The sequence below is a fragment of the Sulfurimonas paralvinellae genome, assembly GCF_014905135.1.
Classification (GTDB): Bacteria; Campylobacterota; Campylobacteria; order Campylobacterales; family Sulfurimonadaceae; genus Sulfurimonas; species Sulfurimonas paralvinellae.
On the sequence record NZ_CP041406.1, the window covers coordinates 339980 to 1262725 of the forward strand.

A 922746-nucleotide genomic window follows, 5' to 3' on the forward strand; every position below is an offset into this window, starting at 1 on the left:
GTTTGTATTTTCTAGCGATTTTACCATCGAAGATATCAAAAGCACCGCCTACCCATGCAAGTACAATCGCCAAAGTAAAGTTGTTTTGAGTGATGAAATAGGTAGCCATCAAGCCGGCTGTGATATTTACAAAAGTAAACATATTTGCCAGATTGAAGTGTGAAGAGGGTGTCCATAAAAATTTCATATATTATAACCTTGTTTGAAATAAGTGAAATTATATCAAATTGATACTTAACTTGAAAAACAGGGTGGTATTTTATGATAACATTTATCATAATCATTAAGAATATTATAAGTTGAGAATGAGTATCATTTCAAAATTAAAGGAATTAAAGGAATGAAAAGACTTATAGTAACAAGTTTAGTGCCAATAACTTTTTTAGCTCAAACACTCTCAGCCGAAGATTCAGAGCCAAGGGACAGACTCCATTCTGTAAGAAAAGCTGTTGATACTGTTGGGAAAATTGAAACTAAAGAGGTCTCAGTTGCCAATACTGTAAAACATATGTTTGAAGATGGAAAAGTAAGCGGCCAACTTCGAACAAGCTACGGGGCATACAATCAAAAGATGCCCTCAGTAGCTGATACGTACGCAACAGCAATTGGCGGTATTTTAAAATATGAACTGGCATCATTATATGGCTTCAATGCTGCAGCAGCAGTTTACACATCGCATGATATAAATGCTTTTAGTGGTGATAATGAGCATCATAACAATGATCTCTCTTCATCAAGTGGAAGTTATACCGAGATGAGTGAAGCGTATATAAACTATAAATATCAAGATTTTAATTTTCGTGTAGGTCGTCAGACTTTAGATACTCCATTGGCAGACAGTGATGATATCCGAATGATCCAAAATACCTTTGAAGCGTATGTGGCAAGTTATGATTATCAAGGTTTTTCATTAATGGCCGGACATATAAATGAGTGGCAGGGATATGACGCCGATCTTGATGAAGGGTGGAGTAAAGCCGGAATCAATGGAACGAACTTTGGAGGCATCGCTTATAATGATGTTTTGGAATTCAATCTCTGGTACTATGACATTACGAAGCAGACAAATGCTCTTTATAGTGATTTTGGTATACAGTACAGTATAAACAAAGATATGATAGTCCACGCAATGGTGCAGTATCTTAAAGAGAATGAAATCGACTCTAGTGGTTATGAAACTGAGATTTACGGAGCAATGTTTGAGTATGTCATTCATGGCCTTGGATTGAATATTGCCTACAATCAAGCTGACAGCAGGCATGGCAAACAGAGTTTTTCCGGAACAGGTGGAGGTACGCTTTATACAAGTATGGATACAATGATACTCGATGAAATTGCACAGGATAGAAAAGCTAATGCTATTGTAAGCGGGATATCCTATAATTATAATGATTTTACATTTTTATATGCGTATGGTTCGTTCAAGGGTGATGCTGATTCATCGGGTGTCAAAGAGCATATAGTTGAGCAAAATATCGGTTTTGAATATAATTTCAATGATGAATTTACAGTAGCTGCAATTTACGTCATGGAAGAAGATAAACAAAATAGTCAAAAAACTTTAAATGACTGGGATAGAACCCAAGTGATGTTAAATTATAATTTTTAAAAGAGAGTCATATATGAATAATCTATTGAATTGTCACAAAGGGTGCAGAGTCAAAGTGACAAAGATAAGTGCAGACAGCACTCTAAAACAGCGTCTCATATCGTTTGGTGTGATGAAAGGCGCAGAACTCAAAGTGCTTGAACACTCTCCAGGAAAAAAGACCATAGAGATAAAAGTAGGTAAAATGAGAATAGCACTGCGAGCAGAGGAAGCAAAACATATAGAGGTAGAAGAGATATGAATGGCGTAGAACATGATAAAAAAGCCTGCCCGATTATAGCCAACCATGTAAAAGTGGCGCTTGTCGGACAGCCAAATGTGGGTAAGAGTATGCTTATCAACTCCGTCAGCAATGCCCATCTACATGTCGGGAACTTTTCGGGTGTGACCGTTGATAAAACAGAAGTGTTGTTTGACTATAAAAATTATCACTTCACGGTAGTCGACCTTCCGGGAACGTATGCCTTTACAGATTACACGATCGAAGAGCGTGTAACACATGATTATCTTTGTGCCGAGGATTATGACATTATCATCAATGTTGTTGACTCGACCAATCTTGAGAAAAATCTGCAGTTGACATCAGAGCTTCTGACAATGAGCAAAAAGATAGTCATCGCTTTGAATATGAGTGATGAAGCTGAGAAAGAGGGCATTGAGATAGATGCAGATTATATGTCAGAACTGCTAAATGTGCCTTGTGTAAAAGTGTCCGCTGCTGCAAAAACAGGCATAGAAGATTTGATAGATACAGTGGTAGAGACACATATCAGCGAGAAAAAAGAGCCCAAGCTTATCTTTAGTGAGGCGGTGGAAGAAGAGATAACGACGATTGTCTCATACTTGCAAAAACATAAATTTCAGGCAGTTAACTCTTATAGAAACATAGCGATCAACCTGCTTAAAAACAACAAAAAAACCTATGAAAAGCTTCATGATGAGCCTATCTGGACAGAACTGCAGCCTATTTTAATAGAAGCAGCACGACATATAGAACTGCACCATGACACTGATGACATTAAAGAGGCTTTTGCTGAAGAGTATGCTTCTTTTAACAGGGGTATCGTTACAGAGGTCGTGCAGTATAAAGAGGAGAAGCAGGTTCAAAAAACGCTGACAGAAAAAATAGACTCTATCTTAATCCATCCGCTTTTTGGTATACCTATATTCTTGTTCTTTATGTGGGGCCTTTTTCAGCTTACCTTTACTGTAGGAAACATACCTATGGAGTGGATTGACGGCTTCTTTGTCTGGCTGGGTGATGTCGTCTCGCCAACGATTGCCAATGATGATGTTCGTTCTCTTATAGTTGATGGAATTATCGGCGGTGTCGGTGCAGTTGTGCTTTTCACGCCAAATATCATCATCTTGTTTATTGGTATAGCACTTCTTGAAACAACAGGATACATGAGCCGTGTCGCCTTTTTGCTTGATGGATTTTTCCATAAATTTGGTCTGCATGGACAGAGTTTCATTCCTCTCGTTACCGGTTTTGGTTGTTCTATTCCTGCATATATGTCGGCGAGAATTCTTAAAAATGACAGAGACAGGCTCTTGACACTTTTTATCATCGGGTTTATGTCCTGTGGTGCAAGACTTCCTGTCTATGTACTCTTTGCAGGAGCATTTTTTGGAGAAGCGATGGCGGGAAATGTTCTGTTTGCTATCTATGTAAGTGGTGCTATTCTTGGTCTTATTATGGCAAAAGTACTGAAAATGACCGCTTTTAAAGGTGTGGATGAACCATTTGTTATGGAGATGCCGAAGTATCGTCTTCCGTCACTCAAGCTTATTTGGCATACAGTGCTCACGCAGACAATTATGTACCTTAAAAAAGCGGGTACGTTCATTGCCGGTGCAGCGATGCTGATTTGGTTTTTAAGTAACTATCCACACAGTGATGCACTGGATAAAGTCTATGCAGCGAAGATAGAACAGAGTGTTGATGCTTCACAGAAGATAGCGCTTGAGAACGAACTTGCTGAAGAGCAGCTGGGACAGAGTTATCTGGGACGAGTTGGAAAGCTGAAAGAGCCGCTGTTTGCGCCGCTTGGATTTGACTGGAAGATGAATGTTGCTCTGCAGGCAGGACTTGCAGCAAAAGAAGTAGTGGTTTCTACATTAGGTGTTCTTTATTCGATGGGCGGAGATGTTACTGAAACTTCGGAGTCCTTGGCGGATAATATACGTAAACATATCCCGTTTGCTTCGGCAGTTGCCTTCATCGTGGTAGTAATGACCTATCTGCCGTGTCTTGCAGCGACAACAGTTTTCGCAAAAGAGGCGGGAAGCTGGAAGTATGCAGTCTATCTGTTCATTTTTACATCCATTGTAGCGTATGTTTTAGCATTCTTTGCATATAGAATTGCGTTGGCACTTGGATAAATTAACCGAATATTAGTTGAAATTTGTTAAAATAGTTCCAAGGAAAAAAAATGCAAAAAATATTGATGATAGAAGATGATTTGGAACTAGCTGAGATACTCACGGAGTATCTTGAACAGTTTGATTTTAAAGTAATAACCGAAGATGACCCGTTTAAGGCTGTAAGTATCTTGAAATTAGAGCCTTTTGATCTTGTTATTCTGGATTTGACACTTCCCGGCATGGATGGTCTTGAAGTGTGTGAAGCGATTCGGGAACGTCAGGATATTCCCATCATTATATCTTCAGCCCGCTCAGACGTAACTGACAAGATCAAAGCACTTGAACTCGGTGCGGATGATTATCTGCCAAAACCGTATGATCCGCGTGAGCTCGAAGCAAGAATCCATTCTGTACTGCGTCGTTATGAAGCAAAAACGGAAGCCAAAGCAGAGAATAAAAGCGACTTTAAATGTGACAAGTCAACGATGACCATCACCTATAAAGGACGTAATATTGATCTGACAAATGCAGAGTTTGGGATTCTCTCTTATATGATAAGCAAGCAGGGGCTTGTCGTCTCACGTGAGGACCTTATTCATAATGTCAATGCAATCAACGAAGACTCTTCAAATAAAAGCATTGATGTTATGGTTGGAAGAATCAGAAACAAACTTGGAGATAAATCTCTCATAGAATCAGTACGCGGTGTCGGCTACAAACTTTTGAAGTAATTTATGAAACATCATGCAGTACTCATAACCGTACTCGTCGCACTTATCGTCTCGCTAGTGAGTGTAAGTGCGATCTTCTGGGAATTTTACAAGCTCAATCATGAGCAGTATATCAACCATATCTTTACAAAATATACGGTCATCACACAGATTTATCGTGAGCATCAGCAGCGTCAAAGTTCAGAAGTCATGCTTGAAGCAAATTTGGCTGTATATGATATTGAGATGATAAAGGACGAAAAGCAAAAGAGGACCATTTTAACCAAAAGCAAGATACTAAAACGTGAAGGATTTAAAAGTTTCAATACTTCATTGATGATCAGTGAAAAGGGAATGTATACGAAAAATACGGTAACAAACCTGCGTGCAACGATGCTGGAGTATAAAAAAGCGATCTATTTTCATATTGAAACACCAAATGGCGATATTCTCATCCGAGACAATGATCTAAAACCATACAGTTACATCAATATTCTTTACACATATGCGACTGTCTTTTTGATTATCTCTTTATCGTTTGTACTGGTTCTGCAGAAACTGCGTCCGCTTATTCGTCTGAGAAAAAAAATCGCTCTTTATGGAAAAGGAAATATGAATGTCTCCTTTAAAACTTCCTCTGAAGATGAGATAGGTTCGGTCGCAAATGAACTTGACAAAGCAAGGCGAAAGATTAACAATATCTTGGAATCCCGCACACTTTTTTTACGAAACCTAATGCATGAACTAAAAACTCCCATAGCAAAAGGAACCATTGCGACACAGATGTTGGAATCGCCCAAACAGCGTGAGCGTTTTACCTCTATCTTTAAAAGGCTTGAGACACTTGTCAACGAGTTTGCGATGATAGAGGAAGTGACAAGCCTGAATGATAAAAAAGACTTTTCCGAGTACAGGCTTGTCGATATTATCGATGGTGCCATTGATATGGCCATGGTTGAGCGGGAGAGCGTTAGTGTAGATGTACCTGCAGATGTGAAAATACAGGCAAATTACAGACTCTATACGACAGCGATAAAAAATATGATAGACAATGCAATGAAATACTCAACTGACGCACATATAACAATTCGCATCAATGAAGAGGGTGAACTCTGTTTTGAGAGTAAAGGGGAGTGTCTAAAGCATCCGCTGCAGTACTATATAGAGCCTTTTACAAAGGAAAATCCATCGAAGAACAGTTATGGACTGGGGCTTTATCTGGTAGATTCTATCCTCAAAGCACATGGACAGGTACTGGCTCATGAGTATGAAAATGGAGTGAATCGTTTTATTTTTGCATAAGTTTAAAAATGTAAACTAATGTAATGAATAAACTCCTCTACATTGGTCTAGCAATATTTTTTGCGCTCTCTTTTTTTGTTTTCGGATGGCTTTCTCACAGTGCTTATGAACCTGGGAAGCGTATTGAAAAGCCATCGTTATTGGATAGAATTAAAAAAGAGAAACAACTCAATGTTGTTCTGCTCAATGCACCTTCTACCTACTATATAGGCAATGAAGGTCCACAGGGGTTTGAGTATGACTTGTTGAAGTCCTATGCAGATCATTTGGGAGTGAAGTTAAATATCACACCGGCGCATACTGTAAAAGAAGCATTGAGACTCAGTAAAAACCCAAATATTCACATCACATCGGCTTCTTTGGCAAAAACACCAAGCAGAGAAAAACTTTATCATTTCGGTCCCTCTTATTTTGAAGTTCAGGAGCAGGTGATCTGTTATCGGGGGATGCTCGGGAGTTCAAAATTTCCAAGAGATGTCGAGGACCTTGAAGGCCTTTCCATTATGGTCGGTGACGATACGAGTTACAGTGAAACACTGCAAAAACTCAAAGAGGACGGCTTTGATATCAATGTGACAACGAGTTCGGATTACTCTACTGAAGAGCTTTTGGAGATGGTGTCTAAACATCAGATAGACTGTACAGTGGCAGATTCGAACATCTATGCCTTGAACTTGAAGTTTTTTCCCGAGATAGCTTTAGCCTTTTCAATAAGCCCGCGTGAGCAGTTGGCATGGCTCTTGCCAAAAGATGCCAAAAAACTTGAAGCGGATATGTATGCATGGTTGAACGATTTTAATCAAAAAGGCAAGATGACACAGCTAAAAGATCATTACTACTCTTATGTGCTCTTTTTTGACTATTACAATACCAAAGTCTTTTATAAACGAATAAAATCACGACTGCCGCGGTATAAAAAATATTTTAAAGAAGCAGCAGAACGTTTTGGCATTCCATGGACATTGATCGCTTCTGTATCGTATCAGGAGTCGCACTGGAATCCGAGAGCTAAAAGTTTTACAGGTGTTCGCGGCCTGATGATGCTGACAAAAAGAACGGCCAAGATCCTGGGTGTGAAAAACAGGCTTAATCCAAAACAGAGTATCGTCGGCGGTACACGTCATCTTAATCAAATGATGAAATTTGTACCTCAGGGTGTTGAAGGAGAAAACAGACTCAAATATGCATTGGCAGCTTACAATGTTGGAATGGGACATATAAAAGACGCGCAAAAACTTGCCACACGCCTTGGACTTAATCCAAATGTCTGGAGTGATTTAAAAATTGTTCTGCCGTTTCTTTCACAAAAAAAGTACTATAGAACACTGAAATATGGCTATGCAAGAGGTGCGGAACCGGTGAAATATGTTGAAGCTATCTATAACTATAAAGATATTTTAGAGAAGTATGAAAAGGAGAAAGAAGCGGTAAAAGAGAAAGCTTCACTTCCTGTTATTGCGGTTCCTTTGAAAAGTAAAAAAAAGAGTGCTAAAAAAGTAGTAAAGAAAAAGTCAAAAAAAAGTCATAAAAAGAAAAGTGTGAGAAAAAAAAGTAAGAAAAGTAAGAAAAAAAAGCATACAACAACTAAGAAAAAAAGTTCTTAGTTATCGGCATCAAGTTCGCTTAAAAAAGTTTCCATGTCATATTTGACTCTGTATTCCGGTGTCATGATATGAATAAGAACATCACCGAGATCTACAACTATCCAGTCACCGCTCTCATCGACATTGTTAAATGTTTCCTCAGGTTTGAGTGAGTTTTTCAGATGGTCTAAAAGTGCTGTCGTGTGTTTTTGCCCAAGTGATGAGGCGATGATGGCGTAATCTACAAAGTAGTTCTTCCCACGCAGATCAAAGACTTCGATTGCTTCGGCTTTGTTCTTGTCAAGTGTTTGAGTTATTTTTTCAATTCTGTTTTGCATTATGTTCCTTATAATAGTGTGCAATTTCCTGTGCACATTTTTTTGGTAATTTTGAAATGTCGATATTATCTCTTAAATCGGATGATGCAATATCGACACCTATCTGAAGTTTTAAGAAATTTGGCGGTATCTCTATGTCATTCCGCGATGCTACGATAAAAGTGACAAGTTCTTTAAGTTCATCATATCTATACCACTTATGGAGTGACGCAAGATTATCTGCACCGATGACAAAGTAGATTGGATCATACTTTTGCAACATCGCTTTTACTGTTTCAACAGCAGGTACTTTTCGTTTTTTCTCAACTTCAAAAGAGCTGATTTGAACTTTTTCATCATCTGCAAAGATGCATTTCAGCCACTTCAGCCGTAACTCGGCAGGTGCTGTAAAAGTTTCTTTAAAGGGATTTAGAAAAGTTGGCATGATGATAACTTTTTTTATAAAATCTAACTTTTCTAAAGCCTTTACAACTGCCTCATGACCGAGGTGAGGCGGATCAAAAGAGCCGCCATAGAGTGCTATACCATTCATTTAAACCGAATTATAACTAATTTTGGATAAAATAACCCAATTTTTTTATATTAGGATAGTTAATGGCACTCAAAATAGCAATTAATGGATTTGGTAGAATAGGTCGTTGTGTCGCGCGTATAGCAGCAAAGAGAGATGATGTCGAGATTGTAGCTATCAATGATATGGCCAGTATGGATATGATGCTCTATCTTCTTAAAAATGATTCAGTACATGGAACATTTAACAGCGAAGTTGAGCAAGTAGATGATAAATACATCAGCATTGACGGTAACAAAATCAGAGTCTTTTCTGACAGAGATCCACAGAACTTAGACTTTGCAGGTTGCGGTGCCGATATGGTCTTAGAGTGTACAGGTGTCTTTCTTACTCAGGAATCAGCTCAGGTGCATATTGACAAAGGTGTCGAAAAAGTACTTTTTTCAGCACCGGCAAAAGATAAAATAACTCCGACATTTGTAATGGGTGTCAATGAAGAGAAATATGACGGGCAGAAGATCGTCTCAAACGCTTCGTGTACGACAAACTGTCTCGGTCCTGTAGCGCGTGTTTTAGATGACGCATTTGGCATTGAAAAAGGTTTAATGACAACGATTCACTCCTACACAAATGATCAAAATATTCTTGATGTAAAGCATAACAAAGACAAGCGTCGTGCCCGTGCAGGTGCTATCAATATGATCCCGACAACAACAGGTGCGGCAAAAGCCATCAGTCTTGTACTGCCACAACTTGAAGGTAAACTTCACGGACAGTCAGTACGTGTGCCAACTCCTGATGTTTCTATGGTGGATTTGAACGTTGTCGTTAAAAAAGGTACGACAAAAGAAGAGGTCAATGCAGCGTTTAATGAAGCAGCAGCTGGTAGACTGAATGGCCTTTTACTTGTAGATAAAGAGATGAGAGTTTCTCAGGACTTCGTAGGCTGCGAATACAGTTCAATCGTGGCAGAAGACCTCACGCAGGTCATCGGCGATGATATGGTAAAAGTAATGGCATGGTATGATAATGAGTGGGGTTACTCCATGCGTCTCATCGATATGGCTCTTCACATCTCAAAATAGGATTTTTTTTGGAACTATTACATTTAAAAAAGCTGGACTTGGCAAATAAAAAAGTATTTATCCGTTGTGATTTCAATGTCCCGATGGATGAGTTTGGCAATATTTCCGATGACAGACGAATCCGTTCTGCTATAGCGACGATAAACTACTGTCTCGATCTTGACTGTGCCGTTATTTTAGCTTCGCACCTTGGCCGTCCAAAAGGTGAAGTTGTTGAAAAATATTCTTTGGCTCCGGTTGCAAGAAGACTGCAGCAGCTGTTAAAGCGTCATGTGGAACTTGCTCCGGGTATTGTGGATGATGCAACACTCAAAATCGCAAAGGAACTCCCTCGTCATGAAGTGCTTTTGTTGGAAAACCTTCGTTTTGAACCGGGTGAGACGAAAGACGATGAAGAACTCTCACGCAAACTAGCTTCCATGGCAGACTTTTATGTCAATGATGCTTTTGGCGTGAGCCATCGTGCACATGCTTCCGTTCACGGCATTACGAAGTTTTTTGACAATGAACATAAAGCGGCAGGTTTCTTACTTGAACGTGAGGTAAATTACTTTGGTAAATTGATGAATAATCCTGTACGACCTTTTGCAGCCATAGTAGGCGGTTCAAAGGTTTCGGGTAAACTTGAAGCACTTGTCAATCTTCTGCCAAAAGTTGACAAGATTTTCATAGGCGGAGGAATGGCTTTTACCTTTTTAAAACAGCTCGGTTATGACATTGGTGCGTCACTTGTTGAGGATGATCTGCTTCAAGAGGCACAGAGAATTATGGACGAAGCGAAAAAAGCCGGTGTTAAATTTTACCTTCCTGTTGATGTCGTTGCGGCAGATAAATTTTCTGAGGATGCGGTCAGTAAGATAGTAACTGCACAGGAAATTCCAAATGGATGGATGGGACTTGATATCGGGCCTGCAACGGTGAGACTCTATCGTGAAGGATTGAATGATGTTCAGACAGTCTTGTGGAACGGACCGATGGGTGTCTATGAGATGGAAAAATTTGCTCGCGGAAGTTCCAAGATAGCTCACTTTGTAGCAGACAGTTATGCGACGACAGTTGTCGGCGGCGGTGACACGGCAGATCTTGTACAACGCGTTGGTGTTGATGATGAGATGAGTTTTATCTCGACAGGAGGCGGTGCTTCTCTTGAACTTTTAGAAGGTAAAGTACTTCCGGGTGTCGAGCCATTAATGGTAAAAATCAGCGAAGAGGCATAGGAGAGACAATGATAATTGCAGCAAATCTAAAAACGAACTTGACACGACATGACACGGCTTCTTATATAGAAGAGGTAGATAAATGTGCAAAGCAGAGCAATCAAGAAGTTTTTGTTTTTCCTGCAATCTCATCACTTGACAGCTTCAGTGCAGAAAAAGTAGAAGTCGGTACCCAAAATGCTTATCCGACAGTTAATGGTGCTTTTACGGGTGAGATCGGGTTGGAACAGCTTGAAGAGTTCGGCATCAAAACTATCTTGATCGGACACAGTGAACGACGTCATATCTTAGGTGAAACTCAGGAGTTTATTGCCAAAAAATTTGCCTATTTCAAAGAGCAGGGCTTTACAATAGTCTACTGTGTAGGCGAGCCAAAAGAGAAGCGTGAAGCAGGTAAAGAAGCTATGATGGAGTATATCTCTGCACAATATGAAGGTATAGATACTTCCTATGAAAAGCTAATTATCGCTTATGAACCTGTTTGGGCAATAGGCACGGGACTTACACCGACACTTGAAGATATCGAAGATATTCATACAGAATTAAAGCAGAAATCTTCAGCACCGCTGCTCTATGGCGGGAGTGTTAAAGTGACCAATGCAAAAGAGGTGTTATCACTGAAAAATGTCGATGGCATTTTGGTGGGAAGTGCGGCACTCTATGCTGAGCATTTCTGTACAATGATACAGTATGCCGATGAGATAGAAAAATAAAAACAGTATAATTAATTAAGGAGAAAAAAATGTTGATGAAGGGTAAAAAAGGTCTTATCGTAGGTCTTGCAAATAATAAATCAATAGCGTACGGAATTGCAAAAGCATGTGCCGATCAGGGCGCTGAAATGGCATTTACATATTTAAATGATGCACTTAAAAAGAGAGTTGAGCCGATTGCCAAAGAGTTTGGCAGTGACTATGTCTATGAACTCGACGTTAGTAATGAGGAACACATGGCGGGCATCGCTGCAAAGATCGAAAAAGATTTTGGCAAGATCGATTTTTTAGTTCACTCTGTTGCATTTGCTCCAAAAGAGGCACTCTCTGAGCCTTTTATAAAAACAAGCAAAAGTGCATTTCAAATTGCTATGGATATCTCTGTGTACTCTCTTATTGACCTGACAAACCGATTAGAGTCAGTTCTGAGTGATGATGCGTCAATCTTGACACTCTCTTATCTCGGTGGTCCAAAATACGTAGTGAACTACAATGTAATGGGTGTGGCAAAAGCGGCACTTGAAGCGAGTGTCCGTTATATGGCAGTGGATCTTGGAGCAAAAGGACAGCGTGTCAATGCTATCTCTGCGGGGCCTATTAAAACTCTTGCAGCTGCGGGTATCGGTGATTTCTCACAAATACTTAAATGGAACGAAACAAATGCACCGTTAAAGAAAAATGTGACAATAGAGCAGGTCGGAAACTCTGCGATGTATCTGTTGAGTGATCTTAGCAGTGGTGTGACGGGTGAAGTGCATTATGTAGATAATGGTTATAACATTATGGGAATGGCGGCTGCAACGACAGATGAGAATGGAAAAACCGTTCTCGCTTGGGATGCGAAAAAGTAGATAGTAAAAACTATCTACTTCCCAATAACAGGCATGCTCTCCAACTTGTGAACATTTGAGCTGTTATAGTCATTCGGTTTTGCTCGCATATAGGCAGCAGCTTTATCAACATACTCCTGAAGAGTAAAGTTTTTATCCTCTTTATCAACAAAGTGTGATTCTTGAGTCTTTGTGGCTGAAGTATTGGACTCTATCCCTTTTTCCTCTTTCATATACTTCTTTTGAATCTCTTTATCTTTAGCAATAGTAGGCTCCCAATCATCATGTAGCCATGAGTCCAGCGACTTTTGCATAGCTCCTTCTTTTTCTATTGCAGCATTTGATTTGCTTATACTGTTAAGAGCACTGTTCTGTGATGGTGCGACCTTTGTCGTTGATGATGCACAGCTGTTTAGTAAAAAAGCTGTTATTATTAGTTGTGATATTGTAATTAGTTGTTTCATATGGGAATTATAGCTAAAAAAATGAAAAATAACGCCAGATTTATCTAATGTTAAGAATAGGTTATGCTATACTGCATATGAAATTTGTAAAAGGATAAGGAGAAAATATGAAATTTACAAAAATGAGTTTGGTAGCGGCGCTACTAATTGGTTCAAGTGCATTTGCAATTGACAATGTTAAAGTAAGCGGTGACGCTAAATTATATTATAATACACAAGATAATGACTATAGTACACCTGCTACAAGAAGTAATAATGATTTATTTGCTTCACAAGGTGCAGCTGGTCAAGCTGCTTTAGGCTTAGGCATTACTGCTGACTTGGCTAAAAATGTTTCTGCAGGTGTTCATACAACTGTTTTAACTACTCTTGGTCTTCAAGGTCAGTTAGTAAATAATGTTTGGGAAGGAACGAATGGTCTAACTGATTCATGGATTGTTGATGAAGCATGGGTCGCTGGTACTGTTGGTAAAACTACTGGTAAAATCGGTCGTATGAAATTAGACACTCCACTAGTGTTTAGTGAAACTTGGTCAATCGTTGAAAATACTTTTGAAGCAGCTGTTGTAATCAATCAAGATGTGCCAGATACTACATTGGTTGGTGCTTATGTTGGTGGTTCTAATGCAGCTAACGCTATAAGTGGTAATGCTAATGCTGTTCCTGGTGTAGGTATTGCAAATAGAATTCAAACAATTGCAAGTGAAAGTACATTCTCACAATTTTACAATGGTGCTTATGCTGCAGGTGTTGTAAATAATTCATTCAAGCCATTAACTGCACAAGCATGGTATTATGATGCTCCACAATACGTAGATGCATTTTGGTTACAAGCTGATTTAGCAATGGAAGGTGTTGTTGCCGGTGCTCAATACACTAAAATTAACTATAACAAAAGTAATCAATTAGCAATAGCAAAAGATACTGATAATGATGTATATGCATTTAAACTTGGGTATGAAATGAAAGATGTTGCAGCAATTAGCGTAGCATATTCTCAAACTGGAAAAGAAACAGTTGCAAGTTTAGGTGCTGGTGAAAACCTTGCTACACTAGGTAATAAACCTATGTCAAAACTTTATACTGAAGCATGGTGGAACTATGGTTATGTAACAAGAGCTGATACTTCTGCGTTAAATGTTACAGTCACAGGTAAAGCAGCAGGTATTGATTTAGGTGCTTACTATACACAAACTGATGCAGATAAAAATGGTGGAACAGTTGATCGTGCAGATATGAAAGAATTTACAGTAACTGCTGGTAAAGACTTTGGTCCATTAAATACAACTTTAGCATATGTTTATACTAAAGCAGATGATCAAAATCAAAAAACTGCGGCTAAAGACGGTGATGCATATAATGCAATCCAAGCTTATTTAACACTAAACTTCTAGTCTAACCTCTAAATTCGAAGTATAACTATCTCCCTTCTGGGAGTTAGTTTCTCTCTTTTAAAAACTTTCAAAATTATACTTTTATACTTATGCTATAATTTTCCCTATGACACTCTTTATAAAAAAACTTTCTTACATTATTTTTATGCTTTTGCTTATTTCTATCATCTCTTTTTTAGCGATTCACGCAGCACCAAACAGTTTTTTTGGAGCAGGAGAGCTTAATCCTAATATGACAAAAGAGGCAATAGCCAAACTCAAGGCTGTGTATGGACTGGATAAACCGCTTTTTATGCAGTATTTGGACTGGATCAAAAATCTTATAACCCTTAACTTCGGAATCTCTTTTGTCAGTGGGCAGAATGTAAGCTCAGAGATACTCAAACGGCTTCCTGTGACACTTTGGATGAATTTTATCGCTTTGATATCGGTCTTTGTGCTTTCACTTTGGCTTGGCATAAAAGCAGCGATGAATTATGAGCAAAAGAGTGATTATATCATCCGACAGCTCTCTTTGGTCTCTTTCTCAATGCCTTCATTTTATTTGGCACTGCTCTTTATCATTCTCTTTTCCATCAAATTAAGCCTGTTTCCTATAGCGGGACTGCATTCTATTACACCAAAAGAGGGCTTTGCAAATATTGCAGATATGGCATGGCACTTGGTGCTGCCTATCTCTGTGATGATTTTTGTTGGTTTGGGGAGTATGATAATTTATGTACGCTCTTTGACACTGGAGATACTCAAAAGTGATTATTACTATTTTGCACGCTCACGCAACATAAAAGAGAAAGATCTGCTGCGTTATTATATACTACCAAATCTCATGCCGCCTATCATCACCTTATTAGGTTTGTCTTTGCCTGGACTAATCGGAGGTAGTGTCATTTTGGAGTCTATCTTTGGAATCGAGGGAATGGGGCAGCTTTTTTACATCTCGGCGCTCTCACGCGACTACCCCATCATTATGGGAATTTTAATGATAACAGCATTTTTGACGCTGCTTGGAAACATGGTGGCGGATCTGATTTTGTTGAAACTCAACCCATATGTAGAAAGAGGCTAAGACGATTTTTTTCTCAACAAACTTGTTTGTTGTAGCTTTATGGGGGGGGTGTAGGGACATACTTGTCCCTGCTGCTAATATGGGCTTTGCTCATATTAGTATATTATTAGCTGAAAAGTGCCTCTAGCGCATCGACACTCTCTTTTTTCTCTTCTATCTCACCGTTTTCATTTGTCATTTCATCTGTTTCAAGAAGCTCTATCTGCATACCTGTAAGCATGGATGCCAAACGGATGTTTATACCGCTTTTACCGATCGCTTTTGATTTTTGGTCCGATGGAAGTGTAATGATAGCTTTTTCATTCTCTCCCTCTTCGTTCTTGACAATCTCAACATGTGAAATAATAGCCGGACTCATTGTACGTGAGATAAAGAGTTCAGGAATGTTCGTGTATTCGATACAGTCAATATTCTCACCGATGAGCTCTTCGCTTACGGCGTTGATACGCACACCTTTTACACCGACAGTAGCACCGACAGCATCTACTTGTGGATGTGTTGAGAGTACGGCAACTTTTGCGCGTTCACCCGGAATACGTGCAGATTTTTCGATGATGACCGTACCTTCCGCAATCTCTGGCACTTCAAGCTCTAAGAGAGCTTCCAAGAATTTTGGAGAGGTGCGTGAGAGTTCTATCTGGATTCCATGCTCTTTATCCATATTTACACGACGAACGACAGCTTTTATGTGGTCACCCACTTCAAAAATCTCACCTTTTATACGGCTTTTCATCGGCAATACGGCACGAATCTCATCGACTTCTATGTAAGTAGCATTTTGTGCATCAACACGGATGACACGACCGCTGACAAGTGTACCTACTTTTGACTTGTACTTATTGTAAACTTCATCTTCTACAAGTCTTTGGATGTGATACTCGATCTCACGGTGCAGGCCTGATGCCGCCGTTCTTCCATAATCTTCAAGATCGTGATCTATTTGAAGTTGGTCACCAAGCTCTACCTGATCATCATATTGTCTTGCATCTGTAAGTGAGATATATGCCGGAGCCGTCTCTTCATCCTGAAGTCTTTCATCATCATCTTCAACGACTGTTATCGTCTGGACGATTTTGATGTTCTTTGAATCTTCATCAACGATCGCTTCAAAAGCGAAATTTTGGTCTATGACTCTTTTTGCAGTCTGAACGAATGCCGTTTTGAGTGCTTCAAGCACTTTTTCCGGTTGCAGCCCTTTTTCGTGTCCTATCGCTTCTGCGATATCTAATATTTTTTCCATAGTTGTTCCTTTTTTGGTAAGAAATCGTTTAACAATAATAAGTGCATTGGGGGATTTCTTAATCGAAGTACCGTATTATACCGAAATTCTGTTAAGATTATCTTTAATCAGCTTTTTAGAAGATTTTAAGTATAATGCAAAACTTTTATATATAAATCAGGAGAGACTATTACATGGATTTAAAATTAGCAAGAACAGATTTGGATGCTAAACCAAAAAAAATCGATTTAGCGAAGATCGAAGATAAAGTTGCAAAAGAAGAGAGTGTTATCTTTTACTTTGATAGAGAGAACTCTCATAAAGATTTGCTTGCACTGCAAGATCACTTTGAAGAGCAGGGAAAAAGTTTTTACATGAACGAGGTAAAATATGGTCTTTCAGATAATGACTATATGTACCAAGTTCACATTATGAGCTAAGACGTACAGTATGAGTAAAAAGTTATTTATTGAAACATTGGGTTGTGCGATGAACTCTCGTGATTCGGAACATATGATAGCAGCACTCAAAGAGAAAGAGGGCTATGAAACAACCGATGACATGAAGAATGCCGACCTAATTTTGATAAATACATGCTCAGTAAGAGAGAAGCCTGTTGCCAAGCTTTTTTCTGAACTCGGCGTCTTTAACAAAAAGAAAAAAGAGGGTGCAAAAATCGGTGTGTGCGGCTGTACGGCTTCGCATCTCGGAGAAGAGATCATCAAACGTGCTCCTTATGTCAGTTTCGTACTTGGTGCGCGAAATGTTTCAAAGATAGGCGAAGTACTTCATAAGGACAAAGCTGTTGAAGTGGACATCAATTATGACGAGAGCGAATTTGCTTTCGATGATTTTCGTACATCTCCATACAAAGCTTACATCAACATCTCTATAGGCTGTGACAAACAGTGTACTTTCTGTATCGTTCCAAAGACACGTGGTGAGGAGATATCCATTCCTGACGAGCTTATTGTGCGTGAAGCGCAGCGTGCGGTGGACAACGGAGCCAAAGAGATATTTTTGCTTGGACAGAATGTCAATAACTATGGACGCCGTTTCTCATCAAGCGATCATGAAAAAGTGAACTTCACGGAGCTGCTGCGACGCCTTTCAAAGATAGAAGGACTCAGACGCATTCGTTTTACGTCACCACACCCGTTTCATATGGATGATGAGTTTATTGAAGAGTTTGCATCCAATCCTAAGATATGTAAGTCAATGCATATGCCGCTGCAAAGTGGGAGTACCAAAGTGCTCAAAGATATGAAACGCGGCTACTCTAAAGAGTGGTTTTTGAATCGTGTCCAAAAACTTCGCGAACACTGTCCTGAAGTAAGCATATCTACTGACATTATCGTCGCATTTCCGGGAGAGAGTGAAGAGGATTTTGAAGATACCATCGATGTAATGAAGCAGGTGAAGTTCGATCAAATATTCTCTTTTAAATATTCACCGAGACCTGAAACAGAAGCACAACATTATAGTGATGTCATTGATCCTGAAGTGGCATCTGACAGACTCTCATACCTGCAGGCACTTCAGACTGAAATGCTTGATGAAAAAAACAAAACACAGCTCGGAAAAACATACGAAGTCTATTTTGAAGACCTCAATGCTGATGGCTATGTATCTGGAAGAACAGATAACAATCTTGTTGTCAAAGTGAAAGGCTCGGAAGAACTGCTCGGCGAATTTTGCGATGTGAAGATCACGAAGATCGGCCGTACCATTTTTACAGGGGAGATCGTTGCTTAAAAAAGTAAGCCGTTCTCTCGCCCTTATCTTCGTTCCTTTTATAGGCTCACTTATTATCCGTTTTTTATACCTCACAAACAAAAAAAACTTTTATGCTCCACAGACCATAACAGATAAACCGGTTATCTTTGCCTGTTGGCACGGAGAACTGCTGATGCTGCCATATCTCTATAAATTTTACAGAAAAAAGCCTCACGCAAAGGTACTTATTTCACCGCATTTTGATGGAAAACTTATCTCACGCACTATTAAGTATTTTGGTCTTGAGACATTGGCAGGTTCTTCGGATAAAAATTCGGCACGTGTACTCATTCAGGCTATAAAGAGTATAAAAGAGGGGTATGACATAGGCATCACTCCTGATGGACCGAAGGGACCGCGTCATGAAGTAGCTGATGGTATTATTGTCATGGCGCAAAAAACCAAAACAAAAATTGTTTTGGTTTCGGTGAAGCCTACAAAATTTTGGCAGCTGAATTCATGGGATAAGTTTGTAATTCCGAAACCTTTTGGTATACTTAACTATTACGCTTCTTCTGAGATAGATATTTCTGAGATGGAAATTGAAGAGGCAAGAAGTTTACTCAAAGAGGGGCTATTAAAACATGAAAGCTAAAATACTCATTCCTGTTGTCGCACTTGGTTTAATTGTGTCGATGGTCATTTACTTTATAATAAACCCTTCTTATGAGAAATCTCTCGAAGCGAAGTATTACTACGAAACAGGGGACTACCAAAAAGCCTATGAACTGGCAAATGAAGCTTTTAGCATAGATATCTACAATCGTATGGCATCGACGATTATGGCGCAGTCAAAGACATCGATGAAGTACATGAAGTATGTTCAGCAGGCAAAAGAGTATATGCAGCAGATCAATGAGATTGCTGCAAAACAGAATATTTCTGACGCAGACCGATCAAAAATAAAACTCATGAGTGAGATTATGGTAGATTCTTATGTAAAGCTCGCACCAAGTGTCATAACCGACAAAGCCTTGGTTCAAGAAGCGGCGAGATATCATAAAAACTTTGAGCAGCTCCTTGAAAAAGTCAATAGATAAACAAATAACCGATTTTTCTGTTTACCTCCAGAAACAAAGAGGTTACTCAGAACTAACCATAAAAAGTTATAGAGAAACACTGCAGGAAGCTTTTGGGTTTATCGAGATAACGGATGAAAAAGATCATCTGCTTTTTAATTTGATGCCTTATCGAATCCAGATAGCATCACTCAATGCAAAGACCATCAGTAAAAAACTCTCCGCAATACGTAGTTTTACAGCCTTTATCAATGAGCAGGGCAGTAAAGTTGTTTTGCGTGGGGATGAAAGCATTAAAGTGGCAAAAACACTGCCAAAACCAATTTCTCATGAACACATTATGGAAGCATTAGAAAAAGCATCCCTGCAGGAAAAACTGGTCGTGTTGATGCTTTATACATTGGGGCTGCGTATCTCGGAACTCTCAGCATTAAAGGTGGAAGATATTGATGATGAATGGATTCGTATTATCGGAAAAGGTAATAAACAAAGAGATGTGCCGCTTTTAGCGGAGGTTAAAAAACTGATTGATGAATATTTGTCAACTTTTATGATAAAAAAATTTCTTTTTGAAAAAAATGGCGAAAGATTAAGCGAAAATAGTCTAAGATATATGATAACTAAAGTCTTTGGTCGTGTAGCGCTGAAAGTAACGCCGCATCAACTTCGTCACTCGTATGCTTCTGCTTTATTAAACAGTGGGGCACCGATTGTCGATGTTAGTGAATTGTTAGGTCATGCTTCCATGGCGACAACACAAATATATACAAAATTAGGTAGTGCATTGAAACAACAAAATTATAACAAAGCACATCCTCTCGCACAAGGTGAGAAGTAGTGCTTGCTAAAATTTTTGAATCTTTATATCGTAAAGTGTTTGTCAATATAGTCGTTAAACGTGCATCGACACTTGTCTATATAGAAATGTACTCAAAAAAAGCTGCTGTAGATAATGTTCAAGCTGAATTTGAAACAATCAAGCCAGATGAAAATATGCTGGATTATATAACAAACTACACAAAAGAATCTCCGTATTCGTACATCTCTGTTCTTGATATGTCTTCACTGCAGGGTGCTCTTCCCACATGTTCAAAAAACAAGCTTTCTTACTATTATGACCTTAGTAATTGCGAGTATAAATGTTATAACGGAAAGTGGACCTATTATACGGCTAAACCGGAACTTTATGAGATTGAAAAAACATATAAGGAGATCGGTGTTGATTTTATTTTTTCTCCTTTTGTTGTGTTAGCGAATTTCTTTAAAGACAAGATAGACGGTAAACTGGCACTTTATGCACTCGTTCAAGACAGTTTTATCTCCATAGCTGTCTTTGAAAATGGCAAACTGTTATATGCCGAACATCTCGATATGCAGACGAGCAATGATGCAGATGATATCCTTCTAAGTCATGATATAGAAGAGGAAGAACTTAATTTAGAATCAGATGCCGGTATAGACTTGGAAGATATCGATGTGGATGATGAGAGTAGTGAACTTGAAGATTTCAGTGATATTGAAGATCTTGACTCCATTGAAGAGATAGAGGAGTTTGATGATTCCAAAGATATTGAAGAGGAGTTGTTGGAGAGTCAGGATGCTATTGAAGAGAGTACAGAAGAAGAGGGCAGTTTCAATGAAGACTACCAACGCTTTTCGCTTATTCAGACCTCTATCGCGCACTATTATAAAGATGAGCGTTATGAGAGTGCATTTTTGGAAAATATGTACATCGCAGATGGTGTCGGTGTGACGAAGGATTTAAAAAAGTATCTTGAAGAAGAGATGTTTTTGAATGTTTACATCCGAAAAACAGAGATAGATGCAGAGGTGTGTGAACTTGCAAAAGAGGAGCTTGGTTTATGAAATACAGCTACATAAAACCGCGTAAAAAAACTCCTTTCACAGCAGATGTCCAGTTGATTTTCACATTTTTTTCTATAACGATCATCATGCTGCTTGGGACATATACCTTTTTACTTTATAAAGACTACTCTTTTTCAAAAGAGAAAAAAGAGCTCATTGCAAAGAGGACAGACTTAGCGTCGAATATCGAAGATATGGATAATAAAATCGCGTATATAAAAAAACAGGCAGCCCTCGCACAAAAAGTACATACGCAAAATATGGTACTCAAAGATTCTATTGCAAATCTTTTTGATCTCGTTCCCGAACGCATTACTCTTTCTCGAGCGGAGCTCTTAAAAAATGGTTTGATCCTGTATGGTGTTACGCCAAACAGAGATATTTACAACTTTATGCTGCAGGCACCGCTTCGCTCTATCTTTCAAAAGACATATACAAGCTTCTATCCGGCTCAAAACGGCTGGCTTCGATTTGTATCGACAAATTACATCAATGAAGATGAAAGTGAGGAGTTAGACCATGAAAATTAATATCTCCCGCCATCATATTTATATCCTGTTGTTGTCTATTTTTCTGTTTTTGTTTGTGCTTGTATTTTCTTTTGGCCTTTTGATTCCTGAGGGAAAAGAGTATAGAGTTAAACGGGGAGAACTTAAAAAAGAGCTTGGGGAGTATAGAAAATACAAAGCATTTTATGATGAAACGCTGCAGACTCTTAAAGATCTGCAAAGCAAAAACCGTAACATCATTACGGCCTATGACAGAACATTCTCTCCTGAGAGATTTGAAAAGCAGCACAAAGCACAATTTTCTTCGTTGCGTGTGACGAAAATAAATCGCATCAAAGATGTCGAAGGGTTCAGTGTCTATGAAGTGAATACGACTTCTCATATCTCATCTCCGACAAATTTTTATGATTTTTTGGATGCTGTCAATAAAGGAGACTGGATTATCGGTGTTAATTTTCCTATTGGGTTTCTGCGTGACGGAGAGATGATAAAATCATCTTTTACAATGAAGGTTTATGCCAACAACAAAGATAAGAACTCGACCGCTTCGACGTCTTCTGATAAATAACCTCGCAGTTTTGGATCAACCTTCAAAAGACGCATCTTCTCTTTGAACTCTTTTGCAAGTTTTTCTTTTTTGATGTAAGGAGCAATGCAGATATACTCTCCCGCCTCCGCTACGATGTATTTTCTCCCCACGACAAGGCTTTTCTGCTCACGCAGAAGCTGTCGCTGTTCTTTTGAGATCATATGCCCTAGTGATTTGAGGTACTTGTCTATATGGTAGATGTTGCTGCGTGAGCTGCCTTTACGAAAGCAGGCGAGTGCATTTTTTTTTAAAATTTTTTCTTCTTGAATCAACGCTGCTTTATCTGTTTCAAGATACTCAAAACTTTTTTCAATGCCGCTACGATACTCGGCTAAAAGCGGCTGTGCATATTTTTTTCTAAATATGTTGCGGCTGTACTTTTCATCACTGTTGCTTGCATCGATAAAATATTTGATGTTGTTTTTGTCAAGATATGCCAACAGCTCTGTTTTATCGAGATGCAGTAGTGGACGAATGAGTTTATACTCCTCACGCAACTCAATTTCACTCATACCGCAGAGTTCGACACAACCCGCACCTTTACAAAACTGCATCAGCATCCACTCAAGCTTGTCACCTAAATGGTGTGCTGTCAAAAGATTTTCATAGTTGCGTGAGCTGATGAGCTCTTCAAAGAAATCATAGCGAACTTCTCTTGCCGTTGCTTCAAAATTGCTTTTGATGTCGGGGGCATTTTTTACAAAATACGCAAAGCCGTATCTTTTTGCAAGCTCTTTTGCATAGGACACCTCTTCTTTACTTTGCTCACGCAGGCTGTAATCAACAATAGCAATATCAAAAGGTATCTCATTTTCAAGAAGTAAAAAAAGCAGGGCGGTCGAATCAACACCGGCAGAGAATGCCAGAAGATTTTTAGAGTTTTGCAGCAGCTCTTTAGTTGTCTGTTTTAGCATTATCTACGGTGGCAGTTAAAATATTGCCGACAAGATCAGTGATCTTTGCTTTGTAAGGCTTGCCAAATTCCAGTTCTGTCGTATCGTCGGTTCTGTCGTTAACATAGATTTCACCATCAATCTCCGGAGCCCAGAGCAGCTCACGAGCAGAGAGTAGGAACTCATGCTCATCACTCTCTGAGTCTATAACGATATCGACTCTTTTGTCAATTTCATTTTCGAGTGATCTTTGTGTACATGCCGCAGCAATATCGCCCAAAATCTGTGCTCGATCAGCTTTTGTCTCTTCATCTATTTTCTCTTGCATCTCGTGTGCGGATGTCGTCTCCTCATCGGAGTAAGCAAAGACATTAATTCGGTCAAATCCAAAGCTTTCGGCAAATTCACACATCTCTTCAAACATCGCTTCTGTTTCACCCGGGTGTCCAACGATGAAACTTGTTCGAACAAAGGAGTTTGGCAGTGAGCGCATATAATTGAGCAGTTCAACTGTTTTGTCCTTACCAAATCCGCGTTTCATCATGCGAAGCATATCATCATTGATGTGTTGGATAGGCATGTCGAAATAGTTATGAAAGATCTTGCTTTTTGCAATGTTTTGCAGGAGTTTCATGCTTGTTGTTGAAGGGTAAAGGTAGAGTATGCGGGCACTTTTTACGCCTTCAATGAGTTCAATTCTCTGCATTAAAAGTGAAAGCCCGTCTTTTACATTCTGGTCGCGAAGGTATGATGATGAATCCTGGGAAACAAAAGAGAAATCCCAGTAACCCTGTTTGACAAGTCCCTCGACCTCACGTGCGATAGAATCAAGATCACGTGAATGCAGCTTCCCTTTAAATGATGGAATGGCACAAAATGAGCATGTTTGGTTACATCCTTCTGAGAGCTTGATGTAGGCATGATAGCTTGAGCCTGTCACAACACGCTCTGCCCCGTCGATAAGATAAACTTCATCAGAGAAACGGCTTTTTTTCTCTACTAAAAGCTCATCAATTTTATCATAGTCACCTACACCGGTGAAGATGTCAACCTCAGGAATCTGCTCCTGCAACTCTTCTTGATAACGCTCACTCAAACAACCTGCCATAACAAGCAGAGAGTCCTCTTTACGTGCTTCATGAAGGGAAAGAACGGTATTGAGCGATTCCTCTTTTGCGGCATCGATAAAACCACAAGTGTTGACAATGATAACATCGGCATCTTCATTGTTGTCGGTAAGTTCAAAATTTTTGAGTCGTCCCATCATCACTTCAGTATCTACGAGATTTTTTGTACATCCGAGTGAGACTATATGGAGTTTGTTTGACATTCTTCTTCTTTTAAATATTTTTTATAATTATACTATAATTAGCTCATGAATTTATATGATGTGATTATTCTCGGTGCCGGTGCGAGTGGTTTGATGTGTGCGGGAAATTTGCCAAAGAAGATGAAAGTAGCTATGATTGACGGCAACAGTAAGCCTGCCAAGAAGCTTAAAATTTCCGGCGGTGGGAAATGCAATATCACAAATGTGAGTGTCGCACTCAATAATTATGATGGTGATGCAGCACTCTTGTCGGCTGTCTTTAAAAAATTTGACAAAGAAAAGCTGCTTGATCTTTTGGACAGAAATAGAGTTGAACTAGAACTTCGTAAAGGTCGCTATTACTTTTGTAAAAAAAGCTCGGATGATATCATAAATCTTCTCTCACGCAATGCAAAGAAGGCAGAACAGATTTTAGGAGAAAAGATTTTGGAAGTGCACAAGCGTGGTGAGCATTTTGAAGTCAAAACAGACAAAAGAGTGCTGCAGTCAAAAAGAGTTGTCGTTGCAACGGGTGGCGAGAGTTTTAAAAATCTCGGTGCGAGTGATGTTGGTCTTCAAATCGCCCAAAATTTTGGCTTGCATATTAAAAAGTTTACTCCGGCGCTTGTCGGACTCACGCTGCAAAAAGAGCAGTTTTGGATGAAAGAGCTAAGCGGGCTCTCTTGTTTTGTAGAGATAGGGGTAGAAGATAGAGTCTTGCGTGAGGAGATGTTGTTCACACACAAAGGAATCAGTGGCCCGGCGGTACTCTCTGCCTCGCTTTACTGGAAAAAAGGTGATATCTTCATCAATTTTCTGCCAGACAGAGAGATAAAAGAGTTGATAAAGAGCGGTGGTAAAAAACTGATATCTTCGGTTATTCCATTGCCAAAACGACTTTCAAAAGCTCTGCTTAGTGCCATTGGTATGAAAGATAAAGAGTGTAGCAAAGTACAAAAGTGTGAACTTGAACAGCTTGAGAAACTGCACCATTATACTTTTGCTCCGGCAGGCAACTTCGGTTTTTCAAAAGCTGAGGTAAGTCGGGGCGGTATTGCGACCGATGAGCTTGATATGCAAAGTTTGGAGTCAAAAAAAGTAAAAGGGCTTTATTTTATCGGCGAAGTTGTCGATATAACCGGAGAACTTGGAGGTTATAACTTCCAATGGTCCTTTTCATCTGCCTATGTTTGTGCAAAAGCGATAAAATAGGTATAATAAATAAAATAAATGCATGGAGTGTTTTCGTATGAAAAAAAGATTGACAAAAATAGCATTGGCGGCATCGCTTTTAAGTATGCCTGCAGTCGTTGGAGCGAATGAATATACATCATTGTTTGCAGTAGAGGGTGGATACAATAAAGTAAGTGCAGATGTGACTGAGTCTGGACAAATGTTTAGTGTTCAAGATAGCAAATTAGGCAGTGCGGGTTTAAAACTCGGTGCACAGGGAGAGAACTTTAGAGTTTTTTTAAGTGCTCGTTATTATGATGCAGAAGATTTTAGTAAACTCGATACATTGGGTGCGGAAGTTGAGTATCTGTTCCATTTCTCAAAACCTGTCAGCTTCTTTCTCAGTGCAAATGCCGGAAAAGCATTTATGAAAGTTGGATCAAAACCTTATTATGCATCCGTTTCTACAAATGAGTACTACTATGGTGGCGGTGCAGGGTTTAATGTGACTGTAACTGATCTAATCGATGTTGAGGTTGGTGCTAGATACATAGACTTGGACAGTGAAGTAACACAAGGAACTGCTACATATAAATTTAACAGTATTACTTCTGCGTATGGAAGTATTATCTTCAAATGGCAGATGGATTAATTTTAAACTCCTTCTAGTCAGTGTAATGAGTGCATCTTTGAAGGTGCTCTTTACACATTCTTCTCTATTTTTAACTCTTTTCTTAAAAAATATTACCATGGAATTATCTACTATTATTGATCTATGAGTTTTGTATCGGTAAGAAGTCGAAGATATTGACCATAAAAAGATATAATTTCATCAATGAAAAAAGATATAAACTTTGAAGTGGTCTCACCCTACAGTCCGGCGGGTGATCAGCCACAGGCTATAGAAAAACTCAGTAACAGCATCCTTGCAGGAAATAGATACCAGACACTCGAAGGGGTGACGGGTTCAGGTAAAACACATACGATGGCACGTGTGATAGAGAAGACAAAGATGCCGACTATCATCATGACACATAACAAAACACTTGCGGCACAGCTTTATAGTGAATTTCGACAATTCTTTCCAAATAATCATGTTGAGTATTTTGTATCATATTATGACTATTATCAGCCGGAGGCTTATATTCCAAGGCAGGACCTTTTCATTGAAAAGGATTCAGCTATCAATGATGAGCTTGAACGTCTGCGACTCTCTGCAACGGCAAATCTGCTCTCATATGATGATGTCATTGTTATCGCTTCTGTATCTGCAAATTACGGTTTGGGAGACCCCGAGGAGTATCAGAGTATGGTGCAGTCCATTGCAGTCGGCGATGAGATAAGCCAGAAAAAACTGCTGCTTCGTCTGGTTGAGATGGGTTACTCACGCAATGACAGCTACTTTGACAGTGGGCATATTCGTGTCAACGGTGAAAGCATCGATGTCTATCCTCCATATTTTGAACAAGAAGCTATCCGTATAGAGTTCTTTGGTGATGAGATAGAAGCAATCTATACTTTTGATGTCATCGACAACAAACGGCTCGAAGACCATAAAAAGTTTACAATCTACTCTACAAGTCAGTTTGCCGTCTCTCAAGAGAAGATGGCAGTAGCGATCAAACGTATAGAAGAAGAGCTTGATGAGAGACTTGCGTATTTTCAAAAAGAGGGAAAGGTCGTTGAGTATCAACGCTTAAAGCAACGGGTTGAGTTCGATCTTGAGATGCTGCAGACAACGGGAATGTGTAAAGGTATTGAGAACTATTCAAGACTGCTTACAGATAAAAAGCCCGGAGAAGCTCCTTTTACACTGCTTGACTATTTTGAGGTTCGTCATAAGGATTATTTGATCATTGTTGATGAGTCACACGTATCTCTGCCGCAGTTTCGCGGTATGTATGCGGGTGATAGAGCAAGAAAAGAGGTGCTTGTTGATTATGGCTTTCGATTGCCGAGTGCGCTTGATAATCGTCCTTTAAAGCTTGATGAGTACATCGAAAAAGCACCGCACTATCTTTTTGTCTCTGCCACACCGAATGAGTATGAGTTAGAGAGATCGGCAGTAAAAGCTCAGCAGATCATCCGTCCTACCGGTCTGCTTGATCCTATTATTGATATACGACCATCGGATAATCAAGTCGAGGATATTCATGACGAGATCAAAAAGATAACGCAAAAAGATGAGCGTGTGCTTATAACGGTACTGACAAAAAAAATGGCAGAGGCACTCACGAAATATCTTGCTGATTTAGGTATAAAAGTACAGTATATGCACTCGGACATTGATACGATCGAGAGAAACCAGATCATCCGTTCACTAAGACTTGGAGAGTTCGATGTTCTCATTGGGATCAATCTCCTGCGTGAGGGGCTTGATCTGCCGGAAGTAAGCCTGGTAGCCATACTCGATGCAGATAAAGAGGGCTTTTTACGGAGTGAAACGGCCCTCATTCAAACAATAGGACGTGCAGCTCGTAATGAAAACGGGCGTGTTGTTTTGTATGCGAATAAGATGACAGGTTCGATGCAAAGAGCCATAGAGATAACGAAAAAAAGAAGATCTCTGCAGGAAGCTTTCAACAAAGAACATGGCATCACACCAACGACGACAAAGCGGACACTCGATGAGAATTTAAAACTCGAAGATGCCGGCGGACTCTATGAAAAACATAAAAAAATGGATAAAATGCCCTCAAGTGAGAGAAAAGCATTGGTAAAAGAACTCTCTTTAAAGATGAAAGCAGCGGCAAAAGAGCTGAACTTTGAAGAGGCGGCTCGCTTGCGTGATGAGATAACAAAAATAAAAAAATTATAAGTTACATTGCCAACAACGTAAAGATTGAGTGATTTTTTACAGGACAAATCCTCCCGCTGGTCTGAGCCTGAAAAAAACCACTCAATCTTTACTATCTAGCCTCTGATAAGAGGTATCAGCAAAATGAAGGAAATAGCTTGGAAGATACATTTAATAATTTAGTGACATATGGATATATAGGCCTCTTTATCTACTCTCTTGGCGGTGGATTTATAGGGCTTGTGGCAGCGGGAGTGCTTAGTTTTATGGGAAAGATGGATCTGTCACTTTCTATTGCTATTGCCTTTGCAGGGAATGCATTAGGCGATATTCTGCTCTTTTGGCTGACACGATATCAAAAGTCTATGATGGTCGAAGGTCTTCATAAACACAGACGAAAATTGGCACTTTCGCACATACTTATGAAAAAACATGGTGACTGGGTGATCTTTATTCAAAAGTTCATTTACGGACTTAAAACCGTTGTTCCTATTGCCATTGCCCTGACAAAGTATGATTTTAAAAAGTTTGCTATATTAAATATTTTTGCAGCGGCTATCTGGGCACTTGTATTTGGTTTGTCGAGTTATTATTTTGGAGCGGCTCTGAGTAAATTTGCTATCTATATAAATGATAACAAATGGCTTGCACCCGTCATTTTAGTTGCTATTGGCGGAACTGTGTGGCTTTATATGGAAAAAGTTACAAAGAAAAAAAAGAAAAAGTAAAAAGCTTTTTAGCTTTCTACTTTCGGTCCTGCTGCTGAGAAGTCAAATTCACTCTCAGCATCTTGATAGCGTTTGAAGTTCTCGATGAACATTTCGGCTAATTGGTCACGTGTTCTATCAAAGGCTTCTTTGTCTTCCCATGCATTACGAGGGTTGAGAAGGTCAGGGTTGATATTTCCAAGTGTTTTTGGCACTTGAAGTCTAAAAGTTTTTGTCGTGTCAAATTCACTGTCGTTAATAGAACCGTCTAAAATAGCATTGATACAAGCACGTGTATCTTTCAAGCTCATGCGTTTTCCAACGCCATAACCGCCGCCTGTCCAGCCAGTGTTTACAAGATAGACATTTACATCGTGTTTATCGATCTTTTCGCCAAGTAGTTTTGCATAAACAGTCGGGTGAAGCGTCATAAATGCCTCACCAAAACATGCAGAGAAAGTGGCTACCGGCTCTGTGATACCACGCTCTGTTCCTGCTACTTTTGCAGTATAACCACTTAAGAAGTAGTACATTGCCTGTTCACGTGTAAGTTTTGATACCGGAGGAAGAACACCAAAAGCATCTGCAGAGAGGAAGATAATGTTTTTAGGATGCCCTGCCATAAGATCAGCTTTGTGATTTTCAATATGCTCGATCGGGTAAGAGACACGTGTGTTTTCTGTTTTTGAGTCATCTTCATAATTGACGTCACCGTCATCATCCATGACAACATTTTCAAGGAGTGCATCTTCACGGATGGCACCATAGATCTCAGGTTCGCTTTTTGCATCGAGGTTAATGACTTTTGCGTAGCATCCACCTTCGAAGTTAAAGACACCATGATCATCCCAACCGTGCTCATCATCACCGATAAGTGCACGGTTTGGATCTGTTGAGAGTGTTGTTTTTCCGGTACCGCTGAGACCGAAGAAAAGCGCTGTATCATTCTCTTTTCCAACATTTGCAGAACAGTGCATAGAGAGTTTCCCGTCAAGTGGAAGCCAGTAGTTCATCATAGAGAAGATACCCTTTTTAAGTTCACCACCATACCATGTACCGCCGATGATACATAAGTTTCTCTCTACATCAAACAGTACAAATACTTCGGAATTCATTCCATGCTCTTTCCATCTGTCATTGACCGCTTTACAGGCATTTAAAACTGTGAAATCAGATTTGAAAACTTCCAGTTCTGAAGCAGTAGGACGGATAAACATGTTCTTTACAAAGTGAGATTGCCAGGCAATCTCTGTTACAAAGCGGATAGATTTTTTAGAAGCGGGACTTGCACCACTATATACATCTGTTACATAAAGGTCTTTACCTGAGAGTTGTTCACGTGAGAGCTCTAAAAGTTCATCAAAAATTTCTTCACTGATCTTTTGATTGACGTCACCCCATGCAATGTATTTATTCGATGGTGATCTGTCTACAAAATATTTGTCTTTTGGGCTTCTTCCTGTAAAGATACCTGTGTCAACAGCCGTCGCACCACTCTTTGTGCGTCTTACTTCACCATTTTCAAGCTCATGCTTGATAAGTTCATCATAACTAAGATTATGATAGATCTTACCTACATTTTTAAGCCCTAATTCTTCTAATTGTACTTTCATAATTTACCTTGTGGTATATATAGTGGATTGATATAATGTGAAATATCATTCTGTGAATGAAATTATACTACTTATATACCTAAATTAAAAGTAAAATTTTTAGAATATTGCAAGATTTTATAAAATTGTTTTTAGAGGTTTGTTTAAGGAATTTTTGCTAGAATTCTACTCACAAATAAATGTTCGGGTAGCTCAGGGGTAGAGCACTTCGTTGACATCGAAGTGGTCGGAGGTTCAAATCCTCTCTCGAACACCATCTTTCAAAAATCATTTCCCATTCTATTTTAAATCTGTTTAATTTATTGCTTTATCGCTCTTTATCGCTATTGTATTGCAATGCAGTGATTTTACTGATGGAATATTCCCTATAAATTAGACAATCATTATGTATGTTGGCTTAGTGAGATATCCAACTTGTTTGAAGTATGAATAATTAGCAGCAAGTTTACTAGTATATATTATCCAAAATTCTAATTAAGTCTAACAGAAGAATTCTGGTGTAAAATGATTAAAAAAAAGGTAAAAAGATGAAAATTTTTTTATGTAAAAATTTGCTGATAATTAGCTTATTACAAATGGGTTTATATGCTAAAGAAAAAAGTATGGAGGAGCTCTCAAAAGAGATGGCAAATCCTCTTGCACAGATTTGGAACCTTTCGTTTCAAAATAACTACACCACAATAAAAGGTGATGTTACTTTACCTAATGGTGTTCATATATCTGGTAAAAATCATATAAATACAACACTTTTTCAACCTGTCCTTCCTATCCCACTAAAAAATGGTATGACCGCATTTGCTCGTCCAGTTATTACATACATAGATGCACCAACTGGTGTTGGCATACATGTGGATAGCCCTGTACATGCTACTGCTGTCGGTAAAAACAGAGAAGCAAAACTAGGGGATTTGATTTTACCAATGGGTGTTGGTATTGTTAGGACAAAAGGTTGGTCTTATGGTGGTGGTGTTACTTTTATTTTTCCAACATCACAACATAAGACAGTAGCATCACACCAGTACCAAGCAGGACCAACAGCTCTTGCTCTGTATGCAAATGATCAATGGACAGTAGGTGCACATTTGCAACACTGGTGGGGTATATCTGATGATGGTACGAAGAATGTTAAAATGGCAAATCATACTGATATTCAGTACTTTATTATGTACAATCTTCCTCATGCTTGGCAACTTCGTGCAAGTCCACATATTACTTACAATTGGAATGGAAAAGATGATAATAAACTAACTTTACCTGTCGCGTTTGGTGTAGGAAAAATGATTAAAATCGGGCCAATGCCTGTTCAGCTTATGGTTGAGTATCAAAAAAATATCATTGCTCCTGATACTCTTGCCGCTGATTCTACTATTATGATGCAAGCGAATTTTATCATCAAAAATCCATTTGGAAACTTATAGGATGAAAGCTTTTACATTACTCTTCTCAATCCTGAGCGTTTTTAGTTTAACACTAAGTGCAGATAAATTAGAACAGACGCTATTTTACGGTGGTGACATCATCACTATGGAGGGTAACAAGCCAACATATGTTGAAGCAGTAATTACTCGTAATGGTAAAATAATTTATGCAGGAAAAAAAGCAGCTGCATTTAATAATTTTGCTGGAAAAACGGTAGGTGTAGACCTCAAAGGTAAAACAATGATGCCCGGGTTTATCGAGCCCCACTTACATCCTCTTATCGCGGCCATTTTACTCTCTGGTGATATTGTTGCACCACATGACTGGAATGTACCTGATGGTATTAAAAAAGGGGTTGAAGGGCATGATGCTTATCTGGCACGTCTTAAACAATCTATTGCAAAGTATGGTAAAAAAGATGATGTACTTTTTATATGGGGTTATCATCAACTGTGGCATGGAACGTTAAACCGTGAAATACTCAATAAAATATCTCCAAACAATCCTGTAGCTGTACTTCACCGCTCTTTTCATGAAGTGTTTTTAAATGACAAAGCCATTGAACTTTTTAAAATTAAAGAAGAAGATTATAAAGGCAATCCTCAGGTAGAGTGGGACAAAGGGCACTTCTTTGAAGGTGGTTGGCAGGCACTGGCTCCAAAAATAGCACCCTTTATGCTGAATCCTGTAAAGTATAAAAAAGGCTTGGCGGACATGACCAAACTTATGGAGAAAAATGGTATTACCACCATAGCAGAACCAGGGTTTCCAAATGTCAATTTTGACATGGAGTATAACCTTTTGAAATCTGAAATGGATAAAAAGCCCTCTTATGAAATCTATAATATTTTAAATGCCGGTCAATTGAGTGTTGCAAAAGGCAGTATTGAAAAAGCAACGCAGTTCATGGAAGCGTCACCCGCCAAATACAATACCCAAAACATTAAAATATTACCAAAACAGGTCAAACTGTTTGCCGATGGTGCCATCTATTCGTTGGCCATGCAGATGAAAGAGGGATATACAGACGGCTTTAAAGGTCAATGGATGACACCCCTTAAAATATTTAAAAAACAGATGAATTATTACTGGGACAGAGGGTATAAAATTCATATCCATGCCAATGGCGATCTGGGTATTCAACGTTGTATAGACACCGTAAGAGAGATGCAAAAACGCAACCCGAGAAAAGATCATAGATTAACGCTTCACCATTTGGGGTATTTTACTTCTAAGCAAGCAGATGAGATGAAAGAACTTGGTATAGAGGCATCTGTAAACCCGTACTATTTATGGGCATTGACAGAAAAATATTCTAAATACGGGTTGGGAAAAAAAAAGAGCAGAGAACTTGGTGCCTATGAAGTTTCTTAAAGACAGAGGCATTCCATTTTCTCTACACTCAGATTTTGCTATGGCGCCGGCTGAACCACTGACGCTTGTGTGGACAGCTGTCAATAGAGTAACAGATAAAGGGAGACCTGTTTCTCAAGATCAACGTATTGATCTCTTTACAGCAATGCAAGGAATTACAATAAATGCAGCAAGAACATTGAATCTTGAAAATAAAATAGGATCCATAAAAGCAGGTAAAACAGCAAATTTTACACTTCTTAATGAAAACCCGTTTAAAGTCAAAAAAATGCATATTAAAGATATCGAAGTTGCAGGAGTTGTGTTTAGAGGTGATCTTAAAATTAGAGAACCAAAACTGGTCGGCGGAGACAAAGATACTCACGGTTGTATCGGCTCTGCCGGTTATAAGTGGTGTGCTAAAATACAAAACTGTGAAAGACCATGGGAATTAGCAAAAGATAAAAGTTTTAAAAATAGTGCAGAAGCATTTAACAGTTTTTGCCAAAACAAGTGAGTTTAATACAAGGAATAAAAATGAACTTCAAAAAAAAGACATTAGGGCTAATCGCAATAGCAGTCACAACATTTGGAATAAGTACGGCAAATGCCTGTACAGGAGCACAGATCATTACCGAGGACAAAGCAGCTATCAATGGTCGTACTGTCGAATTTGGTGTACTGATTGATACTAGTGTGGCATTTGTGCCACGTGGGTACAAGTTCACTGGTATGACGACCAAGGGGCCGGGTAAAACCTGGAGAGCTAAATATGCTTCAGTTGGAATGATCATCGCTGATTATGATGTCATTGTGGATGGAATGAACGAGAAGGGATTGGTATGTGCAAACTTCTATTTCCCTGGTTTTGCAAAATATTCTGTCACAACCAAAGAGAATCAGTCTATTTCTATGTCCACTACGGATATGGTACAGTGGATACTCTCTATGTTCGACAATGTAGATGATGTGAAAAAAGCCCTGAAGAACAACGAAGTGGCGATTTCGCCAGTACTAACTCCGGGCTTTCCTCCACAGGTACAGCCTTTTCATTTCATTGTTTATGACGCGGCAGGAAAGAGTATTGTCTTTGAGCCAATCGATGGCAAGCTAAAAGTATATGACAACCCTATCGGTGTCATCACCAACTCGCCTACATTTGACTGGCATATGATGAACCTTCGTAACTATGTAACATTGGGACATACGACTCCACACAGTAAAAAGATCTTTGGCATCGAGCTTAAGCCGCTGGGGCAAGGCGCAGGTATGCTTGGTCTTCCAGGTGACTTCACTCCTCCATCACGTTTCGTAAGAGCTGCGGCATTCGCCGGCAGTACAATCCCGGCAAAAACGGCTGAAGGTGGTGTCATGCAGATGTTTCACATTCTCAACAGTTTCGACATTCCAGTGGGTGCAGCAAGAACAGTAGAAGCAGGCAAGATCTATTCAGACTATACTATGCTAACCGTTGTACGTGACACCAAAAACCTTCGTTTCTACTATAAAACCTATGATGACCAAAATATCAAGATGGTTGATATGAAAAAATTTGATTTTAATGCAAAAAAGATCGTAAAGCTGCATACATTAACGAAACAGAAATTTGAGGATGTAAGCAAAAAGCTAAAATAGCAGCCTAAGTTCAAATCATAAATGCAATTTTCTTGTAAATGAGTGAAGAAGGGGTTAAATGAAGTTTGTTCAATTGGTGGAGACGTCCGGGATCGAACCGGAGTCCTAGAGCCAACTGTCTGTGACGTCTACATGCTTAGAAAGGTTGTTTCATCTTATCTTGCTTCACACAACCTGCAAAGCTACACAAGACCAGCCTCTTTTATTCATCATGTGTTGAGACAAACACATGATATATCTAAATAAAGGGTTATACTTCAAAATCCTGCTTATTTAGAATCCGCAGGTGAAGCAGCCCGTCCTCTTTAAGAGGGGGTAAAACTTAAGCTACTGCTAAAGCTGGGCGATAATTTGTATTGTTTGCGTTTAAGCAATTGTGAGCCGTATAACGGAGTTGCTCAGTCCGGCATGCAGCCAAAGACCATTGACTCCAGTCGAAGCCATGTCGTCCCCAAGTTTATGTCCATAAGAACATATTAAAATTATATCAAAAATTTTGTTTTCGTTAGTTGTTTTTTGGAGTTTGATATAAAGAAAGGTGGTGGCCTGTCTCGGAATCGAACCAAGGACACAGTGATTTTCAGTCACTTGCTCTACCGACTGAGCTAACAGGCCATCTTTTAAAGAGTGAAATTATATCTTGAATGTACTGAAAGTAAGCTTATGTTAACGAAGCGGGATAGACCATTTTTTATAGTAAGCGATAAGTCGAAGAGAAAGAGCCGTAATAAAAAGGGCAGTGATCGTTGTGAAGTTAATGAAATGAATCATATGCAAGAGAAACAGAATAGTTGCAATAAAGATGGAAATGGTTCCGTAAAATCCTGTTTTGAGTACAAAAGGAACTTCATTTATGATCACATCGCGTGCAATCCCTCCACCAACAGCGGTAATGAAGGCCATGGCAATTACACCGGCTAGATTAAAATCGACATCGATGGCGATGAGGGCACCTGAGATGCTGAAAGAGACAAGCCCGATGGAGTCACTGAGAATAAAAAGTGGTTTATTTTCTAGAGAGTTTCTTTTATGAAATCGAAATACAATAAGCAAAACAAGAAGAATAACGACAAGAAGAGCAGGATAGGTATGTGAAAAAGTAAAAGGAACTTTGTCAACAGTGATATCACGAATTATACCGCCGCCAAGAGCGGTTAAAAAGGTTGCAATAAGCACGCCGAGCAGGTCGAGCCTGTTTCGGACAGCTACGAAAAAACCACTCATTGCAAAAGCGATAATACCGATGTATTCAGCTACTTCAAACATTGTTGCAACCCTTCAATTACAGCGATTTTTTCAAGTTCTTTGATGCGTTTTTCCAAGCTTTCAGCTGTTTCATCTTTAGCAATTTTCAGAGATTTTTGCAGGATGATTCTGCCTTCATCGTAGTTTTCGTTGACTTCATGAACTGTCACCCCGCTCAAAGACTCATTAGCGGCTATGACAGCTTCATGCACATGCCTACCATACATGCCTTTTCCGCCAAATTTTGGTAAAAGTGCAGGGTGGGAGTTGATGACTTTGAAGTTTTGCGTGATGGCAGGCGGGATCTTTTTCATATAGCCCGCCAATAAGATGATGTCGATTTTTGCATTTTTTAAAACTGTGTAAAGTACCTTGTCCGGATCTGGAGTATTATTGGCATTGATGACATGAGCTGTAATATTGTATTTTTTTGCTTTTAGCAAAACTTTTGCATCAGTATTATTGGAAATGACAAGTGAAAGAGTGATGTTCTGTAAAATGCCATTTGCAATAGCAGAATGAAGAGTATCTAGCGTGCTGCCATTGTGTGAAGCTAGAATTGCAAGGTTCATTATCTTATTTTGAGTGTAATGAGTGCCAATACATTCGAGAGTACGGCAATAATCCAAAATCTGACGATAATTTTATTTTCTGCCCAGTTTTTCATCTCGAAATGATGGTGAATAGGAGCCATTAAAAAGACACGTTTTTGCCGCAGTTTGAAACTACCGACCTGTAGAATAACAGAGAGTGTTTCAATAACGAAGATAGAACCGATGAGCAGTAGAAGAATCTCACTTTTGGAGATGATGGCAAGGTAACCTAAAAAAGCGCCGACTGTCAACGAACCGCTGTCTCCCATAAAGACTTCCGCAGGGTGGCAGTTGTACCAAAGAAAACCTGTGAGGGCTCCGATGAGCGCACTGGCTATAATGGCGACTTCACTTACTTCGAAATGCGGCATAAGAAGATAGGAGCTGATCTTTACGTTTCCTGTAATATAGATGATAATACTAAAAGTTGTCAGAGCTATGATGGAAGGCACAGTCGCAAGTCCGTCAAGCCCGTCTGTAAGATTTACTGCATTTGATGTGGCGATAATGACGAGCACCCAAAGGAGTATGGCAAACAGACCCATATCCATAACAGGATTTTTGAAAAATGGAATATAGAGGTCTGTATTGAAATCAGCAAAAAGACATAAAAAAGCAGCGATGACAAAAGCAGAAACTATCTGCAGTGCAAGTTTTGTGCGTGCTTTGAAGCCGGCAAGATTTTCACTTTTTTTGATTTTTGCAAAGTCATCATAAAAGCCAATTAGAGAAAAAAGAACAAGTGTTAATATAGCACCGAGTGCATAGGCATTGTCAAGTCGTATGGTTAAAAGAGAGGCAAAAACGGTAGCTCCGATAAATACAACACCGCCCATTGTAGGTGTTGAACGTTTTTCCTGATGGCGCTGGGGTGCCCAGTCATTGATAGGCTGTACATTTGAAGTTCTTTGTGCCCAGCGGATGAATTTTGGCAGGAGATAAAGTGTCAAGCAGAGTGCGATGAAAAAAGCAACACCTGCTCGGATAGTAATGTATCCTAAAAGGTTGATATCAAGTAAATCATGTAACCAGTAAAGCAAATCTATTTCCTGTTCATTTATAAAATTAAAGTGACATTATAGTATAATCCGCAAACGAATAATTAATAGGAATAAAATTGAGTAAAAAAGCAATTTTAGTAATTACAGACGGCATAGGATTTTGTGCAAAGACAGAGCATAACGCCTTTTACAATGCCAAGAAGCCGACATATGACAAACTTTTTAGTGAAGTCCCGCACTCGTTGATAGATACTTTTGGCTTAAGTGTCGGTCTTCCTGAAGGGCAGATGGGAAATTCTGAAGTAGGGCATATGAGTATAGGAAGCGGTCGTGTTTTGTATCAAGACCTTGTTAAAATTTCTTTGGCGCTGCAAGAGGGAACGCTGGAGTCCAATGAAGTCTTGCAGGAACTGTTTTCAAAAAGTGACAGACTGCATCTCATTGGACTCATGAGTGACGGCGGTGTACATTCGCATATAGACCATTTTATGGGCATAGCCGATATTGCTGCAAAAAACGGTAAAAAAGTTTTTTTGCATCTCATTACAGACGGACGTGATGTTTCTCCGACTTCAGCAGAGCGTTATATGGAAAAAGTAAAAGAGCATTTGAATGACAATGTCACTATCGCGACCATTGCGGGACGTTTTTATGCAATGGACAGAGATAACCGTTGGGAAAGAGTAAAACGTGCGTATGATGCCATCGTCAATGCTGAGCCAAAAACAGAGATGTCTGCAGAGGTTTACATAGGACATTCGTATGCACAGGGAGAGACAGATGAATTTGTCGAACCTACGGCATTTGAAGAGTACGACGGTATGCAGGATGGAGATGCTGTACTTACTGTAAACTTTAGAAGTGACAGAATGCGTGAGATGGTGACGGCTCTGGCATCAGATGAATTTTCGGAATTTGAGCGTAAAGATATAAAAGTACATTTGGCAACGATCACAGAGTATGACAAGAGCTTCAGCTATCCGGTGCTCTTTAAAAAAGAACCGCCGAAAAATACGCTTGCAGAAGTTATATCCAATGCCAATCTTCGACAGCTTCACACGGCAGAGACTGAAAAATATGCACATGTGACATTCTTTTTAAACGGCGGTATAGATGAGCCTTATGAAAATGAAACACGGGTGCTTATTCCTTCTCCGGATGTAAAAACATACGACATGAAACCGGAGATGAGCGCTCATGAAGTCGGGGAAGCGGTACTTGCTGCAATGGATGAGAATTATGACTTTATTGTTGTCAACTTTGCAAACGGAGATATGGTTGGTCACACAGGTGACTTTGAAGCGGCAAAAAAAGCTGTTGAAGCCGTTGATGCAGAACTTGGTCGCATCTGGGAAAAGGCAAAAGAGCATGACTACGCTTTTGTTTTGACTTCTGATCATGGAAACTGTGAAGAGATGAGAGATGAAGAGGGCAATATGCTGACAAATCACACAGTTGGAAAAGTATGGTGTTTCGTTGATGCGGATGGCGTTGAAAAAGTCGATAACGGCGGACTCAATAACATTGCACCGACAGTTTTAAAATTAATGGATTTAGAGATTCCATCTGAGATGGATCATAGTCTTATATAATAATAGAATCAAAAATTAAGGGAGATTAGTAAAGTAATGAAGTTTTCAGGAAAAAATGTTTTAGTAACAGGTGCAAGTCGCGGAATCGGTGCAGAGATAGCAAAAGTTTTGGCAGGATATGGTCTTAAAGTATGGGTTAATTACAGAAGCGGAGCTGCTGAGGCGGATGCTGTTAAAGAGGCTATAGAAGCTGCAGGCGGTGAAGCTGCAGTTATCGGTTTTGATGTAAGTGACGAGGCAGCATTTATTGATGCTGTCAAAACTATCATTGACAGTGACGGCGAGCTTTCTTATCTTGTCAACAATGCGGGCATTACAAATGACAAGCTTGTACTCCGTATGAAAACAGAAGATTTTATGTCAGTAATCAATGCAAATCTTACTTCTACATTTATTGGTTGTCGTGAGTTTTTTAAAGGGGCTAGAAAGAAAAAATTTGGTTCCGTTGTGAACATCGCTTCAATTGTCGGTGAAACAGGAAACGGCGGGCAGACAAACTATGCAGCAAGCAAGGGTGGTGTAATTGCTATGACAAAATCATTTGCAATAGAAGCGGCAACAAGCGGCATCCGTTATAATACGGTTACACCGGGATTTATTGCAACAGAGATGACAGAAGTACTTAGTGACGAGGTCAAAAAAAGTTTTACAGACAAGATTCCAATGAACCGTTTTGGCAACCCGTCTGAAGTTGCAGAAGCGACAGCTTTTTTACTTTCAGACAGTGCTTCATACATTACCGGAGAGACACTCAAAGTAAACGGCGGCATGAATATGGCGTAGTGTTTATCTAAAATTAAGTTGGTGTTTCCAATTCAATTAAGATAAATATGATATAATTACGAGATTTTAAACTTAAAGACAGGAGCTATAATGGCACTTTTAGACGATATTAAAGAAGTAGTAGTTGAACAACTAAGCGTGAGCCCAGATGAGGTGAAAGAAGATTCAAAATTTGTAGAAGATTTAGGTGCAGATAGCCTTGATGTTGTAGAATTAGTAATGGCTCTTGAAGAAAAATTCGATATCGAAATTCCTGATGATGAAGCTGAAAAGATTCAAACAGTTCAAGACGTTGTTAACTATATAGAAAACAAATAGTAACAATTTACTTATCTGAGGAGTTCAATCTTCTCGGAAGTAAATATTTTTAGTAGTTAATTTACTAATTAATTTTTAAAAGTATTTTATATTTTATGGAGAGTGTATAAATGAAAAGAGTAGTAGTAACAGGTCTTGGTATGATCAATTCTGTAGGACATGATAAAGAAAGCGCATTTAAAGCAATATGCGAAGGTGAGTGTGGGATAGATACTATTACTCTTTTTGATCCGTCTGCATTTAGTGCACAGATTGCAGGTGAAGTAAAAGATTTTGATCCGGCAACGGTAATGCCGGCTAAAGAAGTCAAAAAAGCTGACAGATTTATTCATCTTGGTCTCAAAGCTGCACAGGAAGCAATGGCTGATGCCGCTATACCTGAAGATACAGATATGGAAAGATTCGGTATCTCTGCCGGTTCAGGGATTGGTGGACTTCCTTCAATCGAGAAAAATTCAGTTATCTTAGATGCTCGCGGTCCAAGACGTATCTCTCCGTTTTTTATTCCTGGAGCATTAGTAAATATGCTTGGTGGATTCGTTTCGATTGAACACGGAACAAAAGGTCCTAACCTATCTTCTGTAACTGCCTGTGCTGCAGGAACACATGCTATCAATGAAGCTGTAAAAACAATCATGCTCGGTGGTGCTGATAAAATGCTTGTTGTTACTGCAGAATCAGCAATTACCGGTGTCGGTGTCGGTGGATTTGCTGCTATGAAAGCACTTTCAACAAGAAATGATGACCCAAAACACGCATCTCGTCCATTTGATGCAGATCGTGACGGTTTTGTTATGGGTGAAGGTGCAGCTGCACTTGTTTTGGAGACATACGAAGATGCTGTGGCACGTGGTGCAAATATCTATGGTGAAATTATCGGGTTTGGTGAAAGCGGTGACGCAAATCACATTACTACGCCATCACTTGACGGCCCTGCACGTGCAATGAAAGCTGCATATAAAATGGCAGGTGAACCAAAACTTGACTATGTAAATGCACACGGGACATCGACACCTATCAATGATAAAAATGAAACATTGGCACTCAAAGAGCTTTTAGGCGGTAAAGAGAACTGTCCTCCGATGAGTTCTATTAAAGGTCAGATCGGTCACTGTCTTGGTGCTGCCGGTGGAATCGAAGCGGTAACATCTTTGATGGCTATAAGAGATGGAATCATTCCTCCAACAATCAACTATGAAACACCTGATGAAAACTGTGATCTTGATTATGTAACGGAAGGTGCGAGAAAAGCCGACTTGAATGTTGTTATGTCTAACTCATTTGGATTTGGTGGAACTAACGGCGTTGTCATTTTCAAAAAAATCTAAGAAGGATCTGATTTGGCTACATACTTAGACTTTGAATATAAGATTAAATTTATTCAAGAAGACATTATCTCTGCACAGGTTCGTCATGATCACGCAGCTGTTGAAGAGTTAAAAAAGAAACTAGACAAAGAAGTTGAAAAGATATATAAAAATCTTTCAGACTTCCAAAAATTACAGCTTGCACGTCATCTTGATCGTCCATATGCACTTGATTATATTAATCTTATTATGAAAGATAAGTATGAGATCCACGGAGACAGACACTTCCGCGATGATGCTGCTATTATCTGCTATATGGGTTATATCGGTGATGAAAAAGTTGTCGTTATCGGTGAGCAAAAAGGGCGCGGTACAAAAAACAAGCTCAAGCGTAATTTCGGTATGCCGCATCCGGAAGGGTACCGTAAAGCGTTGCGTGCTGCAAAACTTGCTGAGAAGTTCAATCTGCCGCTTTTAATGCTTATTGACACTCCGGGTGCATATCCTGGAATCGGTGCAGAAGAGAGAAACCAATCTGAAGCGATTGCACGAAACCTTTTGGAATTGGCTGAACTCAAAACGCCTACAATCTCTGTAGTTATCGGAGAAGGTGGTTCAGGTGGGGCTCTTGCCATTGGTGTTGCCGATAAATTTGCAATGATGCGTTACTCTATCTTTAGTGTTATTTCTCCAGAAGGTTGTGCGGCAATTTTATGGAATGATCCTAAAAAAGTCGAAACTGCGACAAATGCGCTTAAAATCACATCACAGGATCTTATGGATCTTGATCTTATCGATGATATCATCAATGAGCCTCTAATCGGTGCTCACCGCGAGAAAGAAGCTGCTGCCGCTGCGATAGCTGATTACTTTTTAAAAGAAGTAAAAGAGCTTAAAGCGATGAGTGAGGAAGAGCGTATGGATGTAAGATATAAAAAACTTACAAAGCCGGGTGCTTTTGCAGAACTAGAAACACTACCACAGGCATAATTGCCTAATGTAACTCCTGACTCTCTTTAAGAGGGTCAAACTTCGGCCTTTTAAGCCGTTTTGCCTCTTTAGAAAATTTAATCAAATCTTCTACCGTTTCAATATTTTCATCCAAATGTTCCAAAGATAGTAAAAAAAGTCCGTAGGTTGTCAGGACATCGCTCATTGCACGATGATGTGTTGCATTTGGATTGAGTTTAAGTGCATCATTGAGGTAAGAAAGCGCATAGCGATAGGATACTATTGTCCTCTCTGCAAGAGCGAGTGAACAGAGACTTCTGTTAAGCAATGGTTCAAGACCTATCTTTTGCATACTTTTTGAAATGAACATATAATCAAATTTGACATCGTGGGCGACAAAAATGGCATTGCCTAAAAAGAGTTTGAACTTTTGAAGTACATATTCAAGTTGTGGAGCATCTTTTGTATCTTCGGCTTTGATGCCTGTGATCTCTGTGATGTGGGGATTTATCTCTTTTGTGTAAACTAAACTTTCAAAGCGGTCAATTATTTTGCCGGCCTTTACTTTCACAGCAGCAAGTTCTATAATCTGATGCTTTTCTATTTTTGAACCGTTTGTCTCTATGTCAACGATGCAAAATTCTGCTTCTTTTAGTGGAACAAATGCAGTGTCGAAGTAGTAATATCCCTGATGTTTGACTACATTGAGCCCTTGTGCCCGCCAAAGCTCCAAAGAGAGTTCAAGTTCATGTTCAAGCTGGTCTTTGAGGGTTTTTAAGGAGAGCCCGCGTGAGGCAAGCCGTGAGATGCTTTTTGCGTCAAGGTTTATATTGTTAGTGAGCATTAAAGATAAAATCCTTTACTTTCTGTGCATCCTTTATACCATGTGCTTTTTCAACACCGCTGCTGACATCGACACCATAGAACCCATACTCTTTTAGTTGTGATACATTCTCAGGGTTTAATCCGCCGGCAAGAATGATTTTTGAGCAGTCAATACCGTCAAACCACTCAATATTGATGCGTTTACCCGCACCGCCGTAAGATTCACAGTAGGCATCAACAAGTCTGTACTCATCGGCATATTTAAGGATATCTTCTTTTATTTTTGCACGAACTACTTTAATATGTGGTGTTTTGAGGGCTTCATATAAAGTCTTCTCTGCGTCAAAATGAATCTGTGCCAATGTCGCTCCGGTTTCTTGACAGACAGTGTCAATGCTGTTTGCATCTGCATTGACAAAAAGGGCGACTTTTTCAACAAAAGGAGGCAGTTTTTTGATGATTGTCTTTGCATCGGATGGAGTAAGGTAACGGGGGGATTTCTCATAAAAAACAAAACCAAGCGCATCTGCACCGGCTTTGATTGCCGTCATGGCATCTTCGTAGGATGTAATACCGCAGATTTTAGTTCGCATTAGATTTGCAGGCTTTTTATTGCTTGGGCACGGTCTTTATGTTTGAAGACGTAGCTACCGGCAACAACGACGTCCACACCTGCATCTTTAAGTGCTTTTATATTTTGGTCACTCACGCCGCCATCGACTTCTATGAGGCATTTTGGATTTAAACGTTTACGCATTTCATCGAGCTTCATAGCTTTTGGAATGACGGTATCGATAAAGCTCTGCCCGCCAAAACCGGGATTAACACTCATAAGCAGTACCATATCGAGGTCACCTAAAATATACTCCAACTCTTCGGGAATTGTATTTGGATTTAAAACAATTGAGGGCTTAATGCCATATGAGCGGATTTTTTGAATAAGTCTGTGCGGATGTTTTTCTTCTTCGATATGAAAAGAGATATATTCCGGTTTGAGCGGAGCAAAAAGGTCTACGAAAAAAGTGTTGTTCTCGACCATCAAATGAATGTCTAAAGGTTTTGTTGCCGCTTTTGCAACTGCTGAAACGACAACCGGTCCGATTGTAAGGTTGGGTACGAAGTGTCCGTCCATAACGTCAACGTGGACTAAGTCACAGCCACTCTCACAAATCTCAGCAACATCACGTGCAAGATTACCAAAATCGGCAGATAAAATACTTGGGGCAACTTTCATCATAAAAAAATCCTTATTATGAATGCAATTATAGTGCGATGTAACTTTTATCTAGTTAAGAAGAACAAAAACTTGTCGTCGTTGAAGTTCAGATCAACTTGAACACCTTTTTTATCCTGTGCTATTTCCAGCAGACTATCCACATTTGGATAAGTTCTTGGCAGTGTGATGTCAACATTGATGTTCTCATCAGAAAGAAGTGTTTTGACTTTTCCGCCGACGATGTTGACAAGCTCAGCTAAAGTGTCCAAGATAAGTTCCTGATCTTCTGTGTTTTCACCAATTAACAGCTCACAGGCTTTTTTAGCGATTCCTATAGGGAAGACAAGTATGACCATCCCGTCAATATCGCCATAGAAACCTATGGAACTTGCTATTTTATCTTCTTTAGAGGCTATTTCAATTTTATCGATCTTTACGGCCTCTTTGGCCGCTTTTGAATTTGTCATCATCTCAATAGTGGCAACTGTGGCATCAATAAAGTTCGGTATCTCGGTGACTATCTCTTTGTTGAGCATGCGTTTGTTTTTAATGGCTGCTGCAGAAGAAGCACCAAGTTCTTCCAAGAGCTCTTTGTCACCAAGAATGTCGTCCATCTGCTCAAAGAACATGATACCGGCATCTTCGAGTGTCTCTTTAAAGGAAAGTGGTGTCTTTTCAAAAGTCATACCTACAAAGCAGATAGTTGCATTGTATTCAGCAGCTGAAGATGCAAGTCTTGAAAAGAAGTTGAGCGCATGAACATTCATGCTGACAACTTTATAGGCATCAAATATAAAGAGTCTGAAGCCTACATTTAAAGAGTTGTTGTGATAGGCGATATTAAAGGTATTGCCTATCTCTGCGTCCAAGAAGGATGATACAGTATATATGATGGCATTGCCCGTTACTCGTGTGGCAACTTTCTGTCCCATCTGCCCTAGAAAAGTATCGTCAATAATGACATCATAGGCATTTTCAGCTTGTGCTTTTTCCAAAAACTCCTCTTTTGTCTGTGCTACAATAGGGTTATGTCCGTTATCATGCAATTCTATTGCCATCGCAGCACGTTGGGATTTGTCATCGCTGTAGAGCAGGACATTTTTACTCTGGTTCTTAAAGCTTGAAGCAAAAAGTGTTGCAATCTCTTGTGTTTTAAAGAGAGAGAACATCAGTTCTTCTTTGTAGAATTTGATGATCGTGTTATACTTTTTTGTATCATAATCACAAAAACCGACGACGATGTGATTGGCGGTTCTTACTTTTTGAAACATTTTTACAAAAGCATCAAGCCCGTTTCGATTGAAGAAGATGACTTTTTTCAAAGAGACCATAATCATGTCCGCATTAAGATGAACAGTCGCTTCGATGTCTTCGATGCTTAAAAGAGAGGCACTTGACGTTCCGTCGAGAAAACCTTGTGGATGAAAAACTCCGACACCATCTTTAACTACCGCTCTCATGCTATCTCCATTATATTTGCAAAATCATCATATATGTCTGAGACATACTCTATCTGAAAATCAACAAAGTCGTTTAGTCCGGCTTCAATGAACTCTGCCTTTGAAAGTGTAAAGAAGAGCAGCAGATGCATCCATTTGCCAAGTTCATTTATCGCATCATCTTCGGCCGGCTTGACACCGCTTGCAGCCTGTATGATCTGTGCAATTTTCTTATCCATCTCCCATTTTTTGGATATTTGTTCACAGATATCGAAGAGATCCATACTGCAGAGTCTTTTTAAAATGGTATTAAAGTCGATATTGTGCACGCTTCGCAGCAGTTTTACGTCATTTATCTTTTGGCTGAAAAGTGCTTCGGAGACAATAATGCTCGCAGGAAGCAAAGAGACGGCACTCTCTATCTCTTTATCATTGATGTCAAGATGTTGCAGAATTTTTTGCCATCCTACCGATAATTCTGCTTGAAGATCATTAAAAGAGCTTCTGTTAAGTTTAAAAAGCTGCCATTTTGCGGGAGAGAGCAGTGTGACCATATAGTTATATACCGCCTGTTGGGAGCGTGACACACCAAGAATACCAAAGATTTGTGCAACATCGCTCACTTCACTTCTAAAACCGTAAATAGGCTTGTTCACAAGATTTTTCAGATAACTGCTCAGCGCTTTGTCCTCTTTTGCCGCAAGTGCAGCCTTTGGCAGGTCACCTGCATTTAAGGCAAAGATTGTCTCACGCAATGCTTTGGGAGAGGGTGGAATTTTTTCTATAAATGCGTCAATTTGTTCTTGTGTTATCAAAATACATACTTTGTGTTAAATATTGTATATTTTAGCTATAGTTGTATAAAAGAAATATAAAACAGTTTAGGAATTGGCTTAAGTTGCAGTTTTGCTTTGTTTTGGTACAATTCGCAACTTTAAAATATCATTCAAGGATACTCAAATGGCAAGAAGATGTGCTATTAGCGGCAAAGGCCCTATGAGTGGGAACAATGTTTCTCATGCAAAAAACAGAACAAAGCGTCGTTTTTTATTAAACCTAAGAACAGTGCGTATCACATTAGAAGATGGTACAACGAAAAAAATTAAGATTTCTGCAAGAGAATTACGCACACTTAAGAAAAATTCGTAAACTTCAGGAATTCATTTGAATCTTTTAGAAAGGATTCGTAAATTCCTCAATTGGGAGATTGCTCCCAAACCAGATAAAAAACTTCTTCCGGAAGTTTACCCGCACTTAAAAGCTTTCCGCTTACCTCTCATACTTACTGTAATTGTCATGCTCGCCGGAACTATAGGTTATGTGCTTATAGATCATTTTACGATCATGGATGCAATTTATCAAACAGCAATTACATTCACGACTGTAGGTTTTGGTGAGATTGCTCCTATTTCAGACGCAGGCAGAATTTTTACGATCAACTTGATTATTGCAGGGTTCGCTGTTTTCTCCAGTGCTGTAGGTATCTTAGTTGCGGAGATAAATAAAGGGCATATCGTTGCCGTATTAAAGGAGCGAAGAATGTTATATAAAATAGCAAGGCTCAAAAAACACTTTGTTGTCTGTTACCATAACGACTACACTATCGAGGTGACAAAACAGTTGCGTAAAAACCATATTCCGTTTGTTGTGATCGATCCGAGAGAGGAGATACATGCATGGGCAGCGGAATATAAATATCCTCAGTACCTTCAAGCAGAGCCTCACGCAGAGCTTGCCATGCTTAAAGCACATCTTGCCTCTGCAAAAGGTTTGATTACGCTCTCAAGCTCTATTGCAGACAACATCGCTTTAATAGCGTCGGTGCGACTTTTTGAAAAGGAGCACTTTTTACCGCGCCCATACTACGTCATCTCTGCTGCAGAGACAATGAGTGATGTAGAAAAACTGAAAAAACTCGGAGCTGATACAGTGGTAAGTCCGACAAAACTGACAGCGCAGCGTGTCAGTGCCATGGCGGCACGTCCAGATATGGAGAACCTGCTTGAAGAGTTTTTGTATAAAAGTGACAATCCTCTGGATATGCAGGAGATTGTAGTACCGCGTTATTCATGGGCTGTTTTGAAAAAACTCAAAGAGACGCATATCCGTGAGATAGCCAATACTTCCATTGTCGGTATATCGAAAAAAGACGGTAAGTTCGTCAGTATGCCAAAAGGGGACACACTGATAACGAGTGAATCGAAGCTTTTAGTGATAGGAACGCAAGAGGGCATCAAAATAACAAAAGATCTCTTAGGAAAAAGAGTGAAACCCAAGGAGTTGAAATTTGTATAAATTAATAGAAGTAAAGAGCGGCGTCTGTTCTGCTGAAGGTTTTTTCGCTGATGGTGTAAGTGCCGGTCTTAAAAATGGCGGTGCTAAAGATATGGCATTTATCTACTCAAAAGAGCCATGCGAGATAGCCTCTGTTTTTACGACAAACAAAATGGCAGCGGCTCCGATAAAGCACTTTAAAGCAAAAGGTGCTTTCAAAACGAACTTTGTTCTCATTAACTCTAAAAATGCTAATGCGATGACGGGAAGTGCAGGTGTAGAGGATATCAATGAGATTTTAGACACTTTGCCTGAATGTGCTCTCAATCCAGTTATGAGTTCAACCGGTGTTATCGGTGTAAGGATTCCAAAAGAGAAGATTATTGCAGGTGCAAAACTTTTTAACTTAAGTCAAAAAGAGCCTCACGCAGCGGCAGAAGCCATTATGACGACAGACAGCTTTTCCAAAGAGAAAGCATTCAGGGTCGATCTTGCAGACGGAAGCAGTTTTCACATAGGGGCAATGGCAAAAGGTGCAGGCATGATAAACCCTGCTATGGCCACTATGCTCTGTTTTATAACGACTGATGCCAAAGTTTCAAAAGATGAGATGCAGGCAATTCTTAGCAAAACAACTATAACAACATTTAATGCGGCAAGCGTTGACGGTGACACTTCGACGAACGACACCGTTATGTTGTTAAGTAATGCCCAGTCAGGTGCGTACGATGCAGCGGCTTTTGAAGAAGCACTCCATAAAATCATGAAATTCTTAGCACGTGAGATGGTACGTGACGGCGAAGGTGCTACAAAACTCGTTACATACAATGTTACGGGTGCAAAAGATGACAAAGAAGCTGAGATAGTTGCCAAAGCACTTTCAAACTCTCTACTTGTTAAAACTGCTCTTTACGGTGAAGATCCAAACTGGGGAAGAATCGCTTCTACCGTTGGTGCAAGTGGAGCTGAAGCATACGAGGAAAAATTGACAATATCTTTTGATGATCTCTGCGTCTATAAACAGGGTAAACTTTTCTTTGATGAGGCCATGGAAGCCAAAGCAGCAGAAGTGATGAAAAAAGATACTTTCACTATCTCATGCGATCTTGGCATCGCAGACGGCTCTTTTGAAGCCTACGGCTGTGATCTAGGACACAGATATGTGGAGATAAATGCAGATTACAGAACGTAATCTGTGTAATTAAAAAAGTTGTAGTTGTTCCCTAACCTCTTATTTTTCTTATTTTCGCTGGTTTTTACGGAGCGTAGCGGAGTAAAAATCCAGTGCAGCGATTTGTTATGTATTTTCTGTCTCTGGGAGAAATTGTTTCCATTGTTCTTTGACATAGTCAACGAACCCGTCTACTCCCTGTGCTTGACACACGGAAGCTAATTCACGGCCTACTTGTGTGAGCAAAACTTTTCCGATTATAAGTTTATTATTTTCCTCATTTTTCATGAGCAATGGCAATGGCTGTCCATAATAAGAGACAGTGAATTTTTTTGGCAAACCTTGCCGGATAAATCCAGAAAGGTCATTAAACTGAATGAGGCCAATGCTGTCTAAATGACTCAAAGTGCTAAAGTTGATTCCGATATCATTGTAAATGGAAGCTTGAGTATCAAATATTAATGGGGTGAAGTCGCCAAATATCCAACCAAAACGGCATATTGCCACAAATAGCTCTGCATCTTTTTTGTCTAGGTCTCCAAGAAAGTTTACTGTTCTTTTCGAGTAGCTTCCGGGTGAGTTGGATTCACCAGCTAAAACACTTGCCCATAGATCTTGCATTTCAGAATCAGAAACGATTCGTGATTTGTCAAAAAAGTTTGTGACCCAATCATCATCCATCTTGCTGGGATCTGACTTATCCTCTAGCTTAGGGAAAGCTTTCTTTGTTATCTGCTCCATGTTCTCTTGACGATTTGCTTCTTCTTCAACAAACCGGTGCATTGCGCGGTGATGTAAATCAGTAATTTCAATTTCTGATTTTGCTTTTATTAGATTTGCTTCAGCTTCTGCCTTGGCAACCCGTTTTGTTTGCCATGGTTCAAAAACACCACCGATTGCACTCGAAACTTTCTTTATCAATGTATCGGCAGGCTTGGATAGCTTTCCAAGATTTACGATAGACATGGAGTTGTCATCTGCCATTTTGTCTCCTTACATAACTATTTATTCAAGGAACACTTTATCACAAAATCTCTTAAAATCAACAAATAAAGAAACATCTCAAATGTTTCATATTTGTATAAAAATATGAAACATTAAAATAAAACTGGTTTGCTTTTAAAGAAATGATTATTATGCTTAAAAAGAAGATGTCCTTTTAAGCCTGATATATTAATTAAAAGGATAAAGTTTTGACTTCATGAACAGTAATTTAGGTTTATTTACTGATAATCTTTCTTAAACTCCACATATCTTCTTGCAGAGGCATAAAGCTCATCGACTTCTTCTTGCGTGAGCTCACGCAGGACTTTGGCAGGAGAGCCTACGATGAGACTGCGTGGGGGGAACTTTTTGTTCTTGGTCACTAGTGCTCCCGCACCCACTATGCTCTCTTTGCCTATGACAGCACCGTCTAGAATTGTGGCACTCATGCCGATTAGGCAGGCATCTTCTAAGGTACATCCATGCAACATAACACGATGTCCTACTGTTACATCGTTTCCGATAACGGTAGGGTTTCCTGTGGATTTATCATCGTTTTTATAGTGGGTGACATGGATCATAGAGAGGTCTTGAACATTTGTTCTGTCTCCGATGGAGATGTAGTGCACATCACCGCGAACGACACAGCCAAACCAGATGGAACAATCCTTTCCTATGCTGACGTCGCCGATGACATCAGCTGAAGGAGCTATCCATGTAGCTTCTTTGACACTTGGTATTGTATCTTTAAACTTATGAATCATCTTCTCTCCTAACTCTCTATAAAGAGACGCTCGACAAGCTGCTGGACATAGGTTGAGGTCTCTTTTTTTGTCGCTTTTGCTATCTTGTTGACATAATCTTCTAAAAGTTTATGATTGTTTATCGCTTTTTGTCCGTTGTGCTTGAGTTTGAGATATGTTCCATCATTTTGAAGTTCATGGGCGAGAACATTGTCTGAACACTGCAACTTCAGAATTTGAATGATCTTTTTTTGTGCCGCTTCATCTTTTACAGCTGTTAAAAGCTCGATTCTTCGCACAAGATTTCTCGGCATCCAGTCCGCACTTGAGATATAGACTTGAGTGGCATCGTTCTTAAAGTAAAAAGCACGGGCGTGTTCAAGATACTTTCCTAAAATGGAGATAACGCGGATATTTTCACTCACGCCTTTTATACCTGGTTTCAAGCAGCAGATACCACGAACAATAAGCTCGACTTTGACACCTGCCTGACTTGCTTTGTAAAGTGCGCGTATGATGTCTTCATCAACCAAAGAGTTGATCTTTGCAATGATATGCCCGTTTGCCCCCTGTCGTGTTTCATTATGAATGAGTGAGAGCAGTTTTGGTTTTATCTGTGACGGTGCCATATAAAGCTCGTTGAGCTTTCCTTTTTTACTAAAGCCTGTTAAGAAGTGAAAGAAGCGCGTGAGATCATTTGTTACATCATCCTTACTTGTCATATAACTCATATCTGTGTATATCTTTGCTGTGGAAGGGTTGTAGTTTCCTGTTCCGAGATGGGCATACTGTTTGAGCTTGCCATTTTTTCTACGTGTTACAAGGGCTGCTTTTGCGTGAACTTTAAAGCCTTTGATGCCGTAGATAACATGCGCTCCCGATTTTTCGAGTGCCTTTGCCCACAAAAGGTTATTCTCCTCATCAAATCGGGCTTTAAGTTCAACCATAACGGTAACCTGTTTGCCGCTTTCACTGGCATCCATCAATGCTTTTACGATAGGAGAGTTCGTACCTGAACGATAGAGTGTCATTTTGATGGAGACGACATCAGGATCTTTTGCTGCAACCTGAATAAGCTTGATGACCGGCTCGAAACTCTCATAAGGATGGTACATCAAAACATCCTGCTTTTCCAAAGTTGCAAATATATTTTCGCTTGTATCAAAAGGCGGCAGCGTTTTTGGTTTAAAAGGCGGCAGCAGCAGATGTGCAAAGTCGCGGTTGGAAACTATCTGCCAAAGCGAGGAGAGATTTAAAAAGGTATGGAAAGTATAGATATCGTCTTTATAGACATTCGTATGTCTGTTGATAAAGTTAATGATCTCATCATCGGCATCGGAACCGACTTCCAGGCGTACCATCTCTCCTTTACGGCGGAGTTTTAGACCCTCTTCGAGAATCTCCATAAAATCATCGGCTTCTTCCTCTTCTATGGCAATATCGGCATTTCTTGTTACCCGAAACGGCGCATATTTTATGAGTGAGTAACCCGGAAAGAGTTCATCGACATGTTTTTCAACGACACTCTCAATAGGGACATAGATACCGCCGTCAAGTTCGACAAAACGGTTCAAAACACGAGGAACACGGATGATGCCGAAGCGTTCTATGTTGTCATTGTCATTGTCGCGCAGTTTGACGATGAGGCCGAAACTGAGATTGTTAAGGTGAGGAAAAGGGTGTGTAGCATCAACGGCAATAGGAATAATGACCGGATAGATATTTTCGTTGAAGTACTGATTGACTTTGTGTTTTTCCTGATTGTTCAACTCCTCATAAATCTTGACGCTGATACCTTCAGGTTCGAGTTTTTTAAGAATCTCACTTCTGCAGTGCTCAACTACCTGCTGCTCTTGGTGGAGGTAGCTTCGTATCTCACGCAGCTGCTGCAGCGGTGTGAGTTTGTCTGGACCCGATACAATGATGCCTGCTGCAAAAAGCTTTTTTAGTCCTGCAACACGGATCATATAAAACTCATCTAAATTAGTACCGTAGATGGCAAGGAATTTAAGTCGCTCTAAAAGTGGCAGTGAATCATCCTGTGCCTGTTTTAAGACTCTTGTATTGAACTGCAGCCAGGAAATTTCACGGTTGTTATAGAGATTTGGATTTTTTAGATTGAGCGTTGTCATAGTTCGATAATCCTAATAAATATTTTTTCTTATTATATCTAATGAAGTTTAGAATAAGATTATTGGATAATACCTGTGCCTTTGTAATTGGCTGCATGGTAGATGGTAACACCGTTCTTTCGGGCATAGTATTCCATCAGCAGTTTTTGGATTGTCGGTTCAATGGAAGGTGCAAACCAGGCATTGTTACTGATGGCTATCATGTATTTTACATCTCCCTTGAAAAGCTGCGGCGTTGTCGCTTCATAACAGATGGCATTGCGAAACTTCACGCCTTTGATGAGAAAGTCTGTCGGTTCTTTGGCTGTTACAAAATCACTTGCTCCACTGAAAAAGGTATCGTTGATGAACTTCTGAGCAAATTTCGGCAGTGGAATATACTCACCAAAGGGAACAAGAACGAGTTTTTTGGCGACTTTATAGCTGCCTTTGTCAAATATATAGGTGACATTGTAGTTTTTGCCATCTTCTTTTAAAAGTGAACCGGCAACGATGGTGATCTTTTGAGAGAATTTTTGAAGCTGTTCTATCAATTTTGGTGTCTGATTCATAAAAAGAGGAAAGACGGATTCAGGAAGTACAACGACATCGTAGCCTTCATTGATGGCATGTTGAATTTCTGTAAAAACCATGTAAACGGTAGGCTCAAGTGCCTCTCTTGTCCATTTATACTCCTGCTTGATATCGGTTGCTACGAGTTTTATTTTCAGTGGTGCTTCGTGTTGCGGTGGATAACCGTAGTTGATTGCACCGATGAGCAGCAAAAGCGGCAGATATCTGTACACTTTGTTGGAGTTTTTGGCGAGTAAAGAGGGCAGTGAAAGTGCCAAGAGAACGAGTATGAGCTGATATTTGTACACACCGATGTAGCTGTTAACAAAGAGCAACTCAATCTGCATCCAGTTCCAGTTAAAAGGGTAAAAGTAGCTGAGTCCAAAAAGAAATAACGCTCTGATGAGAGCATTGTTAGTAAAAGCCAGCGGTGCAAAAAAGAGAAGATAGACAAACCCAAAACCAATGGTAACGATGGGTTCCATATAGCCGACACCCTGATACTTGAAACTGTATCCTATCCAATAAAACCAGAGCAGTCCGATGAAAAAACCTGCAACCAAAACAGAACGCTTGGGAATGTAAAGCATCATGCTGATCCCAAGGAGTCCAAAAATGGTGTTTAGCAGCTTGCTTGTCAGTCCGAAATATTCAAAATATATAAAAGCACTGAAAAATAGTGCTGTAGTAATGCCGAGCAAAATATCTTTTGTAATTCTATTCATTTTGAAATTGTACTCAATTTAGAAGCTTATTAGTATAGTTTTTGTATAATCCTCACAATTTTATCTAAAGGAACCCTCAGTCATGGAAATTATTTCGCAACTGTTACCGTTTATATTTTTAATTGCAATTATGTATTATGTAATTATTCGCCCACAACAAAAAGAGGCAAAAGCCAAAAAAGAGATGCTCGAAGCTCTTAAAAAAGGTGACAAGGTCGTCACTAACGGTGGATTCATCGTTGTTGTTCACAAGGTCGAAGAGAATTTCGTCTCTGTGAAAATGAACGAAGATACAATCGTAAAAATTGTAAAAGATTCCATTGCAAAGAAGTATGAGGATGAAGCTTAATTACCGCATAGTCATTTTCGCTCTTGCCATAGTTTTCGGTATTGTTTTTTCAATACCTTCTCTGTTGCAAACGCAAAATGGTAAAAAAATAACCTTAGGCCTTGATCTTCAAGGCGGTCTACATATGCTTCTTGGTGTTAAAACCGATGAAGCGATCAAAAGTCGAATCAAATCAGTAGCAGCAAGTGTCAAACACTTTGCGGATAGAAACGATATCCTGATAGATGGTCTCACTTTTGATGAGAACAGTGTTCGATTTGAAGTGCTTGACAGTGATGAACTGCAGGCTTTTAATGATTTCCTATCAAAGATAGATGGTGCAAAAACAGATATTCAAGGTGATGTGATCACGCTTACTTTTACACCGCAGGAAGTTCAAAAGATTAAAAAACTTGCCATCACGCAAGCTATTGAGACGATCAGAAACAGACTTGATCAGTTTGGTCTTTCTGAGCCGATAGTCGCACGTCAGGGAAAAGATAAGATTCTTGTAGAACTTGCAGGTATCAAAACGGCACAGGAAGAACAACGTGCGCGTGAGCTTATCAGCCGTGCTGCAAAACTTGAACTTATGGCAGTCGATGAAGCAAGAAATGCCCGTGTGTACAATATGAGTGATACAGATGCAGCGGCATATGGTGATGTAATCCTGCCCGATGCAAAGAATCCGAAGATCAAGTATCTTGTACATGAGATTCCTATTTTAGACGGCAGTATGCTTACAGGTGCCAATGTCGGTTTTGATAAGAACAACCGTCCTGTCATTGACTTTAAACTCAACTCAGAAGGTGCTGACATTTTCGGTGACTTTACCGGTAAGAATGTAGGAAAACGTTTGGCTATCGTTCTTGACGGCAAGGTCTTTTCCGCACCGAATATCAATGAACGTATCGGTGGCGGTGCGGGTCAGATCTCCGGAAACTATACTGTTTTAGAAGCAAAAGACTTGGCAATCGCTTTACGTTCTGGTGCACTGCTTGCTCCAATTTATTTAATGGAAAAACGTTCTGTCGGTCCAAGTTTGGGTGCAGACAGTATTAAAGCTTCGATGATAGCACTTATCGGCGGTTTTGCACTGGTTATTGTCTTTATGATCGTTTACTATCGCATGGCCGGTGTCATTGCAAATATCGCACTTATTGCCAACTTAATCCTACTCTTGGCTATTATGAGCCTTTTTGGTGCAACGCTAACGCTGCCGGGAATGGCGGGCATTGTTTTAACGGTCGGTATGGCAGTTGATGCCAACGTCATCATCTCTGAGCGGATTCGTGAGCTTATTTATGAAGGCAAGTCTATGCATAAAGCTATTGAAGATGGTTACTCAAATGCTATGAGCGCAATTTTGGATGCAAATATTACGACACTTATTGCAGCGGTTGTTCTCTATGTTTACGGAACAGGTGCGATCAAAGGGTTTGCCATTACGATGAGTATCGGTATCTTGGCATCGATGCTTACAGCGATATTGGGAACTCACGGTATTTATGATCTGCTTGAGAAAAAAATATCAAAAAGTAAAGACTACAAATTTTGGTTTGGGATTAAGGGGTAATTATGGAATTTTTTAGATATAAATCAGCCCTTAATTTTATGGGCAAATCAAAAATAGCAATAGCGATTTCGATAACTTTGATGCTGCTTTCGTATGGTATTTTATTTACGAAAGGTTTTAACTACGGTATTGACTTCGCCGGAGGAACAATTGTTCAGGTCAAATATGACAAAACGGCACCAATCAAAGAGATGCGTGAGAAGCTTCAAAGCAATAAGCTTTTTGAAAATGCTTCCATTACAGAGTTTGGTTCTCCTGATGAGGTTGTTATTCGTATGAAAACAACGACAGGCAATGTTACACAGGATATCGGAGACATCACACGTGAAGCATTGAAAGGTACCGGAAACTTTGAAATCCGCCGTGTCGATATTGTCGGACCGAAGGTTGGAGGCGAGCTGCGTGAAAAAGGCATTATGTCTATGCTTTTGGCGATTGCGGGTATTCTTATCTATGTTGCTTTTCGATTCGAGTGGCGTTTTGCCGTTGCTTCTATCGTAGCATTAGTGCATGATGTTTCCATCGCAAGCGGCTTTGTCGCACTCTTTGGCATAGAAGTGAATTTAGATGTCTTAGCGGCACTCCTTACACTGTTAGGGTATTCGCTTAATGATACCATTATTGTATTTGACCGTATCCGTGAGGGAATAGTCACTTCTAAAAACATGACACTTGAAGAGATCATCAATGAATCGATCACACGTACGCTCTCAAGAACGACATTGACTTCACTAACGACATTCTTTGTTGTATTTACGCTTTTCATGTTCGGTGGTGAGATCATTCATCCGTTTGCGTTTACGATGCTTATCGGTATTATCATCGGTACATATTCATCTATCTTTGTTGCTTCACCGATTCTACTTTGGTTTGGTTTCGATGTGAAAAAATATCATACGAAACTTGCCGAAAAAGCAAAGAGAGAAGCAGAAAAAGAGCGTATGCGTGCACAATTTGAATCAGGAGTGATGTAATGGACTGGGGTAAGGTAGTATATGTTTTTTTCTCTTTAATGAGTTTAACCTCAATTGCGGGGTTTTTATATGAAAATACAGCAATTTCTCTCTTTGTGGCGGCAAGTGTGAACCTTGTTTCTACGATCTTGAAGATTGGGGTTAGAAATCTGCTCTCTGCAGAGCTTTTGGCATCTTCTTTGGTAGCCGATCTGCACCTTATCCCTGCTTTTATATTTTTGGTCATTGTTCATGATGACTCATGGGCGATCGCCCTCTCTATCGGAGCACTCATCGCAAACATCTTCTCTATGGGACTTGTTTATATAGAAAGCTCCAAAACACAAGAAGAATATTAGGAAGAATGACATTGGAATACAGCGCACAAAATATTGAAAAAAAATGGCAAGAGTATTGGAAAATAAACGAAAGTTTTGAGCCTAGTGAGGATTTTACGCAGGAAAAGAAATATATTTTATCTATGTTTCCTTTTCCAAGCGGACGTCTGCACATGGGGCATGTGAGAAACTACTCTATCTCTGATGCTTTTGCACGTTATCACAGACAGCAGGGGAAAAATGTTCTGCATCCTATCGGTTTTGACAGTTTCGGAATGCCTGCTGAAAATGCTGCGATCAAAAACGGCTCACATCCAAAATCATGGACCTATGACAACATAGACTACATGAAAAATGAGTTTTACTCACTCGGTTTTTCATTCTCACGCAAGCGTGAGCTGGCAACCTCTGATGAGCTTTACACAAAATTTGAGCAGGGCTTTATCATTGATATGTACAATAAAGGTCTGCTTTATCGCGAAAAAGGGATGCTCAACTGGTGCCCGCACGATCAGACGGTCCTTGCAAACGAGCAGGTTGTTGACGGATGCTGCTGGCGTTGTGATACACCGATCGTTAAAAAAGATATGAACCAGTACTACTTCAAGATCACTGCCTATGCGGATGAACTTTTAAAAGACCTCAAAAAGCTTGAAGACGGCTGGCCGAAACAGGTGCTTACAATGCAGGAGAACTGGATAGGCAAATCAAACGGTTTGGCGTTCGATCTCTATTTTGATAATGATTCAAAAGAGAAACTGCACCATAAATTTGAACGTTTCGATGTCTTTACGACTCGTCCTGATACTATTTACGGTGTCAGTTATACGGCACTTGCTCCTGAACATGAGATTGTCACTTATATGATAGAGAACAAGCTCTTGGATGATGATATCATTGCTCAGATCAATGCGATGAAAAATGCCTCTTCAATAGATAGACAAAAAGAGAAAGCAGGGCTGTCTTTAGGATTAAATGTGCTGCATCCGCTTACCGGTAAAAGCATTCCTGTATGGATTGCAAACTTTGTTTTGATGGATTATGGAAGTGGTGCCGTTATGGCAGTGCCTGCTCATGATGATAGAGACTTTGATTTTGCAAAAAAATATGACCTTCCTATTCATGCCGTCATCAAACCTTTTGAAGGAGAACATGATTTTTCAAGATCTGCCTTTACGGAAGTTGGTGAGTTGATCAACTCAGGCGATTTTGATGGTATGAACTCTAAAAAAGCGCAACAGCATATCATTGCAATGTTCGAAGAGAAAGGCATTGGTAAAAAGACGACAAACTATAAACTCAAAGATTGGGGTGTGAGCCGTCAACGTTACTGGGGTGCGCCTATCCCATTTGTTCATTGTGATCAATGCGGTCTTGTGATGGAGAAAAAAGAGAACCTACCGATCGCTCTTCCTGAAGATGTGGAAATTACAGGTGAAGGAAACCCGTTGGAGAATCATCCGACATGGAAGTACTGCAAATGTCCTGAGTGTGGCGGTGATGCTACACGTGAGACAGATACAATGGATACTTTCGTCGAGTCAAGCTGGTACTTTTTGCGTTTTTGTGCATCGCCGCAGAACTGGGAAAAAGAGGCTTTTTCAGCCCAGCAGATAAAATACTGGATGAGTGTGGATCACTATATCGGCGGGATAGAACATGCCATTTTGCACCTGCTCTATGCACGTTTCTTTACAAAGGTCTTCCGTGATTTAGGCTATCTGGACTTTGATGAGCCGTTCGAGAGGCTTCTCACGCAGGGAATGGTACTCAAAGACGGTGCAAAAATGTCCAAATCAAAAGGCAATACTGTCGATCCTGATGCTATCATTGAAAAATACGGGGCTGATACTGCAAGACTTTTTATTCTCTTTGCTGCACCGCCGACACAGGAGTTGGAGTGGAATGACAGTGCTGTAGAAGGGGCGTTTCGATTTATAAAACGTTTTTTTGAACGAAGCACGAATGTTGTGCCATGTCAAAGTAAGCCGGAAATTGACCATGACAGTCTTTCAAAAGAGGAAAAATTTGCTCGTAAGAAGGTTTATGAAGCATTGAAACGTTCCGAAGAAGTATATAATGAACGTTATACTTTCAATACAATGATAGCCGGTGTCATGGAAGCGATGAATGCACTCAATGCGCAAAGCAATCCTGATGTTTGGAGCGAAGCATATTGGATTTTAACAGCTATTATGGAACCGGTCATTCCGCATACTGCATGGGAGATCAGTGAGAAATACTTTAATCTCAAAAACTTCGCACCTCAAGAGATCATAGAAGCGGTTTTTGTTGAAGACTCCATCTCGCTTGGTGTTTCTGTCAATGGAAAAAAACGTGGCGAAATTGAAGTGGCTGCCGATGCCGATAAAGATGCCATCATTGAAGCGGCAAAAGCCGAAGTGGCAAAATGGCTGGAGGGCAAAGAGATCGTAAAAGAGATCGTTGTTCCTAAAAAACTTGTTAATCTGGTTATCAAAGGATAATGATGAAGCGATATGCCCCGATGCTCAAACTTCTTTTACTCTTTTTATTTCTTTTAGAGTTGAGCGGATGCGGGTATAAACCAAGCTCCAAGTATTCACGCAATGTTATCGGTGAGAAGATAAGTACGAATGTTGTCATTTCGGCGCAGGACCCTGAAAATACCGTACTCATTAAAGATGCCGTTGACAGTGCGATTGTTGAGATATTTCACGCTTCACTTGTCGATCCCAGGTATGCCGATACACATTTGGACCTCAGTATCTCGGAGCCAAGGTACACGGCTATTGAATATGACACAAATGGATATGTTATCGCTTATCGTGCTACAATCTTGCTTAAGATTGTCCGCCGAACAAAGGATGTTACAAAAAGCTATACTGCAAAAGGAACTTATGACTTTTCGATAGATGCGAATGCGGTCATTACGGATCAGGAAAGATTCGATGCTATAAAATACAGTGCTAAAAAAGCGATCAGTTCATTCTTAGCAAAGGTTTCGGCAGAAGGTACAAGAACAGGAGAATAACATGACGATACAGACCATCATAAACAATGCAGTAAAACGACTTAAAGCGGAAGGGAAACTGCTTACGCCGGATTTTTATGCCGAGGCATTCTGTAAAGAAGCCGAGCGTGCTAAAATAAGTGTCGAAGATTGTAATCATGTTGAAAAATTTAAAGATATGCTCTCCAAAGATTTTCAAAAAGATCTGAAGAACTACCGTATTAAAACGATGAGTGAATTCGTTCGTTTTCTCATATCTAAACTGAACCGAACCAATCCTACCCAATGTTCTAATACTCTTGAAGCTCAGACTCATTTTTGTAAACGAGTCCTGCAGGTTATTACTGTTTTACACAATAAAGAAGCTGCGGAACTGGCACAAAACAGTATTGATCTGCTGGAAAATGCTGCAACACCGGAGCAGTTAGATAATTTTCGCCAGCGATGGGTCAACTTCATTACTACGTATGATGATACCTTTTTACAAAAACTTAAAGAGTTGGGAGATGTAGACAGTTCCGATCTGCGTAAAACTGTAGAAAACCTACATATTCATGCTCCAAAAGAGCCCAGCAGTGCTGCTGTCGATCTTCACAAAGTCTCAAAGCTCTTGGTGGCATCTTTTGTTCCTTCAATTGCCTCAAGTGTGAATGATACGATCGCAGATATCAGTGACAAGCTAAGAAAAAACCCTGAGATACTCGATAGTGAAGATGTTGAAAAAGAGATAAAAGCGGCTATCTCGCTTCGTATTGCTCTTGATAAAGAGAGTGTCAAAGAGATGGTGGAATCCATTGACGGTGTTTTGGACAAACTCTCTTTACGTCTTATTGATATGATAGAGAGCTCGGATAATTCAAATGCAGAGGTTCAGGCAATAAAAAAAGAGCTTGAATCATATACGGAAGAGTCTACTGCCAACTTTAAAGTAGCGCACAAAAAACTCTTTACTATTGCTGTTGCACTGGAAGAAAACACTCAACTGCTTTCCAAAGATCTTAAAAATCATAATAAAGATGTCGATGCTTTGAGTAAAAAAGTGAAAAAACTCGAAGAAGAACTTGAAAAAGCAAAAAAAGAATCGAAAGAGGATTTTCTTACAAAACTTTACAATAAGCGTGCTCTCGATGAATTTATGGAATTCAAAGAGGCCGAATATCAACGCTATGAAAGAAATTATGCCGTCGTTATGTTTGATCTCGATCATTTTAAAGATGTCAATGACACATATGGCCACGAAGCCGGTGATGCAGTTCTCTCTGCCTTTGCGAAAATTTTGAAAAAAGAGGCTCGAAGTGTCGATATCGTCGGTCGTTTCGGTGGAGAAGAGTTTCTTGCTCTTTTAAGTGATACAGACCTTCAAGGCGGTGTTACTTTTGCCGATAAAGTACTGAAACATGTAGAGAAATCCCGTTTTATGTACAAAGGCGATCGTATCAAGGTTACAGCAAGTGCAGGTGTGAGTGAACGTAAACAACATGTCTCTTTGGAAGCTACAGTCAACTCCGCTGATGAGTATCTTTATATTGCAAAGAAAAACGGAAGAAACAGAGTCGAGTATAAAAAGTAGTGCTACAAGAGTTCTTAGATGCTAAACCGCTCTTTTATGATGAGATAGATTATGATCGTATGCCGTGTGTTTATGGGCGTATATCATCTCAATTTAAATTTCCGAAAATCATTCATATTATTGGAACAAACGGTAAAGGCACTACCGGCCGTTTTTTAGCAACAGCTCTTTATAAAAAGGGCTACAGAGTCGGTCACTATACTTCCCCCCATATTTTACAATTTAATGAACGTGTCTGGTTTAACGGTAGCGATGTTGCTATGGAATGTTTAGAATCGACGCATAAAAAACTGCTTGCTCTCCTCACGCAAGATGAAGCTGAGTCGCTCAGCTATTTTGAATATACGACACTGCTTGCAATGCTTTACTATTCAGATAAGAGTGACTTTGTCGTTTTGGAAGCTGGACTTGGTGGAGAACATGACGCGACCGCTGTTTTTGCCAATGATCTGACCCTCGTTACACCCATAGCTATGGATCATGAAGCCTTCTTGGGATCTGATATAGAGAGTATTGCAAAAACAAAGTTAAATGCTGCTCAAAAGGCAGTTATTATTGCAAAGCAACGATATAAGGTTGTGTACGATATTATGAATGAACTGCAAAAAGAAAAAGGATTGCAGACATTTCGAGTGGAAGAACTCTTGGATGAGAAAGACCGTCAAAATATTTTAAAAATAGCCGAGCACGAAATATTGGCTACCTATCTTCAAACAAATCTTGCTTTGGCGATAGCCGCATTGAAGTATTTTAAAATTGAGTACAGTGTTGAAGATTTTTATAATGCAAAGCTTTTTGGAAGACTTTCAGTTTTAGAAAAAAATATTATAGTCGATGTTGGACACAATGTCTTAGCAGCAGAGTCTATTTCAGAGAGTTTAAAAAATAACAAATATACTTTAGTCTATAATAGCTACAAAGATAAAAACTATAAAGAGATATTGTCAGTTTTAAAACCAATTATCGAGACAGTCGAATTGATAGATGTCTATAATGCAAGAGTAGAAGAGAGTGGCTACTTGCAGCAGACTCTTGAAGATTTAGGTATAAACTATAGTAAGTTTAAAAAGTTAGAGACAGAGAAAAAGTACCTTGTATTTGGTTCTTTTTCAGTCGTGGAGGCATTTTTGAAGGTATATCGTGGATAAACATTTTACCGTAACCATTCATGATGACAATGGCTACAAACAGTTCAATCTGCATAAGTTTGTAAAAAAAGCCTTCTTATATGCAGGAATTTTTCTGCTTACGTTAGCGTTGATAGCCGTTGGAACCATTTTATATCTCAACTACAGTGTAGAGAGCGTTCAAAAGAAAAGAGATGCTATAGAAAAGGCATATTTGGAGATGAAAAAAGAGAATGCTGCGCTTGAAAATTCAATGAAGGCCACACGTTACTCTTTGGATGAAAAGAAAAAGCAGCTCCATCAGCTTTCCGATTCTCTTACTGAAATCGAAACTTTGATAGGTCTCAAACCCTTGGGTGATGAATCATTACAGGATCGTGTAAGCATTGCAAAATTAAGTTCTTCCCAAAGAGCGACACTGCTGCAGCTCATTCCCAGCGGTTCTCCTGTGGCGTATCGCGGTATTACAAGTAAATTCGGCTATAGAATTCATCCGACTTTGGGCACGAAAGAGTTTCATCGCGGAACAGATATGAAAGCACAGCTCAATACACCCGTTTATGCAACGGCAGATGGTCTTGTGGAGTGGGCGGGGTATCACAAAAGCAGCGGTTTTGGCCGTCTTATCATTTTAGAACATGTATATGGATTCAAGTCTTACTACGGTCACTTAAACAAAGTTGTGGTAAAATCCGGAAAATTTGTAAAAAAAGGTGACCTTATCGGATATACCGGTAATTCAGGGCTCAGCAACGGACCGCATCTGCATTACGAGATTCGTTTTATCCACCGAGCGCTCAATCCGTTTTATTTTATAAAATGGACGCAGCATCACTATAATGAAATATTTCAAAAGGAGAAAAAAGTACCATGGCAATCTTTAATAATGGCGACGTCGCGACTAAAAGTAGTTCCACAGATTCAAACACAACAATCATTACAGCCGGAGCAAAAATCACAGGAGAAGTTGAGCTCTCGTGTAATCTCTACATCGACGGTGAACTAGAAGGCAGCATTACATCTTCCAAAGAGGTAAATGTCGGTAAGAACGGTCATGTCAAAGGCAATATAGTGACAAATAGACTGGTTGTTCAAGGGTATGTCGAAGGTAGTGTTGAAGCGGACCGTGTTGAGATCAAAGCAGCGGGACATGTTAACGGTGAGATCACCTCGATTGAACTTGTGATTGAGTCAAAAGGTGTCTTTGAAGGGAACTCTATCGTAAAAAACAGCTCAAATCATGCGAACATAGAAAAAACAGCAACAGCAAAACAAGTATAATTCAGGAACTTAATGTCTCAAGCTGCACTTTATAATTATTTAAAAAATTCTCACGAGGCAATAGATGTTCTTGTCTGCGAGGACTCCAAAGAAGCTGATGAACTGCAAAATGTAGTAAAGTTCTTTAACAAAGATGTTGTTGTCTTCCCTGATTTTCGTCCATCATACGGGGATGATCTGCGCTCTTATAAAGAAGAACTGCATGAGCTTTTACATGCTTTGCGTGAGTACCATTCATCAAAGAAAAAACCGCTTGTTATCTCGCCTTTGAAAACACTTCTTTTCCCTCTGCCGAAACCTGAGCTTATGAGTGAAATGACTTTGGAATTCGGTACAGAAATAGATCTTGCCGCCTTTAAGGAAAAGATGCTCTTTTGGGGGTACACCTTTGTCGATATGGTGCAGGTTGCCGGTGAGATTTCACATCGCGGCGATATTATTGATATCTTTGTGCCGTCATCTAAAAATCCTGTCAGGATCTCACTTTTCGATACAGAGATAGAACAGATCAAAGCATTTGACCTCGATACGCAGAGAACACTGGGTGAAGAACTTGAGAGTGTCAAGATAACGAGTGCTTTTTTCGCACTCGATGAAGCAAGTTACAATGAACTCAACAAACGAATAGAGGCAAGTGCGTTCGATGCACTCTCACGTGATATTGCTTCGCTTGGTTTTTGGCATCTTGATGCGATGGCGGAGAATTTTTTAGATGGTAAAAAAGCGCTGCTTTCACGCAGTCTCGATAATGCTCTTGTCGATGCCTATGCTATCAATAACCCGCAGATCTCACGTGAGGCATTTGAACTTGATATACTGCCTGAGAATGAGAGTGTGAAAGAGCTGGTTGTTGCCAATGTTGAGCAGTTGATAAAAGTTCACAAAGAGAAAAAGATCACGCTTATCGCAGCCAATAAAGCGACGGTGAAACAGGCGGGAATCTATGATACGACAAATATTAATGTCGTTGAAGCGCCCTATATTTTAAATATTATCACCGATGATGAGCTTGTTATCTCACTCAACAAGCCATCAAAGAAGCGAAGACGCAGAAAAAGTTCAATACTGCTGGATGACCTTAAAACCGGAGATTATGTCGTTCATGAAGATTATGGTGTGGGTATCTTTGAGAAAATCGAGCAGACTGAGATACTCGGTGGTGTAAAAGATTTCATTGTCATCAAGTATGTCGGAGATGACAAAATACTGCTTCCGGTTGAAAATCTAGACTACATTGATCGTTACATAGCCGGAGGCGGCAGTGTGCCTGTTCTTGATAGACTTGGAAAAGGAAGTTTTGGAAAATTAAAAGCAAAAGTCCGTAAACGTCTTTTGGAAATTGCCGGTCAGATTGTTAACACGGCTGCGGCACGCGCGCTTATCAAAGCACCTAAGATCTCTCTTAGTAAAAAAGAAGTGCAGGAGTTTCAGGCACTCTCCGGATTTGATTATACCGATGATCAGACACTCTCAGTCAACGAGATACTCACACAGATGAGTTCGGGGCATATCATGGACAGGCTGCTCAGCGGTGATGTCGGTTTTGGAAAGACGGAGATAGCACTCAATACAATCTATGCCGCATATAAATCGGGCTATCAGTCCGCTTTTATCGTTCCGACGACACTTCTCTCTGCACAGCACTTTAGAAGTCTGGATGAGCGTTTCAGCGAACTTGGCATTCGTTATGCAAAACTGGACAGATTTGTAACTGCCAAAGAGAAAAATGCCATCATAAAAGGGCTTGCAAGCGGTGAGATAGACTGTGTTGTCGGTACGCATACACTTTTTGGGCTGGAGTTTAAAAAGCTCGGTGTTGTTATCATAGATGAAGAGCACAAGTTTGGAGTGAAGCAAAAAGAGAAGATAAAAGAGCTCTATCATAATGTTCACCTGCTTTCCATGTCGGCAACACCGATTCCACGTTCACTCAATCAGGCGCTGAGTTCCATCAAAACCATGTCACAGCTGCTCACGCCGCCAAGTGAGCGTCAAGGGGTGCGTACCTTTGTTAAAGAGTACGATGAAAAGCTTATCAAAGAGGTTATCCTGCGTGAGCTTCGCCGCGGCGGGCAGGTCTTTTATGTACATAACTCCATCGATCATATGCCGATAAAAATGGGTGAACTAAAGGCCTTGCTTCCTGATCTGAGAATACTTATGCTGCATTCGAAGATCTCTGCCGTGGAGACTGAAAAAGAGCTGTTGAGATTTGAAGCGGGTGAGTATGATGTGATGATCGCGACAAGTATCATAGAGAGTGGGATTCATATGCCGCGTGTCAATACCATCATCGTTGATGGTGCGGACAGATTTGGGATCGCTGACCTGCATCAGCTACGTGGGCGTGTTGGTCGTGGTCATGTTGAAGGATTTGCCTACTTTATCGTACAAAACAGAGAAACTCTTACCGATGAGGCAAAAAAACGTCTTTTAGCGTTAGAGTCGAACTCCTTTTTAGGTTCAGGTTCTGTACTTGCTCATCATGACCTTGAGATCCGAGGCGGCGGTAATCTTGTCGGTGATGCACAGAGCGGTCATATTAAGAACATAGGGTATTCGCTTTACCTTAAAATGCTCGAAGATGCCATAAAAGAGCTTAGTAACACGAAAGAGAGTGAGCGTATCAAGGTTGATATCAAACTGACGATCTCGGCATATATCTCCGATGAGGTAGTGCATGAGGACAGACTCAGACTTGATGTCTACAGACGACTTTCCCAGTGCGAAGAAGTCGTTGAGATATATGAGATAGAAGAGGAGTTGATTGATAGATTTGGTGAGCTTGATATGCCGACGAAACAGTTTGTGGAGTTGATGGTCATCAAACTGCTTGCTTTGGATAAAAAGATCAAATCAATTGGAAATTATGGACAAAATATCACGTTTACCTATTTCAATGACTCAAAAGAGACAATCAAATCTGATAGTAAAGACGATGATGATATCATCAAAGCAACACTTTACTATCTGAGAAATGCAAAACCAAAGGCAGTGTAATGAAAATAGCTTTTATAGGCGATATCGTAGGCAAACCGGGTAGAGATATGCTTCAAAAGCATTTGCCGACATTAAAAGAGCAAGAGGGCATTGACTTTGTCATTGCAAACTATGAAAATGCTTCACACGGTTTTGGGCTGACGCTGAAAAACTGCAATGAACTTTTTTCTTATGGTGTTGATGTCATGACCGGCGGTAATCACTCTTGGGATAAAAAAGATATCTTGCCTCTTTTTGATTCACATGAGCTGCTGCGCCCACATAATTATCCTGATGAACTTGCAGGGACAGGATGCAAAGTATATGATGTTTGCGGTGAAAAACTTGCCATACTCAATCTTATGGGACACTACGGCATGCCTTATACAGACAATGCTTTTCGTTGTGCAGAAGAGTCTGTAAATGCTTTGCGTGAGGATGGAATTTACAATATATTTGTCGATTTTCATGCTGAAGCGACCAGTGAAAAAAGAGCGATGCTGATGCTTTTAGAAGGCAGAGTAAGCGGTATAATCGGTACGCATACGCATGTCTCAACTGATGACTTTCAGATAGTTGCTGGAACTGCTTATATGACAGATATCGGGTTGACAGGCTGCCGTGATAATGTCATTGGGATGGATAAAAAGGTACCGTTACAGCAATTCTTAACAGGAATGAAGGGACATTTCGACATTCCAAAGAAATGTAAAAAGATTTTGCAGATGGCCGTGATGGAGCTAGAAGAGGGGAAATGCACATCGGCTTTTAAATTGAAGATTTTAGATGATGGACGGACTTTGAAAAGTGAGGCATGGCTGGAAGACTAAGCTGCCGTTACTCTGTAGTAGTTGTCGTTTTCAATGTAAGTGTTGAGCATTTTTTCTTTTAAAAAAGTATGCTGAACCACCTGTGTCTCTTTAGGAAATTTACTATGTAAGCCAAAGTAAGAATTTTGGAGTGGAACTTTTGGTTTTTTCATATATGAGAAAGGGGTGACACTCTCTTTGTAAGCTGTTTTCGCCTTTTGCCTTTTTTGTACTTTTTCAAGTTCCTGTAAATTTGGGTTCTGTTCTTGTTGCCAAAGAAGAGAATATTTGGCAGCAGTGCTGAGTGGCTGTGGCGCTGGTTGGAGTTTTGTTTCCGTGTTGTCAGGTTTCTGCTCTGAAAGTAAAACAGGTTCACTTTTGTGTGAAAAACTCTCTTTTATAGAATTATTCGGTTTTATAGTCGCTACAGTTGGTATGAAAGTTGCATAGGAAGCAATAAACATAAGTAACTCCTGAATGTTAATATAATTATATCACATTTCATATAAATTTTTAAAAATGTGATAAAATTTAAGATGTTAATTTATATTTTTATATGCAAACAGGAAATTTCAGGTATAATAAAAAGAAATTTATAAAAAGGGAAGTTTGTGCTTAAAAGAGTAGTGACAATCAGTCTTTTTCCTATTATCATAACGCAATTTGCAAGTGCTTTAACACTTAAAGAGAGTGTTGTTGAGGTGATGGATACGAATCCGATTGTGCAAGAGAGGTTGAAAAACTACAGAGCAACACGTCAAGATCTGAATGTGGCTGAATCTGAATATCTCCCAAGCATCGATTTTAGAGCGAGTCTTGGGTATACAAAAGCGGGTATGCTGAAAAGCGGCAATGCCAGCTGGAATCACACAGTACTAGATGAGAAGTATGGTAACTATGAATCTTCTTTAGTGCTGACTCAGAATCTTTTTGACGGATTTGGAACGACGTATAAAGTTTCTTATCAGCAGGCACGAATTTTAGCGGCCGCTTACAACTACATAGAAAAAGCAAATGATGTTGCGTATAAAATGACAAATGCTTACCTTAATGTTCTGCGTGAGTATGAGCTGCTGCAAACCGCCCGTGAAAATGTGCAGATAAATGAAGAGATATTTAAAAAGGTTAAGGATCTGTACGATTCAGGGTTGACAACTGATTCGGAAGTTAAAAAGATCGAGTCTTCACTCTCACTTGCGCGTTCCAATCTGACTGTTCAAAAAAACAACACACGTGATAAAGAATATAACTTCCGCAGAATGCTAGGACGTATGCCGCAGGTTGCGCAAATGCAAAAACCCGATCTCAATGTTTCAATGCCAAGGAGTGTTGAAAGAGCTGCTGAGTATGCCATTAATCATAATCCCTCTCTTTTAGTGAGCCGATATAACATAAAAGGCGCACAGGCTCTTTGGAAACAGCATCAAAAAGAGTTCTATCCAAAGGTAGATCTTGAAGTCTCTCAAAACTTCAATGATGTCGAAAAAAGAAATCTTTTTGACCGACCTGATGACAGATTCAAAGCGCGTGTTGTTCTTTCATATAATCTTTACCGTGGCGGTGCGGACAGTGCTAATGTACAAAAAGATGTCAGTAAAATCAATCAGGAAGTCGAGACAAAACGTGACCTCAAGCGTCAGGTTATCGAAGCGCTTGATCTCTCCTGGAACGCTTATGAAATGATTGGCCTGCAGCTAAAAGACCTTAGAGACTACAAAAAGTTTGCAGAAAAAACGCTTGAACTTTATAAAGAAGAGTATGATCTCGGCCGCCGTTCTTTACTTGACCTGTTGACATCCCAAAATGATGTTATAAACTCTCGAGCGCAGATTATTAAAGCCGAATATGATTATCTGCTTGCCAAATACCGGATCTTAGATGCTATGGGACTGCTTCCTCTTGCTATTGTAGGAGATACAAAAGAGTTTGATTCGAGAGTAAATCTCTATGTAAACGGTGATGCAAATGAGGTACTTGATACTGTTCCTGTCAAATACGATGTGGACAATGACAAAATAACTGATGATGAAGACCTTTGTGATAATTCACTGTTGGAAAATAACATTATGCCTTACGGCTGCGTGAAGATGACTCGTGATAGCGATGGTGACGGTGTTATCAATTCAAAAGACAAATGTCCAAACACGCCGAAAAATGCAAAGGTCTCACCTGATGGTTGTGCAGTCGATGTCGATATGGATGGTGTCAAGGATTACAAAGACAAATGTCCAAATACCCCAATAGGCTATACCGTAGATGATAAAGGGTGTGCCACTTCTTTGAATCTTGGTGTCAATTTTGCCTACTATAGCGATGTCATTGACAAAAACTCATATGCCAATATTGAACGTTTTGCAGAGTTCGCCCAAAAGAATCCGCAGTATAAGATCCATATCGTAGGGCATACAAGTTCACGCGGTGATGCCGGACTGAACAAACAACTCTCTAAGAGAAGGGCAGAATCAGTAAAACGTGCTCTTGTTAAATTGGGAATCGACCCTGAAAGAATAACAACTGAGGGCAGAGGCGAAGAAGAACCAATCGCTGATAACAATACCCCAGAAGGTAGATATATAAATAGAAGAGTCGAAATAGAACTGACTCTTGGGGAAGAGTAGTATGAAAAGATTAGTATATATTTTTATTGGATTGATTACATCTACATTTGTGTATGCATCTGTTTCACATACGCTTGATGATACTTTTTTTGAAAAGGAATTTCAGCAAATTATCCGCTTTGAGATGCTGCATTTTAATGATGAAAACAGTTTAGATGAAAAATCAATAGAGACGTTAGATGCTGCTATAGTAAAGATCAAAGAGCTGCAAAAATCATCGAAAATCAAAGTAACTCTTGTCGGGCATGCTTATAAAGCGGCTGATTATTATCCGCAAAAGATGCAAAACAATCTTGGGTATGTCAATGAAAGCAGTAAAAATGATGACAATAGAAGTGAAAATTATGTTAAAGCAATAGAGAAAAAACTTATTGACAAGGGCATTGATCGTTCATCTCTTTATATATATGACAAAGAAGGACAGTTGCCTGCTTTTACCGATGAAATTCCTGAGAGCGGTTCGCTTTCAAATAGGGTTATGCTCAGCATATATGTATTAAAGCCGGAAGATATAGACAGTGACAGGGATGGTGTTTTTGACAGGTATGACAGATGTCCAGGTACGCCAAGAGGATCAAAAGTAGATAAGAACGGCTGTCCGATTGACAGTGATCATGATGGCGTTCTGGATTATAAAGATAAATGCCCTGATACCCCGCCTAAGGGTGTACTTGTAGATTCACACGGTTGTCCGCTTGACAGTGATCATGATGGTGTTGTAGATTACAAGGATAAATGTGAAAATACACCGGAGGGAATCAGGGTAGATCCTTTTGGCTGTCCACTTAAGCAGACACTCAAACTCCATTTTAAAAGTAATTCTGCTAAAATTTTGAAAAACTCTTATGGTGAAATACAAAAGTTTGCAGAGTTCTTGAAGAAAAATCCTGGCTATAAAGTAAAGATAACAGGACATACGGACAGTATAGGGAAAGCCGTTGTGAATATGCAGCTCTCTTTACAGCGTGCCAAGAGTGTTAAAAAAGCACTTGTTGCTGAAGGCATTGATGCATCGAGAATAGTGACAGCAGGACGCGGTGAACTTGACCCAATAGAGTCAAACAGAACCGCAGAGGGAAGAAAAGCAAATAGACGTATAGAGATAAAGCTTTTTCATTAAAAAATCAGGTGGCATATGAACGAACATAAAATATCGGTGCATGAGGACGTTTTACTTGATACCTTTGTCCTTTTTACCAAGCTTTTTCATAAGCCCTTTACGAAAGAGGCTCTTTTAGCAGGGCTTCCTATCCATGATTCTCAAAAACTTTTCTCCAAAGATAGTTCCAAATCACTTTTTTCCCGCGTAGCAGCACGCGCCGGTTTGAAATCAACACTTATCAAACGCTCAATTGAAGATATGCTCTCATTGCATCTGCCGGCTATTTTACTGCTAAGTAATGATAATGCCTGCATATTGGAAAAATTTAATGATGATAAAACGCAGGCAAAGATTATTTACCCTGAGGGTGACGGTCTTGAACAATGGGTTAGTGTGCATGATCTCGAAAAAGAATATTTGGGTTTTGCCTATATATTAAAAAAAGAGTTCGAGTATGACAAAAAGAGTTCACGAACACTGCAGCGTAAACAAAAACATTGGTTTTGGAGTACATTAAAGCTCTCTGTTCCAATCTACAGAGATGTGTTGATAGCATCATTCCTTATCAATCTCTTTGTTCTGGCAACACCGCTTTTTACTATGAATGTTTATGATAGAGTTATTCCAAACAATGCCGAAGAGACTTTGATGGTCTTTACCATAGGTATAGTTCTTGTCTATGTACTGGATTTTTTTCTAAAATTCACCCGTTCGTATCTTTTGGAATTAGCGGGTAAAAAAAGTGACATTATTATGTCCTCAATTATTTTTGAAAAAGTGCTTGATCTGAAGATGTCACAGCATCCGCCATCAGTCGGCTCTTTTGCAAACAATCTGAAAGATTTTGAGTCAGTCCGTTCTTTTCTTACTACAGCAACCATGACAGCCGTTATCGATCTGCCGTTTGCGATTATTTTTCTTGCTGTTATCTACTATATCGGCGGTGTACTGGTATTTGTTCCCTTAGTGACTATCTTTTTGATTCTTCTGTATGCATTGCTTATTCGCAAGCCATTGCGTGAGAGCATAGAAGCCTCTTATGAGGCAAGTGCCAAGAAAAACGGGATACTCATAGAAACCTTGCAAAATATCGAAACAGTCAAAACGATGCGAATGAATGGTAAAAAACAGTGGGAGTGGGAAGAATCTACGGGTGAGATTGCCGAGAAAAATCTTAAATCACGTCTGCTTTCTGCTTCCATTCCAAGTGTAACAAATCTTTTTGTACAGTTAAATACTGTCTTTGTCGTTGTCTTTGGGGTATATCTTATCAAAGAGTTTGAGTTGACTATGGGCGGGCTCATTGCCATTGTCATCTTGACATCACGAACAGTTGCTCCTATCGGACAGGCAGCTGCACTGATCTCAAACTATTCCGATGCAAAAACAGCCTATGATACGCTCGACGAAATCATCTCACGTGAGGTTGAACGTCCTGCTGGCCAGGAGTTTGTGGAACGTCCGAAATTTCAGGGAAAAATAGAGTTTAAAGACGTCAGTTTCAACTACCCTGGAACGGAAGTTCCGGCACTGACAAATGTCAGTTTTGTCATTAATCCCGGTGAAAAAGTGGCCATAATCGGTCGAATAGGTTCGGGGAAAAGTACGATCGCCAAGTTGATCTTGAAACTGTATGAACCGACAAGCGGAACAATTCTCATCGACGATATTGACATCGCCCAGATAGATCCGGCAGATCTGCGCCGGTTTATCTCTTATGTACCGCAGGATGTCCATCTCTTTAAAGGAACCATCAAAGACAATATCGTCTCTTCCGAACAGCATCCTGATGTCGGAGATGTCATCTATGCGGCACAGGTAAGCGGTGTTGAAGACTTTGTACGAATGCATCCAATGGGGTATGATATGCCCATTGGTGAACGAGGTGCAGGACTTTCTGGCGGACAGCGACAGAGTGTCGGTATTGCCCGTGCATTGATGCAGGAGAGCTCGATTATGGTCATGGATGAACCGAGCAACTCGATGGATCAAACGACAGAAAAAAATCTGCTTGACAGGCTAAAAGTAGAGCTAAAAGATCAGACAGTCGTGATAATTACACAGAAATTAGGACTTTTGGATATGGTTGAGCGTGTCATCGTGATGCATAATTCCAAAGTACTGCTTGATGATAAAAAAGAGACAGTTGTCAAACAACTCAGCGGAGTTTCCAATGGCTAAAAAAGAGATTAAAAAGAGCCTCTCCAAAAAAGATTATGAATTTATGCACTCACTGAGTGCGGCTGTGCTGGAAGTTGCACCGACGCGATTACGCATCGTGCTTTATTTCTGGGTTGCCGCCATCGTAATATTTTTGATCTGGGCAAATTTTGCAAAGATAGATGAGATAGCAAGAGGCAACGGTGAAGTGATTCCAAGCGGTGAAAATCAGATGATTCAAAATCTTGAAGGGGGAATAGTTGAAGAGATTTTGGTTCAAGAGGGACAGGAAGTAGAAAAAGGGCAGGTGCTTATTAAAATCGACAATCAAAAGTCGGTATCTTCATACAGCTCAAATGAGATAAAGGCAGAAGCACTACAAGCACAGATTTTACGTCTTAAAGCAGAGTCTACAGGACAGAAGTTCATAGTACCTCCAGATTTAAAAAAGAGACTTGCACAGTTTATTGACAATGAAAAAAGTCTTTACAATACCAATAAACAGCAATTAAACTCGAAACTCAATGCTCTCCGTGAGAAGCTGGCACAAAAAAAGCAGGAACTCGCTGAGGCATATTCACAAAGAGACCATCTTGAATCATCATACTCGATGATATCGCGTGAGGTAAGAATGACTAGACCGATGGTGGCAAAAGGGGTTCGTTCGAAGATAGATTTTTTAAAACTACAGCGTGAAGCGAATGATATTGCCTCAAAATATGATGCTGTTAAAAAGTCCATACCTCGCTTAAAATCGGCCATTAAAGAGGTCCAGAGCAATATAAAAGAGACAAAACTGAACTTTCAAAGTGAAGCGAAAACGAAGATGAATGAAGCTGTAGCAGAACTCAAAGGACTGCAGGTAGCATCAACTGCTTTGGAAGATCAGGTAACGCGTACTATTGTCAAGTCACCCATGAAGGGAATTGTTCAAAAACTCTATGTTCATACAGTTGGCGGCGTTATCAAGCCGGGTGAAGATATTATGGAGATTGTTCCAAGTGATGAAACCTTGCTTGTTAAGGTGAACATTAAACCAAAAGACATTGCTTTTATTTACTTGGGACAGCGTGCCATTGTAAAATTTACCGCTTATGATTTTTCTATTTATGGAGGTTTGGAAGGGAAGGTTGTCCTTATATCTCCAGACAGCTTTAAAGATGAAGAGGGAAATGTCTTTTATGAAGTTCGCATTAAAACCGATAAAAATTACATCGGCAGACATGGTAAGAAACTTAAAATTATTCCAGGTATGACGACAACTGTTGATATTATCACCGGTAAGAAAAGTGTTTTGGATTATATTCTCAAACCGATATTAAAAACAAAACAGTACACGTTTACAGAAAGATAACAGATGGATATTGTACTCTATAGTGATAATATAAATCTACTCTCTCATTGGGAAAAAGCATTAAAAAATGAGCAATATAAGAGTATTGATGATCTTGAAGATTTGCACAATATTGAAAACAGCATCATCATTGTAAATTATGCGGCCTGTCAAAATAGGTGTCAATCTTTGCTAAGTGAATTGCGTGAGCGAGGGAATCGACTGCTTGTTCTAGACAGGGTGCCAGAACTTGACACAGCAAAACGATTGTTAAAATACGGTGCGATGGGTTATGGCAATGCACTCATGCGGGATCATTTTATTCTTGCCGCAGTTGCTGCTTTGCGTGAGGGTATGGTTTGGCTGCATCCCCAATTGACTTCGCAGCTGATTTTGGAGATTCCTGAGAGTCAAGATGCCAATGAGGAACTGCTACAAAAGTTAACATCACGCGAGAGAGAGACAGCACTGCTTTTAAAAGAGGGGCTGACCTACAATGAGATTGCAGAGCGTCTTGAGATCTCGCCAAGAACGGTAAAAGCCCATGCACAAGGGATTTACAAAAAATTGAATGTCAGTGACAGAATCGGTCTAGCTCTTCTTTTAAAATAATTCATATTCACAAAATACTCATACTGTCCCTAGGGACAATATCTTTTTTTCTTCTTTTTCCCTATAATCAATAACAATCAAAAATTTGTCTAAATTTTTAGGAGAGAGAAAATGAAAGTAATTATAGCAACTGTAAAAGAAGTAAGCGGGAAATTTTTTGCAAAAGATGAGCATGGCAACGTAAAAGAACTGCATGTCGGTGATACAATTAGTAAAGATATGCTTGTTTACGGAGCTGACGGTAATAGTGCCGATGCTCACATTAAGATTGCTATGCTTAATCTTGAACAGGCACTTGAATTAACAGGTCTTGAAAAACAGCTTTTCGATCTCTCTCTCATCCAAGACGGCAACAATCTAGACGAATTCATCTCTCCAAACAGTGTAGACAAAGCACTTGATAAAACAGGGGTATACGCTGAAGACGGCGCAACAGATAAAGAAGAAAAAGACGGAACGATCAACGATGATGAAACAGCAGCAGGAAGCGAAGCAGTCGTAGGACACCTGCAAGAAGACCAGTTCGCTGCAAGAGATAATGATTTTGTTGATGTTCAAAGTACGCTTAGAGATGTACAGTTTGATAGTGCTGATAATGGCGTGAATATTGATGGGACTCCTGTGCTTTTAGATGATGAAAGTATATCCTCTCCAGCCGATACCGATACAAATGAGCCATTAACATTAACAGTGACTCCGGTAGACGGTCCATTCGTAGAAGACAGCACAAACGCAGGCGATACAGTAGCAACATCCACTGCAAATGACCCTGACGGCGGCGATATCACCTACACAATAGATGACACAACAAACTATGCCATCGATGCATCTACTGGAACAGTGACGCTCACAGCAGCAGGCGCAGCCGTAGTCAATGGTGGTGGCAATCTTCCAGACTTTACTGTAACAGCAGCCTCTACAACAGGACAAACTTCCTCTGCTACAGCCAATGTAAACCCAGCCGATACCGATACAAATGAGCCATTAACATTAACAGTGACTCCGGTAGACGGTCCATTCGTAGAAGACAGCACAAACGCAGGCGATACAGTAGCAACATCCACTGCAAATGACCCTGACGGCGGCGATATCACCTACACAATAGATGACACAACAAACTATGCCATCGATGCATCTACTGGAACAGTGACGCTCACAGCAGCAGGCGCAGCCGTAGTCAATGGTGGTGGCAATCTTCCAGACTTTACTGTAACAGCAGCCTCTACAACAGGACAAACTTCCTCTGCTACAGCCAATGTAAACCCAGCCGATACCGATACAAATGAGCCATTAACATTAACAGTGACTCCGGTAGACGGTCCATTCGTAGAAGACAGCACAAACGCAGGCGATACAGTAGCAACATCCACTGCAAATGACCCTGACGGCGGCGATATCACCTACACAATAGATGACACAACAAACTATGCCATCGATGCATCTACTGGAACAGTGACGCTCACAGCAGCAGGCGCAGCCGTAGTCAATGGTGGTGGCAATCTTCCAGACTTTACTGTAACAGCAGCCTCTACAACAGGACAAACTTCCTCTGCTACAGCCAATGTAAACCCAGCCGATACCGATACAAATGAGCCATTAACATTAACAGTGACTCCGGTAGACGGTCCATTCGTAGAAGACAGCACAAACGCAGGCGATACAGTAGCAACATCCACTGCAAATGACCCTGACGGCGGCGATATCACCTACACAATAGATGACACAACAAACTATGCCATCGATGCATCTACTGGAACAGTGACGCTCACAGCAGCAGGCGCAGCCGTAGTCAATGGTGGTGGCAATCTTCCAGACTTTACTGTAACAGCAGCCTCTACAACAGGACAAACTTCCTCTGCTACAGCCAATGTAAACCCAGCCGATACCGATACAAATGAGCCATTAACATTAACAGTGACTCCGGTAGACGGTCCATTCGTAGAAGACAGCACAAACGCAGGCGATACAGTAGCAACATCCACTGCAAATGACCCTGACGGCGGCGATATCACCTACACAATAGATGACACAACAAACTATGCCATCGATGCATCTACTGGAACAGTGACGCTCACAGCAGCAGGCGCAGCCGTAGTCAATGGTGGTGGCAATCTTCCAGACTTTACTGTAACAGCAGCCTCTACAACAGGACAAACTTCCTCTGCTACAGCCAATGTAAACCCAGCCGATACCGATACAAATGAGCCATTAACATTAACAGTGACTCCGGTAGACGGTCCATTCGTAGAAGACAGCACAAACGCAGGCGATACAGTAGCAACATCCACTGCAAATGACCCTGACGGCGGCGATATCACCTACACAATAGATGACACAACAAACTATGCCATCGATGCATCTACTGGAACAGTGACGCTCACAGCAGCAGGCGCAGCCGTAGTCAATGGTGGTGGCAATCTTCCAGACTTTACTGTAACAGCAGCCTCTACAACAGGACAAACTTCCTCTGCTACAGCCAATGTAAACCCAGCCGATACCGATACAAATGAGCCATTAACATTAACAGTGACTCCGGTAGACGGTCCATTCGTAGAAGACAGCACAAACGCAGGCGATACAGTAGCAACATCCACTGCAAATGACCCTGACGGCGGCGATATCACCTACACAATAGATGACACAACAAACTATGCCATCGATGCATCTACTGGAACAGTGACGCTCACAGCAGCAGGCGCAGCCGTAGTCAATGGTGGTGGCAATCTTCCAGACTTTACTGTAACAGCAGCCTCTACAACAGGACAAACTTCCTCTGCTACAGCCAATGTAAACCCAGCCGATACCGATACAAATGAGCCATTAACATTAACAGTGACTCCGGTAGACGGTCCATTCGTAGAAGACAGCACAAACGCAGGCGATACAGTAGCAACATCCACTGCAAATGACCCTGACGGCGGCGATATCACCTACACAATAGATGACACAACAAACTATGCCATCGATGCATCTACTGGAACAGTGACGCTCACAGCAGCAGGCGCAGCCGTAGTCAATGGTGGTGGCAATCTTCCAGACTTTACTGTAACAGCAGCCTCTACAACAGGACAAACTTCCTCTGCTACAGCCAATGTAAACCCAGCCGATACCGATACAAATGAGCCATTAACATTAACAGTGACTCCGGTAGACGGTCCATTCGTAGAAGACAGCACAAACGCAGGCGATACAGTAGCAACATCCACTGCAAATGACCCTGACGGCGGCGATATCACCTACACAATAGATGACACAACAAACTATGCCATCGATGCATCTACTGGAACAGTGACGCTCACAGCAGCAGGCGCAGCCGTAGTCAATGGTGGTGGCAATCTTCCAGACTTTACTGTAACAGCAGCCTCTACAACAGGACAAACTTCCTCTGCTACAGCCAATGTAAACCCAGCCGATACCGATACAAATGAGCCATTAACATTAACAGTGACTCCGGTAGACGGTCCATTCGTAGAAGACAGCACAAACGCAGGCGATACAGTAGCAACATCCACTGCAAATGACCCTGACGGCGGCGATATCACCTACACAATAGATGACACAACAAACTATGCCATCGATGCATCTACTGGAACAGTGACGCTCACAGCAGCAGGCGCAGCCGTAGTCAATGGTGGTGGCAATCTTCCAGACTTTACTGTAACAGCAGCCTCTACAACAGGACAAACTTCCTCTGCTACAGCCAATGTAAACCCAGCCGATACCGATACAAATGAGCCATTAACATTAACAGTGACTCCGGTAGACGGTCCATTCGTAGAAGACAGCACAAACGCAGGCGATACAGTAGCAACATCCACTGCAAATGACCCTGACGGCGGCGATATCACCTACACAATAGATGACACAACAAACTATGCCATCGATGCATCTACTGGAACAGTGACGCTCACAGCAGCAGGCGCAGCCGTAGTCAATGGTGGTGGCAATCTTCCAGACTTTACTGTAACAGCAGCCTCTACAACAGGACAAACTTCCTCTGCTACAGCCAATGTAAACCCAGCCGATACCGATACAAATGAGCCATTAACATTAACAGTGACTCCGGTAGACGGTCCATTCGTAGAAGACAGCACAAACGCAGGCGATACAGTAGCAACATCCACTGCAAATGACCCTGACGGCGGCGATATCACCTACACAATAGATGACACAACAAACTATGCCATCGATGCATCTACTGGAACAGTGACGCTCACAGCAGCAGGCGCAGCCGTAGTCAATGGTGGTGGCAATCTTCCAGACTTTACTGTAACAGCAGCCTCTACAACAGGACAAACTTCCTCTGCTACAGCCAATGTAAACCCAGCCGATACCGATACAAATGAGCCATTAACATTAACAGTGACTCCGGTAGACGGTCCATTCGTAGAAGACAGCACAAACGCAGGCGATACAGTAGCAACATCCACTGCAAATGACCCTGACGGCGGCGATATCACCTACACAATAGATGACACAACAAACTATGCCATCGATGCATCTACTGGAACAGTGACGCTCACAGCAGCAGGCGCAGCCGTAGTCAATGGTGGTGGCAATCTTCCAGACTTTACTGTAACAGCAGCCTCTACAACAGGACAAACTTCCTCTGCTACAGCCAATGTAAACCCAGCCGATACCGATACAAATGAGCCATTAACATTAACAGTGACTCCGGTAGACGGTCCATTCGTAGAAGACAGCACAAACGCAGGCGATACAGTAGCAACATCCACTGCAAATGACCCTGACGGCGGCGATATCACCTACACAATAGATGACACAACAAACTATGCCATCGATGCATCTACTGGAACAGTGACGCTCACAGCAGCAGGCGCAGCCGTAGTCAATGGTGGTGGCAATCTTCCAGACTTTACTGTAACAGCAGCCTCTACAACAGGACAAACTTCCTCTGCTACAGCCAATGTAAACCCAGCCGATACCGATACAAATGAGCCATTAACATTAACAGTGACTCCGGTAGACGGTCCATTCGTAGAAGACAGCACAAACGCAGGCGATACAGTAGCAACATCCACTGCAAATGACCCTGACGGCGGCGATATCACCTACACAATAGATGACACAACAAACTATGCCATCGATGCATCTACTGGAACAGTGACGCTCACAGCAGCAGGCGCAGCCGTAGTCAATGGTGGTGGCAATCTTCCAGACTTTACTGTAACAGCAGCCTCTACAACAGGACAAACTTCCTCTGCTACAGCCAATGTAAACCCAGCCGATACCGATACAAATGAGCCATTAACATTAACAGTGACTCCGGTAGACGGTCCATTCGTAGAAGACAGCACAAACGCAGGCGATACAGTAGCAACATCCACTGCAAATGACCCTGACGGCGGCGATATCACCTACACAATAGATGACACAACAAACTATGCCATCGATGCATCTACTGGAACAGTGACGCTCACAGCAGCAGGCGCAGCCGTAGTCAATGGTGGTGGCAATCTTCCAGACTTTACTGTAACAGCAGCCTCTACAACAGGACAAACTTCCTCTGCTACAGCCAATGTAAACCCAGCCGATACCGATACAAATGAGCCATTAACATTAACAGTGACTCCGGTAGACGTCCATTCGTAGAAGACAGCACAAACGCAGGCGATACAGTAGCAACATCCACTGCAAATGACCCTGACGGCGGCGATATCACCTACACAATAGATGACACAACAAACTATGCCATCGATGCATCTACTGGAACAGTGACGCTCACAGCAGCAGGCGCAGCCGTAGTCAATGGTGGTGGCAATCTTCCAGACTTTACTGTAACAGCAGCCTCTACAACAGGACAAACTTCCTCTGCTACAGCCAATGTAAACCCAGCCGATACCGATACAAATGAGCCATTAACATTAACAGTGACTCCGGTAGACGGTCCATTCGTAGAAGACAGCACAAACGCAGGCGATACAGTAGCAACATCCACTGCAAATGACCCTGACGGCGGCGATATCACCTACACAATAGATGACACAACAAACTATGCCATCGATGCATCTACTGGAACAGTGACGCTCACAGCAGCAGGCGCAGCCGTAGTCAATGGTGGTGGCAATCTTCCAGACTTTACTGTAACAGCAGCCTCTACAACAGGACAAACTTCCTCTGCTACAGCCAATGTAAACCCAGCCGATACCGATACAAATGAGCCATTAACATTAACAGTGACTCCGGTAGACGGTCCATTCGTAGAAGACAGCACAAACGCAGGCGATACAGTAGCAACATCCACTGCAAATGACCCTGACGGCGGCGATATCACCTACACAATAGATGACACAACAAACTATGCCATCGATGCATCTACTGGAACAGTGACGCTCACAGCAGCAGGCGCAGCCGTAGTCAATGGTGGTGGCAATCTTCCAGACTTTACTGTAACAGCAGCCTCTACAACAGGACAAACTTCCTCTGCTACAGCCAATGTAAACCCAGCCGATACCGATACAAATGAGCCATTAACATTAACAGTGACTCCGGTAGACGGTCCATTCGTAGAAGACAGCACAAACGCAGGCGATACAGTAGCAACATCCACTGCAAATGACCCTGACGGCGGCGATATCACCTACACAATAGATGACACAACAAACTATGCCATCGATGCATCTACTGGAACAGTGACGCTCACAGCAGCAGGCGCAGCCGTAGTCAATGGTGGTGGCAATCTTCCAGACTTTACTGTAACAGCAGCCTCTACAACAGGACAAACTTCCTCTGCTACAGCCAATGTAAACCCAGCCGATACCGATACAAATGAGCCATTAACATTAACAGTGACTCCGGTAGACGGTCCATTCGTAGAAGACAGCACAAACGCAGGCGATACAGTAGCAACATCCACTGCAAATGACCCTGACGGCGGCGATATCACCTACACAATAGATGACACAACAAACTATGCCATCGATGCATCTACTGGAACAGTGACGCTCACAGCAGCAGGCGCAGCCGTAGTCAATGGTGGTGGCAATCTTCCAGACTTTACTGTAACAGCAGCCTCTACAACAGGACAAACTTCCTCTGCTACAGCCAATGTAAACCCAGCCGATACCGATACAAATGAGCCATTAACATTAACAGTGACTCCGGTAGACGGTCCATTCGTAGAAGACAGCACAAACGCAGGCGATACAGTAGCAACATCCACTGCAAATGACCCTGACGGCGGCGATATCACCTACACAATAGATGACACAAACAAACTATGCCATCGATGCATCTACTGGAACAGTGACGCTCACAGCAGCAGGCGCAGCCGTAGTCAATGGTGGTGGCAATCTTCCAGACTTTACTGTAACAGCAGCCTCTACAACAGGACAAACTTCCTCTGCTACAGCCAATGTAAACCCAGCCGATACCGATACAAATGAGCCATTAACATTAACAGTGACTCCGGTAGACGGTCCATTCGTAGAAGACAGCACAAACGCAGGCGATACAGTAGCAACATCCACTGCAAATGACCCTGACGGCGGCGATATCACCTACACAATAGATGACACAACAAACTATGCCATCGATGCATCTACTGGAACAGTGACGCTCACAGCAGCAGGCGCAGCCGTAGTCAATGGTGGTGGCAATCTTCCAGACTTTACTGTAACAGCAGCCTCTACAACAGGACAAACTTCCTCTGCTACAGCCAATGTAAACCCAGCCGATACCGATACAAATGAGCCATTAACATTAACAGTGACTCCGGTAGACGGTCCATTCGTAGAAGACAGCACAAACGCAGGCGATACAGTAGCACATCCACTGCAAATGACCCTGACGGCGGCGATATCACCTACACAATAGATGACACAACAAACTATGCCATCGATGCATCTACTGGAACAGTGACGCTCACAGCAGCAGGCGCAGCCGTAGTCAATGGTGGTGGCAATCTTCCAGACTTTACTGTAACAGCAGCCTCTACAACAGGACAAACTTCCTCTGCTACAGCCAATGTAAACCCAGCCGATACCGATACAAATGAGCCATTAACATTAACAGTGACTCCGGTAGACGGTCCATTCGTAGAAGACAGCACAAACGCAGGCGATACAGTAGCAACATCCACTGCAAATGACCCTGACGGCGGCGATATCACCTACACAATAGATGACACAACAAACTATGCCATCGATGCATCTACTGGAACAGTGACGCTCACAGCAGCAGGCGCAGCCGTAGTCAATGGTGGTGGCAATCTTCCAGACTTTACTGTAACAGCAGCCTCTACAACAGGACAAACTTCCTCTGCTACAGCCAATGTAAACCCAGCCGATACCGATACAAATGAGCCATTAACATTAACAGTGACTCCGGTAGACGGTCCATTCGTAGAAGACAGCACAAACGCAGGCGATACAGTAGCAACATCCACTGCAAATGACCCTGACGGCGGCGATATCACCTACACAATAGATGACACAACAAACTATGCCATCGATGCATCTACTGGAACAGTGACGCTCACAGCAGCAGGCGCAGCCGTAGTCAATGGTGGTGGCAATCTTCCAGACTTTACTGTAACAGCAGCCTCTACAACAGGACAAACTTCCTCTGCTACAGCCAATGTAAACCCAGCCGATACCGATACAAATGAGCCATTAACATTAACAGTGACTCCGGTAGACGGTCCATTCGTAGAAGACAGCACAAACGCAGGCGATACAGTAGCAACATCCACTGCAAATGACCCTGACGGCGGCGATATCACCTACACAATAGATGACACAACAAACTATGCCATCGATGCATCTACTGGAACAGTGACGCTCACAGCAGCAGGCGCAGCCGTAGTCAATGGTGGTGGCAATCTTCCAGACTTTACTGTAACAGCAGCCTCTACAACAGGACAAACTTCCTCTGCTACAGCCAATGTAAACCCAGCCGATACCGATACAAATGAGCCATTAACATTAACAGTGACTCCGGTAGACGGTCCATTCGTAGAAGACAGCACAAACGCAGGCGATACAGTAGCAACATCCACTGCAAATGACCCTGACGGCGGCGATATCACCTACACAATAGATGACACAACAAACTATGCCATCGATGCATCTACTGGAACAGTGACGCTCACAGCAGCAGGCGCAGCCGTAGTCAATGGTGGTGGCAATCTTCCAGACTTTACTGTAACAGCAGCCTCTACAAACAGGACAAACTTCCTCTGCTACAGCCAATGTAAACCCAGCCGATACCGAACAAATGAGCCATTAACATTAACAGTGACTCGTAGACGGTCCATTCGTAGAAGACAGCACAAACGCAGGCGATACAGTAGCAACATCCACTGCAAATGACCCTGACGGCGGCGATATCACCTACACAATAGATGACACAACAAACTATGCCATCGATGCATCTACTGGAACAGTGACGCTCACAGCAGCAGGCGCAGCCGTAGTCAATGGTGGTGGCAATCTTCCAGACTTTACTGTAACAGCAGCCTCTACAACAGGACAAACTTCCTCTGCTACAGCCAATGTAAACCCAGCCGATACCGATACAAATGAGCCTTAACATTAACAGTGACTCCGGTAGACGTCCATTCGTAGAAGACAGCACAAACGCAGGCGATACAGTAGCAACATCCACTGCAAATGACCCTGACGGCGGCGATATCACCTACACAATAGATGACACAACAAACTATGCCATCGATGCATCTACTGGAAACAGTGACGCTCACAGCAGCAGGCGCAGCCGTAGTCAATGGTGGTGGCAATCTTCCAGACTTTACTGTAACAGCAGCCTCTACAACAGGACAAACTTCCTCTGCTACAGCCAATGTAAACCCAGCCGATACCGATACAAATGAGCCATTAACATTAACAGTGACTCCGGTAGACGGTCCATTCGTAGAAGACAGCACAAACGCAGGGCGATACAGTAGCAACATCCACTGCAAATGACCCTGACGGCGGCGATATCACCTACACAATAGATGACACAACAAAACTATGCCATCGATGCATCTACTGGAACAGTGACGCTCACAGCAGCAGGCGCAGCCGTAGTCAATGTGTGGTGGCAATCTTCCAGACTTTACTGTAACAGCAGCCTCTACAACAGGACAAACTTCCTCTGCTACAGCCAATGTAAACCCAGCCGATACCGATACAAATGAGCCATTAACATTAACAGTGACTCCGGTAGACGGTCCATTCGTAGAAGACAGCACAAACGCAGGCGATACAGTAGCAACATCCACTGCAAATGACCCTGACGGCGGCGATATCACCTACACAATAGATGACACAACAAACTATGCCATCGATGCATCTACTGGAACAGTGACGCTCACAGCAGCAGGCGCAGCCGTAGTCAATGGTGGTGGCAATCTTCCAGACTTTACTGTAACAGCAGCCTCTACAACAGGACAAACTTCCTCTGCTACAGCCAATGTAAACCCAGCCGATACCGATACAAATGAGCCATTAACATTAACAGTGACTCCGGTAGACGGTCCATTCGTAGAAGACAGCACAAACGCAGGCGATACAGTAGCAACATCCACTGCAAATGACCCTGACGGCGGCGATATCACCTACACAATAGATGACACAACAAACTATGCCATCGATGCATCTACTGGAACAGTGACGCTCACAGCAGCAGGCGCAGCCGTAGTCAATGGTGGTGGCAATCTTCCAGACTTTACTGTAACAGCAGCCTCTACAACAGGACAAACTTCCTCTGCTACAGCCAATGTAAACCCAGCCGATACCGATACAAATGAGCCATTAACATTAACAGTGACTCCGGTAGACGGTCCATTCGTAGAAGACAGCACAAACGCAGGCGATACAGTAGCAACATCCACTGCAAATGACCCTGACGGCGGCGATATCACCTACACAATAGATGACACAACAAACTATGCCATCGATGCATCTACTGGAACAGTGACGCTCACAGCAGCAGGCGCAGCCGTAGTCAATGGTGGTGGCAATCTTCCAGACTTTACTGTAACAGCAGCCTCTACAACAGGACAAACTTCCTCTGCTACAGCCAATGTAAACCCAGCCGATACCGATACAAATGAGCCATTAACATTAACAGTGACTCCGGTAGACGGTCCATTCGTAGAAGACAGCACAAACGCAGGCGATACAGTAGCAACATCCACTGCAAATGACCCTGACGGCGGCGATATCACCTACACAATAGATGACACAACAAACTATGCCATCGATGCATCTACTGGAACAGTGACGCTCACAGCAGCAGGCGCAGCCGTAGTCAATGGTGGTGGCAATCTTCCAGACTTTACTGTAACAGCAGCCTCTACAACAGGACAAACTTCCTCTGCTACAGCCAATGTAAACCCAGCCGATACCGATACAAATGAGCCATTAACATTAACAGTGACTCCGGTAGACGGTCCATTCGTAGAAGACAGCACAAACGCAGGCGATACAGTAGCAACATCCACTGCAAATGACCCTGACGGCGGCGATATCACCTACACAATAGATGACACAACAAACTATGCCATCGATGCATCTACTGGAACAGTGACGCTCACAGCAGCAGGCGCAGCCGTAGTCAATGGTGGTGGCAATCTTCCAGACTTTACTGTAACAGCAGCCTCTACAACAGGACAAACTTCCTCTGCTACAGCCAATGTAAACCCAGCCGATACCGATACAAATGAGCCATTAACATTAACAGTGACTCCGGTAGACGGTCCATTCGTAGAAGACAGCACAAACGCAGGCGATACAGTAGCAACATCCACTGCAAATGACCCTGACGGCGGCGATATCACCTACACAATAGATGACACAACAAACTATGCCATCGATGCATCTACTGGAACAGTGACGCTCACAGCAGCAGGCGCAGCCGTAGTCAATGGTGGTGGCAATCTTCCAGACTTTACTGTAACAGCAGCCTCTACAACAGGACAAACTTCCTCTGCTACAGCCAATGTAAACCCAGCCGATACCGATACAAATGAGCCATTAACATTAACAGTGACTCCGGTAGACGGTCCATTCGTAGAAGACAGCACAAACGCAGGCGATACAGTAGCAACATCCACTGCAAATGACCCTGACGGCGGCGATATCACCTACACAATAGATGACACAACAAACTATGCCATCGATGCATCTACTGGAACAGTGACGCTCACAGCAGCAGGCGCAGCCGTAGTCAATGGTGGTGGCAATCTTCCAGACTTTACTGTAACAGCAGCCTCTACAACAGGACAAACTTCCTCTGCTACAGCCAATGTAAACCCAGCCGATACCGATACAAATGAGCCATTAACATTAACAGTGACTCCGGTAGACGGTCCATTCGTAGAAGACAGCACAAACGCAGGCGATACAGTACAACATCCACTGCAAATGACCCTGACGGCGGCGATATCACCTACACAATAGATGACACAACAAACTATGCCATCGATGCATCTACTGGAACAGTGACGCTCACAGCAGCAGGCGCAGCCGTAGTCAATGGTGGTGGCAATCTTCCAGACTTTACTGTAACAGCAGCCTCTACAACAGGACAAACTTCCTCTGCTACAGCCAATGTAAACCCAGCCGATACCGATACAAATGAGCCATTAACATTAACAGTGACTCCGGTAGACGGTCCATTCGTAGAAGACAGCACAAACGCAGGCGATACAGTAGCAACATCCACTGCAAATGACCCTGACGGCGGCGATATCACCTACACAATAGATGACACAACAAACTATGCCATCGATGCATCTACTGGAACAGTGACGCTCACAGCAGCAGGCGCAGCCGTAGTCAATGGTGGTGGCAATCTTCCAGACTTTACTGTAACAGCAGCCTCTACAACAGGACAAACTTCCTCTGCTACAGCCAATGTAAACCCAGCCGATACCGATACAAATGAGCCATTAACATTAACAGTGACTCCGGTAGACGGTCCATTCGTAGAAGACAGCACAAACGCAGGCGATACAGTAGCAACATCCACTGCAAATGACCCTGACGGCGGCGATATCACCTACACAATAGATGACACAACAAACTATGCCATCGATGCATCTACTGGAACAGTGACGCTCACAGCAGCAGGCGCAGCCGTAGTCAATGGTGGTGGCAATCTTCCAGACTTTACTGTAACAGCAGCCTCTACAACAGGACAAACTTCCTCTGCTACAGCCAATGTAAACCCAGCCGATACCGATACAAATGAGCCATTAACATTAACAGTGACTCCGGTAGACGGTCCATTCGTAGAAGACAGCACAAACGCAGGCGATACAGTAGCAACATCCACTGCAAATGACCCTGACGGCGGCGATATCACCTACACAATAGATGACACAACAAACTATGCCATCGATGCATCTACTGGAACAGTGACGCTCACAGCAGCAGCGCAGCCGTAGTCAATGGTGGTGGCAATCTTCCAGACTTTACTGTAACAGCAGCCTCTACAACAGGACAAACTTCCTCTGCTACAGCCAATGTAAACCCAGCCGATACCGATACAAATGAGCCATTAACATTAACAGTGACTCCGGTAGACGGTCCATTCGTAGAAGACAGCACAAACGCAGGCGATACAGTAGCAACATCCACTGCAAATGACCCTGACGGCGGCGATATCACCTACACAATAGATGACACAAACAAACTATGCCATCGATGCATCTACTGGAACAGTGACGCTCACAGCAGCAGGCGCAGCCGTAGTCAATGGTGGTGGCAATCTTCCAGACTTTACTGTAACAGCAGCCTCTACAACAGGACAAACTTCCTCTGCTACAGCCAATGTAAACCCAGCCGATACCGATACAAATGAGCATTAACATTAACAGTGACTCCGGTAGACGGTCCATTCGTAGAAGACAGCACAAACGCAGGCGATACAGTAGCAACATCCACTGCAAATGACCCTGACGGCGGCGATATCACCTACACAATAGATGACACAACAAACTATGCCATCGATGCATCTACTGGAACAGTGACGCTCACAGCAGCAGGCGCAGCCGTAGTCAATGGTGGTGGCAATCTTCCAGACTTTACTGTAACAGCAGCCTCTACAACAGGACAAACTTCCTCTGCTACAGCCAATGTAAACCCAGCCGATACGATACAAATGAGCCATTAACATTACAGTGACTCCGGTAGACGGTCCATTCGTAGAAGACAGCACAAACGCAGGCGATACAGTAGCAACATCCACTGCAAATGACCCTGACGGCGGCGATATCACCTACACAATAGATGACACAACAAACTATGCCATCGATGCATCTACTGGAACAGTGACGCTCACAGCAGCAGGCGCAGCCGTAGTCAATGGTGGTGGCAATCTTCCAGACTTTACTGTAACAGCAGCCTCTACAACAGGACAAACTTCCTCTGCTACAGCCAATGTAAACCAGCCGATACCGATACAAATGAGCCATTAACATTAACAGTGACTCCGGTAGACGGTCCATTCGTAGAAGACAGCACAAACGCAGGCGATACAGTAGCAACATCCACTGCAAATGACCCTGACGGCGGCGATATCACCTACACAATAGATGACACAACAAACTATGCCATCGATGCATCTACTGGAACAGTGACGCTCACAGCAGCAGGCGCAGCCGTAGTCAATGGTGGTGGCAATCTTCCAGACTTTACTGTAACAGCAGCCTCTACAACAGGACAAACTTCCTCTGCTACAGCCAATGTAAACCCAGCCGATACCGATACAAATGAGCCATTAACATTAACAGTGACTCCGGTAGACGGTCCATTCGTAGAAGACAGCACAAACGCAGGCGATACAGTAGCAACATCCACTGCAAATGACCCTGACGGCGGCGATATCACCTACACAATAGATGACACAACAAACTATGCCATCGATGCATCTACTGGAACAGTGACGCTCACAGCAGCAGGCGCAGCCGTAGTCAATGGTGGTGGCAATCTTCCAGACTTTACTGTAACAGCAGCCTCTACAACAGGACAAACTTCCTCTGCTACAGCCAATGTAAACCCAGCCGATACCGATACAAATGAGCCATTAACATTAACAGTGACTCCGGTAGACGGTCCATTCGTAGAAGACAGCACAAACGCAGGCGATACAGTAGCAACATCCACTGCAAATGACCCTGACGGCGGCGATATCACCTACACAATAGATGACACAACAAACTATGCCATCGATGCATCTACTGGAACAGTGACGCTCACAGCAGCAGGCGCAGCCGTAGTCAATGGTGGTGGCAATCTTCCAGACTTTACTGTAACAGCAGCCTCTACAACAGGACAAACTTCCTCTGCTACAGCCATGTAAACCCAGCCGATACCGATACAAATGAGCCATTAACATTAACAGTGACTCCGGTAGACGGTCCATTCGTAGAAGACAGCACAAACGCAGGCGATACAGTAGCAACATCCACTGCAAATGACCTGACGGCGGCGATATCACCTACACAATAGATGACACAACAAACTATGCCATCGATGCATCTACTGGAACAGTGACGCTCACAGCACAGGCGCAGCCGTAGTCAATGGTGGTGGCAATCTTCCAGACTTTACTGTAACAGCAGCCTCTACAACAGGACAAACTTCCTCTGCTACAGCCAATGTAAACCCAGCCGATACCGATACAAATGAGCCATTAACATTAACAGTGACTCCGGTAGACGGTCCATTCGTAGAAGACAGCACAAACGCAGGCGATACAGTAGCAACATCCACTGCAAATGACCCTGACGGCGGCGATATCACCTACACAATAGATGACACAACAAACTATGCCATCGATGCATCTACTGGAACAGTGACGCTCACAGCAGCAGGCGCAGCCGTAGTCAATGGTGGTGGCAATCTTCCAGACTTTACTGTAACAGCAGCCTCTACAACAGGACAAACTTCCTCTGCTACAGCCAATGTAAACCCAGCCGATACCGATACAAATGAGCCATTAACATTAACAGTGACTCCGGTAGACGGTCCATTCGTAGAAGACAGCACAAACGCAGGCGATACAGTAGCAACATCCACTGCAAATGACCCTGACGGCGGCGATATCACCTACACAATAGATGACACAACAACTATGCCATCGATGCATCTACTGGAACAGTGACGCTCACAGCAGCAGGCGCAGCCGTAGTCAATGGTGGTGGCAATCTTCCAGACTTTACTGTAACAGCAGCCTCTACAACAGGACAAACTTCCTCTGCTACAGCCAATGTAAACCCAGCCGATACCGATACAAATGAGCCATTAACATTAACAGTGACTCCGGTAGACGGTCCATTCGTAGAAGACAGCACAAACGCAGGCGATACAGTAAGCAACATCCACTGCAAATGACCCTGACGGCGGCGATATCACCTACACAATAGATGACACAACAAACTATGCCATCGATGCATCTACTGGAACAGTGACGCTCACAGCAGCAGGCGCAGCCGTAGTCAATGGTGGTGGCAATCTTCCAGACTTTACTGTAACAGCAGCCTCTACAACAGGACAAACTTCCTCTGCTACAGCCAATGTAAACCCAGCCGATACCGATACAAATGAGCCATTAACATTAACAGTGACTCCGGTAGACGGTCCATTCGTAGAAGACAGCACAAACGCAGGCGATACAGTAGCAACATCCACTGCAAATGACCCTGACGGCGGATATCACCTACACAATAGATGACACAACAAACTATGCCATCGATGCATCTACTGGAACAGTGACGCTCACAGCAGCAGGCGCAGCCGTAGTCAATGGTGGTGGCAATCTTCCAGACTTTACTGTAACAGCAGCCTCTACAACAGGACAAACTTCCTCTGCTACAGCCAATGTAAACCCAGCCGATACCGATACAAATGAGCCATTAACATTAACAGTGACTCCGGTAGACGGTCCATTCGTAGAAGACAGCACAAACGCAGGCGATACAGTAGCAACATCCACTGCAAATGACCCTGACGGCGGCGATATCACCTACACAATAGATGACACAACAAACTATGCCATCGATGCATCTACTGGAACAGTGACGCTCACAGCAGCAGGCGCAGCCGTAGTCAATGGTGGTGGCAATCTTCCAGACTTTACTGTAACAGCAGCCTCTACAACAGGACAAACTTCCTCTGCTACAGCCAATGTAAACCCAGCGATACCGATACAAATGAGCCATTAACATTAACAGTGACTCCGGTAGACGGTCCATTCGTAGAAGCAGCACAGCACAAACCGCAGGCGATACAGTAGCAACATCCACTGCAAATGACCCTGACGGCGGCGATATCACCTACACAATAGATGACACAACAAACTATGCCATCGATGCATCTACTGGAACAGTGACGCTCACAGCAGCAGGCGCAGCCGTAGTCAATGGTGGTGGCAATCTTCCAGACTTTACTGTAACAGCAGCCTCTACAACAGGACAAACTTCCTCTGCTACAGCCAATGTAAACCCAGCCGATACCGATACAAATGAGCCATTAACATTAACAGTGACTCCGGTAGACGGTCCATTCGTAGAAGACAGCACAAACGCAGGCGATACAGTAGCAACATCCACTGCAAATGACCCTGACGGCGGCGATATCACCTACACAATAGATGACACAACAAACTATGCCATCGATGCATCTACTGGAACAGTGACGCTCACAGCAGCAGGCGCAGCCGTAGTCAATGGTGGTGGCAATCTTCCAGACTTTACTGTAACAGCAGCCTCTACAACAGGACAAACTTCCTCTGCTACAGCCAATGTAAACCCAGCCGATACCGATACAAATGAGCCATTAACATTAACAGTGACTCCGGTAGACGGTCCATTCGTAGAAGACAGCAAAAACGCAGGCGATACAGTAGCAACATCCACTGCCAAATGACCCTGACGGCGGCGATATCACCTACCAATAGATGACACAACAACAAACTATGCCATCGATGCATCTACTGGAACAGGACGCTCACAGCAGCAGGCGCAGCCGTAGTCAATGGTGGTGGCAATCTTCCAGACTTTACTGTAACAGCAGCCTCTACAACAGGGACAAACTTCCTCTGCTACAGCCAATGTAACCCAGCCGATACCGATACAAATGAGCCATTAACATTAACAGTGACTCCGGTAGACGGTCCATTCGTAGAAGACAGCACAACGCAGGCGATACAGTAGCAACATCCACTGCAAATGACCCTGACGGCGGCGATATCACCTACACAATAGATGACACAACAAACTATGCCATCGATGCATCTACTGGAACAGTGACGCTCACAGCAGCAGGCGCAGCCGTAGTCAATGGTGGTGCAATCTTCCAGACTTTACTGTAACAGCAGCCTCTACAACAGGACAAACTTCCTCTGCTAGCCAATGTAAACCCAGCCGATACCGATACAAATGAGCCATTAACATTAACAGTGACTCCGGTAGACGGTCCATTCGTAGAAGACAGCACAAACGCAGGCGATACAGTAGCAACATCCACTGCAAATGACCCTGACGGCGGCGATATCACCTACACAATAGATGACACAACAAACTATGCCATCGATGCATCTACTGGAACAGTGACGCTCACAGCAGCAGGCGCAGCCGTAGTCAATGGTGGTGGCAATCTTCCAGACTTTACTGTAACAGCAGCCTCTACAACAGGACAAACTTCCTCTGCTACAGCCAATGTAAACCCAGCCGATACCGATACAAATGAGCCATTAACATTAACAGTGACTCCGGTAGACGGTCCATTCGTAGAAGACAGCACAAACGCAGGCGATACAGTAGCAACATCCACTGCAAATGACCCTGACGGCGGCGATATCACCTACACAATAGATGACACAACAAACTATGCCATCGATGCATCTACTGGAACAGTGACGCTCACAGCAGCAGGCGCAGCCGTAGTCAATGGTGGTGGCAATCTTCCAGACTTTACTGTAACAGCAGCCTCTACAACAGGACAAACTTCCTCTGCTACAGCCAATGTAAACCCAGCCGATACCGATACAAATGAGCCATTAACATTAACAGTGACTCCGGTAGACGGTCCATTCGTAGAAGACAGCACAAACGCAGGCGATACAGTAGCAACATCCACTGCAAATGACCCTGACGGCGGCGATATCACCTACACAATAGATGACACAACAAACTATGCCATCGATGCATCTACTGGAACAGTGACGCTCACAGCAGCAGGCGCAGCCGTAGTCAATGGTGGTGGCAATCTTCCAGACTTTACTGTAACAGCAGCCTCTACAACAGGACAAACTTCCTCTGCTACAGCCAATGTAAACCCAGCCGATACCGATACAAATGAGCCATTAACATTAACAGTGACTCCGGTAGACGGTCCATTCGTAGAAGACAGCACAAACGCAGGCGATACAGTAGCAACATCCACTGCAAATGACCCTGACGGCGGCGATATCACCTACACAATAGATGACACAACAAACTATGCCATCGATGCATCTACTGGAACAGTGACGCTCACAGCAGCAGGCGCAGCCGTAGTCAATGGTGGTGGCAATCTTCCAGACTTTACTGTAACAGCAGCCTCTACAACAGGACAAACTTCCTCTGCTACAGCCAATGTAAACCCAGCCGATACCGATACAAATGAGCCATTAACATTAACAGTGACTCCGGTAGACGGTCCATTCGTAGAAGACAGCACAAACGCAGGCGATACAGTAGCAACATCCACTGCAAATGACCCTGACGGCGGCGATATCACCTACACAATAGATGACACAACAAACTATGCCATCGATGCATCTACTGGAACAGTGACGCTCACAGCAGCAGGCGCAGCCGTAGTCAATGGTGGTGGCAATCTTCCAGACTTTACTGTAACAGCAGCCTCTACAACAGGACAAACTTCCTCTGCTACAGCCAATGTAAACCCAGCCGATACCGATACAAATGAGCCATTAACATTAACAGTGACTCCGGTAGACGGTCCATTCGTAGAAGACAGCACAAACGCAGGCGATACAGTAGCAACATCCACTGCAAATGACCCTGACGGCGGCGATATCACCTACACAATAGATGACACAACAAACTATGCCATCGATGCATCTACTGGAACAGTGACGCTCACAGCAGCAGGCGCAGCCGTAGTCAATGGTGGTGGCAATCTTCCAGACTTTACTGTAACAGCAGCCTCTACAACAGGACAAACTTCCTCTGCTACAGCCAATGTAAACCCAGCCGATACCGATACAAATGAGCCATTAACATTAACAGTGACTCCGGTAGACGGTCCATTCGTAGAAGACAGCACAAACGCAGGCGATACAGTAGCAACATCCACTGCAAATGACCCTGACGGCGGCGATATCACCTACACAATAGATGACACAACAAACTATGCCATCGATGCATCTACTGGAACAGTGACGCTCACAGCAGCAGGCGCAGCCGTAGTCAATGGTGGTGGCAATCTTCCAGACTTTACTGTAACAGCAGCCTCTACAACAGGACAAACTTCCTCTGCTACAGCCAATGTAAACCCAGCCGATACCGATACAAATGAGCCATTAACATTAACAGTGACTCCGGTAGACGGTCCATTCGTAGAAGACAGCACAAACGCAGGCGATACAGTAGCAACATCCACTGCAAATGACCCTGACGGCGGCGATATCACCTACACAATAGATGACACAACAAACTATGCCATCGATGCATCTACTGGAACAGTGACGCTCACAGCAGCAGGCGCAGCCGTAGTCAATGGTGGTGGCAATCTTCCAGACTTTACTGTAACAGCAGCCTCTACAACAGGACAAACTTCCTCTGCTACAGCCAATGTAAACCCAGCCGATACCGATACAAATGAGCCATTAACATTAACAGTGACTCCGGTAGACGGTCCATTCGTAGAAGACAGCACAAACGCAGGCGATACAGTAGCAACATCCACTGCAAATGACCCTGACGGCGGCGATATCACCTACACAATAGATGACACAACAAACTATGCCATCGATGCATCTACTGGAACAGTGACGCTCACAGCAGCAGGCGCAGCCGTAGTCAATGGTGGTGGCAATCTTCCAGACTTTACTGTAACAGCAGCCTCTACAACAGGACAAACTTCCTCTGCTACAGCCAATGTAAACCCAGCCGATACCGATACAAATGAGCCATTAACATTAACAGTGACTCCGGTAGACGGTCCATTCGTAGAAGACAGCACAAACGCAGGCGATACAGTAGCAACATCCACTGCAAATGACCCTGACGGCGGCGATATCACCTACACAATAGATGACACAACAAACTATGCCATCGATGCATCTACTGGAACAGTGACGCTCACAGCAGCAGGCGCAGCCGTAGTCAATGGTGGTGGCAATCTTCCAGACTTTACTGTAACAGCAGCCTCTACAACAGGACAAACTTCCTCTGCTACAGCCAATGTAAACCCAGCCGATACAACTCCTAACGATAACCCTCCTGTTGCAGTAGATGATATAATCTTAACTACTGTCGATGAAGGTGATGTAATATCTATTGCACAAGGGATATTAACGAGAAATGATTATGATTTAGATTTGAGTGATTTAAATATTACAAATACATATAATGCTCAAGCAGGAAATGTAAGTGGTGTAAATCCTGTTTCTTTTATCGATCAATCTTCATTTGGTCTATTGGCACAGTCAGCGGATAATACGCTTGAACAACCTGCAGATTCTGAAGCTAATCCTTTAAATAATGATATTGCACATGCGGTGGAAATTTCAAGAGCTCAGTTTGGTCAAGTTAGCAGTGCTCAATCAGGAGAAGTAGGTGATTCAAGTTTACCAAGTTTTAAATGGACTGGTTATATTGATGATGATGGCTCTACACGTGATAGAACAGATCAAGATTTTATTAAAGTTTATTTATATGCTGGGGAAAAAATTGTTTTAGATATCGATAATGGAGATGATGGGGATAGAGATACTGGGATAGATGATCAAGATGTAGATACATATCTGGTTTTATATGATGCTCAAGGTAATGAATTAGCAAGAAATGATGATGCTTCTGCTGATTTAGGCGGAACTGGTTCTACAGATAGTGATTATCATCATGGGACATCTCTTGATGCTTATTTAGAGCATACAGTAACACAAGATGGTTATTATTATGTTGATGCTACTGCATGGGATAATTCTAACAATGGTATTTCAGATGATGATGGAAAATATGATTTATGGATCTCTATAGACCCTGTTCCAGGTACTGACTTAGCAACATTTGATTATGACATTAGTGATGGAAAAAGTTCGGATTCTGCTACTGTAAGTGTTGATACCATAGCAGATTCAAATCAAATAGATGGAACAGATAGTAATGAGATACTTATAGGAACTGTTGGTGTTGTTGATACTCTGAATGGCGGGGGTGGAGATGATGAGATTGTTGTTGATGGAACAGATATAGTGGATGGTGGTACAGGTTTTGATACAGTTCATATTGATACAGCTATTACTCTTGATACGACAACAACATTGGATTTTAGTAAGTTAGATAACATAGAAAAAATTGATTTTTCCACTAATAGTCATAATGATACAATAACAAATTTATCCTTAGATGATGTTCTTGACATGACAGATACCAATAATACGCTTGAAATTACAGGTGACAGTGCAGATCAGGTAAATGTCGATACAAGTGGATGGACTCAACAGAGTGCTGTAGATGATGGTACTGTGACAACATATACATATTCAAATGATTCTACATCAGACAGTGTTACACTCATTGTAGATGACAATTTGCAAAATTCAGGTTTATAAAATAACCTCTATTTTGCTACAATTTGATAGTTAAAATAAAGGTCAGTCACTATGAGTGCAAATATCGTCATTGTAGAAGATGAAGAGGATCTCCTTGAACTTTTAGAGTATCATTTAGAAAAAGAGGGGTTTGAAACTACTGGGTTTTTAAATACGAAAACGGTAGCGCAGATGCTTGAAGAAGAAGATGTTGACCTGCTCATTATGGATAGAAACCTTCCCGGAGTGGAGGGGAGTGAGTTTGTTAAAGGGCTGCGTGAGGATGGCTTTGACACTCCTGTTATCTTTTTGAGTGCAAAAGACAGTGATGAAGACATAGAAGAAGGCTTTGTGCGAGGCGGAGATGATTACATCACAAAACCTTTCAATATGAAAGAACTTCTTTTACGTGTCCGTTCTGTTTTGAAAAGAACTTCAAAAAAAGTAAGTAGCGGGAAGTTGCATTTTAGAGATCTGGTTCTTGATAATGACACAAGAGAGGTCTTTGTCGATGGTAAGAATATTGAAGTTACGAAACTTGAGTTTGATCTTTTGAGTGAATTTATCAAAAATAAAAACTCGGTACTAGAGCGTGATTATCTACTGGAGAATGTCTGGGGAGACAGTGAAAATTATCAATATAAGACTGTCAATGTAGCGATTAACAGACTGAAAGAAAAAATAGACCCTGATAAATCAAAAGATTATATTCAGACGGTTCGGGGGGTTGGTTACAAGCTGTGTTAAAGTTAGAAAGTGAGCTTTTCAAAAAGACAGTAATTATCTACACTCTGATCTTTTCTCTGTTTATTGGGTTTACTTTTTTTGTACTCTTATTTTTTTTAGAGTCTGAAGCTGCTTTTTATGTGGGCGCTGCGATCAGTGTCGTATTTGTTCTGCTTTCACTGCTTTTCTTTCTTTTTTTAGGACGTTATTTTAAAAATATTGCGGCTGATATGGAAGCATTGATGGAGTACACGAATGCTATCAATGAAAAAGAGTACACTGCAGAAGTAAAGATAATGCACTTTGTCGAGTTTTTGCAACTCTCTGTGCTTTTAAAAAACATCGCCAAGAGGCTGCATCAAAAAAAGAAAAAGTCTTAAATCTTCGACTGAACAGTTACCTTTTTAGCTTCAAACATCTCTATGGCTTTTTGCACCATTGGCTCTTTTGTAATGTCTGTGCCGTCACGCTCATCCTGAATGGAAGACTCGGCGCAGTTTGTAACACAGCTCGCACCGCCGCCGGCTTCTATATCTTCAACTGTTGACGCACTTTGTCCGCCTTGTGGTTGTGTTTGCTCTTGGGGCATAGTTTCTTCTGGTTTTTCTTTTACAGGGTTGGAACAGGCTATACCTTTGATCTGTGTCTCAAAAGAGAAGGTCTCCCGTACCAGCTGTTTGATAACACCGTAACCGTGCTTGAGGCTCTTTTTGCACGCTTCATCGGCACAGCTTTCCCATGTAAGCACATTGTCTTCATACGAGACAAAGGAAATCTGCTGTTCAAAACACTCACCAAGAGCCGCATTTCTGTCTTTTATCTTTGCGACGAGTTCATTGAATTTTGCAAGAGCGGGATCACTTCTATTTTCTTGTTGGTGCATTGGCTCATCTGGTACAATTGTTTTTTCTTCTTGTGTGATAACCTCCTGTTTCGGTTGGCTTGCTGCAGGAATAGGTTGGGCAATGACGCCGTTCATTTCAGGTGTGGTCTCTTGCAGTTTTACCTTTGGTGTCGGTACAGGTGTTTCAGACTGCGTAAGAATTTCCGGACGTGAGACATCTTTTTGGAAGCTCTCTATCATCTGGTCAATCTCACGGATTCGGAGCGCTTCTATCATCTTGAAAAATATCATACTTAGTACAAATGAACCGTCTGCATTGATACTAAAGAGATATTTCGATTCGCTTAAAATTCTGAAAAATCTGTCAAGGACAAGGGTTGAAAAGAGGGCGTCTTGGTTATACATCTTCTCTTTTAAAAATGCTATCAGCTCATCGACGACCATCTCGCTCTCATAATCTTCAAGCACTTTTGTATACGCGACAAGTGCTGCGTAATCTTTGGCAAAAACAGCGTCGAAGATCTGTGCAATGAATTTAGGGTCAACTAGCCCCAGCATATCGGTAACGGTTCTGACATCGACATGATTTTTGGAGTAGATAATGGCCTGATCGAGCAGCGTGAGCGTGTCACGCAGACTACCGCTGCCGCTTCGTGCAAGGATCTCAAGTGCATCGTGTTCATAGCTGATGCCCTCAAGGTTTAAGATGTGTGCCAAGTGGTCGACTATCTTGTTTGTTGCAATGCTCTTAAATCGAAAATGCTGCGTTCGGCTAAGAATGGTTGCCGGAAGTTTGAGCGGATCGGTCGTAGCAAGAATGAACTTGACATACTCAGGCGGCTCTTCAAGCGTTTTTAGCAGGGCATTAAAGGCCTCTTTTGTGAGCATATGCACTTCATCGATGATGAAGATCTTGTAACGTGCGGCAGCCGGTTTGTATTTAGTCTGCTCTATGAGGTCTCGAATATCGTCTATCTTGCGTGAGGAAGCACCGTCCATCTCGATGATGTCCATGTGCCGTCCCTCTTTTGCCATGATGCAGTTGGAGCATTTGTCACAGGGTTGATGACTCATTCCCTCTTCACAGATAAGCGCTTTTGCAAAGATACGGGCTGTTGAAGTCTTACCGCTGCCTCGAAGTCCGGAAAAGAGGTATGCGTGAGAGAGGCGGTTGGCATCAAGTGCCAAAGAGAGTGTCTGCGCAATAGTTTCTTGACCAATAAGTTCATCAAAATTCGACGGACGATATTTTCGTGCTAATACTTCATGTGCTTCTTGCAAAATGAGAACTCCTCTAGTTATTAAAAAGATTTTATCATTTATAGAGTTAAAAAACACTATAATTATCTACAATGAAAAAATTTAATGAATTACGTGCACAAAACAATCAGTTTATATATAAATCTTATAAAATTTCAAAAAATGAAACGGAAATCTCTTTAGAGTTTCACTATCAACTCAAAGAACAAGAGCAGACAACGGATTTTCATCACCGACTTGTCTTGCCAAAAGATGAGAAGATCGTGACAGAGACAAATATGGACAATATAGTTTTTCATATAGGTCTTGCCGAAGCGATAAGCTACTATAAAATAGCAGTGCCGCAAACCTTCATTATTGAGTGCGGGAATCTCTGCGAGTCGCAAAAAAAGTGGTTTCAAAAGCTCTATTTTAACGGTCTTGGTGAGTTTATCTATCTTAACAAGATCGAAGTGACACAAGATGACCTCGTAGAGTTCATCGCTTTGCCGACAGAGGGTTTTGCAAAGATAGCAGTGCAGACACGTGAGAACAATATCATTCCAATCGGCGGCGGAAAAGATTCGCTTGTGAGTTATGAGCTTTTAAAAGAGGCTTTTCCCGAGTCGCTGCTTTTTTCCATGAACCCGATCGTCGCTTCAAAAAAGATACTTGACAAACATCCTTCTCACGCAATAGAGCTGCGACGTGAGCTTGATCTTGAGAAGATATTTGACTTCAACAAGCGGGGCTATCTCAACGGGCATATACCTTTTTCATCCATTGTCGGTTTTATTTCCATCTGGCTTGGACTGCTGACAAAAACGAAGTACATCGTTCTCTCGAACGAATCAAGTGCCAATGAAGAAAACATCGTTTACAACGGACAAAAAATCAACCATCAGTATTCAAAATCCATAGAGTTTGAGAATGATTTTCGAGCGTATGTTTCAGAGTATATTACCGAGGATGTGGAGTATTTCAGCTTTTTGCGTCCGCTTGATGAGATACACATTGCCAAGCTTTTCAGCGTTGAAGCGCGTGAGCACTTTTTTGATTTTCGCAGCTGCAATGTCGGAAGCAAAAAGAATGAGTGGTGCGGCAAGTGTCCGAAGTGTCTCTTTACCTACATCATGCTCTGCAACTATATCGATGATGCAACGCTGCGTGAGATATTTGGCAAAGATATGCTGGATGACCCTGAACTTCAAGAACTTTTTGATGGGCTCAGCCAGAGTGATGCCGTCAAACCTTTTGAGTGCGTGGGAACCTATGATGAAGTCAATTATGCACTCTCGAAAAAGTACAACAGTTACAAAAAAGAGGAGCTGCCATATCTGCTGAAAAACTATAAGCCGCAAGAGATGCATTATAATCTTGCAGTTGATTACGATGGGCAAAATAATCTGCCGCAAAAATTTAAAGAGGTGCTGCGTGAGCATGTTGAACGACTTAGTTTCTGACCTTGAACAGTATAAAAAGATAGCGATTTTCGGTTATGGCGTTGAGGGAAGGTCCTTTCATGCTTTTGCTGAGAAATATCTGCCTGATGTTGCCATCAGCATAGTCGATAAAAATTATGCAGATGATGATAATTATCTCGATGGTCTGCGTGAGGCAGAGCTTATCGTAAAATCTCCCGGAATCTCTTTACATACGCTTGGTATCGATTATGATGCATACAATTTTACCTCGATAACGGAACTTTTTTTAAAACATTTCGGCTCACAAATTATCGGTGTGACGGGAACAAAAGGTAAAAGTACACTTGTAACGCTTATAGATTCTATGCTTAAAAACGCAGGAAGAAAATCACTTCTATGTGGTAATATCGGTATCTCCCCACTGCAGGCGATAGAGACGATAGATGAAGAGACAACGGTTGTTATGGAACTCTCTTCCCATCAACTCCATCATGTCAACCACTCCCCTCACATAGCTGTTTTGACAAATCTTTTTCCTGAACATTTGGACTATTATGAGGATCTGGCTGATTACTATGAAGCAAAGTTCAATATCTTCAGACATCAAAATGCTAGAGATATCTTTATCTATAATCTGCAAAATCCAAATAATTACTTTGATACTGAAAAAGCGCCAAGCAAGCATACATACAATGTTTTTGCAAATGAGCTGAAGAATGAGGTTCAGTTTAACATTAAAAATGGCTACATCCATCATGCGACATTGCAGATACTTGAAAAATTGGCAGAAATTTTAGAGATAGATGAGAGTACCTTTATGAAGACGGTTACAACATTTCAAACCCTGCCACATCGTTTGGAATTTGTAGATGAGATTGATGGCGTGAGCTATATAAATGACTCGATCTCGACCATACCGCAGGCATCTATGGAAGCGATGAAGATCTTGAAAAATGTTGATACGATAATTCTTGGCGGTTATGACAGGGGAGTTGACTATAGTGAACTTGTGAACTTCCTGCGTGAGAGTAATGTGAAAAATATTATCTGTTTTTCAGATACCGGTAAGCAAATCTATGAGAAAATTAATGAAGAAGAAAATAACAAACACCTGTTTTATATGCACGACTTGCGTGAGAGTGTGAAAAAAGCAGGTGAGTGTGCAAGAGAGATAGTGCTCTTTTCTCCGGCAGCTTCAAGTTTTAATAGTTACAAAAACTTTGCTGAACGTGGAGAAGAGTTTAAGTCTCTGGTAAACAATTTAAAAGGATAGAAAATGCCGTTTATTGCTGTTGATGAAGAGAGTTTTGATGATATTGTCGAGCGTGAATTTGAAAAGGGTCATACGGTCATATTGAAGTTTGGTTCGGCTTACTGTGATTCATGTCAGTTGATGGAGTTTGAACTTGAAGAGGTGCATGACAGAGTGACAAAAGTGTCCATTTTAGATATTGACGTTGGTGAATGTTTAGGATTGATGCAGCGTTTTGAGATAGAACAGGTGCCGACGACGCTCATTTTTCAGACCGCTTCATCGCAACTGCTTTATAAAAATGGCATAATGCTGGCAGATGATATGATTGATATCATATTAAAAGAGAGGTAGTTAGAAAACTAACTACTTTTCTGTATTCATACTCTCCAAGAACTCTTCGTTTGTCGCTTTTTTACCCATTGTATTATAGATAAATTTCAACGCTTCGACTTCATTATCTTGTTTATGAAGCATTTGACGAAGGATAAAGACTTTTTGCAGTGTCTCTTTGCCGATAAGCAGTTCATCTTTACGTGTACCTGATTTAAGAATGTCAATAGCAGGGAAAATTCTTCTGTCTGCGATTTTTCTGTCAAGCACGACTTCCATATTACCGGTACCTTTGAACTCTTCGAAGATCACTTCATCCATACGGCTTCCTGTATCAACAAGCGCTGTTGCGATGATAGTCAAACTGCCGCCGTTTTCGATGTTACGAGCTGCACCAAAGAAACGTTTTGGTTTGTGGAGTGCGTTGGCATCAACACCACCGGAAAGAACTTTACCGCTTGATGGTGTCACTGTATTGTACGCACGTGCAAGACGTGTGATAGAGTCAAGCAAGATAACAACATCACGACCGATCTCAACGCGGCGTTTCGCTTTTTCTATAACCATCTCCGCTACTTTTACGTGATTTTTAGCCGGCATATCAAAAGTAGAAGAGTAGACTTCACCCTTAACGCTGCGCTCCATGTCCGTTACCTCTTCAGGTCTCTCATCGACAAGTAGAACCATCAGATCAACTTCTGCATGATTTGCCGTGATACCGTGAGCAATCTCTTTGAGAAGCTCTGTCTTACCGCTTCTAGGCGGTGCGACAATCAAACCACGCTGACCTTTTCCGATAGGTGAGAAAAGATCAAGCATACGACCTGTCAGTTTTTTCTCGTTGTACTCGAGTTTGAGCTGTTCTTCCGGATAAAGTGGTGTAAGGTTGTCAAAGAGAGGACGTTTTTTGCTCTCTTCAGGTGGAAGAGAGTTTACCGCTTCTATTTTGATAAGTGCATAGTAACGCTCCTGATCTTTTGGAGGGCGTACTTGGCCGGTTACCACATCCCCGTTTCTAAGGGCAAATCTTTTTATCTGCGTGTTGGAAACATAGGCATCATTGATAGATTCGTTGAATGACTTGTCGATAGAACGGATAAAGCCGTAACCATCCTGCATAATCTCTAAAATCCCTGAAAAGAGTATATAGCCGCCTTGAGCTGTTTGCGCTTTAAGGATCTCAAAGATGACATCCTGACGTTTTAGCTCATTTGGATCTTCGACTCCAAGTTCTGTTGCAATCTCTACAAGTTCCTGAATACTTTTTGTACGAAGCTCTTCAACACTTGAACCTTTTACCGGTGTATGTGTGCGTTTAGCGTTGTTATTGTTGTTATTGTTGTTGTTTTTATTGTTTTGTTTTGAATTTTTGCGGGGTTGCGATGAAGTGTTTTCACTCATAAGTAAGACTACCTTAATTTTTTTGGGATTTTGAATGTGGGAAAGTTTGAAAGATATTTATCTTTTGTTGGCGTAATTTTACAATAAGAGACGTGTGAATGTCAAGTTTTGGCTATTTGGTACATTAAATAGGTATTTATTGAATTATTTGTTAGAATTTCTTTATGATAGTGAAAGTTAATAATAAAGAAGAATATTTTAAGTACCTTAACTCGATTCCTGTTGCCATCGTAATAGCCTCTGCTAAGACGGGATTGATACTGCATGCCAATCCAAAAGCAGAGGCTTTGTGGATGCGAAGTGCTGATGACCTTGTTGGCAAGCCGCAGACGACACTCCATTCGGATTATTGGAACGCAAAGGGACGGGAGACCTTTTCAACAGATATCGCCGCTTTGGAATCGGGACAATCCATCACACATGTAAAAAATGCCGCTCTGCGTTCTGATGGCAAAGAAGTGCCGATCGAGATCACGGCCATTATGGTAGAGATTGACGGCGAGAGGGCTTTAGTGGGTACATTTATCTCCATCGAAGCTAGAGAGAAAGCGTATGTAGAGCTGCATGAGCGTGAGCGTGAGCTCAACTCCATCTTTGAAAATTCCCAGATTGGTATCATGTATCTCAAAGGTGGACGATACCTCTATAAAGCTAATCAGCGTCTTGCTGATATTTTGGGCTATGACTCTCCAGAGGAGATGGAAGGCATTTCGATGGAGCAACTGCATCTCTCCCATGAGCGCTTTGTCTGGTTTGGAGAGCACCACTATAAACCACTCTCTAACAATGAATCTTCTCATATCAATTATGAACTGCGCAAGAAAAATGGAGAGCGTGTTTGGATAAGTCTCAGTGGAAAAGCGGTCGATTCTTCCAAGCCTGCCGATCTGGACAAAGGTGTTATTTGGATTATCGATGACATCAGTGACTACAAGGCACTTGAAGAGAAACTCGTTTCGCAGAACAAACGACTTGAGAATCTTCTTGAGAACATAAACGGCATCAGTTGGGAGTTTGATTTGCGTGAGAACAGATTTGTCTATGTTTCTCAAAATGCAAAACATATTCTTGGGTATGAACGCGAAGAGTGGACGGATCTGGATTCATGGAAGATGATGCTCCATCCTGAAGACAGGGAAGAAACAGCCGCATACTGTATGAACGAGACGCAAAAAGGCAAGGATCATTTGATGGAGTATCGAATGGTGAAAAAAGATGGATCGGTTATATGGGTGCTTGATATTGTCAGTCTCGGCAGGGACAAAGAGGGTAATCCAATATCACTATTTGGCTTTATCATAGATATCACGCAGCAAAAAAATGACAGACTCAAGATAGAGAGTGATCATGAACATCTCAAAAGTACGCTCAAAGAGTTGGAAGTAAAAAGTGCTTTGCTTGATTTTCAAGCGCACCATGATGCACTGACAGGTCTGCCAAATCGTACGCTCTATTATGACAGAATAGAACAGGCCATACAAAAGGCTAAGCGTAATAATTCAAAATTTGTTCTTTTCTTCATCGATCTCGATCATTTTAAAGAGGTCAATGATTCTCTTGGTCATGACATCGGTGATCAGATACTGCTTGAGTCAAGCAAACGGCTCAGTTCAGAGCTGCGAGCCGAAGATACTTTAGCAAGACTTGGCGGCGATGAATTTACAGTATTGCTTGAAAACATCGAAAAGATCTCGGATGCTACGCATATAGCACAGAAGATCATTGAGACATTTCGTAAACCTTTTATCATTGAAGGACGTACTATCTACCTTTCATGCAGTATAGGTATCAGTATCTATCCCGACGACGGTACACTTTCAAGTGACCTGCTAAAGTATGCAGATAATGCAATGTACAAAGCAAAAGATGAAGGAAGGGATAACTTTCAGTTCTATACAAAAGAGATGACGGAACTTGCATTTGAAAGAGTTGTGCTGGAGTCAAATATTCGGCAGGCACTTATCAATGATGAATTCACGCTCTATTATCAGCCTCAATTTAATGGCAGTACAAAAGAGATTATCGGCATGGAAGCCTTGATACGCTGGGAACATCCAAGTCTGGGCCTTATTCCTCCTTCAAAGTTTATTCCTTTGGCTGAGGAGTCTTCTTTAATTATAGAGATAGATAATTGGGTTATGAAAACTGCTATGAAGCAGATAAAAGAGTGGTATGATAAAGGTCTTAGTCCTGGTGTGTTGTCACTTAATCTTGCTATTAAACAGCTTGAGTCCGCGGTATTTTTAGATACTTTGAAAAAACGAATGGATGAGAGTTCATTTTTACCTGAATGGTTGAAACTTGAAGTTTTGGAGCGTGACGTTATGCGTAATCCACAGGATAATGTAGAAAAGCTGAATCTCATTCATAAGTTAGGTGTGGAACTGGCACTCGATGATTTTGGAACAGGACAATCTTCTCTTACCTATTTGAAAAGATTTCCGCTCGATGAACTCAAGATCGACCGTTCGTTTATAAAGGATATTAATCAGGATGCGGAAGACGATGCAATCGTTATGGCCATCATCGCTCTTGCGAAATCAATGAAGCTCAATATCATCGCCGAAGGTGTCGAGACAGAAGAACAGCTCTCTTTTCTACTTGACAACGGCTGTCAAAATATTCAAGGGTACTATTTTAGTAAACCGCTCAATGCTATAGCTATGGAGAAACTGCTCAAAGAGTAGGCTTACTCTTTGAGCGTCGAGATCGAATCAACAATAGTAGATATCTCAACTTTTGCTTCTGAGAGTGTTTTTTGCGTTCTCTCAGCCAGTTTTCTCACTTCATCGGCAACGACGGCGAAGCCGCGTCCATGTTCACCCGCACGTGCGGCTTCTATGGCTGCATTGAGGGCTAGGAGATTCGTTTGATCAGCTATATCGGCGATGGTGTTTAATACGGAGTGAATGTTCTGACTTTGATCTTGTACTGACTGTAATTTCTCATCAAAATGAAAATTATTTTCTTCGCTATTACTTTGCTGCTCACCCAGAGTGGCAAGATCCTGCATAAGTTTCTCTTTTTCTTCTTGTAGTTCAGTTAACTTGGTTTCAATCTCTTGTGTATAATGTTGCTGCTCACGCTGCAGGTTTTCTATGCTTTTTTGCAGTGCTTCATTCTTTTCTTTGAGAGCACTGTTCTCATAATGAAGCGCATCATTATCCTCTTTATACTTTTTTTCTTTGTTTTTCAATTGTTCCTGCGTGAGGATGAGCTGTTGATGAAGTTCCTGCTTTTGCTGCTCAATTTCTTTTATAAACGGAGTACTGTTTTCTTTTTGATCAAAAACATGGGCGGTTTTTTTTCTAAAAAGAAAATAACCAGCTCCAAGACCAACCACAAAGCTGAGAAGGGAAGCAATACTCAATAAGAGATAGTTGTTGTGCTCAACTTTTTTCTCTTTGTAGATGATCTTGTCTCTATAAACAATTTTATCTTTATAGATCACTTTTTGTGTTTGCGGATGTTTCAGCGCTTTTTGTTTTATAAGCTTTTGAGCCTCTTCATTCATTGAAAGATAGAGCTTTTTTATCTGCGTGAGACTTTTTTTGTCTATTTTGTCTGAATTACCCAGTTTTGCAATCGTTTTGAGTGTTTCGCTCTGGATGTTCTCTAATGAATTTGCTTGAGATTCATCGATGGAGAGCGATGCTGTGATCTTGTCATGAGTAGTAAGTATGAGATAGTATAGTGCAACCTTCTCTTCCGGGGTAAGTTCTTTAGAGATGGAATCGACAATAGAGTTGAGTTTTTCATAATTTTGTTCGATCGTTGTCGTTGCAAATAAAAAAGAGCTTAGTAATAGTGTCATAAAGAGAAATTTCATAACTTATAGTAAGCATTTTAAGTACCAATAATCTCTTTTAGTATAAAATGATGACCATGAATAAAAAATATAAAATTTTAGTAACAAATGATGACGGTTACGAGGCAAAAGGGCTGTTCTCTTTGGTAAGCGCTTTGCGTGAGCTTGATGATGTCGAAGTGACAGTGGTCGCACCGGCGAATGAAAAGTCAGCCTGCGGACATTCCTTGACATTGACAAAGCCGCTGCGATTCATCGGCATCGAAGAGAACTTTTTCAAGCTTGAAGACGGAACGCCGACAGATTGTGTCTACCTTTCACTTTCTGCGATCTTTCAAGATACAAAGCCCAATCTTATCATCAGCGGTATCAACCGCGGCTCGAATATGGGCGAAGATATCACATACAGCGGAACGGCAGCGGGAGCTATGGAAGGTGTACTGCACAACATCCCTTCTATCGCCATCTCACAGGTGATGGACTTTACCAATCCAAACGGTGACTTTTCTTTAGCGCAAAAGACGATAAAAAAGATAGTGACAAAGATACGTGAAGATAACTTTCCTTTGCGTGAGCGTGAGTTTTTAAACATCAATATTCCGCCCGATGTTGACGAAGCTGAGATGAAGATCACCTATGCCGGTTACAGAGTCTACTCCAATGAGGCGGAGATTCATAGAAACCCACGCGGTGAAGAGCACTATTGGCTTGGTCTGCATCCGCTGAACTTTCGTGCGCGTGAGGGGCAAAGCGGCGTGAGCGATTATGAAGCGATTCGTGATGGTTATATCTCCATCACGCCTATTATGCTCGACCTTACAGCTTACAAAAGCATTGAAACTTTAGAGAAATGGCTGTAGTTGATGGAAAAATATGACCGCATAAAACTTGTTCTTAAAGAGGATTTCAACAAACTTGAAAATGCTAAAGTTATCTTGCTTGGTGTCGGCGGCGTAGGGAGCTTTTGTCTTGACTGTTTGTATAGAAGCGGGGTGAAAGATATTACAATAGTCGATTTTGATACCTATGACAAGTCTAACCAAAATCGTCAGATGTGGTCGGAGTTGCATGAAGGCGAAGTGAAAGTTGAAGCACTCAAGGAACATTACCCAGACCTGATTGTTATTAACAAAAGAATTGATGAAGAGTGGGTGCGGGAGTTTGACTTTGACCCGTATGACCTCGTACTCGATGCTATTGATGATAGAAATGCAAAACTTGCTGTAGCGCAAAAGTGCTACAAAAAGCTTATCTCCTCTTTTGGCAGTGCAAAAAGATTGGACCCGACACAGGTGCAGGTAGGTGATATTTGGAAAAGTTACGGCGATAAGTTCGGTGCAAAGATCCGCAACGAGCTGAAAAAACGTGGCTTTAACAAAAAATACAAAGTTGTTTTTTCAAGTGAAGAAGCAGTTGTAAAAGAGAAAGGCAGTTTTATGGGTGTAACGGCAACTTTTGGCTTGACGATGTGTGCTGAATCCATAAAAGTATTACGAAAGAAGAAAAATGTTTGATTTTTTAGATAGTGACTGGTTCAATATTACACTCGAGATAGTTTTTTTGATTCTCATCTCTTATGATGTAAAAAAATATTTTGAGACACGAAAATGGGAATATATCATAAATATTGTTCTTACCATTGGGTTTGCAATCTGGGCTCTTTATCCGTACTATAATTCCTATGTAGGCTGGAAAGAAAATCAAAAAAGTGAAATGCTTTCACACTGCAGTGGTGATGAGAGCTCGACCAAACTTTGCAAATGCCTCGATGATGCCACTTTTAAAGAGTATACCTATGATGAGTATAGATCGCTTGACAAAAACTCAAGTGATTACAAAAAGTTCGTAAAAGATGCGAAAGAGGAGTGTTTAGATGACTCATGGTTTTGATCTGAACTCACCTCTGGTCTGTGAAGGTATTATCGGTGATGGATGCGGCGGCGGACGACTTTTTATCATTGAAGAAGATATTCTCTTTGCTTATGACCCGCTCACGCAGGAGAAAATAGTGCTCTTGCGTGAGATACGAAATGCACAGGAAATCTCTAAAATAGGATGTGTGATTACTATCAGGACAAAAGAAAATATTTTATACTTTGATCTTTCACTCTTATCACTTGTAGAGAAGGCGTGACAATGTATAAAATATTTTTTACGGTAGGTATCATATTTATTATATTGGGAGTTTTGGCATATCTGTTGAATGGACATCTCTTTAGATTGCCGGGTGATATAGTGATAGAGAGAGAAAATTTTAGTTTTTATTTTCCCATAACAAGTATGATTTTGATAAGTGTAGTGTTGAGTCTTCTTTTTGCACTCTTCTCAAAATTTTCAAGTTAAACTTTCGCTATAATAATAGAATCAAAAAATTTAATACAGAGAACAATTATGCAAAATAACGTAGAACCGATGACAATATATGGTTATGAAAAACTGCAGGCTGAGGTCAAGGATTTAAAAGAAGTAAAACGCCCCGGCATTGTAAAAGCGATAGAAGAGGCCCTTGAACATGGTGACTTGAAAGAAAATGCAGAGTACCATGCGGCAAAAGAGGCGCAGAAAAATATTGACAATCGTCTCGCAGAACTGCAAGAAATACTTGGAAATGCACAGATAGTAGATCCAAGTGAACTTGCACACTCGAAGGTCTCTTTTGGTTCTACTGTTGTTATGACCGATATGGACAGCGATGAAGAGGTTACGTACACGATCGTCGGCGGTGCTGAGAGTAATCCTGACAAAGGGCTTATCTCATTTAACTCGCCGCTTGCAAAACAGCTTTTAGGACGTGAAGAGGGTGATGAGGTCGTGGTGCAGCTTCCTGGCGGTAAAAAAGAGTTTGAGATAGATGAAGTAAAATATCAGGAGATCATTTTTGACAGCCACTAAAGATATAAATGTAGGTATAGTCGGTGCAACGGGATATACGGGACTTGAACTCGTAAAAATGCTAGTAAAGCATCCAAGGTTTCAACTTGCATATATCGCAAACTCAGAAGGCGACACGACTATCAATGAACTCCATCCGTCACTCAGCGGTGTATGTGAAGATAAGGTTGAAAAAGCGGATGTCGATGCTATAGCAAAACACTGTGAGCTTGTTTTTCTGGCACTGCCTCATAAAACTGCCATGGCATATGTGAAGCCTTTAATTGCAAAAGGCGTGAAAGTTGTGGACCTCTCCGCTGACTATAGACTTCCTCTTGATATCTATGAAGAATTTTATTGTCCGCATACTGATGTTGAAAATCTCTCTCATGTAGTCTATGGACTGCCGGAACTATTTCGCCAAGAGCTGAAATCTGCCAAACTTGTGGCAAATCCTGGTTGTTTTCCGACATCTGCTATTTTAGGGCTGCTGCCGTTTATGTCAAAACGCGTAGCTGATACTCCTATTATTATTGATGCAAAAACAGGTGTCAGCGGTGCCGGCAAAAAACTCAGTGAAGTGACACACTTTGTCAATGTCAACGACAACCTTTTTGCCTACAATCCACTTATGCACAGACATGCACCGGAGATCGCCAATAAACTGGGCGTTGATTTTGAGATGGTCAATTTCGTACCACATTTGGTTCCTGTAACGCGTGGTATGTTAAGCTCCATCTACATTACGGTAGAGGGTGATTTTGATGCTGAGGCTTTATTGCGTGAGCATTATAAAAACGATGCTCACGTGAGAGTCTCATCAAAACCCGTAGATATGAAAAATGTAGCCGGAACAAATTTCTGTGACATCTATGTACAGAAAAAAGGCAATCTTCTCTTTATTGCCTCTGCTATTGACAATCTAATGCGCGGTGCTTCATCTCAAGCCGTTGTCAATGCCAATCTGATGATGGGACTTGATGAGACTATGGGTATTCCAGATATAGCGTATGTCCCATAGTATTGAGATAAAAGAGGGTGCATACATCATTTCCGATGCGCACTACTCTGACGATAGAGTGCAACTCCTTGCCTTTATAAAAGCGATCCACTCAAAAGAGCTCAAGCCGACACAACTCATTTTGATGGGTGACATCTTTGATGCACTCTTTGGACTTATTGACTACACGTACGAGACAAATCAGGAGATGATAGACCTGCTTGAAGTGATTGCGGAAGATATAGAAGTGTTCTATTTTGAAGGCAATCATGACTTCAATCTCAAAGCCATATTTAAAAATATTCAAATTTTCCCAATTGCAAAACAGCCTCTCTTGGCATCGTATAAAAATAAAAAGATCTATCTTGCCCATGGTGATTTCGATGCACCTTTTGGCTATCAACTTTATACGGCGCTGATTCGTAACCCTTTTATGCTCTTTGTTTTAAAGTATATAGACATTGCGCTGAATCATTTTATTATCAATAAAATAGAAGGGCATCTTGATAAAAAAGATGACTGTAAAGAGCTTGTGTGGTTTGAGGATTTTATACAAAAACGCTTTAGAAATAAGTATAAATGTGACTATTTTATAGAAGGACATTTTCATCAAAATAAAACTCTCAGATTGAATAGTTTTACTTATATCAATCTGGGGGCTTTTGCTTGCAATCAAAGATATTTTATTGTAAAATCAGTGCAAGATAAAGAACTATTGGAAGAACATCAATTTTCCAATGAGAGGTAAAATATGGATGATAACTCCCTAAAAGTCGGTTCTAACGAGATGGAACTTGTAGACTTTCGTATACTCAAACAAGAAGATGACGGGAAAGTATATGAAGGTATCTATGGTATAAATGTATCAAAGGTACGAGAGATTATTCGCGTACCTTTTTTAACAGAACTGCCGGGTACGCCTGAGTTTATCGAAGGAATTTTCGATCTGCGTGAGGTAGTGATTCCTGTTGTAAATCTTGCGAAATGGATGGGTGTAAAAGAGCCTGAAGATGCGCAGAAAAATGCTCGTGTCATTATTACCGAGTTCAATAATGTGCTCATTGGATTCATTGTTCATGAAGCAAAGAGAATTCGAAGAATTTCATGGGGTGATATTGAACCTGCAACTTTCATGAACAGCTCAAACGGGCTTGATGCTAATAAGATCACCGGAGTAACGAAGATTGAAGGGGACAGTGTTCTTCTTATATTGGATCTTGAAAGCGTTGTTCAGGATCTTGGACTGTATGAGCCGGAGACGGATACTGCACCTGAGCAGATAGAACACTTCTCAGGACTTGCTATGGTTCTAGATGATAGTTCAACAGCTCGAAAGATCGTTAAAGATGCACTGCAGAAGATGGGCTTTAATGTTGTCGAAGCGATGGACGGGGATGAAGGTCTTCGCAAACTAGATGAACTTTATGCTACTTATGGAGACAAACTGGTTGATACACTCAAAATTATAATTTCTGATGTTGAGATGCCGAAGATGGATGGTTTTCACTTTGCAGCCAATGCAAAAGATGATGCCAGATTTAAAGATATTCCAATTGTTTTCAACTCTTCGATAAGTGATCACTTTAGTGAAGGCAGAGGTATTGAGGCTGGTGGAGAAGCTTACTTGGTAAAATTCCAGGCAAGTTCATTTTATGATGAAGTGTCACGTGTCGTACGTGCACATATGAAGTAGGGAGTATAAAATATGGATGAATTTCAAGAGATACTGCAGGATTTTTTAGTTGAATCATTTGAATTGGTTGAAAAACTCGACGAAGATCTTGTCGAACTGGAATCAAACCCGGAAGATCTAGAACTTTTAAACGGAATATTTCGTGTAGCGCATACCGTTAAAGGTGCTTCATCATTTTTAAATTTCGATGTATTGACTCACCTTACACACCATATGGAGGATGTTCTTAATCGTGCACGTCATGGAGAACTCACAATTACTCCGGATGTCATGGATGTTATTTTAGAATCTATTGACCTTATGAAAGCGCTTCTTGAGACTATTCGTGACACAAGCAGTGATGCGGGTATTGATGTCTCTGCATGTGTGGCTAAGCTAGATAAGATAACAGGCGGTACGGGTGAAGTAGAAACACCGACAGTAACGACACCGCCTGAAGAAGCAGGAGCTACAGAAGAGATAGAGGCTGAAGAAGAAAAAGCCGAAGAATCTGAAGAAGATGAAATAGATTATGAAAATATGTCTCCTGAAGAGGTTGAAGCTGAGATTGAGAGACTTTTAGCCCAGCGTCAAGAAGAGGACAGAAAAAAACGTGAAGCTAAAATAGCTGCAGGTGAATCAGTACCTCAGATGCCGGATGAAGAAGAAGCAGAAGAAGAAAAAGCTCCACAAGAGGAGCCAAAAGAGAGTGCCCCTGCACCGACTCCTGCACCGGCTGTAAAGAAAGAAGCACCAAAAGAAGAGGCAAAAGCGGCAGCACCTGCGAAAAAGACGCCTGCTGCGGTAGAACAGACGATTCGTGTTGATGTGAAACGACTTGATCACTTGATGAACCTTATCGGTGAACTTGTTCTTGCAAAAAATAGACTGATAAAAATCAATGACGATGTGGAAGAGCGTTATGAAGGTGAAGAGTTTTTAGAAGAGCTGAACCAGGTTGTTTCTATTGTATCTCTTGTAACGACTGATCTGCAGATAGCTGTTATGAAGACAAGAATGCTTCCAATCGGTAAAGTCTTTAACAAATTCCCTCGTATGATTCGTGACCTTTCGCGTGAGCTTAACAAAAAGATCGAACTTGTGATCTCAGGGGAAGAGACGGAGCTTGACAAGTCAATCGTCGAAGAGATAGGTGATCCACTTGTCCATATTATCCGTAACTCTTGTGATCACGGAATTGAATCTCCTGATGAACGTCTGGCAAAAGGAAAACCTGAAACAGGAACTATAGCGCTGAAAGCATATAATGAAGGAAATCAGATTGTCATTCAGATAGATGATGACGGAAAAGGTCTTGATCCTGAAATGTTAAAGAACAAATCGCTTGAAAAAGGCATTATCACTGAAAAAGAGGCTGACTCCATGAGTGATAAAGAGGCTTATGCGCTTATCTTTAAACCAGGATTCTCAACGGCTGCAGCGGTTACTAATGTCTCGGGCCGTGGTGTAGGAATGGATGTTGTAAAAACAAACATCGAAAAACTCAACGGTATTATCGATATTGACTCTGAAGTTGGCAAGGGAACTTCTATAAAACTAAAAATCCCTCTCACACTTGCCATTATTCAGGCACTTCTTGTAGGTGTTCAGGAGGAACATTATGCGATTCCTTTGGCTTCTGTACTGGAGACAGTGAGAATTTCAAAAGATGAGATCTATACTGTTGAGGGCAAAAACGTTATGCGTCTGCGTGATGATGTCCTCTCTCTCGTTCATATCGGTGATATTTTTGAAGTAGAACGCATACTTGATGCGAGTGAACATGCCTATGTCGTTGTTCTTGGACTTGGAACAAGCAAGCTGGGACTTATAGTAGATACATTGGTCGGTCAGGAAGAGATCGTTATCAAATCACTTGGTGATTATCTCAAAGGCATTGAAGGTATTGCTGGTGCAACGATTCGTGGTGATGGTGGCGTAACACTCATTGTTGATGTTGTTGCCTTGATGAATATGGCAAAGGATGTCAAAGCATCTGCTGTGAGTGAAGGTTCTGAAGGTAGCGCAAGTAATGAAAAAACGAAGGCATCTGATTATACGGTCATGATAGTAGATGATTCAAAAACAGACAGAACCATTATGAGAAAAGCATTGGAACCTATGGGTGTGACACTTGTTGAAGCATCTGATGGTCAAGAAGCCTTGGGTATCTTGAAATCAGGTGACTATAATTTCGATGCGATGCTCATTGATATCGAAATGCCGAGAATGGATGGTTATACACTGGCAAATGAGATTAAAAAGTACAACAGGTATAAAAATCTTCCACTTATTGCCGTTACTTCAAGAACAAGTAAAGCGGATCGTATGCGTGGTGTTGAATCTGGTATGGTTGAGTATATTACAAAACCATACTCTGCAGATTATCTGGCAAGTGTTGTTCAGAGAAATGTTAACTTTAAAGCGGAGTTCTTATAATGAGTGATAAATTAAAAGATATTATTAACAAACAGGGCGAACAACAAGAGAGTGTCGTAGAACAGCTTGATGATGTAGTACAGCTTGTCGGATTTATGATAGGCGATGAAGAGTATGCAGTGCCTATTTTATCTATTCAGGAGATTATAAAACCTTTCACATGGACGCGTGTACCACAGGTTCCGGCTTATGTGCTGGGAGTATTCAATCTCCGTGGAGCTGTTATTCCACTTATTGATCTGCGTGCAAAATTTGGTTTGAGTACGAAAAAACAGAGTGAAGATACCCGCTTTATCGTTATGCGTCATGGTGATGATGTAGCCGGGTTCGTTATTGACAGGCTGACCATGGCAATTCGCATTAAAAAAGAGAATATCGGGCCGGCACCTGATACTGTGAATGGGGATGATACTATTATTGACGGTGTTGGAAAACAGGCAGATAAGATCATTACTATTTTAAAAGTAAATAAACTTCTAGAGAGAGATTTCTAGACATTTAGATGTATATAAAACCTCTTATAGACCTTCAAGACACTAAGCTCTCCATAACTTTTAACGGAGATCTTAGTCTTGCTACAATTGCTACGATACAAAAAGAGATAGCAAAAATTAAGACATACTCTTTTGAAGAAATCACACTCAACTTTCAATCCATAGATTTTTTAGATACGGCAGGCGGAATATTTATCTATGAACTGCAAAAATATTTTAAAGACAAAGGTATTTCTGTCAGTACGGTCTTAAAAGATGAACTTCAAAAATCTACTTTGGAACTTGTAACAAGCAATATGCAAAGAAGTTCTCAACTACCCCAAAAGAAAGAAGAAAGTTTTCTTGAAGTTACAGGAAGACTTTTTTATGAATACTATATTGGATTTATCTCGTTTTTGCAGTTCTTTGGGGAGCTTTTTGTGACAAATATACGCTCTATGACATCTTTGAAAAATATTCGTTTTAAAGAGATAGCTTTTGAAATAAATGAAAGCGCCATCAAGGCGCTTGGTATTATTGCTCTTACAAGTTTCTTGATCGGTCTCGTCGTTGCTTACCAGTCAGCATATCAGTTGAAGATCTATGGAGCAAATATCTTTATTGTCGATATGCTCGGCCTCTCCATCTTCCGTGAACTCTCTCCGCTCATCACTGCCATCGTTATAGCAGGACGAAGCGGTTCTGCCTATGCTGCACAGATAGGGGCTATGAAGATTACACAGGAGCTTGATGCAATGAAGACGATGGGGTTTGAGCCTTTTGCATTTCTTGTTCTGCCTCGCATCATTGCTCTTGTGATAATGATGCCAATTTTAATTTTTGTATCGGATATGATGGCAATGTTTGGCGGGTTGATAGTGGCAAATCTTGATCTGCATATTACTCCGGAACTCTTTATAGACAGATTTAGAGAAGTGATCGCTGCAAAACATTTTTATGTAGGGATTGTCAAAGGGCCATTTTTTGCATTTTTAATCGCTTCCATTGGAATATACCGTGGTTTGATGGTCAAAGATGACACCCAAAGCATAGGATTTAACACGACAAAAAGTGTTGTTGAATCCATCTTTGCAGTGATTGTCTGTGATGCTGTTTTCTCGATAGCATTTACGAACTTGGGAATATAAGCGTGAAAGAGCTGATAAAAGTAGAAAATGTAACAACGCGCTTTGGAGATAAGCTTGTTCATGACGGTTTGAATCTGACGATACATGAAGGGGAGATTTACGGGCTGCTTGGTCCAAGCGGCTGTGGTAAGACGACTCTGCTGCGTGAGATGGTTTTACTGCAGGATATTGCCGGCGGCTCAATTGAGATACTTGGCAAAAGTCTTAAAAATATAAGTGAGAAGGATGCACAGAGTTTACGATATCGGTGGGGCGTGCTTTTTCAGTTCGGTGCTCTTTTTTCATCTTTGACAATCAGAGAAAACGTGGCATTACCTCTTGTTGAATATACGAAACTATCAAAAGAGATGATCGATGAGATCGTACGATTTAAGATCAATCTTGTAGGCTTGAAACCTGAGGATTCAAATCTTTACCCGTCAGAAATAAGCGGTGGTATGCGAAAAAAAGCAGGCTTGGCACGCGCTTTGGTGATGGACCCGAAACTGCTCTTTTTGGATGAACCGACAAGCGGACTTGATCCTATTTCGGCTCGTGAATTCGACAATCTTATTTTGAAACTGAGAAAAATGCTGGGACTAACAATAGTAATGGTAAGTCATGATCTGCACTCCATATACAATACTTTAGATAAAGTTGCTATAATAGACAATAAAAAAATAGTATATGAAGGAACGCTGCAGGGATTGAAGTCAGCAAAAAGTGATTTTATCGATGCTTTTTTTGGGGATAATAGACCTCTTTCATAACCTCTGATACTCTTCAGAGGGCTAAAAAGAGTTAAGATTGTGAAAAATCTTTTTTGAAGCGTAGCTGTAGCTACAGTGATGAAAAGTTTTTTGCAAGATTGATTCTTTTTAACCCTCCCTTTGGGTAAACTATTGCATGCAATACTCTGCGTTGGATAACCTTCGCCATAGTAAAACTATGCCAAAGAACATCCGCCTTGATTATCTTTTGCACTAGTTTACTGAAGAATATCAGAGGTTATGAAAGAGGTCTAATGAATAATAAAGTCAACTATACACTTATCGGTATCTCTGTTTTGGCAGGTCTTGCTTTGCTGTTTGGCTTTGCTTATTGGATGCTCAAACCATCGAGCGATCAAGAGATGCAGAAGTATCTTATCTATTTCGATGAGTCTGTTTTGGGACTCAATCTCAATGCTCCCGTAAAATACAGAGGTATTAATGTTGGGAAGGTTGTCAAGCTGCGTATCAATCCAAAGAACACAGAACAGGTTGAAGTAACGGTCGATATTTTAAAAAGTACGCCTATTAAGGAAAATACCGTTGCGAAATTAACAGCGCAGGGTATTACAGGACTTACTTACATCAACCTCACGCAGGGAAAAAATGATGCTCCGCCACTTAAAGCAAAAGAGGGTGAAGCCTATCCTGTTATAAAAACAGTTCCCTCGTTTTTCGAACACTTGGAAAACTCACTTGGTGATGTGTCGTCTCAACTCTCCGCAACACTTTATAAAACACAAAAACTTCTCAATGATGAGAATCAACAGCAGATGGCTTTGCTGTTACAGCGAACAGCCAGTGTCATGGATAAATTCGATCGTATTCTCGATGAAAAAACGATCGTTCACTTCCAAAAAAGCATGAGTAACCTGGATCATATTACATACAAAATAGATAATAGTGTTCTGCCAAATGTAGAAAAATTTGTAGATCAGAGTGTTGCCTGGGAACATAAGATAAACAACTCTTTTGAATCAATACAAGAGACATATCTGCGTATGGATAAAACGATGAAGAATATGGGCGTGAGCTTCTCAAAAGCACAAATAGGTTTTGATACGATGAGCCACAATGTAAACAACACAATGTTGGAGAGTCAGAATGTTATGATAGACCTGCAAAATACACTCGATGACTTTAGACATAATCCGTCCGCAGTTTTATATAAAAAAACAGAGCCAAAACCTGCTCCGGGAGAGAGATAGATGAAAATACTTGTTACAACTTTTTTACTACTGGTTTTTACAGCCTGCAGCACAACATATCCTGCTGTTACACAGTACCGTCTTACAGTCCAAGAAGCTCAAAAAGGAGCGTTGCAAAGCAATTGCAAAGAACACTCTTTAAAGGTTTCACAGGCTTTTGTCAAAAGCTCATTGGTAAGTAAAGAGATGAAATATACACTGGGCGCATATCAAGAGGGTAGGTTTAACAGGTCTGAATGGGCAGAAGATCTCAACAGAGCTCTCAGTGATACAATCGTAAGTAGTTTGGAAGATAGTGCACTTTTTCAAAATGTCACAAGTTACAAGTCTCTCAGCGGCAGTGATTATACATTAGAGACCAGGGTGTCTGACTTTACCCAGCATTTTAGTGATGATCAAAAGAGCTCTGTTGTCAAAGTGGATATGACATTTACACTCATTGACAACAAAACAGGTATGGCTGTATCGTCAAAGCATATCGTCAAAGAGATGCCGACAAAATCTCCTGATGCCAAAAGCGGTGTAGAAGCACTCAATCAGGTTCTTAACGAAGTACTGCATACAATGCACATATGGATTGCGGGAACATGTCAATGATAACAGAGCGTGAGTACAGAAAAAGAAGAGAGACTTTTGGTAAAAAACTTAAAAACGGTTCTGTAGCCGTTTTGTTTACGGCAGAGCCGAAAACACGTTCAAATGATACGGAGTACCCTTATCGACAGAACAGTAATTTTTACTATATGTCCGGTTTTAAAGAAGATAGTGCAGCACTTGTTCTTGTCAAAACCTCTAAGCGTATCAAAAGCTACCTTTTTGTTCATAAGAAAGATGCCGCAGAGGAGCTTTGGAACGGGAAACGACTTGGTGTTGAAAAAGCAAAAGAGCGTTTTGACGTGAGCGATGTATTTGAGTATGGTGAGTTGAATGCAAAGCTCAAAGAATTTTTAGCAGAGCCTAAAGTGCTGTACTATGATTTTGGTTTGGATTATTCAAAAGTAAAACTATTAAAACGCTATGCAAAAAACATAGATACTTTTAAAAATGCAGCAAAGAAGATTCAAAAGATGCGCCTTATAAAATCAGATGCCGAAGTAGCTCTTATTCGTAAAGCTTTAACCATTACGCAAGAGGCACATCATCGAGCAGTGACAAGAGTAAGTGCTTTACAGTATGAGTATGAACTGCAGGCTGAGATAGAGTATGTTTTTAAAAAGAACGGTGCTTACAGTGATGCTTATACATCCATTGTCGCTTCCGGAAACAATGCAAATACCCTGCACTATATAACGAACGATCAAAAGATAAATCATAATGACCTGATACTCATAGATGCCGGATGTGAGTATGACTATTATGCCAGTGATATTACACGAACTATTCCGGCAAAAGGAAGATTTTCAAAAGTACAAAAAGAACTTTATAATTTGGTTCTGAGTGTCAATAAAGAGATTATCGAATGTATCAAACCCGGAGTGTTAAGGAGTCAACTGCAGCAAAAATCAGAAGAGATGTTATGTCGTGGACTTGTCGAATTGGGCATATTGAAAGGAAGTGTGAAAAAACTTCTGAAAAAAGGGGCGCATAAAAAGTATTATCCGCATGGCATAGGGCACTGGATGGGGATAGATGTGCATGATGCATGTCCTTACAAAGATAATAAGGGAAAAGAAATTCCACTGCAGCCAGGTATGGTTTTGACAATAGAACCGGGAATCTACATAGATAAAGACGATATGAGTGTTCCAAAAAGATTTAGAGGTATAGGCATTCGTATTGAAGATGATATTTTGGTGACGAAAGATGGCTTTGACAATCTCTCAAAGAAGATAAAAAAAGAGACCAGGGATATTGAATCCTTAGCCTCTTTGTAATTCGAATTATTTACTTTTTTCTGAAAAGATTTTATTTTTAAAGTCTTTAAGCTCTTTTTTGAGCTCATCAAAAAGTTTTTCCGCTTTGTTTTTTCCTTTGATCTCTTTTCTTACATTTTTGATCGCTTTGTGCAGAGATTTGTAAGTATTGCTTGAATGACTTACATATCCGAGTGCTTCCGCTACATCCAACTCATCTTCCGCTGCTGCAAGATATTTCAGAGCATCCTCTTTTTTGCCGTTTTTAGAGAGCAGAGCAGATGTGTTGATAAGATCTGTCGCTTTTAAGAGTGGCAGAGGAATGACAGTTGTTGTTGTGTCAAATGTGTTGAGTGCAATTTGCAAAATATTTTTGGCTTTTTCAAGCTTATTCTCATGAATATATTTTGCTGCAAGTTTCAAGGCATCCGGATATGTTACAAGCGGAAGACTTACAACAGAGACATCGATCTCACTTTGCAGTGAATTTAAAAGCGCGCGGGCTGTTTGAACTTTGTTATGTTCAAGCAGATCTTTTACTGTATCTACAGATTTTTTGACATCGTCTTTTGTCCCGACAAACTCCACTATACTTACCTGTGAATCAATAGGCAATAATTTTGGTGAATTTTTGGCACTTAAAATAACTTCAAGTTTGCCTAAGGCTTTTTCTATATTAGCAGTTGCTGCTTTGGCATCTTTTTTATTGAGTGCAACGAGTGCGTCACTTGTAAATTGTAGTGAGCTTATAGCCTCTTGGACAAGTTTTTTCTGTGATGCAAGTGCATCTTGTGTACCTTTTGCGATGGCAGCATGGTTTACCTCTGTCACACTTTTTATTTTGCTGTTAGCGATAACTGATGTTGAAAGCAGCAATGAAGCTACAATAGTTGAAATGATAGTCTTTTTCATCTCTTTCTCCTAGTTTTTGATTTATTTGTAAACTGGAGAAATTATAGATCTGTTTGTTTAATAGCAATGTTACTTTAGTTGCATTGCTATTCGTAGGAGTAACTCCATCCTGTAAGATTTTTTTCTTTGGCTTCAAAGAATTCATCGGAATCTGCTAAGAAATCCATCACATGCATAGGCACGTGAGGGATGCTTCTTTGATCCTCAGGTTTTACAAGCAAGAGCGGCATTGGCGTGTCCTGTGCAGAGCTGATCGCAAAACCTACAGGCATAAGCTGCGAGAGTAGTTCGGCAGGTTCTCCTATTTTATGCTCATCTCTGAATTTGTCTAAAATGGCATCTTGAATATCTTTTGGAATTGTGTCGGCAGTATTTAAAAAGATAGTGAAGTGAATGGGTGTTTGCTTAAATGTATCGGGTGCGGGTGCCGCCATAATGATATACTCGACATTTTGCAGATGTTTTTTTATATCTTCTAACGAGAGGTAACGTTCTGTTTTAATCGCTTTTGCTTTCATATTGTGACCTTACTTTTTGAATGCTATTTTAGCATAAAGTTTGGTACAACTTATGCTTATTATCAACAAGCTAAGGGAGTTGTATGCAGTTTTTAGAGGCACTAAAGCTAAGAAGCAAGTTATTATTTCTTTTTTTGCTTATTACCTTGGGGCTGATAAGTGTAGGCATTATGGGAACAATCTATGTTAATGCCATGAAAAAAAATATAGACTCCCTCTATTTCGGCTCTTTGGTTCCTGTAACAGAACTCAATGAAATCCTTCAAAAATATCATAACGGTCTTGCCGATACGGTCTATAAAGCCTCACGCAACGAGATGAGCTCATCTGAGATCATATTTAATCTTGAAGATGCTCTGCATGATATCGATAAAAAATGGAAAAGTTATATGTCCCATTTTAAAACGGATGAAGAGATGGAGTATATTGAATATACCAACATTGAGATAAAAGCAACGAACAGGTATTTCAGACAGATTCTTTATGCAGCAAAGAATGGTAAGGACTTGAGTCAGATATCTATCAATACTCTGGAAAAAAAGGTCGAATATATTCACAGAGTTTTGCAGAAGCTCATCAATTATGAAGTTGGTGTAGCCAGCTTTGAGAGAAAAAAGTTTCTACATACTTATAAGTCGATGCTTCTACAGATAGGAACAGTGTTAAGTGCTGTCATTTTGATCGTTCTGGCAATTCTTTTTTACGTCTTTAAAAGTATTCAAAAAGACCAGACACAGCTGGAACTAGCAGCAAAAAAACTAAAAATAGCCAATAAAAAGCTTGAAAACGCTTCCTATACCGACTCCTTGACAGGATTGCACAACAGAAGATACTTCAATTTTATATATGAACGTGAGCTTAAACGGGCAAAAAGAAATAAAACATACATCACTTTCATGATGCTTGATATTGATTATTTTAAACAATATAATGATACTTATGGACATGTGGAAGGGGATTTCGCACTCAAATCTGTTGCAAAAGTTCTCAAAGATACACTGAAGCGTCCGAGTGATTATGTATTTAGACTTGGCGGTGAAGAGTTTGGCGTGCTGATGAGCGAAACAGATGAATCAAACTCAGCAAAACTTGCCCGTGAGATCTGTGATGCCGTACGCGGACGTGAGCTTAAACATGAAAAGTCGAAAGTAGGAGAATTCGTGACCATATCCATCGGTGTCGTCTGTTGTGTCGCCGATGATGCTCTCAATGATGAGATACTTATATCACGTGCTGATGAGATGCTTTATGAAGCCAAAGAGAGTGGACGTGATAGATACATCATTACCTCAAATGTCAGTGAGGCAACTACAAAACATAATGATGAGGCCAAAATTGCCTAGTGGTCCTGTTTAAAACGAAAACCTTCTGCAATTAAAAGCGGGCGAATCTTCTCTTTGAGCTCACCTTGAAATTCCATAATGCCATTTTTGTAACTGCCGCCGCATCCAAGTCTCTTCTTGAGTCTTTTTAGCAATGTAGAAGCATCTTCTTTGGAAAGTTCAAAAGGAGAGACCAGTGTAACAGTTTTTCCTCTGCGTTTCTCTTTTGAAAAATGCAGCATGTGTTTACCCGGCTCTGAGATTTTAGAATAGGGTTTATTTTTTGGAGCTGTTTGAACTTCGCTCCATTCATCTTTAAAATCTGCACCTATGAAGAGATCGAGTTTCTTTCCTCTGCTCATTTAGAGAACTTTTTGTGCCAATATACTTAGAGCAGGCTCTTCATACTGCTTGTTTTGTAAAAGTGCTTCAATATTTTCAAGAGAGTATCTGTTGTGATTGTAAACAGCGATCAGTACTTCATCACCGCTTTGCAGGAATGTTTTTTCTCCATAGTCCGTATATCGTGTAGCGCCTATACTGATGATGAGTTTTGTAGGGTTGTTACACTCTTTGATGTAGGATTTGATATCTTCGAGTGGTCCAAAATCTTCCTGTGTGTTGATCTGATTGAGTATCCAATCGGTTAGTTTTTCATAAAAATAGCTGTAGCCTGTCAGTTCTACATTCTCACCATAGGCATAAAGTGCATCATCTCTACGTAAAAAGCTACAAATTGAGTAGTTGTCCATCATACCGCCATCTTCAAAAATATCCAACGGAAGCAGTTCAGTTGCAATACCTTTTGTATTGGCACCCCAGTTTTTTTTGTCACTTATCTTCTGTGCTCCTGCAACACGGATGGAAGCATCATTGTAGGCACCAAAAGCTTGTGGTGCAATGTGGACAAGCTTCTCTTTTATGTAAGTCAGTTCACAGATAAGGGCCACTTCCGGTTCAGCCTGCACATTGAGATTTTCGTTTGGAAGTTGGAGTGTTTCAGATGAGAGCGGATAGGTAAAGAGCATCTCACGTGGACGCTCGCTTTGGCTGCTCTTTTTGCAAGGCAGATAGAAAGGAAAGATTCCTTTTGGTGCTGCTTCATCTGCAGTGATGACATCTTTAAACTCTTCGAGTTCACCTGCTTGGGCAAGGTGAAGTGCAAAGTTGCCGGCAATGCCGAGACCTAGATACTCTTTATAATCACTCATAATTAGATTTTACCTTCTTCTTTTGCCCGTGCAAACTCTTCATAAGAACCTTGGAAATCAACATAGGTATGATCCGGACGGATTTCTATGACACGCGTTGCAAAAGCGTCAAGCAGTTCCCTATCGTGAGAGACACAGATGACATTGCCTTTAAACTCATGCAAGGCCTCACCAAGAGCAACAATGGCTTCAAGGTCAAGGTGGTTGGTAGGTTCATCGAGAACTAAAAAGTTTCCACCTTCAAGCATCATTTTAGAGAGCATCATACGGTGTTTTTCCCCACCTGAAATAGCTTCGACAGATTTTTCCTGTTGCTCACCGTTAAAGAGCATACGACCTAAACAGTTGCGAATTTCAGCGATCTCACGTTTTGGATCAAATGCACGCAGCCAGTCATAAAGTGTACCGTCACCTTCGATGATATCAGCAGTATCCTGCGGAAAGTATGAAGGCTCGATCGTTGCACCCCATGTTACTGTTCCGCCGCAGCTTGGTTTCATCTCTTCCATAATGATCTTGATAAGTGTCGTTTTCCCTACACCGTTTCCACCGATGACAGCGATCTTTTCATCTGGATTTACTTTAAAAGTGACATCTTTAAGAACTTCGTTATCTCCATAGGAGTGGCATACATGTTCAACATTGAGAGCTTCGTCACCCATGACACGTTTTGCTTTAAAGACGATGGAAGGATCACGACGAGACGATGGTTTGATCTCTTCTATATTGAGTTTTTCAAGTTGTTTCTGACGTGATGTTGCCTGTTTTGCTTTGGAAGCATTGGCACTGAATCGACGTACGAAAGCTTCTAGCTGCTCTTTCTCTTTTTGTTTTTTTGCATTATCGAGTTCCATCTGTTTTGCCATGACATTGGCAGCGATGTACCAGTCATCATAGTTTCCTGTAAACTCACGTATCTTTTGATAGTCAACATCGAGAATGTTCGTGACAACAGCATTTAAAAAGTGTCTATCGTGAGAGATGACGACCATTGTCCCTTCATGACGCTGAAGCTCATGCTCAAGCCAGCTGATAGTTTCGATGTCGAGGTTGTTGGTAGGCTCATCGAGGAAAAGTACGTCAGGTTTCGGGTAAAGCACCTGTGCCAAAAGTACTTTGAACTTATCAGCAGAGTCAAGTGTGCTCATCAATTCGCCGTGCTTTTCAGCCGGAATGCCGACATTTTCAAGAATCTTTGCAATATTGACATCATACTCATAAGTAGGATCTTCTTCAACACAAATAGTCTCAAGCTCTGCAAGACGATTGTTGACCGCATCATCTTCAAAATCACCCGTCATATAGATCTCTTCTTTTTCTTTGATGGCATCATAAAGACGTTTGTTTCCATAAAGAACGGCATCTGAGATTGTATAATCTTCAAAGGCATATTGATTTTGACCTAAAACACCGACTTTGTTTTGTTTAGGAATGATAACCTCACCCTCATACTCATTGATCTGTCCGGAGAGAATCTTTAAAAATGTTGTTTTACCCGCACCGTTTGCGCCAATAAGACCATATCTTTTGTGGCGGTCTAGTTTTAGGTTGATATCTTGAAAAAGCACTCTGTTTCCAAAGCGCATCGTTAAGTTTTGTACTGTTACCATTGTTTGTTGCCTGTATTAGTTGGATTTGTCTTTTGAGTTTTCAAAAGCATTTGTAATGTCATTTGTTATGCTGTTCGTTGTGTCGTTGATCTCTTTTGCAGAACAGCCATTGAATACAAATAGAATAAAAAGTGAAAGAAAGATGTATTTCATAATTTTCTAGCCTTATATTTTTCCGCGATTATATCGAAAAGTTCATAAAAATTTGGTTATGATATGCTATGCAGATAAGAAAATTAGACCTAAAAGAGCTGGACGTTGCGTGGAGTCTTGTAAAGCAGCTGCGTGTGCAGTTGGAGTATGAAGAGTTTGAAAACCTGATCTATGAGATGCGTGATCGTGAATATACGATGTTGGGTGTCTTTGAAAAAGAACGACTGATGTGCTATGCAGGTGTTGTAATACAGACAAATCTCTACCACAAACGGCATCTTTTTATAGATGAACTGGTGAGTGATGAGAACTACCGTTCACAGGGCTATGGAAAAATGATGCTGGAGTATTTACAGGATTATGCCAAAATCGCGGCATGTGAAAACATTGTCCTCTCTTCGGGACTGCAGCGTGAGGATGCACACAGGTTCTATGAAAAAGAGGGCTTTATGAAAAAAAGTTTTGTATTTGTAAAACCTATGAAAAACTCTTAATTTTTCATACAGCACTTTTTATATTTTTTGCCGCTGCCGCATGGACAGGGCCCGTTTCTTTCTATTTTTGTATTAAAAAGTTCTCCGTCTTTATATTTCCATTCATCGTCTATTTTTACAAAAGTACTTTTTTCATGTAAAACCTGTATGCCCTTGTTATCTCTGTAATAAGCTTTAAATTCTACTTGATTCTCTTTTGTATGCAGAACATCAAGTTTGAGCCATTCTACGGAGTTTGAAAATTCTTCAATTAGAGCGATGTCATCTGCATATCTGTTTTGCTGAACTGCAGAGTAGACAAGATAATCGCCGTTGCCGATTACATAGGCGGAGTATCTGCTGCACATAAGCGCTTCGGGACTTTTTGGTAATTCTTTTTTTAATATGAGAGGTTCACAGCACTTTGAAAAATCTTGACTTTTTCCACAGATACACATTGATGACTTGCCTTTTTTGTAATTATACACAGTTTTTGATTTCAAGCTAATTTATCAAATTTTTGTAATAAATAATTTTTATGCTAGAATAAGAATCACTAATAAAAGGATATCCAATGCAAATACCAGATTTTATGATGATTATCTCCTCATCACAGGGCTTGTCTGTAGTTTTATGGATTGTTATAATAATGATGCTTTTATATATGGCACGTAAACCGGCACACGAAGTGATACTTTCTGCTTCAAAAGTCCTTTTTCATGCATTTCATCTTATTGCAGCTTCCATTTTTTTAGCAGAAAAAAAGCTTAAAGAGAGAAACAAAGAGGTACTCCTTGCTGATGGAAAAGAGGCAACAGAACGTATTATTGAACGGGAGTTTGAGCGCATTGATGCTTATGTCAAAAAAGATTTGGCACAGTTTCCTACACTGCAAAGAGATATACGCGATAATGTCGTCAAGATAGATGAAGATTATCAGCAAAGTACAGAGATTCCACCATCACCTCCCGGCTGGACAAAGGCGATTGAACCGATTGCTTCCATTCCACCTTCGGAAGATTCAATGGTTGTTGAAATCTTAAAAAGTATTCGTGACACTTTGGACAAAGGCCAGCAAAAAGCACTTGAAGCCTATAGAACAAGTTCAAAACTGCGCCATTCATATCTCAGTAAAATGATCCCAACACTGCGCCAGATAAATAAATCTATAGGTGTTTTAGATAAAAATGTGCAGGTCCTGCTTGACCGATCTGCTACGGTAGATAGACATATGGATGAGTATTATGAGATAAACAAAAAAAGTGACAAAGCGGCACAGATGCTCTCATCTTCTTCTCTTACACAGTTTTTTATTTCCGGGTTTGTTCTGGCTATTGCCATCGGCGGTGCATTTATTAACTTTAATCTCATCGCGCGTCCAATGCAGGAGATGGTTGGCGGGTCTGTCTATATGATGGGTTTTCGAGTTGCAGATATTGCCGCACTTGTCATTATTCTTGTTGAGATTTCAATGGGTCTGTTTTTAATGGAATCATTGAGAATTACACGGCTTTTTCCAATCATCGGCGCCTTGGAAGATAAGATACGCGTGCGTATGATAATAGTCTCTTTTGTCTTTTTGCTGCTTCTGGCAAGTGTTGAAGCAGGATTGGCCTATATGCGTGAACTGCTCTCGGCTGATGATGCTGCACTTGTTGCAGGACTGCTCGGTGGCGCTGCCGCAGATGGAGTTGAGCAGTCAGGCAGGTGGATAACTACTGCAGCACAGATGGGTATGGGATTTATCTTGCCGTTTGCTCTTGCATTCATCGCTATTCCGCTAGAGTCTTTCATTCATTCCTCCCGTACAGTTTTGGGTGTTCTTGTCGCTGCACTGTTACGTTTTAGTGCAGTTTTATCACGCTTTTTGGGTAACTTGAGCAGATATATAGGCAAAAGTCTTGTTAACTTTTATGATTTAGTTATATTTTTTCCTCTATGGATTGAAAATATAGTAACAAAAATTGAAGCCAAGAATAGTTCAAAAGAGGAATTAAAAGAGACAGAGAAAAAAGAGGTGCAGAAAAAAGCGCCGGCGCGTAAACCAAGGAAAACAGCTTCTAAAGAGCAAACCGATGATAAAACAAAGGATGTATCATGAAAAAAATAGTACTTGTACTGCTGTTACTGCTTGGACTGAGTTCATGTTCAAGTGATGGCGCACAAAAACACAACAAAGGTGTCTATATGCTTGTAGACACGTCAGGAACATACACACATGAGCTGAAGAAAGCGCAGCAGATTATTAATTATATTCTCTCACAGCTTGAATCAGGTGACAGTTTTGTAGTTGCCAGCATTGATACGGGAAGTTTCAGCGAGAAAGACATTATTGCAAAAGCAACATTCAGCGACCGTCCGAGTAAAGCTAACCAGCAAAAACGTGCTTTTGTCAAGGTTGTAGACAATTATGTCAAACATGTTAAATCAAGCCCTTATACGGACATTACGGGAGGCATTCTGCAGGCTACGGAGTTTTTAAATGAAAAAGATACAGCCTCAAAGACAATTTTAATCTTTTCAGATTTAAAAGAGGAACTTAAAAAAGGCTATATGCGAGATATTCCACTACAGCTGCAGGGCTATAAGGTCGTCGCGCTTAATGTAACAAAACTAAGAAGTGACAATGTGGATCCGCGTAAATATATGGCACGTTTAAAAGAGTGGAAAGAAAAAGTCGAAAAAGGCGGCGGAGAGTGGGAAGTCATCAATGACCTTGAACGTTTAGATAAATTATTGAAACAATAGCGTATAATAGTAGAGTTGATTTGCGTGAGGATAAAAAAATATGAAGATAAAATCACTCTACATAGCGGCACAGGAAAAAAATGCAGGGACTCTTTTTGTCTCGATGGGGATGATGGAGATACTCAAACGTAATCTCCATCGTGTCGCATTTTTTCGACCTATTATCTATGCACGCGATATTCAAGATGGTGACATCTCTTTTATCAAAGAGCGATACAGTCTCGATATAAAATATGAAGAGTGCTACGGCTACGATATCGCAGAAGTCGAAGAACTCATAGCCAACGGTAAGGACAATGAGCTTATAGAGAACCTGATAAGTAAATTTAAAAAGCTTGAGGATGCGTATGATTTTGTACTGTGCGAGGGCATCCGTAAATCCTTTTTGACAACTGCCATCTCATACGATCTTAATGTTAAGATCGCTCAAAACTTCGGTGCGCCCTACATTAACATCATCAATGCCAAAGATAAGAATCCAAAAGAGATCTATGAAGATGTTTTGATAGAAAATGAGTACTCCACTTCTGTAGATTGTACCCACTTCGCAACATTTGTAAATCGAGTTAGAGAGAGTGAACTGAGCGGTTTGCGTGAACTCTTTGCAAAAACTCCTTATACTGTCTACATGCTTCCTGAGCTTGAAGAGTTGAATTTGCCTACTATCGAAGATGTTATAGAGAGTTTAGATGCAAAAAGCATTATTTTAGGTGAGCATGATCCGCTTCGTGTCATTAAAAGTGTAAAAGTGGCCGCTCTTAGCCTGGATAACTTCTTAGAACACATTGAAGGAGAAGACCTTGTAATCGTTCCGGCTGACAGGTCGGACATTATTTTAGGTCTCTACGGGGCACTGCACTCGACAAACTACCCGAGTATTTCAGCGATTGTTTTTCCTTTTGATATGAAAATACATCCAAATATCCAAAAGCTTATAGACGGCCTTGAAGGTTTCAAAGTACCGATACTTTCCGTGGGGAGTGATACATTTAATACCGCTAAAGATATTATGAAAGTGCACTCACGACTGCGTGTCGATTCACAGAGAAAGATCGCTTTAGCTCTTGGACTTTTTAATGAAAGTGTAGATATAAAAGCCATAGAAGCAAAAATAGCTACGACCTATAGTGACATTATGACGCCGCAGATGTTTGAGTATAAACTTTTTGATATGGCGCGTCAGCACAAAAAGAGAATCGTGCTGCCGGAATCTTCCGATGAACGCATACTTCGTGCCGTTGAGATCATCCTTCGTCGTGATGTCGCCGAGATTATTTTATTGGGAGATGAAAATGAGTTGCGTGAGCGTTCTGCCCGCTTGGGACTTGATCTCTCAAAAGCCAACATTATCAATCATCTTGAATCGGAACATATCGAAGAGTTTACAGAGATATTTTACGAGAAGAGAAAACATAAAGGTCTGACACGCGAAGGTGCTCGTGATGCCATGACGCATCTGAGTTACTTCGCAACAATGATGGTGGAGTGCGGCTATGCCAACGGTATGGTCAGCGGTGCGATTCACTCAACGGCAGATACCATACGTCCGGCTCTGCAGATTATCAAAACGAAAGAGGGTGTCTCTATTGTCTCAAGCGTTTTTTTCATGTGTTTTGAGACCAAAGTACTTGTTTATGGGGATTGTGCCATCAATGAAGATCCAAATGCACAGGAGCTTGCGGACATAGCCATCGCTTCAGCCGATACCGCCAAAGCTTTTGGCATTGTGCCAAAGGTGGCGATGCTCTCATACTCTACAGGAGAGAGTGGACATGGTGCAGATGTCGATAAGGTAAGAGAAGCGACAAAGCTTGTAAAACGAAAAAGAGAAGATCTGCTTGTGGAAGGTCCTATTCAATATGATGCGGCAATAAATAAAGAGGTCGCACGCATAAAACTGCCAAACTCAAAAGTGGCCGGAGAGGCAACAGTTTTCATCTTCCCAGATTTAAATACGGGAAATAATACCTACAAAGCGGTGCAGCGAAGCAGTGGCGCAATTGCCATCGGACCAATTATTCAAGGACTGAAAAAACCGGTAAATGATTTGAGTCGCGGCTGTCTTGTAGAAGACATCGTCAATACTGTGGCTATTACAGCCATTCAGGCAGGGGAAGAACAGTGAAGATTGCCGTTATAAACTCCGGAAGTTCCTCTTTGAAGTTCAAGCTTTTTGCTATGCCATCGAAAAAACTACTACAAGAAAAAGAGATACAAAAGATTGGTGAAGATGATTCCGGCATTGCTTCTCACGCAGAAGCGCTTGATGCGCTCGATATGGATCTGGCAGAGATAGATGCAGTAGGACACAGAGTGGTTCACGGGGGAGAAAAACTGCAAAAGAGCTGTTTGATAGATACTTCTGTTATGAAAACAATCGAATCCTTGATACCGCTTGCTCCACTGCATAATCCGGCAAACATTGAAGGCATTCAAGCCATGAAAGAGAAAATGCCGGATATTCCACAGATGGCTGTTTTTGATACGGCTTTTCATGCCACATTGCCCGAAGAAGCGTTCGTATATGCTCTGCCGTATAAGTTATATGCAAAACATGAGATACGTCGTTATGGTTTTCATGGAACTTCTCACTCTTATCTCACTAAAGAGGCTGCAAAGCTTTTAGATAAGCCAGTCGATGAGGTCAATCTCATTACCCTGCATTTAGGTAACGGTGCTTCTGCCTGTGCTGTTAAGAATGGTAAAAGCATAGACACTTCTATGGGATTTACACCTTTGGAAGGCTTGGTAATGGGGACACGCTGTGGTGATATTGATCCTGACATTGCTCTTTTTTTGCAAAGAGAGCTAGGCTTAAGTACAAAAGAAGTCGATACTTTGCTAAATAAAGAGTCGGGATTAAAAGGTATCTGTGGAGAAAATGATCTGCGTGAGATACTCTTGCGTGAGGATGAACGTGCAAACTTAGCGCTTAAAATCATGGTGCGGCGTATTCAAAAGTACATAGGTTCTTATATGGTGTTACTTGAAAATGTTGATGCCATTGTTTTTAGCGGCGGCATAGGAGAGCACTCAGCATATGTACGTGAGCAGGTGATGCAAAACAGTGTCATTGAAAATATCAAATCATTGGTGATCGAAACGAATGAAGAACTTGAAATTGCGAATGAGTGTTACAGGATTTTAAAAAATGAAGATATATAGGCGTAAAAGCCTATATAAAGAAGTAGGTTAACTACTAAAGTGGAGTTACGTTCTCAGCTTGTGGGCCTTTTTGACCTTCACCGATTTCGAATGTTACTCTTTGACCTTCTGCAAGAGAAACTCTTCCACCTGTGTTGTTGTTTACTTGACGAAAATGTACGAATACATCTGCTCCGCCATTATCTTGTTGAATAAAACCATAACCTTTTTCGTCATTGAACCATTTAACTGATCCGTCCATTAATTCTGCCATTTTGCAGCCTTGTATATAAATTTGTGTAAAAATTGGAGAATCTTTAGGAGTTTAACGCAGTAGAGCAGTAGTAACACACTAAAGATGAATTCACGCCTCATCTTTCACTTGGCAACAGTATATCGCAATAAAAGCAATTAACAAAGCTTTTTGCTATATTTGTCCAAATTCTTTTTTTAAGGCATAGTTGAGTAGAATTGCAACATTATAATTTCAAGGAAATATTTTGAGCATCTACAGAGAGTATGACATACGCGGTATTTATGAAAAAGAGTTAAATGAAGCAAGTGTGACCAAGATCGGCTATGCTTTGGCTTCGAAAATAGATGGAGATTATGTTGCAGTCGGTTACGATGCGCGTTCTCACTCTCCGATTCTTTTTGAGTATCTTGTCGTAGGGCTCAATGCCGGCGGGAAAAAAGTACTCGATATGGGACTCGTGCCTACACCTGTGAACTACTTTACGAACTATCAGGAGTGGGATGGCATTACGCCTTCGGCTTCGGTGATGATAACTGGCTCTCATAACCCAAGCGAGTACAACGGTTTTAAGATTACAGTAGATAGAGCACCTTTTTTCGGTGAAGAGATCTACGCACTCGGACGTGAGTGTGAAGCGATGGAGTTGCCGAAAAAAGTAGAGCATCAGGTCAAGCAGATAGATGCAAAAAGCCGCTATATAGGCTTTATAGTTGATGCCTTTTCACATCTCAAAGGTATGAAGACCAAGATAGTCTATGATTGTGGAAACGGTGTCGCAGGTGTTGTACTGCCGGAGATATTTGAAAGACTTGAGCTTAATACAAAAGGACTCTATATTGAGCCAGACGGAACTTTTCCAAACCACCATCCAGACCCTTCAGTAGAAAAAAACCTCGCAGATGTCAAAGCGCTGCTTGAAAAAGAGGGTGATATTGCTTTTGCCTATGATGGAGATGCGGACAGAATTGCCGTGCTCACGCACAAGAACAATATCAAAGGCGATATGATGGCACTTCTTTACAGTATGAAGATGAATAAACCGACAGTTGTCGGGGAAGTAAAATGTTCGCAAGTAATGTATGATGAGTTAAAACGTCGCGGTGCAAATGCTGTTATGTACAAGACAGGGCACTCTAACTTAAAAGTGAAGATGAAAGAGATAGATGCCGACTTGGCATGTGAAGTCAGCGGGCATGTCTTTTTCAAAAACCGTTATTTTGGTTATGATGATGCCATATATGCGACATTCAGAATGTTGGAACTTATTGATGACGGCATCGATCTCGATGTAGAACTTGCCAAACTGCCGCAAGTCTTTTCAACGGAAGAGATCAAAGTGGAGACGACAGAGGCTGAAAAATTTCAACTTATGGATAGAATCAAAGAGTTGCTGCAAAACCCGCCGGCGGATTTTCCGACTATCAAAGATATCATTGATGTTGACGGTGTAAGAATCAATTTTGAAAAAGGATGGGGACTTGTACGCGCGTCAAATACAACACCTGTCCTTGTTACCCGTTTTGAATCTACTGAAGAAGTAGAAGCGAAACATTATGAAGATGCTCTCAATAGACTCATTTTAGAAGCAAAAAATAGCTTATAATAAACATAACTTAATCTTAATTAGATAGAATTCCGTAAACTTAATTGAAGGAATTCTATCCATGCTCTTTTATCTCGGTCTCTTTTTTTCATTTATCTACTTTAAAATTGCGCGTGTTTATAAAAAAGAAGAAAAAGCAAATCTCAATATGCTCGTTCAAAATGTCATCGTTCTTGCTGCGGTTATTGCCCTGTTTGCATATGGATTTATACACAAAACATGGTATGTAGTGCTTTTGGTCTCTTATCTCTTTTTTATCCTTGCTTCTTTGATGGTCTCTGCTGTTCAGCTTGGTATTTTCATCGACGGAAAGCCGTTTATAAAGTTGAGCCATCTCTATAAAATGCTTGCTTTTTTAGGTATGTTCATCTCTTTTATAGATGTTTATTTATGGGTGCTTTAATTCCATATACGCTATAATTATCTTACTAAATTTAAAGGATTTTTCCAAATGAAAACGCATACTCTTTTAATGCCGCTTGATATGCACCTGCACCTGCGTGACGGTGTTATGCTTGAAAATATAGCACCGCTTACCGCCTACTCTTTCAGCGGTGCGCTCGTCATGCCAAATCTCGTTCCGCCAGTTGAGAGCAAAGAGGATGTCATCGCTTATAAAGAGCGTATTATGGCTGCTGTGCCAAATGACTACTTTGAACCGTACATGACACTTTTTTACAAAAACTATGACAAAAAATTTCTTGCAGATGTCGCAGAAGAGATCACGGCGATCAAACTCTATCCTGCCGGCATTACAACAAACTCTGAAGGGGGCGTTAGCTCGTTTGACATTGAAGAGATGAGACCGACTTTGGAGGCGATGAGCCAGCTTGGTATTCCTTTGTGTGTTCATGGTGAAACAGATGGTTTTGTGATGGATAGAGAAGCTGAGTTTATGAGTATCTATGAACTTTTGGCGAAAAACTTCCCTGAGCTGAAGATCGTTATGGAACACATCACGACAAAAGCGGCTGTCGATATGCTTGATAAGTATCCAAACCTTTATGCGACGATTACGGTGCATCACCTGCTTTTGACACTTGATGATGTTGTTGGCGGTATGATGCAGCCTCATCTTTTCTGTAAGCCGATCGCGAAACGTCCTGAAGATTTGGATGCACTTTTAAGTGTTGCTCTTGAAGCACATCCGAAAGTGATGTTCGGAAGTGACTCTGCACCGCATCCAAGAAGCAAAAAAGAGTCATGTGGCTGTGCTGCCGGTGTCTTTACTGCACCTATTGCATTGCAGCTTCTGTGTGAGATATTTGAGCAGTTTGATAAACTTGACAACTTACAGGCGTTTGTCAGTGACAATGCGCAGAGTATCTATGGTATCTGCCCTGAATTCAAAGAAGTGACTCTTGAAAAACGTCCGTTTGTCGTTCCTGAGAGCTACTCAAATGTTGTACCTATGTATGCGGGTGAGACTATTAACTGGGCTATTGAGAGTGTCGATTAAAATACTCCTGCTCGAAGATGATCTGCTCTTTGGTGAGACGATCGTCGATCTTCTTGAGGATGAAGGCTATGAAGTTAGTCATTCTCCAAATGGTCAAGACGCGCTTGACGCAACATTTGCAAATAGATTTGATCTCTACCTTTTAGATATCAATGTTCCTCTTATCGATGGACTCTCTCTGCTCAAAGAACTTCGCAGAGCGGATGATATGACGCCTGCTATCTTTTTAACCTCACGCAAGGACAAAGAGAGTCTGGAAGAGGGCTTTTTAAACGGCGGGGACGATTACATCACAAAACCTTTTGAAATGAATGAGATGCTCTTGCGTGTAAAAGCGGTGTTGCGTCGCACTCATAAAGAAACAAGTAACTGCATCGGTGATTTTTGTTACGATGAGGTTCATAAGACCATTCGCTACAAGCAAGAGATATTGAGTCTATCGCAAAAAGAGTATGAACTTCTGCTGCTGTTTATAAAGCATCACGATGAAACACTGCCAAAGGAGCTTATACTCGATGAACTCTGGAGCAGTGCAGAAGGCGGCAGCGATGGTGCTTTAAGAGTCTATGTCAATCGTCTTAAACATATGCTGCCGGATATATGCATTGAAAATGTTCGCGGCATAGGGTATAAACTTGTTTCGTAATCTTCGTATCAATATTATAGTCTTCTATGTCCTGACAGTAACCGCATTTTTGTCAGTACTCTATTATGCACTTGAGATAATAGAGCTGAAAAATCATTTTTTATTGTTGGTTGTTCTGCTTTCATTAGTAGTGCTTTCAGCTGTTTTTATTTCCAAACTCGCTGTCGATCCACTGCAGGAGTATGTCAGAAACCTGCAGTCACTTTCAAAAGAGACCCTTCACGAACTCAATCTTCCTATCAGTACCATAACGACAAATACACAAATGCTGCAGAGAAATCTTAAAGATGAAAAAAATGTCAAACGTGCAGCACGCATAGAGAGTGCCTGCGAGATGCTGCAGCAGCGTTACAACGAGCTTGATTATATCATCAAGATGCAGACAAAGCAGGAGATAAAGGAACACTTTTCTCTTGATGAACTTGTTACCAAAAGAGTCGCTTTTTTACAAAAGATATACCCACATATAAAGTTCACTTTGGTATTATCCAAACAGGAACTTTATCTCGATAAAATAGGACTAAGCAAAGTTATTGACAACCTCATTGATAATGGGGTAAAATACTCTCAAGATTCCAAAAACATAGATATTACAATAGAAAAAAACAGACTGCTTATTCGTGATTACGGTATAGGTATGAATGAAGTAGAACTTTTGGCAATTTTTGACAACTATTACCAGATAAACAGTGAAATGAAGGGCTTTGGCATCGGTTTGAACATGGTCAAACGGTTTTGTGATGAAAACAATATAGAGCTTATCTTTGATTCGGTACCAGATAAAGGTACGACAGTACAATTAAAATTTAAACAGGAACAATAATGCAAGCAACAAGTTCGATGATATCGTATGCAGAAACAGCACTCGACTGGGGTGTAATGGGAACACTCGGTTTGATGAGTGTTGTAACCCTTTGGCTTTTTATAGAGAGAATGATGTTTTTCAAAAGTGTTCGTATAGAAGACTATAAACACAGAGATGACCTTGAAATGGACCTTACGGACAATATCGGCATCATTAGTATGATAGGGTCAAATGCTCCTTATATTGGACTGCTTGGAACGGTTGTGGGTATCATGATAACTTTTTACTCATTAGGTGATATCGGGACTGTGGATGCAAAGAAGATCATGATGGGATTGGCTCTGGCACTTAAAGCCACTGCGACAGGGTTGGTCGTTGCTATGCCGGCGATCGTTGCTTATACGATCGTTCTTAGAAAGGTCGAGCGTATTCTTGCAAAATTTGATGTAGCCCATGAAGAAGTATAGCAATGGCAAAATGTAAAAAAAGTTTCAAGCGTTTCGATCAGATAAATGTTATTCCGTTTATCGATATCATGCTTGTTCTTTTGGTTATGGTCTTAACGACAGCGACATTCATTAAGCAGGGTGTTATACCTGTGGATCTTCCAGAGGCAAAAGCAACGCAAAAAGAAGAGACAAAAAAAGAAGTGACGGTCTATGTCAATGCAAAAGGGGAGATGTTCTTTGAAAAAGAGAAAGTAAACCTCACGCAATTGGAGCAGAAGCTTTCAGGTGTTTCAAAAAAGCAGACAGTTGTCCTTCGTAGTGACAAAGAGTCAAAATTTCAAGACTTTGTCTCTGTTATGGATATCTTAAAACGACTCGGACACGAACAGCTCTATATCGTTACAAAAGAGTAAGCTAGTACCCCGTTTTTAGCAGTTTAAACTTTGGTTTGTCTGCATGAAGGAGTTTTTCTTCTTTTGCTTTAACTCTTTTTTGCGAAGCATTGACCTCTGTGTTAAATGTTCTTTTCTCTATTTTCTTCTCATCTTCATCGAAAAGCGATGTCGCTATAAAAAAAAGTATCATGATAACAACAACGCTCACGTAGAGAAGAATATAGTTCTTTATATGTCCGTTTTCAAATGGATTTTCCATTATGCTCCTTTAGTTCATCAATGGTTTCACAGATATTGTAGCCGTATTCTATCAGCTCTTTTGCTCTGTTAAACTCAAATGTCCCGCAAAGATTAATGGGAATGTCAATCTCCACATCGGACGGATAAGCTGCTAGTTTCATTCGTGCGATGCTGCTTTGCATCGTCTCAAACGATCTGTTCGCTACGGCATACATGCCGTTTTCTTTTATAAAAGAGTCAGGAAGTGAAATTCTATTGAGATAATTATCGATGATGTTCTTGAATGATTTTTGCGATTTTTCTTCTTTTTCAAGGAGAGGCTTTTGCATGGCTTCACCACCAAGATTGACAGATATCGTGAGATCTGTAGCATCGTGAAAGGTTGGCGCAATCGGTACAGGATTTAGTACACCGCCATCTACAACACGTTTACCTTTGTAGGTAAAAGGGGTAAAGAAAAGAGGCAAAGAGATGGAGGCACGTATAGCATCAAGAAGAGGGCCTTCATTTATCCAGACCTCTTTTTGGGTATCTATATCAGTAGCGACGGCTGTGAATTTAATAGGCAAACTTTCGATATTGTGCTCACCTATAAGCTCTTGGAGTTTTTGCATAAGTCTTGTCCCCGATACAAAACCACCGCTTCCTTTAAAATCAAGGAGTTTAAGCATATCGAGTACATCTATGTTCTCTAACCACTGGGCATAGGCATCGAGCTTGCCGGCAGCATAAAAACCGCCAACGAGTGCACCCATAGAACAGCCGGAGATAGATTTTATCTCATAACCGTTCTCTTCAAGCCACTTAATTATGCCAATGTGTGTGATGCCCCGTGCACCGCCACTGCCAAGAACGAGAGAGATAGTTTTTTCCTTCACTGTTTGTGCTCTTTTTGAGTGTATTATATCAAGATATAAATAATGAAGGTTTAGAAAATGTATTTAAAAAGGAAGGAGTGGATTCTGTTGTCTAATGTTTTGCATATCAGACTTTGGTGCACAGGCTAAAAACGACAAGAAATTGTCGTTTTCTTAACGCCTGTTTACATCATACCCGGCATTCCCATCTGTGGAGGCATTCCTGCTCCCATATCCGGTGCGGCAGCTTCTTCTTTTGGAAGTTCGAAGATAGCAGCTTCTGTTGTAAGGAGTAAGCTAGATACCGATGTTGCATTTGTAAGTGCAACACGTTCAACTTTAAGCGGGTCGATGATACCTGCTTCGAACATATCTACATACTCACCGTTTGCCGCATTGAAACCGATTGTTTCGCTTTCAGCATTTTCGATTGCATTAACAACGACACCTGTATCATAACCGGCATTTTTTGCAATCTGTTTTACAGGCGCTTTTACAGCACGTAAGATAATCTCAGCACCGATTTTTTGATCACCTTCAAGATCATCGAGACTTACTTTTGCAGCTGCACGAACAAGAGCCGCACCACCACCGATGACGATTCCCTCTTCAACAGCGGCTTTTGTCGCTGAGAGTGCATCATCTACACGGTCTTTTTTCTCTTTCATCTCAGTTTCAGTCGCCGCACCTACTTTGATGACTGCGACACCACCGCTGAGTTTTGCAAGACGCTCTTGAAGTTTCTCTTTATCATACTCGCTTGTTGTCGCTTCCATCTGTGTTCTGATCTCTTTTACACGTGTTTCAACAGCTTCTTTGCTTCCTGAACCATCGACGATGACAGTGTTGTCTTTGTCGATAACGACGCGAGAAGCTTGTCCAAGCATATCGATGTTGGCACCTTCAAGTGTAAGCCCTGTCTCTTCAGAGATGACAGTTCCACCTGTAAGGATTGCTATGTCTTGAAGCATCGCTTTACGTCTGTCACCAAATCCAGGCGCTTTTACTGCAGAGATGTTGAGAACACCGCGAAGTTTGTTGACAACCAATGTTGAAAGTGCTTCACCCTCTACATCTTCAGCGATGATGAGCAGTGGACGGTTTGTTTTTTGAACTTGCTCTAAAACAGGAAGCAGGTCTTTGAGTGAGTTAATTTTGCTGTCAACAAGTAAGATCCAAGGATTTTCAATCTCAGCTGTCATCTTTTCAGTGTTTGTAATGAAATATGGACTTAGATATCCACGATCGAACTGCATACCTTCAACTACATCAAGCTCATCAACGATACCTTTTGCCTCTTCAACAGTGATAACACCGTCTTGCCCGACTTTTTCCATCGCCTCTGCGATCATATTTCCAATCTCTTCATCAGAGTTTGCAGAGATTGTAGCAACCTGTGCGATCTCATTTTTATCTTTGATGGCTTTTGAACTTGCTTTGAGATTTGCTAAGATGGCTTCACTCGCTTTGTCCATACCACGTTTTACTTCAACAGGATTCGCACCTGCTGTAATGTTTCTAAGACCCTCAGAGAAGATTGCATTTGCCAGTACCGTTGCAGTTGTAGTACCGTCACCTGCTTCATCAGCAGTGTTTGATGCCACCTCTTTAACAAGCTGTGCACCCATATCTTCTAGTTTGTCAGCGAGCTCTACCTCACGCGCAACGGAAACACCATCTTTTGTAATTACCGGTGAGCCGTATGATTTTTGAATCAAAACATTACGACCGCGTGGCCCCATTGTCACTTTTACCGCATCTGTGAGTTTTTCAACTCCGCGTGCCAGTTTATTTCTTGCATTGTCTGAAAAAATTATCTCTTTTGCCATATAAATCTCCTTATAAATATTTTATGATTACGCTTTTATTCCAAGAATGTCTGAAGTATCCAAAACAAGATACTCTTTTCCGTCGAGTGTAAGATCAGTACCGGAGTATTTACCAAAAACAACTATATCATCTACTTTTACATCTTCTACTTCGCTTGATACTGCGACTACTTTTGCTTCTGAAGGTTTTTCCTTCGCATTGTCAGGGATGATAATACCACTTGCAGTTGTATTTGTCTCTTCGACTCTCTGCACTAAAACTCTATCACCTAGTGGTTTGAAATTCATTTAATTATCCTCCTAATATGTTTATAAATTACAAATGAGATAATACAAGAAAAAAAATAAAATGTCAATACTCTTAGTCTAAGCGACTAAACTTTTCTTAATATTATTATGAAACTTTATTAACTATAAAGAAAACAGGTCTTATAATAACAAAAAGATTTATATAAAGGAGAGAACAGTATATGGAAGCAAAAAAACAGAAAAAAGTGGTTCTTTTTACTTCACCAACATGTAAATGGTGCAATGTGGCAAAAGAGTATTTTAAAAACAAGGGCATAAAATTCAAAGCCATAGATATTACAAAAGACACAAAAGCTGCACAAGATTGTGAAAAACACGGATGTCGAGGCGTACCGGTCGTTCTTATCGGCAGTCGATGGATCTGCGGCTTTGATCAAAAAGCGATAGAAAAAGCATTAAATTAAAAGATATATAACTTTTATAAAACTCTAAGATGAACTTATGTATAATTCCAGCCTCTTAAGCGATGTCAAGGTAGCTCAGCTGGTTAGAGCGCTGGTCTCATAAGCCGGAGGTCGAGAGTTCAAGTCTCTCTCTTGACACCATTTCTTAAGATACTTCTTACATTCCGGATTAGCTCAGCGGTAGAGTAGGTGACTGTTAATCACTTGGTCACTGGTTCGAATCCAGTATCCGGAGCCACTTCAAAATCAATTTATAAAATCAAAAAGATATAATAACAATGAAAAAAATACTACTACTATTAAGCACAGTGACTCTCTCCTTACAATTACATGCAAATGATTCATTCAACAGTGAAGCAAGCCACTTTGTTGGTGGAGCAGTTCTTGCCGGCGTCAGCACTGCTGTTGCAGATCAATTTTCTGACTATAAACAAGATCGTGCCATTATTGGATTTGGTGTGAGTGCACTGTATGGTCTGGTGGATCAAAGTATACAGTATGCTGAGTATGGCGGTGCTGGCGGACAATTCTTAGATTTCACTGCCAATACACTTGGGGCTGCCTTTGGTGCATGGCTTACTGATAAATATATTTTAACTCCTGTTATAACACATTCTCAAACTGAAGGTAAGTATGTCGGTCTGGCACTTGGGTATACTTTTTAATCCTTCAGACCAACTTCCTCTCTTTTTACCCACAACTTTTTCATAAACATTTTTTATCGTTTTTAATAATGCATTAATCTTAGAAGCATTATAATCATTGAACGATAGTCGGTCAAAATAAATTTGGAGGTTACTCTTGGCAATCATTGTCGATAAGGAACAGAAGAAAAAAGATATTGCTCTTGGGGCGAAAGAGCTGATTTTAGAAGAGGGTATTAACAACATTACGATCTCTCAAATTGCAAAGGCTGCCAAAATTGGCAAAGGGACGGTTTATGAATACTTCAAAAACAAAGATGAGATTGTTTTTGAACTCGTTGAAATTCTTATGCTCAAACATAACCTTGTAAAAGAGGCTAATTTAGCTGAACTTACTACAACGCGAGAAAAGATAAAAAACTTTTTTGGTTTCTTTTATGTAGATGCAGATAAAGAGCTGCGTGAGATATATAAGCAGTTTATGGCAATCGCACTGACAAGTAAAAATGAAGCAATGCTGGATTTTCAAACCGAGTGCTATAACTTTTATGCGAATTGGATGGAAACTATTGTACAAGAGGGAATCAATAAAGGTGAGCTAAAGGCTGAATCAAAAGAGTTTATTATGGGAATATTTGCTTTTGCACAGGGGCTTTTTTTGATGAGTGTTACTACAAAAGCCATTGATGATCTGCAAAACAAGATAAATGCACAGATAGATATTTTATTTGATTTAATGGAGAAATAAAAATGAAGAAACTACTTTTACTCACGGTTGTTCCTGTTTTGATGTTTGGTGATGATCTGAAGTCATTGCTGGAGTTCGCCAAAGAGAACAATAATCTTGTCAATGCTTCTAAAATTACTGTAGAGGCAAAAGACAAGGAGGTGCAAAGTGCAAAAAGCAACTATTATCCTACACTTGATGCAAGTGCTTTTTACAAAAGAGATGATGATGCAAGCCCTTTTCAACCGGGAACTGTCTATGGAGCAAACGCAAAACTTGGATTTGACATCTATGATGGCGGAAAAAAATCATATACTGAAAAACAAAAGATAAATGAGAAAAGAGCCGCCGGATTTACTTATGAAGATACGAAAAAATCAACTGAGCTTTCAATTACACAGGACTTTTATAATCTCCAAAGTCTCAATGCTTCGCTGCAAGCAAGAGTGGAAGCTTCAAACGCAGTAAAAGCACAACTTGACCGTGTCCGACATTTTTATGAGGCCGATTTAGCAACTAGCGATGATGTAGATAGACTGCAGTCTGCATATGACAGCAATATTTATGCGATTGAGTCTATCAAGTTTCAGATCACAGCGCTTAAAAAAGCACTAGAACTCAAAGTAGGAAAAAGAATCAGCTCTCTGGATGAATCTGAGTTTGTAAAAACTGTTCAAGACAACCAAGAAGAACTTGACAGTATTCAGGCTTTGAGGTTTAACAAACGTGCACTTGAGAATCTGAGTGAGACAGTGACGAGTTACTATATGCCTACTATCCGCATAGAAGATACCTACTCTGTTTACGGTTATCAAGACAAACCTGTTATACAGATTCCTGTTGCTGGTGTGCCGCCTGCACCAATAGAGCTTTTGGATAATCAAAACGAAATTATGGCAACAGTGGGTATACGACTCTTTGACTTTGGAACGCTTCGAGAACAAAAAGAGGCTATTCAACTGCAAGCAGATGCACTCAATCAGCAGATAATTTTTAAATCTAAAGAACAAAAAATGCAGTTAGAACTTGCAACGCAGCGTATTCATACTGCCAAACTCAACATAAAAAGTTCAAAAAGTGCTCTCAAAGCAGCAACTAGTGCTCTAAAAACAATTACCGAAAAATACAATGCAGGCATAGTGGACAATGTTGTCTATCTTGATGCGCTTTCATCAAAAACAGAGGCAAAAGCAAGGTATGAAACTGCGCTGAACAATCTGGAAATCGCTTATGCACTTTATTATTACTATAACAATAAAAATCTCGAGGAGTACCTCAAATGAAAAAAACAGTTTTAGCCCTATTAATGTTGGTGAGTTTCACTCACGCAGAGAAAATTTATGCTACTTTTGATGTGAGCGCGCAAAAGAGTGCGAACCTTGCTTTTACGGCCAGCGGTATCGTCAAGCAGGTCAATGTAGATATCGGTTCTGTTGTAAAAAAGAATCAGACTCTGGCTTCTCTTGATAATGATGACATTAAAGCGATGCTAGAGAAAACAAAGATAGTCTATAAATACGCAAAAAGAGAACTCGCTAGACAAGAGAAAATAAAAAAACTTATTGACGCAAGTAAATATGACAAAGTGCTTAGCAACTATGAAAATGCAAAAGCATCCGTTGCCTATCAGCAGGCCTTATATAATAAAACCATTTTAAAAGCTCCGTTTGAAGGTGTGATTTATGATAAAAGTATCGAAGTTGGAGATGCAGTGAGCGGCATGATGCTCAAAACCGTTTTTAAAATTCAAAGTCTGCGTGAGAGAAAACTCATTTTGGAGTTCGATCAAAAATATCATGGTGTAGTAAAAGTCGGGCAGACATTTGAGTACAGAGTAGACGGTGATAACAAAGCTTATAAAGGTGTTATCTCAAAAGTTTATCCGTATGCTGATTTCAAAAACAGAAAGATGCGGGCTGAAGTCAAAGCAAAAGATTTTACTGTCGGGCTTTTTGGCGATGGTTACATCATCGTTGATGGAAAATAAAAATGTATAAACTAGCGATAAACAGACCGATAGCGACACTGATGTATGTCTTTACATTAGTGATATTCGGTTATATGAGTTTTAAAAGTATGCCTTCGGCACTCTATCCAAATGTAGATTTTCCATTGGTTACAGTAAAGACTATTTACCCGGGTGTAGAAGCTGATACAATAGAGTCCCAGGTAACAGAGAAAATAGAAGAGGCGGTCTCACGCATCGGCGGTGTAGATTCCATTACTTCTACAAGCAGTGACGGTGTCTCAGTTGTCATTGTAAAATTCTTTTTAGAACGCAACATTGATGAAGCAACGAATGATGTGCGTGACAAAGTTTCAGCTGTAGTACTACCAAGAGATGCTCAGACACCGCTTGTCAGTAAGCTTGACATCGGCGGCGCACCTGTTATCAATGTCTTTTTAACAGCGAAAAAAGAGTCGTTGCAGCATCTTATGGTTTTTGCAGATGAAAAAGTCAAACCGGCACTGCAGAAGATCAATGGAGTAGGTGCGATCAATATTATCGGCTACAAAGACAGAGAGATTAAAATCTTTCCTGATATCTATAAACTCAATAAGTTCGGCATTACCGTTAAAGAATTAAATGACATAGTTGCACGTGAAAACGTTAAGATCGGTGGCGGGAAACTCATAACAAAAACCAAAGAGATCGTTCTCAAAACAAAAGCTGATGCACTCAGTGTAGATGAGTTGAAAAATATCATCGTCAAAGATGATCTGCGACTTAAAGATCTGGCAACGGTAGTCGACTCTTTGAGTGATGCAAAAAGTTACTCCTCATACAATGGCACGCCAGGTGTTATGCTTGAAGTGCAAAAGATCTCGGGAACAAATACCATAGACATTGTCAATCGTGTCAAAGCAACGATCCCACAACTGAAAAAGATGGCAGGGGAGAAGTATGGCGTCGCAACGCTGCAGGATACGACACCTTTTATCATCCACTCTCTTGAAGATGTAAAGTTCGATCTGATCTACGGTGCATTTCTGGCTGTTATTATTATATTTGTATTTTTGAGAAACTTTACTATTACTTTGGTTTCCGCTTTGTCGATCCCTATCTCTATTCTTGGCACAATAGCTCTGATGAACTTTATGGGGTTTGATCTTAATAAAATGACACTTATCGGACTTACTCTAGCCATCGGTATTATTATCGACGATGCCATTGTTGTACTGGAAAATATCTATAAAAAGATGGAAGCAGGGATGGATAAGTTTGAAGCGGCACTTTACGGTGTTAAAGAGATGGCATTTGCCATTCTTGCCATCTCGGCAATGCTTTTGGCGGTATTTCTGCCGGTTGCACATATGAGCGGGATAGTCGGAAAATTCTTTGAGAGTTTTGCTATGACGGTCGGTTTCGCTGTTATTATCTCTTACACGGTTGCCATGAGTTTTATGCCGAGTTTGAGTGCAAGGGTACTGCATAAAGGAGAAAGCAGGTTCTATAATATAACGGAACCGATCTTTCAACTTTTAGATAGAATCTATGCGGTAACACTGAAATTTGTATTGCGTTTTAAAGTGCTTACACTTCTCTTTGTCATTGGTGTTTTTGTCGCTTCTTTATCACTTTTTCCAAAAATCGGTATGGATTTCCTTCCTAAAGAGGATAAGGCAGAGTTTGAGATAAAACTGCGTGCTCCTACCGGAATAAGTCTTGATGAGATGATACGAGAATCCAAAGAGGTCGAAAATATGGTGCATGCAGATAAAAATGTCGTCTTTACCACTTTAAGCGTCGGATATAACAGCGTGAAAGAAAAAAATAAAGCCCTGATCTATGTCAAACTGACGCCAAAAGCCAAACGCGTTAAAAATCAAGAAGAGATCATCCAGTCATTTCGTCAAAAATTAAAAGCGTTTTCTGACAAGATGTTCATCACAGCTGCGGCTATTCCAAACATTAAAGGTGCGGGAGTGACGGTACCGTATCAGATCGTACTTACCGGAGACAGCTTTGATAAGCTTGACATGGCGCGTAAAAACCTGATGGATTACCTTGCCAAGAAAAAGGGATTTGTCGATATCGACTCTAATCTTGATGAAGGAAAACCGCAGATTGATATTAAAATCATTCGTGAAAATGCTAATCGTGTCGGTATCTCTGCAGCACAGATTGCAAAAGCGGTTTCTATCGCATTTTCAAGTGATCTGGAGATATCTTATTTTGAATACAGCGGGAAGCAGTATAAAATTACGCTTCGTCTGCCTGACAGTGAACGTGTGAGCATAGATGATCTGAAAAAGATCGAATTGCGTGCAAAAAATGGGCAGCTCATTTCTCTTGACGGACTCGTAGAGTTTCATAAGTCACAATCTCTTGCTTCTATTTACCACTACAACAGACAACGGCAGGTGACCATCTACTCTGATCTTTTTGGACTTGACCTTGGCGGTGCGGTAAAATATACGCAAGAGGGCGTTGATAAATGGCTTCCAAAAGGAGTGAATTATAAATTTACAGGTTTTGCAGAAGAGATGGGTAAGACAATGAAAGCTTTTGGTGTAGCCATCGGTCTTTCTGTAATTCTGATGTTTATTATTTTAGCGATTTTATATGAATCTCTTATTCAGCCGATTATCATCATGATGGCATTGCCGCTGAGCATTATCGGGGTTATGATAGCACTTTACCTCACGCAGCTTCATTTTAGTCTCTTTGTAATGATAGGTTTTATGCTACTTATGGGTATGGTCGGTAAAAATGCGGTACTGTTGGTTGACTTCGCCAACGAAGCCGTTGCCAAAGGTAAAGATGCCGATGAAGCACTCTTAGAAGCAGGTGAGAAAAGACTGCGCCCGATCCTTATGACGACGATTGCGATGATATTTGCGATGTTGCCATTGGCACTGAGTAATTCTTTGGGAAGTGAGACAAAAGCACCGATGGCCATTTCCATTATCGGTGGTTTAGTGAGTTCTATGGTATTGACACTGTTAGTTGTGCCGGTGATTTACAAGATGATAAATCCTCTTGATAGATGGTTGCGTAAATGGTACGAGAAAAAGATAGAAAATGACACTCTGGTAAAGGAGGCTTAGATGCAGATTTTTAAGAAATATTGGTTAGCGATTTTTATAGTGATTTTACTGGTGATTGCCAGTGTAATGATCTATACAAAGTTGCATCCGAAAACTTTAGCTTCAAATTTAGTTGAAGGAACCGGACGCATGGATGGTGATTTGGTCAATCTAAATGCCAAATATGCAGGAAGATTGGAAAAGATATTTGTTGATGAGGGCGTGCCTGTTACAAAGGGTATGGTTGTGGGCATATTAAAAAGCAAAGAACTTGAAGCGCAAAAAGCAAGTTTGCAAGAGCAGATAAAAGCAAAAGAGATTGAGCAGGATATTTCAAAAACTGCTATTCCTCTTCAACTTGAACAGGCAAAACAACAACTCTCTTCAGCGAAGGCTTCCCAAAATGCAATTGAGCAAAATATTTCGATTCAAAAAGAGGTGCTTGCTCAGGCTAAACGGGATTTTAAACGTTCTCAAAAACTTTATAAAAGTAAAAGTATTGACAAACACGCATTTGAACTTGCACAGCTTAAGGTCGATACCGAAAATAAAAAATTAGCAGCTTTAAACGAACAGTTAAAAGAGATTGAATCAGCCGTGAAATTAGCCAAAATCAGTGTAACTAATGCGCAAGCGGCACAACAAAATCTTTTAGCTATTCAAGCAGGGATTAAAGCGCTCAAAGCTTCAAAAGAACAAGTGGACGCGATGATAAATGAGATGACACTTCGTTCACCTATAGATGGAGTAACCGTTGAAAAAATTGCTAATGAAGGAGAAGTTATAGGCGGAGGTATGCCGGTAGCAACGCTTTTAGACCCTCATAGTTTATACCTGAAAATATTTGTAGATACTATTCAAAACGGAAAAATAAAGCTTGGTGATAAAGCGGTGATCTTTCTTGACGCCTATCCGGATCATCCTATTGAGGCAAAAGTTGTACGCATCGCCCAAAAGGCGGAATTTACTCCAAAAGAGGTAAGTGTACGCAGTGACAGAATTCAAAGGGTTTTTGCTGTGCATCTCAAGCCTCTCAAGGTTGATCCACTTTTAAAACTTGGTATTCCGGCGATTGGTGTTGTTTCCCTTGACGGTAAAGGTTTGCCGAATTCTCTTAATGATATTCCGGTACTTTAAAAAACATGGCTGCTCTTGAAGTAAAAAACGTCACTGTCTCTTACAAAAAAAGAGTAGGTATAAAAGATGCCTCACTTCAAGCCAAAAGCGGAGAAATTATTGGTTTCATCGGTGCCGATGGAGCCGGAAAAAGTTCATTGATGCATGCAATAGCAGGTGTTCTTCGTTTTAACGGGGAAGTTGTCTATAATGGTATTGCTTATCATTCACCAAAAGAAGCGGAAAAGATAAAGCCGGATATCGGACTGATGCCTCAAGGTATAGGGCTTGTACTTTACGACACTTTGACTGTGGGCGAGCATTTGTCATTTTTTGCTGATATTCGAGGTATTAAGAAAGACGAAAAGTTCTATGCATACAGAGAAAAACTGCTTCATATGGCAGGACTTGGTTCGTTTGTTGACAGAGAAGCCGGAAAACTAAGCGGCGGAATGATGCAAAAGCTCTCACTGATCTGTACACTTTTGCATCGTCCCAAACTGCTTATCTTAGATGAGCCGACAACAGGAGTGGACCCTTTAAGCCGTTTGGAGTTATGGGAGATCTTAGACAATATACGCAAAGAAGAGGGCACGGTCATCTTAGTAAGTACCGCTTATATGCAAGAAGCCTCCAAAATGGACAAAATACTTTTGTTTGATGAAGGTGAAATTATTGCAAGAGGAACAAATGAAGAACTCATAGACTCCATTCGTCCTTATGTATATGAGCAGAGTGATTGTGGCAATGAATGCCTGACATTTAATAAACGTACCTATTCACTGAATTTTTTAGATGTAAAACATGCAGAGCCTACATTGGAAGGACTCTTTTTTGTAAATGCTTTACAAAAGAAAAGGCTTCTGCCTCAAGTTGACATTGCTCAAAGAGATGAAGAACTTGCAATGCCGCCAGTTGTAATGCAGGCTAAAGGTGTCACAAAAAGATTTGGAAATTTTACGGCAAACGATCATGTAGACATAGAACTCAAACGCGGTGAGATCTTAGGACTGCTCGGTGCGAATGGTGCAGGAAAGACGACTTTTATAAAAATGCTTTTGGGACTTTACCCTATCGATGAAGGAGAACTTACCTTACTTGAAAAAGTCATTAAAAGCGGAGATGATCGTCAAACACTCAAATCTAAAATAGGCTACGTCTCACAGCACTTTGCACTCTATAATGATATGACTGTACGGGAGAACTTGATCTATTTTGCCAATATGCACCATTTGCCTTTAGATAAAGCTTTGCAAAGGATTGAGCAGTATGCCAAAGAGCTCGGCTTTAAAGAGTATATGGAAGAACTGCCGACCAACCTGCCTTTAGGTGTCAATCAACGATTTTCTATTGCAGCAGCACTTATACATGAACCGCTTGTGCTCTTTTTGGATGAACCGACGAGTGGAGTAGATACTATTGCAAGAGCGCAGTTTTGGGAGATACTAAGAAAGCTCAAAGAAAAATGGAATATCTCTATTTTGATTACGACACATTATATGAGTGAGGCGGAGTATTGTGACCGGGTCGTACTTCTCAAACAAGGTAAAAAGATCGCAGATGACACTATAGAGAATTTTTACAAATCCCATCCAAACGCTGCAACTTTTGAAGATATTTTCCTGAGCTATTACAAGGATGTTTCATGAAAATAACGACTATAAAAGCATATATGTTAAAAGAATTTATGGAGCTCTATAGAACGCGTCTTATTGTGATGGTGTATCTTCTTCCGACAATGATCTTACTGCTTTTTGGATATGGCATCCGCATGGATGTAACGCATGCTCGGGTTTTGATCATCGACAATGACAAGAGCCAATATTCCAACATGCTCACCTCCAAGTTCGAGCATACAAAGTACTTCAACGCCCAAGTTTCACAGATGGATGAACAGAGTGCACTTCGACTTATAAAGCAGGCGAAAAAAGATGCTATTGTCATTATTCCAAGTTCTTTTGAAAAACGACTTTTACATGGGCAAAAAAGTGAGATCGGTGTCTTTGTCGATGCATCGTTTCCTACTCGTGCAACAACAATAGAGAGTTACATAGAAGGTACTGTGCTTGATGCTGCGAGTGAGGTGGCAAAAAAAAGTGGACTTGCTTCTAAAGGATTGATAACACTCAATCAGCGCACGCTGTTTAATCAGGCAATGCGTGATGAAGATGCCATCGTTCCGGGACTTATCGGGCTTGTTCTTTTGGTCGCTCCGGCTATACTTGCGGCACTTCTGATCGTAAAAGAGAAAGAAAAGGGTACTATCTTTAATTTCTATGCTTCGCCACTCAGTAAAGGTGAATTTTTATTTGCAAAACTCTTTCCTGCATTTTTACTGCACTCTGCGAATATTTTTATACTCTTTTTGTTGGCTGTCTATGTGTTTAGCGTTCCTTTTCGAGGGAGTTTTATGCTTTACTGGCTGAGCAGTGAGCTGTATGTACTCATTAGCCTTTCAATCGGCATGCTCATTTCAGTTATAACGAGTAGACAGGTGGTTGCAGTTGTTCTAACGGTCATTATCACTATTATTCCGGGGTTTTTATACTCCGGTATCTTGATGCCTATCTCCTCTATGGTCGGAGAGTCGTATTATGAAGCACACAGTTTTCCTGTCATGTATTACAATCATATTATTTATGATACATTTTTAATAGGGCAAGGGTTAAGCTCTGAGAAAAATATTTTATATCTATTTATCCTGACAGGCTTTGCCGTAGTGCTCTTTACTGCAGGTAGACTGCTGCTTAAAAAGGAGATGAAATAATGCGTATATTTGCTATGATCGTCAGTAAAGAACTCCTTAGTTTCTTGCGTTCAGTGATGCTGGTATTGCTTGTCATCTACTTTTTTACGGCAGATGTCTATATTGCAGGAGCCGGTATACAGATAAAACCTCGCAATGTCGTTGTCGGTTATGTTGATGAGACAGGCGGCGGCGTGAGCCAAAAGATTCTTGCAAGATTGCATAAACCGGAATTTAGACAGCCGATCGCCTTTCTTTCACAAAAAGAACTTTCTAATGCCATTTTTAACAAAGAGGTAATGGTCGGCATTATATTTGATTCTGATTTTGCAAAAAATTATAGAAGCGGAAAAAAAGCACAGATAAATTTACTGCTTGATGCTACAGCCGCATCACAAAGTTTGACGACATTCAGCTATCTTCAAAATATTGTCTTTGACTTTCAGGAACAAAATTTTCCACTTGAGATAAAGTCTCATAAGCTTTTTAACCAAAATGCGGACAATCACACTTTTATGGCACTGACAGAACTGCTATCTGTCATAACTCTTCTTATCGTCATTTTAACGGCAATCGTATTTGTAAAAGAGAAAGAAGAAGGTACTTGGGATATTATGCTGCTTATGCCGGTGGACTCAAAGATTACCATCTTGGCAAAAAGCTTTTCTCAGGTAATCATTGTCATGGTTGGTACGGTTATGACAGTGGGGTTTGTACTGCTTGGTGCCTTTGATATACCACTCAATGGTTCCTTTTGGGCATTTATGCTGCTTACTCTTTTGTACTCTATATCGAGTGCCGGTATTGGGCTTTTTGTAGCAGCAGTTTCCAAAGATGTGATGCAGGTGGCACAACTCTCCATTATGATCATGATGCCGTTGATCTTTTTAAGCGGTGCGTGGACACCTATCTACGCGATGCATCCTCTGTTTCAGACACTGTCACTCTTTTCACCGCTTCGTTATTATATTGAAGGTACTGAAAGTATATTTTTCAGAGGGACTGCATTTGTAGATCTGTGGCCGTATTTTAGTGGTGTTGTTATTTTGGGAATTCTACTGTACTGGTATGGGTTTAGAAAAATTGGAAAGTTATTCTAAAAACGAAGTGAGTGGAACCTTCGTTATTTCTTTTTCTTTCTCTTACTGTTGGTAGCAGGGAGAAAAAACTCTAAATTATCGAGTGTTTTTGTAGTGATGATATTTTCTGCTACAAGTTTTTCAAGCCTTTTTTTGCTGATATCATCAAAAAGAAGGTCGATGTCCTCTTGCGTGAGGGGGCGTTTGTCCAAAGTGTTCACAATTTCATCTTCAGTATATGTAGTCTGATTGGCTTCTGCATGCTGGCGTGAGGCTATGTGAATCGGCAGAGAACTGTCAAAGAGGTGAGATAGTTCGTGCAGCTCTTTATAACTTATTCCCATTACAGGGTAGGCCGGAGGTCTGTCAATAGTTCCAAGGTCTATTCTTGTGGCATTGATGGAGAGAAGAACCTCGTTGAGTTTCTTTATCTCTTCTTCTGTATCGTTGAGTCCATGAACAAAGAGTATCTCAATAAAAAGCTTGCCTTTGTACTCTTTTGAAAATGATTCTATCTTTTGAATGATATTTTCAATTGTTATAGCTGCGTGAGGTCGGTCTATTTTTTTAAAAACTTCCGCAGAGACGGCATCGAGAGAGAGTTTAACCTGATCGAGCTTGAGAAGGGAATTGTAGACTTTTTCATCTGTCAATGTAGTAGAGTTCGTCAAGATGAGAGTCTGTGTCTTGCCTTTTATGGTATTTATAGTATCAATGAGTTCGTCAAGATAAGGGTAGAGCGTCGGTTCACCATTCGCTGTGAGTGTAATGACATCGATTTTATCATTGAGATGCTTCTTCAGCTCTGTTATAATCTCCGAAACGCTGACAACGCTTCCTTGTTTATTAACGGTAGCACTGGGAGCAAGTTCACAATAGAGACAATCAAAATTGCACTGTTTCAATGACGGAGAGAGGTCGATGCCCAGACTCATACCAAATCGGCGTGAGTTGATAGGGCCGAAGATGATGTTATTTTTTTCCACTGACTCTGTGACACTCATTAATGAAGTGTTTTGCATTCTCTACCGGTACATCAGGAAGGATTCCGTGTCCGAGATTGAAGATATGGCGTTTACCCTGCATAATATTTTGAATGGCTTCTACACACTCTGTTGTAGCCTCTTTAGAATAGAGACGGCATGGTTCCATATTTCCTTGAAGTACGTATTTGTCTCCAAGTTTTTCTTTTGCAAATGCCATTGGTGTTGACCAGTCAACGCCAAATACATCGAAGTTTCCATATACTTTGTCTAAAAATGCAGGAATGCCTTTAGGGAACATGATAACAGGAATGTGTGGATATTTCTCTTTAAGGTATTCTGCGATTTCTACCATATATTGCCAAGAGAATTCATCATATTTTCCTGGTTCAATAGCGGCTGCCCATGAGTCAAATATTTGAACGACATCAATGCCTGATTGAATCTGTTTCTCCATATAAAACTTGACGACATCTGTTACTTTTCTAAGGATCTTATGAAGCAGTTCAGGATTAGAGTACATCATCTTTTTACAGATATTGTATGTTTTTGTTCCCTGTCCTTCAATCATATAAGTAGCAAGTGTCCAAGGCGCTCCGGTAAAGCCGATGAGCGCTTTGTCATCTGCGAGTTTTGTTTTGATAAGTTCAATTGTCTCATAAACGTAAGTCAATTTACTCGCTGCTTCTTCACCGCCGATGAGTCTGTCGAGATCTGCTTCATTTTTGATAGGATCTGAAAACTTAGGGCCTTCACCTTTGACAAAAGAGAGATCCATTCCCATCTCATCAGGAATGACAAGAATATCACTAAATAAGATCGCAGCATCGACACCAACGATGTCGACCGGTTGCAGTGTCACTTCACAAGCCATCTCAGGATTGTGACAGAGGTTTAAAAAGTCACCTGCTTTTTGTCTCACAGCCATATATTCCGGCAGGTAACGTCCTGCTTGTCGCATCATCCATACCGGAGTGTATGGAGTCTCTTTTCCAAAACATGCATCTACAAATATCTTACCCATTAGTATCCTTATTAGTGTTTGTGTCCTACTTTACTTAAAAAGTATAAACCGACAGCAACCGCTGTAATAGAAAGTGCCAGATAGAGCAACTCGAGTGGAGTTGTGTAACTGGCAAGTCCGACTTTTTTGAAAAAACCGACAACCAAGACCATAACGATGACTTTGGATATTTTATCTTTGAGCTGGTCGAGGTTTTGGATTGATAGTATTTTATTTTCTCTTACTTCATCTTCACGTGCAATATCGATGTCAGAGATGAAAAGTTCATAAAGTCCAAACGAAAACAGAAGCATAACGACACCGATGAGGTACAGATCGACTGCACCGATGATGCCACCGACTACATGTTCATGAAAATGTTCAGGATGTGCATGGTTTATATATGTGTTTATAACAAGCTTGGCTGTGTCGTAGATATCAAAAGAGGCAACTATAAAAAGTGCAACTGCACCGATGATACCAAATACAACGGCCATAAGAACCATAAGCCGTGAGCCCCAAAGACCGCCCTCAAACATTTTCTCAAGCATTTTAGCCTTCCATCTCAACCCATTTTTGGGCAATTCTTACTGCATTTGTCGCAGCACCGACACGGAGGTTGTCAGCGACTACGAACATATGCAGGATGTTGTGTGCATAGACATCTTCTCTGATTCTTCCGACAAAAGTTTCATTACTCTCAACACAATCTTTTGGCATAGGGTAGAGCTCTTGTTCCGGATCATCTACAACAACGATGTTTGGTGCTTGGCTTAAAAGCTCTCTCGCTTCGTTTGCACTTACTTCTGAGTCAAATGTCAGTGTTAAGGCTTCCGAGTGACCGCGAAGCACAGGAACACGTACACATGTTGCACTTAGAGGAATTTCTTTGTGCATGATCTTCGTTGTTTCATTGACCATTTTCATCTCTTCTTTTGTGAAGCCGTTTTCCGTAAACTTGTCGATTTGAGGAATGACATTGAGTGCGATCTGTTGATTGAAAGCTTTGATCTCCGCTTCATCGAGTTTAAAAGCAAAGAATGCCTGCATCTGATTGACAAGCTCTTTCATTGCAGATTTTCCTGCACCGCTGGTCGCTTGGTATGTCGCAACATCAACGCGAACGAGATCATAGGCATTGTCAAGTGGTTTTAGTGCCTGAACCATCTGGATAGTTGAGCAGTTCGGATTAGCGATAATACCTGTCTCTCTCCATTTGCTGATATCTTCAGGGTTTACTTCAGGAACTACCAAAGGAACATTTTCCTGCATTCTGAAGTGGCTTGTATTGTCGATGACAACAGCGCCTGCTTTGACAGCTGCCGGTGCAAACTCTGCACTTACACTGCCGCCCGCTGAAAAGATCGCGATCTCAACATCTTCTTGTTCAAAGATTTCATTTGTAAGTTCTAAGATAGTGAGTTCTTCACCATTGAAATCTATTTTTGTACCTGCACTTCTTGAACTTGCCAACGGCACTAGTTTTGCCAAAGGAAAGTCTATCTCCTCAAGTATACGAAGGACTTCTTCTCCTACTGCTCCATTTGCACCGACAACGGCTACATTGTATTTTTTCAAATTTTCTCCTATTTTCTAATATCTAAAAAGAGTTCATCTTTTTGTATCTCTTTGTTTTCACTGAGAATGACAGCTCTCTCAACGACTGAGATAAGTTCACGTATATTTCCCGGCCAGTTGTAATCAAGCAGTTCGCTTTGTGCTTCTTTTGAAAAGCTTTTCTCTTCAAATCCATATTTTGTACAGTTTTGTGCACAGACAGCATTAGCAATCTCTAGTATCTCATTTTTACGCTCACGCAATGGTGGAATCTGCAAGGGAATCGTATTGAGTCTGTAGTAAAGATCTTCTCGAAATTCACCATTGTCAATTTTTTTATGCAGATCTGCATTCGTTGCAGAAACAACACGGATGTCTATCTTGATGCTCTTTGATGAGCCAAGACGACGCACCTCTTTTTCTTGCAGTGCACGTAAGAGTTTTGCCTGCACACCGTAGGGCATTTCACCTATTTCATCTAAAAAGAGCGTGCCGCCGTTTGCAAGTTCAAACTGTCCTGCCTTTGCTTCTGTTGCATCAGTAAAAGCACCTTTTTCAAACCCAAAAAGCTCACTCTCTATGAGATTGTCAGGAAGAGCTGCCATATTGATAGCGACAAAAGGTTTTTTCGCCCTTGGTGAGTTTTTATGAATGTATGAGGCAAAAACCTCTTTTCCTACACCGCTTTCTCCGAGCAGTAAGATACTGGCATCTGTTTTACTTGCTTTATCGGCAACTTTCAGTGCTTGCTGCAGTGCTGCAGATGAACCTAAAAAATCATCTGTAGTCTTTTTAGCTGTTCTTTTTGCACTTTTTTTGACTTTTTGGACAGTCTCTTCACGCTTTATTGCTGCAATAAGTGTGTCGATATCAAAAGGCTTGAGTAAAAAATCTTTAACACCAAGCTGAATGGACTCAATTGCACGTGAAAGTGTTGCATTCCCTGTCATTATGATGACTTCAAAACGACCGCCGAGTTCTTTTACAAACTCTATTCCGTCCATCCCCGGCATATTGATATCTGTAATGACAAGATCAAAAGTATCATCGAGACCTTTGAGCGCATCTTTGGCATTTTTAAATGTCTTTACTTCAAACTCTTTGTAATCGCCCATAGCAATCTCAAGAGATTTACGCATATTGATATCGTCTTCGACTATGGCAATTTTCACTAAAAAGTCCTATTTACACACCTATTTTAAAGGTGCAATTTTAACAGAATTATCATTAAAGTCGACTTTGAAACATGTTGTTTTGAGTGTAAGTACGGTAGTAGAGTGATTTACGCTGTTAGAAGTTTTTTCCTGGTGGTCTATATTGAGCCCTATTTTATATAAAAAATCGCTAAACTCTTCTTTGTTTGCGAGTAAAATATCTTTTAAGTTATCGGATTTTTGAGGATCTAAAATGAGAAAATTAGAAGGTTTTCCTTTGCATTTTTTCATAGCTTTTGAAATAAAGAGTGTCTCGTTGTAAAGAGCTGCGTCTTTAACAGAATAACGATAGGATATAAGGTATTCATCTGCAAAAAGTGCAGATGAAAAGAGCAGGGCAAAAAGAATTATTGAGGAAATTGAGAACGTGAAAGAGTGATCTCCATCTCTACTTCGCATAATCCCTCTTTGAAAGTCGTCTCAACGATATTTGCATTTCGAACCATTGCCTGAACGGATGTTCTAACAGTGGAACGTTTTACCATCATGTTTTTGATCAGATCTTGACCGTCGATACGAACGCCTTTTACCTTTTCTGCAATAAGTCTGTAAGCATCAGCGACTGCAGCACGTTTGGCAAGTGCGTAAGCTTGTGCCGGAGATGATGTGTTCACTGGTGCAACACCCTGACCGACAACGCTGATAAGAAGATCATGATTTGTATCAAGATTTGGTTCAGGTTTTTCTTCAACTTCCGGTTTTGCAATTTCAATCGGTTTTGAAATCTCTACAGGGTTGATAACTTCAACCTTCTGAATCTCCGGCTTTTTTGGTTCTGCCGGTTTCATACAGTTTCCTGTCGGACAAACTACTGTAATGGTAGAAGGTGCTGGAGCAACTTGTGTTGTTTTTGCTTCATCTTTATCTGCTGCAAATGATGCAACACTCAAAAGTGCTGCTAATACTAAAGAGTATTTCATTGAGTATCCTTGTTGGAGCATAGTAAACTCCTATTTTGTTGAGAATTATTAAGCAAGTACTATTCCAACTCTAGTGTTGGTGAATCGTTCGTCGCTTCTTCTTCCTCTTCCTCTTCTTTTTTCGGACAGCGTGAAATACTGACGACATCATCACCTTTTACAATGTAAACACCGGAAGTGTTACGGCTTGATTTAGAGATGGTTTGCATATCGACACGAATCATTTTACCAGCTTTTGTAAGTGCCATCATGTCCATTGATTCATCTACCATAAGGGAACCAATGATATGCTTACCTGTTTTTGGAGTCATTTTCATCGCGATCACACCGCTTCCGCCACGGTTTGTAAGGCGATATTCACCTGCATCCGTACGTTTTCCGATTCCTTTTTCTGCAACAATAAGGATTTCTTGCTCATCATTTTTGATGATATTACCATCGACGACTTCATCACCCTCATGCTTGAATTTGATACCGCGAACACCACGTGTCGAACGGCCTTGTTCACGAGTTTTGTCAATTTCAAACTTGATACACTGCGCAAGTTTTGTTACGATAAAGAGATATTTCACTTCTTGATCAGCTATTTTTGCAGTAATAAGCTCATCACCTTCATCAAGAACGATAGCACGGACACCATTACTTCTTATATTGCTGAATTCACTAAGATTTGTTCGTTTGACAACACCTTTTTTCGTAAAGAATACTAAAGATTTTTCATCAGAGAAATCTGTTGTAGGGATAATAGATTGGATTTTCTCATCTGCTTGGAGATTTATGAGATTAACAACTGCTTTTCCTTTGGCTGTTCTGCTGCCTTCAGGAATTTTGTAAACTTTAAGCCAGTGGAGTTGTCCTCTGTCGGTCACAAAGAGAAGAGTGTCATGCGTGTTACATGTAAAGAAATTTTCAATAAAGTCGTCTTCATATGTTGTTACAGCCGTTTTGCCTTTACCACCGCGTTTTTGTTTTTCGTAAGATGCAAGCGGTACACGTTTGATGTATCCTCTGTGTGTAATAGTGACGACCATAGGCTCATTTGGAATGAGATCTTCAATATCGATGTCATCATAGTCATCTTCTATCTCAGTTTTTCTTGGTGTCGTATATGTTTCCAAAACTTCATCAAACTCTTCAGCGATAATGCCGTGGAGTACTTCTTCGCTTTTTAGAATTGACTCAAGGTACTCAATGAGTTTCATTAGTTCTGCAAGTTCATTTTCGATTTTTTCTATCTCTAGACCTGTAAGGCGGCCAAGACGCATAGCAACGATGCTTGCTGCCTGGATCTCTGAGAAATCAAATTCAGTTACAAGATTTTCTTTTGCTGTTTCTTCATTGTTTGAAGCACGGATAACACGAATGACATCATCGATGATGTCGATTGCTTTTTTGAGACCTTCTAAAATATGCGCACGTGCTTTTGCTTTTTCAAGATCGAAGATAGTACGACGGATAATGATGGTTTTACGGTGGTTGATAAAGTGCTTGAGTATATCAATGATACCGAAAATTCTAGGCTCTTGGTTTAATATAGATAGCATGATGATACCAAAGGTCACCTGCATAGCTGTCTGTTTGAAAAGGTTGTTTAAAACGATCTCACTCATTGCATCACGTTTAAGCTCGATGACAACGCGCATACCGTCACGGTCAGATTCGTCTCTTATTTCTGAGACGCCTTCTATGAGCTTCTCTTTTACAAGGTTGGCAACATTTTCAATGAGACGCGCTTTGTTGACTTGATAAGGGAGTTCATCGATAACGATAACCTCTTTCTTCGCTTTTTGTTCAATATGTGTCTTTGCACGAACTTTTATGCGGCCGCGTCCTGTTTCATACGCATCCATGATGCCTTTTTTACCAAAGATGATACCACCCGTTGGAAAGTCAGGTGCTTTGATGTGCTCCATCAGCTCATTTAATGAGATATCTGGATCGGCTAAAAGAGCTTTGAGACCGTTGAGCACTTCTGTCGGGTTATGGGGAGGGATGTTCGTAGCCATACCAACAGCGATACCGCTTGAACCATTAATGAGAAGATTCGGCACACGTGTCGGCATAACATCAGGTTCTTTTGTTGTCGCATCGTAGTTGTCTATCATATTGACAGTGTTTTTGTCCAGGTCTTTGAGCAGTTCGCCTGCATATTTTGTCATACGTGCTTCTGTATAACGCATTGCCGCAGCGGAGTCACCGTCAACAGAACCGAAGTTTCCTTGCCCGTCAACGAGTTCCATTCTCATCGAGAAGTCTTGCGCCATACGAACCAGTGCATCATATACAGCAGTATCACCATGTGGGTGGTACTGACCAATAACATCACCAACTATACGGGCTGATTTTTTATATTTTGCACCATGAGAAAGGTTAAGCTTGTCCATAGCATAGAGAATTCTTCTATGAACAGGTTTAAGGCCATCTCTTACATCAGGTAAAGCACGTCCCACAATGACACTCATAGAGTAATCAAGATAACTATTTTGAAGCGTCTCTTCAATGTTAATAGTATGTATATCGTCGTTATTTAGCAAATCGCTCATTCAAACACCCTAGTAATTAAAAATAAAATCTGAATATAGTATCTAATAAAGACTTAAGAAAATGTTTAAAGGGCTTATCTTTTTAAGAAATAGATAGTGATTAAAAATTAATCAATTAAATAATAATTTCGAGTATGATTTGTGTCATACTGCGTCTTGAAAATTAAAAATAAAGGATTTTTTTATGAAGAAGGGGTTTATAGCATTTTTATTTGCTTTACCAACATTTGTATTTGCAGAAGATACATTGGATACGGGGGATACAGCATGGATGATGATGTCTACTGCATTAGTGTTGCTTATGACACCTGCAGGTCTGGCACTCTTTTATGCTGGTATGACGCGAAGCAAAAATGTGCTTAATACTTATGCAATGGTTTTTGGAGCATTCGTAGTTGCCTTTGTTGTTTGGATTGTTGCGGGATATTCGATAGCATTCGGTACAGCTGATTCTGCTGCTGTCCAAAACATAATGGGCGGACTTGGTAATGTAATGTTAGACGGTATCAAATGGACGGACCTTAGCGGAACGTATCCTACATATGTTTTTGTTGCATTTCAAGGTACTTTTGCTGCTATTACCGTTGCTATTGCATCTGGTTCGGTTATTGAACGTATCAAATATTCAACGTGGTTGGTTTTTGTGGCAATCTGGGGACTTGTAGTTTATGCTCCTGTCGCTCACATGGTGTGGGGTGGAGACGGTGCACTTCTTTTTGATGCCGGTGCTTTAGACTTTGCCGGTGGTACTGTTGTACACATGAATGGTGGTTTAGCCGGTCTCGTTCTAGCTCTCTTAGTCGGCAAACGTGCGGGATACCCTAAAACTGCTATGAAGCCTGCAACTGTTCTTTTGACAGCACTTGGTGCAGCTTTATTATGGTTTGGTTGGTATGGATTTAATGCAGGATCTGCATTTGGTGCAAATGCTATTGCCGGTGTAGCACTGTTAACAACTACTATCGCTACTGCTGCAGCAGCTATTACGTGGATGCTTGCTGAGTGGTTCGTTTATAAAAAACCTACACTTTTAGGGATTGCTACAGGTGCTGTTTCCGGACTTGTCGCTATTACACCTGCAGCAGGTTTTGTAGGCATTGGTGGAGCTTTCATTGTTGGTATCGTTGGTACATTGTTCGCTTTCTGGGGAGTTACAGTGTTGAAGAAAAAACTTGGATATGATGATTCTCTTGATGCATTTGGTGTTCACTTCCTAGCAGGACTTTTCGGTGCACTTGCAACGGGTCTTCTTGCACTTAAAGACAATGACTTGCTATGGGACGGACCACTTAAAGAGTCTGGTGACAGAATGGGACAGTTTATGATCCAAGTAGAATCAGTTGTCGTCGTCGGTATATTTACACTTGTGGGTACTGTAGTTGTTTATTATATAGCGACTGCACTTACAGGTGGAAGCCGTGTAGATGAAGAGAATGAGTCTATGGGACTTGATGAATCGGTTCATGGTGAGAAGTATATCAACAACTAATCTCTTTTTGAGATTGGTATGTTGATTTTGTAAGTAAATATGGTTACAATTTAAAAATAGATTTTTTTGGAGTAAATAGATGAAAAAAGTAGAAGCGGTTATAAAACCATTTAAATTAGAAGATGTAAAAGATGCTCTTGCTGAAATTGGCATTGATGGGATGACAGTGAGTGAAGTAAAAGGTTACGGTCGTCAAAAAGGCCATAGTGAACTCTATCGCGGGGCAGAATATGTAGTTGATTTTTTGCCAAAGATCAGAATGGAAATGGTTGTTGCCGAAGAGATGGTAGAACAGGTTACTGTAACCATCGTTGAAGCTGCAAGAACTGGAAAAATCGGTGACGGTAAAATCTTCGTTAGCGATATTGAAAAAATCATTCGAATCCGTACAGGTGAAACTGACGAAGAAGCTATTTAGAAAGGTTAGTTAATGTCTGAAGCTGATTTTAAATACATCATAGACACTTTTTTTGCACTTTTTGCAATGGTACTTATCATTTTTATGGTGCCTGGCTTTGCGATGCTTGAAGCGGGACTTGTTCGAACGAAGAATGTCTCTTCCGTGTTAACGGTCAATACGATGATCTATGCTGTTGCTTCTATGTTTTTTTTACTTATAGGTTATACAATTGCATTTGGCTCATGGGAGAACAGTTCCATGAGTATCTGGGCAGCATTTTTGTTTCAAATGGCATTTGTCGGTAAAACTGTCAATATCATGAGCGGCGGAGTCAGTGAACGTGTAAAAATTATTCCATTGATGATATTTACCGTTGTCATGGCGGCAGTTATCTATCCTCTTGTCGTGAATATCTCATGGGGAGCCGATCTGCTCAAAGATACGGTTTTGGATCTCAATATGTATGATCTTGCAGGCTCGACAGTTATTCACTCGACAGGCGGTTGGGCGCTTTTGGCTGCTATACTTATTATAGGGCCGCGTAAAGGAAGATACAAAAACGGAAATATCAGAGTTATACCGGCTTCAAATGTTCCGCTTGTTGTCCTTGGCGCTATGGTTTTATGGATAGGATGGTTCGGCTTCAATGGCGGGAGTGTCGGTTCCATCTCCTCTGTTGAAAATGCAAATACGGTTGCAAAAACGATCATGAATACAAATACGGCAGGTCTTGCCGGTGCAATCATCGCAGCTGCCATTATGTATATGCGCTATAGGCTTTTAGATATTACGATGATTCTTAACGGTGCTCTTGGCGGGCTTGTTGCCATTACTGCCGGACCGGATCTCTACGATATGTACACGCCGATACTCATCGGTGCCATAGGTGGAGCTCTTGTTGTATTTGCTGTCCCTATGTTTGATAAATTGAGACTCGATGATCCTGTCGGAGCACTTTCTGTGCATTTGATAAACGGTATCTGGGGAACGCTCGCTGTGGGTATTTTTGTTGAGAGTGTTTCTATTGTAGATCAGTTAAAAGGCATTGTAGTTGTTGCACTGTTCGCATTTGTGAGCTCCTATGCAGTTATTTTTGTCATCAATAAATTCGTGAAATTTAGAGCAGAAGATGATGTTCAAGTTGAAGGACTTGATGTCAATGAAGTTGGTGTTGAAGCATATCCTGAGTTCAAACGCGCAATTTAACACTAATGTAACAGAGATTTTGATACGATGCATTTATGAATAAACATACAAAGTCTCTTCTTTTTTCTCTTGTTATTCACTCTCTTTTGCTGGCTGCTTTTATATATACTTATAAAACGGTCAGTGAAAGTTTATTCTCCAAGAAATCATCACCTCAAAAGAGAATCTGCATAAGTCTTGGCACCTTGACAAGTCAACCAAAGATAAAAAAAGAGACAGCAGTTGTTTCACAAAAAAAGCCTGCAATAAAAAAGAGTGTTCATAAAAAGCCACCACCTAAAAAGAAGTCTGTTAAAAAAGAAAAAGTGGTGCCAAAAAAGAAGACGAAAGTCCCTGAAACCAAACCTGTAAAAGAAGCCCCACAGAATAAAGTTCAAAAAGAGAAAGAAACAGTAAAAGAGCCAGAAGAAAAAACTGTTCTTCCTGTCCCAACAAAAGGTGTGCAAAAAGAGGAAGACTGTCCTTTAGCCTGCTGCTCCCACCCATCTAAAGAACAGGTGTATACAGAGAAAAATCTCGCCATAATCGCAAAACTTTTGCAGAAAAACCTTTCTTATCCAAGACGTGCAAGAAAAAGAGGTATAGAAGGCGAGGTAATTGTGAAATTTACACTAAAAACGAATGCAGAGGTTACTGATATTGAAATTGTATCTTCAAAAAGTGATGTCCTCTCACGTGGCGCTGTAAAAACACTTGAAAACTTGTCAGGTAAATTCCCAAAACCGGATGAAGCTTTGACTCTGACTGTGCCGATTGATTATAAACTGCAGTAATTAATCACTTTAAATATTCCAAACAGCCATGCAAAAAACTCAATTTATATGGACTGCAAATTTTTTCTTTTCCTCTGATTCCATCTTATGATTCCCGTAATAACTAATAAAATAAGCGATATTGCAGCAAAATCATTGACCCATATCCACCAAGAACTGAAAAATGTACCATCATGCAACGTTAGCAAAAGCGTATAAAGTGTTATGTTGGAAAATTTCGGAAGAGGAAACTTTTTTTGCATACTCGAAAAATATTTCAGAGTATGGTTTTCAATAAATATATCACGAAACATATGTGGAGCCTTTGGCAATATATTAAATTTATTTTCTTTATAAATTCTATTTGGTGCACCCATTCCGCTTATATATAAAACCTTATCTTGTCGAATCATTTTATATGCAAATTCTCTGTTCTCAAGTTTCCAATCCTTAAGATTTTTACTACTATAAATGCCATAACGATTACCCACTCTATATATTTGTCCATCAAAATCTACTGACCAGATATCACTACGAAGTGAATTGTAAATAGGTGGCAATACTGAATGAGGAAGTGTTATTGAGTTCATGAATTTTGCTAAACCTGATGAATGATCTAAAAATATACCCGTAACAGCCAAAAAAAACAACGGAACTGTCGCGATAACTGCAAAGATATTTGCATGTGTTTTAATGAGTTTTCTAGATATTTTAGGGGATTTCTTTTGTTTTATTAAAAACCAAATAATGTATCCAGTTAATGACAAATAAATTAATGCAATAGCACCATAATCATTTATAATCAATGAAGTGTTTTCATCAAACAGCCCCCGTCCATAATGTAGATCTCGAATAAAACGAGATAATTTTATATCTTCTTGCAACTCTTCTTTATTGATCTTTACAACTGTTTCATTCAGAATGACTAAATTTTTTCTATTAAGCACTATAAGTTTTTCTTTGTCAATTACAGCAATAATCTTGTTTTGAGAGATACTTAGTGCTGTAATATAGTTGTTTTGTAGTGCGAGTCTTTTTAAAATTTGTTTGTTATAACTATAAACTCCATCAGAAGTGGCAAGATAGAGTTGCTTTTGAAATGGAATAATTGCTAAAATTTGTAAAGATGATATTTTTGAAAATTTTTCACCATTATTAAAACTCTCAAAAAGACCTCTATGTCCTCCAACAATTATATGCTGTGGATTTTCAGTATCTTTATAGTAAGCATTAAAAAGTCTTTTCTCAGAACCTTTTATGTGTGATGGTACACTACTAAAAGTAGTAGTGTACAAAAAACCCCATTTGTCATGATCAAGAAAAAAGCCGCTGATTGAAAGAATAAGGAGAATAACGCCAGCGCTTATCCCTGAGATTTTATGAAGTTTATACGCTTTTACCATTTATACTCAATCCCTGCATAAAAACTTCTAGGATCAGCAGGTGTATAATCCTCTTTTCCATAAGCATATCTAGCATTAACAGCATATTTTTTATCTGTAAAATTGGTTACTTTTGTAAAAATTCTTAATTTTTTAGAATAGACATAGTTAGCTTTTAAATTTCCAATGCTATAACCATTATATTTATTTACCGTATGTGCGTCATCCATCCAATAAGAACCTACATATTGCCATTCCGCCATTGCCGTTAAACCTTTTAAATACTTTGGTAGATAAAATAGTCTTGCATTGGCAAGTGTATTTGGAGCTCCTGAAATTTCATTGTTTCCAAACGTAGGATCATTATCATAATTATGTTTAGAATATGAATAGCTTATACTTGTTTCAAACTCTTTTGTTATCTCAGATCTAAGTGAGGCTTCTATCCCTTTATGTATACTCGCACCACCATTTCTATAGCCACCGGTAGCTGAATCCCTTACAATAGTATCATCAATTGTCATATAGTAGGCAGCTAATTCAAGAAAAGATTTGTTAGAAAAACTTTTCTTTAGACCAATTTCATAAGTATTTGATTTTTCTGCATCAAGATTAATATTTTCATAACCTACTTTGACTGAGTAGAGTCTTGTAGCTTGTGGAATTCTAAATCCATTTGCATAACGAATATATAAGTTTAGATCTCTTTGTGGCATATAAGAGAGTGCAAGCTTTGGACTGAGATGATTATAGGAATCTTTTCTATTTGCAGGTCTATAATATGTACCTGAACTGTCTTGTGAATTTTGAGCTAAATTATTGGTATAGTCATAGCTATTGTAATCATATCTTAACCCTGGAGATAATTTTAATGTATCTGTAACCATATAATCTACATGTACATAAGGAGCAATAGCAAAATAATCTACATCATAATCATATAAAGCACCTTTTGTATATGTTGTAGCACCCCATCCCGTTGTTGTTACATTGAAGTCTTGGTTATATTTTAATGATGATTTTGTATATTCGCTATCAAAACCAAAGATTACTTTCCCCCAGTTTTTCTCATAAGTATTTCTTTGTAAAAACCCCAGAGTATAGAGTTCATTATCATTACTTGGAAGGTTCTTCTCCCATGTTGCGATATATCTATTCCTGTTATATCTAATATATGGCGTCATAGTTATCTCTAGATCATTATAGGAATAGTTGCTAAACTCTGCACTTATTTTAGCATAGTCAAATTTTCGTTTTACATCTGTTTTTTGTAAAGCTGTGAAGTAGTTTGGATCATCACTTGCCGCTGTTGAACCATTTTCGATGTTTGCATAGTCATTAAAACTATCTGCTTGCTCAGCATCTGTTTTTGAGAAATTAAAAAGAACTTTAACATCATTGTCATCATTGAAAGTATGATCATATCGGATATTGGCTTCCGCTCTATCTGCTTTTGTGTGATCCCTCCAACCTTTTGAGTGCATATACGAAGCATTGGCACGATAAGCATTGTCTTTATCTAGGGTGTCGCTTGCTTCTACACCACCAGTAATATAGCCATAACTCCCACCCATACCTTTAATAAATATCTCTTGTGTTTTAGATGGTTTTTTTGCAGACTCAACATTTATAACAGCGGCAACAGCATCAGAACCATAAAGAGCAGTTCCAGCCCCTTTTAACACTTCAACAGAAGATGCAGACTGATAAGTTGTATAAGCTAAGCCATTATGATTAAAAAATCCACTTGATTGGACTGGAATACCATCTTGCATAAATAGATAATAAGGGCCCGTCCCCATTGGCATACGAATCGATGTCATATGACCAATAACTGAGCCGGTCTGCTCAATTCTTACACCACTTAAAGAGTTCAGTAAATCTTTTTGGTAAATTACCTGGTCTAACTTTATCTCTTTTTCATCTTTTGTTGCAATACTTAAGGGTTGTTCAATAACATTTTCGTCAACACCAGTTGCTGTTACACTAACGGGTGCAATTTGAACAACACTATCTGCTAATAAAGCAGATGCTATTAAAGAAATCCCCAATATTCTTTTTTTCATTTGTACTCCAATTTTTTAATAAATTTTTAAAATAGTATAAAAAAATTGTTACAAAAGCGTTAAATGATTCTGATGTGCATCAAAAATGTGTACACAAATGCAATGTGCTCAATCAAGTGTTTGTAAAAGTGCTTATTTTAGGGAGTTGTAGAGAAAAGTTGGTGACCCCGAGGAGAATCGAACTCCTGTAACATGGATGAAAACCATGGATCCTAACCGCTAGACGACGGGGCCAACTTAAAAGGTGTAAAATGGTGTCCCGTGATGGATTCGAACCATCGGCCACATCATTAAAAGTGACGTGCTCTACCAGCTGAGCTAACGAGACATATACTCTCTTTGTTAAGAGGTCGAAATTATAGACAAATCCTTTTAAGATGTCAAGCAAAATAAGAAGAAATTTTAAATTTTATAGCTTTTATGCATATTAATCATCAATTAAATAATTTTTAACTAAAATCATTGCCAAATAAAGGAAATGAATGCAAATATTTGGATATTTTGTCTTTTTGATACTGTTGATGTCTTTTTCGGGATGTTCGCAGCAAGTTCGTATCAAGGCGCTTGAACCTGCAAAGGTTGACAGAATCTCTCAAACAAAAAAAATAGCAGTGCTTCATTTTAAAAATGATAGAGTAGGTCTCGCACGAAAGATAGAAGCAAAATTGGCAAGTTTTAAGATTGACAACAAGAAATATTTTACAATAGTAAGCCGCAACGATTTCAATACTATCATCAATGAACAAAAACTTCAAAGCAGTGGTTTGGTAGATGAAGAGGGATCGGTTAAAGTGGGTGAGATCATTGGTGCGCAGGCTATTATTTCCGGAGATGTGCGACGTCCTGCAAAACAGGACAGCTATTTTTATGAGCCGCGGGTACGATGTGCCAATGCAAAATGTAGTGAACTCTCTTACTATAATGTACGCTGTATGAAGCGTGTAGTCTCGCTTGCCGCGGAGGTGCGTGTCGTAGATGTCTCACATGGAGATATCATCTATGCTGATACGCTCAGCAGAAACAGGGTCTTTAAGCATTGCAGTGACGACTCACGTGCCTTACCTTCTACATCAATGGTAGCACAACAACTAGCACAGAACATAGCGGATGATTTTACCTATCAATTGACACCGCATTATCGAAGCTTCTCCGTGACACTTTTGGATGATCCCGATCTTGATTATACATCGCAGCAGAAAAAACTCTTAAAGGTTTCTTTGGAATATATAGAGCAGGGAAGATATGACAAAGCAGAGCAGTTCTTAACACGTCTTATAGATTCGACAGGTGGGAAAAGCTACGTTGCTTTTTATAATTTGGGTGTCATTAAAGAAGCACAAGGAAAATATAAAGAGGCAAAAGAGTATTATGAGTATGCCGATAATCTGATGGTCGAACCGGTAGAAGAGATAAATGCAGCTGTTGTGCGTATAAACAGACTCATAGCAAAAAGAGAGAAAACAATGGAGCAGCTTAACAGATGAAAAAAATGGTATACATTATAATGACCGCAATGCTTTTTTTGACAGCATGCGGCTCTGCAAACAGGGTTGTTGTGCAGCCAAAAGCGTTACCATCGTGGTACACCCATCCGCCGCAATCAAATGCTTTTGAACTCTATGCAATCGGCGAAGGCAAGGAGAAAAAAGAAGCAATATCGAATGCTCTTACGCTCTTGCTATCGACGCTTAGTGTATCTATCTCTTCAAACTACAGCGCAAAAACAATTGTGAAAGAAGGAACACATTACAATAGTTCGGATGCAACCTATGTCAATGAAACACACAGTGAAGTACAAAAGATAAAAGTAACAAACTATGAACTGCTTCAATCGGAGAAACTCGGGTTTAAACATTATGCTGTTTTGATAAAAGTCGATAAGAAGCAGTTCTTTAACGGACTGAAGCAGGATATAGAGCAGCAGCTTAACATCATTGAAATGCGTGAGCAAAATATAGGCAGCAAGAATGCCATAGAACAACTTGCCTTTTATAGACAATCATTAGATTCGCTAAAAGAGCTGCAAAATTCATTAGCTGTGATGAAAGTTTTAGAGCCGAAATTCAGTGCAGAGAGTTATCTGCAAAGGTATGAAAGACTTCGTAAAAAGCATGATGCCTTATTGCAGCGTATAAGCTTTTGGGTGAAATCGAACTATCAGCCATTGGCTTTTCCGATTGCAAAGGGAATCAGTGCTAAAAAACTGACAATCAAAAATAGAAAAGATAAGTTTCATTTCAATGTCTTGATAGATGCGGATATAAAAAAAGCAAGCGCGTATGGATTTACACTGGCTCGAGCGAACATAACTATTGCAACACAAGATGCTCACGCAAATGTCATAGCGAATAACTCCCTCAATCTTGTCGGTCAGTCATCCCAGGGCTACAGCATTGCGAAGCAGGATCTAGTGAAAAAATTGAACAGGCTCATTGAAAAAGAGGGCATTGAAAAAGTGCTCAATTTAGACATTTAAAAATCGTTTACTCCAAAGGAATATACTTTCACTATATACACATTAAGGTAGTGAAGATATGATTTCAAAGATTCAAAATATAAAAAATGAAGTTGCAAAGGTAGTCGTTGGGCAAGAGAAGATGATAGATTCTCTTCTTATCGCTCTTTTATGTGAGGGTCATATCCTTATTGAAGGTGTTCCCGGACTTGCAAAAACAACTACGGTAAATGCCCTTTCAAAAGCACTTGGACTTGATTTCAAGCGTGCGCAGTTCACACCGGATCTACTTCCGTCAGATATTTTAGGGGCTGAAATATATGACCCGCAAAGCAATCAGTTCAAGATCAAAAAAGGTCCGATCTTTACAAACCTCTTACTCGCAGATGAGATCAACCGTGCTCCTGCAAAAGTACAGTCTGCCCTTCTTGAAGTGATGCAGGAGAAGCAGGTTACCATCGGTGATACGACTTTCAAGATAGATCTTCCTTTCTTTGTAATGGCGACACAAAATCCTGTAGAACAAGAGGGCGTCTATCAGCTTCCAGAAGCACAGCTTGACCGTTTTATGCTCAAGCTTGTTGTCGGGTACAACACAAAAGAAGAAGAGCTGGAAATCGCGCGTAGGATCTCAAGCGGAAACTTTGAGAACATCATGCCTGCAATTGATAAAGGCGAACTCGATGCCATCAAAGCTGCCGTGCGAGAGGTGCATGTCGATGCCGAGGTTGAGAAGTATATGATCGAGCTTGTGAATGCGACGAGATATCCGGAAGAATACGGTCTTGAAGAGATAAAAGATTTTATCCAGTTCGGTGCCTCTCCGCGTGTCAGTATCGATATGTTCAAAGCGGTAAAAGCGATGGCATTTATGCGAGGAAAGGATTTTGTGACTCCTGTCGATGTTGCTTATATTGCAAAAGAGTTGATGCGTCACCGTATAGTGCTCACATATGAAGCGGAGGCGGAAGGCATTACGACAGATGAGATCATTCAAAAAGTGCTTGAAGCTGTAGCCATCCCGTAAGGTTGTTCACGTGAGCAAACTACAAAAGATACTTGTCCGTGCTCGTCGTCAGGTCTTTTCCGAAATGGTGGGGAACAACCCTTCCATATTTCAAGGAGAGGGCTATGATTTTATCGAGCTGCGTGAGTATATGCCGGGCGATGATATTCGTCATATAGACTGGAATATCACTGCGAAGCTGCAAAAACCTTATATCAAGATATTTCGTGAAGAGCGTGAGCTCAATGTCGTTGTCGCTTCCATGCTCAACGGGAGTGTTTACTTCGGTTCAAAACGCTTCAAGCAGGATGTGATTGCCGAGATAGTGGCAATGCTGAGCTTCTCAACGATAAAAAATGGTGACCTGCTGAGTTCTTATATCTTTACAGATAGAATGGAATCACACCTCAAACCGAGCAAAAAACTCTTCTCCGTGCATAAAAACGTTGAAGAGATCGTGAACTTTGAAGCCTTGAACCATAAAGCAGACTACAAAGTGCTCGCTGATACGCTCTTTACAAGACTTAAGCGTAAATCACTTGTCATTGTTGTCGGTGATTTTTTTGAAATTCCCGATTTTAAACTTCTGGCAAAAAAACATGAGGTTGTCGCCGTTGTCGTGCGGGATATTTTAGAAGAAAAACCGCCGAAAATGGGTTTTGCTTCATTGATTGATCCGGAAAGCGGTAATGTACTTGAAGGTGACTTCAATGATGCTACTGTGGCTTCGTATGCGAAAAAAGTGACAGAGCATGACAGAGAACTCTATGCGACTTTTAGAAAGCATCATGTTCGTTTTACAAAAGTTTATACACATGAAAGTGCCGGTGTCGCTTTAAGAAGATTATTTGAAGGCAGATAATATGCAAAATATGCAGACAAATGAGATACCGTTACACGATATAAAACCGCTGCTTGAGATAGAAGATTATTCATTCTGTTACTTTATAGGAATCGTTACGGTCGTTACGCTGATTGTGCTAGGCGGTTTATATCTTCTTTATAGACATTTTCGAACTAAAAATAGATTTAATCTGCGAAAAGAACATTGGAAAATTTTAAACAATATTGATTTGAATGAGACAAAGAAAGCAGCTTATGAACTCACGGAATATGGCGCTACCTTTGCAAATGACAGCGATAGACATGCGAAGACCTATCATGATATGCTAGAACATTTACAGAAGTATAAATACAAAAAGAATGTTGATGATTTCGACAGTGAAACATTGAGAATTATAGAACTATATAGAGGTATGATAGATGTTTGACGGAATATATTTCGAATTTCCAAAGATTGCATTTGTAATCTTTTTTTTCATAGCCTGTGAAACACTCTGTAAGATGAAACTGCCGTCTATATACTTTCCTCACGCAAGCCAATTTATGAAGAGCAATATTGCTACATCTAAATTGCTCTTTTTTCTGAAATGGCTGGGGATAGTGATGTTGATCTTGGCTTTGATGTCGCCTGTGAAAGACGAGCCGTATGAGCTTGCACCGAAAAAAGGACATGAAATAGCATTGATACTGGATGCTTCGCAGTCTATGCAAGAGCGTGGATTTGACAGAATGAACCCTGCAGCAACACGTTTTGATGTTGTGAAGAGAATTGTAAGAGACTTTATAAAAAAACGTAAGAACGACAATATCGGTCTCGTTGTTTTTGGCGCCTACTCTTTCATCGCTTCACCGCTTACTTATGATGAGCATATTCTCTCACGCATAGTTTCGCAGTTGCAGATTGGCATGGCCGGAAAATATACGGCACTCTATGAAGCACTTGCACAGGGGGTTAATCTCCTTAAAATGAGTAAGGCTAAATCCAAAGTGGCTATTTTACTGACTGACGGTTATTCGACGCCGCAGGTAGATAAGATTCCTCTCGATGTTGCTATCGATCTGGCAAAAAAAGAGGGTGTTAAGGTCTATCCTATCGGAATAGGCGGTCCTGACGGCTACAATCGTGCAGTACTTATGAAGATAGCCAAAGAGACAGGCGGCGTGGCTTTTGGAGCTTCAAGTGCAGATGAACTAAAAGCGGTGTATGACAAGATAGATGCGCTTGAAAAGTCAGATATCAAGAATGAAACATTTACCTATCTGAAGTACTACTATTTCTATCCGCTCTTTATAGGGTTGATATCACTAATGCTCTATATCTATCTTCGAAATAAGAGAGGGAGTGCATAAAATGAGTTTTTTACATCCTGAATTCTTATACTATATGCTTCCGCCGCTTTTCATACTCTTTGGACTGCTGCTCACGCAGAAAGAGGCGCAGGCAAACTTTTTTTCTCAGGAAGTTATTGACAGGCTGCGTGTCAGTGCAAATACTTTGACGCTCAAGGCTAGAAACGCACTGTTTTTTCTCATTGGTGTTTTACTGGTTATCGCACTTGCAGGTCCGGTCATCAAAGAGGGCAAGATCGAGATCAAGGCAAAAAGTGCTGACATTATGATAGCGTTGGATATCTCTGATTCGATGCTTGCGACGGATGTCTATCCGAATCGTTTGAAGCTGGCAAAACAAAAAGCGCTGGAGTTTTTGCGACTGGCACCAAACGAACGCATAGGTGTCATAGCTTTTGCAAAGAACTCCTATCTTGTCTCTCCTCTTAGTTTTGACCATGATGCCGTAGCATTTTTGCTTAAAAATTTGGATACGACATCCATAACAGAGCAGGGAACAGATCTGATGTCCATGCTTGAGGTGGTTGACAGAAGTATTAAAGATGAGACGCGAAGATATATACTGCTGCTGAGTGACGGTGGTGATGATAAAGACTTCTCACGTGAGATAGCTTATGCGAAAAAGCATAACATAACTGTGTTTGTACTAGCAATAGGAACGAAAAAAGGAGCACCGATCAAGCTGCCTAACGGAGAGTTTATTAAACAAAACGGTTCTATTATTTTGACAAAATTAAATGAGAATATTGCTGACCTTGCAACAAAAACAGGCGGTGTTTATATAGAAGGTGTGAATGCCAACAGTGATGTCAAAGCGATGCTGCGTGAGATAGAGACAAAAGCGAAGAAAAAAGAGAGAAAATCTGAAGAGATTGAAAAATACATACCTCTTTTTTACTATCCTGTAGGGTTGGCACTTCTGTTGTTGCTGATTGCTACATCTTCAATGAGTAAGCGTAAAACGGTACAGGTGCCTTCCATGTTCCTTTTGGCTTTGGTGCTTTTCAATGCACCTAATGTCAAAGCGGGTATCTTGGATTTTAAAGAGTTAAACAGTGCCAAAAAAGCGTATGAGCAGCAAAACTATCAGCAGTCGGCGAAATATTTTGACGAATATGCGAAGAAAACCCATAAGGACGCTGCTTATTACAATGCAGGAAACGCTTTTTACAAGCAAAAACAATATAAAAAAGCACTGCAAAATTATGAAAAAGCGACGTTTAGTAATAAAATAGAGCGTGCCAAAAACTTTGCAAATATGGGGAATGCTCACGCAAGACTCGGCAGTGAAAAAGAGCTAAAAGCAGCGATACAATCTTATGAAGAGTCTTTGAAACTTCATGAAGACAAAGCGGTGCGTGAGAATCTCGAAGCTGTAAAAAAAGCGCTGCAGAAAAAACAACAAAAGAAACAGCAGCAAAATAGAGATCAAAAGAATAAAGATCAAAAAAATAAGCAGCAAAATAAAAAGAATGAGAAGAATAAAAATCAGCAAAACAAAAATGAGAACAACAAACAAAACAGTAAGGACAATAAACAAAATCAGCAAAACAAACAGAGTGAGCAAAATAAAAAGAATGAACACAAAGAGAAGCAAAATTCTCAGCAAAACAAGCAGCAGCAAAAAGAGAATGAGAAACAAAAAGAGAAACAAGAGAGAAAATCAAAACAGCAAAGTTCTGATGAAAAGCTGAATCAACAAAAGAATCAAGAAGAGCAGAAAAAACAGAACAAAGAAGAAAAAGAAAAAGCGAAGAAAGAAAAACAAAAACTTCAGGAGCTTAAAAGTCAAAAAGAAGATAAAAATAAAAAAGACAAAGAACAAGCTCACGCAGCACAAATGCAGCAAAAAATGATGAAAGATAAAATGAGCGATGCCGAAGAGAAAAAATGGCTCAAGGCATTGAATCAGCAGCAAAACTCCTATCTTTATATGCTCAACAAAGAAAAACCTATAAAGGATAATGAAAATGAAAAACCTTGGTAAAAAAATATTTATAACATTTATACTTTTTACTACAGCTGTTTATGCTTCTGTAACAGCACGTGTTGAACCGCCTGTTGTGCACAGCGGTGAAACAGCTACATATATACTGACTATCAGCGGTGAAAAAGTACATAAACCGGTACTCAATGATATCTGTGGCAATCAAATACTTGGAACAAGCTCACAGACAAGCATCGAGATGGTCAATATGGACTACAAGAAAAGCTATGTACTCTCATATGAGTTCGCTCCACAAAAAAGCTGTACTATTGAGCCTGTAAATGTTGAGGTCGATGGCAAAACAGAAAAATCCAACGCAGTCAAAGTAGTTGTAAAACCTGCTTCACAGGATAAAGATGCGCCCTTTGTTCTCTCTTTAAAACCCTCTAAAGAAGAGCTGTATGTAGGAGAGCCGTTTGTGCTCAATCTTGAACTCAAACAAAGTAAAAATGCTGCTGTTGTTGATTCGAAATTCATAGAACCGGATTTCAAAGGTTTCTGGATAAAGGCAAAATCACAGGCAACAAGACAAGAGACACCGGAGTATATCATCACCCGTGCATCTTATAAACTCGCTCCCCAACGAGAAGGCAATTTAACAATAAAGCCTGCACAACTTCGAATCGCTACACGCATAAATCGTCGTGATATGTGGGGATCATTTATGCCTCAGGTAAAGTGGAGAAATTATTACTCTAATGAAGTGAAAATTCATGCCAAACCTCTGCCAAACGGTGCCAAAATCGTCGGTGATTTTACTATTAGTGTCAAAGCGGACAAAACAGAGATAACATCTAATGAGGCTGTTAATGTTACGGTAACAGTAAAAGGAGAAGGCAATCTTGAAGATATAGGCACGTTCAAGCCTTACATTGACGGCGTGAATGTCTTTGATGAAAAGATTGAAATTCACGGAGATGCTTTGACGCAAAAACTGGCTTTTGTCTCAGATAAAGATTTTACAATACCACCTTTTAAACTCGCTTTTTATGATCTCAAAACAAAACAGGTACGACAGATAAAAACAGAACCGATCCATATAAAAGTAAAAGGCTCTGCTAATGCGAGCAGTTCATTAAATATTAAAAAAGAAGAGCCGAAAATTACGATAAAAAAAGCTAAAGAAACTTCAGTACCGGCAACTCAAAATAGTGTAAATTATATATGGCTGGCTGTCGTTTTTATCTCTGGCCTTGTCATTGGTATTGCTCTTATGTTTTTCAAACCTTTTAAAATAGCAAGAAAAGAAAAAAGCTTCAATATAAAAGATGAAAAACTATTGCTTCTAAAACTATTGCCATATAAAGATGAAGATGAAGAAGTGAAAAAAATAGTAGATATTTTAGAAGGTAATTTATATGGCGGGAAAAAAGAAAAGATAGATAAAAAGCTCTTAAAAGAGATAATTAAGAAGTACGATATAGCCTAATCTAGGATATCGTGCAACTTATTGGCGTCTGCCATCTCCTTATGTACTTTCTCCCACTCATCATTTTTGATGCACTCTTTCATAAAATCGAGCTCTTTTTCAAAAAGATCAATTGCTTCGAGCAGGTTCTCTTTGTTTTGTCTGAAAATATCTTCCCACATGTAAGGAGATGATTTAGCAAGGCGGCTCATAGAACGGAATCCACCGGCAGCAAGCGCTAAAATATTGTTCTTTTGCTCTTGTCGCATGACGGTATTTGCAAGTGAATAGGAGATTGCGTGAGGCATATGTGAGATAAATGCCGCATGTCTGTCATGCTCATTTGATTTCATGAAGTATTTTTTCATCTTCAGTGCTTTGAAGATTTTACGCGCGACTTCTCTTTGGTGCTCACCGCTCTCTTCAAGATCACATAGTACAACGACTTTATCTTCATAAAGGCCTTCCAATGCTGCGTGAGGACCAAAATTCTCTGTTCCAGTCATTGGATGTGCGGCTACGAAGTTCTTACGTATCTCTTTTGGTACGGCGGCAACTATTTTTGCTTTTGTACTGCCAAGATCTATGACGGTTGTGTTTTTGTTGATATCTTTGAGATCTTGAAGTGCGGCAATGACACCATTGACAGGAATGGCTAAAAAGATGACATCATAATTTTTGACTTCATCAAAGGAGACGATCTTTTCTACAAGATGTAAAGCAAGTGCATCTTTTTGATGCTGTTCATTATGGTCATGACCGACAATCTCATCGATAAAGTCAAGTTTCTTGAGACTCAGTGCCAAAGAACCACCCATAAGCCCTAATCCTATAATTGCTACATTCACGACATCCCTTTTATTATTTTTCAAAATTATACTGAATTTACTTAACATTAACCTCATAATGGGTAAAATCTTTTCTAATTTTACGTATGGATTATGAATGAAAATATTTTTATCGCTCTTTTTTGTCTTTTTAACAAGCAGCTTATATGCAGAAGTTGTGAAATCAATAGAATTTGACGGGATGATGCACTTGTCAAAACCGGTTGCTTTACGCATGCTCTCCTTTGAAAAAGGTGATGATATTGGTGTGGAAGATGTCGATAAAGCGATTAAAAAATATTTTGAGCAGGGATATTTCAATGATGTCTGGGCGGAATTTTCAGATGGAAAACTTACTTTCTATTTTAAAGAAAAAGCGATCATCTCTCAAGTTGAACTCAAAGGCTGGAAAGAGAATGATGACGATGTGAAAGACTCGGTCATTCAAATTAAAAAGGGTACGCTCTATGATGAAAAGAAAATCGAAGCTGCTAAAAAACGAATTATCGAAGCGATATCACAAGAGGGAAAAATAGACTCTGTTGTCGAAGTGAAAACGACATATCTTGAAAACGGCAGTATTAAAGTGACTTTTATTGTCAACGAGGGTGAAGAGATTACGATTGAAAAGATCGACTACAGCGGTGTTTATGGATTGGATCCGGATGATTTTGATGATGTCATAGCAAATAAAGAACATCAGTTTATGGGATGGTTCTGGGGAAGAAACAACGGAAAAATGTCGCTTCGTGATTTAGAGTATGATAATTTGAGAATTCGTGATATGTATATGCAACATGGTTATCTCGATGCAAAAGTAGATGAACCTTTTGTCCGTGTCAATTTTGACAGTTATCTCGCAGACATGAGCTATCAGATTACAGAAGGAGAACAATATACGATCTCTAAAGTAACGATTTATCAAGTTAAGCATGTGATAGACGATGCAAAGATAAGAGAACTCATCTCTTTGCAAAAAGGAGATATCTTTAATGTTAAGAAGTTCCGTGAGGACTCTGAAAAGATAAAAACACTCATAGCAGATAAAAGCTATGCTTTTGTGCAGGTTGTACCGGATCTAAAGAAAGACAAAGAAAAGAGAACTGTCGAAGTCGTTTTTCGCGTTATGCCTGGAGATAGAGTAAAAATAAGAAATGTACTTATTTCCGGAAATACAAGAACGCTTGACAGAATCATCCGTCGTGAACTCTATCTAGGTCCTGGAGATATGTACTCCTTAACCGACTTGAAAGATTCACGTAACTCACTTGGGCGTCTTGGATTTTTTGATAGCAATACGATTGAAGAGAAGCGTATTGACAACCATACGATGGATCTTGTTGTAAAAGTGAAAGAGGCACCGACCGGTAATGTTCAGCTTGGTGGCGGCTATGGTTCCTATGGCGGGTTGCTATTGAGCATAGGTGTAAATGATAGAAATATTTGGGGTTCAGGTATCAATGTCGGTGTCAAAGCTGAAAAGTCACAGACATCACAAAGCTACTCATTCAATATTTCAAACCCGAGACTTAACGACAGTGACTTCAGCGGAAACTTTTCTGTTTACCACTCTGTCTATGACTATAATGATTATACGACATTGACAGACGGTGTCTCTATTGGTACTGGACATAGATTTTCTCGACATATAAGTGGTTATCTTGGCTATGGATACTCTAAAAATGATTATGAATTCGGTTCAGATTTTAACGCGTCACAGTACGGAACGGGAACATATTACTTTGAAGCGTATGATAAAAGTTCAGTTACGGTAAGTATAAACTGGGACTCTACAGATGATTATTATCTGCCGCGTGAAGGGTTTACCCTTTCTCAAAGTTTTGAAAAATCAGGACTCGGCGGTGATGCGGATTTCTTAAAATCGAGAACGACATTCAACAAGTATTACGGACTGGATGATTACCTGGGATTTGATGCTATATTTCGCTATAAAGCGCGCTATTATGCCATTATAGACAATGGCTATATTCCATTGGCAGAAAAGTTTTATATGGGTGGTATAGGAAGTGTCAGAGGATATGAGTCTTACTCTATCTCACCAATGATTGCAGATTCTTCAGGAACAGATACCTATAAAGGAACGACTATTCGAAGGATAGGGGGAACACAGACATTTTCTAATAATGTTGAAATGAGTTTTCCTCTGATCCCAAAAGCGAAGATGCGTTTGGTTACCTATTTGGACTGGGGAATTATTTCAGATAATATCAGTGCAAATGTTTTAGATGGTACCAACAATCAATCCCGTGCCGGTTATGGAGCAGGACTGGAGTGGTTTTCTCCTGTAGGACCGATTCAATTGATGTTCTCCAAAGCAATCAACCCACAAGAGGGCGATAAGACTTCTAACTTTGAATTTACAATGGGCCAGAGGTTCTAGAGGTTTTTATCTTCTTCGAAGAGAACTTGAAAATGATTGTCCTTACATTCTATTTTCGAAACAGCTCTTTGTGCGATGTAGAGTTTCGTCTTTGATCGAATCGTGAACGCTCCCGATGCAAACTCCATACTAAAATCTATATTTCTTGGTCGATGACTTAGCAGTGCAATAGAGAGGGAGAGTATGTAGCTTAAAGAGTGCACTATATGTACATTTTCAGGAAGCAGTTTTGCATAGAGCTGTAGATGTGTATCTGATGGCAGACGATTTTTTGCATACTTTGTCAATGTTGAGATGAGCATAATATCATGATGTCTAAATCCATACTCCAAAGCACTTTGGATGATATAGTAAGTGTGTTTGTTCTGTGAGTAAAAATGAACACTACTGCCGGCAGGATAGAGCTTGGCAGCAATACTTAATGATTTTCTGTACTCTTTATCGATACCAAAATATTCTGCTGTCAGATCAAAAATCTTTTTGCTTAAAGATGCAAGATTGTTTGAAAATGCTTTATCCTGCACATACGAGTCTAAAATGTAGCGTACCGATGTATTGTAGTTTTGCGGAAACTTATGTTTGGAAGTGCGAAGCAGATCAGAAAGATAGACACCTTCACGTACACCGACACCACTTGTAATGATTTTGTCTATATCGATTTTTTTCATCACTCTTTGCAGTATCAGTGTACCGGGTTTGATGACATCAAAGCGATTGTTTTTGATAAAAAGAGCAGCTAAAGCCTTTTCATCTTTGGCTTTGAGAATACGTTTGAGGTAATCTTTGAAGATAGCTGTGCTGTACTCAAATGCATGCAATTTATTGAGAGGATAGAGCGTCTCTTTTAAAATAGCATTGGATATTGCCCGAAATGTTCCACCTATCCCTATAAGTGTACTTACAGAGCTGATATCAGAGAGTTTTTCTAACTCTTTATCAATGTAATTTGTTGCACCTTCTATATCGTCTTTATCGAAAAAAAGTTCTTTAAGTCGAACAGTTCCAAGTTTGAGAGAGACGGTATTTGAGACATTATCTTCATTGATAAAAGCAAACTCTGTAGAACCGCCGCCGATATCTATGCTCAATGCATTTTTTTGTTTTGGCAGGAGATTTGCACAGGCTATAGCACCGAAGTATGCCTCTTTCTCTCCTGAGATGATTTTAATATTGAGTTTAAGAGCGTGCTTGACACGCAGTAAAAAAGTTTGTTTGTTTGGTGCGTCACGCAAAGCAGAAGTCGCTACACAGAGAACTTTTCTTACTTTAAAAGAGTGTGCGATACTTAAAAAGTCATGCAGGGCATCATAGGTTCGCTGCATGGGGATTTCTTGAAGCTCTCCATTGTGCTTGTAGGCGTCTTGGGATATTCTTACTTTGGATTTTTCTTCGTGGAGGAGGTGGAAAGCATAACGGGAAGTCTTCTCATAGACAACCATTCTAACTGAGTTAGAACCAATGTCTATGATAGCAACTCTCTTAGCCAATTATAACTCTTCGTGCTCTTGGAGCTGTTTATACTTGAACTGCAGTTCTGCAATTGTTTCCACATTATCTTTATCCGGAACAATGCAGTCAACAGGACAGACTGAAATACATGCAGGTTCATCATAAACACCAACACATTCAGTACATCTGTCAGGGTCGATATAGTAAATCGGGTCACCTTCTTCGATCGCTAATGTCGGACACTCTTCACGACAAGCATCACATGCTATGCACTCTTCATTAATAATTAATGCCATATTCAAAAACCTTATATTTTCTACTTATTTATTTCGTGAGAGATTTATAGCAAAAGTAAGCTTTATTATTTTTGAAACGCTTTTAATTCCTTGGAATTATGCACGATAGTTTGGAGTTGAGCTGCAGTGAAGCAACCGTTCCCTCAATACCGTCTTCTCTATTTTTTATATTTATCTTAGCACCGAGCGCATCTGCAGCACTTTTTGCCAAGAAGAGACCCAGGCCAACACCACTTTTATTGCCTTGGCGTTTAAAAGGTGCAAATAGATCGACACTTTCATCGATACCACACCCCTCATCAATAACTTCTATTAAAAGTCCATATTCATCCTCTTTGCTGCGAAGAAGAACATGCTTCTCTTTTGGTGTGAATTTGAGTGCATTTTGTAGAAAATTCTGGATGATTTGATTTAAAAGAGAGACCTGCAGCGTTGCCATATAGCCGTCAGGTTTGAAATCCATTAAAAGATGTTTGCCTTCATTCTCTGCTAAGAGTTTAAAATCATCTGCTTTTTGTTTAAGAATTGAGATAACATCGACTTCTACGGGTTTATCAAGCTGCGCACCCTCTTGACGGCCTATGTTTAAAATATTTGAGACAATGATATTCATCTCATCTATTGTCTTGTTTGTCGTCTTGAGTGCGTCGATGTACTCCTCTGGAGAGCGTTTTTTAATGAGTGTTACCTGATTTTTGAGTTTGATTACGGCAAGTGGTGTTTTTAACTCATGCGCAGTACCGATGAAGAGCTCTTTTTGATACTTGACAAAGTTTTGAATTCTTGCGATGAGATGATTGATCGTTTCACCAAGTGGTTCAAACTCTTGTGGAAGTGCGTTAAGGTCAATTGGTTTCATCAGGTGTTCGTTCATGTTCGCAAGCTTCATATTGAGAGTTTTAATAGGGACAACAAGCATTTTAGAAAGCATTACCGCATAGAGAATGACCAGTAAAAAACTGGCGATATTGATGATGAAGATATAGTGCAGTATTTTATTTAACAAGCGCTTTGTCGGTGTGATATTCTTGGTGATTTTCAGATAACTTGCATCATCAAGTTTAAAGGGATAGATAAGGGTAAGATAGGTTTGATTTTTTTTAGTGATCTCGTAGACATCCATGTCCCCCATTGGAGATTTGAGATGAATAATTTCAATATTGATGGAGAGAAAGTTCTCTGAAATGGAATCATCTAACTGAAACACAGATTTATAGTTTGCTATATTTTTAGCATAATGGATAAGCTCTTCTTTTTTTTCATCATAGACTGATTTTTCGATGTAAAAGTATAAAACAGATGAGAAGATAAAGATTAAAATTGCAGAGGAAAAAATGAGTTGGATTAGAAAGCTTTTTCTAATACTCTTTTTGGAGAACATATAATCCCTTTTTTTGAGGGATTATATCATTGTTTGGATTAAACTTCTTTTGGAAAACAGAAACGGTATCCGCGACGGCGCACAGTTTCAATTGTTGTAATACTTAATGGTTTATCCATCTTTTGTCTGATTTGATTGATAGCAACTTCAATAACATTAGGCGTTACAAGTTCAGGCTCTTCCCAGATAGCATCTAAAAGCTGTTCTTTGGAAACGATTTGGTCACGGTGACGTGCCAAGTGAGTAAGTACTTCAAAAGGTTTTCCTTTGAGCTCTATTTCAGTTTCTTTGTAAGTGATTTTTTCTTCTTCAGGGTTGATAGTCAAGTCTTCGATTTCGATGATGTTACTACCACCAAAACGTAAACGCGCTTCTATACGTGCTACAAGAACGTCAAAATCAAAAGGTTTTCTGATGTAGTCATCAGCACCTGCACGAAGTGCTTCAATTTCACTTTCGTTATCATCTCTTGCTGAAAGAACAACAACAACAGTTTTTGGAGTATTCGCTTTGATATCACCGATGATATCTACTGAATTACCATCCGGAAGCATCCAGTCCATAAGAACTAAATCGTAGTTACGGATGTCAAGATAGTATTCACCGTCTTTAAGTGTTTCAACAACATCACTTTGGTAACCAAATTCTTTTAGTCCCTCTGCAAGCATCTTATTTAATGTTACTTCATCTTCTATGATTAGAATACGCATTCATCATTTCCTATTTCTAATATTTTGGCGGAATTGTATCATAATTTTAGGTTAATTTAAAGTTTTTTTCAATTTTTTTTAAAAAAAAATGAAGTTTGGATTAAGAATCAAAAGAGGTAAGCTCTTCAACAGATACCCTGCAGTCAGGGAGTATGGAAGATTTTGTGATTTTTAAATTGAGGGTGTTGATTTTTGAAAAATTTTCTTTAAGTATTTGTGATAAATTAAGCAAAGCATCTTCTATTAAAAGATATTTTTCTTGTTTCATTGTTTTTTTGATGAGCTCTGCAACATCGGCGTAATTGATAAATTCATTTTTGTCATATGTATACTCGATCTCGAGATTTATGATGACATCCTGCTCTTGCTTACGCTCAAAATCCAAAATGCCGATGATGCATTGAAAATTCAGATCTTCTATGAAAATTTTCATCTAAATTACTCTTTTTTCCTCACCTTTGATAACACGGATGATATTTGGAATATGTTTATAAAAAAGAATGAAAACAATAAAAACAACAGGTGCGTGAGGCATTTCTGGATGAATGAAAAAGCTCGATATCAACAGTGCCAAAACACCGGTAAGTGAAGAGACAGATGAGATGCGAACAGTTTTTGCCATAACGGCCCAGACTACAAGGGCTATAGTCGTCTCAATCGGGATCATGAACATCATAACACCCATACCTGTTGCAATTCCTTTGCCGCCTTCAAGACCAAGATATGGAGAAAAACAGTGTCCAAGAACTGCTAAAACAGCAATCGCCCACAGTACAGAATTATCAAGCCCCATAAAATAAGCAGCTGCTAAAACGACAACACCTTTGAGTGCATCGAGGACAAGCGTTGCGGTTCCAAGTTTTTTAGCCAGTTTCGGATCGCGTTCTTTGACCACGCGAAGTACATTGGTTGCTCCAATACTGCCGCTTCCACTTGCTTTGACATCCACACCGGCAAATTTTTTAGCAAGCAGTAGACCAAAAGGAATCCCGCCGATAAGATAAGCTGCTATATAAAACTGTACATTGATATTGAATAAAAAATCCATTAAAAACCTTAATTATAATTTGTTCTGACATTCTACAATCTATATGCTAAATAATTTTTGATATAATTGCAGAATAACAAAATACAGGATATTTTTTTGCAATACACAAATGAAGAATTGAAAATAAAAATTGACGAATTGAAGAAGAAATTGAGTGTAACGGTAGTTGCGCATTTTTATCAGCGTGATGAGGTTTTTGAAATCGGTGACATTACGGGTGACTCTCTTGAGCTTGCTATGAAGACAAAAGCGGATGATTCTGAATTTGTACTTTTTTGCGGTGTCGGCTTTATGGGACAGAGTGTCAAGGTGCTCTCTCCTGAAAAACGTGTAGTTATGCCAAAAATCGCCTGCTGTGCAATGGCGAGAATGATAGACTCAATCTACTATGATGACTCAGTGAAATTTTTAAACGATAACGGCATCGCGAGTGAGAATATACTGCCTATTACCTACATAAACTCAAATGCCGATGTCAAGGCAAAGGTCGGTGAAATGGGCGGTATGGTCTGTACAAGTTCCAATGCCAAAAAGATCATCACAAAAGCTCTCGGCGAAGGAAAAAAGATACTTTTTGTACCGGACAGATGTTTGGGACAGAATATCGCCAACCAGATGGGATTGAAATCTATGGTTATCGGTCAAGGCGGTGATCCAAAAGAGGCAGATATCATCTGTTATGATGGTTTTTGTTCCGTTCACCAGCTTTTTACGCTTGAAGATATTGAGTTCTATCGTAAAAAATATCCGGGTATCAAGATAGCAACCCACCCTGAGTGTGATCCTGCCATCTGTGATGCAAGTGATTTTGTCGGTTCTACTTCTCAGCTTATTAACTACATAAAAGAACTTCCCCAAGATCAAAAAGTGGCTGTCGGTACGGAGTTCAACCTTGTAAACCGTCTGCGTCCGAAAAATACCTATGTACTCTCTTCGACTAAACCGGAGTGTCCTACGATGAATGAAACAACACTGCAGGATGTCTATGATACACTTAAGGCTATCGATGAGGGTGAACCTATCAATGAGATAGAAGTTGATCCAAAGACACAAAAATGGGCGAAAGTTGCACTAGAGAGAATGTTGGACCTATGATAGAGGCATTTGTAAAAGAGGCTTTGGCTGAGGATGTCGGTCGCGGAGATCTTTACGCTTTGGTTGAACCTGCCGTTCCGGCAAGTGCCAAGATAGTTGCCAAAAGCAATGGTGTTGTGGCAGGTCAAAAATATGTTGATGTGCTTTGCAAGCTTGAAGGCATTGAAGTGCAATGGCTGAAAAATGACAGAGAACTCTTTAAAAACGGTGAGGTCATTGCCGAATTTCAAGCTGATTCTCACGCAATACTTCGTTGTGAACGCACAATTTTAGATATGCTGCTGCACGCAAGTTCAATTGCTACGCTCACGCAACAATATGTCGATATCATCAAACCATACGGTGTCAAACTCTTAGATACACGTAAAACAAGACCGCTGTTGCGAGTCTTTGAAAAGTATGCCACGCGTTGCGGCGGTGCAGTCAACCATAGAATGGGACTCGATGACAGTCTGATGATAAAAGACACCCATCTAAAAACAATCGATAATCTCGCTCAATACATTGCCAAAGCGCGTGAGGTTATTCCTTTTACGGCAAAGATCGAAATAGAAGCCGAGACCTTCTGGATAGCACAAGAAGCGATGAAAGCCAAGTGTGACATCGTGATGTGTGACAATATGACACCGGCTCAGGTTGAAGAGGTCATTGCTTTTAGAGATGAAAATTTTCCACATATCTTATTGGAAGCCAGTGGTAATATTTCACTCGATACCATTGAGTCTTATGCAAAGACAGGTGTTGATGCTATCAGCTCCGGTTCACTTATCCATCAGGCGAACTGGATCGATCTGTCCATGAAAATGGATTAAAGGTCATTGTAACAGATGGCTGACGACGCTGAAAAAACAGAAGAACCCACCCCCAAGAAGATAGAAGATGCCCGAAAAGAAGGCAATGTTCCAAAATCGCAGGATGCATCGGGAACAATCACTCTTTTTGTAGCAATTTTGGCATTTTTAATGCTCTTTCCTTTTATGGCAAAACATATGATTTTGCTGTTTCATTACTACTTTTCTCTTATTGGTTCTGAACTCGACAGGGCTTCAATGATGGATATAGCCATTGTCACAATTAGGGAATTTTTGCTGATGGTGCTGCCGATTGCTGCTGCTGTTGCGGTTGCCGGTATTATTGCCGCTTTTGCACAATTTGGTTTTTTGTTTACCAGCAAGGCAATTATGCCGGATATTAAAAAGATCGATCCTATCAAAGGGATGAAAAATCTCTTTTCTCTGAAAAAACTTATTGAAGGTATCAAAATTACCTTTAAATCATTTACGACTCTGGGTGTTGGTTTTATCTTCTTTTTCTACTTTATCATAGAATTGCCGACGGTTGCTCTTTTTGGTCTGCATGATCAGATGATGTGGTTGAAAGACAAGATGCTTATCATCGCTTTTGTTATGCTGTTGATTATCTTTCTTTTTGCCGTCATCGATGTCATTATTGTTAGAAAACAGTATTTTGACGGTCTTAAGATGTCCAAACAAGAGATAAAGGATGAAATGAAGAACATGGAAGGAGATCCGCTTGTGAAGTCAAAGATTCGTCAGATACAGATGGAAGCCTCACGCAAGCGGATGATGGCAGAAGTACCCAATGCCGATGTTGTCATTACCAATCCTACCCATTATGCCGTTGCTGTGAAGTATGATGCCGAAACATCACATGCGCCGATAGTTATAGCAAAAGGGATGGATCATGTTGCTCAAAAGATAAAAGAGATAGCACGTGAGAATCATGTCCATATCGTTCAAAATCCACCGCTTACACGTTCACTCTACAATGAAGTCGATGTTGACAAGCCAATCCCCGAAGCTCTTTTTGCAGCGGTAGCCGAAGTGCTTGCCTATGTTTACAAAATGAATAAGAAATAATATATGATTTCACTAGATTTTTTCAAAAGTTGAGCAATTTGATACCGGATAAGAAACAGATAGAAGCGTCAAAACATATTCTTATAAAAAGTGATAAAGAGAGCCTCGCTCAGGCAAGTGTTCTCTACTCTTACTGTTTGTCACTGCATAAAAAAGTATCTCTTTATGCACCTGAGATAGAGAGAAGATTCTCTTTTTTGCCATGGATAGATAAAAGACGCTCAAATAGAGCTGATTCTGCAGATCTGGAGATAGATTCCAGCATTGAAATTATGGATTTGTATGACTTTATGCAGATGAGTGATGTCAAGATCAATGCCAAGATGGCAACAGCGCTCTATGCAGGCTTATTACAGCGATATGAAAATTTTCTAAGTGATGCAATGGATGGTACAATTTTTGCTGTGCTTGCACAATTGATAACATTGGGTGCTGATCATCAAAAATGTGTAGAGAATATAGTCTACAGTGAGCCTTTAAGCAAAATTCGTCTAAAGGCAATACTGTATAAAAATCTTCTTTTAAAAGAAAATGCAAAAGTGGCGCATGTAAGTTTTTGTGATGAAGATCTGCATGCAAGTGGCGCTTCTTTGGAAGATGTTTGTGAAGCTGCGAGAGAATTTTTGCATATAGTGCATATAAGAGAAGTGCATATTGTTAAAAGTGATGAAAATAATAAAATAATAAAAATAGTTAAGGATGTTTGATTTGAGAAGAAGAAAAAATAACTCTTCATTTGGTGTATTGTTTGTACTTGTACTGATTATAGCAGCAGGGCTTTATGTCTATTTTTCGGCAACGTTTGAGAGAAAAGCGCCAAGTATTGTATTGCAAAATTCCAGTGGATTTTGGAATTTAAAAAAGCCGTTGAAACTTACCATAAAGGATGACAGCGGCGTTCAAGCTTATAAAATCGTTATGCATACACAAGACGGTGATAAAACACTGCAGTATGAAAAGCTTTTAAATCCTCAAAAAGAGGTTGACTTGGAAATTGCTCCTCCAAGAGGCGCTTACACAATGAAAGATAAAGAGATAAAGCTGATTGTTGAAGCACAAGATACCAGTAAATGGAACTTTTTAAAAGGGAATCTTGCACAGCAGGCTTTTAAGCTTAAAATCGATAAAAAAAGACCAAGTGTGAGTATCGTCGGAAATTCTTATAAAATTTCTAAAGGCGGATCGGCACTTGTTGTTTTTAAAGTAGATGATGAGAACCTTGAGGACCTTTATATCCTTTCAAATCACAACAAACATTTTAAGGCAGAACCTTTTTACAAAGAAGGATACTATATTGCACTTCTGGCATGGCCGGTTAAAGACAGTGGTTTTAAAGCAACAGTTGTGGCAACGGATGCAGCGGGTAATGTGGGCAAGGCTTATGTGCCGCTTTATCTTAAAAATAAAGATTACAGACTCTCAAAAATCACGATCTCAGATAAGTTCTTAAACGGAAAGATCGCAGAACTTGCAGATCAGTTCGAAGAGACACAGGGTGTTGACAATAAACTTGAGCAGTTTAAAATAATCAATGAAGATATACGTGCCAAAAATGAGAAACTCATTCATAAGATAACTTCCAAAGTTCCTGAGGAGATGATTGAAAATTTTAAAATGAAAAAGCTCTATCCATTGAAAAATGGACAGGTTGTGGCTTATTTTGGTGATCACAGAAAGTATTACTATAAAGGTAAATTCATCTCTGAAGCGTATCATTTAGGTTTGGATATGGCATCTCACGCAATGGCTCCTATTGTCACGCAAAATGGGGGAGAAGTTGTTTTTGCTGATTATAACGGACTTTACGGAAATAATCTTATTCTCTCTCACGGTCTTGGACTCTACACGCTCTATGGGCACTGTTCAAGTTTTGATGTGAATGTCGGAGAAGATGTAGGGCCAAATACAAAAATTGCAAGTACCGGAAAAACAGGTTATGCAATGGGAGATCACCTGCATTTTGGTGTTTTGGTACAGGGCATAGAAGTTCGTCCTCAAGAGTGGATGGATAAACAGTGGATAAAACTTAATATTAGTGATATAATTAAGAACGCTAAAAAGATTATTGACGAACAATAGGAAAAAAATATGTATCAAACTACTATACAAAAGAGTGCAGAACTCGTAGGAATCGGCCTTCATAAGGGTTCTCCTGTAAAGCTCAGAATTGAACCACTTGAAGCAAACAGCGGCATCGTCTTTTATCGCAGTGATGTTGATGTGGCGATTCCTTTGAAACCGGAAAATGTAGTTGATACAAAAATGGCGACGGTAATCGGTAAGAACGGACACATTATCTCAACGATAGAACACCTGTTGTCTGCCGTCTATGCCTATGGAATAGATAATCTTAAAATAACAGTCGATGCAGATGAGGTGCCGGTAATGGATGGCAGCAGTGCTAGTTACTGCATCTTGCTGGATGAAGCAGGTATTGCCGAATTGGATGCACCCAAAAAAGTAATGCGCATTAAAAAAGATGTTGAGATCAAAGAGGGAGAAAAATATGTAAAACTCTCTCCTTCACCGGATCTCAACTATGATTTTACTATCAAGTTTCCACATCCTGTCATTCAGGAACAGGCTTATGTGCTTAAGTTCACAAAAGAGAGCTATAAAAAAGAGATAGCGCGTGCACGAACATTCGGTTTTTTACATGAAGTACAGTATCTGCGTTCAAAAGGTCTGGCTCTTGGCGGTTCTTTGGAAAATGCCGTTGTATTGGATGAAAAAAAGATCCTCAACCCTGAAGGCCTGCGTTTTCCGGATGAATTCGTTCGCCATAAAATTCTCGATGCTATCGGTGATATGAGTTTAATAGGCATGAACTTCATTGGAAATTATGAAGCAATGGCAGGCAGTCATGACCTTAATCATAAACTGACACTTGCACTTTTGGAAGATGCTGAGAATTATGAGGTTATAGAGGTCGTCGGTGAAAAAATGAGAGAGTTAGAAAAAGCGTATGCCTAAAAAAAAGGTAGATGTCCTTCTCATCACACTTACTTCTCCCATTCTTGTCGGCATTTATGAAGATAAAAAGCTGATGGATACCATAGAATCAGAGGAAAAAAGTTCCGATGTTCTGCCGCTGATTTTTAGAGATATTTTGAAAAAATATGATATACAGACTCTGCTCTATGCAAATGGACCGGGAAGTTTTATGGCGATAAAAGTTGCCTATGTATTTTTAAAATCACTCTCCGTTTTGAAAAAGATTCCGATGCTTGCGCGTGATGCTTTTTATTTTAATGAAAATCAGCCTATAAAAGCGATAGGAAAGCTATGTTTTGTTAAAATCGTTTCAGAAATAGAAACTCAGAAGTTCGAAACAGTTCCAACAACGGTCTTTACGTTACCTGATGAACTGGATTACAACGAGTTTAGTACAAACACAACACCACTTTATAAAATAGGTGCTGTTGGATAGGAAAACATCAGTGACAATAAGTGTACCGGCAACCTCTGCAAACCTTGGACCAGGTTTTGACACCTTGGGTCTTGCGGTTGATCTTCGCAACCGTGTGGAATTTCATCCTTCTAAATTTTTTTCTGTAAGTATAAAAGGCGAAGGCGAAAATAATCCTAGACTCAAAGGCAATAACCTTTTTATCTCTATTTTTAACGAACACTATACACGCTTGACAAAAAAGAAACAGAACTTTAAATTTAGTTTTTATAATCAGATTCCGATGTCTCGCGGGCTTGGAAGTTCATCGGCTGTGATCGTATCGGCAGTTGCATCGGCACATGAAGCGGCTGGCATCCGCGTGAGTAAGCGTCGAATTTTAAATCATGCGCTTGTCTATGAGCCGCATCCTGACAATATTACACCTGCGGTTATGGGTGGCTTCAATGTCGCTACCATTGAGAAGAACAAGGTCTTTTCTCAGAAAAAACATCTGCCTGATTATCTCAAAGCAGTGGTGGTCATTCCAAATAAACAGATGAATACAGCAAAATCCCGCACAATTCTGCCGAAATCTTACTCCAAAGAGAATGCTATCTATAATCTTTCTCATACGGCATTGACAGTTGCCGCATTTTTTAATGAAGATTGGGAAATGTTGAAGCTTGCAGCACAGGATAGATTTCATCAAAAGGCAAGAATGAAAACACTGCCGGAGCTCTTTTCGGTTCAAAAAGTTGCTTATGAGAGCGGAGCATTGATGAGTACGCTTTCAGGAAGTGGATCAACATTCTTTTCTCTTGTGTATGATGATGATTCTGCAATGATTGCGAATCGTCTGCGTCAAAAATTTCCGGATTTTGGAGTAAAAGTTTTGGATTTTGACAATTCCGGTCTCATTATAGAGCGATAAACTGACAATCCTCTATTAAATAAAGCGAGATTTAGATATAATGGCGAAAAAATTTCATCAACCAACGAGAATGTGTGTCTCTTGCAGACAAAGGACACCACAGTTTCATCTTACGAGGCTTCAATGTATTGATGGGGAAATTACTCCATTTAGCGGAGTTGGACGAAGTTTTTATTTATGTCGAGATTGTCTTGAAGAAGATAAAAAGATTATCCGAGTTCTTATGCGTCAATGCAGAGGCGGAGATAAAGACAAACACATGAACAAACTAAAGGAGATCATCACTGATGACAGAAAAAGTTAGAGTACACGAAATTGCCAAAGAGCTAGGCATTGCTTCTAAGGATGTATTGGAAAAAGCAAAAAAAATGGGTCTTGAAGTCAAATCTGCACAGAGTGTAGTGACGATGGAGCAGGCTGAAAATATTGCCAATTACATCATTAACGGAGAACCTGCTGCAGAAGAGAAACCTGTAACAGTGAAAAAAGAGAGCAAAAAAGCTAAAAGTGATACTCCAAAAGAAGAGACTCCGACAAAAGAAGAAACAGTCCAGAAAACGAAAACAGAGAGTAAAAAAGCTGCACCTAAAGAGGAGGTTTCTGCAAAAAAAGAAGCTCCTTTAGAAGAAAAAGAAGCAGCGACTGCAGAATCAAAAGAGGAGACTCCTGCAACCAAAGAGAAGCCTCAAGAGACGAAAAAAGAAGAAAAAAGTAATCTCAAGGTTGTTCAGCCTTCTCTCAGACCTGCTATTAAAAAATCCGGACTGAAAATTGTCAAAAAGAAAAAGCCAAAAGTAGAAGAAGTTTACAGTGCACCTCAGAAAAATGCGGCAGCTGTTTCTTCGTATGGAAAATTGAGTGAAGAAGCGCGTGCCGAACTTGCTAAAAAGAGAAAGACCGCTAAAAAAGAGGCGCCTGTTTCGAAAAAAGACCAAGGTGTCAAGCTTGATATCTTTGGCGGTTCGCTTTCCGAAGTGACAATGGATATGGATGATCAGGTAACACTGTTAGATCTTAACGCTACAGAACGTGCACCAATAGCACCAGAAGAGCCTCGCAAGCCAAGAACACCGAAGCCGGCAGGTAGAAATGCAAATAAAAAGCAGGCGCCACGCGGAAGAAAAGTTTCTCGTGACAAGCGTAAAAAGTATACAAAAGAAAAACATGTTGATGAAGTTGTCACGCATGTAGAGATTCCTGAAGATATTCGTGTTTATGAATTTGCCGAGAAATTGAAACGTCCAATGTCTGATATCATTAAAGTTCTTTTTGATCTTGGTATGATGATGACGAAAAACGACTTTCTTGGTGCTGATGAGATTGAGATCCTTTCAGAAGAATTTGGTGTTGAAGTAACGATAATTGATCCGAAAGATGAGTTCAATTATGTCGAAGAGGCAAAAGCTGATGAAGATCCTAATGCAGTTGAACGTCCTCCTGTAATTACAATCATGGGTCATGTCGATCATGGTAAGACTTCACTGCTTGATGCAATCAGAAATGCAAAAGTAACAGAAGGTGAAGCCGGCGGTATTACGCAGCATATCGGGGCATATACAGTTAGCCAAGATGGAAAAGACATTACATTTATAGATACTCCGGGTCACGCGGCATTTTCAAATATGCGTCAGCGTGGTACTGATATTACGGATATTGTTATCATCGTTGTTGCTGCAGATGATGGTGTGAAACCACAGACACTTGAAGTTATCAAGCTTGCAAAAGAGTCTGGGAAACCGATAATTGTAGCACTCAATAAAATGGATAAAGAGACGGCAAATCCTGATCTTGTAAAAGGTCAAATGGCCGAGCACGGCATCAGCCCTGTAGATTGGGGCGGTGATATAGAATTTGTTCCGGTATCGGCAAAAACAGGCATGGGAATAGATGATCTACTTGAAAATATCCTTTTGACTGCAGAAGTTCTTGAACTCAAAGCAAATCCAAATGCAAAAGCAAAAGCAGCTGTTGTTGAGTCTTCTTTAGAAAAAGGACGTGGACCGGTTGCAACTGTAATTGTACAAAACGGAACATTGAAAATTGGTGATCATGTTGTGTGTGGTGCTGCGTACGGACGTGTGAAAGCTCTTATCAATGATATGGGTAAAAACATCAAAAGTGTTGCACCTTCTCATACGGCAGTAACGGTCGGTCTCAATGAAGTTCCGCCTGCAGGTGAGATTTTAATGGCAATGGATAGTGACAAAGAAGCCAAAGAGTATGCACTCAAACGTAAAGAGTATGAGCGTAATAAAGAACTTTCCAAATCAACGAAATCTTCATTGGAAGATATGACTGCAATGATTGCAGAAGGTAAACTCAAGTCTCTCAAAGTCGTTCTTAAAACAGATGTTCACGGTTCTCTTGAAGCTATCAAATCATCACTCTCTGAACTAAGAAATGAAGAAGTGAAAATAGACATCATCTCTAGCGGTGTCGGCGGGATTACTGAAAGTGATGTTGAACTTGTTGCAAACTCTGAAAACTGTGTACTTCTTGGATTCAATGTTCGTCCTACAGGTTCAGTCAAAGCACTTGCAAAACAGAAAAATGTAGATATCAGAACTTATTCTATCATCTATCAGCTTCTTGATGATATAACAATGATGCTCACAGGTATGATGGCACCGAAATTTACTGAAGAGAATACTGGTCAGGCGGAAGTTAGAGAAGTATTTAAAATACCTAAAGGTATGGTTGCCGGTTGTATCGTTAATGATGGTAAACTTATCCGTGGCGGTATGGTCCGTGTTATCCGTAATGGTGTTGTTACTTACGAAGGTGAACTTGTCTCACTCAAACGTTTCAAAGACGATGTTGAAGAAGTCGGAAATGGATATGAATGTGGTGTTGTTATTAGCGGCTACGATGATGTCGTTCCTGGTGATGTTCTTGAAACATTCAAAAAAGTCGAACAAAAAGTTTCATTATAAGTAAAAGAGAAATATGACTGAAGCGCAGATAAAACTCAAACGAACGGAATCTCTTTTAGTTGAGCTTATTCCAGAAGCGCTCACGCAGCTTAATGATGCCAGACTTCATGGTCTGAGTGTTATCGATGTGAAGTGTTCACGTGGAAGAAGTGATGCGAAGGTTTACATTGACCCAAGCAGTTATAGTGAAGAAGAACGTCGTACTTATATGAAACAGCTTCGCAAAGCCCGTCCTATTATTGAAGATTTTTGCTTGAAGGATCAGGGTTGGTACAGATGTCCGAAACTGACATTTGAATTTGATGAACAGATCAAAAAATCGCAAACAATTGAAGAGCTGTTTAAAAAGATAGCAAAAGATGAGGAAGAAGTATAATGAGCCTGCATAGTGATATAGAATCAATCGTAAAATCAATGGGACTTGAGCTCTATGATACCGTCATTGCAAATGAGTTTGATGAAACTATTTTTCGTGTGAGCGTTATTTCACCGGAGTTTGAAGATGCCAAGCGTAAAAGTGTTGATTTAGATACTTATGTAGAACTTACGCATCTTCTCTCACCGCTTCTAGATGTAACACCGCCGGTCTCCGGAGAGTACAGACTTGAAGTCGGCAGTCCGGGAATTGAGCGAAAATTGACGACGCTTGATCATTTTAAAAAGTCAATCGGTGAAGATGTCGCTTTAGTTTATGGTGATAAAGAGAAACTTCGTGCAAAACTCACTGCAGTTGAAGGCAATAAGCTTACATTTGAAAATGAAGATGAAAAAGTTACAATTAACTTTAACGATATCAAAAAAGCAAAAACTTATTTTGAATGGTAATCGATAATAACTTTTATATGTCTTTGGCCTTGCGTGAGGCTTGGAAATATCAAGGTCTGACATATCCAAATCCCGCTGTTGGCTGTTGTGTAGTCGGCGAGCATGGAGAGATCCTTGGAGTTGAAGCACATCACAAAGCAGGTGAACCTCATGCAGAGGTGAATGCTCTTAAATCCGCCTACTATAAACTAACGAATGACAGCTATATTTTAGCCCTCAAAGAGTCTGTCGATATCCATACGCACCTTTTAAGCAATCATAACGGTATCTTTAAAAAGACAAAACTTTACACTACACTTGAACCGTGTTCTCATTACGGTAAAACTCCTTCATGTGCCAATCTTATAGCTGAACTTGGCATTGAAGAGGTATATATAGGCTCAAGTGATACAAACAAAATAGCTGCAAACGGCACACTGAAGCTCTCTATGAACAACTGCATGGTTTACAGTGATGTGTTAAAAACGGAGTGTGATGCACTTCTCTTGCCATTTAATAAAACTTTGGAAGATAGATTTGTCTTTTTTAAATGGGCAGAGCGCTTAAACGGTACAACAGATGAGGGGACAATATCTTCTCAAAGCTCACGCAGACAAGTTCATGCCATGCGAGATGTATGCGATCTGCTTGTTATCGGCGGCGGAACCGTACGTGAGGATAGACCAACACTTGATGCACGGCTTGTCAACGGTAAAGCTCCCGATATATTGATACTCTCACGCAACAAAGATTTTGACAGAGCCATCCCGCTTTTTGATGTACCGGATAGGAAGGTTTATATAGAAGATAATTTAGAGCGAATTCAAGAGTATAAAAATATTATGATCGAGGGCGGCTCAGCTATGTACACTTTAACCCGCGGAGTTGTGGATTATTATCTCTGCTATATCGCACCGTCACTTGGCGGCAATGAAAGCATAAAATTCTCTAACGATAAGTTTACATTTTTAAATGTGGATAAAGAGAGCGAAGATATAATTGTATGGATGAAAAGGATAGAGAACAATGGCTAGCATTTTAGAGCAAGAGGGTGATGTAAAACAGGAGAAAATTGTCTCTATGTTTGATGATATCGCACCGACATATGACACTGCAAACAGAGTTATGAGTATGGGTGTCGATATTTCATGGAGAAAAAAGGCTTGTGATCTCGCCTTTGACTATTACGGCAAAAAGAATATTGACAAGATAGCCGACATTGCCTGTGGAACCGGTGATATGATGGGATTTTGGCAGAAACAGGCAGATAAAGCCGGTGTGACGATAAGTGAATTCGTCGGTGTCGATCCATCAAACGGTATGGTCGATGTAGCGCGTAAAAAATTTCCTGATTTTTCTTACCATATTGCAAAAGCAACGGAAATTCCATTACCTGATGCAAGTGCTGATATGCTCAGTATTACCTATGGTATTCGTAATGTTGTTGAGCGTCAGGAAGCATTTCATGAGTTCAATCGTGTACTCAAACCCGGCGGACTTGTTGTCATTTTGGAATTTATGAAAGATGAGAACAAGAACATACTCAAAAAGATGCGTGATGTATATATGCATAAAATCCTGCCGTATGTAGGCGGCATAATCTCTAAAAACCTTGAAGCATATACCTATCTTCCAGATTCGATCGAGAATTTCGTTACGATTCAGGGAATGCAAAAAGAGCTTGAAAATGCAGGTTTTGAGATGCTGCATACACAAAGTTTTTCCATGGATATCTCGACGCTTCTTATCGCCCGTAAAAAATAGGTACAATAGTCGTAGATGCACACTCTTTCAGTCTCCGCGCTCAATGAACAGATAAAACATCTTTTAGAAGAGAGCTTTTCCCGTGTTTTTGTAGAGGGAGAACTCTCACGCATTACTTTCCATAACTCCGGGCATATCTATTTTACCCTCAAAGACAAAGATTCTGCAATATCAGCAGTTATGTTTCGCGGCAATGCCTCAAAACTCAAGTTTCGTCTTGAAGAGGGGATGAGGGTTGTCATTGACGGTGCCATTACGCTTTACAAACCGCGTGGAAGTTATCAGATAAACTGTTTTTCCATTGAGCCATCAGGACAGGGAGCTTTGGCACTTGCTTATGAACAGCTCAAGCAAAAGCTTTCTGCACAGGGGTACTTTAATCCTGAAACAAAAAAACAACTGCCAAAATTTCCTTCACGCATAGCACTTGTCACCTCTGCAACAGGAGCGGCACTTCAGGATATGCTGCGAGTGGCAAATGCACGTTACAGACTTGTTGAGATAGATGTGCATGATGTCCTAGTACAGGGAGAGAGTGCGGCAGCTTCCATTGCTCACGCAATCAACATGGCTGATACAAAAGGGTATGATATCATTGTCATCGGTCGTGGCGGCGGGAGTTTGGAAGACCTGGGGGCTTTCAATGAAGAGATCGTTGCCGATGCTGTTTTTCATGCAAAAACACCTATCGTCTCAGCTGTCGGTCATGAGATAGACTGGCTTATCAGTGATTTTACTGCCGATCTTCGAGCGCCGACACCGAGTGCGGCAATGGAGATGATATTGCCTGATACAAATGAACTCTATATGACGATAGATTCATTTTCACAGCAACTTACGCAGCTGCTGCGTCAAAAGATTCAGACAAAACAACAAGCTTTGCAGCATCTTAAACTCTCCTATGAACAGCATTCGGTTGAGAGAAAACTGCAGCAAAAAAGTGATGAGATAAAACAGTTGCGTGAGGCTTTTACGCAAAGCATAGATTTTAAACTTACATCACTGCAAAAAGAACTGCAAAATACAAAAGATCGCTTTCCTCACGCAGTGGACTCCGTTGTCAATCTTGCGCAAAATCAACTTTTACATCTGCGAAAAATGCTAGAATCCAACCATCCAAAACTAAAAACAAAAAAAGGCTTTGCCCAGATTGCAAAAGAAGGTGTTGTTGTCGATATAGCCGATCTGAAAAAAGATGATATTTTCGAAGCACAGAGTGAGCATGTGGTCATAGAGGCAAAAGTCTTGCAAACAAGGAAAATATAGATGAACTATCCCGATTTTTTTGAGACAGTAGAGAGTATCCAGGTTCAAGATCCTTTGGCAAATATCTTAGGCGCTTTTGAAAAAGGCGAATACGAGATAACATATCTTGAAGTCGTAAAAGCGGCAGGGCATTCATGTCCGACTGTTGCCGGTGCTTATCTGATGGCAGACGAAGCTCTCAAAGCGCTTTATCCAAATGAAAGAGCCGTTCGCGGTAATATCAAAGTGGAGTTTAAAGAGTCACTTGAAGAGGGTGTTGCCGGAGTTATTGGTAATGTAATCACGCAGATCACAGGCGCTACATACAAAAGTGGATTTAAAGGGCTTGGCGGAAAATTTGCCCGTCACTCTTTGATGTTTTTTGATGCAGATATCTCTTCTTCTGCAAGATTTACAAGAATTGATAACGCAAAGAGTGTAGATGTCATTTACAATCCATCATCAATTCCTGCAGATGCTGCAATGCAGCCATTGATGCAAAAGATAATGCAGGGTGCGGCCCAGCCGCAGGAAGTAAAACGTTTCGGCGAACTTTGGCAGGATAGAGTCAAAAGAGTATTTGAAAACAGAGCTCAGGTGATCAGCGTAACAGAGCTTTAAAGCTTTGCTCTATTTTAAGATAAGTTCCGGAAAATAGGTCTGCAGAACTACGGCAGTTGATGCTGCAAGCTTTTTCATCAACTTGTCAAACTCATCTTCTTGATTCCATACAGGATGTGATACGCCGCTGAGAGTGACAAGTTCGTTTTTAGCATTGTATAGAACACCGACTTCATCGATAAGACCGACATCCTTTGCCTGCTCTGCAGTGAAGATATGCGCATTGGCAAACATATCTCTTTTTTTGATATTGAGTTTTCTTGCCTTTGCAACATCGTGCGTGAACATATCGTATGTTCCTTGTATGACCTTGTTGAGTTCATTGATCTCATACTTTTTCCAAGGCCGATCCGGTGTGCCTATCTGTTTATAAAGACCGGCTTTTACCACCTGACTCTTTATCCCTATCTTTTTCATGATGCCGCTGAGATCGGCTCCTTGCATAATGACACCGATACTGCCGACCATACTGCCCGGATTTGCGATGATCTTATCTGCCCAGATACTTGCATAGTAGCTTCCGCTTGCCATGGTTCCTTTCGCATAGACGATAACCGGTTTTTTCTCTTTGAGCCTTTTGAGGGCATAGGCGATTTCGACTGATGGTGCAACGGCTCCACCGGGAGAATCAACTGTGAGTAAAACACCTTTAATAGCATCGTTCTCAGCTGCTTTATCGATCTTTTGTACAATTTCTGTCGCATCCATAATAGGACCTGTCAGAAAAATTTGCTGCAGGTTGTTGGGTGTGAGTTCCTGCTTGCCTGCCGGTGCAAAAAGCAGTACGAGCAAGAGAATAAAAAGCATGGCTTTAAAATGATTTTGAATATAGTTGATGGTTGCGGACAGGGGAGAAAATATTTTCTTTAAAAACTCCATTACGCTTCTCCTTTTTCAAGTTTTCCGTTGATATAAACTTTGGAAATGTTGTATCTATGTAAAATAAGATGAACAGCCAGTTCAGGCGTTGGTTCAGATTCCAGATCAACGACGATCATGTCTGCATTTTTCCCTGCTTCGATGACTCCTGTATTAAGCCCGAGTGCTTCCGCTGCATCTATTGTAACACCGTTAATGAGTGCTTGAGCAAATTTTTGAAGCGGTGCATCACTGTGCATAAAGAGTGATATCTTCATCTCTTCAAAAAGATCGAGATCATAGTTCGAGCTCAGGCCGTCCGTTGCAACTACCCAGCGGATATTATTTTTATTAAGTTCTTTGATATTAAGGGTCGGATTGCCGAGAAGTCTGTTTGAGATCGGACAGTGAATGACTGTCAGATTGTTTTTTGCTATGGTTCTTATCTCTTCTTCGTTGGCATTCGTTACATGCGTGAGGAGTGTGTCCGTTCCCTCAAAGTATTCTAAAAACTCCTCTGCAGAAGTAACGCTTTTATCTTGTGAAAGCATCTTGTCAAAAAACTCTTTAAAATCACCTTTGTCTTCATCGAGCCACTCTCGCTCGGCAATACTTTCCATGAAATGCGCTGTGAGTTTGAGGTTTTCATTCTTCGCGATCTCTACAGCTTTTTTAACTAAGATCGGATGGACAGAGTAGGGTGAGTGAATAGCAACTGCCGGATAGAAACCTTCGCGTTTTATAGTCTTAGAAGCATCAAGCCGTGCTGTAAAATCACTAAAGAGAGCATCGGCCATATTTGCCTGTGAACCGATAAGTTCATTGAAAAAGACGACATTTTGTTTTGCTTTTGCGCAGGCTTCAAGGTCCATAGCGTGAGAGCTGATAGCGCCAAAGGTAGTGATGCCGCCTTCTAGCATTCTCTCAATGGCCTTAGACATACACTCTTTATCACAGTCATTGATAAGGTCGGCTCTGTTCTCTATAACGCTGTAGAGCCAGTTGAGAAAATCTCCGTAAGAGAGTTCTGTCTTGTTCTTTGAAAATTCAATGTGAACGTGAGCATTAATAAGTCCCGGCATCAAAAGAGAGTGTTCACGCAGCGTCGTAACTTCAGCATCTGGAAATTCTTCAATAAGCTCTTCAAAAGGAGCTATCTTTTGTATCTGTTTGTCAAAAGCGACGGAGAGGTTAGCAACGACTCTGTCACGCAGCATAATGTAATGAGGTGTAATGATTTTCATATATATTCTCTAGTTTTTTATAATTATACACTTTATTTAATAATACTTTAGGTAAAATAAATACCAAAATCATAAAAAGGTTAAAAATGAAAATAGTAGTGATTCAAGGTCCAAATTTAAATATGCTTGGTGTTCGAGAGCAAAATATCTATGGTCCAATGAAATTAGAGCAGATTCATGCGCAAATGAAAGAAGTAGCAACACAAAACGGTGTAGAGATCGAATTTTTTCAAAGCAATCTCGAAGGCGAGATTGTAGATAAGATCCAAGAGTGTTACGGTGAAGCACAGGGTATCATCATTAATGCTGCAGCATATACACACACTTCAATTGCTATTCGTGATGCTATCTCTGCTGTAAGTCTTCCTGCTATTGAAGTACATATTTCTAATATATATCGTCGTGAAGAGTTCCGTCAGAAAAATCTTATTGCACCTGTATGTGCATCTTCAGTTATCGGTTTTGGTCCATTTGGTTATCATTTGGCGATGATGGGTATGCTTCAGATCATGAATGAGATCAAAGCGGCTCAAGAAGCACAGGCGCAAGCACAACAAGCACAAGCGTAAAGAGTAAGATGTATCGCTCACGCAGAGTAAGAGAAGATCTGACATCTTTTTACGGTGGGCACTTTCCCTATGCTGCTACAAGCCAAACTTCACTACGCTATGAAGTGACGGTCGGCATAGGCGGCAATCTCGGCGATGTGCGCCGCAGATTTGAACATCTTTTTTTTGCTTTAAAAAGAGAGAGACAGGTAGAAGTTCTGAGAACATCGTTGATTTTGAAAAATCCTCCTTTTGGATACAAAGAGCAGGATGATTTTTTTAACGCAATCATTGTTCTCAAGACCTCAATGCAGCCAAAAGAGTTTTTACGTTATCTGCATAGAGTTGAGAAAAGATTTGGCAGACGCAGAAGTTTTGCAAATGCACCAAGGACATTAGATTTGGATATTATATTTTTTGACAATCGTGAAGTAAAGACAAAAGATCTAACCATTCCACATGCCGCTTGGTTTGAGCGTGAGAGTGTTCTTATTCCGCTTGCAGGAGTGAAATAGTGAAGATTCTGACATTTACAGGTAAGACACCTTCTGAAGCACTGAAAAAAGCGAAGATGGAGATCGGTGATGAGGGAATGCTCATCGAGACCAAAGAGATCCAAAAAAAAGCGCTTGGACGTGACGGACTCTATGAGATAGTGATCGGTATCGATGAAGATATGATCCCCGCAACATATCAAAAAGCTACAAAGCCGCTTTCAAAACAGCAGCCTATTAAAGATAAAAGTCAGGATGTTCTTTATGATATTTCCAATGCTGCAAGACAGATCTCTGAGATAAGCAAAGTCGTTGATGATCCGTTGGAAAAATATATGGGCCCGACAGCAGGATTGCAGGAAAGATCATTACAAGCAGCGGTTGAACCTACAGAGCTAAAAGAGATAAAATCTGAGATCAACAAGCTTACGGATAAAGTCAAGATCATTCAAAATATGTTCTGGGATGAAAAAGCACCGGATCTGGAGCGTCAAATTCCACCGGAGTTTGCCGAAATATACAGACTTGCTTCACAAAGCGGTATGAATAAAGAGCATCTTGATATGCTGATGCAGATAACTTTGGAGCATATGCCTCTGAAGATGCGTGAAAATTCATCGACTGTCAAGCGCTATTTTCAGACTATTTTACGAAAAATGGTACCGATACGTCGTGAAACACCTCCGGCTATGGGAACAAAAAAGGTCATTATGCTTGTCGGGCCTACGGGTGTCGGTAAGACAACATCCATTGCAAAACTCGCAGCACGCTACTCTTTTTTAATGGAAAAGAAATATAAGGTCGGTCTTGTCGTTTTAGATACTTACCGTATCGGTGCCGTTGAACAGCTGATGCAATATGCCCGTATGATGAAACTTGGCATTGAGACGGTCGTGGATCCTCCGGAATTCTCTCACGCACTCGATTCGCTTAAATATTGTGACTATATTCTTATAGATACTATGGGATCATCGCCATACGATAAGAACAAAATAGAGAAGATTTACGAATGTCTCAATGCAAATACGACAGAGTATCATGTCGATGTTGTTCTCGTTATGCCTAGTTCTATAAAGTATGAAGATCTGAAAGTCACCTATGAGAATTTTTCATCTTTGGGTATTGATACCCTGATGTTTACGAAACTAGATGAGACGATGGGGTTTGGAAATATCTTTTCACTGGCCTATGAGACGAAAAAGCCTATTTCGTATTTTTCCGTAGGGCAGGAAGTTCCCGAAGATCTTGTGACGGCGTCGAGTGACTTTTTGGTTGAGTGTCTACTGCATGGATTTAACAGGAGTAAAGCATGATAGGCCATCAAGCTGAAAAACTCGAAGAACTGGTAGCATCCAATACAAAAGCCGGCCCTAGAAAATCCAAAAAAACACGTTTTATTGCCATCACATCAGGCAAAGGCGGTGTCGGTAAAAGTACAATAAGCTCAAATCTTGCATACACTTTGGCACAGCGTGGACTTAATGTCGGTATCTTTGATGCAGATATCGGTCTTGCAAACCTCGATGTGATGTTTAACGTTAAGATAAAGAAAAATATCCTACATGTTTTAAAAGGTGAAGCGACAGTCAGTGATATACTTATCCCTATAACGCGAAATTTGATTCTTATTCCGGGTGAAAGCGGTGATGAGATACTCAAATACGCTGATATGGCACTTTTTGAGCGCTTTATGGAAGAGGCACAGGTGCTGGATAAACTTGATGTAATGATCATAGATACAGGTGCCGGAATAGGTGAGCATATTCAAATGTTTCTCGATGCGGCAGATGATGTCATCGTCGTGACTGTTCCTGACCCGGCTGCTATTACTGATGCTTATGCGACAATCAAAACGATTGCCGCCTTGCGTGATGATGTCGGCATGATAATGAATCAGGTAAAAAGTGAAAAAGAAGCGGTAGGTGTTTTTGAAAAGATAAAAAAAGTTGCCCGTGCAAATATCGGCAGTGATTTGGACTTGACACTCGTGGGGAAAATAAATGCTGATGCGAAAGTTGCCAGTGCCATTAAACAAAGAGCACTCTTCTCAGCACTCTATCCATCGGCTTTGGCAACGAAAGATATAGAAGCTATAGCGAATAAGGTGGCTCTTAAGCTGGAACGAAATGTGCTGGTTACTTCAAACGAAAGTGGACTCAGTGGCCTGTTTAGAAGGCTTATGGATCATTTTTAATAATGTTGGGGTAGTATATGTTAGGTGAGAATTTTGTCTATTTCTTTACAGTGCTTGGCTTTTTTGTCGGTACTATTTTTGGCATTTTAAAGTCATTTGATGCTGAAGGATTGATAACATACACCTTTCTCATTACAACGTTCTTTTATCTTTTTTCGCATATTATTGTCGCATTTTACTATAGAACGATCGTTGTCAAAGCCTATAACTTTCCAAAAGAGAGGCATGAGATAGAACTTGACCTTTTTGTTAAAGAGATAAACAAACGTGAAAAGCTGATAGATTCGGCATGCAGGCTTACTGATGCGGCGATGAAGATGAATAATGAAGATATGGCAGGGCAGAAGCTATGATGGCAAATGCATATGTCCAGGACCTCAAACATAAAGAAGATGAACTGGCAATTCAATATCTTCCTGCTGTAAAAGCAATGGCATTTCGTCTCAAAGAGCGGCTTCCGAGTTCTGTTGATTTTTCCGATCTTTCAGCAATAGGTACTGAAGAATTGATAAAACTGGCCCGCCGCTATGATGAAAACTTGAATGATTCTTTTTGGGGGTATGCCAAAAAGAGAGTCTATGGGGCAATGCTCGATTACCTAAGAAGTCTTGACATTCTTTCACGGGCAAGTCGTAAACTGGTTAAACAGATAGACTATGCTGTTGAAGAGTATCGTTTAACGCATGATGAAGAGCCAAGTGATGAAGAACTTGCAGAAATGTTGGAAGAAGACATTGATAAGGTGCATGAAGCAAGGGTGGCCTCGAGTATTTATACGGTGATGCCGCTTCATGATCAGCTTCAAGTCGGTGATGAAGGTGCAGCACTTGCACAGATAGAGAAAGATGAACTTGTTGAGGTTATTAAAAAAGTGCTCTCGACATATAAAGAGCGTGAGCAGATGATTATTCAGCTTTACTATTTTGAAGAGTTGACACTCAAAGAGATAAGCGATATACTCAATATAACTGAATCAAGAATTTCACAGATTCATAAATCGGTAATACAAAAAATTAAAGCAGGGATAGGGGCATAGTATGGCAGATATACTTTCGCAAGAAGAGATAGATGCGCTTCTGGATGTCGTTGAAGATGAAGGTGATGAGGTCCTAGAGAGCGGTGATGACAATCTTTTGCCTCAGCGACAGGTAACACTCTATGACTTCAAGCGTCCTAACCGTGTCTCAAAAGAGCAGCTGCGTGCTTTTCGCGGTGTTCATGACAAAATGGCACGTTCGCTTGCTTCGCAGATATCATCCATCATGCGTTCCATTGTAGAGATTCAGCTTCACTCTGTTGATCAGATGACCTATGGCGAGTTCTTGATGAGTCTGCCAAATCCTACAAGTTTTAATGTTTTTTCCATGAAACCACTTGAAGGAAGCGGCGTCATTGAGATAAATCCTTCCATTGCATTTCCGATGCTTGACCGTCTTTTGGGTGGAAAAGGAGAGCCATTTGATGCCAGTCGAGAGTTCTCAGATATAGAGCTCTCACTCTTTGAAACAATCCTGCGTGTTATGATGAGCACACTCAAAGAGGCTTGGGGACCTGTCATGGATGTTTATCCGACAGTCGAATCAAAAGAGTCCTCTCCAAATGTTGTGCAGATTGTCGCACAAAATGAGATCGTTGTGATGGTTGTAATGGAAATCATCATCGGACACAGTTCAGGAATGATGAACATCTGTTATCCTGTAATCTCTCTCGAGCCGATATTGCCAAAGCTGGCTTCTCGTGATCTTATGCTGAATGAGACCAGTTCAAAAAAGAGTAGAAACACAGAACTAAAAGTACTTCTTGGTGGTGCCAAGGTTGATGTAGAAGCCAATTTAGGGGATGCTGATCTCTCTATGGCAGAGATTTTAGATTTAAAAGTCGGTGATGTACTGAGACTTTCAAGTCCGGCAAATGATATCGTAACTGTAGCCGTTGACGGCAAAGAACGCTTTCATGGTGAGATAGGACTGCGTCGTTTTAGAAAATCTATTCAGATTACAGAAGTGATTGAAACAGAAAAAGATGCTGTTAAACGTGCATTGGAAAATCTTGAAAAACAGAGACATGAAAAGATCTCCGGTGTTCGGGATATAATTCATGAAGATGAAACAGCAGAAGATGAGGATATATAGATGAGTGATTTTATTAAACTCTTTGAAGAAGAGACGGTAGGTACGATTGAAGCACTTGTTGGCACAGCACCATCATTGGAATTGAAAGAAGAGCAAGAGTTAAGTATCATATCCAATATAGTACCGCCAATCGTTCTTGTAAAGATTTCAATAACAGGTGATGTTGATGCTGATGTAATGGTGGCATTTCCACCAAATCTAGTAGCTTCACTCTCTGATATGATGATGGGTGAAGATCCAAGTGAGCGAGACGATGTCAATGATGACGACATGGATGCTGCAAAAGAGATAGTTTCAAATATATTCGGTGCTATTTCAAATGCACTCTCAGCGCAGAAAGAGTTGCCGGTACTCTCTTTTTCAGTAGAGAGCATAGAGCTTGTTAAAGATGATGACGAAGTAAGTTTGGAAGCTTTTAACAGGATGTTTGTTTACAAGTTTGCACTTGATAATATTCACTCCCTTATGATGTTCATTATTGATGAAAAACTTTACAATGCACTTTATGACTCCAGCAAAGAGACAAGTGCAGCTGTGGCAGGTACATCAAACGATAGTTACACTGAGCATAATTGTGAAGGTGAAGCTGTCAACCTAAGCAGTGAAGAGATGAAGAACATCGCACTCATTATGGATGTGAAATTACCTGTTCGAGTGCGTATCGGTAAAAAACGAATGCTTTTAAAAGATGTACTTAATATGGATATAGGATCTGTGATAGAGCTTAACCAGTTAGCGAATGATCCACTTGAAATCTTGGTAGATAATCATGTTATAGCTCAAGGAGAAGTCGTTATAGTTGATGGAAACTTCGGTGTTCAGATAACAACGATAGGAACGAAAAAAGAACGTCTTAATCAACTTAAAGGTTAAGCGTTAATATTAAGGAAAAGAAAATGTCACCGAAAAAAAAGGTGCTTGTAGGTATGAGCGGAGGTGTTGACTCCACAGTTACCACACTTTTGTTAAAAGAAGAAGGCTATGAAGTAGAAGGCCTTTATATGAAACTGCACTCAAAGCCGGGATATCATGAGATACATCAGGCACGTGCACAAAAAGCTGCTGATTTTGTCGGTATCAAACTTCATGTACTTGATCTGCAGGAAAAATTCAATAAAAATGTATTTCAGCCGTTTATAGATACATATGCCGAGGGAAAAACACCAAATCCCTGTGCACTTTGTAATCGTACAATGAAATTTGGAGAGATGATACAGTTCGCCGATCAAATAGGTGCAGATTATCTAGCAACCGGACACTATATAAAAACAGATGGTGAGTTTTTTTATCAAGCAGAAGATGATACAAAAGATCAGAGCTATTTTCTTTTTTATGTAAACAAAGAGATTCTGCCAAGACTTAAATTTCCACTTGGAGAGAGAAAAAAAAGTGACATAAAAAGATTGGCAGCTTCCATTAAAGGTTTGGAGTCTTTCGCATCACAGGCTGAATCAAGTGAAATATGTTTTGTTGAAACTACATATACAGATGTATTAAAAGATCATGTTCAAGTAGATCAGGTGGGTGAAGTACTTGATACACAAGGCAATGTTGTCGGTGAACATAAGGGGTATATGCATTATACAATTGGAAAACGTCGCGGTTTCACTGTAAAAGGTGCACATGACCCTCACTTTGTTACGAAGATCATCCCTGAAAAAAACCAGATAATCGTAGGTAAAAGAGAAGATCTTGCATGTAATGAAGTTGTCATAGATAATCTTAACATGTTTCATGATGAAAAAGAGTTTGATACAACTGTAAAATTACGTTATCGAACAAAAGCAGTAAAATGTCATGTAAAAATAGAAGATGATAAAGCGCATATAAAATTAGAAGAGGGTGTATTCGGTGTTGCTGTTGGTCAGGCTGCTGTTTTTTATGATGATGATAAGCTCATAGGTGGTGGTTGGATTATCGATGCATAATCACCACATTTCACAGTAAAAAAAGAATTTAAAAACTTCTCCCCCCATCTTCCAGAACCTTAAGCGATTTCTAAGCAACATCCCCCTATAATTCCCCTCCACAAACGAAGAGACTTCGAGTTGAAGTTTAAAGACCGGAAGGTTAAAGACGTTTGAGATCATTGAAAACTAAGCAAGTAAGAGAGACTGATGTAACTATCAGTTAAATCTTATTTAGAAATAACTAATAAAACAACAACCGTCTATTCTATTTGAATTCTAGCTATTGATATAGTTAGTTTCCCTATAGTAATAGATAACTATATTCATTAAGAGCTTAAGCACTCTTAATGTCTTAACAAAGCCAATGATTTTTAAATCTTGGGCAAAGATCAGTAATTAAATTTATTTATCTTTTCATAAACAATTATGGAGAGTTTGATCCTGGCTCAGAATGAACGCTGGCGGCGTGCTTAACACATGCAAGTCGAACGGTAACAGAGAGAAGCTTGCTTCTCTGCTGACGAGTGGCGCACGGGTGAGTAATATATAGGTAATGTGCCCCTTGGACCGGGATAGCCACTGGAAACGGTGATTAATACTGGATACTCCTTTTCATCAAAAGATGAATCGGGAAATGGATTCCGCCAAGGGATCGGCCTATATCCTATCAGCTAGTTGGTGAGGTAAGAGCTCACCAAGGCGATGACGGGTAGCGGGTTTGAGAGGATGATCCGCCACACTGGTACTGAGACACGGACCAGACTCCTACGGGAGGCAGCAGTGAGGAATATTGCACAATGGGGGAAACCCTGATGCAGCAACGCCGCGTGGAGGATGACGCATTTCGGTGTGTAAACTCCTTTTATATGTCAAGAAAATGACGGTAGCATATGAATAAGCACCGGCTAACTCCGTGCCAGCAGCCGCGGTAATACGGAGGGTGCAAGCGTTATTCGGAATCACTGGGCGTAAAGGACGCGTAGGCGGGTTGGTAAGTCAGATGTGAAATCCTACAGCTTAACTGTAGAACTGCATTTGAAACTACTAACCTAGAGTATGGGAGGGGCAGATGGAATTAGTGGTGTAGGGGTAAAATCCGTAGATATCACTAGGAATACCGAAAGCGAAGGCGATCTGCTGGAACATAACTGACGCTAAGGCGTGAAAGCGTGGGGAGCAAACAGGATTAGATACCCTGGTAGTCCACGCCCTAAACGATGAACACTAGTCGTCGGGATGCTAGTCATCTCGGTGATGCACTTAACAGATTAAGTGTTCCGCCTGGGGAGTACGGTCGCAAGATTAAAACTCAAAGGAATAGACGGGGACCCGCACAAGTGGTGGAGCATGTGGTTTAATTCGAAGATACGCGAAGAACCTTACCTAGCCTTGACATTGAGAGAACCTGCCAGAGATGGCGGGGTGCCCTTCGGGGAACTCGAAAACAGGTGCTGCACGGCTGTCGTCAGCTCGTGTCGTGAGATGTTGGGTTAAGTCCCGCAACGAGCGCAACCCTCGTCCTTAGTTGCTAGCAGTTCGGCTGAGCACTCTAAGGAGACTGCCTTCGCAAGGAGGAGGAAGGTGAGGACGACGTCAAGTCATCATGGCCCTTATGGCTAGGGCTACACACGTGCTACAATGGGGCGTACAGAGTGTTGCGATACCGCGAGGTGGAGCTAATCACTTAAAGCGTCTCTCAGTTCGGATTGGAGTCTGCAACTCGACTCCATGAAGCTGGAATCACTAGTAATCGTAGATCAGCAATGCTACGGTGAATACGTTCCCGGGTCTTGTACTCACCGCCCGTCACACCATGGGAGTTGATTTCACCCGAAATCGGGAAGCCAACCTTCGGGGGGCTACCGCTTACGGTGGAATTAGCGACTGGGGTGAAGTCGTAACAAGGTAACCGTAGGAGAACCTGCGGTTGGATCACCTCCTTTCTAGAGTAAAGAGCGATCATTCGTTTGATCGGCTCAACACAAAAGAATCTCACAGAGATATTAGTTACTTCAGTCTGCTTGCTTGCTTAGTTTTCAGTGATCTGTGTTCATTTGACATTCGATTATATCAAGGGCCTATAGCTCAGCTGGTTAGAGTGCACCCCTGATAAGGGTGAGGTCCCAGGTTCAAGTCCTGGTAGGCCCACCATTTTTGCACTATTTGCATCTGAAAAGTTAACTCACGTACTTTAGTACGCTTCGTCACCTTTTCAAATACAACTAGCACAAAAACAAGTTTTTGCTAAAACTAAATATAAGCTTTCAAAGTTAGAAAGTTTATATTTGGTTTTTAAACCAAAAGTTCATTAAATTACAATTGTTAAAGTCAACAACATATAATTAAAGAGATTTAATTATAAACTAAATAACTACAAAAAAATGGATTCATTCAATCTTGTTTGTTGTATTAGAGATAGTACATTAAATAAGGTAGTGAACGCAATATAGAATAAAAGATATTAAGGGCCATAGGTGGATGCCTTGGCTAGTAGAGGCGATGAAAGACGTACTAGGCTGCGAAAAGCCTCGGGGAGCTGCCAAGAAGCTTTGATCCGGGGATTTCTGAATGGGGCAACCCGGCATGGCGCGAGTCATGTCACCTTCGGGGGCGAACGCAGGGAAGTGAAACATCTCAGTACCTGCAGGAAAAGAAATCAAACGAGATTCCGAGAGTAGCGGCGAGCGAAATTGGAATAGGGCACTTACATTTAGCACATTTGTTAGCAGAACTGTCTGGAAAGTCAGAGCATAGAGGGTGATACTCCCGTAAGCGAAAACATTTGTGTGGAACTAAGGTAAGGAATGAGTAGGTCGGGACACGTGTTATCTTGACTGAATATGGGGGGACCACCCTCCAACCCTAAATACTACTACTAGACCGATAGCGAACAAGTACCGTGAGGGAAAGGTGAAAAGGACCGCGGTGAGCGGAGTGAAATAGAACCTGAAACCTATGGCTTACAATCATTCGGAGCACTATTAAATAAGTGTGACGGACTGCCTTTTGCATAATGAGCCTGCGAGTTGTGGTATCTGGCAAGGTTAATCGAACGAGAAGCCGTAGCGAAAGCGAGTCTTAATAGGGCGACATAGTCAGATGCTGCAGACCCGAAACTGAGTGATCTATCCATGAGCAGGTTGAAGCTGGTGTAAGAGCCAGTGGAGGACCGAACCGGTGGAAGTTGAAAATTCCTCGGATGACTTGTGGATAGGGGTGAAAGGCCAATCAAACTCAGTGATAGCTGGTTCTCTCCGAAATATATTTAGGTATAGCCTCGAGCATTAGCGTATAGGGGTAGAGCACTGACAGGGCTAGGGCTGCTTACCGCGGTACCAAACCCTATCAAACTCCGAATACTATACGTGTAACCTCGGGAGTCAGGCGTAGGGTGATAAAATCCTATGTCGAGAGGGGAACAACCCAGACTAGCAGCTAAGGTCCCAAAGTCGTATCTAAGTGGAAAAGGATGTGGAGTTGCTGTGACAACCAGGAGGTTGGCTTAGAAGCAGCCATCCTTTAAAGAAAGCGTAACAGCTCACTGGTCTAGCGATTCTGCGCCGAAAATATAACGGGGCTAAGATACGCACCGAAGCTCTAGATTCATAGTTTACTATGAGTGGTAGGAGAGCGTTCCATTCAGCGTTGAAGGTGTACCGGTAAGGAGCACTGGAGCGGATGGAAGTGAGCATGCAGGCATGAGTAGCGAGAAAAGAAGTGAGAATCTTCTTCGCCGAAAACCCAAGGTTTCCTACGCGATGCTCGTCATCGTAGGGTTAGTCGGGACCTAAGTCGAGTCCGAAAGGGGTAGACGATGGCAAATCGGTTAATATTCCGATACCGACATATCATCATTTGAGTGATGGGGGGACGCATAGAGTTAGACGAGGTCACTGATGGAATAGTGGCTCGAAGGGTGTAGGTTGTGAAGTAGGCAAATCCGCTTCACATTCGACCGAGACCCGACAGGCAGTTCAATCTCTTCGGAGAGCGAACTGAATCGTCGATACTGTCGTGCCGAGAAAAGCCTCTAAACGAGATGGTATGTCGCCCGTACCGTAAACCGACACAGGTGGGTGAGATGAGTATTCTAAGGCGCGTGGATGAACCCTTGTTAAGGAACTCTGCAAACTAGCACCGTATCTTCGGTATAAGGTGTGCCCTTGATGTTAGGAGATTTACTCTCCAAAGCATCTCTGGGTCGCAGCAAAGAGTCCCTCCCGACTGTTTACCAAAAACACAGCACTCTGCTAACACGTAAGTGGATGTATAGGGTGTGACGCCTGCCCGGTGCTCGAAGGTTAAAAGGATTGCTTAGCATTAGCGAAGGCATGAATTGAAGCCCGAGTAAACGGCGGCCGTAACTATAACGGTCCTAAGGTAGCGAAATTCCTTGTCGGTTAAATACCGACCTGCATGAATGGCGTAACGAGATGGGAGCTGTCTCAACAAGGGATCCAGTGAAATTGTAGTGGAGGTGAAAATTCCTCCTACCCGCGGAAAGACGGAAAGACCCCGTGCACCTTTACTATAGCTTGACACTGCTATTGGGATATTCATGTGCAGGATAGGTGGGAGCCTTTGATTCATAGTCGCCAGATTATGATGAGGCATCCTTGAGATACCACCCTTGAATATTCTGATAGCTAACTCCGTACGATTATCTCGTGCGAGGACAATGTCTGGTGGGTAGTTTGACTGGGGCGGTCGCCTCCTAAAAAGTAACGGAGGCTTACAAAGGTTGGCTCAGGTGGGTTGGAAATCCACCGTAGAGTATAATGGCATAAGCCAGCCTGACTGTGAGACATACAAGTCGAGCAGAGTCGAAAGACGGTCATAGTGATCCGGTGGTTCTGTGTGGAAGGGCCATCGCTCAAAGGATAAAAGGTACGCCGGGGATAACAGGCTGATCTCCCCCAAGAGCTCACATCGACGGGGAGGTTTGGCACCTCGATGTCGGCTCATCGCATCCTGGGGCTGGAGCAGGTCCCAAGGGTATGGCTGTTCGCCATTTAAAGCGGTACGCGAGCTGGGTTCAGAACGTCGTGAGACAGTTCGGTCCCTATCTTCCGTGGGCGTAGGATTGTTGAGGAGAGCTGACCCTAGTACGAGAGGACCGGGTTGGACGAACCACTGGTGCACCAGTTGTCCTGCCAAGGGCATAGCTGGGTAGCTACGTTCGGATGAGATAACCGCTGAAAGCATCTAAGCGGGAAGCCAACTCCAAGATGAACAATCCCTGAAGACCGCTTGAAGACTACAAGCTTGATAGGCTGGATGTGTACGCGCAGCAATGCGTTTAGCTGACCAGTACTAATAGGTCGTTTGTCTTTTTTTATGTTCTTACGAACGCTGTTGCTTCACTACCTTATTTAGTGTACGAATAGATTACACAAATAAGAAGAATCTTGAAACAAGTTCTTTAGTATGTTGACTTTTACCCCACTTATGCTTTAGCAACGGGGGTATCGCGGTTTAGCCGCAGAACGATTGATATTTAATGAGTTACTTCAACTCTTATGATCCTTCAAGGTCAAATATAAGTTCATTACTCCAATGAATTTATACTTGATCTTGTCTAGGTGGCTATAGAGAGAGGGAAACGCCTGGTCCCATTCCGAACCCAGAAGCTAAGCCTCTCATCGCTGATAATACTGCATCTTTCAGGTGTGGGAATGTAGGTCGCTGCCTAGTTCGGATCAAATTTTTCTACTTTTTTATACTTTTCTTCATCATCTTTTTTTTCAAAGAATTATGTGTTATTATTTTAATAAACAAGGTCCTTTATGCATAATGTCAATCCTCAAATACCTCAAGGCTGGAAAGATATTCTTCAAAATGAATTTTCAAAACACTATTTTATTGTTTTAAAACAATTTTTACTTGATGAAAAATCTAAATACACTATATATCCGGAAAATAAAAATATTTTCAATGCCTATAACTCTATGGATTTTCATGATGTAAAGGTTGTTATTTTAGGTCAAGACCCTTATCATGGGACAGGGCAGGCACATGGGCTCTCTTTTTCAGTTAAAGACGGCGTTGCTTATCCTCCTTCATTAAAAAATATATTTACAGAGTTGGCAGATGACACAGGATGTTCATATCCAAGTAGTGGAAATTTGTCTAAGTGGGCAAAGCAGGGTGTTTTATTGCTCAATGCAGTTTTGACAGTGCGTGCAGGAGAAGCGAACTCTCATCGCTGTATGGGATGGGAACATTTTACAGATGCTACGATTCAAGCCATCAGTGAGAAGTTAGAGAATGTTGTTTTTATACTTTGGGGAAAACCTGCACAGATGAAAGAGAAGCTCATTGATACTTCCAAGCACCTTGTTCTAAAAGCTCCACATCCTTCACCTCTTTCATCATATAGGGGTTTCTTTGGATCAAAACCTTTTTCTAAAACCAATGAGTATTTAACAGCTCGCGGTAAAGAGCCTATAGATTGGTGTTTAGAGTGATAAACTTTTAAAAAGTCTAATATATAAACTCTGCAATTACCGGAAGATGATCTGAATAACCGCGTCCATAATGTTTTCGTGGTTTTCTCCATGACATCTGCCATCTGTAAAGAGATTTTCCTTTATAAAGGTAGGGTTTATTTAAAGTATGGATGGAACCGCATTTGTAGTCGATACCTTGGTTGTCAAGTAGTGCTTTTGTTACTAGAATATTATCAAGCGCTTCTTTTTTACCTCTATAGATATAGCTAAAGCGTTTTGCTTTGTCTGGCTCATCATACCAGAGATTGTAAAAGTCTCCATCTTCTATTTTTGCTTCTTTGGCTTGCATTTTATAGTTGATTGTTCCTAAAATATGATTTATCCCTGTTATTCCACCTGTATCATTGTGTTTTCGTTTGCGTTTAAAGAGTTTGTATTCTTCATAATCGGAGTTAAAATCACCAAGTGCGATGATATTTTTCTCTTTACCTAATTCTTCAACACGTTTACGGAGTTTTTTGGCAGAAACTACACGCATACTTTCCGGTCCGGCTTTACTTTTCCAGTGATTAACGAGCAGGTAAAGATCTTCACCATTTATTTTAAATTTTGCTTCCAAAATATTTCTGTATCTGTAAGACTGTTGCACAGCTATTTCAGTTGTGTATACAAAAGGAATTTTACTGAGTATGGCCACTTTTATAATTGTGCCTTTGAGGTTGGCAATTTTGTAGTATTGATAATAAAGTCCCATTCTTTTAAGAGTGTAGCGCAGGTCTTTGAGTGCCTGAAGTGATTCGATCTCCTGCAGTCCAATGATGTCTGCATCAATATCTTTAATGACCTTTGCAGTGTTGTGGAGTTTTATCTTATATGTCCTTTCATTCCAATTTGATTTTGTGAAGGGGATATACTCCGAGTACTCATGGCCGCTGCGCTTGAGGTCAAAAAGGTTTTCTACATTATAAGTGGCTATTTTTATCATATTTTCTCCAAAGAGTAATGCACTCAGTAAAAGTAAAAAAGTGAGAATTTTCACTATTTAATTCCACTCAGTCTTAGAAGCTGACGAGTATTTGCCTCTCTGCCCATCAGTTCAAGGTAAAGATCCTGCATACTTTTTGCTCCACCGTTATGGAGAATGATATCAAGATACTTTTGAGCTGTTTGTGAGTTAAAAATACCTTCATCTACTACGGCATAGAACGTATCCGCACTGAGGACTTCTGCCCATTTGTAACTGTAGTAACCCGCTGCATAACCGCCTGCAAAGATGTGGGCAAAGCCGTTTTGAAATTTATTGTATTTCGGCGGCTTGATGAGTGCTGTTTTTTCTCTGATGGCATCAAGCAGATCTTGAACTTGCTCTCCTTGATAAGTTTGCATATGCAGTTTAAAATCAAAGAGTGAGAACTCTAACTGTCTTAACATTCCCATAGCTGAGAGGAAGTTTTTACTTTTGACAAGTTTTTCTATCATTTTATCTGGGAGTATTTCTCCTGTTTTGTAGTGCTTTGCAAAGAGTTTAAGCACTTTTGGCTCGTAGGCGAAATTTTCTAAAAATTGTGAAGGGTACTCTACGGCATCCCATTCGACACCGTTAACACCGCTGACTTCATTTTCTTTCACTTCACTTAAAATATGATGAATGGTATGTCCCGTCTCATGAAAGAGTGTTACAACATCGTCATGACGCAATAGTGATGGCTGTGAGTTGCTTGATGGCGGAAAATTACAAACTACAAAAGCAGATGCGAGTTGTTCTCTGCCCTGTGTATCTGTTGAGTGAGATTGCCAGTTGTGCATCCATGCTCCGCCGCGTTTTGACTCTCTTGCTTCGAGATCAAAATAGACTCTGGCTTTGAGTTTTTCATGCTCATAAACATCATAGGCATAGGCTTTTTCATGCCAGAGTGTTTCATCGACTTCTTTGAAAGTAATACCAAAAAGTTTTTCTAAAAAATCAAACATGCCGTTGACGACACTTTTTTGCTCGAAGTAGGGACGGTACTCCTCTTCATTGATGGCATACTGCTCTTTTTTGAGAATCTCACTGTAAAAGGCCACATCATGGCTTGCAAGATCAAACGGTGCAATTTTTTGCAGCTGCGTGAGCTCATTTTTTGCCTGTTCAATGGAGTTGTCTAAGAGAGATTCTAAAAAGTTTACAACAGTTGTTGTATCTTTTGCCATTTTAGATGCGAGGGAGTACTCGGCATAGTTGTTAAAACCTAAGAGTTTGCTCATCTCTTCACGCAGGGCTAAAAGTTCATCGATAATGGCTGCATTTTGAGGTGCTCTGCTTGTGTAGGCACGGTAGAACTCTTCTCGGATTTCTCTATTTGGACCGTAGGTCATGTAAGCGATGTACGAGGGCATCTGCAGGGTGAATTTGTATTTTACTTTGCCGTCTTCATCTGTGAATTTTGCAGACTCTTTTTCACTCTCAGGCAGACCCGCTACATCCTTTTCATCTGTGATGATTTTTTCGTAAGCGTTGGTTGCATCGAGAAGGTTTTGCGAGAAGTTGTTTGCAAGTTCGCTCTTTTTAATGTTGATCTCTTGCAGTCTTGCTTTTGTTTTTTCATTGAGGTGAGCACCACTGAGCTCAAAGTTTTGAATGTTGAGTGTGAGCACTCTTTTTTGTTCATAGTTGAGCGTATCGGCTTCATTTTTTTGAATCTCTTTAAAGGTATTATAGATAGCTAAGTTTTGTGAGAGTTGTGTCGAATACTCGGTAATGATAGGCAGTGCTTCTGTATAGACTTTTTGTGTCTCTTGGGAGTTGTTTACCGCATTGAGATGTGAGAGCGGTGTGAAGAAGTGTTCTAGCTCTTCTTCCATCAGCTCTATGGGTTTTACAAAGTTTTGAAATGTTTTATGCTCCTGCGTGAGGAGTTTATCCACCTGCGTGAGATTGTTTTTAGTTTTTGATTTCAGATCATCTATGAAAGTTTCTAAGTTACAGTGGAAAGATAAAAATTTGCTCATTATAGTTACAGCCTTTTTGGTGTAATTATAGCATTTATATAAGGTAAAAGTTTAATGGATGAGAAGTTGTTTGTATAAGGAGTATCAAGCAGCGGCTAAAGCCAAACTGCTTGATATCGGAGTTATATGAAATTTGTATTGGTAAACTATTCAGACTCTATTTTGTAGAGAATTTATAGTCAAGTTGTGCCCAGAATTTCTGAGTGTCTTTAGTCCATGCGTTAACATAATCACCATTACCAAATGTACCTTGTACAGCTTTACCTTTTGAATAGTTAGCGTATTTTAAAAGACCTGTAAGACCATTCACACCTGGAATTTTATTGACATAAACAACATCAATCTCTGAACCTAAGTCATCAGTTGTTCCAGAACCACTAACAGCATTCATTTTTTTATCTGCCGTAAAGTCATGATAAACTGCTAAAAGTTTTCCGAAACCTTTTGCTTTATATCCTAAACGAACATTTGCATCAATTAAACCGCCATCTGGAGTAGAAAGAAATTTATCTGCCCAACCATTAAATTTATGCCCTGTAGCAAGAGGAGTGGTAAATGTTTTATCTTTTCCACTTGTATCATTCATAGAAGTACCACTTAAAAACTCATAATTCGCACCAACTAAAATACCGGAGATATTTGCACCTAAATCTAAGTTATAGTAAGATGCATCTACTTTGACACCTTGTGTACCATTTTTATGAATTTCCATTGATGGATCTGCTTGCTGTGCATATTCTGCACGATAGTTTAGTTTTACCGCATCCATTTTTACATTACCTGTTGCAGCAATACCATATGTATCATGAGTATTTGCAATCATATAATCATAAGCAGTAACTTTTAATGCTGGCATTACACTATATGCAGCATGTAAAAGCACTGTATTTGTATCATATGTGTTTTCACCATATAGACCATCATTATTTGCTAAACTTTTTACTCCTTGAACACCATATACCCATGCAGCTAATACAGAAAGATTTTTAATAGAGTTGTTTGCAATAAATACAGAGTCATAAGAACGTTCTAGTTGTCTCCAACCAACTGTACCAATGAAACGTTGGTTGTCAAGATTTACCTGACCACGACCCGCATGTAAGACAGTATCCGCAACTTTATAGTTAATTTCAGCATTTGAAATCATAGCTTTTTCTGGATCAGCAACAGTTGCATACTCAGTTTGGCCATTTGATGTACTATTATACGTGTTAGAACCAAAATCATTCACTGAAATAATACCGACCGATGCAGAAAGACCATCAACATCCAGAAGATCACCAGTGACTTTTAACTTCGTTCTTGCAGTATATGCATTGGCATCTTTTACATGTTGACCTGGAGAGTTATCTACATTTACATTTTCCCATCTAGGACGGATTTGTCCTTCAAGTACTAAGTTATCTAAAATGTTAATACCATCAGCAGCACTTACGCTACTAAAAGAACCCATAATTGCTGTTAAAGCAACAGCTGACATTGTAATTTTTTTCATTTTCTTCCTTTTTTGTTTATAAGCTAAAGCCTATATATAATGTTAAGCTTAAAGATTTAAGCTAGACTACTTTTCAAAGGCCCTGACAAAATTATAGCATATTTTGAAACTATAAATTTGACATATATCAATTATTCTTTAAGCTAATAGTGATATCATTGTACCGTTAATGGACACCTTAACAACAAAGTTCAAAACTAATTTGAGGAGAAAATATGTCACTTTCAAGAAGAGAATTTCTTAAAAGTTCAGCGGCAGCATCGGCAGCAGCGGCGATCGGTATGAGTGTACCGGCAGAGCTCGAAGCAAATGCAGGCGCAGCTGAAAGTAATTGGAGATGGGACAAGGCAGCTTGTCGTTTCTGTGGTACGGGATGTGGAATTATGCTGGCAACTACAGGCGAAGGCGCAGATAGAAAGATTGTTGCAGTTAAAGGAGACCCGGCAGCTCCGGTTAATCGTGGTCTAAACTGTATCAAGGGGTATTTTAATGCGAAGATCATGTATGGGGCTGACCGTCTCACGCAACCGCTTCTTCGTGTAAATGATAAGGGTGAGTTTGACAAAAAAGGTAAATTTGCTCCTATTTCATGGAAACGTGCTTATGATGAAATGGAAAAACACATCAGAATCGCACTGAAAGAGAGTGGTCCTGAAGGTGTAGGTGTATTTGCATCTGGTCAATACACTATCATGGAAGGGTATGCTGCTCAAAAGATGATGAAAGCAGGTTTCAGATCAAATGCGATCGATCCAAATGCTCGTCACTGTATGGCATCTGCGGTTGTTGGTTTCTATCAGACTTTTGGTATCGATGAGCCTTCTGGATGTTACGATGATATCGAGCTTACAGATACAATTGTAACTTGGGGTTCAAACATGGCAGAAATGCACCCGATTCTTTGGTCTCGTGTAACTGACAGAAAACTAAGTGATCCAGATCGTGTAAAAGTTGTCAATATTCAGACTTATACACACCGTACTTGTGATTTAGGTGACTTTAACATCATCTTCAGACCAAATACTGACCTTGCACTTTGGAACTACTTAGCGCGTGAGATCGTTTACAATCATCCAGAAGCTATTGATTGGGATTTCATCAAGAAAAACATCATTTTCGCAGCTGGTCCAGTAAACATTGGTTATGGTTTCAGACGTGCTGGTGAAAAATCTGTAACACCTGTAAGACCTGATGGTAGTGCCGGTAAATATGATGCTAAAGAGATGGAAATCTATAATAAAGAGATGAGTAAAGTCGTTTCAGAGCTTGAAGGTCCTGCGTTAGAGCCGTATGGCTATAAAGCTGGCGATACGATGAAAAATACTGCCGGTACTTTAAAACACTGGGAAATCTCTTTTGAAGAGTATAAAAAATCTTTAGCTCCGTATACACTAGACTATACTGCTGAACTTTGTAAAGGTGATCCAGATGAGTCACTTGATAGCTTCAAGAAAAAACTACAGGATTTAGCAGCACTTTACATTGAAAAAGATAGAAAAATCGTTAGTTTCTGGACTATGGGTATGAATCAACATACACGTGGTACATGGGATAATACACTTTCATATAACGTTCACTTCATGCTTAACAAACAAGCGCGTCCAGGTTCAGGTGCATTCTCACTTACTGGTCAACCTTCTGCTTGTGGTACTGCTCGTGAAGTTGGTACATTCGCTCACCGTTTACCGGCTGACTTAATGGTTAAAAACCCTAAACACAGAGCTATCGCTGAGAAAAAATGGCATATTCCTGCTGGAACATTGAACCCTGTAGGTAATCAACACATCATGAAAATCCATAGAGATATTGAAGATGGCGTTGTTAAATTTGCATGGGTAAATGTTTGTAATGCTTACCAAGATTCTGCGAATGCAAAACACTGGGTAAAAGCGGCACGTGAGATGGACAACTTCATCGTAACATCTGACGGTTATCCTGGTATTTCTGCTATGGTATCTGACCTTATCTTGCCATCTGCTATGATCTATGAGAAATGGGGAGCATACGGTAATGCTGAGAGACGTTCACAACACTGGAGACAACAAGTACTTCCTGTAGGAAACGCTATGAGTGATACATGGCAATGGGTTGAACTTTCAAAAAGATTTACTGTTGATGATCTATGGGGACCATATACACTTAGAAACGGTAAAAAACTTGCAGATGTTCGTCAAAAAGCATATGATATGGGTTACAAACCAGATACTACTATGTATGAAATCTTATATGCAAATGATAGAGCTAAGAAAAACTATCCACTCGCATTGGATCAGTTCCCACAAAAAGGGTATGACAACTCTGAATGTATCGGTGATGCCAGAAATGTTGAAGGCAGTGACGGAAAAGTATTTAAAGGATACGGTTTCATGATTCACCAATACTTATGGGAAGAGTATGCTTCATTTGGTCGTGGTCACGGTCATGACTTGGCAGACTTCGTTACTTACCATAAAGTTCGTGGACTTAAATGGCCAGTTGTTAATGGTAAAGAGACTGCATGGAGATTTAACGTAAACTTTGACCCATATGCAGCGAAACATGCAAAAGAAAACGGTAGAGGCAGTGAGTTCGCGTTCTATGGTCCACTCGCAAAAGCACTTCCACATGGAAACTTGACAGGCGTACAAGACAAAAAGAAAAAACCATTACCGGATAAAGCAAAAATCTTTGCTCGCCCATATATGGATCCACCAGAAATGCCGGATGATGAGTACAATCTATGGTTATGTACAGGACGTGTACTTGAACACTGGCACTCAGGAACTATGACTATGCGTGTACCTGAACTCTATCGTGCAGTTCCGGAAGCACTTGTCTATATGCATCCAGATGCAGCGAAAGCTAGAGGCCTCAAAGACAATGACCTATGCTGGGTTGAATCTCGTCGTGGTAGAGTAAGAGCTCGTGTTGAGACTCGTGGACGTAATAGACCTCCAAAACCATTAGTATTCGTACCATGGTTCGATGAGCGTGTATTTATCAATAAAGTGACATTGGATCAAACATGTCCTATGTCAAAACAGACAGACTTTAAAAAATGTGCTGTAAAAATCTATAAAGCATAATTTTAAAAAGAAGGAAGCATTACTTTGAGCAATCATTCAAAAGCGAAAGAGCCTCTCAGCGATAGAAGAAAATTTATTCTTAATATGGCTAAAGGTGTCGGATATGCAGCGGTAGGCGGTTTCTTATGGAGTGCCTATCTCGATGAAGCGAAAGCTTCACCGCTGATTTTGCGTCCACCTGCAGCGATACCGGAGAAAGATTTTCTAAAGACCTGTATCAAATGTGGTTTGTGCGTTGAAGCGTGTCCTTACGATACGCTCAAGCTTGCAAAGCCGGGTGATCATAAACCAATGGGTACACCGTTCTTTACACCGAGAGATATTCCATGCTATATGTGTGAAGATATCCCCTGTGTTCCGGTATGTCCAAGCGGTGCACTTGATGAGTCAAGTGTGACTGTCAATGGTCAGCTTGATATCAATACGGCTGATATGGGACTTGCAGTAATCGATGAGAACAGCTGTATTGCTTTTTGGGGAATTCAATGTGATGCTTGTTATAGAGCTTGTCCAATTCTGGATAAAGCGATAACAATAGAATACGACCAAAATAAAAGAACGGGAAAACATGCCTTTTTGAAACCGGTAGTACATGCTGATGCCTGTACCGGTTGTGGAATGTGTGAGCATGCCTGTGTTACTGAAAAACCTGCTATTTTCATCCTGCCGCGTGAGGTTGCGATGGGGAAAGCAGGAAGTCACTACATCAAAGGTTGGGACAAAAAAGATGAAGCACGGCTAAAAGATGCGCATGCTATCCATACAACGACAAAAGTAAGTAAGAAAAAAGCTGTTGATAAATTAAATGGCGGTCTAGAAGGTTTGCTCAATGAGTAAGTTATGGAATAATTACAGATACCTTATATTAAGAAGATTTGTGCAGATTGGGATTTTGATTCTTTTTATCGGTGCAAATGCATGGGGATGGAAAATCCTTGAAGGTAATCTCAGTTCATCACTGCTCTTTGGTGTCATTCCAATGAGTGATCCTTATGCTGTTATACAGATGGTCATAGCGGGTGCTGTCGTTGCGACTGATCTGCTCATCGGTATGGCGGTTGTGGCGCTGTTTTATTTTTTAATCGGCGGGCGTGCATTTTGTTCATGGGTATGTCCTATAAATATGGTGACAGACAGTGCAAACTATCTTCGCCGTATTTTTGACATTGACAGAGCACAACTGCAACGTCAACCCATTACAAGAAGTGTCCGATACTGGGTACTTGCAATTAGTCTGATCGTATCGGCTTTTATGGGTATAGCCGCTTTTGAGTTTATCTCGCCAATCTCGATGCTGCATCGCGGTATTGTATTTGGTATGGGATTTGGCTGGGCGGCTGTCGGTTTGATCTTTCTTTTTGATCTGTTCGTTTTAAAAAATGGATGGTGTGGTCATATTTGTCCACTTGGTGGATTCTATTCACTTTTAGGAAAGTTTAGTTTTATTAGAGTACATCATTTAGAAGAGAATTGTACTCTTTGTATGAAGTGTAAAGTGGTTTGCCCTGAAAAGCAGGTGCTTCACATGATAGGTAAAGAGTCAATTCCTGTACTTTCGGGTGAGTGTACAAACTGTGCACGCTGTATCGAAGTATGTGATGATGATGCTTTGAGATTCTCAATAAGAGATTTTATTCAAAATAAAAAAACGGGAGAGTAAAATGAAAATTTTAACAAAGATTACGATAGGTTTAGCTGCTTCGGCTCTGCTTCTTGTCGGCTGTAATTCTGCAGCTACAGGAACAAGTGCAAAAGCTGATAAAAGTGTTACAAAACCGACAATTACAGAAGCTAATTTAGGTTACAGAGGTACGACAGATCTTTTAAAAGAGGATGTTGTTCCACCTGCTGTTGCATATCATTCAGCACCTCCGGGAGCTTCAAAACGATTTAAAAGAGCATATCAAGATGCGCCGCCGATGATTCCACACTCAACTGAGGGGTTATTGCCTATCACTAAGAACAACAATGCATGTCTTGGATGCCATATGCCTGCTGTAGCGGCAAGTATGGGTGCAACGCCGATTCCGGTTTCTCACTTTACTAACTTCAGACCGAAAACTGCAGTTAAAGGTGATGAAATTCTTAAAAATGGTAAAGCGATTAAAAATACTTCATCTGAGAAGTTAGCGAATGTATCTATCAAAGTTGATAAAGATGAGCAGCATCTTTATGCCGGTAGATATAACTGTTCACAATGTCATGCTCCGCAAGCTACGAACGACCTAGTAGATGATAACCACTTCAAACCGGTTTACACTGCTCCTGATGGTGCTGAAAAATCATCTTGGAACCAGTCTAAATGGATGAAAGATATCGATACTTCGAAATAAATAGATGGAGAGAAGAGAGCTATTTAGCTTTCTTTCTTCCTCTGTAAAAGAGGCAGTCAGAGAGCAAAAAGATGAAATGATGATAATCAGACCTCCATACTATAGTGATGTGGATGCTTTTGTCACAGAGTGTCAAAACTGCGAAGGGGAATGTGCCTCTTTGTGTCAAGAGCAGATAATAGTCATTACAGAAGATAAAACGCCGCAGCTGGTTTTTAACTCTCGCGGATGCACCTACTGTGATGAATGTGCTGTTGCATGTCCAAGTGATGTGCTTTTGGTTGAAAACAAGCATCTTATTGAAGCGTCGATCGTTATCAACAAAAACAAATGTTTGAGCTGGCAGGGTGTGATGTGTTTTTCATGCAAGGATCCCTGTCTTGAAAATGCCATTGATTTCAAGGCAATGTTTATGCCTGAGATAAATGATAAATGTACGAATTGTGGTTTTTGCATCGGCAGATGTCCTGCTGATGCCATAGATATTAAAAAGGTAAGTTAATGCGTTATATAGTCATTTTTTTTATGCTTCTGTCATCTCTTTATGCACAAAAGCTATTGAATCCGCTTTATACATATAAGGTCACGCAGGGGCTTGCTACAGATGTCCTATACAATAACGGCAGTCTTTATATATCTTCAGACAGCGGTACTGTAGATATCTATGACACAAAAACTAAAAAAAAGAGGAAAAGCATAAAGCTTGAGAAGATAAAAGATTTTATGGGAGATGCAATCGATTCGAAAATTTTTACATTGGATTTTTTGGATCAAACTCTTTTAATCCTTTCACAGGATAATGGCGGTTACAGCCGCGTGAACCTGTACAAAAATAAAAAAAATGCGCAAATCATTTCAAGTGACCAAAAGCTCAATATCATTAAAGCGAAATTTATAGATAAAGACACTATTTTGCTTGCTCTTATCAGTAATGACATTATTTCATACAATATCAAAACAAAAAAGAAGAATTGGACAACACAGGCATCTATGTCGAAGTTTTCCAATTTTGCTCTCAATAATGACAGGTCTACTGTGGCCATTGCAGATGAAAGCGGTGAAGTACATTTGATAGATACGAAAACAGGGAATAAACTAAAAACATTGAGCGGGCAAAATGTAGATAATCTTTTTGGTGTCGCTTTTGCAGGTGATATTGTTTTAACCGGAGGGCAGGACAGACGTGCCGGTGTTTATAATGTTAAAAACGGAAGTGCATACTATAAAGCTTCCAATTTTTTTGTATATGGTGTAGGACTGAGTCCAAGCGGAAAAAGAGGTGCCTACAGCTGTGATATTGATGATAATGTCGAGGTGTTTAATACTGCTACACGAGAGAGTTTAGGAAAATACCGCTCAACAAAGAAAGTTGTCAACAGTATCTATTTTATAAATGAGCATGAATTTTTTATTAACAGCAGTGCGAAAACTGTTGGTTACTATAAAGTCAAATAAGGGAGTATAGGAAATGATTGAATATAATGAGAGTGAGTTTTTGGTCGAAACTGAAGTGCCTGAAGATGAACTTATTATCTCCAGGACAAACTTGAAAGGAAACATTACTTATGCCAATGAGACCTTTTGTGTCATAAGCGGGTATCATGAAGAAGATCTCCTTGGGAAACCACACAATATAGTACGCCATCCAGATATGCCGAGTGCTGCGTTTGAAGATCTGTGGAGTACGATAAAGTCGGGAAAACAGTGGGTTGGAATCGTTAAAAATATGCGTAAAGATAAAGGATTTTACTGGGTGAAAGCCATTGTGTCAGGTGTATACAAAAATGGAGAACTGGTAGAGTATAAATCACTTCGAACACCGATATCTTATGAAACTAAGTTAAAATATCAAAGATTGTATGATAAAATGCGTAGTGAAAACAATGAAAGAACAAGAAAAGTAATTTACGAATAATAATAAAAGGAATTAAAGATGAATATATCAAGTATAGTAGTACAGACAATGCCGAAATTTTTAGATGAGGTGGTTGAGAGCCTTAAGAATTGTGAAGCGTGTGATTATCATCTACATGATGAAAAGGGTCGTATCATTGTTACTATAGAAGGTGAGGATGTAAGTGAAGAACTTGGAAAACTCAAAGTGATCGAAGCTATTCCTCATGTGATAGCTGCAGATATGCAGATGGCCTATTCCGAAGATGAACTGGATGCAAATATAAAGGTCATCAATGAATCAGATGCTGTTCCGGCTGTTTTAAATGATGCTGACGTTGATATTGACAGAGTCGTTTATCATGGAGATTTAAAGAAAAAAGATGGTGAGCTTCAAGAGTTTGCAAAGGATCTGAGTAATCCTACAGGAGTGAAATAATGGGTGTTGTTTTCAGTTCAACAATTAAAATCGATGAGAATGCGAAATGGTTCATCGAGATAGAAGATGCTACTGATCCTGATGATATTCGAAGAGAAGTTTGCTTTGATCTTGATGAATATGAAACCAAGATAGAAGAGATGGGTAGCGAATACGGTGGTCACGTCGATGAGGTAAAATGGCTTAAAGATGAGAATGTACCACCTGTAGTCGTTGATGAGATCCGTGTGAAAATGGCAGAACAGCGTGCGAAAATTGAAGAGAAGTTGGGTGAACCACTTACTCCTGTCGCTGAGAAAAAAGAAGAGTAAAGGAACTATCTATTATTTAAGCAATAGATAGATCAATAGAAAGTTTACAAAAGTCATGATCATAAAAGCCCGTTTGTAAAAAACAAGCGGTGATTTTTCGATAAGCGGCGCATTTTTGATAAAGTAGGGTTTTACTTTTTGGGGATGCGTGAGCTCATAATACATTTCAGAGTAGTGGGAATATCTTTGTTCCTTGTCAATCGCAATACTTCGCATAATTACACTGTCAAGCCATTCCGGAATATTTTTGTTATAGGTACTTGGTTTTTTAGCTTCTTTGAAGGTAGGATTTTGAAATGGTTCTATCTCTCCGTAAGGGTACTTTCCACTGAGTGCAAAATAGAGTGTCACACCGATAGCAAAAATCTCAGTCGTTTCACTGATAGCTTCTCCCAAAAAACGTTCCGGTGCAAGAAAGCTTGGTGTTCCGGCTTTTGAATCTGTTGAAAAGATTTCGGTAATACTTCCAAAGTCAATAATCTTAAATCTGAGATTTTCATCATCGTCTTTAGCTATCATAATGTTTTGTGGTTTTACATCACCGTGAACCAGATCATACTTGAGTAAAAACTGTGACATTTTTAAAAGTGTATCAGCCAATTCAACACTGTCATCTATCGTTAATTGTTTATGCGTGAGATAGTGATGAAGGTTTTCACCGTGAAAAAGCTGCATAACATAATAGCGCATGGACCGTGTCTTTGGAATGACTGCCTTAGGAAAAAAGTTGGCTTTGAGGCGTTTTGCATTCCATGTTTCTTTTACAAAAAGATCAAGCAGTGATTCATCTTCAAGTGCTTCATAAGGAGCAAATTTCAGTACATAATCTTTTGTTTTTTTATGAACAAGCCAGGTTCGTTCATTTTGAATAAGTGGTTTGAGAAGCTTATAACCATCAATGATCTGTCCTTTTTTAAGCTTCTGGGGTATTGTGAGCTTTTGGTGTCTGAGGGTTGCCAGTTCGTCAGCTTTGAGTACCTCTATGATAACGGCGGTTGTATCATCAGGCAAGTTGTCATCTTTCAATGTACTTGCTTTTTTGACAACTGCGTGAGCATTGCCGAGTTGTAGAGTTTTACTCAGTGTATTGCCGTCGAGAACATTATAAAGACCATCACTGCACAGAAGAACTTTGTCATCTTTTTGTACTATGTTCTCAAAGTAGTAAGGCTCAACTTCTTCAGAGATGCCGATGGCCTGCGTGAGGACATTTTCATAACCCTCTTCGTCCATTGCATGATCATTAGAGAGTTGATTGAGTTTATGATCTCTATAGAGATAAACTCTGGAATCTCCTACATTGGCACCATAAAGCCGATTTCCCTGAATGACAACTATGGTCAAAGTCGTGACAAGTTCAGGAGTGTTATAGTTTAGTTGTGATTCTTTGTAGAGGATAGCATTGATGGAGCTTATAAATGAACGAATTGATTTTTCAATACTCCAGGATTTTGGACGGATTTTGAAATTGTTCATCAAATGTTGTGTCGTTCGCTTTGCTGCTTCTGCACCTTCTACAGCACTGCCGACGCCATCACAGACAATGGCGACTGTCAGGTCACCAATGGTTTTTACATCATAAAAATCGTCACCGGTCAGTTCTTTACGTTTGGCAAGTGAAAATCCGGAAAACTTTAGCGTGCTTGATGCCATTAGCATAATCCTTTTTTAGATTCGTCCGCCGGCTGCAACACCCCAGGTCGTTCTCCATCTTGTTTTTACCAGAGAGATTCCAATGATAGCAACAAGTACAACACCGGCAAAGATCATAAATCCTGCTGCGTATCCGTCAAATGCACCTTTGGACCATCCAAGTGTTTTAATAAGCGCAGTACCGCCAAGACCACCGGCAGCACCGATGATACCTGTCATTATACCAATATCTTTACCAAATCTTTGCGGTACGAGCTGAAAGACTGCGCCATTTGCCATACCAAGGTTTGCCATTGTAAGAAACAACACAACGATAGCGACCCAAAAAGGTAAAACAATAGTTGCATTGAGGATTGCAAGCAGGGCAACTGTTCCAAAGAAAAAGTAGAGTGATTTCACACCACCGAGTTTATCGGCAACTGCTCCGCCTACAGGTCTTAAAACTGCACCTGCAAAGATAGTAAGTGCTCCAAAGTAACCTGCGATTACTTTTACATTTGGTTCATCAAAGACATTCATACCAAAACTGCTCATATCGGCTTGGTATGTGTTCATAAGATAAACTTTCATATATCCTGCAAATCCTACAAAACCACCGAAACTTACTGCATAGAATAGGTTGAACCACCATGTGTCTTTATCTTTTAGAAGTTTTGCGTAATCTTTTAACTTTTTAGGACGTGGTGTATAAACTTCTTCTGGCGCATCTTTAGCTAAAAAGATGTAAGTTATAAAAATAATTGTTGATAAAATACCGCCAACTAAAAATACTGCCTGCCATCCCCATATCTCTGCGATTTTTGGAGCGAAAAGGAAGTCGATAACAACACCGATGTTACCGGCTCCGGCGATACCAAGAACAACACCTTGGAGTTTTGGCGGATACCATTGACCAGCCTGTGGCAGTGCAACAGCAAACGATGCCCCGGCAAAACCCAAGCCGACAGCGACAACAAGCAGTTCATTGTATGAAATGTGCTCACCTCGAAAAAAAGCATAAAATAAAACCGAGATGACAACGGTTTGTGCCATTAAAGCTGTCTTTTTAGCTCCAAATTTATCAACACTGAATCCAAGCAAGATACGAAGAAGTGCACCGGCTAAAATAGGTATGGAAAGCAAAGTCGCTTTTTGTGAAGGACTCATAATAAAACCATGCATTGCCAAAGATTGACTTATCTCTGTTGCCAGTGGTCCGAGCATTGTCCAGACCATAAAACTAAAATCGAAATACAAAAAAGCTGCAAAAAGTGTTTTTGCATCTCCTTGACCTTTGAGGGCTTTAAAACTTGCCATATATTTTTCCTTCTTATATTAATTGATGAGAGAATTATAAGATATATTTTTTGATAAATCATCACTCAATTGATTAAATAATAATCAATTAAAAAATATTCATGTTTAAAAATTATGCAAACAGAATAATATGATAAATAAAATCAAAGAGCCCCCACTATTTGATACAATAAGCAAACAAAAAGAAATAATATATTATTATTGATGATATTTGTTAATATATATAGATATAAGGTTTAATGGTGTTAAAAAAGAGTTTTGTGATCTTCTTGATATTATTGTCTTTATTGCATGCAGAAGATATAAAAAAAATAACGATTTGTGTCGATCCAAATTGGAAGCCTTTTGAATGGATTGATGAAAAAGGCAACTATGCTGGAATGGGACATGATTTTTTGGAAGCCTTTTTAAAAGACAGTAATTTATCTGTACAGCTTTACAGAACGAAAAATTGGGCTGAGAGCATTGAAGCTATAAAAGCAAAAAAGTGTGATATGCTGCCTATGGCAGGCATTACACAAGAGAGAGAAAAATTTTTAAACTTTACGAAACCTTATTATTATGCTCCTTATGTTATTGCGACAACCAGTGACAAGGTTTTTATAGATGATATACGAAGAAGATTGGATAAAACTTATGGTGTCGTAAAAGACTCTGCTGTATTTGATGATTTGAAAAAACTCTATCCGGGTATAAAATTAGTTGCAGTTGAGAGTGTATATGACGGTTTGCAACGTGTTTCAAATGGCGAATTATACGGTTTTATAAATATGGCACCTACAATCGCTTACAATATGCAAGAACATGCAATTATAGATATAAAAATAAGTGCGAAACTCTCTACCGGTTACAAGCTTGCTACAGCAGTGCGAAAAGACAATACGGCACTTTATAAGATAATGAGCAAATTAGTCGACAAGCTTGATGAGAGTACAAAAACACAAATTGAGATGCGGTGGCTTTCACTTATAAAAGAAGAGAAAGTGGATTACTCATTGATATATAAGATACTTTTTGTTTTCGCTTTCATACTGGCTGGAATTGCATATAGACATTTTACACTTAAACGTCTGAACCGTCAGCTTGAAAAAAAGGTAGAAGAGAAAACTCAGGAATTACAAAAACTCAATCAAGAGTTAGAAGCAAAGGTGATAAAAAAAACAAAAGAGCTTATACATCAGTCAAATTATGATCTTTTAACCGGACTGCCAAACAGAGTTTTATTTTTAAACAGACTGGAAAAAGCGATTGAAAATGCCAAGAGCCATAATAAAATATTTGGTCTGCTTTTTATTGATATTGATAAGTTTCAAAGTATTAATGAATCATTTGGTTACAATATCGGTGATGAGGTATTGAAAGCAGTCTCACAAAAATTTTTGACACTTATGAGTGAATCAGATACGCTTTCCCGTCTGAGTGGAGATGAGTTAACCATTATAGTGGAAAATCCTGAAAATATAGATACTCTCACACAGCTGGCACAGCATATTTTAGAACTCTTTAAAAAACCGATTATTGTCGGAAAAGAGAATCTTTATATCTCTGTTAGTATAGGGATCAGCATTTATCCAAGAGATGCACATACGAGTAAAGATATTCTTAAAAATGCCGATGCGGCAATGCACAGAGCAAAAGAGAAAGGAAGAAACAATTTTCAATACTATTCTGCAGTTTTAACAAAGCAGGCAAGTGAACGCTTAAAAATACAGGTGTCTCTTTTACAAGCAATTGAAAACAAAGAATTTGTCGTTTATTATCAACCGCAGATTGATATTGTGCAGAATAAACTGCTGGGGATGGAAGCATTAGTCAGATGGAAAAAAGAGGGTGAGATGATCTCGCCTGCAGAATTTATTCCTTTAGCTGAAGAGAGTGGACTTATAGTTGAAATTGACAGGCTTGTAATGGATATGGCAATAGCACAATTTAGTCAGTGGTGTAAAGCGGGATTGGAACCGGGGACACTTTCACTTAATTTAGCCGTAAAACACTTAGAGAGCGATTTTTTTATTTCAATGTTGCGTAAAAAAATTAAAAAATACAATTTTGATACAAAACGTCTGGAGCTGGAAGTCACAGAGAGTGATTTAATGAAAGACACACAAAAAGTTATTCGTGATCTACATGCTATTCATGCGCTTGGAATCCATATTGCACTTGATGATTTTGGTACAGGCTACTCTTCTCTGTCCTATCTTAAAAAACTCCCTATTGATAAACTTAAAATTGACCAGTCTTTTGTACGCGATATTCCTGATGATGAAGAGGATAGCGCCATAGTGAAAGCCATTATAGCCATGGCAAAAAGTTTAGGCCTGACAACCATAGCCGAAGGCGTGGAAACCCAGTCGCAAAGAGAATTTTTATATGCTAACGGATGTGAAAGCATACAGGGTTATTTCTACTCCAAACCGATTCCAGCTAAAGAGATGGAAGCTTTTATGAAATCTTTTAATGCTTAATATTTAAGCATATTTTTGTTTATAGCCACTACTGTTTTGTGTAAAATACAGACAGTTAAATAAAAAAGGTAATAAACAAATATGCAAACACCTTTAGAAAGTTTTATAAACTACAAAGCTGATACCGGAATGCAGTGCGGAAACTACTCAATCGATATACCGCCGTTGCAAGAAGGTGAGCAGTATCGTTTTCATTTTGATGCTGTAGCCTGTGTAGGATGCCGCTGTTGTGAAGTTGCCTGTAATGAGCAGAACAATAACCCTGCCGATATAAAGTGGCGTCGTGTCGGTGAGATGGAAGGCGGTGATTTTCCTGCTTTTACTCAGATGCTTAATTCCATGAGTTGTAACCACTGTATAGATCCGGAGTGTTTGCGTGGTTGTCCTACTGAATCATATATTAAAATAGCCGAGACAGGCATAGTCGTTCATGATGACGACACCTGCATAGGATGCCAGTACTGTACCTGGAACTGTCCTTATGGTGTTCCTGTTTTTCATGAAGAACGTAATATTGTCACGAAGTGTCATATGTGTCATGAACGTCTCGATAAAGGTCAGAGTCCAGCATGTGTGCAGGCGTGTCCTGCCGGTGCTATTGAGATTGAAGTGGTAAATGTTGAAGAGTGGTTGAACCGTGACATAGATGAACAGGCAAATATGCCTTTTCTTCCCAATGCACGCATCACAAACTCGACAACGCGCTATACGCTGCCGGAAAATCTTCCAGAGAATATGAAAGAGATGGATGAGCATATTTTAAAACCTGCACATAAAGAGCTTCCTCTTGTCTTTATGACAGTACTCACGCAGATATCTCTTGGCGGTTTTTTAGCACTTTTCTTGGGAGATGTGATGAGCCTTTTTGGTTTTGAAAAGACAAACTGGATCATGGCACTGCTTGTTATGCTGCCTGCTGCACTTGGTTTGCCGCTTTCGGCACTTCATCTTGGACGTCCGTTCTTGGCCATGACAGCCATGAAAAATATCAAAACTTCGTGGCTCTCACGTGAGGCTTTGGTATTGGGTATCTTTACAGGGCTTATGAGTCTCAATGTCGCACTCTATTGGTTTGATGTTTCTCATCTCTTACGTTTAGTTGTCGAAGCGGTTACTTTGCTGACAGGTATCTATGGTATTTATGCGCAAAGCATGATATACCGTATAAAAGCCAGGCCGTCATGGAATAGAATAACGACGAACTGCAAGTTCTTCGGTGTGGCGTATATTGGATTTTTCCTGACTGCATTTATAAGCAGTATCTCAAGTGTACAAGAAGCGATTATTCCATTGACAACAATGGGTATGCTTGGCGCACTTGCACAGCTTTTCTTTTCATATGAAGATATACGAACGCTTGATGCAAAAGAGAATGCTTATCAATTGCAGCGTACAAAAAGACTCCTGACTGAAAATTTTGGAAAGATCAAAAAAATCCGTTTTGTTTTGTTGGTACTTGGAGGTGTTGTACTGCCGTTACTAACTCTTGTTTTTGTGAGCGGCTCTTCAATGATGACAGCTTCGATCATATTGGCTTTAGCACTGCTTGTCAGTTTTATCAGTGAAATTAGTGATAGGTTTTTATTTTACACGACAGTGGTTCCACTTGGAATGGCGGGTGGATTTTTTGTTGGAAAACAGCGTTAGAGAACGCTTTTTTTCGAAATAAGTGCCTTGACGAGAGAACTTTTTATGGAGTCGTAAGCTTCTTTGTTCTGTTTGAGGATCTTTTTCTCACGTTGAAGTTTTCTATTGAGAGTATCGAGCTCTTTTTGTAAGGCTACATACTCGGAAAGGCCATTTTGTTTGACAACTTTTTGCAGTGTCTCCTGCTTATGATTTTTAAGCTGTTTTAACTTCTCTTCTTCTTTGAGTATTGCTTCTTGCAATTGTTCTTTTTGCCTGCTCTCTTTAGTTATGTCTAGTTTGTCGTTTAAAATGTTGATAGAACGAACAGTATGCTCTATCTCAATTTCGATGCCTGCCTTTTCACTCATTAGCAGTTCATTGTTTTTAATAGGAGAAATACCGTTGACATAAAATTTCTGGACACGTTTTTGATACTGGCTTTTTTCTTTTTTGAGTGTTTCTATACTCGTCTTGGCTTTTGTATATATTTTAACGATACTGAGCATGGAAGGAACTGTCCATCGCAGATCATTCTCTGTATCAAGATGGGGAATTTTATACTTAATTCCTTTAATGACTAAAATGTCTTGTGAATAGTAGTTAAGGAAGTCCATCATATAACGGTTGGATATAGCAATCTCATCGAGTATAAGCTCTGCAATATAAGAAAACACCTCTTTAAAATGGATACGGAATATATAGCCGGCAAACCCGAGAAAAAATCCATCTTCATTATCATAGATAGAGACAAGTTTTTCAAGCGTGATTGCATGAATATATGCAAAGACATTTTTTTCATACTCATCATTTGATATCTTCTTGACGATGAAGTATTTATGGACGAACTCTTTGGCGATTTCAAGGAAAAAATCTTTGTTCTCATCTTCGGCGAAGAACTCGTCATAGAAAGATTTGAGTTCTTCTTCTTTGACACCGTTGTATCTGTTCTTTACAGTGTTTTTATCTTTTTCGTCAACTTGTTTTTTAACAGTTTCATCGATTATCTTTATGAAGATATTTCCGTTTTTATTGATGACAACAGCATTGTCTGGAAGTTCGAAAGCAGCTCGAATATAGGCCTTGATAAGGTCTTTAAAATCATTTTTATTTGATGCGAGACTCTTTTCAATAAAAGAGGTGATATAAGCAACCAGTCCACTTTTAAGCAGAATCTGATTCTCTTTTCCTTTATAATCATAACGCACGTCATCTTCATGAGCTTCTATCAGTTCTATAAAATCATCTAAAAGTTGTTCGTTTATTTTTATGGCTCTATACATTGGTCTTATTCTATCGAAAATATAGATGATATTGCTTAAATATTATACGAAAAAATGAAGAAAGTAGGTGTCGCTTGTGTTATTATTGAGGTAATAGAATGAAAGCAGGTATTGTACAATGATTGATAAGATAAAAGATTTTTTGGGATTTGATATAAAAGAGGAGAAATACAAGCTCTGTGATGATGCAGTTTTTGGAAGAATCTCAGATGAGAAAAAGCCTGACAAGTGGATCTTTTCAACCTGTGGTTACTGCGGTGTTGGTTGTGGTCTTTACATTGGTGTCAAAGACGGCAAAGCAGTCTATACCAAAGGAAATCCAAAACACTTTGTCAATCAGGGAACACTCTGTCCAAAAGGGTTGTCAGAACATCAGATGATAAACTCTCCACACAGAATCGCAACACCTATGATACGAAAAGACGGTGAGCTGCAGAGTGCTTCATGGGAAGAGGCTTTTGGCAAAGTAAGTTCAGAGTTTAAAAGAATTCAAAAAGAACATGGTAACAAAGCTGTCGCTGTCATTGGAACCGGGCAGTTCTTGACAGAAGAGTTCTACACCCTTGGGAAATTTGTGCAACTTGGTCTGCGTACGAATAATTATGACGGTAATACAACGCTCTGTATGGCTTCTGCAGTCATGGGTTATAAGCAGTCGCTTGGTTCAGATGGTCCGGTGGGAAGTTATGAAGATTTTGAAAAAGCGGATACCATCTTTTTAATCGGTGCCAATATTGCAGATAACCATCCGATACTCACGTTGCATATCAATAAAAATAAACGTGAGAAGAAAAAGGTCATTGTTATTGATCCGCGTGCGAGTAAAACTTCACAAATGGCAGATGTCTATATTCCGGTCAAGCCACGAACGGACTTGGCACTTTTTAATGGACTAGCATATATTATTCTGGAGCAGGGTTGGGAGAATGAAGGCTACATTGCTGCCAACACTACGGGTATCAAAGAGCTAAGAAAGCATCTGCAAAACTATCCGCCGCAAGAGGTGGCAAATATCACAGGTATTGATGTTAAAACGCTCTATGAACTTGCCCGTGAATTTGTTTCACAGGAGAGAGTCCTCTCTGCATGGACAATGGGGGTAAATCAATCGTTTATGGGAACAGACACAGTCAGTTCTATAATCAATCTGCATCTGCTAACCGGTCACATCGGGCGTGAGGGAACAGGTCCTTTTTCAATTACAGGTCAATGTAATGCTATGGGTACGCGTGAGACAGGATTCACATCGTCTCTACCGGGTTACAGAAACTTTGGTGATGAAAAAGCACTTAAAGAGTATGCGAGTATCGTGAATGTACCTGAAGAGATCATTCCGCGTGAGCGTGGCTATAAATATGCCGAGATCATAGACGCAATAGATCGAGGCGAGATAAAAGCACTTTGGATAACGGCAACAAATCCGCTCGTGAGCTTTGTCAATCAGAAAAAGCTGCGAAAAATATTGGCAAAACTTGACCTGCTCGTTGCTCAAGATGCTTTTTTAGGCGATACAGCTCAGATCGCGGATGTTATCTTTGCGGCAGCTACTTGGGGAGAAAAAGAGGGTGTCTATACGAACTCGGAACGCCGTTGCAACAAAGCGAACAAAGCAGTGGAACCTTACGGCGAAAGTAAAAGTGACTTTGATATTATTTTAGAATTTTCAAAATATTTTGAAGGCGTCAATGAGATGTTTTTTCCAAACTGGCATGAGCCGAGAGATGCTTTTGAAGAGTGGAGGAAGGTAAGTAAAGGACAGTTGTGTGATTACAGTGGCATCACATATGAGTTGCTTGAAGAACATGGCGGTATACAGTGGCCATGTAATGAACAGTTTCCACTTGGCTCAAAACGTCTTTATACAGAAGATATTCCTTTTAGAACAGTTGATAAAAAAGCAAAACTGCTTTCGTTGGAGTGGCATCCGATGCTGGAGCCTGTGAGTCCTGAGTTTCCTGTGATTTTAAATACGGGTAGAACAGTGGAACAGTGGCACACACGCACAAAAACACGCAGTATTGAAATACTTGACAATCTCGCTCCCGAAGCATGGGTTGATGTCAATCCAAGTGATGCAAAAAAACTGCAGGTAAAATCAGGTGATAGAATGAGCCTCTCTTCGCCTCGAGGCAGGGTTGATAATGTGATTGTTAGAGTGACTGGCAGTGTTCGTCAAGGTACAGTATTTGTACCGTTTCATTTCAATGAACAGCTTGTAAATACTCTCACGCAAGATAGTTTTTGTCCAAAATCAGGTGAGCCTAACTTTAAGCAAACGGCAATTCAGCTGCATTCAGAGGCCGTTCCTGAAGGTTTGCATCTTGAAGAGCAGGAAATCAGTGGTGCGATTGCACATCATAAGGTTATTTTTGAAGGTGTATCTCATAAAGAAAAAGAGAAAGAGGCAGTTTCTGTTTAAAAAATAGGCATTAATATGGAAATTAGTGCCTAAAAATAGATTATAATCTTCATAAATATAGAGCATGGAGTTATAATTACTATGGAAGCACTACAAAAAGCCTTTGATGCACGCAATAAAAAACTGAATAAAATTGAGAAAGTAAAAGCATTAAAATCTCCAAAAGAAGCTATTGAAAAACTCGAAGAGTATGCGAGAGAGGGATTCGCTTCTATACCCGAAGAAGATAAATTATACTTTTTAAAATGTTTCGGTATCTATTATCGTCCTGCAACACCTGAAAAGTTTATGCTGAAACTCCGCATTCCAGGCGGTTATATGAACGCGGAGCAGGCAAAAGTCATTGGTGAATGTGCTGAGGAATTTGGGCAGGATTACATTGACCTGACAACACGGGCACAGTGCGAGCTTCGTTATCTTCGTATTGAAGATCTGCCTACTATCATTAAACGTTTGGAAGATGTCGGTATCAATGCTTATCAGACAGGGGTGGACAACATTCGTGGAATTATGGCTGATCCTTTTGATGAAAGAGCTTTTGATAATGTTCTGCCGTCACATCATATTCTTCTAAAGATGCAGGAGATGTTTTTAAATAACCCTGAATGGATCTCTGTTCTGCCAAGAAAGTTCAATACCGCCATAACCGGAAATATTGCCAACCGATGTAATGTTTTTTGTCATGATGCCTCTTTTGTATTGGCTCAAAAAGAGGGTGTATATGGTTACAATATGTACCTTGGCGGAAAAGTCGGTGTGGTCGGAAAACCTGCTGATATCTTTTTGAAAAATGAAGAAGAAGTGCTCGCAGCATTTAACGCTATCATTGATATCTTCAAGTGTTTTGGTTTTCGAGACAACCGAAACAAAAATAGACTGCATTTTTTAATAGAAGCTGTAGGGATGACGGAGATAGCAGCAGCTATCCGTGAAAATGCCGGTATTGATTTTGCAGGAGCAGGTATGACTATGACGCAGATGGATTATTTCGAGCCCGATCAGGGACGAGTTCAGTTGTGTGATGGTAGTTTTGGTGTGCATGTGGTTGTGCCATCTGGTGTTTTTAAAGGTTCATCAATGAAAGAGGCTGCCCGACTCTCGCAAACGTATGGAGATAGTGAGCTTCGTTTGGATATGGAACAGAGTTTGTACATTATGGGTATCAAAGATGTCGATGCGCTTCTGCGTGAGAGCTATTTTGAAGAGTATAAAAGTCTGCACTCTCCCTACTTTAACCATTTGATCGCTTGTGCAGGAACGGCGCACTGTCCGTTTGGCGTGATAGAGAATAAAAATGATGCTATTGAGATGGCAACTTATCTTGATGAAAAAGTAGCGCTAGAATCAGGCCGCATCAGGCTTTATTGGTCTGCTTGTGTGAAAGGGTGTGGAATTCATGGTCTTGGTGATATTGGCTTTGAAGGGTGTAAAGCCAAGGTTAAGGGTATTAACGGCAGTGGTGTCAATATCTATCTTGGTGGCAAGATAGCCGGAAACGGTGCATTGGAAGGCCATACGGTCTTAAAGGAGGCTCCGCTTGAATATGCAAAGTATTATGTAGAGTCACTTGCTGTTGAATATAAACGATTACGCTTGGAAAATGAAAGCTTTGAAGTATTTACGGACAGGATACTTCGAAATTTCACTAGTGCAAAAATTGGTTTTGTGATGATGCTTCTGGCTTATTTTAGAGCTAAAAATATCGATGTGGATTTTGGATTTGAGACAAAAGTCTTAACAGGAAAGAATGAAGAGTTCGAGGTATTTGAACTTGGCCGCAGACTCTACTACCATTTTGCAAAAAAAGAGGCATATACTTCGTATGAGCGTTTTACAAATGTCATAAAAAGTGAAAAACTTGAAAATATCAGAAAACTCTCGCCTGGTATTGATGAAAATATTGCACAGATGCTGGAGCTGATTTTGCATAGTGATGAAAAACGAAGAGCAGTTGTTTTTTCAGAGTTGATTCCATTTATAATGCTGTATGAAAAATAATGGAAGCTTAAATGAATTTTATCTTTTAACATTTTTTATGCTACAATGAAGTAAATGTTTAAAAGGTGTGAAAGATGATTGAAAGTGAATGGTTTCAATATTTAACGATCTCACTGGCTGTTTTACTGTTGGTAAGTCTCTATTTTAATTTTAAATTTGCGAAAATTATCAAAAAACATCATGTAAATCAAAACATTTTGATAAAGAATGCCTATTTTAATCCAGTGACTGAACTGCCTAACCGTATGAATGTAGAGCTTGTCATTGGTGAGCAGATTGACAGAGCATTAAGGCATAATCAGGAGTTTTTACTGACAGCTATTAAAATCACAAACTATCATGATGTAAAAGTGCGCTCTCAAAAACTTGCAGATGAATTTATGCTTGAAGCAAGTAATAGAGTGCTCGATTCTGTACGTGATGAAGATATCGTCTCACAAATTTCCGATGATGGTTTTCTTATTGTCTTCAATGAATATCTGCAAGAAGAGAATTACGGGATTATCGCCAATAGGATAAAAAAAGCCTTTGAAGATGAGCCTCATATCAATACAAAATATCACATCGAATTTAATATTGCACTTGGCAATACTAAATATCCGAATGACGGGACAGATGCAGCTCTGTTGATAGACAGAGCAGTACACAACGCATTAAAGTAAAATAAAAGCGAATTTTCAGTATAATTCACGGATTTTTACAAAAAGGTGTATGCATGGCTAACAAACGTGTTTTGGTTAAGTTTTCAGGTGAAGCTCTCGCTGGTGAGGCTGGTCATGGGATTGACACGCAAATATTAAAGTATATAGCGCAGGAGATTAAATCTCTTGTAGATGCCGGTATCGAAGTTGGTATCGTCATCGGGGGTGGGAATATTATTCGCGGTGTCACTGCAGCACAAGATGGAATTATTAAACGTACATCGGGTGATTACATGGGTATGCTAGCAACGGTTATAAACGGCGTTGCAATGCAGGAAGCATGTGAATATGCAGGACTTCAGGTCCGTATGCAGACAGCCATTAAAATGGAACAAATCGCAGAGCCATACATTAACCGTAAAGCTACACGCCACTTGGAAAAAGGACGTGTCGTCATTTTTGCAGCAGGAACAGGAAATCCATTTTTCACGACAGATACAGCGGCGACACTGCGTGCAGTTGAGATTGGTGCTGAAGTCATCATCAAAGCTACGAAAGTAGATGGTGTATATGATAAAGATCCTGCAAAATACAGTGATGCAAAAAAACTAGATGAACTGACATATGATCAGGCACTTCAAGATCATATAAAAGTAATGGATGACACTTCCATTGCGCTTGCAAAAGATAACAGTCTTCCTATTATCGTTTGTGATATGTCTATACAAGGAAATCTGTTAGATATTTTAAATGGCAATATGCAAAATTGCTCAATAGTTAAATAAAGGAAAAAATAGATGAAAGTCGAAGAATTAACAGCTAAGGTTTTAGCACAAAATCCAAATATGGACCGTTATCAATTAGCGATAGCAGTTGCTAAAAGATGTGATGAATTAGAGAATGGTGCAACTAGTAAACTTAATGTAAATACAAGTCATATTAAGTCTGCTGACCTTGCGTTGATGGAAATCGCTGAAGGCCTCATCGTCGTTAAAGGCTTTACTAAAAAAGCAGAGTAGTCTTTTGGGACTGAATCAAATCAACATCGAAAAGATAAAACATCTACGTGATGTGGATTCAGCCTCCTCCTATCTGTTTTCACAGATGCCCCCCTCACAAACATTACAAGAAGCACTTGATTTTTCTATAGAAGCTCATAAAGAGCAGTTTAGAAAAAGTGGTGAGCCCTATATTGTTCATCCGATTTTAGTCGCTTCTATTGTCGCTGCATTGACAAACGATGAAGCTATGGTGATTTCTGCACTGCTTCATGATGTTGTTGAAGATACAGATATCCCTATAGCTGAGATTGAAGAGCAGTTTGGTGCCGATGTAGCTCACCTAGTATCGGGTCTTACGAAGATAGATCTCATTCGCGACAGCGAGCTTGTTCCTTCAAATTCTGATGAAAAGCTGGTCGTTTCTGCGCTCTCATTTAGAAAAATGCTGCTGGCAAGTATTGAAGATGTCCGAGTACTTGTCGTAAAGCTTTGTGACAGACTGCATAATATGCTGACACTTGATGCGTTGCCTGCACATAAACAAAGAAGAATTGCGGAAGAGACGCTTGTCGTATATGCACCGATCGCCCATCGTCTTGGTATCAGTTTTTTGAAAAATATTTTGGAAGATTTGAGCTTTGGTTATCTTTTTCCCGAAGAGAAGCATCATATAGACAACTATCTTGACACCAATTATCATGCTATTGAAATGAAGTTGAGCGAATTTAAAGAGTCTATATCTAAGATACTCATCAAGAATGGTTTTTGTGAAGATGATTTTGAAGTGCTCTCAAGAATTAAACACCGATATTCCATTTATCTTAAAATGCAGAGAAAAGGTGTGAGTATCGATGAGGTTTTGGATCTCTTAGCGGTAAGAATTCTGACAAAAGAACCGATAAAATGCTACGATGCTCTTGGTCTGGTGCATTTGAATTTCCGTCCTCTTGCTTCACGTTTTAAAGACTATATTGCTGTGGCCAAAGACAATGGTTATCAGACTATTCACACGACTGTTTTTCATAAGACTGCTATTTTTGAGGTGCAGATTCGAACCTATGAAATGCATAAGACAGCAGAACTTGGTGTTGCTGCGCACTGGAAATACAAAAGCGGCGGGAACAATATAAAACTTGACTGGCTTGATAATTTACAGTATCAAAATGAATCAGTTGAAGATTTTTATGCACTTATTAAGAATGATCTTTATTCTGAAGATATATCGGTCTTTTCGCCGACAGGAGATGCTTTTACATTGCCGCGCGGAGCAGTTGCACTTGATTTTGCCTATGCTGTGCACTCAGAAGTCGGAAATAAAGCAACTGCTGCACTTATAAACAAAACAAAGTCTTCACTGCTGACAGAGCTTAATAACGGCGATATTGTCAAGATATTTATCGGTGACAAGGTGCAGACACGATGTTCCTGGATCGATGCAGTCAAGACTTCAAAAGCAAAAACCAATATGAAGCTCAACTGTAATGCAAGGTTGCGTGAGATCAATCTTAAATTGGCCATAAGTATTGTGGCAACAGCTATGAATTTGAATTACTCCCGTGTGGAAGAGTGGTTTAAGCAGCATAATTGTGATTCGATCTCAAACATTCCAAATGATATAGAACAGTTTAAAAACGTTCTGCATAAATATGTTGCTGATATCAGTAAGAACAGCCGCTTCAAAGCATTTATTTCACGTCATAGATTCAAGTTGAAAAAGTATGAGTTTTCAGGACTGGAAGTTTACTCGACAAGCAATATAAGTGATGTTGTCTTTGACTATTGCTGTCATCCTAAACCGGGTGATGAAGTGATGGCCTTTTTAGAAAAAGGCAAAGCTCACGTACACCACAAAATGTGTTCCAATGCTGCTAAAAAACTAGAAGCTGGTGAGCCGATGGTCTTTGTTCGCTGGATGCAGAAAAATCTTTATAAATACAAGCTGATAGCCTCACTGCACAATGAGAAAGGGGCACTTGCCGAATTTTTGACATATTTGGTAAAATTAGACATTGATATTTCATCCATTGAGCTTGGAAAAGAACATTCTGATTATATTCAATACTGCGAGCTTGTTTTTACAAGCAAAGAAGCTGATATTAACAGACTTCGTGCTAAAATAGAGTCAAATATAAAAGTTATTCATCTTGTACGAACAGATGATGCATATAAAAATTAAAATTTATGATAAAGAGAAAAGATTAGATGGTAAATGAGGCGTTAAAAGAGATAAATAGAGGCTGTGCTGAGATCATAGACAACGAAAGAGTTGAAAAACTTTTAAAAGCTTATTATGAAGAAGGAAAAACCTATACTGTAAAAGCAGGATTTGATCCTACAGCTCCTGATCTGCATCTTGGGCATACGGTTTTGTTGCAAAAACTAGCAGCTTTTCAAAAATATGGTGGGCGTGTACAGTTTCTTATCGGTAGTTTTACTGCAATGATCGGTGATCCGACAGGAAAGAATGTAACAAGAAAGATCCTCACGCAGGAAGAGATCGTTAAAAATATAGAATCCTATACATCACAGGCTTTTAAGATCTTAGACAAAGAAAAAACAGATATCGTCTATAATAACGAGTGGCTCGATGAACTTGGTGCTGCCGGGATGCTGCAACTTGCTTCAAACCTTACTGTCGCGCGTATGCTGGAGCGTGATGATTTTTCTAAACGATATTCTGCAAATACTCCGATAGCTGTGAGTGAATTCATGTACCCGCTGCTTCAAGGCTATGACAGTGTTCATTTGCAATCGGACATTGAAATAGGTGGAACAGATCAGAAGTTCAATCTTTTGATGGGACGCCAACTGCAAAAGGCCTATGGACTGAAAAAACAGCAGGCAGTTCTTATGATGCCTATTTTGGAAGGTCTTGACGGTGTGCAGAAGATGAGTAAGTCACTTGGAAACTACATCGGTGTTTCTGATGAGCCAAATGATATGTTTGGAAAGGTTCTTAGTATTTCGGATGAGTTGATGTGGCGCTATTATGAACTTTTAAGTACGAAATCTCTCGATGATATTGCTGCACTTAAGTCCGGTGTTGCAGATGGTTCTTTGCACCCTAAGAAAGTCAAAGAAGATTTGGCATTGGAAATCACAGAGCGTTTTCACTCTAAAGAAGCGGCACAAAATGCAAAAGATGAGTTTGAAAAAGTTCATGCAAAAAGTCAGATTCCATCAGATATACAAGAGTTTGAAATTCAATCTGAAGATGGAGAGGTGTGGATAGCGAAAGCCTTGGTTGATTGTGGGCTCGAACCATCTACTTCTCAGGCAAGAAGAGATATTAAGCAAGGTGGTGTTAAAATAAACCAAGAAAAAGTCTCTGATATGCAATTACAGTTGACACCGGGAGAGTATCTTCTTCAGGTCGGAAAAAGAAAATTTGCACAGTTAAAGGTGAAATAATGAGTTTTAAACCATTGAAAATTGGAAAATATGTTATAGAAAAACCAATCGTGCAAGGCGGAATGGGTGTCGGTATCAGTTGGGATCAGTTAGCAGGTTCGGTTTCAGCTGAAGGCGGACTCGGTGTTATTTCTGCTGTTGGAACAGGGTATTATAAAGATAAAGAGTATGCAAAGAAACTAGTTGCAGACAGACCTTTAAGCGAAGCGAACTTCTATTCTAAAGAGGGCTTCGATGCAATTATTAAAAATGCAAGAAAACTATGCGGCGATAAACCGTTAGCGGCAAATATTCTTTATGCTATCAATGATTATGGAAGAGTTGTACGTGATGCATGTGAATCGGGTATTGATATTATCATTACAGGTGCCGGACTTCCGACAAATATGCCGGAATTTACCGAAGGCTACCCCGATGTTGCTCTTGTACCTATTGTTTCATCTGCAAAAGCATTAAAGATTATCTGTAAGCGTTGGAAAAAGCGTTATGACAGAATTCCTGATGCTGTTGTTGTCGAAGGACCAAAATCAGGTGGACACCAGGGATTTACATATGAGCAGTGTAAACTGCCGGAAAATCAACTTGAAAATATTGTCGGTCCTGTTGTTGAAGAAGCAGCGCTATGGGGAGATATTCCTGTTATTGCAGCCGGTGGTATCTGGGATAAGAATGATATTGAAGATATGTTGAGTCGTGGTGCGCGTGGTGTTCAGATGGGTACACGATTTATAGGGACATATGAATGTGATGCTCACGCAAACTTTAAAAAGGTGCTTCTTGATGCTAAAAAAGAGGATATAGTTCTTATGTCTTCTCCTGTTGGTTACCCTGCACAGGGTGTCGTTACAAATTTAACGCATCTCGTTGAAAAAAGAGAAGGACCGGCCATTAAGTGTATCTCTAACTGTGTTGCACCGTGTAACAGAGGTGAAGAGGCGAAGGTAGTAGGTTTTTGTATTGCAGACAGACTCTCCGATGCTTATGAAGGAAATACGGAAACAGGACTGTTCTTCTCAGGAACAAACGGCTATAGACTTGACAAGATTATCTCTGTCAAAGAATTAATAGAAAAATTAATGCAAGGCGAATAGGCAGCTAATGCTTCGCTTTGTTGTCCTCTTTCTCCTTTTATTGGTGTCGCTTTATGGACAAAGCGACAAAGAACTTTTAAGCCGAGCCAATACATACGCAAAATCTTCCAGTAAAACAGATCAGTTCCGTGCATATAATGACTATAAGAACCTTTATCTTCGTGCTTTAATGAACGATGATAACAAGATTAAAAAATTCGCACTTGAAGGTATTGTCAGTTCAGGGAATAAACTGCATATAGATGTCACAGATTATGCAAGGGAACTATTGCATATGAAGTCTTCTTATACGCCGCCAAAGCCAAAGAAAGTGCAAACAAAGAAGAACAAAAATATAAAAATCAAATCATCTCATAAACTCAAAGCAGTTCGATGGAAAGATGGCAGACTTATTCTGAAATTTGATAAAAAACTGCGTAACAATCAGATAAATTACTTTACTTTATATGATTCAAAAACAAAAAAGTATAAATATGTCTTTGATATTCATGCTTCTATGCTGACAAAATCACAGAGATTGCAAAAAAGTGGAATTGACAGTATAAAATTAGCACAATATAACTCTTATACACTCCGGCTTGTCATTGCACACAGCAAAAAATTAAGTATACACTTTAAAAAAGATGGGTCGATACTCTATATTCGCATGGCAAAATCATATTGTAAGCCGAATAAAACTGTTAAGAAAGCGAAGAAATCACAAGAAAAGATCTATGTGAGACCTCGTAAAAATAAAGTCATTGTTATCGATCCCGGACATGGCGGCAAAGACCCAGGTGCTATAGGCTACAGGCATTATAGAGAAAAGATGGTAGTACTCCAGATTGCGAAGGAGTTGAAAAAAATCCTTAAATCACGGGGTTATAAGGTCTATATGACACGAGACAGAGACAAGTTTATAAAGTTACGACATAGAACGAAGTTTGCAAATGATAAAGGTGCTGATATTTTCGTTAGTATTCACGCAAATGCCGTCAGTAGAAAAAATGCAAAAAAAGCACAGGGAATTGAAAGTTATTTTCTTTCAACAACACGTTCATCAAGAGCGAAAAAAGTTGCAGAGCTAGAAAACTCTGCTGACTTGGAAGATATGAACTTCTACGGCAAAGAGTGCTTTTTAAATACAATAAACTCACATAATATCATTGCTGCAAATAAATTGGCTATAGATCTGCAGCGAGGTGCACTTGCCTCATTGAAAAAACGGTATAAAAATGTAAAGGATGCCGGTGTGCGTGAGGGACCTTTTTGGGTTTTAGTCGGTGCCCAAATGCCATCTGTACTTGTTGAAGTCGGTTTTATTACACACCCTACAGAAGCAAGAAGACTGGCAAACAGAGAGTATCAAAAGACAATGGCAAAAGGCCTTGCCAATGGAATTGAAAGATATTTCATGCACAATTAGGCTTGAATATCTTCTTCCTTTTTGTACTCTAAGTCTCCTGCACGCGACTCTTTTTCATTGATGAGGCGTTCGATCTGTGCTTTTACTTTGTCATAACGGAATTGTTCTTTAAAGCCCTGTATTCTTCCACCGGCAGCATTGGGATGTCCACCGCCGTTTGCCCACTCTTTAGATATCTGAGAAACACTCACTTGATTATTTGCGCGCAGACTCATTGTCCCGCGTGAGCTGACATCGACGATGAAATCATACTCCGGATACTGTGTTAAGAAACCGTTTCCAATGATGGAAGTATTTCCAAGACCGTAGCTGAGATAACCACGGTATCCTTTATAGTAGATAGTTCGCTCTGAACGTGAACGGCCAAGCAACTCAACGACATATTTTGTAGCAAGGTTGTCGAGTGTATCGTTCTTGTCCTTTTTAAAAAAATTCTTCTTCAAAAAGTATATTTTTTCATCTAGAACTATCGGTGCATCGGGTTCATTAATATATTTCGCTGCTTCATGCAAAAGTGAAAGTTTATACTCCGAATCTTCTTCTGGGAACATTGTACGGTTGAGTTCACGCGTTTCAGTAACAAGACGCATACAGACTTTGCCATACTCAAAGCTTTCGTGCTCTTCTTGTTTCCACAGATCAACTGCATTGACGACATCTACATATTTCTGCATCCACTCAGGCTCATTAAAATCAAAATGTTCTTTAGCATAGTCATAGGTGATTTTTGTAGCACAGCGTGAGGTGTCTAAAAAATACCAGTCATACTTCTTCGCACTCTCTTCACCACTGCCATGATGATCTAAAAGTTGGAGTGTGACATCAATCTTGTTTTCGTTAAGTTTTCTTACTTCATGTGTTAGCCATTTTGATTCATCAGCAGTTAGATTAAGGTCGGTAATAAGAATAAATGCAGGAACTTTCTGCTCTTTTATCTTTTCAAGGATGAGTTCGAGTTTTTGTTTTACTTCAGCACCATAGTTGGCATTATAATTATATTTTGTATAGGGTGTGTACATCATTACGAGCTGGCAGCTGTATCCGTCGAGATCGATATGTGAGAGATGATGGATGGTTCTGTTTTTCATTGTTTACCTTATTTGAATTTTATTCTTCTGTTGTTATTGAAATTGAGCCGAGCACTTCAAAGGTTGCACTTGAATCTATCTCTGCGTGAGAGAGCGTAACGACATCTAAGGAGAATCGCTCAAAGATCTCCGCAACACCGCGGCGGATCTGTGGATCTACTATAATAATAACCGGAGAGATACCTTTTTGGAGTATTTCAGCTGCTTTGGCACTCGTTGCCTGAATAAGAGCATTTATCTCACCGACATTGAGCATAAGATTTCTTACACCGTCTTGTTCCTGTGATTTTTGCAGCAGCAGCTGTTCTGTGTTTGTGTCGAATGTAAGAAGTCGGATAACACCGTCATCCCCGGTATACATTTGTGTGATGACACGGGAGAGTTTTGCCCGGACCTGTTCACTGATAAAGTCAACATTTTTAGTATACTCTGCCACATCGGCAATCGTTTCTAAAATACTCAGCATATCTTTAAGCGGTATTTTTTCATGCAGAAGCGACTTGAGTACTCTTTGAATAAGACCGATAGAAGCAACACCAAGAACATCATCAACAATGACAGGGTAGTCGTTCTTGATTTTATCAATAAGTGACTGCACCTCTTGACGGGTAAGAAGTTCTTCTGCGTTGCGCTTGATAAGTTCACTCATATGTGTTGAGATGACAGTGGCTGGATCAACGACAGTATAGCCATTGATGATGGCATCCTCTTTTTGTTCGGGTGTGATCCAGATGGCATCAAGTCCAAAAGCCGGTTCTTTGGTAGGCTCACCCTGTATCTCACCGGTTGCCATACCACTGTCCATTGCTAGAAATTTGTCCGGCATGATCTCACCTTCTCCGATAGTGATACCTTTGAGAAGTACCTGATACTGGTTAGGTTTGAGATGCAGATTGTCCCGAATTCTAACTTGCGGCATTAAAAAACCGTAATCAGAAGCTATCTTTCTACGCATTGAGCGGATACGCTCAAGCAGATCGCCTCCCTGTGATGCATCGGCGAGCTTAATCAGCTGATAGCCAAGTGTAAGCTCAAGCATCTCAACTTTAAGAATGTCCTCTAGTGCAGTCTCTTCTTCTTTAGCAATCTCTTCGTTTGTCTTTTTCGGTCTATTTTCTTCTCTCTCTGCTTCTATTTGTTTTTTGTTTTTTATACCCAGAGCACCTTCAACATCCAAGATGGTGAGTTCCCCTTTTTCATACTTGTAGATGGACCAGCCTAGCAGTGCAAAAAGCAGACCTACAAACATCATAGAAGCTGTTGGAAGTCCCGGCACCAAAGCAAATAGAACCATAATAAAGCCGACGATCATCATTGTCTTTGCGTTACCGACCATTTGTGTGATAGTACCCTGTGCAAAGTTGTCGCCGTCACTTGATGAACGGGTGATCATAATACCTGTAGCCGTAGATACGATGAGTGCCGGAATCTGGCTTACTAGTCCGTCACCGATTGTAAGGAGTGTAAATGTTGATGCACTGTCAGAGACACTCATATTATACTGGAAGACACCTATCAAAAATCCGCCGATGATATTGATGAGGGTAATGATGATACCAGCAACCGCATCCCCTTTTACAAATTTACTCGAACCGTCCATGGCTCCGTAAAAGTTAGCATCCTGAAGAATTTCAGCACGTCTTGCTTTTGCCTCAGCATCATCTATAAGTCCTGCATTGAGGTCGGCATCGACAGCCATCTGTTTCCCCGGCATAGAGTCAAGTACGAAACGCGCTGCAACTTCTGCAACCCTTGTTGAACCTTTGGTGATGACCATGAAGTTAATGAGCACCAAAATAGAAAAGACAACGACACCGATGACGTAGTTTCCACCCACAACAAAGTCTCCAAAGCTCGTAATGATGTCACTGACGGCTTCGGGACCTTCATTTCCTTTACTGAGGATCATTCTTGTTGTAGCGATATTAAGCGAGAGCCTGTAGAGCGTTAAAATAAGAATGAGTGTCGGAAATGTGGAAAGATCGGTCGGTTTTGGAACATAGAGTGAGATGAGCAGTATCAAAACAGAAACAGCGATAGAGATGGTTAAAAGAACATCGAGAATAGATGATGGCAGCGGTACAATGATAATGGCCAGAATTGCCATGACAAAAAGTACGACACTGAGGTCTCTTTGTCCTATTAAAAAGTTAAGTCCAGTTCCGACCTGCTGTCTTGTAGTTAATCGTTTCTTTGCCAAATTAGAGTTCTACCACTTCTTTAATCTTCCAAAATGTCAGCTAAACTTAGCTCTGAGAGAAAAAAATCGATTTTTCCCTGCAGTTTGTTTAAAAAAGGACAGATGGAACATATCTCAGCTCTGTTTGACGGACAGTCGTGTACTGAAGGTGAGCATTCAAAAACTGCAGGTGCTTTTCCTTCGACACTTGTCATGACCGAGAGCATATTGATATCGGTAGGTTTCTTGTTGAGAACAAAACCTCCGTTGACACCTTTGTATGATTTTAAAATATCTGCTTTTGCCAAAGACTGAAGGATTTTAGCTAAAAAACTTTTGGAGATGAAAAGTTCCCGGGACAATGTCTCACTGTCAAGTGGGTCTTTTGCTTTTGATAAAACTATAAGAGAGAGGATGGCATATTCACTTGCACGTGTTATTAACATTGTTTAAATCTTTATAATTGTGTATTTGAAAGTTATTATAGCTAAAAAAGTTATACCAATCCTTATAGAGTGTGTAATTGCTTTTAAAGAATATCTTTGCTATAATCCCGCTTCAACTTCTTTTGTGTTGTGCAAAAGCAGTAAATTTATATACCATTCAGGAGGCTATTATGGCTTTAGATTCGGCGAAAAAACAAGAGATTATCGCAAAATACGGACGTAATGAAAACGACACTGGTTCTAGTGAAGTTCAAATTGCATTATTAACTGAGAGAATTACAGAGTTAACTGAACACTTAAAAGTTTTCAAAAAAGATCACGCTTCTCGTCTTGGACTTCTTAAATTAGTTGGACAACGTCGTCGTTTGATGAAATATTTCAAAAGAACGAACAAAGATGCGTATGCTAAACTTATAGATGATCTAGGTATCCGCGACAACATCTAATAAACTGCATAGTTTATGTTTTTGAAAGGGAAGGTGTTCTTTTGAACATACTTCCCTTTTTTTATGCCAAAAATTTCTGCTTATTTAGAGAAAAATTTCTACCGCTCTTTTTAGATCTTCTTGCGTGTCAATTCCAAAACCTGTACTTGCTACTTTTACCATGGCAATCTTTTTTTGATGATAGATGGCACGCAGCTGCTCTAGTTTTTCAATGTCTTCTATGGGTGCATCGTTTAAACTGCAAAACTCTTTGAGACTTTTTTTAGAAAAACCATAGATGCCGATATGACCGAAGTAGACGGCTTCTCCACTTTGATTATGCGGGATTTTGGCACGTGAGAAGTAGATGGCATTGCTTTGAACATCGAGAACTACTTTTACAAGGTTTGGGTCTTTTGCCGCTTCGGCATTGATGGAGTTGTAACAGCTTCCCATAATGAAAGGCTCACCATCCTTTTGCAGGTTTTTTAATTTTTGCATCAAAGATTCGACAACATCAGGCTCTATAAAAGGCTCATCAGCCTGCACATTAATGACAAGTTCGTCATCGGGCAGATCTAAGATAGTGGCACACTCATGAATTCTGTCTGTTCCGCTTTTATGCGTTGTGGATGTGAGCATCGCTTTGATTCCATGTGCCTGGCATACTTCTATGATCTTTTCATCATCGGCAGCTACAACAACGTCGTCAAGATGGGAAACTCTTTTTGCTGTACGAACGACCATAGGCAGACCGCCTATATCTGCCAAAACTTTTTGGGGAAATCTTGTCGAAGCCAAACGCGCGGGAATAATTATCATTTAAAGCCTTTAGGATATAATTGCGATATTATACTAAAAAAGGCTTTGCGTGATTCTTTATCAGCCGGAATCAGGATACTGTTACAACAGTGATTCTATCTTTCTTTATGATTTTATAAACAGATTTCATCCAAAAGGCAGCGTGCTTGATGTCGGTGCAGGTTGCGGTGTTGTCGGCCTGCTTGTGGCAAGAGATAATGAAAAGGTTGAACTCGAAGCTGTGGAAAAACAGAATGTTTTGGCTGAATATGCCAAAAAGAATGCTGTTGAAAATGAGATTGGCTATAAACTGTATGAAGATGATTTCCTTGCGCTGCGTGAGAGCAATCAAAAGTATGATTACATCATTTCAAATCCGCCTTTTTATCCTGATGGGGTACAAAAGAGTAAAGATACGATGCTGACACATGCACGCTATAACAGCTCTTTGCCGATGGATGATTTTTTTAAAAAGGTTTCACAGCTTTTAAAACCGCACTCGCATTTTATATTTTGTTATGATGCGACGCAGTTCGGCATTGTCTGTGCGGCTCTTGAACGTGTAAAAATGCGTGTCGTGGATGTCCGGTTCGTTCATCCAAAGATAGACAGAACAGCTTCACTGGTACTCATTCATGCAAGAAACGGCTCAAAGTCGATGCTCAAAGTGCATCCGCCACTGATTCATTTTGACGGTGATAAGCTCACGCAAGAGGTAGAAGATATATATAAAAATGCAAAAACAGAGAGTGTAAAATGTCAATTATAAAAAAAGAGGGTTATCCGTATGCTTTTAATTCCGATGCCTGCTCGACGTGTGAAGGCAGATGCTGCACGGGAGAGAGCGGCTACATTTATGTAACCAAAGCCGAGATATTTGCCATTGCTGAGCTTTTGGATATGGATGTTAATGATTTTGGAGTAAAATACCTCTTTAAAAAGGGATACAAATATTCTCTCAAAGAAAAAAAGATAGACGACTCTTACGAATGTGTTTTTTATGACAGAGAATCTAATGGATGTAAAATATATATGGCACGACCAAATCAGTGTAAAACCTTTCCTTTTTGGGACTATTTTAAAACACATGTTGATGAACTCAAAGACGAGTGTCCAGGAATAATTGATGATTAAAATTTTAATATTTACCGCACTACTGTTGTTCTCTGCCTGTTCTCATAAAGAGATAAAGCCTAATGAAAAAGCATTTGCAGCAGAAGACACCTATATTGTCTTTGCATTGCGTGCGGAGCAGGTAGGCGATTATAAAGCCGCAACAAAGCTTTTTTATCAACTGTATGAGAAGTCTTCAAAAAAAGAGTATCTTTACCGTTATCTGCAGGACAAGATAGTTCTAAAAGAGTATGATGATGTTGTTAAAAGTGTTGATGCTATTATTGAAGGCTCTTTGGAAGATCCGAAGCTTGTACGTCTGAAGATCATTGCACTGCTTGAATCAAACAGACTTCAAGAAGCGAAAAAAGTTTCTATTGATCTGGCACGTTTTACCCATAAACCGGAAGATTATCTGCTTGTAAGTGATGTTTATACAAAAAGTAAAGATTATGATTTAGCACTGAAGTACCTAGAAGGCGCTTACATGAAAGAGTATAATGAAGAGATACTCGATAAAATGGCTGTCATTCTTTACGTCAATCTCAATCGTAAAAAAGAGGCAATAGCAGAACTTGAGTCTCACGCAAGGATACACGGCTGTTCAGACTTAATATGCACGCGTCTTGCCAGTTTTTACAGTCATGAAAACAATATTGACGGACTGTTGTCTGTCTATAAAAGACTCTATGCAAAAAATAAGAGTGAGACAATAGCGCAGAAGATTATCCAGATATACTCGTATAAAAGAGAGTATGTCAAGCTCATCGATTTTTTAGAAGAGAATCACATCGATGATGAGCTGTTACTGCAACTCTATGTTTCAGGGAAAAATTATGCCAAAGCGAGTAAATTGGCATTTAAACTCTATAAAGAAAATTCAGATATAGCCTATCTTGGGCAGAGCGCTATTTATAAGTATGAGAGCTATAAGGGCAAAGTGCCGAAAAAAGCTCTTTACAATGTTATTGCCAATCTTGAAAATGTGGTAAAGAAAGATAAAGATACACTCTATATGAACTACCTCGGTTATATTCTCATTGATCATAATGTCAATGTGAAAAAAGGGATGAAATATATTCGTGAGGTTTTAAAGAAACAACCAAATTCAGCCTATTATCTTGATTCTCTTGCGTGGGGATACTATAAACTAGGCCGTTGTCAAAAAGCAAAAAAAATAATGCTGCGAGTCATGAAACTTGAAGGTGGCGATGTACCGGAAGTGCGTGAGCATCTTGCAAAAATAAATAAATGCATTAAAAAACATAACAAAAGGGTAAAAAAGAAAAAATGATTTTAGATGATATTATAAAAAAGACAAAAGAAGATTTAGTAAAACGAGAAAAGGAGTTCTCTCTTGACTGGCTGGGACGTTCTTTGGCTTTTAATGCACGTCAGCCCCGTGATGTTATCCCGTACCTTAAAGCAACAGATGAAGATCCGTACAGAATCATTTCAGAAGTTAAGAAGGCTTCTCCCTCTAAAGGTGTGATCCGTGAAGATTTTGATCCTTTGGCCATTGCACAGGCATATGAGCGTGGCGGTGCAAGTGCTATTTCTGTTCTAACGGAACCTCATTTCTTTCAGGGTGATCTTGAATATCTTGCCGGAATACGCCGCTATGTCAGTATCCCACTGCTTCGCAAAGATTTCATCATTTCAAAGTATCAGGTGCTTGAAGCACTGGTTTTTGGTGCGGATTTTATTTTATTGATCGCCGCGGCGCTTTCAAAAAAAGATCTCAAAGACTTGCTTAACTATGCACGGCATTTAGGTCTTGAAGTACTTGTTGAGGTGCATGACAAAGCCGATCTTGTAAAAGCTATCTATGCTGGTGCGGATATCATTGGCATAAACCATAGAAATCTGCAGACATTCGAGATGGATATGGAACTCTCCTATAAGCTTATTCCACTGATTCCAAACGGAAAGATTATTGTCGCTGAGAGCGGCATTTATGAACATGGACAGCTTGAAGATCTCTCAAAAGCAGGAGTAGATGCTTTCTTGGTCGGTGAATCATTAATGCGTCAAGAAGATGAAGAAGCCGCTTTGAAAAAATTAAAATATGGGGAAGCATAATGAGAAAAACACTATTATTAGCATTTATTGCGATTGCACTGACATTCAGTGCCTGCACACAGGAAACACAAAATAAGATCGGACGTAGTATACAAAACTGGACGGGTACAAATGGCGTGCTTGATATCTATATGGGTGGAAAGTTGGTGCAGCGGTTTATCGGTATTGATAAATTGACGACAGCTACAGCGACCAACGGAACAGAATCACGAAATTATAGATATGGTTATGGCTATCTCGATACAAATTTCAACTATAAAAGAGATGACGGCGAGAAAAAGCTCTATTTTGAAGTAAGTAACTTTTCAACGCCATATGTTTTTTATGAAAACCCCGGAAGTAAATAGTGAACGTCATAGAGCTGTTTAAAAAACTTATCTCAACCAAGAGTGAAACACCTGATGATGGGGGACTTTTGGATTTTATCACTGAGTATCTTGAGGGATTTCAAGCTGTTCGTGTAGATTCGAACGGAGTTAAAAATCTTTTTATCTATAAAACGTTTGGTGATGGGGAACATCTCTGTTTTGCAGGGCATGTTGATGTTGTTCCTGCCGGTGAGGGATGGGATACACCTCCATACGAAGCGGTTGAAAAAGACGGCTGTATTTACGGTCGTGGAACACAGGATATGAAGAGCGGTGTTGCCGCTTTTGTTCAAGCCGTTAAAGATGCAGAGAATTTCAAAGGCACACTTTCGCTGCTGCTTACATCTGATGAAGAGGGCGAAGCGACAGACGGAACTATCAAAGTATTGGAATATCTCAAAGAAAAAGAGATGCTGCCTGATGTCTGCGTAGTTGCTGAACCGACCTGTGAAGAAGTTTTTGGAGATGCCATCAAAGTAGGGCGTCGCGGTAGTATAAACGGCTATCTCACGCTCAAAGGAAAGCAGGGACATGCTGCCTATCCTGAAAAAGCGATTAACCCGATTCATCTTATAGCAAAACCACTTGCAAATATGGCGGGTGTTGATCTGGATGATGGTGATGAGCATTTCGCTCCTTCGAAGTTTGTCGTGACCGATATACGTTCAGGTATGCAGGTGACCAATGTAACGCCAAATGAACTCAAGATGATGTTCAATGTTCGTAACAACACAAAAACTACACAGAAAGAAGTTAGAATGTTTGTAGCGAAACAGATGGATGGTTTGGATTACGATCTGCGCCTCACGCAAGGTTCGTATCCTTTTAAAACAGATGAAAGTACGAAACTTGTACGGATGATAGACAAAGCCATAGAACATGTAACGGGAGTGCAACCAAAACACTCTACGGCAGGCGGGACAAGTGATGCCCGTTTTATTTCCGCTTTTGGCGTCGATGTTATTGAATTCGGTGTTAAAAACGATACTATCCACTCTGTGAACGAACGCACAACGAAAAAAGAGGTTGAAGATCTGTATAGGGTGTTTACATCTTTGATCGCGATTTGGGAGTAAAAGATGAAATATATACTATTGGTGATGTTCTTAGCTGCAACATTGTTTGGCGATGAACTGGGTTGGAGCGATGACTATGATAAAGCGCTGCAGCAGGCAAAAAAAGAGCATAAACTTGTTTATGTGCTTGTAACATCTGTTGATTGTGGATGGTGTAAAAAATTTGAGAGAACTACTTTACAGGATGAAGGGGTTAAAAAAAGGCTCAAAAAAGAATTTGTAACCGTACATTTTATTCGTGAATTGAATTTTGTGCCTAAACAATTTAAAACAGCGCCGATACCAAGACATTATTTTACGGACGCAAAAGGAAATATACTTTATAATTCTTTAGGTTATAGAAAAGTAGATACTTTTATGGCATTTATGGATAATGCAGAAGAAAAATATGAAATGAATCAAAAGGAGAAAAAACAGTGAAATTTGTTCAAACAGAAAAAGCCCCGTCGGCAATAGGTCCATACTCACAAGCAGCAGTCGTTAACGGCATGGTATATACATCAGGTCAGATCGCGCTGACTCCACAAGGTAGCGATGAACTGCTGCGTGAGGATGTAGGAGTACAGGCAGTAAGAGTCTTGGAAAATCTGAAAGCTGTTTTGGAAGAAGCAGGTAGTTCTATGGAAAATGTTGTAAAAACAACGATTTTTCTAGCAGATATGGACTCATTTGGTACTGTTAACGAAGTGTATGAAAAAGCATTTGGAGATCATAAACCGGCACGTTCAACCGTAGCGGTAAAAACACTTCCTAAAAATGCACTTGTTGAGATTGATGCGGTTGCATTACTTAACGATTATTCCTACTAAATTAGAGCTATTTGCGAGAATTAAACATAACTTAAAGCTTGGTTAGATATAATTCCGCACTTTTTGTAGAAATACAACCTAAAAATATTTAAGGACCATAGATGTACGCAATTATTAAAAACGGTGGTAAGCAGTATAAAGTTCAAGAGGGTGATGTTCTTTCATTAGACAAGCTTTCTCTTGACCCAGAAGCTACTATCGAAATCAAAGAAGTTCTAGCTGTAAATGCTGGTGAGCTTAAAATGGGAGCTCCATATGTTGATGGCGCTGTTGTAACGGCTGAAGTTATCAGCGAAGGACGTGACAAGAAAGTTACTATTTTCAAAAAACGTCGTCGTAAAGATAGTAAAGTAAAACGTGGTTTCAGAAGAGATCATACTCGTGTTCGCATCACGAAAATAGCTGCATAAGCTAAACTAACTTAGAGGAGATTCAAGATGGCACATAAGAAAGGTCAGGGTAGTACACAGAATAATCGTGATTCAGCTGGTAGAAGACTTGGTGTAAAGAAATTTGGTGGAGAGGCTGTAGTAGCTGGTAACATCATTATTCGTCAACGTGGAACAAAAGTTCACCCAGGTAAAAATGTAGGTATGGGAAAAGATCATACAATTTTTGCTTTGGTTGACGGTGTTGTTGCTTTTGAAAGAAAAGACAAAAAACGTCAACAAGTTTCAATTATCCCCGCTGCATAATTCTACATCTGTTTGAGCTTCGGCTCGAACATTTTTTTTCTTACACTTCGGAAATTATTTCCAACAATTAAAATACAGAACTTAAAATATTTAATAATTTGCTTTATAATAGTCTTTTATTAAGTATTTCAATACAGAGTTAAAAAAAGGATTACACAATGTTTACAGATAGTGTCGAATTAACGGTCTCATCAGGAAAAGGTGGACAAGGGTGTGTGGCATTTCGTCGTGAAAAATTTGTACTCAATGGTGGTCCAAATGGTGGTGACGGTGGTAAAGGCGGAGATATCTGGTTTAAATGTGACAACAACACGCACACACTTTCTCACTTCCAAAGAAAAATGCATATAAAAGCAGACAACGGTCGTCCCGGCGAAGGCTCAAACTGTACCGGAAAATCTGGTGCAAAGAAAGTGATTGTCGTTCCACCGGGAACACAGATAGTCGATAGTGAGAGTGGTGAAGTTCTTCTTGATATGCTTGAACACGGGCAAGAGGTCAAGTTCTTAGAAGGTGGTAAAGGCGGACTTGGAAATACACACTTTAAGTCACCTACAAATCAAAGACCTACGTATGCACAACCCGGGGAAAAGGGTGAAACACGACAAATCAAACTTGATTTGAAGCTTATTGCAGATGTAGGTTTGGTCGGTTTTCCAAATGTTGGAAAATCAACACTTATCTCAACAGTTTCCAATGCCCGCCCTGAAATTGCAAATTATGAGTTTACAACGCTCACACCAAAACTTGGTCAGGTTAATATTGGGGATTATGAGTCATTTGTAATGGCGGATATTCCCGGAATAATCGGGGGAGCACACGAAGGTAAAGGTCTTGGGATTAAATTCTTACGCCATATTGAGCGAACGAAGACACTCTTGTTTATGATAGACCTAGCATCGTATCGTGATTTAAAAGAGCAGATAGATACGCTTAAAGATGAAGTGGCATCATTCTCTGATAAGCTTGGCACTTCCAAGTACGCTATAGCATTGACTCGTGCCGATATCGTTCCGCCGGAAGATGTTAAAGAGCTCGTTTCTGGTTTTATTGAGATGCTGGGTCTCTCTCCAAGTAAACATAGTGACTATGATTTTGACAGTGAACTACCATATTTTATTCAAGAGAGTGCAGATGAAACACTTGGGTTTGAGAGAGAAAAACCATACTTTATCGCACCTATATCTTCTGCAACGAGTAAAAACATTGAAGCATTGAAATATGCACTCTTTAATCTAGTCCAGTCTGACAGGAAATAATTTCAATGAAACGTGTTGTAGTCAAGGTCGGTTCAGCTGTCTTAACACAAGATGGAGAGATAGCACTTAGACGTATGCAGTCTCTTGTCAATTTCTTGACAGAGTTAAGAGATAAGTATGAAGTTATTCTCGTTTCATCTGGAGCAGTAGCAGGCGGATATACAAAACTCAAGCTTGACAGAACAGTGATTGCAAACAAACAGGCTCTTGCTGCTATAGGTCAGCCTGTTTTGATGGAGAGATATGCCAAAAAATTTGAAAAGCACAACATTATTACGGCACAGGTACTTGTAACAGCAGCAAATCTCAATAAAGCAGATGATATTCAAAGAGTACGAAATACGGTTGAGACGCTCATTGAAAATGGTGTGATTCCAATAGTCAATGAGAATGATGCAACAGCAACGGATGAACTTGAAGTCGGCGATAATGATCAACTCTCAGCTTACATTACAAAACATACCGATGCCGATATGCTCATCATACTTTCAGATATTGATGCTTTTTATGATGCTGATCCGCGTAAGAACAGTGGTGCACATGTTTTAAAAGTTGTCCACTCTATAGATAAAGAGATGCTTACACAGGAAGTGACACCAAACAATGTCTTTGCAACCGGCGGCATAGTTACAAAACTAAAAGCTGCAGCTTATCTTTTAGAAGATAACAGAGATACATTTCTTGCAAGTGGATTTGATCTTAGCGATGTCAGATCTTTTATGCTTGATGGTGTGCATAAAGGCGGGACACTCTTTACAAAGGCAGATAGATAATGATAGATGTTATTTTTATGGGAACGCCGGATTATGCTGATGTGATTCTCAAAAAACTCATTGCAGATTCTGATATAAATGTAAAAGCAGTCTATACGCAGCCGGATAAACCGGTCGGACGTAAAAAGATCCTTACTCCGCCGCCTGTGAAAACAACAGCGCTTGAACATAACATCACGGTTTATCAGCCGGAGAAACTTCGTGAGGAAAGCGTTGTTAATGAATTAGTGCAGATAGCGTGTGACTACATCATTGTTGCAGCCTATGGACAGATTCTTCCTCGTGCAATTTTGGATCATGCACCATGTATTAATCTTCATGCATCGATTTTACCTCAATATCGTGGAGCTTCACCGATTCAACAGACACTTTTAAATGGTGACAAAGAGACAGGTGTTACAGCGATACTGATGGAAGAGGGGCTCGATACAGGTGATATCATCAAGATAGAAAAAATTACTGTACCTGATGCAATGATGCTTGAAGAACTTTTTGAAAGCCTTACAGAGGTTGCAGCCGATCTTACACTCGATATTATCAAAAATTTTGAGGTGTATAAGCTGATACCTCAAGATGATACTCACGCAACACACTGCAAAAAAATAACGAAGGCAGACGGACTTATTGCTTTTGATGATGCACAGACCCTTTTTAATAAATATAGAGCATTTACGCCGTGGCCTGGTATTTACTTGAAAACAAAACTCAAACTTAAAAAAATAGAACTGCAAGAGAAGGAGTCTCAAAATACTCCAGGAGAAATTCTCGCAATCGATAAAGAGAGTATCGTTGTCGGCTGTGCAAAAGGGAGTATTCGTATCTTTCGAGTGCAGCCGGAGTCAAAAAAAGAGATGGATGTCCTTGCCTATATTAACGGGAAAAGGCTGAGTGTTGCAGATCATATGTCTTGACAGGATTGATTCAACACAGACCTATCTCAAAGAACAACTCCAAAATAAAAAATTTCATGCACCCATAGCAGTCTCAGCAGAGCTGCAGACCAATGGCATTGGCAGCAGAGACAACAGTTGGAAATCTCAAAAAGGAAATTTGTTTCTCTCTTTTGCACTGCCTCTTGAAAATCTGCCGGATGATTTGAAAATTGAATCGGCATCTATCTATTTTGCTTTCCTCTTAAAAGAGGCACTTGCTTCTTTTAGTTCAAAAGTCTGGATAAAATGGCCGAATGATTTTTACTTGGATGATAAAAAAGTCGGTGGTATGATAACAAATATAGTTGATAAGAACTTAGTATGCGGTGTTGGATTGAATATTGCAGATGCCCCGGACGGTTTTACTAAACTTGATGTAGAAATAGATAAAAAAGTATTGATAAAAAATTATTTCAAAAATATCGAAAAAAAAGTTTTATGGAAGCAAGTTTTTAGCAAATATAAGTTAGAATTTTACAGAAACCAAAATTTTTTCACACATAGTAACGGTGTTAAGGTTTCTTTGGGTGATGCTGAGTTGTATGACGATGGCAGTTTGAATATAAACGGTGAGAGGATATATAGTCTAAGATGAGCGAAGTAATTGTAATAGCAAATCAAAAAGGCGGTGTTGGTAAAACAACAACGGCTGTAAACTTGGCAGCTTCTCTTGCCGTTGCTGAGAAAAAAGTATTGCTTATCGACTCAGATCCACAGGCAAATGCAACTACATCACTTGGATTTCACAGAAACGATTATGAGTTCAATATCTATCATGTGCTCATTGGTACGAAGAAGCTTAAAGACATCATTCTAAAATCAGACTTGCCGACACTGCACCTTGCACCTTCAAATATCGGTCTTGTAGGAATTGAAAAAGAGTACTATGATGCAGATAAAGCAAAGGGACGTGAGCTTGTTCTCAAAAAAGCCATAGCCAATGTAAAAAAAGATTATGACTATATTATTATTGACTCCCCACCGGCGCTTGGACCGATGACTATCAATGCGCTCTCGGCTTCAAACTCTGTAATCATTCCTATACAGTGTGAGTTTTTTGCACTTGAAGGTTTAGCACAGCTTTTAAATACAGTAAAACTTGTAAGAAAATCGATCAATCCAAAGCTGACCATCAAAGGTTTTATTCCTACGATGTTCTCTGCACAGAATAATCTTTCAAAACAGGTATTTGCAGATCTCAGACAGCATTTTAAGGGCAAGCTTTTTACAGACGATAAAGACAGATACATTGTAGTCCCTAGAAATGTAAAACTTGCCGAGTCTCCGTCTTTTGGAAAACCGGCAATTCTTTATGATGTAAAATCAGCAGGATCAATTGCATATCAAAATCTAGCACAGGCGATTATAAAATAATGAAGACACAGAAACTTGGACGTGGATTAGATGCACTTTTAGGTGAAATTGACGAAGCATATGAAAATGAAGGAACACAGCGTGATGCTGTTATTGCGATTTCATTAAAAGATATCCGCCCGAATCCTTTTCAGCCTAGAAAATCTTTTGATGAAACAGCATTGGCAGAACTTGCCGAATCAATTAAGAACGATGGACTGCTGCAACCTGTAGTTGTAACTGAAGATATTGACGGTTATGTACTTATAGCTGGTGAGCGAAGATTTCGTGCATCGAAGCTTGCAAAACTTAAAGAGATTCGTGCGATTGTTCTCAATTCCGATGAACAGAAGATGCGACAGTTCGCACTTATTGAAAATATTCAAAGAGAAGAGCTTAACTCGGTCGAACTTGCAGAGGCATACCATGAGCTGATCAAACTTCATGATATAACACATGAAGAACTTGCTACTATGATTCATAAAAGCCGTGCGCACATTACTAATACACTTCGTCTTTTACAACTCTCATCTAAGACACAAAAAGCACTCGTTGAAAAGAAAATAACAGCGGGTCATGCCCGTGTTTTAGTCGGTCTTGATGATAAAGAACAGCAGTTGATGGTAAATTCTATCATTGGTCAAAAATTGAGTGTTCGTGATGTTGAATCAATGATAAAAAACATGAAAAAAGAAGACAAAGCAGAAAGTTCAAAAGAAAATAATGAAGCAGTACTTGATTTTTCAAAGCTTAAAGAGAAACTGAATGATCTTGGTTTTTATGTAAAAAGTTCAAAAAACAGACTGATATTAGAATTCGATTCTCAAGAAGAGACAGAGGAATTTTTGTCACACCTGCAGGGTTGATGACAAAAATTTCATTTTTTTACTCCCATTTAACTATCCTTTCAATTTAATCATAGTATAATCTCGCAACTTTTAGGAGGTGCTATGTTAGATATAAATCCAATACTACTCTTGGCTACATTTGTTGTATTTGTTTCGCTTATAGCCGTTCTAAATAGTTGGCTTTATAATCCACTGATTAGTTTTATGAAAAAACGTGATGAAGACATTAAAAAAGACCTTGATAAAGTCGGTAATAATGATGCTGAAATCAACGAGCTTCACGAAAAAGCTGAATCAATAATTATGAATGCTAAACTAGAAGCTGCGGCCCTAAGAGAAAAAGTTATCGCGGATGCTAAGGAATTGGCAGACAGTAAGTTAGAAGCAAAACGTGCTGAGCTTGCACAGGAATATTTAGAGTTTGAGCAGTCACTTGCAAAATCTAAAGAAGAGTTGACTAATGAGCTGATGGGTCAAGTTCCAATGTTTAAAGAAGCTTTAAAAGCTAAGATGAGTCAGATATAAGGATGTGGTGTGAGTAGAATTTTAGTATTAATACTTATGATATCAACTGTTGCATTTGCATCTGAAGCTGAGCATGCAGGAACGGACATTGTTCAAAGAACTGTTAACTTCTTGCTTTTTGCTGGGCTTATTTGGTATCTGGTAGCAGAACCGGTAAAGAACTATTTTTCAGGCAGAAGTCAGGGAATCGCTGATGAATTGAAAAAAGTTCAAGAAAAACTCGATGAATCTATAGCTCTTAAAAAAGAGGCACTTGCTAAAATCTCTGAAGCGGAAAAGTTTGCTGAAGAATTGGCTGTAAGTTCTAAAAAAGAGAATAAGATTCTGAACGACAGTATCATGACTCAGTGTGATGCTGAATTAGAAGCTATGGTAAAACAGCATGCGTCTAAAAAAGAATTTGAACAAAAGAATATGGTGCGTGATGTAGTCGAAACTATTGTTGCACAAACATTGGATCAAAGTTCTGAAATCTTCGATAGAGAAGCTATGGCAAATGTTATTTTAAAGAAGGTGGCGTAGATGGAAGAGCTGATAGCAAAAAGATATATCAAAGCACTCAAAAGTGAATTTGATACACAAACAGTTCAAAATATTTCATCTGTGTTCGATGCTCTGGCAGCATCTTTTAAAGATGATAAATTTGTCAGTATTATTGCAAATCCTGAAGTGAAAGCCGAAGATAAGTCAGCAATTTTACTAGAAGCAGTAAAACCTGCCAATTCAGATAAAGTGAATAATCTCATTAAACTGTTGGTAGAAAACAGACGAATCAATATTATTCCTGCTATGGCTAAGGAATTGAAAAAAGATATAGCAAATACGACAAAAACTTATGAAGGTCTGATTTATAGCGACAGTGACATAGACACAAAAGTTATAGATGAACTTGGTAAGGGTTTAAGTAAGAAATTTGATTCTACTATATCTTTTACTTTTGTAAAAAATGATTTTAACGGAATCAAAGTGGAAGTAGAAGGTTTAGGTATTGAGATTAATTTCTCTAAAGATAGAATCGATAGTCAAATTATAGATCATATAATTAAAGCAATTTAACTTCAAGAGAGGAGAACAATAGTGGTAGCAAAAATTCAAGCTGATGAGATCAGCTCAATAATTAAAGAGCGTATCGACAACTTTGAACTAAGTGTTGATATCAATGAAACAGGTAAGATTGTTTCTTATGCTGACGGCGTTGCACAGGTTTACGGACTTAGCAATGTTATGGCAGGAGAAATGGTAGAGTTCGAAGAGGGGACAAAAGGTTTAGTAATGAACCTTGAGGAGAGCAGCGTAGGTGTTGTTATTCTTGGTTCTGGAACTGAACTTCGTGAGGGTATGAGCGTTAAACGTCTTGGAACACTTTTAAAAGTTCCTGTAGGTGATGCTCTTCTTGGTCGTGTTGTCAATGCACTTGGTGAACCAATTGACGGTAAAGGTCCAATTGAAACTACAGAAGTTCGTTTTGTAGAAGAAAAAGCTCCTGGTATTATGGATAGAAAATCTGTACATGAACCTTTAGCAACTGGTATTAAAGCAATTGATGCTCTTGTTCCAATCGGTCGTGGTCAGCGTGAGCTTATTATTGGTGACAGACAAACTGGTAAAACAACAGTAGCACTCGATTCAATCATCAATCAAAAAGGCAACGGTGTTGTATCTATCTATGTTGCAGTTGGTCAAAAAGAGTCTACTATTGCACAGGTTGTTCGTCGTTTAGAAGAACATGGTGCAATGGAGAACACTATTATCGTTTCTGCAACTGCTTCTGAAGCTGCAGCACTTCAATTCTTAGCACCGTACACTGGTGTTACAATGGGTGAGTACTTCCGTGACAATGCACGTCATGGTCTTATCGTTTACGATGATCTTTCTAAACATGCAGTTGCTTACCGTGAAATGTCTCTTATTCTTCGTCGTCCTCCGGGCCGTGAAGCATATCCAGGGGATGTTTTCTACATTCACTCAAGACTTCTTGAGCGTGCTGCAAAACTTTCTGATGAAAAGGGAGCTGGTTCTTTAACTGCACTTCCTATCATTGAAACACAAGCGGGAGATGTTGCGGCATACGTACCAACAAATGTTATTTCTATTACAGATGGTCAAATCTTCCTAGAGACTGACCTTTTCAACTCAGGTGTACGTCCGGCGATCAACGTTGGTCTTTCTGTATCTCGTGTTGGTGGTGCTGCTCAAATTAAAGCTACTAAGCAAGTTGCTGGTACTTTAAGACTTGATCTTGCACAGTATCGTGAACTTCAAGCATTTGCTCAGTTCGCATCTGATCTTGATGAAGTTTCTCGTAAACAACTTGAGCGTGGTCAAAGAATGGTAGAGGTTCTTAAACAGCCTCCATATTCACCACTTTCAGCTGAGAAACAAGTTGCTATCATATTTGCAGGTAACGAAGGTTTCTTAGATGATTTCGATCCGGCAAATGTTACACGTTTCGAAGCAGAGCTTTATCCATTCATCGAAGCTTCTTATCCTCAAATCTTTGAGAATATCAGAAGCAGTAAGAAAGTCGATGATGATACAAAAGCATTATTAATGAAAGCACTTGAAGAGTTTAAAGCTAGCTTTGTAGCTAACTAAGGGATATTTTATGGCAAACTTGAAAGATATTCAGAGACAGATAAAAAGTGTAAGTAACACTCAAAAGACGACGCGTGCTATGAAACTTGTTTCAACTGCAAAACTTCGTCGTGCAGAGGAACTTGCAAAACGTTCTCGTCTTTATGCCGAAAAAATGAATCAGGTAATTGCCGAAATAGCTGGACGCATAAAATGTAGTACTGTTGGCGGATTAAAAAATCGTGTATTTGAAGCGATTGAAAATCCAAAAATGGTTGACATTGTTTTCGTGACTGCAGATAAAGGTCTGTGTGGCGGTTTTAATATTCAAACTATTAAAGCAGTTAACAAACTTTTAAAAGAGTACAAAGAAAAAAATGTAAAAGTGCGTTTACGTGGTATCGGTAAAAAAGGTATAGAATACTTTAACTACAATGAAGTAGAGATGCTTGACACTGTAGTTGGACTAAGTTCTAAACCCGATAAAGAAAAAGCTGATGATTTTATCGCAACTTCCCTCTCAGATTATAGAGATGGGAAAATTGATGCTCTACATATTGTATATAACGGGTATAAAAACATGATAACACAAGAGTTACATGTCAATACAGTTTTACCTATTGATACAGAAACTTTTGATTGTGCTGATGTACAGTCAAAATCAATGTTAGAGATTGAGGCTGAAGATGAAGAGAAAATGCTTGAGTCTTTAGTGGAAAAATATATTAATTACAATATATACTACTCTTTGATTGATTCAGTTGCTGCTGAACATTCTGCGCGTATGCAGGCAATGGATACAGCAACGAACAATGCTAAAGAGATGGTGAAAAACTTAAATGTTGAATTTAATAAAGCACGTCAAGCTGCTATTACTACAGAATTAATTGAAATTATTAGTGGTGTGGAGAGTATGAAATAATGGAGAAAAATATGATTGGAAAAATTAGCCAGGTAATGGGTCCTGTTGTTGATGTTGATTTCGATGGTTATCTTCCAGTAATTAACGAAGCTATTGAAGTTAAAGTTAATTTGGATGGTAGTGAACATCGTTTGGTTTTAGAAGTTGCTGCTCACTTAGGTGACGGTCGTGTTAGAACGATTGCGATGGATATGAGTGAAGGTCTTGTACGTGGTATGGATGCAACAGCTACTGGTGCACCTATCAAAGTTCCTGTTGGGGAAAAAGTACTTGGTCGTATCTTTAATGTTATTGGTGAAACTATTGATGGTGGAGAGCAAGTTACAGATTCTGATACTTGGTCTATTCACCGTGCTCCGCCACCACTTGTTGATCAGTCAACTACAACAGAGATGTTTGAGACTGGTATCAAAGTTGTTGACCTTCTTGCACCATATGCAAAAGGTGGTAAAGTTGGACTATTCGGTGGTGCCGGTGTTGGTAAAACAGTTATCATTATGGAACTTATTCACAATGTTGCACATGGACATGACGGTCTTTCTGTATTCGCCGGTGTTGGTGAAAGAACTCGTGAAGGAAATGACCTTTACTACGAAATGAAAGAATCGAACGTACTTGACAAAGTTGCACTGTGCTACGGTCAGATGAGTGAGCCTCCTGGAGCACGTAACCGTATCGCTCTTACTGGTCTTACTATGGCTGAGTACTTCCGTGATGAGAAGAAACTCGATGTACTTATGTTCATCGATAATATCTTCCGTTTTGCGCAGTCTGGTTCAGAGATGTCAGCACTTCTTGGACGTATCCCTTCAGCTGTTGGTTACCAACCGACACTTGCTCGTGAAATGGGTGCATTACAAGATCGTATTACATCAACTAAAAATGGTTCAATTACATCTGTTCAAGCGGTTTACGTACCTGCAGATGACTTGACTGACCCGGCTCCGGCTTCTGTTTTTGCTCACTTGGATGCAACGACAGTTCTTAACCGTAAAATTGCGGAAAAAGGTATCTATCCTGCGGTTGATCCACTCGATTCAACTTCAAGACTCCTTGATCCACAAATTTTGGGTGAAGAGCATTATAATGTAGCTCGTGGTGTGCAACAAACACTTCAAAAATATAAAGATCTTCAAGATATTATTGCGATTCTTGGTATGGACGAGCTTTCTGAAGATGATAAAAATGTTGTTGAGCGTGCTCGTAAAATTGAGAAATTCCTTTCTCAACCATTCTTCGTTGCAGAAGTATTTACAGGGGCTCCTGGTAAATATGTTTCTCTTGAAGATACTATCAAAGGATTTAAAGGTATTCTTGATGGTGAATACGATCATATGTCTGAAAATTCATTCTATATGGTTGGTAATATGGACGAGGCTATTGCTAAACACGAGAAAAACAAATAAGCTCTATGCTTAGTAAAGGACTGTAATGGATAAGTTTAAACTTGAAATCCTGACACCAAACGGCGAAATCTTTAATGATGAAGTCGTTAGTGTTGTTCTTCCTGGTAAAGAGGGAGAGTTCGGCGTTCTTGCAGGACATGCTTCATTGACAACTTTGTTGGAAGCTGGTGTAGTGGATGTCGAAAAAGAAGATAAATCAGTCGAGTCTATTGTTATTGACTGGGGTGTTGCTCAAGTTAGTGAAGATAAAGTTGTTATTTTAGTTGAAGGTGCCGCAGCTATCCGTGGCGCAACTGAGACTGAAATTGCAAAAGCTCTTGAAGATGCGAAAAAACTCATCAACGATGTTGCAGACTCAAGTTCTGCTATCGCTTCTGTTTCGGCTAAAATAGAGTCAGCAGCTCAAAGATTAATATAATATATGATTAATAATTTAATCGATTTCTATCTAAAAAGCCACCCGGTCACTATAGGTGTATTGATTCTCTTGTCAATATACTTCATAATACTCAACTGGGTGTTCTTTTACCGCTATTTTTCTCTTAACAGCTGGCTTAAAATTGAAAGTGAATCGTTAGAAGCACTTTTACTTGGAGCCAGAACTGTTAGCGAAAACTCTTTTTTAAATAATTTTATAAAAAGCAGTAATATTGTTTCAAAAGAAGTTTTAGCACTTGCAATGCTCGCTGCTACAAAAGAGGCGACAAAAGGGCTTGCTGTTCTTTCTGTTTTTGCTTCTACATCTCCTTTTATAGGACTCTTTGGTACGGTGGTTTCTATCTTGGATACTTTTGCGCATATAGGTAGCGGAAGCAGTGGCAGTATGTCTATAATCGCAGCAGGTGTAAGTGATGCACTGATAGCAACTGCTTCGGGTATTTTTGTAGCGACATTTGCATACACATATCATCAAATCCTAAAAAGAAAATCGTTTGAACTTACTTCTCATCTTCAAATGCAAAGTGATGCAATTCTAGCTCGCAAGGCATAAAAATGTATGATTGGGAAGAAAAACCAGAACTAAACATCACTCCTCTGGTAGATGTTATGTTGGTTTTACTTGTGGTTCTGATGGTTATAGCTCCAAATATCATTTTTGAAGAAAACATCAAACTGCCACAGGGTTCCACGACGCAACAGCTCTCAAAAATTCCGCCGATACATATAACTGTTGATTCAGAAGGAAATATTCAAGTCAATAAAAAGAACTTTTTACTCAATGCTTTTACCGACAATTTCTTTTTATATGCAAAAACACTCGATAAAAAAGCAACGGTTTTGATAAGTGCCGATAAAACACTGGATTATGGTATCGTGATGTCTGTTTTGGCAGCTGTAAAGCAAGCCGGCTTTTCAGAGGTTTCTTTAGCGACAAATGGATAAGAATAACAATTACTTCATTATAAGTGGATTTATATCTCTTTCTCTATTTCTGTTTTTTTTAGGACTCTTCATCTATATGATGTTTGTAGTAAAGAATCAGCCTACATATGCGTTAACAAAAGATAAATTTATTGCTGTTTCCATTGTAATGCCTAAAAATATTGCAAAATTTACAAGTTCTGTTGCACTGCCAAGCAGTTCATCAAAAAGTGTCAGTCAAGATATAGATGTAAATGATCTCTTTTCTGATGTGTGGACGCAAAAGATAAAACATACACAGAAAAAAAAGAAAGTAAATTCGAAAAGAATAGCTGATATCGCGAAGAAAATTAAAACTGCCGATAAAAATAAAATCAATTCTGTATCGGAAAAAATTGGAAAACTCGATATGCAGGAGAGTGATAAGAATACGCAGCAGACATCCAGTGCCGATGAAGTTAATGAATATTTAGCTAAAATTCAAGCAATTGTTTATCAACATTTCAATGTACCGCCAAATAGTGAAGGCAATAGTGTAAAGACAGTGATTGAATTGGATCCTTTTGGTCATATGACTGATTTTAGGATTTTAAGTTATTCTGCGAATGAAGCTTTAAATGCTGAAGCAGACAGAATCAAAGAGAGACTTAAGAGCGTAGTTTTTCCTAAGAATCCTACAGGGAAATCCAGCCGAACTATTGTTGTACTAATTTCAAAGGAGTAAAATTTGAAAATTTTATTTTCATTGTTTCTATTTATTTCAGTTCTATTTGCTAGTGATGCAACAATAGAAGTCATCAAAAAAGCAAATAATGTCCCATTAATAGCCGTTGAAGATGCTTCTATAAGTTATGATGACACTTTTCGACTTCGTTTCTTTAAAACATTGATCGCAGACTTAAATGTTCTTTCTATTTTTAATGTAGACAGACATCATAGAATAGCTAACTTTAATGACGTCGATGTTCTTGTCGAGAACAAAGATATGGCATACGTACTGCGATATAAAATATTTGAAGATGATAATGCTGCTTTGAATGTACAAATAAAACTGCTGCAAAAAAATGAAGAAGTATTTATTAAGAATTATAGAGTAGCTAAGCAGGATATCTTTATGTTTATATCTCACGCAATAGCATACGATATAAATGAATTTTTGGGAGAACCTTCTGTTGGATGGATGAAAAGAAAAGTGATCTTTTCCCGTATTGTCGGTCCGAAACAAAGTGAGATAGTCATCGCAGACTATACATTGGCATATCAACACACAATCCTAAAAGGCGGATTTAATATTTTTCCAAAATGGGCGAATAAATCACAAAATGCATTTTACTACACGGCACTTGATACTCCTAAGCCTACACTGAAGTATGTGGATGTTAAAAATGGCCGGGTTGAGAGTATTATATCCTCTGATGGTATGGTTGTATGCTCTGATGTAAGCAGTGATGGGAAAACGCTTCTATTGACAATGGCGCTCGACGGGCAGCCTGATATTTACAGCTTTAATGTAGATACTAGAAAATATAAACGATTGACTCGATACAGAGGTATTGATGTAAATGCACAGTTTATGAATAAGAATCAAATTGTATTTATCTCATCACGTCTAGGTTATCCGAATGTCTTTTCAAAACATCTTGACACAAATGAAGTAGAACAGATGGTTTATTATGGAAACAGTAACTCTGCATGTAGTGCTCATGGCAATTACATTGTTTACAAAGCGAGAGAGAGCTCAAATGCTTTTAGTCAAAATACGTTTAACCTGCATCTTATTTCAACAAAAACTGACTTTATCAGACGTCTGACGGCAACAGGAGTCAATGAGTTTCCACGTTTTTCAAAAGATGGTGATGCCATTATATTTATAAAAAATTACAAAGGACAGAGTGCCATCGGTATTATACGTCTTAACTATAACAAGAACTATCTTTTCCCATTGAAATATGGAAGAGTTCAGTCTATGGACTGGTAATTTTTTTAAGTAAATATATTATTGTTATTTTTTTGGTATAATAATTTGACATTTAATATTCAAGGAAATAGATATGAAAAGTATAGTACTTTCTAGTGTTGTAGCAGCACTTGTAGTTTTTAGCGGATGTTCTTCAAAAGAACCTGCAGTTGATAACAAAACAGAAGAAGTTTCTGCTCCAGCAGCTCAAGAAGTTCAAGCTCCGGCGACTGAAACAGTGGCAAGCGAAAACAGTGCTGTAAACTCAAGTACAGAGAATACGGCTGAGATGACAATGACTGCTATAGAAAGTAAACTTCCAACAGTTTATTTCGCGTTTGATAAGTATGATATCACTCCTGAGATGCAAGAGCGTATTGATGATGCTGCAGAGTTAGGAAAAACAGATGCTGCAAAATCATTAAGCGTTAAATTAGAAGGTAACTGTGATGAGTGGGGTAGTGATGAGTACAACTTCGCACTTGGCCTTAAACGTGCAGATGCAGTGAAAAAAGCTTTAGTAGCTGACGGTATCGATGCTTCTCGTATCTCTATGGTAAGCTACGGTGAATCTAACCCTGTTTGTACAGAACATACAAAAGAGTGCTGGGCTAAGAATCGCCGCGTAAACTTTAAACTTTTACCATAGTAATTAAGTAAAAAATTATGAAACAGAGCGTAATAGTAAGCCTGCTTATTGTTACTGCTGTTCCAACTCTTCTCTTCGGTTCTGAACCTTCAGCGTTTGGTGCCGGGGATCTTTCCAGTCCTGAACCTTATGGACTGACTTCCAGTGAAAAAGTTATATTAGAAACAAAAGACAAGTTAAAAAAAGTTGCCAGTAAAAGTAAATCACAGGCAAGTCAGCTTGATTCATTGCGAGAGAGAATAGATGGACTGCAGAGCATTGTTGAAAGTATAGGCAGAAATACACATAATAATAAAATCAATCTAGAGAAGCTTAAAGACGAAGAAGATACCAGTATGGCAAATACGACAGAGTATCAAACACGCTTAAGTGAATCTATTCAACAAAATAAAAAGGAGTTAGAGGAACTTAAAGCAAGTTTACTTGAAGTTTCCAAGCTTTTAGATGATATCAATGCACGTTATGTAACTAAAGATGAATACAATACTCTGGTTACAAGTGTTAACAATTTTAAAGCATTAGTTTCAAAAGAGCTAAAATCAGGGAAGAAAATAAGCGGTAAAGCTTCTAAAACAAGCAGTGCGGATTTGTATAATCTTGCTAAGAAAAATTATGACAAAAAGTACTATACAAAAGCAATTGCCAACTATGAAGAATTGATTAAAAGAAACTATAAACCTGCCTATGCGCACTATATGATAGGTGAAATGAACTACAAAAGAAAGAATTACGCAAAAGCAATTTCTTACTTTAAAAAGAGTTCACAGTTGTATGCAAAAGCGAAGTATATGCCGAACCTGATGCTGCACACTGCTATATCAATGGAGAAAACGGGAGACCGTGCACATGCTAAGTCCTTCTATAAAGCGATTATCGCAAAATATCCGACTTCAAAAGAAGCGCAAGAGGCAAAACGTCGCTTAGGCAAATAAAAAAATAGATTTTTTCAGCTTTACAAAGAGTTATTATGATAAAATCCACGAATTAAATTATAAGGCAAAAATATGGCAATTGAGCAAAATCAAATCGTATCTTTAGAGTATGAAGTAAAAGACGGCGATAAAGTAGTTGATAGTAACGTTGGTGGAGAACCATTAGTATTTATGTTTGGTAAAGGACAAATAATTCCTGGTCTTGAGACTGGTATCAAAGATATGGGTATCGGTGAAAAAGGTGATGTTCTTGTGAAAGCTGCAGATGCATATGGCGAGTACAATGCCGAAGCAATTCAAGAAGTTCCTAAAGATCAATTCGCAGGAATTGAACTTACAGAAGGAATGACACTTTACGGACAAGGTGAAGACGGATCGACTGTTCAAGTAACTGTAAAAGAGATCAAAGACGACTCAGTTGTTATTGATTTTAACCATCCTTTGGCTGGTAAAGATTTAATGTTCACTGTTACAATCAACAATGTAAGAGATGCTTCTGCTGAAGAAGCAATGACAGGTGTTCCAGCTGAAAATAAACAAGAAGATGACGGATGCTGTTCAACTGGCGGCGGCTGTGGATGCCACTAGTTTTCTAACTGCATCTTCTGCCTCCCTGCAGGCAAAGAAAACAGCCACTCTTTTAAAAACACTCGGTGTAAATGCACTGATAACGGGAGAGAGTGGAATAGGTAAAAGAACATTGGCTTCTTTTATCTTACCTGATGCATCGATTGTCGATGCATCAAACTTTGATGAGCTTTTAGTGACACTTGAGAGTTCAAAAGAGTTAATCATTTCCAACATAGACAACTCCCCAAATTTAAACAGATTGATAGATACGATAGAAGAGAATGACGTTCGTATTGTTGCGACTTCAAAACAGCTCCAGTTTAATGAGTTGTTAGATGATCTTTTTAGTGTTAAATTGGATATACCGCCATTAAGAGAAAGAGTTGAAGATGTTACATTTTTAGTAGAGAAATTCACCAAAGAGGCGGCAGAACTTTTTGGCAGTGATGAAAGTTTTAATATTAAAAATTTCAAACCGGACCTGTCTCAAAACGCAAAATCATTGCGTCGGCAGGTAATGATTAATTATCTTTTACAAGATATCGGGGACAGTGACTTGATGGGAATCATAGAGAATTATCTCTATGACAAGTTGGGATCCAATAGTGACTATAGAAACTTTTTGTATCTTTATGAAGTACCTCTCATTAGAGGAGGACTGAAAAAGTTCAAATCACAACTGCAGTTGGCAGATAAACTTGGTCTCAACAGAAATACATTACGGAAAAAAATTACAGAGAACAAACAATACTTAGAAGGAGAAAAACAGTGAGTAAAATAGCAATGATATTTGCAGGGCAAGGCAGCCAGGCAGTAGGAATGGGTAAAGATTTTTATGATAACAGTGAACTTGCACGTGAGATGTTTGCAAAAGCAGGTGAGAGAATCGGTGTTGATTTTAAAGAGTTGATCTTTGAAGAGAATGAGCAGCTTGGACAAACTGCATATACGCAGCCGGCAATTCTATTGGTGCAGATGATTGCCTATAAACTTTTTAAAGAAGCGTGTCCTGATGTGAAAGCGGAACTTTTCTTAGGTCACTCTCTTGGTGAATTCTCTGCACTTTGTGCTGCAGGTGCTATTGATTACGTTGATGCAGTTGAACTCGTACATAAACGTGGGGCTTTTATGCAAGAGGCGTGTGAAGGCAAAGATGCAGGGATGATGGCTATCGTTGGACTCGATGATGAAAGTGTTGAAAAAATTTGTGCAGATGCGCAGGCTGAAGGTAAGCAGGTATGGCCTGCAAACTACAACCAAGACGGTCAGCTTGTAGTTGCGGGTAATAGAGCAGATCTTGCAAGTTTGGAGGAGACTTTTAAAAATGCAGGCGCTAAAAGAGCACTTCTTTTAAATATGTCAGTGGCGTCTCACTGTGAGATACTCTCACCGGCACAAGAGCCGCTTGCTGCATTGATGGAAAAATATATTACCGATGATTTTGAAGCACCGGTTATATCAAATGTGACAACAAAACCGTACAATACTAAAGCGGATGCTGTAGCACTTTTAAAAGACCAGCTTGTAAAACCGGTAAAATACAAACAATCTATCCAAGCAATTGCAGGTGATGTAGATATGGCCATAGAATTTGGAAATGGTGTCGTACTCAAAGGACTCAACAGAAGAATTGCCAAAGAGCTTAAAACACTTAATATCTCAGATATGGCATCTTTAGAAAAAGTAAAAGAGGAAGTCTGCTCATAATATGAGAGTAACACTTGCACAAACTTCACCGAAATTAAATCGCTCGAATTTGAGCGATATTATTGCTATTGTCAAACAAAAGAAAGATGATGCAGATTTGATCGTTTTTCCTGAGCTTGCATTAAGCGGGTATCTGTTGCAGGATAAACTGCGTGAAGATGCCTGGAGTGAGGATGAACTGCATGAGTTGGGAACACTGAGCAGCGAGGTTGATATTGCCGTGGGTGCTGCAATGCGTGATGGAGAACTCTTTCGTAATTGTGGACTCTATTTTAGCGGTGGAGAACTTGTTGCCAAGCACATTAAAGTACATTTACCAAACTATGGAATGTTTGAAGAAGCTCGCTATTTTGAAGGTGGAGATAAATTTGAAGCGTTTGAGCTCAATGGCGCAAAGATTTCGATTCTTGTCTGCGAAGATCTATGGCATAAAGAGGTGCATCATGAGCTTCTTCGTTTAGATCCTGATTTGATTGTCGTTCATGTTGCTTCTCCTGCTCGAGGGTTTAGTGATACGGGTTTGACCATAGAGACAAAATGGTATGAAATTATACAGACGGTTGCCAAAGAGTGTGAAGCAAAGCTTGTCTTTGTCAATCGTGTCGGTTTTGAAGACGGGCTTGGCTTTTGGGGTGGTAGTTGTGTTGTCGATGCAGATGGAACCATTACAAATAAACTGCCGAAATTTGAGCAAACAGTACAAACAGTAGAAATATAAAGGGTTAGAATGAAAATAGCGATAATGGGAGCAATGCCGGAAGAGGTTGCGCCGATACTTGAACGTCTTGATGATGTAGAAGAGGTTAATTATGCAAAAAACAGATACTATAAAGCAAAATACAAAGATATTGATGTCGTTGTGGCTTATTCAAAAATAGGGAAGGTCTTTTCAACATTGACTGCCGCTACAATGCTGCAGATGTTTGCTTGTGATGTTTTACTCTTTACGGGTGTTGCCGGTGCGGTAAATCCTGAACTTAAAATTGGTGATTTGGTTGTAGCAAACAAACTTGCTCAGCATGATCTTGATATTACGATCTTTGGACATCCTCATGGATATGTTCCAGAAGGAAGTGTCTATATTGAAGCAGATAAAGATTTAATTGCTCTAAGTAAAATTGTAGCTTCGGAGATGGGTGTAAATGTTAAAGAAGGCATTATCGCAACTGGTGATCAGTTCATCGCTTCAGAGGAGAGAAAGAACTTCATAGCAGAGACTTTTAAAGCCGATGCATTGGAGATGGAAGGTGCAAGTGTCGCTGTTGTCTGTGATGCTTTAGGCGTGCCGTTTTTCATTCTTCGCTCTATCAGTGATTCAGCAGATATGGATGCTGGTTTCAACTTTGAAGAGTTCGTTGAGAGCTCTGCAAAAGTAAGTGCCGAATTTCTAATGAAAATGGTTGACAGGCTGGCAAACGCTTAATGGCTGTCAAACTCTCTAAAAAGATCATGTCCAAACTCGGCAAGACAAATGCCGAGTTTGAACTCATAGAAGAGGGCGATAAGATACTCGTCGGTTTGAGCGGCGGGAAAGATTCGTTGACGATGATCCATGCTATGAAAGAACAACAACGCCGTGCTCCTTTTAAATTTGATTTTGTTGCGGTGACTATCAGTTACGGGATGGGTGAGAATTTTGACAATCTAATTGCCCACTGCAGGGAGCATGATATCCCACATATAGTTCACGAAACAAATACCTATGATCTTGCTAAAGATAAGATCCGTAAGAACTCCTCTTTTTGTTCATTCTTCTCACGCATGAGACGTGGTTATCTTTACTCTGTGGCAAAAGAGCAGGGCTGTAATAAAGTCGCATTAGGACATCATATGGATGATGCGGCAGAGAGCTTTTTTATGAACTTTATCTACAATGGGCAGATGCGTTCACTTGCTCCCAAATACAGAGCAGAAAACGGACTCATCGTCATTCGACCGCTTATTCAGATGCGTGAGCGACAGCTGCGGGCTTTTGTAGTTGATAACGGTATTGAAGCCATAGGTGATGAAGCCTGTCCTGCAATGCGTTTTGATGTGAAAATGCCTTATGCACGAGCGAAGATGAAAGATATGCTTGGGGATATGGAAAAAGAGTATCCGCAGCTTTTTACTTCACTCAATGCAGCATTTAAAAATATATCAGCTGATAGTTTTTTCGATAAAGAGAAATTCTCTTTATAGATTTATTTCTATAACGTTATAACCGCACTCGTTTTTTTTATTTTTGTGTTCGTAAATATTGTTTATTCTAAAACTTAGTTTATTATTACAAAATTTAATGTGAGATAATGGATGCCAATTCCTACCATCTAGTCTGATATTGTTTGGTAGTTTTGCATGAATTTCTTTGAGAAAATTGCCCTGATGGTCAAATTGCCATACAGTAATTCTCATAGGATTTCGAGACATACTTAATACAAAAAAGTAGTTTGTTGTTTTTAAAGTTGCTGCGCGAGAATTTCCCATAAAATCATCTGAATGGGAGAGTGTTGTATATGTTATATTATTATCATTAAATATGAATCTATTAGGATTAGTATTTAATTTAATAGAATAATCTTTTTCTCTTGAATGCCAAACATTGAATGGATAAGACATATAGTCATCATCTTGTCGCAAAGTACAAAAGCCAATATATTTATTATAAAGAAAGGATGCTGTTGTATTGAAAGTAAATTTTTTCCAGTCTATATCTTTCTTAGTATCTGTGATACTGTTATTTAAAAAATCTACAATAATTTGTTTATTGTCTGTTTGGCCGAAACCCAAATAATATATTATTGCATTCCATATATTATGTCGAAGCAAATATTCTAACCTTGTATCAAAGTCATTTAAATCTTTACTACGTTTTTTCTGTTTTGTACTATGAAAAGGAAGCTGGTCTTTAATAGTAAGAGATGATAAAAGCTCATTTTTTTGTAATATCTTAATGGTGAGATTATAAGAATGACTTTTCTCTTTATAATTAACGATTATTTTCTTATCTGATGGTTTAACCCAAGAAAATGAAATTTCTTGAATACCTAAAATATAAGGAATAATGGTTGACTTATGTAGTGTGGGGAATTCCCAATAACCACATCCGCAACCTTCATTTCCACCAAAAGATAAAAAATCAAACTTATTATATGTAATTGGGATATTTTTACTGTTACTTTGTAGTTCTATAAATTCTTTATTTTTTACTTGTAATGTTTTATTAAATATTTCATCGATATTTCGATCTTTACCTAAGAGTTCTGCACCTAAAACAAAAAGGTTTGTATTTAAACCTATAATTGCTGATATGAAGATGAAAATAAATATTTTTTTCATTAAGGAAAGAGTTTTGGATGGCAAAAGATCCATTATAATAAATGTAATCAGTAAAACAACATATGTTGGAAATATATGTATAAATATTAAAAAAGAGAGAATCCAAGGTATCCCAAAAGTTATTATAGTACCTACAATAATAGAGAGAGCAGTTAAAGCTATTGTTGTTCCAGATGCTTCTTTAATTGCCAAGTAACCAAGAAAAGAAATTATGAGTGTTGGGTAAAACATATATAATGCAGGCATTGGCGGCATAAATAGTGCCATAGCTATAGAGATAAACAGTATTATCAATAAAACAACTAGTTTTATTTTTTTTACTTCTTCATTTGTCAATATTTTACCCTTTTAATAACCTGATTTTTTCAAAAGAAACAATATAATATGAAAATTATACTTTAATCTCCATTGAAATCAGCATCAACAGTAGCATCAAAATCAGATGCATCGTCATTCTCTCGATATAAGTCTTGTATTAAGCTGTTAGTATCTTTAGTCTCTAAAGAGATATCTCCTTTTTTGGATTTTGATTTTGAAGAAAAATATTGAAATATAGCTAAAAAGATAAATAATATTATAAATGGTAAAAATACAATATAGGACAATGGTTACTTCTCGTTAGAGAGATGCATCTTCATCGTAAATGACTGCCGTTCCGGCAAGCAGGTCATGCAGGCTTCTTTTATCTTTTCTAAAGGCAACCATTAAAAAACCAAGACCAAAGAGTAAAGTTGAGGGGATATAGCCTAGTGAACGGGTTATTGCCTGTTTGTTGCTTATATCTTGCAATGTTTTTGCATCGACTATTTTGATGTGGACTATCTTTTTACCGGGTGTTGCTCCGCGCCAGTTGTCCCAAAAAATAATTGTTACTACTAAAACAGAGATCTCAAAGATAAGTTCCCATGTAAATGAAGTTTTTGGCTGCTGGTCGAGTGCATGAGGATTGCCGCTCATTGCTAACTGTATGTTTTGTTGGTACTGCGTGAGATCAAACCAGTTGCCGTCACTTAAAAAGTATATGACGATGCCAACCGGCAGAGCAAGAAAGAGGGTATCTAAAAAAGAAGCGATAAAACGGATCCAAAAACCCGCATATCGAACTTCATGTTTAGACATGATAGTTTGGAGCTTCTTGTGTGATGATTACGTCGTGAACGTGAGACTCTTTAAGGCCTGCTGAAGTGATCTCAACGAACTCTGCTTTATCCCAGAATGCTTCGATACTTTCACTGCCGCAGTAGCCCATAGAAGAACGAAGTCCACCCATCATCTGGTGAACGATACCCGCAATTGAGCCACGGAAAGGTACACGACCTTCGATTCCTTCTGGAACGAGTTTATCTGCTGCCGTTCCTTCTTGGAAATATCTGTCATTTGAACCTTTTTGCATTGCTCCGATACTACCCATACCACGGTATGATTTGTATTGACGGCCTTGGAACATGATAGTCTCACCCGGAGACTCTTCCGTACCCGCTAAAAGACTTCCTGCCATAACACAGCTTGCACCCACAGCAAGCGCTTTTGAAATGTCACCGGAGTATTTAATACCACCATCAGCGATAACAGGCACACCATGTTTTCTTGCAGCTTCTGCACATTCATCAATAGCAGAGATCTGTGGTACACCGACACCTGCAACGATTCTTGTTGTACATATCGAACCAGGTCCGATTCCGACTTTAACACCATCCGCTCCCGCTTCTATAAGTGCTTCTGTTGCTTCGGCAGTTGCAATGTTTCCTGCAATGACATCTACTTCAAGAGATTTTTTGATCTCTTTTACTGTATCAAGGATGCCTTTTGAATGTCCGTGAGCAGAGTCAAGGACAAGCACATCCGCACCTGCATCGACAAGAGCTTTTGCTCTATCCATCTGTCCAACACCGATAGCAGCACCCACGACAAGACGACCAAATGCATCTTTGTTTGAGTTAGGATATTCAATGCGTTTTTTGATATCTTTGATGGTAACAAGTCCTTTTAAGAATCCGTCATCATCTATAATAGGAAGTTTTTCGATCTTGTTCTGGTGCATGATATCTGCCGCTTCATCAAGAGAGATGCCTTGTTTTGCAGTAATAAGAGGCATTGAAGTCATCACTTCATCTGCACGTTTACGCATGTCTTTTTCAAATCTCATATCACGATTCGTAAGAATTCCAAGCAGTTTATTATGCCCATCAACAACTGGAACACCAGAGATTTTAAATTCGTTCATCAGTGCTTCAGCATCTGCCAATGTTGCATCCGGATGTACATAGATAGGGTCGATAATGATCCCGCTTTCAGATTTTTTTACTTTTTTAACCTGTTTGCATTGTGTTTGGATATCCATATTTTTATGGATGATACCAATACCGCCGAGTCTCGCCATTGCAATTGCAGCACGGTATTCTGTTACTGTATCCATTGCAGCCGATACCATCGGGATTTTAAGGCTTATATTTCTAGTTAGTTTTGTTTCTAATGATACTTCTTTTGGAAGAACTTCGGAATACTGAGGTACTAAAAGTACATCTTCAAATGTTAGTGCGCGTTTACGAATTCTCATGGCCATCCTTTAAAATTTACGGATTATACCTTTTTTGTGGTTAAAAAGAGGTAAAATCCAAGAACATAAATTGGGAAAGGAGTATGATAATGACTACTAAAATAAAAGGGAAAAGATGGCTTTTAAAGACCCATGGGTTGATGCCGAAGAGTTTTTGATTGATGCCTCGAAAACCAAGCCAAAGGCCTAAAAATGCTTTTACGCTTAGTACCATTTGAAAAGAGGAAAGTCCCTCTTGAGATATTTCACCAAATACTTGCGAAAAGAGAAAAAGCCCACTCGCAACAGCGACCATAAGAGCATAAGGAACGACTTTGCGAACATGCATCATGATGGCTTCACGTGCTTTTTTATACTCATTAGCATCTAAAGACTGCTGCATTTTAGACATAAACAGGATATCGGTAAATAAAAATCCGCCATAGATAAATACGGAATATATATGAATGGTGTGTATGATTGTATAGAGCATTATTTATCGTTCTTTTGAGCTTTTCTAAAAAGGTGATAGTTTTCAGCTTCCAACATATCTTCGACATAGCCGGCAACACATTTGGTACAGTTTGTCCAGATACCTGAGGGTAGGCGGACTTCCAGTTTTTTCTTTTCACGAAGTTTGATGATTTTCTTCGGTGAAAGTACCTTTGTAACAGGTGCAAAATCTACATCGGTAAGGTCAATATCTTTTTTGTAATAGAGCGTCTGCTTTTTAAAGTTTCCCCAACCTGGTACTCCATCTTCCGTATAAGGAACTTCATAACCGTTTTTGAATTGTACCATTATCTTGTAGTGGGAATCATCAAAAACCTGTGTGATCTTTCCAGGGCCAAAGACAAGTCCATAAACTTTTTTACCCTCTTTTGCTTTTTTAAAATATGCCATTTTCTACTCCTTTATTGAAATTGTAACCACTATATATTTCAAATTGATTACAAAATTAGGCTTTATAAGCCACTGCTGCTTCAAGACTTAATGAACCGTCAAAAAGTGTTTGTTCATCATATGCTGCAGCAATAAGCTGTAACCCTACCGGCATACCTTCACTATTTTTCATAATTGGCAGTGAAAGGGCAGGCAGACCTGCAAGATTGACACTGATGGTATAGATGTCACTCAAGTACATATCCATAGGATTTGCAAGTTCTCCAAACTTCGGTGCTACTGTCGGTGCAACGGGTGAGAGAATGAGATCTACATCTTCAAAGATTTTATTGTACTCATCTTTTATCATGTGACGTGTTTTTTGTGCTTTGACATAATATGCTTCGTAGTAACCGCTTGAGAGTACGAAGTTTCCGAGCAAGATACGGCGTTTTACTTCATTGCCGAACCCTTCGCTTCTTGTGTTGTAGTATGTCTCTTCAAGATTGGCACCTTCTACACGGTTTCCATAGCGAATACCGTCATAACGGCCAAGATTGGTAGCTGCTTCAGCCGTTGCTGTTATGTAGTAAGCCGAGATGTCATATTTGGCATCCATCATCTCTTTTTCTATTATTTCATGTCCTGAAGATTGAAGTGCTTCAATAGCTTTTGCGTATGCATCTTTAACATCCTGACTTGCATTTTCAATATATTTTGGAAGGACTGCAATACGAAGTTTACGATCACTATTTAAGTGAGGAACTACTTTGTCATTTTTCTGTGCATTCGTTGAGTCTTTGGGATCGCTTCCGCTTATGATGTCATATAAAATCGCTGCATCTTCAACATTTTGAGTCATTGGTCCGATCTGATCCAAACTCGATGCATAGGCACCAAGACCATAACGGCTTACACGGCCATAGGTCGGTTTCATCCCGACAATACCACAAAAAGCGGCAGGTTGGCGGATAGACCCACCTGTATCACTTCCAAGAGCTGCTATTGCAACGCCTGCACCGACAGCAGCTGCTGATCCGCCGGAACTGCCTCCCGGTACTCTGTCACTTGCGTGAGGGTTTTGTGTTTTGCCGTAAAAGCTTGATTCTGTTGTAGAACCCATGGCAAATTCATCCATATTTGTTCTTCCAAAAGGAGAGAGACCTGCATCTTGAAGTTTTTCGATAACTGTCGCGTTATAGGGAGCGATGTAGCCTTGCAGTATCTTACTTCCTGATGTCACAGACCACTCTTTGACTTGAATATTGTCTTTTATCGCGATTGGTACACCTTCACCCATACTCTTGACATCAATGTAGGCATTGAGCTCAGGACGTGCATCAATTTTTGCTTTGAGATCATTTTTAAGATTATTGAGTTCATCTTTATTGAGTTTAAGAGCTTCTTTTAATGTAATCACTACTTTTTCCTTATTTAAACTTTTTAACTAAAAATATGCCAATACCGATAAGAACAAATATTGCAGCTACAGTTTGCGCAACAAATGAGAGTGTTACCGGTTCACTCAAATTAGGCATTTACAACACTTTGGCATCGTTGGCAGAGACAATCTTCTTCTGTCGATTGAAATTTCCAACATCGTGGACATTTGTAAGCAGTTGCTTTTGCAATTGTGAACATATCCTCATCTACTTTAAAGCTTCCGAGCATCTCTTCTTCTGGTTTATCTTCAAGTACACCAGATACAACAAACCAATCTTCAGCATCGACTCTATCCATATCTACGGTAGCTTTTGACTCTGTATAGATAACTAGTTCCAGTGTTGATTTGATGATTTTTTCTTTTTTGAGTCCATCGACAACTGCACCAAAACCTTCTCGCGCTTTTACCATGTAGGTAGCATCAAATGGCGCATCTATATTTTGAAGTGCTTTATACTGCATATCGAATATGTCTTCGGCATCATTTTTGATGATGCTTGGTGCATTTTCTATAATCTCATCTGCTGTGTATGTAAGGATCGGTGCCATGAGCAGCAAGAGTGTTTTTGTAATCATTGCCATGGCACTTTGACTCGCACGGCGACGAGCAGAGTCTTTTGCGTTACAGTAGAGATTGTCTTTTGTCATATCTATGTACATACCGCTTAACTCGTTGACGATGAAGTTGTTGAGCGTACTCATACCGTTTACAAAGTTATACTCACTGAACTGTTTATGAACTTCTGCAAGGACAGCTGCCGCTTCACTCAAGATCCATTTATCAAGATCACCCATCTTTTCAGGTGCGACAAGCTCTTCAAGATCATTGATGTTTGCCAACATAATTCTAAAAGTATTTCTAAGTTTGCGATAGTTTTCACTTGTCTGTTTCAAGATGCCCTGAGAAATCTTCAGATCACCCTGATAGTCTGATGACGCAACCCATAAACGAAGAATCTCGCTTCCATACTCTTTTAAGACTTTTTCAGGTGCAATGACATTGCCTTTGGACTTTGACATCTTTTCACCTTTTTCATCCACAGTGAAGCCGTGCGTGAGAACACCTTTATAGGGAGCTTTATGCTCAATGGCCGCTGATAAAAAGAGTGAAGACTGGAACCAACCGCGGTGCTGATCACTTCCTTCAACATAAAGGTCTGCAGGATATGTTCCGGCATCATAGTTGCGTGATTTAAGTACTGAGTTCCAGGTAGAACCGGAGTCGAACCATACATCGAGAATATCATTGACTTTTTCGAGTTCTTCAGGTTTGTAACCGCTTCCAGGGTAGAGAAGCTGGGCAATATCCATAGAGTACCATGCATCACTTCCCTGCATCTCAAAGATCATGGCAACAAAATTGAGAACTTTTTCGTCTAAAAGAACTTCACCGGTAGCTTTGACTCTGAAAAAAGCGATAGGAACACCCCAGTCACGTTGACGTGAGATACACCAGTCGGGACGATTTTCTACCATGGAGTTAAGACGGTTTCGCCCTGTCTCAGGAATGAATTTTGTCTTTTGGACTTCACCGAGTGCTATCTCACGCAGCGTTTTTTGCTCACCTTCCGGTCTGCCGTCAACAGAGATAAACCACTGTTTTGTTGCACGGTAGATAAGCGGTGTATGACTTCTCCAGCAGTGTGGATAAGAGTGCATGAACTTGTCGACTTTCAGTACTGCATCACCCATAAGCTCAATAAGCTCTTCATTGGATTTAAAGATGTGGCGTCCGACAAAATCTTGGGCATTGGGAATGAGCTTCTCACGTACAATTGTTTCATCATAACATCCTGTCTCATCGACCGGCATAACGACATCAAGTTCATAAACAAGTCCGACGCGGTAATCATCTTCACCATGTCCAGGAGCTGTATGAACACATCCTGTTCCATTGTCGACCATAACATGCTCACCGAGAACAAGACGAGAATTTCTGCCGTTTAATGGGTTAATGGCAATGAGGTTTTCAAGTTCTTTCGCATCGAACTCTTTGTCTACAGTACCATTGACAACATCACTCTCTACAAGTGAATTTAACAACTCTTTTGCAACGATATAGCCATCGGTTGTAAGCACATACTTCTCATTTGGATTGAGTGATATACCTGTGTTTGCAGGAATGGTCCATGGCGTCGTTGTCCAGATGACAGGAGCAGCCTTTCCTGTGATACCGAGCTTTTCTTTTGCTTCATCGCTAAGCTCAAAGGCGATAAAGATAGAGTAGTCTTCTTTATCTTCATACTCAACCTCTGCTTCAGCAAGGGCTGTACGCTCTGCCCATGACCAGAAAACAGGCTTGCTTCGCTCGATTAGCAGGCCTTTTTTAGCGACATCGCAGAGTGTACGGAAGATATTTGCTTCAAATTTATAGTCCATTGTTACATAGGGTTTTTCCCAGTCTGCAATGATACCGAGTGTTTTAAATTCACTTCTTTGGATATCGACGAATTTGGCAGCGTGCTCACGACAGAGTTTACGAATTTCAGCAGTCTCGAGCTGCTCTTTTTTCTGTTTTCCGCCAAGTTTTTTCTCAACCTGTTGTTCGATTGGAAGACCGTGACAATCCCATCCCGGAGTGAAACGGACAGATTTGCCGTTAAAATAGTTATGTTTGATGATGATATCTTTGAGAACTTTGTTAAGCGCATGACCGATGTGGATATGGCCGTTTGCATACGGAGGTCCGTCATGCAGTGTAAAGCTCTCGGCTCCGGCACGGTTGGCTTTCATCTTATGATAAATTTTCTTTTCATCCCATGCCGCATAGCGTTTTGGCTCGTTATTGATAAGGTTGCCGCGCATAGCGAACGAAGTTGTCGGTAAAAGTAGTGTCTCTTTGTAATCCATAGATACCCCAAATTGTATTTAAAAAGTTGTGGATTATATCTTTAATGTGTTTAAAAGCTCATAAAAGTGTTATAATAAGCAGAACTAAATCTTGAACCAAGGCATTGAAAACTATGAAACTCCATCTGATATTTATAGGCAACAAATTTATATACAACCAACCGCTCAAAGAGTATATTCTTCGTAATGTAGAAAAAGATGTCAAGTTTATAGATTCTATCACTTTTTTCAAAGAGAGTGATAACTCTTTTTTCCTTTATCTTGAACAGGAGTTGCAAAAAGATGACAAGATTCTCATAGTGACAAATAAACAGAACTTTTCAACCTTAGGCAAGGTGATATGTACAATTACCGAAGATAATCAGGTGCTAAAAGAGGGTATGCTCATTCCTCAAAAAGCGACTTTGTATGAAGATAGAACATATCTGCTGGAATACAAAAGTGCGATTGTCAATGTGATATCTATGGATGAAGGTGAAAATATTCCACAGATTCTTATACAAACCATAGATACAAAAGCGACTATCCATGTGTTTGAAGAAGAGAAAGATGATCTCATCAGTATCTTAAATCCTTTGGCTCAGACATATGAGGTCACTTTCGGTGTGACAAGTTATGTTGAGGGTTGGCTGCGCATCGACATCAGTTCTAAACGTTACGGGGATATATCAAAGTTTATTCATGCGGCAAAAAACCTGCTTCCAAAGAAGCTTATTGCTTCAGCTGATATTGTCGAATATATCATAGAAAAACTCTCGAGTAAGGGAAAAACTGTTAGTTTTGCAGAGAGTTGTACAGGGGGACTACTCAGTTATTACCTTACAAAACACAATGGTGCTTCGAAAATACTTGAAGGCTCTTTGGTTACGTACTCCAATGCACTCAAAGAGAATTGGCTGGCTATTGAACATCAGACGCTAGAGCGTGAAGGAGCGGTTTCGGCTGATGTTGTCAATGAGATGAGTGAGGGAGTGTTAAATGTCAGTCATGCGGATTATGCGCTTTCTGTAAGCGGTATTGCAGGTGACACGGGCGGTACAGAACTAAAACCTGTTGGAACAGTTTTCATCGGGGCAAGAAGCAAAACAGAACATGTGGAAAAAAGATTTCACTTTAACGGTGATAGAAACTATGTTCAGCATCAGAGTGCCATGATGGCGATTAAAATGCTCCTTTTGATAGACAAAGATATCTTTTTTTAAATTTATAGAGATTTTTCTTGACATATAAAAATGATTTGTCTATAATTTCGACCTCTTAACATAAAGAGTATTTGTCTTGTTAGCTCAGCTGGTAGAGCACGTCACTTTTAATGATGTGGCCGATGGTTCGAATCCATCACAGGACACCATTTTTAAACTAAATATGCGGTGGTAGTTCAGTTGGTTAGAATACCTGCCTGTCACGCAGGGGGTCGCGAGTTCGAGTCTCGTCCACCGCGCCACTTTTAGTTTAGATGGGCGCTTAGCTCAGTTGGTAGAGCGCTACCCTTACAAGGTAGATGTCACTGGTTCGAGTCCAGTAGTGCCCACCATTTAATTAACCCTTTGTTAATGAAAGTGACCCTTTCGTCTAGTGGCCAAGGACACTATCACTTCATGGTAGTAACAGAGGTTCAAATCCTTTAGGGGTCGCCATTTACGGTGTTTATTTTTCCCATTTTTAGATGGGCGCTTAGCTCAGTTGGTAGAGCGCTACCCTTACAAGGTAGATGTCACTGGTTCGAGTCCAGTAGTGCCCACCATTTTTGATTATTTGCACTGAAGCTTAAAGCTCACGTACTTCAAGTACGCTTCACTTTAATCTTAAGCACAACTAATTAAAAAACATTATTTTAGAGTGCGGTGGTAGTTCAGTTGGTTAGAATACCTGCCTGTCACGCAGGGGGTCGCGAGTTCGAGTCTCGTCCACCGCGCCACTCTTTACAAGAAACTCTTCGTTCCACTTTTATCATATAAATCTTTATATCGAAACGTTATCAGATTCTCCATAATTGCAAATAGAATTATAAAATTTAAAAAGCTGCTTCCTCCATAGGAAAACATTGGAAGTGGTACTCCGACAACCGGTGCATAGCCTATCGTCATTGAAATATTGACTCCCATATATATGAAAATCATAAATGATATCGCCACCGTTACTACTTTTATGTAGTAATCTTTGTTGAAAATTGCCAGACTGAGCAGATGTAAAATAAGCAGTATATAGATAAAAATAAGTCCCAAAGCTCCTAAGAATCCTGTCCTTTCAACGACAAAGGCGAAGATAAAGTCACTGGTGGCAATTGGAAGAAACTTCATCTGCGTCTGTGTGGCGTTTTCTTTGTCTTTCCCTGTCCAGCCTCCCGAACCGATAGCAATGATAGACTGCTGTACGTGATAAGAGGGTTTTGCTCCCAAAAAATCCGTTATACGGGTTTTTTGATAATCATGAAGTCCGTATTTGTATGCTAGTGGAGAGATCAGTAAAATAGCAGCAAGAATGGTTGCAACAATCTTCCAGTAAATGCCGACGAAAAACAAAACACCATATCCAATCAGTAAAAGGACAAGAGCCGTACCCAAATCCGGTTCCTTTGCAATGAGAATAAAAGGCAGAAGGATATAGAGACTTATCTTTAAAAAGTCTTTGATTCGGTAGCCGCCCATAGGCGGGGGATTTTTGTTGATGAGGTAAGCAAGCATCAAAATGAGTGCCGGCTTGACAAACTCCGAGGGTTGAATGGTGGCATTTATGAAAGGTATCTCTATCCATCTTTGTGCACCGAGTCTGGAGTGACCAAAAAATTCAACGGCCAAAAGGAGTAAAATATTTCCCCAGTAGATAAAGGGAATGAGCCAGCTCATACGTCGTATAGGCAAAACAAAAATGGCCAAAAAAGCTAAAAAGGCTACACCGACATAGGCTATCTGCTTTTCTGCCAAGGCAGGAACAGCTTCTCCTATAAGCCAATTAGACATAATTACAAGCGGAATGATAAGTATGATAGAAAGAAAGTCAAATTGTGATAAAATACTCTTATCAAATCTCCACAAGTCTGTAACTCCAAAATTAAAATTACATGATTGTATCATAAAGGGTAAACAAAATGTTAAATACAGAAGAATATATCTGTGAAAAGAGCGAACGCTTAGATACGTTCCTAACAGGGAAAATCGGAAAAACCCGTTCACAGATCGCTGCTCTTATTAAAAATGAAGCCGTTTATGTGGACGATAAAAAGGTCTCACGTCCGGGAATAAAACTGAAAGTCGGACAACATGTTCGTGTAGAATTTCCGGAAATTAAAAAGTCTGAAGCACAAGAAGTTACTTTTGACGTAGAAATACTTTATGAAGATGAAGATGTACTGGTCATCAACAAGCCAAGCGGTGTGACGGTGCATCCTGCACCAAGTGTGAAAGAGCCGACTTTGGTCGATTGGCTCAAACATAAAGGCATACGTCTTTCAACAATCAGCGGAGAAGAACGCCATGGAATCGTTCACCGTTTAGATAAAGGGACCAGTGGTGCTATGGTCGTAGCAAAAAACAATGAAGCCCATGAATTTTTGTCTAAACAGCTGCAGGATAAGAGTATGGGTAGATATTATTTGGCAGTTGTTACCCCTCCTTTAAAAGATGATGTTACAATTATAGAGTCAAATATAGGACGAAGTGCTCATAACCGTCTCAAAATGGCAGGGGGACTTGAGCATGGCAAGTATGCAAAAACAGTATTTAAGCATTTGGCTTTGGACAGTGATGAAAAAACGCAGCTTATTGCGTGTAAACTCTTTACTGGAAGAACCCATCAGATTCGTGTTCACCTTGAGAGTATGAACCGTCATATACTGGGTGATCACATCTATGGATTAAGCCCAAAAGTAGAGAAATCGGAACGTATTTTGCTACATGCTTACTTAATATATTTTGACCATCCAAGAACACAAAAAAAACTCTCTTTTAAAGCAGACTTTGATGCTGTGATGAAAGAGGCAATAGATAAAAAATTTGATACGGAGATTTTAAATGAAGTTCTCGATACTGACTACATTGTTCACAGCTTCACTACTGCTTTTTAGCGGTTGTGCTGAAATTACACCTACACCAAAGGAAGAAGTTGTTGTAGATTCTACACTTCCTACGGTTACATTGACAAAAAATGGCATTATTACTGATATGAAAACAGTAGCTTTTGAATGGAAAAGTATTACAGATCCGCGTGTGACAGGGATTTATGTCTATAAAAAATCTCCAGAAGATAAAAAAGAGACGAAAGAACTGGAGTATTATGATACGATAGATACGCGTTATTCGACACATTATGTTGATAGAAACGTAGACCCGGATAAAAAATACAGTTATGCATTCAGAGTGTTTGCAAAGAATGCGCAGGGTGTCAACTCAAAAGTATTTGTTGTCAATACACTGCCTGTACTACAGTCTGTTTCATGGATTCACTCTATTGGCGGTCTGCCTCGAATAGCAAAGATAATCTGGCGACCGCATGTAAGTGAGAGGGTAGCATCTTATATTATCGAAAGAAAGACATTTGAAGATAAAGAGTGGCATCAGATTGATGAACTAAGTGGAAGACTCAATGCCGAGTATATTGATACAGGACTTGAAGACAACCATGTTTATATGTATAGAATAAGAGTAAAAACATATGACGGTATCATCTCTACGCCTTCACAGATTGTAAAAGCAGTGACAAAACCATTGCCGAAGAGTGTAGCTAAAATCGAAGCAACCAAGAATCTTCCAAAAATGATAAAACTAAACTGGACACCATCGAAACAAAAAGACTTTGATCGTTATTATCTTTACAGATCCGATGATGTTGACGGTTCTTATGAACTCATAGCTAAGTTATACAATCCAAAATTTACAGATAAAATCGATGAAGATGGAAAAGTATACTTCTATCAAGTCAGTGTCGTTGATAAAGACGGGCTTGAAAGTGAACATGAAAAGACTACAGTTATGGGAAGAACACTTGTTAAACCTAAAGCACCTGCTATTGTCGAGGCAAAACTTCTTGGTTCAAAAATCGAACTGAAATGGGGAGAAAGTGATCCAAGAACAGTATCGTACATTGTTGTGAAAAAATCTAAAAAAGGCTGGTTCGATGAGGTTACAAAAGAGTATAAAGGTATAAAAAAGACTCTTTTTATAGATTCCGATATCGAAGCTGATACGCTTTACACTTATACTGTTTACAGTGTGGATAAAAACTCGATTGTTTCAGAACCTAGTATAGAAGTTCAGATCAAAACACCTGAATCAAAAGAGATTGTTGCAGCACCTAAAACAAAGGCAACTGAGCAAAAGGTTGCACAGCCCGTAAAATCAAGCAGCAGTGAAAGTACAGTAGCACCGGCTGAAGAACTAGACCTGAATGGACTTTAATGCCGCATCTTCATATAAAAGAATTTAAGACAATTGAACTTCCTGCTGTGCAGGATGAGGTTCATTTTAATTTTATTGCTGATAATGCAAACCATCAAGATGAAAAGTTGATTGCTACAGAGTATGAAGGCGAGGATTTTTTTCTGCTTGTTAAAGAAGAAGAGGGTAGAAGTCTTCTTAAAACAGATAAACTGACACGTCCTGCTTCTATTTATAATGTGCACCGTGCTTTACTTGCCTATGCAAAAGCAGCAGGGTTGGAAGTTATTGCTTCCAATGTTCCTCAAACACAGAAAAACGTGCATCTGCAGACAGCTTCTGCACTCAAAAAAATAGACTATTTTGCAAATGATTTTCCCCGTGAGAAAGAAGTAAGGATAGAAGTCGGTTTTGGTTCAGGAAGACATTTACTGCATCAGGCTGCAAATAATCCGGATATTTTGTTTATAGGTATAGAGATACATCGACCGTCAATAGAACAGGTACTCAAGCAGGTTGTAATTCAAAAGCTCGACAATGTAATGGTTCTTGATTATGATGCACGTCTTTTTATGGAACTCGTTCCTTCAAATATTGTGGGTGCCATTTATGTACATTTTCCTGTTCCGTGGGATAAAAAACCGCATAGAAGAGTCATATCAACAAGCTTTATTCAAGAGGCTCGCCGTGTTTTAAAAGAAGGAGGGACTCTGGAACTTCGAACAGACAGTGAAAACTACTATGCCTATTCGTATGAGACTTTTATAGCATTTCCTAAAATAACGCTGCAGATAAAGAAAAATCATGACATCGCCGTGAGCTCCAAGTATGAAGACAGATGGAAAAAGATGGAGAAAAACATCTATGATGTCATCATGGTAAACGATGAAATTTCTCCTGAACTGGTGATAGAGGGTGATTTCTCTTTTGAAGGCTCTAGCCCTCGTTCGGCAGATGAACTGTTGGCACTGCATAACAAGACTATTCGTTTTGACGGTGGTTTTATCCATTTTGAAAGAGTTTATAAACTTACAAATGGTGTTATGCTTAGGATTTCGATGGGGAGTTTTGACAGACCGGAGCATCTTTATCTAATCATAACGGATAATAGACTATCATACTATCCGCAATTGCCTCTTCGTTCCCCTATCAACCTTGAGGCGCATAAACATTTGTTAAAGGCTGTAAATGGATAAAGTGATCATTGCCGAGAATCTCTCTCTTGCATATTCTGATGATGAAACGATTATAAATAAAGCCAATCTATCCATAGACTCCGGCAGTTTTGTTTTTATTACCGGAGCGAGTGGTAGTGGAAAATCGACATTGCTGAAATCACTTTACGGAGCACTTAAACCAATTGAAGGAAGTTTGGTTGTCGGCGGTGTGGAACTTCGCGGTGTTTCTTCGACAAAGCTGAACTTTTTACGCAAGCACCTTGGAATCGTTTTTCAGGATTACAAACTTGTAAAAGAGTGGACAATTGAAAAAAACATCATGCTGCCGCTTATTATTAACGGTTATGAAAAAACAGTGACACAAAATCAGGTTGATTCGCTTTTGAAACATGTGAAACTTCGTCATCAGGCAGGAAAATATCCTCAAGAACTCAGTGGTGGAGAGCAGCAGCGTGTGGCTATGGCAAGAGCATTGGCACACAATCCTATCTTAATACTTGCCGATGAGCCTACAGGTAACCTCGATGATTACTCATCACAACTTATATGGAATCTTCTTGAAGGTGCAAATGAACAGCTCAAGACAACTGTCATAGTTGTAACACACCACATTCCAGAGACAATGAAAACGGATTACAAGCATTATCATATAGAGTTTGGAGATATACGTGAAGTCATTTAAAAATCATCTCTCTTTAGTTATCGCACTTTTGAGTATTCTCTTTTCTCTTCAGATCTTTACGATTGTAGATAGAGCTATCGATGCTTATAAAGAAAATCTGGCACAAAACTACTCCTTAGTTGTCGTGGCACAAAAAAGAGTTAATATTCCAAGCCTTTTAAACGGTAACAAGTTAGTTCAAAGTGTAACAGAACTCTCTGCAGACAGTGTCATTCAAAAACTCAACAGCGGTATCAGTAAACAAAATATGGAGTTGTTAAAACTAACACTGCCTAAATTCTATAAACTCAAACTAAAATACTACCCCTCACCAAGTGAACTTGAAGATTTGACAAAATCACTGCTGCGAACACAGTCCATAGAGAAGGTGGAGACATTCTCTAAAACACATGATACAACATATAAACTGCTTCTGCTTTTTAAAACTGTCATTAGTGTCTTTGCCTTTACTGTTCTTGTCGTAACGGTACTGCTTATCTTTAAAGAACTTCGTATTTGGCAGTTCAAGCATAATGAACGCATGAGTATTATGGGGCTCTTTGGTGCTCCTGTATGGCTGCGTTCGGCTGTACTTTTTCGACTTGCATTAGTCGATGCTCTCATTGCATCGCTACTGTCATTCGTGATTTTTTCATACCTTAGTGCAATGCCGTGGGTTGCAGAACAGTTTAATAATATAGGCATTCATATTGTCGTATTTGACAAAGTGTATGATTTTTTAATTATGCTCGGAGTTTCCATTGTAGTTTCTTTGTTGCTTGCGACTTTCATCGTTCTTGGACATAAAGAAGAGGTATGATGCATCGTTTCCTTCTGATTTTTGCCCTTCTTTTTGTTTCTTTGCATGCACAGGGTGAGATAGATAAAAAAATAAAAAAGACAAGCTCCAGGCTGCACTCTTACAGTAAGAACTACTCGAGTTTAAATAAAAAAATGGCAAAAACAGCCAAGGCGATACTACGCCAAAAAAGAGAACTTCTCAAACAAGACGCGTATCTAAAAAAATTAAAAGAGGAGCTTTTAAATAAAGAGAGCAGTTATAAAATAAATACAAAAGAGCTGCAACGTCTAAAAGAAGCACAAAACAGGCTCAAAAAAAGACAAAACAGACTTGAAGAGGAGTTGGTCTTTGTCATTGCAAAAAGTGTTTCTCTCTCTGTAATACTCAATGAAGAGTATCCTGCAAATGAAAAGTCACTGATTGAACTTGAAGTGTTGAAATCGATGCTCAAAGAGTCACAGCAAAAAGCAAAACATCTCAGTGATCTTTATATCCAAAATTCAAAAATCATTCAAAATCTTCATGCTAAAACAGACACTATAGAAAAATCTATTGCTTCCATCGACAGTAAACGAAAAGAACTTTTAAAAAAACAGGCTGAGAACAAAAAAGCGCTCAAAAAATTGAAACTTGCAAAATCCTCTTATAAAAGAGAGCTCAAAAAGCTTCTCAAACGTCAAAGTGAACTTAAAAAGACACTATCACAGCTTAATCTGATAAAAGTCGATGAGATTAAAAAAGCAAAAGAGGAACAGGCTCGTAAAAAAGCTTTTGCTAAACAAAAAATTGTTTTAAATGAAAATCTTCCAAAAGTAAAAAAACACGGGAGTTCCTATCAGAGTGTCAGAACAATTCGATACAACGGACCAAAAACAATTGCACCTCTTTCAAGATATACTATTACAAAAAAATACGGAACCTATACGGATCCAATTTATGGTATAAAAATTTTTAACGAATCAATTTCACTTAAACCCAAACAATTAAATTCTAAAGTAAAAACTGTCTTTAACGGTAAAGTTATCTATGCGGACAAAACGGCTGTTTTAGACAATATTGTTATCGTTGAGCATAAAAACGGCCTTCATACTATTTATGCAAATCTTTCACAAATCGCACCAAATATACGTAAAGGTAAAAAAGTCAAACGCGGAGCTGTCATAGGACGTGTCAGAGATGAACTTGTTTTTGAAGTGACACAAAAAAGTGCCCATATAAATCCTATACGATTATTTAGGTAGTTTTAGATATAATCGCGAAAATTTTTTAAATAAAGAGAAATAGCATGAACTTTATTCAAACACGTGGTGTTGATAATTCAAAACCAGAGAAAGTGACATTTTCAGAAGCAATACTAAGCCCAATTGCTTCATTTGGCGGTCTGTATGTACCGGAGAATCTTCCTAATTTGGGAGAAGCGTTTTTAAACAAGCACCGCAACTCTTCTTATAAAACACTTGCAAAAGATATGCTTGACGCTTTTGCAATTGATATTGATTCTGCAGTGATAGACGAAGCGCTTAATTTGTATGATAAGTTTGATGATGCTTCCAATCCAGTTCCTGTTGTAAAAGTCAAAGAAAATCTTTATGTAAGCGAACTTTATCATGGTCCTACACGTGCTTTTAAAGATATGGCACTGCAGCCTTTTGGAATCGTGCTCTCTTCGATTGCGCAAAGATTGAATGAAAACTATCTTATCTTAGCGGCAACAAGTGGTGATACAGGTCCGGCAGCCTTGGAGACATTTAAAAACCGTGCAAATGTCAAAGTGGCTTGTTTGTATCCTGATGGCGGTACAAGTGATGTTCAGCGCTTGCAAATGGTTACTGAAGATGCTGCCAATTTAAAAGTTATCGGTATTAACGGTGTCTTTGATGATGCACAGAGTGCACTCAAACGTCTTTTGGCGAGTGAGACATTCAAAAAAGCACTGCAGGAAAAAGATACGAAACTCTCTGCTGCAAATTCTGTGAACTTTGGACGTATTATCTTCCAAATTATCTATCATATTCACTCCTATCTGGAGCTTGTTCGTCAAAATGCCATTTCTATGGGTGAGAAAGTTTACCTCAATGTGCCTTCTGGTAACTTTGGAAATGCACTTGGTGGCTATTACGCTTGGAAAATGGGACTTCCTGTTGAAAAAATAATCATATCTTCCAATGAAAACAATGTACTGACACGCCTCATTCGTGATGGAAAGTATGACCTGCGTGGATGTGAAGTTGTCAGTACAACATCACCGGCAATGGATATATTGAAATCTTCAAATGTTGAGAGAGTTCTGTTTGACCTTTTCGGAGAAGCACGAACAAAAGAGTTGATGCTGAGCCTTGAAGAAAAGAACTTTTATGAGCTGCGTGAGGATGAACTCGCACGTCTGCGTGAGCTTTTTGATGCTGATTATTGTACGGGTGAAGAGGGTAAAAAATACATCAAAGAGACTTTTGAACAGTATGATTATCTTATGGACCCACATACTGCGACATGCATGAAATCATATGAAACATGTTCTAAAGATGATATTAAAAGCATCATCTATTCAACAGCAGAGTGGACGAAATTTTCTCCGGTTATTGCCAATGCTCTGACGGGTGAAGTGGACACTAAAGACATTGATGCTCTTCAATCAATTGCAAAGGTGGCAAAACTGCAAATTCCATCGATGATCAATGAACTTTTCACAAAAGAGATAGCGCAAAAAACCGTTATTGAAAAAGAAGCCATTGAAGAGGAGATACTTAAGTTTTTATAACTTTTTATCTTTTATAAATGATATGCACTTCTTTCCTATAGTAATATTATTTAACGCATTAAGGCATAGTTAATTTATTTGATTGTAGAATTAGTCTATAGGATACTTTAATGAATGAAACAATAGAAGATGAGTTAACAGAAAAGCGGAATATGCTTTACTATAATCAGCTTGTTATGAATGAGAGAAAAGCAAAATCTCATAAGACTGACAAGCATAAAAAAAAGAAGCAGAGTTTTGCTTCCCAAGAAGTAAACTTTAGAGATTTTCTGTATATACCAGAAGAGTGGGCTGCCGCTTTTTACGTTTTATATGGCGTAGGTGTCCCTTATCTTACTGGAGCTATTTTTCTTTTCTTTTTTGTAGCTCACGGAAGTTATGAAAACTTCAAACTGCTCAATACAAATGCTTTTTTGATTATTTGGCTGATTGGGTATGAGATAGTAGCAATTGTTTCGCTTATTTGGATTCTTATTCTATATCTTCAGTATGATTCAGAGGAAGAGTATTACTAAAAGAAAAATATTGCAGAGCTGAGTTTTATAACTCAGTTGCTCTTTTATAAGCTTTTTCAAGTGCACTTATACAGGCACTTCTAACATTTCCATCTTCGAGAGCAGAATAACCGGCAGCTGTTGTACCGCCTGGACTCATTACACCATCTTTTAAAAGTGCTGGATGAACATCTTGGATCAATTTTCCAAAACCATCAAACAGTCCACGCATAATAGCAAGGGCATCATCGCGTTTAAGACCCTGTTTGACGGCACCATCTGCCAAGGCTTCCGCAATAAGAGCCAGATAAGCCGGACCGCTCCCTGCAAGAGCCGTTGCAATATCTATCTCTTTCTCACTTGCCAGCCAACGAGTAGAGCCAATAGAGTTAAAGAGTTCTATGGCCTCATCTTTGTAAGCAGCGTCACCTGTAAGTGTTGTCATGGATGCCCCAACGGATGCTGCGAGATTTGGCATGGCTCGGACATAGGATTTTGCATTGAGGTTAGTCTGTAGTTTTTGAAGTGTTGTTCCTGCAAGGACTGAGTAGAGTACTGAAGCAGTTCCTTTTAGCTGTTTACCTACTTCTTCTACATTGGCAGGCTTTACACAAAGTATTATTATCTTGTCTGTTATATCAAAATCATTGAGAAGATTTTTGTCAATTTTTACATCCAAATCTTTTTCAAATGCATCAAGTTTTTGCTGATTTCTTCCGACAACTTCAATATAGTAGTTATCTTTGAGTCCTTTGGCAATACTGAGTGCCATATTGCCATTTCCGATAAAAGTGATAGTTTTCATAAAAGTCCTAAATATTTTATGGTAGTATTATACCATTTATTGAATTTAATCATTTTGGAAGAGAAAAATATGGAAAAGTTTTTACAAGAAGCAAAAGCAGCAAGCAGAGTACTGAATACTCTCAGCGGTGCAGAGAAAAATGGGATATTAAAAGAGATGGCCGCAGCGTTGCGTGCCAATACAATGGAGTTGATGGAAGCTAATGCCAAAGATATGGCTGATGGAGAGAAAAATCAACTCTCTTCGGCTTTGATGGACAGACTCTTTTTAGATGAAAAACGTATTGATGCAATGGCGGTTGCCATTGAAGAGATAGCAGGGCTTAAAGATCCTGTCGGGCGTGTTCTTGACGGCTGGGTAACCGAAGATGCTCTCAAAATAGAAAAAGTCTCTATTCCCATCGGAGTCATCGGGATTATATATGAATCTCGTCCGAATGTGACAAGTGATACGGCAGCACTCTGTTTTAAAAGCTCGAATGTTTGTGTTTTAAAAGGCGGGAAAGAGGCTGAAAATTCAAATCGCGCCATTGCGAAAGTATTACAGGCAACGTTAGAGAAGAACAATCTTCCGCGTGAGCTTATTTCTCTTATTCCAGATTCTTCACGTGAGGGTGTTGCAAAATTGATTAAGATGGATAAGTATGTAGATCTGATCATTCCTCGTGGCGGGGAAGGACTCATAAAATATGTCAGTCAAAATGCTACAGTCAGTGTTGTTAAGCATGATAAAGGGCAGTGTCATACTTACATAGATAAAGATGCAAAGATGGAGGATGCTGTAAAGATCGCTGTCAATGCAAAAGTACAGCGTCCCGGTGTATGTAATGCAATGGAGACACTTTTGGTCGATAAAGCAATCGCAAAAGAAGCATTGCCAAAACTAAAAGAAGCATTCGATAAAGAACATACTGACTTGAAAGGCTGCAGCCTCACGCAAGAGATCATTACAGTGGCTCACGCAAGTGATGAAGATTTCGATACAGAGTATTTGGCAAATATCTTAAATATAAAAGTAGTCGAAGGTGTCGAGGGTGCGATAGAGCATATTGTACGATTTGGTTCAGGTCATTCAGAAGCAATCATAACAGAAAATATTACGACGGCTGAGAGCTTTTTAAACGGTATCGATGCAGCGGCGCTCTATGTCAATGCATCTACGCGTTTTACAGATGGCGGGGCATTTGGTTTTGGTGCAGAAGTGGGGATATCTACAAACAAACTGCATGCCAGAGGACCAATGGGTATAGAAGGATTGACGACCTACAAGTATAAAATTTATGGAAAAGGTCAGATAAGATAATGCAGAGTGTTAATGAATTACGAGATATTACTTTTTTTGAAAATCTCTCTACCGAAGAGTTGGAACAGTTAGCAACAATCTCACGCAAGCGAAAGTTTTCAAAAGGTGAAATTCTGTTTTATGAAAAAGATGAAGCACGTTTTTTAACGTTGCTCACTGAGGGCATTTTAAAAGTTTACAAGACAGATCCCAAGAATAATGAGATAGTCCTGCATCGGTTCAATCCAAAATCACTGGTCGCAGAGATGGCTGTCTTTGAAGAGATGCCATACCCGGCTTCAGCTGCTTTTGAGACAGATGGAGAAGTTATAGAAATCGATTTTGTAAAATTTAAAGAGAACTTTTTATGTAATCCCGAGATTGCATTTGCATTTTTTAAATCACTTACGCAAAAGATAAAGTATCTCGAAGGTGTTATTGCACTCAATATCGTTCTTGATTCGACAGCAAGAGTTGCAAAGTATATCTGTGAAAATGAAGAAGCACTTGAAATGAAACACAATCAGCTTGCCCAGTATTTACATATGACACCTGAAACACTCTCTCGAATTTTTAAAAAATTTGCAAAACTCGGTTTCATTGTGAAAGAGGGCAGTTCTTATAAAATAGAAAATAAAGAGGCTTTATCAATACTTTTTGAATAATTTAGTTGATTATTGATATATGTCAACATGCGCTTTATCTTATTGAATTACAATCCGAAATATATTTATTAAGATAAAGGATTTTTTATGACGTATATTCCTGAAGATGCACAAAAGATTGCAGTAGAAGGTGCTACAGTTGATTTTTATAAACTACAAAAAGATGGAGAAAGTACATACTACTTCGATTCTTCTAAAGAAGGACCCCCACACCCGATGGTAAATGCGATGGCAGGACTAGGGCTTATTAAAGGAACAAATGATACGTTAGTCATGATAAACCATAAAGCGCCTGGAGGACTTTTTGCAAAACTTGAAGATGATGTACATTATGATGTCGAAGATCTGCCTGACGGGCTTGTAAAAGTTGTGTTTTCATACAATTCCAATGCACAAAGTGAATCAGATTTGACACAAACTAGCTGTGGCGGTTGAGATAATAGCCAATGATGAAAATATCGCAAGATTTTGCGCCTCCTTTTAAACTCATTGCTCCTTTTTTTATCATTGGGGGCTTTTTTTATATTTTGGCAACATTAGCCGTTTTTCTAGTTCACGCACAAGATTTAGTATATACATCACCTGTAGTTATCAGTTTTACACATCTGTTCTTATTGGGCTTTGTAATGATGACTATTTTTGGTGCTATGGCTCAACTTGTTCCTGTTGTGCTTGAAGTAGGGCATTTTGGTGTAGAACTCTTTTATGCTATTTGGACGCTTCTTCTTATTGGCACACTGCTGATGGTATTTGGATTTTTATATTCACCTGCTTTACTGCCTTACGGCGGAATGGTAGTGCTTATCAGTATGATGATATTTGTTGGTGAAATATTCTTAACAATCAAAAAAGTAAAAAAACTTAACTTGGTAATGAGCAGTGTTTTAATATCAAATACATTTTTATTTTTTGGAATTATTTTTGGTCTCTTAATGGCACTTTCGTATGCAGGAACAATCTCTTTGGATATTTCTCAAATGCTTCGAGCTCATGTTTACTCTGTGATTGGCGGTTATATAGGTATTACAATTATGGGACTTTCCATTGTTTTGGTACCAATGTTTACACTTTCACATAGTTTTTCATTAACACCGCTTAGAATATCAATAACATTGATGAGTATGGGTGTTGCGAGTGTTATAGGATCTGCACTGTTTGATGTAGAATTTTTAGAATATCTAGGCTATTTTTTATCATTTTTATCGTTGCCGTTTTATTTTTATATTATTTATATCATCTATAAAACGCGACCTAGAAAAGAGAATGATATTTACGCCATATCTATGATGTTCGCATATTCCGCAATGCTGGCAGCATTCTTTTTGGCTATAGTATATTTTGCACTGCATAAAGAGGTGTTCTTATTGGCATCTGCATGGGTGTTCTTTTTTGGATTTTTTGGATTTATGATTACGGGGCATATCTACAAAATAATTCCATTCTTGGTTTGGTTTGAAAGATTTTCTCCGTTAGTCGGAAAACAAAAAATCCCGATGCTTGTAGATATGGTGCCCCAAAGAAGTTCTCAGGCACAGTTTGTGTTTTCAACTGTAGGTGTAGTGTTGGTAACATTTGCTATTTTAACAAAGAGTGAGACTTTATTACATGGAGGTGCATCATTCTTACTGTTTGGTGCGCTTGCTTTTGTTCGAAGTATGCTCTATATGATAAATTTTAAATAAACAGGAGAATAATATGGGTATGTACACAAAAGAAGAAATTTTTAAAGCGATCTCAACTGTAATAGATCCGGAAGTCGGTTTTAATCTTGTTGAGATGGGACTTATATATGATGCAAGCAGTGATGATGAAGGTAATGTCAAGGTCACGATGACACTCTCTACAAAAGCGTGTCCACTGCATCAGATGATACTTCAATGGGTAAAAGAAGCCGTTGAAAAATTGCCAGATGTAAAAGAGGTTGATATTGAGGTTGTTTGGGAGCCGGAATGGAATATCTCTATGGCGGATGATAATGTTAAAAAAGCGCTAGGTGCGTAAAGCATAAACACATTATTGTTTATGCTTATGTTTGTTCTGAAGGTAACTATTTTTTATTTTAATAAGCTCATAGAGTGATACTGTTGGCATCGCTTCTTGTATGAGCTTATCTGTATCTGCATATGTTCCCTGCATTTTTTTAATCTCATCATAGGCTTTTGGCTTTACTTCACTTGTCGCTACAGAGATTACACCCGCCCATATGAGTATAATTGCAGTCCACACAAGTTTTTGTGCATGTGTATAGACACCTATGAAGTGAAAAACAATAGTAACGGCAATGCCGATGCCAATTAAAAGCATAAGACTCATAAATCTATCCTCTCTCCTTGTGGTTGTATCGTTATATTTGCATCTTGAAACATTTTATCTCCAAAATCTTTGACACCAAGTGTGCCAAGCAGCATTAAGATGATGACTAAGAGTAAAAAAACAAGAGCCATGCCATATCTTTTGAGTGCCTGTATCATTTTTGCGTATCTTCTTTTGCTTTGGCAGCTATTGGTGCATAATCAACACAGCGTGCTGTATGAAAATCTCTTTCGAAGTCTGGATTTTTGAAGTAGTCTCCTTCAAGTCTCCATCCCAGTTTTTTAGAGATGAGCACAGATTGCGAAATTGTTCTTCTCATTTTATTCTCACAAATAATAGTCTCACCATTGTTAAATATCTCTTTAACGCCGTCCATTCTTTTGCTTGTTACATAGTAGTGTAGACCTATCATAATGGCAAAAACACCAAAGATGCCTATCATTCCTTTTTTGAAAGCTCCTTTTGGCATGAAATCTCTTGTTGTTACAAAAGCAGTGACTGCCAGAAAAAAAAGCATTATGACTATGTATGGAATCTCCAGTTCAAAAAATCTATCCATTGTATTTCTCCTCCCATTCTTTAAAAGCTGGTGTAAAGTATTCTATACGAACTTTTTTAAATTCGCGTGAGGAGTAAAGCGGCATATGCGAGCGTGAGTCTATCTCTTTTGCCATCTCTTCAATGATGCCGTTTGTCTCCTCTGTTGTTTTGCCATGAACCATTGTAAAGAGATTGTATGGCCAGTTTGGGTATTTAGGACGCAGGTAACAGTGTGATACCGCTGAAAAGGTTGCCGCTTTTTCTCCTATGGCTTCTCCGTTTGCTTCATCGACATCCCAGACAACCATTGCATTGGCATTGAAGCCTGCTTTTCTGTGGTTGAGTATGGAAGCAAAACGCCGCATGACTCCGGCATCCTGTAGCTCTTGTAAAACTGAGAAAAATGTCTCATAGTCAATACCCAGTTCATCGATTATTTTTTTAAAAGGCTCACTGACAAAATCGATGTCATACTGTGCTCGCATGATGATATCATGGTGCAGCGGTGTTAGTTCAATATCTGTATGAACGACCTTCTTTACTTTTTCTTTTTTTTCATCTTTGCCTGTTGTATTGAGCTTGACATTGATCTTAAAGAGCTTGAGTGTGGGAAGCATGATATAATCATCCGCTTCGGTTAGTTTTGCAAGTATCTCTATGGTTTTATCAAGTCCCATTTTCGAATCGGGTGCGACTGCCATTGTGAACCAGATGTTGAAATCATGGTTTCTTTCATAATTATGTGATACTCCGGGATGCTCGTTTATGATTTTAACGGCACTGCTGATCTTCTCTTTTGGAATTTTAAAAGCTACAAGTGAAGATTTGTAACCTAATCTTTTTGTATCAAAGATCGCAGAGGTCTGACGAATGATGTTGGCTTTTTTTTCTGCCTGCAGAATCTCCAAAACTTCATCTTCACTTATTCCAAGCTCATCAGCTATGGCAGCAAAAGGCTTGGGTACTAGCGGAAATTTCTTTTGTATCCTTGATAATATCTCTTGTTTCATGTTTGTATTTCTTTCATCTTTTTTTATTTGGTGATTGTATCTATCTTTCTATAATTTTAAATTGATGTTTATCAATAAATAATTGTAATAGTATGCTATGATTTTACTACAATAAGTTGAAACGAAAGGTAATAATGAGCTATTTTCCAGCTTTTTTAAAACTTGATGATAAAAAAATCTTAATTGTAGGCGGTGGTAACATCGCTTATGAGAAATTGGATCATCTTTTAGACTTTACAAGTGATATTGACTTGATTGCACAGGAATTTTCAGATGAGATGTTACAAAAGATACAAAAATATGGTTTAAAGTATGAAACAAGGGCTTATAAAGAGGGTGATATTGCTCAATACGCTATAGTTATAGTTGCAGTTGATGATATTGGCTTGCAGGCTGCAATCTTTGAAGAGTCAAAAGCGTATAAATGTCTATGCAATGCTGTCGATTCGGTCGATTATTGCGATTTTATCTTTCCATCTTATATAAAAAAAGAGGATCTTACAATCGCAGTCTCAACTTCGGGAGCTTCACCGGCAATGGCGAAGCATCTCAGACGATATCTACAGGAGTTGATTCCACAGAGTATAGGATCATTTTTAAAAGAGATGCGAGGATTGCGTGAGAGCCTGCCAAAAGGTAAAGAAAGAATGAAAATGCTTGATGAAAAAGCAAAAAATTATATACAAAGTTGGAGTAAGTAATGAACGTAAAAAAAGGTTTTTTTCTAGGATTGCTGTTTGCATTTTTTGCACTTGGTTTTATAGCTATACAAAAGGCGACACCGGCACATAAAGAAGATAGAATATATAAAGAGATAAAGCTCTATTCACCTTATAAGTTTGAAAAAAGAATGGGCGGACTTACTATTGTCAACATAAAAACAGGTGACAAAGAAAAACCAAATGCGGCCGATGCCCTTTATAGAATGGATGATCTTGACCAGCAATGGGGTAAGAAGCACCTTAAGATAGTTGGAAATGATGTAATCATTATGGGAGACAATAATCAAACGGTTACAAAGATATTTATAGAGACACAAAAAGAGAGAGACTGGGTGAAGAAGTTTTTTGGGATTTAATAAAGGGCACTTCTAAAAAGTATTAAAGGAAAATTATCATAAATAAGATTGTGCTTATAACAGGATCTGGTTCTGGAATGGGACGAGTGAGCTGTGAATTCTTAGCGGAACTTGGCTATACTGTCTTTGCTGGAACAAGAGATGTGTCTAAATTTGATAACAATAACATAAAAAATATTTTTCCTATAGATCTTGATATTACTTCTCAAGAGAGTATAAATCGAGTTATTGCAGATATATTACAACGATATGGAAAGATAGATATTCTTGTAAACAATGCAGGGTATGGACTGGTTGCAACTGTTGAGGATTTTAGTGAAGCAGAAATGCTCTCTGAGTATAATGTGAATGTCTTTGGTACTCTCCGAACCTGTAAAGCGGTTATCCCAAGTATGCGAAAAAATAGAAGTGGAATTATTATCAATATATCTTCATTTTTGGGAAGAATTGGACTGCCTCTGCTAACGCTTTATAACTCCAGTAAATATGCTGTTGAAGGAATTACAGATTCATTACGGTATGAACTAAGAGAGTTTGATATTCGCGTTCATTCCATTATGCCAGGCTTTTTTAGTACAGAGTTCGCCAAATCCAATCTTGTTACGAACCTACATACTTTTGATGAAAACTCTCCATATAGACATCTTGTCACATCTCTAGCTCCTGTTATCCTTGATCAAATTAACAACGGAAATAATCCTTTGGAAGTCGCACACCTTATAAAAGAAATCATTGATGATGACAATTTTGTTGCCAGAGTAACCGTAGGGGATAAAGCAAGAAAATTTATTCCTATGCGTAAAGAACTTAGTGATGAAGATTTTGAGCGTAGAGTTAGAAACTACTACAATATAAAATGATGGAAAGCTTTTTTTTTAATATTACAGATGCTTCCTATAAGGTTACTATGGAGTATGAAAACCAAGAAGAGTATGTTAAAAGAGTCGATATATCCAATGGCATTGTCTTTTATGATATTTTTTTAAATTCTTTTGGTGCAAATCAAAGCTTTGACATAAAAAATTTAGACAGACTTGTCGCTATTATTGTAGTCAATCAAGGAAATATTTCACTTCTTGATAATATTAGTGAAACAAATTATCTCCTTAAAGAAAATACTATTAGCATTTTTGAATCCTCTCGACAAAACTTTTCCTTTATGATTAATTCAAAAATAAAGATATTTGCTATTTTTATTGCGGACTTTATTTTAAAAAGATATTTAAGTTCAGATAAGAACGAAGTTATTGATTTTTTATATGCCAATATTCAGGATGAAGTAAGCTGTATGCTTGTTGATGTACAGCCTATAGATGCTTTAAGTCTTTATATTATAGAAAAAATTCTTTACAAAAATGAAGATAATTTTATGAAGAGCATCAAGTGTGAGCATAGTATTTTAGAGTTTATGATTCATCGATTTTCACTTATAGATAGGTTAAATGATACTTTAGATATTGATGAAAAACATATAGCAAAGTCAGCCAGGGATATTTTACTTAAAAATTATATGACACCGCCTCACATTAAAGAATTGGCACATTTATGTGCTACAAACGAAACAAAACTCAAACAAATTTTTAAAAAAGCATATAAAACTACCATATATGCTTATATTCAGAAACTTCGTTTGGAAAAAGCAAATTTATTATTACGGGATAAACTTTGCACTATAGGTGAAGTAGCAAAGGAAGTTGGCTACAAACATCAGGGAAACTTTTCAAAACGATTTTTTGAGTATTACGGAGTTTATCCAAAAGAGCTACTTAAGAAATAATTCTTTGAGTGCTAAAATAAAATTCTTTTTGTGCTAAAAACTCCTTGACTGAAGAAAAAAAACTTTCTATACTTGATACAGTTTAAATAAGGAGAACTTAATCATGAAAAAAGTAGTTTTAATTACAGGTGCAACATCAGGAATGGGTAAATTAACAGCTGAAACTTTGACAAAAGCTGGTTATATGGTATATGCTGGAACTAGAGATAAGAATAGTTCTGCATCTACAGATAATTTAAAAGAAATTTATATAGATGTAACAAATACAGAGAGTATTAATGATGCAGTAGCAGCAATTATTACAAAAGAAGGCAAAATAGATGTACTTGTAAACAATGCCGGTTATGGTTTATTGGCAACTGTTGAAGATGGTACGGATGAAGAGATGTATCATCAATTTGATGTCAATGTTTTTGGACTTTTAAAAACAACACGTGCGGTCATTCCTCATATGCGTAAAGAAAGGTCAGGTGTAATAATAAACATTTCTTCATTTTTGGGAAAAATGGGCTTGCCTCTTTTAACTCATTATAATGCTTCTAAATATGCAGTTGAAGGAATTGTCGATTCACTAAGATTTGAGATGAATCCCTTTTGTGTACGTGTTCATTCCATTCAGTCTGGATTATTTGGAACAAATTTTGTTGCAAAAGGTTTAGTAGCAAATGTACAAACTACAAATGAAAATTCACCATACAAAGAATTAGTTGCTCATTTTGTGCCAATTGTTGCAAAAGCTATAAATGAAGGACCATCTCCCCAACCAATTGCTGATGCAGTAAAAGATATTATTGAAGATGAAAATTCTGATATTTTTGTACCAGTTGGTGCTGAAGCTGAAACATTTGTACCTATGCGAAAAGAGTTAAATGATAAAGAATTTGAAGTAAAAATAAAAGAGACTTTTGGAATTTAGTTATATTTTTTTATAAAGGAGAAGTTGATATGTTGCGACTGAGTTTTTTAGCAATAATTATAATTATTGCCTGGATAGAAGTCCTCCCTTATTTAATACCGAAAAAACCAAAAAAGAGTTATAACGATGAACAGTTGCGTGAAATTGCTTTAAGTCGGGGAATGCGTCCTATTCCAAAGGAGTATGATACATTTTTAAAACTTCTTGATTCTAAAGAAAATCCTATTACAAAAGCAAAAGTTGCACTTGGGAAAAAACTTTTTTTTGATAAGCTTCTTTCAAGTGATAAAACTATCAGTTGTGCATCATGTCATCTTCTTGGCGAAAATCCTCATAATCAAAATCAATTTTCAGATGACATGACTCATCCACAAGGCAAAACAGATTGTATGGTCTGTCATATAAAAGATGAAAGCGGTTCGGACAGACTATCAACCGCTATAGGTGTGCAAGGAAGAACTGCCCCAAATCATCTCAATACGCCTACAATTTTGAATTCTGCTTTGGCGAAGTATAGAATGTGGGACGGTTCAGCTAAAACCTCATTAGATACTATCGCACCTATGATACATGATAAATACAAAATGAATCTCACATCGGCAGAACTAGTGAAAAGATTAAACAATAATACTTTTTATAAACAAGAGTTTGCAAAAGTTTTTAAAAACGGTGTAACATTTGAAAATGTACAAAAGGCACTGGATATTTATCAAAAGACACTCCTGACTAGAAGTGCTTATGACAGATTTTTAGAAGGAGATAACCAAGCACTGAGCGAAGAAGCAAAAAGAGGTTTTAGAAATTTTATACAGCTTGGATGCAAGGGGTGTCATACCGGTATAACAGTAGGAGGGCAAACTATACAAAAGTTTCCTGCTCGAAATTATAATCATATTATTGATGTTACGGGAATGTTTAGCAGAGAATATATTGGAAGAGATGTTGCTGCATTTAATTTTAACTTTAAACCATCTCATAGATATCCTTTTGAAAATAAAGGCGGCTATCTTGGTAAAGATAACAAACAGCTTTTTCGTGTACCGATTTTAAGAAATGTTACAAAAACTTCCCCTTATTTTCATAATGGATCGGTATTTGATTTACGAGAAGCCGTTCACATTATGGGGAAATATCAATTAAGTATGGAATTGACTGAGACTCAAATAGATGAGATAGTGGCTTTTTTGAAATCACTTGATGGTGAAGTAGTCGAGTATAAGGAGCTGAAATGAAAATTTTGTATGTTAACTTTGATATTCTTTTTATGTTTATCAGCGGTCTGTTACTTATAAACTATTTTTCTATAGAATGGTCTTATTTTCGTGTGATAGAGTTTTTGCATATATTTGGTTCCATTGTCATTACAGTTTTTTTTGTACTTCCCTTTTTGTATAAACATATCTATGCGAGTATGATAAAAATGAAGCATGAGAGCAAGAGTGGTCTTCTCTTTGCTTTTGTCTTTTTTTTACTGCTTGTTAGTGGGGTATACCTGTTTTTAATCGGTAATAGAGGAGGAGATGTTTATGGCATTATATCTTACAATGTCCATCTTTACGGTTCTTTTATTTTGATGTTTTTTCTAATTTTACATCTTAGAAAATTCTTTTTTTCGAAAGTATTTACAACATTGGCTTGGGCTGTTGTTCTTTTTTTACCGAGCCATGCTTATTCAAGTTCAAAGAAATTGACTAATATTGTTTTTGCTGACGGGGCGAGGAGTTATCATAATATTGATTGGACGAATTCAACTACATGTAAAGAGTGCCATCCAAAAATTTTTCAACAGTGGGCTGATTCAAATCACAGACATCTTGCTGATTCAAATCCATATTATATGGTACTGGAGAACTTAGCGGGAATGGATAGAGGTGAAAAATTTCGACAATGGTGTATGGGATGTCATAATCCGAGTGCTGTGAGTATGCATCAGGAAAAAACAACACACTTTATGAGAGACAATATTATGCCGGAATCGCTCTTTACAAAGGGGTCGCAAAATCTTATAAATGAATATAAAGCACATCCATACCGCTTGGAGCATGGTGTCTCCTGTATTGCATGTCATCGCATAGTGGATGCTAAACCTATGGGGAACAGTTCCTATTCACTGAATCTTACAAAAAGAAAGAAATATTTATATGAAGACTCTCATAGTGATACAAAAGTCTGGATAAGCCACAAGCTTATCAATGCAAATCCGAAAACACATAAACAAGAGTATATGAAACCTTTGTATAAAAAAAGTAAGTATTGTGCATCGTGTCATAATGAATTCTTACCACATTCAGGGAAAAAGGTTGTTTCAACGTATGAACAATGGGAAAAATCACCTTATAATGATCCTAAAAAACCAAAAAAACATAAAGATTGTATAGATTGTCATATGACATATTTAGATAATGGAACATATACTCCGCTGCAAGGAACTTCAACACTTGGTGGTAAAAAGAAAAAAGATATAAAAGTACACTATTTTGCAGGAGGGAACTATTTCCTTGCAGGTTTGAAAAATAAAGAGAATGAATCACAATCAATTCAGCTTTTAAAAACATCTGCAAAATTGGATGCAAAAATTGATACTAAAGGCATATTGCAAATTGGCGTGAAAAATGTAGGTGCAGGGCACAAGCTGCCGACAGGAGCAGCAGATTTTCGAGAACTTTGGCTTGATGTTAGTGTTAGGGATAAAAATAAAAAAATCGTTTTTAGCAGCGGAAAATTGGACAAAAAAGGTGATATAGAAAAAGGTTCTATTGTTTTTAACAAGATGTTTGGCGATAAGGATGGGAATCCTGTAGGTCTGTATTTTTGGAGATATGAAAAGCTGATTAAAGACACAAGAATACCTGCAGGTAAGAGAGTTGTAGAAAAATTCACACTACCTGAAAATGTAGAGTATCCATTGCATGTAGAGATAAAACTAAACTTTAGAATTTATCCGCAATGGGTTACCAATATAGTAAAATCAGCATATCCGCAATTGACGGATCCTCCCGTTATTACAATACAAAAGCTGGAGAAGCAATTTGATTAAAGGCATAGTTGTTTTGATTCTTTTGGCTTTGTATGCTGATGCGTTTATAATAGAAAGTTCTTATGAAATGGCACACACAAAAGCGCTCAAAAAAGGAAAGTCTTTGGTTGTTTTTTTGACAAAAAAGAACTGCAATGGGTGCAATGAAGAACTTGCAAAAATTATTCATAGTAAAGATTTATCTTTGAGTATTGATGAATATGCAGTCTTTGTGATAGGACAGCAAGGGCAAAAAGGGAGTTATCCCATAGAAATGCTCTACACTACACAATATCCGGCACTGTTTATTCTTGATGAAAATGAGTTGTTAAAATGCAATTTCTTTAGTACAAACATGGAATTTAAAGATATCACCAAATGCATAAAACCATAAGCATTATGTTTAGTGTAATGCTTCAAAAGCTTCTTCGATACTGTTATATTTCTGTGTTATAAAAAGATATACAGCAGCATTTAATTGTGCTAGTTTCAGGTATTCTTCCGAAGGATTGTTTAACTGGTCAAGTGAGTCTTGGAGTGTTATAGTTTCCCACGATTTTTTGTAATGGATATCGAAATATTCAGGGTCTATAATATGCTCCTCTATATCTTCACCGTTAACGATCCATAAGCGTCCTTTGCTGAAAAGTTCCGGTGTACCTTCATTGCCTTGAATCAAGGCTAAATGTTTGTACCTGTCAGTATAAATTTCGGCATATTTTTTTACAAAAGGTTTATGAAAAACACCGGTTATGGCATATTCACTTTTAGCGACTCCGGAGAGCTTTTCTATGGTGCTAAAGCTGCTTCGAAGTCCAAGTTTGTTCCGTACATCAGTAAGATTATGCAGTTTGTTAAAAAACTCTTTTCTGTCAAAGTAGTGAGTGTTTGGTGTGAGATTGATGTGCGTGATGATATCTTTGATAGTAATACCGTCTTTTGCCGGCTGTTTTTCATCACCGACAAGTACAAGATTAAGATTATGTTTTTCGAGCGCTTTGGCAACAAGTGGAAAGATATAGGGATTTTTAGCTTTGCCGTCAAAAGGATAACCTAGTTCAATGGAGTTTTTCACCTCTGATTTTGTAATATTCTTATCACAGGCGGCAAGTGCACCTTGAAACTCTTCTGTCGTCTCCGGTTTAAGTCTCCAGCCGAGTAAGAAGGCCGCTATCTGTTCTGTCGGGATACTTTGGTTTAAAATCTGTGTCATCATATCTTGTGCTTCTTCGAAACTAAGATCACGATTCCCTTTTGGACCGGTTCCAACGGCATGTATATATTTGAAAAAATCCATAATTTAGCTACCTTTATTTATTAATAAATAAAGTGTAGCAAAATTACATAAATGAGAGTTTATAATCCCAGTTTATCTTCGATAGCATCTTCTAAATCACTGTCATGCGGTGTAAGATTTACATAGTTTTCTGCAAAATCAATCGTCACTGCCTTTGTGTTGCCATTATCTGTTTTTTCTGCGATGAGTTCATTTTCTTTAAACTCTGTCATTCTCCAGCCATCTTCTTCACCAGCCTCGACAATGCGTGCGTGAACTTCTTTTAAAGGCATAGCCTTAAAGTGTACGTAGTTTGCTGTTTTGACATCACCATCCCCTGTTGATGTTGTGCTGCATGCAGTAAAGAGAAGCGTAGTAAGTAAAAAAGAGAGTGTTAAGATAAAGTTTTTTTTCATAATTATGTCCTGTTAAGTGTATTCTAATCCAGATAAGGAGTAGAATACTATGATATAATAATAATTATAAAAAAACTTTGAACTGAATGGATTTTAATGACTGCACATGACATAATGATGGTTTTGGTAATGACATTTCCGATGTTTCTTTTCTCTATTTATCCGGGGATAGTAGTGAGTAATTTTTTAGAAAAGAAGTATGGCATTGAAGAGTCTAAAAAAAGAGCTGTGATGATAGGCGTTACTTTTCTTTTTGCATTGACCCTCTCTTTATTGCTTTATTATGTTTAGGAGTGTTTCGATGAAAATATTTTTTTTGATGCTTATTTTTGCAGTTTCTCTTTTTTCATCCACAAATGAAGCGCTGCAGGCATATAAAAACAAGCAGTACACAAAAGCCTTTTCGCTTTATATGCAAGAAGCAAAGAAGGGAGACACTTCTGCTCAAAATGCAGTGAGTTATCTCTACTTTAACGGTATAGGTGTGCAGCAAAGTAAAAAAGATGGAGTGCTATGGCTAAAAAAAGCTGCAAAAAGCGGTGATGACAGAGCCTGTTTGGATCTAGGCATGATGTATCTTACTGGTGTCAATATTGGAAAAGAGTATGCACAGGCATTGAAGTGGTTGGAATGTGCTTCAAAAAAAGGCAATGCAGAAGCATCCTATAATCTTGCGCTTATGTATTATAATGGTGATGGTGTAAAGCAAGATATAAAAAAAGCGGCAGAACTGTTAGAAATGGCAGCAAAAGCAGGGCATAAAGGTGCTAAAAAAAATGTCGGGCGCATTTATATGCAGCTGCTTGATTTTAAAAAGGCAAAATACTGGCTCAGTGAAAATGTAAAAGAGGGGGATGTGGAAGCAGCCACTCTTTTAAAAGAGATAGAAGCTTCTAAAAAAGATTAAGTCTATTTGAACCAGTTGAGCTGCTCACGCAGCTCTACGACACGGCCTACAATGATTAAAGCAGGGGTAGGGATGCCTTTTGCTTCTTCAACTATATTTTCAAGTGTTGAGACAACGACTGTCTGATCTTCTGTCGTTCCACGTGAAATAACGGCACAAGGGTACTCTCTTGGTTTGCCGATTTCCATTAGTTTTGACGCTATTTTACCGAGATTGTGCAGTCCCATTAAAAAGACGATCGTATCGTCTGTTTTGAAGTTTTCCCATGGAATCTGTGAAACCTCTTTGTTTGGCGATTCATGTCCGGTTACAACGCGAAAACTGACAGCTACACCACGATGGGTAACAGGTATTCCTGCATAGGCAGGGACACTTACAGCAGATGTAATACCTGGAATAATTTCAAATTTTACATCTCTTTCTTGAAGATAAGCTCCTTCTTCCCCGCCACGCCCAAAGACAAAAGGATCTCCGCCCTTAAGACGAACCACAACATCATGTTTGAGAGCATTTTGATAAATGACTTCATTTATCTCATCCTGTGGCAGTGTATGGCGGCCATCTTCTTTACCGACATAGACAAACTCACAGCCGTTCTTTGCCATATCCAGAAGTTCAGGATTTGCTAAACGGTCATAAATGATGACATCAGCCTCCGTAATTACTCTGTGTGCTTTGACGGTAAGGAGTTCAGTGTCTCCAGGTCCAGCTCCTGTTAAGTATACTTTGCCCATTATTTGCCTTTTTGATAGATAAATATTCCGGATGGTTTTTTTATAGTGAGTATCTCACGTTTTAACCACCAGCCTTTAGTATTTAAAACTGCTACTTTGTTGGAGTCATTGACAGATATATAAAGTTCAGGTTTTTCATTTGACCAGCGAAGATGTAAAACCTTGCCGTCAAACTCAAATCTTTTGATGACTCTGAGTGTTTTTGTATCTATTATTTGAATAACAGGAAATTTCTTGCCGCTGAAAGTCACTGCCAAATATTTTTTATCTGGTGAAAGTGCTGTAAATACAGGAAGACCTTCTGTTTTAATAGCTTTTATGAATTTGAAATCCGGTGTAAATACAAATACTTTGTTATCGCCCACTGCAGGAATAAATACTTTGGAATCACTGATAGACCAAAATCCAAAGTGAGGTACTTTGAGTACCGGTTTTCTGTCATCGAGTTGCAGTTGAATCTTTTCAAATTTCAGTGTGTCTAAGTCAACAACGCCAAACCATGGAGACTGAAAAAATCCATTGATGTATTTGTCACCTTTGATCATAGCATCAAAAGGCATGACACCTACATTTTTAAACTCCTTGACAAGTTTAAAATGAGGTTTTCCTCTGCCTCTGTTTACATCTTCATAAATGGCGATGGCATCCTTGTCCATTTCAGAAAAGACAAGATAGTTTTTATAGATTTTTATTCCCACGTTGCGTGATCCTGTCTTGATCTTCTCTATCGGTTTTAGATCACGTGAGAGAATATCGACACTTTTATCATCATAATTTGCAACGGCTACATAGTTTTTGTTAATGACAAAACCGATGGCACTTTTGCTTGTTTTATACTCATTCAGCTTTTTCTCACTGCGTGGATCAAATCGTACAATATAGCCGTCACGTGAGATGAGATAACCGTCATTATCATAGAATTTGATGACACCATGGTTCATATTGTGCATATTTTGCATATGATGGCGTGGTAGACCATTTTCAATAACAGCTACAGAACTGCTTTCTCTCTCAACAACGAAATATTTTTCTTTTGCCTGTGAATGTGTGAAAAATGCTGCACTGACAAGTGCTCCTATTAGCAGTTTTTTTATCATATTTAAATACTCTCTCTTTCTTCTTTAGTTAAGTAGCATGATGGATCTTCTGCCCAAAGATCTCCGCTGATAGCATATGCACGTGCGCGAGAACCGCCATTACAGATATCTATCTGTTTACAGTCACTACATATTCCGGAAATCTGTTTTCTTGGGTGTATACGAAGCTCATCAAGCAATTCACCGCTTTGCCAGATATCCCCAAAGTTTTGATTGATGATATTACCGACAATAAGCGGAAAAAACGGGTCAGGACGAACATCACCTTCTGAATTTATATTGAGCAGTTTTCGTCCTGCAGAATTACCACCCCATTTAATAAGCCTATCTCTCATTTTATCTTTTAAGTCCGGATATTTTTTGCCGAATTTCTCAAGTAAGAGTATAGCATCCATTTCCATATTTCCGGTAACAATCTCTATATCACGACCAGTTTCATAATATTGAAAAGCTTTGTCAAGTATGAACTCTACTGCTTTGCGGCGTTGCTCCTTTGTTAGATCCATCTTTAAATTATCAAGGCCTCTACCGGAATAGACAAGGTGAGAGACATAGATTTTTGGTATATTGTGTTTCTCTGCAAGATCAAAAATATACTCCAGTGAGTCGATTGTATCTTTTGTCATCGTAAAACGGATGCCGACTTTTGAACCGGTCTGGTTTGCCAATAAAACAGCTTTGAGTGTCTCTTTAAAAGCACCTTTTAATCCGCGAAAGTAATCATGAGTAGGTTCATCACCGTCAATGCTAACTCCAACATAATTAAAAGTATCTGTAATCTTTTGAATATTACCTTTTGTAAAATAGAGACCATTGCTTGAAAGGTAGGTAATAATACCGTTTTCCCTACAAAATTCAGCTATCTCAAAAAGATCTTTTCGCGTGAGCGGTTCTCCTCCTGAGAAGATGATAAATTTAACACCATTTGCTTTCATCTCTAAAATCGTTTTTTTTATCTGCTCTGTAGTGAGCGTATCTACTTCATCAAGAGTCGATTTAGAGTAGCAATGAAGGCATGAAAGATTACAGCGGTTTGTAAAGTTCCATATGGCGATGCTGCCGTCTAAAATTCTCTCTTTTTTATCCTCAACTACCGAAGCAATGAGATTGGACAATCGAAACATTATTTTTTTCCTTTAAAAGAGAGTATATAGTCACTGATCAGATCGAGCTCTTGCGCATTTAAGTTTAGTTGCGTCATTACTGTTCTTTTGTAGCCAAAAGCTTTGTACATTGATTTTGGAGAAGCAATGTACGCTTCTACCTCGGCTTTTGTTCTTTTAGCTGCTATTTGATTAAATGGCGGTCCAAAAGCCATAGCTGTTTGGTGATGACAACCCCAACAGTATGTTTCAAAAACTTTTTTCCCTGTAAGTGTATCAGCTGTTAATGATGTTGTAATTAATAAGAGTAAAATTGTGAAAGTTTTCATTTTGTTTCTTTTGTTGAATTAAATATTATTCTAGCAAAATTAAGCTTGAAAAATGCCTTAAAAAGGCTGTAAAATAGGAATTTTCTAAAGAGTGTGTATTAAGAATATTATTAAAAAAAATTATAGAAAAAGTTGCTGTTCTTAGTGAGAAGTTTCTCTCCGCAAGGGAGAGAAAAAAGATGCTTACGCACCTGGAATTGATTGTCTATGTTCGATAGAGTAAGTAAAAGTCGGCGTTGTTAAACCTTTGATGTATTTAACGAATTTACCAGTTTTTGCTTCATAGATACCGATACGACCAGCATTCCATTCAGAGATCATAGTCCAGTGACCATGATTAGCAGGTTCAGCGTGTAAGATTCTAGGAATCACAACTTTACCTTTTTTATCTTTAACTGTTGGCACTTTCCAGCTGTAAAGTACTTTGTGTGTTACAGGGTCTGTAACAGTACCTCTTTTTGTTCCAACAGTGATGATTCTGTCTGTTTCAAGAGTTTGTTTGTTGATAAGATACATTTTGTTCCAGTTAGCTTTTCCGCCAAGTACACAGTCTGACCAGATAAATGGTGTATGCTCACTTGTACCAACGAAAAGACCACCACCAGCAGTTCTAACGTGTGCAACAACATCCCAGCTGCTATCCCAGATAACAACATCACCAACATTCATACTGTTTGTAGCATAAAGCTGACCATATCTGTCATTGTACCAGCTAGATCCTTGACCTGGGTGAGGCTTGCTTCCTGGACCTGTATAGACTTTAGCAACGAGAGATTTCGTTTTAAAATCAACAACGCCCATTACATCAGAACCTTGAGATGCTTGCATTAAGTAACGACCGATCTCTTTACCTTCATTTTCAAAACCATCGTGTAAGATTTTACCGATATTTGGAATATCTCCAACGATTGGATAGTTTGGTTTAGAGTAATCTACTATATAAACATGCCCTGCATCTTTAAGTGCAAATGCAATGTATGGACCGTACGGAGTATCATAAATACCTGCAACCCGGCTTGAACCGATGTCTCCATCCATATTGATAACAGATGATGTAGGGTATACTTTTAACGGCTCTAATGTCATAGCATCCATAAGTACTGCACCACCTGGAACATAGTTACCTGCCATGAGGTATTTACCATCTGGTGAAACTGCAAGACCACGAGATTCAGACCCGACTTGACACTGTGCAATTTTTTGCTGACCTTTTGAAGCAAGGTCGAACATAGTTACCAGACCTGAACGACTGATAGAGTATGCATAACGAGGCTGACGTTTATTTGTCACTGTTACGTGAACAGCAAATCCGGCAGGGTGTTTTGATAAAACTTTTCCATTTGTGCCATCAACAAAAACAACACGTGCAGCATCACGTTCTGTAACGAAACAGATATCTGTTACTTTTTTTACATCTGCTGCGTGAGGATATTTTTTCAACAATGCCATTCTGTCATTGAGCTTTTTCCACCCTTTTTTAACAGCATCCAAAGTAAGAACTTCAATTTTCTTACCTTTGAAGTGTTGTAGGTAGTCAACCATTTTTTGTGCATCTGCTTTATTCATTTTTTCAGCAAACGGAGGCATTGCCGTACCCGGACGGCCATTTAAAATAGTCTGAGCAAGTGAATATGAATTTTTGTCTTTTAACTTCGCTGGACGTAAATCAGCACCAACACCACCTTCGTGATTTGGTCCATGACATCCTTGACACTCTTTTTCGAACATTTTTTCAACATTCATATGTGAAGTGCCGGCAAATAAACCTGAACTTACAACTGCAAGTGCTGCAACTGATATAACTAATTTATTTAATCTCATTTTATTTCTCCTTCTAAAATTGAAGATTGGGCATGGCCCCAATGGAGCCAGCCGAACTAGTTTTCGTTTTCTAAGCGTTTTTTCTCTTGGAAGTAAATCCAAATCATTGGAAGTACAATAATAGTGTGAAGAAAAATCGTTAACGTTAAAGGACCTTGGTTGAGCCAGCCGAAAAAGCTAGGCACAACGTCTGTAAATGGTTCAAACATTTTATCTCCTTATCTTTCGTGTACTGGATTTTTACCAGTAGTAAGTAAATCTTTTGCAAGGAATACAAAACCTAGGAATGTTACAGCACCCATAATAAGTCTCCAATCCATTGCTTGTATAAACCACATACCGCTTTGACCGTCAAAGTATCCTGCCCATGTAGCACCCATTTGTGCACGTGAGACAAGAACTTGAACGTATCCGGCAATAGTCAGTGCTACTGTCATACCGACAACACCACCAGTGATCATACTAACAGCCCAGATTGAAGCTTTTGTATGTTTCATAACTTTAAGACCATTTGTCCCTTGAACTGCGATATACATCATACCTACAAGGATAGTTGCATATGCACCAAAGAATGCCAAGTGACCGTGTGCTGAAGTAAACTGTGTACCGTGAGTATAAAGGTTTACCTGTGGTAGTGTGTGGAAGAATCCCCAGATACCAGCACCTAAGAAGTTACCAAATGCATTAAGAACAAACCATGTAAACGCAGGTTTATTATTGATAACAGATACATCACTACCTTTAGCTTCTTCACCACCTTGTGTTTTACCCCAGTCATAAAGTACGTGGATAAACATTGCAACAAGTGGTAGTGGTTCTAGAGCTGAGAAGAGTGCACCAATTTCCCACCAGTACTCAGGTGTACCGATCCAGAAGTAGTGGTGACCTAGTCCAAGAATACCTGAACCAAATAGCATCGCAACCTCTATCCATAGCCACATCTCAACAACTTTACGGTGTGCACCGATCATAGTGATAAGACCATAAGCAGCGATTGAACCAACAAAAACTTCCCATGTAGCTTCAACCCATAAGTGGATTACCCACCACCACCAGTATTGATCAACAGAGATATTGTCAGTAAAGAACATACCAGCTAAGTAAAGACCTGCAAATGCAATCATATCTGCCATAAGAACAGTTACAATTCCTGTTTGTTTACCTTTTATACCTGTTAAGAATAAGTTTGCAACAAATCCTAACGCTACTACTACAATACCCCAGTCAGCCCAACGAGGCGCTTCGATATATTCACGTCCTTCAGTAATGAACCAGATAGTTGTTGCATCTGCCGGACCTACTTGAACAAGAAGGTAAACCAACACAACGACAACGATAGCAGCTGCAAAGATCCAAAAAAGAAGCTTTCCAAGTTTAATACCAACAGTTTCTATACCTGTTTCATCAGGTAATAACCAGTAAACTGAACCAAACATTGCAAAAACCATCCATACTACAAGAGCATTGATGTGTAAGATTCTAGCAATAGAGAAGTCTAATACTCCATAAAGGAAACCTGGCATTACGTACTGAATTGCTGCAACTAAACCAAAAAGTAATTGAGCACCAAAAATGATAGCAGCAAAAGTAAAGTACCATGTTGCTAATTGTTTTGACTCTGATGTTAAATGATTATTTGCCATTGATAGCTCCTTGCATATGTCCAAAGTTTCTTGGGAAACCATTTGTATCTATTGATGACATATGTTTTAAAAATGCAACCAAACCTTTAGCCTCTTCAGCTGTAATACCTAAATTAGGCATCATACGAGCATGTGTAGGATATTGGTCAGGATGTTGTAAGAATTCAGCCATAGCTTCTTCTTTTGTGTTTTTTCCAGTTAATGCCTGCATTGCACCATCTGGTCCCCAAGCTGGGTCTAACCATGCTTTTGTCAAGTCTGGTGCATAATAAGCTCCATTACCAAGAAGTGTATGACAATCCATACAGTTTTTAGCCTGTGAACCCAGTTTACCTAAGTGAAGGAGAGCTCCCGCTTCTTCTTCTGAATAATCATCACGACCAAAGAACTTCTCTTTTTCTCCGATTACCGGAACTTCATGACCGCGTTTTGCACTCATTTCATATGTAATCTTGTAATTAATAACAGTAGGTCCTGGAACCCTTTTTGTTACACCATTTTTAAGATCTTGATCGTTACCCATTGCAATTTGTGCCGACGTATCAAACGTTAGCCAAATCAGTAGTATCGATGCAAAACCTGTAACCCACGTTGCTGAACGCTGCCAGAAACGATTGTCACTCCATACAGATTTATTAGCCACTGTATCCTCCTAAAAAATTATTGTCAAATATATAGTTATCAATGTTCATTCTCTTCATGAACTTGATTCTGCATATAATAAACTGCAAATGGAAGTAAAAACAATCCAATAGCAGCGACAACTAAAGCTTTTGCAGTAAAATCCCCTACATGCATCAAACTTCCCATTAAATACAAACAATAGGCAGTCATCATCCAAAAACCATAGGCTATAATCATTGTCCACGGCTTTAGCAGTTTAACTTTTACTGCAGTATATATACCAACATAAACTCCTCCAAAAACTAACACAAGTGCAGATGAGACAAAGATAGGTAAAAAATCATCGAGTGCTATCTCTGGTCTAACTACTGATGGATCTATCATTATGCTTTCCTTAAACTTAGGTTAGATTTTAGAATCATATGTAGTGTATAAAGTTTTAGATTAAATTAGCTTGATTTAGGTCAATAATTACATATAAATTATAATTTTTTGATAAATTTTATTTTAAGTGTTACTTTATAGACGTTGATATATTGAGTTTTAGTGTCAAATAATTTGAAGAGTGAGTAGAAAAAAAGCTAGAGGAGTTCTAGCTTTGTGAATGAAGGTATTTTTTAATCTCTTTGATGAGTGCTTCAAGTTTTTCTTTAAATGTAAAAAGAAGTCTTGATTTGTGATTGTCATCCTCACGCAGAGATGTTTTGAGCTGGACTGCTATTTTGTTGAGATTTTGAGCACCGATGTTTGCCGAGACGCCTATAATATCAAGTAATAGTTTATCTGCATTGTCGATGTTGTTGTGTTTAATAAACCTGTCAATAACTTCATGGGCATTTTCATAACTTTTTATGAACTCTTCGAGTATTTCATGATAAAATTCACTGTCATCTCCTGAAATTTCCAGACCTTCTTCAACATCGAGTTCACTATAGTTGTCATCTGTCTGTGAAGTATTTTCATCAGGTGTATAGGCATAGAGTACATCGTAAAGTGCATCCATTTTAAGTGGTTTTTCAAGATGCTCTGTCATACCGGCTTCTGTCATTTTTCTGATATCATCAGCTGCTGTGTCACCGCTGAGTGCTACAACAACTATATGATCGTATTTTGGATTTTCTCTGATTTTACGCGTTGCTTCGAAACCATCCATACGCGGCATATGGGCATCCATGAGAACCATTATGAAATTATCATCTTTTTCTAAAATTTCCAAAGCATCAACACCGTCATTTGCCACTACAATTTCAATGCCGCTTTCTGCTAGAAGACCCTGGATGACTTTTTGATTGATAATGTTGTCTTCTGCTAGTAAGAGGCGCTGTCCCGAAAATTCTTTAAAGTCTTCTTTTACTATTTTTGCATGTGGCGGTACATCTCGTTTGTGTATCTTTTTTTCTTGGGGAGCTTTTTTGTCAGCTGTTGTGCTTTCTACGATTCCGAAATCACCTTCCTCTTTGCCGTCAAGCATTTCGATAGATTCTTCATCACTTGCTGTTTCTTGTTCTGCCTGATTTACAGTCTGTGCATCTTCTGTATTTTCAACTGCTTCTTCGTGTTCGAAAAGAGTTTCATCAGTAACTGCAATAGTCTGATCTTCAGCCTCTTCAGCAGCTTCATTGTCCTCATTTTTGCGTTTTATTTTTATATATATCAGTATGACAACTAAAATGGCGACTAAAGCTAAAAGTTCGTTTTGATAGGCAGCTAAAAGGTCCATAATCCCTCTTTTTTTAAAATATTGCTCAATCATACAGTATAAAAAATTAAACCTAAATCAAATTTGCTGTATAATCACTTTAAATTTTATTTTAGGGTGACATTTGCAAAATATTCCACATATTCCAGTCTTGTACAGAGAGGTCGTGTCAGCTTTTGAAAATATAGAAGATGGAATTATTATTGACTGTACTATGGGATATGGCGGTCACTCCTCAATGATTCTCGATGCAAATCCAAATATCAAGCTTATAGCTATAGATCAAGACCAGACAGCTATAGACTTCTCACGCAAAAGACTTGAAAAGTACGGTGATAGAGTTGAGATACGAAAAGGGCGTTTTTCTCAGGTTATTCAAGATATTCTGCGTGAGATAGATCCAAGAGATATCAAAGGCCTGCTTGCAGATATAGGAGTATCGTCACTGCAGCTCGATCAAAAAGATCGTGGATTTTCCTATGAGAGTGAGAATCTTGATATGCGTATGGATAAAGATGCACCACTCTCGGCGTCCAATGTCGTCAATGAATATTCACAAAACGAGCTAGAAAAGATACTGCTGGAATATGGAGAGCTGCGTAACTATAAAAAAATTGCCTCAGAAATAGTGAAAAACCGTCCTTTTACTTCAGCTAAAGAGCTGAGCGACAGACTCAAATCTTTTATGCCAAGAGGTAAAAAGATTCATCCTGCGACACTTTTAATGCAGGCAATACGCATAGAGGTAAATAATGAACTCGGTGAGCTGAAGTCACTGCTTGAAAGCATTGAAAATGCGAGACTGCCTCATGCAAAGATAGCTGTTATCTCATTCCATTCGTTAGAAGACAGAATAGTGAAAAAGATCTTTTCAAAGTGGTCAAAATCCTGCATATGCCCGCCTGAAGCAATACGCTGCAGTTGTGGAAACGATCACCAGCTTGGTCACATTCTTACGAAAAAACCGATTATGGCAAAGGATGATGAGCTCAGAGAAAATGCCAGAAGTAGAAGTGCAAAGATGCGGATATTTCAGATGGATATCGAGGAGTAGGGCGTGAGCGACAAGCATGAGCTTTTAGATGAAGTCGACGGACTTATAACACACAAAAGACGACTGGATTTCAACTATTTTTTATATATGATATTGACACTGCTTTTTATCGCAATGTTCGCTTTTCCAAAGATATATATAACACAGCAGATCTACTTTAAAAGCAGAGAGATAGCAAAACTAAAAGTGGAGTATGAAACGCTTAAAGAAGAAAATAAACTGATTTCTGCTTCCGTTGAGTCCATCAAGTTTAAAAATCAAATCCTCGACACAATGTTTTAAGGAAAAAAATTGATTCGTAAATTTATAGAGTTTGCTATAGAAAAGCCACTACTCAATCATATTTTGTTGATCTTTATCTTTATGCTTTCCATTTTTGCCTATATTAATATTCCAAAAGAGATCTTCCCTCCGATGAATATGGACAAGATCACTATTAAAGGCGGCTATGCAGGGACATCGGCTGATATTTTGGATAAGATGGTTGTACAGAGCATCGAGGATGATCTGCAAAATATCGATGAACTTGACACAATCAAAAGCAGTATTAAAAACGGCTCTTTTCTTATTTCTGCAGAGATAAAACCAGGTTCTGATAATATCTTGGTCTTAAATGATGTCAAAGATGTTGTCAGCGGTGTCAAAAAAGATCTGCCTGCAGATATGAATGAGCCTGTCGCTAAAATTAAAACACACGCTTTTCCTCTTGTACTTATTGCACTTTCAGGCGATGTATCCAAAGAAGAACTGCTTGAGCGTGCAGACGAACTTAAAAGTGAACTCTCTAAATTTAAAGATCTCAGTGATATTACCATTCGCGGTGATGCTGATGAAGAACTGGATATCTCTTTAAACTATCCCAAGATAAAAGCGTATGGCCTGAACTCTTCACAGGTAGTATCTGCCATCAGTAACATCAGCTCTATTTTTCCTATTGGGACGATTAAACAAAAAGCACATCATCTTTATATCTCTACGAACAACGGTGAAAAAAGTAGAGAAAAAATTGCCGATACCATCATCCATGTCGGTAGTGTAAAACTTCGTATCGGAGATATTGCCGATGTGGCATTTAAACTTAGTGATTCGGCAGAACTTTCTCATTACAATGGTATCAGAAATGTTTCCATCAATGTTACAAAAAGTAAAAACGGTAATGCAATAGCACTTGTAAAAGATATTCGTAAACTTTTAAAAGAGCAGAAGCTGAAACATCCTAAACTCAACTATAGTATCTACACAGATACTTCTGTCTGGATCAAGAATCGTCTGAATGTCGTCTTTTCAAATATTGTCTTTGGATTGATGCTTGTTTTTTTGGCAATGCTGATCTTTATCAATCGTGGTATCGCTTTTGTCGTGGCCTTAGGGATTCCAGTAAGCTTTATGATAGGGCTCATAGTAACGGAAATTTTGGGTGATAGTCTCAATATGCTCTCACTTTTGGGTGCGCTTATTGCACTGGGTATGCTGGTGGATGAAGCAATTGTTGTCGCTGAGAATATCTATAGACATCTTGAAGAGGGAATGGATAGAAAAGAGGCTGTTATCAACGGGGCAGCGGAAATGTTTCCGGCAGTCCTCACGGCAACATTGACAACTGTTTTTGCCTTTTTACCAATGCTTTTGATGACAGGGGAGATGGGGATGTTTATAAAAATCATCCCTATTATGATTACGGTTCTGCTTCTCTCTTCTCTTTTTGAAGCGTTTTATTTCTTGCCGCTGCATGCACATGACTTTTTGAAAGTCTCACGTGAGGGGAGTTTTACAAAAAGATTCTGGGATAAAATGTATGTGTGGTACTCCAAAGGACTGCATTTTTTCTTCAAACGTAAAGTTCTCTCTTTACTTTTTATAACGAGTGCCATACTCGCTTTGGAATTTGTAATGATAAAACATGCAAAATTTCAGCTCTTTCCTGATTTTGACAATACACAGGTATATGTTTATGGAAAGGTAAACATTAACAATGAACTCAAAGATACTGAAAAAGTGGTCACAAAACTTGAGAATATCATTCTCAAACATATCGACAAGAACAATGTCTCTTCGGTAACTTCAGTCATAGGTTTTAAAATGGATGCCAAGAACAGAGCTGAACTTGGTGAAAATATGTTTCATATCTTTATTGACCTGCATGAACGTGCACCTGAAAACTTTTTTGATAAATACATAAGTCCTCATCTTTCTATAGAGTATGATCCAAAAGTGCAGACAAGAACAAAAGATGCAAAAGAGATAGCAGAGGAGATTAAAAAATCACTTGCAGGCATACGTGAGGCGAAGGATGCGAAATCACAAAAGCTTTTTGAAGAATTGGTTGTTAAAGTACCTGGTGCAGGTGTGATTGCCCATGATGTTGAGATAGGTTTAAGTTCTAAAAATGATGAAAGTGTTGTTCCTTATCTTAAGCAGTTAGAGAAAAAACTCTCTTCAATACAAGGTGTTTTCAATATTTCTGATGATGCAACTCCTGGAGAAAAAGAGCTCAAACTCCGAGTCAATAGATACGGGCAGGAGTTGGGCTTTAACGAAGGAATCGTATCGAATGTACTTCGCGCCTATTATCTTAAAGGTGAATACGGTAAACTTTTTAACAAGTCAGGACTCATTAGAATCCGTTTGGAAAGTAAGCTTGACAGTGAGATCGATTCATTGAACAACCTTGAACTGCAGGTACCTTCATCTAAGCAGTATGTAAAACTCAAAGATATTTGTGATTTTAAATATAAACAGGGTTATGTAACGCTGAAAAAAGAGGACGGCAAGCGTGTTCGCAGTCTTTTTGCTTCTACAGATAAAAAGATCATAACATCTTCTGAACTTATGCAGCAGATAGAACCGCTGCTTAAAGAGTTCAAGAAAAAAGGCATGATCGTTGAGATAAAGGGTGAAGAGAAAGAGAACAATAAAAATAAAAAAGAGATGATGCAGTCTGCACTTATTGCAATATTTTTAATTTTTATTACTTTGGTATGGCTGTTTGATTCTATAAAGAAATCTTTAATTGTTATCAGTACAATACCGCTTGTATTACTTGGTGTTTTTGTAGGGCATTGGCTGATGGGACTTAACCTTACAATGCCGGGACTCATAGGAATAGTAGGACTGGCAGGAGTTGTCGTCAACGATGGACTGATCATGGTTGACTTTATCAAAAAAGCAAAAGATACGGAAGAGTTGATGCGACGGGCACAGACACGTCTGCGACCGATTCTTTTGACATCTTTGACAACGGTACTCGGATTGTTGACATTGATATTTTTTGCTTCAGGGCAGGCAAAGATTCTGCAGCCTATGGCAGTCTCTCTTGGTTACGGTATAGCATGGGCAACAGTGTTAAATCTACTCTATGTTCCACTGCTGTATGCTGTAGTCTATAAGATAAAAGTACCAAAAAATTAAAGCAACTTCTAAGCAAGGCCTCTGTATAATTTCGACCTACCAAAAAAGTGGGTTCTTAGCTCAGTTGGTTAGAGCCCTCCGCTCATAACGGAGTGGTCATGTGTTCGAGTCACATAGAACCCACCACTTTTTCAATCAGCCTTTGGCAATCCAAACTTTTGCGTGACTAATTCTCCTTCATCATTAAAAAACAGATAATAGAGCAGATCCTTTTTAACGCTTTGCTTTGCTAAAAATCGCAGTGCTAAATTTGCCTGCAGGGATGCTATATGCATAACGATAGGTGCGGCGATTCCAGCTGGTGTTTTTTTGATAATCTTGAATGAGTCAGAAAATGATGACTTATCAATGAAAGCAACCTGTCCGTGAAAGGCTTCTACACTGCCGTAGACCCATGGGAGATTTTTGGCTTTTGCATAAGCGTTTATCTCTGCGCGTGTAGGAAGATTGTCTGTCGCATCAAGAATAAGATCAACGTTAATGTCCAGCTTGCTCCACTCTTCAAAGTTCATCTCATGTGCGATTGCTTTGGCATAAGGGCAGCGCTCTTCTATGATATGGGCATTGATGAGGGCTTTATTCTTTCCTTCATCACCCATTTTAAAGGCAATCTGTCGATGAATATTATGAAGACTTACTTCATCGAAGTCCACCATGTGAATCTCTCCGATTCCCGTTGCACCAAGAGCAAAAGCGAGTGAGGAACCAAGTCCGCCTGAACCGATAATGGCAATTTTTTTATCTTGCAGGGAAGACTGTGTCTCTTCACCCCAAAGTTGAACCTGTCTATGGAAGTATTGCATCATGAAGAAGCCTTTATAAAAAATATTTATATCAAAATTTAGTGATTATAACACTCTTTTATTTATTGCTTCTTTAAATCCCCAGGTTCTGCGTGAGCTGATGACATCAGAGTGCTGCATATCGACTATCATCAACTCTTCTGTATTTCCTAAATGCGTGAGAAGTTCTCCATTTGGATCAACTAAGATGGAATCACCATAAAAACTCCATGTGTATTCATTGTCTTTATATTCCCCTATTCTATTTGCCCGAAGGATATAGCAGTTGTGTGTGAATGCCCGCGCGGAGATAAGTGCTTTCCATCGCTCATATGATTCAAAGGTAGAAACACTCGGCACTAATATGCAGTCAATGTTTTTACTGTCGAGTTTTTCAAAAATGGCATCAAAGTGAAGCTCAAATCCACTGATGACTGCGAATTTAAAGCCGTCTAGTTTAAAAACCAGGGGAGACTGCAGCGGTTTAATTTCATTTGCAAAGAACTTCTCTTCATTCCAATGGGCATAGTTGATGAGAATCTGCTGCTCATAGTAAGCGGTTGAAGCCGGAGAAAATTTAGCAATAGTCTTATAGACCTGCTTTTTTTTGACAATGACAAGTGGTGCTATAATTGTCATATTATAGGTAGATGAGAGCTCTTTGAGCATCTTGATTTGATGGGATGCCTGCTCTTTTATCATGCTTAGAGACATAGACTGCAGTTCTTTGAAAAACGGGTTGAGAATATACTCACCTAAAAGAAGAGCTTTTACACCTTTTTTACTGGCTATGCGAATGTAGTTGTAGAGTTTTGTGGAACTCATGCCTTGTGAGCTGAGTTGTAGGACGGCTGCACGCATATTAAGAAGCTTTTATCTCTTGGATTTTGATGACGGCATCTTCGAGCATTTTTTGTGCTTCGTTCAACTCTTTCATCCCCTGCTCATAAGCTTTGACACTATCTTCAAGTGTAATCTCCGGTTTCATGAGGGTTTCAAGTATCTTCTTTGCATTTTCGAGTTTTGTTTCAAATTGTTCTTTAGCCATCGAGTGTATCCTTCACATAAGATTCAAATTTTTCAAGTTCCACAAGAAAGGCATCATGTCCGTAGTCACTTTCTATGTCAATATAATCATAGTTGGTATTACCGATATTTTTAAACTCATCGGCAATCTCTAACATCTCGAAATTTTTAAAGAGTATATCATTTTTAAAACTAATAAGATGCATCTTTGCTGTGACACGTTTAAGCGCTTCACGCAGTGAATCAAAACCACGTGAGAGATCATAGATGTTGATCGCTTTTGTGATGTAAAGATAGGTAAGGGGATCAAACCATTTTGTAAAGTTATAGCCGTTATACTCGAGATATGACTCTACCTGAAATTTTCCGAAAAGTTCATACAGCCCGTCTGTCAGCTTATAATCTCTGCCAAATTTTTCACGCATGGATTCAGGTGATAAGAAACTGATATGACCGGCCATACGTCCAATTGCCATACCGGCCAATCCCTGTTCTTTAATGATTTCAGGGTCATAATAGCCCTGTTTGAAATCAGGATCTTTGAGTATTGCTTCTTGCGCTACCTTGTTAAAAGCGATCGCCCAAGGCTGTGTTGCATGTGTTGCGGCCATGGCTATGATCTTGTTTGCAAAGTTAGGGTAATGAATAGCAAATTGAAGTGCCTGCATACCGCCCATACTACCGCCGATGATTGCGTGAACCCTATGAATATCGAGTCTGTCAAAGAGTATTCGCTGTGCTTTTACCATATCTTTGATACTCACTACCGGAAACTTATAGCGATAGGGTTCTTGATGCGGATGTTGTGGTGACATTGGTCCGGTTGAACCAAAGCAGCTGCCTATTACATTGGAGCAGATTACAAAATATTTGTCTGTATCGATAGCTTTATTTGGACCGATGAGGCCATCCCACCAGCCGGATTTAGTTTCACCTTCGTAAGTTCCAGCAGCATGATGACTTCCTGTAAGTGCATGGCAGACAACGACTACATTACTTTTGTCCTCATTGAGCTCACCATATGTTTCATAGGTGATGTCATAAGGCTCTAATATACGTCCACTCTCAAGGTAGAGTGGATTGGTAAAATGTTCTGTGTATGTCTGCAGGTTCAGGCTCAAATTATACGCTCTTTTTAAAATATTGATGACATTTTAGCAAAAGTCTCTTAATTACGCGTCAAGTGCCTGTGCAATATCATCAATGAGATCTTTTGCACTCTCTAATCCGCATGAGATTCTAATGAGTCCTTCCGGTACACCACAGGCAATGAGCTCTTCATGAGAAAGCTGCTGGTGTGTAGTGGAAGCGGGATGCGTGATGATAGATTTTGAGTCTCCAATGTTGACAACCAAAGAGTAGAGTTTCGTTGCATTGACGATTTTTTCTGCTTCTTCAAGACTTGCTACTTCAAAACTGAGCAGTCCGCTACAAAGTCCGTCAGTAAAGTATTTTTGAGCATTTTTAAAATTTGCATTGCTTTGCAGACCTGGATAGTTGACTTTCTTGACTTTCGGATGGGATTCTAAAAACTCTGCTAGCATCAGTGCATTGCGTGAGTGCTCTTTCATACGAAGAGCTAAATGTTCCATACCCTGAATAAAGAGCCAGGAGTTAAATGGAGAAACGACAGCACCAAGGTCACGCAGGAGTGAAAGGCGTGCACGTAAAGTAAATGCAGGCAGTCCTGTTTGTGTATATACCAGACCATGATATGACGCATCTGGTTCATTAAAATGAGCGTAGAGAGGATTGTCTTTGAGCTTATCATTTAAACCTTTACGCTCAACTAAAATACCGCCGATGGCAAGACCCTGTCCTGTTGTGTATTTTGAAGCACTGTGTACAGTAATGTCCGCTCCCCATTCAAAAGGACGGCAGAGTACAGGTGTTGCAACTGTGTTATCAACAACTGTCAAAATATTGTGTGCATTGGCTATTTCTGTCAAGGCTTCAATATCTGCAACGTCAATGCTTGGATTTGTTAAAGATTCGAAAAAGATCACTTTTGTCTTTTCATCGATGAGCTGTTCAAGTTCAAGAGGGTTGTGCACATCGAAAAATCTTGCTTCAATGCCAAAACGTTTGAGTGTATGGGCAACTTGCGTGAGGCTACCGCCGTAGAGTTGTTTTGCACAGACAATGTTGTCACCGACTTCAGCTGCATTTGCAAAAGCGTAAAAGATGGCACTCATGCCTGATGATGTGGCAAGTGCGGCTTCGCCTCCTTCGAGTGTGGCAAATCTTTTTTCAAAGACATCAGTGGTCGGATTGTTCAGACGTGTGTAGATGTTGCCAAGCTCTTTGAGAGCAAATAGATTTGCCGCGTGTTCTACATCACGGAATTCGTAGGCTGTTGTCTGGTATATAGGTACGGCCATTGTTCCTTGAGAATCTTTTTCATAACCTGCATGAAGAGCGAGTGTTTGTAAATCCATAACTATTATTCCTTTATTGTTGGGTTTGTATCTTGAAGTGTTTCATCTTGGAGCTTCTGCAGAAATTCCAATATGTTTTTTTGATATGAAAGAGTATCTTCATCTTCACTGAGATCTAAAAAACTTTTCAGTGTTTCAATATCGATTTTTTTTGCATATCTCGGTACTATTTTTAACTCTTTTTGAATAGTGTTTATAAGCAGATCGAGATCAAGGCCATTGTGCTTTTTAACTTTATCGACAAGCTCTTTTGTCGTGAGTAACAATAGATTTGCCCGGTCTATGTCTTTTTCATAAATCTTGGATGCCAACTCTTTGACTAAAATGAAATTTTCGACTTTTGGTTTTTCATTTGCCGCAATAATGAGTGCAAAGATTTTAGCACGGAACTCTAAAGAACCGTGATGATGAACAAAGATTTCACGAAACGCACTAAAAAAATGGTGTTTGATCCTAAAAGAGAGCCTCATTTATATTCCTTATGCGTTATTATAATAGACTTCTTTTAAAAAGTGGTATAATTTCGAAAATATAATTGAGGAATTTTTATGGGTAGAGCCTTTGAATATAGAAAAGCATCAAAACTAAAACGATGGGGAGCGATGTCCAAGCTGTTCCCTAAACTTGGAAAAGTTATCACAATGGCGGCAAAAGAGGGCGGGATGGATCCTGACCTTAATCCAAAACTTCGAACGGCGATTTTAAATGCAAAAGCTGAGAATATGCCTAAGGACAATATCGATGCAGCGATAAAACGTGCTGCAGCAAAAGACAGTGCTGATATGAAAGAGGTGAACTTTGAAGGTAAAGCACCGCATGGTGTTCTTCTTTTCATCGAATGTGCAACAGATAACAATACACGTACCGTTGCCAATGTAAAGAGTATCTTAAACAAGAACGGCGGTGAGATGCTTACGAACGGTTCATTGGAATTTATGTTCTCACGCAAAGCAATCTTTGAATTTAATCTAAAAGATGATATGGATCTTGAAGAACTTGAACTTGAACTTATTGATGCCGGACTTGAAGAGATAGAAGAGGAAGAAGGTGTTGTCCTTGCAACAGCTGACTATACATCTTTTGGTACTATGACAGAAGCACTTGAAAATCTTGGTGTCGAGATCACAAAAGCGACATTGGAAAGAATTGCAAACACGCCGATAGAAATCAGTGAAGCAGACCATGCCGATGTCGATAAAATATTAGAACGTTTGGATGACGATGAGGATGTGCAAAAAGTCTATACAAACTTAGCATAAGCAGCAATGCTGACTTTAAAAGAGCATTTCACGACAACGCTCGAGGTGAAGCAATCAAAATTCATTGCTCACCTTATTCCATTTAACTTTTATGAAACTACGTTAAAAGCACTTAAACTCGAACATCCAAAAGCAAGACATTTTGTGACAGCCTACAGATACCTCAATGAATACAATCAGATAGTTGAACATTCAAGTGATGATGGTGAGCCGAAAGGAACATCAGGAAAGCCTTCTCTTATGGTATTGCAAGGCAAAGACTTGATAAATGTCGCCGTTGTAATCGTGCGCTATTTTGGAGGCACAAAACTGGGCACCGGTGGATTGGTCAGAGCTTACAGCGATGCCGTCAATCTTGCCATAGAGAGTGCAGAATTTGTAGAATATAAACAAGAGATAGTAAAAACGATAGAACTACCTTACAGTGATGTGCGTTTTATTGATTATGAATGTGAGGTATTTGAGATTACGGTAGAAGAAAAGTTGTTTGATACAAACGTTATATACAAAATAAAAGCATCGCAGGAAAATATGGATAATTTCTTAAAAAAAGTAAAACGAACAGTAAAAATTTTATGAGTTTAGATTAAAAAGGGGACTGGAATGTGAAGATTTTTAGCCAAGGTCAAGGCAGAATTTTGAGCTTACATAAAGTAAGCAACTAAATTCTAACGCCGGGATCGGCTAAAAAGACCACATTTACTGGCGGCCTTGGACGGCATTACCCATATCCCACATAGGCAAGAATATACCAAGTGCAAGCAGAATAACCATAGAAGCGATAATAAGAAGCATAATAGGCTCAATTGCTTCACTAAGACCATCAATAATAGCATCGAAGCGCATTTTATAGTACTCTGCAACTTTTTGAATCATAGTGTCAAGTGTACCACTGTCCTCTCCGGCACGCACCATTTGAAGAATCATATTCTCAAACAGCCCTGTCTCCTCAAGTCCTTTATTGAGTGCTCCACCTTTCTCAACTGTTAAAATAACAGACTGCAGTTTTCTTTTTAACGGCAGGTTGTCTATCATATCAATAGCCGTATCAAGAGCTTCTGCAATAGGAATACCGGCACGAATCAGCTCGGAAAAAACCAGAGTAAAACGACTGAGCGTCGAGAATTTGATAATGTTTTTGATCAAATACGTTCTTAGCAACAACTGATGCCATTTGTATCTGATATCTTCATAATTTGTAATCATATAGTTAAAGACAAAATAAAAAATGGCAATTCCGGCTAACAGATAAGGTCCGAAGTTATTAAAGAGATATTCAAGTTTTAGAAGGATGATTGTCGGTAATGGCAGTTGGGCATGAAGTTCTTCAAAAATTGCTTTAAACTGCGGAACAACATAAGAGATAAGGATTGTAAAAGCAATAGCCATAGCAATCATAACATTTCTCGGATAAGCCATGGCTTTTTTAAATTTAATGACATTGGCACGAATCTCTTCAAGCATATCTGCCAGAGAGTAGAGTGCTTCATCAAGATTACCTGTTTTTTCTCCAAGTTGGATCATGGCAATAACAAGGTTTCCAACCTCAAAGCGAAAGTTTTCCATTGCTGAAGAAAGTGAATGACCGGAGTTGATATCATCGGCCACTTTGGAAAAAACAGTTTCTAAAGCTTCATCTGTTGTGGCATTTGCAATCTCACTCAGTGAATCATGAATGGATATACCGGCATTTGTCATAACAGCAAGTTGTCTGATCGCGGCAATAAGTGCATCAGGCTTTATCTTTCTTTTTTTGATGTTTTTTAAAAGATCGTTTTTTATTCTCTTAAATTTGTCTTCCAGTGGTTCAGCAGCTTCTTCCACTTTAATGATAATACCGGATAGCTTTAGCTTAGCGTAACTATTGGCTTCTTTCTTGTCTTCAGCATATAAGCCGATCTTTTCTTTTTTACCTTTGGTTAATACCGTTACTAGAAAATACTTCATCCTTTTGCCACCTTTAATACTTCTTCAATACTTGTAATACCGTCAATAGCCTTTTGGAGACCATTTTGAAAGATTGGGATAAATCCTTCTTCTTTCGCTTTTTCAAGTAATGCTTCTTTTGATGCGCCTTTGGCAATGAGCGTCGAGAGGTCTTCTGAAATATTTAAAACTTCACAAATCATCTCTCGTCCCATATAGCCGGTTCCACCGCACTCTTTACAGCCTTTGCCTTTATAAAAAGTTGTTCCTTCGGGAACTACTCCTTCTATCTCTTCTAATACCGAGGCAGAGAGTTCATCTTCAGCTTTACAGTGTACACATATTTTCCGTACAAGTCTTTGTGCCTGAATGGCGACAAGAGCTCCACTGATGAGATAGTGTTCTATTCCCATATCAGCCATACGTGGAATAGCTGATATGGAATCATTCGTATGCAGGGTTGATATAACCAAGTGACCAGTCAAAGCTGCTTTAATGGCAATCTCCAAAGTTTCCTGATCGCGAATTTCACCGATCATAATTTTATCGGGATCCTGACGCAGAATGGAGCGAAGTGCATCGGCAAAAGAGAGACCGACCTTTGCATTAACCTGTACCTGTTGAATCAGGTTCATTCTATACTCAACCGGATCTTCAACCGTAATGACTTTGTCCTCTACATTTCTCAACTCATTCAGTGCACCATAGAGTGTTGTTGTTTTACCGGAACCTGTAGGACCAGTGACAAGGATAATACCGTATGGTGCGGCAAGCCCTTTTAAGAATTTATGATAACTGACACTGTCCATACCTGCATCTTCAAGTTTAACAAGTGCTTTTTGTTTATCAAGCACACGCATAACAATAGATTCACCGTATAAAATCGGTAAAGTAGAGATACGAAAATCATATTCACGGGCACCGACAGCTGTAGAAAAACGCCCATCTTGCGGTTTTCTTTTTTCAGCAATGTCCAGATTTGACAAAAGTTTCAGTCTTGATGCCAAAGGTGGATAAATATCCTTTTCAAAGATAAACATCTCTGTCAGTTTCCCATCCACACGACCACGGACAACACAGTTCTTCTCTGTCGGCTCAATATGTATATCGCTAGAGCGACCGTTGATACAGGTCTTTAAGACTACGTCAATGAGAAGGAGAATTGATGAAGCTTCTTGTTGCTCTTCAAGTGTTGAAATTGAATTTAACTCTTCACGAATTTTACGTACTAAATCTTTTACGCTGTCTTTTAAGCTGATCTTATAAAGATAATTCTCTATCTGTTTTTTTGTTGCCAGTGCAATTTTGAGTATTTTTCTTGGAAAAAGTCTTTGTATGGCTTCCTGGGCATCGATATCTAGCGGGTCATTAAAAGCAACAGTGACACTCATATCATCCTGAGAGATTGGAATGGCATTATGTTTTTGAAACTGTGCAAAAGGAACATTTGCTGTAAGGTTGTAGTCCATGTCAATCGAATCAAGGTCGACGAACATTAGATCAAGTTCTTCTGCCAATTTTTGCAGTACTGCACTCTCTGGTATATAGTCATAATCATCAATAATAGAAAGATTATATACACCTTCACGTATCTGTTTGACAATATAGCGTATAAGCCTGTCCATTGTCATAAATCCAGAGAGTGTAATATCTCGCAAAATAAGATTCTCACTGATGCCTTTTGCAAGGAGCCTGTCTACTTGGCCTTTCATGATTGAACCGTTGGCAAGTAAGTCTGTTGTTATTCTATCCACGTCTTTTCCTTACCAATAGATGTGTCGTTTTATAAGCATTGTATCATAAAACTCCTCAATCACCATTTTAGTGATCTTATAATCTTTTGCAAGATAGAGTTTATATGTCAATTTTTTATCTTTTGGATCTTCAAAAAGGTAAAATGTCCGCTTTTCATGCTTGCCCAGTTTTGTATAAAGATCAAAAACTTTTGAAAGGATATAGCTGGTTGTCGGCAGTTTGAGTTCTGAAAGTTCATAGCCATCAAGTAAAGAGTGATATAAAAGTTTCTTTTGCATTAAAATTACAGAAAAATATGCAGAATTTGCACGTGCTTCTTGAGAAAATTTCAACATTGCTGTTGGAATGGCAAGTCTGTCAATATAGTCTGAATTAAGACAAGCAAAAGCATAGAGTGAAACAAACTCTTCATCACTTTTATATCTGTTAAAATTATCAAATCCCAAACTGCAGACTTTATCATATTTTTTATTTTGATAAAGACCGAACATCTCTTGTTTGACATCGGCATACAAGTTTACAATTAAAAATATTAGTATTAAAAATCTCATCTGAATTTCCCGGATTCTATGTCGTTAAGTAATATTTTTGCATTACCTGAATGCGAATAATTTATATACTCACGCAATGTTTTTACAGCCATGTCTCTTTTTCCTAATTTTGCAAGTGATTTTGCAAAAATAAGCCAGCTCTCCTCAATGTCATTATTGATACCATTGGTAATAAGTGCATAATTATATGCTTGTTCATAGTTACCTATTTCATAATATTTTTTTGCTACAAAAAGACTTAACGCCGGATTGTTATTCTTTTTGAATCGTGTTATTATCTCTTTAATGTCATTTTGTGATTCACGTCTTTTTATAGTAAGAAGCTGTTTTTTTGCAGGTTCTTGTTGAACGGGCTGTTGTATGTTTCTTGTTTTTTTATTGCCTTCAAGATTCATATACTCTTCTTCAACAGTACTTTGTTGTTTCGCAATTTTATTTCTTTTTATTTTTTCTTTTTTGACAGTTTTTGTTTCATTGAGAGTCTTGTAATAAGGTTGTTGCTCTTCACTCTGAATGTGTTTCATAAAATGCATTGAAGGTTCAAGGATAAGCTTCTGTTCTTTATCTGTGTTAATTGTTTTAGCTTTGGCAATTGTCTCAAGTTTTATATTGGTTTGGTTTGTATTTTGCTGAGTGATATTAGTCTCTTGTATAGAATTTTTGCTGTCTATAGTAGGTGTCGCCAGTGTTACAGGCTTTTTAAGAGTTTTGTCCAAAGTAACTTGTTTATGTTCTTTTTTTTGTGGTGTAGAAGTTGTTATTATAGCTGTAACAAGAATAATCACTATAAGACTTACAGCAATAACTGTATGTGGAATATAGGATTTAATCTTATAATGCAGCCAACGTTTTTCCAACTCTCGTATATTAAGCATCTATTAATCCCGTATGTATAGCTGCCATCTCTATAAGCTTAGCTGATATTTGATTTGTATTGATAGCATATATCTGATTGTTTTTTTCATAAGCTGTATAAATTTCAAAAAGTCCATAGAGTAATTTATTTGTATCTCTATAATTACCGTGGGTAAATTTATATATTTTATTAACTACCTTTGAATTAAACATACTTGCAGTATCAAAACAGTTTGCTTTCATCAGTTTTTTTTGAATATAAATTTTCAGTTCTGCATTTGAAGAGTTCTCAAGTTCAATCGTCTCCCAAATTCTTGTCTGAAAGTGCTCTTTTGCTATAAGGTCTTCTTTTTCTGTTTTATGCAGTGCTATAACGAACTTGATAGTTCTAGTATCAGAAAGGAGTCTAATCTTCTCCATCAGCTCTTCGGAGTAGAGTTGCGCTTCATCGAGTAAAACTACAGGCACCTGATCAAAGTTTTTTTCTTTCACGATTTTCATAAACTGGGTAAAGTTTAATTCACCGCCAAATTTTGTTTCAAAAATATCTTGGGCAAGTCGTTTATAAAATTCACTCTCGTCCAAAATAGGCGTTTCATAAAGAAAGACATTTTGCGTGGATTCGAGATCCAAAGAGAGCTTTGTAAGGAACATACTTTTCCCAGTCCCCGGTTTTCCATAAAGAAGTATCATTTTTAAAGGCTTCTTTATAGAATCTTTCAATGATTGATAAATGGTAGAAACACGGTCTAGTTGAACATAATCTTTAGGATTGACAGTATCTAAGAAAACATTTTTAGAATTTACAAAGATACTGTCCATATACTATTTCCCTATTTGTCATCAGCTGATGTGTTTTCATCTGCATTTTGTGTTTTTTTTACACCTTTGGAAGCAGATTCGAGTTCAAGCAGATCATTACTTAAGCCTTCATATCCTAAGTCAGATAGAGAAACACTGTTCTTAGACTTGTGAATGATATGTGGTTCTATGATGATGACTAACTCTTGTGTTGATTTTACTTTTTCTTCATATTTGAAGAGATAGCTAAGAATCGGAATATCACCTAAAATAGGAACTTTATTGGATTTATTTGTATTTTTTGTATTGATGAGCCCACCGAGAATAATTCTGTTTCCATCTTTAACTGTTACAACAGATGAAAGCTGACGACGTGTAAGGTCAGGCGGCATATCTCGACCTGAGTTATCTGTCCCTGCCAAGTTTGTCGTAGTCTCTGAGAGAGATGGATTGATTTTAAGTGTAATCGTTTTATCATCAGAAATTTCCGGTGTGATTGTTAGCAGAACACCTGCAAAAACTGATTGTACTGCTTCATCTTGGGTTGTCGCAGCAACACCACCGCCAGTTCCCTGCTGATTTGTTGATGATTTTATCTTATAAAAATACTCAGTACCGGCTGTGATAAGTGCCGGTTGGTTGTTCAGTGTCAGTACTTTCGGATTTGAGAGTGCATTGACATCTCCCTGTGTTTTTAAAAACTTGATAACTTCATTGAGTGAACCACCACCCTGAATGGTTGCAATTTTTGCTATACCTGCTGCACCGGGTATAGTGGCCTTTGTTATTTGTGGATTGAGTGGATCTGTTGTATCAAATTCACTGACATTTCTTAGTTTTAAAGTGTTAATACCGAATTTGACATTTTGAAGTGCATAAAGCTGTTTCCAGTCAATACCGGTAGTTTTTCCTTCATTCATCGTGACCGCTAAAAGCTGTACATCTATGAGAACTTGAAGTTGCACTTTATCCTGTAGTTTTTTAAGATATTTGTCAAATCTTTTTAGCTGTTGCTCTGTTGCTGTTACAGTAATGAGTCCCGCATTTTTATTTATTAAAGGTTCAGGAGCTACATATTTGTCTGTCGGACGGTTAAGAACGCTTTGAAATTCTGATTCAAGCTGTTCCCAGAATTTTACTTCATCAGTGCTTTCTATTTTTATTCCTGTATCTGCAGTAGCATTAGTACCATTGCCGGCAGCACCACCTGTTGTGCCACCTGCTGTAGCACCTGCTGCTGCGCCATTTTGCTGACCGCCATTATTAGATGAACTGAGTGTTACATCGGTGCTGCCTGTACTTTTTCTTTGTGAAAGTATATAGTCAATATTAAATACTTTTGTTTCCAAATAAGAGATTTTAAGTAGGTTGTTCTCCAATGTATAGGAGAGGTTGTTCTCCGTTAAAATAATATTGAGAACTTCATCAATCGTCAAGTTCTTCAAGTTTGTTTTGTTGAGTTTTGTCTGCAGAAATTTTTCTGCATAGGGATCTGTAATGATGATGCTGAATCCACACTCATCACTCAATTGATCGATAAAGTCAAGAATTTTTGTATTCTTTGCCGATGAGATACTGAAAAGCTCATAGGTACAGTCTGCAAAACTGCTTGTCGATACCATGGTTGTTAAGATAGCTGCACATAGCGATGTTTTAATAAATTTCATTTTTCATTCCTACTTATTATTGAATTTAAGATTTTTACTTTTACTCACAGTGGAGAGAAGTATCTGTTTTTTACCTTGAGTCAATAGTACAGACTGAAGATTGACTTTTTCAAGTTTATATCCATAAACTTTTTCACCCTCTTTGTACCATCTTCCATTGATAAGCGCAGTTTTATTTAAAATGGCTTCGAGTTGAAGTTTGGAAGAGTATGTTTGAACTTTCCTTTTTCCAGAAGACGATTTTGAATATCTTCTGTATGGAGATCGAACTCTTTTTTTTGCTTTTTTAGCATGTAAAAAAATAAAAGGGTCTTTCAGTTTCGAAATATCTTTTATTGATATTCCTTTCCTTGGCGGTTTAATTGCTTCTATCTGTTCATCTACCCATGCGAGCTCACCGGCAACTAAATGTGTAGATACGAGCAGTAGTAAGGCTATAGTTAACTTTTTCATTAGTATTTAATCCCCCATACTGAGATTTTAAACTTTGATGTTAAATCATCTTCTGCCTTGATATCAAAGTCGTGGATATCCACAACCAGATCACTTTGTTCAAGTGAGTTGATGAATTTTATAGTATTTTTGAAATTACCTTCAGCATCGACGGTAATATCGAGAATATGTCCAAATGAACTGCCGACTTTTGAATACTTATTCGTTAAGTTGTTGATTTTAACATGATATTTTTGAGCATTCGTCGTAATAGAATCAAGGTATTCACCCCATGCTCTTTCATCATAAATAAGAGAAGAGATAGTTTCAATTCTGCTTTTAATATACGCATTATTCTTCTTGTGCATAGCTATTTCATTGTTGATTTTCTTAATTTCTCTTTCAAGCTGTGTGATCTTTGCCTCCGGATTTCTCTGTAGATATTGCTTATCACTGGCAATCTGCTTTTCAAGACGCATAACATTTGCACGAGTACGCTCAAAACTTTCAAAAGAGCTGTCCCAGAAAAAGAGATATGCAAAAGCGAAGATACCGGCAACTATCATGCCGTATGTCATATAAATCTCTTTTTGTTCTTTGCCCTTAAAAAAGTTGTCTATCTTATGTAAGTAATCTTCTATATTTATTTTCATAATAATTTCACCTTCAACTCACTCTGGTAAATTTTTAATTTATCATTGAATTTAATCTCTTCTAAATCAAAATCATATTTACCTTCATTTGTCTTTGTAAGATACTCTACGAGTTTTGTAATCTCTCTGTCTTTTGGTGAAACAAGATTGAGTGTCAATACTTTTCCACTTTTTTTATCTTCTGCATAGAGAATTGATTCGACATTGACTTTAAACTTATTGATATCTTTTGTAAAAGCAGCGACTAATTTTGCTTTCATTGGATAATCTACTTTTACTTCATGAATCTTGATAAGCGTGTTTTTCTTTTCATTATACTCTTTTTTCTCTTGAGCGAGCAGTGTCAAAGCTTTTTCTTTGTCTGCCAATCTGTTTTTTATAGTAGCTTCTCTTGTTATTTTTATGTTGTGAACTTCTTTGTAGTTTTGTTTTAACAGATCTTCTTGAAGTTCTTGAGCATAAGTTAAAATCCAATATGTGATTGGATAGGCAAAAGCAAGGGCAAATGCTGCCGCTGTTAAAATAATGAGCTTACCGCTCTCTCTGCGAATAAATCTTGGAGGACGTCTGTATGCTGTAAAGTTACATTCATATCTCTCTACAGGCGGTACGAGTGTGTAGAGCTGCATAAGTGCATGCATCTGATCAAGATAGACATCTTCACTTGTCTCAAAACCGTAGTCAAAATCAAATTCACTGGCATGAATATTGAGTTCGACTTCAAGCATTTCATGAAGTTTTGTCTCTGTTTGAACCTGTGTACCTATATATACATGTTCAAATTTGTCGATTTCAAAAGCTCTTTTTGCATACGTTAAAATATCATTGATATTTGCAATGAGCTCTTTATAGAGTCTGATAAGGTACTCTTTGTATTCACTGTCACTCTCTTTGAGGTTAACTGTCGTAAAGAAATCCATAAAATCATCATAGGTGATGCGTTCACCATAGAGTTCACAAAATCGTTCATGTATATCAACAAATGAATACTTGATTGATTTTGTATAGATGAACTCTTTATTACCATAGATTGTCAAAGATGCATCGTTTTCCTGAAAATATATAAAACAGTGTACACCGCTACTATCGAGTATCTCTTTGGAGTAAAGAGATTTTACAAGAAGCGGAGCAGGAACGATGACATCGATATACTTTACTTTCTCAACAACTTTTTCAAATGTTGTCGTTAGATCAAGCGGATCAACGATAAATACATGGAAGTGTCTGTTGTCTTCGTCTAAACTATTGAAAGTTTCTATATACTGAATTTGGTATTCGACCGCTTGATCGAGTGCCAGTTCATCATAGGCTTTGTTATTAATAGCATCAAAAAGGTCTTCATCCGGAATGTTTTTACTAATTTCAATCTGTGCAGTAATGAACTCTTTCGTATTTAAATACGAAATAACAAATTGATCTTTTGAAAATTCTGGAGTTTTTGATTCAGTAATAAAACTAGATACACTGTTGAAGTAAGTATCTTTGTATGGATTAACAGATAGTACACTTGAAAAAGAGTGTTGTGCTGACGTACTCATTAATTATAATCCTATTTAAATTTAACCATTAACATGGAACAAAATCCATTGTTATCGTAAAACTCGATTCTGTATGTGGTATTAGCTCTATCAACAGCATATCTTGTTCCAAGATCTTTTCTTGAGATGGATATACCACTCTCATCTTTTGCGTTTTTTGAGTAATAACCAATAACATTTACTCGAATATTTTTACCTTTAACAACCTTAAAATCGTCACTTATCTGAAATTTTGAAGCTTTTGGCAAAGAAACTGACTTTCCATCTGCTTCAACCCTGTATAAATCAGGACAGTTATGTGACATTTTAAAATATTGCGGACTCAGCGACGTAATCTTTTTATTGCCTATATAGATGTCGTATGTACCGAGCCTATTCTTTTTAACAAACCCCAAAGGATGGGAAAAGTTAAATTCGTTACTTTTTGATTTTAGCGGAATGAAGCTTAAAGATTTTTTTATATTGTTCAAATTTAACAAAATATTGTGATTTATTTCCAAAGTTCCATAATTTTTAATTATTTTTTCAATATTATCTTGTGTAAGGTTAAAGTCGCGTGAGTACTTGATATGCATAACTTTCATGAATCCCTCAATAGCACGCAGCTGATAAAAAACTTTTTGAGAGAGTGTCGGAAGACTTTTACTTGTCTCAATTGCAAAAGCAGGTTTATTATGTTTTACTGCAAAATATGTAAGTGATAGCTGCATCTCTTTGTCTTTGTATTGTGTCTGTGTATTTTTTACATTAAAGATATGATGTTGATGGAGAAGTTCTTTGTTCACACTCTCTTTGACCTGCAGCGCAATATCATTGAGTTCGCCAAATTGGTTGTTTTTGTAGAGTTTACATTGATCGATGACACATGTTTGTCCCCATGCTTTCGGATTGTAGATCCTATTTTCCTCTTTTTCCCTGTAAAAACCATGTCCGTCGTGAAGATTAAGTATGAGAGAAACTTTTTTAGATAAGATGATCTTTTTTATTTCATCTACAATTTCTTTATCTTTATCATTCTTGTCGATAGCTGCAAATTTACGATTCATATCTCCATGAATACCTCGTTTGTTTGCAATGATACTCGCTTCATTGAGATTTGGAATGATCCATACATTCTTAGAAAGAATCTTGTAGTGCTCGGCTAGAATTGCTGGAGCGAAGTAGCCTCCAGGCTCATTACCATGAATACCGCCGATAACTAAAAGAGTAGTGTTTGAATCGGAATTCTCTTTTTTTATAAGTTTGATTTGGGCAAAGAGTGCAGTATTCAAGAGAAAAAAGAAAACAATTATGAGTTGTTTCATGCTATTTCTCTGTGATTATATAAAGGTGTTTCTTTTCCAGTTTTACGATGAGTACTTTGTCTCCCGTGAAAGAAAAACTTGGTGATCGGTACTTCTCTTTAAACTTGATTTTAAAGACATTGTCTGTTTCAGGGTAGGGGATAATGTTGATGTCATTAAATATAATTGTTTTTTTCTCTTGTTTGTTAAAGATTCTTTTTTTGTATTTTGTAAACTTTTCGATATCCATGCCGTCAAATCTTTTAAATTCAGGTGCATAAAAACCAAGATAACTCTCTATGTCATTATATATCCATGCATAACGCCATGCAAAAAGATTGGAAAGAATTGTAGAAAATTCTTTTTTCGAATGCTGTTTTTCGGGAAGTTCTTTGTCGATAATAAGTACAGTTTTATTGATGTCAATATTCTTATCCAGACATTTAATGCTTGTGTTATCAATAGCGATACACCCTTTTGTAAAGGAGTCTCTCTCTTGATGCATTGGCAGACCGTGTATCCAAATACCTTGTCCTGTTTTTCCTTTGTATTTGTCAAAAACATTTGGATAGGAAGTGACAAAAGCCATAGGTCCGTAAAATGAGTCTACTTTTGTTATCTTTTTGACGATATCATAGATGCCTATCGGAGTACGAAGGTCTCCCTCTCTCTCTTTATCACCCTGAAGCTTTCCTGTAAAAGCACTGTACTCTCTTTTGAGTTGATAACTGTTATTGTCATCTTTTTTGTAAATGCAAAGTTTTGAATTTGTTTTATCACATGCCAGTACATTATCATAGGATTCAAAATAACCAAAAGTAGTATCTACATTTTTAAGGTAATTTTCCCAGTATATTTCCTGTGTAAGCTCTTTGTCAAGCATTTTTTCAATGTTTTTAATGCCGTTTTTTCTGTATTGTGTTAAAAGGTCTGTATCTGCAGCAAATAATGAAGTACTTAAAAATGTTAGCAATAGTACAAAAGTAAATTTATGCAAAGTATTACTGTACATTGTTGTCATACCCTATCTCTTTTAAAAAATGTTTGTCTTTGGTCCAGCCTTTTTTGACGACAACCTGAAGGTTGAGATAGGCTTTTTTTCCGCTGAGTGCTTCTATCTTTTCTCTGGCGGCTTTGCCGATTCTTTTTATGGCTTCGCCTTTTTTACCAATGATGATGCCTTTTTGGGACTCTTTTTCAATGATGATAGTCGCATAGATCCTGTCAATACCGTGATCCTCTTCTATGGAGTCTATGATGACATCAGATTCGTACGGCACTTCATCGGATATATTTTCAAAAATTGCCTCGCGGATAAAACCTGCATAGATGTCACGAACAAGTTCACTTGTAAGGTCTTCAGGATCATATAGAAAAGGTGACTCAGGGAGAAGTTTTGCAATTGTGTCTAGTAGATCTTTATGTCCAACCTTTCTTGGGATGGCAACAGGAATGAGGGCTTCGAACTTATCGGCATATTTATTATAAGCTGCTATTTTTTTAAAGAGTTTTTCCTGAGAGACCTGATCGATCTTTGAGAGAACAATAATATGAGGAATAGCTTTTTTGTTAAGTGTTAAAAACTTTTCATAATGTTCTGTTGAGTCAGTCACAGGTGCGAGATAGACGATGAGATCACAATCACCCATTGCTTTGAGCGCTTCATCGAGCATAAACTTATTGAGTACTTTCTCTTTTTCATGCAGACCCGGAGTATCGACAAAAATGATCTGCGCATTTTCGTGCATGACAATTGCGTTGGAGCGTTTTCTTGTTGCATTGGCCTTTTGGCTGACCATTGCAATCTTTTCACCTAATAGTGAGTTCATCAGTGTACTTTTTCCAGCGTTTGGACGCCCAATAAGTGAAACAAAACCGGCTTTTGTCATCTTGGTAACCTTCAATTTATAATATATAGCGTGAGAGGTCGTCATCTTCAACGACTTCATCGAGTTTTTCATGCACAAGCGCACTTGTTACAACGAACTCTTTATCTTTGTATTCATCGGCATGGAAGCTGATATCTTCTAAGATACGTTCAAGTACCGTATGCAAGCGGCGTGCCCCAATATCTTCTGCCATCTCATTGGCACGATGGGCAAGTTTTGCGATGGTTTTGATGGCTTCATCTTCAAAGACAAGCTGCATCCCTTCGACACTTAGCAGCGCTTCATACTGCTTAAGCAGTGAGTTCTCTGTCTGCGTGAGGATCTGATAGAGCGTTTCTTCTGTAAGAGCCTCAAGCTCTACTCGCAGCGGAAAACGTCCTTGAAGTTCAGGAATCAGATCACTTGGTTTGCTTACATGAAACGCACCGGCTGCTATGAAGAGTATATGGTCGGTATTGATCGTTCCATATTTTGTAGCCACACTTGATCCTTCAACTATTGGAAGCAGGTCGCGCTGAACACCCTCTTTGGAAGGATCATTTCTTCCCTGACTCTTTTCAGAAAGAGCGATCTTATCAATTTCATCAAGAAAGATAATGCCGCCGTTCTCAGCACGGCGAAGAGCTTCAGCCGTAACGGAGTTCATATCTAAAAGTTTTGCACTCGCTTCCTGACGGAGCAGTATCTTTGCATCTTTTACCGAAATTTCGCGTTTGCTGTTTTCTTTGCTGAGTGATGAGAAGACCTTTGAGAAGCTCTCTTGAACCTTCGCCATTTCAGGCGGCAAGTTCGTGTCATTGAACTCGACATTCATATTTTGTTCTATGTCGAGTTCTATGATCTTTTCATCCATTTCACCTGTTTCGACACGTTTCTCGGTTGCTTCAAGCAGGCGTTGATAATCATCTTTTTTACTTTCACTTGCTCCTGCAGGAAGTGGAGGGACGAGTTTTTCCGTAATACGGTTGATGATGTAGTTCTCTATTTTTACTTTGTTGGCTTCTTCCTGTTCCGCTTTGACGATGGAGATGGAATTGACGACAAGATCACGTATCATGGACTCAACATCACGCCCGACGAAACCAACCTCTGTATATTTACTTGCCTCGACTTTGATAAAAGGCACCTTCATCATTTTTGCAAGTCTGCGTGAGATCTCCGTTTTACCGACACCGGTGGAACCGATCATCAAAATATTTTTCGGTTTGATCTCCTGCTGCATATCTTCTGATAGCTGCATACGTCTGTAACGGGTTCGCAGGGCAAGGGCAATCGTTTTTTTCGCGTTTTTTTGACTGATGACATATTTGTCAAGATATTCAACGATCTCTTTTGGTGTCATATTCATTATTCTGAATCCTCTAATGAGAGTGTTTTAATGTTATGATTGGTATAGATGCACAGATCGGCAGCGATATGCAAGGACTCTTTTACCAGTTCTTCTTCGTCAAGGTCTGCATGTTTTTTAAGTGCACGTGCGGCAGATATGGCAAAATTACCGCCGCTTCCGATGGATGCTATCTCTCCATCTTCAGGCTCCACCACATCACCGTTTCCTGTTAATATGAAGATGTGTTCATTGTTTAGAACGATCATCATCGCTTCCAATCGACGTAGAACTTTGTCTTTTCGCCAGGCTTTAGAGAACTCGATAACGGACTTGAGTAAGTCCCCTTTTTTATTCTCTAAGAACTCTTCGAACATATCAAAAAGATTAAATGCATCGGCAGTGCTGCCGGCAAAACCTGCAAGGATTTTACCATGGTAGAGTGTACGAATCTTTGTTGCATTGCTTTTGAGGACAGAATCCCCAAAAGTTACCTGACCATCACCGCCGATAACGGCTCTATTTTTACCCTTATATGCCAGTATGGTAGTTGCATCAAACATTCTTAACTACTCTCCTTGAATATCAACATGAAGTTTCGCATGAATACCGTGGCCGAGTTTAAGGTCTACATCATGTTCACCGACTGTTTTGATGGCAGTTTTGTCTGTAATGTGTTTTTTATCTATCTCGATGCCGTGTTGTTCTTGAAGCGCTTGTGCGATTTCCTCTTTTGTCACAGCACCGAAAAGGTGACCGTTTTGACCGATTTTCTTTGTGATGATAATTTCGATCTTATCAAGTTTTTCAGCTAATTCTTTAAGACGAGCTATTTCAGCTGCTTCTTCTTCAGCTTTTCTTTTGATTTCTGCTTCATGCTCAGCGATAATCTCTGGAGTTGCTGGTTTTGCAAAACCTTTTTTGATTAAAAAGTTTTGACCGTAACCAGGTTTCACCTCTTTGACTTCACCTGCGCTGCCTAAACTTTTTACATCTTTTATTAAAAGTACTTTCATGAAAATATATCCTTTGCTTTTTCTATCTTTCTATTTCACCAGGGTAGGCTACGATACCGTTTGTAAGGTTGCCGATTTTAGTGTATCCGTTATCAGTCAAGATGCGTGCTACGTGAGCAGAACGGCTTCCTACATGACAATAAACGATGATATTTTCATCTTTACCAAGATTTGCCTCTTCCCATGTCTGGAAGAATGAACTTGTCGGAACAAGTTTATCCGCTCCTTTGATGTGACCCATCTGCCACTCCATATACTCACGTACATCAACGAGTGTGAATTTTACCATACCAAGCTCACGTGCTTCAAGGAGTGCAACAAGTTCGTCACCATCAAGTTCATCTTTGTTGACAAGCATTTCACACTCTTCTTTTGAAAGACCGCGAGAGTGAGTGTGAGCCACTTCTTCCATACCGAGTTCAACTCTTTTTTTCTCAGCAAATTCCGGAGTACAAAAGATTCCACAGTGACAAACACCATTTTCAGGTATCTCTCTTTCAATAGCCGGTTTACAAGGACAGATTCTGTCATCTGCAGATTTTGGTTTTCCATCTTCTTCAATGACCATAAAACAAGGGCAGAAACGTTTTTTGTACATCATTTTATTACGGGCAAGACCCATTTGAACGCCTTCGTTCACATCTTCTTGCGGATTGTATACCCAGCCGAATTGTGCATTAACCTTATCTGTAAATTTTATTGTTTTTTCTAACTCTGCCTGAAACTCCGGAGAGTTCATATCAATTTTAATCATACTCATATTTTTTCCTTATTATTTAGCTTCTGTTATGTTTGTTTTTTCTTGCTTTACCTTCAATGATAAAACGAAGTGCATTGAGCTTGATGAAACCTTCTGCATCTTTTTGGTTGTAGACTTCATCTTCTTCGAAAGTTGAGTATTCAGGATTGAAGAGTGATACATCAGAACTTCTTCCGACAACAGTTACATTGCCTTTGTAAAGTTTGAGGCGGACTGTTCCTTCTACCCACTCCTGTGTCTTGTCAATGGCAGCCTGAAGCATTTCACGCTCAGGTGACCACCAGAATCCGTTGTAGATAAGTTTCGCATAACGAGGCATCATCTCATCTTTGAGGTGTGCAGCTTCACGGTCAAGTGTGATCGATTCGATGGCACGGTGTGCTTTGAGCATGATAGTTCCACCCGGAGTTTCATAGCAGCCACGTGCTTTCATTCCGACAAAACGATTTTCAACGATATCTACGCGCCCGATACCGTGTTTCCCACCGAGCTCATTGAGCGTTTTCAGCATAGTTGCCGGGCTTAATGCTTCACCGTTAAGTGTTATTGGATCGCCGTTTTTGTAGCCGAGTTCTATATATTCAGCCTCATCCGGTGCACTCTCCGGTGAGTTTGTCCAGAGCCACATAGACTCTTCTGGCTCTGCGGCAGGGTCTTCTAAAATACCGCCTTCATAAGAGATATGAAGCAGGTTTGCATCCATCGAGTAAGGAGATTTTTTGCCTTTTTTCTCGATCTGAATATCGTGTTTTGCAGCATATGCTAAAAGTTTTTCACGAGAATTAAGATCCCACTCACGCCATGGAGCGATGATAGTAAGTGTTGCATCTTGACCGAGGTAACCCATCTCAAAACGCACCTGATCGTTTCCTTTTCCCGTTGCACCGTGGCTGACACCATCGGCACCGGTTATCTTGGCAATCTCCGCCTGACGTTTTGCAATAAGCGGACGAGCTATTGAAGTCCCAAGCAGGTATTCACCTTCATAGATCGCATTGGCGCGAAACATTGGGAAAACAAAATCTTTTACAAACTCTTCACGTAAGTCGTCGATGAAAATATTTTCAGGTTTGATGCCAAGTTCAAGGGCTTTTTTGCGAGCAGGTTCAAGCTCTTCACCTTGTCCGAGGTCAGCCGTAAAAGTTACAACTTCACATTGGTACTCATCTTGGAGCCATTTTAAAATAACACTCGTATCAAGACCTCCAGAGTAGGCTAATACTACTTTTTTAACACTTTTTTTCATCTGCAAACCTTCTAATTCTAAAATAATTGACGCGATTATATCGAAAAAGAGGTGATATTTTGCTTATAAGAAAGTATATAAGAAGAGTAAATAAGAAAAAATGAAGTAAATTTTAAAAAAGGGAGTAGGTTTATGCTCATAAGAGCATAAAATCATTACCCCTTGGAATCAAATAAGATGCCGGTGACTTCCTGCATTTTCGGTAAGAAATCCTGTGCCTGTTCAGCCGGAAATCTTCGAATCATTTTATGGGTTTTTGCATCAATTGCCGCTACATAAAATATATCATGCTGATCAACCCCAAATTTTATGTCAGTACTCAACGGTGCCATTGTATCATTGAGCTTTTTTACAAGATCTTCAACATCTTTTTGAGAGTTTATTTTTTCTTTGGAAGTAGATGAAGCGTCCTGCATTTGTTTGACAACATTGTCCTGCCTCGTTCTTGTTTGTGAAACCTGCTGTGTCGTTTGTATCTGTTGTTCTACTCTTCCTTGAGTATCTTGTGTGTTTACTTGAGATTGTTGCTGTCTTGCAACATTAGCTATGCCATCCATGACCTACTCCTGTACTACATAATATAATTATTAATGACAATATCGACACAAAAACTGATAACTTTAGAAAAAAATAGAAAAAAATTCAAATTTCTTTTTTATGCTCGTTTTTATGCTACCCTTTCACCTATGAAACTCTATATGGATTTATTGCGAGAAGAGGTCGTTTTAAGGCGGCTTTCGATTATTCAGCTTATTAGTTATTTCGGTGCATGGTTCTCAAATGTGGCTATCTATACACTCCTTATTCATCTTGATGCATCTGCAGAAGTGGTCGCCTTTGTAGCCATGCTGCATTTTCTCGCAGGAGTGGTGCAGGCACCTTTTTCAGGTCCGATTATTGACCGTTTTAAGGCAAAAGAGTTGATGCTTTTTCTGATAGCTGTCGAAATTGTTTCAACGGCTGCATTGGTCTTTATATCTCAGCTATCTGATTTGCATCTGCTCTATATTCTTATCTTTATAAAAATGGCGGCGGCATCATTTTACTTTACGACAGAGATGTCACTTTTGCCGAAGATTTTGCATGGCGACAAACTGCAAAAAGCCAATGAACTGCACTCGATTATCTGGTCACTGTCTTATACTTTGGGTATGGCAATAAGCGGCTTCGTTGTCTACTGGCTTGGCATAAAAACGGCTTTTTTACTTGATGCAGTGATGTTCATCATCGCTTTTTTTCTGTTGTACGACCTTCATTTCAAAGATGAAGTGCTACAGATAGAAGAAAACATTTTAAAAATGATGGTTGATACATTTTTATATCTGCGTGAGAATCCAAAAGCGATTCATCTGATGATTATTCACTCTTTTGTGGGATTGACAGCTTTTGATGCTTTGGTGGCTTTAATGGTAGACAGATGTTATGCCTCGCTCATTGCTGCTTCTTTGGCTTTGGGACTTTTACACTCGGCTCGTGCCATCGGGCTTGTTATAGGTCCTGTCATACTTGGAAAGTGGATAAACAACAAACGGCTTGTTTACGTTTTTATAGCGCAGGGGTTGGCAGTCTGGCTCTGGGCATACTGGATGCATAATTTTTACCTTTCGATTTTAGCCAGTATCACTGTCGGTTTTTTCACAACGACACTCTGGTCGTACAGCTATACGCTGCTGCAAAAGAACATAGACAAAAAATATTATGGACGTATAGTAGCTTACAATGATATGCTTTTTTTAGGCTCGGCAGCTTTTACCTCTTATATGATAGGATATCTGGCAACTATTGAATACTCTTTGGAAAATATCACTTTTTTGATGGGACTTGGCTTTATCATAGGTGCGGTGTATTATAATTATGTGCTTAAAAAAGAGAAAATAGATGATATTTAGTTTTGCGATACTTGGCGGGATCCTTTTGAATGTTGGTGCATATCTGACTTATAAAGGCAAAATCTATCAGGCAGTCATAGTTTATATGTTTGCCGATCTGTGTTGGATAATCATGGCATTTGAAAAAGAGGACCTTATTGGTGCGGGGTTTATCATTGTAGGGACACTGTTTGGCCTTTTGGCCTTTTTGAAGATGAAAGAGGGTGCAATGAGAAAAAGTTTAAATGAGGATGAAAAGTAGTGGTATACAAGTACAAAGATGAAGAGATACGTTTAGATAATTTGGTTCGGCTTTATGGTGCAGTTGTCATTGATATGCAGGGGGAAATTGCGGAGATGAGCTTGGAGTGGTTCGACCTCTACGGCGATAAAGTAAAACTGCTGCACTATGCACTGGTCTTTGACTATACGCCTCCGGGAGAAAATGTCAGAGATAAAAAAGTGTTGGAGTTTGCCACAAAAGATGAACTTATAGAGAGAATGCAAGAGGTAGCACAATTTTTTCAAAAATAATTTCAAAAGACACTAAGAAAGTACTCTCTTTAGCATTTCCGGCAGCTCTGAAACATCTTGTAGATATACTGCAAGTTCTCATAGATATGCTGATGGTGGGGACAGTGAGCGTTGCGGCACTTGCGGCTGTCGGTATGAGTATGCAGTTCATGATGATTGTCAATGTCTTGATGACGCTTTTTGTTGTCGGCGGTAATGCGCTCATATCACGTTTTATAGGACAAGGTAGAAAAAAAAGAGCTTCTGCACTACTTTTTTCACTTGTTCTTTTGGCTTTGGCTCTCTCAGTCGTCATTAGCATTGCCGGATATTTCGGAGCCTATAATTTTTACAGCTGGATGGGTGCTACAGCTGCGGTTGTCCAAGAAGGCGGCACTTACTTTCGGGTCATCTCGCTTGGCATCAGTGTGATATTTCTCGATACACTGCTTTATAATGCGCTCTCAGCCGCCGGTGATACGAAAAGTTCACTCTATATCAAGCTCGCTTCATCAGCGCTCAATGCAGGGCTGAACTATCTTTTGATTTTTGGACATTTCGGATTTCCTGAGCTTGGCATAGAAGGAGCGGCGATTGCAACGGTCATCGCTTATAGTTTTAACAATGTCGCTTATTATGTTCTTATAAAAAAGATGAATGCGAAGCTGGACTTTTTACCGATAATTCGTTGGAAAGATATTAAACGGGTGCTCAAAGTCGGTTATGCGGGGGCAATAGACAGAGGTGTGTCAAGTCTGAGTTTTCTTTTCTTCGTCTCTATCATTACAGCCTACGGAACGGCTGAACTCGCCGGTTACCAGGTTGGACTTCGGGTGGAAGGCATCGCTTTTATGCCGGGGTTTGGTTTTGCTATTGCTGCGATGGCATTGGTCGGGCAGAATATCGGTAAAAAAGACTTTGACAAAGCCTACAATATGGGAATAATCAGCGGACGCATCGCCTATGTCTTTATGGGCAGTGTCGGGCTTGTGATGATACTCTTTCCTGAGTATCTGGTGCATTTCTTTACAAAAGATGCCCTCACGATCGCTGTGGCATCAAAGTATCTCATTCTTGTCGGGCTCGCTCAGATTCCGCTTGCCATAATGTTTGTCTATTCTGCTTCACTGCGTGGGGCAGGGGCTACAAAAACTACGCTTAAGGTCAATCTTCTCTCACTTTGGGTATTTCGTCTTATACCTTCGTACATAGCTTATAAAATGGGTTTTGGAATTGTTGTTATTTTTGCGATCATGAATCTGGAGACTTTGATAAAAGGCATTATATATTGGAGAATCTACTCTACGAGAACATGGTTGCATACAAAGGTTTAGAAAAAGTCTAAACTTTTGTGTGGTTGGCGACCGTTGTCGGCAGAGTGTCGCCGCTTGCCTGCATTTTGAGTGCTTCGGGATGTTTTGTATAGTGCTCTCTCACTACAGCTGCGAGCTTTTCTTTTGTATTGATGTCAATTGCACCGTCATCATCTATAGCATCTAAAAGAGATCTGACTAGAGCATCCTGCGGTTGTGGTACTTTTGCTATCCATGAAGCTAGAAGTTCTTTGTTTATATGGCTTGGCAGCGAGCCCATGATGCCGACATCATTTTGGTTATGCACAAGAAGCCCTGCAGTCGTTCCACGGTCGAGTGTGAGTACCTGAAAGAGGTAGAGTGTGTGGTAGGCAAGCTGTTTGGCTCTGTCCGCTTCGGAAATCTCTTTGCGTGAGGCAAGCGCATCATCTATGATCTCAATATAGGCATCGATGATGCCCTCTCCAAATGTTTGTGCAAAGAGCATATCTGCCGCAGCATCTTCGGTTTTGAAGTTTTCCAGGTAGAAGTGTGAAACGCCGCGTGTCTGTTTGAGTGCGGGAATCGCAAAATATTTATCACCCTGTTCAACGCCTTCTTCATAGTACATGCCGCTGAGATTTTGTAGTGCTTCATAAAAACGTTCTCGGTCATCCATATTGACAATGCTCGGGTTGAGATCTGTCATAATACGCCAGTAAGATCTTCCCTCACGCAGCTCTGTTAATGAGATATGAATGTGTATGGAAGGGACATGCGAGTTGTTCGGATGGATGATGGTTGAGATGGCTGTGGCACTTTGCAGTTGTTTGTCAGGGAGTTCATCATAATGAACTTGTGAGACATTGACGCTTGCCGTGTTGAAAAGCTTTTCATCGCGTGCTTCAAATCTGCTGCCGCCGCCATGCAATCCCTCATCACGCAGCCATGTGACTTCTTCAAAGTGATCACAATTACCGTACTTGTCCGTCAAAGTATCAAGTTTGTCGACAAATCTTTTTTGTAAATCGCGTACAAGCGCATACGCTTTTTTTGCCTCTTGTGAGCCTGCCATTATTATCTGCATTAATAATCTCTTTTGTTTTTTTAGAATTTTAGCAAGATTAAGATAAAATCCCATTATGAATAATCAAGAGTATAAAGAAGCAGTAGAAAAACTAAACCTGTGGGCATATCATTACTATGTTTTGGATGATCCCATTATGACCGATGAGGGGTATGATAAGCTCTATCATGAGGTAGTGGCGTACGAAGAAGCACATCCTGATGAGGTATTGCCAAACTCACCGACACAGCGGGTGGGTGATGTTGTCAGTGAGGGATTTGTCAAAGCGAAACACCTCTCACGTATGTGGTCTCTTGAAGATATCTTCAATGCTGATGATCTGCAAAAGTGGCTGGAAAAAACCTATAGACTCGATAAGAACGTCACTTTCTATTGTGAGCCGAAATATGACGGTGCATCACTCAATCTCATTTATGAAAATGGTATGCTGCGTGAGGGAATCACACGCGGTAACGGCGAAGAGGGTGAGCTTATCACACAAAATGTCAAGACGATACGCTCTATTCCGCTGACAATCGCACATAAAGAGCTCATTGAGATTCGCGGAGAAGTCGTTATCTTTAAAGATGAGTTCGAAAAGATAAATAAAGAGCGTCTTAAAAAGGGCGAACCACCCTTTGCAAATCCTCGAAATGCCGCAGCGGGAAGTCTGAGACAATTAGACCCGAGCATTACCGCCTCACGCAACCTTGTTTTTCTGCCGTATGGTGTTGGTGTGGATTCATTGCCTCATAAACTGCTGAGTGATAAAATGGAGTATATTTACGAACTTGGATTTCGTCGACCGCCACTAAGAGGCATTACAGAAGGGTATGATGAAATAGAAGCCATGTATGAGCAGATGAAACGAGAGCGTGAGAGTTACCCAATGATGCTTGACGGTATGGTTGTCAAGGTCAATGAGATAGCTGCGCAGATAGATATGGGCTATACTGTAAAAGTACCGCGCTGGGCAGTCGCTTATAAATTTCCGGCTGTTGAGAAGATAACGACACTCAAAGATATTATCTTACAGGTTGGCAGAACGGGTGTTGTAACACCTGTTGCCGTCGTTGAGCCTACGGATATTGAAGGGGCGGTAGTTGAGCGTGCAACCTTGCATAACTTCGATGAGATAGAGCGCATGGATATTCGCATTGGTGATAAGGTCATTATCTTACGAAGCGGAGATGTTATTCCTAAGATAGTCAAAGTCCTCACACAGGAGAGAGATGGCAGTGAGAAAAAAGTTGAACGTCCGAAAAACTGTCCTGTTTGCGGCAGTGAACTGCTTCAAGAAGAGGTGCTTATAAAGTGTCAAAACCTTACATGTGAAGCGCGCGTTGTGAACTCCATCATCTACTTTGCATCAAAGCAGTGTCTCAACATCGACGGACTGGGAATTAAGATAGTTGAGCAGCTTTTTAATGCCGGACTGATTCGCAATGTGCTTGATCTTTTTCACCTCACGCAGGAACAACTGCTGCAGCTTGAGGGCTTTAAAGAGAAAAAAGCGCAAAATCTGCTCAATGCTATCAACGGAGTAAAAGGATGCGAACTTTGGCGTTTCATCAATGCCCTTGGCATCGAGCATATCGGTGAAGTGGCTTCGAAAATGATAGCAGAAGCCTTTGGTCTTCAGTATGCTCACGCAGATAAAGAATCTCTTGTGGAAATTGATGGCATTGGTGATGAGATGGCGGAGAGCTATCTGGAGTTTATGCGTGTGAACAGTGAAACAGTGAAAGAATTGGAAGCTATTATAAAGCCTGTTGCACCGGAGAAAAAAGCTGAGGCAAAAGAGAACCCTTTTAAAGGCAAAACTGTTGTGCTTACAGGAAGCATGAGCGAGCCGCGTCCAAAGATAAAAGAGATGCTGGAGTCTTTAGGCGCAAAAGTGAGCGGCAGTGTGAGTAAGAAGACAGACTTCGTCATTTATGGCGAAGATGCGGGAAGCAAGTATGATAAGGCTGTGAGTCTTGGTGTGACGACACTTACAGAAGATGAGATGAGAGAGATGCTTGCGTGAGACTTGATAATTATTTGGTAGAAAATGGCTTTGTAGATAGTCGAAATAAAGCACAGAATATTATAAAAGAAGAACTTGTCAGTGTTAATGGCAAGATTGTAAAAAAGGCTGCGTTTAAAGTAGAAGAGGGCGATGAGGTTAACATACGTGAACATAAGGCTTATGTCTCACGTGCGGCTTATAAACTATTGCATTTTTTGGATGAACTTAGATTGGATGTCAGCGGCAGGTCGGCTTTGGATATCGGCTCATCAACTGGCGGTTTTACGCAGGTGCTTTTGGAACGCGGGGTGCATGAGGTGAGTTGTGTGGATGTGGGACACGACCAGCTGCACAGATCCTTGCGTGAGGATAGTCGCGTGAGCGTTTATGAAGGGTGTGACATTCGTAAGTTTGAAACACAAAAGCAGTTTGATCTGATAGTGAGTGATGTTGCTTTTATCTCTTTGCATTATATTTTGAATGATGTTCAGCGGCTGGCAAGTCAAGATATCATTTTGCTTTTTAAGCCGCAGTTTGAAGTCGGGCGTGAAGTGAAGCGTGATAAAAATGGTGTTGTTCTTGATAAAAAGGCTATAGAGAGAGCGATGCAGAAGTTTGAAGATACTGCATCTTTACAGGGGTGGAAACTCTTACAAAAATCCCCTTCGCAACTCAGCGGAAAAGAGGGAAATCAAGAGTGGTGCTATTATTTTAAAAAATAAAAAAGCATCAGAAACTGATATAATTACGTTAAGACTTTAAGTAGGATAGGTATGAAAGAGATAACTTCCATCGCTATAGGCGGGTTTGACGGCATGCACATAGGACATCAAGCACTTTTTAATGAACTTGGTTGTGATGGCGCGGTTGTCGTTATAGATACAGGCTATGCGAATCTTACGCCGCACGAGTATAGGAAAAGATATACCGATCATAAAATCTTCTTTTTTAATCTTGAGGATATTCGGCATTTAGATGGAGAAGGGTTTGTAAAACTTTTATGTAAAGAGTTTCCAAAACTGCAAAAAATAGTGGTCGGGTATGATTTTCACTTTGGTAAAGACAGAAAATACTCTTATGATGATCTCAAAGAGCTTTTTGATGGAGAAGTAGTCGTGGTAGAAGAGGTAAAACATAATAATGATTCGGTGCATTCGCATAAGATTCGGGCAAAACTGCAGCTAGGTGATGTAAAAGGTGCCAATGAATTTCTCGGGCATAACTACACGATAGTTGGAGAGAAGATTCAAGGGCAGGGGCTTGGTTCAAGTGAGCTGTTTGCTACGATAAATCTCAAAGTAAAAGATTTTCTGCTGCCAAAAGAGGGTGTTTATGTGACGACAACCCGCATTGATGATGAAGAGCATTATCATCCATCGGTGAGTTTCATCGGGCATCGTGTGAGCACAGATGGAAGTTTTGCCGTAGAGACGCACATTTTGGATGGTGAAGTTATTTGTAAAGAGAAAGCGGAGATCAGTTTTGTGGATTTCATACGTGATAATGAAAAATTTGAGAGCATGGAAGCATTAAAAGAAGCGATACAAAAAGATATTGCAAAAGCGGCTAAAGAACTGAAGTTTTTGGCGCTGTAGAAGGAAAAAATTGTATAGAGAATATTTAGAAGACAAAGAGAAGATAAACTTCAAGTTTGAACAGACAAAAGAGGATTTCATTGTTGATGAAAATCCCAGAAAATTCAGTGAAAAAGGGAACTATCTCATTTTTCGTGTTCAAAAGATAGAGATGACGACATGGGATATGATTGCGGCTTTTGCACAGTTTTTGAACATTCCTGCAGAGAAGATCGGTTATGCAGGACTCAAAGACAAACATGCGACGACGACACAGTACATAAGCATCGAAGCGAAGTATGAAAAAGCACTCAAAAAGTTCAAACATCCCGGTATTAAGATACTAAAAACGACGAGGGATAAATACTCCATACGCATGGGAGATCTTGTCGGAAATAGATTTAGCATTAACCTTTTTGGGGTGAGTCCCATTGAAGCGGGGCAGATAGAAAAAAGAGCGATGAAGATCGCTAAGAATGGACTGCCGAACTATTTTGGTTATCAGCGTTTCGGTCGTGATGAAGACTCCATCACGCAGGCACGTGAGATGATAGCAGGTGAACTGCACATAGAAGATGCAAAACTCAAAAAGTTTCTTATCTCCGTGTATCAGTCCTACTACTTCAATGAGTGGCTGCGTGAGCGTGTACTGCTCTCACGTGAGCAAGAGGGTGGAAAGTTTTTACTCTTAGAGGGTGATGTCTATCTCTCTGATGAAGGTAAACTCTTTACTCCGAAAAATATCCCGCAAAAGGATTTTGAAGCACATAAAGTCGTACCGACAGGGCTTCTATGCGGACGTGATGTTTTTCATGCGCGCTCTGCAGCGGGAGAGATCGAAGCAAAATATGATGATCCATTTTTATATGACAAAGGCTCACGCAGAGAGGCGCTTATCTTTCCTACAGACATTAAACTAGACTATAAAAACAACTTTGACATCCTAAACATCAGTTTTACCCTGCCAAAAGGCTCATACGCTACGGTATTTTTAGAAGCCATTGCGAACAAGAACTTTAAAGCATCACAGATAAAAAGAAAGCATACTGATAAAAAGAAGTAGATTTTTTACCACTCTTCCTCTTCCTCATTCATCTCCGCATCATCGTATGGATCCATATGTATGAGGATATGGAGTTTTTTATCTTCAGGAAACAGTTTTTTTATCTTCAACTCGACTTTATCGGCGATGAGGTGGGCGTCATAGAGTGAGATGGAGACATTGAAGACGGCATGAAAAGAGATGAAGATGTGCGAGCCCGAAACTCTTGTTTGTAGATAGTGGAAGTTTGTGATCTCCGGCTCTTCTTTTATGATCTGTATAATTTTGTCAATGTCCTCTTTTGGAAGAGCGACATCAAGCAGCATCAAAACACCCTCTTTGACGATCGGGATAGCCGAGTAGATCATATAAACGGCAATGGCAATACCTAAAACAGGGTCAATAAGCTGCTCACCGGTGTAGTGAATGGCAACGAGTGCAAAGAGAACGGCACCGTTTGAGAAGAGGTCTGTTTTGTAGTGCAGGGCATCGGCTTTTATGACCATGTTCTTTGTTTTATTTGCCACATAATTTAAAAAAGCTACCAAAAATCCCGTGATAATGAAAGATGCGATCATGACATAGATGCCTTCTGACATATGGCGCATATCTTCAGGATGGATTATCTTGGCAATCGCTTCGTAGAGGATGAACAGTGCGGAGAGAGAGATGATGGTTCCTTCGATAACTGCTGCCAGAGGCTCTAGTTTACTGCGGCCGAAATGAAACTGTTCATCGGGATGTTTTTCTGCGTTGTGCAGAGCAAAGTAGTTAAAAAGGGAGACAGTCAGATCAAGCAGACTATCGATGGCAGAAGCTAAAATGGCGATAGAGCCGCTTAAAATACCCACTGCCAATTTTAAAAATACCAGCAGTGCTGCGACACTACTCGATGCTACCGTTGCTTTTTTCTCCAAGCGCATTTAAAACCTTTGATTAATTTAGATACAATTATAGTAAAAATTAGATACGACAGTGATTAAAATGGACATTCAAAAGATAAAAGAAGAGAGAAAAAAGTGGCTTACATGGAAAAATATCGCCCCTTTGCGTGAGGCCTTGTGTGAGCTCGAAGATGGTGAATATACTGTAACACTTGGAGATACCGTAGAGATTCAGGGTGAGATGGATGATGCAAAGATCTATGAAGTCGCCAAAAAACTGATGCCGTGGCGAAAAGGGCCTTTTAAGATTGGAGAGACTTTTATAGATAGCGAATGGCGCAGTTATGTGAAATACAACCTTTTACGACCCCATTTTGATTTAAAAGATAAGCGAGTTGCCGATATAGGGTGTAACAATGGTTACTATATGTTTCGTATGCAGGAGGACAATCCAAAACTGCTTGTCGGTTTTGACCCTTCGCCGCTCTATATGACACAGTTTGATTTTGTCAACCATTTTATAAAGAGTGAGATTGTGTATGAGCTGCTGGGTGTGGAACATCTGGAGTTTTATGAAGAGAAGTTCGATATTATCTTCTGTTTGGGTGTGCTTTATCACAGAAGTGACCCTGTTGCGATGCTTAAGTCACTTTACAAAGGACTGGATAAAAAGGGCGAAGTGATACTCGACACCTTTTACATTGAAGGTGAAGATGAAATGGCTCTATGTCCGGAGTCGAGTTACTCGAAGATACCAAACATCTACTTTGTACCGACTATAAAAGCGCTTGAAAACTGGTGCAGACGGGCAGGTTTTTGTGAATTTGAAGTGCTTGAGACCTCTGTAACGGATGCAAGCGAGCAGAGAAAGACGGAGTGGATAGAGGGACAGTCACTCGAAGACTTTTTGGACCCGGATGACAGCTCAAAAACTGTCGAAGGCTACCCGGCACCAAGACGCGTGTATGTACGACTGATTAAGGATAAGAAATAATGGCAGAAAATGAAGTAAACGAAGAAGATTTAGAACTTGAAGATTATCGGGACGATGAAGAGCAGGTTTTCATTAAGACACATGAAAAAATCAATCAAGATCTTTGCGGAGAGGTCATAAAACTCGAGCAGGGTTATGTTGAACTGCGGCTGACGACAACGCCTGAGATGGTGGCAGATGAAGTAGGGCTCATTCACGGTGGTTTTATCTTCTCATCTGCAGATTATGCGGCTATGCTCGCTGTCAATGAAAGAAATGTCGTACTCGTTGCAAGTGATTGTCAATTTCTCTCACCCGTCAAATTTCATGATGAGGTAAATTTTGTAGCTCGCGTGAGACATAAAGAGGGACGCAAGCGCAATGTTCATGTTGAAGCGTTCGTTCTTGACATCAAAGTCTTTGAAGGAGAGTTCAAAACGGTTGTAACGGAGCGGCATGTGCTAAAACTCAAACTACTCGATGACGAGGACAAAGCAAGCGGTACACGGCCGGAAGAGAAAGAATAAGCTTTATTATACTTAGGCTATTCTCTAAATTCTAAATTTTATTTAGATATTTCTTTAAGCTTTAAAATCGAGTCTTGTCTAATTAGAAACGTTGAACCATCTATTCTCTCAATACGATATGATTTTGGTGTGATTTTTATGCATTTCACATTATTTTCATACTCAATCTCATATTTACCACGCGTATAAACAACGTTATAAAATTTTCCAACATCCATGTATTTATACCTTTTAGTTTAATGTGTAGCTAAACCACTGAGGATACCCATAGTAAAAGCACCTAAAAGTGTAAGAATAATAAATGCGGGAATTGCTGCAATAGCCCATTTAACCATAAACCAAACCATGGAAAAGAAAGGCATTTTTATATCTGTTATAACTACCTCATTTTTAGTAAATACAACTTGATTCTCTGAGTTGCTCATAAAAACTCCTGATTCTTATAGTATAAATAATTAGATGCTCTAAATGAAAGGGATTAACTATTTATGTAATAAATATTCTATCAAAAAGAACTTTGTAAATCAAATAAAAATAAAAAATAAGTGGTCAGGTGACAACTACAACTTTAACGTATCCCTTGTTCATTATTTTCCCGCTGTAAGCAAAAACACCCCAAAATCTCTATGCGGTTTTTGGATAGTGTTGATATTTTCGATCTTTACATCTTTAAAACCACTCTTTTGTACTATCTCACGCAATTCATTTTCATGAAATCCAAAATGGTGTACGCCTGTGTTGTCTGAATGGAATGAGCCGTCTTCACTCTCCAAGTCGGCTATGGCTATGAATCCGCCGTTTTTTATGTTGTTATGGATTGTTTTGAAAAACGCTTCTAAATCTTCTACGTGATGCAGGGTCATTGAGCTGACAATTCCGTCAAACTGCTGTGTGAGCGGCTCTTTTATGATGTCTTGATGTATGGAAATGATGTTGCATTCAGGAGTGTTTTTCTCTTGAAGTTTTGCCAGCATGCCTGCGGAAGTATCGACGCCGCTTACTTGTTTGACATGCTTTGCTATCTCAAAGCCAAGCAGTCCCGTACCTACACCAAAATCTAGTATCTCCATCTCTTTGTTGAGTGGAAATCTTTTTATGATAGCATCGGCAATTACCTTTGCACCATTTACACGGATGTCACCACTGTCCCAGTTCTCTGCTCTTGTGTCAAATGTACTCATTAAAGTTGCTTTATCCAGTAGGGTGCGTACTGCTGTTCCTGTTTTATGGTCGTTGTGCCGCCGTGACCGGGGTAGATAGTTTTGTCGAAGTCCAGTTTTTGAAATTTCTCGAGAGACTTTTTCATATCTTCAGGATTGGAGTATGGAAAGTCTGTGCGACCGATGCTTTTTTCAAATATAAAATCACCGCTGAACATTGCATCGCCTATCTCTATGGTAGAACATCCCGGTGTGTGCCCCGGAAAGTGGCGAAATTTTACTTTGATGCCGTCTATGTCGAACTCTTCGTCATCTTCTACCAAGACATCAGGCGTTGATGGCGGGAGATCCGGCATCCATGAAGATGAGCTTAAAAGCATGGCATCTTCTTTTGGTGTGTAGAGTTTTACGCCAAGATCCTTTTGTAGCTCTGCATTACTCCAAACATGGTCAAAATGACCGTGTGTGTTTAAAATGGCTATGGGGTTTGTGATGTTTTGTTTTACCCACTCGGTTGCATTTACACCGGGGTCTATGATGATATCTTTGCCGTCTTTTGTGACAATGTAGCAGTTCGTTTGATAGACACCCATTGGTTGCACTTTTATTTGCATTTTCATCTCTTTTTTAGTGCAATTATAGCATTATGTGATTATGAAATTTTATAAAGAATTAGAATTAATTTTAGAAGAGAAATCTCCTGCAAAGAAAATAGAGAGATTTCAAAGATTTTATCAATCGTTTCAAGCAGACAGTCTGACCTTTGAAGAAGATTTTACACCAAAAGAGTTTGAAGAGCCTTCGTACAGCGAAGTATGTAAAACAGTGCCGCCGCAAAATGTTCCAAAACGCTCGAATCTCACAAGCAAAGAGGGGCAGATAAACCTGCTGCATGCCGTAGCACATATTGAGTACTCCGCTATCGATCTCGCCCTTGATGCGGCTTACAGATTTCACGGTTTACCGCGTGAATATTATGCTGATTGGCTTGAAGTGGTAGGTGATGAGATTCGCCATTTTTTGATGCTTGAAAAACTCCTGTGTGAGCTTGATGCGGAGTATGGCGATGTGGAGGTGCATGACGCACTATTTGAAGCGAGCCAAAAGACACAGACCTTTTTGGAACGCATGGCGGTTGTACCGCGTTATCTTGAAGCAAACGGCCTTGATGCCACACCGATGATATTAAAGAAGCTCAAAAAACTGCCAAAGAGTGAGATGATAGAGAAGATCATAGAAAATCTGGAGATCATCTTGCGTGAGGAAGTGGAGCATGTCAAAAAAGGGGATGTCTGGTTCAAGTATGCCTGCGTGAGAGAAAATGTAGATGCGAGTATCTATTTTGATATCATCAAAAAATACTATCCACGGGGTTTTTTACGTCCGAATGACTTAAATATAGACGCACGGCGTGAGGCAGGTTTTTCTTGTGCGGAACTTAAAAATATGGCGAAAAGAGAAGTCTGCTGAATTTCTTAAAGAATTATTTGTTACAAAACTTAGATATAATAAACATTGTTAATAATTTTTAAAGGTTTAGTGTAAAAGATGAGTAAATATTCTCAAATAACCGACTATCTTGTCCGCTTTTTAGAAAATGAAGTGACAAAGACGGGACTCAAAAAAGTAGTTGTCGGTTTAAGCGGCGGGCTGGATTCTGCTGTGGTGGCAGTATTGGCACAAAAGGCCTTTAAAGATGATCTGGTATGTGTGAAGATGCCTTCGCAATACTCTTCGCAAAGTTCTCTCGATGATGCGGATGAATTATGTCGTGACTTTGGTTTGCGAAACATCACCTGCTCGATCGAGCCGATGTTGTCGGCTTATGAAGCGATGCATGATGATCTGAACAACCTTCGTAAAGGAAATGTCTCTGCCCGTCTTCGTATGACGACGCTCTTTGATATTTCGGCTTGTGAGAGTGCTTTGGTCTTGGGAACGAGCAATAAAAGTGAACTGATGCTAGGCTATGGAACACTTTATGGCGACCTTGCATCGGCGATCAATCCCATCGGCGATCTTTACAAGAGTGAGGTCTTTGAACTTGCGGAGTATCTCGACGTGAGTGAGTGCATCATTAAAAAGCCGCCTTCTGCTGACCTGTGGGATGGACAGAGTGACGAAGCTGATCTGGGTTACACCTATGCGCAGCTCGATGCGGCAATGAAACTCTATGTCGATGAGAGATGCTCACGTGAGGAGGTCATTGCAAAGGGCATCGATGAAAAGATGCTCGATATGATCATAAAAAGAATTTTTGGGAATCATTTTAAACGTAAAATGCCCGTGATAGCAAAATTGACCTCACGTACACTGGGACATGATTTTAATTATCCAAGAGATATAACCCTATAAAGGAATGAAGATGAAAAAAGAGTTGAAGATACCGTTTAGTAAATATGAAAGTTCACGTGCAGCACACTCCTATGTAAGTGATGCTCTTGACGGTGAAGATGTCAATCAGGTTGCCGAACTAGAAGAAGAGTTTAGTAATTATGTAGGTGCTTCCTATGCTCTTGCTACATCACATGGCACATCGGCTCTGCATTTGGCGATGCTTGCACTTGACTTGAAACGCGGTGATAAGATCGTCTGTTGTGTCAATGCCCATCCAAGTATTCCTGAGGTTGTTCGTCATTTCGATGCTGAACCTGTTTTTATAGACATCGAAGATGTGACTTATAATATGAATCTTGACAAACTTGAAGAGTATCTTGAAGCCAACAGTTCAAAAAAACTTAAAGCTGTCATTATCTCACACCTTGGCGGTGTTACGGTCGATCTCGAACGTCTCTATGCGATGGGCAGACGTTTTGGTGTAAAAATTGTGGAAGATGCTTCTGACGCACTTGGGGCTACATACAAAGGTGAGAAGATAGGATCGACAGGCGGCGACATTGTATGTTTTAACTTCTCTCCGCACTTGAAAAAGAACATCTGTAATGGCGGTATGCTGGTAACGGATGATGATGAGATAATGGAGCGTGCACGTCTGCTTGCCAATCATGCAATGGTACGTGACGAAGATGCACTGGAGTATATCTATGATGTTGTTGATATTGGGAACGATTACTCTTTAAGTCAGCTCAATGCCGCTTATATTCGTGCACAGGTCATGGAGCAGGACAGTAACATCCAAAGACAAAAAGAGATAGCGCAAATGTACTCTGCCGAACTTGATGGCGTGGACCATGTAACCATTCCTGACATGAGTAATGAAGAGAATCCTTTCTCGTTGTATATCATCAAGATAGATAAGAACCGTGACTCTTTTGCTGTTGCTCTGCGTGAGGAGGGCATTGGTACAGGATTGCACTATATTCCGCTTCATCTGTTGAGCTACTACAAAGCGAAATATGCTTTGAGAGTTAATGACTTTCCGGTAGCACTGCGCTCATTTCAACAGGTGCTTTCTCTGCCTATCTATGCAAGTATGAGTGATGATGATGTGAAAACTGTTATCGCTGCGATTAAAAAAATAGCAAAAACAAGAGTATAAACTCCTTTGAAATCTGCAGTCGTCTTTTGGGTTGAAAACTATTTTTACAACCCAAATCTGCTACAAAAACTTCTCTCATTCTTTCTTTTACCCCTTTCCTGGCTCTACTGTTTTGTGATGTATCTGCGATTTAAAACTGCAAAAGCAGAGGATTTTGGCATTCGCATAGTCAGCATAGGTAATCTCACAGTCGGCGGCAGCGGTAAGACACCGCTTGTAACGGCGCTTGCACAAAAGCAGAAAAATCCTGCAATCATTTTGCGTGGATACGGACGGGCGTCTAGCGGCATGATAGTTGTAAAAGATGAAAATGGTATTTTGTGTGATGTCGCAACAAGTGGTGATGAAGCGATGATCTATGCGAAAAAACTTCCTCACGCAACGGTCATTGTAAGCGAAGATAGAAAGCCAGCCATAGTAAAAGCAAAAGAGATGGGCTGTGAGATGGTCTTTCTCGATGATGCTTACTCAAAGCATGACATCAAAAAAGAGGATATCATTATAGATGTCAAAACGACCAACAATTTCTGTCTGCCAAGCGGGCCTTACAGAGAAAGATTATGGAGTAATAAGGAGGCAAAGATAGTCCATGAAGGTGAAGATTTCGTGCGTGAGGTTAAGCTGGTTGGCGGCAGTGATAGAATGTCTCTGGTAACTGCCATAGCCAGACCGCAAAGGCTCGATGCCTATCTGCCTGAAAATCTTGTCGGCAGGCATTACTTTGAAGATCATCACAGTTTTACAAAAGAGGAACTTGAGAAGATCTTAGAAGATGATGGCGCGACATCGCTTCTTGTGACATTTAAAGATTATGTGAAGATAGAAGAGTTTGGAGTGCCGCTTTCACTTCTGGATCTGGAAGTGAAAGTGAATGAAAAAACTTTTAGAGAGTTTGTTTTTTAATAGTTCTGTGAGTAAAGAGTCTCAATCCTATCTCAATAAGAAATGCGAGGAAGAAACCGGCAGCTATAAAATAACCGACATTTGGAATATGTTTGGATGTGTATTGCAGTGCTAACACAATAGCAGTTAACATCGTTAGAATTGCCAAAATAAGTAAAGTAGCCGATGCCCCTGTATGTTTTCTTTTCAAGAGATGTCCGATGTGAACAAGTGCATGTATGAAGAGCATAGAAATAGATCCGATTGCTGCAATCTCTTTGAGATCAAAAAAGAGCATTAAGAGTGCTATGAATATGGCACTAATGATAAGTCCCTCTGTAGAGTGATATACATATCTTTTATATACATCAGGCAGTTCGCCGTTCTTTGCCATGTCATAGGTGACATTTGTTACGGCATAAAGGTTTGCATTGATGGATGAAGCTGTAGAAATCAGTGCAGCAATAGCCATAATTGTAAAACCGAGTTGACCAAATACGGGTTTTGCGGCTTCAGCCAAAGCATAATCCTGCGCTTTGATAATTTCAGGAAGGGTAAGGTTTCCAAAGACGGCAAAAGTTACAGCGACATATAAAATCATTACCAAACTTATAGCAACTATCATAGCTTTCATCATAAGTTTGGAAGGATCTTTCATATCTTCTGCCGTGTTTGTAATAACACGAAAACCTTCATATGCAAAAAAAGTGAGTGCAATCGCTGAAAAGAGATTTAAAACAGGCGGAGCATCTTTTAATGCAAGGTAATCGGGATGTACATAGAAAGAGACGACAACTGTAAAAATGATGATAATTGAGAGTTTTATAATGACAATCGTATTTTCACTTCTTGCTATGAGTGTGCTTCCTGCCAAGTTGATGGCGACAAAACTAAAAAGAATGATAAGTGCAAATATATTCGCATAATGCTCATTATGAGAAGAGAGCATCATGGAAGCATAAGTACCGAATGTTTTGGTTACCATCGCAAGTGCGACAATAGCTGAGAGATAAAATAAAACAGCAATGGAGCCGGAAAAAACTCCTTCTCCGTAACACTGCACAAGATACTCAACAATACCGCCGCGGCTTGGATATGCAGAGGCAAGTTTTGCGAGAGAATACCCACTCAGCAGTGCAATGATTCCACCGAGTATAAAAGAGATCCAAACAAGGTTTCCGGCAATGGCACCGGCTTCACCAAGCAGTACAAAAATACCTGCACCGACCATGGAGCCGATTCCTAAAAATACAGCGCTCCAGAGTCCGAAAGCTTTTGTCTCTTTCATGGCTATTGATTCATTTTTTTAAAGATCGAACCTGTTACAAGCAGTGCAATGCCATCGAAGAAAAGGCTGAAACCTACAAGTAGACCGATGAGGTAAAGTGATGTGAACGGCCAGCCTATTACAAATAAGATTCCTATTAACATTGAGAAAATTGCATTTATCAGCCACCATATCCATCCGCTTGCCGGGCGCATAGAGAGTGACAGTGAAAAACTCGCAAAAGAGTCCATAAAGAAATAGATTGCAAGCAACAGTCCGACCGTTCCTACACCGCTCATCGGATAAAAGATCATAAAGAGAGAGATTGCAATGAGAATGAAGCTTTTAAGCCAGCCAATAACATCGCTTTTATCACTGATATAGGTAAAGTAACCTGCCATAAATCCTGCGAACATCATTATCCATGCCACAAAAGTGACTGTTGCCATTGTCATGAAGACCGGATAAATGATACCGACTAGTCCTAAGATGATAAAAACTACACCTGCTATTTTTGAGTATTTTGAAAATTTGTCAAATAAATTTTCGTCTATGGGATATTTCCACATTTTTAATTTCCTTTAATTATAATATTGGTTGGAACATAGCAGCTCCAAATAGTGCACCGATAGCCCAAAAGACTACAGAAAGTATGAAAATGGCAGGAATAGATGCCAATGCCAATTTCACCAAAAATACTACTAAATCTAAAAAAGGTATATCTAAACCTTTAATAACGACTTCCTTATCTTCCATAAGAAATTCCTTTAAACTGTTTTTTCGCCTTGATTGTAACATTATATTATTACAATGAATGCAATAAAAGTTGCAATCAATCTTTTTTATACTGATAAATAATAAAAAAGAAGAAAAACAAAAAAATGACTACAGAAAGGTGGTGCTGTATAAAGACCAAAACATCAATGGCGTTCTGTCCAAAATAAAATCCAAGCGTGGTAAATGTCATTGCCCATAAAACAACACCTAAGATATCTAAGAGTAGAAATTTTATAAAGCTGTACCCTGAACTACCAAGAACAAGGAGTGCAGGAATATGTGTACCGTAGATAAAACGCTCAAATATTATAATCCAACTGCCATAGTGTTGAAACCATCGCTCTATACTTTGTACTTTTTTTTCGTATTGCTGCAGTATTTTTTCTGCATTGTGCTTTGAAAAATAGCCTATGGCAAACAGAGTGATATCTCCGATGAGTGCACCGATGACAGCGATACCAAGTACATACTGAAAAGTCAAACTTCCTTTGTTTGAAAGCATGCCTGCAATGGTTAAACCGATCTCACCTTCAAAGATACTCCATATAAAAAGAATAGTATAAGAAAAATGTTCGTATAGGAAGTTGTAGATATCCATAAAATCGATTATATCTTTAAATAATCAATTTTTGGATAAAATAGCAAAATTATTAATAGAATATGCAAGGAAAAAATATTGCAAGCGAAAATTGAAACAGTAAAGACACTGCTTGAAGCACTGCCGTTCATACGTGAGTTTAGAAAAGAGATAGTGGTCATTAAATATGGCGGTTCTGCTCAAACATCACCACAACTCAAAGAGAAATTTGCTGAAGATATACTGTTGATGCATCTTGTGGGTATCAAGCCCGTCATTGTGCATGGCGGCGGGAAAAAGATAACCGACATGCTTGAGGCTCTTAAAATTGATACGAAGTTCATTGACGGACAGCGTGTTACTACAGAAGATACGATGCGTATCGTGGAGATGATCCTCAGCGGTGAGATCAACAAAGAGATCGTTTCACTGCTGAACTCTTATGATGCAAAAGCGATAGGTATCAGTGGCAAAGATGCACACTTCATTACAGCTCACGCAAAAGACTTTGAGAAGTGGGGACTTACCGGTAATATCAACAACGTAAAAGCTGATGTCGTTTTAAATCTTGTCAAAGACGGTTTTGTTCCTGTCATCGCACCAATCGCGGCAGGTGAAGAGATGGGACATCCAGGCTTCAACATCAACGCAGACCTCTGTGCTTCGTATGTGGCAAAGGCCATAGGGGCAAACAAGATAATTTTCCTGACAGACACGGCAGGTGTTTTAGATAATGATAAAAATCTGCTTTCATCTTTGACACAGGATGAGGTTGAGCATTTAAAAGATGACGGCACGATACACGGGGGCATGGTTCCTAAAGTAGATGCCTGTTTGGAAGCGATTGAGGGCGGTGTCGCAAAAGCGCACATCATTGACGGACGAGTAGAACACTCAATGTTACTTGAACTTTTTACATCAGAGGGTATAGGTACCCAAATAGTTAAGTAACAGTTGCTATAATCGCAGAACAATTTAAAAATAAAGGATAGATAATGAGTAATTATGCTGCATTATTTGAAGATGAAGAAGATATCTTTGGGGGTTCTCCAAAGTCGAAGTTTATGGACGTCGTTTTTAATGCTAACAATGACATAGTAAGACAGGAGCTTGCGGCTTTTATTGAAAAAGCGGCAACAATGGAGCTGATGCTTGAAAAGTATGTCGGTGAAGATATAGACGGTGCCGTGAAACAGTACTATTTTGAGCATCAGGATGCTTGTGACACAAAGGCAAAAAGTCTTTATGTTGAAATAATGGGTGCAATCCTCTCTCAAAGCGAATAGCTGCGTGAGGATATTTTTACAGATTTTACTGCCATTGGTGTTACTTGGCAGTGCATCTTTTGCCAATGATTTTAAAGAAGTTTTTAAAATTTCGTTAAAAAAGGATGAGCAAAAGAAAATTCTTGTAAAATATGCCGACAAAGAGAAACTTTTTGTCTTTAGATGGACGCTTTATGTCAATGATGGTCTTGTAACACTTTACAGTTACGACAAATTCGTTGCACAGAATATGCTCTATCTAAACCATAAAAACCAATCATTGCGTATTAAACTTAGAGACGATGGGCAGAATTATTATAATCCTCCTTACTTCTTACTCAAGTTTAAAGCCTTTGAGAACAATGAAGCGAAGTTTGAACTCTATTTGTATGATCCACAGATGCAAATAGCGTTGAAATTTTTAAAAAATAAAAATTAGAAGAGATATATGCAAAGAGTCGAAGCAGAATTAGAGAGATTGATAAACGAGATTGATTATGATGAGGTGACGCGTCTGTTTAAAAGCCTGAGCGGTGGAAAACGTCTGCGTGCGAAGCTTATTTTGAAAATTGCAAAAGATGCAAAGGATGCTCCTTTGTTGGCTGCGATAGTTGAGCTCATACATGCCGCTTCACTTCTGCATGATGATGTCATCGATGAAGCAGATACACGCCGTGGAGCTGCCTCTGTCAATGCAACAGATGGCTCAAAAACCGCTGTAATGCTTGGAGATATCCTCTACTCAAAGGCTTTTACCGAACTTGTTAATTTTGACAAAGAGATAGCACAGACCATAGCTGCATCGGTTACGGCACTCTCAAAAGGCGAGATGATGGATGTGAAGATGGCCGAAGCATTTAACAGTGACGAAGAGCTTTATCTTAATATGCTTTACTTGAAAACGGCAACACTCATAGAAGCAGCGGCAAAAGCAGCGGCGCTTTTAGCCGGAAAAGATCCTCACTCTCACGCACTCTATGGAAGAAACCTTGGACTCTCCTTCCAGATCATCGATGATATCTTGGATATTACAGCTGATGAAGCTACTCTTGGAAAGCCTGCAATGAACGACTTTGTAGAGGGAAAATGTACACTGCCGTACATTTATCTTTTTGAAGCTTTGGAAAGTGATGAAAAAGAGCGGCTTGTCAATGCTCACGCAAAAGCGATCGATACAGAGGAAAATACCTGGATACGTTCAAAAATGGATGAACATCAAACTGTCAACCGCTCTTTTGCACTTGCACAAAAGCTCTCAAATGAAGCGCAGGCAGTCATGAAAGATGATGCCGAACTTGTCGGCATTTTAGAAACTATGATACAAAGAAGTTATTAATGCACTATTTAACAATCAGTCTATCACATAAAAACAGCGATATCGAGCTTAGAGAAAAATTCACTTATACAGATGATGAAAAAGAGGCCTGCCTCAAGCGTCTCGTACAATCTCCTTCCATCAGTGAAGCGATGATGCTTGCAACCTGTAACAGAATGGAAATATATGTCTGCTGCAGCGATATAGAAGACGCTGTCAATCACATTATGACACTCTTGACATTTAAAGGCGGACTTTCCGCAGAATTTTTAAAGCAGACAGCTGAGATAGTCGATGACAGTAGTGCCATTCATCATCTTTTTGCAGTGGCGAGTTCCATTGACTCCATGGTTGTCGGTGAGACGCAGATAGCCGGTCAACTCAAAGATGCTTACCGTTTTGCCCATGAGAAAGGCTTTGCTCAGAAAAAAATGTCCCGAGCCGTCTCACATGCGTTTAAATGTGCCGCAAAAGTGAGAAATCATACTGATATCTCATCAAAGCCTGTTTCCGTCGCATCCGTTGCGATAGGACAGATAAAAGAGCAAGTGGATGACCTTCATACGAAAAAAGCACTTGTTATCGGTGTGGGTGAGATGAGTGAGATCTGTGCAAAACATCTTGTCTCAGACGGCGTTGAGACATACATTACAAACAGAACGAAGCAAAAAGCTGAAACTTTGGCGGCAGACTGTAATGCCAAAGTGTATGAGTTTGGAAGTTTGGATAAAGCTGTCAACGAGTTCGATATTATTTTTACAGCGACAAGCGCACAGTATCCTATTATTACCAACGAACTTATAGAGAGAGTGGATTTTAAAAGATTTTGGTTTGACTTGGCAATTCCGCGAGATATTGACCTTACGCCAAGAGATGATATCTATCTTTTTGTAGTTGATGATATTAAAGAGATTGTCAATGCCAATCGAGCCGATAGAGAGCAGTATGTACGTCAGGCTCACGGCATTGTAGGGCGAAGCGTAGTTGAGTTCTTTGAGTGGCTTGATGCACTTAATGTAGAGCCAATCATCAAAGAGATATATAAAAAAGCAGATACCGCAGTGGAGATTGAAACGCAGCGCGCTTTGAAAAAAGGTTTCATTCCAAAAGAGTATGAGTTTGAAGCAAATAAAATGGCAAAACAGGCAATAAAACGATTTTTGCATGATATGACGAAAAAGATGCGTGAGGCATCACATGAAGCAAAAAGTGATACGGTGACAGGTGCTATGCAGTACATCTTAAATGATGAGCATGATAATATCCCAGACCAATACAAACACCATTTAAAAAAGGATTAGAATTTGAGAAGAAGCAGAGCATTTATACCTACATCAAAAGAGGCGCCTTCAGATGCCTCACTGCCTAGTCACATCTTCTTGTCGCGTGCCGGCTTTATTACACAGGTTGCAGCGGGGCTTTACAACTATCTGCCGCTTGCAAAACGTGTTATCAAAAAAATCGAAGCAATCATAAACGAAGAGATGACAAAAGTAGGAGCGCAGGAAGTTGAACTCTCTTTTGTTACACCGGCTGACCTGTGGGCTGAAAGTGGAAGAATCGAGAAGTTCGGTAAAGAGCTGTTACGTTTTAAAGATAGAAAGAACAATCTTTTTGTACTGGGTCCGACACATGAAGAGATGATGGTCGATCTTGTACGTAACCGTGTGACATCATACAAAAATCTGCCGCTTAATCTCTACCAGATAAAGACCAAGTTTCGCGATGAGGCACGTCCTCGTTTTGGATTGATGCGTGGACGTGAGTTCATTATGAAAGATGGTTACTCTTTTCATGCAGATACTGAGGATCTTGACCGTGAATTTGATGCTATGGAAGTAGCTTACAAAAAGATACTAACACGTCTCGGGCTTGACTTTAGAGTGGTAGAGGCGGACAGTGGTGCCATAGGCGGCAGCGGTTCAAAGGAGTTGATGGTACTCGCTGACAGTGGTGAAGATACTATAGCAGTCTGTTCAAAATGTGAATACGGTGCCAATATCGAAGCGGCAAAAAGAAGTAGACGCAGTAATATTCCTGAAGCCCCCGAAGCTGAGTTTAACAAGTTCTTGACACCGAATGTCAAGAGTATCGATGAACTTGCTGAATTTTTTAAAGTTGATCCGTACTATACAGTCAAGTGTGTTGCAAAAAGAGTTATCTATGAAGATGAGAGCGAAATTGTCCTTTTCTTTGTACGTGGTTGTGATAATCTCCAAGAAGTCAAGGCAGTCAACGCAACCGATGCACTTGATATTGTCGATGTGAGTGAAGAAGAGCTGCGTGAGATAGGTTTGGAGCCAGGATTTATAGGACCACTCGATCAGGATAAGGCAAAACATGTCATTGACAGTGATCTCAAAAGTGCGAAAAATCTCATCTGCGGTGCAAATGAAGCTGATAATCACTTCATAGGTGTTGATCTTGGCATCTTGGATGATGTGGCATATTTTGCTGAAATAGCAGAGGTTAACGAAGGTGATATCTGTCCAAATTGTGACGGTGAACTCTCTTTTACCAAGGGAATCGAAGTCGGACATATCTTCAAGCTTGGTACAACATACTCAAGTGCGCTCAAAGCGGAGTTTTTAGATGAAAACGGTAAAAGTCAGCCATTTATCATGGGAACATACGGTATGGGTGTGAGTCGTCTGGTAGCGGCAGTCATAGAACAACATCATGATGATAACGGCTGTAAATGGACAAAAGCAACTGCTCCATATATGGTAAACATTATGGTGAGCAACATTAAAGATGAGGCTCAGGTAGAGCTTGGTGAAAAACTTTACGGACAGCTGCAAGAGAGCGGTGTGGAAGTGATGATCGATGATAGAAAAGAGCGTTTTGGATTTAAGATGAAAGATGCAGAGCTTATCGGTTTTCCATATACGGTTATTATCGGTAAAGAGCTGGCAAACGGACAAGTTCAGATCTACAATCGCCAAACGACTGAAAAAACAGCCGTAGCGGCAGATGATATCTATGCAAAAATCATGGAAATACTTTAGATGATCTATTTTTTACTCTATCTCTTTCTTGAAGTACTTGTCTCTGTGCAGATATCTTCTGCCATTGGAGGACTCGCTACTTTTTTTGAGATACTCTTAACGGCATTTGTGGGTATCTCCATTCTTGTGAATTTTCGAAAAACCCTTGTGGAAAATATGACAGCAGTATCTTACAACTGCATCGATCTTGAACAGTTTCAAAGGCTCAATCTTTTTACGCTCATTGGTGCTATTTTGCTAATAATTCCGGGATTTTTGACTGATATTATCGGTATATTATTACAGTTCAGTGCTTTTACGAGTATGATTGTTAACCGATATAATGTAAAATCAGGTAATTGTAATGCCTCATTTGAGGATGAAAATATTAATATGAAAAAGGATTCAGATGTCATTGATGTTGAAATTATTGAGCATAACACTCCTCTTAAATAGTTTTGTCTATGCGGCAAATATAAGTGATAAAGTTGAAGATTTTTTAGATGATAAATTTATGGAAAATCCACGGCTGAAATCTGTCGATGTGAAAGTTTCCGATGTTGTTCCTCTTTCTCAGTTAAAAGGCTGGAATGCTTATATTGTCGATGTAAAAGCGTATCTGAAATCAAAGCCTAAAAGGCTCATTAAACAGAGAATGATATGGTTTTCAAATGGTCGCATCATTACAAAAGAGCTGACAGATATGCAAGACGGCGAAAGTTTGACAGACCTTGTAAAACCACCTTTTAAAGATGAATACTATACAAAAGAGAATCTTATTTTCGGTAACGCTGATGCGAAGCATAAAGTGGCAATCTTTTCAGATCCGCTCTGTCCATTTTGTAAAGGCTTTGTTCCCGGTGCGCTTGATTATATGAAAAAACAGCCTGAAAAATTTGCAGTCTATTACTATCATTTTCCACTTGAACGTCTGCATCCTGCTTCAGTACATCTTGTAAAGGCAGCTGCAGCAGCAGAACTGCAGGGACATAAAAATGTTGTCGAAAAACTCTATAAAGTTCATGTCAATTCAAATGAGAGAGATGTTAAAAAAATTCTTGGAGCATTCAATAAAGTTGAAGGAACAAATCTAACACCAAAAGATCTCAATACTCCAGCAGTCATTAAACAGGTAAATCACGATTATGATACTGCAAATGCCGTAATGGTAAGTGGGACACCCACAATTTATCTTGATGGAAAAGTAGACAATACAAAGCAAAAATATTTGAAAGTTAAATAGATGAAAAAATTAAGAATTGCAACACGCGTATCTGATCTTGCACTGTGGCAGGCATATTATATTAAAGAGAGAGTTGAAAAAGCATATCCTGAGATAGAAGTAGAACTCAATAAGATCGTCAGTAACGGCGATAAGGTATTGGATAAGCCGCTTGCGCTCATTGGGGGTAAAGGACACTTTACAAAAGAGCTTGAAGATGCAATGCTCGCAGGCGAAGCGGATATGGCGGTACACTCTTTAAAAGATGTACCGACTTATATTCCGCAAGGACTTGAACTCGCAGCCGTTACACAACGGCAGGATCAAAGTGATGTCTTTTTATCACATAAGTACAAAAGTTTGGAAGATCTGCCGCAGGGTGCAGTCGTTGGGACTACAAGTCTGCGAAGACGCATGCAGTTACTGGTACAAAGACCGGATTTGAAACTGAAAGATCTTCGAGGCAATGTCAACACACGTTTGAGAAAATTGGCAGAAGGGCAGTATGATGCGATTATTTTGGCATATATCGGACTGCATAGACTTGATCTTTTAAAAGATATACCGCATGTTGAAAAACTCTCACTTGACATGATGATACCACCGATGGGACAAGCTGCTCTTGGCATTGAGATTGTGCAGGGTAATGAAAAACTTTACGAGATAGCACAAAGCCTTAATGATATAGACACCTATCTTTGTACACAGATCGAACGTGACTTTATCTCTAAAATCGGCGCAGGATGTTCTGCTCCGGTTGCCTGTAATGCTGTGCGTGAGGGAGATGAGATCGTTTTTAGAGTGATGCTCGGTTTTCCTAACGGTACAAAAATTATGCGTGAACGCGCTGTTGTGAGTATAGAAGAGAGTGAAAATCTTGGTGTAGAGATAGCTGAGCTTATGATAGCTGAGGGTGCTTTGGAACTTTTGGCTGAAGCGGAAAAAACAGCATTCAAAGATGAAATGCCACAAAGGTTATAAATGAAAAAAACGATTAATCTTTTAAAGAAACATGATGAACTCAAAGTTATAGACGCTGAGCTTGATATTTACCTTGAAATTCCGCATATAGCATATGCAGAGGTTAAAAAAGAAGATGGAGGCAAAGCACTTCTTTTTACAAATGTCGTCGATAAAAAAAGAGATGTAAAGTTTGACGAGCCGGTAATGATGAATGTTTTTGGCTCATATAAGAGATGTGAGCTTCTTTTTGGCCGAACCATCGAATCAGTAGCTGATGAGATTACAAAACTTTTGCATATGAAACCGCCTGCCGGATTTATGCAAAAGATAGATATGGCAAAAGAGCTTTTTTCACTGAAAAATATCTTTCCAAAACGCCTCAAAGGCGAGGGCGAGTGTCAGCAGATAAAATATCTTGAAGATGAGATAGACCTTTACAAACTGCCTGTTCTTACAACCTGGGAACAAGACGGCGGCCCGTTCATTACGATGGGGCAGGTCTATACACAGTCTCTTGACGGGGAAATGGTCAATCTCGGAATGTATAGACTGCAGGTCTATGATAAAAATCATCTCGGTATGCACTGGCAGATTCATAAAGACAGTTCTCACTTTTTCGATCAGTATCAAAAAGCAGGGAAAAAGATGCCTGTCTCCATCGGAATCGGAGGCAATCCTCTTTATACCTGGTGTGCAACGGCACCACTTCCTTATGGCGTGAATGAACTGCTTATGTATGGTCTTATCACAAAAGAGCCTGCACAGCTTGTAAAATCACTCACAACACCGCTTTACATTCCAAAAGATGTCGATTATGTCATTGAGGGCTGGGTAGATCCTAGTGAGCTTAAGATTGAAGGTCCGTTTGGTGACCATACAGGGTATTATACACTTGAAGAGCCGTATCCGGTACTTGAAGTAAGTGCCATTAGCATGAAAAACGAGAGAACATATCTGGCAACGGTAGTAGGAAAACCTCCTTTGGAAGACAAATATATGGGTTGGGCTACAGGAAAAATATTCTTTCCTCTTCTCAAGACAACCGCACCGGATCTTATTGATTATCATATGCCGGAAAATGCAGGTTTTCATAATCTTATTTTAGCAAAGATGCAGCCGCTTTATAAAGGGCATGCAAAACAGTTCATGCACGCTTTTTGGGGTGCAGGACAGATGAGTTTTGTAAAACATACTGTTTTTGTAGATGAAAATGCACCGAAGCTTGAGAATTATGAAGCCTTTGCTACGTATGTGCTGAATCGTTTTACGCCAAAGTCTATGTTCATTACAGAGGGAATTTTGGATGCGCTTGATCACTCTTCTCCGGAAACGCTTGTAGGCGGTAAGCTTGGTATTGATGCAACAGCGGCAAATCAGGTAGAAGCACCGCAGCTGTTAGGAGATTCGGAGTTATTCAAAAGAGTTCAGGAGTTTATCCCTGATGTAGTTGATCTGCACCAGTTTATGAGAAGAACGAAAAATCCGATTACGGTCATCAGCGTTAACAAAACGAAAAATGTAAAAGAGTATTTTGATGCACTTGTAACGCTGAGTCCGCATCTTCGTATTGTGGTATTTGTCGATGCTGCAAGAAATGATGTTCATAACTCTTATATGCTTGTTTGGCGTGTAACGAACAATATAGATGCACAGCGTGATGTTTTTGTCTCCGGCTTGATGGTCGGTGTCGATGGAACAAATAAAAATCAGCTTGACGGCTTTACAAGAGAGTGGCCGGATGATGTCGATTGTACTCAAAGTGTTGTTGAGAGTCTGAAAGCAAGGGGTGTCTGGGATTTTGATGATGCACTTTACAATAAGTTTCAATTATAGTTTTTTTTGTAATTTTAAAATCAAATTTCAGTGATATAAGGTAAATATAATAATTTCTAATGTAATATGGAGTTAAATTTTTAGGGGGATGCCTTAATGGTCAAAATTCTTTTTATATTTCTTGCAGTGACTATTTTTTCGTTAACGACAGCTGACGCGGCTATCTATAAAGGGCAGAGAGTTTTTATTAAGAAATGTCTGAAATGCCATAAAGACGGTCAAAATTTTATATCGAAATATAAACGAAAACATTGGAAAAAGCTGATGAAACATAAAGGGAAACCTCTAGCAGAACTTCACCTTAAGAGTCAAAAAGCAAAAAAATCCTGGAAATATTTTAAAAGTAAAAGATACGCTAAAAAATCAAAACACTTGAAACAGTTTCTTATGGAATATGCAAAAGACAGTGGAAATGTTCCTGCCTGTAACTAATTCACTTTAAGGGAAGTTTTGCACTTCTCTTTCATTTCCTCTTTGTAAAATCTCTCTTTTTAGATAAAATATCAAACTTTTTAATAACTATGAAATAACGCTTAAGGGACAAATAATGGATAAAATGTGGTCAGGCCGCTTTAGTGCAGGCGCTTCAAACTTACTCGATCAATTCAATGCTTCAATTATGTATGACAGAAAACTCTATCGTGAGGATATCGAAGGTTCTCTTGCGCATGCGGCAATGCTTGCTAAACAGGGTATTCTGACTCATGAAGAGCTTAAACAGATCAAAGAGGGACTCTCTCAGGTGCAAAAAGAGATAGAATCAGGTGAATTTGAGTGGAAAATATCTGATGAAGATCTGCATATGGGGATTGAAAAACGTCTCACGCAGCTCATTGGCGATACAGGGAAGAAGCTCCATACTGCACGAAGTAGAAATGATCAGGTGGCTGTTGATTTTCGTCGCTATGTATTGCGTAAAAATTTGGAAATTGCAGAGGCGATTAAACTTCTTATGGAAGCGATACTTGAAGTTGCCAATAAGCATACGGAGACATTGATTCCCGGTATGACACACTTGCAACATGCACAGCCGATAAATTTCGGTTTTCATCTGGGTGCTTATCTCTCCATGTTCAAACGGGATGTTGAGCGTTTTGAGATATCCTTTGCAAGAAACAATATCTCTCCTCTTGGATGCGCAGCACTTGCAGGGACACCGCACAATGTAGATAGAGAGTATACGGCCGAGCTGCTTGGTTTTGACAGCGTGAGCGTGAACTGTCTTGATACGGTCAGTGACAGAGATTTTGCATTGGAGATTTTGTTTAACATCTCTACAATGATGATGCACATCTCACGTCTTTCAGAAGAACTGGTTATGTGGTCGAGCTATGAATTTGGTTTCATTGAACTCTCAGATGAATACTCAACGGGAAGCTCCATTATGCCGCAGAAGAAAAATCCAGATGTTCCTGAACTGTTACGCGGAAAAACAGGTCGTGTCTATGGCGCTTTAGTCGGACTTCTTACTGTTATGAAGGGTCTGCCTCTTGCATACAATAAAGATACGCAGGAAGATAAAGAGGGTGTTTTTGATGCTGTTGAAACAGCTGAGATCTCACTTGAGATCTTAAAAGAGGCCATAAAAACGATGCAGGTAAAACCACAAAATATGGAAAAAGCCTGTGCTATCGGACATCTTTCTGCAACGGATTTGGCAGATTATCTGGTAGAAAAATGCGGCATTCCATTCCGTGAAGCGCATTTCATTACAGGACGTGCTGTTGCAAAAGGAGAAGAACTTGGTGTCGATCTTTCAAAAATGGAGTTTAAAGACCTAAAAGAGATCGATGATCGTATACAAGAAGATGTGATGGAGTATTTAGGCCTTCGTCACTCTATGAACGCAAGAACTTCTCAAGGCGGAACATCAAGTGAGCGAACGAAAGAACAGCTTGAGTATTTTAAAGATTATCTCAATACAGACAAGGAGTCATAATGAAAGTAACGATTACACATAAGGATGCAATGAAGTTTGAGGCTAAGACTGAAAAAAGCAGTTTTATAATTGATTGTCCGACTATCTCTCCTGTAGAGTATTTTTTATCTGGGATTATTACCTGCAGCGCGACAGATATCGTACTGCTTCCAAAAAACCAGGGATTCACTGTGACGGATTTGGTAGTTGAAGGTGATGCAACACGTGCAGAGGATCATCCGAGAAAATTCACAAAACTCTTTTTAGATTACAAATTTAACTCTGATGGTGATGATGTTCAGGCTGCCCGCTGGGTTGCAGCTTCCATCGAGACATACTGTTCAACTATCAACACAATCCGTGATACAACAGAGATCAGTTACTCTGTGACACATAACGGTAAAGTCATCCGTGAAAATGAAAAAGTCATCAGCGGTGGCGGCAGTAACATCGACCTTGGCGAGATAGATGCCTGCTGTAGTTAGAGATTTTTTTCTCTAACTCTCCCTCTTATAAAGCTTTTTATAAATTTCCATTCTTCTTTTTACTTTTACCAAATATCTTTTTGACTCTTTATAACGTAGATCACTCAGTAGTTGATTGTAAACCTCTTTTGGTGTGAGGCGGTTGATCTGTTGAGCAGCCTTGTATCGATTATTTGTGCCGACAAATGCCCTGGCAACATTACCTGCACCTGTATTATAGGCTGCGATGGTGCAGTAGAGTCTGCTTTGAGGATTTTTGATATCTTTGAGATAGCTGTAGTAGAGAATATGCAGGTAGGCACTGCCCATTTTGATGTTGTTCTTTGCATTGTAAAGGTAAGAACTGCCGAGCAGTCTTTTTTGTTTATAGAGATAGTAATAGGCATCTATGCCGGCTGTTTTTGGAACGATCTGCATCAAACCGTAAGCTGGAATATAAGATCGCGCCATCGGATTGAAACTGCTTTCTGAGTGGATAATGGCAAAGATAAGAGAGAGTGGGATTTTTTGGCTTTGTGCTTCTCTTTTTACATCCTCGTAGTAGATGCGTGAGCGTTTGAGTGTTGCATCGTTTGGCAGTTGTATATTGAGCGTATAAATATTTTCTTCTCGTCCTTTTGTCTTACTTATTGTATTGTTGTGAAGTGTTTTTTTGACATACTTGAAAAGTTTTTCTTTTGTTGGTTTTTGATTGAAAATTACGGGAGCCAAAACAGGTGTGTTGTCTATGTTGTCACTGACAAGACCATTTTCTTGTTCAATTTTTTTCAGTCGTTGCTGCAGTTCATCGTCAGTATAAAAATCTTTTGCATTAAAAGTAACGGCTTTGGCAAGTGCAACTGCCAGTTTCTGCTCTGCATTTTTTTTATGATTTGCTATTGTCTGGATTTTAAGAGTGTTGTTCTTAAAGTCTATGAGTGTGCGGCTTTTTTTGTCTTTTGTGTAGGTGACAAAGACTTTTTGAGTGCTGAGAATCGGTTTTTTCCAATGTTTTTGCAACTCTTTTAGATAGTTATAAAAAGCTCTCTGTTGTGCTGATTTATATGTTTGAAATTTTGATTTTTCCTGTTGGAATTTTTTCTGTGTTTGCAGTTTGTATTGGGTAAAACTTGCAGCATGTGCAGCATAGGCTAAAAGCGTGCACAGTGCAATGTATTTAATCATTGTTAGATGAAATCTTTTGGATCGGCATCACTAAAATGATCCCATTTAAGTTTTGCTCCGCCGAGAACATGAAAATGCAGATGTTTTACTTCCTGTCCGCCGTTTTCACCGATATTTGTGATGACTCTGTATCCGTTTTTATCGAGTTTCGTCTCTTTTGCAAGTTGTTGAATAAAGCTTGTCATGCCTGCCATGGTTTCAGGAGAGACTTCATTGAAACTATCCACGTGGATCTTTGGGATGGCTAAAATATGAACAGGTGCTTTTGGATTGATATCATGAAAGGCCAAAAAATTCTCATCTTCTAAAACTATATTTGATGGTATCTCTTTGTTGACAATTTTACAGAATAGACACATAGCTATTTCCTTGTTTTTGGGTTATTGTAGCATATAAATAAGAAAATGAAGCTATATATAAATTACTTTTGCTATAATCTCTCTAAAATTTCAGAAATTATGGAGACTCTCAATTGAAAGAGTGGTACGATAAAATAAATAATGCAGAATCTGTTGCTTCGTTAGAAGAGATTCGTATTGCATTGTTTGGAAAAAAAGGCATTCTTGCCGCAGAATTTGCAAAGATGAAAGATGTTCCCAATGAACAAAAAGCACAGTTTGCAAAAGATCTGAATGCACATAAACAAAACCTAATGAATGAGTTCACTGCCAAAAAGATAGTGCTCGAAACTGAGGCTCTCAAAGAGGCTATGAAAGCAGAAGCCATTGATGTCTCTATGTTCTCTACATCAAGCTCAGCAGGTGCACTGCATCCTGTTATGGAGACGATGGACAGAATCGTAGAGTATTTCTCTTCTATGAATTTTGCAGTCAAAACTGGACAAATAGTCGAAGATGATTTTCATAACTTTGAAGCGTTGAATCTGCCGAAGTATCACCCTGCACGTGATATGCAGGATACTTTCTATTTTAAAGATGAGATGCTTCTGCGTACACACACTTCACCTGTGCAGATACGTACGATGCTCGAGAGTAAACCGCCGATCCGTATGATCGCTCCGGGTGCAGTTTTTCGCCGTGATTACGACCTCACACACACACCTATGTTCCATCAGATAGAAGGGCTTTTGGTTGATGAAGAAGGTAAGGTCTCTTTTGCAAACCTCAAATTCATCTTAGAAGACTTTTTAAAGTATATGTTTGGTGATGTAGATGTGCGTTTCCGCCCCTCTTTCTTCCCATTTACAGAACCTTCTGCGGAAGTTGATATCTCTTGTGTATTTTGTAAAGGAGAAGGATGCCGCGTCTGTTCACATACCGGATGGCTTGAAGTATTAGGGTGCGGTATCGTTGATCCTAATGTCTTTGAGGCTGTGAAATATGAAAATGTAAGCGGATACGCTTTTGGACTTGGCGTCGAGCGTTTTGCAATGCTGATCCATCACATAGGAGACCTTCGCTCACTTTTCGAAGGAGATATAAAGTTACTGGAGCAATTTCAATGATAGTTACAAGATCTTGGTTACAAGAGTGGATAGACCTTGAAGGTATCTCAACTGAGGACGTTGCCAAAACATTTAATGCTATCGGTCTTGAAGTTGACAGAGTGCATGAGTATAGAATTCCTCCAAAGATAGTTTTTGGAAAAGTTCTGGAGTGTGAGAAACATCCTGATGCTGATAAGCTCAATATCTGTAAAGTTGATATAGGCTCTGCAACACGCCAGATTGTCTGTGGCGCTGCAAATGTACGTGCAGGACTGTTTGTAGCTGTTGCTACAATCGGGGCTGTTATGCCTGACGGTATGGCGATAAAACCGGTAAAACTTCGTGGTATTGACTCTGAGGGGATGATCTGTTCATCAAGTGAACTTGGACTTCCGGATACCGGAAAAGGAATCATGGAACTTGACAGCAGTATAGGCAGTTTTAAACTCGGTGAAGAGTTGTCTGCAAATCCAGTGTTCAATGATGACCTGATTGAGATCGAGCTGACTGCAAATCGCGGAGACTGTTTAAGTATCCGTGGTGTTGCACGAGATCTCTCAGCTGCTTTTGACAGACCGATAAAAGAGTATGCAGTTACAGACAATGATGAAAAACGCGGTATTGGGCGTATACTTTCTCTTGTTCATGAGAAAGATCTGGATGTGAACTTACGTTACAAGGCACTTGACCTCAAAGATCTTTCACTGCCGTTTATCGTAAAACTCAGACTGGCACAGATCGATGAAAGCAGAGTATGTGATGTAGAGTCTATAATGCTTTATGTCACACATGCGACAGGAGTGATTTTACGAGCTTATAAACATGATTTCTTTACAAAAGAAGGAGAGAAGTTAGGAAAAGTAATGCTTGATGAAGATGAACATGGTTTTGCTTGTATTGAAAATCAAGACAAAGAGATAGCTTCCATTGTAGGCATCATCCAAAATGATGAGTCAAAAATGAAAGAACCGACAGGTACGGTTGTTCTTGAAGCCTCTTATATTCCGCCGGATATTATTTCGAAAAAAATGGCTGAAGTCAAGATAGAAGCAGGACCGATGTTCTATAAAACTTCACGTGGAAGTGAACCGGAACTAGAAGGCGGACTCTCTTACTGTATCGATCTTATTGAGAAGTTTTCCAATTCGACGACATTCAGCGGAAGCATAGAACTCTCAAAAAACTTCAAAGAGAAGATAGTTATCATTTCAAAACAGGAGATCGATGCGATTATCGGTGCAGAGATTGACAAAGTCGTCATTACAAAGATCTTGAAAAATCTTGGTTTTGATACTTCAAAATCATCAACAGATAAATTTGTCATCACTGTCCCGCAATTCCGTCATGACATTGTAAACAAGCAGGATATTGTTGAAGAAATCGTGAGAATGGTGGGTATTGACAATATCCCATCCAAGCCGTTCTTACTCAAAGAGGCAAATAGACTTGAAGATAACTATTTTGCATATAAAAAACGTTCAGTATATAGACATAAATGTGCGCAAAGTGGTTTTTATGAGTCTATTCACTTCGTTTTTGATGAGAAAAAAGTGCTTCAATCATATGGGTTTGAGACGACAAAAGAGGAGCTTGAACTTTTAAATCCAATCGTTCAAACGCTTGATACGCTGCGTCCTACTCTTTTGACAGGGCTTTTAAAAGCGGCATCACAAAATGTCAAGAATGGCTATGCATCGGTGAGACTTTTTGAAATAGGTTCTGTCTTTACACCATTGCGTGAGGAGTCTTTAAAAATGGGATTGCTTTTTAGCGGTGAAAAAGAGAAAGAATCCCTTGCAAACAGCGGAAAACCTGCAAAAGTCGATTTTGGATATTTTGTGCAGAAGATCGCTGATATCATCGGTGATGTAGAGTTGCGTGAGTATGAGACTACGCATACACTTTCTCATATCTATCAATCTGCGGCCGTCGTGCAAAACGGTGAAGTGATTGGTGAACTCTTCAGAGTCCATCCTGAAGTTGAAAAAGCGTATGATCTTGATGTAACTTACCTTTGTGAACTTGATTTTGAAAAACTTTCGTATGAGCTTAAAATTGCAGAGAAAAAGTCAAAATATCAAGCTTCGTTCAGAGACCTCTCACTCGTTATGCCAAAAGATATGTCTTATGAGAAGGTAAAATCCGTCATTAATGCTAATGCGACAGAAGAGTTGATTCGTTTTTACCCTGTTGATAGATATACAGACGAAGTACTTGGAGATAATATGAGTCTCTCTATTAGATTTGTACTACAGTCCGATGAAAAAACACTTGAAGAAGAGGATATTACATCAGCGATGGATAAGATTCTTGAAGCACTCAACAGAGAACTTGGCATAGGACTGAGATAATGCAAAAAGTACGTGTATCGCCTGCAAAAGATTTTTCGCTTGCTATCTCTGAAATAGCACCGGACAAGTCGATTTCACACCGCTCTGTTATGTTTGCGATGCTGGCGGATGGAGAGAGTGTTATTGAAAACTTTTTACGTGCAGAAGATACGCTTAACTCTTTGGAGATCGTTAAAAATCTCGGTGCAAAAGTTGAAGATGACGGGAAAGTCATTACTATATCTTCCGATGGCATTAAAGAGCCGTTTGAAATTCTTGACTGTGGTAATTCGGGAACGGGAATGCGACTCTTTTGCGGGCTTTTAAGTTCAGCTGAGGGACATTTTGTACTGACAGGCGACAAATATCTTCGCCGTCGTCCCATGAAGCGTGTTACACAGCCGCTTATAAGCATAGGTGCAAAGATAGATGGTCGGGAAAATGGTGATTTAGCACCGATCTCTATTCGCGGAGCTTCTTTGAAAGCTTTTGATTATAAGAGTAAGATCGCTTCTGCACAGGTAAAATCATGTATGATATTAGCGGCACTCAGAGCAGATGGCAAGTGTACATACACGGAGCCGGAACTCTCACGCGACCATACAGAACGAATGCTTAAAGGCATGGGTGCGGATGTGAGCGTAGATGGACTTAAAACTACTATCAAACCGATGCAAAATCTTCTTTTGCCTTTAAAAATACGTGTACCTGCCGATCCGTCATCGGCTTTTTTCTTTGCAGTGGCAGCTGCCATTACTCCCGGAAGTGAAATAGTTTTAGAAGGTGTTACACTCAATCCTACACGTATTGAAGCATTTAAAATGCTTGAACATATGGGTGCGGACATAGCGTATGAACTAACTGACAATAAATATGAACCCATCGGAAATATCCGAGTAAAATATGCACCGCTTCATGGTATAACAGTTGAGCATAATATTTCGTGGCTTATTGATGAACTACCGGCACTTTCCATTGCTATGGCGTGTGCAAAGGGTGAGAGTCTGGTCAAAAATGCCGAGGAGCTTCGCGTCAAAGAGTCTGACAGAATTGCAACTGTTGTTGAGGGACTGCGTGCGTGCGGCATTGAAGTGCATGAGTATAAAGACGGTTATAAAATCGTTGGCGGCGAGTTGAAAAGCGCTGTAGTTGACAGTGACGGTGACCATAGAATTGCGATGAGCTTTATCATCGCAGGACTAAAATGCGGTATGGAAGTAACGGATCTTGAGTGTATAAATACCTCTTTTCCGAACTTTTTTGAACTGCTGCAAAAGATTACCGCTGTGGAGTTTGTTTCATGAAGATAGAACTGGCTGAAAATTACGGTTTTTGTTTTGGTGTAAAACGTGCGATCAAGATAGCTGAAGAAAATACCAATGCTGCGACATACGGTCCATTGATCCACAACTCAAAAGAGATTGCCAGACTTGATAAAGACTTCAAAGTCGGTCTTGTTGAGGATTTTCAGACATTTCAACCGGGTGACAAAGCGATTGTCCGAACACACGGTATTGTCAAAGATGAACTCCAAGCACTCAAAGAGAGCGGTGTGGATGTTGTTGATGCAACTTGTCCGTTTGTGACAAAACCGCAGGAAATCGCTCAGGAGATGAGTGAAAAAGGTTATAGTGTCGTTATCTTTGGTGATGAAAAGCATCCGGAGATAAAGGGAGTGAAATCCTATGCAACACATGGGGCATTGGTTGTAACTGAGCCAAAAGATCTTGAAGATGTGAAACTCCATGAGAGAGTCGCTCTCATTGCGCAGACAACAAGAAAAGTGGAAGATTATATGGAGATAGCGAACTATCTCATTCCTCGTCATAAAGAGGTGCGTGTGTTCAATACTATCTGCAATGCTACATTTGAAAATCAAGATGCCGTTCGCAAACTTTCAAAACGTGCCGATGTGATGATAATCATCGGCGGAAAAAATTCCTCAAACACAAAGCAGCTCTTTAATATTGCTCATGAAAACTGCTCTGATTCTTACCATATAGAAGATGAAAAAGAGTTGGATTTTTCATGGTTTGATAATAAGGAACTCTGCGGTATATCAGCAGGCGCATCAACTCCGGACTGGATCATTCAAAATGTCGTCGATGCAATTCAGGCAGGTGTCAATTCGTAAAAGAGTTGACACAAACCTCCATTTCTTCAAAGTTTAATACCAATATAATCATAATTTAGGTATAATCACGCAATTTTTATGTAACAGAGGATAGGTAATGGCGTTCGATAACGAATCATTTGAAGAAGAAGAAAATTTTGCAGAAATGTTTGCTGCAAGTGAAAAACAACAAGAAACAAGTCGCATCGTAGAAGGTGAGATCGTAGAAGTACAGGCTGATGACAACAGAGCATTGGTCGGTGTAGGTGACAAACTCGAAGGTATCATCAATTTAGATGAGATTCGTGATGAAAATGGTGAACTGAAGTTCGGTACTGGTGATAAAATCAAAGTAATGATTATGGGATACTACAATGAGCGTCCTAAAATCTCTTACAAAAAAGTTTTAGAGCAGGAAAAAACTATTGAGTTCATCGATGCACACAAAGATGATTTTGAAGATCTTGTCATTGAAGGTGTAATCACGAAGAAAAACCGTGGTGGCTATGTAGTAGAAGCTGATGCAGTCTCTTTCTTTATGCCGCGTTCACTTGCTGCTTTTAAAGATAGTGATGATGTAGTAGGTCGTAAGATCAAAGCACAGGTTGTTAAAATTGATCCGGCTGAAAACTCAATCATCGTTTCTCGTCGTAAACTTTTCAATGAAGAGCGTAAAAAGAAAAAAGAGATCATCGATCAACTGATGGCAGAAGATGTTGTTGTTGAAGGTGTTATCAAAAAGATCACTTCTTATGGAATGTTCGTAGATGTTGGTGGTGTTGACGGTCTTGTTCACTATAATGAGATCTCTTATAAAGGGCCGGTTAATCCGTCAAAACTTTACAAAGAGGGTGAGACAGTAACTGTTAAAGCTATCTCTTATGACAAAGACAAAAGACACCTTTCTCTTTCTATCAAAGCGGTTCAACCGGATCCTTGGGCTGAAGTAGAGTCTGAACTTGATGAAGGTGATACTATCACTGTAACTGTTTCAAACATTGAAAACTATGGTGTTTTCGTTGATCTTGGAAATGACATTGAAGGTTTCTTACATATTTCAGAGATCACTTGGAACAAAAATGTTAAAAATCCTGGAGATTATTTAGAAGTAGGTCAAGAGATCGATGTTGAAGTTATCGAGATCAACCCGAAAACACACAAACTTCGTGTTTCACTCAAAAGACTGCTTCCAAAACCTTTTGATGAGTTCTTGAAAAAATACAATGAAGGTGACATTGTAACTGGTACAGTTACATCACTTACTGATTTTGGTGCATTTGTTCGCATTGATGGTGTTGAAGGTCTTTTACATAACCAAGATATCTCATGGGATAAAAACACAAAAGCAAGAGACGTTTTAAAATCTGGTGATGAAGTAGAAGTTAAAATTGCTAAGATCAATGAAGAAGATCAAAAAATCTCTCTTAACAGAAAAACTCTTTTAGAGTCTCCTGTTGATCAATTTGCAAAAACACACAAAGTAAACTCAATCGTTACAGGTACTATCCGTGATATTAAAGATTTCGGTGTATTTGTATCTCTTGAAGATGGTGTTGATGCGCTTATCCGTGATGAAGATTTAGCACCGCTTAACAAAGAAGAGTTAGAGCCTGGTCAAGAGATCGAAGCAGCAGTAGCAAACATCGATACTCGTCGTGACCGTATCCGTCTTTCTGTTAAAAAATTAGATTACATTAAAAATCAGGCAATGCTTGAAGAGATTAACGACAACGAGTCACACTCTTTAGGTGATTTGCTTAAAGATAAGTTGAAATAAGAACTTTTCTATGCAGAAGATTATGAAATGGTTCGCTCCGCTCTTAGCAGTCGGAGTGGCTGTTTTCATAGCATTTTTTCTGATCTCTATTAACTCTCCTGAAATTGTCCAAGAGAGTGAGCCGCTTACGTTAAAAAGCGAGAATGTCGCACCAAAACAAAACGAAAAGATATGGCTCAACCATTTGTCACAAACACGGCAAAAAGGGTATTTTTATCCTGTCAATGAAGTGTATGTCCAAGTCAATCTGAATGAAAAAATAACTAAAACTATAACCTATAAATTATCGGCATTTTTAAAAGACCCTTATCAGCTTTTCTGTTTGAAAGAAGAACTGAAAAACTATGGTCTTAAATATTTTTTAAAAAAAGATAAACAGGGTATAGATTTACTTATTTATTCACAAAATGTTGATAAATTACAATCTTTGGTTCAGGTACTGAAGAATTATAAAATTTCGGCTCAAATCAAGCCATATAAAGAGGAATATTAAATGCAGAAATATACAGTAGTAGTATGTGACCATATTCATGAAGCGGGTCTAAAAATGCTTCAAGATGACGAAGCTATCAATTTTGTTATGGCAGCTGACGTTGATAAAAAAGAGCTTGTTGAGAAGATTATTCCAACTGCGGATGTTGCCATTACAAGAAGTTCGACTGATGTTGACTCATTCTTTTTGGAACACGCAGATAATATGAAAGCGATCGTTCGTGCCGGTGTCGGTGTTGACAATGTTGATATCCCGGGATGTTCTAAAAAAGGTATCATTGTTATGAACGTACCGACTGCAAATACTATTGCAGCAGTTGAACTGACTATGACACATATGCTTAGCTGTATGAGAATGTTTCCATACTCTCATGACCATTTGAAAAATCAAAGAATCTGGAAACGTGAAAAATGGTACGGTTATGAGCTTAAAGGCAAGAAGCTCGGTGTTATCGGTTTTGGTAACATCGGTAGTCGTGTCGCTAAACGTGCAAAAGCTTTTGAGATGGACATTGTCGCTTACGATCCATACATTGATCCTGCAAAAGTAACTGACTTAGATATGACATACACGAAAAACTTCGATGATATCTTAGCTTGTGATGTGATCACTATCCATACACCGAAAAATAAAGAGACTATCGGTATTATTGGTGAAGAAGAGATCGCTAAAATGAAAGACGGTGTTGTTCTTGTAAACTGTGCGAGGGGTGACCTTTACAATGAAGATGCGCTTTATAACGGTTTGAAAAGCGGTAAGATCCGTTTTGCAGGTATTGATGTATTTGGTAAAGAGCCGGCGATTAACAATAAACTGCTTGACCTTGACAATATAGTTGTCTCTCCACACTTAGGTGCAAATACTTACGAGTCTCAGTACAACATCGGTACGCAGGCAGCAGGGAATGCTATTGAAGCTGCTAAGGGTATTTCATATCCAAATGCACTTAACTTGCCTATTGATGAGAGCAAAATACCTGAATTTGTTAAGCCGTTCTTAGAGATGGGACAAAAGATCGGATTTATGGCTTCACAGATCAACAAGTCTAAAATCGTTTCAATCAGAGTAAAAGGTCAGGGTGAAATAGGAAACTATGTCGATTCTCTTGCTACTTTTGTAACTGTTGGAGCAATGAGCCACTCTTCTGAGACTATTAACTATGTAAATGCTGATTTCGTAGCAAAAGAGAAAGGGGTGGACGTTGAGCCTGTCAATCTTGGAGACTCTGCTGTTTATAAGAACCTTATCACTGTAAAACTTACAACAAATGAGGGAACAACAACTATCTCTGCTACGATTTTTGATGATGGTGTACAGCGTATCGTCTCTATTGACGGTTTTGACAATGAAGTGGCGATTAAAGGTGATATGATCCTCTTTAAAAATTCTGATGTTCCTGGTGTTATCGGGAGTGTAGGAACTATTCTTTCTAATAATAGTGTAAATATTTCAGACTTTTCATTAGCGCGTAATGAGAACAAAGAAGCACTCGCTGTTATCTTGGTTGACAATGTAGTAAGTGATAAAACACTTGAAGAACTCGCTTCACTTGAAGCATGTAAAAGTGTAAGTTACGCACGTCTGTAACTTCTCATCTTTTAAACAAGACTCTGTTTTTAAAAAATAGAGTCTTTCTTTATCCCTCTTTTTCTAAACTTACTCACTAAATTATTTATATACACTCTTATAATACTATAGCTATATATTATTTTTAAATGAAGATATAAAAGAAGTATACCCATCAGAGAGATGATGGGCATATAAAAGAGAGTTATTAAACCGGATCTTCTACAGAAACGGCTTTTTTCTCATGAAAGTGAAAATGTTTTTCCAAATCTACTGTATACAGAAGTACAGGAACAACGATAAGTGAAGCGATGACCGCTGCTACTGTACCAAATATAAGTGCGACACCAAGACCGCCAAAGACAGGATCGGCCGCAAGAAGTGTTGAAGCCAAAATAATAGCAACAGCAGTTAAGAAGATAGGTTTTGCACGTGTTGCTGATGCATAGGCAATAGCTTCTGCTTTATGCATCCCTTTTTCATCCATCAATGATTTCGTAAAATCAATAAGCAGCAGAGAGTTCCGTGAACTAATTCCTATAAGGGCGATAAAACCGATCAGCGATGTTGCTGTGAGGAAGAAAGTATCCGGTGTAAAGAGATCCATGATCCAGTGCCCGACAATGACGCCGATGATAGAGAGAAATGAACCAAGCAGGATGATACCGCTGAGTGTATAACTTTTATAGTAGATAACCATTAACAAGAAGATAAGGATAAGGGCAGCAATGAAAGCGCCTCCCAAGTCTCTAAAAGTATCCATGGTAACTTTCATCTCACCATCCCAGATAAGATCATAGATTTCACCTGTCTTTTTATCTGTAAGTCGTAGATTGAAAAGACCTGTTTTTTCAACATTGTAATCATCTGTAAATGTATCTATGATCGTTTTTCTTGCATCAAGAAGAGGATAGACTTGAGAGACCATATCTGTCTCTGCAAGTACATTTGTCATCTGATGGAGATCTTTGGACATAATTAACGGGTTTGATTTTTTTGGAGTGACTTTTACAAGTTCCGTAACTGGTACCATCATGCCCATTTTATTCATCAGTTTCAAAGAAGCAAGTTTAGCCTTTACAGATGCAAGATCTTTTTTTGTAAATCTTTTTGAATCCTGTGAAAGTGAAAGAAAAATAGGAATCTGGTCATTGTATTTGTCTGAGTTTTTAACGGCAATATTCATCCCTTCAAAAGCAAGATAGAGGATGTCGTTGAGTTGTTTGACACTTAAACCTGATCTTGCGATCTTGGTGCTGTCTACAGTGACTTCAAAAGTGTCATAGATATCATCTTCCATTGTATCTATATCTACAAGTCCTTTGGTATGTTTGAAAACATCTTCAACGCGATTTGCCACTTTTCTAATGCCTTTGGCGTGTTTTCCATATACTTCCATAACGATTGCTGAAAGTGTCGGTGGTCCTGCCGGTGGTTCGACAAAAGAGATATCTGTACCAGGGTAAAGCTTCTCACACGATCCTTGAATAACAGGACGCATGCGTTGTACCATCATGTATGAAGGTTCTTCTCTCTCATGCTTTTTTGTAATATTGACAACGATCTCTGCAACATTTTCAGCATTTTTAAACTGGCTTCCTTTGATGAGACCTGCAAAATCAAGTGGAGAACCCATTCCCAAAAATACTTCGGTATCGAGTGCCTCTTTTTCTTTTACAACATAAGAGCTCACGCAGTCCGTTACTCTTTTTGTCTCCTCTATAGAGCTTCCTGTAGGCAGATTGACATAGATATTGAATGTATCATTGTTCTTTCCCGGAAGCATTTTTACTTTAACGATCTCTGTAGGTGCAATCATCAATACAGAAAGGATAAAAGCGGCTAGTGTTCCCAAGAGAATAAATCGTCTTTGAGCAGCGCTTTGAATACCTGCGAATACAAGCTTTTCAAATTTTTTAAACATTAATGTTCTCCTTTGCTGTGGTCAGGGCGTTTTAGAATTCTAACGGCCAGATACGGTGTAAAGATGTAGGCAACAAACAGTGACGCAATAAGTGCGACAGGTACATTGGCAGGAATGGGTTTCATAAACTGTCCCATCATGCCGCCGACAAATGCCATAGGTACCATAGTCATAATGATGGCAAGTGTCGCAATATTTGTCGGTGCGCCAATTTCATCGGTAGCTTTTATCATGATCTCATCATCACTTTCATGTGCAGACTCGATTGAGTGGTAGTGTCTGTGGATATTTTCTATAACGATAATAGCCGCATCGACGAGAAGTCCCAGTGAGAGTAAGAATGCAAAAAGAGTGATACGGTTAATTGTCTGTCCTGTCAAATAGGCAATAAAAAGTGTAATGGCAAGAATGGCAGGAACCGTAAAGGTTACTATGAGCGATTCTCTCCATCCAAGTACGAAGATAAGAAGTATAGCGATAATAATGATAGATAAAATCAGGTGAAATACAAGCTCGTTAACGGCTTCATTGGCACGTTCACCGTCATTTCTTGTGATGACATAACTAATACCGTTTTTAGAGAGATCTTCTTTATACTTTTCTAACTCTTTCTTTACTTCTTCGGCGATAATAACCGCATTTGTTCCCTGGAGTTTTGAAACAGTAAGTGTTACCTGGTCTTTAAACGGAGAAAATTTCCCGTCCTCTTTTACACTGACAAGTGCCGATTTAAAGTTTTGAATATCATAAGAGTTTTCGACTTTTGCAACCTGGTGCAGATAGATAGGAGAACCCATGTACTGAGCTACAATGATATTACCGACATCTTTTGCATCTTCGATGGCATTTTTTACACCTACCATAACGATTTTATTGTCTTTTGTTCTGTTTTTCACTGCAGGGACATTATATGCCAGAGATTGAACAGCCTGCATTATTTGACCCATAGAGAGGTTATAACCGGAGAGCTTGTTGATGTCCACTTCGACATTGAACTGGTGTTTATGCCCGCCTTTTATCTCTGTGACGGCGACATTGTTCAATCCGTTGATATGGTGTTGAATGCTCTTGACCTTGTCATAAAGTTCCGTTTTACTCATACGTGGATTGTTGGAATAGAATGCAACGGAGACAATAGGAATGTCAACGTCAATATCGAGCGGTTTGATGATCGGATTCATCGCACCTTTTGGAAACATATCGGAGTTTTGCATGATCTTGTCATAGACCTTGAGGTTGGAATCCTCTTTCTTCTCACCGATATAAAATGCTACATTGACAATACCGACATTGTCCATTGCCATGCCGTAGATATGCTCAACACCTTTTACCTCTTTGAGTTTTCTCTCGAGTGGTTTTACAATAATCTTTTCAACCTCTTTTGCACTCGAACCAGGGAGTGCAACGATAACGGTTGATCCTGAGACTACCATTTGCGGGTTCTCCTCACGCGGCATAACCATAAGAGCTATATAGCCGATAACAAGTAAAAAGATACCGAGAACTGATGTCAAAGGATTACGTAAAAATCCTTTGGCAAGTTTTCCTGCTGCATCTTTTGGTTCATAGGGTTTATGATGATTCATAGCAGTTCCTTAGTTGATAGTGATGGTAGCATACATACCAGGATAGATTGATTTACTATGTGTTTTAAAAGAGACCTTTATCTTAAATGTATGTGTCATCGGGTTTGAGTTTGGAATGATCGCCGTGATTTTTCCTATCTCTTTAATGCCAAGTGACGGAATCTCTACAATGACTTTTTTGCCATGATGAATACGCGGCATATTGCTTTCTGCAATTTCAGCAGATATTTTAAGATTGCTCAGATCTGAGAGTATGATAGCAGGCATACCAGGCATTGCCATCTCGCCGACTTTAATATTTTTAGCGACGACGACACCGTCATTCGGCGCTTTGATATTGAGGTATTTGTATTGGTTCTCTACTTCTTGAAGTCTCGCTTTTGCAATACTTATCATATCCTGCAGGTTCTTTGCCGCAAGTTCTAGATTTTCAACTTCATATTTTGATACCATATCTTTTTCAAGAAGTCTTTTGTATCTCTCAAGATTAAGTTTTACATTTGTATATTGATTTTCATACATTTGGAGTGAAAGTTCCGCTTGGCGTTTTGCCGAGTCGATCTCACGCGAATCGATCGTATATAAGATTTGTCCGCGTTTTACTTTTTCACCTTCGCTGACATTTACATTTGTTACAAAGCCCATAAAACGGCTTGTGATCATTTTTTGGTTATCTGAGATAACACTTCCTGAAAGTGTCAGTGCCTCCGCCATCAGTGAAGCACCAAGTGCCAGTATCAGTAGTAGTTTCTTCATTTAGTATTTCTCCCCGTTTGCTAGTTTTTCAAATTCAAATATTTTTTCTATACGTTTGTTCTTTGCAATTTGCAGTTGCAAGATCTTTTGGATCTGTGCTGATTGTTTGATGATAACATCGCTCATAGAGACAAGTTTCTCTTTGTATCTGCCTTCATAATTGTCATAGATGGCATTGGCAAGATCGAGTTCACGTTTAAGTGAGGCTATCTCTGCATCAGTACTTTCTATTTGCGTGCGTATTTTAGCAACTTTTAGCGCGATTCCTTCTTTAGCGAGTTCAAGTTGTGACTGCATTTTCATTTTTTCTATTTTTGATTTTTCAATTTTAGCGCTGTCGATACCGCCGTTAAAGAGGTTCCACGAGAGTCTCGCTCCGACTGTATAGGCTTTGTGGTCATTTGCATCACCCAAGAATGTATCGTCTGCCGTAGCTACTTCACCAAAAGCACCAACTGTCGGATAGTATCCTGCTTCACTTGCATCGAGCATGCTTTTGCGGATAGCTAAGCCCTCGTTTGCTTTTTTGATGTCAATATTTCTTGAAAGTACTTCTTTGTCAGAAAATTTTGGCATCGGTACTTCTGATTTTGGCGGTATGATCGCATCGACTTTTTGGTTTAAAAGAAAGCTGATGTAGTGATAGAGCAGTTTTTTGTTTGCATACATCTGAATAAGAAGTCTTTCGACATTTCCTTTTTTCGCTTTAACTTCCAAAAGATCGACTTTTTTTGCATAACCGACATCTATCATAGTTTTTGTTGTGTTTTCAAGTATATTAATATTATGTAAAATTTTATTGAGATTTTTAATGGATGAATCAAGCAGAGCCATATCGTAGTAGCTTTTTTTAAGCTCATACATCTTTTCAGTAGCTATTTTTTCTTTATCGAGTGACTTTATCTTTGTCATCTCATCCATGATGTTTTCATAACTGCTGATAGCAAAACCGGTAAAAAGCGGCACTTCGTACTTGAGTTTGCTTTGGAAGAAATTTCTGTATCCTGGATAATTTAAATCATTTGGTTGAACTTTAAGGACATCTGTTGTTCCTGGAGGTGGTGAAAGAAAGTCAGCAAATCCAAAGTCTCCAAATGTAGCCTCACGCGAGGTTAGTTTAAATCCAAAAACATTTCCGGCATCATTGGAACGTGCCATATCCTGCTCGAAGGTTAGTTTACCCCAATTCATCCCCGAAACTGTATCTTTTTTTGCCTTTGCGCTCTGCACATCATATGTAGCTGCTTTGATCTCAAGGTTTTGAGATTGTAAAAGCTCCAATGCTTGCGAGAGAGTAAGGGCATTAGTCGTTGTGTCATTTGCAGAGAGTACAAGTGCAAATGAAAGCATACTAATGAGTTTTTTCATAATGTAATTTTCCTTTGAGTTGTCATCATAATTTTAAGTAGAGATTATAACATATATTTTATTTTCCTATATCACAATTGCATCACATTTAATCATTTTAGAGTATAATCGGGTTATGAAGATACTATTTGTAATGCTTTTTCTCGTTGTTTCTTTGTTACAGGCGAAGGTCTTTACAAATGCTCTTGCAAAAGAGACATCACCTTATCTGCTGCAGCATGCAGACAATCCTGTTGTATGGATGCCATTAGGAAAAGAAGCTTTTCTTAAAGCAAACAAAGAGAATAAACCTCTCTATATTTCCATAGGTTACTCGACCTGTCACTGGTGCCATGTCATGGAAGAAGAGTCATTTACAAACATTCAAATAGCAGCTTTGTTAAATAAATACTTCATCTGTATCAAAGTGGATCGTGAAGAGCTGCCGCAGACCGATGCCCTCTATCAAAATATATATAAGAAATATTCTGGACATGCAGGCGGCTGGCCTTTAAATGTTTTTATGACACCTCAAAAAGATGTTTTTTATATTACGACCTATATCCCTCCAAAACAGAGACCTTATGCGGAAGGCTTTGATACTCTGTTGCCAAAACTGCATCGACTCTATCTGAACAAAAAACATTTACAAAAAGCCGTTGAAAATATTGCTCACGCAACACAAAAAAGAGAGAAAAGTATAATGAAAAAAGATATCACACTCAATGCTTTTGTAAACTCTTTTAAAAAAATGTATGATAGTGATTATCCCGGATTTGGACATTCAAAACAATTTCCGCAAGCTTCCAAAATTGCTTTGACGCTTGATCTGGCAGAACTCACGCAGGATGCTAAACTCAAAGAAGCCTATCTTACCCTGCTTGACACAATGGCAATGCGAGGGCTTTATGATCATATAGAAGGCGGTTTCTTTCGTTACAGTGTCGATGTCGAATGGGAAATTCCCCATTTTGAAAAGATGCTCTATACACAGGCAGAACTCCTGCCTCTTTATGTAAGAGGTTATGAGATCTCACATAAACCACTCTATAAAGATATTGTCACAGAGAGTATAGCAATGCTTGATAAAAGATTTGTTTGGAACAATCTTTACTTCAGTGCGAGTGATGCGGACAGTGATGCAGAAGAGGGTGGTTACTACACCTTCTCACGCAGTGAAATAGATAAAGCACTTAAATACAATGTTCACGAAGATGATATCAAAGAGGCACTTGGATTTCGTCTCGAGGGGAATATGCATGTCAAAATTCATCTCGGTTTTGACAATGATGAACGTCCAAAAGGTTTTAGAGAGTTTCAAACTATGCTGCGTGAGGTACGAAAGAGTAAAAAATTTCCTTTCATAGATAAGAAGATCAATACTGCGTGGAATGCGATGATGATAGAAGCGCTCTACAAAGCGGACTATATAGATGTTAAGTACGCAAAAAAAGCGAACAGACATCTTCAAGCACTGCAAAATCTGATGCTGCGTGAGCAAGAGCTTTACCATCAGAGTGTGCCGGATCATATACCAAGTCAAAAAGGACTTTTAGAAGATTACGCTTTTTTTATTGGTGCTTTGATCGCTTCTTATGAGAGCAGTTATGATGAAGATAAGCTGATGCTTGCTGAGTATCTGCTTTGGCAGGCTAAAGAGAAATTTTATAAAAATGGTGTCTGGTACTTGAGTGAGCAAAGAAATGTGAAGGCTGATCTGAATGACAAATACTACACTTCCTCACTCTCTAAAATAATTCAAGACATTCTAAAACTCTCTGGCATTAAAGAGTCATTGCGTTATGAAAAACTAGCTTATGCAAGTATGAATAATCTACATTTAGAACTACAGGAAAGGTTGGCTGATGCCCCTGCACTTGCAAGAGCATATTTGATGCAAAAAGAGGGTGTGGTCTCTTTAAAGAGCAAAAAAGAGAATTTGCTGAAAAACTATAAAAAAATTCAAGAGATTCTTTATCCCTATATCGTGACCGTACCTAAAGATTATGACAGCTATCTGGCTTGCACACTACGACAGTGTTTTAGCCAAGAGAAAGAGTTGAAATTAATTATTGAGAAAATCAACAGATATAAGAAAAAAATATAGCTGAGTTTTAAGTTTATATCACTAAAATTTGATTTCTATTTTTATATTTGAAGGTAATTCATTTTATGGCGAACTCCTGTCCTCTTAACTTTGTAAAGGTCGATTCAAACATTGCACGATTCAGCTCACTATTTGTTGCGTTGCTGGTCATTGTCTATCTCATTACAAACAATGTTTGGATTCTCTATTTTTTAGCATTTGATTTTATAATGAAACTTTTTTTAAACCCGGGAATCTCGCCAATAATGATGCTGGCAACTTTTTTAAAGGGTCTGTTTAAAATAAAAGACAAATTTACTGATGGCGGTGCAAAAAAATTGGCAGGAATGTTTGGACTGACATTTGTCATACTACTGATAATCGCGCACTATCTTGATATCTGGGTACTTTCTCTTGGGATTGCCATTGTGTTTTTAATCTGTTCACTGCTCGATGTCTTCTTAAACTTTTGCATTGGTTGTAAAATTTACTATATAATTCGAAAAATATATCCAAATTTTATGAATAATTTATAGAATTTTTTTAGGAATACAATGCGAAGCATAGGACTTTTAGGCGCGATATCTATAGGTATCGGCGGTATGGTAGGCGGTGGAATCTTTGCCGTTTTGGGTGAAGCGGTCTCTTTGGCTCACGGTGCAACGGCAGTGGCCTTTGGAATTGCAGGACTAGTGGCTATTTTAACGGCATATTCTTATGCAAAACTCTCTGTTACTTACCAAAGCGAAGGAGGAACAGTCACATTTATAGATAAAGCTTTTGGAGATAACATCCTCTCAGGAAGTGTCAATCTGATGCTGTGGCTGAGTTATCTTGTAACTATTTCACTCTATGCTACAGCTTTTGCATCGTATGGAGAGACCTTTTTTACACAAAAAAGTAATTTGCTCCATCATGGACTCATAACATTTGCCATTCTTCTGCCTGCTGTTATCAATCTTGTCTCTGCCTCTTTTGTTGGAAAGAGCGAGACGGTTATTGTCGTTATAAAGGTCTCACTGCTTATCTTAGTCATTGTTGCCGGTGCTTCTTACGTCGATACTGCGAGAATGTCGCCGGAACATTGGGGAACACCGCTTTCTATTGTAACAGCGGGAATGATCATTTTTGTAGCTTATGAAGGTTTTGAACTTATAGCTAACTCTGCTGAAGATATTAAAGAACCGTTAAAAAATCTGCCTCGGGCTTTTTATGCTTCTGTCGGTATCGTTATAGTGCTTTATATTCTCATTGCTATTATTACGGTGGGAAGTGTCAGTGAAGATGTTTTGATGAAAGCAAAAGATTATGCCCTTGCTGCTGCAGCGCAGCCTTCACTTGGTCATACAGGCTTTGTGCTTGTCTCATTTGCCGCACTGCTTTCTACTTTTTCTGCTATCAATGCAACCATCTACGGCAATGCCAGACTTGGCTATATCGTTGCAAAAGATGGAAAGCTCCCTCGGTCACTGATGGATGAAGACAAAAAAAGCGGTGTGCCTTTTCGAGGGGTGCTCTATACGACACTGCTGAGTCTTATTCTTGCAAATAGTATTGACCTTACGGAGATAGCCATCATTGGGAGTGCAGGGTTTTTACTCATCTTTACACTTGTAAATCTCAGTGCATATACCCTGCGTGAGGAGATAGGAGCAAATAAATTCGTTGTCGTGATATCTTCTATATTGGCATTTTTGGCGCTTTGTACCTTGATGCTGCATACATACAACTCCAATCCGAGAGCTGTCGTTATTTTTATGTCTTTCATCATTATCTCCGTCTTGTTTGAACTTATTTACGGACGTTATGTCCGTGGGCAGATATTTAACAGAAAATATAAAAAAGCAAAAAATTAACATTATCCTAACATAGAAGTTGTATACTTGTAAAAAAGTTAGGAAATTATGTATGAAAAAATTTTTACTGCTTTTGTTTTTTTGTACTTCTGTTGTCAATGCAGAAGTTTTGACGCTGCAGGAGAGCATTGACAAAGTCCTGCAAAATTATCCGGATGTCAAGACGTTTGAGCTAAAGATAAAACAGTCCGAATCCTCTTACAGATCGGCATTTGCAGATTATCTGCCTCAAGTTGAAGTTCAGGGAGAATACGATGCGACAGGGACCTATGTATTGCCGCAAAACGGCTCTTTTCATACTGTAGATGATTCAGGATGGAATGCCGGTGTCAATCTTAAACAAAAGATATGGGATTTTTCAAAGACATCTTCAAAGGTAAATGCTTCCAAAGTTGACAAAGATATCTCACAACTCTCTCTCAAGGAGTTGAAGGCCCTTTTAGTCTATAAGGTGAAAAGTCTTTATGAACTCATGGTAGTACAGAGTGAGGCTATTGAAGTTCGTAAAAAAGATCTTGAATCCAAAGAAGCGTATTATGAACAGGCAAGAGCACTTGTAAAACAGGGGCTCAAAACCGAAGCGGATGCAAACCGTTTTCTCTCTGCCGTCTATCTTGCTAAAGATAATCTCGCCATTGCACAAACAAGTTATGAAAAAGCAAAGGCAACACTTTCTCTCTATATGGATGAAAAAATCCCGCAAAATATCACTTTAGAGAGAGAATTTTTAAAGCGGGAATTTCATTCGCCTGCCAATTTGCAAAAAGATATACTGCAGAGTAACTATTCACTGCAGATAGATGAACAGAACATCAAAAAAAATATACTCCTGCATAAATCTGCACAGGCTTCGCATTACGGTTCCATAGATGCTATTGCTTCATACAACCATATTGACACCTTGAATGTGTATGATACAAAACTTGCGGGTGTGACGCTGAGTATTCCTCTCTACAGCGGTGGAAGAGTTTCCGCTGAAGCACAAAAAGCACAAATATCGGCACAGATAGCAGCGGAACAAAAACGTTCGCGTGAGCTTGCACTCAAGGAGGAGTTGAACAATCTTCTCTTTGATATTGAGCGTTATAACAATACTGTCGCTGCACGAAAAGCACAGTTGACGTCTGCACAGAGTACAAAGAATGTTCTCGATGCACGTTATAAAGAGGGTCTTGCAACATACATAGAGGTTTTAGATGCGACATCACAGGTGCTCAATGCTCGTTTGTCCCTGTTGGAAACTTACTACTCAAGAGCACTGAGTATGGATAGAATTGATTATCTTCAAGGAAAAATAGATGAATAGATATATAAAATATGTGGTGATGGTTATTGTTGTTGTCTTTGTAGCTGCACTTTTTTACAATAAGGTCTACATTCCAAAAAGTACTTATGCCAAAGTTACGGCACAAAAAGGAAATATTGATATATCGGTCTTTGGCATCGGTAATGTCAGCGCAAGAGATATCTACACTGTCAATTCACAGGTACCGGCAAAGATAAAGGAGATAAAAACCGATGCCGGAGAATGGGTAAAAAAAGGTGATTTGTTGGTAGTGCTTGATGCTGTTGATCTGCCGCAGCTTTTAGAAGAGGTAAAAATATCGGTACAAAAAGCCACGTTGAACTTAGAAGCTGCAAACAAAGAGCTGCAAACGCTTTTGGCGCAAAAAAAGCTGGCACTCATCACCTATAAGCGCTATGAAAAACTCAAAGAGCAGTCCTTTGCATCACAATCGGAGTATGACAAGGCAAAGGCAGACCTTGATGTACTCAGCGCACAGATAGGTGCAAATCTTGCACAGATAGCGTCCGCAAAAGCAGAAATAAAGCGTGCAAAAAAGAGTGTAGAAGCGCTGCGTGAGAAGCTCAAACAGTACAAAATATATGCACCGATCGACGGCTATGTCATCCAAAGAACAGCAGATAGTGCCCAAAGTGTTTTGACATCGCAGCCGATCTTAAAGATAGTAGATCCAAAAACTGTATGGATTCAGGCTTATATAGATGAGCGAATTAGCGGTAGTATAAAAGTCGATCAACATGCAACTATAACACTGCGATCTAAAGCAGATGAAAAACTTCATGGTTATGTCAAGAGAATAGTTCCACAGAGTGACAGTGTGACACAGGAGCGTGAGGTAGACATCGCCTTTGAAAAACTGCCTATCCCTTTTTATATCAACGAACAGGCAGAGGTATCCATCGTTACAAAGCAGTTAAAAGATGTTTTGACAATTCCGGTAGATGCCATAGTACACAGCGATGGTAAAAGTGCTGTATGGCTGAATAAAAAAGGACATGCCTCTTTATATAAGATCAATGTTCTTGGTATTGATGACACTGTGGCAGCTGTAAAAGAGCTGCCTCAAAATGCAGTAATACTTATACCTTCGACAGGTAAAAAAACATTGCGTGAAGGAATGAGAGTTCACTGATGATAAATCTGGCACAAAAAGAGATCTCCCATACTTTTGGTAAGTTCATAGTGACTGCTATGGGCGTGGGTATGCTGCTTGGCATAGTTATGATAATGATGGGAGTATATCGCGGGATGATCATTGATGCACAGGTTCTGCTCAATGATCTCGATGTTGATCTGTGGGTAGTACAGGAAAACACCCTCGGACCCTTTGCTGAGGCTTCGAGAGTGCATGAAGACCTAAAAGATACGATTCGAGTGATAGAAGGTGTGGACAAATCCGAAGGCATTACTTTTCAAAATCTGCAACTCCCATCAAAAGAGGGAGCTGTACGTGTATTTGCCGTTGGTTTTAATCCTTTTGGTGCTATTAATCCCATCAATGCAGATCGTCTTGTCGCAGGACGGGGACTGCAGCATTCGCACTATGAAATGGTCGTAACAGATAAGACAGGATTTAAGCTGCATGAGAAGATAAATCTGGGACGGGATCTCTACACTGTTGTCGGTATCACACATGGTACGGTCTCTTCAGGTGGTGATCCGCTTGTCTACATCTCTTTAAAGGATGCACAGGAGTTACAGTTTCTTTACTCAAATGCGCGCATACGAAATGACAGAGCACGCGGCATAAACGGTCTTAATTCGCATATGGTCAATGCCGTTGTCGCAACTGTAAAAAATGGGTATGACGTTGATAGTGTTGCTGAGAGTATCCGAAGATTTAAGCATAAATCAGTGTATACCGGCAGTGAAGAGAGAAAAATTTTGACACAAAATCTCATTAAGATGGCATCCAAACAGATAGGGATGTTTACGGTTATTTTAGTGGTCGTTTCAACGATAATCATCGCTCTTATCATCTACACGATGACGCTTGAAAAGATGAAAGAGATAGCCATTATGAAACTCATCGGTATTCCAAACGCTATGATAATAAAAATGATCGTTCAGGAGACTGTTTTGATGGGGGTTTTGGCTTTTATAGCAGGAAATATCTTTGCACATCTTATCTATAGTAAATTTCCAAAACGGGTTGTACTCGAGACACCGGATGCATTTGGGCTTTTTGTTGTTGTTATTATCGCTTCGATCCTTGCTTCATTTGTTGGAGTAAAGAAAGTGATAAGCGCAGACCCTTCAGAAGCGATAGGAGGATAGTATGAACAAACAGGCGATAAAAGTAGAGAACCTTGTTAAAAACTTTGGAAAAGGAGAGAGCCTTGTTGAGGTAATTAACGGGGCTTCTTTTGAGGTAAATAAAGGTGAACTCGTAGCACTTGTCGCACCAAGTGGGGCGGGAAAGACAACGCTGCTGATGATGATAGGCTGCGTGGAAGAGCCGACAAGTGGGAGAATATGGCTTGGGGATGAGAAAGTCTATGAAAACAGATGGCTGACAAAAGAGACGCGAAAGATACGACGTGAGAAGATAGGTTTTATCTTTCAGGCACACTATCTCATTCCATTTTTAAATATCATTGAAAATGTAACACTTGTACCGCAGACCAATGGCATCTCGAAGGAAGAGAGTGAAAAAACAGCGATGGAGCTGCTGGAGTATTTTGAAATTAGCGATAAAGCTCACGCAATGCCTTCAGAACTCTCAGGAGGGCAGAACCAGCGTGCAGCGATCGCACGGGCATTGGCTAACAAACCGCAGATAATCTTAGCAGATGAACCGACAGCGGCACTTGACATAAAACGTTCTGTAGATGTTGTCAAAATGCTCAAAAAGATTGCAACAGATCAGGATGTAGCCGTCATCATGGTCACGCATGATGAAGCGATGCTGCCGCTTTGTGATAGAATACTCAAGATAGAAGATAAAAAAGTGGTATCGAGTGAGGTACCGCGGGATACAAAAATATTGTAAAGGTATCTGAGTGAAAAATATCAACACAAATATCATAGCACTTGGATGGGTAAGCTTTTTTACCGATATGGCATCGTCCATGGTCACAACTCTGCTGCCTATCTTTGTTGTCTATGTTTTACATGAGGGTGTTGACAAACTGGGTGTCATTATCGCCATTGCAACTTTCGTATCTTACTCTCTGCGTATTGTCTTTGGTTATTTGAGTGACAAATATCAAATCGTTAAGCCGTTTGTAGTCGGGGGATATCTCATTTCTGCCATAACGAAGCCGCTTTTGATGTTCACGCACTCTTACGCTTCTGTAGCACTTTTACGTTCTGTTGAGAGGATGGGAAAGGCCGTGCGTTCGGCGTCCAAAGATTCGCTTATCAGCACATACAGCGAAAAATCAAAAGCCGGTAAGAGTTTCGGCTTTCATAAAATGATGGATGTCTCAGGTGAGATGAGCGGTGCATTGATTGTCGTGGCTGTTTTTTATTTCACTGCACGAAATGAGACTTTTATCCGTGATATCTTTGGCTGGACGCTGATTCCAGGGCTTATAGGTGTTTTGATTGCACTGTTCTTTGTACAAGACGCTCCTAAAGTAACAAAAAAAAGTGTCGTAGTGGCTCAAAAAGAAGATTATAAACTTTTGTGGATTTTAGGGAGTTATTTTCTCTTTGTATTTTTTTTGATGAGTGATCAGTATTTTATACTGCAGGCAAAAGAGAGTGGCATGACACTCTTTGAAATTCCGTTACTGGTTATTGTCTCAACGCTCACGCAGGCTCTTTTAAGCTATTACAGCGGTACACTGATAGATAGAATCGGCTCAAAAGTGATGCTTTTTATCGCCTATCTTTTTGGTATTGGATCCATTATATCACTGGGTTACGGTAATGTCTGGGCAGCTTTTGTTCTTCTGGGTGCATTTACCGTCATTTCACTCAATGCTATGCGTGCCTATATTTCAAAGAATGCACTCTCACAAGGGTTTATCTATGGAATATTCTATGGAGGTGTTGCTATTTTCAGTGCCTTGGGAGCTTTGAGCATAGGGGAGATATGGCACCAGTTCAGTTTTCATAATGCAGTGCTCTTTAGCATAACAGGGTGCAGCTTTGTGGCTTTGGTGCTTTTTGTGAGTTTTTGGTTTAAATCTCCTACTGCTTAAGTGATTATTTATAATAAAAGAGTACAATTTAAATCTTTTAACAACTAAAGGAAATCAACTATGGGTATAGTACAAAAAATCACTGAATGGCTGCTTGAAAAAGAAGAAGAAGCGGCAAAATCCTGTGCTGTTCCTATGCAGGAGATTGAGTTTCAAATAGCCAAAGCAGAAGCTGAAAAAGAAAAACTTCAAAAACGTTATGATGAAGCGATGAGTGAACTCAATCATGTATTGGAAAGATTGGAAAAAATCAAAAATATTGAAACACTTCGCTGTCAGAGTGAAGCAAAAAAATAAGGAGAAACTATGAGTAGCGATGCAGTTATTAAAGAATTGGCTGTCAGAAAAGCCGAAATAGAAAAAGAACTCGAACTGCTTTTTAAAGCAAATATGAAAATTACTGACTGGGATGTTCCAGAAGGTGATGACAGCGAAGCTGCAGATATTATTTTAAAGATCATGGACAAAAAGATCCAGGAACTACGTGCCGATGTTAAAGCCGGTAAATACGAAAACTATTAAAACAAAGGAAAAGAAGCAATGAGTGCACATAAACATAAAGAACATTTACAAAAAATCAAAGATGCTGTTGTTAATTCAAAAGAGTTGGATGAGAGTCAAAAAAGTGACAGTGTGAAAAGAATTGAAGAGTGGGTTGCCGAAGATAAAGCTTTTGGTCTTTTAAAAGAAGAGTTGTTGGAAGTGAGTGAATATTTTGAAACTCTTTTTGCAGAGCTTGGATTAAGCAAATAACTAAAAAGACAGGTTTGTAATGGGTAGAGGTTTTAAGGTCTTTGTAACAGGCATCACTTTAATAGCTGTTATCGTTGGTTTTTCATATATCTATACGATGCAGCGTGTTGATAGTATGACGGTTAAAAAGTATCTTGATATATCGCAGGAAATGCGTAGTGAACTCGAGTTGCTCATACAGGAAAAATCAGAAGCGGTTTTACTTGTCGGACTGACGCTCTCCCATGACAAAACAGTTAATACTCTTTTAAGAAGTAAAAAATACAATAAGTTACAGCTAGATAATCTGTCACGTTTACTGCAAAAATATACATCATTGAAAAATGTCTGGTTTCAGATTATAGATAAACATGGAACAAGTGTCTATCGTAGTTGGACATCAAAACATGGTGATAATCTCACTGATTTTCGACTTGATGTCGCAAAAATGATACGCCTGCCGAAAGTAATGTCAACGATCAGTGTCGGAAAATTTGATATGACCTTTAAGTCGATGGTTCCGGTATATGACAAATATGATAGATTCATAGGTATCATAGAAACACTTGCAAAATTTGACTCACTTGTTTCAAAACTAAAAATTAAAGGTTATGAAACTTTAATCATTGTAGATAAACACTACAGGGATCAATTAACAGAATCTATCAGTAATGTTTTTGTGGATGATTATTATATTGCCAATCCTCAAGACAATGATACTCTTGTAAAGGCATTTCAAAACCATTTGATTGATCTCAACAGTGATACTTATCAGATTGACAAACAAGACGGTTATCTCTACACAGTTTTAAAAATCGATGGAATCGACAATCGGCCAATGGCATATTTTGTTATTTCGAAACCGTTGAGTGAAATTGATATGAGTGCTATCTATGAAACAAGAGATAATATTATAAAGACGCTCGTGCTTATTTCTATTTTTCTTCTTGTTTTGATATACATTATTTACAGCGTCAATTATAAAAAGTTTATTCAGCAGCAAAATGAGCTTTTAGAAGAAACGGTTGAAGAAAAAACCGAAGAGCTGCAAAAACAGAGTAAAAAGATGCAGTATCTTGCACACCACGATTCACTAACAGCCCTGCCAAATAAAAATCTTTTTTTAGACAGGCTCAAGCAGGCTATCAAACATGCAAAAAGACAGCACAACTCTTTGGGTGTGCTCTTTTTGGATCTTGATAGATTTAAAGAGATAAATGATACCTATGGTCATGATGTCGGTGATGAACTGTTGCGACGCATCAGCCAAAGACTGCAGGAGATTGTCCGAGATGATGATACGGTTGCAAGAATCGGTGGTGATGAATTTACCGTTATACTTCCAAATACGGACCAGGTCAATGTTGTTAAAGTTGTCGAGAAAATCTTTGAAGATATGAAAAGACCTTTTATCCTTTCTGGTGTTGATATTCATGCAACGTTCAGTGTCGGGATCAGTATCTATAAACAAGATGGGGAAACTCCGGATATCTTACTGAGAAATGCCGATACTGCAATGTATAAAGCAAAAGATAGCGGTAAAAATACGTACCAATTCTATAATCAACAGATGACAGAACTTGTGCGTAAACGTCTGCAGCTTGACACTGACATAAGAAACGGACTTAAGAATGGTGAATTTGAAGCATACTATCAACCGAAAATAGATGCGACAACTTTGAGAGTTGCAGGGCTTGAAGCCTTGATTCGATGGAATCATCCGACAAAAGGACTTTTGTACCCTGTTGAATTTATTCCGTTTGCAGAGGAGATAGGCCTTATCACGGAGATAGATCAATATATGCTCACGCATTGTGTGAATCAGCTTGTTGAATGGGAAGCAGCAGGGTATCACACCGGTAAGTTATCTATTAATGTTTCTACGAAAAAACTTGAAAGTGACAATTTTAGAAGTGAGTTGTACCGTCTTATCGAAAAAAGCAGAGTGAACACCGATCTGCTTGAGTTAGAGATACTTGAGAGCCAGATCATGCGAGATCCTGAGCACTCTATCGATATTTTACGTTCGGTAAGAAGTTTAGGCATATCGATTTCTATTGATGATTTTGGAACGGGTTACTCGTCACTCTCATACCTCAAAAAACTGCCGGTTTCAAAATTGAAAATTGATCGCAGTTTCATCATTGATGTGCCTGAAGATGAAGATGATGTCGCCATTGTAAGAACGATTATATCACTGGCAAAAAATCTCAAACTGGAGATCATTGCAGAAGGTGTTGAGACTGAAGGACAGGTGGAATTTTTAGTTCAAGAAGGCTGTCGCAATATTCAAGGTTACTACTACTCAAAAGCGCTTACAAAAACCGAGTGTGAAGCGTTTATGAAGAAACACGGATAAAGGATCTTTAATAGATATGCAAATGGTTGTTGATTCCCTGCGACAAAAGGGAAAAATATTCAAGAAAATGCAGGAGATTCCTCCCAAGGATCTTGGTATTAGAAACAAGATAAAAATATACAAAGCGACAGATATGAATGGCTATTTTTGGGCTATCTTCGCTGTAAGTCAAAAAAGCAGAATTCTTATGAAAGATGTTCATAAATTTGAAGAGATATATGCAAAACTCACTCTCTTTTGCGAGCATAATTTCAAGTATAAAATCCTTTTTATAGACGCGCCGCTCTGCTCGAAAGCGGCCAAAGCCTTTAAAGAAGCAGGCTGGAAAATCCAGTAATGCTGCTTTGTGACATCGGCAACACTTCTTACCACTTTTTAGATGATGAAAGAAGTTTTAAAGAGAGTGTTGGAACTTTCAACCCCCAAAATATTCAAGAAAAAGTTTATTATATCTCTGTCAATCATGCTGTTAATGCAGAGATTGCAAACCTGGTAAATTGGATAGACATATCTTCTTTAATCAATCGTGAAAGATATTATGAGACAATGGGAATAGACAGGATAGCAGCCGTGGAAGCTGTAGAGAATGCCATAGTTGTTGATGCGGGAAGTGCAGTGACAGTAGATGCCGTTAAAGAGGGTGTTTATATGGGCGGATTTATCTACCCTGGTATGAAAGCTATGCAAAAAAGTTATAAAGATATATCTCCGGCACTCGATTACTCATTTAACTTTGAGCTAAATTTAGATAAAATGCCAAAAAATTCCCAAGATGCCATTTCATATGGCTATCTTAAAACACTCTACACGGAAGTGATGTTGCATAACCTGCCTGTAATTCTTACAGGCGGCGATGCTAAAGTGTTCGCAAAGATATTTAAAGAAGCCGATGTCGATGAAAGGCTGGTTTTTAAGGGAATGAAAAAGATTTTACAAAAGGCAGACAGATGCTAACAGTAGCACTTCCAAAAGGTCGTATAGCAAAAGAGACATTGGAAATTTTTGAAACCATCTTTGGTGAAGATTTTAAATTTGATGACAGAAAACTGATATTGGAGACACCGCAATTTCGTTTTTTATTGGTAAGAAATCAGGATGTCGCGACATATGTCTACCATCAGGCAGCAGATATTGGTGTAGTGGGACTTGATACTTTAGAAGAGCAGGGCCTTGATGTTGTCCGTCTTTTAGACCTTCGCCGTGGTGTTTGTAAAGTGGCTATCGGTATGAGAAAAGGCGAAAAGCTCGATCTTACAAAACCGGAGCTCAAAGTTGCTTCAAAAATGGTCAATATTACAAAGCGTTACTTTGAAGAGAGAGCTGTGAGTGTTGAGATAATCAAACTCTATGGTTCGATTGAACTTGCACCGCTCATTGGTTTGGCCGATATGATCGTTGATATTGTAGAGACCGGTACGACGATGAAACAAAACGGACTTGAAGTTGTTGAAGATATTATGACAAGTTCTACTTATCTTATCGCAAACAAAAACTCTTATATAGCCAAAAAAGATGAAGTTCTGGACATTTACGAAAAGATCCGTGATGTTATCAAAGCGGAGAATGCATAAAATATGACAAATCTTGATCTCTATGCAAAGGCAGAGCATCTTTTAGGCATAGAAGAGGCAACAGAAGCTCTCTATGACCTTTATCGCTCTGAACTGGATGATTATGATGTCAAGACACTGCTTGATGTAGGCTGCGGCCGTGGCGGATTTATGCAGCGTATGATCAGTGACGGTGTCAAATGTAAAGGTGTAGACCTGAGTGCATTGATGGTTCAAGAGTGCCAGAGTCAAGGTCTTGATGCTGAGTGTATCGATGCAAAAGATGTGACAGGGAAATATGATGCGATTGTCAGTATTTTCGATGTGCTTAATTTTATGAACAAAGAAGAACTTGTTGATTTTCTTGAATCTATGGCAGAAAAACTGAATGACGATGGTCTCTTTATCGCCGATATCAATACCTTGTATGGCTTTAAAGATGTTGCAGAAGGTACAATGAGCAATGATAGTGAAGAGGAGTTCTTAAATGTTGATGCAGTGTTTGAAAACAATGAACTCCATACAAAATTCACACTCTTTGAAAAGAATGAAGCGGGTACGTTCACAAAGTATCAAGATACGATTGTTCAGTATTTTCACAAGATAAATATTTTTCAAAAATTAGAAGGTCTGAAACTTGTAGAAAAACAGACTTTTTCGCTTTATGACACGGAAGATAAGACACTTTTAATCTTTAAAAAGCGATAATAAACAAGGGCATCTCTAAAACCCCTAAACAGCCTCAGAGGGAAGAAAAAAAGATGAAATTGTAAAAAATCTTTTTTGAAGCGTAGCCGTAGCTACGGTGATAAAAAGTTTTTTGCAAGATCGCTTTTTTTATCCCTCCCGTAGGGCTTTACATAGAGAGCTGTACTCTGCGTTAGATAACCCTCACCGTAGCTGCAGCTACGCTGAAGAACATCTGCCTTGATTACAATTCTCTATGCAAAGCTGAGACTATTTAGGGGTTTTAGAGGTGCCCATCACAAATAAGGAGTTATACAAATGAGTAAACACAAAGAGAAAATCAAAAAAATATTTGAACATCCAATGTCTGGAAATATTGATTCAAAAAAACTACTGACTGCATTGGAACATTTTGGTGCAGAGGTTGATTTAACTAAAGAACATCATGCAAAGATTCACTTAAACGGCAAAATGTTCTCTATGCCTTTACCACATAAAGATAATACTCTGTCCAAAGATACTATTGTCGATCTTCGTCACTTTTTAGAAGAAGCAGGACTTACTCCAGATTCTTTATAATAAACAGGGCATTTTTGCTCTGTTCCTCTGTTCCTCTTTTTTTATTTTATCCACATTTTACACTTTTTTGATATTGTTAGTGGAATATTAAAAAGGAATATCCATGAAAAAGATTTTAATAATGCTTGTTGTACTGTTTGGGCTTGCTCACGCAGATGAAGAGAGTGCAAAAGTTGTCTTTGATCTGACGACAAAGAATTTGGTAAAATTTGAAAAAAACATTATAAAAGGTGTGGTAATAAATAAGTCTCATTACGAAAGTTCACTCAAGGAACTCGATGTGACCGTTGTCATTCATGGAGGTGCGTATAGATTTTTCGTTAAAGATATAGATGAAACCATCTTTAAAAATGACAAGAAACTTGTAAAAGTGTATGCAGAGTTGAAAAAGCGTATTGCATCGATGGCAGAAACATATGATGTAGAGTTTTTGATGTGCGGTGCCGCCATGAAGCGTAACAAATTAGAAGCTAAAGATATTGTAGAGTTTGTAAAAATCATTCCAAACTCCACAATAGGCTTAATAGATAAACAAAATGAAGGCTATGCTTACCTGCCTGTCAGAGATTAAAAGACAATAGCTTCATAAACATAAAGTTCGGCATCTTTACAGTGCTCAGGCGCTATACCCGCTTTTTCCACGCAGCAACTGTAAAAGAACTGTTCTTTATTCCATCCGAGATCTGTTGCAACCTGCGGTAGATAGGTTCCGTTTCTTCCACCGTAACTGACATAGATACCATGTTTTCCGACAACGATATCATCAACGGAATTTACTCTGTGTCTTGGTGTCAGTACGGAGATCTCTATCTCTATATTACTCAGCTCCTCCGGTGTTACAGGCGAAAATCTGTTGTCATAGCGTGAAGCAGAGATCGCCATATCTATTATGACCTCATAAAGAGGTGCATTCGGCTCAAATCTGCCTATGCATCCGCGAAGCTGCCCCTGCTCTTTGAGCGTTACAAAAGTACCAAGATGTTTGCTAAGTTTTGGTGAGAGCTTGCTCGCATCCACACTTATGCGCTTATCATGTAGTACGGCTTCATAAAGAGCCAGTCTAGCCAACTCCTTGAGTTCTTTTTTTTCTTGATCGTTGAGTGTAAAAGTAGTTTCATTTTCATACATTCTTATTGCTCCATATCCAACAACTCTGTTTTTATCTCCATATCCACGAGTCTGTGCAGAGTTTTTGTATTGTAAGATTTCATATCTGCAGTGCTTCTTTTTTGAAAGTTCTAACAGCAGTGTTATGGCTGTCCACCCACATGCAGAAGTCTGCAGATTGTTTATACCTAGGTGTGCGTTGTTCTTTATTGTATCAAGAAAAAGCTTAGGAGAATTTTTCGTGATACTTTTGAGCGTGTGTTGATCAACAACGAGGGCATCTTTATAGTTTGGGTAATGGGAAAGATCAGAGCTTATGATAAAGAGATTATCTTTATCGTTAAAATAAGGCTTAAGAGCTTTTGCTGTCTGTTGAATGGTCTTTATATTCGAAGTTGCCAGTATGATAGGAATAATCTTGAAGTCATTTTTATAGATAAACTGTAAAAAAGGAAGCTGTACTTCAAGAGAATGTTCTTGTTGATGAGCCTCTTTTTTATAATGAAACAACTTCGGATATTTATGAAGCAGTTTTTTAACTAGAGAGTGATTGGTTTGAACAATACCCAAAAGTGTCTCATAGTTCTTTGGATTAATTGATACTCCATCGAAATTAATATAATGCGATGCACCGATAAGAAAGATATTTTTATATTTTCTGTGGAGTGTTCTATATGCTGTGGCTGCAACATCGGCAGAAAAAATATACCCTGCGTGAGGTACTATAAGCGCTTTAATATCTTTTTTGGAAAATTCAGGGGCATTGGAGAAAGCGTTTTGTAGTTCTATACGGAGTGCTGTTTTGTCTGCAGGATAAAAACTACCGCATACGACACACTCACGAGTTGTTTCTCCAGCCAAAAGGCTGAAGAAAAGTAAAAAAGGAGAAAGGAGAAAAAGTGCTTTCATCTGTTTACCTTTTTTATTTGCAGGTAAACAAATTATACACTCTTGAAAATTAATTTAAGTTCGGTTTTGGCGTTTCGTTCGTTGAAGCCGGAAGCATAGGCATCATCATATGTGGCTTTTTACCTGTTAATGAACCCAAGAACGCTTCGATTGATTCAGCTTGCTTATCAGATATTTTTGTACCGAGCTGAATACGTCCCATCTCTTTTATAGCATCTTTTAAGTTCCAAATCATACCGTTATGAAAATATGGTGCTGTCTCAGTGATATTTCTTAGTGTCGGGACTTTTACCATACCGTTTGCATCCCCTTTGAAGTCACCTGTGCTCATATATTTGTATGTACCTGTAACATTGAAAGCATTCATCTCACCACCAAGTGCTACGCCATTGTGACAAGATGCACAACCAACTTGTATGAACGTTTTCAAGCCCTCTTTTTGTTTTGGGGTCATTGCCTCTTTATTGCCATTTAAAAAAGCATCATAAGGAGCAGGAGTCACTAGTGTTCTCTCAAAAGTTGCAATAGTATCTGTGATCTTTTCAAATGTTATCTTTACATTGTCACCATATGCTTTTTTAAACTCTTTGACATACTCCGGCATAGATTTTACAACTTTTTCTATATGCTCTTTCGTTGCTGCCATTTCCGGGTGAGCCAGTGCCGGTCCTTGCGCTTGTTCTTCTAAGTCTTTTGCACGTCCATCCCAAAACTGAGAACCGAAAAATACGGCATTGTAAACAGTAGGTGCATTTAGGTGGTGAGGATTATGTCTCCACATATGGCCAGTTGATGGACCAACACCGTCATCTCCACCTTCCATTAAATTATGACAAAAGTTACAAGAGATAAGTTCACTTCTTGAAAGACGAGGATCCATATAAAGTTTTTCTCCAAGTTTCACTTTTTCTTTTGTGATAGGGTTCTTAGGATTGTCTATCAACTTCAAAAGTTCTGTTTGTGATGCTGGAATCGGTTTTAGTCCTGCATTCTTTGCATCATCTATAAGTGAGCCTGCCATAAGTGAAGCAGCTGTCAGTGTGAGTGCTATCATTTTTTTCATTTTATATTCCTTCTTTATAGATAATAAATATCTTTTATGAAAAGAAGTATAGCAGAAATAATCTTAAAGGAAAATAATTATCTTTTACTCTTGCATTAATTTTATAGCACTTGAGACTGCATTGATATAACTGAGTATGTTTGCTTTGTTCTTATATGCAATGTCAAAAGCAGTTCCGTGATCGACGGAAGTGCGGATGATTGGAAGATTGAGGGAGATATTGACACTCTCATCAAAGTAGAGTGCTTTGAGCGGTGCAAGACCCTGGTCGTGATACATAGCAACAAAATAGTTGTAGTTGTCTTTAAAGTAAGGAGCAAAAGCGACATCCGGAACGACCGGACCGACAAACTGCTTGAATCCTATCTCTTCATTTGCGTTTTTGATAGCTTCTTTAATGATGAGCTCTTCATTGCCAAGTACACCGTTGTCTCCTGCGTGAGGATTGAGTCCGAGGACTGCTATCTGCGGTTTTTGTATGGAGTTATGCAGATCCATAAAGAACTCTTTTAACTTATCGTATTGAATGGAAGATGCCACATCTTTAAGCGGAATATGTTCGGTAAAAAGCGCTACGAACATTTGCGGACATCCCAGCATCATGATCGCTTCTTTGTTGAAATGTTTTCGAAGCAGGTCGGTATGCCCTTTATACTCAAGCCCTGCCATCATCCATGCTTCTTTATGAATAGGCAGGGTGACGACAGCGTCGGCTCTCTTTTCTTCGCACAGTTTTACAGCTGCCATAAAAGAGTCGTAAGAGTATCTGCCGCTCTCTTTTGTCGTTTTTCCCGGTTCAATGGTCAAGCTTCCTGCAACTTTGTGAAGTTGGAAATCTTTTGGCAGTTCACACTTCAGAAGTCTGCAGGCCTGCGTGAGTATCTCTTTATTGATACAATAAATCGGATGACAGAGTTTACTTATCTCTGTGTGTGCTTTGAGTGCTATCTCAATGCCGACACCATTGAGGTCACCTACAGAAACAGCTATAGTGGGTTTTTTCATCGCGAGGTCAGCTTTTTCATCTCTTTAACGGCATCCCCAAGACCTGTAAAAACGGAACGGGCAATGATACTTTGACCGATATTGAGCTCTGTAATGGCATCGATATTCATAATCTCACTGACATTATGGTAGTTTAGTCCATGACCTGCTGCTACTTCAAGACCGATCTTTTTAGCATGGAGTGCGGCTGTTTTGATCTCGTTCAAAGATTTTTCAAGACGTACTTCAAGCTCATTTCTTGGAAGATCAAGCTCTGTTACAGCGTGGTTGGAGTAGGGAAGGTTTGAGTGCAGCATCGCAAAGAGATTGGAGTAGAGTCCGGTATGAAGCTCTACCATCTCAGCTCCTAACTCTTTTGACCTATCCATTGCTTCTATGGTCGGATCGACAAATAAAGAGACGGGAATAAGTGAATCATGAAGCTGTTCTATGGCATATTTGATCTCATCTTCAAATCGCACAACATCGAGACCGCCTTCTGTTGTCACTTCTTCTCTTTTTTCCGGAACAAGCGTTGCACGATGCGGTCTCATTGTAGAGACGATGTCAAGTATCTCTTTGTTTATGGAACATTCAAGATTGACCGGCACTTTTGAGTGCATTAAGATATTTTTAACATCACTGTCTTGAATATGACGTCTGTCCTCACGCAGGTGAATGGTTATCTGGTCCGCTCCGTTTTCACAGGCTGTGTAGAGTGCCTGCAATATATCCGGATCATTAACGCGTCGAGCCTCACGCAGAACAGCGACATGGTCGATATTTATCCCTAGAGTCATTTTATTCATCAATTTTCCCCTTTATTATTTGACCGAGTTGTAAAACTCTAGATATTTCTCTTCAAGATTTTCATAAGATATGATATCCCCTGCATAAACCTCTATCGTAAAAGGTTTTTCATAGGGTGCATTTTTAAAGGCTTCTTCATTTTTACCTTTGATGTAAATGGGAACGATATCGAGATTGTTCGCTTTTGCTATCTTTGCGGCACCGCTTTGAAATTTCTGAATACCTTCACCTTTATAACGCTCGCCTTCAGGAAAGATATAGAGATTCATATCATCTACTTTTGAGAAAACCTTTTTGATGGTTTTAAAGAAGTTGATAAGTCCGCGTTTGTTTTCAAGATCGACACTGATACAGCCGCTATACTCAAAAAATCTGCCGTAGATGGGATCATCAAAAAGTTCCTGTTTAGCTATCCATGTACCGTTTTTATCATGGGCATAAAAGATGTTTTCCATAACGATGATATCAAGAAGAGAACGGTGATTGATGGCATAGAGCACTTTGTCTTTTTTTGGAATCTCTCCGATGAGTTTGACTTTGATGTTGAGAAATTCAAGTACTTTATTGGAGTATTCGCCTCTTGCGCGTGAAAGTTCTTTATAGCCGTATTTTAGAGTAATAAAAGGGTGGAAGTAGATCTTTTTGAAGACTTTGATGTACTTGGCACCAAGCTCTATCATAAATATATATTTGCCTAAGTCTTTGAACATAAAAACCTCTCTATTTTAAAGAGAAAATTATATCCAAAGAAATGTAATATTTAACTTTTAGTCTTTTTAAGCGTCATCTCCGTCTCCATGATGCGAATCTCATCATCTGCATGAATACGGATATTGTCATCGGCTTTGAGTTTTTTCTTCTCTATCTTATCGGGATAATCAAAATGGTTAAGAATATGTTTGATGGTATTTATACGCGCTTTTTTCTTATCATCTGAACGAATGATTGTCCATGGCGAATACTCTGTATTGGAAGCGAGCAGCATTGAGTATTTTGCTATGGTGTACTTATCCCAAAGACCTTGTGATTTTTCATCGACAGGAGAGAGCTTATACTGTTTGAGCGGATCGGTTCGCCTTTTCTCAAAACGTCTTTTTTGTTCATCTTTTGATACAGAAAAATAAAATTTAAAAATTTGTATGTCAGAATTGATCAGCATCTTTTCAAATTCAGGAACTTCATGTAAGAACTCTTTATGCTCTTCTTGCGTACAAAAACCCATGACCGGCTCAACACCTGCACGGTTATACCAGCTTCTGTCAAAGAGCACTATCTCTCCTGCTGCAGGAAGATGCTGTACATAACGTTGAAAGTACCACTGTGTCTTTTCGACTTCACTCGGCTTGTCAAGCGCAACGACACGGGCACCACGAGGATTGAGATGTTCTGTGATACGTTTGATAGTACCGCCTTTTCCGGCAGCATCACGTCCTTCAAAGATCATAAGCACTTTTTTACCTGTCTCTTTGATATAGTTTTGCATCTTCAGTAGTTCTATCTGCAGACGCTTCAACTCATTTTCATAGGCTATCGTCTCTTTCTTTTTCCAGACAGCGATTCTGTCACCTTTTACATGTTTTATATTTTTTTCTTTTTTTGTTGTGCTCATTGATTATTTCCTTCTATAACCATTATAAACCTTGAAAGATTAAAAAGAGTTTGTAATGAGTTCATTGAGCTTTTTTACATCATCTGTGTTGGCAAAACAGCTTGTTTTTCCACAGACCATGAACTCTTCGCTGCCGTCAGCTTTGTAAAGTGTGAACGGATAGCGTATCTGAGCGAGTTCATAAAGATTTTGCTGTAGATTCTCCCGTGAACTCTTAATGACTCTGTCTCCTTTAAGATAACGAATAGACTGAGTGAGCATATATGGGTAGTAGATAGGACGACGGCCTAGATCGTATGAGTTGTACTCCATCGTTTTAAAAGCGAAATGGGCATATTTGTCATCTTCGAGCAGTGTTGCAAGTGTTAACAAAGTATCGACCATTATAGAGACCGAAGATGTATAGGTGTTGTCTGTTGTTTCGGCTTTAACACTGAACTCTCCGTCACTAAAGTTCCAAAGTCCCTTGTCGTAAAATCTCTCTAGTGCTTTGTTTACAAGTTTATGCGCTTGTATGAGATAAAGTTCATCTTGTGTGTATTTGTAAGCGCTCAGCAGAGCCTGTGATAAGAAAGCATAATCTTCTAAGAAGGCTTCTATCTTTGGCTCTTTATGTATCAGTGTCGTATGGTAAAGTATATCCTCTTTGAACATAGTACGGAGTAAGGCATCGAGTGATCTTTTTGCCATATCGTGGTATTTGTTATCGACGGCACCGAGTTTAAAGAGTGCATTTATCAGCATTGCCGACCATGATGTCTGCACTTTTTTGTCTATAAAAGGGTATTCTCTCTGTGAACGAAGTTTTTGTAAGATGATTTTGACATCCGCGAACCACTCCGGAACTTCTTTTTCAAAACGAACGACACTCTTTCCATGTTCAAAGTTTCCATGCGGTGTTATATCCATCGCAAGACACATTTTCTGTGCATCATTATATCCTGCTTCTTCTAATGCTGTATAGACTTCATCGTAGCTGTAGACAAAGTATGTCCCCTCAGCACCTTCGCTGTCTGCATCACTCGCAGAGTAGAAGAGGTCATCTTTACTCATATAGTTATACCAAAAGTCTGCTATCTCACGTGCAGTCTGCAGATAACTCTCATTGCCATAACTCAGATAAGCGTCTGTATAGATGCCGCATAGCAGCCCATTGTCATAGAGCATCTTTTCAAAGTGTGGAATAAGCCAGCGTTCATCGACACTGTATCGGCAAAATCCGCCGTCGACGAGATCGTACATGCCGCCTTTTTTCATCTCATCAAGTGTATGTGTAACCATTACTTCAGCAGCTTTGTCTTTGTAGATCCTGTCAATGGTCATGAGAGCCTGCAGTGTACTTGCGTGAGGGAATTTCGGTTTTTGCGAGAAGCCGCCGTTACGCGTGTCGTAGTTATTTTTTGCCTGCGTGAGAAAAGGTTTATAAAACTCCTCTTTGAGTACCGTCGCTTCTTTTGGGTGTTCGGGTTTTTTTATGAAGTTCTCGATCTCATCGGCATTTTCTAAGAGTTTCGAATCGCGCTGGGCCACTTTTTTTGCAATGAGCTGCGTGAGCTCTTTAAAGCCCATTCCTTCTATGCTTCCCTGTTGTGATTCAGGCGGAATGTACGTTCCTGCATAAAAGGGTTTGTTCTCCGGTGTACAAAAGATACTTGTCGGCCATCCTCCGGGACGCTGGTTTAAAAGCATATAGACTTCCTGATAATATTTGTCAATATCCGGACGTTCTTCACGATCAACTTTGATGGAGATAAAACTTTCATTGAGTATCTCGGCACACTCTTGGTTTTCAAAGACCGTCTCTTCCATAACATGACACCAGTGGCACGAGGAGTAACCGATACTGATAAAAATGGCTTTATTCTCTTTTTTTGCTTTTATAAAAGCTTCATCACACCAAGGCCACCAATCGACAGGGTTGTCTTTGTGCTGTCTGAGGTAAGGGGAATCTTCTTGTGCTAATCTATTTGGCATAGTGTATCTCTTTTTTAATTGTAGGATATGAAAAAAGCACTAATAGTATCCTTAATTAAAACGAATGCAGGATATATTTAGTATTTATTAAAAAGATGCTATTATTGTTTAAAATTATGAAAGAGTATGAGCATATGAAAAAAATATATATAGCCGGTCCGGATGTTTTTGAACCAAATTCAATTGAAATAGGGGAAAAACTGGTTGCTATGTGTAGAGCATACGGCTTTGAAGGGCTTTATCCTCTGGATAATGTCGTTGATTTTTCTCAATCGAAGCACAAGATAGCCGAAGATATTTTCATTGCAAACAGAGCTATGATCCAAGATACCGATATCGTCATCGCAAATCTCAATCCTTTTCGCGGTAAAGAGGCAGACAGCGGGACGGTATGGGAGTGCGGTTATGCCTATGGTCTTGGCAAAGAGGTTTATGGTTATATGGCGGATACAAAGGATTATAAAGAACTCTTCACTGCTGATGAGAAGCAGCATATCAATGGAAATGATTATGATACAGAGGGACGTTTAATAGAAGACTTTGCCTATCCGCTTAATCTGATGATAGCCTGTTCTGTCAAAGAGTTAGTATGTGGTTCTTTTGAAGATGTTCTCAAAAAAGTAGCGGCAAAACAGTAATGCATAAATTTCTCCTGCTTCTGCTTTTTTGTTTTTCTCTTTTTGCACACCCTGTAGAAGAGAAAAAACTTGACAAAGTAACACTGCAGCTGCATTGGAAGTACCAATTTGAGTTTGCCGGTTTCATTGCTGCAAAAGAGAAAGGCTTTTACAAAGAAGCAGGACTTGATGTCACGCTCAAAGAGTATGAAAACGGAATGAACATCATAGATGATGTCTGTTCAGCAAAAGCTGACTTTGGGATATACAACTCTTCAACACTTGTCGAGTATCTCAAAGGCAAACCCATTGTCCTTGTAAACTCTTTTTTCAAGCGTGCGGCTTTAGTTCTCATAACGAAACCGACAATTCATTCTCCAAAAGATCTTCGCGGCAAAAAGATCATGGCAACTTCTTTGGAAGATTTTCAACTCAATTTCAAACCCTATTTTGATGCCTATAATGTTCATGCAAATGAGTTCAAACTTGTACCTGAGACTTTTCGTGTAAAAGAGTTCGTCGAGGGAAAGGTTGATGCTATGACAGCATTCATCTCCGATCAGCCTTACCGGCTTGATAAACTGGGTGTGAATTATAATATACTCGACCCTTCTAGCGAAAACCTTTTTGTACTTCAAGAAGAGCTCTTTACCTCACGCAGAGAAGTCCGTGAACATTCTGATCGTGTTGATGCTTTTAGAGAAGCAAGTATCAAAGGGTGGAAGTATGCATTAGAGCATAAAGAAGAGCTCATAAAAATCATTCATAAGAAGTATAATAAAGAAATGCCTCTGGATGCCTTACGTTATGAAGCAAATGCGATCGAACGTCTTATACTTCCTTCAGCATACGAAATAGGCTCGATCGATAGAAACTTTTTAAGAAAACAGATGCAGTTCTTCCAAAAAGAGTACAAAGATACAAAAGAAAAAAGTTTAGAAGGTTTTATATATGAATCTAAAAAGGCAGATCTGCATCTGACGCAAGAAGAGAAAAAATATATAAAAGAGCATCAAAATATCAAGCTGTGTATCAATTATGATCTCTATCCCATCGATAGATACAAAAATGGAGAGTACAGCGGTATCATTGCCGATGTATTTAAAATTATATCTCAAGAGACATCACTGCAGTTTACTATTGTTCCAGCAACAAGTGAAGAGAATCTTATGCAAAACCTTAAAGAGAAAAAATGTAAGCTTCTCTCTCTTGTAGCTGTAAACAATAGAACATTTACGACGATACAGCCTACGAAGCCTTTTGTTGCAACTCATTTTGCAATTGTCAGCAAACTCAACAAATCTTTTGTCAATGATAGAGAGGATTTGACTGGAAAAGTACTTCTTGTGCAAAAAGATTCTTTTAAAAGTTATTTAGAGCATTTTTATCCAAATTTGACGATAAAAGTCATTGATAATAAAAATAAAATGGTTCAAAAAGTATTGTTCAATGAGGCTTATGGAATTGTGACTTTGGATGAACAGGCAGACTATTTCATTGACAAGTATGGCTATGGAAAGCTTAAGATCAATGGTTTCTTAGCGAGAGAGAATCCTATAAAAGGTGGTATAGGAGTTCAAAAAGATGAACCAATTCTCTACAATATTATGCAAAAGGCATTATCTGTAATTCCTAAAAGCTCAATTGAACATATTGTCAATACCTGGAAAATCAATAGGTATAAAACAAAAATAGATTATTCCCTGCTTATGAAAGTTCTTATAGGCTTTATCATTATCTTCTTTATTATGATGTATTATCAGAGAAAGTTGAAAAACTTCAACAAAGAGCTGGAACGTCAGGTCAATGAAAAGACGAAAGAACTGCGTGAGATAAATGAATCACTTGAAGCGACGGTAGAGGAGAAGGTAGAAGAACTCATCCAAAAAGATGAAATACTTACTGCACAATCCAAACAGGCGGTTATGGGTGAAATGCTCTCTATGATAGCACACCAATGGCGTCAGCCGCTCAATACCATCACACTGCAGATATCAAATATTCAGCTTAAAGAGATGATGGGGCAGGAAGTCTCAAAAGAGGAATTATTAGATATTTTAAATGAGATAAGTAATTCTGTTGTATACCTTTCAAATACCATCGATGATTTTAAAACATATTTTCAACCTGATAAAAAAACAACGCAGATACATATGAATGAGCTTCTTGAAAAAGTAGTGCATTTTATTGAGCCAAGAGCAAAAAGAGATAATATTACGATTACGCTCACGGGAGAGAAGAATATTGAAGTGAGAGTCTACGTAAATGAGCTCATTCAGGTGCTGCTCAATATTTTAAACAATTCTATAGATGCTTATGAAACTATGCAGGCGTCTCATAAAGAGATCGTGATTTTTGTTGAGGTGAGGGACAATAGGGTACTCATAAACATCACCGATCATGCCGGCGGCATACCTAAAGATAATATTAAAAAAATATTTGAGCCTTATTTCAGCACAAAAGGAAAAAATGGAACCGGTTTGGGGCTTTATATGTCTAAAATGATCATAGAAAAGCAGTTTAACGGTTTGATTCATATAGTTTCACAAAATGATGAAACTACATTTACCATAGATATTCCTAGAGACGTCCGTTCTTAACCATGGCCAACACCAAAGGAATGTTCAGCCCGTCGTTGTGGTAGCCTTCATCATGACAGGCTTCGCATTTATCGCCGATCGGCATCTCTTCATTGTCTAAAACTTCCTGGAGTGTCGTTAGATTGTTTTTTTTAATACATTCAGCTATATCTTTAACAGTCAGTGAATTGCACACACAAATTTCAGTATCTAAATCAATATTCATTTTTTACTCTCATTTTATTTTTTTGAATTATAATACAATTTTAACAAAAAGTGTGTACTATAGCGCTGCACAAAGTATACACAGAAAAGTTGTATACTTCAAAATATAAATATTTTTCAATAGTAAAGGTAAAAAATGAAAATGATACAAAGACTCTTTGCACTGTTACTGCTTGAAGTGATGACATTACATGCAGCTGATTTTTTAATGCCGGATCAGGCATTTAAACCTTATGCAAAAGTAGATAAAGATTTCAATATTGTCGCAGGTGTGACGATTGCTCCGGAGATATATCTTTATAAAGATAAGCTTTCAATAGATCTTGTCAATGCCAAAGGTTTGTCAATCAAAAAGATAGATGAACCTGCAAGTGTAGATCATATGGGTGATGCCGTCTATATGAAATCTCCCGAGTTCCTTGTTAGATTAAAAAAAGATGCTTCTGTTTCCGGCATGCAGGATGTTCAGCTGAAAATCTCCTATCAGGGATGTTCCGAGCAGGGGCTTTGTTATGAACCGATGGAGAAGATTTTTACACTGAGTGTTGATACAGATAAGTTAGCGGCTTCATCTGCTTTGCCGACACTGCAAAAGATTGCACAAAAAGAGCCAGAAACAGCTGTAGAGACGAAACAGGAAAAATCAGAGACAGATGTTATCGCCGATACAATTAAGTCAAGCAGTTTTTTAGTGATCTTGGCAACGTTTTTTCTCTTTGGTCTGATGCTCTCTTTGACACCGTGTGTATTTCCTATGATACCTATCATTTCAGGGGTCATCATCTCACAAGGAGAAGGGTTAACAACAAAAAAAGCTTTTGGACTCTCTTTGGTCTATGTACTTGCTATGGCGGTCGCCTATACGATAGCCGGTGTTTTGGCAGGTCTGTTTGGTTCTAATTTGCAGGCTGCTCTGCAGACGCCTTGGGTTGTTTACTCTTTTGCCGGTATCTTTGTAGTACTTGCTTTTTCTATGTTTGGTTATTATGAACTCAAACTTCCTGATGCGCTTGTCTCTAAGGTCAGCCAAAACTCAAACCGCAGCGGTTTTGTGGGTGTCGCGATCATGGGATTTTTATCAGCACTCATCGTTGGTCCGTGTGTGGCTGCACCACTTGCCGGTGCTCTTGTTTACATCGGTCAAACGGGTGATGCACTGCTTGGTGGAGCGGCACTCTTTAGTATGAGTCTTGGTATGGGGCTGCCGCTTATCTTAGTTGGTGTGAGTGCTGGAAAATTTATGCCAAAACCGGGTGCTTGGATGACAATGGTCAACGAGATCTTCGGTGTGCTTATGCTGGGTGTGGCTGTCTGGATGCTTGAGAAAATTCTTCCAACGGACATCATCGTGTTCTTGTATGCGATGCTTGGCATCGGCTTTGCGATCTATCTTGGCGCATTCAACAGTGCAGGGCATATCTTTAGACGCAGTGTAGCAACGGTATTGTTTATCTACTCATTGGCTCTTTTTATCAGTGTTTTGGCAGGTGCTCCAAGTATGAGTAAACCGTTAGGCTTTTTAAAAGCAGGTCATATAGCTGCATCAGCAACTGCTGCATCGTCACAATCGCTCACCTTTACAAAGGTAACTTCACTTGATGAACTCAATGCACTCCTTGAGAAGAATAAGGGTAAAAAGATATTGCTTGATTTCGCTGCAGAGTGGTGCACTGCATGTAAAGAACTTGATGAAGTTACATTTTCAAATCAACAAGTGAAAGATAAACTGCATGATTTTGTACTCATTCGTGCTGATGTAACAGCCAATGGTGCAAAAGAGAAAGCACTTAGCAAAAAGTATGGTGTCTTCGGACCGCCTGCCGTTTTGTTCTTTAATAAAGATGGGCAGCTGTTAAAATCAAAAACAATCATAGGTTTTGTCGAACCGGATGAATTTTTGGCACAGCTTAAGAGTTTATAAGAGGTTGCCGGCGGTTTGTTTAAAAAAATAGCTATTGTATTTTCCATCATCATCGTCATTATTCTCCTTTCTACCTACTATTATAAAAATGAGGTAAAAGAGCAGAAGATCTATCATATTATGGATCAGATGCGTTTGACACTTGAGAGTCAGCTCAGAGCACATAAGATGGAGGATCTACGTGTGGCTTTGATGCTCTCAAAGAATCAGGGGCTGATAGATGCGCTTGAAAATGATGATGAGGACCTTGGTTATAAGATCATTTCCGATGTCGCAAAAACGATTCAACAAAACACAGGGTCACATATTCGTGCACAGGTCATTACAAAAGAGCTCAATATCTTTGCAAGAAGCTGGGATGATGTGTATGCGGGAATGCCTTTAGGTGATTATAGAACGGATCTGAAGTACTTCGAGACGCATGATACACCGCGTGCTTCTTTGGAAGTTGGGCGAAGACTCGGCATTAAAGCGACGGTTCCTGTTTATAAGAATGATCAGTTCATAGGGTATGTGGAGTCTATCTCGTTTTTTAAATCCATAACAGAGTTCTTCAGTTCCATCGGTGTGGACTTATATGTTTTGCTGGATGTAAAAAATACCGACACTGCCGTTTTAATGATGGAAAATCTCAGTATAGACAAATATATTCTTGCCAATAGAAATTATAACTATTCCCATCTGCAGACACTGAAAAACCTAGACTTTAAAGCGTTGAAGCTCAGTGGTGTTGTGCATAAAGACAACAAGTACATTTTTTATGAAAACATGAAAGACGGAAATGGAAAAATAATCGGCGGATTTGTCTTTGTTCTTCCTGAACGCTATTTGAACTATTTTAGAAATCCCGAAGATGACATTTCATTCTTAATTAACATTACAAGAAGCTCCCTGTATGATATAGTCAAAGAAGATACAGATCATGAAAATATGTATGACAAATATTCGGCATCTTCTTTGGTATATCTCCAGGATGTTATCGACAAGGAAGACAGGGAGGTTTTTTTTGACGAGGCCTATGAAAAGTTTGACAAATATTCCAAAGATGAATTGATTCAAATGATGCTCAATCGAAAAATCGTAAAAAAAATAGATGGGAAGATAAAATGAAAATATTGCTTTTAGAAGATGAATATTCGCTTCGTATCAGTGTTGAAGAGTTCTTAACTGATATCGGTTACGAGGTTGACGGTTATATGGACGGACTTGAGGCTTATGATGCTGTTTATGACAAAAGTTATGATATCTTACTGCTTGATGTTAATGTCCCCTCTATAAACGGTTTTGAAATGCTCCGTAAACTAAGAGAAGATGGGGTAAGTGTTCCTGCTATTTTTTTGACATCGATGACGGAGATGGATGATCTTAAAGAGGGGTACAAAAGAGGTTGCTGTGACTATATAAGAAAACCGTTCGATCTTGAAGAGTTGGAGCTTAGAATAGATCAGGCACTTGCTTCACATTTGAAGAATGACGGCTCTGTTGTGGAACTCGGGTGCAGTCTGACGTATGATCTTAAAAAAAGCAAACTGACACAAAATGAAGAAGAGATAGTCCTTAGAAAAACGGAAAAAGAGTTGCTTGAAGTACTTATAAAGAACAAGAACTCTATCGTCTCGACTCAAATGTTTCAAGATGAAGTATGGGGAGAGTATGTTGAACCCGCGACAATAAGAGTCCAGCTCAATAATCTCAAAAAGAAACTCCCTGAAGATATCATACAAAACAGACGCGGGTTAGGGTATATCATTGAAAGATAACCAATACTCCGCAAAATATGCGTTGATATATTCAACGCTTGTCAGTGTGATCTTACTTGCACCGCTCTTTTACTATATGGTATATATGAAAAATATTCATGCCATTCAAAATGAGCTGCTTTTAAAGGAAAAATCTCTGCTCATTGTCAAAGCGATGCAGGAGTTTGACCCTAATGACGCATATTTTGAATATCCTCGATTTAAGACATTTGAATCAGGTCTGTACGATGAGAAATTTCAACCTGTATTTACACTTTTGCATACACCAATAAAATATTTTAAAAACGGATACTATCTTGACGGCAATGAGGCCTATTTGGTTGTGAAACTGCCAAAAGAGAGATATTTTGGAGCGAGTTACCTTGTGCTTCACAACACAATCTTCTATGCTTCTGTCTATGAAAAAGTACTTTTGATTCTCTTTAGTATTGCCATACTCGTTTTTATTTTGAGTCTCTTCTTTTTGAAAACCTTTGCAAAACCTTTTCAAAAGATGAACAAGCAGCTTGATAACTTCATAAAAGATTCCATGCACGAGATAAATACACCACTCTCCATTATAAATGTAAATATAGATCTCTACAATAGAAAAAATGAACCCAATAAATATATGCAGCGAATGAAGGCTGCGGCCAAAGTGCTCTCAAACATCTATAACGATATGGATTATCTTATTAAACATGAACGCCTTGAACATGAAAAAAGAGACATTAATATTTCAGCGTTTTTAAAAGAACGGATAGAGTATTTTTCAGAAGTGGCATCGATGAAAAACATCAAGATAAATGCTGATATTGAAACTTGCGGCAGGGTACATATGAATGACAAACAGCTGCAAAGGCTCATTGACAATAATATTTCCAATGCCATTAAGTACTCTTATGAAAACTCTCAGATCGATGTTTCTCTCTATATGAAAGATGAGAGATGCCATCTTGCCTTTAAAGATTACGGCATGGGTATTGAAAAGGTTGAGAAGATATTTAGCCGTTACTACAGGGAAGACAGTTCAAAAGGCGGTTTCGGAATAGGGCTCAATATTGTAAAATCCATCATAAAACATGAAAACATAGAACTCAAAATAGAGTCCAATCTCAAGCAGGGAAGCCTGTTTCTCTATATATTTCCACAAAATCTCCAAAAATAATTATAAATAATTCTGATTTTACACTCATTTTACATTGAGTAGTTAAACTTGTCCTCGAAAATACATAGGAGGAACAAGAATGAAAAGAACAGTTATGATGTCATTGCTTGTAGGTGCTTCACTCTTTGCTACAGATTACAGCAAAGTGATAGAACACCCGGATGCAAGTAAAATGATAGAAAAAGATCTACTGGCCCCACCGAAAACGTATACAATGCCTGCAGGCTGTATCACGAATGATCCGGATGCAATAGCCAGAGGTAAGTACATTTTCAATAATCTAAATGGAAAAAAAGCGAAGAAAAACCCACCTAAAGGTCTTTCACGAAAACAGATGAAACCAGGTAAGACATATTTACCAGGTCAAAAGATTCCTGCGAAACAATACGGTAACTGTGTAGCTTGTCACAATATTGAAGGTGCGAAAGGTGCCGGAAATATCGGACCTGATCTAACTGGATATAAAAAGAACTTTATAGACAGCGGTGCAAGAGACTATCAGTTCGTTTATCAAAAAATCGCTGATGCGCGTATTGATAATCCGGATACTCACATGACTATCAATTTAACGACGAAGCTATTCACTCCAAGAGAGATATGCGACATCACGTCATTTATCGTAGCTCCAAAATAACAAAGAAGGAAAGTAAAAGATGCAAAGAAGAGATTTTTTTAAAAAGTTAGGTTCAGCGGCGGCAGTAGGTGCGGCTTTACCAGTTATGAGTTTCGCAGCCAATGCGCCAAAACCGGTAAGTCCAAACAAGATGGATTATAAAACGGCAATTGATACTATCACAGGTGGTAAAACACCTAAAAAATCAAGTAAAGTTCATTTAAAAGTTCCAGAGATCGCAGAAAATGGTGCAGTTGTACCGGTTACTGTTGAAGTAGATTCTCCTATGACAGATTCTGATTATGTAAAAGCGATCCATGTTCTTTCAACGAAGAACTCAAATGCACGCTGTATCGATGTAAACCTTACACCTGCAAATGGGAAAGCATACTTCTCTACTCGTGTAAAACTTGGTGGAACACAAGACGTTGTCGGTTTGGTTGAACTTAGCAATGGTGAGTTCCTTATCGCTTCACAAAGTGTAAAAGTAACTATTGGTGGGTGTGGTTGATCTTATAGTCAAACCATATAACAAGATACAAAAATAATAAATAATAGAGGACAGAAAAATGGCAGATGAAAGAAAATCACTGATTAAGATCAAACCAAAAAGATATAAAGACGGCGAAATCGTAAAAGTTAGTTTTATGGTTATGCACCCAATGGCGACTGGTATGGGAAAAGATAAAAAAACGAAAAAGATCATTCCTGCAAAATACATCAACAGCGTGAAATTTGTTTACAACGGTAAAGAGATCACAAATATGAACGTTTGGGAGTCGTTATCTGTAAACCCTGTTTTTACTATCTATATGAAAGTACAAGGTAAAGGTAAATTGACTGTGACATACACGGACAATACTGGTGAAGTTCACGAGAAAAGTAAAAAGATTAAACCAAAAGGATAATCAGATGAAAACAGGTATTAAAATAGCGCTATCAGTTGCAATGCTTGCTTCACTCTCTTTTGCTGGTGAACAGTTTGCGATGAGCGATGCGGACCGTGCTATGTATGCAGAGATGTCAGAGAACAATCCTGCGGACATTATGATAGCCGACGGTGAAGAGTTATTAGGTTATATGGGTGGAGATGAAGGACTTGCAAAGTATCTCGGTGTCAGCGAAGATGAACTTCCTGCATATATTGCAGGTTTTCCACGTTATATCAAGAAATTTGATATGGTCGTTGGACTGGATCAAGTACTTCAAGCTATGATGGCTGACGGCGGACATAAACCGTTGAAGCTAAAAAGCGGAAATATGTTCTCTATGGTCGCTTATGTGAAGTCGATCGCAAATGATGAACCGATCAATATAGATGTCAATGCAAATCCTCAAATGAAAGAAGCTTATGCTCTTGGTGAGAAAACATTTATGACAAAACGTGGTGGACGCGGTCTTTCATGTAACTCTTGCCACTCTCCTGATGTAATTGGAAGAGTTTTAAGAACACAGCCGCTTCCGGACTTGAGTTCAAAAGGTGTAAAGGCTGCTGCAACTTGGCCGGCATACAGAATGACAAAGTCATCACTGAGAACATTCCAACGCCGTTTTCAGGGATGTATGAAAAATGCACTTCTTAAAGTGATTCCACTCGGGTCTAAAGAGATGGTCGCACTTGAAGTGTATCTTACTGAAAAATCGAAGGGTAGTGAGATATCTATTCCCGGATTGAAAAGATAGAAGGCAGATAATGGAAATTTCAAGAAGAGACTTTATGCACATAGCAGCCATTTTTGGGCTGGGTGCTGCAACAAGTACTTTTGCAAGTACAAAGTCAATAGAAAAAATCGGTCTGAAAGATCTTTACAAATTCAATGCAACAGGTAACTTTACATTGATGCATATTTGTGATCTGCATGCCCATATAAAACCACTTTACTGGAGAGAGCCCTCAACATTGATCTCTGCTCCAAACCTTGTGGGGACACCGGGTTTTTTATGCGGTGAATCATTTGAGAAGTTCTACGGACTTGAGCCAAGTTCACTTGATGCGTATTTCGATACCTACATGGACTTTGATGCCTTAGCTCGTAAATTTGGAAAGATGGGTGGTATTGCGCACATTAAAACCTTGACAAACCACATCATTAAAGAGCGTGGAAAAGAGAATGTTCTTTTCCTTGATTCGGGTGATACTTGGCAGGGAACGGGTGTAGCACTGAAAACAAAAGGTGAAGCCATTGTCAAAGCGCAGAACTATCTCGGTATTGACACGATGGTCGGTCACTGGGAGTTTACTTATGGTAAAGAGAGAGTCAAAGAGTTAATTGAGATGCTCGATGCGAAATTCATCTCACAAAATATTGTCGGTGACGATCCGTTTGCTGATGAGTATGAAGAGCTTATCTTTGAACCGTATACCATTGAAGAGAGAGGCGGTGCAAAGATCGGTATTATCGGTCAGTCTTTTCCTTTCACATCAACTGCAAACCCGAAAGAGTTTACAGAAGGGTGGAGCTTCGGTCTAAGAATGGATACGCTTCAAGAGTATGTTGATGAACTCAGAAATGAGAAAAAAGTTGACTGTGTTGTCGTTCTTTCTCATGATGGTTTCAGTGTGGATCAGGAAGTTGCCCGTCAGGTTAAAGGCATAGACTTCATCTTAAGCGGACACACACACGACCCTTCACCGAGACCTATTACGATCAATGATACAGTGATTGTAATTGCCGGAAGTCATGGGAAATACATCGGACGTTTGGATATTGATGCCAAAGACGGAAAAGTGAACGGGTATGAGTACAAACTGATTCCTATCGCTTCGAATATCATTCCGGCTGACCCTGAGGGTGTTAAACTGGTCAATGAACTTTACGCTCCGTTTGACAAAGAGTTCAACGAAGTGCTTGGTAAGACAAAAGGAATGCTTTACAAACGTGATACGTTCTTTTCTACTTTCGACCAGCTCATCAATGATGCCATAATGGACGAGATGAAATGTGATGTTTCATTTACACCAGGGTATAGATGGGGAACAACAGTCCTTGCAGGTGAAGATATATTGATGGACAATGTCTACGAGATGTGTGGTATTACCTATCCGAATGTCTATACATTTGAGTTAAAAGGTTCTAAGATAGCGACACTTTTGGAAGACATCGCAGATAACGTTTTCAATGCGAATCCTCTTTACCAACAGGGTGGAGATATGAGTCGTCTTGGTGGTGTGACATACAGTATTGCTGTCTCAAATAAACCGGGTAAACGTATATCAAATCTTAAGATTGGAGGTAAACCGATAGACTTGAACAAAACTTATGTAGTGTCATCATGGGGCGGAAATCTGCAAAAAGCGGGTGAAAATCTTCAAAAAAATAAGATCCGTCCAGTGTATGATGTGGTCCGTGACTACATTAAACGAGAAAAAGTGGTCAATGTAAGTAATAAAGGTAATGTTACTTTGGTTGATTATAAATGTGGTTGTCCTACAAAAGGCTCTATGGGCTGTTAAGGATTGAAGGTGGATGGCAGTTGGGGCTGCCATCTTAGTCTGAGTATGTTATACTACACACGCAAACAGGGGTATTATAACATATTGTTTATTTAAAAATAAGGGTAAATAATGAAGAAAAATATGATCAAATTGGCAGCAGGCGCTGCAACGGTACTTTTAATGGCTACATCAGCTCACGCTGGTTACACAATGAAGAAAAAAGTTGGTGATGTTGATACGAAACTCACTTTCTTTGGTTTTGCTCAGCTCGAGGCAGTTGGTGGTAACGGTATGAAATTAAAATATGCTGAAGATGGAGCAGGTACAAGAGTAGGGACTAACTCTGGATCAGATATTAATTTTCGTGCACAGCGTATTCGTCTTGGTTGGAAATATGTTGCTGGTAATGTTCGTGGTAAAGTATTTTTAGATTTTAATCAAGGTCATGATTCTCAAGGTGCAACAGATGGTGCAGCTGTTCCAAAAATGATTAAAGATGCATTTATCGCATATAAATTCAATAATGCATTTATCCCTAAACTGGGTGTTATTAAAATGCCAAATGGTATGGGCTTTACTATGCCGGGATGGAATCTTGACATTGCAGAGCGTGGTTTTGATAAGGCACTTGTGTTAGAAAGAAATATGGGTCTTATGATCTCTGGTCGTGGTATTGGATTTAGCGGTAATAAAGTAAATGGCTTTGAAATGGGTCATGAACGTCCATGGAAAGGTTTTGGTTATGATGTAATGGTTGCAAATCAAGCAAATAGATCTAAAGCTGTTAAAAAAACATCTGGTATGGGTGGAAATTCGTATGCAGTTCGTGGTATGTTTGATTATACTGAAAAATTTCATATTGAAGCTTCATATGCAGTATCGGAAAATGCAGCTGGTTATGTTGCGACAGGTGCGACATCAGCAGATAATCAAGATTACTCAAATATAAATGTTGGTATAGATTCAAACCTCGGAAAATTAAGTCTTAAAGCTGAATACTTTGATGCTAGTAATGTTCAAGGGATAAAAAATTGGGATGAAAATGTTTATACTGCTACTGCAGGATATTTTGTAACTCCAGCCGTTGAAGCTGTTGTAAAACATATGCAAGGAACATCTGACAAACCGGGTGTATCTTCAACTGATCTTGGAAATACTTATCTTGGTTTAAATATTTTTATGTCAATGCCTTATTCTGACTTCTCACGTAAAGCTAAACGTACGAGAAATCAACATAAAATAGTTCTTAACTATATTGTTGCAAGTGGTGATACTGATGGTTCAAGTAATCCATGGAATGGTTTGAGTGGTTATAAAGACGATGCATTTATCGCTCAGTATCAGTTCAAATTCTAGAAATATCTAGAGAAAAAGGAGTTCCGCTTTGAAGTTGCTTTTGTTAAGTTTTGTACTTGTAAATTCTCTTCTCTCCTTTGATTACAAACTTCAACCTAAAGAGGTAAGCAGTGAGATTCACTGCTTCTTTGGGTTACCAGAAGTGATGGATAAGCGTAACAATGGAAACATGTCCAACTCATGTTTTGTTAATATGGGGACCAGCTATCTTGTGATAGATAGTGGTCCTACATACCAGTATGCCGCTCAGGCATATGAAGCGATGAAAAAAATCAAAAATCTTCCAGTCTCTTATGTTGTTAATACCCATGTTCATGATGACCATTGGCTCGGCAACGGTTTTTATAAAGAGCATGATGCTAAGATCATCGGTCCAAGCATTTTTGCAAATCTTCCAAAAGAAGAGATGACACGTATGCAAAGAAGAATCTCCGCTGAAGCTTTTCACGGAACGACACAGGAGTATCCGACTATCTTGATAACAGATAGAGAAGAGATAGATATAGATGGCAAAATAGTCATTATAAAGAGTGTAAATCATAAAGCACATACTAAAAATGATCTTTTCGTTTACATTCCGAGTAAAAAAGCCCTGTTTGCAGGAGATCTGGTCTTTAACGAGCGGCTGCCTTCTTTGCGGGACGGCAACATAAACGGCTGGATAGCAGCACTGCAGGAGATAAAAATGATGGATGTTGATTATATCATCGGCGGGCATGGTGATGTTGTCAGTAAAAAAAGTGTTGATTTTACTTACAACTACCTCATGCAGCTCAAAAAAGAGGTGCTGCAGCGCCTTGACGATGGTGAAGATATAGGTGATGTCGTTAATGAAGTGGTTATGCCTGAGTATAAAGAGATTCCGTTTTACGATTCGATTCATAGACAAAATGTAGAGACTGCATATAGAACACTGGAGTGGGAAAGTGAATAAAATATTTTTAGGTTTACTACTGAGTGCCGTTTCACTCTTGGCTTTAGAGTTCCATACGTATGAAGAAGCCCTGCAATTGCAGAAAAAAAACGGAAAAATCATTATGATAGATGTCATGAGAACAGACTGTCACTATTGCAAGGATATGAAAAGAGAGGTCTTTGATAACAAAGAGATGTCTTCATGGCTTGAAGAACGTTTTATTCCCGTTGAGCTCAATCTTGATTTTGATGAACTGCCTTTAGGAATTCATGTCTATTTTACACCTACTTTTTTCTTTGTTGACACAGATCAAAAGGTAGTGAAAAAGATTCCTGGTTCATGGAATATTCAGGATTTTAAAGATCTGACGAAAAATATAAAATAAAGGCCTCAATTATGAAAAAATTTACATTCGTTTTACTTAGCTTTTGTATTCTCTTATTTGCAGATACAGAGTATGCTGATCCAAAACCTTCCATTGACAACCCGAGACAGATCGTCTTTTCGGTTACGGAAGATTCTCCGCATGCTCTTGATCACATACTGAGCGTTGCAAACAATGTACTGAAGTTTTACGGACCGGAAAAAGTGGAGATGAAGATCGTCGCTTACTCCAAAGGCCTGGCACTGCTTTACAAACGCAACAGAACAACTGCCGTCAGAGTTGATGCTTTGATGCAGTACGATGTGGAGTTCGTCGCTTGCGGCAATACGATGCGAACGCTTAATGTCAAAAAAGAAGACCTGATAGACGGTTCTGTGATAGTAACTGCCGGTGTGGTGGAACTTTTAGAGAGTGTCAAAGCAGGTTGGATTTATATTAAACCATAGGAAAGAATGATGAAAAAAATAGTACTTTTAGTAGCTGCATTTTTATGTGCGGCTTCATTACAGGCAAAGGGAGATCTGCATCTTTTTAGTATAGATAACAAAGATGCAAAGATCACTCCCTATATGATTGAAGAGGCACTCAACAATGGCGGCATGCATGTAGAGCTTAACAGCAACATGATAGGGCCGTTTAAAAAGCAGTTTAAAGAGACAAACTATAAAGTCTTTACTCTAATGACGTTCTGGAGTAAAAAGTACACAAAAGAGCTTGTTGACAAGTATGCAAAAGCAGGTGCTTTTACACCGATGGGTATGGGAATTTATCAGGCAAAAGGTGAAGATACGCTGCATCTTTCTGTTTTAACAGCAGATGCACAGGGAAAAATCCTTGGCATTAAAGATCCACTTCTTAAAAAGATAGAAGCTCAGGTATTGGCTGTTATTAAAAAGAACTTTCCCAATGCAAAACATACTTTGAGTGAAGATAGCCTAAAGACTTCACATGATCTTGTAACGACATACGAGATGGAAGTCGATGAAGATGAAGACATTGATGATGTGCAAGAAGAGTTCATAATGAATCTCGAAGCAGGTTTCAAGCCGTTTGGCTTTGTTGTTCCTGAGTATATGGATCTTAATGAAGTGCTGACTGAAGATGGAAAAGTAGAGTCTCCATATGATTTTTATTTGACATACTCTATCTGTAAGCTGCCTGTTATCTACACTGTTTCAAAAACAAGACCGGAAGCTTCTGCATTTGCACCGTGTACAACGATGATTTATAAGAAAAAAGATGAAGACAAAGTCGTTGTAGGTTTTCCTGCTGTGTATAACTGGCTGAGTTCTGCAAAAGTTGAAAATGAAGATGCAAAAAAAGAACTCTTAAAAGCTCAGAAAGATTTTGAGAGTATCTTAAAAGATGTAACAGAGTAGAAGTTTATCTTCTTGCTCTGCTTCTATTGGCATTTCTGCCGTTAGAGTTTCCACGAGGCTTACTGCGTGAGCCTCTATTTCCTCCCATATTGATTGGTTCTGCTTTGATGCTCGGATCTGGTTTAAAACCTTTGAGCCAAACTTTTGGTATATCTTTTTTTATGAGTTTTTCAATACCATCTAAAAAATCATTTTCATCGACACAGACAAGAGAGATTGCCTCGCCTTTGTTTCCTGCACGACCTGTTCGCCCGATTCTATGGACATAATCTTCACTGACATTTGGCAGCTCAAAATTGACTACGTGAGGCAGCTGGTCGATGTCGATGCCGCGTGCTGCAATGTCGGTTGCAACAAGAACACGCACGTCACCTTTTTTAAAGTCTGCCAATGCTTTTGTACGAGCATTTTGACTTTTATTCCCATGGATGGCCGCTGAACTTATGCCGTCTTTTTCAAGTTGTCCGCTGAGTTTGTTTGCACCGTGTTTTGTGCGGGTAAAGACTAAAACCTGCTGCCATTTGCCTTCATTTATGAGGTGAGTGAGCAGTTCTCTTTTTCTTGATTTGTCTACAGGGTAGATACTCTGTTCGACAATGGCATTGGACTCATTAGTTCGTGCGACTTCGATAAGTGTGGGTGATTTTAAAAACTGGTTGGAGAGTCTTTTGATAGGTGCGGAGTAAGTTGCTGAGAAAAGAAGCGTTTGACGCTCTTTTGGAATGATGTTTACAATCTTTTTGATGTCATTTACAAAACCCATGTCAAGCATTCTGTCTGCTTCATCGAGGACTAAAAACTCTATCTCACGCAGATCGATTGTCTTTTGCGAGATATGGTCAAGCAGACGTCCTGGTGTTGCGATGACGATATCAACACCTTTTCGCAGTTGCGCGATCTGTGGGTTTATTTTTACGCCGCCAAAAATAACGGCTGATTTAAAAGGTGTGTGTTTTGCATAGAGTGCTACATTTTCAGCGACTTGAAGCGCAAGCTCACGTGTCGGCGTTAAAATAAGCGCGCGTACTTTATGTGATTTCTTCTTTGACTCTTTGCGTGAGAGCAGCTCTAAAAGCGGCAGTGTAAAACCTGCTGTCTTTCCTGTACCTGTCTGTGCACCTGCCAAGATGTCTTTTTTTTCTAAAATAACGGGAATTGCTTTTGCCTGAATAGGAGTAGGGGTTGTATAGCCTTGTTCTTTTACAGCTTTTAAGATCGGAGCTGAGAGACCGAGTGAATTGAATGTGATTTCTTTAATCGTGTTTTCCTAATTTGAGACTCTTAAAATTAAAGAAGCCTCTTGTGTATATTTTCTATAATAGCATAATTTATGACTTTATGGGTATAATTTCAAAAACAATTCACAGGATTCAGCTTGCCTTTAAATACAATAACTATAAAACCGAACAATCATCGCATCTACCAATGCCCAAATGAGAAAAAAACAGAACTTTTAAATAAGCTCATAAATGAGAGTGACAGTGAAGATATCATCGTCGCCTGTTCACGTGATGCCAAAAAGATACAAGAGGGATTGGATAATAAAGAGATACGCGTTTTAGAAGATAAAGAATTTGTTCAGGACAAAGACGTGAAATGTGCATATCTTATCAGTTATGACATGCCTATTAAAGACATCGTGTATATCGCCAGAGTTGCCAAAGCGACCCAGAAGGCAGTGATGCTCTTGGATGAGAGCGAACAAAAAGAGTTGCATGCTATTGAAACACTTCTAGGACGTGCCATCAAGCAAGAACGCATTGCCGGGTTTGAATACGAAGAAAAAGCGAAGCCGAAAGAGCCGGCTAGAAAAAAACTCTCAAAAGATGAGATAAAAGAAGTGGCGAAAAAGCGTTACGAAAAGAGCACGCAAGAGAAGCCAAAGTTTGATGCAAAACCAAAATATGATGCAAAGTCGAAATTTGACAAGCCGAAAAAAGATGACAAATTTGACAAAAAGAAAAAAGCTCCAAAAGCAAAAACGACTGGCAAGGTCATAAAAGTAAAAGCGAAGAAGAAGTAGCTAAATCCCAAGCTCATTCATACATGCTACGCAGTACTCCGACTCCGGAATGAGCTTTAATCTCTCTATGTTGATATCATCTTCACACTCTATACAGACGCCATACTCATCGGTGTCTACTTTCAGATAAGCCGCTTTGAGTCTGTTGAGCCTTCTCTGTGCTGTTTCATACCTTTGGATAGTGATGTTTTGATCCTGCTTGAGAATTTTGTGGTCAATACTGTCAAGTGAACAGTCTTTTTTTATGGGTTTGAGCTCTTTTTGCAGTGAAGCTATCTCTTGCGTGAGATCTTCTATCTCATTTTGTATTATCTTTTTCAGTTCTTCTTTTTGTTCTTGTTTCATTTTTACTCTTGGATAATCTGTGCCACTCTTTTTGCGCTGCCGTGCTGTAGATAGGCACGCAGTGCTTTGGAATTTTCTAAAAAGTGTGATGTGTCATAATTTTTATAAGACTCTAAAAGATTTTTGGCGGTTACGGCATCTTGTAAAAATTCCGGATGGATCTCTTCGCCTTTAAATTTTTCAAACATAATGTTTGCAAGTCCTACGTGAGAGAGTTTCACCACACGGCTGCCGATGAAATAGTCAAGTGGTTTTGCTTTATAGGCCAAGATGAACGGTGTGCCGATGAGCGCTGCTTCGAGTGTTGCCGTACCGCTGCATATAAAGGCAAAGTCCGCCTCGTTGAGTGTTACGTGAGCGTTGTGCACCACTTCAAAGCCTGTGAGGTCTCCATAGAGTTCGTTGATATCTTCAGGTGAGAAGTATTCAGGGATGATGACTGTAGCTTTTTGTACATTGATACGCTCACGCAGCTCTTTGTAGATTGGCATTAATCTCTTTATCTCGCCTTTGCGGCTTCCCGGCATAAAAGTTATGTGCTTTATCTCAGGTGAGAGACTCTCTTTAAAAGTTTTTATCTGGTCTAAAAGCGGATGTCCGACGTACTCTATCGGCGCATCTTTTGGATAGTAGTCAGGCTCAAAAGGCAAAATGGAGCAGAGTCTGTCTATGGTCTTTGCCAGCACAGGGATGCGTTTTTTCTTCCATGCCCAAGCTTGGGGTAAAATGTAGTAGATGATCTCTTTCTCAGGGTACTTTTTTTTGATCTTTTTGGCAAGAGGAAGATTGAATCCTGAGGAATCCATAAGCAGTACTTTATCTGCTTCGCGTGAGAGTTCGACCATCTCGTTTGCCAGTTTAAAGAAAAATCGTAGTTTTTTCAGCGCATCGACGATGCCCATGATTGCCAGACTCTGCAGGTCTATGATCGGCTCACCGAGCTCTTTGTCAAATATCCCCATGAGCTCAACATCCTCATGCAACTCTTTTTTTAACGATTTAAGATGCACATTTGCAGAGTGTTCTAACGCGGATACAAGTAGTTTCATGAGTTTTAAGCCTTAATCAATTATAATAACACCATTATATCGAAGGTGGTCTAAAATGCTTATATCAAACGCAGTAGTTTGTGATATTAATGGTGAGAGAAATGTTGATGTTCGGGTTGAAGATGGCATCATTACGGAGATAGGAGAAAATCTTTTGGCTGATGATGTCATCGATGCAAAAGGGGCTTACCTTCTGCCGTCACTCTTTGATCTCAATGTCCGTCTTCAGGATGCACAGCTTAATTCTAAAAATATCAAAGCAATTGCTCAAGAGGCGAAAAAAGGCGGGGTGGGGCATGTCGTTCTCAATGCGGACAGCACGCCTGCCATTGATGATGAAGTGGCTTTGGAGTTTGCGCAAAACAGCATTAAAGATATAGATGATGTGAAGATCGATCTTATGCTTAACAGCCTCAAAGAGGATATGACACTTTCAAATATTGCCATACTGCTTAAAAAAGGCACTGTCGCGCCTTATATGAGTACCATTGCAAAAAACCACATTGCTATAAAGATTGCCGAGTATGTGCAGATGTATGGTGTGACACTCTTTTGTAAAGCAGAAGACAACTCTTTGATAAGTTCGGGTGTGATGCTTGAGGGTGACATCAGTTCACGCCTTGGACTTGCCGGTATTCCGGAACTTAGTGAAGTGCTTCATGTCTCACGTATGATAGAGATCGCACGTCATTTCGGCATTGAAATATTATTTAAAGCTATTGCTTCGCCGCGTTCGATCGAGTTGATAACAAAAGCAAAAGATGAAGGTGTAAAAGTAAGCTGTGAAGTCTCTTTGCACCATCTGATACACTCCGATGAAGCGTGTGAAGGATTTAACACAACAGCTAAGCTTGACCCGCCGCTTGCCTCACGCAAAGATGTCAGAGAACTTCAAGAAGTACTCAAACGTGGTGATATCGATACGCTTACACTGCTGCATCAGCCAAATTCACCCCTGAACAAAGAAGTGGCATTTTATGACGCGGCCTACGGTTGTGAAGCGCTAAGCGATGCACTGCCGCTTTACTATACAAAACTTGTAAAATCCGGAATAATTACAATGTCTGAACTTGTAAGATTGGCTGTTAAAAATCCTGCAGGTTTCATTCAAAAAGAAGCCGGAGAGATATCGGTAGGACAAAGTGCCGATCTGGTTCTCTTTGATACGACAAAAAAATATAGAGTGAGCAATCCACAGTCTCTTTACAATGAAGAGAGTGTGGATGGAGAAGTAAGAGTTATCTAGCTTCTTTTGGCGTAGAACTCTTTTTTATACTCTGCGAATCTGTCTTCTAAAATAGCCTCACGCACCTCACGCATAAGGTTGAGATAGTAGTGCAGATTGTGGATGGTCGCAAGTCTGAAATAGGTTATCTCACGTGAGCGAAAGAGGTGGTTGATATAGGCACGGCTGTAAGTCTTACAGGTCATACATTGACATTCAGGGTCGATCGGTGCTTCATCTTCTTTAAATTTTGCCCCTTTTATGTTCATTTTTCCAAATGAAGTAAAGAGTGTGCCGTTTCTTGCATTTCGTGTCGGCATGACACAGTCAAACATATCGATGCCGCGTTCGATGTTTTCTATAAGATCTTCCGGTGTTCCGACACCCATCAAGTAACGCGGTTTATCTTCTGGCATATACTGTGTCGTATGCTCAACGGTATCATACATTTCGTTGTTAAGCTCGCCGACAGAAAGCCCGCCGATGGCAAAACCATCATAATCAAGCGCGCACAGCTCCGTTGCTGATTTTGTGCGAAATGCTTTGTCTGTACCGCCTTGAATAATGGCAAAAATGTTCTGGTCAACGCCGATTCCCTCTTTTTGTTTCGCTCTAAAATACTCTATGGACTCTTCTGCCCATGCAGTCGTTCGCTCGATGGAGACTTTTATGCGCTCCTGTGTGGCAGGCAGGGCAACTAGATCATCTAAGATCATCATAATGTCTGAGCCGAGATTATGCTGGATGTCTATGACCTTTTTCGGCGTGAAGAAGTGCTTGCTGCCGTCGATGTGAGAGCGAAATTCGATACCGTCCGTTTTGGGTTTGCTTATGTCTGAGAGTGAAAATGCCTGAAAACCGCCGCTGTCAGTTAAAAAGCTTTTAGGATACTTCGTAAAGCCGTGAAGTTTGCCCATTTTTGCAACCGTTTTGTCTCCTGGGCGAAGATACATATGGTAAGTGTTGGCTAAAATTATCTCGGCACCGAGCATATCAAGTACATCGTGAACATCGAGTGCCTTGACACTTCCAACCGTTCCAACAGGCATAAATACAGGCGTTTTTATTTTTGAATGTGCTGTCTCTATGCTAGCAGCACGGGCTTTGCCGCTTGTGGCTTCTAAAGTAAATTTCATTATGGCTCGTTTTTTATGAAATTATAGCTAATTTTACTGAAGAGTTTTGAGTGGTGGTGAAAAATAGTAGCCTTGTGAATACTCTATGCCGAGTTCGAGAACAATATCTTGTACATCCTTGGAATGAACATACTCAGCAATTATTTTCGCACCGATGCTTTTGCCAAATTCACTGATCGTTTTTGCCACGGTGTAACTTTTTTCATTGTTGTAAATATTTTTAATGAAACTGCCGTCTATTTTAATAAAATCAACATGCATAGCATGTACTCTTTCAAAGTTCGAGTTTTGAACGCCAAAATCATCGATAGCTATCTTAAAGCCATTTGCTTTGAGATCCAGCAGCTGTTCCATACTTTTCTTTGCACCGATGGCACTTATACCTTCAAGTACCTCAATGACGATTCGTGAAGCATCGATGCCATATTTCTTAAGTTTTTTCTCTAGATATTTATGTAAGTATCCGTCATTAAGATCATATTCACTTATGTTGATGGAAAATTCATAATCGTTGTGCTGAAACATTTGAAATGATTTGTCTATCATAATTCGTGTAATGTCGGGAATCATTCCTGTCATTTCTGCAATGTCTATGAAGTTAAGCGGTGATTGTACTTCACCGCTGTCATCTACAATTCTGGCAAGACATTCATATTTTTCAATTGTTTGTGTCTCATTGTTGACAATAGGCTGAAAATAAGGAACTATATATTTTTTTGCGATGATTTTTCTAAGTTTTGGCATATACTCTTGAATTTTCAACTGCAAAAGCTCGATAGGAGAATTTTTTTGATAGATATTTATGCGGTTTTTTCCGATCTGCTGTGCTTCTTTTAATGCGATATGGGCATTTTTCAGCAGACAGTCGTCGCCTTCGGTTATGGCTATAGTTATGGTGATTTTCATAGACAATTTATTAACATTGATTTTATGATGAGAGATCTCATCTTGCACTATTTTTGCAAAGTCATTCATCTCACTCACTGTTTTGTCAAAAGAGATGATGGCAAACTCATTGGAGTTGACTCTATAGAGTTTCGCCTCTTTGGGAATTCTTGATTTTAAGAAATTTGCAACCTCTTGAAGCAGACGATCGCCGTTGTCATAGCCGTAAGCGATGTTTATATGATCAAAGTTATCGATGCTGATAAGCAGCAGTACCCGGTTTTTGTTTTTTTCGTTGGAGAGTTTTACAAGGGCATTTCTGTTAAGAAGTCCCGTTAATTCATCAGTGATGAGTTGATGGGAGAGTTTAGCGGTTTTCTCTTCAAGCTCTCGTTCGAGTTCCTCTTTGTATCTTTGAGATATATTTTGTGCATAGATTAGATTTGATACTTTTGTCAAAACAAGTTTCAATTGCTCCATTTGAACAGGTTTGATGATGAAATTGTCAATGCCGAGATTTATTGCCTGCAGCAGATATTCAGAATCATTGTGTGCAGAGATGACAACAATAGCCTGTGCAGGATTGAGTGTTTTGATTCTCTGTGCCAATTCTATACCGTTCATTCTCGGCATATTAATATCGGTGAGAATAATATCATACTCTTTCATTTGATATTTCTGAAGGGCGTCTTCGCCGTCAAATGCTGTATCTAACGAGTGAAAAAGGAGTTTGAAAATTTCGCTGAGCTGCTCTCTTGACTCTTTTTCATCTTCGACATACAGTACATCAAGTTTATTTGTGAATTCTTTTAACTTTTTCATCTTTAGAAATCTCCCTGTAAACCTATATAAATATATGTTGTGTCATCATCCTGTGAAGTGCATACGGCCTCAAGTTTAGATTGAAATTCTTGAATATTCTTACTGGTTCTAAAATCTTTTTGCAGATATTGCATATAGAGTTCTTGAGAGCCATCAACACTGTTTTCATTGAGTCCGTCACTGTAGATAAGCATCTTTTGCAGTGGTTTTATGTCCAATGTATCTATTTGAAAATTTTTAGAATAAGATGTAAAAGGCGTGTTATTTGATTTTAATTTCAAAACCTGACTTGAATCAAACATATATAATACTGGAGGCATGGAAAAGATGGCATATTCCATCTGCATTTTTGTTTTGTCAAAATATAAAAAACTTGCAGAGATTACTTCATACTCAAGCAGATTCGGTCCAATGAATTCTTGTAAATCTATTAAAAGTTGAGGAAGTGAGAAAGCTTTATCTTCTTTTGTGAGCATATCAATATGATAGTTGACAAAAGCACTGCTGAGCATTGCCGATACAGATGCTGAGATGCCTTTTCCCATGCCGTCTACAAGAAAAATAAGATAATTCTCCGCATTGATTTTTTTAATGACATAGCTGTCTCCACTGAGAATGTCTTTGGGTTGATAGAAAACATCACAGGAAAGATGCAGCAGCTTTTTGCTTTCTTGCAGATCATTTTTGACAATGGTCTGTTCTTTTTCGAAAGTGAGGTTCTCCTGGTATTGACTATAAAGTATCTGCTCTTCCTGCTCTTTCATCATGCATCTGTCGGCAATGACAGATTTTGATACCAAATGAAAGGTTCTGAAAAGTTCTGTAGATGTAAAAGGTTTTTTTAAAAAACTGCTTATCTGCAGCTCGATCGCCTCACGCAGTGTCTCTATGCTTTCAAGAGCAGTCACTAAAATTATAGGTACGGATGCATCGATCTCTCGAATAGCTTTGCTCATCTCCAAGCCATTGCATATGGGCATCATATTATCTGTGAGAATGATATCGATCTTCTCGTTTTTAAAACACTCCAGACCCTCTTTGCCATTTTTTGCAAAATAAACTTTTTGAAATAGAGGTGAGAAGAGAGAGACATAGCTGTCCAAGATTGTTTCATCATCTTCGACACAAAGAATGTTCAATGTTTTGGATATTTTCGCGAAGTAACTATTTTTCATTTTCAATGTCCATAATAATGGTAAATTCGGCACCGTCATTGTAGTTGCGTACGAAAATATCTCCGCTTAAATGTTCCTGTAGTATCTTCTTGCTCATGTATAAACCAAGTCCGGTACCTTTGTTTGTCTCTTTTGTTGTGAAGTAGGGCTCAAAAATTCTGTTGATGATAGATTCATCTATACCGCCTGCATTGTCGGCTATCTTTATGACAAAAAGTTTCTCTTTTGTGTAGGCTTTGATATTGATCTCTTTGTCCTTGTCTTTGATATTTTCAAGTGCATCTCTTGCATTGGCAATTATATTTATAAGGATATGCTCTAACTCTTTTTTGTAGGTGTAGAGAGCATTCTCTTTTTCAATATCTATATTGACCGTAATATTGTGATTTTCAAGCTGTGTGCCGATGATTTGAAAGATATCATTAAATATTTCGTCAAAAACGATCCTCTCTTTTTTATTGGTGGATTTTGTAAAGTTCATAAAATCATTGATGGTTTGTGACATCCTTTGGGTGACATTCTCAATGAACTTCGAGGTACTCTCTATCTCATTTTCTGTCAATATGCCCATCTCATTTTGCATAGAGAGTTTTATGGCTGCGGCACTGATGGCATTTAAAGGCTGTCTCCATTGGTGGGCGACCATGTTGATCATTTCTCCCATCTGCGCAGATTTTGACTGCTGTATCAAAAGGGCATCCTGCATTCTTATATCTGTTAGATCCAAGATCGTTCCAATGATCTTTACGGGTTTGTTTTGATTAAAGACTATTTTTCCGCTTATAAGAATATGCAGAATCGTATCGTCTTTTCCTTTCATTCTAATTTCTAGAGAATGAATCTCTCCATCCAAGAGTATCTTTTTTGTCTGAAGTAGTTTTTTTCTGTCTTCTTTGACGACCATATGAAAGAGTTTAAAGTAACTTGGCACACCATTAGATGGATCTATATTAAAGATTTTGTAGTTCATGTTTGACCATGAAATCTTCATAGTCGAGAGATCTAGTTCCCAGTGTCCCAGATTTGCCATTTCTCCAACAGCATCCAAAGTAGCAGTCTTGGCTTCAAGCTCATCATTTATCTTTTTTTGAAAAACTGTCTGTAAATGAAGTTCTTGCGAAGTAACATCGAGAATGTGGCGCAGTGCCTGGAAAGTTCTGTCTGTCGTCGTTGTTTTCGAGGGTTGTTTTAGATGTGTTTTTTTTACTTTTTCAGGTGTTTCTGAGAGGGCTACTGCTGTGAGTGTCTGGTTTAAAAGTTCCGGTTTTTTATGTGTAAAAAACTCTCCATAGGTGAAAAATCCGCTTGTTGGTGCCAATGCTGCAAAAGGTTCTATCTCTTCACCGATGCGATCCGGAAGAAAATGCCGCCGCGCCATACATGAGTAGATAAAAAAAGACTCCACATTGAGATGATGTGATCTTTGAAGTGGATTCGATAAAATAGTTTCAGCTTTGCCGATGCCGAGATAGACCTTTTCTCCTTCATTGAGATTACCGGCAAAACCAAGGCTTCCATCCTCATATTTTGAGGTGATAGCCCGTGCTTTTTTAAAGCCGTCTTTTTCAATAATGAGAGGAAATTCAATGCCTGTTTCAGGAAGTAAATTTGCAATTTCATCACCGAGATATTTTTTATAAAATGCTACAGCACTGATACCGTCAATAGTATAGACACGATTTTTTTTAGCTTTCGTAATAGTATGTTTTAAACCGATCGTCTGCCAGCCGAAACTGTAAAAATTATCTACCTGCAACTTATTTGAGTTGAGTACGATAGCAACAGCTCCTCTATCATAAAGTTTGCTATTTATGCCGACATAACATTTTTGGAACTTGGCATTGTCACCTGTTAAGCCTCCTGCAACGACCAGATCTGCATTGACAGACCCAATGCCGTTTAAAAACTCTTCTCCATTACAGTGAAGACCATTTGCAAAAGTGATAAGAAGTTTTGTATTTTCACAACTCAGTTTTTCTGCCAGTTCTCGTCCTGCATCAAAACTTTCTATTTCTTTAGTGTAAGCGATCTCTATTGTAGTATCTGTAAAAGTTGAAATAGCAGCAACACTACTTTCTGTAAGTACCGACTCATTTGCGATCTCTCCGTCTGTTGAGGCAGTTATAATAGTGGCTTTTGGAAATGTTGTAGATAAATAGTCTAAAATCTGTTCGATCCGTTTTTCATCTTCTCCTGAAAAAAGTTGTATAAGTATAGAAAAAGCGCTATCTATCTCTTCTTTTTCATTTATGTTAATAATATCAAGTGTATCTTGTTTGTTAAAAACATAGATTCTGGTTTGCATTCTAGATCTTCATTCTATTTAGATGCAGCTGTAATATGTTGTACCTGTAAAATTTGAAGAAGATTCAAATCGTCCAATAAGTCATGCAGTTCTTTATCTGTAACATGAAGTTCGATATTATGCCCCATATCCCTTAATTTACATAAATATCCTATGACAGAAGATGTGATAGAGATAGAGTCTAAGAGATGGATACTAATATGATCAAAATCTTTGGTCATCTTATTGAGTTCATTTGCCAATATTTGAAAATGAGAAACACTTTTAATATTGCCGGATATGGTTAGAGTATTGTTTGACGATGAAATATTCATTTTAATCCCCTGTTATTACTTGTTATTTCATATTACACCTATTATACTTAATTTTTTTTTAAATACTTGTTATATCCTTTATTTTGTAAGTAAATTGCTACATAAAATGTTCTAGTGTGCCATTAGAACATTCTAAGCACTTTTATTGTAAAATCATTCAAAATATTTTTAAAGGTGTATTAATGGCAACTATCGGTATGGGTGATATTAAAAAGAACATTCGTTTGGAAGTAAATGGCGTTCCTTATAAAGTAGTGGAATTTCAACACGTAAAACCTGGAAAAGGTGCAGCGTTCGTTCGCATGAAGATTAAAAGTTTTTTAAATGGAAAAGTTGTTGAAAAGACTGTTCACGCAGGTGATAAATTTGAAGTACCTGAGATCACATATAAAACGATGCAGTATCTTTATGATGACGGTGAGATGTACCAGTTCATGGACAATGACACATACGATCAACTCGGACTTTCGTATGAGCAGTGTGATGATGCTTCAAAATGGTTCAAAGACGGTATCAATGTAGATATCGTATTTTACAAAGGGGAAGCGATCTCTGTTCAGGCTCCGGAAGTTATGGAGTTCGTTATTGCAGAAACACCACCAAACTTCAAAGGTGATACATCAAGCGGAAGCAAAAAACCTGCGACATTGGAAAGTGGTGCGGTAGTTCAAGTACCATACCATGTTCTTGAAGGTGATACTATAAAAGTTAATACAGTTGACGGTGAGTATTTAGAAAAAGTAAAATAATCTATTTTACAAAAAAACAGGGGAAAATAAAATGGGACTCAGCAACAAAGAACTGCCAAGATTAGGCTTTTTATATTTAGATTATGTACTTCGTTTTTTCGATCATTCGAACTTTAAAGGGTGGCCGAATAAGATAGAAACGGTTGTTTATCACTGGAAGAACGATAAAGAGCGTTTCATTAAAGAAGTAAAACGTAAGAAGATAGATGTTCTCATCGGAAATGTGCCTTCTACTGCGTATGAAACATTTCGAGAGATCGCTCGTGAGCTACCTCATGTAAGATTCATTCCATCACTTGATACACAGTTCTCAAACAAATCAAAAGAGAATGTAACACGTTTCGCATGGAAATACGGTCTGCCGATACCAAAAACATACATATATTACAACCATGATAATGCCTATAAGTTCCTTAAAAAAGCCAAATATCCAAAAATCGTGAAAAAGTCATATGGTCCTTCAAACTACGGCGGTTACTTTGTTCATAAAGTTGACAGTTATGAAGAGGCAAAAGAGCTTTTTGCTGAGAAAAAATACCATCCTATGTATTTTCAGGATTTTGTTCCTATGGAAGCGGACATTCGTGTTATGCTCATTGGTCACAAGCCGGTCTGTGCTTTTTGGCGCCGTGCACCGGAGGGTGAATGGCTGACAAATACTTCTCAAGGTGGAAGTATGGACTACATGGATGTTCCAAAATCAGTTCTTGACTTGGCTGTGAAGACTTCTAAAGCGGCACGTGCAGAGTACTGGGCTTGTGATATTGCTTACGGAAAAGATGGTAAGGTACGTATCCTTGAATGTGCAACGGCATTTGCGGCGTTTCCTTATATTCGTGACTGGATAGGTGAGTATTTGATGTGGAGTTTGAGTGAAGGTCGTTTTAGAAAACCAAACATTCCAATGTTCAACTGGGAAGAACTCGGTAAGATCGATGCTTCACTGCTTCGCACTATGCGTCATATTCAATTCGGTGCCTATTCTCCAAGCTATGACGGTGCTTACTTTGGTAAAAAGAAGAAAAATTATGGCGGTAAAGAGGTTTACATCCATAAACTTGACAGAAAATACAAAATGTATGATGTCAAACGCAGATGGCATGAAGAGTGGCCGAGTGAGAAGTGGAACTATCAAGATAAACTTGCTCTCAATCCTGCGAAAAGTAAAACAAAAAAATCTGTCAAAGATGCACCGCACCCAACAAAAGACGAGTCAAGCGAATCTGATGCAAATGAAGCGAAGATTACAAAAAGCGAGTTGAAAGATTTTTTAACTTCTATTGACGGCATCGGTAAGAAAAAAGTGAAAAAACTGGTAGAACATTTTGGTTCTGTTGATGATGTTGTTGGTGTTATTCATCAAAACCCGTCGATCCTCGAAGAGGTCAAAGGTTTCACTGCCAAACTTACGAAAAAAATAGAAAAAGCTTGGAAAAAACTTCTAAAATAAAATAAAAATTCTACACCCCTCTTTGGGGGTATATTTAAGTAAAATTCAGGGACAATATTTGAGCGCACAACTTCCATTTACACATCTTCATCTTCATACAGAATACTCGCTGCTTGACGGAGCCAATAAACTCTCCAATCTCGTCTCACGTATTAAAGAACTCGGTATGACCTCCGTCGCCATGACGGATCATGGAAATATGTTCGGTGCAATAGATTTTTACAAACAGATGAAAGGTGCAGGGCTTAAACCTATCATCGGGATGGAAGGCTATATCCATAACGGCGAGACGCTGAATGACAAAAGCACGAAACAGCGTTTTCACATCTGTCTTTATGCGAAGAATAAAAAAGGGTATGAAAACCTTATGTACCTCTCTTCCAAAGCTTTTATAGAGGGGTTTTACTATTTTCCACGCATTAATAAAAAAGAGCTGCGTGAGCATAGTGAAGGGCTTATCTGCTCTTCTGCATGTCTGCAGGGGGAAGTGAACTGGCATCTAAATCTTCAAAATGAGAGAAATGTAAAAAACGGTGCGCTTGGTTATGAGGGTGCACTCGAAGTTGCCAGAGAATATCAGGATATCTTCGGGGATGATTTCTATCTTGAACTGATGCGTCACGGTATCGGTGACCAGCTCTATATAGATGAGCAGATATTGAAAATATCAAAAGAGACAGGCATCAAAATAGTCGCTACAAATGATACTCACTACACCTATCCTGATGATGCACAGTATCATGAAGCTTTTATGTGTATTGGGATGAATAAACTTTATGACGATCCAAACCGTATGCGTCACTCCGTACATGAGTTCTATATCAAATCACCCGAAGAGATGGCACGTCTTTTTGCAGACATTCCTGAAGCGCTGCTGCATACACAAGAGATCGTTGACAAGTGTGAAGATTTTGTCCCTATTGTAAAATCACCGACACCACCGAACTTTAAATTTACCAAAGAGTATGCCCAAGCTGAAGGGCTGGATATCGATTTTGAAGATGATGCACCACTGCCGGAAGATGCAACGGAAGAAGAGAAGAAAAAATGGCTCTCAGCAGCTGATAAAAATGATGCGGCTTACTTTGTACACAAATGTAGAGAAGGGCTTGAAAAACGATTGCAGATCGTTCCTCCTGAGCGTCATCAGGAGTACAGGGAGCGTTTAGAGTTTGAGATGGACATCATTAATTCAATGAAGTTCCCGGGATATATGATGATCGTTTGGGACTTTGTTAAAGAGGCAAAACGCATAGATGTAGCTGTAGGACCCGGACGTGGTTCGGCTGCGGGAAGTCTTGTAGCTTATTCTTTGGAGATCACCGACATAGACCCGATGAAGTACGATCTGCTCTTTGAGCGTTTTTTAAATCCTGAACGTGTATCTATGCCCGATATCGATATGGACTTTATGCAGGCGCGACGCGGCGAGGTCATTGACTATGTTGTGAAGAAGTATGGACGTAATCAGGTAGCACAGATCATTACTTTTGGTTCTTTGCTTGCCAAAGGGGTCATTCGTGATGTTGCCCGTGTTTTGGATATGCCGCTTTCTCAAGCCGATAAAATGGCAAAACTTATTCCTGATGAGTTGGGTATCACGCTCAACGGAAAGACAAAAAACGGTAAGTTCGTAGAAGGGGCTTTTCAAAAAGAGCCAAAAATTCAGGAGCTTATCGAGTCAGATCCGCAGGCTGCGCGTGTTTGGGAATTTGCAAAGAAACTCGAAGGACTGAAGCGTAACTCGGGTATGCATGCCGCGGGTGTCGTTATAAGCAATGAAGAGCTTTGGAAGAAGACGCCTATCTACAAGCCAAGCGGTGAGGATACTTTTGTTACACAGTATTCACTCAACTATATGGAAGATGTCGATCTTATCAAATTTGACTTTTTGGGTCTCAAAACGCTTGATGTTATCCAAAATGCTGTCAAGCTCATCAAACGCCGTTATGACAAAGATGTGAATTGGCACGAGATAGACGAAAATGACCAAAAAGTCTATGATGTGATCCAAACAGGTGATACGGTAGGAATGTTCCAGATAGAGTCATCGGGTATGCAGGACTTGAACCGTCGGCTCAAGCCTTCGAGTTTTGAAGACCTTATTGCGGTCTTGGCACTCTACCGTCCCGGACCGATGGAGTCTGGGATGCTCGATGACTTCATTGAACGTAAACATGGACGTCAGGAGATTACATACGTCTTTCCTGCGCTTGAAGAGATACTCAAACCTACCTACGGAGTTATTGTTTATCAAGAACAGGTTATGCAGATAGTGCAGACCATTGGTGGTTTCAGTCTTGGCGGTGCGGACATCGTTCGTCGTGCCATGGGTAAGAAAAAAGTTGAAGAGATGCTCAAGTACAACAAAGAGTTCTCTGAAGGTGCAGCTAAACAGGGGCTTGATTATAAAACGGCATCGGAACTCTTTGACCTTATTGAAAAATTTGCCGGTTACGGTTTTAATAAGTCTCACTCTGCGGCGTATGCTATGGTCACGTTTCAGACGGCATGGCTGAAAACATACTACCCAAATGAATTTATGGCAGCACTGCTCACATCAGATAAAGACAATACAGAAAAGGTCGTGCGTTACATAGATGAAGTCAAACATATGGGCATCGAGCTGGCTCCGCCTGATATCTGTGACTCTCAGCTTGAATTCTCCGCTATTACAAAAGATGGGCAGGATGTTATTCTGTTTGGACTTGGTGCAATCAAAGGTGTTGGAGAAGCTGCCATTCATGCCATGCTTGAAGAGCGTGAGGAGAATGGTGACTATGTCTCTTTACAAGATTTTGTCAACAGAATAGAGCCGAGTAAGGTAAATAAACGCGTTATAGAATCCATCATCAAAGCAGGTGGGTTTGACAGATATGGATACTCACGCAAGGCGCTGCTCGATCAGATAGACCTCATAGTTGAAACGGCAAAAAAAGCGAGTGAAGCGAAGAAAAATGCGGTAGGTTCTCTCTTTGGAGATGATGATGCGATAACGACCGTTGAATTGACACTGACAAACTCTGATGAGTATGAACTCAAAGAGATACTGGAGTTTGAAAAAGATACTCTTGGCTTTTATGTATCGGGTCACCCGATGGATGATTACCGCGAGACCTTGGATGAACTCAATTACACGCTTTCATCGGAGTTGGAAAATCTCAAAGATGGTTCTTATTCTATTTTCATTGGAAAAGTGGAAGAAATTACGAAGAAGATATCGAAAAAAGGGAATCAATTCGGCATTGTAAACCTCATGGACTTTCATGGCAATATGGAGATCATGCTCTTTTCAGATAAGCTCGAACAACTTGAAGCGATGAACCTTGAAGAGCCGGTCGCTTTTAAAGCAAGAGTGACACACACAGACTTCGGACCACGGCTTAATGTGACAAAGATAATGACACTTAAAGATGCCAAACGTGAGACGAAAAAGGTCAAAAAAGAGATACAAGAAGCTCCGCCTGAGCCGATAAACTTAGCTGTAAGACTTAGTCAGGATTTCGATGTACTTGAAAACTTATACTCCATCATACGTCAAAATCCTGGAAATAGACCTTTGAAAGTGACAATCGTCTCAAAACTGCATAATGTAGTCATAGACTCGGCAATACGTGTTGGCAGTCAAATAGTCGGAGCCTTGGAAGGCAATGAACATGTGGATATTATAGGATAGCAAATGAACAAACAAGATTTTAATGAAGGACTTTTAGGGTTTTTGGATGCTTCTCCGACGCCTTTTCACGCAACGCAAAATATGGGCTTGATGTTTGAAAATGCTGGCTTTGAAAAGTTGGATGAGAAGAAAAAATGGGAGCTGCGTGAGGGCGGAAAGTATTATGTGACACGTAATGACTCTTCTGTTATTGCTTTTACCTACCCAGGCTCACGCAAGGATTACTTGATGGTGGGTGCACATAGCGATTCTCCAAATTTAAAACTCAAGCCAAATCCTGTCATAAAAGAGCATGGTGTTGTGAAGTTTGGCGTGGAGAGTTACGGAGGGCTGCTTTTAAATCCTTGGTTTGACAGAGACATCTCGCTTGCCGGCCGTGTGAGCTACCTTGATGAAAAAAATGAGATACAAAGTGCTTTGATTAATGTTGAAAAAAAAATAGCGATCATTCCATCTTTGGCGATTCACCTCGATGACAAGGCTAACAAAGAGCGAACGGTCAATAAGCAGACCGATATTTGCCCGATACTTTCAACAAATGAAGATTTTGATTTTGATGCGTTTATACGATGGCAGCTTGATAGGATCGGCATAAAAAATGCAAAAGAGATCTATGCGCATGAGCTTAGTTTCTATGATACGCAAAAAGCTTCCTATGTCGGACTGCGTGATGACTTTATAGCAAGTGCACGACTTGACAATCTACTTTCGTGTTATGTAGGAATGCTTTCTATTTGCAGTGTTGAAGCAGATACGCCGATGCTTTTCATTGCTTCAGATCATGAAGAGGTCGGTAGTGAAAGCACCAGTGGAGCAGGGGGCAGTTTTTTGGAAAATACACTGCGCCGTATGTTCGATGATTATGAGGAGTATGTGGAGATGGTGAGAAGTTCCATGATGGTAAGTGCCGACAATGCTCACGCAATACATCCAAACTATCCCTCCAAGCACGACAAAGAGCATGCACCACTTATGAATGATGGTGTCGTTGTGAAGATAAATGCAAATCAGCGTTATGCTACAAACAGTCAAACAACGGCAAAGTTTTTACAAAGAGCCGATTCACTTGGTCAGAAGGTGCAGAAGTTCGTGAATCGTTCAGATATGGGATGCGGTTCTACTATAGGCCCTATAACAGCTACAAGAATAGGCATTGATACCATCGATGTAGGTCTGCCGACTTTGGCAATGCACTCTATCCGTGAGCTTGCCGGTAGTGATGATGCCCATTCACTTTATAAAATACTGAGAGAATTTCATCTCTAAATGGCTGCGATCACCCCCGAAGAGCTGAACCTTTTAATAGAACAGACCTATAAGGTAGAAAATGAGTTTAATGAGCTTAAGGCTTCTTATGCCCATCTGCAGGATACTGTAGAAAAAGTTGTGGAGTTCCTGCCAAATGCTGTGTGGATCTTGCATAAAGAAGATGAAACCGTTTTTTTACAGAACTCTCACGCAAGAGATTTGTGGCAGCTGCTAAAGCTTCTTGAGTATAAAGAAGAAGATTATGAAATTAAGTTCAACGACCACTCTTTTCTCATTAAAAGTTCAGCCTATCAAGATAAACTGATGCTCTCAGCCATCGATATAACAGAACAAAAGAGAAAAGAGAATCTTGCGACCATGGGGCAGATGGCGGCACATCTTTCTCATGAGATACGTAATCCTATCGGTGCTATCTCTTTGATGAGCTCAACACTGAAAAAACGTGTTATTCCTGAAAATATACCGATTGTCGAAGAGATTCAAAGATCAGTACACAGAATAGAGCGTATCATAAAAGCAACGTTGATGTTTTCAAAAGGTGTAGAAGCTCATAAAAAAGAGTTTTTATGGAGTGAATTAAGAGAATCTCTCAATTTGTCGATAGATTACTATGGATATGCCAAAGAGATTACATTTATTTTTCCGGATGAAGATTTTAAGCTCAATGGTGATAAAGATCTCTTGGAGATGCTCTTTTCAAATTTCATTGCCAATGCCATCGATGCTATCGAAGCAGATGATAATGAAGAGGGTGTTGTTGAGATCCGTCATGAAAAAGAGGGAAAAAAGCATATCTTTTTCATCTATGACAGTGGTGTAGCCATAGAGAATGAAAAAGAGCTCTTTGAGGCCTTTAAAAGTACAAAGGTCAAAGGCAATGGGCTAGGGCTTGTACTCTCACGTCAGATAGCTGAAGCACACAATGGAACAGTTTCATTGTGTGACGGTTTAAAAAAATGTTTTAAAATTGTGATTGCATGAGAATGGAATAAGAACTGCTTATATTTATAAAATATAGTGAGGAGTTATTGTGTTGATGACACATGAAAACATAGTGAGATTAGTGGATCATATAAAGATTGATGAATCGACTGTGGTATGTCATTTTAAGTGTGAAGAGACAAATAAAAGCATTGTTTCTGCCGTACCGTTTGAGCCGTATGAGGGGAAGATTGTTCTCAGTTGGAAAGATATTCTCTTTCATCCTCTGAAATCTTACAACAGGTACTACCATACTCCAATCACTATTTACGGTAATGAGTCTCAAAATACCATAGTTCTGAAAGCTTTTAAACAGGTTTCAAACAATTTTATCTGGAATCAACAAAAACAAAAATATATATGCAATTAGAAGAGAGAATGAAAAAAGAAAAGATTTCCATACCGATGACAACATTGGACTTTTATAAGTATGAAATAGACGGCATAATCTATTATGAATTTGATGCCACGGAGTGTTCTCCACCTGAACCGATGGTAAATACTTTGAATGCCCTGCGCATGATAAAAAATGAGAATGAGAGACTTGTTGGATATTTTTTTCATGAGCCTGTACCTCTTTATGCAAAGATAGCTGATTCCTTTGTTCATGAAGCCAAAGAATTAGAAAATGGTGACTACAAAATAACATTTAAAAAAACGTGAAATCCTCAATAAATAAAATATATCTTTATCTAATTCTATTACTTTTTTAAGAAGTTTTTCTTAAATTATAATTCTTTTGTATCTCATGTATAAGTTACTTAAAAGACATCTATCACATCAATATCACATAAATTATAATTATATTACTAAATATACAGTAATATAAGTTTTTCTTACCTATTTAATCTTCACTTAAATAATAAAATGTGATACTAAATTTGTATTTTCAATAACAAGGGAGAAAGAGATTATGAAAAACAAGCTTTTAGTTTCTCTGGCTGCATCTGTTGCTTTTATGTCTGTAACTGCAACGACTGCTTTGGCTTATGACAAGAACCCTCCGTTCAAACTCAATAAGTTAAAAGCATATACGGAAGTAGATGCAAAAGGAAACAAAATAAACGGGTATGAGCCAAAGAATGACTACAATGTATTCATTAACTACGAGCTCGGTATGCACTGTGTTGGTTTTAGTATGGATTACTGTTGTGTGATTCCTCCATACAACTCTATTCAGGCACAGGCTGTTGCAAGCGGCGAAAGTGGAAAACTGCCAAAACTTTTAAGTCCGGATGATGACGTTAAACTTTATTACTACACAAAAGACAACTCTTACAGTGAAGGTAATAAGATGAAGTACTGGACTGTAAGAAAAGATGCTGACGGTGATGGTCACCTGGATTCAGCCGGTGATAATGTTGCAAACTATGTTTGGACACATCTCTTTATCTACAAAGACCTTGAAGGTACTATTCCTGCAGGTGTGACTGACAAAGACAGACTACGTGTTGGTCGTCAAGTTCCGGTAAGAATCGATGCGGGACCTTCTGGTATGCCTCTTTCCGGAGGATATATGACTTATGCGGGTAAAAACGGTGGTAATGTCGTTATGACAGATACGCTTGTTCCACCTGTTAAAAATGTTAAGCTTGTTTTAACGGCTTCACACTTATGGGATGCTCTCGGTCTTCCTTTGACAGCGTTTAATGATTCAACAAGAAAAGGAACAATCCGTTCCGTAACTGAAAAAGATTTTCAGCCGTTTCAGTACTCGACTGTAGAGATGCATGACAGAACAGGAAAAGGAATGAGAAACTCTGATGGAACTGATGTTTCCTATTTTGGTACCAACCCTGTTGATATTCCAAACTGTTACGCATGTCACTCAAGAAATGGTAAAGCAGCGCAAATGGCAAGAGATGAAGGCATAGGTTACTCAGATAAAGAGTACGCATACTGGAAAACATATCCGGATGAGTCTGAATATATGGCAAGACTTGCTGAAGCTTCAATCAATATTCTCTCTTTACATGATAAACATCATGGAACAAAGTTTTTAGCTGATTATAAAGACAATGCTTCTGGGAACAGACTTGGTAAAGTGGGTATGGTAAACTGTGCTGACTGTCATGGTGATAATGTCTCGGGTAACTTACAAGAACCTCGCCCGACGGCAACAGGATATAAAGCTGTTAAAGCGAAGCCTCTGTCTGAAGCGATTCACGGTTTTCACCTTGGAATGGTTCCAATGCCTGATGGTGCAGGACGTTCACAAGCATGTCAATCATGTCACCCGACACACTTCCAAAATCCTAATATGAATGATGATTCAAACCCATACCGTGTTACGGATAGATATGGAGAAGGAAGATTCTCTAAAGGTGATATCAGACTCTCTGGTGGTGGATGTTATGTAAGACGTGACGCTCACTCAAATCCAAATGCGAAACCGCCTTTCTTCTTGAATAACTATGGTAAATGGCAGTACAAAAATGTTTCAACGAAAGATGAGCATGGTAAACCGACAAAAGAGTTGCGTGGACTTTACTGTACAAACTGTCATACAAAAGTTGCTCAGGAATTCCAAAACTATGACAACATCACGCATGATTCTACACAAGAGGGCAAAACTTTAAGAAATAAATCACTTAAAGAGATGATCAAAGCTATTGCCGGTGGTGATGCGAAAAAATTTGCTGCGCTTGCTGATCCGAAAACAACGGGTGACAATGAAGTTATGAAGTACTATACTGAGCATAAATCAGCGACACTAGTAAAAAATGTCGGTAAAGACGGTAAACTTGATCTAAAACCTTGGAATCATCCAAAAGGTGGAGCCGTTCCTTATGCAGCAGCATCTGGTGGTGATGACTGGTGGTTGGCAGCTTCTGAACCGCATTGTGCAGATTGTCACGTAGCACCGTTTGTTGAGCAGGAGACTGGTGGAAAATATTTCCCAATCGATCTTCCAAATAAATATTCTCTGTATAGATACTCTAAAGGACACGGCAGCATCGCATGTCAAACATGTCACGAATCTACACATGGTCTTTACTCTACAAGGTATGACGGTAAAGAGCGTTCTGTTGACGTAACAACACACGAACAAGCACTTCAGTACTCTCCAGATGGAGAATATGCCGGTCCTGTTACTTGTGCCGCATGTCACACAGTAAATAAAAAAGGTGTGCCTTTACAACTTAAAGATACTGAGTATGCAAATGATTACTGGGCATCGGTTACGTTGGCTCACTTCATGAGAGAGGGCGATCAAAAACTTTCTATCAAAGAGTTGGTTGCTAAATACCCATACAAAAAATCTTCAAAAATCGTTAAAGACGGTTGGAAGTAATCTAACCATTCACTTTTCCCTTGCGGGAGGAGTGAAACTTTATTTTATTAAAAGTATATAACGGTATATTTTTACAAGAATAATCTTCAACTCAAATAATCACAATCAAGGAAAACAATATCATGAAACAGACTTTTGGAACTATTTTTACTTTTTTATTTCTTTTTGGTGCTTCAGCTCACGCAGAGCTTGTAAAAAGTTACTTCAAAACGGGTGAGTTAAAAGCGGAAACCCATTATGTAGACGGTACGAATACGAAGATCAAAGAGGGTATTAAGAACGGCATAGAAAAAACATACTATATGGAAGGTACTTTGGCATATAAAGTGAACTATATCAACGGCAAGCGTGACGGAGAGTTGGTCTGGTTTGACAAGCAAGGTCGCAAGATCGCGAAAATGTTTTACAAAAATGGAAAGCTTGATGGTGATGAGATAGCTTACTTTCCTCATAACGGTAAAATAAAGCATATTGTAAAGTATGTCAATGACATGAAAGAGGGCATGCAAAAAGAGTTCTATGATAATGGGCAGCTTGCCATGGAAGTACCGTATGTTCACAACAAAAAAGAGGGTATGCAAAAAGAGTATACATATGACGGTAAGCTTTATTCAGAAGTACTTTATAAAAATAACTATAAAGAGGGGTACCAGACCTGGTATGATGCAAAGGGAAATGTAACAAAAAAAGAACTCTTTAAAATGGACAGACCTGTTAATGTGATGAAAGAGATAGAAGCGAAAAAAGAGCAGCCTGGTATTGAGATAAAAGGTATCGATTTTTCCCCAAATAAACCTAAATAGACGAAAAAATCGTGTTATATACCTTTTATTAGCTAATATTGATTAAAATAATTTTTTTTACAAACTAAGGATATAAAGAATGAAACAACTCCTCTCTTTCATAGGCTCTATGAAAACAATGGCAGTTTTGATGTTGATTTTTGCATTTGCGATCGGTTATGCAACTATTGTCGAAAATGATTTTGGTACGATGACCGCAAAAGCAGAGATCTATAATGCCAGATGGTTCGAAGTACTTCTCGGACTTTTAGCTATTAATCTAATCTATAATATTTTTCACTATAAAATGTACACACTGAAAAAATTTCCTATCTTTCTTTTTCACCTTGCATTTCTTATTATCCTTGTTGGCGCGGCGATAACGAGATATGTCGGTTATGAAGGCTCGATGCATATTCGTGAAGGGATGACATCAAATACGATGCTCAGCTCTGATCCTTACGTTGTTATCAATGCACAGGATATGAAAAACAAAGCCGAGTATGATAAGATATTGTATCTCTCAAAAAGAGGGGACAACAGTTTTGAAAAGTCTCTCTCTTTAGATGGCAAAAAAGTCGATGTAAAATTGGCTGAGTACATTCCAAATGCAGTAGATGCTCTTGTTGCCGATAAAAACGGTAAAGCGATTGTACAACTTATGATAACCGGAGGTGGTGCAGGAAAACCTGTAGCACTTGAAGAAGGGAAGTATTATGATGCCGGAAACTTCGTACTTGATTTTAACTCAGGTTTGACATTTGACAAGCCTGTCATTGCACTCTTTTTAAAAGATGACAACCTGTTTATGAAACATCCTATGCAGCTTTCGTATCTTAAAATGGCAGATCGTTCTCAAGGCAGCCTCCCTGCAAACGATAATGAAGCGCTGCAGAAGCGAATTCTCTATTCAACGGAACTTGGCGGGTTTGTAGTTCGTAACTTCATGCCTCACGCAAGAAAGAAAATCGTAACCAATTCAAATGCACTTCTTCGAAATTCAGGTGTGGATGCATTGAAATTTATTGTTAATGTTGATGGAAAAAGTAAGGAGATTATGGTTTTTGGACAAAAAGGTCTTCCCGGCGCTGTCAGCCATACTGTAATAGATGGTATGAATGTCGCTGTTTCATATGGTTCAAAAGAGATCAAACTGCCGTTTAAGATCAAACTTCTTGATTTTCAACTCGATCGTTATCCCGGCTCTATGAGTCCGGCATCGTATGCAAGTGAAGTAGAACTCATTGATGAGAAAAATGGAGTCCATATGCCATACAGAATTTATATGAATCATATTTTAGATTATAAAAACTACAGATTTTTTCAGGCATCGTATGACAGAGATGAAAAAGGAACTGTACTCTCAGTCAATCATGATCCGGGAACGCTGCCTACATACATAGGATATGCTTTAATGGCTCTTGGTATGTTCTGGGTACTCTTCTCACGCAAGTATAGATTTGGAAAACTCTCTGCAAAAGCTAAAAAAGCGGCAGAGTGCAAGATCGTTCCGGCACTCCTTGTTGTAGGTATTCTTTTTGGTATGACACCTGCAAAAGCGGCTGAGATTGATCCGGCTATTAAGACAATTTTGGCTTTTGATAAAGATCACGCCGCAAAATTCGGTGAGCTTATCGTACAAGATACCCAAGGAAGAATGAAACCAATAGATACACTTTCCACTGAGATCTTGGCAAAACTGCACAGAAGTGCAACACTGAAAGTCGGCAATCAAAAACTAACGGCAAATCAAGTTATATTGGGCATGATGATTCGTCCTGATATCTATAAAGAGGTTAAGCTGATCCGTACTGGTGATCCAAAAATAAACTTGGCTATCGGTGCGAAAAAAGAGGCAAAATATGTCTCTTTTTCACAATTTTTCCAAGACTCTGTCAATATGCGCGGCTATAAAATTGCAACACTTGTAGATGAAGCGGCACGTAAAGCGCCAAAAGACAGAAACAAGCTCGATAAAAAAGCTTTGGAAGTAGATGAGAGAGTCAATGTTGTCTATATGGTCTTTACCGGATCATTGCTAAGAATCTGGCCGAAGCCAAATGATGTCAACAATAAATGGTATGCAACGATCGATGCACTGGGAAAATTTCCAAAAGAAGAGTCTTTAAAGGTACGTGCACTTGCGCTATCATATTTTACAGATATTGATGCAGCGCTTCAATTAGGCGACTGGGCTAAATGTGACACTGATCTGAAAAAAATAGCAGAGTATCAGAAGTTTTACGGAGCTGCTGTTTATCCTCCTGCTGGAAAAATCAAAGCAGAGATCTTTTATAACCACTCCAATGTCTTTGAGATATTGTGGCCGCTTTATTTTGTAGTAGGTTTTGTGCTTTTGGTGCTTAGTTTCATCAAAATCATCAAACCAAGATTTAAAATGGATGCAGTTACAAAGATCTCTTTAGGACTTTTGGCACTCTTCTTCATAGCTCATACAGCAGGTCTTGCACTTCGTTGGTATATTTCAGGGCATGCTCCGTGGTCGAATGGTTTTGAATCTATGACTTACATTGCGTGGGCAACTGTTCTAGCAGGATTTATCTTCTCAAAACAGTCACCGATCACTTTGGCATCGACTTCCATTTTGGCAGGGCTCATTCTTTTCGTTGCGCATCTTAGCTGGATGAATCCGCAGATAACAAATCTTGTGCCGGTACTTAATTCTTACTGGTTGAGTATTCACGTCTCGATGATTACGGCTTCGTATGGTTTCTTGGGACTTGGCGCACTGCTTGGATTTATCACGCTGCTGCTTTACATCTTTGGAAACGGTGCAAATCGTGAGCAGATAGCACTCTCTATCAAAGAGCTCAATGCCATCAATGAGATGAGTATGCTCATCGGGCTTGTTATGCTTACTGTCGGAAACTTTCTCGGCGGTGTCTGGGCAAATGAGTCATGGGGACGTTACTGGGGATGGGATCCAAAAGAGACATGGGCGCTTGTGACTATTCTTGTCTATTCAGTAGTTGTTCACTTGCGATTTATCAAGTCTGTCTACAACCAGTTTAACTATGCAGTGATCTCATTGCTTGCGTTCACGTCGGTACTGATGACATACTTCGGAGTGAACTACTATTTAGCCGGTATGCACTCTTATGCAAAAGGTGATCCTGTGCCGATTCCGGATTTTGTTCCTGTGTCTTATGCAGTTGTTTTTGTCATCATTATTCTTGCTTTTAGAAACAGAAAGATTGCATAAGGAAAGGGTGTGGCATTTTCAGGTTTTTCTAAAAAAACACTCCCTTTTTTAAAAAAGATCGCCCAGAATAACAACAAAGAGTGGTTTAGCACACATAAAAAAGAGTATGAAGAGCTCATACTCGAGCCAAGCCGTGATTTTGTCGTTGAGATGGGTGAACATCTTCAAGCTCTCGAGCCGACTATTCACGCAGAACCAAAGATCAATAAATCACTTTACAGAATCTACAGAGACTCACGTCGTCCCAATGCCATTGCCATGCCGATAAAAGAACGCATAGGAGTAATCTTTTGGCAGGGAAACGGCAAGCGAATGCAGAGCTCTTCATTTTATCTCCATTTTTCACCCGAGGAACTCTATGTGGCCGTCGGTGTGCGGTGGTTTGAAAAACCGATGCTCGATGCTTTTCGAGAGGCCATTAAAAACGATGAAAAACGTCAGGAACTTTGGAATATTTTAACCAAGATAAAGAGCATGGGCAAAGACTACACACATCTTGAAAAAGGTTATAAACGCTATCCAAAAGGTTTCAGTGCCGATATGCCTCACGCAGAGCTGAGCCTTTATAAAGGTATGGCAACGTACAAAACAGTTGATGCCCACATTATTGAAGACGGCGAATTACTTATAGATACCTTGTATGAAATTTATGAAGATATGCTACCATTACAACAATTTATGTATGACGTGAGTCTGCGTGTTAAACAAGAAGGTTAAACAGTGGCAAAAGAAGCAGTAATTCTCCTCAATATGGGTGGACCGAACAATCTCGAAGAGGTTGAAATCTTTTTAAAGAATATGTTCGCAGATAAGAACATACTTACCATGAAAAGTGGACTGCTTCGCAAGTTTGTAGGGAGTATGATCGTCTTTACAAGGACAGAAAGTTCACAGGAAATCTATAGAGAACTCGGCGGCAAGTCTCCCATAGTAGGGCATACAAAAAAACTGGTTGCTGCACTGCAGAATCGTTTGGGTGAGAATGTCATCGTTGATTTTGCAATGCGTTATACACCTCCTTTTGCCTGTGAGGTTATAGAACGTTTGAATCAAGAAGATGTCGATAAGATTTATCTCATTCCTCTCTATCCGCAATACTCCACAACAACGACAAAATCTTCGTTAGAGGATTTTGAAGAGTGCTATCATGATAAAGGCGCTAATGCACTGCTTGTCGAGATAAAACATTTCTTTGAAAATGAAAAATACAATCAGGCTGTTGTAGAACGGATAAAAGAGAGTGTTGGCAAAGATGATTACAAAGATTTTGACATTATCTTCTCAGCACACGGACTGCCGAAGAAGATAGTAGATGCCGGTGATGTCTATGAAAAACATGTGAATCGCCATGTCGATATTTTAAAAGAGATGATGCAGTGTGAGGGGATGGATTTTCATGAAGTTCATCTTGCTTACCAATCCAAAGTAGGGCGTATGGAGTGGTTGACACCATCGCTTGAAGATAAACTTGCAAGTGTCCGCAATCGTGGTGTTGTCATTTTCCCTGTCGCTTTTACCATTGACAACTCAGAGACCGATTTTGAGCTTGATGTTGAGTATAGAGAGATAGCCAAAGAGATGGGATTTAAAGAGTACAGAGTGGCAAAATGTCCAAATGACAGCGCTCTTTTTGTTGATGCGCTTGTCGAGATATATGACAAGATGAAATAATGCAGAAAATTGTCATTTTCGATATGGACGGCACACTGATAGATTCAAAAAAAGATATGACAATATCGGTGAATTATGTGCGTGAGCATAATCATAATCTTCCACCGCTTTCAGAGAAGTTCATTGTTGATGCCATCAATATGCACGAGCGAAATCTTGCCAAACTTTTCTACGGTACCGAACTCTATGAAAGAAGAGATAAAAAGCTCTTTGAAAAGCATTATAAAGAGCAGTGTATAGAACATCCTTATCTTTATGACGGTGTGGCTGATATGTTGGTGACTTTAAAAGAAAACGGTGTCAAAATGTCGGTCGCTACCAATGCACCGACACTTTTTGCACAGACGATGCTGGAACATCTTAGCGTAGATAAACTTTTTGATCTCATCATCGGTGCTGACAAGGTGAAGGCATCCAAACCCAATCCTGATATGATTCATGCTATTTTAGAGTACTATCAATATGAATCTGAAACAGACAGAGCATGGATGGTCGGTGACAATTCCAAAGATATTGAAAGTGCCAAAAATTCAGGTATTGAAGCCATCTTTGCTGCGTGGGGATTTTCAGCAAACGGGACACATACTGTCGTTATCAAAGATCCAAAAGAGATATTAGATATAGTTTTATAAAAAAATATGATAGAATGTTGTCATGTTTGATACAGACTTATTGATTGCTCTTGGTTTTATGGCTCTTTTATTCCTAAGACATGTGGCAATACTCAAAAAACCAAATAAGATTAATTATGCTCCTTTAGTAATCGCTATAGGGGTACTTGCAAGTTTGATCCACCTTATTATTCACCCTAATCCATCTGATATTGTTCTACTTATGCGTGAATCGTTGATGCCTTTGGTCGTTGCAATGATTCTATACATTGTGATGAATATACTCAATCAGACAAAAGAGTCTTACTCTGCTAAGCTGCATGAAGAGTTCACGCAGGCTCTTTCAAGAGAGGTTAGTGAGTTGAAAAAATTCATTCTCGATCTTGAGTCACGTATGACAGAATACTCCCAAGAAGATCGCAAGACACAACTGGAAATTCAAGAGAAGTTTAAAACAGATGTCAAAGCCCTTGAAGCCATACAGGCAAACCAGATGGAATTTGCAAAGAAATTCGATACCATCGGAGAGTGGCATGAAAGTGTCAATAAATCTTTTGCATACTTCAGTGAAGTGCAGCTGCCTGAACTTGACAATGTTGTTCACAAGCATATTGATATACTTAGAGTCGCTGAACAGGATCATTACAATAAGCTCACGCAGCTTCTTGAGAAAGTGGGTGAAAGCAGATATGACATAGCTGAAGAGATAGAGAACTTAAAAAGCAGTCTGGAGTCGATGAAAACACTCTCCGATACTATTGCAAAAACGATAGTTGATAAAACACTCTCAAAACTCTCAGCTCTCATGCAAGAGTTCGAATCAAAAATGCTCACGTTGAAACTTCACGCAGAAGGTGTTGAAACTTCTTTGTATGAAGATGAAAGCACATTGACAAACATCCGAACGCAAAGTGAGATGATTATGAAGCAGATCGTTTTGTCTGCACAGGGTATGGAAGAGTTTCAGGAGTACAATAATATAGTGACAAAGACACAAAACAGTCTGCGTGAGATAGTACAAGAGATAGAGAATATAAAAACTGACTATATCAAATCCCAAGCGCAACTTGGTGAGATTGTCCATGATTTTCAAAGAGAAAGAGCCAAAGAAGCCGAAGGTGAAATGGTTTTTATAAAAAAACTTCAGGATATAGAAGAAAAACTCGAAGCACTTGGCGAACACTACAAAACATCAACTGCCGATATGACAGAACATGTGCAACTGCTTGCAAAAAAAGCACAGCTTCAAAAAGGTTATGGTGAATGAAAATACGAGTCTATTACGAAGACCTCTTTTTTCTCTAAAATAACGAAAAAAACCCTATTTTAGGGTTGTCTATATTTCTTCTTTTTTTATAAATTGCTACTTTAAGCGAAAAAATAGTCACGATTTTGGTCACGCATATATGGTTCAATTTTAGCTTGGATAGTAGTGTAATCTGTCTTATTTTTTTAGCCTAATACTAAACAATGCGCTAACTTAAGAGTTGTCATAGTTATCTGAGTTATCTGTACCTTTTGTTATTATGATTGCAAGTGTTTTTTGACATAATGAAAAAAAGCACTATAGCTCATATGCGCTTCTTCTGGCAAGGAGTGATTTATAATCTTCCATGCTGACTTAATAGAGATTCCAATATTTAATAAATATTTTATTTCAGATTTATATTGCTCAAATTTGCTATTTTTTGCCATTGGGCTTTCCTTTTAGTATTTATCTCTATTCATAATTTAAAAAATATGAATAGAGATAAATACAAAAGAAGGAAGAATTATGCAAAATAATCAAAATCCATACTCAAACAACAGTCCCTATACGGTAAACAATCCCTATCAAAGTTCAGATAACAGCGTAGATAAACAAATGCAGGCTCAACGGCGATTAGACCAAGAACGAAAACAACAGCAATATAAGTTTTAGTGTGAACTAGCACTTGATAGTATTACACATGAGTTTTTAAGTGCCGAGCATAATCAACTTAACAGTTGGAACCTAAATGCAGGAGATAAAGCAGCAGTTATCCGTTATTATAAGAGATATTGGGATAATCAATTTGTCTCATTATCCATTGTAGTTATGGTGATAACTACTATCTTGTCATTTTATACGCCTCTTGCATTCATTGGCATATTTGTAGTATTTATGCTTCGTGAATTTTATGCACAGCGTGTTTTTTTAACATATATGCTTAATGATCACGAATTAAGTCGTAAGCAAATTACCGAGATCAAAGATAAAATCTTCTATAAGCAACTAAAAACAACTACCACTATAATATTTACTCTATTTCTGATGGCTATAAGTTTTGTATCGTATTATTATTCAACAACGATATTTATAGAGCCAGCGAAATATCAAAAAGTGATAGAAATCCTTTCAAAACTCAGTCCATTTCACCCAGAAAATGAACTATTTGCATACACAAATATTATGGCTATTTTTGCCTTGTTGCTTTTGAAAACTTACGAAAAATGGAGTAAATGAGATGTTTTTTGCAAAAACAAAACCTCAAAAAACATCTAACTTTGGCCAATATGCACCATCAAGTGTATACGGTCGAGGTTTAACATCTGTACAATCCGCACAAGATGAGTTGTTTAATGAGCATATCCCATTCAAACCTCTTAATCTTATTAGCATTGAAAAACAATTTTTCGGACTTGAGCTACATTCAAAGCAGCCATTTTATATGCCGTATGAAGATAGTACACATTTACTATATTGCGGACCTACAAGGTCTGCAAAAGGTGTGGCACTATCACATAGAGTCGTAGAAGCCTTTAAACAGGGAAAAGGTGTCATTATCATTGACCCAAAAAAAGATGATTTTTTACCTCAGGTAATCACAGAAGAACTTCAAAGACAAAACAGGATAGATGATCTCGTTATAGCTTCATATCCAAATAATTTTTCCTACTCAGGTTTCGACAAATCTGACACATACAGAGAGTTTGCAAACAAACTTATCGTTGCACTCGATTTAGCCCCAAGTGGCGATCCAAAATCAGATTTTTATCGTCGTAATGAGCGGACACTTTTAAAAAAAGTAGTAGATATATTTTTAAACTCATTATCTTTACTGGATATCGAATTTGAGATGAATTACAAGAGCCTTGCAAACTTCATTAAGTATCTCTATTTGGATTTATCTGCCACTCAAAACTACAATCATGAAATCTCAAAAAACAAACCAAATATGGATCTGATAGAGCGATATTCAAAACGATACTTTGATCCAGATTTGTTCCAAAAATTGGAACTGTCATTTGATGAAATTTCTACTCTTAAAGGGTTGCATCAAACCATTTTAGAGCTATGTGATGCAAATATTTACACTCAAATAGATATTTCGGATGCCTTATACAATGGAAAAGTTATCTATATACAAGCCGATCAGCTCGATGAAGCGAGTCTAAAAATGCTTAAAATTTTACAGGTCGATATCATCCAAAAAGCTAAGAAAAAAAGAGCAAATTGCATAGTGATAGCTGATGAAGTAAGTTTTTACGCTACAAAAACGCTTTCAGATAGCCTCTCCACGATAGCAGGATTTGGAGTGCATTTTATTCTTGCATTGCAAGACCTTGCTCAACTAAATGATGAAACAATAAAAAACCCAATCCTTTCCAACTGCCAAACAAAACTTTTTTACAAAAGTAGCGATATCGAAACGCTTGAGTACATAGAAAAAATATCAGGTTTGGAGCTTGTAACCCAAACCACAAAACATCAATCAGATATTACTATCCGACAGATTCAAGAACCGCTACTAAACATTACGCGACTTCGAGCACTCAAGCGAGACAGAGTTGCTGTACTTATCGTCGAATCACTCAATACCCCTGTGATAGTGCAAACTTGGCATATTGAAGTAAAACAAAAATTTGACTGGTCAAAACACGACAAATTGATATTTAAGCCGAAAGTCTCACAACTCTCAAAAGATTTTAGAGTCGAGCTAAAACGAGAGAGCTTTGATGAAGTTGCACAAGAGCCGAAAAAGGAGCTTCAACTATGATTACAGATAGAGATATCGAGATTTTCAAGTTTATCAACAAATATGGCAAAAGTTATATCGAGGTGCTTGCAAAAACTTTTTTTACAAACGAACAAGTCGCACGCAATCGGATGAATATTTTAGCAAAGCAAAATCTTATCACCTACTGGAATACAAATCTCATGAAACCTCGCCGTGCAATAGTACTCACCTCCGATACAAAATCAATGCTTGAAAATGATTTCGATATAACACCACGAAACGCTAAACTCAACCGTACAACCATACAGCATAATATCATCGAGCAAATCGTTGATTTTCATTTATCTAAAATCGGTACCGTTGAGAGAACAACAGTTTATACTCATAAAGAGAAATTGCACCATATTCCAGACTTCATTTTTATAAATGGATCTGGCAATAAAATCAATATCGAGGTGGAGCTAACGAAAAAATCAGCTCCTAGGTATGCTAAGTTGATGCAGTCAGTTTCAAAGGACAATCCCGATGCGATCATCTATGTTTTAACTTCCAAAGAGAAGATAAAACCCTTTGCAACTATTATGCAAAATGGCATAAACTCTTTTTTATCAGCGTTGATGATCTGATAAAAAATATTGATCAAACAGGACAGATCAAGCCAATTCCGCAGGAGCAGAGTTTGTTTGAAACTCCTATTTGATACTCCATTTAAAAGTTTATTCAATCCGTAAACAAACTTTTAAATGATATTGCGGTGCTAAAACCTCCTAAGGTCGGTGTTATCACCTTGTGGGCGCGTCAGGAGTTACCTCCCGACCCCGATGTCCCATCGAGTATTTGTTGAAAACAAAAAATTAACGCAGCAGCGAGCGTTAACATTTTCTTTTAATCAAAACTCGACCACCATCAAGTTTATCCACAACTTGCCCCTCCCGGCAACTGGCTGTCTAAACTGAATGGTTTGAGCCATCGGGGTCTGGAGAATCCAGACGCGCCCACACTCCGTTACGACATTTTTAAAAAATCACCTCCCAGGTAATTTCTTTAAAAATATCTGATCTTCGTGATTTCTCGCAAAGTAAAGAAAAGCTGGATGGCTTTTCTATCTATCTGCATTGTGGATTTCACTTGCGTTCAATCTTTTTTATTTTTTGTAGTTTCTTTTAAACTTCAAGCCCTTTTAAGACAAGAGAATTTTAACGCACTGTAAGGCTGACATAAAAAATAAAACTTCTTTTATTTTTCTGCAAGCATAGTGCAATTCTTTGTCTTTGTTCAAAAGGGCATTTAAGCCCAAAAGAACATGAGAGTCTTGAAGTTTTTTCAACTTCGCTGGTTTCGACTTGTAGTCGCCAAATATTTTACGAAAACATTTGATAAAAGGATCACATCATGAGAGTTTATATCACAGACTTAGAGGCTTACAATAATGGTCGTTTAGTTGGAAGTTGGTACGAATTGCCAATGAACAAAGATGAGCTTACGCAAGCTATACAAAACGAGTTGCAAAAAGGGCAACAAGTTTGTGAACATGCCCATACGCACGAAGAATATTTTATCTCAGATTTTGAGTATGATTATATGAAAATCGACGAATACGACAGCCTTGATGAACTCAATGAAATTGCACAAAAAATTGAAAAGTTGGACGAAAGTGAGAAAATGGCAGTAAAAATGATGGTTGAAAACCATATAGTGAACTCCATAGATGAAGCTATAGAAAATCTTGAAAATATGATCTGTACAGGAGAAAACAGTATGGAGGATATAGCTTACAATTATATTGAAGAGAGTGGGCTACTACAAAGAATGCCGGAGAATTTACAAGGATATTTTGATTATGAGGCGCTTGGGCGTGATATGGAGATTGAAGGGAACTATTTTAGAGATGAAAATAATATTTTATGGGAGTATGTAGGATAATGCTATCCTGCATTTAAATCGAGATTTAGTCTGTTTAGATAGAATATTATTGTAGTTTAAATGAGGGTTTTAAATAAGGATGCTTTTAGATAATAAAAAAAATGGTAGAGTTGGTGATGTTTTAAAACAAAACATCACCAACAATTCAAAACTCTCTATTATCTCAGGCTACTTTACCATCTACGCCTTTGCAGAGTTAAAAAAAGAACTTAGCAAAATTAAGGAGCTAAGGATTCTCTTTAGTGCACCGATTTTTACAAATGGATATACCAACAACTACCTATCTGGTGAACCAGAAGAGATAAAATTTAAAAATCAACTACAGCAGGTTAAAATTGCTCGTGAGTGTGCAACATGGATAAAAGAGAAGGTTCAAGCCAAAGAGGTTAAAACTGCGGGTGCTATCCCTTTTAATCTCTATCACATTGATAATAACACAGCAATTACAGGAAGTTCTAACTTCTCCTGCGTTGGTCTTGGATATGCAAGCTCCTCCACCTTTGCTATGAATACATTGGCAAAAGATGCCCAAACAACAAAAGAGTTTTTAAGCACTTTTGATGAAGTGTGGAACAACAAAGAGATGGTTCGTGAAGTCAAGCAAGAGATACTCGAAGCGATAGAGGAGATTTATAGCGACAAATCCCCACAGTTTTTATACTTTATGACCCTTTATAATATTTTCAAAGAGTTTCTTGGTGAACTTGACGAAGAGAAAATCATACGGACAAAAACAGGGTTTAAAGATACCATTGTATGGAATAAACTCTATAATTTTCAAAGAGATGGTGTGCTTGGTGCAATAGATAAGCTTGAAAAATACAATGGTTGCATCATTGCAGACAGTGTTGGGCTTGGTAAAACTTTTGAAGCACTTGCCGTTATCAAGTATTATGAGCTAAGAAACGATAGAGTCTTGGTTTTAGCTCCAAAAAAACTAAGAGAGAACTGGTCTATCTACACCATAAATGACAAAAGAAATATACTGGCTGAGGATAGATTTAACTATGATGTTTTAAACCATACAGATTTATCACGCTCAAAAGGGATGAGTGGGGAGATAAACCTCTCTACTCTCAACTGGGAGAACTATGACCTCATAGTCATAGATGAATCACACAACTTTAGAAACAGTGGCACAGCAAACAAAAAGAAAAAAACAAAGTCAAGATATGCACGGCTTTTAGAAGATGTTTTACAAAAAGGTGTAAAAACAAAAGTGCTTATGCTATCAGCAACCCCAGTAAACAACAAACTAAACGACCTTAAAAATCAAGTAGCATTCATTACAGAAGCAAACGATGAAGCTTTTGCCTCACAAGGTATCAAGTCTATAGAACAGACACTTAGAAAATCGCAAACCAAATTTAATGCTTGGATGAAGTTAAGCGAAAAAGAGCGAACTACCGCCAAGCTTTTAGACAGTCTCAATTTTGACTACTTTAAACTGCTTGATTTAATCACCATTGCAAGAAGCAGAAAACATATTGAGAAGTATTATGATACGACCAATATTGGCAAATTTCCGCAAAGAAATAAGCCACTCAATCTAAAACCCGACATCGACACTTTAAACGCATTTCCTCCACTGAGCGATATAAACAAAACCATAAGAAGACTCTCATTGTCTGCTTATTCCCCTTTAAAGTATGTCTATCCGCACAAGCAAGAGGAGTATGCTCAAAAGTATGATATTGATTTAGGTGGAGGACGGGTTTTTAGGCAGTCTGATAGAGAAAATTCTCTTATCCATCTCATGCGAGTAAATCTACTCAAGCGGATGGAAAGCTCCATAAACTCTTTTTCATTAACGCTTATTAAGCTGATAGAAACAAACCAAAAAATCATAGATTTAATAGACAATCATGTAAGCAGTAGCTTTGAAGAAGCAAGCATAATAGATGTAGATATAGAAAGTGACGCATATGCTTCACAACTCATAGGAAACAAAGTAAAAGTCTTAATCTCTGATGTAGATAAAATCAAATGGAAACAAGATTTACAAAGTGATTTAGATAAGCTTGAAGAGTTGTTGGCTAACTCTATTGAAGTGGATAACAAAAGAGACAATAAACTCAAAATCCTCAAAGAAAATATCAAGCAGAAAATCCAAAACCCTTTTAATGCAAACAACAAAAAGGTGATTATCTTCACAGCCTTTTCAGATACAGCCGAGTATCTCTATCAGAACATACATCAGTGGGCGAAAAAGGAGTTTGGAGTTGAGAGTTGTCTCATAACTGGAAGTGGCACAAACAAAACAACTCTAAACACAAAACACAAAGACTTAAACTCACTCCTTACTCATTTCTCCCCTATCTCAAAAAGTAGAGCCAAAACCAACCCAGAAGCTACAAAAGAGATAGATATACTCATAGCAACCGATTGTATATCCGAAGGGCAAAACTTGCAAGATTGTGATTATCTCATTAACTACGATATTCACTGGAATCCTGTAAGAATCATCCAAAGATTTGGTCGTATTGATAGACTTGGTTCAACCAACGAAACGATACAGCTTGTGAATTTTTGGGCAAATATGGAGCTTGACGAATACATAAACTTAGAAAGCCGTGTAAGTGGTCGAATGGTATTGCTTGATGTCTCTGCAACTGGAGAAGAAAACATCATAGACACGCAAACCACAGGTGATATGAATGACTTATCATACCGTGCAAAGCAGTTAAAAGAGCTTCAAGAGACAGTTATAGACCTTGAAGATGTCAGTGGTGGTATATCCATCACAGACCTTACTTTAAACGACTTTAAAATGGATTTAATGGGCTACCTTAAAACAGATGAAGCAAAACTACAAAAAACGCCTCTTGGTATTCATAGCGTAGTATTAAATCAAGACGAAGCAAACGACTCCATAGAGAAGGGAACTATTTTTTGTCTCAAGCTTTTAAAAAATGAAGTGCAAACAGACAACTACTCATTAGAGCCTTACTACTTGGTTTATGTAAATGAAGAGGGTGAAGTCAAACTAGGCTTTAGCAGTGCCAAAACCATACTCGACATCTACAAAAAACTCTGTATGGGTCAAGAGAGAGCCATACAAGATGCAGTAACACTTTTTGAAAATGAAACAGACAACTATAACAATATGAACAAATACACCACACAGCTACAAACAGCCATTGAGAGTATTATAGGGAAAAAAGAGGAGAGTGGAATGGACTCACTTTTTTCTCGTGGTGGCACAACTATTTCAAGCGACACCATAAGCAACATAGAAGATTTTGAACTTATATCTTACTTGGTTATAAAATGATACAAGAACCTATACACAATCTTAAAATCCCACACGAGTGTAAGATAGGCAAAAGGCTAACAAAAAAGCAGTTTCTTGAAAACTTCTCTCTCAAAGCCAATGAGAAAAAAATCCTTAAAGAGGATATTCAAAGCATCACTTTGGAGTATCTACTTAACAAACACAACATCAACATAGCGCCATTTGTAGATGAAGAGAATGATTACTCAGAGATAGCCTTTATACAAGTGGAGATTCTAAACCAAAGCAAGTTAAAGTCCATAGCGACAATTGTTCAGTATATCCCATACCCTCTAATCGTATTTTTTATCTATAAAAATTCACTCTGCATAAACATAAGCCCAAAACGCATCAATAAAAACGACAGCACGAAGCTAGCTGTAGAAGAGTCATACTTTACAAACTGGATAGACCTTGAACAGACTAACTCTTTAGAAGAAGATTTTCTTAAAAGCTTAGAGATTCAAAACCACCCTTTTACAGATTTTCTATCATTTTACAACAGTTTTTTAGATAAAATAGTAGCATTTAATGCCTCTGCTTACAGTGGAAGTTTGAGTGTCAATGAAGAGACGAAAACCATACTTGACGAGATAGCACAGTGCGAAACCAAGATAACAGAGCTAAAAAACAAGATAAAAAAAGAGACGAACTTTAGCGACAAGGTCAATATGAACATAGAGCTGAAAAAAATGAAGAATAAAATAAACGATTTGAAAGGAAAACTGTAATGATAATCTCAAAGAGTTCTAGCTCGAAGCTAGCACAGCCAAATATCTTGAACGATTTGGCACCCTTTGAGGAGTTGTGTAATTATACAACAATTAAAAGATTAAAGGAAGGTTCGTGAAATTAATATATGTAGATGATTCTGGAAATACAGGAAAAAAACTAGATGATATATTGCAGCCTTTGTTTTTACTTGGTGGTTTTATAATAGATGAAGATAATTGGAAAAAAGTTGATAAGGCTATAGCAGATATAAAAATAAAATACAATATAGAAGATATGGAAATACACTCTATAGAGATAATGAATGGGAAAAAAGGAACTCCATATCAAGATTGGGCTTATGAGAAAAAACTACAATTTTTTTCAGATATTTTGCAAGTTATTCAAAAATTTGACTTAAAAGTAATCTATTTTTCAGTTAAGAAGATAAACTTTAAAAGATATTTTCAATCAAAATATGGAAAAGATTTTGAACAACAGTTTAATATCTCTCCATATTTACTTGCTTTTTCTTATATGCTCCAAATTGCGGATTCTTATCTTGTATCTCAAGATTCTAATGGAATGCTGATATTAGATGAGCAAGATGAGTGGAAAAAACCAGCAAATAAAACTTTTAATCTTTTAACCACACTTATAGATGAACCGGAAGTGCAAATAGAAAAACTTCTTGATAGGAGTTTTTTTGTAGAATCAAGTGAAAGCAATATGATACAACTTGCAGATGTTATAGCATACACTACAAAACGATATTTAGAATTAGAAATTAGGGAACTTAATGATAAAAAAAGAGATGAAAGAATAAAACTTTATTATATATATAAAGACAACATCTACAAGCCAAATTTTGAGTATGGGAGTCATTCTATATTGAAGTGGTTAGAAGATAATATTGGCAACCAAACGAAGGATAAACCAATTGGTTAGTCACTGTTGGCTGCCGATACAATGGTATTGTAACAGAAAATAGTTAAAATTTCAAGAGGTAAAAATATATGAAAAAATTAGATGGTAAAAGTTTAGATATAGTGAGTGAAAATGTAGAGAAGTTAAAAGAGCTATTCCCTGAAATTTTTGAAGAAGGGAAAATCGACTTTGAAAAGCTACAAAATGAGCTTGGCAAGTTTATAGACAAAGAGCAAGAGAGATACAACTTCACTTGGAACGGCAAACAAGAAGCCAAAAAGATAGCCCAAACTCCATCTACTGGAACACTAAGACCTGCACCAAACGAGTCTAAAAACTGGGACACTACACAAAACCTCTACATAGAGGGTGATAACCTTGAAGTGTTAAAACTTCTACAAAAATCTTACCACAAAAAAGTCAAAATGATATACATAGACCCACCTTACAACACAGGCAAAGACTTTGTCTATAAAGACAACTTCAAAGACAATATTAAAAATTATCTTGAAGTTACAGGGCAAGTAGATAGTGAAGGAAATAGACTAAGCACAAATAGTGATACAAATGGGAGGTATCATAGTGATTGGCTTAGTATGATGTATCCGCGACTCAAACTTGCAAGAAATTTACTTAAAGATGATGGGGTTATTTTTATAAGTATTGATGACAATGAAGTGGCAAATCTTAGAAAGCTTTGTGATGAGATTTTTGGGGAGGATAATTTTGTAGGAAATATTATATGGCAACATAGTATTCAAGGTAAAGGTTATGGAGGTAAATTGTCAATACATCATAATCATATTTTAGTATTTAGTAAAAATACTGATTTTGAATTAGGAATGTTTAAAAGAACAGAAGAAGATAATAAAAATTATTCTAATCCAGATAATGATCCAAATGGAGATTGGCGAACAGGAGATGTGAGAAATGCACTTGATAGACCAAATTTAAAATATAATATTACTACACCCAGTGGAAATATAATTAAACATCCAGATAATGGATGGAGATGGAGCAAAGAAACATTAAATGAAAAAATTAAATCTGGTGAAATTATTTTCAATGAAGATGAAACAAGAATAATCAGAAAAATTTATTTAAAAAATCAAGAAGGTAGAGTTCCTGAAAGTATATTTGATGGAAAAAAATTTGGAACAACACGAGATGGAACAACTGAGTTAAAAGATCTATTTAATAAGCCTCCTTTTGATACACCTAAACCAACTTTATTAATTAGAAAGATAATGGAGTTAAATTGTCATGAAAATGACTTTATCTTAGACTTCTTCTCAGGCTCAGCCACAACAGCCCATGCTGTGATGCAACTCAATGCAGAAGATGGAGGAAAGAGAAAATATATTTGTGTCCAAATCCCCGAACCAACAGATGAAAAAAGTGAAGCCTACAAAGCAGGATATAAAAACATCTGTGAGATAGGAAAAGAGAGAATAAGAAGAGCAGGAGAAAAGATAATAGTCGACAATCCAGACAAAGATTTATCAAATCTTGATATAGGTTTTAAAGTATTTAAACTTGATAGCTCCAATATAAAAGAGTGGGATAGTGATTTTGATAATTTAGAGCAAAACCTCCTTGATGCTACTGAAAATATCAAAGAAGATAGAACAAGCGAAGACCTACTCTATGAAATCCTCCTCAAATATGGACTTGATTTAACTCTTCCTATTGAAGAAAAAATTATTGATGGCAAGAAAGTGTTTATTATAGGTTTTGGTGCATTAGTAGTTTGCCTTGATGACAATATAACAACTGACATAGTTGAACAAATAGCTGACCTAAAAGAAGAATATGAAACTGAAGTGATGCGAGTAGTATTTAAAGACAGCAGTTTCAAAGATGCTGTTGTCAAAACAAATGCTATTCAGATACTAAAACAGCATGGTATTGATGAAGTCGTGAGTGTGTAAATGTTAGTTGTAGATAAGCCTATTGAAAGTATAGATGAAGATTTTTTAAATAGAAAAGATTTTGCTCAAAACATCGCTAAAGCTATTTTAAATTATTCAGATAAAAATAACTCTAGCTTAACAATAGGACTTTATGGAAAATGGGGGTCAGGTAAAACATCTATAATAAATATGATTACTGAAAATATTGATGATGTGATTATCTTTAAGTATGAACCTTGGATATTCTCAGATACTCAACAGTTGATAAGTAATTTTTTTAAAGAATTTGCTAAAGCCATAAAGCACAAGGATTATGCAGAAGATGCAAAAAAAATTGGAGAAGAGCTTGAAACATATGCAAGCTTTTTTGAACCATTAAGTTTAATACCAGAGCCTACAGTATCTTTATTAAGTTTGGCAAGTGCAAAAGTTTTTGGAAGTATTGGTAAAGCAAGTAAGAAATGGGGAAATTTAAAGAGTAAAAATCTCTCAACAACAAAGCTATCTATCGAAAAGCATTTACAAAAATTAGACAAAAAAATTTTAATTATTATAGATGATATTGATAGGCTTAATAATACTGAAATACGCCAAATATTTCAAATGATTAAAGTATTAGGAAATTTCCCTAATACAATATATTTATCTTCAATGGATAGAGAAGTTGTTGTTGAAGCATTATCCGAAGTGCAAAAGGGTGATGGAAGTGAATATCTTGAAAAGATAATCAATGTGCCATTTATTGTGCCAAGTATTAGCAAAGAAGATGTTCAGAAGTTTTTATTTATGAAGCTTGATGAAATCATTGAAGATGCAGATTTTGATAAAAATCATTGGGGAAATATTTATCATAGTGGATTTAAAAATTTCTTTTCGACCATTCGAGATGTAGTGAGATATATAAATATTTTTCAGTTTAACTATGGAGTTTTAAAAAATAAAGTTAATACCGTTGATTTAATTGCTTCAAGTGCCTTACAAGTTTTTGAACCTAAAATATTTGAATCTATGAAGTATAACAAAAATATTTTTGTTGGCTCAATTCCTGAAAGTCAATATGGTAGAAATGATGAAAAAGCTAAAATAAAGGAGTTTATTGAAAAGTCATTTGAAAACTTACAAGTTTTATCTCAAGAGGTTTATCTACTTTTTTTAAAAGAACTATTTGTTAAAATCAATGAAGTATATTCCAATACACATTATGTAGGTGCTACTTCAAGGTGTAGAAAAGATGCAAAAATTTGTAGTGCTGAATATTTTGATACATACTTTACAATGATACTAAATGATAAAACACTCTCTAGTTTTGAGATGAAAAGTTTTATTAAAGACCTATCCAATGAAAAGAAGTTTAGAAACGATATCATATCCTTAAATAGAGAAAACAAGATAACAGACTTTTTAGAAAAATTACAAGATTTTACACAAGAAGACATTGAAATTAGAAATTATCAAGTTTTATTTAATGTTCTGATGGACTTAGCAGATACCTTTCCCGAAGAAGATGATGGTATGTTCTCTTTTGGAAACAGTATGCAGGTTATGAGAATTTTTCATCAGTTATTAAAAAGAATAGACAATAAGGATGAAAGATTTAAAATTATAAAAACAGCTATGGAACAAGCTGAAAACAGTATAAGTATATTATCGGAAGAGATAAGTATTTATATGCAAGAACATGGTGAATATGATGGGGATGCAAAATCTGAATCACAATTAACTATAGAAAAAGATGATTTATTGGAATTGAAAAAATTACTGTTATTAAAGATTGAACAATGGACTTCAAAATATAGTTTGCTGCAACATAAAAAAGGACTTAGCATATTATATGTTTGGCTGAGATTAGACGAAAAAAAATCTAAAGAATATATTGCTAAAGAAATTAAAGAGGATAAAAAATTAATAGATTTCTTGAAACTTTTTATATCATATTCTTATAGTCAAACAAGCGGAGATTATACCACTAGAAAAAATATAAAATATAATTACGATGGTATAGTAAATTTTATTGATGTAGCTAAAATCATAGATAGAGTTAATGAGTTAAATATAACTGATGATAAAGATAAATTGGCACAGTATGCAATAGAAAATTTTTTAGCACACTATAACGGTATAGCAATAGTAAATGAGGATGATTTATAATGAAAATACAATTTGAAAGCAATTTAAACTACCAAAATAAAGCAATAAGCTCCATTGTGGATATATTTGAAGGGCAAGAGATTTGTCAAAGTAATTTCTCTGTCTCTCGTGTTGTAGGCGATACGCTTGGTATCACTGAAAATGAGCTTGGTATTGGTAATAGACTTGAACTTTTAGATGACGAGATACTTGCTAATGTGCAAAAGATTCAGCTTAAAAATGGACTTCCTCAATCTAAAAAGTTAAGTAGTATGGACTTCTCAGTGGAGATGGAGACGGGAACGGGTAAGACTTATGTCTATCTCAAAACCATTTTTGAACTAAGTCGTAAATATGGCTTTACAAAATTTATAATCGTTGTACCATCCATCGCCATAAAAGAGGGAGTTAAAAAGACACTTGACATAACCACTGAACACTTCAAATCACTCTTTGATAATGTAAATTATGACCACTTTGTCTATGATAGTTCCAACTTAGAGCAAGTAAGAGATTTTGCAACGAGTAGCGATATTCGCATAATGGTTATAAATATAGACGCTTTTAGAAAAAGCTTCACTGACCCAAGTAAAGATACAAAAGCAAATATTATCCACCGTCAAAACGATAGACTAAACGGTGAGAGACCCATAGACTTTATCGCTTCTACAAACCCTATACTTATCATAGATGAGCCTCAGAGTGTTGATAATACCTCAAAGGCAAAAGAGGCTATAGAAAAGCTAAATCCTCTTTGTAAGCTACGCTACAGTGCTACACACATAGAGAAGTTCAACCTTATGTATAAACTTGACTCTATTGATGCATATGAGCAAAAACTTGTAAAACAGATAGAAGTTGCCAATGTAAAAATAGACGACAGTTCAAACAAAGCATACATAAAACTTCTAAGTGTAAAAGCCAACCCAAGAAGTGCAAAAGTAGAGATAGATATAACAAAAAATGGCAATACAAGCAGAAAAACCATAACCATAAAAGATGGAAGCGATTTATATGAACTCTCTAATGGTCGTGATGTGTATAGTGGCTACACCGTCAATGATATTTATATCGAAAAAGGGAATGAATATATCGAATTTTCGAATGGAGAAAGTGTAGGTATCGGCGAGGTTATAGGTGATATAGATGATGATAGCATTAAACAGCTTCAAATACGAAAAACAATTGAAGAGCATTTAGATAAAGAGCTGCGTTTGACCTCCAAAGGGATTAAGGTATTGAGTCTCTTTTTTATAGATAGAGTGGCGAACTATAGAACCTATGACGAAGAGGGAAATCCCCAAAAAGGAAAATATGCACGATGGTTTGAAGAAGCCTACAAAGAGATAAGCCAAAAAAGAAAATACAAAACCCTCTTTGAAGATGTAGATATTAGCGCCGATATTGAAAAAATCCATGATGGATACTTTGCACAAGATAGAAGTGGCAAACTCAAAGATAGCACGGGTAAAAATAAAGATGATGAGAGTGCATTTGACAAGATTATGAAAAACAAAGAGAAACTGCTTAGTTTTAGTGAGCCTTTGCGATTTATATTTTCTCACTCTGCACTCAAAGAGGGATGGGATAACCCCAATGTTTTTCAGATTTGTACTCTTAATGAAACAAATTCTGTAATGAAGAAAAGACAAGAAATTGGTCGTGGGCTTAGAATATGTGTCAATCAAGACGGAGAGAGGGTTCAAGGCTTTTATGTCAATACATTAACCGTTATGGCAAATGAAAGCTATGAAGAGTTTGCAAAAAGTCTGCAAGCAGAGATAGAACAAGAGGAAGGAATTAAGTTTGGTGTTATAGAGGAGCACTTTTTTGCAAATATACCTATAAAAAATGAAGAGGGTGATGTAGAATACTTTGGAGCCGACAACAGTGAGGCTATATTTGCATATCTCAAAGAGAATGATTATATAGACTCAAGGGGTAAAATACAAGATAGCCTCAAGCTCGATATAAAAAATGAGAAGTTTGAAGTGCCTGCCGAGTATCAAAATTTACAAGCTGAAATAACATCAGTCATCAAAAAAATTGCGGGTAATCTCAACATAAAAGATGCAAGCGACAGAAAGCTTGTAACGCTTAACAAAGAAGTGTTACTAAGTGATGATTTTAAAGAGTTGTGGGAGAGAGTAAAATACAAAACTACTTATAGAGTAGATTTTGACATTGATAGTTTAGTGAATAAGTGTGCTGAGAAAATTGCAAATGAACTCACCATTGGTAAGATTAAGTATCTCTATTCTAAAGCAAAAAATAAAATCACAAAAGTTGGTGTTGAAGTTGATTTAGATAGTGTCAAAGAGCAGTTTAGCGATGTGGAAATTATAGACTATGAACTACCAGATATTATTACATACCTGCAAAATGAGACAAATTTAACACGCAAAAATATTGTAGATATACTTATTAAAAGCGGAAAATTAGAGAGCTTTAAAAACAATCCTCAAAAGTTTATAGATGGTGCTATTAAAATCATAAAAAAGACAATGAGTATATTTATTGTTGATGGAATCAAATACCAAAAAATCGGCAATGATTCCTACTATGCCCAAGAGTGTTTTGAAGACCAAGAGCTTTATGGATACCTATCTAAAAATATGATTGAAAACAGAGAAAACAAGTCTATCTACAACTACACCGTTTATGATTCAGATGTAGAAAAAGGGTTTGCAAGGTCGTTTAATGAAAATGAAGATGTAAAGCTTTTTACAAAACTCCCTTCTTGGTTTAAAATAAATACCCCTCTTGGTGGATACAACCCTGACTGGGCTGTTCTAATCGAAAAAGACAATGAAGAGAAGCTATACTTTGTAGTTGAAAGCAAGGGAAGTCTCTTTACAGACGATTTACGAGATACAGAAGAGGCAAAAATAAAATGTGCAACTGAGCATTTTAAAGAAATATCAACAGAGACTCAATTTATACAGTCTAATAATTTTGAGCATATGAGGGAGTTTTTGTAAATTTTAAAAATCAGATAAATTCAACTTTATTTGAATTTATCTGGGAATAGAGATTTTAAGTTGATTTTCCTATGAGCTTTGATCATGCTTGCTGGCATCTTTTCTTCTAGCTTTTTGAGTGTTGTTTCAGCATTTGTAACTAAGACTTGGCATTCCTCTTTAGATATTTCGAGCTCAAATCTTGCAGAAATTTCATCTTTTATTTTATTAGTGAATATAGGGTTATTATGCCACGACAAGGTTTTGAAAGATAAAACAATATCGATTAGATATTGTCTATAATCTGTAATAGAGTTTTTGTTTTCATCTTGTACAATAAACTGAAATATATAATACAGAAATAAAAAAGGTCTTACAGGTATATGCCCCTCTAATTTAATGGCTTCAAAAAATTTATACATTGGTGACTTTTCTTCATCAGAAATTTGAAATTTTGAGAGTATTTCGTCTATGAAAATTTCTTCAAGTTTTTTTTGTATTTCATCTTGATTTAAAATTTTTCTTAAATCAGATAGAACAATATAGCTTTCATTATTTAAACCAGGTATATCTGAGAGTTTGTAGGGTTCCTTTCCAGTAAAAAGAAAAAGTGGATTAGCATCCACTTTTTCAATATATTTCATAATAGTGTCAGTCGTCGGTTTAACTTTATTTGTTTCATATCTGGCAATAGTTGTTTGTGCAACATCTAGTTTTTCAGCAAGTTCTTTTTGGGTCAAGTTCAATCTCTCGCGAAATTCTTTTAAGTACATACAGGCACCTTTGTTGTATCATAGATACTAAATTATATCATAAATGTTATATTTAAGCAATATGTAATGCAAATAACATTAAAATACTTTTTAATATCATATATGTTATATAGTATTCAGGAGATAACCGTGAAGGCAATTGATATCGCAACAGAATATTGCTCAAAAAATATCAGGTACTCAGAAGATATTTTTTTAATAGATGAAATTTTTGAAGATGCTTGTTTTTGGGCGAGAGAGTCTTGCCGTGAAATGTTTCAAACAAATTCCATGAGAATAGATTTAGTTCGAAAAATTGATGACGTAGGCGCTGAAGTTGATAGATATATGCATGGCAAGCGGTTTAAAATGCTGAAAAATGCCAAGCAAGGCAAAAATTCACTTTGTTTAGCTTTGATTAGCAAAAAAGCAACAATAAAATGGTTCGTACAGCGGTGGATAAATATATTCATGAATATTACTACAAACCCCAAATATAAAACATACATAGATATAGGAAGTATTGGCTTAATACTTGATGAAAATTTTAGCCATGATGAAGATGCTTTGGCGTTGATATTGAAAGAAGAGGAAAAATGTGAACAGAAAGAAGATATAGAAAAATGGGAAAAAGATTTAATAAATATGGTGAACAGTGGACAATTTGGTGGCGAAGCAACTGAGTCTGGCGGGACTCAGATATTTTTAATTTTTTAATCCAAATGCAAGAAAGGACTAATATGAAAAAAAGTATATCTGAAATAGAAAAAGAAGTAAAGAACAAAGAAGCAAAAGTTGCTAAACTAATGTATCTTGAAGAATTAAAATTATCTGACTACATTAAAGATCATGACATTGTGATAATTGAAGAAGAAATGACTTCGATTCAAAATGAACTCAAATTAAAAACTGAAAAAAAATTGAGTGAATTAGATAATTTTTTGGATAGTTTCGATTTAGAATATGAAAAAATTGAAAATGCAAAATTTGAGTATTTATATCAGGATTTTATCGTAAAAAATGAAATTACAATGTTTGCAGCACCACCTAGCAGTGGAAAAAGTCTTATTAGTGTAGCTTTATGTAATCTTTTCTTATTAAACAAAAGAATCAATCAAATTATCTATTTTGATGCAGACAATGGAACAGCTACACTTAAAGAGAGGAATATTCATAATCTAAAGAAAAAATGGTTAAAACAATTTCGTTATTTTCATGAGAGTCAAGTGACAAAAGCACAAATGCTGCAAATTATAAAACAGTTACAGAAAACTGATTTAAAAGATGTCCTGATTATATTTGATTCAATTAAAAATTTTATGATTGGTGGAGATAGAGATAAAAATAGAGATGTTAGCAAGGTCATGGAAGTTTTGAAATCTTTGAGAGCTAGAGGAGCAACTGTCCTTTTCCTCCATCATACTAATAAGCCAAATAAGGATTTGCAAGAACTTATTTATGCGGGGAGTAGTGCTTTTCAGGAAGACTCTGGTAATGCTTATATTATGCACCAAAATGAATATAAACAGAGTTTTATTTTTAAAAATTTTAAAAAAAGAACTGGAATAGTAATCGATATAGCATTTACTTATGGGGAAAATCATACACTTAATCAAGTTGATTTTATAGAGGCTAATGAAACTGAAGAAGATGAACAAATTCGTACAGAAATTGTTGCTTTTATTGATTCTAATCCAAGATGTATATACAGTCAAATTTTACAGCATGTTACAAGTTTGGGCTATTCAAAAGATAAGGTGAATAAAGTTATACAAGCCGGAAAAACTAAATATTGGGAAGCTGTGAAAAATAAGACCAAACAAAATCGTGATGAGTACATCTTAATCAAATATTTAAATGATTAAGATAACTCAGATAACACTAGTTCTTTAGATACTCAAGCAAGACATAATGATCAGATAGCTGTAGATTACTATAGTACATCTAATGTATCAGATTGCAATGAAAAATAGGAGGAGAAGATGTTAGATTCACTTGAAGAAGTTTTATTGGATATGAAAGATGAGTTGAAAATTCAAAGACAATTATTGCAACTTGTAATTGAGTCGTTAACAACCAAAAAAGCAGTAGCAAAGTTTTTAGGTGTTTGCACAAAGACTGTGGAGACAATGACGCAAGATGGACGCCTGATTGAAGGAGAAGCATGGTTTTACAATGAACAAGGTGTGAAAGAATTTATTCCGGATGGTGTAATAGAAGCAAAACGCAAAAGAGAGTTAAAAAAAGGATCCGTTATTAAAGGTACTAAGCATAAAATGCACCCAACAGCATCAAAATTTATGGTGATTAAAAATGGCTAAATCATTTAAATATATTTACTCAGATATAAAATTTACAATTTTCGAGCGTCATAAAAAATGGTGGTTGGATTTTTATTGGAAAAAGAAACGAATTCGTAGATCAACTGAATTGTCAGCTAATCAAGATAATCTAAAAGTGATTAAAAAACAGATTATTCCAGATATAATCATAGGGTTGGGTCATAAGATTGAAGAGACAATGAAAACAGATAAAACAGAGCAAACTTTAAATGAATTTGCTCAAGAGTTTTTTGACATGCAACGAGCCCGTAAGGAAGTAAGAGAACATGTTATCGATAAAAATATTGCACATTATAACAAGCATATTGCTCCATTGTTTGGAGATAAAAAATTAGTTGATATAGATATTGAAGAGCTGGATAAATGGCAAATTCAATTATTGCAAAACTATAAACACTTAACTGTGCAAAAGTTTCGTTCTGTTTTGTTCTCCATACTAACAGAAGCAGTTAGATACAAAAGGATACAGGAGAATCCTCTTTCATTTGTCAAGGCACCAAAACTAAAACACAAAATTGATGAAGATATAAATCCATTCACAGAGACAGAGCTTATAAAGATTTCTCATACAGCATATGGATATATGAAGAATTTCATTTTCTTAATGGTTAGTACTGGAATGAGACCGGGTGAGATAGTTGCACTTAAATGGAATGATATTAATTTTGAGAAAAAATTTATACGGATTAATAAAACGGTTGTACGAGGAAACGAAGGAGATGTGAAAACATATTCATCGAATAGATTTGTAGATATGTTACCACAGGCTGAGCTATATTTGCAAAGGCAATTTGAATTAACAGGTCATCATGAGTTCGTATTTTTGAGTAGTTTCCATAAACAATTTTATTCCCATGATATAATAGGTGTAAATTTTAAAAAAATATTGCAAAAAAGTGGTGTAGAAGTAAGAAAGCTGTATAATTTGCGTCATACATTTGCATCTCAAATGATTAGTAAGGGTGCAGATATTGTTTGGGTGTCTAAAATACTTGGACACAAAGATGTATCTATTACTTTAAAAATATATACGAAGTTTATACAGGAAGATGATGATATGCGTTTTAAGAAAATTGAAAAAATGGGCACGATTTTGGGCACGATAGAAGAAGTAAGTGTTTAAGGTATCTATAAATAGGGGGTTATAAGGTGAAAATACGAGTCTATTACGAAGATACAGATACCGGTGGGGTTGTGTACCATTCAAACTATCTGAATTTTTGCGAGCGGGCAAGAAGTGAGGCTTTTTTTGACAAAGGTCTGACACCTGTTTTGGAAGGCGGGCATTTTGTCGCGCGTAAAGTTACAGCTGACTTTTATACAAGTGCAAAACTTGGAGATCTTCTTGAAGTGAAAAGTGAACTTTTGGAGATGAAAGCAGCCTCTTTTTCTCTACGACAGACTATTTACAGAGATGATGTCAAGATATTTGAACTTGAGATACTGCTTGTTTATATCACTTTTGAAGGTAAAGTACAAAAACTCGATGAAACGAGTAAAGCACTTGTTTTATCACTCTTCACGTGAGGATACATAGGGAAGAAATCTTGATATTCCGGGGCGTAAAAGCTCTATGCCGTATACCATTTGATTATCGGTCACATTGATATCATAATCTTTATCATCACCTGTGATTTGATTGTAAAAATAATCTACACCGATAGTTGTCGTATAATTGATCCAGTCATAGACTATGTCATTACCAAGAAGTGAATTTGTTTCTATAAGAACACTGTTGTTCTTGATGATGGAGTTTGCAACAACCATTTTTTCTCTATCTATATACTGTGTCATGGAAAGCAGCAACGGATCATAATTTATCTGCGTAGAAAGAATGTTTGTTGCATTTGTATCATAGAGCGTTAACTGCGATAAGATCATACCACTTTTAATGATAGGAGTATTTATAAAAAATGAACCATTGATGATATCTTCATTCTCTTTGAGATAGTGTTCGAGGTTGGTAGTTCTGCGTGAGATAAAATACTTAATAACTTTTTTTTCACTTGCATTGGCATCTTCATTCTCTACGGTCTCTTTATCTGCTGCTTCGTCACTGGCTGCCGATGAGTTGAAAAAACTGCCGAAAATGCCGTTTTCTTCTACTTTTTCATCTATGGTCTGTTTTGGATGTAAGAATTCTTCTTCTTGATAAAGTGCCAGTTTTTTTCCTGTCTGTGATTTGTCGGAGAATATGATAAGCGGCGAGACAGCTTCTTTGAGAAGGAGTTTACTCTGCGCATTGTAGTCAATACCGCCAAAAACATAGTATGGAGAACTGCTTTGGATGTCATTTTTGTTAATTGTTGGAAAATAAATGTTGAGATTTGGATCGATATCGATGATGTTTGTAGCACCTTCTTTTGTAACAGGTGCGATTACATAATCAAAACCGTCATCTTGAATTTTACGAAGTGCAGCGCTGAGATCTTCTATATTTTCACTTTCTACTCTATAGCTTTTTAGTGAAAACGGGTTGCCTTTTGTCATCAGATAGGCAAAGCTCGCATTGATCGTTGAAGAAGCATATTTCCCAATTTTTTTGTATGGCAGAAGCAGAGCGATTTTAAGCTTTCCTCCTGCATTGAAAGCGCCTATATTGAAGATTGCGATGTTCATGGTTCTGGCTTCATCCAACTCTTTATCAGTTAATTTCGTGTCTGCGTGAGCCAAAAAAGAAAAGATCATTCCATTATCCAAATACTCATGCATACAGGAGTCATCGCACTCATAAGGATCTAAGTCCTGAATATAAGTTTTTGGAAGAGGAATGTTGGAGATCATAAAACTTTGTGCAAAGAGAATGATCGGCAGTGTTAAAAACAGTAATTTTTTCATAAGCAACTCTTTATAGTATGTAAATCATTTAAAGTAATTTTTTTTAGTTCAGGATTCCGCAGTAGATACTGGGGATGATATATCGGAATCAATTTATAATCTTTATAGTCTATAACGTGACCCCTGACGTTTTCAAAGTTATCTGCAGTGTCATTTGTAAGATGTGCATATGCTTCTTCACCAAGTGTCACTATTACCTTCGGCTTGATGAACTCCAACTGCGAAAAAAGATAACTTTTACAAGAGTTCCACTCCGAAGGGGACGGCTTGTTTGATTGTAAAGGCTTGCATTTTATGGCATGTGTGACATAAATATCGTTGATATTGAGATGTAAGACCTTTTCAATCATGTTTTTTAACGTCTCACCGGAGCGACCGACATAGTAACTGTCTGCACTGTCTTGAGCCTGCGATACCAGATAGTCAATTATAACAAGATTTGCATTTGCATTTCCATAGCCGCCCATACTTTGTGTCCGCGATTTACTAAGATCACATAGGTGGCAGTTATGTACATTGTGAAGAAGTTCATCGAGTGAACTTGGCTGTTCATAATTTCTTTTTTCATTAATGGTGAAATGGTCGATATATTCATACCCAATAGACTTAAGTCTATAAAGATTTTGTAAAAGAATTAGATTTTGAAAGGATTTCATTGAAGAAGTATAGTTTAAATCGAGTTAAACTCTACTTTATGTCAAAAAAATATGATATGATACTTGTAAGAAAGATTTGGAGCGGTACATGCCTGTTGAGAGTGATAAACTAGAGATAAACAATTTTCAATTAGAATCATCAGTTGAAGTTGAAGACATTGTTCAGCAGATAAAACTCCTCGAAAAAAATAAGGTGCTTGTTCATATAGTTTCTTATATCCATAATACCGTTTTGGTTCAAAATCTGCTTAAAGAACTTAAAAAAACAATACCTCAAGCACAGATTGTACTTCTTAAACATGATAATAAAGTGATTACATCTGTAACTGTTTTTACAATAAAAACCGATGATGAAAAACACATAAGCGATGAGATACTCAAAGAACTCTGTATTGACAACTATAATAAAAAACAGAGTTTAGAGGAGTATCGGGTACAGCTCTTTCAGCGTTACTTCACTGATCATCTGACAAATCTGCCTAATCTTTATCAGTTAAGAAAAGATATGCAAAATTATGATGATGCCGGACTCATCTTACTCAAGATAGATAATTTTCAAGCTATAAATAACTTTTACGGTTTTGTTGTCGGCGATTATGTATTGGAATATGTCGGTAAGTTATTTAAAGAGATACTTCATGAACATAAGGTTTATAGACTCTCAGGAGCTGAATATGGTATTATCACTGATTCTCGTTTAGGATTTTATCAGCTTAAAGATTATCTTACAGAGATTTATGAGAAGATAAAAAATATAGAGATAGTTTATCAGGATACAAAAATATATGTAGATTTTACCTTGGCATCATCCTCAAACCGTGACAATACAAACATCTTTTCAAAAGTTTCTATGGCACTTATCTATGCAAAACAACAGGGCGTTCCTTTTTGGATATATGAAGACAGAATGAATTTTGAGGATGAGTACAGAAGAAACCTTGAACTTTCTCATGTTGTTAGAGAAGCTGTTGACAATAAGAGAGTTGTGCCTTATTATCAGGCGATTATGGATAACAAAACGTCTAAGATTGTTAAGTACGAATGTCTAGCAAGACTAGTGGATCATAACGAAAAAATTCTCTCTCCAATGCTTTTTATCCCCATAGCAAAAACTGCAAAGATCTATAATGAAGTAACAAAACTCATTATAGACAAGTCTTTTGAAATGTTTGAGAAGAGCGAGTATGAATTTAGTGTAAACCTTTCCATTGAAGATATTATGAGCAGTGAAATATTCAACTTTATTATCAATAAATTGAAAAACAACCGCTCTGTTGCAAACAGGGTTACCTTTGAGCTGCTTGAATCTGAAGCAGTGAAAGATTATAAAAAAGTGGACAGATTTATCGGAGAGGTTGCGCGCTATGGTGCAAAAATAGCCATAGATGATTTTGGGAGCGGATACTCGAACTTTTCTTATTTGACAAAAATCAATGCCGATTACATAAAAATAGACGGTACTTTAATAGAAAATATAGATATTGATGAAGCTTCTTTTATCGTTGTAAAAACGATTGTGGAATTCGCAAAACAATTGGGCATAAAGACAATTGCCGAGTATGTTCATTCAAGTGTGGTGATGGATAAAGTAAAAGAGCTTGGAATAGACTATTCACAAGGATTTTATATTGATGAGCCTTCTGTGGGTTTAACTGAAGATAAGAATAAAGAGAAATAAAGTTCCAAAAAGAGGAACTTTATAAGAAATAGAAGTCTGAAATTGACTATTCAGTAACTTCTACGATTTCAGGAGTTGATTCCCAGATACCGTGTTTTGTACAGTAGCCGTGTGCTACAAGGTTAAGTTTATTTTTCATTGGACGGATGTTGAAAGTTACTTCTGCGTGAGACTTTTCGTTTCCAAGTGTTCCCGGTACGAAAGTAGCCATTGCTAGTTTAGTGTCACCATCAAAAAGTGTGATAGACTCAATGTAGTGATCGAAGTCATCAGGGTGAGTGTACTCTTGACCCATTTTCACATTTACTGCAAGCATTTCACCTTTTTTAGCAACACCCGGTACTGTGATGAACGGTGAGTGACGATCGATTAAATCTTTTTTTGCTTCTCTTTCTACTGTGTCAATATCAACATATTTGTTAATCTTTGGCATATTAAATCCTTTTGGTTTGTTTTAATTATAGCGCTATTGTATCTATAAAATCTTTTAGCAAAACATAAATAAGACAATGTTTATCTTAATTAAGTTTTTTTTAATTTCTAGAGCTGAAATTTGCCTGCTCAATTATGAGCGGATAAAAATATCCGTAACCGAAATCTTTGTCTTTGACAGCAACACCTTTTGTATACACTATTGAGCCGACTTTTGGCGGTGTTGTTTTGGTTGTAAAGACGAGATCATCCATACCTTGATATCGGCTACCGTCTTGAATATGCACCCAGTTGCGGCCCATGATTTGTTGTGAAACTTTTGTCACTTTTCCTTTGACAGTGACTTTTGTTCCTGCATACTGTGTTCTTTCTTTAAAAAGTTTGGCAATGCTCTGTGTGCCTTTTTCTTCATATTGTGAGTGCATAATATTTGGCTTTGCCGGTGTTTTTTGTGACTTTTGTGTAGTAACATCCGCTGCAAAAAGAATCTTGTCAAATGTGCGGTTGAGTGTTTTGGAATGAAAGTTCTGCATCCACCCCTGTTCAGAGTATTTAATGGTATCCCCCGGTTTTAGGGATCTTTGTGTCATCACTATCCAGTAACTTTGCCCTTTGTCACTTACTTTAATGTAAGTATATCCGCCGCTGTTCATGGTTTTGAGTACTTTTGCCGTATGAATGTTTGCAGCGAAAAGTCCTGCTGAGAGTAGTAATGCAAGTGCCAGTTTCTTCATAGTTCTCCTTTTGTTTGGTGCATTTTAACAAGAGTTTAACCAACAAATAGATAAAATCGCCTCAATTAATAGAGAAATCATCCACAAAGAGTACAAATATGTTAAAACCATTACTAATTGAGATAGGTGTTGAAGAGTTGCCGGCTGTTCCACTTTTAAAAGAACTGAGAAACATTGAAAAAAAATATGCAAAGATTTTAGAAGAGTATGCGCTTTTAGGCGAATTTGAGTTTTATTATACGCCTCGCCGACTGGTTCTTTGGCATAGAGAGTTTAAAACAGCTCAAGAAGACTCGGTAGAAGAGTTCTTTGGCGCACCTTTAAATGTGGCATATAAAGATGGCAAGCCGACAAAAGCGGCAGAAGGTTTCGCACGAAAATGTGGTGTATCTCTTGATGAGTTGACAACGGCTGAAAAGGGCGGTAAAGAAGTACTTTATTATAAAAAAGACATCAAAGGACGCCCATCAAGTGAACTGCTTCCGGAAATAGTCGACAGATGGCTGAAGTCTCTTGATTTTGGAAAATCTATGCGTTGGGGAAGCTTGCGTGAGAGTTTCATTCGTCCTATTCGCTGGGTAAATGTTATGCTTGATGATACAGTTGTTCCTATGAAGATTTTTGAAGTAGATGCAGCAAAAACAACGCGTGTACATCGCATTGCAAATTTTGATCCTGTAGCTGTTGCAGGTGCGAAAGATTACTTCCAAACACTTCAAAATGGCGGTGTAACACTCTATCAGGATGAGAGACGTAAGAAAATATTTAACGACTTTAAAAAGATTGAATCTGCGAACAAGCTTACAATCGAGGTTGATGATGATCTGCTTGCCGAAGTTGTAGCCATTACAGAAAATCCGACAGCACTGCTTGGTTCATTTGATGAAAAGTTTTTACAACTTCCGCCGGAAGTCATCATTACCTCGATGAAAGAGCATCAACGCTATTTTCCTGTTTTTAAAGATGGTAAACTTATCAATAAATTTGTCGTCGTCTCCAACGCACTGACTGATGACTTCTCTGAGGTCATCGCCGGAAATGAAAGAGTGCTTCGTCCTCGTCTTGCTGATGGACTTTTCTTTTGGGAAAATGACCTCAAAAACGGCCTTTCTACAAAAGGACTTGAAAAAGCGGCATTCTTTAAAGGACTCGGCACTATTGCAGATAAGATCGTGCGTGAGACAAAGATAGCTGAAATACTCTATGAAAAGTATAATATCGACACTCCAAAAGCTGATCTGCTTCGAGCGATGGAACTTGCAAAAGCTGACCTTATGAGCGAAATGGTTTATGAGTTTACAGAATTGCAGGGACTTATGGGTTATTATTATGCAAAAGAAGCAGGTGAAAAAGAGGCTGTAGCTATCGCCATTAAAGAACAGTATCTTCCCGAGGGTGAAGAGAGTGCGTTGCCTTCAACACCACTTAGTGCTATCGTAGCGATGAGTATCAAGCTTGATACTTTGCTTGGGCTGTTTTCAGTCAATGAGATTCCGACAGGCTCACGTGATCCGTTCGCACTGCGTCGTGCTGTAAACGGTATTATTCGCATTGTCAATGAGTATGGATTTAGATTTGACATTGTCAGGGACATGAAAGAGCTTGCAAAAAATTATGAGGGTTCAATAGATCTTGAAAAGCTGGAGAATTTTATCATTGAGCGAATCAAACGCTACTACAAGGTGAATCCATCTATCATCGAAGCGGTACTTTCTTCAGGCGAGCGTGAACTGTTGGCTCTTGGACAAAAGATAGAAGCACTTGATAATCTAGTGAATTCAGAAGGTTTTGATGAAGTAAGCTCTACCTTTAAACGTGTTGCAAACATTACGAAAGATATTAACCTCACGCAAGCATTAACAGTGGATGAGAATCTGCTTGAAGAGGATGCTGAAAAAGCACTTTATAAGCGTTATATGGAAGTCTCTTCTAAAACGTACGATTCGTACGAGGAAGAACTCGATGCTCTTCTTGGACTCAAACCAGAGCTTGATGCTTTCTTTGATAATGTCATGGTAAATGCAGAAGATGAGGCATTGAAAAACAACAGAAAGATGCTTGTTGCTTCCATTTACAAAAGTATTCTTACTATTGCAGATATTAAAGAGGTAAGTATATAGTTCTTATAATTACTGCAGGCTTTTAATAGTACGTAGCTGCCTTTGTATCTTTTTGTGGTAGATGAGTGAAGTGTTATTTGTTTTATCTATCTTCAAAGCTTTTTCAAAACACTGTTTTGCCTGATCGAGATTTTTGCTGTTATAGTATCTTTTTCCTTCATTCACCAGTCTGTTTACCGCTTCTTTTGCTCTTTTATTCGCTTTTGCTATGATCTGCTTCGCCTGCCTGTTTTGTGATTCCAACTGTAAGACTTTTTTAGCATAGTCAATGGATTCCAAATAGTTGTTTTGCTTGAGAGCTTTTTGTGCCATGGCTAAATTGTGTTTTTTACTTTGTTTGAAAGCTATGCGTTGCATGTATTTTTCTGCTGTAACATCATCAGGGTAAATAGATAAAATCTCGAGAAATTTTTGTTTTGCTTGTTTAAGATTGCCTTTTTTGTAAATAGCAATGGCATTTTTAAGTAAGATCTCTTTTTGTTCCCTTAAGAGTTCTCTCGCTTTTTGCAGGCTTGTATTTTTATAGTCATACTTTGCAAGATTGTTTAGACTGTTCTTTATAGCCTTTAACTCTTGATAGCTTCCTTTGTTGTTTATAAGCTTTGTTTCCAAAGAATTTTCAAGTGAATGAATATATATGCGCATGGCTCTGTCATTTCTGAGTTTGCTGTAGAGTTCTTGCGTGTTTTTATACTCAGGATTGTTCATCATGACACTGTTGAGTTCGATGAGAGCTCTTTTTTTGTCTTTGTAGAGATATTTTTTGGCATTTTGATAATGAATGTAGGCTCTTTTTTTCGCTTCTACCTTAATCTCTTTTATCTTTTGTAATGGTATGGCAGGATAGCCTTCATAAAAGTTTACGAGTTCATAAGCCTTGATGGCATCATAATAATATCCATATTTGTAGTCTTCGTTTCCCATTTTTCGATGAAGACGAATCTCATTTTTAATAGATTTGTAGATAAGGCGTTTATCATGTGAATCAAGTTCCTTGACCTCTTTGTTAAGTTTTGTAATATGTATCTGTTTTTTTTGTACAACCGTAGTGTGCTTTTTTTCCAAAGGAACACAGGCAGTTAGAAATATCAATAAAAAAGCTGAAAAAAGAGTAAAGAGTTTCATCTTATGACACCTTGCTCTCAATTGAGTAGGCTGTGACGTGGTTTGTGATGCCTTTTAGAGATAACGGTTCAGTAAGCGTATAGTTACATTTGTATCCAGAGTGAGCAAACGTTTTTTTATCGATGATGATTTCACCGCCTTTTGCATAAGAACAGAGACGGGAAGTCATATTGACCGCTAGTCCTATTGCAGTATAATCCATATGATCATCATAACCGACATTACCAACAATAACCTGACCTTTAGATATTCCGATTCCGACCTGACAAGTGGTTTTATTTTCATTTTTTCGTAAAATATTCTCTTTTTGAATGGTCTGTTGGATTTCAATAGCAGATTGAAGTGCCCGTTGACTGGCGTCTTCTCCTGAAAATGAAGCCATTGTTTCATCACCTATAAATTTATCGATATCACCTTTGTTTTTCTTGATAATTTTCGCTTGAAGTGAAAAGTAAAAGTTGACGATTTCAATGACCTCTTGCGGTGTTTTTTTCTCATTTAAAGAGGTGAAGTCTCTAATATCACAGAATAAAAAGGTCATATTTCTGTACTCTCCGCCTAAGGCAGCCGGTTCGTGTGAAGATTTTTTAATCATATCTACCGTGGAGTTGGAAACGAACTTCTGGAGTTTATCTTTCTCTTTGAGCCAGTTTACCATTGTATTAAAGTGGTTTGCAAGATTTTGAATCTCATCGTTCGTATGAATGTCGAGATGGATGTCAAGATTACCTTTGGTGATTTCAGAAGATGCTTTTGTAATCTCTAAGATTGGTTTGGTGACGCGTGTTCCTATAAAATAGACATAGAGTGTCGAGAGGAGTAAAATGATAAAAGCAATAGTGTATATATAATTAAGAACCTGATCGATGATCTTCGAGATGGCTTTTTTGTCATAATAGAGCAAAGTAAAACCAAGAAGGATGTTTTCACCCTTGTACTTGTAGAGAATCGGGCGTATGAAGCGATAAGTTTCAATGGACTGTGTTGGAGTTTTTATAGTGTAAGTATCATAGGTAACATGCTCTGTTTTACAGTTCTGAAGGTATTTGAGAAGGCCTTTCTCAAGAGGGAGATCTTTTACTTTTTCCCCAAATCCTGAAATATATTGGAAGTAGTTTTTTTGACCATTTTTTTGTCTTTCATAAATAGATATGCCAAGCAGACCATCAATGTGTGATTCTTTAAGCCGTTCGATGGCATCGTTAAGACTGAGACGATTTTCATAGGTACGTTCTAAAAGTGCAAAAGAAGAAAAATCTGAGATACGTTCAATGGTCGTTGAACTGACCTCAAATGCTTTTTTTTCAATGTTTTCTTTTATAAATGGAATGATAAAGTAGTTTTGTACAGAGATAGCCAGAAAGATAGAGACAAATACAAAGCTGATAAGCTTTAATTTTAATCCGCCTCTGTATAATAACTCTTTAATAGTTTTTCGAATCATTCTATTATTTTACCTGAAAATTCTAAAGGAAAGTTATAAAGTGTATGATGTAGCAGTAATCGGGGCAGGAATAAACGGATGCAGTGTCGCTTATGAGTTCACACAGACCGGAAAAAATGTCATAGTTTTTGACAAAGAAGGTGTGGCTAGCGGCGGCAGTGGTGCTGCCGGTGCTTTCATCTCTCCGAAATTCTCTAGAGCAGGGGAACTTAAGGAGATTATAGAAGATGCTTTTGTCTACTCTATGGAGTATTATGAAAAAAACTTTCAAAACTTTTTTACAAAAGCACAACTGCTGCATATTGCTAAAGATGAAGTAGAAGAAGAAACATTGAAAATTTTTAAAGAAAAAACATCGCTTCCTTTAAAAATTCCCGAACAAAAAGTTTTGGACTCTCTCACGCAGAGTGCACGAGTTAGAGAATATGTTTCTTTGGATGCAGGTGTAGTTGCCGCTAAAGGTGTTTGCCAGAAGATGATAGCTGCTGCAAAGTTCGTTACATTGCATGTAGAAGATTTAGTCTGGGAAGATGGGTACTGGCTCATCAATGAAACATATGCCGCACGTGAGGTTGTCTTGGCGACAGGAGCATACAAAACTATCATAAATGAGCCATATATCGGTCTGCGTGGGGTATGGGGACATAGAATAGATGTTAAAAGTACGTTTGAAAATCCCTACTCAATTCATCAGTTCGTTTCAATCTCACCAACGAATCAAGGCATAACTGCGATTGGTGCGACACATAATGTTCACTATCATCCAGAGATAAACAAAGAACCGTATGATGTAAAGCAGGGCAGAGAGGAACTGCTTGAAAAAGCTTCACGCACAGTGAAGATCGATGATGTTGAAATAGTGAAAGATTACATGGGACTGCGTTCGGGTTCGCATGACTATATGCCGCTTGTCGGTCCACTTGTACTCTCACGTGAGACATTGGAGTGCTGTGAAAAGAAGATCCGCGTAAAGAGACCGGATTTTGAAAATTTTCTCTACTATCCGCATCTTACAATGATAAACGGCAGTGGAGGTTACGGTTTTGTTCTTGCCCCTTATCTGGCAAAAATATTAAAAGATTACATCGTAAGTGACAAACACATAAGCCAAAGAATAGTCCCTGCAAGATTCTTTGCCCGTTGGGCGAAAAAAAAGATTTGAGGATAGGAAGGTAAGCTTTTAAGAGATCTTAACTATCTGTGGTGGGATTGTCTTAAAAACTTCCTTGATCCCATTGGCTCTTATTTGGCGCATTTTTCCTGTGGCAAACGGGGAGAGAAAGTAGGCGATTTCTTTACATTCTTCGGCATCGTAGTTGTTGTCATGCATAAAGACGACTGTTTTATCAAGCTTGTTGACGTGCTCGCTGAGTGCTCTTGCATATGCGATGATGTTTTTGTGGTGCCTGTCATATTTGTGACCCATACCAAAAAAGACAAATTTTCCGGTAAGACGAATATTTGGAATGTCGATGTAATTGAGATGACGGTCATAACGAGTCAGCTGCGTTGAAGTGAATTTGTCTAAATCGGCATCAAACTCTTCTAGAATAGGTGTGGGTTCTATATTTTCACGATTATAGTTAAAGAGGTAGCGAATCTCAACTAGTTTGCCTTTATAGTGCTCTTTTAATGCGGCATTGAGGACATACATGCGGGGTGTTTCCTGAATGGTGACATACTCGTCATATTTGTCAAATCCCTCATCTTGTAAAAAGCGGCTCATCTTATAACCTGTCGGTGTCTCTTCAGGATTGTACAAAAAGATAGTTCCTACTACATGTTTGCGCTTTTTTTTGAGCATATTTTCAAGGTCGGCTACGCTGATCTTTTCATCTTCGTTTTCATTAATGTAGATATATTGTTCTACGAGATAATCCATATCGAAATTTGTTGAGAATTTTCCAAATACTTGCATATAATAAACCTTTTAATTTTGCGAATTATACTATAATTATCAACATGATTTATATAGCTTTTATGATTTTTACACTCTTGGTTCTTATTTTTGTCTTTTACCAGTGGCAGTATTTTATGATCTTTTCTCCTCTGTATTACAGAGAAGAGCCTTTATGTGAGTTCTGCACGCCGTTGAGTATTGTAACAGATGACGGAATTGAGCTTGAAGGTGTCATTTATGAACCGACAGAGTACAAAAACAGGCTTCTTGTTTTTGTAGGACGTAGTCATGATGCAGTTGCACTTATCAATAGGTTTGCAAAGCTCTATCCAAATACGCAGATCATCACTTTCAATTATCGCTCTTACGGCAAAAGCGATGGTGTGGCAAGTGAGAAAAACTTTTTGAGCGACGGTGTGAAGATAGCTGAGCTTGTGCAAAAGAACTACGGAGATTTTTATCTGCTTGGCTTTTCCATAGGTTCAAGTGTTGCTGCTTATGTCGCTACAAAGGTAAAAGTAAAAGGTCTTTTTTTGATTGGTGCCTTTGATTCTATAGCATCACTGACAAAAAGTAAATTTGGCATTAACCTCAAACCTGTGTTAAGATACTGCTTCAATACAAAAAAATTTATACAACAGGTAGATGTGCCGACATATCTTTTCGTCAGTCGTGATGATGAAATAATCTATATAGAAAATGCAAGAGCACTGAAAAAAGCTGTGCTGAATCTTGCTTACTATGTCGAGTTTGACAATTTGCATCATAAAGAGTTGCTGTGGGATGAACGTGTTGTGAAAAAAATAAAAGAGGTGATTGCGTGAGTGAGTTGGGATTTTTACTGAAAAAATTTATATCTTTTTTCCTTGAACCAGTTGGTTTGATTTTAACATTGTTGGCTCTTGGGATCTACTACTTTTATGCGAAAAATGAAAACAGAGCCGAGAAGTTCTTTCTTGCATCCTTTTTTCTGCTTCTGCTTTTTGCATATCCACCGTTTGCAAACTATCTTGTATCTGGGCTGGAAAATCAATATGCAAAATATGATTATAAACAGAGTGCTGCTTACATTCATGTACTCGGAAACGGACACGACACAGATCCGTCACAGCCTATCTCTTCACAGATCTCTGATGCAGGAATCAAGAGAGTTGTTGAAGGTATAATCATTCACAACCATATGTCTGATTCCAAAATTATATTTACAGGTTATGAAGGAAAAACAGATATCAGCAATGCACAGATGAATGCACGACTTGCCAGAGAGTTAAATGTCTCACGCAGTGATATTCTCATCAATCCGCTGCCAAAAGATACAAAGGAAGAAGCACTTTTTACCAAAATGGTTGTCGGAGATAAGCCGTTCGTGCTTGTGACATCGGCTTCGCATATGCCAAGAGCGATGATGCTGTTTGAATCACTCGGTATGCATCCAATTGCTGCACCGACAAGTTTTTATAAACAAGAGTTTCAAGGTTATTTGCGTGCACCGAGCGCACATGCACTTTTTGTCTCTACCCTTGCTATCCATGAATACATTGGAATAGCATGGGCAAAGGTGAAGTATTTGCTCAGAGGAGTTTTTTCATAAGTTCGATGTGGTAACTCTCTTGATAATTGATAAAATTGAAGAATTTTGAGAGCTTTTCATCCTTGATGGCATCACTGAGCTCTTTACACATCTCTTTTGCAGCTTCTTCTTCGGCAATACCGTCTTTGACGAACTTGTCCAGGTCTTTGACGACATAGGTCATTTCATGCAGCTCACGCGGCAGTGCCAAAATGCCAAGTCGTGCCATCATATTGCCAAATGATTTCAAGTGAAAGTGTGATTCATCTACAAGGTCCTGAAATACGTTGAAATGCAATACATTGTCAGTTCGTGCCTGCATATAGGCATAAACAAGAATAAGTTCATACTCTTTGTATGACTCTTCAAACAAAAAGAGTGTCAAGGCATCAATTTGAGCCTGATCGAGATCTTCCCATTTGCGCTGCATATTAAAGGCAGTTACCTCAGCGTCATTTGTTTTGTCAGATAGAAGTTCCGAGATGTATTGCAAAAGATAGGCATCATCTGTTGTCATACGTTCACCCAAGATACTTTCAGGGTAAATTTTGCCGGCAGACTCGAGCGTGTTTTTAAGAGCCGCCAAGATATCAAAATTGCTTTCTCTTTTGAAAAGCTGCATATCTCTGTCGTAGTTGTAATCATCGCCATTTTCTAAAATCGACTCTCCAAGCCATTTCATATGTCGAAAAGCGATCTGAGAAAAATCATAGAGACGTGACTTAATGGCTTCATCATTGATGGCAAAAGATGCAAAGAGGATCTCAAGCCACAGCTCATGTTTTGTTTGATATAGTCTATTTTTCATCATTTTCTCCTTCTTGTTCGGGAATTTCGCAGCTCTCTTTCATTTTAAGTACATGGAGTTCTTCATCCGCACCATTGTCTCTGTTTTCTTTGTTTTTCAAAGAAGCTATAAATGCCGTAAATACAATGTCGGCACAGACTTGCTGTTTAGGAGAGAGTTTTCCAAGTTTTTCATGCATTTTTTGCACTGCCTGCTGCGCATAATCAAGATCATTACCTAGAATCATCTCCGTAAACATAGAGCCGATAACAACAGTGTCCTGACAGCCGTTCGTTGCATATTTTACATCTTTAATAAGCTCATTGTCTAGTTTTGTATAGAAAATGACATACTCTCCCGTCTTTTCATCGAGTGCAACACCGACACCGTCAGCATCATCGAGTTTACCATAGTTCTTTGGATACATAAGATGCTCCAGAGCTTCCGGACTCATTCCCTCCGGCATTTTGACATCTTCAAACATACTTCATATCTCCTTTAGTATTTTATTTTAGCAAGGTAAAGCCCGTTTGGAGGGGCAGAATCTACCTTGTGATTTGTATGGGTTAACTTTTGCAACAGTTGTTCTTCAGTGAGTTTGAACAGTGAACCGACCATCATACGAATCTGACTGCGTAAAAAACCGTTTGCCTCGAAGTTGAGTATTATATACCCTTTATGCTTATATGCAAAAGCTTTGTAGATGAAACGTACAGTCGTTTTTTCATCGCTGCCGTTTTTTTTAAAATGTTTGAAGTCGTGTTCACCGATAAAATGCTGCATTTTTTTATTTAATGATGCAATATTAATCTTTTTCGTGATCGAAGTAACAAAATCTGCTTCAAAAGGTGTTACTGCGCTATTTTTGATTATGTAGCGGTAAACTCTTTTTTTTGTGCTGTAGCGTGCATGAAAATCATCATTGACCTCTTTTACCATACGAACACGGATGGAAGAGGGGAGCATGAAATTGAGTACGCGCTTAAGCTTTGTTGTGTCAGTCCAATAGGGCGGCAGGTCAAAATGGCATACTTGCCCGGTCGCATGAACCCCTTTGTCCGTTCGACCGCTGGCGATAACTCGCTGCTCGATTCCAAGCTCTTTGAGCGCTTTTTCAAATACCCCGAAGATGGTATTTGTAAAATCTCTTTGAACTTGAGAGCCAAGATAGTGTGTGCCGTTATAGGCTAAAGTGACTGCAACTCGCATCAGAACTTTTTAACGATGGTTTTTCTATAGTACATATAGCTGACTCCAAGCCAAAAGAGAGCAACGGCAGGAATAGTGTAAAAGCCAAGATGCTTTTCAACTGCCAAAAGACCTGCGTAGAAAAAAAGAATTGTTAAAAACATATAGAGATATATCTTTGATTTTTGATGCCTGACTTGAACGATACCGAAACTGACAACTAGAAAAAGAGTTAAAACAGGAAAAAGGCTCATGAGCGTATTTCGTATCATCAGGTGTTTTTTTCGCCCTTCCAGCTTTTCTTCGAACCAGTATTGCAGTGGTTTTTTGTAGTTTATCAAGTCAGTTTTCATTGTGTCATTGATAAACATCGTTTTAAAGTTGATTTGTGAAAATTTTTCTGTAGAGTAACTGTAGCCTTGCCCATTTGTCAGTTTGAGGCGTAGAATTCCTGCATCATTGATGACCTGCGCTTTTTTTGCAGCAATGAGGATCTCTTCTTTTTGTTTTTTATTGAACAAAAAGACCTTTTCAAAACTGCCGTCTTTATTCTTTTTTCCAAGGTACAAAAGCCAGTCTCCAAAACTGTTCCCGAATTCACTTGCTGAAAGGTTGAATTTGGCTTCACTCTTTTTGTATGAGATGAAATTCTTGGAAAGTACTGTCGCATGTGGAGTGATGATGATGAAATTAAAAAACATAACAGCACTGAGCAGTATTGCAGGCCAAAAGAATGTACGGACAATAAAAGCTGGTTTGATGCCAAGTGCAAACAATACAATAACCTCGTTATCGTTTGATAGCTTAAAGAGTGAGAGCGTCGCAGCCACAAAAAAAGTTATTGGGAGTGTATAAAACAGAAGTTGCGGCAGAATAAAGATATAAAGTTTTGTCATTTCCCAGATAGTCAACTGAATAATTGCTGTATATGCTGCAAGCTTGATGAGAAAAATAACAGATGCAATGGCAAAGAGCGGCACAAAAATAGAGAGAAAAAGAGCTGAGAAATTGTTGAGTATGTACTTTCTGAGACGTTTCATCAGTAGCTTGCCTTGATATAATCCATAATCTGTGAATCAAAAAGAAAAACGATGAATGTCGCAATCGCTAAAAAAGGTACGAAAGGAACACGTTGCTCCTCAGCTGAACGTCCAAGCATAATAACCATAACAGGCAGAGCCAAAAGAGCTGATAAAAAGATAGCGACAAGACCGAGCTTGATACCAAGAAGTGCTCCCATTGTGGCAGCTACCATAATGTCACCTTCACCCATGGCTTCTATAAAAGGTGTTCTATCATAGTGCTTGTTCCATGAAGTTTTTGTCTTTTTACCTGCTCGAAAAACTGAGGAAGTCAAATAGTATGAGAGGGCAAAGCGTAACAGAGTGAATCCCCCGGCAAAAAGAAGTGCATTTTGAAAATTCTCTGCCACTCCGTGAACATTCCAAGCTCCAAAAACTGCAAAAAAGATAGCAAGAAGATTTAATGAATCGGGAATCATTTTGTATCGAAAGTCGATGACTGAAAGGGCAAGTAGCATTAAAAAGCTCATACCGATGAAAAATGAGGCAAAAGAGATGCTGTATTTCGCAGCGATAGCAAGAAAGATAAGAGCGGAGACAAGTTCAACAACAGGGTATTGGATAGAGATAGGTGTCTTGCAGTAAGCACATTTTCCACGCAGAAACAACCAGGAAAGCAGGGGAATATTATGCCAAGGTTTTAGTTTTTCGCCGCAGTTGGTACAATGTGAAGCACCAAAAACGATGCTTTCCCCTTGTGGTATTCTAAGAATAACTACATTTAAAAACGAACCAATCAGCAGCCCTAAGATAAAAGCCAGTAGTAAATTATATTCCATTATTTCAATCCCCCAAATCTTCGCTCGACTTTTTTAAATTTTTTGATGATTTTTTCCAGTTCTTTAATAGAAAAATCAGGCCAGAGTGTATCGACAAAGAAAAGTTCGGCATAGGCCGCCTGCCAAAGTAAAAAATTTGAGAGACGTTTGTCTCCTCCGGTTCTTATCAACATATCGACATTATGATTACAGTCAAGTGCATTTGAAAGCATCTGTGCAGTGATGTCGGATTCAGTATGTCTTAGTTTGTTTACTGCACGCACTATTTCATCCTGTGCTCCGTAGTTCAGTGCCAATGACTGCACAAGACCGTCACAGTGTGCTGTCTTTTCTTGAACTGTAATGATCGTTTTTTGCAGTGATTTGGAAAAAGCGCGAATATCACCGATAGGTTCAAAACGGACATTATTTTTAAGATAAACCTCAAGTTCATTTTTCAGATAATTATCAAGCAGTTTCATTAAAAACTCAACTTCAAGTCGAGGCCGTTTCCAGTTCTCAGTAGAGAATGCATAGAGCGTGAGACGTTCTATCTCTTCATTGTTTGAGCAGTATGTTGTTATCTCTTTGACAATCTTGGCACCGGCTTCATGACCTTTTACACGTTTTTTTCCCTGCAGTTCTGCCCAGCGCCCGTTGCCGTCCATAATAATTGCTATATGTTTTGCTGCATTCATTTAGTACTCTTGAAGTTCTTTTGCATTGTTGAGAATTTCAAAAGAGACGTTCAATTTGTCATTTTTTGCAATTGAAGTTACTTGCTCTTTTGTTATAAACTCAATGGCGTTGCTGTCGGAGCCAAAACTTGATGAATTCTCTAAAATATTCAGACAGACTGCATCAAGATTTTTAGCCTGCAACATTTTTCCTGCATTGTCGATGGCTGAGAGTGCATTCATTTCAGCTTTGAAACCGATCACTGTTATGCCGTCTTTGTCAATAGAACTTAAAATGTCAATGTTCTTTTTTAGAGATAAAGACCATTCGTCTCCCAGAATTTCTTTTTTCAGTTTGCCCTCTTGTGTAAATTTTGGAACATAGTCACTGACAGCAGCAGCCATAAAAAGATAAGGTCGTTTTTCTATAAGATGAATGTGTTCATCACGCATAAGTGTCGGTTTTGAAAGTTTTGGTTTTTTAGCGATGCGGATAGAGTCTGTAAGGTACTCCAGCATCTCCTGAGAACTCTCCACATCGATTTTATGCATATTTGTCGGCAGGTCTGTATCAAATCGTGTTGTTATGAGGTTGACATCTGCACCTTTTAGATAGAGTGCCGTAGCTAAAGCAGAAGCCATTTTACCACTGGAAAAATTAGAGAGATAACGTACTTCATCGATCTTCTCAATGGTACCGCCGCCTGTTACAATGACGCGTCTGTCGACCCAAAATTCATCTTTTAGCAACTCACGTGCACTTTGGTAAAAAATGTCAAGCGGTTCAGCCATAGCACCATCACCTGTCGTCTTACATGCAAGCTCTTTTACCTGTGTATCGAGAATTGTATAGTTGGCAATACCAAGCATTTTAAAATTTGCTTGTGTGATTGGGTTTTGGAGCATATTGGTATTTGCCGAAGGAGCAAGAATTTTCATACCGGAGTAAGCTAAAGCACATTGTAACAGGATGTTGTCAGCAATGGCGTTGGCAAGTTTGGCAACAGTGTTTGCCGTTGCGGGTGCAATTACCATCAGGTCCGCCCATTGTGTGATCTTAATATGGTTAAAGTCAGTTGACCAGTCTTCATTGGTATCGTCAAGGACTTTCTTGGAAGTGAGTGTCTCAAAGGTGAGTGGTGCTACGAATTTTTTTGCACTCTCACTCATCACGACCCGCACCTCTGCACCTGCTTTGACAAAAAGTCTGACGAGCTCAAGTGATTTGTAAGCAGCGATAGAACCGGTAACGGCTAAAAGAATTTTTTTATCTTGAAGTAAGTCATTTGCAATATTCATAAAAATCTTTCTATTTTTTTTGTATTTTACCTAAAAATACTTATATTTGTATTTGCTTTTAACTAAAGGGTGATATTGAAAACTAGGCACAATTAGGAAAAGCTATTTTGAAAATAACTGTTACGAGAGTATACACTGAACGGAAATATTAACAAATTAAGTACTAGTTGAGAAATATTCTATTGTGCTTGCACTACAATGTAAAAAACAGATTAGCAATAAGAAGGTGAAAAACATGACAAAAACTCTTTTGGCAAATATAGAATCAATTCCGGCACTTCCTGAGTCTGTACAGGAAGTTGAAAGAATTTACCATGATTCGGAATCAACATTTGAAGATATGCAAAAAGCAATAGAAAAAGATCCACTTTTGACGGCAAATATACTTCGCATCGTAAACTCTCCTGCTTATGGGATTAAAAGCAACATTACTGGTGTTAAACAGGCAATTTCATTGCTAGGTAAAGATGCTGTGCGTACTTTTGTGCTTGCAAGTGCAGTAGATTCAAATTTTGAGATAGATCTTTCACCATACAATATGACAAAAGAGGAGTTTGCACTTGCCTGTGATAGACAGCTCTCTTTAACGATAAATTGGCTCATTCGTAAAGAATCCAAAAATCTTGCCATTTTGGCACCGGCAGCGTTTTTAGTTGACATCGGTCGTGTTATTATTGCTAAAACACTTGTCGAAGATGATAAGGTAGATATCATTCAGCAGGCACTCTTAGCAGGTGAAGATATCTCTAGTGCAGAAAAAACTGCTTGTGGAGCGCAAACTACGGATGTTACTGCAACACTTTTTCATAAATGGGGCCTTGATCCTGAGGTCGTTCATATTATTCGTTACAGTGATGATCCGGAAGGAACTGGACCTGAGGAACAAAGAATGGCGGCAGAATTAAAAGCTGTGCGTGAGACGGTTATGCCAAACGGTGAGATCACGGATGAGTCTATCGAGACAGCAAAAGAGACAATAGAAGAGTTTGATCTTGATCTGGAGTCATACGAAAAAGCACTTGAAAAAATTTTAGAGGCTTAAAATCTCTTCAAAAGCTGTTTTATATCTTTGCAGCTTCTCTTCAAACTTCATACTTGCGTGAGCAGGTGAAGTTGATGGCAGTGTTACTCTCTTAATTGGTAGATATTTATATTTTTTATTAAAAATTTGTTCTGCTTTTTTCCCTGTAAATAGAATTAGTTCTATATTTGGATACTTTTGCAAAAGTGTTTTAAAATCATTGACTTCTATATTTTTCAAGTTTGTATCACTTGAATTCCCTTTTTCTCTCTGCAGGCTTTTAGCGCTGTCAAAGAGTGCTAAATGATGCTTTTTACAAAGGGCAGTTTTTTTCTCTTTTGTAGTTGCTTTTTCATTGAATATCTGCGAGAGAATAGGCCAGAACTGGTTGCGTGGATGGGCATAGTAGAAGCCTTCTTCCAAAGATTTGATACTTGGAAAAGAGCCCAGTATCAAAATTTTGGAATCAGGAAAAATAACAGGCTTTAGCGTATGCTGTTCAAGTGTCACGTATCTTGTTTTTTCCCGAAAAATTTATAATAAAAATCTTTTACAAGACGCATCTTCGTTCTGCTTAGAACGAGATTTCCACTCTCAATAGTTCCGCTTGTAACGGTTGTTCCCGCTGCTATCATCACATCGTCGCCAATGGTTACAGGTGCTACAAGCTGGCTGTCACTGCCTATAAAAACATTTTTGCCAATAATGGTTTTGTATTTATTGATGCCGTCATAGTTGCAGGTAATTGTTCCCGCACCGATATTGGTGCCTTTATCTATATCGGCATCGCCAAGGTAGCTTAAATGTCCTGCTTTGACACCTGTGAGTGTAGCTTTTTTTGTCTCTACAAAGTTGCCGATGTGAGTGTCTCTTAGCTGCGTGAGAGGGCGTAGGTGTGCCATAGGACCACAGTCTGAGTTTTGCATGATGCTATCTTCTACAACAGATCCGGCTTTTATGTGAGAATTGATTATTTTGCTCTCACCTGTAATGCGGCAGTTGTTTTCAACACTGCACTCTCCTTCAAAAACAACACCCTCTTCGATATAGATAGTCTCAGGAAGCTGCATGCTCACACCGTCTCGCATCCATTGATCTCTTATGCGACGCTGCATAATAACCTCTGCTTCAGCGAGATCTTTTTTAGAATTGACTCCTTTAAAATGTTCTTCATCGACAAGAAGCGGTACAATGGAACACTCATCCTCATTTGCCATGGCGATAATGTCAGTCAGATAATACTCTTGCTGTGCATTGTCATTTTCAAGATCGGGAATATAGCGTTCAAGAATAACTTTTGAAAAAGCGTAGATACCGGCATTGACAGTCGTGACATTGAGTTCGGCGTCATCGGCGTCTTTTTGTTCTACAATATACTCGACATGATTGTTGCGTATGATGACTCTGCCGTAACCGTTAGGATCTTCAAGGTCGAAAATACTCATGATGATATCTGCTTCAAGTTCTAAAAAACCTTTGAGCGCATCCGCTGTGATGAGCGGCATGTCACCGTTGAGAACGAGGACTTTGTCATATTTTGGTGCGATGTCCATAACAGCACCACCGGTTCCAGGATAATTTTTGGCATCCTGTTCTATAAAATTGATGTTGTCAAAATAGTGCTGCATTGATTCGATAACAGCATCTTTTTGATGTGCGACCACAACACTAATGTCATCAGAAAGTTTTTTAGACTCTTTGATGATATGATATAACATCGGTTTTCCACTGATAGAGTGCAATACCTTTGCTTTGTTTGATTTCATGCGGCTGCCTTTCCCGGCTGCCAAGATTACTATACTTATTTGTTGTTCTGTCATAAATGCTCTTTAGGTGAAATAATGGTGTAATTCTATCATTTTTTCTTTTACTTAGTATTCATTTTAAAACTGTATAATTGCAAAATTTTATAAAAAGAGAACATTTCCTTGAAATCCTTAACAAAACTCACGCAAACACAACTTATTTTACTGACAAGCCTGTTTTTAGTTGTCTTTGATAATTATGCTTTTTTTACGAACCTGATAAAAGTTTACCCGATGAGTGAAAACTTTGGTTTTGTTGCCTCTACAGCTATTGTTAATTTCTTTTTCACTGTACTGCTTCTGAGTCTGGTAAGTACAAAATGGACCATTAAACCAATTATTATTACCATTTTACTTGTCTCTTCTTTGACGAACTACTTTATGAACGCTTATCATGTCATTATTGATGCGAGTATGATTCGTAACATGATGCAGACAAATTTCAATGAATCTATGGATCTCCTGACATTCAAACAGGTTCTTTATTTTACTCTTTTAGGGATATTGCCTTCTCTTTATGTCTATAAGGTGAAAATCGAACAAAGAGGTTTGAAAACGGAACTTATTTCACGTTTGAAGTTACTTGTTACTACGATTGTTGTCATTGGTCTGTCTATCTTTCTTTTTAGTAAACATTACACTTCATTTGCACGTGAGCATAAACCATTGCGTTTTACGGTAAATCCTACCTACTGGATATATTCAACAGGGAAATATATTCATAAAACATTTAACAGTGGCCCTATTGTAGTCAAACCAATCGGCGAAGATGCTAAAGTCGTTAAAAATCTTGATGACAATCGATCGAAACTTGTAATAATGGTCGTAGGTGAAGCGGCACGAGCGGATCATTTTTCACTCAACGGCTATAAGAGAGATACAAACCCGCTTCTTGAAAAAGAGAAGGAGATCATAAACTTTACAAATATGAGCTCTTGCGGCACTTCAACTGCCGAATCTGTGCCATGTATGTTCTCCAAATATGATCGTGGAGATTACAGCTATAAAAAAGGCATTACTACTGAAAATGTTCTCGATGTGCTCAAACATACAAAAGATATTGCCATATTATGGAGAGATAATAATTCCGATTCAAAAGGTGTTGCTTTAAGAGTGCCATATGAAAATTATAAAACTCCTCAAAACAACACGGTATGTGTTGAAGGAGAATGTAGAGATGTTGGCATGCTTGTTGGACTTGACAAATTCATTGAAAAAAATAGAGGTAAGGATATTCTTATTGTTCTCCATCAGATGGGAAATCATGGTCCTGCTTATTTCAAACGCTACACAAAAGAGTTTGAAAAATTTAAGCCTACCTGTAAAACAAATCAACTTGAAGAGTGCACGCAAGATGAAATCAAAAATGCTTATGACAACGCTATTTTATATACGGACTATTTCTTAGATAATGTCATCAAATTTTTAAAGAAATATGATAATACCTATGATACGGCTATGATCTATATGGCTGATCATGGGGAGAGCCTGGGAGAGGGCGGTGTTTATCTGCATGGGTTGCCGTATTTTATGGCTCCTGATGCACAGACACATATTGGCGCTGTTATGTGGTTTGGCAAGCATATGCGTGAAAATCCTGCTGTCAAAGCTTTGCGTGAGAGAAATCATAAAGCATACTCTCAAGACAATCTGTTTGATACGCTTCTTGGAATTTTCAATGTCCAGACAAAAGTCTATGACAAAGATATGGATATGCTCGTAAAATGACGCTCAATAGGCAGATTGTTCTCACATCCTTAATACTTGCTGCGGTTATACTTTTTTTTGGTATAACCGATGTGGATTTGTGGGTGCAGGATATATTTTATAACTTTTCAACACATAAGTGGATACTTGATTCGAGTTTACAACCCTATAGATTTATATTTTATGACGGCATCAAAAAGTTGTTGATCGCTATTGCTGTGCTTCTTTTGTTAACACTTCTCTTTTTTTATAAAATGAGAATTGTGCAAGAATATAAAAGAGGAATGGTTATTGTAATACTTTCTGCTATTTTTGTACCTGTCATTGTAGGCACACTAAAAAAAGAGACGAATATGCCGTGTCCATATAATGAAGTGCATTATTCTGGAATCTACCCAAGAACTGCCGTGTGGCAGGAATACCCTAAAGAGTTTACACTCACGCATAAAAGAAGTAAATGCTGGCCTGCTGGACACGCAAGTGGTGGATTTGCACTCTTGAGCCTGTTTTTTCTTTTTAAGAAAAAAAGAAATAAAATCATTGGTTTGGGAATAGGTTTTGTGACAGGTTGGAGTATGGGGCTTTATAAGATGATTATTGGAGATCATTTTTTGAGTCATACGGTCATCACAATGATACTCGCATGGCTTATTATATTGATTATCGCAAAAATGATAAGCTCTTTGCATATTTTAAAATTGTAAAAAAAAGCTACCATTTCCCTCTACATAATAATTTTTGTGGTATTATAATGTGATTATAAATTTTGACAAGGTAATTAAATGGATTTAGGTACGGTCATTGGTATTGTTTTGATTATGGCGCTGTTGCTCGGTGCTATGGTTATGGGTGTTGGTATCGGTGCATACATCGATATTCCTTCAGTGCTTATCGTTGTCGGTGGTAGTATCGGTGCCTTAATGGTTTCATTTAAACCTGCTCAAATGAAACAGTTCACAAAGATCTTCATGAAAGCCATAAAACCGGGTGAAGAAGATACAGCTGAACTTATTAAAAAACTTGTAGAATTTGCTACAAAAGCCAGAAAAGACGGTATTTTAGCGTTAGAGAGTGAAGTCAATAATGAAGAGAATGAATTTTTGAAAAAAGGGCTCTCTATGGCAATTGACGGCAGTGAACCGGATACAATTAGAGAACTTTTAGAGATAGAGATGGAGCAGACAAGTACACGTCATAAAGTGCATGGTTCCATCTTCAGCCAGTGGGCCGGACTTGCCGGTGCGATGGGTATGATCGGTACACTCATCGGTCTTGTTGCAATGCTTTTAAATATGGCTGATCCATCAGCGATTGGTCCATCAATGGCCGTAGCCTTGCTTACAACAATGTACGGTGCAATGATCGGGAATATCTTTGGTGCTCCTATTGCAAATATCTTAGCCGTTCGAAATGATGAAGAGACCATGGTAAAAGAGATGATCCTTGAAGGTATCATGTCTATTCAATCAGGAGATGCTCCACGTGTACTTGAAGCTAAACTACTCGCATTTTTAGCTCCAGCAGACCGTGTGAGTCAGTTTGACTAATGGGAAAGCAAAAGTGTCCTGAGTGTGAAGAGTGTCTTCCTGCGTGGTTAGCCGCGTTTGGAGACTTGATGTCTCTTCTCTTATGTTTTTTCGTTCTTCTTCTTTCCATGTCCAGTATGGATGCAAAAAAAGTCAGTGAAGCAATCGGTTCACTGTCGGGTGCTATGAGTGTTTTAGAAGGCGGAACAAAAACAGAAATTTCCAAACAGCGTATTCAAGAATCAACACCGATAGAATCACAAGATGAGACTTCAGAGGCTGTCAATAGAATTCAGCAGGCAGCAGCCGATGCCAATGAGATGATGGAAAAATCACAAGGCCCGGAAGTGACTGTTGATGAGGCAGAAAGCGGATTTGTCATCAAACTGCCGGCTGCACTTCTTTTTAAGCCTGGCAGCGCAACGATTGAAAATCAGGATGCTCTGTTATTTTTAAAAAGGGTTGCTCTTATTGTCGGTGAACTACCAAATGATATGCAGGTGAGTGTGCAAGGACATACTGATGACAGAGGGCCTGGTCCTTCATCACCATTTAAAGATAACTGGGAACTCTCTGCTGCACGTGCAATTTCCGTACTGCATGAACTTATCTTGGACGGTGTACAGCCAAATCGAATGTCAGCGGCAGGTTTTGCACAGTATCAACCCATAGCGACCAATGCAACTCCTACAGGCAGAGAAAAAAATCGACGTGTGGAACTTCATTTCTTTGGTAAAAAAAGTGAAGAGAACAATAAAGAGACAAGCTCTGTCTTGGATAAGGTAAATAAATAGAACATGATTAGAATCATTCTGACTCTTTTAGCGTTAGCTTTGACCGCTTATGGTGCTGACAGTGTCACTATTCCGACGGTAAACCTTAACCTTTCAGCTCCAGATACGCCGCAACAGCTCGTTTCTTCTTTAAATGTAGTTGTTATTCTTACACTTCTTGTTCTGGCTCCTTCTATGGTTTTGGTGATGACAACATTTACCCGTTTTGTCATTGTCTTTGGCTTTTTACGTCAGGCACTGGGAACACAACAGGTCCCACCGACACAACTGCTTGTGATGCTTGCGATGATACTTACATTTTTTGTAATGGAGCCAATCGGAACCAAAGCGTATGAGCAGGGAATAAAACCTTATGTTGCCGAACAAATAGGTTATGAAGAGGCTTTTACAAAAACAGCTCTGCCTTTTAAGAATTTTATGATACGAAATACAAGAGAGAAAGACCTTGCACTTTTTTTACGTATAAGAAAGATGGAAAATCCAAAAAGTGTTGCCGATGTGCCGCTCTCTATTGTTATTCCCGCTTTTATTATCAGTGAGATGAAGACAGCCTTTGAGATAGGTTTTTTACTCTTTTTACCGTTTTTGGTCATTGATATGGTCGTAGCTTCCATTTTGATGTCTATGGGTATGATGATGCTGCCGCCTGTTATGATTTCTTTGCCGTTTAAGATACTTGTTTTTGTTCTGATAGACGGATGGAATCTTCTTATAGGCAACTTGATCGCTTCTGTGAAGTAAGGAGAAAATTTGGAATGTAACTATTTTGGTCAATGTGGTGCATGCAGGGTCTATGAAGATGGCTATGAAGGGCAGCTGCAGCAAAAATTGGCAGTTAACAAAGAACGTTTTTCCCCTTACTATACAAAAGAGATAGAAGTTTTCAGATCTCCTGATGAACACTACAGGGCACGTGCGGAGTTTAAGATATGGCACGAGGGTGAGAGCATTCATTATGCAATGAATCATATCGAGGGCAAAGGTGTCGTGTTTGTAGATGAGTGTCCACAGGTAAATGAGCATATTGCAGCATTGATGCCAAAACTGCTGAAAAAAATTCAAGAAGATTTTCTTGGTTTTAAACTTTTTGGTGCAGATTTTTTAAGTTCAAGCAGCGGTGAAATTGCTGTTTCTCTGCTCTATCATAGAAAACTTGAGGATGATTGGGAAGTCAAGGCAAAAAAGATAGCCAAGGAACTCGGCATTTACATTATAGGCCGCTCACGCAAGCAAAAAGTTGTGATTGGACAGGATTTTATCACGGAATCATTGACCATAGATGATAAAATATATAAATTTAACTACATAGAAAACAGCTTTACACAGCCAAATCCGCGTGTCAATGAGCAGATGATTGCATGGGCGATGGATGTCTTTGGTGAAGCAAAAGGTGATCTGTTGGAGCTTTACTGCGGCGCAGGAAACTTTACCATTCCATTTGCGACAATGTTCGATAAAGTTCTCGCAACGGAGATCTCAAAATCTTCCATCAATGCTGCAAAATCAAATATGACCTTAAATGATGTGCATAATATTGAATTTATCCGCATGAGTGTAGAGGAGTTTACGCAGGCACTCAAAGGTGTACGTGAATTTCGTAGAATGAATCACATAAATATGGATGATTATAATATCAAGTCAATTTTTGTCGATCCTCCACGCAGTGGTATGGATGAATTCTCTTGTGATTTCACTGCACAGTATGATACTATCGTCTATATCTCCTGTAATCCTGAAACACTCTATCGTGATTTGGAAATATTATGTAAATCTCATGAAGTTGCAGAGATGGCACTTTTTGATCAATTTCCATATACACATCATGTTGAGATGGGTGTAAAACTTACACGAAAAGGTTCCTAATGAAACATATTCTTCTGTTATTCGTGTTACTTGTTTTTACTTTGGAACTTAATGCTAGTCAAGAGATAAAACGGATAGACTCTATTGTCAGTGATATTGCGATGCTTCGAAAAGAATATAAAGAAAAACTGCTTGACGAAAAAGAGAAAAATATTATTTTATCACAACAAAACAGAGAGTATGAGCGAAAGATTACAAATCTGGAAAATGAAATAAAAAACCTGAAATCTCTTTTAAAAAATAGAAAAAATAACACACAAAATAAGATAATAGTAAAAGAAAAAATAAAAAAACTAGTAGTAGTCGCTCCACTATGTAAAGATGAAAATCCATTTCCAAAGCTCAAGTTAAAAGCCGATGAAAGAGTAGAACATTTTAAACCGACCGCCTTTTATTTGAAAAAGGCTGCAGCTGTTTATGATGGTATGACAACATCAAACGTAGTTGCAAAATGGGATAAGTACACATCTTTCACATCCAATACAAAAAGTGACAGCAGAATTAAAATAACGGGTTATTTTATCAATAAAGTCTGGACAAAAGCCAATAGAGAGATGTGGGTAGATCTCTCAAATGTCATAAAAAAGTTCTGATATAATACAGCCATGAAAAAAATATTGATAATCAGTGATGGTGCCATCGGTGAACACTTTATACAAAGGGTTACAGAGACATATACAAGTGAAAACATTTACTATGTCGTTGAGTTAAAAGCTAAAGAATTTCCCGAGGCAAACCCAGCACGATTCAAATTTTATGAATTTGACCCTACAAGTTTTTCAAAACTTTCCAATCTCCTAAAAATGGAATTTATCCAGATTATTATTGCTATGGATAACAAGTCGGATGTTGAGAATACCATTAAAAATATTAGGATCGTAAAAAAGCAGCTGCGTATCATAGTACTAAATCAATGGGATATGCAAAATGAAGATGCCAATGTCGTTTTAGTCAATGCAAACGAAATATTGGCATCGAGAATGCTTGATTATTTACCGAATGTTCCTGTTATTGCGCAAAATGTCGGTCTTGGAGAAGGCGAGATAATGGAAGTTCTCGTACCTTTTGGAAGTTCCTTCGTCTACCGTCATATTGGTGTAATTGAGCAGAAAAATTGGCGAATAGTTGCCATATATAGAAATCGTCAGCTACTTATGCCCTCACGCAGACGGATGATACAACCCAATGATCTCCTTCTTTTAGTCGGTGAGCCGGCAGTTTTAAAATCTGTATATCGTGCGATTAAGCGTGAACTTGGGCAGTTTCCTGAACCATATGGCGCCAATATTTTACTTTATATAGATATGGATATAGTACCGCATGATACTATAAGTGAGTTAGTTCGTCGTGCTGTTTATGTCCACACAAAGTTTAAACATGATCTCGTCATAAAAATTGTCAATCCATCCAATATTGATCTTTTGGAACATATAAAAGAGTACAGGGATCTTGATATAGTTGTAGATATTGATTACGGCAGTATAAGTCTCAAAGAGACCTTCTTTAATGATATAAAATCTTATCATGTAGGACTTGTAATTGTCTCTAGCGAAATGTTTGCAGACTATTATGTTCGGCGTGCTCTTTATGAAGTCCATGTACCTGTACTCAAACTTTCTCAGAAAAGCTTTTCAAATGTAAAAGATGCGGTGCTTGTTCTCTCAGACAACAGAGACTTGGAAAAGATTTCGGCAACTATCTTCGATATTTCCGAACAGATGAACTTCAACCTTGAACTTTATAATTATGTTCATGAACATCAGGAAGAAAAAGAGCAGGTGATTGAACACTATTATAATCTTTCGACGATCTTTTCTAAGTCCATTAAGGTCATCAAAGAGAATGAAAATCCTATTCGTGCATTAAAGCAAAAAGATAATTTTATTCAGATACTTCCCTTTACGTCAAAATTGACAACACGGCGTTTATATGCACTATTCTCAACAGATAGTGAAAAACTCTATTTTAAACTTGATGATTATCATCAGATTTTCATCCCGGTACAGATCTGATTTAGCCGTTTTTTAGCATAATTTAAGTAGTATTTATCATATTATATTTTTGGATAAATAATGCAGGTAAATATTCCCCTTAAACAAGTTGTAGATAACTCATATGACATAACAATAGATACGCTTCCCAAACTTAGCTATGATACAAAAGTGGCTATTGTTACCAACCCAAAAGTCTCAGGACTGCATCTAGGCTATCTTTTGTCAAAGATCTCTGCAAAAGAGCTTTATATTATTACTGTTCCCGATGGAGAGGCTTATAAGAACCAAGCATCGATCGATCTTATCTTAGAATCACTTTTCAATCACCGTTTTAATCGAAAATCACTTCTTATTGCTTTTGGCGGCGGTGTTATCGGTGATATGACAGGGTATGCTTCAAGTATCTATCAGCGTGGGATTGACTTTGTTCAGATTCCGACAACACTGCTTTCTCAGGTAGATGCAAGTGTCGGGGGTAAGACAGGTATCAACAACAGTTACGGAAAAAACCTCATTGGTGCTTTTCACCAACCACGTACTGTCTATATCGATCCTCATTTTTTAACGACTTTACCTTCTCGAGAATTTGGAGCGGGTGTCGCTGAAGTCGTCAAAATGGCAGTAACATTCAATGCAGACTTTTTTAATTATCTTGAAAGTGCCGATCTTAACGATAAAAAATCATTGCAAGAAGCTATCAAACAGGCAGTTCAGACTAAAGCCGGTGTCGTTGCAAAAGATGAAAAAGAACATGGGCTAAGAGCTGCACTCAATTACGGGCATACATTTGGACATGTTATAGAAAATGAGACGGGATATAAAAAATATTTACACGGTGAGGCAGTTGCTATCGGTATGGTAATGGCGAATGCACTTGCTGTTAAGCTTGGGCTTATGAAAGAGAATGAAGCCGATCGAGTAAAAGATCTTTTAAAAAAATATGATCTTCCGACATCCTATACAATAGAAAATGTAGAAAGCTTTTATGATGCATTCTTCTTGGATAAAAAGAGTTCTGATGCAACGATAACATTCATTTTGCCTGTTGGCATAGGTGATGTGAAAATAACAGACAGTGTGGCAAAAGAGACAGTGATTTCTGTTCTAGAAGGGTTTAGCCGATAATGATGCAAATTATAAAAGGAATTTTTTTCATATTTATCCTCGCAGTTCAGCTATGGGCATCTGCTGATACAATTGCAACAGACAACAATGTAACTGATGCGAAGCAGCAAGCAGAGAAACAACGTATTATCCAATCACAGATCAGTGATTATATGACTGAGCTTAATCGACTTGAATCACAGATCTCCGATGAAAATGTCTGGATTAAAAGTTATGCATCTTATTTGACCTCTTTAGATGTGAAAAGTAATCTTGACAAGATAAAAAAAAGAATCAAATGGCTTTCCAAACATGCTAAAACATCAAGTGATATTGATGAACTTAATGGATTGATATCCAAAGAAAATATTTTAACATCACAGGTGGATCAGCTTAAAGGCAAGAGCAGCGCACCCTTTTCAAATTTAATTACCCCGCCGAAACTTGATAAAATTCCAAATATTTCCAATCCGTTTGAGATATTTACAGGACTTTCTCTCATTAAAACCATCGATGCCAATTATGAGGATTATAAAAGAAAGAAAGAGAACCTTAATGAACTCATTATTCTGTTGCGTAAAGAGATCGGGATATATAAAAACCTTTATAAGATCGATCAAAAGAAATACAAAGATATATTGGAAAAGAAACAGACAGAGTTAGAGCGTTTCGAGCGTGCACTTGATACGATGAATGTGACACTCAATGTATATCAAAAACGTCTTGAAATTGCAAAGATAAATATCAATAAAGGTATAGAGAAACAGGTTTACAGACTTGTTAAAATCGGAATTGCTATTTTAGTCGTCTTTTTTATCTTCTTTTTGCTGAAACTCGTTGTCAAAAAGTATATTACAGATAATGAACGCTTCTATATGGCAAATAAGATTATTACCTTTACGAATTTCACAATCATTATTCTTATTCTGTTTTTTAATTATATTGAAAATGTTTCCTATCTGGTGACTATTTTAGGATTTGCTTCAGCAGGTATCGCTATTGCAATGAAAGACTGGTTTATGTCTATTCTTGGCTGGCTTGTTATCGTTTTTGGAGGCAGTATACATGTCGGAGATAGAATTCGTGTTGATATGGACGGCAAAAAATATGTAGGAGATGTTCTTGATATTTCACTGCTTCGCATGACGATCTTAGAAGATATAACACTGACTTCCATTATGCAAAATCGTCGTGCAGGGAGAATTGTTTTTATACCAAATAATTATGTTTTCACGCAGATGATAGCAAACTATACACACTACTCACTCAAGACTGTATGGGATGGTGTGAAAATCACGATCACCTTTGACTCAAATCATAAAAAAGCGATGCACTTAGTCAAAGAGATAACTAAAAAGTATTCGAAAGGATACACCGACATTACCAGAAAACAGCTTAATAAACTACGACAACACTACAGCTTGAAAAATACAAATGTCGAGCCTAGAATTTACTCTTTTATTGAGTCAAACGGGCTTGATATTGAAGCGTGGTACTTGACGAATGCATATGGTACTTTGACACTCAGAAGTGTCATCTCAAGTGAGATAGTCGATGCTTTTAATGCCGAAGATGACATTACCATCGCTTACCCAACGCAAAAACTTCATGTCGCTATGCAGAGTGAAGAACCGAGTGAACACAATCACGAGTTGGTATGATGAAAAAGGTATATTTTAAAACATTTGGATGCCGTACAAATCTTTATGATTCACAGGTAATGATGAGTTCGCTCAAAGAGTATGAGATAACTGAAAATGAAGATGAAGCGGATGTAGTCGTCATTAACTCCTGTACAGTTACAAATGGAGCCGATACACATGTCCGTTCTTATATCTCACAACTTGAGAGGCAAGGTGAGAATAAGAAGCTTTTTTTAACAGGATGCGGAGCACATACAAAAGGTGAGTCTCTTTTGCGTGAGGGACGTATTCACGGTGTTTTTGGTCAGAGTGAAAAGCAAAAGATTGATAACCTGCTGAAAAAAGAGCAACCTTTTTATGAGCCGGGTGATCTGAATCATATAGATGATATGGTCGTCGATGAATTTGTCGGCAAGAGCAGGGCATTTATTAAGATTCAGGAAGGGTGTAATTTTCGATGTTCATACTGTATTATTCCTTTTGTTCGCGGTGATGCAAGAAGCATGGATGAAGCGCGTATCTTAGAACAGATTCAAAGACTCGCCCTCAACGGTTTTGGAGAATTTATCCTCACGGGAACTAATGTCGGCTCTTACGGGCAGGATACAAAGACATCACTTGCAAAGCTGATGAAGAAAATGTCTCAGATTCGCGGTGTTCGCAGAATTCGCCTCGGCAGTGTCGAACCGATCCAAATAACCGATGAATTTAAAGAGATACTGGATGAACCGTGGATGGAAAAACATATGCACATTGCCTTGCAGCATACTTCACCAAAAATGCTGAAGCTGATGAATAGACGCAATGTTTACAGACAAGACAGAGAGCTTTTTGAATTTTTGGCTGATAAGGGCTATGCTATTGGTACGGATTTTATTACAGGTTTTCCGGGTGAGAGTGAGGAACTATGGCGTGAGGCGATGGAAAATGCCAAAGCTCTGCCGCTGACACATCTGCATGCCTTTACCTACTCCAAACGTGATGGAACACCTGCTGCACATATGAAACCTGAAGTAAACGGTAAACTTGCAAAAGAGCGTCTTCACGAGATCGAATCACTTGTAAAGAGTAAAAATTATGAATTTCGAAAAGCGCACAAAGATGAGCTTAATGTTCTTATAGAGTCCTATAAGAGTGGTCTCTATCATGGACTTGACCAGCATTTTAACAAAATAGTGGTAAAATCAGAGGAAGATTTTTTGGGTAACTGGATAACAGTTTCGGACTATGAAGTGCAAAAGGAACATAACTATGCCATCATCTAAAACAAATCGTATCGCACTTATCGCTTCTGCTTTTGTCATTATAGCACTCATTCTTTTTGCCATGCTGCGTGATAATGCCGATGCAATTACACTCAATCAGGCAAATTCATTACTACAGAGTAAAAGTGTCAAAAAGGTCATTGTTACAAAAGAGTATGTTTATCTCAAAACAGATAACGGCTATTATAAGATAGCATCATCACAAGTAACGCCTAGAATGTTCGTTGACTATAAAGTAGAGGTCGGCAGCGAATCCAATATTATTGCCATTATCTTATTTTTAGTACTCTTTTTGGGGTTAGGATCTCTTCTTGTAAAATTTTTGCAAAACAGGGGTGTGTTTGGAGATATTCGTTTTAAAAGAAGTGATGAAACAAATAATGCTTCTAGTTCTTTACTCGAGTTAAACTCTCCTATTGAAGCGATGAAGAGTGATGTGAGTTTTAGTGATATAGGCGGTATTTCTGATGTCAAAATTGAGCTTGAAGAGATTATCGACTTTATGAAAAATCCAAAACGTTATAAAAATTTTGGTGCGCGCATGCCGCGAGGTGTCCTTTTAGTAGGCCCTCCGGGGGTTGGAAAAACGATGATAGCCAAAGCAGTTGCCAGTGCAGCTGATGTTCCGTTCTTTTATCAAAGCGGAGCTTCTTTTGTCCAGATATATGTTGGAATGGGAGCAAAAAGAGTACATGAACTTTTTGCAGCTGCAAAGAAAAATGCACCGGCTATTATTTTCATCGATGAGATCGATGCTGTAGGAAAAAAACGAGACGGGCAGAGAAATGACGAACGAGAAGCGACACTCAATCAACTGCTTACCGAAATGGACGGGTTTGAAGGTTCAAGCGGGGTCATTGTCATAGCAGCAACAAATAAGATAGATATTTTAGATTCTGCACTGCTTCGTGCCGGACGTTTTGATAGACGTATCTTTGTAGAGCTACCGACAAAACGTGAGCGTGAGGCAATTTTGATGAAATATCTACAAAAGGTACCACATGAACTTGATGTCAAAGTAATTGCTAATATGACAGTTGGGTTTAATGGTGCCGCACTTGCTGCTCTTGTGAACGAAGCGGCACTTTTGGCATTGCGTCAAAATGATTTTCATGTCACGCTAGAGCATTTTTATCAGGTCAAAGACAAAGTCATGTTTGGTAAAAAGAAACTGCAGATGCTTAATGAAAAACAAAAAGCATACCGCATTACCTATCAGGCAGGAAAAGTTGTTGTTGCAACCTATTTTGACCTGCCGTTTGAAAAGCTTATGCTCTCAAATGAAAAGCTTACACCTTCTACAGATGAGCCTTTTATTAAAGAAGAGCTTGAGGCTCGTGTGAAGATGCTCATTGCTGGTACGGTTGCCTGTGATATGAGATTTAATGAACATGCAAGCAGTGCTAAAGCAGATCTCGATGAAGCAAAAGAGATCACACTGAAAATGTGTCAGGAGTATGGAATGGGAACGGCAATCATTCCTGAATCCAATGAAGAAGAGCTTATGTTAAAGCGTCTTTATGAAGAGACGACACTGCTTTTGGAGTCATTAGGTGAAGTAATTCAAAATGTTGAAAGTGTCTTGCAGGAGCGTGAAAGTATCAGCAAAGAAGAGGTTAAAAAGTATATCAATGCGATTTTTTAGCGGTTTTTCTCTGCAAAATGAGCAGCACTTTTTCACTCCTTTTATTAAAGAGAGTGATTATAGTGTCTGCGGGTTTAGTTATGGAGCTATAAAAGCTTTTGAATATGTTCAAAAAGCTTTGCGTGAGGGAAAAAGAGTTGATACACTGCAGCTTTTTTCTCCGGCATTCTTTCAAAGTAAAGATGAGAAATTTAAGCGTCTGCAGTTAATGGCTTACAGAAAAAATGAAGATGCTTATCTTGCACAGTTTATCAATGCCTGTTTTTTACCGTATGAGCGTCAAGATGTTGCGCGGAGTGTAACTGTTATAGAAGAGCTCGAAGAACTTTTAAATTATGAGTGGAATTTTGAGTCTTTGCGTGAGCTGTGTAGGTCTGGCGTTGCGATTGAAGTATATCTCGGTGGAAAAGATCAGATAGTCGATGCTGATGCTGCTAAAGAGTTCTTTTTGGATGTGGCAACGGTTACATATATAAAAGATGGAAATCATTTTTTACTGACACTATAGTTGTTTGTCAGAAGATTGACCGTTTTTATATTGCTAAGATTCCGAGGGCAAATCCTCCTGTTGGTCTGAGCCTCTCCATCTTAGCAATATAAAAACTATAGATTTGATGTTAAGATGGAAATTGTAGTAAAAACTAAAATCAAATAAAGGAAAAAAACTATGAGTAAAATAAAAATAGGTGTAATAACAGCAAGTGATAGAGCGAGTAAGGGAATCTATGAAGATATCAGCGGTGTGGCAATTCAAGATACGATGAAAGAGTATCTAAAAAGTGATTTTGAGATAGTCTATAGATGTATTCCGGATGAACAGGATAAGATCGAGGCAACAATGAAAGAACTTTGTGATGAAGCAGGATGCTGTCTGGTTGTTACAACAGGCGGTACAGGTCCGGCACTTCGTGATGTAACACCTGAAGCGACTGAGAATGTATGTCAGAAGATGATGCCCGGTTTTGGTGAGTTAATGCGTCAGGTAAGTCTGCAGTATGTTCCTACTGCTATTCTCTCTCGTCAAACAGCAGGCATCAGAGGTAAAAGTCTCATTATTAATCTTCCGGGAAAACCGAAGTCTATTCGAGAATGTCTTGATGCTGTTTTTCCAGCTGTTCCTTATTGTATCGATCTGATAGAAGGTCCTTACATTGAAACAAACGAGGAAATTATCAAAGCATTCAGACCAAAGTCAAAATAATGAAATTTTTTTGTAAGTTCATATTATTACTATTGACAGTTTCATCACTGCAAGCATTTACATGGGATGATTATGATCAATTTGCAACCTATATGGGATATGAAAGAGATTATAATAAAGCACTTGCAATCGCTAAAGAGAAGAATAAAGATCTTTTTGTTCTTGAAGTAAGCGAAGGCTGTCCTTTTTGTCATCGTCTTGTCGATACGATACTCACAAAAGATTCTGTTCGAGACTATATCAATAAAAAATATATAAAGCTCATTATCAATAGAGATACAGACAAAAATATACCAAAGAAGTTAATGCGGCCATTTTCACCTGTTACTTTTATCATTGATGCACAAAGCGGTCAGATTATTGATGAAGTTGACGGTTGGATGGAAGAGGATAATTATTTATGGCACATTTGATAATGAAATATGGTTTATCTATCGGGATAGGACTTTTATTATTGCTCAACAGCGGGTGCTCTTCTCCAAAACAGCTCTCTTTCTCAGAAAAGTTGCAACAACAAAAAATATATTATTCATCACTCAGTGAAGAAGAACAGATTAAGGCTGTCAAAGAGCAGTGGTGGCGAATAGGATTCATTAAGAATCCAACATATCGTGTACAAAAAACAGCACTGGATATATCACCTCATGCCATAGAAGATATAGATCATCCAACAAAAGAGATTCAAATTCTGGCTGTTCGTAAGATCATGAAAGATGGTAGCTTCAATACTGCATTGACAAAATTAATCAATTCATTTAGTGAAGAGGCGCAGATAGAAGCGGTTAAACATAATCCTCAGATTATACAATATATCCCTTATCCCTCGCCAAAAGTGCAGCTAGCAGCTGTGAAAGTAAATCCCTTTGTTGTAAAAAATATCATTAACGCGACAGATGAGGCGAAACAAGAAGCTGTCAAGTTAAATCCTAGAGTTGCAAAGTTCTTACGCTGAACCTTATCTCTTTTTAAAGCAAAAAACCTACTGCACAAATCTTACACACAGATTTCCTATAATAACAGAGTATAAAGAAGGAAATTTGTGATGAAAAATATTTTAATCATATTGTTATTATTTTTGGGCTCTTTTGTATTTGGAAACGAACAGAGTATTTTGGACGAGAAACAGCAATTAGAATGGCAGGATGATGTTGAACATGTCGAGTTGAAGTTAAAACTTGCTAAAGGTTATTGTTCTCAAATGAGCTTAAATGGATTTACTGATTGGAGAATACCGAGTAAAAAAGAACTTGTTAATTTATTTCAAAATAAAAAATTAAAACAAAAATTCACTTATCTGCAAGATGCTGTCTATTGGACAAAAACAGATGATGAAAAAGATGATCTGAACGCATACACGATCTACAGCGCTAATGCCTATATCTCAGTAAGTGATAAATGTGATAAGAACTTTATTATGTGCGTAAGAGATCATTAAAAATTATATAGATATTCGAATACCGACAGGGCAGTGGTCTGAGCCTTCTATGTAGTCTAAGATGAAGGCATCTTCAAGACTCTCTGCCAAGTCTTCAGAGATGAAGAAGTAGTCAATTCTCCAACCTACATTTTTTATGCGTGCATTGGAACGGTAAGACCACCAGGAGTATCTGTCGGCTTGATCACCGTTGACATAGCGGAACGTGTCAATATAGCCGTGATCCAAAAATTTATCTATCCATTCTCTTTCTATAGGCAAAAAGCCGGATGTTTTAGAGTTTGCTTTTGGATTTTTAAGGTCTATTTCTCGATGGGCTGTATTTACATCACCACAGACGATTATGCTTTTTCCATCCTCACGCAGTGCTTCACAGTGAGCTAAAAAATCATCATAGAATTTCATCTTGTATGCTAAACGTTCTTCATCTTTTTGTCCATTTGGAAAGTAGACATTAAAAAGGACAACATCGCCATAATGTGTTTCAATAATACGACCTTCATGCATATGATCTATATCAGGACATGTAGTGTGAAAATCACTCTGTATTGTACTAAAAGTAGCTGTACCGCTGTATCCTTTTCTCTCTGCAGGGTTTATCAGTACTTCACTATACTCTTTTTCAAAAAGATTTTTCGGAAATTGGTCTTTTTGTGCTTTTATCTCTTGGAGACAGAGAATATCTGTATCGCGTTCATCGATCCATTTGAGAGCTTCTTTGTTCGCTACTGCGCGGATGCCATTGACATTCCATGAAATGATTTCTATTGAATCGGACATATTTTGCCTTTAAAATTTTAAAAAGAGATGTGACTGGATGCGAGACTAAGAGAAAAGTTCTCTTAGTTCATAAGATTTATACGAAGTTTACTTTTGCAAGGTGATGGTTTAGACCAAGTTCTGCAGGAGAACAACCAAGTGCAAGGCCTACCATTTGCTGCATATGAAGAACCGGAAGTTCAACTTCACGGCCGATAGCTTCTGATGCATGAGCTGTTTGTGTGTCAAGTTTTAGATGACAAAGTGGACATGGTGTTACCATCCAGTCAGCATTACCATCCATTGCACCGGCAATTGCATTTCCTGTTAGAACAGCTGCAGTATGTGGTGCTTGAAGTTCAACGTGAAAACCACAGCATTTGTTTTTCTCTTCATAATCAACATTTTTACCACCACACGCGATAATTAAATCATCAAGTGAAGTAGGACGGTATGCAGATTCTGGAGATTTGTGTGTCTCATTTTGAAGCTCTGAAGGACGAATGTTGTGACATCCATAAAAAGGAGCAATATTGAACTGGCTTAGCGGTGTAACAACCATCTCTTTGATTTTATCAAGACCGATATCGTCAATGATAGCATATAGGAAGTGTGTAACATCGGAAGTACCTTTGTACTCAAGTCCGACTTCTGCAAGTTTTTCATTTACTTTTGCTTTGAGTTCAGCATTATTATCAAGTCTATGTTTTGTCATAGCAGTATTTAGCTGACAAGTATTACAGATCGTAACCATAGTAAGGCCATGCTTTTCAGCATATGCAATATTACGTGCATTTAAAACAAGAGACAAGAAATCATCATAATCTTGTAAGTGAGAAGCACCACAGCATGAAGCTTCTGTTAGTTCAATAAGCTCAATACCAAGTTTCTCAGCAACTGCCATTGTGGACATCATTTGCTCTGGAGTACTCTGTTTTGCCGTACATCCTGTAAAAAGTGCGTATTTTAATTTTTTCATTCTTTAACTCCTAGAACTTTGCAGTAGATGAAGATTCGACAAGTTTTTTGATCTCATCCATATTATCTGATGTTGGGATAGCCCATGGCATTGCAATTTTACCCTTAGTGAACATTCTCAGTGCTACCGGAATGTGTTTTACGATTGAAGGACCTTCAGAGTAGAGGACTAAGCCGCCTTCATCGAGTACACCACGTTTTTCGATTGATTTTTTGAATCCGACTGCATGGCGCACGGCAACATTGTTCTCCGCGATTCCTTCCTGGAATGCCATCTGATGCAGTTTTGTAATCTTGCCGATAGGGTTGATCTCTTTTGGACATACTTCCGCACACTCAAAACATTTCACACAATCCCAGACACCTTGTCCCATTTCATTAACAGTCTTAAGTCTCTCTTCTGAATTGTCGCGGACATCCGCAGAGAATCTATACGCTGCTGCAAAAGCTGCCGGACCAAAGAACTCTTCGTTGATTGCAACGGCAGGACAGGCATAGTGGCATGCACCACATTGAATACAAAGGTCTGCATCATCAAGTGCATCAGCATCTTCAGGTGAAACAAGATTCTCAGTTTCCGGATTTTCATCGATGTCTGCTACGAGATATGGCTGAACTGCTTCATGTTTCTCCCAGAAATCACCTTTGTCGATGATCATATCTTTTACTACACGCTTAATACTTAGAGGCTCTATAGTAAGTTCACTTCCAAAAAGGTCTACCATATCGTTCATGCTCTCTTTACATGCAAGTGTAGAACGACCATTTACTTTAATGGCACATGCACCACAAATACCATGTCGGCAAGATCTTCTGTAAGAAAAACTTCCGTCATGGTCCCATTTGATTCTGTTTAGTATGTCAAGTACAACTTCTTCTGAAGTTACTTCCATACTGTAATCTTCGTAATATGGTAAATAATCTTCATCTGCATTAAAACGAAATACTTTGAAGTTTACTTGCTGTGTAGTTATTTTATGTTCTGTACTCATAAGTTATCCTTAGTAATTTCTTGCTTTAAGTTCATGTTTGCCAAGAACAACATCCATGTAGTCAAGTTTGATATCGCCGTTTTCATCCATATATGCCATAGTATGTTTGAGCCAATTTTTGTCATCACGTTCTTGAAAGTCTTCTCTGTAGTGTGCACCACGGCTCTCTTTTCTAGGGAGTGCAGATTCGACAATAAAGAGAGAATAGTCAAGCATATGACCAAGCTCGATTGCTTCTTGGAGTTCAGTATTGAATACTTTTGATTTATCTTTTATACGGATGTTCTTAAAACGTTCACGAAGTTCTTTCACTGTTTTGATAGCGTCTTTGATAGTCTCTTCGGTTCTAAATGCACCTGCATTTGCAGTCATTGCCTGCTGTAGTTCTTCACGGATTTGGGTGACTCTTTCATCACCGTTATTGTTGAGGATAAAGTCAATCTCTTTAAGTGTAGTCTGAGCATCTTCTTCAGTTGCAGGGCGAAGTTCAATGTTATCAACTTCTGCTACCATTGTTTTACCGACATAACGGCCAAAAAGGAGTGCTTCAAGAACAGAGTTCGCACCAAGGCGGTTTGCACCGTGAACAGATACACAAGAACACTCACCTGCAGCATAGAAACCTTCTATAAGCTCATCGTTGTTTTTGCGGACGTTTCCTGCGATATTTACAGGAATACCACCCATAGAGTAGTGTGCGGTTGCTGAGATGAGAATAGGCTCTTTAATCATATCGAGTCCAAGGAAAGTTATAGCAAGCTCACGCAATTCAGGAAGTCTCTCCATAATGAGATCTTTTCCAAGGTGTGTAACATCAAGATATACAGCATCTTTTCTCGGTCCGACTCCACGGCCTTCGCGAATTTCATTTAAAATTGCGCGTGAGACAACGTCACGAGATGCAAGTTCCAATGCATTTGGAGCATATTTCTCCATAAAACGTTCACCTTTAGAATTGTAAAGACGTCCACCCTCACCACGAGCCGCTTCAGAGATAAGAACACCGTTTCCTGAAAGTCCAGATGGGTGGAATTGTACGAACTCCATATCTTCGAGAGGAATACCGTGACGTGCAACGATACTTAAGCCGTCACCTGTATTTGCGTGAGCATTTGAGTTAATCTTGTAGCATCTTGCATAGCCGCCTGTAGCGAACATAACAGATTTCGCATTGAAAATTGCCATTTGCATGTCGCGAATGTTAAAGGCTACAACACCGGAAACTTTGCCATCTTTGTAGATGATGTCTGCTGCATACCATTCATCCCAAAATTTGACACCTGCACGGTCAGCTTGTTCATAAATAGTCTGCAAAAGAGTAAGTCCAGTTCTGTCCTTTGCATAACATGCACGTGGAGAAGACTGTCCGCCAAAAGGGCGTTGTGCGATTTTTCCATCTGGAGTTCTACTAAATGCTGCTCCCATACGCTCAGCCCAGCGAATTGTTTCAGGGGCATTTTTACACATGAACTCAACTGCATCCTGATCTGCTAGATAATCAGAACCTTTTACGGTATCAAACTCATGAAGCTCAATACTGTCTTCATCACTAAATGCTGCATTGACACCACCTTGAGCTGCACCGGAGTGGCTTCGTAGTGGATGTAGTTTTGTAATTACAGCAACTTTTTTTCCTGCAGTCTGCAATTCTCTTGCTGCTGCACATCCCGCAAGACCCGCACCAACTACAATTGCATCGTAAGTATAAATAGGAATACTCATTAACTTTCCTTCAATAAAGAACTAAAATAATGTTGATTATATCGAAGGAAGTCTTAGTATAGATTAAATGTTGCGTTAGTTTTGAGGAAGTTTGTGTATGTTACAATTTGAGACATATAATATAAAAGAATATTACATGTCCTTTTGAGCAAGATCCCTTGTCTGCATGATCTTGTTTGTACCGAGCGATTGGGCGTAGTGTAAGATCTCTTTTGCCTGTTTTATGGCCTCTTCAAGAGATGTGTTATTCGGTTTGATGATAAAACCGCCGCTCATAGTGATCTGTGTTGTGCCTTTATGCGGAATATTGAATTTCAACTCAGCAACACTCTCACGGATAAGTTCAGCATCTTTAAAGCACTGCTCTTTTGATGAACGGGATAGAATGACGGTAAATTGATTGTAATCTGTTCTGGCTATGACATCTACAGGTTGTTGATGCAATGAAATTGTATAGGCAACTTTTTTCAGTATTGTTTGTGTCACATCTTGCGGGAAAGCTCTGTTTGATTTTGAAAAATTGTCTATTTCAAAAACTGTTACGGAAGTGAAATTACTGTCTTGCTTTCTTTTTTTGATGGAATACTCGTTGACCATACCTTTGTAATTGTTGATCTCTGTAACAGGGTCGAGCATATCAGGGTTGTCATTACTGACAGTTTTTCTATTCATACGCAGTGAGATGGCATCAGCCTCCTGTGAGTAGATATTGTAAGTTTTTCTATTTTTGTCCGTTCGCAGTAAAAATTCAATATCTTTGTAAATTGCATTGATGGCTTTTCTATAGTAAAAAGTTGCGAGCAGGATAAGAACAAAAACAATAATGACAGCGTATTTTATATATTTAAACTTTTCTTCATTATAATGAATGTTTTTTAAAAGTATCGTGTCAATTTGTTTGTTTATATTGGCAAAGGCAATGTCAAGATTCTTCTTCGCCTTTCGATCAAGTGCCGGATCTTTTGTGTCTACATAGTACTCTTGCGCAGCCTGATTGAAAGTATCCGTCAAAGCAGAAAGTTTATCTAGGTCTGCAAGATATTCCTGCTCGTTATGAACAATGTATTTGTCCATATAGGCATATTTGTAAAGTGTTTTTAATTTGTCTATCTCTTGATGCAGTTGTGTACTTTTGCCATTAAACTGAATGAGAGCCAATTCAAGGTCTTTTTTGTCAAGTCGGGTTAATGATGCAATAATCTTTTTTTGATTGACAAGATTATCTACTTTGTCAAAGGAGAGAGTATGTTCAAAAATGCTTAATAGCCCAAGTGTTGCAGCAACAAGAACAAAAAGCAGATAAGTGTTCAAATTCTGAAATATCTTCTTAATCGAGTGTTTCATATGTTTAGTTTTCCTAAAAATGTTATAATTGCTTACTATTCTATATCGGTTGCGATTAAGAGTTGCTTAAGTAGAAAGAGGAATTTTGAATTTAGAAAATTATTTTATATCACTTTTTAACAATAATCACATTGGTGATGATGCAGCCGTCATAGAAAAATATGTTTACTCAAAAGATGCTTTTTTTGAAGATGTCCATTTTAAAAAAAAGTGGATGAACTATTTTCAAATAGCCAAAAAAGCCATGCTGGTCAATATTTCGGATGCCATTGCTATGAATGCTCAACCTATGTATGCACTCTTAAGTGTTGCAATGCCAAAGAGCATGACTAAAAAGGATATGCAGGCTCTCGCAGCTGGCTTTAAGTTTGTTGAAAAATGTTATAATATGGAAATAATCGGCGGCGATACGATAAGTAACACAAAGCTCGATATTACCATCACTGTGATCTCAAAGACAGAGAGACCGCTTTTGCGTAAAGGTATGAGAGGATCTTCTCTTTTGGCATATACGGGTGAGCTTGGACGAAGCGCAAAGGATCTCAAAAGACTTTTTCGCGGCGGCAAGATCCATCAAAAGTCAAAATTTGTAGATATTGAGCTGCGTGAGGCATTTGTCAAAAGAGCAGCGAGAGCATTACAAGCCGGTATGGATATATCTGACGGACTCTTTAGTGATTTGGATAAAATGTTGAAAGCTAATGGTCTTGGCGTTGAATTTATAACAAAGATACCCAAAAGTATGGGTTGCAGCGGTGAAGAGTATGAGATGCTTATCGCTTTTGACAAACGAAATCTCAAAGGTCTGCAAAGACGTGCAAAGCAGAGCAGAACAAAACTTACTGTTTTTGCAAAAGCCTCACGCAAACGATATACAAATAGATGTAAAGCACATCATTTTTAAAAAATTAGGAAAAAAATAGATATGGATAGATTTTACTCACTTGCTCACGCAAGTATAGATTTTCACTTTAAGCAGACACCCCGTGATTTTGTTGTAGAGGAGATACCACTGTATGAATTCAGCGGAGAAGGCGAGCATTTAGTCCTTTTTGTACGTAAAAAGAATCTTTCAACCAATGAGATGATAGGTCAGATAGCAAGATACTTAGGTATAAAAAACAAAGAGATAGGGTACGCAGGGCTTAAAGATAAGCACGCAATGACAAAACAGTATATATCTCTGCACAGAAAATATGAAGAGGCACTGGAAAATTTTAATTTTGATGGCATAAAGATCCTCTCAAAGACATACCATAACAATAAGATCAGGATAGGGCACCTCAAAGGTAATCGTTTCTATATCAAGCTTAAAAAGGTCAATCCGACAAGTGCGGCTAAAATAGATGAAGCTTTGAAAAATATAGATAAACAGGGAATGCCGAACTTTTTTGGATACCAGCGTTTTGGCAATGACGGTGATAACCATATACTTGGAGAAAAGCTTGCAAAAGGAGAAGCGCGTGAACGTAATCCCCGCGTGAAAAAACTGCTGATAAATGCATACCAATCACATCTTTTCAATCTTTGGCTCTCACGCAGACTTGAGATCAATTCACTTGTCAACTCTTTTAGTGAGAATGAACTTGAATCACTACTAAATCTGCCAAACCATGAAGTAAAAAAGATGAAAGCTCAAACACACCCTTTTAAGCTTATAAGCGGCGATGTTATGGAACATTATCCCCATGGAAGACTTTTTGATTATGAAGGCCAAGAAGAGGATATAAAGCGTTTTAATGAACGTGATGTGAGTGTTACGGGACTCTTGGTCGGTAAAAAAGCACGTCTTGCAACACAAAATGCCCGCATCATAGAAAAAGAGTATGATGATACGATAAATGCAGATGGTGCAAGACGTTATGCCTGGGTCTATCCTACAGATATGGAAGGGCGTTTTAATCCTGTTGAAGCACAGTATGAGTTGAACTTTTCACTGCCAAAAGGTTCTTATGCCACAGTGCTTATCGAAGAAATAGCAAAAAGGAAAATCAATGAATAAAAGACATGTTACATCAGCCATCTCACAAATTTTTGGAAAGTTTGCATCCAAAGAGTTTCCAAAATGGTTCCAAAATATCGTCAATCAAAGCTATGTGAAGTTAATGGGACTTGATATGAGTGAGTTTCATGCACCAAATTCATATAAAAGTCTCAATGCGCTCTTTACGAGACACTTGCGTGAGCCAAGAAAATTCTCTTTAGCAGCAGAAGATTTTATCTCGCCATGTGACTCTCTTATCTCAGCATGCGGGGGATTGGTAGATGATTATGCACTACAAATAAAAGGAATGCGTTATAAAACCGATGACCTTTTAGGAAACAACTTCACGCAGTCTGAAAAAGATGCCGTGTGTGACGGTGACTTCATCAACTTTTATCTTTCGCCAAAAGATTACCATCGTTATCATATCCCGATCAATATGAAAGTATTAAAAGCGGTGCATATTCCAGGAAAATTCTATCCTGTCAATTTTCCTTCGCTCAAAAAACGATTGAATCTTTTTATAGAGAATGAAAGGGTTGTCCTGCAGTGTGAAACGGTAGAGGGAAAAAGATTTTATATGGTTTTAGTCTCTGCACTCAATGTCGGCGTAATGAAAGTGAGTTTTGAACCTCGTATTCATACAGATGCAGATGTGATTGGTGAGCAGGTTTATACATTTCAAGATCTCTATCTTGATAAAGGCGATGACTTTGGATGTTTTGAGATGGGTTCTACGATTGTTATCATCTCTGAAAAAGAGATGTTTAAAGAGATACTTGTAAAACCGGGTGATAAAGTAAAATTTGGAGAGACTATTGCTAAACTAAGTTAATAACTCTTAGTCTGGCTGTAACTTTTTCATCTTTTTCTATAAAGTCTAATTGTGTATCAATTGGATGTTTCTGATCTTTTAAAACAGCTTGCAGATCGTGAAGTACATAAGCATATTTTTGAAATAATGGTACATTAATATAGTCGATATGATCTTTTGCAACAAGCTCAGCCAATTTTTTCAATGCACAAGTATATACTGCCTGATTAACGGAAAAGTGTATAAGATAGTCATGCATGATCTTGAGATTGTTCTCAAAAACAGTTTTCTCTTCAATATCAAGCGTTTTACTCTCGCGAACTCTTTTTAGTTCATCGGTAATGTGCTGGTCAACTTTAGAAAACTCTTTTTGTATGAGGTCTTCCAAATCTGGACAATACTTTGATAGATTTTGCATAAGTTCCGTATTGGTCAGCTCTTGTGGATGGGCTAGGAAAGTGTACTGTTTATCTTCAAAGTAATCATGGTCAAGTGCTTTGATTAGCTCAATAAGCACAGGAAGATAATTAAATTTATCATCCTGATTTTTATCAAACTCAATGCCTCTATGAGATATGAGTGGTTTTGGACCTACATAGGCAAGCTTTTCCATGATTCTCTCCTTCATAATACAATCTTATACGTTAAATCTAAAGTGCATGACATCGCCATCTTGAACGATATACTCTTTACCTTCAAGACGCATTTTCCCTGCCTCTTTTGCTCCGGCTTCTCCGCCAAATTCGATAAAATCTTCATAGGCAATGACTTCAGCACGGATAAATCCTTTTTCAAAGTCGTTGTGGATAACTGCTGCAGCTTTTGGGGCAGTTGAGTTTTGACGAATGGTCCAAGAACGAACCTCTTTGACACCTGCGGTAAAGTAGCTCATAAGACCAAGCTTATCAAAACCTTTGTGGATTATCTGCTCAAGTCCTGACTCTTCAACGCCGAGTTCATCAAGAAACTCTTTTGCTTCATCCTCTTCAAGACCGATGAGTTCTTCCTCAACTTTTGCACAGAGTTTGATAAGTTCGCAGTTATTCTTCTCGGCATGCTCACGCAGGGCTTTTACATATTCATTGTCTTCTAAAAGACCCTCTTCATCTGTATTTGCACCGTACATGATCTCTTTATCTGTTAGAAATCTCACTTCACGTGCAAGTTGTTTATACTCGTCTGTATCGGCTTTTTCAAAGTTTCTTGCTAAGTTGCCTTCTCCTAAAAACTCCAAAAGTTCTTCTGCGATCTCAAGAGCTCCTTTTGCGCTTTTATCTGCTTTTGCCTGTTTTTTCAGTCGCTCGATTCTGTTTGCAAGTACTTCGATATCGGCTAAGATAAGTTCACCTTCAATGATCTCGACATCACGCAATGGATCGATACTGCCTTCATTGTGAACGATGTTCTCATCTTCAAAACAACGAACGATCTGTAAAATAACCTCTGTTTCACGAATGTTCGAGAGAAATTTGTTTCCAAGACCTTCGCCCTGTGAAGCACCTTTTACAAGTCCTGCGATATCCACAAAATCTAAAGTAGAGTATTGAATTCTTTCAGGGTTGACGATCTTTGCAAGTTCATGAAGTCTTTTATCCGGAACCGGGACAACAGCCTTGTTTGGCTCGATCGTACAAAATGGGTAGTTGGCTGCCTCCGCGTTTTGTGCCTTTGTCAGTGCATTGAAAGTTGTTGATTTACCTACGTTTGGAAGTCCTACTAAGCCGATTGCTAATCCCATTTCATACCTTTAATAATTTTTTTGCAATTATATCTAAGTAAAGTTAAAATTGGGCGTGATACAATTGCGTCTATGATAAAACTTACAGATAAAAAACTCATACTCTTTGATCTTGATGGCACGCTCATTGACAGTGTTCCTGACCTTGCTGCTTCAGTAAACTATATGATGCGCTCATTGCGGCTTGAGCCTTACAGTGTAGAACAAATAAGAAGCTGGGTTGGTAACGGTGCATCAACACTTGTAAAGCGGGCCTTAGCAGGAGAAGCTGATATCTCAAATGTAGATATAGGCAATAATTTTTTTGAAGAGGCTTTGGATCTTTTTTTAGATCATTACAGTCACAATCTTGCAAAAGAGACCTATCTGTATGAGGGTGTCAAAGAGACACTTGATACTTTGTACAAACGTGACTTCATAATGACAATAGTTACAAACAAACCCTGTGAATTTATAGAACCTATTTTGGATGCTTTAGAGATAAAAGAGTATTTTTCCTTATTGCTTGGTGCAAACTCTTTAGAGAAAAAAAAACCGAACCCTGAGGTGATTTTCCATACACTTGAGAAATTTAATATTAAAAAGTATGAATCTGTAATAGTAGGAGATTCAAAAAATGACATCATAGCAGCGCACAATGCCGGCATAGACTCACTTGCAGTGACATACGGGTATAATTACGAAGAAAACATTCAAGAGTATGACCCAACAGGTGTTGTAGATAGATTTGAAAAATTGACTGAGATAATTGGATAGTTATGAGTAAAAAGATTGCGGTCATAGACGGTGGTATAGATGGATCATTAAGATCTTTATTTGGCATATATGCCAACAATTCATTTAAGGAGAGAAAGAGATGAGTGTACTTTTAGAATTTGCGATGTTTCCGACATCAGATAACTGCCGTGAGGGTTCAAGTGTTTCAAAACAGGTGGCAAAGATCATTGATGCTATAGATAAAAGTGGTGTGGCATATCAGCTTACGCCTATGGGCACAGTTGTGGAAACCAAAACGATGCGTGAGGCACTTGATATTATAGAACTTGCTTATGAGCAGGTGAAAGATTGTGAGAGGGTTTACAGCTCTTTAAAGTTTGATATCCGGCATAATTCAGAAAATAGACTAATAAATAAAATAAAGTCTGTAGAAAATAATCTCCAAAGAGAAGTACATAAGTAGTTTTTTTCTGTTTTGTGATATTTCCTTTCCATTTAAATTATAAATATAAGATTACGCTCAGATTAGCTAATCACATTTTTGTAATAAAGGAATATATATGAAGTATAGTGGAATAATCATTCTGATATTTGTCACATTTTTTGCGACAGGTTGTGTAACAAAAGGAACGTATGAAGCTACTGTTGCAGAACTCGATAAAACGAAAAGTTCACTCAGTGATGCTCAAACCAGAATCAGTCTGCAAAATGCACAGATAGATGCGCAAAAAATAGCATTGGAAAAAAATCGACAGGAAATTGAAAAAACGAAAAAAGAACTTGCTAAGCTCAATGAGAAAAAAGCAGCGCTGGAAAAAGAGTATAGTGATACGCAAGCACTTTTAAATGCTTCACAGAGAAAGCTTGAAACAATGAGCCAGATCGAAGCAGAGACAAAGAAACGTAATGAGATATATGCTCGTTTTGTCAATCAGTTACAGAAGATGATCGATGCAGGACAGTTGAGTGTAAGTATTGAAAAAGGGCGTATCGTTATTAATTTACCTGACAATATTCTTTTTAAAACAGGTCACGCAAATGTAAACGAAGAGGGTCAAAAGGTCTTAAAACAGATTGCAGGTGTACTCAAAGAATTTAAGGACAGAAAATTTCAGGTTGAAGGACATACTGATAATGTCCCAATTAAAAGTGCACGCTATCCTAGTAACTGGGAACTTTCAACTGCCCGCGCTTTGAATGTTGTTCATTTAATGACAGAAGAAGGAGTTGATCCTAAAAATATTTCTGCAGCAGGCTATGGAGAGTTCCAGCCACGTGCAAACAATGAGACTCCGGAAGGTAGAAAACTAAATCGTCGTATTGAGATCATTATGCTCCCTAATTTAGAGATTCTCTCTAATGAACTACCAAAAGTTATGAAGTAACGCTCACTACAGCTCATAGATATCATCGGAGAAAATGATGATATCTATTAAAAAGAGTAAAAGAAGATTATTTTAATGCTTCTCGAACGATTTTTACAGCTTCAACCATATTTTTAAGGCTTGGTTTTACCTCTTCCCATTTTCTTGTTTTTAGACCGCAGTCAGGATTGATCCAGAGTTGTTCTTTTGGTAAAACTTGCAAGAGCGAATATATCTGTGTTACTATCTCTTCCACAGATGGAATACGTGGTGAGTGAATATCATATACACCCGGTCCAACTTCTTGTTTATAACCCACTTTTGCAAAGATTTTAAGTAGTTCATTACCACTTCTGGCAGTCTCTATGGAAATAACATCCGCATCCATCGCTTCAATAGTCTGAATGATATCATTAAATTCGCTGTAACACATGTGCGTATGAATCTGCGTCTCTTTTCTAGCGGAGCTGACAGATAGTTTGAAGTCTCTTACGGCAAAATCCTCATAAGCCTCTACTTTTGCTTTGCGCAGAGGATATCCCTCTTTAAATGCCGCTTCATCAACCTGTATCATTTTGATTCCAGCATTTTGCAGGTCATCAACTTCATCACAGATAGCTAAGGCAATCTGTTTGCTGACATCAGCACGTTTCATATCATCACGAACAAATGACCAGTTGAGAATTGTTACCGGACCTGTAAGCATACCTTTCATGATTCTGTCGGTTTTACTTTGTGCATATGTAATCCAATCAACCGTCATTGGTTTTGGACGACTGATATCACCATAGATGAAGGGTGGTTTTACACAACGGCTTCCATAGCTTTGTACCCAGCCGTTTTGACTGAAACCATATCCTTTTAACTGTTCGCCAAAATATTCGACCATATCATTTCGTTCAGGTTCGCCATGGACAAGAACTTCAATACCACACTCCTCTTGAAATGCAACACACTCATCGATATAGTTCTTCATCTCCTGTTCATATCTTTCTTTGGTGATAGTGCCATTTTTAAACTCTCGTCTTGCATGTCTTACTTCCGGTGTCTGTGGAAACGAGCCGATGGTTGTCGTTGTCAGTTCTTTATAACCCAAGAGTTCTTTTTGAATCTTTATGCGTTCTTCATAGCTCCCCTCACGTGTAAACTCAGAGATGTTACTGACTCTATGTTGTACGGCTTTGTCATGAATAAGCGGTGAAGATCTTCTGCTTGTATTTGCCTCTTTATTCGCCTGTAGTAATGCTTTTTCATTTGTACTCAGTGTTTCAAATCCTTTAAAGAAGAGTTTTGAAATGAGTGCGATCTCATCAAGTTTTTCAACGGCATAGCTAAGCCAGTTCTTAATCTCGTTGTTCATATTCACTTCATACTTTAGTGTGTATGGCGTATGAAGCAGTGAAGAAGAGGAAGAGATAATGAGCTGCTCTTTAGGAACAGTTTGCTCTATACTCTTCAACAGTTCTTGTGTAGCTAAAATATCATTTTTCCAAATATTTCTTCCATCTACTACACCGGCGATGAGTGTTTTATTGGAAGCAGCGATGAGTTCAAGGATATCCAGATTTTCTTTGCCATGAACAAAATCAAGACCAATCGCCCATATAGGAGTATTGAGAAGAATTTTTGTTGCTTCATTTGAGTGCTCAAAGTAGCTGACAACCGCTATCTTGATATTATTAGCTGCATTTGCCAGTTTGTCATAGGCAGGTTTGATAAGACTGAGTACCTTCGGTTCTAAATCCTTAACAAATATCGGTTCATCGATCTGAACGACAACAGTATCGTCGAGTTTGGAAATTTCGTGTAACAGTTGCTCATAAACAGGTATGATTTTACTGTAGAGTTCATAGACATCCCCCCTGTCAACTCTTTTTGAAAGTCCCAAAAATGTTATAGGACCTATGATATTTATCTTCGTTTTGATATTTGCAGCTTTTGCCTCTTTATACTCTTCAATTATCTTTGTAGCATTGAGTTTGTAGTTATCTTCTAGTGAGAGTTCAGGAACGATATAGTGGTAGTTTGTATTAAACCATTTTGTCATCTCCATAGCTACGGCATCTTGTTTTCCTCTTGCCATTGCAAAGTAGAGTTCTTCATCTTTGAGAGCTTGAAATCTTTTTGGGATGGCATTGAGTGTGATAGCCATATCAAGCATATTGTCATAGAGTGAAAAATCATTTGAGCTGATAAACTCTATACCTGCATCTTTTTGGTACTCCCAGTGACGTTTTTTTAATCTGCTTGCTGTTGTTGTGACTTCATTGAAGTCGCATTTTCCAGACCAATAGCTCTCTAATACTTTTTTTAGTTCTCTTTGTTCTCCAATTCTTGGAAATCCTAATACGTAGTTTTTTGACATTGCAATATCCTTTGTTTTGTGTCAGTTATGACGATAAATTTATGTTGTTTGTATATGATTTTTTGATAGGTTAAAGGGATATTGTATGAGGAGGGTGGATACCACTGCGTCGAAATGCAAAACATACTGTATAAAAAGGGCATCTCGGAATATAGTGGTTGAGTAAAATCATAAGTTTTGATTTTATTGTAAAGAGGAGATGACAATGACATGGTTTTGTACTGTTTAGCAAGGCAAGTGCTGTTGCAGCAAAGAGTTCTTGTAATGCCACTATATCTCCTTTGTAAGATTTTTGTAATTATATCAAATTATTTGAGTCTCTATTTTAACTTTTTAAGAAATTCACTCATAAAACGTACACCGGCACCTGTTGCACCATGGACATTGACATCCCAAGGAGATTCAGTATAAGCACTGCCGGCAATGTCAAAATGGAGCCATTTGTCTTTATTCTCTTCTTTAATGAAGTTATCTAAAAAGAGACCAGCCGTAATAGCGCCGCCGTATGGTTTGCTAGAGATGTTACAAATGTCTGCGATCTCACTTTTAAGTTGTTTTCTCAAATGTTTGTTAAACGGCAGGCTTGCTGTCAGTTCTCCGGCTTTTCCTGCTGCTTTTGAGAGGTCATGACGTAGTCTGTTGGAGTGTCCCATAACGCCTGTTGTGTATTGTCCGAGTGCTACCATACACGCACCTGTAAGTGTCGCGAAATCAAAAAGATAGTCAGGATTTTTTACTTTATCCTGTGCATAGTCAAGAACATCGGCAAGTACCAAACGACCTTCTGCATCGGTATTACGCACTTCGATAGTATCGCCTTTGCGTGAGACAAGTACGTCATCGGGTTTATAGGCATCTCCGCCTATCATATTTTCAACTGCACCGACAAATGCGTGTACTTCGATATCGAGTTTTAACTCGCTTACCGCTTTAATAATACCAAGAACAGCACATGCGCCGGCTTTGTCCATTTTCATAGTGACCATGGAAGTAGCAGGTTTGAGACTTAATCCGCCACTGTCATATGTAAGACCTTTTCCGACAAGTGCTATGCGTTTTTTTGCATTTTTGGGTTTGTATGCAAGATGAATGAGTTTTGAGCCGTGGCGTGAGGCACGACCGACTGCAAGCATCGCTTCACATCTCTCTTTTTTAAGAGCTTTTTCATCAAGAATATCACAAGAGAGCTGATTTTGACGTGCCAATTTTTTTGCAACTTTCGCCAGTGTTTCTGGATGCATATCATCCGGAGCGGTATTGACAATATCTCGTGTAAAACATGTCGCTTCTGCAACGACAACAGCTTCCTGAAAAAGCTCTGTAAGGTGTTCTACGTTTTCACATGTAAGATAGAGTTTCTTTACTTTTTGCTTTTTTGGTTTTGATTTATAGTTGTTAAACTCATATCCTCCGAGAATGAACCCTTCTATGAAATGACGAATATTTTTTTCATCAATATCAACAGAAAGTGATTTGTAAGAAAAGCCTTTTACTGCTTTTGCAACGGCTGCAGCAGCTGTTCGGATATTTTCTTCATCATGGTTTTCGATACCGCAAAAAAGCAGAGATTTTCCATGCATACCGCAGAGTGTGTCCTGCTCTGCACAAAAGCCTGCTTTTTTGAGTGTTTTTTTGAATTTCGCTTTCTCTAATCGTTCCGGTGTAATGAGTTTAACCGTCAGATTCTCTTTTGCATCAAAATTTTTTTTATCTATCAATTCTATTTTCATAATACGTTCCATTTTGTAAATTTCTTTTCATAATAGTAGCAAAATATTAGAAACAAATCTTTTTTTTATTAAGAAAATTTTTTTTTATGATACAATCTTTTTTATGATAAATAAACAGATTCTGATAATTGAACTTAATGAGCAAAATTTTAATGTTTTGGAGAGTGTTTTAAGTAAAAATGGTTATGTTTGCAAGGCTGTTTTAGATCTGGAAGCATTTCAGGCTCTAGAGTTAAAAGCAGATGCATATGACTTAATTATTGTTAACTCTCATGTTCAGTATGTAACAGTAGCAGATGTCATGAAAATTGCCGAATCAGAAACATCTTTAAAAGTTCCTGTTATCTATATAGACAGTGCAAAAGAGCATAGTAAGAGTACGCTTGATGACTGTTTTGCAGCTGGTGTGTCGGATTATATCAAAAAGCCTTTTGACTCTAAAGAGATCGTTTCTCGGGTGAATTACCATTGCGAACAGCTTTATAAACTGCGTGAATATAAGCTTAGACTTGATAAGCTCGCAAACTTGGCAACAATCGACCAACTTTCAAAGTCAACATCAAAAATGCATATGCAGGCTATTTTACGCCATCAGATAAACTATTTTAATCGCTACAAAACAGATACGACTTTGATCTATTTGAGCCTTTTGAACATAGATAAACTCATTGGTACTTTTGGACTTGAAAAAGGTGAAAGAGTCATCGCACAATTTGCAAAAGTTCTCAAGTCTTCAATCCGTGAATCAGATGTCCTTGCTCGTTGGGCGGGATCGGACTTTATTATACTTTTGACAAATACAAGTGTCTCTGCATCAGAATATATTACGAAAAAATTAAAAGCAGAACTCTCAAATGTTGAAGTTATGAAGGGAATCAAGCCTGAACTCGCCTTTGGAATCACCTCTTTTACAGAAGATGACGATGTAAAAGAGGTGATTGAGCGAGCAAAATATGCTCTCAGCGAAGCAAAAAAACAGACATATGGAAAGATTCATATAGCTGACTAGTTTATTTAGAGATATTTTTTAGTCAAAATGAAGCAGGTCTTTAGCCTGTATCATGTCTTTATCTCCACGACCTGAAAGATTGACAATGATGAGCTTATCTTTGATATTTGGCAGTTTTTTGAGATATGCCACTGCGTGAGATGACTCGAAAGCAGGGATGATTCCCTCTTTTTGACTTAACCATACAAAAGCATCGAGCGCTTCTTTATCTGTGATGTAATCATACTTAACATTTCCCATATCATTGTGAAAAGCATGTTCAGGACCGATTCCAGGGTAGTCAAGACCGGCGCTTATAGAGTGTGCTTCGAGTATCTGCCCATCTTCATCCTGCAATAGATAGCTCATTTGTCCATGAAGAACACCCGGACGTCCTTTTTTCAATGAGCATCCGTTTTTGTCATCAATGCCAAGCCCTCCGGCTTCTATTCCTATACACTCGACGGCTTCATCTTCTAAAAAGTGTTGAAACATTCCAATGGCATTGGAACCACCACCGATACAAGCGATAACATGATCCGGGAGACGGTTCTCTTTTTCTAAAATTTGCTGACGTGCTTCCCAGCCGATAATAGCTTGAAAATCTCTTACCATCATAGGGTAGGGGTGTGGACCTGCTACTGTACCGATGATATAAAAGGTATCACGCGCATTTGTTACCCAGTGGCGGATGGCATCGTTCATGGCATCTTTAAGTGTGCGGCTGCCGCTCTCAACAGAGTTTACTTTTGCACCCAGCAGTTTCATACGAAAGACATTAAGCTCCTGACGTTCAACATCTTTTGCACCCATAAATATTTCACATTCAAGGCCAAGCAGTGCAGCAATGGTGGCCGTAGCAACACCATGTTGTCCTGCACCGGTTTCGGCAATGACCTTTTTATATCCAAGACGTTTTGCCATAAGCCCCTGTGCGATAACGTTGTTTACTTTGTGTGCACCGGTATGATTTAAGTCTTCACGCTTTAAGTAGATCTTCGCACTAAGCTCTTGGGAGATATTTGCAGCATAGTAAAGCGGTGAAGGGCGACCGACATAATCTTTGAGGTAGTAGTCAACTTCAGCCCAAAAGTCTTTATCGAAGCGAATAGCATCATACTCCTCACGCAGCTTGAGTAGTGCCGGCATAAGTGTTTCAGGAACGTAGCGTCCGCCGAAGATTCCAAAGTGTCCGTTTTCATCCGGATCGAATTTTGAAGCAGTTGGTATATACATTAATTAACCTCTATAAGTGAATAAACTTTCGTTTTTTCTTTTAATTTTTCGATGCCATCAAGAAATGTAAGTCCTATGACAAAACAGCACTCAACACACTCTGCACCTGTTTGATTGACAAGGGTGGCAGCCGCATTTGCAGTGCCGCCTGTTGCAATTAGGTCGTCAATGACAAGCACACGCGCACCTTTTTTCTCTCCAAAGGCATCAATGTGAACTTCGATCTCATCGACGCCATACTCAAGAGCATACTTTTCACTGATGGTAGTGTAGGGAAGTTTCCCTTGTTTTCGAATAGGCACAAATCCAAGACCAAGCATCTGTGCAAGCGCCGCTCCAAAGATAAAACCGCGTGCATCAATACCTGCAATATAGTCAAGATCATACTCTTTATAACGTTCATAGAGATGATTCATAAGTACGCCATACGCTTCTTTATTGTTTAAAAGTGTTGTAATATCTTTAAAGACAATTCCCGGTTTTGGAAAATCTTTGATATCTCTGATGGAGTCTTCTATTATTTTTCTTTGAGTATCACTGAGTGTAACCATTTTTTTTCCTTAGAGTAGAGCGTCGATGCGGCTCTCGAGTGCTTTTATTTTGGCATTGAGACGATCGACTTCTTGTCTGTGTTTTGAATTTCTCTGTTTGAGAACTTTGAGTTCATTTCTGAGTTTCGTCAGCTCTTCTGTTAAAATATCAACATTTCCAAGTGCACGCTGGAGCTGAATTTGATATTTGCGAATAAGAATTTCAGCCTCTTGCAGTGTGAGCTTCATTAAATCATTACTGCGTTGTTCCTTATTTGTTATGCTCTTAAAATAGAACATCTTTACAAACAGGTAAACAGAAACAATGGAAAGGATTGTTAAGAGTGACCATTCCCAGAACATTACTAGACGGCCTCTATCTTTTCGACTCGTTGAACATGGCGGCCGCCTTCAAAACCATTCGCAAGCCATGCATCGATAATAGACTCGGCAACACCTTTACCGACAATGCGTTCGCCGAAACATAAGATGTTTGCATCGTTATGCTCACGTGCAACCATTGCAGTATAGGCATCGTGGCAAAGTGCCGCACGGATACCGTGATGTTTGTTCGCTGCCATACTCATTCCGATACCGCTGCCGCAGATCAAAATTCCCTGTGCACTGCTGTCTTCGATGACAGCACGGGCAACTTTGTGTGCATAGTCCGGGTAATCGACTCTATCTTTGGAAAATGGTCCAAAATCAACAACCTCATGACCTTTGGATTGTAAAAGTTCGACGGTCCAATCCTTTAGATCGACTCCGGCGTGGTCTGTTCCTATATAAAATTTCATTTTTGCTCCTAAGATAATAATAAATTAATGATAAACTGTACAGGCATAAACAGCAGGTATTGGTTTAACGGTGTCATTAAAACAATCAGTACGATAATCATACCATATCTGTCATACTTGTAATAAAACTCGGCAATCGACTTTATATTGTATTTTAACGCAAGATGCATTAAAAAATGGCCACCGTCAAACTGTGGAATAGGAAGAAGGTTAAAGACAGCGAGAACGATATTGATGATGAGTAACTGATAGATAAAAATATAAAAGAAGACATAAAAGAGCGAATCAGCTGTAGTCGGTGCACTCATTGCTGTCAGTCCAATGGCTGCAATAGCTCCAAGTGTGAAGTTATAGACAATTCCTGCCAGATCAACCTGCATGGCCGCATTGTAGCCTCCACGCTGAATAACTTTATACATGTCAATAGGAACAGGTTTTGCCCAACCAAATAAAATACCGCCGGATGTACCAAGAAGCAAAGGAATAAAATAGAGTGCGGCAGGAACAATGATGGTTCCTACCAAGTCAATATGTACAAGCGGGTTGATAGTAAGACGGCCTGCATTTTTAGCAGTATCGTCACCATACATATGTGCTACCCATCCATGCATGATCTCATGACCGATAATGGCAATGGCAAGCGCAGCGACTGCCGCTAAGATTTTCAGTATATCAAGTAAGTCCATAATACTCTTTGTCTTCTCTTTCTCTCTCTTCTATCGCTTTTTGCAGATAAGGCTTTTGTTCAAGGTCTGCAGGTGTTTTCCCGACTCTGTCCCAACGAACTTTCCAGTTTTTGTCAATCGAGAAGTAAATGAACCAAGGCGTTCCTTCTACGTTTTCGTAAGGAACTGATCCCCAAAAACGGCTGTCATTTGAATGGTCACGATTATCCCCCATCATAAAGTAGTGGTTTTTTTCAACTTTGATAGGATTCATATAAAAGATCGGCATCGGAAAATGTCCGTCATTGATGATTTTAGGGTCATGATGAATACCGGGATGCTTTTTCATATAAGGATTTTTTACCCATAATTTTCCTGCAAAAACAGCTATTTCATAGTTTTTATAGTGTCCTTTTATCCAGTCATCACCTTCTTTGAAATGGATAAACAGATTTTTATCTGCTACAAAAAGCTCATCACCCGGCAACGCAACACAGCGCTTTACAAAGTGTTGCTTGATATTTCTCGGGTATCTAAAAATAACGATATCGCCACGTTTTGGCGTGTCTCCGTCAACTATCTTTAGCTCTTTGCTCCATGGAATGACCGGAATTTCCAAAAATGGAATATAGGGCATGGGAACACCATAAGCGAACTTCTTGGCAAAGAGATGGTCACCGATAAGCAGTGAGTCTTTCATACTGCCGCTTGGAATGCGAAATGCCTGCGCGACAAAAAAGATGATAAAAAGGACAATGACGACTGTCCCAGTCCATGAATTGGACCACTTATACGCTTTGTGTAAAAAGTTTTTCATTAAGCCTCTTTTGTCTGGGCATTGAGCTTTGCGGCTTTGAGTGTGTTACTTAGCAGCATGGCAATTGTCATTGGTCCTACACCGCCCGGTACAGGTGTGATATAAGAGCATTTTTTACTGACGTTTTCAAAATCTACGTCACCGACAAGTTTACCGTTGTCCGCTCTGTTTATACCGATGTCAATGATAATAGCACCATCTTTTACCATATCTTCTTTGATGAGATTGATAACACCGACGCCTACTAAGATAATATCAGCCTGAAGCGTGTGTTTTTTCAAATCATCTGTAAATATATGGCAGATTTCAACAGTGGCATCTGCATTTAAAAGAAGACTTGCCATTGGCTTGCCTACAATGTTTGAAGCACCGACAACACAACAGTTTTTACCTTTAACGTCAATGTGGTATTCAGCAAGAAGTTCCATAACACCAAGTGGTGTACACGGCACAAAACCATCCAGATTTGTAACGAGTCGGCCAACGTTGTAAGGGTGGAAACCATCAACATCTTTCGCAGGATCAACAAGCTCTAAGATCTTTGTAGTGTCGATTTGCGGAGGAAGAGGGAGCTGTACCAAGATACCATCGATATTTGGATTTTGGTTCATCATCTTAATGGTGTTTTCTATGGCTTCTTGAGAGATATCTTCAGGCATTTCATGCGAAACCGAATAAAATCCGACACGGTCACATGCTTTTTTCTTCATACTTACATAAGCTTGGCTGGCCGGATCCTGACCAACAAGAATAACAGCTAAACCAGGAGTTCTACCTGTCTCTTCTTTAAGTTTTACGACTTCAGAAGCAACATTTTTTTCTATTTTTTGTGCAAGAGCTTTACCATCAAGAATCTGCATTTAAACCTCATAAATATTATTTTTGATATTATACACTTTTAAACTAATATTAGGCTAATGCAAATAATGAAATATATACTTTTACTTCTGACTCCATGGTGTCTTTTTGCCAGTAGTTCTTTTATAACACAACGGGAATATGCCTCCCAACTTTACAAAAACCCCCGCGGTATTGCCTGTGGTCGTTGTCATGGTGCAAAAGGTGAAGGTAAATTGATCGCAAACTATGTTCATAAGAACAAGAAAAAGAGCTTTATAGGACCGCGAATAAACAATATAAAATATACAGAATTTTTCAAAGCACTCAACACAAGAAAAAAGGGAATGCCTCGTTATTATTTAACACCAAAAGAGATAGAAGCACTCTACTTTTATCTCCATCAAAACGACAAGAAAAAGGTCAAAAATGTTCAGTGAGATACAACAGGCTTATGAAAAAAGAGACTTGGAAACTTTAGACACTCTTGCAAAACCGACATTTCGGGAGATAAATAAGCGTCAAGATTTTCGCTCTGTTTTGATGCTCTCTGCAAATAACATAAAGCATCTTTCCAAGATAGAATCACTTGATGCGGAGTGCATTATGCTGAACCTTGAAGACGGCGTGGCAAAAGAGGAAAAACCCTTTGCTCTTGTTTTGGCAGCAATATTTTTAAGCAGACTCAAAAAGTGTGATAAAAAACTGGTTGTCCGTGTCAATGCACTTAATGAAGGTGGCTATGAAGAGATAACCTACTTGAATCAGTTTATGCCTGATGCCATTCGTGTGCCAAAGATACGCAACCAAAAAGAGGTTCGTGATATTCTGCACCTTTTAAATGATGACATAGAACTGCATCTCTCCATAGAAACAGCCGATGCTTGGCATAATCTTGCGACATTGGCTATAAATAAACGTGTGACTACATTCTATTTGGGAGTTTTGGATCTCTTTGCCGACATGGGATTGCCGCAGAGTTTGATAAAGCTTGACAATCCGACAATGCACTATATGCTTTCACATTTTCTCATTACAACAAGAGCAATGCATGTAAAACCTGCCTCTTTTGTCTTTCAGGAATATAAAGATATGGATACTTTTACAAAATGGTTGGAGTTGGAACACGCTATGGGGTATGATGCAAAAGGGTGCATCACTCCAAAACAGGCAGAACTTGTCAATAAAATATTTGTAAATAAAGAAGAAGAGATTAAAAGAGCCAAGGTGATTGTCAAACTCTTTGAGATGCACCGAGAGGAAGGTATAACGGGCTTTGTGGATGAGGAGTACGGTTTTATAGACGAGCCCATCTACAAAGGGGCTCTAAAGCTGCTTACATCCCAATAACATTATACATTCTGGCTAAAGCATCGTAATAGCTGTAATAATCAACCACTAAAGAAGATTTTGCATCTATATAGCTTTGGCGTGCCTGTTGGAGTTCTATGTAGTCTGAGAGACCGTTCTCATATCTTTTTTGTGCCTGAACGAATTTCTCCATGGCAGCCTGCAATAGAGCCTGAGCTAGCTCTACAGTATCTTTTGATTCATTGAGATTATTGTAGGCATCTGCTACATCTTTTTTGATTTGTAGTTTTAAAAACTCCAGTTTTGCTTGTGAGATGTTCTGTTGAATGATATTTTTTTGGATATTAGCAGAACTTGAACCACCATTATAGAGATTCCATTGCAGATTGACCGCTGCCTGCCACTTATTTTCGGGAATCACACTTTTGAGATCATCATTCTCTTGTTGTTTTGTATAGTTTGCATTAAGATAGAGAGAGGGATAGTATTGTGATTTTGCAACGTTTACATTTTCCTGTGAGACTTTCAGTAGGGCAGAGGACTCTTTAATGGCGTATCTATGTTCATAAGCATACGTCACCGATTGAGGAAAATCATATTTATACTCTGTGAGTGTATCATAAATGTTATCTAAATTAAGCTTTTGCGGGACGACAACAAACTCTGTCTGAATATCTTTGACACCAATGACCTTTTTGAGGTTCTCATAAGCAGATTTGAGTTTGTAGTTGACCCTTTTCATATCTATCTTCGCCTGAATGACATTGACCGTTGCATCAGAGATATCGATTTTTGTTTTAATCCCTGCCGCATAGTAACGTTTTGCTCTATAGAGCTGTGCTTCGTTGAGTTTAAGATTCTCTTTGGCTACATCTATAAGTGCTATGGAGCGTAGAACAAAATAGTAAGCATGTTTGACATCTCTTATTTTGTCTGAGATAGTTTGCAGATTGTGCATACCAAAGGACTCTTCTTGATATTTGAAATTATCATACGTAGCACCTGTTTTGCCGAAGTCATAAAGAAGTTGCTGCAGTGAGAGATTTCCCAACAAAAAGTTCGTCTGTTTCATATCGTCAGGGTTTGCAGGAATGTTACTTGAACCCATCTCTCCGCCGGAGAGACGCAAGTCCACTTTTGGAAGAAAATAGCCGAAAACCTGCTCTTTTCTTTGTGATGCAGCTTCATACTGTTTTGCAGTTATCTGCAGATCAGGTGCATTCTTTAGAGCATATTCTATAAGCTCATCAACGTTGTCGATCTCTTTAGCGTGAAGATCGAGTGTAAGTAAAATTATAAAGCAGTAAAAAAACAGTTTCATTTATAGAGACTCCCTTCGTTTAACTTCATCTTCGACACTGACGAATTTTTCTCGCATAGTCTCTAAAAGTACATAGAGTACAGGCACAAAGAGTGTAGAGATGAATGTTGCCGAGACCATACCAAACATGAGCACTATTCCGATGGACTGTTGCGTAATTGCACCCGCACCTGTAGCAAAAGCAAGCGGAAAGATACCAAATATAAATGAGAGAATTGTCATCATAATAGCACGAAAACGGAGTTTTCCCGCACTGATGGCAGCATCGACAATGCCTTTGCCGCTCTCACGCAGCTCTTTGGCGAACTCAACAATTAAGATGGCATTTTTCGCGGCAAGAGCAACAAGCAGTACAAGACCGACCTGTGCAAAGGTATTGAGAGGTATTCCCATCCAGAGCAGCCCTGCAACAGCCCCCGCAATGACCATAGGTACAGAGAGTAGGATCATCAATGGAAGGATCCAGCTCTCATACTGCGCAGCAAGAACGAGAAAAACAACGAGTGTTACAAAGATGACAACATAGATCTGTGCATTGCCTGCCAGTTTTTCTTGGTAGCTCATGCCTGACCACTCATAACCGTAACTTTTTGGCAGAACTCTTTTTGCTATCTCCTGCATTGCCTTCATGGCATCACCCGAGCTGTATCCCGGTGCCGCATTACCGTTTATTTGAATACTTCTGTACATATTGTAATGACTCAGGTTTTGTGGACCTATAATCTCTTTGACCTTAATGAGTGCACTTAATGGCACCATTTTACCGTTGATATTTTTGACAAAGAGTTTGTTGATATCACTCTTTGCACTTCTGTAATTTTTATCTGCCTGTACAAAAACACGGAAAACTTTACCGAATTTTGTAAAATCATTGACATAGACAGAACCGAGATAGATCTGCATAGTGCTAAAAAGCTCTGCCATATTTACGCCGAGGGCATTGGCTTTTTCTCTGTCTATTTGAATGTCATACATCGGGTAGTTAATAGCGAATGTAGTAAAAGCATTGGCAATTCTAGGGTCTTTATTCGCCTCTTTTATGATCTTGTCTGCATATTGTTTGAAAAGATCCAGATCACCGGAGAGATAATCTTGCAGTCTAAAATCAAATCCTCCGACACTACCGACACCGGGGATTCCCGGAAGGTTGAAGGCTGCTATGTTGGCATCAGAGATATGTGCTGTTTTTTGTCGTATTTTTTGAATAATGGCATTGACACTCTGATCTGGCCGCGTTCTCTCTTTCCAGTCTTTAAAAGAGACAAACATCGCAACGGCAGAACTGTCTAAAGAAGAAGTGACGATGTTGTAACCGTCAATGATGACAACATTGGACACTTCATCTATGGAGTAAAGTGTTTTTTCAACCTCTTTTCTTACCTTTACCGTTTCATTAAGCGATGTTCCGGGTTTAAGATTTACTGCAACCATACAGACACCTTTGTCCTCTGAAGGAACAAATCCTGTAGGGACAATTGTAAAAAGATAGTACATCAGGTAGAAAATTCCAACCATAATACCAAGAATGATATATCTTACTTTTATCAATGCGGTGATAATCGCTGTATATTTGTTTGTAATAGACTCAAACATATCATCAAATTTTTTAAAAAAGATAAATTTCTCTTCTCCTTTTTTTCTTCTTTTGATGATGATGGAACTGAGTGCCGGCGAGAGCGTGAGAGCATTGAGCGAAGAGATCATAACGGCAAAGGATATGGTCAATGCGAACTGTTGATAGAGTGCACCGGTGATACCCGGCAGGAGTGATACCGGTACAAAAACGGCAACAAGCACAAGTGTCGTAGATATGATTGGGCCGATAAGCTCTATCATTGACTTTTTGACGACTTGCGGAATCGTCAGATCAGGCTCTTTTTCCATAAGAACCTCAACATTCTCAACAACTAAAATAACATCATCCACAACAATACCAATGGCTAGGATCAGTCCGAAAAGTGTTAAGAAGTTGATGGAGAATCCATGTGCTATTTCCATGACCGCAAAGGTACCGATAAGCGAGACTGGAATTGCGACTGAGGCAATAATTGTCGGTCTCCAAGAACCTAAAAAGACGAAAATAATGAGGATTACAAGTCCAACGGCCATAAAGAGGTTGATAACGACATTTTTAATGGCAACCTTGACATATTTTGTCGTATCATAAGGAACACTCCATTTTACACCATCAGGGAATCTTCTTTGGAGTCTCTCCATGGTCTCTTGAACTTTTTGTCTAATTTCCAAAGCATTGGCATCGCCTAATTGATAGACACCGATAAGCCCTGCAGGCTGTTTGCTTGATATCGCATTCCAGTCATAGCTTTCACTTCCTAAAATAACACGGGAGACATCACTCAGATAGACTAAAGAGCCATCTTCTTTATGCTTGAGGACAATGTTCTTAAACTCTTTTACATCACTGAGGCGTCCTTCGGTTGTGAGCGTGAATTCTTGCTTTTGGTTCTTAAATGTCGGCATACCACCGATCTTACCGATAGAGGCCTGCTTGTTCTGGCTTTTAATTGCATTGACGACATCGAGCGGGGTAAGCCCCATTGCTTTTATCTTGTCAGGATTGAGCCAGATACGGATAGAGTATTTTTTCTCACCCATGTTCTCAGCTTTACCGACACCGGGGATACGTTTAATCTCATCAAGAACATTGATATTTACAAAGTTCGATAGGAAAGAAGCATCGTACCGTTTGTCGCCTGTTATGGTGATGAGACAGACGATGGAAGGACTCTTTTTATCAACAATAACACCCTGCGCGACAACTTCAGGAGGAAGTGATGCTGTCGCTGTTGCAACCTTGTTCTGTACATCAACAGCACCTATATCTATGTTATATCCCGGTTTAAAATAGACATTGATGTCCGATCTTCCACTGGAGGTGGAAGAGGAGTCCATATAGATAACACCTTTGATACCATTGAGTTTATCTTCTAAAACACGTGTGACAGTATCTTCAACAACAAAGGCATTCGCACCTGTATAGGTTGCACTAACAGTAACGGTCGGCGGCGCTACATCAGGATACTCTGAAACAGGAAGAATACCGAGTGATACAAGCCCTGATATAATGATGATCAAAGAGATGACAATGGCAAATATAGGACGTTTTATGAATGTTACTGAAAACATTGACTACTCTTTTGTAGGAATAAGGTTGTTGTTTTTCAGTATGGCATCTATTCCTTCTTCTTTTGTGACATCAATACCTTCTACTTTTACACCCGGTTTTACTTTCATCAAGCCTGAAACAATGACTCTGTCGCCATCTTTTAACCCTTTTTTAACACTGACATAATATCTTGTGCCATAAGCAGTCGTGATATCGGCTCTTTTTACTGTCGAGTTTTTATCTATGATGTAGACATATTTTCCAAGCTGGTCATCCATGATGATCTCAGGCGGGATCATCTTAAATTTATATTTATCACTGATAAATACATTGACATAGACAAAAGTTCCCGGAAGTATCTTATACTCAGGATTTTTAATGACAGCTCTCATTGTGATCGTTGAAGTCAGAGGATCGACCGTATTGTTTGCAAAGTCAATATAGCCGTTAAGGCGGATATCTTCATCTGCTCCTTTGTACTCTATAAAAGCATCAGGATTTTCTTTGTTCTTATATTTCTGCATGACCATGGCATCGTTTTGTGACGGTGAAAAATAGGCATAGAGCGGGTCATATTTTACAATAGTTGTCAGCAGTGTCGATTCTCCTTGCCCTATAAGGTTACCGACATCGACTTTTCTTGCACTGACACGTCCTGAAATAGGTGCTCGAATAATTGTATAGTCAAGATGTATCTTTGCTTCATTTATCTTCGCCGTATCGCCTAAGATGGCAGCCTGCAACGCGGCAAGTTTTGCCTGATACTGCTCAAGTGTCGCACGTGGAGCGAGACCATCTTTGACAAGTGGCGTATATCTGGCAACATCTGCTTTTGCAAGCTCAAGTGCTGCCTCATCTTGAGCTTTTTTTGCTTTGGCGGCATTGAGTGCTGCTATGTATTCGCTCTGTTGGATTTTAAAGAGTTTTTCTCCTTTTTTGACATCTTGACCATCTTTAAAATATATTTTTTCCAAAATTCCCGAAACACGTGCACGGACTTTCTGGTGAGAACTTGCCCGCGTCTTTCCTGTGAATGTTCCCCAGATAGGTACTTTTTTTGTTTCAATGGTAATTGTTTTTACTTTTAAAGGAGGAAGTTCTTTTTTTACTTTTTTGGTTGTTTGATCTCCACAAGCACTTAAAATTAGCAAAAGCGCTGCCATGGATATAAGAGAGAGAAACTTATTGTTATTCATTATAATAAAACCTTCAATAATATAAATCTTATTATAACGAAAAAACTTGAGAGATGTCCTTTAGGCTGCTATTTGTTTCCAAGAGCATTGTAGATTTTCAAAAGTATCTGCTCAGCAATGATCATAGCTGCAATGGTAGCTATGAAGGCAATGACACCATGAATCGGCCCGCCGAAATGGACAGCATCACCAAAGATGATACTAAGTGCTTCTAGCATGACGAGCTTGGAGATAAAAATGATACTCCATGCAGAAATTCCTCTTAAAATATTGACCTTGATACCGCTTTTACCAGCAAAAAACCGTTGTGCGACTTTATGCTCTACTTTTAGTGTAAGCTGTAAAAGCGTCTGTAGTAGTATGGCGGCTAACAAAGAGAGAGAAAAAGTTTCAAGATGCAGATACTCAGGAAAGTATTCTGTGAAAAAATTGAGTACAGTGAGGTCTATAAGAACAGCTATTATATAGCGGACAAATAGCCTTTGTCTGTTATTCATCGTGATGTTGTCTGTGAGAGACAGTTCTAACTCTTCTTGTTGTGTCATTTATTGTTTTCCTTATGTAATATTTTTACTGAAGCGGTTAACCCAAATCGTAGTGCTACATCTTTTGGGCGTTTGGAGAGCTTTATGTGAACTGGTACTCTTTGTGCCAAACGTATCCATTGAAAAACAGGTTTGATGCTTGGCAAGAGATTATTACCTGGATTACCGTCTGTAGTTGCAATCCCCCAGCCAATTGACTCTACTATGCCGTCTATTGGCTTGTTGGGATAAGCCATGAGTGTGACCTTCGCTTTATCGTTTATGTTGATATCTCCAAGCATGCTTTCTCTGAAAAATCCAAAGACCCAAAATGAGGAGGAATCTACCAATGCTAAAATAGGCTGGTTGGCAACGGCTTGTGAGCCGACTTGGAAATTAATATTTGATACGTATCCATCTACCGATGCATAGACTTTTGTGAAGGTGAGATTGAGCTTGGCTGTGTTTAGCTGCTCTTTTAAGGAGTCGATTTTTGCTAAAGATTTATGATAATTGACTTCATGGCGGATGAGATCTTTTTGGCTGACAGCACCTTTGTCTTTTTTTACGATTTTTTTTACTCGTTCATATTCAATTTTGTTTCCTCGTAAAATAGCTTTTTCACGTTTGAGTTCCGCTTTGGTCTGAGCAACTTTTATCTCAAAAGGTTCCGGATCTATAGTAAATAGCAGAGTGCCTTTTTTGACGAATTGATTGTCAATGATGGGAATAGAGACAACTGTTCCTGAAACACGGGGGGAGATCTGAATGACTTGTGCCCGTACCTGCCCGTCACGGGTCCATGGATTGGAAAAATAATCCTGATATTTGTTATATCCAAAATACAGAGCACTGCCAAAGAGAAGAAGTGAAAATATTATTTTTACAATGAGTTTGAAGTATTTCAAATGAATCCTTTACTATATTTTTATGAAATAGGCATCTATAAGTACGATGTAGAGTGTTAAAAGGGAAAGAAACCCTAATGGAATATGGACAATAAATTGTGAAATTTTCAGTTTGTTAAAGATAACAGCTGTAATGAGTGCTGCAATGAATGCCAGAAAGAAGACAATGAGTAAAGGCGAGAAATAGACACCTGAGATAATAATTTCATGAGGGACGTTGCTATTCATCTTCTGCCTCCAGATAGTCACCCCAGTCAACACCTCTTAGTTTAAGGGACTCTTTATCCTTTTCATTCAGGTATGATTTTGATGTATGAATCTGCCATCCTCCACCGAGTGCTTTATAAAGAGCTATTGCTTCAAGAGCGATATTACCTTCAATGATGGCATAGGAGTCTTCTGTTTTGGTTAAATTCTCTACTGTTGAGAGGAGTCTTTGGTACGTTACAAGTCCATTTTCATACTGGGTAGCTGAGAGTTCATAAGCTCTTTTTGTTGCCTCAATAGTCTTGGCATTAAGTTGGAGTTGCTCTTTTGTAAGTTTGTAGCCGTTGAGTGCATTGGAAACCTCTTGAATGGCTCGAAATACTTTTTTATTATAGTTTAGCAGGCTTTCTTGAAATTTTGCATCTTGAATGCGTACCTGATTTTTGATACGGTCATACTGTAAAATATTCCAGCTAAAAGAGGGACCGGCACTTATACCGATGGCATCACCGGCAGATACCCAGTTATTACCTGCATTGTTTGTGTTGTAACCGATAGTTCCAAAAAGAGAAAAATGAGGATAGAGCTCTGCTTCGCTGGAGCCAATTCTGGCGTTTTGTGCTTTTGCTTGTAACTCTGCAACCTGTAAATCCGGTCGGCGTTGTATTAAAGATGCATCTACTTTAAAGGTGTTATCGATATTTATTTCTGGAATGCTGCCTTCCTTGTTTTTTTTGAGAATGGCATCTACATCCTGCGGCAATATGCCAAGCAAAACAGCAATGGCATTGCGGGATTTTATTTTTGCAAGTTCAAGACTTGGTAAAAGTGAACGGGTAGTGTAGAGTTGTGTTTTTGACTGCTGCATGTCAAGTTCAGATACATTCCCTGCATTAAACTGTACTTCTGTCATTTTTGTAACGCGTTCTTGCAACTCTATATTGCGCTTTGCAAAGTTTATTCGCTCAGATGCTGTTGTGTAGTTTATGTAGTTACGTGCAACTTCTGCAATAAGCGAGACAAGAGTGTCATTATATGAAGCGACAGATGCATAGAGTGTTGCTTCACTTGACTCTATGTTTCTGGCATATTTTCCCCAGATATCCATCTCCCAGGCAAGATCGAAGTTTACTCCTGCCGTTTGAAAGCTGTTGCCCGCATTTCTGACTCCGGCAAGTGAGCCTGAAAGTGTCTGTACCTGTGGATATGTCAAACCCTGTGAAATACCAAGTGCTGCACGGGCCTGCAGTATGCGAAGTCCGGCTGAACGAAGATCAAGGTTCTGTTCATACATTTTTGAGACAAGGGTGTTGAGTGTGTCATCATGGAAAAGTTCCCACCATTTTTCAAGATTTGCATCTTTTTTGGTTTTATTGGCATCCCAGTCTGTTGGAAATTTTTGAGGCTCTGTGCCTTTGAAATCAGGTCCGAGAACGGAACAACCGCTTAACAGCAAAGAGATTATAAATATTGTAAATATAAGAGAAGTTTTGATTGCTTTCATATTAAAACTTTGCCATTTTTAGATTGTTCCAGTCTATTGTATTCATGCTATTATAGCAGTTTTGTAAAGTTGTTTCCTGCTTTATATATGCCATACAGTTTTGTGCAAATGCCAGTAAAGATTCCGATGAGTTTTTATGAAAATAAGAAGTGTCTATTTTTTTGTGCCATATCTGCATTTTTTGTACTGTTTGTTTAAGTTGTGTTGCATGGTGCTGCTCTCTGAGACGGTCAAGGAAGTTTTTGTTTTCTTTTTTTTGTATCTCCTGCAGTGCTTGTGTGTGTTTTACAAAACGCTCTTTCATAAGTCCAAAAAGATGCTCAGGGCGTGCTGAAAAAGGAAAGTTGTGAAAGAACATCAATATAATCAGGAACATGTAAAAAATAAGCAGCGTTAAGAGAAAAGTATCAAAATTATAGTGCATCTCATTTGTAATATTCAGTACAAAAAGTCCTAAAAGAAAAAAGATACTTATTTGCGGTTTGATAAAATAAAAACCAATAAAGCCGTACATAAAAACAAAAAGTGCTAATTCCCAGCCATAGATAAGATGCGGCAAAACGGCAACATACATAAGTGTTGAAAATGAAAAACCTGCCGTGAAGAGGATCATAAGAATAGTTGGCTTGAGGGGGCTGAACATTGTCAATAGGCCTATAAGCGTTGCCAACGTAACTACTAAAAATCCTGCAGGCGGATTGAAATATATCCAAAATGCAACACTAAACCAATAGACGCACATAAGCTGCAATGTCGCTTTGAAATATTCAGGATCTAGCCAAATAAACATTCTTCCTTTTGGTGCATCGTTGATTGTGCCTGGTTTTGCCTTGTTCGGCCACAAAAAAATACCAATGAATGTATAGATGAGAATACCGAAAATAGTCATATATGTTTTATCTATTCCATATAAAAAAGCATTTTCGGGTCCGTTTACAAACATCATCATTATCGTCATGGCACTCAGCATAAAAACAGTACTGTCACCCTGATAGGTATAATAAAGATAGATAAGGATCATTAAAACAATGGAGAGAGAGATGAGATAGAACATTCTCTCCTGAGGGAAGAGGGCAATCAGACCAAGACCGATAATGGAACCTAAAACAGTTCCTAAAACACGAATAGCACCTTTTGTGACACTGTCACTGACGTTACCTGCACTTGCAATTAAAATGATGGTAATGACTGCTGTATTTGCCTGAGACCATCCCATGGCAAAAGGGATAATGTAGGCAAGTACAAGTGCAAGGGAAGTTTTAATTGCAAAATGGAGTTTCTGCATAGACAAACTTAGGCCTTAACCGGTTCCATATCTTCTTCAAGCCAGACCATGAAAAGTTTATAGGCAAGGGCCAAGCCTACTGCTCCTATGAAAAGTCCTAAAATACCTGAAAGAATCATGCCGCCGATGGCACCAAGTAAGATAACAAGCATTGGTATGTCTATACCACGACCTAAAAACATAGGTTTTAAAAATCCGTCACTTATGGCGACTATGAACATATAAACAGCAAATATTGTTGCAGAAGTTCCCTCAGCATAAGAAAATACATAGATAATTATCGGGATAGTGATAAGATTGACAGGAATCTGGATGATAGCAACAAATAAAATGACAAATGCCCAGACCCATGCAAAAGGAACATCCATTGCCAACATCCCTGCAAATGAGAGAACCGCCTGTATGAGGGCTATACCAATGACACCCTGGACAACACTGCGGATTGTAAGTGCAGATAGTTCTGCCCACTCGACACCTCTTTCACCTGCAAGCCGGCGTGAAATTGTATGATAACTTTTAATGCCGGATTCACTTTTTGCTAAAAAAATCGCTGCAATGATAAGTGAAGCGACAAACTGTAAAATACTTCCAAGTGTACCTGTAACTATTGATGCTACTTTCGCACCATACTCCTTAAGCACCGGCTCGGCATGTTTGAGTGTACTTTTTAGATTTGTGGCCGCTTCACTCCATAACGAGTATGTTTTTTCTCCAATTAGCGGCCATTCTTTGACATTTTCAGTAGGGGCAGGAATAACAACAGTACCATTTTTTAGATCATGTGCTAGTTCTGTAGAAGAGTGAATGACAGAATCAGAAAGCATATAGGTTGGAACAAGCAGTGCAGTGACCATTAGAACTGTAAAGATAGACACAATCCAGGTACGGCTTAGTTTGAGTTTTTTATCTAGTTTTGTTATAAGCGGGGAGAGAGCAACAGCAATGATAATGCCCCATAAAATAAGAACCAAGAAAGGTTTTATGACTTCAAATGCATAAAACAGGAGCATGCCTACAAGCACAGCTTTAATGAGTATTTCAAGAGCCAAGCCAGTTATCTCTTCTTTGTTTGACGTATTTATCATTCTTTTTAACCATGTATTGAATTTAAGAAGGATTATACAATTAAATTAAATAATATTACTTAAAATTATTTTTTTATTCAATATCTGGCTAAATTATAAAAAACATTGTAGCGAATGAGTGTTGTCTCTTTTGGTCGTGGATATCTGCTGTAAGCGTATTCAATCGTCTCTTTTGTCGTATCGTCCAAAATATAGTAACCGCTTTTGGAAAGGAATTTGAAATCTGTCATATCACCGTTTGGATGGAGTTTGAATTCAATGATATTGTGTCTGTTTACATTGAGATCCCGTGGAATATTGACACGTGCGACACGGATGAGGACCTGTTGTGTTATACGGCGCATAATCTCCTGATTATCAAGAATATATTGCTGTTGGCCGGGAGTTAATTTTCCAAACTCTTCACCATAAAGTTCTTTGATATCTTGAGAGATACTGCTACTGTTCGTATGTGTTTTTTTCTTCGTTTTTGTCTCTTTGTCCGCTACATCTTCATAGAGCCATGCAAGTGCTTTTTCTTTTTTAGGCTTTTTCTTTAACTCTTTTGTGGTGTTTGTCTCTTTTTTTGCTGCAAGAAGGGGTATGTACGGTTTTTTCGGCGGAAGCGGCTCAATTTTTGGTTTTGGCGGTGTTTTTTTTGCCGCTTTTTTGGGTTTATTGAGTTTCGGTTTTTTTACAGGCTTTTTAGGCTCGTATTTTATTGGTTTTGTAGGTTTGACGATTTTTTTGAGCTGTGAGCCTTTTGGCATCGGTGGAGCGATTTTCGGCTGAGGAATTTTTTTCTTGGTAAGTCCCGATTTTTTGTGCTTTACAGGCATCTCTTTGAGAGAGATTTTTATCTTTTTCTCCTGATGTTCTAGCTGTTTGTTGATGTCCGTTGCTGCATAATGAAAAAGAATCCATAAGAGTAAAAAGAGCAGTAGGTGGATAAGCACAGCGACAAAAAGAGCAAAGGTAGATCTATTCAAAAAAAGTCCATAGTATACAAAGTCAGTAATAATTTTCAAGATTATATCAAATCAATATTAATACTACTTGGATATAATAAGAAAAATATTATATAGCAAGGTGACATATGAATAGAGAAGCATCACAAAAAGCATTTGAAGAAGCACAAGAATTGATTCCGGGGGGTGTTGACTCTCCTGTGCGTGCATTTAAAAGTGTGGGCGGTACACCGATCTTTATTACAGAAGGCGAAGGTGGATACCTTAAAGATATTGATGGAAATAAGTATGTCGATTACGTGCAGTCTTGGGGACCGTTGCTTTTTGGACATCGCGATGAGACGATCGAGGCTGCAGTTATCGATGCGGTCAAACATGGACTGAGTTTTGGTGCACCGACACTTGCTGAGAGTGAGCTTGCAAAGCTTGTTATCGACTTTTTTGATTCAGTGGAAAAAGTACGTTTCGTAAGCAGTGGAACGGAAGCTGTTATGAGTGCCATTCGTCTGGCACGTGGTTTTATAGGTCGTGATGATATTGTAAAATTTACAGGCTGTTACCATGGACACTCCGATGCACTCTTGGTTGAAGCAGGAAGCGGCGCGGCGACTTTTGGTAACCCATCAAGCCCAGGTGTTCCGGCTGATTTTACAAAGCATACACTTTTAGCGGAGTACAACAATATAGAGAGTGTCAAAAAATGTTTTGCGGATTCAGACAATATTGCCTGTATTATCATTGAGCCTATTGCAGGAAATATGGGCCTTGTTCCGGCCGATAAAGAGTTCTTGCATGAGTTGCGTGAGCTTTGTGACGCAAACGGTGCACTTTTGATTTTTGATGAAGTGATGAGCGGCTTTCGCGGAAGTCTACGTGGAGCAGAGAGTATCACCGGTGTCACACCTGATCTTGTGACACTCGGAAAGGTCATTGGCGGCGGTATGCCGGTAGGTGCTTTTGGCGGTCGTAGAGAGATCATGGATAAACTCTCTCCTGAAGGACCTGTCTATCAGGCAGGAACACTCAGTGGTAATCCTGTAGCTATGGCGGCAGGTCACGCAGCACTTACAAAACTCAAACAAAATGGCCGACTCATTGATGTTCTCAACAGTCGTGCGGTAAGACTTGTAGAGGGTATGCAGGATGCGGCACGTGAAGAGGGAATTGCTATGCAGGTTGATACACGCGGTAGTATGTTCGGTTTCTTTTTCAGTGATAAAGTTGTGAAAAACTTCAGTGATGCAGCAGCATCCGATGCGGATATCTTTGCACAATTTCATGCCGGTATGCTTGATGAAGGTTTCTATTTTGCTTGTTCTCTCTATGAGACAGGTTTCATCTCTACAGCTACAACAGATATGATGATAGAAGATACGATCGAAGCAAGTAAGCGAGTCTTTAAGGCAATTAAAAATGCCTAAGGATGAGCAGCAAGAAGAACGCAAACCGCGTGTTAAGCCAATAATAGAAGCAGCGGACAGCCTCTCACTTGGTATATCTATGGTTGTCGCTGTCATTATTGGTGTTGGTCTTGGCTGGCTGCTTAAAAATCTTACAGGTGCTGCCTGGACATTTTGGATAGGTGTTATCATAGGAATCGCGGCTGCTATTTTAAATGTTTACAAAGCCTACTCAAAACAGTACAAAGAATTTGAAGAACTTTCAAAAGAGCCGCGTTATGCTATCAAAAAAAAGATAGACGATGATGAGTATGATGAAGATGAGGATTATGGTGAAAAAAGCTATTAGTATCTTTGTCATAGTTCAGCTTTTTATATTTGCTACCTACTTTATATCTTCAAAAGCTTTTGCAAATGTTGAAACGGCATTTATGAGTGCTTTTTTGATTATTATCGGAGCGTCTTATGCTTACAAGCGTATGGTCAAGGCAAAAGTAGCATCGGGTGAATATGTCGAAGATAGAGATCTTTTAGACAAAATAGAAGACCCGCATGAACTCTATGATGGCAAAGAGATTAATGATGCGCCACCTGAAGAGTTAAATTTAAAAGAGATAGTCAAAGAAGAAAAGGCAAAAGTGAAAGTGCTTGATGTGAAAAATGTGAAACATGGCATAAAAGGGAGCGTTTCGCTTTTTAGACTTGTACCGTATCTCTTTTTGATCTTGGGCTTTATTGCTCTGAAAAACAATGCTCTTTTAGATCTGTGGTATTATCTGCCATCTCTTTTTGCAGGTATAATCACAGGGTCTTTTGTTTCTAAGGAAGTTATGGCTTAAGGGCACACTTAAGAGGTTATCATCGGAAGATTTATGATGACTTCATTTTCTGTAATTTCAAGAAAGAAGTTATTGTTTTTTGCGATAATCTCCAGTGTATCTTTCTTGCTCATATCAGCATGTTCACCTCTGACAGCTATGGAAAAGATACTGTACTTTTCATCTTCATATTTAATATGTTCACCAACTCTGAAAAAGACTTTTGTTACTATTGAATCATTCTCTTTGAAGTACTCATAGATTTTGTTCAGCAGTTTTATCAGCTTGTTTGAATCGATTATGACATCCGGAATGGTTGGGTCGAAATCTTTTTTAAAGAGAGTATCTGAGCTAATGGAATTTGTGGCGATACAGAGGTCTATAACGGTGAAGATATTTGTCAGTTCACCGTTTGGTTTTACGGTGTTTAATTTATATGTCGGGGATTGATAGAGTTTAATGCCTATCTGATCTTCGTCTTCATAACCGACAGTAACTCCAAAAAATTTGTATCTGCCGTATTCAAGCTCTACAAAGGTTGTTTTAAAACCGAAATTGATACTTGCATATGTCTTTGCAAGTTCAAAGAGCTCGTTGGACGTTGCTGCTCCAAGGAGAAACTGTGCCTCTGCATTGAGTGAGAGAATCTTTCCTTTGGCATTGAAGAGTATGAAAGGATTATAGTCATACTCTATCCATTGCTGCTCGAACGTCATTGCGCTCTCTTTACTCTTCTATATAGTTTTTCAGTCTACGGCCAACTTTAGGGTGTTTGAGCTTTTTAATCGCAGATGATTCGATCTGACGAACCCGCTCACGTGTAACGCTTAGTTCTTTTCCAATCTCTTCTAGCGTTCTGTCACTCTCATCATCCATGATTCCAAATCGAAGCTTGATAACGGCTTTTTCTCTTTCGTTAAGTTGCTCTAAAACCTGTTCTATCTGAATACGAAGATCATCTTTTAAAATTGCATCTGAAGGTGAAAGTGACTGCTTATCTTCAATGAAGTCACCAAAACGGCCGTCTTCTTCACTACCGATAGGCGCTTCAAGAGAGATAGGCTCTTTTGTGATTTTAATGACATTTTTAACTTTTTCGACAGAAAGACCGACCTCTTGAGCGATTGTATCAACATCCGGCTCTTTCCCATGTTCTTGAAGGTGTTTACGCATAATTTTATTGATGCGGTTGATCGTTTCTATCATATGGATAGGAATACGGATAGTTCTCGCTTGATCGGCTATAGCACGTGAGATAGCTTGACGAATCCACCATGTAGCATAGGTTGAAAATTTGTAACCTTTTTGATATTCGAACTTGTCAACGGCTTTCATAAGGCCGATATTACCCTCTTGAATGAGGTCAAGGAATGGAAGCCCTCGATTTGTGTAGCGTTTTGCAATGGAAACGACAAGACGAAGATTTGATTTTGCCATTTTCGTTTTGGAAATCTCTGAGATATTTTTACCGCGCTTGATCTGCTCTAAAATATCTGCAAGTTTTTCCGGTTCCATATCAAAAGAGTTTTTTGACGCCTCTTTTGTCTGAACGAGCTTTTTTATCTCCATATATGTAGAGACCATTGTCGCTTCAGGTACCATGTTCGCGATATCTTCTTTTGTCAGATCCTGGATCTTCTCAACAAGTACTTTATGGTTTGCCTTGAGCGTGGCATTGAAAAGCGGCAGTTTATACTCAAGACGTTTAAGTTCCTTGTCGTAGCCTTCATCAGATTTCAGTGCCGTCTCCATTGCTTTTACAAGTTCATTGATAAGCTTTGAAGTCGGTCCTAGATCAAGAAGTTTTTCTTTCAGGACAGATTTTTTCCATGTAAGTATTAAATAGTAATGAACTATCTCTTCTGTGAGTTCTTCGCTGCCAAGATTTTCCGGTGCTTTGTCAAGCGTTTTCATCCAGTCTTTTTTAGCTTTTTCAAGCGCTTTGAAGCTTGTTGTTACCTTGTCGACTCTGCTTTTGTCTTTTGCAGAGAGTGTTTTACTCTCTTCATCATCCGAATCATCATTGCTGTCATCATCGTCTTTTTCATCTTCAAAAGATTTAAAAAGCTCTTTTACGCGTCTTTCCCGGTTGATAAGCGGCTCTTTATAATCGAGAATAAAATCAATAAGATAAGGAACAGAACAGATAGCATCGATGATGATGCCTTCACCGGCTTCTATCTTTTTAGAGATTTCGATCTCTTCTTCTTTTGTCAAAAGTGGAATCTGTCCCATCTCACGCAGGTACATACGCACCGGAGAATCTGAACGTGACCACTCGAGGAGTTCATGCTCTTTTAAGATGTCGAACTTGTCTGTTTCATTGTCTTCGAGCATCTTTCTTTGTGCATCACGGCGAGCTTCCGCTTCTTGGTCATTTAGTTTTTTTGCATGTTCACTTGCAGTATAAAGACATTTATTGTGTTTGTTTGCAAGTTTTAATATATTTTTTGCTTGTGCAGCGGTTGGCTGTTTTTCAAAAAGGTCAATGATTGATTCGTATGTGATACAATCTTTTGATTTGTGCTCTTGAAAAAAAGTCTCGAGGGCTTTGTTGAGTTCTTTTGCTGTCATATCGGAGGTTGCTCCATTGCTAAGTTAAGGTTTTTAAAAGGTGGATTATACCGAAACTTTCTTAAAAGGGACTTGTTTTACAGTTGGAACACCCTTTGCTTAAATCTTGAAAAATAATGCAAAACAGGGGTACTGAATGCAAACAGGCTATTATAGTTCTGCTGCTGGAATGGTGACACAGTTTAACAGGCTTGACACCATCTCAAATAACCTAGCCAATGTCAATACAAACGGTTTTAAAGAAGACAACCTCATTGTAGGCGACTTTATGCGTCTTTATCAGCAAAAAAGAGATGATCTTCCAAATGATAACAACACAAAAGAGGCTGCCAAGTTTATTAATAGAGCTATGGCAAAAGCGCCACAGGTTGTCGATGCCTATACGGACTTTTCTGTTGGAAATCTACAAAAGACATCAAATAAGCTTGACGTTGCTCTCTCACGTGACAATCTTTTCTTTGCTGTAAAAACACCAGAAGGTGTCAGATTTACCAGAGATGGTTCTTTTTCACTTGATGATGAAGGAAAGCTTGTAACAAAGCAGGGCTATGAAGTGCTTGGTGATGATTATTTTCAAAGCAAGGAAGGCATCACTTTTGCAACTACTGACAGTGTCATAGATATTGATAAGAACGGACAGATATCAACAAACGTTCCCGGATCTTTGACACTCACGCAGAATAAAAAACTTCTAATAGCGAATGTTGACAATCTTAAGTATTTGAAAAAAGAGGGCGACAACCTCTATAAACTGGATGATATGAAGAGAATGACCATTAACGAAGAGAGTGGTGCCGTCGCTCAAGGATTTGTAGAAAAAAGCAATGTCAATGCCGTGAAGATGATGACGCAGCTTATTGAGACGAATAGACTTGTCGGGATGTATCAAAAAGCGATGGATACACAAATGAACGATATGAATAGAGACGCAATTGAGAAAATTGCACGAAAAGCTTAGGAATAGGAGAATAGAACAATGATGCAATCACTTTATACCGCTTCGACGGGAATGCTCGGAATGCAGACGCAGATAGACACAACAGCCAATAATATTGCCAATGTCAATACAATCGGTTTTAAAAAAGGGCGTGCGGAATTTGCAGATCTTATGTACCATGTTATGGAGTATGCCGGAACATCTACGAGTGATACGACAAAATCACCTACAGGTATTGAAGTAGGACTGGGTGTTCGTTCAACTGCTGTTAACAAGATCTTTTCGGAAGGTTCTCTCAAGCAGACGGACAATCAGCTTGATATTGCCGTTACAGGACGTGGCTTTTTTAAACTTGAACTGCCTGATGGAACAGAAGTATATACAAAAAACGGTGCTTTTAAGCTGGATCAGGATGGTGCGATTGTCAATAGTGACGGGTATTATCTTATTCCGCAGATTGTTGTGCCGCCTGATGCAACAAGTATTAGTATAGGAACAGATGGTACGGTTACGGTTGTTCAACCCGGTCAAACGCAGGCAACACAGATAGGACAGATTCAAACGACCAATTTTATAAATCCGGCAGGTCTGCATTCAATGGGAGACAACCTGTATCTTGAAACAGACGCTTCCGGGCAACCTGTTGAAGGTATTCCTGGTGTCGATGGTCTTGGTACGATTCGTCAGGGATTTGTAGAACTTAGTAATGTTGAACTCGTTGTCGAACTTACCGATCTCATTACAGGTCAGCGTGCTTATGATGCAAACTCAAAGATAATCACTACAAGTGATGAAATGCTCCAAACTACAAATAATCTCAAGCGTTAATTCAGCGTTTTAATTAATTTCCCTGAGAATAAGTTTGTCATTGATAATTTCAAACTTGACATCAGGGGATTTCTTTCTGTTTTTTTTCTCTTTTACAAGATGTTCTTTATAATAAAAATACTTTTTGTCTTTATTATATTTTTCTGAACGAAGTAGTAATTTTTCTTTATGGTTTTGTTCGTGAACACTGTTTTTGATCAGGGGTTTGCCATATTTTAAATTAACAGCAAGTTCATAGGCATCGAGATAAGAGTAATGCTCGTGGCGTATGAAGTGTTTTATAAGTTTTTTCATTGATAGTTTCAAAGGATAGTGTTTGTCTGAGACACAACGAACATATGTTTTACCACTTTTGTTGTACCATCCTTCTTTGTCTCTGCCAATATAGACATATTTTGCGAAATCCCGATGCCTTATATCTGTTGTCGATGACCAGTAAAGTGCACCGGAATAGTCAAGACGGGCATTGTGATCTCTTAGTGTTACAAGATCTTCATCTGTCGGCAGTCTAAAATCATCGATGAGTATATGGTCGTTAAGAGCAATTTTTAGATCTTTACAATATTCTTTAGCATCGTTCCAATTCATTTTTTGCTGTTTGTTGATTGCTTGATCCTGCCAGAAGAGGCCATCAATATATTTCATATCTTTGATCTCTCTCCAGTGGATAAAACCTTGAGATACATTTTTTTTACGTTTGAGCGCAATGGTAAGAGTTGTGTCTTTGTTAAGGTCTATCCACTTTTTGTAGGTAATGTGTCCTTTGGCTGTTGCCTCAATGTGATACCTTCCCTTTTGTAATAAAATACCGTCTTTATATTTTGGCTTAATGTTAAGGATGCGAATACGTGTTGCATTTGGACTTTGAACGGAGAGTTTGAATTTGGTGCGTTGTTGCACAATGGTTTTTTGCTTGGGAGGTTTATCTGTAATGAGTTTTTTAACAGGCACTTCTTTTGTGCTGCCGCAACCTATAAAGTAAACAGAAATGCCGATTAATAAAAATAATTTAATCAATTCAAAACTTCCAGAGAATTTTTAAGGGCGATTATAACATATCTTATGATATTATATGATAATTGTTATACAAAGGGCATAAAAATAGATGTTACAGTTTTACAATAAGTTGAATATTTCAAAAAAACTTGATTTTATGAATCTCTCTACTGCTCTTATAGCAGGCATTATTGCGATAATCTTCATTGTGCTTTATCAGTATATTGACGGTACAAAAATTTTAAAGTATCAAAGCCGTACTTTAGCAAAGGTTCTTGCCCAAAATATCGCTCCGGCACTTCTTTTTAAAGATGCTAAAAATATTGATGAATCATTGTCTTCTGTAAAATACGCAGAAAATATACTTGAGGCATATGCTTTGGATGTCAATGGAAATATACTGGGGGTATATGTACAAAAGCAACCTTATAAAAAAAATAATGAAATAGAGAAAATGACACTCAAAGAAGAACAGTTTTCGAAAGGGTTCGAACTCTATACTGTTGTACCTGTACACGCAGAAAACAGAACCATAGGCTATCTTGTCCTTGTTCATTCAACACAAATGCTTATTACTCACCTTTTGACTCAGACATTATTCATCACGCTCATTATATTGGTATCTATCATTATCACTTCACGTTACTATAAACTGTTAAGCCGTAAAATCTTGAATCCTATCGCAAAACTCAATAAAGGTACTACGAAGATCATTCAGACAAAGACGCTGCATACGCATGTAAGGGTTTATAACGATGATGAGATAGGGGAACTTGCTAAAAACTTCAACATAATGATAAATACACTCTCCGAGTATCATGAAGAACTGAACAGACAAAAAGATCTTCTTGATTATAAAGCAAACCATGACGATCTTACGGATTTACCAAACAGAGCACTTTTTAATGACAGACTGGCTGTTGCCATGAAAAAAGCAGACCGAAATAAAAGTGCACTCGGTGTTTTCTTTTTGGATATAGATTACTTTAAACAGATAAATGATCAATATGGTCACGATGTGGGTGATGAACTTCTGAAACGTTTTTCTCAGCGTCTGCAGGAGTGTCTGCGTGCGGCAGATACACTCGCTAGAATCGGCGGCGACGAGTTTATGATTATCCTTGAAGAGAACAAAGAGATGACAACTTCAAAAACAGTGGCAAAGAAGATCGTAGAAGCGATGAAAGAGCCTATAGCACTTGGAGAATCAACATTGAAAATCAGTACCAGCATAGGGATTGCCATATATCCTCAAGATGCCAAAGATGCTGAAGAGTTGGTCAAGAATGCAGATATGGCAATGTATAAAGTCAAAGAATCAGGCAGAGACGGTTTCGCTTTTTTTCAAGCAGAATGAAACGCTTTATAAAACTACAATCACTTTTTGGATATAATCGCAAAATTATTTAAGTAAAACATTAGGAATTTATATGCAAAAAGCAAACATAAACGGTAAAGTTTGGAGATTTGGAAAAGATATCGACACAGACTTGATCATAGCAGCACGTTACTTAAACACTTCAGTACCTGAAGAGTTGGCAAAACATGTTATGGAAGATGCCGATCCAGAGTTTGTAAATAAAATGACTCCAGGTGATATTATAGTCGCAGATGAAAACTTTGGTTGCGGAAGTTCACGTGAACATGCACCAATAGCACTTAAGGCGGCAGGTGTAGCTGCAATCGTAGCACCGACATTTGCAAGAATTTTTTACAGAAATGCTTTTAATATGGGACTGCCTATCTTTGAGCTTAAAGAAGCAGCGGAGATAAAAGAGGGCGATGAGATCAGTATAGATATGAATGCCGGTACGATTACAGATAAAACGACAGGTAAAACATATAGTTTTACACCGATTCCTGAATTTATGCAGGAGTTGATAGATGCAGGCGGTTTGATGAACTTTGCACAAAATGAGATAGAAGGTAAAAAATAGATGAAATCATATAAAATAGCACTTATTAAAGGTGATGGAATAGGTCCGGAGATCATAGACGAAGCTGTTAAAGTACTTGATGCAGTGGCATCTTACAGTGGTTTTCATTTTAACTATGAAGAGTTGCTGATGGGTGGAGCTGCGTATGATATTACAGGTGATCCGCTTCCTCAAGAGACTGTTTCAGGTTCATTGAACTCAGATGCTGTACTTTTTGGTGCAATCGGCGGTGAAAAATGGGACACTCTTCCACGTGAGAAGCGTCCAGAAAGCGGCTTACTACGTTTTAGAAAAGAACTTGGTGTCTATGCAAACCTGCGCCCTGCCGTTGTTTATGATGAACTTGCGAATGCATCGTCATTAAAGCCTGAGATCGTTCGCGGTGTTGATTTGATGGTCGTGCGTGAGCTTATCGGCGGTATCTATTTCGGTGAGCCAAAAGGCCGTGATGAAAATAAAGGCTGGAATACAATGGTATACTCACGTGATGAGATCATTCGTATTGCACACCAGGCATTTAAAATTGCAATGACAAGAAGTAAAAGAGTATGCTCGATAGATAAAGCAAATGTTCTTGATGTATCACAACTATGGCGTGAGACTGTTGAAGAGGTTGCAAAAGAGTATCCGGAAGTTGAACTCTCTCACATGTATGTTGACAATGCCGCTATGCAGCTTATCCGTGATCCAAAACAGTTTGATGTAATGCTTACCGGTAATATATTTGGAGATATTCTTTCAGATGAAGCCTCTATGCTTTCTGGATCTATCGGTCTGCTTCCATCTGCTTCTGTTGGTGCAAAGATTGGTGTTTATGAGCCTATTCACGGTTCAGCACCTGATATTGCGGGACAGGGGATTGCCAACCCTATAGCAACGATCTCATCAGCATCGATGATGTTGCGTTACGCATTAAATGAAAATGCTGCAGCAGATAAAATTGATGCAGCAATCAAACGTGCTCTTGCAGAAGGTTATAGAACACAGGATCTTGCACAATTTGATGCAAAAGAGATCTGTTCAACAAGTGAAATGGGTTCAATTATCGCGAACTATATCGAGAAATAAGAGTTATATAAAGATGCAGACACTTACTTTGGCAAATATCTATGAACTGCAGGGTTTAAAAGAGGAAGCATTGGAGATATATAAGGAGATACTGAAAAAAGATCCTAATAACTCTGATGCTAAAATTGCCATAAGAAGATTGTCCGGTATGCGTAAAAAGTTTTTAAGAGTCAATTCTCAAATGAAAGATTTTTTTCTTAAAATGGATACGGATGTAGAGTTTAAAGAGTTTGAAAGGTGGTTATTAAAAGCATGGAATTAAAAGATGTAATACTCTCAACACTGGCTGAGATGGAAGATGACGCCCCGATAACCGAGTCAATACCAAAACAAGAAAATACGCAAAAAGTGCCGCAGCAGCAGGAACCCTTGATAAAAACAGCTGCAGCTGATGAATCGAGTGTTGAGAGTGAACTGATCTATCTTAACTCTATCAGAGAGCGTTTGTTGGTGCTTTTTGAAGGGTTCCAGGCACCGAACAATGCGAATATCGAAGCTAAGATAGACATGACGCTTAATTTTTTAGAGTACACGCTCGCTACAATTGATGCAAGAGTGGAAAAATTAGAAAAAGGAAACATGAAGTGAGCCAATACCGTGTTTTAATAGATGCAAACGATGAAAAAGGCTTGGTTCATAAAGTATCAAGTGTTTTTTATAACTATGATCTTAATATTTTATCCAATAGTGAATTTGTTGATAAAGAGAGTAATAAATTTTTTATGCGTTCTGTTGTTGACGGCAATGTAGATAAAGATGAATTGACGGCAGCTGTCACAAAAGTTCTTCCTGTTGATTCAAGTATAAAAGTAATTGAACCGAAAAAGAAAAATATCATTATTATGGCGACAAAAGAGATGCATGCGCTTGGTGATATTCTGATCCGTCATGAGGCAGGTGAACTTGAGGCAAATATTTTGGCTGTTATATCAAACTATGACACACTTGAATCACTGGTCTCAAAATTCGACATTCCTTATATTACAATATCTCACGAAGGTCTTGAGCGTCCCGAACATGAAAATAAGATAATTGAGACTATCAATGGTTTTAAAGATGTCGATTATATCGTTTTGGCAAAATATATGCGTATCTTGACACCGCGTTTCGTTGAAGCATTTGAAGATAAGATTATGAATATTCACCACTCGTTCTTACCGGCATTTATCGGTGCAAACCCATATAAACAGGCTTATGACAGAGGTGTGAAGATTATTGGTGCTACGGCACACTTTGTAAATAACAATCTTGATGAAGGGCCGATTATCGCTCAAGAAGTCATTCATGTCAATCATGCCTACGGGTGGAGAGATATGCAGCGCTCCGGTAGAGATGTGGAGAAAGTTGTTCTCTCACGCGCACTGAAACTTGCCCTTGAAGACAGAATCTTTGTTTATGCAAACAGAACGGTTATCTTTTAATGTCGTTCAACCTGGTTTTAGTACATCCTCAGATTCCTAACAACACAGGGGCAATAGGCCGTCTCTGTGTCAATGCAGGTGCCTCGCTTCATCTCATTAAACCAATCGGCTTTGATATCGATGAAAAAGCGGTTCGCAGAGCAGGACTTGATTACTGGGATAAACTTGATCTGCATGTCTGGGAGAGTCTTGATGATTTCTTTTCAAATAATACGATCACAGACAATGCTTATTTTGCAACGACAAAAACAGATAGACCCTATTTTGAAGCAGAATTTAAAGAAGGTGACTATATTTTCTTCGGCAGTGAAACTGCGGGTATTCCGGAAGATATTTTAAGCAGGTATCAGTCACAAACAATTACGATTCCCATGACAAAAGAGGGTAGAAGTCTCAATCTCGCCATATCAACCGGCATTGTGCTCTATGATGCTATTCGTCAAAACTATACTACTTTTGATAAGGCGTAATATATGAATTCTTTTGTTGATACTGTAATGCTCATACTCTTTGTTCTTTTTATGATCTTTATTTTTGGCGGCTACCATAAAACAAAATCAGAGCAGAGAGAACAAGAGCGAGAAAAAGAAGAGAAGCGGAAGAACGAAGAGAAGTCCTAAAAAAGTTTTTCTGCCCAAATCTCCATTTTATTTTCAAATCTTTCAAAAAGTGTTTCTGCGTTTTTAATAATAAGTGCCATTTTGTATCCTTTTATTTTAACTTGAAAAAATATTACAAAAAAACAAACTCTCTTTGAAAAAATATGACAAATTGCAATATAAATGTTGATTTTCTTTTTAAATTTGACTATACTATGAAATATTTATTCAAAAAGGGGTCAAAATGAATAGTTTTACTGACATAGTCGAAGAGATAAAGAGTATCGTTTCTCCTGAATTTGCACCAAAAAAAGTTTTTGACAAAGATGTGGCCGAGTTATTGGGCATTTCACAAATGAATTTTGCAACGATGAAAAAACGTAATAAAATTCCTTTTGCAGAACTTTTGGATTTTTGTGCAAAAAGAAGTATATCAATCAACTGGATGCTCTACGGTCAATCGCCTGAGAGTTTGGTTGAAGCGACAAACAATTATATGATAAAATATTTTACAGATATAAATGCAAGTGCAGGCGGTGGTGCCGATAGTGATTTCGAAGAGATAAAAGAGCTTGAAATTCCTGAGCAGTTCGTGTTTATGCTCGGTGGTGAACGTGAGCTGAAAAATATAGAAGCGATTAATGTCTCCGGAGACTCTATGGAACCTACATTTAGCTATAATGACATTGTATTTATAAATCGAGAGAAAACAGACCTTAATCGCGGAGGTATTTTTACTATCCGTACAGAGGCCGGACTCTTCATTAAACGGGTACAAAGAAGAATGGATGGGATGATCGATGTTATCTCTGATAATTCTGTCTATCCGACACAGGTGTTAGACCCTAATGAAATCGAAGTCATTGGTCGTGTTATCAGTAGATTTGGAGATGTTGATTAAAAGGAAATTTTTGAGATATTTTGTTTTTATTTTTATTGTTTCTTTTTTTGCGGGTTGTGCACAGAAAAAAGCAGCAGAACCAGAAACAGCACAAGCAGAGCTACCTCAGAGTGTGGTAGACCTGCAAAATGTAGATCAAAATGTTTCTGCTTATGTAGATACTATCAATGAGCGCTATATCGGTTCACTTGAAAGTTACGAAAAGCACTATTTTCTTCCATGGAATATTGATAAAATAGATATTTCCCTGCATGAAGCGATGTGGGCTTATCGTGCCTTTCGCTCTGCAAACAGCTATGGGGAAAATCTCCAACCCTTAAAAGCATCATTTTTTAAAGATATTTACGAACGTTCTAATTTTAAAGATTTTTCGACACTTAATAAACCTGCCATCACGCTCAAACGGATCGATATTAGAGCATTTCCAACTGATAAACCCCTGCTGATGGATCCTAATGAAGCTGGAGAGGGTTTTCCGTTTGATTATATGCAAAATTCTACTATTGCTCCAAACAAGCCTATTTTAGTTTCCCATTTCTCTCGTGATAGAGAGTGGGCTTTCATTGAAGCGAGTTTTGCGTACGGATGGGTAAAATCCCGTGATATAGCTTTTATACCGCTACAGTATGCAAAACTCTACCAAAAAGCTCAAAAAGAGTTTGTAATGAAAGAATCCGAACCAATTTATGACGCCAAAGGTAATTTTTTATTTCGTTCCCGTATTGGTATGATGCTGCCTGAAATAGATGAAAAAGATGATAGTTTTACTATTTTGACGATTGGGAACTATAAAGAGAATGAAGCATATTATATAGAGTCGAATATTTCAAAAGAGATACTCCATAAAGATGTTTTGAAGTTCAATAAAGAAAATATCGCAAAAATTTTAAATGAAGTGATGCATGTGGAGTATGGATGGGGTGGAATGTACGGACAAAGAGACTGTTCTTCAATGCTACGTGATTTCTATGCTCCTTTTGGACTATGGCTGCCAAGGAACTCGTATGAACAGGGTAAAGTTGGTAAAGTTGTCTCATTTGACGGACTTCATGATGAAGAAAAGGTTGCTCTTATTAAAGAAGAGGGGATTCCTTTTGAGACACTGCTTTATAAAAAAGGTCATATAATGCTCTATGTAGGAGTGAAAAATGACAAAGTGATTATTTTTCAAAATACATGGGGTATAAAAACAAAAAAAGATGGGGAAGAGGGAAGGTTTATCATCGGGAAACCAATTTTTAGCACCCTTGAACTTGGAAAAGAACTTCCAGATTATGATGAAAATGCTTCCATTTTAAGACAGCTCAAAAGCATGAATATCCTCACGCAGAGTAATAATTAAGCTTTAATATCCAAAAGTGAGCCGAACATTTCATCCTGTGTTTTGATGGCTGCGACATTTGCCTCTGCTACTCCATCGATGATAACTTGATCGGGAATCTCTTTTGCCAGATCAGTTTGACTTTTTTGTGAACCGTTGTCATCTGCAAGTCTTGTCTCTGCATGAACAGAGTTCTTATCATCCACCATTCGTGTGTCAGTTGGAATGAATTTGTCTGTGTTTACATTTGCCACATTGTTGGCATTTGCATTCATAAAGACCTGATTTGCCTGTAAAGATGATACATTGTTTGAGATACTCATGGTAACCTCCTTCTATATTCACTATTATAACACAAAACGGCAGTACTCTCAAAGTGAGTACTGCAAGTGCTTAGTGAAGATCGGCGTTGAGTTTTACTTCTCTTGTAGAGCGAGAAGCTGTGATCTCACCTGTGAGTGAGTTTTGTCTAAAGTGAAGTCCGTTAAGACCTGCAAGCTGTTTTCCTTTGAATATCTCTCCGGAAATTTTTCCTTTGATCGCAGGGTTTGCTTCCTCTATTTTTTTGAGTTCAGCAGGGTATATACCGATTTTTGTACCTTCTAAGATAGCAATGCCTGCATCGATGATACAAGCATCACCTAAAGGAATACCACAAACAGAGTTTGCACCAAGAAGACAGTTCTTACCGACTGAGATAGGATTACCGTCCGTTCCTGAAAGAACACCGAGTATACTGGCACCTCCACCGACATCAGAACCGTCACCAACGATAGCTGAAGATGAGATACGGCCTTCCACCATAGAGACACCTGTTGTACCGGCATTGAAGTTGATATATGAAGCACCAGGCATAACTGTTGTTCCTGCTGCAAGCTGTGCACCGAAACGAACTTTTGCAGTATCTAAGATACGTGTGTTGTCTGCAGGAATGATGTGCTGTAAGAATCTTGGGAATTTATCTACAAAATCGATATGAGGGAATTCGTTCGCAAGTTTGAGTTCTATTTCGAATTCACGCAGGTAATCCAATTCGATTGGCTGTCCGTTTGACCATGCAACATTTGGAAGAGCACCAAACGCACCGTTTAGATTGATCTCACGCAGACCTACTTTTGCTTGTGAAAGAGCGTAAAGTTTAAGGTATGTTGCTTCGACACTCTCAAGTGGCGCATCTTCAAAGATAAAACATACTTTGAATTCACCTTCTAGTGAGCCGTTATTGATGATTTGAGAGTAAAGAGCTGAAACGACCTGAATATTTTTATGTGCATCGCCATGTGCTTCGTCAGAGTATGGTGTAAAGGCATTAAGACATGCTTTTAAGAACGCTAAGTTGATATTGCAAACAACTTCATTTTGTGTGAAATCAACTTCTATACCTTGTTCTGCAAGTGCTTTGATGAAGATAGCCGCACTTCCGAAATTTTCATCCCAGTTAATGATAGGGTATGTTGCCTGAAGGGATTTATCTACATTGAGCTGTCCCAGATCGACACGGCAGATTCCGAATGCTAAAGGATCTTTATATCCCGGTGTTGACGTTTTGACGTTTTCTATCAGTGCTTTAAAAGCATCAGTTGTTTGAATAACTTCCATTGAATTCTCGCTTAAGTAATTTTTTGTGTAATTATACTTAAAAACCCCTAATAGGATTTTAAGTACAATTGTAAAATATAAAATAAAGAATAAATTATGAATAAATGGCTTGAACTTTTAAAAAGTGACGATTATCTTGGTATTAAAAAACATATAAAAAAGGGGGCGGATCTGCAGGAAACGAATGAAGCAGGTGAATCTGTTCTCGCTTGTGCACTGAGAGCCGGTTGTTCTATAGAGACGTTAATGCTGCTTGTAGAGAGTGGCGCAGATATCTTTGATTTTGATGATGAAGGTGTAAGTATATTTGATATGGCTATCACTTATGATAACATTCATATGGTTTCTTATCTTTTAGAGCAGGGTATTGATGTAAATAAGACAACACGAAAAAGCGGTTTTACGGCATTGATGGCAGCAGCATGTTATGGTCGGGTAGAGATTATCAAGCTTTTACTTGAAAATGGTGCAAATCAATATGCAAAGGACTCCAAGGGGTTCAGTGCTATTGATTTTGCACGAAAAATGAATAAAAAATCAGTTCTCGCACTTTTGGATTATGATCCTGAAGCACCGAAAAATACTGATTATGCACGCTAGAGGATAAATATTACTCGAAAAATTTCGCCTGTTTTGAATTGTCGAGCGGTTTTCTTTTTTCTTTTACAAGCCACTCTTGTAAAAGTGATTCGATCACTTTTGAGAGACTCATTTTGTATCTGTCACGCGAATATTTCATAGCATCATCCCATGTTTGACGATCTATGAGAAGACTTCTGGTTACTTCATCTTTTGGTTTCATGCTACTCCTTTATGAAGCTTGGAGAAGTTCTATGAAACTTCTGTAGCTATCTACTATCTTTTGATTTTTTTGGCTTTTCATGTAGAATTCTATGGCTTTTTTCCCTAAGCGCGGAATCTCATTTTTTACAGCCCAGGAACTTACCGTACCTTCCGGTACTTCGAGGATCTCAGCGAGTTGCTTTTGCGTAATGTCCAACTCTTTGCATATATCTTTAACGATATTTGATTTTTGTTTTTTCGGCTTTTTTGCAGGATTGTTGGCCGCTTTTACTTTTACTTTTGTCTCTGGCTCTTTTTGTTGCACAATATCACAGTTTTTTTCGATCCATTCAAGCACATCAGAAGCACTCAATATCCAGTCTCTTGTATGGAGACCTCGTACGACATCATGCGTAAATTGTTCAACATATTTTTCTGCCAGTTCTTGGGAAGAGAGTTGAAAGAGTATGGAAAAAGCGAGTTGATTCGCTCCTATTGAGCTATTTCCCCAGTCAAAACCGTTTTTGGATTTTGGGTAGTTGTCAAAGCGGGTAGGGAGTTCCAGTTCGCCATAGGTAACGAACTTGTTTCCAAGAAGTGTTCTATGCCCTTTAAAGACATGGTTATTCATAACAATTGCCATTGTTTCTCACTTATATTTTAAAAGTATAGTGCTGCTCTGTTTCATCGATTTCTTTCTTTTCTTCAGGTAAAAAGACGATACGATAAACAACATATATAAAACTAAAAAGCAATAAAAGTACCAATAACCAAACTAACATGGTAAAATTCCTTGATTTATGATATTTACATATCGACCAAAGAAATTATTAGTTTAAATTATAGCTGATATTTTGTTTTTTAAGCTCATCTTTAAAGAGTTGAAAATAGTGTTCAAGCTCTTTTTTATCAGTACCGCTGAGTGAGAGTTCTACTTTTGGTTTTTCATTGATAAACATTGGCAGAGAAGAGAGTTCTATGGAAGAAGGCAGTTGTTGCATTAAAGATATGAGTGATTCTTCACTTGTGTCCGCAAGGAGTGTCAGGCGGTGTTTTTTTTCTGCGTGAGAGAAATGTTTTTTTATTACATCACTTATCATAGGATGTGACATGGATGGAAAACCGGGAACAAAAAAGTAACGATTCTCAAGTGAAAATCCGGACATATTGTTGACAGGGTTAAAGAGTAATTCTGCACCTTGCGGCAAATCTGCCATGTGAATTCTGTGCGGATAGGCAGCTTTTTTAAATCTCTCTATTATATCCTGCTTGAACTTTTCATGTGTCACAATGGGAGCATTTGTAAATACGTCAGCCGCGATTTGACGTGTCAGGTCGTCAGGAGTTGAGCCTATGCCGCCAAAAGAGAACATGACAGCTTCTTTGTCCTGCTGTATCATCTTATATGTTCGCGTGATAAGTTCGTTATCGTCTTTGATCGTAAACGATGCAAAAAGTTCATGTCCGTATTTGGCAAGTTCTTCTTGAACGAATTTGAAATGCTTGTCTTCGCGTCTGCCGTTTAATATTTCTGTTCCGATGATTACTAGGTAAAATTTCATGTCTAAATTATAGTATAATTGCATAAATAAAGAAAAGGTGCGACTATGTCACATACAAAAAAATTAGAAGATTTAATAGCAAATGGCGTTATTCCGGATATCAATGACCGTCTTGATGAGATATTTGAAGAGATAGCAGACAACAAAGAAGCCAGCGAAGATGCAAAAGAAGAGATTGAAGAACTGCGTGAGTTCAAAGCTGATCTTGAGGATGTTCTAGAAGATATTAAAGAGGGTGCAATGGATGAAGATGAAGCAAAAGAGCTTATAGAAGACATTGAAATGGCACAACGCGGCAGTGACGATGAAGATTTCGGATTCGTCGAAGAAGAGTAGGGTAGTTTAAACTCTCTTTTACTATAATTTCACCATTAAAATATTAGGAAACAACATGAGAATAATTCTTTTAGGAGCTCCAGGTGCCGGAAAAGGTACACAGGCTCAATTTTTGACGAAAAAATATAATATCCCTCAGATATCTACAGGCGATATGCTGCGTGCGGCTATCAAAGCCGGTACTGAGATGGGAAAACTTGCAAAAGAGGCTATGGATGCAGGGAAGCTTGTAACAGATGATATTATCATTGGACTTGTAAAAGATAGAATCGCCGAAGATGATTGCAAGAACGGCTTTTTACTTGACGGATTTCCTCGCACACTCGCTCAAGCTGATGCTGTTACCAATGCAGGCATTGAGATTGATGCCGTGATAGAGATAGATGTTCCCGATGAAGAGATCGTTAAACGTATGAGCGGACGCCGTGCACACTTGGCAAGCGGCAGAACATACCACGTCGTTTACAATCCGCCAAAAGTTGAAGGTAAAGATGACCTTACAGGTGAAGAGCTTGTTCAGCGTGACGATGATAAAGAAGAAGTTGTTTTAGACAGACTCAAAGTCTATCATGAACAGACGGAACCTTTGATCGGTTATTATAAAGCACAGGCTGAGAAAAATCCAAAACTAAAATACATCACAGTTGATGGAACGGCTGATATCGCTGATGTTGAAAAAGCGATTGTTTCAGAATTAGGAGAGTAAGCTACTCTCCTTTTGGACGATATACACGGATATTTTCATATCCTTTTGCATCACGCAGGTACTGCGCGTGAAGCTGACTCATGATGCCTTTGTCACAGTAAAAAAGGTACTCTTTGTCTTTTGGCAGCTTTTCAAACTCTTTTTTCAATTTATGAAACGGTATCTTGATCGTTTCACACTCTGTAGTAATGCACTCATCTTCAGGACGAATGTCTATGACAGTAAACTCTCCACTGCTCAGGTCTTCAACTACATCTATAGGCGCTAAATTCGCCACATCATCCACTATCTCATCAATGTTTAAGTGCTGTGCCGTCTCTACGGCTTTATCAAGCACTGCATAGTCAAATTTTTGTGCAACTTTTTCCATTCTTTTGAAAGAGCCGTGCGTGATAGGGTTTTGAGAAATGACACCGCAATACTCCGGCATGTTCTCTGCGAAATGTCGTGTGCCTATCTCATTTGCTATACTGATGATCTCTGGTTTATTGACTGTTGCCAATGGACGCAGAACAAGTTTGTTCGTTACCTGGTCGATGAGGGCAAGGTTGCGCAGTGTCTGACTTGAGACCTGTGCGACACTCTCTCCTGTGACAAGTGCATCTATCTCCATTGCATCGGCAACTTTCTCCGAAGCGATAAGCATGAGACGTTTGAGTGTTACCCCCATGTACGTAGGAGGAGTGGAGTGAAATATCTCTTCTATGACATCATCAAAAGGTACAGAGATAAATTTGACCTTATGTGAAGAGCCAAATTTACTCCAGAGATAGAGTGCCACCTGTTTAACACCGATCTCATGTGCCATACCACCGAGATTAAAGAAGATGAAATGTGTTTTTATACCCCGTTTCATTGTCAGGTAAGAGGCAACTGTCGAGTCAAATCCACCGGACATCAAGGAGAGGATATCTCCCTGTGTTCCTATTGGAAAGCCGCTTAATCCTTTATATTTTGCCGTGATGACATTGAGCTGATTCTCAATAAGCTCCATCTGTACAACAACATCAGGATTTTTAAGATCGACATTTTTTGCTTCGGAGTTTGCAAGGAGATGTCCGCCGACAGTTCGCTCTATATCTATTGAGGTAAAAGAGTGCTTTCCTGAACGTTTGACACGGACGACAAAAGTTTTATCTTTGAGTGAATCGGCAACAAGCTCACGCACTTTGACCTTTATCTTCTCAATCGTATCCATCTCATCAAACTGTAAAACTTCAAGGATCATCTCTATACCGGGAGTGTCAAGTAGTTTTTGTCTTACTTCGGGAAGAAATTCCTGAGGCGAAAAAACTTCAAGTTTATCAGAGAATTTAGAGACATCGACAGATTCATCGATGCGTTTTAAAATGGTTAAAAGATTGTTATAAAGCTGTCCGGTCATCTGACGTTTGGCAGAGGAGCCTTTGATCATTATCTCGGGAAACAGCTTGAGTATGAATTTTTGTTTTTGTTGCAATGGGGTGCCTTACTTTTAGAGTCTGGAGTTTATAAAACTTTCCATCTCTTGGACTATTTTATCAATAGAATCTTCACCTGAAATAACTACAAGACGATTTATACTTGAATAAAATTTACGAATCTCTTCAAGAGGCTCTCTGTAAACTTTCATTCGGTTGTTAAATACCTTCTCATCATCATCGGCACCACGGGCGCGGCCAAGCACTCTCTTTCTTGCTGTCTCTTCACTGACTCTGACTTCTATAACGGAGACCAGCAGTACTTCATCTGTCTTTTGGAGATATTTGTCAAGTTCTATCATCTGCTCTATACTGCGTGGATAGCCGTCAATGATGACAACATCCGTAGGTGCTGATTTAATTGCATTTACGATTGTCTCTATGACGATCTCAATAGGAACGATAAGCCCTTGAGAGATATATTTTTCAATTATCTTGCCTCGTTCGCTGCCGCTTGCCACTTCAGCACGAAGCATATCACCTGTTGAGTAGTGGGTAATGTTGTCGTTGTGTTTGGCTATAAGTTCTGCGTCGGTAGTTTTACCGGAGCCGGGTGCTCCGATGATCAAAAAGAGTTTTTTCATTCTCTACGCTTTTGTCTGCTCACGCAGTCTAATGTGCAGGTCACGTAGTTGAGTGTTGTCTACAGGAGATGGTGCATCTGTTAAGATACAAGAAGCTTTTTGTGTTTTAGGGAAAGCGATGACATCACGGATAGATGCAGTTTTAGAAATAAGCATCATAAGTCTGTCGAAACCGATCGCGAAACCACCATGTGGAGGCGCACCAAATTTAAGTGCATCGAGTAAGAAACCAAATTTCTCCTGCGCTTCTTCTTCTTCGATTCCAAGGAGTTTAAAGACACTCTCTTGAATATCTTCTTTATGGATACGGATAGATCCGCCACCAAGCTCGACACCGTTAAGAACGATATCGTAAGCGATAGACTCTATCTCCTCCACATCATCACAATCCAAACTTTTTGGCATTGTAAATGGATGGTGCAGTGCTTTTACGCGGCCATCTTCGACTTCGAACATCGGGAAGTCAACAACCCATACAAACTCATACTTGTCTGGATCGATAAGATTCATTTTCTCATGTTCTGCAATGAAGTTTCTAAAGCGTCCCATGTAGTCCCAGACAACTTTTTTCTCACCTGCACCAAAGAACACAACATCACCGACTTCAAGTTGAGTTCTTTCTATGATGAGTTGAATATCTTCTTCAGTGAAGAATTTTGTAAGCGGGCCTTTGAGACCATCTTCTTTCATCTGGAAATATCCAAGACCATGGGCACCGAACTTACGTACGAAATCTTCAAAACCTTTCATTTCGCGTTTTGAAAATATCAAATCGGCACCAGGAACGCGAAGCGCTTTGATGCGGTTAATGTGAGGATTTTTAGCGATGTTTGTAAATATCTCATTGTCACAACGCTCAAAAATGTCGATAACATCGACCATCTCAAGTCCATAGCGAAGGTCTGGTTTATCTGAACCATATTTTTCCATAGCTTCTTTGTATGTGATGCGGTTAAACGGTGCTTTCACCTCAACGTCACATGCCGCGAACATTGCACTAAGGAGATCCTCTGCTACTTTGATGACATCCTCTTGGTTACAAAAGCTCATCTCGACATCTATCTGAGTGAATTCCGGTTGTCTGTCTGCACGTAAATCTTCGTCACGGAAACATTTTGCTATCTGGAAATATCTGTCAAAACCGCCAACCATTAAAAGTTGTTTGAAAAGTTGTGGAGATTGTGGCAGCGCATAGAATTCACCGCTGTGAACACGAGACGGCACGAGATAATCACGAGCACCTTCCGGTGTTGATTTTGTTAAAATAGGTGTCTCAACTTCAAGGAATCCATTTGCATCAAGGATGTTTCTAGCTGCTATCGCCGCTTTTGAACGAAGACGGAAAGCTTCATATTTTGACGGGTCACGCAGTTCGAGGTAACGGTACTTAAGCGTTGTCTCTTCACCGACCTTCTCATCACCGATGACAAACGGAAGCGGCGCTGATTTGTTTTCAATGATTAGCTCTTTGACAACTACTTCGATAGCACCTGTTTTAAGGCGTGGATTTGTAAGTCCTTCACCACGGAGACGGATCGTTCCTTTTGCAATAAGAACATACTCGTCACGAACACTGTCTGCAACTTTATGTGCCTCTTTTGAATCCTCAGGGTCACAAGTAAGCTGGATAAGACCAGTTTTGTCACGTAAATCTATGAAGATGATCCCACCATGGTCGCGGTAGCTGTTCGCCCAACCGGTAAGTGTGACCTCTTCGCCAACATTTTTTTCACTTAAATCTGTACAGTAATGACTTCTCAAGGTTAAAGTCCTATTTAAAAATTTTTGCGATTATATCCAAAAAGTCCTTATCTGTTGTATAATTAAGAAAATATTTCATTAAAAGAGCCATTTTGCAAGCAGAAAAAATAAAAAAAGTGGGTGTTGTTTTACGCCCATCTTCACCGGAACTCAAACAAAATTATTTTGAACTTGAAAAGATTTTCAACAAGTACGGCATAGAGACGACCATTGAGAGTATAAGCGGGGCAATGATAGGCATCATGGGTATGGAATTTGATAATCTCTGTCAAAGCTGTGATGTTTTGGTAACACTCGGCGGTGACGGAACACTTATCTCTGCCGTGAGACGTTCTTTTAAGCATGATGTTCCTGTTTTTGGCATCTATGCAGGTAATCTTGGTTTTTTGGCTGATATCAACATGGGTGAACTCGAAGCTTTTGTAAAAAGTCTTGTAAAAGGGGAGTACAGAGTTGATGAACGGGCTATTTTGGAAGCGACATTTCAAGAGAATGAGAACGAAGTTACCATTTATGCTTTTAACGACATTGTCCTCACGAGACCTTCGGTTTCAAATATGATACATATCGAAACACTTGTCGATTCCAAGGCTTTTAATACCTATTATGGTGATGGTGTTATCGTCTCGACGCCGACGGGTTCGACTGCGTACAATCTTTCTGCAGGCGGTCCGGTACTGTTTCCGCTTACAAATGTATTTGCTCTCACGCCTATCTGCCCGCATTCCCTCACGCAGCGACCTGTTGTTTTACCAGGAAAGTTTTCTATAGAGATGAAAACACCGCAAGATAGAGCTTTGGTTATTATAGATGGGCAGGATAAGCATGAACTTGAAGCAGGGGAGAGCATTCACATTCAGCTTGCCCGCAAAACGGTCAAGCTTATTCACAGAGAAGAGTTTAACTACTTTGATGTTCTCAAAGAGAAACTCAACTGGGGTGATTAGTCTATATTGATGTTTGAAGAGCTGTCAGAGTTCTTTTTGATCATTCTTTTAATCTGCTCTGCCGAGTAGGACTTTTGTGCATGGTTCTCATTTAATAGATCGAACCTTATCTGCACAGTCAGTTTTCCGAGTGCTTCTGAGAGTTTATGGTCATCATTGCTGAGTGTTCCGTCTTTTGAAAGTTCAGAAACTACAGTTAAAAAGTTATTGTACTCATTGAGTACGGCAGGTGAAGCAAAGATCGCAAGTCTATGGGTGATAAACTGCAGTTTTGTAATGTCTTTACCGGTTAAGAGTGCCTCATCGGACATATTTTCCATAAGATCCAAAAGTCTTTCGTATGTTGCCGCTTTGAGGTCCAAAAACTTTATATTTTGTTCTTTTTCTATCTCAACTTCTGTCTGTTTGTTAAGTAAAAGTGCTGTTATGAAGACCGTCGCGATCGTTCCTAATATGATAAGAACGATCTCTTGTGTAAAAGGTGTTGAGTCCGTTACCTTATAAGCATATCGCAAATACGCATAACCTGCTATGAGGGTCATTAATGTTAAAATAAGATAGAGTAGCTTTTTTGGAACGTTATTCATTAGTATATACACCTTATAATTAGTACCATGATTATATCGAAAAGGAAATATAAAAATGCTTCAAAAAACAGTGTTGTTTGTACTTGTAAGTATGTTTTTAACGAGTACATTGTTTGGTATGCAAAAACATGTAGTCATCTTGCAGTATCACAGGTTCGATGAGAACAAATACCCGACAACGAGTATCTCAATGAAGCTTTTTACACAACAGATGGAGTATCTCACGCAGCATCATTATAATATATGGCCGCTTTCCAAAGTAGTGCGCTATCTGCAGCAAAAAAAACCGCTTCCGGATAAGACAGTTGTTATAAGCATTGATGATGCCTATAGAAGTACTTATACCAAAGCGTACCCGCTGTTAAAGAAATATCATCTGCCGTTTACACTTTTTGTCAGTACTCTGCCTGTTGATCACGGTTCCAAAAATTACTTAACCTGGGATATGATGCGTGAGATGGCTAAAAACGGTGCCGAATTTGCCAATCATACCTATTCGCATCAGTATCTTGTTCGAGACAGATTGAAAGATCCACAAGATAAACAATATATTGTCGATGAAATCCAAAAATCTCAAGAAAAGCTGGAAAAAGAGCTAGGCAACAGTGTAGCAACAAAGCCGAAGATGCTGGCATATCCTTTTGGTGAATACGATAAAAATCTTATGCATATAACAAAAGAGCTTGGCTATGTCGGTGTTGCCCAGAATTCCGGACCCATTTCAAGCGAAAGTGATTTTATGGCTTTGCGACGTTTTCCAATGTCGGGAGGGTATGGAGAGATGGAACAGTTTGTAGTGAAGATAAATACACTGCCGCTTCCTTTGTTATCGGTTGAGGATGAAGATACCATTGTAGATGAAAGTAATAATCCGCCGCTTTTAACGTTGAGCTTGCAAAAACCGCTTAAAGGCTTTCAATGTTTTAATGCCAATGGAGAAAAGTTGAAGATGCAGTGGATGAGTGATACTCAGGTGACAGTCCAGTCATCAAAGCCTTTGGCGTATCCGAGAGATCACTATACTTGTACCGCACCTACTCAAAATAAAGAGAGTTGGTACTGGTACTCTCATCTCTGGGTTGTTCTTCAAAAACAGCCTTAACTAAAAGCCGCACTCATATAGCCGACGACCTGTGATTTGTCACCACTGGCATCTGCACTTGTGCGATAATCCAGCAGAGTCGCTTGATAGCCTCTTTTTTTGGCGACATGCAGTATGGCTTCCACACCTATTTTTCCACACGCTTCACACCCCTGATGTAACTCTGCAGGGTTGAGACTGGCGACGGCATCGAGGCAGATGCTGTCAAGTTTATTTGCTTTGTCGATGTCGTAGTAGTGACTCAGGTCTGTACTGATAACGACGACAGTATCTTTGTCTTCTAAAAGATAGTCAATGATCTCTGCGAGATGTGCCGGATCTTCTTGACCATAAACAAGTTCTAGGACAGATACATCACCCATATAGTTCTTGATAAAAGGCATTTGCACCTCTGTCGAGTGCTCTGCGTGAGCATCACTTTGAAATATAACTCCAAAGCGCTTCATTAATTCATCTGCTAAAGTGATGTCTATCTTTAAATTTCCAAAAGGTGTTTCGTAGCTGTCATATTTGGCTACGCTTACCCCCTTAAGATAGACCCGATGACTAGGTCCTATGACAACCACACGTTTTGCATGCGTATTTTGCAGTACCCGAAAAGCGATGTTTGCCGTAAAAGCGGAGTAAACATACCCTGCGTGAGGTACAATGATGGCACGTGGCTTGATCGCAAGAATGGATTTGTCCTGCAGGGCATCATCTATGATCTTGTTGTAATGATCGAACATTTGTGTTATCTCTAATTTGTCAACCGGATAAAACTGTCCGGCAACAGCGTCTTTTCGTAAACTCATTTCCATACTCCTTCTATCTCTCTGTTACATTTTGGACAGTGTCCGTCAACGAGCAGATTTTTCGTTATGCTGTAACCTGTTCTGTCTATTAAAAGTGTTCCGCAGTCCGGACAGTACGTGTCCCCATGAACAGGAACATTGCCTAAGTAAACATACTCAAGTCCTGCTTCTTTGGCAATTTTCTGTGCACGTTCCAAAGTCTGCAGTTTGGTGTACTCATGATCCTGCATCTTATAGTCAGGATGAAATGCACTCAAATGCCATGGAACATGCTTTCCAAGTTCGTCGGCTATGAATGACGCCATAGCTTTTAAGTCTGCGTCACTGTCGTTTTCACCTTCGATGAGCAGTGTGGTTACCTCTACCCAGATACCTTCTTTAACCATGCCGCGAAGTGTCTCTTTGACAGCTTCAAGACCGCCTTTGAGTATTTTTTTATAGTAGGCATCATCCCAGCTTTTGAGGTCGACATTTGCCGCATCAAGCCAGGAAGCCATATCTTTGACAACTTCGGGTGATTCAAAACCATTGGTCACAAAGATATTTTTAAGACCTTTGGCTTTTGCAATAACCCCGATATCTTTGGCATAAGGGTAGAAGATAGTCGGTTCATTATAGGTATAGGCAATAGAATCCGATCCGTTTTCAATGGCCAACTCGACCATTCGCTCCGGAGAGATGTATACACTCTCATCTACTTTTCGTTCCTGCGATATCTGCCAGTTTTGACAAAACGGGCATTGGAAATTGCACCCGACCGTTCCGAGTGAGAGAGCAGTAGTGCTGGGTAAAAGGTGGTAAAGAGGTTTTTTCTCGACAGGATCAACATTTAAAGCACTTGGATGTCCGTAAACAAGTGTTTTTAGCTCTCCGTTTTCATTTTTATTGACACCGCAGATACCGACTTGCCCCTCTTTCATCTGACAATAATGCTGACACAGTAGACACATAATTTTTTCTTTATTAGGTATATTTTTATAATAGTTCATATTTAACTCCTCGAGTCAAGTATATTTATACACTTAGGCTCAACTTAAAGTTAATTCTAGCTTAATTTTTAGAGAATGTCAAGAAAAGTGTTACTAAAAGTAGCATGTTGAAAACTGAGTAAGACTACTATTTTGTATATTTAATTAGTGTTATGGCTTCAGGAATGTACTGTATAACGGTCGAGTACAAAAATATGTTACCTCTTTTTGTAGTCTTTTAAGTTTTACAATGGTAGCTAAATCTTTAAGGTTTTTAAAGTTTAAAATCGGCGAGGGTAACATATTTTTGTTGCTACGATTTGTTATGTAGATAACTCAGTCTCCTCCACCTGCATCACCACTAAATGAAGTATCAAAACTAGATGAATCATCTCTGTCAGAGTCCCCCGTAAAACCAGGGCTGTCTATCCCGATGCCACCTTTTTTATTTTCTTTATTAGTAGAAGTTGCATCAAAATATACCCATGCGAGTATAGCAATTAGAATAATTATATATAAAAATATAGCATACAAAATAATTTCCTTTTATTCATCATCCAAGGATTTGTTAGCATTTGTATTATTCTATTACTTTATTTTCTTATCAAACTTCTCAACAGCTAACCCATAACTTTCATCCAAAAAGTCTTTTATATCATCAAAGCTTTCCTTGGTTGGATTTAAAATACAAATCCAATTCATCCATCCATATATTGGATGTGGAGTAATCAAATCAAGTTCTTTAAAATTAAAACTACTTTCTATGATATCACCTTTGGCTGGTCGTTTAAATTTATTATTAAAAAGATTTTGAAAACTTTGCTTTGAAATTCCAATACTAAATCTAAACACATTGTCTCTATCTAAATATGATGCTTTATCATTATCTCCATCTTTTTCTTTGATAGTACAAAAATAAACACCATTTGGTAAAGCTTTATTTGGATTATAAAAAAATGAAGTTTCACCCCAACTTGATTTAGGGATTACTCCTTCAAAATTTTCAATGATATATTCTTTTATATCTTTTGGTGTCATCTCTTTATTCCTATGCTAACGGCGAGGCTGAGCACCATCAAGATATAATCCAGAAAACCCTTCGGGATTTTATGAATTATATCTTGATGTGTGTTCTCCTGTCAATTGTTGTATGTAGCGAAGTGAAATACAATAATCTGGCAAGAAGATGTATCTCACCATTGTATGTGTTCGTAAAGCGGTGGTAACATATTTTATTGCCGTTATTTGTTATATTACTTGTTCTCATAAGCATCAAATGTTGCTGTAAAATAATACATTTTATCGGTTTGTTGCCATTGTATTTTATAATTTGCTACGCCGTCTAAGCCCTTTTCCTTGCAAATAGTATCTTTAAACCATTTTCTAGTATTCTTTTCAAATTCTTGATAAGCATCAAAGAAAGAAGTGTATTTAAATGTTTTTCCAGCGACTATAGGTATAGTTTGTAAATAATAACTTGAACCTGCGAATGTCATTCTAGATAAATCTATTGGCGATGTCATTATGTTACAATCTTTTGCGAAACTGTTTGTTCCTGCTGATGCTATGAAGATTGCTATTAATAACTTTAGACTAATTTTTTTCATGTTTTTTCCATGTTATAATATTGTAAATAAATAATCCTTTTCTTATATGACCATTTATTTAACAGATATTTTATCCAAAACTATTTTATAAATCAAATTTAACAAACATTATAATTATATGTTAATCATTGAAATTATTGCATTATGTCATATTTTTGGTATATATTTTAAATAATAGCTATTATACTTAAAAATAAAATGTGTTTTTATTATAAAAAGGCAAAAAAATGATAGAAAGATTTTACTTAAAAGATTACCTTAGTTTTGAAGAGAGTGAGCTTGAGCTGAAAAGTGGGCTTATTGTTTTTACGGGGCCGAGTGGGAGTGGGAAGTCCATACTTATGGAGTCCATTTTGTCTTCTGTTGGTGGATCTTCGTGTGATGCTTCTGTTTGTGAGTCGAGTGTCACATGGGAGATAGATGAGGATGCCTGCGGGATAGAAAACGATGATATCAATGTCTTTAAGCACATCAAAAAAGAGAAGTCACGTTACTTTATCAACAACCAATCTCTCTCACGCAAGGCCATTTCTGCTGTAGCTTCAAAGTATCTGCGTCATTTGAGCTTGAAAGATTTTTCTGACTTTGAAAATGAGAACCTGCTCAATATCTTGGATGCGCGCATCGAAGCGAAGTCACATGACATCATGGCTTTAAAAGAGAAATATAGAGAGACATTTACAGAGTACCACTGGACGCAGCATGAACTGCAGGTCATAGAAGAGGAAGAGAAAAAGATAGTTGAACTCAAAGAGTTTGCGGCCTTTGAGATACAAAAGATCGAAGATGTCAATCCTGCTGCAGGTGAAGATGAGGATCTTTTGGAGATAAAAAAAGAGCTCTCACGCAAGGAGAAAGTGCTTGAGAGCATCGGTGGGGCTACGGAGATATTTAACTATGAGCACTTGGTCTCATCGGCTTTGGAGAGTTTGGATGTGGAAAGCAGCTTTTTTGATGATGCCATGAATGAACTGCGTGCTGTTTTTGACAGTGCAGAGGAGCGATTTAATGCGCTTGAAGATGTAGATGTAGAAGAAGTTCTTAACCGCATTGAAGAGCTTGGCGGCTTGAAGCGTCGTTATGGAAGCATTGAAGAGGCTTTGGAGTACAAAGAGCAGAAGAAAATAGAACTAGCAAAGTATGAGAACATAGAGATAGAAAAACATGGTCTTGAGCAGAAGTACGAGCAGTTGTCAGAAGAAGTTACGGCTTTGGCCGATGAACTCTCAAGCCTGCGTGAGGCAGAGCTGCCGTTTTTTGAAGCAGATCTCAATGCTTACTTGAAGAGTCTCTATCTGCGTGAGGCAAAAGTTACAATGCAAAAGAGATCATACGACAAAGCAGGGCAGGATGCAATCAACATAGAGCTAAGCGGTACAAAACTGGACAAGATCTCTACGGGGGAGTTCAATCGTCTTCGCTTGGCTGTACTGGCACTCAAGTCAGAATTTATGAATAAAAACGGCGGTGTATTGATGCTTGATGAGATAGATGCAAACCTCAGTGGTGAGGAGTCTATGAGTGTGGCAAAAGTGCTCAAAAAGCTCTCCAAACATTTTCAGATCTTTGTCATTTCACACCAACCGCAGCTTACTTCCATGGGCGATCAGCACTTTTTGGTCTATAAAGATGGTAATATTTCAAAAACAAAAGAGCTCAACTTGCAAGAGCGTGTTGATGAGATAGCAAGAATCATTAGTGGTGAAAACATCTCAGACGAAGCGAAAAAATTTGCAAAAGAGCTTCTGGAGGCAAGTTAGATGATAATAGATACACATATACATTTGGATGATGCAAGATATGATGAAGATTTGGATGATGTTCTAGATCGTGCGCGTGAGGGTGGGGTAGAGCGTTTCATCATTCCAGGTGCAGATATAAGTACGCTTGAAAAAGCTGTCGGCATAGCCGAGAAGTATGATGATGTCTATTTTGCAATTGGTGTGCATCCTTATGACAAAGAGGGGTATGATGAGAGCTATTTTACCAAGTATGTCGGGCATGAGAAGTGTGTGGCTATCGGTGAATGCGGGATGGATTACTTTCGTTTAGAAGGGAGTGATGAGGAGAAAGAGCGCGAGAAAGAGGAGCAAAAGAGAGTCTTTGTTGCGCAGATAGAACTGGCAAAGAGGTACAAAAAGCCGCTTATAGTACATATTCGCAATGCTTCACATGATGCAAAGATGATACTTTTAGAACATAATGCCGGTGAAGTCGGCGGTGTTCTGCATTGTTTCAATGCTGATGACGAGCTTTTAAGTCTGGCGGATGAGAACTTTTATTTCGGTATTGGCGGTGTGCTGACATTTAAGAACGCTAAGAAGCTTGTAAATATACTGCCTCGCATTCCAAAAGAGAAGTTAATTATTGAAACAGATGGGCCGTATCTCACGCCGACACCTCACAGAGGGGAGAGAAATGAGCCGTTTTATACAACATTGGTTGCTGATAAAATGGCAGAATTACTCAATATGTCCCGTGAAGAAATTGAAAATTTGACCACGCAAAATGCCCTAAAACTCTTTCATATTTCTTAATATTAGCTCGTTTACAACTTTTTTTAATGAATTTTTAGATAAAATCTACAAAAATTTAATAAAAAAGTTGCCTAATGATAATAAGATATTTAATTACACTATTTTTCCCTTTCGTTCTTTTTGCAAACCTCACTTATGATGTAAATACAGACAAAGAGTTAGAGCTTTTAAACTCTTTTGACATAGAACCCTCATTTCTTTATGACCCGGTCATGAACAGCATGAAAAGAAAGACGCTTTCAAAGGACAAACACTTCTTTCGTGCGATGAAAGATGCGTATCTCTTTATACCTGCCATTAAAAATACACTCTCAAAATATGACGTACCGCAGGAGTTTTTGTACCTTGCTATGGCAGAGTCGAACTTTCATACAAAAGCCTATTCTAAAAAACGTGCAGCAGGTCTATGGCAGTTTATGCCGGCTACAGCGAAACATTTTCATTTAAAAATTGACGAATACGTTGATGAGCGACGTGACCTTATCAAGTCAACTGAAGCTGCTGCAAAATATCTCTCCGCGCTTCACAAGCGTTTTGGAAAGTGGTACTTGGCTGCCATTGCGTACAACTGTGGCGGCGGAAGACTGAATCAGGCGATTAAAAAAGCGGGTACGGACGACCTTGCTGTTCTTTTGGATCAAAAAAAGAAGTACATTCCACGTGAGAGCAGAAACTATATTCGTAAGATCGTTGCACTTGCTTTGATCGGCAGTGATGAGCAGTATTTACTGCATAGTGAGTACGAATACCTTTTAAATCGTGCAAATGCTTACTCAATCTCTACCGTAAAGCTTTCAAGCGGAGAGTCATTGGCTAGAATCTCAAAGCTCATCCATATTCCGTTAAAAGATCTCAAAAAGCTTAACAGACACCTGAAATATGACTTCGTTCCGCCATATAAAAAAGGATGCAATGTCTACATTCCATACATCAAGTTGGCAGAATTCAAGCAAAAGTATACAAAAGAGTCTATAAAAAACATCTACAGAGTACATGTTGTCACTCGAGGGGATAATCTTTCGTACATCGGTAAAAAGTATGGTGTCTCTTATCGTGTCATCAAAGATTTCAACCATTTGAAAAGCAACAGGCTTCATTTAAAACAAAAGATCATTATTCCTATTCCTAAAAAAAGTGCGCTTAAAAAGATATCTTCGAAGCATTACTATATGGTTAAAAAAGGAGACTCTTTGGAGTCTATAGCAAAGGCACACAAAATAAGTGTTCAAAATATACGCCTGCAAAACCATATTCGCGGTTCTTTGATAAGAGTCGGGGACAGGTTGAGATTATATGAGTAGAAGTCTCTGTTTTTTAGCAATAGCGACGCTCTTTTTTAGTGCCTGTAGTACAAGAGGGCCGGGGGCATTCAGAAGTTACAACTATGCACCATCTTCAACATCAAAAACATACTGTGACGATAAAAGTGCCTACTGTGCAACGCCGCCGAAAAAGAAGTACTCAAAAGCGACGATGCGTCCTTATGTCGTTCACGGGAAAAAATACTATCCGCAGGTTGTCAGCGTAGGAGATACTTTCCGTGGGAATGCAAGCTGGTATGGTCCGAACTTTCATGGAAAATATACATCTAACGGTGAGAGATACAATATGTGGGCAATGACAGCGGCACACAAAACACTGCCGATGAACACCATTGTAAAAGTGACCAACAGAAGAAACGGAAAAAGTACTGTTGTGCGTATTAACGACAGGGGTCCATTTGTCTCTACAAGGATCATTGACCTTTCAAAAGCAGCGGCTTCGAAGATAAGTATGATTGGAACGGGGACTGCTCCTGTGACTTTGGAAGTGCTTGGGTTTGAAGGAAAAGGCAAGCGAAGTATTCCAACGAAAAAAGAGCTGAAAAAGTTACCGCAGAAGATGTCCATGACAGGAAAATATGCAATTCAAATCGGTTCATTTTCCAAGATACAAGGCGCACTGCTCACGCAAGAGAAGTATGACAATACGGATGGATATAAAACCATCATCAAAGATGTGGATGGTGATGACGGGCGTATGTTTAAGGTATGGTTGACAGGTTTTAAAGGTGAGCAGGAAGCCAGAGACTATAAAGCAAACGGAAAATTTAGAAATGCATTTATTGTACGGGAGGATTAGAGGATGATAACAAAGACGAGAACAACAAAAGAGACAGATATAACAGTAGCGATGGATATCAATGGAGTCGGGAAAAGCAATATAGATACAGGTGTGGGTTTTTTAGATCACATGCTTGAGAGTTTTTCAAAACACTCGTTGATCGATCTTGACATCACTTGTAAAGGTGATACGCACATAGATGACCACCACAGTGTAGAAGATGTTGGTATTGTGTTGGGTTCTTTACTTGCTGAAGCTATTTATCCTGTGCAAAATATGGAGCGTTTTGGGAGTGCAAATATTGTTATGGATGAAGCCTGTGTGAGCTGTGATCTTGATCTTTCCAATCGTCCATTTTTGGTTTATGAACTTGATGTCCACGGAAAAGTAGGGCAGTTCGATACGGAACTTGTTGAAGAGTTCTTTAGAGCCTTTGTTTTGAATGCACGTATTTCAATGCACATCATAGAGTTGCGAGGAAAGAACAAGCACCACATCATTGAAGCGGCTTTTAAAGCTGTAGCCGTAGCCATTCGCCGTGCAACAGCAAAAAATGAGCGTGTCGGTATACCTAGCACGAAAGATGTTCTATGATTAAGCTGTTGGTTCTAGATGTCGATGGTTGTTTAACCGATGGTAAAATTATATACACCAGCAACTCTTCTGAGATAAAAGAGTTCAATGTAAAAGACGGGTTGGCAATCGCAAGCTGGATAAAAATGGGACATCATGTTGCCATTATTACGGGAAGAAACTCTGCTATCGTCAAAAGACGCTCAGATGAGTTGCAAATTCAACACCTGCAACAGGGTGTCAATGACAAAGCGACGGCACTGCGTGAGCTTGTTAGTTCTTTAGGGTTGGAGTTCTATGAAGTGGCTGCTATCGGTGACGATTTGAATGATTATGAGATGCTCTCTATGGCTGGGCGAAGCTTTACGCCAAAAGATGGTGTAAAAGATATACAAGAGATCGTCGATACGGTGCTTAGTAAAAAAGGCGGTGATGCAGCGGTGCGTGAGATGATTGATATTATCATTGAAGAAAATGACCAAAAAGATGAATTTTTATCTCTTTGGATCAAGGAGTAGGTTATTAAAATTTCTCTTTTATTCGCAGGTATTTTAGTTGTGCTGGCAAGTATCTATATCTTTTTTAAGCCTTTGAACATCAAACAGCAGGCTTTTGTCGATGTGCCTCTTTTTGAAATCAAAGATTTTACTATGTATGAGCTTGACCCAACAGGACTGCATACTATAATGCTTGGAAGTACTGCTACACGTTACTCAAACAGGTATACGGTAAAAGATATAGACTATACTGATAATAAAAACAAAGAGTACATTGCAAATATGCAGGCAAATAACGGGATATATAAAAATGACATTGTAACATTGACGGGGAATGTCACTTATACGAGAGATGACGGCCTCACTTTTAAAACGCAAAAAGCAGTTTATAACAAAAAAACTTCCGATGTCGTCAGTAATGTAGGTTATGTTGCCTACATGAATGACAGCGTTCTCAGAGGTTCATATATAAAATATAACAATGAGAAAAATAGAATTTTTTCAAAAAATGTTAGAGCAAAAATTCAACTACAAGAGAGATAAGCAATGAAAAATTCGATAATACTTCTTTTACTGTCAAGTTTCATACTGCTGCTTGATGCGCAGGAGCTTAAGGTGAAATCTAACTCTTTTACATCTGATCAAAACAGTGGTATATCTGTTTTCAGTGGTGATGTAAACATCTTAAAAGGGCAGGATGAATTGAATGCTTCAAAGGTAACTATCTATGTAAACAAAGAGAAAAAACCTACAAAGTTCGTAGCAGACGGCAATGTCTCTTTTAATATAACGAGTAAAGATGGTGCTGTTTACAAAGGCGTCTCCGGAAGAGCGATTTATCTACCAAATACAAAAGAGTACTATTTTTATGAAAATGTACACTTGCAGCAACTCAATGATAAAAAAGAGATTATGGGTGATGAAGTTGTCCTAAAAACTACTGATGGCAAGGCATATGCAAAAGGCATGAAAAAAGAGCCGGTCATTATGATATTTAATATAGATGAGGAAAAGAAATAGATGGTTGATATCGTTGATGCAAAATTCATAACATCGGCTCCAAATTATAAAGCGGCACCCGAATCGGACGAAAATAATGAAGTTGTCTTTATGGCACGTTCAAATGTCGGAAAAAGCTCACTTTTAAATGCTTTGACGGATCATAAAGGACTTGCAAAGGTCTCTTCTACACCGGGAAAGACAAAGCTGATAAACTATTTTGATGTGACATTTATGAACAGAGAGACTTCTGAAAAACTTGTAGCCAAGTTCGTAGATTTGCCTGGTTTTGGTTATGCGAAGGTTTCAAAGGCACAGAAGCATGACTGGGAGAAGAATCTCACTGATTATATATCAAACAGAGAGCAGATAAAGATATTTATTCATCTTATCGATTGCCGTCATCCGCATCTTGAGATCGATACACAGGTAAGCGAGTTTTTATTTGCTCACGCAAGAGAAGATCAGTATATCATTCAGATATTTACAAAGATCGATAAACTCAACCAAAAAGAGCAGAGTGCCCTGCGACGTGAGTTTCCAAATGCTCTTATGGTCTCAAGCGCTAAAAAACGCGGGACAAAAAAGATCATCAAAGAGATCTATGATATCTTAAAAGAGAGTGAAGACGCAATCGATGAAGATTGAATTTGTAAAAGCGACATTGTCCGATATTCCAAGAATGCAGGAGTTGGTTCTTCCTGAAGTGCAAAGCGGTGTTATTTTAGAGCGTAATGATGATGAAGTGGCAACAAATATACGTTCGTATACTTTGGCACTTATTAATAACGAACTTGTCGGATTCTGTGCACTGCATGTACACACTGCCGATCTTGGAGAGATTCGTTCTTTAATCATAAAAGAAGGATTTCGTGGTAAAAAAATAGGAGAAAAACTAATAAATAAAGTTTTAGAAGAAGCTGCATCACTGGGACTCAAACGAGTTCTCAGTCTCACATATAAACAATCCTTCTTCGAGCGATTGGGCTTTGTAGAAATACCAAAAGAGTCACTCCCGGAACATAAGATCTGGGCTGATTGTATCAAATGTAAACATTTTCCGATATGCAACGAAGTATCTCTGATCAAAAACCTATAGTACCTTTTTTCTATATTGTACTTTACATTATTTATAGCTCTATAGGCAGTATATATCCGTTCCTGCCGCCGCTGTTGTCGGTTTTGTTTGTATTGTTCTCTCGTGCACTCAACAGAGGGGATTCTATCGCGGTACTATTCATCTCGTTTTGTCTTCTTGTTTTTGAAGCAAATTACGGATACCTGCTTTTTAGCTCTATCATCTACTTTTATATTCAACATAAGTTCATTATGCCTAAGATCAATCAAAACTTTTCCTGTAATTTTTGTATAAAAATATCCTATGTGCTTTTTACATATCTGGGATATTTTGCATTTTTAACACTTGTTTCAAATATCTTTTTGCTAGAAGCTCCCGAACTCAATTACTATATAGTATATTATATAGTAATTGAGTTTTTTATAGTGAGTCTGCTATGAAAATAAAATTTATAATTTTACTTTTTGCATCAGTCTGGCTGGCACTTCTTGTACGTGTTTTTTTTCTTGCTGTAGAGTCCAACAGTTACTACTCAAGACTTTCACAGCAAAATACAATAAAGCATGAAAAGATAGCACCGGTTCGCGGAGAGATAGTCGATACAAAAAACAGACCTATAGCCATAAACAAACTGGGCTTTAAGGTACAGCTTGCACCACATCTACTGACCAAGAAATATAAAAATGAGTTTGAAGAAGAGGTTGCGATTTTAACAAAACTGCTGCCATCACTTGACAAAGAAAAAATCATTAAAAATTATAAAAAGAAAGATTCCTTTTATAATCACAATTTTATTGATGTTGTACAGTTTATTCCTTATGAAGAGATGATGCCTGTATACTCGGTACTCAATCTAAGAAAAAATATGAAAATAGTTTCTGCACCAAAACGCTATTATCCTTACAAGAATATAGCTGCACATATGATAGGGTATGTAGCACGCGCAAACCAAAAAGATATTGATAGAAATCAAGTACTGGATCTTATTGGTTATACCGGTAAAACAGGTATAGAAAAATATTACAATGATTACCTGCAGGGAAATCCGGGTGAGCGTGAGATAAAAGTGAATGCGAATAATCAGGAGATAGAACAGTTATCCTACAAAAGTCCGCAGGAAGATAGAAAGCTGACACTCAGCATGGATATAGAATTACAAAAGTATATATCTTCGCTCTTTTTGGGAAGAGTCGGTGCTTTTGTCGTTATGAAGGTTGACGGCTCCATTCTTGCTGCAGGAAGTTTTCCAAACTATGATCTGAATATATTTGTAAACGGTATGAGCTATAAGATGTATAATAAGCTCTCATCAAGTCTGGATCACCCTTTTACAAACAAATTGACGCATGGGCTCTATCCTCCCGGATCGTCTATTAAACCGCTTTTAGGCCTTTTGTATATTACCACGAAGCTAAATGAACGATGGAGTGTGGACTGTCGTTCAAATTTACGAATCGCCAATAGAACTTTTCGCTGTTGGAAAGCAAAAGGTCACCGTCATACGGATATCGTAAAAGCTATTCGTGAGAGTTGCGATGACTATTTTTACGAAGGCAGTCTTATTCTAGGTAATGAGGCTATGAGTAAAGGCCTTAAACGTTATGGTTTTGGTGAAAAGACGGGCGTTGATATGCCCAATGAATTCATCGGTGTAGTGCCGTCACGTTTATGGAAGCTTAGAAAATACAATCGTTCCTGGAACATTGGAGAGACGGCTAATATGTCGATAGGACAAGGGGACTTTCTTGTAACTCCATTGCAGATCGCACGTGAGACAGCTTTAGTAGCAACCGGAAAACTTGTGACACCGCATTTTGCGAAATATATTGGCGATGAACCTTATAAAGTGAAATATAAGGATGTATTGACACAAAAAGAGAAGAGAAAACTTCCTATTATACGTAAAGCAATGTATCAGGTCTGTAACTCCCCGCATGGGACGGCGACAAATTATTTAAGTTCAAAAGTGACAATATCTGGAAAAACCGGAACGGCACAGGTGATTGGAATTAAACAGGATATAGAAAAAAGAAAGCTTGAGCATGAACTCTCTTACTATAACCGTTCTCATGCATGGTTTACAACCTATGGACCTTCAAAGAAACCACAGTATATTGTGACTGTTATGGTAGAGCATGGCGGGCATGGTGGACATGCCGCCGGTAAGATTGTCTCAGATATATACAATAAGCTGTTGGAGCTTGGGTATATTAAGAAGCGTTGATTTTCCCTTTGGAAAACAGAAGTACAATGTAAAAAACAAAGCTAATGTAGGGAATAAATAGCAAAATACTCCACCATCCTGATTTCCCCATATCTTTAAGTCTTTTAATGCTGAGAACCACCATAGAATAGGTGCATAAAAGTATGATAATAAGTGCCATTGCATAGCTGATCGGTTCAAATGGATTGATTTTGAACAAGATCATGACTATACCAATAAGAAATGAGAGAACCCCCAGGGTATTTATCATTAAGCTGCGACGAAAAAATGTACCTCTGTCTATGGTGCTGTTTGTAAGGAAATACCTTCGGATAACATTATCTTGATCGATATTTTTATATTTAAAAAATTTTCTAGCTATGAAAATATCAAAAGGTTCCAAATCAAAAGGCATATTTACAAGAAATAGAGCAGCTTCAAGATATCGGCTCTTATCAAAGTCAATATCTACCTCTCCATTGTAAATAGCCTGATTCGAATAAAAACTTATATACTCTATTAGATAGCTGTTCTCAGGCATTAATGTTTGAATGTAACGTGCATATTCCTGTAGCGTAAAGTTTGCTTTTTGCCCTTTATGAAAATGGCTATAATATTTTTCTACTTCTTTATAAGCGGCGATAACAAAGTCTACATTGTTTTTTTGAGCATGTTTTTCTATACGGTTTTTTGCTGTATATGTCCAGAAATATTTTCTGGCATAATACAAAAATACAACTAAAAAAGAGAAAAAGATTACAACAAGTGGTATCAATTGTGTTTTGGTAAGCAGTCTCTCTTCTATCTTTTTGTCTGTTTTTTCTCCTTTAAAAGGGATATCGTCCGCTGCGTGAAAACTGACCCAGCCTATCCCTTTGACAAAGACTTCAGTCCATACTGCTTTGTTTTTACTTTCAATCAGATAGGAGTGTGTGGCTAGATTGTACTCTCCAGGAGCATAACCTGTGACAAGTCTGGCGTATTCACCTGTGGAACGAAGCATAATGACAAGGGCTGAATTAAACTGCAAAGCGTTTCCTGTTTTTGTCTTAAAAAGCATTTCTGAGAGTGTCTGATTTTGTATCGGGCTGTTTATGGAAGCGTGTTGGTAAAAGTAGTTCATTTTAAAATAGTTGATTATACTTTGCGCTTTTTCAAATGAATTATCCCCTCTTTTTGTAATATATCTGGCCAATTTGTAGATCTTTGGATCAGAATGATATCCCGGTCTGGAGTATGCCTTTTTGTACCAGACATCAGCATAGCTGATAACATCGTGTCTATAATATTTATCTCTTTCTACGCATGCCGTATAATAAGTGCCGGTTTCAAGTTGTGACGGAGCATAAATGGTTCTTGCGGCATCTTCATAAAAGGTGTCCGATGGAAACTGTAGTCTCAGCAGACCTTCAGGAGTGTATATAATGGGTTTTCCGGAGAGCTTTCCTTTGACAGTAATGGTGTAGTTGTCACTCTGTTTTGTAAAATATTCGTTGTAATAAAATTCATTGGGCTTAAAAGGCCGTGTTCGCTTTTGCCATTTTTTGCCATTCCAATAATCATAATAGTCTCTACTGTTTCGTTGAATGGTATACATTTTTGTCAAAACTTTTTTCCAGCTTTTTCCGTTAAATGATGCATAGGTTTCACCGCGTAAAAATCGTGCCTCTTTGCCTTTTACCTTAAAGAGTATTCTGTTTGAACTTTTGCTTGAGCCATCACGTATGCTGGAATAATAAGCCCGTTTGTTCTTCTCTTTTAATTTTCTTTCGAAAATAATGTTATGTTCTTGATCTGTTTTGAGTGAAGCAGTTGAGTGTTTCATATTGCTATGAAAAGGCAAGGTGAGCGAAGAGTGCGCTGTTGTACTGCCATCTTTTGTGTAGCTAGGCAGGTCTGTGACCCTTTCTTTATGATCTTTGTTCTTTGTATTGCTCTCTCCGCTTACTCCCTTATACTCTTTTTTACCGCCAAAAGGCAAAATACCATAGTGTATAGCTTTTGGCTGCGGCAATAGATAGTATAAAAGGGCAGTTAAAATAGAGACCACTATAAGAAGTGTAAAAGTCGTTCCGAAAAAATGTGTGTTTGTTTTATAATTATATGCAGTGTGGAGTTGCAATCTTGCAGTGTAATACTCAGCTACAACTACGGTGAGAAAGGAAAAAGTAAAGAGTATGATACTCACAACTGAATATTTGTTGGAGATGATGGAACTTGCATACAAAAAAAGTAAGAATGAAAAGATTAGAAGATATGCCAACATCCTTCTCTCACGCAAGGAGATATTTACCCCTGTTATGACCGAAAGCGAAACAATCAATATACCGATATCTGAGTTATAGTTCATAAAGTAACGAACAGAAAAGGCTATACCTATGAGCATACCAATATAACCGATATTTTTTATGGTCTTAGCATGTTTTTCGGCAAAAAACCATGAAAGCAGCAGCGAAGCTGCCAAAAGAAAAAGAATAGCAGCTGTAATAATGCTGTTTCCGGCATATATGTCATTAGAGACCATAAAGGCCGGGATGGCTTCACAAAAGAAAAGGGCGATGTAGAGTGTCGGTGTTTTCAAAGAAACATCCTTTGGATGTCACATCCTTTTTTGAGTGTGTATTTATTATATTTCGGGTGATTGTTCAAAGTGAAATTTTCATCGGTTTTATTATTTATAAAACTCTCTGCCTGAATATCAAACAAAACAGGTTTTGAGGACCTTGCACTCAAAAGATCTATGTTTTGTTCCACTTTACCGCTTCCATTGTCAAATAAAATAAGTGTACCGCCTTTTTTAAGACCATGAAAGTATTTTACTGCATCAAGATAGCGTACATCTCCATTGCCTTTGACATGGGCTAAGGCCTTGAGTATTTCCATCTGATTGTGTGACCCTTTGATGTCAATGAGCTTTATTTCCTCTTCATCTTTACCGAAGATACTCACGCTGTAGCCATTGTCAAGACCATAAACAGCGAGCGATGCGGCAATGCTTATGGCATATTCGAGTGTTGTCTCAGTAAAAGAACCTCTATTGAACTCTTTATCTAAATCAAGCATTATAATTAAGCTCGATGATAAAAAATCCTGATACTCTCTTACGATGAGTTCACCTTTTTTTGCACTGCTAGGCCAGTGAATATGGCGTGGAGAATCGCCACGTTTATATTCTCTGATAGATACAAACTCTCCTTCTCCTCCTTTTTTCTTGCTTTTGTTCTCTCCATAAAGCATAGCATACTCATCGCTTATAAAAGGAAAGTGAATTACTTCCAGTGGTTTTGGATAGACAACAATCTCGCCTTTTGTCTCTTCGAAGGTTTTGCTGAAAGTTTGAAGCCCCATAGGAAATCCTGTTTGTATGATTAGAGGACCTATTGAATGCACACCGCGCAGCTCTAGTGACAACTCGCTCTTTATTGTCAGTTTGCTATTGAGTACTTTTACAAAAAACATATGCTTTTCATTGGAAGAAAATGGTGTTGGCAGCCAAAGTTCAAGAAAGAACTTGTTAAAAAAATTAGCTGAGGAGAGTTCTATACTTATAGGCATGGATTTTCTCTGCTGAGCATATTTTGGATGCTTCAAAGACGCATGAATCCCCAGTAGATTAAAATAGGGTGCTATCAAAGATAAAATGAGCATAGATAAGGAGAGTTCAGCTATAACATAGAGAAGCTCAATACCTCTGTTCACGGCAATCAGATAGATGATGACAAAGGTTGTAAATAGTAGTATGACGATTTTATTTTTTGCAAAGAATTGCAGCATTACTTGGGAACTTCTATCTTTGCCAGTACATCAGCGATGATGTCTTCATTTGTCAAACTTGCGCTGTATTGTGGTTTAATAACAATGCGATGAGATAAAACAGGTACGGCAATCCTTTTGATGATATCGGGGTCGACAAAATCTTTTTTTTCTACAAGAGCAAAAGCTTTTGAAGCGTGCATTAAAGCAAGTGAACCTCTCGGACTTGCTCCGTAAGCCAGAGAGTTGTGTTTGCGAAGTGCCTGCATAATTAATGCGATGTACTTTAAGACGATTTTATCTATTTTAATATTGAGGACTTGTTTTTGCAGCTCCAAAAGTTCCTGTGACGATATAACGGGCTTCAGGTTCTCTATTGGATGTTCTTTTTCCTGCATCTGCATGATTTCTATCTCATCTTCTACCGTTGGATAACCCATGCCGATTTTCATAAAAAAGCGGTCAAGCTGTGCTTCTGGAAGCGGGTAGGTACCATGGAACTCTATCGGGTTTTGTGTAGCTATTACCATAAAAGGAGAGGGGAGTTTATATGTTTTTCCATCTACAGTAACTTGCTCCTCCTCCATCGCTTCAAGCATACTTGATTGTGTTCGCGGTGTAGTACGGTTTATCTCATCAACTAAAAGGATATTTGTAAAAATTGGCCCGGCTTTAAATTCGAAACTTCTTTCCTGTTCATTATAGATAGAGACACCCGTAATGTCCGATGGCAAAAGGTCGGGAGTACACTGGACGCGTTTCAATCGTGTACTTATGGATTTTGAAAGTGCTCTTGCAAGGATGGTTTTTCCCAATCCCGGAGTATCTTCTATGAGGATGTGTCCTTTTGCCAAAAGAGAAACAATAAGCAATTTGATAGGTTCCTCTTTGCCGACTATGACGCTTTGTATATTTTTAATGAGTTTATTTAAATTATGTGACATCTATTTTTTCCTTTTATATTTTACTGCCAAGCAGTAATAGCTTGAGATATTTGTTCGAGTTCTGTATCAGAGTAGCGTACCACCTGTCCCTTCATAACGCCTTTCATAGGACCTCCGTAAGTGCCGTTTTTGTAGCCTTTTAGGGCTTGATAGATATCTTTCTGCGACATATTTCTAACAATTTTTGATTTACCTAAAGCAGCGCGGGACCAGTTTTGCCCATGACAGGCAAGACAGCTTTTTAATTTTGGAATAATGGTGAGATTATTGCTTTTAGCGATTATCTTTTTTTGCTTCATTTCATTTTTTTTGGAAACTATGAATTGGTTGTTGAAAAATGAAAAGGAGTCAAGAGAGTTTTGATTTGTTTTTTCTATTTCTCTTCCATCTAGATCTGTTATTTCTAAAATAAATTGATTATGCTGGGCATTGTTGGCATCTGTTTGCAGACGAAGATACCCAAAGAGAAGATGATTGTTTGTTGTGTCTATGGAAACTGTAGCCAGTATTTTCTTCTCTCCGTTAGCCGGTATGATGATTTTTTTATCGGAACCGTCTAGGTTTGCGCTGTAAACATCATTGTCTGCCCAGATGACTCTATGGTTGACGTTATCCACAACAATGCCTGCAGGGCGATTTGAAGAGACTACTTTTTGTAGCTCTTTTGTATTTAAATTAAGCGTAACAATCTGATGATTTGTTCCGTCGCTGATATAGAGTTTATCGTCAGCATCATTATAAAACAAGCCTTCAACAGAACGCAAGAGGGCTCTGTTTGAAAAAAGTATGGTCTTGTTATTCCCGTTGAAATCAGAAGAGACAATATCGTGATGTTTTCTTTGGGTATTCCACTGTGCAGAGTAGATTTTCTCTCTTTTGTTGTCAATCGCAAGACCGGCTGCTAAAATTGGTAATGCCATTATTCTTCTACTGTTTGTTCCGTCCAGATTCGCTTTAAATAAGCCAGGATCATTTACTCTGTTTACCCAGTAAAGCGCTCCGTATTTATCTACATTACAGGCCATTGTTTGTTTATTAAAAATATCAACTACTTTTGTTTGATTGCTAATGTCTTTCGTATTGGATAGGTAAATCCCGTTATACTCAACAAGACAAAGGTTGTATTTTGATTGTACAGTAGCTGTTTTTTGAGAAGTTCTGTTGTTATCATTTTTTATAATGGAGCTGATTTTTTTATCATTAGCGATGTAAAATAAAATAACAAGACCGGCAGCAGACGTCAGGATGTTGAAATAGGGTACTTTTCTTTTGGAAGTTCGTTCAGACTCTGTTGCTTTTTCAACACTCTTCTTTTTAGGCTGCTTTACTGCTCTTTCTTTGGGAGATTTTATGCTTGTGTCGGCTAAAACTTTCAGTGCATCTCTGAGTGTACTTATCACTACTTGGTTATTGTATGGATTATCTTCTATGGAGAGCAGATCCCAACCATCATCTGATTTGTAGAGCTTAATCTCTATATTTGTGTCTCTATAGTGAAAGATCCAGATAACTTCAGAGTCGCTCAGTTCTTTTACCGGAAGCAGCCAATTCCCTGTACTCTTATCTATGGTCCAGTGATGTTCATACGCACCGTTTGTATGGTTATATTGATTCCAGAGTTCATCTAATTGAAACTTGCTTGCGTCGCTTTGTGATACATTTTCATTTATAAACATTACTATTTATCCAAAGATTTAAGATACGTGAGAACACGCTTATAGGGTTATATTTCTAAGTTTGGTACTTTGGAAGCTGTTATGTTCTCTATCGCCTCGACTTCTTGTATCTTATTTTCCAGTTTTTGGCTGATATCTCGCATGACGGAGACTTCTTCTTTTGCCTGCTTTAATGCTTCTGACTTTAATGTATTTATTTTTGTCATAGCTTCATCAATATGTGCAAATGCTTCTTTAAGTGAAGCGACATTGAGCGTTGCTTCTCCTGCTTTTTTGTAGATTTCCGTTCCTTGTTCGTTCATACGTTTTGCATTGCCTACGATAAGCTCATTGGTAGCTTCTTTTGTTTTTTCGACCGCTTCGATGACATTCTTTTGGTTCTCAAGGGCTACCAGCATACTGACACCTATCTCAAGCGCTCTTTTTGTTACGACTTTGACGTTGGAGATGTTATCTATAAGCTCCCAGTTCGTATTAATAATAAAATCGTTTGAAAGAAAACTCTCCTGTGTCACTATAAGAATTTCGTAGATGCTTCGTATCTTTTTTTGAAGATTTAACATAAGATTGTTTACATAAAACTCTTTTTCTTTTTCATCAAGATTTTCTATGTTTTCTTCAATTGCATTGATAACGTGCTGCATGACAAGAGCTTTTCTCTGCAGGTTGATAGCTGCTTTTTTATAGCGTTCTTTATCGTGCTGTAGAACAACGTTGTCGTCACGAAGGAGCTTCTCTCCCTCATCAAGAGAGTTTAAAATCTCATCTATAAGCTCTGAAGCCGATTTGAATTTTGTGAGATATCTGTTTATTGGTGTGCCTATGAACGGCAGCATTGAAAAAAAGCTTTTTGCAGAGAGGTTGTGTTTGTTTGGATTGATGTCGGATATCTCATTACTGAGCGTCACAAGTGTTTTCGCAATATCATTAGACTGCGTATCATCTATTGACTGCATATCTGATATTTTACTTCCAAGAAGCTCTGATGAGTTCTCAAGTGACTCAACATCTTCAAGTGTTACGCTCTCAAGAATACCTCTAATCTCACTTTTGTCTTTTCCTTCAAAAAATCCCAAGAACTCTTTTGCTTTTTCTTTAATGCTTGCAAGCTCGTCAGAAGAGAGTTTATCTTCAAAAACAGTCACCTCTTCTGTATTCGTTATTTCATTTTGTCCAATGGATTTTTTAATGTCCGTCATATGTTTTTACCTTTTTTTGATTTTACTTACTATTTGGGTTGAGTGCTCAAACTCATTGAGAAGCATATCTATCTTTTTATCATTGTTGTTTTTACTCATAAGTTCTTCTATCAGGTTTTCCAAGCTCGCTTCTATAGCAACATTTTGTTCTATGTTCTTTTGAATTTCACTTTTGTAGAGCTCTCTCTTTGTTTCGTCTGAGCTTAGAGAGAAGGCTTTTGTCAGTCTATCTTTTATTTTTAAATTTTCAAGATACAAAGAGAGGGATGTATTGGCAATATTGACAACCCTTACAGTCAGTAAACTTTTACTAGAAAATTTTTCTTTCATAAAAGCAGTGATAAGATCAATTTTTGAAAAAATATTGTCTTTGATGTCAAGTCCGTATTGCAATGTTGCATTATGCCGCAACAGTTTGTATTTCTCCTCTTCTCTTGCATAGGCATAGTTTTGTTTATGTTTTTTAAAAAGGATATAGCATAGAACAAAACATAGAATGCTAAAGAGTGACAACACATTAAATATACTGATATCAAAAGATGATAAATTTAGAAACATAATGGATAAAGCATAACTGTATACTACGGTAAATGATGCTAAAAAAGCATACAGCAAAAGCCGCTGCCGTCTAAAAAAATATAAAATCAGGTCCAAAGTATAAACATCCAATATGAAAATTCGTTTATTCTAACATAAGAAGTTTTAAGTTAATGTTATAAATATTTTGATACTATCCTTTTAGTTATGAAGCAGGGATAAAATATGATTGATTATCAAGAGGCATTTAAAAAAAGAGTTTTTATCTTATTTTTACTGATTCTTATTATAACACCAATCACCGTTATCTATTTGGGTAAAAAGAGCAGCACCCTAAATGAGAAAGCTCCCGGCTTGTCTGTAAAAAATAGTTTCGCACTTCATTTACGGGGGTCTGTACAAGATATAAAGCTTTCAAAAAACTCAAAAACCGCATATACAGCAGCAGGAAGCAGAGGCATTTATATACTCGATGTTGAGAACTCAATGAAGCCAAAGCTGATAGGGCAGTTTAAATACTTCAGTAACTCCTATGACAAAGCCAGAAGCGTAGAACTTGCAGAAGAGAGAAATATGCTTTTTGTCAAAGATGCACAGGCAGGCATATATAGTATTGATATAACAAATCCTGTAGAACCCAAACTCCTAGATACCTATAAATCAGAAAATCCTATATATGCCTTTTGTCTCTCAGAAGATTTAAAAACTATTTACATAGCTGATAAAAAAGGGATTGCAGTTGCAGATATTCAAGATCCTGATGCTATCAACGTAATTGCTTATCACAGTATAGAAAAAAGATATATCAATCTCATTGAGGTCAACAAAAATACGCTTTATCTTTTGTGCGAAAGCGGCATAGATATTCTATACACAGATGGATCTCAACCGGCAAAGCTGATCGGTAGTTATACAACAGCCGGTGATGCAAAGAAAATGACACTTTCAAAAGACAAAACAAAAGCATTTGTTTCAATCGGAAATAGCGGCGTAGAAATATTAGATATTGCCAACAAACTATATCCAAAACCTCTTGGAATATTTAAAACGTCTGCCGCTGCAGATAAAACAATAGTATCAAGAAATGCAAAGATCATTTATGTGGCTGATACCAATGGAGATATTGAGATAGCAGATATTCAAAACCCCGACAGCGGGGAATTGTTACAAAAGATAAGAACTAAACTATCTGCTCAGGAAAAATTATGGGATATTGCTTTGTCTGTGGATGAAAAGAAGCTTTTTACAGCTTCAGGTATTGAAGGTGTAAGAGTTGTCAAGCTGAAATAGTCAATGACTTTATCAGATTGAGTGTGTGATAAAAAGCGCCAAAATAGTCAATAAAAAGATTCCGCCGGCTTTGTTATAGATTTTATTTGCTAAAATAAAGAGCAGGGCAATGGATGCTGATGCTAAGATCATAATATCATAATTTGTTGCCTGCAGGTCAATAGTAAGCGGGTTTATAAGTGCTGAACCGCCAAGAACCATAGAGAAGTTGGCGACATTAGAGCCGATAATATTGCCGATGCTCATCTCTGCATTTCCTTTTTTCACAGCGACAAGCGAGACTACAAGTTCCGGAAGCGATGTACCCAAAGAGATGAGAAAAAGTCCGATGATCCACTCGCTGACACCGAGTGAATGGGCAATGTTCGTTCCACTCTCAACAACATAGTTTGCACCGCCGATAGTGAAAAGAAAACCTATACTAAGCAGCAGGATACTTTTTGGCCAGTTAAATTTTTCTTGTTCGAGATCTTCATCTATTTCACCTTCTAAGTCATCTTTTGAACTACTAAAGAGAAACAGAAGGTACGACACCATCATGAGAAGAAATAAGACACCGTCAAATCGGCTGATTTCTCCGTCTTGGATCATGATGTAGAAGATGACAACAGGAACAATGACCCAGGCGCTGTCTTTTGCAAAAAGGTTTCTTTGTGGGTTCATCGATTTTGCTATCATGAAGACAACACCAAGAACAAGAGAGATGTTAAATATAACACTACCGACGACATTGGCAACGGCCATATCGCTTTTACCATGGTATGATGCCATCATAGAGGCTGCCATTTCAGGAAGGGAAGTTCCAAAAGCGATGAGTGTCGCACCGATGACAAAGTGTGAGATGTTAAAATGGAGTGCAATTCTTTCACTCTCTTTTATGATGAAACCTGCGCCGTAAATGAGTGCAGCCATAGCTGCTAAAAATACAATATAATCCATAATCAGCCCTCAGTTCTTACTATTAAACTTTTTGGAAGTTTGAATTTACTAATGAGTTCTTCTTCCTTTGAACGCATCTCTCCATCGTCACATTCATGGTCATAACCAAGCAGATGCAGTAGTCCGTGGATAAACAGCAAGGAAAATTCGTCATCTTCTTCATGTCCAAACTCTTTTGCTTTGTTTTGAACATGATCCACTGAAATAATAATGCTTCCAAGCGGTGCCATAGGCATATCTTCATATGGAAAACTAAGAACGTCAGTTGGTTTATCTATATTTCTGTACTCTTTGTTGATCTCTTGAATCTTCTCATTGGTAGTGACAATTAATTCTATCTCTTTATCTGTCAAATCAGAAACGATCTGTTTTAAAAAATCTTCATTAATTGTGTATGTTGTTTGGTTATCTATATCAATCATAAGTGAAATTATAGCGAAAGAGAGGTGTTAAAAGTAGGAAAATTAGGCAGTAAGGTTAATATTGCCGCCAATTCCTGTTTTTTGTGCAGTTACCTGCTGTGATTGTTGCTGTGCACTTTCTAAAATCTGTTCCATTTGTTTTTTTTGAACATCCATGGATTTTTTCATTACTTCTATAGATGCTGATTGTGACGTACCGGCGGATGAACTGCTATTAGATGAAATTTCCATTGCAAATCCTTTTTTATAAATTATCTTTACTCATTTTATTGTTATTTATATTTAAAAAAGATTAAAAAAATATTTTACTTATGTTAAAATCACATTATGAAAAACAGAAATAGAAAAGCAGTCTGCATTATGAGTGGTGGTATGGATTCCACTTTGGCAGCCTATATGATGCAAGAACAGGGCTATGAGATCATTGCAGTTCATTTTAATTATGACCAAAGAACGCAGCAAAAAGAGCTGCAATGCTTTGAATCAATAGCATCGGTTCTGCAGGTTCAAGAGAAATATGTTCTTGATATTGATTTTTTTAAACAACTTGGTGCCTCTGCATTGACAGATAAAAATATTGACGTTCCTACAGATGGTCTTGAAGAGGGTGTTCCTGTGACCTATGTACCTTTTAGAAATGGTATTTTTCTCTCCATGGCAGCAGCTATTGCTGAAAAAGAGAGTGCTGAAGTGATTGCCATCGGTGTCGTTGAAGAAGACAGCAGTGGCTATCCGGATTGCCGTGAAGATTATATAACGGCTATGCAAAGAGCCATTAACCTTGGAACAAAAGATGAAACCAATATAGAGATAAAAATGCCTCTGGTTCACCTGAAAAAATCTGAGATCGTGAGAGAAGCTCTAAAACTGCATGTTCCTTTGGAATTTACATGGAGTTGTTATAAAAATGAAGATAAAGCATGTGGTGTTTGTGACAGCTGTCGATTGCGATTGGCTGGTTTTGAAAAAGCAGGAGTAAAGGACCCTATTGCATACCTCTAAAATCAATTTTAGAGAATATGAAGTAGAGGTTATATGTAATCCCCGCTTAAAAAACAGCTATATACACATCAGCCATAGCGGAGTTATTACGGTAAAAACCCCTCATAAATCCAAACGTTTTGTATCGGCTCTTTTAAATGATAAAAGCAGTTGGATAGAGAAGCAGATAGAAAAAAATGCTCTTCGTTCAAAAATTACAATAAATTTGGAAGATGAAGTGCTTCTTTTTGGTGAGATATACAGCATTGACAGTGCTGAAGCGACAAAACTGCGTGAGAAGCTGCATAGACTGCGCACTGCAACCAAAGAAAAGGTTTTAAAGGCATATGACACTTTTTACAAAGAAGCAGCAATGCTATATCTCACGCAGGAGGCAAATAGGCAGGCAAAGAGAATGAATCTGCAGTTTAGTGGACTCAAATTTCGAAAAATGAAAAGCAGGTGGGGCAGTTGCAGTTCCAAAGGTATTGTTACATTCAACACCAAACTTATGAAACTTGAAAAAGAGTTGATACTTTATGTCGTGATTCATGAACTTGCACACTTGGTGCACATGAACCATTCAAAGGCATTTCATGATCTGGTTGAAGCGTATCTTCCCAACTCAAAAGAAATTCGAAAACGCTTAAAAGCAGTAAGTATCGTCTCCTAGACATTTTAGAGAGTATTTGCTAGAAGGTGACCACATCATCCAGCCATCTGTTCCTGCATCTTCAGTAGCTTTTATCTGTGCCTGAATCTCTTCTCTGTCATACTCTTTTTTTCTTCGTGTATAATCTCTAAAATATTGCAGCCACGGCCTTACACGCTGGCTGGGAATTCTGTCCTGAATTGTTTTGACACTTCTAAAAACCACTTCATAAGGATATTCGGAAGGGTGTTCGAAATAGAACGAACCACTGGAAAACCCTGAAGGATAGAGCATCGGTGCCAAATAGTCTGCGTGAGCCGCAAGGGAGGTAACAGTCTGTCCTATCCCGTTATCATCTTTTGCCCAACAGATATTTCCGTAGGTATCAACAGAGATAAAAACGCCGTATTTTCGCAGTCTTACTCTTGCTTCATCCAAAAAACTCTCTATGGCTAAAATACGGTTTTTTTGTGTATTTTCTTTAGAGTAGAGCAGGCCTGTTTTTGCGGGAAAGCGAATATAATCGAAATTGATCTCGTCATAACCTACTTTGGCAGCTTCTTCTGCAATACTGATCGCATAATCATGAGAGCGTTTGTCAAATGGATCGACCCAGGCCATATTGTCGTGATTACGCCATATAGTTTGATTTTCATCATCTTTTTTTATAGCATAGTCAGGATTATTAGCAGCTTGAAGTTCATCTTTAAAAGTCACTATTCTGGCAATGGTATATATGTTCCTTGCTTTGAGTGTTGCTATAAATTTTTGAATATTTCTGTTGGTTCGATTCTTATGTGCGCCGTATGAGTTCGCCTGCTTGAATCCTGTTAAAAACTGCGTTGAACCATATTCGTTTTTTACATCGACTACCACGGCATTTGCCTCGGTTTGGTCGATGAGTTCAAGGATATTGCGAAATGTTTTTGAATTGTTGCTAGCACCCCAAAAAGTAAGATACAGTGCTTTTACTTTTATGGGTTGAAGATAGATTGTCGTTTCATTGGTGTCTGTATGAAAAGAGTAGGGTCTGTAGCCATAAGCTTTGACATGCAGGAGTGTTTCATCTGAATTGATAGAAAAAGAGCCGTTTGCATCACTTCTAACATCATGTGTTGCATCACTGATAATTGCATTTTTTACAGGAAGTGAACTGTTTACATCAATGAGAGTTCCTGAAAAAGAGGCAAAAAGAAGTGATTGCATGAGCAATAAAAATAAGAAAACTGTTTTCATCTGATCCACCATAAATATTATGCGAATCATACTCTACTTTGATTAATAAATGCCTGCAAAGCTAGCGAATATTTAAAAAATATCCCAGGCTTGCATCGCTCCACTCTTTAGATAGCTGCAGATAGTTGGCAATTGAACTATATACTGTTTCAAAGTCTTTGTTTGCAGCGCTAAATTCATCAATGACTTCACGTAATCCTTTTTTTCCTGCTTCTGTTACATCAGCAGGGAACTGTGCGAGTTTGACATCCAGTGATTTTAATTTTTGCAGTGCTTGAATATTTTGTGCATGAAACTCATACGTCATATTTGAGTTCATTTCACTTGAGGCTACTTCGATCATCGACTGATGCTCACGCGGCAATTTTTCCCACGAGTGCTTATTGAAGGTGAGTTCTAAAACAGAACCGGGCTCATGCCATCCAGAGTAATAATAAGGTGCGACTTTGTAAAATCCCATTTTAATATCAAGTGCAGGTCCAACCCATTCGGTAGCATCGATTACACCGCGTTCAAGAGAAGTGTATATCTCACCGGCCGGCAGCAGAATAGGATTAACACCCATTTTTGCAAAAACTTCGCCTCCAAGCCCTGGGATACGCATCTTTAATCCCTGCATATCAGCCAGTGAGTTAATAGGTTTGCGGAACCATCCGCCCATTTGTATGTTTGTGTTACCGCCTAAAAGAGGGTAGAGGTTATACTTGGTATACTGCTCACGCCAAAGCTCAAGTCCGCCACCAAAGAGCATCCAGGAGTTTACCTCTTCGGCGGTAAAACCAAAAGGAATACCGCTAAAAAGAGAAAAAGCAGAGTTCTTACCTTTCCAATAGTAAGGACCTGAGTGAAAAGCATCGATCTGTCCGCTGCTTGCCGCATCAAAAACAGCTAATGCAGGAACAAGTACATTTTTTGCATAGATCTTGATCTCTAACGACTCGCTGCTGATCTCTTTTAGGCGTTGTGCGAATTTTTCAACACCGGTTCCCATAATAGGAAAGTGTGCCGGCCAACTTGTAGCCAACTTGATTGTTGTTTTTTTGTTTCTGTTGATATTGACGCGTTTTGTCTCATCACTCTTTTTAGGATGTTTGGAGTAGTCGATGGCCTGACGGTTGTTTTCATTACATCCGCCAAGTGCCAAAGCTGCCGAAGCTGTTGTTGCCGTTGTTAAAAAGTCTCTACGATTCATATTGGTAACCTTTTATCTGAATTTATGAAAAGTCAAACAGTGAAATTTGTGTTTGTCTGACAAGCGGTTTGTCAAGTATAGATTTGTCCGCCCCGACGATAAGAGCAAAATTGAAATTATGCTCACGAAGAAGGTTTTTAATCTCATGTTCGTTTTTATAAGTGATGATACTTGGATTGTTTCGCTGTGGGGCATCAAGAGAGTCGAAAATGGTGTGCGGAATAATATAGAGTATATTGGCCCAGGTCGCCTGCTTTTGTAAAAATTCTATCTCTTTTTGAATTAAAGTGCTGTTTTTTTCAAATATTAGCACTTTATCACTTGTTCCGAACTCTTTTATTTCGAAGTTATTATTGGTAAAAACAGCTTCAAAGTGCTCTATAGGTGTGAATTTTCTTAGACGAAAATTGATCTTGAGTACTTTGAAAAGATGGAGAAGCTGCTCAAGATAAGGGATAAAAAAAGGAGAGATAAGCTGTCTTTCGTAAAAAATATTATCGTAGATAAAAGAGGTCTCAAAAAGCGTCTGCTCAATAATGTTGATGTTTTCATTCGGATTTGTTGGAAGTTTTTTGATGTTTGTAAAAAGATCGCCCGATGTCAGAGCAGGGCTGAAAAGAACAGTTGATCCATTTTGTAAGTCGCTTAACATCTTGTAGAGTTCTCTAATGTTTCCATGCAATGCAATGAAGTTTGGTTCAGTAACAACTTGAAGCGCAAGCTTGAGAATGATCTCATTGCATTCGTAAACCTCTATCTCTTTGTCAATTAAAACGAATCGCAAAATACGCTTGAGTGCTTCTTCTAGATTTGAAACTTTTATCCAGGCAATTTCACTGTCACTGATCTGTGTCGGTTTGTCAAAAACAACACCATAAGCACCATTGAGTATAGCATCTTCTATCATCTCTTCATCAAAAGCGACAAAGAGATCACCTCTTTTTACCGCTTTTACTTCAAAAACAATATTTTCAAAACTATTTACAAAAGGAGAATTTATAAGTTCTCCGTGTGTAAGTGCTAGAATATTTTCAAGTCTCATCCAATAGGTGTGCCTGCTTTTTTAGGTTTTTCCGGTCTTATTAAACATAAACCGTCTTCATCCTTAGCAGCAAGAAGCATTCCTTCACTTATCATACCCATGAGTTTTGCAGGTTTGAGGTTGGCTACAACACAAACCTGAGTATTTTTCAGTTCTTCCGGAGAGTAGAATTCTTTGATACCTGCAACAACTTGTCGCGTTTTATCTTCCCCTAAATCTACCTGTAGTTTTAAGAGTTTTTTACTTTTTGGAACTTCTTCGGCTTCAACGATTGTACCGACTTTCAGAGATGTTTCAAAGAACTGTCCTATCTCTATAAGATTATCTTGGCTCTGTGTTGTTTTTTCCTCTTTTTTTGTTTCTTTTGGAGGATTTGGTTCCGATTTCGGTGCTTCTGTCATTAAAGGCTCTTCAACACGAGGGAAGAGAGGCGGAACTTTTTCTATAGTAAACACCTTGAGAAGTTTTTTGTCAACAACAAGTTCTTTATAACTTTCATTATTGATTTCAAAAGAGAGTGCGTTAGCAATGATTTTAGTCGTTTCAGGCATAACAGGGTGCAGCATTACAGCTGCTTTTGCCAATATATTGGCAACAACGGCAACTGTTGCAAGCGCTTCATCTTCTTGATTGTTTTTCATTTTTACCCATGGCTCATACTCTTGAATAACACCATTACCGATGGCAAAAAGTTTCCATAGCTCTTCAAGATATCTATGTGTTTGCAGATTTTCCATAAAAGAGTCAAGTGAATCAAGAACACTGTTCATATTTTCGAGCTCTTTTGCATGGTATTTTTCGGCATCTTTAGAATCAATGACGAACTCACTGTATTTGCCGCTCATACCGATGATACGGTTTAGGAGGTTACCAAGGTCATTGGAGAGTTCTGAATTGATACGATCTATAAATGCACGCTGGGAAAAGTCACCATCTTGTCCAAAAGGAACCTCACGCAGCATAAAATAGCGAAGATTTTCTACTCCATAAGCATCGGCAACCTCTTTAGGAGAGACGACATTGCCTTTTGATTTACTCATTTTTTCGCCGTCACGTGTCCACCATCCATGCGCACCGATGTGTTTTGGAAGCGGCAGGTCGAGGCTCATTAAAAATGCCGGCCAGTAGATAGCGTGAAAACGCAGAATGTCTTTTCCTACAAAATGCACATCGGCAGGCCAGTAGTTCATCAGCGCTTCATCTGAGCCATATCCAAGTGCTGTTACATAGTTGAGCAGGGCATCAAGCCATACATACATAACATGCTTGTCATCATTGATACTTGCAGGCATCTTGACACCCCAGCTAAATGAAGTACGCGTCACAGAGAGGTCACGCAGTCCGCCTTTTACAAAGTTAACAACTTCATTTGCACGGGATTTAGGCATAATAAATTCAGGGTTCTCTTCATAATGCTTGAGTAGTCTGTCTTCATATTTTGAAAGTTTAAAGAAATAACTCTCTTCTTTTACAACACTTGTACTGCGACCGCAGTCAGGACAGAATTCACCATCGACAAGCTGTGTTTCAGGAAAGAATGTCTCACAGCTCACGCAGTAATGTCCTTCGTAAAAATCTTTATAAATATCACCTTTTGCATACATCACTTCGAAGGCTTTTTGTACACCTTTCATGTGTGCTTCATCTGTTGTACGGATAAATTTGTCATAACTGATGCCAAATTCATCCCAAAGATTTTTAAAAGTCGCACTTATCTCATCTGCAAACTCTTGTGTCGGCTTGCCTGCTTTTTCAGCTGACTCTTCAATCTTTTGCCCGTGTTCATCCGTACCGGTAAGAAAGAATGTATCTTCGCCCTTCAGTCTTTCATATCGCGCCATCGTATCGGCGATAAAAGTAGTATAGGCGTGCCCAATATGGGCTTCTCCGTTAACATAGTAGATAGGTGTTGTTATATATTTACTCAATTTTTCAATCCTTCTTTAAAATTCAAATCCACCAGTATCTCCCTTGGACATACTGTTGTAGACCGCTTTGACATACTCATCCCTGAGCTGGCAGCCTATATAGAGTTCGCATGCAGAACAGCTTTTGTGTCCTTTTTCGTTCTGACATGCTTGAACTTTCTTTATCATCTCGTCAAGATGCAGTTCAAATTTATCTTTTGCGTCGTTATGCATTGTCTGCATAGACCTCTTTTACACGCTTGACTTCATATTCTGTTCCAAAAAAACATGGAGATGTGTCATGTAGGTGTGCATAACCAAGGTCTAACAGTCTTTCATGACCATTTATAGCGATACCGCCTGCTTTTTCATACACAAAAGCAAAAGGAAAGACCTCAAAAAGACGGCGTAGTTTTCCTTCAGGTTTGTCACTTGTCGCAGGATAGCTGAAAAGTCCACCGCCTTTGAGGAGTATTTGATGCAGGTCTGGAACCATGCCTCCGGAATAACGCAAACGATAGCCTTCAGCAAAAAAACCGTCTATCATTGCCTTATGGTAGAGAGGCCAGTTTTGCTGTGTGCCTCCCGGTGCCATAAGTTTGCCCTTTTGCGTGAGGCGTACTTCTTTTACAAATTCAAAATCACCGGCTTGCAGCAGGTAAAGTTTTACTTTATTATATGCAAAGACCATTTCCACACGCGGACCATAGACAACATAACAGGCCGCAACCATATTCTGTGAACCAAAATTACCTTCATAGATGCCAAAAATAGAACCGACACTCAGGTTTACATCTATAAGTGAAGAGCCGTCAAGTGGATCATAAGAGATGAAATATTTGCCGTTTTCATGCAGTACTTCTGCGTGTTCTTTCTCTTCTGAAGATATGGTATTTACATCTTCTACGCGTGAGAACTCTTCTGCAATTATCATGTCGCATTTGATATCAAGCTCAAGTTGTGTCTCTCCGGAAGAATTCTCCTGTTGGGAGTAACCTATGTCTTTTACATCTATCGCTGTTTTTATTCTTTTTGCGCTGATCTGTATCGCTTCAAATATTTTATCCATTCTTACACTTCCTTTGCGTTGTTTAGTATCCACTCTATGACTTCATTTGTGTCATTGAGATTTAATATATCTACATTCTCTGGCACGGCATATTTTTTCATATCTATCGAGTCATCGACAGCCAAGGCATTCATATAGGGAAAATAATCCTCATCTATTTCATTGCGAAAGATGCTTATGCGAGGAAGCGGGAGATTTTTGAGCCCCTCGACCAACAAAATATCGAACCTGTCAAAAAGTCGTATCATATCTTCTAGTTCCGAATGTCTGTTCGAGAAGTATGTTGTACGATTAGGGGAGGTCACTATCACTTCCGCACCTGTATCGCTGAATTTGTAACTGTCTTTTCCTTCTACGTCAAAACGGGCTTTATCTTTTGGATCATGTTTTATAATAGCAACTTCAAGCTTATGTTCGTGAATCAATTTTCTTGCGACTTTTAGGATCAAAGTCGTTTTTCCACTGTTTGAAGGGCCGGTAAATGCTACTGCTAATCTTTTATTCAAATGAGACTCGGTTATTAAAATATATGAGATTATACAAAAGAAGAGTTTAATAAGATATAATTTCATCTAAAATTTAAGGTAGAAAATGAAAACTTTTGCAATTATTTTACTTATAACGATACTTTTTAACGGTTGTGCACAGCAAAATGCATTTGAAAAGTTTGATCTCAGTGCTACAAGAGAGTTGAGTGAAGATTCCATCCAGAGTCTAAAGATTACACAGGGTGATAAAATTATAGGCATAGTCAACGCTATTTATCTCAATAAAGTCTTACCGAATGAATACAAAGACAATGAATATTTTTATGTTTACTATTATATGAAAGAGGGCGATATGAATGTAAGTTTTACACTTAACGGTGAGCCAAGTATGCTGCGTGAGGAACTCCCTGCCCAAAATGAGTTTTCAAACTTGACATCGTTCTTAGCCCCTTGGAGCAAATATTATCTGCTTGGATTTAAAAAGCAGGGAAATGTATTGAAATTATCAATTAACACCAATGTAGCAGCAAATGCTACTTTGGAGTTCGTAAAAGACAAATAAATAAACTATATACTTCGCAGTATGGACGATAAGACAACAATAAGAACCTGCAGGGCAATGATGATAATCAACGGTGCAAAGTCCAATCCGTTGAGATTTGTCGGCATAAATCTACGTATAAAGGCATATGCCGGCTCTGTAACTCTATATAAAAACTGAACGATTGGATTATATGGATCAGGATTGACAAAACTAAGCAGCGCTGCAATAATAATAACCCAAATATAAACGTTTATAAGACTAATAACGATTCCGCCGATCCCTTGAATAATATCTACTATCATTTTTTGATAATCTCCCCAATATAGTTTTTAAGATGCTTGTAAACTTCCGGAAGTTCAGGTGCATCTTGTGAGTTTGTAAGTAAAATTGACATGATTTTTGCTAATTCCGATTCTTCCAAACCTGTTCTTTGTTCTAACATATTTGCAAAGGCATCATATGTATCATAATGAGACTCGTCTTCTTTAATGACCTGCGTGACCTCTTTATAGTGTTTTGCAAGCTTCTGCGGCACTTCTCTTGTCTCAAAGACAGGTTTTATCTTCTCTTTGAGTTCTTTTGTGGTGCTTACTTTATCTAAATAAAGCTTTGCCAAGCCGCCAATGTCGGCATCTGCAAAGCCGACATAACGTGAAAGTTCTTTATTTGACATTTTTCTTAAATGTTCACGGTTTATCTTTTTGAGTTGTTCTTTATCAAACTTTTCACTGCTTTTAGAGATGCTGTCTATATCAAAGAACTCTATTGCATCATCAAGCGTGAAGATTTCTTTGTCTACCTCAAATACGGTTGATACTAAATAATTTGAAATAGCTTCCGGTAGAAAACCTTCTTCTAAAAGTGATGTAATTGTCGGTAGTTCTTCACCTGTAATTTCAGGAATATAAACATACTCTATGGTTTTGTTGTAACCGAGTTGTTTGCGTATATGTTCCTGTTTAAGCGTGTTAATTTTATTCTTTTCATCTGTGATAACAAAAGAGATGTCACTCAGCATATCATCAACAGCAGCGGCAAAATCCGGTGTGGAAGTTTTATCGCGATTGAGGATAATAAAACTGTCAAAAGAATTCGAATCATTGCTACTTTCAGGACGCTTGATACGTACGACAAAAGGATGTTCATTGTCAATAACAAGCTCTGCAGGCAGATTTGCACAGGCATCATCATACATATAGGGTTTGCCGGCTTCATGAGCCTCTTGACGCTTTTTTTCGATCCACTCATCTGAACAAAAACAGTTAAATGCTTTTTTTTCATGCAAAAGCTGCAGTGCCATTGCTGCATGAAAGCGGGCATTTTGACTTTTACTGATGATCTGTGAATACTCTAATGAAAAAAGTGTTAAAAGTTCGGGGCTTTGTCTGTCTTCGTCATCAATTACTATAGCAAAATTCTCATCTCTTTGCTTTGAAACAATATAATTCAACAGTGCTGTTCTTAAGTCGTTGATATTCATTTCACCTTGAGAATCCGGTGCATATCTAAGCATTAAACTTCCTAAATTTTTTTTGAAATTCTAACAAAACTTTACTTAACATCTAAGGGTATTTTGATAAAATATCATTTTATTAAAAGGTTTTACAAGAATGAGCAAAAAGAAAGATTTTTTACATACAATAGTTGAAGAAGACCTCAAAGCAGGTAAATATAAAGAGATCGTGACAAGGTTTCCTCCTGAACCAAATGGTTTTCCCCATATAGGTCATGCGAAATCTATATATATAAATTTCGGTATTGCGCGTGATTTTCACGGTCGATGTAATCTCAGAATGGATGATACCAACCCAACAGCAGAAGAGACAAAATATGTTGAAGCACTTGAAGATGCCGTAGAGTGGCTTGGTTTTGAATGGGATAAACCGGTGCGTTTTACATCTGATTATTTTTCCAAACTCTATGAGTATGCGCAAGAACTCATCAAAATGGGTAAAGCATATGTTGACAGTTTAGATGAAGAGCAGATGCGTGAGTACCGCGGGACTGTTACACAGCCGGGAAAAAGAAGTGTCTATGCCGAGCGTAGTATTGAAGAGAATTTAGACTTGTTTGAGAGAATGAAAAAGGGCGAGTTTAAAGACGGTGAACATGTTTTACGAGCCAAAATCGATATGAGTGCGGCAAATATGAAGATGAGAGACCCACTGCTTTATAGAATTAGACACGTGCATCATCACAGAACGGCTGATGAGTGGTCTATCTACCCAATGTATGACTTTGCTCACTGTCTTTCTGATTATATAGAAGGTGTAACGCACTCCATCTGTACTTTAGAGTTTGAAAACAACCGTGATATCTATGACTGGGTACTTGACACACTTGAACTTAAGCCGCCACGTCCATACCAGCATGAGTTTGCAAGGCTGAATATTACCTACACGGTAATGAGTAAGCGAAAACTTTTGGAACTGGTTGAAGGCAAGTATGTTAACGGCTGGGATGATCCTCGTCTTCCTACTATTGCAGGATACAGAAGAAGAGGGTACACACGCGAAGCTATACTTAATTTTTGTGAGCAGATCGGTGTAGCCAAAGCAAATTCGACAGTTGATGTTTCACAACTTGAATTTTGCATAAGAGATGACCTTAACACCAAAGTGCCTCGCGTGATGTGTGTGCTTAACCCTCTGAAAGTGACAATAGAGAACTATGAGGGCAGGGAAGAACTCGAAGCCTCTTATTATCCGCAGGATGTACCAAAAGAGGGTTCAAGAAAGATACCTTTTTCAAAAGAGATATATATTGACCGTGAAGATTTCAATGAAAATCCTCCAAAAGGTTACTTCCGTCTGACACCAGAGCAGCCTGTACGATTGAAAAGCGCTTATATCATCAAGTGCAAAGAGATCATCAAAGACGAAGATGGAAATATAACTGAGATAAAAGCGGAATATTTCCCTGATTCCAAAAGTGGTGAAGATAAAAGCGGCATCAAAGTAAAAAGCGCCATCCAATGGGTGAGTGCAGCAGATGCAAAACAGGTGGAGGTAAGACTCTATGACAGACTCTATAAGAGTGAAGCACCCGAAAGTATTGAGGATCTCAATCCCAATTCCTTAAAGATTATAAAAAATGCACTTATTGAACCTGCCGTCATTACTCAAAAACCGGATGAAAGATTTCAATTTGAGAGAGAAGGGTACTTTTATGCTGATCCGGTTGACTATAGCGATGAAAATCCAGTATTTAACAAAATTGTCGGATTGAAAGACTCTTGGGGTAAAAAGACAGAAAAAAGAGCACCGAGAAATCAGCGTAAACCTAAAGAAAAACCGGTACAGGTTGATGGCGAAGTCGTATCAATGACTGAAAAAGAGCAGGCTCTCTATGATGACTACACAAAAAGACTCGATCTTAACACTGAAGTGGCAAACACCATAGCCAGAGATGAAAAACTGGCATCGTTCTTTGCAGATGCATTGGCACAATGCACATCTTCTACAATCTTAGCCAACCTTGTGGCAAATGAAGTTGCCAGAGAGTTAAAAGATAAAGAACTCACTGAGGTGAAATTTGACGCTAAAGGCGTAGCAGAGCTTGCCAAGATGATCGATGAAGAGATTATCTCAAATAAAATTGCCAAGCAGGTCTTTGAATCAATGGCAAAAACTGGAGAAAATCCTACACAGATCGTTGAAGAAAAAGGCCTTGTACAGATCAGTGACCCAGCTCAAATTTTACCAATCATTGAAGATGTTATGACAAAGAACCCTGATAATGTAAGTAAATTTAAAGCGGGCAATACAAAACTGCTCGGTTTCTTTGTAGGACAGGTACTTAAAGCAACAGGTGGCAAAGCAAATCCAAAAGTTGTTAATGAGCTTGTAGCAAAAAAATTACAGGAGTAAGTTTATAAAAAAGCTGATTTTCTTATTGGCTTTTTTTCTTACGCGTTTTATACGCTAATTGAATAATCCTCATGTGCTTCAAAAATGTGTACACAAATGCAATGTGCTCAATCAAGTGTTTATGAAAGTACTTATTTTAGGGAGTTTTTAGAGAAAAGTTGGTGACCCCGAGGAGAGGGTCACCTACATCTCAAAACACCCATAAACAGGGCTCTTAATTGAGTGTCAAAGAGTTTGTGTGCACAAAATTTGTGCCTAAATTTTATGAAAATATTGTACACTGTTTTTATATCTCAAGTCAAGAAAACTTAGCTAAATAATACTCAGTTATTTGTATGCGATGATGATTAATCTCTTTACTCACGAATTGACAGGCTTCAATATGAGATAAACCTTCTTCTCTTTTTTCTTCATATAATTCTTTTGTGTAAAATGCTCTTATGTCGTGTGAAGCCATATCGTACTTCTGCAAGTGCCTGTAATAAGTGCTTTGATGTGGTATTTTGACATTTTGTGCTTTAAGTTTTAAGAGCATGAGTTTTAATTCAAGAGAGATAATTTTTGCATTGTACATCTGTCCGCCTTTACCTTTTACTGAGTGTAGTTTTAAATTATCAAGATGTTTCTCTAAGTCATTGATGACTGTATATGCTTCTGAAACTCGAAAGCCTGTCTCGTATTGCACTTGTGCTATTACACTAAGTGGAGAGTTTAATTCATTGATTACATCTGTGGGATGAAACGAAGTTGTTATAGGTTTAGGCTCTCCGAATGTGTCGCCTCGTTCAATCGCATCTTCTTTATAAATTGCAACTATTTCATTAAAAATGCCTCTATCCAAATCAATACTAACGTTACTCTGTTGTAAACCTTGAACAAGCCCAGACCATCCTCTAATATAGTCCTCTTGGGCAGAAAAAGAGGAGATGCTCTGTAATCTCTGTTCCAAAAACATACTCATATTTTCTTCTGTCATAAGTTCATTTAGTTTTCCATCTAGTTCTTGTTCTTCTGCAAACTCCTTAAAGTCTTTGAAGTAACTATCTCGTTTTATTCTCGTTGCATCTGAGTGAGTTCTATTGGAATTTGTACCGTTTCTTTTCTCTTTAAAACCTGCAAGACGAAAGTTTGCATCTCGCACCTGTTTTTCAAATGTTGATCCTTTTAGATTAGCCATTGTTACTTCTCCATTCCTGCAATGATTTTATATATCTTTTTATAGTTGAAAGCGATGGTGCATCTTTTTTGTTGAGTTTTAAATTTTTGTGTATTTCGTGTGTACTTTTCCCTTCATCGTGAAGTTTTACTATGTTTCCTTTGTATTGTTCTATCCCTTTATTCTTAAAGCCTAAGAGTGGGGCAGTGGTTTCAAGTCTTATTTTTTCTTTTCTTATTTTTATGTCGTTGAGAATAAAAAATGATTTTACAATTTCATCTTTTGCAAAGCCATTCTTATTAAAATGCCCATACATTCGTTTTACAAGTTCATTGACTTCATATTCTTCAATCTCTAATATCTGAGAAGCTCTTTTTGTGTAGTTTATTTTTGTACCCATTGGTAAATCCTTTTGTTTGTTTTATTTTTTATATAACAATCCATTAAGGATTTTTTCTATCAAGTAGTCAAATTCAAAAATGTGCTTTTTGTTTTACAAGCGTAAAGCAACGAAAAATCTTGATACAACAACTGTCGATAACATTTGTGTTGGTAGGATAGAGTTAAATATGCAAATTGCATATGTCAGCTAGATAGCTTAAAGTAGTTAATATCATTCAATGCACCGATTAGTTTATGTAAGTTATATTGTAAACTTCACGAAAAAAATAAAAAAATGATGTCAGTTGAGTTGCTACGCCATCTCTTTTGCAAAAAATTTATGTGTGAATTTTTAGAAGAATTTTTTTGTGAAATTTGAAATGAGCCAAAAAAGAGCCACCCTGTTTTGCAAAAGAGATGGCGAAGCCTAAGTTTTGAAAAAAACTTGAACCAAGTATGCCCTTTACGGGGCTATGGCTTGGTTTAAAAGTGGGTCAATTTTGAGCAAATCGGTTTATTTAATAAAGCTAATTAATACTTGACTTTCATTGTATTATGGCTATTAAAAGCCTTTTTCATTTAGATCTTTGTATGCTTCACAACCTAGTTGTAAACCATTATCGCAAGCCTGTCCATAGAACTCTTTTGCCTGCGATTTGTTTTGTCGTACACCTCTGCCATTTTCATACATGATTCCCAAATTGTATTGTGCGCTAGCATCCCTATGATCAGCAGCTATTTGAAACCATTTTAGAGCTTTTGTGAAATCTTGTCTTACACCCTTACCATTGGCATACATGACTCCCAAATTGTATTGTGCATTAGTATTCCCTTGAAGAGCAGCTTTTTCATATAATCTCATAGCTTCTTTGTAATTTCCATTCTCATATGCCTTTACTCCATCATTAAATAAATCTGCATGTACTAATGTCGTAAATAGCGATAAAGCTATAAATGTTTTTTTCATTTTTTTCCTATTCTTTTTGTTTTTTTGTATTCTAACATTTTTTTTAAATTTTATTAACTGCTTAACACTCCGAGCTTAAATCATCTGGTAGATCTATATTTCAATAAAATAAATCAAATTCCAAAGTACAAACCCCAATAAAAAGCTCTTCAATCCCATATCCGCAAGAATAAGTTCTTGATGTTTCATCTTTATCAGGCTCGTGTCCTAAAATTTGATTCATCAAGTCTTTTGGCAGTTTGTGCTTGACAGCATTTTTAAGCAATTGGTCGCCGACAGTATGGCGGAAGCTGTGAAAAACCTGTGTAGGATCTTTTGTTACATGAGTTCTAAAATATTTCATAAATGTTTTATTGTAGTCTGTGTTATATCTTTTTTGAGTAGGGTGCAGTCGCAGGTTATCCCATAGTCTCTCTTGTTTCTCTTTTATAGAGTTAAAATAGTCAATAAATCCGAGTTCTATGAGCTTTGGATGAATAGGTATTAATCTGTAAGCATTATCATTTTTTAGATGTTTGTCCTTATCTTCATTCAAATCAAAGTAATAAACTGTTTCTCCTGTGCTTATCACTTCACTTTTGACATCTTCTATGTAGAGCTGACAAATTTCATTTTGTCTCATCCCTGTGTAGAGGGCAATAAGTGGTATCCAGTATTTTTCCGGTTCGTATTTTAAAGTGCTTTTTTTATGTGTAGTGTAGAGTTTGGAGTTAAAGAGTTTCTCTTGATTTGTATCAGTAAGCGGAGTTCTTTTTGGTTGTTCATTCTTTTTGCTTTTTGTCTCTTTAATTAAAAAAGCTTCTGCATAGTTTGTCTCAATATAGCAATATCTTGCATCCATGGCAATATCAAACATCTGTTTAATAGTAGACATTTTCTTTTTCTTTGTGTTGGATGCAAGTTTTTCATCTTCTGTAAGCTCCATATCTTTGAGTGTAGAGTAGGGGAGTGATTTAAACTGTTTGAGTTTCGTTCTACTTTTTGGAAGATGATTGTGTAAAGCATCCACAAATGTTCTAAAATCTTCCCGTGTGAAGCTTGATATATCCCTGTTATCTGCATCTTCGATTACATAAATGAAATCATTGTAAGAGGATTGATAGTCTCTCCAAGTGCTCTGTGCTATATCTTCGCCAGACTCCTGTTGTTTTTCTCTGATAAATATTTCATAGAGTTCTTTGAGTGTAATATTTGCTTTTTGCATTTGTGATGCAGTTGATTGGGCAGAGTTGTAATTGGCAAAATCTTTTTTTGGATCTATAATATGAATAAGCTTATCAAACACATCTAAATTCTCTAAAAGCTTCTTCTTTTCTTTAAAAGTAAGATTGTCAATTTTTTCGTGTAGTTTTTCATTCAGCTCTTCATTCTTTTTTTCCAAATCTGGAACTGTAATTGGTATTGTATATTTTCGACTGCTGTTATTTGAGTAGCAGTACATAGCATCTGTATATTTGGAAACTAGCTCGTTTTTGTTGGTTGTATCGGATTGTAACATAGTGATTAACTCCTCGAACATAAAGTTCAGTTCTTTGGCATACATGTTACCATGGAAATGAGATATTGCTCCAAATTTTATTCTCAGCTCGGATTTACCGTTAAAATAGTGTGAGAGAGCCTGTGGAATTCTTTTACGAAAGTAGAGAGATTTGTTGATTTGCATTATGTATTTACCCATGGAATGACCCCGATGTGCATCAAAAATGTGTACACAAATGCAATGTGCTCAATCAAGTGTTTGTAAAAGTGCTTATTTTAGGGAGTTGTAGAGAAAAGTTGGTGACCCCGAGGAGAATCGAACTCCTGTAACATGGATGAAAACCATGGATCCTAACCGCTAGACGACGGGGCCACTTTGTAGTGAAAGTTCAACTGTTTTGTTGAGCCGAAATTATATAGATTTTACTCTTAAAATGAGATAAAATCTATATAAAAATATATCTACTCGTAAAAACTACGAAGTGCTCTAATAATTACAGCATTTTTAGAAATGCTTTCAGCTTTCGCGTTGTCATTTACAGTTTCATAAAGATCTAAAGGAAGAGAGATAGAGAACGTTTTTGTTTCAACTTTTTTCTTTTTAGCAATCATAGAAACGACATTGTTTAAAAGTTCAATGATTTTTTTCGTATCGATTGGTTTTTGGATAAAGCTGTTGACACCAACCTCGATAGACTCAGAGATTTTTTCCATGTCATTACTTGCTGAGATAACGATGATGATTTGAGAAGGATTGATTTCACGAATCTTACGAGCTAACTCGATACCATCCATTCCTGACATGATAATATCTACAAAAACTACATCCGGTTTTTTCTCTTCATAAATTTTAAGTGCTGTCTCACCATCAAAGCATGAATCTACATCTGCAAAAAAGTTTTTAAAAGTAGAACTTAAAAGTTCATTTGTTACTTTTTCATCTTCTACAACCATTGCTGTCAGTTTTTTTGTTTGCTCAGTTAATTGAATTAAATCTACATTGCTCATTGTTGCCCCTATTATGTTAATTTGTGAAATTATACACTATTAATAGTAAATAACGATAACAAAATGAAACAATGATTTATTTTGTTTTGAATTTTTCCAGCCATTCTGTATCGGCTTCTTTGTTGTCTTCTTTTTGATCAAGGAGTGAATCTATAATGCTTATAAGTGTTTCTTCATCCATAAACTCAAGTAGATCAGGGTTTATAGAAGTTGGGCGTATACCTTCATAATTATTCAAAAGATTTTGGATATCTGTAATAAGTTGTTCTTTTCTTTGTGTCATATTTATCTTTTATCCTTCCAGGCTTCATCAAAACCCATTTTATTTTTTTCCATTTTTTGCACCAGTACAACAAGTCCAGCTCTTTTCATAATGTTTTTTACTTTTTTAGGCCATGATTTTCTGTAGTTAAATGAGTGAGGCTTCCCTCCAATGTAATCGATAAAATCATTATTTACTTTATGCGTGAGCAGGGCAGTATACCCATGATCAGCTATTATAGTGTTGAGCCATATTCGGGCTTCTTTGAAACTTTTTATATTTGAATCAGCACTTATCCATTTAGTGGCAAAATCATTAATGCATGCAGTATACGCTTTTTCTCGTAAGGTTTTATTGTATTTTAACAGTGCCAGATTTTCATAAGAACCAGCATAGGGTGATGGGCGGTAGTCTTTTTTAAGGCTTGGTGCTCTTGTTTTATAAGAAAGATCACTTTTTTTGCTTTTCTTTATCTCTTGTGGGTCAAAGAGGATCTTGTTTTTGGATTTTGAGTAGGGCAGATAGAGTGCTGGCAGTTCCGGATCACTCTTGTATGCCCCAAGACTTAAGATATTTCCTGTAATTTGAGAAACATATCCTCTTCCGTAGCCAGATTCTACACCAGCTATGGCAAGTATGGCAGCAGGAGGAACATGCTTTTCTTTGGATATTTTTATGGCTATAGGTGTAATCGTTTTATAAAACTCTTTTACATGTTGGTATTTTCGAAGGCTGTATTGACTTGAAGCATTCAGCGTGCTCAATATGCAAAACAATAGAAATATATATGGTACGAGATATCGTGTATTCATAGAAAAATCCTATAGTTAGTATTTTATATTGTACCAAAATTTTAATTCTACTGGTGTTATCCCTAAAAAATACTAAATTGGAGATCCGTTATTGTTCTATGATACTCACACTATGCTTATTTTATAACAATAAATACACTGATTTTATTTGTGGAGATTTTAAATAAAACTAACACATTCTTTGAAGCTTTTTTCATTTTCCCAAGATAGAGTTTTTAATTCAGGTTCATCTAAAAACTCACGTACAAAACCGAGACATAGATAAGCTATAAGCTTTGTGTTTTTTGGCGCATCTATTGTATTCAAGACTTCTTTTTCATCTAAAATACTAACCCAACCAAGTCCAATATTTAAAGATCTTGCCATTAACCACATGTTTTGAATAGCGCAAACAACACTGTATTCACCCATCTTTTTCATACTTGTCATACCAAGAACTTCTTTATCTCTCTCTATATATAAAACAGCTATGTTTATGGGTGCTTCTTTAATACCTTCGAGCTTTAATTTTTGATATAAATCTTCACTTTTGAAAATTTCTTTTGCTTTTTCATTTTCATTTTGAAAGTTATCAAAAACCTTTTCTTTGATAGTTTCATCTTTTATAACTATAAATTTCCATGGCTGAGAATAGCCTACTGATGGAGCAGTTAAACCTGCTTTTAGTATAAACTGAAGTTGATTATCTTCAATTGTTTTAGATAAAAAGTGATTACCACGAACATCTCGTCTGTTTTTCATAATCTTTAAGAGGGTTTTTGAGTCATCTGTATTGAATTTCATATGTAATTATATCTTATTATATAATTACATAGAAAGTACTATAAAGTATGGACCAAAGAATTGGTTAACATAATGTAAATTCTCTTGAAAAAATTATTATCTTCCAACGGGTCCTCTTCCAATCGGTCTTGCAACTAACTGATCTATGATGATTAGCTTTGGTGACCATTTTGTCTGGATATACGCAGACATGTCTTTTTCAAGCACAGTATTATTCTTGATTTTATTTCTACTATTGTTTATGACCTGTTTATTCTCCTTGACAGATGCCATAATTGCATCATAGCTCTCTTTTTCAAAACCATAAATAAGTTTCAATGCTGATGAGTTAATATTTTCAACTATGAGATAAAGCTTTTTTTTGTCTTGTTGCAATGTAAAAAAATAAAGATTTCCTTTTTGGTACTCTAGGTTATATGCATTTGTATTAAATATAATTGATATAGAACGTTTAACGCCTTTAGAAAATTTGTATCCATTGGTTGCTTTTGCGTACTCGTATGTTAGACACTGATTTTGAGTATCGTATATAGATTGATATATATTAATATTAGATAAATAGATTTTATTTGTATTGACCTGTTTGGCATTTCCTGAAATTAGAACAGTGTTTTTATAGCTGATATTGAGTTCGTTATTGTCTTTTTGGTTTATATGAGGTGAAGAGCAGCTACTAAGAGCCAGTAGCGTAAAAAAGAAAATTATACTTTTTAGCATATACAATTTCCCCTACTTCTTTATTTACAGGTATAGGATAAGCCGAGTTTTGTAGTGATAGCATTAATCTACTGCATGTTTTGCAACATGCCTCTAGCGAAACAATAGCACTGTAAGACGCTAACCATCTGTTTCTTGCTGCCATGTTGGGTTTACAAGCTCTCTATGTTGCCATAAAGACTGGTGGTCTCTTACTCCACCTTTTCACCTTTACTGCATTGCTGCAGAAGTCTAGTCTCTGTTGCACTTTCCCTCGTATTACTACGGCCATTCGTTAAATGGAACATTGTCTTACGGCAGCTCGGACTTTCCTCTTGGATCATCTCCAAGTCACTATCTCCTATACCTAAGTGTAATTATACATCATAATTCATTTACGGCAAAACAGTAAAATGAACAATCGTTCATACTTGCTAAAACATACATGAACATCTGTTCTTTTTAACTAAGGATATATTAACACTTGTTCATATATAATTAGAGATATATTAACAAATGTTCATAACAGAAAAAGGAGCTTGAAATGTCGCAAAACAGGGATATAAATAAAGGAACAAAAACAAAAGAAAAAATCTTAAAAGTAGCTGCTTCTCTCTTTTCTCAGCTGGGATATAGAGGTGCAAGTGTACGTAAGATAGCTGCAGAAGTAGGCATAAGAGAGAGTGCTCTTTACAATCATTTTAAAAACAAAGAAGAGATATTTTTAGAAGTAGCAAAAGACATATTTTCATCGCCCTTCTCTCTTTCAAATGATGAGATTAAAGAGTTAGCATTACGAGGGAAGCCATTTTTGCAAAAGTTTACTATGCAGTATAAAATGCTTACATTTGATAAAAGCAACGAAGGCATGTTTAGACTACTCATGATCGAACTTATGCAAAATAGACTGCTTAGAGAGCAGTTTATAAGTGAATTTCATAACAAGAATATTAAAACGCTCTCAGAGGGCTTTTTTATCATGATGCAGAACTCTTTGATACGTTCTAGTGATCCTATGTTGGTTGCATATGAGTTTATAAGCACCCTATTCTACATACGATTGCAAGTAACAATGTTGAAATTTGATGCCAATTCTGTTAATCATTTGTCAACACAATTTGAAAAACATGTGGATTTTTTCTGGGAAAGCATTAAAATAGGATAGATATTATTTAATATCAGTATGAAAATTTAAAAAAAGCAGCTCCATAAAGGAAACTGCTTTCACATAAAGGTTAAAAGCTTATGTTTAATTCATAGCTTTTAAAGCATATGCTTTACCTAGCGCATATGCTTTTTTGTTTGCTTCATGAACTTTTGGCGGAACTTTTGAAAGCATTGTCTCAATTAGAGACTCTTCCGGAAGTACGCCTGTCATTGTATTTGTAATTGCAAGAGCAACAACTGATTGAGTAATTACATTACCAACCTCTTCTTTTGCAATTGTAATAATAGGAATCTCATGGATAGTCCATTTTTTTCTATCTTCATCTGTTGGGTGAACAAGGTTAGGATCTACTACAATGATTCCACCTGGTTTTACACCATTTTTAAATTGCTGATATGAAACATCTGCAACTGAAAGCATGAAATCAATTTCACCTTCATTTGCATACGGGTAACGAATTTCATTGTCATCCAATGTAATGTCAACTACTGTTGCACCACCACGAACTTGAGAAGTATAAGTAGCAGTTTTTAGACCATAACCACCATTTTTAATCTTACAAGCAGCCATAATCTCACCAGCTAGTAGAACACCCTGTCCACCAACACCGGTAAATCTTAAAGTATGTCTCATTTATAACTCCTTACTTATATTTTTTTCTCAAAGTCATCTTGAGTAATTTTAGCACGTTGTCCTTGTGCAGCTTTTTGAATCTCTGCGTACATCTCACAGTACTCTTCTTGATCTACATCTCTTAGTACACCTGTAGGCAGAAAATTTGCTTTTTCATCTGGGTCTTCAAGTGCTTCCCATTTTTTTAGCGGCATAGTGATACTGTCAATCCATGCAAGATTTTCCATCGCATTTGCCATTTTATTTTTACGGCCAAGGTTGATGTGACAGTTTGAAAGAACTTCAATGAAACTAAAACCTTTATGAGAGAATGCTTTTACAAGAATCTTCTCTAATTTTTTAGGGTCTATCATTGCTTCACGAGCAACAAATGAAGCTCCTGCCCCAATTGCCAAATTAGAAGCATTGAAAGTCGGGTCAATATTACCGTTTTTCTGAGAAACAGTCCAGAAACCACGAGGTGTAGTTGGACTTGTTTGAGAATTTGTAAGACCATAAATAAAGTTGTTAATTAAAATAAAGTTTAAATCAATATTTCTTCTACAACCATGAATAGTATGGTTACCACCAATAGCAAGACCATCACCGTCACCAGCAACTACAATTACATTCGCGTGAGGCTTAGCAAGTTTGATACCTGTAGCATAAGCAATTGTGCGGCCATGTGTAGTGTGAACTGTATTACAGTCTATATATGAAGAGAAACGTCCGGAACAACCTATTCCTGAAACGACACAAACATTGTCCATATCCCATCCCATCTTTTCAATAGCACGAATAGTAGCTTTTAAGATAACACCATCACCACAACCCCAACACCAAAGTGTCGGCATTTTGTTTACACGTAAATATTTGTCATAATTAAATGCCATTACATCATCTCCTTAACTTTTGCTACCATTTCAGCAGGTGCGATAGGACGCCCGTTTGCTTTTAGTAACGTTGTAAAATCATTACGTTTAATTACACGCTCGATCTCTTTTGAGTACTGACCCATATTAAGTTCAGTAACCATAATTCTGTTTTCAAATTGCTTTCCAAGCTCTTCAAGTCTTTTGATTGGGCTTGGCCATAGCATAATTGGTCTGAAAAGTCCTGCTTTGATGCCTTCACTTCTTAGTTTTTTAACAGCTTCATATGCACCAAGTGCAATAGAACCGTAAGCGATGATACAAACATCAGCATCTTCAAGATCAACTTCCTCATAGTCAGGTAAATCATCAAGGCCACCATTTTCGAGGTGAACTGTATTTATTTTGCCAACAAGACGTTCGATGTTAAATTCACATTGCGCAGCATCTTCCGTAGGAAAACCTTCGTCACCGTGATGAAGACCTGTAATATGATACTTGTAACCTTCAAACATAGGGTTGAGTACTGCAGGCTTGTTCATCGGAACATCATATGGTTTGTAGTCAGCTGGGTCACCATGGAACTTTTCACGATCTACAATACTTGCTTCAATCTCTTCGATATCAGGAAGCTCTGCTTTTCCATGCATATGTCCAATAGTTTCATCAAGTAAAACAAATACCGGAGTCATATACTTCTCAGCTAAGTTGAATCCACGTACTGTTTCAGTATAACATTCACTTAAGCTTCCTGCACATAAAGTAATAGAAGCATAATCACCATGAGTTGGATACTGCGCTTGACCGATATCTGCTTGAGAAACACGAGTAGGAAGACCAGTTGATGGACCACCACGCATAACATTAATAATTACTAATGGAATTTCAGCAATAAAACCAAGACCAATTTGTTCAGCTTTAAGCGAAATACCAGGACCTGATGTCGCAGTAAATGATTTAACACCAGCCATAGATGCACCAAGTGCTGCTGAGATACCTGCTATCTCATCTTCCATTTGAATTGCAGTTCCACCAACTTTTGGTAACAAGTCTGAAGAAACGTGCATTACCTCTGAAGATGGAGTAATTGGATATCCACCAAAAAATCTAGCACCAGCTTCAATGGCTGCTTTTGCAGCAAGCTCATTACCAGTTGAAATTACTTCTCTTGCCATTATTTAGCTCCTTTATGTTTTACAGACATATAATTGTTTGCAACAATTTCTTCTTGTCTTTTCTTCGCTTCATCAGTTAATTTAGCAAAGCTTTTTCCAGCTGCTTTCAACTCTTTTCTATCTGCTACATAAATAGCAAAATCAGGACAAGATAACTCACATTCCATACAGCCAATACAAGCGTCCGGATAATCGACAGAGATCATTGCGCCAAGTGTCGATGTCGGTTCATAAACCATTCCAAGTACACCTGAAGGACATACTGATACACAAATATCACATGCTTTACAGTTGCTTGTGTTCACCCATACAGGTTGATCACCAGGGTTTTCAGTCTTAAAAGTTCCCATTTATTCTCCTATTGTTTAAATACAAATTAACTTTGTATATTACTTTTCTACTCATAGAGTATCCAAGTTTTGATAATTATATTCTAAAATGTGCTCGTATCGCCCATCTAGCGTAACAAAAAGTTACGCTGAAAGGCTCACACTAAGATAGAAAATTATTTTTTTGCTAAAACTTCTGCTACTGCTTTACCAATCTCTGCCGGTGAAACAACAACTTTAACGCCAGCTGCTTCAAGTGCTGCCATTTTTTCAGCTGCAGTTCCCGCACTTCCAGAGATGATTGCACCAGCATGCCCCATTCTTTTACCTTTAGGAGCAGTTTGCCCTGCAATAAACGCAACAACAGGTTTTGTAATCTGCTCTTTGATGAGTTTAGCTGCTTGAATCTCAAGGTCACCACCGATTTCACCAATCATTACGATTGCTTCTGTATCCGGATCTGCTTCAAACATTGGTAAAATCTGTTTATAAGAGAGTCCAATGATCGGGTCTCCACCGATACCAACAGCTGTAGTAATTCCAAAACCTTCTCTAACTACCTGATTTGCACCTTCATACGTCAATGTACCAGATTTAGAAATAAGTCCTACATTTCCTTTTTTGAAGATCATACCCGGCATAATTCCGATTTTACACTCTTCAGCAGTGATAATACCTGGACAGTTTGGCCCAATAGTTTTCATATTGTGTTTTGTAGCGTATTGTTTTGCATACATCATATCACGAACAGGAGCACCTTCTGTAATAATTACAGCAAGTTCTACACCTGCATCAGCAGCTTCCATAACAGCATCTGCAACAAATGCAGGTGGAACGAAGATCATAGAAACCGTTGCGCTTGTTGCATCAATGGCATCTTTAACAGTGTTGAAAACTGGTTTGCCAAGATGTTCTTGTCCACCCTTGTTTGGTGTAACACCACCTACAATGTTTGTACCATACGCTAAACATTGTTCAGCATGGAAAGTACCCTCTTTACCAGTAAAACCTTGAACGATAACTTTTGTATCTTTATTTACTAAAATTGACATATTTTATTACTCTCCCTTCGCTGCTGCAACTGCTTTTGCTGCACCATCAGCTAAATCTGTAGCCGGTATAACATTTGCAATATTTGCATTTTTAAGAATTTCTGCCGCTTCAGGTGCATTTGTACCATCAAGACGAACAATAACAGGAACATGAACATCTACAAGTTTTGTAGCTTCAAGAATTCCGTTCGCAATACGATCACAACGTACAATACCACCAAAGATATTTACAAAAATAGCTTTTACATTTGGATTTTTAAGAATAATCTCAAAACCTTTTGCAACAGTTTCTGCATTTGCAGATCCACCAACATCAAGGAAGTTAGCAGGTGTACCACCCATGTAGTTGATAGTATCCATTGTACCCATAGCAAGACCGGCACCATTTACCATACAACCGATCTCACCGTCAAGTGCAATGTAAGAAAGGCCATACTGTGCAGCTTCACGTTCATCAGGATCTTCTTCAGAGATGTCTCTCATTGCTTCGATATCCGGATGACGTCCAAGTGCAGAGTCATCAAAGCCCATTTTTCCATCAAGTGCAAGGAAGTCTCCTGAACCTGTTTTGATCAAAGGATTGATCTCGATCATCTCTGCATCTTTATCCATGTAAACATTGTAAAGTTTTGATGCGAAATCGATCATTTTTCTTTGCTCATTCTTATCAGTGATGCCAAGACCAAAAACCAATTCACGACCGTGAAAGCCTTGAAAACCGATTGATGGGTCAACTTGAACCTTAATGATTTTTTCAGGAGTCTTCTCTGCAACAGTCTCGATGTCCATACCACCTTCAGTAGAAGCCATAATAATAGGCATCTCTGCAGCACGGTCAAGAACAACTGAAAGATAAAGCTCATCTTTGATGTCAGCACCCTCTTCTATGTAAACCTTTTGAACAAGTTTACCTTCTGGACCTGTCTGGTGAGTCACAAGCGTCATTCCGATGATCTCATCAGCAAGACTTTTAACTTCTTCTAGACTTTTAGCAAGTTTTACACCGCCTCCAAGTCCACGTCCACCTGCGTGAATCTGAGCTTTTACAACCCAAATGTTTCCACCAAGTTGCTTCGCAGCTTCTACTGCTTCATCCGGTGTATTAGCAATAATACCTTTAGGTGTAGGCACACCATACTCAGCAAAAACCTGTTTTGCTTGATATTCATGTATATTCATCTATTCTCCTTGTTTTAAGTTGGGTTGTAATTACGCCTTGGGCGCAATCATCTCTTCTGGTTTAACATACTCATCGAACTGCTCAGCAGTTAAAAGACCAAGCTCGATAGCCGTCTCTTTTAGCGTTGAGTTGTTTGCGTGAGCTGTTTTAGCGATTTTTGCAGCATTTTCATACCCAATATATGGATTTAACGCTGTTACAAGCATAAGTGAATTATGTAAGAAATAATCTATTTTTTCTTCTACCGGTTTGATTCCTACTGCCGCATTATCATTGAACGATACAATTGAATCACTTAAAAGTCTTACAGACTGCAAGAAGTTATATGCAATTACCGGTTTAAAAACGTTGAGTTCAAAATTTCCTTGAGATGCTGCAATACCGATAGTTGTGTCATTACCCATTACTTGGCATGCAACCATAGTCACTGCTTCACTTTGTGTAGGATTTACTTTACCTGGCATGATTGAACTTCCCGGCTCATTCGCAGGGATCTCTATCTCCCCTATTCCACAACGAGGACCTGATGCCAACCATCTTACATCGTTCGCTATTTTCATCATATCTGCTGCAAGTGCTTTTAATGCTCCGTGAGCAAACACTAAAGCGTCATGTGAAGTTAAAGCGTGAAATTTATTTGGTGCGGTAATAAACTCATGACCTGTAAGTTCACTTAGTTTTTTAGCAACTCTTTCACCAAGTTCCGGGTGAGCATTTAACCCTGTTCCGACAGCTGTACCGCCAAGAGCAAGCTCACGCACAGCTTCGAGTGAATCTTTTGCCATTTTTTCAGACTTGTTAAGCATCTCGACCCAACCGCTGATCTCTTGACCAAGTGTTAAAGGTGTAGCATCTTGAAGGTGTGTACGACCAATTTTTACAATGTTGGCGAACTCTTCACTTTTTGCCTGAAGTGTTGCTTTAAGTTTTGCAATTGCCGGAAGAAGCTGTTCTTCAACTGCAATAACCGAAGCAACATGAAGTGCAGTCGGATAAGTATCATTTGAAGATTGAGACTTGTTTACATCATCATTAGGATGAACAAGTTTCTCTTTTTTGAAATCACCGCCAAGAATCTCTGTAGCACGGTTTGCAAGCACCTCATTGTTATTCATATTTGATTGTGTACCTGAACCTGTCTGCCAAACAACAAGTGGATAGTTCCCGTCAAGTTTCCCTGCAAGCATATCATCAGCAGCCTGTGCAATAGCATCTGCTTTAGCGGCATCAAGTTTTCCAAGGTCTTTATTGACAAGCGCCACTGCTTTTTTCAGGTAAGAAAATGCACGTGTAATTTCATACGGCATTTTTTCTTCACCGATTTTGAAATTTTGAATACTTCTTTGAGTCTGAGCACCCCAGTAAGCATCCTGTGGAACTTCAATCTCTCCCATAGTGTCTTTTTCTATACGAGTTTTCATTTTTTATTTCCCTTCAAAAAAATTATTTTTATTTAATGTGTCTATAAGTGTTTGCACTGATGCGCATGATTGTGCGAACATTGCGTTCTCTTTTTCATCTAGTGTAACTTCAATGATCTTTTCAGCACCTTTGGCACCAAGCATGACAGGTACACCGGAAACTACATCATTGTAACCATATTCACCATCAAGGCAAACTGCACATGGATGAATCTGCTTTGTGTCCTTTAAAATTGCATCTACCATAATAGCTGTAGATTTTGCAGGAGCATAATAAGCTGAACCTGTTTTTAGGTAACCTACAATCTCTGCTCCACCATGACGTGTTCTATCTACTATCTCATCGATCTCATCTTGCGTGAGGACATCTGAAAGTGGCACACCTGCAACTGTTGAGTAACGAGGCAGAGGAACCATGTCATCACCATGACCACCCATAACAGAAGCACGTATCTGTCCACCGCCGTATCCAAGTTTTTCCTGAATAAATGCAGCCATACGTGAGCTGTCCAAGATTCCGGCCATACCGATAACACGACTTCTGTCAAAGCCGCTTTCTTTGAGTGCTACATATGTCATTGCATCAAGTGGATTTGAAACCATAATAACAATAGCATTCGGAGAATATTTTGCAATACCTTTGATTACATCTTTTGTAATGTTGGCATTTATCATAAGCAGATCATCACGACTCATTCCTGGAAGTCTCGGACTTCCTGCTGTTACTACAACAACATCACAATCGACTAAATCAGACATCTCTTCTGCAACACTAACAACGGTGTGACTTCTGACTGCTGACGCCGCTTGAGACATATCAAGCGCTTTTCCCTTTGCAACATCGATTTTGTTGTCACGAAGAATAATTTCGTGACAAGATCCAAGCATAGCAAGAGAGTAAGCTACCGTTGCACCAACGTTTCCGGCACCTACTATTCCTACCCTTTTTCCTTGACTCATATACACTCCTTCATATTAAGTACTATGATGCTTATTTTAGATACACTTAAACAATATGTGCGAACACATAACACTTAAGTATACTAAGCATCATGATAAGGTGAATTTTCACCTTTTATATGAAACATATTCACTGTTTCATATAAAAAATGAAAAAATCATGCACCCTAAGGTGCATAAAACGATAATTATATAGAACTAATAATATCGTTTAACGTTTTAGAAGGACGCATTGCAGCTTCTGCTTTTGCATCATCAGGGTGAAAATAACCACCGATATCTTGTGCTTTACCTTCAGCAGCAGCTAATTCAGAGAGAATTTTTTCTTCATTTTTAATAAGAGCTTCAGCAACTGGAGTGAACTTTTCAGCAAGAGCGGTGTCCGCAGTTTCTGTACTAAGTGCTTCAGCCCAGTAACGTGCTACCCAGTAGTGAGATGCCTTATTATCTGCTTCTCCACATTTTCTTGAAGGTGCTTTGTCGTTATCAAGGTAACCTTCATTTGCTTTATCCAAAGCTTCAGTCAATGCGCCAATCTTAGTGTCCTCAGATTTTTGGTACATCATTCTAAGAGATTCTGCAAGTGCCAAGAACTCTCCTAATGAATCCCAGCGAAGGTGACCACATTCTAAGAATTGATCAACGTGTTTTGGAGCAGATCCGCCGGCACCTGTTTCAAACAGACCGCCACCAGCTAACAACGGAACGATTGAAAGCATTTTAGCAGATGTTCCAAGCTCTAAGATCGGATACATATCAGTAAGATAATCACGAAGAACATTTCCAGTTACAGAGATCGTGTTTTTACCGGCTCTTACTCTTTCATTTGTAAATCGTGTTGCAGAAGCAACATCCATGATTTTAATATCAAGACCAGTAGTATCATGATCATTTAGATATAGATTTACTTTTTTGATCATCTGTGCATCATGAGCACGATTTTCATCTAACCAGAATACTGCAGGATCACCCGTAAGTTTTGCACGTTCAACTGCTAAGCGAACCCAGTCTTTGATTGGAATATCTTTTGCACGAGACATTCTCCAGATATCACCTTTTTCTACTTCAAAACTCATAAGAACAGTTCCGTCTTCTGCTGTAACTGTTACAGTACCGTCTTCAGCCATTTCAAAAGTAGTTGGGTGAGAACCATACTCTTCCGCTTTTTGTGCCATAAGACCGACATTTGCAACATTACCCATCGTAGTAACATCATATTGACCGTTTTTAACACAGTCTTTGATCATTTCATCATAGAAGACACCGTAAGATGCATCTGGAATAACAGCAACACACTCTACTGCATCACCTTTACGATTCCACTGTTTACCACCTTCACGTACAACAACAGGCATAGAAGCATCGATAATCACATCATTCGGAGCATTGAAGTTTGTTGTCCCTTTGTCAGAATCAACCATTGCAATTTCTGGATTATCAGAATCAACTACTGCTTGAAAAGCTGCTTTTATTTCAGCTTCTTTTGCATGACCGGCGATTTTTTTCTCAAGATCAGCCATACCAAGATTAGGATTGACGCCAACTTTTGCAAATACATCTGCATATTTATCAAATACTTCTTTGAAGAACACTTCAAAAGCATGACCGAACATAATAGGGTCAGAGATTTTCATCATAGTTGCTTTTAAGTGAATAGACCATAAAACACCATTTGCTTTTGCATCATCAATTGTTTTTTGAATAAACGCACGAAGTTTTTTAGCAGACATGAATGTACCGTCTAAAATCTCAGCATCAAGTGCATCAATAGTTTTAAGTTCTTTTCCATTTAAAGCGATTGTAACTTTTTGAGCTTTGTCCATTGTTACAGACTTTTCATTCCCGTAAAAATCACCGTCTCCATTCATATGTGCAACATACGCTTTTGAATTTTCAGAGAAAGGCTTCAATCTGTGTGGATGCTCTTGTGCATATTTTTTAACTGCGTGAGCTGCACGTCTGTCAGAGTTCCCTTCACGAAGAACAGGGTTAACCGCTGAACCAAGACATACGCTGTATTTTTCCTGAATAGCTTCTTCTTCTGCATTTGCAGGATTCTCAGGATAGTTCGGAATATCATATCCTTGAGATTGTAGTTCAGCAATACAATCTTTTAGTTGACCAACTGAAGCTGAGATGTTTGGAAGCTTAATAATGTTCGCTTCTGGTTTTTGTACCAGTTCACCCAGTTTAGAAAGTTCATCTTCAGCAAGACCCATTGCCGCTAAAACTCTACCTGCTAGTGAAATATCACTAGTTACAACTTCTACGCCTGCTTCTTTTGTAAAAGCATTTACGATAGGTAAAAGTGAATACGTTGCCAAAGCCGGAGCTTCATCAATTTTTGACCAAATAATTTTTGACATATTATGTCCTCGTGAATAATATTTTTTTCATGACACTCGCTAAAGTCCATGAATTTTACAAGATTAATAATAACACTAAGATAGGTAATATTTGCTAAGCTTTTGAAAAGATTTATCTATATTTATGATATGTTTCATTTTGTAGCACGCTTTATATTACGTAAATGTGTAGAATAGTTACATGTAAAATCGTGTGTTCCATTTTTTGATTTCATAAAATAGAGATAATCTGTATTTGCAGGGAATATAGCTGCTTTTATAGCATCAATGCTTACGTTGCAGACGGGAACAGAAGGAATGCCTTTATGAAGATATGTATTATACAGAGAGTTGTCATGTTTGATTCTATCTGCTGTGATCTTTATGTGAGAGTATTTTCCGTAATTGAGACTGCCGTCCATCTGCAGTTTCATCCCTTTACGTAACCTGTTGTATATAACTGAGCTTACTAACGGCATCTCTTTATTGTTTGCTGATTCTTTTTGTATTATAGATGCGATTGTTACATAATGAAACCATTTTTTTTCATTATAGGCTCCAAATATTTTAATAGAAAGTTGTTCCATCTTTTTTAAAGAGATCTTTAAAAGCAAAGAAATGAGTGCTTTTTCAGATATGCCTACTGGTATTTTGTAAGTATTTGGCACAAAGACACCCTCCTTAACAGGAGATTGTTTCTCAAACTCTTCTTGAAGTTTCTTTCTGTCAAGTCCAAGATTTTGAGCTAATTGATTTAAAAAGACATAAGTTGTCTCTCCGGGTATAAGTGTTACATCTCTTAATGCCGCTTTTGCAGTTGTTAACTTAATCAGAAAATCAGCTCTTGTATTCGTGGTAGATCCTAAATTTATCCACCCGCTTTGAGGCTTTCCGATAAAACGTAAAATTAATGAATCAAGTTTGCAAACATCGTAATTTTTGTCTGCTAGTTGTGTTATAATTTGATTAATCGAACCCTGCGGTATATAGAGTACTTTTGGGGTCTTAACAGGTTGGATTAGGTAGTAGATGAAAGATAAAAAAGTTATTAGTATAATTTCAAAAACATATTTAGCGATTATTAGTTTTTTATCTTTCATTCTTTTGTCACTTATTGTAATCTTTATCGTTCTTCAAAATGGATTATACCTTGAAAAAGTTTCCATTGCCAATCTTACAATAAAAAATGCATATATTAAATGGAATGAAAAATTAAATATCTCCATTGAAGAGCTTGATATTGCCAAAAACAAGAAAAAAAAGGCAAAATTAGACTATAAAGATATCAGCCGATACCTTAAAGCTACTTCCCAGTTTTTTCTTTTAACTGAATCTATTGTAATTAAAAAACTTCGCTATGACAATGTGACTATACACTTAAAGCACAATCTCAAAGAAAAAGGGTTTCTTCTAGCATCCTCCCCTGCTTTTAATTTTGATGCGCATTTTAAATTTTATGGTCACAACTTCTTCTTTACTATTGATAAATTGCAAACAATGGACAATAAAGTCAATATAAACGGCAGTATTGTTGCGAACATGCAAGAAAAAAAGATTTACTCAAAACTGCACGCCGTTTTGAACAATGATGCAGATCTTATACTTTATGGTATTGCTGATAGAACACACTTTTGCTATACAATTGAAACAAAAAAAGATATTGAACACATTCGTGAACTTGTCAAACTCTTTGGTCTTCCAAAAGAGATCAAGTATTGGACTGTAGATGCTATAGATGCTCCAAGTGTAACTCTTCAAAAGGCAGAAGGATTTGTTCAATATAATGATATTGCTTCTGCCTATAGACACCTTCATCTAACAGCAACTGTCAACAGACTCAACTATATGTATAACCCGCAGCTTGATGCGATACATACGCAAAGAACTGAACTGGAGTTTTTAAATGGTGTTTTATATATTCGACCAAAAGAGGCTTACTCATACGGAATGTATCTCAATAAAAGCTGGTTGAAGATTGATTTTACAAAGCCGCAGGAGATATTGACGCTTCATCTGCTTTTTGACGGTATGCTCAATAAAAACATGCTTCATATCCTCGATACCTATCATATAAATTTGCCGTTTTTACAGCATTGGGGAAAAGTAGCGACAAACCTTACTCTTGCAGTAAATCTAATGACTCTTGATATTGATGCACATGGAAGTTTTTTTACAAAAAAAGCGAATTTTGATTATCTTGGTTTAAATATTGATATTGCCGATACTCTTATAAAGCTTGACAACTATGATATAAACATCACTAAAATGAAAGCAAAATATAAAGATATTGCTGATGCAGATGTAACTGTAAAATACAATGCAAAACATTCAGAGGGATCCATTGATTTTAATCTCACAAAAGTAGCTCTTACGAAAAACAACCATCTTGACACAACTCAAAAACCACTCCATATAAGTTACAAAATATCTCCAAAAGGAGATAAAATAATCGTTGAAAAATCCAATTGGATAGTTCAGGGAGTGCATCGACCAATACACGTCAGTATCGATGCTGTTGCAATGTCTTTTGACTTAAAAACATTACAACTTACGGTGCCTACAACCTACTTTTCCATAAAAAATGTTACAGATGGGTTTATTACAGGAAGTGCCAATATGAAGAGTGGTCTGGCAGATTTTAAAGCAGATATAATTCATTTTTCATATCAAGGTATACAGTTGAAACAATCCAATGCAGAAATGGATCTTCATTATGATAAAATACTTTCGATAAGCTCACGCAATGACATTTTTTTGAGTATCAACGGTTCACCGTATCTAGTAAAAGAACTTCTTGCAAAGACAAATGGCAAGCATCTCAAGATTGAACATACAAAACTAAAAATAGGAAAATATATCAATACCGAGATAAATGCGGATTATGACTTCAAGAAGCGAACAGCCGATATAAATCTAAAAGATTTCATACTGGTAAACCCAAATACAAAAAAAATCCTTTATTATAAAAAGAGTATCGCTCTTGACCTTGCAATGCTTGATAAAAAAATAGAAATTTCAGCAAAAGAATTACAAGCCACCTTCTTTCTAGAAGACGATAAATGGATTCTCAATTTAGATGCAATAGGTCTTATTGCAAAGAATTCAAATTTTTTAAGAAAATACAATATATCAAATGGAAAAATCAGCTTTTACAAACGTAACGATGATAAATATACAAAATTTAAAGGTGCCATGTACTTTCCATATAAACTTTTAACCAACAAGGATAAAACAGTTAAAAAGTATAACATCAAAGGTTATATAAGTAAAAATCAGAATATCTACTTCAAAGTAAATGACAGGGCAAATATTAAGATTGCTAAAAATATAAACATCACTCTCAACAACAGCGGTGTCAATGTTGATGAACTATTGAAATTTATAAATTTATTAACAAAGCAGGCAAAAAATAAAAATACCAATGAGAATTCTCCCAACATCTTTTTAGACGCAAAAAACTCTTATTTATATGTTGGAAACAACAGGTATATTATTTCAGAGATGTTTCATTTGCAGTATTACAATGGTATAACAACTGCACAACTTACCCATGATAAAGGAAAAGCAGGTTTCAAGTTAGAAAACAACAATTTTCACCTGTATGGAAGTAATTTTAATGATAAATTTATGGAAAAACTTTTTTCACTCTCTAAGTTCAACGGCGGAAGTCTGGATTTCTCTATGAATGGTGCTTTAAAAGATTATACTGGTATATTTTACATAAAAGATACGACGATACAGGATTATGTTGTTCTTAACAATATTCTTGCATTTATCAATACTGTCCCTTCTTTAGCAACTTTTTCACTCCCTGGATACAATAGAAAAGGCTTGCATATAGAAAATGCCTATGCAAATTTTCACGCTAAGGATAACCTATTTAATTTTTCAGATATCTATCTTGGCTCAAAAGAGATAAAGATTCTCGGGAAAGGTAAAGCAAGTCTTGATTCTGACATGATAGACTTGACCCTAAACTTAAAAACAGATTTGGGTAGTAATCTTTCAAAAGTTCCTCTCGTTGGCTATATCATCTTTGATGGACAAAGTATTTCAACAACTTTGAAAGTTACGGGAAAATTGACAGATCCTAAGGTAGAAACAATGCTTGCTAGAGATATTGCGGTTGCACCTCTGAATATTATACTAAGAACGTTGACACTGCCTTATAAAATAGTCATAGATATTGCAGATGTTAACAGTTCAAAATAATACAGGTTTATTCATTTCTTAAAACTGTTAATATATCTACTTCACTGGCTTTTTTTGCCGGATAGTACGCAGAAGCCACAACAATTACAAAAGCTCCGCTTACAATCATAAAAAAGTCTTGAATGCTCAGATCAAGAGGCAATGTAGATGTAGGATATACATCCTTTGGCAAATGAATAATGTCAAAAGTTGAAAGAATAAAAATGCCGCTAAGCCCCAATATAATGCCAGCCGCAATTCCACTTATGCCTATAACGATACCAAGATAAAGAAAAACTTTTTTGATCTCTGTTTTTGTTGCCCCAAGTGACAGAAGCAATGCTATTTCGCCACGTCTATTCATAACAGTCATCAGAAGTGAAGAGATAATGTTGATAGCGGCAATAAGAATAATGAGCATCAAAACAATAAATAAAGAAGCCTTTTCCATCTCCAATGCTGCAAAAAAGTTCACATTGTCTTCCCACCATCCTCTGACCGTCGTACTTATCGGCAACGCTTTTTTAAGTTTTGTTATATCTTCTCTAGGATTGAGAGAATAAACATGAATTCCATCATACTGATTACTCGGCATATGCAAAATTCTCTGCAGGGATGCCAACGTAGTGTAACTATAGGCCTTATCATAAGCAGAGAGACCGGAATCAAAGATAGAGCGTACTTTAAATCGTTTTATTTTTGGAGTGACTGAGAGTCCGCCCGGCTCAACACTTGTAAAGATATACATCAGTTTTTCATCTAGACTGAGGTCGAATTCTTCTTGAAGACTTTTTCCGACTAAAACATCAAACTTGTGAAATTTTACATTTTTAATCGCTTTTGCTAGAATCTCATTTACATTGGCCTCATCATCAAAATTGACTCCAAAAAGATAACCGCCTTCGAGGTTTGAGCCACTTTTTACCATAACAGATGACTGCACATAAGGACTGAACTTCAAAGTGGGAAATTTTGATTCGAGATCCATTAAAAGGTTTTCATTCACGGCACCATAAAATTTAGGAAGAACAGTTAGAGGGTAATTCATAACAGTGAGTTTCTTTTTAAACTCATTGTCAAAGCCATTCATAAGCGCCATAGCAATCAGTAAAACCGTTACACCAATCGTAATGCCAAGGAATGCCAGGAGTGCTGAGATAAAGATGAAAGGCTGCTCTTTATCAAAGCGAAGAAATCTTTTTACAAGATATGGGACTATATTTTTTTTCAAGAAGCAAATACACCTTTTTTAGGGCCGCTTTTCCCGCAGCATTGTTTATACTTCTTACCACTTCCACATGGACAAGGATCATTTCTTGCAGGTTTTTTGCTTGAACCTGCAATTCTTTCTTCAGAATCATCATCACTCATATTTAGCTGCATAAGAGCTTCTTGTACTCTCTTTTCATCTTCAAGCTGTTTGGCAATTCTTGCAGCTTCTTCTTCTGCTGTTTCCATTTTAAACTGAATGATCTGCAGTGTTTTAATCGTATTGAACTTGATATCGTTAATAAGTTCGCTGAAAAGATTGAAACTCTCTTTTTTGTATTCCACCAATGGATCTTTTTGGTTGTATGCACGTAAGCGAATACCGGTTTTCATGTTGTCCATTGCATAAAGATGCTCTCTCCATGCATCATCGAGCTCTTTGAGGTAAAACTCTTTTTCAATGGATTGGCGCGTTTCATCATCTAAAACACTCATTTTTTCATCATAAGCACTTTTTAACAACGCAGTGACTTTTGCAGAGAGATCTTCATACTCTAACCCTTCAAGCTCTGCAGTGTCAAGCTCAAAATTCACCTCTTCTTTGAGTAATTCAGCTAATTTCTTATAATTGTACTCTTCCGGTGCCCCTCCCTCAAAGATATCTGCGTGAGATAAGATATGCGATACATATTCTTCTCTAATTTCATCAATCTTCGAAGCAATATCATAATCTTCACTGAGCAATTGGTTTCTGAATTTGTAAACAATTTTTCTCTGCTCATTCGCAACATCATCATACTCAACAATCTGCTTACGACCTTCATAGTGCATATTTTCGACTTTTTTCTGTGCTTTTTCTACTGCACGCGTCACCATCTTCGACTCTATATACTCACCATCTTCAACACCGAGTCTCTCCATGATGTTTTTAATCTTGTCACTTCCAAAAATACGAAGCAGATTGTCTTCAAGCGAGAGATAGAACTGTGTTGTTCCAGGGTCACCCTGACGGCCTGAACGCCCACGCAGTTGATTGTCAATACGACGATTCTCATGTCGCTCGGTTCCTATGATATATAAACCGCCTAGTGCTTTTACTTCATCATCTACTTTAATGTCAACACCGCGTCCTGCCATATTTGTAGCAATGGTCACAGCACCTTTGGCACCGGCATGCTTGATGATCTCACCCTCTTGGGCATGATTTTTTGCATTAAGGACTGTATGAGCAATTTTTTCACGCTTAAGTACTTCATGCAGAAGTTCTGATTTTTCAATAGAAGCTGTTCCGATAAGGACAGGTTGACCGGTTTTACTCAATTCTTTAATAGTCTCAATAACAGCATCAAATTTTTCTGCTTCTGTTTTATAGATAAGATCGTTGAGATCTTTTCTTGCAATAGGAATATTTGTAGGGATTGAGACAACATCGAGATTGTATATCTGTGCAAATTCTGTCGCTTCCGTTTCAGCAGTACCTGTCATACCCGCAAGTTTATCATACATTCTAAAGTAGTTTTGAAATGTAATGTCTGCAAGCGTTTGTGTCTCTTCTTTGATCTCAACACCCTCTTTTGCCTCAAGAGCCTGGTGCAGGCCTTCAGAGAAACGACGGCCTTCACTGAGACGTCCTGTAAATTCATCTACAATAACAACTTCACCGTCATTAACGACATAATCTACATCTTTTTCAAAAAGATAGTTTGCTTTGAGTGCCTGATCGAGAGCATGCGGCAGTGATGAATTTTCAGCACTGTAGAGATTTTCTACACCAAAAAGTTTTTCCGCTTCTGTAATTCCCTCTTCTGTGATGAGAATTACTTTGTCTTTTTCATCAACGGTAAAGTGTACATCTTTTTTGAGTTGCTGAGCAATAGCATTGGCACGAACATAATCCTGCATATTTCTGTTTGTCGGGCCAGAGATGATAAGCGGTGTACGCGCTTCATCGATTAAAATGGAATCCACTTCATCAACAATAACAAAGTTGTGACCACGCTGAACCATATTTTCTTTTGAATAGCTCATATTGTCACGTAGATAATCAAAACCAAATTCATTATTTGTACCATATGTAATATCTGCTTCATAAGCAATTCTTTTCTCTTGCGGATCATGAATATCTTCAAGAACTGTACCGACAGTGTAGCCAAGGAAATTATAAAGAGGTCCCATCTCATGTGCATCACGGGAAGCAAGATAGTCATTGACCGTTACAAGGTGAACACCTTTACCAGTCATGGCATTTAAAATAATAGGCAGTGTCGCCACAAGTGTTTTTCCCTCACCTGTTTTCATTTCAGCAATACGTCCGTCATGAAGAACCATACCACCTATAAGTTGAACATCAAAATGACGCATTCCAAGAACACGTTTAGATGCTTCACGTGTAATGGCAAATGAGTCAAACAGAACATCATCAAGCGTTTTATCGCCACTAAGAACACTGTTTTTGAGCTCCAAAAATGAAGCTTTCAGTTCATCATCACCTAAAGATTCATATTTACTCTCAAGTGCATTGATTTTTTCTACTTTTTTTAAATATTTTTTTAATTCTCGGTCATTTGCTGTACCAAATACCTTACCCATAAATGCCTGTAGCATTGCTCACCTTATTAGTTTACTATATAATTTACTATATAGTAATAGTTTAAATTGTTTTTATTTTATCACATTAATTCTAATAAATAGTATAAATGGATAATTTGCTATAATTTCTGCAAATAAGGAATAAATATGAAACAAAAATTATTACTATTGTGTCTGGCAACTGCAAGTTTTGCAAACTTAAGCAGCATTAACTCCTTTGAAGCTGATTTCAAACAGAACATTGTCGATGATAAAAAGAAGTCAATTATCTACTACGGGCATGTAAAAGCAACAAAGCCGCAATTTGCACTCTGGACATACATAAAACCGATTGACAAACAGGTCTATATTTTGCAAAATCAGGCTATCATTGTAGAGCCTGAACTTGAGCAGGCAATCATTAAAAAGATTGGTAATAATTTTGACTTTTTCAGACTCATAAAACATGCAAAAAAGCTCAAAGAAAATGAATATCTTGCACGCTACAACAACACTACTTTTCTTATAAGAACTAAAAGCAACTCAATACAATCAATATCATATAAAGATGAATTTGAAAACAGTGTAATAATAGATTTTACAAATCAAAAAGTAAATAAATCGATAGATAAAAAAGAATTTACGCCAAAAATTCCTGACGATTATGATGTGATACGAGATTAGTTGAAGGTAAAAGAACCAAAAAAGGTTCTCTTGGTATTGCAAACTATAAGCTCAGTTCAGCTTAGCAAAAACGGATTTAGTCCGTTTTTGCACTGTGAATTTAGTTCAGCTTGTAATCTTTGATAAGGTTGAAGTTAAGATATTTATAGATATCATCTTCTTTTCCTTGAATTTTCTTCGTAAGTTCAAGATACTCTTCTTTTGTAGGAATTTTTCCTAGAAGTGAACATACCGCTGCAAGTTCGGCAGAACCAAGATAAACCTGAGCTCCTTTTCCTAAACGATTGTCAAAGTTACGAGTCGATGTTGAAAAGACGGTTGCATTATCAGCAACACGTGCCTGGTTACCCATACATAAAGAACATCCAGGAATCTCTGTACGAGCACCTGCTGCACCAAATAGTGCATAGTAACCCTCTTCTGTAAGTTGTTTTTCATCCATTTTTGTAGGAGGACAAACCCAAAGACGAGTCGGTACAGCACCTTCACCTTTAAGAACTTCACCAAGTGCACGATAGTGACCGATGTTTGTCATACAAGAACCTACGAATACTTCATCAATATTATGAGGGCGTTTACCATCAGCTAAAATCTCAGATAGTGTTGCTACATCATCCGGATCATTAGGACATGCTAAAATAGGCTCTGTAATCTCATTAAGGTCAATCTCAATGACTGCTGCATATTCAGCATCAGCATCTGGTTCCATTAACTCAGGTTTTTCCAGCCACTCTTCCATTTTAACGACACGACGCGCAAGTGTTCTATGATCTTCATAACCGGCATCAATCATAGAGTTAAGCAGTGTAATATTTGATTTTAAATACTCAATGACAGGCTCTTTGTTAAGACGCACTGTACATGCAGCAGCCGAACGTTCTGCAGATGCATCAGAAAGCTCAAATGCTTGTTCCGCTTTTAGTTCAGGAAGTCCTTCGATCTCTAAGATTCTACCGGCAAAAATATTTTTCTTACCTTTTTTCTCTACTGTTAAAAGTCCTTCTTTAATTGCTTGGTGAGGAATGGCATTTACAAGATCACGAAGTGTGATACCCGGCTGCATTTCACCTTTAAATCTAACAAGAACAGACTCAGGCATAGTAAGCGGCATAGAACCTGTTACTGCTGCAAACGCAACAATTCCGGAACCACCAGGAAAAGAGATACCGATAGGAAAACGCGTATGAGAATCTGCACCTGTTCCAACAGTATCAGGAAGAACCATTCTGTTTAACCATGAGTGGATAACTCCATCACCAGGACGAAGAGCAACACCAGAACGGTTGGCTATAAAGTCAGGTAGTGTGTGGTGCATTTTAACATCAGATGGTTTTGGATATGCAGCCGTGTGACAGAAAGACTGAAGAACCAAGTCAGCATTGAAACCAAGTGCGGCAAGTTCTTTGATCTCATCTCTAGTCATTGGACCTGTTGTATCTTGAGAACCGACTGTACTCATTTCAGGCTCACAATACATACCAGGACGAACGCCTTCGATTCCACAAGCTTTTCCAACCATTTTTTGTGCTAAAGTATAGCCTTTTCCACTGTCTTCAGGTTGATCAGGAGTTAAGAACATATCAGCTGGACCTCTCCCGAGTGTAGCACGTGCTTTGGAAGTTAAACCACGTCCAATGATAAGAGGAATACGCCCACCGGCACGAACTTCATCTGTAATAGTATTTGGATTTAACTTGAATGTCGCGATACATTCGCCGTTTTTATGCGCTTCACCTTTGTATGGATAGATGTCAATAACGTCACCTGTCTCCATTTGAGTTACGTCAAGTTCTAACGGAAGTGCACCTGAATCTTCTGCCGTTGCAAAGAAGATAGGAGCAATGATACCACCAAGAATTACACCGCCTGTACGCTTGTTTGGAACACCCGGAATATCTTCACCCATATGCCACTGCACAGAGTTGATCCCAGATTTTCTTGATGAACCTGTACCTACAACATCACCGACATACGCTACTGGGTGTCCAAGCTCTTTGAGTTTGTTGATAGTCCCGATAGGGTCTTCCATTTTTGCTGCAAGCATTGAGTTTGCATGAAGAGGAATATCTGAACGAGTAAACGCTTCTGATGCAGGAGAAAGATCATCTGTATTTGTTTCACCAGGAACTTTAAATACTGTAACAGTAATTTTTTCAGGCAGTTCAGGTTTTGATGTGAACCATTCGGCAGTTGCCCAGGAATTCATAACATCTGTTGCAGCAGTAACACCTTTTTTATGCAATTCTTCAACATCGTTGAATGCATCATAAACCAAAAGAGTATGAGACAATGCTTCAATAGCTGCAGCTACAACTTTTTTATTTTCTGAAGTCAGGCAGTTAACTAATGGCTTAACATTGTATCCACCAAGCATCGTTCCAAGCATTTGAACAGCTTTTTCCGGTGGAATTGCTGCAACATGGTGCTCTTCAGAAGCCACTTCATTTAAAAAAGCAGCTTTAACATAAGCGGCATCATCAACACCTGGAGATACACGGTTCTCTAGAAGATCTAACATCTCTTCAACGAATTCACCCGTTTTAATAAACTCGATAACTTCTACAGTCTGCTCTGCAGTAAGTGGTAACGGAGGAACACCAAGTGCTTCTCTTTCAGCTACGTGAGCTGCATATTGTTCTCTAAATCCCATAATCATTCCTGTTTGGTTAAATTTGGGATATTATAACCAAAGATAAGCAATCATTTTTGAAGGTGTTACCATGAGAAACAAAAAATATTTTGTTTTTTTAAAAGATGTATAAAATAGTAACAACTAGAGATTTCGATTAGTCAGTTCCTGGCGGACGAATGCACTTTCTCTGCCTCTATAGTTATCTTTTAACCATAAAAGATATGCATCCGGCAGATCACTGTAAAGCATTCCTTTGTATTGTCCAAAAGAGACAACGTTGCTGCTGGAAGAATTTCCCATCTCTTGTTGTGAACACTCGGCATTCATGTTGATATGTTTTAATAAGGCTATAAATTCATGAAATTCCAGCTTTTTTGGTATCACGAATGTATATGTATTAAAATCAAAAATACCTTTTCGATTTTCAACAAATGTTTCTATTATTTGTATGTCAGCAACACTCAAATCTTCCAGGTTTGGAATATGCACACTAAAGGAGTTTTTGCGCTGTGTGAAAACAAATTGAGGTTTTGACATCTAAAGAATCTCTCGGATGCCTTTTGCATTTGGCGAAGAGAGAACACCCTCATGCTCTAACTGTTCAATAACACGTGCCGAACGATTATATCCTATCTGAAGTTTTCTTTGTAGATACGATATAGATGTCTTCCTGTCATTAAGTACTACATTTTTTGCTTCTTCATAAAGAGGATCCAGCTCTTCATAAGTTTCACCGGAACTCCCTGCACTACTTTCACTCTCTTCTACTAAAAAGCTTTTGTCATAGTTTGGTTCTCGCTGTGCTTTGATGAAATCCACAACCTTTTCTATCTCTTCTTCTGTAGCCCAAGGTGCATGTAAACGTACAAGCGCAGGAGCACCCGGCGGTGTAAAAAGCATGTCACCACGACCAAGGAGCGATTCAGCACCCATTTGGTCTAAGATAATTTTCGAATCAACTTTCTGCCCTACTCTATAGGATATGCGTGAAGGAAGATTAGCTTTTATAAGTCCAGTCACGACATCGACTGATGGACGCTGTGTTGCCACTATCAAGTGAATACCACAGGCGCGTGATTTTTGCGCAAGACGCGCAATGGAGATTTCAACATCTTTTCCACTTGTCATCATCAAGTCTGCCAATTCATCTATGACAACGACGATATATGGAAAATGTTCGCCGCCTTCGCGTTTGACTTTTTCGTTATAGTTTTCAATATTTTTCGTACGGCTCTCCGCCATCAATTCATATCTGCGTTCCATTTCGGCGACCATATTATTAAGTGCTACGATTGCCTGCTTTGGCTTTGTTATAACCGGTGTAAGCAGATGTGGAATATCATTGTAGATGGAAAATTCAAGCATCTTTGGATCGATCATCAAGAGTCGCAGCTGATCTGGAGAATTTTTATATAAAAGAGAGAGTATCATTGCATTGATCCCTACACTTTTTCCACTCCCTGTTGTTCCTGCAATAAGCAGATGCGGTAGTTTTTTGAGATCCGTCACAAAAGGTTTGCCGACTATATCTTTTCCTAAAACTATGGTCAACGGCGAAGATGAATTTTTAAAGAGCTTGTCATCGATAAGCTCACGCAGATAGATAGTTTCGACCGTTTCGTTTGGTATCTCAATACCCACGACATCCTTACCTGGGATAGGTGCCTGAATACGGATTGTTTCAGCTGAAAGAGCCATTGCAAGGTCATCTTGAAGATTTAATATCTTACTTACTTTAACATTTGCAGCAGGTTTAAACTCAAATGTAGAGACAACAGGACCGGCATATGTGCGTATGACATCCCCTTCTATCTTGAAATGGGCAAGCTTTTCAATGAGATAGCGTATTTTATCATCAAGTTCGCTCTCATCAACACTTTTAGCAGTCTTTGGCGGCTTCTGAAAGAAATCAACCGGCGGCAGTTTGAAATTTTTCGGTTTGGATACTTGGCCTTTTTCTATGCTCTCAAGCAACTTTTTATTTTCTTCAAGCTCTTCGACTATGACAGTGTTTTTATGCTCTTTGAGTTCTTTGGCAACATCAAGTATATTTTTTTTGTGATTTGTTTCTTTGTGAAGCTCGTCTTCTTTTTTTATTTCACTTTTTCGTAGATAAGCAGGTTTGTCAATATCTTCATCGAATGTTTCTTCAAACGGTTCCTCAACAGAAGGTGAAGGCATTGTTTGTGCATCGATATCTTGCTTTTTATCTATATCAACATCATCTATTGTATTTACCGGAGTAGACTCGGCAGCAGGTTTGACTTTTACAGAACTGTTTTTAAGAGCTGCAAAAAGATAGTTCATGATCTCAGATGTACTTTTGTCAAGCAAAATAACAATGGCTACCAGTGTTATAATAGCCCAAAATACCCATAATCCAAACAGACCTATATATGGAGAAAGAAAATCTACAAAATCAGCTCCAAACTTTCCTCTGTAACCATTCTCTACAAGAAGCGCCTGTGCAAGTAATATAGAAGAGAAGATTAAAAAAGAAGCGACAGTAACCTCTGCTTCTCTAAATTCAAATTTTGTGTGTTTATACAGATGATAGAGCGGCCACAACAACAAAAAGAGATAGACAAATGCCACATACCCAAAGTAGATTTTATTATAAGAAGCAAATGCAGCTCCATAACTCCCCATAAGCCCTGTATCTCCAAAGATTGTAGAAAATCCGAGATAAATAAGCACACCGACAATAACAATAAACAGAGTCTCTTTCAAATAAAATACCTTTAAAATGTTTAAATCAATTTATAAAAAGGAAGTATAGCTAAAAAATATTATAGATAATTAACTAGACTCAGTTTTGATATACGACCGACTGTTGAAAGCATTGCCTGATAATTTGTCGTCAATTGCTGTAGTCTCAAAGAAGATTCAGCCAAATCGGTATCAACAACTTCAGAACGCAGGCTCATTGTGCTGACTTCCAATATCTGTGTCCTCTCAAGTGAGGTATTGAGTGTATTTGACTGCGCACCGACTTTTGCATGCATACGAAGTACATGATCCTGAAGGTCATCTATCTTTTGAATGGCATTTTCAATACCTACATTTCTTACGTGACCGCTGCGTGAATCAGGATATAGCTTATGATCTTCTACAGCCGTAATCATCTCATCTACCATGCTAAAAAAATCAGTTTTCGGATCTGTTATAGTAAGTGCATTGTTTGTGTTAAAGGTCATGATAGACGATGCCGCACCGGCTGTAAAATCATCACTATTTGGATCATAGAGTGAAATACTTGCCTGCGTACCATTAACGTCTGTTCCCTGCAGGTCGTGAAAGCTTAATTTTCCATCATAACTCAGATACGTATTGCCTTTTAAGGAAGCATCATCTATAGCCGTATCATATGCCGTTGCCGTATTTGCACTTGGTAATGTATTTGTTACGACCATATTGACAACATCCATAAGCTGTTGATAGGTCATATCATCTGCATTGACAGCCGTTCTTGTTGCATCCATATTAAAGATATTATAGCTCGTACCTGTGTTGTTGTCAGTAAATGTACTGCCGCCGTTTACCGTACTTTGAAAGTTTATCGTTACATCATATGCACCGCCATTGACATCTGTACCGACAAGGTTAAGCGAAGAACCATCCAACGTTCCTGCATTCCCCTGAGAAAGATCGGCGACTTCCGATATTTTGGTTGAAGGTGTTGCAAAAGCATTGTTGTTTTTCAGGACTTGAGGTGCATTTGAAGAGAGAAAAAGACCATCTTTGCTAAAAAGTGTTCTGTCGTACACCAGACCTTCAATATTCGCTGCCGCTCCTGCTGCAGGATTCAAGTTTGACTTCATAAACTCTTTAACATATAAATTACCTGCCGGAGGGTATGTAGTTTCTCCACTGTCAAGATTGTCAATGTCAGTAACATCTGCTGCCGAACCTCCACTAAAATCTACTGCACCTACAAGTTGAAAGTCAAGCTTGCTTGAACCGGAAATCTTATCTTTTACCACTATTTGCCCATCAGAGTTCATGCTTACATCGACAACATTCACTGTTCCTGTGTTGCCATAAGCTGTACCGATACGATCTAGCAGCGTAGAAATTGTTGCTGTATCCTGAAGCGATATTTTCTCTTTAATAGCACTACCATCATGTTTGGTTCCACGCAGATAAAAGTAGTCTGTATTGGCAGTTGCTGCATTATTGTCTTTATCACCCATGAGTTCTCGAAGAGTACTATCCGGTGTCAAAGATTTTGTATTGTCAATTAAATTTCCATTGACGACATTCGACGTAATTTCTCTTTTTCTAAGGATCTCTTCACCTAAAAAAAGATCTGCGCCACTGAGATTGTACTGCTGCTTGTTATTTGCACCGACAAAAGCATTCATAGCATGGTCGTTGCCATTGTATGTGCCGTCATCAGCAATGGGCTTTGTATCTACAGCCGAGCCGGCAAAGAGAAACTGCCCATTAATAGAAGTGTTTGCCAAACCTTTTAAATTCTTTTCAATACCTCGCAGTTCATCCGCAATGGCATCTCGTGAAGTATCGCTGTTTGTTTCATTGGCTGCCTGTATAAGCAATGTCCGCATTCTGTTGATGCTTGTTTGAAACTCATTCATCACTTCATCTGTTTGATTTGCCATTTTATAGCCGCTTTGTGTACTCTGTTTTATCTGTTTTAAAACAGTCACTTCGTTATCCAGACGCATTGTCTCTGTAAAAGTCCGTACATCGTCTTTTGCATATTGAATTTTAAGGCCTGATGCTATTTGCTTGTTGACATCAAAGAGTTTTCTGTTGAGTTTTGAGTTGTTGTTCCCGTAAATACTGTCATAATACATACTGTTGGTTACACGCATGACAGGCCTCCATTATTTTAAAAAATATCATTTCTACTTTATTATGCCAAATTCCAGCAATTAAAGTTCCATTTCACATAAAATCGGCAAAATGTTATTTACTTTTAAGTAACTTCTCACTATTATTTCAACTCCAACATATTATGCCAGCGTGGTGGAATGGTAGACACGACGGATTCAAAATCCGTTGGCTTCGGCTGTGGGGGTTCAAGTCCCCCCGCTGGTACCACTGACAATTTTGTCAAACAAGGCTGCTTACATGATAGCACTGCGAAACACAATCCTTTTTTTACTTTTATACAATCCATTTCTTTACTCCTGTGAATTACAACAAGAATATATTATTCAAACAGATACCGTTAAACTTTCAGATATCATAAAAACACCGAAAAAAGACTACATACTATTTAATATCAATCCTGCAAAACACTCTAAACGAGTTCGATCTTCAGAACTTCTTAGTAAATTAAAACTATATGGTTATAAAGAGTGCATGACAAAACATGCCTACATACAATTCAGCAAAAGAAGTTCTATAGAGACCGATTTTCTAAAAAACCGTGTTAAAGAGTATTATAACAATCACTATAAAGATATAAAAATTCAAAGCATCTCTCTACGTCCAAGTAAATATATGTCCCATCTGCCAAAAGAATTCAGAGTCGGATTTGCAAGAAATGCCTACCTTTCCCATAAAGGAATATTTTACATAAAAACACCAAAGAATAGAAAATATTTTTTTAAATACACCCTTCACGCAGAGCTTCCTGTATATGAAGCGACCAAAGAAATAAAGAGAGGAGATGCCTTTTCGCTGCTCAATCTGCAAAAAAAGAGTATAATACTTGATAAATTCAGAGCATTGCCTCTTATGCAACTTGAAAAGAACAGATATGAAGCAAAACATAAAATAGACAAAGGTACAATTCTCACGCAAAGAGATATAACAGGTCTCTATCTTATAAAAAGAGGCGCAAACGTTACAGTAACACTACAGGATGAAGGTGTGCAGATCACATTTTCAGCAAGAGCGGTGCAAAATGGCCGCTATGGTGATACGATCACGGTGCAGTATAACAATAATAAAAAATTACGTGTCGTCGTCATCGGCAAGAACAGAGCAAAAGCGAAATAGATGAAAAAAAGAAAAATAGTTATAGCCCTTAGTGGTGCAAGCGGTGTCAATATCGGTATAAAAGCCCTCTCGCTTATGCCGCAGGAGATTGAAACACATTTTATAATGTCACAAAATGCAGCAGTGGTACTCGACAAAGAGATGCAGCATATCATAGCACATGACAACAGTGATATATCTGCTTCTATCGCCTCGGGGTCTTTTGGTGTGGAAGCTATGCTTATTGCACCCTGTTCCATGAATACTCTGGCAAAAATCGCCTGTGGAATTTCGGACAACCTTATAACACGCTGTGCAGCAGTTATGTTAAAAGAACAAAAAAAACTTATTTTAGCACCGCGTGAGATGCCTTTTTCTGCCATTGCACTTGAAAATATGCATAAACTGGCTTCTTTGGGCGTTGTTATCGCACCGCCTGTGATGGCTTACTATTCACAGCAGCAAACGCTTAAGGATATGGAAAATTTTATTATAGGAAAATGGTTTGACCTGCTTGATATTGAAAATGATTTATATAAAAGGTGGAATTGATGAGCAACCCTAAAACAGCCCTCTATCCGGGAACATTTGATCCAATAACGAATGGCCATTTTGACATTATAGAGCGGGCACGTAATCTTTTTGATGAAGTCGTCGTTGCCGTAGCTGAATCAAAAGATAAAAAGCCGATGTTTACTCTTGATGAGCGAATCACAATGACGCAGGCTGCAGTTGATGGAATCGACAGTGTCCGTGTTGTTGGCTTTGACAATCTAACTATAGAACTCGCTCATGAGCATAAAGCCGGTGTGCTCATCAGAGGTCTACGTGCTGTCAGTGATTTCGAATATGAACTGCAGCTTGGATATCTCAACAACTCTCTTGATGAAACTATTGAAACTGTCTATCTTATGCCAAAGCTCAAACACGCTTTTATCAGCTCTTCAATTGTTAGAAATCTGCTTAAGTTCAACGGTAAAACAGAGCATCTTCTTCCACAGGCAGTTCAAAAAATAATAGTAGAGAAAAACTGATGTATATAGCAATAGAAGGTATAGATACAGCAGGGAAAAGTACGCAGATAGCATTGCTCTCACGCAACTACCCCGAAGCTGTCATTACAAAAGAGCCCGGTGCAACAGCCATTGGCAAAGAGATTCGTGAATTGGTTCTGAGTGCAAAAGCAAAAAGCAAAAAAGCTGAATTTTTACTCTTTTTGGCAGATCGTGCCGAACATATAAAAGAGGTCATCGAGCCAAATCTTAAAAAACGCATGATTATCTCTGACAGAAGTGTCGTAAGCGGTGTCGCTTATGCATTGATTCAAGAAGAGATCAGTGAAACTGCCATTGTCCACCTCAATAGATTCGCCACCAACGGCATCTACCCGCAAAAGGTCTTTTTACTCCGTCTCAGTAAGGAAGAACTTGAATTTCGTCTTTCACAAAAAGAACTTGACGGAATTGAACTACGTGGCAGTGACTATCTTTTAAAAATCCAAGGTGCCATCATCAAAGCAGCAGAACTGCTTGATATCGAGCTTATAGAAATCGATGCTACACAATCAATTGAAACAATCAACAAAGAGATTTTAAGCACTCTTAATTCCTAAAATGGTATCCTTTCATAACTAATACAAACAAGGCCAAAAATGATTAAATCACTGCGCGGAATGAACGATATTTTAAGTGAAGAAGAATCAAAAAGATTTACATACTTTATAGATATAGCTTCAAAAACAGCTTCACGATATGGTTTTCATTACATTGAGACACCTCTTTTGGAAGAAACAGCACTTTTTAAGCGTTCCGTAGGTGAATCAAGTGACATCGTCGGTAAAGAGATGTATCAATTTATTGACAAAGGTGACAACGACGTCTGTCTTCGTCCTGAAGGCACGGCCGGTGTTGTTCGTGCTTTTATCCAAAACAAGCTCGACCGTGCAGGTGGGATTCACCGCTTTTTTTATCATGGGCCTATGTTTCGTTATGAGCGTCCACAAAAAGGTCGTCTACGTGAGTTCCATCAGTTTGGCGTTGAGAGTTTCGGCGTAGAGAGTGTTTATGAAGATGCTCAGATGATCATGATGGTTGCAGATATCCTGCGTGAGCTTGGCATTGGTTTTAAACTGCAGCTTAACTCTCTGGGATGCAAAGAGTGTATGCCGCCATATCGAGACTCCCTTGTAAACTTCATAGAAAGCGTGGAAAAATATATCTGTGAGGACTGCAAACGCAGAAAATCAACAAACCCTATACGTGTGCTTGACTGTAAAAATGAAAAATGCCAAGCCCTCTATGAAAAAGCTCCAAAACTCATAAATTCACTCTGTGAAAACTGTGAAAGCGACTTTACAAAACTCAAAAAGATCCTTGATGAGAATGAGATTGCTTATGAGATCGACACAAATCTTGTCCGCGGACTTGATTACTACTCTAAAACTGCTTTTGAATTTGTGAGTGACAATATTGGAAGCCAGAGTGCCATAGCCGGCGGTGGACGCTATGACAGACTAGTAGAGTTTTTAGACGGACGCCCTACTCCTGCTGTCGGTTTTGCAATGGGAATTGAACGTCTTTTAGAACTTATACAGATGCCTGAGGAATCACGTGAAGGTTATTATTTGGGCGCTATGGATGATGAGGCAATAGAGCTTGTCATCTCCCTCACGCAGAAAAAAAGACAAACAGAGAAAGCTTCTTGTGACTATCGTGCACGAAACCTGAAAAACCATCTTAAATCTGCAGACAAGATAAACGCGCGTTTTTGCTGCGTCATCGGTTCAAATGAACTTGAAAATGAAACTATCTGGGTCAAAGATCTGCAAAACAAGACTGAAGAGACGATCAGCATAAAAGAGTTCTAAGTGGAAACAAATGAAAATTTTTTAGATAATGCATGGGGATTTTTCCTCGATTTTTTAGAGTTTTTCATCCTTGGAATTGTTATTGTCATTACGCTATTATATTTTTACGACAAATATATACAACGAAAACATGCACTTCTTATCAATTATCCGGTTATCGGGCGTTTTCGTTACTTCTTCGAAGCACTTCGTGAGCCGCTTCGCCAATACTTTGCCGAAGAGACATTTTTTGAATCAAAAGACAAAGTTGACTGGGTTTACAAAGCTGCAAAAGACAAACCAAACTATCAGTCTTTCTCTGTAAACCAACCTTTTTCAGGCTCTCGCTTTATCATCAAGCATGCTTCAAGTGTTCTCAATGAAGATGAAGTTAGTGATGATACAAACGTAGTTTTTGGAGAAAAAAGGGAAATCCCTTTTGTCTCGCATACACCAATTATCCGATCTGCTATGAGTGACGGGGCTCTCTCTCCAGAAGCTGTACGTGCATTTAGTATTGCAGGACGTGATTCAAAACTGACAATCAATACCGGTGAGGGTTCTTTGACTTCCAACCACCTCTTTACACTGAAACCCAATGTAGGTAAGGACAAATACCTAGAGATCGTCAATTCGACGCCTTATGCGGAGCTCGTTTTTAAAATAGGTGCACTACTTTTTAACAGAAAGATCGCAATCAAATGGTATAGAAATGCACTTTTAAATAAAAAGACGCAAAATACCTATATTTACGACACAAGCTCTCATGTGCTCTTTCGTGTAAACTGGGATGCCGATTTGGAAGATTTTCCAAAAGAGGTACCATCTGAAATTCCAAATATGATATTTCAAATGAGCTCCGGTCTCTATGGCGTTCGTGACGAAAATGGAAATTTCGATGAGCTGAAATACCAAAAAGTAATGCGGTTTTGCCGTATGACCGAGATCAAGATCGCTCAAGGAGCGAAACAGACAGGCGGAAAACTTGCAGGGAAAAAAGTGACTGCTGATGTCGCTTACTATAGAGGGGTTCCTGAAGGTAAAGATATCTTTTCTCCAAACCGTTTTCCCTATGCAGATACGACCGAGCATCTTTTAGAGTTTGTTTCAAGACTTCAAAAGCTCTCACGCAAGCCAGTCGGATTTAAAATAGTCATCTCGGATTCGCATTCAGTCGAAGATCTTGCAGAGGCAATGCAAAAACATAAAGAAGCAGGCAACACACTTCCTGATTTCATTACCGTAGACAGTGGTGAAGGCGGCAGTGCGACAGCACCGCTTGAGTTAATGGAGTCTGTAGGACTCACAACAAATAATGCACTCTATATCTTAGACACAATACTCAAGCAGTACAACCTGCGTGAGGATATAAAGATTATAGCAAGCGGTAAGATACTGACACCTGATGATGCTGTGATTACAATGTGTATGGGAGCTGACGCCGTTGGTATCGCTAGAGGCTTCATGATGAGCGGCGGATGTATTCGAGCGCGTATGTGTTCAGGGTTTGGCTCACATGTCTGCCCTGTCGGTATGGCTACACAAGATGAAAAGAAACGTGCATCCTATCTTGTTGTCAAAGAGGGTAAAGAGATAGGAAACTATCATAAAAACCTCATTAAAAGCATGAAAGTCGTTTTAGCTGTCATGGGAATAAAACATATTAAAGAACTCAATAAAAAACATCTCACTTTTAAAAATAGAAACGGCGAAATATATTTTGACATTGACCAATATTTCCATCACAAACTCCATATATAAGGCGGAAAATTGAATAATTTTGGTTTAAATATATGGGCAAACAAGAATTTTATCATTGAAGACGGAGAGATAAAACTCAACTATAAATCTATGCCGTCTCTGCTGGAAATTGCTAACGAGATACGTTCGAACAACGTCAAAGGACCACTTCTTTTGCGTTTTCCACACCTCATTAAAAGACAGATAAAAACGCTCTATAGCTATTTTTACAAAGCGATAGAAGAAAATAACTACAAAGGAAGCTTCAACGCTGTATTTCCTCTAAAAGTGAACCAATTTCCTTCACTTGTCAATGCTGTTACAACACAGGGAAAAAAGTACAATTACGGACTCGAGGCCGGCAGTAAAGCAGAACTCATACTCGCCATGAGTAAAACGCCAAAAAGCGCGAACATCACCGTAAACGGATTTAAAGATGAAGAGATGCTTACACTTGGTTTCATTGCTGCACAGAGCGGTCATAAAATCACTATAACGATTGAAGGCTTGAATGAACTCGAGACTATCATTGCTGTTGCAGAAAAATCATCACTAAGAGTGCCAAATATAGGTATCAGGGTCAGACTGCACAGTGCCGGCAGCGGTATATGGGCAAAAAGCGGTGGTATGGATGCAAAATTTGGGCTTACCTCTACTGAAATCATCGAAGCGATCGCCCTGCTTAAAAATGCAAATCTCTTAGATAAACTTACCATGATTCATTTTCATATTGGCTCACAGATGTCTGATATCGCACCGCTCAAAAAAGCACTGCGTGAGGCAGGTAATATTTACGCGGAACTCAAAAAAATGGGAGCAGAATCACTTTCAAGCATCAATATCGGCGGAGGGCTTGCTGTTGAATATGATCAACATGAAAAAGCCCATGCAAGAAATTACTCTATTGATGAGTTCTCAAGCTCTGTTGTCTTTTTACTAGGAGAGATCATGGATGCCAAAAATGTTTCCCATCCCGACATCTTTACAGAATCAGGCCGTTTTATTGTCGCATCTCACGCAGTCCTTATAACTCCTGTGCTGGAGCTCTTTTCACAAGACTATCAGGAAAAGCTTCTTAATTTCAAAGAGAGCAACCCTCCTCTCATTGAAGAACTGCGTGAGCTCAACAAGCTTCTTACCAACGCCAACTGTATAGAGTACCTGCATGATGCACTTGACCATATGGAATCACTTTTTACGCTTTTTGATCTTGGTTATATCGATCTTCAAGACCGTTCAAATGCAGAAATACTCGTGCATAACATCATAAAAAAAGCTCTTTATCTGAAGTCTTCAAATCCGACCAATGAACTTGAGCAGTTACAAATAAAACTTCAGGAGCGTTACCTGATAAATGCAAGTGTTTTTCAGAGTCTTCCTGACTACTGGGGACTTGGACAACATTTTCCTGTAATGCCCATACATTATCTCAACACCACACCTCTTCGTGCAGCTTCACTCTGGGATATTACCTGTGACAGTGATGGAGAGATAGGTTTTAATCCGGAAAAACCTCTCTATCTGCATGATGTAAATATTGATGAAAATGACTACTTTTTAGGATTTTTCAATGTGGGTGCTTATCAGGAGACGCTTGGTATGCAGCATAACCTTTTTACACATCCGAATGAGTATACAGTCAACATTACTGATACAGGCTATGAGATTACAAATCATATTGAGTCTAAAAATATCTTGGATATTCTCGCATCCATCGGTTATGATAAAGATGAAATTTTAAATAAACTTAAAAGTGATGTAGAAAAAAGCACTTTTATCACAGAAAAAGAAAAAAGTGATACACTTACAAAACTAGAGACCTTTCTGAATCAAAATGGCTATCTAAGAACTACAAACTAAGGAATTTTATGGGACTTTTTACAGAGATTAAAGAAGATTTTTCAAATGCCTACAAGAATGATCCAGCTTTAAACTCGCGTCTCGATTTTCTTTTTAACTACCCCGGTGTCTGGGCTGTTGCCTGGTATAGGGTTGCGCACAGGCTCTACAATGCGAACTTTAAGAGAATAGCCAGAATTATTATGGGTATAACACAGATAATGACCAACATAGATATTCATCCCGCAGCAAAGATCGGTAAGCGCGTTTTTATAGATCACGGTACAGGTGTTGTCATAGGAGAGACTGCTGTCGTTGAAGATGATGTTCTCATCTATCAAGGCGTCACTCTAGGTGGTGTTTCACTGACACATGGAAAACGTCACCCCACCATCAAACAGGGTGTAGTCATTGGAGCCGGCGCAAAAGTCCTTGGAAATATTGAAATCGGTGAACATGCCAAGATTGGTGCAAATTCAGTTGTCGTCAAACCGGTTCCTGATTGCTCGACTGCTATTGGCATCCCTGCCCATGTCATAGAAAAAGGAAGATGTAAAGATCCTTTTATGCATAACATGCTTCCAGATATCAACAAAGAGATGTTTGAATATCTCCTTAAAAGGGTTGCTGTACTTGAGCATATTCTCGTAAAAGACAACAAAGAAGTACTTGAGCAAGACCTCGAACTTGAACAGATTTACGATTCCTTTATTAAATCAATGAAAAACTAAAAAAATTTCTATTTCTCAACTTTACTACATCGTTTTTTTAGTATAATTCCTTAATATTTTTACGCCTAAAGGGTTTTTATGCTAACAAATCGCATCAATACACTATCTGAGTCCATAACAATTGCCGTTTCAACACTTGCACAGGAACTAAAAGCGCAAGGAAAAGACATTCTCAGTTTTTCTGCCGGTGAGCCTGATTTTGACACACCTCAAGTCATTAAAGATGCCGCTATATCTGCCATTAACAGTGGTTTTACAAAATATACGGCTGTTGATGGGATTCCTGCTCTTAAAGAGGCTGTTGCAAAGAAATTAAAACGTGACAACGGCTTAGAATATGCTCCAAACCAAATCATTGTAAATAATGGTGCAAAGCATTCACTTTTCAATCTCTTTTCTGCAACAATCGATAATGGCGATGAAGTTATCATTCCCGCTCCATACTGGGTTACCTACCCTGAACTTGTGAAGTACTGCGGAGGGAAAGTAGTCGAGATTCAAACAGATGATACGACCGGTTTTAAAATTACCGCCCAGCAGTTGAAAAATGCCATCACTCCAAAAACAAAAATGTTGGTTTTAACAACTCCGTCAAATCCAACAGGTGCGATCTATTCAAAAGAAGAATTGACAGCGCTTGCAGAAGTCCTAAAAGGTACAGATATTCTTGTAGCAAGTGATGAGATGTATGAAAAACTTACATACGAGGGTGAATTCACATCAACAGCAGCAATCAGTGACGATATGTTCAAGCGTACTGTAACAATCAATGGGCTTTCTAAATCAGTTGCTATGACAGGCTGGAGATTTGGTTATACGGCTGCCTATGACACTGAACTTATAAAAGCAACAAAAAAACTGCAGTCTCAAAGTACATCAAATATCAATACAATGACGCAATATGCTGCAATCCCCGGCCTAGATGGCTCCGCAGATAAAGATATAGCAATGATGAAAACAGAGTTTATAAAACGTCGTGATGAAGCTGTAAAGCTTTTTAATGAAGTCGATGGGCTCAGTGTTTTAAAACCAGACGGAGCATTCTATCTTTTTGTAAATATTAAAGAAGTCAGCAACGATTCACTCTCTTTCGCAAAAGAACTTCTTGAAAGTAAAGGTGTGGCAGTTGTTCCCGGTGTCGGTTTTGGAAGTGAAGGTTATTTTAGATTTTCATTTGCAACTGGTATTGCAACGATCCGTGAGGGTATTAGACGTATAGATGAGTTCATTCAAGAACTCAAAGCAAAGTAGGTTTTGCCTACTTTAACTCCTGAAGTGCTTTGATAACTTCATCAAGATTATCTAATGGGATATGAACTTTCCATTCAGGATTGTCTGCCTGACCATTAAGTGAGATACCGATACTCGCAACAGTCCCACTTCCATCTCCATAAGGTTCATTTATTTTTGTTACAGAAATAACACCGTTTTTCGTTCCGCTTAATGCAATTGTTTTAGACATTTGTAAATCCTTTTTTATTTATTATATATTAAATTATTTAATAAGTCTAGCTAATTTGCCTTGAATTTTCAACCATGCCTTATGATCCATAAATGGAAAACCTGCAAATGTCTTACCGCTCTCTTTAACACTTTTCGTCACACCGCTGCGTGCGGCAAAAGTATTAAATGGCGCAATTTTCAGGTGCCCTGCAGTACCTGATTGCGCACCAAAAACATTGTTTTGTCCAATGATGGTTGAACCTGCGAAACCGGATTGTGCTGCAGCTACGCTTCCTTTGCCAAAAACACAGTTATGTGCCACTTGTATCAAGTTGTCAAGACGAGCACCTTTTTCAATAAGCGTCGTTCCAAAAACAGCTCTATCTATGGAAGTATTTGAACCGATCTCAACATCATCTTCAATGACGACATTACCGATATGATATATCTTCTTATGTTCACCGAGTCTGTTGGATGCAAAACCAAAGCCATCACTGCCGACAACTGTTCCCGCATGGATAATACAGTCATTACCCACTTTGCAGTCACGATAGACGACAACATTTGGATAGAGTATCGTATTGTCTCCTATCTGGGCACCTGATCCGACATAGACACCCGGCATAATCGTTGTATTTTTACCAATGACAGCACCATTGGCGACAGTAGCAGTAGAAGCGACACTGCTTCCTTGTCCTATGATGGCTTCAGGGGCGTCACTGTCTTCAATGGGAGGCGCGAAGTATTGAGAAAGAACAGCCATTTGCCAGTATGTATCTTCTACAACCAAAGCGACAGAATCTTTTGGCACATACTCTTTTGTTGCCTCGGTAACTAAAACAGCACCTGCATTTGTATTGGGGATATCTTTGACATATTTTGGATTGGCTACAAAGGAGAGTTCATTGCTTGCAGCATCTTTAAGAGTATTGAGAGAGACGATGTCTTTGTCCTCTCCATGAAACTCAGCTTCGACTATCTTTGCAATCTCGCTTAATTTCATGACTATCTCTCCAGCGCTACAGCACCGCTTCGTACTATCTCTTTTGGATTATAACGCTTTACTGCACATAAGAAGTTGTCTATACGTTTTGGTTCGTCTGCAACCATAGCAATAACAATATTATCACCAACATTAACGATCTTCCCATTGTATGCTTCACATAGAGTATTGATATCACTCAGGTTTTCAGTGATTGGGAACTTGATCATAGCCATCTCTTTCTCGACCATATCTTCATGTTCGTAAACACGCAAGACAGGGATGAGCTTATGAAGCTGTTTTGTAATTTGTTCCATTACACGAACCGAACCTGATGTAACGATAGTTAAACGAGAGTATTTACTATCTGGAATAGGCGCAACGGTCAATGATGTGATGTTGTATCCACGTCCTGAAAAAAGGTCTGTAACACGAGATAAAACACTCGCTTCATTAACTACGATAACCGAGATTACTCTTCTTGCGTTTTCGTTCATTATTTACTCTCCTTTTTCTCTAATAACATCATATTAAACAGACTTCCGCCTGCGGGAACCATTGGCATTACGTTCTCAAAACGCTCAACCAGTACCTCAATGAATGCAACAACACCTTTTTCTACTGCATCCTTAAGTGCTGCATCAAATTCTTCTTTTGTACTGACTCTATACCCTATTCCGCCGAATGCTTCAGAGAGTTTGACAAAGTCAGGCTGGACCGAAAGATCAGTCTCTGAATGACGCTTGTCATAAAAGAGTGTCTGCCATTGACGAACCATTCCCAAAAAGTTGTTATTAAGGATGATGTTAATTACCGGCAGTTTCTTTTCAACGGCTGTCATGAGTTCTTGACAGTTCATCAAAATAGAACCGTCTCCCGTGAAGTTGATGGAAACTTTCTCTGGAGATGCAGCACGTACACCAATAGCAGCAGGGAAACCAAATCCCATCGTTCCAAGTCCACCTGAACTTATAAACTGGCGCGGTCTGCTAAACGGATAGAACTGTGCTGTCCACATTTGATGCTGACCAACATCAGTAGAGATATTTGCATCGTCACCGAGAATCTGACCAACTCTTTGGATGACCCATTGTGGCTTCAGACGTTCACTGTCTTCATGATATGTAAGCGGATGCAACTCATCAAAGTTGTTGATAGTCTCTCTCCACGATTCATATTTGTCTGCATCGATTTTATCAGCCTGTGCGAGCATATTAAGCACAACATTTTTGACATCACCGACAATAGGATAGTCTGCGTTGACAAGTTTGGAAATAGAAGCAGGATCAATATCTACATGAACGACCTCTGCATTTTTTGCAAATTCAGAGAGTTTTCCGGTAACACGGTCATCAAATCTTGCACCAAGGGCAATGATCATATCTGTTTCACTCATAGCCATATTTGCTGCATAGCTTCCGTGCATACCAAGCATACCTATAAGCAGATCATCATCATGTGAAAGTGTACCGCGTGCCATAAAGGTCTCAACAGCAGGAATACCTGTTTTATGAACCAGGTCTCTTACTTCATAGGCTGCATTTGCATTAATGATACCACCGCCGAGATAAAAAATCGGACGTTTCGAAGCAGCTATGGCTTCTATGGCTTTTTTAATTTGACGCGGGTTGCCTTTTACGTGAGGCTTATATGTCTCCAGGTCAACATCAATGTCATAATTAAATTCAGCGATCTGCGCAGTAACATCCTTTGGAATATCAACATGGACCGGTCCGGGACGGCCTGAAGCCGCAATATAAAATGCTTCTTTAAGTATACGTGGAAGATCTTTCGCGTCCGTAACCAAATAGTTATGTTTCGTACATGAACGGCTGATACCGACAGCATCTATCTCCTGAAAAGCATCCGTACCGATAAGAGTCATTGGTACCTGACCTGAAATTACGACAAGAGGAATAGAATCCATATAGGCATCTGCCAAACCTGTGACCGCATTTGTAAAACCAGGACCTGATGTAATCATTGCAACACCGACCTTACCGCTCGCTTTGGCATATCCTTCTGCTGCGTGAACTGCTGCTTGTTCGTGACGATTTAAAATGTGTTGGAATTTATCCTGTTTGTATATTTCATCATAGACATTCATTATTGCTCCGCCAGGATAGCCAAATACCGTGTCTACCCCTTCTGCAATAAGTGCTTCAATGACCATCTGTGCGCCACTAATTTGCATGAAAAGTCTCCTCTTGTAGTGTATATATTAAAATTTGCTCATTATATTTAAAAATATCTATATTTGAGGTTAAAAGAGGAGGTAATTGACAGATAAAAAGCTAATCTAAGATTGAATCAATTATCATTGACGGGCGCCACATAGAAAACGAGCCTTTTTTTAAGAGTTCCAGATTGAGTTTTGTTTCGGGGTACATATCTTCAAACAGGTTGTAAAAAGCCTCTATCTGCTCAGAAAGCCCAAAATTGAGAATATAATTCTTTATGCCGTTTTCAATTTGCTGCCTTGGTGCATTTTGCTGCAAAGCATCTTCTAGCTGTACCATATATGCAAAAGCAAAAACAGTTGCAAGCGCAGCATATTTAGAATCTATCTTCATATATTTTTCCATTGCAGCTTTCACACCTTGGATATTGCCATATGCAGCAGCAGATTTTGCCTGATTGAGATCATCGTTCCAAATTTTCTGAAGTCGAAGTCCATCTTTAGTCTGCATCAAATCTTCGGAGATTGCCATCATATCATATGCAGTGGCTATATCCCCATTACGAACAGCATTGAAAAATTTTGCTTTTGATTCAAGATCAACCATGAAATTACGGGCTTCATCTTTAAATTCTTCAAAATCCTGCAATACTCTTAATATTTTAATAGCTGAGTGAATATCGCCCTCTTTCATAGCTTTTTGTGACTGAATGTAAAGATTATCTGCATATTTCATCAAACTGTCATACTCGGGGAGCTCATGTAAAAAAGGATTTTGCTTGATAAGCTCAGAACAGACCTTAAACTCTTTCTTGGCCATGGCTGCACGAAAACGTTTATATATTTCAGCCTTGCTCAAAACTTCTTGAATAAATTTTGTCTTTTCACTCATTCCTCTGTAAGGAGCGAGAATCTCTTTTGCAAGCGGTGCCGTTTTTGGATCAAGAACATATTTTTGTGCCTGAACGAAAGCTTTTTTCCATCTTTTTTCAAGTGCCTGATAGATTGCTGATTCTTTATAAATAGGGTACCTGTTTGCCAAGCCGTATGCAAGAGATAGTTTACCGTCTTTGGCAAGTTGTGCGAACTTCGGAAACTCTGCATAGTCACGTACTAGTTTTTGGATAATCTTATTTTTTGAAGGCATATGTTTAAACTGTCCAAAAATAAGCATTGCTTTTTCTTTATCCCCTTTTTGAAGCGCTATTTTTGCTTTTTGGAGAGAATTTTCCCAAAAGTTTGTCACCAATGAATAGATTTGTGTATAAACCAAAAGAGGATTGATATCAACAATCTTTTGCACCATTGCAAACTCTTTTTCTTTTAAAAGATCCTTTAAAGTCTCAGTACCTTCATATATATCATAACAGATTACAAAGCCGTCTTGAGTGCCGATTATTAAATGATTGTTTTCATCATCAAACTCCATACTCGTGATTGGAGATGTGATTTTAATATATTTAGACGCGATCTGCTCGTAAGTATCTAAATCATATACAATCACATACCCCAACTGCGTACCGAGAAACAAAAACTGTTCGTCTTTATCAATGACAAAACTATTCACTTCATCATGAATACCTTCGAGTCGCCCGAGTACTTTTCCGCTGTATATATTCCAAATAATTGCTGATGAATTTTTATCGATACTTAAAAGTTTGTTTTTTTGAAAAAATGTAAGATGCATAACCGGAGCAGAATGTGCTCTGAGCTTATTTTTCGGTGTCATTGTCACTAGAGAAAAAAGTGTTATCTTTCTGTCATAACTACCAATTGCCACCCAGTTTCCATTACGTGAAAAAGTAACATCATTAATGGTATCTGCGTGAGGCGGCAGTGTAAAAACAAGCTTTCCGCTTTGAACATCAATGGCAAAGGTTTTACCGTCATCACCGCAAGAGAACATATATCTCGCAAGCGGATCGATCCCGACACAAGAGACCTCTCCCTGATGACGTTCAACTTTGGCTATCATCTTTTTTGTTGCAGCATTAAAAAGTCTGGACTCTTTGGCATCACTTGTCAATGTAGCAAAATATTCACCGTTATTTGCAAAAGCAACAACGGCAGTTTTGTATCGCTTATGTTTTATGCCAACCTTAAAACCGCTTTGAAGTTCCAGATTTTCTTTGTTAAAATAACGAACAGTCGTCTCAGCATCAACAATTACAAGTTCCCCGTTTTGAAGAATCTTCATCAATATGACCGGTTTTGCAATGCTTTTGCTGAGTAGAATTTCCATTATTGTTTCAGTCCCTTATGTAGCCCTCTTTTTTAAGAGCCAAGCGTATCTCTTCTTGATGTTCCCTGCCTTTTGTTTCCATATGCACTGTCACATTCGCATCACCATAGTCAAGGGATATGGAAGTTCTGTCATAGGCAATATGCACAATATTGGCATTGAGCTCTTGAAGTATCTGCGTAAAACGCATCAACGAACCTGGCTTATCAACAAGAGTGACCGTCACTTTCATCTTACGATGTGACTTTAAAAGACCTTTTTCAATGATAACCGAAAGCAGTGTTACATCCATGTTACCGCCACTGAGTACAACCGCTACATTTTTATCTTTTAATTCATCAAGCTTGTGATGCAGTAAAGCGGCAACACCGACAGCTCCTGCACCTTCAACAACCAGTTTTTGCTTTTCAAGAAGATATAAAATCGCACTGGCAATCTCTTCATCGTCAACACTAAGCACTTGATCAACATTTTTTAGGGCATACTCTAAAGTTATTGGCGAAGTATCACGTACAGCAATACCATCGGCGATAGTACGCACACTTTTGGAATCTATAGGTTTTTTGAGCTCATACGACTCTTTAAAAGCCGGAGCACCGCTGGCACTTACACCTATGACTTTGATGTTTGGATTTGTCTCTTTAAGTGCAGTTGCGATACCTGCGATAAGACCACCGCCACCGATAGGAACAATAACAGCATCAAGTTCCTGACATTTTGAAAGAATCTCCAGTCCAATGGTTCCCTGCCCTGCAATAACAGCTTCATCTTCAAAAGGATGTACAAATGTCAGATGATTCTTCTCACCATATTCTTTGGCATAGAGATACGCTTCATCATAGTTACTGCCGGCTAAAATAACCTCCGCACCATAATGCCTAACCCCGTTCACTTTTGTAAGTGGTGTCGATTCAGGCATAACTATTACAGCTTTAATATCAAGCAGTTGTGCAGATAGAGCAACTCCCTGCGCATGATTCCCGGCACTTGCGGCAACAACACCACATGCAGCCTGATCCTGCGTGAGCGAAGCCATTTTATTGTAAGCACCACGTATTTTAAAAGCACCGGTAACTTGCAGGTTCTCTTTTTTAAGGTAAACATTGATACCGCTTATCTCACTGAGGTACGGTGCATAGGCAAGAGGTGTTTCAACGACTACACCTTCTATTCGTTTTTTTGCTTCTTGAATTTGATTAAGATCTAACAATACGGCTGCCTATGCATAAATATTACGATGATCGACCATCGCACATTGGTTTTGAACTACTTTCATCCCTGCATCTTTTGCTTTCTGAGCTGCTTCATTATTTACAATACCCTGCTGTGCCCAGAAAACTTTCACATCCCCACGCTTAATACAAGCATCAGCAACAGCATCCAACGCAGCAGGTTTTCTGAATATATCTACCATGTCAACCTCAAATGGAATATCGGCTAAAGAATTGTAGACTTTTTCTCCGAGGATTGTTTCCCCTTTTGGATAAACCGGAACTATTTTATAACCATGTTCCTGCAAATATTTTGCAACGCGGTGACTTGCTTTAGTTTCATCAGGAGAAAGTCCCAAAACAGCAATAGTCTTCACACTGTCAAAAATCTCTTTAATCTCATCCGTATTTGCATTAACGGTTGGAAATTCGCACTCCATTTATATATCCTTTGATATTTTTAAGTGATTATATCAAAAAACAGTGGAGTTGTTGATGAAGTGCTATGGACTGTTCTAATTTTCAGTTATTGGTCTCTTTCATCTCATTTGTCAGATCAATATAGACCTTTGCATACATACCGGGGAAAATTCTATCATTTGTTTTCTCAAAATGAACGCGGATTTTAAAAGTATGTGCCATGGGATTTGCACTTGGAACTATCGCTTTGATATAACCTGACGCCTTATAGTTCAACGAAGGTATAGTAACATCGACGACTTTATGTCTACGAACATATTTTAAATCAGATTCAGCCACTTCGGCTTCAATCTCCAAATGTTTCATATCTACAATAATCATTGTCAGCATACCGGGTGCAACCATATCTCCGACCTGAATACGTCTCTCAACGACAACACCGTCATTAGGTGCTTTTATTTTTAGATAGCCGGCAATCGTTGCGAACTGCTTTGATTTTTCACTTGCCTGTTCAACTAAAACCTTTGCGGCTTCAATGGATCCGCTGATATCATCTATGTTTTCATTCAGGTCTTCCATATTGGCTCGAAAATCAAAAGCCGGTATCAGTTTTTTCTTTCGCTTCAGACGTTCTTTTCTTTTTTTAAAGACATTTAAACGTGTTTTGTAAACATCAAGCATTAGGTTTGTCTGCTCGAGTGCAAGATTTGCCTGCGTTTCCATAATGTCAAATTCGGCAGATTCCAACTCGAAAAGTGTATCTTCGCGTTCCACAGAATCGCCTACTTCAAAGTTTATCTTCTTCACATACCCCATATAACGCGCAGGTATCATTTTTTTATTGTTAGAGATGACTGTACCTGTAAGAACGAGTTCTCTTGCATACAAAGAAAAAACAAGGAATGAAATCAGTACTAAGAATCTCATTGTCTTACCAATGTCTGATTTCTCTATGACACTTCATGCATTGTCTCATTATTTTAGTATATGCCTGGACTGCTTGTTCTGTATCTCCATCTTTAAATCGTTGTAATATAGTAAGCCCTTTTTGATTGATCTTCTTAACTATTTTGTTGCTCATTTGAATCTTTTGATTCATATAGCGAGCCATAGGATTCTTCTCTTCTTTTTCTTCTAAAGGCGGTTTTACATGCACAACAGTATCAGTAAGTTTTGTTACTCCCTGTGCAACAGTCTCATAATTGTTATAGAAAAATCCGCTCTGAATTGTATTCATTGCTTCTGCCATTTGATTCATATCTTTTATGCGGTCTTCTTTCGTATAGTTCCCCGCCATAGCCAAACTGCATACTGCAACCACTGCCACTATTATCTTTTTCATCTACTCTCTCCTATATGTCGAATTCAGTTTATTATAGCTAAATTTTATAATATTATCCATTTTAAAATTAAGTTTTTCTAATAGTGTTACAACAATACCCGTTAGATGTGATATATCAAAACATTATAATTGATTATTAGTTTTTTTTATCTAATTTCAGTTTTTATTTAGCTTTTAAGAGCTATAGTTTTCTAAGGTTAAATTAAAACTAAGGGGAACCGAATGACAAAAAAACTACTTATAAGTGCAGTAACAGCACTTGCACTCACGACAGCACTTTCAGCTGATTTCAGCTTTAGTGACATGTTTAAGGACATGAAAGAAGGAATGACCTCTATGAGTCACGATGCGAAAGACTCGTTTAAAGCAGGTGTTGACGGTGGCGTTGAGGTTTCAAAAAGTGCGGAGCGTACAACAACAAATGTAAGCCATGATGCAAAAGATACAGCAGTAAAAGCAAGTGATGATCTCAAGACAAGTGAAGTAGCCACTGTAAAAAGTGGTGCTGATACAACAACAAGTGTATCGCGCGATGTAAGAGATTCAACTGTAGAAATTGCAGAAGACACAAAAGATACTGCATCAAACACTACAAGAGATTTCAAAGACAGTTCAACTATGGCAACGAAAGATTTCAAAGACTCTGCTGTTGCAGTTTCACATGATGTCAATGATGCTACAAAAACTGTATCAAACAATGCTAACGATTCTACAAAAACAGTTTCCAACGATCTAAGAGACAGTTCGAACACAGCAACAAACAATGCTAACGACTCAACAAAAACTATCTCTAACAATGTAAATGATTCTACAAAAACAGTTTCCAATGATTTACGCGACTCTTCAAATACTGCAACTACAAATGCAAGTGACTCAACGAAGACTATCTCTAACAATGCAAACGACTCTACAAAAAGCATCTCAAATAATATTTCAGATGATGATTACAAAGAGTACCTAAGACTAAAAGCTAAATACGACAATAAAAAACTTTAGTCTTTTTCTTCCATCTCTCTTAAAACTTGTATATAAAACTTGTTTTTTGAGAGATATCTTCTTTTTCAACCCCGTAAGCCGGTTCATTATCATAATTATAAAGCAGTAAAAAGTTGATATACAACTCTTTATAGATCAATATATTCAATTCCAAACCATTTGAAATGATATAGTCACTGATATCATCTGATTTTGGCTGATAATAGAATGTATCTGAGATTTTTGTCTCTTTTGTAAAATTTTTTGTATATGCGACATAGCTGTTAAAACGCATATTGTTTTCATGCGGATCAATAGATGTCGTATAGTCTATATCTTCAAAGAAAGCACCAAATCCAGCATAAAATTTACCATAAAGTTTTTTATTCCAATTTACACGTATGCCGGCACCAACAAGATATCGATGTTCTACTTTTGTAAACTCATCGGTTTGAGACTGCCCAAATGCTTCCCAGTCAAAGCTCTTTTTGTAGAGAGTATGAATATACCTCACGTGAGAATATGTTTTATTTGTATTTACTTTGCCTGAACTTTTTCCATAGTTAAAAACAAAGTCACTCCAAAGAACATAAGTTTGATTGTTATCGTACTGAAATCTTAGTCCTGCAGCATAACTGTCAGTATCTGTATTGCCTCTAGAAGTTTCCAGAGAGCCTTTTAGCAATCCACTAAAACCAGGCTTCGCTCCAATATCTACAGGAGCAATTGTAACGACGGCGTAAGCACTGCTCCATGCCATAAGTGCCAAAAGTAACAATCTCATAATATACCTTCAAAAATAATTTTTGAAATAGTAGCATATTTTTATTTTTTTCAATCCTCACTTTGCGGTACCATAGGCGGCACTTCTTCAAGATCAACATCTGATCCGTCGCTTCCCTCTCCAATCTCGCACGGAGCGTCTTTTGAAGGACATACTGCATCGGTCTTTGCCATAAGCACAGGAATATAAAAGAGCGATACAAGTGTAGCGGCCACACTTCCAAAGATAAGAGCTATTCCAAGTCCACCAAAAATAGGGTCTGTTGCCAAAAGAAGTGAACCTAAAATAATAGCAATAGCCGTCAGCATAATAGGCTTTGAACGTGTTGCTGTTGCAATAGCAATAGCACGGTGTTTTTCCACACCGCTTACTATTAATGAACGTGTAAAATCTATGAGCAGAAGTGAACTTCTTGCACTGATACCCATCAAAGAGATAAATCCAATCAATGAGGTCGCTGTGAGATAAAAATGCACATCACTCAGTAACAGACTGATTTGATCTGTAAGAAAATGTCCTATTATCACACCAATGATAGAAAGAAAGCTTCCAACCAATACAATACCGCTGAGTGCAAAAGATTTATAGTATACAACCATGAGCAAGAACATTAGAATAAGTGCCGCGATAAATGCACCTCCAAGATCACGGAACGTATCAAGTGAGACTTTCATCTCTCCATCCCATCGAACTAAGATTTTTTCACCTGTCTTTTTTTCCGTGAGCATAAGATCGAACATATATGTGCTCATCCCTGTTAGCCGCTCTATATCAAAACGTTTTGAAAGCTTTTTAATCATTAGCTCACGCGCGTCCATTAACGGATAGACCTGAGAAACCATATCACACTCTGCAGTAACGGCCACTCTATAGTGCATATTTTTTTTGTAAATTGTCGGATCGCCTACTGTTGGAACTATTGTCACAACTTCTCTCACGGGAACCATCATGCCCTGTCTGTTTAAAAGTTTTAGTCTTGAAAGTTTTAACTCAAGATCTTCTTTGCTAGAATGTGCCAAAAGACGTGTTTTTCCATCAAGCGCCACATAGATAGGAATCTGATCTTGCTGAATTGTTGAGTTTTTGGTTGCGACAACATTTCCTTTGAATGCAAGATAAAGAATATTGCTGACCTGTTCAATGGAGAGATTGGAGTTTAGTATCTTTTCAACATTTGGCAGTATTTCATACTTTGTAAAGATATTGTCCTGTAAAACATCCACATCAACCAACCCTTCTGTCTCTTTTAGCGCCTCTTTAACAGTTTTTGAAACCTCACGCAGTAAAAAAGTATCTTTTCCAAAAAGATTAACCACTATCGTAGCATATGTCGGGGGACCTGAAGGCATCTCAACAAACTTAATACGCGTATACTTGTAAATATTCTCACATCTTTTTTTAACAACTGGGCGCAGGCGATGCACCATCATATAAGAAGGATCTTCTCTCTCATGCTTGTCCGTAAGGTTCACAACTATCTCAGCCTGATTTTTCAATGCTTTAAAAGCACTTCCTTTGACCAGTCCTGCATAATCAAGCGGTGCACCCTGCCCAATGAACATCTCCATATTTTTAATATTCTCTTCATCTCGCATTGTATGCAAAACACACTCGACAACCTCTTTTGTCTGCTTTACTGTTGAATTTGTTGCCGTATCTACATAGATACTAAAAGTATTGGCACTTTTGCCCGGAAGCATTTTTGCTAAAACAATTTTCGTCGGTATCATCATAACGGCGAAGAGGAGAAAAAACAAAACAATCAATCCAACCTTACGATGATTTTTTTTAGAACTGACAATATTATAAACTGTCTCTTCCATATTGAACTTCATTTAATGCTCCCCTCTTTTACGCTTAATGAACTTTTTGGCTAAAAATGGTGCAAATACATAGGCTACAAACAGTGAAACTGCAAGTGCCACAGGCACATTAAGCGGAATAGGCAGCATGAACTGACCCATCATTCCTCCGACAAATGCCATCGGAATCATTGTCAACATAATAGCTATAGTCGCTATGTTCGTTGATGGTCCTATCTCATCGGTGGCTTCTATGATTATCTGATCAAAACTCTGTTCAGCCGTCTCTTTGAGGTGCATTCGCCTGTGAATATTTTCTATAACGATAATAGCGTCATCGACAATCAGTCCAAGTGAGAGCAAAAAGGCAAAGAGTGTAATCCTGTTAATAGTCTGGTCTGTCATAAAAGCAATAAAAAGTGTTGCAGCCAAAATCATAGGTACGGCAATGGTTACAACCATTGACTCACGCCATCCAAGTGCAGGAATCAAAATAAGAGAAATAATACCAATAGTAATGACCAGGTGATGGACAAGTTCATTTACAGCTTCATTGGCACGCTCGCCATAGTTTCTTGTTACAATATATCCAAGACCGTAATCATTAAGTTTTTCCTCGTACTCTTTGAGCAGATCGAGTACTTTTTCAGCAAGATGAACCGCATTGGTTCCTTTGAGTTTTGAGATGGTCATTGTAACCTGGTCTTTTGCTTCACTGAGCGGCTGACCATCTGCTTTGTATGAGACAAGAGCTTCTTTATAATTTTGTATGTCATAGTAATACTCTACATTTGCTATGTCTTTGAGATACACAAGTGATCCCATATATTTTGCAATAATTAGATTTCGTAAATCATCTATGGAATTAATGGCATTTTTAACACCAAACACCACAAGTCTGTTATCTTTGCTTGGAAGATCAACTTCAGGTGAATTTTTTGCTATAGCCTGAATGGCCTGCACGACCTGCCCTATCGAAATATGATACGCAGCGAGCTTGTCAAGATCAAGTAAAACATTAAATTGCGGACGTTTGGCACCTTTGAGTGTTGTTTTGGAAATATCTTGAATTGCATTGATATCCTGCTGTATATCTTTGATAAGCTTGTAGAGTTTTATATGATCTATACCAAGATCTTTTTTCTTGTAAAAGGCAAGTGTAACGATAGGAACATCTATATCAATATCAAACGGCTTTACAAGTGGCTGCATCGCTCCACCGGGTAGAGAATCCATATTTTGCATCACTTTATCGTAGAGTTTCAGGTTGGCACTTTCTCTGTCTTCTCCTATTCTATATTGTATATTGAGCATTCCTACATTATGCATTGCTGTGGAATAGACATCCTTGACACCTTTTATTTCACTTATCTTTCGCTCAAGCGGTTTTAAAACTGCATTATCAACCTCTACAGGAGATGCCCCAGGCATAGGAACGATGATGGAACCGCCGCTTACCGCTATTTGAGGATCTTCCTCACGCGGCATAACCTCTAAAGAGACATATCCAAGCGACAGTATTGCAATTGCTAAAATCGATGTCAATGGATTACGTAAAAAAGCTTTACATAAATACCCTGCTATATTCTTTATTCTTGCATTTTTCATTTAATATCCATCTATTTCCGCCTTTTTATATATGACTTGTCTCGTCCCGCTTATAGGAATATTTTTCTTGGACATATATAAACTTATTTTATATTATTCTTTCTAAAATTAGGAAGAAAAATATTTGTTATTCAAATAATACTCAAAATGATTACGATACTACTCAAATGTGACAAAAATAATAAAAAATAATACTTTTAGTAAAAGTTTTTTTCAAATAGTTGTTATGCTTGTATACAAGAAAATAAACTTTCAAAAGGTTGTAGTATGAAAAAAATCATTTTCATTTCTTTAGCAATGGCACTTTTTACTTCCCTGCTTATGGCAAAAAACATAGAGGCTTCCCATCTTATAAAAAAAGAAGGTATCGTATATGAAAAACAAAGCAATATCCCTTTTACAGGCAAGGCATATACCTTTTTTGACAATGGAAAAACGAAAAAAATCGTTCCTTACTATAAAGGTAAGATTGACGGCAGACTTACAGAATGGTATGCAAACGGCAATGTAAAAACAATCGCCTACTTTCGTAAAGGTAAACAGGACGGAGAGTACATTGCAAAATTCTCAAACGGCAATAAAGCAATAATCGCCTACTTCCGTGACGGAAAGCAAGATGGAGAGGTCACAACATGGTATAAAAACGGCTATAAAAAATCTTCTGCATATTTTAAAAATGACATTCAAAACGGAGAAACAAGAACATGGTACGATAACGGCAATAAAAAAAGTACTACGAATTATCGTTTTGGAAAACGCGACGGAGAGTATAAAGAGTGGCATAAAAACGGCAACCTTGCTCTCAAGGCTCTCTACTCTCAAGGCAGACTCGTAGGAGAACCCTTACGCTTTCATAAGGATGGTACTGAAATTGCTACAAAATAGCAAAAAATAGGAAATTTATGCACCCAAAATACAACTCTTCACTGTGTATAGCTAACTACATAGTCATAGCTTTTATTCCGACACTCTTTTTTATTAGTATGCTGTTAGGATACATGGGAATTTTTCCCATTTTTGTGCCTTTTCATGCTACTGTCATACTTGGATTCATCTATCTTACCTTTTTACTTTTTATCAGACATAATGCCAACTATTCAATATGCAAGATTCGCTCGAGTTATCTAAAACTCGGCAATGAACTTCATGCAGAACTTGATAAAAACAATTTGTCAATAGAAGGAGAGACTAAGTCTGTTTTTGACCTTGATAAATTTTTAAAATCTTACTATCAAGATGTGAGAAATGACAACTTCGCTTCTGTTGCAGCCTCCATTTTTCCGATGCTCGGTATTTTAGGTACTTTTATAGCTATAGCAATTGCAATGCCGGATTTTTCTGTAAAAGACACCGATGCGCTTGATCATGAGATATCACTGCTGCTCAGCGGTGTCGGTTCCGCTTTTTATGCATCGATTTATGGAATTTTGCTGTCATTGATCTGGACTTATTTTGAAAAAAGAGGACTCAGTAAAGTCAATAATTACCTTCAAAAAATTAAAGAAGAGTTTTCTAAAAATATCTGGAGCGATTCCGAGCTTCAAATTTACAAATATAAGCAGTTTGACTATACAAAAAATCTCAATCTCGACTTTGTGCGTGAGATAACCCAGCAACAGCTTGAAGCATTTGAAAAAAGTGTTTCCTATACCAGTAAAAGTTTTAACAATCTCACGCAGCAGCTCAGTAATGTTTCCGAGCATCTGACAAAGACACTCTCTGAGATGCAGCACAGTCAGTCTGCACTCAGTGCTCAAAATCACATTGACAAAGCACTTGTTGACTTTACGGTAGCAACACGCAGCTTGGAAAAAAATGTCAAAGTCTACAATGCTCAGCTTGAAAATTCACTCAGTAGAACTTTTGAAAGAATCGATACAGAGATTGGCGATATAGTCATCAAGCTTGCAGATTTTGCCACACATGTCTCATTGGAAAGCCAAGAAGTGCAAAACTCCATAGCCAGGTATCACAAACTCGTTGCAGACACGGCAGGCAAAGTGAAGTAAATGCTCTTTAACGACAAAAACAAGGATGAGACAAACTTCTGGATATCCTATGCAGACTTAATGGCCGGACTGCTTTTTGTTTTTATTTTACTCATAGGTGCTATTGTCGTAAAGTCCATCATTCTTAAAACAAATCTCGATTCCAAAGAGAACTCGCTTGAAAGCTCAACACAGATGCTGCTCCTGCGTGACAAGGAACTCCAAAAACTCAAAGCCCTTTTAGCCAAAAGAAGTGTCGAACTCAATGCTACAACCAACGAACTGCTCCTGAGTAAAGATGCACTTGAACTCAAAGCCAAAGAGATTGAAAATCTTAACAACATTCTGCTTTCACAGAATATGAAAATAGATGACTTCAACAATAAAATCATCATTATGCAGAATCTTCTCAGTGAATCGAATGCTACCATTGAAGAACAAAATGATAAACTGCAAAACTACGAGAACAAGGTACTTATTCTCTCCAATGAACTGACGAAAAAAGATGACACCCTGCAACTGCAAGAGAAAAAACTTCTCAATCTCTTAAAACTTATAGAACAAAAAGAGACAAAATACGATGCACTTATTGCAAAACTACAAAAACAAAAAGCGCAGATAAAAAATCTGACTGGTATTAAAATAAAAGTTATTTCTGAACTCAAACGCGCTCTTAAAGACAAAGTTGAGATAGATCCCCATAACGGCTCTTTACGTCTCTCCTCGAACATTCTTTTTGACAAGGGAAGCGCGCATCTCAAAGAGAGTGCAAAAAAAGAGCTGAAAAAACTTTTTATCAACTATGTAGGCGCGCTTACTGCCAACAGATACATAAAAGATCATATTGACAGAATCATCATCGAAGGACATACCGACAGTGACGGTGGTTATCTTTTCAACCTCAATCTTTCTCAAAAAAGAGCCTATGCAGTTATGAACTACCTGCTTACGCTTCATTTTACAAAAAAGAACAATTTAACGCCTCTGTTAGTGGCAAGCGGGCGCTCTTACCTTGATACGGTAAAAGATAAAAACGGTAAAGAAGACAAAAGTGCCTCACGCAGAATAGAGATAAAGTTCAGCCTGAAAAATGATGATGCTATGCATGAGATAAACAAGATTCTAGACTATGAATAATTTTCATCCAAAATTTACAAAAATGGCATTGCAATATCTTCAAGATCAGCTTGTAAGGGTAAAAAATCAACATAAAGTCCATGAAGTTATCGAGCAACAAAAGAAAAAGCCAAAAGGTCTTAGTGCGAAGCTTCGTCGATTTTTTCTTGAATAACCTTTGCTGAGGGAACAACTGAGGATGAAAGGTCAAGGTGTACATCCTGGTCATCAAAGAAAATATCTGCGCCAAAAGCTTCAAGTACTTCATATTTATCCGTACCGCCCAAGAAAAAGGCTTCATCTATACGTACACCCCAGACATTCAATGTTTGTATGACCCGTTCATGTGTCGGTGCATTTCTAGCCGTTATGAGTGCCGTTCTTATCGGTGAGCGTTCATCTTCGAATTTTTTCTGGATGGAAGCGATGATAAGCAGCAGTTTCGCAAACGGTCCTTTTTGAAGCGGATTGTTGGCATTCTTTTTTTCATGTTCTATAAAAGCTTCCAGACCCTCTTTTTTGTAGATGAGTTCAGACTCTTCAGAGAATAAAACAGCATCACCGTCAAAGGCAATACGAACCTGATCACCGAGAGAGTGATTTACATCTGCGTGAGAAGGCAGTATTTTAGCAGCCGCAACACCGTTTTGTATAGCGTTGACAACATCTTTATCACTTGCAGAAAGAAAAAGATCGACTTTAAAAGCATTGAGATAGTTTGATATATCACGTCCGCTTGTCCACCCTGAGCGAATTATCTCGAGGTTATATTTACTTATGGCTTTTGTAATGCGCAGACTGATAGCGGCATTGTTCTTAGAGAGGACGATAACTTCGACCTGTCGTTCATCTTTTGGAAAATGGTTGTTTATCTTCAAAAGGTTTTCGATCAAACGAAAACCTGTCCCTTTTTGCAAAGGCGTATCTTCATTTTCAAGCTGATACTTATAATATGCTGCCAAGCCCTCTTTTTCAAAAATCTCATTTTCGGCTTCAAGATCAAAAAGTGCCCGTGAGCTTACAGCGACAACAAGCTTATCCTTTAAGTTATATGCCATCTCTTAGATTCCTTAGAGTATAAAATAACTTGCAATAAAAAGTGCCAAAAGTTTTGTAAGTTCGATGGCACTTGTTCCTATGATATTTCCTATCTGGCAGGAGCTGCAGTTTTTATACTGTCTTCCTTCATACTGTGCATAAAAGAAATAAACAACGACTAATCCAAGCATGGAAAGCATCAGATAGTTCTCAACACTTTTCAAAGTTTCCAATGTTTCGGGTGAGACAAAAAAACTGCCGATCAACCCGATAATTGCTGATATGAACAGGACTCGAAAAAGCTGTAATATCCTGTCTCGTTTAAAAACGGTTGGGCAGCCATTGTCCATAATGGCATCAGTACCAAACTCCAACTTGGAATCAAAAAGCTTACGTTCTTCATCATTGAGACGTATGCGAAAATTTGAACCAAATACATAATCAATCTTACGCTGAATCGTAATTGAGAGATCTCCGTCAGCCTCCAAAAATTGCTGTTTACCTTCTCTATCTTCATACATCAGCTTTATCTTTTCATAGCGTCTTGTTTTGGCTGAAAGACCGGGAAAGTAAGCTGTAGTCTCAATCGGTTCTATAACCCCTTCACGTTTAATGATTCGAGGGTTGATAATTTCAAGATAACTGCCGTCTTCTTTTTTGATAAGAATGACCGCATACGGTGAGCCTATCTGAAATGCGGCAAGAGCATTGAGATCATTCGCTTCCATCGTATCTTTGATATCCTGAATCAGCTCAAACAGACTCTCATCAAAATGACGAATATTCCCGCCGAACTCCAGACTTGGTGTTGTCGGATACTTTACTATCTCTTTTACCATTTTTTATTCTCCTGATTTTTATTTTATAACTTTTCTATCCACCAAGCTGATATAGCTTTTTTCGCTCAGATGAACCGGCGATATTGAGCTGTTTTCTATACTTGGCAATGGTACGGCGTACCATTTTTACTTTGAACTTCGCCTCTATCTTCTCTAAAAGTTTCATATCACTCAAAGGCTTGGCATGACTCTCCTCTTTCACAAGAGAGATGAGATACTCTTTGATAGCCGCATTACTCACATCATCGTCAATGGCCGTCGTAAAGAACTCTTTCATTGCAAGCACACCTCTGTCACAGGCGATGTACTTATTTGCTATAGCACGTGAGATGGTCGAGGGGTTATGTCCAAACTCATCAGCAAGCGTTTTGAGTGTAAGCGGCATGATCTGCCCGCCGCAAAAAAAGTCATACTGATACTCGACTATCATAAGCCCTACCTTATAGAGTGTCGCTTTACGCATATCTAATGCATCGACAAGACTTTTTGCCTCTTTTATCTTCTCTTTGACAAAATCATGCTCTACACCATAATTTGCATCGATATTAATAGTAGGATAGTAAGCATCATTGAGCTTAACCTCTATCTCGTTATCGTCATTGAAGTATATCATGAGATCGGGAACAATCTGAGCAGAATCTTCTTGATACTCAATATTTGGAGGATTTTTAAAAGTTGATATAACGTGTATAACCTCTGCAAAACGCTCCTCAGACGAATAGCTGTGAATCTCCTGCATATTATTGATGACTTTCAGTGCCAAAGCATAGGCGCTGTCACTTATTTCAGCATTGTCAAGCTGAAACAAAAAAGATTCTGCAAGGTCTTTTGCTCCAATGCCAATAGGTTCTACATGAGCAAAACGCTGACGAACTTTCTCAAATGTATCACTCTCTATAGCATGCGTTTGGCAAAATGTCTCTGTGTCACCCTCATAGTAACCATTTTCATCAAGATTTTCCACAACAAAAAGTGCTATCTTTTGGGAGATCGGCGTAGGGAAAAGCGGTGCACCAAGCTGTTCATCAAGTATTTCAAAAAGAGAACGTGATTGTATGGTAAGTGCTTCAATCTGCTCTGTTCTGGAGTTACTGACAGCACCTGAAATGATCTTTTTTGGAATCTTTTTCTCGAAATCTTCTTCATAGCCATTCTTTAGTTCCACAACAGGATTGGCTTCAACAAAGGGAGCCATCGCTTCAGGAAGGTCTGAAAGCGATGAGTGCAAAATCGGCAACCAGTTGCGCAGCGTGTTTGAGAGTTTGTGTTTGCTCTCAACTGATTGCGTCTGCCGTAATGCTCCCATATTTTACTCTAACCAGCCTACAGCTTAAAGCTCTCGCCAAGATAGTGCTTACGAACATCAGAATTTTGTCCTATTTCCTCACTTGTTCCGCTTGCTAACAACTCGCCGGATTTAATAACATAGGCTCTGTCACAGACATCAAGTGTCTCACGTACATTATGGTCTGTAATCAATACACCGATATCATAAGAAACAAGCTGATGAATGACCTTTTGAATATCCATCACAGCTATTGGATCCACTCCTGCAAACGGTTCATCGAGCAGCAAGAATTTCGGTTTATTCACAAGAGCACGGGCAATCTCGACACGACGTCTCTCTCCACCTGAGAGACTGATACCTTTACGGTATCGAATCGGTTCGATATTGAACATGTCCAAAAGTTCAACTATCCGTTTTTCCTGTTCCTCTTTATCTTTGATGCCAACCTCTGCAGCTATCAGTAAGTTGTCTTCTACACTGAGATCTTTAAAGATGGAAGCCTCCTGCGGCAGATAGCCGATACCCTTGCGTGCACGCTGATGCAGCGGCATTCCTATGAGATCCTCACCATCAAAAAAAACCTTTCCGTCACTCGCTTCAACAAGACCGCATATCATATAAAAAGTTGTTGTCTTCCCTGCTCCATTTGGTCCAAGCAGCCCCACTACTTCACCACTGTGAACTTCAAGGCTCATCCCCTTGACTATCTCTAAATCTTTTATCTTTTTCTTTAAATTTTCTGCTTTTAATGTATGCATACGCTGTACTCTCTTGCTTTATCTGAAATCTTGTTAATATCTATACTCATCACATCTATACCTACGGACTCCAAGAGCTCTATAAGAGCTTCATCACCCCACTCTATGAAATGCAGGCCATCTTTCTCAAGCTCTTCGAGCATCCCAAGTGAGATGAAGTGTTCTAAGCCATGATTATAAATATCATAATGAAAAATCTTCTCACCATAACACTGCTGCAGTGAAAAGGTAGGTGATGTCACTTCTTCGCTGCAATCAAGTTGTTTTGCAAACTCTTTTACAAGTGTAGTCTTTCCTGCGGCCAAATCACCACGCAAAACTATAACGCCCCCACTGAACTCACTCAACACATCCTTAACGAATCCGTCAAGCTCACGCAGCTCTAACTCATAAACTTTCTTCATAGCTTGTTTGAAGTTTCCACTATCTGTTTGAGTTTTTTCTTTGCTCTTGCATTGCCAAGGGCTTCTCTTCCCATCTCAAGCCCATCTTGAATGTCACGCGCCATACCTTCAACCATCAAAGATGCTGCGGTATTTAAAAGAACGATATCACGCTGTGCATCTGTAGCAGAATTATCGAAGATATTGAGCATAATTTTTGCATTTTCTTTTGCATCACCGCCGGCAATAGCTTCAAGAGGTGCGATCTTAAGTCCATAATCTTCAGGATTTATCTCCATTGCTTCAAGTTTACCACCTTGCAATCGCACTGCGTGAGAGATGCCAGATATACCTATCTCATCCATTCCCTCTTGTGAACTGACGACAAGTGCAGAACTTGCACCGTTTATCTTGAGTGCTTCTGCCATTTTCGGCACAAAAGCTTTGTCAAATACGCCAAGCATATATTTTTTGATATTTGCCGGATTGGTAAGCGGACCAAGTACATTGAAAACTGTCTTTTTATCAATGGATTTACGCACAGGCATAATGAACTTCATAGCAGGATGATGATTTTGTGCGAACATAAAACACCATCCTACTTCTTCAAGAAGCCTTGCATTTTGTTCCACACTCAGATCAAGTTTAATACCAAACGCTTCCAAAACATCGGCAGAACCGCTTTTGGAGGTGATAGAACGGTTTCCATGCTTGGCAACTGTTGCACCACATGCTGCTGTCAGAATAGAGGTCGTTGAAGAGATATTAAAAGAGCCTATCTTATCGCCTCCTGTCCCTACAATGTCTATGGCACGCTCACGCAGCTCTTCACTGATTGGCAAAGAGATGGCAAAAGAACGCATCACTTCTGCTGCTGCGGCAATAGACTCGACCGGAGTATTTTCATTCAACTCCATAGAGAGGAGAAACTCACGCATCTCATCATCGCTCATTTGATGCTCAAAAAGTGCAGTGAATTTCTCTTTTGCCTCTGCGTAATTCATGAAAGCTCCTTTATATACTCATGTTGCAATGATTTCGGGGTTGATTTTGTTGTGGGAATTTGCAAAACTTCATAACGTTTTGGCTCTTTAAGATAGTTGATGGTGATGATAGAACCAACTTCTACGTTTTTACTCGGTTTCGCGACAACACCGTTTATCTCGACAACACCATTTGCAAGCATATCCTGTGCAACGGAACGCCGTTTGGTAATATTGACAGAATTTAAAAATTTATCTATTCGCATTCTTTGAGTTTCCAAATAATTTTTAGTTATTGTAGAGTAATTAAACTGAAAGAAATGTAAGAAAAAGAAAAAGTTGGAACATTTTTTGCGCTAAAGAGATTTATGATAAAACTACACACTTCTCATTTAACGACCATTATGGCAGAACTTAACAACATACTTCAAGAACGAAAGCCAAAAGATATCATAGAGTTCATGGTTGTCAATCCCGATATTACTTATGCTACATACAATGGAACAAAGATTTGTATAGATGGTGAAAATGCCATTTATCGCGGTTATAAAACATGGATAGATCTGGCGCATCAACTTAAATGCAAAATGCTCACGCCACAGCCAATAGATAAAAACTTCGTTCTAATTCGCTATGAAAAGCTGAGTTCTGACAGCTTTCACACAACCAATGCTGATGAAGAAGAAAAATACGGTAGTGATTCCATCTTTTCTCACATACACAAAAATGAAGAGGCGGGATTTTTACACTACTTCATGCAAGCCTTGAAAAATATCAATCTCTCCTCACGCAAACGTATTTTAAACCTCGGCATAAACAGCGGCGATGAGTTTGAACTTATCAAAACAATGAGTGAAAATTTTAGAGATATGGAAATTATAGGCATTGATTACTGTGCCTCTGCCATTAAAGATGCTCAAAAAAAATTCCAAGATGACACCAATGTAAAACTTCTCTGTGCCGACATCAATAATTTAAATGAATTGAATCTTGGAGAGTTCGATCTTATTATCACTATAGGCACGCTGCAAAGCTCAAACTTAGAGTACAACAAACTTCTCATGTCCATTGTTCAAAACCAGCTCTCACGCAAAGGCGCGATGATACTCGGCTGGCCGAACTGTCGATGGATAGATGGAGAGATGATATATGGAGCGAAGATGAAGAACTATCCTTTTAGTGAAATGTCCAATCTTTATAAAGATGTCAACTTTGCAAAAAAATATCTACAACAAAAGAAGTTTCGCGTAACCATCACAGGAAAAGATTATATCTTTGTTACAGCGACTTCCATCATTAAAGATTAAGAAGCAAAACCAGACTTGAAACAATCTTTCTTCACAACAATCTGTTTCTGTTTCTCTTTACGTTTCGTATCTTTCTCTACAAAGATCTTTTGTCGTGTTTTTGGATCCATTTCTGTGTAGTACATTACAGCTGAGTAGGTTCCTGGTGTCGGGATGAAGACCTGTGCCTGCTCAGGATTCATCTTCAACTCTTCACTTGTAAAGCGTTTAAGCTCTTTCATGTCACTCTCTTTACAGCCTGGGTGTGCCGCGATCAGATAGTACGTGAGAAACTGATTTTTTCCCTCTTCTTTGTTCATTCTGTCATAGAGATGTTTAAATTTGACAAGTTCTTCCTTGCCGGGTTTTCCCATCAATTGCAATATATGTTGCTGCGTATGTTCAGGAGCGACTTTCATCTGTCCCGATATATGATGCTTTACCATCTCTTTTAGGTAACTGTACCCATGCGCTTTATCAGCGTTTATCAGGTCATAACGAATACCGCTTGCCACAAAAGCATGCCTTACACCTTCCACTTCTCTCACACGGCGCAATAGTTTGATATTTCTATCATGATTGACATGCATAGCTTTACAGAGTCTGTCTGCATCGACACATTTCATATGGTCGCATGTTCCTTTTTTAAGCTTCTTATCACACTCATAGCCATACATATTTGCCGTAGGGCCGCCGACATCAGAGATGACACCTTTGTAATCTTTATACTTGTTAAACTCTTTGGCTTCATTGACTATGTTATCTTCACTTCGTGTTCGGATTGTTCGTCCCTGATGCACTCCGATGGCACAGAAATTACACTCACCCCAGCATCCGTGGTGTGTCATGATAGAGAATTTGATGGTCTCAAGACATTTTACTTTGCCGTCTTTTGCATAGTATGGATGCAGCTCACGCGTAAAAGGCAGATTGGAGTTTGCATCCATCTCATCTTCATTGAGATAATCACACGGCGGATTTTGTATAAGATAACGACTGTCTACAGGCTGGCAAAGACCTTTTGCAGAGATGGGATCATTATTATCATAAAAATCATCAAAAAGATCAATATACTTCTCTTTGTCATCCAAACACTCCTGATGTGAAGGAAGCTGAATATATTCATATACCGGTTCTTTGGATATGTAGCAGATACCTCGTATATCCGTATAATCTCTTTTTTCTTCTATAGCACGCGTTAACTGCTCGAGCGCAATCTCTCCCATGCCGTAGATCATCACATCCGCCTTTGAGTCAAATAAAATAGGTTTTTTCAATTTATTCTGCCAATAGTCATAATGCGTCACACGTCGCAAAGAGGCTTCAATGCCGCCTAGAACAATCGGTACGGTGTTTTTAAAATATCTGCGGATAAGATTTGTATACACGAGTACTGCACGATCCGGACGCTTATCGTTCTTGCCTCCCGGTGTGTAGTCATCGGAGTTTCTAAACTTTTTTGTTGCCGTATAGTTACTTACCATAGAGTCAACACTACCGCCGCTGACACCCCAGTAGAGTCTTGGCTCGCCAAGACGCATGATGTCATCGGGTTTATCAATATCAGGTTGACCGATCATACCGACCTTATAGCCCATACGTTCAAGCATGCGACCGACCATAGAAACCCCAATGAAAGGAGAGTCGATGTAAGCATCGCCACTGACTAAAATGACATCACAATAGTCCCATCCGCGTTCATCCATCTCTGCACGCGTAGTCGGCAGAAAATCTTTGGTCGTAAAAGTAACGGTATCGCGTTTTGGTCCATTGTTTTTGTGTCGTCTGCTCATGCTTTTACCTGATTAGAAATTATTTATGTATAATAATACTCAATTATTCCAAAAGAAGAGATTATATATGATGTATCCATATGAAGGTATGAACACTTTTACTTTACCAACACTTTTAAACCGGTCAGTTAGGCTCTACGGAGAGAACAAAGTTCTCTCAAAAGTTGCTCAGGAGCCAATGACATATAATGAACTCTATGACAATGTCATGGCTATGATTAAACTTTTAAAAGAGAATGGTATAAAAAAAGGCGATAAAGTTGCACTCTTGAGTGAAAACATGCCGAACTGGGCTATTGCTTACTTCAGTGTCACTTATTTTGGGGCTGTAATCGTTCCCATACTTCCTGATTTTCACCCGGCAGATGTACAGCATATTATCAGACATTCCGAAGCGAAAGCCGTTTTTGTCTCTAACAAGTATCTCCAGACAATAGAAGAACTTGAAAATTCAAACATGAAATTTGTCATAAAACTTGATGATTTGAGTATGGTTGATGAACTAACAAACCATAGCTATATGTCAAAACTAAAAAGAAAGATATTTTCAAAAGAAGAACTGCCTCAACCATCTGAGGACGATATGGCTGCACTTCTTTACACATCAGGAACAACTGGGCATTCAAAGGGAGTAATGCTCTCACATAAAAACCTTGTGACCAATGCCATGAGTGCATACAAAAATGTTACCATAACACCGAATGACACTTTTCTTTCCATACTGCCACTTGCACACACATTGGAGTGTACCGTCGGCATGATAATCCCAATTTTACACGGTGCCGATGTCGTCTACATCGATAAAACACCGACACCGAATGTTCTTATCAAAGCTTTTGGTGTTGTTAAACCAACTATGATGCTTTCTGTGCCGCTGATTATTGAAAAGATATACAAAAACAAGGTACTGCCGAACTTTACCGGTTCTGTATTGATGCGTTTTTTGTACAACATTCCTTTCATTCGCAGAAAGCTCAACAAAATAGCAGGTCAAAAACTAATTGATACCTTTGGCGGCAAGCTCAAATTCTTTGGTATCGGCGGAGCGGCACTCTCACCTTTTGTAGAGACTTTTCTTGCAGAAGCAGAGTTTCCTTATATTGTCGGTTATGGATTGACTGAAACCTCCCCACTCATAGCCGGAGGAAGAATAGGATACAAAATAAAAATAGGTTCAACCGGTCTTCCAATGATTGGAGTCGATGTAAAAATTGATGACCCGAATCCACATAACGGTGAGGGAGAGATTTTAGTCAAATCGCCAAGCGTGATGTTAGGATATTACAAAGATGAAGAGCAGACAAAAGAGGTTATGACTGAAGATGGCTGGTTTCGGACCGGTGACCTTGGCTATATTGATGAAGATGGTTATCTTTTTATAAGTGGGCGCAGCAAAAATGTCATAATAGGTCCAGGAGGTGAAAACATCTATCCTGAACAAATTGAAGCTATTATCAATCAAAATGAAGCAGTACTTGATTCACTAGTTATGGAACAAGACGGCAAACTCATCGCCCGTATTCATTTAGACTATGAACTCATAGATAAAATGTTTAAAGCACATAATACACCGGATGCGGAAGTAAGAGAGAAAATCGCTGAATATCTTGAAAATATGCGTACAGAGGTCAACACACAACTTGCATCATTTTCAAAAATAACCAAATTTATCGAGCAAATCGAACCTTTTGTTAAAACACCGACGAAAAAGATCAAACGATATCTTTATACTGAATAGTTCTTATTTATCAATAGTACAGCAGCTTATAATGTAGCTGCTATACACTACGTAAAAAAAAGACTAAAACTGTGGTTGAACGAAAGGAACGACCTGCTTTTTACGGCTGAGTACACCCTCTAGCCATGCTTTATGGTCTTGCAGTTTTATATCAAAAGCTTTTTCGATTTTTGCTTCATCATCTGAGATAACAAGCAGTTTTGAGCCCTCTTTCATGATGTCAGTCAAAAGAATAAGGACAGTATGAAGACCACCCTCTTCTTTCATTTTCTGCATATCTTCAAGTAATTCGTCCTCACGCGGCTCTAGAACTGAAATGTCTACCATCTCAAGCTGTCCGATACCAACTTTAGTACCGTTCATGTCAAACTCTTTATAATCACGCGTGTTTAAATCTCTTGCACTCGCTCCGTCAACTGCGGATTTAACGATGAACATCTCCATAGCAAGCTTTTTATAATCTTCCACACCTGCAATGGCTGCTAGTTCTTTCACAGCTTTTGTATCTATTTTTGTACATGTAGGAGAGCGGAAGATGACAGTATCGCTTAAAATTGCAAGCATCATCATTCCTGCAATATCTTTAGGAACTGTAACGCCATAAGAGTTGTACATTTCGTAAATAACAGTGTTTGAGCATCCTATCGGGCGTATCCATGCTTCAAGTGGTGTACTTGTCTGTATATCACCGAGTTTATGGTGATCTGCAATTCCTAAAATAGTTGCTTCATCAATATCATCTTGAAAATGCGCTCTATCTGTAGAGTCAACGATAAATACTTTTTCACCGGCAACAGAGGTCTTTAATTCAGGTACTTTATCTGCATAACCGAAGTTTTGTAAAATAAATTCTGTCTCTGCAGAAATATCTCCCTGACGTGCAGGAATATACGCTTCATCTTCGACTTGGTTTTTTAAATATGAGAGAGAGATAGCACCTACAATAGAGTCACTATCAGGATTTTTGTGTCCAAAAACATATACTGACATTTTTAGCCTTTAATTTTTTGTCGAATTATACAATAGATTTTTTTAACAACGAAATTTTTCTTTTATATTCTTGCAGCATTGTATTGATAGCTTCTATCTCAAAAAGATCGATCTTAACAAGAAGTTTTTCCGCAAACTGAACCAGCTCTTTTATATCACACTCTTGAGAAACGTTCAATAGTTCTTTTGCAAATGCCCTAATGGCTTCAAGATCATTGGTAGAACTTGCATTGGCATAGAGTCTGTTTAATTGTTTCGATGCAAGCGAAAGGAAACCTTCAACTTGTGATCTTTCAAGATGATCAAAGATTGATTCATCTTCTAGTACCAAAGCATGCTGCCTCTGTTTAGTGTTGTTTAAGGCATGTAAAGAGACCTTGAAAAGTTCAGATTTTAACAAAGGTTTTTTCAAGTGTCCTGCTATTTTTGCAGCTGAAGATCTCAGATCGATATCTTTGATTCTTTTATCTGTTAAAGTAACTACAGGTGCCTGGCTGATACCTCTTAAAATTTTCGAGACTGCATTATCGTCACTTGTAAGCATATCAATATCAATGTATATCATGTCGACATCACTCTTTTTCAAAGTATCTATCGCATCTCTTGGATTATCAAAAGAAAGAACTTTCAAAGCACTTTCAAAAAACACGTCTCTTATGAGATTTCTGACTTCTGCATTCTCATCCACCACCATAATAGTACCACCTTCAGGCCTAATGAGAGAAAAGTCAATCATATCTGCATTAAAATCTTGAGACTCTGTACTTGGCAGTACAACCTCTACGTCCTTGATCGTAAAAACAAATTTTGACCCTTCCCCTGCTTTTGGTTCAAGATAAATATCACCGTTCATCTCTCTTGCCATTCGCTTGTTAATTGAAAGTCCCAGTCCCATGCCTGCTGTCTTATCTTTTACAGTGGATTTTTCAAATATCTCAAAAATCTTTTCTCTGTCATCTTCATTTATTCCCACTCCGCTGTCTTCAACAATTAAAGTCATGTTAACAGCATTTTTTACTATATCTTCGCCATTTTTAAGAAGCTTCACATGTACAAAACCTCTCTTAGTAAACTTAATAGCATTTTCTATTAAGTTTGTAAATATATCTTCTATCTTCGATTCATCCAGCATCAACGAATCAGGCAAGTCAGCATCAATATCAAGTGTGAATTCCAAGCCTTTTCGTGCAGCTTCATCTCTTTGAAATTTTACAATATTTCCAATAAGCGTCTTGATCTCTACAGGCTTTTCATCAAGCGTAAATGTTCCTCTTTCAACTTTTGATAAATTGATGATGTCATCTATCATTTCTAAAAGTTTCTTTCCGGAGGTGTAAATATTTTTCGCATAATTCTGCAGTTTCGGTGTTTGCGTTTCCTGCACCAATAGTTCTGCAAAGACAATAATAGAGTTCATTGGTGTACGAATTTCATGTCTGATATTTGACAAGAACTCAGACTTAACCCGATGGGCTTCCTGAGCGACAGCTTTGGCATCTTTGACACGTTTTTGCTGTCGTTTCACCTCTGCTTCAAGTGATTCTATCTTTTTTATCTGCTCCAGTGCCAAACGGCCTCTATTACTGTTTGTTGCATGCTGGATTATCTTCTCTTGATCTAATATTTTTGCTTTAAGATTATATATCTCATCTTCGAGAGCTGCAATGGTATCACTCTTCTTTGATTTAAAAATATTTATCATTACTTCCTTATGCCTCTTGTGTCAATTCTTTAAATACTTCGAGATTGTTTTCAAAGAGTGTTACCAGTCTTGGGTCAAACTTTTTACCGCCAAGGTCTATTATGTAACGTGCCGCATCTTCAAAGCTCCACTGCTTTTTATAAGCACGTTTATGGGTAAGAGCATCCAAAACATCTGCTATTGCAACAATTCTACCATAAATATGTATATCTTCTCCTTGCAGCCCTTTTGGATATCCACTGCCATCCCAGTTTTCATGATGTTCATAAGCAATAATAGCAGCCGCTTTTATAAGTTCACTTTTGGACTTACTGAGTATATTAAGTGCGTAGGACGGATGTTTTTTCATTACATCGAACTCTTCATCGGTCAATTTCGCATTTTTATGTACTATCGATTTATCAATAATCACTTTTCCAATGTCGTGTAGCGGTGAAGCAAAATAAATTGTATGGATTTGTTGAGCAGAAAGGTTACCTTCGAGTATAGCAAGTTCTTTGGATATATCGGCAACACGCTTTACATGTTCTGCCGTTTCACCACTGTCTGAAGCAATGATTTCTGAAAGTATATCTATGATCTCTTTTTGGGCCAGCTCCAACTCTGCTAAATGCTGATCACGTTCATTTTGAATATCACGCGTGAGCTCTTTATTATGGTACTTCAACTCTTTTCTGTATCTGTAAAGTTCAAGATGATTTGCCACACGTGCTCTTAGTTCTACAGAGTGGTACGGCTTTGTTACATAATCCACAGCACCGAGCTTGAATCCCTCCTGCATATACTCTATTTCAGCGACAGCAGTAACGAAGATAATGGGAATATCTTGAAGTGCAGGCGTTTTCTTAATCATCTTACAAAGTGTAAAACCGTCGATCTCAGGCATCATTACATCAAGCAAGATAAGATCAAAACGCTTTGTTTTGAGTATCTCTATCGCTGATTTTCCACTCAAAGCATAAGAAAAATTATAGTTATCATTTTTTAAAATACCAATGGCTATCTTGATATTTTCACTCACATCATCGACAACTAAAATATCAAACTTTTTCTTCATACACTCTACCAATTTTTAACGATGTTCAATTATAACATGAATTTCTTCTATGTATGTAAAGCCAGCTCTTTTTCTAAATACTCACCCGTATAAGAACCGGTTTTCTTGTGCTCACTAGCTAATTTTTCTGGAGAACCCTCAGCAATGACCAAGCCTCCGCCTGAACCCCCTTCAGGGCCCATATCTATGATATAGTCAGCATTTTTGATCATATCGAGATTATGCTCTATAATGAGTACAGAGTTACCTAACTCTACAAATTTATGCAGTACGTTTGTTAATCTGTCCACATCGGCAAAATGCAGTCCTGTTGTCGGTTCATCAAGGATATAGAGTGTTTTTCCCGTATCCTTGCGTGAGAGCTCTTTGGAGAGCTTTATACGCTGTGCCTCCCCGCCTGAGAGTGTTACTGCATTTTGACCAAGAGTAATGTACCCAAGCCCGACATCCACAAGTGTCTTCATCTTTTGGTGAATCTTTGGAATAGGCTTGAAAAATTCAAAGGCTTCATCGACAGACATATTAAGCACATCCGAGATAGTTTTGCCCTTATAGTAAACTTCCAATGTCTGGTCATTGTATCTTCTGCCTTTACAGCTGTCACACTTGACCATTATATCTGGTAAAAAGTGCATCTCGATCTTTATCTCACCTTCACCCTGACACTTCTCACAGCGCCCGCCTTTGACGTTAAAACTAAAACGAGAGGCCGTATAACCGCGGATCTGGCTCTCTTTTGTCTGTGCAAAAAGATTACGTATCTCATCCATAACGCCTGTATAGGTTGCTGGATTACTTCTTGGTGTTCGTCCTATAGGACTTTGATCAAGATAGATGACTTTGTCAACATTTTCCAGCCCATTTATCTCCACACCGGCTACTTTATTGACCTTTCGCGCATGATTCAGCAGCTCACGCGCTACGGGAAGCAGTGTCTGCAGCATCAAAGAACTTTTACCGCTTCCGCTAACACCGGTGATGCAGACAAAATTATTCAACGGAATTTTTGTACTTAAATTTTCTATATTGTTAATCGTGACATTTTTTATCTCTATCCATTTCTCTTGAGGACGTCTGTAAAAGTACTCGATCTTTTTTCTGCCGTAGAGATAGTCAGCTGTCAATGTTTTGGCTTTTTTGAGTTTATCAAGCTTTCCGCTAAAAACGACCTCGCCACCAAATTTTCCTGCACCCTTACCAATATCTACAATAAAGTCAGCATTTTCAATCGTCTCTTTGTCATGCTCGACAACGATCACAGTATTGCCTTTATCCTGCAGACTTCTCAATGTTTTAATGAGTTTAAGAGTATCGCGTTCATGCAATCCGATACTCGGCTCATCAAGCACATACATCACACCTGTAAGCCCTGAACCTATCTGAGAAGCGATACGGATACGCTGTGCTTCACCTCCGGAGATAGTTCGTGCATCACGCCCAAGTGTAATATAGCCAAGACCGACATCATAGAGAAAGAAGAGACGCTCACGTATCTCATTTAAAATAGGATGGGCTATCTGTGCATGCTGTTTGTCAAGATAGGAAAAGTTCTCTTCATTTTCAAAGAACTTATATGTCTGGGCTATCGGCATATCTAAAAGTTCTGCTATCCCTTTGCCTGCCACTTTTACAGCCAAAGATTCAAGTTTTAAGCGGTGTGAATCACAGACATTACAAACCTTTTCACTCATATAATCACCAAGCTCTTTTTCATCTTTGAACATATCATAGGCGATACGAATGATTCCGGGGAAGACTCTCTTTACCGTATGTTTTTTCCACAGAAACTCAACCTCTTCGATGCCGCCGTGAAGAATCGCTTTTTGCTGATGTGTCGGGAGTTCTGAATACGGCACCGTGATATCGATGTCATTCGCTGCACAAAATCCCTTTAGAAAAGTAAAATAGTACCCTTTGTTAAAGCCATATACGATCTTAACGGCTCCTTTTTCAATAGAGAGATCGGGATCGATGATCTTATCTACATCCAGAGCATAGCGAAGTCCCAGTCCATCACATTCACTACAGGCTCCCTTTGGAGAGTTGAATGAAAAACTGAGCGGTTCAAGCTCATCAAAAGAGATTTTACAATCAAAACAGGCATTGTGTTCCGAGTAGTGAATATGCTCTTTTGTACCAAGTTCTTCATGGTTTAAAATATCAATCTCAAGCTCACCATAACTCTCTTTAAGTGCTTTTTCCACAGAAGATGCAATACGCTCTTTGTTTTCAGGCTTAACAACAACTCTGTCTATAACGACTTTAATCGTATGTTTTTTTGTTTTAGATAGTTCTATCTCTTCATCAAGCCGCACCATCACACCATCGATCATCGCTCTTACATACCCTTTATGTGTGAGTGATTCTATAAGATCGGCATAAGCACCCTTGTTCTCACGTACCAGCGGAGCCATAAGGACAAGCTTCGCTCCCTCTGGAAGTTTTTCCACTTCATTGATGATATCACTCGCAGACATCTGTGAAATCTCTTTGCCGCATTTGTGACAGTGCTGAATACCTACACGCGCATATAAAAGTCTCAAATAGTCATATATCTCTGTGATTGTTCCGACTGTTGAGCGTGGATTTTTCGACGTTGTCTTTTGGTCGATGGCTATGGCAGGCGTCAATCCGTCTATTTTATCGACATCAGGCTTACCGACACGGTCTAAAAACTGCCGTGCATAACTTGAGAGACTCTCCATATAACGGCGCTGCCCTTCTGCATAAAGTGTATCGAAGGCAAGGGTAGATTTTCCGCTTCCGCTAAGTCCAGTCATGACTATCAGCTCATTTTTTGGAATTGTTAAATTAATATTTTTGAGATTATTTTCACGTGCACCTGTTATTGTAATAACATCTTTTTTCTTCAAATTTTTTCCTTAAAAAAATATTCTTTTTGCCAGATAAAGCACTACAAAGAGATAAAATCCGACTAACATTCTCTTTTGCACTGTATTCGATACTTTGTCTTTGAGATGAATGCCTATGTAGACACCCAGCAAAGAAGCCAAACCTATTGTTATACCACTTTCATAATCGATATGCCCCTCAATTGCGTGAGAGATAAGACCTGAAACCGAAGAGAAAACAACAAAAAAGAGACCTGCAGAAACAGCCTTTTTCAGTGAGATATGCAAAAATCCAACCAAAATAGGAACAAGTAAAATACTGCCGCCTACTCCAATAGTCATACTAAATGCACCCAAAACTGTTCCAATGAGCAGTAAAAGAGAATAATGGAGCCGTTTCTCTTCCACATCTTCATGTGTTTTGAAAAAGAGTCTAAAAAGTGCAAAAAGTGCAAAGGAGAGGAACATCGTCTCTAGAACTCTATCACTAAGCATTGCTGCCAAAGTACCGCTTAAAAGAGCACCACCAAATCCACCGATACCGATAATACTGACCATCTTGACATCGAGTGTTCCTTTTCTATTGTTCAGATAACTGCCATAGACCGATGAAAAAACCATCTGCACAACAGAGATGCCAATGGCAACTTTCGTATCGTATCCCAGCATTAAAAGCAAAGGAATAAGAATCGTTCCTCCGCCAATACCGAAAAAACCGGAAAGAAGACCGACAAAAGAACCAAGCAGGAGTAACTCAAGCATAAAAATCCATCAAATTTTTTTGGAATTATACCCCAAGATGAATAAGATACGCCTTGCACACATAGCGTTTAATTTTTCTTTGTGTTTCATTCAAGTATAATCAGTTGATTATAAAAAGGGAAAATTATGTTAGATACTATTAAACAGGCAGCTGAAAACTTTTGTATCCACCAAATTCGAGAGCCACATTTGTTAGAAGATGGTTCAACACAAAAGAGAACACTTATTGCTTACATAGATATTGATACACAGGACAATAAAAAGCACAGAGTGTATATTGCTTCTGACAAAGAGTTTATGCAGAGAGTTTCCAAGCTTTTTCTTGAAGAAGATGAAAGTGATGAGGATACGCTCAAAGATATGACTCTTGAGACTGCCAATCTTATCATTGGAAGTGCAAAGGTTATAGCCGAAGAGACAAATGACAACCCTTACACTATCTCAACGCCCAAATTTGAAAAGATCGGGGCGTTCGATTTTGACGTCGATGAGTCAAAAACAATAAAGGTCGATAATGATGAACTTACAATTGCGATCAAGGAAATAGATGCCTAAGAAAAATAAAAAAGAAGAAGAATTTGACCCACAATCCGAATTATCGTGGATGGATTATTCTGGAATTCTGGATATGGAGATCGAGTTTATTGCTGATCTTGGAGAAACTGAGCTGACGGTGCATGATATACTGCAGCTTGAAAAAGGCTCTATAATTGATTTAAAGAAACCAGCTGGAGAATCGGTTGAGTCTTATGTAAATGGTAGAATTTTAGGCAAAGGAGAGGTTATGGTCTATGAAAAAAATCTTGCTATCCGTATCAATGAAGTTCTTGACTCTTCCGCTGTTCTTTATTATCTCTCTAAGGAGAGAATGTAATGCGTTATCTACTGCTTTTACTACTTCCTCTTTCACTCTTTTCATCTCAAATTCTCAGTTATAATATCTATGACAGAACTGACAGAGCCGATGTTATGATAACTTTCGATACCCCATACAATGGCATTATTAAACAAAGCAGAGGAAAATCGAAAATTATCATCAAACTTGAAGATGCCTCCATTGAAGCACCAAAGATCAAAAAAGTCGCTTCACGTTTTTTACAATCTGTTGCCATTACGCCTATGAAAAATGAGACACAGATAATCGCATCTGTTCCACAATCTGTGAAACTTATAGCATCTAAGACATCTGACGGCTATGGACTACGACTTCGTTTTACAAACAAGAGTGCTTCCAATCATCAAATTATGACACAAACAAAAGCAAACTATGCAGCAACAAGCACTTCATTAAGTAGACTACCGACAAAAAAAGGCGATAATCTTACAAGAAGCTACTATATCGTCATCACAATTCTAATAATTGGTATTTTTATTCTTTTTTACATAAAAAGAAAAACAACACCTGCGCAGCTGCAAAAAAATACGCAGGCAGCAAAACAGCAAAAGACACCATGGCTTTTTAATGCAGCAAATGATCAAAAATCCGTACAACAAGCAGAGAGCACAAATGAGGTCAGCATACGTTTTCAAAAATCTATTGATACAAAGAACACCGTTGTCATGCTTGACTTTGGAAAAGAGAGTTATCTTGTACTGATGGGCAACAGTAATATTCTTCTTGATAAGTTTCATGAAGAGAGACCGACATCTCAGCAAGAGTTTGAATCTATACTGCAAAGCAGACATGAAGAGTTGGAAAACTTTTTAAATAATGGAGGAGATGCAACTTCATACTCTACACAGAAAAAAGAGCCGTTACAGGCATACAAAGAGAGAGCGGCATCACTTAGCTACACAGATGAGTTCTAGGAACCTTTTTTAGAACTCTTTAAAAAACGCTCTTTGAGCAGCTTTTTCACTGTATTGATATTTTGAAGGTTGAGTTCATATTTCTCTTTCATTAGTTTGTTAACATGAAAGACTTCTGTAACAGTGATACCATAAGGGTCTTTTTTCTCTTTTGTCTCTTTTCCATGATCATCAAAACTATATAGATAGAGTGTTTTACGGGTCGTTTGAATATAATATGTCAAGACGATCTCATCAGAATGTTTCTTCTCGATCGCAACCACTACTCTCTGGTCATCTTTATACTCACCATCTTTTATGCTAATGATTTTCTTAGCATCAGCAAGACTTAAATAACCGATATAAAACTTATTGTACAAATCATGATATCGTTGAATTTTATAATTATATAAAAAGCTCATGTCAATGATGTGTTTTTTATGTGCGCGCAGTGTTTTAGTGATCCAGCTCATAGTATTGTAGTATCTAAAAGGATGTAGCTTTAACGTATGGGCTTCTATCATCTTTTTCGAACGCGGTTTATCTTTTGGCTGTAGTTTTTGCTTGTCAAGCTTCGTAATGTACTCCAGGACCTCTTTTGCTGAAAACTCTTTTGTAAACCATACTTTACAATAATCTGGAAACTGCTTCGTACCCGTTGCACCCTCATTTAGAATAATAAGAGATTTAATTGTATAGTTTGGAAAAATAATCTCCAACAGCGCTTTTTTCTTACGTAAACGACGGCGAAGTTTTAAAACAGATTTCACAAGTGTCATCTCTACAAAATAGAGTTCATTGTTCTTAGTAATGAACATAGCATCAAATTCGGATATCTCACGCGATTTCGTTCTATAGACTATCTGTTCTTTTTCACTGATAGAAAGCGTATTGGCATATGCTTTATGTTTGGACTGGTGAAAACCTTTGAGTATAAACTTCGTTATATAGTCATTATCCTGTGCATAGCGCAGTAACTTTTCATACAAAAAGTTTTCGTATACCTCCCCTTCAAAAGACCGATAGGAACTGAGATAAGAAGGGTCCTCAGTATCTATGCCTTTTTTTATCAAAGAGAGCAGATGTTTTGTGTTATAGACATAGTGCAGTAAATTATCTGCTATGTCGTCTTTTTCGAGGTTTTTTATTGAGGGAGTTATTTCTAACATTACAGAGCCATTTCACTATTTTTAAAGAAGTCATCAAGCAGTGCTCGAAACTCAGCTACATCATCAATAGTGTTGACCTGATTTCTGAGTGCCGAAGCACCACGATAACCTTTGGAATAAGTATGCGTATGTTTTCTAAAAAGTATAACGCCATAATCACCATAAAACTCTATCATCTTGTCAAAATGTTCCATCACAATCTCATGCTTTATATCTTGGCTGACATACTCTTCACCTGTACGTAACTGGTGAAATATCCATGGAGCACCGACAGCACCCCGCCCTATCATAACACCGTCAGCTCCGGTATGTTCAAGAACCCATTTCGCCTTTTCATAAGAGTCAATATCACCATTGGCGATAACAGGAATACTTACCGCCTTTTTTATTTCGGCAATAGCATCATAATCAACGGCAGCCTTAAATTTTCCGGCACGTGTTCTTCCATGAACAGCTAAAAAATCAGCACCGCTGTCTTCAACGACTTTGGCAATATCAACATGATTTTTCTCTTCAAAACCAAGACGAATTTTGACAGACGTCAGTTCTTTATTCGATGTTTCTTTAATAGTTTTAATGATGTCTCCCATAAGAGGAAGATTTAAAAGGAGCGAACTGCCACTGCCGTGTCCTACTACTTTTGGTACAGGACAACCACAATTGAGATCAAGAATATCTATACCTTCTTGTTCGTTAAGAACCTCTACAGCACGCTTAACTATATCAACATCTGCACCGGCAATTTGGACAGAATAAGGGTCTTCAAGGGGAGATTTTTCAAGCATGTGGAGTGTTTTTTGTGAGCCGTGAGCCAAAGCATTTGAGCTGAGCATCTCACTAACTGTCAAGTCAGCTCCAAATTTTTTGACAACACTTCTAAATGGCAGGTCGGTAAAGCCCGCAAGCGGGGCTAGAACATAAAGAGGTTTTTCGAAGGAGAGATTTTCAATCATACAAAGAGATATATGCTAAAGTTTTTGCCACACTCTTTGAGTGCTCTGTAAGCTTTAAAGTTTTGAAATTCATCCGGCTGTGAATGTTCAAGCACTTCATCAGCCGGAGCAAGCATCTCTAGATCAAAAAGTGTAAAGAGATAAGCATCCATTGCATCCTCTTTCTCTTCACTGAGCATTTCAAAAAGTTTCATTCTCTGTTCTGGGATCATACCGCCTTTTGAAAGCGTTATTGAAAGTTCAATATAATCCTGCTTAGAGAGTTCTAATTTATTCAATAGTTCTATAAGCTCTTCGTTGGAAATACTCAATGTTCGCTCATCTGCATTGATACGTGCCATGATCTCATGAAGAGCTTCTTTTGTCAAATATGCTTTATATTTTAAGATATTGTGCAGTGATGCTGTTTTTACATACTCTGTATAAGCAAACTGGCAAAGTTCATCAGCATATTTTGTACAGTTTGAAAGAATATCTGATGCAGAGACATCACCTTTTTTCATACGATTTTTTTCATTTTGAATCACTAACGGGTTTTCCGGCAAAAGACTGAATGGTTTTAGATCCACAACTTCGCCATTTTTGATATCTTCAATAGCTTTTAAAACTCTGTCTATCTTTTCATTTCCTGTTGCACCGATAAGTTCTGCATTTGGAAAGACAGTTGTCTTTTCAAGCAATGTTCCAAGTAATTTATAGCGATCAGTCTTAAAAGTATAGTGTCTGCTTTTTTTCCCTAAATAAGCGTCGATAATAGCATCAATGATTTTTTCAAAATCCTTTTCATAGCCGCGAAGCTTGAAATTACCTAACATAGAGTAAAAAGCCATATGTAAGACACTCGCAAGGTAGAGAACCACTAATGGCACTACTACCCATAACGCTGTTTTCAATGATGGCATGGGGATACCAAACATATCAATACTCATGCTATCTTGAGTTACATATGCATACACATACCAACCGACCAAAGCTATCCAAATAAACGCAGCTATTGAGTATCTTTTAATGTACATCTTTTCTTCCTTAGTTAGATTTTTCTACAATTTCTCTACAATCGATACAGTAAATTGCATGCGGTTTCACTTTTAAGCGTTGAAATCCGATATCGTCTTCACACATTTCACAAATGCCATATTCACCATTTGCAATTTTTCCAAGAGCTTTTTCGATCTCTTGCAGCTCTTGCTGCTGCTGCTGTACAATTGCACTCTCTACCATTGAGTTGTTGTTAGCAGCAGCATGATCGCCCTCATCGCTGAGTTCTAAATTACTTATTTGATCTAATTCACTGCTTACACTATTGATATTCTTTAGAATCTGTTCTTTTCGACTCTCTAATATCTCTTTGAAATAATTTAACTCACTTGTTTGCACGTATGCTTTCCTTATTTATGATATGGGTGATTGCTAAGTATAGAAAAACCTCTATAAATCTGTTCTAACAAAACTGCTTTTGCTATCTTATGACTCATTGTAACTTTTCCAAGGCTTATCACACTGTTGCTTTTTTTTAAAAAGCTCTCTTCAAAGCCATAAGCTCCACCGATAAAAAATTTAACGGACATTTTATCATTTAATAGCTTACTAAATTCAAAACTATCGATTAATTTCCCATCTGGATGCAAAGTTATACAAAAATCTTTCCCAATATAACCTTCTAAAGCCTTTGTATATGCCTTTTGAGCGGCATCTGGGGAAATAGTGTGTGCTTTTGTTACATCTTTGGTGAAAATCTCGGTATCTTTTACTTTCGCAAACCGAGATATCATTTTTTCTAATTCTTTATAGAGTGGATCGTAGATAGATTTCTCTTTTTTGGCAATAGAGACTATTTCTATATTCATGACACAAGTCCACTGCCAATTACATGATAGGTTACATTTTTAAACGTATCATCGAGTTTGACACCGCCTATCGCTGCGACATAATGTTTTGAAAGTTTAGCGATGTCATCAAGTTTATCATCAAGGACTCCTGATATATCCGTTTTTGTAGAACTGTTTCTATATGCTCCAAGGCCTATGTAATTCAAATCCATTTGGTTTGCCTCTAAGACCTCTTCTTCGTTATGTGTTGAAATTCCAAGAATCTTATCGCCACCAATAACACTTCGCAGTATTTTGACAGCTTTATGGCTGTCTTCATCTATAACTCTCAAATCTTCCTGCCCTACATGAACACCGTCACAGAACTCTACAAGTTCATAGGAATCATTGACAATTAAAAATCCGTCATACTGTTTTCTAATAGCGATAAGCTGTTGCTTGATAAAAGCTATATCTGCATTTTTTGCGCGATATTGTATGATCTCTGCTTTATGCTCCATTGCTTTTTGCAAAAAGTCCTCTATAGAAAGACCTTTTTTGTCAAGCATATCCTGGTCGCATAGAGCATAGAGTCGCATATTAGTCGTTATTTGTCATAAGTACAAGAAGATCAGCAAGTGTCTTTTTAAGTTCATTACGATTAACGATCATATCGATAGAACCATGATCGAGTAAGAACTCGGCTCTTTGAAAGCCTTCAGGAAGTTCAGAACCGATTGTCTGCTCAATTACCCTTGCTCCTGCAAAACCGACAAGTGCACCCGGTTCTGCTATAATAATGTCACCAAGATTTGCAAATGATGCTGATACACCACCCATTGTAGGGTCAGTAAGTACTGAGATAAACGGAAGGTTCTCATTAGAAAGCTTCCCAAGTGCCGCAGATGTTTTACTCATTTGAAGCAGTGAAAAAGTAGACTCCTGCATTCTCGCCCCTCCGGAAGCTGAAAGAATAATCAAACCTTCACGATTTTCTATAGCACGATTCACTGCACGTACAATTTTTTCACCTTCAACGGAACCCAGAGACCCGCCCATAAAAGCAAAGTCAAAGATCACAAGCTGCACAGGTGTACCATTCATCTTACAGCTTCCGGCAACGACAGAAGATTTTCTTCCTGTCTTTTTTTCACCATCTTCAATTCTCTTTTTGTAAGGCTTGCTGTCAACAAATTTTAATGGATCTACAGGCTCGAGACCTGCGTCGTACTCTACAAATGTACCTTCATCTGCAAGCAGTTTAATACGCTCTTTAACGCCGATACGAATATGATAGCCACATTTTGGACATACATAGTTTTGATTCTCAACCTCTTTGTAGTACATAAGAGAGTGGCAAGATTTACATTTTATCCAATGAGAACCAGCTTCTGCTTTTTCAGGTTGTTTATTTTCAAATGTCTTTTTAAAAAGGTTAAGAAAGTCCAAAAAATTATCCTTATATTATAATCATAGAGTATTATAGCAAATTAATACTAACATCAAAATTTATTTGAGCAAAGCATTTGCAATGCTGCGTGCCGCTTCACGACCGTCATAAGCGGCTGTTACAACAAGGTCGGCACCTCTGAAACAGTCACCGCCGGCATAGATTCCCGATGTTGTTGTCTCATGCGTTTCCTCATTGATGATAATGCCGCCCCATGAATTTGTCTCTATTCCGTTTTCAGCCAAGAATGAAGGCACAGCAGGGTCAAATCCAAGAGACATAATAATAACATCGGCATTGACTCTGTGTTCGCTTCCTTTGACCTCTTCCATTCGCTGACGACCGGATTCATCTTTTGCACCGAGTGTTGTTTTTACAACTTCAACGGCAACTGCCTGGCCTGCTTCATTGAGTATAATCTCTTTTGGAGCAACGAAGAAAGTGAAATCAACTCCCTCTTCCATCGCATTCTTATACTCTTTTTTACTTCCCGGCATATTTTTTTCATCACGACGGTAGAGACATGTTACAGATTTTGCACCCTCACGCTTAGCAGTTCTAAGGCAGTCCATCGCAGTATCACCACCACCGATAACGACAACATTCAAGTCTTTAAAGTCGAATTTTTTGTCATAGCTAAGATTAAAGTTCTTTCTCTGAATAGCTGTAAGGTAATCCATAGCGGCATAGACATTCGGTGCATTTTCACCCGAAATTCCTGCAGATTTTGCTTTTGTCGCACCAACACCGATAAACATCGCATCATGCTGATTTGCTATCTCTTCAAAATCAATGTCACGCCCTACTTCACAGTTAAGCACAAGCTTCATACCCGCTTCTTCAAGAAGTTTAATACGACGCTCGACAACTTTCTTATCAAGCTTAAAGTTTGGAATACCATATGTTAAAAGCCCGCCTGCACGGTCACTTCTTTCATACATTGTCACGGCAATTCCACTTCTTAAGAGATATGTTGCAACAGAAAGCCCGGCAGGTCCGCTTCCGATGACTGCTACTTTTTTATCAGTAGTGATTCCTGGGAACTCAGGTTTATAACCAGCTTTAAATCCTGCTTCTGTGATATGCGTTTCAACAGAACCGATAGTAATGGCACCATGACCGTCATTAAGTGTACAGTCTCCTTCACAAAGTCTGTCATGAGGACAGACTCTTCCCATTACTTCTGGGAACGGAGAAGGCTCATTTGAAAGTCTGAATGCAAATTCAAGATCTTTTTCACTTACCGCTTTGAGCCACTGAGGAATGTAGTTATGAAGAGGACATTTATTAAGACAAAACGGATCACCACACTGGATACATCTGTCACTTTGCGTGGCAGCATCATCACGGTCAAAAACTTCATAAATTTCACCAAAATCTTTTGTTCTCTCAACAACAAGTCTTTTTTCCGGATCAATTCTTTCAGTCGTTAAATATTCTCTCATTATTAATCTCCATTCTCTAGGTTAAGTGGTAATTTTGTTAAATTTTTCGGTTTTACAAGCCAGAAATTTCTTACTTCCACTCTAAAATTATTCAATAATTCCTGTGCTTTTTTACTACCTGTCTCTACAACATAGTCTTTTAAAAGTCGTTTGAGGTAGTGTCGTGCTTCGTCACCCTCATCGGTATCTATTCTTACCGCTTCAACAAGTTCACCGTTTACATTTTCTATGAAACTGTGTTCTTTATCATATACAAAACTGATACCACCTGTCATACCAGCACCAAAGTTGATACCCGTACGTCCAAGAATAACAACAACACCGCCTGTCATATATTCACAAGCATTATCTCCAGTCCCCTCGACAATAGCAAACGCTCCAGAGTTACGAACAGCAAAACGTTCACCAACACTTCCTGAGATATAAAGCTTACCGCCTGTAGCACCATAAAGACATGTATTACCACCTGCTGAGTACGTTTCACCTTCATTTTTTGATGTAATGATGATCTTACCTCCGTGCATACCTTTACCAATGTAGTCATTTGCCACACCTTTAAGGTAGATAGAGACACCATTTATCAAAAATGCACCAAGAGCCTGCCCTGCAACACCTTCAAGATTGATCTTGATCGTATCAGGTTTGAGTCCTGTATCACCGTAATATTCTGCAATTTCACCAGAGACAAGTGCACCAAAACTTCTGTTTAAGTTACATATCTCTCGATTTATTCTAATAGGGTGTTCCGGATGTTTAATAGCAACATAAGCTTCTTTAAGCACATCTTTTTCAAATGCATTGTCATCAAAAGGAGGATTAAATGGCTGCTGATGTGTATTAACACCTTCTTCTTTATGCAATATTGCAGAGAAGTCGAATTTCTTCGCAAATTCATCCTCTTTAGCTTTGAGCAGATCAACACGACCTATCATCTCTTCCATTGTTTTATAACCAAGCTCTGCCATAATAGAACGTACATCTTCTGCAAGAAGCGTAAAGTAGTTGATAACCTGATCGACATGTCCTTTAAAGAACTCTTCACGCAGCTTTTCGTTTTGTGTAGCAATACCGACAGAACATTTGTTGACATGACAGATACGAAGCATTTTACATCCAACGATCGTCAATACTCCTGTACCAAATGCAAAACTCTCAGCACCTAAAAGAGCAGCTTTTACAACATCAAGTCCGGTTTTAAGACCACCGTCTGTTTGTAGTTCTACAAGGCCGCGCAAGTTATTTGCTTTAAGGGCATTATGTGCTTCTGAAAGTCCAAGTTCCCATGGATTTCCTGCAAATTTGATGGAAGTAAGCGGAGCAGCACCTGTACCACCGTCTCCACCGGAGATGATGATTTTATCAGCATACGCTTTTGCAACACCCGCTGCGATCGTACCGACACCGACAGTAGAGACAAGCTTAACTGCAACACGTGCTTTTGGATTAACCTGTTTCATATCAAAGATAAGCTGCGCTAAATCTTCGATAGAGTAGATATCATGGTGTGGCGGAGGTGAAATAAGTGTAACACCAGGAACCGTATGACGCAGTTTGCCGATAAGCGGAGTAACTTTATGCCCTGGAAGTTGTCCACCCTCACCCGGTTTTGCACCCTGTGCAACTTTGATCTGAATCTCTTCTGCACTTCTAAGATATGCAGGAGTCACACCAAATCGCCCGGAAGCAACCTGTTTGATCTTGGAAACTCGCTCAGTTGAAAAACGTGCTTTGTCTTCTCCACCTTCACCTGAGTTTGATTGTCCGCCAATTCTATTCATAGCAATAGCGATCGTCTCATGCGCTTCCGGAGAGATTGAACCTAAACTCATTGCAGCCGATGCAAAACGTTTAAAGATTGCCTCTTTTGGTTCTACTTCAGAGATATCGATCGGTTTTCTGTCTGATTTGATATCTAAGAAATCACGGATCATCTTCAGACCACGACCGTTAACGAGTTTTTTCAATGCTTCAAAATCTTCTGTTTTTCCGCTTGATGCCATTTTGTGAATAGCATGAATAACTGCAGGACCGAAATCATGATGTTCCTGACCTGTATAGAATTTATAGAAACCACCGATATTAAGTGGAAAAATCTTTTTAAAGCCGTCATTTTTAAATGCTGATCTATGAAATTTTTCCAATCTTTCATCAATATCTTCATAGCTAAGTCCAGGAATGACGCAGTTAGAAGATTCAAAACAATCTTCGACGATCTCACGTGAGAGTCCCATAACATCAAAAAGACCTGAGTTTCTATACGATGCAATTGTTGCAATACCCATTTTTGACATAATCTTCAAAAGACCGCCATTAATAGCCGTATGAACAGATTTAAGTGCTTCATGAACTGCAATATCAGTGTTCTTTTTGCGTTTCAACTGATTGATAGCCGTTGCAAAAAGAAGATTTGGATAGATTGCACTTACACCGTAACCAATAAGTACAGCAGCTGAGTGAGAATCAACCACTTCACCTGTAACAGCAATAATAGAAACAAGATGACGAATTTTTGCCTTTAAAAGTGCAAAATTAACACGTCCTACCGCCATAGCCATAGGAATTGTCTTTTTCGTCGGTCCAAAATCTGCATCATCCAAAATAACGATGCGTGTACCGTCATTCTTCACAGAACCAATGATTTGTGCGACAAGCATATCAAGTGCTTCTCGAAGATTTCCTTCATAGGCTGTAGAAAATGTTTCATTTTGATAGAAACTTTGGTACGAAGGTGATTTTTTATCACCGAATGATTTCAAGACTTCAAGTTTCTCTTTTGTAATGATCGGTGAAATAGATTTGAGTCTATGCGCATGGGAAGGAATTTCATCTAAGATATTGTGCACTTCACCAAAACCTGTATTGAGACTCATAACAACTTTTTCACGGATAGGATCGATAGGCGGGTTTGTCACCTGTGCAAATTTTTGCTTGAAAAAGTCTGTAAAATTTCTCTGTTTTTGAGAGAATGCGGCAAGCGGCGTATCGTCACCCATAGATCCAACTGCCTCTTTAGAGTCATTTATCATCGGTTCAATTACCTGCTCGACGATCTCTTCAGTGATGTTGTAAAACTTCTGTTTTCTTACAAGCGTATCTTCATCCATTGCTTCTGCTTCGCTGTACTGCTCTTCAACATGCTCTTGCAGATAAATCATATGTTCATTAAGCCATTTCATATATGGATTTGAAGATTTTAGATAGTCATCTATTTGATTTGATTTGAGAATTTTTCCATATTTAAGGTCAAGCCCGATCATTTCGCCAGACTGCAGTCTTCCACGCTCTTTGATCTCATCTTCGTTAATATCAATAACACCATACTCTGATGCGATAAGAAGGTTGTTCTCATGCGTGATGATGTATTTTGAAGGACGCAATCCATTTCTATCAAGAGCACATCCGATATAACGGCCGTCTGTCACAGAGAATGCTGCCGGACCGTCCCATGCTTCAAATACAGTTGAAAAGTATTCATAGAATGCACGAAGTTCCGGGTCCATATGCGGAGCATTCTGCCATGCTGAAGGAATAACTGCACGAACTGCTTTGAAAAAGTCCATACCGTTGACAAGCAAAAACTCTAAAAAGTTGTCAGCTGAAGCCGAGTCCGAAGCACCAGGTTGTAAAATTGGGAGAAGTCTCTCTATCTCTTCGGCAGAAAAGACCTCTGATTTAATAGACTCTGATTTAATAGCGACATTAATTCGGTTCCCCTCAACCGAGTTTATCTCACCATTATGCGCAACAGCTCTAAAAGGCTGAGCAAGACGCCATTCAGGGAGCGTATTTGTAGAGAATCTCTGGTGGAAAAGTGAAAAAGATATCTTGAACGATTCATCTTGCAGGTCTTCATAGAACTCTTTAATATGCGTCGGCATAACAAGTCCTTTATAAGAGAGAACACGTGAACTCATAGAAGCTATATAAAAATCTTTGTCATCAACAAGCTGATGCTCAGCCTCTTTGCGTGAAAGATACAGAAGTGCATCAAATCTGTTTGTTGCCATAATTGAATTAGGCACAATAAAAAGTTGAATGATATTTGGAAGTGTTTCCAGTGCCTGTTCGCCAAGTGCATTTGTATTAACAGGTACGACACGGCGAAGGACGACTTTAAGATCGTTGTTAGCACAGATATCCTCAACAACATCCAAATTTTTCAGATCTTTTGTAAATACAGATGCAACGGCGAACTGCTTTGAGAGCTCTACTCCATTTTCACAAGCTATTTTACGAATAAACTCTTCCGGCATACCAAGAAGAAGTCCGCTTCCATCCCCCGTTTTTCCATCTGCTGCAACAGCACCGCGGTGCATCATACGCTCCAGTGCAGTAATAGCATCATTTAAAACCTTACGTGAAGGCTTGTTGTCAATGTTGGCAACAAGACCAAAACCACAGTTATCTTTAAACGATCTCAATAAATCATGATGTTCAACCATTTTCACTCCCAAATTTTCAAATTTTATGTAAAAAATTTTACAGTTTAATCTCTTTTTAAAGAAACTTAGTCTATTTAGACAAAGTGAGTTTATTATACTGCCTTTTAGTTTAAGTTAGTATAATATGCATTCATTTATGAAAATAATTTTAGTAAGATGTGTATAAAGGAAGCAGTGTTTGAAAGGTTTTATCATAAGTCTTAACCGTGTTAAAGAAGAAGATCTGATAGTTACAATTTTATCAAACGGGAACTTAGAGACGCTTTATAGATTTTATGGAGCACGTCACGGCGTCATCAATCTTGGCTTTTTGATCGATTATGAGATCGAACCATCCTCTAAAAGTACAATCGGACGCTTGAAAGATGTCATTCATATCGGCTATCCGTGGATAAACAATCATGAACAACTGAGACTTTGGCAGAGCTTTAGCGGACTTTTCTACCGACACCTCAAGGATGCAGAAGATATCGGCTCTTTTTACTATGAACTTTTAGAGCATGCTTCCCAGGAGTGGAATAGACAGAACCCAAAAAGAGTAGCAATAGAGAGTTATGTAAAACTGCTTGAACAGGAGGGTCGCCTTCATCAGGACAAATATTGTTTTTTATGCTCACGCAGACTTGAAGAAAATATTGCCCTTATTCGGGCATATCTGCCGACACATCCTAACTGCTCACATACCTATGCCATCAACGCAAAAGGACTTTATGAACTCTATGAAAACAAATCTTCTCTTTTTTTAAATGACAAAGAGATCGATCGACTCTGGAATGTTCTTATGGAAGGGTTATAACTTCACTTTTTTATTATATTCCACTATCATGCCGTGAAACAGTGCAAAAGTTTCAAAGATTTGCTCTTTTGGAATAACCTCACGCAATCCCGACTCCAAATACTCTTTGTAATCATCATACTCTTTAAATTCTATCTCAAATCTCTTCAAAAGCCGTTTTGTGTAGCTGTCAACAACCACCTCCTCACGCAGACACCCGTAGCATAGAATTGCATCAGCACTCTCTTTTCCTATCCCTTTTTGCTCCAGCAGCCATTTGCGTGAGACCTCTTGTCCAAAAGTCTCAAAGTTTTTAAATTCATCTTTAATATTGCGTGAGAGCTGTAAAAGCCGAGGAGCTTTTTGATTGTAAAATCCGCTTGGTCGAATCTTCTCTTTTAGTTCAATTTCATCCAGTGTCAAGAAGCTTTCAAGTGTTAAAAATCCTTCTAGATTTTTCAGAGACTTTTCAACATTTTTCCAGGTGGTATTTTGTGTAAGAACAGCACTGACCACTACTTCAAAAGTTCCTGCATTCGGCCACCATAGCGGTGGTGAATTTTGTAGCAGATCCTCTTTTCGTAAAAACTCATAAATTTCCGCTACAATTTTTGACATGAAATTGCTAACAGGATCTTTTTTGCGCTACAAGCGAAGCTACACGGGTTTTCTCCCCACGAAGATTGATATCATCATGTTCTTCATAGTAGATAATATCAAGACTTATAAATGTATGCAGCAATTCATTTTTGCGTAGTAAATATTCTGGGTTTTGAGGATTATCAAAATCTCCGTGAGCTATGATAAATGTCTCAAAAATCACTAAACCATCTGGCTTCAATGCCTCTTTTATCTGATGATAAAAACGACGGTTGAGATAGTTCATATTGACAACAAGATCATACTTGTTCTTTTCTAAATTATACTCATCGAGATCAGCCTCTATTTTATGAATATTTGGCTCATCTCTCACGCAAGAAAGTGCATAATCACTCAAATCAACTGCATCCACTTCAAAACCTTTCTCGGCTATAAAATGTGTATTTCTACCCTGCCCGCATGCGATATCTAAAGCACGTCCTTTATTTGCCAGATCTATATATTTTTCAATAATCGGCTCAACATAATCACGAAAAGGCTTCTCTTTATATCGAATATTCCATCTCTCTTTATCTTCTATCATTCTTTCTCCTAACTCAATCTGTTTTTATAATCTTCATAACCAAATTCACGAATCAGCTCTACAGTACCATCTCTGCGTTTGATGGCAAGAGACGGCAGCTTTATACCGTTAAAAGTTGTATTTTTCACAAAGGTATAGTGAATCTGATCTTCAAAAATGAGAGTATCGCCAACTTTTAAAGGTTTATCAAAAGAGTAATCTCCCATGATATCACCGGCAAGACAGGTATTGCCACCTAATCGATAAGTGTACTTTTTCTCACCGGCTTCACCCGCACCCCTCACTTCGGCACGATAAGGCATCGCCAAAGTATCCGGCATATGTGCTTCAGCCGATGTATCCAAAATAGCTATGTTCATACCGTTTTTAAAAGTATCAAGTACACTTGAGACCAGATACCCAGTCTCCCAGCCGACAGCTTCACCTGGTTCAAGATAAACATCTATATTATTATATTTTTTCTTAAATTCTTTGATTATCCAAATAACTCCATCAACATTATAGCCTTTTTTTGTTATATGATGCCCTCCGCCAAAGTTAACATACTTCAAATTTGGCAGATATTGTGCAAATTTTTCCTCAAAACTCTCAAGAACTGCCTCCAAAGCATCAACATCTTGCTCGCAAAGTGCATGAAAATTAAGTCCATCTACCTGTTTTAGGGATTCTTCATCCATATTTTCCAATGTTGTACCGAGTCTTGAATAAAGTCCGCATGGATTATAAATATCAACAGGCGAAGATGAAACTTCAGGATTGACACGTAAAGAAATATCTATTTTTGGATTTATTTCTTTGACTTTACAAAGAAATTTCTTTAATTGATTTGGAGAATTAAAAACAATATGATCAGAGATGGAAGCTATCTCTTCTATCTCACTCTCTTTAAAAGCGGGTGAGTAGGTATGGACCTCTGCGTGAGGATTGAATTTGCAAAACTCTTCTCGTGCCAGTTTTGCTTCATAGAGTCCACTTGCTGTACAGCCCTGCAGATATTTTGATACCAACTCGAAAGTAGACCACATCGCAAAACCCTTCAGAGCTAAGATCACTTTTACCCCGCTCTCTTTTTGCACCCGATCCAAAATCTTAAGATTGTTTTCTAAGAGCTCCTCTTCACAGAGATAATAAGGCGTCTCTAGTTCTTTAGGCTGATTCTTCATACTTTTTTCGTATCCTGTTGGCAACTGTTTCAAAATCTTCACTGCTTAGACCCATTTGAGCGACTTTTGCAGCAGCTTTTTGTATAGAGGCATCTGTCAAAACTTCTTTGAGATTAATAGCCGTACGAATGACATCTATCGCTTTGATATACTGCGAAAAGATTGCATCAACCTCTTCATCATACTCTGATTCATTTCTGTCAAGGTTTTTCAAGACTATCGAGTAAATCGGTGTCAAATTCCAGTGTTCAAAGAGTAATGCACTCAGATAATAAGAAGTAGTCGATAAAAACTCCTGCTCAAACTTCGGAATATTCTCACAAGCTAAAAAGCCTTTTCTATACTCTTCACGATAATCACTACCCATCAACTCTTTTGAAATAATGATCTTGCCAGACTCCATAATAAGTGCTAAAGATGTCAGTATATGCGTGTCATGCAGATCGATCTTTGCATACCACTGCATCATTAACGAGCTCTGCAGGATACACATCTCATTGAACTGTGCATTGTTAAAGCCGTATATCGTCGTATCTGCCGTTAAATGCTGCGATATGGCATAATGAATAACAAGTGAGTATATCTGCTGTGTCCCTAAAAGTGTCACTGCCTGCGAAATAGAGGATATTTGGCTTCTAAAACCATAATAAGGTGAATTTATTGTCTTTAAGATATTTGCCGTAAGCATAACATCCGCTTCTATCATACGAATCAACTTTCTTACATCAACATTTCGTGCTCCATTGGCATAGAGTCCCTGAATAACCATTGCAACTTTAGAAAGCGGCGGCATATCATCAATGTTTTTAACTAGATCTTCATAGGTCATAACTACTCCAACTCTTTAATCTTCCAAGGAAGTCCTTGCTTGTTGAGTTCATCCATGAACGGATCCGGATCGAACTCTTCCATATTATGCACACCCTCTTTATACCAGATCTTCTCAAGCATCAGCTTTGCACCTATCATGGCAGGTACACCCGTTGTATACGATACCGCCTGAGATTTCACCTCTTTGTAGCATGCTTCATGGTCGCTTACCTGATAGATGTATATTTTTCTCTTCTTGCCGTCTTTTATGCCTTCTGCAACAATTCCGATGTTCGTTTTTCCCTTTGTACGAGGTCCCAATGAAGCCGGATCTGGAAGTAGTGTCTTTAAGAACTCCATTGGAATAATCTTTTGTCCTTTATGTTCAACCGGTTCTATACCAAGCATGCCAACATTCTCCAAACACTTCATATGCGTGAGATAACTCTCGCCAAAGGTCATGAAAAATCGGATGCGTTTGAGTCCTTTGATATGCTTCACAAGCGATTCCATCTCTTCATGATAGAGCAAATAACTATCTTTTGGACCAACTTCAGGATAGTCCCAGACCATTTTTATCTCCATCGGCTCTGTCTCTATCCACTTACCGCTCTCCCAATAACGCCCGTTAGCACTTACCTCACGTAGATTGATCTCCGGATTGAAATTCGTTGCAAAAGGATAGCCGTGATCACCGGCATTACAATCAAGTATATCGATTGTGTGAATTTCATCAAAGTAGTGTTTTTGGGCATACGCACAAAAGACATTTGTCACACCAGGATCAAAACCACTACCAAGCAGTCCCATAATACCCGCTTCAGCGAAAGCTTCATCACGAGCCCACTGCTCTTTGTACTCAAATTTCGCCTCATCAGGATGCTCATAATTCGCTGTATCGAGATAATCGACACCACACTCTATACAGGCATCCATAATACTCAAATCCTGATACGGCAGTGCTACATTGATGACAATATCTGCTTTATACTCTTTAATCAGCTCTACAATCTCCTGAACATTGTCTGCATCAACAGAAGCTGTTTTTATTACTACATTAGTAATCTCATCTGCAATCACTTCACATTTGGATTTCGTTCTGCTTGCCAGCACAATCTCTCCAAAAACATCTGCATTCATCGCACATTTATGTGCGACAACACGACCAACACCGCCTGCACCAATAATTAACGTTGTTTTTTTCAAAATTTCTCTCCTAAATATAAATAAAAACTGTCATTTCTTGAGTTTGCCCGTCCATAGGTAAAATAAAAAGCTCCTAGAGGGGTATCAGCAGCTACAAATATCGAACCCGAAGATTTCAGATCAGATGCATGCAAATGCTTTCCTTCGTTCCAAGTTGTTCCGCTCTCTAAAGTGGCACCTGCATAAAGAGGCATACCTAAAGAACCAAAAAAACCGCCATTTTTAATGCGGTATCTGTACATGGCACTGGCAAAGGCAACATTATTTCCTGCAAATTTGTAGCGTTGATAGCCGGATAAGTTAAACATTCCGCCAAGTTCAAACTTATCATAAACTGTAACCTGCCCTGCTGTTTGACTTTTAATATTTGTCTTTCCCAGCTTTGCATTAAGAATGAATGTATTATCTTTGTATGTCAAGGGCTTTTGAATTTTCCCGTATAACTGTTCATAATCATAATCGCTGCCCCATGCTTTTGCATCTTTTTTGAAGTTCACTTCTCCCAAGGCACCACTATTTGGAAAATTATAATTATCTAAACTGTCATATAAAAATATCAGATTGAGCTGTCTCGCATTAAATTTCTCTGAGTAATCAAAAACAGCGACGTCAGATCTATCTCTGTATGCTGCAATATTCAGTTCTGTTTTAAAACTGCTTGTCAGGTTGGCACCAAATGCCAAACCACCGCCATATCCTGTACTTTTAAGCTCTTGATTTCCAAGAGAATCTGTTGGAACAACATAGGTCATCTTTTCATATGAGAGAAAAGGCCTCAGGTAAAACATCTGCATATAATCGATCGGTTGATAAAACTCTGTCATATAGTGCTGTTTCTTACCTATTTCCAAAGAAGTTCGCCACTCTGCACCCAGACTGTTGATACCGTACATCATATACCCTGCTTTGAGACTGTAAGACGAGTGTCCATTAAAATCATCATCTAAAGCTATGGAGAAAAGCAGATCACCATGATTATTCCAACTTGGAGTCGTTGTGATATGTAAGATATTTCTGCCATTTTTTTGAACTACTTTATAGCTAACACTGTCAAAAACAGTCAAATGATAAAGAGCCAATATATCCTCACGCAGCATGGTGTCATTTAATGGCATACCGACCTTTTGTCGAATGTGTCTTTTAATGATTTCATCTGAGAGATATGTATCGTTTTCAATTTCAATTGCATCAATAACCAACTCTTTTGCCTGATGTTTCATGCGGTGTTTCGCTCTATATTTTGCATATGCCTCTTTGCTTACAGAGAGAGTCTGAAGTTTTTTTTCACTTTTAAGAGCCTCCTGATAACCGGCTTCAACGATAGCTGCATAGTGCTCAACATCAAGTCCAGAGTACGATTTCAGCTGCGGAACAATGAGAATATCTTTATCGCTGAGTAGCTTTAAGGATTCATTCGCATTTTTACGCATGAGTATATCAACAAGCTGTCCCATAACAACCAAGTATGAATCCACATCAAGCGTCTCAGAAAAGTTCTCGCTCACATCGACTGCAATAATTATATCTGCACCCATTTTACGTGCTACATCTATGGGAATATTATCACTGACACCGCCATCTATCAGATCAATTCCATTGATATTTATTGGCTGTAGGCCTCCTGGAATCGCACTTGAAGCATAAATGGCCTTCGCAAGGGAGCCTGACTTGAGCACAACAGCATCCCCATTTTTAATATCCGTCGCAACTGCCCGAAAAGAAATGGAAAGTTCATCAAAATTTTGAATATCTTTTACATTGGATGTTAATTGATCAAAGTACAAAAGCAGCGGTTCTCTTTTTAATACACCGGTAGGAAAAACAAGTTCATTTTCTGCATTTACACCAACTCCCATCTTTCCTTGATATGTGTAATCCAATTTTTTTCGCTGCATAGGAATCTTTTCACGATCAAAATCAGCTTTGATATAGTGGTTCCAATCCGTTGTAACAAGCATCTTTTCCAACTCTTCAGGTGTCTCTCCTGCTGCATAAAGTCCTCCCATAAAAGAACCCATACTTGTTCCGATTATCATATCGATTGGGATGCGATTTTTTTCAAGCACCTTCAATACGCCGACATGCGCACCGCCCCGTGCACCGCCGCCACTAAGAACAAGTGCTATTTTTGGGCGATCTTGTGCGAACAGGATAGAGCCAAGCAAAAAAAGAAGAAGAAAAAATTTCAAAAAAGCTCCCTGTTTAGACTATCTTAAATGCCACCAGTAAAACAGCACTCCAGATAAGCACCATCACTATGAGGCTCAATAGTACCAGTGTCGCACCTGCATCTTTTGCCTGTTTTGCCAAAATATGATAATCCGTTGTTACCAGATCAACGACACGCTCCAAAGCAGAATTTGCCACTTCTGCCAGGATTGGAATGAAAAGTGAGAGAAACAGTATGCTCGAATACCCAAAACCAATAGGTAATATCCATGCCACAGTTCCCAAAACAGCCAGCATCAGCAGCTGCCACTTGAACGATGTCTCATTTTTTACAATATCAATAAAACCCTCTACAGCATACATCCCGTTTCTAAAGAGATTATGCTTTGGTTTATTTAGCTTCATACTTTTCCTTCATCTTCAAAATAAGCTCATGCAGTTCATCACTTGTCGTCTCTTTTGGAAGCGGTTTACCAAAATAGACATCTATCACCCTGCGTTTAAATAAGTTAAGTTTAGCATTTTTCGGTTTATATTTTGAAAAAGAGCTGCCAAAAATACCGCTGTTTATATAAAATGGCACTATTACGCCATCATAATCTTTCTCTATAAGCTCATAACCCTTTTTAAAACTGCCTAGCTCTCCTGTTTTTGTTATCTCTCCCTCTGGAAATATACCGACAATACGACCGTTTTTAAGTCTTGCGTGAGCCTCTTTGAATGCATCTTTAAAGCCTTTCGGCGAAACAGGAATAGCTTCTCCTGCTTTAAAAAAAGCATGAAAAACTCTCCAGTGGTATATCTCTTTGTCCATCATGTAGTTGATTCTTCGACGAAGAGGCAGCTGCAAAATGATCCAGTCTAACCAGCTCACATGATTACCAAGCAAAAGCACGGCTTTATCATCAGGTATATTTTGTAATCCATGATAAATATACTTATGTCGTAATGAACCAAGTAATCCCATAACAGCCCAAAAAACATCAACATAATAGCGCTTAAAAAGTAGGTAAGAAAGATAAATACCGACAAGACCCATCAGATAAAAGAGTATCTCCGCATTCATTCCAAAATAGGCAAAAAGCGTTGTCAGCACCAAAAAAGAGAACATAAAAATGTTCTGTATAAAATTATTTGCCGCGATAATCGTTCCTAAATGAATAGAAGATGCCAAATGCTGTATGCGGGCATTGAGAGGTACAAGAAGAAATCCTGAGAGTATGCCAAAAAGTGTAAAAGCAAAAGCGATAACTGACATAGAGTGTAAAAATGGAATTGAAAATACCAACAGAGTGATACCTATAGCACCAATACCGCTGAGACCTGTGTTTATGTAGTACTTTGAAAATTTCGCGGCCATGATAGAGCCAATGACAATTCCGATACCGGCAAGTGCCATCACTCCCTGCACATAGATTGTATTTGTTACACCAAGTTCATCTTTTGCATATTCGCCAAATATTGCTAAAACAACTTGAGAAATAGACCAAAAGAGACCAAGCGCGATGATCGCTTCATAGACCTCTCTTTTTCGCGTGACCGTTTTGAGGTTCTTCACCAGATAAAAACCACTGAGATACTTTCGCATATGGAATTTCTTTACACAAACGGTATGCATTTTATTTGGCAGTTTTGAAGCCATAAACCACTCTATGACAGAACTGCCGACCAGCAACCAGCCTATTGGAGCGATAGCTTCAAGAATGGCATCTTCTGTGAGTAGTGTATCATTGTACATACCTTCAAACAGCACTGTATAAAAGATGATACCGCCTAAGATAGCGACAGTGGTGACAGCCTGAACAGCTCCGTTTCCGCCACTGATGTATTTATCACCAAAGAGCTCTTTGATATAGCCGTATTTTGCCGGACCATAGATGGCACTCTGCAGAGCAAGAACAAATGTCAGTGAAAAAGCAAGTAAAAAATGACCGTGATAATAGGCATAGGTGATGCCCAAAGTGATGACAACAGCAAAAAGCGCCGCATATTCCATAATCTTGTTTTTTGGAAATCTGTCAGCCAAAAATCCCGAAGGCGAAAAAACGAGAATGAAAGGAAAAAGAATGAGTGCATTGATGATTGCCGTCAAAACTATTTGCGTAGGACCGTCATAAACTTTAAAAACAGTATTTTGTATGATGATCTTATGCCCGAGATCGGTAAAAGCATTCAGAAAGACTACCAGCAGGTAGTTTATGGAACCGACAATCTTAAACATCAATCCTCACAAGCGAGTGTTGTGCTCCAACCCTCGTAGTAGCCTTTTTTATTTTGAAGCATTTCAAAGAGTTCTTCAACAGCCGAAGCAACTGCCTCTGCCGTTACAGCATGCTCTTTTGTCAAAGCAATGCCGTTTTCAAACTCATCAGAACTGATCTCATCTTTAAAGATGAAATTTTCCTGCGTGAGGCTATCTAAAAAACGCTCTTTTTGTGTTGGTGTATCAAAAGAGATATAGTGTTCAACGATGCGGGGAGTCTCTAAGTTGTCTCCCTCTTCTTCTAAAAGGTAGATGATCTTTGCGCTCTGCATATGTGCGACTTCAAGCTCATTTGGCGTGAGATTTTTATAATGAAAATCCCATTTTGAATCTCTCACAACACTACTTTCATATTTATAGCCGCTATCTTTTAAGATGGCATCAACCTGAGCAGTGAGCCCTTTTGAATCAGCAGTATAAAAATAAAGTTCACTCCAGCCGTCAACACTGCGGCCGCCGACATATTTTGCCTTTTCATCATGCTCTAAAGCAATGATAAGCGACTCTTTGAGTTCAAGATACTCTTCAAAGCCATTTTGAGCCTCATTTGCCGCATCAAATTTGATAAAAACACTCAAAAGCCAGTCATACCGCTGTGAGTATCCATAAGCACTGCTGTCTATCTCAACTATTATTTCATTGCCATCTTCAACACGTCTAAAAAAATCTCTCATTACCACTCTTCATTATTTAAAATTCTCTTATTATACTCAGAGTTTGCTAAAGTTCTTATTGCACAAGCTCTGCAGTGTTTATCTTGTAAAAATCTTGAAGTTCTTTATAGAGTTCTGGGAAGTGTTTTTTCAGGCTGTGCGGAGATTCAAAAAAGCGTTCTGTGGCAACGGCAAAGAACTCTGCTTCATTGGTTGCGGCGTAAGAGCCAAGCAGTTTGTATTTGCCCCACTCTCTGTTTTTTAAAGCCACATTATTGAGCTTTTTAAAGTCACCAAAGAGTACTCGGCTCCACTCATCATATTTTGAGCGCTCTATTGGAGGAATACCGTCTATCTCTCCGTCCATAAAGTCTATCTCATGCGCAAACTCATGCACTATGACATTATCATGACGCAGATGATAGGCCTCTTTTTTTGCATCATGCCAGACAATGATGACCGTATCATTTGCAGACTGCCCGTCAATGAGAAACTTCTCTTTTGTGTAGATGCCGTTGGTTGCCTGTACATTCTCAAAAGCAACAGCATTTGGATAGATAATGATGGTCTTTAGATTGTCATAGCAGTTCGTGGTCGTTTTATGTAAAAGAAGCAGACAGGCATAGAAGGCTATGATAACCTTCATCTCATCTGTCACTTCAATATCAACACCGATGAACTCTTTTGTATTTGTAAAAAAAGTGATGGATCGTTCAATCTTGGTTTTGTCTTCTTGCGTAAGCCTATTGTAATGCGGTGTTGCTTGCAGATATTTTCTATATTCTTCTTTAAAAGGCTTGGCTAAGAGTTTTTGGATCCGTTTCTCTTCCCTTACCTTTAAGAATATCATAAGAGTGAAGATGAAAAGTCCAAGCCCTCCAAAAACCAGTAAAAGAGCTAAGTAGTAGCTCATGAATCTCTTTTTTCTTTGAGATAGTAAAACATTGCAAGTTCAGTAAAATATGGACCAAAAACGTTAAATACAGGTATAAAGTTAAAAAGCGAGCCTATAAAAGTCAGCCCCCAGATGGCACCTTTATACTCTTTTAGTTTTTCTTTGTCTACTTCTCCATAAACAAATGCCGCTGTATCACATGCAAGTGTGTCTTTCATCAGCCATATCCAGAGCCCGACCAGAATGAAAAAGTTAATGACAGGAATAAACAATAAAGGGAATGAAATGATGGAAGCTACCGTAAAAATAAGCGTATCTTTGATGGTTTGTGTAATGGTTTTATATTCATATTCATCATACATTCTGTCATACGGAAAATGTCTCTCTTTGACGCGCTGTAAAAAAGAACCTGAATAAGCACTTGTAACAAAGATAATGGAGACAATAATGCCTGTATAGATGATATAGAAGCCTATGAGATAAGCCAGCCCTTTTTCTATCGTTTCAAAAGGCAGCCATGTTAAGAGTTTTAAAAACTGTGCATAGATATAGCCCCCTTCATAGAACCAGACAACTCCCCAAAAAGCTGCACTTGTCAGCCCGATGTAGAGTGTAAGCGAAGCATATTTTTCCCGCTGTACTTTTTCCATGATCAAATTGCCTAAAAAAGCAAAGACCAAAGCAAAGGTAACAAGAACAACCTGCAGCCATAAAAAGGTAGAGAGCATCCATGCACCGTTGGAACGGATCAAAGAAAACGGTATGTACGTCAAAATAGAACTGCTAAATGAGATAATAGGATTCCATAATATGATACCTATTACAATCCATACTACACTGATTATAAGGCCGCCAAGCATAGCGAACTTCATTGTCTTTGCCCGAAGTATCTCTTTAAAACCAAATATTACCGCATCAAAAAAATCTTGCATCTGTTTTCCTTTATATTTTTAGATTATAACAATAAAAGGCTCTCTTTTAGCCTAAAAGTATCTCTTTTTTATCTATTTGTATCTCTGTTGTAAAAGTATAGACGATGATCTCACCTGTTGGTATCTCAAGTTTTACGACATCTTCTTCACTTATCTGCTCAAGATGCATTACAAGTGCTCTTAACGAGTTTCCATGGGCAGAAACGAACACGGTTTTATCTTTTTTCAACTCTTTTTGTATCGTCTCTTGAAAGTATTCGACAACTCTTTTTTTCGTATCTTTCAGCGATTCACTTATCGGCAGCAGCGCTCTTTCAAATGTCGCATATTTTGCATCCCTCCAGACGACACGGCTGTCGTTTTCATCAAGTGGCGGCGGAGGCACATCATAACCGCGTCGTACAGCCAAAAACTGTTGTTCTCCATACTCCTGCAGTACCTTTGATTTGTTTTGTCCCTGCCATGCACCGTAATGACGTTCATTGAGCTTATATGAACGCAGTGAGTCAATATGTTCCCACTCAAGCTCACGCAGAGCTATCTGTGCCGTATGAATGGCACGTTTAAGCCAGGATGTAAAACAGATATCAGGGTAGATGCCGTTTTTTTTCAACAGCCTTCCCACATCCTGTGCCTCTTTTTCACCCTGTGGACTCAATGCAACATCTGTCCATCCGGTAAAAAGATTTTCTTTATTGTAAACACTCTGCCCATGCCGTACAAGTACCAATCGTGCTTGTTTCATCTTCCCAACTCCTCTGCAAAATACGAACTTCTAACAAGTATTCCGGAAGCCACTGCATCAAATCCCATAGCATAGGCTTCTTCTTTTATAGCATCAAAAAACTCTTGAGAGTAATATTTTTCAACTTTATGATGCTTTGATGTCGGCTGCAAATACTGCCCAAGCGTCAGTTCACTCACACCTACATCCAACAGCTCACGCATACTATAGCGTAGCTCATTCTCAGACTCTCCAAGTCCAAGCATCAAAGAGGATTTTACTCTTAAGTGACTTTTTTTAGCATAATACTCCAAAACTTTTAATGAACGGTCATAATCGCTCTGAGGCCGTACACTTTTACTCAGCCTTCTTACTGTCTCTTGATTGTGCGCAAGTTTATATGCACCGCTTTGTATGACAATATCCAAAGCCTTTGTATCATAATGGAAATCAGGTGTTAGGAGTTCTATCTTGATATCTGGATTTTTCTCCTTAACAGCCCTCACGCAGTCAGCAAAATGCCCTGCTCCATAATCTTTGAGATCATCTCTGTCAACAGAGCTAATAACGACATATTGAAGTCCCAACTCTTCTATGGCATTGGCAAGTTTTTTTGGTTCATCTGCATCGACACTCACGCCATGTCCGGTTTTGACATTGCAAAAAGTACATGCCCGAGTACACACATCACCCAAAATCATAAACGTAGCACTACTTCTTTCATAACACTCGGCTCTGTTTGGACACGCTGCTGCCTCACAGACCGTCATAAGCTCATTTTTTTGCAGTATCTTCTGCATATTTGCCACAAACTCTGGATGAGGTGCTTTTACCTTTGGCTTAAACTGCATCACCAAAACTTTTCTTTATCATCATTATAAGTTCATCATTGACCTGCTCTTGCGTGAGATTGACTCCTTCAGCTTTGAGTGAAGTTGGTACAATACCTTCAAGATTGCACGGGCTTACCTGAGAGTGAAAATTCAGATCGACATCAACATTGAGTGCTACACCATGCAGTGAAACTCCCTGTGAATAACGAAACCCCAAAGAAGCGATTTTTCTGTTTTGTATATAAAAACCAGGACGGCCTTTATTATATGTGACTGCTGATAGATTTTTCATAAAGAAATCTTCAAAAGCATTGAGAACTTTTTTATAAAAAACCGCAGGATTTTGCACCAAAAAACAGAAGTAAAAAACAGACTGTCCAGGAGTATGGCAGGTAATGGAACCACCTCTGTCACTCTGTACGACACGAACATCAAAACTCTCTTTCGTATCACTGCCAACCGTAAAAACATTGGGATGTGAGCAGAGAATGAGGTGGTTCTGTTTATCATACAACGCCCGTGTATGAATCTCCTGCATACGCTCTCTTGCGTGAGTATATTCTATCTCACCCCAATCATGTAGTATCATAACTTGTAAAATGTTCTCTCTAAGGCTTCTGAAAATGTCGGATGAGCCAAAATAGTGCGTTTTGCCTGCTCTTTGTCCATCTCTCCTGCCAAGCTCATAGCGACCATAGCGATGAGTTCTTCAGCGTTTGGAGCCAATATCTCAGCACCCAAGATAAAGCCCTCTTCATCGACATAACTTACCATCAAACCTTTGCCGGCATGATTATAGACCGAGTATGTAAACTGGTTGAGTGTCACCAAACTCTCTTTGCAAGCTATCCCCTCTTTTTCAAGCTGACCTTTTGTTTTTCCAACCTCTGCATAACTCATTGGCAGTGTATGAATGAACTTCACAACATGTTCCAAATTCAATGCACGAGGATCGTTTCCAAGTATCTGCTGCGTAACATTAAGCGCCTGAGCACGTGCTGCATGAGCAAGTTGAAGTTTACCATTACAGTCTCCAATGGCATAATGCTGCGCCAAAGTCGTCTCAAAAAAAGCATCTGTTTTTATACCGCGTTCAACGACAATATCCTCACACGCAGCAACATCAACATTCGGTTTTCTTCCCGTTGCGACAAGCAGCATCGGCATATAGATACTTTTACCATCTTCAAAGGTGATATGCACTCCTTTTTGAGTGCTTTTTGCTTTTATAATAGGATGGTTTTCCAACAAAATAACGCCAAGTTTTTCAAGCTGTGTTCGTACAGCCAAAGAAATAGAGGCGTGAGCCTTGGGAAGCAGACCTTCCTTTCTGTTGATGAGTGTCACTTCCACACCGGCAGTCGCAAAAAAACTCGCCATCTCTAATCCAATAGCCCCAACACCATAAATAGCCACTTTTTTGGGCAGCTCTTTTAGGTTTAAAACACCGTCACTGCTGATGATGTCCTTTTCATTGAGTTCAATACCATCAGGTACAAAATGATGCGAGCCTGTTCCCATGACAATATATTCAGCCTCTAAAGTTTCACCGTTTACGTTCACTTTATGAGGAGCAACAACCTTACCCTCTCCTTCTATCAGCTCAATATGAGAACACTGCTTCTGCAGCACTTTTGTCACACTTTTTAGCAGGGCATCTTTTTTCTCAAAGAGTGTGTTCATATCCAATTGCAGTGAACCTTTTAAAATCTCATTTTTGGATTCATAGACGACATTAGAGTAGTGTAAAAACATCTTGGACGGGATACACCCCTTATGCAGACAAACCCCGCCAAGCTGATTCATATCTTTTTCAATCAAAGCTACTTTTTTTCCATTTTTCGCCGCAACGATCGCCCCTGCGTAGTTAAGTCCACCGCCAATATAAATAATGTCATACATGTTTCAATCCTTAAAGTTCAAAGGCTCACGCAACTCTTTTTTAACATCGTTCATAAAAAGTGCCGCTTCATAGCCGTTAATGAGTCTATGGTCTGCCGTGAGAGTAATACTAATTTTTCCATCTTCAATGCCTCCAATGGCCATAATGCCGCTCTCATCTCTGTTTATCATCGCATCAAATCGCTTCACGCCAAGCATTCCCAAGTTTGAGATTCCAAACGAGCCGCCCTGCATATCTTCTGCACTAAACGATGAAGATTGCAGCTTCTTTTTAAACGCGGCAAGCTGTTTAGATATCTCATCTATCGTCAGTTTGTTAGCATCTTTAATAACAGGCATATAGAGGTTGTTATCATCTGCTACGGCGATGGATAGTGAAGCATTTGGCGCAATGCTAATGGCATTTTCAAGCAGTTTTGCACGAAAATTCTCATGCTGCATCATCACTTTGGCAAATATTTTTACAAGCCATGCTGTAATACTATGCTGTGTATGTTTTTCTAAAAGTGCGGCATCAATACTCTCATAGATATGAAAGGTTGGTTTTGCTGCCGAAGCCGTAACATTTAAAATGATAGCTTTTTGCATAGATGTCAATGCTTTTGGCAGACTTAGTTCATTTGTGTCGATGTAGTGCTGTACCTCATCGCTATCTATCTTATGATCAAGTACGAAGAGTGAACTATCGAGATGATACGCTTGTAAAAGCTTACGTGCTTTTGGTGTAAAATAACGCTCTTTGGCATAAGCATCTACATCTTCAGCATGCACTGTCTGATTTGCATTCTTTGTCATTACTTTTGCTACATCTACACCAAGTGCCGCCGCCTTTGCTCTGGCTTTTGGAGAGATACCGCCTTTTAAATGCACTGCTGTATGGCCTGATTTCACTACTGCGTGAGGCTCTTCTTTTGGTTCCTCTTTTACAGATGCTACGGTTTCTTGAACCTTCACTTGTTTCACTACAGGTTTTTCTTTCGCTTCCACTTTTTTCGGCTCGTGAGCTTTACTCTCTTTTGCACCGGTATCAATCCGTGCAATCACACTACCGACAGGCACTGCATCACCCTCTTTGACATTCACTTCAGATAACATGCCAGCTTTAAAGCTCTGCACTTCCATAATTGCCTTATCACTCTCCACCTCAGCGATAACATCACCGACATTCACATGCTCACCCAGATGCTTTTTCCATGCGATGAGCTTTCCCTCCTCCATAGAGTCAGAGAGTTGAGGCATCACTATCTCATACATCGTTTTTCCTGCCCCACTCTATAACATCTTTTGCGATAGAGTCCGGTGTCGGAATGCTTGCAAGTTCAAGTGTTCTGTTGTAAGGAATCGGCACATCAGCACCTGCTAAACGCAGCGGCGGTGCATCAAGGGCATAAAAGAGCTCTTCTGCCGCCCATGAAACTATCTGCGCACCATATCCACCCGTTTTATGATCCTCTTCGACCATCACCAAACGGGATGTCTTTTCTATGGAAGCTTTGAGCGTTTCATAGTCCACAGGATTGAGCGAACAGAGATCTATCACTTCACAGGAACATCCAAGCTCTTTTTCTATCTCAGGAACTGCCGTCATCACATCATCGACCATCTTCAAGTAACTCACTATTGTAACATATCTTCCCTCTTTGGCAATGCGCGCTTTAAAAGGGTCAAGCTGCTCATCAAAGTTCACTCCTCCCTTTTTATTGTAAAGCAGTTCATGCTCTATAAAGATATACGGGTCATCAGAGAGTATGGCATGTTTAAGTGCATGATAAGCATAGTTCACATCACAGACACTCAGTACACGAAGTCCCGGTACTGCGCAGAGCATCTGCTCATAACTTTCACTGTGCTGCGCTGCGAGTTGCTTACTCACACCTTGTGGGAAACGCACCACCATAGGCAGCGTAATTTTGCCGTTACTCATATAACGCAGTTTTGCCATATGGTTGATGATTTGATCAAAGGCTAAAAGTGAAAAGTTTCCAGTCATTATCTCCGCCACAGGTCGCAGTCCGCCTATTGCCATGCCTACCGCATTTCCAACGATACTGAGTTCCGCTATCGGTGTGTCCATAACCCGCTTTTCACCATACTTCTCTACAAGCCCTTCAGTGACACGAAAACTCCCACCATATAAGCCTACATCTTCGCCAAGTGTCACCACTGTCTCATCAAGTGCCATCGCTTCATCATATGCTCTGTTCAAAGCTTCACGGTATAACATTCTACACCTCCTCTGCAAACACATGCTCAAAAAGAGCATCTACTTCAGGTTCAGCAGCCGCTTTTGCAAATGTCACTGCATCATCAACCTCTTTTTGAGCTTTTTCTTCCAGTGTACTGATATCTGCATCGCTCAAAAGATACTTCTCACGCAACACAGCTTTAAAGTGTTCTATCGGATCTTTTGCCTTACAATGTTCCATCTCCTGCGCACTTCTGTACGCATTGGAATCACTCACAGAATGCCCTTCAAAACGACAGGTAAAGGCCTCTATGAAGATAGGACCGTGCCCTTCTTGTATCTTGGTCTGTGCCTCACGCACGACATTGTAAACTGCCTCGGCATCCATGCCGTCAACACTGTATGTCAGCATATAAGGCTCTGCCTTCTTTACCTGCTCTTTAAAAGGAGCCGCACGGGTAATAGCAGTACCTATGGCATAACCGTTATTTTCACACAGAAACAGAAGCGGCAGTTTTTGTGTGGCTGCATTGTTGAGTGACTCAAAAAAAGCGCCGCCGTTTGTTGCACCGTCTCCGAAGATGACCATCACACCATCTTCACTGCCTTGAAGTTTTCTCGCATAAGCACATCCCACTGCGTTTGGAATGTGTCCACCGACAATGGCATCGCCTCCGTAAAAAAAATGTGAAGGCTCAAAAAGGTGCATACTGCCGCCTTTTCCACCGCTCACGCCGCTTGCCTTGCCAAAAAGCTCCGCCATAACGGCACTCGGTTCAATTCCTCGCGCCATTGCCATGATATGCTCACGATAGGTAGAGAAGATGTCACCTTTTTCAAAAGCTTTTACAGCTGCGACACTGAGCGCTTCCTGCCCAATGTCCAAATGTAAAAACCCTGAGATATCTCCTTGCATATAGTGCTCTTTAGCTGCATACTCAAAGGCACGGCCGCGTACCATTTCAAAATAGATATTCTCTGCTTCTAGTTTATTCATCATTAAGCCTTTTTAAAAGTAAATAATCGTTTTTTATTCAAAGCATCCAACTCACTGCTTAGCTTATCACTGAACTCAGCACTCTTTAACTTGAGGTCTTGTAAGAATTTTATACGACGCTCTACAAAGTGGAAATACAAAAGCCCACTGATAACCGCAGCATAAAGACACCAAAGTGATGTAAACCCGTAAGGGCGTAACAGATAAATTATCGTAAGACCTATGAGATTTAACACACCAAAGAGTGCCACGGCAATGGAACTGCTCAGCATCAAGGCTCCACAGGTCGTAAGCACATAGATAGAAGCATCATAAATATTGGCTGTCCATGGATTGTTATAAAAAAGTGTGTTATTCACTACTCTTACCGTACTCGGAACCGTAGCAAGTCCATACATAGTATAAACAGCAAGCCCAAGACCTAAGAACGTTAAAATGCCGACAAGTTTTTTTCTGTAACCGTCCTTTTCAATGAGCCAGATGGCAAGAGGTACTAAAAAAGGAAGAACTCCCTGTGCATAGTAAATGAATATACCGGCAGCAAGCTCCAAGGCTCTTGGTTCTATATGCCCGCCCACACCAAGCCATACAAACCCCTCTGTAAATTGATGCAGAGCAAAAAGTAGCGGCAGCGAAGCAAAAACAACCTCTCTTGGCGTACTAACCTTTGTCAAAGTAAGCAATCCTATAAGCCCGATAGCACCTGAGAGTGTAAAATTCAACACTGCGAAATAGATATCCATTTATCTTCCTTTTGGCTCCTTTAATCAAAGAGCGGACTTCCTTTTTCTTTATGCCATGAGAGTACATGCTCCCACGCCTCATCGGCATTGTCTGCAAATTTAAAGATATCAAGATCTTCCGGAGCTATCACACCCTCTTCTTGTAAGAATGCAAAGTCGATCGCTTTTTCCCAATAACTCCTGCCGACCAGAACTACAGGCATATTTTGTGTTTTTCGTGTCTGCATCAATGTCAATGTTTCAAAAAGCTCATCAAATGTTCCAAAACCGCCCGGATAGACTACCAAGGCTTTTGCCCGATTTAAGAAGTGCATCTTTCTTACTGCAAAGTAGTGAAACTGAAAACAGAGATCCGGCGTGATATATGGGTTTGGAAACTGCTCATGCGGCAGATGGATATTAAGACCTATGGTCTTTGCACCTACATCGTACGAACCGCGATTTGCGGCTTCCATAATACCCGGCCCACCCCCGGTCATAACAACGACCTTACAATCATCAGCACTTTTCCCGCTCTCTCCGACAAGTCGTCCAAAACGGCGAGCATCTTCATAGTAGATACTTTTACCGACCATTCTCTCTGCTATATAGAACTCACGCAGCAACTCTCTGTCTTCAGGCTTTTTATCAAGTTTTTCCTGAATGACCTTAAGCTTCTGCATCGCTGTTTGATGTTCCATAATGCGCGCACTTCCAAAGACAACGATTGTGTGTTCTATCCCGTGTTTTGCAATTTCAAGTTCTGCTTTAAGGTAATCAAGTTCAAGACGGATACCACGAGTTTCATTAGATTCCAAGAACTCACTGTCCTCAATTGCAAGTTTGTATGTCGGGCTGTTTTTGATTGTATTGATAAGTTCAATTGCCTTTGGCTCTTCATCTTCAAGTTTCGGATGTTCCCAAGGAAGTTTTGTCTCTCGTTTTTTTGTTCTTTTCATAATTTATTGCCTTAAAACTTCAAAATATCTCATATAGTTTAAATTCTACTCCCTTTCATCTTAATATAATATTATCATTTAGCGCATGTTATATTTCATTGGAGTATAATTACTCCATAGTGAATAAATTATTATAAAAAGGCTTGCAAATGAGCGGTGCTAATGATTTAAAAGGTTTAAGTCAAGAAGAAGTCCAAGAGCGATTACAGCAGTATGGATACAACGAGCTTAACGAAAAAGAAGAGAGTTGGCTGCATCGGCTCTTTAAAAGATTTTGGGGACCTATTCCCTGGATGATAGAAGCAGCGGCAGTGCTCTCTGCACTTGCACACCGATGGGAAGATTTTACCATCATTGTTATTTTGCTTTTTGTAAATGCTTTTGTGGACTTTTATCAGGAGTCAAAAGCGCTTAATGCCATTGCAGTGCTTAAAAAGAAGCTGGCCCGCAAAGCCGTTGTACTGCGTGAGGATAAATGGCAGGAGATAGACGCCAAAGAGATCGTTCCCGATGATATCGTCAAGATAAAAATAGGAGATATCGTACCCGCAGATGTTATACTCCTTGAAGGAGCTGACTTTTTACTTGTCGATCAGTCTGCGCTTACGGGCGAGTCGCTGCCTGTACATAAAAAAGCAGGTGATGAGCTCTATGCCAACGCCATCATAAAACAGGGCGAGATGATAGCCAAAGTTACGGCAACAGCAAAGAACACCTACTTTGGAAAAACAGTAGGTCTGGTCGCCAAAGCCCAAAATGAAGAGGTAAGTCATTTTCAAAAGATGGTGCTCAAAGTCGGTAACTTTCTTATCATTCTGACACTCTTTATGATAGCCATCATTGTCTATCACGGCATATCTACAAACCAGCCAACAATGGAACTGCTCATCTTCGCACTTGTTTTGACCATATCTGCAATTCCTGTCGCTATGCCTGCCGTATTGACCGTCACCATGGCCATCGGAGCACAGTCCTTAGCTGCAAAAGAGGCGATAGTAAGCCGTTTAGCAGCCATTGAAGAGATAGCGGGAATGGATGTGCTTTGTTCTGATAAGACAGGAACACTTACACAAAATAAAATGAGTCTGGCAGAGCCTTATACTGCTGATGGTTTTAGCAGCGATGACTTAATGATCTATGCTGCCTATGCAAGCAAAGAAGAGAATCAAGATCCGATTGAGAAACCTATTTTTGATTATTTGCATGAAAAACACCTTTCAAGCGTACTCACAACCAAAAAACTGAAAAAATTTCTTCCTTTTGATCCTGTTCATAAAAGGACAGAAGGAATCTATGAAGATAAAAACTGTGAAATCATCTACACAAAAGGTGCTCCGCAGGTTATCATCGAACAGAGTGATGATAAAGAGTTTGACAAAGCCGCCGCTTATAAAGCAGTGGAAGATTTTGCTTCCAAAGGTTTTCGTACACTTGGCGTTGCGTTTAGAAAATGTGAAGAGGATGTGTATCATTTTGTTGGGCTGATTCCTCTTTTTGATCCGCCGCGTGAAGATTCCGTTGAAGCCATTGCCGAAGCAAAAGCTAAAGGTGTAACGGTAAAAATGGTCACCGGTGATAATCTCGCAGTTGCCAAATACATCGCTTCACTACTGAATATCGGTGATAATATTGAAGATATTCATACACTCAAAGGTGAATCTGTCGAAGAGTATATCTACCTTTCAAAAGTGCTTTCCAAAGCGATTGCCGAGTCCATGCATCCTGATGCTTCTAAAGATGAAATTGAAGAAATCGTTAAAAAAATCATGCAAAAAGTGCAAAAAGAGCTCTATAATATGCCTCTGCCAAAAGGAAGCGTTAAAAAGCATGAGTCTGAGATCATTGCGCTTATCGAAGATGCGAACGGTTTTGCTCAGGTTTTCCCTGAAGACAAATACTTCATCGTAGATGAACTGCAAAAAGCTAATCATATCGTCGGTATGACAGGTGATGGTGTCAATGATGCACCGGCACTCAAAAAAGCAGACTGCGGTATTGCCGTAAGCGGCGCTACCGATGCAGCACGTGCAGCTGCTGACATTGTTCTTATGTCTCCTGGACTGACCGTCATTGTCGATGCCATTAAGCAATCTCGTCAAATTTTCGAACGAATGAAAAGTTATACTATCTTCCGTATTGCCGAGACTATCCGTGTCATTATCTTTATGACGTTGGCTATTGTTGTCTATGATTTTTATCCTATTACAGCACTCATGATCATCATCTTAGCTCTTTTAAACGACATCCCTATCATGACCATTGCCTACGATAACACAAAATTGCGTGAGAGTCCTGTTCGATGGGATATGAAAGAGGTTTTTGTACTGGCTTCATGGCTTGGTCTTGCAGGGGTAATATCTTCATTTATGCTCTTTTGGATCTTGATCACTTATATGCAGCTGCCGCTTGCATTTGTGCAGAGTGTTTTCTTTGCCAAGCTCGTTATAGCCGGGCATGGAACGATTTACAACACCCGTATAGATGATTGGTTTTGGAAACGTCCTTGGCCGTCTTGGACACTTTTTAATGCAACGTTTTTCAGTCGTGTTGCCGGAACAATCATAGCAGTCTACGGCTTTGGTTTGATGGAACCTATCGGCTGGGAATGGGGTTTAGGAATGTGGGCTTATGCACTTACATGGTTTGTATTCAATGATGCCGTTAAGATGGGTGTGTTACGTTATTACAGAAAAAAATACAATGAAGATATTATCTAAATGACGGAAAATATAGCCAAAAGACTCAAAACTGCAAGTAAAAATACACTCAAATCATTAGCTATGATTGCACCTATGATACTTGCTGTCATCGGTCTTGTCGGGCTTTTTGAGATCTTTATCACCCCAGAGATGATTCATTCTCTTTTTCATGATGCCGTCATTCATGATACACTCATCGGAACACTTGCCGGAGCTGTCTCGGTCGGACAGCCATTTTTGAGCTACATTATAGGCGGAGAACTTTTAAAAGAGGGTGTCTCTTTTTATGCGGTCACTGCTTTCATACTCTCATATGTTACCCTGGGTGTGATTCAGCTGCCTTTGGAATTTTCCATTTTTGGTATGAGATTTGCCGTTATTAGAAATCTACTGAGTATTTTGTTTGCTATATTAATTTCATGGACAACGGTCTATACGATCCATCTCATTGAAAGGATCTTTGCGTGAGTACACAAAAATCACCAAAGAACAAAAGCGGCATTATTATGCTTGGCATTGTTATTCTGCTCTATACCATACTCTACTTCTATCATCCCGATAAAATTATTGCATCGTTCAAAGCCAGTCTTGAAACATTAAAGATGATAGTCCCTATTTTACTTATCGTCTTTTTTCTCATGGCACTGCTGAACACTTTTATAGATGAAAAAAGTATTGCAAAGCATTTGGGAGAAGACAGTGGAGTAAAAGGCTGGACTATTACCCTTTTTGGCGGCATATTAAGCCATGGACCAGGATACATCTGGTACCCGATGCTAGAAGAGTTACGAAAAAAAGGAGCCCTTGACGGGCTTATAGTGGCATTTTTATATGCACGTTCCATTAAGCTTCCATGGCTGCCGCTTATGATAAGCTATTTTGGACTTACGTTTACATTTGTTCTTAGTTTTTACGTTATTTTAGGCGCATTCTTTCAAGGCTTTATAACAAATAGACTTTCCAAAACTATTCACTAAACTACATATTCTCAGCGATATAGTCCGCTACTTCTAAGAGTCGTTGAGAGTAGCCATACTCATTGTCATACCATGCCATCACTTTGATCATTCTATTGCCCACTACAGAAGTAGAAAGCCCGTCGACTATAGAGGAGTGACGATTACCTATGATATCTGAAGATACTATCTCATCCTGTGTAAATTCCAAAATACCATTTAACTCGCTTTGAGAAGCTTCTAAAAAGGCCTTATTGACATCATCAATACTCACCTCTTTATTCAGCAGTGCCACAACTTCTGTGATTGCTCCATCAGGAACAGGAACACGAAGCGCCATAGCTTCCATTTTCCCTTCCAACGCAGGGATAACTTCTACTGTAGCAATAGCCGCACCTGTCGTTGTCGGAATAATATTTACTGCAGCTGCACGACCGCGTCTACGTTTTTTAGCACGCTTATCAACAGTAACTTGTGAAGATGTGTAAGCATGTGTCGTTGTTATCATCGCATTCTCTACACCGAAGTTTTCCTCAAGCACTTTCATCACAGGAGCCAAAGAGTTTGTTGTACAAGAAGCATTTGAAATGATATGATGCTTTTCATTGTCATACTCTTTTTCATTAACACCTTTTACTATTGTCAAGTCAACATTCTTTCCAGGAGCTGAGATAAGCACTTTTTTCGCTCCCGCTTGAATATGCTGCACAGCTAATGTGCCATCGGTAAAGCGTCCCGTACAGTCTATGACGATATCTATGCCTAGATTTTTCCATGGCAATTCCAGTGGATTATGATTACTTACGATTGTGATTTCATGCCCATCAATGATAAGTTTATTCTCAGCCGTAGCAATGTCAAAATCTGCTCTTCCATGGACAGAATCATATTTTAAAAGATATGCCGCATCTTCTACACTCGAAGTATTTGCAGCAACGATCTCACAGTTTTTTGGAAGGTTGTTTATATAATGTCTAAGTACTTGATTTCCAATACGTCCAAGTCCATTAATTGCTACTCTTTTTTTCATTTTTTATTTCTCCCTATGCAAGTAATTTAAGTGCTTCTTTTACTGTTGCATCTTCAGCAGTTATCGCGTAGATGGCATTTGCCATTTTTATTGCTTCTTTAAGCGGTCTTTGATGGATATTTCTGCCCGTTCCGTTGCCACGGCTGCCGCCTTTATGTATCTGCTCATACAACTCTTCTAGAAACTCTTTTTCATCTATTTTTGCGCCGCCTTCACAGAGTACCCCTGTTCTGCCTGCTGCCATCGTTGCCTCACGCAATAGTTTTGAGCTGAATTTACCTTTTTTGTTAAAAGGTACTTTGAGTTTTACAAAGTCTGCACCAAGTGCAGCACCTACACCTGCAGCACCCGCAATGAGATGCCCATCATGTTCATCTTTTACAAATCTTCCTTTTGGATAGATCCAAAGTACACATAGAAGACCGTTCTTATGGGCTTCATGCACAATGCTTGCTGCCTGCGTGAGCATCTCATGTTCATACGCACCGCCAAGATAGAGCGTGTAACCCACACCTTTGATGTCAAGACCGCTCTCTTTTGCAAACTTAACCACATCACCCACACTCAGCCAAGCCTTTGAATAAGGGTCTATTTCGTCATAAGGTACGAGGTTCGTTTTTGAATTGAGTTTGACAAGATACGGAATGTTGTTGTAATCTCGCCCATATCTGCTGATAAGCCCAAACTGCGTTGCAAAAACTCCAATCTTAGCCTGTGAAGCAATCTGAAACATATGTTCAGGAGAGTTATCTTCAAGTGGGATATCTTTGCCGTAAAAATCATTGTTAAGATGCTCGACCTTTTGGTCACCTGCAAAAAGCATCAAGCGGTTTTTCCCGTTTGTTGCCTCTTTCAAATTTTTTTTATATATAGAAACTTTGTTTGCGGGAACATCCGCCGGAATATTGAACTTCATTATTTATCTCCATCTTTATCTTCATCATCTATATCTTGCACAAAGGCACCGCCAAGCAGTAATGCAACACCATCAAAGAGCAGACTGATACCGACTAAAATTCCAATAAGAAAAAGTGAACTCATCGGCCAGCCGATAACAAACAGTACACCAAGAGCCAAAGAAGTTATAGCGTTAAAGAGCCATACAAGCCATATCTTTTGTGGTCTGAGTGAAAGAGCAAGTGAAAAACCTGCAAACGCATCTGAAAAGAAGTAGATAGCAAAGACAAGCCCCAATGCTGCTGCACCTTGAATAGGATAGTAAAGAATGAAAAATGAGGAGAGAACAAGTATAAAGCTCTTGAGCCATCCATGCCAATCTTCTTTATTACTCCTGTAAGTCATCACACCTGCAGAAATTCCGGCAAACATCATCAGATAAGCAACCAGCATAACTGTAGTAACACTCATAAAAGTAGGAAAGAAAATCCCGATAGCACCAAAAAGGACAAATATACTCCCACTTATCTTTGCATGTTTTTTGAAATTGTCTACAAGGTTTTTATTGATATTCATCTCAAGATTTAAATTTTTATGCCATTTCCACATTTTCTATCTCCCTAACTCGGTTTCGAGTTTACCGATATTTTCTATCGTTTTTAACACAGTGTCCGGATTGAGACTCATAGACTCGATTCCAAGACGCACAAGATACTCTGCCATTTCCGGATAATCTGATGGTGCCTGACCACAGATGCCGCTGTGACGATTGTTGCGTTTACACCCTTCAACTGCGAGACGGATCATCTCTTTGACGCCCTCATCTCTCTCATCGTAATCAAACGCGACCACTTCACTGTCACGGTCAACACCTAAAGTAAGCTGCGTGAGGTCATTACTTCCGATGCTAAAGCCGTCAAAAAGTTTACTGAAGTTGTCTATCTGAATGACATTGTTTGGAATTTCACACATCACATAGATCTTCAGTCCGTTTTCACCCTGTTTGAGTCCATATTTTGCCATAGTATCAAGAACACGCTGTCCTTCATCTATACGGCGGCAAAATGGTATCATCAGTATGACATTGTCAAATCCCATTTCATCCCGTACACGCTTCATAGCTGCACACTCAAGTGCAAACCCCTCTTCATAACGTGGATGCGCATATCTTGAAGCACCGCGGAAACCTATCATAGGATTATCTTCTTTAAGCTCAAAAGTACTGCCGCCAAGCAGTGTCGCATACTCGTTTGACTTAAAGTCACTCATACGAACGACACATGGTTTTGGATAGACGGCAGAAGCGATGGTTGCAACACCTTCGGAGAGCGTTTTTACGAAAAAATCTTCCATATTTTCATAAGCTTGGGTAAGCTCTTGCAGTTTCGCGCGTGTTTCATCATCGACTTGTTCAGGATGTTTGAGTGCCATTGGGTGTGCTTTGATGTATTCATTGATGATAAACTCCATTCTAGCCAGACCGATACCGTCAACCGGTAAAGATGCAAGGGAGAAAGCGATGTCGGGATTACCAAGGTTCATCATGATCTCTGTTTTTGTTTTAGGCAGATGAGAGAGATCTGTTTTGATGATCTCAAAATCCAAAATCCCTTCATAGATATGCCCCTCTTCCCCTTCTGCACAACTCACGGTAACGGCATCTGCATCTTTGAGCACTTCGGTCGCATTGTCACAGCCAACGACAGCTGGAATGCCTAGCTCACGTGAAAGTATCGCCGCATGGCACGTTCGTCCGCCTTTGTTAGTGATGATGGCAGCAGCTATCTTCATAATAGGTTCCCAGTCAGGGTTAGTTGTATCAGCGACAAGCACTTCTCCTGCTTTAAAGGTGTCAAGCTCTTTGACACTTGCAATGTAGTGTGCTTTCCCCTGCCCTATCTTCGTACCAATAGCCTGTCCGGTAACAAGCAGTTTGCCTTTTTCTTTGAGATGATAGGTCTCTAGGATCGTGCCTTTTTTCTGACTCTGCACTGTCTCAGGACGAGCCTGCACCATATAAAGCTCTCCGTCTATACCGTCTTTTGCCCACTCCATATCCATCGGTTTATGGAAACCGGCTTTTTGAGAATAGTGGTTTTCAACTTTGATGGCATAACCGGCAAGCACCATAACATCATCGTCTGTTATACAAAAGTGGGATTGTTCTTCTGGTGTTGTCGGGATATTTTTCGTATATTCAACGGCAATGTTGTCAAGGTTGATGGTATCGGTAAATATCATCTTTTTCTCTTTTGAGCCAAGTGAGCGTTTTAAAACAGTGCGGAAACCTTTGCTATATGTCGGCTTATGCACATAAAACGCATCCGGATTTATCGTTCCCTGAACGACATTCTCACCAAGCCCAAGCGCTGCATTTATAAAGACAACATCTTTAAAACCTGTTTCCGTGTCGAGAGAAAACATAACTCCACTTGCACCAATGTCACTGCGAACCATTTTCATCACAACAACAGAGAGATAGACCTTCAGATAATCAAAACCGTTATCATATTTATAGTGAATGGAGCGGTCTGTAAAGTTTGAGGCAAGACAGCGTTTGTAAGCATCGAGGAGTTCATCTGCATTTGCGATATTTAGGTAAGTGTCATTCTGTCCGGCAAAAGAGGCTTCGGGAGAATCTTCAGCAGTTGCAGAGGAACGTACGGCAAGTGAGAGACTCTCGCCATATTCTTCTTTGAGTTTTTCATATGCGGCTAAGATATCGGCTTGTAGATCATCGGGCAGTCTGCAGCTGTAAACTATATCGCGGCAGTTCTCTCCTGCACGCTGCAGAGCATCGACATCATTTACATCCAAACTATCAAGCTGTGCATGCAGTTTTCCCCATGCACTATTACTTTCAAGTACATATCTGTAGGCACTCGATGTTACGGCAAAGCCGTTGGGAACGCGGACACCTTCACTTGTCAGGTTTTGATACATCTCTCCAAGCGAAGCATTTTTACCGCCGACTTCGGCAACATCTTCTATGCCTATTTCATTAAACCATTTAATATTTTGTGACATCTTACAACTCCATATATCTGTTATAAGATAATTTTACTCCTTTTAGAGTAAATGGAAGATGACAAATATCAACAAAGCTCTTTTTTGATGATTGGCAGCAGTTCTTTCTCCATTCGGTCATATGTTTTTTCATACTCTTCTTCAGCCTTGCCGCTTGGATCTTCAAAACCGACATGAATGGTTTTAACAGCTTTTGGAAACATAGGACAGGTCTCTTTTGCTGCATCACATACGGTTACAACAAGGTCAAAAGGAGTATCAAGTACGGTTTCGATTACTTTCGAGTGATACTCGTCTTTCCATTCTCCTTTTGACTCAAGTAGAGCCTTTGCATGAGGGTTCACTTTTCCGCTTGCTTTCACACCTGAGCTTTGTGCATGAACACAATCACCTAGTTTTGCATTGATCATCGCTTCAGCCATAATAGAGCGGCAACTATTTCCTGTACAAAGTATCAGCACATTTTTTTTCATATTTTGCATCCTTCATTTTCTGATGTTTTATTTAATTTTGGAAGTTTTACATCAAGATGACGTATCTCTTCTATAGCTTCACTTCTAAATCTGTCTATGGGACTGCGTAATGAATAATATGCCCACGTTCCTTTTCTCTCAACACGCAAAAATCCTGCATCTTTGAGTATCTTTAAATGGCGAGAAAGACGGGATTGTATCATATCGAGTGAATTTTGCAGATCACAGACACAACACTCTCCATTCTCATCTAAAAAACGCAGTAAAAGCACCCGTGTTTCATCATTTAATGCAGCGACTGTTCTTAAAAAATCTTCCATATTCACTCTCTTTTATTCACGTTATACAAGTATAGCAAATTTATTCCAATATATCAATATATCTTGATATATAATATTTCTTATGCGATGATATTTTTATTATCATCTCTCTCATATTCACACTGAAAAGTCGTGTGTTCAATGTCAAAACTGTCATGCAGCTTTTTCTCGAGTCTCTCAATAACGGCATTTGACACGGATAGCGGCACATCTTCGTTAAAATCCAAATGTGCTTCTAAATGGATATGATTATCATCAAGTTTCCATACGTGAATATGATGTACATTCTTAATCTCAGACTCTTCTTCAATAGTTTTGGCGATCTCTTCTATATCGATCCCTTCCGGAGTGAACTGCATCAGTATCGCACTGCTCTCACGAACAAGACCAAAAGATGCCCAGATAAGATAGAGTGCTATTAAGGCAGAAACCACAGGATCGATCCAAAAAAGTCCGAAGTAGTACATCAAAACACCACCGCCGACAACAGCCACACTTGTCATAACATCTGTTAAAAGATGCAGATAGGCCGCTTTTATGTTCATATTGTCATGAGCGTCATCTTTGACAAGTAGTACACTGGCAGCATTAAGTACAATACTTAAGGTTCCAAGCCCGATAACCCAGACAGAATTAATCGGCTCTGGATGATAAAACTTGTGAAAAGCTTCTATGACAAGAAAGATAGCAATTCCAATAAGCACCGAAGCATTGAAAAGTGCCGCCAATATCTCGGCACGTTTATAACCAAATGTCTTTGACTCATTATTTGGACGGGCTGCCAAACGGTTGGCAAAGTAAGCGATAAAAAGTGCCAATACATCACTGAAATTATGCATTGCATCGCTCAAAAGAGCCAGTGATCCTGACATTATTCCTCCCACAATCTGTGAAAGTGTAATGATGATGTTCAAAACGATAGTGATAAAAAGATTTTTACCACTTACATCGTGATGGTGATGTTCACTCATATTTTTTCCTTAATTAAAAAATTTTTTTATTTCTTGAGCTTCCAAGATACCGACATGTCTATAGATTTCATTGCCTTGGCTATCTACGACAATCTGTGTCGGAATCATCTGAACACGCAGTCTGTAAGCCGCTTCCCGCTCTTTATGAACATTGACAAAATAGATAGGATACTCGGGATGTTTCTGTTTTATCACATAAAGTTTTCTACCCATTACCTGACAGCTGCGACAGGTATCCGAGCCAACTTCAATAAATGTTCTCTTATGCTTACCTATCTGCTGCAAAACTTCTGCAAAAGGAGTCTCGCGCAACATTGGTTCCTGTCCAAAAAGATTGAACACCATAAAAAGTGTTACTAACAATATTTTTTTCATCACTTATCCTTAAATTTGTAAATATGCTTCATAGAAGAAATAGACTCCAAAAAGCAGTAAAAGAAGTGCAAAACTCTTATTTATATAATTTGAAAATTTTGTCACTCTTTTGTTTGACACAATACTTTGCGTAAATCCGACTGAAACACCTGCTAAAAGTAGTAAAAGCGAATGCCCAAGAGAAAAACTTAGTATCAAACCATACGCATACAAATATCCACTGCTGCCTGCCGTCGTTATGATGGCAAAAAGCGGTGCCGATGCACAAGGCGTACTCACAAGTCCAAAAATCAGACCGATCATCAAGCCGCCAAAGAGTCTATACTCGATAAAGTGCTCGATGATAGAAGATTTATCCAACTCACCCAAATATCCAAGCGCATACAGAGCGATCAAGATACTGACAACACCTGCAATGACATACGCCCACATCGGCGCAACAGAAAAAAAGCCGCCGAATTTTGCAACAATGAAACCAAGCACAGAAAAACTAAGTGCCACGCCAAGTGCAAAAAGAGCTGTAAAAGCATAAGTATAAAGCACTTTTTTATGCCCGCTCAAATCTTTGTTCACAGCCACTGCACTTGCAACAAGCAGAGGGACAGCAACAAGTGAACACGGTGCTACAGCGGTAATACTCCCTGCTCCAAATGCTCCTAAAAAGGCTAAATATGAGTGAGCATTAAGAAGTGCTAACAGCGTTTCCTGCACTTTATTTTTGTGCTTCTTCTATCATCTTGACCACTTCATCGACTGTTGGTACTTTACCTGTTGATTTAACAACACCGTCAATCACAAGTCCGGGAGTGCTCACTACATTGTACTCCATAATTTTCATGATATCTTCCACTTTTTCCACCTGATGAAAACCACCGACTTTTGCAACCGCCTGTTTCACAACTTCTTCAAGTGTTTTGCATTTTGCACAACCTGTTCCTAAAATTTCTATTTTCATTTTTTCTCCTATTGTAATATAAAGTTAAAGAGATAACCTATACAGATTATCCCAAATCCGACAATTCCAAAGAATATGCCTATGAGTCTGACATGCAGAATTTTTTTAAGAATCATTGCTTCTGGAAGGCTGAGTGCAGTAATTGCCATCATAAAGCTAAGTGCCGTTCCAAGAAGCATGCCTTTTTCTGTCAACACTTCAACAAGCGGCATAACACCCGCTGCATTGGAGTACATTGGAATACCAAGAATAACAGCTAGAGGTACGCCGTACCAGTTATCGCCGCCGGCATATTTGGCTATAAAATCCGCAGGTACATATCCGTGAATCAATGCACCAATGCCAACACCGACAAGAACATAAAGCCAGATCTGTTTAAAGATGTCATAGGTATAGTGCCAAGCCTCTTTTGCACGCTGTTTTTGCGACATCTTCACTTCGCCTACATCTTCAAGCTCTCCTTCCATCGGTTTTACATCGAGTAAGATGTACTTTTCTAAGTTCATCTTACCTATAACAAAACCTCCAATTATCGCGACAAGCAGTCCAAAACCAATGTAAATTGCCGTAATCTTCCATCCAAAGAGCGTAAAAAGCAAGGCAATAGCTACCTCATTGTTCATAGGTGAACTTATAAGAAATGAAAAGGTCACACCTAATGGAATTCTTGCCTGAATAAAGCCCAAAAACAATGGAATGGCACTGCATGAACAAAATGGTGTGATGATACCGAAAAATGCTGCGAGAATATTTCCGTATAGTTCCGATTTTCCCTGTAGGTGAGCTCTTACATATTCGGTATTGAAGTGTGTTCGCAGGTATGAGACGACAAAAATAATGACAATAAGCAAAAAAAGAATCTTTACCGTGTCATAGATAAAAAAGTTGATAGTGTCATTGAGCCTGCCGCTCAATCCTAACATATCAACCGTAAAATAGTTAACTAATGACTGCCACATATAAATCCTTTACAAATATTATAAATTATAACAAGATTTTATTAATATATCAATATATATTGATATATTAATAAAGAAAAATTCACTAAATGAGCTTTTCAAATGCCTCTGTTATCGCTTCCGCCTGCGTGAGACCTTCTAAAAATATCTCACCGTCCAAAACCAAAGTCGGATCTTTTGTTATACCCTGTTCTATAGCTTTTTGCGGGTCATGTTCAAAAGAAAAACGCACACGAATCGGTAAGTGCTTAATAGCACAACTTAAGCGTTTAGAAAACTTTGCACAATCGAGTCTACTTCCGTAAATAAGAGCTTCATGGAGTGGATACTCTGCGTGAGAGGCATTGAGAACCTCCCCAGCACTCATTTCGTGACAAACATTATCTTGCATTTTGCATCTCCTTAGATATGATATGAAGGTAATCATGCATGTCAAAGTAGCCTATCATAGCTTCAAACATCATTCTCCAGCATAACTCCATACATACAAACATCGTTATCATAACAAACCAAAAAACTTTTTTCTCAGTCACAGAGAATGAATTGTAAAAATCATACAATTTTTCATATCCCGCTTTAACTAATGCAAAATGTTCCATCAAAAAAGATCTGAAAAAGTACATAAAAGCAGGCATAAGCACAGCTCCGATATAATAAAAGAAAATCAAAATATCTTGCGTAATAAAATTGTTAAAAGTTAAAAATTCCCACATAATTCAGTTCCTTAGCAAATAATAACACAACTATTTATTATATAAAAAAATAGTCATTTTAATGATTTCACACAATAAATCAACTGATTCAAGAACATAAATACGATTTGATATTTCTTTGACTGAAACACCTACATAAATTATTTTTTCTTCATCTCCTGGCAGCATGATGTGTTTCACTATATCATAAGAAGAAGTTTCAGGTTTGTCATCAGAGATAAGCATCTTTTCTATTGCCCAGGCAAAATTTTCCTGTAAAAGTTTTGTAATATTTTGTTTGACAATTTTTTCATCAGTTTTTTGGTTGTCCCGTATTGTTCTGTTATAAATAACATCCGTTATAGAACGAATAACATTCAGTGAACTGTTTAAACTTAAAAATGAAGTGATCTGCAGATCGTTCAAAGACCTTTTGATATAGTTTTTCAAAGTCAATGCCTCTTTCTGGCGTTTTTCGCCTTCTTGTGCATTTTCGATCAAAGTGCAGTATCTTTTTACAGTCGCTATATCTAATCCTACCGCTTTAAGTATATCTCGGTATGGATCGATCTTTTGCAAATGTCTTTCAAATTTCTCTTTTGCATTTATATTGATCTCGTCACTTTTACCTTCTATAAGAGCATCTATATTTTTAGAGCAGTGCATATAAGCGGCATTAAATTCATTCATAGCCAAAGAGAGATTATTTGCACGGTAAGGGGAATTTTCAATATTCTTTTGTTCAAAATACTCTTCCACCATGATTGTCTCTGCAACTTTTAAATATTTTATCACAAGCTTCAAATCACTCATAAGTGATACATCTCTTGCTGCTTGTGCAAGAATCAGTTTTGAAAGCAGATGGTATCCGTACGACATATGAACAGGGTCCAGCCTGATGTGGTAGTGAACTATTCCTACTTTGGCAATTTTTTCATACAAAGTTTCATCAAAAGGCTCACTCAGTAAAGAGATGATGAATGCAATCTGTTTTTTCTTTAAGAGATCAATTTTATTTACAGGTATAAAAACTGAAAATTCAGGTTGTGTCAACAACTCTTCATAAAATTTGTCCATGATTTCATCGACATATTTTGCTATTTTTTCAATAGCCTCTTTCCGCTTTGGCAAATCTTTTGGATCTAAATCATATATCTCTTGTATTAATCTAATTTTATTTTTCATATTAAAGCACCTCTTCTAATGTTTTATACATCTCTGTTAATTTCTTGTCACTGTTTCGTAAAAATCTCATAAGCATATTCATACTTCTTTGCATTATTTTCACACCGATTTGTGGATTTTTTTGGCAAAATTCAAAAAATTCCTTGTCACTTATTTCCGCTATTGTACAGGAAGTTTTTGCTTTAATTGTTGTTAAGCTCATACCACTGTCTATAAGAGAAGAAAAAGAAAAAAATATATCATCATCTTTTGTAGCTTCTATAACCTCGATATCCTCACTTGAAGAGTTTTTAATAACAGCTATTTTCCCTGAAAGCAGATAAAACCCGCTTTTATATTTTTCTCCTTCACTGCGGATCAAATCATCTTTGTTTATCTCACGGTTTGTAAACATTTGTAAAAACTCCTGTTTCTCACCCGTATCTAAATCATTGAAAATTTCTTTCTCCATTGCTTACCTTTTCATCAAAATTATTGCACTAAATTCTGTTATTGTAAAATCATCATCAGGATTGATGATAACATTCTTTTGGATTTCACTGTTTTTTATCTTATTTAAAAGTGTTTTATATTTTTGGGCATCTTTACCAAAGTGCATATTATTCAAAATAATCTTTTTCAACTCTTTGGCTGTTACATCATTTTCAATAACACCAAGTAAGATCTCTCTTTTGTCTAACAATGCATCAAAAGCTTCCTTATATGTTTTACCTGTAAAAGGATGTTTTTGCTGAATTTTAAAGTTGGAAGTTCTTAGCAGTTTTCGTATAACCTTTGACATCCCCGGTTCAGTAATTGATTTTGAAAGTAAAAAACGGTTATACTCTTCACTCATCACTATTTCATCGCATTTGCTTTTTAAAAGATAATTTTCATATTGCGGATTGATAATCTCTGCAATGATATATACTTCATTATTTAATGAACGGATGATGATTACAGTTTCCAATACCTTTGCATCCGAATACTCATCATGTGCATTAAGAATCATAACTCTGTCTGCTTTTTCAATATTTGCGCGTTTTAAAACTTCTTCTTCATTATAATTTCCCTGTACAAACTTTAGATCATATTCATTGAGTACATCTTCAAGTTCCGGAGGAAAATCATGATAAACGATGACGATATTTTTTCCATATTTCTCTACAAAACCTGCGAGAATATCTTTTCTAGGTGTTTTAAACCCGCATATTACAAGGTGATGATTTAGATTTTCTGTCATAAGATACCTCTTTTTAGAAAATATTTTTTTTGTAACCAACTGTGTTGTAAGCTGTGCAGTGAGTACTGCAACAGCGACAACGCCGCCAAAAATTGCCAACATTGCCATCAGGCGTCCAAATTCACTGTGAGGAACAACATCCCCATAACCGACAGTGGACACAGTCACCACCATATACCAAAAAGCATCAAAAAAATCTTTAAAGTTCTGAGGTTCAAGATATGGTAGGACAATAGCAATAACAACAACAAATACAGAATATACAAACAGATAAAAATTAGCTAACGAAAATTCAAATTTTTGCATCAATCTCTCTGTTTTTTCACGTATCATGTAATATGCTCACACATTCATATTTTGAGTTATAAAAATTTTACCAGTTTATCTGTCATTTCCAATGCAAAATCCGGTGGCATATGACCTTTATTAAAGTAAAGATAGTTATCAAATCCCCATTTCATCATTTTTGAAATGGGTGAATAAAAGGCTATATCTCTTTTTCCGCCATATAAAACATCTGATGCAATTAGTGTCGCTTCATGTCCACCCATATTCATAATACAAAAAACTTCCAATTCGTGCGCTGGGATTTCCACATCTTCGCCAAGCTCTTTAAGTAAACTAGCAGCTGCTATTGCACCTTGTATGATAGCAACATGACCAAGTTTAGGTTGTGCTAATGCTGCAATATCACCGGCTGCAAAAATATTGTCAAAGTCTAAATGGCGCATTGTTTTATCTGTCGGGATAAAACCTTTTTCATCGCCGATATTTGAATCTTTTAAAACTTGTGGAGCAGCATACGGAGGAATAATAATTGCCAGATCACAATCCATTTTCGTACCGTCTTCAAAAGCTACAAAATCTTTTCCTATTTCAGTCAGTACTTTATCATTTGAGAGATTCATCTGATACTCTGTCATAAACTTACCAATGGCCTCACGCGGAGTATCGCCTACATCTTCAAAAAATACTTCACCCGGAGTGAAAACATTTATGCTGTAATCTTCACCTCTTTTTTTGTCTTTGTCTTTTTCAAGATAATAATCCAGCATAAACATAATCTCACCAATAGGACCTTCACAAGGGGCACTAAGCGGCGGTGCATCAACACGTGTTCCCCATGTACTTTTTGCAGCACCTGTAACTACTTTGCCACCTTCGAAAGTTTTTACTCTCTCCCAAAGTCTTTGTGCCTGCTCATCATCACAGACAGAATAACCATACTCTCTAAAACCTTTTATAGCATCATAATCTTTGACAGCACCAAGTGTCACCATAAGGTAATCATATTCGACATTTTCACTATTTTTCAGCATTAACATATTGTTTTTTTCATCAATATGTGTTACTTCATCTTGAATAAATTCAGCTCCACGACCCTCAAGAGTATGCTTAAGTTCAACAAGTGAATGCGATAATGGCGCACCCTCGAATGCCACCTCAGGCAATGAAGGTTTTAAAAGTGAATGAGAGCGTGAGTCAATAACTGTAACATCTATTTTTTTACCTATAAGGTGACGAATTTTGTAAAATATATGCAACCCTGCAAATCCTGCACCTAAAATAACTACTTTTTTCATAATATATTCCTTTTTTTCCTATTTTATTTATCTTCATGTTCTTTGATAATTTTAAGAACATCTTCTGCTGCACCGACGATACCACTAAACGCAGCATGTCTCACTATTTTTACCACTGAGAGAAGTTCTTCTTTAGAAACACCGGCATTTAATGCAGCATATGTTAAAGTATCAATGCATGACTGATCTTTCATTCCAAGTGCGGCAGAAAAATAGACCAAAAGAGAGGTTTTTGGATCAAGTGCATTTGTATCACTCTGCATACTCATTTTAGAGCTCATTGCCTGTTCAACAAGCATTTCCGGCGCTACACCCTGTGCTAGACGAATTGAATTAGGAACACCCTCATGTCCAAACTTTTCTTCCATTTGTGCTAAAACTTGTTCTGGCGTTGGCATTTGCATGACAAACTCCTTGTAAAATTAGATTGAGACAGGTGAAATCCTATCTTCAAAACACTCTGGAAGCAGAGTGTTTTAAGCATAGTTTTACTTCTCTTTCTGCGCACATTTTTTTGCACGTATCGTTTCCAAGTTTTTAACTTTTTTATCCAATTCAAGCAACATATCATATTGCTCGCTTCCACTGAGATGATTCTTTTTCATAGATTTCTCTCTTTCTTCTATGGTTTCTTTCCATTCATCAAGAACTTCATCAGGTATAGTACAATCAAGTGCAGATTTTTTTTCATGATCAATAAGCCAATCAGCTATTCTAGCCATTACATGTAACATTGTAACCATCCTTTTCTAATCAGATTTCGTGCATTTTTTCGCGCGAATCTCTTTGATTTGTCTAACCTCTTTTTCCACACCTAACAGCATATCATACTGCTCGGTGTCAGTTTTATGATGTTCCTGCATTCTTTTTTTTCGCTCTTCTATAGTATCTAACCATTCATCTACTACTTCATCTGAAATACTACAGTCTAAGGCATCCTTTTTCTCATTCTCAAGCATTTTTGTAGCTATTGCTTTCAATATATGTAACATCTTTACGCTCCTATAAGCTTATAAATCATTTTTGCTGCTAAAAGCAGTAATACAACGGCAATAAGCTTTTTCACCTGTGAAGGCGTTAAACGGTAGTGCATTATTCTGTCACCCAAATAACCACCGATTATGGCTGCTACTGTCACGACACCTAAAAGCATCCAGTCCATATCTACAAAACTCAGATAAGTCGCAAATGCACCAAGCGTTGAAAACGGTATAACGAAACTAATGGCATAGGCAGCTTTTTTCGCATCAAAACCCAAAAGAATCAAAAGCGGCATAATAAGAGAGCCGCCGCCGACACCGATAGTCCCAGAGATAAGTCCTACACTGCCGCCAATAACATATAAAATCCATGCTTTGTCATATACAACTTTTTGTTCTCTGTTGGAAAACAGCAGTAAAAAAGCACTAATAACAATAAAAGCGACCAATATCCATTCAACTATCTCTTTATTGACATATTGACTTGCATAAGCACCCAAAGGTGTTGCAATCATAATAGAAACAATAAGAGGAATAGCAAATTTAATATCTAAAACACCACGAAAGAAATTCATAATTGATGCTGTAATTGTAGATGCAGAATTTATGAACAGTCCTATAGCTTTTGCAAGATTTAAAGACATATCCATCATCGAAAAAATAGGAACAAGCCCTATGGCAGAGCCGACTCCACCCATTGAAAAAAGAGTAGAAAGTCCCAATGTCAAAAAGAAATATATTGTATAATGTAATAATTCAGGACCCATCCATTACCCTTTTATAGATTGATTTTTTTTGCTTTGCCGCCTTTAAGTGCGTCCATCAGGCCTAACAGCCCACCTACAAGATACTTCACTTCAAAACCTTCACTTGCAAGATAGATTCGCGCCATGTTCGAGCGATCCGTTTTTGGACAAGCAACGACTATTAATTTGTCTTTTGGCAGTTCGTTCAGACGTTCCGGCAGCTCATTTGCCGGAATTTTCAAACCGAAATTCACTTGCCACACAGCTGTCTCAAAAGGTACACGAACATCAACGAGTTCACATTTTCCTTCATTATATAAAGAGACAAAATCTTCAATCTCTATACGCATATTGCTCATTTCACTTGGTACTATTTTTCTCGCTAATTCTTGCATGATTTATCCTTTAAGTTTGTTCATATAATCCCGTGCTTTATCACCACGCAGACCTTCAATAACTCCTAACATCCCATCTGTGAGATATTTTGCGTCAAAGCCCTGCAGTTTTAAATAGAGTCGTGCTATTTCAGCACGGTCATAGTGAGGACACATTGTTACTATGGTTTTGTTTTTATCTATCTCATCAAGTCTGTCCGGCAGCTCATTAAGCGGTATATGATCGCCAAAACCCAAGCTCCATGCTTCATGCTCTTCATTGAAACGAATATCTATGATTTGAATCTCGCCTTTTGTATACTGTTCAAACAACTCATCACGCTTTATTTTCATATCCTGTCGTTCTTGATAATCAAAACTTCTAAGATATTTATCAAACTCTTCTATTTTACTTTTCATAATTGATCCTTTGTATTATAACTAACTATTTAGTTAATTATATAACCCTTTGACTAAAAATAAACTTAGAATTTATAGCTATATAAAAAACCTCCAAAATAATTATTACTATTATCTTCTTTTATTGCCGGTGTCTGCCCCTGATAATAAAAACTTAGCTTGTGATTATCATAATATACATCAGCAGCAATAAATCCGGTCATTTTAAAATTTTCTTTTTCTGTTTGATAACCCTCGTCTTTTGCTTCATTAAGAATATAATTATAAGCGACACCAACCCCACTGATGCCCGTATCAAAAGAGTAGCCAAAGCCTTTATGGTTTTTAACACCTACCAATGTTGGCTCTTCACGCAGACATGGATAGTGTTCATTAAAATTTCTAACATAATTGCGACCTACACGAAATGCAGTTCCCACTAAGACTGAAGTATTAAAATTACCAAGAGAAACAGCGGCATTGTTAAACCAGTCGGCATCTAAATCATCACCAAGTTTACCTTCCCATGAAATTTCTCCGCAATTAACCAAAAGATTAGCGGTAAGCTGTGTGCCTAGCTGTGTATTCCAACCTGCAGGTTTGTCATTTCCTATGATTGCGTGAAAGGTGTCTTGTGTACTCTCAGCTAAAGATGCAGGCCCTACAATACCCAAATCAAATGCGTATTCTATAAAACTGTTGCTGTCTGATTGGATTAAATACGTTGAGAGTGCCAAATACCCTGCATAAGGGATATCATTGTATTGAGGAGTTACAATTGTTGTATCATCAGGTGTAATTATTATCTGTGTTAAACTTACACCCGCATTATAGTTTTTACTCTTATCAAGCTCTATTGAAAATTTATGAAGAGTATCTATCAAAAAATCAGTATAACCATTTTGCTCATTATCTTCCAACCATGCAAAGGTAGCACCATTTGTAAAGTGCCCGTCCTTACCTACAAAAAAATCATTATCAACGGCAAATGCAATCTGATCTGCGTTAAGAGAGATTGTACTCAATAAGAACAAAGACATTACTTGTCTCTTCATTTATCACCTTTTTTCAATAGACTCTAACACAATAAAACTTAATTATATCTATACATCAATAATTTTATATAAAAATGAGACTTAATTAAAAAGTATTACCTGTCTAAAAATAGACTTAGAGCTTATATTCAAACTGTAAAAATATATGTTGTGCATTATTGTCTGCAACACTATTTTTCACAAATGCTCCTGCTTTAAAATAGGCATAGATAAAGGAGAGTTTTATGTTCTTTACAGGCTTATAAAAAAACTCTGCGTCCATTTCATCTCCTAACTTCTTATCGGTGTAACCTGGTTTATTTTTATATCCATAATATGCCCACTTTCCATCTGCATCAGCCAGACTAAAATCATGATAGGTGAATTTTGTATCTATTTTACTATTTGGGTACAAATAAAGAGCAATTTGATTATCCTGCATATTCGACCAGCTCATCAAATCCATTCGCCCGTAGTGACTGCCGTCCGTTGAGCCAAAAGGCGTAGTGAAATCTTTGCCGGCATAGACTCTTCCAAGCACTATTTTTGGTTTGAGTAGTGTTTTTTTAAATTGATAACCGCCTTTGAGAACATAAGCAAAATCATTGATTTTTTTGCTGCCATCTTTGCCTGATTCATTTACATAGGTTGCATCATAAGTAAAACTGTTATAATCTTTTTCATATAAACGCGCACCTGTATAGCTAAGATACTCATAACTTTTATGCCCTGAGCTCATCTTTGGAATTAAATTATGTTTGTAAACATAAAAAGGCTCAACTGCTCCCTTTTGTGTCGTTTTAAAATGGCTGTAAACTACAGCACCTTCATAGAGATGCTTCTCAAACATACTAAATTTATTAGGATCTTTCGTTCTTGTTTGTCCGTACCAGGCATCTATGAAATTGTCATGAAACTTGTAAGAGAATCTCCCTGCATCCCAAAGCCAGCCAATAGTATTACCCCATTTTCCAGGGCCTATAATACGATTGTCACCATAAGCAATATCCTGACGCCCCACTTTAAAAGAGAGATTATCTATACCAAGCGATTTAAAAGTAAGAGAAGCGTCATAAAGTTCAAAATGTTCATGGTAAGGATTCATGGCATAAACATAAGGGGTATTTTTATTTTTTATGAAATCAAGATCAGTTAAAGAACTGCCCCACTCTCTTGCGTCATACATAATGAGTGAGTAGTCTATATTGGAAGTTTTATACTCTCCTCCAAGCATAATACGTTGGAGCAAGATAGTATCATCACTCTCACCTACTTCATCACCTTTGGCATTTATAGAATCATTTCCATACGCTTTTTTGTTAAAGCCATGCCAACTCTCTGCGCGCTCACGTAAAGAACCTAGTATGTTAAGAGTATCAGCATACACAAAAGATACCAAACTTAATACAAGCAGGATGTATTTCATAATTAACTTTTAAAAATCATCCGCTTCAAACTCGGCATCAGCTTTGGCATCTTCTATGCGCTGCAACTCTGCATCACTCATCATCAATACTTTCATCTTTTTGACAAACATTGTTTTATCCGGCAGTTTTGTAAAGTATGCATAGATTCCATAGACCATTACAACAATGGTTAAAACAGTTATAGCTGCTTGCGCAGGAGTAAACTTCTGCACAGGCTCTTTGATGTTCATCTCACAGACACCACCCGGGCAGTATTTCGGGTCTTTTCTTTTGATCCAGCCAAATATCTTACAACCTAGACAGATAGAAAATGCCGCTTCAAAAAAGAGCAGTGCCATACAGATCAAACAGACCAAAACTTTCAGTGGATTTGGCTGAAAATCAATAACAAGATAGTAAAACATAGGCCATGCAAGCACCATCCCCAATGCCCAAGCAAAACGTTTTTGTACTGCACCCACATACTCTGGTGTTTGGTTACGGACAAAAAAGCGTCCAAGCAGTAAACTTGGTGCATATCTCGGCTGAATCACCCTTAAAGTAAAATCGATCGCAAAAAATGTAACGAAATACTTTGAAAAAACAGCCGTCCCAAGCATAACACCGTTTACAAGACCTAAAAAAGCGCCGACAAATAAAATTGCCGCCGCCGCTCTGGCCTCACGCTCATTTAAAACCCGAATGTCATAACTCGGAACCTTTTCACCATATGCAAAAAATTCATTCATTACGCCAATACCTCTTTTATCTCGTCCTCAACTTTATTAAGGGGATTTGTTTTTTTGTTATCTTTGTCAAATATATATGCATACATAGGAACATAGACAAGTGTCAAGAGTGTACCGACTAAAAGACCGCCGATGGCAACATCTGCCAACGGTGAAAGTCTCTCCAGCCCAACTGCCTGCTCCAGTGCAATAGGAATCATTCCTGCAATAGTACCAAATGCCGTCATCATAACAGGACGGAATCTCACGCGGACCGCCTCTTGAGCACTGTCAAACGGAGATTCACCTTTTTCTCTATAGCCTTGGTAAAAGTCTATTAAAAGTACCGCATTTTTGATGATAATACCAAAAAGAAGCAGTATCCCCAAAAGACTCGGCATACAGCTCGGTTTCCCAAAAAGCAACATGCCCCACGCCGCACCAATAAGTGAAAGCGGAAGCACAACGATCATAATAAACGCCATACGAACAGAACGATAGATGGCAATAAGCGCCATAATGAGGATGATAACACCCAGTCCTATCGCTTTTAACATACGTTTAAAACTATCATGAATCTGAGCGATATCACCTGTCTGCGTGAGCTCAATATCTTGAATATTCGCTTTTTTCAAAGCGTTCAAAGTATCATCTGTCAAGTGTGTGACCGGTCGTTTTGCGCGGTAACCGTTGACATCCAAAGAGTAAAGCATTTTATCGCGTTCTATCTTTGCAAAGGTCAAATGACGTTTTAGTTTTGCAATGGCTTCAAGTGGAATCTCACCCGATGGTGTTGCAATCGGTAAAAGTTTGAGTGTCTCTATATTTTTAGAGAATTTCCCTTTGAGATAGAGTCTCACAAACTGTGTATTCATCGACTCAAGATTGGCATTAAGCCCTACTATCTGCCCTTTAAGAGGAATCTGCATCGCTATTTGATACGGTGTTACTCCATAGCTAAGCGCTTTATTTTTATCAATATCGAGCTCTATTTCCGTAAAATCTTTGTCCCAGCTAGTTGAGACAGATGTCAAACCATGAACTTTTTGCATTGCATCTTGAACTGTGTGAGAGGCATCTGCTAAACCATCGACGTATGGCGAGCTCAAACGGGTATCTACCGTTGCTTTAATGCTCGAAAGCGCTGTCGCACCAAAGTCAAAGACATCATTTCGTTTAATACCCTCCAAATGAGATAGTTTGTCACGAATAAGATCTTCAAGCTCCCACATTGTTCGTTTTCTTTCAAAGCGGTTAACCGCATTGATGGTTATTGTCGCTTCAGAAGGAAGATTTCCGCTTCCAAGACTAAGTACCCCAGGTTCTGTACCAAAAGCAACTGAGCTCATCTTCACCCATTTTTGGCTGTCTAACCATTTAAGTATCGGCTCAATCTTCTTCTGGGCACTCTCTACATTTTCATTGGAGCTAAATGCGATCTGTGCTTTGATGATTCCCGTATCCATAGGAGGCATTGCATCTTTTCCGATTGTCGGCATAATATTTTTCAAACTCAACATCAAAATAGCGATAACACCCATTGTCAACATCATACGACGTGCAAACCAGAACTTTCCGTTTGAAAACTTAATAATTCCCTCATACGGAGCTACAAGTCTGCCAATCGTATTTTGGTAAAACTTCTCAAAATAACCTTCAATCTTCGTCTTACCTGTTCCATTTTTATAAAGCCATTTTGAAAGTGACGGAATGAACGTAATAGACAAGAACCAAGAAACTAAAAGTGCAATAATAAGCGTCTCAATAAGCGGTTTAAATATCTTCTCCGGAAATCCACCGACAAACATCAACGGAAATAAAATAGCAATCGTTGCAATCGTTCCGGCAAACACAGGAGAGAGAACCTCTTTTGTACCATGTGTAATGGCATCTTCAAGTTTCTCATGCCCTTCGTTAAGGTGTCGTTCTATATTTTCCAATACAACAACCGCATCATCTGTCAGCATTCCAAGCGCTAAAATAATAGCTGTATAGATAACGATGTTCAACTCACCGCCTGTCAGCCATATAATCGCCATAGTTGAGAAGAAGACCATAGGAATCGAAAGCCCTGCCGCGACAATTGCACGGAAATTTCCAAGGAAAATCATAATGACTAAAAGCGTGTAGATGATAGCATCACGCAGAGCTTCAAGCATATTGTCATTTGCCTGCTCTATCAGATCTCTTTGCGTATCAGAGATCTCAAACTTGATATTTGGATATTTTTGCTCTAAGATCTTCATTTCGGCACGAGCCGCTTTGGAAACATCCAAAACACTGCCGCCAGGTGCACGTTGTACTGCTAAAGCTATGGCATCTTTACCGTTACCAATGTAACCACTTGTACGTTTTTTGTATGACCATTTCACATCGGCGATATCACCAAGACGCACATTTGGCATGATTTGAAGCTGTTTTAATTTTTCAATATTATCTTTTTCACCATAAAAAGTGATGGTATAAAAGCTGTTATCACCTTTTACAAAACCTATCGGCATATCACGGTTAAGTGTGTTGAGCGCTTTTGCGATAGTATCGAAGTTTACATTGTAGCGTTTTGCTTTAAAAGGATCGACTGCAATATTAATAGCACTTTGATAGCCGCCAAAAACTTCAACATTTCCAATCTCTTTGTTGCTTAAAAGTGACGGTTTAATGAACGAATCTGCGATCTTTCTAATACCGGCAAGATCTATGTTCTTATTTTTTGGACTCAGAGCAATCACATCGACAGGAAGTGTAAAGTCACCTGCTGTATAGATTGCCGGATTTGTTCCTTTTGGAAGTTTTGCTTTTACAATAGAGAGCGCATTGGCAACATCAACTGCCGCAGCATTAAGCCCTTTTTTGTAACCAAAGTCTGCTTTGACGATTGAAAAACCTGCGACATTTACACTGCTGACATCCGTCACCAAACCAAGACGTGAGATCTCCTGCTCAATTGGCTTCGAAACTGTAGAGGCTGCAACCTGTGCTGTAGCACCCGGTACCTGCGTGATGACAATAACCTCCGGAGGATTTGCATCTGGGAAAAGATTTTTTGGCAGTGTTACCAAAGCAATGATTCCCATAATGAAAAAAGCCGTAATCAGCGAATAGAGCAGATACGGTCGTTTATAAAAAAAATCAAACATCCTCTACTCCTTTACTTTAAGAGCATAACCGCTTGTAAGTTTCAATAAAATATCCGGTTTTGCAACAACTATCTTCTTGCCTTCTAAAGCATCTGAAACAACAACACCCTGCTGGGCACTCTGAACTATATGAACCTCTTGCGCCTTCGCTTTGTTCCCTTGAGCAACAAGAACATAACTTTTACCATCTTTATTTAAAATGGCGTCAAAAGGAAGCAGTGTCGCTTTTTGATTGAACGTCACAACATCCACCTCTACTCTGTCTCCACTGACAAGATTTACATTACCCGTATAAACCTTGTACTCTGCTAAACCATGAAAAGTCGTATTAAGCGGTGTAGCTGCATAGAACCTACCATGAAATTTCACACCGCGAATTGGAAGATCAGTTGGCACACGCACCATCAGATAAAACCCGTTTTTAGAGCTGATAGCTACAAGTGGTTTGCCTGGAACACTGATAGCACCCTGACTAGCAAATGTCTTTGCTATAACACCATTTACAGGTGAGACTATCGTTGCATAAGATAGATTGTTTTTCAACTCTATCTCTTTTTGTTTCAAAGCATTTAACTGCGCCTGAGTATTTGCTATCATCGTCATCTCTTTTTGCGACTCTTCTATGGAAGCGCCCTGCACTTTTAAGAGATCCAAAGTTCTTTTATGTGTTGCTTCAAGATTATCAAGAGCAATTTTTGCTGCCTGCATCTGCTCTTGAACACTTGCAAGGGAGCTTTTAATTGTCGTCGTGTCTAGTCTGACAACAACATCACCCTTTTTAACACTTGAACCACTCGGCTTTATCATTTGAATTCTTGCCGCAATTCTTGAAGCCAATTGAACATCTTTATCATTAGCAACTTCTGCGAGATATGGTAGTGTCAATGTCACCGGAGCTATTTTTGGTGTCATCGTAGACACAACGATTGGGTAGATTTTCGCTTTTGGAAGATTGGCATCATGAGCTCTTGCCTCTTTTACCTTCTTCACACCCGCTACACCTAAACCTGCCACTACTGCTACAGCTATTGTTATCTTTACATATTTATTCATTTTACCATCTCCTCTATATTATTTGCATATATGACTGCTAACTGCATCTGTGTCTGCCACTTTTGTGCCTTTGCCTGATATAGCTTTGCTTTTGCATCGACCACATCATCTTCGTATCTTAGATACTCTTCGGTAGAGAGTCTTCCGCTCTTATAGTTCACTTTTGCGATTTGAAGTAACTTCTCTTTATTCTCTATACTCTTTTGTGAAAGTTTAATGGAGTTATCCAGTAAGGGCAGAGAGCTTTTGAGCATATCAGCTTTTGCAGATAGCTCCTCACGTAGCTTCTCCAACTCAACTTCATCCGAGCGCAGCTCTATTTTTGACTTTTTAATGGAGTCATACTGGCTCATTGCCAAAAGCGGAATGTTGATAACCACACCGATATCTCCATACTCTTCGTTGACATCTTTATTATTGTTGTAAGCAGTAGCCGATGAATAGGCATAGCTTCCATGTGCCACAACGGAAGGATAGAGCTTCTCTTTCTCTGCATTCACTTCCAACCGTGAAGCTCTGAGTTTCTCTTCAAGCGGTTTAAGTGAACCGAGTTCTCCTTCTTTAACAGAAGAGACCTCTTGCATATCGACAGGAACATCAAGTTTGATGCCTGTAATAGCTTCAATGGAACTGATGAGTTTTTGCTTTTGCAGATCAATATTGTTTTTGGCAATGCTTACCTGATTAAGCCCGTCATCTATCTTATAAAGTGCAGACGCCGGAGCACGCCCGTTATCGACCTTTATCTTCAATGTTTTTTGTGTTTCAAGCAGTGACTTTTCTTTTAATTCGAGTGATCTTTTCAGCTCATGCAGGTATTGAAGGTTTGCATTGCTGCCGACGATCAACGCTTCATTTTGCAGAAGATTGATGTGCTTTTTGGCCTGTGCACTTTTTTGCATCGCTTTTGCTTTGTCTGCCATCGTATAGATTGATTTTACAAAAATAGGCATCGTAAACTGTGCACCACCTTTGTAAATATTGTAACTATACGGTTGAGAGATAGCATTATCGACTAACATTTGTTTCATCACATTTGGTGCAATCGGCTTCATATTTGTCGGACTTGAATAGTTATCATACGTTCCAAAGAGACTGATAGTCGGGTAAAGCTGTGAAGTGGCCTGCGAAGCAGCAACCTCTGCTTTTTTGACCACCATCTCATCAGACTTGGTCTGGGCATGGGACTTGAGCGCATCAAAGAGCTCGGGAATTGAATGAGCACTGAGTAAGTAAGGAATACTCAGTGCTAAAAGTGTTTTTTTCATCTATTTAATCTCCAACATTAGTTTTACTTTTTTAAATATATAAGCAGCTATCTCATCGATATCACAGTCACTGCAAGTATTGATATCCGGTTCCATTTTTGCTGCATTCTCACGCAAAGGCTTTGTTGTGATAAGCAGATTGATCGTGCCGACTATCATAAAGTGAATGATCATCGGCTCTATATCATGAAATAGTCCCTGCTTCTCACCCTCACGCAGAATCTCACTCAAGAGCATAAAAAGTTTTCTTAGACTCGCGAACATCAATTCAGGCAGATGTGCTCCGCTGTCACTCAGCTCACGTAAAATGAGCGAAGGCAGATAAGGGTTCTTGTCACAATAAGCGGCATAAGTTTTTATAAATGCCTCCAAATCTGCCAAAGGTGATACACAGCATTTATCCGTAACTATGATCTCATTATGAATAGCCTCTAACGCATGTGTCATGACTGCGGCATAAAGCCCTGCTTTGTTCTTGTAGTAGTAAAAAAGCATCGCTTTGTTCACACCGCACTCTTTGGCTATCTCATCAGCCGTCGTCGCATCATAACCGTTTTTCGCAAAAAGCAGCATCGCATTTTCGATGATCTTCGCTTTTGTCGCTTCGGCATCTCTTGTCTGTTTTGCCATACTTTAAACTCCAATAAATAACTAGTTGGTTAATTATACACAATTTTCTACAAATATATCAAGAAATTTGAAATAAAATTTATCTTTTTAATAATAATATGATAATAATTATCATAACTATTGACATTCATATAGTTTTTTTGTACTATTTCGACATAAACAATTATGATAATAAATATCATGATTGAAATAAAAGGATTAAAAGTATGAAAAATACAAAATTATCACTGGCTCTTGCCGGTATACTAGCATGTAGTAGTGCATCTTTTGCGGATGACAGAGAAGATATTGCACAGTTAAAAAAAGAGATAGCCGAGTTGAAAGAGACAACACAGTCGCTTATTGATGAGACAAGTGACCTTAAAACAGGTTTTAACTACACAACGGTAGATACAGACAAGTCACATAGCGGTCTTGGAGCTGCTGCTTCAAAGGTTTACTACTCTAAATCACCGCTTAGTATCGGGGGATATGGTGAGATGTACTACTCTACGACAAATTCGGATGATGACACAGAGGATAGTTCTGAAACTCAGGTCAAAAGACTTATAACATATCTTGGATACAAATTTTCTGACAATATTATCTTAAATACAGAAATAGAGTACGAAGGCGGCGGCGTGACAGCAAGCGGCGGCGGTGATGAAGTTGTCGTTGAATTTATGTATATAGATTTTTTAATGAACAAGAACTATAACTTCAGAGTTGGAAATATGCTTATGCCTGTAGGTTTAACAAACCAAAGACATGAACCTACACTCTTTACAACTGTTCAACGTCCGCAAACTGCCTATTATTTGATACCTACAACATGGAACGAAAGTGGTGCGATGATTTATGGTGAAATTACGGAGGGCTTAGAGTATAAACTCGCAGGTGTGAGTGCATTGCAGCCGGATGACACAGCGGGTGCAAAATGGCTCAGAAAAGGACGCGGCAGCTCTTTTGAAGTAAAAAATCCTGGTTTTGCCGGTGTAGCACGTCTTGACTATACTGGCATCAACGGTCTTTTGGTCGGTGCCTCTGTTTATAACGACAGCAAAATAACAATGTGGGATGCTCACATGAACTATGAGAACAGTGGAGCGAGACTCTATGGAACATACACGCAGACAAAACGCTCCGACACAACGGCTGCACAAGTAAAAGAGATGAGCGGTGGCTATATCAATGCAAGTTTTGATCTGTTAACTCTTACTTCATATAATAAAAAACTTCCTGTTTTTATTCAGTATGAGCGTGTAAACCCACAAGAAAAACTGGCTGACGGGACAACAAATAGTGCTATCAATACAACAACCGTAGGTATCAACTTCTTTCCTCACGAGCAGGTAGTCTTAAAAATGGATTATGCAATGGCAGACAATGATTTTGCCAATACAGGCACAAATGCGGATACGTTTAGTATCTCGATGGGCTTTATTTTTTAGAGTTTTGATATAATAACGGCAAAAATTAACATAAGCGAAATATGAAAAATGAAATATATTCTTCTCCTATCCCTGCTCATTTTTTCTCTCACAGATTCTCTATCGGCGAAAGTTCTTGTTTCTCCGATAGATGCCATGAAAGAGAACTATTCACAAACAGCAGTTATTACTAAAAAGAACATCCTGCTTTCAGGCGAGCAGTTTAAAAAGATACAATCAACTGCAAAGGCGAAACTAACGACAAAGATCTACCGCATTTATGTCGCAAAGGAGAAAGGAAAAACTTTAGGTTATGGTATATTGATCAATCATAAAGTCCGTTCCAAGAATGCTGTTGTTATGTACCTTATCACTAAAGGTAAACTGCTCGGCATCGAGATCATCGCTTTTAACGAACCGCACGAATATATTCCAAGTAAAACATGGCAGGAGCAGTTTCAAAACATTCCGACAGATAAAATGCTGCATCTCTCACGCGACATTCCTACCATTACGGGAGCAACTCTGAGTGCTAGAAGTGTTACAGAAAGCTCACGCATCGCATTTGCCATATACAATGAACTCTTAAAAGGAAAATAGTTGCGTTTTACCCTCATTAAAAATGTAAAACAGGACAAGGCTATGAAGCCTCTGCTCAACAGCCTTTTAGTCTTTATTTTTCTCTACATCATTTTTGACATCTTTGTAAAGTCGCATACTATGGGACTCACTTCCTCACAGGTCAATACAACGCTTTTTGGCAATGCCGATGAATTTTTGGACCCGATGAACAAGTCTGTCTTTCTTGAATTTGTCCATATGCAGATATTTTTCTTAATGATGCTTCTGCTCACACTCTCAGCAGTCTTTATTCGTCTACTGCATCAAAAAAGAAGCACACTACTTGTGATGAACCTGCTTATGATCTTTGGGCTGCTCTGCCCTGTTAGCCTGATGGTATCATATTTTTATGCTCCTGAATTTACAACTATCTACCTCTTTGCTTTTTTTACCTGGCATATTGTCGGATTTTACATGACGCTTGCATCTTTCTGGGAGCTCAATATTGCTAAATAAAGCGTACAGATATGCTATAGGTTATTTCTTACTTTTTAGCCTCTTGCTGCTTGTAAGCGGTGCACTTATCTTTTCTGACAAAATAGGCTTTTCCTATGAGTCTATCCTGCACTACTACCTTGGTGATGAAGCGGCATTTATACCGGCGAAATCCTATGCAGGTCTTTTAAAGATAATCCTGCCTCATATCTTTGCTTTTGGACTTTTTGTCATGGTTGTGCTGCATTTTCTCATCTTTACGCAAAAGCGCAATACAAAAGAGATGCAGATCATCATCGCTCTCTCTTTTTTCAGTGCTTTTTTGGAACTCTTTTCTCCCTTTGGCATCCTTGCAGGTCTACACTTTCTTATCTATGTCAAACTTATCTCATTTTTTCTTTTTGAGTTCACTTTACTATATGTACTATTTATATTGTTTAAAAGTATTCTTTATACCAAATAAGCTATAATCTTTTTTATGAAAAAATTTACACTCCTGTTATCACTACTTCTTACAAGCGTTTCTTTATGGTCGGCATCACAAACAAAAGTATGCCAAAAATGTCACCCTCTCATCTATAAAGAGTATTACAACTCCATACATAGAAAATCATCACTGCAAAACGATATGATCTATAAAGCCATATTTGAAAAAGAGCATGCCGATAAACAAAAATGTGCAAACTGTCACTCACCGAGTGCAACAGACAAATTACAGGCAAAAGAAGAACCTATCTCCTGTATCTACTGCCATACGATCACAGATGTTAAAGAGAATGATACAAGCAATCAAAACATGCTCAGCGGCAAGAAAAAGGATTTTTATACTGCCGAAGTTTCCAAGAAAAATGAATCGAAGGTCAAATTTGAAACAACAAGCTCCTTTTTCGGTCTTATAAAAAACGCAAAAAACTCCCCTTACCATCAAATAGAGTATAACAATGAAAACTACTACAACGGCAATGTCTGCATGGGATGTCACTCTCACGTGAACAATGAGCACGGTTTTGATGTCATCATGCTCGATGCTTACATTGACAAAAAAGACAAAGAGACCTGCATCTCCTGTCATATGCCAAAGATTATGGGCTCAAAAACAACACTGAGAGATACAAAGACACATGCCTACCATGGTATGGCAGGTGTACATAATATGAGTAAAAGTCTTGGGAAGTACATTGACATCAGTGCTGAAAAAAATAAAAACGGTTTTGTCATACAGATAAAAAATCAGGCAAACCACGCACTCTTTGGACAGGCGTACAGAGAAGGTGTTCTTCAGGTAAGCATCTCACGCAAGGGCAAAACCATCACACTAAAACCATTCATATTCAAACGTACATTTACAAAAAACGGCAAAGCTAGCCTGCCGTTTGAAGCGACAGATGTTCTCAAAGACACGCTTATCTATGCAAAAAAGAGTATTGAGTACGACACAAAACTGCAACAAGGCGATTTAATGACAGTCACACTTGGCTTTAGACTTATCTCAGAAGAGGCGGCAAAAGTACTCGGTCTTAAAAATGACAAAAAACTAACCGAAATAAAAATCTTAAAAACAGAGCTATTTCAGTTTTAATTCACTAACGTAACTTTGCAGATTTTTGCTCACAACAAGCTTTTTATCTGCCTGTAAGATAATATAAGCGATTGGTTGTGAAGCTAAAAATAGGTAGGCTTTTTTTAGAGACATAACACTCACAGCCGTTGCAAAGGCATCAAGCGTTGCCGAAGGCAATTTTGAGATCAATGTCACTGAGATAAAGTTTTGCTCAGAGTTTTTCTTTTTTGGGTTTATGAGATGATTATGTGTGATATTACCGACATAACGATTGTAATTTCCACTTGTACTGACAGCAGTGTCGCACATTGTAAAAACTGCTAACGCAGCATCGTTTTTCAAGGGATTGTTCACAGCTATCTTACACTCTCCAATGCAACGGATATCTCCACTAAGGGCGATTACCGCATTTTCTACGCTGTTGTTTCTAAAAAACTGACTTACTTTGTCAATACCGTAGCCCTTCCCCATACCGCCAAGATCAATCTTGATGGTATCGGTAATGACAGCCTTCTGCTTATCAAACAAAAGCCCATCCATCGATGTCGAAGCTTTTTGCATGGACTTTTTAGATGCAATTCTTTCATCTTCACCAAAATGATAAAGATCTTTTGTAATACTTCCAACAGCAACATCAAAATAACCGTCCGTCTCTTTGTAATATTTTAAAGAAAGTTGCAAAGCCTCATAGCTGTAGTTGTCAAGTTTGGCACTTCTGTTTTCATTGAGTTTGTAAATGGGTGAATTTTTGTCAAAAGAAGAGATGGAAGACTCAATCTTTTTCAGCAGTTTAAATGCAGGAGAAATAAGCTCTTTGTGCTGCTTATCTACAGAGATGGATACAAAGGTGCCCATTACAACTTTTTGCCGTGCAACCAGCTCCGCATGAAGCTGCAAAGCCATTAAAAAAAGAGCCAAGGCAAACAGCCTAAGCATTAGATGTCTATTACCTCATTGACTTCGAGTCCAAAACCGCTGAGACCGACAAAGTCCGTCGCTTTCATTGATGTGATAAGATTCATTTTTGAAATACCAAAAGATTTGATGATCTGCGCACCGATACCGAACTCTTTTGGAGCAGAATTATCCTGATGATGCGTCTTGTTTATAAAGACCAGCAGACCGCTGTTTTGTTTAAGATATTCAATCGATTTTATAAGATTGTTGTATTTGTCCTGATTGAGTAGCAATTCATCATCCGGAATGACATTATGTACACGAACATTCGCAACCTCTCCTGCACTGTAAAAAAGAATAGCATTGTGCTTTATACCATCATGATCTTCAAATGTATGGCGTGTCACTTTGACACCAAAGAACTCTATCTCTTCAACAGCGACTTCTTGAACAAGCCGCTCATTTGCAAGTCTGTACTCGACGATATCGGAGATAAAAACCGTATGCAGGTCGTGCTCTTTTGCAAAAATATCCAAGTCATCGCGACGAGCCATTTCACCATTGTCTTTAATAATCTCACAAATGACACCCGCTTCACTCAGTCCTGCCAGACGACACAGATCAACAGAACCTTCCGTATGTCCTGTGCGAACAAGCGTACCGCCCTCTTTTGCAATTAATGGAAATATATGACCAGGTCGTACAAGTTCATCCGGTTTGGAGATAGGATTTGCCAAAATTTTAATGGTATCATCTCTCTCTTTTGCAGAGATTCCCGTCAACGCATCTTTTGCATCGACAGAGACCGTAAATGCCGTCTCATACGATGAAGTGTTCGAACTCACCATTGGATTGAGTTCAAGTCTGTTTGCTATCTCACGTGAGAGGGCAACACAGATAAGCCCTCGTGCATGTGTTGCCATGAAGTTGACATGATCGGGCGTTGAAAATGCCGCAGCATAAACAAGATCCCCTTCATTCTCTCTATCCTCATCGTCACACATAATGACCATCTTACCCTGTTTTATCTCTTCTATCGCTTTTAAAACTCTCTCATTTGGTGTCATAGATATTCTCTTTTTATGTTGGTTATGGAATTATACACCCAATTGGGTTAAATCATCATCAATTTAGCTGATGATTAAACTCCGGAACAATCTCTTTAAGTTTATCAATTTTGTGAGTGGTTTGAACAAGCTCTTCTATATCACTCGAAAGTTTTTCAATGTCGTACTCAGTTTTTCCGGCCACTGTTATAGACTCATACTCTGTTTGCATATCATTGTCACTGATCAAAAGCTCTTCATAGAGTTTTTCTCCTGCTCTAAGGCCGCTAAACTCAATTTTTACATCATCTCTGCCACTGAGTTCTATCATCTTCTTGGCAAGATCGACTATCTTGATAGGTTCTCCCATATCGAGTATAAATATTTCCCCGCCTTTTCCGATCGAAGCAGCTTGAAGTACAAGTTCACACGCCTCAGGGATGAGCATAAAATAGCGTGTTATATCAGGATGCGTAACGGTAATCGGACCAGCGTTTTGAATCTGTGCTTTAAACTTAGGAATGACACTTCCACTGCTTCCCAAAACGTTTCCGAAGCGAACAGCTACAATCTCGGTATCTTTGGCATCTACATTCTGCGCATAAAGTTCACATATCCGCTTTGTAGTCCCCATCACATTCGTAGGACGCACCGCTTTATCTGTCGAGATAAGAACAAATTTTTCAGCCTTGTATTTGATGGCGCAATCAATCACATTTTTAGTGCCAATCACATTGTTTACAACAGCTTCGTGAATGTTCTCTTCCACAAGCGGTACATGTTTGTAAGCAGCTGCATGGATAACAATATCCGGTTGATACAGTGCAAAAGTTTTTTCCAGTTGTTCTAAGTTTACTACCGACTGCATTACAAGTTTTGGGTTAGCACTCGCGAGTTCTTCTGCTATCTGGTACAAATTAAACTCACTGTGATCCAGCAGAATAAGCTTACTTGCACCAAATAAAGCACACTGACGACTCAATTCACTTCCAATACTTCCGCCTGCACCTGTAATAAGCACTTTTTTGTTTTTTATAAATTTCTCAATAGCCTGTTTGTCCAAGTCTTTTGGATCACGTGCCAAAAGATCTTCAACAGAGATATCTTTTAATTGATTTGACAGCAGTTCATCACTTAACACTTCACTCAAAGACGGCAGAATTTTTACACTGCCAAATGAATGATGAAATCTATTGTAAATTTTTTGAATAGCTTCCTTGGATGCACTTGGCATTGCAATGATAAGCAGATTGTATTTTCTACCTTGAAGCTTGTTTTGCAACTCTTGGGCCGAGAGAATCCGAATACCGTCTATGCTTCTCCCCCGCAGTACCGTATTATCATCACAAAAATATTTTACTCTATATTCGCTGTTGCGAAACTCTTCTTCTATTTTCATGCCTGCTTTTCCGGCACCGTAAATAATAAGCGTTTTTGTTTTTGTAATACGGCTTTTGTTTATGAGATAGTAGTATGTATACATCAAAAAGCTGATCAAAACAAGATAAGTCATCGCCTCGCTCAGCATAAATGCAAAACGAATTTCCCCATGAAAGAGAGGCATATAGATAATGAGAGGCACTACAACAACTATGCTTTTAATTAAAAATGTTTTTTGTGTAGCTTTCGACCATGAAAGAGAATAATCTTTGTAGATCATAAAAGAAGCAAGAAGTCTCAGTACAATAACCACCCCAATTATCTGCCAGTTTACTTCTTGGTGGAATATAAAAAATGTCCAAAGGAATGTAAGAGTTGTCAGAAATATAATTACTAAAACATTGAGTATTCGTTTATCTAAAATCATATGGCTATTCTACCAAAACAATTATTCAAAAGGCTTTTTTTGATTAACAAAGTTCATTGCTGTAAAAAGTAAAACCAGAGTAAGAAAAAAACTAATCGCTATATTGGGTATAAAATAAACAAGTGTAAATATCAAAAGGTTCAAAAGTATAGCGAAGTTTGTCACCTTCATATGACTCCATTCAGCTTGCGTTAATCTTTGATACGCATGCTTTTTATGCGCCTGTGAGAGTTTTTCTTTGTTAAGTTTTCTTCTGATTAAAGTATACGTCGCATCAAACCAAAATACCCCAAAGAGTGTAATCCATACCCATAGATTCGTAGCTTCTTGATTTGCATAGTAAATCGTGAAAACAGCAATGTTATAGCCTAAAAGAGTACTCCCGACATCCCCCATAAAGATCTTTGCTTTGTTGTAGTTCCAAAACAAAAACCCTAAAACAGATACACTAAGAATGCCAAAATAACTCTCATGAAAAAGAATCAAGCCCGCTAAACCCAAAAAGACAAACTCACTCCCTACATAGCCGTTAATCCCGTCTATAAAGTTTGTAAGATTAATAAACCATAGAATCAATAAAAATGCGAAAAGTGATGTAATAAACGGATTTGAAATTTCAAAGATGCCAAATGTAAGATTTTCAAGTCCGCCTAAAAAATAAAGCCCGGCCAATGCCACCAAACTTTGAACTCCCAATCTCAACTTAGGGCTCAACTCATACATATCATCAAAAAAACTCACAATGGAGATCAAAGCACCAACAAGAAGAGCATAAAACAGTGATGTATCAATTTGATCTGTTATGAAAAGATACAATAAACCCATAAACCATGTTACAGCAATGGCTATCCCTCCACCATGAGGAGTTGGAACCGTATGACTGCTTCGTTCATTTACGATAGCTACAAACGATTTTTTAAGAGCATACTCTTTTATGATGTATGTAAGAGTAAAAGAGATTAAAAATAAAACTATATAAATCAAATATTTTCTCCTTTTATCATCAGCTTTATCCCCTCTTCTGCACTATAAGGATTAGTCAAATTCAACTTCTCTTTTGTAAGACTATTATTCACTTCCAAACTTCCATAAAGTCTTTTGTGAAATGACGATTTAATTATTTTCAAGAAATTTTCAAAAAATGGTATTTTTATAAGATATACTTTTTTATTAAGGTTTTTCGCTATAAGTTCAATTAACCTTGAAGTGCTTAAAGGCTCATCATCACTGGCCAAAAATATTCCTGATTTTTGTTGTTCTATTACAACATCAATCAAATGACAAAGATTTTGTATATATACGAAACTTCTTTTATTTTCTATGCTGCCAAGTGGTATGATAGACAGCTTTTTTACAAGTTTTACTAAACTGTCTATATTCCCTGGAGCATCTTTGCCATAAACCATAGGTGGTCTTATGATACTTACTATAAAACTATCATCACTTAGTTCTAGCATTTTTTTTTCTGCTTCAAGCTTACTTTTTCCATAAGGTGTGACTGGGTTACAATTTGTATTTTCATCTAGCTTTTCTTCATCTTCACCATATACAGCAATAGTACTTATGAAGATAAATTGTTTTATCCCATTTTGTTTTGCTAATTTTGCTAGTTTAGTTGGATACTCTACATTAATTTCATAATACTTATCATAATTATATTCTATTTTTTGATGTACAAGTGCGGCACAATGCAAAACCACATCTATATTATCAAAGTTTATATCTTCTAAATTTTGATTTACTAGGGAAAATTTTTCAAATGTATATTTGTTTTGGTATTGCTTTATAAAACTACTTCCTAAATAACCATTTGCACCTGTAATTAAAATATTGTCAATCATTTAATATATCTTTATAATACTCAATATAACTATTTTTATTAAGTTCTAAATTAAACATTTTGTTAAATATATCTATCGAATTTTTTGAAAACATCTCATTCTGTAAAATACATTCTGCTATAGCCGCTTTTATTTCATCTACATCGTTTTTAACCAACACTCCATTTCCATCAATAAGCTCAGAACACCCACCTATATTACTTAAAATAATTGGCATCTTAGCACTCATAGCCTCTAAAGCAGACAATGGCAGCCCCTCACTATCTGAAATCAAAGAAAAAACATCATATTTTCCAAAGTCCTTAAATCCATCTATTTCTCCATGAAATACTACATTTTTATGTTTTATAGATTCTAAATAATTTCGTTGAGAACCATCTCCTATAATGTGTAACTCTACATTATCTAAATCTCTGGTTGCTTCAATTAGTAAATCAACTCTTTTTGGAGACTCCAATCTAGCTACAGTTAATAACTTTATAACTTTATCTTGTTTTTCTCTAATCTCATTGTTTTTAATAGGATAAATCTTATTAGTAATCCATTTTAATTTATGTTCATTAATCCCTATAATGTTTTTCGCATTTTCAAAGTCTTTTTTTGAAATACAAAGAATTGAATCACTAAATTTTGAAAGCTGTTTTTCTATAAAGGTATATAAAAAAGCCAATTTACCACCATTATAAATTGATGACCAGCCATGACTAACATATATAATTTTTATTTTTCTATTTAAAATTTTAATTAATCTTGAATATATACCTGCATTAGCAGAACTTGCAACTATCATATCAATTTTATTATTCTTTATAAATTTATTTAACCCTAATAAATATGAAAAAGAAAACTTTTTGTATATTAGATCATTTAAAAATTTATCATCTACTCTCACATTGTGAGAAAGCCATCCATTTCTATCAGTAGCCAAAAAACATTTAAAATCATTCGAGCAAATCTCTATTTGCTCCTTGGTCCATTTTTGTGCTCCACCATTTTGAGATCTTGTAACAATAAACAAAATATTTTTCAATCTAGAACCTCTATATATTGTCTTATCATTGTCTCAACTTCAAAATACTTAGCTCTAAGTATAGCTTTCTTTTGATAACTCTCTAATAAATTATGATCATTCAACATTAATGTCATTGCTTTTTTCATTATCTGTTCATTATTAACAGGTGTCAAAATGCCATATTGTGCACACTCTATATCTTTCATGAGGCAAGAATCCATATTATTATCCGGTGCTAAAATCTCTCTAGGCCCACTTTTGCAGTCGGTACTAATAATGGGTAATCTACAAGCTAATGCTTCCAACAAGACATTGGGAAACCCTTCATGATTTGAACCAAATACAAAACAATCAGATTTTGAAAGAAATTTATATGGATTTTCTTGTCGCCCAAGCAAAAGTACTTTAGTTTGTAAATTAAGTGTATCTATGTGTTGTTGTAAATCATTTCTAAGCTCACCATCTCCTATGATCCATAAATTCGCATCTAGGTTTTGTATGGCATTTATGAGTAACTTATGATTTTTTCCACTGTCAAGTCGACCAATAGTTATAAAAGTAAACTTTTGCTTTCTTAACTCAATATCTTCATTTTTTAATTGATCTATTTTATCTATATCTACAACATTGTAAATGGTTTTCATTTTTGCTGTTATAGAAAAGTTCTCATCCAAATCCTTAGCATTACCCTTAGAATTTGTAACAATAACATCTGCATAGTTATATAATTTAACTAATTTTTTATTAGTATATGACTGTAAATTACCATAACTATATTGTAAAGAAAATTGTGAACGCTCGCTGATGATTGTTTTAACCTTACTTCCAAATAACTTGGAAAAAATATTGATATAATTAGGTCTTGTCATCAAGCTAAATGAAATCTCTATCTTATTATCTTGTAATATCTTTTTATATTTCCAACCTAATGAAGGAAGTTTTAAAAGTTTTTTTATACCACTTTCACAAGGGGAAGATTTTTCAAGATAAATTATTTTTGTATTTTCTGGAATATTATAAAAAACTGTATCATTCATTAAAACCAGAGTTATATCAAAAGTATCTATTAATTCTTTCAGCAAAATAGAAACCTGCCTTTCTGCCCCTCCACTTGCTAATGAATAAATAAGTATTGCTAACTTTTTTTTCACTTTTGTTGTACCAATTTTTTATTTTCAATTTTATAAACTTTTCCACACCTATCAATGGTACTAAGTCTATGCGCTATAATTATTAGAGTTTTATCTTGACTTATTTCATATATCTCATTCATAATCTCTTTTTCTATTTTTTCATCGAGCGCTGAAGTTGCTTCATCTAACACTAAAACTTCTGGTTCTTGATAAAGCGCTCTGGCTATAGCTATACGCTGTTTTTGTCCTCCACTGAGTTTCACACCTCCTTCGCCAACAAATGTATGAATACCATTTTGATGAGTTTCTAAAAAATCTAATATTTTTGCTTTCTTTAAAACATCTTTAATCTTCTCTTCATCATAATGTAATCCAAAAGAGATATTATGAGCTACTGTACCATCAAAAAGATAGACACTTTGTGGTATATATCCTATTTTTTTTCTCCAACTTCGAATATTATTATCATTTAATATATCATTATCTATTTTAATTTGACCACTTAAAGGTTTATATAACCCTATGATAATATCTACTAATGTACTCTTACCACTTCCACTAGGTCCTACGAAAGCTATTTTTTCAGTTTTTTTTATCTCTAAGTATATATTCTCAAGTATTATTTTATCTTCACTATATCCAAAACTTATATTTTTCAAATCTATCTTATCGTTAAAATCTATCTTTTCATTACCAAGACTTTCTACATCATACATCAAGTCATTATGAATAATATCTAATGACTTATGAAAATACATAATTTGATTATAACTTGAAAGTAATCTATTTGCAGATGGCATAAGTCTGTAAAGGCCTAAAATAAACATAGACAATATTCCAAGTGAAGATGAAATATCTGTTTCATATTTAAACACTAAATATACAACTATCAAAGCTATAAGTCCAAAACCAATAGTTTCTAAAAATATTCGTGGGAAATGGGCTAGTGTATCACTTATAATTCCGCTCTTAGCAAATCCATAACTAGCATTTGAAAACCTATCTAAAATAAGTTTATCGTTTGATTGAAGCTTAATAATCTTATAATTACCAAAAGTACTATTTATAATCTCAAAAAAACTTTTTTGATATTTTTCTCTTATACTACCTTGTCTTTTAACTAAAGGAGATATCTTTTTTACAAGAAACAATCCATTTAATCCTAAAAAAAGTGTCATAACCAAAGTGATTTTCCAATTTATATACAACATTGCCCCATATATGAAAATTACTACAAATATTTCACTTACCATTAGTAAGATTGCTGATAAAAGTTGTGCAAGATATTGAGTCTCATTTATAATTGATTTTGAGAGTTCACTACTGTTTCTTTGAATAAAAGAATGATAAGACATCCCTAAATAACTTTCAAATAGCCTAAAAGACAAAAGATGAATTCTGCCTTTAGAAAACTTTGCAAGCATGTAAAAGTATAAAAGGTTTAGTCCACCTCTCAGTATGTAAAAAACAACAAGTATCAGACCAAAGGCTATCACAAAATTTGTTGCACTAGAAAACTCAAAAAAATTATATATATACTTATAGTAATCTTTAGACTCAATAAGACTAAAGTCAGTGGCTACCGATATAAAAGGCATGATAGCAGCTATACCTACTGTTTCTATTAATGCTATAAATACAGAAAAAAATATAAGAAAAAATAAATACTTTTTATCATGTTTTGTTAAAAGGGAACTAAGCTTTTTAAACATATCTTGAAATCCTTTACTTTATTCTCATAATATTCCAAAGAACATACTCAAAATTTCTACCTTTTTGATGTTCATTAAAAATATTAATCAAATATTTTTTATTAAATCTATCATCTATATTTTGAATTTTATCATAGACTATATCTTTTAGTTCATTTCTAAACCAATATTTCAATGGTACGCTAAAACCTTTTTTTGGCCGCTCTATCAATTCTTTTGGCATCTGTTTATATAATATATCTTTTAGTATAGATTTTGGACCTTTTTTTAACTTAATATCTATAGGTAAACTATAGGCAAACTCTACAATTCTGTGGTCTAATAATGGAACTCTTGATTCTAAGCTAAAAGCCATACTAGCACGATCCACTTTTGTAAGTATATCATCAGGTAAATATCTGTGAAAATCCAACCTGCTTAAACAGTCCATAAGATCATTACTATCAAATTGATACTCTAAAATATCTAATAAGTTTAAATTACTTTTTCCAAAAGATTCTACTAAAAAATCTTGATCAAATAAATTTGAAAGTTCCCATGGTTTTATGGAACTATATAAAAGAGCATAAAGATTTTGTTCATTTAAGTTTTTCAGTGAATAGCTTGCTTTTTGGAGTTTGTCATTTAAAGAATATTTCCCAATTATTGACAATATATTTCTTAGAATTTGTGGTATTTTTGAAAACCTATCAAGATATTTTTGTGTGAGAAAATACCTATCATATCCTAAAAAAAGTTCATCTCCACCATCTCCACTAAGAGCCACTGTAACTTGCTCTTTGGTTTTTTGACTAAGTAGTAACATAGGCAAACTCGATGCATCACCAAAAGGTTCATCGTAATAAGTATCAAAATCTTCTAAAAAATCAAATACATCTTTAACGCAAAACTTATATTCATAATGCTCACTCTCTATATGTTTGGCAACTTCTTTGGCATAAGTAGATTCATCATAGGCTTTATCTTCAAAACCTATAGAAAAAGTTTTTATTTTATTGTTGCTTTCTTGCTGCATAATAGCACTTACCAAACTGCTATCTACACCACCACTTAAAAAACTTCCTACTTTTACATCTGCCAAAAGTCTATATTTTATGCTACTTCTTATAAGTCTTTCAGTTTCTTCTACTGCATCGTTATAGCTTATATATTTTTTTTCTTTTGGCAAATTCCAATATCTATTTATATCAATATTTTTTCCATCAAATATCAAGTAATGTCCAGGAGGTAATTTACTTATATTTGTATAATAACTGTTATCATTTGGCATATACCCTAATGTCATAAACTGTACCAAAGATTTATTTGAAACTTGCTGTTTCAAATGCCTTGCAAAGCCTTTTAGCTCACTTGAAAAAGCAAATTCTTCATTTTGAAAAGTATAATAAAGTGGTTTTATTCCAACTCTGTCTCGTATCAAATAAAGTTTTTTATCCGTTTTGTCAAAAATCCCAATAGCAAACATGCCAATAAGTTTTTCAAGAGTTTTCTCTACTCCAAACTTACTAAAAAGAATAAGTAATGTTTCTGTATCAGATGTAGTTTTCCACTCTACATTACACTTACTTCTTAATTCAAAATGATTATAAATTTCACCATTGAAAACTATAGAAAATCGTTCATTTTCCATTGGCTGATTTGCATGAGTGGCTAAATCCTGTATAGAGAGACGGTTATGACCAAGATATAATTTTTTGTTTCTTAAACTATACTCTTTTACGGTTGAATTATCTGGTCCACGATGTGATATAAAAAAATTTTGTTTTATTATATCTTTATAAGGAAGCTTTGTATTAAAATAACCTAAAATACTACACATTTAACCTACCAAATATATCTGAATATTTTTTTATTGCCCATTGTGGAATTTTTTCTCCATTTTTCCAGTTTTTAACCTTTAATATTATATATTTTTCATTTTCAAAAGCCACATGAAAAAGATTCATATTAACTTTTTCAAAAAACTCTCTCCAGTAATCTTTTTTTAAAAAAATAGCACCCAAATTCCAATCCTTCATTGCCTTTTCAATTTTTACGTTCATCACAGGAAAATATGGTTCCAACCATAAAAAGCCATAACCATGACCACCCCAAAATACTTTTTTAGATGTTTTATATGTCACTTCATCAGGTAGTTGAAAAGGTATCACCATCACTCTGTCTAAATCTGAATTTTTCAAAAAATCTATAGCATCCTCAAAATCTTTATCTCTACTTTTATTTTTCAGCCCTTTATAAAACTTAAAAATACTTACCGCTGTCATTACTGAAATAATCAATAACAAGATTTGATTAGTAAAATCAGCAAAATAAATATCTGTATAAATCACATAAAAAGAAATTATTGTTACTAAATTGTATGTGTATAAGTTGCCACTACCTAAACACAAAAATTTATCTACAAAACTTGTGAGCAAAATAAACAACATTGTCATAAAAAAGACAAGTCCAAAAAAATTCAATTCAAAACTAAAAATTACAAATATTGTAAAAGGCAACATTCCTATGATAAGTGAAAGCTTTTTAATGACTGATTTCAAACCATTTCCATGAACTCTATTGACATGAACAAAATCTTTTTTTCCATAAATATTAGATTCATAAAACTGATGCGATCCTAACTTATATCTATTTCTATGCCAAAACTTTACTATCTCTATATGATGTTTTAAATAATTTTTATAATTAAAAAAAAGAAACGCTATAATATTTGCGAATATATAAATAAAAATTGGAATTAAACTTGTATAAAAAACTGATAACCCAATAAGTAAAAAAACATATAACTGATGAGACATCTTATGAGTTAATATTAATAGTATAGTCAATAAGACAATTGGCAACAACATATAACTTAACTCATACTCGAAATATCCAAAAAAAAATAGTATAAGAATGTCAAGAAGTATTGATCCAAAGATACGAGAATTTATTTGATTGTCATAATATATTAATATTGGTGCTGTTAGATAAACCATTATAGCTACAAATATAGAAGTAGAAAACTCTATTCCTATCAACTTTCCGAATAATACAATTAAAATTAATCTAAAAAATGATAAAAATTGTGTAATAAAAGCAGAATAATTCAAAATGTCATCTGGCAAAATAGACAAAAAACATCCAAAAAAAGGTGGATACCACTGTTTCACTTCAAGTAAATATTCTGGTAATTCTGGTGGACATTTTTTTTGTTTTCTTGCTGCATCTCTATATTTTAGCCAATACCACTGGTCTACCACCACCATGCTTGCTTTATTTAAAATAAAAAATCTAATTATAATTATAATTATAATTATAATTATACTTATACTTATAAAGATCAAACTTTATTCTCCAAATTTTTTCAAAATTTTATGATAAATATTCTGTTTATTTTTAACTGAATTTTTTAAACTATGATTTTGAAATGCCAATTCTCTTGCATACTTCCCAAGTTTATGTGAAAGTTTTTCATTATTTAATAAATAATCTATTTTATTTACCATTTCTTTAATGTCATTTTCTTTAACCAACAAACCACTTGTATTGTCTTTTATTAATTCACTATGCCATTCAGTATCATATGCTATAACAGGTTTACCACTAGCACATGCTTCTATCAGGCTAAATCCATCTAGAAGACATATATTTATATTAGATTGTTTTTTTATAGTAAAAACTATATTTTTAGATTGGAAACCAATCAGTTTTATATTATTCTCTAAATTATTTTTTTTTATAAAGGAATTCATATAATTGTATTCTGGACCATTTCCAGCAACTAATATACAAAAATCATTTCTCATTTTAACTAATTCTTTTGTTATATATAAAATATCTAAGCACTGTTTTTCTTTAGACAATCGAGCAATATATCCAAGTATATATGGCTTATCAATATTAAATATTTCTTTTATATTTAAAAATTTTGTATTATCAAAATTTTCAAAAGAAACTCCATGATAAAAAACATCTATATTATTTTCATCTATCTCATATTGATCTATAATTTTTCTTTTTAAATAATTACTTATTGGTAATATTAAATCAGCTTTTTTATAAACAAACTTTTCAATTTGTTTAGCTATTTTTCTAGAACCTAAAACTTTAAATGTTTGACCTCCAAGTTCTGCACCTTTATCATAGTCAGAATGAACTGATACTATAAATGGAATTTTTAAAAGCTTAGAATAGTACAATGCTATAAGTCCCATATAATATGGATCTGTGGCTCTTATTATAGATATTTTTTCTTTTTTGATTATGAATGGAAAAATAAAAATCAATTTCAAAAGTATGATAAGTGTTCTAAATATTTTGGTTATTCTAAATTTATTTAAAAAATCTAAGCTGCTTTTCCAGCCATATTCAAAGATTATGTTATTTTCTTTTAATTTAATAACTTTATTATTCTTTGTAAACGGATGCAATGTAAATACTTTATTAAAAAAACCACCTTCATCTCTCTGTAAAATTAAATCAATAACACCTTTTTGTTTTAATGAATCATAATCAGATGGGACAATATATAAAATATTTCTCATTTTATATCACTAACCCCATATCCACTACAAAGACGACATATCTCTATATCTTTCTGATTTGTGTGTATTTTATTTCTAAAGTTTTGATATTTTTCTCCATTCCAAATTTCTTCTAAATCTTGTTCTATTAAATTTCCCATTACTTCTTTACCGCAAGCATCGTGACAACAAGGTACAACATCTCCATTACTCATTATTGTCATACTATAATATATCCAAGGGCAGTCATTTTGAGGTACAATTTTTCTTTGTAATTTTCCTTTTTTAAATTTTTCAGGATCATATATCCAATGATCCTTATTAGTTGGTAAATATTTATTCCCTTGTTCTACAGTCCTAACACAAGGGTCAATAATATTAAAGCTATCTACATCTATCTCTTTACACCATTCTATAAATTCCTCTACCTGATGTTCATTATGTTTCATCAGGATAAACCCTGCCTCTAAATGTACTTTACTTCCTGTTTCTTTTTTTAACTTTATAGTTTGAAGAAGATTATTCTTTATATTTTCTAAATTTGTATTGACCCTATACACTTCGTGAGTCTCTTGAGTTGTACCGCCCATTTGAAAAGAGACGAAGTCTATCCCTGATTCTATTATACCTTGAGGTATTCCTTTAACATCACCATTAGTACAAGTAGAAATAAAAGGTATCCCTTTCTCTTTAGTATATTTGACCTGTTTTACCCATTCTTTATTTAAAAATGGCTCTCCCATAAAATAGTACATCAGTGTATTTGTATATGGATATATTTTATCTATAATAATTTTAAAATCACTAAATGATAAAAAAGCTTTTTTTCTCTCTAATATATTTGCACCTGTTTCACAAACAGGACACTGAGCATTACAGACATTTGTAGGTTCTATAGTTATATTTATGGGTTTACCAAGTATTTTACTATCTTTTTTTACTAAAGAGTAGGTCGATTTAATATGCTCTATACTTCCTTTTTTACTTTTAAATAGTGAAACTAAACCTTTTTGAAATCCATATGAATTTCTCAACTTTATATATAAAGTATAATTTTTCTTGATTTTATTTTTTATTTTATTTATCATTATTTAAATCTCTTTCTTATGCTTTTTATTTTTTGACTTGGCTTTCCAACAAAACTTTCATATTCAACTTTGCTTATTTTCAATTTTCCATTTCCCGTAATTACAATAACGCTTCCATCCATTTCAATATTGGATATCTGTCCAACTTTTGATAAATATATTTCATCATCCTCAAAAAGTTCTGCATCCCAAATAATTAGCTTTTTATCTTCATAAAAACAATATGCTCCACTATAAGGTTTATTGGAAGCATTAATTAATCTTAGAATTTCTATATTTGATTTATTCCAATCTATTCTACCATCTTCAGGAATCCTTGGATAACATCTTAAAGCATCTTTTTGATTTTTTGATTGTACTTCCAAAACATATTGAGGATTTTTTTCAAGTTTTTTAACAGAATTTAAAAACATTTGAGGAATTCTCTCTGCCATCCACTCCCAACATTGAGTTACTTTAGTGTTTATATCTATACTTAAATATTCTCTATCTATAATATCTCCGCTATCAACTTCTCCACCTATCATAGAATGAATACATAGACCTATTTTGTCTTCACCATTAAGAATTGCCCATGCTTGACAAGCATTACCTCTATAACGAGGCAAATCCCCACCATGAGCATTTAAAATTCTAAGTGGAAATAAATCAATCACATTTTGAGGTATAATGCTAGAATAGTTTAAGCTTACAGCCATATCACAATTTGTACTTTTTATTTCTTTTTTATATTTATCTAGTCTATTCGTATATATATATTTAGCACCTATTTTGTTTGCCAATTCTTCAAAATATTTTGAAGTTTTAGTATACTCCGGAGCTTCTTTTGAAGTAATAATTAGTGGTATTTGATAATTGTTTTTTAGAAGTAATTCAATTGTTTCATATAAAATTTCAGTTCTCCCAATTATTGCTATTTTCATTTTTACCAATACCTCTCATCTTTAAATGACATTGCAGGGTAGTTTTTTTCCATAAATATTTTATATTCTTTTTTTTCTAAATTCATTTTATTCGCTTTCATCATACCTTCTGACACCTTTAAACCTGCTGTATGTAAATCTGTAACAACTTGTTTTCCCATATAATCTACTGTATAACTCATATAACCAAAAGATGCTGGATATTTAGGAATAAAATTAAACTTTGCATTTGAAAAATCAACATTGCCACAAATATGAATTACATCAACATGCTCATTGATTGTATTAATATCAATGAACGCTCCTTTCCTTCCTATTAATAAATCTTGTTTATGATGTTCCAATAAAACTATACAATCATAATTATCAATATTGATTTTATCATTATAATCAGATATTATCTTATAATAATAACAGTTGTTTTTTAACACTTGTTCTGTATATACTGTAAAATAATCACAACCTAATACTAACACTTTTGATGACAAAGGAGTATGCTTTAAGTCTAATAAAAAATTTAAAACCATATATCCTATATATTCCTTTGTTTTTAACTTTTCGTTGTCTTCGTTCGTACCATATACTTTAATACCCTTTTCTATACAAACTTCTAAATCTAAATCACTATCTCTAAATTCCCACGTCTCCCACATAAGAGGAATTACACAATTAGGACTTAATTGATCGATAATTTCTTTATTGATTGGTCTTAAAAAACCTGTATTAGTTAATACATCTATACTTTTTAAAGGAACGTTACTTAAGTCTGTTATAATTTCTATCTTACTTTCCACATCCAAATACTTTGCTAATTCATAAGTTTGTCTTTTAACCTCTTCAATTGAACCATATTTTGATGCTTTAGTAAAAGCATAAACTTTTTTTGCACCTGAGCATGCGATTATAATGGGTGTTACAACATAATTTCCTGTTGCAGCTTCAGTTAATATAATTTTATTTGTTAAATTTAAAGAAAATTTATCAATAGATTTTAAAATTTTATTTGCTAAATCTACCACTATAACATGCCTCTTCTATGTGAAAGAACTCTATTTTCAAACCATTGGTACTAATCATTTTTTTAAACTCATCCTCACTGTATCTTCTCGCATTTGATGGACTATACCAATCAAAATTTATCATATCACTATTATCTTCTCCTTGCTCTCCATTCCAATAACATTTTAAAAAATTCCAATAAATAAATCTTTGAATATCTTGTTTACCACCTTTTATTCCTAAAAGTGGAATATCTGGTATATCTATTTCTATTTTTAATTGACTTAGCCTTTTTCCAAGTTCTGTAAGTTGTCTTGACATTTCCCAAAGTTGCTCATTTGTCAGATTTTTAGTTTCTACTCTAAAATAATCATCTAGCAATTCTCTTGGCAACGCTTTTTTAGCATAAACATAACAAACAAACTCACCCCCCCCATTTTTAGTAATCCTTGTTAGTTCTTTAAAAGTTTCTTCAGGTACTTCCGTATGCATTATAACCTGATCACAACTTACATAATCAATTGAATTATCTTGAAATGGTAAATCAGCTATATCACCTTTTATAAAAAATAAATTTTTTATATGTTTATAATTATTTGCTGCTATGGAACATGCTTCTGAAAAATCCATACCTATAACTATAGAATCTGGAGCCAACTCTGCAAACCATTTTGCCTTATATCCTAAACCACAACCAGCATCAAAAATATACTTTTTAGTAGATAAAAATTTTGCTAGGGCATCTTCATTTTCAAATCCATACAGTTCCAAATACCACTTTTGTTGCATCTTGTAAAATTTTTCTTTTTCATTACTATTTTCATACTCCATCCATTTTTCTGAAAAAGCTTCATTAGTTTGCTGCTGATTTTCACAATTTGAACTACTTTTTAAAGATATAAAGTTATCCTTTACTTCTATATGCTCTTTAAAAATCTTATCCATAAATATTACTCCATTCTTCAAAGTTAAGCAAACTCCAAATAAACAATCTTTGGTTTTTTTTTCCATATAAATGTTCATTTATCAATTGCTGTGTAGCATTTTTATCCATGTACTTATATATATTCGCATTATCATCTAAAATTTTAAACTTTACAAATTCTATACTTTCACCTTTAAACCAACTTTGATCTGGTGAGCTAAACCCCTGCTTAACTGCTTTATAAATATCTTCTGGGATATACTTACTCATAGCTTTTCGAAGTATCACTTTCCCGTCATTAGTTTTTTGCATTTTCCCTATATCATTTTCATTCATCCTAATCACTTTATGCAAGTCACCGAGTTTATATTTGACAGGTATTTTTTGAGCAAAGTCAACTAAATCATTATCTAGGAATGGTACTCTTGTCTCAAGACTATGAGCCATAGAAAGCTTATCATCTACTACAAGTAGTCCATGAAGAAATGTCTTCGCTTCAAAATATAGCGAATGATTTATATACTCTTCTGGAGTTTGGCATTTTACGGGTGTTTTAAATACACTTGCAAAAATATCTCTTGTCCATACATTTTGTGTTTCACCCATAATTGGAGCAAATACTTTTTGTATATCTTTATTTGGGATTAATCTCTTCCAAAAGCTATAATATTTGTCTATATAATTATCAAAGTTATCATTATTTACTGCTTTATAGTATCGCCATGGATATCCTGCAAAGAGTTCATCCCCACCTGCACCACTTAACACTACTTTTACAAATTTACTTGCTAACTTTGCTGCATAGTAGTTTGGATAACTTTGTCCTACTCGTGGTTCTTCAAGATGATATGCAAAATTTGGCAAACACCTCTCCATATCACCAGATTTTAGAACCATCTCATAATGTTCAGTTTTAAACTTATAAGACATATACTCTGACTTTGCCCTCTCATCAAAACTCAGCTCCATACCACTTGCACTATTTAGATCAAACCCTACAGTAAAACTTTTTAAAAACTCATTTGACTTCTCGAAATGACTTGATGCTATAGCCGTTATACTTCCACTATCCATTCCACCACTAAGATAGCTCCCAACTTGCACATCTGCTACAAGTTGTCTTTCAACTGCTTGAGTAAAAAGTTTATCTAACTCTTCTATATATTCTCTTTCATCTTTTACAGTTTCAGGTTCACTAAAATCAAAATCCCAATATTGAGTCTTATTAATTTCTTTAGATAATAAATCTATCTCAAAATAATGCCCAGCTTCCAATATTTGTATATTTTTATGAAGTGTTTTGTTTGTAAACATATTTTGAAATGTAAAGTATTCTAAAAGAGCTTCTTTATCTACCTCACTTTTATAATCTTTATATTCTAAAATAGATTTTATTTCACTTGCATATATAAATGTTTTATCTTCTGCAATATGATAATAAACTGGTTTGATACCATATCTATCTCTACAGAGATAGAACTTCTTTTGAAAGTTATCATATAAAGAAAATGCAAACATACCGTTAAATCTTTTGATACATTCTATTCCCCATTCTATATATGCATAAATTATAACTTCTGTATCTGTGTGACTTCTAAATTTATGTCCAAGTTTTTCAAGCTTACTTCTCAACTCTTTAAAGTTATATATCTCTCCATTATATGCTATCCAGATATTTTTAGACAAATCACTCATAGGTTGATGTCCTGCATAGCTTACATCTAAAATAGACAATCTTCTATGACCCATATAAAGGTCATAATCATGAGAGTGTAATTCTCTTTGAGCTGAATACGATTCTATAGTAGGAAGCATATCTTCTATATTTTTAAATCTCTCATCAGTTAGATTTTGATAAAACGAGATTTTTCTGTTATGTTTCACACCTGTATGAAAACAGAGATATCCTGCATCATCAGGTCCCCTATGAGCTATTTTATCTGCCATAGGTTTTGCAAAATCTACGTTAATAGATGGTTTATTTAAACTCAATGCTCCTACTATTCCACACATATTATTTCAATATCTCTTTAATATTTGATATCACATAGTCAAACTCTTCATCACTCATCCCTGCATAAAGAGGTAATGCAATAGAAAGTCTATCTGCTGCATAACTCATCAAAAAATCTTCATCTTTGAAGTTATTTTTGTTTTTATAGTATCCAAGTGTATGTACCGCATGTGTACCTTGTCTTGTAGCTATAGTCATCTCTTCAAGTTTTTCCATAAAAATGTTTCTTTTTATGTTAATTCTATCTATTTGTTCTTTTGACAGATTTGATATATCCTCTCCGTCTGTAAATATACAAACATATGATTGATACCCATGTTTATAATTTTCTGGAATGTAAGGAGTCACAAGTTCAACTATATCTTTTAAAGCTGTATCATATTTAGCAGCGACTTCTCTTCTGCCATTCATAATGTACTCTTTTTTATCCATCTGACAAACACCCAGTGCGCCTTGCATATCTGTCATGCGATAATTGTATCCTCTAACGGTAAAATCAGGAAGAAGTGAACCACCTTTTTCTTTATGTCTTTGGAGATCCGACTTACTTGCACCATGATCTTTGAGTTGAGATACTTTGTTAGCAATATCTTTATTATCTGTAATCAACATACCACCTTCGCCTGTACAGATAGATTTTCGTGGATGAAAGGAAAAACAACCACAATCCCCAAAAGTACCAGAATGTTTATCACTTATCCAGCCATCAAATCCACAAGCACTATCTTCAATAACTGTTAAATTATATTTTTTTGCCAGTTCCATAATATATGGCATATTTGCACAAAGTCCAAATAAGTTTACTGGCATAATAGCTTTTATTGAAGTGTCATTTTGAATCAACTTTTCTAATTTTGTTTCATCGATATTAAAAGTTTTTAAATCAATATCACAAAATACCACTTCGGCACCTGTATACTCAACTGCATTGGCACTAGCGACATAGGTAAAAGATGGAATAATAACTTTATCTCCTCTTGTAATACCCATAGCTTCAAGTCCAAGGTGAAGCGCAGTAGTACAGCTAGTAGTGGCATGGGAATATTTAGCACCTGTAAACTCACTAAACATATCCTGAAATTTAGCTACATTTGGACCTTGAACTACCCAACCAGTTCCCAATGGTTTTATAATAGCTTCTTTTTCTTCATCATCAAAAATTGTTTTTGTAATTGGGATATTCATTTTCATCGAGTTTAACCTTTTATCCCTTTCTCTTCTCTCCAGTCAATTAACTTTTGAAGACCTTCTTCTAAAGAATATTTATATTTAAATCCTAACTCTTTTTCTGCTTTTTCTCTTGATCCAATTCTATTTTGGACTAACTGTCTTGCATCATCTTCACTATATGGAACATAGTTAATTTCAAGATCAGAATTTTTTAGTTTAAGCATAGTATTACATAGTTCTCGAATAGTTGTCTGCACTTCTGTTCCAACATTGTAATAACCCAACTTTACATCTGATTTTGCAGCTGCTATATTACATCTTGCTACATCTTCTACATAAACAAAGTCATATGCTTGAGAACCATCACCATTCACACTAGGTGCTTCACCTCTATCAATTTTGTTTAAAACGATTGGCACAACTCCACTGTAAACAGCATGTTGATCTTGACCTGGACCATAAACATTCATATATCTAAGTCCTACAATTTCTAAACCATATCTATCATTATATGCAGTACACATTGCTTCACCTGCTATTTTCGTGGCACCGTAAAAGTTTCTGTTATTAAAAGGATGATCTTCTGTCATAGGCACTTTCACTGCATCACCATAAACAGAAGCAGATGAACTATAAATAAGTTTTTTTACTTTGTGTTTTACACAAGCTTCAAGCACATTAAAAGTACCAGCTATATTTACATCAAATGCAGTTCTGGGAAAATCTTTACAATGAAGTAGCCACATAGCTGCAAGATGAAATACGTAATCAACACCTTCCATAGCTTTATCTAAAATATCAATTTCCCTTACATCTCCACCATAAGGAAAAATAGAACATCTTGGATCTTTTAAACTTTCTTCAATATTTTCCATTTTACCTCTAGTAAAGTTATCATAAATAATAACCTCTTTTACAGGCTCTTTAAGTAATTCACTGATTACAAATCCACCGATAAATCCAGCAGCACCTACTACTAAAACTTTTGCATTTTTTAAATTATTTGACATTTTTATTTTCCTTTTTATTTTGATTTATTTCATTAACTACATATTTTGCAAATGCAAAACTACATGTAAATGCAGGGCTAACTGCATTTAACACGTGTGTAGAGTTTTTTCCATGTTCAAGTATAAAATCTTGTACCAATTCATTGGTTTTTGTATTTAAAAGTTGCGCTCTTATTCCTGCTGGAATAGGCTTAAAATCACTTCCAATATATCTTACCATATTTTTTGCTTTTTGGATAAATACTTTTGAATTGTAATTTTTCATCTCTTCAATAGCTAAATTTCTAAAATTAAAATTATTTAATACAAACAATTTTGATTCATAGTATAGTATTTCTAACATTTCTTTTAAGTTGAAATTATTAAATCCATCATAGTTTTCTCTCCAAAAAGCAGGAATAGCAGTCGGCCCTATTTTTATACTTCCATCACTTGTAATAGTATAATGCACACCTAAGAATGGATTAGCTAAGTTTGGTACAGGATAGATATTTGTTTTAATATCAGTTTTGTTGGTTATATATTTTAGATAAATACCTTTAAAAGGAAGCATTGTATAATTCTTTGCGAGTCCAAACTGCTGTGCAATTTTATCTGCATAAGTTCCTGCACTGTTTATTAAGTATTTATAATCAAACTTAACCTCTTCAAATGAAGTATTAAAGTAGAACTTTATACCATGTTCTATCAGAACATCTTTTAGTTTATTACATACTTCTTTTGGATCTACACTTGCTGTATTTGGTGAGAGCAGAGCTTTTTGATATGTTTTTATATTTGGATCCACTTTTTCTGCTTCTTTTTCAGTAATGATTCTCGTCTCTACTCCATTCACTTCAGCTCTTTTTTGTAGTTCATAAAGTCCTTTGAGTTCATATTTATTTTTTACAACAACTATTTTTTGAGTAGGTTTTACTACTATGTTATGCTGACTACAAAATTCTTTCATAAGATTATTGCCATCAACAGTAAATTTTGCTTTTAAACTGTTTGCACTATAGTAAAATCCGGCATGAAGAACTCCACTATTTCTACCACTTGCATGTTGAGCCACATTATCTTCTTTTTCACAAATAGCAATTTTTAGATTTTGATTTTGTTGTTTTAATTCATAGGCAATTGTCATGCCTATAATTCCAGAACCAACAATTAAATAATCATATTGCATTAAAATTGCTCACTCATATAGCTTATTTCTTCATCAGTTACATAAGGGTTCATTGGCAAACTCATAATCTCATCAGAGATAAGTTCAGAAATAGGAAAATCACCTTTAATATATCCTAAATATTGAAAACACTCTTGTAAATGCAGTGGCATAGGATAATGCACCGCCGCTGGTATCCCTTTTTCTTTGAAGTTAGCCTGCACTGTATCTCTGTTTTTCACACGAACTGAGTATTGTGCCCATGCTGATGTTCTATTCTTTTCTACTTCAGGCAAGATCATATCTTTACCTTGTAATGCTTTTGTATATTTCGCTGCCACTTCTTGACGAAGAGCCAAATCTTTTTTATAATGTCTAAGTTTTACATTGACTACCGCACACTGCAGTGTATCCATTCTTCCACCCATACCAATGTACTTATGATGATAACGTTTATTCTGTCCATGTGTTCTTAACATTTTTATCTTTGCTGCAAGTTCATCACTATTAGTAAATACAGCACCCCCATCACCAAAGCATCCAAGCGGTTTGGCAGGAAAAAAACTTGTACAGCTGATATCACCAAGATTACTGTCTGTTTTATCTTTGTAAGTACTTCCAAAGCTCTGAGCACCATCAACTATGACTTTTAGATTATGTTTATTTGCTATAGATTGAATAGTATCCATATCTGCAGGTTGACCATAAAGACTTACAGGGATGATGGCTTTTGTTTTTGGTGTGATTTTTTCTTCTATTTTACTTGCATCGATGTTATAAGTTTTTTCATCTATATCTACAAATACAGGCTTTGCTTTTAAAAAGGCTATTGTCTCCGCTGTTGCGATAAAAGTAAAAGAAGTCGTGATTATCTCATCACCCGGCTCTATATCCAAAGCCATCATAGCAAGTAGTAGTGCATCTGTTCCACTACTGCAGGTTATAGCATGTTTAGCACCGGTGAAGTTTTGAAGATTATCTTCGAGTTCTCTTACTTCATCACCCATGATGTAGTTTGCTTTATCTAAGACTGCTTGCATAGCAGTATCTATTTCATCTTTATAAAGTTCATATTGGTACTGTAAATTTGCGAAATCTATTTGCATCTATTCTATTACCTCTAAATTATCATCAATAAGCTTATATCTTGAATTATCATATGCATCTGTTGCAATACCTTCTTCATTAAATTCTAAAGTATTACCGGCTTTGCTTACCCAGCCTATTTGTTTAGCAGGAACACCAACCATAAGTGCATAATCTTTTACATCTTTATTTACGACTGCACCACTACCTATAAGGGCATATTCACCTATAGTCACTCCACAAACTACTGTTACATTTGCACCTATGGAACAGCCCTTTTTGAGTAGTGTCTTTTTAAATTCTTCTTTACGGACTATGAATGCTCTTGGATTGATAACATTTGTAAAGACCATAGAAGGTCCTAGAAAGACATCATCTTCTACTTCAACACCTTCATAAACAGAGATATTGTTTTGTACTTTTACACCCTTGCCTATTTTCACATTTGGCCCTACGACACAGTTCTGCCCAAAAGAGCAGTTTGAGCCTACCCTTGTACCTGAGAGTATATGTGAGAAGTGCCATATTTTTGTATTTTCACCTATAATAACATTCTCGTCCACATAAGCAGACTCATGTGCAAAAAAAGAGCTCATTAGAGAACTACTTTCTCACAAAATGGATGATATTCACCCTGTAATCCTACTGCAGGAAGATTTCTAATGGTTGACACAGTTCTTATAGAACCATAAGCCTCGTCAAGTCCAAAGCCATTACCTTTAAGTATCTCTTCATAACTTCTCGTATGCAAATCTGTAAAACCACCGCTGAACTCTATCTCATCCCCATCCACTGTAATAGAGCGATATGTTCTGATACCTTGGGCTTTTACTTCCTCTGGTATATAGTCATAGTTTACTGATAAAAACCATCTTACGGTTGCATTTTTAAGTTTGAAATACCCTGCATTTGTATCTGCTGTTTTTATATGAACTATGTTTTCTTCCACATCGCCAAATATCCAGCAAAGCATATCGTAAAAGTGTACCCCGATATTAGAAGCTATTCCACCACTTTTAGCTTCATTTCCTTTCCATGAAACAAAATACCACTTTCCACGGCTGGTAAGGTATGTCAAATCTATGTCATACATCTTATTTGGATTTTTAGCCAATTCTTTGTTCACTTTTTCTTTCAAAGCTATGATTGATGGATGTAAACGAAGCTGTAAAATATTATATACTTTCTTACCCGTTTCTTCTTCTATTACTTTAAGTTGGTCTATATTGTGTGAATTAAGTACTAATGGTTTTTCACAGATTGCATGAGCACCACTTTTTAAAGCAAATCTTATGTGAGAATCATGCAAATAATTGGGAGAAGTTATTCCAATATATTCTATTTTTTTATTACCATCCCTATGCCATTTATCTACAAACCTATCAAATCGTTCAAATTCTGTAAAGAATGATGCCTTTGGAAAATAACTATCCATAACTCCTATGCCATCATATGGATCTAAAGCTGCCACCAGCTCATTTCCTGTTTCTTTAATAGCTTTCATATGCCTTGGAGCAATATATCCTGCTGCTCCTATCAATGCAAAATTTTTTTTATTCATTTAGTACTTCCTCTCTATATTTTAAATTTTAAATCACTTACAATCTTCCATCAGAATTCTCTAAAAGAGATTTAATGTCAAAAACTACATTTTTATCAGTTTTAAGGTTTAACTCTTTATACTCATCATGTGCAACAGCCAAAACAATTGCCTCATAATCATTATAATTTATATCATTTTTCAATGCTATATTATACTCATATTTCACTTCATCTTGCTCTGCCCAATAGTCACTGACATGCACATTACATCCAAACTCTTGTAATTCTCGTATAACATCTATAACTCGAGAGTTTCTAATATCTGGACAGTTTTCTTTGAAAGTTATTCCAAGTACTAAAACTTTACTTCCTTCTATTTTATGACCTTTTTTTATCATCAATTTTATCACTTGATTTGCTACATAGATTCCCATATTATCATTGAGTCTTCGTCCAGCTAATATAATCTCTGGATTGTATCCAACTTCTTGAGCTTTATGTGTAAGATAGTATGGATCCACACCTATGCAATGACCTCCAACAAGGCCAGGCTTAAATGGTAAAAAGTTCCATTTCGTTCCAGCTGCTTCAAGTACTGCATTAGTGTCTATTCCCAGTCTGTTAAAAATCATTGAGAGTTCATTAACAAATGCTATGTTTATATCTCTTTGTGAGTTTTCTATAACCTTTGCTGCTTCTGCTACTTTAATGGTAGGTGCCAAATGGGTTCCAGCAGTAATTATGCTTGCATAGAGTTCATCTACTTTCGTTCCTATTTTAGGTGTACTCCCCGATGTGACTTTTAATATCTTGGTTACAGTATGTTCTTTATCACCTGGATTGATTCGCTCAGGGCTGTAACCACAAAAAAAGTCTTCATTAAACTTTAAATTTGAAAATTTTTCAAGTACTGGAACACATTCTTCTTCTGTTGCGCCTGGGTAAACTGTAGATTCATAAATAACTATATCATCTTTTTGAAGAACTTTTCCTATAGACTCGCTCGCTTTTATAAGAGGAGTAAGATCTGGTTTTTTATGCTTGTCTATTGGAGTAGGAACAGTTACTATGTAGATATTACATTCAGCTATATCTTCAAGTACATTTGTAAACTCCATCTTATTGGCTATAGCTTCGTTAACTTGTTTTTCAGAAAGCTCAAGAGTTCTATCATATCCGCTTCTTAATTCATCAATACGCCATTGTGCTATATCAAAGCCCACAACTTTATACTTAAAGCTAAAAGCATGTGCAAGTGGTAAACCCACATAACCTAGTCCAATGACAGCAATCTTTATATTTTCCATTATTTATTTCCTCTTAAATCATTTATGTACCACTCTATTGATTCGACTAATCCATCTGCGAGAGTATGTGTTGGCTTGTATCCTATAAGATTTTTCGCTTTTTCTATATTTGCATTTGAGTGTCTGATATCACCTGCCCTAAAATCTTTGTAAATTGGTTTAGGAATATGTAAGTTTTCTATATTTGATTCCAAACCACTTTTTAAAGCTATAAAAAGATTGTTAAGTGTTTCTCTACCGCCTGCTGCAGTATTGTAAGCTTGACCAAAAGCATCTTGATTTGTCGTCATAGCAGATAATATATTCATTTGCACAACATTATCTATATATGTAAAATCCCTACTTGTCTCACCATCACCATTTATATATACATCTTCATTGTATAACATTTGAGATATCCATTTTGGCATAACAGCAGCATAAGCACCATTAGGGTCTTGCCTCTTGCCAAAAACATTAAAATAACGAAGCCCTATCGTTTGCATATCATAACATTTATGAAATACATTTGCATAAAGTTCATTTGTAGCTTTTGTAACAGCATAAGGTGAAAGTACATTTCCAGTTTTTTCTTCAACTTTTGGAAGCTCCTCTGAGTCACCATATACCGAAGAAGAAGATGCATATACAAATCTTTTCACACCATTATCTTTTGCAGCTGTTAGTATATTTAAGAAGCCTGTTATATTGGCATTATTCGTTGCTATAGGGTTATCTATAGAACGAGGAACAGAACCAAGTGCTGCTTGATGAAGCACTACATCTATATCTTTAGTAACAGAATGACAAATAGTAAAATCAGTCATATCACCTTCTACAAAAGTAAAATTTTCCCACTGTTCTTTAGAAACTGCTTTTTTAACTTGTTCTAAGTTATATCTATGACCAGTTGCAAAATTATCTAGACCTATGATTTTTTGATTGAGTATCAATAACTCTTCAAGTAAATTTGAGCCTATAAAACCTGCTACACCTGTTATCAGCCAAGTTTTTTGATTATTTAAAAGTTCTTGTTTTACTTCATTATATTTCATTTGCGACCTTTTATTTCGTTATAGCATTTCACTTTTTCTTAGCCATTGCTATATCCACCTAGGTTATTACTTTGCCATCTCCAACTATCTTTACACATTTGCTCTAGTGTTCGTTTAGCTTCCCAACCTAGCATTTCTTTCGCATAAGATGAATCTGCATAACATTTTGCTATATCTCCAGCTCTTCTGTCAACTAACTTGTATGGCACTTTTTTACCACTTATTCGTTCATATGCTTTTACAACATCCAGTACAGAGTAACCTTTACCGGTTCCAAGATTGACTATAAGTGGTTCTATCTCTTCATGAGTATTCAGGTACTCTATGGCTTTGACATGTCCAAAAGCAAGATCCATTACATGAATATAGTCTCTCACACCAGTGCCATCATGTGTATCATAATCACTGCCAAATACATTGAGATATTCTCTTTTTCCAACTGCAACTTGGGAGATAAACGGCATAAGGTTGTTTGGTATTCCATTTGGATCTTCTCCAATAGTTCCACTATCATGAGCACCTACAGGATTAAAGTATCTTAAAATCGCTATTTTAAAAGAGTTATCACTTATATATAAGTCTTCAAGTATTCGCTCGATCATATATTTACTAGTACCATATGGATTGGTAGTGCCACCTGTCGGACTTGATTCGGTAAGTGGTTTGTAATTTTTAGCATCCACTTCCGAATAAACTGTAGCAGATGAGCTAAACACGATCTTTTTACAGTCAAACTCCTGCATCACTTCTAAAAGTCTCAAAGTTCCAACTACATTATTATCATAGTATTCAAGTGGTTTTTTTACCGACTCGCCAACTGCTTTGAGTCCTGCAAAGTGAATAACTGAGTCAATTTTATATTTGCTAAAAATTTCTTTAAGTTTAGCCTTGTCTCTTATATCACCTTTTACAAAAGTTATATCTTTTCCAATAATTTTAGAGACTCTTTTAAGAGACTCTTGCGATGAGTTTGATAAATTATCATAGACTATAAAACTGTAGTTTGCCTTCGCCAATTCTACTAAGGTATGACTTCCTATGTACCCTGCTCCACCGGTGACAAGTATATTCATAACCTATATACTTCCTTTGGCTTTTGCATACTCACCATTCGCTTTATGCATTTGTAAATCAGCTTGAAGCATGTCATACTCTTTTTTCTTTTGTTCGATGAACTTTTCAGTTAAATTTATTTTCTCTTTTATACCTTTTTCTGTAAGAAGATATTTGTACTGTTTTTTGTTTTGGTTATTGGCAAAATTTTCAGCTTTTACCAATCCCTTTGCTATAAGGGCTTTGAGTACAAAATTAACTTTTCCCACACTAAACCCAATCTCTTGCGCAATAGTTTGCTGTGTTGTAATTTTGTCAATACTCCTCAGCACTAAAAGATCAACTTCACTATATTCCAAAAAGAGCCTTTTCCATAATAAATATCATGACATAAATATTAACAAATTCAGACTTTGAATTTACTGAACACTAAGCAAATTATAATATTTTTTGTAGGGTATTCACTTTTAAGCTTGTCTTTAATTTCAAATGCTATAATTTCGCCATCAATAAGCAAAACAACTTATTGTTTCATATCGCGGAATAGAGCAGTTCGGTAGCTCGTCGGGCTCATAACCCGAAGGTCATAGGTTCAAATCCTATTTCCGCAACCAATTATTAACTATAAACATCTTGGGGTATCGCCAAGCGGTAAGGCCTCGGTTTTTGGTACCGATATTCGGGGGTTCGAATCCCTCTACCCCATCCACCCTTTAATCTGAAAAAGTCTTAAAACTCCCCAAACAACGAACTTTAAATAATTTATTAGTCTAACTTAATCTAGCTTATGCTATAGTAATCCCATCTTTTTAGGGGTATTTAAAGGGGTACATTAGATAAGTACCCTTATAACAGTTAAAATATACCCCTATATACTCAAGGGTTACCGATGGCACGAACTGTTACACCTCTTACCGATACAAAAATAAAAACTGCAAAAGCCAAAGAAAAAGATTACAAGCTCTTTGATGGCGGTGGCTTATTTCTATTAGTTACAAAGCGAAACACAAAGCTATGGAGACTAAAGTATAAGTTTGACGGAAAAGAAAAACTTCTAGCTTTAGGTGCATACCCTGAAATAAGTTTATCAAAAGCAAGAGAGCTTAGAGAAGTAAATAAAAAACTCTTAGCAGATGGCATTAATCCAAATACAGCAAAGCAAGAAGTAAAAGAGCAACATCATAAAGAAGATACAAAACATCTACACACATTTAAAGCTATTGCACTTCAACGACTAGAAAAAATCAAAGAAGATATTAGTGAACCACACTACAAAGGCACACTTAGAGGCTTTGTCAATGATACATTCCCTTATATTGGTAATAAACATATCGATACTATAACTGCTCAAGATATCATCACCCTACTCCGTAAAATGATGGAAAGAGATGTTAGAAACTCTACTGAAAAGGTTTATCAACAAATTGGAAAAACTTTCAAGTGGGCAATCGCAAATGGTCTTGCTCAACGAAATCCTGCAAGTGATATAGAAATCAGTGAAATAATTGGCAAATCTAAAGAAAAGCACTACCCTACAATTACAGATGATACGGGCATAAGAAATCTTCTCACAAGTATTCATGAATATGGCGGTGAGTTGTCGACTAAATATGCTCTTTTAATGTTAGCATACACTTTTGTAAGACCATCTAATATCAGATTAGCCTTATGGAGTGAAATAGATTTTAAAGCCAAACAATGGGTCATACCTGCAAAAAAAATGAAGACAGATGATGAGTTTATTATACCTCTTTCTGATACTATTATAGAACTACTAAAAGATATACGAATATATTCAGGCAATAGCCTATATCTTTTCCCAAGTACAAAAAGTAAAACAACTCCTCTTAGCGATGGAGCGCTCTTAGGTGCAGTAAGAAGAATGGGCTATTCTACATATGAGTTCACTCCGCATGGCTTTAGAGCTATGTTTTCAACAATTGCACATGAAAAAAGCCCCTTTAAATATGATGTAATCGAGACTCAATTAGCACACAAAATAGGCAATTCAGTCTCTCAGGCATATAACCGTGCTAAATATCTTAAAGAACGAGTACAGCTTATGACATGGTGGACTAATTATCTCGATAATATTCAAAAATAAATATAGTATAGGTATAACTAGGTTAATCGAAGTCCAAATATTTCACTTAATTATCTTGTGTTATATCACTCATTTTTTGGATAAAACTCTTGCTAAGTTTATTGTTAAAATAAAATTTAGGTTTTACATAACCAGCATCTTTAAACTCATCAAGAGTAAATAAAAAATTCAAATACCTTTCTATTACTGCTATTTTTGTAGTATTTCGCTTCATATGTCCTTTAAACTTCTCATAAAAAATTCGGATATCATCCTCAGAAGGGTCATGATATAAATCCATAGCATACAACTCAGCAAAATGTTTTTGCTTTAAACCTATTTTATCAATCCAAATTCTGAGTTCATTCTGTTTGTCATTAATTTTCATTTCTAGTATGTCCCCTAAAGTCCCTTACGATTATTTTATAATTTTACCATCTTAAACAAAAGTTTAGGAAAAATATTTTAAGGAGCCAACTATGGCAAAGAAAACACCAATGACCAAGGCTGATGCAGCTAGGATTCAATCAGGAGCTGCAAAAAATGATACTAATACATCTAAAAAAAGCTTTCCTGCTAGAGCACAAAGTGCTGCTGACAAAAATTTAAATAAAGGAAAAAAGTAATTATGGATACTTCAGATATGAACCAAGAAGAGTTAGATTTATACTCTGACATTAACAATCCAAATAATGATTCAGATATGGATGACTGGGCTGATTCACATAATCCAAACAATGATGATTATATTGATAATGAAGATGATTAAGGACTGTTGAGGATTATCTCCTCACAGTTCTGCACTCTTTAAAACTTTTTTTAAATATCTTTAAAAACTCATTTTCATCTAATTTATAATTTGTATAGTCATATTGAAATTCACTTTCTTCCAAGGCACATGTACAATCTTCTAATTTTCGTTCATACTGAATATAAGGGATAGGTTTTTCATTTACCGATAGACAACTATCAGTAATTAAGTATTCAATTTGTATTGGATAACGACCTACTTCTAAATTGTACTTTTCAATTATATCATCTAGATGATGACCACCAACTGCACCAATCGTTAAAGTAGAAAGTACAGAAAGTATTTTTTGAGTCTTAGTCATCATTATTTTTCCATAAATCATTCATTTTATATACATACTGATATAAAGCATATAATATTGGTAATGTTACTGCAGAATCTATTATGTACTCTAATTTATCATAATCGTTGAAAGAATAAATTATATTCCCAAAATACTCAACTAGCATCATAAAAAATATAAATTTCCATAACTCTTTTATAAAGTAGCTTTTACTATATATAAAACCTCTTAAGCCCAAAACAGATATGAAAAATAGTAATATAAAGAAGATATCATATAAATTTGTAAATGCTCTTTTACCCTCAAAAATACTATTAAATTCATTTATATCCGTAGCCAATATAAATACAAATACCCCTAATACAAATATACTAACAAATAAAATTAGCCAATAATATATTTTCCAAACTATTTTAGTCAATTTTCTTGCCCTTTTATTTAAATGATACTAATTTTACTAGATTATTGTATTTTCAATATTAAAAGGTATATTTTTTCAAAAAAAATCTTTATAAATATCAATAAAGGACTAGAATCATATAATTTTTAAAAAATGCGAAAAACACCCCAAAAAAAGAACACTTTTTAAAGGCAAATCATGAATGCATATAATAAAATTTTCCTAATCAAAAACAAAACAAAGGAAAGTTATGAAAATAATTTCAGAAAAAACAGAAATAGAACCGATAGGTTTGAGACCAAAAATTGCCGCATTTTATTTAGCTATCGGAGTAAGTACTCTCTGGGCATTAGCCAAAAAAGAAATATTAACACCTATTAAAATTACCCCAGGTGTTACAGTCTTTTCGAAAATGGAATTAGATGAACTATTTCAAGAAAAGCTCCGTATTGCAAAAACTAAGCAAGAAAATACTGAGTCTACAATGGAGTCATAATGTCAAAATTAAAACAAATAAAAGTAAATGTCACATGTACTGATTATGAAACAATACAACAGCAATCTGCCAAAAAAAATGTGACAATGGCAGAATATATTCGTCAAAAACTAGATATAACCATTGGTACACATGCTCCGCCTGCTTCGTCTACTTATTTTCAAAGAGCAGACCCTGCTCTACTTTTTGAACTAAATACTATTTCAAAAAGTTTAAATATTATTGCAAGTAATATTACAAAAGATATAGAGATTGATAGTTTTTTACTCGTTTCCATTTACAAACAGGTAATGAGTTTAAAATGTTAATTCTATTCGCAGGCACAAATGATGGCTGGGGGAACTATGTGATAAATGGAACAAAGAAGAAACCAAGAAATCACGAAAAGATAAAGGTTTTGAGAGGTGATATTACTCTTGGTGACCATATTACAAATCACCCAAACTATAGACAAAATGCTTATTCAATTATTTTAAGTTTCAAAGGAAAACCTTCTATAGAGACAATGACCCAAGTTCTTACCGAATTTGAACAGTTTTTTATGCATGGATTTGAAGCTTATGAGTACCATTTTGATGCAGTTTTGCATATGGATACAGATGATTATCATATTCATGTCCGTATTCCTAAATTCAATTTATATACGGGAACTCAACTGCAACTGTATTTGGATAAGAAGGATAGATATCGAGTTAATCTTATTCGTAATCTTATTGATATAAAATATCATTTAGAAAGTCCGCAAAATAATAGACAACTTATACAAGAAGAACAAGATTTTCACACTGCACAATAGGAAAAAAACAATAAACAAGAATCTAGAAAGATGAGTCGCTCAGTAATAAATAATTTCATAAGAGAGCTACATCAGGCATCCCTTATTAATTCTTTATCAGATGTAAAAAATGTATTAGAAGATACCAACTTAAAAATAATTAATACAGGCCATGACTATAGTCGAGACTTATATTATATAACAGTTCAAAATAAATCTGAAAAAATAAAACTGACAGGAGATATATATAGTGCATACTTTTGGAAATATAGCAGAGAAAATAGAGAAAAACAAGTTGCAAATAACAAACAATATAGAGGAAGCTACAAATATAGTCCAGAAGAGTATAAAAGAGTTTCAGTTAAGCTCTACATTGCACTTGAAAAACGCTCAACAGAGATCAATGAAAGATATAGAAAACCAAGAGAAAGAGCTGCTAAGAGACTTGATAATTTACAACAAAAAAATCAAGAAAACATTATCCATCAGACAGAATCTTTCAAAAACAAAAGAGCAACAACTTCTCATACCAATTTTAGGGGTTCTGGCACTTACACTGATCGTTTTATTAATGCAAAGCTTGCAAATCAAAGAACAAAGAACACTGAGCAAATGGTTGATTCCAAATCAGTACAGGTTGAATCAAAAAGATGGACGATATATAGTTATACCATCGAGCAATCTAAGTTACTCGAAAAAAAGCAATACTTACTACTTAAAACTGGTGAACTAAATGGAAGAATTAACAAAAATATTATACGAAAAAATACACAAGATGGAACAGAACGAACAAGCATTGATAGATTCGATGGACCAAGACAGGAAGCACTATATAAAAAAGCTAAATTCTATATGCAACGAATGGCTCAGACAAGAGACTGTAGAGAGCAATATAGAAAAAAGATTGCAATTATTGGAAAACAATGTGTTGATATTGAGCAAGACTTCAACTCATCTATCACAAAAATTGACACAATTATCAAAGTTCTTACAGAAGAAACCACAAATACAGGAATAGTCAACACTCCAAAAGAAACTAATACAAAAAGATTTGACTTGGATGAGACCTTATCTATTGAAGAGTATGCAGAAGAACTATTTAGTCTCAATCTATAAGATATTCAATCTTTAAAATAGCCTTTTTGAGCCCATCATACTTAACTTTCATAGGCTCCAATTTCAATAGACTTGAAAGAGTAATACTCTTTTGAGTTTTTGCTCTCTCATCTAAAATTTTAGTATCTAAAAGATAAAAATCCCATTGTGATAAGTCAAGTGGATTAACACTCTCTTTATCAGTATGAGCCAACACACAAAATATATAAATATCTGACTTTCTTGTTCTGATAGTTGAGTTACTTTGAGAATCACCAGTAGGTTGAATACCAAAGATAATGTTAGATAATTTCTTTTGTTCCCAACTCTGAAGATAAGCTGATGATTTTATCTCTATTTTTAAACCGTTTTTAGTTTGTAAATCATAGGCATCCCATTCTTCTCGTGGGTTATCTAAAACATCTATTGTAGAAGCTACTATAAACTCTGCAAGAACTCCACGAAGTGCATTACCTAGTAGTTCCGAACTAGACCATTGCCAAAAGGATAGTACATCAATAGATAGTTTTTTATCATTAAAGTAAAATTTTTCTTTACCACTTTTTTTTGTAGTATGAATTGCTGATAAATTCTTAGCCATTTTGTTTATAAGATTGCTTCACTAAGCTAATTAAGTAATCTATATCATCTAAACAACTAAAATTGACTTCACAATCTCCATTCCCCCAACTACCAATATTTGTTATATCTTTAACAATATTTTTATAATCATCGAGCTCAGAGAATTTCATATTGATATACATTTTGATTTTCTTATTTTGAATAACAAAATCAACAATATTTCTCTTACCAACAAAAGCTATGTATTGTTTATTTGCCTTAACTTTAATATCACCTAAACTTAGTATCTCATTTTTAATTGTCTCATACAGTTCAACTATTTCTGGAGGTTTTCTCTCTAAATGCTCTTCTTCTGTATATGTTTTAACCTCTTTAGCTACTGATTGGATGTTTGTATCAGATGAAATTGTTTGAATGCTCTCAGTTGATTTTGTAGGGTTTATTTGTGTATACATAACAGTAGAATTTTCAAACTGTTTTATCTCCCACAGTTCAATAGGTAAATCTTTAAAGTTGATAGATTCTCTTTGGTACAGAGTATAGGATGGTGCAATAAAGAGGACTTTTGATTGTGACCAATCTACATCATTTTTTCTAAGATTTTTATTCATACATTCGTTGTATTCTAAGATAAAATCAGCTTTGTTATTTAACATTAACGATAGATAGGCATATCCTTGGTCGATAACACTAAAATTTTTATCTCTCTTATACTCTATAATCACAAATGAGTTACTAGCTTCATCATAAGCTAAAGAATCTAACCTAAAATTATTTAGCGAATATTCACTCTTCACAAACTGATAACCAAATATCATTTCTAAGTTCTGTTCGGTAACTCCTTGAATCTCTCTTTCTAACTTAAAAGCTCTTTGATTTACTTCATCTAATTTTTCGCTACCAATGTTAAATAATCTCATAACTCACCTTTAAATGCTTGGTCTAAAATGGAAGCTTTTAATGCTACTAAACTTTCCATTTTTTCTTTTTGAACTGATTTTATTTTTTCTATTTTTTGTGAAATTTCATCTAAATATTTAACAACTTTTTGTTGGATTTGAATAGGAGGAAGTGGAATATCAATCTCTTTTAATTGTTTAACCGGCGGCATATTTGGTATAGCAGCACCCTTTTTAACTGCATTGAAAAATCCATTATTCATTAAATTATTCCAAAAATATACAAATATTTTATCAATTATAATATCTTTATCCAATGTTAATTTTAATAAGGCTTGGTTAATTATACCTTTTGTATAGTCATTTGGGATAATAGCTAATTTGCCTAAATATACACCAGAACAGCTAATTATTATATCTCCACTTTTTACTTCAAATCCTTTAAGCTCATTAAATTTATCTTCATTAATGAAATATCTTTCCATTGAAAAATCATTATTTAAAGCGTGATATTGTTCATATACTAAATATCCACTTTCAACAAAAAATGACTTCTTCAATGCACTTCCAAATGGACCTCTTTTAATTGATGTTTTTTCTTTAGTTACAACATCTTTCATCTTAGTGTATTTATACTTCCCTTCCAACTCTTCAAAAATATCATTCAAAACACTCCCCATAAACACATCAGCATCATCCATATTTTTTTGATGTAGGGCTATTGATTTATCTATTTTTTCAAAAAGGTTATCTAGTTTAGAAACTATTTTTTGTTGTTCTGAAAGTGGTGGAACAATAATATTCATTTTTTTTAAATGTGTTGGTCCAAAGTTTTTAATTGCTGTTCCCGTATAAGCCTTATTGTATTGGTTTGAAAAGTTATCACTATTTAAAAAGTATTTTAAATATTCTCTATCTAAAGTAAGTACATCATTAGGTCTAAACCTGATAATACTGGTATTAAGCACAGCAGGTAAATCACATTTTCTTACAACTGCCATTTTTCCTAAAGAACCAGATGAAGCAACTAATATATCATTTTCTTCAACTAAAAAATGTGAATATTTTTTTTCAATAGTTTCTAAAGGAAGAAAATTTGTATCTTTTAAATTTAAGGTTTCATCTTTGTTAAATGTTCTAATATTAAGTAATGGAATACCCTCTTTAGACATTTGTTTTTTTAGAATTCCAGGACCTTCTTGAAAGAAAACAACTTCTTTTAAATCTTTATATTCCCATCCATCAGGAAGCTCATACAACTCATTCATCTATATCTTTCCCAATCAATATAGTTTCAATCTCATACATCAAATCATTTATTTCTTTGTTATTTTCTTTAATATTTTCAACTAACTCTAATGGAGATTTATGCTCTATAACTTTGATATTGTTGGGGTTTTTTGCTGATATATCAAACTCTTTAATATCATTGATATTTACTATCCAAGAGTTATCTGTAAGCTCTCCATTTTCCCATACATCTAAAAATTCTTTGAAGTGTTCATACTGGATAGGTTTATTTTTTGTAAGTTTATATGGTGGATTTACTTCATAGTAAAATATATCTGAGGTAGAGCCATTTCTATCAAAGAAGATTACATTCGTTTTAACACCACTATAAGGTAAAAATATCCCTGCTGGGAGTGAAAGTATAGTGTGCACATTAAATCGCTCTAAAAGCTCTTTTTTTACTGCTTGAAAAGCATTATTTGTTTGAAACAATACGCCCTCTGGAATAACTACACCACACTTGCCATTTAACTTTAAATAGTTCATCATATGTTGGAGAAACAGTAACTCAGTAGCATTGGATTTTACAGGAAAGTTTTGTTGGATACTATCGTTCTCTTTTCCACCAAAAGGAGGATTTGCTAAAATACAATCAAATCTATCTTTTTCTTCTAATCCTCTTATATCTTTTGTAAGAGTATTCGTTTTTGAAATGTTTGGTGATTCTATACCGTGGAGTATCATATTCATAACACCCATTACATAAGAGAGTGGAGTTTTTTCATTTCCAAAAAATGTATCTTCATTTAAAAACTTTAACTGCTCAGTTGAAAGTTCTCTTTGCTCATTCTTTTCAACATTGGTATATCTCATATGATTGTAAGCTTCTATGAGAAAACCACAACTCCCCACTGCTGGGTCATATACTGTTTGACCTACTTGTGGATTTACAACATCAGTGATAACTTTAATAAGTGGACGAGGAGTATAAAACTCTCCACTATTTCCACCATCACTCCCCATATCTTTTAGAAGTTTTTCATAGATAAGTGAAAGTTGAAACAGATCAGCTTGATTGTGAAAATCCATAACATCTATAATATCCAACACCTCTCTAAGAGTATGCCCATTAGCGATACGATTATCTAAAAATTCAAAGATAGCACCGATTTTATACTTAATAGATTTAGCATTCTCAGTAATAGACTTGAAACCTTTGAGGTAAGGAAACAACTCTTTATTTACAAATTCTAAAAGGTCTTCACCACTCTTAGCATTTATGAGGTCAATCTTCCCATCTTTCTTAGGACAAGCCCAATTACTCCACTGGAACTTATCATCAAGTATGTAGGCGTAGTCCTGCCCATTAAGTAGTGCCTCATCAGCTTTTGAGTCTTCTAAATCACTAAGAAATTTTAAAAAGAGTATCCAAGATATTTGCTCTGTGTACATCATAGCACCGCTAATACCGTCATCTCTTCGTAGTATGTCTGTTATTCTATTTATTTTACTTTCCATTATTTGCCTTAACACTTATTATTTTAAAAGTTTCTATATTGTAATTATCAAAAATGACTGCACTTAGTTTATTACCATATACACAGCCTGTGTCTATCCCTAATGCAAATTTACTGTGTTTAACTTCATCAAACCATTGATGACCATACACTATAAATCCCTGGTTACCATCATAAGTGTCAGCCCAAAAAATGGAATCTTCATTTTCTTTACCATAAGTTATAAAATTATCATAAGTATCAAGGTATCTCATTCTAAGTATTTTAGAGTTTTCTTTTTTTGTTAAATTGTTTAAGTTGTGATAATTTTGTAGTCCACCATGTAAAATAGTTATGTTTTCATATTTGAAAAACAATGGTAAGTTCTTTAAAAATTTAATATCTTGCTTATCTAAATTTTCAATAATATTTTTTTCATCTTCATCTAAAGATATAGGATTTTTTATATTGAAATTTTCATGTTCTAAGTATCTGACTAATTTATCTTCATGATTGCCTATAACAGATTTTATATTGTGTTCTTGTATATATTTTAGAAGTTTAACAGAGTTTTTACCTTTTGTGATAATATCTCCAACACAAACTTCTATATCACTTTTATCTGGATTTATCTTTTTTCTTAGAGATATAAACTCATCGTAACAACCGTGTATATCTCCATAGACTATTAGTTGATTCATATTTGATTTTTTATATCCACTAAAAGTTTTTTATATTTTCGTATATCTTTTCTAATTTGAATACAATGTTCTGCTGTAAATTCTAAATCTTCACCATTAGGATATTTTAAAATGTTAATACCATCTTCTCTAGGTTCTTCTTCCTGATGTGCAAATACATTTCTTTTATCGATAATTTCTTTTTTATAATTTTCGTGTATAAATTCTATTGTATTACATTTTTGTTTTTTTATTTTAAAAACTGTTCTTGATTTTTTAAAAGTATCATAAAAAAAGTTTTTTTGTAATTCTTCTAAATTTATTTCATCATAAGTACATTCTGAATCTTCAACTTTAACAAGACAATTTAAATTTTTTAATTCTTCTTTTATTTTTGAAAAAACCTTTTCTTTAATATATTTTTTAAAATCGCTATCTGCTTGCGAATTATATTTTTTAATAATTTGCTCTTTTATTCTATCAAGCTCAGCGACCTCTGCCATAATCAAACCACGAAGATTATTAACATCTTGGGTTTTTTTAATTGTAATATCTATAATTTTTTTTACTTTATCTTTAAGTTCATCTCTACTAGAAGTGAAAATACCTTCGACAAAATGTTCATTTAATTTCCTGTTTAACTCTTCATATTGAGATGAGTAAAATACTATTTCGGTATATACTTTTTCATCTCTTATTTTTGTTATTATAGTGTTACCTTCATCTTTTGTTTCTTGATTACCTAAATCTAAATCAATTAATAATAAATCATATTCAGATGTATTTTGACAGCCTATATTCTTTTCAAAATCAGAAAAATTATTTATTTCTTGAACCTCACATACAAAACCTAATCCTTCTATATATTCTGCAACCTGTCTTTTATCTCTTCTAATAGATTTAGGATTGTCTTCAATCCATAAAATTTTATATTCTAATTTCATAATTTAAGCCTTAATAAAAATTTAATACCTGTATCAAGTTTATACACATTTATTGTAGATTGATTCATTTCTTCTAAAATTTCTTTTATGTGGTAAAGTCCCAACCCTGAACCTTTTGTAGTAGTTACACCCATTTCAAAAATTGAATCCTCAGCTATTATTGTATTATCTAAGCCTAAACCATCATCAATATATTCAATTTCAAGATGTTCATCAGTTTTTATAAAATTCAAAGTTACATTTTTTGCTTTTGCTTTTTTTGAATTATTTAGTAAATTATCAATTATTATATTGACTTTGATTGGTTCAAAGCTACAAATGTATTGTAAATTATTTGTATTAATTTCAATTATCAATTCTTTATTTGTTGTTATTTCGTATATATTTCTAATATATTCATCTATAAATTTTACTAAATCTTTTGTAACATTAGATGCTGTTGATAAAAAATCTTCTTTTGTGATATATTTGTTAATCAAGGATATTTTATCTAACTCAAATGATGCATCTTTTAAATATTCATACACTTCATCATTAATACTTGTATTTTTGTTTAACATATCTACAACATCTAAAATACAATCTTTTGCTGTTTTAGTGTACAAGCCTATATGATGTTGAAATGCAATAAGCTCCTTAACATCTTTAGATTGAACTGTTTTTAAATAGGTTAACTCTTCATCTTTCTTTTTATTTTTTAATTTCGCTGCTTCTAGTTCTTTTTTTAATTTTGTTTCACTATTTTTTAATACTAATATTTTTTTGTCAAGTTCCTTATATGATTCTTCTTTATCTATTACATCATCAATAAGTTCATTAGTATTCTTTTTACTAATTAAAAAAGTTATTTTATTTGTTAATCTTTTATCAGCTACAATTTTATATACTTTTTTAACAAATTTTTTTAAATCATTTGATATCGCTGATTGTGGTAATTTTGAGAATTCTTTTAAAAATTTTGTGATATTTTTTTGTATTAATAAATTTTCTTTTTCCTCAAGTAAATATAGTAGTATTTTATCATCAATATTTATATCTAAGCTATCTTTTGCATCAATTCCTATAATCTTAAAGATATTTTTACTAATATTTTTCTTCTTTTCTTCTTCAGATAATAAGTACACTTCTTTATCTTTGTTCCAATTTTTGCTAAAAGTAAGTTCTCGTATATAAGATTCCGTATATTCCTTGGAAACACTATCCCATCGTATTCCATTTACCACATATCTCTCTAATCTTTTAAGTGTTTTGTAAAAAAAACCATTATTCTTTTTTTGAGCTGTTGTAGATTTAGTTGATACATGTATAAGCTGTTTAAACTTTTCATTATGGACAATTCCCTCTCTACTTGATATAACATGATATTGTTCATCTCTATCCTCTATTTCAATTCTTCCAATAACTTCACGATTACTTAAATATCTACTTCTCCCTTGATTTTTTCGCACTTCCATACCAAATGCATCATTATCTATATCTCCATATGGTGGTATTCTAAAGCCATTTATAAACAAATAAACTGAACCAAATTCTACACTTCGCATTTGCATTTGTTTTTGAAAATATGCTTTGGCATATGGATTTAAATACATTAAAATAATTTTAACACCTTTTAAATCAGGAAACTCTGTATTTTTTTCTATAGTCTTAAATACAACCTTATCTCTATCTTTAAGCTGTGTGATTATTTGAGTTCCATCTTCACTAATAACTGACTGTATATATGTTGTATCAAAGTTTAATTTATCAAAAAATTTATTTGTAATTTCACCATTGATTTTTTTATAATATGCAGTTTCATTCTTATCTTCTATTTCTTTTACATGTAAATGTATCTTAAATCCACCACTATCAACTTGACTTTTATTTATTAATTTTTCTAAAGAAGCTTTTAATGTAGAAAATTTTTGATAATTTAAAACTTCATTAAATAAACTATTTTGATTTATTTTTATCCATTTAGTTCGTAGGCTTACTATTTGCACTATTGTACCTGATGTATTTATTTTATAATTTGTCTCATCAAATACTTCTTTCATACTAACTTCTCTTAATTTCATTGGTATTTGATTTATTTCAACACTATAGTCTTCAATATTTTCAAAATCTTCCCAATTAATTTGAAGTTGATAAATTTTTCCTTTTGTTTGTTTAGTGAAAATATTGAGCTTTTTTCCAAGCCTATCACACGAGAACCTACCAATTCCTTTATTCCCAGCCTGTAAGCGATTGTTCTGTGCATTCTGTACTCTTTTTATAGAATATGCTAGGTTTAGCCATTTCTGCAAAATATCTTCTTTAGACATTCCCTTACCATTATCTGATATAATTATCTCATGATTTAAAGTATCTACACTTTTTAAATTTTTAAATTCTACATCAACTTTTGATGCTCCAGCATCATAAGAGTTTTTAACAAGCTCCATAACAGCTACATTATCATCATTTATAAGTTCTTTACCGATGATGTTTTTAATATTAACATGAGATAAAAAGTGGACATCTTCCCATTTTGTTGACATTATAAAATTTCCTTTAAAATTATTCCCGCCTGTTCAGCAAAAAGAGGAGGAATAGCATTACCTATTTGAGTGTATCTAGGTACATCAACTTTTCTTCTTTCGCCACCTGTTGTATATTTTCCCTTAAACTCATAGTTGTCAGGAAAAGATTGTACTCTTGCATATTCTCGTACTGTCAAAATTCTTGGCTCACAATAGTGGATATAATCATCAGGTAAGGTTGTAAGAGTTGGGGTACAAGAATCTTTACACAATGGGACAACCGTATGTTTTTTTAAATTATATTTTTTTCTTAATTCATCATTTATAGACTTATTTGGTTGGGCATTATTTAAAATATATTGAAACTTTTCTACTGTTTCTTTCCTATGTTTAGCAAACCTATGGCTATCAGCTACTTTTTTAGTTAAAGGTTTCCCGCTTCTCATTAGTTTTTGATAGCTACTTTTAGATTTTGAATATAATCCTGCATTAAACCGTTTTGTATCAGGAGATTCTACTTCACCATTTGATTGAAGTAAATCTGAAATTGCTTCACTTAATGAAGTTTTATCTTTAGTTAATTTTTTCTCTTTAAAAAAGTTTGCTCTATTATTTTTAATAGATTCAAAAAAATCTCTAGCCTTACCTTTTCTTGTACCAACTAAAATAAATCTTTGTCTTTTTTGGGGAACACCATACTCTGAAAAATCGACAATAGTTCCAGATACATTGTAACCAAGACTTTCAAGTTTATTAACTACATAAGTAGAATAAGCTTCACCTCGCTTATTTCCCTTTTTAAACCCAATAGTAAAACCTTTTACATTTTCAAAAAACAATATTTCAGGCTGAACTAATTCTACAAATTTTATATATGAATCAATGAGTTTATTTCTATCATCTTTTTCTTTTCTTCTTCCTGCCATAGAGAAACCTTGACAAGGAGGGCCTCCAGCAATAAGTTTAATTTTACCCCTTAAAGCAATTAAATTTTCTTCATGGTTTTTTATGACTTCATTAATATCATGATTCTTTTTTTCTAACCAATTTGGCCACTCGAAGTTTTGATTTTTATCTATTTGATTATATTTTAATGTTTCAAAAGCATCTGCACTTTTTTCTACAGCAAACAAGCCTTTCCAACCTGCATTATGCAATCCTAAAGCAAGTCCACCACAACCAGAAAACAGATCAATATAAGTTAATTTTTTCATTTAATGATAGCTCCTTTTAGTAGTTTGCACGAGTAAATACTGAACCATAGTAAAATATTCATTAATAAGATGTAAAAAAATCAATTTAATCATCTATAAATCTCCCTCTGTAACTCAAAATACTCATCTCTCATCTTAGGGATACCACCAAAGTTATTTGCAACTTCTCTCACACTTCCAAGCCCACTTAAATCAACCAACTTGCCAAGTTTATCCTCATCAAGCTCTTTAACACCATCTTTTTTATATCTCTCTAATATGAATTCTATAAACTCTTTAGCTTTTTCATTATGATGTTTTTCTATAAACTCTGAGTGCTCTACTGCGAAGACTCTCTCGCTTCTTGTTTTAATATCTAGGTTGAAAGATATATGGGTTAGGATGTCGTATATATCACTATTTTGAGCTTCAAATATTACTTTTAAATCATCAAGTTGAGATTCATCTATATTCATCTCTTTTAGCTTGTTTAGTAAATCTTTTCTATTGCTAGGGTTACTCCATATCTCTCTTAATCCATCTTCATCATTGTAAAACTTACCAAGTACACCTATAAGTAGTTCTAGGTAATCCTCTGTTTTTAAAGGTACTCCATCCATACCAACATAGGTTGTTTCAATGTTGATAACTTTGAGCTTTTTACCTTTGATGTCTATGGTTACTTTTTCATTAGTGGGTGCTTCAACTTCAGGTGGCTCAGTTGGTGGTCCACCTTCATCTCCCTCTATTCCTTTTCCTTTCGGTGGTCTTGGGGTTTTTTCTATTGGTTCATCTTCTCCATCCCATTTAGGGTCATAAAATAGATTTGTAGCTCCTACAAAATCCATAATAGTAAAAAAATCTTTCCCCTCAAATACTCTAGTTCCACGACCTATAATTTGTTTAAATTCTGTCATTGATTTTATGGGTGCTGTTAAAACTACATTTCTAACATTTTTGGCATCCACACCAGTTGTGAGCATTTTTGAACTTGTAAGGATAGTAGGTATATCTCTATCATTGTTTTGAAACATCTCTAAGAAATCTCTACCTATATCTCCCTCATCTGATGTTACTCTTACACAGTAGTTATTGTCTTTGATAGTTTTAAATTTATCTATGGCTACTTTCATATCGAGTGCATGCTTTTGGTTTACACAAAACACTATAGTTTTATCCATAGTATTCATATTTTGGAGTATAGTTTTTGCGATTAGTTCGGTTCGTTTAGGGATAACTACTTGCTTTTCAAACTGTTCTAGTTCCACTATCTGTTTATCTAGTTCCCCAGTTATGATGTCATTAGGGTCAAATCTGTACTCATCTATGTTTGTTTGGATTCTTTTTACTTTGTAAGGTGTTAAGAAACCATCATTGATACCATCTTTAAGTGAATATTCATAGATAGGTTCTCCAAAGTATTTGTAAGTATCTCCATTATCATCTCTCTTTGGAGTTGCTGTTAAACCTAAGTGAACAGCACTACCAAAGTGATTTAAAATATCTCTCCAAGAGCTTTCATCATTTGCACTACCACGATGACACTCATCAATAATGATTAAATCAAAAAAGTTAGGTGGATACTGTTTATAATATGCAGTTACATCGTCTTCTGACTCTTCTTCTGTTATATCAATCATTCTGTTTTTATTTTCTGCTATTGATTGATATATTGCAAAAAAGATATTACCAGCAGTTGGAACTTTTCCACCTCTTTTTTTGATAATTTTCCCATTTATCTCAATACAATCTTTCTCTAGTGGATTAAATGTATTCATAGATTGGTCTTTGAGAACATTTCTATCAGCTAGGAAAAGTATCTTTGGTCTTCTATCTGCATTATCTCTGTTCCACTTAGATTGAAATAGTCTATATGCGATTTGAAAAGCTATGTATGTTTTACCAGTTCCAGTTGCTAGTGTAAGTAACATTCTATCTTTATTTCCTGCGATAGCTTCTATGGTTTTTTGAACTGCGATTTGTTGGTAGAAACGAGGTTTCATCATTCCCTCAATATAAAAAGGGTGAGTAATTACATCTTTGGCTTTAGGTGTAACTTTCCTATATTTTCGCTCAAAAAGTTCATCAGGAGTTGGATAGTTTTCAATAAACTGACCTTTACCCTCTAAAAGTGAGTGTTCATATATTTTATGTCCATTAGTTGTATATACAAAATCTATCTTCAATCGCTGGGCATAGTTTATAGATTGTTGTAAACCATCTAGTGGGTCTTTAGATTCAGATTTTGCTTCAATGATTGCAAGGTTAGTATTTTTGTAGGTCAGCATGTAATCCACAAAGTATCTTTTACCTCGTTTACCACCAATAAGCTTTCGTCCATCAGTAAAATAATATTCTCTTACTATGTTGGATTCCAACCAACCGCTATCCTTTATAGATGGGTCGATAAGTTTTGAGCGAGTATCTGATTCTGAGTATGCCATTAAACCCTACTAAAATATTTTAATCTATTTTAGCAAAATTTAACTACTATACAGATGAAAATTCTATAATTCAAAAAGGAAAACATATAGCTAGGTTAATCAAAGTCCTAACTTTAAGAATAAAAAGATTTCACTTTATCTATATTTTCCTGAGATGCTAAAATAGAATCGTCAATTTTTATATCTTTTAGCATCTTGAATCTATACACACTATTCATAGTTTTAAAAGTAAGTAAATCACCATTTATCTCATAATCTTCAAGCATAGATGTTCTAAAAACAACTTCACCAAATCGACCAAAAAAGTATAAAACACCATCTCTAAAAGTAATTTTTCCATCACGGTGCTTATATTCATTTAAAATCTCAATATTTGTTGAATCAATAAACATTACATTAGATTTTTTACTGATTATATTGGGTTTCTTATCGCCCTTATACTCTTTTACTATCTCATCTCCGTTATCATCAAAATCCAAAGTAATATATTTAGCCTGAACCATTTCTGCTATCAAGAAATCTATAACACTTTTTTAGGAGCCACTTTGATAAACATCTTTCATTTTGATTACTTGGTGCCTAAAGAGAGCAGCCATAAGCTCTTGAGCATAAAGATTCATCATTGCGTATATCTGCTTGTATAAAATGGAGATTTTTCCCTCTCAATATCACAAACAACCTCTACCTCATACTGTTGCAGATATTTCTCAAATTGTTGCATAAGTACCTCTTTTATGATATCTTTAATATCTCCAGCATGTGAGCGACCAACCATTTTCGCCCTTTGAGCTACCTCTTCATAACATTCATCACCATGCTTTTGCAAAAATCTATTGAAATAGAGTGAAAAAATTTCAAATGTAACTTTATCTGAATCATTAAGATGACTTCTTATACATAAAGCTATCCCCTTTTTATTTTCACTATACAAAAAAGCAATATCTGCATGACTCAGACCAAATTCATCTAATAAGTTCATACCAAACCTTTATATAATTTTGTTCAATCTTCAAAAAGTTTTCTTTTCCAATAAATATGTTCAGGAACTTGTTTAATATGTGAAAATGCTTGTTTTCTTTTTAATCTATACAACTCCTCTTTTGTAGGTATATCCTCATTATAATATTCATCTCTAATAAATTTTGTTTCATATACTCCATCTTTAATTCTCACAGACACCATACCGTTATTTTTCACTTCTTTTTCTATCATTTGCAATCTTTTAAGTGCTTCTTTTCTTAATTCTTCTTTTGTTGCATTGCTATCTGTTCCACCTATAAAGTCCCAAAACCATTTAGCTGGCATTGTAGGATTATTTGAGTATGTTATATATCCATACATTGCATATTGTTTGCATCCTATATCATAAAAACAAATGATTTTTTCACCGGGAAGCACAAAGTATCCCTTGCTTTTAAGTTGTTTTTCTGCTCGCTTTAGCCTTTTTTGCTTAAGCTCTAACTCATATTTTTTTTGCTTTTCTTGATCTTTAGAATCATTATATGCAGTAATAGAAATTACAAAAGCTATCAACACTAGTATTGTTTTATAATATATTTTAATACCTGAAAATAATTTTGGTAGCCAAACATGTATATTAGTTAAGATATATACAGCAGGTACAACAACCATTATAAGAAACACAACTTCCCATCCAAAATCTACAAACCAAAAGTGATGTGAAAGCTGTTTTGTCTCATATAAAATTAAACCAGCAATTATCTCATATAGTACAACTTGTCGAATCATTAAAAAGCCTATCAGTATTGCTTCATCATACTTGAATCAATGCTACACAAATGGTCTTTAATTAAGTTAAACTCTTCATCTATGCCTTTAAATACTTGCGTTAAACTTTCAATAAATATATCATGCGATTCATGCATTGAATCACTTAATTTTTGAAAATTATTTAATGCATTATTATCTAAGGTCACCATATCCTTTTTTACATCTTTATAGTAAAGACCAACATTTGGGTAAATTGCATCAATCCTTTGATTGGTATCTTCTAACCTATCAAATAAATAAAGCATTTTTCTATCTAGTTCTTCAATTTTTCCCAATATCAAATCTAATTTTTCATTTTGATCCATTATCTTCTCCCTCTGCTTTTTAAAAGTTTAATTTTCAGACTTTAACGGTAAATCACCTCTATCAACTTTCACAAGATACATATACATATCTAAACCATCTCTATTGGTATGCAATTTTTCCAAACACTCTATAGAGTCATCTTTATCTAAATTTGGATTTTGTGTTACATAAATATCCATGTTGGCATCAAACATATACTGCTTTAAAAGTGCATTTTCCATATCCTCTTTATCTTCATAAAGTGAATCAAATTGATTCTCAAAATACTCAAGTGTGATTGTTTGCATTGTTAGTCCTTTGTGTTAGTTTTACTCAAAACTTTTTAATAGTTCCAAGTTTGTATAGTTAATTTTTTCATTGACAAAGTAAGTGATGGCTTGAAGTTCTATGCCAAGTGATTTGACAGCTATTTGATGCCGAGTATAAAGATCTGGATACCCCTCTAATATATCAAGCATCGCCAATTTTTCTGCATCTATTTTATAAACCTCTCCCTCTATATAATGCCCATTTCCCTTGGCATCAATTAAATAAGGAAAATACTCTTCAACATTGACCATAGGATATTTATATTTTGTAGTGGCATTACATACAAACTCCATATCTTCTAAAAGATAATGATTGTGAAATCCACTTTTAAGCGTCCCATACACAAAAAGACACATCAGTAATCATCTTCCTCATCTTCTAAACCACCCAATTCATAAGCATAGCTTTGATAATCATCATAAAGAAAGATATATTCAAAGTTACCAAGATGATTCTTTTGATACTCTACAATAGGAGCATTTATTTCTACCCCATCATCTTGATTATCATACTCCTCGGCATCAACAATTATTGCATAGTATTCATTCTCTTCTAAGTCTATCTCATCAGCACTCAAATTAGATGAGAATACTTCATATTTTCCATCTATATCTCTTGCATAAGCACACTGCACATTAAGCATTTTTATTCCTAATATTTTATTTTTACATCAAAACTATTGTAACTTATATATTAATTTATAGACAAAAATATTGCAATTTGCAAAATATTACTAACTATAGTTAGTTGATGAAAGATTCTAATGAAAATATACTTATGGTAAGTTTAACTATAGGTATGCAATGAAAGAGAATACATCCATCACTGATGAAAAAGTGCTTCAAATTTATAAGATAATTGGTGATAATGTTAAGCGAATAAGAAAAGAGAAAAATGTATCTCAAATGCAATTGGCACTTGCCATAGGGCATAAGGCTGTTGGCACTGTATCTATGGCGGAACTCTGTATCAATAATAAACATTTTAACATTGAACACCTTGTAAAAATTGCAGATGTTTTAGAGGTGGAATTAGCAGATTTTTTTCATGGCATAGATCTAAAATAAGCAAATATAGTAATATAGCTAGGTTAATCAAAGTCCCACATCTATAAATTTATTACAGCAATTCTAAAAGCAAATGCAGTTTTATCTCCTTTTTAACTAACTAATTTTTCACTTCTCTCGCTAAAAATACTTCGTAAAGTATGTTAAATAGTAATTACTATGTTTCAAGTAGCGCTGATTATTATTTATATGGGAAACACGAATGTTGTTTTTGAGATAGTTTAAATATCCAGACATAAAGCTGTCAATCTAAAATCTTATACTTCTTCCATTAAATTAGAGGAGTTTAAGATGAGACGAAGAAAAAATAGTACAACATTAGAAGAGTTCGATAAAACACAACTTGTAGATAAGGAGCTAGTTGATAAAATTTCGTTATGGATCTTACGAATTATTTTTAATCTTGGTGGTGCTAGAGAGTTTATTGATAACAACAACCGTCTATATAGAGATAGTCTCGCTTATTTTCTTGAAGTTGGTGCATATGTTGATATGGATAGTGATGAGTATAAACGCAGTGATATTCTTGCAGTTCTTAAAAAAAATCATATAAAATTAGAAAAGCGAGTACGTTTTACAAGCTCAAAAATTCTTACAAAAAACATCCAACAAATCTCAAAGCTCATGAACCTTAACAGTGTAGAAGAACAGATACTTGAGTTTATTGTTTTGGTAAATCAATATGATGTACTTGATGATGCCACTGATTTATTAGGAAATAATTTAAACACTACTCAAGCAAAAAAAGCAATCGGTATTATTTTAGCTATTGACACTAAAGCGGTTAATGAAGCTTTTAAATCCACCTCTAAACTTGCCAAATCTTCAATAGTTACAATATCAAAATCATCCACTTTTCCTCTCGGTCATAAAATTGAAATCATCAGTGATGAGTTTGCTGATAATATGCTCAACTTGGATGAAGATATATCAGTTATGCTCAAAGAGTCTGTAAAACCTTGCGATATAAGCACACTGAAGCTTGAAGATTATGAGCATATCGAAAAAGATATAGATATTGTACTACCCTATTTAGATAATGCAATGAAGAATAAAAAAAATGGAGTAAATATTCTTCTCTATGGCTTGCCTGGAACAGGAAAAACAGAATTAGCAAAAACAATTTCAGAGACTCTACAAACAAAACTTTTTGAGATAAGCTATACAGACGAGGACGATGAAGCAATTGATGGGTATAAAAGACTTAAAGCCTATAAAACAGCACAATCACTTCTCAGTAACCAAAATATCTTACTTATGTATGATGAAGCTGAAGATATATTTGATAGTAGTGAGAGCCCCTTGTCTCCTAAAAGACAAGACAACAAGGCATGGCTCAATAGAATGCTTGAGACAAATACTATCCCTACTATCTGGATTACAAATAATATATATAGAATTGATAATGCAATGGTGAGAAGATTTGATTTTAGTATAGAGGTACCTATACCAAATAAATCTAAAAGAGCTAAAATCATTAAAAACTACTCTAATAATCTACTAGATGAGCAAAGTATAAAAGTGTTGGCAGAAAATGAAAACATTGCACCGGCTCTTATTACTCGTGCTACAAAAGTAGTTAGTAGTATAGATACAGATGACAAACCAAAAGCTTTCACACAAGTTTTAAATAACACTCTCAAAGCTCAAGGTTATAAAGAGATACAAGAGAAAATAGTAACTTTATTACCAAATGTATATGACCCTAAGTTTATCAATACAACTACTGATTTAGAAGTTTTAACGCAAGGTATCAAAGAACACCAAAATGCAAGACTATGTTTATATGGAGCTGCTGGAACTGGTAAGAGTGCATTTGGTAGATATATAGCTGAAACACTTAACAAGCCATTACTATTAAAAAAAGGTAGTGATTTAATTAGCATGTGGGTTGGTGGTACTGAAAAAAATATTGCAAAAGCATTCGCAGAAGCAAAAGAAGAAAAAGCTGTACTTGTATTTGATGAAGTAGATAGTTTTTTAGCTGATAGAACTGGGGCGAATCAGAGTTGGGAAGTGACACAAGTTAATGAGATGTTAGTTCAGATGGAAAACTTTGAGGGAATATTTATCGCTACTACCAACTTAATAGATAATCTCGATAAAGCAAGTTTAAGAAGGTTTGATTTGAAGTTAGAGTTTGATTTTTTAAAAGCTGAACAATCTTGGAAGATGTTTTTGTCTTACTGTAAAGATTTGAAGCTAGCACAACCATCGATTTCATTTAAAAGAGCTGTTGAGAGTTTAAAATATTTAACTCCGGGGGATTTTGCCGCAGTTACTCGACAAAATAGATTTAGACCTATCACAGATGTAAAAGATTTTATACAAAGGCTAGAAGATGAGATAGCTGTTAAAAATGTATCTAACGGAAATGTTATGGGGTTTTTAGCATAATGAGTTCAGCAATGATTTTATGTGTATCTGGAATATCTCTCATTATTGTTGTGTTTGGAATTTATGCCATTATTCAAAAAATGAAGTTTGCACTACAAAATAGAGCTGATGATATGGTGAATAAAATTCGCAAAGAGAATCAGACTCAAATAGAACATTTAGAAAAAAAACTTGATAAGTTTTATATCTCATGCAAGCTCGAAACACTTTGTTTTATAGGTATTGGTGGCGGTGGTTGTAATATTGTTGAAGATATATCGCAAATAGATAAATGGCATAAATTTATTCATATTAATAGTGATTTACAAGCATTACAATTGAAGACTTCAAAAGATAAGATTTTATTGGGATACGATAAAAAAGAGGGACTTGGTTGTGGTGGAGTTGCTGAATGTGGAGCACAACTTATCAATAGTAGTAGTAAAAAACAGCTCTTCAAATCCATAAAATCGTTTGAAAAAGTGTATGTAATTGCGACACTTGGAGGTGGTGTTGGTAGTGGTGCAACATCAGAAATAGTAGAGTATTTAAATTCATTAGATAAGGAAGTCTATGTCTTTGTAACAATGCCATTTAGCTTTGAAGGGAAAACAAGAAAATCTGTAGCACAGAGTGCATTGGGGAGTATCCAAAATGTTAGTAGCAATGTTACTATAATGAACAATGATGACTTAATCAAGAAAAATGCTGAAGAAGAGCTAGGGACAAGAGAAAATTTTAAACTCTCTTCACAAATAATTTATAAACAAATTGTGACTAGTTTTAGGTGTTGATATTTTTTGTTAATAGCGAGATTAAGCTTATTTACAATATATATTCACAAATGGAGGATTAAATGAAAAAAATAAAAAGCGGTGACTACACACTAGAAGAGATAGCAAAAATATTAGGTATTACAAGAGAACGAGTAAGACAGATAGAGACTCAAGCATTAAAAAAATTGAAGTCTCCTAATATTGGTAGAAAATTAAAAGATTATATATCAGGAGAATTGTAATGGAAATATTTGAAGCAACAGAATCAAATGCTAATGCTAATATAGACAAGAAAGAGCTATATACATATATAGATAATACGGAGTTTAGTGATGAAATAAAAGAAGCAATAAAAGGAATGCTTGGAGTAGTAATATCAAGTGGAGATAATGATATTAACCTTGATGTTGATGATTTAAAGATCATTATGGGACATGGAGGAGTTGCTTTTGTTGGTACTGGTGAATTTGAGGATGAAAACTCAGCAACCAAAGCAATAAAACTAGCAATTAGAAATTCATCATGGATTATGATTTGATTGATAAGATAGCAGGTGTGTTAATCCATTTTGTAGTTCACCCTGATTTACCTATTATGCAAATCGCTGAAGCTATGGAGATAATACACGAAAATGCTCACTATGAAGCTGACATCATTTGGGGAACAACAACTGATGAATCAGTAGGTGAGAACTATGTAAAAGCTACTATTTTGCTTGCAGGATTTGATAAAGATGTTTACAAAAATATTGTAGCCAACAATACAAACTACGAAAAATAAAAAACTTAATAAAAGCAGACATAAAGCTGTCATACAAAAAGAATAAACTCTTATATATAAAATATAGGAGTTGTTTATGCGGTTAAAATATGAAGTTGTTAAGGGCTTATGTTCGCTTATGAGGAGAGTGGATGTTAAGATTACAGAGACTAAAAATATCTCAGTAAATTTAAAAAGGCTAAGGTGGTCAGATAAGGAAATAAATTTAACTTTGAAAGACTATCAATATCATTTTACCGACTTTTGTAATACCCCAAATACATTACTTTTAGATGAAGTCATACATAAGTTAGATGAGCTAGTAAAATCAAAATCAAAAATAGCTGATTATGATGAGTTAAAGTCGGATATAGAGTGGTTAAAAGAGTATTATGAAGAAGAGTCTTGGAGTGATGTAACCAGATGGTTAACGAATATTGATAGTACACTTCGTGAGACATTTTCGCAGTATATGGAGATACTTAAGGGATTGAATAAGAAATGCTAAATATGGTTAATAATACAAAAAGTAACATTTTAGAATCTATTAGATAAAATGTATAACTAAGTAAAATGATAGGATATTTATCTATGGATTATAATGAGACTAAAAATTTAGACTTAAAAAGTATTGAAAAAGTTATTTATGAAAATAAAAAGGCTAGTAAGTTTTTTATACCTTCATATCAGAGGGGTTATCGATGGGATGATAGGCAAGTTTTAGATTTACTTGATGATATTGATGAGTTCGCACATAAAATAAAGACACAAAATGAATTTTATTGTCTTCAACCAATTGTTCTTAGATATGATGATGAAAATACCCATTATAAAGTCATTGATGGACAACAGAGACTTACAACAATTTACATCATCTTAAAATATCTTCAAGAGAGTAGTAAAAGATTTAACGATATAAAAAAAGAATTAAATAATAATGATGAAGTAAAAGATATTTTTGAATTTTGTGATATTGAAGATTTTGAGGTACAAGAGCCTTACTCAATAGAGTATGAAACCCGAACAAATAGTCAAGATTTCTTAAACAATAAATTGACAGAAAAGATAAATGATTCAAATCCAGATTATTATCATATGTCAAAAGCATATCAAACAACAAAAGAGTGGTTTAAAACCAAAAATAAAAAATTGTTTTTAGATACTCTTATGAAAAATACTAAATTTATTTGGTATGAAGTTGACTGCAAAAATGATAAAGAAGAGATAGAGATATTTAGTCGCTTAAATATAGGAAAAATAGGACTTACAAATGCCGAGCTCATTAAAGCAATGCTTCTTTTACCAATAAAAGACTATAAAGAACAAATTGAATTTTCATCAGTTTGGGACAATATCGAACAAACTTTGCAAAAGAATGATTTTTGGTATTTTCTTAGTAATGATTCAAAAAGTGAAACAGCAATTGATTTGATATTTACTGCTCTAGCTCAAAAGTATCAAAAAATCTACAATAAAATAATAGAAGAAAAATATAAAAATCATGAAGATGAACAAAAAAACCAAAAACTAAATTTTAAAATCACCGAAGATAAATATGCATATTATATTTTCGCACATATTTTAAAAACCGATTTTAAATCAGAAAATAAAATTTGGAAAGAGTCGCAAGAACTTTATAGATCTTTTTTAAATTGGTATAACGATAGAGAGATTTATCATAAAGTTGCTTATTTAATTCATTTTAAACATAGTCTTTTGAGTTTGTATGAGAAATATGAGGATAAAACAAAAGATGAGTTTAAAATTGAGTTAAACGAGTTGATTGAAAAAGGTATTCCAAACATTAATTTAATGACTTTAAGATATGGAGAAAAAGGTGTTCATAAAATGTTGCTTTTGTTTAATATAGAAACAATACTAAAAAATAAAAACTCCAATGTACGATTTGACTTTTTTCATTTTAAATTTAAAGATTGGGATATTGAACATATTGCTTCACAAACTGATAATATAAATCAAGAAGAATGGATAAAAACAGTTTATAAATATATAGGAAATAGAGAAATTAATAAAGATAAAATAAATAAGATAAAAAAGAATTTTGATAAGTTTACTTTATTAGTTAAAAAGATGTTAAATATTAAAGAACCAACTGATGAGAACAAAGATAGTATAGGTAACTTGACTCTACTGGATAGCAAAACAAATCGTAGCTATGGTAATGCATTTTTTCCCGTAAAAAGAACAATAATTATTGATCAAGATAGTAATGGGAATTTTATCCCTGTTTGTACAAAAAATGTATTTTTAAAACAATATAGTAGTAAGTTGTCAAATATGATGAATTGGACAGACGATGATGTAGAAAACTATAGGAATGAAATTCTTAATTTACTACAAAAATATAGTGTTAAATGCGAATTAGAGGATGTAGAAAATGATTGAATTACAAAATAAAAAATATACTTTTTGGGAATTACTTAACGAAGTTGGTATAAAAATTCCAATTATTCAAAGAGATTATGCTCAAGGAAGAGAAAATAAACAAGCTCAAGATATTAGGGAAAATTTTTTAAATAATTTATTGGAAGTTCTAAATAGTGAAACAAAAATAGATTTAGATTTTGTATATGGAACTGTAAAAGATGGTTACTTGATACTATTAGATGGACAGCAAAGATTAACAACCCTTTTTTTACTTCATTATTTTTTAGTACTTAAAGATGAAAAACTAAATGAAGATACAAAAAAAATACTCACAAAGTTTACTTACGAAACAAGACTATCTTCAAGAGAATTTATTAAATTACTAATAAATAACACAGTCAATTTAAAAGAAGAAGAAATCTCTACCACAATTAAAAATCAAACTTGGTTTTTTAGTGATTGGGAAAATGACCCAACTATTAAAAGTATGCTTAAAATGCTTGATAGTGTGCAAGATAAATTTAAAAATGAGAAGGGATTATTTGAAAAACTAATTTCAAAAAAACACAAACAAATTACTTTTTCTTTTTTACCATTAGATGAATTTAAACTTACTGATGAACTATATATTAAAATGAATGCAAGAGGTAAGCCTCTCTCAGAATTTGAGAATTTTAAATCAAATTTTGAAAAATTTTTAAATAATGAAGAAAAAAAAGCAAAACTTGATAATGAATGGTATGATATTTTTTGGAACCTTAGAAAAGAAAAGGATGAAGATAGTCCAGCACAAAGAGCAGATGAGTTATTTTTAAACTTTTTCAAAAATATTACAGCTTTTTATAGTAAAGAGTTCAATAGAGTTGATATTTTTAAGTTTATATATACAGAAAAAATCGATGATATATGTAAAGTATTAGATTGTTTAACATCCTACCAAGACAATCATACAGATGAAATAAGACGAGATTTAAACATTCTTCAGAATTTTCTCAAAAATCCAAAAGATATCAGTTATGCTGAAAGATTAAAATTTTATATGCTTATGGTGTTTTTCTTGAAAAAAGGATTACCAAGTGAATCTCAAGAGACCTTTAAAAGCTGGGCTAGAGTTAATATAAACATAATTCATAATATAGCATACGACAATATAAAGGATTTTGAAAATAGTATAAAGTTTATTAATAATTTAGGTGAACATATTGATAATTTATATGAATTTCTATCTGAAAACGACTTTGGAGATAATATATCAGAGCAATTAAAAGAAGAAATTGAAAAAGCAACTATTATTGAGGATGAAAAACATCAGCATGATTGGGAAAAAGATTTCTTAAATGCAGAAAATCATAATTATCTTGATGGTGAAGTCAAATTTCTAATTAAAATATCCGCAGAAAATGAAATAAGTGAAGATAATTTTAAAAAATATATGGAGAAATTTCAAGCCTTATGGGAGTTTGCAAGTGTTAAAGAAGATAAAAAAGAAAATGAGATGTTGCTTCATAGAGCACTTCTCACTTTTGGAAACTATCTTCCACATAAAAAAAATAGCAATAAATATACTTTTGGAAGTTTTGGTTTAGGACTCAGGGAGAAAAACGAAAACTGGAGGAGGATTTTTGAAAAAGAAGAATTTAAAAAATTATTGGATGAATTAAATTATGAGGATATAAAACAAGAGCTTACAAGTATTATTAATAGTTTTGAATTTAATTGTAATGATTGGAGAAGTTATTTTATAAATCCAAATAAAAAGTGGACACCAATATCATATGCAAATTATTATCATATACAAATTAATAATAATGCTATCTTTTTAAATAATGGTTGGAGTAGTAGCAAGGCAACTGGATGGGGTTGGAGTCGAGTTTACGAAATGCATAGTATATACTTATTACAACATATTCAAGAAAAATTAAATAGCCTAGAACCTTTTTTGGAAATTTATCCACATCCAAGCAGTGATATAAAGGAAACATATCCTCATATAGCTATAAAAAATTGGAAAAATAAAGATAATTATAGTTTTGAGATTAATATAATATATAATGAAAAATATATTATTGAATTTTTTGAAAAAAATAATAAACAAATACCAAATAAAATTATGGATACATTAAAAACTTTTGACATAGATAATGAAACATACGATATTACGGTCTATAAAAATGAGGAATTTGAACTTTGCAAGCAAAATGATTTAGTTGTATTTTTAGAAAATTTGTTAAAAACATTGAAAGCTATTAACATTGATACTCTCTAAATCCCTATACATAAGAGGCTTACAATGTCACAAGTCACTATGGTTATATAAAAATAAACAAGAACTGAGAGATACTCCAAACAATCAAACAGAATCGAGCTTTAATACTGGGTATGATGTTGGAAAGTTAGCAAAAGAGCTATTTCCTGATGGTGTTGAAATAGAATTTGATAGCAATAATTTCAATGGAATGATTGAAAAAACTAAAGAGCTTATATCTAACGGAACAGAAGTAATTTATGAAGCAACATTCAAAGAAGATGGTATCTTTGCAATGGCTGATATTTTAGTCAAAAATGGAAATGCTTGGGATATTTATGAAGTAAAAGCTAGTACACATGTAAAAGAGTATCACATCAATGACACTTTAATCCAATGGTATGCACTCTCTAAGGCTATAAATCTAAATCGTGCCTATGTAGTCCATATTAACAATAAGTATGTAAGAAATGGTGAACTAAATATAAAAGAGTTATTTGGCATTGATGATATTACAGATATAGTTTTAGAAAAACAAGATGATATAAAGCCACAACTTTTAGAGATAGAAGAGATGTTAAAAGGTGACATACCTGATATAGACATTGGTAAACATTGTAGTGACCCTCATGGATGTGATTTTATCTCTCATTGTTGGCAACATATACCTAAGAAAAATTCAGTATTTGATATATCGTATGCTACGGGTAAGCAATGGAAACTTTACTATCAAGGTATCCTTAGTATAGATGATATTCCAAGTAATTTTCATCTTGGTAAAAATGCCACTTTACAAATAAAACATCATAAATCTCAAGAGATAAAAATAGACAAACCAAAGATTAAAGAGTTCTTAGACACGATCGAATACCCGATAAACTTCTTCGACTTTGAAACTTTTCAAAATGCTATTCCACGATTTGACAACCAAAGACCTTATGCACAAATGCCTTTTCAGTATTCGTTACATATCTTACATGAAGATGGAACACTAGAGCATAAGGAGTTTTTGGGAGATGAAAATAGCGACCCAAGGAGACCATTATCTGAGCAGATGTTAAGAGACATTACACCAACTGGTTCAATTATAGCTTTTAATCAATCGTTTGAGATAACACAGATTAAAAACTTGGCACAAGTGTGTTCAGATATTAGTGATGAACTGTTGGCTTTAAATGAGAGGTTTATAGACCTTGCACACCCATTCCAATACAAACACTACTACCATCCAAAATTTAACGGTAAATACTCTATAAAGATTGTTTTACCAACACTTTTCCCAAATGATGATGAACTAGATTATAAAAAGCTTGGCTCTATTCAAAATGGTGGCGATGCTATGGATACTTTTGCTAACCTTTATTTGCTAAAAGATAAAAGCCAATTAGCTGAGATAAAGAAAGATTTATTGGCTTATTGTAGGCTTGATACTTTGGCTATGGTTCGGATTTGGGAGCAGTTGCAGCAGTTAATTAAGGAAGGAAGTAATGACAAGTAGTAAGTTTATAATCAAACCTTTGACTGTTGAAACTATAAATCAGACAGTTATACTTAGAGATAAAATTTTTTCTGATTTAAAAAGTTACGAAAAAGAAACACTACAAGCAAGTTTAGATAAAAATAACTATGAAGAATGCTGGAAGAAAAATGAATTAACAAGTATGCAGTATTTTATAATGCTAGATACGACTAAAGACAAGGTAATGGGTTTAACTGGTATTTATAACGAAGCGGAAGACACTAGCGATATGTGTTGGCTTGGTTGGTTTTGTATTGATAAAGAGTATAGAGGACAAGGATTAAGTAAAAAATTGTTAAATTTTTCTATTGATAGGGCGAAAGAGTTAAATAAAAAATACTTACATCTTTATACATATGATTCAAGAGAATATATTCCTGCGATGAAACTGTATGAAAAGTATCATTTTACTATCTATGATAGAGATGAAAGAGATATTTATTACAAATTAGATTTGAAAAAAAAAGCTTAAAATGAGTAATTTAAATAAAATGATCAAAATAAAAGATAATGAATATGATTTTAGTAGCATTGCAGAATTGTTATTAAATAATTCAATATTAAAAATTGCAGAAGAATCGTTTTATATAACAGAAATAGAATTTTATTTTTACAGCAATAATCATAGTAACTGTTCCATACACAAAAGTGAGTATCAGCTTTTTTCAAATACATGGTATGTTCATACCAAAGGCAGAGGTGGTCTCGATATTACATTTGGGAATAAAGATAAAAAAGAATTTGGTGGTATTTTAATAAGAGGTATTAAATCTGTTACTACAAATCAATACATTGATGGACCAACTAATGTTTTAAAGCATATATTGAAAATTTTAGATTTAGAAAGAAAAGAGTTACAACCTTTATTATTAGGTATAAATACTTCAATTATAAAGATAATTAAAAATGACAATAAAGATAATTTTTTATTTCAAGGACCAAGAATTGGACTTGTTCAAGAGCATAATGAATATTTAGTTTCTCCGTATAGGTATATAATTGATGCAACGACTAATCATAAATTTAAAGAAAAAAGTAATGTCTATTGTTATAGTATGAAACTAAATGAAAATCAAAAATCTTGTATTGAAGATGAATTTTCATATAAATTAGATACAGCTAAATATATAGCATCCTTGGATAAGAAGAATAGTAGAAATAAAATGATTATAAATTTTTTAGAAAGTTAATTTAAAAAGAGGTACAGTTAATATGCCATATTCAATAGTTGTAAAACAAGGGAACCTACTAAATGAAGAAACAGATTTTATTGTCAATGCTTCAAATACTAAGCTGATACTTGGTAGTGGTGTTTCTATGGCTTTTAAAAGACACTGTGGCATTGAATTACAAAACGAGATGAACAGTGTCCTGAAATATATTAAAGGCGGTTTGATACAAGGAGATGTTGTTGCTACATCATCTGGCGGAGCTAATAATTTTAAATACTCGTTGCATGTTGCAGTAATGAATTACAACAAAGGGGTGAAACATAATGAGAAAAAGCCAACAATAGATATTATTAAAAAAGCTTTACAAAATATAGAAAATTATCTCTTTTGGTATGCAAAAAATAAATCAGACACTATGAAACTTGTTTTACCACTAATGGGTTGTGGTGTTGGTGAACTGGATAAAACTGATGTTATACACCTTTATAAAAACTTCTTTCAGAGGCATATAGATATGGATTGTGAAGTTGTGATTTATGGATATAGCTTTGAAGATTATAATCAAATAAGAAAAATATTAGAGGAAAAATAAAAATGGCATATAAACACGACTATGATAAGATATTAACCAGATTAACAGTAATTTTATCAAAGCTAAATGATGGTGAAGCACTCTCTGTCAAAGAGCTTGCAAAAGAGTTTAATACAAGTGAAAGAACAATACAGCGTGATTTCAACGAACGTCTTGCTTCTTTTCCCATCTATCAAGAGAAGAAAAAATGGAAGATGCAAGAGGGCTATAAAATAGAGAAGACTCAATCTCTGGAAGATGAGATAGTCCTTGATATAATGGAAAAGATTACTGAGGGGATAGGTGGAAAGTTCTCAACAAAAGCCCATAAGCTCCTCTCAAAAATTAAAAACGAAGATTTTAATCCTATTTATACTAAACTCAACATAGAAGATATTAGTGATAAGTTTGGTGATATACAAGTTTTAGAGACTGCAATTCGAGAAAAAAAGGAATTGCAATGCTTTTATAGCAATGAAAAACATGAACTATACACTACTACTATTCAACCTTTAAAAATAGTCAATTTTGAAGGATTCTGGTATCTTATAGCACTTCAAGATGATATTTTAAAAAAATACTACCTCAAAAATATATCTCAGCCTAAATTGTTAGAAGTAACTTTTGAACCAGAAGATGAACTTGAGAAACTACTAGATAATTCTCTCTCAATCTGGTTTCAAAGAGATAATGAACCATTTGAAGTAAAACTCTATGCAGATAAGTTGGCGACAAAGTATTTTAAGCGACGACCTCTACCAACTCAAAAGATAGATTCACTCAACAGTGATGATACTATGGAATTTAGCGTTACTATAACACATGAAATGGAAATACTTCCTATTGTAAAGTATTGGATACCTCGACTTTATATTCTTGCTCCTCAATGGATAAAAGAGATGGTTGAAGATGATTTGCAAGAGTATTTAGAGGCAAGCCGTTTTATAATAGAAGATTAAAATGAGAAGATGTTGATTATGATTGTAAGACTGTTGTCAAACCAAACATAAAACAAATCAAAGTCCCACATTATTTACAACAACACTATTTTTGGTATAATATGCACAAATATATGGAGTATATATAATGAGTAAAAATCCTGTTAATAAAAAAATTATCTCTAGAATTGTAACAATCTCTCAAGCAATTGAAGGTTATTCAACTCCAAACAATTCAGTGATTAAAAAAGCTCAATCACTTAGAGAAAAATATGACATCAAAGTATCAGTTAGTAGATAATAAATTCTATTATGAGGACAGCGATGTTCCAATCAATAAATTTGACATTAAAGATACTCAAACTATCCACGAAATAGAAAAAGAGCTCTTAGAAGAAGCATATACTGTCTTTTTCAATGAACTTGACGAAAAGACTCGTTTTGATGAAGCGTATTTGATTTCACTCCATAAAAGAACATTTGAATCACTCTATGAATGGGCTGGATTATATAGAGATTTTAATATGATAAAAGGTGAATCCAGATTTTGTCAAGGAGAGTTTGTTAAAAGTTCTTCTCAAAAAATATTTGAAGAACTTAAATCCGATAACTATCTTAAAAATTATGAGTCTCATCCAAAATCAGAATTTGCTAAAAAGCTGGCTTATTATAAATGTGAGCTTAATGCTCTACACCCATTTTATGAATTAAATGGTAGAATAACACGAATGTTTATAGATATGATAGCCGCCTACAATGGATATAAATTCATAGATTATTCACAAATCTCTCCAAAAGAGTATATAGATTCAGCTATTGAATGTGTGCAGTTTGCAGATACAGTAAAGTTAGAAAAAATAATTTTTAATGGTTTATCTAAATAAATCTTAGGTAGCTAGGTTAATCAAAGTCCCACATCCTGCTAATAGCAATTTATGAGTATCTCTAAATATGTTATACGTATGATAAAGAAGAGGAGATAGTTACAGATGCAAGTATCTTTAAATATTCAAGATGATGTTTATCAAAAGCTTAAAAGTGCTGGTATTGATATGCAATCAAAGATTAATGAATACCTTCTAAATTTGATCGATAAAAAAGATGATTATTTGAACTCTGAGCAATATCAAGAAGAAAAGGCTTACTTTCAAGAGGCTTTAGAAGATATTGAAAGTGGAAAAACCAAGCCACTCTCACATACAGAAGTATGGAGTGAAATAGAACAGCATACTCGTAAGTAAACATACAAATTATCTATCAGCCAAAATTTATAAACTCTTTTAACAACATTTGGGACTACATTGCTCAAGATAGCAAGAATAGAGCAAATAAATTTAAAAGAGAGATAAAAAAATTAATTGAAGATATACAAGATATGCCTTATAAATGTAGAAAATCCATTTATTTTGATGATGACAACATCAGAGGTTTAATTTTTAAAGGATATACTATAGTTTATAAAGTGAATGAAAGTAAAGAATAAATAACTATAATAGGTATTAAGAAATATAAGGCTGAGTTGTATGTAGTTGATTTTTTAGGGGTATATATAGGGGTATATTTTCAATATACACTTATTAAAATACCTAAAATAGGGGAACTTTTAATCCCTCTACCCCATCCATAACTTATAAATTTCCATAATCAACAATATTATTTAAACTTAGAACTCATTATCTCCATGTAAGATGCTATTTGCTACAATTTATAAATAACTATCTGGACATCACTTGCAAGAGCAAATATACAAACTCTCTTTAGATCAACTCGACGATGCTACACTTTTTAAAGAAATCGTAAAAAACATAAAAGTGAACTATTACTGGAGTGATGAGTGGAATGATGCTCTTTATATCAAGTTAGCTCAATTAGGCTTTATAAGCACCTCCTATGATACTTTAGAAGGTCTTGTTCTGCTGCCTGAGATACAGTTTGAGTACGGAGTCCTGGATTTTGACAAATTACACATTTCATCCAAAGTGCGAAAGCTCATTGCAAAAGATGAATTCACACTTTCTTTCAATAACAACTTCGATGCAGTACTCCATAACATCCAAAAGCAGCATCAGCGATACAACTGGTTAAAAGGTGACTATCTCACCTTGATGAAAAATATGCACCGCAATCACAACTCATATGACAATTTTCGCCTGCATTCTATAGAACTTGTCTCACGCGTGACAAAAGAACTCATAGCAGGAGAGATAGGTTATGTAATTGGAACTACATACACCAGCCTTAGCGGTTTCAGTTCAAGAGAAAAAAGATATAATAACTGCGGAAAACTCCAACTTGTTTTATTAGCACAACAGCTACAGAAAGAAGGCTTTGCTTTTTGGAATATGGGTCATCCGCATATGGAGTATAAAAAGCGGCTCGGGACGACTGTTCTCTCAAGAGAAACATTTCTCAAACGCTGGGGAGATGCTGCAAACAAAAACTTAAAGGATTTATATGAATGATGCAACAGATATGACAACACTTACTATCAGAATAGGAGTTTTTGTTGTAATTGCAGGGATTTTTTATTTTGTTTTAAAATCTGACAAGAAAAAGGACTAAACGCCTTCTTTCACCATCTTATCTAAATAATCAAATAGTTCAGATGAAGCTTTTTCCGCATCTTTGAACAACTTGATGATCTCATCAATATCTTTACTGTCTATTTTGCTCATCGCTTTTGCGATATCTTCATGAACTTTTTTATGTGGCTCTAATATAGCTTTAAACGCACTACTTTTGCCATAGTGTGTTTTTCCTTCGTCTGCATACCATTTACCAAATCTGCATTCTGTATAGTCTGTAGGTGTAAAATTGAGCTTTCCTTCAATCATAGAAGAATAAGCATAGTTTTTGTAAACCATATGATCGAGTTTTGCCATATTTGCAAACAGTTCCTGCCCAATAATTTCATTGTCTTTAGTAATAACTTTACTATTTTCAATGAGCTGCGTAAGTGTCGTAATAAATGCATCAAGTGTATTTTGGGATTCTACAGAGTGTTCTTCTATTTTTTCACTGTTCTCACTCATATTCATAGAATTTTGCTTCAAGACACTGATATTTGCTTCAACTTCACTTGTCGCTTTTTGTGTACGCTCTGCGAGTTTACGAACTTCATCGGCAACAACAGCGAAACCTCGTCCATGTTCACCTGCACGTGCCGCTTCTATGGCTGCATTAAGAGCCAAGAGATTTGTCTGATCAGAGATATCTTTTATCAAAGAAATCACATTATAAATCTCTTCTACATTCGTGTTAAGCTCTTCAGACGAATTTCTTGATTCTGTAATCATTTCAGTGATATTATAAATGGCATTTTTAATGTTATTCGTAGATTCACTGACTTCCTGCACAACTTTAGCTGTTTCGGCATTGAGTTCGTTTGCCTGTGTTACACTCTCTACACTCTCAGCCATACCTCTTCGAAGGTTCTCAGCATTGTTAACAGCACCGCTTATCATCTCGGATGATAACGCAAGTGTAAGCTTGTTTTTCTCTCCAACTGCTTCAGCTACTTTGGCAGCTTCTTCCGCTTTTTTTGCATCTGTTTGAGCATCAAGTGCTATTTTTTCCACTTTATCTAAAAATGCATTGAAACTTTCGCTTGCATGACCGAGTTCATCATGACTTTTAATCGGTAAGCGTTTGCTAAGATCCGCATCACCCTGTGCCAGTTCATTGGCAACATTATCAAGATTGATAATTGGTTCTGTCACTGATTTTTTGATCACAATAAGCAAAAAGATCAAAATTAACAGGTCAATGAAAGACATAATATATACCTGCATCAGCAGTGAGTCTTCAGATTGCGCTATAACGCTGTTCACTTTTTCCAACTCTTCTGCAGCAACGGCATAGCCTACAATTTTTCCGGAAAAGTCTTTAATAGGTTCAGATACTGCAAAATATTTATCTGTAATCTGAAATTTACCTGTTTTATCAAGCTGCATATTTTGAAGATCATTCATTAAAACAGGGTTAACAACATTTTTTTTCACGGCAAGCGTATATTTGCCAATTTTCGGAGCATCTTGCAACTTTGTAGCAACAGAAAGAAAATCATTTTTCATAACAATGATAATATCGTAGCCATTATTCTTTTTAGCAGACTTTATAATAGAGTTCAAACCCTGCATAAATTCTACAGAACCTAAATATTGACCATTTTCAATGACAGGGGCAAGTCCTCTTAAAACCAAACCTGCACGACCAAGTTCAACAGCGACAATCGGTTTCTTTTGCTGTTTTACAGCTACTATCGTATGTCGAAAACCACTGAGATCATCACCAAATTTATTCGGCTTCCATGCTCTTAAAAAACTGTGAATATTTGCATCGTGGATATGTACTTTGATATTTTTAAATTTAGTATAGTTTTTAAATTCGGTGGAGAGGTCTTTTAGACCCGTTATGGCTATTGTTCTGTTATTTTCAAGTAATGCGCGGATGACACTGTAGTTTTTAGAGATATTGATGGCATTGGTTATACCTATGTCTTTTTTTGCATTCATAAGTTCTATGTATGTTAAAGAAAGTGTTTTTTCCTCTTTGGCATACACATCGCTTGTCAACTCTTTGATTGAATAAAAGTAGTTGATAAGAACTATGATGAAACCTAGAACTATAGAAGCTATAAGCGGGATATGTATCTTTTTACTAATTGACATAGATTTAAAATTCATTGTTGTCCCCTTTTTGTACATTTAACACTGATTTTATCACCCTATAGTAAAATCAATGTTAAATATAAAATACATACTTAAAATAGCTCCCAAAGGAACTATTTTAATTTTCCGTTACCGTAATGCTTGAAAAGATAATCTGCAATTATTTTGTGATCTTCTTTTGTAATAGGTGCTTTGAATTCATCAATCATTTTATCGATCTTTTTATTCCAAAATTCCTTTGACTGCGGCCCTTGATTTAAAATATAACCAAATGAGTGACACATAAGACAGTTTGCCTGAACAGTATCAAAACCATGACCCATTTTAATCTCATACGAGATATAAGGAACTTCCATATCACCTTTGAGCTGTGCAAAAAGTGAACCTACCGATAATACAAGTAATAATAATATTTTTTTCATTTTTTTTCCTTAGATAACTTCTACTGTAACTTCATCTATGCCGTTATATTTATAACCACCGCGATTCCATTTGATATCTTTTGCAAATGGCTGTTCATCACCAAGATAGTTAACAGCTTTAGCCATAAATGTCACTTTACCATACTCAGTAGGCTTATATGCATATCTAAATTCAGTATATGCATAACGGCCATGTCGCTTCAATTCTGCTTTTTCCCAAGTTTTACCGCCGTCAGCCGAGATAAGAACTTTTTCAATACCATGACCACCGTCAAAAGCAACACCACGTACAACTACATGAGAGTTATGATATAACTTCATACCGTTTTCAGGATATCCTATGACAGATTTAACATTCATATGCGTAATAGGTTTCGTCTTTTTAACAAGATGTTGTGGATCTTCACTTTCAGTTGCATTATCCGGAACACGGTATGCCTTATCCATAAAGAAAAGAGATTTGTACTTGTCTGTTACCGTAATGTTGTTAAGCATCTTAACCCAGCTGTCTGAATAATATCCGGGAATGATAAGACGAAGAGGGAAACCATTCAAGTATGGCAGATCTTCGCCATTCATCTCATAAGCTACGATAACATGGTCATCAAGCTCTGTAAGTTCCAACTCTCTTACAAAGTTCGGTGTTTTATAGTATGCCGCTTTTTCTGCACCGTTAAATCCTATCCATTGTGCCCCTTTTTGCAGTCCGGCACGTTCTAAAAGGTCAGAGAGTCTTACACCTTTCCATTTTGCACAGCCCATAGCACCGCTTCCCCATTGAATACCGCCAGGGATTGGAGTAAATGCTGAACGAGAGTTACCACCGCATTGAACGACTGCAGTCACTTCCACCTGTTCAAAGTCATTCTTCAACTCTTTTACACTGATCTCAAGTTCTCTTTTGACCATACCGTTTATCTTGATCTTAAAACTGTCCAAGTCAATATGCGTCGGAATATCCGGCATATGCCAACGAACAAAGAACTCGTCATTTTCAGTAATACCTCGTGTAAAAGTACTTCTAGGTGATTCCAAAAGTGGTGGTCTGTCTGAATATGTAATCATTGGACGTTTTTCGGGAAACGCCATTTTTGCAACTTTTCTATTGTCTATCGGCTGATGAGTTTCACCTGCTGATAGAGTCGTAGAACCCAAAACCGCAGCAGATGCTGCGATCGAAGTTTTTAAAAACTCTCTTCTCTTCATTAAGTTTTCCTTATATTTTATAAATATGAGATTTATTATATCTACCTATTTTTAAAGCTACGTAAATAATATTATTTCGCTCGATAATATGTGCCTACTTTAGGATTCGTTACAATACCTTGAGTAGAAATAAACCGTATCGGCAAACTTCTTGTTTTTAATTTATCTGTTGCTTTAAATACAGCGAAGTGTAGATGTGGACCACTTGTATAACCTGTATTTCCAGAGTATCCAAGTGGATATCCCCGCTCTACTTTTTCTCCTGTATGAACTAAAACTCCCCTCTTCTTAAGATGATAATAGGTACCAAAAGTTCCATCACTGTGCAGAATAGTTACATAGTTACCATATTTTGCAAATGCTTTGGCAAAGCCATGCTTGTCTGAATTATCTTTTGTCTTGACAACTACTCCTCCACGTGCGGCATATATCTTCGTCCCGACATCCATCATAAAATCTACTGCATACTGAGAATGCCCCTTATGCGTACTTTTACCATTAAATCCTTGTGAGACCATATGTGATTGACCGATAGCGTAAGGTAATCTGTAAAGATAATTATTATCATGCCTTGCATCCTTTGAACCCAATATCCACCGATAACTTACAGCATATTGTGCAAACGGAGCCTTGAAATAATATCGTGCATATCGCACGGTACTGTCTGCCCCAAGTACAAAAAGATCTTCTTTATACTTTACTGCCTTAATATTTTTATTTTTTGATTTTACTTGCAAAGTCACGTCATAGAGATTTTTGTTCGTAAAAAAAATATCTGTATATTTCTTCGTTTTTTTAACACTTGCAAAAACATTTTTACTACTTTTTTTGTTGATTGTATGAGAGCTTAGTTGTGATGATTCTGTCTGATTAAAGAACTCTTCTGAAGACCTCTCAAGCAAATTCTCTTCTTTGATAATTTTTTCTAAATAGTGATTTTGTTTTTTATACTTATGTTTTTGATAGTACTTTATAGACTGCTCACGCAAAGCTCTTGGTGAAAGAAGACCATCAACTTCATGAGAAGTTAATGAAATAAATTTTTCAATATCATTATCCCGAATACTCTTTGTTATTTCAACACGAATCAAATGAACAATATAGTCATACTCTTTTTGCAGATTTCGTAACTTTTTCAGATATTCCAGCTTTTTCTGTCGAACATCACTTTTATCTACATTCATACCCTCACGCAGAAGATTTTGTGAATCTTGTATATATTTTTTTACTTTTCCACTCAATACTTTACTGTCTGAAAAATATTGCAGCTCTTTAGAAGCCTTATAGAGTGGCGTTCCCATCGTATCAAAAGTCTTAGGGTATTGGGCTGCCTGTACTGCTGCAAATAGCAGAAAAATCAGCAGAAAATTTCTAAACAATATCACTTACATACTCAGGTATCATACTTTTTATCTTGTCATATATCTTCTCAAAATCAGTCGAGTATACCCGTGTTTCTCCAATGGATGTTATGAAGTTTGTATCTCTCTCCCAACGTGGAACCAGATGCATATGAATATGCTCGGCTATCCCCGCTCCGGCTGCAGCGCCAAGGTTCATGCCGATATTGACACCTTTTGCACCAAAACCTTCTTTTAAAAGCCGTACACCTTTTTGTGCCAGTGCAGACATATGCAGCCATGTCTCGCTTGACAGCTCTTCGAGTTTGTCCGTGTGTATATTTGGAATGATCATAAAATGTCCGGGAGTATACGGGTACTTGTTCATTACTATAAAACAGTGTTCATCTCGGTAAAGCACATGCAGCTTATCATCTTCTTCTGCGTGAGCGGCAATATAGCAAAACACACACCCTTCTATTTTTTCGTTTGTCACATACTCATCACGCCACGGTGCATATAAAATTTTATTCATTTTCTTCTCTTTTATATTATTCATAAAAATTGTACAATAAAGTTATGGATTTAACAACTTTTCTCATTATTGCCACTGTTATAAGTGTTTTTATCTTTGACTTTACAAACGGTTTTCATGACTCGGCAGATATGGTGGCAACAGCCATAGCCTCACGTGCCATGCGCACAAGTACGGCCATAGCACTTGTCTCTATCTTTACATTCTTGGGACCACTTATTGCCGGACTTGCCGTGGCAGATACTGTCGGAACATTTGTCAATATCTCCAATGCCCCTCTGCGTGATGCACAGGCACTTGTGATTGCCGCCCTTTTGGCAGCAGTCACTTACAATCTCATAACATGGCGTTTTGGACTACCCTCCTCTTCATCCAACTCGCTTGCAGGCGGACTTGTCGGTGCAGGACTTTTCATTGTTGGAAATACTCAGATAAACTGGGGCATAGAAGCGATGCAGCATGGAGAACTGACAGGTGTTATGAAAGTGGTCGCAGGTCTCTTTGCCTCTCCTTTTTTGGGTTTTATCATCGGTTTTCTTATTATGAAACTCATCTTTTTTGTCTTTAAGCGTTTTACCATGCAGATACGCCCTCTTTTTGTCATTTCGCAATACTTCAGTGTCTCCTGGCTCGGCTTCTCTCATGGAGCAAACGATGCGCAGAAAGGAATGGCTATCATTGGAATGATGCTCTTAGCCTCCCATGAGACACAAACATTTACCATCCCTCTATGGGTCATTCTCATGTGTACAACAGCTATAACACTCGGAACGATGTTTGGCGGCTGGAGCATTATAAAAACACTCGGTTTTGAGCTTTATCATGTCAAGCTTATACACTCTGTCGCCAATCAGCTCGGAGCCGCTTTGGTAAACACACTTGCAACTGCCATTGGTGCACCGACATCAACGACACAGGTTGTGACTGCCACACTTTTAGGTAACGGAGCAGCCGAAAAACCCTCACATGTCGGATGGAAGCGTGCCGGAGAGATCATCCTCGGATGGCTTATCAATGTTCCTGTATCTATGGGGTTTGGTGCACTTTATTCCTACCTGTTAATAAAAATCTTAGGAGTTTTTTCATGATAACATCATTTATTAAAAAATACATCTTGCCAAAAGAGGTTGATTTTCTCTCAGCGCTCAATGAACACGCTATGACCATTAAAAAGATCACCGATGATCTGTACCGGTGCTTTTTAGAAAACGATGAAAAGAGCTGTGAAGCCATTTTACAAGATCAGCATAAAGCAAAAGAGATTCGTGACACCAATATGAAAGATCTTCTCGATACCTTCATCACGCCTTTTGACAGAGAGTCCATCTACCGTGTCATTACGGAACTTGACTGGATCGCCATTAGTGTCCGGCACTTTGTCATTGAAGCAAGAGCCTACAATATTGTGCAACTCGATGATGATTATGCAGCTCTGATTAAAAAGATACAACTGCAAGCAGAACTGCTCACAGCCGGTTTTAAAACAGTAAAAAGTTCAGCAAAGAAGACAGCTGAAAATGCACAGAGAGTGCGTGATACCTATGATGAACTGATGGATACATATGTCTCTCGTATGGCAGCATTAGCACAATGTGAAGATACGCATAAAGTCTTTATTCACAGAGAACTTTTAGCACAGCTCAAAGAAATAAGTAAACGTATGCGTATGTGTGCCAACTCACTCGAAGATATCGTTATGAAAATGTCTTAAAAGTACTCTTAAATAAAGGCAAAGACAAGATCAGGGAAAAGAATGACAAGGCCAAGACCTAAAAGCTGCAACAAAATAAATGGAATAATTCCTTTGTAGATATCCATGGTCGTGATGCTCTTACCGGCTGCACCTTTTAAGAAAAACAAAGAAAGTCCAAATGGAGGCGTCAAAAACGATGCCTGTAAGTTCATGGCTATAAGTACCGCAAACCAGATAGGATCGATTCCAAAAGCTTCCATGACAGGCACTAAGATAGGTACGATAATGAAACTTATCTCGATAAAGTCGATAAAAAATCCAAGTATGAAGATACTAAGCATCGCTACACCTATGAACACCCATACATTACCGATATCGTGAGAGAAAAACTCCAGTATAAGGTCAGTCCCTCCAAGCTCGTTAAAGACCAGACTAAATGCCGTAGCACCGATAAGAATCATAAATATCATCCCAGAGAGCTTCATTGTCTCAAAGAGAGCATATTTTATCATTTCAAAATTGAGTGTTCTGTTTACTCCGGAGAGAATGAGACCGCCGACAACACCAAAAGCCGCCGATTCAGTCGGAGATGCTATACCGGCAAAAATACTCCCAAGAACCGCCACCATTAAAAGCAATGGCGGGATTATAGCTAGCAGCAGACCAATAATATTAACCTGCTCATCTGTTATGATTGCCGGGGCATCTTCTTTGTTTATGTACGCACGGATCATTATGTACGTTATGTAGAGTCCGACAAGTGTCAAACCCGGCAGAACGGCTCCCATAAAAAGCTCACCTACACTCACGCTCATAACATCACCAAGAACAATGAGAATGATAGAAGGCGGAATGATCTGCCCAAGTGTACCGCTTGCTGCGATAGTTCCCGATGCAAGCCCTTTGTTATAGCCGGCTTGGAGCATCAAAGGAAGTGCTATAACACTCATCATAACAACACTCGCTGAAACAATTCCTGTCGAAGCCGCAAGAATAGCACCAACTAAAACAACACTCACGCCAAGCCCGCCACGGACACCTTTAAAAAGTGAGCTCATAGACATCAGAAGTTTCTCTGCCATACCTGATTTTTCCAAGATGAGTCCCATCATGATGAAAAGCGGTACAGCCATCAGCGTGGTATTACTCATAATGCCATAGATACGAAACGGCAGAATGTTAAAGACTTCAAATCCGACATCTGGAGTGAAGAATGCAAACATCATCGCTACACCGCCAAAAGCAAAGGCGACAGGCACTCCAAAAAGAAGCAGTAAAAGAGCGACTGCGAACATAACCAGAGCTATCACAGTTCTCTCCATCTTTTTATGTCACTTAAGAGCTCTTTAAAAGCCTGCAATGCTAAAAGCATAAAAGCAAGAGGCATCAAAGACTTGACTATCCAACGGTATTTCAACCCTCCCGGATCACTTGAAGCCTCATGCTGCACATAACTGAGTTCCACAAAACCGATACCGATATAGATTATTAAAAAAGAGAGCGGCAGTACAAAAAGAACAAATGAAAGTATATTGATAAGTGCTTTTGTTTTCTCTGAGAATCTGTCATAAAAGATATCGACACGGACATGGGCATTGTTTCGTAATGTATAGGCAATACTCAAGAGTATCACAACATCAAAGAAATGCCATTCCAACTCCTGCAGAGCCGTTGAACCTTCAGAGAAAAGATAACGGCTTGTTGCATCAAAAACAACCAGAATTACTAAAAGTGCTAATATCACTGCTGTTAAATATGCCACATATTTTGTAATACCGTCTATAAATTTCACTCAAAGTCCTCTTTTTAAAAATAATACTTCAACATCAACCTAAAGATCTGCTCATCTCTTGTAATGTTTTTGGATATTTTATCTTTATAATCGTATTTTAGCACTATTTGCTTATTTTGAGATATTCTATAACCCTGTGCAGCTTTTATAAGCAGTTGTTTATCACCGCTGTCATATACTCTTTGAGTAAATTCTACATTGGTGTTAAAATCTTTATATTTATCTATTTTTGCACCTATACTTCCACCGACACCTGCATGAAAACTACTGTTTTGGTAGAGTATGGGATCAACCATTCCATAGAAAAAACCGATATCATTTCCCCAGGAAAAACCGGCACCGACACTCAGCCCAAATGTAGGATCTTGCGTGAGGTAGTCATTATCCCAGCCAATCTTAGTTCGCCACGAAAAATTCTTAAAAAAAAGACTTCTTTGAGCAATCGAAACAATGGAAATAATAGTTGCTTCTTCGATTTTTGTCTCTTTTTTTGAAGTTGATGCCAACAGGTTCATAAACTCTATCTGTGTACCCCGTAAAAATCCGTAACTACTATCTTGGAGATCATGATATGCCGGACGAATACCCAGATAACCAATAAAGTCACCATCTTTAACACCCAGACCAAACTGTGCACGAACAGCTCTATGCCCGTCAATTGGATTTGGCGGAGTTTTAATATCCAAAGGTTTGGTTATACCAAGTTTTGCACGCTCTGACGTCATTTTATGAAAAAGTTCAAGATAAGTATCTTTTTTAATCTTCCCACGGCTGTATTGATATTCCAAATACTCCACGCCGCTCTCTAAAATATAGCGCTTTTGATCGATACTGATTGTTTCATCACTCTGAATATCTTCTGCTTTTTTATCTCCCTCAACAAGTTCTATGGGCAGTTCCTTATATTTCTCATCCAACAGTATCTCATACTTAAGAAGTTTTGTTCGTTTTGACGGTCTGTAGTTCTCCTGTGTAACAATTCCTGCTTGTTTTACGACATGAACCGTCTCCAATGGAATAACCTGATAGACAAAATGATCTCTTAAATGGAGTGTCGGTCGGGCAGCTTCAAGCAGCCAGAGCATATTGTAAGAGCAATTTTCCGTAAAGAAGTAGTAATAAGAATTTGTACCATTTAATTCCCAGATATGACGAAACATACGCACTGTCTCTTCTTGCGTAAGATTAAGATCATACTCCCATATATCACGCTGCTCGCTGTCACGGTACTCTTTGAGCTTTTCATAATATGGAAGAAGCGAATATCTGCCGTAATAACCGCCTACAAGACCTTTAATGGCAAAGACAACACCATTTTCAGTCTCGGTATTTGCATTGGCAGCATAATTGACAGCATAAGATAGTAGTTTAGAATTGTAAGAGGAGTTGATTCTTAAAAAAGTATGCCCGAACATAGAAGCCGGAGAGTTGATGTGAGCGGCCGGAAAGACCATCGTTGTCGATTTAGGATCTACTCTTGCAAAGATTTTATCATACTCTTTACATATGGCTGTTGGAAAATCATCTGCCTGCAGCTGCTCTTTCAGCCAAGCATATCGTGCCGGAAATTTACAGATACTGGAGTTGTCATCTTTGACTTCATCAGAAAAAAATGCATCAAGCGTTGCTGCAAGTTCATGTTCAGGATTATTCTTTCCATCTTTTGCAAAGAAAAAATTTGGATCGTCTATCTCACTCTCATCATCGTTTGTATGAAGTAAAATATGCCAGTAGTGTTTTTTTGAGAGTTCAAGTTTTTGAGCTTTATTTTTATAATTTTGAACACTGTTTGCACAGAGAAGTGTTGTACTCAAAAGTATAAAAACTATACGTAGAAAAGAGTTAATGATAAAACCTTATTCAGAAGAAGTTCTCACGCAGAATATCCTGCGTGAAGAGTGGAATTATAGCGCTGTAGTAGAAATATTATCTAGAACGTCAGCCATTTTAACTGATTTGCTGCTATAGATTTTGTTATAGTTTGCTTGAAGTGCCGCATTGAAAGCTACTTTATCTTGAACTTTTAAAAGCTCATCTAAAGTATCTAATGATTCACCGTGACCAACTGCAATCTCTTTTGCTAAGATGTCCATGTTAGAAGCAACGAACTCTTGTGCTCTTTCATTCATTACAAGTTTTGTTTTTTTACATCCAGAAGTTCCTGAAGTAATACCGAAAGTCTGGTTTCCAGATGTACCGTTTGTTGTAGCTTGAAGTGCAAGCATAACTGCTGATGAATTATCTTTGATAATTACTGAACCTAAACCACAACCTGTTTGGCTGTTTACTGTAGCGAATGCCGCTGAACTTAATGCAGCTACTGCTGCTAGACTTACTAACAATTTTTTCATTTTAACACCTTTTATGTAAGATAGGTTATTGTAAACAAACTAAGCTTAATAGTTTCTGTGATTAAATGAAATTGGGAGCATCGTTGGCAAAAAGAATAATATCACCCACTTTTGTCTGGTTTGCTAGCACGTCCGTCAATGCAGTTTTATCTGCAAGCATAATTTTAGTAGCAACTTTGAGATTTTTTTCAAAGAGTTCCGCATTAAGCGCACCTGTAACAATGACAATATCAAAGACTTCGTTGATAGCATCGATAAGCTTCAAGTTAAGCTCTTCACTACTCTCCACTAAGCCTGGTGTCACAATGACCTTTCTACCCTCATGAGTAGAGCAGAGGCGTATGCCTTCAAGCATTCCGTCAATATTACCGTTATAACCGTCATCAATAATTATTTTACCTCCGGCTTTTATAAGCTGCAGTCTGTGTTCGACCGGTTCAAGCCTCTCGACCGCTTTTACGCTCTCTTCATCACTCATGCCAAAGAGTTTGGCTATACGCACCGCGACAGCGATGTTCATTGTCTGAAATGCACCCAAGATATTAGTATGCAGTGCTAATTTTTTACCGTCAAGTTCCATCGTAAAGTCAATACCATCGAGTGTCGCTTTTACATCTGCTATCTCATCGCCGAAAAAGGTCACTTTTTCATGCGGCTCATCCGTTACAGAGGAGTGAATAAAAGCATGCTCAAGTCTTGGAGATTGCATTATCTCGAGTTTTGTCCGTATGATATTCTCAAGTGTTTTAAAGTACTCTATGTGTGCTTCTCCCACACGTCCGACAACAACCGTCTGCGGTTCTAAAAAAGTCGTAATCTCTAAAATATCTCCAGCTTCACGTGCACCCGCTTCACAAACATAGACTTCTACATCCTCACGCAGATTATTGTTCACATCGGCAACAATACCACCGATGGTATTGACACTTCTTGGCGTTGCATAGACATTGTACTTGCGTGAGAGTATCTGCGCAACAAAGTTTTTAATACTTGTCTTGCCGTAACTCCCCGTAATACAGATGATTTGAAGATCTTTCATATTTTGAAGTTTTTTCTTCGCTTCTTTTTTATACATTGTAAACAGAAACTTCTCAATAAGAGTTGAGCCGATATAAGCAAAGGCAAGCGGCATTAAAACACCATATATTTCACATCCGTATTTCAATGTGCAGATAATGTCCTGAAAAAGCGTAAGAGAAATAAGCAGAATCAAAAATCGTTTGACACGCCAGGTGAGTACGAGTTTCTTATCAAGTCCTTTGTACCATATAATGATGGCTGGCAGGACGGCAAAGACAAAAAAGATAGTAAAGAATTTACCTGTCGTATAGTAAGCCACAAGAGGAATGATGAAGTATAAAATGTGCCAATGTGGTTTATGGTGTTTGAGAATGACTCTCTCTAATTTGTAATCATACCACTGTAGATTCGTTATGAGATACCAGCCAAGCAGCGTGACAAAAAGCACATTAACGACAAAAGCTACGAATGTTTCATAATGCTCCATCGCTTAATGCCCTATGCTTTTTAAGAACTCTTCTTCAATGATCTTTGAAATTTCTCCTGCATGATTCATGAAAAAGTAATGATCCCCATCATAGACTTCAAGTCGTGAATCTTTTGTGAGTTCATGGATCTTTTTCGCAGCACTAAGCGGTGTAGCAGTATCGTCTTTTCCCCAAAAGAGAAGTGCTCTTCCCTCATATTTTGCAAACTCGTCAGAAAAATCTTCATTGACAACGTTTTTAAAGGTCTGGTACATGTATTCGCTGAGCTGTTTCGCGTCATCGGCAACAAAAAGAGAGCGTAGTTTTGAAAACCCGAACACTTTAAGCAGTTTAAAGAGTGCTATTTTCGTTTTGACCTTGAATGATTTTTCTTGATATATTCCCGCACTTGCCACAAGTACCAAAATCTTAGGCTCCAAAAGCAATGCGACCTTACCGCCAAAAGAGTGTCCTAAAATAATGTCTTTTTGTGCATTGATATGAATCATCAAAAGCTCAACTATTCTTGCGACATCAACCGTTGTAAGCTCCATAGAACATGTTGAATTGCCAAATCCGGGAAGGTCTATGTAGATATGACGGAATCCGTTCATATAGTTGCCAAAACTCTGTTTCATCAGGTTTTTATTACTGCCCCAGCCATGCAGAACAATCAAGTCTACTTTTGCTTCAGGGTTGAGTATTTCATAACTTATGTCAAACGTATGCTGTTTAAACTGGATGGACTTTACGGCCATTATTTACCTTTTGCCTTTGAAATCGAGTGAATGTACTCATAAGAAACTTTCGGCCGCTTTGCGTGAGGCAGAGAGCTGCTGAGAGATTCGATCACTTTTTCAAAATCTTCAAAAAGATAGTTCGCCATCGAACCTGGAATTGGATTGATCTCATTGAGCATCACTTCATCATTATGGACAAAAAAGTCACAACGGATGAGTGCCCCTTCAAACATTCCTCTATAAACTTTATCAAAATTCGCTTTGAGACGTGCTTCAAGCTCTGTAGAAATATCGGCTTTCAATACTTGCTCAGAGCGTGAAAAGTCCATATATTTTTTTTCAAAATCCAAGAACTCCTCTTTATACGGCTCTTCTACTATGGAGTAATGCATAGCACCATCAGCGAAATATCCCGCCAGATTATACTCTTTGACACCTTCTAAAAAAGGCTCGACAATGACAACAGAATCAAACTCAAAGGCAACATCAAGCGCATAATCAAGTTCACTCTCATCTTTAACGATGCTTACACCTATTGAGCTTCCAAGACGGGTTGGTTTTACAATCAAAGGGTATGAAATGGAGATATTACCCAGCTCATCTTTATGTGCCACTTCATAACGGACACTTTTTACATTAATCGCTTCACAAAGATACTTTGTATAGCGTTTGTCATAAGAAAATATACAGGCATCAACACGAGGACCGATGTACTTGATAGAGTAAAAGTCAAGCAGTGCCGCTATCGTTCCATCTTCACCGTCTGCTCCGTGAATGAGATTGAGCACAACATTGTTATGCTCAACTGCACCGCCGAATACACCTTTTTTCTGTGCAAATGCACCATGCGTGAGTGTAAGCTGCGGCATTTTTTTATGTTCACCTTTGGAGAAAGTCACAGCTTTCATCTTTGAAGGATCGATCAAGTAAAATGTATGATCACTGTCACAAAAAACAAAACTCAGATCAAACCCTGCTAGTTTCTCCTTGATAGTAATCGCACTTACAATGCTGATCTCATGTTCAAAACTCGCCCCGCCAAATAAAATTGTTAATTTCAATATATGATTCCTTCTTTAATATCTTTAAATTGTTTGTAGTAATTTCAAAGCACCTTTGACAAGCGAAGCAGTATCTTCACCCTCACAGGCACTCAGTGCTTTTGAAATCTTATCTTTTTTAAATCCAAGTGCTTCAAGCGCTTCACTTGCTTCATTGTAAGCGGCAGAAGCAGACGGCTGCGCACCGCTGCTGAGCATCTCCGCATCAAAACCATTTAGCTCAACCAAGATGCGCCCTGCACTTTTTGGCCCTATTCCCGGAACTTTCTGCACTGCTTTGACATCTTTGTTGCTGAGTATCGTTGCGAACTGTGCCGGTGTGTAGGTCGAGCATATAGCCATTGCGACCTTTGGTCCGACACCGTTTATCTTGATAAGCCGGGTAAAAAGCTTTTTCTCCTGTATATCCATAAATCCATACAGCAAATTTGCATCTTCACGAATTATCTGGGAAGTGACAAGGGAGACCTCATCACTCGGCAATGCAGAAAAAGTATGTAATGATATAAAAACTTCATAAACGACACCGTTTACATTCACATGCACAAAAGAGGGTTCTTTGTAAATAACCTTCCCGTTCAATCCTACTATCATTCTTTCTCTTCCTTACTCGTCTAACGGACGAATGGCATAATCTCCGTCACTTAACTCTACTAAACCGAAAATTTTATCATCAGAACCTTCAAGCGGTTTATAAACCAACTCCATAGGCGGATCGACAAGTTTGAATTTGATCTCATTGTATCCTATCCACTTATCATGATTGATGATTCTTGCATCGAGGATATTGTCTTGAAAAGATGCTGTTCGTGTCGTTAAAAGATTTAACTTTTCCTGCTTTAGAGTAAACTCTTCTTTCAACTCTTTAAGCCGTTCCTGCATTCTTTGGAACTGCTTGTACTTTTTCACAAAACTCTCCGGCATTTTCACTTTATTCTTTTGGTAATGCAGTAAGCGTTTTTTGATCTCTAAAAATGCAGGTGTACCGTTTTTAACCAAAGTCGTATATTTTTCAATTTCTTTTTTCAACTCACGCAAACGCAGCTTTATCTCTTTGATCTTCTCTTCATTATCTTCAACAGAATTTTGTACATCTCGGCTTAAAAGCGGATCAATTGTAAAAATGTTTTCACTGCCGAGCATTTTTTTAATCTCAATCTTACGTGTTGCAGTTGCTTTTACATGGGACGCACAGATGCCTATCACAACTTCCTGCCCACGAATAACACCCCCGAGTGCCTGTGCCACATCAACATTCTCACCTTCTACAACACCATGTTCAAGACGGGTAATGTGTACATTTTTACCGTACGCTTCTCCTTTGTGAACATTGATCTCAAGTTCATCTGCCGTTATCCTCGCCGTTTTATGTGTCTGACCACCAATATTGGCTTTTTTTGCGACAACAGAAGCGTTTGAGCCGACATTACCGTCTATTTCTATCTCTGTCACTTCCACTTTCATACCACTGCCGATGGCATCTTTAATGGCGTCTGCTTCTTTCACGGTTATATTGACATCCGAATCCACACCGCTGTCGATAGAGCCCGTTGTCTTAAAACTAATGGCATCAACATCGACATCTTTTTTGATGACATAGGTGTTGTCTTCAAAGGCGATATAACCATTTTCATCAGCATAATATTTTATAGAGTCTTCATCTTCAACGACTTTAATATTGTCACTAACCTTGAAGTTTGGTTCATTTGCAATAACAGGCTCTTTTGGTTCCATATACTCACCACGACAGTTACGTCCCGGCTTACCCATTTTCGCCTTGACGTACTCAATAAGTAAATCACCCTTTTGAACACTTTGAATAAAACCGCGTGAAGCGTAATCCACACGTTCATTGTCATTGAGTTCTTTCGTGTTTTCATAATGCAGTATCAAAGCATCGTTGATCGTAGCTGTCGGCTCGTACCCCTCAGCTATAAGATGTGTCTCACTCTGCTCAAATTCCAATTTCTCGGCAATGCGAACGCGTGCGGATATCTGCGATGCAACACCTTCAACCATCGAATCAAACATATAGACAAGGATTCCGGCACGGACTTTCTTTGTATTTATCATCCCTAAAAGATCTTCTTCAAAATGCGGTATGTACTCCACTTTTGAACCTTGAGCGATGCTCAAATAGACTTTACACTTCGTAGCATTGGCACCAACAGCGAGTTTGAGGTCACGATAGTGGTCGTCTTTGGCAGGTTTTTTGGAAAAGACCTCTATCTCATAGGTCTGTTTTATCTGAAAATGTGGATTTAGAAGGAGTGCTTCATCATTGAAGTTTCGGGATTCTTCTGTGGATATCTCTTCCCACTCCGTCTCTTTACTTCCATCATAGATGCGGGTGTATGTTTGAACATCAAGCAGATTAAAATCAAGGAGTTCCGCTTCCATTTCATAAGACTTCGCAATTTTAAAGAGCTCTTTTGCCACATTCTGTGTACGAACGACGGTTGGTCGAACTTTTTTAAGTGCAGGAGTCTTTTTGCTTGAGCCAAACAGTGCCATTATCTATCCATTTATTTTGTTAGAGGAGATTTTAACCAAATATTTGTTAAAATATCGTAAAACTTACAAAGAAGCCTATGTTTAAAGCAATATTCACCAATAGTTTTGGTATTTTATTTTCTCGAATTCTCGGATTTATCAGGGATCTTTTAACAGCGTCTGTACTTGGAGCCTCTCTCTACAGCGACATCTTTTTTATTGCTTTTAAACTACCAAATCTCTTTCGCAGAATCTTCGCCGAAGGCGCTTTCACGCAGGTCTTCATTCCGGCATTTGCACGCAGTCGGCATAAAGCGGTCTTTTCTATCCATATCTTTATCGTTTTTCTCTCTATTATCCTGATTATAACGCTTCTGGTAAACCTGCTTCCAGAGCTCTTTACAAAAGCCATAGCGACAGGTTTCAGTGCTGAGACTATCGAGACCGCAGCACCTTATGTCGCCATAAATTTCTGGTATCTGCCACTCATCTTTTGTGTCACATTTTTAGCTTCCATACTGCAGTACAGACACCACTTTGCGACGACGGCTTTTGCAACAGCACTCCTAAACCTCTCTCTCATCGCCGCTTTGCTTCTCTCACGCAACAAAGAGAGTGCCGAGATCGTTTACTATCTTAGTTTTGGTGTTGTTATCGGCGGTATTTTACAGCTAGTTGCTCACATCACAGCTATCTATAAAATGGGACTTTGCAGGCTGCTTATTGGCGGTTTTAAGCATCTGCGTGAGAAATCGCGTCTTATCACAGAAGATACAAAAAAATTCCGCGGCAATTTCTTCCCTGCCATCTGGGGAAATTCAACAGCGCAGATATCCGCCTTTTTAGATACTTTCTTAGCCTCGTTTTTGGCAACGGGCTCCATCTCTTACCTTTATTATGCAAATAGAATATTTCAGCTTCCATTAGCGCTTTTTGCCATTGCAACCTCTGTCGCACTTTTTCCAAGAGTTGCCAAATATCTCAAAAATGCCGATGAAGAAAAAGCCCTGCAAAACCTGCAAAAAGCTTTCTGGTTCTTGATATTTTTGCTCACAGCAAGCGCCATCGGCGGCATCGTCCTTTCTCATGAGATCATTACGCTGTTGTTCCAACGAGGTGCTTTTGACGCACAAGACACAGAGCACACAGCCGTCGTTTTGACGATGTATCTCATAGGACTGCTTCCGTTTGGTCTGCAAAAGCTCTTTGTACTCTGGCTCTATGCAAAAGAGCAGCAAATGCGTGCGGCCAAGATAGCGACGATCTCATTGGCCGTTTACATCGTCTTTGCACTCGCTTTTATCTCTCCTTTGGGTGTGGCCGGTCTTGCCCTTGCCAGTACGCTCGGCGGGTTTGCCAGCCTGTTTTTCACCATTAAAGTTTTCGGAGTGAAAAACTTTTTTGTTATACTTCGCTCAAAGAACCTGCTCTATCTTGTTGTGAGCGCTATTTTATTTACTGCTTTGTTGGTAGTTTTTAAGGATTTTATCAGTGTATATATATGATTCCGTACAAAAGAAAAAACGTAAGTTCGAGCCGCTTGTAGAAGGCAAAGCCACGCTTTATGTCTGTGGTCCGACAGTCTATGACGATGCCCATCTCGGTCACGCGAAATCCGCCCTTGTTTTTGACCTGCTCACGCGAGTACTGCGTGCAAACGGCTACGATGTCATCTATGCACGCAACATTACGGACATTGACGACAAGATCATCAAAAAAGCCATAGAGCAGAAAAAAGACATCAAAAGCATCACTGATTTCTACACGGAAGCTTTTCACAATGAAATGGCGGCCATCGGTGTCAAACGTCCCGATATTGAGCCAAAGGCAACAGAATCACTTGAAGCGATGTATATGATGATAGAAGAGCTCATAGAACATGGTCATGCTTATAAAACAAGTGACGGTGATGTCTATTTTGACACCAAAAGCGATCATGAATACCTCAGCCTTTCACACAGAATTCAAGAAGATGAGCAGAGACAGGAGAGGGTTGAGAGTTCTGAACAAAAGAGAAATTCTGCCGATTTCGCACTCTGGAAATCCGTCAAAGATGATACGATCACTTTCGATTCTCCTTTTGGTCCGGGACGTCCCGGATGGCACCTTGAATGTTCTGCCATGATAGAAAAGCATCTCGCTTACAAAGAGAAGCCTTTTGCCATCGACATTCACGGCGGCGGAGCAGATCTGCTCTTTCCGCATCATGAAAATGAAGCCGCACAAACACGATGTGCAACAAATCATGAACTCGCGAACTACTGGATGCACAACGGTTTTGTCAACATCGAAGGCGAGAAGATGAGCAAATCGCTCGGCAACAGTTTCTTCCTAAAGGATGCCCTGCGTGAGTATGACGGCGAAGTTCTTAGATTTTATCTCTTAAGTACCCATTACCGTGCAAACTTCAACTTCAATACACAGGACCTCGAAGCTTCCAAAAAACGGCTTGACAGACTCTACCGACTCAAAAAACGTCTTTTTGGATTGACTGGCAGTGAAGATGAGACCGCTTTTACAAAAGAGCTTTTAAACGCACTCAATGATGATATGAACATATCTTCTGCCTTAGCACTTATCGATGAGATGATAGGTCAAGCAAATGAAACACTTGACACTCCAGGAAAACATAAAATTCTTAAACGTGAAACGATTGCAAATCTCGCTTTTATAGAGAAAGTTCTAGGCTTTGGTGTAAAAAACCCTTATGAATACTTCCAATTTGGCGTGGATGAAGCAACGAAAGAGAGATTAAACACTCTCATAGAAGAGAGAAATGCGGCAAAAAAAGAGAAAGACTTTGAACGCTCAGACAAACTGCGCGACGAGATCTTAACTTATGGTGTCAACCTGATGGATACGCCACAGGGAACTTTTTGGGAGAAGGTGTAGCTTTTGCTCAAACTTCTTTCACTTTTGCTTCTTTTTACGTTTTTACAGGCAAAAGAGATCTCACCCCTGCACAAATTCAAAGCTGTCGGTTATGTCAGTGATTTTGTCGTTACACCGACTAGACTTTATGCTGCAGGAGATGAAGGCATTGTCACAGTATTTGATCTTAAAACGAAAAAAATCACAGAACTCATTGAGGTGGAACCTATCGTTACAGATACAGGAGAGCTACAGGCACCGAGAATTTTAAGTATTGATTATAACAACGGCAAACTGCTTCTTGTATCAATCGGTAAAGATTTTTACAGAGATGTTTGGATCTATAAAGATCATAAACTTACAAAAATAATCGGGCAAAAAGCAAAACTGACCATTAAAGAAGCACGTTTCATTGATGATGAGAAGATACTGCTTGCCACATTCGCTTCTGAGATTATCCTGCATGACAGGAGTGAACACTATAACATTTACAAAAGACATATCACACAAAGCACACTCGGAGACATTACCCTCACGCAAGACAAAAAGCATGTTGTTATGGCTGATGAGAGTGGAGAAGTACGCATTTTAGATGTTACGAGTTCTCAAACTCTGCAGGTTCTTAAAAGTGAAAATGTAGATAATGTTTTTCATGTTGCTCACGCAAACGGTATAACAATAACGGCTGGACAGGACAGACGCGTGGCAGTGTATAACAAAAAAAGAGCTCCCTACCATCTTAAAAGCGATTTTCTCGTCTACTGTGTAGGCATAACACCAAGCGGGAAAACCGGCATCTATTCAAGCGGAGTTAAAAACAAACTGCAGCTTTTTTCTACACACACGAAACAAAAACTCGACATACTGACAGGGCATTCAGCTCTTGTGAACCAGATAAAGTTCATTAACGAAAAAGAGCTCTACAGCAGTGAGAATAGCCCCTTTATATATTATTGGAAACTACAGTAAGGAACTTATATGACTACCCAAGAGATCATCACACTCATTGAAAAAAATGCAGCAGGTACGACTGAAGAATTTCAACGTCTTTTTCATGGACGCGGAGGTTTGTATGAAGACTGGAGACATCTTACCGTTGATTCTATAGACAATATCATAAGTGTTTCATTGTACTTTGAAGAGCCGAGTGAAGCAGAGTTTATAGAGAAAATAAGTGCGTTTACAAACAAGAGTGAAAAATATGACACATTAGTCGTGCAAAGACGATACATCAAAGGCGCACCAAGTGAAGTCCTGATCGGAAAAGTACCCGACGATTTGACAATCACTGAAAACGGTATGCGATTCAAACTCAATCTGCTCTCAAACAAAAACAGCTACTACTTTCCAGATATGAAAAACGGCCGTGCTTTCATTCGTGAGAATGCAGAGGGTAAGCATATCCTCAATCTCTTCTCTTATACCTGCGCCTTTTCAGTGGCGGCAAAACTCGGAGGAGCAAAGAGTGTTGTCAACATCGATATGAGCAAAGGCGCACTCAAAGTCGGCATGGCAAACCATTCACTCAATAATTTAGACCCAAAAGGAACAAGTTTCCTGCCGTATAACATTTTGAAATCATTTTCAAACATTAAAAGAAAAGGGCCGTATGATATCATCATCATCGATCCGCCGACATTTCAAAGAGGCAGCTTTGAAGCAAGTAAAGATTATGAGAAGATCATCAAAAAACTACCGCAGATTGCCAGTGACAACTGTCTTCTTTTAGCCTGTTTGAACTCTCCCGAACTAGACAGCGATTTCATCATCAATATGATGCAGAAATTCGCCCCTAGTTTCCAGTTTGTAAAACGTCTTGAAAATGTAGAAGAGTTCAAAAGTGCAGATGAGGCGAGAAGCCTCAAAAATCTAGTTTTTATTCGTCAGTAATATTATTTCTCAGGTGGAAATTTCTGCATCAATTCTTGAATGATTTTGTTGGTATATTTTCGTTTTTCTTGTGGAGTTTTCTGCTCTTGTAACTCCAGAGTACCTACAGTTCTGTAAACGATCTTTTTTGTTTTTGGATCAAGACCATCTACAACAATCGTTCCCTCAGTATAGTTGTAAGTTCGCGGTGTGGCGATCATCGCACCACCATAACCAAAACCACGATAACCAATCATTTGATAATCAGTCGTTATATTCACCTTGTCTTTTGCGCCGTAATGGTAAACAAAAACCATATCTGCACCCTTTTGTACATACTTGTATCCTCGAAATTCCAGCGTTTTACGGAGTGCATCTGTTATTCGTTTATTGACCAGCTCACTCTCACCTTCTTTAGCATAATGTTTGATGCTAAAACTTTTCACTCTGGAAAAATCATACCCTTCATCATAATCTACATTAACGCTAAGCGTTGAACAACTAACTAAAAAAACCACTACTAACGTTAAGAAAAAATATCGCACAGCATTATTCACAGTATGTTGCCAACAAACCGTTTCGGAGTGTTTCATAGGTTTCTTGACCTTGAAGCTTTTTAACAATACTCAATCCAAAACAGAGTGCCGTAGCAGGTCCGCGTGAGGTCATGACATTTTTATCTTCGACGACCATTGCTTTATCACCTTGATATCCCTTTGTCTGTATCTCATTTTCCACAGACGGGTAGCAGGTATACTTCTCTTTTAAAACACCTGCCTTGTCAAGAGCATATGGTGCAGCGCAGATAGCACCGATGTTCTTTCCTTTTACATCCATCTCACGCAGAAGATTTTGCACGTTTGCATCGTCTGCCAAAGCATGCGTACCGTCCCAGCCGCCTGGAAGGACAACCATATCAAGTTCATCTGCTGTAATATCTTTTACTTCTACATCGGCCTGAATCGTGATGCCGTTTGCACCTTGCACGAGCATATTGTCACTCAGTGCAGCGATGATGACATCCACACCTCCACGACGCAGCACGTCAATAATGCTCACAGCTTCTATCTCTTCAAATCCTCTTGCCAATGGCACTAAAACTTTACTCATTGTTGCTCCTTTATGACAAATTATAATAGATATTGTAACACTTCATTTTTAACCTTTATTTAAAGCCTATTTAAAGGAGAATGAGCTATCATTGTTAACAATTTCAGGGATATTTTATGAAAAAGAGACTCTTAGCCTTATTCAGCTTGTTTATTTTATTTTTCACGGCATGTAATCAACAGCAGGAAAAGCCGCTTCATATTGCGACAAATTCATGGATAGGCTATGCACCGCTTTTTTACGCAAAAGAAAAAGGGTATCTGGGTGAACTTAACATTAAACTTATAACAAATGTTTCCCTTGCAGAAGCAGCAGATGTCTACGATATTGGCAAAGCTGAGATGGTGACAACGACACAGCATGAGTACTACTCTTTAAAAAATTCCGGACATAAGATTGTACCTGTCATTTTATTTGACCGCTCGAACGGAGGTGATCTCATTCTATCAAATAAATCTCTTGAGGAACTAAAAAGCGCCAAAAAAATATTTGCCTATCTGGAAATTGACTCTATCAACGCTGAAATTCTCAAAGATTTTATAAAACACTACAATATCGATGAAAAAAAGATCACCTTTATCAATAAAGATCAGGCACAGATCGAAGAGATAGAACCTCTTAAAAGCGAAAACATGCTGATAGTCACCTATGTGCCTTACAATTTAAAACTACAGAAAAAAGGTTTTAAAGAGGTCGCTTCTACAAAAAATATGAACACTATTATGGTGATTGATGCACTGTGTGCCAATAAAAATATAATAACGCAGGAAGCAAAACGACTTCAAAAACTCAAACATATTATCGACAGATCCATCGATGAACTCACAGCAGATAAAAAAAGCTCTTACAAGCTTATAAAATCTTATCTCGGTAATATGAGCTACAACGATTACGTTGAGTCATTTCAACTCATTAAATGGATAAACAAGCCTTCTCCACAACTCTTAAAACGGATAGAACCAATGGGATATAAAAAAGAAGACCTGATACAATGAAAAACATATCTATAAAGTTTTTTACAATTATTGCCCTGCTTCTTCTTCTTGCAAACGGCAGCTATATTTTTTATAATTTTTTTCAGGATTCAAAAAATACCACAGCGACTCTGCTCGAAGAAAATATTCAGGTAAATCTCCTCAACCTCAAACACTTTTTAGATAAGAATCTTAAAACAAACAACATCAATCAACTGACAGCATACCTTGACAATATCGTCCACAGTAACACACTTATTTCTGACATTCATATCATAAATGATGAAAAAAAACTGCTCTATGCAACAGACAGAGATGAAACTCTTTTTCACAAAGGCATAGAGTGTACACCTTTGACAGATATCATCCACACTGATATCTTCAATGAAGAGTGTTACAGTTTCTCAGTAAAACTCTATAATGGTCTCACACCTTACTATTACACAACAGATGTCTATCTCAATAAAGAGTACCTCGATTCTCTTATGAAAGATAAAATACTCAAGTATACGACTCTTTTTGTTCTCAGTTTTGTCTTCTTTATGTTTCTTTTATGGGCAATAATCAACATGCTTGTTGTAAAACCGCTTGAACTCCTGCGACAGTTTGCCTATTACTCCACAAAAGTTCCTCAGCAGTTTTTCATTCAGGAGCTTGAAAGTATCCGATACTCTCTTGACCTTACTTTTAAACGACTTAAGGATGAACAGCGTGAACTTTTCAACATTTCGACAAAAGACCCCTTAAGCGGTCTTTACAACCGCCTGAGTCTTATGGAAAAAATAAACTGGCTTATTTCAAAAGGCAAACGCTCCAACGCTCAGTTTGCCCTTCTCTTTTTAGATCTGGACAATTTTAAGAACATCAACGACTCCAGAGGTCATGAGTTTGGAGACGAGGTTCTTCAGCATGTTGCAAAAGTTCTGCTTTCTTCGGTAAGGGACAATGACATAGTCTCGAGAATCGGCGGTGATGAGTTTGTCATCGTTTTACCTGATCTACAAGACAATGAAGCCATTTTGGAAGTCATTCACAGAATTCAGGAACTGCTAAACAAACCTATTGTTATTGACAACTATAAATACAACGTAACCTGCAGTATAGGTATCACTATCTATCCAAAAGACGGTCAAGACGTTACAGCTCTTTTGAAAAATGCAGATATCGCCATGTACAAATCAAAAGATCTTGGCAAAAACAACTTTCACTTTTTCACAGAAAAACTCAATGATGAGATACAGGAAAAAATACATCTGCAACGCTTGATGTCCTCTGCTTTGGAAGAAGGTCATTTCCACCTCTATTATCAGCCAAAAGTTGATATCAAATCAAATAAGATAGTCGGCTGTGAAGCACTCATTCGCCTTATTGATCCTATTCACGGTCTTATTCCGCCAGACAAGTTCATTTATCTTGCAGAAGAGAACAACTTCATCATTCCTCTTGGAGAGTGGATCATTGAAGAGGCGACAAGACAGTTGAAGTCGTGGGAAAATACGCCACTTCAAGATCTACGTCTTGCTATCAATATCTCAGGTGTACAGTTCAAAGATAAGCAACTTATCCCTACGCTGCAAGATGCTATTGGAAAAATTGATAAAAATAAACTTGAGATAGAATTGACTGAATCCGTTTTAATGACGGATTTTGATGATAAACTCGATATAATCAAAAAGTTCAAAGATCTTGGCCTGCGGCTCTCTCTTGATGATTTTGGTACGGGTTACTCATCACTCTCATATCTGAAAAAGATCCCTTTTGACACACTGAAGATCGACAAAAGTTTCATCGATGACCTTCAAAACAAAAAAGATCAATCCTTTGTCAATATGATCGTAACCATAGCTGATGAGCTTGAACTCGATGTCGTGGCAGAAGGTGTCGAGAACAAAGAGCAGTTGGAATATCTCAAACGTATGAAGTGTGAGCAGTACCAGGGATACTACTGTTCAAAACCATTGCCTGCCAAAGAGTTTGAAGCTCTTTTTCTCGATCATACCTGTCACTAACCTTTGCTTTACTAAAATTTGAGTATAATCACTTTAATTTTTTAAAAGTGAAACCGTAATGATAAACTATGAATCTATAAAACCTTTGCTCTTTAAGCTGCAGCCAGAAAATGCACACCATATCGCTGAATGCGTGCTCAGACTGCCAAATATCTGCCAAATTCCTTTCAACCCCTTTTTAGAGTCACACTTTATCACTGATGATATCCTCACGCAGGATATCTTCGGACGTAAGTTTTACAACCCTGTCGGTCTTGGAGCAGGATTTGATAAAAATGCCACAATGATTCGAGGCATGCAAATCCTCGGGTTTGGTTTTACCGAGATCGGTACCGTCACACCAAAACCACAGCCCGGCAATCCAAAACCGAGAATGTGGCGCCACATAGAAGAAAAAAGCATCCAAAATGCCATGGGCTTTAACAATGACGGTGCTTATAAGGTCGTCAAAAGACTTAAACAACGCTATCCTTTCTCTACACCGATCGGTATCAATATCGGAAAGAACAAGATAACTCCGGAAAAAGAAGCGATAAACGACTACACGCATCTCATCAAAGCCTTTGACGGTTTGGGAGATTACTTCGTCATCAATATCTCTTCGCCAAATACTCCGGGACTGCGTGACCTTCAAAATGAAGCGTTCATCACAAGACTCTTTGCAGAAGCAAAAGCACTGACAAAGATGCCGATACTTCTGAAAATCGCTCCGGACATGACACCTGAAGATGCTGTAGCACTCACAACGTTAGCAGTACAAAAAGGTGCAGACGGCATCATCGCAACCAACACGACCATAGATTACTCACTTGTGCCACACCCTCACGCAGTAGGCGGGCTTAGCGGAGCAGTACTCAAAGAGAAAAGCTTTGCCATTTTTGAAGCCATTGCAAAAGAGCTTTATGCAAAGACGACACTTATCTCTGTCGGAGGAATTGATTCTGCAGAGGAAGCATATAAGCGCATCAAAGCCGGCGCTTCTCTTGTTCAGATACTCAGCGGCATCGTATTTGGCGGACCGGACATGATAATGAACATCAACAAAGAGCTCATAGAGCTGCTGCGTGCTGATGGCTACACAAATATCAGCCAGGCTGTCGGAGCGGATAGAAAATAATGAAAATATTTGCAACGCTACTGCTTGGCAGTTCGATGCTCTTTGCATCATCATTTATCACTTACAAAATAGACAACATAAAAAAAACAACTAAGAGCGAGATACACACTATGCCTTCACCACTACCGAAGTATGAAACGAAAACACTCAAGAACGGACTCCAGATCGTAGTCATTCCACTCCATAATGAAACAGATGTTGTCAGTACCGACATCTTTTACAAGGTCGGCAGCCGCAATGAAATGATGGGAAAAACAGGAATAGCCCATATGCTCGAGCATATGAACTTCAAAAGCACCAAACATCTTCAAGCCGGAGAGTTTGACAAAGAAGTCAAAAGCATCGGCGGCGTCAATAACGCTTCAACAAGCTTTGACTATACACACTACTTCATTAAATCATCATCAGAGAACTTTAAAAAATCGGTTGATCTTTTTGCGGAACTGATGGAAAATCTTAATCTTAAAGATGAGGAGTTCCAGCCTGAACGCAATGTCGTTATGGAAGAGAGACGCTGGAGAACAGACAACAATCCTATGGGATATCTCTACTTCAGACTCTTTAACAACGCCTATGTATATCATCCATACCACTGGACACCTATTGGTTTCATTAACGATATAAAAACATGGACCATAGATGACATTCGCAGCTTTCACTGTACCTATTATCAGCCGCAAAATGCAATCTTGATGGTAACGGGCGATATTGAACCGCAAAAGGTTTTTGATGAGGCAGAGTCTGCTTTTGGCAAAATTAAAAACAGCGGTGACATTCCTGTAGTAAAATTCGTAGAACCAAAACAGGACGGTCCAAAACGCGTTGTCATTCATAAAGAGAGTGAAGTTGAGATGATCGCCATTACATTTCACATCCCAAATTTTCAGCACAAAGACCAAGTGACGCTTAGTGTTATTTCAGAGATTCTTTACTCGGGAAAAAGTTCCCGTCTCTATAAAGAACTCATTGATAAACAACGTCTTGTAAACTCTGTCTATGCCTACAATATGGAAAACAAAGATCCGGGACTATTCATCTTCTTAGCAACCTGCAACCCAGGTGTAAAAGCGGAAACAGTGGAAAAAGAGCTTATCAAACAGATAGAGCGCATCAAAAATGAACCTGTTACAAAAGAAGAGCTAGAGAAAGTCAAAATCAATACAAAATCTGATTTTGTTTACTCGTTGGAGAGTTCAAGTTCCGTGGCAAACCTCTACGGAAGCTATCTTGTACGCGGTGATATAACTCCGCTTGAGAAGTACGAAGAGAACGTCAATAAAATAACAGCAAAAAAAGTCCAAAAAGCGGCACAGAAATATTTTGATTTCAACACGGCAACGACTGTTATTCTAAAAAAATAATTTAAATGCTAAACTCAGGGCGGCCTAAATAATAGCCCTGCAAGCAATCTACTCCAAGCTCGATGAGCACATCATGTTCCTCTTTTGTCTCAACCATTTCGGCAATCGTCTGCATAGACATATTACGGGCAAATTCTACGATTGCTTTTACAATGTTATATGCCGCTTTATCTTTATCGACATTTTTAATGATGCTCCCGTCAATTTTAAGGATGTCGATGTCAAGATTTATCATGTATCTGAAATTCGCATAGCCGCTTCCAAAGTCATCCAAGGCTATTAAAAATCCCATTGCTCTCAATTTGACAAGGCTCTGTTGGATCAACTCAAAGTTTTTAATCTCTTCATGTTCAAGTATTTCAATGGTAAGCCGCTCGGCCAATGCTCTTTTTCCTCCAAATGTAATCTGTAAAAGTTTCATTATGTCTTCATTTAAAATATCTTGAATATCCAAATTGATTGAAAGATGAATCTCTTTATTTGAGTTGAGCATTCCGATGGCCTTATCAAGAACAATTGCCGTAAGACTGACATAAACCTGCGTGTGGCGTATGGATGGTATAAAACTATTTGGTGGAATGATCTTGCCTTCTTTGTTCATCATACGAAGCAGCATCTCATATTTGACTATTTCACCTGTACGTGTATCATAGATAGGCTGAAAAGCACAGCGAATCCCTCCCTCATCGATTGCAAGACGGATATCACTGATGCGGTTCGATGCCTCACTCTCATACTTTTTCTTATCATCAAAGATCTCAACTCTGTTACGCCCCAAAGATTTGGCAATGTAGAGCTGTTCATCCGCTATTTTAATAGCTTCTTCAATGTTTTTGGCGCTGTAAGGAAAAGGATTGACTCCTATGGAGAGTGTCATCTTTATTTTGTTGTTATGACTGAAGATTTCATGTTTCATCACCGCTTCTCGAATTCTCTCTGCAACTTTAATTGATTCCTTGCTCTCTTGTTTATCCACAAGTAAAATAAACTCTTCGCCTCCAAAACGGATAAGCATATCCTCTTGACGTATATTCGACTTTATCTCATTGACGACAGCTATAAGGACGTCATCGCCGACATCATGACCAAAGTTGTCATTTACAAGCTTAAAATTATCCAGATCTATCATCATCAGATAGTAGTTTTGCAGTGATGTCGTTTCCAGAAATTCTGAGAGATATTGACGATTGTAAATTTTTGTAAGTGGGTCGATAAATGCCTTTTTCTTTGTTTTGTAGTAGAGATAAACCAAAATATACGCAAGCAAGAGCATAAAAAGCATAAAAGCCGTTATATAGAGAAAAATGCTCTCTATCGGATTTAAAATTTTTACAATTTCAGCATAAACATCGTATGTAAAGTCAGCACCCAGTACAGCAATGACTTTATTGTCTTTTACAATTGGATAGGCAACGGTAACCCATAATGAATCCAAATCATGCTGATCCGCTATCTGATACTTCTTTGTTTTATAAGCTTTATCCCAGATATCCGACTCTGTGTCGAATTTTTGGTTTAAAAAAGCTCGTTCTTCTTTATCTTCCGTTGCATCAAGCAAGTATCGGTATCTGTCGTTTTCATCTTTATAAAGCATATAAAGATACTTTACATCTTCACCCTGCAGTAAAGCGAGCTCATGTTCCAGCTCACTCGCCACCGAAGCATTATCTAAAATCATTTCGGCAAGATTCACTGTATAGTTTTTTTCTATGTTAAGAGCATACTTCTGCAGCAGATGCACCTTTTGATCGATAAGATGCTCTTTTATGACACTAAACACCCGCTCTTTAGCTTGAATAAATTCAAAATAAATAATCATCGATGCAATAGTGACAATGGGAATGATAACCGCTAGGATAACAAAGCTTTTATTGACTCTCAATCTACGGTTTATCATCATTTCTCTATGTACTTATCAAAACTTTTATCAAGTTTTATATGGTGTTTTTTGAGTCTGTAGTCATAAAAAAGAATATTCGGCCGTCCTTTTTGCCAAAAAAATGCACCGACAACATCAGGATTTTTAAGTTGTGAGTAACGGGTTCCAAATAACACCTTGTCCTTGCATGTCACAGGAAGATTTTTAAGTGTAGAAAGCAATACAACATCCGCTTCACTACACTGCGTGACAATCTCTATAGCTCCCGGATATGTTTCTAAAGCTTTGTTACTCTTGTATATACAGACTTTGGGATGCTCTTTTGCCGTCACAGCTCTGAGAACTTTATTAAAAATTGCCGACTCAAGCTCGATATCGCTTGCATGAAGAATATTTCCGATAATTACTAGTATTATAAGGAAAATTTTCAAAACAGATATTCCACACTTAGCATAAATTTTTGCTCAATGACAGGTACTTCAAGCAGTTTTGTAGTTGGCATAAGATTGTAGTAATATTTTCTAGTCAATCCTGCATTGAGTATATTTTCACCCTTGAGATTGATGTGAAGATCCGGTGTTACCCCATACTTTACCCCTGCAGAGTAGTCATAACCCGTATCAAGATTTTCAAATCCGTGATTGATAACAAGTTCATTGAAGATATCAAACTTCGAAACACTGTTTACCATTCGAATAAGATAGTTATAGTGTTCAACGCTTGTCGCTTCATTAGGCAGATTGAGCTGTGCATAATCAAATGCCAACTGTAGCTCATCTTTTTTTCTGAAAAAATAATGAAATTCCAAAGCAGCGTAATATGCCGTAAAATCATCTTTTGAATTTTGCATCACACCTAAATTGTCAGGAATAAGAAATTTTTTTGTTCGGTTATATCCAAAAACTATTTTTGACATCGTCTGCTCACCAGTACGACTTATCTCCTGTGTCAGAGACAAATACTCTTCGGGGTCTAAGTTTGGATTACCCACATGTGATTCTGCCGTCATAAAGGGTTCTGGAACAAACTCCTGATTTGATAGAAATGTCTTTGATACCCATTGTTTATTTGTATAGATATATGAAAGTCGTACTTGCGAAACATCTTCATCTTTCATAGCTTTATTTCTGTCATAGTGCTGCAGCATAGCAGAAAGACTTACGAGATTATTTTCTGAAAATGAAATGGCATCTTCTAAGAACAGCGAGTAGATATTTTCAGTGTCATATTTTTGCTGTGCTGGACTTGGAACTGAGTCATATTTAACATCATCTAGAGAAAAATTCTTATATCGAAACTGAACACCTGCACTGATAGCATGATTCTCAATTTTAAATTTTTTCTTTACAATGGCTGTCATCACTTCAGAATCAAATTGCTGATTCATCAAAGAGAAGCCTCCAGGTACAGGAGAACTATAGCTTGCATCATAACTGCCAGAACTATTAATATAAGAGAGATTAAAGGTCAAACTGTCATTTTGAAACTTAGAACCAAAAGAGGCATTTATAAATTTCTTTTCCAGATTAGTCTCTTTTGGAGCAGCATATGGCAACAATCCCAAAAAACCATCATGGTCTGTTGTAAACGCGTTTAGCTCTACTTTATAGTTCTCTTTTTCCAAAGAACCGTAAAAATGGTTTGTCGTTGTATCTCTTTTGACTGTTTGATTATCGACATCATAACTGTCTTGATTGTTTTGGGAATGATTTGCATAGACAAAATAAGCCATATCATCAACAAATCCTGCATTGTAGATATTTTCTTTGTGAGTTCCATGTAAAGCACCGAGAACTTTTACACGTGTCCCGGCATCTCTTTTTGCTTCTTTGGAGTACAGCCGTATAACAACAGTGGCCGGTTCAATTCCAAAATCAAAAGAAGGAAACCCTTCATAGATCTCTACATGATCAACAAAGTCCATCTCAATATTTCCAAAGAGATTAAAACCGCTTCCTGTAATCGGGAGGACAAGCTCATTGTCATTGAGATAAATTCTGACAGATTTTGAACTAAAGGCAACAGGATCAAGGTTAATCATATCAGGTTCGTTCACTCTGTTTTCAAGATATCTGAAAAATCGAATGGACTTAAGCACATCTTTGAGTGTTTCAACCTGCATACGCTCAAGGTCATCACGGGTATAGACGATGAGATGTCCTGCATTTTCATCTTTTGTCTTTTTGGAAAGTTCTGATTCTGTTTTATACTGATCCAACAAAGTATCAATATCAGATGCTTGCAAGATTACAGAAAAACCTAACAATACCAAAACAGACTTCACAAATAAATTTTTCAAAAAAGACATTTTAAACTTTCCTTATTATTTATTATCTTCATATTCCACTTAAAGCACTATTAATTAACCATAACATATTCCAATATTTTTTATTTATAATATTGCTCACACAAATAAATAATACTTTTAAAACTTTTTAGCTATAATTCGGCTATCAATTTAAAGGGTAAAGTTAAATGAATTTAGTTACAGGTTCTTCAACCGCACTCATCACTCCGTTTAAAAACGGAAAACTCGATGAGCAAAGATATGCAGATCTTATTAAACGTCAGATAAAACACGGCATGAATGCAGTTTGTCCGGTAGGTACAACCGGTGAGAGCGCAACGCTCACGCATGATGAGCATAAACGCTGTATTGAAATAGCCGTAGAGGTTTGTAAAGGCACATCTACAAAAGTACTTGCAGGTGCAGGCAGCAATGCAACACACGAAGCCATAGAGATAGCTAAACATGCACAAAGCTGTGGTGTCGATGCTATCTTCTCAGTTTCACCATACTACAACAAACCTTCACAAGAGGGACTCTACCAACACTATAAAGCAATCGCCGAAGCTGTAAGCGAATTGCCGTTTATGCTCTACAATGTTCCGGGGCGTACAGGTGTTGATATCTCTGCGGACACGACGATCAGACTTTTTGATGATGTCAAAAACATTTATGGTGTCAAAGAGGCAACAGGCAGTCTGGAGCGTACGGTAGAGTTGCTCTCACGCAGACCTGATCTGAAAGTATTTTCAGGTGATGATGCCATTGACTACCCAATATTGGCAAATGGCGGTGCCGGTATCACTTCCGTAACATCGAACTTGATGCCTGACCTGAAAAGCCAACTTGTAGACAAAGCACTCTCAGGTGACTTTCAAGGTGCAAAAGCGATCAATGACAAACTTTACCCTCTTAACAAAGTTATGTTCTGTGAAGCCAACCCTATCCCTGTAAAAGCAGCTATGTACATTGCAGGACTACTCGATACACTGGAGTACAGACTTCCTCTCGTTGCACCAAGCAGCGAAAATATGAAAAAAATAGAAGAAGTAATGAAAAATTACGACATTAAAGGATTATAATATGGCAGAATTCAAAGGAAAAACTCTTTTTATCAGCGGTGGAACACGCGGTATCGGAAAAGCTATCGTTTACGCTTTTGCCGAAGCTGGTGCAGATGTAGCTTTTACGTACGCTTCAAGTGCAGATACAGCTAATGATATCATCGCAGATGTTGAGAGCAAATATGGCGTAAAATCCTGTGCTTACAAGCTCAATATCTTAGAGCCAAACACTTACAAAGATGTTTTTAAAGAGTTCGATGCTGATTTTGAGAGACTTGATTTCTTCATATCCAACGCTATTATCTCCGGTCGTGCCGTAGTTGGCGGTTTTGGTCCATTTATGCGTTTAAAACCTCGTGGACTTGACAACATCTGGACTGCGACGGTCGACGCTTTTGTCGTCGGTGCTCAAGAAGCGGCAAAAAGAATGGAAAAAGTCGGCGGCGGAAATATCATCAGCATGAGTTCAACAGGAAATCTTGTCTATACACCGAACTATGCAGGTCACGGTGCAAACAAAGCGGCAGTTGAGACGATGGTAAAATATGCAGCGGCGGAACTCGGTGAGAAGAACATCAGAGTAAACGCAGTAAGCGGCGGGCCGATCGATACAGATGCACTCAAAGCATTTCCAAACTATGAAGAGGTAAAAGCGGAAGTCGTTGCGCGTTCACCACTTTCACGTATGGGTGAAGCACAAGATCTAACCGGTGCATGTAAATTTTTATGTTCAAATGACTCCTCATGGCTAACAGGTCAAACTATCGTCGTCGACGGTGGAACTACTTTTCAGTAAACAACCTAAAAAATACTCGCAGGCATCATGCCTGTAAGTCTTCTTATCACTTTATAAGCAATTTTTCTATATAATTCGTTCAAATAATTCAGGACTGCCTTTCTACTCATTAACAGCCCTCCATTAGAATCTTTTTCTGGAGTTGTTACGAAAAATGTTTCTCTTTGATACACTCTCTGTAGTTTTTGTTGCACTCATCATACTTGGTGCAGTTCCAAATCTTTTTTACTCTAGCGGATATCTGCCGCATATTGAGAGAAAAGCATACTACCAACTCCACTATTTTGCTTTTATACTCTCAATGATAGGTGTTGTCATCAGTGCCAATTCGCTCGTATTTCTCTTCTTTTGGGAGATTATGAGTCTTAGCTCATGGCAGCTTATTTTAACAGAACCAAAAGAGAAAAGTACCATAGAAGCTGCCCGTTTTTACTTTTTAATGACACACTTCGGTTTTGTTTTTTTACTCCTTTTCTTTTTAATTGTGACAAACGGTGACCTTGAGATTAGTTTTGCCCAGATGAAAAGCATTGCTGCAACATTTGCCTACCCGACCATGCTCTTTTTCTTCTTGATCTTAGGCTTTTTAAGCAAGGCCGGTGCCGTGCCTGTACATGTCTGGCTTCCTTATGCCCATCCTGCAGCACCCAGCCCGGTTTCAGCTCTTATGAGCGGCGTAATGCTCAAAGTCGCCATCTATGGAATGTTTCGCTTTTTATTTGATGTACTCTACCCTTGGCCGCTGCAATGGGGAACATTCATTCTCATTATTGGCTCTGTTACTGCTCTAGTAGGCATTCTTTATGCCATGGCAGAGCGTGACATCAAAGCGCTTTTGGCAAACTCTTCTATAGAAAATATCGGCATCATTTTAATTGCTTTTGGAATGGGAATGATTTTTGATACTTTGGGGCTTACCATTTTAAGCACCTTCTCTTTTATAGCGGCAATTTTTCATATCTTTAACCATATGGGCTTTAAATCACTACTCTTTATGGGCGCAGGTTCCATTTTACACCAAACACATACAAAAGATTTGGAAAAATTTGGCGGACTTATTAAAGCTATGCCTGTGACCGCCTTCACCTTTTTGTTTGCTGCTATGAGCATCACCGCCCTGCCGCCGACCAATGGTTTTTTAAGCGAATGGATGATTTTTCAGTCCATCCTCAGCTCTAGCAGCATCGCAGATGCCATGACATTGAAACTTGCGCTTCCTTTTGCACTCTTCGCTCTTGCTATGACAGGGGGATTGGCAATTGCAACTTTTGTCAAAGCCTACGGTATCACCTTTTTAGGTCTGCATAGAAGCACCAATGCCAAACATGCAAAAGAGGTAAATTTTTTAATGAAAAGCGGCATGGTGCTTATGGCACTTTTTATCGCATCTCTTATGCTTTTTGCTCCACAGTATCTGCACTTTTTTGATAAACTCATGGTTAGTTTAGGAAAAAACTCTGTCTATGCACAGATCTTTCCAAATGGATCTTTACAGATGCACTCACTTGGTGTCAATGGCGGTGTTGTCTCTCCACTCATTCTTTTTGCGGTACTTGTAGCGGTAACATCACTGTTGCTCTTTGCCTATAAAGTATCTGGCGTTCGAACACAAGTGCATAGAACGTGGGCGTGCGGTTATAAAACTTCAGCGAAAATACAGTATACCGCCACAGGCTTTTCAGGCGTTATGAGAAGATTTTTCAACTGGTTATACAAGCCGCAGGAGCATGTAAGCAAACAAAACCTTGCAGGACATGAGACGAAATTTTCTGATGCAAGCTATGAAGTGCGTATTAAGCCGCTTTTTGAAGTTTTTATCTATGGAAATATAAAAAAATGGACTAACATTACAAGCTACTGGGTCTATCGTCTGGCACATTTTGAGCAGACACGCTACCCTGCCATGATATTTAACCTGATGCTCTTTATTCTCTACAGTTACAGAATCTTTACTCATGAGCTGGACTGGCAGAGTATTCTCATAGAGATGGCTTTGATGCTGATGTCACTCAAAATCTTAGTAATAGGAGAAAAAAAGTAAATGTTTGTTTTTGATACACTCTCTTTGGTTTTTGTCGCACTCATTTTACTAGGCGCAGTTCCAAATATTTTTTATTCAAGCGGATATCTGCCCCATATTGAGAGAAAAGCACACTACCAGTTGCACTATTTTGCATTTATCATCTCTATGCTCGGTGTTGTTGTCAGTGCGAATGCCCTTGTGTTCCTCTTTTTTTGGGAGCTGATGAGTCTCACTTCCTGGCAGCTTATTTTAACCGAGACAAAAGAGAAAGCCACCATCAAAGCAGCACGTTTTTATTTTATTATGACGCATTTCGGATTTCTCTTTTTACTGCTCTTCTTTCTCATTGTCACCGATGGAGATTTGGAAATGAGTTTTGCGAGTATGAAGCTTATCGCCTCACATTTTGCCTATCCAACCCTGCTCTTTTTCTTTTTGGTTCTTGGATTTTTAAGCAAAGCAGGAGCTGTCCCTCTACATGTGTGGCTGCCATATGCCCATCCGCAGGCACCAAGTCCGGTCTCCGCACTTATGAGCGGTGTCATGCTCAAAGTTGCCATCTATGGAATGTTTCGCTTTTTATTTGATGTGCTCTACCCTTGGCCGCTTGAATGGGGCATTGTAATCTTAACAATTGGAGCGCTCTCTTCACTTGTAGGTGTTTTATATGCCTTGAGTGAGCATGATATCAAAGCACTTTTGGCAAACCACTCTATTGAAAATATCGGCATCATTCTCATTGGTTTTGGCATGGGTATGATATTTGACACATTGGGTCTGCATACACTCAGTACCTTTGCTTTCATCGCAGCACTCTTTCATACTTTCAACCACATGAGTTTTAAATCACTGCTCTTTATGGGTGCAGGTTCGGTGCTGCATCAAACCCATACAAAAAATATGGAAAAATATGGCGGACTTATAAAGACAATGCCCATTACCGCACTGACCTTTCTTATAGCAGCCGTCTCTATCTCCGCTCTTCCGCCAAGTAACGGTTTTTTAAGTGAATGGATGATATTTCAATCAATGCTCAGCTCATCACATATTGACAATATCTCTTTAAAACTGGCCATCCCTTTTGCCATCTTCGCTCTGGCTATGACCGGTGGCCTGGCGATTGCCTGTTTTGTAAAAGCCTATGGCATCACCTTTTTAGGTCTGCACAGAAGCACCAATGCAAAGCATGCCCACGAAGTCAATTTCCTTATGAAAAGCGGTATGATACTGATGACCTTTGTCGTACTCTCTTTGATGCTTTTTACACCCTACTATATGGAGTACTTTGACAAAGTCTTTGTCGGGCTTGGCCGTGCCTCCATCTATGCAGATATTTTTCCTGAAGGTATATGGCATATGCACTCAGTCGGCATGAACGGCGGTATTGTTTCACCGCTTATTTTACTCTTTTCACTTGTAGGTGTTACCGCTTTTATGATGTTTGCATACAAAGTTTTCGGTGTAAAAACACGTCTGCACAACTCCTGGGCCTGCGGCTACAAAACATCACAAAAAACACAGTACTCGGCAACCGGATTTGCAGGACCGATACGCAGATTTTTTACTTGGCTCTATAAACCTGATGAGCACTTTGAAAAACAGACAATTGCAGGTCACGAGACAAAATTTGACGCTTCACATTATGAAGTGCATGTAAAACCGCTCTTTGAAAAAATCTTTTATATCAATGTTGCAAAAGCGGTCAACTATATAAGCTACTGGGTCTATCGTCTCTCACACTTTGAACAAACACGCTATGCTGCGATGATATTCAACATTATGCTTGTTGTACTTTTTAGTTACAGAATCTTTTCACATGAATTTTCATGGGCAACTTTTGTCTTGGAGTTTTTCGTCATGATGATTTCTGTCAAAATTTTAATTATTGGAGATAAAAAATGATTATATATATTGTAAGTATTATTTTATTGGTGCTCATCTCACCTCTCTTACTCTCATACATCAAAGCAACAAAGATGGTACTGCTTTTTAAACGCCCTATTTCCATTTTTCAAGGCTACAGAAACTTTTCAAAGCTCATGCATAAAGAGACAATCATCTCAGAAGAGACAAGTGCCATTACAAAATATGCACCTTTTTTGGTTCTCGCGCCTCTCATTGTTGTCATGTTTTTTCTTCCGCCTTTAGTTCATGGTAGCTACTATGTAAGCTTTGTAGATGCTTTTACCATTACAGGGCTCATTTCGCTCTCAACATTTTTTTTAATGCTTCTAGGACTTGACAGTGCAAGTGCTTTTGGCGGCATGGGAAGCTCACGTGAGGCTTTTATCTCTGCTCTCGTTGAACCGGCTATGGTGCTTACGATCTTTTCTGTTTCACTCATGGCGGGTAATTTAGGAGTCGGACAGGCAGGTGTCAATCTCGCAGAGCACTTTCCAAAAGAGCATATGGCGAGTTTTCTTTTTGCTGCTATTAGTTTCTTTATCCTGCTCATCGCTGAAAATGGGCGTATTCCCGTTGATAATCCGGAGACTCACCTGGAGCTTACAATGGTGCATGAGGCGATGATACTTGACCTGACCGGTGTCTATCTAGCCATTATTGAAACAGCAGCTTCTATCAAATTTGTTATCTTTGCTTCACTTTTTGCTTCACTTTTTATGCCTTTTGGTTTAGAATTTGCAGCGCCGATTGCATTTTTGATATTTATTGCCAAACTCTTTTTAATAGCAACAGTTGTTGCCTTACTCGAAGTAAATACCGCAAAACTGCGTCTCTTTAAGATACCAAATCTTTTAGGACTCTCTATAGTATTTGCCTTTTTATCTTTAATTACATTTTATGTTTTAGGAGCGTAAGTATGGTTGATTTTCTTATTGGACTTTTTTTAGCCTCCCTTATTGTCGCCCTCTTTACCACACGGCTCTATCGACTGCTGCTGTGGTACTCAATGAACTCTTTAATGTTGGGTCTGCTGGCACTCATTATAGGGAAAAATCTGGATGATGATGCCATGATTATAACAGGTATCATAACCATTGTTGTCAAAGCGATTGCTATTCCTTATATTCTTAAAAATTTAAGTCAAAAATTTCATTTTATACGCCAAATAACACCGGAGATAAAAGTGCAGTATGCCATTATGCTCGTTCCGGCCATCCTGGTTTTCACCTTTTACCTCTCAGAGCCTATCACCCATATGATAAATACCAATGCCAACTATGTTGCAGTAAGCATCTCTTCCTTATTTTTATCCCTTTTATTAATGATGGAGCATAAAAATGTTGCACCAAAAATCGTAGGATTTCTAAGTATGGAAAATGCTCTCTTTTTACTGGGAATTACAGCAACGAACGGTATGCCGATGCTCGTAGAACTTGGTATCTTTTTCGATCTGCTCATGGCTATTGTCGTCATCAACCTTCTATTTCATAAAGAGGAGCTCAAAGTATGAATCTTACCCTTTTACTGCTGCCTGCCATCATCATGTTTGGTGTCAGCTTTTTTAAAAATGACAAAGCAAAATATCTACTTGCCTTTACATCCTTTGTCATTTTAGGACCAATTATTGAGCTTTTCTTACTTCCAAAACCTTATAATATTTTAGGGAGTTATCTTGTTGCAGACAAGCTTGACACCTATGTTCTTCTCGTCTCTTCCATTGTCGGTATCGGTGTAACACTGGCACTTTTAACACTTGAAAAACATGTCAAGGTCTCCCCCAAAGCCTACAGAAAATTTTACAGATTTTTCGCTATTTTTTGGATTGGGCTTATCTTCTCCATTCTCTCAAATCATATGGGAATCTACTGGATAGGGCTTGAACTCGCAACACTCTCAACCGTCTATATGATCAAGACCAACTATACACCGGCTGCACATAAAGAAGCATGGAACTATATGATAGTCGGTGCTATCGCCGTTTCACTCATACTCTTTGGTATCATCCTCATGTATGCTAGTGCCAAGCCGATCTTGGGTGAAGATGCAATGCAGTTCGATTTGCTTCTGGCTCACGCAAAAGAGATACCATCGCCTTTTCTTTTTGAGATGGGCTTTGCCATTGCAACGATAGGTATGTTTGTTAAGATGGGATTTTTTCCAATGAACCTGTGGCTTGCAAATATTGAGCGGGCCTCTTTTTATCCTGTTGCAGCACTTTTTAGCGGTATTTTAGAATCAGCTGTCATTGTCGGTTTTTTTAGATTTTCAAAGATTGCAATGGAAGTCAATTATAATCATCTTTTTATCTTTGTATTTATCTATACACTGCTTACCATTTTCATAGTTGCTTTTTTAATTTTTCGTGCCAAAGATTTTATGCGGCTTTTTTCTCTCTCAGGCGTAGAGCACATGGCGCTTATTGTCATCTTCTGGGTAAGCGGTGCCCCATTTGCAGCCCTGCTTCACTTTGGAGCGCATGCCTTTTTAAAACCGGCTCTCTTTCTCTCAACCGGTGTGTTAGAGTCCAATGGAAAGTATAAAATAGCAGGAGCACTCAGAGGCTACAAAGGCATAAAGGGAACACTCTTTTGGTTCTTGGTATCACTCTTTTTACTTGCGATCATCTCTCTGCCGCCAAGTCCGATGTTCTTTAGTGAACTCTATGGTTTTGGAGCGATGATAAGCACGGCAAAAGAGAGTAATCATATGCTTGCCATGATAGGTGCGATTCTCTTTTTACTTGCACTGCTCTCCATCATCTTCTACCGTTTTGTAGCCATTTACCAGTCGATGAAGTATGAGGGTAAAGAAGAAGAAAAAACGGTATATTCAAGTGAGCTTTTTGCTCTTGTCATCTTTGCAATATCTTTGATGGCACTGCTACTTCCATCATCACTTGCATACCTAAAATCGATTGCGTGAGGAGGGAAAAATGAGACTTATAGCACGTTACGCAAAAGAGTTACAAAATGATTTTGAAATTATCACAGTTTATGAAGAGACGATAGAAAAAGAGCTTGTTTCAAAAGAGCAGCCAAAGATTAAAACTTTAGCAAAAAAATACCCTGCAGCCATCTGGTTCGAGCGAAAAATGCATGATGATTTCGGCATTATCGTAGAAGATGCTTTTGACAAACGACCTTTGGTACAACAGGAACGATTTCCTAAAGATATTCATCCTTTACGAAAAGATTTTACAAATACGCAACTTGAAGAAACGGAATATATTCCTTACAAATATGAAGCTATCAGCGGTGATGGTGTCTTTCAAGTCGCCGTAGGTCCGATTCACGCAGGTATCATAGAACCGGGACACTTTCAGTTCTCTCAGGCAGGCGAAGATATGCTGCATCTTGAAGTACGCCATTTTTACAAAAATAGAGGCATCGAAAAGATGCTCGAAGGCAAAACCCTGCGTGAGGCAAAACCTGTCATAGAACGTACCAGCGGTAATGAGAGCATTGCTTATCAAATTTGCTGGCGTGATATCTATCTTCAGGCCTCACAACAGGAACTACCGCTTGCACTTAAAAAGCGACATGCACTTTTGCTTGAACTTGAACGTGTCATCCATCATCTTACAGATTTGGGATTTATTCCAAATGATGCAGGTTTTGGTGCAGCACTTGCCTATGGGTCAAAACTTGCAGAAGATGCCAGACGCAAGATGAAAGAGCTTACAGGGCACCGTTTTGGTTTTGGAGCCATTGACTTTGAAAACCACTTTATAGATACGGCTACATTTTCTGAGTGGCTGCATGAGCTTGAGGAGAGCATAGAATTTTTCGAAGATTGGATTATGGACATACCTTCTCTTTGGGACAGATTTGATACAACAGGTATTTTAAGTCTCAAAAAAGCGCTCAAATACAACACTGTAGGCGTAGTAGCAAGAGCTTCGGGCCTCTCACTAGACAGAAGAATAAACAGCTTTTATCTTGAGCATGGTTTCATCATGGCAAGTGAGGTCAGCGGGGATGTTGGAGCACGATTTAAAGTACGCCTTCAAGAGGTAAAGAATTCTATCACGATGATGCAGCATTTTTTAGAAGAGGACACTTCTACTTTAGAACTCTCTAGTATACATGATGGTTCTTATCACACGTTTACAGAGAGTTCCATTGGTGAACTTTTTATGGCAATTGACATCAAAGATGGCGTTATTGAGCGCTTTTTTGTAAGAGACCCAAGCTTTATGAATTGGCAGGCACTTCACCTTATGATGAGAAGTGACATCATCGCCGATTTTCCACTCATCAACAAAAGTTGTGATTTAAGTTATGCGGGGAATGATTTATGATTAAATTTTGGAACAAACGGGTAAAACATGGTGTTTTAACAGAAAATATTGAACTTGACAGAGAACTTGAGAAAATCAAAAAAGAGATACAAGATAGTGTCAAGAAAAAATTTGCAGGCTCTTTGGCAATTCGGATGGTAGACAGCGGCAGCTGTAATGCCTGTGAAGCGGAATGCAATGCGCTTGCTAATCCTTACTATGATCTTGAGCGTCTTGGTATCTACTTCGTAGCAAGTCCGCGTCACGCAGACGTCATGCTCTTAAGCGGCATCATGACCTTCAACATGACACCGCACGCAAAAGAAGCATATGAACAGATACCTGCACCAAAATGGGTAATAAGCTTAGGTGACTGCCCTGCTATGCAGGCCCCGTTTGAGAAAACCTACGCCATCAACGCACCGGCAGAAAACCACCTGCCAATCACCCACCACATAGCAGGCTGCCCGCCAAGTCCACTTGAAATTATGCAAGGCTTACTGGAGTTTTTGCGAAAGATTTGATCGAACGTTTTTATAAACAACGAAAAGCAGTGAGAAAAGTACTGTCACAAAGATGATGCTATATCCAGTCGGCAGATCAAGATTATAAGAGCCGTAAAGAGCAATGACGATGCTCAGTGAACCAAACATCCATGCAAAATAGAGAGGATTGAACTTTTTTTGTACTATTCCTGCGTATGCCGGAGCTATAAGCAGTGCAAAGACGACAAGCACACCTGCAGACTGCACGGATGATGTTACGGTAAAAGCAAGCATTATGAAAAATATCAGCTCTTTGGCAATTCCCTTGGTTCTTGGATAAAGAAAAAACATCACCAAAGAGATAGGAATGTAGATAGCTGCATCTTTGTAGAGTTCATCACTTGAGGTAAAAAGGATGTCAGCTGCACTCAGTTTTGAAAAAAGCTCCATTCCCTCTGCACTTTTAGCAAGTACGAGCATAATTGAAGATATGCCAAGGGCATACAAAAGCCCAATAAACGCCTCGACATTTTTTACATTTTTTGTCGCCCATGCAATGATAATAGCCGCACTTACCGCAAAGGCAAGTGTCAACGCTGTCTGATAGGCTCCGTCCAAAAATGCAACACTCAGTGCCATACCGATGGCTGCTACCTGCCCTATTGCCAAATCGGTAAAGATCACACCGCGGCGAATGATCTCCACACCGAAAATTGTATGAATATAGACCAGTAAAATTGCCAGCACAAATGCCGGCCATAAAAGTTCGATTATTTGCATATTCTCTGTGCTATCGTATTGTAGAAATTCTCTAAAGTGTCACTGCCTTTTACCGCACCGACTTCATGTGGGATCACAGATACAGTAGCTCCTGTTTTTGCAGCTATGAATTTCGCTGTTCTTTTTTCATGGTAAACATCTTGAAGTATCTTTTTAACACCGTTTGCTTTCATCGCATTGATGAGTTCGAGTGTATGTTTTGAACTTGGTGCAATGCCTGGAAGCGGCTCGATATTGCCGATATTGGTGATATCGTATCTTCTTAAAAAGTAGTTATAGAGTTCATGATACTGTACAATTTTTTTGACTTTACACGCTGCCATCTTATTGTCATAGTTTGTAAGATATGCATTCCATTTTGCTAAGAACTGCTCTAAATTCTGCTGATACTCATTTGCGTGAGCAGGATCTATTTGAGAAAGTTTTTTTGCAATTGCCTTTGCCATAATGCTTACTTGATGCGGATCGGTTGAATAGTGTGGATTTCCCTGTGCATGAATGTCACCAAAAGCACGAGAAACCGAAGCCGGCTTATCTATCATTTTGATGAAATGACTCATATCCAAAAATCCTTGTGCACCCACTTGGATCTTACCGTTATTCGCACTTTTAATAAGCGGCGGCAGCCAGCCGAGTTCAAGTCCGCCACCATTGATGATGAGCAGATCAGCACGACGAAGTTTCGCAAGCAGTGAAGGCTTTGGAACGATAAAGTGCGGGTCATATTTGGAACTGCCAAGTACAACAACATGAACATTATCTCCACCTATACGTTTTGCTATAGCACCCATTGTTGCGTATGTTGCATCGACATTGATTTCGGCAAAAAGTGAACCTGCCGTTAGTAAAATTGTTAAAAATATCTTCTTCATCTTCTTCTCCTCCTCCTTAGTATGCGTGAGCGCCATGCGCACCTGCAGCAATGTTAAGTGTCATCATGACAGAATCCACATCTTTTCTTTGATCATTTATCACTTTTGTTCTGTCATGAGAGTATTCAAGTCTCAAGCGAGAAAAAGGAAACGGCTTATACTGAAGCATCGCTGTATATTTGTCAAGATTATCAGTATTAATACCATTATATGCACTTAGATCTGTATCATTTTTAATAATCTTCTCATAACGAATACCGGCAGAGTAATTATTATTGTACTGATAGATAAGTTCAGAGTAGAATCCACCCTGTTTTTGTGTCGGATTGACTGTAGCGTTTGTATCTTTGTTTCGTTGCAGATACTCACTTTGCCATGTCAGTGCACTGTAACTGTTAAACTGTTCTCTAAAAGTAAGATCAACACCATAGACATCGCTGTCTTTTTCTAGATCTGTCTTACCATGAGCAAAACTGACACCACCTAAAACAGAAAGATCATCAGTAAGATCCAGACTTGATTTGATGTAACCTACATAAAGATTATTTTTTTCAACATCACCGAAACTTCTGTCATTGCTTCCCTGCATTGCATCAACACCTGCCATGATGTACGTGTCTGTCGGTGCCACCCACTGAACCTGTAAACCCGGATCACTGATCATATCGGGACCAAAAAGAGCCTTATAGATAATAGGCTGTTCATCAAAATTCCAAGAGTGCTGATGTTTTTCATTGATGCGTCCAAAGGCACTTCTAAATTTACCTGCTTTTACACGCAGACCTGCCGACAGACTCGTTGTTGTCACATAAGCCTCTTCTATCTCAAACTCATCAGGATGAAGATGAAAAATTGCAAAGGCTTCAAAATAAGGATCGACCATAGAGTGCATCGCCACTTCGGCATAATTGAGATTAAACCCTCTCTCTTTATTAAACGGCAGTTCAGCATCGCCGGCATCCACAAAACCAGGAATCGCAAAGTTTTCATAATCACTGTTTTTGACATTACGTCCGACGGCAGACATATTCATGATAAGTGCAATGTCAGGCAGATAGGCATTTTGAGAGAAGCTGGATGATGTATCTTGAGCGTAAGCATTTGCTAATGCTGTGTTTTCACTTTCTGCCTCTTCTTGTGCCTCTTTTGTTTCCAGTTTATTCACTTTTTCAAGCAGCTTCTGCGTCATTTCCTGTTGTTGTTTGAGTTGTGCCTTCAAGGCATCGAGTTCACTATCACCAAACAGCGAAGCTGCAGCAAATAGTGATAAAAATGTTACTTTTTTGTACATAGATATCCTCTTAATATAGTAATGATTTGTTTTATGATTTTATTTATGAAATTAAGAGATTTTAGGAGGCGCTCTTGCGTGAAGATTGATATGTGCAGTATTGGTTATGGCATGTGCCAATTCACCGACAGTTGCTTCTGAGTAGAGAGTAATATCACTGAGAGAAAAACTCTCACTCGGTGTATCTGCGTGAGAGAGACTTGACTGGATCGTACATATCTGACAATCATTATGCTGTTTTAAGTCATTGTGATGATGCAGACCGCCAAGCAGCGTCGCAAGCAAAAAGACAATAGCAAAATATTTTCTCAGCAAAATTTTTATCATATGAAATCATACCATTACTTTGTAATGATTATCAATCTTTTTTCAATAGTAAGTTCACGAAAACCATAGAACTCTTTGATATATTCAAATGTTTTCTTCGTATAGAGAAAGACATGCGTCGGATCATTTTTATAATACCATGAAGCAAAATCAATGCTTTCATCATAGACATCCGTCATTAGATAGAGTTTGCCTCCCTCACGCAGCATCTCACACAACAGTTCAAACTCTTTTTTGGGATTATAAAAATGCTCTATCACTTCACAGGAAGATATATAGTCATACTTTCTGTCAAGAAGTTCCGGATGATTATGAAAATATGGGTCATAATCTGCAATGTCATACGCATGCTCACGCAGTACCGTGGAGATAATGGCAGACCTCCCCGCTCCAAAATCAAGACCTTTGTCATTTTGTGTGAAATCTTTTAAGATATTGGAGGTAATGGGCGAGACAAATTTTCTGTAACCTGCATTGGCTGTATCATCATCATGCAGTTCATAACGCTCTTTTTCGGCATCTTCTTTTGGCAAATCCTCACGCACAACAAAAACAGCGTCGCAGGTTGGACATTTGCAGTATCTTTGCGTGTCTGTAAAAAAAAGTGGTGCCGGTGTTTGACAGAGTGGACAGTCTTGTTTCATGGGGCTAATTTTATCGTATCAACCGTTGATAAGCAATAAAAAGCTAAAATCTCCTTCAGAAAACAATTTACATACAATGAGGAACTTTTTTGTTAAATCTACCAAATTTTTTGGCATCCCTGCGCATTGTGCTTGCACCGCTTATGTTCTGGGTCATTTTAAACCCGCAAGTTTTTACAAATAACGGCTATGACATCACGTGGAATTACTACTTTGCATCACTACTCTTTGTTCTGGCTTCAGTTACGGACTTTTTTGACGGCTACATCGCACGCCAGTGGAATCAGATGACACTTCTTGGAGCTATTTTGGATCCGCTGGCCGATAAAATGCTCACACTAGCAGCTTTTTTGGGACTTATGGTCGTAGGTGAAGCTTCGGCATGGGCTATCTACATCATCATCGTACGTGAGCTTTTCATTACCGGCATACGTACGGTCGCCGTTGGTGAAGGTGTGAGTGTCAAAGCTTCCTGGTCAGGCAAGGTCAAAACGGTTGCACAGATGATAGCTATCGGCTTCTTACTGATGCGATGGCCATATGGTGAAGCCTTGCTCTGGTTTGCCGTATTTCTAACGGTTTACTCAGGGCTTGAATACCTCTGGGGTTTTCGAAAAGCACTTTTAAAGGATGAAATCTAATGGGTTACTTGGTTTCACTGCTAGTCCTCTCCGGACTTATATTTTTTCATGAACTTGGACACTTTACGGCTGCACGCCTTATGGGTGTCTATGTAGAGGTCTTCAGCATCGGTTTTGGAAAACGACTTTTTACTTTCAAGGCTTTTAGCACAGAGTGGAGCATCTCGGCCATTCCATTGGGCGGTTATGTCCGCATGAAAGGTCAGGATGACACGGATCCGAGTAAAAAGATCTATGCACCCGACAGCTACAACTCTAAAACACCCCTGCAGCGTATTTTCATCCTTGCAGCAGGACCGCTTGCGAACTTCGTTCTGGCATTTATTCTCTACTTTGCCATCGCTCTTGGCAATCCTTCTGCCTTGGCACCGGTTGTCGGTGATGTCGTCAAAGATTCTCCGGCATTTGTTGCGGGATTGAAGTCTAACGATACAATCCTTTCCATCAACGGCAAGAAGGTTGCAACATGGAAAGAGATGGCAGAGCTCATCAAAGAATCAAAAGGTGCTATTGCCCTTGAAGTAGATAGAAAAGGCTACCTCAAACTCATCACGCTCACGCCAAAACTCCAAGATGCAAAAAACATGTATGGAGAGGACATCAAACGCAAAATGATAGGTGTCTCCGCTGCCGGTGTCATGAAAAAGCGAAACATGGACTTTTTTCAAAAGCTTGAGTATGCCACAGACCAGACGGTCTTTGCTTCAACGCTTATCTTTACAGGTGTCAAAAAACTCATCTTCGGAGAAGTTCCGGCTTCTGAGATGGGCGGCGTTATAAGTATCGTCAAACTCACATCCGATGCGACGGATGCCGGCTGGATGAGCGTACTTTTCTTCGCAGCACTCATCAGTGTTAATCTTGGCGTGCTTAATTTACTTCCAATTCCGGCACTTGACGGCGGACACATCATGTTCAATCTGTATGAACTCCTCTTTCGTCGTGAGCCGAGTGAGAAGATACTCGTCAATCTCACCATTGCCGGCTGGGTCATTCTCTTTGGTTTAATGGGACTTGGGCTCTTTAACGACATTAACAGAATTTTTGGACAAGGATAGACAAATGACACAAACAGAATATAAATTATACATAGACGATGTTATCAGACGTGTAGAGAGTGCGCGTCTAAAAGTCAGTGAGCATCACATTGTAAAGATCGTAGCTGTAAGCAAATACTCCACTGCCGATGATATTGAGAGACTCTACCACATCGGGCAGCGTGCCTTTGGTGAAAACAAGGTTCAAGACCTGCGTGAGAAGGCCAAAACACTTGAGGATCTTCCACTGGAGTGGCACTTTATAGGTAATTTGCAAAAAAACAAGATCAACAATCTTCTTGACATCAATCCTGCTCTCTTTCAGGCGCTCGACTCTCTAGAACTTGCTCATGAATTACAAAAAAAACTTGTTGCAAAAGAGATGACGCTTGATTGTTTACTGCAGATAAACTCGGCAAAAGAAGAGTCCAAGCACGGCCTTATGCCCGAAGTCGCTCTTGAGGTTTACAAGCAGATTCAAAACGAATGTCCAAATATACACTTAAAAGGAGTTATGAGCATTGGAGCGCATAGTGACGATGAAGCTGTTGTACGAAAAAGCTTTGAGACGACTTATGATATTTTCACACAGCTAGAAGATGCTTCTATCTGTTCAATGGGCATGAGCGGAGACTTTGAACTCGCAATTGAGTGCGGCTCAAATATGGTTCGTCTCGGCTCTATCATGTTCAACAGATAAACTTCTCTTTTCTGACGATTTAATTTTTAATAATTTAAACTTAAATCGTCAATTTACCTCATAAATCTATTGAACTTATGATTATTATAAGATATAATTCTAAAAAATTTAATCAAGGATTATAAATGACACAATCACTATTAATGGACAAATATTCAGTATATTCAGTTGATATTCAAAAAACTGAAACTACTTTTTCAAATATAGATGAAATTATTGCCTACTTACAAAGTAAAATCGCCGCACATCCATTTGCAACGGAAATAGCGATTTTTGACCACTATACACATACAAAATCAATCGAAGAACATGTTTTAGATGAGAAGATTAAAGCAGCGAAAAACTTAGTATTTTGTTTTGGAAAAATGCTTCCGGATGCTAAAATGCTTGCCGTACGTCCAAGAAGTATCGGTGTGACAGATTTAGGAGATATTTTCGAGATCAGTTTCTTGGAAGTTCCAAACGAAGCACTCCAAAAAGTGACAGAAGAGTGGGTCAAATCAATTAAAAACAAGTAAGAGCAAGCTCTTACCTGTTTAAAAACTACTGTAAAACTTTTCTAGCGTTTACAGGCTGTACCGGACGGTTGTTCGGATGGTGCAGTGTATGTAAGAATTCATTTACTTCATCTTTTGAAACTTCTGAATAATCTTTTAAAACAAACCAGCGAACACCTTCTGAACATGGCGGTGTAGTCAAGGAACCGTCAAAACGATAATATGCTTTTTCTTTTGGTAAAAGTTCATTTATCATTTCAGCTGAAAGACCACAGGCTACTTTTTTTCCTGCTTCATGAGGCATTTTTTTCCATATTTTGTTAATAATCTCATTCTCTTTGCCATTTTCAAACATTACAGCCACAACTGCCAAAGAGCCATCTTTTGCCTGATGAACGAAGTGTGCTTCAAGTGGAAAATTCTTTCCGTCTATCTGATTTTCACTCGGTGTATGAAAGTGAAATTGTTTCAGTTCAAACTCTTTGCCATCTACTTTAATGAAACTGCCGGGTTTAATGTTTACCTGAACACTGTGCCCGTTGTTTATGACTTCTGCAGCACCGCTAGTATAATGAAAATCAATTGGTGCAAGACCTTTTGTCTCAACGATGATATCTTTGTTAATATTAATCGGTGATTGAGAACCGCCAAGTTTACACTCTGCATATTTTGGGTTTAAATCTCCCCAGTGAGTTGGATCTTCATGACCTGTATATCCCCAGTGGGCATGGTGAACACCCGCTAAAAGTGAAGTTGCCAACATTGTAGATGAAATCATAAGAGATGCTAATTTCATTTATTTCCTTTTGTTATATTTAGTTATGAGAAAGATTATACGCTCTTCTTTATTTAAAAAAGTTTAAAAATTATCTTTTCTTAAATCTAACCGCATTGCTTTTCGGATTCTTTATGAGTTTCTTCTGATAATTAATCATCTTGTAAAAAGGGTCTAAAAAGCTTGTCAATGCATCATTTGTTATATCTTCTATCTTATGCATGTTCAATGCTTCAAGAACAACGAGTGTCGATTCTATTGTTGAGAGATACCGTTCATCAGGCTGTTCTTTTATCTCATAAGCCGATGTTTTTGTCGTCGTAAAACTCATATGTCTCAGGTTTTGCAGGTTTTTACTATGGTAAAAAATCGATTTCGTACATGCCCAGGTTGAATCTATCAAAAAGACGGCCAATGGCTTTTCACTGCTTTTTGGATTTGTCTGCGTGAGGTTCAGTGCATTTTGCGACGGAAATAGGATGTAGCTTTCATGCGAAGCAATGATCTCATTAACACGTTTATGATCCGTAAAATCTATACCTACAAAAAGTTCTGAATTTACAAGAGACTGATGCGTAAAATGTCCCGTATTATTCTTGACCTTTTTAAACTCTTTTGGATGCATCAAAATAACGAACTTTGTCTGCGTCTCTATATGTGCAAAATATTCACACATACAGGAGCTTTTTGGTCTATAACACCGGTAACACTTTTCTCTATCACCATATAACGTCATTGTAGAGTTTTACAACCGTTTTGTATAAAAGCGATCAAATCATCTTTTGTCAAAGGTTTAGAAAAATAGTAACCTTGGAAAATCTTACATCCGAAACTTTTAAGTCTCTCTACCTGCATATGATTTTCTGTACCCTCAGCAAGTGTATCCATGGAGAGTTCATTTCCCATGTGGATAATATTTTTAACGAGGACAAGGCTTTCGTTATCATCTAAAATATTATCTACAAAACTTTTATCGATCTTCAATTCATCGATCGGCAGACGCTTGAGTATATTCAAAGAGGAAAAACCGGTTCCGAAATCATCAAGCGAAAGACCAATATTATGACTGCGTATCTCATGTAAAATAGGCAGCACCGAATCCACATCTTCAATGAATGTCGTCTCTGTTATCTCAAGTGTCACTTCATTTTTCTTACATTGTGCACATTCAATAAAATTGATGACTTTTTCTACGAAACCTTCTTCTTTCAACTGTTCAACTGAAATGTTGATAGAGAGATGAAAAGAAGTATCGAGTTTTTCTTTGACACTTCTAATCTCTTCAAGAGATCGTTGAAGCACAAAGTCACCTATCTTATGAATAATCCCTATCTCTTCGGCTATTTTAATAAACAGCTCAGGAGAGACCATGCCAAGTTTCTCATTTTTCCATCGTATCAGAGCTTCCACACCATGCAGTGTTCCATCAGCACTGATCTGCGGCTGATAGAGCATCCAAAATTCGTCTCGCTCGAGAGCATTGCGCAGTTCATTCTCTATGGCTATCTTGTCAAACATTCTCTCACGCAGCTTATTGGAAAAGCTGGTAAAACTGTTTTTATTTTTCTTGGCTTCATACATAGCGATATCTGCAAGTGAAAGCAATTCTTCAATGTTCGTAGAGTCATTTGGATAGTTTGCCGTTCCTCCACTCGCACCAATACTAAACTCAAGACCGTCTACATAAAATGGTAATGAGAGCTGCTCCATCATCTCTGTTATATACTCTCTTCGTTTATCTTCATTTACTAACGGCATAAGAATGATAAACTCATCCCCTCCCTGCCTTACTATCAAATATTCATGACTAAAATATGCAGTAAAACGACCTGCTACCTGTTTAAGAATTTTATCTCCAATATGGTGGCCGAACTTATCATTAATATTTTTAAAATTATCCAGATCAACGAACAAAACAGTAAATTTGCCATCAAAATCCCGAATCAATTGTAAAATGTTTTTTTGCAGATAGACTCTGTTTGGCAGCTGCGTGAGAGCATCATGTGTCGCTTGATAATAGAGTTCTTCTTTCGTTTTCTTCTCTGCTTTTTCTATATATGAAAACAAAAAATACAATAGGTAGCTTAAAAGAAAAAAGATGATGTAATAGACACTTATTGTTCCAATAACAGATTTCTTCCAGTTCATGCTTGGTGATGTTACAGCAATCCAAAGTTTATACTTTCCATTGAAAACCATGCTGACATATACCTGTCTACCGGAAATATCTTTAAAACTATTTTCAATTGTTACTACATGCTGCTGTTTATCAAAATCTTCTAAAGAGAGATGCTTATTTTTTTGCATATCATGTTTAAACATTATTATTGTTGCTTCTGGAATATTACGTAAATATAGTAATTTTTTATCCTTGACATCAGAACCACTATAATAAATCCTGTAGGTTTTCTTATCGAGTATATCTCTTTTGGCAACAATTATTTTAGAATGTTCCTTGAGTTGCAAATTACTAAAAAAACCTTTTGCATTATCCAGATCGATACCCGTTGCCATTACGGCTACTACCTTGCCATTATTATCACGGATCGCTTTTCGTAAAGGGATGACCCATTTTCCTATTCCTTTGGCAAAATAGACTCTTCCTACCGTAAGTTCTTTAGATGAAAGCGCTTCATCAAAAGAACTTCTTGAGACATTGTCTTTTCGAAAATTTGGCATTTTGCTTATATCTACATTTGAAGAAGCGGCTAAAAAATTTCCTGTAGTATCAATAAGTCCAAAACCAAGCAGTGTAGAATTATTTTGTAGAAGTTTATCGAGTAAAATTTCTGTTTTATGAGTATTTTTATAAGTATCGTTTTCTAGAAGTTGTTGACCAAGCAGTTCCAAAGTAATGGAATACTGATTTAAAATACTCTCTATATTATTGTTAACAAGCTGTACGAGATACTCATTTTGTGTGTAGTTATCTTCTTTGATAGAATTATATTGCAGGGTTGACAATACTGTAACTGCCACCAACCCTATGAAGATGACAACATAAAAAATGGACATAATATTTTTTTGCAACTTCATAGCTCTATTTTATCATATTTTGTCATCAGTTAAACTTTTTATTTACAAAGATATCCTATCATATCAATTATGCAAGCAGATAAACAGTATGATCTCATTGTCATAGGAAGCGGAGCGGCAGGTATCATTGCGTCTATTGTCGCCTCACGCAAAGGACAAAAAGTTCTATTGCTTGAAAAGCTATCAAATATTGCTGCCAAACTCAAAGCAACGGGCGGCGGCAGATGCAATTTGACAAATACTCTCTCCAACGAAGATTTTATGGCTCGTTTTGGCAAGAACGGCCGCTTTATGCAAGATGCCCTGCATGAGTTTGACCACAAAAAACTCACTGCTTTTTTTGAAGAGATCGGCATCGAGACACATGCACCTGACGGTTTTCGGATTTTCCCGACATCACACTCATCAGCTACCATCATCGAGGGTTTCAAAGCAGAGATGCTTCGACTCGGTGTAGAGATTAAGTGCAATCAAAAAGTCACACGCCTGCTCTCTACAGGCAGACATATTGACGGGATCAAGACAGAGAACAACACTTTTTACGCTCCCAATGTCATTGTAGCGACAGGAGGCATGGGTTATCCTGTTCTTGGTGCTGAGGGAGACGGTTACAATCTTGCCAGTGAGCTTGGACATAAAGTCACGGAACTCTCTCCTGCAATGATGCCCTTAAAGACAAAAGAGGAGTGGGTAAAGAACTGCCGAGCCGACACTATACCAAAGGTAGAACTTCGCGTCAACATTAAAAAGCATAAAAATTTACGTGCCAAAGGTGATCTCATCTTTACAAACAGCGGCATACGAGGTCCTGTCGTGCTTGATTTTGCAAGAGAGGTGACACCGCTTCTGAAAAAATACGGTGAAGTGCCGCTTCTTCTCAATCTTACAAAAGGAAAAAATGAAGAACAGATCCGAGAGCACCTCAAAAAACATCAAACAGATGCTAAAAACACACTTAAACTTCTGCAGACCCTACTGCCTGAAGCACTCTCAAAAGAGCTCTGCAATCTAGCAGGAATTGAGTGCAATGAAACCTATAAAAAACTTGACGGAAAAAAAAGAGACAGACTCATCTCACTGCTGGCTTGGACACCGCTGACAATAACCGGACATGATGGTTTTCGACTTGCCATGATAACGCGTGGGGGCATCAGCCTCAAAGAGATCAACCCCAAAACAATGCAGAGCAAACTCATCGACGGACTCTACTTCTGCGGTGAGATCATGAACCTCGACGGTCCCTGCGGCGGGTACAATCTACAGTGGAGCTTTGCAAGCGGTTACCTTGCAGGTCAATTAAAGTAGCGAATAGAAGCAAACCCGTAAGCACCTGCTTCTTCAACCGCATCAACCTGCTCCTGCGTAAGGATACCACCAAGTGCAAAAACCTTGATATCTGTCATACCAATGATCTCACGCAGATCATCCACACCTTTTGGCTCATCTTTGTTCGGTGTTTCAAAGATGGGACTGTAAGCAACATAATCAGCACCCATCGCTTCGGCAATATGTACTTCATCATGTGTATGCGTCGAAATGATGACTTCTAAACCAAGCTCTTTTGCTTTGGGAATTGCATCGAACTGTTCTGAAGTCAAATGAACGCCATTGGCATCTAACTCTGCTACCAGTTTATAATCTTGATGTAAGAAACATTTCATATCTTTGAAATTTTTACACATCTCGACAAACTCTGCTGCATAGAGCGCATAGTTCTTCTCTTCTTTATTGCGATAGAGTGCGAAATCCGGCATATGCTTTCTAAGCTGCATATAGGATGGTTTAGGAGTTATGAGATACTTTTTCAAACTATTTTCTCATGAGTGGATTGGTAAAATCGATATGCTTGACATCCACACCCTTTTCATAACGTTCCGCCATTGCACTGACATGATAGTCAAGTCTATCCAAAAGATAGAGTTCAGGTTTTGTATATTTTTCTTTTGCTTCTTGTATGAAACTCTGTAAGAATGCCAACGCTTCTTCTTCATTCTCAAATATAATACTCTCTATGACTTTTTGAGCCGCAGCATACTCATCATCTCCGCAAGAAGATAAAAAGTCATAACTCAGATCCATCGTTTGAAGATTATGATGTGCTTTTGAAAAAGCAAAACGGTTATAAAGCATACAACCGACAAAGTATTCAATATCAGAAGGTTCAAACTCTGAATATTGATTCTCTTCGTCACTAAAATGTTTATGCCAGATAGTAAGCACTTCTTCGAGCTTTTCTTTCATCACAGCGCCTCCAATTTTTGATGCAATTATACTCAAATAATGCTATACTTTGCTTATTATGATACAGCTAAACACTTCGGCAGATAAAACTTTAAACATTTTCTTATCAAACACAAACAAAGCTCTGCGTGAGGTACTCAAAGATATAGCTCCAAAAGAAATGCAACAACTTTCGCAGGCAAAAGATCTCGGTTCTATTTTGGAATCACTGCTTAAAAACAGACCGCAGGATCAACTGCAAAACCAAACGCTCCTCACGCTCTTAAAGAATAACCCTACACTTAAAGAGCTTGGCAATGTATCGACAACGCTCAAAGAACTGCAGCAGTTGTTACAAAAAAATGAAACGCCGATGCTTAACAGACTCAAAATAGTCGTTGTAAAATCACTAGAAAATATTACAAACATCGACGAAAATTCACTCAAGAACAAGATTGAAAATTCCGGTCTTTTTCTAGAGTCCAAACTCAAAAATGCAAGTTCCAAACAAGAGATACAAGAGCTTCTTAGCAATGACACAAAAGCCGTTGTCAAAAAATCACTCGAAGAGCTTAACACCGCTTCACTTCCAAACAAAGATACAGTGATGAAACAGCTTGATAAACTCAGCATGCAGATCGATTACTATCAACTGCTTTCACACCTCAATGATGCATCCGCACTCTATCTGCCCTACTCGTTTGATGCGTTGGAAGAGGGAAACATCACCATAAAAAATGCAAAAAATAAGAAGTTTTTCTGTGATATCGATCTGCAATTAAAAGAGTATGGCAGCTTACGACTTCGACTCGGTCTCTTTGAAAAAAATCAACTCAACATAAATATATCGTGTGAAAGTCCCGAGTTAAAAGATTTACTGCATAGCAACATAAAAGATCTTAAAAAAAGTCTCTATGATGTCGGTATCATACCGACAGATATTCGATTCTTAGATGCAGCCGATGTTCAGATGCCTTATGGATCCGGTGAAGAAATTGAACTTGGTTTTGAGGTAAAAGCATGAAAAAAGAAGAAGCGGTCGCTCTCAAATATGATGATAAAAAACAGAGTGCACCAAAAGTCACGGCAAAAGGGAAAGGAAAAACTGCCCAAAAGATCATTGAACTTGCTCGTGAGCATGAGATACCCATAAAAAAAGACGAAGACCTTGTCGAACTACTCTCAAAAGTAGAGCTCGATAAAGAAGTACCACAGGAGATGTACAGAGCTGTTGCGGAAGTCTTTAGTTTTATCTACAAAATTACAAATAAAACAGATTGAAAATCACTTCAACTGACTCCATTTATCACCAATGTTAAGAGATGCTTTGAGCGGGATATTGAGCTGCATTATCCCTTCCATAATCTCTCTGAATCTTTTTCCGTATGCATCCGCTTTTGCTGCATCAACTTCAAAGATCAGTTCATCATGAATCTGCAGCAGCATGACTGCCTGCATCGATTCTTCTTTGATCGTCGCATGGATCTTGTTCATACTTAGCTTTATCAAGTCTGCGGCACTTCCTTGAAAGACAGAGTTAACAGATTCACGCTCATATGCTGCTTTATACATTGGCGTTGCACGTTCGTAGTCAAAATAGCGTCTGCGTCCAAGCAGTGTTTCGATATAGCCTTTTTCTTTCGAGCTGTCAACAATGGAGCGAAAATAGCTCTTGACCGTTGGAAATGATTCAAAATACTTCTCTATTATTTCTTTTGCCTCTTTGGTCGTAATGCCCAAAGTATCGGAGAGTTTTTTCTGCCCCATACCGTAAAGCAGTCCGAAGTTTACGGTCTTTGCAATATTACGCTTGCTTGGAGCTTCTTCTTCACCAAAAAGAATAATAGCCGTTTGGAGGTGAATATCTTTGTCGTGCATAAAAGCATCAACCAATACCTTATCTTGAGAAAAATGGGCAAGCAGACGCAGCTCTATCTGCGAGTAGTCGATGCCGATGAGCTTTTTGCCCTCACCTGCGACAAATGCCTCTCGTATCTTGGCACCGAGCGGCGTACGTGTCGGAATGTTCTGCAGATTTGGATTTTTTGAGCTTAAACGACCTGTTGCTGTTCCAGTCTGCACAAAAGAGGTGTGGATACGGTGATATTCATTCTCACTTGCAAGTTTTAAAAGCGGCTCGATATATGTCGAGTAGAGCTTATAGACCTCACGGTACTCCAATAGTTTGGGAACAACCGGATGTTTGTCTTTAAGAGAGTTAAGCACTTTTTCATCCGTAGAGTAGCCTGTTTTTGTCTTCTTGCCGACAGGCAGTCCCAATGTTTCAAAAAGAACGACACCAAGCTGCTTTGTCGAGTTTATGTTAAACTCACTTCCTGAGAGTTCATAGATACTCTTCGTCAAGGATTCAAGTGTCTTTTTTACCTCAACTAAGAAATCTTCCAAAAAGTTCACATCAACCTCGATGCCTTTTCTCTCCATGCAAAGTAAGGTAGAGATAAAAGGTATCTCAACATTTTGAGCCTCTTGTATGAGATGCTTTGCATTTTGGAGTTCAAGCTTTTGTAAAAAGAGTTTGTAGAGCTTAAAAGTAATGAGCGCATCTTCAGAAGCGTACATACAGGCATCATCAAGCTCTACAGAAGCGAAACTCTCCCCTTTTTTGACCGTATCTTTAAAAGCTATCATTTCATGATTTAACAATGCTTTAGCAAGCTTGTCAAGTGAGAGTGCACTCTCCGGATTGATAAGCCAGGCAAGTATCATACTGTCACACGCTATTGGCAGTTCTTCAACACCTAAAAATCGTGTCACAAAATGCAGATCGAATTTGATGTTATGCCCTACCACTTTAAACTCAAAAATTTTACGCATTGCCTCTTTGGCATCATCTTCGCTTATCTGCTCGGGCACGCCGAGATAGAAGTGTCTAAAAGGCACATAATAGGCTTCTGATTCATCAACACAAAAACTAAAACCGACAAGCTTGTCTTTGTCATAATCAAGCCCTGTCGTCTCCGTATCAAAAGCGACAAAGGCATCTTTTTCAAAGGAGTTGAGTACCTTAAAGAGTTCATCTCTGTCTGTTAGAAGCGTAGCCGTATACTCACTGTTTATGTATTCAGTAACCTTACCAGCATCTTGCGTTTTTTTAACAGCAGCGGCTTTTTTCTCATCGCTGACCATATTCTTTGCGTGAAGTGTTCGTAAGATCGCATTTTGTTCATACTGCACAAGTTCATCATAGATATTTAAAAATGGATTTTCAACATCCATTCTGTACTCTTCAAAATCAACCTCATCGCAGGAAAATACATCCGGATGCAGTGTTACAAGCTCTTTTGACATATATGCCGCTTCACGCGATTCTATGAGCTTTTTCTGCGTTGCGCCCTTTATCTCATCAATATGTGCATAGATATTATCAAGTGTACCGTACTCTTTGAGCAGTTTTTCAGCTCCGACCTTGCCTATGCCTTTCACACCGGGCACATTATCCGCACTGTCACCCAAAATGGACTGATAATCGATGAACTGTTCCGGCGTCACACCGTATTTATCATAACAGGCTCTTTCATTGATGACCTTTTTCTTGATAGCATCGACAAGGGTGACATTATCATCATCGATAAGCTGGCACAAGTCCTTGTCATGTGAAACGATGCGAACGCGGTAACCTTTTTCTTTAGCGCACTTTACAAGTGTCGCAATGACATCATCGGCTTCAAAACCGACTTTTCCAAGTGTCTTATAGCCCATTTTATTGATCCATTCAATAGCGATGGGAAGCTGCTGCGTGAGCTCCGGCGGCGGAGCCTGACGATTTGCCTTATAGTTTTCATCTATCTCGTTGCGAAAGGTCTCACCCTTGGAATCGACTGCGAAAATGATGTAGTCACTGTCATGTTCTTTTTGCAATGTAGCTATAAAATTGGTAAAACCGGTTAAAAGTCCTGTTGGAAAACCGTCTTTTGTTTTAAGGTATTGCGGAAGTGCATAGAAACTACGGAAAAAAAAACCGAAGGTATCTATGACAGTAACAGTCTTTGACATTTATGATGCCTCGATCGTATCGAGCATATCGTCGATGGCATCTTCTAGTAGTTCATATTCATAGCCGGCATCCCTCGCTTTTCTCAAACCGAAGTTAATAGCCTGCTCGGCAAAAGGTCTGTTAACAGGCAGTACCGTTTTTACAATATGGAGTGCCGTAGCAAACTCCTGCACCTCTTTTGGAGCTGCTGAGGGATTATCGGCATAACGAATCATCTCTACAAATTCATTATCAAATCCCCAGTGTTCAAAGATAAGAGCCGTCACTTCCGAACTCGTTACATTCACGTATGATTTTTCAACGGCTGCAAGATTATTTGACATTTCTACTTCTGATTTGAAACTGATATCTTCATCATCTTTGATAACATCACTTGCTATAAGAATCTTTCCTGTCTCTTGTAAAAAAGCGGCAAGGTAGAGCTTTTCTGCTTTGGCTCTGTCTATCTTCAGGTACCATTTGTTCATCAATGTTGCCTGCATCGCAGAGATCTCGGCAAACTTATCACTTGTAATGCCATAAGGCTGCATATCGACATTAAGGAGTTTACGTACGGCATTTCCAAGTGCAATAGAGCGTGTCATACTCATACCAAACAGGCTCACAGCCTGCGATACATTCTTAATCTCTTTGCCAAAACCGTACAGAGGAGAGTTCGCCGCTTTTAAAAGGTTTGCTACGATCATAGGATCAGGTTCAATCACCTTTGCCAGCTCACCGATACCCGCTTCTTCATCTGCATAGACTCTGTTTATATCTGCTATTGTTTTAGAGAGAGGAGGAAGTGATTTGATACTGTCGGCAATAGAACTTTTCATCATTATGACCTTTTATTTTTTAGTTTATTATAGCATAGAATTAATGACACTGAAGAATTGTACGAAGTGGATTTGTCAAGTAATCATAACCATTATAAAGTGTAAACAGACCATAGAGAACAACTGCTACAGATGAGAGGCTCATCATCATGTTTCTAAAGCTGGTAGCCGAAGCAAGCGAAGAGAGAAAACCAAGTGAAAACATTGCCGGAATCGTACTCACGCCAAAGATGAACATTACAAGTGCACCGTAAAAAGGACTTGCCGTACTTGCAGCCGTAATGGCAAAGAAGTAGACAAAACCACATGGCAGTAGTCCATTGAGCATACCGAGTATAAAGAAGCTGACATTAGATTTGGAGTGAAGTATCTTTTGAAATGATTTTTTATAAAAGTTCGATGAAGATATGGAGTGTTCAATAACCGTCAGAAACTTTATCTTCCCCATCAAAGAGAGTCCCGCCAAGACCATGGCCGTACCGGCAATAATTAAAAGTGTACCGTTTGCCGTATTGTTAAACGTAGCCACACCTCCGATAGCACCAAAAAGAGCTCCTAAGATCGTATAGGTAAGCACTCTTCCAAAATTATAAAGCAGGTGTGCAACTGTTTTAGATACCTTTGAGCTTGCAGGCTCTATTTTAATGGTCGAATATGCCAAAACAATACCGCCGCACATACCGATGCAATGACCGAAGGAACCTAAAAAAGCAATAGAGACGATTGTCAGTAAATTGACTGTATCCATTATCTGCCCAACAACTGTTTTCTTATTTTCGGGTCTTTCATCGTCTCTCCACGCAGTACCTTAAGACACATTGTCTTAAAGTCTATCATACCCTTGCCTTTTTTTTCATAGGCTCCAAATCCATATCCCATCGGTGTCATTTCATTAACACTGTAGTAGGCTTTTCTACCGTCTATCCACTTGTGTGTATCTCGGCTCATTACCCAGATAACGGCCTCTTTTTCAAATGGTTTGTCTTTGAGCCACTCCACAAAATCACCATGGTCATGAAAGAACCAGGTCTTTCCATCAGGTGCAATAACCTGCGAAGCATAGGTCAGTTCCGTAATGACCATACCACAAAAACTGTCCTGACATTTATTGACTTCCATCTTCAGAGGAACCTTTTGCAGATTTCCCTCTTTAATAACGACCATATTTTGAGATTTCGACAAAGATAAAAACAAAACAATGATAACAGCAACAATAGCAAGAACGATTAAAACAGGGGCAAATTTTTTCATAAATGTATTATATACCCTCAAGCGTTACAAATTTGTTAATCACGGCGTTTTTTTCCTTTCCCCATATCATCATACTTTAAAAAGCGTTCAAGATCCGCTTTAAAATCATCATCAAGGCTATCCCATATCTCTTTTTTTCTGGCATATCGAGGCATATCCTCTTTTTTCGATTTTTTCATATCACGGATAAGATAGTGATAGCGGACGAGATTCTTTGTATAGTCACTTAAAAACGGCCAGTTCTTTATGATCTGATAGCTTCTCTCTTCATGATCCGTAAAACTCCATTCGTTATACTCCCGATCCTCTTCATCTTTTTTAAACGCAGAAAACGGCTTGCCGATGTCATGCAAAAGCGCAGCGGCAAGCATCTTGTAATCACCATGTTTGAGCGTATAATAGACAACACGCAAAGTATGCACAAGGACACCGTGCTGATGCCATTTGTTCTGCGTAAAAAAGAGTGAATCCAAAAACGGCTTGGAAAATATCTTGTTCTTTACTTCGCTCATAACTGCTCCTTTGTTATGGGATGATAGACATTGACCGTATCTTTGAGATCCTGCTTTTGAATATGTGTATATATCTGTGTCGTGAGAAGTGAAGCATGTCCCAAAAGTTCCTGCACTACCCGAAGATCCGCTCCACCTCGGATAAGTGAGGTCGCATAGGAGTGACGCAGTACGTGAGGTGAAACACCAAGATATTTTTGTGTGATCTTATATGCCGATATACGGCTGAGTTTACCGCCTCGGTAATTACACCATAGATGTTCCGTTTCAAAACCACTTGCCTGCAAATACGCTTCGATGGCTTTTTCAGCCACCGCTGCCAAAGGAACGATACGTTCTTTATCCCCCTTGGCATGACGAATATGCAGCCACTCTCCCTCGATATCACTGCGGCCAAGTTCCAATGCTTCGCTGATACGTGCTCCGCTTGCATATAAAAAGAGTATCAGTGCATAGTCACGCAGTCCTATCCATGTGCTTCTGTCAATGAGGGCAAGCCCATTTTGAATATCTTCATAAGAGAGAAACTTTGGCAGCAATTTAGGAATTTTGGAGAGTCTTATCTTGTTTTTTTCTTCGAGAAACTGCGACTTATAGCAAAAATCAAAGAAGGCGTTTATGGAAGAGAGTTTGCGGTTGAGTGTTCGTTTGTTGTCGTAGGCTTCCAAAGCGGTGAAGAGCAGCTTTGTGTCGAGCTCTATCAAGGGTTTTTGTAGTTTTTCTTCAAAAAAGAGCAGATCACTTTTATATGCAGCGACACTCTTTTGTGAAAGGGCTTTTGTAACAGTAATATACTCTATAAAAGCCTCAAGTTCGTTAGACATTACTCTAAAGAGATTTTCTCATCATCAACGTAAAAGACATCTTTACCGACAAAGACAAAGCCATCGTCTATATCTACTTCATGAACTGTATAATCAAAGGTCTTTTTATCAACGACGATCATATAGCCCTCTTTTTCAAGAATGTAAAGCTTGCCTTTGTGATTTATCATTCCGAGAAAGTGGGCAAAAGGAAACTTGATCTTTGACTCTACCTGCAATTCAGGCGTCAGAGCAACCACTTCTCCCTGTTTTGTTGTTATATAGATCAGTTTACCGTCAAACACAATATTGCGGATCTCATACTTCTCACGCAATTCTTTTTGTGCCATGGAAAGAAGTTTATAAGATGTAGCTGCAAGGATTTTATTGTCTGCAATATTAAAATAGATAACATTGTTGAAATAATCTTCAGAAGAGACAATAACCGTTCTGAGTCTTTTTTTCAATTTTGAGTTCACAATGATGACTTTTCCGTCAAGTGTTGAAAAGAGTACCAAATCATTTAAAAAGAAAGGATTGACGATTCGCATATCATTGGCAATCACTTTCCCGCCCTGTTCTTTAAAGAGGATCGCTTTTGTATCGATGTCATATAGTGCTATATCGTCATTGGCAAAAAGAACGGCCAGCATATTTCCAGAAACACTCGCTCCTGCAACTGTTTTTTTAAGATCCAAGTGTAGCTGTTTTGCATCCTTGATGGAAGTAAGTGTAACATTACCATCGATGGAAGCACTGATAACACGGTCATCATTCAAAGAGATCACTCGTTGATCTTCAGAAATAGTAACATTGAGCTCTCCATTTTGACAAAGTACTTTTCTGTTATCTAAAAGAGCAACATTGGCAGAGGTGTCTATGATATTATCACTGATCGAGCTTGTTTTGTCCCAATCATCCGATAGCTTCTTCGGTTCATATACCTCTTTTGTACTACAGGCAGTTAAAAAAAGCGCAACAATAATAGATGTAAGTAAGATATACTTTTTCAAAATCTATTTCACTCCGTAATGCATCAAGGCACTTGCGACCTGAGCCAAAGGAGAGTTCGCACCGATCATTTCCAATTTATCATGCGCCTCGTCTATCTTACCCTCTTGCATTAACAATACTGCACTCATAACTGTCGCTAAATCTTTGTAAATAGCTTTTTGCTGTTCTGAATAGTTCTCTAAAGAAGCAACATCTTCTTTGAGTTCAGCCGCCTCATAAGAGGAAACATCATTCACAATCAGTGCTTTGGAGTTCTTGAGTTTTTCAAGTTCATCTGTATTCTTTTGCGATACTGCCTGCGAATAGACCCAGACATCATGCAGTGCAGGAGAAAGAGTTTCCAACTGTGCAAGAGCAAGCTTGTCAGCAGGGTTTTTCTGTAGTTGTGCCAGTGTCTCGTTTGCTGATTCTATTCTGTTTTGTTCACTTGCCTGATATCCTAAGTTTGCAACAACGATCACGACGATGGCTACAACAGCACCGATAAGCGGTTTTTTATATTTTTTGACAAATCTTTCGGTAATGACCGCTTTTTCAAAAAACTTCTCTTCCGAATTCAACTCATCTTTGACCATCTCGATATTTTCTTTTAAACTCAAAACTTTTTCCTACTTTTAAAATTGCATAATATTATCGCATAGTTTGTTAAAGTTTCATCAAACATATGTTAAAATCTATCAATTAAATTATTATCAGGATGAAAAATGCAAGTAGATGATGCCCTATTAAGTAGACTCGAAAAATTATCTTATCTCAAAGTGAGCGATGACAAACGCCAAGAGATTATTGAACAACTTTCTCAAATCGTCGGTTTTGTCGACAACTTAAGTGAACTAAACACTGACAATGTCGATGCCGCCTTTGCCATGAATGATGCTGCTACACCACTTAGAGAAGATATTGTACAGGGTAATCCTGCCATTCATGAAGAGATTCTCAAACATGCACCAAAGAGCGCAGATGATTTCTTCATTGTTCCTAAGATTATCGAATAAGCATACCTAATATGATTAAAGTATACGGTATAAAAAACTGTGACAGTGTTAAAAAAGCACTCTCATTTTTCAAAAAGCACAATATTGCTTATGAGCTTTACGATTTTAAAACGCAAGAACTTCCATGTTCCAAGATAACACAATGGCTGCAAAAAACGAATATTGACAAACTTTTCAATGCAAGAAGCACAACCTATCGAAACCTAAAACTTAAAGAGATGAATCTCAGTGATGAAGAAAAAGCCGAGTGGCTCTGCCGTGAAAACCTTCTCATAAAAAGACCCGTCATAGAGTTTGACGATAAAGTCATTGTAGGTTATAATGAGCAGGAATATATTGAAAAATTTAATATTTAGGAGTATCTATGAGTGAAGAAGTCGCAGCACCATCTGAAAATGCAGGTAAGAAAGTAGACATTAAAAAACTACTCAAAAGTGTTTTGGCATTCAAATCTTCGGACTTACACCTTGTTGTCGGAAGTGAACCGCAGATCAGAATAGATAAAGAACTACGTCCTCTCAATCTTCCCGTTTTAAGTGCAAATGATGTCGAAGAGATGGCATACTCTCTCATCGAAGACAAGCAGAAGAAAGAGTTCGAAGAGCACAATGAACTCGACTTCTCATTCGAGCTGAAAAACATCGGGCGTTTTCGTGCCAACTACTACCGCACCATTCATGGTATCGGTTGCGCCTTTCGTATGATTCCTATTGAGATTCCTACGCTTGATGAGTATGGAAATCCTCCGATCTTTAAAGAACTCGTTAAAAGAGAAAAAGGTCTCATTCTCGTTACCGGTCCTACCGGCTCAGGTAAATCAACAACGCTTGCTTCAATGCTCCATGAGATAAACATGACAGAACGCCGTCACATCATCACTATTGAAGATCCGGTCGAGTTCGTTCACAAAAACAACAAATCACTCTTCTCACAGCGTGATGTCGGAAGTAATACAGAATCTTTTGCTGCCGCACTGAAATACTCACTCCGTCAGGATCCTGACATTATCCTCATCGGGGAGATGCGTGATGCCGAAACTATCGGTGCAGCCTTAACAGCCGCAGAAACAGGTCACCTTGTATTTGGAACACTCCATACAAACTCTGCTCCGGGTACCATTAACCGTATCATCGATGTTTTCGCCGGTGAAGAACAGGCTCAGATACGTGCGCAACTTGCATCTTCTTTGGTTGCTGTTATTTCTCAAACACTTATTCCCCGCATAGGAAGCGGAAAAGTTGCAACACAGGAGATTCTCATCACAAATCCTGCGATTCAGAATCAGATTCGTGAAGATAAAGTACACCAGATATACTCACAAATGCAGCTTAACCAACAAGAGACATTTATGACGACACAAACGCAACAGCTCATAGAACTGCTTCAAAAAAATGTCATCTCCAAAGAGAATGCCATCAAAAACTCAAACCGTCCGGAAGAGCTGCTTAAAATGATAGAAGGGCTTTAGTCCTTTCTAAAACGTATCATTTTAAAACGCTCACCAAGGAAATTTGGCATAATGAGCATCTTCGCTTTTTCAAGTTCCTGCTTATAGATTCTTTCATCTGCATTTTTCTGCAGTATCTCAAGAAGCTCCAAAAGTCCCATATTAACTAATGCTGTCATCTGTGCTTTGAACTCGACAAACTTCACTCCTGCTTCTTCATAGGCATCTTTAACATGCTCAAAAGTAACATCATAGGTAATATCTGATTTTTTAAACAACTCCTCACGCGCAATATAATCCTCATTATCTTTAGGAAGAAAAAACGGCAGTACCTTATGCTTTGTATAGACTCTGAGTGAAAAGTCAGGTCTCGCCTGCATCTCTCCATAATCAAAGCTCATGAACTCAAATTTCTCAGCAGCTCCTGCCATCTCTTTGGCAAAGGCTTCATAGCCAAGTGCTATCTCACCTCTATCCTTATGATACTTTTTCGCTTTTTGTTCCACCCAGAGATCATCTATGTCAAACTCTACATTGTGATTTGTAACACTGGCTGTTTTGCCTTTATAATAAAGCTCACAGGGAAAGGCATCAAAGATTTCATTGGCTATGAAAAAAGCATTCTCTACATGCATCTCACGCAGTGATTTATAGTACGTGAGCGTAACCACATCACCAAAACTCTCAGCAAAATAGTCACGCTGATGTTTTTGCAGATCGTCAAAACGCTCAATAATGACAAAGTTAAAACTAGAGAGCAGTTCAGGTCGCAGCGTATAGAGAAATTCACATACATCTGCCAAAAAATAGCCATGATGCGCTCCTATCTCACAGATAGTTGCGTGAGGCTCTAAAAAACCTTCATCGACCAGTGAGATGATATGCTTGGCAATAGTCCCGCCAAAGAACTTACTTGTGGAAACTGCTGTATAGAAATCACCCTCTTTTCCTATATTTTTATAAGTGGCGTAGTATCCGTCTTCACCATAGAGCCACTCTGTCATATATTCACTAAATCTTTGTTTCATTTAAGTTCCTACTCCCCGTTATTTACATACATTTCATAGAGTGTCAATAGTTCCAACTGTTTATCGATCTCATATATCTTTGTATCAAAATTTTGAATTGCTAATGAGTTTTTCAAGGTATTGACATCATACTCTGTTTTATACCCTGCTGCATAAAGCTCTTTTGTATCACGAAGCAGTTTTGTATAGAGTTTAATATTTTCACGGGAAAGGGCTATCTTTTTGTCCACATTTTTTATGTTGTGCATGACCTGTTCAAAAAGAGCGTGAAGTTCTCTCTCTTTATCTTTTTTGACAACCTGCGACTTAAGATAATCGACCTTTGCAGATTCTATATCACGAAAGGTATTGATATCAAGCGGCATCGAAGCCCGAAGACCATAATCATAATAGTTAAGCTCATTAGAACTGTCAAAGAGCTGTCCACCGGCATAGAACTGTTGTCCACTGCTCTTGCTCCAGTTATACCCTGCCGTCAAATTGACACGAGGCAGATACTTGGCAATACGTACATTTTTTGCATATCTATTCTTTGCCACCTCGGCATCCGTCTTTTTCAACACAATATTGTGTTTGATGAAATCTTCCTGTGAAATAAATTCCAAATGCGGAATATGCGCAGTTTTATAATCAAGATCACTAAGCGCATGAAACTGGGTAATAAGTTTCTCTTTGGCTGTTTGAATATCATAAAGTGCCTGCGTGACAATATTCTTTTGGATGATGGCATTGTCTAAAAATCCCGAGTCAAGTTGTCCGCTGAGATACTCTTCTTGCTTTTGTTTGAGATTGATATCTGAATTTTCTATCTGCAGAAGCTGTTTCTTTTCTTTAAGTGCCATCTGCTTTATCTGCATCAAGAGAGCTACGGTATCTTTGATCATCTTGCGTTTGGCAACATCTATACTATAGTCAGAGTAACGCTTACTTGCATTGGCAAATTTAATACCATAGTAGATACCGCCGCTTTGAAAGATCGGCTGATCCATCTTGATGGCAGCATTTTCATTCTGTTGCTCTTGCTCATAAGGCTTGGAACGCGACAGTGAGTAGTTAATATTTATCGGCGCTATCCATGAGTCTCGCAGTTTCGAGCTTTCTGCTTCATTCTTTTCATAATCATATGAAAAAGCTTCATTTTTGTATGTTGAAAGATAGCTATTTAAACTTGCATTGTTCTCATTTGCAAAAAGCGTAACATTACAAAGAAGAAACAGCGCGTGAGAGAGCCTCAAAGCCTTCATCGATTTCCTCTTTTGTAATTGTAAGCGGCGGTAAGAATCGCAATGTGTTTCTTCCTGCTTTTAAGACCATAACACCATTTTGGCGTGCTGCATTGATGATATTTGTCAATGTATCAGCATCTTTGACACGTAGTCCGCACATCATGCCAAACCCGACCTTTTGAATGAAAATATCTTCATATTTTTTATAAAACGATTCAAGAGCATTATTAAACAGCAGGGATGTTATCTCAAGGTCGCCACTTGCTTTTCGTTCATTAAGAATGTCAACAACTTCGCATACTGCACGACTTGAGAGGTAGTTCCCTCCAAAAGTAGAGCCATGATCTCCTGCAGAGAGAACATTTTTAAGCGTTGTCATTACAATCCCGACAGGAACACCTCCCCCGACACCTTTGGCAAGAGTGATTATCTCAGGTTCGATTCCATACGCCTGTGACGCCGTGAATTCACCGACACGATAGCATCCTGTTTGCACTTCATCGATAATAAGCGGAATCTCTTTTTCTTTTAAAAGCTTGGCAAGTTTTTGCACTTTTTCTTTGTCCTGTGGTTCGACACCGCCCTCACCCTGAATAAGTTCTATCATGACACCTGCAGTATGATCATCCAAAAGTGATTCTATCTCCTCAATCCCGTCCGCATAGACAAAACCATCAGGAAATGGTCCGAAATAATTGTGCATTGACTCCTGTCCTGTAGCTTTGACAGTTGTGATCGTTCGTCCATGAAAAGAGTGATTGAGTGTAATTATTTTATAACGTTTTATCTCACCGTCACGTTCTCCGTGTTTTCTGGCAATTTTAATGGCACCCTCATTCGCTTCGGCTCCTGAGTTTCCAAAAAAGCACTGCATATCATAACCGCTTGCTTCAACCACTTTTTGCGCAGCAAGTGCCTGTGGTTCAATGTAGTAAAGATTTGAGATATGTGTGATCGCAGAGACCTGCTTACAAAGTGCGTCAGCAACACGTTTGTTACCATGACCGACAGATACAACACCGATGCCCGATGTAAAATCGATGTATTTTTTACCGTCAACATCAAAAAGTGTTGCATTCTCTCCTTTAATAAACTCTACATCTGCACGTGCATACGTAGGAAGAACATATTTTTTATCTATTGCTTTGATATTCACTCTATTTCCTTTTAATCAATTTTTACTATACGTACAAAATTTTCCTGAAAGATTGCATTCTTTCCCTCATACGAGTGCTGTGAACTTGTCAACATATTTACACCTTTTGCTCCAGAATGCACAAGCACACAATCCTCACGCAGATTATTATTTATCTTAACGACAAACTCTGCTTCTCCTGTGTTTGAAAGCAGTTTCACACGACTGCCTTCAGTAAATCCGAGCTTGCTGTTGAGATAGAGATGTGAATCCCTGTGAAACTGCGAGTTGAGTGAGGTCGGTGATTTTGTTGTTATAAGATAGAATTCACCCTCATCAACTTTCTGCGGTACTTCAAACTCTTCTAAGAAAACGAACTCCCCATCATCTGTATCAAAACCATCTTGATAGGGAATAGTCTCACGGTTTTCTACTTCAAAACTTCCATCAATCTTCACAATGCCATGATTTTTAAAATGTTCCAGATATTCCATTTCACTTTTCATTGAAACATTAAATTTTTCTGCCAAAAAAGCAGCCAGATCATATTCGCTGATGCCTATATCATTCTCTTTTTGTTTATGCATTATCATCATGCCGTTATGGGAGTATGAAGTTCTTACATCATCCTTTTCCAAGAATGTCTTTGCCGGAATGACAAGGTCGGCGATTTCACTGGTCTCATTTTCATACAATCCAAAATAGATAACATTCTCTGTCTTTTCTATACTTTGACGAACCCGTGAACTCTCTGGCATCTGAGACAGAGGATTTGACCCCTGAATAAAGACAGTCTTAAATTCATCGAACGGAGCATTTACCTTAGAGACTCTTTTTGCTTTTTTTGTTTCAAAAGGTGATGTTATCGCTTCTTGTGAATTACCGAGATAGGCAACGCCGCACCCCTCTTTGCCAAACAGACCAAATCCTACAGCCAAAGCATCGATCGCACGCATCACATCAGCACCGTCGCGATACTTTTGTATCCCAACACCACAGACAATAGCTGTCTTTTTGCCGATGACATGATGCAGAAAGTCTCCTATCTGTCCAAGCGTCATTCCGATATCTTCAAGAATTGCCTTTATACGGATCGTCTGCGTGAGCTCATAGTAATCTTCATATTCACTTGCAAACTCTTTTAAAAATTCATCATCACCGGCATCTTCAATATGCAAAAAACGATACAGCAGCATTGCTAAAAAGATATCCGTATGCGGTTTTATCTGAATGAACAGATCTGCCTGCTGGGCTATTTTTGTTTTTACCGGATCGATTACGATAATAGTCTTATCTTTTAAAAGCGGTAAAATATGTGAAGAGGTCACATGCGGATTTCTACCCCAAAAAACGACTACTTCTGATTTTGCTATCTCGCGTAAAGGCATATTTTTATTACTGCCTCTGCCTTCTATGATACCGGCTTCACCTGCACCGTCACATAATGAGCCATTTGTAAGATACGTTCCGATTTGCGCCATAACATGGTCGGTAACACCCTGCATCAATGCAAAATTACCACTGCCCCGGTAATGCAGTATCTCACTTTTAAGTGTCGAAGAAAAAATATCCGCAAGCTTCTCTAAAGCTTCATCAATGCTTATCTCTTGACCTTTATAGCGTGGTTTTTCTATTCTTGCGTGAGATTCATAATGATTCAAGTGAGGACATAAAAATCCATTTGTATGCCCGTCTTTAAATGCTTTTAATTTACCTTCATCATATACGATACCGCAGGCATCATAACAATCAAGCGGACAAGCTGTAATTTTACTCATACTACTCCTCTCTCAAGTCAACTTTTACTAATTTTGAAAAAACTTTTGGCGGATCGATAACTATCTGGACTTTATACTTTGAAATATTGACACTATCAGCAATATCCAAAACCCTTGAAACACGGTACGATGTTTTTTTGCCGTTAATATAAACCACTTTGTTTTGAATGTTTTGAAGTTCATCTGCATCTACATAGATACTCAACAATCCCTTTGAAATGTCAGCAACCTGCGCCAGAGGTGTTGCCATATTCACAACCTGTCCCTCCTTTACAGCTACAGAGTAAAGAACAAAACCTTTTTGGGTTACTTTTTTATCACGGATGCTTTTTTCCAACTGTATGCGGCGCAATTGCAAATCAGCAAGAGAATTCTTTAACGAATATATCTCTTTTTGTGTTGCATTGTAACTATTTTCACTCGCTACGAGATCATAAAACTCTCTATCTTTGTCTATACGTGATTTAATCTTCAATGCCTCTGTCTTTTTGTAGTTTAGGCGTTTTTTTTCTAAAACAGCCTCCAAATTTTTTAAGATTTTTTCATTAATGAGCAACGTTTCTTGAAGATGCTGCATCTTTTTCTTTATATCAACAAGTTCTGCATTATCAATTTCTGCATCAATAATAATGAAAGGTTTTGATGAAAGTCTTTTCCCGATAAGATTCTCATCGACAAAAAGAATTTCTCCTGTCACGTTTGAAGATATATTTTTAAATTTATATGGTTCTACTTTTGAGTAGTGTACTTCAGCCACTAAGAGAGTCGATAAAATAAGATAAAATAAGATTCTCACGCAATCATGCCTTTTTATATTGTCAGTATACTTATTTTAACATTTCCTAGCTAATATTCAAGCATATTTCATTTTATTTTTGGTACTATTAAGGCATCTTTAACAAAAAGGTCTTCGATGTCTGTACTTGATAATGTTGATGCTGCTACAAACCTAGCAAAAAATAATGAGTTGCAACTTTTAGTTTTTCGTGTCAGCGAAAAAAAGGACTCTGCATACTATGCTATCAATGTATTCAAAACACGAGAGGTTGTTGAAGCAAAAAATCATTATCTGACACAGATACCTTCACCCCATCCGCTGCTTGAAGGAACCATCATTCTTCGAGGCCTGCAGATTCCTATATTGAATCTTCCGGCATGGCTCGGCGTAACACTCACAAAAGAGGAAATCGAACGCTCAAATATTCTCGTTTGTGATTTTAACGGTGTCATCATCGGTCTTCGCATCATGTCAGCATATAGAGTTATCAAAAAGAACTGGAATGAGATGCATGCGCCTGATAGCTACAGACTCAAAGAAGACGGTGTCGTGATGAATGATACACGTCTTGAAGACGGTTCACTTTGTCTGATTCTGGACTATGAAAAACTCCTGGCAGATGTTCTGCCACAGGCTCTTGTCGACATAGACAGAGACACGGAACTATTAAAAGAGATCGAAATTCCAGATAAACTCAAATACGGAACAGTTCTTGTTGCAGAAGATTCAAAAACAGCACAGAGACACCTTGTCCAGCTCTTTGCCAAAGCAAATATTGATATGAAACTTTTTGATAACGGAAAAAAACTCATTGATTATATCAATGAACTTGATGAAACACAAATTGACAAAATTCCTGCAATTATTACAGATATCGAGATGCCGGAAATGTCAGGATTCACCGTAGTGAAACTCCTCAAATCAAACAACAAGACAAGAAATATACCAATAATCGTCAACTCTTCCATGACAGGTGATAATAATAAACGTGAAGCACAAACACTTGGTGCAGACGGCTTCATCGACAAAACAAAAAGTCATAATGTCATCCCGCTCATTGCATCAGTAATGCAAAAATAAATAAAGAAAAGACAATCTAAAATATTTAATAAACAAAAAATTTAAAGAGTGACGTAAGTGCTAGGCATCGATGAGGAAGTGTATTAAAAGTACACGCCCTGAAAGAAGTACCCTTGGGGTATGACGAAGAGATAACGACGCAATTGCGTCGCTATTTGAATTTTAAAATGTCCTTACTGGAACATTGAGATTAGTACACCAGCCGCAACTGCTGACCCAATAACACCTGCCACATTAGGACCCATTGCATGCATCAAGAGCATATTCGTACGGTCATATTCCATACCGACTTTATTTGATACACGTGCAGCCATCGGTACTGCTGAAACTCCAGCCGAACCAATAAGAGGATTTACTTTATGACCAGGGAAAAGGTTCATAAGTTTTGCCATTAAAACACCTGCTGCCGTACCGACACCAAATGCAATGATACCAAGAGCCATAATGAACATTGTCTCAGGAACAAGGAACTGATCCGCTGCAAGTTTTGAACCAACACCAAGACCTAAAAAGATAGTCGTAATGTTAATAAGTGCATTTTGCAGTGTATCGTTAAGACGTTCAACAACACCTGACTCTTTTAAGAAGTTACCGAACATAAACGCACCAATAAGCGGAGTAGATTCCGGTAAAACTAAAATAGCAAGTACCAATACCAAAATAGGGAAAATCAATTTCTCCAAACGAGAAACATGACGTAACGTACTCATTTTGATCTTTCTCTCTGCTTCAGTAGTCAATGCTTTCATAATCGGAGGCTGAATAATAGGAACCATCGCCATATAAGAGTATGATGCAACTGCAATAGCACCTAAAAGTTCAGGAGCAAGTTTTGTCGCAATAAAGATAGATGTCGGACCATCCGCGCCACCGATAATAGAGATAGCCGATGCTTGTTTCAGTGTAAAGTCAACAAATCCCATCTGTGCAAGAACCATTGCACCGACAAGTGTTCCAAAAATACCGAACTGAGCAGCTCCTCCAAGAAGAGCTGTCTTAGGATTTGACAAGAGCGGACCGAAGTCTGTCATCGCACCAACACCCATAAAAATGATAATAGGGAAAAGCTCATTTGAGAGACCCGCCTGGTAAATTACACCCAAAAATCCATGATGCCCCGCTATTCCTGCAATAGGAATATTTGCTAAAAGCCCGCCAAATGCAATCGACAGAAGCAATAAAGGCTCAAAACCTTTCGCAATAGCAAGCCAGAAGAGTAAGAATGTAACAAGGATCATAATAACACGGCCAAGCCCCTTGTGAAAATCACTCATTGGCTCTCCGGCAGCACTCATTTCATCGTCACGAGGATGAACGAGTGCGACAACACCTGTTGATTCTAAAAAGCTCATAATCATATCGCCCATCGGCTGCGCTTGATATGTCTCTTCCTGATGCACCGAAACTTCTTTCGAAGCTGCTGCATGCTCGGACGCTGCTGCATTTGCAGAAAATGCAAAAGCAAACAACATCATTGATGCAAAGAATTTAATTAAAACATTTTTCATTTATTATCCTATGACTGCTACGACTTGACCTTCTACAACTTTGTCATTTGTAGCTACGTTAATACTTTTAAGTACCCCACCAGTCGGTGCGACAACATCGATCTCCATTTTCATAGACTCTAAAATCATAATCACATCGCCTTCATTAACACTCTGGCCCGGATTAGCAACGATTTTCCAAACGTTACCCGGAAGCAATGCTTTGATCTCTACACCGTCACCAGTCGGTGCATTTGGCGTTGGAGCTGCTACTGCCGCTTCACCATCAACTGCTACTACTTGAACATCACCACTACCTTCTGCAACTTGAACACTGAACTTTTGACCATCTACTACTACTGTATAATTTCCACTCATCTCTTTTCCTTCTCCTTTACACTCTTCTTCCATTTCGGATTTTTTACGTACGTTTAATTCACCTTCACCTTTTAAGAAAGCGATACCCTTGTCTTGACATGCTGCAGCAATGAAAATATTTTCTTCTGTGATTTCAATATCTTCTTCTTTGAGTCTGTTGATCCAACTCTCTAAAGATTTTGCAGGATCCGCATCAGCAAGATCCAAAGCTTTCTCAGTTGTCGGTAAAAGATTTAACTTCTCTGAAGCAATTTTTACAATCTCAGGATCCGGTGCAACAGGTGTTTTACCAAAGTATCCTAATACCATACGTCCGTAACCAGGAGCGATTGCTTCCCATGGACCCTGCATTACATTGTTAAGTGCCTGTTGGAAGTAGAATTGTGAAACAGGTGTTACCGATGTACCGTAACCGCCTTTTTCAACAACTTCCTGCATTGCAGCGATAACTTCAGGGAATTTATCCATGATTCCGTTATCTCTCATCATTTGCGTGTTTGCAGTAAGTGCACCACCCGGCATTGGAGAGAATGGGATAATAGGAGAGACCATAGTCGCTTCCGGCGGCATAAAGTAATCTTCTAAACATGCCTGCAGCTCTTTTTCATATGTAAGGATCTTACCAAGTTCCAATCCGCCAAGGTCATAGTTCATTCCCTTCGTTGCATGAAGCATAGTAAGAATATCCGGCTGACTAGTTCCACCGCTTACAGGGCTTGCTGCCATATCGATACCATCAACACCTGCTTCCAATGCAGCCATATATGCAGCTACAGAAACACCTGCAGTTTCATGTGTATGCAGACGGATATGTGTATCATCACCAAGAAGTTTTCTCGCCATTGAAATCGTTTCAAAGACCTTCTGAGGATTTGAAGTACCACTTGCATCTTTAAAACAGATGCTGTCATATGGAAGACCACTGTCTAAGATATCGCGAAGTGTCTTTTCATAGAACTCAACTGTATGTGCACCATGGCATCCCGGTGGAAGATCCATCATCGTAACAACTGCTTCGTGCTTAAGTCCATGATGCGTAATTCTTTCAGCTGAATATTTCAAGTTTTCAATATCATTAAGCGCATCAAAGTTACGGATAGTCGTTGTTCCATGTTTTTTAAACATTTTAGCATGCAGATCGATCAGTTCTTTTGAACCTGTATCTAGCATTACCGTATTAACACCGCGTGCAAGTGTTTGTAAATTTGCATCAGGCCCAACTATTTTACGGAATTTATCCATCATTTCAAATGCGTCTTCTCTTAAGTAGAAGTAAAGCGATTGAAATCTTGCTCCTCCACCAAACTCGAAGTGATTAATACCAGCCATTTTTGCCGCTTCAACCGCTGGAAAAAAATCATCCATAAGTACGCGTCCGCCAAAAACTGATTGAAAACCATCTCTAAAAGTAGTATCCATTACATCTATATATTTCTTAGCCATTATAATCCTTAACCTTGTCTATGATGTGCAATTGCCGCTGTTATCGCTGCAACTATTTTTTTCTTATCGCTTTGTGCACCTGTACCTGAAGCACCTGCACCTGGCTGTGGTTCGGGGAAAAATTTATTAATGACAGATGACATGATATTCATACATACTATCATTACTATCAGGAAAACGAACACTGTTCCCATCCCTAAAATCATAAATTTCAAACCCTCTATTACGAGGTTAGTTTCCATAAAATTACCTTTTTACATAATTTGTGCACTTAGTATAGTACAAAGATGTTTAAAGAAAGTTTGTCTTTTATCGAATCTTTTTGAAATAAGCTTCGATTGTTACTTTTTGGTTCTAAGATTTTTGTCTAATATTTAATTCATATCTTTTTAGCTAAAATGCTTTTAAGAAGAATATTTTTTAAGGATTTAACAATTATGATCGCAGGTATGTATGAACAGGATTTTATCGCTTATATGATTTTTGGACTGATACTCAATTTTGCACTATCTATGCTCTTTGGACTTTACCTCAGCAAGAACATAGGGATGCAGGAGATGATAGAATCAAAAGGAGAGAAAGAGCAGTCGCTTCTCGTAAGTCTGAGCCTTTTCATTCCTTATGCAAAAATGCTCATAACCCTCTATAGAGTTGCAATACTCCAGTTTTTCTTTTTAAATAAAGGCTACTCACACAAAGAGTTTTGGATCTATATGACAAGTGAACAGGAAAAAAGTTCCTAAAGGCAAAAAATGGATGATTTTAAACTAAAAGTAGTGCTTAGCATATTAGGAGGGATCGTCTTCTCTTTTATCTTTATACTGCTGGCTTTTGTACTTCCTCCTGAAAAGAAAGAGGAAAAAATCATCGTCAAGCCAAAAGGAAAACTTGAACAGATCTCTCATTCACTCAAAGAGAGATAATCTATAAAGAATTTTTCACATGTATAAGTTTTATGGTGTCATAAGCACATTGTGGTCGTAGTCTTACAGCACAGACCTTTAATGCTTCCAAACATGTAAGCAGATAATCCAAATCATCTTTTTTCATAAGCTCATATAGTAGAACTTCAGCATCTTTTATACGTAAATTACGGGCAACACCGAGATTT

General features: G+C 38.2%; 921 protein-coding genes, 18 tRNA genes, 3 rRNA genes, 2 other RNA genes and 1 pseudogene (2 of these 945 only partly in view). 512 read left to right on the forward strand and 433 right to left on the reverse strand.

All coding sequences use genetic code 11. The features are described from left to right. Positions 1-187: the start of a CDP-alcohol phosphatidyltransferase family protein gene (locus FM071_RS01885; RefSeq protein ID WP_193111352.1), read on the reverse strand. Its footprint begins 371 nt before the window's first position; the window shows 187 of its 558 coding nt (coding positions 1-187); it begins with the start codon at positions 185-187; the stop codon falls past the left edge of the window. Between the two features lie 153 nt (positions 188-340). Here FM071_RS01885 and FM071_RS01890 point away from each other — a divergent pair, with 153 nt between their 5' ends. Genes FM071_RS01890 through mltF form a run of 6 tightly spaced genes read left to right on the forward strand, consistent with a single transcriptional unit; the run spans position 341 to position 7592 of the window. Beyond that, positions 341-1609 (forward strand): hypothetical protein, encoded by a 1269-nt coding sequence (locus FM071_RS01890; RefSeq protein WP_193111353.1) that lies wholly within the window; start codon positions 341-343, stop codon positions 1607-1609. Positions 1610-1622: 13 nt separating this feature from the next. Beyond that, positions 1623-1850, forward strand: a complete 228-nt coding sequence (locus FM071_RS01895; RefSeq protein ID WP_193111354.1) for a FeoA family protein — start codon at positions 1623-1625, stop codon at positions 1848-1850. Further along, entirely contained in the window at positions 1847-3994 is a 2148-nt protein-coding gene (gene feoB, locus FM071_RS01900; protein WP_193111355.1) for a ferrous iron transport protein B, read from the forward strand. Before FM071_RS01895 ends, feoB begins: the two co-directional genes overlap by 4 nt. A gap of 50 nt (positions 3995-4044) precedes the next feature. Then, a complete protein-coding gene (locus FM071_RS01905; RefSeq protein WP_193111356.1) occupies positions 4045-4707 on the forward strand; it encodes a response regulator transcription factor in 663 nt (220 codons plus the stop codon). A gap of 3 nt (positions 4708-4710) precedes the next feature. Next, on the forward strand, positions 4711-5988 hold the full coding sequence (locus FM071_RS01910) for an ArsS family sensor histidine kinase (RefSeq protein ID WP_193111357.1): 1278 nt from the start codon (positions 4711-4713) through the stop codon (positions 5986-5988). Positions 5989-6011: 23 nt separating this feature from the next. Further along, positions 6012-7592: a membrane-bound lytic murein transglycosylase MltF gene (mltF, locus tag FM071_RS01915; RefSeq protein WP_226960558.1), complete on the forward strand. Its 1581-nt coding sequence runs from the start codon at positions 6012-6014 to the stop codon at positions 7590-7592. Here mltF and rsfS read toward each other — a convergent pair. Next, on the reverse strand, positions 7589-7909 hold the full coding sequence (gene rsfS / locus FM071_RS01920) for a ribosome silencing factor (protein ID WP_193111358.1): 321 nt from the start codon (positions 7907-7909) through the stop codon (positions 7589-7591). The genes mltF and rsfS overlap by 4 nt on opposite strands. Then, entirely contained in the window at positions 7893-8441 is a 549-nt protein-coding gene (gene nadD, locus FM071_RS01925; RefSeq protein ID WP_193111359.1) for a nicotinate (nicotinamide) nucleotide adenylyltransferase, read from the reverse strand. Before nadD ends, rsfS begins: the two co-directional genes overlap by 17 nt. Positions 8442-8503: 62 nt before the next feature. On the opposite strand from nadD, the gene gap (FM071_RS01930) reads away from it, so the two are divergent. The 4 genes from gap (FM071_RS01930) to fabI are packed head-to-tail and all read left to right on the forward strand — an operon-like array spanning position 8504 to position 12286. Continuing rightward, on the forward strand, positions 8504-9505 hold the full coding sequence (gene gap / locus FM071_RS01930; RefSeq protein WP_193111360.1) for a type I glyceraldehyde-3-phosphate dehydrogenase: 1002 nt from the start codon (positions 8504-8506) through the stop codon (positions 9503-9505). An 8-nt stretch (positions 9506-9513) separates the two neighbouring features. Next, entirely contained in the window at positions 9514-10722 is a 1209-nt protein-coding gene (locus FM071_RS01935) for a phosphoglycerate kinase (RefSeq protein WP_193111361.1), read from the forward strand. A gap of 8 nt (positions 10723-10730) precedes the next feature. Next, positions 10731-11435 (forward strand): triose-phosphate isomerase, encoded by a 705-nt coding sequence (locus FM071_RS01940; RefSeq protein ID WP_193111362.1) that lies wholly within the window; start codon positions 10731-10733, stop codon positions 11433-11435. Positions 11436-11464: 29 nt separating this feature from the next. Next, positions 11465-12286: an enoyl-ACP reductase FabI gene (gene fabI / locus FM071_RS01945; RefSeq protein ID WP_193111363.1), complete on the forward strand. Its 822-nt coding sequence runs from the start codon at positions 11465-11467 to the stop codon at positions 12284-12286. Between the two features lie 14 nt (positions 12287-12300). Here the strand turns inward: fabI and FM071_RS01950 are convergent, their stop codons facing one another. Beyond that, the gene (locus FM071_RS01950) at positions 12301-12729 is read right to left on the reverse strand and encodes a hypothetical protein (RefSeq protein ID WP_193111364.1); all 429 of its coding nucleotides are present in this window, start codon (positions 12727-12729) and stop codon (positions 12301-12303) included. Between the two features lie 107 nt (positions 12730-12836). On the opposite strand from FM071_RS01950, the gene FM071_RS01955 reads away from it, so the two are divergent. Beyond that, positions 12837-14123, forward strand: a complete 1287-nt coding sequence (locus FM071_RS01955; protein ID WP_193111365.1) for a porin — start codon at positions 12837-12839, stop codon at positions 14121-14123. A gap of 106 nt (positions 14124-14229) precedes the next feature. Next, complete coding sequence (locus tag FM071_RS01960; protein ID WP_193111366.1) at positions 14230-15189, forward strand: ABC transporter permease; 960 nt, start codon at positions 14230-14232, stop codon at positions 15187-15189. A gap of 106 nt (positions 15190-15295) precedes the next feature. Here the strand turns inward: FM071_RS01960 and nusA are convergent, their stop codons facing one another. Further along, positions 15296-16429 (reverse strand): transcription termination factor NusA, encoded by a 1134-nt coding sequence (nusA, locus tag FM071_RS01965; RefSeq protein WP_193111367.1) that lies wholly within the window; start codon positions 16427-16429, stop codon positions 15296-15298. Positions 16430-16602: 173 nt separating this feature from the next. On the opposite strand from nusA, the gene FM071_RS01970 reads away from it, so the two are divergent. Genes FM071_RS01970 through FM071_RS02005 form a run of 8 tightly spaced genes read left to right on the forward strand, consistent with a single transcriptional unit; the run spans position 16603 to position 22146 of the window. Then, a complete protein-coding gene (locus tag FM071_RS01970) occupies positions 16603-16848 on the forward strand; it encodes an HP0268 family nuclease (RefSeq protein ID WP_193111368.1) in 246 nt (81 codons plus the stop codon). 10 nt (positions 16849-16858) lie between these two features. Continuing rightward, a complete protein-coding gene (miaB, locus tag FM071_RS01975; protein WP_193111369.1) occupies positions 16859-18163 on the forward strand; it encodes a tRNA (N6-isopentenyl adenosine(37)-C2)-methylthiotransferase MiaB in 1305 nt (434 codons plus the stop codon). After that, on the forward strand, positions 18156-18779 hold the full coding sequence (locus FM071_RS01980) for a lysophospholipid acyltransferase family protein (protein WP_193111370.1): 624 nt from the start codon (positions 18156-18158) through the stop codon (positions 18777-18779). Before miaB ends, FM071_RS01980 begins: the two co-directional genes overlap by 8 nt. Beyond that, positions 18769-19224, forward strand: a complete 456-nt coding sequence (locus tag FM071_RS01985; RefSeq protein WP_193111371.1) for a hypothetical protein — start codon at positions 18769-18771, stop codon at positions 19222-19224. The genes FM071_RS01980 and FM071_RS01985 overlap by 11 nt, the downstream gene beginning before the upstream one ends. Continuing rightward, positions 19205-20041 carry a tyrosine-type recombinase/integrase gene (locus tag FM071_RS01990; protein WP_193111372.1) on the forward strand — a complete coding sequence of 279 codons (837 nt, stop codon included), beginning with the start codon at positions 19205-19207 and terminating at the stop codon, positions 20039-20041. The genes FM071_RS01985 and FM071_RS01990 overlap by 20 nt, the downstream gene beginning before the upstream one ends. Next, the gene (locus FM071_RS01995) at positions 20041-21069 is read left to right on the forward strand and encodes a hypothetical protein (RefSeq protein WP_193111373.1); all 1029 of its coding nucleotides are present in this window, start codon (positions 20041-20043) and stop codon (positions 21067-21069) included. Before FM071_RS01990 ends, FM071_RS01995 begins: the two co-directional genes overlap by 1 nt. Next, entirely contained in the window at positions 21066-21599 is a 534-nt protein-coding gene (locus tag FM071_RS02000; RefSeq protein ID WP_193111374.1) for a hypothetical protein, read from the forward strand. The genes FM071_RS01995 and FM071_RS02000 overlap by 4 nt, the downstream gene beginning before the upstream one ends. Next, complete coding sequence (locus tag FM071_RS02005) at positions 21589-22146, forward strand: hypothetical protein (RefSeq protein WP_193111375.1); 558 nt, start codon at positions 21589-21591, stop codon at positions 22144-22146. The genes FM071_RS02000 and FM071_RS02005 overlap by 11 nt, the downstream gene beginning before the upstream one ends. On the opposite strand, the gene tilS is transcribed toward FM071_RS02005, so the two are convergent. Continuing rightward, positions 22092-23081, reverse strand: coding sequence for a tRNA lysidine(34) synthetase TilS (gene tilS, locus FM071_RS02010; RefSeq protein ID WP_193111376.1), 990 nt, complete (start codon positions 23079-23081; stop codon positions 22092-22094). The two genes, FM071_RS02005 and tilS, sit on opposite strands and share 55 nt — an antisense overlap. Beyond that, positions 23062-24390 carry a 30S ribosomal protein S12 methylthiotransferase RimO gene (gene rimO, locus FM071_RS02015; protein WP_193111377.1) on the reverse strand — a complete coding sequence of 443 codons (1329 nt, stop codon included), beginning with the start codon at positions 24388-24390 and terminating at the stop codon, positions 23062-23064. Before rimO ends, tilS begins: the two co-directional genes overlap by 20 nt. A gap of 45 nt (positions 24391-24435) precedes the next feature. Here rimO and FM071_RS02020 point away from each other — a divergent pair, with 45 nt between their 5' ends. From FM071_RS02020 to FM071_RS02035, 4 genes are all read left to right on the forward strand, one after another. Next, positions 24436-25581, forward strand: coding sequence for a BaiN/RdsA family NAD(P)/FAD-dependent oxidoreductase (locus FM071_RS02020; RefSeq protein WP_193111378.1), 1146 nt, complete (start codon positions 24436-24438; stop codon positions 25579-25581). Between the two features lie 37 nt (positions 25582-25618). Next, on the forward strand, positions 25619-26194 hold the full coding sequence (locus FM071_RS02025) for an outer membrane beta-barrel protein (protein WP_193111379.1): 576 nt from the start codon (positions 25619-25621) through the stop codon (positions 26192-26194). A 183-nt stretch (positions 26195-26377) separates the two neighbouring features. Then, positions 26378-28360, forward strand: a complete 1983-nt coding sequence (gene uvrB, locus FM071_RS02030; protein WP_193111380.1) for an excinuclease ABC subunit UvrB — start codon at positions 26378-26380, stop codon at positions 28358-28360. 137 nt (positions 28361-28497) lie between these two features. After that, the gene (locus FM071_RS02035) at positions 28498-29067 is read left to right on the forward strand and encodes a DedA family protein (RefSeq protein WP_193111381.1); all 570 of its coding nucleotides are present in this window, start codon (positions 28498-28500) and stop codon (positions 29065-29067) included. 8 nt (positions 29068-29075) lie between these two features. Here the strand turns inward: FM071_RS02035 and pckA are convergent, their stop codons facing one another. Then, a complete protein-coding gene (pckA, locus tag FM071_RS02040) occupies positions 29076-30659 on the reverse strand; it encodes a phosphoenolpyruvate carboxykinase (ATP) (RefSeq protein WP_193111382.1) in 1584 nt (527 codons plus the stop codon). Between the two features lie 181 nt (positions 30660-30840). On the opposite strand from pckA, the gene FM071_RS02045 reads away from it, so the two are divergent. The 5 genes from FM071_RS02045 (at position 30841) to FM071_RS02060 (ending at position 35066) form a co-directional block, all read left to right on the forward strand. Beyond that, positions 30841-30915: transfer RNA gene (locus FM071_RS02045), tRNA-Val, on the forward strand. A 271-nt stretch (positions 30916-31186) separates the two neighbouring features. Continuing rightward, the gene (locus tag FM071_RS02050; protein WP_193111383.1) at positions 31187-32077 is read left to right on the forward strand and encodes a transporter; all 891 of its coding nucleotides are present in this window, start codon (positions 31187-31189) and stop codon (positions 32075-32077) included. A gap of 1 nt (position 32078) precedes the next feature. Further along, complete coding sequence (locus tag FM071_RS02055) at positions 32079-33452, forward strand: amidohydrolase (RefSeq protein ID WP_264299366.1); 1374 nt, start codon at positions 32079-32081, stop codon at positions 33450-33452. Next, complete coding sequence (locus FM071_RS10790; RefSeq protein WP_264299367.1) at positions 33439-33948, forward strand: amidohydrolase family protein; 510 nt, start codon at positions 33439-33441, stop codon at positions 33946-33948. Before FM071_RS02055 ends, FM071_RS10790 begins: the two co-directional genes overlap by 14 nt. Before the next feature lie 20 nt (positions 33949-33968). Continuing rightward, complete coding sequence (locus FM071_RS02060; protein WP_193111384.1) at positions 33969-35066, forward strand: linear amide C-N hydrolase; 1098 nt, start codon at positions 33969-33971, stop codon at positions 35064-35066. A gap of 74 nt (positions 35067-35140) precedes the next feature. Here FM071_RS02060 and ssrA read toward each other — a convergent pair. The 5 genes from ssrA to mraY all read right to left on the reverse strand — a co-directional run bounded on the left by ssrA (position 35141) and on the right by mraY (position 37944). Further along, positions 35141-35519, reverse strand: a transfer-messenger RNA (tmRNA) gene (gene ssrA, locus FM071_RS02065). Positions 35520-35605: 86 nt separating this feature from the next. Beyond that, a tRNA-Phe gene (locus tag FM071_RS02070) sits at positions 35606-35681 on the reverse strand. A gap of 51 nt (positions 35682-35732) precedes the next feature. Further along, positions 35733-36332: a trimeric intracellular cation channel family protein gene (locus FM071_RS02075; RefSeq protein WP_193111385.1), complete on the reverse strand. Its 600-nt coding sequence runs from the start codon at positions 36330-36332 to the stop codon at positions 35733-35735. Further along, positions 36320-36883: a phosphoribosylglycinamide formyltransferase gene (gene purN / locus FM071_RS02080; protein WP_226960559.1), complete on the reverse strand. Its 564-nt coding sequence runs from the start codon at positions 36881-36883 to the stop codon at positions 36320-36322. Before purN ends, FM071_RS02075 begins: the two co-directional genes overlap by 13 nt. Continuing rightward, positions 36883-37944, reverse strand: a complete 1062-nt coding sequence (mraY, locus tag FM071_RS02085) for a phospho-N-acetylmuramoyl-pentapeptide-transferase (RefSeq protein WP_193111386.1) — start codon at positions 37942-37944, stop codon at positions 36883-36885. Before mraY ends, purN begins: the two co-directional genes overlap by 1 nt. A gap of 77 nt (positions 37945-38021) precedes the next feature. On the opposite strand from mraY, the gene gpmI reads away from it, so the two are divergent. The 5 genes from gpmI (at position 38022) to accA (ending at position 42895) form a co-directional block, all read left to right on the forward strand. Next, positions 38022-39497 carry a 2,3-bisphosphoglycerate-independent phosphoglycerate mutase gene (gene gpmI / locus FM071_RS02090; RefSeq protein WP_193111387.1) on the forward strand — a complete coding sequence of 492 codons (1476 nt, stop codon included), beginning with the start codon at positions 38022-38024 and terminating at the stop codon, positions 39495-39497. A 36-nt stretch (positions 39498-39533) separates the two neighbouring features. Beyond that, positions 39534-40280 (forward strand): 3-oxoacyl-ACP reductase FabG, encoded by a 747-nt coding sequence (fabG, locus tag FM071_RS02095; RefSeq protein WP_193111388.1) that lies wholly within the window; start codon positions 39534-39536, stop codon positions 40278-40280. A 90-nt stretch (positions 40281-40370) separates the two neighbouring features. Further along, a complete protein-coding gene (gene acpP / locus FM071_RS02100; RefSeq protein WP_193111389.1) occupies positions 40371-40598 on the forward strand; it encodes an acyl carrier protein in 228 nt (75 codons plus the stop codon). A 110-nt stretch (positions 40599-40708) separates the two neighbouring features. Beyond that, the gene (locus tag FM071_RS02105; RefSeq protein WP_193111390.1) at positions 40709-41926 is read left to right on the forward strand and encodes a beta-ketoacyl-ACP synthase II; all 1218 of its coding nucleotides are present in this window, start codon (positions 40709-40711) and stop codon (positions 41924-41926) included. A 12-nt stretch (positions 41927-41938) separates the two neighbouring features. Then, positions 41939-42895 (forward strand): acetyl-CoA carboxylase carboxyl transferase subunit alpha, encoded by a 957-nt coding sequence (gene accA / locus FM071_RS02110; RefSeq protein WP_193111391.1) that lies wholly within the window; start codon positions 41939-41941, stop codon positions 42893-42895. Positions 42896-42899: 4 nt separating this feature from the next. On the opposite strand, the gene FM071_RS02115 is transcribed toward accA, so the two are convergent. From FM071_RS02115 to FM071_RS02135, 5 genes are read right to left on the reverse strand one after another with little or no spacing between them, the layout of a single operon-like run. Then, positions 42900-43700, reverse strand: a complete 801-nt coding sequence (locus tag FM071_RS02115) for a 3'-5' exonuclease (protein ID WP_193111392.1) — start codon at positions 43698-43700, stop codon at positions 42900-42902. After that, complete coding sequence (locus FM071_RS02120) at positions 43690-44274, reverse strand: phosphoribosylanthranilate isomerase (RefSeq protein ID WP_193111393.1); 585 nt, start codon at positions 44272-44274, stop codon at positions 43690-43692. The genes FM071_RS02115 and FM071_RS02120 overlap by 11 nt, the downstream gene beginning before the upstream one ends. After that, positions 44274-44915 carry a ribulose-phosphate 3-epimerase gene (rpe, locus tag FM071_RS02125; RefSeq protein WP_193112000.1) on the reverse strand — a complete coding sequence of 214 codons (642 nt, stop codon included), beginning with the start codon at positions 44913-44915 and terminating at the stop codon, positions 44274-44276. Before rpe ends, FM071_RS02120 begins: the two co-directional genes overlap by 1 nt. Before the next feature lie 47 nt (positions 44916-44962). Beyond that, complete coding sequence (locus FM071_RS02130) at positions 44963-46357, reverse strand: chemotaxis protein CheX (protein ID WP_193111394.1); 1395 nt, start codon at positions 46355-46357, stop codon at positions 44963-44965. Continuing rightward, complete coding sequence (locus FM071_RS02135) at positions 46354-47151, reverse strand: HDOD domain-containing protein (protein WP_193111395.1); 798 nt, start codon at positions 47149-47151, stop codon at positions 46354-46356. Before FM071_RS02135 ends, FM071_RS02130 begins: the two co-directional genes overlap by 4 nt. 145 nt (positions 47152-47296) lie before the next feature. Between FM071_RS02135 and rpmB the strand changes: the two genes are divergently transcribed. Genes rpmB through argJ form a run of 3 tightly spaced genes read left to right on the forward strand, consistent with a single transcriptional unit; the run spans position 47297 to position 49802 of the window. Next, a complete protein-coding gene (rpmB, locus tag FM071_RS02140; RefSeq protein WP_013326380.1) occupies positions 47297-47485 on the forward strand; it encodes a 50S ribosomal protein L28 in 189 nt (62 codons plus the stop codon). A 15-nt stretch (positions 47486-47500) separates the two neighbouring features. Next, positions 47501-48631, forward strand: a complete 1131-nt coding sequence (locus FM071_RS02145; RefSeq protein WP_193111396.1) for a potassium channel family protein — start codon at positions 47501-47503, stop codon at positions 48629-48631. Further along, positions 48624-49802, forward strand: coding sequence for a bifunctional glutamate N-acetyltransferase/amino-acid acetyltransferase ArgJ (gene argJ / locus FM071_RS02150; RefSeq protein ID WP_193111397.1), 1179 nt, complete (start codon positions 48624-48626; stop codon positions 49800-49802). Before FM071_RS02145 ends, argJ begins: the two co-directional genes overlap by 8 nt. 105 nt (positions 49803-49907) lie before the next feature. On the opposite strand, the gene FM071_RS02155 is transcribed toward argJ, so the two are convergent. From FM071_RS02155 to FM071_RS02170, 4 genes are all read right to left on the reverse strand, one after another. Next, on the reverse strand, positions 49908-50765 hold the full coding sequence (locus FM071_RS02155) for a DUF2806 domain-containing protein (protein ID WP_193111398.1): 858 nt from the start codon (positions 50763-50765) through the stop codon (positions 49908-49910). Positions 50766-51004: 239 nt separating this feature from the next. Continuing rightward, positions 51005-51529 carry a gamma carbonic anhydrase family protein gene (locus tag FM071_RS02160; protein WP_193111399.1) on the reverse strand — a complete coding sequence of 175 codons (525 nt, stop codon included), beginning with the start codon at positions 51527-51529 and terminating at the stop codon, positions 51005-51007. Positions 51530-51537: 8 nt separating this feature from the next. Further along, entirely contained in the window at positions 51538-53640 is a 2103-nt protein-coding gene (locus tag FM071_RS02165) for an RNA degradosome polyphosphate kinase (RefSeq protein ID WP_193111400.1), read from the reverse strand. 59 nt (positions 53641-53699) lie between these two features. Then, complete coding sequence (locus tag FM071_RS02170) at positions 53700-54917, reverse strand: apolipoprotein N-acyltransferase (protein WP_193111401.1); 1218 nt, start codon at positions 54915-54917, stop codon at positions 53700-53702. Positions 54918-54999: 82 nt separating this feature from the next. On the opposite strand from FM071_RS02170, the gene yajC reads away from it, so the two are divergent. Genes yajC through FM071_RS02230 form a run of 12 tightly spaced genes read left to right on the forward strand, consistent with a single transcriptional unit; the run spans position 55000 to position 68891 of the window. Then, the gene (gene yajC, locus FM071_RS02175) at positions 55000-55266 is read left to right on the forward strand and encodes a preprotein translocase subunit YajC (protein ID WP_193111402.1); all 267 of its coding nucleotides are present in this window, start codon (positions 55000-55002) and stop codon (positions 55264-55266) included. Continuing rightward, entirely contained in the window at positions 55256-56821 is a 1566-nt protein-coding gene (gene secD, locus FM071_RS02180) for a protein translocase subunit SecD (protein ID WP_193111403.1), read from the forward strand. The genes yajC and secD overlap by 11 nt, the downstream gene beginning before the upstream one ends. A gap of 2 nt (positions 56822-56823) precedes the next feature. After that, positions 56824-57795: a protein translocase subunit SecF gene (gene secF, locus FM071_RS02185; RefSeq protein WP_193111404.1), complete on the forward strand. Its 972-nt coding sequence runs from the start codon at positions 56824-56826 to the stop codon at positions 57793-57795. Then, on the forward strand, positions 57795-58133 hold the full coding sequence (locus tag FM071_RS02190) for a DUF6394 family protein (RefSeq protein WP_193111405.1): 339 nt from the start codon (positions 57795-57797) through the stop codon (positions 58131-58133). Before secF ends, FM071_RS02190 begins: the two co-directional genes overlap by 1 nt. Positions 58134-58144: 11 nt before the next feature. Further along, the gene (leuS, locus tag FM071_RS02195) at positions 58145-60598 is read left to right on the forward strand and encodes a leucine--tRNA ligase (RefSeq protein ID WP_193111406.1); all 2454 of its coding nucleotides are present in this window, start codon (positions 58145-58147) and stop codon (positions 60596-60598) included. Positions 60599-60600: 2 nt separating this feature from the next. Continuing rightward, complete coding sequence (lptE, locus tag FM071_RS02200; protein ID WP_193111407.1) at positions 60601-61125, forward strand: LPS assembly lipoprotein LptE; 525 nt, start codon at positions 60601-60603, stop codon at positions 61123-61125. Position 61126: 1 nt separating this feature from the next. After that, positions 61127-62674, forward strand: a complete 1548-nt coding sequence (locus FM071_RS02205) for a GGDEF domain-containing protein (RefSeq protein ID WP_193111408.1) — start codon at positions 61127-61129, stop codon at positions 62672-62674. Then, the gene (locus FM071_RS02210) at positions 62674-63822 is read left to right on the forward strand and encodes a bifunctional folylpolyglutamate synthase/dihydrofolate synthase (RefSeq protein WP_226960560.1); all 1149 of its coding nucleotides are present in this window, start codon (positions 62674-62676) and stop codon (positions 63820-63822) included. The genes FM071_RS02205 and FM071_RS02210 overlap by 1 nt, the downstream gene beginning before the upstream one ends. Next, a complete protein-coding gene (locus tag FM071_RS02215; RefSeq protein ID WP_193111409.1) occupies positions 63815-64807 on the forward strand; it encodes a M23 family metallopeptidase in 993 nt (330 codons plus the stop codon). Before FM071_RS02210 ends, FM071_RS02215 begins: the two co-directional genes overlap by 8 nt. Continuing rightward, positions 64792-65082 (forward strand): bactofilin family protein, encoded by a 291-nt coding sequence (locus FM071_RS02220; RefSeq protein WP_264299370.1) that lies wholly within the window; start codon positions 64792-64794, stop codon positions 65080-65082. The genes FM071_RS02215 and FM071_RS02220 overlap by 16 nt, the downstream gene beginning before the upstream one ends. Positions 65083-65094: 12 nt before the next feature. Then, positions 65095-68082 carry a transcription-repair coupling factor gene (mfd, locus tag FM071_RS02225; RefSeq protein ID WP_193111410.1) on the forward strand — a complete coding sequence of 996 codons (2988 nt, stop codon included), beginning with the start codon at positions 65095-65097 and terminating at the stop codon, positions 68080-68082. Next, positions 68082-68891 (forward strand): TIGR00282 family metallophosphoesterase, encoded by an 810-nt coding sequence (locus FM071_RS02230; RefSeq protein WP_193111411.1) that lies wholly within the window; start codon positions 68082-68084, stop codon positions 68889-68891. Before mfd ends, FM071_RS02230 begins: the two co-directional genes overlap by 1 nt. On the opposite strand, the gene FM071_RS02235 is transcribed toward FM071_RS02230, so the two are convergent. Further along, entirely contained in the window at positions 68888-69334 is a 447-nt protein-coding gene (locus FM071_RS02235; RefSeq protein ID WP_193111412.1) for a hypothetical protein, read from the reverse strand. The two genes, FM071_RS02230 and FM071_RS02235, sit on opposite strands and share 4 nt — an antisense overlap. Positions 69335-69481: 147 nt before the next feature. On the opposite strand from FM071_RS02235, the gene FM071_RS02240 reads away from it, so the two are divergent. The 24 genes from FM071_RS02240 (at position 69482) to FM071_RS02355 (ending at position 100595) form a co-directional block, all read left to right on the forward strand. Continuing rightward, positions 69482-71488 carry a TolC family outer membrane protein gene (locus tag FM071_RS02240; protein ID WP_193111413.1) on the forward strand — a complete coding sequence of 669 codons (2007 nt, stop codon included), beginning with the start codon at positions 69482-69484 and terminating at the stop codon, positions 71486-71488. A 1-nt stretch (position 71489) separates the two neighbouring features. Next, entirely contained in the window at positions 71490-72608 is a 1119-nt protein-coding gene (locus FM071_RS02245) for an OmpA family protein (RefSeq protein WP_193111414.1), read from the forward strand. 15 nt (positions 72609-72623) lie between these two features. After that, complete coding sequence (locus FM071_RS02250; protein ID WP_193111415.1) at positions 72624-74771, forward strand: type I secretion system permease/ATPase; 2148 nt, start codon at positions 72624-72626, stop codon at positions 74769-74771. After that, entirely contained in the window at positions 74764-76104 is a 1341-nt protein-coding gene (locus FM071_RS02255) for an HlyD family type I secretion periplasmic adaptor subunit (RefSeq protein ID WP_193111416.1), read from the forward strand. Before FM071_RS02250 ends, FM071_RS02255 begins: the two co-directional genes overlap by 8 nt. A 3-nt stretch (positions 76105-76107) precedes the next feature. Further along, positions 76108-76695, forward strand: a complete 588-nt coding sequence (locus tag FM071_RS02260; protein ID WP_193111417.1) for a response regulator transcription factor — start codon at positions 76108-76110, stop codon at positions 76693-76695. 111 nt (positions 76696-76806) lie between these two features. Next, positions 76807-82308, forward strand: a complete 5502-nt coding sequence (locus FM071_RS02265) for a beta strand repeat-containing protein (protein ID WP_193111418.1) — start codon at positions 76807-76809, stop codon at positions 82306-82308. A gap of 122 nt (positions 82309-82430) precedes the next feature. Then, complete coding sequence (locus tag FM071_RS02270; protein ID WP_193111419.1) at positions 82431-84101, forward strand: beta strand repeat-containing protein; 1671 nt, start codon at positions 82431-82433, stop codon at positions 84099-84101. A 471-nt stretch (positions 84102-84572) separates the two neighbouring features. Continuing rightward, complete coding sequence (locus tag FM071_RS02275; protein ID WP_193111420.1) at positions 84573-86027, forward strand: beta strand repeat-containing protein; 1455 nt, start codon at positions 84573-84575, stop codon at positions 86025-86027. 73 nt (positions 86028-86100) lie between these two features. Next, a complete protein-coding gene (locus tag FM071_RS02280) occupies positions 86101-86247 on the forward strand; it encodes a hypothetical protein (RefSeq protein WP_193111421.1) in 147 nt (48 codons plus the stop codon). Positions 86248-86363: 116 nt separating this feature from the next. After that, positions 86364-86639, forward strand: coding sequence for a hypothetical protein (locus FM071_RS02285; protein WP_193111422.1), 276 nt, complete (start codon positions 86364-86366; stop codon positions 86637-86639). A gap of 108 nt (positions 86640-86747) precedes the next feature. Beyond that, on the forward strand, positions 86748-89120 hold the full coding sequence (locus tag FM071_RS02290) for a beta strand repeat-containing protein (protein WP_193111423.1): 2373 nt from the start codon (positions 86748-86750) through the stop codon (positions 89118-89120). Between the two features lie 41 nt (positions 89121-89161). Beyond that, complete coding sequence (locus FM071_RS02295) at positions 89162-90109, forward strand: hypothetical protein (protein WP_193111424.1); 948 nt, start codon at positions 89162-89164, stop codon at positions 90107-90109. A 234-nt stretch (positions 90110-90343) separates the two neighbouring features. Next, the gene (locus tag FM071_RS02300; RefSeq protein ID WP_193111425.1) at positions 90344-90532 is read left to right on the forward strand and encodes a hypothetical protein; all 189 of its coding nucleotides are present in this window, start codon (positions 90344-90346) and stop codon (positions 90530-90532) included. An 8-nt stretch (positions 90533-90540) separates the two neighbouring features. Then, the gene (locus tag FM071_RS02305) at positions 90541-90837 is read left to right on the forward strand and encodes a hypothetical protein (RefSeq protein ID WP_193111426.1); all 297 of its coding nucleotides are present in this window, start codon (positions 90541-90543) and stop codon (positions 90835-90837) included. A gap of 7 nt (positions 90838-90844) precedes the next feature. Further along, positions 90845-91141, forward strand: a complete 297-nt coding sequence (locus FM071_RS02310) for a hypothetical protein (RefSeq protein ID WP_193111427.1) — start codon at positions 90845-90847, stop codon at positions 91139-91141. A gap of 8 nt (positions 91142-91149) precedes the next feature. Further along, entirely contained in the window at positions 91150-92025 is an 876-nt protein-coding gene (locus FM071_RS02315) for a hypothetical protein (protein WP_193111428.1), read from the forward strand. A 345-nt stretch (positions 92026-92370) separates the two neighbouring features. Continuing rightward, positions 92371-92829 carry a hypothetical protein gene (locus tag FM071_RS02320; RefSeq protein ID WP_193111429.1) on the forward strand — a complete coding sequence of 153 codons (459 nt, stop codon included), beginning with the start codon at positions 92371-92373 and terminating at the stop codon, positions 92827-92829. Then, positions 92826-93059, forward strand: a complete 234-nt coding sequence (locus FM071_RS02325; RefSeq protein WP_193111430.1) for a hypothetical protein — start codon at positions 92826-92828, stop codon at positions 93057-93059. The genes FM071_RS02320 and FM071_RS02325 overlap by 4 nt, the downstream gene beginning before the upstream one ends. 73 nt (positions 93060-93132) lie before the next feature. Further along, positions 93133-93399, forward strand: coding sequence for a hypothetical protein (locus tag FM071_RS02330; RefSeq protein ID WP_193111431.1), 267 nt, complete (start codon positions 93133-93135; stop codon positions 93397-93399). Beyond that, complete coding sequence (locus FM071_RS02335; RefSeq protein WP_193111432.1) at positions 93362-93889, forward strand: hypothetical protein; 528 nt, start codon at positions 93362-93364, stop codon at positions 93887-93889. Before FM071_RS02330 ends, FM071_RS02335 begins: the two co-directional genes overlap by 38 nt. A 163-nt stretch (positions 93890-94052) precedes the next feature. After that, positions 94053-94592, forward strand: a complete 540-nt coding sequence (locus tag FM071_RS02340; protein ID WP_193111433.1) for a hypothetical protein — start codon at positions 94053-94055, stop codon at positions 94590-94592. A gap of 532 nt (positions 94593-95124) precedes the next feature. Further along, positions 95125-99510 (forward strand): beta strand repeat-containing protein, encoded by a 4386-nt coding sequence (locus tag FM071_RS02345; protein WP_193111434.1) that lies wholly within the window; start codon positions 95125-95127, stop codon positions 99508-99510. A 51-nt stretch (positions 99511-99561) separates the two neighbouring features. After that, positions 99562-100236, forward strand: a complete 675-nt coding sequence (locus FM071_RS02350; protein WP_193111435.1) for a response regulator transcription factor — start codon at positions 99562-99564, stop codon at positions 100234-100236. After that, positions 100230-100595, forward strand: a complete 366-nt coding sequence (locus FM071_RS02355; protein WP_193111436.1) for a hypothetical protein — start codon at positions 100230-100232, stop codon at positions 100593-100595. Before FM071_RS02350 ends, FM071_RS02355 begins: the two co-directional genes overlap by 7 nt. On the opposite strand, the gene FM071_RS02360 is transcribed toward FM071_RS02355, so the two are convergent. Then, a complete protein-coding gene (locus FM071_RS02360) occupies positions 100592-102340 on the reverse strand; it encodes a DNA polymerase III subunit gamma/tau (protein WP_193111437.1) in 1749 nt (582 codons plus the stop codon). The genes FM071_RS02355 and FM071_RS02360 overlap by 4 nt on opposite strands. Positions 102341-102411: 71 nt before the next feature. Here FM071_RS02360 and FM071_RS02365 point away from each other — a divergent pair, with 71 nt between their 5' ends. From FM071_RS02365 to FM071_RS02375, 3 genes are read left to right on the forward strand one after another with little or no spacing between them, the layout of a single operon-like run. Continuing rightward, on the forward strand, positions 102412-103761 hold the full coding sequence (locus tag FM071_RS02365) for a MurL-like N-terminal domain-containing (RefSeq protein ID WP_193111438.1): 1350 nt from the start codon (positions 102412-102414) through the stop codon (positions 103759-103761). Beyond that, on the forward strand, positions 103739-104995 hold the full coding sequence (murD, locus tag FM071_RS02370) for a UDP-N-acetylmuramoyl-L-alanine--D-glutamate ligase (RefSeq protein WP_193111439.1): 1257 nt from the start codon (positions 103739-103741) through the stop codon (positions 104993-104995). The genes FM071_RS02365 and murD overlap by 23 nt, the downstream gene beginning before the upstream one ends. 3 nt (positions 104996-104998) lie before the next feature. Beyond that, positions 104999-105328 carry a thioredoxin family protein gene (locus FM071_RS02375; RefSeq protein ID WP_193111440.1) on the forward strand — a complete coding sequence of 110 codons (330 nt, stop codon included), beginning with the start codon at positions 104999-105001 and terminating at the stop codon, positions 105326-105328. A 12-nt stretch (positions 105329-105340) separates the two neighbouring features. Here FM071_RS02375 and rho read toward each other — a convergent pair whose 3' ends face one another. Further along, positions 105341-106708, reverse strand: coding sequence for a transcription termination factor Rho (rho, locus tag FM071_RS02380; RefSeq protein ID WP_193111441.1), 1368 nt, complete (start codon positions 106706-106708; stop codon positions 105341-105343). Between the two features lie 164 nt (positions 106709-106872). On the opposite strand from rho, the gene FM071_RS02385 reads away from it, so the two are divergent. Then, the gene (locus FM071_RS02385) at positions 106873-109395 is read left to right on the forward strand and encodes a bifunctional diguanylate cyclase/phosphodiesterase (protein ID WP_193111442.1); all 2523 of its coding nucleotides are present in this window, start codon (positions 106873-106875) and stop codon (positions 109393-109395) included. Between the two features lie 2 nt (positions 109396-109397). Here the strand turns inward: FM071_RS02385 and FM071_RS10840 are convergent, their stop codons facing one another. Beyond that, on the reverse strand, positions 109398-110522 hold the full coding sequence (locus tag FM071_RS10840; RefSeq protein WP_430738966.1) for a methyl-accepting chemotaxis protein: 1125 nt from the start codon (positions 110520-110522) through the stop codon (positions 109398-109400). 71 nt (positions 110523-110593) lie between these two features. Between FM071_RS10840 and surE the strand changes: the two genes are divergently transcribed. The 16 genes from surE (at position 110594) to FM071_RS02470 (ending at position 123950) form a co-directional block, all read left to right on the forward strand. After that, positions 110594-111376, forward strand: a complete 783-nt coding sequence (surE, locus tag FM071_RS02395; protein WP_193111443.1) for a 5'/3'-nucleotidase SurE — start codon at positions 110594-110596, stop codon at positions 111374-111376. A 3-nt stretch (positions 111377-111379) separates the two neighbouring features. Beyond that, a complete protein-coding gene (locus FM071_RS02400; protein WP_193111444.1) occupies positions 111380-112030 on the forward strand; it encodes a tRNA threonylcarbamoyladenosine dehydratase in 651 nt (216 codons plus the stop codon). Beyond that, a complete protein-coding gene (locus FM071_RS02405; RefSeq protein WP_193111445.1) occupies positions 112023-112406 on the forward strand; it encodes a hypothetical protein in 384 nt (127 codons plus the stop codon). The genes FM071_RS02400 and FM071_RS02405 overlap by 8 nt, the downstream gene beginning before the upstream one ends. Further along, complete coding sequence (locus tag FM071_RS02410; RefSeq protein ID WP_193111446.1) at positions 112390-112650, forward strand: thiamine biosynthesis protein ThiF; 261 nt, start codon at positions 112390-112392, stop codon at positions 112648-112650. Before FM071_RS02405 ends, FM071_RS02410 begins: the two co-directional genes overlap by 17 nt. A 2-nt stretch (positions 112651-112652) precedes the next feature. After that, the gene (locus tag FM071_RS02415; RefSeq protein WP_193111447.1) at positions 112653-112859 is read left to right on the forward strand and encodes a DUF2905 domain-containing protein; all 207 of its coding nucleotides are present in this window, start codon (positions 112653-112655) and stop codon (positions 112857-112859) included. 48 nt (positions 112860-112907) lie between these two features. After that, on the forward strand, positions 112908-113408 hold the full coding sequence (greA, locus tag FM071_RS02420; protein WP_193111448.1) for a transcription elongation factor GreA: 501 nt from the start codon (positions 112908-112910) through the stop codon (positions 113406-113408). Beyond that, the gene (gene argC, locus FM071_RS02425; protein ID WP_226960561.1) at positions 113395-114408 is read left to right on the forward strand and encodes an N-acetyl-gamma-glutamyl-phosphate reductase; all 1014 of its coding nucleotides are present in this window, start codon (positions 113395-113397) and stop codon (positions 114406-114408) included. Before greA ends, argC begins: the two co-directional genes overlap by 14 nt. Continuing rightward, positions 114398-115135 (forward strand): UDP-2,3-diacylglucosamine diphosphatase, encoded by a 738-nt coding sequence (locus tag FM071_RS02430; RefSeq protein WP_193111449.1) that lies wholly within the window; start codon positions 114398-114400, stop codon positions 115133-115135. Before argC ends, FM071_RS02430 begins: the two co-directional genes overlap by 11 nt. Positions 115136-115138: 3 nt before the next feature. Beyond that, positions 115139-116080, forward strand: coding sequence for a chemotaxis protein (locus FM071_RS02435; protein WP_193111450.1), 942 nt, complete (start codon positions 115139-115141; stop codon positions 116078-116080). A 12-nt stretch (positions 116081-116092) separates the two neighbouring features. After that, entirely contained in the window at positions 116093-118498 is a 2406-nt protein-coding gene (locus FM071_RS02440) for a hybrid sensor histidine kinase/response regulator (protein ID WP_193111451.1), read from the forward strand. Beyond that, on the forward strand, positions 118498-118992 hold the full coding sequence (locus tag FM071_RS02445; RefSeq protein WP_193111452.1) for a chemotaxis protein CheW: 495 nt from the start codon (positions 118498-118500) through the stop codon (positions 118990-118992). The genes FM071_RS02440 and FM071_RS02445 overlap by 1 nt, the downstream gene beginning before the upstream one ends. A gap of 8 nt (positions 118993-119000) precedes the next feature. Continuing rightward, positions 119001-120119, forward strand: a complete 1119-nt coding sequence (locus FM071_RS02450; protein WP_193111453.1) for an MlaE family ABC transporter permease — start codon at positions 119001-119003, stop codon at positions 120117-120119. A gap of 2 nt (positions 120120-120121) precedes the next feature. Next, entirely contained in the window at positions 120122-120868 is a 747-nt protein-coding gene (locus FM071_RS02455) for an ABC transporter ATP-binding protein (RefSeq protein WP_193111454.1), read from the forward strand. A gap of 254 nt (positions 120869-121122) precedes the next feature. Next, complete coding sequence (locus FM071_RS02460; protein WP_193111455.1) at positions 121123-122076, forward strand: MlaD family protein; 954 nt, start codon at positions 121123-121125, stop codon at positions 122074-122076. Next, entirely contained in the window at positions 122077-122673 is a 597-nt protein-coding gene (locus FM071_RS02465; RefSeq protein ID WP_193111456.1) for an ABC-type transport auxiliary lipoprotein family protein, read from the forward strand. It begins immediately after the preceding gene. Beyond that, complete coding sequence (locus FM071_RS02470; RefSeq protein WP_226960562.1) at positions 122664-123950, forward strand: aminopeptidase P N-terminal domain-containing protein; 1287 nt, start codon at positions 122664-122666, stop codon at positions 123948-123950. Before FM071_RS02465 ends, FM071_RS02470 begins: the two co-directional genes overlap by 10 nt. A 6-nt stretch (positions 123951-123956) precedes the next feature. Here FM071_RS02470 and FM071_RS02475 read toward each other — a convergent pair whose 3' ends face one another. Continuing rightward, positions 123957-124841, reverse strand: a complete 885-nt coding sequence (locus FM071_RS02475; protein ID WP_193111457.1) for a YfdX family protein — start codon at positions 124839-124841, stop codon at positions 123957-123959. A gap of 86 nt (positions 124842-124927) precedes the next feature. Beyond that, on the reverse strand, positions 124928-125359 hold the full coding sequence (locus FM071_RS02480) for a hypothetical protein (RefSeq protein ID WP_193111458.1): 432 nt from the start codon (positions 125357-125359) through the stop codon (positions 124928-124930). Positions 125360-125442: 83 nt separating this feature from the next. On the opposite strand from FM071_RS02480, the gene FM071_RS02485 reads away from it, so the two are divergent. Then, complete coding sequence (locus FM071_RS02485; RefSeq protein WP_193111459.1) at positions 125443-126702, forward strand: diguanylate cyclase; 1260 nt, start codon at positions 125443-125445, stop codon at positions 126700-126702. Here the strand turns inward: FM071_RS02485 and FM071_RS02490 are convergent. Genes FM071_RS02490 through FM071_RS02505 form a run of 4 tightly spaced genes read right to left on the reverse strand, consistent with a single transcriptional unit; the run spans position 126699 to position 129655 of the window. Beyond that, on the reverse strand, positions 126699-127043 hold the full coding sequence (locus FM071_RS02490; RefSeq protein WP_193111460.1) for a translation initiation factor: 345 nt from the start codon (positions 127041-127043) through the stop codon (positions 126699-126701). The two genes, FM071_RS02485 and FM071_RS02490, sit on opposite strands and share 4 nt — an antisense overlap. Next, positions 127044-127892: a DUF5718 family protein gene (locus tag FM071_RS02495; protein WP_193111461.1), complete on the reverse strand. Its 849-nt coding sequence runs from the start codon at positions 127890-127892 to the stop codon at positions 127044-127046. Positions 127893-127894: 2 nt separating this feature from the next. Next, the gene (locus FM071_RS02500; protein ID WP_193111462.1) at positions 127895-129502 is read right to left on the reverse strand and encodes an ABC-F family ATP-binding cassette domain-containing protein; all 1608 of its coding nucleotides are present in this window, start codon (positions 129500-129502) and stop codon (positions 127895-127897) included. Between the two features lie 15 nt (positions 129503-129517). Continuing rightward, positions 129518-129655, reverse strand: coding sequence for a hypothetical protein (locus FM071_RS02505; protein ID WP_193111463.1), 138 nt, complete (start codon positions 129653-129655; stop codon positions 129518-129520). A 68-nt stretch (positions 129656-129723) separates the two neighbouring features. On the opposite strand from FM071_RS02505, the gene FM071_RS02510 reads away from it, so the two are divergent. Next, positions 129724-130149, forward strand: a complete 426-nt coding sequence (locus FM071_RS02510; protein WP_193111464.1) for a GNAT family N-acetyltransferase — start codon at positions 129724-129726, stop codon at positions 130147-130149. On the opposite strand, the gene FM071_RS02515 is transcribed toward FM071_RS02510, so the two are convergent. Continuing rightward, on the reverse strand, positions 130146-130586 hold the full coding sequence (locus tag FM071_RS02515) for a YchJ family protein (RefSeq protein ID WP_193111465.1): 441 nt from the start codon (positions 130584-130586) through the stop codon (positions 130146-130148). The genes FM071_RS02510 and FM071_RS02515 overlap by 4 nt on opposite strands. A 116-nt stretch (positions 130587-130702) precedes the next feature. Here FM071_RS02515 and FM071_RS02520 point away from each other — a divergent pair, with 116 nt between their 5' ends. Genes FM071_RS02520 through FM071_RS02535 form a run of 4 tightly spaced genes read left to right on the forward strand, consistent with a single transcriptional unit; the run spans position 130703 to position 136041 of the window. Further along, complete coding sequence (locus tag FM071_RS02520) at positions 130703-132229, forward strand: hypothetical protein (RefSeq protein WP_193111466.1); 1527 nt, start codon at positions 130703-130705, stop codon at positions 132227-132229. Beyond that, positions 132226-132876: a vWA domain-containing protein gene (locus tag FM071_RS02525; RefSeq protein WP_193111467.1), complete on the forward strand. Its 651-nt coding sequence runs from the start codon at positions 132226-132228 to the stop codon at positions 132874-132876. Before FM071_RS02520 ends, FM071_RS02525 begins: the two co-directional genes overlap by 4 nt. 40 nt (positions 132877-132916) lie before the next feature. Next, on the forward strand, positions 132917-135001 hold the full coding sequence (gene pta, locus FM071_RS02530; protein WP_193111468.1) for a phosphate acetyltransferase: 2085 nt from the start codon (positions 132917-132919) through the stop codon (positions 134999-135001). Next, on the forward strand, positions 134998-136041 hold the full coding sequence (locus tag FM071_RS02535) for an acetate/propionate family kinase (protein WP_193111469.1): 1044 nt from the start codon (positions 134998-135000) through the stop codon (positions 136039-136041). Before pta ends, FM071_RS02535 begins: the two co-directional genes overlap by 4 nt. A 34-nt stretch (positions 136042-136075) precedes the next feature. Here the strand turns inward: FM071_RS02535 and FM071_RS02540 are convergent, their stop codons facing one another. Further along, complete coding sequence (locus FM071_RS02540) at positions 136076-136294, reverse strand: cold-shock protein (protein ID WP_283949410.1); 219 nt, start codon at positions 136292-136294, stop codon at positions 136076-136078. Between the two features lie 226 nt (positions 136295-136520). Between FM071_RS02540 and FM071_RS02545 the strand changes: the two genes are divergently transcribed. The 7 genes from FM071_RS02545 to exbD all read left to right on the forward strand — a co-directional run bounded on the left by FM071_RS02545 (position 136521) and on the right by exbD (position 141651). Further along, positions 136521-137879: a phosphomannomutase/phosphoglucomutase gene (locus tag FM071_RS02545; protein WP_193111470.1), complete on the forward strand. Its 1359-nt coding sequence runs from the start codon at positions 136521-136523 to the stop codon at positions 137877-137879. Between the two features lie 61 nt (positions 137880-137940). Continuing rightward, the gene (locus tag FM071_RS02550) at positions 137941-138282 is read left to right on the forward strand and encodes a hypothetical protein (protein WP_193111471.1); all 342 of its coding nucleotides are present in this window, start codon (positions 137941-137943) and stop codon (positions 138280-138282) included. A gap of 48 nt (positions 138283-138330) precedes the next feature. Continuing rightward, positions 138331-139338, forward strand: coding sequence for a dihydroorotase (pyrC, locus tag FM071_RS02555; protein ID WP_193111472.1), 1008 nt, complete (start codon positions 138331-138333; stop codon positions 139336-139338). Next, on the forward strand, positions 139328-139984 hold the full coding sequence (locus FM071_RS02560) for a response regulator transcription factor (protein WP_226960563.1): 657 nt from the start codon (positions 139328-139330) through the stop codon (positions 139982-139984). The genes pyrC and FM071_RS02560 overlap by 11 nt, the downstream gene beginning before the upstream one ends. Next, complete coding sequence (locus FM071_RS02565) at positions 139974-140807, forward strand: sensor histidine kinase (protein ID WP_193111473.1); 834 nt, start codon at positions 139974-139976, stop codon at positions 140805-140807. Before FM071_RS02560 ends, FM071_RS02565 begins: the two co-directional genes overlap by 11 nt. Continuing rightward, positions 140807-141256, forward strand: coding sequence for a TonB-system energizer ExbB (exbB, locus tag FM071_RS02570; protein ID WP_193111474.1), 450 nt, complete (start codon positions 140807-140809; stop codon positions 141254-141256). Before FM071_RS02565 ends, exbB begins: the two co-directional genes overlap by 1 nt. 2 nt (positions 141257-141258) lie before the next feature. Then, the gene (gene exbD, locus FM071_RS02575) at positions 141259-141651 is read left to right on the forward strand and encodes a TonB system transport protein ExbD (protein ID WP_193111475.1); all 393 of its coding nucleotides are present in this window, start codon (positions 141259-141261) and stop codon (positions 141649-141651) included. A 1-nt stretch (position 141652) separates the two neighbouring features. Here the strand turns inward: exbD and FM071_RS02580 are convergent, their stop codons facing one another. From FM071_RS02580 to groES, 4 genes are all read right to left on the reverse strand, one after another. Further along, positions 141653-141892 carry a hypothetical protein gene (locus tag FM071_RS02580; protein ID WP_193111476.1) on the reverse strand — a complete coding sequence of 80 codons (240 nt, stop codon included), beginning with the start codon at positions 141890-141892 and terminating at the stop codon, positions 141653-141655. Further along, a complete protein-coding gene (locus FM071_RS02585; protein ID WP_193111477.1) occupies positions 141876-142751 on the reverse strand; it encodes a patatin-like phospholipase family protein in 876 nt (291 codons plus the stop codon). Before FM071_RS02585 ends, FM071_RS02580 begins: the two co-directional genes overlap by 17 nt. A gap of 164 nt (positions 142752-142915) precedes the next feature. Then, positions 142916-144559, reverse strand: coding sequence for a chaperonin GroEL (groL, locus tag FM071_RS02590; RefSeq protein WP_193111478.1), 1644 nt, complete (start codon positions 144557-144559; stop codon positions 142916-142918). 27 nt (positions 144560-144586) lie between these two features. Beyond that, positions 144587-144847, reverse strand: a complete 261-nt coding sequence (gene groES / locus FM071_RS02595; protein ID WP_193111479.1) for a co-chaperone GroES — start codon at positions 144845-144847, stop codon at positions 144587-144589. A 182-nt stretch (positions 144848-145029) separates the two neighbouring features. Between groES and FM071_RS02600 the strand changes: the two genes are divergently transcribed. The 12 genes from FM071_RS02600 to FM071_RS02655 all read left to right on the forward strand — a co-directional run bounded on the left by FM071_RS02600 (position 145030) and on the right by FM071_RS02655 (position 156636). Beyond that, positions 145030-145272 (forward strand): glutaredoxin domain-containing protein, encoded by a 243-nt coding sequence (locus FM071_RS02600; RefSeq protein WP_193111480.1) that lies wholly within the window; start codon positions 145030-145032, stop codon positions 145270-145272. A gap of 64 nt (positions 145273-145336) precedes the next feature. Further along, positions 145337-145413: transfer RNA gene (locus FM071_RS02605), tRNA-Met, on the forward strand. Positions 145414-145435: 22 nt separating this feature from the next. Next, positions 145436-145510: transfer RNA gene (locus FM071_RS02610), tRNA-Asn, on the forward strand. Between the two features lie 40 nt (positions 145511-145550). Then, entirely contained in the window at positions 145551-145937 is a 387-nt protein-coding gene (locus tag FM071_RS02615) for a hypothetical protein (protein WP_193111481.1), read from the forward strand. A gap of 136 nt (positions 145938-146073) precedes the next feature. Next, complete coding sequence (locus FM071_RS02620; protein WP_193111482.1) at positions 146074-146664, forward strand: TetR/AcrR family transcriptional regulator; 591 nt, start codon at positions 146074-146076, stop codon at positions 146662-146664. A gap of 2 nt (positions 146665-146666) precedes the next feature. Beyond that, positions 146667-147926: a TolC family protein gene (locus FM071_RS02625; RefSeq protein ID WP_193111483.1), complete on the forward strand. Its 1260-nt coding sequence runs from the start codon at positions 146667-146669 to the stop codon at positions 147924-147926. Continuing rightward, on the forward strand, positions 147923-148630 hold the full coding sequence (locus FM071_RS02630; RefSeq protein WP_193111484.1) for an efflux RND transporter periplasmic adaptor subunit: 708 nt from the start codon (positions 147923-147925) through the stop codon (positions 148628-148630). Before FM071_RS02625 ends, FM071_RS02630 begins: the two co-directional genes overlap by 4 nt. Before the next feature lie 2 nt (positions 148631-148632). Further along, a complete protein-coding gene (locus FM071_RS02635) occupies positions 148633-151695 on the forward strand; it encodes an efflux RND transporter permease subunit (protein WP_193111485.1) in 3063 nt (1020 codons plus the stop codon). Then, positions 151696-152811 (forward strand): HlyD family secretion protein, encoded by a 1116-nt coding sequence (locus tag FM071_RS02640; protein WP_193111486.1) that lies wholly within the window; start codon positions 151696-151698, stop codon positions 152809-152811. Positions 152812-152816: 5 nt separating this feature from the next. Then, positions 152817-154439 carry an ATP-binding cassette domain-containing protein gene (locus FM071_RS02645; protein ID WP_193111487.1) on the forward strand — a complete coding sequence of 541 codons (1623 nt, stop codon included), beginning with the start codon at positions 152817-152819 and terminating at the stop codon, positions 154437-154439. Next, complete coding sequence (locus FM071_RS02650) at positions 154436-155557, forward strand: ABC transporter permease (protein WP_193111488.1); 1122 nt, start codon at positions 154436-154438, stop codon at positions 155555-155557. Before FM071_RS02645 ends, FM071_RS02650 begins: the two co-directional genes overlap by 4 nt. After that, entirely contained in the window at positions 155557-156636 is a 1080-nt protein-coding gene (locus FM071_RS02655) for an ABC transporter permease (protein ID WP_193111489.1), read from the forward strand. Before FM071_RS02650 ends, FM071_RS02655 begins: the two co-directional genes overlap by 1 nt. Before the next feature lie 23 nt (positions 156637-156659). Here FM071_RS02655 and FM071_RS02660 read toward each other — a convergent pair whose 3' ends face one another. From FM071_RS02660 to gyrA, 8 genes are read right to left on the reverse strand one after another with little or no spacing between them, the layout of a single operon-like run. After that, positions 156660-157619 carry a radical SAM protein gene (locus FM071_RS02660; protein ID WP_193111490.1) on the reverse strand — a complete coding sequence of 320 codons (960 nt, stop codon included), beginning with the start codon at positions 157617-157619 and terminating at the stop codon, positions 156660-156662. Further along, a complete protein-coding gene (gene hemE / locus FM071_RS02665; RefSeq protein ID WP_193111491.1) occupies positions 157588-158622 on the reverse strand; it encodes a uroporphyrinogen decarboxylase in 1035 nt (344 codons plus the stop codon). Before hemE ends, FM071_RS02660 begins: the two co-directional genes overlap by 32 nt. A gap of 11 nt (positions 158623-158633) precedes the next feature. Further along, positions 158634-159152 carry a YqhA family protein gene (locus FM071_RS02670; RefSeq protein WP_193111492.1) on the reverse strand — a complete coding sequence of 173 codons (519 nt, stop codon included), beginning with the start codon at positions 159150-159152 and terminating at the stop codon, positions 158634-158636. A 1-nt stretch (position 159153) separates the two neighbouring features. Further along, positions 159154-160179 (reverse strand): aspartate-semialdehyde dehydrogenase, encoded by a 1026-nt coding sequence (locus FM071_RS02675; RefSeq protein ID WP_193111493.1) that lies wholly within the window; start codon positions 160177-160179, stop codon positions 159154-159156. 8 nt (positions 160180-160187) lie between these two features. After that, positions 160188-161330: a sigma-54-dependent transcriptional regulator gene (locus FM071_RS02680; protein ID WP_193111494.1), complete on the reverse strand. Its 1143-nt coding sequence runs from the start codon at positions 161328-161330 to the stop codon at positions 160188-160190. Between the two features lie 21 nt (positions 161331-161351). Continuing rightward, entirely contained in the window at positions 161352-161771 is a 420-nt protein-coding gene (locus FM071_RS02685; protein ID WP_193111495.1) for a hypothetical protein, read from the reverse strand. Further along, positions 161720-162292, reverse strand: coding sequence for an LPP20 family lipoprotein (locus FM071_RS02690; RefSeq protein ID WP_193111496.1), 573 nt, complete (start codon positions 162290-162292; stop codon positions 161720-161722). Before FM071_RS02690 ends, FM071_RS02685 begins: the two co-directional genes overlap by 52 nt. Positions 162293-162351: 59 nt before the next feature. Next, a complete protein-coding gene (gyrA, locus tag FM071_RS02695; protein WP_193111497.1) occupies positions 162352-164835 on the reverse strand; it encodes a DNA gyrase subunit A in 2484 nt (827 codons plus the stop codon). 184 nt (positions 164836-165019) lie between these two features. On the opposite strand from gyrA, the gene FM071_RS02700 reads away from it, so the two are divergent. The 4 genes from FM071_RS02700 to FM071_RS02715 all read left to right on the forward strand — a co-directional run bounded on the left by FM071_RS02700 (position 165020) and on the right by FM071_RS02715 (position 168703). Next, positions 165020-166324, forward strand: a complete 1305-nt coding sequence (locus FM071_RS02700) for an ammonium transporter (protein ID WP_193111498.1) — start codon at positions 165020-165022, stop codon at positions 166322-166324. A 79-nt stretch (positions 166325-166403) separates the two neighbouring features. Next, positions 166404-166742, forward strand: a complete 339-nt coding sequence (locus tag FM071_RS02705) for a P-II family nitrogen regulator (protein ID WP_193111499.1) — start codon at positions 166404-166406, stop codon at positions 166740-166742. A 12-nt stretch (positions 166743-166754) separates the two neighbouring features. Beyond that, positions 166755-167930: an ammonium transporter gene (locus tag FM071_RS02710; RefSeq protein WP_193111500.1), complete on the forward strand. Its 1176-nt coding sequence runs from the start codon at positions 166755-166757 to the stop codon at positions 167928-167930. Between the two features lie 35 nt (positions 167931-167965). After that, entirely contained in the window at positions 167966-168703 is a 738-nt protein-coding gene (locus FM071_RS02715) for a TonB family protein (RefSeq protein WP_193111501.1), read from the forward strand. Positions 168704-168747: 44 nt separating this feature from the next. On the opposite strand, the gene FM071_RS02720 is transcribed toward FM071_RS02715, so the two are convergent. From FM071_RS02720 to FM071_RS02735, 4 genes are all read right to left on the reverse strand, one after another. Beyond that, positions 168748-170085: a PepSY-associated TM helix domain-containing protein gene (locus tag FM071_RS02720; RefSeq protein WP_193111502.1), complete on the reverse strand. Its 1338-nt coding sequence runs from the start codon at positions 170083-170085 to the stop codon at positions 168748-168750. Further along, entirely contained in the window at positions 170079-172130 is a 2052-nt protein-coding gene (locus tag FM071_RS02725) for a TonB-dependent receptor (RefSeq protein WP_193111503.1), read from the reverse strand. The genes FM071_RS02720 and FM071_RS02725 overlap by 7 nt, the downstream gene beginning before the upstream one ends. 159 nt (positions 172131-172289) lie before the next feature. Then, positions 172290-172364, reverse strand: a tRNA-Glu gene (locus tag FM071_RS02730). An 18-nt stretch (positions 172365-172382) separates the two neighbouring features. Next, positions 172383-172458: transfer RNA gene (locus tag FM071_RS02735), tRNA-Lys, on the reverse strand. A gap of 154 nt (positions 172459-172612) precedes the next feature. Between FM071_RS02735 and FM071_RS02740 the strand changes: the two genes are divergently transcribed. Genes FM071_RS02740 through FM071_RS02775 form a run of 8 tightly spaced genes read left to right on the forward strand, consistent with a single transcriptional unit; the run spans position 172613 to position 181200 of the window. Next, positions 172613-173614 (forward strand): CsgG/HfaB family protein, encoded by a 1002-nt coding sequence (locus FM071_RS02740; RefSeq protein WP_193111504.1) that lies wholly within the window; start codon positions 172613-172615, stop codon positions 173612-173614. Next, on the forward strand, positions 173611-174606 hold the full coding sequence (locus FM071_RS02745) for an LPP20 family lipoprotein (RefSeq protein WP_193111505.1): 996 nt from the start codon (positions 173611-173613) through the stop codon (positions 174604-174606). The genes FM071_RS02740 and FM071_RS02745 overlap by 4 nt, the downstream gene beginning before the upstream one ends. 58 nt (positions 174607-174664) lie before the next feature. Then, a complete protein-coding gene (locus FM071_RS02750) occupies positions 174665-175612 on the forward strand; it encodes an AAA family ATPase (protein WP_193111506.1) in 948 nt (315 codons plus the stop codon). Positions 175613-175622: 10 nt separating this feature from the next. Beyond that, on the forward strand, positions 175623-176453 hold the full coding sequence (locus FM071_RS02755) for a DUF58 domain-containing protein (RefSeq protein ID WP_226960564.1): 831 nt from the start codon (positions 175623-175625) through the stop codon (positions 176451-176453). Continuing rightward, positions 176440-176862: a hypothetical protein gene (locus tag FM071_RS02760; RefSeq protein WP_226960565.1), complete on the forward strand. Its 423-nt coding sequence runs from the start codon at positions 176440-176442 to the stop codon at positions 176860-176862. Before FM071_RS02755 ends, FM071_RS02760 begins: the two co-directional genes overlap by 14 nt. Further along, positions 176855-177784, forward strand: a complete 930-nt coding sequence (locus tag FM071_RS02765) for a VWA domain-containing protein (RefSeq protein WP_193111507.1) — start codon at positions 176855-176857, stop codon at positions 177782-177784. The genes FM071_RS02760 and FM071_RS02765 overlap by 8 nt, the downstream gene beginning before the upstream one ends. 1 nt (position 177785) lies before the next feature. Continuing rightward, entirely contained in the window at positions 177786-179771 is a 1986-nt protein-coding gene (locus FM071_RS02770) for a VWA domain-containing protein (protein ID WP_193111508.1), read from the forward strand. Further along, positions 179749-181200: a BatD family protein gene (locus FM071_RS02775; RefSeq protein ID WP_226960566.1), complete on the forward strand. Its 1452-nt coding sequence runs from the start codon at positions 179749-179751 to the stop codon at positions 181198-181200. Before FM071_RS02770 ends, FM071_RS02775 begins: the two co-directional genes overlap by 23 nt. Here the strand turns inward: FM071_RS02775 and FM071_RS02780 are convergent. Then, the gene (locus tag FM071_RS02780) at positions 181197-182027 is read right to left on the reverse strand and encodes a prephenate dehydrogenase (protein ID WP_193111509.1); all 831 of its coding nucleotides are present in this window, start codon (positions 182025-182027) and stop codon (positions 181197-181199) included. The genes FM071_RS02775 and FM071_RS02780 overlap by 4 nt on opposite strands. Before the next feature lie 97 nt (positions 182028-182124). On the opposite strand from FM071_RS02780, the gene bamA reads away from it, so the two are divergent. Continuing rightward, entirely contained in the window at positions 182125-184407 is a 2283-nt protein-coding gene (gene bamA / locus FM071_RS02785) for an outer membrane protein assembly factor BamA (protein WP_193111510.1), read from the forward strand. Here bamA and FM071_RS02790 read toward each other — a convergent pair. The 6 genes from FM071_RS02790 to plsY form a co-directional block, all read right to left on the reverse strand. Further along, the gene (locus tag FM071_RS02790) at positions 184404-185894 is read right to left on the reverse strand and encodes a Ppx/GppA phosphatase family protein (protein WP_193111511.1); all 1491 of its coding nucleotides are present in this window, start codon (positions 185892-185894) and stop codon (positions 184404-184406) included. The genes bamA and FM071_RS02790 overlap by 4 nt on opposite strands. Beyond that, entirely contained in the window at positions 185895-186152 is a 258-nt protein-coding gene (locus FM071_RS02795; RefSeq protein WP_193111512.1) for a YfhL family 4Fe-4S dicluster ferredoxin, read from the reverse strand. An 82-nt stretch (positions 186153-186234) separates the two neighbouring features. Further along, the gene (locus FM071_RS02800) at positions 186235-187533 is read right to left on the reverse strand and encodes a sensor histidine kinase (RefSeq protein ID WP_193111513.1); all 1299 of its coding nucleotides are present in this window, start codon (positions 187531-187533) and stop codon (positions 186235-186237) included. Positions 187534-187571: 38 nt separating this feature from the next. Next, the gene (gene hsrA, locus FM071_RS02805; RefSeq protein ID WP_152184744.1) at positions 187572-188243 is read right to left on the reverse strand and encodes a homeostatic response regulator transcription factor HsrA; all 672 of its coding nucleotides are present in this window, start codon (positions 188241-188243) and stop codon (positions 187572-187574) included. A gap of 100 nt (positions 188244-188343) precedes the next feature. Continuing rightward, positions 188344-188676, reverse strand: a complete 333-nt coding sequence (locus FM071_RS02810) for a dihydroneopterin aldolase (protein WP_193111514.1) — start codon at positions 188674-188676, stop codon at positions 188344-188346. After that, entirely contained in the window at positions 188677-189291 is a 615-nt protein-coding gene (gene plsY, locus FM071_RS02815) for a glycerol-3-phosphate 1-O-acyltransferase PlsY (protein WP_193111515.1), read from the reverse strand. A gap of 96 nt (positions 189292-189387) precedes the next feature. On the opposite strand from plsY, the gene nadA reads away from it, so the two are divergent. The 15 genes from nadA (at position 189388) to FM071_RS02890 (ending at position 203955) form a co-directional block, all read left to right on the forward strand. After that, entirely contained in the window at positions 189388-190386 is a 999-nt protein-coding gene (gene nadA / locus FM071_RS02820) for a quinolinate synthase NadA (RefSeq protein WP_193111516.1), read from the forward strand. Then, on the forward strand, positions 190383-191198 hold the full coding sequence (gene nadC, locus FM071_RS02825) for a carboxylating nicotinate-nucleotide diphosphorylase (RefSeq protein WP_193112010.1): 816 nt from the start codon (positions 190383-190385) through the stop codon (positions 191196-191198). Before nadA ends, nadC begins: the two co-directional genes overlap by 4 nt. A gap of 15 nt (positions 191199-191213) precedes the next feature. Further along, on the forward strand, positions 191214-192266 hold the full coding sequence (flhB, locus tag FM071_RS02830; RefSeq protein ID WP_193111517.1) for a flagellar biosynthesis protein FlhB: 1053 nt from the start codon (positions 191214-191216) through the stop codon (positions 192264-192266). 29 nt (positions 192267-192295) lie between these two features. Beyond that, positions 192296-192973 carry a DHH family phosphoesterase gene (locus tag FM071_RS02835; RefSeq protein WP_193111518.1) on the forward strand — a complete coding sequence of 226 codons (678 nt, stop codon included), beginning with the start codon at positions 192296-192298 and terminating at the stop codon, positions 192971-192973. Between the two features lies 1 nt (position 192974). Continuing rightward, positions 192975-194345 carry a peptidoglycan metallopeptidase Pgp6 gene (gene pgp6 / locus FM071_RS02840; RefSeq protein ID WP_193111519.1) on the forward strand — a complete coding sequence of 457 codons (1371 nt, stop codon included), beginning with the start codon at positions 192975-192977 and terminating at the stop codon, positions 194343-194345. A 9-nt stretch (positions 194346-194354) separates the two neighbouring features. Continuing rightward, positions 194355-195239, forward strand: coding sequence for a UDP-3-O-acyl-N-acetylglucosamine deacetylase (gene lpxC, locus FM071_RS02845; protein WP_193111520.1), 885 nt, complete (start codon positions 194355-194357; stop codon positions 195237-195239). Continuing rightward, complete coding sequence (locus FM071_RS02850; RefSeq protein ID WP_193111521.1) at positions 195232-195696, forward strand: hypothetical protein; 465 nt, start codon at positions 195232-195234, stop codon at positions 195694-195696. Before lpxC ends, FM071_RS02850 begins: the two co-directional genes overlap by 8 nt. 10 nt (positions 195697-195706) lie before the next feature. Next, entirely contained in the window at positions 195707-196588 is an 882-nt protein-coding gene (gene thrB, locus FM071_RS02855; protein WP_193111522.1) for a homoserine kinase, read from the forward strand. Between the two features lie 287 nt (positions 196589-196875). Further along, positions 196876-199521: a translation initiation factor IF-2 gene (gene infB, locus FM071_RS02860; RefSeq protein WP_193111523.1), complete on the forward strand. Its 2646-nt coding sequence runs from the start codon at positions 196876-196878 to the stop codon at positions 199519-199521. Positions 199522-199534: 13 nt separating this feature from the next. Continuing rightward, a complete protein-coding gene (gene rbfA, locus FM071_RS02865) occupies positions 199535-199897 on the forward strand; it encodes a 30S ribosome-binding factor RbfA (protein WP_193111524.1) in 363 nt (120 codons plus the stop codon). Then, positions 199897-200346 (forward strand): LSm family protein, encoded by a 450-nt coding sequence (locus FM071_RS02870; RefSeq protein WP_193111525.1) that lies wholly within the window; start codon positions 199897-199899, stop codon positions 200344-200346. Before rbfA ends, FM071_RS02870 begins: the two co-directional genes overlap by 1 nt. Then, positions 200340-201359: a bifunctional diaminohydroxyphosphoribosylaminopyrimidine deaminase/5-amino-6-(5-phosphoribosylamino)uracil reductase RibD gene (gene ribD / locus FM071_RS02875; RefSeq protein WP_193111526.1), complete on the forward strand. Its 1020-nt coding sequence runs from the start codon at positions 200340-200342 to the stop codon at positions 201357-201359. The genes FM071_RS02870 and ribD overlap by 7 nt, the downstream gene beginning before the upstream one ends. Then, positions 201352-202089: a bifunctional demethylmenaquinone methyltransferase/2-methoxy-6-polyprenyl-1,4-benzoquinol methylase UbiE gene (ubiE, locus tag FM071_RS02880; protein WP_193111527.1), complete on the forward strand. Its 738-nt coding sequence runs from the start codon at positions 201352-201354 to the stop codon at positions 202087-202089. The genes ribD and ubiE overlap by 8 nt, the downstream gene beginning before the upstream one ends. 15 nt (positions 202090-202104) lie before the next feature. Beyond that, positions 202105-203355: an exodeoxyribonuclease VII large subunit gene (gene xseA / locus FM071_RS02885; RefSeq protein ID WP_193111528.1), complete on the forward strand. Its 1251-nt coding sequence runs from the start codon at positions 202105-202107 to the stop codon at positions 203353-203355. Then, positions 203356-203955, forward strand: a complete 600-nt coding sequence (locus tag FM071_RS02890) for an FmdE family protein (protein ID WP_193111529.1) — start codon at positions 203356-203358, stop codon at positions 203953-203955. Between the two features lie 9 nt (positions 203956-203964). On the opposite strand, the gene sppA is transcribed toward FM071_RS02890, so the two are convergent. Then, complete coding sequence (gene sppA, locus FM071_RS02895) at positions 203965-204834, reverse strand: signal peptide peptidase SppA (RefSeq protein WP_193111530.1); 870 nt, start codon at positions 204832-204834, stop codon at positions 203965-203967. Further along, positions 204834-206057: an aminofutalosine deaminase family hydrolase gene (gene mqnF, locus FM071_RS02900; RefSeq protein WP_193111531.1), complete on the reverse strand. Its 1224-nt coding sequence runs from the start codon at positions 206055-206057 to the stop codon at positions 204834-204836. Before mqnF ends, sppA begins: the two co-directional genes overlap by 1 nt. Positions 206058-206143: 86 nt before the next feature. Between mqnF and aroQ the strand changes: the two genes are divergently transcribed. From aroQ to FM071_RS02970, 14 genes are all read left to right on the forward strand, one after another. Further along, complete coding sequence (gene aroQ, locus FM071_RS02905; protein WP_193111532.1) at positions 206144-206626, forward strand: type II 3-dehydroquinate dehydratase; 483 nt, start codon at positions 206144-206146, stop codon at positions 206624-206626. 8 nt (positions 206627-206634) lie between these two features. After that, positions 206635-207120, forward strand: coding sequence for a 2-amino-4-hydroxy-6-hydroxymethyldihydropteridine diphosphokinase (gene folK / locus FM071_RS02910; protein WP_193111533.1), 486 nt, complete (start codon positions 206635-206637; stop codon positions 207118-207120). Then, positions 207120-208412 (forward strand): flagellar biosynthesis GTPase FlhF, encoded by a 1293-nt coding sequence (gene flhF / locus FM071_RS02915; RefSeq protein WP_193111534.1) that lies wholly within the window; start codon positions 207120-207122, stop codon positions 208410-208412. Before folK ends, flhF begins: the two co-directional genes overlap by 1 nt. Further along, positions 208409-209293 carry a P-loop NTPase gene (locus tag FM071_RS02920; RefSeq protein WP_283949411.1) on the forward strand — a complete coding sequence of 295 codons (885 nt, stop codon included), beginning with the start codon at positions 208409-208411 and terminating at the stop codon, positions 209291-209293. Before flhF ends, FM071_RS02920 begins: the two co-directional genes overlap by 4 nt. Positions 209294-209310: 17 nt before the next feature. After that, complete coding sequence (locus FM071_RS02925; RefSeq protein WP_193111535.1) at positions 209311-209646, forward strand: hypothetical protein; 336 nt, start codon at positions 209311-209313, stop codon at positions 209644-209646. Further along, positions 209646-210329 (forward strand): RNA polymerase sigma factor FliA, encoded by a 684-nt coding sequence (locus FM071_RS02930; RefSeq protein WP_193112012.1) that lies wholly within the window; start codon positions 209646-209648, stop codon positions 210327-210329. Before FM071_RS02925 ends, FM071_RS02930 begins: the two co-directional genes overlap by 1 nt. A gap of 1 nt (position 210330) precedes the next feature. Then, on the forward strand, positions 210331-211425 hold the full coding sequence (gene fliM, locus FM071_RS02935) for a flagellar motor switch protein FliM (protein WP_193111536.1): 1095 nt from the start codon (positions 210331-210333) through the stop codon (positions 211423-211425). Then, positions 211426-212298, forward strand: a complete 873-nt coding sequence (gene fliY / locus FM071_RS02940; protein ID WP_193111537.1) for a flagellar motor switch protein FliY — start codon at positions 211426-211428, stop codon at positions 212296-212298. Between the two features lie 23 nt (positions 212299-212321). Further along, positions 212322-213353, forward strand: a complete 1032-nt coding sequence (mnmA, locus tag FM071_RS02945; RefSeq protein WP_193111538.1) for a tRNA 2-thiouridine(34) synthase MnmA — start codon at positions 212322-212324, stop codon at positions 213351-213353. Positions 213354-213758: 405 nt separating this feature from the next. After that, positions 213759-215278, forward strand: a 16S ribosomal RNA gene (locus FM071_RS02950). 131 nt (positions 215279-215409) lie between these two features. Beyond that, positions 215410-215486, forward strand: a tRNA-Ile gene (locus FM071_RS02955). A gap of 300 nt (positions 215487-215786) precedes the next feature. Further along, positions 215787-218673 (forward strand): 23S ribosomal RNA (locus FM071_RS02960). Positions 218674-218913: 240 nt separating this feature from the next. Continuing rightward, a 5S ribosomal RNA gene (rrf, locus tag FM071_RS02965) occupies positions 218914-219029 on the forward strand. The 16S, 23S and 5S rRNA genes sit together here with 1 tRNA gene alongside, the layout of an rRNA operon. A 92-nt stretch (positions 219030-219121) precedes the next feature. Next, positions 219122-219802 (forward strand): uracil-DNA glycosylase, encoded by a 681-nt coding sequence (locus FM071_RS02970; protein WP_193111539.1) that lies wholly within the window; start codon positions 219122-219124, stop codon positions 219800-219802. Positions 219803-219818: 16 nt separating this feature from the next. Here FM071_RS02970 and FM071_RS02975 read toward each other — a convergent pair whose 3' ends face one another. From FM071_RS02975 to FM071_RS02985, 3 genes are all read right to left on the reverse strand, one after another. Continuing rightward, the gene (locus FM071_RS02975; protein ID WP_193111540.1) at positions 219819-220823 is read right to left on the reverse strand and encodes an endonuclease/exonuclease/phosphatase family protein; all 1005 of its coding nucleotides are present in this window, start codon (positions 220821-220823) and stop codon (positions 219819-219821) included. Next, positions 220823-222775, reverse strand: a complete 1953-nt coding sequence (locus FM071_RS02980; protein ID WP_193111541.1) for a M3 family metallopeptidase — start codon at positions 222773-222775, stop codon at positions 220823-220825. Before FM071_RS02980 ends, FM071_RS02975 begins: the two co-directional genes overlap by 1 nt. Before the next feature lie 157 nt (positions 222776-222932). Next, positions 222933-224270: a hypothetical protein gene (locus tag FM071_RS02985; protein ID WP_193111542.1), complete on the reverse strand. Its 1338-nt coding sequence runs from the start codon at positions 224268-224270 to the stop codon at positions 222933-222935. Between the two features lie 215 nt (positions 224271-224485). Between FM071_RS02985 and napA the strand changes: the two genes are divergently transcribed. From napA to FM071_RS03030, 9 genes are read left to right on the forward strand one after another with little or no spacing between them, the layout of a single operon-like run. Continuing rightward, positions 224486-227335, forward strand: a complete 2850-nt coding sequence (gene napA, locus FM071_RS02990; RefSeq protein WP_193111543.1) for a nitrate reductase catalytic subunit NapA — start codon at positions 224486-224488, stop codon at positions 227333-227335. 24 nt (positions 227336-227359) lie between these two features. After that, entirely contained in the window at positions 227360-228172 is an 813-nt protein-coding gene (gene napG / locus FM071_RS02995) for a ferredoxin-type protein NapG (protein ID WP_193111544.1), read from the forward strand. Continuing rightward, the gene (gene napH / locus FM071_RS03000; protein WP_193111545.1) at positions 228165-228995 is read left to right on the forward strand and encodes a quinol dehydrogenase ferredoxin subunit NapH; all 831 of its coding nucleotides are present in this window, start codon (positions 228165-228167) and stop codon (positions 228993-228995) included. The genes napG and napH overlap by 8 nt, the downstream gene beginning before the upstream one ends. Before the next feature lies 1 nt (position 228996). Continuing rightward, positions 228997-229668 carry a nitrate reductase cytochrome c-type subunit gene (locus tag FM071_RS03005; RefSeq protein ID WP_193111546.1) on the forward strand — a complete coding sequence of 224 codons (672 nt, stop codon included), beginning with the start codon at positions 228997-228999 and terminating at the stop codon, positions 229666-229668. Positions 229669-229672: 4 nt separating this feature from the next. After that, positions 229673-230170 (forward strand): ferredoxin-type protein NapF, encoded by a 498-nt coding sequence (locus FM071_RS03010; protein ID WP_193111547.1) that lies wholly within the window; start codon positions 229673-229675, stop codon positions 230168-230170. Beyond that, positions 230170-231123, forward strand: coding sequence for a WD40 repeat domain-containing protein (locus tag FM071_RS03015; RefSeq protein ID WP_193111548.1), 954 nt, complete (start codon positions 230170-230172; stop codon positions 231121-231123). Before FM071_RS03010 ends, FM071_RS03015 begins: the two co-directional genes overlap by 1 nt. A gap of 13 nt (positions 231124-231136) precedes the next feature. After that, positions 231137-231583 (forward strand): PAS domain-containing protein, encoded by a 447-nt coding sequence (locus FM071_RS03020; RefSeq protein WP_193111549.1) that lies wholly within the window; start codon positions 231137-231139, stop codon positions 231581-231583. 18 nt (positions 231584-231601) lie between these two features. Then, a complete protein-coding gene (locus tag FM071_RS03025) occupies positions 231602-232000 on the forward strand; it encodes a chaperone NapD (RefSeq protein WP_193111550.1) in 399 nt (132 codons plus the stop codon). Further along, entirely contained in the window at positions 232000-232311 is a 312-nt protein-coding gene (locus tag FM071_RS03030; RefSeq protein WP_193111551.1) for a hypothetical protein, read from the forward strand. The genes FM071_RS03025 and FM071_RS03030 overlap by 1 nt, the downstream gene beginning before the upstream one ends. Before the next feature lie 12 nt (positions 232312-232323). On the opposite strand, the gene FM071_RS03035 is transcribed toward FM071_RS03030, so the two are convergent. Together FM071_RS03035 and FM071_RS03040 are read right to left on the reverse strand one after the other, a co-directional pair. Further along, positions 232324-233964, reverse strand: coding sequence for a bifunctional protein-serine/threonine kinase/phosphatase (locus FM071_RS03035; RefSeq protein WP_193111552.1), 1641 nt, complete (start codon positions 233962-233964; stop codon positions 232324-232326). 15 nt (positions 233965-233979) lie between these two features. Beyond that, a complete protein-coding gene (locus FM071_RS03040; RefSeq protein ID WP_193111553.1) occupies positions 233980-235260 on the reverse strand; it encodes an MFS transporter in 1281 nt (426 codons plus the stop codon). Positions 235261-235520: 260 nt separating this feature from the next. Between FM071_RS03040 and FM071_RS03045 the strand changes: the two genes are divergently transcribed. Further along, complete coding sequence (locus tag FM071_RS03045) at positions 235521-237725, forward strand: EAL domain-containing protein (protein WP_193111554.1); 2205 nt, start codon at positions 235521-235523, stop codon at positions 237723-237725. Between the two features lie 81 nt (positions 237726-237806). Continuing rightward, positions 237807-239372 (forward strand): DmsC/YnfH family molybdoenzyme membrane anchor subunit, encoded by a 1566-nt coding sequence (locus tag FM071_RS03050; RefSeq protein ID WP_193111555.1) that lies wholly within the window; start codon positions 237807-237809, stop codon positions 239370-239372. On the opposite strand, the gene FM071_RS03055 is transcribed toward FM071_RS03050, so the two are convergent. After that, a complete protein-coding gene (locus tag FM071_RS03055; RefSeq protein ID WP_193111556.1) occupies positions 239369-240634 on the reverse strand; it encodes a coiled-coil domain-containing protein in 1266 nt (421 codons plus the stop codon). The genes FM071_RS03050 and FM071_RS03055 overlap by 4 nt on opposite strands. A gap of 118 nt (positions 240635-240752) precedes the next feature. Here FM071_RS03055 and FM071_RS03060 point away from each other — a divergent pair, with 118 nt between their 5' ends. From FM071_RS03060 to FM071_RS03100, 9 genes are all read left to right on the forward strand, one after another. Continuing rightward, positions 240753-243053: a molybdopterin oxidoreductase family protein gene (locus FM071_RS03060; RefSeq protein WP_193111557.1), complete on the forward strand. Its 2301-nt coding sequence runs from the start codon at positions 240753-240755 to the stop codon at positions 243051-243053. An 81-nt stretch (positions 243054-243134) separates the two neighbouring features. Continuing rightward, positions 243135-245051 (forward strand): ferredoxin--nitrite reductase, encoded by a 1917-nt coding sequence (locus tag FM071_RS03065; protein WP_193111558.1) that lies wholly within the window; start codon positions 243135-243137, stop codon positions 245049-245051. A 74-nt stretch (positions 245052-245125) separates the two neighbouring features. Then, positions 245126-245713: a GGDEF domain-containing protein gene (locus tag FM071_RS03070; protein ID WP_193111559.1), complete on the forward strand. Its 588-nt coding sequence runs from the start codon at positions 245126-245128 to the stop codon at positions 245711-245713. A gap of 53 nt (positions 245714-245766) precedes the next feature. Then, positions 245767-246477 carry a UMP kinase gene (gene pyrH / locus FM071_RS03075; protein WP_193111560.1) on the forward strand — a complete coding sequence of 237 codons (711 nt, stop codon included), beginning with the start codon at positions 245767-245769 and terminating at the stop codon, positions 246475-246477. 12 nt (positions 246478-246489) lie between these two features. Continuing rightward, positions 246490-246711 carry a DNA-directed RNA polymerase subunit omega gene (locus FM071_RS03080; protein ID WP_193111561.1) on the forward strand — a complete coding sequence of 74 codons (222 nt, stop codon included), beginning with the start codon at positions 246490-246492 and terminating at the stop codon, positions 246709-246711. A gap of 10 nt (positions 246712-246721) precedes the next feature. After that, the gene (locus FM071_RS03085) at positions 246722-248869 is read left to right on the forward strand and encodes a RelA/SpoT family protein (protein WP_430738968.1); all 2148 of its coding nucleotides are present in this window, start codon (positions 246722-246724) and stop codon (positions 248867-248869) included. Positions 248870-248895: 26 nt separating this feature from the next. Continuing rightward, the gene (gene tyrS, locus FM071_RS03090) at positions 248896-250104 is read left to right on the forward strand and encodes a tyrosine--tRNA ligase (protein WP_193111563.1); all 1209 of its coding nucleotides are present in this window, start codon (positions 248896-248898) and stop codon (positions 250102-250104) included. Continuing rightward, complete coding sequence (locus FM071_RS03095) at positions 250104-251195, forward strand: nitronate monooxygenase (RefSeq protein ID WP_193111564.1); 1092 nt, start codon at positions 250104-250106, stop codon at positions 251193-251195. Before tyrS ends, FM071_RS03095 begins: the two co-directional genes overlap by 1 nt. 7 nt (positions 251196-251202) lie before the next feature. After that, positions 251203-252600 carry an N-acetylmuramoyl-L-alanine amidase family protein gene (locus FM071_RS03100; protein ID WP_193111565.1) on the forward strand — a complete coding sequence of 466 codons (1398 nt, stop codon included), beginning with the start codon at positions 251203-251205 and terminating at the stop codon, positions 252598-252600. Here FM071_RS03100 and FM071_RS03105 read toward each other — a convergent pair. From FM071_RS03105 to FM071_RS03115, 3 genes are read right to left on the reverse strand one after another with little or no spacing between them, the layout of a single operon-like run. Next, positions 252597-253688 carry a DHH family phosphoesterase gene (locus FM071_RS03105; protein ID WP_193111566.1) on the reverse strand — a complete coding sequence of 364 codons (1092 nt, stop codon included), beginning with the start codon at positions 253686-253688 and terminating at the stop codon, positions 252597-252599. The genes FM071_RS03100 and FM071_RS03105 overlap by 4 nt on opposite strands. A 19-nt stretch (positions 253689-253707) precedes the next feature. Then, positions 253708-255888: a flagellar biosynthesis protein FlhA gene (flhA, locus tag FM071_RS03110; protein WP_193111567.1), complete on the reverse strand. Its 2181-nt coding sequence runs from the start codon at positions 255886-255888 to the stop codon at positions 253708-253710. Positions 255889-255908: 20 nt separating this feature from the next. Then, positions 255909-256313 carry an RrF2 family transcriptional regulator gene (locus FM071_RS03115; protein ID WP_193111568.1) on the reverse strand — a complete coding sequence of 135 codons (405 nt, stop codon included), beginning with the start codon at positions 256311-256313 and terminating at the stop codon, positions 255909-255911. A 170-nt stretch (positions 256314-256483) separates the two neighbouring features. Here FM071_RS03115 and rpsO point away from each other — a divergent pair, with 170 nt between their 5' ends. Next, positions 256484-256759: a 30S ribosomal protein S15 gene (gene rpsO, locus FM071_RS03120; protein ID WP_193111569.1), complete on the forward strand. Its 276-nt coding sequence runs from the start codon at positions 256484-256486 to the stop codon at positions 256757-256759. 84 nt (positions 256760-256843) lie between these two features. Here the strand turns inward: rpsO and kdsB are convergent, their stop codons facing one another. Further along, complete coding sequence (gene kdsB, locus FM071_RS03125; RefSeq protein WP_193111570.1) at positions 256844-257560, reverse strand: 3-deoxy-manno-octulosonate cytidylyltransferase; 717 nt, start codon at positions 257558-257560, stop codon at positions 256844-256846. A gap of 49 nt (positions 257561-257609) precedes the next feature. Here kdsB and FM071_RS03130 point away from each other — a divergent pair, with 49 nt between their 5' ends. The 35 genes from FM071_RS03130 (at position 257610) to FM071_RS03300 (ending at position 283632) form a co-directional block, all read left to right on the forward strand. Then, positions 257610-258308 carry a tRNA1(Val) (adenine(37)-N6)-methyltransferase gene (locus FM071_RS03130; protein WP_193111571.1) on the forward strand — a complete coding sequence of 233 codons (699 nt, stop codon included), beginning with the start codon at positions 257610-257612 and terminating at the stop codon, positions 258306-258308. Next, positions 258296-258673, forward strand: a complete 378-nt coding sequence (locus FM071_RS03135) for a YkgJ family cysteine cluster protein (protein WP_193111572.1) — start codon at positions 258296-258298, stop codon at positions 258671-258673. Before FM071_RS03130 ends, FM071_RS03135 begins: the two co-directional genes overlap by 13 nt. Beyond that, positions 258666-259946, forward strand: a complete 1281-nt coding sequence (locus tag FM071_RS03140) for a tetratricopeptide repeat protein (protein ID WP_193111573.1) — start codon at positions 258666-258668, stop codon at positions 259944-259946. The genes FM071_RS03135 and FM071_RS03140 overlap by 8 nt, the downstream gene beginning before the upstream one ends. Next, positions 259943-260734, forward strand: a complete 792-nt coding sequence (trpC, locus tag FM071_RS03145) for an indole-3-glycerol phosphate synthase TrpC (RefSeq protein WP_193111574.1) — start codon at positions 259943-259945, stop codon at positions 260732-260734. Before FM071_RS03140 ends, trpC begins: the two co-directional genes overlap by 4 nt. Then, the gene (locus FM071_RS03150) at positions 260734-261081 is read left to right on the forward strand and encodes a hypothetical protein (RefSeq protein WP_193111575.1); all 348 of its coding nucleotides are present in this window, start codon (positions 260734-260736) and stop codon (positions 261079-261081) included. Before trpC ends, FM071_RS03150 begins: the two co-directional genes overlap by 1 nt. Then, positions 261081-262178, forward strand: a complete 1098-nt coding sequence (gene dapE / locus FM071_RS03155; RefSeq protein ID WP_193111576.1) for a succinyl-diaminopimelate desuccinylase — start codon at positions 261081-261083, stop codon at positions 262176-262178. Before FM071_RS03150 ends, dapE begins: the two co-directional genes overlap by 1 nt. Before the next feature lie 3 nt (positions 262179-262181). After that, the gene (locus tag FM071_RS03160; protein ID WP_193111577.1) at positions 262182-262598 is read left to right on the forward strand and encodes a thioredoxin family protein; all 417 of its coding nucleotides are present in this window, start codon (positions 262182-262184) and stop codon (positions 262596-262598) included. After that, positions 262595-262987 carry a RidA family protein gene (locus tag FM071_RS03165; RefSeq protein WP_193111578.1) on the forward strand — a complete coding sequence of 131 codons (393 nt, stop codon included), beginning with the start codon at positions 262595-262597 and terminating at the stop codon, positions 262985-262987. The genes FM071_RS03160 and FM071_RS03165 overlap by 4 nt, the downstream gene beginning before the upstream one ends. 101 nt (positions 262988-263088) lie before the next feature. Then, positions 263089-263397, forward strand: coding sequence for a 50S ribosomal protein L21 (rplU, locus tag FM071_RS03170; RefSeq protein ID WP_193111579.1), 309 nt, complete (start codon positions 263089-263091; stop codon positions 263395-263397). A 27-nt stretch (positions 263398-263424) separates the two neighbouring features. Further along, positions 263425-263682 carry a 50S ribosomal protein L27 gene (gene rpmA / locus FM071_RS03175; protein WP_151899904.1) on the forward strand — a complete coding sequence of 86 codons (258 nt, stop codon included), beginning with the start codon at positions 263425-263427 and terminating at the stop codon, positions 263680-263682. A gap of 158 nt (positions 263683-263840) precedes the next feature. Next, positions 263841-264941 carry a GTPase ObgE gene (gene obgE, locus FM071_RS03180; protein WP_193111580.1) on the forward strand — a complete coding sequence of 367 codons (1101 nt, stop codon included), beginning with the start codon at positions 263841-263843 and terminating at the stop codon, positions 264939-264941. 5 nt (positions 264942-264946) lie between these two features. After that, on the forward strand, positions 264947-265714 hold the full coding sequence (gene proB, locus FM071_RS03185) for a glutamate 5-kinase (RefSeq protein ID WP_193111581.1): 768 nt from the start codon (positions 264947-264949) through the stop codon (positions 265712-265714). Further along, complete coding sequence (fmt, locus tag FM071_RS03190; RefSeq protein WP_193111582.1) at positions 265714-266625, forward strand: methionyl-tRNA formyltransferase; 912 nt, start codon at positions 265714-265716, stop codon at positions 266623-266625. The genes proB and fmt overlap by 1 nt, the downstream gene beginning before the upstream one ends. Beyond that, on the forward strand, positions 266603-267241 hold the full coding sequence (locus tag FM071_RS03195) for a biotin--[acetyl-CoA-carboxylase] ligase (RefSeq protein ID WP_226960568.1): 639 nt from the start codon (positions 266603-266605) through the stop codon (positions 267239-267241). The genes fmt and FM071_RS03195 overlap by 23 nt, the downstream gene beginning before the upstream one ends. Then, positions 267238-268020, forward strand: coding sequence for a ParA family protein (locus tag FM071_RS03200; protein WP_193111584.1), 783 nt, complete (start codon positions 267238-267240; stop codon positions 268018-268020). Before FM071_RS03195 ends, FM071_RS03200 begins: the two co-directional genes overlap by 4 nt. Then, entirely contained in the window at positions 268020-268865 is an 846-nt protein-coding gene (locus FM071_RS03205) for a ParB/RepB/Spo0J family partition protein (protein WP_193111585.1), read from the forward strand. The genes FM071_RS03200 and FM071_RS03205 overlap by 1 nt, the downstream gene beginning before the upstream one ends. Before the next feature lie 84 nt (positions 268866-268949). Further along, positions 268950-269372: a FoF1 ATP synthase subunit B' gene (locus tag FM071_RS03210; RefSeq protein ID WP_193111586.1), complete on the forward strand. Its 423-nt coding sequence runs from the start codon at positions 268950-268952 to the stop codon at positions 269370-269372. A 9-nt stretch (positions 269373-269381) separates the two neighbouring features. Then, positions 269382-269894, forward strand: a complete 513-nt coding sequence (locus FM071_RS03215; RefSeq protein ID WP_193111587.1) for a F0F1 ATP synthase subunit B — start codon at positions 269382-269384, stop codon at positions 269892-269894. After that, positions 269895-270428, forward strand: coding sequence for a F0F1 ATP synthase subunit delta (locus FM071_RS03220; RefSeq protein ID WP_193111588.1), 534 nt, complete (start codon positions 269895-269897; stop codon positions 270426-270428). It abuts the gene before it with no gap. Between the two features lie 21 nt (positions 270429-270449). Next, a complete protein-coding gene (gene atpA / locus FM071_RS03225; protein WP_193111589.1) occupies positions 270450-271967 on the forward strand; it encodes a F0F1 ATP synthase subunit alpha in 1518 nt (505 codons plus the stop codon). 10 nt (positions 271968-271977) lie between these two features. Continuing rightward, complete coding sequence (gene atpG, locus FM071_RS03230) at positions 271978-272868, forward strand: ATP synthase F1 subunit gamma (protein ID WP_193111590.1); 891 nt, start codon at positions 271978-271980, stop codon at positions 272866-272868. Positions 272869-272879: 11 nt separating this feature from the next. After that, on the forward strand, positions 272880-274274 hold the full coding sequence (atpD, locus tag FM071_RS03235) for a F0F1 ATP synthase subunit beta (protein ID WP_193111591.1): 1395 nt from the start codon (positions 272880-272882) through the stop codon (positions 274272-274274). Positions 274275-274299: 25 nt separating this feature from the next. Continuing rightward, entirely contained in the window at positions 274300-274692 is a 393-nt protein-coding gene (atpC, locus tag FM071_RS03240) for an ATP synthase F1 subunit epsilon (protein ID WP_193111592.1), read from the forward strand. A gap of 3 nt (positions 274693-274695) precedes the next feature. Beyond that, positions 274696-275265, forward strand: coding sequence for a MotA/TolQ/ExbB proton channel family protein (locus FM071_RS03245; protein WP_193111593.1), 570 nt, complete (start codon positions 274696-274698; stop codon positions 275263-275265). A 2-nt stretch (positions 275266-275267) separates the two neighbouring features. Then, a complete protein-coding gene (locus FM071_RS03250; protein ID WP_193111594.1) occupies positions 275268-275657 on the forward strand; it encodes an ExbD/TolR family protein in 390 nt (129 codons plus the stop codon). A 76-nt stretch (positions 275658-275733) separates the two neighbouring features. Next, positions 275734-276360 (forward strand): TonB C-terminal domain-containing protein, encoded by a 627-nt coding sequence (locus tag FM071_RS03255; protein ID WP_226960569.1) that lies wholly within the window; start codon positions 275734-275736, stop codon positions 276358-276360. 3 nt (positions 276361-276363) lie between these two features. Beyond that, positions 276364-277614: a Tol-Pal system protein TolB gene (gene tolB, locus FM071_RS03260; protein WP_193111596.1), complete on the forward strand. Its 1251-nt coding sequence runs from the start codon at positions 276364-276366 to the stop codon at positions 277612-277614. 73 nt (positions 277615-277687) lie between these two features. Then, on the forward strand, positions 277688-278242 hold the full coding sequence (locus FM071_RS03265) for an OmpA family protein (RefSeq protein ID WP_193111597.1): 555 nt from the start codon (positions 277688-277690) through the stop codon (positions 278240-278242). A 17-nt stretch (positions 278243-278259) separates the two neighbouring features. Then, positions 278260-279174 (forward strand): tetratricopeptide repeat protein, encoded by a 915-nt coding sequence (locus tag FM071_RS03270; protein WP_193111598.1) that lies wholly within the window; start codon positions 278260-278262, stop codon positions 279172-279174. Positions 279175-279246: 72 nt separating this feature from the next. After that, positions 279247-279762 (forward strand): FKBP-type peptidyl-prolyl cis-trans isomerase, encoded by a 516-nt coding sequence (locus tag FM071_RS03275; protein ID WP_193111599.1) that lies wholly within the window; start codon positions 279247-279249, stop codon positions 279760-279762. Next, on the forward strand, positions 279719-280516 hold the full coding sequence (locus FM071_RS03280; protein WP_226960570.1) for a DNA-binding transcriptional response regulator: 798 nt from the start codon (positions 279719-279721) through the stop codon (positions 280514-280516). The genes FM071_RS03275 and FM071_RS03280 overlap by 44 nt, the downstream gene beginning before the upstream one ends. Continuing rightward, positions 280513-281451 (forward strand): ACP S-malonyltransferase, encoded by a 939-nt coding sequence (gene fabD / locus FM071_RS03285; protein ID WP_193111600.1) that lies wholly within the window; start codon positions 280513-280515, stop codon positions 281449-281451. The genes FM071_RS03280 and fabD overlap by 4 nt, the downstream gene beginning before the upstream one ends. Before the next feature lies 1 nt (position 281452). Next, positions 281453-282169: a nitrilase-related carbon-nitrogen hydrolase gene (locus FM071_RS03290; protein WP_193111601.1), complete on the forward strand. Its 717-nt coding sequence runs from the start codon at positions 281453-281455 to the stop codon at positions 282167-282169. Between the two features lie 9 nt (positions 282170-282178). Continuing rightward, positions 282179-282874 (forward strand): 5'-methylthioadenosine/adenosylhomocysteine nucleosidase, encoded by a 696-nt coding sequence (locus FM071_RS03295; RefSeq protein ID WP_193111602.1) that lies wholly within the window; start codon positions 282179-282181, stop codon positions 282872-282874. Continuing rightward, positions 282874-283632 (forward strand): PP-loop family protein, encoded by a 759-nt coding sequence (locus FM071_RS03300; RefSeq protein WP_193111603.1) that lies wholly within the window; start codon positions 282874-282876, stop codon positions 283630-283632. Before FM071_RS03295 ends, FM071_RS03300 begins: the two co-directional genes overlap by 1 nt. Here FM071_RS03300 and FM071_RS03305 read toward each other — a convergent pair. The 8 genes from FM071_RS03305 to ileS form a co-directional block, all read right to left on the reverse strand. Then, on the reverse strand, positions 283627-285105 hold the full coding sequence (locus tag FM071_RS03305; RefSeq protein WP_193111604.1) for an SLC5/6 family protein: 1479 nt from the start codon (positions 285103-285105) through the stop codon (positions 283627-283629). The genes FM071_RS03300 and FM071_RS03305 overlap by 6 nt on opposite strands. Before the next feature lie 62 nt (positions 285106-285167). After that, the gene (locus tag FM071_RS03310; protein ID WP_193111605.1) at positions 285168-285374 is read right to left on the reverse strand and encodes a hypothetical protein; all 207 of its coding nucleotides are present in this window, start codon (positions 285372-285374) and stop codon (positions 285168-285170) included. A 13-nt stretch (positions 285375-285387) separates the two neighbouring features. Continuing rightward, positions 285388-285888, reverse strand: coding sequence for an RDD family protein (locus FM071_RS03315; protein WP_193111606.1), 501 nt, complete (start codon positions 285886-285888; stop codon positions 285388-285390). Beyond that, positions 285881-287326 (reverse strand): IMP dehydrogenase, encoded by a 1446-nt coding sequence (gene guaB, locus FM071_RS03320; RefSeq protein ID WP_193111607.1) that lies wholly within the window; start codon positions 287324-287326, stop codon positions 285881-285883. The genes FM071_RS03315 and guaB overlap by 8 nt, the downstream gene beginning before the upstream one ends. Positions 287327-287366: 40 nt before the next feature. Next, positions 287367-287798, reverse strand: coding sequence for a hypothetical protein (locus FM071_RS03325; protein ID WP_226960572.1), 432 nt, complete (start codon positions 287796-287798; stop codon positions 287367-287369). Continuing rightward, positions 287798-288208 (reverse strand): hypothetical protein, encoded by a 411-nt coding sequence (locus FM071_RS03330; protein WP_193111608.1) that lies wholly within the window; start codon positions 288206-288208, stop codon positions 287798-287800. Before FM071_RS03330 ends, FM071_RS03325 begins: the two co-directional genes overlap by 1 nt. 55 nt (positions 288209-288263) lie before the next feature. Beyond that, entirely contained in the window at positions 288264-289607 is a 1344-nt protein-coding gene (gatA, locus tag FM071_RS03335; RefSeq protein WP_193111609.1) for an Asp-tRNA(Asn)/Glu-tRNA(Gln) amidotransferase subunit GatA, read from the reverse strand. A 110-nt stretch (positions 289608-289717) separates the two neighbouring features. Further along, positions 289718-292480: an isoleucine--tRNA ligase gene (gene ileS / locus FM071_RS03340; RefSeq protein ID WP_193111610.1), complete on the reverse strand. Its 2763-nt coding sequence runs from the start codon at positions 292478-292480 to the stop codon at positions 289718-289720. Positions 292481-292593: 113 nt separating this feature from the next. On the opposite strand from ileS, the gene FM071_RS03345 reads away from it, so the two are divergent. From FM071_RS03345 to FM071_RS03375, 7 genes are all read left to right on the forward strand, one after another. After that, the gene (locus FM071_RS03345; protein WP_193111611.1) at positions 292594-293682 is read left to right on the forward strand and encodes a CinA family protein; all 1089 of its coding nucleotides are present in this window, start codon (positions 292594-292596) and stop codon (positions 293680-293682) included. A 73-nt stretch (positions 293683-293755) separates the two neighbouring features. Next, positions 293756-293831 (forward strand) — tRNA-Lys (locus FM071_RS03350). Between the two features lie 16 nt (positions 293832-293847). After that, positions 293848-293924, forward strand: a tRNA-Asp gene (locus FM071_RS03355). A gap of 14 nt (positions 293925-293938) precedes the next feature. Next, positions 293939-294014 (forward strand) — tRNA-Val (locus FM071_RS03360). Positions 294015-294041: 27 nt separating this feature from the next. Continuing rightward, a tRNA-Glu gene (locus tag FM071_RS03365) sits at positions 294042-294117 on the forward strand. Between the two features lie 31 nt (positions 294118-294148). Beyond that, positions 294149-294224 (forward strand) — tRNA-Val (locus FM071_RS03370). A 97-nt stretch (positions 294225-294321) separates the two neighbouring features. Continuing rightward, positions 294322-294398 (forward strand) — tRNA-Asp (locus tag FM071_RS03375). Positions 294399-294402: 4 nt separating this feature from the next. Here FM071_RS03375 and FM071_RS03380 read toward each other — a convergent pair. Continuing rightward, positions 294403-295515, reverse strand: a complete 1113-nt coding sequence (locus FM071_RS03380) for an FtsW/RodA/SpoVE family cell cycle protein (RefSeq protein WP_193112015.1) — start codon at positions 295513-295515, stop codon at positions 294403-294405. Positions 295516-295568: 53 nt separating this feature from the next. On the opposite strand from FM071_RS03380, the gene FM071_RS03385 reads away from it, so the two are divergent. The 8 genes from FM071_RS03385 (at position 295569) to FM071_RS03420 (ending at position 303766) form a co-directional block, all read left to right on the forward strand. Further along, complete coding sequence (locus FM071_RS03385) at positions 295569-296543, forward strand: RluA family pseudouridine synthase (protein WP_193111612.1); 975 nt, start codon at positions 295569-295571, stop codon at positions 296541-296543. Next, positions 296491-297873 (forward strand): fibronectin type III domain-containing protein, encoded by a 1383-nt coding sequence (locus FM071_RS03390; protein WP_193111613.1) that lies wholly within the window; start codon positions 296491-296493, stop codon positions 297871-297873. Before FM071_RS03385 ends, FM071_RS03390 begins: the two co-directional genes overlap by 53 nt. Beyond that, positions 297873-299048: a tRNA (guanosine(46)-N7)-methyltransferase TrmB gene (gene trmB, locus FM071_RS03395; RefSeq protein ID WP_193111614.1), complete on the forward strand. Its 1176-nt coding sequence runs from the start codon at positions 297873-297875 to the stop codon at positions 299046-299048. The genes FM071_RS03390 and trmB overlap by 1 nt, the downstream gene beginning before the upstream one ends. Continuing rightward, positions 299041-299712, forward strand: a complete 672-nt coding sequence (locus FM071_RS03400) for a cell division ATP-binding protein FtsE (RefSeq protein WP_193111615.1) — start codon at positions 299041-299043, stop codon at positions 299710-299712. The genes trmB and FM071_RS03400 overlap by 8 nt, the downstream gene beginning before the upstream one ends. Beyond that, positions 299699-300511, forward strand: coding sequence for an ABC transporter permease (locus FM071_RS03405; protein WP_193111616.1), 813 nt, complete (start codon positions 299699-299701; stop codon positions 300509-300511). The genes FM071_RS03400 and FM071_RS03405 overlap by 14 nt, the downstream gene beginning before the upstream one ends. Beyond that, positions 300508-301734 carry a murein hydrolase activator EnvC family protein gene (locus tag FM071_RS03410; protein ID WP_226960573.1) on the forward strand — a complete coding sequence of 409 codons (1227 nt, stop codon included), beginning with the start codon at positions 300508-300510 and terminating at the stop codon, positions 301732-301734. The genes FM071_RS03405 and FM071_RS03410 overlap by 4 nt, the downstream gene beginning before the upstream one ends. A gap of 44 nt (positions 301735-301778) precedes the next feature. Next, the gene (thrC, locus tag FM071_RS03415; RefSeq protein WP_193111617.1) at positions 301779-303251 is read left to right on the forward strand and encodes a threonine synthase; all 1473 of its coding nucleotides are present in this window, start codon (positions 301779-301781) and stop codon (positions 303249-303251) included. A gap of 110 nt (positions 303252-303361) precedes the next feature. Continuing rightward, positions 303362-303766: a hypothetical protein gene (locus FM071_RS03420; RefSeq protein ID WP_226960574.1), complete on the forward strand. Its 405-nt coding sequence runs from the start codon at positions 303362-303364 to the stop codon at positions 303764-303766. Positions 303767-303791: 25 nt separating this feature from the next. Here FM071_RS03420 and FM071_RS03425 read toward each other — a convergent pair whose 3' ends face one another. Next, positions 303792-304550 carry a pyrroline-5-carboxylate reductase gene (locus FM071_RS03425; RefSeq protein WP_193111618.1) on the reverse strand — a complete coding sequence of 253 codons (759 nt, stop codon included), beginning with the start codon at positions 304548-304550 and terminating at the stop codon, positions 303792-303794. A gap of 69 nt (positions 304551-304619) precedes the next feature. Between FM071_RS03425 and FM071_RS03430 the strand changes: the two genes are divergently transcribed. From FM071_RS03430 to FM071_RS03450, 5 genes are all read left to right on the forward strand, one after another. Next, positions 304620-305852 carry a glutamate-5-semialdehyde dehydrogenase gene (locus tag FM071_RS03430; protein WP_193111619.1) on the forward strand — a complete coding sequence of 411 codons (1233 nt, stop codon included), beginning with the start codon at positions 304620-304622 and terminating at the stop codon, positions 305850-305852. Continuing rightward, positions 305852-306496: a Crp/Fnr family transcriptional regulator gene (locus FM071_RS03435; protein WP_193111620.1), complete on the forward strand. Its 645-nt coding sequence runs from the start codon at positions 305852-305854 to the stop codon at positions 306494-306496. Before FM071_RS03430 ends, FM071_RS03435 begins: the two co-directional genes overlap by 1 nt. Positions 306497-306583: 87 nt before the next feature. Continuing rightward, positions 306584-306931 carry a hypothetical protein gene (locus FM071_RS03440; protein WP_193111621.1) on the forward strand — a complete coding sequence of 116 codons (348 nt, stop codon included), beginning with the start codon at positions 306584-306586 and terminating at the stop codon, positions 306929-306931. A gap of 11 nt (positions 306932-306942) precedes the next feature. Continuing rightward, positions 306943-308178, forward strand: a complete 1236-nt coding sequence (locus FM071_RS03445) for a hypothetical protein (protein WP_193111622.1) — start codon at positions 306943-306945, stop codon at positions 308176-308178. A gap of 19 nt (positions 308179-308197) precedes the next feature. Further along, complete coding sequence (locus FM071_RS03450) at positions 308198-308497, forward strand: metal-sulfur cluster assembly factor (RefSeq protein WP_430738969.1); 300 nt, start codon at positions 308198-308200, stop codon at positions 308495-308497. Between the two features lie 12 nt (positions 308498-308509). Here FM071_RS03450 and FM071_RS03455 read toward each other — a convergent pair whose 3' ends face one another. The 4 genes from FM071_RS03455 to ahbA are packed head-to-tail and all read right to left on the reverse strand — an operon-like array spanning position 308510 to position 310359. After that, positions 308510-308809 (reverse strand): hypothetical protein, encoded by a 300-nt coding sequence (locus FM071_RS03455; RefSeq protein ID WP_193111624.1) that lies wholly within the window; start codon positions 308807-308809, stop codon positions 308510-308512. After that, positions 308806-308967, reverse strand: coding sequence for a hypothetical protein (locus tag FM071_RS03460; RefSeq protein ID WP_193111625.1), 162 nt, complete (start codon positions 308965-308967; stop codon positions 308806-308808). The genes FM071_RS03455 and FM071_RS03460 overlap by 4 nt, the downstream gene beginning before the upstream one ends. Further along, entirely contained in the window at positions 308964-309368 is a 405-nt protein-coding gene (locus FM071_RS03465) for a hypothetical protein (protein WP_193111626.1), read from the reverse strand. The genes FM071_RS03460 and FM071_RS03465 overlap by 4 nt, the downstream gene beginning before the upstream one ends. Continuing rightward, complete coding sequence (gene ahbA, locus FM071_RS03470; protein ID WP_193111627.1) at positions 309361-310359, reverse strand: siroheme decarboxylase subunit alpha; 999 nt, start codon at positions 310357-310359, stop codon at positions 309361-309363. Before ahbA ends, FM071_RS03465 begins: the two co-directional genes overlap by 8 nt. Positions 310360-310493: 134 nt before the next feature. Between ahbA and FM071_RS03475 the strand changes: the two genes are divergently transcribed. The 8 genes from FM071_RS03475 to FM071_RS03510 all read left to right on the forward strand — a co-directional run bounded on the left by FM071_RS03475 (position 310494) and on the right by FM071_RS03510 (position 317540). After that, positions 310494-311060: a precorrin-2 dehydrogenase/sirohydrochlorin ferrochelatase family protein gene (locus FM071_RS03475; protein WP_193111628.1), complete on the forward strand. Its 567-nt coding sequence runs from the start codon at positions 310494-310496 to the stop codon at positions 311058-311060. Next, positions 311060-311437 (forward strand): hypothetical protein, encoded by a 378-nt coding sequence (locus FM071_RS03480; RefSeq protein WP_193111629.1) that lies wholly within the window; start codon positions 311060-311062, stop codon positions 311435-311437. Before FM071_RS03475 ends, FM071_RS03480 begins: the two co-directional genes overlap by 1 nt. A 50-nt stretch (positions 311438-311487) precedes the next feature. Continuing rightward, the gene (locus FM071_RS03485; protein WP_264299368.1) at positions 311488-312297 is read left to right on the forward strand and encodes an SDR family oxidoreductase; all 810 of its coding nucleotides are present in this window, start codon (positions 311488-311490) and stop codon (positions 312295-312297) included. Further along, the gene (locus FM071_RS03490) at positions 312294-313214 is read left to right on the forward strand and encodes a helix-turn-helix transcriptional regulator (RefSeq protein ID WP_226960575.1); all 921 of its coding nucleotides are present in this window, start codon (positions 312294-312296) and stop codon (positions 313212-313214) included. Before FM071_RS03485 ends, FM071_RS03490 begins: the two co-directional genes overlap by 4 nt. A 103-nt stretch (positions 313215-313317) precedes the next feature. Next, positions 313318-314130: an SDR family oxidoreductase gene (locus tag FM071_RS03495; protein WP_193111630.1), complete on the forward strand. Its 813-nt coding sequence runs from the start codon at positions 313318-313320 to the stop codon at positions 314128-314130. A 29-nt stretch (positions 314131-314159) separates the two neighbouring features. Beyond that, complete coding sequence (locus FM071_RS03500) at positions 314160-315362, forward strand: cytochrome-c peroxidase (protein WP_193111631.1); 1203 nt, start codon at positions 314160-314162, stop codon at positions 315360-315362. After that, positions 315359-317167 carry a multiheme c-type cytochrome gene (locus tag FM071_RS03505; RefSeq protein ID WP_193111632.1) on the forward strand — a complete coding sequence of 603 codons (1809 nt, stop codon included), beginning with the start codon at positions 315359-315361 and terminating at the stop codon, positions 317165-317167. Before FM071_RS03500 ends, FM071_RS03505 begins: the two co-directional genes overlap by 4 nt. Further along, positions 317160-317540 (forward strand): hypothetical protein, encoded by a 381-nt coding sequence (locus FM071_RS03510; RefSeq protein ID WP_193111633.1) that lies wholly within the window; start codon positions 317160-317162, stop codon positions 317538-317540. The genes FM071_RS03505 and FM071_RS03510 overlap by 8 nt, the downstream gene beginning before the upstream one ends. Before the next feature lie 9 nt (positions 317541-317549). Here FM071_RS03510 and FM071_RS03515 read toward each other — a convergent pair whose 3' ends face one another. Together FM071_RS03515 and FM071_RS03520 are read right to left on the reverse strand one after the other, a co-directional pair. Beyond that, complete coding sequence (locus FM071_RS03515; RefSeq protein ID WP_193111634.1) at positions 317550-318443, reverse strand: glycosyl transferase; 894 nt, start codon at positions 318441-318443, stop codon at positions 317550-317552. A 59-nt stretch (positions 318444-318502) separates the two neighbouring features. Further along, the gene (locus tag FM071_RS03520; protein WP_193111635.1) at positions 318503-318838 is read right to left on the reverse strand and encodes a hypothetical protein; all 336 of its coding nucleotides are present in this window, start codon (positions 318836-318838) and stop codon (positions 318503-318505) included. A gap of 96 nt (positions 318839-318934) precedes the next feature. Here FM071_RS03520 and FM071_RS03525 point away from each other — a divergent pair, with 96 nt between their 5' ends. Both FM071_RS03525 and FM071_RS03530 read left to right on the forward strand, forming a co-directional pair. Next, entirely contained in the window at positions 318935-319129 is a 195-nt protein-coding gene (locus tag FM071_RS03525) for a hypothetical protein (RefSeq protein WP_193111636.1), read from the forward strand. A 10-nt stretch (positions 319130-319139) separates the two neighbouring features. After that, positions 319140-319745 (forward strand): tetratricopeptide repeat protein, encoded by a 606-nt coding sequence (locus FM071_RS03530; protein WP_193111637.1) that lies wholly within the window; start codon positions 319140-319142, stop codon positions 319743-319745. A gap of 2 nt (positions 319746-319747) precedes the next feature. Here FM071_RS03530 and cobA read toward each other — a convergent pair whose 3' ends face one another. From cobA to FM071_RS03580, 10 genes are all read right to left on the reverse strand, one after another. Continuing rightward, on the reverse strand, positions 319748-320479 hold the full coding sequence (gene cobA, locus FM071_RS03535) for a uroporphyrinogen-III C-methyltransferase (RefSeq protein WP_193111638.1): 732 nt from the start codon (positions 320477-320479) through the stop codon (positions 319748-319750). Next, positions 320479-321576 (reverse strand): cytochrome D1 domain-containing protein, encoded by a 1098-nt coding sequence (locus FM071_RS03540; RefSeq protein WP_193111639.1) that lies wholly within the window; start codon positions 321574-321576, stop codon positions 320479-320481. Before FM071_RS03540 ends, cobA begins: the two co-directional genes overlap by 1 nt. Positions 321577-321578: 2 nt before the next feature. Further along, positions 321579-322700, reverse strand: a complete 1122-nt coding sequence (locus FM071_RS03545; protein WP_193111640.1) for a radical SAM/SPASM domain-containing protein — start codon at positions 322698-322700, stop codon at positions 321579-321581. Further along, positions 322700-323008: a c-type cytochrome gene (locus FM071_RS03550; protein WP_193111641.1), complete on the reverse strand. Its 309-nt coding sequence runs from the start codon at positions 323006-323008 to the stop codon at positions 322700-322702. The genes FM071_RS03545 and FM071_RS03550 overlap by 1 nt, the downstream gene beginning before the upstream one ends. Before the next feature lie 183 nt (positions 323009-323191). Further along, a complete protein-coding gene (locus FM071_RS03555) occupies positions 323192-324829 on the reverse strand; it encodes a nitrite reductase (protein WP_193111642.1) in 1638 nt (545 codons plus the stop codon). Between the two features lie 56 nt (positions 324830-324885). Next, positions 324886-325038 carry a hypothetical protein gene (locus tag FM071_RS03560; RefSeq protein ID WP_193111643.1) on the reverse strand — a complete coding sequence of 51 codons (153 nt, stop codon included), beginning with the start codon at positions 325036-325038 and terminating at the stop codon, positions 324886-324888. 9 nt (positions 325039-325047) lie between these two features. Continuing rightward, positions 325048-326472, reverse strand: a complete 1425-nt coding sequence (locus tag FM071_RS03565; RefSeq protein ID WP_193111644.1) for a cbb3-type cytochrome c oxidase subunit I — start codon at positions 326470-326472, stop codon at positions 325048-325050. Further along, positions 326462-327115, reverse strand: coding sequence for a c-type cytochrome (locus tag FM071_RS03570; RefSeq protein ID WP_193111645.1), 654 nt, complete (start codon positions 327113-327115; stop codon positions 326462-326464). Before FM071_RS03570 ends, FM071_RS03565 begins: the two co-directional genes overlap by 11 nt. 38 nt (positions 327116-327153) lie before the next feature. After that, entirely contained in the window at positions 327154-327480 is a 327-nt protein-coding gene (locus tag FM071_RS03575; RefSeq protein WP_193111646.1) for a hypothetical protein, read from the reverse strand. Positions 327481-327688: 208 nt separating this feature from the next. Then, on the reverse strand, positions 327689-328816 hold the full coding sequence (locus FM071_RS03580; RefSeq protein ID WP_193111647.1) for a response regulator: 1128 nt from the start codon (positions 328814-328816) through the stop codon (positions 327689-327691). Between the two features lie 103 nt (positions 328817-328919). On the opposite strand from FM071_RS03580, the gene rsmH reads away from it, so the two are divergent. From rsmH to FM071_RS03600, 4 genes are all read left to right on the forward strand, one after another. Beyond that, positions 328920-329849: a 16S rRNA (cytosine(1402)-N(4))-methyltransferase RsmH gene (gene rsmH / locus FM071_RS03585; RefSeq protein ID WP_193111648.1), complete on the forward strand. Its 930-nt coding sequence runs from the start codon at positions 328920-328922 to the stop codon at positions 329847-329849. Positions 329850-329852: 3 nt separating this feature from the next. Then, a complete protein-coding gene (locus FM071_RS03590) occupies positions 329853-330131 on the forward strand; it encodes a hypothetical protein (RefSeq protein ID WP_193111649.1) in 279 nt (92 codons plus the stop codon). A 9-nt stretch (positions 330132-330140) separates the two neighbouring features. Continuing rightward, positions 330141-333257, forward strand: a complete 3117-nt coding sequence (locus FM071_RS03595; RefSeq protein ID WP_193111650.1) for an efflux RND transporter permease subunit — start codon at positions 330141-330143, stop codon at positions 333255-333257. Between the two features lie 49 nt (positions 333258-333306). After that, positions 333307-333383: transfer RNA gene (locus FM071_RS03600), tRNA-Ile, on the forward strand. A gap of 5 nt (positions 333384-333388) precedes the next feature. Here FM071_RS03600 and FM071_RS03605 read toward each other — a convergent pair. The 6 genes from FM071_RS03605 to FM071_RS03630 are packed head-to-tail and all read right to left on the reverse strand — an operon-like array spanning position 333389 to position 337973. After that, positions 333389-334063 carry a HesA/MoeB/ThiF family protein gene (locus FM071_RS03605; RefSeq protein WP_193111651.1) on the reverse strand — a complete coding sequence of 225 codons (675 nt, stop codon included), beginning with the start codon at positions 334061-334063 and terminating at the stop codon, positions 333389-333391. Between the two features lie 42 nt (positions 334064-334105). Further along, the gene (locus FM071_RS03610; protein WP_193111652.1) at positions 334106-334900 is read right to left on the reverse strand and encodes a carbon-nitrogen hydrolase family protein; all 795 of its coding nucleotides are present in this window, start codon (positions 334898-334900) and stop codon (positions 334106-334108) included. Between the two features lies 1 nt (position 334901). Further along, positions 334902-335087, reverse strand: coding sequence for an exodeoxyribonuclease VII small subunit (xseB, locus tag FM071_RS03615; RefSeq protein ID WP_193111653.1), 186 nt, complete (start codon positions 335085-335087; stop codon positions 334902-334904). After that, the gene (metX, locus tag FM071_RS03620; RefSeq protein ID WP_193111654.1) at positions 335080-336186 is read right to left on the reverse strand and encodes a homoserine O-acetyltransferase MetX; all 1107 of its coding nucleotides are present in this window, start codon (positions 336184-336186) and stop codon (positions 335080-335082) included. The genes xseB and metX overlap by 8 nt, the downstream gene beginning before the upstream one ends. A 51-nt stretch (positions 336187-336237) precedes the next feature. Next, positions 336238-337503, reverse strand: coding sequence for an O-acetylhomoserine aminocarboxypropyltransferase/cysteine synthase family protein (locus FM071_RS03625; protein ID WP_193111655.1), 1266 nt, complete (start codon positions 337501-337503; stop codon positions 336238-336240). Between the two features lie 5 nt (positions 337504-337508). Continuing rightward, positions 337509-337973 carry a hypothetical protein gene (locus FM071_RS03630; protein WP_193111656.1) on the reverse strand — a complete coding sequence of 155 codons (465 nt, stop codon included), beginning with the start codon at positions 337971-337973 and terminating at the stop codon, positions 337509-337511. 78 nt (positions 337974-338051) lie between these two features. Between FM071_RS03630 and FM071_RS03635 the strand changes: the two genes are divergently transcribed. Then, the gene (locus FM071_RS03635; RefSeq protein WP_193111657.1) at positions 338052-338762 is read left to right on the forward strand and encodes a YebC/PmpR family DNA-binding transcriptional regulator; all 711 of its coding nucleotides are present in this window, start codon (positions 338052-338054) and stop codon (positions 338760-338762) included. Between the two features lie 6 nt (positions 338763-338768). Further along, positions 338769-339341, forward strand: a complete 573-nt coding sequence (locus FM071_RS03640) for an IMPACT family protein (RefSeq protein WP_193111658.1) — start codon at positions 338769-338771, stop codon at positions 339339-339341. Positions 339342-339461: 120 nt separating this feature from the next. Here the strand turns inward: FM071_RS03640 and FM071_RS03645 are convergent, their stop codons facing one another. From FM071_RS03645 to FM071_RS03730, 18 genes are all read right to left on the reverse strand, one after another. Then, positions 339462-340709: a type II secretion system F family protein gene (locus FM071_RS03645; protein ID WP_193111659.1), complete on the reverse strand. Its 1248-nt coding sequence runs from the start codon at positions 340707-340709 to the stop codon at positions 339462-339464. Next, the gene (locus FM071_RS03650; RefSeq protein ID WP_193111660.1) at positions 340706-342442 is read right to left on the reverse strand and encodes a GspE/PulE family protein; all 1737 of its coding nucleotides are present in this window, start codon (positions 342440-342442) and stop codon (positions 340706-340708) included. The genes FM071_RS03645 and FM071_RS03650 overlap by 4 nt, the downstream gene beginning before the upstream one ends. 9 nt (positions 342443-342451) lie before the next feature. Next, complete coding sequence (locus FM071_RS03655) at positions 342452-342994, reverse strand: hypothetical protein (protein ID WP_193111661.1); 543 nt, start codon at positions 342992-342994, stop codon at positions 342452-342454. Continuing rightward, positions 342991-343869: a tetratricopeptide repeat protein gene (locus tag FM071_RS03660; protein WP_193111662.1), complete on the reverse strand. Its 879-nt coding sequence runs from the start codon at positions 343867-343869 to the stop codon at positions 342991-342993. Before FM071_RS03660 ends, FM071_RS03655 begins: the two co-directional genes overlap by 4 nt. Further along, positions 343862-344671, reverse strand: coding sequence for an ATP-binding protein (locus tag FM071_RS03665; RefSeq protein WP_193111663.1), 810 nt, complete (start codon positions 344669-344671; stop codon positions 343862-343864). The genes FM071_RS03660 and FM071_RS03665 overlap by 8 nt, the downstream gene beginning before the upstream one ends. Positions 344672-344682: 11 nt before the next feature. Further along, a complete protein-coding gene (mshL, locus tag FM071_RS03670) occupies positions 344683-346317 on the reverse strand; it encodes a pilus (MSHA type) biogenesis protein MshL (protein WP_193111664.1) in 1635 nt (544 codons plus the stop codon). A 9-nt stretch (positions 346318-346326) separates the two neighbouring features. Continuing rightward, positions 346327-346770 carry a hypothetical protein gene (locus tag FM071_RS03675; RefSeq protein ID WP_193111665.1) on the reverse strand — a complete coding sequence of 148 codons (444 nt, stop codon included), beginning with the start codon at positions 346768-346770 and terminating at the stop codon, positions 346327-346329. Further along, a complete protein-coding gene (locus FM071_RS03680; RefSeq protein ID WP_193111666.1) occupies positions 346770-347402 on the reverse strand; it encodes a type 4a pilus biogenesis protein PilO in 633 nt (210 codons plus the stop codon). Before FM071_RS03680 ends, FM071_RS03675 begins: the two co-directional genes overlap by 1 nt. Next, entirely contained in the window at positions 347399-348940 is a 1542-nt protein-coding gene (locus FM071_RS03685; protein WP_193111667.1) for a hypothetical protein, read from the reverse strand. Before FM071_RS03685 ends, FM071_RS03680 begins: the two co-directional genes overlap by 4 nt. Before the next feature lie 11 nt (positions 348941-348951). Further along, positions 348952-350244: a M99 family carboxypeptidase catalytic domain-containing protein gene (locus FM071_RS03690; RefSeq protein ID WP_193111668.1), complete on the reverse strand. Its 1293-nt coding sequence runs from the start codon at positions 350242-350244 to the stop codon at positions 348952-348954. A gap of 1 nt (position 350245) precedes the next feature. Next, complete coding sequence (locus FM071_RS03695) at positions 350246-351244, reverse strand: L,D-transpeptidase family protein (protein WP_226960576.1); 999 nt, start codon at positions 351242-351244, stop codon at positions 350246-350248. After that, positions 351225-352112, reverse strand: coding sequence for a GTPase Era (gene era, locus FM071_RS03700; RefSeq protein WP_193111669.1), 888 nt, complete (start codon positions 352110-352112; stop codon positions 351225-351227). Before era ends, FM071_RS03695 begins: the two co-directional genes overlap by 20 nt. A 16-nt stretch (positions 352113-352128) precedes the next feature. Continuing rightward, positions 352129-353460: an ATP-dependent protease ATPase subunit HslU gene (hslU, locus tag FM071_RS03705; protein WP_193111670.1), complete on the reverse strand. Its 1332-nt coding sequence runs from the start codon at positions 353458-353460 to the stop codon at positions 352129-352131. Further along, positions 353460-354002, reverse strand: coding sequence for an ATP-dependent protease subunit HslV (gene hslV / locus FM071_RS03710; protein ID WP_193111671.1), 543 nt, complete (start codon positions 354000-354002; stop codon positions 353460-353462). The genes hslU and hslV overlap by 1 nt, the downstream gene beginning before the upstream one ends. A gap of 6 nt (positions 354003-354008) precedes the next feature. Further along, positions 354009-354455, reverse strand: a complete 447-nt coding sequence (gene rplI, locus FM071_RS03715; RefSeq protein WP_193111672.1) for a 50S ribosomal protein L9 — start codon at positions 354453-354455, stop codon at positions 354009-354011. A 22-nt stretch (positions 354456-354477) separates the two neighbouring features. After that, on the reverse strand, positions 354478-355215 hold the full coding sequence (locus FM071_RS03720; RefSeq protein ID WP_193111673.1) for a ferredoxin-thioredoxin reductase catalytic domain-containing protein: 738 nt from the start codon (positions 355213-355215) through the stop codon (positions 354478-354480). A 16-nt stretch (positions 355216-355231) separates the two neighbouring features. Beyond that, positions 355232-356461, reverse strand: coding sequence for an argininosuccinate synthase (locus tag FM071_RS03725; RefSeq protein ID WP_193111674.1), 1230 nt, complete (start codon positions 356459-356461; stop codon positions 355232-355234). A 155-nt stretch (positions 356462-356616) separates the two neighbouring features. Continuing rightward, positions 356617-357018, reverse strand: a complete 402-nt coding sequence (locus tag FM071_RS03730; RefSeq protein WP_193111675.1) for a flagellar protein FlaG — start codon at positions 357016-357018, stop codon at positions 356617-356619. A 33-nt stretch (positions 357019-357051) separates the two neighbouring features. On the opposite strand from FM071_RS03730, the gene FM071_RS03735 reads away from it, so the two are divergent. Genes FM071_RS03735 through FM071_RS03750 form a run of 4 tightly spaced genes read left to right on the forward strand, consistent with a single transcriptional unit; the run spans position 357052 to position 360176 of the window. Further along, entirely contained in the window at positions 357052-358350 is a 1299-nt protein-coding gene (locus tag FM071_RS03735; RefSeq protein WP_226960577.1) for an MFS transporter, read from the forward strand. After that, positions 358340-358591 carry a hypothetical protein gene (locus FM071_RS03740; RefSeq protein ID WP_193111676.1) on the forward strand — a complete coding sequence of 84 codons (252 nt, stop codon included), beginning with the start codon at positions 358340-358342 and terminating at the stop codon, positions 358589-358591. The genes FM071_RS03735 and FM071_RS03740 overlap by 11 nt, the downstream gene beginning before the upstream one ends. After that, positions 358591-358863: a hypothetical protein gene (locus FM071_RS03745; RefSeq protein ID WP_193111677.1), complete on the forward strand. Its 273-nt coding sequence runs from the start codon at positions 358591-358593 to the stop codon at positions 358861-358863. The genes FM071_RS03740 and FM071_RS03745 overlap by 1 nt, the downstream gene beginning before the upstream one ends. A gap of 47 nt (positions 358864-358910) precedes the next feature. Beyond that, complete coding sequence (locus FM071_RS03750) at positions 358911-360176, forward strand: MATE family efflux transporter (protein WP_264299372.1); 1266 nt, start codon at positions 358911-358913, stop codon at positions 360174-360176. 7 nt (positions 360177-360183) lie between these two features. Here FM071_RS03750 and FM071_RS03755 read toward each other — a convergent pair whose 3' ends face one another. Next, entirely contained in the window at positions 360184-361221 is a 1038-nt protein-coding gene (locus tag FM071_RS03755) for a coproporphyrinogen III oxidase (RefSeq protein WP_193111678.1), read from the reverse strand. A 55-nt stretch (positions 361222-361276) separates the two neighbouring features. On the opposite strand from FM071_RS03755, the gene ligA reads away from it, so the two are divergent. The 4 genes from ligA to FM071_RS03775 are packed head-to-tail and all read left to right on the forward strand — an operon-like array spanning position 361277 to position 365848. After that, complete coding sequence (ligA, locus tag FM071_RS03760; RefSeq protein WP_193111679.1) at positions 361277-363229, forward strand: NAD-dependent DNA ligase LigA; 1953 nt, start codon at positions 361277-361279, stop codon at positions 363227-363229. Then, positions 363226-363933, forward strand: coding sequence for a 23S rRNA (cytidine-2'-O)-methyltransferase TlyA (gene tlyA / locus FM071_RS03765; RefSeq protein ID WP_193111680.1), 708 nt, complete (start codon positions 363226-363228; stop codon positions 363931-363933). Before ligA ends, tlyA begins: the two co-directional genes overlap by 4 nt. Positions 363934-363984: 51 nt before the next feature. Next, the gene (locus FM071_RS03770; protein WP_193111681.1) at positions 363985-364806 is read left to right on the forward strand and encodes a bifunctional riboflavin kinase/FAD synthetase; all 822 of its coding nucleotides are present in this window, start codon (positions 363985-363987) and stop codon (positions 364804-364806) included. Between the two features lie 10 nt (positions 364807-364816). Beyond that, positions 364817-365848 (forward strand): tRNA pseudouridine(13) synthase TruD, encoded by a 1032-nt coding sequence (locus FM071_RS03775; RefSeq protein WP_193111682.1) that lies wholly within the window; start codon positions 364817-364819, stop codon positions 365846-365848. 5 nt (positions 365849-365853) lie between these two features. On the opposite strand, the gene FM071_RS03780 is transcribed toward FM071_RS03775, so the two are convergent. Further along, entirely contained in the window at positions 365854-366750 is an 897-nt protein-coding gene (locus FM071_RS03780; protein WP_193111683.1) for a cation diffusion facilitator family transporter, read from the reverse strand. 61 nt (positions 366751-366811) lie between these two features. On the opposite strand from FM071_RS03780, the gene cmoB reads away from it, so the two are divergent. Together cmoB and FM071_RS03790 are read left to right on the forward strand one after the other, a co-directional pair. After that, positions 366812-367705, forward strand: a complete 894-nt coding sequence (cmoB, locus tag FM071_RS03785; protein WP_193112023.1) for a tRNA 5-methoxyuridine(34)/uridine 5-oxyacetic acid(34) synthase CmoB — start codon at positions 366812-366814, stop codon at positions 367703-367705. Continuing rightward, positions 367705-368211, forward strand: a complete 507-nt coding sequence (locus FM071_RS03790) for a PaaI family thioesterase (RefSeq protein WP_226960578.1) — start codon at positions 367705-367707, stop codon at positions 368209-368211. The genes cmoB and FM071_RS03790 overlap by 1 nt, the downstream gene beginning before the upstream one ends. Before the next feature lie 236 nt (positions 368212-368447). Here the strand turns inward: FM071_RS03790 and FM071_RS03795 are convergent, their stop codons facing one another. The 3 genes from FM071_RS03795 to FM071_RS03805 all read right to left on the reverse strand — a co-directional run bounded on the left by FM071_RS03795 (position 368448) and on the right by FM071_RS03805 (position 369985). After that, positions 368448-368636: a hypothetical protein gene (locus FM071_RS03795; RefSeq protein ID WP_193111684.1), complete on the reverse strand. Its 189-nt coding sequence runs from the start codon at positions 368634-368636 to the stop codon at positions 368448-368450. A 162-nt stretch (positions 368637-368798) separates the two neighbouring features. Continuing rightward, the gene (locus tag FM071_RS03800; protein WP_193111685.1) at positions 368799-369392 is read right to left on the reverse strand and encodes a class I SAM-dependent DNA methyltransferase; all 594 of its coding nucleotides are present in this window, start codon (positions 369390-369392) and stop codon (positions 368799-368801) included. After that, positions 369392-369985, reverse strand: coding sequence for an MBL fold metallo-hydrolase (locus FM071_RS03805; RefSeq protein WP_193111686.1), 594 nt, complete (start codon positions 369983-369985; stop codon positions 369392-369394). The genes FM071_RS03800 and FM071_RS03805 overlap by 1 nt, the downstream gene beginning before the upstream one ends. A 40-nt stretch (positions 369986-370025) precedes the next feature. Here FM071_RS03805 and FM071_RS03810 point away from each other — a divergent pair, with 40 nt between their 5' ends. The 4 genes from FM071_RS03810 to FM071_RS03825 all read left to right on the forward strand — a co-directional run bounded on the left by FM071_RS03810 (position 370026) and on the right by FM071_RS03825 (position 373773). Next, a complete protein-coding gene (locus FM071_RS03810; RefSeq protein ID WP_193111687.1) occupies positions 370026-370841 on the forward strand; it encodes a ferritin-like domain-containing protein in 816 nt (271 codons plus the stop codon). A 78-nt stretch (positions 370842-370919) separates the two neighbouring features. Then, on the forward strand, positions 370920-371726 hold the full coding sequence (locus tag FM071_RS03815; RefSeq protein WP_193111688.1) for an NAD+ synthase: 807 nt from the start codon (positions 370920-370922) through the stop codon (positions 371724-371726). 10 nt (positions 371727-371736) lie between these two features. Beyond that, on the forward strand, positions 371737-372870 hold the full coding sequence (locus tag FM071_RS03820; protein WP_347402248.1) for a DegT/DnrJ/EryC1/StrS family aminotransferase: 1134 nt from the start codon (positions 371737-371739) through the stop codon (positions 372868-372870). A 6-nt stretch (positions 372871-372876) separates the two neighbouring features. Then, positions 372877-373773: a tetraacyldisaccharide 4'-kinase gene (locus FM071_RS03825; protein ID WP_193111690.1), complete on the forward strand. Its 897-nt coding sequence runs from the start codon at positions 372877-372879 to the stop codon at positions 373771-373773. On the opposite strand, the gene FM071_RS03830 is transcribed toward FM071_RS03825, so the two are convergent. The 4 genes from FM071_RS03830 to FM071_RS03845 all read right to left on the reverse strand — a co-directional run bounded on the left by FM071_RS03830 (position 373754) and on the right by FM071_RS03845 (position 376394). Continuing rightward, positions 373754-375040, reverse strand: coding sequence for an APC family permease (locus FM071_RS03830; RefSeq protein ID WP_193111691.1), 1287 nt, complete (start codon positions 375038-375040; stop codon positions 373754-373756). The genes FM071_RS03825 and FM071_RS03830 overlap by 20 nt on opposite strands. Positions 375041-375042: 2 nt before the next feature. Continuing rightward, complete coding sequence (locus FM071_RS03835) at positions 375043-375588, reverse strand: HdeD family acid-resistance protein (RefSeq protein WP_193111692.1); 546 nt, start codon at positions 375586-375588, stop codon at positions 375043-375045. 16 nt (positions 375589-375604) lie between these two features. Then, the gene (locus tag FM071_RS03840) at positions 375605-375775 is read right to left on the reverse strand and encodes a hypothetical protein (protein WP_193111693.1); all 171 of its coding nucleotides are present in this window, start codon (positions 375773-375775) and stop codon (positions 375605-375607) included. Between the two features lie 76 nt (positions 375776-375851). Beyond that, on the reverse strand, positions 375852-376394 hold the full coding sequence (locus FM071_RS03845; protein WP_193111694.1) for a DedA family protein: 543 nt from the start codon (positions 376392-376394) through the stop codon (positions 375852-375854). A 78-nt stretch (positions 376395-376472) separates the two neighbouring features. On the opposite strand from FM071_RS03845, the gene argB reads away from it, so the two are divergent. The 13 genes from argB (at position 376473) to FM071_RS03910 (ending at position 388361) form a co-directional block, all read left to right on the forward strand. Further along, positions 376473-377324: an acetylglutamate kinase gene (argB, locus tag FM071_RS03850; protein WP_193111695.1), complete on the forward strand. Its 852-nt coding sequence runs from the start codon at positions 376473-376475 to the stop codon at positions 377322-377324. Between the two features lie 44 nt (positions 377325-377368). Then, a complete protein-coding gene (locus tag FM071_RS03855; RefSeq protein ID WP_193111696.1) occupies positions 377369-377659 on the forward strand; it encodes a DUF2018 family protein in 291 nt (96 codons plus the stop codon). 4 nt (positions 377660-377663) lie between these two features. Beyond that, a complete protein-coding gene (locus tag FM071_RS03860; RefSeq protein WP_193111697.1) occupies positions 377664-378077 on the forward strand; it encodes a hypothetical protein in 414 nt (137 codons plus the stop codon). 9 nt (positions 378078-378086) lie between these two features. Further along, positions 378087-378974: a polyprenyl synthetase family protein gene (locus FM071_RS03865; protein WP_193111698.1), complete on the forward strand. Its 888-nt coding sequence runs from the start codon at positions 378087-378089 to the stop codon at positions 378972-378974. Then, a complete protein-coding gene (hemA, locus tag FM071_RS03870; protein WP_193111699.1) occupies positions 378974-380254 on the forward strand; it encodes a glutamyl-tRNA reductase in 1281 nt (426 codons plus the stop codon). The genes FM071_RS03865 and hemA overlap by 1 nt, the downstream gene beginning before the upstream one ends. 3 nt (positions 380255-380257) lie before the next feature. Then, on the forward strand, positions 380258-381961 hold the full coding sequence (locus FM071_RS03875) for a proline--tRNA ligase (RefSeq protein ID WP_193111700.1): 1704 nt from the start codon (positions 380258-380260) through the stop codon (positions 381959-381961). Next, entirely contained in the window at positions 381962-382396 is a 435-nt protein-coding gene (locus tag FM071_RS03880) for an FxsA family protein (RefSeq protein ID WP_193111701.1), read from the forward strand. After that, a complete protein-coding gene (locus FM071_RS03885) occupies positions 382350-383183 on the forward strand; it encodes a DsbA family protein (protein ID WP_193111702.1) in 834 nt (277 codons plus the stop codon). The genes FM071_RS03880 and FM071_RS03885 overlap by 47 nt, the downstream gene beginning before the upstream one ends. After that, positions 383184-384143: a hydroxymethylbilane synthase gene (hemC, locus tag FM071_RS03890; protein WP_193111703.1), complete on the forward strand. Its 960-nt coding sequence runs from the start codon at positions 383184-383186 to the stop codon at positions 384141-384143. Then, positions 384144-385958, forward strand: coding sequence for a menaquinone biosynthesis decarboxylase (locus FM071_RS03895; protein ID WP_193111704.1), 1815 nt, complete (start codon positions 384144-384146; stop codon positions 385956-385958). Positions 385959-386054: 96 nt separating this feature from the next. After that, positions 386055-386390, forward strand: coding sequence for a cytochrome C (locus FM071_RS03900; protein WP_193111705.1), 336 nt, complete (start codon positions 386055-386057; stop codon positions 386388-386390). A gap of 115 nt (positions 386391-386505) precedes the next feature. Continuing rightward, positions 386506-387897, forward strand: a complete 1392-nt coding sequence (argH, locus tag FM071_RS03905) for an argininosuccinate lyase (RefSeq protein WP_193111706.1) — start codon at positions 386506-386508, stop codon at positions 387895-387897. Continuing rightward, a complete protein-coding gene (locus FM071_RS03910; protein ID WP_193111707.1) occupies positions 387897-388361 on the forward strand; it encodes an OsmC family protein in 465 nt (154 codons plus the stop codon). Before argH ends, FM071_RS03910 begins: the two co-directional genes overlap by 1 nt. Positions 388362-388373: 12 nt before the next feature. Here FM071_RS03910 and FM071_RS03915 read toward each other — a convergent pair whose 3' ends face one another. Together FM071_RS03915 and FM071_RS03920 are read right to left on the reverse strand one after the other, a co-directional pair. After that, positions 388374-389525, reverse strand: coding sequence for a transglycosylase SLT domain-containing protein (locus FM071_RS03915; RefSeq protein WP_193111708.1), 1152 nt, complete (start codon positions 389523-389525; stop codon positions 388374-388376). A 2-nt stretch (positions 389526-389527) separates the two neighbouring features. Further along, positions 389528-389884, reverse strand: coding sequence for a histidine triad nucleotide-binding protein (locus FM071_RS03920; RefSeq protein WP_193111709.1), 357 nt, complete (start codon positions 389882-389884; stop codon positions 389528-389530). Positions 389885-389997: 113 nt separating this feature from the next. Between FM071_RS03920 and pheS the strand changes: the two genes are divergently transcribed. The 7 genes from pheS to serA all read left to right on the forward strand — a co-directional run bounded on the left by pheS (position 389998) and on the right by serA (position 399272). Beyond that, positions 389998-390990 carry a phenylalanine--tRNA ligase subunit alpha gene (gene pheS, locus FM071_RS03925; RefSeq protein WP_193111710.1) on the forward strand — a complete coding sequence of 331 codons (993 nt, stop codon included), beginning with the start codon at positions 389998-390000 and terminating at the stop codon, positions 390988-390990. Beyond that, complete coding sequence (gene pheT, locus FM071_RS03930) at positions 390987-393323, forward strand: phenylalanine--tRNA ligase subunit beta (protein ID WP_193111711.1); 2337 nt, start codon at positions 390987-390989, stop codon at positions 393321-393323. The genes pheS and pheT overlap by 4 nt, the downstream gene beginning before the upstream one ends. Continuing rightward, complete coding sequence (aroA, locus tag FM071_RS03935) at positions 393323-394606, forward strand: 3-phosphoshikimate 1-carboxyvinyltransferase (RefSeq protein ID WP_193111712.1); 1284 nt, start codon at positions 393323-393325, stop codon at positions 394604-394606. The genes pheT and aroA overlap by 1 nt, the downstream gene beginning before the upstream one ends. Beyond that, complete coding sequence (locus FM071_RS03940; RefSeq protein ID WP_193111713.1) at positions 394603-395436, forward strand: 4-hydroxy-3-methylbut-2-enyl diphosphate reductase; 834 nt, start codon at positions 394603-394605, stop codon at positions 395434-395436. Before aroA ends, FM071_RS03940 begins: the two co-directional genes overlap by 4 nt. 97 nt (positions 395437-395533) lie before the next feature. Next, positions 395534-397192, forward strand: a complete 1659-nt coding sequence (locus FM071_RS03945; RefSeq protein ID WP_193111714.1) for a 30S ribosomal protein S1 — start codon at positions 395534-395536, stop codon at positions 397190-397192. Positions 397193-397202: 10 nt separating this feature from the next. Next, entirely contained in the window at positions 397203-397685 is a 483-nt protein-coding gene (locus FM071_RS03950) for a hypothetical protein (protein WP_193111715.1), read from the forward strand. Beyond that, positions 397686-399272, forward strand: coding sequence for a phosphoglycerate dehydrogenase (gene serA / locus FM071_RS03955; protein WP_193111716.1), 1587 nt, complete (start codon positions 397686-397688; stop codon positions 399270-399272). 187 nt (positions 399273-399459) lie between these two features. On the opposite strand, the gene FM071_RS10800 is transcribed toward serA, so the two are convergent. From FM071_RS10800 to FM071_RS03975, 4 genes are read right to left on the reverse strand one after another with little or no spacing between them, the layout of a single operon-like run. Then, positions 399460-401175, reverse strand: coding sequence for an efflux RND transporter permease subunit (locus tag FM071_RS10800; RefSeq protein ID WP_193111717.1), 1716 nt, complete (start codon positions 401173-401175; stop codon positions 399460-399462). Further along, positions 401175-402761: an efflux RND transporter permease subunit gene (locus FM071_RS10805; RefSeq protein WP_193111718.1), complete on the reverse strand. Its 1587-nt coding sequence runs from the start codon at positions 402759-402761 to the stop codon at positions 401175-401177. Before FM071_RS10805 ends, FM071_RS10800 begins: the two co-directional genes overlap by 1 nt. Positions 402762-402770: 9 nt before the next feature. After that, positions 402771-403517, reverse strand: a complete 747-nt coding sequence (locus tag FM071_RS03970) for an efflux RND transporter periplasmic adaptor subunit (RefSeq protein WP_193111719.1) — start codon at positions 403515-403517, stop codon at positions 402771-402773. After that, positions 403518-404885, reverse strand: coding sequence for a TolC family protein (locus FM071_RS03975; RefSeq protein WP_193111720.1), 1368 nt, complete (start codon positions 404883-404885; stop codon positions 403518-403520). It abuts the gene before it with no gap. Between the two features lie 115 nt (positions 404886-405000). Here FM071_RS03975 and FM071_RS03980 point away from each other — a divergent pair, with 115 nt between their 5' ends. From FM071_RS03980 to FM071_RS04065, 18 genes are all read left to right on the forward strand, one after another. Next, complete coding sequence (locus FM071_RS03980; protein WP_193111721.1) at positions 405001-406971, forward strand: thioredoxin domain-containing protein; 1971 nt, start codon at positions 405001-405003, stop codon at positions 406969-406971. 65 nt (positions 406972-407036) lie between these two features. Then, positions 407037-407486: a DUF4395 domain-containing protein gene (locus tag FM071_RS03985; RefSeq protein WP_193111722.1), complete on the forward strand. Its 450-nt coding sequence runs from the start codon at positions 407037-407039 to the stop codon at positions 407484-407486. 18 nt (positions 407487-407504) lie between these two features. Beyond that, a complete protein-coding gene (locus tag FM071_RS03990) occupies positions 407505-408806 on the forward strand; it encodes an APC family permease (RefSeq protein WP_193111723.1) in 1302 nt (433 codons plus the stop codon). Positions 408807-408858: 52 nt separating this feature from the next. Next, on the forward strand, positions 408859-410112 hold the full coding sequence (locus FM071_RS03995) for a TolC family protein (protein ID WP_193111724.1): 1254 nt from the start codon (positions 408859-408861) through the stop codon (positions 410110-410112). Then, the gene (locus tag FM071_RS04000) at positions 410105-411244 is read left to right on the forward strand and encodes an efflux RND transporter periplasmic adaptor subunit (RefSeq protein WP_193111725.1); all 1140 of its coding nucleotides are present in this window, start codon (positions 410105-410107) and stop codon (positions 411242-411244) included. The genes FM071_RS03995 and FM071_RS04000 overlap by 8 nt, the downstream gene beginning before the upstream one ends. Continuing rightward, positions 411244-412389, forward strand: a complete 1146-nt coding sequence (locus FM071_RS04005; protein ID WP_193111726.1) for an ABC transporter permease — start codon at positions 411244-411246, stop codon at positions 412387-412389. Before FM071_RS04000 ends, FM071_RS04005 begins: the two co-directional genes overlap by 1 nt. A gap of 1 nt (position 412390) precedes the next feature. Continuing rightward, complete coding sequence (locus FM071_RS04010) at positions 412391-413104, forward strand: ABC transporter ATP-binding protein (protein ID WP_193111727.1); 714 nt, start codon at positions 412391-412393, stop codon at positions 413102-413104. Positions 413105-413114: 10 nt separating this feature from the next. Beyond that, a complete protein-coding gene (locus FM071_RS04015) occupies positions 413115-414263 on the forward strand; it encodes an MFS transporter (RefSeq protein ID WP_193111728.1) in 1149 nt (382 codons plus the stop codon). A gap of 60 nt (positions 414264-414323) precedes the next feature. Continuing rightward, entirely contained in the window at positions 414324-414560 is a 237-nt protein-coding gene (locus FM071_RS04020) for a hypothetical protein (protein ID WP_193111729.1), read from the forward strand. Between the two features lie 9 nt (positions 414561-414569). Then, positions 414570-414785 carry a hypothetical protein gene (locus FM071_RS04025; RefSeq protein WP_193111730.1) on the forward strand — a complete coding sequence of 72 codons (216 nt, stop codon included), beginning with the start codon at positions 414570-414572 and terminating at the stop codon, positions 414783-414785. An 18-nt stretch (positions 414786-414803) separates the two neighbouring features. Next, positions 414804-415016: a hypothetical protein gene (locus tag FM071_RS04030; protein WP_193111731.1), complete on the forward strand. Its 213-nt coding sequence runs from the start codon at positions 414804-414806 to the stop codon at positions 415014-415016. A gap of 19 nt (positions 415017-415035) precedes the next feature. After that, positions 415036-417354: a bifunctional diguanylate cyclase/phosphodiesterase gene (locus FM071_RS04035; protein WP_193111732.1), complete on the forward strand. Its 2319-nt coding sequence runs from the start codon at positions 415036-415038 to the stop codon at positions 417352-417354. A gap of 16 nt (positions 417355-417370) precedes the next feature. After that, positions 417371-417691 (forward strand): hypothetical protein, encoded by a 321-nt coding sequence (locus FM071_RS04040; protein ID WP_193111733.1) that lies wholly within the window; start codon positions 417371-417373, stop codon positions 417689-417691. Beyond that, complete coding sequence (locus FM071_RS04045) at positions 417691-418308, forward strand: type III pantothenate kinase (RefSeq protein WP_193111734.1); 618 nt, start codon at positions 417691-417693, stop codon at positions 418306-418308. The genes FM071_RS04040 and FM071_RS04045 overlap by 1 nt, the downstream gene beginning before the upstream one ends. Continuing rightward, the gene (hisG, locus tag FM071_RS04050) at positions 418302-418925 is read left to right on the forward strand and encodes an ATP phosphoribosyltransferase (RefSeq protein WP_193111735.1); all 624 of its coding nucleotides are present in this window, start codon (positions 418302-418304) and stop codon (positions 418923-418925) included. Before FM071_RS04045 ends, hisG begins: the two co-directional genes overlap by 7 nt. Before the next feature lie 3 nt (positions 418926-418928). Then, the gene (locus FM071_RS04055; RefSeq protein WP_193111736.1) at positions 418929-419612 is read left to right on the forward strand and encodes an SAM-dependent methyltransferase; all 684 of its coding nucleotides are present in this window, start codon (positions 418929-418931) and stop codon (positions 419610-419612) included. A gap of 297 nt (positions 419613-419909) precedes the next feature. Further along, the gene (locus tag FM071_RS04060) at positions 419910-420170 is read left to right on the forward strand and encodes a hypothetical protein (RefSeq protein ID WP_193111737.1); all 261 of its coding nucleotides are present in this window, start codon (positions 419910-419912) and stop codon (positions 420168-420170) included. A gap of 103 nt (positions 420171-420273) precedes the next feature. After that, the gene (locus FM071_RS04065) at positions 420274-420741 is read left to right on the forward strand and encodes a DsrE family protein (protein ID WP_193111738.1); all 468 of its coding nucleotides are present in this window, start codon (positions 420274-420276) and stop codon (positions 420739-420741) included. Here the strand turns inward: FM071_RS04065 and amrB (FM071_RS04070) are convergent. From amrB (FM071_RS04070) to FM071_RS04100, 7 genes are all read right to left on the reverse strand, one after another. After that, positions 420738-422186: an AmmeMemoRadiSam system protein B gene (gene amrB / locus FM071_RS04070; RefSeq protein WP_193111739.1), complete on the reverse strand. Its 1449-nt coding sequence runs from the start codon at positions 422184-422186 to the stop codon at positions 420738-420740. The genes FM071_RS04065 and amrB (FM071_RS04070) overlap by 4 nt on opposite strands. A gap of 49 nt (positions 422187-422235) precedes the next feature. Next, on the reverse strand, positions 422236-423249 hold the full coding sequence (locus FM071_RS04075; protein WP_193111740.1) for a cytochrome-c peroxidase: 1014 nt from the start codon (positions 423247-423249) through the stop codon (positions 422236-422238). An 84-nt stretch (positions 423250-423333) separates the two neighbouring features. Then, positions 423334-424254 carry a 4-hydroxythreonine-4-phosphate dehydrogenase gene (pdxA, locus tag FM071_RS04080; RefSeq protein WP_193111741.1) on the reverse strand — a complete coding sequence of 307 codons (921 nt, stop codon included), beginning with the start codon at positions 424252-424254 and terminating at the stop codon, positions 423334-423336. Then, positions 424251-425033, reverse strand: a complete 783-nt coding sequence (locus tag FM071_RS04085) for a pyridoxine 5'-phosphate synthase (protein WP_193112025.1) — start codon at positions 425031-425033, stop codon at positions 424251-424253. Before FM071_RS04085 ends, pdxA begins: the two co-directional genes overlap by 4 nt. Positions 425034-425057: 24 nt before the next feature. Continuing rightward, the gene (locus FM071_RS04090) at positions 425058-425753 is read right to left on the reverse strand and encodes a lysophospholipid acyltransferase family protein (RefSeq protein WP_193111742.1); all 696 of its coding nucleotides are present in this window, start codon (positions 425751-425753) and stop codon (positions 425058-425060) included. 50 nt (positions 425754-425803) lie between these two features. Beyond that, positions 425804-426652, reverse strand: a complete 849-nt coding sequence (gene ppk2 / locus FM071_RS04095) for a polyphosphate kinase 2 (RefSeq protein WP_193111743.1) — start codon at positions 426650-426652, stop codon at positions 425804-425806. Positions 426653-426691: 39 nt separating this feature from the next. Beyond that, the gene (locus tag FM071_RS04100) at positions 426692-428626 is read right to left on the reverse strand and encodes a thioredoxin domain-containing protein (RefSeq protein ID WP_193111744.1); all 1935 of its coding nucleotides are present in this window, start codon (positions 428624-428626) and stop codon (positions 426692-426694) included. Between the two features lie 134 nt (positions 428627-428760). Between FM071_RS04100 and FM071_RS04105 the strand changes: the two genes are divergently transcribed. After that, a complete protein-coding gene (locus FM071_RS04105) occupies positions 428761-429264 on the forward strand; it encodes a nucleoside 2-deoxyribosyltransferase (RefSeq protein WP_193111745.1) in 504 nt (167 codons plus the stop codon). Continuing rightward, a complete protein-coding gene (locus FM071_RS04110) occupies positions 429264-431843 on the forward strand; it encodes an ABC transporter substrate-binding protein (RefSeq protein WP_193111746.1) in 2580 nt (859 codons plus the stop codon). Before FM071_RS04105 ends, FM071_RS04110 begins: the two co-directional genes overlap by 1 nt. On the opposite strand, the gene FM071_RS04115 is transcribed toward FM071_RS04110, so the two are convergent. Further along, positions 431824-432018: a (2Fe-2S)-binding protein gene (locus tag FM071_RS04115; RefSeq protein ID WP_193111747.1), complete on the reverse strand. Its 195-nt coding sequence runs from the start codon at positions 432016-432018 to the stop codon at positions 431824-431826. The genes FM071_RS04110 and FM071_RS04115 overlap by 20 nt on opposite strands. A 165-nt stretch (positions 432019-432183) precedes the next feature. Between FM071_RS04115 and dsbD the strand changes: the two genes are divergently transcribed. From dsbD to FM071_RS04185, 14 genes are all read left to right on the forward strand, one after another. Continuing rightward, positions 432184-433968, forward strand: a complete 1785-nt coding sequence (gene dsbD, locus FM071_RS04120) for a protein-disulfide reductase DsbD (protein WP_193111748.1) — start codon at positions 432184-432186, stop codon at positions 433966-433968. A gap of 15 nt (positions 433969-433983) precedes the next feature. Beyond that, positions 433984-435078, forward strand: a complete 1095-nt coding sequence (locus FM071_RS04125) for a cache domain-containing protein (RefSeq protein ID WP_193111749.1) — start codon at positions 433984-433986, stop codon at positions 435076-435078. Further along, positions 435075-435728: a response regulator transcription factor gene (locus FM071_RS04130; RefSeq protein ID WP_193111750.1), complete on the forward strand. Its 654-nt coding sequence runs from the start codon at positions 435075-435077 to the stop codon at positions 435726-435728. The genes FM071_RS04125 and FM071_RS04130 overlap by 4 nt, the downstream gene beginning before the upstream one ends. Next, positions 435718-436875, forward strand: a complete 1158-nt coding sequence (locus FM071_RS04135) for a sensor histidine kinase (RefSeq protein ID WP_193111751.1) — start codon at positions 435718-435720, stop codon at positions 436873-436875. The genes FM071_RS04130 and FM071_RS04135 overlap by 11 nt, the downstream gene beginning before the upstream one ends. A 79-nt stretch (positions 436876-436954) precedes the next feature. Beyond that, positions 436955-437509: a sulfur oxidation c-type cytochrome SoxX gene (soxX, locus tag FM071_RS04140; RefSeq protein ID WP_193111752.1), complete on the forward strand. Its 555-nt coding sequence runs from the start codon at positions 436955-436957 to the stop codon at positions 437507-437509. 19 nt (positions 437510-437528) lie between these two features. Continuing rightward, on the forward strand, positions 437529-437999 hold the full coding sequence (gene soxY / locus FM071_RS04145) for a thiosulfate oxidation carrier protein SoxY (protein ID WP_193111753.1): 471 nt from the start codon (positions 437529-437531) through the stop codon (positions 437997-437999). A gap of 58 nt (positions 438000-438057) precedes the next feature. Next, positions 438058-438396 carry a thiosulfate oxidation carrier complex protein SoxZ gene (gene soxZ / locus FM071_RS04150; protein WP_193111754.1) on the forward strand — a complete coding sequence of 113 codons (339 nt, stop codon included), beginning with the start codon at positions 438058-438060 and terminating at the stop codon, positions 438394-438396. A gap of 4 nt (positions 438397-438400) precedes the next feature. Further along, complete coding sequence (gene soxA, locus FM071_RS04155) at positions 438401-439171, forward strand: sulfur oxidation c-type cytochrome SoxA (protein ID WP_193111755.1); 771 nt, start codon at positions 438401-438403, stop codon at positions 439169-439171. A gap of 10 nt (positions 439172-439181) precedes the next feature. Beyond that, positions 439182-440942 carry a thiosulfohydrolase SoxB gene (gene soxB, locus FM071_RS04160; protein WP_193111756.1) on the forward strand — a complete coding sequence of 587 codons (1761 nt, stop codon included), beginning with the start codon at positions 439182-439184 and terminating at the stop codon, positions 440940-440942. 123 nt (positions 440943-441065) lie between these two features. Beyond that, positions 441066-442280, forward strand: coding sequence for a porin (locus FM071_RS04165; RefSeq protein ID WP_226960581.1), 1215 nt, complete (start codon positions 441066-441068; stop codon positions 442278-442280). Positions 442281-442308: 28 nt separating this feature from the next. Continuing rightward, on the forward strand, positions 442309-443214 hold the full coding sequence (locus tag FM071_RS04170) for an MBL fold metallo-hydrolase (protein ID WP_193111758.1): 906 nt from the start codon (positions 442309-442311) through the stop codon (positions 443212-443214). Then, positions 443207-443581, forward strand: a complete 375-nt coding sequence (locus tag FM071_RS04175) for a thioredoxin family protein (RefSeq protein WP_193111759.1) — start codon at positions 443207-443209, stop codon at positions 443579-443581. The genes FM071_RS04170 and FM071_RS04175 overlap by 8 nt, the downstream gene beginning before the upstream one ends. A gap of 11 nt (positions 443582-443592) precedes the next feature. Continuing rightward, the gene (locus FM071_RS04180) at positions 443593-444027 is read left to right on the forward strand and encodes a DsrE family protein (protein WP_193111760.1); all 435 of its coding nucleotides are present in this window, start codon (positions 443593-443595) and stop codon (positions 444025-444027) included. 9 nt (positions 444028-444036) lie between these two features. Beyond that, positions 444037-444960 carry a DUF302 domain-containing protein gene (locus FM071_RS04185; RefSeq protein ID WP_193111761.1) on the forward strand — a complete coding sequence of 308 codons (924 nt, stop codon included), beginning with the start codon at positions 444037-444039 and terminating at the stop codon, positions 444958-444960. 4 nt (positions 444961-444964) lie between these two features. Here FM071_RS04185 and FM071_RS04190 read toward each other — a convergent pair whose 3' ends face one another. After that, a complete protein-coding gene (locus FM071_RS04190) occupies positions 444965-446209 on the reverse strand; it encodes a DEAD/DEAH box helicase (protein WP_193112026.1) in 1245 nt (414 codons plus the stop codon). 126 nt (positions 446210-446335) lie between these two features. Between FM071_RS04190 and FM071_RS04195 the strand changes: the two genes are divergently transcribed. Next, on the forward strand, positions 446336-446983 hold the full coding sequence (locus tag FM071_RS04195) for a hypothetical protein (RefSeq protein ID WP_193111762.1): 648 nt from the start codon (positions 446336-446338) through the stop codon (positions 446981-446983). Here FM071_RS04195 and FM071_RS04200 read toward each other — a convergent pair whose 3' ends face one another. Both FM071_RS04200 and lpxB read right to left on the reverse strand, forming a co-directional pair. Next, the gene (locus FM071_RS04200; RefSeq protein WP_193111763.1) at positions 446984-447328 is read right to left on the reverse strand and encodes a TraR/DksA family transcriptional regulator; all 345 of its coding nucleotides are present in this window, start codon (positions 447326-447328) and stop codon (positions 446984-446986) included. 2 nt (positions 447329-447330) lie between these two features. Beyond that, positions 447331-448377: a lipid-A-disaccharide synthase gene (gene lpxB, locus FM071_RS04205; RefSeq protein ID WP_193111764.1), complete on the reverse strand. Its 1047-nt coding sequence runs from the start codon at positions 448375-448377 to the stop codon at positions 447331-447333. A 55-nt stretch (positions 448378-448432) separates the two neighbouring features. On the opposite strand from lpxB, the gene FM071_RS04210 reads away from it, so the two are divergent. Then, positions 448433-449623: an amidohydrolase family protein gene (locus FM071_RS04210; RefSeq protein WP_193111765.1), complete on the forward strand. Its 1191-nt coding sequence runs from the start codon at positions 448433-448435 to the stop codon at positions 449621-449623. Here FM071_RS04210 and tgt read toward each other — a convergent pair. From tgt to FM071_RS04235, 5 genes are read right to left on the reverse strand one after another with little or no spacing between them, the layout of a single operon-like run. Beyond that, the gene (gene tgt / locus FM071_RS04215) at positions 449620-450738 is read right to left on the reverse strand and encodes a tRNA guanosine(34) transglycosylase Tgt (RefSeq protein ID WP_193111766.1); all 1119 of its coding nucleotides are present in this window, start codon (positions 450736-450738) and stop codon (positions 449620-449622) included. The two genes, FM071_RS04210 and tgt, sit on opposite strands and share 4 nt — an antisense overlap. 33 nt (positions 450739-450771) lie before the next feature. Then, positions 450772-452445, reverse strand: coding sequence for a two-component system response regulator (locus FM071_RS04220; protein ID WP_193111767.1), 1674 nt, complete (start codon positions 452443-452445; stop codon positions 450772-450774). A gap of 2 nt (positions 452446-452447) precedes the next feature. Further along, positions 452448-453620: a response regulator gene (locus tag FM071_RS04225; RefSeq protein WP_193111768.1), complete on the reverse strand. Its 1173-nt coding sequence runs from the start codon at positions 453618-453620 to the stop codon at positions 452448-452450. After that, on the reverse strand, positions 453610-455925 hold the full coding sequence (locus FM071_RS04230) for an FIST N-terminal domain-containing protein (RefSeq protein ID WP_193111769.1): 2316 nt from the start codon (positions 455923-455925) through the stop codon (positions 453610-453612). Before FM071_RS04230 ends, FM071_RS04225 begins: the two co-directional genes overlap by 11 nt. 14 nt (positions 455926-455939) lie before the next feature. Beyond that, the gene (locus tag FM071_RS04235; protein ID WP_193111770.1) at positions 455940-456239 is read right to left on the reverse strand and encodes a hypothetical protein; all 300 of its coding nucleotides are present in this window, start codon (positions 456237-456239) and stop codon (positions 455940-455942) included. 182 nt (positions 456240-456421) lie between these two features. Between FM071_RS04235 and efp the strand changes: the two genes are divergently transcribed. The 14 genes from efp (at position 456422) to FM071_RS04305 (ending at position 475213) form a co-directional block, all read left to right on the forward strand. Beyond that, positions 456422-456988, forward strand: coding sequence for an elongation factor P (gene efp / locus FM071_RS04240; protein ID WP_193111771.1), 567 nt, complete (start codon positions 456422-456424; stop codon positions 456986-456988). A gap of 31 nt (positions 456989-457019) precedes the next feature. Beyond that, positions 457020-458438: a helix-hairpin-helix domain-containing protein gene (locus FM071_RS04245; RefSeq protein WP_193111772.1), complete on the forward strand. Its 1419-nt coding sequence runs from the start codon at positions 457020-457022 to the stop codon at positions 458436-458438. A 58-nt stretch (positions 458439-458496) separates the two neighbouring features. Continuing rightward, positions 458497-462114 (forward strand): DNA polymerase III subunit alpha, encoded by a 3618-nt coding sequence (gene dnaE / locus FM071_RS04250; protein WP_193111773.1) that lies wholly within the window; start codon positions 458497-458499, stop codon positions 462112-462114. A gap of 3 nt (positions 462115-462117) precedes the next feature. Beyond that, complete coding sequence (locus FM071_RS04255) at positions 462118-463380, forward strand: M18 family aminopeptidase (RefSeq protein WP_193111774.1); 1263 nt, start codon at positions 462118-462120, stop codon at positions 463378-463380. Further along, positions 463381-464364 carry a sensor histidine kinase gene (locus tag FM071_RS04260; protein ID WP_193111775.1) on the forward strand — a complete coding sequence of 328 codons (984 nt, stop codon included), beginning with the start codon at positions 463381-463383 and terminating at the stop codon, positions 464362-464364. A 55-nt stretch (positions 464365-464419) separates the two neighbouring features. Continuing rightward, the gene (locus FM071_RS04265) at positions 464420-464734 is read left to right on the forward strand and encodes a hypothetical protein (protein ID WP_226960582.1); all 315 of its coding nucleotides are present in this window, start codon (positions 464420-464422) and stop codon (positions 464732-464734) included. Beyond that, the gene (locus FM071_RS04270; protein ID WP_226960583.1) at positions 464725-465027 is read left to right on the forward strand and encodes a DUF2249 domain-containing protein; all 303 of its coding nucleotides are present in this window, start codon (positions 464725-464727) and stop codon (positions 465025-465027) included. The genes FM071_RS04265 and FM071_RS04270 overlap by 10 nt, the downstream gene beginning before the upstream one ends. A gap of 250 nt (positions 465028-465277) precedes the next feature. Next, the gene (locus FM071_RS04275) at positions 465278-467659 is read left to right on the forward strand and encodes a hypothetical protein (protein ID WP_193111776.1); all 2382 of its coding nucleotides are present in this window, start codon (positions 465278-465280) and stop codon (positions 467657-467659) included. Positions 467660-467781: 122 nt separating this feature from the next. Beyond that, positions 467782-468462: a toxin-antitoxin system YwqK family antitoxin gene (locus FM071_RS04280; RefSeq protein WP_193111777.1), complete on the forward strand. Its 681-nt coding sequence runs from the start codon at positions 467782-467784 to the stop codon at positions 468460-468462. Positions 468463-468541: 79 nt separating this feature from the next. Continuing rightward, positions 468542-471664 (forward strand): cytochrome c biogenesis protein CcsA, encoded by a 3123-nt coding sequence (locus FM071_RS04285; protein ID WP_193111778.1) that lies wholly within the window; start codon positions 468542-468544, stop codon positions 471662-471664. Positions 471665-471673: 9 nt separating this feature from the next. Continuing rightward, on the forward strand, positions 471674-472381 hold the full coding sequence (locus FM071_RS04290) for a DUF2461 domain-containing protein (RefSeq protein WP_193111779.1): 708 nt from the start codon (positions 471674-471676) through the stop codon (positions 472379-472381). Between the two features lie 3 nt (positions 472382-472384). Further along, the gene (hemH, locus tag FM071_RS04295; RefSeq protein ID WP_193111780.1) at positions 472385-473335 is read left to right on the forward strand and encodes a ferrochelatase; all 951 of its coding nucleotides are present in this window, start codon (positions 472385-472387) and stop codon (positions 473333-473335) included. After that, a complete protein-coding gene (locus tag FM071_RS04300) occupies positions 473335-473967 on the forward strand; it encodes an HAD family hydrolase (RefSeq protein ID WP_193111781.1) in 633 nt (210 codons plus the stop codon). Before hemH ends, FM071_RS04300 begins: the two co-directional genes overlap by 1 nt. A 22-nt stretch (positions 473968-473989) precedes the next feature. Then, positions 473990-475213 (forward strand): hypothetical protein, encoded by a 1224-nt coding sequence (locus FM071_RS04305; RefSeq protein WP_193111782.1) that lies wholly within the window; start codon positions 473990-473992, stop codon positions 475211-475213. A 257-nt stretch (positions 475214-475470) separates the two neighbouring features. Here the strand turns inward: FM071_RS04305 and FM071_RS04310 are convergent, their stop codons facing one another. Then, a complete protein-coding gene (locus FM071_RS04310) occupies positions 475471-475641 on the reverse strand; it encodes a hypothetical protein (protein ID WP_193111783.1) in 171 nt (56 codons plus the stop codon). Positions 475642-475720: 79 nt separating this feature from the next. Between FM071_RS04310 and FM071_RS04315 the strand changes: the two genes are divergently transcribed. The 11 genes from FM071_RS04315 (at position 475721) to FM071_RS04365 (ending at position 491782) form a co-directional block, all read left to right on the forward strand. Next, complete coding sequence (locus tag FM071_RS04315; RefSeq protein ID WP_193111784.1) at positions 475721-475867, forward strand: hypothetical protein; 147 nt, start codon at positions 475721-475723, stop codon at positions 475865-475867. A gap of 222 nt (positions 475868-476089) precedes the next feature. After that, entirely contained in the window at positions 476090-476431 is a 342-nt protein-coding gene (locus FM071_RS04320) for a hypothetical protein (protein WP_193111785.1), read from the forward strand. Position 476432: 1 nt separating this feature from the next. Beyond that, entirely contained in the window at positions 476433-477965 is a 1533-nt protein-coding gene (locus FM071_RS04325; RefSeq protein ID WP_193111786.1) for a type IV secretory system conjugative DNA transfer family protein, read from the forward strand. Further along, the gene (locus tag FM071_RS04330; protein WP_193111787.1) at positions 477962-478552 is read left to right on the forward strand and encodes a hypothetical protein; all 591 of its coding nucleotides are present in this window, start codon (positions 477962-477964) and stop codon (positions 478550-478552) included. The genes FM071_RS04325 and FM071_RS04330 overlap by 4 nt, the downstream gene beginning before the upstream one ends. Positions 478553-479318: 766 nt before the next feature. After that, positions 479319-479849, forward strand: a complete 531-nt coding sequence (locus FM071_RS04335) for an antirestriction protein ArdA (protein ID WP_193111788.1) — start codon at positions 479319-479321, stop codon at positions 479847-479849. 79 nt (positions 479850-479928) lie between these two features. Further along, positions 479929-483123 carry a helicase-related protein gene (locus FM071_RS04340; protein ID WP_193111789.1) on the forward strand — a complete coding sequence of 1065 codons (3195 nt, stop codon included), beginning with the start codon at positions 479929-479931 and terminating at the stop codon, positions 483121-483123. Next, entirely contained in the window at positions 483120-483854 is a 735-nt protein-coding gene (locus FM071_RS04345; RefSeq protein ID WP_193111790.1) for a DUF4391 domain-containing protein, read from the forward strand. The genes FM071_RS04340 and FM071_RS04345 overlap by 4 nt, the downstream gene beginning before the upstream one ends. A 115-nt stretch (positions 483855-483969) precedes the next feature. Then, positions 483970-484782, forward strand: a complete 813-nt coding sequence (locus FM071_RS04350; protein ID WP_193111791.1) for a DUF3800 domain-containing protein — start codon at positions 483970-483972, stop codon at positions 484780-484782. A gap of 68 nt (positions 484783-484850) precedes the next feature. Then, positions 484851-486692: a site-specific DNA-methyltransferase gene (locus FM071_RS04355; protein ID WP_193111792.1), complete on the forward strand. Its 1842-nt coding sequence runs from the start codon at positions 484851-484853 to the stop codon at positions 486690-486692. Then, positions 486693-488822 (forward strand): KAP family P-loop NTPase fold protein, encoded by a 2130-nt coding sequence (locus FM071_RS04360; RefSeq protein ID WP_193111793.1) that lies wholly within the window; start codon positions 486693-486695, stop codon positions 488820-488822. Continuing rightward, a complete protein-coding gene (locus FM071_RS04365; RefSeq protein WP_193111794.1) occupies positions 488822-491782 on the forward strand; it encodes a type III restriction-modification system endonuclease in 2961 nt (986 codons plus the stop codon). The genes FM071_RS04360 and FM071_RS04365 overlap by 1 nt, the downstream gene beginning before the upstream one ends. A gap of 26 nt (positions 491783-491808) precedes the next feature. Here FM071_RS04365 and FM071_RS04370 read toward each other — a convergent pair whose 3' ends face one another. Further along, positions 491809-492534 (reverse strand): helix-turn-helix domain-containing protein, encoded by a 726-nt coding sequence (locus tag FM071_RS04370; RefSeq protein WP_193111795.1) that lies wholly within the window; start codon positions 492532-492534, stop codon positions 491809-491811. Between the two features lie 129 nt (positions 492535-492663). On the opposite strand from FM071_RS04370, the gene FM071_RS04375 reads away from it, so the two are divergent. The 5 genes from FM071_RS04375 to FM071_RS04395 all read left to right on the forward strand — a co-directional run bounded on the left by FM071_RS04375 (position 492664) and on the right by FM071_RS04395 (position 496382). Next, positions 492664-493230 (forward strand): hypothetical protein, encoded by a 567-nt coding sequence (locus tag FM071_RS04375; RefSeq protein WP_193111796.1) that lies wholly within the window; start codon positions 492664-492666, stop codon positions 493228-493230. A gap of 23 nt (positions 493231-493253) precedes the next feature. Further along, positions 493254-494378: an AAA family ATPase gene (locus FM071_RS04380; protein WP_193111797.1), complete on the forward strand. Its 1125-nt coding sequence runs from the start codon at positions 493254-493256 to the stop codon at positions 494376-494378. A gap of 117 nt (positions 494379-494495) precedes the next feature. Further along, positions 494496-494834 carry a hypothetical protein gene (locus FM071_RS04385; RefSeq protein ID WP_193111798.1) on the forward strand — a complete coding sequence of 113 codons (339 nt, stop codon included), beginning with the start codon at positions 494496-494498 and terminating at the stop codon, positions 494832-494834. Then, positions 494827-495978 carry a tyrosine-type recombinase/integrase gene (locus tag FM071_RS04390; RefSeq protein WP_193111799.1) on the forward strand — a complete coding sequence of 384 codons (1152 nt, stop codon included), beginning with the start codon at positions 494827-494829 and terminating at the stop codon, positions 495976-495978. The genes FM071_RS04385 and FM071_RS04390 overlap by 8 nt, the downstream gene beginning before the upstream one ends. A 26-nt stretch (positions 495979-496004) precedes the next feature. After that, positions 496005-496382: a YbgC/FadM family acyl-CoA thioesterase gene (locus FM071_RS04395; RefSeq protein ID WP_193111800.1), complete on the forward strand. Its 378-nt coding sequence runs from the start codon at positions 496005-496007 to the stop codon at positions 496380-496382. Here FM071_RS04395 and FM071_RS04400 read toward each other — a convergent pair. Further along, complete coding sequence (locus tag FM071_RS04400) at positions 496368-497693, reverse strand: type 1 periplasmic-binding domain-containing protein (RefSeq protein ID WP_193111801.1); 1326 nt, start codon at positions 497691-497693, stop codon at positions 496368-496370. The genes FM071_RS04395 and FM071_RS04400 overlap by 15 nt on opposite strands. Next, positions 497690-498349, reverse strand: a complete 660-nt coding sequence (locus tag FM071_RS04405) for a uracil-DNA glycosylase (protein WP_193111802.1) — start codon at positions 498347-498349, stop codon at positions 497690-497692. The genes FM071_RS04400 and FM071_RS04405 overlap by 4 nt, the downstream gene beginning before the upstream one ends. Positions 498350-498437: 88 nt before the next feature. On the opposite strand from FM071_RS04405, the gene FM071_RS04410 reads away from it, so the two are divergent. Then, positions 498438-500027, forward strand: coding sequence for an EAL domain-containing protein (locus FM071_RS04410; RefSeq protein WP_193111803.1), 1590 nt, complete (start codon positions 498438-498440; stop codon positions 500025-500027). A gap of 46 nt (positions 500028-500073) precedes the next feature. Here the strand turns inward: FM071_RS04410 and FM071_RS04415 are convergent, their stop codons facing one another. Both FM071_RS04415 and FM071_RS04420 read right to left on the reverse strand, forming a co-directional pair. Further along, positions 500074-500460 (reverse strand): class II SORL domain-containing protein, encoded by a 387-nt coding sequence (locus tag FM071_RS04415; protein ID WP_193111804.1) that lies wholly within the window; start codon positions 500458-500460, stop codon positions 500074-500076. A 100-nt stretch (positions 500461-500560) separates the two neighbouring features. Then, the gene (locus tag FM071_RS04420) at positions 500561-501193 is read right to left on the reverse strand and encodes a GW dipeptide domain-containing protein (protein ID WP_193111805.1); all 633 of its coding nucleotides are present in this window, start codon (positions 501191-501193) and stop codon (positions 500561-500563) included. A 98-nt stretch (positions 501194-501291) separates the two neighbouring features. Between FM071_RS04420 and glyS the strand changes: the two genes are divergently transcribed. Further along, positions 501292-503313, forward strand: coding sequence for a glycine--tRNA ligase subunit beta (gene glyS, locus FM071_RS04425; RefSeq protein WP_193111806.1), 2022 nt, complete (start codon positions 501292-501294; stop codon positions 503311-503313). A 9-nt stretch (positions 503314-503322) separates the two neighbouring features. Here glyS and FM071_RS04430 read toward each other — a convergent pair whose 3' ends face one another. Both FM071_RS04430 and FM071_RS04435 read right to left on the reverse strand, forming a co-directional pair. Next, complete coding sequence (locus FM071_RS04430; RefSeq protein WP_193111807.1) at positions 503323-504438, reverse strand: tetratricopeptide repeat protein; 1116 nt, start codon at positions 504436-504438, stop codon at positions 503323-503325. A gap of 1 nt (position 504439) precedes the next feature. Next, the gene (locus FM071_RS04435; RefSeq protein WP_193111808.1) at positions 504440-505882 is read right to left on the reverse strand and encodes an adenylate/guanylate cyclase domain-containing protein; all 1443 of its coding nucleotides are present in this window, start codon (positions 505880-505882) and stop codon (positions 504440-504442) included. Positions 505883-505922: 40 nt separating this feature from the next. Here FM071_RS04435 and FM071_RS04440 point away from each other — a divergent pair, with 40 nt between their 5' ends. Then, a complete protein-coding gene (locus FM071_RS04440; protein ID WP_193111809.1) occupies positions 505923-507044 on the forward strand; it encodes an NAD(P)/FAD-dependent oxidoreductase in 1122 nt (373 codons plus the stop codon). An 18-nt stretch (positions 507045-507062) separates the two neighbouring features. Here FM071_RS04440 and FM071_RS04445 read toward each other — a convergent pair whose 3' ends face one another. After that, positions 507063-507800, reverse strand: a complete 738-nt coding sequence (locus FM071_RS04445) for a hypothetical protein (RefSeq protein ID WP_193111810.1) — start codon at positions 507798-507800, stop codon at positions 507063-507065. A gap of 44 nt (positions 507801-507844) precedes the next feature. Between FM071_RS04445 and FM071_RS04450 the strand changes: the two genes are divergently transcribed. Then, positions 507845-508606, forward strand: a complete 762-nt coding sequence (locus FM071_RS04450; RefSeq protein ID WP_193111811.1) for an alpha/beta hydrolase — start codon at positions 507845-507847, stop codon at positions 508604-508606. After that, the gene (locus FM071_RS04455; protein ID WP_193111812.1) at positions 508603-509373 is read left to right on the forward strand and encodes an ElyC/SanA/YdcF family protein; all 771 of its coding nucleotides are present in this window, start codon (positions 508603-508605) and stop codon (positions 509371-509373) included. Before FM071_RS04450 ends, FM071_RS04455 begins: the two co-directional genes overlap by 4 nt. Here the strand turns inward: FM071_RS04455 and FM071_RS04460 are convergent. Genes FM071_RS04460 through coaBC form a run of 7 tightly spaced genes read right to left on the reverse strand, consistent with a single transcriptional unit; the run spans position 509354 to position 515143 of the window. Then, positions 509354-510160, reverse strand: coding sequence for an iron-binding protein (locus FM071_RS04460; protein ID WP_226960584.1), 807 nt, complete (start codon positions 510158-510160; stop codon positions 509354-509356). The genes FM071_RS04455 and FM071_RS04460 overlap by 20 nt on opposite strands. Then, positions 510150-510623, reverse strand: coding sequence for an iron-sulfur cluster assembly scaffold protein (locus FM071_RS04465; protein ID WP_193111814.1), 474 nt, complete (start codon positions 510621-510623; stop codon positions 510150-510152). The genes FM071_RS04460 and FM071_RS04465 overlap by 11 nt, the downstream gene beginning before the upstream one ends. A gap of 14 nt (positions 510624-510637) precedes the next feature. Continuing rightward, positions 510638-511348: a tRNA pseudouridine(38-40) synthase TruA gene (truA, locus tag FM071_RS04470; protein WP_193111815.1), complete on the reverse strand. Its 711-nt coding sequence runs from the start codon at positions 511346-511348 to the stop codon at positions 510638-510640. Beyond that, complete coding sequence (locus FM071_RS04475; protein ID WP_193111816.1) at positions 511348-512367, reverse strand: LptF/LptG family permease; 1020 nt, start codon at positions 512365-512367, stop codon at positions 511348-511350. Before FM071_RS04475 ends, truA begins: the two co-directional genes overlap by 1 nt. Next, the gene (locus tag FM071_RS04480) at positions 512367-513188 is read right to left on the reverse strand and encodes a prepilin peptidase (protein ID WP_193111817.1); all 822 of its coding nucleotides are present in this window, start codon (positions 513186-513188) and stop codon (positions 512367-512369) included. The genes FM071_RS04475 and FM071_RS04480 overlap by 1 nt, the downstream gene beginning before the upstream one ends. After that, positions 513188-513865, reverse strand: a complete 678-nt coding sequence (locus FM071_RS04485) for a di-trans,poly-cis-decaprenylcistransferase (protein ID WP_193111818.1) — start codon at positions 513863-513865, stop codon at positions 513188-513190. The genes FM071_RS04480 and FM071_RS04485 overlap by 1 nt, the downstream gene beginning before the upstream one ends. Further along, complete coding sequence (gene coaBC, locus FM071_RS04490) at positions 513866-515143, reverse strand: bifunctional phosphopantothenoylcysteine decarboxylase/phosphopantothenate--cysteine ligase CoaBC (protein WP_193111819.1); 1278 nt, start codon at positions 515141-515143, stop codon at positions 513866-513868. It abuts the gene before it with no gap. Between the two features lie 235 nt (positions 515144-515378). Between coaBC and FM071_RS04495 the strand changes: the two genes are divergently transcribed. Continuing rightward, a complete protein-coding gene (locus tag FM071_RS04495; protein ID WP_193111820.1) occupies positions 515379-516185 on the forward strand; it encodes an HDOD domain-containing protein in 807 nt (268 codons plus the stop codon). Here FM071_RS04495 and FM071_RS04500 read toward each other — a convergent pair. Then, positions 516174-516674, reverse strand: coding sequence for a DNA-deoxyinosine glycosylase (locus FM071_RS04500; protein ID WP_193111821.1), 501 nt, complete (start codon positions 516672-516674; stop codon positions 516174-516176). The two genes, FM071_RS04495 and FM071_RS04500, sit on opposite strands and share 12 nt — an antisense overlap. Continuing rightward, positions 516671-517984 (reverse strand): bifunctional UDP-N-acetylglucosamine diphosphorylase/glucosamine-1-phosphate N-acetyltransferase GlmU, encoded by a 1314-nt coding sequence (gene glmU / locus FM071_RS04505; RefSeq protein WP_193111822.1) that lies wholly within the window; start codon positions 517982-517984, stop codon positions 516671-516673. The genes FM071_RS04500 and glmU overlap by 4 nt, the downstream gene beginning before the upstream one ends. A 108-nt stretch (positions 517985-518092) precedes the next feature. On the opposite strand from glmU, the gene FM071_RS04510 reads away from it, so the two are divergent. From FM071_RS04510 to FM071_RS04590, 17 genes are all read left to right on the forward strand, one after another. Further along, a complete protein-coding gene (locus FM071_RS04510; protein ID WP_193111823.1) occupies positions 518093-519697 on the forward strand; it encodes a phosphoethanolamine transferase in 1605 nt (534 codons plus the stop codon). Continuing rightward, the gene (locus tag FM071_RS04515) at positions 519694-520380 is read left to right on the forward strand and encodes a phosphatase PAP2 family protein (RefSeq protein WP_193111824.1); all 687 of its coding nucleotides are present in this window, start codon (positions 519694-519696) and stop codon (positions 520378-520380) included. Before FM071_RS04510 ends, FM071_RS04515 begins: the two co-directional genes overlap by 4 nt. Before the next feature lie 78 nt (positions 520381-520458). After that, a complete protein-coding gene (locus FM071_RS04520; protein WP_193111825.1) occupies positions 520459-521223 on the forward strand; it encodes a motility protein A in 765 nt (254 codons plus the stop codon). Continuing rightward, on the forward strand, positions 521223-521996 hold the full coding sequence (locus tag FM071_RS04525) for an OmpA/MotB family protein (protein ID WP_193111826.1): 774 nt from the start codon (positions 521223-521225) through the stop codon (positions 521994-521996). The genes FM071_RS04520 and FM071_RS04525 overlap by 1 nt, the downstream gene beginning before the upstream one ends. Before the next feature lie 6 nt (positions 521997-522002). Continuing rightward, complete coding sequence (gene fliP, locus FM071_RS04530; protein WP_226960595.1) at positions 522003-522737, forward strand: flagellar type III secretion system pore protein FliP; 735 nt, start codon at positions 522003-522005, stop codon at positions 522735-522737. A gap of 9 nt (positions 522738-522746) precedes the next feature. Beyond that, positions 522747-523859 carry a tRNA (uridine(54)-C5)-methyltransferase TrmA gene (gene trmA / locus FM071_RS04535; RefSeq protein WP_193111828.1) on the forward strand — a complete coding sequence of 371 codons (1113 nt, stop codon included), beginning with the start codon at positions 522747-522749 and terminating at the stop codon, positions 523857-523859. Further along, a complete protein-coding gene (locus FM071_RS04540) occupies positions 523859-524452 on the forward strand; it encodes a hypothetical protein (protein WP_193111829.1) in 594 nt (197 codons plus the stop codon). Before trmA ends, FM071_RS04540 begins: the two co-directional genes overlap by 1 nt. 12 nt (positions 524453-524464) lie before the next feature. After that, the gene (locus FM071_RS04545) at positions 524465-525871 is read left to right on the forward strand and encodes a COG3400 family protein (protein WP_193111830.1); all 1407 of its coding nucleotides are present in this window, start codon (positions 524465-524467) and stop codon (positions 525869-525871) included. 60 nt (positions 525872-525931) lie between these two features. After that, on the forward strand, positions 525932-526978 hold the full coding sequence (aroB, locus tag FM071_RS04550) for a 3-dehydroquinate synthase (protein WP_193111831.1): 1047 nt from the start codon (positions 525932-525934) through the stop codon (positions 526976-526978). Continuing rightward, positions 526978-528618 (forward strand): mechanosensitive ion channel domain-containing protein, encoded by a 1641-nt coding sequence (locus tag FM071_RS04555; protein ID WP_226960585.1) that lies wholly within the window; start codon positions 526978-526980, stop codon positions 528616-528618. Before aroB ends, FM071_RS04555 begins: the two co-directional genes overlap by 1 nt. Next, positions 528615-529865 carry a tRNA (N(6)-L-threonylcarbamoyladenosine(37)-C(2))-methylthiotransferase MtaB gene (gene mtaB, locus FM071_RS04560; RefSeq protein WP_193111832.1) on the forward strand — a complete coding sequence of 417 codons (1251 nt, stop codon included), beginning with the start codon at positions 528615-528617 and terminating at the stop codon, positions 529863-529865. The genes FM071_RS04555 and mtaB overlap by 4 nt, the downstream gene beginning before the upstream one ends. Then, positions 529852-531510 carry an AAA family ATPase gene (locus tag FM071_RS04565; RefSeq protein WP_193111833.1) on the forward strand — a complete coding sequence of 553 codons (1659 nt, stop codon included), beginning with the start codon at positions 529852-529854 and terminating at the stop codon, positions 531508-531510. Before mtaB ends, FM071_RS04565 begins: the two co-directional genes overlap by 14 nt. Beyond that, on the forward strand, positions 531497-532018 hold the full coding sequence (bioV, locus tag FM071_RS04570; RefSeq protein WP_193111834.1) for a pimelyl-ACP methyl ester esterase BioV: 522 nt from the start codon (positions 531497-531499) through the stop codon (positions 532016-532018). Before FM071_RS04565 ends, bioV begins: the two co-directional genes overlap by 14 nt. A gap of 159 nt (positions 532019-532177) precedes the next feature. Then, positions 532178-532711 (forward strand): molybdopterin adenylyltransferase, encoded by a 534-nt coding sequence (gene mog / locus FM071_RS04575; RefSeq protein WP_193111835.1) that lies wholly within the window; start codon positions 532178-532180, stop codon positions 532709-532711. Continuing rightward, a complete protein-coding gene (locus FM071_RS04580) occupies positions 532711-533124 on the forward strand; it encodes a thioredoxin fold domain-containing protein (protein WP_193111836.1) in 414 nt (137 codons plus the stop codon). Before mog ends, FM071_RS04580 begins: the two co-directional genes overlap by 1 nt. Then, entirely contained in the window at positions 533112-533663 is a 552-nt protein-coding gene (locus FM071_RS04585; RefSeq protein WP_193111837.1) for a hypothetical protein, read from the forward strand. Before FM071_RS04580 ends, FM071_RS04585 begins: the two co-directional genes overlap by 13 nt. Positions 533664-533753: 90 nt before the next feature. Next, complete coding sequence (locus FM071_RS04590) at positions 533754-534146, forward strand: Lcl domain-containing protein (RefSeq protein WP_193111838.1); 393 nt, start codon at positions 533754-533756, stop codon at positions 534144-534146. Positions 534147-534149: 3 nt separating this feature from the next. Here the strand turns inward: FM071_RS04590 and FM071_RS04595 are convergent, their stop codons facing one another. From FM071_RS04595 to FM071_RS04615, 5 genes are all read right to left on the reverse strand, one after another. Continuing rightward, positions 534150-534926 (reverse strand): exodeoxyribonuclease III, encoded by a 777-nt coding sequence (locus FM071_RS04595; RefSeq protein ID WP_193111839.1) that lies wholly within the window; start codon positions 534924-534926, stop codon positions 534150-534152. 76 nt (positions 534927-535002) lie between these two features. Then, a complete protein-coding gene (locus FM071_RS04600; RefSeq protein ID WP_193111840.1) occupies positions 535003-535884 on the reverse strand; it encodes a CoB--CoM heterodisulfide reductase iron-sulfur subunit B family protein in 882 nt (293 codons plus the stop codon). 10 nt (positions 535885-535894) lie between these two features. After that, complete coding sequence (locus FM071_RS04605) at positions 535895-536875, reverse strand: succinate dehydrogenase/fumarate reductase iron-sulfur subunit (RefSeq protein ID WP_193111841.1); 981 nt, start codon at positions 536873-536875, stop codon at positions 535895-535897. A 9-nt stretch (positions 536876-536884) separates the two neighbouring features. Next, a complete protein-coding gene (gene sdhA / locus FM071_RS04610) occupies positions 536885-538597 on the reverse strand; it encodes a succinate dehydrogenase flavoprotein subunit (RefSeq protein WP_193111842.1) in 1713 nt (570 codons plus the stop codon). Positions 538598-538729: 132 nt separating this feature from the next. Then, positions 538730-539941, reverse strand: a complete 1212-nt coding sequence (locus FM071_RS04615) for a diguanylate cyclase domain-containing protein (protein WP_193111843.1) — start codon at positions 539939-539941, stop codon at positions 538730-538732. Between the two features lie 85 nt (positions 539942-540026). On the opposite strand from FM071_RS04615, the gene FM071_RS04620 reads away from it, so the two are divergent. From FM071_RS04620 to FM071_RS04630, 3 genes are read left to right on the forward strand one after another with little or no spacing between them, the layout of a single operon-like run. Further along, positions 540027-540845, forward strand: a complete 819-nt coding sequence (locus FM071_RS04620; protein WP_193111844.1) for a thiamine-phosphate kinase — start codon at positions 540027-540029, stop codon at positions 540843-540845. A gap of 21 nt (positions 540846-540866) precedes the next feature. Then, positions 540867-541943, forward strand: coding sequence for a tRNA pseudouridine(13) synthase TruD (gene truD / locus FM071_RS04625; protein WP_193111845.1), 1077 nt, complete (start codon positions 540867-540869; stop codon positions 541941-541943). Next, on the forward strand, positions 541936-542760 hold the full coding sequence (locus FM071_RS04630) for a phosphatidylserine decarboxylase (protein ID WP_193111846.1): 825 nt from the start codon (positions 541936-541938) through the stop codon (positions 542758-542760). Before truD ends, FM071_RS04630 begins: the two co-directional genes overlap by 8 nt. Here the strand turns inward: FM071_RS04630 and FM071_RS04635 are convergent. Together FM071_RS04635 and ychF are read right to left on the reverse strand one after the other, a co-directional pair. Next, on the reverse strand, positions 542747-543352 hold the full coding sequence (locus FM071_RS04635; protein WP_193111847.1) for a hypothetical protein: 606 nt from the start codon (positions 543350-543352) through the stop codon (positions 542747-542749). The two genes, FM071_RS04630 and FM071_RS04635, sit on opposite strands and share 14 nt — an antisense overlap. Positions 543353-543376: 24 nt before the next feature. Then, positions 543377-544477 (reverse strand): redox-regulated ATPase YchF, encoded by a 1101-nt coding sequence (ychF, locus tag FM071_RS04640; protein ID WP_193111848.1) that lies wholly within the window; start codon positions 544475-544477, stop codon positions 543377-543379. 72 nt (positions 544478-544549) lie between these two features. Here ychF and FM071_RS04645 point away from each other — a divergent pair, with 72 nt between their 5' ends. The 3 genes from FM071_RS04645 to FM071_RS04655 all read left to right on the forward strand — a co-directional run bounded on the left by FM071_RS04645 (position 544550) and on the right by FM071_RS04655 (position 546579). Then, positions 544550-545233: a phosphoglycolate phosphatase gene (locus FM071_RS04645; protein WP_193111849.1), complete on the forward strand. Its 684-nt coding sequence runs from the start codon at positions 544550-544552 to the stop codon at positions 545231-545233. Between the two features lie 100 nt (positions 545234-545333). Then, positions 545334-545657 carry an MTH1187 family thiamine-binding protein gene (locus FM071_RS04650; RefSeq protein ID WP_193111850.1) on the forward strand — a complete coding sequence of 108 codons (324 nt, stop codon included), beginning with the start codon at positions 545334-545336 and terminating at the stop codon, positions 545655-545657. A 97-nt stretch (positions 545658-545754) separates the two neighbouring features. Then, entirely contained in the window at positions 545755-546579 is an 825-nt protein-coding gene (locus FM071_RS04655) for an OmpA family protein (RefSeq protein WP_193111851.1), read from the forward strand. 67 nt (positions 546580-546646) lie between these two features. Here the strand turns inward: FM071_RS04655 and metE are convergent, their stop codons facing one another. From metE to FM071_RS04670, 3 genes are all read right to left on the reverse strand, one after another. Continuing rightward, the gene (metE, locus tag FM071_RS04660; protein WP_193111852.1) at positions 546647-548923 is read right to left on the reverse strand and encodes a 5-methyltetrahydropteroyltriglutamate--homocysteine S-methyltransferase; all 2277 of its coding nucleotides are present in this window, start codon (positions 548921-548923) and stop codon (positions 546647-546649) included. Positions 548924-548993: 70 nt separating this feature from the next. Continuing rightward, on the reverse strand, positions 548994-549194 hold the full coding sequence (locus FM071_RS04665) for a hypothetical protein (protein WP_193111853.1): 201 nt from the start codon (positions 549192-549194) through the stop codon (positions 548994-548996). A 49-nt stretch (positions 549195-549243) separates the two neighbouring features. Next, positions 549244-550653, reverse strand: coding sequence for a leucyl aminopeptidase (locus FM071_RS04670; RefSeq protein WP_193111854.1), 1410 nt, complete (start codon positions 550651-550653; stop codon positions 549244-549246). 103 nt (positions 550654-550756) lie between these two features. Here FM071_RS04670 and FM071_RS04675 point away from each other — a divergent pair, with 103 nt between their 5' ends. Then, positions 550757-551662 carry a GGDEF domain-containing response regulator gene (locus FM071_RS04675; protein WP_193111855.1) on the forward strand — a complete coding sequence of 302 codons (906 nt, stop codon included), beginning with the start codon at positions 550757-550759 and terminating at the stop codon, positions 551660-551662. Between the two features lie 18 nt (positions 551663-551680). Here FM071_RS04675 and trpB read toward each other — a convergent pair whose 3' ends face one another. From trpB to folD, 7 genes are read right to left on the reverse strand one after another with little or no spacing between them, the layout of a single operon-like run. Next, the gene (gene trpB, locus FM071_RS04680; protein ID WP_193111856.1) at positions 551681-552877 is read right to left on the reverse strand and encodes a tryptophan synthase subunit beta; all 1197 of its coding nucleotides are present in this window, start codon (positions 552875-552877) and stop codon (positions 551681-551683) included. Beyond that, entirely contained in the window at positions 552877-553428 is a 552-nt protein-coding gene (locus tag FM071_RS04685; RefSeq protein WP_193111857.1) for an adenine phosphoribosyltransferase, read from the reverse strand. Before FM071_RS04685 ends, trpB begins: the two co-directional genes overlap by 1 nt. Positions 553429-553437: 9 nt before the next feature. Beyond that, entirely contained in the window at positions 553438-553770 is a 333-nt protein-coding gene (locus FM071_RS04690) for a hypothetical protein (protein ID WP_193111858.1), read from the reverse strand. Between the two features lie 2 nt (positions 553771-553772). Continuing rightward, on the reverse strand, positions 553773-554204 hold the full coding sequence (gene rpiB, locus FM071_RS04695; RefSeq protein ID WP_193111859.1) for a ribose 5-phosphate isomerase B: 432 nt from the start codon (positions 554202-554204) through the stop codon (positions 553773-553775). An 8-nt stretch (positions 554205-554212) separates the two neighbouring features. Continuing rightward, positions 554213-554890, reverse strand: a complete 678-nt coding sequence (locus tag FM071_RS04700) for a site-2 protease family protein (RefSeq protein WP_193111860.1) — start codon at positions 554888-554890, stop codon at positions 554213-554215. After that, positions 554877-555686, reverse strand: coding sequence for a signal peptidase I (lepB, locus tag FM071_RS04705; protein ID WP_193111861.1), 810 nt, complete (start codon positions 555684-555686; stop codon positions 554877-554879). Before lepB ends, FM071_RS04700 begins: the two co-directional genes overlap by 14 nt. Continuing rightward, the gene (folD, locus tag FM071_RS04710; protein WP_193111862.1) at positions 555686-556546 is read right to left on the reverse strand and encodes a bifunctional methylenetetrahydrofolate dehydrogenase/methenyltetrahydrofolate cyclohydrolase FolD; all 861 of its coding nucleotides are present in this window, start codon (positions 556544-556546) and stop codon (positions 555686-555688) included. Before folD ends, lepB begins: the two co-directional genes overlap by 1 nt. Before the next feature lie 66 nt (positions 556547-556612). On the opposite strand from folD, the gene FM071_RS04715 reads away from it, so the two are divergent. Together FM071_RS04715 and FM071_RS04720 are read left to right on the forward strand one after the other, a co-directional pair. Further along, on the forward strand, positions 556613-556963 hold the full coding sequence (locus tag FM071_RS04715) for a c-type cytochrome (protein ID WP_193111863.1): 351 nt from the start codon (positions 556613-556615) through the stop codon (positions 556961-556963). Then, positions 556953-557873 carry an HpcH/HpaI aldolase/citrate lyase family protein gene (locus FM071_RS04720; RefSeq protein ID WP_193111864.1) on the forward strand — a complete coding sequence of 307 codons (921 nt, stop codon included), beginning with the start codon at positions 556953-556955 and terminating at the stop codon, positions 557871-557873. The genes FM071_RS04715 and FM071_RS04720 overlap by 11 nt, the downstream gene beginning before the upstream one ends. On the opposite strand, the gene FM071_RS04725 is transcribed toward FM071_RS04720, so the two are convergent. The 10 genes from FM071_RS04725 to FM071_RS04770 all read right to left on the reverse strand — a co-directional run bounded on the left by FM071_RS04725 (position 557860) and on the right by FM071_RS04770 (position 569959). Further along, a complete protein-coding gene (locus FM071_RS04725) occupies positions 557860-559155 on the reverse strand; it encodes a TolC family protein (RefSeq protein ID WP_193111865.1) in 1296 nt (431 codons plus the stop codon). The two genes, FM071_RS04720 and FM071_RS04725, sit on opposite strands and share 14 nt — an antisense overlap. After that, entirely contained in the window at positions 559156-562302 is a 3147-nt protein-coding gene (locus tag FM071_RS04730; RefSeq protein WP_193111866.1) for an efflux RND transporter permease subunit, read from the reverse strand. A 3-nt stretch (positions 562303-562305) separates the two neighbouring features. Continuing rightward, complete coding sequence (locus FM071_RS04735) at positions 562306-563478, reverse strand: efflux RND transporter periplasmic adaptor subunit (protein ID WP_193111867.1); 1173 nt, start codon at positions 563476-563478, stop codon at positions 562306-562308. Between the two features lie 68 nt (positions 563479-563546). Beyond that, entirely contained in the window at positions 563547-564023 is a 477-nt protein-coding gene (locus tag FM071_RS04740) for a hypothetical protein (RefSeq protein ID WP_226960586.1), read from the reverse strand. After that, positions 564020-564910 (reverse strand): HlyD family secretion protein, encoded by an 891-nt coding sequence (locus tag FM071_RS04745; protein ID WP_193111868.1) that lies wholly within the window; start codon positions 564908-564910, stop codon positions 564020-564022. The genes FM071_RS04740 and FM071_RS04745 overlap by 4 nt, the downstream gene beginning before the upstream one ends. Positions 564911-564922: 12 nt before the next feature. Continuing rightward, on the reverse strand, positions 564923-565138 hold the full coding sequence (locus FM071_RS04750; RefSeq protein WP_193111869.1) for a DUF1656 domain-containing protein: 216 nt from the start codon (positions 565136-565138) through the stop codon (positions 564923-564925). Beyond that, the gene (locus FM071_RS04755) at positions 565131-566621 is read right to left on the reverse strand and encodes an efflux transporter outer membrane subunit (protein WP_193111870.1); all 1491 of its coding nucleotides are present in this window, start codon (positions 566619-566621) and stop codon (positions 565131-565133) included. The genes FM071_RS04750 and FM071_RS04755 overlap by 8 nt, the downstream gene beginning before the upstream one ends. 1 nt (position 566622) lies before the next feature. Beyond that, positions 566623-567906, reverse strand: a complete 1284-nt coding sequence (locus FM071_RS04760; protein ID WP_193111871.1) for an FUSC family protein — start codon at positions 567904-567906, stop codon at positions 566623-566625. A gap of 8 nt (positions 567907-567914) precedes the next feature. Then, complete coding sequence (locus tag FM071_RS04765) at positions 567915-568991, reverse strand: AI-2E family transporter (protein ID WP_193111872.1); 1077 nt, start codon at positions 568989-568991, stop codon at positions 567915-567917. Positions 568992-569068: 77 nt separating this feature from the next. Further along, the gene (locus FM071_RS04770; RefSeq protein WP_193111873.1) at positions 569069-569959 is read right to left on the reverse strand and encodes an energy transducer TonB family protein; all 891 of its coding nucleotides are present in this window, start codon (positions 569957-569959) and stop codon (positions 569069-569071) included. 107 nt (positions 569960-570066) lie between these two features. On the opposite strand from FM071_RS04770, the gene hemL reads away from it, so the two are divergent. The 3 genes from hemL to FM071_RS04785 are packed head-to-tail and all read left to right on the forward strand — an operon-like array spanning position 570067 to position 572177. Next, positions 570067-571359: a glutamate-1-semialdehyde 2,1-aminomutase gene (gene hemL, locus FM071_RS04775; RefSeq protein WP_193111874.1), complete on the forward strand. Its 1293-nt coding sequence runs from the start codon at positions 570067-570069 to the stop codon at positions 571357-571359. Next, positions 571352-571687 (forward strand): AtpZ/AtpI family protein, encoded by a 336-nt coding sequence (locus FM071_RS04780; RefSeq protein ID WP_193111875.1) that lies wholly within the window; start codon positions 571352-571354, stop codon positions 571685-571687. The genes hemL and FM071_RS04780 overlap by 8 nt, the downstream gene beginning before the upstream one ends. Then, entirely contained in the window at positions 571668-572177 is a 510-nt protein-coding gene (locus FM071_RS04785; RefSeq protein WP_226960596.1) for a hypothetical protein, read from the forward strand. The genes FM071_RS04780 and FM071_RS04785 overlap by 20 nt, the downstream gene beginning before the upstream one ends. 8 nt (positions 572178-572185) lie before the next feature. Here the strand turns inward: FM071_RS04785 and FM071_RS04790 are convergent, their stop codons facing one another. Further along, positions 572186-572872 (reverse strand): hypothetical protein, encoded by a 687-nt coding sequence (locus FM071_RS04790; RefSeq protein ID WP_193111877.1) that lies wholly within the window; start codon positions 572870-572872, stop codon positions 572186-572188. A 10-nt stretch (positions 572873-572882) separates the two neighbouring features. Next, entirely contained in the window at positions 572883-574730 is a 1848-nt protein-coding gene (gene rpoD / locus FM071_RS04795) for an RNA polymerase sigma factor RpoD (protein WP_193111878.1), read from the reverse strand. A 136-nt stretch (positions 574731-574866) separates the two neighbouring features. Between rpoD and FM071_RS04800 the strand changes: the two genes are divergently transcribed. Both FM071_RS04800 and flgG read left to right on the forward strand, forming a co-directional pair. Further along, positions 574867-575688: a flagellar hook-basal body protein gene (locus FM071_RS04800; RefSeq protein WP_193111879.1), complete on the forward strand. Its 822-nt coding sequence runs from the start codon at positions 574867-574869 to the stop codon at positions 575686-575688. A gap of 18 nt (positions 575689-575706) precedes the next feature. Further along, complete coding sequence (gene flgG, locus FM071_RS04805; protein WP_193111880.1) at positions 575707-576495, forward strand: flagellar basal-body rod protein FlgG; 789 nt, start codon at positions 575707-575709, stop codon at positions 576493-576495. 9 nt (positions 576496-576504) lie between these two features. Here the strand turns inward: flgG and FM071_RS04810 are convergent, their stop codons facing one another. Then, complete coding sequence (locus FM071_RS04810) at positions 576505-577512, reverse strand: Lcl C-terminal domain-containing protein (protein ID WP_193111881.1); 1008 nt, start codon at positions 577510-577512, stop codon at positions 576505-576507. 88 nt (positions 577513-577600) lie between these two features. Here FM071_RS04810 and FM071_RS04815 point away from each other — a divergent pair, with 88 nt between their 5' ends. The 10 genes from FM071_RS04815 to FM071_RS04860 all read left to right on the forward strand — a co-directional run bounded on the left by FM071_RS04815 (position 577601) and on the right by FM071_RS04860 (position 584759). Beyond that, a complete protein-coding gene (locus FM071_RS04815; RefSeq protein WP_193111882.1) occupies positions 577601-578848 on the forward strand; it encodes a sensor domain-containing diguanylate cyclase in 1248 nt (415 codons plus the stop codon). A gap of 73 nt (positions 578849-578921) precedes the next feature. Next, positions 578922-579428, forward strand: a complete 507-nt coding sequence (locus FM071_RS04820) for a 3-isopropylmalate dehydratase small subunit (RefSeq protein ID WP_193111883.1) — start codon at positions 578922-578924, stop codon at positions 579426-579428. After that, positions 579429-580496 (forward strand): 3-isopropylmalate dehydrogenase, encoded by a 1068-nt coding sequence (gene leuB, locus FM071_RS04825; protein WP_193111884.1) that lies wholly within the window; start codon positions 579429-579431, stop codon positions 580494-580496. Positions 580497-580509: 13 nt separating this feature from the next. Beyond that, the gene (locus FM071_RS04830) at positions 580510-580758 is read left to right on the forward strand and encodes a tetratricopeptide repeat protein (protein WP_193111885.1); all 249 of its coding nucleotides are present in this window, start codon (positions 580510-580512) and stop codon (positions 580756-580758) included. Further along, positions 580749-581084 carry a CiaD-like domain-containing protein gene (locus tag FM071_RS04835; protein WP_193111886.1) on the forward strand — a complete coding sequence of 112 codons (336 nt, stop codon included), beginning with the start codon at positions 580749-580751 and terminating at the stop codon, positions 581082-581084. Before FM071_RS04830 ends, FM071_RS04835 begins: the two co-directional genes overlap by 10 nt. Continuing rightward, positions 581081-581917, forward strand: coding sequence for a formyltetrahydrofolate deformylase (gene purU, locus FM071_RS04840; RefSeq protein WP_193111887.1), 837 nt, complete (start codon positions 581081-581083; stop codon positions 581915-581917). Before FM071_RS04835 ends, purU begins: the two co-directional genes overlap by 4 nt. Further along, complete coding sequence (locus FM071_RS04845) at positions 581917-582387, forward strand: tRNA (cytidine(34)-2'-O)-methyltransferase (RefSeq protein WP_193111888.1); 471 nt, start codon at positions 581917-581919, stop codon at positions 582385-582387. The genes purU and FM071_RS04845 overlap by 1 nt, the downstream gene beginning before the upstream one ends. 3 nt (positions 582388-582390) lie before the next feature. Beyond that, entirely contained in the window at positions 582391-582537 is a 147-nt protein-coding gene (locus FM071_RS04850; protein WP_193111889.1) for a hypothetical protein, read from the forward strand. A 223-nt stretch (positions 582538-582760) separates the two neighbouring features. Next, the gene (locus tag FM071_RS04855; RefSeq protein WP_193111890.1) at positions 582761-583417 is read left to right on the forward strand and encodes a LexA family transcriptional regulator; all 657 of its coding nucleotides are present in this window, start codon (positions 582761-582763) and stop codon (positions 583415-583417) included. Between the two features lie 10 nt (positions 583418-583427). After that, entirely contained in the window at positions 583428-584759 is a 1332-nt protein-coding gene (locus tag FM071_RS04860; protein ID WP_226960587.1) for an SH3 domain-containing C40 family peptidase, read from the forward strand. Here FM071_RS04860 and FM071_RS04865 read toward each other — a convergent pair. Together FM071_RS04865 and FM071_RS04870 are read right to left on the reverse strand one after the other, a co-directional pair. Continuing rightward, positions 584756-585061, reverse strand: a complete 306-nt coding sequence (locus tag FM071_RS04865; RefSeq protein WP_193111891.1) for a hypothetical protein — start codon at positions 585059-585061, stop codon at positions 584756-584758. The two genes, FM071_RS04860 and FM071_RS04865, sit on opposite strands and share 4 nt — an antisense overlap. Before the next feature lie 70 nt (positions 585062-585131). Beyond that, on the reverse strand, positions 585132-586337 hold the full coding sequence (locus FM071_RS04870) for a tetrahydrodipicolinate N-succinyltransferase N-terminal domain-containing protein (RefSeq protein WP_193111892.1): 1206 nt from the start codon (positions 586335-586337) through the stop codon (positions 585132-585134). A gap of 96 nt (positions 586338-586433) precedes the next feature. Between FM071_RS04870 and FM071_RS04875 the strand changes: the two genes are divergently transcribed. After that, positions 586434-586937, forward strand: a complete 504-nt coding sequence (locus FM071_RS04875; RefSeq protein ID WP_193111893.1) for an ankyrin repeat domain-containing protein — start codon at positions 586434-586436, stop codon at positions 586935-586937. A gap of 10 nt (positions 586938-586947) precedes the next feature. Here the strand turns inward: FM071_RS04875 and FM071_RS04880 are convergent, their stop codons facing one another. The 4 genes from FM071_RS04880 to FM071_RS04890 are packed head-to-tail and all read right to left on the reverse strand — an operon-like array spanning position 586948 to position 588682. Next, positions 586948-587139 carry a hypothetical protein gene (locus FM071_RS04880; protein WP_193111894.1) on the reverse strand — a complete coding sequence of 64 codons (192 nt, stop codon included), beginning with the start codon at positions 587137-587139 and terminating at the stop codon, positions 586948-586950. Positions 587140-587148: 9 nt separating this feature from the next. Further along, positions 587149-587751 carry a DUF6166 domain-containing protein gene (locus FM071_RS04885; protein ID WP_226960588.1) on the reverse strand — a complete coding sequence of 201 codons (603 nt, stop codon included), beginning with the start codon at positions 587749-587751 and terminating at the stop codon, positions 587149-587151. Between the two features lie 22 nt (positions 587752-587773). Further along, positions 587774-587902, reverse strand: a complete 129-nt coding sequence (locus tag FM071_RS10810; protein WP_264299369.1) for a hypothetical protein — start codon at positions 587900-587902, stop codon at positions 587774-587776. Between the two features lie 48 nt (positions 587903-587950). Beyond that, positions 587951-588682, reverse strand: coding sequence for a competence/damage-inducible protein A (locus FM071_RS04890; RefSeq protein ID WP_193111896.1), 732 nt, complete (start codon positions 588680-588682; stop codon positions 587951-587953). Between the two features lie 45 nt (positions 588683-588727). On the opposite strand from FM071_RS04890, the gene FM071_RS04895 reads away from it, so the two are divergent. Both FM071_RS04895 and adk read left to right on the forward strand, forming a co-directional pair. Beyond that, positions 588728-589018: a hypothetical protein gene (locus FM071_RS04895; RefSeq protein ID WP_193111897.1), complete on the forward strand. Its 291-nt coding sequence runs from the start codon at positions 588728-588730 to the stop codon at positions 589016-589018. Between the two features lie 55 nt (positions 589019-589073). Then, positions 589074-589724 carry an adenylate kinase gene (gene adk, locus FM071_RS04900; RefSeq protein ID WP_193111898.1) on the forward strand — a complete coding sequence of 217 codons (651 nt, stop codon included), beginning with the start codon at positions 589074-589076 and terminating at the stop codon, positions 589722-589724. A 1-nt stretch (position 589725) separates the two neighbouring features. On the opposite strand, the gene thiI is transcribed toward adk, so the two are convergent. Genes thiI through aspS form a run of 3 tightly spaced genes read right to left on the reverse strand, consistent with a single transcriptional unit; the run spans position 589726 to position 593529 of the window. Then, positions 589726-591183: a tRNA uracil 4-sulfurtransferase ThiI gene (gene thiI, locus FM071_RS04905; RefSeq protein ID WP_226960589.1), complete on the reverse strand. Its 1458-nt coding sequence runs from the start codon at positions 591181-591183 to the stop codon at positions 589726-589728. A 15-nt stretch (positions 591184-591198) separates the two neighbouring features. Next, positions 591199-591768 (reverse strand): adenylate kinase, encoded by a 570-nt coding sequence (locus tag FM071_RS04910; RefSeq protein WP_193111899.1) that lies wholly within the window; start codon positions 591766-591768, stop codon positions 591199-591201. A 3-nt stretch (positions 591769-591771) separates the two neighbouring features. Then, the gene (gene aspS / locus FM071_RS04915; RefSeq protein WP_193111900.1) at positions 591772-593529 is read right to left on the reverse strand and encodes an aspartate--tRNA ligase; all 1758 of its coding nucleotides are present in this window, start codon (positions 593527-593529) and stop codon (positions 591772-591774) included. Between the two features lie 92 nt (positions 593530-593621). Between aspS and FM071_RS04920 the strand changes: the two genes are divergently transcribed. Next, positions 593622-594476, forward strand: a complete 855-nt coding sequence (locus FM071_RS04920) for an NAD(+)/NADH kinase (protein ID WP_193111901.1) — start codon at positions 593622-593624, stop codon at positions 594474-594476. Here the strand turns inward: FM071_RS04920 and FM071_RS04925 are convergent. Continuing rightward, a complete protein-coding gene (locus tag FM071_RS04925) occupies positions 594473-595063 on the reverse strand; it encodes a hypothetical protein (RefSeq protein ID WP_193111902.1) in 591 nt (196 codons plus the stop codon). The genes FM071_RS04920 and FM071_RS04925 overlap by 4 nt on opposite strands. A 55-nt stretch (positions 595064-595118) precedes the next feature. On the opposite strand from FM071_RS04925, the gene FM071_RS04930 reads away from it, so the two are divergent. After that, complete coding sequence (locus FM071_RS04930) at positions 595119-596165, forward strand: polysaccharide deacetylase family protein (RefSeq protein ID WP_193111903.1); 1047 nt, start codon at positions 595119-595121, stop codon at positions 596163-596165. Here FM071_RS04930 and amrB (FM071_RS04935) read toward each other — a convergent pair. The 5 genes from amrB (FM071_RS04935) to FM071_RS04955 all read right to left on the reverse strand — a co-directional run bounded on the left by amrB (FM071_RS04935) (position 596162) and on the right by FM071_RS04955 (position 599534). Next, positions 596162-596959 (reverse strand): AmmeMemoRadiSam system protein B, encoded by a 798-nt coding sequence (gene amrB, locus FM071_RS04935; RefSeq protein WP_193111904.1) that lies wholly within the window; start codon positions 596957-596959, stop codon positions 596162-596164. The two genes, FM071_RS04930 and amrB (FM071_RS04935), sit on opposite strands and share 4 nt — an antisense overlap. Beyond that, entirely contained in the window at positions 596956-597948 is a 993-nt protein-coding gene (gene amrS, locus FM071_RS04940) for an AmmeMemoRadiSam system radical SAM enzyme (protein ID WP_193111905.1), read from the reverse strand. The genes amrB (FM071_RS04935) and amrS overlap by 4 nt, the downstream gene beginning before the upstream one ends. A 315-nt stretch (positions 597949-598263) precedes the next feature. Then, positions 598264-598461 (reverse strand): hypothetical protein, encoded by a 198-nt coding sequence (locus FM071_RS04945; protein WP_193111906.1) that lies wholly within the window; start codon positions 598459-598461, stop codon positions 598264-598266. Positions 598462-598515: 54 nt separating this feature from the next. Continuing rightward, positions 598516-598965, reverse strand: a complete 450-nt coding sequence (locus FM071_RS04950; RefSeq protein ID WP_193111907.1) for a DUF6194 family protein — start codon at positions 598963-598965, stop codon at positions 598516-598518. 215 nt (positions 598966-599180) lie between these two features. After that, positions 599181-599534, reverse strand: a complete 354-nt coding sequence (locus FM071_RS04955; protein WP_193111908.1) for a hypothetical protein — start codon at positions 599532-599534, stop codon at positions 599181-599183. 227 nt (positions 599535-599761) lie between these two features. On the opposite strand from FM071_RS04955, the gene FM071_RS04960 reads away from it, so the two are divergent. The 11 genes from FM071_RS04960 to mrdA all read left to right on the forward strand — a co-directional run bounded on the left by FM071_RS04960 (position 599762) and on the right by mrdA (position 609545). Further along, the gene (locus tag FM071_RS04960) at positions 599762-601294 is read left to right on the forward strand and encodes an AAA family ATPase (protein WP_193111909.1); all 1533 of its coding nucleotides are present in this window, start codon (positions 599762-599764) and stop codon (positions 601292-601294) included. Continuing rightward, positions 601295-602071 (forward strand): TatD family hydrolase, encoded by a 777-nt coding sequence (locus tag FM071_RS04965; protein ID WP_193111910.1) that lies wholly within the window; start codon positions 601295-601297, stop codon positions 602069-602071. 74 nt (positions 602072-602145) lie between these two features. Continuing rightward, entirely contained in the window at positions 602146-603372 is a 1227-nt protein-coding gene (locus FM071_RS04970) for a lytic transglycosylase domain-containing protein (protein WP_193111911.1), read from the forward strand. Then, positions 603365-604192, forward strand: a complete 828-nt coding sequence (locus FM071_RS04975) for a septal ring lytic transglycosylase RlpA family protein (RefSeq protein WP_193111912.1) — start codon at positions 603365-603367, stop codon at positions 604190-604192. The genes FM071_RS04970 and FM071_RS04975 overlap by 8 nt, the downstream gene beginning before the upstream one ends. Positions 604193-604195: 3 nt before the next feature. Continuing rightward, on the forward strand, positions 604196-604768 hold the full coding sequence (hisB, locus tag FM071_RS04980) for an imidazoleglycerol-phosphate dehydratase HisB (RefSeq protein ID WP_193111913.1): 573 nt from the start codon (positions 604196-604198) through the stop codon (positions 604766-604768). Then, positions 604765-605265 carry a KdsC family phosphatase gene (locus FM071_RS04985; RefSeq protein WP_193111914.1) on the forward strand — a complete coding sequence of 167 codons (501 nt, stop codon included), beginning with the start codon at positions 604765-604767 and terminating at the stop codon, positions 605263-605265. The genes hisB and FM071_RS04985 overlap by 4 nt, the downstream gene beginning before the upstream one ends. A 39-nt stretch (positions 605266-605304) precedes the next feature. After that, positions 605305-605787 carry an LPS export ABC transporter periplasmic protein LptC gene (gene lptC / locus FM071_RS04990; protein ID WP_430738967.1) on the forward strand — a complete coding sequence of 161 codons (483 nt, stop codon included), beginning with the start codon at positions 605305-605307 and terminating at the stop codon, positions 605785-605787. A 3-nt stretch (positions 605788-605790) separates the two neighbouring features. Next, complete coding sequence (gene lptA, locus FM071_RS04995) at positions 605791-606264, forward strand: lipopolysaccharide transport periplasmic protein LptA (protein ID WP_193111915.1); 474 nt, start codon at positions 605791-605793, stop codon at positions 606262-606264. Next, positions 606265-606891: a ribosome biogenesis GTP-binding protein YihA/YsxC gene (gene yihA, locus FM071_RS05000; RefSeq protein ID WP_193111916.1), complete on the forward strand. Its 627-nt coding sequence runs from the start codon at positions 606265-606267 to the stop codon at positions 606889-606891. Further along, entirely contained in the window at positions 606881-607342 is a 462-nt protein-coding gene (locus FM071_RS05005; protein WP_193111917.1) for an N-acetyltransferase, read from the forward strand. The genes yihA and FM071_RS05005 overlap by 11 nt, the downstream gene beginning before the upstream one ends. 415 nt (positions 607343-607757) lie before the next feature. After that, positions 607758-609545, forward strand: coding sequence for a penicillin-binding protein 2 (gene mrdA, locus FM071_RS05010; RefSeq protein ID WP_193111918.1), 1788 nt, complete (start codon positions 607758-607760; stop codon positions 609543-609545). Here mrdA and FM071_RS05015 read toward each other — a convergent pair. Genes FM071_RS05015 through FM071_RS05040 form a run of 6 tightly spaced genes read right to left on the reverse strand, consistent with a single transcriptional unit; the run spans position 609532 to position 617654 of the window. After that, entirely contained in the window at positions 609532-612105 is a 2574-nt protein-coding gene (locus FM071_RS05015; RefSeq protein WP_193111919.1) for a transglutaminase domain-containing protein, read from the reverse strand. The genes mrdA and FM071_RS05015 overlap by 14 nt on opposite strands. Continuing rightward, on the reverse strand, positions 612102-613298 hold the full coding sequence (locus tag FM071_RS05020) for a DUF58 domain-containing protein (protein WP_193111920.1): 1197 nt from the start codon (positions 613296-613298) through the stop codon (positions 612102-612104). Before FM071_RS05020 ends, FM071_RS05015 begins: the two co-directional genes overlap by 4 nt. Further along, complete coding sequence (locus FM071_RS05025; RefSeq protein WP_193111921.1) at positions 613298-614221, reverse strand: AAA family ATPase; 924 nt, start codon at positions 614219-614221, stop codon at positions 613298-613300. The genes FM071_RS05020 and FM071_RS05025 overlap by 1 nt, the downstream gene beginning before the upstream one ends. A 20-nt stretch (positions 614222-614241) precedes the next feature. Next, positions 614242-615897: a hypothetical protein gene (locus FM071_RS10720; protein ID WP_226960591.1), complete on the reverse strand. Its 1656-nt coding sequence runs from the start codon at positions 615895-615897 to the stop codon at positions 614242-614244. A gap of 47 nt (positions 615898-615944) precedes the next feature. After that, positions 615945-617096 (reverse strand): toxic anion resistance protein, encoded by a 1152-nt coding sequence (locus FM071_RS05035; protein WP_193111922.1) that lies wholly within the window; start codon positions 617094-617096, stop codon positions 615945-615947. Between the two features lie 6 nt (positions 617097-617102). Next, positions 617103-617654 carry a hypothetical protein gene (locus FM071_RS05040; RefSeq protein WP_193111923.1) on the reverse strand — a complete coding sequence of 184 codons (552 nt, stop codon included), beginning with the start codon at positions 617652-617654 and terminating at the stop codon, positions 617103-617105. 204 nt (positions 617655-617858) lie between these two features. Here FM071_RS05040 and FM071_RS05045 point away from each other — a divergent pair, with 204 nt between their 5' ends. Continuing rightward, positions 617859-618923: an LVIVD repeat-containing protein gene (locus FM071_RS05045; RefSeq protein WP_193111924.1), complete on the forward strand. Its 1065-nt coding sequence runs from the start codon at positions 617859-617861 to the stop codon at positions 618921-618923. A gap of 12 nt (positions 618924-618935) precedes the next feature. On the opposite strand, the gene FM071_RS05050 is transcribed toward FM071_RS05045, so the two are convergent. Genes FM071_RS05050 through FM071_RS05060 form a run of 3 tightly spaced genes read right to left on the reverse strand, consistent with a single transcriptional unit; the run spans position 618936 to position 620515 of the window. Then, positions 618936-619862, reverse strand: a complete 927-nt coding sequence (locus tag FM071_RS05050; RefSeq protein WP_193111925.1) for a calcium/sodium antiporter — start codon at positions 619860-619862, stop codon at positions 618936-618938. A gap of 2 nt (positions 619863-619864) precedes the next feature. Next, positions 619865-620284 carry an rRNA maturation RNase YbeY gene (gene ybeY / locus FM071_RS05055; protein WP_193111926.1) on the reverse strand — a complete coding sequence of 140 codons (420 nt, stop codon included), beginning with the start codon at positions 620282-620284 and terminating at the stop codon, positions 619865-619867. A gap of 42 nt (positions 620285-620326) precedes the next feature. Continuing rightward, positions 620327-620515 (reverse strand): putative motility protein, encoded by a 189-nt coding sequence (locus FM071_RS05060; protein ID WP_193111927.1) that lies wholly within the window; start codon positions 620513-620515, stop codon positions 620327-620329. A 96-nt stretch (positions 620516-620611) separates the two neighbouring features. On the opposite strand from FM071_RS05060, the gene queC reads away from it, so the two are divergent. Both queC and FM071_RS05070 read left to right on the forward strand, forming a co-directional pair. Continuing rightward, positions 620612-621286 (forward strand): 7-cyano-7-deazaguanine synthase QueC, encoded by a 675-nt coding sequence (gene queC / locus FM071_RS05065; RefSeq protein ID WP_193111928.1) that lies wholly within the window; start codon positions 620612-620614, stop codon positions 621284-621286. Continuing rightward, a complete protein-coding gene (locus tag FM071_RS05070) occupies positions 621273-621938 on the forward strand; it encodes a M48 family metallopeptidase (protein WP_226960592.1) in 666 nt (221 codons plus the stop codon). Before queC ends, FM071_RS05070 begins: the two co-directional genes overlap by 14 nt. Here FM071_RS05070 and FM071_RS05075 read toward each other — a convergent pair. The 7 genes from FM071_RS05075 to mobB all read right to left on the reverse strand — a co-directional run bounded on the left by FM071_RS05075 (position 621912) and on the right by mobB (position 628869). After that, entirely contained in the window at positions 621912-623153 is a 1242-nt protein-coding gene (locus FM071_RS05075; protein WP_193111929.1) for a putative glycoside hydrolase, read from the reverse strand. The genes FM071_RS05070 and FM071_RS05075 overlap by 27 nt on opposite strands. A gap of 61 nt (positions 623154-623214) precedes the next feature. Next, positions 623215-624345, reverse strand: coding sequence for a TRAP transporter substrate-binding protein (locus tag FM071_RS05080; protein WP_193111930.1), 1131 nt, complete (start codon positions 624343-624345; stop codon positions 623215-623217). A gap of 22 nt (positions 624346-624367) precedes the next feature. Beyond that, a complete protein-coding gene (locus tag FM071_RS05085) occupies positions 624368-625387 on the reverse strand; it encodes a hypothetical protein (protein WP_193111931.1) in 1020 nt (339 codons plus the stop codon). Further along, positions 625384-627315, reverse strand: a complete 1932-nt coding sequence (metG, locus tag FM071_RS05090) for a methionine--tRNA ligase (protein ID WP_193111932.1) — start codon at positions 627313-627315, stop codon at positions 625384-625386. Before metG ends, FM071_RS05085 begins: the two co-directional genes overlap by 4 nt. A 15-nt stretch (positions 627316-627330) precedes the next feature. Beyond that, the gene (locus FM071_RS05095) at positions 627331-627537 is read right to left on the reverse strand and encodes a hypothetical protein (RefSeq protein WP_193111933.1); all 207 of its coding nucleotides are present in this window, start codon (positions 627535-627537) and stop codon (positions 627331-627333) included. Continuing rightward, a complete protein-coding gene (locus FM071_RS05100) occupies positions 627521-628363 on the reverse strand; it encodes a class 1 fructose-bisphosphatase (protein ID WP_193111934.1) in 843 nt (280 codons plus the stop codon). The genes FM071_RS05095 and FM071_RS05100 overlap by 17 nt, the downstream gene beginning before the upstream one ends. 2 nt (positions 628364-628365) lie before the next feature. Further along, on the reverse strand, positions 628366-628869 hold the full coding sequence (gene mobB / locus FM071_RS05105; RefSeq protein ID WP_193111935.1) for a molybdopterin-guanine dinucleotide biosynthesis protein B: 504 nt from the start codon (positions 628867-628869) through the stop codon (positions 628366-628368). 85 nt (positions 628870-628954) lie between these two features. Between mobB and FM071_RS05110 the strand changes: the two genes are divergently transcribed. Further along, complete coding sequence (locus FM071_RS05110) at positions 628955-629413, forward strand: hypothetical protein (RefSeq protein WP_193111936.1); 459 nt, start codon at positions 628955-628957, stop codon at positions 629411-629413. A 5-nt stretch (positions 629414-629418) separates the two neighbouring features. On the opposite strand, the gene FM071_RS05115 is transcribed toward FM071_RS05110, so the two are convergent. Both FM071_RS05115 and FM071_RS05120 read right to left on the reverse strand, forming a co-directional pair. Next, a complete protein-coding gene (locus FM071_RS05115; RefSeq protein WP_193111937.1) occupies positions 629419-629697 on the reverse strand; it encodes a YggT family protein in 279 nt (92 codons plus the stop codon). Then, a complete protein-coding gene (locus FM071_RS05120; protein ID WP_193111938.1) occupies positions 629694-630908 on the reverse strand; it encodes a glutamate--tRNA ligase family protein in 1215 nt (404 codons plus the stop codon). Before FM071_RS05120 ends, FM071_RS05115 begins: the two co-directional genes overlap by 4 nt. 97 nt (positions 630909-631005) lie before the next feature. On the opposite strand from FM071_RS05120, the gene FM071_RS05125 reads away from it, so the two are divergent. Then, positions 631006-633264, forward strand: coding sequence for a glutamine--tRNA ligase/YqeY domain fusion protein (locus FM071_RS05125; RefSeq protein ID WP_193111939.1), 2259 nt, complete (start codon positions 631006-631008; stop codon positions 633262-633264). A 298-nt stretch (positions 633265-633562) separates the two neighbouring features. Here FM071_RS05125 and FM071_RS05130 read toward each other — a convergent pair whose 3' ends face one another. From FM071_RS05130 to rnpB, 11 genes are all read right to left on the reverse strand, one after another. After that, positions 633563-634441, reverse strand: a complete 879-nt coding sequence (locus FM071_RS05130; RefSeq protein ID WP_193111940.1) for a hypothetical protein — start codon at positions 634439-634441, stop codon at positions 633563-633565. After that, positions 634434-634820: a hypothetical protein gene (locus FM071_RS05135; RefSeq protein ID WP_193111941.1), complete on the reverse strand. Its 387-nt coding sequence runs from the start codon at positions 634818-634820 to the stop codon at positions 634434-634436. The genes FM071_RS05130 and FM071_RS05135 overlap by 8 nt, the downstream gene beginning before the upstream one ends. A gap of 543 nt (positions 634821-635363) precedes the next feature. After that, on the reverse strand, positions 635364-635768 hold the full coding sequence (locus tag FM071_RS05140) for a tetratricopeptide repeat protein (RefSeq protein ID WP_193111942.1): 405 nt from the start codon (positions 635766-635768) through the stop codon (positions 635364-635366). Positions 635769-635868: 100 nt separating this feature from the next. Next, positions 635869-637446, reverse strand: a complete 1578-nt coding sequence (locus FM071_RS05145) for a site-specific integrase (protein ID WP_193111943.1) — start codon at positions 637444-637446, stop codon at positions 635869-635871. A gap of 99 nt (positions 637447-637545) precedes the next feature. Beyond that, positions 637546-637620, reverse strand: a tRNA-Glu gene (locus FM071_RS05150). An 89-nt stretch (positions 637621-637709) separates the two neighbouring features. Beyond that, positions 637710-638255 carry a response regulator gene (locus tag FM071_RS05155; protein ID WP_193111944.1) on the reverse strand — a complete coding sequence of 182 codons (546 nt, stop codon included), beginning with the start codon at positions 638253-638255 and terminating at the stop codon, positions 637710-637712. Between the two features lie 76 nt (positions 638256-638331). Then, a complete protein-coding gene (locus FM071_RS05160; protein WP_193111945.1) occupies positions 638332-638538 on the reverse strand; it encodes a hypothetical protein in 207 nt (68 codons plus the stop codon). Between the two features lie 2 nt (positions 638539-638540). After that, complete coding sequence (locus FM071_RS05165) at positions 638541-639281, reverse strand: glucosaminidase domain-containing protein (RefSeq protein WP_226960593.1); 741 nt, start codon at positions 639279-639281, stop codon at positions 638541-638543. 207 nt (positions 639282-639488) lie between these two features. After that, positions 639489-640112: a 5,6-dimethylbenzimidazole synthase gene (bluB, locus tag FM071_RS05170; RefSeq protein WP_193111947.1), complete on the reverse strand. Its 624-nt coding sequence runs from the start codon at positions 640110-640112 to the stop codon at positions 639489-639491. A gap of 96 nt (positions 640113-640208) precedes the next feature. Then, positions 640209-640829 (reverse strand): hypothetical protein, encoded by a 621-nt coding sequence (locus tag FM071_RS05175; protein ID WP_193111948.1) that lies wholly within the window; start codon positions 640827-640829, stop codon positions 640209-640211. Between the two features lie 23 nt (positions 640830-640852). Next, positions 640853-641178: RNase P RNA component class A (rnpB, locus tag FM071_RS05180), an RNA gene on the reverse strand. A gap of 174 nt (positions 641179-641352) precedes the next feature. Here rnpB and FM071_RS05185 point away from each other — a divergent pair. Then, positions 641353-641973 carry a TetR/AcrR family transcriptional regulator gene (locus FM071_RS05185; protein WP_193111949.1) on the forward strand — a complete coding sequence of 207 codons (621 nt, stop codon included), beginning with the start codon at positions 641353-641355 and terminating at the stop codon, positions 641971-641973. Positions 641974-642057: 84 nt separating this feature from the next. Here FM071_RS05185 and FM071_RS05190 read toward each other — a convergent pair whose 3' ends face one another. From FM071_RS05190 to mltG, 10 genes are all read right to left on the reverse strand, one after another. Further along, complete coding sequence (locus FM071_RS05190; protein ID WP_193111950.1) at positions 642058-642609, reverse strand: 2-oxoglutarate:acceptor oxidoreductase subunit OorC; 552 nt, start codon at positions 642607-642609, stop codon at positions 642058-642060. Positions 642610-642623: 14 nt separating this feature from the next. Next, positions 642624-643481, reverse strand: a complete 858-nt coding sequence (locus FM071_RS05195; protein WP_193111951.1) for a 2-oxoglutarate ferredoxin oxidoreductase subunit beta — start codon at positions 643479-643481, stop codon at positions 642624-642626. Continuing rightward, positions 643481-644635, reverse strand: coding sequence for a 2-oxoglutarate synthase subunit alpha (locus FM071_RS05200; protein ID WP_193111952.1), 1155 nt, complete (start codon positions 644633-644635; stop codon positions 643481-643483). Before FM071_RS05200 ends, FM071_RS05195 begins: the two co-directional genes overlap by 1 nt. Next, positions 644635-644985, reverse strand: a complete 351-nt coding sequence (locus FM071_RS05205; RefSeq protein WP_193111953.1) for a 4Fe-4S binding protein — start codon at positions 644983-644985, stop codon at positions 644635-644637. The genes FM071_RS05200 and FM071_RS05205 overlap by 1 nt, the downstream gene beginning before the upstream one ends. A 155-nt stretch (positions 644986-645140) precedes the next feature. Then, positions 645141-646016, reverse strand: a complete 876-nt coding sequence (gene sucD / locus FM071_RS05210) for a succinate--CoA ligase subunit alpha (RefSeq protein ID WP_193111954.1) — start codon at positions 646014-646016, stop codon at positions 645141-645143. Between the two features lie 6 nt (positions 646017-646022). After that, entirely contained in the window at positions 646023-647195 is a 1173-nt protein-coding gene (gene sucC, locus FM071_RS05215; protein WP_193111955.1) for an ADP-forming succinate--CoA ligase subunit beta, read from the reverse strand. Positions 647196-647225: 30 nt separating this feature from the next. Next, on the reverse strand, positions 647226-648617 hold the full coding sequence (gene fumC / locus FM071_RS05220) for a class II fumarate hydratase (RefSeq protein WP_193111956.1): 1392 nt from the start codon (positions 648615-648617) through the stop codon (positions 647226-647228). A 3-nt stretch (positions 648618-648620) separates the two neighbouring features. Beyond that, positions 648621-649577 carry a malate dehydrogenase gene (gene mdh / locus FM071_RS05225; RefSeq protein WP_193111957.1) on the reverse strand — a complete coding sequence of 319 codons (957 nt, stop codon included), beginning with the start codon at positions 649575-649577 and terminating at the stop codon, positions 648621-648623. Positions 649578-649765: 188 nt separating this feature from the next. Then, entirely contained in the window at positions 649766-651943 is a 2178-nt protein-coding gene (locus FM071_RS05230; protein ID WP_193111958.1) for an NADP-dependent isocitrate dehydrogenase, read from the reverse strand. Positions 651944-652077: 134 nt separating this feature from the next. Further along, positions 652078-653022 carry an endolytic transglycosylase MltG gene (mltG, locus tag FM071_RS05235; protein WP_193111959.1) on the reverse strand — a complete coding sequence of 315 codons (945 nt, stop codon included), beginning with the start codon at positions 653020-653022 and terminating at the stop codon, positions 652078-652080. Between mltG and FM071_RS05240 the strand changes: the two genes are divergently transcribed. Beyond that, complete coding sequence (locus FM071_RS05240; RefSeq protein WP_226960594.1) at positions 652952-656134, forward strand: YhdP family protein; 3183 nt, start codon at positions 652952-652954, stop codon at positions 656132-656134. The two genes, mltG and FM071_RS05240, sit on opposite strands and share 71 nt — an antisense overlap. A 7-nt stretch (positions 656135-656141) precedes the next feature. Here FM071_RS05240 and FM071_RS05245 read toward each other — a convergent pair whose 3' ends face one another. Both FM071_RS05245 and secA read right to left on the reverse strand, forming a co-directional pair. Continuing rightward, complete coding sequence (locus tag FM071_RS05245) at positions 656142-657344, reverse strand: ABC transporter permease (RefSeq protein ID WP_193111961.1); 1203 nt, start codon at positions 657342-657344, stop codon at positions 656142-656144. Then, a complete protein-coding gene (gene secA / locus FM071_RS05250) occupies positions 657341-659926 on the reverse strand; it encodes a preprotein translocase subunit SecA (protein WP_193111962.1) in 2586 nt (861 codons plus the stop codon). Before secA ends, FM071_RS05245 begins: the two co-directional genes overlap by 4 nt. A gap of 132 nt (positions 659927-660058) precedes the next feature. On the opposite strand from secA, the gene lolA reads away from it, so the two are divergent. Beyond that, positions 660059-660574 (forward strand): LolA-like outer membrane lipoprotein chaperone, encoded by a 516-nt coding sequence (gene lolA / locus FM071_RS05255; RefSeq protein ID WP_193111963.1) that lies wholly within the window; start codon positions 660059-660061, stop codon positions 660572-660574. A gap of 100 nt (positions 660575-660674) precedes the next feature. Here the strand turns inward: lolA and acnB are convergent, their stop codons facing one another. The 4 genes from acnB to FM071_RS05275 form a co-directional block, all read right to left on the reverse strand. Next, positions 660675-663224 carry a bifunctional aconitate hydratase 2/2-methylisocitrate dehydratase gene (gene acnB, locus FM071_RS05260; protein ID WP_193111964.1) on the reverse strand — a complete coding sequence of 850 codons (2550 nt, stop codon included), beginning with the start codon at positions 663222-663224 and terminating at the stop codon, positions 660675-660677. Between the two features lie 123 nt (positions 663225-663347). Further along, on the reverse strand, positions 663348-663743 hold the full coding sequence (locus tag FM071_RS05265) for a putative quorum-sensing-regulated virulence factor (RefSeq protein ID WP_193111965.1): 396 nt from the start codon (positions 663741-663743) through the stop codon (positions 663348-663350). Continuing rightward, positions 663744-665936, reverse strand: coding sequence for an FtsK/SpoIIIE family DNA translocase (locus FM071_RS05270; RefSeq protein ID WP_193111966.1), 2193 nt, complete (start codon positions 665934-665936; stop codon positions 663744-663746). It lies immediately after the preceding gene. 59 nt (positions 665937-665995) lie between these two features. Beyond that, positions 665996-668044, reverse strand: a complete 2049-nt coding sequence (locus FM071_RS05275; protein ID WP_193111967.1) for a flagellin N-terminal helical domain-containing protein — start codon at positions 668042-668044, stop codon at positions 665996-665998. Between the two features lie 145 nt (positions 668045-668189). Between FM071_RS05275 and FM071_RS05280 the strand changes: the two genes are divergently transcribed. The 10 genes from FM071_RS05280 to FM071_RS05325 all read left to right on the forward strand — a co-directional run bounded on the left by FM071_RS05280 (position 668190) and on the right by FM071_RS05325 (position 677564). After that, positions 668190-668273, forward strand: a tRNA-Leu gene (locus FM071_RS05280). 30 nt (positions 668274-668303) lie between these two features. Next, positions 668304-669179, forward strand: a complete 876-nt coding sequence (gene flgA / locus FM071_RS05285) for a flagellar basal body P-ring formation chaperone FlgA (RefSeq protein WP_193111968.1) — start codon at positions 668304-668306, stop codon at positions 669177-669179. Then, positions 669180-669710: a UbiX family flavin prenyltransferase gene (locus FM071_RS05290; protein ID WP_193111969.1), complete on the forward strand. Its 531-nt coding sequence runs from the start codon at positions 669180-669182 to the stop codon at positions 669708-669710. Next, positions 669710-670192: a pantetheine-phosphate adenylyltransferase gene (coaD, locus tag FM071_RS05295; RefSeq protein WP_193111970.1), complete on the forward strand. Its 483-nt coding sequence runs from the start codon at positions 669710-669712 to the stop codon at positions 670190-670192. Before FM071_RS05290 ends, coaD begins: the two co-directional genes overlap by 1 nt. Then, entirely contained in the window at positions 670192-670770 is a 579-nt protein-coding gene (gene tmk / locus FM071_RS05300) for a dTMP kinase (RefSeq protein WP_193111971.1), read from the forward strand. Before coaD ends, tmk begins: the two co-directional genes overlap by 1 nt. A gap of 39 nt (positions 670771-670809) precedes the next feature. After that, entirely contained in the window at positions 670810-672024 is a 1215-nt protein-coding gene (hisS, locus tag FM071_RS05305; protein ID WP_193111972.1) for a histidine--tRNA ligase, read from the forward strand. Further along, the gene (locus tag FM071_RS05310; RefSeq protein ID WP_193111973.1) at positions 672025-673764 is read left to right on the forward strand and encodes an FMN-binding glutamate synthase family protein; all 1740 of its coding nucleotides are present in this window, start codon (positions 672025-672027) and stop codon (positions 673762-673764) included. A 9-nt stretch (positions 673765-673773) separates the two neighbouring features. Next, positions 673774-675603 carry a biosynthetic arginine decarboxylase gene (gene speA / locus FM071_RS05315; RefSeq protein WP_193111974.1) on the forward strand — a complete coding sequence of 610 codons (1830 nt, stop codon included), beginning with the start codon at positions 673774-673776 and terminating at the stop codon, positions 675601-675603. An 8-nt stretch (positions 675604-675611) separates the two neighbouring features. Then, positions 675612-676313 carry a serine O-acetyltransferase gene (cysE, locus tag FM071_RS05320; RefSeq protein WP_193109603.1) on the forward strand — a complete coding sequence of 234 codons (702 nt, stop codon included), beginning with the start codon at positions 675612-675614 and terminating at the stop codon, positions 676311-676313. A 78-nt stretch (positions 676314-676391) separates the two neighbouring features. Then, on the forward strand, positions 676392-677564 hold the full coding sequence (locus FM071_RS05325; RefSeq protein WP_193109605.1) for a pyridoxal phosphate-dependent aminotransferase: 1173 nt from the start codon (positions 676392-676394) through the stop codon (positions 677562-677564). Between the two features lie 7 nt (positions 677565-677571). Here FM071_RS05325 and FM071_RS05330 read toward each other — a convergent pair whose 3' ends face one another. The 9 genes from FM071_RS05330 to FM071_RS05370 form a co-directional block, all read right to left on the reverse strand. After that, on the reverse strand, positions 677572-677775 hold the full coding sequence (locus FM071_RS05330; RefSeq protein WP_193109607.1) for a hypothetical protein: 204 nt from the start codon (positions 677773-677775) through the stop codon (positions 677572-677574). A gap of 33 nt (positions 677776-677808) precedes the next feature. After that, positions 677809-678759: a UDP-3-O-(3-hydroxymyristoyl)glucosamine N-acyltransferase gene (gene lpxD, locus FM071_RS05335; RefSeq protein WP_193109609.1), complete on the reverse strand. Its 951-nt coding sequence runs from the start codon at positions 678757-678759 to the stop codon at positions 677809-677811. Positions 678760-678761: 2 nt separating this feature from the next. After that, positions 678762-679235, reverse strand: a complete 474-nt coding sequence (ilvN, locus tag FM071_RS05340) for an acetolactate synthase small subunit (protein ID WP_193109616.1) — start codon at positions 679233-679235, stop codon at positions 678762-678764. Beyond that, positions 679235-680932 carry an acetolactate synthase large subunit gene (locus FM071_RS05345; RefSeq protein WP_193109618.1) on the reverse strand — a complete coding sequence of 566 codons (1698 nt, stop codon included), beginning with the start codon at positions 680930-680932 and terminating at the stop codon, positions 679235-679237. Before FM071_RS05345 ends, ilvN begins: the two co-directional genes overlap by 1 nt. 100 nt (positions 680933-681032) lie before the next feature. Then, a complete protein-coding gene (locus FM071_RS05350) occupies positions 681033-683159 on the reverse strand; it encodes a WD40 repeat domain-containing protein (RefSeq protein ID WP_193109620.1) in 2127 nt (708 codons plus the stop codon). A gap of 7 nt (positions 683160-683166) precedes the next feature. Beyond that, positions 683167-684369, reverse strand: coding sequence for a threonine ammonia-lyase (ilvA, locus tag FM071_RS05355; RefSeq protein WP_193109622.1), 1203 nt, complete (start codon positions 684367-684369; stop codon positions 683167-683169). Between the two features lie 9 nt (positions 684370-684378). Next, positions 684379-684810: a CoA-binding protein gene (locus tag FM071_RS05360; RefSeq protein WP_193109624.1), complete on the reverse strand. Its 432-nt coding sequence runs from the start codon at positions 684808-684810 to the stop codon at positions 684379-684381. Between the two features lie 82 nt (positions 684811-684892). Continuing rightward, a complete protein-coding gene (locus FM071_RS05365) occupies positions 684893-685717 on the reverse strand; it encodes an efflux RND transporter periplasmic adaptor subunit (protein WP_193109626.1) in 825 nt (274 codons plus the stop codon). A gap of 4 nt (positions 685718-685721) precedes the next feature. Beyond that, positions 685722-686132 carry a cytochrome C gene (locus FM071_RS05370; protein WP_193109628.1) on the reverse strand — a complete coding sequence of 137 codons (411 nt, stop codon included), beginning with the start codon at positions 686130-686132 and terminating at the stop codon, positions 685722-685724. A 222-nt stretch (positions 686133-686354) separates the two neighbouring features. On the opposite strand from FM071_RS05370, the gene FM071_RS05375 reads away from it, so the two are divergent. Then, positions 686355-687128: a hypothetical protein gene (locus FM071_RS05375; protein WP_193109630.1), complete on the forward strand. Its 774-nt coding sequence runs from the start codon at positions 686355-686357 to the stop codon at positions 687126-687128. A gap of 19 nt (positions 687129-687147) precedes the next feature. Here the strand turns inward: FM071_RS05375 and FM071_RS05380 are convergent, their stop codons facing one another. Genes FM071_RS05380 through FM071_RS10850 form a run of 3 tightly spaced genes read right to left on the reverse strand, consistent with a single transcriptional unit; the run spans position 687148 to position 691301 of the window. Continuing rightward, positions 687148-687891 (reverse strand): DUF481 domain-containing protein, encoded by a 744-nt coding sequence (locus FM071_RS05380; RefSeq protein WP_193109632.1) that lies wholly within the window; start codon positions 687889-687891, stop codon positions 687148-687150. A 50-nt stretch (positions 687892-687941) separates the two neighbouring features. Then, on the reverse strand, positions 687942-689726 hold the full coding sequence (locus FM071_RS10845) for an efflux RND transporter permease subunit (protein WP_347402242.1): 1785 nt from the start codon (positions 689724-689726) through the stop codon (positions 687942-687944). Further along, positions 689727-691301, reverse strand: a complete 1575-nt coding sequence (locus FM071_RS10850; protein ID WP_193109634.1) for an efflux RND transporter permease subunit — start codon at positions 691299-691301, stop codon at positions 689727-689729. 267 nt (positions 691302-691568) lie between these two features. Here FM071_RS10850 and FM071_RS05395 point away from each other — a divergent pair, with 267 nt between their 5' ends. Genes FM071_RS05395 through FM071_RS05410 form a run of 4 tightly spaced genes read left to right on the forward strand, consistent with a single transcriptional unit; the run spans position 691569 to position 694580 of the window. Further along, on the forward strand, positions 691569-692186 hold the full coding sequence (locus FM071_RS05395; RefSeq protein ID WP_193109636.1) for a toxin-antitoxin system YwqK family antitoxin: 618 nt from the start codon (positions 691569-691571) through the stop codon (positions 692184-692186). 17 nt (positions 692187-692203) lie between these two features. Then, complete coding sequence (locus FM071_RS05400) at positions 692204-693310, forward strand: MotA/TolQ/ExbB proton channel family protein (protein ID WP_193109637.1); 1107 nt, start codon at positions 692204-692206, stop codon at positions 693308-693310. Continuing rightward, complete coding sequence (locus FM071_RS05405) at positions 693311-694426, forward strand: OmpA family protein (protein ID WP_193109639.1); 1116 nt, start codon at positions 693311-693313, stop codon at positions 694424-694426. Then, entirely contained in the window at positions 694419-694580 is a 162-nt protein-coding gene (locus tag FM071_RS05410; protein WP_193109641.1) for a hypothetical protein, read from the forward strand. The genes FM071_RS05405 and FM071_RS05410 overlap by 8 nt, the downstream gene beginning before the upstream one ends. Here the strand turns inward: FM071_RS05410 and FM071_RS05415 are convergent. From FM071_RS05415 to FM071_RS05445, 7 genes are read right to left on the reverse strand one after another with little or no spacing between them, the layout of a single operon-like run. After that, on the reverse strand, positions 694546-695463 hold the full coding sequence (locus FM071_RS05415) for a 5'-nucleotidase (RefSeq protein ID WP_193109643.1): 918 nt from the start codon (positions 695461-695463) through the stop codon (positions 694546-694548). The genes FM071_RS05410 and FM071_RS05415 overlap by 35 nt on opposite strands. 12 nt (positions 695464-695475) lie before the next feature. Next, complete coding sequence (locus tag FM071_RS05420; protein WP_193109644.1) at positions 695476-696282, reverse strand: peptide deformylase; 807 nt, start codon at positions 696280-696282, stop codon at positions 695476-695478. A gap of 34 nt (positions 696283-696316) precedes the next feature. Further along, complete coding sequence (locus FM071_RS05425; protein WP_193109646.1) at positions 696317-697588, reverse strand: RNA polymerase factor sigma-54; 1272 nt, start codon at positions 697586-697588, stop codon at positions 696317-696319. Between the two features lie 17 nt (positions 697589-697605). After that, the gene (gene lptB / locus FM071_RS05430; protein ID WP_193109648.1) at positions 697606-698328 is read right to left on the reverse strand and encodes an LPS export ABC transporter ATP-binding protein; all 723 of its coding nucleotides are present in this window, start codon (positions 698326-698328) and stop codon (positions 697606-697608) included. Continuing rightward, complete coding sequence (gene tsaE, locus FM071_RS05435) at positions 698316-698732, reverse strand: tRNA (adenosine(37)-N6)-threonylcarbamoyltransferase complex ATPase subunit type 1 TsaE (RefSeq protein ID WP_193109650.1); 417 nt, start codon at positions 698730-698732, stop codon at positions 698316-698318. The genes lptB and tsaE overlap by 13 nt, the downstream gene beginning before the upstream one ends. Continuing rightward, entirely contained in the window at positions 698729-699715 is a 987-nt protein-coding gene (trpD, locus tag FM071_RS05440) for an anthranilate phosphoribosyltransferase (protein ID WP_193109652.1), read from the reverse strand. The genes tsaE and trpD overlap by 4 nt, the downstream gene beginning before the upstream one ends. Continuing rightward, positions 699712-699960: an RNA-binding S4 domain-containing protein gene (locus tag FM071_RS05445; RefSeq protein WP_193109654.1), complete on the reverse strand. Its 249-nt coding sequence runs from the start codon at positions 699958-699960 to the stop codon at positions 699712-699714. Before FM071_RS05445 ends, trpD begins: the two co-directional genes overlap by 4 nt. Before the next feature lie 102 nt (positions 699961-700062). Between FM071_RS05445 and FM071_RS05450 the strand changes: the two genes are divergently transcribed. Further along, complete coding sequence (locus FM071_RS05450) at positions 700063-701001, forward strand: class I SAM-dependent methyltransferase (protein WP_193109656.1); 939 nt, start codon at positions 700063-700065, stop codon at positions 700999-701001. Here FM071_RS05450 and FM071_RS05455 read toward each other — a convergent pair. Continuing rightward, the gene (locus tag FM071_RS05455) at positions 700998-702773 is read right to left on the reverse strand and encodes a YgiQ family radical SAM protein (RefSeq protein WP_193109658.1); all 1776 of its coding nucleotides are present in this window, start codon (positions 702771-702773) and stop codon (positions 700998-701000) included. The genes FM071_RS05450 and FM071_RS05455 overlap by 4 nt on opposite strands. 67 nt (positions 702774-702840) lie before the next feature. On the opposite strand from FM071_RS05455, the gene FM071_RS05460 reads away from it, so the two are divergent. Further along, positions 702841-704511: an AMP-binding protein gene (locus tag FM071_RS05460; RefSeq protein ID WP_193109660.1), complete on the forward strand. Its 1671-nt coding sequence runs from the start codon at positions 702841-702843 to the stop codon at positions 704509-704511. Positions 704512-704574: 63 nt separating this feature from the next. On the opposite strand, the gene FM071_RS05465 is transcribed toward FM071_RS05460, so the two are convergent. From FM071_RS05465 to FM071_RS05485, 5 genes are read right to left on the reverse strand one after another with little or no spacing between them, the layout of a single operon-like run. Beyond that, positions 704575-705501, reverse strand: coding sequence for a manganese-dependent inorganic pyrophosphatase (locus tag FM071_RS05465; RefSeq protein WP_193109661.1), 927 nt, complete (start codon positions 705499-705501; stop codon positions 704575-704577). Positions 705502-705526: 25 nt separating this feature from the next. Beyond that, positions 705527-707203: an ATP-binding response regulator gene (locus FM071_RS05470; protein ID WP_193109662.1), complete on the reverse strand. Its 1677-nt coding sequence runs from the start codon at positions 707201-707203 to the stop codon at positions 705527-705529. Between the two features lie 7 nt (positions 707204-707210). Continuing rightward, complete coding sequence (locus FM071_RS05475; RefSeq protein ID WP_193109663.1) at positions 707211-708260, reverse strand: HD domain-containing phosphohydrolase; 1050 nt, start codon at positions 708258-708260, stop codon at positions 707211-707213. Positions 708261-708307: 47 nt separating this feature from the next. Next, positions 708308-711133: an excinuclease ABC subunit UvrA gene (gene uvrA / locus FM071_RS05480; RefSeq protein WP_193109664.1), complete on the reverse strand. Its 2826-nt coding sequence runs from the start codon at positions 711131-711133 to the stop codon at positions 708308-708310. 9 nt (positions 711134-711142) lie between these two features. Continuing rightward, positions 711143-711874: a sulfite exporter TauE/SafE family protein gene (locus FM071_RS05485; protein ID WP_193109665.1), complete on the reverse strand. Its 732-nt coding sequence runs from the start codon at positions 711872-711874 to the stop codon at positions 711143-711145. Between the two features lie 126 nt (positions 711875-712000). Here FM071_RS05485 and FM071_RS05490 point away from each other — a divergent pair, with 126 nt between their 5' ends. From FM071_RS05490 to FM071_RS05500, 3 genes are read left to right on the forward strand one after another with little or no spacing between them, the layout of a single operon-like run. Further along, positions 712001-712429 carry a chemotaxis protein CheX gene (locus FM071_RS05490; RefSeq protein ID WP_193109666.1) on the forward strand — a complete coding sequence of 143 codons (429 nt, stop codon included), beginning with the start codon at positions 712001-712003 and terminating at the stop codon, positions 712427-712429. Beyond that, positions 712422-712748 (forward strand): flagellar motor switch protein FliN, encoded by a 327-nt coding sequence (gene fliN / locus FM071_RS05495; RefSeq protein WP_193109667.1) that lies wholly within the window; start codon positions 712422-712424, stop codon positions 712746-712748. Before FM071_RS05490 ends, fliN begins: the two co-directional genes overlap by 8 nt. Then, complete coding sequence (locus FM071_RS05500) at positions 712748-713683, forward strand: hypothetical protein (RefSeq protein ID WP_193109669.1); 936 nt, start codon at positions 712748-712750, stop codon at positions 713681-713683. The genes fliN and FM071_RS05500 overlap by 1 nt, the downstream gene beginning before the upstream one ends. Here the strand turns inward: FM071_RS05500 and FM071_RS05505 are convergent. From FM071_RS05505 to gltB, 9 genes are read right to left on the reverse strand one after another with little or no spacing between them, the layout of a single operon-like run. Next, positions 713680-714831, reverse strand: a complete 1152-nt coding sequence (locus tag FM071_RS05505; protein WP_193109671.1) for a hypothetical protein — start codon at positions 714829-714831, stop codon at positions 713680-713682. The genes FM071_RS05500 and FM071_RS05505 overlap by 4 nt on opposite strands. Then, positions 714831-715784 carry a tRNA dihydrouridine synthase DusB gene (dusB, locus tag FM071_RS05510; RefSeq protein WP_193109673.1) on the reverse strand — a complete coding sequence of 318 codons (954 nt, stop codon included), beginning with the start codon at positions 715782-715784 and terminating at the stop codon, positions 714831-714833. The genes FM071_RS05505 and dusB overlap by 1 nt, the downstream gene beginning before the upstream one ends. After that, positions 715781-716800, reverse strand: a complete 1020-nt coding sequence (locus tag FM071_RS05515) for a hypothetical protein (protein WP_193109674.1) — start codon at positions 716798-716800, stop codon at positions 715781-715783. The genes dusB and FM071_RS05515 overlap by 4 nt, the downstream gene beginning before the upstream one ends. Positions 716801-716810: 10 nt before the next feature. Continuing rightward, positions 716811-717161, reverse strand: a complete 351-nt coding sequence (gene dksA / locus FM071_RS05520; protein ID WP_193109676.1) for an RNA polymerase-binding protein DksA — start codon at positions 717159-717161, stop codon at positions 716811-716813. 11 nt (positions 717162-717172) lie between these two features. Beyond that, positions 717173-717631 carry a 23S rRNA (pseudouridine(1915)-N(3))-methyltransferase RlmH gene (locus tag FM071_RS05525; protein ID WP_193109678.1) on the reverse strand — a complete coding sequence of 153 codons (459 nt, stop codon included), beginning with the start codon at positions 717629-717631 and terminating at the stop codon, positions 717173-717175. Beyond that, on the reverse strand, positions 717628-718191 hold the full coding sequence (locus FM071_RS05530) for a thiamine phosphate synthase (RefSeq protein ID WP_193109680.1): 564 nt from the start codon (positions 718189-718191) through the stop codon (positions 717628-717630). The genes FM071_RS05525 and FM071_RS05530 overlap by 4 nt, the downstream gene beginning before the upstream one ends. Position 718192: 1 nt before the next feature. After that, positions 718193-719041 (reverse strand): acetyl-CoA carboxylase, carboxyltransferase subunit beta, encoded by an 849-nt coding sequence (gene accD, locus FM071_RS05535; RefSeq protein WP_193109682.1) that lies wholly within the window; start codon positions 719039-719041, stop codon positions 718193-718195. A 60-nt stretch (positions 719042-719101) separates the two neighbouring features. After that, positions 719102-720487 carry a glutamate synthase subunit beta gene (locus tag FM071_RS05540; RefSeq protein WP_193109684.1) on the reverse strand — a complete coding sequence of 462 codons (1386 nt, stop codon included), beginning with the start codon at positions 720485-720487 and terminating at the stop codon, positions 719102-719104. A 2-nt stretch (positions 720488-720489) separates the two neighbouring features. Continuing rightward, entirely contained in the window at positions 720490-724929 is a 4440-nt protein-coding gene (gltB, locus tag FM071_RS05545; protein WP_193109686.1) for a glutamate synthase large subunit, read from the reverse strand. A gap of 178 nt (positions 724930-725107) precedes the next feature. Here gltB and recO point away from each other — a divergent pair, with 178 nt between their 5' ends. Continuing rightward, complete coding sequence (gene recO / locus FM071_RS05550) at positions 725108-725725, forward strand: recombination protein RecO (protein ID WP_193109688.1); 618 nt, start codon at positions 725108-725110, stop codon at positions 725723-725725. On the opposite strand, the gene FM071_RS05555 is transcribed toward recO, so the two are convergent. Genes FM071_RS05555 through FM071_RS05650 form a run of 20 tightly spaced genes read right to left on the reverse strand, consistent with a single transcriptional unit; the run spans position 725720 to position 745300 of the window. Then, positions 725720-726322: a 3-methyladenine DNA glycosylase gene (locus FM071_RS05555; RefSeq protein WP_193109689.1), complete on the reverse strand. Its 603-nt coding sequence runs from the start codon at positions 726320-726322 to the stop codon at positions 725720-725722. The two genes, recO and FM071_RS05555, sit on opposite strands and share 6 nt — an antisense overlap. A 7-nt stretch (positions 726323-726329) precedes the next feature. Further along, positions 726330-726887 (reverse strand): class I SAM-dependent methyltransferase, encoded by a 558-nt coding sequence (locus tag FM071_RS05560; RefSeq protein WP_193109691.1) that lies wholly within the window; start codon positions 726885-726887, stop codon positions 726330-726332. A gap of 8 nt (positions 726888-726895) precedes the next feature. Then, positions 726896-728050, reverse strand: a complete 1155-nt coding sequence (gene nspC / locus FM071_RS05565) for a carboxynorspermidine decarboxylase (RefSeq protein ID WP_193109693.1) — start codon at positions 728048-728050, stop codon at positions 726896-726898. Further along, positions 728034-728879, reverse strand: a complete 846-nt coding sequence (locus tag FM071_RS05570; RefSeq protein WP_193109695.1) for an HDOD domain-containing protein — start codon at positions 728877-728879, stop codon at positions 728034-728036. Before FM071_RS05570 ends, nspC begins: the two co-directional genes overlap by 17 nt. Positions 728880-728881: 2 nt before the next feature. Continuing rightward, positions 728882-730066 (reverse strand): saccharopine dehydrogenase family protein, encoded by a 1185-nt coding sequence (locus FM071_RS05575; RefSeq protein ID WP_193109696.1) that lies wholly within the window; start codon positions 730064-730066, stop codon positions 728882-728884. Next, positions 730063-732255 (reverse strand): patatin-like phospholipase family protein, encoded by a 2193-nt coding sequence (locus FM071_RS05580; protein ID WP_193109697.1) that lies wholly within the window; start codon positions 732253-732255, stop codon positions 730063-730065. Before FM071_RS05580 ends, FM071_RS05575 begins: the two co-directional genes overlap by 4 nt. Positions 732256-732268: 13 nt before the next feature. Further along, a complete protein-coding gene (locus tag FM071_RS05585) occupies positions 732269-732640 on the reverse strand; it encodes a diacylglycerol kinase (protein ID WP_193109698.1) in 372 nt (123 codons plus the stop codon). After that, the gene (locus FM071_RS05590) at positions 732627-734456 is read right to left on the reverse strand and encodes an MFS transporter (RefSeq protein WP_193109700.1); all 1830 of its coding nucleotides are present in this window, start codon (positions 734454-734456) and stop codon (positions 732627-732629) included. Before FM071_RS05590 ends, FM071_RS05585 begins: the two co-directional genes overlap by 14 nt. Beyond that, on the reverse strand, positions 734456-735172 hold the full coding sequence (locus FM071_RS05595; protein ID WP_193109702.1) for a DUF695 domain-containing protein: 717 nt from the start codon (positions 735170-735172) through the stop codon (positions 734456-734458). The genes FM071_RS05590 and FM071_RS05595 overlap by 1 nt, the downstream gene beginning before the upstream one ends. Before the next feature lie 55 nt (positions 735173-735227). Further along, complete coding sequence (locus FM071_RS05600; RefSeq protein WP_193109703.1) at positions 735228-736064, reverse strand: M90 family metallopeptidase; 837 nt, start codon at positions 736062-736064, stop codon at positions 735228-735230. Then, positions 736061-736978, reverse strand: coding sequence for an EI24 domain-containing protein (locus tag FM071_RS05605; protein ID WP_193109705.1), 918 nt, complete (start codon positions 736976-736978; stop codon positions 736061-736063). The genes FM071_RS05600 and FM071_RS05605 overlap by 4 nt, the downstream gene beginning before the upstream one ends. A 46-nt stretch (positions 736979-737024) precedes the next feature. Continuing rightward, a complete protein-coding gene (locus FM071_RS05610) occupies positions 737025-737723 on the reverse strand; it encodes a 2,3-bisphosphoglycerate-dependent phosphoglycerate mutase (protein WP_193109707.1) in 699 nt (232 codons plus the stop codon). Next, entirely contained in the window at positions 737720-738553 is an 834-nt protein-coding gene (gene lipA / locus FM071_RS05615; protein ID WP_193112037.1) for a lipoyl synthase, read from the reverse strand. The genes FM071_RS05610 and lipA overlap by 4 nt, the downstream gene beginning before the upstream one ends. Then, the gene (gene lipB / locus FM071_RS05620) at positions 738543-739124 is read right to left on the reverse strand and encodes a lipoyl(octanoyl) transferase LipB (RefSeq protein ID WP_193109708.1); all 582 of its coding nucleotides are present in this window, start codon (positions 739122-739124) and stop codon (positions 738543-738545) included. The genes lipA and lipB overlap by 11 nt, the downstream gene beginning before the upstream one ends. Beyond that, positions 739121-740437 (reverse strand): dihydrolipoyl dehydrogenase family protein, encoded by a 1317-nt coding sequence (locus tag FM071_RS05625; protein WP_193109710.1) that lies wholly within the window; start codon positions 740435-740437, stop codon positions 739121-739123. The genes lipB and FM071_RS05625 overlap by 4 nt, the downstream gene beginning before the upstream one ends. A 3-nt stretch (positions 740438-740440) precedes the next feature. Beyond that, positions 740441-741691, reverse strand: coding sequence for a dihydrolipoamide acetyltransferase family protein (locus FM071_RS05630; RefSeq protein ID WP_193109711.1), 1251 nt, complete (start codon positions 741689-741691; stop codon positions 740441-740443). After that, entirely contained in the window at positions 741684-742661 is a 978-nt protein-coding gene (locus FM071_RS05635) for an alpha-ketoacid dehydrogenase subunit beta (protein WP_193109713.1), read from the reverse strand. The genes FM071_RS05630 and FM071_RS05635 overlap by 8 nt, the downstream gene beginning before the upstream one ends. 1 nt (position 742662) lies before the next feature. Then, positions 742663-743619 (reverse strand): thiamine pyrophosphate-dependent dehydrogenase E1 component subunit alpha, encoded by a 957-nt coding sequence (locus tag FM071_RS05640; RefSeq protein WP_193109715.1) that lies wholly within the window; start codon positions 743617-743619, stop codon positions 742663-742665. Positions 743620-743621: 2 nt separating this feature from the next. Beyond that, the gene (locus FM071_RS05645) at positions 743622-744362 is read right to left on the reverse strand and encodes a DUF6629 family protein (RefSeq protein WP_193109716.1); all 741 of its coding nucleotides are present in this window, start codon (positions 744360-744362) and stop codon (positions 743622-743624) included. Between the two features lie 20 nt (positions 744363-744382). Beyond that, a complete protein-coding gene (locus tag FM071_RS05650) occupies positions 744383-745300 on the reverse strand; it encodes an LOG family protein (RefSeq protein ID WP_193109718.1) in 918 nt (305 codons plus the stop codon). Between the two features lie 149 nt (positions 745301-745449). Between FM071_RS05650 and FM071_RS05655 the strand changes: the two genes are divergently transcribed. Genes FM071_RS05655 through FM071_RS05665 form a run of 3 tightly spaced genes read left to right on the forward strand, consistent with a single transcriptional unit; the run spans position 745450 to position 748976 of the window. Continuing rightward, the gene (locus tag FM071_RS05655) at positions 745450-748017 is read left to right on the forward strand and encodes a plasma-membrane proton-efflux P-type ATPase (protein ID WP_193109720.1); all 2568 of its coding nucleotides are present in this window, start codon (positions 745450-745452) and stop codon (positions 748015-748017) included. Continuing rightward, positions 748018-748467, forward strand: coding sequence for a permease (locus FM071_RS05660; RefSeq protein ID WP_193109721.1), 450 nt, complete (start codon positions 748018-748020; stop codon positions 748465-748467). After that, positions 748464-748976, forward strand: a complete 513-nt coding sequence (locus tag FM071_RS05665; RefSeq protein ID WP_193109723.1) for a permease — start codon at positions 748464-748466, stop codon at positions 748974-748976. The genes FM071_RS05660 and FM071_RS05665 overlap by 4 nt, the downstream gene beginning before the upstream one ends. Before the next feature lies 1 nt (position 748977). Here FM071_RS05665 and gap (FM071_RS05670) read toward each other — a convergent pair whose 3' ends face one another. The 30 genes from gap (FM071_RS05670) to FM071_RS05815 form a co-directional block, all read right to left on the reverse strand. Then, positions 748978-749985, reverse strand: coding sequence for a type I glyceraldehyde-3-phosphate dehydrogenase (gene gap / locus FM071_RS05670; protein ID WP_193109725.1), 1008 nt, complete (start codon positions 749983-749985; stop codon positions 748978-748980). Between the two features lie 13 nt (positions 749986-749998). Next, positions 749999-750901 (reverse strand): beta/alpha barrel domain-containing protein, encoded by a 903-nt coding sequence (locus FM071_RS05675; RefSeq protein ID WP_193109727.1) that lies wholly within the window; start codon positions 750899-750901, stop codon positions 749999-750001. Continuing rightward, positions 750901-751491: an HdeD family acid-resistance protein gene (locus FM071_RS05680; RefSeq protein WP_193109728.1), complete on the reverse strand. Its 591-nt coding sequence runs from the start codon at positions 751489-751491 to the stop codon at positions 750901-750903. Before FM071_RS05680 ends, FM071_RS05675 begins: the two co-directional genes overlap by 1 nt. A 3-nt stretch (positions 751492-751494) precedes the next feature. Further along, a complete protein-coding gene (ppsA, locus tag FM071_RS05685; RefSeq protein ID WP_193109730.1) occupies positions 751495-753909 on the reverse strand; it encodes a phosphoenolpyruvate synthase in 2415 nt (804 codons plus the stop codon). 68 nt (positions 753910-753977) lie between these two features. Next, positions 753978-754382, reverse strand: coding sequence for an arsenate reductase ArsC (locus FM071_RS05690; RefSeq protein ID WP_193109732.1), 405 nt, complete (start codon positions 754380-754382; stop codon positions 753978-753980). Then, positions 754379-754702, reverse strand: a complete 324-nt coding sequence (locus FM071_RS05695) for an ArsR/SmtB family transcription factor (protein ID WP_193109734.1) — start codon at positions 754700-754702, stop codon at positions 754379-754381. The genes FM071_RS05690 and FM071_RS05695 overlap by 4 nt, the downstream gene beginning before the upstream one ends. Positions 754703-754782: 80 nt before the next feature. Next, complete coding sequence (locus FM071_RS05700; RefSeq protein ID WP_193109736.1) at positions 754783-755673, reverse strand: cation diffusion facilitator family transporter; 891 nt, start codon at positions 755671-755673, stop codon at positions 754783-754785. A 9-nt stretch (positions 755674-755682) separates the two neighbouring features. Continuing rightward, the gene (locus FM071_RS05705; RefSeq protein WP_193109738.1) at positions 755683-756048 is read right to left on the reverse strand and encodes a thioredoxin family protein; all 366 of its coding nucleotides are present in this window, start codon (positions 756046-756048) and stop codon (positions 755683-755685) included. Positions 756049-756057: 9 nt separating this feature from the next. Continuing rightward, positions 756058-756759, reverse strand: a complete 702-nt coding sequence (locus tag FM071_RS05710) for a cytochrome c biogenesis CcdA family protein (protein ID WP_193109739.1) — start codon at positions 756757-756759, stop codon at positions 756058-756060. Position 756760: 1 nt separating this feature from the next. Then, positions 756761-757003: a thioredoxin family protein gene (locus FM071_RS05715; protein WP_193109741.1), complete on the reverse strand. Its 243-nt coding sequence runs from the start codon at positions 757001-757003 to the stop codon at positions 756761-756763. Between the two features lie 8 nt (positions 757004-757011). After that, positions 757012-757962: a permease gene (locus FM071_RS05720; RefSeq protein WP_193109743.1), complete on the reverse strand. Its 951-nt coding sequence runs from the start codon at positions 757960-757962 to the stop codon at positions 757012-757014. A gap of 85 nt (positions 757963-758047) precedes the next feature. Further along, positions 758048-758353: a hypothetical protein gene (locus FM071_RS05725; protein ID WP_193109744.1), complete on the reverse strand. Its 306-nt coding sequence runs from the start codon at positions 758351-758353 to the stop codon at positions 758048-758050. Further along, positions 758343-758675 (reverse strand): DUF4282 domain-containing protein, encoded by a 333-nt coding sequence (locus tag FM071_RS05730; protein ID WP_193109746.1) that lies wholly within the window; start codon positions 758673-758675, stop codon positions 758343-758345. Before FM071_RS05730 ends, FM071_RS05725 begins: the two co-directional genes overlap by 11 nt. A gap of 30 nt (positions 758676-758705) precedes the next feature. Then, positions 758706-759839, reverse strand: coding sequence for a protoglobin domain-containing protein (locus FM071_RS05735; RefSeq protein WP_193109748.1), 1134 nt, complete (start codon positions 759837-759839; stop codon positions 758706-758708). 1 nt (position 759840) lies between these two features. Then, the gene (locus FM071_RS05740) at positions 759841-760290 is read right to left on the reverse strand and encodes a Crp/Fnr family transcriptional regulator (protein ID WP_193109750.1); all 450 of its coding nucleotides are present in this window, start codon (positions 760288-760290) and stop codon (positions 759841-759843) included. Positions 760291-760293: 3 nt separating this feature from the next. Further along, a complete protein-coding gene (locus tag FM071_RS05745; RefSeq protein WP_226960498.1) occupies positions 760294-761394 on the reverse strand; it encodes a potassium channel family protein in 1101 nt (366 codons plus the stop codon). A 29-nt stretch (positions 761395-761423) separates the two neighbouring features. Next, positions 761424-762644, reverse strand: coding sequence for an NAD(P)/FAD-dependent oxidoreductase (locus FM071_RS05750; RefSeq protein ID WP_193109752.1), 1221 nt, complete (start codon positions 762642-762644; stop codon positions 761424-761426). A 23-nt stretch (positions 762645-762667) separates the two neighbouring features. Further along, complete coding sequence (locus tag FM071_RS05755; protein ID WP_193109754.1) at positions 762668-763048, reverse strand: carboxymuconolactone decarboxylase family protein; 381 nt, start codon at positions 763046-763048, stop codon at positions 762668-762670. 84 nt (positions 763049-763132) lie between these two features. After that, entirely contained in the window at positions 763133-763378 is a 246-nt protein-coding gene (locus FM071_RS05760) for a hypothetical protein (RefSeq protein WP_193109755.1), read from the reverse strand. A gap of 15 nt (positions 763379-763393) precedes the next feature. Then, the gene (locus FM071_RS05765) at positions 763394-763636 is read right to left on the reverse strand and encodes a hypothetical protein (protein ID WP_193109757.1); all 243 of its coding nucleotides are present in this window, start codon (positions 763634-763636) and stop codon (positions 763394-763396) included. 2 nt (positions 763637-763638) lie between these two features. Beyond that, on the reverse strand, positions 763639-764391 hold the full coding sequence (locus FM071_RS05770) for a sulfite exporter TauE/SafE family protein (protein ID WP_193109758.1): 753 nt from the start codon (positions 764389-764391) through the stop codon (positions 763639-763641). Positions 764392-764402: 11 nt separating this feature from the next. Then, complete coding sequence (locus tag FM071_RS05775) at positions 764403-764765, reverse strand: rhodanese-like domain-containing protein (protein ID WP_193109759.1); 363 nt, start codon at positions 764763-764765, stop codon at positions 764403-764405. Between the two features lie 3 nt (positions 764766-764768). Continuing rightward, complete coding sequence (locus FM071_RS05780) at positions 764769-765164, reverse strand: rhodanese-like domain-containing protein (RefSeq protein ID WP_193109760.1); 396 nt, start codon at positions 765162-765164, stop codon at positions 764769-764771. A gap of 65 nt (positions 765165-765229) precedes the next feature. Continuing rightward, the gene (locus FM071_RS05785; protein WP_193109761.1) at positions 765230-766198 is read right to left on the reverse strand and encodes a lipid A deacylase LpxR family protein; all 969 of its coding nucleotides are present in this window, start codon (positions 766196-766198) and stop codon (positions 765230-765232) included. A gap of 115 nt (positions 766199-766313) precedes the next feature. After that, positions 766314-767603, reverse strand: a complete 1290-nt coding sequence (locus tag FM071_RS05790) for an alginate export family protein (RefSeq protein WP_193109762.1) — start codon at positions 767601-767603, stop codon at positions 766314-766316. A 9-nt stretch (positions 767604-767612) separates the two neighbouring features. After that, entirely contained in the window at positions 767613-768332 is a 720-nt protein-coding gene (locus FM071_RS05795) for a DUF4395 domain-containing protein (RefSeq protein WP_193109763.1), read from the reverse strand. Next, positions 768332-771448 (reverse strand): efflux RND transporter permease subunit, encoded by a 3117-nt coding sequence (locus tag FM071_RS05800; RefSeq protein WP_193109764.1) that lies wholly within the window; start codon positions 771446-771448, stop codon positions 768332-768334. Before FM071_RS05800 ends, FM071_RS05795 begins: the two co-directional genes overlap by 1 nt. Before the next feature lie 3 nt (positions 771449-771451). Continuing rightward, the gene (locus FM071_RS05805) at positions 771452-772501 is read right to left on the reverse strand and encodes an efflux RND transporter periplasmic adaptor subunit (protein WP_193109765.1); all 1050 of its coding nucleotides are present in this window, start codon (positions 772499-772501) and stop codon (positions 771452-771454) included. Further along, the gene (locus FM071_RS05810; protein WP_193109767.1) at positions 772498-773769 is read right to left on the reverse strand and encodes a TolC family protein; all 1272 of its coding nucleotides are present in this window, start codon (positions 773767-773769) and stop codon (positions 772498-772500) included. The genes FM071_RS05805 and FM071_RS05810 overlap by 4 nt, the downstream gene beginning before the upstream one ends. Continuing rightward, positions 773770-774399 carry a TetR/AcrR family transcriptional regulator gene (locus FM071_RS05815; protein WP_193109769.1) on the reverse strand — a complete coding sequence of 210 codons (630 nt, stop codon included), beginning with the start codon at positions 774397-774399 and terminating at the stop codon, positions 773770-773772. Positions 774400-774605: 206 nt separating this feature from the next. On the opposite strand from FM071_RS05815, the gene FM071_RS05820 reads away from it, so the two are divergent. The 5 genes from FM071_RS05820 to FM071_RS05840 are packed head-to-tail and all read left to right on the forward strand — an operon-like array spanning position 774606 to position 778443. Further along, positions 774606-775829, forward strand: coding sequence for a porin (locus FM071_RS05820; protein ID WP_193109771.1), 1224 nt, complete (start codon positions 774606-774608; stop codon positions 775827-775829). Between the two features lie 48 nt (positions 775830-775877). Further along, entirely contained in the window at positions 775878-776408 is a 531-nt protein-coding gene (locus FM071_RS05825; protein WP_193109772.1) for an FMN-binding protein, read from the forward strand. Further along, positions 776409-776885, forward strand: coding sequence for a hypothetical protein (locus tag FM071_RS05830; RefSeq protein WP_193109773.1), 477 nt, complete (start codon positions 776409-776411; stop codon positions 776883-776885). Continuing rightward, the gene (locus FM071_RS05835; RefSeq protein WP_193109774.1) at positions 776875-777327 is read left to right on the forward strand and encodes a hypothetical protein; all 453 of its coding nucleotides are present in this window, start codon (positions 776875-776877) and stop codon (positions 777325-777327) included. The genes FM071_RS05830 and FM071_RS05835 overlap by 11 nt, the downstream gene beginning before the upstream one ends. Positions 777328-777342: 15 nt before the next feature. Further along, positions 777343-778443 (forward strand): multiheme c-type cytochrome, encoded by a 1101-nt coding sequence (locus FM071_RS05840; protein WP_193109775.1) that lies wholly within the window; start codon positions 777343-777345, stop codon positions 778441-778443. Here the strand turns inward: FM071_RS05840 and FM071_RS05845 are convergent. From FM071_RS05845 to FM071_RS05970, 26 genes are all read right to left on the reverse strand, one after another. Then, positions 778429-779361, reverse strand: a complete 933-nt coding sequence (locus FM071_RS05845; protein WP_226960499.1) for an FAD:protein FMN transferase — start codon at positions 779359-779361, stop codon at positions 778429-778431. The genes FM071_RS05840 and FM071_RS05845 overlap by 15 nt on opposite strands. Continuing rightward, a complete protein-coding gene (locus FM071_RS05850) occupies positions 779361-780389 on the reverse strand; it encodes a bifunctional 3,4-dihydroxy-2-butanone 4-phosphate synthase/GTP cyclohydrolase II (protein WP_193109776.1) in 1029 nt (342 codons plus the stop codon). Before FM071_RS05850 ends, FM071_RS05845 begins: the two co-directional genes overlap by 1 nt. A gap of 58 nt (positions 780390-780447) precedes the next feature. Beyond that, on the reverse strand, positions 780448-782175 hold the full coding sequence (locus FM071_RS05855) for a polysaccharide biosynthesis protein (RefSeq protein ID WP_193109777.1): 1728 nt from the start codon (positions 782173-782175) through the stop codon (positions 780448-780450). 21 nt (positions 782176-782196) lie between these two features. Then, a complete protein-coding gene (locus tag FM071_RS05860) occupies positions 782197-783159 on the reverse strand; it encodes an MraY family glycosyltransferase (RefSeq protein WP_193109778.1) in 963 nt (320 codons plus the stop codon). Further along, entirely contained in the window at positions 783156-784016 is an 861-nt protein-coding gene (locus FM071_RS05865; RefSeq protein ID WP_193109780.1) for an NAD-dependent epimerase/dehydratase family protein, read from the reverse strand. The genes FM071_RS05860 and FM071_RS05865 overlap by 4 nt, the downstream gene beginning before the upstream one ends. Next, positions 784009-785046, reverse strand: coding sequence for a glycosyltransferase (locus tag FM071_RS05870; RefSeq protein WP_193109781.1), 1038 nt, complete (start codon positions 785044-785046; stop codon positions 784009-784011). Before FM071_RS05870 ends, FM071_RS05865 begins: the two co-directional genes overlap by 8 nt. Beyond that, positions 785043-786179 (reverse strand): glycosyltransferase, encoded by a 1137-nt coding sequence (locus FM071_RS05875; protein WP_193109782.1) that lies wholly within the window; start codon positions 786177-786179, stop codon positions 785043-785045. The genes FM071_RS05870 and FM071_RS05875 overlap by 4 nt, the downstream gene beginning before the upstream one ends. Then, a complete protein-coding gene (locus tag FM071_RS05880) occupies positions 786176-787873 on the reverse strand; it encodes an ABC transporter ATP-binding protein (protein WP_193109783.1) in 1698 nt (565 codons plus the stop codon). The genes FM071_RS05875 and FM071_RS05880 overlap by 4 nt, the downstream gene beginning before the upstream one ends. A gap of 13 nt (positions 787874-787886) precedes the next feature. Beyond that, positions 787887-789692 (reverse strand): asparagine synthase (glutamine-hydrolyzing), encoded by a 1806-nt coding sequence (asnB, locus tag FM071_RS05885; RefSeq protein WP_193109784.1) that lies wholly within the window; start codon positions 789690-789692, stop codon positions 787887-787889. Continuing rightward, entirely contained in the window at positions 789685-791121 is a 1437-nt protein-coding gene (locus FM071_RS05890; RefSeq protein ID WP_193109785.1) for a hypothetical protein, read from the reverse strand. The genes asnB (FM071_RS05885) and FM071_RS05890 overlap by 8 nt, the downstream gene beginning before the upstream one ends. An 81-nt stretch (positions 791122-791202) precedes the next feature. Further along, a complete protein-coding gene (locus FM071_RS05895; RefSeq protein ID WP_193109786.1) occupies positions 791203-792399 on the reverse strand; it encodes a glycosyltransferase family 4 protein in 1197 nt (398 codons plus the stop codon). Continuing rightward, entirely contained in the window at positions 792396-793466 is a 1071-nt protein-coding gene (locus tag FM071_RS05900) for a radical SAM/SPASM domain-containing protein (protein ID WP_193109787.1), read from the reverse strand. Before FM071_RS05900 ends, FM071_RS05895 begins: the two co-directional genes overlap by 4 nt. After that, a complete protein-coding gene (locus FM071_RS05905; RefSeq protein ID WP_193109789.1) occupies positions 793466-794389 on the reverse strand; it encodes a methionyl-tRNA formyltransferase in 924 nt (307 codons plus the stop codon). The genes FM071_RS05900 and FM071_RS05905 overlap by 1 nt, the downstream gene beginning before the upstream one ends. Before the next feature lie 2 nt (positions 794390-794391). Further along, positions 794392-795408: a hypothetical protein gene (locus tag FM071_RS05910; RefSeq protein ID WP_193109790.1), complete on the reverse strand. Its 1017-nt coding sequence runs from the start codon at positions 795406-795408 to the stop codon at positions 794392-794394. Beyond that, positions 795389-796333 carry a class I SAM-dependent methyltransferase gene (locus FM071_RS05915; RefSeq protein WP_226960500.1) on the reverse strand — a complete coding sequence of 315 codons (945 nt, stop codon included), beginning with the start codon at positions 796331-796333 and terminating at the stop codon, positions 795389-795391. The genes FM071_RS05910 and FM071_RS05915 overlap by 20 nt, the downstream gene beginning before the upstream one ends. Next, positions 796326-798326, reverse strand: a complete 2001-nt coding sequence (gene asnB / locus FM071_RS05920) for an asparagine synthase (glutamine-hydrolyzing) (protein WP_193109794.1) — start codon at positions 798324-798326, stop codon at positions 796326-796328. The genes FM071_RS05915 and asnB (FM071_RS05920) overlap by 8 nt, the downstream gene beginning before the upstream one ends. A gap of 1 nt (position 798327) precedes the next feature. Beyond that, positions 798328-799518, reverse strand: a complete 1191-nt coding sequence (locus FM071_RS05925) for a DegT/DnrJ/EryC1/StrS family aminotransferase (RefSeq protein WP_193109795.1) — start codon at positions 799516-799518, stop codon at positions 798328-798330. Positions 799519-799523: 5 nt separating this feature from the next. Then, positions 799524-800507, reverse strand: coding sequence for an NAD-dependent epimerase/dehydratase family protein (locus FM071_RS05930; RefSeq protein WP_193109797.1), 984 nt, complete (start codon positions 800505-800507; stop codon positions 799524-799526). Continuing rightward, positions 800497-801675: an L-2-hydroxyglutarate oxidase gene (gene lhgO, locus FM071_RS05935; protein WP_193109799.1), complete on the reverse strand. Its 1179-nt coding sequence runs from the start codon at positions 801673-801675 to the stop codon at positions 800497-800499. The genes FM071_RS05930 and lhgO overlap by 11 nt, the downstream gene beginning before the upstream one ends. Then, positions 801675-802760 carry a DegT/DnrJ/EryC1/StrS family aminotransferase gene (locus tag FM071_RS05940; RefSeq protein ID WP_193109801.1) on the reverse strand — a complete coding sequence of 362 codons (1086 nt, stop codon included), beginning with the start codon at positions 802758-802760 and terminating at the stop codon, positions 801675-801677. The genes lhgO and FM071_RS05940 overlap by 1 nt, the downstream gene beginning before the upstream one ends. Beyond that, positions 802761-803336 (reverse strand): acyltransferase, encoded by a 576-nt coding sequence (locus FM071_RS05945; RefSeq protein ID WP_193109803.1) that lies wholly within the window; start codon positions 803334-803336, stop codon positions 802761-802763. Then, complete coding sequence (locus FM071_RS05950) at positions 803336-804301, reverse strand: Gfo/Idh/MocA family protein (RefSeq protein WP_193109805.1); 966 nt, start codon at positions 804299-804301, stop codon at positions 803336-803338. The genes FM071_RS05945 and FM071_RS05950 overlap by 1 nt, the downstream gene beginning before the upstream one ends. A gap of 37 nt (positions 804302-804338) precedes the next feature. Further along, positions 804339-805589 carry a nucleotide sugar dehydrogenase gene (locus FM071_RS05955; RefSeq protein WP_193109806.1) on the reverse strand — a complete coding sequence of 417 codons (1251 nt, stop codon included), beginning with the start codon at positions 805587-805589 and terminating at the stop codon, positions 804339-804341. Beyond that, on the reverse strand, positions 805589-806623 hold the full coding sequence (locus FM071_RS05960; protein WP_193109808.1) for an SDR family oxidoreductase: 1035 nt from the start codon (positions 806621-806623) through the stop codon (positions 805589-805591). Before FM071_RS05960 ends, FM071_RS05955 begins: the two co-directional genes overlap by 1 nt. A 38-nt stretch (positions 806624-806661) precedes the next feature. After that, positions 806662-807696 (reverse strand): UDP-glucose 4-epimerase GalE, encoded by a 1035-nt coding sequence (gene galE, locus FM071_RS05965; RefSeq protein ID WP_193109810.1) that lies wholly within the window; start codon positions 807694-807696, stop codon positions 806662-806664. Positions 807697-807699: 3 nt separating this feature from the next. After that, the gene (locus FM071_RS05970; protein ID WP_193109812.1) at positions 807700-808035 is read right to left on the reverse strand and encodes a MarR family EPS-associated transcriptional regulator; all 336 of its coding nucleotides are present in this window, start codon (positions 808033-808035) and stop codon (positions 807700-807702) included. Positions 808036-808213: 178 nt separating this feature from the next. On the opposite strand from FM071_RS05970, the gene FM071_RS05975 reads away from it, so the two are divergent. From FM071_RS05975 to FM071_RS05985, 3 genes are all read left to right on the forward strand, one after another. Next, positions 808214-808290, forward strand: a tRNA-Met gene (locus FM071_RS05975). A gap of 20 nt (positions 808291-808310) precedes the next feature. Next, a tRNA-Gln gene (locus FM071_RS05980) sits at positions 808311-808385 on the forward strand. Positions 808386-808565: 180 nt separating this feature from the next. Next, positions 808566-809780, forward strand: coding sequence for a tyrosine-type recombinase/integrase (locus FM071_RS05985; protein ID WP_193109814.1), 1215 nt, complete (start codon positions 808566-808568; stop codon positions 809778-809780). 46 nt (positions 809781-809826) lie between these two features. On the opposite strand, the gene FM071_RS05990 is transcribed toward FM071_RS05985, so the two are convergent. After that, entirely contained in the window at positions 809827-810147 is a 321-nt protein-coding gene (locus tag FM071_RS05990; protein WP_193109816.1) for a hypothetical protein, read from the reverse strand. Between the two features lie 91 nt (positions 810148-810238). Between FM071_RS05990 and FM071_RS05995 the strand changes: the two genes are divergently transcribed. Continuing rightward, complete coding sequence (locus tag FM071_RS05995) at positions 810239-810385, forward strand: hypothetical protein (RefSeq protein ID WP_193109818.1); 147 nt, start codon at positions 810239-810241, stop codon at positions 810383-810385. 2 nt (positions 810386-810387) lie between these two features. Beyond that, entirely contained in the window at positions 810388-810528 is a 141-nt protein-coding gene (locus FM071_RS06000) for a hypothetical protein (protein WP_193109820.1), read from the forward strand. A 13-nt stretch (positions 810529-810541) separates the two neighbouring features. Here FM071_RS06000 and FM071_RS06005 read toward each other — a convergent pair whose 3' ends face one another. Both FM071_RS06005 and FM071_RS06010 read right to left on the reverse strand, forming a co-directional pair. Continuing rightward, on the reverse strand, positions 810542-810874 hold the full coding sequence (locus tag FM071_RS06005; RefSeq protein ID WP_193109822.1) for a hypothetical protein: 333 nt from the start codon (positions 810872-810874) through the stop codon (positions 810542-810544). Next, a complete protein-coding gene (locus FM071_RS06010) occupies positions 810864-811274 on the reverse strand; it encodes a hypothetical protein (protein ID WP_193109824.1) in 411 nt (136 codons plus the stop codon). The genes FM071_RS06005 and FM071_RS06010 overlap by 11 nt, the downstream gene beginning before the upstream one ends. 229 nt (positions 811275-811503) lie before the next feature. Between FM071_RS06010 and FM071_RS06015 the strand changes: the two genes are divergently transcribed. Genes FM071_RS06015 through FM071_RS06030 form a run of 4 tightly spaced genes read left to right on the forward strand, consistent with a single transcriptional unit; the run spans position 811504 to position 813640 of the window. After that, entirely contained in the window at positions 811504-811749 is a 246-nt protein-coding gene (locus tag FM071_RS06015; RefSeq protein ID WP_193109826.1) for a hypothetical protein, read from the forward strand. Further along, positions 811749-812057 (forward strand): hypothetical protein, encoded by a 309-nt coding sequence (locus FM071_RS06020; protein WP_193109827.1) that lies wholly within the window; start codon positions 811749-811751, stop codon positions 812055-812057. The genes FM071_RS06015 and FM071_RS06020 overlap by 1 nt, the downstream gene beginning before the upstream one ends. Beyond that, positions 812051-812545 carry a relaxase/mobilization nuclease domain-containing protein gene (locus FM071_RS06025; protein WP_193109829.1) on the forward strand — a complete coding sequence of 165 codons (495 nt, stop codon included), beginning with the start codon at positions 812051-812053 and terminating at the stop codon, positions 812543-812545. The genes FM071_RS06020 and FM071_RS06025 overlap by 7 nt, the downstream gene beginning before the upstream one ends. Positions 812546-812575: 30 nt before the next feature. Further along, positions 812576-813640, forward strand: coding sequence for a hypothetical protein (locus tag FM071_RS06030; protein ID WP_193109831.1), 1065 nt, complete (start codon positions 812576-812578; stop codon positions 813638-813640). On the opposite strand, the gene FM071_RS06035 is transcribed toward FM071_RS06030, so the two are convergent. The 16 genes from FM071_RS06035 to FM071_RS06110 all read right to left on the reverse strand — a co-directional run bounded on the left by FM071_RS06035 (position 813630) and on the right by FM071_RS06110 (position 828640). Beyond that, positions 813630-814220 carry a hypothetical protein gene (locus FM071_RS06035; RefSeq protein WP_193109833.1) on the reverse strand — a complete coding sequence of 197 codons (591 nt, stop codon included), beginning with the start codon at positions 814218-814220 and terminating at the stop codon, positions 813630-813632. The two genes, FM071_RS06030 and FM071_RS06035, sit on opposite strands and share 11 nt — an antisense overlap. Then, complete coding sequence (locus FM071_RS06040) at positions 814213-815121, reverse strand: DUF5655 domain-containing protein (protein WP_193109835.1); 909 nt, start codon at positions 815119-815121, stop codon at positions 814213-814215. The genes FM071_RS06035 and FM071_RS06040 overlap by 8 nt, the downstream gene beginning before the upstream one ends. Further along, a complete protein-coding gene (locus FM071_RS06045; protein ID WP_193109837.1) occupies positions 815118-816368 on the reverse strand; it encodes a restriction endonuclease subunit S in 1251 nt (416 codons plus the stop codon). Before FM071_RS06045 ends, FM071_RS06040 begins: the two co-directional genes overlap by 4 nt. Beyond that, positions 816361-817848, reverse strand: coding sequence for a type I restriction-modification system subunit M (locus FM071_RS06050; RefSeq protein WP_193109838.1), 1488 nt, complete (start codon positions 817846-817848; stop codon positions 816361-816363). Before FM071_RS06050 ends, FM071_RS06045 begins: the two co-directional genes overlap by 8 nt. After that, the gene (locus tag FM071_RS06055) at positions 817838-818527 is read right to left on the reverse strand and encodes a metallophosphoesterase (RefSeq protein ID WP_193109840.1); all 690 of its coding nucleotides are present in this window, start codon (positions 818525-818527) and stop codon (positions 817838-817840) included. Before FM071_RS06055 ends, FM071_RS06050 begins: the two co-directional genes overlap by 11 nt. After that, positions 818524-819450 (reverse strand): hypothetical protein, encoded by a 927-nt coding sequence (locus tag FM071_RS06060; protein ID WP_193109842.1) that lies wholly within the window; start codon positions 819448-819450, stop codon positions 818524-818526. Before FM071_RS06060 ends, FM071_RS06055 begins: the two co-directional genes overlap by 4 nt. Next, entirely contained in the window at positions 819447-821972 is a 2526-nt protein-coding gene (locus FM071_RS06065) for a sensor histidine kinase (RefSeq protein ID WP_193109843.1), read from the reverse strand. The genes FM071_RS06060 and FM071_RS06065 overlap by 4 nt, the downstream gene beginning before the upstream one ends. After that, the gene (locus FM071_RS06070; protein ID WP_193109845.1) at positions 821972-823168 is read right to left on the reverse strand and encodes a DNA cytosine methyltransferase; all 1197 of its coding nucleotides are present in this window, start codon (positions 823166-823168) and stop codon (positions 821972-821974) included. Before FM071_RS06070 ends, FM071_RS06065 begins: the two co-directional genes overlap by 1 nt. A gap of 89 nt (positions 823169-823257) precedes the next feature. Next, positions 823258-825591, reverse strand: coding sequence for an EcoAI/FtnUII family type I restriction enzme subunit R (hsdR, locus tag FM071_RS06075; protein WP_193109847.1), 2334 nt, complete (start codon positions 825589-825591; stop codon positions 823258-823260). Between the two features lie 113 nt (positions 825592-825704). After that, entirely contained in the window at positions 825705-826106 is a 402-nt protein-coding gene (locus FM071_RS06080; protein ID WP_193109849.1) for a hypothetical protein, read from the reverse strand. A gap of 104 nt (positions 826107-826210) precedes the next feature. Continuing rightward, positions 826211-826570: a hypothetical protein gene (locus FM071_RS06085; protein ID WP_193109851.1), complete on the reverse strand. Its 360-nt coding sequence runs from the start codon at positions 826568-826570 to the stop codon at positions 826211-826213. Between the two features lie 23 nt (positions 826571-826593). Next, positions 826594-827340 carry a hypothetical protein gene (locus FM071_RS06090; protein ID WP_193109853.1) on the reverse strand — a complete coding sequence of 249 codons (747 nt, stop codon included), beginning with the start codon at positions 827338-827340 and terminating at the stop codon, positions 826594-826596. Between the two features lie 11 nt (positions 827341-827351). After that, entirely contained in the window at positions 827352-827687 is a 336-nt protein-coding gene (locus FM071_RS06095) for a hypothetical protein (RefSeq protein ID WP_193109854.1), read from the reverse strand. 27 nt (positions 827688-827714) lie between these two features. Further along, on the reverse strand, positions 827715-827975 hold the full coding sequence (locus FM071_RS06100; RefSeq protein WP_193109856.1) for a hypothetical protein: 261 nt from the start codon (positions 827973-827975) through the stop codon (positions 827715-827717). Positions 827976-827996: 21 nt separating this feature from the next. Continuing rightward, on the reverse strand, positions 827997-828353 hold the full coding sequence (locus FM071_RS06105; RefSeq protein ID WP_193109858.1) for a gamma-glutamylcyclotransferase family protein: 357 nt from the start codon (positions 828351-828353) through the stop codon (positions 827997-827999). Then, a complete protein-coding gene (locus FM071_RS06110; protein WP_193109860.1) occupies positions 828353-828640 on the reverse strand; it encodes a hypothetical protein in 288 nt (95 codons plus the stop codon). Before FM071_RS06110 ends, FM071_RS06105 begins: the two co-directional genes overlap by 1 nt. Positions 828641-828800: 160 nt before the next feature. Between FM071_RS06110 and FM071_RS06115 the strand changes: the two genes are divergently transcribed. The 19 genes and pseudogenes from FM071_RS06115 (at position 828801) to FM071_RS06205 (ending at position 844270) form a co-directional block, all read left to right on the forward strand. After that, a complete protein-coding gene (locus FM071_RS06115) occupies positions 828801-829064 on the forward strand; it encodes a helix-turn-helix domain-containing protein (RefSeq protein ID WP_193109862.1) in 264 nt (87 codons plus the stop codon). Between the two features lie 291 nt (positions 829065-829355). Continuing rightward, positions 829356-831461, forward strand: a complete 2106-nt coding sequence (locus FM071_RS06120) for an AAA family ATPase (RefSeq protein ID WP_193109863.1) — start codon at positions 829356-829358, stop codon at positions 831459-831461. Next, on the forward strand, positions 831461-832234 hold the full coding sequence (locus FM071_RS06125; RefSeq protein WP_193109865.1) for an FtsZ/tubulin family protein: 774 nt from the start codon (positions 831461-831463) through the stop codon (positions 832232-832234). Before FM071_RS06120 ends, FM071_RS06125 begins: the two co-directional genes overlap by 1 nt. Positions 832235-832317: 83 nt before the next feature. Further along, positions 832318-832458 (forward strand): annotated as a pseudogene (locus FM071_RS06130) (sigma factor-like helix-turn-helix DNA-binding protein); the annotation flags it as partial. Further along, positions 832458-832754 (forward strand): hypothetical protein, encoded by a 297-nt coding sequence (locus FM071_RS06135; protein ID WP_193109868.1) that lies wholly within the window; start codon positions 832458-832460, stop codon positions 832752-832754. The pseudogene FM071_RS06130 and the gene FM071_RS06135, both read left to right, overlap by 1 nt. Next, on the forward strand, positions 832739-832996 hold the full coding sequence (locus FM071_RS06140) for a hypothetical protein (RefSeq protein ID WP_193109870.1): 258 nt from the start codon (positions 832739-832741) through the stop codon (positions 832994-832996). Before FM071_RS06135 ends, FM071_RS06140 begins: the two co-directional genes overlap by 16 nt. 211 nt (positions 832997-833207) lie before the next feature. Beyond that, entirely contained in the window at positions 833208-833483 is a 276-nt protein-coding gene (locus FM071_RS06145) for a hypothetical protein (protein WP_193109872.1), read from the forward strand. 83 nt (positions 833484-833566) lie between these two features. Next, the gene (locus FM071_RS06150) at positions 833567-835381 is read left to right on the forward strand and encodes a DUF262 domain-containing protein (protein ID WP_193109874.1); all 1815 of its coding nucleotides are present in this window, start codon (positions 833567-833569) and stop codon (positions 835379-835381) included. After that, the gene (locus tag FM071_RS06155) at positions 835374-837629 is read left to right on the forward strand and encodes a DUF262 domain-containing protein (RefSeq protein WP_193109876.1); all 2256 of its coding nucleotides are present in this window, start codon (positions 835374-835376) and stop codon (positions 837627-837629) included. Before FM071_RS06150 ends, FM071_RS06155 begins: the two co-directional genes overlap by 8 nt. Beyond that, positions 837616-839106, forward strand: a complete 1491-nt coding sequence (locus FM071_RS06160; protein ID WP_193109878.1) for a DUF2779 domain-containing protein — start codon at positions 837616-837618, stop codon at positions 839104-839106. The genes FM071_RS06155 and FM071_RS06160 overlap by 14 nt, the downstream gene beginning before the upstream one ends. Then, on the forward strand, positions 839096-839599 hold the full coding sequence (locus FM071_RS06165) for a GNAT family N-acetyltransferase (RefSeq protein ID WP_193109880.1): 504 nt from the start codon (positions 839096-839098) through the stop codon (positions 839597-839599). The genes FM071_RS06160 and FM071_RS06165 overlap by 11 nt, the downstream gene beginning before the upstream one ends. A gap of 1 nt (position 839600) precedes the next feature. Further along, positions 839601-840317, forward strand: coding sequence for a hypothetical protein (locus tag FM071_RS06170; RefSeq protein ID WP_193109882.1), 717 nt, complete (start codon positions 839601-839603; stop codon positions 840315-840317). Positions 840318-840339: 22 nt separating this feature from the next. Continuing rightward, positions 840340-840891, forward strand: a complete 552-nt coding sequence (locus FM071_RS06175) for a macro domain-containing protein (protein WP_193109884.1) — start codon at positions 840340-840342, stop codon at positions 840889-840891. Positions 840892-840893: 2 nt separating this feature from the next. Beyond that, entirely contained in the window at positions 840894-841829 is a 936-nt protein-coding gene (locus tag FM071_RS06180; protein ID WP_193109885.1) for a helix-turn-helix transcriptional regulator, read from the forward strand. 127 nt (positions 841830-841956) lie between these two features. Continuing rightward, positions 841957-842109 carry a hypothetical protein gene (locus tag FM071_RS06185; RefSeq protein WP_193109887.1) on the forward strand — a complete coding sequence of 51 codons (153 nt, stop codon included), beginning with the start codon at positions 841957-841959 and terminating at the stop codon, positions 842107-842109. Continuing rightward, positions 842081-842692, forward strand: coding sequence for a Fic/DOC family protein (locus FM071_RS06190; protein ID WP_193109889.1), 612 nt, complete (start codon positions 842081-842083; stop codon positions 842690-842692). Before FM071_RS06185 ends, FM071_RS06190 begins: the two co-directional genes overlap by 29 nt. Positions 842693-842797: 105 nt before the next feature. Further along, the gene (locus tag FM071_RS06195) at positions 842798-843049 is read left to right on the forward strand and encodes a hypothetical protein (RefSeq protein ID WP_193109890.1); all 252 of its coding nucleotides are present in this window, start codon (positions 842798-842800) and stop codon (positions 843047-843049) included. An 11-nt stretch (positions 843050-843060) separates the two neighbouring features. Next, positions 843061-843291: a type II toxin-antitoxin system RelE/ParE family toxin gene (locus FM071_RS06200; RefSeq protein WP_226960598.1), complete on the forward strand. Its 231-nt coding sequence runs from the start codon at positions 843061-843063 to the stop codon at positions 843289-843291. 247 nt (positions 843292-843538) lie between these two features. Further along, positions 843539-844270: a GNAT family N-acetyltransferase gene (locus FM071_RS06205; RefSeq protein ID WP_193109892.1), complete on the forward strand. Its 732-nt coding sequence runs from the start codon at positions 843539-843541 to the stop codon at positions 844268-844270. A gap of 96 nt (positions 844271-844366) precedes the next feature. Here FM071_RS06205 and FM071_RS06210 read toward each other — a convergent pair whose 3' ends face one another. The 5 genes from FM071_RS06210 to FM071_RS06230 form a co-directional block, all read right to left on the reverse strand. Then, the gene (locus FM071_RS06210) at positions 844367-846493 is read right to left on the reverse strand and encodes a methyl-accepting chemotaxis protein (RefSeq protein WP_283949400.1); all 2127 of its coding nucleotides are present in this window, start codon (positions 846491-846493) and stop codon (positions 844367-844369) included. Between the two features lie 98 nt (positions 846494-846591). Next, positions 846592-846900, reverse strand: a complete 309-nt coding sequence (locus tag FM071_RS06215; RefSeq protein ID WP_193109894.1) for a sulfite:cytochrome C oxidoreductase subunit B — start codon at positions 846898-846900, stop codon at positions 846592-846594. Positions 846901-846909: 9 nt separating this feature from the next. Next, positions 846910-848106 (reverse strand): molybdopterin-dependent oxidoreductase, encoded by a 1197-nt coding sequence (locus FM071_RS06220; RefSeq protein WP_193109895.1) that lies wholly within the window; start codon positions 848104-848106, stop codon positions 846910-846912. A 71-nt stretch (positions 848107-848177) separates the two neighbouring features. Next, positions 848178-849485 (reverse strand): M23 family metallopeptidase, encoded by a 1308-nt coding sequence (locus tag FM071_RS06225; protein WP_193109896.1) that lies wholly within the window; start codon positions 849483-849485, stop codon positions 848178-848180. After that, positions 849478-849981 (reverse strand): HIT family protein, encoded by a 504-nt coding sequence (locus FM071_RS06230; protein WP_193109897.1) that lies wholly within the window; start codon positions 849979-849981, stop codon positions 849478-849480. Before FM071_RS06230 ends, FM071_RS06225 begins: the two co-directional genes overlap by 8 nt. Before the next feature lie 44 nt (positions 849982-850025). On the opposite strand from FM071_RS06230, the gene FM071_RS06235 reads away from it, so the two are divergent. Further along, positions 850026-851069: an inorganic phosphate transporter gene (locus FM071_RS06235; RefSeq protein WP_193109898.1), complete on the forward strand. Its 1044-nt coding sequence runs from the start codon at positions 850026-850028 to the stop codon at positions 851067-851069. Next, positions 851066-851692 carry a DUF47 domain-containing protein gene (locus FM071_RS06240; RefSeq protein ID WP_193109899.1) on the forward strand — a complete coding sequence of 209 codons (627 nt, stop codon included), beginning with the start codon at positions 851066-851068 and terminating at the stop codon, positions 851690-851692. The genes FM071_RS06235 and FM071_RS06240 overlap by 4 nt, the downstream gene beginning before the upstream one ends. A gap of 8 nt (positions 851693-851700) precedes the next feature. On the opposite strand, the gene FM071_RS06245 is transcribed toward FM071_RS06240, so the two are convergent. The 9 genes from FM071_RS06245 to FM071_RS06285 form a co-directional block, all read right to left on the reverse strand. Continuing rightward, the gene (locus FM071_RS06245; RefSeq protein WP_193109901.1) at positions 851701-852984 is read right to left on the reverse strand and encodes a TRAP transporter large permease; all 1284 of its coding nucleotides are present in this window, start codon (positions 852982-852984) and stop codon (positions 851701-851703) included. Then, complete coding sequence (locus tag FM071_RS06250; protein ID WP_226960501.1) at positions 852981-853466, reverse strand: TRAP transporter small permease subunit; 486 nt, start codon at positions 853464-853466, stop codon at positions 852981-852983. Before FM071_RS06250 ends, FM071_RS06245 begins: the two co-directional genes overlap by 4 nt. A gap of 14 nt (positions 853467-853480) precedes the next feature. Then, positions 853481-855280 carry an Lnb N-terminal periplasmic domain-containing protein gene (locus FM071_RS06255; protein WP_193109902.1) on the reverse strand — a complete coding sequence of 600 codons (1800 nt, stop codon included), beginning with the start codon at positions 855278-855280 and terminating at the stop codon, positions 853481-853483. A gap of 90 nt (positions 855281-855370) precedes the next feature. Further along, positions 855371-855817 (reverse strand): DUF3015 family protein, encoded by a 447-nt coding sequence (locus FM071_RS06260; RefSeq protein ID WP_193109903.1) that lies wholly within the window; start codon positions 855815-855817, stop codon positions 855371-855373. A gap of 61 nt (positions 855818-855878) precedes the next feature. Next, positions 855879-857324 (reverse strand): Mur ligase family protein, encoded by a 1446-nt coding sequence (locus FM071_RS06265; protein WP_193109904.1) that lies wholly within the window; start codon positions 857322-857324, stop codon positions 855879-855881. A 3-nt stretch (positions 857325-857327) separates the two neighbouring features. After that, positions 857328-858062 carry an EstV family lipase gene (locus FM071_RS06270; RefSeq protein WP_193109905.1) on the reverse strand — a complete coding sequence of 245 codons (735 nt, stop codon included), beginning with the start codon at positions 858060-858062 and terminating at the stop codon, positions 857328-857330. Beyond that, the gene (locus FM071_RS06275; RefSeq protein WP_193109906.1) at positions 858062-859105 is read right to left on the reverse strand and encodes a D-alanine--D-alanine ligase; all 1044 of its coding nucleotides are present in this window, start codon (positions 859103-859105) and stop codon (positions 858062-858064) included. Before FM071_RS06275 ends, FM071_RS06270 begins: the two co-directional genes overlap by 1 nt. 24 nt (positions 859106-859129) lie before the next feature. Then, a complete protein-coding gene (gene ruvA / locus FM071_RS06280) occupies positions 859130-859699 on the reverse strand; it encodes a Holliday junction branch migration protein RuvA (RefSeq protein ID WP_193109907.1) in 570 nt (189 codons plus the stop codon). A 12-nt stretch (positions 859700-859711) separates the two neighbouring features. Beyond that, on the reverse strand, positions 859712-861619 hold the full coding sequence (locus FM071_RS06285; RefSeq protein WP_193109908.1) for a flagellar assembly protein A: 1908 nt from the start codon (positions 861617-861619) through the stop codon (positions 859712-859714). Between the two features lie 77 nt (positions 861620-861696). Between FM071_RS06285 and murJ the strand changes: the two genes are divergently transcribed. Genes murJ through FM071_RS06305 form a run of 4 tightly spaced genes read left to right on the forward strand, consistent with a single transcriptional unit; the run spans position 861697 to position 866359 of the window. After that, positions 861697-863103 (forward strand): murein biosynthesis integral membrane protein MurJ, encoded by a 1407-nt coding sequence (gene murJ, locus FM071_RS06290; protein WP_193109909.1) that lies wholly within the window; start codon positions 861697-861699, stop codon positions 863101-863103. After that, positions 863090-864490: a cysteine--tRNA ligase gene (cysS, locus tag FM071_RS06295; protein ID WP_193109910.1), complete on the forward strand. Its 1401-nt coding sequence runs from the start codon at positions 863090-863092 to the stop codon at positions 864488-864490. The genes murJ and cysS overlap by 14 nt, the downstream gene beginning before the upstream one ends. 3 nt (positions 864491-864493) lie before the next feature. Further along, positions 864494-865438, forward strand: coding sequence for a WD40 repeat domain-containing protein (locus FM071_RS06300; protein WP_193109911.1), 945 nt, complete (start codon positions 864494-864496; stop codon positions 865436-865438). Between the two features lie 9 nt (positions 865439-865447). Continuing rightward, complete coding sequence (locus FM071_RS06305) at positions 865448-866359, forward strand: class I SAM-dependent methyltransferase (RefSeq protein ID WP_193109913.1); 912 nt, start codon at positions 865448-865450, stop codon at positions 866357-866359. Between the two features lie 2 nt (positions 866360-866361). On the opposite strand, the gene FM071_RS06310 is transcribed toward FM071_RS06305, so the two are convergent. Continuing rightward, the gene (locus tag FM071_RS06310) at positions 866362-866856 is read right to left on the reverse strand and encodes a DUF4136 domain-containing protein (protein ID WP_226960502.1); all 495 of its coding nucleotides are present in this window, start codon (positions 866854-866856) and stop codon (positions 866362-866364) included. 31 nt (positions 866857-866887) lie between these two features. Continuing rightward, positions 866888-867448 (reverse strand): DJ-1 family glyoxalase III, encoded by a 561-nt coding sequence (locus FM071_RS06315; protein WP_193109917.1) that lies wholly within the window; start codon positions 867446-867448, stop codon positions 866888-866890. 116 nt (positions 867449-867564) lie between these two features. On the opposite strand from FM071_RS06315, the gene FM071_RS06320 reads away from it, so the two are divergent. From FM071_RS06320 to FM071_RS06335, 4 genes are all read left to right on the forward strand, one after another. Then, entirely contained in the window at positions 867565-868443 is an 879-nt protein-coding gene (locus tag FM071_RS06320) for an ABC transporter substrate-binding protein (protein WP_193109919.1), read from the forward strand. Then, positions 868440-870431 carry a putative bifunctional diguanylate cyclase/phosphodiesterase gene (locus FM071_RS06325; RefSeq protein WP_193109920.1) on the forward strand — a complete coding sequence of 664 codons (1992 nt, stop codon included), beginning with the start codon at positions 868440-868442 and terminating at the stop codon, positions 870429-870431. Before FM071_RS06320 ends, FM071_RS06325 begins: the two co-directional genes overlap by 4 nt. Before the next feature lie 58 nt (positions 870432-870489). After that, positions 870490-871548, forward strand: a complete 1059-nt coding sequence (locus tag FM071_RS06330; protein ID WP_193109922.1) for a quinone-dependent dihydroorotate dehydrogenase — start codon at positions 870490-870492, stop codon at positions 871546-871548. 110 nt (positions 871549-871658) lie between these two features. Next, positions 871659-872909, forward strand: coding sequence for a M16 family metallopeptidase (locus FM071_RS06335; protein WP_193112042.1), 1251 nt, complete (start codon positions 871659-871661; stop codon positions 872907-872909). 1 nt (position 872910) lies between these two features. On the opposite strand, the gene FM071_RS06340 is transcribed toward FM071_RS06335, so the two are convergent. From FM071_RS06340 to FM071_RS06350, 3 genes are read right to left on the reverse strand one after another with little or no spacing between them, the layout of a single operon-like run. Continuing rightward, positions 872911-874806 carry an EAL domain-containing protein gene (locus FM071_RS06340; RefSeq protein ID WP_193109924.1) on the reverse strand — a complete coding sequence of 632 codons (1896 nt, stop codon included), beginning with the start codon at positions 874804-874806 and terminating at the stop codon, positions 872911-872913. After that, positions 874806-875219, reverse strand: coding sequence for a hypothetical protein (locus tag FM071_RS06345; RefSeq protein ID WP_193109926.1), 414 nt, complete (start codon positions 875217-875219; stop codon positions 874806-874808). Before FM071_RS06345 ends, FM071_RS06340 begins: the two co-directional genes overlap by 1 nt. Further along, positions 875216-877087 carry a TonB-dependent receptor plug domain-containing protein gene (locus FM071_RS06350; protein WP_193109928.1) on the reverse strand — a complete coding sequence of 624 codons (1872 nt, stop codon included), beginning with the start codon at positions 877085-877087 and terminating at the stop codon, positions 875216-875218. The genes FM071_RS06345 and FM071_RS06350 overlap by 4 nt, the downstream gene beginning before the upstream one ends. A gap of 176 nt (positions 877088-877263) precedes the next feature. On the opposite strand from FM071_RS06350, the gene dapA reads away from it, so the two are divergent. From dapA to FM071_RS06395, 9 genes are all read left to right on the forward strand, one after another. Beyond that, a complete protein-coding gene (dapA, locus tag FM071_RS06355) occupies positions 877264-878157 on the forward strand; it encodes a 4-hydroxy-tetrahydrodipicolinate synthase (protein ID WP_193109929.1) in 894 nt (297 codons plus the stop codon). A 1-nt stretch (position 878158) separates the two neighbouring features. Continuing rightward, a complete protein-coding gene (locus tag FM071_RS06360) occupies positions 878159-878935 on the forward strand; it encodes an enoyl-ACP reductase (RefSeq protein WP_193109931.1) in 777 nt (258 codons plus the stop codon). A gap of 154 nt (positions 878936-879089) precedes the next feature. Further along, positions 879090-880976 (forward strand): proton-conducting transporter transmembrane domain-containing protein, encoded by a 1887-nt coding sequence (locus tag FM071_RS06365; RefSeq protein ID WP_193109932.1) that lies wholly within the window; start codon positions 879090-879092, stop codon positions 880974-880976. Next, the gene (locus FM071_RS06370; protein ID WP_193109934.1) at positions 880977-882860 is read left to right on the forward strand and encodes a proton-conducting transporter transmembrane domain-containing protein; all 1884 of its coding nucleotides are present in this window, start codon (positions 880977-880979) and stop codon (positions 882858-882860) included. Next, positions 882857-883777: a respiratory chain complex I subunit 1 family protein gene (locus tag FM071_RS06375; RefSeq protein ID WP_193109936.1), complete on the forward strand. Its 921-nt coding sequence runs from the start codon at positions 882857-882859 to the stop codon at positions 883775-883777. Before FM071_RS06370 ends, FM071_RS06375 begins: the two co-directional genes overlap by 4 nt. A gap of 2 nt (positions 883778-883779) precedes the next feature. Further along, positions 883780-884373, forward strand: coding sequence for a hydrogenase (locus tag FM071_RS06380; protein ID WP_193109937.1), 594 nt, complete (start codon positions 883780-883782; stop codon positions 884371-884373). Then, positions 884370-885785 carry a proton-conducting transporter transmembrane domain-containing protein gene (locus FM071_RS06385; RefSeq protein WP_193109939.1) on the forward strand — a complete coding sequence of 472 codons (1416 nt, stop codon included), beginning with the start codon at positions 884370-884372 and terminating at the stop codon, positions 885783-885785. Before FM071_RS06380 ends, FM071_RS06385 begins: the two co-directional genes overlap by 4 nt. A 10-nt stretch (positions 885786-885795) precedes the next feature. Continuing rightward, positions 885796-887163, forward strand: a complete 1368-nt coding sequence (locus FM071_RS06390; RefSeq protein ID WP_193109941.1) for a hydrogenase large subunit — start codon at positions 885796-885798, stop codon at positions 887161-887163. Continuing rightward, positions 887160-887666, forward strand: a complete 507-nt coding sequence (locus FM071_RS06395) for an NADH-quinone oxidoreductase subunit B family protein (protein ID WP_193109943.1) — start codon at positions 887160-887162, stop codon at positions 887664-887666. The genes FM071_RS06390 and FM071_RS06395 overlap by 4 nt, the downstream gene beginning before the upstream one ends. Here the strand turns inward: FM071_RS06395 and FM071_RS06400 are convergent. From FM071_RS06400 to FM071_RS06420, 5 genes are read right to left on the reverse strand one after another with little or no spacing between them, the layout of a single operon-like run. Further along, positions 887640-888407 (reverse strand): metal ABC transporter permease, encoded by a 768-nt coding sequence (locus FM071_RS06400; protein WP_193109944.1) that lies wholly within the window; start codon positions 888405-888407, stop codon positions 887640-887642. The two genes, FM071_RS06395 and FM071_RS06400, sit on opposite strands and share 27 nt — an antisense overlap. Continuing rightward, entirely contained in the window at positions 888398-889279 is an 882-nt protein-coding gene (locus FM071_RS06405; protein WP_193109946.1) for a metal ABC transporter substrate-binding protein, read from the reverse strand. Before FM071_RS06405 ends, FM071_RS06400 begins: the two co-directional genes overlap by 10 nt. Before the next feature lie 16 nt (positions 889280-889295). After that, positions 889296-890570, reverse strand: a complete 1275-nt coding sequence (locus FM071_RS06410; protein WP_193109948.1) for a porin family protein — start codon at positions 890568-890570, stop codon at positions 889296-889298. A 51-nt stretch (positions 890571-890621) separates the two neighbouring features. After that, positions 890622-890897 carry a hypothetical protein gene (locus FM071_RS06415; RefSeq protein ID WP_193109950.1) on the reverse strand — a complete coding sequence of 92 codons (276 nt, stop codon included), beginning with the start codon at positions 890895-890897 and terminating at the stop codon, positions 890622-890624. A gap of 14 nt (positions 890898-890911) precedes the next feature. Next, positions 890912-891541, reverse strand: a complete 630-nt coding sequence (locus FM071_RS06420) for a class I SAM-dependent methyltransferase (protein WP_193109951.1) — start codon at positions 891539-891541, stop codon at positions 890912-890914. Between the two features lie 89 nt (positions 891542-891630). Here FM071_RS06420 and pgsA point away from each other — a divergent pair, with 89 nt between their 5' ends. From pgsA to FM071_RS06440, 4 genes are all read left to right on the forward strand, one after another. Beyond that, the gene (pgsA, locus tag FM071_RS06425) at positions 891631-892182 is read left to right on the forward strand and encodes a CDP-diacylglycerol--glycerol-3-phosphate 3-phosphatidyltransferase (protein ID WP_193109953.1); all 552 of its coding nucleotides are present in this window, start codon (positions 891631-891633) and stop codon (positions 892180-892182) included. Continuing rightward, positions 892182-893240 (forward strand): RIP metalloprotease RseP, encoded by a 1059-nt coding sequence (rseP, locus tag FM071_RS06430; RefSeq protein ID WP_193109955.1) that lies wholly within the window; start codon positions 892182-892184, stop codon positions 893238-893240. Before pgsA ends, rseP begins: the two co-directional genes overlap by 1 nt. A 4-nt stretch (positions 893241-893244) precedes the next feature. Further along, positions 893245-893919 carry a YggS family pyridoxal phosphate-dependent enzyme gene (locus FM071_RS06435; RefSeq protein ID WP_193109957.1) on the forward strand — a complete coding sequence of 225 codons (675 nt, stop codon included), beginning with the start codon at positions 893245-893247 and terminating at the stop codon, positions 893917-893919. A gap of 125 nt (positions 893920-894044) precedes the next feature. Continuing rightward, positions 894045-894437 (forward strand): DUF6858 family protein, encoded by a 393-nt coding sequence (locus FM071_RS06440; protein ID WP_193109959.1) that lies wholly within the window; start codon positions 894045-894047, stop codon positions 894435-894437. A gap of 25 nt (positions 894438-894462) precedes the next feature. Here FM071_RS06440 and FM071_RS06445 read toward each other — a convergent pair whose 3' ends face one another. From FM071_RS06445 to FM071_RS06455, 3 genes are all read right to left on the reverse strand, one after another. Continuing rightward, positions 894463-895212, reverse strand: coding sequence for a carbonic anhydrase (locus FM071_RS06445; RefSeq protein ID WP_193109961.1), 750 nt, complete (start codon positions 895210-895212; stop codon positions 894463-894465). Between the two features lie 70 nt (positions 895213-895282). Then, positions 895283-895927 carry a tRNA-uridine aminocarboxypropyltransferase gene (locus FM071_RS06450; RefSeq protein ID WP_193109962.1) on the reverse strand — a complete coding sequence of 215 codons (645 nt, stop codon included), beginning with the start codon at positions 895925-895927 and terminating at the stop codon, positions 895283-895285. After that, positions 895924-898227, reverse strand: a complete 2304-nt coding sequence (locus FM071_RS06455) for a bifunctional diguanylate cyclase/phosphodiesterase (RefSeq protein ID WP_193109964.1) — start codon at positions 898225-898227, stop codon at positions 895924-895926. Before FM071_RS06455 ends, FM071_RS06450 begins: the two co-directional genes overlap by 4 nt. A gap of 69 nt (positions 898228-898296) precedes the next feature. Here FM071_RS06455 and FM071_RS06460 point away from each other — a divergent pair, with 69 nt between their 5' ends. Continuing rightward, positions 898297-899532, forward strand: coding sequence for a BaiN/RdsA family NAD(P)/FAD-dependent oxidoreductase (locus FM071_RS06460; RefSeq protein ID WP_193109966.1), 1236 nt, complete (start codon positions 898297-898299; stop codon positions 899530-899532). On the opposite strand, the gene FM071_RS06465 is transcribed toward FM071_RS06460, so the two are convergent. Both FM071_RS06465 and FM071_RS06470 read right to left on the reverse strand, forming a co-directional pair. Continuing rightward, positions 899520-899999 carry a thiamine phosphate synthase gene (locus FM071_RS06465; RefSeq protein WP_226960504.1) on the reverse strand — a complete coding sequence of 160 codons (480 nt, stop codon included), beginning with the start codon at positions 899997-899999 and terminating at the stop codon, positions 899520-899522. The genes FM071_RS06460 and FM071_RS06465 overlap by 13 nt on opposite strands. 37 nt (positions 900000-900036) lie before the next feature. Further along, positions 900037-900468 carry a hypothetical protein gene (locus FM071_RS06470; protein ID WP_193109970.1) on the reverse strand — a complete coding sequence of 144 codons (432 nt, stop codon included), beginning with the start codon at positions 900466-900468 and terminating at the stop codon, positions 900037-900039. Between the two features lie 58 nt (positions 900469-900526). On the opposite strand from FM071_RS06470, the gene fliK reads away from it, so the two are divergent. After that, the gene (gene fliK / locus FM071_RS06475) at positions 900527-901471 is read left to right on the forward strand and encodes a flagellar hook-length control protein FliK (protein ID WP_193109972.1); all 945 of its coding nucleotides are present in this window, start codon (positions 900527-900529) and stop codon (positions 901469-901471) included. Beyond that, positions 901468-901728, forward strand: coding sequence for an EscU/YscU/HrcU family type III secretion system export apparatus switch protein (locus FM071_RS06480; protein WP_193109974.1), 261 nt, complete (start codon positions 901468-901470; stop codon positions 901726-901728). Before fliK ends, FM071_RS06480 begins: the two co-directional genes overlap by 4 nt. A 3-nt stretch (positions 901729-901731) precedes the next feature. Here the strand turns inward: FM071_RS06480 and polA are convergent, their stop codons facing one another. From polA to FM071_RS06520, 8 genes are read right to left on the reverse strand one after another with little or no spacing between them, the layout of a single operon-like run. Then, a complete protein-coding gene (gene polA / locus FM071_RS06485; protein WP_193109975.1) occupies positions 901732-904461 on the reverse strand; it encodes a DNA polymerase I in 2730 nt (909 codons plus the stop codon). Beyond that, the gene (locus FM071_RS06490; protein WP_226960505.1) at positions 904462-905283 is read right to left on the reverse strand and encodes an HDOD domain-containing protein; all 822 of its coding nucleotides are present in this window, start codon (positions 905281-905283) and stop codon (positions 904462-904464) included. Between the two features lie 37 nt (positions 905284-905320). Beyond that, entirely contained in the window at positions 905321-906028 is a 708-nt protein-coding gene (locus FM071_RS06495) for a sulfite exporter TauE/SafE family protein (protein WP_193109977.1), read from the reverse strand. After that, positions 906028-906531: a hypothetical protein gene (locus FM071_RS06500; protein WP_193109979.1), complete on the reverse strand. Its 504-nt coding sequence runs from the start codon at positions 906529-906531 to the stop codon at positions 906028-906030. Before FM071_RS06500 ends, FM071_RS06495 begins: the two co-directional genes overlap by 1 nt. Positions 906532-906566: 35 nt before the next feature. Then, entirely contained in the window at positions 906567-907043 is a 477-nt protein-coding gene (locus FM071_RS06505; RefSeq protein ID WP_193109981.1) for an HD domain-containing protein, read from the reverse strand. Next, positions 907040-907867 (reverse strand): tyrosine-type recombinase/integrase, encoded by an 828-nt coding sequence (locus FM071_RS06510; RefSeq protein ID WP_193109983.1) that lies wholly within the window; start codon positions 907865-907867, stop codon positions 907040-907042. The genes FM071_RS06505 and FM071_RS06510 overlap by 4 nt, the downstream gene beginning before the upstream one ends. After that, the gene (locus tag FM071_RS06515; protein WP_193109984.1) at positions 907867-908859 is read right to left on the reverse strand and encodes a PQQ-binding-like beta-propeller repeat protein; all 993 of its coding nucleotides are present in this window, start codon (positions 908857-908859) and stop codon (positions 907867-907869) included. Before FM071_RS06515 ends, FM071_RS06510 begins: the two co-directional genes overlap by 1 nt. 3 nt (positions 908860-908862) lie before the next feature. Further along, on the reverse strand, positions 908863-909459 hold the full coding sequence (locus FM071_RS06520) for a tetratricopeptide repeat protein (RefSeq protein WP_193109986.1): 597 nt from the start codon (positions 909457-909459) through the stop codon (positions 908863-908865). Positions 909460-909564: 105 nt separating this feature from the next. Between FM071_RS06520 and gatC the strand changes: the two genes are divergently transcribed. The 3 genes from gatC to FM071_RS06535 are packed head-to-tail and all read left to right on the forward strand — an operon-like array spanning position 909565 to position 911323. Next, a complete protein-coding gene (gene gatC, locus FM071_RS06525; protein WP_193109988.1) occupies positions 909565-909855 on the forward strand; it encodes an Asp-tRNA(Asn)/Glu-tRNA(Gln) amidotransferase subunit GatC in 291 nt (96 codons plus the stop codon). 11 nt (positions 909856-909866) lie between these two features. Next, positions 909867-910211 (forward strand): arsenate reductase family protein, encoded by a 345-nt coding sequence (locus FM071_RS06530; RefSeq protein ID WP_193109990.1) that lies wholly within the window; start codon positions 909867-909869, stop codon positions 910209-910211. An 8-nt stretch (positions 910212-910219) separates the two neighbouring features. Beyond that, on the forward strand, positions 910220-911323 hold the full coding sequence (locus FM071_RS06535) for a type IV pilus twitching motility protein PilT (protein ID WP_193109992.1): 1104 nt from the start codon (positions 910220-910222) through the stop codon (positions 911321-911323). Here the strand turns inward: FM071_RS06535 and FM071_RS06540 are convergent. From FM071_RS06540 to FM071_RS06560, 5 genes are read right to left on the reverse strand one after another with little or no spacing between them, the layout of a single operon-like run. Continuing rightward, the gene (locus FM071_RS06540) at positions 911320-912330 is read right to left on the reverse strand and encodes an SAM-dependent methyltransferase (protein WP_226960506.1); all 1011 of its coding nucleotides are present in this window, start codon (positions 912328-912330) and stop codon (positions 911320-911322) included. The genes FM071_RS06535 and FM071_RS06540 overlap by 4 nt on opposite strands. An 8-nt stretch (positions 912331-912338) precedes the next feature. Continuing rightward, a complete protein-coding gene (locus tag FM071_RS06545; protein WP_193109994.1) occupies positions 912339-913574 on the reverse strand; it encodes a TolC family protein in 1236 nt (411 codons plus the stop codon). Beyond that, a complete protein-coding gene (locus FM071_RS06550; protein ID WP_193109996.1) occupies positions 913531-914712 on the reverse strand; it encodes an acetylornithine transaminase in 1182 nt (393 codons plus the stop codon). The genes FM071_RS06545 and FM071_RS06550 overlap by 44 nt, the downstream gene beginning before the upstream one ends. An 11-nt stretch (positions 914713-914723) precedes the next feature. After that, complete coding sequence (locus FM071_RS06555) at positions 914724-916469, reverse strand: molybdopterin-containing oxidoreductase family protein (RefSeq protein WP_193109998.1); 1746 nt, start codon at positions 916467-916469, stop codon at positions 914724-914726. Position 916470: 1 nt separating this feature from the next. Continuing rightward, positions 916471-917265, reverse strand: coding sequence for an HlyD family secretion protein (locus FM071_RS06560; RefSeq protein ID WP_193110000.1), 795 nt, complete (start codon positions 917263-917265; stop codon positions 916471-916473). 117 nt (positions 917266-917382) lie between these two features. Between FM071_RS06560 and FM071_RS06565 the strand changes: the two genes are divergently transcribed. Next, positions 917383-918327, forward strand: coding sequence for a chemotaxis protein (locus tag FM071_RS06565; protein ID WP_193110002.1), 945 nt, complete (start codon positions 917383-917385; stop codon positions 918325-918327). A 173-nt stretch (positions 918328-918500) separates the two neighbouring features. Here FM071_RS06565 and FM071_RS06570 read toward each other — a convergent pair whose 3' ends face one another. From FM071_RS06570 to FM071_RS06580, 3 genes are read right to left on the reverse strand one after another with little or no spacing between them, the layout of a single operon-like run. Further along, positions 918501-919835: a sodium ion-translocating decarboxylase subunit beta gene (locus FM071_RS06570; protein WP_193110004.1), complete on the reverse strand. Its 1335-nt coding sequence runs from the start codon at positions 919833-919835 to the stop codon at positions 918501-918503. 3 nt (positions 919836-919838) lie between these two features. Then, entirely contained in the window at positions 919839-921635 is a 1797-nt protein-coding gene (locus tag FM071_RS06575) for a biotin/lipoyl-containing protein (protein ID WP_193110006.1), read from the reverse strand. Positions 921636-921643: 8 nt separating this feature from the next. After that, a complete protein-coding gene (locus FM071_RS06580) occupies positions 921644-921877 on the reverse strand; it encodes an OadG family protein (RefSeq protein ID WP_193110008.1) in 234 nt (77 codons plus the stop codon). Between the two features lie 195 nt (positions 921878-922072). Between FM071_RS06580 and FM071_RS06585 the strand changes: the two genes are divergently transcribed. Next, positions 922073-922378 carry a hypothetical protein gene (locus tag FM071_RS06585; RefSeq protein WP_193110009.1) on the forward strand — a complete coding sequence of 102 codons (306 nt, stop codon included), beginning with the start codon at positions 922073-922075 and terminating at the stop codon, positions 922376-922378. Positions 922379-922387: 9 nt separating this feature from the next. Then, positions 922388-922558, forward strand: a complete 171-nt coding sequence (locus FM071_RS06590; RefSeq protein ID WP_193110011.1) for a hypothetical protein — start codon at positions 922388-922390, stop codon at positions 922556-922558. 1 nt (position 922559) lies between these two features. Here FM071_RS06590 and FM071_RS06595 read toward each other — a convergent pair whose 3' ends face one another. After that, positions 922560-922746, reverse strand: the end of a protein-coding gene (locus FM071_RS06595; protein WP_193110012.1) for a hypothetical protein. 275 nt of this gene lie beyond the right edge of the window; the window shows 187 of its 462 coding nt (coding positions 276-462); its start codon lies off the right edge, out of view — the gene reads right to left on this strand; the stop codon is at positions 922560-922562.

Coding starts and splice junctions, on each gene's coding strand:
- FM071_RS05095 (WP_193111933.1), bottom strand. CDS start 627,537: ATGCAGACAATGCATAACGACGCAAAAGATAAATTTGAACTGCATCTT.
- FM071_RS05660 (WP_193109721.1), top strand. CDS start 748,018: ATGACGGAAAATATAGCCAAAAGACTCAAAACTGCAAGTAAAAATACA.
- FM071_RS04355 (WP_193111792.1), top strand. CDS start 484,851: ATGAAAAAATTAGATGGTAAAAGTTTAGATATAGTGAGTGAAAATGTA.
- FM071_RS05395 (WP_193109636.1), top strand. CDS start 691,569: ATGAAAAAAATCATTTTCATTTCTTTAGCAATGGCACTTTTTACTTCC.
- FM071_RS05370 (WP_193109628.1), bottom strand. CDS start 686,132: ATGAAAAAGATAATAGTGGCAGTGGTTGCAGTATGCAGTTTGGCTATG.
- FM071_RS04380 (WP_193111797.1), top strand. CDS start 493,254: ATGAAAAAAAGTATATCTGAAATAGAAAAAGAAGTAAAGAACAAAGAA.
- yajC (WP_193111402.1), top strand. CDS start 55,000: ATGGAAATTATTTCGCAACTGTTACCGTTTATATTTTTAATTGCAATT.
- FM071_RS02480 (WP_193111458.1), bottom strand. CDS start 125,359: ATGAAAGCAAAAGCGATTAAAACAGAACGTTACCTCTCGTTAGAAGAT.
- FM071_RS05745 (WP_226960498.1), bottom strand. CDS start 761,394: ATGATACGTGAAAAAACAGAGAGATTGATGCAAAAATTTGAATTTTCG.
- FM071_RS04985 (WP_193111914.1), top strand. CDS start 604,765: ATGATTAAGCTGTTGGTTCTAGATGTCGATGGTTGTTTAACCGATGGT.
- aroQ (WP_193111532.1), top strand. CDS start 206,144: ATGAAAATAGTAGTGATTCAAGGTCCAAATTTAAATATGCTTGGTGTT.
- FM071_RS05185 (WP_193111949.1), top strand. CDS start 641,353: ATGTCGCAAAACAGGGATATAAATAAAGGAACAAAAACAAAAGAAAAA.
- flhB (WP_193111517.1), top strand. CDS start 191,214: ATGGCTGACGACGCTGAAAAAACAGAAGAACCCACCCCCAAGAAGATA.
- FM071_RS04370 (WP_193111795.1), bottom strand. CDS start 492,534: ATGTACTTAAAAGAATTTCGCGAGAGATTGAACTTGACCCAAAAAGAA.
- FM071_RS03295 (WP_193111602.1), top strand. CDS start 282,179: ATGAAAATAGCGATAATGGGAGCAATGCCGGAAGAGGTTGCGCCGATA.
- FM071_RS03780 (WP_193111683.1), bottom strand. CDS start 366,750: ATGCGCTTGGAGAAAAAAGCAACGGTAGCATCGAGTAGTGTCGCAGCA.
- FM071_RS10805 (WP_193111718.1), bottom strand. CDS start 402,761: ATGAATCATCATAAACCCTATGAACCAAAAGATGCAGCAGGAAAACTT.
- FM071_RS02130 (WP_193111394.1), bottom strand. CDS start 46,357: ATGAGAGCGGTAGTTAAAGATGGTGTCGGAGTTTTTCATCCACAAGGT.
- secF (WP_193111404.1), top strand. CDS start 56,824: ATGGAATTTTTTAGATATAAATCAGCCCTTAATTTTATGGGCAAATCA.
- FM071_RS03645 (WP_193111659.1), bottom strand. CDS start 340,709: ATGAAGTATTTTCTAGTAACGGTATTAACCAAAGGTAAAAAAGAAAAG.
- FM071_RS02985 (WP_193111542.1), bottom strand. CDS start 224,270: ATGAAAAAAATTACAATGTCAGCTGTTGCTTTAACAGCAATTATGGGT.
- FM071_RS02285 (WP_193111422.1), top strand. CDS start 86,364: ATGACACAACAAACTATGCCATCGATGCATCTACTGGAAACAGTGACG.
- greA (WP_193111448.1), top strand. CDS start 112,908: ATGCAAAATAACGTAGAACCGATGACAATATATGGTTATGAAAAACTG.
- FM071_RS03345 (WP_193111611.1), top strand. CDS start 292,594: ATGAAACTCCATCTGATATTTATAGGCAACAAATTTATATACAACCAA.
- FM071_RS06155 (WP_193109876.1), top strand. CDS start 835,374: ATGATTGAATTACAAAATAAAAAATATACTTTTTGGGAATTACTTAAC.
- FM071_RS04410 (WP_193111803.1), top strand. CDS start 498,438: ATGCCTGTTGAGAGTGATAAACTAGAGATAAACAATTTTCAATTAGAA.
- FM071_RS05415 (WP_193109643.1), bottom strand. CDS start 695,463: ATGGCATATAACTTAAAGGATAAGCTTGTTGTCGCTGTAAGCTCACGG.
- xseA (WP_193111528.1), top strand. CDS start 202,105: ATGCACACTCTTTCAGTCTCCGCGCTCAATGAACAGATAAAACATCTT.
- FM071_RS04185 (WP_193111761.1), top strand. CDS start 444,037: ATGAAAAAAATAGTACTTTTAGTAGCTGCATTTTTATGTGCGGCTTCA.
- groL (WP_193111478.1), bottom strand. CDS start 144,559: ATGGCAAAAGAGATAATTTTTTCAGACAATGCAAGAAATAAACTGGCA.
- hemA (WP_193111699.1), top strand. CDS start 378,974: ATGCACTATTTAACAATCAGTCTATCACATAAAAACAGCGATATCGAG.
- pta (WP_193111468.1), top strand. CDS start 132,917: ATGAAGATAAAATCACTCTACATAGCGGCACAGGAAAAAAATGCAGGG.
- FM071_RS06055 (WP_193109840.1), bottom strand. CDS start 818,527: ATGAATCAACTAATAGTCTATGGAGATATACACGGTTGTTACGATGAG.
- FM071_RS05515 (WP_193109674.1), bottom strand. CDS start 716,800: ATGTACATTAAAAGATACTCAATAGCTGCGTTTATTTGGATAGCTTTG.
- FM071_RS02810 (WP_193111514.1), bottom strand. CDS start 188,676: ATGAAAATTTTCATAGAAGATCTGAATTTTCAATGCATCATCGGCATT.
- FM071_RS02615 (WP_193111481.1), top strand. CDS start 145,551: ATGAAAAAAATACTACTACTATTAAGCACAGTGACTCTCTCCTTACAA.
- FM071_RS04465 (WP_193111814.1), bottom strand. CDS start 510,623: ATGTTTGAAGATGTCAAAATGCCGGAGGGAATGAGTCCGGAAGCTCTG.
- sppA (WP_193111530.1), bottom strand. CDS start 204,834: ATGGAGTTTTTAAAGAAAATATTTTCTCCCCTGTCCGCAACCATCAAC.
- FM071_RS06535 (WP_193109992.1), top strand. CDS start 910,220: ATGAGTGAAGAAGTCGCAGCACCATCTGAAAATGCAGGTAAGAAAGTA.
- fabI (WP_193111363.1), top strand. CDS start 11,465: ATGTTGATGAAGGGTAAAAAAGGTCTTATCGTAGGTCTTGCAAATAAT.
- FM071_RS03270 (WP_193111598.1), top strand. CDS start 278,260: ATGAAACAGAGCGTAATAGTAAGCCTGCTTATTGTTACTGCTGTTCCA.
- FM071_RS02690 (WP_193111496.1), bottom strand. CDS start 162,292: ATGAAATACTCTTTAGTATTAGCAGCACTTTTGAGTGTTGCATCATTT.
- rho (WP_193111441.1), bottom strand. CDS start 106,708: ATGAGTGAAAACACTTCATCGCAACCCCGCAAAAATTCAAAACAAAAC.
- FM071_RS04360 (WP_193111793.1), top strand. CDS start 486,693: ATGTTAGTTGTAGATAAGCCTATTGAAAGTATAGATGAAGATTTTTTA.
- FM071_RS04415 (WP_193111804.1), bottom strand. CDS start 500,460: ATGCCAAAGATTAACAAATATGTTGATATTGACACAGTAGAAAGAGAA.
- FM071_RS06555 (WP_193109998.1), bottom strand. CDS start 916,469: ATGAGTAAAATTACAGCTTGTCCGCTTGATTGTTATGATGCCTGCGGT.
- FM071_RS05900 (WP_193109787.1), bottom strand. CDS start 793,466: ATGATAAATAAAATAAAAAATAAAATCAAGAAAAATTATACTTTATAT.
- hisG (WP_193111735.1), top strand. CDS start 418,302: ATGCTAACAGTAGCACTTCCAAAAGGTCGTATAGCAAAAGAGACATTG.
- feoB (WP_193111355.1), top strand. CDS start 1,847: ATGAATGGCGTAGAACATGATAAAAAAGCCTGCCCGATTATAGCCAAC.
- FM071_RS06415 (WP_193109950.1), bottom strand. CDS start 890,897: ATGATAAAAATTTTGCTGAGAAAATATTTTGCTATTGTCTTTTTGCTT.
- FM071_RS02120 (WP_193111393.1), bottom strand. CDS start 44,274: ATGCGAACTAAAATCTGCGGTATTACATCCTACGAAGATGCCATGACG.
- FM071_RS05985 (WP_193109814.1), top strand. CDS start 808,566: ATGGCACGAACTGTTACACCTCTTACCGATACAAAAATAAAAACTGCA.
- FM071_RS05755 (WP_193109754.1), bottom strand. CDS start 763,048: ATGCAAATGCCAACGCCAGAACAAGTTTTAGCACAAATGGAAGAAAAG.
- FM071_RS02745 (WP_193111505.1), top strand. CDS start 173,611: ATGAAAAAAATGGTATACATTATAATGACCGCAATGCTTTTTTTGACA.
- FM071_RS04285 (WP_193111778.1), top strand. CDS start 468,542: ATGAAACAACTCCTCTCTTTCATAGGCTCTATGAAAACAATGGCAGTT.
- FM071_RS06285 (WP_193109908.1), bottom strand. CDS start 861,619: ATGGCACTGTTTGGCTCAAGCAAAAAGACTCCTGCACTTAAAAAAGTT.
- FM071_RS05960 (WP_193109808.1), bottom strand. CDS start 806,623: ATGAAATATAATGAAGTAAAACAAGAACTTTTAAATAATCAAAAAACT.
- fliY (WP_193111537.1), top strand. CDS start 211,426: ATGAGTGATTTTATTAAACTCTTTGAAGAAGAGACGGTAGGTACGATT.
- FM071_RS02485 (WP_193111459.1), top strand. CDS start 125,443: ATGCAGTTTTTAGAGGCACTAAAGCTAAGAAGCAAGTTATTATTTCTT.
- FM071_RS02650 (WP_193111488.1), top strand. CDS start 154,436: ATGAAAATAACGACTATAAAAGCATATATGTTAAAAGAATTTATGGAG.
- FM071_RS06020 (WP_193109827.1), top strand. CDS start 811,749: ATGTCAAAATTAAAACAAATAAAAGTAAATGTCACATGTACTGATTAT.
- FM071_RS04955 (WP_193111908.1), bottom strand. CDS start 599,534: ATGAAAAAAATTAGTCTAAAGTTATTAATAGCAATCTTCATAGCATCA.
- FM071_RS05805 (WP_193109765.1), bottom strand. CDS start 772,501: ATGAATAAATATGTAAAGATAACAATAGCTGTAGCAGTAGTGGCAGGT.
- FM071_RS04925 (WP_193111902.1), bottom strand. CDS start 595,063: ATGAATAACGTTCCAAAAAAGCTACTCTATCTTATTTTAACATTAATG.
- FM071_RS03070 (WP_193111559.1), top strand. CDS start 245,126: ATGATTGAAAGTGAATGGTTTCAATATTTAACGATCTCACTGGCTGTT.
- FM071_RS04605 (WP_193111841.1), bottom strand. CDS start 536,875: ATGAGTACAGAACATAAAATAACTACACAGCAAGTAAACTTCAAAGTA.
- FM071_RS03035 (WP_193111552.1), bottom strand. CDS start 233,964: ATGGCATCAAGCACGCTAAAGTTTTCCGGATTTTCACTTGCCAAACGT.
- hemC (WP_193111703.1), top strand. CDS start 383,184: ATGAAAAAATTAAGAATTGCAACACGCGTATCTGATCTTGCACTGTGG.
- FM071_RS03695 (WP_226960576.1), bottom strand. CDS start 351,244: ATGACAACAATGTACAGTAATACTTTGCATAAATTTACTTTTGTACTA.
- mdh (WP_193111957.1), bottom strand. CDS start 649,577: ATGAGTCAAGGAAAAAGGGTAGGAATAGTAGGTGCCGGAAACGTTGGT.
- FM071_RS04365 (WP_193111794.1), top strand. CDS start 488,822: ATGAAAATACAATTTGAAAGCAATTTAAACTACCAAAATAAAGCAATA.
- trpD (WP_193109652.1), bottom strand. CDS start 699,715: ATGAATTACGCAGAGGCAAAAGAGAAATTCACTGCACTTTTTGAGCAT.
- FM071_RS03135 (WP_193111572.1), top strand. CDS start 258,296: ATGTCAATTATAAAAAAAGAGGGTTATCCGTATGCTTTTAATTCCGAT.
- FM071_RS05405 (WP_193109639.1), top strand. CDS start 693,311: ATGCTCTTTAACGACAAAAACAAGGATGAGACAAACTTCTGGATATCC.
- FM071_RS04600 (WP_193111840.1), bottom strand. CDS start 535,884: ATGAAAAAATTAAAATACGCACTTTTTACAGGATGTACGGCAAAACAG.
- FM071_RS03790 (WP_226960578.1), top strand. CDS start 367,705: ATGGCAGAAAATGAAGTAAACGAAGAAGATTTAGAACTTGAAGATTAT.
- FM071_RS05810 (WP_193109767.1), bottom strand. CDS start 773,769: ATGAAAAAAACACTTTTAGCACTGAGTATTCCTTACTTACTCAGTGCT.
- FM071_RS06050 (WP_193109838.1), bottom strand. CDS start 817,848: ATGGAAAGTAAAATAAATAGAATAACAGACATACTACGAAGAGATGAC.
- FM071_RS03410 (WP_226960573.1), top strand. CDS start 300,508: ATGATGCATCGTTTCCTTCTGATTTTTGCCCTTCTTTTTGTTTCTTTG.
- FM071_RS03945 (WP_193111714.1), top strand. CDS start 395,534: ATGGCGTTCGATAACGAATCATTTGAAGAAGAAGAAAATTTTGCAGAA.
- FM071_RS05085 (WP_193111931.1), bottom strand. CDS start 625,387: ATGAGACTTGAAAATATTCTAGCACTTACACACGGAGAACTTATAAAT.
- FM071_RS05045 (WP_193111924.1), top strand. CDS start 617,859: ATGATTGATTATCAAGAGGCATTTAAAAAAAGAGTTTTTATCTTATTT.
- FM071_RS02115 (WP_193111392.1), bottom strand. CDS start 43,700: ATGCTCACTAACAATATAAACCTTGACGCAAAAAGCATCTCACGGCTT.
- FM071_RS03800 (WP_193111685.1), bottom strand. CDS start 369,392: ATGAGTACATTTGACACAAGAGCAGAGAACTGGGACAGTGGTGACATC.
- FM071_RS04880 (WP_193111894.1), bottom strand. CDS start 587,139: ATGAAACCAAAAGATGAAGTAACCAGAAGTCTTCTCATAGATCGTCAA.
- FM071_RS05610 (WP_193109707.1), bottom strand. CDS start 737,723: ATGAAACAAGCACGATTGGTACTTGTACGGCATGGGCAGAGTGTTTAC.
- FM071_RS06395 (WP_193109943.1), top strand. CDS start 887,160: ATGATTAAATTTTGGAACAAACGGGTAAAACATGGTGTTTTAACAGAA.
- FM071_RS03385 (WP_193111612.1), top strand. CDS start 295,569: ATGTTAAATACAGAAGAATATATCTGTGAAAAGAGCGAACGCTTAGAT.
- FM071_RS05705 (WP_193109738.1), bottom strand. CDS start 756,048: ATGAAAAAAATATTGTTAGTAACACTTTTTATGGTGTTCAATCTTTTT.
- gltB (WP_193109686.1), bottom strand. CDS start 724,929: ATGGTTGAACATCATGATTTATTGAGATCGTTTAAAGATAACTGTGGT.
- FM071_RS06510 (WP_193109983.1), bottom strand. CDS start 907,867: ATGTCTAACGAACTTGAGGCTTTTATAGAGTATATTACTGTTACAAAA.
- hisS (WP_193111972.1), top strand. CDS start 670,810: ATGATTAAATCACTGCGCGGAATGAACGATATTTTAAGTGAAGAAGAA.
- polA (WP_193109975.1), bottom strand. CDS start 904,461: ATGTCAAAGACTGTTACTGTCATAGATACCTTCGGTTTTTTTTTCCGT.
- FM071_RS04865 (WP_193111891.1), bottom strand. CDS start 585,061: ATGAGTATCTCAAACAATGTATCATCTTTACAGGCAAATCAGGTCTTT.
- FM071_RS02450 (WP_193111453.1), top strand. CDS start 119,001: ATGTATATAAAACCTCTTATAGACCTTCAAGACACTAAGCTCTCCATA.
- FM071_RS05625 (WP_193109710.1), bottom strand. CDS start 740,437: ATGTATGACATTATTTATATTGGCGGTGGACTTAACTACGCAGGGGCG.
- FM071_RS02740 (WP_193111504.1), top strand. CDS start 172,613: ATGCAAATATTTGGATATTTTGTCTTTTTGATACTGTTGATGTCTTTT.
- FM071_RS06530 (WP_193109990.1), top strand. CDS start 909,867: ATGATTAAAGTATACGGTATAAAAAACTGTGACAGTGTTAAAAAAGCA.
- FM071_RS02525 (WP_193111467.1), top strand. CDS start 132,226: ATGAAAAAAATAGTACTTGTACTGCTGTTACTGCTTGGACTGAGTTCA.
- FM071_RS04330 (WP_193111787.1), top strand. CDS start 477,962: ATGATTACAGATAGAGATATCGAGATTTTCAAGTTTATCAACAAATAT.
- FM071_RS04335 (WP_193111788.1), top strand. CDS start 479,319: ATGAGAGTTTATATCACAGACTTAGAGGCTTACAATAATGGTCGTTTA.
- FM071_RS02335 (WP_193111432.1), top strand. CDS start 93,362: ATGACCCTGACGGCGGATATCACCTACACAATAGATGACACAACAAAC.
- napA (WP_193111543.1), top strand. CDS start 224,486: ATGTCACTTTCAAGAAGAGAATTTCTTAAAAGTTCAGCGGCAGCATCG.
- FM071_RS05585 (WP_193109698.1), bottom strand. CDS start 732,640: ATGAAGCTAAATAAACCAAAGCATAATCTCTTTAGAAACGGGATGTAT.
- FM071_RS04630 (WP_193111846.1), top strand. CDS start 541,936: ATGAATAAAAGACATGTTACATCAGCCATCTCACAAATTTTTGGAAAG.
- FM071_RS03675 (WP_193111665.1), bottom strand. CDS start 346,770: ATGAAAAAGTTAACTATAGCCTTACTACTGCTCGTATCTACACATTTA.
- FM071_RS03690 (WP_193111668.1), bottom strand. CDS start 350,244: ATGAAACAACTCATAATTGTTTTCTTTTTTCTCTTGAATACTGCACTC.
- FM071_RS05155 (WP_193111944.1), bottom strand. CDS start 638,255: ATGAGCAATGTAGATTTAATTCAATTAACTGAGCAAACAAAAAAACTG.
- ppk2 (WP_193111743.1), bottom strand. CDS start 426,652: ATGAGCACAACAAAAAAAGAAAAAAATATAAAACATGTAAAAGGTGAC.
- lepB (WP_193111861.1), bottom strand. CDS start 555,686: ATGAAAAACTTTTTACACAAAGCGTATAAGTGGTCCAATTCATGGACT.
- FM071_RS04950 (WP_193111907.1), bottom strand. CDS start 598,965: ATGACACCAAAAGATATAAAAGAATATATCATTGAAAATTTTGAAGGA.
- ahbA (WP_193111627.1), bottom strand. CDS start 310,359: ATGAAACAAGAGATATTATCAAGGATACAAAAGAAATTTCCGCTAGTA.
- FM071_RS05560 (WP_193109691.1), bottom strand. CDS start 726,887: ATGATAGAAGATAAAGAGAGATGGAATATTCGATATAAAGAGAAGCCT.
- FM071_RS03005 (WP_193111546.1), top strand. CDS start 228,997: ATGAAAATTTTAACAAAGATTACGATAGGTTTAGCTGCTTCGGCTCTG.
- FM071_RS06380 (WP_193109937.1), top strand. CDS start 883,780: ATGGTTGATTTTCTTATTGGACTTTTTTTAGCCTCCCTTATTGTCGCC.
- FM071_RS02765 (WP_193111507.1), top strand. CDS start 176,855: ATGTTTGACGGAATATATTTCGAATTTCCAAAGATTGCATTTGTAATC.
- FM071_RS02255 (WP_193111416.1), top strand. CDS start 74,764: ATGGCTAAAAAAGAGATTAAAAAGAGCCTCTCCAAAAAAGATTATGAA.
- FM071_RS04875 (WP_193111893.1), top strand. CDS start 586,434: ATGAATAAATGGCTTGAACTTTTAAAAAGTGACGATTATCTTGGTATT.
- FM071_RS06440 (WP_193109959.1), top strand. CDS start 894,045: ATGACACAATCACTATTAATGGACAAATATTCAGTATATTCAGTTGAT.
- FM071_RS04480 (WP_193111817.1), bottom strand. CDS start 513,188: ATGGAATATAATTTACTACTGGCTTTTATCTTAGGGCTGCTGATTGGT.
- FM071_RS03840 (WP_193111693.1), bottom strand. CDS start 375,775: ATGGAAGATAAGGAAGTCGTTATTAAAGGTTTAGATATACCTTTTTTA.
- FM071_RS06045 (WP_193109837.1), bottom strand. CDS start 816,368: ATGAATGAGTTGTATGAGCTTCCTGATGGATGGGAATATAAAGATTTA.
- FM071_RS10840 (WP_430738966.1), bottom strand. CDS start 110,522: ATGACACTATTACTAAGCTCTTTTTTATTTGCAACGACAACGATCGAA.
- FM071_RS03990 (WP_193111723.1), top strand. CDS start 407,505: ATGCGAAGCATAGGACTTTTAGGCGCGATATCTATAGGTATCGGCGGT.
- FM071_RS05135 (WP_193111941.1), bottom strand. CDS start 634,820: ATGGGTACAAAAATAAACTACACAAAAAGAGCTTCTCAGATATTAGAG.
- FM071_RS03720 (WP_193111673.1), bottom strand. CDS start 355,215: ATGAGTATGATTAAAATTGATATGAACTCTCCGGAGTTTCAGGCAGAG.
- FM071_RS06455 (WP_193109964.1), bottom strand. CDS start 898,227: ATGAAGTTGCAAAAAAATATTATGTCCATTTTTTATGTTGTCATCTTC.
- FM071_RS05950 (WP_193109805.1), bottom strand. CDS start 804,301: ATGAATAAAAAAAATTTTGCATTGATAGGAGCAGCAGGATATATTGCT.
- FM071_RS05630 (WP_193109711.1), bottom strand. CDS start 741,691: ATGTATGAGATAGTGATGCCTCAACTCTCTGACTCTATGGAGGAGGGA.
- FM071_RS10790 (WP_264299367.1), top strand. CDS start 33,439: ATGAAGTTTCTTAAAGACAGAGGCATTCCATTTTCTCTACACTCAGAT.
- tsaE (WP_193109650.1), bottom strand. CDS start 698,732: ATGAAGAAAGTTTATGAGTTAGAGCTGCGTGAGCTTGACGGATTCGTT.
- FM071_RS06315 (WP_193109917.1), bottom strand. CDS start 867,448: ATGAGTAAAGTTTTAGTGCCATTGGCAAGAGGATTTGAAGAGATAGAA.
- FM071_RS05290 (WP_193111969.1), top strand. CDS start 669,180: ATGAAAAAAAGAAAAATAGTTATAGCCCTTAGTGGTGCAAGCGGTGTC.
- FM071_RS03655 (WP_193111661.1), bottom strand. CDS start 342,994: ATGAGATTTTTAATACTAATATTTTTAATTGTAAACTTGTATGCCGAT.
- FM071_RS03500 (WP_193111631.1), top strand. CDS start 314,160: ATGTTGCGACTGAGTTTTTTAGCAATAATTATAATTATTGCCTGGATA.
- FM071_RS03565 (WP_193111644.1), bottom strand. CDS start 326,472: ATGGCAAATAATCATTTAACATCAGAGTCAAAACAATTAGCAACATGG.
- ilvN (WP_193109616.1), bottom strand. CDS start 679,235: ATGAACGAAAACGCAAGAAGAGTAATCTCGGTTATCGTAGTTAATGAA.
- FM071_RS02705 (WP_193111499.1), top strand. CDS start 166,404: ATGAAAAAAGTAGAAGCGGTTATAAAACCATTTAAATTAGAAGATGTA.
- lpxB (WP_193111764.1), bottom strand. CDS start 448,377: ATGAAACTACTTGTATCCGCGTTAGAACACTCTGCAAATGTGCATCTT.
- FM071_RS04690 (WP_193111858.1), bottom strand. CDS start 553,770: ATGTTCTGGGAATGGTCACTCTTAACAATCCTTTCCATTGTTTCTGTT.
- FM071_RS05460 (WP_193109660.1), top strand. CDS start 702,841: ATGATGTATCCATATGAAGGTATGAACACTTTTACTTTACCAACACTT.
- FM071_RS01985 (WP_193111371.1), top strand. CDS start 18,769: ATGAAAGCTAAAATACTCATTCCTGTTGTCGCACTTGGTTTAATTGTG.
- FM071_RS06040 (WP_193109835.1), bottom strand. CDS start 815,121: ATGAGATTATTTAACATTGGTAGCGAAAAATTAGATGAAGTAAATCAA.
- FM071_RS04300 (WP_193111781.1), top strand. CDS start 473,335: ATGCAGAAAATTGTCATTTTCGATATGGACGGCACACTGATAGATTCA.
- FM071_RS06590 (WP_193110011.1), top strand. CDS start 922,388: ATGGATGATTTTAAACTAAAAGTAGTGCTTAGCATATTAGGAGGGATC.
- FM071_RS05080 (WP_193111930.1), bottom strand. CDS start 624,345: ATGAATCGTAGAGACTTTTTAACAACGGCAACAACAGCTTCGGCAGCT.
- FM071_RS06495 (WP_193109977.1), bottom strand. CDS start 906,028: ATGGATACAGTCAATTTACTGACAATCGTCTCTATTGCTTTTTTAGGT.
- FM071_RS02795 (WP_193111512.1), bottom strand. CDS start 186,152: ATGGCATTAATTATTAATGAAGAGTGCATAGCATGTGATGCTTGTCGT.
- FM071_RS02250 (WP_193111415.1), top strand. CDS start 72,624: ATGAACGAACATAAAATATCGGTGCATGAGGACGTTTTACTTGATACC.
- FM071_RS01955 (WP_193111365.1), top strand. CDS start 12,837: ATGAAATTTACAAAAATGAGTTTGGTAGCGGCGCTACTAATTGGTTCA.
- FM071_RS05760 (WP_193109755.1), bottom strand. CDS start 763,378: ATGTTACATGTAATGGCTAGAATAGCTGATTGGCTTATTGATCATGAA.
- FM071_RS02020 (WP_193111378.1), top strand. CDS start 24,436: ATGAATTTATATGATGTGATTATTCTCGGTGCCGGTGCGAGTGGTTTG.
- FM071_RS02645 (WP_193111487.1), top strand. CDS start 152,817: ATGGCTGCTCTTGAAGTAAAAAACGTCACTGTCTCTTACAAAAAAAGA.
- FM071_RS04245 (WP_193111772.1), top strand. CDS start 457,020: ATGGGACTCAGCAACAAAGAACTGCCAAGATTAGGCTTTTTATATTTA.
- FM071_RS04735 (WP_193111867.1), bottom strand. CDS start 563,478: ATGAATAACAATAAGTTTCTCTCTCTTATATCCATGGCAGCGCTTTTG.
- FM071_RS05005 (WP_193111917.1), top strand. CDS start 606,881: ATGAAGATTGAATTTGTAAAAGCGACATTGTCCGATATTCCAAGAATG.
- proB (WP_193111581.1), top strand. CDS start 264,947: ATGAAACGTGTTGTAGTCAAGGTCGGTTCAGCTGTCTTAACACAAGAT.
- FM071_RS04785 (WP_226960596.1), top strand. CDS start 571,668: ATGGTGAAAAAAGCTATTAGTATCTTTGTCATAGTTCAGCTTTTTATA.
- sucC (WP_193111955.1), bottom strand. CDS start 647,195: ATGAATATACATGAATATCAAGCAAAACAGGTTTTTGCTGAGTATGGT.
- FM071_RS05735 (WP_193109748.1), bottom strand. CDS start 759,839: ATGAAAAATAAAATTAGATTAATACAAGAGATATATGATTTAGATCCA.
- FM071_RS05715 (WP_193109741.1), bottom strand. CDS start 757,003: ATGAAAATAGAAATTTTAGGAACAGGTTGTGCAAAATGCAAAACACTT.
- FM071_RS03560 (WP_193111643.1), bottom strand. CDS start 325,038: ATGTTTGAACCATTTACAGACGTTGTGCCTAGCTTTTTCGGCTGGCTC.
- FM071_RS06210 (WP_283949400.1), bottom strand. CDS start 846,493: ATGAATTTTAAATCTATGTCAATTAGTAAAAAGATACATATCCCGCTT.
- FM071_RS04270 (WP_226960583.1), top strand. CDS start 464,725: ATGCAATTAGAAGAGAGAATGAAAAAAGAAAAGATTTCCATACCGATG.
- FM071_RS02920 (WP_283949411.1), top strand. CDS start 208,409: ATGATAGGCCATCAAGCTGAAAAACTCGAAGAACTGGTAGCATCCAAT.
- FM071_RS05990 (WP_193109816.1), bottom strand. CDS start 810,147: ATGAAAATTAATGACAAACAGAATGAACTCAGAATTTGGATTGATAAA.
- FM071_RS03835 (WP_193111692.1), bottom strand. CDS start 375,588: ATGTGGAAATATCCCATAGACGAAAATTTATTTGACAAATTTTCAAAA.
- FM071_RS05130 (WP_193111940.1), bottom strand. CDS start 634,441: ATGGCTAATCTAAAAGGATCAACATTTGAAAAACAGGTGCGAGATGCA.
- FM071_RS03445 (WP_193111622.1), top strand. CDS start 306,943: ATGATGAAAATATCGCAAGATTTTGCGCCTCCTTTTAAACTCATTGCT.
- FM071_RS06090 (WP_193109853.1), bottom strand. CDS start 827,340: ATGATTCGACAAGTTGTACTATATGAGATAATTGCTGGTTTAATTTTA.
- FM071_RS04280 (WP_193111777.1), top strand. CDS start 467,782: ATGAAACAGACTTTTGGAACTATTTTTACTTTTTTATTTCTTTTTGGT.
- lpxC (WP_193111520.1), top strand. CDS start 194,355: ATGTATCAAACTACTATACAAAAGAGTGCAGAACTCGTAGGAATCGGC.
- soxY (WP_193111753.1), top strand. CDS start 437,529: ATGCAAAGAAGAGATTTTTTTAAAAAGTTAGGTTCAGCGGCGGCAGTA.
- hslV (WP_193111671.1), bottom strand. CDS start 354,002: ATGTTTGATGCAACTACCATACTGGCATATAAGGGTAAAAATAGAGCC.
- soxA (WP_193111755.1), top strand. CDS start 438,401: ATGAAAACAGGTATTAAAATAGCGCTATCAGTTGCAATGCTTGCTTCA.
- FM071_RS03985 (WP_193111722.1), top strand. CDS start 407,037: ATGGCGAACTCCTGTCCTCTTAACTTTGTAAAGGTCGATTCAAACATT.
- murJ (WP_193109909.1), top strand. CDS start 861,697: ATGTTTAAAGCAATATTCACCAATAGTTTTGGTATTTTATTTTCTCGA.
- FM071_RS03685 (WP_193111667.1), bottom strand. CDS start 348,940: ATGAGTACGTCAGCACAACACTCTTTTTCAAGTGTACTATCTGTTAAT.
- soxZ (WP_193111754.1), top strand. CDS start 438,058: ATGGCAGATGAAAGAAAATCACTGATTAAGATCAAACCAAAAAGATAT.
- FM071_RS06460 (WP_193109966.1), top strand. CDS start 898,297: ATGCAAGCAGATAAACAGTATGATCTCATTGTCATAGGAAGCGGAGCG.
- FM071_RS05175 (WP_193111948.1), bottom strand. CDS start 640,829: ATGCTAAAAAGTATAATTTTCTTTTTTACGCTACTGGCTCTTAGTAGC.
- FM071_RS03880 (WP_193111701.1), top strand. CDS start 381,962: ATGATCTATTTTTTACTCTATCTCTTTCTTGAAGTACTTGTCTCTGTG.
- FM071_RS06490 (WP_226960505.1), bottom strand. CDS start 905,283: ATGATGAAAAGTTCTATTGCCGACAGTATCAAATCACTTCCTCCTCTC.
- FM071_RS03845 (WP_193111694.1), bottom strand. CDS start 376,394: ATGGATATCTACAACTTCCTATACGAACATTTTTCTTATACTATTCTT.
- FM071_RS05100 (WP_193111934.1), bottom strand. CDS start 628,363: ATGGATAAAATATTTGAAGCGATACAGATCAGCGCAAAAAGAATAAAA.
- FM071_RS05940 (WP_193109801.1), bottom strand. CDS start 802,760: ATGCAAATAGATTTCGCAAATTTACAGTACCAATATGAACTTTATAAA.
- FM071_RS06150 (WP_193109874.1), top strand. CDS start 833,567: ATGGATTATAATGAGACTAAAAATTTAGACTTAAAAAGTATTGAAAAA.
- FM071_RS05200 (WP_193111952.1), bottom strand. CDS start 644,635: ATGGCAAGAGAAGTAATTTCAACTGGTAATGAGCTTGCTGCAAAAGCA.
- FM071_RS06360 (WP_193109931.1), top strand. CDS start 878,159: ATGGCAGAATTCAAAGGAAAAACTCTTTTTATCAGCGGTGGAACACGC.
- tgt (WP_193111766.1), bottom strand. CDS start 450,738: ATGAAATTTACTTTAGAAGCCACAAGCGGCAAAGCCCGTGCTGCTAGC.
- FM071_RS05500 (WP_193109669.1), top strand. CDS start 712,748: ATGCGTTATCTACTGCTTTTACTACTTCCTCTTTCACTCTTTTCATCT.
- FM071_RS03910 (WP_193111707.1), top strand. CDS start 387,897: ATGAAAGTAACGATTACACATAAGGATGCAATGAAGTTTGAGGCTAAG.
- FM071_RS05740 (WP_193109750.1), bottom strand. CDS start 760,290: ATGGAGAAAGAAATTTTCAATGATTTAGATACGGGTGAGAAACAGGAG.
- atpC (WP_193111592.1), top strand. CDS start 274,300: ATGGATAAGTTTAAACTTGAAATCCTGACACCAAACGGCGAAATCTTT.
- xseB (WP_193111653.1), bottom strand. CDS start 335,087: ATGGCTAAAGAACAATTTGAAACAAAACTCGAAAATGCAAAGAAGATA.
- FM071_RS04730 (WP_193111866.1), bottom strand. CDS start 562,302: ATGTTTTCAGTAACATTCATAAAACGTCCTATATTTGCCATTGTCATC.
- FM071_RS04010 (WP_193111727.1), top strand. CDS start 412,391: ATGAACAAACAGGCGATAAAAGTAGAGAACCTTGTTAAAAACTTTGGA.
- FM071_RS01910 (WP_193111357.1), top strand. CDS start 4,711: ATGAAACATCATGCAGTACTCATAACCGTACTCGTCGCACTTATCGTC.
- FM071_RS06330 (WP_193109922.1), top strand. CDS start 870,490: ATGATAAACTATGAATCTATAAAACCTTTGCTCTTTAAGCTGCAGCCA.
- lipA (WP_193112037.1), bottom strand. CDS start 738,553: ATGCAGTTTAAGCCAAAGGTAAAAGCACCTCATCCAGAGTTTGTGGCA.
- FM071_RS03505 (WP_193111632.1), top strand. CDS start 315,359: ATGAAAATTTTGTATGTTAACTTTGATATTCTTTTTATGTTTATCAGC.
- fmt (WP_193111582.1), top strand. CDS start 265,714: ATGATAGATGTTATTTTTATGGGAACGCCGGATTATGCTGATGTGATT.
- thrC (WP_193111617.1), top strand. CDS start 301,779: ATGAACTTTATTCAAACACGTGGTGTTGATAATTCAAAACCAGAGAAA.
- FM071_RS04255 (WP_193111774.1), top strand. CDS start 462,118: ATGAACAAACAAGATTTTAATGAAGGACTTTTAGGGTTTTTGGATGCT.
- FM071_RS02510 (WP_193111464.1), top strand. CDS start 129,724: ATGCAGATAAGAAAATTAGACCTAAAAGAGCTGGACGTTGCGTGGAGT.
- FM071_RS03265 (WP_193111597.1), top strand. CDS start 277,688: ATGAAAAGTATAGTACTTTCTAGTGTTGTAGCAGCACTTGTAGTTTTT.
- FM071_RS04800 (WP_193111879.1), top strand. CDS start 574,867: ATGCAAACAGGCTATTATAGTTCTGCTGCTGGAATGGTGACACAGTTT.
- secA (WP_193111962.1), bottom strand. CDS start 659,926: ATGCTACAGGCATTTATGGGTAAGGTATTTGGTACAGCAAATGACCGA.
- FM071_RS02230 (WP_193111411.1), top strand. CDS start 68,082: ATGAAAATAGCTTTTATAGGCGATATCGTAGGCAAACCGGGTAGAGAT.
- FM071_RS06385 (WP_193109939.1), top strand. CDS start 884,370: ATGAATCTTACCCTTTTACTGCTGCCTGCCATCATCATGTTTGGTGTC.
- FM071_RS05465 (WP_193109661.1), bottom strand. CDS start 705,501: ATGTCAGTATATGTTTTTGGACACAAAAATCCTGATAGTGACTCTATT.
- mqnF (WP_193111531.1), bottom strand. CDS start 206,057: ATGAAAATCATTACACCTCATTACATTATGCTGCGTGACAGAGTCGTT.
- FM071_RS05680 (WP_193109728.1), bottom strand. CDS start 751,491: ATGTGGAAATGGCATAAAAATTTAAATCTTGAGATGAATATCAATAAA.
- FM071_RS04230 (WP_193111769.1), bottom strand. CDS start 455,925: ATGCAAACCAGAATCTATGTTTTTAACAAACAAGATACACTTGATATT.
- FM071_RS02520 (WP_193111466.1), top strand. CDS start 130,703: ATGCAAATACCAGATTTTATGATGATTATCTCCTCATCACAGGGCTTG.
- FM071_RS04055 (WP_193111736.1), top strand. CDS start 418,929: ATGACAAATCTTGATCTCTATGCAAAGGCAGAGCATCTTTTAGGCATA.
- bioV (WP_193111834.1), top strand. CDS start 531,497: ATGCGATTTTTTAGCGGTTTTTCTCTGCAAAATGAGCAGCACTTTTTC.
- FM071_RS04615 (WP_193111843.1), bottom strand. CDS start 539,941: ATGAAACACTCGATTAAGAAGATATTTCAGAATTTGAACACTTATCTG.
- pyrH (WP_193111560.1), top strand. CDS start 245,767: ATGGCTAACAAACGTGTTTTGGTTAAGTTTTCAGGTGAAGCTCTCGCT.
- FM071_RS06110 (WP_193109860.1), bottom strand. CDS start 828,640: ATGCTTAATGTGCAGTGTGCTTATGCAAGAGATATAGATGGAAAATAT.
- FM071_RS03450 (WP_430738969.1), top strand. CDS start 308,198: ATGTACACAAAAGAAGAAATTTTTAAAGCGATCTCAACTGTAATAGAT.
- FM071_RS03830 (WP_193111691.1), bottom strand. CDS start 375,040: ATGAAAGAGACAAAAGCTTTCGGACTCTGGAGCGCTGTATTTTTAGGA.
- FM071_RS06305 (WP_193109913.1), top strand. CDS start 865,448: ATGACTACCCAAGAGATCATCACACTCATTGAAAAAAATGCAGCAGGT.
- amrB (WP_193111739.1), bottom strand. CDS start 422,186: ATGAAAGCACTTTTTCTCCTTTCTCCTTTTTTACTTTTCTTCAGCCTT.
- FM071_RS02160 (WP_193111399.1), bottom strand. CDS start 51,529: ATGATTCATAAGTTTAAAGATACAATACCAAGTGTCAAAGAAGCTACA.
- FM071_RS03665 (WP_193111663.1), bottom strand. CDS start 344,671: ATGGACAGTATCTTTGTAAATTCTAAAAATGTTTTCTTAGATACTGTC.
- FM071_RS04585 (WP_193111837.1), top strand. CDS start 533,112: ATGGCACATTTGATAATGAAATATGGTTTATCTATCGGGATAGGACTT.
- FM071_RS04725 (WP_193111865.1), bottom strand. CDS start 559,155: ATGAAACTGTTTTTTTACTGCTTTATAATTTTACTTACACTCGATCTT.
- FM071_RS03200 (WP_193111584.1), top strand. CDS start 267,238: ATGAGCGAAGTAATTGTAATAGCAAATCAAAAAGGCGGTGTTGGTAAA.
- gap (WP_193111360.1), top strand. CDS start 8,504: ATGGCACTCAAAATAGCAATTAATGGATTTGGTAGAATAGGTCGTTGT.
- FM071_RS04460 (WP_226960584.1), bottom strand. CDS start 510,160: ATGAAAAATAGACTATATCAAACAAAACATGAGCTGTGGCTTGAGATC.
- FM071_RS02005 (WP_193111375.1), top strand. CDS start 21,589: ATGAAAATTAATATCTCCCGCCATCATATTTATATCCTGTTGTTGTCT.
- FM071_RS02260 (WP_193111417.1), top strand. CDS start 76,108: ATGGATATTGTACTCTATAGTGATAATATAAATCTACTCTCTCATTGG.
- FM071_RS03220 (WP_193111588.1), top strand. CDS start 269,895: ATGGAAGAGCTGATAGCAAAAAGATATATCAAAGCACTCAAAAGTGAA.
- FM071_RS01970 (WP_193111368.1), top strand. CDS start 16,603: ATGGATTTAAAATTAGCAAGAACAGATTTGGATGCTAAACCAAAAAAA.
- FM071_RS06165 (WP_193109880.1), top strand. CDS start 839,096: ATGACAAGTAGTAAGTTTATAATCAAACCTTTGACTGTTGAAACTATA.
- hsdR (WP_193109847.1), bottom strand. CDS start 825,591: ATGGCATACTCAGAATCAGATACTCGCTCAAAACTTATCGACCCATCT.
- FM071_RS05590 (WP_193109700.1), bottom strand. CDS start 734,456: ATGTTTAAGATTGTCGGTTCCATAAACTACCTGCTGGTAGTCTTTCTG.
- FM071_RS05445 (WP_193109654.1), bottom strand. CDS start 699,960: ATGCGAATAGATAAATTTTTAAATTCTGTCAATATTACCAAACGGCGT.
- FM071_RS04815 (WP_193111882.1), top strand. CDS start 577,601: ATGTTACAGTTTTACAATAAGTTGAATATTTCAAAAAAACTTGATTTT.
- uvrB (WP_193111380.1), top strand. CDS start 26,378: ATGAAAAAAGATATAAACTTTGAAGTGGTCTCACCCTACAGTCCGGCG.
- FM071_RS05160 (WP_193111945.1), bottom strand. CDS start 638,538: ATGACACAAAGAAAAGAACAACTTATTACAGATATCCAAAATCTTTTG.
- FM071_RS06180 (WP_193109885.1), top strand. CDS start 840,894: ATGGCATATAAACACGACTATGATAAGATATTAACCAGATTAACAGTA.
- flgA (WP_193111968.1), top strand. CDS start 668,304: ATGATAGCACTGCGAAACACAATCCTTTTTTTACTTTTATACAATCCA.
- fliN (WP_193109667.1), top strand. CDS start 712,422: ATGCCTAAGAAAAATAAAAAAGAAGAAGAATTTGACCCACAATCCGAA.
- fabG (WP_193111388.1), top strand. CDS start 39,534: ATGAAGTTTTCAGGAAAAAATGTTTTAGTAACAGGTGCAAGTCGCGGA.
- FM071_RS06120 (WP_193109863.1), top strand. CDS start 829,356: ATGAGACGAAGAAAAAATAGTACAACATTAGAAGAGTTCGATAAAACA.
- FM071_RS05530 (WP_193109680.1), bottom strand. CDS start 718,191: ATGCGACTCTATGCTCTATGCGACCAGGATATGCTTGACAAAAAAGGT.
- FM071_RS03050 (WP_193111555.1), top strand. CDS start 237,807: ATGCAAACACCTTTAGAAAGTTTTATAAACTACAAAGCTGATACCGGA.
- FM071_RS02155 (WP_193111398.1), bottom strand. CDS start 50,765: ATGGCAGATGACAACTCCATGTCTATCGTAAATCTTGGAAAGCTATCC.
- FM071_RS05375 (WP_193109630.1), top strand. CDS start 686,355: ATGACAAAAAAACTACTTATAAGTGCAGTAACAGCACTTGCACTCACG.
- FM071_RS06125 (WP_193109865.1), top strand. CDS start 831,461: ATGAGTTCAGCAATGATTTTATGTGTATCTGGAATATCTCTCATTATT.
- FM071_RS04715 (WP_193111863.1), top strand. CDS start 556,613: ATGAAATATATACTTTTACTTCTGACTCCATGGTGTCTTTTTGCCAGT.
- FM071_RS02495 (WP_193111461.1), bottom strand. CDS start 127,892: ATGAGTGATTATAAAGAGTATCTAGGTCTCGGCATTGCCGGCAACTTT.
- FM071_RS02600 (WP_193111480.1), top strand. CDS start 145,030: ATGGAAGCAAAAAAACAGAAAAAAGTGGTTCTTTTTACTTCACCAACA.
- FM071_RS03030 (WP_193111551.1), top strand. CDS start 232,000: ATGGGTGTTGTTTTCAGTTCAACAATTAAAATCGATGAGAATGCGAAA.
- FM071_RS04830 (WP_193111885.1), top strand. CDS start 580,510: ATGCAGACACTTACTTTGGCAAATATCTATGAACTGCAGGGTTTAAAA.
- asnB (WP_193109784.1), bottom strand. CDS start 789,692: ATGTGTAGTATTTTAGGTTATTTTAATACAAAGCTTCCTTATAAAGAT.
- FM071_RS04555 (WP_226960585.1), top strand. CDS start 526,978: ATGATGCAAATTATAAAAGGAATTTTTTTCATATTTATCCTCGCAGTT.
- FM071_RS04075 (WP_193111740.1), bottom strand. CDS start 423,249: ATGAAAAAAATGATAGCACTCACACTGACAGCTGCTTCACTTATGGCA.
- FM071_RS04650 (WP_193111850.1), top strand. CDS start 545,334: ATGAGTGTACTTTTAGAATTTGCGATGTTTCCGACATCAGATAACTGC.
- FM071_RS04970 (WP_193111911.1), top strand. CDS start 602,146: ATGATAATAAGATATTTAATTACACTATTTTTCCCTTTCGTTCTTTTT.
- FM071_RS04790 (WP_193111877.1), bottom strand. CDS start 572,872: ATGACGTTCGAGCAGCAATGGATAGAGTATGACTATAATCCTTTCATA.
- yihA (WP_193111916.1), top strand. CDS start 606,265: ATGGTTGATATCGTTGATGCAAAATTCATAACATCGGCTCCAAATTAT.
- leuB (WP_193111884.1), top strand. CDS start 579,429: ATGAAATCATATAAAATAGCACTTATTAAAGGTGATGGAATAGGTCCG.
- trpC (WP_193111574.1), top strand. CDS start 259,943: ATGATTTTAGATGATATTATAAAAAAGACAAAAGAAGATTTAGTAAAA.
- FM071_RS02870 (WP_193111525.1), top strand. CDS start 199,897: ATGAGCCTGCATAGTGATATAGAATCAATCGTAAAATCAATGGGACTT.
- FM071_RS05570 (WP_193109695.1), bottom strand. CDS start 728,879: ATGACCTATGAAGATCTAGTTAAAAACATTGATGATATGCCGCCGCTT.
- FM071_RS06505 (WP_193109981.1), bottom strand. CDS start 907,043: ATGAGCGAAGTAAAGAACAAGATATTTTCCAAGCCGTTTTTGGATTCA.
- FM071_RS05675 (WP_193109727.1), bottom strand. CDS start 750,901: ATGAAGTTCAATATTCCGGCGGATGTTCCCGCAAACAAAGTTTCTATA.
- FM071_RS10850 (WP_193109634.1), bottom strand. CDS start 691,301: ATGAAAAATGCAAGAATAAAGAATATAGCAGGGTATTTATGTAAAGCT.
- fliK (WP_193109972.1), top strand. CDS start 900,527: ATGATACAGCTAAACACTTCGGCAGATAAAACTTTAAACATTTTCTTA.
- FM071_RS04675 (WP_193111855.1), top strand. CDS start 550,757: ATGATAAATAAACAGATTCTGATAATTGAACTTAATGAGCAAAATTTT.
- FM071_RS02850 (WP_193111521.1), top strand. CDS start 195,232: ATGCCTAAAAAAAAGGTAGATGTCCTTCTCATCACACTTACTTCTCCC.
- FM071_RS05325 (WP_193109605.1), top strand. CDS start 676,392: ATGCTAACAAATCGCATCAATACACTATCTGAGTCCATAACAATTGCC.
- FM071_RS06480 (WP_193109974.1), top strand. CDS start 901,468: ATGAAAAAAGAAGAAGCGGTCGCTCTCAAATATGATGATAAAAAACAG.
- mltG (WP_193111959.1), bottom strand. CDS start 653,022: ATGAAAGATAAAAAACTAATAATCGCTAAATATGTTTTTGAAATTATA.
- FM071_RS05400 (WP_193109637.1), top strand. CDS start 692,204: ATGCACCCAAAATACAACTCTTCACTGTGTATAGCTAACTACATAGTC.
- metE (WP_193111852.1), bottom strand. CDS start 548,923: ATGTCAAAAAACTACGTATTAGGATTTCCAAGAATTGGAGAACAAAGA.
- FM071_RS02475 (WP_193111457.1), bottom strand. CDS start 124,841: ATGAAAAAGACTATCATTTCAACTATTGTAGCTTCATTGCTGCTTTCA.
- sdhA (WP_193111842.1), bottom strand. CDS start 538,597: ATGAGTATTCCTATTTATACTTACGATGCAATTGTAGTTGGTGCGGGT.
- FM071_RS04885 (WP_226960588.1), bottom strand. CDS start 587,751: ATGAATAACCATGTCTTTAAAGGGCATAGAACACTTCTTGGAAACAAG.
- FM071_RS05190 (WP_193111950.1), bottom strand. CDS start 642,609: ATGAGACATACTTTAAGATTTACCGGTGTTGGTGGACAGGGTGTTCTA.
- FM071_RS04045 (WP_193111734.1), top strand. CDS start 417,691: ATGCTGCTTTGTGACATCGGCAACACTTCTTACCACTTTTTAGATGAT.
- FM071_RS04315 (WP_193111784.1), top strand. CDS start 475,721: ATGCAAAATAATCAAAATCCATACTCAAACAACAGTCCCTATACGGTA.
- FM071_RS05525 (WP_193109678.1), bottom strand. CDS start 717,631: ATGAATATAGAAATAGTCTCTATTGCCAAAAAAGAGAAATCTATCTAC.
- glmU (WP_193111822.1), bottom strand. CDS start 517,984: ATGACAGAACAACAAATAAGTATAGTAATCTTGGCAGCCGGGAAAGGC.
- FM071_RS06070 (WP_193109845.1), bottom strand. CDS start 823,168: ATGAAAAAATTAACTTATATTGATCTGTTTTCTGGTTGTGGTGGACTT.
- FM071_RS03970 (WP_193111719.1), bottom strand. CDS start 403,517: ATGAAGAAACTACTACTGATACTGGCACTTGGTGCTTCACTGATGGCG.
- FM071_RS03545 (WP_193111640.1), bottom strand. CDS start 322,700: ATGTTTCGATTGTCCAATCTCATTGCTTCGGTAGTTGAGGATAAAAAA.
- FM071_RS04235 (WP_193111770.1), bottom strand. CDS start 456,239: ATGAATATTTCATCGTCAAACAATACTCTAACCATATCCGGCAATATT.
- FM071_RS05725 (WP_193109744.1), bottom strand. CDS start 758,353: ATGCAAGATAATGTTTGTCACGAAATGAGTGCTGGGGAGGTTCTCAAT.
- rpmA (WP_151899904.1), top strand. CDS start 263,425: ATGGCACATAAGAAAGGTCAGGGTAGTACACAGAATAATCGTGATTCA.
- FM071_RS05930 (WP_193109797.1), bottom strand. CDS start 800,507: ATGTCAAATAATTTAAAAAATGCAAAAGTTTTAGTAGTAGGTGCTGCT.
- FM071_RS03400 (WP_193111615.1), top strand. CDS start 299,041: ATGGATAAAGTGATCATTGCCGAGAATCTCTCTCTTGCATATTCTGAT.
- FM071_RS04325 (WP_193111786.1), top strand. CDS start 476,433: ATGTTTTTTGCAAAAACAAAACCTCAAAAAACATCTAACTTTGGCCAA.
- rpmB (WP_013326380.1), top strand. CDS start 47,297: ATGGCAAGAAGATGTGCTATTAGCGGCAAAGGCCCTATGAGTGGGAAC.
- FM071_RS04895 (WP_193111897.1), top strand. CDS start 588,728: ATGTCACATACAAAAAAATTAGAAGATTTAATAGCAAATGGCGTTATT.
- FM071_RS06465 (WP_226960504.1), bottom strand. CDS start 899,999: ATGCAGCTTAGAAAGCATATGCCGGATTTCGCACTCTATCGCAATAAA.
- FM071_RS06015 (WP_193109826.1), top strand. CDS start 811,504: ATGAAAATAATTTCAGAAAAAACAGAAATAGAACCGATAGGTTTGAGA.
- FM071_RS04930 (WP_193111903.1), top strand. CDS start 595,119: ATGCTTCAAAAAACAGTGTTGTTTGTACTTGTAAGTATGTTTTTAACG.
- ligA (WP_193111679.1), top strand. CDS start 361,277: ATGAATAATCAAGAGTATAAAGAAGCAGTAGAAAAACTAAACCTGTGG.
- FM071_RS04200 (WP_193111763.1), bottom strand. CDS start 447,328: ATGAAACAAGAACAAAAAGAAGAACTGAAAAAGATAATACAAAATGAG.
- FM071_RS04005 (WP_193111726.1), top strand. CDS start 411,244: ATGATAAATCTGGCACAAAAAGAGATCTCCCATACTTTTGGTAAGTTC.
- FM071_RS03495 (WP_193111630.1), top strand. CDS start 313,318: ATGAAAAAAGTAGTTTTAATTACAGGTGCAACATCAGGAATGGGTAAA.
- FM071_RS02465 (WP_193111456.1), top strand. CDS start 122,077: ATGAAAATACTTGTTACAACTTTTTTACTACTGGTTTTTACAGCCTGC.
- FM071_RS03105 (WP_193111566.1), bottom strand. CDS start 253,688: ATGAAAAACAGAACCATCCATCATCTCTCACATATCGATCTCGACGGA.
- trmB (WP_193111614.1), top strand. CDS start 297,873: ATGCCGCATCTTCATATAAAAGAATTTAAGACAATTGAACTTCCTGCT.
- FM071_RS02980 (WP_193111541.1), bottom strand. CDS start 222,775: ATGAGCAAATTTTTATCTTTCCACTGTAACTTAGAAACTTTCATAGAT.
- FM071_RS05655 (WP_193109720.1), top strand. CDS start 745,450: ATGAGCGGTGCTAATGATTTAAAAGGTTTAAGTCAAGAAGAAGTCCAA.
- FM071_RS05380 (WP_193109632.1), bottom strand. CDS start 687,891: ATGAGATTGTTACTTTTGGCACTTATGGCATGGAGCAGTGCTTACGCC.
- FM071_RS05475 (WP_193109663.1), bottom strand. CDS start 708,260: ATGAAGAAAAAGTTTGATATTTTAGTTGTCGATGATGTGAGTGAAAAT.
- FM071_RS02800 (WP_193111513.1), bottom strand. CDS start 187,533: ATGTTCTCCAAAAAGAGTATTAGAAAAAGCTTTCTAATCCAACTCATT.
- FM071_RS03730 (WP_193111675.1), bottom strand. CDS start 357,018: ATGGATGGCATAGCTAATGTTGCAAGACAGCAACAATCTCAAGTAAAC.
- FM071_RS04965 (WP_193111910.1), top strand. CDS start 601,295: ATGATAATAGATACACATATACATTTGGATGATGCAAGATATGATGAA.
- FM071_RS05780 (WP_193109760.1), bottom strand. CDS start 765,164: ATGAAAAGTAAAATAGAAGAGTTTGATAAATATCTTAGAAGTTTTGAT.
- FM071_RS05035 (WP_193111922.1), bottom strand. CDS start 617,096: ATGACGGACATTAAAAAATCCATTGGACAAAATGAAATAACGAATACA.
- rpiB (WP_193111859.1), bottom strand. CDS start 554,204: ATGAAATTTTATATAGGAACAGACCACGCCGGAGTCGATCTAAAGGAT.
- FM071_RS05540 (WP_193109684.1), bottom strand. CDS start 720,487: ATGAGAGAATATTTAACGACTGAAAGAATTGATCCGGAAAAAAGACTT.
- FM071_RS04700 (WP_193111860.1), bottom strand. CDS start 554,890: ATGGACTTACTTGATATACTGAAAATCTTAGCGGCAGTCGCTGCGCTT.
- FM071_RS05865 (WP_193109780.1), bottom strand. CDS start 784,016: ATGATTGACAATATTTTAATTACAGGTGCAAATGGTTATTTAGGAAGT.
- FM071_RS05195 (WP_193111951.1), bottom strand. CDS start 643,481: ATGGCATTTAATTATGACAAATATTTACGTGTAAACAAAATGCCGACA.
- FM071_RS05690 (WP_193109732.1), bottom strand. CDS start 754,382: ATGAAAAAAAATGTGCTGATACTTTGTACAGGAAATAGTTGCCGCTCT.
- FM071_RS06195 (WP_193109890.1), top strand. CDS start 842,798: ATGCAAGTATCTTTAAATATTCAAGATGATGTTTATCAAAAGCTTAAA.
- FM071_RS02625 (WP_193111483.1), top strand. CDS start 146,667: ATGAAGAAACTACTTTTACTCACGGTTGTTCCTGTTTTGATGTTTGGT.
- FM071_RS03555 (WP_193111642.1), bottom strand. CDS start 324,829: ATGAGATTAAATAAATTAGTTATATCAGTTGCAGCACTTGCAGTTGTA.
- queC (WP_193111928.1), top strand. CDS start 620,612: ATGAAAAACAGAAATAGAAAAGCAGTCTGCATTATGAGTGGTGGTATG.
- FM071_RS04420 (WP_193111805.1), bottom strand. CDS start 501,193: ATGAAGAAACTGGCACTTGCATTACTACTCTCAGCAGGACTTTTCGCT.
- hsrA (WP_152184744.1), bottom strand. CDS start 188,243: ATGCGTATTCTAATCATAGAAGATGAAGTAACATTAAATAAGATGCTT.
- FM071_RS06320 (WP_193109919.1), top strand. CDS start 867,565: ATGAAAAAGAGACTCTTAGCCTTATTCAGCTTGTTTATTTTATTTTTC.
- FM071_RS05915 (WP_226960500.1), bottom strand. CDS start 796,333: ATGGATAAGATTTTTAAAGAGCATATAGAAGTAAAGGATAACTTTATA.
- FM071_RS02725 (WP_193111503.1), bottom strand. CDS start 172,130: ATGAAAAAAAGAATATTGGGGATTTCTTTAATAGCATCTGCTTTATTA.
- FM071_RS02415 (WP_193111447.1), top strand. CDS start 112,653: ATGTATAAAATATTTTTTACGGTAGGTATCATATTTATTATATTGGGA.
- FM071_RS05895 (WP_193109786.1), bottom strand. CDS start 792,399: ATGAGAAATATTTTATATATTGTCCCATCTGATTATGATTCATTAAAA.
- FM071_RS03315 (WP_193111606.1), bottom strand. CDS start 285,888: ATGTCTAAACATGAAGTTCGATATGCGGGTTTTTGGATCCGTTTTATC.
- FM071_RS03150 (WP_193111575.1), top strand. CDS start 260,734: ATGAGAAAAACACTATTATTAGCATTTATTGCGATTGCACTGACATTC.
- FM071_RS05140 (WP_193111942.1), bottom strand. CDS start 635,768: ATGAAAAAAACATTTATAGCTTTATCGCTATTTACGACATTAGTACAT.
- FM071_RS03390 (WP_193111613.1), top strand. CDS start 296,491: ATGAAGTTCTCGATACTGACTACATTGTTCACAGCTTCACTACTGCTT.
- FM071_RS05505 (WP_193109671.1), bottom strand. CDS start 714,831: ATGTTAGAAATAACTCCCTCAATAAAAAACCTCGAAAAAGACGACATA.
- hisB (WP_193111913.1), top strand. CDS start 604,196: ATGATAACAAAGACGAGAACAACAAAAGAGACAGATATAACAGTAGCG.
- FM071_RS04040 (WP_193111733.1), top strand. CDS start 417,371: ATGCAAATGGTTGTTGATTCCCTGCGACAAAAGGGAAAAATATTCAAG.
- FM071_RS02400 (WP_193111444.1), top strand. CDS start 111,380: ATGGAAAAATATGACCGCATAAAACTTGTTCTTAAAGAGGATTTCAAC.
- exbD (WP_193111475.1), top strand. CDS start 141,259: ATGGCAAAATGTAAAAAAAGTTTCAAGCGTTTCGATCAGATAAATGTT.
- FM071_RS04165 (WP_226960581.1), top strand. CDS start 441,066: ATGATCAAATTGGCAGCAGGCGCTGCAACGGTACTTTTAATGGCTACA.
- FM071_RS05890 (WP_193109785.1), bottom strand. CDS start 791,121: ATGGTGGTGGTAGACCAGTGGTATTGGCTAAAATATAGAGATGCAGCA.
- ileS (WP_193111610.1), bottom strand. CDS start 292,480: ATGGATTACAAAGAGACACTACTTTTACCGACAACTTCGTTCGCTATG.
- FM071_RS03795 (WP_193111684.1), bottom strand. CDS start 368,636: ATGAGCAACTCAGAGAATCAAGTTGTATTTACTAAAAATGAGGTAGTT.
- FM071_RS03805 (WP_193111686.1), bottom strand. CDS start 369,985: ATGCAAATAAAAGTGCAACCAATGGGTGTCTATCAAACGAACTGCTAC.
- nadD (WP_193111359.1), bottom strand. CDS start 8,441: ATGAATGGTATAGCACTCTATGGCGGCTCTTTTGATCCGCCTCACCTC.
- surE (WP_193111443.1), top strand. CDS start 110,594: ATGAATAAAAAATATAAAATTTTAGTAACAAATGATGACGGTTACGAG.
- FM071_RS04845 (WP_193111888.1), top strand. CDS start 581,917: ATGTCGTTCAACCTGGTTTTAGTACATCCTCAGATTCCTAACAACACA.
- FM071_RS03855 (WP_193111696.1), top strand. CDS start 377,369: ATGAGTAATTATGCTGCATTATTTGAAGATGAAGAAGATATCTTTGGG.
- FM071_RS02770 (WP_193111508.1), top strand. CDS start 177,786: ATGAGTTTTTTACATCCTGAATTCTTATACTATATGCTTCCGCCGCTT.
- FM071_RS05120 (WP_193111938.1), bottom strand. CDS start 630,908: ATGCTTAGATATGCACCGGATTCTCAAGGTGAAATGAATATCAACGAC.
- FM071_RS05455 (WP_193109658.1), bottom strand. CDS start 702,773: ATGAGCAGACGACACAAAAACAATGGACCAAAACGCGATACCGTTACT.
- FM071_RS06365 (WP_193109932.1), top strand. CDS start 879,090: ATGTTTCTCTTTGATACACTCTCTGTAGTTTTTGTTGCACTCATCATA.
- FM071_RS06260 (WP_193109903.1), bottom strand. CDS start 855,817: ATGAAAAAATTGTTAGTAAGTCTAGCAGCAGTAGCTGCATTAAGTTCA.
- FM071_RS02375 (WP_193111440.1), top strand. CDS start 104,999: ATGCCGTTTATTGCTGTTGATGAAGAGAGTTTTGATGATATTGTCGAG.
- FM071_RS06335 (WP_193112042.1), top strand. CDS start 871,659: ATGCCTTCACCACTACCGAAGTATGAAACGAAAACACTCAAGAACGGA.
- FM071_RS05645 (WP_193109716.1), bottom strand. CDS start 744,362: ATGGATATCTATTTCGCAGTGTTGAATTTTACACTCTCAGGTGCTATC.
- FM071_RS04220 (WP_193111767.1), bottom strand. CDS start 452,445: ATGAAAAAGTTAAAAGAATTCACAAATAAACTTGATGTACTGTATGTC.
- FM071_RS04340 (WP_193111789.1), top strand. CDS start 479,929: ATGCTTTTAGATAATAAAAAAAATGGTAGAGTTGGTGATGTTTTAAAA.
- FM071_RS03940 (WP_193111713.1), top strand. CDS start 394,603: ATGAAGATAGAACTGGCTGAAAATTACGGTTTTTGTTTTGGTGTAAAA.
- asnB (WP_193109794.1), bottom strand. CDS start 798,326: ATGTGTGGAATAGTAGGAGCATTGAGTTTAAATAAACCATCTATTAAC.
- FM071_RS04520 (WP_193111825.1), top strand. CDS start 520,459: ATGGATTTAGGTACGGTCATTGGTATTGTTTTGATTATGGCGCTGTTG.
- FM071_RS05020 (WP_193111920.1), bottom strand. CDS start 613,298: ATGCTGCAATTCTTTGCAAAAAATAAAATCGTCATACTACTATTTACA.
- kdsB (WP_193111570.1), bottom strand. CDS start 257,560: ATGATAATTATTCCCGCGCGTTTGGCTTCGACAAGATTTCCCCAAAAA.
- FM071_RS06340 (WP_193109924.1), bottom strand. CDS start 874,806: ATGATAAACCGTAGATTGAGAGTCAATAAAAGCTTTGTTATCCTAGCG.
- rimO (WP_193111377.1), bottom strand. CDS start 24,390: ATGTCAAACAAACTCCATATAGTCTCACTCGGATGTACAAAAAATCTC.
- FM071_RS04975 (WP_193111912.1), top strand. CDS start 603,365: ATGAGTAGAAGTCTCTGTTTTTTAGCAATAGCGACGCTCTTTTTTAGT.
- FM071_RS03605 (WP_193111651.1), bottom strand. CDS start 334,063: ATGATGCAATACTTCCATAGACAGGTTCAACTTTGGGGTGAAGAGACA.
- infB (WP_193111523.1), top strand. CDS start 196,876: ATGACAGAAAAAGTTAGAGTACACGAAATTGCCAAAGAGCTAGGCATT.
- FM071_RS02365 (WP_193111438.1), top strand. CDS start 102,412: ATGAAAAAATTTAATGAATTACGTGCACAAAACAATCAGTTTATATAT.
- FM071_RS04310 (WP_193111783.1), bottom strand. CDS start 475,641: ATGGCAAAAAATAGCAAATTTGAGCAATATAAATCTGAAATAAAATAT.
- FM071_RS04100 (WP_193111744.1), bottom strand. CDS start 428,626: ATGCCAAATAGATTAGCACAAGAAGATTCCCCTTACCTCAGACAGCAC.
- FM071_RS04545 (WP_193111830.1), top strand. CDS start 524,465: ATGAAAAAAATATTGATAATCAGTGATGGTGCCATCGGTGAACACTTT.
- FM071_RS02660 (WP_193111490.1), bottom strand. CDS start 157,619: ATGAGTGTCACAGAGTCAGTGGAAAAAAATAACATCATCTTCGGCCCT.
- purN (WP_226960559.1), bottom strand. CDS start 36,883: ATGAACCTTGCAATTCTAGCTTCACACAATGGCAGCACGCTAGATACT.
- FM071_RS03640 (WP_193111658.1), top strand. CDS start 338,769: ATGCTGACTTTAAAAGAGCATTTCACGACAACGCTCGAGGTGAAGCAA.
- FM071_RS06025 (WP_193109829.1), top strand. CDS start 812,051: ATGTTAATTCTATTCGCAGGCACAAATGATGGCTGGGGGAACTATGTG.
- FM071_RS03995 (WP_193111724.1), top strand. CDS start 408,859: ATGAAAAAATTTTTACTGCTTTTGTTTTTTTGTACTTCTGTTGTCAAT.
- FM071_RS05825 (WP_193109772.1), top strand. CDS start 775,878: ATGAAATATATTCTTCTCCTATCCCTGCTCATTTTTTCTCTCACAGAT.
- FM071_RS06570 (WP_193110004.1), bottom strand. CDS start 919,835: ATGAAAAATGTTTTAATTAAATTCTTTGCATCAATGATGTTGTTTGCT.
- FM071_RS05555 (WP_193109689.1), bottom strand. CDS start 726,322: ATGTCAAAAATTGTAGCGGAAATTTATGAGTTTTTACGAAAAGAGGAT.
- FM071_RS06370 (WP_193109934.1), top strand. CDS start 880,977: ATGTTTGTTTTTGATACACTCTCTTTGGTTTTTGTCGCACTCATTTTA.
- soxX (WP_193111752.1), top strand. CDS start 436,955: ATGAAAAGAACAGTTATGATGTCATTGCTTGTAGGTGCTTCACTCTTT.
- FM071_RS05600 (WP_193109703.1), bottom strand. CDS start 736,064: ATGAGCTACTACTTAGCTCTTTTACTGGTTTTTGGAGGGCTTGGACTT.
- secD (WP_193111403.1), top strand. CDS start 55,256: ATGAAGCTTAATTACCGCATAGTCATTTTCGCTCTTGCCATAGTTTTC.
- FM071_RS05775 (WP_193109759.1), bottom strand. CDS start 764,765: ATGCAAGAATTAGCGAGAAAAATAGTACCAAGTGAAATGAGCAATATG.
- FM071_RS04130 (WP_193111750.1), top strand. CDS start 435,075: ATGAAAATATTGCTTTTAGAAGATGAATATTCGCTTCGTATCAGTGTT.
- FM071_RS06230 (WP_193109897.1), bottom strand. CDS start 849,981: ATGAATAAAATTTTATATGCACCGTGGCGTGATGAGTATGTGACAAAC.
- FM071_RS03245 (WP_193111593.1), top strand. CDS start 274,696: ATGATTAATAATTTAATCGATTTCTATCTAAAAAGCCACCCGGTCACT.
- FM071_RS10800 (WP_193111717.1), bottom strand. CDS start 401,175: ATGTTTAAAAAATTTGAAAAGCTTGTATTCGCAGGTATTCAAAGCGCT.
- FM071_RS03490 (WP_226960575.1), top strand. CDS start 312,294: ATGATGGAAAGCTTTTTTTTTAATATTACAGATGCTTCCTATAAGGTT.
- FM071_RS02890 (WP_193111529.1), top strand. CDS start 203,356: ATGAACTATCCCGATTTTTTTGAGACAGTAGAGAGTATCCAGGTTCAA.
- FM071_RS05230 (WP_193111958.1), bottom strand. CDS start 651,943: ATGTCAAAAATTATTTGGTCAAAAATTGATGAAGCTCCGGCTTTGGCA.
- FM071_RS03520 (WP_193111635.1), bottom strand. CDS start 318,838: ATGAAAAAAAACTTTATCTTAACACTCTCTTTTTTACTTACTACGCTT.
- FM071_RS05605 (WP_193109705.1), bottom strand. CDS start 736,978: ATGCAAGATTTTTTTGATGCGGTAATATTTGGTTTTAAAGAGATACTT.
- FM071_RS04210 (WP_193111765.1), top strand. CDS start 448,433: ATGCTTATATCAAACGCAGTAGTTTGTGATATTAATGGTGAGAGAAAT.
- FM071_RS06410 (WP_193109948.1), bottom strand. CDS start 890,570: ATGTACAAAAAAGTAACATTTTTATCACTATTTGCTGCAGCTTCGCTG.
- FM071_RS06435 (WP_193109957.1), top strand. CDS start 893,245: ATGACACAAACAGAATATAAATTATACATAGACGATGTTATCAGACGT.
- FM071_RS03330 (WP_193111608.1), bottom strand. CDS start 288,208: ATGGCATATTTTAAAAAAGCAAAAGAGGGTAAAAAAGTTTATGGACTT.
- tilS (WP_193111376.1), bottom strand. CDS start 23,081: ATGCTAAAACAGACAACTAAAGAGCTGCTGCAAAACTCTAAAAATCTT.
- FM071_RS06405 (WP_193109946.1), bottom strand. CDS start 889,279: ATGAAGAAGATATTTTTAACAATTTTACTAACGGCAGGTTCACTTTTT.
- FM071_RS06005 (WP_193109822.1), bottom strand. CDS start 810,874: ATGATGACTAAGACTCAAAAAATACTTTCTGTACTTTCTACTTTAACG.
- FM071_RS03550 (WP_193111641.1), bottom strand. CDS start 323,008: ATGAAAACTTTCACAATTTTACTCTTATTAATTACAACATCATTAACA.
- FM071_RS05635 (WP_193109713.1), bottom strand. CDS start 742,661: ATGTTATACCGTGAAGCTTTGAACAGAGCATATGATGAAGCGATGGCA.
- lpxD (WP_193109609.1), bottom strand. CDS start 678,759: ATGAAATTAAGCGAGATTGCAAAGATAGTCGAAGCTGAGTTTCATGGA.
- cmoB (WP_193112023.1), top strand. CDS start 366,812: ATGGACATTCAAAAGATAAAAGAAGAGAGAAAAAAGTGGCTTACATGG.
- FM071_RS05050 (WP_193111925.1), bottom strand. CDS start 619,862: ATGGATTATATTGTATTTTTAGCAGCTATGGCTGCACTCATTTACGGC.
- soxB (WP_193111756.1), top strand. CDS start 439,182: ATGGAAATTTCAAGAAGAGACTTTATGCACATAGCAGCCATTTTTGGG.
- FM071_RS04035 (WP_193111732.1), top strand. CDS start 415,036: ATGGGTAGAGGTTTTAAGGTCTTTGTAACAGGCATCACTTTAATAGCT.
- lptB (WP_193109648.1), bottom strand. CDS start 698,328: ATGCATACATTAAAAGCAGAAAATTTAAAGAAAAAGATAAAAGATTTA.
- FM071_RS03525 (WP_193111636.1), top strand. CDS start 318,935: ATGACTGCACATGACATAATGATGGTTTTGGTAATGACATTTCCGATG.
- miaB (WP_193111369.1), top strand. CDS start 16,859: ATGAGTAAAAAGTTATTTATTGAAACATTGGGTTGTGCGATGAACTCT.
- FM071_RS05450 (WP_193109656.1), top strand. CDS start 700,063: ATGATAAAACTACACACTTCTCATTTAACGACCATTATGGCAGAACTT.
- FM071_RS04960 (WP_193111909.1), top strand. CDS start 599,762: ATGATAGAAAGATTTTACTTAAAAGATTACCTTAGTTTTGAAGAGAGT.
- FM071_RS03625 (WP_193111655.1), bottom strand. CDS start 337,503: ATGGATTTACAAACACTCGCTCTTCATGCAGGTTATGAAAAAGATTCT.
- FM071_RS03210 (WP_193111586.1), top strand. CDS start 268,950: ATGTTAGATATAAATCCAATACTACTCTTGGCTACATTTGTTGTATTT.
- FM071_RS03610 (WP_193111652.1), bottom strand. CDS start 334,900: ATGCGTGCAGCCGTCCTACAACTCAGCTCACAAGGCATGAGTTCCACA.
- trpB (WP_193111856.1), bottom strand. CDS start 552,877: ATGTATATACCAACTGCTTCAAAATTCGATCCGGATGAAAACGGACAC.
- FM071_RS04670 (WP_193111854.1), bottom strand. CDS start 550,653: ATGAAAATAGAATTGATAGATAAAAAAAATTTTGATGCAAAAGAGAAT.
- FM071_RS02170 (WP_193111401.1), bottom strand. CDS start 54,917: ATGAATAGAATTACAAAAGATATTTTGCTCGGCATTACTACAGCACTA.
- FM071_RS02235 (WP_193111412.1), bottom strand. CDS start 69,334: ATGTTTATTGCTTCCTATGCAACTTTCATACCAACTGTAGCGACTATA.
- FM071_RS04060 (WP_193111737.1), top strand. CDS start 419,910: ATGAGTAAACACAAAGAGAAAATCAAAAAAATATTTGAACATCCAATG.
- FM071_RS04855 (WP_193111890.1), top strand. CDS start 582,761: ATGAATAGTTTTACTGACATAGTCGAAGAGATAAAGAGTATCGTTTCT.
- aroA (WP_193111712.1), top strand. CDS start 393,323: ATGCAAAAAGTACGTGTATCGCCTGCAAAAGATTTTTCGCTTGCTATC.
- galE (WP_193109810.1), bottom strand. CDS start 807,696: ATGAATATACTTGTCACCGGTGGAGCAGGGTACATAGGAAGTCATACC.
- rplI (WP_193111672.1), bottom strand. CDS start 354,455: ATGAAAGTACTTTTAATAAAAGATGTAAAAAGTTTAGGCAGCGCAGGT.
- mtaB (WP_193111832.1), top strand. CDS start 528,615: ATGATGAAAAAGGTATATTTTAAAACATTTGGATGCCGTACAAATCTT.
- FM071_RS04760 (WP_193111871.1), bottom strand. CDS start 567,906: ATGCAGAAACTCCATTTTGCAATTAAAACTTCCCTTGCACTTGTACTT.
- FM071_RS04430 (WP_193111807.1), bottom strand. CDS start 504,438: ATGAAACTCTTTACTCTTTTTTCAGCTTTTTTATTGATATTTCTAACT.
- FM071_RS03820 (WP_347402248.1), top strand. CDS start 371,737: ATGAAAAAAGAGTTGAAGATACCGTTTAGTAAATATGAAAGTTCACGT.
- FM071_RS06035 (WP_193109833.1), bottom strand. CDS start 814,220: ATGGCTAAGAATTTATCAGCAATTCATACTACAAAAAAAAGTGGTAAA.
- FM071_RS02410 (WP_193111446.1), top strand. CDS start 112,390: ATGACTCATGGTTTTGATCTGAACTCACCTCTGGTCTGTGAAGGTATT.
- FM071_RS02685 (WP_193111495.1), bottom strand. CDS start 161,771: ATGCGAAGTAGAGATGGAGATCACTCTTTCACGTTCTCAATTTCCTCA.
- FM071_RS05425 (WP_193109646.1), bottom strand. CDS start 697,588: ATGGGAGCATTACGGCAGACGCAATCAGTTGAGAGCAAACACAAACTC.
- pdxA (WP_193111741.1), bottom strand. CDS start 424,254: ATGAAAAAACCCACTATAGCTGTTTCTGTAGGTGACCTCAATGGTGTC.
- lptA (WP_193111915.1), top strand. CDS start 605,791: ATGAAAAATTCGATAATACTTCTTTTACTGTCAAGTTTCATACTGCTG.
- FM071_RS05640 (WP_193109715.1), bottom strand. CDS start 743,619: ATGAATAAACTAGAAGCAGAGAATATCTATTTTGAAATGGTACGCGGC.
- FM071_RS02775 (WP_226960566.1), top strand. CDS start 179,749: ATGAAAATGAAAAACCTTGGTAAAAAAATATTTATAACATTTATACTT.
- FM071_RS06100 (WP_193109856.1), bottom strand. CDS start 827,975: ATGCAAACAATCACACTTGAGTATTTTGAGAATCAATTTGATTCACTT.
- FM071_RS04265 (WP_226960582.1), top strand. CDS start 464,420: ATGACACATGAAAACATAGTGAGATTAGTGGATCATATAAAGATTGAT.
- FM071_RS04105 (WP_193111745.1), top strand. CDS start 428,761: ATGAAAAAAATATATATAGCCGGTCCGGATGTTTTTGAACCAAATTCA.
- FM071_RS02060 (WP_193111384.1), top strand. CDS start 33,969: ATGAACTTCAAAAAAAAGACATTAGGGCTAATCGCAATAGCAGTCACA.
- FM071_RS03020 (WP_193111549.1), top strand. CDS start 231,137: ATGATTGAATATAATGAGAGTGAGTTTTTGGTCGAAACTGAAGTGCCT.
- FM071_RS02925 (WP_193111535.1), top strand. CDS start 209,311: ATGTTAGGTGAGAATTTTGTCTATTTCTTTACAGTGCTTGGCTTTTTT.
- FM071_RS04485 (WP_193111818.1), bottom strand. CDS start 513,865: ATGAATGCAGCAAAACATATAGCAATTATTATGGACGGCAACGGGCGC.
- hemE (WP_193111491.1), bottom strand. CDS start 158,622: ATGGGTAAGATATTTGTAGATGCATGTTTTGGAAAAGAGACTCCATAC.
- FM071_RS04835 (WP_193111886.1), top strand. CDS start 580,749: ATGGAATTAAAAGATGTAATACTCTCAACACTGGCTGAGATGGAAGAT.
- FM071_RS02500 (WP_193111462.1), bottom strand. CDS start 129,502: ATGGTAACAGTACAAAACTTAACGATGCGCTTTGGAAACAGAGTGCTT.
- FM071_RS05350 (WP_193109620.1), bottom strand. CDS start 683,159: ATGGAAATTCTACTCAGCAAAAGCATTGCAAAACCGGTCATATTGATG.
- FM071_RS06065 (WP_193109843.1), bottom strand. CDS start 821,972: ATGTCAACAAAATGGGAAGATGTCCACTTTTTATCTCATGTTAATATT.
- FM071_RS02460 (WP_193111455.1), top strand. CDS start 121,123: ATGAATAATAAAGTCAACTATACACTTATCGGTATCTCTGTTTTGGCA.
- FM071_RS04515 (WP_193111824.1), top strand. CDS start 519,694: ATGACGCTCAATAGGCAGATTGTTCTCACATCCTTAATACTTGCTGCG.
- FM071_RS04320 (WP_193111785.1), top strand. CDS start 476,090: ATGCTTCGTGAATTTTATGCACAGCGTGTTTTTTTAACATATATGCTT.
- gyrA (WP_193111497.1), bottom strand. CDS start 164,835: ATGAGCGATTTGCTAAATAACGACGATATACATACTATTAACATTGAA.
- hemL (WP_193111874.1), top strand. CDS start 570,067: ATGAATAGAGAAGCATCACAAAAAGCATTTGAAGAAGCACAAGAATTG.
- atpD (WP_193111591.1), top strand. CDS start 272,880: ATGATTGGAAAAATTAGCCAGGTAATGGGTCCTGTTGTTGATGTTGAT.
- FM071_RS04870 (WP_193111892.1), bottom strand. CDS start 586,337: ATGGAAGTTATTCAAACAACTGATGCTTTTAAAGCACTGATAGAAAAC.
- FM071_RS04780 (WP_193111875.1), top strand. CDS start 571,352: ATGCCTAAGGATGAGCAGCAAGAAGAACGCAAACCGCGTGTTAAGCCA.
- FM071_RS02515 (WP_193111465.1), bottom strand. CDS start 130,586: ATGTGTATCTGTGGAAAAAGTCAAGATTTTTCAAAGTGCTGTGAACCT.
- acnB (WP_193111964.1), bottom strand. CDS start 663,224: ATGGGATTTAGAGAACAATATGCAGCTCACGTAGCTGAAAGAGAAGCA.
- FM071_RS02055 (WP_264299366.1), top strand. CDS start 32,079: ATGAAAGCTTTTACATTACTCTTCTCAATCCTGAGCGTTTTTAGTTTA.
- FM071_RS02700 (WP_193111498.1), top strand. CDS start 165,020: ATGAAGAAGGGGTTTATAGCATTTTTATTTGCTTTACCAACATTTGTA.
- FM071_RS03680 (WP_193111666.1), bottom strand. CDS start 347,402: ATGAAAATAAATATAGAAGATTACTTACATAAGATAGACAACTTTTTT.
- FM071_RS05905 (WP_193109789.1), bottom strand. CDS start 794,389: ATGAAAATAGCAATAATTGGGAGAACTGAAATTTTATATGAAACAATT.
- FM071_RS04020 (WP_193111729.1), top strand. CDS start 414,324: ATGGGTATAGTACAAAAAATCACTGAATGGCTGCTTGAAAAAGAAGAA.
- FM071_RS05125 (WP_193111939.1), top strand. CDS start 631,006: ATGAGCAAAAAGAAAGATTTTTTACATACAATAGTTGAAGAAGACCTC.
- FM071_RS03480 (WP_193111629.1), top strand. CDS start 311,060: ATGAACGTAAAAAAAGGTTTTTTTCTAGGATTGCTGTTTGCATTTTTT.
- FM071_RS04595 (WP_193111839.1), bottom strand. CDS start 534,926: ATGTCCGATTCAATAGAAATCATTTCATGGAATGTCAATGGCATCCGC.
- FM071_RS05595 (WP_193109702.1), bottom strand. CDS start 735,172: ATGAGAGATTTTTTTAGACGTGTTGAAGATGGCAATGAAATAATAGTT.
- FM071_RS04750 (WP_193111869.1), bottom strand. CDS start 565,138: ATGAATAGCAACGTCCCTCATGAAATTATTATCTCAGGTGTCTATTTC.
- FM071_RS05855 (WP_193109777.1), bottom strand. CDS start 782,175: ATGATTTTAGATAAACGAATACTCAATGTTTTAGTAATTATATTTCTG.
- FM071_RS03100 (WP_193111565.1), top strand. CDS start 251,203: ATGCTTCGCTTTGTTGTCCTCTTTCTCCTTTTATTGGTGTCGCTTTAT.
- FM071_RS02505 (WP_193111463.1), bottom strand. CDS start 129,655: ATGAAATACATCTTTCTTTCACTTTTTATTCTATTTGTATTCAATGGC.
- FM071_RS02075 (WP_193111385.1), bottom strand. CDS start 36,332: ATGTTTGAAGTAGCTGAATACATCGGTATTATCGCTTTTGCAATGAGT.
- FM071_RS04590 (WP_193111838.1), top strand. CDS start 533,754: ATGAAAAATATTTTAATCATATTGTTATTATTTTTGGGCTCTTTTGTA.
- FM071_RS02405 (WP_193111445.1), top strand. CDS start 112,023: ATGTTTGATTTTTTAGATAGTGACTGGTTCAATATTACACTCGAGATA.
- FM071_RS02750 (WP_193111506.1), top strand. CDS start 174,665: ATGATTTCAAAGATTCAAAATATAAAAAATGAAGTTGCAAAGGTAGTC.
- FM071_RS06190 (WP_193109889.1), top strand. CDS start 842,081: ATGACATCAAAGTATCAGTTAGTAGATAATAAATTCTATTATGAGGAC.
- FM071_RS05765 (WP_193109757.1), bottom strand. CDS start 763,636: ATGTTACATATATTGAAAGCAATAGCTACAAAAATGCTTGAGAATGAG.
- mltF (WP_226960558.1), top strand. CDS start 6,012: ATGAATAAACTCCTCTACATTGGTCTAGCAATATTTTTTGCGCTCTCT.
- FM071_RS03065 (WP_193111558.1), top strand. CDS start 243,135: ATGGAAGCACTACAAAAAGCCTTTGATGCACGCAATAAAAAACTGAAT.
- FM071_RS03460 (WP_193111625.1), bottom strand. CDS start 308,967: ATGATACAGGCACTCAAAAGATATGGCATGGCTCTTGTTTTTTTACTC.
- FM071_RS03080 (WP_193111561.1), top strand. CDS start 246,490: ATGAAAGTCGAAGAATTAACAGCTAAGGTTTTAGCACAAAATCCAAAT.
- FM071_RS06390 (WP_193109941.1), top strand. CDS start 885,796: ATGAGACTTATAGCACGTTACGCAAAAGAGTTACAAAATGATTTTGAA.
- FM071_RS03325 (WP_226960572.1), bottom strand. CDS start 287,798: ATGCTCTATACAATCATACACACCATTCATATATATTCCGTATTTATC.
- FM071_RS04435 (WP_193111808.1), bottom strand. CDS start 505,882: ATGATTCGAAAAACTATTAAAGAGTTATTATACAGAGGCGGATTAAAA.
- mog (WP_193111835.1), top strand. CDS start 532,178: ATGAGTAAAATAAAAATAGGTGTAATAACAGCAAGTGATAGAGCGAGT.
- FM071_RS06175 (WP_193109884.1), top strand. CDS start 840,340: ATGCCATATTCAATAGTTGTAAAACAAGGGAACCTACTAAATGAAGAA.
- FM071_RS05750 (WP_193109752.1), bottom strand. CDS start 762,644: ATGAAAAAAGTAGTTATTTTAGGTGCAGGATTTGCAGGGTTGCATATA.
- coaBC (WP_193111819.1), bottom strand. CDS start 515,143: ATGAATATTGCAAATGACTTACTTCAAGATAAAAAAATTCTTTTAGCC.
- FM071_RS03060 (WP_193111557.1), top strand. CDS start 240,753: ATGATTGATAAGATAAAAGATTTTTTGGGATTTGATATAAAAGAGGAG.
- FM071_RS06235 (WP_193109898.1), top strand. CDS start 850,026: ATGGATTTAACAACTTTTCTCATTATTGCCACTGTTATAAGTGTTTTT.
- FM071_RS04685 (WP_193111857.1), bottom strand. CDS start 553,428: ATGGTTACACTCAGTGATACTCAAAGAAAAATAATAGAAGACTCCATC.
- FM071_RS02710 (WP_193111500.1), top strand. CDS start 166,755: ATGTCTGAAGCTGATTTTAAATACATCATAGACACTTTTTTTGCACTT.
- FM071_RS05470 (WP_193109662.1), bottom strand. CDS start 707,203: ATGATAAATATTTTTAAATCAAAGAAGAGTGATACCATTGCAGCTCTC.
- FM071_RS05075 (WP_193111929.1), bottom strand. CDS start 623,153: ATGAAAACAGTTTTCTTATTTTTATTGCTCATGCAATCACTTCTTTTT.
- FM071_RS06215 (WP_193109894.1), bottom strand. CDS start 846,900: ATGAAAAAAATATTATTATTACTTGTATTATCGGTAGGTTCACTTTTT.
- FM071_RS05695 (WP_193109734.1), bottom strand. CDS start 754,702: ATGGAAGATTTTTTAAGAACAGTCGCTGCATTAAATGATGAAACACGG.
- FM071_RS04000 (WP_193111725.1), top strand. CDS start 410,105: ATGAATAGATATATAAAATATGTGGTGATGGTTATTGTTGTTGTCTTT.
- fliM (WP_193111536.1), top strand. CDS start 210,331: ATGGCAGATATACTTTCGCAAGAAGAGATAGATGCGCTTCTGGATGTC.
- FM071_RS03025 (WP_193111550.1), top strand. CDS start 231,602: ATGAATATATCAAGTATAGTAGTACAGACAATGCCGAAATTTTTAGAT.
- tyrS (WP_193111563.1), top strand. CDS start 248,896: ATGGTAAATGAGGCGTTAAAAGAGATAAATAGAGGCTGTGCTGAGATC.
- amrS (WP_193111905.1), bottom strand. CDS start 597,948: ATGAACTATTATAAAAATATACCTAATAAAGAAAAAATTATGTGTCTA.
- FM071_RS04030 (WP_193111731.1), top strand. CDS start 414,804: ATGAGTGCACATAAACATAAAGAACATTTACAAAAAATCAAAGATGCT.
- rplU (WP_193111579.1), top strand. CDS start 263,089: ATGTACGCAATTATTAAAAACGGTGGTAAGCAGTATAAAGTTCAAGAG.
- FM071_RS02490 (WP_193111460.1), bottom strand. CDS start 127,043: ATGAGCAGAGGAAAGAAACTCGATCTCTTCATAGGTGCAGATTTTAAA.
- FM071_RS04565 (WP_193111833.1), top strand. CDS start 529,852: ATGCCATCATCTAAAACAAATCGTATCGCACTTATCGCTTCTGCTTTT.
- FM071_RS02630 (WP_193111484.1), top strand. CDS start 147,923: ATGAAAAAAACAGTTTTAGCCCTATTAATGTTGGTGAGTTTCACTCAC.
- FM071_RS05485 (WP_193109665.1), bottom strand. CDS start 711,874: ATGCTTGAGTTACTCCTGCTTGGTTCTTTTGTCGGTCTTCTTTCCGGT.
- FM071_RS04655 (WP_193111851.1), top strand. CDS start 545,755: ATGAAGTATAGTGGAATAATCATTCTGATATTTGTCACATTTTTTGCG.
- FM071_RS02290 (WP_193111423.1), top strand. CDS start 86,748: ATGTGTGGTGGCAATCTTCCAGACTTTACTGTAACAGCAGCCTCTACA.
- FM071_RS05995 (WP_193109818.1), top strand. CDS start 810,239: ATGGCAAAGAAAACACCAATGACCAAGGCTGATGCAGCTAGGATTCAA.
- cobA (WP_193111638.1), bottom strand. CDS start 320,479: ATGGGCAAAGTATACTTAACAGGAGCTGGACCTGGAGACACTGAACTC.
- FM071_RS02190 (WP_193111405.1), top strand. CDS start 57,795: ATGGACTGGGGTAAGGTAGTATATGTTTTTTTCTCTTTAATGAGTTTA.
- FM071_RS06240 (WP_193109899.1), top strand. CDS start 851,066: ATGATAACATCATTTATTAAAAAATACATCTTGCCAAAAGAGGTTGAT.
- FM071_RS03055 (WP_193111556.1), bottom strand. CDS start 240,634: ATGTATAGAGCCATAAAAATAAACGAACAACTTTTAGATGATTTTATA.
- FM071_RS03530 (WP_193111637.1), top strand. CDS start 319,140: ATGAAAATATTTTTTTTGATGCTTATTTTTGCAGTTTCTCTTTTTTCA.
- FM071_RS04820 (WP_193111883.1), top strand. CDS start 578,922: ATGCAAAAAGCAAACATAAACGGTAAAGTTTGGAGATTTGGAAAAGAT.
- ubiE (WP_193111527.1), top strand. CDS start 201,352: ATGGCTAGCATTTTAGAGCAAGAGGGTGATGTAAAACAGGAGAAAATT.
- FM071_RS05880 (WP_193109783.1), bottom strand. CDS start 787,873: ATGTTTAAAAAGCTTAGTTCCCTTTTAACAAAACATGATAAAAAGTAT.
- FM071_RS03975 (WP_193111720.1), bottom strand. CDS start 404,885: ATGAAAAAACTCATTAGTATGCTTTCATTTGCACTTGTACTCTCTGCA.
- FM071_RS05410 (WP_193109641.1), top strand. CDS start 694,419: ATGAATAATTTTCATCCAAAATTTACAAAAATGGCATTGCAATATCTT.
- FM071_RS03455 (WP_193111624.1), bottom strand. CDS start 308,809: ATGAGTCTTATGCTTTTAATTGGCATCGGCATTGCCGTTACTATTGTT.
- nspC (WP_193109693.1), bottom strand. CDS start 728,050: ATGAAGAATCAGCCTAAAGAACTAGAGACGCCTTATTATCTCTGTGAA.
- FM071_RS02300 (WP_193111425.1), top strand. CDS start 90,344: ATGACACAAACAAACTATGCCATCGATGCATCTACTGGAACAGTGACG.
- FM071_RS04400 (WP_193111801.1), bottom strand. CDS start 497,693: ATGAAAAAATTACTGTTTTTAACACTGCCGATCATTCTCTTTGCACAA.
- FM071_RS02440 (WP_193111451.1), top strand. CDS start 116,093: ATGGATGAATTTCAAGAGATACTGCAGGATTTTTTAGTTGAATCATTT.
- FM071_RS02105 (WP_193111390.1), top strand. CDS start 40,709: ATGAAAAGAGTAGTAGTAACAGGTCTTGGTATGATCAATTCTGTAGGA.
- FM071_RS05330 (WP_193109607.1), bottom strand. CDS start 677,775: ATGTCTAAAACAATTGCATTAAGCGGAACGAAAAACGGTGTTATTTCT.
- FM071_RS04645 (WP_193111849.1), top strand. CDS start 544,550: ATGATAAAACTTACAGATAAAAAACTCATACTCTTTGATCTTGATGGC.
- lolA (WP_193111963.1), top strand. CDS start 660,059: ATGAAACAAAAATTATTACTATTGTGTCTGGCAACTGCAAGTTTTGCA.
- FM071_RS04385 (WP_193111798.1), top strand. CDS start 494,496: ATGTTAGATTCACTTGAAGAAGTTTTATTGGATATGAAAGATGAGTTG.
- FM071_RS03290 (WP_193111601.1), top strand. CDS start 281,453: ATGAGAGTAACACTTGCACAAACTTCACCGAAATTAAATCGCTCGAAT.
- FM071_RS06375 (WP_193109936.1), top strand. CDS start 882,857: ATGATTATATATATTGTAAGTATTATTTTATTGGTGCTCATCTCACCT.
- FM071_RS05785 (WP_193109761.1), bottom strand. CDS start 766,198: ATGAAGAGACAAGTAATGTCTTTGTTCTTATTGAGTACAATCTCTCTT.
- FM071_RS03540 (WP_193111639.1), bottom strand. CDS start 321,576: ATGATAAAAAAACTGCTAATAGGAGCACTTGTCAGTGCAGCATTTTTC.
- FM071_RS05820 (WP_193109771.1), top strand. CDS start 774,606: ATGAAAAATACAAAATTATCACTGGCTCTTGCCGGTATACTAGCATGT.
- folD (WP_193111862.1), bottom strand. CDS start 556,546: ATGCAGATTCTTGATGGTAAAGCTCTTGCACAAAAAATAGAAAAAAAT.
- nadC (WP_193112010.1), top strand. CDS start 190,383: ATGATAGAGGCATTTGTAAAAGAGGCTTTGGCTGAGGATGTCGGTCGC.
- FM071_RS06575 (WP_193110006.1), bottom strand. CDS start 921,635: ATGGCTAAGAAATATATAGATGTAATGGATACTACTTTTAGAGATGGT.
- dusB (WP_193109673.1), bottom strand. CDS start 715,784: ATGATTGAAAATCTCTCCTTCGAAAAACCTCTTTATGTTCTAGCCCCG.
- FM071_RS10845 (WP_347402242.1), bottom strand. CDS start 689,726: ATGAAGTTCAATATGGAAGAGACAGTTTATAATATTGTCAGTTCTAAA.
- rbfA (WP_193111524.1), top strand. CDS start 199,535: ATGACTGAAGCGCAGATAAAACTCAAACGAACGGAATCTCTTTTAGTT.
- FM071_RS05840 (WP_193109775.1), top strand. CDS start 777,343: ATGAAAAAATTTACACTCCTGTTATCACTACTTCTTACAAGCGTTTCT.
- FM071_RS03735 (WP_226960577.1), top strand. CDS start 357,052: ATGACAATATCGACACAAAAACTGATAACTTTAGAAAAAAATAGAAAA.
- FM071_RS03430 (WP_193111619.1), top strand. CDS start 304,620: ATGGAAAAGTTTTTACAAGAAGCAAAAGCAGCAAGCAGAGTACTGAAT.
- lhgO (WP_193109799.1), bottom strand. CDS start 801,675: ATGCAATATGATTATTTAATTGTTGGTTCTGGAATTATAGGCATGACA.
- FM071_RS05815 (WP_193109769.1), bottom strand. CDS start 774,399: ATGGCAAAACAGACAAGAGATGCCGAAGCGACAAAAGCGAAGATCATC.
- FM071_RS03275 (WP_193111599.1), top strand. CDS start 279,247: ATGGCAATTGAGCAAAATCAAATCGTATCTTTAGAGTATGAAGTAAAA.
- FM071_RS04390 (WP_193111799.1), top strand. CDS start 494,827: ATGGCTAAATCATTTAAATATATTTACTCAGATATAAAATTTACAATT.
- FM071_RS04090 (WP_193111742.1), bottom strand. CDS start 425,753: ATGTTCAAAGACTTAGGCAAATATATATTTATGATAGAGCTTGGTGCC.
- FM071_RS05720 (WP_193109743.1), bottom strand. CDS start 757,962: ATGTGGCAGTCATTAGTTAACTATTTTACGGTTGATATGTTAGGATTG.
- FM071_RS05115 (WP_193111937.1), bottom strand. CDS start 629,697: ATGATAGTAGATATTATTCAAGGGATCGGCGGAATCGTTATTAGTCTT.
- FM071_RS04740 (WP_226960586.1), bottom strand. CDS start 564,023: ATGACACAACAAGAAGAGTTAGAACTGTCTCTCACAGACAACATCACG.
- FM071_RS05205 (WP_193111953.1), bottom strand. CDS start 644,985: ATGGGAACTTTTAAGACTGAAAACCCTGGTGATCAACCTGTATGGGTG.
- dapA (WP_193109929.1), top strand. CDS start 877,264: ATGAATTTAGTTACAGGTTCTTCAACCGCACTCATCACTCCGTTTAAA.
- FM071_RS03300 (WP_193111603.1), top strand. CDS start 282,874: ATGGCTGTCAAACTCTCTAAAAAGATCATGTCCAAACTCGGCAAGACA.
- FM071_RS03040 (WP_193111553.1), bottom strand. CDS start 235,260: ATGGCAAGTTTTAAAGCCCTCAAAGGTCAAGGAGATGCAAAAACACTT.
- lptE (WP_193111407.1), top strand. CDS start 60,601: ATGAAGCGATATGCCCCGATGCTCAAACTTCTTTTACTCTTTTTATTT.
- fumC (WP_193111956.1), bottom strand. CDS start 648,617: ATGAAAACTCGTATAGAAAAAGACACTATGGGAGAGATTGAAGTTCCA.
- FM071_RS03160 (WP_193111577.1), top strand. CDS start 262,182: ATGAAATATATACTATTGGTGATGTTCTTAGCTGCAACATTGTTTGGC.
- bluB (WP_193111947.1), bottom strand. CDS start 640,112: ATGAAATTCAATACAGATGACTCAAAAACCCTCTTAAAGATTATGAAA.
- amrB (WP_193111904.1), bottom strand. CDS start 596,959: ATGAGTTTACGAAAAGACGCTGTTGCCGGACAGTTTTATCCGGTTGAC.
- glyS (WP_193111806.1), top strand. CDS start 501,292: ATGTTAAAACCATTACTAATTGAGATAGGTGTTGAAGAGTTGCCGGCT.
- obgE (WP_193111580.1), top strand. CDS start 263,841: ATGTTTACAGATAGTGTCGAATTAACGGTCTCATCAGGAAAAGGTGGA.
- FM071_RS05955 (WP_193109806.1), bottom strand. CDS start 805,589: ATGGAAAATATAAAGATTGCTGTCATTGGACTAGGTTATGTGGGTTTA.
- FM071_RS03770 (WP_193111681.1), top strand. CDS start 363,985: ATGAAAGAGATAACTTCCATCGCTATAGGCGGGTTTGACGGCATGCAC.
- FM071_RS03115 (WP_193111568.1), bottom strand. CDS start 256,313: ATGTTAATAACACGTGCAAGTGAATATGCCATCCTCTCTCTTATAGTT.
- gatC (WP_193109988.1), top strand. CDS start 909,565: ATGCAAGTAGATGATGCCCTATTAAGTAGACTCGAAAAATTATCTTAT.
- FM071_RS05730 (WP_193109746.1), bottom strand. CDS start 758,675: ATGTGGGAATTTTTAACTTTTAACAATTTTATTACGCAAGATATTTTG.
- FM071_RS03440 (WP_193111621.1), top strand. CDS start 306,584: ATGACGTATATTCCTGAAGATGCACAAAAGATTGCAGTAGAAGGTGCT.
- FM071_RS06470 (WP_193109970.1), bottom strand. CDS start 900,468: ATGAAAGAAAAGCTCGAAGAAGTGCTTACTATCTGGCATAAACATTTT.
- FM071_RS04180 (WP_193111760.1), top strand. CDS start 443,593: ATGAAAAAATTTACATTCGTTTTACTTAGCTTTTGTATTCTCTTATTT.
- FM071_RS01940 (WP_193111362.1), top strand. CDS start 10,731: ATGATAATTGCAGCAAATCTAAAAACGAACTTGACACGACATGACACG.
- mfd (WP_193111410.1), top strand. CDS start 65,095: ATGTCTCAAGCTGCACTTTATAATTATTTAAAAAATTCTCACGAGGCA.
- FM071_RS03920 (WP_193111709.1), bottom strand. CDS start 389,884: ATGTGTCTATTCTGTAAAATTGTCAACAAAGAGATACCATCAAATATA.
- FM071_RS03635 (WP_193111657.1), top strand. CDS start 338,052: ATGGGTAGAGCCTTTGAATATAGAAAAGCATCAAAACTAAAACGATGG.
- FM071_RS05060 (WP_193111927.1), bottom strand. CDS start 620,515: ATGGAAATTTCATCTAATAGCAGTTCATCCGCCGGTACGTCACAATCA.
- FM071_RS06400 (WP_193109944.1), bottom strand. CDS start 888,407: ATGCAAATAATCGAACTTTTATGGCCGGCATTTGTGCTGGCAATTTTA.
- FM071_RS02640 (WP_193111486.1), top strand. CDS start 151,696: ATGCAGATTTTTAAGAAATATTGGTTAGCGATTTTTATAGTGATTTTA.
- FM071_RS05040 (WP_193111923.1), bottom strand. CDS start 617,654: ATGTTTCTAAATTTATCATCTTTTGATATCAGTATATTTAATGTGTTG.
- rseP (WP_193109955.1), top strand. CDS start 892,182: ATGGGTTACTTGGTTTCACTGCTAGTCCTCTCCGGACTTATATTTTTT.
- FM071_RS03250 (WP_193111594.1), top strand. CDS start 275,268: ATGTATGATTGGGAAGAAAAACCAGAACTAAACATCACTCCTCTGGTA.
- pheT (WP_193111711.1), top strand. CDS start 390,987: ATGATAGTTACAAGATCTTGGTTACAAGAGTGGATAGACCTTGAAGGT.
- FM071_RS03740 (WP_193111676.1), top strand. CDS start 358,340: ATGATATTTAGTTTTGCGATACTTGGCGGGATCCTTTTGAATGTTGGT.
- FM071_RS06270 (WP_193109905.1), bottom strand. CDS start 858,062: ATGGCCGTAAAGTCCATCCAGTTTAAACAGCATACGTTTGACATAAGT.
- FM071_RS04765 (WP_193111872.1), bottom strand. CDS start 568,991: ATGATAAATACGTCAAACAAAGAAGAGATAACTGGCTTGGCTCTTGAA.
- FM071_RS03885 (WP_193111702.1), top strand. CDS start 382,350: ATGTCATTGATGTTGAAATTATTGAGCATAACACTCCTCTTAAATAGT.
- FM071_RS04850 (WP_193111889.1), top strand. CDS start 582,391: ATGAATTCTTTTGTTGATACTGTAATGCTCATACTCTTTGTTCTTTTT.
- murD (WP_193111439.1), top strand. CDS start 103,739: ATGTTGAACGACTTAGTTTCTGACCTTGAACAGTATAAAAAGATAGCG.
- FM071_RS02205 (WP_193111408.1), top strand. CDS start 61,127: ATGACGATACAGACCATCATAAACAATGCAGTAAAACGACTTAAAGCG.
- aroB (WP_193111831.1), top strand. CDS start 525,932: ATGCAGGTAAATATTCCCCTTAAACAAGTTGTAGATAACTCATATGAC.
- FM071_RS06085 (WP_193109851.1), bottom strand. CDS start 826,570: ATGAACTTATTAGATGAATTTGGTCTGAGTCATGCAGATATTGCTTTT.
- FM071_RS04580 (WP_193111836.1), top strand. CDS start 532,711: ATGAAATTTTTTTGTAAGTTCATATTATTACTATTGACAGTTTCATCA.
- FM071_RS05650 (WP_193109718.1), bottom strand. CDS start 745,300: ATGAAAAGAACAAAAAAACGAGAGACAAAACTTCCTTGGGAACATCCG.
- FM071_RS03980 (WP_193111721.1), top strand. CDS start 405,001: ATGAAGATACTATTTGTAATGCTTTTTCTCGTTGTTTCTTTGTTACAG.
- FM071_RS03575 (WP_193111646.1), bottom strand. CDS start 327,480: ATGATAGATCCATCAGTAGTTAGACCAGAGATAGCACTCGATGATTTT.
- FM071_RS04890 (WP_193111896.1), bottom strand. CDS start 588,682: ATGAAATTTTACCTAGTAATCATCGGAACAGAAATATTAAACGGCAGA.
- FM071_RS03280 (WP_226960570.1), top strand. CDS start 279,719: ATGACGGATGCTGTTCAACTGGCGGCGGCTGTGGATGCCACTAGTTTT.
- FM071_RS01895 (WP_193111354.1), top strand. CDS start 1,623: ATGAATAATCTATTGAATTGTCACAAAGGGTGCAGAGTCAAAGTGACA.
- pyrC (WP_193111472.1), top strand. CDS start 138,331: ATGAAAACGCATACTCTTTTAATGCCGCTTGATATGCACCTGCACCTG.
- FM071_RS05700 (WP_193109736.1), bottom strand. CDS start 755,673: ATGAGTGAACATCACCATCACGATGTAAGTGGTAAAAATCTTTTTATC.
- FM071_RS03425 (WP_193111618.1), bottom strand. CDS start 304,550: ATGAAAACTATCACTTTTATCGGAAATGGCAATATGGCACTCAGTATT.
- FM071_RS05850 (WP_193109776.1), bottom strand. CDS start 780,389: ATGACACCAAATGAGAGAGTTTTAAAAGCGATAGAAGAGATAAAACAG.
- FM071_RS04495 (WP_193111820.1), top strand. CDS start 515,379: ATGACAAAAACTCTTTTGGCAAATATAGAATCAATTCCGGCACTTCCT.
- FM071_RS03140 (WP_193111573.1), top strand. CDS start 258,666: ATGATTAAAATTTTAATATTTACCGCACTACTGTTGTTCTCTGCCTGT.
- FM071_RS03205 (WP_193111585.1), top strand. CDS start 268,020: ATGAAGACACAGAAACTTGGACGTGGATTAGATGCACTTTTAGGTGAA.
- hslU (WP_193111670.1), bottom strand. CDS start 353,460: ATGAATATGACACCAAAAGAGATCGTTGAATATCTTGACAAATATGTC.
- argH (WP_193111706.1), top strand. CDS start 386,506: ATGGATAAAATGTGGTCAGGCCGCTTTAGTGCAGGCGCTTCAAACTTA.
- rpoD (WP_193111878.1), bottom strand. CDS start 574,730: ATGACAGCAAAAGAACTCAACAAAGCCCTCGAGACTTTTTTTCAAGAG.
- FM071_RS06450 (WP_193109962.1), bottom strand. CDS start 895,927: ATGACGTTATATGGTGATAGAGAAAAGTGTTACCGGTGTTATAGACCA.
- FM071_RS04450 (WP_193111811.1), top strand. CDS start 507,845: ATGATTTATATAGCTTTTATGATTTTTACACTCTTGGTTCTTATTTTT.
- FM071_RS04110 (WP_193111746.1), top strand. CDS start 429,264: ATGCATAAATTTCTCCTGCTTCTGCTTTTTTGTTTTTCTCTTTTTGCA.
- mshL (WP_193111664.1), bottom strand. CDS start 346,317: ATGAAATTTATTAAAACATCGCTATGTGCAGCTATCTTAACAACCATG.
- FM071_RS06095 (WP_193109854.1), bottom strand. CDS start 827,687: ATGGATCAAAATGAAAAATTAGATTTGATATTGGGAAAAATTGAAGAA.
- FM071_RS02550 (WP_193111471.1), top strand. CDS start 137,941: ATGCTCTTTTATCTCGGTCTCTTTTTTTCATTTATCTACTTTAAAATT.
- FM071_RS06115 (WP_193109862.1), top strand. CDS start 828,801: ATGAAAGAGAATACATCCATCACTGATGAAAAAGTGCTTCAAATTTAT.
- FM071_RS02445 (WP_193111452.1), top strand. CDS start 118,498: ATGAGTGATAAATTAAAAGATATTATTAACAAACAGGGCGAACAACAA.
- FM071_RS04275 (WP_193111776.1), top strand. CDS start 465,278: ATGAAAAACAAGCTTTTAGTTTCTCTGGCTGCATCTGTTGCTTTTATG.
- FM071_RS01905 (WP_193111356.1), top strand. CDS start 4,045: ATGCAAAAAATATTGATGATAGAAGATGATTTGGAACTAGCTGAGATA.
- FM071_RS05145 (WP_193111943.1), bottom strand. CDS start 637,446: ATGGGTAAATACATAATGCAAATCAACAAATCTCTCTACTTTCGTAAA.
- FM071_RS05265 (WP_193111965.1), bottom strand. CDS start 663,743: ATGTCAAAACCTCAATTTGTTTTCACACAGCGCAAAAACTCCTTTAGT.
- FM071_RS06325 (WP_193109920.1), top strand. CDS start 868,440: ATGAAAAACATATCTATAAAGTTTTTTACAATTATTGCCCTGCTTCTT.
- FM071_RS02540 (WP_283949410.1), bottom strand. CDS start 136,294: ATGGCAGAATTAATGGACGGATCAGTTAAATGGTTCAATGACGAAAAA.
- FM071_RS03255 (WP_226960569.1), top strand. CDS start 275,734: ATGATGTTTGTAGTAAAGAATCAGCCTACATATGCGTTAACAAAAGAT.
- FM071_RS06060 (WP_193109842.1), bottom strand. CDS start 819,450: ATGAAATTAGAATATAAAATTTTATGGATTGAAGACAATCCTAAATCT.
- FM071_RS03095 (WP_193111564.1), top strand. CDS start 250,104: ATGAGTTTTAAACCATTGAAAATTGGAAAATATGTTATAGAAAAACCA.
- FM071_RS05925 (WP_193109795.1), bottom strand. CDS start 799,518: ATGAAAATGAATATCCCAATTACAAAAACAATTTTTGATGATGAAGAA.
- FM071_RS05240 (WP_226960594.1), top strand. CDS start 652,952: ATGAAAGATAAAAAAGTTATTAGTATAATTTCAAAAACATATTTAGCG.
- FM071_RS04025 (WP_193111730.1), top strand. CDS start 414,570: ATGAGTAGCGATGCAGTTATTAAAGAATTGGCTGTCAGAAAAGCCGAA.
- FM071_RS02350 (WP_193111435.1), top strand. CDS start 99,562: ATGAGTGCAAATATCGTCATTGTAGAAGATGAAGAGGATCTCCTTGAA.
- FM071_RS06105 (WP_193109858.1), bottom strand. CDS start 828,353: ATGTGTCTTTTTGTGTATGGGACGCTTAAAAGTGGATTTCACAATCAT.
- FM071_RS10810 (WP_264299369.1), bottom strand. CDS start 587,902: ATGTTAGTTTGGTTATTGGTACTTTTATTGCTTTTTAGTTTTATATAT.
- FM071_RS03435 (WP_193111620.1), top strand. CDS start 305,852: ATGCAGAGTGTTAATGAATTACGAGATATTACTTTTTTTGAAAATCTC.
- FM071_RS04345 (WP_193111790.1), top strand. CDS start 483,120: ATGATACAAGAACCTATACACAATCTTAAAATCCCACACGAGTGTAAG.
- FM071_RS02165 (WP_193111400.1), bottom strand. CDS start 53,640: ATGACAACGCTCAATCTAAAAAATCCAAATCTCTATAACAACCGTGAA.
- FM071_RS02720 (WP_193111502.1), bottom strand. CDS start 170,085: ATGGTAAAAGCGTATAAACTTCATAAAATCTCAGGGATAAGCGCTGGC.
- groES (WP_193111479.1), bottom strand. CDS start 144,847: ATGAATTTCAAACCACTAGGTGATAGAGTTTTAGTGCAGAGAGTCGAA.
- FM071_RS02970 (WP_193111539.1), top strand. CDS start 219,122: ATGCATAATGTCAATCCTCAAATACCTCAAGGCTGGAAAGATATTCTT.
- FM071_RS05770 (WP_193109758.1), bottom strand. CDS start 764,391: ATGGGTCCTGAATTATTACATTATACAATATATTTCTTTTTGACATTG.
- FM071_RS04405 (WP_193111802.1), bottom strand. CDS start 498,349: ATGAAATCCTTTCAAAATCTAATTCTTTTACAAAATCTTTATAGACTT.
- FM071_RS02265 (WP_193111418.1), top strand. CDS start 76,807: ATGAAAGTAATTATAGCAACTGTAAAAGAAGTAAGCGGGAAATTTTTT.
- FM071_RS06135 (WP_193109868.1), top strand. CDS start 832,458: ATGGAAATATTTGAAGCAACAGAATCAAATGCTAATGCTAATATAGAC.
- gap (WP_193109725.1), bottom strand. CDS start 749,985: ATGAAAAAAAGAGTAGCAATTAATGGACTTGGACGTATTGGAAATCAA.
- atpG (WP_193111590.1), top strand. CDS start 271,978: ATGGCAAACTTGAAAGATATTCAGAGACAGATAAAAAGTGTAAGTAAC.
- FM071_RS02430 (WP_193111449.1), top strand. CDS start 114,398: ATGTCCCATAGTATTGAGATAAAAGAGGGTGCATACATCATTTCCGAT.
- FM071_RS05800 (WP_193109764.1), bottom strand. CDS start 771,448: ATGTTTGATTTTTTTTATAAACGACCGTATCTGCTCTATTCGCTGATT.
- FM071_RS06170 (WP_193109882.1), top strand. CDS start 839,601: ATGAGTAATTTAAATAAAATGATCAAAATAAAAGATAATGAATATGAT.
- FM071_RS05790 (WP_193109762.1), bottom strand. CDS start 767,603: ATGAAATACATCCTGCTTGTATTAAGTTTGGTATCTTTTGTGTATGCT.
- FM071_RS04910 (WP_193111899.1), bottom strand. CDS start 591,768: ATGAAAAAACTCTTTTTGATCATCGGAGCACCCGGCTCCGGTAAAACT.
- FM071_RS05110 (WP_193111936.1), top strand. CDS start 628,955: ATGAAAACTTTTGCAATTATTTTACTTATAACGATACTTTTTAACGGT.
- FM071_RS03660 (WP_193111662.1), bottom strand. CDS start 343,869: ATGCTTAATATACGAGAGTTGGAAAAACGTTGGCTGCATTATAAGATT.
- FM071_RS06540 (WP_226960506.1), bottom strand. CDS start 912,330: ATGAAACAAAGATTTAGTGAATATATGACAGAGTGGCTCTATGGTGAA.
- guaB (WP_193111607.1), bottom strand. CDS start 287,326: ATGAGAATTCGTAAACGCGCACTAACATTTGAAGATGTACTTTTAGTA.
- truD (WP_193111845.1), top strand. CDS start 540,867: ATGGATAGATTTTACTCACTTGCTCACGCAAGTATAGATTTTCACTTT.
- ychF (WP_193111848.1), bottom strand. CDS start 544,477: ATGGGATTAGCAATCGGCTTAGTAGGACTTCCAAACGTAGGTAAATCA.
- FM071_RS06500 (WP_193109979.1), bottom strand. CDS start 906,531: ATGAAAAAATTTGCCCCTGTTTTAATCGTTCTTGCTATTGTTGCTGTT.
- FM071_RS03895 (WP_193111704.1), top strand. CDS start 384,144: ATGAAAAAAACGATTAATCTTTTAAAGAAACATGATGAACTCAAAGTT.
- FM071_RS03010 (WP_193111547.1), top strand. CDS start 229,673: ATGGAGAGAAGAGAGCTATTTAGCTTTCTTTCTTCCTCTGTAAAAGAG.
- FM071_RS03900 (WP_193111705.1), top strand. CDS start 386,055: ATGGTCAAAATTCTTTTTATATTTCTTGCAGTGACTATTTTTTCGTTA.
- FM071_RS06185 (WP_193109887.1), top strand. CDS start 841,957: ATGAGTAAAAATCCTGTTAATAAAAAAATTATCTCTAGAATTGTAACA.
- FM071_RS01960 (WP_193111366.1), top strand. CDS start 14,230: ATGACACTCTTTATAAAAAAACTTTCTTACATTATTTTTATGCTTTTG.
- FM071_RS05795 (WP_193109763.1), bottom strand. CDS start 768,332: ATGAATGAATTTTTTGCATATGGTGAAAAGGTTCCGAGTTATGACATT.
- plsY (WP_193111515.1), bottom strand. CDS start 189,291: ATGGATTTTTTATTCAATATCAATGTACAGTTTTATATAGCAGCTTAT.
- FM071_RS03725 (WP_193111674.1), bottom strand. CDS start 356,461: ATGAAAAAAAGTGTTAAAAAAGTAGTATTAGCCTACTCTGGAGGTCTT.
- FM071_RS04445 (WP_193111810.1), bottom strand. CDS start 507,800: ATGCAAGTATTTGGAAAATTCTCAACAAATTTCGATATGGATTATCTC.
- lipB (WP_193109708.1), bottom strand. CDS start 739,124: ATGATACTACATGATTGGGGTGAGATAGAATATACTCACGCAAGAGAG.
- ruvA (WP_193109907.1), bottom strand. CDS start 859,699: ATGATAGTAGGATTGAACGGGAAGGTTATTTACAAAGAACCCTCTTTT.
- FM071_RS05360 (WP_193109624.1), bottom strand. CDS start 684,810: ATGGAGTGCGAATTTCCAACCGTTAATGCAAATACGGATGAGATTAAA.
- coaD (WP_193111970.1), top strand. CDS start 669,710: ATGAGCAACCCTAAAACAGCCCTCTATCCGGGAACATTTGATCCAATA.
- FM071_RS02050 (WP_193111383.1), top strand. CDS start 31,187: ATGAAAATTTTTTTATGTAAAAATTTGCTGATAATTAGCTTATTACAA.
- rpe (WP_193112000.1), bottom strand. CDS start 44,915: ATGAAAGTTGCCCCAAGTATTTTATCTGCCGATTTTGGTAATCTTGCA.
- FM071_RS05275 (WP_193111967.1), bottom strand. CDS start 668,044: ATGCGTGTAACCAACAGTATGTATTATGACAGTATTTACGGGAACAAC.
- FM071_RS03015 (WP_193111548.1), top strand. CDS start 230,170: ATGCGTTATATAGTCATTTTTTTTATGCTTCTGTCATCTCTTTATGCA.
- FM071_RS03815 (WP_193111688.1), top strand. CDS start 370,920: ATGAGTAAATATTCTCAAATAACCGACTATCTTGTCCGCTTTTTAGAA.
- FM071_RS02245 (WP_193111414.1), top strand. CDS start 71,490: ATGAAAAGATTAGTATATATTTTTATTGGATTGATTACATCTACATTT.
- FM071_RS03515 (WP_193111634.1), bottom strand. CDS start 318,443: ATGGATTTTTTCAAATATATACATGCCGTTGGAACCGGTCCAAAAGGG.
- truA (WP_193111815.1), bottom strand. CDS start 511,348: ATGCGAGTTGCAGTCACTTTAGCCTATAACGGCACACACTATCTTGGC.
- sucD (WP_193111954.1), bottom strand. CDS start 646,016: ATGTCAATTTTAGTAAATAAAGATACAAAAGTTATCGTTCAAGGTTTT.
- FM071_RS05025 (WP_193111921.1), bottom strand. CDS start 614,221: ATGTCACATAATTTAAATAAACTCATTAAAAATATACAAAGCGTCATA.
- FM071_RS06545 (WP_193109994.1), bottom strand. CDS start 913,574: ATGAAGGCTTTGAGGCTCTCTCACGCGCTGTTTCTTCTTTGTAATGTT.
- FM071_RS04540 (WP_193111829.1), top strand. CDS start 523,859: ATGAAACATATTCTTCTGTTATTCGTGTTACTTGTTTTTACTTTGGAA.
- FM071_RS06585 (WP_193110009.1), top strand. CDS start 922,073: ATGATCGCAGGTATGTATGAACAGGATTTTATCGCTTATATGATTTTT.
- FM071_RS02470 (WP_226960562.1), top strand. CDS start 122,664: ATGTCAATGATAACAGAGCGTGAGTACAGAAAAAGAAGAGAGACTTTT.
- FM071_RS06000 (WP_193109820.1), top strand. CDS start 810,388: ATGGATACTTCAGATATGAACCAAGAAGAGTTAGATTTATACTCTGAC.
- FM071_RS06265 (WP_193109904.1), bottom strand. CDS start 857,324: ATGGAGCATTATGAAACATTCGTAGCTTTTGTCGTTAATGTGCTTTTT.
- mnmA (WP_193111538.1), top strand. CDS start 212,322: ATGTCACCGAAAAAAAAGGTGCTTGTAGGTATGAGCGGAGGTGTTGAC.
- cysE (WP_193109603.1), top strand. CDS start 675,612: ATGGGACTTTTTACAGAGATTAAAGAAGATTTTTCAAATGCCTACAAG.
- FM071_RS03865 (WP_193111698.1), top strand. CDS start 378,087: ATGCAAAGAGTCGAAGCAGAATTAGAGAGATTGATAAACGAGATTGAT.
- FM071_RS02000 (WP_193111374.1), top strand. CDS start 21,066: ATGAAATACAGCTACATAAAACCGCGTAAAAAAACTCCTTTCACAGCA.
- FM071_RS03465 (WP_193111626.1), bottom strand. CDS start 309,368: ATGGATAGATTTTTTGAACTGGAGATTCCATACATAGTCATAATGCTT.
- FM071_RS04225 (WP_193111768.1), bottom strand. CDS start 453,620: ATGAAAAATAGTTACTTCGCGAAAATATCCAAAACATTGAACATTCTT.
- FM071_RS03915 (WP_193111708.1), bottom strand. CDS start 389,525: ATGATTAAATACATTGCACTGTGCACGCTTTTAGCCTATGCTGCACAT.
- FM071_RS01950 (WP_193111364.1), bottom strand. CDS start 12,729: ATGAAACAACTAATTACAATATCACAACTAATAATAACAGCTTTTTTA.
- FM071_RS03630 (WP_193111656.1), bottom strand. CDS start 337,973: ATGAGGCTCTCTTTTAGGATCAAACACCATTTTTTTAGTGCGTTTCGT.
- FM071_RS05945 (WP_193109803.1), bottom strand. CDS start 803,336: ATGAGCTCTTTTTTTGCACATGAGTCTGCTTATGTGGACGAGAATGTT.
- exbB (WP_193111474.1), top strand. CDS start 140,807: ATGCAAGCAACAAGTTCGATGATATCGTATGCAGAAACAGCACTCGAC.
- FM071_RS06445 (WP_193109961.1), bottom strand. CDS start 895,212: ATGAAATTAGCATCTCTTATGATTTCATCTACAATGTTGGCAACTTCA.
- ppsA (WP_193109730.1), bottom strand. CDS start 753,909: ATGTCACAAAATATTAAATGGTTTAATGAAATAGGCATAGAAGATGTT.
- FM071_RS06580 (WP_193110008.1), bottom strand. CDS start 921,877: ATGGAAACTAACCTCGTAATAGAGGGTTTGAAATTTATGATTTTAGGG.
- FM071_RS04755 (WP_193111870.1), bottom strand. CDS start 566,621: ATGAAAGCAATCAAAACTTCTCTTATATTTACAATATTTATAATCTCT.
- FM071_RS05365 (WP_193109626.1), bottom strand. CDS start 685,717: ATGAGATTCTTAGTACTGATTTCATTCCTTGTTTTTTCTTTGTATGCA.
- FM071_RS03420 (WP_226960574.1), top strand. CDS start 303,362: ATGAATGAAACAATAGAAGATGAGTTAACAGAAAAGCGGAATATGCTT.
- FM071_RS02655 (WP_193111489.1), top strand. CDS start 155,557: ATGCGTATATTTGCTATGATCGTCAGTAAAGAACTCCTTAGTTTCTTG.
- FM071_RS06140 (WP_193109870.1), top strand. CDS start 832,739: ATGGATTATGATTTGATTGATAAGATAGCAGGTGTGTTAATCCATTTT.
- serA (WP_193111716.1), top strand. CDS start 397,686: ATGCAGAAATATACAGTAGTAGTATGTGACCATATTCATGAAGCGGGT.
- FM071_RS02635 (WP_193111485.1), top strand. CDS start 148,633: ATGTATAAACTAGCGATAAACAGACCGATAGCGACACTGATGTATGTC.
- FM071_RS04260 (WP_193111775.1), top strand. CDS start 463,381: ATGGCTGCGATCACCCCCGAAGAGCTGAACCTTTTAATAGAACAGACC.
- bamA (WP_193111510.1), top strand. CDS start 182,125: ATGAAAATATTTTTATCGCTCTTTTTTGTCTTTTTAACAAGCAGCTTA.
- FM071_RS06420 (WP_193109951.1), bottom strand. CDS start 891,541: ATGAAACAAGACTGTCCACTCTGTCAAACACCGGCACCACTTTTTTTT.
- FM071_RS06565 (WP_193110002.1), top strand. CDS start 917,383: ATGTCTGTACTTGATAATGTTGATGCTGCTACAAACCTAGCAAAAAAT.
- FM071_RS05845 (WP_226960499.1), bottom strand. CDS start 779,361: ATGCTTAGGCTGTTTGCCTTGGCTCTTTTTTTAATGGCTTTGCAGCTT.
- ribD (WP_193111526.1), top strand. CDS start 200,340: ATGGTAATCGATAATAACTTTTATATGTCTTTGGCCTTGCGTGAGGCT.
- rsfS (WP_193111358.1), bottom strand. CDS start 7,909: ATGCAAAACAGAATTGAAAAAATAACTCAAACACTTGACAAGAACAAA.
- rpsO (WP_193111569.1), top strand. CDS start 256,484: ATGGCTTTAGATTCGGCGAAAAAACAAGAGATTATCGCAAAATACGGA.
- FM071_RS02435 (WP_193111450.1), top strand. CDS start 115,139: ATGGATGATAACTCCCTAAAAGTCGGTTCTAACGAGATGGAACTTGTA.
- tmk (WP_193111971.1), top strand. CDS start 670,192: ATGTATATAGCAATAGAAGGTATAGATACAGCAGGGAAAAGTACGCAG.
- adk (WP_193111898.1), top strand. CDS start 589,074: ATGAGAATAATTCTTTTAGGAGCTCCAGGTGCCGGAAAAGGTACACAG.
- mrdA (WP_193111918.1), top strand. CDS start 607,758: ATGAAAATAAAATTTATAATTTTACTTTTTGCATCAGTCTGGCTGGCA.
- FM071_RS03580 (WP_193111647.1), bottom strand. CDS start 328,816: ATGGACCTTTTAGCTGCCTATCAAAACGAACTTTTAGCTTTAGTCGCC.
- FM071_RS04085 (WP_193112025.1), bottom strand. CDS start 425,033: ATGACTCTAGGGATAAATATCGACCATGTCGCTGTTCTGCGTGAGGCT.
- dsbD (WP_193111748.1), top strand. CDS start 432,184: ATGAAAATGATACAAAGACTCTTTGCACTGTTACTGCTTGAAGTGATG.
- pckA (WP_193111382.1), bottom strand. CDS start 30,659: ATGAAAGTACAATTAGAAGAATTAGGGCTTAAAAATGTAGGTAAGATC.
- flgG (WP_193111880.1), top strand. CDS start 575,707: ATGATGCAATCACTTTATACCGCTTCGACGGGAATGCTCGGAATGCAG.
- FM071_RS03950 (WP_193111715.1), top strand. CDS start 397,203: ATGCAGAAGATTATGAAATGGTTCGCTCCGCTCTTAGCAGTCGGAGTG.
- FM071_RS03475 (WP_193111628.1), top strand. CDS start 310,494: ATGAGCTATTTTCCAGCTTTTTTAAAACTTGATGATAAAAAAATCTTA.
- FM071_RS04525 (WP_193111826.1), top strand. CDS start 521,223: ATGGGAAAGCAAAAGTGTCCTGAGTGTGAAGAGTGTCTTCCTGCGTGG.
- FM071_RS02670 (WP_193111492.1), bottom strand. CDS start 159,152: ATGCTTGAGAAAATGTTTGAGGGCGGTCTTTGGGGCTCACGGCTTATG.
- efp (WP_193111771.1), top strand. CDS start 456,422: ATGGCAACTATCGGTATGGGTGATATTAAAAAGAACATTCGTTTGGAA.
- FM071_RS02025 (WP_193111379.1), top strand. CDS start 25,619: ATGAAAAAAAGATTGACAAAAATAGCATTGGCGGCATCGCTTTTAAGT.
- FM071_RS05345 (WP_193109618.1), bottom strand. CDS start 680,932: ATGCAAATTAGTGGCGCACAGATGGTCATTGAAGCACTTATTGCAGAA.
- FM071_RS04475 (WP_193111816.1), bottom strand. CDS start 512,367: ATGAAACGTCTCAGAAAGTACATACTCAACAATTTCTCAGCTCTTTTT.
- FM071_RS01890 (WP_193111353.1), top strand. CDS start 341: ATGAAAAGACTTATAGTAACAAGTTTAGTGCCAATAACTTTTTTAGCT.
- FM071_RS04305 (WP_193111782.1), top strand. CDS start 473,990: ATGTTTGATACAGACTTATTGATTGCTCTTGGTTTTATGGCTCTTTTA.
- FM071_RS02385 (WP_193111442.1), top strand. CDS start 106,873: ATGATAGTGAAAGTTAATAATAAAGAAGAATATTTTAAGTACCTTAAC.
- FM071_RS05490 (WP_193109666.1), top strand. CDS start 712,001: ATGTTAGATACTATTAAACAGGCAGCTGAAAACTTTTGTATCCACCAA.
- FM071_RS03810 (WP_193111687.1), top strand. CDS start 370,026: ATGAAATTTTATAAAGAATTAGAATTAATTTTAGAAGAGAAATCTCCT.
- FM071_RS03755 (WP_193111678.1), bottom strand. CDS start 361,221: ATGCAGATAATAATGGCAGGCTCACAAGAGGCAAAAAAAGCGTATGCG.
- nusA (WP_193111367.1), bottom strand. CDS start 16,429: ATGGAAAAAATATTAGATATCGCAGAAGCGATAGGACACGAAAAAGGG.
- FM071_RS04720 (WP_193111864.1), top strand. CDS start 556,953: ATGTTCAGTGAGATACAACAGGCTTATGAAAAAAGAGACTTGGAAACT.
- FM071_RS02930 (WP_193112012.1), top strand. CDS start 209,646: ATGGCAAATGCATATGTCCAGGACCTCAAACATAAAGAAGATGAACTG.
- ybeY (WP_193111926.1), bottom strand. CDS start 620,284: ATGATTGATATAGATAACCAAACAACATACACAATTAATGAAGATTTT.
- FM071_RS10720 (WP_226960591.1), bottom strand. CDS start 615,897: ATGTTTATAAATGAAAATGTATCACAAAGCGACGCAAGCAAGTTTCAA.
- era (WP_193111669.1), bottom strand. CDS start 352,112: ATGACAAAAGCCGGTTTTGTTTCACTTATTGGGCGTCCAAACGCTGGA.
- folK (WP_193111533.1), top strand. CDS start 206,635: ATGTATCGCTCACGCAGAGTAAGAGAAGATCTGACATCTTTTTACGGT.
- FM071_RS04065 (WP_193111738.1), top strand. CDS start 420,274: ATGAAAAAGATTTTAATAATGCTTGTTGTACTGTTTGGGCTTGCTCAC.
- napH (WP_193111545.1), top strand. CDS start 228,165: ATGAGTAAGTTATGGAATAATTACAGATACCTTATATTAAGAAGATTT.
- FM071_RS02580 (WP_193111476.1), bottom strand. CDS start 141,892: ATGGAAAATCCATTTGAAAACGGACATATAAAGAACTATATTCTTCTC.
- FM071_RS06220 (WP_193109895.1), bottom strand. CDS start 848,106: ATGAAGAGAAGAGAGTTTTTAAAAACTTCGATCGCAGCATCTGCTGCG.
- FM071_RS02715 (WP_193111501.1), top strand. CDS start 167,966: ATGAATAAACATACAAAGTCTCTTCTTTTTTCTCTTGTTATTCACTCT.
- FM071_RS06030 (WP_193109831.1), top strand. CDS start 812,576: ATGAGTCGCTCAGTAATAAATAATTTCATAAGAGAGCTACATCAGGCA.
- FM071_RS05420 (WP_193109644.1), bottom strand. CDS start 696,282: ATGGTAAAAGAGATAGTAAAGTATCCGACAACACCAAGTCTGGAGTTC.
- acpP (WP_193111389.1), top strand. CDS start 40,371: ATGGCACTTTTAGACGATATTAAAGAAGTAGTAGTTGAACAACTAAGC.
- FM071_RS04635 (WP_193111847.1), bottom strand. CDS start 543,352: ATGGAAAAGCTTGCCTATGTAGGTCCAAAACCACTCATATCTCATAGA.